Origin of the sequence: Xylophilus sp. GW821-FHT01B05 (assembly GCA_038961845.1) — a bacterium.
Lineage (GTDB): Bacteria > Pseudomonadota > Gammaproteobacteria > Burkholderiales > Burkholderiaceae_C > Xylophilus.
The window spans coordinates 4151940-5054352 of record CP152408.1 but is presented as its reverse complement, the minus strand read 5'-3'; the positions used below and the strand labels follow the sequence as shown (position 1 = coordinate 5054352).

Annotated in this window: 844 protein-coding genes, 13 tRNA genes, 3 rRNA genes, 9 pseudogenes and 2 riboswitches (2 of these 871 only partly in view); of the genes and pseudogenes, 468 read left to right on the top strand and 401 right to left on the bottom strand. The window is 66.2% G+C overall.

Going from position 1 to position 902413, the window contains the following annotated elements:
* The 7 genes from AAFF27_23640 to AAFF27_23610 form a co-directional block, all read left to right on the top strand.
* On the top strand, positions 1 to 239 hold the 3' end of the coding sequence (locus AAFF27_23640) for an efflux RND transporter permease subunit (GenBank protein ID XAH26311.1). It extends 2947 nt beyond the left edge of the window; the window shows 239 of its 3186 coding nt (coding positions 2948–3186); its start codon lies beyond the left edge, outside the window; it ends in the stop codon at positions 237 to 239.
* On the top strand, positions 229 to 1368 hold the full coding sequence (locus tag AAFF27_23635; GenBank protein ID XAH22950.1) for an efflux RND transporter periplasmic adaptor subunit: 1140 nt from the start codon (positions 229 to 231) through the stop codon (positions 1366 to 1368). The genes AAFF27_23640 and AAFF27_23635 overlap by 11 nt, the downstream gene beginning before the upstream one ends.
* On the top strand, positions 1365 to 2783 hold the full coding sequence (locus AAFF27_23630) for an efflux transporter outer membrane subunit (GenBank protein ID XAH22949.1): 1419 nt from the start codon (positions 1365 to 1367) through the stop codon (positions 2781 to 2783). The genes AAFF27_23635 and AAFF27_23630 overlap by 4 nt, the downstream gene beginning before the upstream one ends.
* A 9-nt stretch (positions 2784 to 2792) precedes the next feature.
* Positions 2793 to 4247, top strand: coding sequence for an MFS transporter (locus AAFF27_23625; GenBank protein XAH22948.1), 1455 nt, complete (start codon positions 2793 to 2795; stop codon positions 4245 to 4247).
* Entirely contained in the window at positions 4244 to 4714 is a 471-nt protein-coding gene (locus AAFF27_23620) for a cytochrome P460 family protein (protein ID XAH22947.1), read from the top strand. Before AAFF27_23625 ends, AAFF27_23620 begins: the two co-directional genes overlap by 4 nt.
* 41 nt (positions 4715 to 4755) lie before the next feature.
* Complete coding sequence (locus tag AAFF27_23615) at positions 4756 to 5421, top strand: DUF4405 domain-containing protein (GenBank protein XAH22946.1); 666 nt, start codon at positions 4756 to 4758, stop codon at positions 5419 to 5421.
* A gap of 219 nt (positions 5422 to 5640) precedes the next feature.
* Positions 5641 to 6501, top strand: a complete 861-nt coding sequence (locus tag AAFF27_23610) for a S1/P1 nuclease (GenBank protein ID XAH22945.1) — start codon at positions 5641 to 5643, stop codon at positions 6499 to 6501.
* 102 nt (positions 6502 to 6603) lie between these two features.
* Here AAFF27_23610 and AAFF27_23605 read toward each other — a convergent pair whose 3' ends face one another.
* From AAFF27_23605 to AAFF27_23590, 4 genes are all read right to left on the bottom strand, one after another.
* Positions 6604 to 7011 carry a hotdog domain-containing protein gene (locus AAFF27_23605; protein ID XAH22944.1) on the bottom strand — a complete coding sequence of 136 codons (408 nt, stop codon included), beginning with the start codon at positions 7009 to 7011 and terminating at the stop codon, positions 6604 to 6606.
* Positions 7008 to 7829 carry an IclR family transcriptional regulator gene (locus AAFF27_23600; protein XAH22943.1) on the bottom strand — a complete coding sequence of 274 codons (822 nt, stop codon included), beginning with the start codon at positions 7827 to 7829 and terminating at the stop codon, positions 7008 to 7010. The genes AAFF27_23605 and AAFF27_23600 overlap by 4 nt, the downstream gene beginning before the upstream one ends.
* 109 nt (positions 7830 to 7938) lie before the next feature.
* Positions 7939 to 8901: a tripartite tricarboxylate transporter substrate-binding protein gene (locus AAFF27_23595; GenBank protein XAH22942.1), complete on the bottom strand. Its 963-nt coding sequence runs from the start codon at positions 8899 to 8901 to the stop codon at positions 7939 to 7941.
* Positions 8902 to 9102: 201 nt separating this feature from the next.
* On the bottom strand, positions 9103 to 9540 hold the full coding sequence (locus AAFF27_23590; GenBank protein ID XAH22941.1) for a PaaI family thioesterase: 438 nt from the start codon (positions 9538 to 9540) through the stop codon (positions 9103 to 9105).
* Between the two features lie 107 nt (positions 9541 to 9647).
* Here AAFF27_23590 and AAFF27_23585 point away from each other — a divergent pair, with 107 nt between their 5' ends.
* The 8 genes from AAFF27_23585 to AAFF27_23550 all read left to right on the top strand — a co-directional run bounded on the left by AAFF27_23585 (position 9648) and on the right by AAFF27_23550 (position 16959).
* Positions 9648 to 11243 (top strand): acyl-CoA synthetase, encoded by a 1596-nt coding sequence (locus AAFF27_23585; GenBank protein ID XAH22940.1) that lies wholly within the window; start codon positions 9648 to 9650, stop codon positions 11241 to 11243.
* Positions 11244 to 11275: 32 nt separating this feature from the next.
* Positions 11276 to 12415: a MaoC family dehydratase N-terminal domain-containing protein gene (locus tag AAFF27_23580; GenBank protein ID XAH22939.1), complete on the top strand. Its 1140-nt coding sequence runs from the start codon at positions 11276 to 11278 to the stop codon at positions 12413 to 12415.
* Positions 12416 to 12492: 77 nt separating this feature from the next.
* Positions 12493 to 13677, top strand: coding sequence for a CoA transferase (locus tag AAFF27_23575; protein XAH22938.1), 1185 nt, complete (start codon positions 12493 to 12495; stop codon positions 13675 to 13677).
* 200 nt (positions 13678 to 13877) lie between these two features.
* Positions 13878 to 14234, top strand: coding sequence for a YciI family protein (locus AAFF27_23570; protein XAH22937.1), 357 nt, complete (start codon positions 13878 to 13880; stop codon positions 14232 to 14234).
* Between the two features lie 103 nt (positions 14235 to 14337).
* Positions 14338 to 14793 carry a VOC family protein gene (locus tag AAFF27_23565; protein XAH22936.1) on the top strand — a complete coding sequence of 152 codons (456 nt, stop codon included), beginning with the start codon at positions 14338 to 14340 and terminating at the stop codon, positions 14791 to 14793.
* Position 14794: 1 nt separating this feature from the next.
* Positions 14795 to 15220, top strand: a complete 426-nt coding sequence (locus AAFF27_23560) for a YciI family protein (GenBank protein XAH22935.1) — start codon at positions 14795 to 14797, stop codon at positions 15218 to 15220.
* 51 nt (positions 15221 to 15271) lie between these two features.
* Positions 15272 to 15682 (top strand): VOC family protein, encoded by a 411-nt coding sequence (locus AAFF27_23555; GenBank protein ID XAH22934.1) that lies wholly within the window; start codon positions 15272 to 15274, stop codon positions 15680 to 15682.
* Complete coding sequence (locus AAFF27_23550; GenBank protein XAH22933.1) at positions 15682 to 16959, top strand: sigma-70 family RNA polymerase sigma factor; 1278 nt, start codon at positions 15682 to 15684, stop codon at positions 16957 to 16959. The genes AAFF27_23555 and AAFF27_23550 overlap by 1 nt, the downstream gene beginning before the upstream one ends.
* Before the next feature lie 7 nt (positions 16960 to 16966).
* Here the strand turns inward: AAFF27_23550 and AAFF27_23545 are convergent, their stop codons facing one another.
* The 6 genes from AAFF27_23545 to AAFF27_23520 all read right to left on the bottom strand — a co-directional run bounded on the left by AAFF27_23545 (position 16967) and on the right by AAFF27_23520 (position 21433).
* Positions 16967 to 17098, bottom strand: coding sequence for a hypothetical protein (locus AAFF27_23545; protein XAH22932.1), 132 nt, complete (start codon positions 17096 to 17098; stop codon positions 16967 to 16969).
* Between the two features lie 18 nt (positions 17099 to 17116).
* On the bottom strand, positions 17117 to 17347 hold the full coding sequence (locus tag AAFF27_23540) for a hypothetical protein (protein XAH22931.1): 231 nt from the start codon (positions 17345 to 17347) through the stop codon (positions 17117 to 17119).
* Positions 17344 to 18429, bottom strand: a complete 1086-nt coding sequence (locus AAFF27_23535) for a PepSY domain-containing protein (GenBank protein ID XAH26310.1) — start codon at positions 18427 to 18429, stop codon at positions 17344 to 17346. The genes AAFF27_23540 and AAFF27_23535 overlap by 4 nt, the downstream gene beginning before the upstream one ends.
* 81 nt (positions 18430 to 18510) lie before the next feature.
* Entirely contained in the window at positions 18511 to 20619 is a 2109-nt protein-coding gene (locus tag AAFF27_23530) for a TonB-dependent siderophore receptor (protein ID XAH22930.1), read from the bottom strand.
* A 108-nt stretch (positions 20620 to 20727) separates the two neighbouring features.
* Complete coding sequence (locus AAFF27_23525) at positions 20728 to 21009, bottom strand: HNH endonuclease signature motif containing protein (protein ID XAH22929.1); 282 nt, start codon at positions 21007 to 21009, stop codon at positions 20728 to 20730.
* 13 nt (positions 21010 to 21022) lie between these two features.
* The gene (locus AAFF27_23520) at positions 21023 to 21433 is read right to left on the bottom strand and encodes an acyl-CoA thioesterase (GenBank protein ID XAH22928.1); all 411 of its coding nucleotides are present in this window, start codon (positions 21431 to 21433) and stop codon (positions 21023 to 21025) included.
* Positions 21434 to 21473: 40 nt separating this feature from the next.
* Between AAFF27_23520 and AAFF27_23515 the strand changes: the two genes are divergently transcribed.
* Positions 21474 to 23306 carry an ABC transporter ATP-binding protein/permease gene (locus AAFF27_23515; GenBank protein ID XAH22927.1) on the top strand — a complete coding sequence of 611 codons (1833 nt, stop codon included), beginning with the start codon at positions 21474 to 21476 and terminating at the stop codon, positions 23304 to 23306.
* Between the two features lie 37 nt (positions 23307 to 23343).
* Positions 23344 to 24279, top strand: coding sequence for a 2-hydroxyacid dehydrogenase (locus AAFF27_23510; protein ID XAH22926.1), 936 nt, complete (start codon positions 23344 to 23346; stop codon positions 24277 to 24279).
* A gap of 297 nt (positions 24280 to 24576) precedes the next feature.
* Here AAFF27_23510 and otsA read toward each other — a convergent pair whose 3' ends face one another.
* Genes otsA through otsB form a run of 3 tightly spaced genes read right to left on the bottom strand, consistent with a single transcriptional unit; the run spans position 24577 to position 28577 of the window.
* Complete coding sequence (gene otsA / locus AAFF27_23505) at positions 24577 to 25950, bottom strand: alpha,alpha-trehalose-phosphate synthase (UDP-forming) (GenBank protein XAH22925.1); 1374 nt, start codon at positions 25948 to 25950, stop codon at positions 24577 to 24579.
* Complete coding sequence (locus AAFF27_23500; GenBank protein ID XAH22924.1) at positions 25947 to 27824, bottom strand: glycoside hydrolase family 15 protein; 1878 nt, start codon at positions 27822 to 27824, stop codon at positions 25947 to 25949. The genes otsA and AAFF27_23500 overlap by 4 nt, the downstream gene beginning before the upstream one ends.
* Before the next feature lie 15 nt (positions 27825 to 27839).
* On the bottom strand, positions 27840 to 28577 hold the full coding sequence (otsB, locus tag AAFF27_23495; protein ID XAH22923.1) for a trehalose-phosphatase: 738 nt from the start codon (positions 28575 to 28577) through the stop codon (positions 27840 to 27842).
* Positions 28578 to 28779: 202 nt separating this feature from the next.
* On the opposite strand from otsB, the gene AAFF27_23490 reads away from it, so the two are divergent.
* From AAFF27_23490 to AAFF27_23475, 4 genes are all read left to right on the top strand, one after another.
* Complete coding sequence (locus tag AAFF27_23490; protein XAH22922.1) at positions 28780 to 30270, top strand: MdtA/MuxA family multidrug efflux RND transporter periplasmic adaptor subunit; 1491 nt, start codon at positions 28780 to 28782, stop codon at positions 30268 to 30270.
* Between the two features lie 12 nt (positions 30271 to 30282).
* On the top strand, positions 30283 to 33387 hold the full coding sequence (locus AAFF27_23485; GenBank protein ID XAH22921.1) for an MdtB/MuxB family multidrug efflux RND transporter permease subunit: 3105 nt from the start codon (positions 30283 to 30285) through the stop codon (positions 33385 to 33387).
* A gap of 648 nt (positions 33388 to 34035) precedes the next feature.
* Complete coding sequence (locus tag AAFF27_23480; protein ID XAH22920.1) at positions 34036 to 37155, top strand: multidrug efflux RND transporter permease subunit; 3120 nt, start codon at positions 34036 to 34038, stop codon at positions 37153 to 37155.
* On the top strand, positions 37145 to 38602 hold the full coding sequence (locus tag AAFF27_23475; GenBank protein ID XAH22919.1) for an efflux transporter outer membrane subunit: 1458 nt from the start codon (positions 37145 to 37147) through the stop codon (positions 38600 to 38602). Before AAFF27_23480 ends, AAFF27_23475 begins: the two co-directional genes overlap by 11 nt.
* Position 38603: 1 nt before the next feature.
* On the opposite strand, the gene AAFF27_23470 is transcribed toward AAFF27_23475, so the two are convergent.
* The 3 genes from AAFF27_23470 to AAFF27_23460 all read right to left on the bottom strand — a co-directional run bounded on the left by AAFF27_23470 (position 38604) and on the right by AAFF27_23460 (position 42669).
* Positions 38604 to 41045, bottom strand: coding sequence for a TonB-dependent siderophore receptor (locus AAFF27_23470; GenBank protein ID XAH22918.1), 2442 nt, complete (start codon positions 41043 to 41045; stop codon positions 38604 to 38606).
* A 92-nt stretch (positions 41046 to 41137) separates the two neighbouring features.
* Positions 41138 to 42157: a FecR domain-containing protein gene (locus AAFF27_23465; GenBank protein XAH22917.1), complete on the bottom strand. Its 1020-nt coding sequence runs from the start codon at positions 42155 to 42157 to the stop codon at positions 41138 to 41140.
* A complete protein-coding gene (locus tag AAFF27_23460; protein ID XAH22916.1) occupies positions 42154 to 42669 on the bottom strand; it encodes a sigma-70 family RNA polymerase sigma factor in 516 nt (171 codons plus the stop codon). Before AAFF27_23460 ends, AAFF27_23465 begins: the two co-directional genes overlap by 4 nt.
* Positions 42670 to 42906: 237 nt before the next feature.
* Here AAFF27_23460 and AAFF27_23455 point away from each other — a divergent pair, with 237 nt between their 5' ends.
* Entirely contained in the window at positions 42907 to 44451 is a 1545-nt protein-coding gene (locus AAFF27_23455) for a methyl-accepting chemotaxis protein (GenBank protein XAH22915.1), read from the top strand.
* Between the two features lie 158 nt (positions 44452 to 44609).
* Here the strand turns inward: AAFF27_23455 and AAFF27_23450 are convergent, their stop codons facing one another.
* The gene (locus AAFF27_23450; protein ID XAH22914.1) at positions 44610 to 44741 is read right to left on the bottom strand and encodes a hypothetical protein; all 132 of its coding nucleotides are present in this window, start codon (positions 44739 to 44741) and stop codon (positions 44610 to 44612) included.
* 64 nt (positions 44742 to 44805) lie between these two features.
* On the opposite strand from AAFF27_23450, the gene AAFF27_23445 reads away from it, so the two are divergent.
* The 3 genes from AAFF27_23445 (at position 44806) to AAFF27_23435 (ending at position 47684) form a co-directional block, all read left to right on the top strand.
* Positions 44806 to 45938, top strand: a protein-coding gene (locus AAFF27_23445; protein ID XAH22913.1) for an IS630 family transposase whose coding sequence is annotated in 2 segments (ribosomal slippage) — positions 44806 to 45238 and positions 45238 to 45938 — 1134 coding nt in all. Because the reading frame shifts where the segments join, the coding sequence is not laid out codon by codon here.
* 145 nt (positions 45939 to 46083) lie between these two features.
* Positions 46084 to 46365, top strand: coding sequence for a helix-turn-helix transcriptional regulator (locus tag AAFF27_23440; GenBank protein XAH22912.1), 282 nt, complete (start codon positions 46084 to 46086; stop codon positions 46363 to 46365).
* Entirely contained in the window at positions 46362 to 47684 is a 1323-nt protein-coding gene (locus AAFF27_23435; GenBank protein ID XAH22911.1) for a type II toxin-antitoxin system HipA family toxin, read from the top strand. The genes AAFF27_23440 and AAFF27_23435 overlap by 4 nt, the downstream gene beginning before the upstream one ends.
* Before the next feature lie 81 nt (positions 47685 to 47765).
* Here the strand turns inward: AAFF27_23435 and AAFF27_23430 are convergent, their stop codons facing one another.
* The 5 genes from AAFF27_23430 to AAFF27_23410 all read right to left on the bottom strand — a co-directional run bounded on the left by AAFF27_23430 (position 47766) and on the right by AAFF27_23410 (position 51880).
* On the bottom strand, positions 47766 to 48611 hold the full coding sequence (locus AAFF27_23430; GenBank protein XAH22910.1) for a PA4780 family RIO1-like protein kinase: 846 nt from the start codon (positions 48609 to 48611) through the stop codon (positions 47766 to 47768).
* A 20-nt stretch (positions 48612 to 48631) separates the two neighbouring features.
* Complete coding sequence (locus tag AAFF27_23425) at positions 48632 to 48805, bottom strand: hypothetical protein (protein XAH22909.1); 174 nt, start codon at positions 48803 to 48805, stop codon at positions 48632 to 48634.
* Positions 48806 to 49345: 540 nt separating this feature from the next.
* Positions 49346 to 50581 carry a multifunctional CCA addition/repair protein gene (locus tag AAFF27_23420; protein ID XAH22908.1) on the bottom strand — a complete coding sequence of 412 codons (1236 nt, stop codon included), beginning with the start codon at positions 50579 to 50581 and terminating at the stop codon, positions 49346 to 49348.
* A 14-nt stretch (positions 50582 to 50595) separates the two neighbouring features.
* Positions 50596 to 51279, bottom strand: coding sequence for a glutathione S-transferase family protein (locus tag AAFF27_23415; protein ID XAH22907.1), 684 nt, complete (start codon positions 51277 to 51279; stop codon positions 50596 to 50598).
* 28 nt (positions 51280 to 51307) lie between these two features.
* Positions 51308 to 51880 (bottom strand): 5-formyltetrahydrofolate cyclo-ligase, encoded by a 573-nt coding sequence (locus AAFF27_23410; protein ID XAH22906.1) that lies wholly within the window; start codon positions 51878 to 51880, stop codon positions 51308 to 51310.
* Between the two features lie 10 nt (positions 51881 to 51890).
* Here AAFF27_23410 and AAFF27_23405 point away from each other — a divergent pair, with 10 nt between their 5' ends.
* Both AAFF27_23405 and AAFF27_23400 read left to right on the top strand, forming a co-directional pair.
* Complete coding sequence (locus AAFF27_23405) at positions 51891 to 53972, top strand: transglycosylase SLT domain-containing protein (GenBank protein XAH22905.1); 2082 nt, start codon at positions 51891 to 51893, stop codon at positions 53970 to 53972.
* Between the two features lie 260 nt (positions 53973 to 54232).
* Positions 54233 to 55174 carry a serine hydrolase gene (locus AAFF27_23400; GenBank protein XAH26309.1) on the top strand — a complete coding sequence of 314 codons (942 nt, stop codon included), beginning with the start codon at positions 54233 to 54235 and terminating at the stop codon, positions 55172 to 55174.
* A gap of 58 nt (positions 55175 to 55232) precedes the next feature.
* On the opposite strand, the gene kynA is transcribed toward AAFF27_23400, so the two are convergent.
* Genes kynA through kynB form a run of 3 tightly spaced genes read right to left on the bottom strand, consistent with a single transcriptional unit; the run spans position 55233 to position 58050 of the window.
* On the bottom strand, positions 55233 to 56090 hold the full coding sequence (gene kynA / locus AAFF27_23395) for a tryptophan 2,3-dioxygenase (protein ID XAH22904.1): 858 nt from the start codon (positions 56088 to 56090) through the stop codon (positions 55233 to 55235).
* A gap of 1 nt (position 56091) precedes the next feature.
* Positions 56092 to 57378 carry a kynureninase gene (kynU, locus tag AAFF27_23390; protein XAH22903.1) on the bottom strand — a complete coding sequence of 429 codons (1287 nt, stop codon included), beginning with the start codon at positions 57376 to 57378 and terminating at the stop codon, positions 56092 to 56094.
* Between the two features lie 18 nt (positions 57379 to 57396).
* Positions 57397 to 58050 (bottom strand): arylformamidase, encoded by a 654-nt coding sequence (kynB, locus tag AAFF27_23385; protein ID XAH22902.1) that lies wholly within the window; start codon positions 58048 to 58050, stop codon positions 57397 to 57399.
* A gap of 96 nt (positions 58051 to 58146) precedes the next feature.
* Here kynB and AAFF27_23380 point away from each other — a divergent pair, with 96 nt between their 5' ends.
* From AAFF27_23380 to AAFF27_23370, 3 genes are all read left to right on the top strand, one after another.
* Positions 58147 to 58341 carry a DUF2905 domain-containing protein gene (locus AAFF27_23380; protein XAH22901.1) on the top strand — a complete coding sequence of 65 codons (195 nt, stop codon included), beginning with the start codon at positions 58147 to 58149 and terminating at the stop codon, positions 58339 to 58341.
* 10 nt (positions 58342 to 58351) lie between these two features.
* Positions 58352 to 59299, top strand: coding sequence for an ROK family protein (locus tag AAFF27_23375; protein XAH22900.1), 948 nt, complete (start codon positions 58352 to 58354; stop codon positions 59297 to 59299).
* Between the two features lie 72 nt (positions 59300 to 59371).
* Entirely contained in the window at positions 59372 to 60352 is a 981-nt protein-coding gene (locus tag AAFF27_23370) for a tripartite tricarboxylate transporter substrate binding protein (protein ID XAH22899.1), read from the top strand.
* On the opposite strand, the gene AAFF27_23365 is transcribed toward AAFF27_23370, so the two are convergent.
* From AAFF27_23365 to AAFF27_23310, 12 genes are all read right to left on the bottom strand, one after another.
* On the bottom strand, positions 60349 to 60855 hold the full coding sequence (locus AAFF27_23365; protein XAH22898.1) for an ureidoglycolate lyase: 507 nt from the start codon (positions 60853 to 60855) through the stop codon (positions 60349 to 60351). The genes AAFF27_23370 and AAFF27_23365 overlap by 4 nt on opposite strands.
* Positions 60852 to 62129, bottom strand: coding sequence for a Zn-dependent hydrolase (locus tag AAFF27_23360; GenBank protein ID XAH22897.1), 1278 nt, complete (start codon positions 62127 to 62129; stop codon positions 60852 to 60854). Before AAFF27_23360 ends, AAFF27_23365 begins: the two co-directional genes overlap by 4 nt.
* A gap of 4 nt (positions 62130 to 62133) precedes the next feature.
* Positions 62134 to 63330, bottom strand: a complete 1197-nt coding sequence (locus AAFF27_23355; GenBank protein ID XAH22896.1) for an amidase — start codon at positions 63328 to 63330, stop codon at positions 62134 to 62136.
* 202 nt (positions 63331 to 63532) lie between these two features.
* On the bottom strand, positions 63533 to 64564 hold the full coding sequence (locus AAFF27_23350) for an ABC transporter ATP-binding protein (GenBank protein ID XAH22895.1): 1032 nt from the start codon (positions 64562 to 64564) through the stop codon (positions 63533 to 63535).
* Positions 64557 to 65669, bottom strand: coding sequence for an oligopeptide/dipeptide ABC transporter ATP-binding protein (locus AAFF27_23345; GenBank protein XAH26308.1), 1113 nt, complete (start codon positions 65667 to 65669; stop codon positions 64557 to 64559). The genes AAFF27_23350 and AAFF27_23345 overlap by 8 nt, the downstream gene beginning before the upstream one ends.
* Before the next feature lie 26 nt (positions 65670 to 65695).
* Positions 65696 to 66583 (bottom strand): ABC transporter permease, encoded by an 888-nt coding sequence (locus AAFF27_23340; protein XAH22894.1) that lies wholly within the window; start codon positions 66581 to 66583, stop codon positions 65696 to 65698.
* A gap of 1 nt (position 66584) precedes the next feature.
* Positions 66585 to 67538, bottom strand: coding sequence for an ABC transporter permease (locus AAFF27_23335; GenBank protein ID XAH22893.1), 954 nt, complete (start codon positions 67536 to 67538; stop codon positions 66585 to 66587).
* Between the two features lie 131 nt (positions 67539 to 67669).
* On the bottom strand, positions 67670 to 69343 hold the full coding sequence (locus tag AAFF27_23330) for an ABC transporter substrate-binding protein (GenBank protein XAH22892.1): 1674 nt from the start codon (positions 69341 to 69343) through the stop codon (positions 67670 to 67672).
* Positions 69344 to 69505: 162 nt separating this feature from the next.
* A complete protein-coding gene (locus AAFF27_23325; protein XAH22891.1) occupies positions 69506 to 70330 on the bottom strand; it encodes an IclR family transcriptional regulator in 825 nt (274 codons plus the stop codon).
* A 209-nt stretch (positions 70331 to 70539) separates the two neighbouring features.
* Positions 70540 to 71238: a 4-carboxy-4-hydroxy-2-oxoadipate aldolase/oxaloacetate decarboxylase gene (locus AAFF27_23320; GenBank protein ID XAH22890.1), complete on the bottom strand. Its 699-nt coding sequence runs from the start codon at positions 71236 to 71238 to the stop codon at positions 70540 to 70542.
* Position 71239: 1 nt separating this feature from the next.
* Positions 71240 to 72268, bottom strand: a complete 1029-nt coding sequence (locus AAFF27_23315; GenBank protein ID XAH22889.1) for an amidohydrolase family protein — start codon at positions 72266 to 72268, stop codon at positions 71240 to 71242.
* Entirely contained in the window at positions 72265 to 73017 is a 753-nt protein-coding gene (locus tag AAFF27_23310; protein ID XAH22888.1) for a substrate-binding domain-containing protein, read from the bottom strand. The genes AAFF27_23315 and AAFF27_23310 overlap by 4 nt, the downstream gene beginning before the upstream one ends.
* A 107-nt stretch (positions 73018 to 73124) precedes the next feature.
* Between AAFF27_23310 and AAFF27_23305 the strand changes: the two genes are divergently transcribed.
* The 6 genes from AAFF27_23305 to AAFF27_23280 all read left to right on the top strand — a co-directional run bounded on the left by AAFF27_23305 (position 73125) and on the right by AAFF27_23280 (position 77448).
* The gene (locus AAFF27_23305; GenBank protein ID XAH22887.1) at positions 73125 to 74054 is read left to right on the top strand and encodes a LysR substrate-binding domain-containing protein; all 930 of its coding nucleotides are present in this window, start codon (positions 73125 to 73127) and stop codon (positions 74052 to 74054) included.
* 81 nt (positions 74055 to 74135) lie between these two features.
* On the top strand, positions 74136 to 75119 hold the full coding sequence (locus tag AAFF27_23300; GenBank protein XAH22886.1) for a tripartite tricarboxylate transporter substrate binding protein: 984 nt from the start codon (positions 74136 to 74138) through the stop codon (positions 75117 to 75119).
* Between the two features lie 441 nt (positions 75120 to 75560).
* Entirely contained in the window at positions 75561 to 75869 is a 309-nt protein-coding gene (locus tag AAFF27_23295; protein XAH26307.1) for a type II toxin-antitoxin system PemK/MazF family toxin, read from the top strand.
* Positions 75870 to 76167: 298 nt separating this feature from the next.
* Positions 76168 to 76584, top strand: a complete 417-nt coding sequence (locus AAFF27_23290; GenBank protein XAH22885.1) for a type II toxin-antitoxin system VapC family toxin — start codon at positions 76168 to 76170, stop codon at positions 76582 to 76584.
* 229 nt (positions 76585 to 76813) lie between these two features.
* Entirely contained in the window at positions 76814 to 77056 is a 243-nt protein-coding gene (locus AAFF27_23285; GenBank protein XAH22884.1) for an AbrB/MazE/SpoVT family DNA-binding domain-containing protein, read from the top strand.
* Positions 77053 to 77448 carry a type II toxin-antitoxin system VapC family toxin gene (locus tag AAFF27_23280; GenBank protein XAH22883.1) on the top strand — a complete coding sequence of 132 codons (396 nt, stop codon included), beginning with the start codon at positions 77053 to 77055 and terminating at the stop codon, positions 77446 to 77448. The genes AAFF27_23285 and AAFF27_23280 overlap by 4 nt, the downstream gene beginning before the upstream one ends.
* Before the next feature lie 106 nt (positions 77449 to 77554).
* Here the strand turns inward: AAFF27_23280 and AAFF27_23275 are convergent, their stop codons facing one another.
* Genes AAFF27_23275 through AAFF27_23260 form a run of 4 tightly spaced genes read right to left on the bottom strand, consistent with a single transcriptional unit; the run spans position 77555 to position 81462 of the window.
* The gene (locus AAFF27_23275; protein XAH22882.1) at positions 77555 to 78469 is read right to left on the bottom strand and encodes a DUF1932 domain-containing protein; all 915 of its coding nucleotides are present in this window, start codon (positions 78467 to 78469) and stop codon (positions 77555 to 77557) included.
* A 23-nt stretch (positions 78470 to 78492) separates the two neighbouring features.
* Positions 78493 to 79545 (bottom strand): porin, encoded by a 1053-nt coding sequence (locus AAFF27_23270; protein XAH22881.1) that lies wholly within the window; start codon positions 79543 to 79545, stop codon positions 78493 to 78495.
* Between the two features lie 38 nt (positions 79546 to 79583).
* Positions 79584 to 80459, bottom strand: coding sequence for an amidohydrolase family protein (locus AAFF27_23265; protein ID XAH22880.1), 876 nt, complete (start codon positions 80457 to 80459; stop codon positions 79584 to 79586).
* 25 nt (positions 80460 to 80484) lie between these two features.
* The gene (locus AAFF27_23260) at positions 80485 to 81462 is read right to left on the bottom strand and encodes a tripartite tricarboxylate transporter substrate binding protein (protein XAH22879.1); all 978 of its coding nucleotides are present in this window, start codon (positions 81460 to 81462) and stop codon (positions 80485 to 80487) included.
* Positions 81463 to 81624: 162 nt separating this feature from the next.
* On the opposite strand from AAFF27_23260, the gene AAFF27_23255 reads away from it, so the two are divergent.
* The 5 genes from AAFF27_23255 to AAFF27_23235 all read left to right on the top strand — a co-directional run bounded on the left by AAFF27_23255 (position 81625) and on the right by AAFF27_23235 (position 86250).
* The gene (locus AAFF27_23255) at positions 81625 to 82599 is read left to right on the top strand and encodes a LysR substrate-binding domain-containing protein (protein XAH22878.1); all 975 of its coding nucleotides are present in this window, start codon (positions 81625 to 81627) and stop codon (positions 82597 to 82599) included.
* A 325-nt stretch (positions 82600 to 82924) separates the two neighbouring features.
* Positions 82925 to 83824, top strand: coding sequence for an amino acid ABC transporter substrate-binding protein (locus AAFF27_23250; protein XAH22877.1), 900 nt, complete (start codon positions 82925 to 82927; stop codon positions 83822 to 83824).
* 125 nt (positions 83825 to 83949) lie between these two features.
* Positions 83950 to 84681 (top strand): amino acid ABC transporter permease, encoded by a 732-nt coding sequence (locus tag AAFF27_23245; protein ID XAH22876.1) that lies wholly within the window; start codon positions 83950 to 83952, stop codon positions 84679 to 84681.
* A complete protein-coding gene (locus AAFF27_23240; protein ID XAH22875.1) occupies positions 84681 to 85346 on the top strand; it encodes an amino acid ABC transporter permease in 666 nt (221 codons plus the stop codon). The genes AAFF27_23245 and AAFF27_23240 overlap by 1 nt, the downstream gene beginning before the upstream one ends.
* A 166-nt stretch (positions 85347 to 85512) precedes the next feature.
* Complete coding sequence (locus tag AAFF27_23235; protein XAH26306.1) at positions 85513 to 86250, top strand: amino acid ABC transporter ATP-binding protein; 738 nt, start codon at positions 85513 to 85515, stop codon at positions 86248 to 86250.
* Positions 86251 to 86495: 245 nt separating this feature from the next.
* Here AAFF27_23235 and AAFF27_23230 read toward each other — a convergent pair whose 3' ends face one another.
* Both AAFF27_23230 and AAFF27_23225 read right to left on the bottom strand, forming a co-directional pair.
* Complete coding sequence (locus tag AAFF27_23230; protein ID XAH22874.1) at positions 86496 to 87317, bottom strand: dienelactone hydrolase family protein; 822 nt, start codon at positions 87315 to 87317, stop codon at positions 86496 to 86498.
* The gene (locus AAFF27_23225) at positions 87314 to 87796 is read right to left on the bottom strand and encodes a tautomerase (GenBank protein XAH22873.1); all 483 of its coding nucleotides are present in this window, start codon (positions 87794 to 87796) and stop codon (positions 87314 to 87316) included. Before AAFF27_23225 ends, AAFF27_23230 begins: the two co-directional genes overlap by 4 nt.
* A gap of 81 nt (positions 87797 to 87877) precedes the next feature.
* Here AAFF27_23225 and AAFF27_23220 point away from each other — a divergent pair, with 81 nt between their 5' ends.
* A complete protein-coding gene (locus tag AAFF27_23220) occupies positions 87878 to 88843 on the top strand; it encodes a helix-turn-helix domain-containing protein (GenBank protein XAH22872.1) in 966 nt (321 codons plus the stop codon).
* 46 nt (positions 88844 to 88889) lie between these two features.
* Here AAFF27_23220 and AAFF27_23215 read toward each other — a convergent pair whose 3' ends face one another.
* The 7 genes from AAFF27_23215 to AAFF27_23185 form a co-directional block, all read right to left on the bottom strand.
* Positions 88890 to 89930 (bottom strand): DctP family TRAP transporter solute-binding subunit, encoded by a 1041-nt coding sequence (locus AAFF27_23215; protein XAH22871.1) that lies wholly within the window; start codon positions 89928 to 89930, stop codon positions 88890 to 88892.
* A gap of 145 nt (positions 89931 to 90075) precedes the next feature.
* Positions 90076 to 91377 carry a TRAP transporter large permease gene (locus tag AAFF27_23210; GenBank protein ID XAH22870.1) on the bottom strand — a complete coding sequence of 434 codons (1302 nt, stop codon included), beginning with the start codon at positions 91375 to 91377 and terminating at the stop codon, positions 90076 to 90078.
* Entirely contained in the window at positions 91374 to 91952 is a 579-nt protein-coding gene (locus AAFF27_23205) for a TRAP transporter small permease (GenBank protein XAH22869.1), read from the bottom strand. Before AAFF27_23205 ends, AAFF27_23210 begins: the two co-directional genes overlap by 4 nt.
* Before the next feature lie 179 nt (positions 91953 to 92131).
* A complete protein-coding gene (locus AAFF27_23200; GenBank protein ID XAH26305.1) occupies positions 92132 to 93646 on the bottom strand; it encodes a sodium:solute symporter family protein in 1515 nt (504 codons plus the stop codon).
* The gene (locus AAFF27_23195) at positions 93646 to 93825 is read right to left on the bottom strand and encodes a DUF3311 domain-containing protein (protein ID XAH22868.1); all 180 of its coding nucleotides are present in this window, start codon (positions 93823 to 93825) and stop codon (positions 93646 to 93648) included. Before AAFF27_23195 ends, AAFF27_23200 begins: the two co-directional genes overlap by 1 nt.
* A gap of 163 nt (positions 93826 to 93988) precedes the next feature.
* On the bottom strand, positions 93989 to 94633 hold the full coding sequence (locus AAFF27_23190; protein XAH22867.1) for a response regulator transcription factor: 645 nt from the start codon (positions 94631 to 94633) through the stop codon (positions 93989 to 93991).
* A 3-nt stretch (positions 94634 to 94636) separates the two neighbouring features.
* Positions 94637 to 96028, bottom strand: a complete 1392-nt coding sequence (locus AAFF27_23185; protein ID XAH22866.1) for a cache domain-containing protein — start codon at positions 96026 to 96028, stop codon at positions 94637 to 94639.
* A 76-nt stretch (positions 96029 to 96104) separates the two neighbouring features.
* On the opposite strand from AAFF27_23185, the gene pyrC reads away from it, so the two are divergent.
* The 3 genes from pyrC to AAFF27_23170 all read left to right on the top strand — a co-directional run bounded on the left by pyrC (position 96105) and on the right by AAFF27_23170 (position 98904).
* Complete coding sequence (gene pyrC, locus AAFF27_23180; protein ID XAH22865.1) at positions 96105 to 97145, top strand: dihydroorotase; 1041 nt, start codon at positions 96105 to 96107, stop codon at positions 97143 to 97145.
* A 26-nt stretch (positions 97146 to 97171) separates the two neighbouring features.
* Positions 97172 to 97972, top strand: a complete 801-nt coding sequence (locus tag AAFF27_23175; protein XAH22864.1) for an NYN domain-containing protein — start codon at positions 97172 to 97174, stop codon at positions 97970 to 97972.
* Between the two features lie 158 nt (positions 97973 to 98130).
* Positions 98131 to 98904, top strand: coding sequence for a DUF3025 domain-containing protein (locus tag AAFF27_23170; protein ID XAH22863.1), 774 nt, complete (start codon positions 98131 to 98133; stop codon positions 98902 to 98904).
* Between the two features lie 151 nt (positions 98905 to 99055).
* Here AAFF27_23170 and AAFF27_23165 read toward each other — a convergent pair whose 3' ends face one another.
* On the bottom strand, positions 99056 to 101632 hold the full coding sequence (locus tag AAFF27_23165; GenBank protein XAH22862.1) for a choice-of-anchor U domain-containing protein: 2577 nt from the start codon (positions 101630 to 101632) through the stop codon (positions 99056 to 99058).
* A gap of 793 nt (positions 101633 to 102425) precedes the next feature.
* Here AAFF27_23165 and htpX point away from each other — a divergent pair.
* Together htpX and AAFF27_23155 are read left to right on the top strand one after the other, a co-directional pair.
* Positions 102426 to 103295, top strand: a complete 870-nt coding sequence (gene htpX / locus AAFF27_23160; GenBank protein ID XAH22861.1) for a protease HtpX — start codon at positions 102426 to 102428, stop codon at positions 103293 to 103295.
* Positions 103296 to 103407: 112 nt separating this feature from the next.
* Positions 103408 to 106287, top strand: a complete 2880-nt coding sequence (locus AAFF27_23155; protein ID XAH22860.1) for a UvrD-helicase domain-containing protein — start codon at positions 103408 to 103410, stop codon at positions 106285 to 106287.
* Positions 106288 to 106698: 411 nt separating this feature from the next.
* Here AAFF27_23155 and AAFF27_23150 read toward each other — a convergent pair whose 3' ends face one another.
* Positions 106699 to 108183, bottom strand: a complete 1485-nt coding sequence (locus AAFF27_23150) for a deoxyribodipyrimidine photo-lyase (GenBank protein XAH22859.1) — start codon at positions 108181 to 108183, stop codon at positions 106699 to 106701.
* 60 nt (positions 108184 to 108243) lie between these two features.
* Between AAFF27_23150 and AAFF27_23145 the strand changes: the two genes are divergently transcribed.
* The 8 genes from AAFF27_23145 (at position 108244) to AAFF27_23110 (ending at position 114950) form a co-directional block, all read left to right on the top strand.
* Complete coding sequence (locus AAFF27_23145; GenBank protein ID XAH22858.1) at positions 108244 to 108843, top strand: YqgE/AlgH family protein; 600 nt, start codon at positions 108244 to 108246, stop codon at positions 108841 to 108843.
* A 112-nt stretch (positions 108844 to 108955) separates the two neighbouring features.
* Entirely contained in the window at positions 108956 to 109414 is a 459-nt protein-coding gene (gene ruvX, locus AAFF27_23140; protein XAH22857.1) for a Holliday junction resolvase RuvX, read from the top strand.
* A 183-nt stretch (positions 109415 to 109597) separates the two neighbouring features.
* Entirely contained in the window at positions 109598 to 110128 is a 531-nt protein-coding gene (pyrR, locus tag AAFF27_23135) for a bifunctional pyr operon transcriptional regulator/uracil phosphoribosyltransferase PyrR (GenBank protein ID XAH22856.1), read from the top strand.
* 1 nt (position 110129) lies between these two features.
* Complete coding sequence (locus AAFF27_23130) at positions 110130 to 111092, top strand: aspartate carbamoyltransferase catalytic subunit (protein XAH22855.1); 963 nt, start codon at positions 110130 to 110132, stop codon at positions 111090 to 111092.
* The gene (locus AAFF27_23125) at positions 111089 to 112387 is read left to right on the top strand and encodes a dihydroorotase (protein ID XAH22854.1); all 1299 of its coding nucleotides are present in this window, start codon (positions 111089 to 111091) and stop codon (positions 112385 to 112387) included. Before AAFF27_23130 ends, AAFF27_23125 begins: the two co-directional genes overlap by 4 nt.
* A 16-nt stretch (positions 112388 to 112403) precedes the next feature.
* Complete coding sequence (locus tag AAFF27_23120) at positions 112404 to 113144, top strand: lysophospholipid acyltransferase family protein (protein XAH22853.1); 741 nt, start codon at positions 112404 to 112406, stop codon at positions 113142 to 113144.
* A gap of 238 nt (positions 113145 to 113382) precedes the next feature.
* Positions 113383 to 114588, top strand: coding sequence for a Yip1 family protein (locus AAFF27_23115; protein XAH22852.1), 1206 nt, complete (start codon positions 113383 to 113385; stop codon positions 114586 to 114588).
* A 29-nt stretch (positions 114589 to 114617) separates the two neighbouring features.
* Positions 114618 to 114950 (top strand): I78 family peptidase inhibitor, encoded by a 333-nt coding sequence (locus AAFF27_23110; GenBank protein ID XAH22851.1) that lies wholly within the window; start codon positions 114618 to 114620, stop codon positions 114948 to 114950.
* Here the strand turns inward: AAFF27_23110 and AAFF27_23105 are convergent.
* The 6 genes from AAFF27_23105 to AAFF27_23080 all read right to left on the bottom strand — a co-directional run bounded on the left by AAFF27_23105 (position 114947) and on the right by AAFF27_23080 (position 122564).
* Positions 114947 to 115765, bottom strand: coding sequence for an HAD-IIB family hydrolase (locus AAFF27_23105; GenBank protein ID XAH26304.1), 819 nt, complete (start codon positions 115763 to 115765; stop codon positions 114947 to 114949). The genes AAFF27_23110 and AAFF27_23105 overlap by 4 nt on opposite strands.
* Positions 115766 to 115788: 23 nt before the next feature.
* Positions 115789 to 117102 carry a hypothetical protein gene (locus AAFF27_23100; GenBank protein ID XAH22850.1) on the bottom strand — a complete coding sequence of 438 codons (1314 nt, stop codon included), beginning with the start codon at positions 117100 to 117102 and terminating at the stop codon, positions 115789 to 115791.
* A gap of 77 nt (positions 117103 to 117179) precedes the next feature.
* Positions 117180 to 117599 (bottom strand): GtrA family protein, encoded by a 420-nt coding sequence (locus AAFF27_23095; protein ID XAH22849.1) that lies wholly within the window; start codon positions 117597 to 117599, stop codon positions 117180 to 117182.
* Positions 117600 to 117638: 39 nt separating this feature from the next.
* Positions 117639 to 119513 (bottom strand): hypothetical protein, encoded by a 1875-nt coding sequence (locus tag AAFF27_23090; protein XAH22848.1) that lies wholly within the window; start codon positions 119511 to 119513, stop codon positions 117639 to 117641.
* Positions 119514 to 119515: 2 nt separating this feature from the next.
* Complete coding sequence (locus tag AAFF27_23085) at positions 119516 to 120907, bottom strand: hypothetical protein (GenBank protein XAH22847.1); 1392 nt, start codon at positions 120905 to 120907, stop codon at positions 119516 to 119518.
* Between the two features lie 28 nt (positions 120908 to 120935).
* Positions 120936 to 122564, bottom strand: a complete 1629-nt coding sequence (locus AAFF27_23080; GenBank protein XAH22846.1) for a peptide chain release factor 3 — start codon at positions 122562 to 122564, stop codon at positions 120936 to 120938.
* A gap of 134 nt (positions 122565 to 122698) precedes the next feature.
* Positions 122699 to 122770: riboswitch (S-adenosyl-L-homocysteine riboswitch) on the top strand.
* Positions 122771 to 122838: 68 nt separating this feature from the next.
* Here AAFF27_23080 and ahcY point away from each other — a divergent pair.
* From ahcY to AAFF27_23055, 5 genes are all read left to right on the top strand, one after another.
* Positions 122839 to 124272, top strand: a complete 1434-nt coding sequence (gene ahcY / locus AAFF27_23075; GenBank protein XAH22845.1) for an adenosylhomocysteinase — start codon at positions 122839 to 122841, stop codon at positions 124270 to 124272.
* Positions 124273 to 124278: 6 nt separating this feature from the next.
* Positions 124279 to 125082: a TlyA family RNA methyltransferase gene (locus AAFF27_23070; GenBank protein ID XAH22844.1), complete on the top strand. Its 804-nt coding sequence runs from the start codon at positions 124279 to 124281 to the stop codon at positions 125080 to 125082.
* Complete coding sequence (gene metF / locus AAFF27_23065) at positions 125079 to 125948, top strand: methylenetetrahydrofolate reductase [NAD(P)H] (protein XAH22843.1); 870 nt, start codon at positions 125079 to 125081, stop codon at positions 125946 to 125948. Before AAFF27_23070 ends, metF begins: the two co-directional genes overlap by 4 nt.
* 273 nt (positions 125949 to 126221) lie before the next feature.
* A complete protein-coding gene (locus AAFF27_23060) occupies positions 126222 to 126782 on the top strand; it encodes a septal ring lytic transglycosylase RlpA family protein (GenBank protein XAH22842.1) in 561 nt (186 codons plus the stop codon).
* A gap of 72 nt (positions 126783 to 126854) precedes the next feature.
* Positions 126855 to 127898, top strand: a complete 1044-nt coding sequence (locus AAFF27_23055; GenBank protein XAH22841.1) for a porin — start codon at positions 126855 to 126857, stop codon at positions 127896 to 127898.
* A gap of 49 nt (positions 127899 to 127947) precedes the next feature.
* Here the strand turns inward: AAFF27_23055 and AAFF27_23050 are convergent, their stop codons facing one another.
* Complete coding sequence (locus AAFF27_23050; protein XAH22840.1) at positions 127948 to 128874, bottom strand: LysR substrate-binding domain-containing protein; 927 nt, start codon at positions 128872 to 128874, stop codon at positions 127948 to 127950.
* 143 nt (positions 128875 to 129017) lie between these two features.
* On the opposite strand from AAFF27_23050, the gene AAFF27_23045 reads away from it, so the two are divergent.
* Positions 129018 to 129833 (top strand): aminotransferase class IV family protein, encoded by an 816-nt coding sequence (locus AAFF27_23045; GenBank protein ID XAH22839.1) that lies wholly within the window; start codon positions 129018 to 129020, stop codon positions 129831 to 129833.
* A gap of 7 nt (positions 129834 to 129840) precedes the next feature.
* Here the strand turns inward: AAFF27_23045 and rlmJ are convergent, their stop codons facing one another.
* The gene (rlmJ, locus tag AAFF27_23040; GenBank protein ID XAH22838.1) at positions 129841 to 130737 is read right to left on the bottom strand and encodes a 23S rRNA (adenine(2030)-N(6))-methyltransferase RlmJ; all 897 of its coding nucleotides are present in this window, start codon (positions 130735 to 130737) and stop codon (positions 129841 to 129843) included.
* 166 nt (positions 130738 to 130903) lie between these two features.
* Here rlmJ and rplM point away from each other — a divergent pair, with 166 nt between their 5' ends.
* From rplM to mdtD, 4 genes are all read left to right on the top strand, one after another.
* Entirely contained in the window at positions 130904 to 131332 is a 429-nt protein-coding gene (gene rplM / locus AAFF27_23035; GenBank protein ID XAH22837.1) for a 50S ribosomal protein L13, read from the top strand.
* Between the two features lie 10 nt (positions 131333 to 131342).
* Positions 131343 to 131735 carry a 30S ribosomal protein S9 gene (gene rpsI, locus AAFF27_23030; GenBank protein ID XAH22836.1) on the top strand — a complete coding sequence of 131 codons (393 nt, stop codon included), beginning with the start codon at positions 131343 to 131345 and terminating at the stop codon, positions 131733 to 131735.
* Between the two features lie 264 nt (positions 131736 to 131999).
* Complete coding sequence (gene erpA, locus AAFF27_23025; protein XAH22835.1) at positions 132000 to 132368, top strand: iron-sulfur cluster insertion protein ErpA; 369 nt, start codon at positions 132000 to 132002, stop codon at positions 132366 to 132368.
* Between the two features lie 95 nt (positions 132369 to 132463).
* Positions 132464 to 133906, top strand: a complete 1443-nt coding sequence (mdtD, locus tag AAFF27_23020) for a multidrug transporter subunit MdtD (protein XAH22834.1) — start codon at positions 132464 to 132466, stop codon at positions 133904 to 133906.
* On the opposite strand, the gene AAFF27_23015 is transcribed toward mdtD, so the two are convergent.
* Positions 133903 to 135024 (bottom strand): anhydro-N-acetylmuramic acid kinase, encoded by a 1122-nt coding sequence (locus AAFF27_23015; GenBank protein ID XAH22833.1) that lies wholly within the window; start codon positions 135022 to 135024, stop codon positions 133903 to 133905. The two genes, mdtD and AAFF27_23015, sit on opposite strands and share 4 nt — an antisense overlap.
* Positions 135025 to 135206: 182 nt before the next feature.
* Entirely contained in the window at positions 135207 to 136559 is a 1353-nt protein-coding gene (locus tag AAFF27_23010) for a M23 family metallopeptidase (GenBank protein XAH22832.1), read from the bottom strand.
* A gap of 192 nt (positions 136560 to 136751) precedes the next feature.
* On the opposite strand from AAFF27_23010, the gene tyrS reads away from it, so the two are divergent.
* A complete protein-coding gene (tyrS, locus tag AAFF27_23005) occupies positions 136752 to 137984 on the top strand; it encodes a tyrosine--tRNA ligase (protein ID XAH22831.1) in 1233 nt (410 codons plus the stop codon).
* A 76-nt stretch (positions 137985 to 138060) separates the two neighbouring features.
* On the opposite strand, the gene AAFF27_23000 is transcribed toward tyrS, so the two are convergent.
* Positions 138061 to 139044: a LysR substrate-binding domain-containing protein gene (locus tag AAFF27_23000; GenBank protein ID XAH22830.1), complete on the bottom strand. Its 984-nt coding sequence runs from the start codon at positions 139042 to 139044 to the stop codon at positions 138061 to 138063.
* A 184-nt stretch (positions 139045 to 139228) separates the two neighbouring features.
* Between AAFF27_23000 and AAFF27_22995 the strand changes: the two genes are divergently transcribed.
* Positions 139229 to 139666, top strand: coding sequence for a DUF2917 domain-containing protein (locus AAFF27_22995; protein ID XAH22829.1), 438 nt, complete (start codon positions 139229 to 139231; stop codon positions 139664 to 139666).
* A gap of 129 nt (positions 139667 to 139795) precedes the next feature.
* Complete coding sequence (locus AAFF27_22990; GenBank protein XAH22828.1) at positions 139796 to 140107, top strand: hypothetical protein; 312 nt, start codon at positions 139796 to 139798, stop codon at positions 140105 to 140107.
* Positions 140108 to 140118: 11 nt separating this feature from the next.
* Here AAFF27_22990 and AAFF27_22985 read toward each other — a convergent pair whose 3' ends face one another.
* Positions 140119 to 140982 (bottom strand): DUF6279 family lipoprotein, encoded by an 864-nt coding sequence (locus AAFF27_22985; GenBank protein XAH22827.1) that lies wholly within the window; start codon positions 140980 to 140982, stop codon positions 140119 to 140121.
* 55 nt (positions 140983 to 141037) lie between these two features.
* On the opposite strand from AAFF27_22985, the gene glmU reads away from it, so the two are divergent.
* Together glmU and AAFF27_22975 are read left to right on the top strand one after the other, a co-directional pair.
* Positions 141038 to 142447 carry a bifunctional UDP-N-acetylglucosamine diphosphorylase/glucosamine-1-phosphate N-acetyltransferase GlmU gene (gene glmU, locus AAFF27_22980; GenBank protein ID XAH22826.1) on the top strand — a complete coding sequence of 470 codons (1410 nt, stop codon included), beginning with the start codon at positions 141038 to 141040 and terminating at the stop codon, positions 142445 to 142447.
* Positions 142448 to 142451: 4 nt separating this feature from the next.
* A complete protein-coding gene (locus AAFF27_22975) occupies positions 142452 to 143195 on the top strand; it encodes an ATP-binding protein (protein XAH22825.1) in 744 nt (247 codons plus the stop codon).
* A gap of 2 nt (positions 143196 to 143197) precedes the next feature.
* On the opposite strand, the gene AAFF27_22970 is transcribed toward AAFF27_22975, so the two are convergent.
* The 3 genes from AAFF27_22970 to gpmA all read right to left on the bottom strand — a co-directional run bounded on the left by AAFF27_22970 (position 143198) and on the right by gpmA (position 146300).
* Positions 143198 to 143953: a HesA/MoeB/ThiF family protein gene (locus AAFF27_22970; protein ID XAH22824.1), complete on the bottom strand. Its 756-nt coding sequence runs from the start codon at positions 143951 to 143953 to the stop codon at positions 143198 to 143200.
* Positions 143954 to 144008: 55 nt separating this feature from the next.
* Positions 144009 to 145445, bottom strand: a complete 1437-nt coding sequence (locus tag AAFF27_22965) for a S41 family peptidase (protein XAH22823.1) — start codon at positions 145443 to 145445, stop codon at positions 144009 to 144011.
* Between the two features lie 111 nt (positions 145446 to 145556).
* Complete coding sequence (gene gpmA / locus AAFF27_22960; protein ID XAH22822.1) at positions 145557 to 146300, bottom strand: 2,3-diphosphoglycerate-dependent phosphoglycerate mutase; 744 nt, start codon at positions 146298 to 146300, stop codon at positions 145557 to 145559.
* 123 nt (positions 146301 to 146423) lie between these two features.
* On the opposite strand from gpmA, the gene AAFF27_22955 reads away from it, so the two are divergent.
* From AAFF27_22955 to AAFF27_22940, 4 genes are all read left to right on the top strand, one after another.
* On the top strand, positions 146424 to 146831 hold the full coding sequence (locus AAFF27_22955; protein ID XAH22821.1) for a rhodanese-like domain-containing protein: 408 nt from the start codon (positions 146424 to 146426) through the stop codon (positions 146829 to 146831).
* Positions 146832 to 146863: 32 nt separating this feature from the next.
* The gene (gene grxC, locus AAFF27_22950) at positions 146864 to 147130 is read left to right on the top strand and encodes a glutaredoxin 3 (protein XAH22820.1); all 267 of its coding nucleotides are present in this window, start codon (positions 146864 to 146866) and stop codon (positions 147128 to 147130) included.
* Positions 147131 to 147228: 98 nt separating this feature from the next.
* A complete protein-coding gene (secB, locus tag AAFF27_22945; GenBank protein ID XAH22819.1) occupies positions 147229 to 147687 on the top strand; it encodes a protein-export chaperone SecB in 459 nt (152 codons plus the stop codon).
* Between the two features lie 51 nt (positions 147688 to 147738).
* Positions 147739 to 148740, top strand: a complete 1002-nt coding sequence (locus AAFF27_22940; protein ID XAH22818.1) for an NAD(P)H-dependent glycerol-3-phosphate dehydrogenase — start codon at positions 147739 to 147741, stop codon at positions 148738 to 148740.
* A gap of 65 nt (positions 148741 to 148805) precedes the next feature.
* On the opposite strand, the gene AAFF27_22935 is transcribed toward AAFF27_22940, so the two are convergent.
* The 6 genes from AAFF27_22935 to panB form a co-directional block, all read right to left on the bottom strand.
* Positions 148806 to 149492, bottom strand: a complete 687-nt coding sequence (locus AAFF27_22935; GenBank protein ID XAH26303.1) for a FadR/GntR family transcriptional regulator — start codon at positions 149490 to 149492, stop codon at positions 148806 to 148808.
* Positions 149493 to 149637: 145 nt separating this feature from the next.
* Positions 149638 to 150621: a tripartite tricarboxylate transporter substrate binding protein gene (locus AAFF27_22930; protein XAH22817.1), complete on the bottom strand. Its 984-nt coding sequence runs from the start codon at positions 150619 to 150621 to the stop codon at positions 149638 to 149640.
* A 45-nt stretch (positions 150622 to 150666) separates the two neighbouring features.
* A complete protein-coding gene (locus AAFF27_22925) occupies positions 150667 to 151719 on the bottom strand; it encodes an SMP-30/gluconolactonase/LRE family protein (GenBank protein XAH22816.1) in 1053 nt (350 codons plus the stop codon).
* An 86-nt stretch (positions 151720 to 151805) separates the two neighbouring features.
* Positions 151806 to 152729, bottom strand: a complete 924-nt coding sequence (locus AAFF27_22920; GenBank protein XAH22815.1) for a dihydrodipicolinate synthase family protein — start codon at positions 152727 to 152729, stop codon at positions 151806 to 151808.
* Positions 152730 to 152934: 205 nt separating this feature from the next.
* Entirely contained in the window at positions 152935 to 153771 is an 837-nt protein-coding gene (gene panC / locus AAFF27_22915) for a pantoate--beta-alanine ligase (protein XAH22814.1), read from the bottom strand.
* A gap of 35 nt (positions 153772 to 153806) precedes the next feature.
* Positions 153807 to 154652: a 3-methyl-2-oxobutanoate hydroxymethyltransferase gene (panB, locus tag AAFF27_22910; GenBank protein XAH22813.1), complete on the bottom strand. Its 846-nt coding sequence runs from the start codon at positions 154650 to 154652 to the stop codon at positions 153807 to 153809.
* A 117-nt stretch (positions 154653 to 154769) separates the two neighbouring features.
* Here panB and nadC point away from each other — a divergent pair, with 117 nt between their 5' ends.
* Both nadC and nadA read left to right on the top strand, forming a co-directional pair.
* Positions 154770 to 155639, top strand: coding sequence for a carboxylating nicotinate-nucleotide diphosphorylase (gene nadC, locus AAFF27_22905; GenBank protein XAH22812.1), 870 nt, complete (start codon positions 154770 to 154772; stop codon positions 155637 to 155639).
* Positions 155640 to 155679: 40 nt separating this feature from the next.
* Entirely contained in the window at positions 155680 to 156798 is a 1119-nt protein-coding gene (gene nadA, locus AAFF27_22900; protein XAH22811.1) for a quinolinate synthase NadA, read from the top strand.
* Positions 156799 to 156864: 66 nt separating this feature from the next.
* Here nadA and AAFF27_22895 read toward each other — a convergent pair whose 3' ends face one another.
* A complete protein-coding gene (locus AAFF27_22895) occupies positions 156865 to 157413 on the bottom strand; it encodes a MarR family transcriptional regulator (protein XAH22810.1) in 549 nt (182 codons plus the stop codon).
* Positions 157414 to 157545: 132 nt separating this feature from the next.
* On the opposite strand from AAFF27_22895, the gene AAFF27_22890 reads away from it, so the two are divergent.
* Both AAFF27_22890 and AAFF27_22885 read left to right on the top strand, forming a co-directional pair.
* Positions 157546 to 158511 carry a Bug family tripartite tricarboxylate transporter substrate binding protein gene (locus AAFF27_22890; protein XAH22809.1) on the top strand — a complete coding sequence of 322 codons (966 nt, stop codon included), beginning with the start codon at positions 157546 to 157548 and terminating at the stop codon, positions 158509 to 158511.
* Entirely contained in the window at positions 158508 to 159479 is a 972-nt protein-coding gene (locus AAFF27_22885) for a tripartite tricarboxylate transporter substrate-binding protein (protein ID XAH22808.1), read from the top strand. Before AAFF27_22890 ends, AAFF27_22885 begins: the two co-directional genes overlap by 4 nt.
* Positions 159480 to 159871: 392 nt before the next feature.
* On the opposite strand, the gene AAFF27_22880 is transcribed toward AAFF27_22885, so the two are convergent.
* The 6 genes from AAFF27_22880 to AAFF27_22855 form a co-directional block, all read right to left on the bottom strand.
* Complete coding sequence (locus AAFF27_22880) at positions 159872 to 160237, bottom strand: 5-carboxymethyl-2-hydroxymuconate Delta-isomerase (GenBank protein XAH22807.1); 366 nt, start codon at positions 160235 to 160237, stop codon at positions 159872 to 159874.
* Between the two features lie 29 nt (positions 160238 to 160266).
* Positions 160267 to 160629, bottom strand: coding sequence for a 6-carboxytetrahydropterin synthase (locus AAFF27_22875; protein XAH22806.1), 363 nt, complete (start codon positions 160627 to 160629; stop codon positions 160267 to 160269).
* Between the two features lie 12 nt (positions 160630 to 160641).
* On the bottom strand, positions 160642 to 161280 hold the full coding sequence (gene queE, locus AAFF27_22870) for a 7-carboxy-7-deazaguanine synthase (GenBank protein XAH22805.1): 639 nt from the start codon (positions 161278 to 161280) through the stop codon (positions 160642 to 160644).
* Between the two features lie 5 nt (positions 161281 to 161285).
* On the bottom strand, positions 161286 to 162857 hold the full coding sequence (gene nadB, locus AAFF27_22865; GenBank protein XAH22804.1) for an L-aspartate oxidase: 1572 nt from the start codon (positions 162855 to 162857) through the stop codon (positions 161286 to 161288).
* Between the two features lie 32 nt (positions 162858 to 162889).
* Positions 162890 to 163744 carry a ScpA family protein gene (locus AAFF27_22860; GenBank protein XAH22803.1) on the bottom strand — a complete coding sequence of 285 codons (855 nt, stop codon included), beginning with the start codon at positions 163742 to 163744 and terminating at the stop codon, positions 162890 to 162892.
* 73 nt (positions 163745 to 163817) lie between these two features.
* Complete coding sequence (locus tag AAFF27_22855) at positions 163818 to 164024, bottom strand: DUF3460 family protein (GenBank protein XAH22802.1); 207 nt, start codon at positions 164022 to 164024, stop codon at positions 163818 to 163820.
* 45 nt (positions 164025 to 164069) lie between these two features.
* On the opposite strand from AAFF27_22855, the gene AAFF27_22850 reads away from it, so the two are divergent.
* A complete protein-coding gene (locus AAFF27_22850; GenBank protein ID XAH22801.1) occupies positions 164070 to 164582 on the top strand; it encodes an outer membrane protein assembly factor BamE in 513 nt (170 codons plus the stop codon).
* 107 nt (positions 164583 to 164689) lie between these two features.
* Entirely contained in the window at positions 164690 to 164941 is a 252-nt protein-coding gene (locus tag AAFF27_22845; GenBank protein XAH22800.1) for a GlsB/YeaQ/YmgE family stress response membrane protein, read from the top strand.
* Between the two features lie 9 nt (positions 164942 to 164950).
* On the opposite strand, the gene metG is transcribed toward AAFF27_22845, so the two are convergent.
* Together metG and AAFF27_22835 are read right to left on the bottom strand one after the other, a co-directional pair.
* Positions 164951 to 167017, bottom strand: a complete 2067-nt coding sequence (gene metG, locus AAFF27_22840; protein XAH22799.1) for a methionine--tRNA ligase — start codon at positions 167015 to 167017, stop codon at positions 164951 to 164953.
* A gap of 56 nt (positions 167018 to 167073) precedes the next feature.
* A complete protein-coding gene (locus AAFF27_22835; protein ID XAH22798.1) occupies positions 167074 to 168318 on the bottom strand; it encodes a patatin-like phospholipase family protein in 1245 nt (414 codons plus the stop codon).
* A gap of 62 nt (positions 168319 to 168380) precedes the next feature.
* Between AAFF27_22835 and apbC the strand changes: the two genes are divergently transcribed.
* The 7 genes from apbC to fdhD all read left to right on the top strand — a co-directional run bounded on the left by apbC (position 168381) and on the right by fdhD (position 177258).
* Positions 168381 to 169478 (top strand): iron-sulfur cluster carrier protein ApbC, encoded by a 1098-nt coding sequence (apbC, locus tag AAFF27_22830; protein XAH22797.1) that lies wholly within the window; start codon positions 168381 to 168383, stop codon positions 169476 to 169478.
* Positions 169479 to 169494: 16 nt separating this feature from the next.
* The gene (locus tag AAFF27_22825; GenBank protein ID XAH22796.1) at positions 169495 to 170439 is read left to right on the top strand and encodes a LysR substrate-binding domain-containing protein; all 945 of its coding nucleotides are present in this window, start codon (positions 169495 to 169497) and stop codon (positions 170437 to 170439) included.
* 148 nt (positions 170440 to 170587) lie between these two features.
* Complete coding sequence (locus AAFF27_22820) at positions 170588 to 172219, top strand: OFA family MFS transporter (protein XAH22795.1); 1632 nt, start codon at positions 170588 to 170590, stop codon at positions 172217 to 172219.
* Between the two features lie 10 nt (positions 172220 to 172229).
* Positions 172230 to 173750 carry a methyl-accepting chemotaxis protein gene (locus tag AAFF27_22815; protein XAH22794.1) on the top strand — a complete coding sequence of 507 codons (1521 nt, stop codon included), beginning with the start codon at positions 172230 to 172232 and terminating at the stop codon, positions 173748 to 173750.
* A 67-nt stretch (positions 173751 to 173817) separates the two neighbouring features.
* Positions 173818 to 176145 carry an FdhF/YdeP family oxidoreductase gene (locus tag AAFF27_22810; protein ID XAH22793.1) on the top strand — a complete coding sequence of 776 codons (2328 nt, stop codon included), beginning with the start codon at positions 173818 to 173820 and terminating at the stop codon, positions 176143 to 176145.
* Positions 176142 to 176402, top strand: a complete 261-nt coding sequence (locus AAFF27_22805; GenBank protein ID XAH22792.1) for a hypothetical protein — start codon at positions 176142 to 176144, stop codon at positions 176400 to 176402. The genes AAFF27_22810 and AAFF27_22805 overlap by 4 nt, the downstream gene beginning before the upstream one ends.
* Positions 176403 to 176409: 7 nt before the next feature.
* Positions 176410 to 177258: a formate dehydrogenase accessory sulfurtransferase FdhD gene (gene fdhD / locus AAFF27_22800; GenBank protein XAH22791.1), complete on the top strand. Its 849-nt coding sequence runs from the start codon at positions 176410 to 176412 to the stop codon at positions 177256 to 177258.
* A gap of 106 nt (positions 177259 to 177364) precedes the next feature.
* Here fdhD and AAFF27_22795 read toward each other — a convergent pair whose 3' ends face one another.
* Complete coding sequence (locus tag AAFF27_22795; protein XAH22790.1) at positions 177365 to 178279, bottom strand: LysR family transcriptional regulator; 915 nt, start codon at positions 178277 to 178279, stop codon at positions 177365 to 177367.
* 201 nt (positions 178280 to 178480) lie between these two features.
* On the opposite strand from AAFF27_22795, the gene AAFF27_22790 reads away from it, so the two are divergent.
* On the top strand, positions 178481 to 179344 hold the full coding sequence (locus AAFF27_22790; protein ID XAH22789.1) for an alpha/beta hydrolase: 864 nt from the start codon (positions 178481 to 178483) through the stop codon (positions 179342 to 179344).
* 151 nt (positions 179345 to 179495) lie between these two features.
* Here AAFF27_22790 and AAFF27_22785 read toward each other — a convergent pair whose 3' ends face one another.
* On the bottom strand, positions 179496 to 180467 hold the full coding sequence (locus tag AAFF27_22785; protein XAH22788.1) for an AraC family transcriptional regulator: 972 nt from the start codon (positions 180465 to 180467) through the stop codon (positions 179496 to 179498).
* A gap of 194 nt (positions 180468 to 180661) precedes the next feature.
* On the opposite strand from AAFF27_22785, the gene AAFF27_22780 reads away from it, so the two are divergent.
* From AAFF27_22780 to AAFF27_22770, 3 genes are read left to right on the top strand one after another with little or no spacing between them, the layout of a single operon-like run.
* On the top strand, positions 180662 to 181894 hold the full coding sequence (locus tag AAFF27_22780; GenBank protein ID XAH22787.1) for an efflux RND transporter periplasmic adaptor subunit: 1233 nt from the start codon (positions 180662 to 180664) through the stop codon (positions 181892 to 181894).
* 27 nt (positions 181895 to 181921) lie between these two features.
* Entirely contained in the window at positions 181922 to 185182 is a 3261-nt protein-coding gene (locus AAFF27_22775) for an efflux RND transporter permease subunit (protein ID XAH22786.1), read from the top strand.
* 16 nt (positions 185183 to 185198) lie between these two features.
* Positions 185199 to 186644, top strand: a complete 1446-nt coding sequence (locus AAFF27_22770; protein ID XAH22785.1) for an efflux transporter outer membrane subunit — start codon at positions 185199 to 185201, stop codon at positions 186642 to 186644.
* Between the two features lie 95 nt (positions 186645 to 186739).
* Here AAFF27_22770 and AAFF27_22765 read toward each other — a convergent pair whose 3' ends face one another.
* Complete coding sequence (locus tag AAFF27_22765) at positions 186740 to 188107, bottom strand: TolC family protein (GenBank protein ID XAH22784.1); 1368 nt, start codon at positions 188105 to 188107, stop codon at positions 186740 to 186742.
* Between the two features lie 75 nt (positions 188108 to 188182).
* On the opposite strand from AAFF27_22765, the gene AAFF27_22760 reads away from it, so the two are divergent.
* The 6 genes from AAFF27_22760 (at position 188183) to AAFF27_22735 (ending at position 198335) form a co-directional block, all read left to right on the top strand.
* Positions 188183 to 188725 (top strand): TetR/AcrR family transcriptional regulator, encoded by a 543-nt coding sequence (locus tag AAFF27_22760; protein ID XAH22783.1) that lies wholly within the window; start codon positions 188183 to 188185, stop codon positions 188723 to 188725.
* Between the two features lie 25 nt (positions 188726 to 188750).
* On the top strand, positions 188751 to 189932 hold the full coding sequence (locus AAFF27_22755; protein XAH22782.1) for an efflux RND transporter periplasmic adaptor subunit: 1182 nt from the start codon (positions 188751 to 188753) through the stop codon (positions 189930 to 189932).
* Positions 189929 to 193030 (top strand): efflux RND transporter permease subunit, encoded by a 3102-nt coding sequence (locus AAFF27_22750; GenBank protein ID XAH22781.1) that lies wholly within the window; start codon positions 189929 to 189931, stop codon positions 193028 to 193030. Before AAFF27_22755 ends, AAFF27_22750 begins: the two co-directional genes overlap by 4 nt.
* A 132-nt stretch (positions 193031 to 193162) precedes the next feature.
* Entirely contained in the window at positions 193163 to 194032 is an 870-nt protein-coding gene (locus tag AAFF27_22745; GenBank protein XAH22780.1) for a MipA/OmpV family protein, read from the top strand.
* Positions 194033 to 194218: 186 nt separating this feature from the next.
* Positions 194219 to 195649, top strand: a complete 1431-nt coding sequence (locus tag AAFF27_22740; GenBank protein XAH22779.1) for a C13 family peptidase — start codon at positions 194219 to 194221, stop codon at positions 195647 to 195649.
* A 166-nt stretch (positions 195650 to 195815) separates the two neighbouring features.
* Positions 195816 to 198335 carry an FtsX-like permease family protein gene (locus tag AAFF27_22735; protein XAH22778.1) on the top strand — a complete coding sequence of 840 codons (2520 nt, stop codon included), beginning with the start codon at positions 195816 to 195818 and terminating at the stop codon, positions 198333 to 198335.
* A gap of 53 nt (positions 198336 to 198388) precedes the next feature.
* Here the strand turns inward: AAFF27_22735 and AAFF27_22730 are convergent, their stop codons facing one another.
* Complete coding sequence (locus tag AAFF27_22730; GenBank protein XAH22777.1) at positions 198389 to 198889, bottom strand: Lrp/AsnC family transcriptional regulator; 501 nt, start codon at positions 198887 to 198889, stop codon at positions 198389 to 198391.
* 122 nt (positions 198890 to 199011) lie between these two features.
* Here AAFF27_22730 and glmS point away from each other — a divergent pair, with 122 nt between their 5' ends.
* Entirely contained in the window at positions 199012 to 200943 is a 1932-nt protein-coding gene (glmS, locus tag AAFF27_22725; GenBank protein ID XAH22776.1) for a glutamine--fructose-6-phosphate transaminase (isomerizing), read from the top strand.
* Between the two features lie 10 nt (positions 200944 to 200953).
* On the opposite strand, the gene AAFF27_22720 is transcribed toward glmS, so the two are convergent.
* Complete coding sequence (locus AAFF27_22720; GenBank protein XAH22775.1) at positions 200954 to 201754, bottom strand: IclR family transcriptional regulator; 801 nt, start codon at positions 201752 to 201754, stop codon at positions 200954 to 200956.
* A 191-nt stretch (positions 201755 to 201945) separates the two neighbouring features.
* On the opposite strand from AAFF27_22720, the gene AAFF27_22715 reads away from it, so the two are divergent.
* The 9 genes from AAFF27_22715 to AAFF27_22675 all read left to right on the top strand — a co-directional run bounded on the left by AAFF27_22715 (position 201946) and on the right by AAFF27_22675 (position 212638).
* Entirely contained in the window at positions 201946 to 202917 is a 972-nt protein-coding gene (locus tag AAFF27_22715) for a tripartite tricarboxylate transporter substrate binding protein (protein ID XAH22774.1), read from the top strand.
* Positions 202918 to 202948: 31 nt separating this feature from the next.
* Entirely contained in the window at positions 202949 to 203740 is a 792-nt protein-coding gene (locus tag AAFF27_22710; GenBank protein XAH22773.1) for an enoyl-CoA hydratase/isomerase family protein, read from the top strand.
* A gap of 4 nt (positions 203741 to 203744) precedes the next feature.
* Positions 203745 to 205844, top strand: coding sequence for an acetate--CoA ligase family protein (locus AAFF27_22705; protein XAH22772.1), 2100 nt, complete (start codon positions 203745 to 203747; stop codon positions 205842 to 205844).
* Between the two features lie 133 nt (positions 205845 to 205977).
* On the top strand, positions 205978 to 206994 hold the full coding sequence (locus AAFF27_22700) for a tripartite tricarboxylate transporter substrate-binding protein (protein XAH22771.1): 1017 nt from the start codon (positions 205978 to 205980) through the stop codon (positions 206992 to 206994).
* Positions 206995 to 207004: 10 nt separating this feature from the next.
* Positions 207005 to 207820: a 3-oxoadipate enol-lactonase gene (gene pcaD, locus AAFF27_22695; GenBank protein XAH22770.1), complete on the top strand. Its 816-nt coding sequence runs from the start codon at positions 207005 to 207007 to the stop codon at positions 207818 to 207820.
* A 101-nt stretch (positions 207821 to 207921) separates the two neighbouring features.
* On the top strand, positions 207922 to 208899 hold the full coding sequence (locus AAFF27_22690) for a tripartite tricarboxylate transporter substrate-binding protein (GenBank protein XAH22769.1): 978 nt from the start codon (positions 207922 to 207924) through the stop codon (positions 208897 to 208899).
* A gap of 47 nt (positions 208900 to 208946) precedes the next feature.
* Positions 208947 to 210284: an MmgE/PrpD family protein gene (locus tag AAFF27_22685; GenBank protein XAH22768.1), complete on the top strand. Its 1338-nt coding sequence runs from the start codon at positions 208947 to 208949 to the stop codon at positions 210282 to 210284.
* A 490-nt stretch (positions 210285 to 210774) separates the two neighbouring features.
* On the top strand, positions 210775 to 211629 hold the full coding sequence (locus AAFF27_22680; protein XAH22767.1) for an alpha/beta hydrolase: 855 nt from the start codon (positions 210775 to 210777) through the stop codon (positions 211627 to 211629).
* A 133-nt stretch (positions 211630 to 211762) separates the two neighbouring features.
* Positions 211763 to 212638 (top strand): tripartite tricarboxylate transporter substrate binding protein, encoded by an 876-nt coding sequence (locus AAFF27_22675; protein XAH22766.1) that lies wholly within the window; start codon positions 211763 to 211765, stop codon positions 212636 to 212638.
* A gap of 57 nt (positions 212639 to 212695) precedes the next feature.
* Here the strand turns inward: AAFF27_22675 and AAFF27_22670 are convergent, their stop codons facing one another.
* Positions 212696 to 213592 (bottom strand): LysR substrate-binding domain-containing protein, encoded by an 897-nt coding sequence (locus AAFF27_22670; protein XAH22765.1) that lies wholly within the window; start codon positions 213590 to 213592, stop codon positions 212696 to 212698.
* A gap of 103 nt (positions 213593 to 213695) precedes the next feature.
* On the opposite strand from AAFF27_22670, the gene AAFF27_22665 reads away from it, so the two are divergent.
* The 5 genes from AAFF27_22665 to AAFF27_22645 are packed head-to-tail and all read left to right on the top strand — an operon-like array spanning position 213696 to position 217591.
* Positions 213696 to 214493 (top strand): SDR family NAD(P)-dependent oxidoreductase, encoded by a 798-nt coding sequence (locus tag AAFF27_22665; protein ID XAH22764.1) that lies wholly within the window; start codon positions 213696 to 213698, stop codon positions 214491 to 214493.
* Positions 214494 to 214520: 27 nt separating this feature from the next.
* Positions 214521 to 215486 carry a tripartite tricarboxylate transporter substrate binding protein gene (locus AAFF27_22660; GenBank protein ID XAH22763.1) on the top strand — a complete coding sequence of 322 codons (966 nt, stop codon included), beginning with the start codon at positions 214521 to 214523 and terminating at the stop codon, positions 215484 to 215486.
* On the top strand, positions 215483 to 216010 hold the full coding sequence (locus AAFF27_22655) for a carboxymuconolactone decarboxylase family protein (GenBank protein XAH22762.1): 528 nt from the start codon (positions 215483 to 215485) through the stop codon (positions 216008 to 216010). Before AAFF27_22660 ends, AAFF27_22655 begins: the two co-directional genes overlap by 4 nt.
* Positions 216011 to 216066: 56 nt before the next feature.
* Positions 216067 to 216966 (top strand): amidohydrolase family protein, encoded by a 900-nt coding sequence (locus AAFF27_22650; protein ID XAH26302.1) that lies wholly within the window; start codon positions 216067 to 216069, stop codon positions 216964 to 216966.
* A gap of 13 nt (positions 216967 to 216979) precedes the next feature.
* Positions 216980 to 217591 (top strand): hypothetical protein, encoded by a 612-nt coding sequence (locus tag AAFF27_22645; GenBank protein ID XAH22761.1) that lies wholly within the window; start codon positions 216980 to 216982, stop codon positions 217589 to 217591.
* An 86-nt stretch (positions 217592 to 217677) separates the two neighbouring features.
* On the opposite strand, the gene AAFF27_22640 is transcribed toward AAFF27_22645, so the two are convergent.
* From AAFF27_22640 to AAFF27_22570, 15 genes and pseudogenes are all read right to left on the bottom strand, one after another.
* Complete coding sequence (locus AAFF27_22640) at positions 217678 to 218364, bottom strand: GntR family transcriptional regulator (protein ID XAH22760.1); 687 nt, start codon at positions 218362 to 218364, stop codon at positions 217678 to 217680.
* Positions 218365 to 218406: 42 nt separating this feature from the next.
* A complete protein-coding gene (locus AAFF27_22635) occupies positions 218407 to 219072 on the bottom strand; it encodes an amino acid ABC transporter permease (protein XAH22759.1) in 666 nt (221 codons plus the stop codon).
* A 6-nt stretch (positions 219073 to 219078) separates the two neighbouring features.
* Entirely contained in the window at positions 219079 to 219759 is a 681-nt protein-coding gene (locus AAFF27_22630; GenBank protein ID XAH22758.1) for an amino acid ABC transporter permease, read from the bottom strand.
* Between the two features lie 24 nt (positions 219760 to 219783).
* The gene (locus AAFF27_22625) at positions 219784 to 220635 is read right to left on the bottom strand and encodes a transporter substrate-binding domain-containing protein (protein XAH22757.1); all 852 of its coding nucleotides are present in this window, start codon (positions 220633 to 220635) and stop codon (positions 219784 to 219786) included.
* A 49-nt stretch (positions 220636 to 220684) separates the two neighbouring features.
* Positions 220685 to 221605 carry an aminotransferase class IV gene (locus AAFF27_22620; protein ID XAH22756.1) on the bottom strand — a complete coding sequence of 307 codons (921 nt, stop codon included), beginning with the start codon at positions 221603 to 221605 and terminating at the stop codon, positions 220685 to 220687.
* A 26-nt stretch (positions 221606 to 221631) separates the two neighbouring features.
* The gene (locus AAFF27_22615) at positions 221632 to 222420 is read right to left on the bottom strand and encodes an amino acid ABC transporter ATP-binding protein (GenBank protein ID XAH22755.1); all 789 of its coding nucleotides are present in this window, start codon (positions 222418 to 222420) and stop codon (positions 221632 to 221634) included.
* Positions 222421 to 222515: 95 nt separating this feature from the next.
* A pseudogene (locus AAFF27_22610) lies at positions 222516 to 222822 on the bottom strand (transposase).
* 487 nt (positions 222823 to 223309) lie between these two features.
* A complete protein-coding gene (locus AAFF27_22605) occupies positions 223310 to 223441 on the bottom strand; it encodes a hypothetical protein (GenBank protein XAH22754.1) in 132 nt (43 codons plus the stop codon).
* 18 nt (positions 223442 to 223459) lie between these two features.
* Positions 223460 to 223591, bottom strand: a pseudogene (locus AAFF27_22600) (acyl-CoA dehydrogenase family protein).
* Positions 223586 to 223809 (bottom strand): annotated as a pseudogene (locus AAFF27_22595) (SDR family NAD(P)-dependent oxidoreductase). The pseudogenes AAFF27_22600 and AAFF27_22595 overlap by 6 nt, the downstream one beginning before the upstream one ends.
* A 160-nt stretch (positions 223810 to 223969) precedes the next feature.
* Complete coding sequence (locus tag AAFF27_22590; GenBank protein ID XAH22753.1) at positions 223970 to 224899, bottom strand: hydroxymethylglutaryl-CoA lyase; 930 nt, start codon at positions 224897 to 224899, stop codon at positions 223970 to 223972.
* Between the two features lie 16 nt (positions 224900 to 224915).
* Positions 224916 to 225536: a 3-isopropylmalate dehydratase small subunit gene (leuD, locus tag AAFF27_22585; protein XAH22752.1), complete on the bottom strand. Its 621-nt coding sequence runs from the start codon at positions 225534 to 225536 to the stop codon at positions 224916 to 224918.
* Positions 225533 to 226945, bottom strand: a complete 1413-nt coding sequence (gene leuC, locus AAFF27_22580) for a 3-isopropylmalate dehydratase large subunit (GenBank protein ID XAH22751.1) — start codon at positions 226943 to 226945, stop codon at positions 225533 to 225535. The genes leuD and leuC overlap by 4 nt, the downstream gene beginning before the upstream one ends.
* An 11-nt stretch (positions 226946 to 226956) precedes the next feature.
* On the bottom strand, positions 226957 to 227928 hold the full coding sequence (locus AAFF27_22575) for a tripartite tricarboxylate transporter substrate binding protein (GenBank protein ID XAH22750.1): 972 nt from the start codon (positions 227926 to 227928) through the stop codon (positions 226957 to 226959).
* A gap of 49 nt (positions 227929 to 227977) precedes the next feature.
* Entirely contained in the window at positions 227978 to 229180 is a 1203-nt protein-coding gene (locus AAFF27_22570) for a CoA transferase (protein XAH22749.1), read from the bottom strand.
* Between the two features lie 54 nt (positions 229181 to 229234).
* Between AAFF27_22570 and AAFF27_22565 the strand changes: the two genes are divergently transcribed.
* Complete coding sequence (locus AAFF27_22565; protein XAH22748.1) at positions 229235 to 229939, top strand: helix-turn-helix domain-containing protein; 705 nt, start codon at positions 229235 to 229237, stop codon at positions 229937 to 229939.
* A gap of 82 nt (positions 229940 to 230021) precedes the next feature.
* Here the strand turns inward: AAFF27_22565 and AAFF27_22560 are convergent, their stop codons facing one another.
* Positions 230022 to 231002, bottom strand: coding sequence for a tripartite tricarboxylate transporter substrate binding protein (locus tag AAFF27_22560; protein ID XAH22747.1), 981 nt, complete (start codon positions 231000 to 231002; stop codon positions 230022 to 230024).
* A gap of 130 nt (positions 231003 to 231132) precedes the next feature.
* Between AAFF27_22560 and AAFF27_22555 the strand changes: the two genes are divergently transcribed.
* The 4 genes and pseudogenes from AAFF27_22555 to AAFF27_22540 all read left to right on the top strand — a co-directional run bounded on the left by AAFF27_22555 (position 231133) and on the right by AAFF27_22540 (position 234232).
* A complete protein-coding gene (locus AAFF27_22555) occupies positions 231133 to 232080 on the top strand; it encodes a LysR substrate-binding domain-containing protein (GenBank protein XAH22746.1) in 948 nt (315 codons plus the stop codon).
* 83 nt (positions 232081 to 232163) lie between these two features.
* A complete protein-coding gene (locus AAFF27_22550; GenBank protein ID XAH22745.1) occupies positions 232164 to 232916 on the top strand; it encodes a glutaredoxin domain-containing protein in 753 nt (250 codons plus the stop codon).
* A gap of 45 nt (positions 232917 to 232961) precedes the next feature.
* A complete protein-coding gene (gene trxB, locus AAFF27_22545; protein ID XAH22744.1) occupies positions 232962 to 233900 on the top strand; it encodes a thioredoxin-disulfide reductase in 939 nt (312 codons plus the stop codon).
* A 147-nt stretch (positions 233901 to 234047) separates the two neighbouring features.
* Positions 234048 to 234232: pseudogene (locus AAFF27_22540) on the top strand (transposase domain-containing protein).
* Here AAFF27_22540 and AAFF27_22535 read toward each other — a convergent pair.
* The 6 genes and pseudogenes from AAFF27_22535 to phnD all read right to left on the bottom strand — a co-directional run bounded on the left by AAFF27_22535 (position 234218) and on the right by phnD (position 239260).
* Positions 234218 to 234628, bottom strand: a pseudogene (locus tag AAFF27_22535) (transposase). The pseudogenes AAFF27_22540 and AAFF27_22535 sit on opposite strands and share 15 nt — an antisense overlap.
* Before the next feature lie 52 nt (positions 234629 to 234680).
* Positions 234681 to 235547, bottom strand: coding sequence for a phosphonoacetaldehyde hydrolase (phnX, locus tag AAFF27_22530; protein ID XAH22743.1), 867 nt, complete (start codon positions 235545 to 235547; stop codon positions 234681 to 234683).
* Positions 235548 to 235583: 36 nt separating this feature from the next.
* On the bottom strand, positions 235584 to 236672 hold the full coding sequence (gene psrA / locus AAFF27_22525; protein ID XAH22742.1) for an iron-containing alcohol dehydrogenase PsrA: 1089 nt from the start codon (positions 236670 to 236672) through the stop codon (positions 235584 to 235586).
* A 100-nt stretch (positions 236673 to 236772) separates the two neighbouring features.
* On the bottom strand, positions 236773 to 237597 hold the full coding sequence (phnE, locus tag AAFF27_22520; GenBank protein ID XAH22741.1) for a phosphonate ABC transporter, permease protein PhnE: 825 nt from the start codon (positions 237595 to 237597) through the stop codon (positions 236773 to 236775).
* A gap of 2 nt (positions 237598 to 237599) precedes the next feature.
* Complete coding sequence (gene phnC, locus AAFF27_22515) at positions 237600 to 238391, bottom strand: phosphonate ABC transporter ATP-binding protein (GenBank protein ID XAH22740.1); 792 nt, start codon at positions 238389 to 238391, stop codon at positions 237600 to 237602.
* A complete protein-coding gene (gene phnD, locus AAFF27_22510) occupies positions 238388 to 239260 on the bottom strand; it encodes a phosphonate ABC transporter substrate-binding protein (protein ID XAH22739.1) in 873 nt (290 codons plus the stop codon). The genes phnC and phnD overlap by 4 nt, the downstream gene beginning before the upstream one ends.
* A 118-nt stretch (positions 239261 to 239378) precedes the next feature.
* Here phnD and AAFF27_22505 point away from each other — a divergent pair, with 118 nt between their 5' ends.
* The gene (locus AAFF27_22505; protein XAH22738.1) at positions 239379 to 240260 is read left to right on the top strand and encodes a LysR substrate-binding domain-containing protein; all 882 of its coding nucleotides are present in this window, start codon (positions 239379 to 239381) and stop codon (positions 240258 to 240260) included.
* A gap of 189 nt (positions 240261 to 240449) precedes the next feature.
* Here AAFF27_22505 and AAFF27_22500 read toward each other — a convergent pair whose 3' ends face one another.
* Positions 240450 to 241103, bottom strand: a complete 654-nt coding sequence (locus AAFF27_22500; protein XAH22737.1) for a tannase/feruloyl esterase family alpha/beta hydrolase — start codon at positions 241101 to 241103, stop codon at positions 240450 to 240452.
* Between AAFF27_22500 and AAFF27_22495 the strand changes: the two are divergent.
* Positions 241075 to 242331 (top strand): annotated as a pseudogene (locus tag AAFF27_22495) (AMP-binding protein). The gene AAFF27_22500 and the pseudogene AAFF27_22495 overlap by 29 nt on opposite strands.
* Positions 242328 to 242774, top strand: a complete 447-nt coding sequence (locus AAFF27_22490) for a MaoC family dehydratase (protein ID XAH22736.1) — start codon at positions 242328 to 242330, stop codon at positions 242772 to 242774. The pseudogene AAFF27_22495 and the gene AAFF27_22490 overlap by 4 nt, the downstream one beginning before the upstream one ends.
* A 77-nt stretch (positions 242775 to 242851) precedes the next feature.
* Here AAFF27_22490 and AAFF27_22485 read toward each other — a convergent pair whose 3' ends face one another.
* The 3 genes from AAFF27_22485 to AAFF27_22475 form a co-directional block, all read right to left on the bottom strand.
* Positions 242852 to 243601, bottom strand: a complete 750-nt coding sequence (locus AAFF27_22485; GenBank protein XAH26301.1) for a TerC family protein — start codon at positions 243599 to 243601, stop codon at positions 242852 to 242854.
* A gap of 89 nt (positions 243602 to 243690) precedes the next feature.
* A complete protein-coding gene (locus AAFF27_22480; protein XAH22735.1) occupies positions 243691 to 244185 on the bottom strand; it encodes an SgcJ/EcaC family oxidoreductase in 495 nt (164 codons plus the stop codon).
* 214 nt (positions 244186 to 244399) lie between these two features.
* On the bottom strand, positions 244400 to 245308 hold the full coding sequence (locus AAFF27_22475) for a LysR substrate-binding domain-containing protein (GenBank protein XAH22734.1): 909 nt from the start codon (positions 245306 to 245308) through the stop codon (positions 244400 to 244402).
* A 114-nt stretch (positions 245309 to 245422) separates the two neighbouring features.
* Here AAFF27_22475 and AAFF27_22470 point away from each other — a divergent pair, with 114 nt between their 5' ends.
* Positions 245423 to 246811, top strand: coding sequence for an L-serine ammonia-lyase (locus tag AAFF27_22470; protein ID XAH22733.1), 1389 nt, complete (start codon positions 245423 to 245425; stop codon positions 246809 to 246811).
* On the opposite strand, the gene AAFF27_22465 is transcribed toward AAFF27_22470, so the two are convergent.
* Together AAFF27_22465 and AAFF27_22460 are read right to left on the bottom strand one after the other, a co-directional pair.
* Complete coding sequence (locus tag AAFF27_22465) at positions 246808 to 248001, bottom strand: multidrug effflux MFS transporter (protein ID XAH22732.1); 1194 nt, start codon at positions 247999 to 248001, stop codon at positions 246808 to 246810. The two genes, AAFF27_22470 and AAFF27_22465, sit on opposite strands and share 4 nt — an antisense overlap.
* 80 nt (positions 248002 to 248081) lie before the next feature.
* Positions 248082 to 248843 (bottom strand): glucose 1-dehydrogenase, encoded by a 762-nt coding sequence (locus AAFF27_22460; protein XAH26300.1) that lies wholly within the window; start codon positions 248841 to 248843, stop codon positions 248082 to 248084.
* Positions 248844 to 249078: 235 nt separating this feature from the next.
* On the opposite strand from AAFF27_22460, the gene AAFF27_22455 reads away from it, so the two are divergent.
* The gene (locus tag AAFF27_22455; protein XAH22731.1) at positions 249079 to 251487 is read left to right on the top strand and encodes a membrane-bound PQQ-dependent dehydrogenase, glucose/quinate/shikimate family; all 2409 of its coding nucleotides are present in this window, start codon (positions 249079 to 249081) and stop codon (positions 251485 to 251487) included.
* Between the two features lie 16 nt (positions 251488 to 251503).
* Here the strand turns inward: AAFF27_22455 and AAFF27_22450 are convergent, their stop codons facing one another.
* Both AAFF27_22450 and AAFF27_22445 read right to left on the bottom strand, forming a co-directional pair.
* On the bottom strand, positions 251504 to 252397 hold the full coding sequence (locus tag AAFF27_22450; protein ID XAH22730.1) for a LysR family transcriptional regulator: 894 nt from the start codon (positions 252395 to 252397) through the stop codon (positions 251504 to 251506).
* A gap of 30 nt (positions 252398 to 252427) precedes the next feature.
* Entirely contained in the window at positions 252428 to 253321 is an 894-nt protein-coding gene (locus AAFF27_22445) for a LysR family transcriptional regulator (protein ID XAH22729.1), read from the bottom strand.
* 333 nt (positions 253322 to 253654) lie between these two features.
* On the opposite strand from AAFF27_22445, the gene AAFF27_22440 reads away from it, so the two are divergent.
* From AAFF27_22440 to AAFF27_22430, 3 genes are all read left to right on the top strand, one after another.
* Positions 253655 to 254050 (top strand): cupin domain-containing protein, encoded by a 396-nt coding sequence (locus AAFF27_22440; protein ID XAH26299.1) that lies wholly within the window; start codon positions 253655 to 253657, stop codon positions 254048 to 254050.
* 44 nt (positions 254051 to 254094) lie between these two features.
* A complete protein-coding gene (locus tag AAFF27_22435; GenBank protein XAH22728.1) occupies positions 254095 to 254862 on the top strand; it encodes a carboxymuconolactone decarboxylase family protein in 768 nt (255 codons plus the stop codon).
* A gap of 84 nt (positions 254863 to 254946) precedes the next feature.
* Positions 254947 to 255234 (top strand): hypothetical protein, encoded by a 288-nt coding sequence (locus AAFF27_22430; protein XAH22727.1) that lies wholly within the window; start codon positions 254947 to 254949, stop codon positions 255232 to 255234.
* 21 nt (positions 255235 to 255255) lie between these two features.
* Here the strand turns inward: AAFF27_22430 and AAFF27_22425 are convergent, their stop codons facing one another.
* Positions 255256 to 257013, bottom strand: coding sequence for a phosphoethanolamine--lipid A transferase (locus AAFF27_22425; protein XAH22726.1), 1758 nt, complete (start codon positions 257011 to 257013; stop codon positions 255256 to 255258).
* Positions 257014 to 257131: 118 nt separating this feature from the next.
* On the opposite strand from AAFF27_22425, the gene AAFF27_22420 reads away from it, so the two are divergent.
* Genes AAFF27_22420 through AAFF27_22410 form a run of 3 tightly spaced genes read left to right on the top strand, consistent with a single transcriptional unit; the run spans position 257132 to position 259625 of the window.
* Positions 257132 to 257806 carry a response regulator transcription factor gene (locus AAFF27_22420; GenBank protein XAH22725.1) on the top strand — a complete coding sequence of 225 codons (675 nt, stop codon included), beginning with the start codon at positions 257132 to 257134 and terminating at the stop codon, positions 257804 to 257806.
* Positions 257803 to 259224: a HAMP domain-containing sensor histidine kinase gene (locus tag AAFF27_22415; GenBank protein ID XAH22724.1), complete on the top strand. Its 1422-nt coding sequence runs from the start codon at positions 257803 to 257805 to the stop codon at positions 259222 to 259224. The genes AAFF27_22420 and AAFF27_22415 overlap by 4 nt, the downstream gene beginning before the upstream one ends.
* Entirely contained in the window at positions 259221 to 259625 is a 405-nt protein-coding gene (locus AAFF27_22410; protein XAH22723.1) for a diacylglycerol kinase, read from the top strand. Before AAFF27_22415 ends, AAFF27_22410 begins: the two co-directional genes overlap by 4 nt.
* A 103-nt stretch (positions 259626 to 259728) precedes the next feature.
* Here AAFF27_22410 and AAFF27_22405 read toward each other — a convergent pair whose 3' ends face one another.
* Complete coding sequence (locus AAFF27_22405) at positions 259729 to 262311, bottom strand: ATP-binding protein (protein XAH22722.1); 2583 nt, start codon at positions 262309 to 262311, stop codon at positions 259729 to 259731.
* Positions 262312 to 262498: 187 nt separating this feature from the next.
* Here AAFF27_22405 and AAFF27_22400 point away from each other — a divergent pair, with 187 nt between their 5' ends.
* Positions 262499 to 262954 carry a hypothetical protein gene (locus AAFF27_22400; protein ID XAH22721.1) on the top strand — a complete coding sequence of 152 codons (456 nt, stop codon included), beginning with the start codon at positions 262499 to 262501 and terminating at the stop codon, positions 262952 to 262954.
* A gap of 32 nt (positions 262955 to 262986) precedes the next feature.
* On the top strand, positions 262987 to 263844 hold the full coding sequence (locus AAFF27_22395; GenBank protein ID XAH26298.1) for a DUF2145 domain-containing protein: 858 nt from the start codon (positions 262987 to 262989) through the stop codon (positions 263842 to 263844).
* Here the strand turns inward: AAFF27_22395 and AAFF27_22390 are convergent.
* Complete coding sequence (locus AAFF27_22390) at positions 263828 to 264730, bottom strand: DUF72 domain-containing protein (protein XAH22720.1); 903 nt, start codon at positions 264728 to 264730, stop codon at positions 263828 to 263830. The two genes, AAFF27_22395 and AAFF27_22390, sit on opposite strands and share 17 nt — an antisense overlap.
* Positions 264731 to 264778: 48 nt before the next feature.
* On the opposite strand from AAFF27_22390, the gene AAFF27_22385 reads away from it, so the two are divergent.
* From AAFF27_22385 to AAFF27_22370, 4 genes are all read left to right on the top strand, one after another.
* Positions 264779 to 266875: an ATP-dependent helicase gene (locus AAFF27_22385; GenBank protein XAH22719.1), complete on the top strand. Its 2097-nt coding sequence runs from the start codon at positions 264779 to 264781 to the stop codon at positions 266873 to 266875.
* A gap of 72 nt (positions 266876 to 266947) precedes the next feature.
* Complete coding sequence (locus AAFF27_22380) at positions 266948 to 267280, top strand: 2Fe-2S iron-sulfur cluster binding domain-containing protein (protein XAH22718.1); 333 nt, start codon at positions 266948 to 266950, stop codon at positions 267278 to 267280.
* Entirely contained in the window at positions 267277 to 267750 is a 474-nt protein-coding gene (locus AAFF27_22375; GenBank protein XAH22717.1) for a CreA family protein, read from the top strand. The genes AAFF27_22380 and AAFF27_22375 overlap by 4 nt, the downstream gene beginning before the upstream one ends.
* A gap of 2 nt (positions 267751 to 267752) precedes the next feature.
* On the top strand, positions 267753 to 268802 hold the full coding sequence (locus AAFF27_22370) for an ornithine cyclodeaminase (protein XAH22716.1): 1050 nt from the start codon (positions 267753 to 267755) through the stop codon (positions 268800 to 268802).
* Between the two features lie 61 nt (positions 268803 to 268863).
* Here AAFF27_22370 and gloA read toward each other — a convergent pair whose 3' ends face one another.
* Complete coding sequence (gloA, locus tag AAFF27_22365; protein ID XAH22715.1) at positions 268864 to 269403, bottom strand: lactoylglutathione lyase; 540 nt, start codon at positions 269401 to 269403, stop codon at positions 268864 to 268866.
* A 162-nt stretch (positions 269404 to 269565) separates the two neighbouring features.
* On the opposite strand from gloA, the gene AAFF27_22360 reads away from it, so the two are divergent.
* Complete coding sequence (locus AAFF27_22360) at positions 269566 to 271110, top strand: hypothetical protein (protein XAH22714.1); 1545 nt, start codon at positions 269566 to 269568, stop codon at positions 271108 to 271110.
* An 11-nt stretch (positions 271111 to 271121) separates the two neighbouring features.
* On the opposite strand, the gene cphA (AAFF27_22355) is transcribed toward AAFF27_22360, so the two are convergent.
* Both cphA (AAFF27_22355) and cphA (AAFF27_22350) read right to left on the bottom strand, forming a co-directional pair.
* On the bottom strand, positions 271122 to 273704 hold the full coding sequence (gene cphA / locus AAFF27_22355; GenBank protein XAH22713.1) for a cyanophycin synthetase: 2583 nt from the start codon (positions 273702 to 273704) through the stop codon (positions 271122 to 271124).
* Between the two features lie 37 nt (positions 273705 to 273741).
* Complete coding sequence (gene cphA / locus AAFF27_22350; GenBank protein ID XAH22712.1) at positions 273742 to 275961, bottom strand: cyanophycin synthetase; 2220 nt, start codon at positions 275959 to 275961, stop codon at positions 273742 to 273744.
* Positions 275962 to 276139: 178 nt separating this feature from the next.
* On the opposite strand from cphA (AAFF27_22350), the gene AAFF27_22345 reads away from it, so the two are divergent.
* The 4 genes from AAFF27_22345 to AAFF27_22330 all read left to right on the top strand — a co-directional run bounded on the left by AAFF27_22345 (position 276140) and on the right by AAFF27_22330 (position 280220).
* Positions 276140 to 278395: an ABC transporter ATP-binding protein gene (locus AAFF27_22345; GenBank protein XAH22711.1), complete on the top strand. Its 2256-nt coding sequence runs from the start codon at positions 276140 to 276142 to the stop codon at positions 278393 to 278395.
* Position 278396: 1 nt separating this feature from the next.
* A complete protein-coding gene (locus AAFF27_22340) occupies positions 278397 to 278867 on the top strand; it encodes a DUF1854 domain-containing protein (protein XAH22710.1) in 471 nt (156 codons plus the stop codon).
* 90 nt (positions 278868 to 278957) lie between these two features.
* Positions 278958 to 279653, top strand: a complete 696-nt coding sequence (gene queC, locus AAFF27_22335; GenBank protein ID XAH22709.1) for a 7-cyano-7-deazaguanine synthase QueC — start codon at positions 278958 to 278960, stop codon at positions 279651 to 279653.
* Between the two features lie 108 nt (positions 279654 to 279761).
* Complete coding sequence (locus AAFF27_22330) at positions 279762 to 280220, top strand: hypothetical protein (protein ID XAH22708.1); 459 nt, start codon at positions 279762 to 279764, stop codon at positions 280218 to 280220.
* A gap of 3 nt (positions 280221 to 280223) precedes the next feature.
* On the opposite strand, the gene AAFF27_22325 is transcribed toward AAFF27_22330, so the two are convergent.
* The 14 genes from AAFF27_22325 to gspG form a co-directional block, all read right to left on the bottom strand.
* Positions 280224 to 280607 carry an EF-hand domain-containing protein gene (locus tag AAFF27_22325; protein XAH22707.1) on the bottom strand — a complete coding sequence of 128 codons (384 nt, stop codon included), beginning with the start codon at positions 280605 to 280607 and terminating at the stop codon, positions 280224 to 280226.
* Between the two features lie 133 nt (positions 280608 to 280740).
* The gene (locus tag AAFF27_22320) at positions 280741 to 281718 is read right to left on the bottom strand and encodes a 5'-nucleotidase (protein ID XAH22706.1); all 978 of its coding nucleotides are present in this window, start codon (positions 281716 to 281718) and stop codon (positions 280741 to 280743) included.
* Between the two features lie 46 nt (positions 281719 to 281764).
* Positions 281765 to 282979 (bottom strand): type II secretion system inner membrane protein GspF, encoded by a 1215-nt coding sequence (gene gspF, locus AAFF27_22315; GenBank protein XAH22705.1) that lies wholly within the window; start codon positions 282977 to 282979, stop codon positions 281765 to 281767.
* A 146-nt stretch (positions 282980 to 283125) separates the two neighbouring features.
* Entirely contained in the window at positions 283126 to 284142 is a 1017-nt protein-coding gene (locus AAFF27_22310) for an LLM class flavin-dependent oxidoreductase (GenBank protein ID XAH22704.1), read from the bottom strand.
* 64 nt (positions 284143 to 284206) lie between these two features.
* Positions 284207 to 285598, bottom strand: coding sequence for an ATPase, T2SS/T4P/T4SS family (locus AAFF27_22305; GenBank protein ID XAH22703.1), 1392 nt, complete (start codon positions 285596 to 285598; stop codon positions 284207 to 284209).
* Positions 285599 to 285614: 16 nt separating this feature from the next.
* Positions 285615 to 288014, bottom strand: coding sequence for a type II secretion system secretin GspD (gspD, locus tag AAFF27_22300; GenBank protein XAH22702.1), 2400 nt, complete (start codon positions 288012 to 288014; stop codon positions 285615 to 285617).
* A gap of 3 nt (positions 288015 to 288017) precedes the next feature.
* A complete protein-coding gene (gene gspN / locus AAFF27_22295; protein XAH26297.1) occupies positions 288018 to 288824 on the bottom strand; it encodes a type II secretion system protein N in 807 nt (268 codons plus the stop codon).
* A 26-nt stretch (positions 288825 to 288850) separates the two neighbouring features.
* Positions 288851 to 289441 (bottom strand): type II secretion system protein GspM, encoded by a 591-nt coding sequence (gene gspM / locus AAFF27_22290; GenBank protein XAH22701.1) that lies wholly within the window; start codon positions 289439 to 289441, stop codon positions 288851 to 288853.
* Entirely contained in the window at positions 289438 to 290664 is a 1227-nt protein-coding gene (gspL, locus tag AAFF27_22285; protein XAH22700.1) for a type II secretion system protein GspL, read from the bottom strand. The genes gspM and gspL overlap by 4 nt, the downstream gene beginning before the upstream one ends.
* Positions 290665 to 290699: 35 nt before the next feature.
* Positions 290700 to 291656: a type II secretion system minor pseudopilin GspK gene (gene gspK, locus AAFF27_22280; GenBank protein XAH22699.1), complete on the bottom strand. Its 957-nt coding sequence runs from the start codon at positions 291654 to 291656 to the stop codon at positions 290700 to 290702.
* Positions 291653 to 292330, bottom strand: a complete 678-nt coding sequence (locus AAFF27_22275; protein XAH22698.1) for a prepilin-type N-terminal cleavage/methylation domain-containing protein — start codon at positions 292328 to 292330, stop codon at positions 291653 to 291655. The genes gspK and AAFF27_22275 overlap by 4 nt, the downstream gene beginning before the upstream one ends.
* A complete protein-coding gene (gspI, locus tag AAFF27_22270) occupies positions 292330 to 292686 on the bottom strand; it encodes a type II secretion system minor pseudopilin GspI (GenBank protein XAH22697.1) in 357 nt (118 codons plus the stop codon). Before gspI ends, AAFF27_22275 begins: the two co-directional genes overlap by 1 nt.
* Positions 292683 to 293120, bottom strand: a complete 438-nt coding sequence (locus AAFF27_22265) for a prepilin-type N-terminal cleavage/methylation domain-containing protein (GenBank protein XAH22696.1) — start codon at positions 293118 to 293120, stop codon at positions 292683 to 292685. Before AAFF27_22265 ends, gspI begins: the two co-directional genes overlap by 4 nt.
* Positions 293121 to 293370: 250 nt before the next feature.
* Positions 293371 to 293820, bottom strand: a complete 450-nt coding sequence (gene gspG / locus AAFF27_22260; protein ID XAH22695.1) for a type II secretion system major pseudopilin GspG — start codon at positions 293818 to 293820, stop codon at positions 293371 to 293373.
* Positions 293821 to 294165: 345 nt separating this feature from the next.
* Here gspG and AAFF27_22255 point away from each other — a divergent pair, with 345 nt between their 5' ends.
* Positions 294166 to 294600, top strand: coding sequence for a type II secretion system protein N (locus tag AAFF27_22255; protein XAH22694.1), 435 nt, complete (start codon positions 294166 to 294168; stop codon positions 294598 to 294600).
* Here AAFF27_22255 and AAFF27_22250 read toward each other — a convergent pair.
* The 3 genes from AAFF27_22250 to ilvA are packed head-to-tail and all read right to left on the bottom strand — an operon-like array spanning position 294593 to position 297520.
* The gene (locus tag AAFF27_22250; protein ID XAH22693.1) at positions 294593 to 295138 is read right to left on the bottom strand and encodes a histidine phosphatase family protein; all 546 of its coding nucleotides are present in this window, start codon (positions 295136 to 295138) and stop codon (positions 294593 to 294595) included. The two genes, AAFF27_22255 and AAFF27_22250, sit on opposite strands and share 8 nt — an antisense overlap.
* Positions 295135 to 295938 (bottom strand): adenosylcobinamide-GDP ribazoletransferase, encoded by an 804-nt coding sequence (gene cobS, locus AAFF27_22245; protein XAH22692.1) that lies wholly within the window; start codon positions 295936 to 295938, stop codon positions 295135 to 295137. Before cobS ends, AAFF27_22250 begins: the two co-directional genes overlap by 4 nt.
* 10 nt (positions 295939 to 295948) lie before the next feature.
* Entirely contained in the window at positions 295949 to 297520 is a 1572-nt protein-coding gene (gene ilvA / locus AAFF27_22240; GenBank protein XAH22691.1) for a threonine ammonia-lyase, biosynthetic, read from the bottom strand.
* Between the two features lie 282 nt (positions 297521 to 297802).
* On the opposite strand from ilvA, the gene AAFF27_22235 reads away from it, so the two are divergent.
* The gene (locus AAFF27_22235) at positions 297803 to 298252 is read left to right on the top strand and encodes an OsmC family protein (protein ID XAH22690.1); all 450 of its coding nucleotides are present in this window, start codon (positions 297803 to 297805) and stop codon (positions 298250 to 298252) included.
* A gap of 2 nt (positions 298253 to 298254) precedes the next feature.
* Here the strand turns inward: AAFF27_22235 and coq7 are convergent, their stop codons facing one another.
* Positions 298255 to 298866 carry a 2-polyprenyl-3-methyl-6-methoxy-1,4-benzoquinone monooxygenase gene (gene coq7 / locus AAFF27_22230; protein ID XAH22689.1) on the bottom strand — a complete coding sequence of 204 codons (612 nt, stop codon included), beginning with the start codon at positions 298864 to 298866 and terminating at the stop codon, positions 298255 to 298257.
* Positions 298867 to 299232: 366 nt separating this feature from the next.
* On the opposite strand from coq7, the gene AAFF27_22225 reads away from it, so the two are divergent.
* Both AAFF27_22225 and AAFF27_22220 read left to right on the top strand, forming a co-directional pair.
* Positions 299233 to 300276 carry a porin gene (locus AAFF27_22225; protein ID XAH22688.1) on the top strand — a complete coding sequence of 348 codons (1044 nt, stop codon included), beginning with the start codon at positions 299233 to 299235 and terminating at the stop codon, positions 300274 to 300276.
* A 280-nt stretch (positions 300277 to 300556) separates the two neighbouring features.
* Positions 300557 to 301171, top strand: coding sequence for a DUF3047 domain-containing protein (locus tag AAFF27_22220; protein XAH22687.1), 615 nt, complete (start codon positions 300557 to 300559; stop codon positions 301169 to 301171).
* Positions 301172 to 301305: 134 nt separating this feature from the next.
* Here the strand turns inward: AAFF27_22220 and AAFF27_22215 are convergent, their stop codons facing one another.
* Both AAFF27_22215 and zwf read right to left on the bottom strand, forming a co-directional pair.
* Positions 301306 to 302151: an SIS domain-containing protein gene (locus AAFF27_22215; protein ID XAH26296.1), complete on the bottom strand. Its 846-nt coding sequence runs from the start codon at positions 302149 to 302151 to the stop codon at positions 301306 to 301308.
* 14 nt (positions 302152 to 302165) lie between these two features.
* On the bottom strand, positions 302166 to 303629 hold the full coding sequence (gene zwf, locus AAFF27_22210; GenBank protein XAH22686.1) for a glucose-6-phosphate dehydrogenase: 1464 nt from the start codon (positions 303627 to 303629) through the stop codon (positions 302166 to 302168).
* Between the two features lie 133 nt (positions 303630 to 303762).
* Here zwf and tal point away from each other — a divergent pair, with 133 nt between their 5' ends.
* The 3 genes from tal to AAFF27_22195 all read left to right on the top strand — a co-directional run bounded on the left by tal (position 303763) and on the right by AAFF27_22195 (position 306776).
* Positions 303763 to 304710, top strand: a complete 948-nt coding sequence (tal, locus tag AAFF27_22205) for a transaldolase (GenBank protein XAH22685.1) — start codon at positions 303763 to 303765, stop codon at positions 304708 to 304710.
* 13 nt (positions 304711 to 304723) lie between these two features.
* Entirely contained in the window at positions 304724 to 306313 is a 1590-nt protein-coding gene (gene pgi, locus AAFF27_22200; GenBank protein XAH22684.1) for a glucose-6-phosphate isomerase, read from the top strand.
* Between the two features lie 91 nt (positions 306314 to 306404).
* Entirely contained in the window at positions 306405 to 306776 is a 372-nt protein-coding gene (locus AAFF27_22195; GenBank protein XAH22683.1) for a DUF805 domain-containing protein, read from the top strand.
* 65 nt (positions 306777 to 306841) lie between these two features.
* Here AAFF27_22195 and AAFF27_22190 read toward each other — a convergent pair whose 3' ends face one another.
* The 4 genes from AAFF27_22190 to AAFF27_22175 all read right to left on the bottom strand — a co-directional run bounded on the left by AAFF27_22190 (position 306842) and on the right by AAFF27_22175 (position 311423).
* On the bottom strand, positions 306842 to 307624 hold the full coding sequence (locus AAFF27_22190; GenBank protein ID XAH22682.1) for a 3-hydroxybutyrate dehydrogenase: 783 nt from the start codon (positions 307622 to 307624) through the stop codon (positions 306842 to 306844).
* 47 nt (positions 307625 to 307671) lie between these two features.
* Positions 307672 to 308409: an acetoacetate decarboxylase gene (locus AAFF27_22185; GenBank protein ID XAH22681.1), complete on the bottom strand. Its 738-nt coding sequence runs from the start codon at positions 308407 to 308409 to the stop codon at positions 307672 to 307674.
* On the bottom strand, positions 308406 to 309599 hold the full coding sequence (locus tag AAFF27_22180; protein XAH22680.1) for a patatin-like phospholipase family protein: 1194 nt from the start codon (positions 309597 to 309599) through the stop codon (positions 308406 to 308408). The genes AAFF27_22185 and AAFF27_22180 overlap by 4 nt, the downstream gene beginning before the upstream one ends.
* A gap of 342 nt (positions 309600 to 309941) precedes the next feature.
* A complete protein-coding gene (locus tag AAFF27_22175) occupies positions 309942 to 311423 on the bottom strand; it encodes an IS66 family transposase (protein XAH22679.1) in 1482 nt (493 codons plus the stop codon).
* A 222-nt stretch (positions 311424 to 311645) separates the two neighbouring features.
* Here AAFF27_22175 and AAFF27_22170 point away from each other — a divergent pair, with 222 nt between their 5' ends.
* Positions 311646 to 311921, top strand: a complete 276-nt coding sequence (locus AAFF27_22170; GenBank protein XAH22678.1) for a hypothetical protein — start codon at positions 311646 to 311648, stop codon at positions 311919 to 311921.
* A 75-nt stretch (positions 311922 to 311996) separates the two neighbouring features.
* Here the strand turns inward: AAFF27_22170 and AAFF27_22165 are convergent, their stop codons facing one another.
* The 3 genes from AAFF27_22165 to AAFF27_22155 form a co-directional block, all read right to left on the bottom strand.
* On the bottom strand, positions 311997 to 314174 hold the full coding sequence (locus AAFF27_22165; GenBank protein ID XAH22677.1) for a DEAD/DEAH box helicase family protein: 2178 nt from the start codon (positions 314172 to 314174) through the stop codon (positions 311997 to 311999).
* 171 nt (positions 314175 to 314345) lie between these two features.
* Entirely contained in the window at positions 314346 to 314792 is a 447-nt protein-coding gene (locus tag AAFF27_22160) for a putative toxin-antitoxin system toxin component, PIN family (GenBank protein XAH22676.1), read from the bottom strand.
* Positions 314782 to 315033: a type II toxin-antitoxin system Phd/YefM family antitoxin gene (locus AAFF27_22155; GenBank protein XAH22675.1), complete on the bottom strand. Its 252-nt coding sequence runs from the start codon at positions 315031 to 315033 to the stop codon at positions 314782 to 314784. Before AAFF27_22155 ends, AAFF27_22160 begins: the two co-directional genes overlap by 11 nt.
* 54 nt (positions 315034 to 315087) lie before the next feature.
* On the opposite strand from AAFF27_22155, the gene AAFF27_22150 reads away from it, so the two are divergent.
* On the top strand, positions 315088 to 315237 hold the full coding sequence (locus tag AAFF27_22150; protein XAH22674.1) for a hypothetical protein: 150 nt from the start codon (positions 315088 to 315090) through the stop codon (positions 315235 to 315237).
* Between the two features lie 160 nt (positions 315238 to 315397).
* Here AAFF27_22150 and groL read toward each other — a convergent pair whose 3' ends face one another.
* Together groL and AAFF27_22140 are read right to left on the bottom strand one after the other, a co-directional pair.
* A complete protein-coding gene (gene groL / locus AAFF27_22145) occupies positions 315398 to 317047 on the bottom strand; it encodes a chaperonin GroEL (protein ID XAH22673.1) in 1650 nt (549 codons plus the stop codon).
* A gap of 49 nt (positions 317048 to 317096) precedes the next feature.
* Positions 317097 to 317387 (bottom strand): co-chaperone GroES, encoded by a 291-nt coding sequence (locus AAFF27_22140; protein XAH22672.1) that lies wholly within the window; start codon positions 317385 to 317387, stop codon positions 317097 to 317099.
* 241 nt (positions 317388 to 317628) lie between these two features.
* On the opposite strand from AAFF27_22140, the gene AAFF27_22135 reads away from it, so the two are divergent.
* The 3 genes from AAFF27_22135 to arsB are packed head-to-tail and all read left to right on the top strand — an operon-like array spanning position 317629 to position 319560.
* Positions 317629 to 317982 carry a metalloregulator ArsR/SmtB family transcription factor gene (locus AAFF27_22135; protein XAH22671.1) on the top strand — a complete coding sequence of 118 codons (354 nt, stop codon included), beginning with the start codon at positions 317629 to 317631 and terminating at the stop codon, positions 317980 to 317982.
* Positions 317979 to 318485: an arsenate reductase ArsC gene (locus AAFF27_22130; GenBank protein XAH22670.1), complete on the top strand. Its 507-nt coding sequence runs from the start codon at positions 317979 to 317981 to the stop codon at positions 318483 to 318485. Before AAFF27_22135 ends, AAFF27_22130 begins: the two co-directional genes overlap by 4 nt.
* A 43-nt stretch (positions 318486 to 318528) precedes the next feature.
* Positions 318529 to 319560: an ACR3 family arsenite efflux transporter gene (gene arsB / locus AAFF27_22125; GenBank protein ID XAH26295.1), complete on the top strand. Its 1032-nt coding sequence runs from the start codon at positions 318529 to 318531 to the stop codon at positions 319558 to 319560.
* A 1-nt stretch (position 319561) separates the two neighbouring features.
* On the opposite strand, the gene AAFF27_22120 is transcribed toward arsB, so the two are convergent.
* From AAFF27_22120 to hpaH, 17 genes and pseudogenes are all read right to left on the bottom strand, one after another.
* Positions 319562 to 320350 carry an ATP-binding cassette domain-containing protein gene (locus AAFF27_22120; protein ID XAH22669.1) on the bottom strand — a complete coding sequence of 263 codons (789 nt, stop codon included), beginning with the start codon at positions 320348 to 320350 and terminating at the stop codon, positions 319562 to 319564.
* A 274-nt stretch (positions 320351 to 320624) separates the two neighbouring features.
* Positions 320625 to 321374 (bottom strand): molybdate ABC transporter substrate-binding protein, encoded by a 750-nt coding sequence (gene modA, locus AAFF27_22115; protein ID XAH22668.1) that lies wholly within the window; start codon positions 321372 to 321374, stop codon positions 320625 to 320627.
* 18 nt (positions 321375 to 321392) lie between these two features.
* Entirely contained in the window at positions 321393 to 322070 is a 678-nt protein-coding gene (gene modB / locus AAFF27_22110; GenBank protein ID XAH22667.1) for a molybdate ABC transporter permease subunit, read from the bottom strand.
* Between the two features lie 105 nt (positions 322071 to 322175).
* Positions 322176 to 322523, bottom strand: a complete 348-nt coding sequence (locus tag AAFF27_22105) for a LysR family transcriptional regulator (protein ID XAH22666.1) — start codon at positions 322521 to 322523, stop codon at positions 322176 to 322178.
* 127 nt (positions 322524 to 322650) lie between these two features.
* Entirely contained in the window at positions 322651 to 324006 is a 1356-nt protein-coding gene (locus tag AAFF27_22100) for a UDP-glucose/GDP-mannose dehydrogenase family protein (GenBank protein XAH22665.1), read from the bottom strand.
* A 10-nt stretch (positions 324007 to 324016) separates the two neighbouring features.
* Positions 324017 to 324406 carry a 4-amino-4-deoxy-L-arabinose-phosphoundecaprenol flippase subunit ArnF gene (gene arnF, locus AAFF27_22095; protein XAH22664.1) on the bottom strand — a complete coding sequence of 130 codons (390 nt, stop codon included), beginning with the start codon at positions 324404 to 324406 and terminating at the stop codon, positions 324017 to 324019.
* On the bottom strand, positions 324403 to 324747 hold the full coding sequence (arnE, locus tag AAFF27_22090) for a 4-amino-4-deoxy-L-arabinose-phosphoundecaprenol flippase subunit ArnE (GenBank protein XAH22663.1): 345 nt from the start codon (positions 324745 to 324747) through the stop codon (positions 324403 to 324405). The genes arnF and arnE overlap by 4 nt, the downstream gene beginning before the upstream one ends.
* On the bottom strand, positions 324744 to 326393 hold the full coding sequence (arnT, locus tag AAFF27_22085) for a lipid IV(A) 4-amino-4-deoxy-L-arabinosyltransferase (protein XAH22662.1): 1650 nt from the start codon (positions 326391 to 326393) through the stop codon (positions 324744 to 324746). Before arnT ends, arnE begins: the two co-directional genes overlap by 4 nt.
* A complete protein-coding gene (gene arnD / locus AAFF27_22080) occupies positions 326390 to 327274 on the bottom strand; it encodes a 4-deoxy-4-formamido-L-arabinose-phosphoundecaprenol deformylase (protein XAH22661.1) in 885 nt (294 codons plus the stop codon). Before arnD ends, arnT begins: the two co-directional genes overlap by 4 nt.
* Positions 327271 to 329253, bottom strand: coding sequence for a bifunctional UDP-4-amino-4-deoxy-L-arabinose formyltransferase/UDP-glucuronic acid oxidase ArnA (gene arnA, locus AAFF27_22075; protein XAH22660.1), 1983 nt, complete (start codon positions 329251 to 329253; stop codon positions 327271 to 327273). Before arnA ends, arnD begins: the two co-directional genes overlap by 4 nt.
* Entirely contained in the window at positions 329250 to 330251 is a 1002-nt protein-coding gene (gene arnC / locus AAFF27_22070; GenBank protein ID XAH22659.1) for an undecaprenyl-phosphate 4-deoxy-4-formamido-L-arabinose transferase, read from the bottom strand. The genes arnA and arnC overlap by 4 nt, the downstream gene beginning before the upstream one ends.
* A complete protein-coding gene (gene arnB / locus AAFF27_22065) occupies positions 330248 to 331396 on the bottom strand; it encodes a UDP-4-amino-4-deoxy-L-arabinose aminotransferase (GenBank protein ID XAH22658.1) in 1149 nt (382 codons plus the stop codon). Before arnB ends, arnC begins: the two co-directional genes overlap by 4 nt.
* A 232-nt stretch (positions 331397 to 331628) precedes the next feature.
* Positions 331629 to 332621 carry a 2-dehydropantoate 2-reductase gene (locus AAFF27_22060; protein XAH22657.1) on the bottom strand — a complete coding sequence of 331 codons (993 nt, stop codon included), beginning with the start codon at positions 332619 to 332621 and terminating at the stop codon, positions 331629 to 331631.
* Positions 332622 to 332678: 57 nt separating this feature from the next.
* A complete protein-coding gene (locus AAFF27_22055; protein ID XAH22656.1) occupies positions 332679 to 333629 on the bottom strand; it encodes a fumarylacetoacetate hydrolase family protein in 951 nt (316 codons plus the stop codon).
* Positions 333626 to 334525 carry an extradiol ring-cleavage dioxygenase gene (locus AAFF27_22050; GenBank protein XAH22655.1) on the bottom strand — a complete coding sequence of 300 codons (900 nt, stop codon included), beginning with the start codon at positions 334523 to 334525 and terminating at the stop codon, positions 333626 to 333628. Before AAFF27_22050 ends, AAFF27_22055 begins: the two co-directional genes overlap by 4 nt.
* 11 nt (positions 334526 to 334536) lie before the next feature.
* Positions 334537 to 336012, bottom strand: coding sequence for an aldehyde dehydrogenase family protein (locus tag AAFF27_22045; protein XAH22654.1), 1476 nt, complete (start codon positions 336010 to 336012; stop codon positions 334537 to 334539).
* 24 nt (positions 336013 to 336036) lie between these two features.
* A pseudogene (hpaH, locus tag AAFF27_22040) lies at positions 336037 to 336839 on the bottom strand (2-oxo-hept-4-ene-1,7-dioate hydratase).
* Between the two features lie 108 nt (positions 336840 to 336947).
* On the opposite strand from hpaH, the gene AAFF27_22035 reads away from it, so the two are divergent.
* The gene (locus AAFF27_22035; protein ID XAH22653.1) at positions 336948 to 337874 is read left to right on the top strand and encodes a LysR family transcriptional regulator; all 927 of its coding nucleotides are present in this window, start codon (positions 336948 to 336950) and stop codon (positions 337872 to 337874) included.
* A gap of 305 nt (positions 337875 to 338179) precedes the next feature.
* On the opposite strand, the gene metK is transcribed toward AAFF27_22035, so the two are convergent.
* Positions 338180 to 339367: a methionine adenosyltransferase gene (gene metK, locus AAFF27_22030; protein XAH22652.1), complete on the bottom strand. Its 1188-nt coding sequence runs from the start codon at positions 339365 to 339367 to the stop codon at positions 338180 to 338182.
* Between the two features lie 89 nt (positions 339368 to 339456).
* Between metK and AAFF27_22025 the strand changes: the two genes are divergently transcribed.
* Entirely contained in the window at positions 339457 to 340368 is a 912-nt protein-coding gene (locus AAFF27_22025) for a lysophospholipid acyltransferase family protein (GenBank protein ID XAH26294.1), read from the top strand.
* The gene (locus AAFF27_22020; GenBank protein XAH22651.1) at positions 340365 to 341231 is read left to right on the top strand and encodes a lysophospholipid acyltransferase family protein; all 867 of its coding nucleotides are present in this window, start codon (positions 340365 to 340367) and stop codon (positions 341229 to 341231) included. Before AAFF27_22025 ends, AAFF27_22020 begins: the two co-directional genes overlap by 4 nt.
* 39 nt (positions 341232 to 341270) lie before the next feature.
* Here AAFF27_22020 and AAFF27_22015 read toward each other — a convergent pair whose 3' ends face one another.
* Together AAFF27_22015 and yihA are read right to left on the bottom strand one after the other, a co-directional pair.
* On the bottom strand, positions 341271 to 342215 hold the full coding sequence (locus AAFF27_22015) for an alpha/beta fold hydrolase (protein ID XAH22650.1): 945 nt from the start codon (positions 342213 to 342215) through the stop codon (positions 341271 to 341273).
* 46 nt (positions 342216 to 342261) lie between these two features.
* The gene (yihA, locus tag AAFF27_22010) at positions 342262 to 343008 is read right to left on the bottom strand and encodes a ribosome biogenesis GTP-binding protein YihA/YsxC (protein ID XAH22649.1); all 747 of its coding nucleotides are present in this window, start codon (positions 343006 to 343008) and stop codon (positions 342262 to 342264) included.
* Positions 343009 to 343096: 88 nt separating this feature from the next.
* Between yihA and AAFF27_22005 the strand changes: the two genes are divergently transcribed.
* The 5 genes from AAFF27_22005 to AAFF27_21985 all read left to right on the top strand — a co-directional run bounded on the left by AAFF27_22005 (position 343097) and on the right by AAFF27_21985 (position 349138).
* Entirely contained in the window at positions 343097 to 343738 is a 642-nt protein-coding gene (locus AAFF27_22005) for a c-type cytochrome (GenBank protein ID XAH22648.1), read from the top strand.
* A 124-nt stretch (positions 343739 to 343862) separates the two neighbouring features.
* The gene (locus tag AAFF27_22000; GenBank protein ID XAH22647.1) at positions 343863 to 346016 is read left to right on the top strand and encodes a cytochrome c biogenesis protein ResB; all 2154 of its coding nucleotides are present in this window, start codon (positions 343863 to 343865) and stop codon (positions 346014 to 346016) included.
* A 35-nt stretch (positions 346017 to 346051) separates the two neighbouring features.
* Positions 346052 to 347395, top strand: a complete 1344-nt coding sequence (gene ccsB, locus AAFF27_21995) for a c-type cytochrome biogenesis protein CcsB (GenBank protein XAH22646.1) — start codon at positions 346052 to 346054, stop codon at positions 347393 to 347395.
* 95 nt (positions 347396 to 347490) lie between these two features.
* Positions 347491 to 348489 carry a protein-methionine-sulfoxide reductase catalytic subunit MsrP gene (msrP, locus tag AAFF27_21990; protein ID XAH22645.1) on the top strand — a complete coding sequence of 333 codons (999 nt, stop codon included), beginning with the start codon at positions 347491 to 347493 and terminating at the stop codon, positions 348487 to 348489.
* A gap of 19 nt (positions 348490 to 348508) precedes the next feature.
* Positions 348509 to 349138: a protein-methionine-sulfoxide reductase heme-binding subunit MsrQ gene (locus AAFF27_21985; protein XAH22644.1), complete on the top strand. Its 630-nt coding sequence runs from the start codon at positions 348509 to 348511 to the stop codon at positions 349136 to 349138.
* Positions 349139 to 349223: 85 nt separating this feature from the next.
* Here AAFF27_21985 and lysA read toward each other — a convergent pair whose 3' ends face one another.
* A complete protein-coding gene (gene lysA / locus AAFF27_21980) occupies positions 349224 to 350513 on the bottom strand; it encodes a diaminopimelate decarboxylase (protein ID XAH22643.1) in 1290 nt (429 codons plus the stop codon).
* Positions 350510 to 350803: a lipoprotein gene (locus AAFF27_21975; protein ID XAH22642.1), complete on the bottom strand. Its 294-nt coding sequence runs from the start codon at positions 350801 to 350803 to the stop codon at positions 350510 to 350512. Before AAFF27_21975 ends, lysA begins: the two co-directional genes overlap by 4 nt.
* A gap of 11 nt (positions 350804 to 350814) precedes the next feature.
* On the opposite strand from AAFF27_21975, the gene cyaY reads away from it, so the two are divergent.
* Positions 350815 to 351144, top strand: a complete 330-nt coding sequence (gene cyaY / locus AAFF27_21970; protein ID XAH22641.1) for an iron donor protein CyaY — start codon at positions 350815 to 350817, stop codon at positions 351142 to 351144.
* 2 nt (positions 351145 to 351146) lie between these two features.
* Here the strand turns inward: cyaY and AAFF27_21965 are convergent, their stop codons facing one another.
* Positions 351147 to 353480 (bottom strand): penicillin-binding protein 1A, encoded by a 2334-nt coding sequence (locus tag AAFF27_21965; GenBank protein XAH26293.1) that lies wholly within the window; start codon positions 353478 to 353480, stop codon positions 351147 to 351149.
* A 317-nt stretch (positions 353481 to 353797) separates the two neighbouring features.
* Here AAFF27_21965 and AAFF27_21960 point away from each other — a divergent pair, with 317 nt between their 5' ends.
* The 33 genes from AAFF27_21960 to hisF all read left to right on the top strand — a co-directional run bounded on the left by AAFF27_21960 (position 353798) and on the right by hisF (position 388524).
* Positions 353798 to 354877 carry a pilus assembly protein PilM gene (locus AAFF27_21960; GenBank protein XAH22640.1) on the top strand — a complete coding sequence of 360 codons (1080 nt, stop codon included), beginning with the start codon at positions 353798 to 353800 and terminating at the stop codon, positions 354875 to 354877.
* Positions 354874 to 355494, top strand: coding sequence for a PilN domain-containing protein (locus AAFF27_21955; GenBank protein XAH22639.1), 621 nt, complete (start codon positions 354874 to 354876; stop codon positions 355492 to 355494). Before AAFF27_21960 ends, AAFF27_21955 begins: the two co-directional genes overlap by 4 nt.
* 8 nt (positions 355495 to 355502) lie before the next feature.
* Positions 355503 to 356195 (top strand): type 4a pilus biogenesis protein PilO, encoded by a 693-nt coding sequence (locus AAFF27_21950; GenBank protein XAH22638.1) that lies wholly within the window; start codon positions 355503 to 355505, stop codon positions 356193 to 356195.
* Positions 356196 to 356212: 17 nt separating this feature from the next.
* Positions 356213 to 356737 carry a pilus assembly protein PilP gene (locus AAFF27_21945; protein ID XAH26292.1) on the top strand — a complete coding sequence of 175 codons (525 nt, stop codon included), beginning with the start codon at positions 356213 to 356215 and terminating at the stop codon, positions 356735 to 356737.
* A complete protein-coding gene (pilQ, locus tag AAFF27_21940; protein ID XAH22637.1) occupies positions 356734 to 358911 on the top strand; it encodes a type IV pilus secretin PilQ in 2178 nt (725 codons plus the stop codon). Before AAFF27_21945 ends, pilQ begins: the two co-directional genes overlap by 4 nt.
* Before the next feature lie 44 nt (positions 358912 to 358955).
* Entirely contained in the window at positions 358956 to 360899 is a 1944-nt protein-coding gene (locus AAFF27_21935; protein XAH22636.1) for a hypothetical protein, read from the top strand.
* Positions 360896 to 361447, top strand: coding sequence for a shikimate kinase (locus tag AAFF27_21930; protein XAH22635.1), 552 nt, complete (start codon positions 360896 to 360898; stop codon positions 361445 to 361447). The genes AAFF27_21935 and AAFF27_21930 overlap by 4 nt, the downstream gene beginning before the upstream one ends.
* A 128-nt stretch (positions 361448 to 361575) precedes the next feature.
* Positions 361576 to 362715 carry a 3-dehydroquinate synthase gene (gene aroB, locus AAFF27_21925; GenBank protein ID XAH22634.1) on the top strand — a complete coding sequence of 380 codons (1140 nt, stop codon included), beginning with the start codon at positions 361576 to 361578 and terminating at the stop codon, positions 362713 to 362715.
* A gap of 19 nt (positions 362716 to 362734) precedes the next feature.
* The gene (locus tag AAFF27_21920; protein ID XAH22633.1) at positions 362735 to 363946 is read left to right on the top strand and encodes a deoxyguanosinetriphosphate triphosphohydrolase; all 1212 of its coding nucleotides are present in this window, start codon (positions 362735 to 362737) and stop codon (positions 363944 to 363946) included.
* On the top strand, positions 363943 to 365148 hold the full coding sequence (locus AAFF27_21915) for an MFS transporter (protein ID XAH22632.1): 1206 nt from the start codon (positions 363943 to 363945) through the stop codon (positions 365146 to 365148). Before AAFF27_21920 ends, AAFF27_21915 begins: the two co-directional genes overlap by 4 nt.
* A 29-nt stretch (positions 365149 to 365177) precedes the next feature.
* Entirely contained in the window at positions 365178 to 365768 is a 591-nt protein-coding gene (locus AAFF27_21910) for a DUF1415 domain-containing protein (GenBank protein ID XAH22631.1), read from the top strand.
* Positions 365765 to 366643: an SAM-dependent methyltransferase gene (locus tag AAFF27_21905; protein ID XAH22630.1), complete on the top strand. Its 879-nt coding sequence runs from the start codon at positions 365765 to 365767 to the stop codon at positions 366641 to 366643. Before AAFF27_21910 ends, AAFF27_21905 begins: the two co-directional genes overlap by 4 nt.
* Positions 366644 to 366648: 5 nt before the next feature.
* Positions 366649 to 367359: a transposase gene (locus tag AAFF27_21900; protein ID XAH22629.1), complete on the top strand. Its 711-nt coding sequence runs from the start codon at positions 366649 to 366651 to the stop codon at positions 367357 to 367359.
* A gap of 187 nt (positions 367360 to 367546) precedes the next feature.
* Positions 367547 to 372295 (top strand): glutamate synthase-related protein, encoded by a 4749-nt coding sequence (locus AAFF27_21895; protein ID XAH26291.1) that lies wholly within the window; start codon positions 367547 to 367549, stop codon positions 372293 to 372295.
* 38 nt (positions 372296 to 372333) lie between these two features.
* Complete coding sequence (locus AAFF27_21890) at positions 372334 to 373812, top strand: glutamate synthase subunit beta (protein ID XAH22628.1); 1479 nt, start codon at positions 372334 to 372336, stop codon at positions 373810 to 373812.
* A 260-nt stretch (positions 373813 to 374072) separates the two neighbouring features.
* On the top strand, positions 374073 to 374915 hold the full coding sequence (locus AAFF27_21885) for an ABC transporter ATP-binding protein (GenBank protein ID XAH22627.1): 843 nt from the start codon (positions 374073 to 374075) through the stop codon (positions 374913 to 374915).
* Positions 374912 to 375700, top strand: a complete 789-nt coding sequence (mlaE, locus tag AAFF27_21880) for a lipid asymmetry maintenance ABC transporter permease subunit MlaE (GenBank protein XAH22626.1) — start codon at positions 374912 to 374914, stop codon at positions 375698 to 375700. The genes AAFF27_21885 and mlaE overlap by 4 nt, the downstream gene beginning before the upstream one ends.
* A 10-nt stretch (positions 375701 to 375710) precedes the next feature.
* On the top strand, positions 375711 to 376211 hold the full coding sequence (gene mlaD, locus AAFF27_21875; GenBank protein ID XAH22625.1) for an outer membrane lipid asymmetry maintenance protein MlaD: 501 nt from the start codon (positions 375711 to 375713) through the stop codon (positions 376209 to 376211).
* 8 nt (positions 376212 to 376219) lie between these two features.
* Positions 376220 to 376996, top strand: coding sequence for a VacJ family lipoprotein (locus AAFF27_21870; protein ID XAH22624.1), 777 nt, complete (start codon positions 376220 to 376222; stop codon positions 376994 to 376996).
* A gap of 137 nt (positions 376997 to 377133) precedes the next feature.
* Positions 377134 to 377772 carry an ABC transporter substrate-binding protein gene (locus AAFF27_21865; protein XAH22623.1) on the top strand — a complete coding sequence of 213 codons (639 nt, stop codon included), beginning with the start codon at positions 377134 to 377136 and terminating at the stop codon, positions 377770 to 377772.
* A gap of 77 nt (positions 377773 to 377849) precedes the next feature.
* A complete protein-coding gene (locus AAFF27_21860; GenBank protein ID XAH26290.1) occupies positions 377850 to 378119 on the top strand; it encodes an STAS domain-containing protein in 270 nt (89 codons plus the stop codon).
* Between the two features lie 72 nt (positions 378120 to 378191).
* Positions 378192 to 379133, top strand: coding sequence for an ABC transporter ATP-binding protein (locus AAFF27_21855; protein XAH22622.1), 942 nt, complete (start codon positions 378192 to 378194; stop codon positions 379131 to 379133).
* Between the two features lie 10 nt (positions 379134 to 379143).
* A complete protein-coding gene (locus AAFF27_21850; protein XAH22621.1) occupies positions 379144 to 379902 on the top strand; it encodes an ABC transporter permease in 759 nt (252 codons plus the stop codon).
* Between the two features lie 100 nt (positions 379903 to 380002).
* On the top strand, positions 380003 to 380248 hold the full coding sequence (locus AAFF27_21845) for a BolA family protein (protein XAH22620.1): 246 nt from the start codon (positions 380003 to 380005) through the stop codon (positions 380246 to 380248).
* Between the two features lie 4 nt (positions 380249 to 380252).
* Positions 380253 to 381518: a UDP-N-acetylglucosamine 1-carboxyvinyltransferase gene (gene murA / locus AAFF27_21840; protein XAH22619.1), complete on the top strand. Its 1266-nt coding sequence runs from the start codon at positions 380253 to 380255 to the stop codon at positions 381516 to 381518.
* The gene (gene hisG / locus AAFF27_21835) at positions 381515 to 382174 is read left to right on the top strand and encodes an ATP phosphoribosyltransferase (GenBank protein ID XAH22618.1); all 660 of its coding nucleotides are present in this window, start codon (positions 381515 to 381517) and stop codon (positions 382172 to 382174) included. The genes murA and hisG overlap by 4 nt, the downstream gene beginning before the upstream one ends.
* Before the next feature lie 10 nt (positions 382175 to 382184).
* Entirely contained in the window at positions 382185 to 383528 is a 1344-nt protein-coding gene (gene hisD / locus AAFF27_21830) for a histidinol dehydrogenase (protein ID XAH22617.1), read from the top strand.
* A gap of 62 nt (positions 383529 to 383590) precedes the next feature.
* Positions 383591 to 384745, top strand: coding sequence for an aminotransferase class I/II-fold pyridoxal phosphate-dependent enzyme (locus tag AAFF27_21825; protein ID XAH22616.1), 1155 nt, complete (start codon positions 383591 to 383593; stop codon positions 384743 to 384745).
* Positions 384742 to 385359 (top strand): imidazoleglycerol-phosphate dehydratase HisB, encoded by a 618-nt coding sequence (gene hisB / locus AAFF27_21820; protein ID XAH22615.1) that lies wholly within the window; start codon positions 384742 to 384744, stop codon positions 385357 to 385359. Before AAFF27_21825 ends, hisB begins: the two co-directional genes overlap by 4 nt.
* 55 nt (positions 385360 to 385414) lie before the next feature.
* The gene (hisH, locus tag AAFF27_21815; GenBank protein ID XAH22614.1) at positions 385415 to 386083 is read left to right on the top strand and encodes an imidazole glycerol phosphate synthase subunit HisH; all 669 of its coding nucleotides are present in this window, start codon (positions 385415 to 385417) and stop codon (positions 386081 to 386083) included.
* Between the two features lie 52 nt (positions 386084 to 386135).
* On the top strand, positions 386136 to 386873 hold the full coding sequence (gene hisA / locus AAFF27_21810) for a 1-(5-phosphoribosyl)-5-[(5-phosphoribosylamino)methylideneamino]imidazole-4-carboxamide isomerase (GenBank protein ID XAH22613.1): 738 nt from the start codon (positions 386136 to 386138) through the stop codon (positions 386871 to 386873).
* Positions 386854 to 387720 (top strand): D-hexose-6-phosphate mutarotase, encoded by an 867-nt coding sequence (locus AAFF27_21805; protein XAH22612.1) that lies wholly within the window; start codon positions 386854 to 386856, stop codon positions 387718 to 387720. The genes hisA and AAFF27_21805 overlap by 20 nt, the downstream gene beginning before the upstream one ends.
* Positions 387721 to 387744: 24 nt before the next feature.
* Complete coding sequence (gene hisF, locus AAFF27_21800; GenBank protein XAH22611.1) at positions 387745 to 388524, top strand: imidazole glycerol phosphate synthase subunit HisF; 780 nt, start codon at positions 387745 to 387747, stop codon at positions 388522 to 388524.
* A 133-nt stretch (positions 388525 to 388657) separates the two neighbouring features.
* On the opposite strand, the gene AAFF27_21795 is transcribed toward hisF, so the two are convergent.
* Positions 388658 to 389419: an IclR family transcriptional regulator gene (locus AAFF27_21795; protein ID XAH22610.1), complete on the bottom strand. Its 762-nt coding sequence runs from the start codon at positions 389417 to 389419 to the stop codon at positions 388658 to 388660.
* Positions 389420 to 389592: 173 nt separating this feature from the next.
* Here AAFF27_21795 and AAFF27_21790 point away from each other — a divergent pair, with 173 nt between their 5' ends.
* From AAFF27_21790 to AAFF27_21745, 10 genes are all read left to right on the top strand, one after another.
* The gene (locus AAFF27_21790; GenBank protein ID XAH22609.1) at positions 389593 to 390345 is read left to right on the top strand and encodes an SDR family oxidoreductase; all 753 of its coding nucleotides are present in this window, start codon (positions 389593 to 389595) and stop codon (positions 390343 to 390345) included.
* Positions 390346 to 390368: 23 nt separating this feature from the next.
* On the top strand, positions 390369 to 391229 hold the full coding sequence (locus AAFF27_21785; GenBank protein XAH22608.1) for an amidohydrolase family protein: 861 nt from the start codon (positions 390369 to 390371) through the stop codon (positions 391227 to 391229).
* Between the two features lie 11 nt (positions 391230 to 391240).
* Positions 391241 to 392752: a sugar ABC transporter ATP-binding protein gene (locus AAFF27_21780; protein XAH22607.1), complete on the top strand. Its 1512-nt coding sequence runs from the start codon at positions 391241 to 391243 to the stop codon at positions 392750 to 392752.
* A 5-nt stretch (positions 392753 to 392757) separates the two neighbouring features.
* Entirely contained in the window at positions 392758 to 393801 is a 1044-nt protein-coding gene (locus AAFF27_21775) for an ABC transporter permease (GenBank protein ID XAH22606.1), read from the top strand.
* A gap of 55 nt (positions 393802 to 393856) precedes the next feature.
* Complete coding sequence (locus tag AAFF27_21770; protein ID XAH22605.1) at positions 393857 to 394801, top strand: ABC transporter substrate-binding protein; 945 nt, start codon at positions 393857 to 393859, stop codon at positions 394799 to 394801.
* A gap of 52 nt (positions 394802 to 394853) precedes the next feature.
* Positions 394854 to 395711 carry an ureidoglycolate lyase gene (locus AAFF27_21765; protein XAH22604.1) on the top strand — a complete coding sequence of 286 codons (858 nt, stop codon included), beginning with the start codon at positions 394854 to 394856 and terminating at the stop codon, positions 395709 to 395711.
* Positions 395712 to 395742: 31 nt separating this feature from the next.
* Complete coding sequence (locus AAFF27_21760; protein ID XAH22603.1) at positions 395743 to 397023, top strand: L-fuconate dehydratase; 1281 nt, start codon at positions 395743 to 395745, stop codon at positions 397021 to 397023.
* A gap of 17 nt (positions 397024 to 397040) precedes the next feature.
* Complete coding sequence (locus AAFF27_21755) at positions 397041 to 397826, top strand: SDR family oxidoreductase (protein ID XAH22602.1); 786 nt, start codon at positions 397041 to 397043, stop codon at positions 397824 to 397826.
* Between the two features lie 13 nt (positions 397827 to 397839).
* Entirely contained in the window at positions 397840 to 398181 is a 342-nt protein-coding gene (locus AAFF27_21750) for an L-rhamnose mutarotase (GenBank protein ID XAH22601.1), read from the top strand.
* A 114-nt stretch (positions 398182 to 398295) separates the two neighbouring features.
* Positions 398296 to 399363: a porin gene (locus AAFF27_21745; GenBank protein XAH22600.1), complete on the top strand. Its 1068-nt coding sequence runs from the start codon at positions 398296 to 398298 to the stop codon at positions 399361 to 399363.
* Between the two features lie 113 nt (positions 399364 to 399476).
* On the opposite strand, the gene AAFF27_21740 is transcribed toward AAFF27_21745, so the two are convergent.
* The 8 genes from AAFF27_21740 to AAFF27_21705 all read right to left on the bottom strand — a co-directional run bounded on the left by AAFF27_21740 (position 399477) and on the right by AAFF27_21705 (position 408847).
* Positions 399477 to 400298 (bottom strand): M55 family metallopeptidase, encoded by an 822-nt coding sequence (locus AAFF27_21740; protein XAH22599.1) that lies wholly within the window; start codon positions 400296 to 400298, stop codon positions 399477 to 399479.
* 10 nt (positions 400299 to 400308) lie between these two features.
* Positions 400309 to 401388 carry a P1 family peptidase gene (locus AAFF27_21735; protein XAH22598.1) on the bottom strand — a complete coding sequence of 360 codons (1080 nt, stop codon included), beginning with the start codon at positions 401386 to 401388 and terminating at the stop codon, positions 400309 to 400311.
* Between the two features lie 7 nt (positions 401389 to 401395).
* Positions 401396 to 402307, bottom strand: coding sequence for a glutathione ABC transporter permease GsiD (gene gsiD, locus AAFF27_21730; GenBank protein XAH22597.1), 912 nt, complete (start codon positions 402305 to 402307; stop codon positions 401396 to 401398).
* Positions 402308 to 402318: 11 nt separating this feature from the next.
* Positions 402319 to 403239: a glutathione ABC transporter permease GsiC gene (gene gsiC / locus AAFF27_21725; protein ID XAH22596.1), complete on the bottom strand. Its 921-nt coding sequence runs from the start codon at positions 403237 to 403239 to the stop codon at positions 402319 to 402321.
* Between the two features lie 160 nt (positions 403240 to 403399).
* The gene (gene gsiB / locus AAFF27_21720; GenBank protein ID XAH22595.1) at positions 403400 to 404953 is read right to left on the bottom strand and encodes a glutathione ABC transporter substrate-binding protein GsiB; all 1554 of its coding nucleotides are present in this window, start codon (positions 404951 to 404953) and stop codon (positions 403400 to 403402) included.
* 47 nt (positions 404954 to 405000) lie between these two features.
* Complete coding sequence (locus AAFF27_21715; protein ID XAH22594.1) at positions 405001 to 406896, bottom strand: dipeptide ABC transporter ATP-binding protein; 1896 nt, start codon at positions 406894 to 406896, stop codon at positions 405001 to 405003.
* A gap of 41 nt (positions 406897 to 406937) precedes the next feature.
* The gene (locus AAFF27_21710) at positions 406938 to 407912 is read right to left on the bottom strand and encodes an isoaspartyl peptidase/L-asparaginase (protein ID XAH22593.1); all 975 of its coding nucleotides are present in this window, start codon (positions 407910 to 407912) and stop codon (positions 406938 to 406940) included.
* Positions 407909 to 408847: a MurR/RpiR family transcriptional regulator gene (locus AAFF27_21705; protein ID XAH22592.1), complete on the bottom strand. Its 939-nt coding sequence runs from the start codon at positions 408845 to 408847 to the stop codon at positions 407909 to 407911. Before AAFF27_21705 ends, AAFF27_21710 begins: the two co-directional genes overlap by 4 nt.
* Before the next feature lie 129 nt (positions 408848 to 408976).
* Here AAFF27_21705 and hisI point away from each other — a divergent pair, with 129 nt between their 5' ends.
* From hisI to AAFF27_21665, 8 genes are all read left to right on the top strand, one after another.
* The gene (hisI, locus tag AAFF27_21700) at positions 408977 to 409375 is read left to right on the top strand and encodes a phosphoribosyl-AMP cyclohydrolase (GenBank protein ID XAH26289.1); all 399 of its coding nucleotides are present in this window, start codon (positions 408977 to 408979) and stop codon (positions 409373 to 409375) included.
* A gap of 4 nt (positions 409376 to 409379) precedes the next feature.
* Positions 409380 to 409775 (top strand): phosphoribosyl-ATP diphosphatase, encoded by a 396-nt coding sequence (locus AAFF27_21695; protein ID XAH22591.1) that lies wholly within the window; start codon positions 409380 to 409382, stop codon positions 409773 to 409775.
* Between the two features lie 23 nt (positions 409776 to 409798).
* Positions 409799 to 410194: a hypothetical protein gene (locus tag AAFF27_21690; protein XAH22590.1), complete on the top strand. Its 396-nt coding sequence runs from the start codon at positions 409799 to 409801 to the stop codon at positions 410192 to 410194.
* On the top strand, positions 410184 to 410555 hold the full coding sequence (locus AAFF27_21685) for a histidine triad nucleotide-binding protein (protein ID XAH22589.1): 372 nt from the start codon (positions 410184 to 410186) through the stop codon (positions 410553 to 410555). The genes AAFF27_21690 and AAFF27_21685 overlap by 11 nt, the downstream gene beginning before the upstream one ends.
* A 71-nt stretch (positions 410556 to 410626) precedes the next feature.
* Complete coding sequence (gene tatA, locus AAFF27_21680; GenBank protein ID XAH22588.1) at positions 410627 to 410863, top strand: Sec-independent protein translocase subunit TatA; 237 nt, start codon at positions 410627 to 410629, stop codon at positions 410861 to 410863.
* Between the two features lie 22 nt (positions 410864 to 410885).
* Positions 410886 to 411350, top strand: a complete 465-nt coding sequence (gene tatB, locus AAFF27_21675) for a Sec-independent protein translocase protein TatB (protein XAH22587.1) — start codon at positions 410886 to 410888, stop codon at positions 411348 to 411350.
* A gap of 44 nt (positions 411351 to 411394) precedes the next feature.
* Positions 411395 to 412198: a twin-arginine translocase subunit TatC gene (gene tatC / locus AAFF27_21670; GenBank protein XAH22586.1), complete on the top strand. Its 804-nt coding sequence runs from the start codon at positions 411395 to 411397 to the stop codon at positions 412196 to 412198.
* Between the two features lie 202 nt (positions 412199 to 412400).
* Positions 412401 to 413252: an IclR family transcriptional regulator C-terminal domain-containing protein gene (locus AAFF27_21665; protein XAH22585.1), complete on the top strand. Its 852-nt coding sequence runs from the start codon at positions 412401 to 412403 to the stop codon at positions 413250 to 413252.
* Here AAFF27_21665 and AAFF27_21660 read toward each other — a convergent pair.
* The 12 genes from AAFF27_21660 to AAFF27_21605 all read right to left on the bottom strand — a co-directional run bounded on the left by AAFF27_21660 (position 413240) and on the right by AAFF27_21605 (position 427111).
* The gene (locus tag AAFF27_21660; GenBank protein ID XAH22584.1) at positions 413240 to 414400 is read right to left on the bottom strand and encodes an alpha-hydroxy acid oxidase; all 1161 of its coding nucleotides are present in this window, start codon (positions 414398 to 414400) and stop codon (positions 413240 to 413242) included. The two genes, AAFF27_21665 and AAFF27_21660, sit on opposite strands and share 13 nt — an antisense overlap.
* An 8-nt stretch (positions 414401 to 414408) precedes the next feature.
* A complete protein-coding gene (gene dapA, locus AAFF27_21655; protein ID XAH22583.1) occupies positions 414409 to 415311 on the bottom strand; it encodes a 4-hydroxy-tetrahydrodipicolinate synthase in 903 nt (300 codons plus the stop codon).
* A gap of 42 nt (positions 415312 to 415353) precedes the next feature.
* A complete protein-coding gene (locus AAFF27_21650) occupies positions 415354 to 417135 on the bottom strand; it encodes an ABC transporter permease subunit (protein XAH22582.1) in 1782 nt (593 codons plus the stop codon).
* Between the two features lie 3 nt (positions 417136 to 417138).
* A complete protein-coding gene (locus tag AAFF27_21645; GenBank protein ID XAH22581.1) occupies positions 417139 to 418227 on the bottom strand; it encodes an ABC transporter ATP-binding protein in 1089 nt (362 codons plus the stop codon).
* 10 nt (positions 418228 to 418237) lie between these two features.
* Positions 418238 to 419323, bottom strand: a complete 1086-nt coding sequence (locus AAFF27_21640; protein ID XAH22580.1) for an ABC transporter substrate-binding protein — start codon at positions 419321 to 419323, stop codon at positions 418238 to 418240.
* Positions 419324 to 419370: 47 nt separating this feature from the next.
* Entirely contained in the window at positions 419371 to 420810 is a 1440-nt protein-coding gene (locus AAFF27_21635) for an FAD-binding oxidoreductase (GenBank protein ID XAH22579.1), read from the bottom strand.
* A 473-nt stretch (positions 420811 to 421283) separates the two neighbouring features.
* Positions 421284 to 422006, bottom strand: coding sequence for an ABC transporter ATP-binding protein (locus AAFF27_21630; GenBank protein XAH22578.1), 723 nt, complete (start codon positions 422004 to 422006; stop codon positions 421284 to 421286).
* The gene (locus tag AAFF27_21625; GenBank protein XAH22577.1) at positions 422003 to 422818 is read right to left on the bottom strand and encodes an ABC transporter ATP-binding protein; all 816 of its coding nucleotides are present in this window, start codon (positions 422816 to 422818) and stop codon (positions 422003 to 422005) included. Before AAFF27_21625 ends, AAFF27_21630 begins: the two co-directional genes overlap by 4 nt.
* Positions 422815 to 423678 (bottom strand): branched-chain amino acid ABC transporter permease, encoded by an 864-nt coding sequence (locus tag AAFF27_21620; protein ID XAH22576.1) that lies wholly within the window; start codon positions 423676 to 423678, stop codon positions 422815 to 422817. The genes AAFF27_21625 and AAFF27_21620 overlap by 4 nt, the downstream gene beginning before the upstream one ends.
* Positions 423679 to 423688: 10 nt before the next feature.
* Complete coding sequence (locus AAFF27_21615; protein XAH22575.1) at positions 423689 to 424570, bottom strand: branched-chain amino acid ABC transporter permease; 882 nt, start codon at positions 424568 to 424570, stop codon at positions 423689 to 423691.
* A gap of 106 nt (positions 424571 to 424676) precedes the next feature.
* Entirely contained in the window at positions 424677 to 425834 is a 1158-nt protein-coding gene (locus tag AAFF27_21610; GenBank protein ID XAH22574.1) for an ABC transporter substrate-binding protein, read from the bottom strand.
* A gap of 137 nt (positions 425835 to 425971) precedes the next feature.
* Entirely contained in the window at positions 425972 to 427111 is a 1140-nt protein-coding gene (locus tag AAFF27_21605; GenBank protein ID XAH22573.1) for a trypsin-like peptidase domain-containing protein, read from the bottom strand.
* A gap of 94 nt (positions 427112 to 427205) precedes the next feature.
* Between AAFF27_21605 and AAFF27_21600 the strand changes: the two genes are divergently transcribed.
* Positions 427206 to 427979: a Nif3-like dinuclear metal center hexameric protein gene (locus AAFF27_21600; protein ID XAH22572.1), complete on the top strand. Its 774-nt coding sequence runs from the start codon at positions 427206 to 427208 to the stop codon at positions 427977 to 427979.
* Complete coding sequence (pdxA, locus tag AAFF27_21595; protein ID XAH22571.1) at positions 427976 to 428986, top strand: 4-hydroxythreonine-4-phosphate dehydrogenase PdxA; 1011 nt, start codon at positions 427976 to 427978, stop codon at positions 428984 to 428986. Before AAFF27_21600 ends, pdxA begins: the two co-directional genes overlap by 4 nt.
* 55 nt (positions 428987 to 429041) lie before the next feature.
* On the opposite strand, the gene mscL is transcribed toward pdxA, so the two are convergent.
* Positions 429042 to 429467 (bottom strand): large conductance mechanosensitive channel protein MscL, encoded by a 426-nt coding sequence (gene mscL, locus AAFF27_21590; GenBank protein XAH22570.1) that lies wholly within the window; start codon positions 429465 to 429467, stop codon positions 429042 to 429044.
* A 164-nt stretch (positions 429468 to 429631) separates the two neighbouring features.
* Between mscL and petA the strand changes: the two genes are divergently transcribed.
* The 6 genes from petA (at position 429632) to AAFF27_21560 (ending at position 433835) form a co-directional block, all read left to right on the top strand.
* Positions 429632 to 430252, top strand: a complete 621-nt coding sequence (gene petA, locus AAFF27_21585) for a ubiquinol-cytochrome c reductase iron-sulfur subunit (GenBank protein XAH22569.1) — start codon at positions 429632 to 429634, stop codon at positions 430250 to 430252.
* A gap of 13 nt (positions 430253 to 430265) precedes the next feature.
* Entirely contained in the window at positions 430266 to 431666 is a 1401-nt protein-coding gene (locus AAFF27_21580; protein XAH22568.1) for a cytochrome bc complex cytochrome b subunit, read from the top strand.
* 23 nt (positions 431667 to 431689) lie between these two features.
* A complete protein-coding gene (locus tag AAFF27_21575; protein XAH22567.1) occupies positions 431690 to 432463 on the top strand; it encodes a cytochrome c1 in 774 nt (257 codons plus the stop codon).
* 113 nt (positions 432464 to 432576) lie between these two features.
* The gene (locus AAFF27_21570; GenBank protein XAH22566.1) at positions 432577 to 433188 is read left to right on the top strand and encodes a glutathione S-transferase N-terminal domain-containing protein; all 612 of its coding nucleotides are present in this window, start codon (positions 432577 to 432579) and stop codon (positions 433186 to 433188) included.
* Between the two features lie 12 nt (positions 433189 to 433200).
* Positions 433201 to 433737: a ClpXP protease specificity-enhancing factor gene (locus AAFF27_21565; protein XAH22565.1), complete on the top strand. Its 537-nt coding sequence runs from the start codon at positions 433201 to 433203 to the stop codon at positions 433735 to 433737.
* Positions 433738 to 433759: 22 nt separating this feature from the next.
* Positions 433760 to 433835: transfer RNA gene (locus AAFF27_21560), tRNA-Thr, on the top strand.
* Positions 433836 to 433880: 45 nt separating this feature from the next.
* Here the strand turns inward: AAFF27_21560 and AAFF27_21555 are convergent.
* Positions 433881 to 434189, bottom strand: coding sequence for a DciA family protein (locus AAFF27_21555; protein XAH22564.1), 309 nt, complete (start codon positions 434187 to 434189; stop codon positions 433881 to 433883).
* Between the two features lie 227 nt (positions 434190 to 434416).
* Here AAFF27_21555 and secA point away from each other — a divergent pair, with 227 nt between their 5' ends.
* The 4 genes from secA (at position 434417) to AAFF27_21535 (ending at position 440226) form a co-directional block, all read left to right on the top strand.
* Positions 434417 to 437191 carry a preprotein translocase subunit SecA gene (secA, locus tag AAFF27_21550; protein XAH22563.1) on the top strand — a complete coding sequence of 925 codons (2775 nt, stop codon included), beginning with the start codon at positions 434417 to 434419 and terminating at the stop codon, positions 437189 to 437191.
* 212 nt (positions 437192 to 437403) lie between these two features.
* Positions 437404 to 438633 carry a bifunctional glutamate N-acetyltransferase/amino-acid acetyltransferase ArgJ gene (argJ, locus tag AAFF27_21545; protein ID XAH22562.1) on the top strand — a complete coding sequence of 410 codons (1230 nt, stop codon included), beginning with the start codon at positions 437404 to 437406 and terminating at the stop codon, positions 438631 to 438633.
* Positions 438634 to 438780: 147 nt separating this feature from the next.
* Positions 438781 to 439650, top strand: a complete 870-nt coding sequence (locus AAFF27_21540) for an ATP-binding protein (GenBank protein ID XAH22561.1) — start codon at positions 438781 to 438783, stop codon at positions 439648 to 439650.
* Positions 439651 to 439791: 141 nt separating this feature from the next.
* Positions 439792 to 440226, top strand: a complete 435-nt coding sequence (locus AAFF27_21535) for an NUDIX domain-containing protein (protein XAH22560.1) — start codon at positions 439792 to 439794, stop codon at positions 440224 to 440226.
* 87 nt (positions 440227 to 440313) lie between these two features.
* On the opposite strand, the gene AAFF27_21530 is transcribed toward AAFF27_21535, so the two are convergent.
* The 6 genes from AAFF27_21530 to pilB are packed head-to-tail and all read right to left on the bottom strand — an operon-like array spanning position 440314 to position 445762.
* The gene (locus tag AAFF27_21530; protein ID XAH22559.1) at positions 440314 to 440541 is read right to left on the bottom strand and encodes a DNA gyrase inhibitor YacG; all 228 of its coding nucleotides are present in this window, start codon (positions 440539 to 440541) and stop codon (positions 440314 to 440316) included.
* The gene (gene zapD, locus AAFF27_21525; protein ID XAH22558.1) at positions 440541 to 441296 is read right to left on the bottom strand and encodes a cell division protein ZapD; all 756 of its coding nucleotides are present in this window, start codon (positions 441294 to 441296) and stop codon (positions 440541 to 440543) included. Before zapD ends, AAFF27_21530 begins: the two co-directional genes overlap by 1 nt.
* A gap of 8 nt (positions 441297 to 441304) precedes the next feature.
* Positions 441305 to 441904, bottom strand: a complete 600-nt coding sequence (coaE, locus tag AAFF27_21520; protein XAH22557.1) for a dephospho-CoA kinase — start codon at positions 441902 to 441904, stop codon at positions 441305 to 441307.
* 16 nt (positions 441905 to 441920) lie between these two features.
* Entirely contained in the window at positions 441921 to 442784 is an 864-nt protein-coding gene (locus AAFF27_21515) for an A24 family peptidase (GenBank protein ID XAH22556.1), read from the bottom strand.
* A complete protein-coding gene (locus AAFF27_21510) occupies positions 442784 to 444001 on the bottom strand; it encodes a type II secretion system F family protein (GenBank protein ID XAH22555.1) in 1218 nt (405 codons plus the stop codon). The genes AAFF27_21515 and AAFF27_21510 overlap by 1 nt, the downstream gene beginning before the upstream one ends.
* 33 nt (positions 444002 to 444034) lie before the next feature.
* Entirely contained in the window at positions 444035 to 445762 is a 1728-nt protein-coding gene (gene pilB / locus AAFF27_21505) for a type IV-A pilus assembly ATPase PilB (GenBank protein ID XAH26288.1), read from the bottom strand.
* Between the two features lie 262 nt (positions 445763 to 446024).
* Here pilB and AAFF27_21500 point away from each other — a divergent pair, with 262 nt between their 5' ends.
* From AAFF27_21500 to AAFF27_21485, 4 genes are all read left to right on the top strand, one after another.
* A complete protein-coding gene (locus AAFF27_21500; protein XAH22554.1) occupies positions 446025 to 447236 on the top strand; it encodes an acyl-CoA dehydrogenase family protein in 1212 nt (403 codons plus the stop codon).
* A 248-nt stretch (positions 447237 to 447484) separates the two neighbouring features.
* Positions 447485 to 448345, top strand: a complete 861-nt coding sequence (locus tag AAFF27_21495) for an ATP-binding cassette domain-containing protein (protein ID XAH22553.1) — start codon at positions 447485 to 447487, stop codon at positions 448343 to 448345.
* Positions 448338 to 449000, top strand: a complete 663-nt coding sequence (locus AAFF27_21490) for a methionine ABC transporter permease (GenBank protein XAH22552.1) — start codon at positions 448338 to 448340, stop codon at positions 448998 to 449000. The genes AAFF27_21495 and AAFF27_21490 overlap by 8 nt, the downstream gene beginning before the upstream one ends.
* 30 nt (positions 449001 to 449030) lie before the next feature.
* The gene (locus AAFF27_21485) at positions 449031 to 449852 is read left to right on the top strand and encodes a MetQ/NlpA family ABC transporter substrate-binding protein (GenBank protein ID XAH22551.1); all 822 of its coding nucleotides are present in this window, start codon (positions 449031 to 449033) and stop codon (positions 449850 to 449852) included.
* A gap of 89 nt (positions 449853 to 449941) precedes the next feature.
* On the opposite strand, the gene AAFF27_21480 is transcribed toward AAFF27_21485, so the two are convergent.
* Both AAFF27_21480 and AAFF27_21475 read right to left on the bottom strand, forming a co-directional pair.
* Complete coding sequence (locus AAFF27_21480; protein ID XAH22550.1) at positions 449942 to 450892, bottom strand: NAD(P)-dependent oxidoreductase; 951 nt, start codon at positions 450890 to 450892, stop codon at positions 449942 to 449944.
* A 13-nt stretch (positions 450893 to 450905) separates the two neighbouring features.
* Complete coding sequence (locus tag AAFF27_21475; GenBank protein ID XAH22549.1) at positions 450906 to 451715, bottom strand: MetQ/NlpA family ABC transporter substrate-binding protein; 810 nt, start codon at positions 451713 to 451715, stop codon at positions 450906 to 450908.
* 240 nt (positions 451716 to 451955) lie between these two features.
* Between AAFF27_21475 and AAFF27_21470 the strand changes: the two genes are divergently transcribed.
* Genes AAFF27_21470 through AAFF27_21460 form a run of 3 tightly spaced genes read left to right on the top strand, consistent with a single transcriptional unit; the run spans position 451956 to position 456042 of the window.
* The gene (locus AAFF27_21470) at positions 451956 to 453125 is read left to right on the top strand and encodes an ABC transporter ATP-binding protein (protein ID XAH22548.1); all 1170 of its coding nucleotides are present in this window, start codon (positions 451956 to 451958) and stop codon (positions 453123 to 453125) included.
* Positions 453122 to 454894 (top strand): ABC transporter permease subunit, encoded by a 1773-nt coding sequence (locus AAFF27_21465; protein ID XAH22547.1) that lies wholly within the window; start codon positions 453122 to 453124, stop codon positions 454892 to 454894. The genes AAFF27_21470 and AAFF27_21465 overlap by 4 nt, the downstream gene beginning before the upstream one ends.
* A 41-nt stretch (positions 454895 to 454935) precedes the next feature.
* The gene (locus tag AAFF27_21460) at positions 454936 to 456042 is read left to right on the top strand and encodes an ABC transporter substrate-binding protein (protein ID XAH22546.1); all 1107 of its coding nucleotides are present in this window, start codon (positions 454936 to 454938) and stop codon (positions 456040 to 456042) included.
* Positions 456043 to 456071: 29 nt separating this feature from the next.
* Here the strand turns inward: AAFF27_21460 and AAFF27_21455 are convergent, their stop codons facing one another.
* The 3 genes from AAFF27_21455 to AAFF27_21445 form a co-directional block, all read right to left on the bottom strand.
* The gene (locus tag AAFF27_21455) at positions 456072 to 457457 is read right to left on the bottom strand and encodes a Fic family protein (GenBank protein XAH22545.1); all 1386 of its coding nucleotides are present in this window, start codon (positions 457455 to 457457) and stop codon (positions 456072 to 456074) included.
* 242 nt (positions 457458 to 457699) lie between these two features.
* Positions 457700 to 457776 (bottom strand) — tRNA-Pro (locus AAFF27_21450).
* A gap of 26 nt (positions 457777 to 457802) precedes the next feature.
* Positions 457803 to 458732 (bottom strand): polyprenyl synthetase family protein, encoded by a 930-nt coding sequence (locus AAFF27_21445; protein ID XAH26287.1) that lies wholly within the window; start codon positions 458730 to 458732, stop codon positions 457803 to 457805.
* A gap of 257 nt (positions 458733 to 458989) precedes the next feature.
* Here AAFF27_21445 and rplU point away from each other — a divergent pair, with 257 nt between their 5' ends.
* The 4 genes from rplU to proB all read left to right on the top strand — a co-directional run bounded on the left by rplU (position 458990) and on the right by proB (position 461993).
* A complete protein-coding gene (gene rplU / locus AAFF27_21440; GenBank protein XAH22544.1) occupies positions 458990 to 459301 on the top strand; it encodes a 50S ribosomal protein L21 in 312 nt (103 codons plus the stop codon).
* A gap of 11 nt (positions 459302 to 459312) precedes the next feature.
* Positions 459313 to 459573: a 50S ribosomal protein L27 gene (gene rpmA / locus AAFF27_21435; protein XAH22543.1), complete on the top strand. Its 261-nt coding sequence runs from the start codon at positions 459313 to 459315 to the stop codon at positions 459571 to 459573.
* Positions 459574 to 459704: 131 nt separating this feature from the next.
* Positions 459705 to 460775 (top strand): Obg family GTPase CgtA, encoded by a 1071-nt coding sequence (cgtA, locus tag AAFF27_21430; GenBank protein ID XAH22542.1) that lies wholly within the window; start codon positions 459705 to 459707, stop codon positions 460773 to 460775.
* A gap of 66 nt (positions 460776 to 460841) precedes the next feature.
* Entirely contained in the window at positions 460842 to 461993 is a 1152-nt protein-coding gene (gene proB / locus AAFF27_21425) for a glutamate 5-kinase (GenBank protein ID XAH22541.1), read from the top strand.
* Positions 461994 to 462024: 31 nt separating this feature from the next.
* Here proB and AAFF27_21420 read toward each other — a convergent pair whose 3' ends face one another.
* The gene (locus tag AAFF27_21420) at positions 462025 to 462552 is read right to left on the bottom strand and encodes a CNP1-like family protein (GenBank protein ID XAH22540.1); all 528 of its coding nucleotides are present in this window, start codon (positions 462550 to 462552) and stop codon (positions 462025 to 462027) included.
* Entirely contained in the window at positions 462539 to 463189 is a 651-nt protein-coding gene (locus tag AAFF27_21415) for an RNA pyrophosphohydrolase (GenBank protein ID XAH22539.1), read from the bottom strand. Before AAFF27_21415 ends, AAFF27_21420 begins: the two co-directional genes overlap by 14 nt.
* Before the next feature lie 146 nt (positions 463190 to 463335).
* Between AAFF27_21415 and AAFF27_21410 the strand changes: the two genes are divergently transcribed.
* The 4 genes from AAFF27_21410 (at position 463336) to AAFF27_21395 (ending at position 469943) form a co-directional block, all read left to right on the top strand.
* Positions 463336 to 465081, top strand: coding sequence for a proline--tRNA ligase (locus AAFF27_21410; GenBank protein ID XAH22538.1), 1746 nt, complete (start codon positions 463336 to 463338; stop codon positions 465079 to 465081).
* Between the two features lie 38 nt (positions 465082 to 465119).
* The gene (locus AAFF27_21405) at positions 465120 to 465728 is read left to right on the top strand and encodes a lytic transglycosylase domain-containing protein (protein XAH22537.1); all 609 of its coding nucleotides are present in this window, start codon (positions 465120 to 465122) and stop codon (positions 465726 to 465728) included.
* Between the two features lie 93 nt (positions 465729 to 465821).
* The gene (locus tag AAFF27_21400; GenBank protein ID XAH22536.1) at positions 465822 to 468062 is read left to right on the top strand and encodes an EAL domain-containing protein; all 2241 of its coding nucleotides are present in this window, start codon (positions 465822 to 465824) and stop codon (positions 468060 to 468062) included.
* Positions 468063 to 468065: 3 nt separating this feature from the next.
* On the top strand, positions 468066 to 469943 hold the full coding sequence (locus AAFF27_21395; GenBank protein ID XAH22535.1) for a sensor histidine kinase: 1878 nt from the start codon (positions 468066 to 468068) through the stop codon (positions 469941 to 469943).
* 935 nt (positions 469944 to 470878) lie between these two features.
* Here the strand turns inward: AAFF27_21395 and AAFF27_21390 are convergent.
* Positions 470879 to 470962: pseudogene (locus AAFF27_21390) on the bottom strand (sulfite exporter TauE/SafE family protein).
* Here AAFF27_21390 and AAFF27_21385 point away from each other — a divergent pair.
* The 3 genes from AAFF27_21385 (at position 470952) to AAFF27_21375 (ending at position 474051) form a co-directional block, all read left to right on the top strand.
* Complete coding sequence (locus AAFF27_21385) at positions 470952 to 471866, top strand: LysR substrate-binding domain-containing protein (protein XAH22534.1); 915 nt, start codon at positions 470952 to 470954, stop codon at positions 471864 to 471866. The pseudogene AAFF27_21390 and the gene AAFF27_21385 sit on opposite strands and share 11 nt — an antisense overlap.
* Positions 471867 to 471971: 105 nt before the next feature.
* Positions 471972 to 472967 carry a tRNA-dihydrouridine synthase gene (locus AAFF27_21380; GenBank protein XAH22533.1) on the top strand — a complete coding sequence of 332 codons (996 nt, stop codon included), beginning with the start codon at positions 471972 to 471974 and terminating at the stop codon, positions 472965 to 472967.
* A gap of 103 nt (positions 472968 to 473070) precedes the next feature.
* The gene (locus AAFF27_21375; GenBank protein XAH22532.1) at positions 473071 to 474051 is read left to right on the top strand and encodes an aliphatic sulfonate ABC transporter substrate-binding protein; all 981 of its coding nucleotides are present in this window, start codon (positions 473071 to 473073) and stop codon (positions 474049 to 474051) included.
* A 43-nt stretch (positions 474052 to 474094) separates the two neighbouring features.
* On the opposite strand, the gene AAFF27_21370 is transcribed toward AAFF27_21375, so the two are convergent.
* The 3 genes from AAFF27_21370 to AAFF27_21360 are packed head-to-tail and all read right to left on the bottom strand — an operon-like array spanning position 474095 to position 475410.
* Positions 474095 to 474559, bottom strand: a complete 465-nt coding sequence (locus AAFF27_21370) for a hypothetical protein (protein ID XAH22531.1) — start codon at positions 474557 to 474559, stop codon at positions 474095 to 474097.
* Positions 474560 to 474573: 14 nt separating this feature from the next.
* The gene (locus AAFF27_21365) at positions 474574 to 475083 is read right to left on the bottom strand and encodes a hypothetical protein (GenBank protein XAH22530.1); all 510 of its coding nucleotides are present in this window, start codon (positions 475081 to 475083) and stop codon (positions 474574 to 474576) included.
* A 60-nt stretch (positions 475084 to 475143) separates the two neighbouring features.
* On the bottom strand, positions 475144 to 475410 hold the full coding sequence (locus AAFF27_21360) for a hypothetical protein (protein XAH22529.1): 267 nt from the start codon (positions 475408 to 475410) through the stop codon (positions 475144 to 475146).
* 159 nt (positions 475411 to 475569) lie between these two features.
* Here AAFF27_21360 and AAFF27_21355 point away from each other — a divergent pair, with 159 nt between their 5' ends.
* A complete protein-coding gene (locus tag AAFF27_21355) occupies positions 475570 to 475845 on the top strand; it encodes a DUF1778 domain-containing protein (protein XAH22528.1) in 276 nt (91 codons plus the stop codon).
* Entirely contained in the window at positions 475845 to 476369 is a 525-nt protein-coding gene (locus tag AAFF27_21350; GenBank protein ID XAH22527.1) for a GNAT family N-acetyltransferase, read from the top strand. The genes AAFF27_21355 and AAFF27_21350 overlap by 1 nt, the downstream gene beginning before the upstream one ends.
* 7 nt (positions 476370 to 476376) lie before the next feature.
* On the opposite strand, the gene AAFF27_21345 is transcribed toward AAFF27_21350, so the two are convergent.
* The 8 genes from AAFF27_21345 to prfA all read right to left on the bottom strand — a co-directional run bounded on the left by AAFF27_21345 (position 476377) and on the right by prfA (position 484350).
* Positions 476377 to 476508, bottom strand: a complete 132-nt coding sequence (locus tag AAFF27_21345) for a hypothetical protein (protein XAH22526.1) — start codon at positions 476506 to 476508, stop codon at positions 476377 to 476379.
* Positions 476509 to 476576: 68 nt separating this feature from the next.
* On the bottom strand, positions 476577 to 477167 hold the full coding sequence (locus tag AAFF27_21340; protein XAH22525.1) for an NADPH-dependent FMN reductase: 591 nt from the start codon (positions 477165 to 477167) through the stop codon (positions 476577 to 476579).
* A gap of 255 nt (positions 477168 to 477422) precedes the next feature.
* Positions 477423 to 478541: a Fic family protein gene (locus tag AAFF27_21335; GenBank protein ID XAH22524.1), complete on the bottom strand. Its 1119-nt coding sequence runs from the start codon at positions 478539 to 478541 to the stop codon at positions 477423 to 477425.
* Between the two features lie 318 nt (positions 478542 to 478859).
* Complete coding sequence (locus AAFF27_21330) at positions 478860 to 480221, bottom strand: hemolysin family protein (GenBank protein ID XAH22523.1); 1362 nt, start codon at positions 480219 to 480221, stop codon at positions 478860 to 478862.
* Positions 480222 to 480632: 411 nt separating this feature from the next.
* Positions 480633 to 481643, bottom strand: coding sequence for an AAA family ATPase (locus tag AAFF27_21325; protein ID XAH22522.1), 1011 nt, complete (start codon positions 481641 to 481643; stop codon positions 480633 to 480635).
* Positions 481644 to 481807: 164 nt separating this feature from the next.
* Entirely contained in the window at positions 481808 to 482134 is a 327-nt protein-coding gene (gene grxD, locus AAFF27_21320) for a Grx4 family monothiol glutaredoxin (GenBank protein XAH22521.1), read from the bottom strand.
* A 55-nt stretch (positions 482135 to 482189) separates the two neighbouring features.
* The gene (gene prmC / locus AAFF27_21315; protein ID XAH22520.1) at positions 482190 to 483047 is read right to left on the bottom strand and encodes a peptide chain release factor N(5)-glutamine methyltransferase; all 858 of its coding nucleotides are present in this window, start codon (positions 483045 to 483047) and stop codon (positions 482190 to 482192) included.
* Positions 483048 to 483261: 214 nt separating this feature from the next.
* Positions 483262 to 484350 (bottom strand): peptide chain release factor 1, encoded by a 1089-nt coding sequence (gene prfA, locus AAFF27_21310; GenBank protein ID XAH22519.1) that lies wholly within the window; start codon positions 484348 to 484350, stop codon positions 483262 to 483264.
* Between the two features lie 382 nt (positions 484351 to 484732).
* On the opposite strand from prfA, the gene putA reads away from it, so the two are divergent.
* Both putA and proC read left to right on the top strand, forming a co-directional pair.
* On the top strand, positions 484733 to 488671 hold the full coding sequence (gene putA, locus AAFF27_21305; GenBank protein XAH22518.1) for a trifunctional transcriptional regulator/proline dehydrogenase/L-glutamate gamma-semialdehyde dehydrogenase: 3939 nt from the start codon (positions 484733 to 484735) through the stop codon (positions 488669 to 488671).
* A 20-nt stretch (positions 488672 to 488691) separates the two neighbouring features.
* Positions 488692 to 489486: a pyrroline-5-carboxylate reductase gene (gene proC / locus AAFF27_21300; protein ID XAH22517.1), complete on the top strand. Its 795-nt coding sequence runs from the start codon at positions 488692 to 488694 to the stop codon at positions 489484 to 489486.
* A 197-nt stretch (positions 489487 to 489683) separates the two neighbouring features.
* Here the strand turns inward: proC and hemA are convergent, their stop codons facing one another.
* On the bottom strand, positions 489684 to 490964 hold the full coding sequence (hemA, locus tag AAFF27_21295) for a glutamyl-tRNA reductase (GenBank protein XAH22516.1): 1281 nt from the start codon (positions 490962 to 490964) through the stop codon (positions 489684 to 489686).
* A 94-nt stretch (positions 490965 to 491058) separates the two neighbouring features.
* On the opposite strand from hemA, the gene AAFF27_21290 reads away from it, so the two are divergent.
* Positions 491059 to 491334 (top strand): hypothetical protein, encoded by a 276-nt coding sequence (locus AAFF27_21290; protein XAH22515.1) that lies wholly within the window; start codon positions 491059 to 491061, stop codon positions 491332 to 491334.
* Here AAFF27_21290 and ugpQ read toward each other — a convergent pair whose 3' ends face one another.
* The 6 genes from ugpQ to ugpB form a co-directional block, all read right to left on the bottom strand.
* Positions 491335 to 492096: a glycerophosphodiester phosphodiesterase gene (gene ugpQ / locus AAFF27_21285; GenBank protein XAH22514.1), complete on the bottom strand. Its 762-nt coding sequence runs from the start codon at positions 492094 to 492096 to the stop codon at positions 491335 to 491337.
* A gap of 174 nt (positions 492097 to 492270) precedes the next feature.
* The gene (locus AAFF27_21280; protein ID XAH22513.1) at positions 492271 to 492630 is read right to left on the bottom strand and encodes a VOC family protein; all 360 of its coding nucleotides are present in this window, start codon (positions 492628 to 492630) and stop codon (positions 492271 to 492273) included.
* Complete coding sequence (gene ugpC / locus AAFF27_21275; protein XAH22512.1) at positions 492627 to 493643, bottom strand: sn-glycerol-3-phosphate ABC transporter ATP-binding protein UgpC; 1017 nt, start codon at positions 493641 to 493643, stop codon at positions 492627 to 492629. The genes AAFF27_21280 and ugpC overlap by 4 nt, the downstream gene beginning before the upstream one ends.
* Before the next feature lie 123 nt (positions 493644 to 493766).
* Complete coding sequence (gene ugpE, locus AAFF27_21270; protein XAH22511.1) at positions 493767 to 494618, bottom strand: sn-glycerol-3-phosphate ABC transporter permease UgpE; 852 nt, start codon at positions 494616 to 494618, stop codon at positions 493767 to 493769.
* Between the two features lie 36 nt (positions 494619 to 494654).
* The gene (ugpA, locus tag AAFF27_21265) at positions 494655 to 495536 is read right to left on the bottom strand and encodes a sn-glycerol-3-phosphate ABC transporter permease UgpA (protein XAH22510.1); all 882 of its coding nucleotides are present in this window, start codon (positions 495534 to 495536) and stop codon (positions 494655 to 494657) included.
* A gap of 107 nt (positions 495537 to 495643) precedes the next feature.
* Positions 495644 to 496945 (bottom strand): sn-glycerol-3-phosphate ABC transporter substrate-binding protein UgpB, encoded by a 1302-nt coding sequence (ugpB, locus tag AAFF27_21260; GenBank protein XAH26286.1) that lies wholly within the window; start codon positions 496943 to 496945, stop codon positions 495644 to 495646.
* A gap of 263 nt (positions 496946 to 497208) precedes the next feature.
* Here ugpB and serA point away from each other — a divergent pair, with 263 nt between their 5' ends.
* The 14 genes from serA (at position 497209) to nudB (ending at position 514465) form a co-directional block, all read left to right on the top strand.
* On the top strand, positions 497209 to 498438 hold the full coding sequence (gene serA, locus AAFF27_21255; GenBank protein XAH22509.1) for a phosphoglycerate dehydrogenase: 1230 nt from the start codon (positions 497209 to 497211) through the stop codon (positions 498436 to 498438).
* Between the two features lie 28 nt (positions 498439 to 498466).
* On the top strand, positions 498467 to 500377 hold the full coding sequence (locus AAFF27_21250; protein ID XAH22508.1) for a tetratricopeptide repeat protein: 1911 nt from the start codon (positions 498467 to 498469) through the stop codon (positions 500375 to 500377).
* Positions 500378 to 500518: 141 nt separating this feature from the next.
* Positions 500519 to 504385 (top strand): FAD/FMN-binding oxidoreductase, encoded by a 3867-nt coding sequence (locus tag AAFF27_21245; protein XAH22507.1) that lies wholly within the window; start codon positions 500519 to 500521, stop codon positions 504383 to 504385.
* A complete protein-coding gene (locus AAFF27_21240; protein XAH22506.1) occupies positions 504382 to 504819 on the top strand; it encodes an HIT family protein in 438 nt (145 codons plus the stop codon). The genes AAFF27_21245 and AAFF27_21240 overlap by 4 nt, the downstream gene beginning before the upstream one ends.
* Before the next feature lie 30 nt (positions 504820 to 504849).
* Positions 504850 to 505266: a DUF971 domain-containing protein gene (locus tag AAFF27_21235; GenBank protein ID XAH22505.1), complete on the top strand. Its 417-nt coding sequence runs from the start codon at positions 504850 to 504852 to the stop codon at positions 505264 to 505266.
* Between the two features lie 188 nt (positions 505267 to 505454).
* Positions 505455 to 506186, top strand: coding sequence for a bifunctional demethylmenaquinone methyltransferase/2-methoxy-6-polyprenyl-1,4-benzoquinol methylase UbiE (gene ubiE, locus AAFF27_21230; protein ID XAH22504.1), 732 nt, complete (start codon positions 505455 to 505457; stop codon positions 506184 to 506186).
* A 52-nt stretch (positions 506187 to 506238) separates the two neighbouring features.
* Positions 506239 to 507276 carry a TIM44-like domain-containing protein gene (locus AAFF27_21225; protein XAH22503.1) on the top strand — a complete coding sequence of 346 codons (1038 nt, stop codon included), beginning with the start codon at positions 506239 to 506241 and terminating at the stop codon, positions 507274 to 507276.
* Between the two features lie 134 nt (positions 507277 to 507410).
* On the top strand, positions 507411 to 507974 hold the full coding sequence (locus AAFF27_21220; protein XAH22502.1) for an SCP2 sterol-binding domain-containing protein: 564 nt from the start codon (positions 507411 to 507413) through the stop codon (positions 507972 to 507974).
* On the top strand, positions 507971 to 509542 hold the full coding sequence (gene ubiB / locus AAFF27_21215) for a ubiquinone biosynthesis regulatory protein kinase UbiB (protein XAH22501.1): 1572 nt from the start codon (positions 507971 to 507973) through the stop codon (positions 509540 to 509542). The genes AAFF27_21220 and ubiB overlap by 4 nt, the downstream gene beginning before the upstream one ends.
* A gap of 58 nt (positions 509543 to 509600) precedes the next feature.
* On the top strand, positions 509601 to 511046 hold the full coding sequence (locus AAFF27_21210; protein XAH22500.1) for a sodium:solute symporter family protein: 1446 nt from the start codon (positions 509601 to 509603) through the stop codon (positions 511044 to 511046).
* Between the two features lie 89 nt (positions 511047 to 511135).
* The gene (locus AAFF27_21205) at positions 511136 to 511477 is read left to right on the top strand and encodes an FmdB family zinc ribbon protein (protein XAH22499.1); all 342 of its coding nucleotides are present in this window, start codon (positions 511136 to 511138) and stop codon (positions 511475 to 511477) included.
* 10 nt (positions 511478 to 511487) lie between these two features.
* On the top strand, positions 511488 to 512102 hold the full coding sequence (locus AAFF27_21200; GenBank protein ID XAH22498.1) for a DUF502 domain-containing protein: 615 nt from the start codon (positions 511488 to 511490) through the stop codon (positions 512100 to 512102).
* Between the two features lie 33 nt (positions 512103 to 512135).
* Complete coding sequence (gene aspS / locus AAFF27_21195) at positions 512136 to 513944, top strand: aspartate--tRNA ligase (protein XAH22497.1); 1809 nt, start codon at positions 512136 to 512138, stop codon at positions 513942 to 513944.
* Positions 513945 to 514006: 62 nt separating this feature from the next.
* Positions 514007 to 514465, top strand: coding sequence for a dihydroneopterin triphosphate diphosphatase (gene nudB / locus AAFF27_21190; GenBank protein ID XAH22496.1), 459 nt, complete (start codon positions 514007 to 514009; stop codon positions 514463 to 514465).
* On the opposite strand, the gene AAFF27_21185 is transcribed toward nudB, so the two are convergent.
* A complete protein-coding gene (locus AAFF27_21185) occupies positions 514462 to 516123 on the bottom strand; it encodes a tetratricopeptide repeat protein (protein ID XAH22495.1) in 1662 nt (553 codons plus the stop codon). The two genes, nudB and AAFF27_21185, sit on opposite strands and share 4 nt — an antisense overlap.
* A gap of 126 nt (positions 516124 to 516249) precedes the next feature.
* On the opposite strand from AAFF27_21185, the gene folE reads away from it, so the two are divergent.
* From folE to AAFF27_21150, 7 genes are all read left to right on the top strand, one after another.
* Positions 516250 to 516966 carry a GTP cyclohydrolase I gene (gene folE / locus AAFF27_21180; GenBank protein XAH22494.1) on the top strand — a complete coding sequence of 239 codons (717 nt, stop codon included), beginning with the start codon at positions 516250 to 516252 and terminating at the stop codon, positions 516964 to 516966.
* A gap of 1 nt (position 516967) precedes the next feature.
* Entirely contained in the window at positions 516968 to 517393 is a 426-nt protein-coding gene (locus AAFF27_21175; protein ID XAH22493.1) for a BLUF domain-containing protein, read from the top strand.
* A gap of 29 nt (positions 517394 to 517422) precedes the next feature.
* Positions 517423 to 518304 carry an EamA family transporter gene (locus tag AAFF27_21170; GenBank protein XAH22492.1) on the top strand — a complete coding sequence of 294 codons (882 nt, stop codon included), beginning with the start codon at positions 517423 to 517425 and terminating at the stop codon, positions 518302 to 518304.
* Positions 518305 to 518311: 7 nt separating this feature from the next.
* On the top strand, positions 518312 to 519166 hold the full coding sequence (locus AAFF27_21165) for a DUF429 domain-containing protein (GenBank protein ID XAH22491.1): 855 nt from the start codon (positions 518312 to 518314) through the stop codon (positions 519164 to 519166).
* Positions 519167 to 519255: 89 nt separating this feature from the next.
* Positions 519256 to 519471, top strand: coding sequence for a hypothetical protein (locus AAFF27_21160; protein XAH22490.1), 216 nt, complete (start codon positions 519256 to 519258; stop codon positions 519469 to 519471).
* A 102-nt stretch (positions 519472 to 519573) separates the two neighbouring features.
* Positions 519574 to 520788, top strand: coding sequence for a Yip1 family protein (locus tag AAFF27_21155; GenBank protein XAH22489.1), 1215 nt, complete (start codon positions 519574 to 519576; stop codon positions 520786 to 520788).
* A gap of 36 nt (positions 520789 to 520824) precedes the next feature.
* The gene (locus tag AAFF27_21150) at positions 520825 to 521496 is read left to right on the top strand and encodes a histidine phosphatase family protein (protein XAH22488.1); all 672 of its coding nucleotides are present in this window, start codon (positions 520825 to 520827) and stop codon (positions 521494 to 521496) included.
* On the opposite strand, the gene AAFF27_21145 is transcribed toward AAFF27_21150, so the two are convergent.
* Positions 521451 to 522791 (bottom strand): tetratricopeptide repeat protein, encoded by a 1341-nt coding sequence (locus AAFF27_21145; protein ID XAH22487.1) that lies wholly within the window; start codon positions 522789 to 522791, stop codon positions 521451 to 521453. The genes AAFF27_21150 and AAFF27_21145 overlap by 46 nt on opposite strands.
* 829 nt (positions 522792 to 523620) lie before the next feature.
* Here AAFF27_21145 and AAFF27_21140 point away from each other — a divergent pair.
* The 5 genes from AAFF27_21140 to rrf all read left to right on the top strand — a co-directional run bounded on the left by AAFF27_21140 (position 523621) and on the right by rrf (position 528856).
* Positions 523621 to 525153: ribosomal RNA gene (locus AAFF27_21140) — 16S ribosomal RNA — on the top strand.
* Between the two features lie 100 nt (positions 525154 to 525253).
* Positions 525254 to 525330, top strand: a tRNA-Ile gene (locus AAFF27_21135).
* A gap of 14 nt (positions 525331 to 525344) precedes the next feature.
* Positions 525345 to 525420, top strand: a tRNA-Ala gene (locus tag AAFF27_21130).
* Positions 525421 to 525743: 323 nt separating this feature from the next.
* A 23S ribosomal RNA gene (locus AAFF27_21125) occupies positions 525744 to 528623 on the top strand.
* Between the two features lie 120 nt (positions 528624 to 528743).
* Positions 528744 to 528856: ribosomal RNA gene (gene rrf / locus AAFF27_21120) — 5S ribosomal RNA — on the top strand.
* Together the 16S, 23S and 5S rRNA genes with 2 tRNA genes alongside form the textbook arrangement of a ribosomal RNA operon.
* 218 nt (positions 528857 to 529074) lie before the next feature.
* On the opposite strand, the gene mdeB is transcribed toward rrf, so the two are convergent.
* The 3 genes from mdeB to AAFF27_21105 form a co-directional block, all read right to left on the bottom strand.
* The gene (gene mdeB / locus AAFF27_21115; protein XAH22486.1) at positions 529075 to 531768 is read right to left on the bottom strand and encodes an alpha-ketoglutarate dehydrogenase; all 2694 of its coding nucleotides are present in this window, start codon (positions 531766 to 531768) and stop codon (positions 529075 to 529077) included.
* A gap of 7 nt (positions 531769 to 531775) precedes the next feature.
* Positions 531776 to 532732 (bottom strand): tripartite tricarboxylate transporter substrate binding protein, encoded by a 957-nt coding sequence (locus tag AAFF27_21110; protein ID XAH26285.1) that lies wholly within the window; start codon positions 532730 to 532732, stop codon positions 531776 to 531778.
* Positions 532733 to 532847: 115 nt separating this feature from the next.
* Positions 532848 to 533864, bottom strand: coding sequence for a 1-aminocyclopropane-1-carboxylate deaminase (locus tag AAFF27_21105; GenBank protein XAH22485.1), 1017 nt, complete (start codon positions 533862 to 533864; stop codon positions 532848 to 532850).
* 189 nt (positions 533865 to 534053) lie between these two features.
* On the opposite strand from AAFF27_21105, the gene AAFF27_21100 reads away from it, so the two are divergent.
* The gene (locus AAFF27_21100; GenBank protein XAH22484.1) at positions 534054 to 534563 is read left to right on the top strand and encodes an Lrp/AsnC family transcriptional regulator; all 510 of its coding nucleotides are present in this window, start codon (positions 534054 to 534056) and stop codon (positions 534561 to 534563) included.
* 85 nt (positions 534564 to 534648) lie between these two features.
* On the opposite strand, the gene AAFF27_21095 is transcribed toward AAFF27_21100, so the two are convergent.
* The 11 genes from AAFF27_21095 to AAFF27_21045 all read right to left on the bottom strand — a co-directional run bounded on the left by AAFF27_21095 (position 534649) and on the right by AAFF27_21045 (position 549125).
* Positions 534649 to 536883: an NADP-dependent isocitrate dehydrogenase gene (locus AAFF27_21095; protein ID XAH22483.1), complete on the bottom strand. Its 2235-nt coding sequence runs from the start codon at positions 536881 to 536883 to the stop codon at positions 534649 to 534651.
* A 264-nt stretch (positions 536884 to 537147) separates the two neighbouring features.
* Positions 537148 to 538608, bottom strand: a complete 1461-nt coding sequence (locus AAFF27_21090; GenBank protein XAH22482.1) for a D-aminoacylase — start codon at positions 538606 to 538608, stop codon at positions 537148 to 537150.
* Positions 538609 to 538769: 161 nt separating this feature from the next.
* The gene (locus AAFF27_21085; GenBank protein ID XAH22481.1) at positions 538770 to 539759 is read right to left on the bottom strand and encodes a tripartite tricarboxylate transporter substrate binding protein; all 990 of its coding nucleotides are present in this window, start codon (positions 539757 to 539759) and stop codon (positions 538770 to 538772) included.
* 56 nt (positions 539760 to 539815) lie between these two features.
* Complete coding sequence (locus AAFF27_21080; GenBank protein XAH22480.1) at positions 539816 to 540805, bottom strand: N-carbamoyl-D-amino-acid hydrolase; 990 nt, start codon at positions 540803 to 540805, stop codon at positions 539816 to 539818.
* A gap of 516 nt (positions 540806 to 541321) precedes the next feature.
* On the bottom strand, positions 541322 to 542269 hold the full coding sequence (locus tag AAFF27_21075; GenBank protein XAH22479.1) for a LysR substrate-binding domain-containing protein: 948 nt from the start codon (positions 542267 to 542269) through the stop codon (positions 541322 to 541324).
* Between the two features lie 211 nt (positions 542270 to 542480).
* Complete coding sequence (locus tag AAFF27_21070; GenBank protein ID XAH26284.1) at positions 542481 to 543887, bottom strand: amidase; 1407 nt, start codon at positions 543885 to 543887, stop codon at positions 542481 to 542483.
* A 20-nt stretch (positions 543888 to 543907) separates the two neighbouring features.
* On the bottom strand, positions 543908 to 545395 hold the full coding sequence (locus AAFF27_21065) for an ABC transporter substrate-binding protein (GenBank protein XAH22478.1): 1488 nt from the start codon (positions 545393 to 545395) through the stop codon (positions 543908 to 543910).
* Between the two features lie 39 nt (positions 545396 to 545434).
* Positions 545435 to 546259, bottom strand: a complete 825-nt coding sequence (locus AAFF27_21060) for an ATP-binding cassette domain-containing protein (GenBank protein ID XAH26283.1) — start codon at positions 546257 to 546259, stop codon at positions 545435 to 545437.
* A 56-nt stretch (positions 546260 to 546315) separates the two neighbouring features.
* Positions 546316 to 547302, bottom strand: a complete 987-nt coding sequence (locus AAFF27_21055; GenBank protein ID XAH22477.1) for an ABC transporter ATP-binding protein — start codon at positions 547300 to 547302, stop codon at positions 546316 to 546318.
* Positions 547303 to 548178 (bottom strand): ABC transporter permease, encoded by an 876-nt coding sequence (locus AAFF27_21050; protein XAH22476.1) that lies wholly within the window; start codon positions 548176 to 548178, stop codon positions 547303 to 547305.
* A complete protein-coding gene (locus tag AAFF27_21045) occupies positions 548175 to 549125 on the bottom strand; it encodes an ABC transporter permease (protein ID XAH22475.1) in 951 nt (316 codons plus the stop codon). The genes AAFF27_21050 and AAFF27_21045 overlap by 4 nt, the downstream gene beginning before the upstream one ends.
* Positions 549126 to 549303: 178 nt before the next feature.
* Between AAFF27_21045 and AAFF27_21040 the strand changes: the two genes are divergently transcribed.
* On the top strand, positions 549304 to 549570 hold the full coding sequence (locus AAFF27_21040) for a YfhL family 4Fe-4S dicluster ferredoxin (protein ID XAH22474.1): 267 nt from the start codon (positions 549304 to 549306) through the stop codon (positions 549568 to 549570).
* On the opposite strand, the gene pth is transcribed toward AAFF27_21040, so the two are convergent.
* The 7 genes from pth to AAFF27_21005 form a co-directional block, all read right to left on the bottom strand.
* Entirely contained in the window at positions 549567 to 550175 is a 609-nt protein-coding gene (gene pth / locus AAFF27_21035; protein ID XAH22473.1) for an aminoacyl-tRNA hydrolase, read from the bottom strand. The two genes, AAFF27_21040 and pth, sit on opposite strands and share 4 nt — an antisense overlap.
* A gap of 86 nt (positions 550176 to 550261) precedes the next feature.
* Positions 550262 to 550897, bottom strand: coding sequence for a 50S ribosomal protein L25/general stress protein Ctc (locus AAFF27_21030; protein ID XAH22472.1), 636 nt, complete (start codon positions 550895 to 550897; stop codon positions 550262 to 550264).
* Between the two features lie 87 nt (positions 550898 to 550984).
* A complete protein-coding gene (locus AAFF27_21025) occupies positions 550985 to 551959 on the bottom strand; it encodes a ribose-phosphate pyrophosphokinase (GenBank protein ID XAH22471.1) in 975 nt (324 codons plus the stop codon).
* 60 nt (positions 551960 to 552019) lie between these two features.
* Positions 552020 to 552096, bottom strand: a tRNA-Gln gene (locus AAFF27_21020).
* Between the two features lie 26 nt (positions 552097 to 552122).
* A complete protein-coding gene (ispE, locus tag AAFF27_21015; protein XAH22470.1) occupies positions 552123 to 552986 on the bottom strand; it encodes a 4-(cytidine 5'-diphospho)-2-C-methyl-D-erythritol kinase in 864 nt (287 codons plus the stop codon).
* Positions 552986 to 553492: an outer membrane lipoprotein LolB gene (locus AAFF27_21010; protein ID XAH22469.1), complete on the bottom strand. Its 507-nt coding sequence runs from the start codon at positions 553490 to 553492 to the stop codon at positions 552986 to 552988. Before AAFF27_21010 ends, ispE begins: the two co-directional genes overlap by 1 nt.
* Positions 553492 to 555324 carry a tetratricopeptide repeat protein gene (locus tag AAFF27_21005; GenBank protein XAH22468.1) on the bottom strand — a complete coding sequence of 611 codons (1833 nt, stop codon included), beginning with the start codon at positions 555322 to 555324 and terminating at the stop codon, positions 553492 to 553494. The genes AAFF27_21010 and AAFF27_21005 overlap by 1 nt, the downstream gene beginning before the upstream one ends.
* A gap of 86 nt (positions 555325 to 555410) precedes the next feature.
* Between AAFF27_21005 and mutM the strand changes: the two genes are divergently transcribed.
* From mutM to mutY, 3 genes are read left to right on the top strand one after another with little or no spacing between them, the layout of a single operon-like run.
* On the top strand, positions 555411 to 556226 hold the full coding sequence (gene mutM / locus AAFF27_21000; protein XAH22467.1) for a bifunctional DNA-formamidopyrimidine glycosylase/DNA-(apurinic or apyrimidinic site) lyase: 816 nt from the start codon (positions 555411 to 555413) through the stop codon (positions 556224 to 556226).
* A 46-nt stretch (positions 556227 to 556272) separates the two neighbouring features.
* Positions 556273 to 558240, top strand: coding sequence for a dynamin family protein (locus AAFF27_20995; protein XAH22466.1), 1968 nt, complete (start codon positions 556273 to 556275; stop codon positions 558238 to 558240).
* A complete protein-coding gene (gene mutY, locus AAFF27_20990; GenBank protein ID XAH22465.1) occupies positions 558237 to 559292 on the top strand; it encodes an A/G-specific adenine glycosylase in 1056 nt (351 codons plus the stop codon). Before AAFF27_20995 ends, mutY begins: the two co-directional genes overlap by 4 nt.
* Here the strand turns inward: mutY and rapZ are convergent.
* The 3 genes from rapZ to AAFF27_20975 are packed head-to-tail and all read right to left on the bottom strand — an operon-like array spanning position 559289 to position 562753.
* On the bottom strand, positions 559289 to 560191 hold the full coding sequence (rapZ, locus tag AAFF27_20985) for an RNase adapter RapZ (GenBank protein XAH22464.1): 903 nt from the start codon (positions 560189 to 560191) through the stop codon (positions 559289 to 559291). The genes mutY and rapZ overlap by 4 nt on opposite strands.
* On the bottom strand, positions 560191 to 561855 hold the full coding sequence (recN, locus tag AAFF27_20980) for a DNA repair protein RecN (protein XAH22463.1): 1665 nt from the start codon (positions 561853 to 561855) through the stop codon (positions 560191 to 560193). Before recN ends, rapZ begins: the two co-directional genes overlap by 1 nt.
* A 4-nt stretch (positions 561856 to 561859) precedes the next feature.
* Entirely contained in the window at positions 561860 to 562753 is an 894-nt protein-coding gene (locus tag AAFF27_20975; GenBank protein XAH22462.1) for an NAD kinase, read from the bottom strand.
* Positions 562754 to 562781: 28 nt separating this feature from the next.
* Between AAFF27_20975 and hrcA the strand changes: the two genes are divergently transcribed.
* Positions 562782 to 563783, top strand: coding sequence for a heat-inducible transcriptional repressor HrcA (gene hrcA, locus AAFF27_20970; GenBank protein ID XAH22461.1), 1002 nt, complete (start codon positions 562782 to 562784; stop codon positions 563781 to 563783).
* Between the two features lie 29 nt (positions 563784 to 563812).
* On the opposite strand, the gene AAFF27_20965 is transcribed toward hrcA, so the two are convergent.
* Positions 563813 to 563891: transfer RNA gene (locus AAFF27_20965), tRNA-Ile, on the bottom strand.
* Positions 563892 to 564043: 152 nt separating this feature from the next.
* Between AAFF27_20965 and AAFF27_20960 the strand changes: the two genes are divergently transcribed.
* Entirely contained in the window at positions 564044 to 564916 is an 873-nt protein-coding gene (locus AAFF27_20960) for a flagellin (protein XAH22460.1), read from the top strand.
* A gap of 145 nt (positions 564917 to 565061) precedes the next feature.
* Positions 565062 to 566096: a hypothetical protein gene (locus AAFF27_20955; protein XAH22459.1), complete on the top strand. Its 1035-nt coding sequence runs from the start codon at positions 565062 to 565064 to the stop codon at positions 566094 to 566096.
* On the opposite strand, the gene AAFF27_20950 is transcribed toward AAFF27_20955, so the two are convergent.
* From AAFF27_20950 to AAFF27_20920, 7 genes are all read right to left on the bottom strand, one after another.
* Positions 566093 to 568180, bottom strand: a complete 2088-nt coding sequence (locus tag AAFF27_20950) for a flagellar biosynthesis protein FlhA (protein XAH22458.1) — start codon at positions 568178 to 568180, stop codon at positions 566093 to 566095. The genes AAFF27_20955 and AAFF27_20950 overlap by 4 nt on opposite strands.
* Before the next feature lie 6 nt (positions 568181 to 568186).
* Positions 568187 to 569314, bottom strand: a complete 1128-nt coding sequence (locus AAFF27_20945; protein ID XAH22457.1) for a flagellar type III secretion system protein FlhB — start codon at positions 569312 to 569314, stop codon at positions 568187 to 568189.
* Positions 569307 to 570092 (bottom strand): flagellar biosynthetic protein FliR, encoded by a 786-nt coding sequence (gene fliR / locus AAFF27_20940; GenBank protein ID XAH22456.1) that lies wholly within the window; start codon positions 570090 to 570092, stop codon positions 569307 to 569309. Before fliR ends, AAFF27_20945 begins: the two co-directional genes overlap by 8 nt.
* Before the next feature lie 28 nt (positions 570093 to 570120).
* Positions 570121 to 570393 (bottom strand): flagellar biosynthesis protein FliQ, encoded by a 273-nt coding sequence (gene fliQ / locus AAFF27_20935; protein XAH22455.1) that lies wholly within the window; start codon positions 570391 to 570393, stop codon positions 570121 to 570123.
* A 15-nt stretch (positions 570394 to 570408) separates the two neighbouring features.
* Positions 570409 to 571143: a flagellar type III secretion system pore protein FliP gene (fliP, locus tag AAFF27_20930; GenBank protein ID XAH26282.1), complete on the bottom strand. Its 735-nt coding sequence runs from the start codon at positions 571141 to 571143 to the stop codon at positions 570409 to 570411.
* 68 nt (positions 571144 to 571211) lie between these two features.
* Positions 571212 to 571580, bottom strand: a complete 369-nt coding sequence (locus AAFF27_20925) for a FliM/FliN family flagellar motor switch protein (protein ID XAH22454.1) — start codon at positions 571578 to 571580, stop codon at positions 571212 to 571214.
* Between the two features lie 7 nt (positions 571581 to 571587).
* Positions 571588 to 572511 (bottom strand): FliM/FliN family flagellar motor C-terminal domain-containing protein, encoded by a 924-nt coding sequence (locus tag AAFF27_20920; GenBank protein XAH22453.1) that lies wholly within the window; start codon positions 572509 to 572511, stop codon positions 571588 to 571590.
* A 316-nt stretch (positions 572512 to 572827) separates the two neighbouring features.
* Positions 572828 to 572913, top strand: a riboswitch (cyclic di-GMP riboswitch).
* 412 nt (positions 572914 to 573325) lie between these two features.
* Between AAFF27_20920 and AAFF27_20915 the strand changes: the two genes are divergently transcribed.
* The 17 genes from AAFF27_20915 to flgJ all read left to right on the top strand — a co-directional run bounded on the left by AAFF27_20915 (position 573326) and on the right by flgJ (position 587124).
* On the top strand, positions 573326 to 573682 hold the full coding sequence (locus AAFF27_20915; GenBank protein ID XAH22452.1) for a flagellar hook-basal body complex protein FliE: 357 nt from the start codon (positions 573326 to 573328) through the stop codon (positions 573680 to 573682).
* A gap of 30 nt (positions 573683 to 573712) precedes the next feature.
* Positions 573713 to 575380: a flagellar basal-body MS-ring/collar protein FliF gene (gene fliF, locus AAFF27_20910; protein XAH22451.1), complete on the top strand. Its 1668-nt coding sequence runs from the start codon at positions 573713 to 573715 to the stop codon at positions 575378 to 575380.
* Positions 575373 to 576404, top strand: coding sequence for a flagellar motor switch protein FliG (locus tag AAFF27_20905; GenBank protein XAH22450.1), 1032 nt, complete (start codon positions 575373 to 575375; stop codon positions 576402 to 576404). The genes fliF and AAFF27_20905 overlap by 8 nt, the downstream gene beginning before the upstream one ends.
* Positions 576405 to 576412: 8 nt before the next feature.
* On the top strand, positions 576413 to 577192 hold the full coding sequence (fliH, locus tag AAFF27_20900) for a flagellar assembly protein FliH (GenBank protein XAH22449.1): 780 nt from the start codon (positions 576413 to 576415) through the stop codon (positions 577190 to 577192).
* Positions 577189 to 578517, top strand: coding sequence for a flagellar protein export ATPase FliI (gene fliI, locus AAFF27_20895; protein ID XAH22448.1), 1329 nt, complete (start codon positions 577189 to 577191; stop codon positions 578515 to 578517). Before fliH ends, fliI begins: the two co-directional genes overlap by 4 nt.
* Positions 578514 to 578948, top strand: a complete 435-nt coding sequence (locus AAFF27_20890) for a flagellar FliJ family protein (GenBank protein XAH22447.1) — start codon at positions 578514 to 578516, stop codon at positions 578946 to 578948. Before fliI ends, AAFF27_20890 begins: the two co-directional genes overlap by 4 nt.
* Positions 578949 to 579089: 141 nt before the next feature.
* The gene (fliD, locus tag AAFF27_20885) at positions 579090 to 580457 is read left to right on the top strand and encodes a flagellar filament capping protein FliD (protein XAH22446.1); all 1368 of its coding nucleotides are present in this window, start codon (positions 579090 to 579092) and stop codon (positions 580455 to 580457) included.
* A 32-nt stretch (positions 580458 to 580489) separates the two neighbouring features.
* The gene (gene fliS / locus AAFF27_20880) at positions 580490 to 580879 is read left to right on the top strand and encodes a flagellar export chaperone FliS (GenBank protein ID XAH26281.1); all 390 of its coding nucleotides are present in this window, start codon (positions 580490 to 580492) and stop codon (positions 580877 to 580879) included.
* Positions 580880 to 580888: 9 nt separating this feature from the next.
* A complete protein-coding gene (locus tag AAFF27_20875) occupies positions 580889 to 581191 on the top strand; it encodes a hypothetical protein (GenBank protein XAH22445.1) in 303 nt (100 codons plus the stop codon).
* Between the two features lie 223 nt (positions 581192 to 581414).
* Positions 581415 to 582452: a flagellar hook-length control protein FliK gene (locus AAFF27_20870; GenBank protein ID XAH22444.1), complete on the top strand. Its 1038-nt coding sequence runs from the start codon at positions 581415 to 581417 to the stop codon at positions 582450 to 582452.
* Positions 582453 to 582470: 18 nt separating this feature from the next.
* Positions 582471 to 582944 carry a flagellar basal body-associated FliL family protein gene (locus tag AAFF27_20865; protein ID XAH22443.1) on the top strand — a complete coding sequence of 158 codons (474 nt, stop codon included), beginning with the start codon at positions 582471 to 582473 and terminating at the stop codon, positions 582942 to 582944.
* Positions 582945 to 582951: 7 nt separating this feature from the next.
* Positions 582952 to 583665: an RNA polymerase sigma factor FliA gene (gene fliA, locus AAFF27_20860; GenBank protein XAH22442.1), complete on the top strand. Its 714-nt coding sequence runs from the start codon at positions 582952 to 582954 to the stop codon at positions 583663 to 583665.
* A gap of 24 nt (positions 583666 to 583689) precedes the next feature.
* On the top strand, positions 583690 to 584619 hold the full coding sequence (gene motA / locus AAFF27_20855) for a flagellar motor stator protein MotA (protein ID XAH22441.1): 930 nt from the start codon (positions 583690 to 583692) through the stop codon (positions 584617 to 584619).
* Positions 584567 to 585613 (top strand): flagellar motor protein MotB, encoded by a 1047-nt coding sequence (locus AAFF27_20850; protein ID XAH22440.1) that lies wholly within the window; start codon positions 584567 to 584569, stop codon positions 585611 to 585613. Before motA ends, AAFF27_20850 begins: the two co-directional genes overlap by 53 nt.
* 74 nt (positions 585614 to 585687) lie before the next feature.
* Positions 585688 to 585972 carry a flagellar biosynthesis anti-sigma factor FlgM gene (gene flgM, locus AAFF27_20845; GenBank protein ID XAH22439.1) on the top strand — a complete coding sequence of 95 codons (285 nt, stop codon included), beginning with the start codon at positions 585688 to 585690 and terminating at the stop codon, positions 585970 to 585972.
* Positions 585969 to 586397, top strand: a complete 429-nt coding sequence (flgN, locus tag AAFF27_20840; protein XAH22438.1) for a flagellar export chaperone FlgN — start codon at positions 585969 to 585971, stop codon at positions 586395 to 586397. Before flgM ends, flgN begins: the two co-directional genes overlap by 4 nt.
* Positions 586384 to 587124 (top strand): flagellar assembly peptidoglycan hydrolase FlgJ, encoded by a 741-nt coding sequence (gene flgJ / locus AAFF27_20835; GenBank protein ID XAH22437.1) that lies wholly within the window; start codon positions 586384 to 586386, stop codon positions 587122 to 587124. The genes flgN and flgJ overlap by 14 nt, the downstream gene beginning before the upstream one ends.
* On the opposite strand, the gene flgA is transcribed toward flgJ, so the two are convergent.
* Entirely contained in the window at positions 587121 to 587612 is a 492-nt protein-coding gene (gene flgA / locus AAFF27_20830; protein ID XAH22436.1) for a flagellar basal body P-ring formation chaperone FlgA, read from the bottom strand. The two genes, flgJ and flgA, sit on opposite strands and share 4 nt — an antisense overlap.
* A gap of 256 nt (positions 587613 to 587868) precedes the next feature.
* Between flgA and flgB the strand changes: the two genes are divergently transcribed.
* From flgB to greB, 14 genes are all read left to right on the top strand, one after another.
* Positions 587869 to 588234: a flagellar basal body rod protein FlgB gene (flgB, locus tag AAFF27_20825; protein ID XAH22435.1), complete on the top strand. Its 366-nt coding sequence runs from the start codon at positions 587869 to 587871 to the stop codon at positions 588232 to 588234.
* A 2-nt stretch (positions 588235 to 588236) separates the two neighbouring features.
* Entirely contained in the window at positions 588237 to 588662 is a 426-nt protein-coding gene (gene flgC, locus AAFF27_20820; protein XAH22434.1) for a flagellar basal body rod protein FlgC, read from the top strand.
* 4 nt (positions 588663 to 588666) lie between these two features.
* Entirely contained in the window at positions 588667 to 589323 is a 657-nt protein-coding gene (locus AAFF27_20815) for a flagellar hook capping FlgD N-terminal domain-containing protein (GenBank protein XAH22433.1), read from the top strand.
* Between the two features lie 30 nt (positions 589324 to 589353).
* Positions 589354 to 590559 (top strand): flagellar hook-basal body complex protein, encoded by a 1206-nt coding sequence (locus AAFF27_20810; protein ID XAH22432.1) that lies wholly within the window; start codon positions 589354 to 589356, stop codon positions 590557 to 590559.
* Between the two features lie 11 nt (positions 590560 to 590570).
* Positions 590571 to 591311, top strand: a complete 741-nt coding sequence (gene flgF / locus AAFF27_20805) for a flagellar basal body rod protein FlgF (protein XAH22431.1) — start codon at positions 590571 to 590573, stop codon at positions 591309 to 591311.
* 52 nt (positions 591312 to 591363) lie between these two features.
* The gene (gene flgG, locus AAFF27_20800; protein XAH22430.1) at positions 591364 to 592152 is read left to right on the top strand and encodes a flagellar basal-body rod protein FlgG; all 789 of its coding nucleotides are present in this window, start codon (positions 591364 to 591366) and stop codon (positions 592150 to 592152) included.
* Positions 592152 to 592826 carry a flagellar basal body L-ring protein FlgH gene (gene flgH / locus AAFF27_20795; GenBank protein ID XAH22429.1) on the top strand — a complete coding sequence of 225 codons (675 nt, stop codon included), beginning with the start codon at positions 592152 to 592154 and terminating at the stop codon, positions 592824 to 592826. Before flgG ends, flgH begins: the two co-directional genes overlap by 1 nt.
* Positions 592827 to 592837: 11 nt before the next feature.
* A complete protein-coding gene (locus AAFF27_20790) occupies positions 592838 to 593968 on the top strand; it encodes a flagellar basal body P-ring protein FlgI (protein ID XAH22428.1) in 1131 nt (376 codons plus the stop codon).
* Between the two features lie 15 nt (positions 593969 to 593983).
* A complete protein-coding gene (locus AAFF27_20785; GenBank protein XAH22427.1) occupies positions 593984 to 594412 on the top strand; it encodes a rod-binding protein in 429 nt (142 codons plus the stop codon).
* A complete protein-coding gene (flgK, locus tag AAFF27_20780) occupies positions 594409 to 595776 on the top strand; it encodes a flagellar hook-associated protein FlgK (GenBank protein ID XAH22426.1) in 1368 nt (455 codons plus the stop codon). The genes AAFF27_20785 and flgK overlap by 4 nt, the downstream gene beginning before the upstream one ends.
* Positions 595777 to 595789: 13 nt before the next feature.
* On the top strand, positions 595790 to 596701 hold the full coding sequence (flgL, locus tag AAFF27_20775) for a flagellar hook-associated protein FlgL (GenBank protein XAH22425.1): 912 nt from the start codon (positions 595790 to 595792) through the stop codon (positions 596699 to 596701).
* 19 nt (positions 596702 to 596720) lie between these two features.
* Positions 596721 to 597779 carry a hypothetical protein gene (locus tag AAFF27_20770; GenBank protein XAH22424.1) on the top strand — a complete coding sequence of 353 codons (1059 nt, stop codon included), beginning with the start codon at positions 596721 to 596723 and terminating at the stop codon, positions 597777 to 597779.
* 67 nt (positions 597780 to 597846) lie between these two features.
* Positions 597847 to 597923: transfer RNA gene (locus AAFF27_20765), tRNA-Arg, on the top strand.
* Between the two features lie 68 nt (positions 597924 to 597991).
* Positions 597992 to 598543, top strand: a complete 552-nt coding sequence (gene greB, locus AAFF27_20760) for a transcription elongation factor GreB (GenBank protein ID XAH22423.1) — start codon at positions 597992 to 597994, stop codon at positions 598541 to 598543.
* Here greB and AAFF27_20755 read toward each other — a convergent pair.
* The 4 genes from AAFF27_20755 to AAFF27_20740 all read right to left on the bottom strand — a co-directional run bounded on the left by AAFF27_20755 (position 598540) and on the right by AAFF27_20740 (position 602833).
* Entirely contained in the window at positions 598540 to 600810 is a 2271-nt protein-coding gene (locus tag AAFF27_20755; protein ID XAH22422.1) for a bifunctional (p)ppGpp synthetase/guanosine-3',5'-bis(diphosphate) 3'-pyrophosphohydrolase, read from the bottom strand. The genes greB and AAFF27_20755 overlap by 4 nt on opposite strands.
* Before the next feature lie 133 nt (positions 600811 to 600943).
* Positions 600944 to 601144 carry a DNA-directed RNA polymerase subunit omega gene (rpoZ, locus tag AAFF27_20750; GenBank protein XAH22421.1) on the bottom strand — a complete coding sequence of 67 codons (201 nt, stop codon included), beginning with the start codon at positions 601142 to 601144 and terminating at the stop codon, positions 600944 to 600946.
* Positions 601145 to 601162: 18 nt separating this feature from the next.
* On the bottom strand, positions 601163 to 601783 hold the full coding sequence (gene gmk / locus AAFF27_20745; protein ID XAH22420.1) for a guanylate kinase: 621 nt from the start codon (positions 601781 to 601783) through the stop codon (positions 601163 to 601165).
* 120 nt (positions 601784 to 601903) lie between these two features.
* Positions 601904 to 602833, bottom strand: coding sequence for a LysR family transcriptional regulator (locus AAFF27_20740; GenBank protein XAH22419.1), 930 nt, complete (start codon positions 602831 to 602833; stop codon positions 601904 to 601906).
* Positions 602834 to 602975: 142 nt separating this feature from the next.
* Here AAFF27_20740 and AAFF27_20735 point away from each other — a divergent pair, with 142 nt between their 5' ends.
* Both AAFF27_20735 and AAFF27_20730 read left to right on the top strand, forming a co-directional pair.
* A complete protein-coding gene (locus AAFF27_20735) occupies positions 602976 to 603872 on the top strand; it encodes a transporter substrate-binding domain-containing protein (GenBank protein XAH22418.1) in 897 nt (298 codons plus the stop codon).
* A 3-nt stretch (positions 603873 to 603875) separates the two neighbouring features.
* Positions 603876 to 605168: an aminotransferase class V-fold PLP-dependent enzyme gene (locus AAFF27_20730; GenBank protein ID XAH22417.1), complete on the top strand. Its 1293-nt coding sequence runs from the start codon at positions 603876 to 603878 to the stop codon at positions 605166 to 605168.
* Positions 605169 to 605232: 64 nt separating this feature from the next.
* On the opposite strand, the gene AAFF27_20725 is transcribed toward AAFF27_20730, so the two are convergent.
* Complete coding sequence (locus AAFF27_20725; protein ID XAH22416.1) at positions 605233 to 606147, bottom strand: YicC/YloC family endoribonuclease; 915 nt, start codon at positions 606145 to 606147, stop codon at positions 605233 to 605235.
* A 102-nt stretch (positions 606148 to 606249) separates the two neighbouring features.
* Here AAFF27_20725 and AAFF27_20720 point away from each other — a divergent pair, with 102 nt between their 5' ends.
* From AAFF27_20720 to AAFF27_20690, 7 genes are all read left to right on the top strand, one after another.
* Positions 606250 to 607272 carry a serine/threonine-protein kinase gene (locus AAFF27_20720; GenBank protein XAH22415.1) on the top strand — a complete coding sequence of 341 codons (1023 nt, stop codon included), beginning with the start codon at positions 606250 to 606252 and terminating at the stop codon, positions 607270 to 607272.
* On the top strand, positions 607269 to 608168 hold the full coding sequence (locus AAFF27_20715) for a PP2C family serine/threonine-protein phosphatase (protein XAH22414.1): 900 nt from the start codon (positions 607269 to 607271) through the stop codon (positions 608166 to 608168). The genes AAFF27_20720 and AAFF27_20715 overlap by 4 nt, the downstream gene beginning before the upstream one ends.
* Before the next feature lie 28 nt (positions 608169 to 608196).
* On the top strand, positions 608197 to 608952 hold the full coding sequence (gene rph, locus AAFF27_20710) for a ribonuclease PH (GenBank protein ID XAH22413.1): 756 nt from the start codon (positions 608197 to 608199) through the stop codon (positions 608950 to 608952).
* 45 nt (positions 608953 to 608997) lie between these two features.
* Positions 608998 to 609600, top strand: coding sequence for an RdgB/HAM1 family non-canonical purine NTP pyrophosphatase (gene rdgB, locus AAFF27_20705; GenBank protein XAH22412.1), 603 nt, complete (start codon positions 608998 to 609000; stop codon positions 609598 to 609600).
* A gap of 196 nt (positions 609601 to 609796) precedes the next feature.
* Positions 609797 to 610969, top strand: a complete 1173-nt coding sequence (gene hemW / locus AAFF27_20700; GenBank protein XAH26280.1) for a radical SAM family heme chaperone HemW — start codon at positions 609797 to 609799, stop codon at positions 610967 to 610969.
* 38 nt (positions 610970 to 611007) lie between these two features.
* Positions 611008 to 611094: transfer RNA gene (locus tag AAFF27_20695), tRNA-Ser, on the top strand.
* A gap of 355 nt (positions 611095 to 611449) precedes the next feature.
* Positions 611450 to 612322: a sterol desaturase family protein gene (locus AAFF27_20690; GenBank protein ID XAH22411.1), complete on the top strand. Its 873-nt coding sequence runs from the start codon at positions 611450 to 611452 to the stop codon at positions 612320 to 612322.
* A gap of 99 nt (positions 612323 to 612421) precedes the next feature.
* Here the strand turns inward: AAFF27_20690 and AAFF27_20685 are convergent, their stop codons facing one another.
* From AAFF27_20685 to AAFF27_20665, 5 genes are all read right to left on the bottom strand, one after another.
* Positions 612422 to 613120, bottom strand: coding sequence for a response regulator transcription factor (locus tag AAFF27_20685; protein XAH22410.1), 699 nt, complete (start codon positions 613118 to 613120; stop codon positions 612422 to 612424).
* 417 nt (positions 613121 to 613537) lie between these two features.
* Entirely contained in the window at positions 613538 to 613792 is a 255-nt protein-coding gene (locus AAFF27_20680; GenBank protein ID XAH22409.1) for a hypothetical protein, read from the bottom strand.
* Complete coding sequence (locus AAFF27_20675; GenBank protein XAH22408.1) at positions 613770 to 613994, bottom strand: hypothetical protein; 225 nt, start codon at positions 613992 to 613994, stop codon at positions 613770 to 613772. The genes AAFF27_20680 and AAFF27_20675 overlap by 23 nt, the downstream gene beginning before the upstream one ends.
* Positions 613995 to 614392: 398 nt before the next feature.
* Positions 614393 to 615430 (bottom strand): serine hydrolase, encoded by a 1038-nt coding sequence (locus AAFF27_20670; protein ID XAH22407.1) that lies wholly within the window; start codon positions 615428 to 615430, stop codon positions 614393 to 614395.
* 26 nt (positions 615431 to 615456) lie between these two features.
* Complete coding sequence (locus AAFF27_20665) at positions 615457 to 615822, bottom strand: PAAR-like domain-containing protein (protein ID XAH26279.1); 366 nt, start codon at positions 615820 to 615822, stop codon at positions 615457 to 615459.
* A 674-nt stretch (positions 615823 to 616496) separates the two neighbouring features.
* On the opposite strand from AAFF27_20665, the gene AAFF27_20660 reads away from it, so the two are divergent.
* Positions 616497 to 616700: a hypothetical protein gene (locus tag AAFF27_20660; protein ID XAH22406.1), complete on the top strand. Its 204-nt coding sequence runs from the start codon at positions 616497 to 616499 to the stop codon at positions 616698 to 616700.
* Here AAFF27_20660 and AAFF27_20655 read toward each other — a convergent pair.
* A complete protein-coding gene (locus tag AAFF27_20655; protein XAH22405.1) occupies positions 616663 to 617640 on the bottom strand; it encodes a LysR family transcriptional regulator in 978 nt (325 codons plus the stop codon). The genes AAFF27_20660 and AAFF27_20655 overlap by 38 nt on opposite strands.
* A 104-nt stretch (positions 617641 to 617744) precedes the next feature.
* Between AAFF27_20655 and AAFF27_20650 the strand changes: the two genes are divergently transcribed.
* From AAFF27_20650 to AAFF27_20640, 3 genes are read left to right on the top strand one after another with little or no spacing between them, the layout of a single operon-like run.
* Positions 617745 to 619583 (top strand): gamma-glutamyltransferase, encoded by a 1839-nt coding sequence (locus AAFF27_20650; GenBank protein XAH22404.1) that lies wholly within the window; start codon positions 617745 to 617747, stop codon positions 619581 to 619583.
* A gap of 59 nt (positions 619584 to 619642) precedes the next feature.
* A complete protein-coding gene (locus tag AAFF27_20645; GenBank protein ID XAH22403.1) occupies positions 619643 to 620608 on the top strand; it encodes a tripartite tricarboxylate transporter substrate binding protein in 966 nt (321 codons plus the stop codon).
* A gap of 4 nt (positions 620609 to 620612) precedes the next feature.
* Positions 620613 to 621185: a GAF domain-containing protein gene (locus tag AAFF27_20640; GenBank protein XAH22402.1), complete on the top strand. Its 573-nt coding sequence runs from the start codon at positions 620613 to 620615 to the stop codon at positions 621183 to 621185.
* Here AAFF27_20640 and AAFF27_20635 read toward each other — a convergent pair.
* From AAFF27_20635 to AAFF27_20625, 3 genes are all read right to left on the bottom strand, one after another.
* The gene (locus tag AAFF27_20635) at positions 621177 to 621812 is read right to left on the bottom strand and encodes a histidine phosphatase family protein (protein XAH22401.1); all 636 of its coding nucleotides are present in this window, start codon (positions 621810 to 621812) and stop codon (positions 621177 to 621179) included. The genes AAFF27_20640 and AAFF27_20635 overlap by 9 nt on opposite strands.
* 82 nt (positions 621813 to 621894) lie before the next feature.
* A complete protein-coding gene (locus AAFF27_20630; GenBank protein ID XAH22400.1) occupies positions 621895 to 622617 on the bottom strand; it encodes a glycine zipper 2TM domain-containing protein in 723 nt (240 codons plus the stop codon).
* A gap of 114 nt (positions 622618 to 622731) precedes the next feature.
* The gene (locus tag AAFF27_20625) at positions 622732 to 623082 is read right to left on the bottom strand and encodes an arsenate reductase (GenBank protein XAH22399.1); all 351 of its coding nucleotides are present in this window, start codon (positions 623080 to 623082) and stop codon (positions 622732 to 622734) included.
* A 55-nt stretch (positions 623083 to 623137) separates the two neighbouring features.
* Here AAFF27_20625 and folC point away from each other — a divergent pair, with 55 nt between their 5' ends.
* The 8 genes from folC (at position 623138) to AAFF27_20585 (ending at position 629169) form a co-directional block, all read left to right on the top strand.
* A complete protein-coding gene (folC, locus tag AAFF27_20620; protein XAH22398.1) occupies positions 623138 to 624454 on the top strand; it encodes a bifunctional tetrahydrofolate synthase/dihydrofolate synthase in 1317 nt (438 codons plus the stop codon).
* A 27-nt stretch (positions 624455 to 624481) separates the two neighbouring features.
* Positions 624482 to 625348 (top strand): SPOR domain-containing protein, encoded by an 867-nt coding sequence (locus tag AAFF27_20615; GenBank protein ID XAH22397.1) that lies wholly within the window; start codon positions 624482 to 624484, stop codon positions 625346 to 625348.
* Positions 625349 to 625360: 12 nt separating this feature from the next.
* Positions 625361 to 625849 (top strand): CvpA family protein, encoded by a 489-nt coding sequence (locus AAFF27_20610; protein XAH22396.1) that lies wholly within the window; start codon positions 625361 to 625363, stop codon positions 625847 to 625849.
* 12 nt (positions 625850 to 625861) lie between these two features.
* Positions 625862 to 627373, top strand: a complete 1512-nt coding sequence (purF, locus tag AAFF27_20605; GenBank protein ID XAH22395.1) for an amidophosphoribosyltransferase — start codon at positions 625862 to 625864, stop codon at positions 627371 to 627373.
* Between the two features lie 21 nt (positions 627374 to 627394).
* Positions 627395 to 628783 carry a glutamate--tRNA ligase gene (gltX, locus tag AAFF27_20600; protein XAH22394.1) on the top strand — a complete coding sequence of 463 codons (1389 nt, stop codon included), beginning with the start codon at positions 627395 to 627397 and terminating at the stop codon, positions 628781 to 628783.
* Positions 628784 to 628858: 75 nt separating this feature from the next.
* A tRNA-Ala gene (locus tag AAFF27_20595) sits at positions 628859 to 628934 on the top strand.
* A 29-nt stretch (positions 628935 to 628963) separates the two neighbouring features.
* A tRNA-Glu gene (locus AAFF27_20590) sits at positions 628964 to 629039 on the top strand.
* Between the two features lie 53 nt (positions 629040 to 629092).
* Positions 629093 to 629169, top strand: a tRNA-Asp gene (locus tag AAFF27_20585).
* Between the two features lie 16 nt (positions 629170 to 629185).
* Here AAFF27_20585 and AAFF27_20580 read toward each other — a convergent pair.
* The 13 genes from AAFF27_20580 to AAFF27_20520 form a co-directional block, all read right to left on the bottom strand.
* Positions 629186 to 629371 (bottom strand): hypothetical protein, encoded by a 186-nt coding sequence (locus AAFF27_20580; protein ID XAH22393.1) that lies wholly within the window; start codon positions 629369 to 629371, stop codon positions 629186 to 629188.
* Between the two features lie 134 nt (positions 629372 to 629505).
* Positions 629506 to 630246: a 3-oxoacyl-ACP reductase family protein gene (locus AAFF27_20575; protein XAH22392.1), complete on the bottom strand. Its 741-nt coding sequence runs from the start codon at positions 630244 to 630246 to the stop codon at positions 629506 to 629508.
* A gap of 46 nt (positions 630247 to 630292) precedes the next feature.
* Positions 630293 to 630700 carry a carboxymuconolactone decarboxylase family protein gene (locus AAFF27_20570; GenBank protein ID XAH22391.1) on the bottom strand — a complete coding sequence of 136 codons (408 nt, stop codon included), beginning with the start codon at positions 630698 to 630700 and terminating at the stop codon, positions 630293 to 630295.
* A gap of 110 nt (positions 630701 to 630810) precedes the next feature.
* Positions 630811 to 632043, bottom strand: a complete 1233-nt coding sequence (locus AAFF27_20565; protein XAH22390.1) for a cytochrome P450 — start codon at positions 632041 to 632043, stop codon at positions 630811 to 630813.
* Between the two features lie 43 nt (positions 632044 to 632086).
* Complete coding sequence (locus AAFF27_20560) at positions 632087 to 632281, bottom strand: ferredoxin (GenBank protein XAH22389.1); 195 nt, start codon at positions 632279 to 632281, stop codon at positions 632087 to 632089.
* Positions 632282 to 632309: 28 nt separating this feature from the next.
* Entirely contained in the window at positions 632310 to 633512 is a 1203-nt protein-coding gene (locus AAFF27_20555) for an FAD-dependent oxidoreductase (GenBank protein XAH22388.1), read from the bottom strand.
* Positions 633509 to 634840, bottom strand: a complete 1332-nt coding sequence (locus AAFF27_20550) for an MFS transporter (protein ID XAH22387.1) — start codon at positions 634838 to 634840, stop codon at positions 633509 to 633511. The genes AAFF27_20555 and AAFF27_20550 overlap by 4 nt, the downstream gene beginning before the upstream one ends.
* A complete protein-coding gene (locus AAFF27_20545) occupies positions 634837 to 635877 on the bottom strand; it encodes a hypothetical protein (protein ID XAH22386.1) in 1041 nt (346 codons plus the stop codon). The genes AAFF27_20550 and AAFF27_20545 overlap by 4 nt, the downstream gene beginning before the upstream one ends.
* A 4-nt stretch (positions 635878 to 635881) precedes the next feature.
* Complete coding sequence (locus AAFF27_20540; GenBank protein XAH22385.1) at positions 635882 to 637531, bottom strand: NAD(P)/FAD-dependent oxidoreductase; 1650 nt, start codon at positions 637529 to 637531, stop codon at positions 635882 to 635884.
* An 18-nt stretch (positions 637532 to 637549) separates the two neighbouring features.
* Positions 637550 to 638620, bottom strand: a complete 1071-nt coding sequence (locus AAFF27_20535; GenBank protein ID XAH22384.1) for an alpha/beta hydrolase — start codon at positions 638618 to 638620, stop codon at positions 637550 to 637552.
* A gap of 75 nt (positions 638621 to 638695) precedes the next feature.
* Positions 638696 to 639469, bottom strand: coding sequence for an SDR family oxidoreductase (locus AAFF27_20530; protein ID XAH22383.1), 774 nt, complete (start codon positions 639467 to 639469; stop codon positions 638696 to 638698).
* Between the two features lie 189 nt (positions 639470 to 639658).
* Positions 639659 to 641062, bottom strand: coding sequence for a carbohydrate porin (locus tag AAFF27_20525; protein ID XAH22382.1), 1404 nt, complete (start codon positions 641060 to 641062; stop codon positions 639659 to 639661).
* A gap of 1030 nt (positions 641063 to 642092) precedes the next feature.
* Positions 642093 to 642812 carry a TetR/AcrR family transcriptional regulator gene (locus AAFF27_20520; protein XAH22381.1) on the bottom strand — a complete coding sequence of 240 codons (720 nt, stop codon included), beginning with the start codon at positions 642810 to 642812 and terminating at the stop codon, positions 642093 to 642095.
* 370 nt (positions 642813 to 643182) lie between these two features.
* Here AAFF27_20520 and AAFF27_20515 point away from each other — a divergent pair, with 370 nt between their 5' ends.
* The 11 genes from AAFF27_20515 to AAFF27_20465 all read left to right on the top strand — a co-directional run bounded on the left by AAFF27_20515 (position 643183) and on the right by AAFF27_20465 (position 656362).
* Complete coding sequence (locus AAFF27_20515; protein ID XAH22380.1) at positions 643183 to 644394, top strand: ABC transporter substrate-binding protein; 1212 nt, start codon at positions 643183 to 643185, stop codon at positions 644392 to 644394.
* Between the two features lie 26 nt (positions 644395 to 644420).
* Complete coding sequence (locus AAFF27_20510; GenBank protein XAH22379.1) at positions 644421 to 645305, top strand: branched-chain amino acid ABC transporter permease; 885 nt, start codon at positions 644421 to 644423, stop codon at positions 645303 to 645305.
* A gap of 2 nt (positions 645306 to 645307) precedes the next feature.
* On the top strand, positions 645308 to 647122 hold the full coding sequence (locus tag AAFF27_20505) for a branched-chain amino acid ABC transporter ATP-binding protein/permease (protein ID XAH22378.1): 1815 nt from the start codon (positions 645308 to 645310) through the stop codon (positions 647120 to 647122).
* A complete protein-coding gene (locus AAFF27_20500) occupies positions 647115 to 647819 on the top strand; it encodes an ABC transporter ATP-binding protein (GenBank protein XAH22377.1) in 705 nt (234 codons plus the stop codon). The genes AAFF27_20505 and AAFF27_20500 overlap by 8 nt, the downstream gene beginning before the upstream one ends.
* Before the next feature lie 87 nt (positions 647820 to 647906).
* On the top strand, positions 647907 to 648896 hold the full coding sequence (locus AAFF27_20495) for a thiamine pyrophosphate-dependent dehydrogenase E1 component subunit alpha (GenBank protein ID XAH26278.1): 990 nt from the start codon (positions 647907 to 647909) through the stop codon (positions 648894 to 648896).
* A complete protein-coding gene (locus AAFF27_20490) occupies positions 648893 to 649876 on the top strand; it encodes an alpha-ketoacid dehydrogenase subunit beta (protein ID XAH22376.1) in 984 nt (327 codons plus the stop codon). Before AAFF27_20495 ends, AAFF27_20490 begins: the two co-directional genes overlap by 4 nt.
* 43 nt (positions 649877 to 649919) lie before the next feature.
* Positions 649920 to 650705 carry an enoyl-CoA hydratase/isomerase family protein gene (locus AAFF27_20485; GenBank protein XAH22375.1) on the top strand — a complete coding sequence of 262 codons (786 nt, stop codon included), beginning with the start codon at positions 649920 to 649922 and terminating at the stop codon, positions 650703 to 650705.
* Positions 650706 to 650708: 3 nt separating this feature from the next.
* Positions 650709 to 651956: a dihydrolipoamide acetyltransferase family protein gene (locus AAFF27_20480; GenBank protein XAH22374.1), complete on the top strand. Its 1248-nt coding sequence runs from the start codon at positions 650709 to 650711 to the stop codon at positions 651954 to 651956.
* Between the two features lie 163 nt (positions 651957 to 652119).
* On the top strand, positions 652120 to 653517 hold the full coding sequence (lpdA, locus tag AAFF27_20475; protein ID XAH22373.1) for a dihydrolipoyl dehydrogenase: 1398 nt from the start codon (positions 652120 to 652122) through the stop codon (positions 653515 to 653517).
* Positions 653518 to 653613: 96 nt separating this feature from the next.
* A complete protein-coding gene (locus AAFF27_20470; GenBank protein XAH22372.1) occupies positions 653614 to 654786 on the top strand; it encodes an acyl-CoA dehydrogenase family protein in 1173 nt (390 codons plus the stop codon).
* 40 nt (positions 654787 to 654826) lie between these two features.
* On the top strand, positions 654827 to 656362 hold the full coding sequence (locus tag AAFF27_20465) for an AMP-binding protein (protein ID XAH22371.1): 1536 nt from the start codon (positions 654827 to 654829) through the stop codon (positions 656360 to 656362).
* Positions 656363 to 656407: 45 nt separating this feature from the next.
* Here AAFF27_20465 and AAFF27_20460 read toward each other — a convergent pair whose 3' ends face one another.
* Positions 656408 to 657352 (bottom strand): LysR substrate-binding domain-containing protein, encoded by a 945-nt coding sequence (locus tag AAFF27_20460; GenBank protein ID XAH22370.1) that lies wholly within the window; start codon positions 657350 to 657352, stop codon positions 656408 to 656410.
* Positions 657353 to 657517: 165 nt separating this feature from the next.
* On the opposite strand from AAFF27_20460, the gene AAFF27_20455 reads away from it, so the two are divergent.
* From AAFF27_20455 to AAFF27_20440, 4 genes are read left to right on the top strand one after another with little or no spacing between them, the layout of a single operon-like run.
* Positions 657518 to 658399 carry an amino acid ABC transporter substrate-binding protein gene (locus tag AAFF27_20455; protein ID XAH22369.1) on the top strand — a complete coding sequence of 294 codons (882 nt, stop codon included), beginning with the start codon at positions 657518 to 657520 and terminating at the stop codon, positions 658397 to 658399.
* A gap of 31 nt (positions 658400 to 658430) precedes the next feature.
* The gene (locus tag AAFF27_20450) at positions 658431 to 659183 is read left to right on the top strand and encodes an amino acid ABC transporter permease (GenBank protein XAH22368.1); all 753 of its coding nucleotides are present in this window, start codon (positions 658431 to 658433) and stop codon (positions 659181 to 659183) included.
* A gap of 1 nt (position 659184) precedes the next feature.
* The gene (locus AAFF27_20445; GenBank protein XAH22367.1) at positions 659185 to 659874 is read left to right on the top strand and encodes an ABC transporter permease subunit; all 690 of its coding nucleotides are present in this window, start codon (positions 659185 to 659187) and stop codon (positions 659872 to 659874) included.
* A 5-nt stretch (positions 659875 to 659879) separates the two neighbouring features.
* Positions 659880 to 660944: a GntG family PLP-dependent aldolase gene (locus AAFF27_20440; GenBank protein XAH22366.1), complete on the top strand. Its 1065-nt coding sequence runs from the start codon at positions 659880 to 659882 to the stop codon at positions 660942 to 660944.
* An 88-nt stretch (positions 660945 to 661032) separates the two neighbouring features.
* Here the strand turns inward: AAFF27_20440 and AAFF27_20435 are convergent, their stop codons facing one another.
* Positions 661033 to 661464, bottom strand: coding sequence for an HU family DNA-binding protein (locus AAFF27_20435; protein XAH22365.1), 432 nt, complete (start codon positions 661462 to 661464; stop codon positions 661033 to 661035).
* A 191-nt stretch (positions 661465 to 661655) separates the two neighbouring features.
* On the opposite strand from AAFF27_20435, the gene AAFF27_20430 reads away from it, so the two are divergent.
* A complete protein-coding gene (locus tag AAFF27_20430) occupies positions 661656 to 663245 on the top strand; it encodes a methyl-accepting chemotaxis protein (GenBank protein XAH22364.1) in 1590 nt (529 codons plus the stop codon).
* A 64-nt stretch (positions 663246 to 663309) separates the two neighbouring features.
* Here the strand turns inward: AAFF27_20430 and AAFF27_20425 are convergent, their stop codons facing one another.
* From AAFF27_20425 to AAFF27_20410, 4 genes are all read right to left on the bottom strand, one after another.
* Complete coding sequence (locus tag AAFF27_20425) at positions 663310 to 666480, bottom strand: EAL domain-containing protein (protein XAH22363.1); 3171 nt, start codon at positions 666478 to 666480, stop codon at positions 663310 to 663312.
* A 179-nt stretch (positions 666481 to 666659) separates the two neighbouring features.
* Complete coding sequence (locus AAFF27_20420; protein XAH22362.1) at positions 666660 to 667619, bottom strand: alpha-E domain-containing protein; 960 nt, start codon at positions 667617 to 667619, stop codon at positions 666660 to 666662.
* 19 nt (positions 667620 to 667638) lie between these two features.
* Complete coding sequence (locus tag AAFF27_20415) at positions 667639 to 669084, bottom strand: circularly permuted type 2 ATP-grasp protein (GenBank protein ID XAH22361.1); 1446 nt, start codon at positions 669082 to 669084, stop codon at positions 667639 to 667641.
* A gap of 76 nt (positions 669085 to 669160) precedes the next feature.
* A complete protein-coding gene (locus tag AAFF27_20410; GenBank protein ID XAH22360.1) occupies positions 669161 to 671677 on the bottom strand; it encodes a DNA internalization-related competence protein ComEC/Rec2 in 2517 nt (838 codons plus the stop codon).
* Positions 671678 to 671765: 88 nt separating this feature from the next.
* On the opposite strand from AAFF27_20410, the gene AAFF27_20405 reads away from it, so the two are divergent.
* The 4 genes from AAFF27_20405 (at position 671766) to AAFF27_20390 (ending at position 679301) form a co-directional block, all read left to right on the top strand.
* A complete protein-coding gene (locus tag AAFF27_20405; GenBank protein XAH22359.1) occupies positions 671766 to 675191 on the top strand; it encodes a transglutaminase family protein in 3426 nt (1141 codons plus the stop codon).
* A gap of 45 nt (positions 675192 to 675236) precedes the next feature.
* On the top strand, positions 675237 to 677861 hold the full coding sequence (locus AAFF27_20400; GenBank protein XAH22358.1) for a circularly permuted type 2 ATP-grasp protein: 2625 nt from the start codon (positions 675237 to 675239) through the stop codon (positions 677859 to 677861).
* 6 nt (positions 677862 to 677867) lie between these two features.
* Positions 677868 to 678764, top strand: coding sequence for a transglutaminase family protein (locus AAFF27_20395; GenBank protein XAH22357.1), 897 nt, complete (start codon positions 677868 to 677870; stop codon positions 678762 to 678764).
* Between the two features lie 78 nt (positions 678765 to 678842).
* Complete coding sequence (locus AAFF27_20390) at positions 678843 to 679301, top strand: RidA family protein (GenBank protein ID XAH22356.1); 459 nt, start codon at positions 678843 to 678845, stop codon at positions 679299 to 679301.
* On the opposite strand, the gene AAFF27_20385 is transcribed toward AAFF27_20390, so the two are convergent.
* Positions 679298 to 680626 (bottom strand): cytochrome c peroxidase, encoded by a 1329-nt coding sequence (locus AAFF27_20385; protein ID XAH22355.1) that lies wholly within the window; start codon positions 680624 to 680626, stop codon positions 679298 to 679300. The two genes, AAFF27_20390 and AAFF27_20385, sit on opposite strands and share 4 nt — an antisense overlap.
* A 145-nt stretch (positions 680627 to 680771) precedes the next feature.
* On the opposite strand from AAFF27_20385, the gene acpA reads away from it, so the two are divergent.
* On the top strand, positions 680772 to 682418 hold the full coding sequence (acpA, locus tag AAFF27_20380) for an acid phosphatase (protein XAH22354.1): 1647 nt from the start codon (positions 680772 to 680774) through the stop codon (positions 682416 to 682418).
* A 67-nt stretch (positions 682419 to 682485) separates the two neighbouring features.
* On the opposite strand, the gene mltB is transcribed toward acpA, so the two are convergent.
* The 4 genes from mltB to AAFF27_20360 all read right to left on the bottom strand — a co-directional run bounded on the left by mltB (position 682486) and on the right by AAFF27_20360 (position 687771).
* Positions 682486 to 683544: a lytic murein transglycosylase B gene (gene mltB / locus AAFF27_20375; GenBank protein ID XAH26277.1), complete on the bottom strand. Its 1059-nt coding sequence runs from the start codon at positions 683542 to 683544 to the stop codon at positions 682486 to 682488.
* Between the two features lie 62 nt (positions 683545 to 683606).
* Complete coding sequence (locus AAFF27_20370) at positions 683607 to 685712, bottom strand: DUF3488 and transglutaminase-like domain-containing protein (GenBank protein XAH22353.1); 2106 nt, start codon at positions 685710 to 685712, stop codon at positions 683607 to 683609.
* Positions 685706 to 686692, bottom strand: a complete 987-nt coding sequence (locus tag AAFF27_20365) for a DUF58 domain-containing protein (protein XAH22352.1) — start codon at positions 686690 to 686692, stop codon at positions 685706 to 685708. The genes AAFF27_20370 and AAFF27_20365 overlap by 7 nt, the downstream gene beginning before the upstream one ends.
* 158 nt (positions 686693 to 686850) lie before the next feature.
* Positions 686851 to 687771: a MoxR family ATPase gene (locus tag AAFF27_20360; GenBank protein ID XAH22351.1), complete on the bottom strand. Its 921-nt coding sequence runs from the start codon at positions 687769 to 687771 to the stop codon at positions 686851 to 686853.
* A 42-nt stretch (positions 687772 to 687813) separates the two neighbouring features.
* Between AAFF27_20360 and AAFF27_20355 the strand changes: the two genes are divergently transcribed.
* From AAFF27_20355 to AAFF27_20315, 9 genes are all read left to right on the top strand, one after another.
* Positions 687814 to 688767 carry a histone deacetylase family protein gene (locus tag AAFF27_20355; protein ID XAH22350.1) on the top strand — a complete coding sequence of 318 codons (954 nt, stop codon included), beginning with the start codon at positions 687814 to 687816 and terminating at the stop codon, positions 688765 to 688767.
* Entirely contained in the window at positions 688767 to 690032 is a 1266-nt protein-coding gene (locus tag AAFF27_20350; protein XAH22349.1) for a mechanosensitive ion channel domain-containing protein, read from the top strand. Before AAFF27_20355 ends, AAFF27_20350 begins: the two co-directional genes overlap by 1 nt.
* A gap of 161 nt (positions 690033 to 690193) precedes the next feature.
* Positions 690194 to 690943 (top strand): electron transfer flavoprotein subunit beta/FixA family protein, encoded by a 750-nt coding sequence (locus tag AAFF27_20345; GenBank protein XAH22348.1) that lies wholly within the window; start codon positions 690194 to 690196, stop codon positions 690941 to 690943.
* Positions 690944 to 690945: 2 nt separating this feature from the next.
* Positions 690946 to 691878: an electron transfer flavoprotein subunit alpha/FixB family protein gene (locus AAFF27_20340; protein XAH22347.1), complete on the top strand. Its 933-nt coding sequence runs from the start codon at positions 690946 to 690948 to the stop codon at positions 691876 to 691878.
* A gap of 127 nt (positions 691879 to 692005) precedes the next feature.
* The gene (locus AAFF27_20335; protein ID XAH22346.1) at positions 692006 to 693139 is read left to right on the top strand and encodes an ABC transporter substrate-binding protein; all 1134 of its coding nucleotides are present in this window, start codon (positions 692006 to 692008) and stop codon (positions 693137 to 693139) included.
* A 25-nt stretch (positions 693140 to 693164) separates the two neighbouring features.
* The gene (locus AAFF27_20330; protein XAH22345.1) at positions 693165 to 694955 is read left to right on the top strand and encodes an acyl-CoA dehydrogenase; all 1791 of its coding nucleotides are present in this window, start codon (positions 693165 to 693167) and stop codon (positions 694953 to 694955) included.
* Between the two features lie 80 nt (positions 694956 to 695035).
* On the top strand, positions 695036 to 695989 hold the full coding sequence (locus AAFF27_20325) for a nitronate monooxygenase family protein (protein ID XAH22344.1): 954 nt from the start codon (positions 695036 to 695038) through the stop codon (positions 695987 to 695989).
* 68 nt (positions 695990 to 696057) lie between these two features.
* A complete protein-coding gene (locus tag AAFF27_20320; GenBank protein XAH22343.1) occupies positions 696058 to 697161 on the top strand; it encodes an acyltransferase in 1104 nt (367 codons plus the stop codon).
* Between the two features lie 88 nt (positions 697162 to 697249).
* Positions 697250 to 698458: a multidrug effflux MFS transporter gene (locus AAFF27_20315; protein ID XAH22342.1), complete on the top strand. Its 1209-nt coding sequence runs from the start codon at positions 697250 to 697252 to the stop codon at positions 698456 to 698458.
* Here AAFF27_20315 and AAFF27_20310 read toward each other — a convergent pair.
* The 4 genes from AAFF27_20310 to AAFF27_20295 form a co-directional block, all read right to left on the bottom strand.
* Positions 698446 to 699447 (bottom strand): cytochrome d ubiquinol oxidase subunit II, encoded by a 1002-nt coding sequence (locus AAFF27_20310; GenBank protein ID XAH26276.1) that lies wholly within the window; start codon positions 699445 to 699447, stop codon positions 698446 to 698448. The genes AAFF27_20315 and AAFF27_20310 overlap by 13 nt on opposite strands.
* 2 nt (positions 699448 to 699449) lie before the next feature.
* The gene (locus tag AAFF27_20305; GenBank protein ID XAH22341.1) at positions 699450 to 700820 is read right to left on the bottom strand and encodes a cytochrome ubiquinol oxidase subunit I; all 1371 of its coding nucleotides are present in this window, start codon (positions 700818 to 700820) and stop codon (positions 699450 to 699452) included.
* Between the two features lie 2 nt (positions 700821 to 700822).
* The gene (locus tag AAFF27_20300) at positions 700823 to 701395 is read right to left on the bottom strand and encodes a GbsR/MarR family transcriptional regulator (GenBank protein ID XAH22340.1); all 573 of its coding nucleotides are present in this window, start codon (positions 701393 to 701395) and stop codon (positions 700823 to 700825) included.
* 137 nt (positions 701396 to 701532) lie between these two features.
* Positions 701533 to 701964 (bottom strand): cupin domain-containing protein, encoded by a 432-nt coding sequence (locus AAFF27_20295; protein ID XAH22339.1) that lies wholly within the window; start codon positions 701962 to 701964, stop codon positions 701533 to 701535.
* A gap of 141 nt (positions 701965 to 702105) precedes the next feature.
* On the opposite strand from AAFF27_20295, the gene AAFF27_20290 reads away from it, so the two are divergent.
* The 8 genes from AAFF27_20290 (at position 702106) to AAFF27_20255 (ending at position 709242) form a co-directional block, all read left to right on the top strand.
* Positions 702106 to 702840, top strand: coding sequence for a helix-turn-helix domain-containing protein (locus AAFF27_20290; protein XAH22338.1), 735 nt, complete (start codon positions 702106 to 702108; stop codon positions 702838 to 702840).
* 311 nt (positions 702841 to 703151) lie between these two features.
* The gene (locus tag AAFF27_20285; protein XAH22337.1) at positions 703152 to 703958 is read left to right on the top strand and encodes an ABC transporter substrate-binding protein; all 807 of its coding nucleotides are present in this window, start codon (positions 703152 to 703154) and stop codon (positions 703956 to 703958) included.
* 3 nt (positions 703959 to 703961) lie between these two features.
* Entirely contained in the window at positions 703962 to 704660 is a 699-nt protein-coding gene (locus AAFF27_20280; protein XAH22336.1) for an amino acid ABC transporter permease, read from the top strand.
* On the top strand, positions 704661 to 705365 hold the full coding sequence (locus AAFF27_20275; GenBank protein ID XAH22335.1) for an amino acid ABC transporter permease: 705 nt from the start codon (positions 704661 to 704663) through the stop codon (positions 705363 to 705365).
* Positions 705362 to 706090 (top strand): amino acid ABC transporter ATP-binding protein, encoded by a 729-nt coding sequence (locus AAFF27_20270; protein XAH22334.1) that lies wholly within the window; start codon positions 705362 to 705364, stop codon positions 706088 to 706090. Before AAFF27_20275 ends, AAFF27_20270 begins: the two co-directional genes overlap by 4 nt.
* A 30-nt stretch (positions 706091 to 706120) precedes the next feature.
* Entirely contained in the window at positions 706121 to 707326 is a 1206-nt protein-coding gene (locus AAFF27_20265) for a pyridoxal phosphate-dependent aminotransferase (GenBank protein XAH22333.1), read from the top strand.
* Positions 707327 to 707328: 2 nt separating this feature from the next.
* Positions 707329 to 708021, top strand: coding sequence for an RraA family protein (locus tag AAFF27_20260; GenBank protein XAH22332.1), 693 nt, complete (start codon positions 707329 to 707331; stop codon positions 708019 to 708021).
* Positions 708022 to 708153: 132 nt separating this feature from the next.
* Positions 708154 to 709242 (top strand): PA0069 family radical SAM protein, encoded by a 1089-nt coding sequence (locus AAFF27_20255; protein ID XAH22331.1) that lies wholly within the window; start codon positions 708154 to 708156, stop codon positions 709240 to 709242.
* Positions 709243 to 709249: 7 nt separating this feature from the next.
* On the opposite strand, the gene AAFF27_20250 is transcribed toward AAFF27_20255, so the two are convergent.
* The 10 genes from AAFF27_20250 to AAFF27_20205 form a co-directional block, all read right to left on the bottom strand.
* Positions 709250 to 709924, bottom strand: coding sequence for an RraA family protein (locus tag AAFF27_20250; protein XAH22330.1), 675 nt, complete (start codon positions 709922 to 709924; stop codon positions 709250 to 709252).
* A gap of 36 nt (positions 709925 to 709960) precedes the next feature.
* On the bottom strand, positions 709961 to 710929 hold the full coding sequence (locus AAFF27_20245) for a tripartite tricarboxylate transporter substrate binding protein (protein XAH22329.1): 969 nt from the start codon (positions 710927 to 710929) through the stop codon (positions 709961 to 709963).
* An 88-nt stretch (positions 710930 to 711017) separates the two neighbouring features.
* Complete coding sequence (locus AAFF27_20240) at positions 711018 to 711875, bottom strand: DUF1932 domain-containing protein (protein XAH22328.1); 858 nt, start codon at positions 711873 to 711875, stop codon at positions 711018 to 711020.
* Positions 711876 to 712013: 138 nt separating this feature from the next.
* Positions 712014 to 712691, bottom strand: a complete 678-nt coding sequence (locus tag AAFF27_20235; GenBank protein ID XAH22327.1) for a GntR family transcriptional regulator — start codon at positions 712689 to 712691, stop codon at positions 712014 to 712016.
* Between the two features lie 62 nt (positions 712692 to 712753).
* Positions 712754 to 713299: a flagellar transcriptional regulator FlhC gene (gene flhC, locus AAFF27_20230; protein XAH22326.1), complete on the bottom strand. Its 546-nt coding sequence runs from the start codon at positions 713297 to 713299 to the stop codon at positions 712754 to 712756.
* Positions 713300 to 713452: 153 nt separating this feature from the next.
* Positions 713453 to 713782 (bottom strand): flagellar transcriptional regulator FlhD, encoded by a 330-nt coding sequence (gene flhD, locus AAFF27_20225; GenBank protein XAH22325.1) that lies wholly within the window; start codon positions 713780 to 713782, stop codon positions 713453 to 713455.
* A 250-nt stretch (positions 713783 to 714032) separates the two neighbouring features.
* The gene (locus tag AAFF27_20220; GenBank protein XAH22324.1) at positions 714033 to 714983 is read right to left on the bottom strand and encodes a sulfurtransferase; all 951 of its coding nucleotides are present in this window, start codon (positions 714981 to 714983) and stop codon (positions 714033 to 714035) included.
* A gap of 48 nt (positions 714984 to 715031) precedes the next feature.
* Entirely contained in the window at positions 715032 to 715163 is a 132-nt protein-coding gene (locus tag AAFF27_20215) for a hypothetical protein (protein ID XAH22323.1), read from the bottom strand.
* A gap of 20 nt (positions 715164 to 715183) precedes the next feature.
* Positions 715184 to 716095: a DMT family transporter gene (locus AAFF27_20210; GenBank protein XAH26275.1), complete on the bottom strand. Its 912-nt coding sequence runs from the start codon at positions 716093 to 716095 to the stop codon at positions 715184 to 715186.
* A gap of 68 nt (positions 716096 to 716163) precedes the next feature.
* Entirely contained in the window at positions 716164 to 717312 is a 1149-nt protein-coding gene (locus AAFF27_20205) for an aromatic ring-hydroxylating dioxygenase subunit alpha (GenBank protein XAH22322.1), read from the bottom strand.
* 226 nt (positions 717313 to 717538) lie between these two features.
* On the opposite strand from AAFF27_20205, the gene xseB reads away from it, so the two are divergent.
* Together xseB and AAFF27_20195 are read left to right on the top strand one after the other, a co-directional pair.
* On the top strand, positions 717539 to 717781 hold the full coding sequence (gene xseB, locus AAFF27_20200) for an exodeoxyribonuclease VII small subunit (protein ID XAH22321.1): 243 nt from the start codon (positions 717539 to 717541) through the stop codon (positions 717779 to 717781).
* A complete protein-coding gene (locus tag AAFF27_20195) occupies positions 717778 to 718740 on the top strand; it encodes a polyprenyl synthetase family protein (GenBank protein XAH22320.1) in 963 nt (320 codons plus the stop codon). The genes xseB and AAFF27_20195 overlap by 4 nt, the downstream gene beginning before the upstream one ends.
* A 16-nt stretch (positions 718741 to 718756) precedes the next feature.
* Here AAFF27_20195 and AAFF27_20190 read toward each other — a convergent pair whose 3' ends face one another.
* A complete protein-coding gene (locus AAFF27_20190) occupies positions 718757 to 718945 on the bottom strand; it encodes a hypothetical protein (GenBank protein XAH22319.1) in 189 nt (62 codons plus the stop codon).
* A 65-nt stretch (positions 718946 to 719010) separates the two neighbouring features.
* On the opposite strand from AAFF27_20190, the gene dxs reads away from it, so the two are divergent.
* Both dxs and AAFF27_20180 read left to right on the top strand, forming a co-directional pair.
* Positions 719011 to 720921, top strand: a complete 1911-nt coding sequence (gene dxs / locus AAFF27_20185; GenBank protein XAH22318.1) for a 1-deoxy-D-xylulose-5-phosphate synthase — start codon at positions 719011 to 719013, stop codon at positions 720919 to 720921.
* Positions 720922 to 721081: 160 nt separating this feature from the next.
* Positions 721082 to 722164 carry a TRAP transporter substrate-binding protein gene (locus AAFF27_20180; GenBank protein XAH22317.1) on the top strand — a complete coding sequence of 361 codons (1083 nt, stop codon included), beginning with the start codon at positions 721082 to 721084 and terminating at the stop codon, positions 722162 to 722164.
* A gap of 153 nt (positions 722165 to 722317) precedes the next feature.
* On the opposite strand, the gene AAFF27_20175 is transcribed toward AAFF27_20180, so the two are convergent.
* Genes AAFF27_20175 through AAFF27_20165 form a run of 3 tightly spaced genes read right to left on the bottom strand, consistent with a single transcriptional unit; the run spans position 722318 to position 724897 of the window.
* Positions 722318 to 722809, bottom strand: a complete 492-nt coding sequence (locus tag AAFF27_20175; protein ID XAH22316.1) for a hypothetical protein — start codon at positions 722807 to 722809, stop codon at positions 722318 to 722320.
* A gap of 11 nt (positions 722810 to 722820) precedes the next feature.
* Positions 722821 to 724305 (bottom strand): TRAP transporter large permease subunit, encoded by a 1485-nt coding sequence (locus AAFF27_20170; GenBank protein XAH22315.1) that lies wholly within the window; start codon positions 724303 to 724305, stop codon positions 722821 to 722823.
* A gap of 52 nt (positions 724306 to 724357) precedes the next feature.
* Positions 724358 to 724897 carry a TRAP transporter small permease subunit gene (locus AAFF27_20165; GenBank protein XAH22314.1) on the bottom strand — a complete coding sequence of 180 codons (540 nt, stop codon included), beginning with the start codon at positions 724895 to 724897 and terminating at the stop codon, positions 724358 to 724360.
* Between the two features lie 245 nt (positions 724898 to 725142).
* Between AAFF27_20165 and AAFF27_20160 the strand changes: the two genes are divergently transcribed.
* Positions 725143 to 725829 (top strand): response regulator transcription factor, encoded by a 687-nt coding sequence (locus tag AAFF27_20160; GenBank protein ID XAH22313.1) that lies wholly within the window; start codon positions 725143 to 725145, stop codon positions 725827 to 725829.
* Positions 725830 to 725831: 2 nt separating this feature from the next.
* On the top strand, positions 725832 to 727286 hold the full coding sequence (locus AAFF27_20155; protein ID XAH22312.1) for an ATP-binding protein: 1455 nt from the start codon (positions 725832 to 725834) through the stop codon (positions 727284 to 727286).
* 8 nt (positions 727287 to 727294) lie between these two features.
* Here the strand turns inward: AAFF27_20155 and AAFF27_20150 are convergent, their stop codons facing one another.
* Genes AAFF27_20150 through AAFF27_20110 form a run of 9 tightly spaced genes read right to left on the bottom strand, consistent with a single transcriptional unit; the run spans position 727295 to position 736884 of the window.
* Positions 727295 to 728092, bottom strand: coding sequence for an ATP-binding cassette domain-containing protein (locus AAFF27_20150; GenBank protein ID XAH22311.1), 798 nt, complete (start codon positions 728090 to 728092; stop codon positions 727295 to 727297).
* A complete protein-coding gene (locus AAFF27_20145; protein XAH22310.1) occupies positions 728089 to 729132 on the bottom strand; it encodes an ABC transporter ATP-binding protein in 1044 nt (347 codons plus the stop codon). The genes AAFF27_20150 and AAFF27_20145 overlap by 4 nt, the downstream gene beginning before the upstream one ends.
* Complete coding sequence (locus AAFF27_20140) at positions 729129 to 729974, bottom strand: ABC transporter permease (GenBank protein XAH22309.1); 846 nt, start codon at positions 729972 to 729974, stop codon at positions 729129 to 729131. The genes AAFF27_20145 and AAFF27_20140 overlap by 4 nt, the downstream gene beginning before the upstream one ends.
* Positions 729971 to 731038 (bottom strand): ABC transporter permease, encoded by a 1068-nt coding sequence (locus AAFF27_20135; GenBank protein XAH22308.1) that lies wholly within the window; start codon positions 731036 to 731038, stop codon positions 729971 to 729973. Before AAFF27_20135 ends, AAFF27_20140 begins: the two co-directional genes overlap by 4 nt.
* Positions 731035 to 731904 (bottom strand): class II aldolase/adducin family protein, encoded by an 870-nt coding sequence (locus tag AAFF27_20130; GenBank protein XAH22307.1) that lies wholly within the window; start codon positions 731902 to 731904, stop codon positions 731035 to 731037. The genes AAFF27_20135 and AAFF27_20130 overlap by 4 nt, the downstream gene beginning before the upstream one ends.
* 46 nt (positions 731905 to 731950) lie before the next feature.
* The gene (locus AAFF27_20125) at positions 731951 to 732889 is read right to left on the bottom strand and encodes a D-isomer specific 2-hydroxyacid dehydrogenase family protein (GenBank protein ID XAH22306.1); all 939 of its coding nucleotides are present in this window, start codon (positions 732887 to 732889) and stop codon (positions 731951 to 731953) included.
* Complete coding sequence (locus tag AAFF27_20120) at positions 732886 to 734019, bottom strand: LLM class flavin-dependent oxidoreductase (GenBank protein ID XAH22305.1); 1134 nt, start codon at positions 734017 to 734019, stop codon at positions 732886 to 732888. The genes AAFF27_20125 and AAFF27_20120 overlap by 4 nt, the downstream gene beginning before the upstream one ends.
* A complete protein-coding gene (locus tag AAFF27_20115; GenBank protein XAH22304.1) occupies positions 734009 to 735235 on the bottom strand; it encodes an acyl-CoA dehydrogenase family protein in 1227 nt (408 codons plus the stop codon). Before AAFF27_20115 ends, AAFF27_20120 begins: the two co-directional genes overlap by 11 nt.
* Entirely contained in the window at positions 735232 to 736884 is a 1653-nt protein-coding gene (locus AAFF27_20110) for an ABC transporter substrate-binding protein (GenBank protein ID XAH22303.1), read from the bottom strand. Before AAFF27_20110 ends, AAFF27_20115 begins: the two co-directional genes overlap by 4 nt.
* Before the next feature lie 184 nt (positions 736885 to 737068).
* On the opposite strand from AAFF27_20110, the gene AAFF27_20105 reads away from it, so the two are divergent.
* On the top strand, positions 737069 to 737659 hold the full coding sequence (locus AAFF27_20105; protein ID XAH22302.1) for a TetR/AcrR family transcriptional regulator: 591 nt from the start codon (positions 737069 to 737071) through the stop codon (positions 737657 to 737659).
* A 30-nt stretch (positions 737660 to 737689) separates the two neighbouring features.
* Here the strand turns inward: AAFF27_20105 and AAFF27_20100 are convergent, their stop codons facing one another.
* From AAFF27_20100 to AAFF27_20065, 8 genes are all read right to left on the bottom strand, one after another.
* Positions 737690 to 739354 carry an ABC transporter substrate-binding protein gene (locus tag AAFF27_20100; protein XAH22301.1) on the bottom strand — a complete coding sequence of 555 codons (1665 nt, stop codon included), beginning with the start codon at positions 739352 to 739354 and terminating at the stop codon, positions 737690 to 737692.
* Positions 739355 to 739616: 262 nt separating this feature from the next.
* Positions 739617 to 740432 (bottom strand): LytTR family DNA-binding domain-containing protein, encoded by an 816-nt coding sequence (locus AAFF27_20095; GenBank protein XAH22300.1) that lies wholly within the window; start codon positions 740430 to 740432, stop codon positions 739617 to 739619.
* Positions 740429 to 741499 carry a histidine kinase gene (locus AAFF27_20090; GenBank protein ID XAH22299.1) on the bottom strand — a complete coding sequence of 357 codons (1071 nt, stop codon included), beginning with the start codon at positions 741497 to 741499 and terminating at the stop codon, positions 740429 to 740431. Before AAFF27_20090 ends, AAFF27_20095 begins: the two co-directional genes overlap by 4 nt.
* A 3-nt stretch (positions 741500 to 741502) precedes the next feature.
* Positions 741503 to 741796 (bottom strand): 2TM domain-containing protein, encoded by a 294-nt coding sequence (locus tag AAFF27_20085; protein ID XAH22298.1) that lies wholly within the window; start codon positions 741794 to 741796, stop codon positions 741503 to 741505.
* On the bottom strand, positions 741793 to 742734 hold the full coding sequence (locus tag AAFF27_20080; protein ID XAH22297.1) for a DUF6622 family protein: 942 nt from the start codon (positions 742732 to 742734) through the stop codon (positions 741793 to 741795). Before AAFF27_20080 ends, AAFF27_20085 begins: the two co-directional genes overlap by 4 nt.
* A gap of 100 nt (positions 742735 to 742834) precedes the next feature.
* Positions 742835 to 743125, bottom strand: coding sequence for a 2TM domain-containing protein (locus AAFF27_20075; protein XAH22296.1), 291 nt, complete (start codon positions 743123 to 743125; stop codon positions 742835 to 742837).
* A complete protein-coding gene (locus AAFF27_20070; protein ID XAH22295.1) occupies positions 743122 to 744030 on the bottom strand; it encodes a sterol desaturase family protein in 909 nt (302 codons plus the stop codon). The genes AAFF27_20075 and AAFF27_20070 overlap by 4 nt, the downstream gene beginning before the upstream one ends.
* A gap of 49 nt (positions 744031 to 744079) precedes the next feature.
* Positions 744080 to 744613 carry a DUF6622 family protein gene (locus AAFF27_20065; GenBank protein XAH22294.1) on the bottom strand — a complete coding sequence of 178 codons (534 nt, stop codon included), beginning with the start codon at positions 744611 to 744613 and terminating at the stop codon, positions 744080 to 744082.
* A gap of 171 nt (positions 744614 to 744784) precedes the next feature.
* Between AAFF27_20065 and AAFF27_20060 the strand changes: the two genes are divergently transcribed.
* Positions 744785 to 745609, top strand: a complete 825-nt coding sequence (locus AAFF27_20060) for an undecaprenyl-diphosphate phosphatase (GenBank protein XAH22293.1) — start codon at positions 744785 to 744787, stop codon at positions 745607 to 745609.
* A 96-nt stretch (positions 745610 to 745705) separates the two neighbouring features.
* On the opposite strand, the gene AAFF27_20055 is transcribed toward AAFF27_20060, so the two are convergent.
* The 5 genes from AAFF27_20055 to AAFF27_20035 form a co-directional block, all read right to left on the bottom strand.
* Positions 745706 to 746218 (bottom strand): hypothetical protein, encoded by a 513-nt coding sequence (locus tag AAFF27_20055; protein XAH22292.1) that lies wholly within the window; start codon positions 746216 to 746218, stop codon positions 745706 to 745708.
* Positions 746219 to 746261: 43 nt separating this feature from the next.
* Positions 746262 to 747077 carry an alpha/beta hydrolase gene (locus tag AAFF27_20050; GenBank protein ID XAH22291.1) on the bottom strand — a complete coding sequence of 272 codons (816 nt, stop codon included), beginning with the start codon at positions 747075 to 747077 and terminating at the stop codon, positions 746262 to 746264.
* Between the two features lie 4 nt (positions 747078 to 747081).
* Positions 747082 to 747909 carry a proteasome-type protease gene (locus tag AAFF27_20045; protein ID XAH22290.1) on the bottom strand — a complete coding sequence of 276 codons (828 nt, stop codon included), beginning with the start codon at positions 747907 to 747909 and terminating at the stop codon, positions 747082 to 747084.
* Between the two features lie 147 nt (positions 747910 to 748056).
* Complete coding sequence (locus AAFF27_20040) at positions 748057 to 749844, bottom strand: thiamine pyrophosphate-binding protein (protein ID XAH22289.1); 1788 nt, start codon at positions 749842 to 749844, stop codon at positions 748057 to 748059.
* Positions 749845 to 749888: 44 nt separating this feature from the next.
* On the bottom strand, positions 749889 to 751415 hold the full coding sequence (locus AAFF27_20035) for an FGGY-family carbohydrate kinase (protein XAH22288.1): 1527 nt from the start codon (positions 751413 to 751415) through the stop codon (positions 749889 to 749891).
* Between the two features lie 208 nt (positions 751416 to 751623).
* Between AAFF27_20035 and AAFF27_20030 the strand changes: the two genes are divergently transcribed.
* A complete protein-coding gene (locus AAFF27_20030; GenBank protein XAH22287.1) occupies positions 751624 to 753345 on the top strand; it encodes a glycerol-3-phosphate dehydrogenase/oxidase in 1722 nt (573 codons plus the stop codon).
* Positions 753342 to 754106 (top strand): GntR family transcriptional regulator, encoded by a 765-nt coding sequence (locus AAFF27_20025; protein ID XAH22286.1) that lies wholly within the window; start codon positions 753342 to 753344, stop codon positions 754104 to 754106. The genes AAFF27_20030 and AAFF27_20025 overlap by 4 nt, the downstream gene beginning before the upstream one ends.
* Before the next feature lie 5 nt (positions 754107 to 754111).
* Here the strand turns inward: AAFF27_20025 and mutS are convergent, their stop codons facing one another.
* Entirely contained in the window at positions 754112 to 756742 is a 2631-nt protein-coding gene (mutS, locus tag AAFF27_20020; protein XAH22285.1) for a DNA mismatch repair protein MutS, read from the bottom strand.
* Between the two features lie 9 nt (positions 756743 to 756751).
* The gene (locus tag AAFF27_20015) at positions 756752 to 757045 is read right to left on the bottom strand and encodes a hypothetical protein (protein XAH22284.1); all 294 of its coding nucleotides are present in this window, start codon (positions 757043 to 757045) and stop codon (positions 756752 to 756754) included.
* A gap of 257 nt (positions 757046 to 757302) precedes the next feature.
* Between AAFF27_20015 and AAFF27_20010 the strand changes: the two genes are divergently transcribed.
* The 3 genes and pseudogenes from AAFF27_20010 to AAFF27_20000 all read left to right on the top strand — a co-directional run bounded on the left by AAFF27_20010 (position 757303) and on the right by AAFF27_20000 (position 759532).
* Positions 757303 to 758040, top strand: coding sequence for a type IV toxin-antitoxin system AbiEi family antitoxin domain-containing protein (locus AAFF27_20010; protein ID XAH22283.1), 738 nt, complete (start codon positions 757303 to 757305; stop codon positions 758038 to 758040).
* Positions 758037 to 758800 (top strand): annotated as a pseudogene (locus tag AAFF27_20005) (nucleotidyl transferase AbiEii/AbiGii toxin family protein). The gene AAFF27_20010 and the pseudogene AAFF27_20005 overlap by 4 nt, the downstream one beginning before the upstream one ends.
* An 87-nt stretch (positions 758801 to 758887) precedes the next feature.
* Positions 758888 to 759532 (top strand): hypothetical protein, encoded by a 645-nt coding sequence (locus AAFF27_20000; GenBank protein ID XAH22282.1) that lies wholly within the window; start codon positions 758888 to 758890, stop codon positions 759530 to 759532.
* 2 nt (positions 759533 to 759534) lie between these two features.
* Here AAFF27_20000 and AAFF27_19995 read toward each other — a convergent pair whose 3' ends face one another.
* Together AAFF27_19995 and AAFF27_19990 are read right to left on the bottom strand one after the other, a co-directional pair.
* Positions 759535 to 759867 (bottom strand): XRE family transcriptional regulator, encoded by a 333-nt coding sequence (locus AAFF27_19995; protein ID XAH22281.1) that lies wholly within the window; start codon positions 759865 to 759867, stop codon positions 759535 to 759537.
* A complete protein-coding gene (locus tag AAFF27_19990; GenBank protein ID XAH22280.1) occupies positions 759864 to 760208 on the bottom strand; it encodes a type II toxin-antitoxin system RelE/ParE family toxin in 345 nt (114 codons plus the stop codon). Before AAFF27_19990 ends, AAFF27_19995 begins: the two co-directional genes overlap by 4 nt.
* Before the next feature lie 218 nt (positions 760209 to 760426).
* Between AAFF27_19990 and AAFF27_19985 the strand changes: the two genes are divergently transcribed.
* Positions 760427 to 760822, top strand: a complete 396-nt coding sequence (locus AAFF27_19985) for a DUF4148 domain-containing protein (GenBank protein XAH22279.1) — start codon at positions 760427 to 760429, stop codon at positions 760820 to 760822.
* Positions 760823 to 761401: 579 nt separating this feature from the next.
* Here the strand turns inward: AAFF27_19985 and AAFF27_19980 are convergent.
* The 3 genes from AAFF27_19980 to AAFF27_19970 form a co-directional block, all read right to left on the bottom strand.
* Positions 761402 to 762541 (bottom strand): mechanosensitive ion channel domain-containing protein, encoded by a 1140-nt coding sequence (locus AAFF27_19980; protein XAH22278.1) that lies wholly within the window; start codon positions 762539 to 762541, stop codon positions 761402 to 761404.
* A 62-nt stretch (positions 762542 to 762603) separates the two neighbouring features.
* Entirely contained in the window at positions 762604 to 764754 is a 2151-nt protein-coding gene (locus tag AAFF27_19975; protein XAH22277.1) for an FUSC family protein, read from the bottom strand.
* Positions 764755 to 764766: 12 nt separating this feature from the next.
* Positions 764767 to 765726 carry an inositol monophosphatase family protein gene (locus tag AAFF27_19970; GenBank protein XAH22276.1) on the bottom strand — a complete coding sequence of 320 codons (960 nt, stop codon included), beginning with the start codon at positions 765724 to 765726 and terminating at the stop codon, positions 764767 to 764769.
* A 96-nt stretch (positions 765727 to 765822) separates the two neighbouring features.
* On the opposite strand from AAFF27_19970, the gene AAFF27_19965 reads away from it, so the two are divergent.
* The 3 genes from AAFF27_19965 to AAFF27_19955 all read left to right on the top strand — a co-directional run bounded on the left by AAFF27_19965 (position 765823) and on the right by AAFF27_19955 (position 768943).
* The gene (locus tag AAFF27_19965; protein ID XAH22275.1) at positions 765823 to 766566 is read left to right on the top strand and encodes an RNA methyltransferase; all 744 of its coding nucleotides are present in this window, start codon (positions 765823 to 765825) and stop codon (positions 766564 to 766566) included.
* A 31-nt stretch (positions 766567 to 766597) separates the two neighbouring features.
* The gene (gene cysE / locus AAFF27_19960; GenBank protein ID XAH22274.1) at positions 766598 to 767368 is read left to right on the top strand and encodes a serine O-acetyltransferase; all 771 of its coding nucleotides are present in this window, start codon (positions 766598 to 766600) and stop codon (positions 767366 to 767368) included.
* Between the two features lie 207 nt (positions 767369 to 767575).
* Positions 767576 to 768943: a hypothetical protein gene (locus tag AAFF27_19955; protein XAH22273.1), complete on the top strand. Its 1368-nt coding sequence runs from the start codon at positions 767576 to 767578 to the stop codon at positions 768941 to 768943.
* 4 nt (positions 768944 to 768947) lie between these two features.
* Here AAFF27_19955 and mog read toward each other — a convergent pair whose 3' ends face one another.
* Both mog and yjgA read right to left on the bottom strand, forming a co-directional pair.
* A complete protein-coding gene (gene mog / locus AAFF27_19950; protein ID XAH22272.1) occupies positions 768948 to 769544 on the bottom strand; it encodes a molybdopterin adenylyltransferase in 597 nt (198 codons plus the stop codon).
* A complete protein-coding gene (gene yjgA / locus AAFF27_19945) occupies positions 769537 to 770190 on the bottom strand; it encodes a ribosome biogenesis factor YjgA (protein XAH22271.1) in 654 nt (217 codons plus the stop codon). The genes mog and yjgA overlap by 8 nt, the downstream gene beginning before the upstream one ends.
* Positions 770191 to 770275: 85 nt before the next feature.
* Here yjgA and pmbA point away from each other — a divergent pair, with 85 nt between their 5' ends.
* Positions 770276 to 771649: a metalloprotease PmbA gene (pmbA, locus tag AAFF27_19940; GenBank protein XAH22270.1), complete on the top strand. Its 1374-nt coding sequence runs from the start codon at positions 770276 to 770278 to the stop codon at positions 771647 to 771649.
* A gap of 72 nt (positions 771650 to 771721) precedes the next feature.
* Here the strand turns inward: pmbA and AAFF27_19935 are convergent, their stop codons facing one another.
* From AAFF27_19935 to rpsU, 3 genes are all read right to left on the bottom strand, one after another.
* A complete protein-coding gene (locus tag AAFF27_19935; protein ID XAH22269.1) occupies positions 771722 to 773719 on the bottom strand; it encodes a DUF6600 domain-containing protein in 1998 nt (665 codons plus the stop codon).
* 100 nt (positions 773720 to 773819) lie between these two features.
* On the bottom strand, positions 773820 to 774287 hold the full coding sequence (locus AAFF27_19930; protein XAH22268.1) for a GatB/YqeY domain-containing protein: 468 nt from the start codon (positions 774285 to 774287) through the stop codon (positions 773820 to 773822).
* A gap of 109 nt (positions 774288 to 774396) precedes the next feature.
* Positions 774397 to 774609, bottom strand: a complete 213-nt coding sequence (gene rpsU, locus AAFF27_19925) for a 30S ribosomal protein S21 (protein XAH22267.1) — start codon at positions 774607 to 774609, stop codon at positions 774397 to 774399.
* Between the two features lie 262 nt (positions 774610 to 774871).
* On the opposite strand from rpsU, the gene AAFF27_19920 reads away from it, so the two are divergent.
* Positions 774872 to 775681, top strand: coding sequence for a MetQ/NlpA family ABC transporter substrate-binding protein (locus tag AAFF27_19920; protein XAH22266.1), 810 nt, complete (start codon positions 774872 to 774874; stop codon positions 775679 to 775681).
* A 49-nt stretch (positions 775682 to 775730) separates the two neighbouring features.
* Here AAFF27_19920 and AAFF27_19915 read toward each other — a convergent pair whose 3' ends face one another.
* From AAFF27_19915 to AAFF27_19860, 12 genes are all read right to left on the bottom strand, one after another.
* Positions 775731 to 776960 carry an NAD(P)/FAD-dependent oxidoreductase gene (locus AAFF27_19915; protein XAH22265.1) on the bottom strand — a complete coding sequence of 410 codons (1230 nt, stop codon included), beginning with the start codon at positions 776958 to 776960 and terminating at the stop codon, positions 775731 to 775733.
* Between the two features lie 73 nt (positions 776961 to 777033).
* Positions 777034 to 778158 (bottom strand): sterol desaturase family protein, encoded by a 1125-nt coding sequence (locus AAFF27_19910; GenBank protein XAH22264.1) that lies wholly within the window; start codon positions 778156 to 778158, stop codon positions 777034 to 777036.
* A gap of 100 nt (positions 778159 to 778258) precedes the next feature.
* Complete coding sequence (gene cobA / locus AAFF27_19905) at positions 778259 to 779068, bottom strand: uroporphyrinogen-III C-methyltransferase (protein XAH22263.1); 810 nt, start codon at positions 779066 to 779068, stop codon at positions 778259 to 778261.
* Positions 779069 to 779090: 22 nt separating this feature from the next.
* Positions 779091 to 780032, bottom strand: a complete 942-nt coding sequence (ybiB, locus tag AAFF27_19900; protein ID XAH22262.1) for a DNA-binding protein YbiB — start codon at positions 780030 to 780032, stop codon at positions 779091 to 779093.
* A gap of 78 nt (positions 780033 to 780110) precedes the next feature.
* The gene (locus tag AAFF27_19895; GenBank protein ID XAH22261.1) at positions 780111 to 782921 is read right to left on the bottom strand and encodes a molybdopterin-dependent oxidoreductase; all 2811 of its coding nucleotides are present in this window, start codon (positions 782919 to 782921) and stop codon (positions 780111 to 780113) included.
* A gap of 557 nt (positions 782922 to 783478) precedes the next feature.
* Positions 783479 to 783868, bottom strand: coding sequence for a nitrite reductase small subunit NirD (gene nirD, locus AAFF27_19890; protein ID XAH22260.1), 390 nt, complete (start codon positions 783866 to 783868; stop codon positions 783479 to 783481).
* Positions 783869 to 783878: 10 nt separating this feature from the next.
* Positions 783879 to 786332 carry a nitrite reductase large subunit NirB gene (gene nirB, locus AAFF27_19885; GenBank protein ID XAH22259.1) on the bottom strand — a complete coding sequence of 818 codons (2454 nt, stop codon included), beginning with the start codon at positions 786330 to 786332 and terminating at the stop codon, positions 783879 to 783881.
* Positions 786333 to 786612: 280 nt separating this feature from the next.
* Positions 786613 to 787515 carry a pyridoxal kinase PdxY gene (gene pdxY / locus AAFF27_19880; GenBank protein XAH22258.1) on the bottom strand — a complete coding sequence of 301 codons (903 nt, stop codon included), beginning with the start codon at positions 787513 to 787515 and terminating at the stop codon, positions 786613 to 786615.
* A gap of 196 nt (positions 787516 to 787711) precedes the next feature.
* Complete coding sequence (locus tag AAFF27_19875) at positions 787712 to 788524, bottom strand: ABC transporter ATP-binding protein (protein XAH22257.1); 813 nt, start codon at positions 788522 to 788524, stop codon at positions 787712 to 787714.
* Entirely contained in the window at positions 788521 to 789462 is a 942-nt protein-coding gene (ntrB, locus tag AAFF27_19870; protein XAH22256.1) for a nitrate ABC transporter permease, read from the bottom strand. Before ntrB ends, AAFF27_19875 begins: the two co-directional genes overlap by 4 nt.
* 9 nt (positions 789463 to 789471) lie before the next feature.
* Complete coding sequence (locus AAFF27_19865) at positions 789472 to 790758, bottom strand: CmpA/NrtA family ABC transporter substrate-binding protein (GenBank protein ID XAH22255.1); 1287 nt, start codon at positions 790756 to 790758, stop codon at positions 789472 to 789474.
* A gap of 270 nt (positions 790759 to 791028) precedes the next feature.
* On the bottom strand, positions 791029 to 792282 hold the full coding sequence (locus tag AAFF27_19860; protein ID XAH22254.1) for a nitrate- and nitrite sensing domain-containing protein: 1254 nt from the start codon (positions 792280 to 792282) through the stop codon (positions 791029 to 791031).
* 71 nt (positions 792283 to 792353) lie between these two features.
* Between AAFF27_19860 and tsaD the strand changes: the two genes are divergently transcribed.
* Both tsaD and AAFF27_19850 read left to right on the top strand, forming a co-directional pair.
* A complete protein-coding gene (gene tsaD, locus AAFF27_19855; GenBank protein XAH22253.1) occupies positions 792354 to 793388 on the top strand; it encodes a tRNA (adenosine(37)-N6)-threonylcarbamoyltransferase complex transferase subunit TsaD in 1035 nt (344 codons plus the stop codon).
* 160 nt (positions 793389 to 793548) lie between these two features.
* Positions 793549 to 793794, top strand: a complete 246-nt coding sequence (locus AAFF27_19850; GenBank protein XAH22252.1) for a DUF1294 domain-containing protein — start codon at positions 793549 to 793551, stop codon at positions 793792 to 793794.
* Between the two features lie 18 nt (positions 793795 to 793812).
* Here the strand turns inward: AAFF27_19850 and AAFF27_19845 are convergent, their stop codons facing one another.
* Positions 793813 to 794205, bottom strand: a complete 393-nt coding sequence (locus tag AAFF27_19845; protein XAH22251.1) for an Hsp20/alpha crystallin family protein — start codon at positions 794203 to 794205, stop codon at positions 793813 to 793815.
* Positions 794206 to 794355: 150 nt separating this feature from the next.
* Here AAFF27_19845 and AAFF27_19840 point away from each other — a divergent pair, with 150 nt between their 5' ends.
* Positions 794356 to 795600, top strand: coding sequence for a branched-chain amino acid ABC transporter substrate-binding protein (locus AAFF27_19840; GenBank protein ID XAH22250.1), 1245 nt, complete (start codon positions 794356 to 794358; stop codon positions 795598 to 795600).
* A 534-nt stretch (positions 795601 to 796134) separates the two neighbouring features.
* On the opposite strand, the gene AAFF27_19835 is transcribed toward AAFF27_19840, so the two are convergent.
* Positions 796135 to 796395, bottom strand: a complete 261-nt coding sequence (locus tag AAFF27_19835; GenBank protein XAH22249.1) for a hypothetical protein — start codon at positions 796393 to 796395, stop codon at positions 796135 to 796137.
* Between the two features lie 146 nt (positions 796396 to 796541).
* Between AAFF27_19835 and rpsO the strand changes: the two genes are divergently transcribed.
* From rpsO to AAFF27_19715, 24 genes are all read left to right on the top strand, one after another.
* Positions 796542 to 796808, top strand: coding sequence for a 30S ribosomal protein S15 (gene rpsO, locus AAFF27_19830; GenBank protein ID XAH22248.1), 267 nt, complete (start codon positions 796542 to 796544; stop codon positions 796806 to 796808).
* Positions 796809 to 797010: 202 nt separating this feature from the next.
* Complete coding sequence (gene pnp / locus AAFF27_19825; protein XAH22247.1) at positions 797011 to 799146, top strand: polyribonucleotide nucleotidyltransferase; 2136 nt, start codon at positions 797011 to 797013, stop codon at positions 799144 to 799146.
* Positions 799147 to 799245: 99 nt separating this feature from the next.
* A complete protein-coding gene (locus AAFF27_19820; protein XAH22246.1) occupies positions 799246 to 800232 on the top strand; it encodes an NAD(P)H-quinone oxidoreductase in 987 nt (328 codons plus the stop codon).
* Between the two features lie 42 nt (positions 800233 to 800274).
* Complete coding sequence (gene tpiA, locus AAFF27_19815) at positions 800275 to 801021, top strand: triose-phosphate isomerase (GenBank protein ID XAH22245.1); 747 nt, start codon at positions 800275 to 800277, stop codon at positions 801019 to 801021.
* 37 nt (positions 801022 to 801058) lie between these two features.
* Entirely contained in the window at positions 801059 to 801484 is a 426-nt protein-coding gene (gene secG / locus AAFF27_19810) for a preprotein translocase subunit SecG (GenBank protein ID XAH22244.1), read from the top strand.
* A gap of 149 nt (positions 801485 to 801633) precedes the next feature.
* A tRNA-Leu gene (locus AAFF27_19805) sits at positions 801634 to 801718 on the top strand.
* A 59-nt stretch (positions 801719 to 801777) separates the two neighbouring features.
* Positions 801778 to 802137 (top strand): NADH-quinone oxidoreductase subunit A, encoded by a 360-nt coding sequence (locus AAFF27_19800; GenBank protein ID XAH22243.1) that lies wholly within the window; start codon positions 801778 to 801780, stop codon positions 802135 to 802137.
* A 24-nt stretch (positions 802138 to 802161) separates the two neighbouring features.
* A complete protein-coding gene (locus tag AAFF27_19795) occupies positions 802162 to 802644 on the top strand; it encodes an NADH-quinone oxidoreductase subunit B family protein (GenBank protein XAH22242.1) in 483 nt (160 codons plus the stop codon).
* A gap of 11 nt (positions 802645 to 802655) precedes the next feature.
* On the top strand, positions 802656 to 803273 hold the full coding sequence (locus tag AAFF27_19790) for an NADH-quinone oxidoreductase subunit C (GenBank protein ID XAH22241.1): 618 nt from the start codon (positions 802656 to 802658) through the stop codon (positions 803271 to 803273).
* A gap of 23 nt (positions 803274 to 803296) precedes the next feature.
* The gene (locus AAFF27_19785) at positions 803297 to 804550 is read left to right on the top strand and encodes an NADH-quinone oxidoreductase subunit D (GenBank protein XAH22240.1); all 1254 of its coding nucleotides are present in this window, start codon (positions 803297 to 803299) and stop codon (positions 804548 to 804550) included.
* Positions 804547 to 805050: an NADH-quinone oxidoreductase subunit NuoE gene (gene nuoE, locus AAFF27_19780; protein XAH22239.1), complete on the top strand. Its 504-nt coding sequence runs from the start codon at positions 804547 to 804549 to the stop codon at positions 805048 to 805050. Before AAFF27_19785 ends, nuoE begins: the two co-directional genes overlap by 4 nt.
* Positions 805047 to 806405 (top strand): NADH-quinone oxidoreductase subunit NuoF, encoded by a 1359-nt coding sequence (nuoF, locus tag AAFF27_19775; GenBank protein XAH22238.1) that lies wholly within the window; start codon positions 805047 to 805049, stop codon positions 806403 to 806405. The genes nuoE and nuoF overlap by 4 nt, the downstream gene beginning before the upstream one ends.
* Before the next feature lie 16 nt (positions 806406 to 806421).
* A complete protein-coding gene (nuoG, locus tag AAFF27_19770; protein ID XAH22237.1) occupies positions 806422 to 808572 on the top strand; it encodes an NADH-quinone oxidoreductase subunit NuoG in 2151 nt (716 codons plus the stop codon).
* Positions 808569 to 809645 (top strand): NADH-quinone oxidoreductase subunit NuoH, encoded by a 1077-nt coding sequence (gene nuoH / locus AAFF27_19765; protein XAH22236.1) that lies wholly within the window; start codon positions 808569 to 808571, stop codon positions 809643 to 809645. The genes nuoG and nuoH overlap by 4 nt, the downstream gene beginning before the upstream one ends.
* Positions 809646 to 809651: 6 nt before the next feature.
* Complete coding sequence (gene nuoI, locus AAFF27_19760; GenBank protein ID XAH22235.1) at positions 809652 to 810167, top strand: NADH-quinone oxidoreductase subunit NuoI; 516 nt, start codon at positions 809652 to 809654, stop codon at positions 810165 to 810167.
* Between the two features lie 26 nt (positions 810168 to 810193).
* Positions 810194 to 810841 carry an NADH-quinone oxidoreductase subunit J gene (locus tag AAFF27_19755; GenBank protein XAH22234.1) on the top strand — a complete coding sequence of 216 codons (648 nt, stop codon included), beginning with the start codon at positions 810194 to 810196 and terminating at the stop codon, positions 810839 to 810841.
* Positions 810838 to 811146: an NADH-quinone oxidoreductase subunit NuoK gene (gene nuoK, locus AAFF27_19750; GenBank protein ID XAH22233.1), complete on the top strand. Its 309-nt coding sequence runs from the start codon at positions 810838 to 810840 to the stop codon at positions 811144 to 811146. The genes AAFF27_19755 and nuoK overlap by 4 nt, the downstream gene beginning before the upstream one ends.
* Before the next feature lie 35 nt (positions 811147 to 811181).
* Positions 811182 to 813242 carry an NADH-quinone oxidoreductase subunit L gene (gene nuoL / locus AAFF27_19745; GenBank protein XAH22232.1) on the top strand — a complete coding sequence of 687 codons (2061 nt, stop codon included), beginning with the start codon at positions 811182 to 811184 and terminating at the stop codon, positions 813240 to 813242.
* An 18-nt stretch (positions 813243 to 813260) separates the two neighbouring features.
* A complete protein-coding gene (locus AAFF27_19740; protein XAH22231.1) occupies positions 813261 to 814736 on the top strand; it encodes an NADH-quinone oxidoreductase subunit M in 1476 nt (491 codons plus the stop codon).
* Positions 814737 to 814760: 24 nt separating this feature from the next.
* Positions 814761 to 816245: an NADH-quinone oxidoreductase subunit NuoN gene (gene nuoN, locus AAFF27_19735; GenBank protein ID XAH22230.1), complete on the top strand. Its 1485-nt coding sequence runs from the start codon at positions 814761 to 814763 to the stop codon at positions 816243 to 816245.
* Positions 816246 to 816261: 16 nt separating this feature from the next.
* Positions 816262 to 816567: a DUF2818 family protein gene (locus AAFF27_19730; protein XAH22229.1), complete on the top strand. Its 306-nt coding sequence runs from the start codon at positions 816262 to 816264 to the stop codon at positions 816565 to 816567.
* Positions 816568 to 816577: 10 nt separating this feature from the next.
* Positions 816578 to 817171 (top strand): NUDIX hydrolase, encoded by a 594-nt coding sequence (locus tag AAFF27_19725; GenBank protein XAH22228.1) that lies wholly within the window; start codon positions 816578 to 816580, stop codon positions 817169 to 817171.
* Complete coding sequence (locus AAFF27_19720) at positions 817168 to 817647, top strand: DUF1178 family protein (GenBank protein ID XAH22227.1); 480 nt, start codon at positions 817168 to 817170, stop codon at positions 817645 to 817647. Before AAFF27_19725 ends, AAFF27_19720 begins: the two co-directional genes overlap by 4 nt.
* The gene (locus tag AAFF27_19715) at positions 817644 to 817823 is read left to right on the top strand and encodes a hypothetical protein (protein ID XAH22226.1); all 180 of its coding nucleotides are present in this window, start codon (positions 817644 to 817646) and stop codon (positions 817821 to 817823) included. The genes AAFF27_19720 and AAFF27_19715 overlap by 4 nt, the downstream gene beginning before the upstream one ends.
* 174 nt (positions 817824 to 817997) lie before the next feature.
* On the opposite strand, the gene AAFF27_19710 is transcribed toward AAFF27_19715, so the two are convergent.
* A complete protein-coding gene (locus tag AAFF27_19710; GenBank protein ID XAH26274.1) occupies positions 817998 to 819773 on the bottom strand; it encodes an ABC transporter transmembrane domain-containing protein in 1776 nt (591 codons plus the stop codon).
* Positions 819774 to 819859: 86 nt separating this feature from the next.
* On the bottom strand, positions 819860 to 821725 hold the full coding sequence (locus AAFF27_19705; protein XAH22225.1) for a glutamine--tRNA ligase/YqeY domain fusion protein: 1866 nt from the start codon (positions 821723 to 821725) through the stop codon (positions 819860 to 819862).
* Positions 821726 to 821971: 246 nt separating this feature from the next.
* Here AAFF27_19705 and AAFF27_19700 point away from each other — a divergent pair, with 246 nt between their 5' ends.
* The 12 genes from AAFF27_19700 to AAFF27_19645 all read left to right on the top strand — a co-directional run bounded on the left by AAFF27_19700 (position 821972) and on the right by AAFF27_19645 (position 833742).
* Positions 821972 to 822337 carry a hypothetical protein gene (locus AAFF27_19700; protein ID XAH22224.1) on the top strand — a complete coding sequence of 122 codons (366 nt, stop codon included), beginning with the start codon at positions 821972 to 821974 and terminating at the stop codon, positions 822335 to 822337.
* A gap of 405 nt (positions 822338 to 822742) precedes the next feature.
* Entirely contained in the window at positions 822743 to 824065 is a 1323-nt protein-coding gene (locus tag AAFF27_19695) for an MFS transporter (protein ID XAH22223.1), read from the top strand.
* 201 nt (positions 824066 to 824266) lie between these two features.
* Positions 824267 to 825097 carry a shikimate dehydrogenase gene (locus AAFF27_19690; GenBank protein ID XAH22222.1) on the top strand — a complete coding sequence of 277 codons (831 nt, stop codon included), beginning with the start codon at positions 824267 to 824269 and terminating at the stop codon, positions 825095 to 825097.
* Between the two features lie 226 nt (positions 825098 to 825323).
* On the top strand, positions 825324 to 826223 hold the full coding sequence (locus AAFF27_19685; GenBank protein ID XAH22221.1) for a nitrilase family protein: 900 nt from the start codon (positions 825324 to 825326) through the stop codon (positions 826221 to 826223).
* A 46-nt stretch (positions 826224 to 826269) separates the two neighbouring features.
* On the top strand, positions 826270 to 827436 hold the full coding sequence (locus AAFF27_19680; protein ID XAH22220.1) for a substrate-binding protein: 1167 nt from the start codon (positions 826270 to 826272) through the stop codon (positions 827434 to 827436).
* Between the two features lie 40 nt (positions 827437 to 827476).
* Positions 827477 to 828310, top strand: a complete 834-nt coding sequence (locus tag AAFF27_19675) for a branched-chain amino acid ABC transporter permease (protein XAH22219.1) — start codon at positions 827477 to 827479, stop codon at positions 828308 to 828310.
* Positions 828311 to 828344: 34 nt separating this feature from the next.
* Positions 828345 to 830114: an ATP-binding cassette domain-containing protein gene (locus AAFF27_19670; protein XAH26273.1), complete on the top strand. Its 1770-nt coding sequence runs from the start codon at positions 828345 to 828347 to the stop codon at positions 830112 to 830114.
* On the top strand, positions 830111 to 830818 hold the full coding sequence (locus AAFF27_19665) for an ABC transporter ATP-binding protein (protein XAH22218.1): 708 nt from the start codon (positions 830111 to 830113) through the stop codon (positions 830816 to 830818). Before AAFF27_19670 ends, AAFF27_19665 begins: the two co-directional genes overlap by 4 nt.
* A complete protein-coding gene (locus tag AAFF27_19660; GenBank protein XAH22217.1) occupies positions 830815 to 831798 on the top strand; it encodes an asparaginase in 984 nt (327 codons plus the stop codon). Before AAFF27_19665 ends, AAFF27_19660 begins: the two co-directional genes overlap by 4 nt.
* A gap of 11 nt (positions 831799 to 831809) precedes the next feature.
* Positions 831810 to 832958 (top strand): transporter substrate-binding domain-containing protein, encoded by a 1149-nt coding sequence (locus AAFF27_19655; GenBank protein ID XAH22216.1) that lies wholly within the window; start codon positions 831810 to 831812, stop codon positions 832956 to 832958.
* A gap of 4 nt (positions 832959 to 832962) precedes the next feature.
* Positions 832963 to 833580 (top strand): ANTAR domain-containing protein, encoded by a 618-nt coding sequence (locus AAFF27_19650; GenBank protein XAH22215.1) that lies wholly within the window; start codon positions 832963 to 832965, stop codon positions 833578 to 833580.
* Positions 833581 to 833610: 30 nt separating this feature from the next.
* Positions 833611 to 833742, top strand: a complete 132-nt coding sequence (locus tag AAFF27_19645; GenBank protein XAH22214.1) for a hypothetical protein — start codon at positions 833611 to 833613, stop codon at positions 833740 to 833742.
* Between the two features lie 7 nt (positions 833743 to 833749).
* On the opposite strand, the gene AAFF27_19640 is transcribed toward AAFF27_19645, so the two are convergent.
* On the bottom strand, positions 833750 to 834520 hold the full coding sequence (locus AAFF27_19640) for an IclR family transcriptional regulator C-terminal domain-containing protein (GenBank protein XAH22213.1): 771 nt from the start codon (positions 834518 to 834520) through the stop codon (positions 833750 to 833752).
* Between the two features lie 249 nt (positions 834521 to 834769).
* Between AAFF27_19640 and AAFF27_19635 the strand changes: the two genes are divergently transcribed.
* The 7 genes from AAFF27_19635 (at position 834770) to aroQ (ending at position 840689) form a co-directional block, all read left to right on the top strand.
* Positions 834770 to 835315, top strand: a complete 546-nt coding sequence (locus AAFF27_19635) for a TRAP transporter small permease (protein ID XAH26272.1) — start codon at positions 834770 to 834772, stop codon at positions 835313 to 835315.
* Positions 835312 to 836592 carry a TRAP transporter large permease subunit gene (locus AAFF27_19630; protein XAH22212.1) on the top strand — a complete coding sequence of 427 codons (1281 nt, stop codon included), beginning with the start codon at positions 835312 to 835314 and terminating at the stop codon, positions 836590 to 836592. The genes AAFF27_19635 and AAFF27_19630 overlap by 4 nt, the downstream gene beginning before the upstream one ends.
* 46 nt (positions 836593 to 836638) lie before the next feature.
* A complete protein-coding gene (locus tag AAFF27_19625) occupies positions 836639 to 837646 on the top strand; it encodes a TRAP transporter substrate-binding protein (GenBank protein ID XAH22211.1) in 1008 nt (335 codons plus the stop codon).
* Between the two features lie 171 nt (positions 837647 to 837817).
* Entirely contained in the window at positions 837818 to 839026 is a 1209-nt protein-coding gene (gene pcaB / locus AAFF27_19620) for a 3-carboxy-cis,cis-muconate cycloisomerase (GenBank protein ID XAH22210.1), read from the top strand.
* 29 nt (positions 839027 to 839055) lie between these two features.
* Positions 839056 to 839442 carry a carboxymuconolactone decarboxylase family protein gene (locus AAFF27_19615; GenBank protein XAH26271.1) on the top strand — a complete coding sequence of 129 codons (387 nt, stop codon included), beginning with the start codon at positions 839056 to 839058 and terminating at the stop codon, positions 839440 to 839442.
* Positions 839443 to 839466: 24 nt separating this feature from the next.
* Positions 839467 to 840231: an alpha/beta fold hydrolase gene (locus AAFF27_19610; GenBank protein XAH22209.1), complete on the top strand. Its 765-nt coding sequence runs from the start codon at positions 839467 to 839469 to the stop codon at positions 840229 to 840231.
* Complete coding sequence (gene aroQ / locus AAFF27_19605; GenBank protein ID XAH22208.1) at positions 840228 to 840689, top strand: type II 3-dehydroquinate dehydratase; 462 nt, start codon at positions 840228 to 840230, stop codon at positions 840687 to 840689. Before AAFF27_19610 ends, aroQ begins: the two co-directional genes overlap by 4 nt.
* Here the strand turns inward: aroQ and AAFF27_19600 are convergent, their stop codons facing one another.
* Entirely contained in the window at positions 840690 to 841586 is an 897-nt protein-coding gene (locus AAFF27_19600; GenBank protein XAH22207.1) for a LysR family transcriptional regulator, read from the bottom strand. It abuts the gene before it with no gap.
* A 90-nt stretch (positions 841587 to 841676) separates the two neighbouring features.
* On the opposite strand from AAFF27_19600, the gene AAFF27_19595 reads away from it, so the two are divergent.
* Complete coding sequence (locus AAFF27_19595; GenBank protein XAH22206.1) at positions 841677 to 842336, top strand: DsbA family oxidoreductase; 660 nt, start codon at positions 841677 to 841679, stop codon at positions 842334 to 842336.
* Between the two features lie 109 nt (positions 842337 to 842445).
* On the opposite strand, the gene AAFF27_19590 is transcribed toward AAFF27_19595, so the two are convergent.
* Positions 842446 to 843069, bottom strand: coding sequence for a YbhB/YbcL family Raf kinase inhibitor-like protein (locus AAFF27_19590; GenBank protein ID XAH22205.1), 624 nt, complete (start codon positions 843067 to 843069; stop codon positions 842446 to 842448).
* A 188-nt stretch (positions 843070 to 843257) separates the two neighbouring features.
* On the opposite strand from AAFF27_19590, the gene AAFF27_19585 reads away from it, so the two are divergent.
* Entirely contained in the window at positions 843258 to 844067 is an 810-nt protein-coding gene (locus AAFF27_19585) for a class III extradiol ring-cleavage dioxygenase (protein XAH22204.1), read from the top strand.
* Positions 844068 to 844118: 51 nt separating this feature from the next.
* Here AAFF27_19585 and AAFF27_19580 read toward each other — a convergent pair whose 3' ends face one another.
* From AAFF27_19580 to AAFF27_19555, 6 genes are all read right to left on the bottom strand, one after another.
* Positions 844119 to 844964, bottom strand: a complete 846-nt coding sequence (locus AAFF27_19580) for a M90 family metallopeptidase (protein ID XAH22203.1) — start codon at positions 844962 to 844964, stop codon at positions 844119 to 844121.
* A complete protein-coding gene (locus AAFF27_19575; protein XAH22202.1) occupies positions 844961 to 845731 on the bottom strand; it encodes a UDP-2,3-diacylglucosamine diphosphatase in 771 nt (256 codons plus the stop codon). Before AAFF27_19575 ends, AAFF27_19580 begins: the two co-directional genes overlap by 4 nt.
* 18 nt (positions 845732 to 845749) lie before the next feature.
* Positions 845750 to 846256: a peptidylprolyl isomerase gene (locus AAFF27_19570; protein ID XAH22201.1), complete on the bottom strand. Its 507-nt coding sequence runs from the start codon at positions 846254 to 846256 to the stop codon at positions 845750 to 845752.
* 56 nt (positions 846257 to 846312) lie between these two features.
* Complete coding sequence (locus AAFF27_19565) at positions 846313 to 846909, bottom strand: peptidylprolyl isomerase (protein ID XAH22200.1); 597 nt, start codon at positions 846907 to 846909, stop codon at positions 846313 to 846315.
* Positions 846909 to 848237 (bottom strand): L,D-transpeptidase family protein, encoded by a 1329-nt coding sequence (locus AAFF27_19560; protein ID XAH22199.1) that lies wholly within the window; start codon positions 848235 to 848237, stop codon positions 846909 to 846911. Before AAFF27_19560 ends, AAFF27_19565 begins: the two co-directional genes overlap by 1 nt.
* A gap of 73 nt (positions 848238 to 848310) precedes the next feature.
* Complete coding sequence (locus AAFF27_19555) at positions 848311 to 849420, bottom strand: tetratricopeptide repeat protein (GenBank protein ID XAH22198.1); 1110 nt, start codon at positions 849418 to 849420, stop codon at positions 848311 to 848313.
* Positions 849421 to 849614: 194 nt separating this feature from the next.
* Here AAFF27_19555 and cysS point away from each other — a divergent pair, with 194 nt between their 5' ends.
* The 7 genes from cysS to ylqF all read left to right on the top strand — a co-directional run bounded on the left by cysS (position 849615) and on the right by ylqF (position 856376).
* The gene (cysS, locus tag AAFF27_19550) at positions 849615 to 850994 is read left to right on the top strand and encodes a cysteine--tRNA ligase (protein ID XAH22197.1); all 1380 of its coding nucleotides are present in this window, start codon (positions 849615 to 849617) and stop codon (positions 850992 to 850994) included.
* A gap of 37 nt (positions 850995 to 851031) precedes the next feature.
* On the top strand, positions 851032 to 851739 hold the full coding sequence (locus tag AAFF27_19545; GenBank protein XAH22196.1) for a DNA-3-methyladenine glycosylase 2 family protein: 708 nt from the start codon (positions 851032 to 851034) through the stop codon (positions 851737 to 851739).
* Positions 851740 to 851804: 65 nt separating this feature from the next.
* A complete protein-coding gene (locus AAFF27_19540) occupies positions 851805 to 852785 on the top strand; it encodes an acetyl-CoA carboxylase carboxyltransferase subunit alpha (GenBank protein XAH22195.1) in 981 nt (326 codons plus the stop codon).
* A 70-nt stretch (positions 852786 to 852855) separates the two neighbouring features.
* Complete coding sequence (gene tilS, locus AAFF27_19535; protein XAH22194.1) at positions 852856 to 853872, top strand: tRNA lysidine(34) synthetase TilS; 1017 nt, start codon at positions 852856 to 852858, stop codon at positions 853870 to 853872.
* A 28-nt stretch (positions 853873 to 853900) separates the two neighbouring features.
* Positions 853901 to 855169: an aspartate kinase gene (locus AAFF27_19530; GenBank protein ID XAH22193.1), complete on the top strand. Its 1269-nt coding sequence runs from the start codon at positions 853901 to 853903 to the stop codon at positions 855167 to 855169.
* A 60-nt stretch (positions 855170 to 855229) separates the two neighbouring features.
* Positions 855230 to 855322, top strand: a tRNA-Ser gene (locus AAFF27_19525).
* A gap of 100 nt (positions 855323 to 855422) precedes the next feature.
* Complete coding sequence (gene ylqF / locus AAFF27_19520) at positions 855423 to 856376, top strand: ribosome biogenesis GTPase YlqF (GenBank protein XAH22192.1); 954 nt, start codon at positions 855423 to 855425, stop codon at positions 856374 to 856376.
* A gap of 25 nt (positions 856377 to 856401) precedes the next feature.
* Here the strand turns inward: ylqF and AAFF27_19515 are convergent, their stop codons facing one another.
* Genes AAFF27_19515 through AAFF27_19490 form a run of 6 tightly spaced genes read right to left on the bottom strand, consistent with a single transcriptional unit; the run spans position 856402 to position 863919 of the window.
* Positions 856402 to 858030: an ABC transporter ATP-binding protein gene (locus tag AAFF27_19515; protein ID XAH22191.1), complete on the bottom strand. Its 1629-nt coding sequence runs from the start codon at positions 858028 to 858030 to the stop codon at positions 856402 to 856404.
* Positions 858027 to 858842: an ABC transporter permease gene (locus AAFF27_19510; protein ID XAH22190.1), complete on the bottom strand. Its 816-nt coding sequence runs from the start codon at positions 858840 to 858842 to the stop codon at positions 858027 to 858029. The genes AAFF27_19515 and AAFF27_19510 overlap by 4 nt, the downstream gene beginning before the upstream one ends.
* Positions 858839 to 859783: an ABC transporter permease gene (locus AAFF27_19505; GenBank protein XAH22189.1), complete on the bottom strand. Its 945-nt coding sequence runs from the start codon at positions 859781 to 859783 to the stop codon at positions 858839 to 858841. The genes AAFF27_19510 and AAFF27_19505 overlap by 4 nt, the downstream gene beginning before the upstream one ends.
* Before the next feature lie 15 nt (positions 859784 to 859798).
* Positions 859799 to 861415: an ABC transporter substrate-binding protein gene (locus AAFF27_19500; protein XAH22188.1), complete on the bottom strand. Its 1617-nt coding sequence runs from the start codon at positions 861413 to 861415 to the stop codon at positions 859799 to 859801.
* A 34-nt stretch (positions 861416 to 861449) separates the two neighbouring features.
* Positions 861450 to 862541, bottom strand: coding sequence for a C45 family peptidase (locus AAFF27_19495; GenBank protein ID XAH22187.1), 1092 nt, complete (start codon positions 862539 to 862541; stop codon positions 861450 to 861452).
* A 28-nt stretch (positions 862542 to 862569) separates the two neighbouring features.
* Positions 862570 to 863919: an aspartate aminotransferase family protein gene (locus AAFF27_19490; protein ID XAH22186.1), complete on the bottom strand. Its 1350-nt coding sequence runs from the start codon at positions 863917 to 863919 to the stop codon at positions 862570 to 862572.
* A 178-nt stretch (positions 863920 to 864097) separates the two neighbouring features.
* Here AAFF27_19490 and AAFF27_19485 point away from each other — a divergent pair, with 178 nt between their 5' ends.
* Positions 864098 to 865012 (top strand): GntR family transcriptional regulator, encoded by a 915-nt coding sequence (locus tag AAFF27_19485; protein ID XAH22185.1) that lies wholly within the window; start codon positions 864098 to 864100, stop codon positions 865010 to 865012.
* Here AAFF27_19485 and AAFF27_19480 read toward each other — a convergent pair whose 3' ends face one another.
* The 4 genes from AAFF27_19480 to AAFF27_19465 are packed head-to-tail and all read right to left on the bottom strand — an operon-like array spanning position 865013 to position 869845.
* Positions 865013 to 866074, bottom strand: a complete 1062-nt coding sequence (locus AAFF27_19480) for a bifunctional nicotinamide-nucleotide adenylyltransferase/Nudix hydroxylase (protein XAH22184.1) — start codon at positions 866072 to 866074, stop codon at positions 865013 to 865015. It lies immediately after the preceding gene.
* A 7-nt stretch (positions 866075 to 866081) separates the two neighbouring features.
* The gene (locus tag AAFF27_19475; protein XAH22183.1) at positions 866082 to 867782 is read right to left on the bottom strand and encodes an NAD+ synthase; all 1701 of its coding nucleotides are present in this window, start codon (positions 867780 to 867782) and stop codon (positions 866082 to 866084) included.
* 8 nt (positions 867783 to 867790) lie between these two features.
* Positions 867791 to 868978 (bottom strand): nicotinate phosphoribosyltransferase, encoded by a 1188-nt coding sequence (gene pncB, locus AAFF27_19470; protein XAH22182.1) that lies wholly within the window; start codon positions 868976 to 868978, stop codon positions 867791 to 867793.
* Positions 868979 to 868987: 9 nt separating this feature from the next.
* Positions 868988 to 869845, bottom strand: a complete 858-nt coding sequence (locus tag AAFF27_19465) for a cysteine hydrolase (protein XAH22181.1) — start codon at positions 869843 to 869845, stop codon at positions 868988 to 868990.
* A gap of 86 nt (positions 869846 to 869931) precedes the next feature.
* Between AAFF27_19465 and AAFF27_19460 the strand changes: the two genes are divergently transcribed.
* Together AAFF27_19460 and AAFF27_19455 are read left to right on the top strand one after the other, a co-directional pair.
* Positions 869932 to 870639: an NUDIX domain-containing protein gene (locus AAFF27_19460; GenBank protein ID XAH22180.1), complete on the top strand. Its 708-nt coding sequence runs from the start codon at positions 869932 to 869934 to the stop codon at positions 870637 to 870639.
* A 30-nt stretch (positions 870640 to 870669) separates the two neighbouring features.
* Positions 870670 to 871992, top strand: a complete 1323-nt coding sequence (locus tag AAFF27_19455) for a chloride channel protein (GenBank protein ID XAH22179.1) — start codon at positions 870670 to 870672, stop codon at positions 871990 to 871992.
* A 66-nt stretch (positions 871993 to 872058) separates the two neighbouring features.
* Here the strand turns inward: AAFF27_19455 and AAFF27_19450 are convergent, their stop codons facing one another.
* The gene (locus tag AAFF27_19450; GenBank protein ID XAH22178.1) at positions 872059 to 872610 is read right to left on the bottom strand and encodes a TetR/AcrR family transcriptional regulator; all 552 of its coding nucleotides are present in this window, start codon (positions 872608 to 872610) and stop codon (positions 872059 to 872061) included.
* A complete protein-coding gene (locus AAFF27_19445; GenBank protein ID XAH22177.1) occupies positions 872607 to 873143 on the bottom strand; it encodes a dihydrofolate reductase family protein in 537 nt (178 codons plus the stop codon). Before AAFF27_19445 ends, AAFF27_19450 begins: the two co-directional genes overlap by 4 nt.
* Before the next feature lie 130 nt (positions 873144 to 873273).
* Between AAFF27_19445 and AAFF27_19440 the strand changes: the two genes are divergently transcribed.
* Entirely contained in the window at positions 873274 to 873780 is a 507-nt protein-coding gene (locus AAFF27_19440; GenBank protein XAH22176.1) for an N-acetyltransferase, read from the top strand.
* Between the two features lie 346 nt (positions 873781 to 874126).
* Here the strand turns inward: AAFF27_19440 and AAFF27_19435 are convergent, their stop codons facing one another.
* Positions 874127 to 875104 (bottom strand): tripartite tricarboxylate transporter substrate binding protein, encoded by a 978-nt coding sequence (locus tag AAFF27_19435; protein XAH22175.1) that lies wholly within the window; start codon positions 875102 to 875104, stop codon positions 874127 to 874129.
* A gap of 156 nt (positions 875105 to 875260) precedes the next feature.
* On the opposite strand from AAFF27_19435, the gene AAFF27_19430 reads away from it, so the two are divergent.
* The 5 genes from AAFF27_19430 to AAFF27_19410 all read left to right on the top strand — a co-directional run bounded on the left by AAFF27_19430 (position 875261) and on the right by AAFF27_19410 (position 879652).
* Entirely contained in the window at positions 875261 to 876253 is a 993-nt protein-coding gene (locus AAFF27_19430; GenBank protein XAH22174.1) for an ABC transporter substrate-binding protein, read from the top strand.
* Positions 876254 to 876414: 161 nt separating this feature from the next.
* Complete coding sequence (locus AAFF27_19425; GenBank protein ID XAH22173.1) at positions 876415 to 877824, top strand: IS701 family transposase; 1410 nt, start codon at positions 876415 to 876417, stop codon at positions 877822 to 877824.
* Positions 877825 to 877896: 72 nt separating this feature from the next.
* On the top strand, positions 877897 to 878982 hold the full coding sequence (locus tag AAFF27_19420; GenBank protein ID XAH22172.1) for an IS630 family transposase: 1086 nt from the start codon (positions 877897 to 877899) through the stop codon (positions 878980 to 878982).
* Positions 878983 to 879039: 57 nt separating this feature from the next.
* Positions 879040 to 879375: a DUF6176 family protein gene (locus tag AAFF27_19415; protein XAH22171.1), complete on the top strand. Its 336-nt coding sequence runs from the start codon at positions 879040 to 879042 to the stop codon at positions 879373 to 879375.
* Positions 879376 to 879412: 37 nt separating this feature from the next.
* On the top strand, positions 879413 to 879652 hold the full coding sequence (locus AAFF27_19410) for a hypothetical protein (protein ID XAH22170.1): 240 nt from the start codon (positions 879413 to 879415) through the stop codon (positions 879650 to 879652).
* A 79-nt stretch (positions 879653 to 879731) separates the two neighbouring features.
* On the opposite strand, the gene AAFF27_19405 is transcribed toward AAFF27_19410, so the two are convergent.
* Positions 879732 to 880622: a LysR family transcriptional regulator gene (locus tag AAFF27_19405; GenBank protein XAH22169.1), complete on the bottom strand. Its 891-nt coding sequence runs from the start codon at positions 880620 to 880622 to the stop codon at positions 879732 to 879734.
* Between the two features lie 82 nt (positions 880623 to 880704).
* On the opposite strand from AAFF27_19405, the gene argC reads away from it, so the two are divergent.
* From argC to AAFF27_19390, 3 genes are all read left to right on the top strand, one after another.
* Positions 880705 to 881622: an N-acetyl-gamma-glutamyl-phosphate reductase gene (gene argC / locus AAFF27_19400; protein XAH22168.1), complete on the top strand. Its 918-nt coding sequence runs from the start codon at positions 880705 to 880707 to the stop codon at positions 881620 to 881622.
* Positions 881623 to 882090: 468 nt separating this feature from the next.
* Positions 882091 to 882504 carry a hypothetical protein gene (locus tag AAFF27_19395; protein XAH22167.1) on the top strand — a complete coding sequence of 138 codons (414 nt, stop codon included), beginning with the start codon at positions 882091 to 882093 and terminating at the stop codon, positions 882502 to 882504.
* A gap of 8 nt (positions 882505 to 882512) precedes the next feature.
* Positions 882513 to 882722 (top strand): hypothetical protein, encoded by a 210-nt coding sequence (locus tag AAFF27_19390; GenBank protein XAH22166.1) that lies wholly within the window; start codon positions 882513 to 882515, stop codon positions 882720 to 882722.
* 272 nt (positions 882723 to 882994) lie between these two features.
* Here AAFF27_19390 and AAFF27_19385 read toward each other — a convergent pair whose 3' ends face one another.
* The 4 genes from AAFF27_19385 to AAFF27_19370 form a co-directional block, all read right to left on the bottom strand.
* Positions 882995 to 883378 (bottom strand): response regulator, encoded by a 384-nt coding sequence (locus AAFF27_19385; protein XAH22165.1) that lies wholly within the window; start codon positions 883376 to 883378, stop codon positions 882995 to 882997.
* Positions 883379 to 883594: 216 nt separating this feature from the next.
* Positions 883595 to 884014, bottom strand: coding sequence for a S4 domain-containing protein (locus AAFF27_19380; GenBank protein XAH22164.1), 420 nt, complete (start codon positions 884012 to 884014; stop codon positions 883595 to 883597).
* A gap of 36 nt (positions 884015 to 884050) precedes the next feature.
* Positions 884051 to 885496, bottom strand: a complete 1446-nt coding sequence (locus AAFF27_19375; GenBank protein ID XAH22163.1) for a sensor histidine kinase N-terminal domain-containing protein — start codon at positions 885494 to 885496, stop codon at positions 884051 to 884053.
* Positions 885493 to 886182 (bottom strand): response regulator, encoded by a 690-nt coding sequence (locus AAFF27_19370; protein XAH22162.1) that lies wholly within the window; start codon positions 886180 to 886182, stop codon positions 885493 to 885495. Before AAFF27_19370 ends, AAFF27_19375 begins: the two co-directional genes overlap by 4 nt.
* 141 nt (positions 886183 to 886323) lie before the next feature.
* On the opposite strand from AAFF27_19370, the gene AAFF27_19365 reads away from it, so the two are divergent.
* From AAFF27_19365 to AAFF27_19355, 3 genes are all read left to right on the top strand, one after another.
* Positions 886324 to 887289 (top strand): tripartite tricarboxylate transporter substrate-binding protein, encoded by a 966-nt coding sequence (locus AAFF27_19365; GenBank protein ID XAH22161.1) that lies wholly within the window; start codon positions 886324 to 886326, stop codon positions 887287 to 887289.
* A 228-nt stretch (positions 887290 to 887517) separates the two neighbouring features.
* A complete protein-coding gene (locus tag AAFF27_19360) occupies positions 887518 to 888069 on the top strand; it encodes a tripartite tricarboxylate transporter TctB family protein (protein ID XAH22160.1) in 552 nt (183 codons plus the stop codon).
* A 1-nt stretch (position 888070) separates the two neighbouring features.
* Positions 888071 to 889582 carry a tripartite tricarboxylate transporter permease gene (locus AAFF27_19355; GenBank protein XAH22159.1) on the top strand — a complete coding sequence of 504 codons (1512 nt, stop codon included), beginning with the start codon at positions 888071 to 888073 and terminating at the stop codon, positions 889580 to 889582.
* Between the two features lie 223 nt (positions 889583 to 889805).
* Here AAFF27_19355 and AAFF27_19350 read toward each other — a convergent pair whose 3' ends face one another.
* Entirely contained in the window at positions 889806 to 890930 is a 1125-nt protein-coding gene (locus tag AAFF27_19350) for a sigma-54 dependent transcriptional regulator (protein ID XAH22158.1), read from the bottom strand.
* A complete protein-coding gene (locus tag AAFF27_19345) occupies positions 890927 to 892114 on the bottom strand; it encodes an acyl-CoA dehydrogenase family protein (protein ID XAH22157.1) in 1188 nt (395 codons plus the stop codon). The genes AAFF27_19350 and AAFF27_19345 overlap by 4 nt, the downstream gene beginning before the upstream one ends.
* A gap of 425 nt (positions 892115 to 892539) precedes the next feature.
* Here AAFF27_19345 and ssuD point away from each other — a divergent pair, with 425 nt between their 5' ends.
* From ssuD to AAFF27_19300, 9 genes are all read left to right on the top strand, one after another.
* Complete coding sequence (gene ssuD, locus AAFF27_19340) at positions 892540 to 893688, top strand: FMNH2-dependent alkanesulfonate monooxygenase (GenBank protein XAH22156.1); 1149 nt, start codon at positions 892540 to 892542, stop codon at positions 893686 to 893688.
* The gene (locus AAFF27_19335; protein ID XAH22155.1) at positions 893685 to 894875 is read left to right on the top strand and encodes an acyl-CoA dehydrogenase family protein; all 1191 of its coding nucleotides are present in this window, start codon (positions 893685 to 893687) and stop codon (positions 894873 to 894875) included. The genes ssuD and AAFF27_19335 overlap by 4 nt, the downstream gene beginning before the upstream one ends.
* Before the next feature lie 554 nt (positions 894876 to 895429).
* Positions 895430 to 896011: an FMN reductase gene (gene msuE, locus AAFF27_19330; protein ID XAH22154.1), complete on the top strand. Its 582-nt coding sequence runs from the start codon at positions 895430 to 895432 to the stop codon at positions 896009 to 896011.
* 36 nt (positions 896012 to 896047) lie between these two features.
* Positions 896048 to 897175, top strand: a complete 1128-nt coding sequence (gene sfnG / locus AAFF27_19325; GenBank protein ID XAH22153.1) for a dimethylsulfone monooxygenase SfnG — start codon at positions 896048 to 896050, stop codon at positions 897173 to 897175.
* A 14-nt stretch (positions 897176 to 897189) separates the two neighbouring features.
* Positions 897190 to 898101 carry an ABC transporter ATP-binding protein gene (locus AAFF27_19320; protein ID XAH22152.1) on the top strand — a complete coding sequence of 304 codons (912 nt, stop codon included), beginning with the start codon at positions 897190 to 897192 and terminating at the stop codon, positions 898099 to 898101.
* Complete coding sequence (locus tag AAFF27_19315; GenBank protein XAH22151.1) at positions 898101 to 898991, top strand: branched-chain amino acid ABC transporter permease; 891 nt, start codon at positions 898101 to 898103, stop codon at positions 898989 to 898991. Before AAFF27_19320 ends, AAFF27_19315 begins: the two co-directional genes overlap by 1 nt.
* Before the next feature lies 1 nt (position 898992).
* Positions 898993 to 900006: a branched-chain amino acid ABC transporter permease gene (locus tag AAFF27_19310; protein ID XAH22150.1), complete on the top strand. Its 1014-nt coding sequence runs from the start codon at positions 898993 to 898995 to the stop codon at positions 900004 to 900006.
* Between the two features lie 59 nt (positions 900007 to 900065).
* Positions 900066 to 901388 (top strand): ABC transporter substrate-binding protein, encoded by a 1323-nt coding sequence (locus AAFF27_19305; protein XAH22149.1) that lies wholly within the window; start codon positions 900066 to 900068, stop codon positions 901386 to 901388.
* Between the two features lie 42 nt (positions 901389 to 901430).
* Positions 901431 to 902413, top strand: partial view of an SfnB family sulfur acquisition oxidoreductase gene (locus AAFF27_19300; GenBank protein ID XAH22148.1) — the 5' portion only. 277 nt of this gene lie beyond the right edge of the window; the window shows 983 of its 1260 coding nt (coding positions 1–983); the start codon lies at positions 901431 to 901433; the stop codon falls past the right edge of the window.

The following is a 902413-nucleotide window of genomic DNA, read 5'->3' as shown; positions in this document are numbered from 1 at the left end:
CGGTGCTGATGACGGCGCTGGCCATGGTCATCGGCATGTTGCCCATGGCCCTGGGCCTGGGCGAAGGCGGCGAGCAGAACGCACCGCTGGGCCGCGCCGTGATCGGCGGGCTGCTCACCGCGACGGTTGCCACGCTGGTCTTTGTGCCGGTGGTGTTCAGCCTGGCGCACAGGCGCGATGCGCGCCGCGCCGCAAGTTCTTCTTCCAATCCCGAGCCGTCCTTGACCCATGCCTACTGAAGTTTCTTTTTTGCGGCGGCACGCGATCGCCGTCACCCTGGTCGGCCTGGCGCTCGTGGTGCTGGCGGCAGGCCTGCTGAGCCGCCGCTCCCAGGCCCTGCAACTGCAGGACAGCGTGGCGGCCAGGGCCTTGCCCACGGTGCGGCTGATCGCGCCCACGGCCATGGACGCCAGCGTGCTGGAGCTGCCCGCGCGGCTGGAGGCCTGGGCGCGCGCACCCATCCATGCCCGGGTCAGCGGCTACCTGAAACGCTGGAACGCCGACATCGGCGCCCCGGTGAAGGCCGGGCAATTGCTGGCCGAGATCGAGACACCGGACCTGGATGAGCAACTGGTTCAGGCGCGTGCCGAGCTGGCCACCGCGCGCAGCAATGCCGCGCTGGCCGACAGCACGGCGCGGCGCTGGCAGGCGCTGCTGACCAGCGACTCGGTGTCGCGGCAAGAGGCCGACGAGAAGGCCGGCGACCTGGCGGCCAAGCAGTCGGTGGTCAACGCGCTGCAGGCCAATGTCGAGCGCACGCAGGCCCTGAAGCAATACGCCCGGCTGGCCGCGCCCTTCGACGGCATCATCACCGCGCGCAACACCGATGTCGGCGCGCTGATCAACGTCGGCGGTGCGCCGGGCAGCGAGCTGTTCGTTGTCTCCGACGTGCGGCGCCTGCGCGTCTACGTCAATGTGCCGCAGCGCCAGGTCGCCTTCATTGGCGCAGGCAGCAAGGCGCAACTGACTACGCCAGAGCGGCCCACCCGCGTCTACACCGCCACGGTGGATTCGACGGCGCGCTCCATCCAGGCCAGCTCTGGCGCCATGCTGGTGCAGCTCACGGTGGACAACAAGGCCGGCGAGCTGTTGCCGGGCGGTTTTGCCACAGTGCGCTTCGACGCGCCCACCGGCGCCGCCAGCCTGGGCGTGCCGCCCGGCGCGCTGATGATCGGCAAGGACGGCACCCAGGTGGCCACCGTGGACGAGCAAGGCCTGGTGCGCCTGAGGCCGGTGACGCTGGGGCGCGACCTGGGGCGCATGGTCGAGCTGGCCGGCGGCCTGGCACCGGGCGAGCGCCTGATCGAAAGCCCGCCGGACGGCCTGGCCAACGGCGACAAGGTGCGCATCGCCGAGGCGCAGCCATGAGGCCCGCCTTGTGGCTGGCGCTGGTATGCGCGGGCTGCGCCCCGCTGCCGCCGGCACCGCTGCCTGAGGTCGCCGTGGCTGATACCTTCAAGGAAGCGCGCGGGGCTACGTCTGCGGCCGCGCTGCCCAGCGCCTGGTGGGAAAGCTACCAGGACAAGGAACTGGACCGCCTGCAGCAGCAACTGCTGGCCAACAGCCCCGACTTGGCCAGCGCCCTGGCGCGCTACCAGCAGGCACGTGCTGCCAGCGATACGCTGCGGGCGGCGCAGTCACCCACGCTGGACGCCTCGCTCGGCGTGCAGCGCAACCGGCAATCCGAGCGCCGGCCGCTGCGCGTGCTGGGCGCCGGTTCACCCGACGAGTACAGCAGCGCCAGCCTGGGCCTGGATCTGCAATACGAGCTGGACCTGTGGGGCCGCGTGCGCCAGCGGGTCAGCGCGGGCGATGCCGAGGCGCAGGCCGCGCAAGCCGATCTGGCGGCTGCGCGCCTGGCGCTGCAGGCGCAGCTGGCCGACACCTGGTTTGCGCTGCGCGGCCTGGACAAGGAACTGGCCCTGCTGCGTGAGACCGAGGCTTCCTACGTGCGAGCCGCAGAGCTGGTGGCGAGCCGGCACCGTGGCGGCATCGTCGCCGGCCTGGACCTGGCGCGCGCCGAGGCGCAACTGGACAGCACGCGCTCGCAACTGAGCCAGCGGCGGGCCCAGCGCGCGGTGCTGGAGCATGCGGTGGCGGCGCTGGTTGGCGCCAACGCATCCAGCTTTGCGGTTGAGCCCCGCGTGGTCGCAGCGACGCTGCCGGATGTGCCACTGGGCCAGCCCTCCACACTGCTACAGCGGCGGCCCGACATTGCCGCGGAGCAGCAGCGCGTGGCCGCAGCCAATGCCCGCCTGGGCGTGGCGCGCGCGGCCTTCTTCCCCGCGTTGACGCTGGGCCTGCAGGGTGGCTTCCAAAGCAGCGACCTGCGCCGCTTTATCGAGGCGCCCAACCTGTTCTGGGCCGTCGGGCCGGGCATGGTCACCAGCCTGCTGGACGGTGGTCGCCGCCAGGCCGAGCAGGCACGCGCGCAGGCCGTGCTGGAAGAGGCCGGGCAGCGCTACCGCAGCGTGGTGCTGGGCGCGTTCCGGCAGGTCGAAGACCAACTGGCGCTGCTGGCCGACTACGGCGAGGCCGCACTGGCCGAGCAGCGTGCGGTGGCCGCCTCGCAGCGCGCGCTGGACCTGGCCGGCAACCGCTACCGCGAAGGCGCGTCCAGCTACCTGGACGTGCTGACGGCGCAGACCACGCTGTTGCAGGCGCGCCGCAGCGCGCTGGACCTGGAAACCCGGCAACTGCGCGCCACGGTGCAATTGGCGCGCGCGCTTGGCGGCGGCTGGTCGCCTGCGCATGATGGGGAACTGCGGCTGGCCCGCGAGTAAGGAGCACGGATGAACGCCCAAGCAATCACTCCAACGCGCAGCGCCAAGCCCGACAAGGGCATGGTGCTGGCCATCATCGTGGCGAGCTACCTGATGATCGTGATCGACATCTCGATCGTCATCACCGGCCTGCCCAAGATCCAGGCCGGCCTGAACTTCTCGGCGGCGGGGCTGTCGTGGGTGCAGAACGCCTACACGCTCACCTTTGGCGGCCTGCTGCTGTTGGGTGCGCGTGCGGGCGACATCCTGGGCCGCCGGCGCATGTTCATCGTCGGCCTGGCGTTGTTCACGCTGGCCTCGCTGGCGATAGGCGTCGCGCAATCGGCCACCTGGCTGCTGGCCTCGCGCGCGGTGCAGGGCGTGGGCGCGGCCATCCTCGCGCCTTCCACGCTGGCGCTGCTGTCCACGCACTTTGCAGAGGGACCCGAGCGCACCCGTGCGCTGTCCTACTATGCCGCGGCGGCCGGCGTGGGTGCCAGCCTGGGGCTGGTGCTGGGCGGGCTGGTGGCTGACCTGATCTCTTGGCGCGTGGGCTTCTTCATCAACCTGCCGATCGGCATCGCGCTGATGCTGGGTGCGCGCCGCTACTTTGCCGAGACACCCACGCGGCCGGGCCAGCTCGACTTGGCGGGCGCGGTGAGTTCCACGCTGGGCATGAGTGCCGTGGTCTACGGCATCGTGCGCGCCGCCGAGGTGGGCTGGGGCGATGCGTTCACGCTGGCGTCGCTCACGCTCGGCGTGCTGCTGCTGGCCTTCTTCATCTTCCACGAGGCGCGCGCGGCCCAGCCTATCCTGCCGCTGCGCCTGTTCGCCAACCGCCAGCGCAGCGCTGCCTATGCGGCGCGCGTGCTGTTCCTGGGCGGCATGGTCGGCTTCTGGTTCTTTGCCACGCAGTACCTGCAGGGCGTGCTGGGCCTGCGGCCGCTGGAAGCGGGCCTGGCTTTCTTGCCGACCACCATTCCCAACTTCATTGCGGCGCTGATGGTGCCGCGCCTCACGCGTCGCTTCGGCAATGCGCGCCTGCTGGCGGTTGGCCTGCTCATTGGCGCCATCGGCATGGCCTGGCTGGCGCAGGTGTCGGCGCACACGCCCTACCTCACCGGCATTGCGCTGCCCATGATCCTGATCGGCATAGGGCAGGGCGGCGTGCTGGGGCCGCTGACCATTGCCGCGGTGGCGGGCGTGTCGAGCAAAGACGCGGGTGCGGCCTCGGGCCTGGTCAACGTGGCGCACCAACTGGGCGGCTCGCTCGGGCTGGGCGTGCTGGTGGCGGTGTTTGCCGCCGCTTCAGGCGCCGTAGGCCTGCAGGGGCACGAGCAACTGGCGCACCGCGTTGCCGCCACCTTCGATGCCAGCACGGTCATGCTGTTGATGGCGTTTTTGATTGTGCTGCTCTTCATCGTGCGGGCCGGCACACGTGCCGTCAGCGAGAACATGCATCCTGAAGAAAAAATCACACCATGAAAGCTCTCCATGGCCGCGCGGCGGCAGGCGCCCTTGCACTCTGTGCCATCGCACTGCCGCCGGGCTTGGTAAGTGCTGAGACCAACCGGGTGAGCTTCCCCACCAATCTGGACCGGCTGGTGCACTACACGACCGTCAAGCGCGGCAACGTCACGGAACACCTGCTGACCAGCCAGGAGGCGATCGAGGCCATCAAGCTTGGCCAGACCATCCCCAGCGGCACGCATGTGGTTCTGGTCGACTACCGGGACAACAAGGTCTTTCGCTACTTCGTGATGGAAAAGCAGGATGGCTGGGGCGCGGACTACGAGCCCGCCCGGCGCACGGGTGACTGGCAGTTCCAGGCTTTCAAGCCAGACAAGACGATCAACATGAGCGAGAACACCGCGCGCTGCCAGTCGTGCCATCAGGGGCGGGCGGACAAGCAGCACCTCTTCACGTTCAATGACATTCAGCGCCTTCAATAAAGGGGCGGCTGCGGGTGATAAGAACAACGTTTCTGCTGCGGTTGCTGCTCGACGGCATTGCAGCCGCTCTGCTGCTGGTGGCGCTGGCCTACTACTGGCTGGACAACGCGGCGCATGAGTGGATAGGCACTGGCATCTTCTTGCTGGTCGGCGTGCACAACGTCTTCAATCGACGCTGGTATGGCGCCATTGCCAAGGCGCGGCGTGAGGCGCGCGGCCTGATCGACGTGGTCCTCACGCTGTGTCTTCTGGTCACCATGCTGGCGCTGCTGCTGAGCAGCTTGATGATCTCGCGCACGGTGTTCAGTTTTCTGCGGCTCGATGGCGGCTTCACCGTGCGCCAGATTCATGGACTCGTCGCTTACTGGAGCCTGATCCTGGTGGCCATCCATCTCGGCTTGCGCTGGCAGAGGGTCATGCAGGCGATGCGAAGTGCCTTCCACATCACCGGCGAAAGCGCGGCGCGCAGCACGGTACTGCGCTTGCTTGCCGCAGGCATCGCCGGCCATGGCGTGTGGAGTTCATGCGTGATGGGCGTTGGCGCCAAGCTGTCTTTTCAGATGAGCCTGGATGGCTGGGACTTTGACGCGTCGGCGCCGGGGTTTTTCCTGCACTGGGCATCCATTGCCGGGCTCTATGTGTGCTTGGCCCACTATGGGATGGGCGCGCTACGGAGCATGAAACGCAAGGCGGCGCTGGACGCTTGAGCTGCCCATGGCCGAATGCCTGGCACGGTGGTTGCTGCACGGGAAATGCGGCAGGCGCAATCCGGCGCCTGTTTGCGCAAAATCCGTGGTGCTTTTCGCCCGCTTGTCACAAGCTCGACGCACCATCGCTGCGACTGAGATGGAACACCCCCAGGCTTCGCGCTTCGCGTCTTCGCCAACCCCCTTGCAGGGGCACATAAAACTGAAAGGAAAGATGGCATGAAAAATTTCTGGATCTGCGTGGCAGCTGCATTGGCGCCGACGTTTGCGCTCGCCTGGGGGCAAGAGGGGCACTCCATCGTTGGCGAGCTGGCTGACCGCAATTTGTCGGCCGAGGCGCATCGCGTCATCGCGCAAGACATCCTGGGCCCGGGCGTGTCGTTGGCCTCGGTGGCCAATTGGGCGGATACGGTGGCGCACGGCAGCCGCCCCGATACCTATGGCTGGCACTTCGTCGACATCCCGCTGGCCCAGAACAGCTACGACCAGGCGCGCGACTGCGTCTACCGGCCCAAGGAAGGTGCGCCGGTCAAGGACGACTGCGTGGTGTTGGCGATCGAGCAGAACGCCGCCATCGTCGGCGACAAGACCGCGCCGCGCGCGCTGCGCCGCGATGCGCTGAAGTTCCTGGTGCACTTTGTCGGCGACATCCACCAGCCGCTGCACACGGTGGACGAAGAGGCCGGCGGCAATGGCGTGAAGGTGTTCTTCCCCTGCGACCAGGCCACGGGCAAATGCAGCACCGAGCCCAATTCCAACCTGCACTCGGTCTGGGACGGCGGCCTGTTCCGCCCGCCGCCGTACTACTCCTGGGGCGAGCTGCTGGATGCGCTGACCGTGCAGTGGGTGGATACCGGCCGCGTCAGCTTGCTGCTGGACCAATGCCAGCAGCCCAAGACGCAGGTGAGCTGCTGGGCGCTGGAGGCGCACGCCATTGCCAACAAGCCGGGCTACTGGGTGCCGCAGGGCGCCAAGCTGGGGCCGGACTACGTGAAGATGGTGTCGCAAGACCGCGACCAGCAACTGGTGCGCGCCGGCATGCGCCTGGCCCGGCTGATCAACAGCTTGCTGGCGCCGTGATGGCTGTTATTGGTGCTATATAAAATATAGCTGCATGCCGGCGTATTGCTTGCACTTCAGGTAGGTTTGTGCCTGAAGTGCAGGCGGCGCCTGAGCATGCTGCTATCTATTTATCTGAATGGCAGCGCCTTGGTCGTCGATGGCGACATAGGTCATGACCGCTTCGGTCACCTGCGTGGCGCTGTCGCGGCTGCTGCCGCGGCGCTCGGTCAGGGCCTGCACCTGCACGCTGACCGATGTCGAGCCCACGCGCAGCACCGTCGCATAGAAGGACACCAGGTCGCCGGTCTTGACCGGGTGCGTGAAGGCCAGCTTCTCTATGCCCACCAGCACCACCCGCCCGCGCGAGACGCGCATGGGCAGCACGCTGCCGGCGGAATCCAGCTTGGAGAGCAGCCAGCTGCCGGCGACCTGGTCGCCCAGGTGGGTGTCCGAGGGCATGGGGATGACGCGCAGCACCAGCTCTGGCGCTGCCGCGTCGCCTGCCGTCGCGGTGGGGGAGCTGCTCATCGGCTGGAGGGCAGCAGGCCCGACAGGCCGTCTGCTTCTTTCTTCATGGCCTTGGCCAGTTCCGTGCTGGCGCTGCCGGCCAGGTTGTCGGACAGTCCCGTGGCCACCAGCGTGTGGCTCACGCGCTGCGCGGCATCGAGCAGCGGCACGGCGATCACCGTTACGCCGGCCATGTAGTTGCCGCGGTCTATGCTGAAGCCGCGCTTGCGCACCAGCTCGACCTCGCGCTTCCAGGTGGCCAGCTCTACCGGCTTGTCCCAGCGCAGGGACTTGAAGCGTTTCTCTATCTGCGGCCAGGGCTCGTCGCTGAAGGCCGCCACCAGCCGGCCGGTGGCGCTGACCAGCGCGGGGAAGCGGCTGCCCACGTCCACATGCAGGCGAAACGGCGCGCGCGAACGCGACAGGGCCAGCACCACCATGTGCTCGATGTCGGGCGTCTCCACGCCGATCATGGTCACGTTCCAGTCGTGGGCCAGGGCATCAAGCACGGGCTGCGCCAGGTTGGCGAAGCTGCTGCTCTCAATCGCGCTGCGCGCCAGGCTCAGCATGCCGGTGCCGAGCGAATAGCGCTTGGTGTCGCTGTCGATGCGCACCAGCTCTTCGGCCACCAGCGCGCGCAGGATGTGCAGGCAGGTGCTGGGCACCAGCTCAAGCGCATCTGCGATGGCTTTCACGCCCATGGGCTGCGGCGAGTGGCCAAGCAATCGCAAGATGGCAATGGCGCGTGTGACGCCAGGCACCGGCCGGACACGCACCGGCTTCTTGGCCGGTGCTGCCTTCTTCGGTGGGGTTGCGTTTGGGGCTAGGCTGGACTTCATGGCGCTTGCATTGGGCTGCGGCGAGCTTATCCCAGATGCTGCGCGGCCCCCCAGGTAAGCCCAGGGGCTGCCAACCATGGTCGCGGGTTCTGCGTGGGCACGCATGGCGCTAATCCGCCTTGAGGCCGGCCGCCTTGATGATCGGCTCCCACTTCTTGCGCTCGGTCTGAGCAAAGTCCGCCAGTTGCTGGCGCGTGCCGCCTGCCGGGTCAAAGCCGTACTCCAGCAACTGCTGCCGCGTCTCTGGCCGGCTGAGGATCTTGTTGATGGCGGCGTTGAGCGTGTCCAGGATGGCGGGCGGCGTGCCGCGCGGCGCATAGAGCGCGTTCCAGGCCACCACCTCAAAGCCCGGGTAGCCTTGCTCGGCCACCGGCTTGATGCCGGGCACCAGCCCGCTCGGCACGGCCGAGGTGACGGCAATCGCCCGCACATGGCCCGCGCTGATCTGCGAGCGCAGCGCGGTGGGCGTGTCGATCAGCAGCGGGAGCTGATTGCCCAGGACATCGGTCATGGCGATGCCCGAGCCCTTGTACGGCACCTGGAACAGGTTCAGGCTGGTGCGCTCCTTCAGCAGCTCGACCACCAGGCGTGCCGTTGTGCTGGGCGTGGCGATGTCGGCCGCGCGCGCATTGCCCTTGACCGCATTGGCCAGGTCATCGATGGAGCGCAGCGGCGAGCTGGCATTGACCACCAGCACCATGGGGAATGTGCCCACCAGGGCAATGGGCTCGAAGTCCCGCTCTGGCCGCACGCGCACGCCGGAGTAAAGGAAAGCGTTGACCGCATGCGTGGCATTGGTGCCCATGGTCAGCGTGTAGCCGTCGGCCGGCGCGTCTGCCGCGATCTCGGTGCCGAGGTTGCCGCCCGCACCCGGCCGGTTGTCGATGAAGATGGGCTGGCCCAGGTCCTTGGCCAACTGGTTGGCCAGGTAGCGCGTGGCGATGTCGGTGCCCTGGCCCGCCTGGTAGGCCACGATGATGCGTATCGGCTTGGCCGGGTAGGCCTGCGCCATCGCGGCGAGCGACGCGCCCGCCAGTGCACAGCCTGCGAGCAGCAGCTTCCATGGTGTCATTTTTTGTCTCCTGTTGAAGGCGGCTATGGCCTAGCCCGGGCCCCTGCGGCGGGGCGCCGCGTTCACCGGCTGTGCCTCCATCCGTGGTGGCTGATTCCTGGCTAGGCAGCAGATTCAGCGCATCCCGGGTGGCTTGGGGCTCAGTATGGAAGTCGTGAATTTGGTTGTCAAATACGACAACAACTTGTATTAGTACAAAAACTATAAAAGCTGCTTGGCCTGGATCTTCATCAGCGCCTGTGCCGCCAGCACGCTGCGCTCGCCCACGTTCAGGCTGCCGCGCAGAAAGACCAGGCCCGCGCTGCGGCGCAGCACCTGGCCGCGCGCTTCGATCAGTTCGCCTGGCAACGCCGGCGACAAAAAGTGCGTGTCGAGCTGCAGCGTCACGCAAGGTGCGCGACCCGCGGCCTCCCATGCGATGGCGCTCAGCGCGTGGTCCATCAGGCTTGCCAGCAGCCCGCCGTGCACCACGCCTGCCGGGTTCAGGTGCTGCGCGACTGCCAGCACGCCATAGGCCCAAGCCTCGCCTTCTTGCCTGGCCCAGAGCGGGCCCGCCAGCGCCATGAAGGCGCCCGCCGATCGGGTGGGCTTCCATCCTGCGGCGTGCAGGTGTGCCTGCTGCTCGCTCAAATCCGTCATGGGGCGCCTCGCTTTCTGCTGAGTGGATCGCGCGGATTCTAGAAATCACGGTGCTTGGTATTAATTGTCTATGTACAAACAGATGATGCATTTGACAAAAATAAGGCATGAATCGCATAGTTCATCCATCGCCAGAAGCCATGAAGCAGATGAAAAAACTCACCGACTACAGCTTGTTCGCAGATGCGCAAAAGCATTGCTCCCCGGAGAAGCTCTGGGAGCTGTTCGACGGCAACCGCGAGGCCTTCAACATTGCGCATGAATGCGTAGACCGGCATGCGCAGGGCGACAAGATCGCCATCGTCGTGGCGCACGCCAGCGGCAGCGAAGAGGTCATCAGCTTCAAGAGTCTGTCGCGCATGTCCAGCCGCTTTGCCCATCTGCTGGTGGCGCGCGGCATCCAGCGCGGCGACCGCGTGGCGGTGATGCTGGAGCCGTCGCTGGCCTTCTACGCCGCCATCTTTGGCGCGATCAAGGCGGGCGCCATCGTGGTGCCGCTGTTCACCTTGTTCGGGCCGGATGGCATCCGCCTGCGGGTGGAAGACTGCAAGCCCAAGCTTCTGGTCACCAACGCGGAGAAGGCGCAGGTATCGGCGGGCATCAACGGTGTCGAGGTCTTTATCGCGGACGAAGGCTTTGCCGCGGCATTGAGCGCCTTCCCGGACAGCTACCAGGTCAGCACCGGCGCGGACGACGACGCGATCTTCCAGTACACATCGGGCACCACGCGCGAGCTGCCCGCAGCCGTCAAGCACAAGCAGCGGGCCTTGGTCACGCTGATGCTTGCGGCGCTGTACGGCACGGGCATACGGCCGGGCGACCGCTTCTTTTGCCCATCGTCGCCGGCCTGGGGGCACGGGCTTTGGCACGGCACGCTGGCGCCGCTTGCGCTGGGCGTGACGATTGGCGCCTACGCGGGCAAGTTCGACGCCGAGCGCCTGCTGAAGGCCTTGCAGCGTGGCCGCTTCAACAACATCTCTGCGGCGGCGACGCACTTTCGGATGATGCGCAACTCTGGCGCCTCGGACAAATACAAGTACTACCTGGAGAAGCTCTCCTTCACCGGCGAGCCCATGGACAGCGAGACCGAAGACTTCGTGAAGAAGACCTTTGGCTGCGCGGTGTGCAGCATGTACGGCACGACCGAGATCGGCGTGATCCTGGTGAACTATCCCGGCGCCAAAGACTTTCAGGTCAAGCACGGATCACTGGGCAAGCCGATTCCCGGTGGGCGTGTCGAGGTGCAAGACCCCGAGGGCAAGCCCTGCGCGCCCGGCGTGGTGGGTGAGTTGAAGCTCTGGCGCGGCGGCGCCTGGGTGGCGACCAAGGATCTGGGCCGCATCGACCATGACGGCTACTTCTATCACGCAGGCCGTGCCGACGACGTGATCATTTCCGCCGGCTGGACCATGAGCGCGGTCGAGATCGAAGACGCGGTGCTCAAGCACCCCGACGTGCAAGAGGCCGCCGCCATAGGCGTGGCAGACGAGTTGCGCGGCCAGGTCGTGAAGGCCTTTGTCGTCACCCGGCGCGCGGGCAGCGATGCCTTCACCAAAGAGATCCAGGAGCTGGTGCGCAGCCGCCTGAGCCAGCACGAATACCCACGCCACGTGGTCTTCGTCACCGATCTGCCCAAGACGCCGGCCGGGAAAGTGCACCGAAAGATGCTGCGGGACCGTGAGCAGCAGGCCGCAAGCGTCTGATTTTTTCACCCCACCACCATCAGGAGACAAGCATGTCAGCGGTAGCCGAAAGAACCTTCCCCAAGATCACCGAACGCGGCCTGGATGAACTGCGCGAGCGCATCGGCCAGAAAATAGAGAACACGCTGGAGCCCTGGTGCTACGAGGCCACGCGCGACAACATCCGCCACTACGCGCATGGCATTGGCGACGACAACCCGCTGTGGTGCGACCCGGTCTATGCCGCCAAGACGCGCCACGGCGGCATCCTGGCGCTGCCCAGCTTCTTGTTCTCTACCAGCCGCATCGTGTCGGGCTATGTCGGCGGCCTGCCGGGCGTGCACGCCATGTGGTCGGGCTCTGACTGGACCTGGCACAAGAACATCCAGCGCAATGACGAGATCCGCACCGAGGCCTACCTGAAGGAGCTGATCGAGCACGAAACCCGCTTTGCCGGCCGCGCCGTGCAGCAGATTTACCACGTCGACTTCTACAACCAGAAGGGCGACAAGGTGTCAGAGGCCGACAGCTGGTGCTTCCGCACCGAGCGCGACCATGCGCGCGAGCAGGGCACCAAGTACAAGGAAGTGCGCGCGCGCACGCCACGGCGCTACACGCCCGAGGAGATCGCCGAGGCCTACAAGCTCTACCGCGGCGAGGAAGTGCGCGGCGCCCAGCCCCGCTACTGGGAGGACGTGGTCGAGGGCGAGGCGCTGCCCGTGATGTTCAAGGGGCCGATGACGGTGACCGGCTTCATCGCCTATGCGCAGGGCTGGGGCGGCTTGTACATCCGCGCCAACAAGCTGGCGTGGAAGCTGATCGACGCGCACCCGGGCGTGGGCATCACCAACCGCTTTGGCATCCCCGACGTGCCCGAGCGCGTGCACTGGGAAGAAGACTTTGCGCTGGAAGTGGGCGCGCCCGGTGCCTACGATTACGGCCCTGAGCGCACCTCGTGGCTCACGCACCACCTCACCAACTGGATGGGCGACGACGGTTTTCTGCGCCAGGCCAGCTGCAAGATCCGCCGCCACAACCCCGAGGGCGACATGCTGTTCATCAAGGGCAGCGTCAAGCGCAAGTACGTCGAGGGCGGCAAGCACCTGGTCGAGATCGTGCAAGAGGCGCGCAACCAGGACGACGAGCTGTCCGTGGTCGGTTCTGGCGTGGTGGAGCTGCCGAGCCGCGGCTAGCGAGTAGTGCGGGGAGTGAGCTCCCCGCCCGTGGTTCGGTGGTGCAGAAATACAAAGAGACAAGCAGAGGCACAGACATGCATGGAGCGCTCGCCGGCATTCGGGTGGTGGACCTGTCGCGGGTCCTGGCGGGGCCGATGTGCGCGCAGATCCTGGCGGACCATGGCGCTTCGGTGATCAAGGTCGAGCCGCCCTCGGGCGACGACACGCGCACCCTGGGCCCGCCCTTCGACGAGAAGGGCGACGCCGCCTACTTCAACGCCATCAACCGTGGCAAGCAGTGCATCAGCATCGACCTGGCCCAGCCCGCTGGCCGCGAGGTGCTGGAGCGGCTGCTGGCGGATGCCGACGTGCTCATCGAGAACTTCCTGCCCGGCACCCTGGAGAAATGGGGCTTGGGCTACGACGGCTGGATCAAGCCGCGCTTCCCGCGCCTGGTCCACTGCAGCATCAGCGGCTTTGGCGCCGACGGCCCGCTGGGCGGCCTGCCTGGCTACGACGCCGTGCTGCAGGCCATGTGCGGCCTCATGAGCATCAACGGCGATGCGGCCAGCGGGCCGACCCGCATAGGCGTGCCCATCGTCGACCACCTGACGGCCTACACCGCGCTGACCGGCATCCTGCTGGCGCTGCACAGCCGGCATGCCTCGGGCCAAGGCCAGTATCTGGAGGTGACGCTGTTCGACACGGCGCTGAGCCTGCTGGTGCCGCACGCCGCCAATTACTTCCAGTCGGGCAAGGTGCCGGGCTTGCTGGGCAGCGCGCATCCCAACATCGCGCCCTACGACCGCTTCCGGTGCCAGGACGGCGAAATCTTCCTGGGCATCATGAACCGGGGCCAGTTCGAGCGCTTCTGCACCGTGGTGCAGCAGCCCGCGCTGGCCACCGACGAGCGCTTCCGCGACAACGCGCTGCGCATCGCGCACCGGGATGCGCTGAAGGCCGAGATCGAGCGTGCCATCAGCAGCCAGCCGCGCCAGGCGCTGTGCGATGCGCTGATGCACGCGGGCGTGCCGGCCGGGCCGGTCAATTCCGTGGCCGAGGCCTTTGCGCAGCCGCATGCCCAGCATCGCCAGATGCTGGTGCAGCGCGAGGGTTACCGTGGCGTCGGCCTGCCGATCCGGCTGCGCGCCACGCCCGGCGCGCCCGGCAGCAACCCGCGCAGCTTCAATGCCGACGCCGCCAGCGTGCTGCGCGGCCTGGGCTACTCCGCCGCGCAGCTTGACGGTCTGGTGGCCGCCAAGGCCGTGCCCGGGCTTTGATGCGATGCTTGTGGGTGCTACTTAAATAATAGCTGTAAGCCGGCGTATATCCTTTGTTTAAGGTGCTTTTATGGCTGAAATGAAGGGTGTACAACGGCATCACGCTATCTATTTTGATAACACGCCGGCTTGCTCTGCGATGCACGCGAGCCCGGGTAGAGTCCGCTCCATCCGCAAAAGCCCTGCCTGGGAGAGCCTCCATGCCCTACATGCTGCTGATCCACGAGCCGCCGGCGCAGCGCGCCACCCGCACTGAAGAAGAAGGCCGCGCCGTCTACGCGCAGATGCAGCGCTTTGGCGCCGAGTTGCAGGCGCGCGGCCTGCTGCGCGCCGCCGAGTCGCTGGCCTCGCAGCGCGACGCCGCCCGGGTCCAGGTGCGCGACGGCCGCGCCCAGGTGCTGGACGGCCCCTTTGCCGAAGCCAAGGAGATGGTCGGCGGCTTTTTCTTGCTGGACTGCGCCACGCGCGCAGAGGCCATCGCCATCGCCCAGGCCTGCCCGGCCGCCGGCTGGTGCACGGTGGAGGTGCGCGCGCTGGCGCCCTGTTACGAGACCTAGGGTAAATACCTGGTTTGGCCGTGTCGAAAACACGGTGTTTCCTTCGTCGTAGGGATAGCGGGACACTGCATGTCGCAGTCCCCAGCCCTCAAGGAGTGAAGCAATGCCACGCACAAGCCCATGCCTCTGGTTCGACCACCAGGCGGAGGAGGCCGCCAACTTCTATGTCTCGGTCTTTCCCAACGCGCGGATCAAGGCCATCAGCCACTACGCCGAAGGCATGCCCCTGCCTGCCGGCACGGTGCTCACGGTGAGCTTCGAGCTGGATGGCCAGGACTATCTCGCGCTCAACGGTGGGCCGGTGTTCCAGTTCACGCCCGCCATCTCGCTCATGGTGCACTGCCAGACCCAGCGCGAGCTGGACGACTTCTGGCACAAGCTGTCGGACGGCGGCCAGACCAGCCAGTGCGGCTGGCTGACCGACCGCTACGGCCTGTCGTGGCAGATCGTCCCGGCGGTGCTGCCGAGCCTGATGGCCGAGCCGGTGCGTGCGCAGCGGGTGATGAAAGCCATCATGGGCATGACCAAGCTGGACATTTCCGTTCTGGAAGGAGCCTGACATGCGCTTCATGATCATCGTCAAATCCACGCCCGAGTTCGAGGCCGCAAGCACGCCGCCTGTGATCGATGCACAGCTGATGCAAGACATGGGCGACTTCCACGAAGAGCTGGCCAAGGCCGGCGTGCTGCTCGACGCCAGCGGCCTGCAGCCCAGCCGCAAGGGCTGGCGCATCCACTACGACGGGCAAAAGCGCAGTGTCATCGACGGCCCCTTTGCCGAGGCCAAGGAGCTGATCGCTGGCTTCACCCTGATCCAGGTCCGCACGCGCGAAGAGGCGCTGGAATGGTCGCGCCGCTTTCCCAACCCGGTCGGGCGCAACGCACCGGCTGTGATCGAGGTGCGCCAACTCTATGAGCTGGATGACTTCGAGCCCGGCCCGCAGGTCGAGCGCATCCACCAGATGAACACGCCGAGCCAGAGTTGAAGCGCCCCGGGGCGCGCAGCGCAATGGACAACTGAAAGTGAAAGGATTCCCATGAACCGCCAAATATTCGTCAACCTGCCCATCCAGAACATGGAGCGCAGCCAGGCCTTCTTCAAAAGCCTGGGCTTTGCCTTCAACCGGCAGTTCACCAACGACCAGGGCGCCTGCATGGTGGTGGCCGAGGGCATCTACGTGATGCTGCTGGTCGAGCCCTTCTTCCAGACCTTCACCAAAAAGCCCGTGGCCGATGCCACCAAGAGCACCGAGGTGCTGATCTGCCTGTCGTGCGAGAGCCGCGCCGAGGTCGATGCGCTGGTCGCCAAGGCGCTGGCTGCCGGCGGCAGCGTGCCCAATGCGCCGCAGGACCACGGCTGGATGTACGGCCACGGCTTTACCGACCTGGACGGCCACATCTGGGAGCTGGCCTACATGGACGCCAGCGCCGCGCCACCGCAGCCCTGATGCACCAGGCCACGCACCAGGCCATCGCCGCGCTATGGCGCATCGAGTCCGCGCGGGTCGTGGCCGTGCTCGCGCGCATGGTGCGCGACATCGGCCTGGCCGAGGACCTGGCGCAGGATGCGCTGTTGGCGGCGCTGGAGCACTGGCCGCGCGACGGCATGCCCGACAAGCCCGGCGCCTGGCTCATGGCCACCGCCAAGCACAAGGCGCTGGACCACCTGCGCCACGCCCGCATGCAGGGCGAGAAGCTGGAAGCACTCGGCCATGACCTCGACGCGCAAGAGGCCCTGATCGCCCCCGACTTCGTCGATGCGCTGGACGCCGCGCGCGCCGACGAGATCGGTGACGACCTGCTGCGCCTGATCTTCAGCGCCTGCCACCCGCTGCTGGCCACCGAGGCGCGCGTGGCGCTCACGCTCAAGCTGCTGGGCGGCCTGAGCACGGCAGAGATCGCGCGCGCCTTCCTGGTGCCAGAGGCCACCGTGGCCCAGCGCATCGTGCGCGCCAAGCGCAGCCTGCGCGAGGCCCGCGTGCCCTTCGAGCTGCCGCGCGGCGCCGTGCTGGGCGAGCGCCTGGGCTCGGTGCTGGAGGTGGTCTACCTCATCTTCAACGAAGGCTATACCGCCACCACCGGCGCAGACTGGATGCGCCCCGCGCTCACCGACGAGGCCCTGCGCCTGGGCCGCATGCTGGCCGCGCTGGCACCGGCCGAGCCCGAGGTGCTGGGCCTGCTGGCCTTGATGGAGCTGCAGGCCTCGCGCGCCGCCGCACGGGTCGATGCGCAGGGCCGCCCGGTGCTGCTGGCCGAGCAAGACCGCAGCCGCTGGGACCGCCTGCTGATCCGCCGTGGTCTGGCTGCGCTGGAGCGCGCCACGCTGCTGTCAGACCAGCTGCGGCAACCGCTTGCCTGCTACGCGCTGCAGGCCGCCATCGCCGCCTGCCACGCGCGCGCGCCCAGCGCGGCCGACACCGACTGGCCGGCCATCGCCGGGCTCTACGACGCGCTGGCGCAAGCCGCGCCTTCGCCCGTGGTGGAGCTGAACCGCGCGGTGGCGGTGGGCATGGCCTTTGGGCCGGCGGCGGGGCTGGCCATCATCGACGCGCTGCGCGACGAGCCCGCCCTGCGCCACTACCAATGGCTGCCCAGCGTGCGCGCCGACCTGCTTGGCAAGCTCGGCCGCCACGAAGAGGCGCGCGCCGAATGGGCCAACGCCGCGGCGCTGGCGGGCAATGCGCGCGAGCGCGAACTGCTGCTGGCGCGGGCGAAAGGGGACTAGTGTCGCGTCAAGCATGATCTGCCGGTGTGCGCTTGCCCTCGCCGCGCATCGCTGCGTTGCAGCCCTTGCCCAGGCGTAAAGCCTGGGCTGCGGCCTGCGCCTTGCGCTGCACGCCGATGCCTTCGCACCCATCCGTCACCTCATGCTTGACGCGACACTAGTGCTTGGCGCCTGGGCGCGCCTTCTGCCGCCGCCAGCCAAACCAGCACATGACCAGCACTGGAATGCCCAGCGCGATCCACGACAGCACGTCGCCCAGGCCGTCGTAGAGCAGCGCAGCCAGCAGGCCGAAGATCGACAGCACGCCCATGGCGATGGGCCAGGCCCACAGGGCCCGGAACTGGGCGCGGCGTTGGCGGGCGTGAAGATTGGAATGGGAATGGCTCATCGCTTCTTGATCCACAGGTAGAGGCCGCTGCCCAGCACGATGATGGTGGCAATGTCCAGCAGCGCCCAGATGATCTGCAGCGGCGTGCCGCCGTAGTCGCCAAAGTGCAGCGGCTGCGACACCAGCAGGGCAGTGCCATACCAGGGCAGCGGGCGGCTGTCGGTGATCTTGGCCGTTGCGGCATCCACCAGCACCGGCTGCAGCAGGCGCGAGGTGAGCGGCGTGTTGCCCTTCATGAAGACGGCGTAGTGGTGCGGGCTGGAGTAGTCGGTGCCGGGGAAGGCGACAAAGCGCATGTCCATGTGCGGCAGCAGGCGCTTGGAGGCGTCTACCGACTCTTGCAGCGAGCCGCGCGAGGCGGTCGGCGGCAGGCCCTTGTAGGGCGCGACCATCTCGGCCATCTGGTCGTTCTGCCAGAGCTTGAACACCAGGTCGGCCCAGGTGTTGATCATGCCGGTGGCGCCCACCACAAAGGCCCAGACCAGGGTCACCGCGCCCAGCAGGTTGTGCAGGTCCAGCCACTTGGTGCGCGTGCTGCGCTCGCGCCGCACGGTGCCAAATTCAAGCTTGCGCATGAAGGGCGCATACAGCACCACGCCCGAGACAATGGCCACCAGCAGCAGCAGGCCCATGAAGCCCAGGAACAGCTTGCCCGGCAGCCCCGCGAACAGGTCTACGTGCAGCCGGAACATGATGTAGATGAAGCCCTCGTCGAACTTGGGCGTGGGCAGCGCCTCGCCGGTGCGCGCATCCACCGCCAGCGAGACACGCTTGTCGTCGGTGGGTGTGTCGCCCAGGGTGACGTAGTAGAAGCGGTCGTCGTCCTCGTCGGGCGAGACGAACTGCACCACCTTGCCCGGGTAGCGGTCTTGCCCGGTCTTGAGCACCTTGTCGAGCGATACGCGCGGCGCGTCGGCGGCCATGGCTGGCGGCTCGATCTCGGTGCCCAGCAGGTGGCCGATCTCGTGGTGGAAGATCAGTGGCAGGCCGGTCAGGCACAGCAGCAGCATGAAAGCCGTGCTGACCAGGCTGGACCACTTGTGGACCCAGGTCCAGCTGCGGATGGCGCTGCTGCTGAGGATGCGGTGCGCTGCGTGCGGCTTTGCCGGCGCGGCGGTGTCGGGCAGGGTGGTGGTGGGCGGCATGGCGGCGGCTGTGCAGGTTTAGAAGCGGTAGGTGGCGCTGGCAACTACGGTGCGGCGCGCACCATACCAGCAGTCGCCACGGGCGAGGCAGACCGCGTTGTAGGTCTTGTCGGTCAGGTTGTTGACGTTGAGCGCGTAGCGCCATTGCGGCGTGTCCCAGGACAGCAGCGCGTCGATCAGCGTGACGGCGGGCGTGGTCGGCGCCACGCCGTCGCGGAAGCCGCTCATGCTGCGCAGGCCGGCGCCCAAGGCCAGGCCGTGCACGTCGCCCACCGAGAAGCGCCACTTGCCCCAGGCCGCGGCCTGGTGGCGTGGCACCTGGGTGAGCTGCGCGTCCAGGTCGGTGTAGTTGTAGTGGGCGATGGCGTCGAAGGCGGACGTGACGGCGGCCTTCCACTCCAGCTCGATGCCCCGGTTGCTGGTGCTGTCGACCTGGATCTGGTTGAGCGGGTTGGCCGGGTCGACCGTGGTCTGGTTCTTTTCCTTGATGCGCCAGACGGCGGCCGTGAACTGGCTGCTGCCACCGGCCGGCTGGTACTTGACGCCGCCCTCGATCTGCTCGCCGCGCAGCGGCTTGAAGCGCACGCCGTAGGCGTTGGTGCCGGCCACGGGCGTGAAGGATTCGCTGTAGCTCACATAGGGCGACCAGCCGTTGTCCAGCAGGTACATCAGGCCCAGGCGCTTGGTGGTGGCCTGGCTCTTCTCGTCCTGGCTGCCGGCCAGGGCGTTGTTCACGCGGTCATGGCGCAGGCCGGCGACCACGATCCAATGCTGGCCGATCTTCATCTGGTCCTGCAGGTAGAGGCCGGTCTGGCGCTGCATCGAGCGGGCGTCATCCACCAGCGTGACCGGCGCCGCATTGCCGTAGACCGGCGCATAGGCGTCGATGGTGTCTTCGCCGCCGCCCGACTGGCGGTCGCGCCGGTAGCGCGTGTAGTCCAGGCCGGCCAGCAGCGTGTGCTGCACCGCGCCGGTCTGCAGCTTGCCCTGCAGGTGCTGGTCGATGGTGGCGATGCGCACCTTGGTGATGGTGTCGTCGGCGAAGCGGCCGATGACGCGCTGGTTTACAGGGTCTTCAGACCAGCCGCCCGGCAGCGAGAAGGAGTCGGCGTAGTGGGTGAAGTAGTCCACCTTGTTGGCCGCATAGCGGAAGTTCTGGCGCACCGTCCAGTTGTCGTTGAACTGGTGCTCGAACAGATAGCCCAGGCTGCGCCGCTGGGTGTCGTAGCGGTCGCCGGGCTCGCCGATGAAGCGGCTGGTCGGGATCTGGCCGTTCGGGTTGGCGGTGAGCATGCCCGACCACGGCAGGAACTGCGAGGTGGAGCCGGACTTGTCGTTCTGGTACAGGCCCTGCAGCGTCAGCGAGGTGACGCCGCTCGGCCGCCAGGTCAGCGTGGGCGCGAGCAGGGCGCGGTTGTCGCGCACATAGTCCACCTGCGTGTCGGCATTGCGGCCCACGGCAATCAGGCGGTAGAGCCACTGGCCGTCGGCGGTGAGCGGGCCGGTGATGTCGGCCTGCACCTGCTTGCGGCCAAAGTTGCCGATCTGCAGGCCGACCTCGCCCTGGAACTCGGCCTGCGGCCGTTTGCTGACCAGGTTGACCACGCCACCGGTGCTGCCCTGGCCATAGAGCATGGCCGAGGGGCCGCGCAATACCTCGATGCGCTCCAGCGTGTAGACGTCAGGGCGCGCCGCGCTGGTGTAGTAGTCGTTGGCCTGGCGCAGGCCGTCGATGTAGACGTCGGCGTTGCTGCCGCGGACCAGCACCGAATCCGTCCGCGAATCCAGGCCATAGGCGTCCGAGCGCACGCCGGCGGCGTAGTTGAGGGCGTCCTGCAGGTTGGTGGCGCCCTGGTCGGTGATCTGGTCGCGCGTGATCACGGTCACCGCCTGCGGCGTCTCTGCCAGCGGCGTGTCGGTCTTGGTGGCGGTGGCCGCGCGGGTGGCGCGGTAGCCGTTCACCGGGCCGGTGGCTGTCTCGGCCGTGGCGTCGGAGCGCACCTGCACTTCTTTCAGCGTGGCCTCGCCGGTGGTCTGGGCGTGGGCGCCCAGCGCGGCGGAGAGGCCGCCCGCCAACAGCAGCAGGACGGCGTGGCGAACGGGAGTGCAGGCGGGTGCGGATGGCATGGCGTTATGTAAGATTGTTAATGCGACGGATTCGCATTATCTTTCATGGCCGTGAGTGAGGCGAACAGGACTGTCGCGTGCATCCGACGCCGGGCGGGCCGGCGCGTGCTACTGCGGGGCCGGCGTGGCGCTGCGGCGCGCCACTTGCCCGGGCGCATCGGGCGCGGGCGGCACGGCGCCCAGGGCGTGGCGCTGGCCGTTGCACCACTCGTGGCTGATGGCCAGGTTGTCCTGGTGGCTGCTGCCGCCTTCGGCCAGCGGCTGGATGTGCTCCAGCGTGGCCGCCTCTGGCAGCACATGGGCGCCACACACCCAGCACGGCACCTGGCCGTGCAACTGGCGCGCCACGGTGCGGTAGATCTTCAGGCGGGTGAGGGACAGTCGGCTCATGCCTGACGCAACACTAGTCCTGCGGCACGGGCCTTGGTTGGCCGTTTTCGTCTATGGCTACATAAGTCAAGGTAGCTTCCGTCACCTTCACATAGCGCCCTTGGGCGATAAAGCGTTCGGCATAGACCTCGACCTGCACCGTGATCGAGGTGCGGCCAATGCGCACCAGCGAGCCAAAGAAGGACAGGATGTCGCCCACGCGCACCGGCTGCTTGAAGATGAACTCCTTCACCGCCACGGTTGCCATGCGGCCCTTGGCGTGGCGCGCGGGGATGACCGAGCCGGCCAGATCGACCTGGGCCATGACCCAGCCACCGAAGATGTCGCCATTGGCGTTGCAGTCCGAAGGCTGCGGGATCACCTTCAGTACCAGTTCCTTGTCGGTGGGCAATGCGAGGTCGTGGGGGCTGCGAGAGTCGGTCATGGGCACAATCGGCGAAAACATATAACCACGATTGTCCCCGATGCGACGTTACGGCGAAGCCGCCACCATTTCCGCGCCCGGCGCGCCTGCCACGGCGGCACCGGTGCCGGCCCGCTCCGACTGGGCCACGCTGGCCCGGCTCTTTCCCTATCTGTGGCAGTACAAGTGGCGGGTGCTGGCGGCGCTCAGCTTCCTGGTCGGCGCCAAGGTGGCCAATGTGGGCGTGCCGCTGTTGCTGAAGCAACTGGTGGACCGCATGACGCCGCACGGTGCACCCGGCGTGCAGGCGGTGCTGCTGGTGCCGGTGGCGCTGCTGCTGGCCTATGGCTTGCTGCGGCTGATGACCTCGATCTTCACCGAGCTGCGCGAGCTGGTGTTTGCCAAGGCCACCGAGGGCGCCTCGCGCAGCATCTCGCTGCAGGTGTTCCGGCACCTGCATGCGCTCAGCCTGCGTTTTCACCTGGAGCGCCAGACCGGCGGCATGACGCGCGACATCGAGCGCGGCACGCGCGGCGTGCAGTCGCTGATCTCGTACTCGCTCTACAGCATCATCCCGACCCTGATCGAGGTCGGGCTGGTGCTGTCCATCCTGGCGGTGAAGTTCGACGCCTGGTTTGCCGTCATCACCGGCGTGGCGCTGGTGGTCTACATCGTCTTCACCGTCACGGTGACCGAGTGGCGCACCCAGTTCCGCCGCAAGATGAACGAGCTGGATTCCGCCGCCCACAGCCGCGCCATCGACTCGCTGCTGAACTACGAGACCGTCAAGTACTTCAACAACGAAGACTACGAGGCGCGGCGCTACGACGAGCGGCTGGAGCGCTACCGCCGCGTCGCGGTCAAGAGCCAGACCACGCTCAGCTTTCTCAATGGCGGGCAGCAAAGCATCATTGCCATAGGCCTGGTGGCCATGCTCTGGCGCGCCACGCAGGGCGTGGTCGATGGCCGCATGACGCTGGGCGATCTGGTGATGGTCAACGCCTTCATGATCCAGCTCTACATCCCGCTGGGTTTTCTGGGCGTGATCTACCGCGAGATCAAGCAAAGCCTGACTGACCTGGACAAGATGTTCACGCTGATGGAGCAAGAGCGCGAGATCGCCGATGCGCCCGGTGCCTTGCCGTTGGTGGCGCCGCCTGAAGGCGTGGCCGTGCGCTTCGAGTCGGTGCAGTTCGCCTACCACCCGTCGCGGCCGATCCTGCACGACATCAGCTTCGAGATCCCGGTGGGCAAGACGGTGGCGGTGGTCGGGCCCTCGGGCTCGGGCAAGTCGACGTTGGCGCGGCTGCTGTTTCGCTTCTATGACGTGGAGGCCGGCCGCATCAGCCTGGCCGATCAAGACATCCGCGCCGTGACCCAGTCCAGCCTGCGCCAGGCGATCGGCATCGTGCCGCAGGACACGGTGCTGTTCAACGACAGCATTGGCTACAACATCGGCTACGGCCGCCCCGGTGCCGCACAGGCAGAGGTGGAAGAGGCGGCGCGCGCCGCGCGCATCCACGGCTTCATCAGCGCGCTGCCGCAGGGCTACGACACGCCGGTGGGCGAGCGCGGGCTGAAGCTGTCCGGCGGCGAGAAGCAGCGCGTGGCCATCGCCCGCACCTTGCTCAAGAACCCGCCGGTGCTGATCTTCGACGAGGCGACATCGGCGCTGGACTCCGCCAACGAGCGCGCCATCCAGGCCGAGCTGCACGACGCCGCCGCCGGCAAGACCGCGCTGGTGATTGCCCACCGCCTGTCCACCATCGCCGACGCGCACGAGATCCTGGTGATGGAGGCCGGCCGCATCATCGAGCGCGGCACCCACGCCGCGCTGATCGCCGCCCAAGGCCGCTACGCCCAGATGTGGGCGCTGCAGCAAAGCGGCGAATGATTTCTTCTCATCCATCCCCTGAGCCGCAGCCCTTGCCATGACCAAGCCTCTTGTTCTTCTGATCAGTTCCCTGGACGACGCCTACCGCGCCCAGATCGCCGAGCGCTACGAGCTGCTCTACGCGCCCAAGCCGGCCGAGCGCGCCGCGCAGATCGCCGCGCGCGGCGCTGAGGTGCGTGCCGTGCTCACCATAGGCACGGTCGGCCTCACCGCCGCCGAGATGGACGCCATGCCCAAGCTGGAGCTGGTCTGCACGCTGGGCGTGGGCTATGAGCGGGTCGAGATCGACGCCGCCCGCGCACGCGGCATCGCCCTGGCCAACGGCGCCGGCACCAATGACGACTCGGTGGCCGACCAGGCGCTGGGCCTGCTGATTGCCGCCGTGCGCCGCATTCCGCAGAGCGACCGCGCCTGCCGCGACGGCATCTGGCGCGACGCGCTGCCCATGTCGCCGCAGGTCTCCGGCAAGCGCATGGGCATCCTCGGCCTGGGCACCATCGGCCGCAAGATCGCGCAGCGCGCGCGTGGCTTTGACATCGAGGTGGGCTACCACAACCGCAAGCCGCGCGAGGGCGTGCCCTACACCTACTTCAGCACGCTCACCGCGCTGGCCGAGTGGTGCGACTTCCTGATCGTGGCCACGCCCGGCGGCGCCGGCACGCTGCACATGGTCAACGCCGAAGTGCTGACGGCGCTCGGGCCGCGCGGCTACCTGGTCAACATCGCGCGCGGCAGCGTGGTCGATACCGCCGCCCTGGCCGACGCGCTGGCCCACCACCGCATCGCCGGCGCCGCGCTGGACGTGTACGAGAGCGAGCCCGAGCGCCCCGAGACCCTGCTCGGCTTCCCGGAGCTGGTGCTGTCCCCACACGTCAGCGGCCGCTCGCCCGAGGCGATCCAGAACACCGTGAGCCGCTTCATTGCCAATGCCGATGGGCACTTTGCGGGGCAGGGCGTTGTATCGCCGATCTGAGGCTAAGCGCTGCGTGTCTTCGGCTTGAAAAAATGTATAGCGGCATGCCGGCGTATATCCTGCATTTCAGGCTGTTTTGTGCCTGAAATGCAGGTGCGACTACGGCATAGCGCTATTGTTTTTGATGGCGGCTATCCATGGTGCTCGCCTACCAGCCGCGTTGCACGACACATAAAGGCGCAGAAGGCCGCGGAGCAGGCCATGCCAAGACATCCGCGGAACCGGCTCCGCCGGGCCGCTGGATGTGCCCCCTTGGGGGGGAAGGCGAAGACGCGAAGCGCGTAGCCTGGGGGTGGATCATTGCCTTGCCAGCGCGTCCAGGAAGGTCTTGCGCCACCAGTGCACGTCGTGGTCGCGTATGCCTTGCAGCAGCTTCTGGTGGCGTTCGCGGCGCTCTTCCTGGGGCATGCGCAGCGCGCGCTGGATCACCTCGGCCGTACCGTGGGCGTCGTAGGGGTTGACCAGCAGCGCCTCCTTCATCTGCTCGGCCGCGCCGGCAAAGCGCGACAGCACCAGCACGCCGGGGTCGCCCGGGTCTTGCGCGGCCACGTACTCCTTGGCCACCAGGTTCATGCCGTCGCGCAGCGGCGTCACCAGGCCCACGGCCGCAGCGCGGCAGATGCCGGGGATGCGCTTGCGCGCCACAACGCGGTGGATGTAGCGGATCGGCATCCAGTCCAGCTCGCCGTAGTCGCCGTTGATGGCGCCGCACAGGCCTTCCAGCTCTTGCCGGATGTCGTTGTAGGCCTCCACGCTTTCGCGCGTGGGCGAGGCGATCTGGATCAGCGTGGCGCTGTCGCGGTTCTCGGGGTAGTTGGCCAGCAGCTCGCGGAAGGCGCGGATGCGGTGCGGTATGCCCTTGGAGTAGTCGAGCCGGTCCACGCCGATCAGCAGGCGCCGGCGCGCGTATTCCTCGCGCATGCGCTCGTAGGTGTCGCGGCCCTCCTTGGCGTGGGTGAGCGCGGCAAATTCGTCCACGTCGATGCCGATCGGGAAGGCCTGCGCGCGGATGGTGCTGCCAAAGGCGCGGAACATGTGGTCGCCCAGCACCTCGGCGCCCAGCTCGCCCTCGACATAGCGCGAGAAGTGGCTGGCATCGGTCTCGCTCTGCAGGCCCACCACGTCGTAAGAGAACAGCGAGCGCATCAGCCACTCGTGCTGCGGGATGGCGGCCAGAATCTGCTGCGGCGGCAGCGGTATGTGCAGGAAGAAACCGATCTTCTGCTTGCAGCCCATGGCGCGCAGCTCGGCCGCCAGCGGGATCAGGTGGTAGTCGTGCACCCAGATGGTGTCGTCGTCCTTCAGCAGCGGCAGCAGCTTGCGTGCAAACAACTGGTTCACGCGCCGGTAGCCGGCCACGTGGCCGGCGTCGAAGTGCGCCAGGTCCAGCCGGTAATGGAACACCGGCCACAGCACGCCATTGCTGTAGCCCAGGTAGAAGCTGTCGTGGTCTTCCTTGCACAGGTCCACCGTGGCCAGCGTCACCGCGCCGGCCTGCTGCTTGTGCAGCTCGCCTTCGCCCGGCGTGCCGTTCTCCAGCACGGTGCCACTCCAGCCAAACCACATGCCGCCAGTGCGATTGAGGGTTTCGCCCAGTGCCACGGCCAAGCCGCCGGCGGCAGCCTTGCGCGGGTCGGCCACGCGGTTTGAAACGACTACAAGCCTGCTCATATAGCGGAGTCCCAAGGTGCGGACAAGCGCACCGCTGCATTGATGATCCCCACCATCGAATACGTCTGCGGGAAGTTGCCCCACATCTCGCCGGTGTCGGGGTGGGTGTCCTCGGACATCATGCCCAGGTGGTTGCGCGCGGCCAGCATGGTCTCGAAGATGCTGCGTGCCTCGTCCTTGCGGCCGATGCGGGCCAGCGCGTCGATCAGCCAGAAGGTGCAGATGTTGAAGGCGGTCTCGGGCTTGCCAAAATCATCCGGCGCCTCGTAGCGGCGCATGTAGGGGCCGTCGCACAGGTACTTCTGCATGGCCTCGACGGTAGAGACAAAGCGTGGATCGGTGGGCTCGATCATGCCGACCTCGGCCATCAGCAGCACGCTGGCGTCCAGGTCGCGCCCGCCAAAACTCTCGGCAAAGGCCTGGCGCTGCTCGTTCCAGGATTTCTGCAGGATCTCGTCGCGCATGCGCGTGGCATGGCCGTGCCAGTAGGTGGCGCGCTCGGGCAGTTCCAGCGCGGTGGCGATCTTGCCCAGGCGGTCGCAGGCGGCCCAGCTCATCAATGCCGAAGAGGTGTGCACGCGGGCGCGGGTGCGCAGCTCCCACATGCCGGCGTCGGGCGTGCCGTAGACGCGTATCGCCTGCTCGCCGACCACTTCCAGCTGCGTGAACTCGGCCACGCCCCCGCGGTGCAACAGGCGGTGATCGTGAAAGGCCTGCGCCGCGCCCAGCACGATGTTGCCGTAGACGTCGTGCTGGAAATGCTCTTGCGCCTGGTTGCCCACGCGCACCGGGCCCATGCCGCGGTAGCCGCCCAGATGATCGACAAAGGATTCGGGCAACTGCCGCTCCATGCCTATGCCGTAGAGCGGCTGCACATGCTGGCCTTCGGCGCCGATCACCACGTTGGACAGGTAGCGCAGGTAGTCCTCCATGGTGCCCACTTCAGACAGGCTGTTGAGCGCGCGCACCACAAAGAAGGCATCGCGCAGCCAGCAGTAGCGGTAGTCCCAGTTGCGCTGGCTGCCCGGCGCCTCGGGGATGCTGGTGGTCATGGCCGCGACGATGGCGCCGGTCTCTTCATAGAGCGAGAGCTTGAGCGTGATGGCCGCGCGGATCACCGCCTCTTGCCACTCCAGCGGCACGGCCAGGCGCTGGCTCCACTTGCGCCAGTACTGGATGGTTTCGCGCTCGAAGTGGCGCGCGGTGTCAGAGATGCCGTCGTGCAGGGTTTCGTCCGCGCCCAGCAAGAAATGCAGGTCATGCGTGAGCATGAACGGCGTCTTGGCCAGCACATAGGTCAGCGGCGCGTCGGTGTTGAGCCGCAGCGTCATGGCGCTGCCGACAAAGCGCACGTGGTTGCTGCCGCGCGTGATCTCGGGCACCTCGCGGCCCCAGTCGTAGCGCAGGTCCACGCTGACGCGGATGCGCGGCGCGCCGCTCAGCACCGTGACCCGGCGCACCAGGGTCTGCGGGCGGAAGTAGCGCGAGCGCGCATAAAAGCGCGGCGCAAAGTCGGTGATCTCCAGGCCGTGGCCGTCGGTGTCGAACAGCTGGGTGCGCAGCACGGCGGTGTTTGGTTCGTACCACTGGCGGCTGTGCGAGAAGTTTTCTATCTCGATGGCAAAGGCGCTGGCCTGCTCGCCCGGCTGCAGCAGCGCGTTGAACACCGGGTCGCCATCGAAGCGCGGCATGCAGCACCAGATGATGCGCCCGCGCTTGTCCACCAGCGCGCTGAAGCCGCAGTTGCCGACCAGGCCCAGGTCAAGCGATGCCTGCGCTGGCGGCGCGAAGCCCGGGACTTGCCCGACCGGCTCGGCCGCACCGGTATCGGCCAGGGGCGGGGTGTTGAGGGGCAGGTCGAGCGGAGTGTTCATGGTGGTCCTGATGAACTAAGGCGGAGAAAGCAGACTGGTGCGCGCACTGGCCAGCCAGCCGCGCAGCGAGGCCGGGCTCAGGCAGCGGTGCTCGGCCAGGGTGGGGCCTTCGCCCACCTTGATGCCGCGCCCGCCCAGGCGCGTGACGACGGCAAAGCCGGCTTCGTCGGTGACGTCGTCGCCCGCGAAGATCGGCGTGCGGCCGGCAAAGGGCGCCGTGGTCATGAAGGCCTCGATGGCCTGGCCCTTGTTCACGCTGGCGGATTTCACTTCTAGCACGTACTTGCCGTGCAACAGCTCCACGCCCTGCATGCGCGCCACCACTTCTTGCAGCGCTGCCTCGCACAGGCGGCCCAGGTCGGGCGCATGGCGGTAGTGCAGCGCCACCGAGCGCGACTTGCGCTCCACCAGCAGGCCGTGGTGCTGCGCGGCCAGCCATTCCATTGCAGAGATGGCCGGCGTCAGGTCGAGTGCCGGCATGGCCACGGGCTGGCCGCTGGGCAGGCGGTACTGCGCGCCGTGCTCGCCTGCGGCGGGCAGGGCCAGCGGCGCAAGAAAGTGGTCCACGTCGGTGATGGCCCGGCCGGTGATGATGGCCAGGGCGCCGTCCAGCCGCTCGTAGAGCGTGGCCAGCATGGGCACCAGCCCCAGCGGGATGCGCACGGCGTCGGGGTTGGGGGCGAGGTCGGCGAGGGTGCCGTCAAAGTCGAGAAAAAGTGCCGTCTGGGCAGTAACTGTCGGGAGCAATTGCATTGCCTTGGACCTTACCAGAGCTACCCCGGTGCCCTGGTAGGCGAAATGCCCTGTTACGGGCAAAGGTTTTTTCTCACGCATTGGAGCGCCGCCAGGGCTGGACTTTTGCGGGTAAATAAGCTGTAAAACCACCGCTGGCGCGGCCTGCGGGGCAGCGGGACCGCTACTATCGTCGCCGACCCAGCTCCGCCCCTGTTGCCCCATGCGCCTCTACCGCCTCTCCCGGTCCCGTTTGCAGCGTCCAGGCTTCCAGGCCGGGCGATCCCGCCTCTGGCTGCTGGCGCTGCTGCTTGTGCTGGCGCTGGGCGCCGGCGCCTGGTGGTGGAAAGCCCATCGCAGCAGCAGCGGCGCAGCGGCCACGGCGGCCGCGCCCGGCCCCGGCGGCCCCGGGGCGGCGGGCCGGCGCTTTGGCGGCCCGCAGGTGCAGCCGATCTCTGCCGACACCGTCAAGCGCCAGGACGTGCGGGTGCTGATCGCCGCCATCGGCACCATCACCGCGCGCAACACCGCCGTGGTGCGCACCAAGGTCGATGGCGAACTCAAGGCCATCCACTTCAAGGATGGCGACATGGTCAAGGCCGGCCAGTTGCTGGCGCAGATCGACCCCGCCACCTACCAGACCGCGCTGACCCAGGCGCAGGGCGCACTGGCGCGTGACCAGGCGCTGTTGCGCAATGCCAAGCTGGACCTGCAGCGCTACCAGGACCTGCTGGCCAAGGATTCCATCGCCAAGCAGCAGGTCGACACCCAGGCCGCGCTGGTGGCGCAATACGAAGGCACGGTGCTGGCCGACCAGGGCCAGGTCGACAGCGCCAAGCTGCAGTTGTCCTATACCCGCGTGACTGCGCCCATCGCCGGCCGCTTGGGCCTGCGCCAGGCCGACCTGGGCAATGTGGTGCATGCGGCCGACACCACCGGCATCGTCACCATCACCCAGGTGCAGCCGATCTACGCGCTGTTCTCGGTGCCCGAGGCCAATCTGCCCAAGATCGTGGCGCGCTTGCGCACTGGCGCGCAACTGCCGGTAGAGGTCTGGGACCGCGACCAAAAAAACAAGCTGGCCGTGGGCCAGTTGGAGACACTGGACAACGCCATCGACACCACCACCGGCACGGTCAAGGCCAAGGCCAGCTTTGCCAACGAAGACGGCTCGCTGTTCCCCAACCAGTTCGTCAACGTGCGCCTGCAGGTCGACACGCTGAAGGACGTGCTCACCGTGCCGACCACGGCGGTGCAGCGCGGCACGCAGGGCACTTATGTCTATGCAGTGAAGGATGACAGCACCGTGACGCTGCGCCGCGTGCGCCTGGGCACCACCGATGGCGACCGAGTCAGCGTGCAGGGCGAGCTGGCCGAGGGCGAGCGCGTGGTGACCGACGGCGCCGACCGCCTGCGCGAAGGCGCGCAGGTGGCGGTGATCGCGGCCGACGCCGCAGCCAAGGCCGACCAGGCGGTGCAGGACGCGGCCAGCCGCCCGCGCGGCGGCATGCGCAACCTGCCGCCCGAGCTGGCGGCCAAGGTGCAGAACATGACGCCGGAAGAGCGCCGCGCCTTCTTCCGGCAACTGCGCGAGAAGCAGCAGCAGGGCGCCACCCCAGGCGGCCCCGGCGCGCCCGGCACGCCGGCGCAAACGCCGGGGGCAGCGCCGCCGGCCACAGCACCTGCTGCACCTGCTGCACCGGCATCGCGCTAAGCCGGCCCGGCCATGAATATCTCGCGCATCTTCATCCTGCGCCCCATCGCCACGGCGCTGCTGATGGTGGCGGTGCTGATCGCCGGTGTGCTGGCCTACCGGCTGCTGCCGCTGTCGGCCCTGCCCGAGGTCGATTACCCGACGATCCAGGTCGTCACGCTCTACCCCGGCGCCAGCCCGGACGTGATGACGTCTTCTGTCACCGCGCCGCTGGAGCGCCAGTTCGGCCAGATGCCGGGGCTGGCGCAGATGTCGTCCACCAGCTCGGGCGGCGCATCGGTCATCACGCTGCGCTTTTCGCTCGACATCGGGCTGGACGTGGCCGAGCAAGAGGTGCAGGCGGCCATCAACGGCGGCAGCAACCTGCTGCCCTCCGACCTGCCCATGCCGCCGGTCTACAGCAAGGTGAACCCGGCCGACGCGCCGGTGCTGACGCTGGCCATTACCTCGCCCTCGCTGCCGGTGATACGCGTGCACGACCTGGTCGAGAACCGGCTGGCGCCCAAGCTGTCGCAGGTGCCGGGCGTGGGCCTGGTGGCGATTGCCGGCGGGCGCCGGCCGGCGGTGCGCATCCAGGCCAACCCGGTGGCGCTGGCCTCGGCCGGCATGACGCTGGACGACGTGCGCACGGCGATTGCAGCGGCCAACGTCAAGCAGGCCAAGGGCAGCTTCGACGGCCCGGCGCGCGCCTCCACCATCGACGCCAACGACCAGTTGCAGTCGGCCGACGAATACAAGAACCTGATCATTGCCTACAAGAGCGGCAACCCGATCCGCCTGAAGGACATCGCCGACACGGTGGACGACGCCGAGAACACCCGCCTGGCGGCCTGGGCCGGCCTGCCTGGGCAGGGCTCCATCGCCGGCGTGATCCTGAACATCCAGCGCCAGCCCGGCGCCAACGTGATCGAGACGGTGGACCGCGTCAAGGCGCTGCTGCCGCAGCTGCAGTCCACGCTGCCGGCATCGCTCGACGTGCAGGTGCTGACCGACCGCACCGTGACCATCCGCGCATCCGTCAAAGACGTGCAGTTCGAGCTGATGCTGGCCGTGGCCCTGGTGGTGATGGTGATCTTCGTGTTCTTGCGCAGCTTCTCGGCCACGCTGATCCCGAGCGTGGCGGTGCCGCTGTCGCTGATCGGCACCTTTGGCGTGATGTACCTGTGCGGCTTCTCGATCAACAACCTGACGCTGATGGCGCTCACCATCTCCACCGGCTTCGTGGTGGACGACGCCATCGTCATGATCGAGAACATCGCCCGCTACGTCGAGGCCGGCGAGACGCCGATGCAGGCCGCGCTCAAGGGCAGCAAGCAGATCGGCTTCACCATCATCTCGCTGACCATCTCGCTGATCGCGGTGCTGATCCCGCTGCTGTTCATGGGTGACGTGGTGGGGCGCTTGTTCCATGAGTTCGCCATCACCATGGCGGTGGCGATCCTGGTGTCGATGGTGGTCTCGCTCACGCTCACGCCCATGCTGTGCGCGCGCCTGCTCAAGCACACACCCGAAGAAAGCCATGGCCGCCTGTACCAGGCCACCGGCCGCTTCTTCGAGCGCACCATCGCCGGCTACGGCCGCATGCTGAACTGGGTGCTGGACCGCAGCGGCCTCACGCTGCTGGTGTTTCTGGCCACGCTGGTGCTGACCGTGCTGCTGTACTTCGTCGTGCCCAAGGGCTTCTTCCCCGAGCAGGACACCGGCACGATCCAGGCCACGACCGAGGCCGAGCAATCCATCTCTTTCGCCGCCATGGCCGAGCGCCAGCAGGCGCTGGTGGCGCGCGTACTGCAAGACCCGGCGGTCAAGAGCGTGTCGTCCTTCATTGGCGTGGATGGCGCCAACACCACGCTCAACACCGGCCGCCTGCTGATAGACCTGCAGCCCAAGGCGCAGCGCGGCCCCATGGCCGAGGTGCTGCGCCGGCTGTCTGACAGCGTGCACGACGTGCCCGGCATTGCGCTCTATGCCCAGCCGGTGCAGGACCTGACCATCGAAGACCGCGTGGCGCGCACGCAGTACCAGTTCCTGCTGTCCTCGCCCGACATGCAGCAGTTGCAGACCACCACCGCGCAACTGCTGCAGCGCCTGCGCCAGCGGCCCGAGCTGGCCGACGTGGCCAGCGACCTGCAGAACCAGGGCCTGCAGGCCTTCGTGCAGATCGACCGCGCCCAGGCCGGGCGCCTGGGCGTGACGGTGGCGGGCATAGACACTGCGCTCTACAACGCCTTCGGCCAGCGGCTGATATCGACCATCTTCACCCAGTCCAACCAGTACCGCGTGGTGCTGGAGGTGGCGCCGCGCTTCAAGTTGGGGCCAGAGGCGCTCAGCGCCATCTACGTGCCGTCTTCGCTCGGTGCGCCGGTGCCGCTGTCATCGGTGGCCACGGTGGAAGAGCGGCCCACCGCACTGGCCGTGAACCACGTCGGCCAGTTGCCGGCCGCGACCATCTCCTTCAACACCGCGCCCGGCGTGTCGCTGGGCCACGCGGTGGAGGCGATCAAGAGCGAGCAGGCGGCGATGGACATGCCGATCAGCGTGGAGACCAGCTTCCAGGGCGCGGCCCTGGCCTTCCAGGCCTCGCTGTCGAACACGCTGCTGCTGATTCTGGCGGCCGTGGTCACCATGTACATCGTGCTGGGCGTGCTGTATGAGAGCACCATTCACCCGGTCACCATCCTCTCCACACTGCCCTCGGCCGGCCTGGGGGCGCTGCTGGCCTTGCTCGCCGCCCGGCTGGACCTGGACATCATCGCCATCATCGGCATCGTGCTGCTGATTGGCATCGTGAAGAAGAACGCGATCATGATGATCGACTTCGCGCTGGATGCTGAGCGCGAGCAGGGCTTGTCACCGCGCGATGCCATCTACCAGGCTTGCCTGCTGCGTTTCCGGCCCATCTTGATGACCACCCTTGCCGCCCTGTTGGGCGCCTTGCCGCTGATGCTGGGCACGGGTGTTGGCAGCGAGTTGCGGCATCCACTGGGGGTGACGATGGTGGGGGGCTTGATCGTGTCGCAGTTGCTGACGCTGTTCACTACGCCTGTCATCTATCTGGGGTTTGCGGGGTTGGCGCAGCGGTGGCGGCGGAGAGGGGAACTGAAGCATGCTGCTTGAGCCTTCTTTTTTGATGAAAAGTGCCTTTAGCCCAGGTGCTGCCTGGGCTGTTAGCTATCTATTTGATAGTTCTGTTGCCTTGCAGGCGGCGGGAGCCGGGACTCGCCCCGGCGGGCGACCTACTTGTTCTTTGCTTCGCCAAAGAAAAGTAGGCAAAAGAAAGGCGAGCCGGAGTCAGGCCTGCGCTGCCAACGGCGTGGGACAGCCTGAACATCCAACAGCCGGCCCCCACCCCAGCCCTCCCCCAGCGGTGGAGGGGGCAATACAGAACGGCCCAACTCCCTCCCCCTTTGGGGGAGGGCAGGGGTGGGGGCGCAAGAGGCCGAGCGCAGCGACGGCCCGTGTGGCTGTCCCGGGTCCCCTCGGGATGCGCCGAGGAGCGCAGCGGCAGGCGGATAAGGGATCGCCCTTGTTTGAGCCGCAGGCGAGTTTGGGCGATACCCCGCCTGACGCGAGCACCACAGGTTGCCCCGGAGCGAAGCGCAGGGGACGCAGCACGTGGGGTCGCCCTTTCTTTGGTGACTTTCTTTCGGCGACGCGAAAGAAAGTTACTCGCCCGCCGGGGCGAACTCCCGGCACCCGCCCTCTGCAAGAGCAGCAAAAGCTCGCTTCGTCCCAGGCGTTCCAACGGTCGGGGTGGATCGCAACATGAGCCCCTCCACCCCCTTCATCCTCCGCCCCATAGCCACCAGCCTCCTGACCCTAGGCCTGGCGATAGCCGGCGTAATAGCCTTCTTCATGCTGCCGGTAGCCCCGCTGCCGCAGGTCGATTACCCCACCATCTCCGTCTCCGCCAGCCTGCCCGGCGCCAGTCCGGACACCATGGCCGCCACGGTGGCCACGCCGCTGGAGCGGGCGTTGGGCGCGATTGCGGGGGTGAATGAACTCACCTCCACCTCCACGTTGGGCAGCACCCGGGTGGTGCTGCAGTTCGACCTGAACCGCGACATCAACGGCGCCGCGCGCGATGTGCAGGCGGCCATCAATGCGGCGCGCACGCTGCTGCCCACGGGCATGCCCAGCAACCCGACCTACCGCAAGGTCAACCCGGCGGATTCGCCCATCCTGATCCTGTCGCTCACCTCCGACACGCTCACGCGCGGGCAGATGTACGACGCCGCCTCCACCGTGCTGTCGCAAAGCCTGGCGCAGGTCGAGGGCGTGGGCCAGGTGACGATTGGCGGTGGCGCGCTGCCGGCGGTGCGCATCGAGCTGAACCCGACCCAGCTCGCCGCCAACGGCATCTCGCTGGAGACGGTGCGCACCATCGTCACCTCGGCCAATGCCAACCGGCCGCTGGGCGCAGTGGAGCGCGACGGGCGCTACTGGCAGATCGGCACCAACGACCAGGCGCGCACCGCAGCCGAGTACGCGCCGCTGGTGCTGGCCTACCAGAATGGCAACGCGATACGCCTGCAGGACGTGGCCGAGGTAAGCGACTCGGTGCAGGACGTGCGCAACTACGGCGTGGCCAATGGCAAGCCGGCCATCCTGCTGCAGGTCTTCAAGGAGCCGGGCGCGAATATCCTGGAGGCGACCGAGCGGGTGCGCGCGCTGCTGCCGCGGCTCAAGGCCTCGATCCCCGCGGCGATTGATCTCGATGTGGTCTCTGACCGCACGCCCACGCTGCGCGCCTCGCTGCGCGAGGTAGAGCGCGCGCTGGCGATCTCGGTGGGGCTGGTGATCCTGGTGGTGTTCTTGTTCTTGCGCAACGGCCGCGCGGCGCTGATCCCGAGCGTGGCGGTGCCGGTGTCGCTGGCCGGCACCTTTGGCGTGATGTATTTGGCGGGCTACACGCTGGACACCCTGTCGCTGATGGCGCTGACGGTGGCCACCGGCTTCGTGGTGGACGACGCCATCGTGGTGCTGGAGAACATCTCGCGCCACATGGAGCGCGGCAAGTCGGCGCTGCAGGCCTCGCTCGAGGGCGCGCGCGAGATCGGCTTCACCGTGGTGTCCATGAGCCTGTCGCTGATCGCGGTGTTCATCCCCATCCTGCTGATGGGCGGCATCGTCGGGCGCTTCTTCCGCGAATTCGCGGTGGTGATGTCGGCGGCGATTCTGGTGTCGATGGTGGTCTCGCTCACCACCACGCCCATGATGTGCGCCACGCTGCTCAAGCCGCCGCGCGACAACGGCCGGCCGCCTTCGCGCTTGTCGCAATGGTCGGCGCGCATGCAGCAGGGCCTGCGGCGCGGCTACCGGCGTTCGCTGGCCTGGATGCTGCGGCACCAGCCCGTGGCGCTGCTGGCGCTGGCGGCGGTGGTGGGGCTCAACGTCTACCTGTATGGCGCGATCGAGAAGGGCTTCTTGCCCGACCAGGACACCGGCCGCGTGGTCGGCTTTATCCGTGCCGACCAGTCCACCTCGTTCCAGGCCATGGAGCAGCGCCTGAAGCGCTTCCTGGCCATCGTCGAGGCCGATCCGGCGGTGGAGCACGTTACCGGTTTTACGGGCGGCGGGCAGCGTAACTCGGCGCAGATGTTCATGTCGCTCAAGCCCTTGGGCCAGCGCGATGCCTCGTCTTCCGAGGTCATAGAGCGCCTGCGCAAGCAGTTGCAGAACGAACCCGGCGCCATCCTGTACATGAGCCTGCAGCGCGACATACGCATTGGCGGGCGGCAGTCCAATGCCTCGTATGAATACACGCTGCAGGCCGACGACAACGCCGAGCTGCGCACCTGGGAGCCGCGCATCCGCCTGGCGCTGGCGGCGCTGCCCGAGCTGGAAGACGTCAACAGCGACCAGCAGGACAACGGCCTGCAGACCTCGCTGGTGATAGACCGCGACGCGCTCGCGCAATACGGCCTGACCATGAGCGTGGTGGACGCCACCCTGAACGACGCCTTCGGCCAGCGCCAGGTGGGCGTGATCTACAACCCGCTGAACCAGTACCGCGTGGTGATGGAGGCCGCGCCGGCCTACCTGCAAAGCCCGGAGTCGCTGCGCAAGTTCTTCTTTGTCTCCAGCACCGGGGCGCAGGTGCCGCTGTCGGCCTTTGCGCGGCTGGAGCTCACCAACACGCCGCTGTCGGTGAGCCACCAGGGCGGCACACCGGCCACCACCATCAGCTTCAATTTGCCGCCGGGCGTGTCGCTGTCGGACGCCACGGCGGCGGTGAACAACGCCATTGCCGAGCTGGGCGTGCCGGTGTCGATACGCGGCAGCTTCAGCGGCACGGCCGGCGCCTTCAAGGATGCGCTGGGCAGCCAGCCGGTGCTGATACTGGCGGCGCTGGTCACCATCTACCTGGTGCTGGGCATCCTGTATGAGAACCTGGTGCACCCGCTCACCATCCTGTCCACGCTGCCCTCGGCCGGTGTAGGCGCGCTGCTGGCGCTGATGCTGTTCAAGACCGAGTTCTCGCTGATCGCCATGATCGGCGTGATCCTGCTGATAGGCATCGTCAAGAAGAACGCCATCATGATGATCGACTTCGCCGTGGCGCGGCAGCGCGCCTACCCGATCAGCGCAGCCCAGGCCATCTACCGCGCCTGCCAGCTGCGCGTGCGGCCGATTTTGATGACCACCGTGGCAGCGATCTTCGGCGCGCTGCCGCTGGCCTTTGGCACCGGCGACGGCGCCGAGCTGCGCCAGCCGCTGGGCATTGCCGTGGTCGGCGGCCTGATCGGCAGCCAACTGCTCACGCTCTACACCACGCCGGTTGTCTACGTTGCGCTGGACCGGCTGCGCACCATGCGCCAGCGCCGCCGCGCACGCCGTGCGGCCGCGCTGCCGGCCTTCAAGGAATCTCCCGATGCTGCTTGATCGCTCCCTACGCCTGTCCTTGTTGGCCACGCTGTGCCTGCTCGCCGCCTGCAACAGCGCGCCGCCCTATGTGCGCCCGGCCATGGACATTCCCGACGCCTACAAAGAGGGCGTGCCCGGCGCCGCCGTCTGGCAGCCGGCCGACCCGCAGGCGGCAGCCGTGCCCGACGACTGGTGGACGCTGTTCAAGGACCCGGTGCTGGACCAACTGCAGCAACAGGCCGCTGCCGGCAACCAGAACGTGGCGCTGAGCGTGGCCCGGCTGCGCAGCGCGCGGGCCGCAGTAAGCAGCAGTCAGGCGGCGCAACTGCCCACCGTCAACGGCAACTTTGGCGCCACGCGCAGCGTCAGCGGCAGCAGCAGCTCGGGCACGGTGGATTCATCTGGCAACCCGGTTGGCAGCACCGGCGGCAAGCCGCGCACCATAGACACCCTGGGCGCCAGCGCCAGTTGGGAGCTGGACCTGTGGGGCCGTTTGTCGGGCGCAGTGGATGCGGCCCAGGCCAATGTCCTGGCCAGCGCAGACGACCTGGCCGCGCTGCGCCTGTCGACCCAGGCGACGGTGGCGCAAACCTACTTCTCGCTGCGCACCGCAGACGCGCAGTCGCAACTGCTGACCGACACCCTGGCCGCCTACCGCAAGTCGCTGGAACTCACGCGCAACCGCTACACCTCGGGCGTGGCCTCTTCCGCCGATGTAGCCCAGGCCGAGTCGCAACTGAAGTCCGCCGAGGCGCAACTGATCGAGTCCGACACCAACCGCGCCCAACTGGAGCACGCGCTGGCCGCGCTGGTCGGCCAGGCGCCCGCGGGCTTCACCTTGGCGCGCAGCGCGCAACTGCCCGAGGCGCCGCCGGTGCCCATGCAGTTGCCGTCGAGCCTGCTGCAGCGCCGCCCCGACATCGCCGCCGCCGAGCGCCGCGTGGCCGCCGCCAATGCGCAGATCGGTGTGGCGCGCGCTGCCTTCTTCCCGGCGCTGACCTTGTCGGCCAGCGCCGGCTACCGCAACACCAGCCTGAACAATCTGGTGAGTGCGCCCAACCTGTTCTGGTCGGTGGGCCCGGCGCTGGCGGTATCGCTGTTTGATGGCGGCGCGCGCCGCGCTGCGGTGGAATCGGCCCGCGCCTCGACCGACCAGGCCGTGGCCACCTACCGCCAGACCGTGCTCACCGCGCTGCAAGAGGTGGAAGACAACCTGGTCATCGCCGCCAGCCTGGAGCGCGAGCAGGCAGTGCAGGCCGACGCCCTGGCCGCCGCGCGCCGCGCGTTGGAGGTCACCAACAACCAGTACTTCGCCGGCACGGTGAGCTACCTGAATGTGATCACCGCCCAGGCCACCGCCCTCAATGCCGAGAGCGCCCTGCTGGGCGTGCGCAACCGCCGGCTGGCGGCGGTGGGCATGCTGCTGAAGAACATCGCCGGGCGCTGGGAGGCGCCGGCCAGCTAGCTCACCAGCGGTAGGTCACGTTGGCGGTCGCGCTGCGTGCCTTGCCGTAGTAGCAGCCAAACGCATAGTTGCAGCTGGAGATGTAGGTCTTGTCGAACAGGTTCTGGACCGTGAGCGAGCCTTCCACGCCACGCAGCCGGCTGTCGATCTGGCCCAGGTCGTAGCGCAGCGCGGCATCGAACACCGCATAGGCGGGGGTGCGGAAGCTGTTGTTGGCGTCACCATAGGCACTGCCCGTCCAGCGCACGCCGGTGCCCACGCTCAAGCCGGGCTGGACGAGATAGTTCGACCACAGCGCGGCGCTCCATTGCGGCACGGCGGCCGACTGGCGGTTGATGTCCGTGGCCGTGTTTGAGCGCGTGGTGCGCACGTCGGAATAGGTGAGGCCACCGGCGATGTCGAGCACCTTCCACAGCCGGGCCTTGACCTCCAGCTCAGCGCCCCGGGACTGGACCTCGCCGGTCTGCACGGAGAAGCCGATATTTTGCAGATCGTTCGTCAGCACGTTCTGCTGCCGGATGTCGAAGACCGAGAAGGTCGCCAGCGCATTCGAGCCCGGCGGCTGGTACTTCACGCCCGCCTCTACCTGGCGGCCCGTCGTCGGCTTGAAGGGCGCTCCATCGAAGTTGGTGCCGATCTGCGGCACGAAGGATTCCGAGTAGCTCACGTACGGCGCCCAGCCATTGCCGGCGAGCCAGGTCAGGCCGGCGCGGCCGGTGAAGGCCTTGTCGTCCTGCCGGGTGCGGTCGGCGGCGATCAGATCCTTGTTGTCGGTGCCGGCCCAATCGTGCCGGCCGCCGATGGTGAGCACGAAGTCCTGCCAGCGCATCTGGTCCTGCAGGTACAGGCCGACCTGATCCACCGTGTTGTCCCAGCGCGTCGTCAGCACAGGCGCCGCCGTGACGGTGCTGTAGTTGGGCGCATAGAGGTTGATGGCTGCTGACGCATAGTCGTTGTAGCCCACGTATTTGCGCGAGAAGCGCCGGTAGTCCAGTCCGGCCAGCACGGTGTGGCGCACGGCGCCGGTGCTGGCCTGGATTTCGAGGTTGTTGTCCAGGCTCAGGACGTTGTTGTGCTGGGCCCAATCCAGCTTGGTGCGGGTGGCGCGGCTGGTGTCGGTGGCGCCCGAGGCGTCGTTGGCGAATGCCCGCAGGTAGAAGCCCTTGTACTGGTCCTTGACGTCGATGAAGAGCAGCTTTTGCTGCAGGCGCACGGCATCGTTGAATCGATGCGAGAAGTCCACGCCCACGACCGCCTGCTTGCGCCAGACGTCGTTGTAGTGGGGGTCGCCGTTGAAGAAGTCGCGGCTGATCCGCTGCCCGTTAGGGCCGGGGAAGAGCGATCCGATGGCCGGCAGCGCCTGGTAGTCCGACAGGCCGTCATCGCGCTGCAGTTGCGCGTACAGCGTCAGGGATGTTGCGGCGCTCGGCTTCCAGGTGAGGCTGGGTGCCACAAACAGGCGCTGGCTCTTGGTGTAGTCGGTCTGCTGGTTGCCGCCGTTGGCCACGGCCACCACGCGGTAGAGCAGGGTCTGCTGCTCGCCGAGTGCGCCGCCCAGGTCAAGCGCTGCATTCGTGCGGCCATAGCTGCCAACCCCTAACCGTACCTCGCGTACCGCATCGGCGCTTGGCTTCTTGGTCACCATGTTGATGATGCCGCCCGGCTGGTTCTGGCCAAACAGCACCGAGGCCGGGCCTTTGAATACTTCCACTCGCTCCAGGCTGTAGGGCTCGATCTGCGCCGAGCCGCCCAGGCTGCCGGCATAGGGGATGTAGGCGCCATCCAGGTAGAGCGGCGCCGGCGCAAAACCACGCGAGGCGGTCTCGTCGGCCAGCATGTAGTTCTCGGTGTAGCCGGACACCTTCAGGCCCGGCGTGTAGAGCAGGGCCTGCGAAACACTGGTGGCGCCGCGGGCCGTGATCTCGTCGGCTGTGATGACGTTGATGGTCTGTGGAATCTCCAGGATCGGCGTGTCTGTTTTTGTGCCGGCCGCGCTGCGCTTGGCGACGTAGCCGACGGTTGCTGCTGTGCCGTCCTGCTCGGACTGTGCCGTCACCGTGACCAGCCCCAGCGTCTGCCCTTCGGCAGCGCCGCTCACCTCCGGCGTTGCGCGCAGCGTGTAGCTGCCGCCGGCCTGCGCGGCGGCTTCCAGGCCGGTGCCGGCCAGCAGCCGCGACAACGCCGCCGCCGGCGTATGGCTACCCTGCACGCCGGGGCTGGCCTTGCCGGCGGTCAGGCGGGCGTCGGCCGCGACGAACACGCCCGAATCCGCGACGAAGCGGCTGAGCGCGGCGCCCAGCGGGCCCGCAGGGATGGCGTAGCGGGTGGTGGCGGGCGCGGCGACGGGTTGCGCCAGCGCGGGCGTGGTAGCCAGGGCGGCGCAGGCCAGGTGCAGGGCCAGCGCGAGCGGGCGCAGGGTGGGGGAAAAAGCGCGGTGGCGCATGGTCGGGTTCTCCTCGGTGATGGTTGTCAGGAGGGAGTCCGGGCGAGCGCGGAAAAAGGGAACTGGAAATCCGGGTTTTTTAAAAAAAGATTTCAGGGCCGACTCAATTCCACGGTGGTCCACCACGGCAGCGTGTGGCGCACCTGCACTGGCAGCACATTGACCAGCATGGCCAGCGCGCGGTCGGTGTCGTACAGCGGGAAGCCCCCCGCCACGCGCAACTGGGCCGCATCAGGCGCGCAGGCCAATCGGCCACGGCGGTAGCGGGCCAGTTCGGCCACGAAGGCGTCGAGCGGCATGTCGTCGGCCAGCAGCACGCCGCGTGTCCAGGCGGCGCGGGCCGGATCGGCGGGGGCGGCCGGGCCGGCCGCATCGGCAGAGAAGGCGCGCTGCAGTCCTGCGTCCACCACGATGTCGCCGCCACCAGCCGCACGGGCCAGCCGCAGCGCGACGCGGCCGTCGAACACCGCGAGCAGCGTTTGTGCCGCGCCGTCTTGTAGCCGCACGGCAAAGCGCGTGCCCAGCGGGTGCAGCCGGCCGTGCGGCGTCTCTACCACCAGTGGCCGTGCGCCGGCGCCATGGCCGGTCTCGACCAGCACCTCGCCCTGGCGCAGCCGCAGGCGCTGGCCACCGGGCGTGGCCGGGTCATCGCCAAGATCGATGGCGGTGGCGCTTGCGAGCCAGAGCACGCCGCCGCCGGGCAGCTCCAGGCGGCGTGTGTCGCCGGTGGCCGTGCGGTGGTCGGCGCCGAGCGCCGCCAGCCAGTTGCCGCCGGGCGTGTGCCGCACGGCGGCCCAGGCGATGACGCCGCCGCCACCGGCCACCAGCAGCGTGCGCAGCGCCAGCCGCCGCCGGCGCAGTTGGGCCGTGGCGGCATCCAGCGCGGCGCCGGCCGCCGCACGCTGCGCGGCCGGCAACTGCCGCGGCGGCGCGAAGCCGGCCTGCACCGCTTCGACCCGCGCCCAGGCGCTGCGATGGGCCGGCGCGGCGGCCAGCCAGTGGCGCCAGCCATCCTGTTCGGCAGTTGAGCCCGGCGCCATGCCAAGCACGGCAAACCATTCGGCCGCCTCGCGCAGCGCGCGCGGGTCGATCGGAGTCTTGTCCGCGCTCATCCGGCAATGCAATGGAGCATGGCCTGCGCCATGTATTTCTTGACCATGCGCTCTGATACGCCAAGCTCCACGCCGATCTGCGCATAGCCCAGTCCGTCGATCTGCGCCAGCAGGAAGGCCTGGCGCGGTCGCGGCGCTAGCTGGTCGAGCAGCGCGCTGATGCGGCAGAGCGCCTCGATCACCAGCGCCTGCTCCTCGGGCGAGGGCGCGAATGCCTCGGGCTGGGCCGCCAGCGTGTCGAGCCAGGCGCGCTCCACGGCCTGGTGGCGCCAGTGGTCAATCACCAAGCCGCGCGCGATGGTGCTGAGGTAGGCGCGCGGCGGTCGCGCCGCATCGATCAGACGCGGCCGGGCCAGTAGCCGCACGAAGGTGTCGTGCGCCAAGTCCGCCGCATGCTGGGCCGCGCTGCCCAACTGCCGCCGCAGCCAGCCCTGCAGCCAGTCATGGTGGTGGGTGTAGAGCGCCTCGACGGTGGCATGGGCAGAAGGGCTGGGCTGCGGCGGGGCGGTCACGGCAATGTTGTAAATAAGAATTGTTCTTGATTGTAGTGGCCGAATGCGGGCCCGAGCCCGTGCGTCCGACGGCAGATGGCGGTCGGCATGCTGCTGAAGAACATCGCCGGGCGCTGGGAGGTGCCGGCCAGCTAGGCGCGCCCGTCATACCGTGTAATCGCCACATATGTAACAAAAGGCTTAATGCTGCACACGCTGTTTCACGACGGCGGTCTTGTCCACTCCCAGGAGCCAAGTGTGCGCATCAATGAACCTGTCACGCAGCGCGAGTTCGAATTCCCGGACAACGCCACCCTGATGTCGACCACCGACACGCAGAGCCACATCACCTACGCCAACGCTGCCTTCGTCGAGGTCAGCGGCTTCAGCCGGGAAGAGATCCAGGGCCAGCCGCACAACCTGGTGCGCCACCCGGACATGCCGCAAGAGGCCTTCGCCGACATGTGGGCCACGCTCAAGGGCGGCGAGCCCTGGACCGCGCTGGTGAAGAACCGGCGCAAGAACGGCGACCACTACTGGGTGCGCGCCAATGCCACGCCGGTGGTGCGCAACGGCCGGCAGGCGGGCTATATGTCGGTGCGCACCAAGGCCTCGCGCGAGGAGATCGCCGCCGCCGAGGCGCTGTACGCCAGCTTTCGCAGCGGCAAGGCCGGCAGCCGCCAGTTCCGCAAAGGCCTGATCGTGCGCAGCGGCCTGCTGGGCTGGACCTCATGGCTGCAGACCATGCCGGTGCGCTGGCGCATCCGCTCGGCCTTGCTGGCCATGCTGCCGGTACTGCTTGGCGGCGCCTGGGCGCTGGGCCTGGGTGGCGCTGCCCTTGGCGGCTTTGCCGGCGTGGCGGCCGCCGCCGCGCTGCTGGCCACCTGGTGGCTGGAGGCGCAGATCGCGCGCCCGCTGGAAGAAATGCGCGACCAGGCGCTGCGCGTGGCTTCTGGCGAAAGCCAGAAGGCGGTGCACATGGACCGGGTCGACGAAATCGGCATGACCTTGCGCACCATCAGCCAGCTGGGCCTGATGTTCCGCTGGCTGATCGACGATGTAAGTGAGCAGGTGCTTACGGTGCAGGCCGCCGTCAACGAGATTGCGCAGGGCAATGACGACATCAGCGTGCGCACCGAGCAGGCCGCCAGCAGCGTGCAGCAGACCGGCTCGTCCATGAGCCAGATGACCGCCACCGTGGCCAGCAACGCCGAGATCGCCACCCAGGCCAACCAGCTCTCCAGCTCGGCCAGCGAGGCCGCCACCAAGGGCGGCCGGGCCATGTCGGAGGTGGTCGCCACCATGACCGAGATCACCCACAGCTCCAAGAAGATCGCCGACATCATCGGCGTCATCGACGGCATCACCTTCCAGACCAACATCCTGGCCCTCAACGCCGCGGTCGAGGCCGCCCGCGCCGGCGAGCAGGGCCGTGGCTTTGCCGTGGTGGCGGGCGAGGTCCGCAGCCTGGCCCAGCGCAGTGCCGAAGCCGCCAAGGAGATCAAGGGCCTGATCAGCGCCAGCGTCGACAAGGTGGAATGGGGCTCGCGCCTGGTCGATGACGCCGGCAAGACCATGGACGAGATCGTCTCGCGTGTGAAGCGCGTCTCCGACCTGATCGCCGAGATCAGCTCGGCCACCATCGAGCAGAGCGACGGCATCACCCTGGTAGACCGGGCGGTGAACGACCTGGACGACATCACCCAGAAGAACGCCGCGCTGGTCGAGCAGACCGCAGCAGCCTCGGCCAGCCTGAAGCAGCAGGCCACAAGGCTGGTGGAGGCGGTGAGCGTTTTTAGGTAAAAAGTGCCTGTAGCCCAGGTGCCGACTGGGCTGGTAGCTATCTATTTGATAGTAATGGTGTTTTGCCATCGCTGTGAGCCGGGACTCGCCCGATAGCCGTCTGGGTCGTCAATCCATGCCTGTCGTGCCCTGGCGGGCCATGCAAACCTAGTGTCGCGTCAAGCATGATCTGCCGGTGTGCGCTTGCCCTCGCCGCGCATCGCTGCGTTGCAGCCCTTGCCCAGGCGTAAAGCCTGGGCGGCGGCCCGCGCCTTGCGCTGCACGCCGATGCCTTCGCACCCATCCGTCACCTCACGCTTGACGCGACACTAGTGTCGCGTCAATCCTAAAACGTCGGCAGAAGACAATAGAGGGATGGAGCATTACACAGTCAATCTGAGCCCGGAAGAGCGGGAGCAACTGAGCGCGCTGACACGCAAGGGAGCGCACAAGACGAGCGAAGTGATCAATGCCTTGATCCTGCTCAACTGCGACCGCTCGCACAGCAGCCGCGAGCACAAGACCAACAGCGAGATCGCCCAGTTAATGGGCGTGAGCGAGCGCAAGATAGACCGGCTCAAGAAGCGCATGGTGGAAGAAGGTCTGCCAGCCGCACTGCAGCGCAAGCGGCCCGAGCGCAGCTACCTGCGCAAGATCGATGGCGAGCTAGAGGCTCGCCTGATCGCCCTGAGCTGCGGCGAGCCTCCGCAGGGCAGCGCCCGTTGGAGCCTGCGACTGCTGGCCGATCGGGCGGTCGAGCTCTCCTACGCAGACAGCCTGTCGCACGAGACGGTGCGCAAAACCCTTCAAAAAACGAACTCAAGCCCTGGCGCAAGATTGGCTGGGTGATCCCGCCCAAGGACAACGCGGCCTTCGTGGCGGCGATGGAGCAAGTGCTTGACGTCTACTGCCGCCCCTACGACCCCGCACACCCGGTGGTGTGCATGGACGAGACGCCGCGCCAACTGATAGGCCAGACGCGCCAGCCGATAGAAGCTGCACCTGGGCGGCCTGCGCGCGAGGACTACGAATACGAGCGCCAGGGCCACTGCAACGTCTTCATGGCCTGTGAGCCATTGGCGGGACGGCGCATCACGCAGGTCACCGAACGCAAGACAAAACCCGACTGGGCGCACTTCGTCAAGGAAATAGCCCAGGCCTGGCCCGAGGCGCAGCGCATCACCCTGGTCATGGACAACTTGAACACCCACACTGCGGGCGCACTCTACGAGACGTTTGTGCCCGAAGAGGCCAAGGCATTGTGGGATCGCTTCGAGTTTGTCTACACGCCCAAGCACGGCAGTTGGCTCAACATGGCCGAGATTGAACTCAACGTGATGATTGGCCAATGCCTGGACCGGCGTATCGACTCTATCGAGACCATGCGCTCGGAGGTTGCCGCCTGGCAGCAGCGCCGCGACAACCTCAAGGCCAAGATCAACTGGCAGTTCACCTCTGAGGATGCTCGGGTCAAGTTGCTCAGGCTCTATCCGACTATTGAGGCTTGACGCGACACTAGGAGATCGCCGCCTGGAGTGCTGCACCACGTCGATCATTGAATAATGCTTTATATGCTATAAATATCCGGGGCTCATCCATATTTTTAAATGGAATTCTGAGCGTTTCGGGTGATTTTGATAGCAAATACAGCACATGAACACACTGCTTGACCTTGGTCGATCACTTGCGCTTCTGCGCAGGGAGCGGGGTATGACGCAGAAAGAGCTGGCTTCTCTGTGCGGCATGGGGCAGTCGACGCTGGCGCGCTTCGAGACGGGGGGCGTGGCCGAATTCGGCTCTCGAAAGCTCCTACGGTTGCTGGAGGTCTTGGGCTATGAGATGCGCTACGTGCCCATGAAGCGCGAGTTCACCTTGGACGATGCGCTGGCGGAGCGGCAGCGGGACTTTGCGAGCGACAACAGGGAGCAGAGATGAAGGTCCATGTCTTCGTGCACGACAAGCCGGTGGCCACTCTGGAGTCCACCGACGGGTTCCGGCACGTCATGGCCTACCACCCTGACGCTGCGCCCGAGCAGTTCGTCTCGCTGCTCATGCCGGTGCGCACGGAGTCCTACGCCTATCCGGATTTGCATCCTGTGTTCCGGATGAATCTGCCAGAAGGCTTCTTGCTGTCCATCCTGCAGGAGCAACTCGGGCCCCACGTTGGCGCATCGCCGCTCAACCTGCTCTCTGTGGTGGGGCGCAATGCCATTGGTCGAGTCAAAGTCGCGGCTCCCGGAGCCAATCCAACACAGCCGCCCGTGCCCTTCGAGCTTGCGTCCATCCTGCGGGGGGACAACTCCGAGGCGGCCTTTGTTGAACTGGTTCGCAGGTACGCCATTTCAGGGGTGTCGGGCGTCGTTCCCAAGTTCCTGTCGCCCCATACGCTTGAAGCCTTTGGCAAGGGAACCCTGGCGACCGACCGCCACATCATCAAGGGCACCACCGCCAAACTTCCAGGTGTGGCGCTCAACGAGCACTTTTGCATGGAGGTTTCGCGCCAGGCAGGTATTCCAACGGCGCAGACGGAAGTGTCCGACGACGGGCAGGCGCTCGTGGTGCACCGATTCGACTTCGAGGCTGACGGCATCACCCGCAAGGGGATGGAAGACCTGTGCAGTCTGCTGTCGCTGCGACCCGAGGAGAAGTATCAGTCGACTTGGGAGCGCGTAGTCAGCCGCATCAAGGACGTAGTGGCGGATGCGGCGCAGCAAAACGCGGCGCTTTCGCAACTGGCGGACCTGCTGCTGCTGACCTATGCCCTGCGCAACGCGGACTGCCACACCAAAAACATCGCGCTACTGTACTCATCGCGCGACAACATCAGCCTGGCGCCGGTCTACGACATGCTGACGATCACGGTGTACGAAGACTATGCGAAGAACCCGCCGGGCATGTCGGTGGAGGGGCGAAGCACCTGGGCGCCCGGCCGGGCCCTGGAGCGGTTTCTGCAAGTGCGGTGCGGGGTCATGCCCGCACAGACCCGAGAGCGCGTGGAGCGCATATGCGAGGCCATGGTGAGCGTCACGCCGAAGGTCATCGAGGCGATAAACCGCTATCCATCCTTCCATGAAACGGGGAGGCGAATGCTGCATGCGTGGAATGCGGGGATGAACAGCCTGCGTCTTCAAAGAAGCTGGAGCCTGCCGTCATTGGCCACTGCAATTGAAGAAGCAGGCTTTGCTGCCGTGAAGCCGGCAGTGCCCACGCCGGCGGAGAAGATGGGCCGCTCGCCACTCTTGGGGCGACGCTGAAGGCTGTTTTTTTAAAGCAGCGCCCTTCACCCGCCGCCGGCAAGGCCAACAAGCCTTCGTGCAGTCGGCGGGCTTGAGTCGTCAGCCCCCCGCCATCCGCAAACGCCGCGCCGCTTCCTCGTCCCGCGCGTCATCCACTTCCCGCAACACGCCGCCCAGGTCCACCGGGCCGCTCTCGCCCACAAAGATGCCGGTCAGCACCGTGTCTTCGCGCAGCGTGCCGTGCTGGTACAGCTGCCAGATCTCGTCGCCGTAGTGGGTGTGCAGCAGCTCGGGCGCGAACTGGCCGAAGAAGCCGCGCAGGTTGGCGACGTCGCGGCGCAGCATGCGGCCGGCGTGGTTGTTGCCGGCGGCGTCCACGGCCTGGGGCAGGTCGATGATGACCGGGCCGTCGGCCGCCAGCAGCACGTTGAACTCGGACAAATCGCCGTGCACGATGCCGGCGCACAGCATGCGCACCACCTCGGTCAGCAGGCTGGCGTGGTGCCGGCGCGCGTCCTCGGGCGTGAAGACGACGTCGTTCAGGCGCGGCGCGGCATTGCCTTCGGCGTCGGCCACCAGCTCCATCAGCAGCACGCCGTCGGCGAAGTTGTAGGGGCGCGGCACGCGCACGCCGGCGGCGGCCAGGCGGAACAGCGCATCGACCTCGGCGCTTTGCCAGGCGGCCTCGGTGGCTTGCCGGCCAAAGCGCGTGCCCTTGGCCATGGCGCGCGCCTGGCGTGTGTTCTTGACCTTGCGGTTTTCGGTGTAGTCGACGGCCTGGCGGAAGCTGCGCTGGGTGGCGTCCTTGTAGATCTTGGCGCAGCGCGTTTCGTCGCCGCAGCGCACCACGTAGACCATGGCTTCCTTGCCACTCATGAGCTGGCGCACGACGGTGTCGATCAGGCCTTCTTCGATCAGTGACTCTAGTCTTTGGGGGGCTTTCATCGGCCCATTGTGCGCTGTGGCTACAGAGCGCTCTCGCTGGCCTGCGCCTGGCGCAGGGCCTCTTCCAGCGCGGCCAACTCTTGCTCGCGCTGCCGCTTCTCGGCCTGGGCCAGGGTGGGCGTGTCGCGCATGAACTGCTGGCGCGCCCAGCGGAGCTTGAGCGTGAGGGAGGCGGCGGTTTCTTCGGTGGGCATGGGGGCTCCTGGCAATGGCGGATTAGAGCACCCGGCGTGCTTCGAGCACCGGGCGGGGTGGTTTTAGCAGCGCCGTCTCAGTAGCATCCTTTTCAAGTTCTTTGAGCTATCCCAGGGGTGGTTGCCTTTGCAGGCGGCGGGTGCCGGGAGTTCGCCCCGGCGGGCGAGTAACTTTCTCTTGCGTCGCCAAGAGAAAGTCACCAAAGAGAAGGCGACCCCGCTGTGGCGGTCTGCTTCGCAGACTGCTCTCCGGTGCTCGGTGCGGGCAGGCGGCTGCGGAACTCGCTGCGCTCAAACAGTCCTCGCCGGCCCTTCGCTGCGCTGCGGGCAACCTGCCCCCACCTCCGCTCCTCGACGCCACAGAGGGGACCCCGGATAGCCAGTCGGGCCGTCGCTGCGCTCGGCCTTTGCATTACTCCCCGCTGGGGGAGGGCTGGGGTGGGGGCCGGCTGTTGGGATGTTGGCTGCTCGGCTGCCGCCCGCCGTCGGCAAGACACGAGAACTACCGAACAAATCACAAGACCTTGAAAGGGATGCGTTTCAGTAGCCTGCGCCTGCCACCGCAGCCACCCGCGCCGCCAGGATGCGCGCGCCAATCTGCGGCCCGCGCGCGCCGCTGCTGGCGGCGGCTGCCGCGACTGCGGCGGTGTCCACGCTTTGCGCGGCCTGCAGCCCGGCCAGCAGGCGTGGCCGTTGCGGGTAGGCCGCGCCTTGCTTGCCACCGCGCCCGCGCGCATCGCATTCGCAGGCCAGCAGTGCGTCGGCAAAACGCTGCGGCCGGCGCCAGGCGTCGCAGCGATCGAGCAGGCGCACCAGCGCGGCGGCGTTGAACTCGCTGCTGCGGTGGATGTTGCCGTGCTCGCGCGCGACCACGTCGGCCAGCTCGCGGCAGTCGGCGGGCACGCGCAGGCGCTCGCACACGCCTTGCAGCAGCTCGGCGCTGCGCTGCTCGTGGCCGGTGTGGCGCGGCAGCACGTCGGGTGGCGTGGTGCCCTTGCCCAGGTCGTGGCACAGGCAGGCAAAGCGCACGGCCAGCGGCGCCTGCAGCTGGGCCGACATGTCCAGCACCATGCCCAGGTGCACGCCGGTGTCGACCTCGGGGTGGTAGTCGGCGCGCTGGGCCACGCCCCAGAGCCGGTCGGCCTCGGGCAGCAGGCGGGCCAGTGCGCCGCAGTTGCGCAGCACCTCCAGCATGCGCGAGGGGCGCTGCTCCATCAGGCCGCGGCTCAGCTCCTGCCAGACGCGCTCGGGTACCAGGGCGTCGACCTCGCCGTCTTCCACCATCTGGCGCATCAGCGCCTCGGTTTCGGGGGCGACGGTGAAGTCGGCAAAGCGCGCGGCAAAGCGCGCCAGCCGCAGGATGCGCACCGGGTCTTCGCGGAAGGCGTCGGTGACGTGGCGCAGCACGCGCGCGGCCAGGTCGCGCTGGCCGCCATACGGGTCGACCAGGCCGTCTTGCCCGCTGGCGCCCACGGGCTGGGCGATGGCGTTGATGGTCAGGTCGCGCCGCGCCAGGTCTTCTTCCAGCGTGACCTCGGGCGAGGCGTGCACGGCAAAGCCGTGGTAGCCGCGCGCGGTCTTGCGCTCGGTGCGGGCCAGCGCGTATTCCTCGCGCGTCTGCGGGTGCAAAAAGACGGGGAAGTCACGGCCGACCGGCAGATAGCCTTGGGCCGCCATGGCCTCAGGGGTGCTGCCGACGACGACCCAGTCCACGTCCTGTACCGGCAGCCCGAGCAGGGCGTCGCGCACGGCGCCGCCGACCTTGTAGACCTGCATCGCGTTGTGCCTTGTCAAGATCGCAGCCGGTAAGGCTCCTCGAAGGTGAGAAAGTCCTTCTCGGCCAGCGCGCCCTCGATCCAGGCCGCCACGCCGGGCAGGGCGGCAACGCGGCCGACATAGGCGCGGATGGGCTCGGGCAGCGGCAGCGCGTAGGTAATCAGGCGCATGCAGACCGGGGCGAAGAAGGCGTCGGCAATGGTGAATTCGCCAAACAGCATGGGGCCGTCGTGGGCGTCGAGCAGGGCGGACCAGGTGTCGACCAGGTGCGCCACGTCGGCACGCAGGGCGGGCTGGTCGCGCCAGAGCAGGGCGCCGACTTCGGGCAGGTGCGCCTCGATGTTCATCGGGCAGTGGCTGCGCAGGGCGGTGAAGCCGGTGTGCATCTCGCAGACCACGCTGCGGGCCCGGGCGCGTGCGGCCGGGTCGGTGGGCCAGAGTTGCTTGTCGGGAAAGCGCTCGGCCAGGGTTTCGGCAATGGCCAGCGAATCCCAGACCGCCAGCGGGCCGTCGAGCAGCACCGGCACCTTGCCGGAGGCGCTCAGGCCTTGCAGCGATTGCTTGAACTGCGAATCAGGCTCGAACGAGTCGAAGCGCACCAGGCGCTCTTCAAACGCAATGCCGGCCTGGCGCATCAGCACCCAGGGGCGCATGGACCAGGACGAGTAGTTCTTGTTGCCGATCAGCAGGGTGAACATGGGGCTTTCCGTCAAACAGGGGGAATTCTCAGACCGGCCAGACCACGCCGTTGTCATTGAGGATGGCGTCCAGCGGTACGTCGTGCGCCTCGGGCTCGAAGTCGGGCAGAAAGCCCTGGCCAAAGCCCAGGCCGACGGTAAAGGGCTTGGGGCTGAGCGAGGCCAGCGTGCGGTCATAGAAGCCGCCGCCATAGCCCAGCCGGTAGCCGCCCGCGCCATAGCCCACGCAGGGCACGAACAGCAGCGTGGGCACGACTACCTCGGTGTTCTTGGGCTTGGGGATGGCGTAGGCGTCTTCTTCCATCGGGCAGCCCGGGTACCAGACGTGGAAGGTGAGGGTGCCGGCCACCTTGTCGACCACCGGCAGGCCGATGCGGCGGCGCTGCGGCTCGCCTTGCAGCTCGCCGTCTTCCTTCCAGCGGTGCAGCGCGGGCAGGGGGTCAAACTCGCCCTTGATCGGCCAGTAGGCGCCAATGACGGCGTCCGGGCGGCCAATGAGCCAGATCCGCATCACCCGCTGCAGCTGGTCGGCGCGCTGCAGGCGGTCCGGCAGGTTCAGTCTTTCTTCGATCAACGCCCGGCGAACAGCTGATTTGTCCATAATTCCCTTGATGAAATTCCCGAAGATTCTGACATCCGCCCTGTGGGCCTGCCTGTTGGTGGGTAGCGGGAGTGTGGCGCAGGCCCAACCCTTGCCCACCGCGCGCACCGATGACGTGCTGCTGCAGATGAACCAGGCCTTCCGCCGCGGCGACCGTGACCGCCTGGCGCAACTGCTGCCGCTGGCCCGCGGCCACACACTGGAGGCCTGGGCCGCCTACTGGGAACTCAAGGTGCGCCTGGAAGAGGCGCAGCCGGCCGAGGTCGACGCCTTCCTGGCGCGCTGGGCCGGCAGCTACCAGGAAGACCGCCTGCGCAACGACTGGCTGCGCCTGCTGGGCCAGCGCCGCGACTGGCCGCGCTTTGCCGATTTGTATCCGCAGTTCCGCATGAACGACGACCGCGAGGTGCGCTGCTACGCGCTGCTGGTCGGCACCCTGCGCAGCGGCACGCCGCTGGCACCCGAGCAGCTTGACGAGGTGCGCCGCAACTGGTGGGGCCTGCGCGAGGCCGACGACGGCTGCACCCTGGCCGCCTCAGAGCTGTACAGCGCGCGCCAGCTGGGCGCCGCCGACATCTGGCGCAAGGCGCGCCTGGCCATCGACGCCAACCGCCCGCGCGTGGCGCGCAATGCGGTGCAGATCGTCGCGCCCGAGGCCTCCAGCCTGGTCACGCAGATCAACGACAGCCCGATGCGCTTTCTGATGTCGCAAGCCACGGTATCGGGCAGCACGCGCAAGGAACTGATCGCGCTGGCCCTGCTGAAGATGGGCAGCACCGATCCCGATACCGCCGCCGCCCAGCTGGAAGGCAAGTGGGGCGTGCAGATCACGGCCGAAGAGCGCAACTGGGTCTGGGGCGCCATTGGCCGCCAGGCCGCCACGCGGCTGGCGCCCAACGCGCTCGACTACTACGCCCGGGTCACCAAGGACGCCGACCTGAACGACGAAATGATCGCCTGGAAGGCCCGCGCCGCGCTGCGCGCCGGCAACTGGCGCGAGGTGCTGGCCGCCACCGCCGCCATGGACGCGCCGCTGCGCAGCGACAGCACCTGGGTCTACTGGCGCGCCAAGGCGCTGCTGGGCGGCGGCGCACTGGGCCCGGCGCCCGTCGCCACCGCGCCGCAGGCAGAGACCGCCGCCGAGCCGGCCGCCGCCACCGTGCGCGGCCAGCCGCCAGAGGCGCGCCGCGCCGAGGCCCAGCGCCTGTTCGAAAGCATCGCCAGCCCGCGCGGCTTCTACGAGCAACTGGCGCTGGAAGAGCTGGGCCAGCGCATCGTGCTGCCGCAGCGGCCGCTGCCGCCCACGCCCGAAGAGCGCGCCGCCGCGCGCAGCAACCCATCGCTGGCGCGCGGCCTGTACGCCATCCAGCTTGGCCTGCGTAGCGAAGGCGTGCGTGAATGGAACTACGCCACCAACCTGCACGACAACGGCGGCATGGGCGACCGCGAGCTGCTGGCCGCCGCCGAGCTGGCCTGCCAGAACGAGGTCTGGGACCGCTGCATCAACACCAGCGAGCGCACCAAGAACCTCTTCGACGTGGCCCAGCGCTTCCCCATGCCGCACCAGTCCCAGGTGGTGCAGCGCAGCCGCGCCATTGGCATCGACCCGTCTTACGTCTACGGCCTGATCCGCCAGGAGAGCCGCTTCATCACCGACGCGCGCTCGGGCGTGGGTGCCTCCGGCCTGATGCAGGTCATGCCCGCCACCGCGCGCTGGACCGCCAAGAAGATCGGCCTGGACGGCTTCCGCCCCGAGCAGATCAACGACCGCGACACCAACATCGCCATTGGCACCGCCTACCTCAAGCTGGCGCTGGACGACTTCCAGGGCTCCATGGCGCTGGCCGCCGCCGCCTACAACGCCGGCCCCGGCCGCCCGCGCAACTGGCGCAATGGCCCGGTGCTGGACGCCGCCATCTGGGCCGAGAACGTGCCCTTCTCCGAGACGCGCGACTACGTGAAGAAGGTGCTGGCCAACACCACCACCTACGCCGCCATCCTGAGCGGCCAGGCGCAGTCGCTGCGCGCGCGGCTGGGCACCGTCGGGCCCAAAGACCCGAACTTCGTGGAGCCGAACAAGGACCTGCCTTGATGCCCACGCGCTGAATAAACGCTGTCTAAATTGATAGCGGTAAGCCGGCGGTTTACCTGTGTTTCAGCATGTTTTGTACCTGAAATATAGGTGGCCCTACGGCATGTCGCTATCTATTTGATAGTTATGATCTGCGGCGCAGCCACCGCCGCCTGCCATTCCCCACCTCCTGAGTCATGACGACAGATATCTCTTTTTCGCTCGGCGCGCTGTGCGCGTCCGGGCTTCGCGCCGTGTCGCGCGCTGCCTTGCCGCTGGCCATGGCCGCCGCGCTGGCCAGCCTGCCGCTGGGCGCCAGCGCTGCCGCGCACAAGCATTCCCGTGCTGCCGCAGCGCACCTGAAGAAGGCCGGCAAGGCCAGCAAGGGCGTGCGCAATGTGGCGTTCGAGCCGCGCGCGCCGCTGGGCCACGGCCCGTTTGCCGCGCCGGCGCTGCGCTCGTCCATCGCCTACATGGTGGACCGCGAGTCTGGTGAGGCCCTGTTCGACAAGAACTCGCACGCCGTCGTGCCCATTGCGTCGATCACCAAGCTGATGATGGCCATGGTCGTGCTCGATTCCAAGGCGCCGCTGCCCGAGCAGATCCGGGTTACCGACGAAGACCGCGACGCCGAGAAGAACACCGGCTCGCGCCTGTCGGTCGGCTCGGTGCTGTCGCGTGAAGACATGCTGCACATCGCCCTGATGGCCTCAGAGAACCGCGCCGCCGCGGCACTCTCGCGCTACTACCCGGGCGGGCGCCCGGGCTTCATCGAGGCGATGAACCAGAAGGCCCGCGCGCTCGGCATGGTCGATACGCACTTCGAGAACCCGGCCGGCCTGTCCAGGCTCAACGTATCGAGCGCGCGCGACCTGGCCAAAATGGTCGATGCCGCCTACCAATACCCGCTGATCCGCCGCTTCTCCACCGACCCCAGCCACGAGGTCCATGGTGGCCGGGGCGTGCTCCATTACCGCAACACCAACATCCTGCTGCGCGACCCGAGCTGGGAGATCGGCGTGCAGAAAACCGGCTTCATCAACGAATCAGGTATTTGCCTGGTGATGCAGGCGACCATCCATGGGCGCCCGGTGGTCATGGTGCTGCTGGATTCCACCGGCCGGCATTCCGACTTTGCCGATGCCAGCCGCCTGCGCGCGCTGCTGGCCAAGGGCGAGCTGCGCGTAGGCAAGGCCGAGGCCGCGCGCGACGGCAATTCTTGAGGGGCAGCTCTGTGACTTTCCCGGTCACGCGCAGGCACTGCGCCGGCCGGCCGGGCCCCTACAGCTGCGTGCGCAAGCTCCATACTTCCGGGAACAGCACCACCTCCAGCATCTTGCGCAGATAGCTGGTGCCGCCGGTGCCACCGGTGCCGCGCTTGAAGCCAATCACCCGCTCCACGGTGGACACATGGCGGAAGCGCCAGAGCCGGAACGAGTCTTCGATGTCGGTGAGCTTCTCGCCCAGCTGGTACAGGTCCCAGTGCTGCTCGGGGTGGCGGTAGACCTCCAGCCAGGCTTGCTCCACGGCTTCGCTCGGCTCGCGCCGCTGGCTGCAGTCGCGCTGCAATTCCTCGGCGGGAATGGCGAAGCCGCGCCGCGCCAATAGGCGCAGCGATTCGTCGTAGAGCGAGGGCGCCTCGTAGGCCGCCTGCACCGCGGCCAGCAGGTCGGGGCGGTGCTCGTGGGGCTTGAGCATCAGCGGGTTCTTGTTGCCCAGCGCGAACTCGATGCAGCGGTACTGCCAGCTCTGGAAGCCGCTGGAGGCGCCCAGGTAGGGCCGCATGGCGGTGTACTCGGGCGGCGTCATGGTGGCCAGCACGCTCCAGGCGTGCACCAGCTGCTCCATGATGCGGCTCACCCGCGCCAGCATCTTGAAGGCCGGCGCCAGCTCGTCGGCGGCCACGCAGCGGATGGCGGCGTGCAGCTCGTGCAGCATCAGCTTCATCCACAGCTCGCTGGTCTGGTGCTGCACGATGAACAGCATCTCGTCATGCGCGGGCGACAGCGGCTTTTGTGCCGACAGCACGGCGTCGAGCTGCAGGTAGTCGCCATAGCTCATCGACTTGCTGAAGTCGAGCTGGGCTTTTTCCTCGGTGACGATGCGCGAGGGGTCTTGCGGGGGCGTGTCGTGGGTCATCTCAGGTGACAGCGTGCTGTTGCTTGAACTCTGGCCGGCGCCACTCGCCGCTGGTCAGCACCTCGCGCAGATGCTCGGCCGCATGCCACACGTCCTCAAAGCCCACATACAGCGGCGTGAAGCCAAAGCGCAGGATGTGCGCATGCCGTGCGCCGTCGCCCGCGCGGTAGTCGCCGATCACGCCGCGTGCGATCAGCGCCTGCACGATGGCGTAGGCGCCGGCGTCATCCTCGCCGCCCCAGCTCAGGCTGACCTGCGAGCCGCGCTGCGCATGCGCGCGCGGTGTGGCCAGGCCCAGGCCGTGGCCGGCGCAGCGCTCTTCCACCAGCGCAATGAACAGGTCGGTCAGCGCCAGCGACTTGGCGCGCAGCGCTGCCATGCCGCCCAGCGGCTCGGCGGCCAGCAAGGTGTCCAGCCCGCACTCGAGCGCGGCCAGCGCGATCTGCGGCTGCGTGCCGCACAGGTAGCGCGCAATGCCGGCGGCCGGCTCGTAGCCGGGCACAAAGGCAAAGGGCCGGGCGTGGCCCCACCAGCCCGACAGCGGCTGGCGAAAGCGCTCGGCATGGCGCGGGTGCGCCCAGACAAAGGCCGGGGCGCCCGGGCCGCCGTTCAGGTACTTGTAGCCGCAGCCCACGGCAAAGTCTGCATCGGCCTCTTGCAGCGCCACCGGCACCGCACCGGCGCTGTGCGCCAGGTCCCACACCACCAGCGCGCCGGCGGCATGGGCGGCGGCGGTGATGGCGGCCATGTCGTGCATGGCGCCGGTGCGGTAGTTGACGTGGGTCAGCATCAGCAGCGCCAGGCGGTCGTCGAGCGCGGCGGCGATCTCTTCGGGCTCCACCAGCACCAGCTCCAGGCCGCGCTCGCGCGCCAGCGATTCGGCAATGTAGAGATCGGTCGGGAAGTTGCTGCGCTCGCTGACGATGCGCTTGCGCCCGGGCGCGTCCTGCGCGGCAATGGTCAGCGCCGCGCTCAGCACCTTGTACAGGTTGACCGAGGTGCTGTCGGTGGCCACCACCTGGCCCGGCCCGGCGCCGATCAGGCGCGCAATCTTGTCGCCCAGGCGCTGCGGTGCGGTGGCCCAGTCGGCCGTGTTCCAGGCGCGGATCAGCTCGTGGCCCCACTCCTGCGTCACCACCTGGGCCACGCGGGCCGGTGTGGCGGCGGGCAGCGCGCCCAGCGAGTTGCCATCAAGGTAGAGCACGCCCTTGGGCAGGGTGAACAAATCGCGCAGGGCGCGCAGCGGGTCTTGCGCGTCCAGGCGCAGGCAGTCTTGCAAGGTGGTCATGGGGTGCGGGGGAAGAAATCAGGTCAGTGAGCGCAGAACGGCGCGCACGGGGGATGCGTCAGCCGTGGCCAGCCGCAGCGGCAGCGCGATCAGCTCGTAGTCGCCCTCGGGCACGTCGTCGAGCAGCAGGTTCTCCAGCACGCGCAGGCCGCGGCGGCGAATGGTCTGGTGGCTGTCCAGCGTCTTGCTGTCGGCCGGGTCGATGCTGGCGGTGTCTATGCCTATCAGCTGCACGCCGGCATCGGCCAGGCGCTCTATGGTGTCGGGCGCGAAGCCGGCCAGTGCGGCGTCCCAGCGGTCTACCGGCATCTGCGCATAGGTGCGCACCAGCACGCGTGGCGGCAGCTTGTGCGCGGCGTGGGCAATGTGTTCCCAGCGCACCAGCGGGCCGCAGCCAATGGCATGCACCACGCGGCAGGGGCCGAGATAGGGCGCGAGGTCCAGCGCGCCGATCGGCACGCCCTGCGGGTCGTAGTGCAGCGGCGCATCGGCATGCGCGCCGATGTGGGGCGACAGCGTGATCGTGCTCAGGTTGACCGGGCAGGCGGGCGTGATGCGCGCCAGCCATTCCTGGCGGTAGGGCGCATCGCCCGGGAACACCGGGCTGCCGGCATGCACCGGCGGCGAGATATCCCACAAGCGCGGGGCGGTGAGGGGCGTGGTCGAAGACATGGGCCTGACGCTATCACCGCAAAAAACCGCGTGGTGTCGGTTATTTCCAACAGGCCCTGGCCATCGCGCAGAATGCGGCCTTGCCTGCCCGTTGCCATGATCCGTCTCTACCTCGTCGTCTTCCTCGTCCTTATCCTGCTCAGCTGGGCCGCGCCCTGGCTGCGGCGTTTTGGCTTGGGCCGGCTGCCGGGGGACCTGCACTTTCGGCTGTTTGGGCGGCAGTGGGACGTACCCGTCACCAGCACGCTGTTGATCGGCGTGGTGGCCGGCCTGGTCGCCAAGTTTGTTTGAGGAAGCACCCATGCATGCCTGCGTCGATATCGGTGGAACCAAGCTGGCGGTAAGCCTGGCGCAGCCTGGCTCGCGGCAACTGCTGCACCGCCGCGCCGAGCCCACCGCCAAAGAGGGCGCGCCCGATGCGGTGGCGCGGCAGATCCTGCGGCTGCTGGGCGATGCCTGCGCAGAGGCGGGCATCACGCTGGCGGCGATCCGGGGCGTGGGGGTGTCCTCGGCCAGCCCCTTTCTGATGCGCGACGGGATGATCGAGGTGGCCACGCCCAATATCTGCGGCGGCCTGGCCGGTGCCGACCGGGGGCTGCCCAATGACTGGACCTCGTTCCCGCTGGAGGCGCCGCTGCGCGCCCACTTTGGCGCCGGCGTGCCGGTGCGGGTAGAGAACGATGCCGTCGCCGCGCTGGAGGCCGAGCGCCGCTGGGGCGCGCTGCGGGGCGTGGACCACTGCGCCTATGTCACCTGGAGCACCGGCGTGGGCATGGGCCTGTGCGCGGACGGCCGCGTGCTGCGCGGCAAGAACGGCAACGCCGGCCATGGCGGCCACACCTTTTCCAGCGGCAGCTATGAAGACCCGCTGTGCGGCTGCGGCAACGTGGGCGACCTGGAGTCATTGGTGTCGGGCACCGCCATGGGCCGGCGCTTCGCGGGCCAGGGCTTTCATGATGCCGCCGCCTTGCTGCAGGCCGCGCGCGCTGGCGAGCCAGCGGCGGCGGCCATCGTCGACGAGCTGTGCCACATCCTGGGCCGGGCGCTCTACAACGTGGTGGCGCTGCTGGACCTGCAGCGCATCAGCCTGGGCGGCAGCGTGTTCTGGCACCACCGCGAGCACCTGCTGCCGCGGCTGCAGGCCGAGCTGGCGCGGCACTTGCCGGCGCTTACGGCCGGGGTTGAGCTGGTGCCGGCCGGGCTGCAGGACAAGGTGGGTGACTACGCGGCCTTGGCGCTGGTCGATTGATTTTCGGGAAACCCCTCTTTGGGAGGGCAGGGCCCAGGCGCAACAATGGGCAGGACTGAAGGAGTCCCCTGAATGCATGTTGTTCCCCTGAGCCGTAGACGTTTTTCGATTGCCGCTGCCGCCACATTGGCAGCCCCCGCCTTTGCCCAGGCGCCCTGGCCGCAGAAGCCGATCCGCATCATCGTGCCCTACACCCCGGGCGGTTTCACCGACCAGATGGCGCGGCTGTTGCAAGTGGGCCTGCAGCAGCGCCTGGGCCAGCCGGTGGTGATAGACAACAAGCCGGGTGCCAACAGCATCATCGGCGTCGATGCGGTGGCCAAGGCGCCGCCGGATGGCTACACCTTTGGCGTGGTGATCGCGGCCTTCTCGGCCAACACCACGCTCTACCCCAAGCTGCCCTATGACCCGGCCAAGGACTTGCGCGGCGTGGCGCTGATGGGCGTGTCGCCATTGCTGGCGGCGGCGGCCATCCAGGCGCCGTTCAAGACCGCGCGCGAGCTGGTGGACTATGCGCGCGCCCATCCGGGCAAGGTGAGCTTTGGCTCGTCGGGCAATGGCTCGGCCGTGCACCTGACCAGCGAGCTGTTCAAGCTGCAAACCCAGACCGACATGGTGCACGTGGCCTACCGTGGCGCGGCGCCGGCGCTCAATGATTTGCTGGGTGGCCAGATCCAGTTCTGCTTTGATGCGCCCACCGGCTTGATCCCCTCGGGCAAGGCTGGCAAGGTGCGCTTGATTGGCGTGGCGGGCGACAAGCGGTTGCCGGCGGTGCCCGATGTGCCAACCTTCATCGAGCAGGGCTTTGCCGGCTTCACCGGCAGCACCTGGGCCGGCATGGTGGCGCCGGCCGGCACGCCCGACCCCATCGTGCAGCGCATGGCAGAAGAGGTCACGCGCATCGTGCGCAGCGAAGAGACGCGCCAGCGGCTCGACGCCATGGGCACCTTCCCGGCCGGCGGCACGCCGGCTGAATTTGATGCCTTCATTGCCGCCGAGACGGCCAAGTGGGGCAAGGTGATCCGCGCGGCCGATGTGAAGGTCGACGGCTAGCCAGCCAGGCTCACGCGCCATGCCTGGCGCAGCGGCACCAGGTCGCAATCCACCACCGGCCCCCGCCGCTCCAGCACCAGCACATCGATAGGGCCCAGCGTCAGCAGCGGGTGGTGCCAGGTGCCGCGGCGCAGGGTGATGCCTTGGCCGGGCTCGACGACAAAGGCCTGCAGTTGGGCTTCGTTTGGGCTGCCGTCGGCGGCGCTGGGGGCGACCACGGCCAGGCAGCGGCCGCTGCCCAGCGGCACGAAGGTCTGGCTGCCGAGTGCGTGGCGCTCCAGCAGGCGCAGCGACCAGGGCGCGGCATGCTCGGGGCCAGCGGTGCGAAACAGCGTGAGGCAGGGCGCACCGCCTTGGGCCAATAGATCGGGCGGCGACTGCGCATCAAAGCGCTGGGCGCTGCCGCCGTTGATGGCCAGGCCGGTGTCTTGCGGCACCAGCAGCGCTTCGCCAAAGGGCGCAAAGGCCTCGCGCGTGAGCGGCTGGGCCTGCAGCGTGTTCACCGCGCGTGGGCCAGCATGGCGTGCAGCAGCACGTTGGCGCCGGCGGTGAGGTGGGCGGGCTCGGCCGATTCGATCTCGTTGTGGCTGATGCCGTCCTTGCAGGGCACGAAGATCATGGCCGTGGGCGCCTTGTTGGCGACATAGACGGCGTCGTGGCCGGCGCCGCTCACCACTTCCATGTGGGCCAGGCCCAGCGTGTCGGCGGCGTCGCGCACGCTGGCGACGCAGGCCGGCGCGAAGTGGCAGGGCGGGAAGTACACCACCTGCTCTATCGACACCTGCGCGCCGGCCGCGCTGGCGATGCTGGTGCAGGCGGCCTTCAGTGCCGCGTCCATGGCCAGCAGGCCTTCGTCGGTGAGGTTGCGCAGGTCTACGCTGAACTTGACCGTGCCGGGAATGGTGTTGCGCGAGTTGGGCAGCACCTGCATGAAGCCGACCGTGCCGCGCCCGTGCGGCGCCTGGTCAAGCGCGATGCGGTTGACCTGCTCGACGATGCGTGCAGCCACCAGCAGCGCGTCGTGGCGCAGCGGCATGGGCGTGGGGCCGGCGTGTGCTTCCATGCCGGTGACGACCACGTCGTACCAGCGCTGGCCGAGCGCGCCGGGCACCACGCCGATGGTGAGCTCGTGCGCCTCCAGCACCGGGCCCTGCTCGATATGCGCCTCGAAGTAGGCGCCGAACATGCCGCCCGGCACCTCGCCCGCGGGCTGGGTGCCGGCGTAGCCGATGCGCTGCAACTCGTCGGCCACGGTCTTGCCGTCGATGTCGGTGGCGCGGTGCGCATGCTCCAGCGTGAAGGCGCCGGCAAAAACGCCCGAGCCCATCATCACCGGCACGAAGCGCGAGCCCTCTTCATTGGTCCAGGCGATCACCTCGATCGGCGCGGCGGTCTCGATGCCATTGGCATTGAGCGTGCGCACCACCTCCAGCCCGGCCAGCACGCCGTAGTTGCCGTCGAACTTGCCGCCGGTGGGCTGCGTGTCGATGTGGCTGCCGGTGGCGACTGCCGCGCGCGTGGGGTCGGTGCCGGCGCGGCGGGCAAAGATGTTGCCGATCTGGTCCACGCGCACCGTCATGCCCTCGGCCTTGCACCAGGACACGAACAGGTCGCGGCCCTGGCCGTCGAGGTCGGTCAGGGCCAGGCGGCAGACGCCGCCCTTGTCGGTGGCGCCGATCTCGGCCAGATCCATCAGCGACTGCCAGAGGCGGTCGCCATCGGTGCGCAGCGTGGCGGCGGTAGTGGGAGCGGGGCGGGTGGGGGCAAGCAGGGACATGGGATCAGCTTTCAAGAAGTTGGGCGGCCAGGGCGATCAGCGATTGGTCGCTGCCCGGCGGGCCGATCAGCGAGAAGCCCAGCGGCACGCCATCGATGGACATGAGCGGCAAAGAGAGCTGCGGGCAGCCCGAGAGCCCGGCCAGGCACAGCATGCGGATGGCGCGGTTGCGGTAGTCGTCGAGCGAGGCTTCGGACTCGGCCAGCAGCGGCGCCACCTGCGGCATGCTGGGCAGCAGCAGCACGCCGTCTTCGCCCAGCAGCGTGTGCAGGCGCTGGCGCAAATCGCGCTGCACGGCGCTATGCGTGGCGATGTTGGTGGGCGCCACGTCGCGCGCCCAGGCAAAGCGATCGGCCACGCCCGGGCCCAGCTGCAGGCCGTAGCGCTCTATGGTGGCGCCCTGGCTTTGCCAGGCCTGCACGCCTTGCAGGTGGCGAAAAGCCCAGTACAGCGTGTCGAAGGCGATGCCGCCGGTGGCCTGCACGGGAGTGGGCGTGCCCAGCACCAGCGCCAGTCGGTCGAGCGTGGCAGAGAACAGCGCCTGCACCGCAGGGTCGAGCAGGCCCAGCACGTCGGCGGCTACCAGCCAGCGTGGCCGCAGCGGCAGCGGCGCGCTGTCTTCGCCCAGCAGCACCTGGCCCACGCGGGCAAAGGTGGCAATGTCGCGCGCAAACCAGCCGCAGGTATCAAAGCCCGGCGACAGCGGCATGCAGCCCGCCAGCGAGATGCGCTCATGCGTGGGCCGCAGGCCGATCAGCCCGCAGTGGCTGGCCGGCGCGCGCACCGAGCCGCCGGTGTCAGAGCCAATGGCAAAGTCCGCCAGCCCGTTGGATACGGCGGAGGCCGAGCCCGAGCTGGAGCCGCCGGTGATGCGGTCTGGCGCGGCGCCGTTGCGCGGCGCACCAAAATGCGCGTTCTTGCCGTTCATGGAGAAGGCCAGCTCGTCGGTCACCACCTTGCCGACAAAGGCCGCGCCTGCTGCCAGCAAGCTGTCCACCACCGGCGCCGATGCGGGCTTGATGCCCGACAGCGCCAGCACATGCGGGTTGCCGCAACCGGTGGGGTAGCCGGCCACGTCGTAGATGTCCTTAATGGCAAAGCAGAGACCCGACAGCGGGCCGGCCGCAGCATGCGGCGTGCCGCCGGGCGGCGCGGGGTAGGGGACAAAGCAGTGGGCGGGGGCGGCGCTGGTGTCGGTCATGCCATTGGTCTCCTTTTGAAGAAAATAGGCCTCTAGCCCAGGTGGTACCTGGGGGTATAGCTATCATTTTTGAAGTGCTGCCGGGGTGGCTCAATGCCGTTCGCCCTGAGCCTGTCGAAGGAGCCTGCCCTGAGCCTGTCGAAGGGCTTCGACAAGCTCAGCCCGAACGGTGTTGTGTCATGCATCGCGAAAGCATCCATCGTCATGCCGGCAGGGCATGCACGGGCACCACGCCGGCCTGGATCTCTTCCAGCCGCAGGCAGCGCGCGCTGTGGCCGGTGCCCAGCACTTCTTCCGGCGGCTGCGTGCTGCGGCAGGCCTCGTCGGCCCAGGCGCAGCGCTCGGCAAAGGCGCAGCCCGCGGGCAGCTTGGACAGATCAGGCGGCGAGCCCGGAATGGTCTGCAGGCGCTTGCCCTTTTGCATGGCACCGTGGCTGCGGCTGCGCAGCAGCGACTGGGTGTAGGGGTGGCGCGGCTTGGTCAGCAGCGTGGCGGCCGGGCCTTGCTCGACGATGCGCCCGGCATACATCACGGCCATGCGGTCGGCCACCTCGGCGGCGGCGCCGATGTCGTGGGTGACAAAGACAATCGCCAGCCCCATTTCTTGCTGCAGCTCGCGCAGCAGCAGCAGGATCTGGATCTGCACCGTGGCGTCAAGGGCGGTGGTGGGCTCGTCGGCCAGCAGCACCTGCGGCCGGCAGGCCAGGGCCAGCGCGATCATGGCGCGCTGGCGCATGCCGCCCGACATCTCGTGCGCATAGGCGGCCAGCCGCCGCTCGGGGCTGGGGATGCGCACTTTCTCAAACAGCGCCAGCGCGCGCGCATGGGCCTCGGCCTTGGAGACGTTCTCGTGGCGGCGGATGGTCTCGATGATTTGCGCGCCCACCGGGTAGACCGGGTCCAGCGCCAGCAGCGGCTCCTGGAAGATCATGGCCACCCGCTTGCCGCGCAGCGCGGCCAGGGCGGTGGAGGACATGGCCAGCACGTCTTCGCCGGCGACTTCGAGCTGGCCGGTGATGCGCGTGCTGCGCTCGGCATGCAGCCGCATGATGGCGCGCAGCGTCACGCTCTTGCCCGAGCCCGATTCACCGATCAGCGCCACGACCTCGCCCTGGCGCAGCTCCAGGTCCACGCCGTTGACGGCCTCGATGCGCTTGCCCGGCGCGTGGAACTCGACCTTCAGGTTCTGCATGCGCACGGCCAGCGCGGCCTTGTGTTGTGCGGAATCAGCCATGGCGGGCCTCCGGGAAGATGTCGGGCAAGGTGCTCAGCGCAAAGGGCACGGCCGACGCGGGCGCGGCGGTGGTGGGGAAGTCTGGCGTCGGGTCGTAGTCTGATTCGGGCTGCCAGCGCAGGCAGGCCACGCCGTGGCCCGGTGCTGGCTCGACAAACGCGGGCATCTGCTGGCCGCACACCGGCTGGGCAAAGGCACAGCGGGTGTGGAAGCGGCAGCCCGGCGGCGGATCGATCGGGTTCGGTGGGTCGCCCGACAGCGGTGCCTCGGTGGTGCGCTGCAGCGGGTCGGTGCTGGGCATGGACTGCAGCAGGGCGCGGGTGTAGGGGTGGCGTGGCGCATCGAACACCTGCTCGGCCGGGCCAACTTCCACTACCTGGCCCAGGTACATCACCAGCACGCGGTCGCTCACGTAGCGCACCACGTGCAGGTCGTGGCTGATGAAGAGGTAGGTCAGGCCGAAGTCGCGCTTCAGGTCTTCCAGCAGGTTCAGCACCTGGGCCTCTACCGACTTGTCGAGCGCGGACACGGCCTCGTCCAGGATCACCAGGCGTGGCTCCAGCGCCAAGGCGCGTGCGATGTTCACGCGCTGGCGCTGGCCGCCCGACAGCTCATGCGGGTAGCGGCCGGCAAAGCGCGCCGGGTCCAGGCCCACGCGCGCCAGCAGGTCATGCGCACGGTTCAGGGCCACGCGCGCCGACACGCCGTGCACCGTGGGGCCGAAGGCCACCGAGTCCTCGATGGTCATGCGCGGGTTGAGCGACGAGTAGCTGTCCTGGAACACCATCTGCGTCTGCCGGCGAAATTCACGCAAAGGCAGCCCGCGCGAGCCCACCGTCTGGCCGTCGAATATCAGCTCGCCCTTGTCCTGGCGGGTCAGCTGCATCAAGAGGCGCGCGGTGGTTGACTTGCCGCAGCCGGATTCACCGACCACGCCCAGCGTCTCGCCCTTTTTGATGTCAAAGCTCACGTCGTCCACGGCGCGCACGGCCGGGCGCGGGCCGCGCAGGCCCAGGCCCTTGCGCTTGAGCGGGAAATGCTTTTGCAGGTGCTGCACGCGCAGCAGCGGCTGGCGCGGGCCGCCCAGGTCGCGCGGGTCGGCCAGGGCGGCGGGGGTGATGTTGGAGATGCTCACGACTTGACCTCCATGGCAGAGCGCAGGCCGTCGGCCAGCATGTTGAAGGACACGGATGTGATGAAGATCAGCGCGCCCGGCAGCGCGGCGATCAAGGGCTGGCTGTAGATGGCCGTGCGCAGGGTGTTGAGCATCAGCCCCCATTCCGGCTGCGGCGGCTTCACGCCCAGGCCCAGAAAGGACAGGCCCGAGGCCAGGATCATGGCGACCGAGATCAGGCTGGTGGAGTAGACAAAGATCGGCCCGACCACATTGCCCAGCACATGCCGGCGCACGATGGTGAAGGGCGATGCGCCCGATGCGCGGGCTGCGTCCACATAGTCGCTGCGGCGCACCTGGGTGGTGACGCTTTCGGCAATGCGCGCGATCTGCGGCACAAACACCACGGTGAGCGATATCAGCGCATTGGTGATGCCCGCGCCCAGCGCGCCCGACAGCGCAATCGCCAGCAGCACGGAGGGGAAGGCATAGAGCACGTCGATGCAGCGCATCACCACCGTGTTGACCTTGCCGCCCGCGTAGCCGGCCAGGATGCCGATGCCGCCGCCGATCACAAAGGCCATCAGCACCGGCGCAATGCCCATGAACAGCGACAGCCGCCCGCCCAGCATCAGGCGCGACAGCATGTCGCGGCCCAGCTCGTCGGTGCCCAGCGGGAAGCCCGGCGTGCCAACCGGCCGCAGGCGCTTGAACATGGAGGTGGCAAACGGGTCGGCCGGCATGAGCCAGGGCGCGAGGATTGCCGCCAGCACCAGCAGTGCGATGACGGTGGCAGCGCCCATCGCAACAGGGTTGCGCACCAGCCGGCGCAGCACGTTGGCGCCGTGGCTGCGCGAGCGCTGTACGGGCTGGGTCAGGATGGGGGAGTTGAGTACGGCGGACATCTCAAGCCCTTTCAATGCGGGGGTCGAACACGGTCTGCAGCACATCGACCACCAGGTTCAGCGCCACGAAGAACAGCGCCAACACCAGAATGGTTCCCTGCAGCAGCGGCAGGTCGCGCTGGAAGATGGCCTGGTTCAGCAGAAAGCCGGTGCCGGGCCAGGCGAACACCGTTTCGATCAGGATCGAGCCGCCCAGCAGGTAGCCCAGTTGCAGGCCCATCACGGCCAGCGCGGTGGGCGCGCAGTTCTTCACCACGTGCTTGAACACGCCAAGCTCGCCCAGGCCGCGCGCGCGCAGCCCGATCACGAACTCTTGCGACAGGATGTCGGCCACCAGCGCGCGCACCGTGCGCGCGACGATGCCCATGGGAATGAAGGACATGGTGATGGCCGGCAGCACCATGTACTTGATGTGCTCCAGGTCCCACTTCCAGGCGCCCGAGCCATCCGGCCCGGCGCCGGTGGCGGGCAGCCACATCAGCTGCGACGAGAACACGATCACCAGCACCATGCCCAGCCAGTAGTGCGGCACGCTGACACCAATCACCGAAATGAAAGAGGCCGCGCGGTCGGCCCAGGAGTTGCGGAAGTAGCCCGCCACAAAGCCGAACAGCGCGCCAAAGAAGAAGCCGATCAGCGTGGCCATCGCGGCCAGCATGAAGGTGTTGCCCACGGCCTTGAACACCTCTTGCGCCACCGGGCGACTGGTGGCGATGGAGGTGCCCAGGTCACCATGCAGCGCGCGCCACAGCCAGTGGGCGAATTGCTCCGGCAGGCTGCGGTCAAAGCCGTAGAGCTTCATCATCTGCTGCTGCAAGTCGGCCGAGGCATCCGCCGGCAGGATCGCCACCAGCGGATCGCCCGGCGCGATGTGCACCAGCATGAAGCACAAGAAAGACACGCCAAGCATGATGGGCAGGGCGTAGCCCACGCGGCGGAGAAGGTAGGCAAGCATCGTGGGCTTTCTTTTTTTGCTGGATCGGCAACCGTTCCAACCACCGTTTGATCAAGAACCGTTCGGGCTGAGCCTGTCGAAGCCTTGCTTGCGTGGGGCAAGCCCTTCGACAAGCTCAGGGCGAACGGGGTTTAGTTCATGTCCATCGTGGCCAGATCGATGAACCAGCTCTTCGGCTGCACCACGCCCTTGACCTTGGGCGACATCGCACGCGGCCCCACGTCATGCGCCACGAACAGGAAGGGCGCCTCGTCCACGATGTGCGCATGCAGGTTGGCCAGGGCCGTGTCGCGCTGCTTGTCGTCGAAGGTGGTGCGGGCTTTCTCCACCAGCGCGTCCATGGTCGGGTCGCTGTAGTAGCCCCAGTTGTTGGACACCGGCGGCTGTGCCTTGGTGCTGACGAAGCGCACCATGGCAAAGAACGGGTCCATGGTGGCGGCGCTGACGTTGGTGGCGTTGGCACCGTGCGCGCCCGGGTCCTTGGCGCCCAGGCGCCAGCTGGAGAACAGCGTGTTCCATTCGACCACGTCGAACTGCACGTCGAAGTAGCAGTCCTTCAGGCTTTGCTGGATGAACTCGTTCATGGGCAGCGGCTGCATCTGGCCCGAGCCCGAGGCAGAGGTCTGCACCTTCACCTTCACCGGCTTGGCGGCGGAGTAGCCGGCCTCTTGCATCAGCTTCTGGCCGGCGGGCACGTCGTACTTGATCTGGAACGTGGGGTTGCCGCGCCATGGGTCGCCGGGTTCGGCGATGCCGGTGGCCTCGGCCATCAGGCCGCCCAGCAGCTCTTTCATGGCGGTGCGGTTCACGCACAGGTTGGCGGCCTGGCGCACCTTCTTGTCCTTGAAGGGCGAATCCGGCAGCACCGAGAACTGCCAGGGCCACAGGTGCGGCTGCAGGTTGGAATAAAGCTTGAAGCCGCGCGCCTTGATGGCGTCGAGCGAATCCGGTGCGGGGGCCTCGATCCAGTCCACCTGGCCAGACATCAGGGCGGCGGTGCGCGCGCTGGCCTCGGGCAGGGGCAGCAGCACCACGCGGTCGATCTTGGGGCGGCGCTTGGCGTCCCAGTAGTCGGCGTTCTTGACCATCTCCAGGCGCTCGCGCGAGACGAACTTGCTCTGCTTGAACGGGCCGGTGCCCGATGAATCGGCGGCAAATGCGGTCCAGGCCTGCTTGCTGCGCTCGGCCTTGTCGGTGACCGAGGCCGGCACTGCGGCCAGCTTCTTGGCCCAGTGCGCGGGCGAGGCCATGAACAGGTTGGTGAGGTTGATCGGCAGGAAAGAATCCGGCTCGGAGGTGGTCAGCTCCACCGTCAGGTCGTCCACCTTGCGTGCGGTGCGCAGCGTGGGCATGCGCGATGCGGTGACGCCGATCTGCGCCGGGTCGAACTGCGGCGCTTCCTTGTCCAGTACCTTGCCCACGTTCCACACCACGGCGTCGGCGTTGAAGGGCGTGCCGTCATGGAACTTCACGCCCGGGCGCAGCTTGAAGATCCACTTGGTCTGGTCCTTGGCATCCACCGCCCAGGACACGGCCAGGTCGGGGATCACCACGCTGGGCTTGGTGGCGGACGACAGGTCCCATTGCGTCAGGCTGTCGTACATCGGGATGCCGGTGAAGCGGTTGCCCTCGTAGCCCTGGTCAGGCTGGCCCGAGGTGCGCGGGATGTCGCCCGCCGTCATGGCGATGCGCAGCACCTTCTCTTGTGCAAAAGCCCCGGTACAGCAGGCCAGGGACAGGGCCGCAATGCACGCCAGGCGGAAAGGGCGTGCGGCACGGGTCGGCGTCAGCGGGTTCAGGCTCATGGGGGCTCCGGTTCAAGGATGGTTGTGAACGTGGAAGCCTCCAAGCAATAGGCATGCCTAATATTTGTTGCTATCGCTAATCGATATATATGAGCTGATTAACGGTGGTTTAAGGGCCTGGAAGCCGCTGCGCCAGTGCCCAAACTGGTGCATTGCCCGCTCTCAGTGCGCGATGGATTCCGAAATCGCCCGCGCGCACTCGATCACCAGCGGCGCCAGCTTGCGGCGTGCTTCCTCCAGCGTCCAGCGGCTGCTGGGCGGCGACAGGTGGACGGCGCCTATGGCCTGGCCGCGGCTGTTCTGGATCGGCGCGCCCACGCCCATGTCGCCCAGAAACAGCTCCTCGCAGTTCACCGCGTAGCCAATCTGCCGGCACTCATCGATGCGCGCCAGGATGGCGTCTACGTCGGTCAGCGTGGCGGGCGTGCGCGGCGCGCGGGTGGAGGCCTCCAGCATCTCGCGCACCTGGGCGTCGGGCAGGCGGCTCAGGTAGGCGCGGCCGGAGCTGGTGCAGTACATGGGGATGCGCATGCCCACCGGCGTGAGCATGGGAATGAACTTGGAGGTGACCAGTTGCGACACATAGACCATCTCCAGCCCGACCGGCTCGGTCACGCTGGCCGTCTCGCCGCTGGCATTGGCCAGTTGCGACAGATAGGGGTGCGCGATGCGGATCAGCGGGTGCGCCGCCAGGTAGTTGAAGCCCAGCTCAATCACCTTGGGCAGCAGTTGAAAGCGCCGCGTCTGCGGGTGCTTGCCGATGTAGCCCAGCACCTGCAGCGTGTGCACCGTGCGCTGGGCCGAGCCCTTGCTCATGCCCGCCAGCTCGGCCAGCTCGCCCAGCGTCAGGGTGCGGTGCGCGGCGTCGAAGGCGCGCAGCACGGCCAGGCCTTTTTCCAGCGACTGGTTGAACAGCGGATCGGCCACCGGGGCCGGCGCCCGCGGCTTGCCGGCACGGGCGGCGGAGGAAGCGGACGAGGGCGTCATGGGCGGGCGGCGTTAAAGCGGATCAATGAAATCGATTATCGATTTTAGGGTGATCTGCCCCAAGCGCGCTGTCGCCTTGGTGTGCTGCGTTTTGGGGAGCTATTAAATAAATAGCTGGATGCCGTTGTTCTGCCTGCGTTTCAGCATTGTTTATGGCTGAAATGCAGGTGACACGCCGGCATGCCGCTATGTATTTTGATTTTCCCGCTTTATTCCGGGTCCACGTAGCGCAGCCCGGCCTTGGCCAGGGTGTCGCGCATGCCGTAGATGTCCAGGCCCAGTTCGCCCTTGAGGAAGCGGGCGCGGTTGCCGGCTTCCTTGGCTTCGCGCGCGGCGCAGGCGGCGGCGACTTCGGCGGCGAGGGCGCGGGGCACGACCACCACGCCGTCATCGTCGGCCGCGACCACGTCGCCCGGGTGCACCAGGGCGCCGGCGCAGACAATGGGCACGTTGACCGAGCCCAGCGTGGCCTTGACCGTGCCGCGTGCCGAGAAGGCGCGGGCAAAGGCCGGGAAGCCCATGGCGGTCAGCTCTTTCACGTCACGAATGCCGGCTTCGGTCACCAGGCCGACCGCGCCGCGCGAGCGCAGCGAGGTGGCCAGCAGCTCGCCGAACATGCCGTCGGTGCTCTCGGCGGTGCAGGCAACGACGACGACGTCGCCCTCGCGCACCTGCTCTACGGCCACGTGCAGCATCCAGTTGTCGCCGGGCTGGGCCAGCACAGTCACCGCCGTGCCGCACAGGTGCGCGCCGGCCCAGGCCGGCCGCAGCACCGGCCGCGCCAGACCGGTGCGGCCCATGGCTTCGTGGATGGTGGCCACGCCGTACTTGGCGAGTTCGGCCACGGCGGCGGCATCGGCGCGCGGCGGTTGGCGCACGACGGTGCCGAGGTTGTGCAAGGCGGCCATATCAGAGTCCCTTCGCTTTCAATGCGCGGTCCAGGCGCGGGAATACGCGGCGCGCATTGCCTTCGAACACCTTGTGCCGGCCCTCTGCCGACAGGGCCGGGACGGCGTCGACATAGCGGCGCGTGTCGTCGAAGTAGTAGCCGGTTTCCGGATCGATGCCGCGCACCGCGCCCACCACTTCGGAGGCGAACAGGATGTTGTCCTCGGGGATCACCTTCAGCAGCAGGTCTATGCCCGGCTGGTGGTACACGCAGGTGTCGAAGAAGATGTTGTTCAACAGGTGCTCCTTCAGCGGCGGCAGCTTCATGTCCTGCGCCAGGCCACGGAAGCGGCCCCAGTGGTAGGGCACCGCGCCGCCGCCGTGCGGAATGATGAACTTCAGCGTCGGGAAGTCCTTGAACAGGTTGGAGGTCAGGCACTGCATGAAGGCGGTGGTGTCCGCGTTCAGGTAGTGCGCGCCGGTGGTGTGAAAGCAGGCGTTGCAGCTGGTGCTGACGTGCACCATGGCCGGCACGTCCAGCTCCACCAGCTTCTCGTACAGCGGGTACCACCAGCGGTCCGACAGTGGCGGCTCCTTCCAGTGGCCGCCGGACGGGTCGGGGTTCAGGTTGCAGCCGACAAAGCCGAACTCGTTCACGCAGCGCTCCAGCTCTGCGATGCAGGTCTCGGGCCGCACGCCGGGCGACTGCGGCAGCATGCAGCCGCCAATGAAGTTGTCGGGGAACAGCTGCGCCACGCGGTGCACCTGCTCGTTGCAGATGGCGGCCCAGGTGGCGCTGGTTTGCGCGTCGCCGATGTGGTGGGCCATGAAGCTGGCGCGCGGCGAGAAGATGGTCAGGTCGGTGCCGCGCTCTTGCTGGATGCGGATCTGCGCGCCCAGCACGCTCTCGCGCAGCTCGTCGTCGCTGATCTTCAGCTCTGACGCCTTGGGGCCGGCGGCGGGGTTGCCCAGCGCGTCGATCTGGCGCTTGCGCCAGTCTTCAAGCGCCTTGGGCGCGGTGGTGTAGTGACCGTGGCAGTCGATGATCATGGGGCGGTGGGCCTTTCAGGTGAGAGGGCTGGCGCGCCGGGTGGCGCCATGCCTTGCGGGGTGAGGGCTTGCACGGCGGCAGGCGATTGCAGATAGGCGATGAAGGCCGCCGCCTGCTCTGGCGCCGGCGCTGCGGCGCAGATGCCGGCAGAAAAAATGGTGCTGATCCCGGCACCAGCCGGCATCTGCCCGAGCAGGCTGATGCCGGCGTGGTGAATGAGTTCGCTGCGCTGCTGGAAGCCCAGCGTGGCCGTGCCTTGCACCAGCAGCTCGCCCACCGGCACGCCCGGCGGCGCCTGCACCAGGCGCGGCTGCAGTTCTTCCAGCAGGCCCCATTGCTGCCATAGCGCCAGCAGCGCCTTGCCGCTGGGACCGGTCGAGTAGCCAATGGCGCGCGCCGCGCGCAGTGCCGCGATCAGTTCTGCCTGGCGGGCGATGGACGGGACCGGCGCGCCTTGCGCCACGGCGGCTGCTACGTCAGACAGGGCGATCGGTGCCTCGCTGCCGGCGCGCACATGGCCAGCTTGAGCCAACTGCGCCAGCGCATCCGATGCCAGCACGACCACGTCAAAGGGCTCGCCAGCGGCAACGCGCTTGGCCGCGTCCACGCCGCCGATGGATACCAGTTCCACCTCGACTCCCGAGGCGGCGTGGAATTGCCGCGCCAGCGCCACCAGCAGCAGCCGGGTCGCCATGGACGAAATGCAGCGCAGCCTGGTGCCAGCTACGGCGGGTATGTTTGTCTCCATCGCGTCCATTGTGCAAAAGCGGCCCGCAGGGCAACAGGCGCGCCTTTGACTAGCAGCTAGAGCAAATTCGCATATCCGGCGGCCTGCTATGTTTCTACACTGCGGCTATGGACCTGAAACAGCTCGAATACTTCATCCGCGTGGCAGAGCTGGGCAGCTTCACCCGTGCTTCCATTGCCATCGACATCGCCCAGCCGGCGCTCAGCCGCCAGGTGCGGCAACTGGAGGTGGAGCTGCGGCAGAACCTGCTGATCCGCAACGGCCGCGGCGTGGTGGTGACCGAGGCCGGCAAGCGCCTGTTGGAGCATGGCCGCGGCATCCTGCACCAGGTCGAGCGCGCGCGCGAAGACCTGGGCCGCATGCGCGGCGCGCTGGCCGGCCGCGTGGCAGTGGGCCTGCCGCCCAGCATCGCCAAGCTGCTGACGGTGCCGCTGACCCGCGCCTTCCGCCAGCGCCTGCCCGAGGCCACGCTGTCGATCACCGAGAACCTGTCCACCGCCATGCAGGAATCCCTGCTCACCGGCCGCCTGGACATTGCGCTGCTCTACAACCCGCAGCCCTCGTCCGACGTAGACAGCGTGGTGCTGCTGGAGGAAGACCTGTTCCTGGTCAGTGCCGCACACGGCGCGCCGCTGGAGCGCCAGCCGCTGTCGCTGCGCGAACTGGCCGAAGAGCCGCTGGTGATCCCGACCCGGCCCAACGCCATCCGCATGCAGGTAGAGGCCGAGCTGGCCAACATCGGCTGCCGCCCGCAGATCGCACTCGAGATCGACGGCGTGGCCGCCATCCTCGACCTGGTGGCCGACGGCGCCGGCAGCGCCGTGCTGTCGATGAACGCGGTGTCCACCGCCGCGCGGCCACAGGCCTATGCCACGCGCCCCATCATCAAGCCGCGCCTGCGCAGCCGGCTGGCGCTGGCGGTGAGCTCGCAGCGCCCGGCCACGCTGACGCAGCAGGCCATGCTGGAACTGATCCGCGAGCTGGCGCAGCAACTGCTGGGCGGCGGCGTGGATATCTCCTCTGCCAGAACGGCATAGCTGCTAGCGCCGTGCCTGGCTTGTGGGCCCGGCCGCTGGCCCCGATAGTCGGCTGATAAGTACGACTTCGGAGACAACACCATGGCCGGTATTCCACGGCGGCATTTCAATCTCGGTTTGGCCGGCAGCTTGCTGGCGGGCTCGGCACTGGCGGCGGCCCCGCGCGACTGGCCCACGCGGCCGATCCGCCTGGTCGTGCCCTTCACGCCCGGTGGCTCCACCGACATCCTGGCGCGCTCCATTGCCCAGAAGCTGACCGAGGCCTGGGGCCAGCCAGTCGTCATCGACAACGTGCCCGGCGCGGGCGGCTCCATCGGCGCCGACAAGGTCGCCAAGGCCACGCCCGACGGCTACACGCTGCTCATGGGCCACATCGGCACGCTGGCGGTCAACCCCTCGCTCTACCCGCGCCTGCCCTACGACCCGGTGCACAGCTTTGCGCCCGTGGCCTGGGTGGCGCGCGTGCCCAATGTGCTGGCGGTGCACCCCTCGGTGCCGGCACGCACGGTGAAAGAACTGGTGGCCTACGCCCGGGCCACGCCCGGCGGCCTCAACTACGGCTCGGGCGGCAACGGCAGCGCGGCCCACATCGCCATGGAGTACTTCAGGCTGCAGACCGGCGCGCCGCTCACCCACGTGCCCTACCGCGGCACCGCACCCGGCGTGACCGACCTGATCGCCGGCCAGATCCAGCTCATGTTCACCGGCGCGCCCGCCGTCATGCCGCCGGTCAAGGCCGGGCAACTGCGCGCGCTGGCCGTGTCCTCGCCGCACCGCATGAAGGCCTTCCCCGACCTGCCCACCGTGGCCGAAAGCGGCTGGCCAGGCTTCGAGGCCGACCAGTGGTACGGCGTCGTCGCCCCGGCCGGCACGCCGGCGGCCGTGGTGGCGCAGCTCAATGCGCAGATCAACCAGGCGCTGGGCACGCCCGCGCTGGCCGAGCGCTTCTCCGCCGAAGGCGCGGAGGCCACGCCGGCCAAGCCGGAGGTGTTTGGGCAACTGATCGTGCGGGAGATTGCGCGGTGGAAGCCGGTGCTGGCGGCGGGGAATGTCAGGGCTGAATAGGTTTTAGCGAAATATGCCTCTAGTCCAGGTGCTTCCTGGGCTATTAGCTATCTATTTGATAGTTGGTGTGTCTTGCTGGCGGCAGGAGCCGGGACTCGCCCTGCTAGGCAAAGAGAAGGCGTACCGGAGTCAGGGGCCCTTCGGGCTTCCCTGCGCTGCTTCTGTGATGTCGAATGCCGGCGTGCGACGCCCTTGCTGCCGATCTGCACTGTGCCGCAGCCGTAACCGCCATTGATCTGGTGAGTCGAACCACGGCAGCGACAAGGTGAATGGCCGCCGCTGACAGAGAGAGCCCCGAGCGTGAGAGCGCCGGGGCTTTTTCTTTGGGTGTCGCCTGCTTGTTGATTGATGGGTGCAATCGGGCGGGGCGGGGCAGGGCCATCTGGTGCGGGCGGCCGGTGACGCCAGCAAGGCGCTGCTGGAGAGCCAGGGCCTGGGTGAATCTGGCTGGTGAATCTTGACGCTAACGTGGGGAGCGAGATCAAGAAGTTCCGCCTGTGCGTGGTGGCGTCGCCGGCCGAGCTGAATGACCACCTTCGGACGGTGATCGTGGCGCCGATGACGCCGAAGGGCTTTGAGGCCCCGTTTCGGGTGCCGGTAACGCACGCTGGCACCAAGGGACTGATCGTGCTGGACCAACTCCGGGCGGTCGACAAGGTGCGCCTGGCCAGGAAGCTTGGAGCGGTGTCGGCCAAGACTTTGACAGCGACCCTGGTGACGCTGCAGGAGGTGTTTGCAAGCGTAGTCTGATATATGGTTTGCCATATGGCATAGGCCGCCATATACTGCGATACATGGCATCACGTCAAACCTCTATCCCAAGACCGACCGCCCGCGTCGGATGGAACAACCGTTCGCAGACGGTGACTATGCCGCTCGAATATCGGTTCCCCGAATCTGTGCGTGAGGTGTTCATCCGCCGAGAAGGTGAAAGCGTGGTCTTGACGCCGCGACCGACTGATTGGTCTGGTTTCTTTGCGTCATGCATGAAGGCCTCATCCGACTTCATGGCAGAAAGCGACCGTTTGCCGGTGCAGGAGCGCTCGTTTTGACGGCGCAACTCTTCATGCTCGATACCGATACCTGCATCTTCCTGATGCGAGGTGGGTCTGAGGCGCTGGCGGCAAAGGTGCAGTCGGTGCCGCTTCAGCAACAGGTAATGTCGGCAGTAACGTTTGCCGAGCTGGCATATGGCGTGCAGGCCTCTGCAGCCGCCAAGCGCAAACAGAACCAAGCTGTGCTCGACAGCTTGGCCTTGCACCTGGCAGTGTTGGACTGGCCTCAAGATGCAGCGAGACATTACGCCGAAATTCGCGCCGATCTCAAGAAGCGCGGCGCGCAGCTTGGCGCTGCTGATCTGATGATCGCGGCCCATGCACGGGCCATGGGCGCCATCGTGGTCACGAACAACGTGAAGGACTTCGGGCGCGTGAAGGGCCTGCAAGTCGAGAACTGGACCAAGTAGGAAAACAGCCGTGCGCCCTTGCGTGATACCGCGCTGCTGCTCACCCTCTATGGCACGGCCCTGGCTGTCCTGGCCGAAGACGGTGAACCCTGTTCGCTGACCCAAGCGGACGCGCCGCTTGGGCCTGTTAGCTCGACCGAGCGTCAAACGGATAACCTGATGGCGGGTTGCTTCGTGTCCGTTGACGCGCCAAACGCCTTACACTAAAGTAAGGAAAAAGGAATTTGCAATGGCGACTGCCACACTCAGCTCCAAAGGCCAGATCACAATCCCCGTCGATGTCCGTAACGACCTTAAGGTGGATACGGGTGATCGCGTTGAATTCGTCCAGATCGGGCCTGGACGGTATGAGTTCGTGGCCGCCACCCGGGAGGTCGCTGAACTGAAGGGCATGTTCGGGCCTGCAAAGAAGACCGTTTCGATTGAGGCCATGAACGCGGCCGTCGCACGGCGCGGAGCCGCAGCGCGGTGATCGGTCTCGACACGAATGTCCTCGTGCGCTACATCATGCAGGACGATCCTAAGCAGTCTGCGAAGGCGACCAAGCTGATTGAATCACTCGATGCTGACAAGCCCGGGTTCATCACCATCATCACGGTGGTTGAGTTGTATTGGATCCTGACTTCCAGCTACGAACTGGCCGGCGAGCAAGCCGCGCAAGCGCTTGAATCCATCATTCGCACCAAGCAACTTGTGGTGGAGCGAGCCGACGTCGTAATGCGTGCCCTACGGGTCTATAGCGCAGGGAAGGCGGATTTCTCTGATTGCCTGATTGAGCGTTCCGCATCCAGTGCTGGCTGCTCTCAAACGATGACTTTCGATGTCCGCGCCTCGAAGCACGCGGGCATGACCCTCGTCGCCTGAAGCGCATGAACCACGAACTGGCCAGCGCTTGACGGCGAACGGGGCCCATGGATAGCAAACAGCTAGTTGAGTACGCGATCGGCTTGTGCAGACCTTCCTTGGCTTTCTATTTGGTGGCGGACTGCTTGACCAACCGATCCGCATACTCCTGCCACGCCGCATCCTTGCCAATGCCAGCAAACACCCCTTCCCGCGCCAGCTTCGCCACGCCATCGTGCTTGTCGGCAATGGCCGCCGCCATCAGCGGCGCAAAGCCAGCCTCTTGCACGGTGCGGGCGGATTCGCGCATTTCTTCGGCGCGGCGCTTGCCGTGTTGCACCACGCGGCTGAAGAAGTAGGCGCCTTGCTGCGGCCAGTCGATGCTGGGGAAGGTCTCGGCCAGCGTCGGCAGCACCTGGTCTTCCACGCCGTAGTGGCGCGCGGTGCTGTAGCTCTCGATCACCAGCGCTTCCAGGCCCTTGATCATGATGCTGCGGCACATCTTGATGGCCGATGCCACGCCGATGCGCTCGGCCACCGCCGTGGCGTCCATGCCCCAGCCGCGCAGGCGCTCGGCCAGCGCCGCTGCCTGCGCGCCGCCCAGCAGCATGGGCACGCGGATGCCGTAGGGCGGCACCGAGGTCATGACGCCGGCTTCCACGTAATGGGCGCCGCGCGCATCGATGGCGGCGGCGGCTTCCTGCTTGGTGCCGGGCGAGGCCGAGTTCAAATCCAGGAACAGCGCGCCGGGGCGCATGAAGCGCGCGGCTTGCGCCGCTACTTCGAAGGTGTGCGACGCGGTGACGGCCGAGATCACCAGGTCGACCTGCGCCAGCGCCGCAGCGCTGTCAACGGGCTCCAGGCCGGCCGCGCGGGCGTGCGCGGCCTCGGCCTCGCGCGCTGCCTGGCCGGGCGCCAGGCGCAGGTCCCAGACCTGGATGCCGGCCACGCCGGGCTGGCCTTGCAGGCCGGCGGCGAAGATCTTGCCGACCTCGCCGTAGCCGATCACGCCGATGCGCAGGGAAGAGGGGAGTTGTGACATGCGTGAGTCTCTTGATCGTGGCTTCAGAACCGGTGCCGGATGCCGGCGCCCAGGCTGCCCGCGCCGGCGTAGCCGGTGAGCTGGTCGCGCAGGTAGATGGCGTAGATGTCGGTGCGCTTGGACAGGTTGTAGTCGTAGCCGGCGGCCCAGGTGGTGCGGTGCGTGTCGCCAGCGCCCTGCACCTCGCGCGTGGTGCGCGATGCAGAGGCCATGATGCGCCCCGCGCCCACCGGCACGGCTGCACCCAGCTGCAGCGTGTCGGCCGTGGTCTGGATGTCGGGCGTGCGGCTGCGCAGCAACTGGCCGTACAGCTGCACGGCCTTGAAGTCATACGAGGCGCCGACCAGTGCCGCGTTCTGCCGGCCGATGGCGGTGGTGAAGCCGGGCCCGGTCTTGGCCTGCTGGGCTGACACCACGGCCGCGAACGGGCCGCGCTCGTAGTTGACGGTGAGGTTCAGGTTGCGCACGCCGGCACGGTCCTGCACCTCGCCAAAGCCGTACACCAGGTTGGCGCGCAGGCCGGCCACGGTGGGCGACGAATACTGCAGCGTGTTGTCCCACACGCTGTCGCCCAGCACGCTGCGGTTGTAGGTGGGCTGCCAGGTCTGCAGCATCACGGGCGAGAACTGCAGCGAGCCGCCAAACGGGTTGAACGCGCCGGTCGCCAGGAACAGCGGGTTGGTCTGCCGGCCGGCCGCTACCTGGCCAAAGTCGCCGCCCAGGCCAACCCAGGAGTTCTTGGAGAAGAATGGGTCGGTGGCGTTGCGCCCGTACACGCCGGTGTCGGTCTGGAAGAAGCTCTCCAGCATGAACAGCGCTTTCAGCCCGCCACCCAGGTCCTCGCTGCCGCGCACGCCCCAGAAGGCGGTGTTCATGCCGCCGCTGTTGACGACGGTGGTGCGGCCGGTCTGGTCGCTGCGGCGCAGCGTGCCGGCGTAGGCGTCGATCAGGCCGTAGATCTGCACGCTGGAGCTGGGGGCGCTCTGCGCGAAGCTGGTGCTGGCAGCGCAAGCAGCGGCAAGCAAGGGAAGGGCGCGCAGGGCTGCGCGCGTCCGCTTCATGGGACGTGTTGGCATGGTGTCTCCGTGTTTTTTAGGGAAAGGAAAGAAAGTGCTCAGTCGTACCAGTACAGCCGCGTCGGGTTGTCCACCAGCAACTTGTGCAGCAGCGTGGCGTCTTCCGTGAACAGCGGCAGCAGGTCGACCAATTTGCCGTCGTCGGGCATCTCGCGCACGTTGGGGTGCGGCCAGTCGGTGCCCCACAGCACGCGGTCTGGTGCGGCCTCGATCAGGCGGCGGGCAAAGGGGGCGGCGTCGGCATAGGGCGCGCCCTGCGTCGACAAGGTGTGCGAGATGCGCTCCGCGCCGCTGACCTTGACCCAGGCGCGCTCGTCGCGCATCAGGTCCAGCAGCATGGCGAAAGGCTGTTGCTCCAGGCCGTGTTCGACCATGGTGCGGCCCATGTGGTCGATCACGAAGGGCACGGGCAGCGTGTCCAGGAAGGCGCGGTAGGTCAGCAGGTCTTCCGCGTCCAGGTGCAGCACCAGGTGCCAGCCCAGCGGCTGGATGCGCTCGGCCATGCGCAGCACGGTCGGCAGGTCGGGCGCGCCGCCCAGGTGCTGCACGAAGTTGAAGCGCACCGAGCGCACGCCGGCCTTGTGCAGCGCGCTCAGCTCGGCGTCGCTCACGCCGGCGCCCACCATGGCCACGCCGCGGTAGCTGTCGGGCGACTGCGCAATGGCGTCGAGCATGGCGCGGTTGTCATGGCCGTGCACGCTGGCCTGCACCAGCACCACGCGCTCTATGCCCAGCAACTGGTGCAGCGCGCGCAGCTTGGCGGCCGGCGCATCGGGCGGCGTGTAGCGGCGGTTGTCCGAATAGGGAAACTGCTCGCCCGGGCCGAACACGTGGCAGTGCGCGTCGCAGGCGCCTGCCGGTAGGCGCAAGGCCGGGCGGCTGGGGTTGGGATGGGGGGGCGAAATGCTCTTCATGGGCGTCAGGGCTTTGGGGTTCAGGTCATTGCTTGGGGATGCCGGCCTGCTGGATCACGGCAGACCAGCGCTTGATCTCGCTTGCCAGCAGGGCGGCCTGTTGCTCGGGTGTGCTGCCACGCGGCTCCACGCCCAGGTCCTGCAGGCGCTTCTTCACCTCGGGCGATGCCAGGGCGGCGTTGGCTTCCTTGTTGAGGCGTGCCAGCACATCCTTGGGCGTGCCGGCCGGCGCGGCCAGCGCGTTCCACGAGGCGACGTTGAATTTTGGCGCGCCGCTTTCGGCCACCGTGGGCACGTCGGGCAGGTTGGGGGAGCGTTTCTCGCCCATCACGGCCAGTACGCGCAGCGCCTTGCCGGTGACCTGCGACAGGACCGGCGCCAGAATCTCCACCGCCGCATCCACCTGGCCGCCGCGCAGCGCGGTGACCACGCCCGGCGTGCCGTTGAAGGGCACCACCTGCGCGTCGATACCGAGCGAATTCTTGAGCAGTTCGCCCGCCAGGAACTGGGTGCTGCCGGTATTGATGGTGCCGACGTTGAGCGTGCCTGGGTGCGCCTTGGCGTGGGCCACCAGGTCCTGCAGCGTCTTGAACCTGGAGTTCTCCGGCACCAGCACCGCGATGTCGAAATAGCCGAGCATGGATACCGGCGCGAAGTCCTTCACCGTGTCATAGGGCAGCGACTTGAACAGGCCCACGCTGACGGCCGTGCCGTTGGACATCAGCAGCAGCGTGTGCCCGTCCGGCGGTGCCTTGGCGACCGTGTCCGAGGCCACCACGCCGCCGGCGCCGGGCTTGTTGTCCACCACGATGCTCTGGCCCATGGATTCGGACATCTTCTGCGCCACGCTGCGCGCGGTCAGGTCGGCCACGCCGCCCGGCCCGAAGGGCACGACCAGGCGGATCGGGCGCGAGGACAGCGGCTGTGCCTGCGCGGGCGCGCCGGCAAGGGTGGCCAGGGCCACCAGCAATGCGGCGGCGAAGGTTCGGCGGGGGGAATGCATAAGTCTCCTTGGAATCCTGGGAAATGGAACGCGGGCGGCTGTCCCGCCGCTGCCGCGACTATTCCGCGCGGGCCGCCCCTGCACAACCGGCTGTTTGCACTGGGAGATATATCAATGCGGCATGGCCGGCCAGGGCCCCGCGAAAATTCCATAATGCGGGCCATGGAAACCAAGTGGCTCGAGGACTTTGTCAGCCTCGCGGAAACGCGCAGCTTCAGCCGATCGGCACAGCTGCGCCATGTGACGCAGCCGGCGTTTTCGCGCCGCATCCAGGCGCTGGAGGGCTGGGCCGGCACCGATCTGGTGGACCGAACCTCGTATCCCACGCGCCTGACCGCCGCCGGCGAGACGCTCTACGCCCAGTCGCTGGAGATGCTGCAGGCCTTGCAGAGCACGCGCGCCATGCTGCGTGGCCACACCGCAGCCGGCAAGGACGTGATCCAGTTCGCCGTGCCGCACACGCTGGCCTTCACCTTCTTCCCCACTTGGGTGTCGGGCCTGCGCGAGCGCTTCGGCCCCATGCGCAGCCGCCTGATCGCGCTCAACGTGCACGACGCCGTGCTGCGGCTGATGGAGGGCAACTGCGATCTGCTGATCGCCTACCACCACAGCACCCAGCCGATCCAGCTCGATGCCGACCGCTACGAGATGGTGGTGCTGGGCGAGGAAACCGTGGCCCCGTTCTCGCGTCCCGACGCCGACGGCCGGCCCATGTTCGAGCTGCCCGGCCGCAGCAGCCAGCCCTTGCCCTACCTGGCCTACGCGCCCGGCGCCTACCTGGGCCGCGTGGTCGAAACATTGCTGAAAGAGGCCGGCACGCCCATCCACCTGGACCGCGTCTATGAGACCGACATGGCCGAAGGCCTGAAGGCCATGGCGCTGGAAGGCCACGGCCTGGCGTTCTTGCCGCACAGCGCGGTACGGCGCGAGCTGCGCAGCCGCCGCCTGGTCAGTGCGCTGCCGGCCGAGCAAACCGGCCTGCAGATGACCATGGAAATCCGCGCCTACCGCGAAAAGCCGGCTGCCCCGCGCGAAGGCGTGACGGGTCGCGGCCGCGCGGCCGTGGCGCGCCGGCCAGCCGATGCGCTCTGGGCCTTTCTGCAGAACCCGTCCACCGTGCGCAGCGCCGGCAAATAGGCGGCTGCGTGGTGTGCCGGCCCGGCATTAGGGTTTGTCATTAGTCCATGTTTTTTTTGCATGAAGCGGAGAGCAACTGGCATTGGTCAGCCTCCGCCGCCAGCCGTACAGTTCGCAACACCTGCCGTTCGCCAGCTTGGGCACGGAGCTTGCAACCGTATGTTTCCGACGGAGATGCTACGGGTCTGCCGATGCACCGGAATGATGCCCATGCGCAATCTCTTTGCACCAACTTGGCGTGCCCTGGGTGTTACCCGCGCGCAGCAGGCCTGGATTCCGTTCTAGACTCTCCCTTACTTTCATCCTCGCTTACTAGGAGATTTGCATGAAGAAACAACTGTTGGCCCTCGCGGTCGCGGCCCTGGCTGCTGGCGGCGCGTTCGCCCAGAACACCGACACCCTCGCCAAGATCAAGGCTTCGGGCGTCATCACCGAAGGCGTGCGGGAATCTTCGGGTCTCTCCTACACCCTGGGCGACGGCAAGTACACCGGCTTCCACTACGACGTCTGCGCCAACATCATCAAGGACCTGGAAAAGTCCCTGGGCAAGAAGCTCGAGACCAAGTACCAGCCCGTGACCTCGCAAAACCGCATCCCGCTGGTGCAAAACGGCACGGTGGATCTGGAGTGCGGCTCCACCACCAACAACACGGCGCGCGCCAAGGACGTGTCCTTCGCCTACACCACCTATGTGGAAGAAGTGCGCATCCTGGTCAAGGCCAACTCCGGCATCGCCGGCATCAAGGACCTGAACGGCAAGACCATCGCCACCACCACGGGTACCACCTCGGTGCAGACCCTGCGCAAGAACAAGCGCGCCGATGGCCTGACCTTCAAGGAAGTGTTTGGCAAGGACCACTCCGACAGCTTCCTGCTGCTCGAGTCCGGCCGCGCCGACGCCTTCGTGATGGACGGCTCGATCCTTGCATCCAATGCAGCCAAGTCCAAGGCTCCCAGCGACTACAAGATCGTCGGTGAAGTGCTTTCCGTCGAACCCATTGCGATCATGATCCGCAAGGACGACCCCGCCTTCAAGAAGGCCGTGGACGACAGCATCGTGGCCCAGATCAAGTCGGGCGAGATGGCCAAGCTCTATGACAAGTGGTTCATGCAGCCGATTCCTCCGAGCAATGTCAAGGTCGGCCTGCCGCTGTCTGCCGCGACCAAGGATGCATGGGAGCATCCGAACGACAAACCTATGGAAGAATACGCAGCCAAAGAGTAAGCGCTAACCATGCGCTGATCGACGCCCACCTGCAAGGTGGGCGTTTTTTGTTGTCCACACCGGGCGGCAAGGACAGGCCGGAGAGACGGCCAGTGAGTCGTGCAACAGTTTGAGAAGGAATCCCTATGGGATCGAATTGGGATTGGCAGATGTTTCTGCAGGACCCAGGGGGCGAGTACCCGACCTACTGGCAATGGATGATGTCCGCATGGGGCTGGACGGTGTCGGTGTCGGTGTTGGCGCTGATCGTGGCCCTGGTGTTGGGTTTTGTCATCGGGACGCTGCGCACGCTCCCCGATAGCCCGGTCTGGGCGCGCCTGGGCAATGCCTGGGTGGAGTTGTTTCGCAATATTCCATTGCTGGTGCAGATCTTCCTCTGGTACCACGTGGTGCCGGCCTTGATTCCGCCGCTGCGCGGTGTGCCGAGCTTTGTGCTGGTGGTGCTGGCGCTGGGCTTCTTTACCTCGGCGCGGATCGCCGAGCAGGTGCGCTCGGGCATCCAGGCCCTGCCGCGCGGCCAGCGCTATGCGGGCATGGCCATGGGCTTCACCACCTTCCAGTACTACCGCTACGTGCTGCTGCCGATGGCTTTTCGCATCATCGTGCCGCCGCTCACCAGCGAGACGATGAACATCTTCAAGAATTCCTCCGTGGCCTTTGCCGTGTCGGTGTCTGAGCTGACCATGTTCGCGATGCAGGTGCAGGAAGAAACCTCGCGCGGCATCGAGGTCTACCTGGCCGTGACGGCGCTCTACATCGTGTCGGCCTTTGCGATCAACCGCATCATGGCGTTCATCGAGAAGCGCCTGCGCATCCCTGGCTTTGCCTTGCCTGGCCGCGCCGGAGGGGGCCACTGATGAATCTCGATTTCTCTTTCATGAATTGGGAGCTGATCCGTGCCTTCGTCCTGAAGGGCTTCTGGTTCAGCATCACCCTGACCATCGTCGCCACGGCTGGCGGCATTCTGCTGGGCACGCTGCTGGCGCTGATGCGCCTGTCGGGCAAGAAGGTGCTGGAAGTGCCGGCCGTGATCTACGTCAACGGCATGCGCAGCATCCCGCTGGTGATGGTGATCCTCTGGTTCTTCCTGCTGGTGCCCTTTTTGATCGGGCGGCCCATCGGCGCGGAAATCTCGGCCTATGTCACCTTCATCGCGTTTGAGGCGGCCTACTTCAGCGAGATCATGCGCGCCGGTATCCAGTCGATCCCGCGCGGCCAGGTCCACGCCGGCCAGGCCGTGGGCATGACCTACGGCCAGAACATGCGCCTGGTGGTGCTGCCGCAGGCCTTCCGCAACATGCTGCCGGTGCTGCTGACGCAGACCATCATCCTGTTCCAGGACACGTCGCTGGTGTATGCCATCGGCGCCTACGACATGCTCAAGGGCTTCGAGACTGCGGGCAAGAACTACGGTCGTCCGATCGAGTCTTACCTAGTCGCAGCGGTCGCCTACTTCGTGATCTGTTTTGCCTTGTCCTGGGCGGTCAAGCGCCTGCACAAGAGAATCGCCATCATCCGCTAACCCCCAGGCTTCGCGCACTTCGTGTCGCTTCGCCAACCCCCTTGCAGGGGGCAATACCAGCGGCCCGGCAAAGCCGGTTCCGCGGTATTTCTGGCATAGACCTCGCTTCATGCGTAGTGAATGTGCCAAGCGCAGTAACTGACAGGAGAAAGAAATGTCCGAAAAAATGATCGAAATCAAGAACGTCTCCAAGTGGTACGGCCCGGTGCAGGTGCTCAACGACTGCTCGGTCGGTATCAACAAGGGCGACGTGGTGGTGGTGTGCGGCCCGTCCGGGTCGGGCAAGTCGACGCTGATCAAGACCGTCAACGCGCTCGAACCCTTCCAGAAGGGCGAGATCACGGTCAACGGCATTCCGCTGCATGACCCCAAGACCAACCTGCCCAAGCTGCGCTCCAGGGTCGGCATGGTGTTCCAGCATTTCGAGCTGTTCCCGCACCTGTCGGTGACCGAGAACCTCACGATTGCGCAAATCAAGGTGCTGGGCCGCAGCGCGGACGAAGCCAAGACCCGCGGCCTGAAGATGCTCGACCGCGTGGGCCTGATGGCGCACAAGGACAAGTTCCCGGGCCAACTCTCTGGCGGCCAGCAGCAGCGTGTGGCGATTGCCCGCGCGCTGTCGATGGACCCGATCGTGATGCTGTTCGACGAACCCACTTCGGCACTCGACCCCGAGATGGTCGGCGAAGTGCTCGACGTGATGGTGAGCCTGGCCAAGGAAGGCATGACCATGATGGTGGTCACCCACGAAATGGGCTTTGCGCGCAAGGTGGCCAACCGCGTGATCTTCATCGACGTTGGCGGCCGCATCCTGGAAGACTGCTCCAAGGACGACTTCTTCGGCAACCCTGATGCGCGCCAGCCGCGTACCAAGGATTTCCTCAACAAGATCCTGGCGCACTAGGTTCACCCCCAGGCTACGCGCTTCGCGTCTTCGCCTTCCCCCTTCCGGGGGCACATCCAGCGGCCCGGCAGAGCCGGTTCCGCGGATGTCTGCGCATAGGCTGTGCGGGTTTTGGGGTGTGGCGGATTTTGGTGAAATAGGCCTCTAGCCCTTGTGTAGCCTGGGCTTTTGGCTATTTAATTTGTAGCATCGGTCGATCATATGAAAAGCCCCGCGGCTTGCGCCGCGGGGCTTTTTTGCATGGCTCAGCGGCTGAGCCGCTGGGCGAAGAAGGCCAGGATTTCGTCGCGTGCGGCCAGGGTGGGCTGGCCGGCCTGGTCGATCAGGTGGGCGGTGACCACGCTGTGCGGGCTGGCCACCACCTGGGCGAAGAAGGGGGGCGTGTCGGGGTTGGCTGCGCTGTCGGGGAGTACGCGTGCCACGAAGCGCTTGCCCAAAGCCTTGGTGAAGGCCGCGAAGCGCTGCGCCCTGCAGTGCTTGTCGCCCTCGAAGCGGTAGGCCATGACCGTCAGGTCCTCGCGCTCCAGCCGTTCACGGACGGCGGCCAGCTCCTCGGGCGCCATGTTCGTGGCGGCGGGGTTGTCCACGGGCAGCGAGGGCTGGCACACCACCGGTGCCAGCAGCGCGGGCTCGAGCATCATGGAGAGCGCGAAGTTGCCGGTGAAGCACATGCCGATCGCGCCCACGCCCGGGCCGCCGCACTCGGCATGTGCCAGGCGTGCCAGCGCGCGCAGCCATTGCGTGACCGGGCTTGATTCGTTGGCGGCGAAGGCGCGGAACTCGGCGCTGACGCAGGCGCGCCGGAATACGGCCACGCCTTCTTCCGCGCCGGGTACGGCGCCGTCGCGGCCGAACAGCGAGGGCATGTAGACGGTGAAGCCGGCGTCGCGCACCCAGCGTGCGAAGCGCGCCACGTGCGGGCTGATGCCGGGCATCTCGGTCATCACGATGACCGCTGGGCCGTGGCCGGCGACGTAGACCTTCTTCTCGATGCCGTCCAGGTTGATCTGGCGCGGCGTGAAATCGTCCAGCGGATCGTCTTCGGTCAGGGCGCGGGTCGTCGTCATGGCTGTCTTCCGGTTATTGAAGAGAAAGGGTGCGCCAGGTGCTGCAGGTGGGCATAGCCCGCGCTGCGGGCGAAGTCGGGCAGCGTCCAGATCTCACCGCCCACGCCCCATGCGCCGTCGGGTACTTCGTCGAGCACCACCGATGTCATGAGGCGCCGCCGGTCGTCGGCCGGCATGGCTTGCGCGAAGGCGGCGTGCATGCGCGCGGCATAGAGGCTGCGCGACGCGCCGTCGAGCACGCCGGCCGGCAGCAGCACCCGCGCCATGCAGGGCAGGTATTGCGCGGTGGCGTCGACACCGCCGCAGGTCCAGCCGCCGGTCGCGATTTCGTCGACGAGCACCCAGCACATGAAGCGCGCGCGGGGCTCGTCCGGCATCTGCTCCACGGCCGCAGCCGCTTCATTGATTGTGCGCACCAGCGTGGCGCGGCTCTCGCCGGGAAAGGCGCCGTGGGGAATCTTCACAAGGATGTTGGGCATGCTTGTATTGGGCCCTTCGTGCCACCAGAATGGCAGTGTCAAATTTGACTGTTTAGAGGCTTAATCAGACAGCTACCAAGAATGCACGACTTCACTATCCTGGTGCTGCCCGGCGCCTTCAACTCCAGCATGGCGGTCACGCTCGACATCCTCGGCACCGCGCAGGCGCTGGCGGCACGGGCCGGCGTGGCGCCGCCGCGCTGGCGGCTGTGCTCGGTGCAGGGCGGCCCGGTGCCGCTGCAGGCCGGCATGACCATCGACACGACACGCATGCCCGCACGACCGCGCGGCGACCGTTCGATATGGGTGGTGCCGGGGCTGGGGCTCAACACGCCGGGCGAGATCCGCCGTTGCCTTGAGAGCGACGCGGCGGCTGCGGCGGTCGCGGGTCTGGTGCGGCATGCGAAGGGTGGCGGGCAGGTCGCGGCCTCGTGCTCGGCGGTGTTTCTGCTGAACGCCGCCGGACTGCTTCAGGGGCGACGCGCCACCACCTCGTGGTGGTATGCGCCGCTGCTCAAGACGATGGCGCCCGGCTGCACGGTGGATGCCGACCGCATGGTGTGCGCCGATGGGGCGGTGGTCACGGCCGGTGCTGCCTTTGCACAGACCGACCTGATGCTGCACCTGCTGCGCGAGCGCTGCGGCAGCGCGCTCAGCGACCTGGTGTCACGCATGCTGCTGATGGATGCGCGCCAGGCGCAGGCGCCGTTCATCGTGCCGGAGGTACTGGCCAGCGGCAGCGAGCTGGTGGCGCGGCTCGCGGCACGGATCGAGGCGGCGCTGCCGCAGGCGCTTTCGGTCAGTGGGCTGGCACGCGAGTTCTGCATGTCCGAGCGCACGCTGTCACGCCACGTGCAGAAGGCCACCGGCAAGAGTCCCCAGGCCTTGCTGCAGAGCGTGCGGCTGCGACGCGCGCGTGCGCTGCTGGAGTCCAGCCGCATGACGGTCGAGCAGGTGGCCGGGGCCGTGGGCTACCAGGACGCCACGGCGCTGCGGCGCATGATGAAGAGGCTGGCAGGCGCCAACCCCAGCCGCTACCGCGTTTGATGCGGCCCTGCTTTCAGCCGGCCAGGTGCCGGCTGAACCGCGGCGCTTACTTCTGGCGTGCCGCGATCGCCTTCTCGGCGCGCGTCACCAGCTCGGTGCCGACGGCGGATTTCCACTTGTCGTAGACCGGGCGGGTGGCCTTGGCAAAGGCTGCGTGCTGCTCTGGCGTCAGCTGGGTCACGGTCACGCCCAGAGCGGACAGTTCCTGCACAAAGGGCTTGTCGGCCTCCACCAGGCCCTTGCGGGCGATGGCGATCTCTTGCTGGCCGGCGTCGAAGGCGGCCTGCTTGACGATCTCGCGGTCGGCTGGCGTCCAGCTGTTCCAGATCTCCTTGTTGGCGACGAAGATCAGCGGGTCGGCGACGTAGCCCCAGAGCGTGAGGTGCTTCTGGCCCACGGTCTGCAGCTTGGCCGCGGTGTAGACCGCCAGCGGGTTCTCCTGGCCGTCTACCGCGCCACTGGCCAGCGCGGGCTGGGCATCGGCCCAGCTCATCTGCGTCGGGTTGGCGCCGAGCGTGCTCATGGTCTCCAGCACCAGCGGCGAGCCGACCACGCGGATCTTCAGGCCCTTCATGTCCTTGGGCGACTGGATCGCGTGCTTGGAGTTGCTGATCTCGCGAAAGCCGTTCTCGCCCCAGGCCAGCGGCACGGCACCGGCCTTCTCGATCTCGGCAAAGATGTCCTTGCCGACCTCGCCCTGCGTGAGTGCGTCGATGGCGGCAAAGTCCGGCATCAGGAAGGGCAGCGAGAACAGGTTGAGCTGCTTGACCTGCGGCGACCAGTTGAGCGTGGAGCCCACGGCTAGATCGATCACACCCTGGCGCAGCGCAGTGAACTCGCGCGTCTGGTCGCCCTGCACCAGTGATGTGCCGGGATAGAGCTTGATGTTGATGCGGCCCTGGGTGCGCTCCTTCACCAGGTTGGCCCAGATCTCGCCGCCCTTGCCCCAGGGGTATGCGGGGCCCAGCACCAGCGACATCTTGTACTCGGCCCGGTAGTTGGGCGGGACCTGCGCCGTGGCGCCGAGCGAGAGAGCGAGGCCGGTCGCGGCCAGCGCCAGACCGAGGATGGAACGGCGGAACTTCATGGGGCTAACTCCTCTTTGAAAAGCGGGGATGACACAGGACGAAGCGAATAGAAATGCATGCGGCCGCCGCCGGGCCGCGCCTCCCCTCGGGGGTGGCGAACTACACGCAGCGAAGCCAGTGAGAAGCCGGGGGCTCATGGATAACTCACAGATAGCCTAGGCGGCGAGGCAGCCACAGCGCCAACTCTGGCCAGGCAATGACGGCGACCATCACCAGGAACATGGCGAACAGCATCCAGCCGACCCAGCGCACGGTTTCTTCCATACGCACCTTGGCGATGCGGCAGGACACCATCAGGTTCACCGCCAGCGGCGGGGTGAATTGGCCCAGCGCCACCTTGAGCGTGAGGATCACGCCGAACCAGACCGGATCCCACTTGTAGTGCTGCACGATGGGCCAGAGCAGGGGCACGAAGATCAGGAAGATCGAGACACCATCGAGGAACATGCCGACCGTGATCAGCATCAGGATCAAGAGCGCCAGCACGCCGTACTCGCCCAGGCCCGAGTTGACGATGGCGCGGGTGATCGGGTCGATCACGCCCAGCGTGGAGAGCGAATAGGCAAAGATGCCTGCCAGCGACACCACCAGCAGGATTACCGCCGACAGCTCGCCCGACTCGCGCAGGATCACGAACAGGTCGCGGACCTTGATCGTGCGGTGTATGCACATGCCCACGAACAGGCCGTAGAACACTGCTACCACGGCGGCCTCGGTGGGAGTGAACCAGCCAGCGCGCATGCCGCCCAGGATCAGCACCGGTGCGGCCAGGCCCCAGACCGCTTCGCGCAGGCTCTTCCAGAAGGCCGGGCGGGGCAGGGTGGATTCGAGCGCGCCCATCTTGTGTTTGCGCGCCAGCCACACGGCCGGCACGATCAGCGCGATGCCGGCCAGGATGCCGGGGATCATGCCGGCGGCAAACAGCGCCGGCACGGAGGCGCCCGGCACCAGCACCGAGTAGACGATGAAGGCCACCGAGGGCGGGATCAGGATGTCGGTGGCGGCTGCTGCGCCGACCACGCTGGCCGAGAACGCCGCCGGGTAGCCGGCGCGCGACATGGCCGCGATCATCACGCCGCCCACCGCCGCCGCGTTGGCCGGCCCCGAGCCCGAGATGCCGCCCAGGAACATCGCCACCACGATGGCCACCAGCGGCAGCATGCCCGAGCCGCGGCCGACGATGGCGATGGCGAAATTCACCAGCCGCAGCGCCACGCCGGAGCGGTCGAAGATGGAGCCCACCAGCACAAACATGGGGATGGCCAGCAGCGGGTACTTGCCCAGGCCGGCATAGAAGTTTTGCGGCACAGCCAGCAGGCCATACCACTGCGTATCGAGGTTGGCCAGCGCAATGGCCGCGGCGCCGGCCAGGCCCAGCGCTGCGCCGATCGGCACGCCGACCAACATCATCAGGATGAAAAGCGTAAACAGCAGCGTCGCGATCATGCGGCGCCCCCGCCGCCTTGTTTGCCTTCGTCGACGCGGCCTTGCCGGCGGCGCCGGATGAACAGGCCCAACGCCCGCAGCGCGATGCCCAGCGATATGACGGGCAGCCAGATCGAGTACCACCACTGCGGCACACCGATGCCGGGGGAGGTCTCGCCGTAGCGGTAGTCGTCCCAGACCACGCGCACGCTCAGCGCGGCGATCAGCAGGAACAGCAGGGCCACCATCAGCGCGCCGAACTGCGCCAGGCGCGTGCGCCGCTTCATCGAGCCGCCCTCGGCGAAGTACTCGATGCGGATGTGGCGGTCACGCGCCACCGCGGCCGAGCCGCCGATGAGTGCCAGCACGATCATGAGGAATACCGAGAACTCTTCCGTCCAGGCAAAGGAGCTGTTGGTGAAGTAGCGCACCAGCACGTTGGCGAAGGTGATCAGCGCCAGCACCGCCATGACGATGACGGTGAGCCAGTCTTCTATCGCCAGCGGCACGCGGGTGGGTTCGTCGGTTTCTGGGGTGGGATCGGGGGCCGGGCTGGCGGCATCCAGCAGCGGGCCGGATTCGGGGGGCGAAGACATGGCGTAGAGGCTGGAAGCTGGGGGACGGAAGCTGCAGGCTTGCAGCTGGCCCGGCGGGCCATGTACATCGTATGGACCGGCGGCTGCGGCGCGCATCAGTGCTTTCCTTAGGGCCGCCGCGGCGCAGAAGGCAAAAAGGCCTGCACGTGGCAGGCCTTGGGATGCGGGAGTGTGCTGCCTTAGCTGCGCTTCAGGGCGGGCTCGCTTGGCTCCTGGTAGGTGTCGCCGCGCCGGCCCAGGGCCAGCTGGACCACCACCGCCACGGCGATGTTGAGCGCCAGCGCCAGCAGGCCGGTGTAGAGCGTGTAGCTGCTGCCGCCGACTACCAGCGTGTGCACCGGCTTGATGCCGTCGGCAAAGGCGATCCAGCTGCCGACGCCGATGCCTACCGCCCAGCCCGCCAGCAGGGCCACGGCCCGGAACCAGCGCGAGAACAGCCCGAACACCACGGCCGGGAAGGTCTGCAGAATCCACAGCCCGCCCAGCAACTGCAGGTCGAGTGCGAACTGCGTTGGCATGAAGATGATGCACACCAGCGCACCCAGCTTGACCGCCAGCGACACCAGTTTGGCCACCTTGGCCTCGCCGGCAGGCGTGACGCCGGGGTTGACATAGGGCTTCCAGAAGTTGCGGGTGAACAGGTTGGCCGCGCCAATGGACATCACCGCGGCCGGCACCAGCGCACCGATGGCGATGGCAGAGAACGCAAAGCCGCTGAACCAGCTGGGGAACAGCGCGTTGAACAGCGCCGGCACCACGTCGTTGTTGCTCTTGACGTTGATATGGGCGGCATGGGCCATGAAGCCGAGCAGCGCGATCAGGCCGAGCAGCACGGTGTAGGCGGGCAGGAACACGGCGTTCTTGCGGATCGTGTCGGCGCTCTTGGCAGCAAAGATGCCGGTCAGCGTGTGCGGGTACATGAAGGCGGCCATGGCCGAGCCCAGCGCCAGCGTGGCAAAGGGCAGGATCTGCTGCGGCTTGAGCGTGATGCCCGTGGCGCCACCCTTTTGGGCAAAGGCATCGCTGGCGGCGGAGAACACCGCTGAATAGCCGCCAAGCTTCATCGGCACCAGCACCACCGCGACCAGCACCACGATGTAGATCATCAGGTCCTTCACGAAGGCGATCAGTGCGGGTGCGCGCAGGCCTGCGGAGTAGGTGTAGAGCGCGAGGATGATGAAGGCGGCGGCCAGCGGCAGCTCGCCCGTCACGCCCAGCGCCTTGATGACCACCTCCATTCCGATCAGCTGCAGCGCGATGTAGGGCATGGTGGCAACGACGCCGGTCAGCGCAATGGCCAGCTCCAGCGGGCGCGAGGCGTAGCGCCCGTACACCACGTCGGCTGCGGTGACGTGGCCGGCACGGTGTGCCGCGCGCCACAGCTTGGGCATGACGACGAAGACGATCGGGTAGACCAGGATGGTGTAGGGCAGGGCAAAGAAGCCGTAGGCACCTACCGCATAGACCAGGGCCGGCACGGCGATGATGGTGTAGGCGGTGTAGAAGTCGCCGCCCACCAGGAACCAGGTGATCCAGGTGCCGAAGTTGCGGCCGCCCAGGCCCCATTCGTCCAGGTGGGCGCCCTTGTTGGCACTACCGCTTTGCCAGCGCGAGGCCCAGAAGCCAAGCACGGTCACCAGCAGGAAGAAGAAGATGAAGACGCCGAGCGCCGTCCAGTTGATCTGGCCTTCCATCATTCCACCCCCTTCTTCAGGCCGTCGCGGTAGACGATCCAGATGATCAGCGCCGTGAGCGGCACCCAGGCGAACTGGTACCAGTAGAAGAAGGGGAAGCCGAACAGCTGCGGCAGCTCCTTGTTATAGAAGGGCACCCATAGCAAGCCGATGAAGGGCAGTAAAAGCAAGAACCGCATGGTGGTCCACCTTGGGATGTTGATCGCGCGAACGCAGGCAAGGGCGGCGCCGGCATGAGGCATGCGGGCCGGGTGGCGGGAGTATCCGGAGTCGCCGCCGTGCCGGCATCCGTGGCATTGACTAAGTGATAACCCTTGGCGCCACATCGCGCCTGACGCGGCGCTAGCGCTTGCGGCCTGCGTGCTCTACCGCGTAGCGGATCAGCTCGGCCTGGCCTTCCAGGTCGAGCTTGCGGCGGATGCTTTGGCGGTGCGCGTCTACCGTGCGCACGCTCAGGCCCAGGGTGCGGGCGATGTGCTTGCTGGATTGGCCCCAGCCCAGGGCGGAGAGGATCTCGCTCTCGCGCAGAGAGAGCAGGGGGCGTGGGGACTGGTTGCGCAGCAGGCGCTTGGAGAGTGCCGCGCTCAGGAAGACACCGCCGCCGGCCACGGTGGCGATGGCCGTGCTGATCTCGCTGGCGGGCGCATCCTTGAGCACATAGCCGCGGGCGCCGGCCTGCAAGGCGCGCTGCACGTACTCCGGGTTGTCGTACATGCTGAGCACGATGACATGCAGTGTCGGGTAGCGGGCCAGCAGCTCGGCGGCCAGGACCAGGCCGTTGTCGTCGCGCATGCTGACGTCGGTGAGCACCATGCCGGGCCGGTGCAGCTCGGCCTGCGCCAGGGCCTCGGCGGCCGACTCTGCCTCGGCCACCACCTCCAGCCCCGGCTCGCGCGCCAGCCGGGCGCGCAGGCCATCGCGCACCAGCGGATGGTCATCGACCAGCAGCAGGCGGATGGGGGCGGCGGGGGCGGCAGCTTGTGGCATGTCTCAGGTTTCCATGGTGGCGGCGTATTGCCACTGCAGCACCTGCGCCGGCAGATGCACGTCGATCTCGGTCCCCAGGCCGGGCCGCGAGGCCAACTGCATCCGGCCGCCGATGGCGCTCACACGCTCGCGCATGTTGCGCAGGCCTATGCCTTCGGTCTGCAGCGCGGCGGCCTCGGTGTCGAAGCCCTGGCCGTTGTCGGTGATGTGCAGGTCGACGCCGCCGGCGGCGCGGAACTCCAGCGTCAGCACCACATGCGTCGCGCCTGCGTGCTTGCTGATGTTGGCAAGCGCCTCTTGCGCCACGCGGAACAGCACCGTCTTCACTTCGTCGGGCAGCTCGCGCTCGGTGCCCAGCAGGTTGATGTCCACGGCAATGCGCCCGTCCGCATCAAACTCCGACCCCAGGTGTTGCAGCGCCGCCGGCAGCCCCAAGGTATCCAGCAGCGCGGGCCGCAGCCGGTGCGCGATACGGCGTATCTCTTGCAGCGTGCGTTTGATGCAGTCGAGCGCGCGCCCCAGGTCGTGGCGGGCGGCAGCATCACTATTGCCAAGGCCTTCAAGGCCCTCGACGGCCGATTCGATCATCAGCTTGGCCGACACCAGCGTCTGGCCGGCGCCGTCGTGCAGCTCGCGCGCGAGATGGGCGCGCTCTTCTTCCTGCAACTGGCCCACGCGCCGCCCCAGCAGCCGCAGGCGCGCATCGGCCACCCGCTGCTCGCTGAACTTCAGCAGCAGGCCGCAGGCACTGATCACGGCCAGCGCCGCCACGGCGATGCCGCCGATCCAGGCCATGGTGCCCGCCACGTTGCCGCCAACCTGCGCCTCCAGTTGCTGCAGCGTGGTGTCGATGTCGTCCAGGTAGAGCCCGGTGCCGATCATCCAGCCCCAGCGCGGCAGCGCCACCACATAGCCCAGCTTCTTGGCTGGCTGGCCGCTGGAGGGCTTGTGCCAGATGTACTCGATGTAGCCGCCGCCCTCGTTGGCCCGCGCGATCAGTTGCTGGATGGTGGGCCGGCCCTGCGGGTCGCGCAGCTCCCACAGGTTCTTGCCGACCAGCTCTGGCTCGCGCGAATGCATGAGGGTGTGGCCCTGCAGGTCATAGACGAAGAAGTAGCCGTCGTTGCCATAGTCGAGCGAGCCCAGCAGCCGCAAGGCCTCGGCGCGGCGGTCTTCTCCCGGTGCCGCGTCGTACAAGGGGCGGATGGTGCTGACCGCCAGTTGTACGTAGTTGCGCAGCTCGGCCTGGCGCGCGCTCATGTATTCCTCGCGCACCAGGGCCTGCTCGCTGCGTGAGAGGCGCTGCTGCTGGTCGCGCACCGCGTAGGCAATCAGCGCGAGCGATACCAGCAACGGGACGATGGCCAGGAAGAAGATCTTGAGTCGGGAGGACATGGGCAAAGCGCCGCAGCCGGCCGTGCGAAATGTACTCGCAGGGCTCGGCGCCGGGCACGGGTGCGAAAATCCCGCCATGACCATCGACTCCCTCACGATCATCCGTCCCGACGACTGGCATCTGCATGTGCGCGACGGCGCCGCCCTGCAGGCCGTCGTGCCCGCCAGCGCGCGCCAGATGGCCCGCGCGCTGATCATGCCCAACCTGCGCCCGCCCGTGACCACCGCGCTGCTGGCGGCCGACTACCGCGACCGCATCCGTGCCGCCGTGCCTGCCGGCGTGGCCTTCGAGCCGCTGATGTCGCTCTACCTTACCGACCGCCTGCCGCCCGAGGAAATCGCCCGTGCCAAGGCCGCCGGCGTGGTCGCGCTCAAGCTCTACCCGGCCGGTGCCACCACCAACAGCGATGCCGGCGTGACCGACATCCGCAACACCTATCCCACGCTGGAGGCCATGCAGAAGCACGGCCTGCTGCTGCTGATCCACGGCGAGGTGGCCGACCCGGCGGTGGACGTGTTTGACCGCGAAGCGGTGTTTGTCGAGCGCGTGCTGATCCCGCTGCGCCGCGATTTCCCCGAGCTGAAGATCGTGTTCGAGCACCTGACCACCAAGGAAGGCGCCGACTACGTGGCCAGCGCCGACCGCTTCGTGGCCGCCACCATCACGCCGCAGCATCTGCTCTACAACCGCAACGCCATCTTCACCGGCGGCATCCGCCCGCACTACTACTGCCTGCCGATCCTGAAGCGCGAGGTGCACCGCCAGGCGCTGGTCGCCGCCGCCACCAGCGGCAGTGCCAAGTTCTTCCTGGGCACCGACAGCGCGCCGCATGCCGCGCACCTGAAGGAACACGCCAGCGGCTGCGCCGGCTGCTACAGCGCACTGACCGGGCTGGAGCTGTATGCCGAGGCCTTCGACAACGCTGGCGCGCTCGACAAGCTCGAAGGCTTTGCCAGCCTGCACGGCCCCGATTTTTACGGCCTGCCGCGCAACACCGACACCGTCACGCTGCGCCGCGAGAGCTGGACCGTGCCCGAGTCCGTGCCCTATGGCGAGACCATCCTCAAGCCGTTGCGCGGGGGCGAGAGTCTGGCCTGGCGGCTGGTCGCGGACTGATCTTTTCCACCCACCAAGGCAGCACCATGCTTCACGCGAAACCCGACACCACGGCCTTCCTGATCGATGCCGACAACCTGTCCCCGGCGGCGGTGGAGGAAGCGTTCGCAAAGCTGGGCGACCTGCCCGGTGCCATAACGGTGCGCCGTGCCTACGGCGGCGCAGAGAAGCTCGCCGGCCTGCGCGAGGTGATGCAGCGCCATGCGGTGCGCGGCTTTCTCAACCACGGCAAGGGCTCGACCGACGTGGCGCTGGCGGTGGACGCGATCGACCTGTTGCACCAATTGGGGCCGAGCACCGTGGCGATCGGCTCGGGCGATGCCGACTTTGTGCCGCTGGTGGTGCGGCTGCGCGAGGCCGGCGTGCGCGTGATCTGCTTTGCGCAGGCCGACAAGGCCTCCACCGATATCGCCCAGGCCTATGACGCGGTGATCCATGTCGGCGGGCGTGTGTCGGCGCCGCTGGAGCCGCGGCCACGGCCTTCGCTGGTGGTCACGGCACCCGTAGCCGAGCCCGCACCGGTGCGCGCGCGGCGCAGCACGCGTCCCACGGCAGTGCCGGCCCCCGTGCCCGCGCCGCCCGTCGCGCGGCCCGACCCGGCCGAGCGCGATGTACCCGAGCAACTGCGCCAGGTGCTGGCCGCCATCCCCGACTGGAAGGTCGGCAGCACCAAGCAGCTCAACGCGCTGGGCAAGCCCTTGCACGACGCCGGCATCAAGAAAGGCAGCAAGCCGCTGCACGACCTGTTTCGCAAGTACCCGGCTTACTTTGAGATCCATCCCAAGGACGGTCCGGCGCGCCAAATCAGGCTCTTGCGCAGGCCGTAGCAAGTGGAACACCCCCAGGCTTCGCGCACTGCGTGTCGCTGCGCCAACCCCCTCAAGGGGACACATCCGGCGGCCCGGCAAAGCCGGCTCCACGGATGTTCGCGCATGGCCTGCTCCGCGGCCTTCTGTGCCGAGTGGCGCAATGGAACGCTGAGCTCGTGAACACCTTGGCTGGATTTGAGGCAGCAGTGCATTGGGCGCAGCCCTGGCTAGCGCCCTGGCGCGACATCGGCTCGGCGGTGCAGCAGCGGATCGCCTCCGGCGCCGGCGTGGCCGCTGCGCTGGATGCCGCCTGCGCCGGCCCGGTGCGCTTTGTGCCGCAGGCCGCGCTGCCCACGGGCATGGCCTACGAAAGCTTTATCGCCGAGCGCGGCCAGGTGCCCACGCGGGACAGCCTGCATGACTTCTTCAATGGCCTGGTCTGGTGGCGCTTTCCGCAGGCCAAGGTGCAGCTCAACCGGCTGCAGGCCGGCGCCATCGCGGCGGCCGGCGTGGGCAGCGTGCGCGGCCCGCTGCGCGACGCCATCACCGTGTTCGACGAGAACGGCGCCGTGCTGGCCGCGCCCGATGTGTTGTGGCAAGCGCTGCTGGCGCGCGACTGGCAGGCGCTTTTTGTCACCCACCGCGCGCGCTGGGCCGAGGCGCGGCTGCTGCTGTTTGGCCATGCGCTGCTGGAGAAGCTGGTGGCACCGCGCAAAGCGGTGGTCGCCCATGTCCTGTGCCGGCCTCTGGCGATGGCAGACATGGCCCATGCCGACGACTGGCTGGCGCAGCAACTGCAAGCGGACGCGCTGGCCGCCAAGCCCTTCACGCCGCTGCCGGTGCTGGGCGTGCCGGGCTGGTGGCCGGCCAATGCGCAGCCGGGCTTCTACGACGATGCGCAGGTGTTCCGGTGCGCACCAGGTCTTTCCGGCCCGCGTGCGGGTTTTTAGTAACTACTCAGGTTCCCATACCGTTCGGGCTGAGCTTGTCGAAGCCCTGCCACGCATCACCAAGCCCAAGGACCGGCTCAGGGCGAACGGGGCGTGAGTAGTTACGGTTTTTGAATGAAATATGCCTCTAGCCCAGGTGCAGCCTGGGCTATCAGCCATCAATAAATGAGTGCCCTTGGCCCTGCCTGTAGCCCACCCGCTTCGCACGCCAAGCCGCCCCGCCCAGCAACAGCGTCAACAGCCCCAGCATCCAGGGCGCATCCACCGGGATCGCCGTCACGCCGCCAGCGGCCACCGCCAGCACGCCCGGGCCGCCCGGGTCGGTGATGCTGCCCAGGGCTGGGTCGCTGTCGCCGTCGCCGTTGTCGGTGAGCTGGAAGCTCACGGTATTGCCGTTGAGGGTGGCGCCCGCCAGCACGAACCAATGCGGCACAGGGTTGGCCGCGCTCGGGCCAAACTTCCAGTACTGCGCCCCGGGGGGCAGGGCCTGCGGGTAGGTCAGCGTCACCGTCAGCACCGCCGGCGCCGCCACGCTGCTGGTGCAGCCCGTGGCGCGGAAGGCAAACACCCCCTGCGGGAACGTCACCCCGGCCGGCGGGTTGGCCGGGGCCGTAAAGGATGCCGCCGCCGGGTCCAGCACGCAGCCCGCACCATCGCTGTCCAGCACCGCCGTGGTACTGCCCGTGCCGCCAGGCGCCGTACCGGTATAGCTCAGCAAGGCAAAGGCCGCACTCACGCTGCGCGCCTGGTCCATCGCCACCGTGCAGGTGCCCGTGCCAATGCAGTCCCCGCCCCAGCCGGTGAAGACCTGCCCCGCATCGGGCGTGGCCGTGAGGGTGACGCTGGTCGCCACACTCTGGCCCGTGTAGGTGGCGCTGCAAGTGCCACTGCCCGCGCGGCAGGCGGACAGACCGCCACCACCGGCGGGCGCGGGGCTGGCCTCCACCGTGCCGGGGCCGGTGACCGTAGCGCTCAACACCTGGTCCGCGAACATGAACGCCGCACTCACGCTGCGCGCCTGGTCCATCGCCACCGTGCAGGTGCTGGCCGTGCCCGAGCCAATGCAGGCCCCGCCCCAGCCCGCAAAGACCTGCCCCGCATCGGGCGTGGCCGTGAGGGTGACGCTGACCTGCGGGGTCGTCTCTATGGCGGTATAGCTCGCACTGCAACTGCCGCTGGCCGCGCGGCACTGGGCGATGCTGCCGCTGATCGGGGCAGGCAAGGCCGCCGCACTGACCCGGCCCGGGCCGCTGGCGGCCACGCTCAGGGCATGGTCGGCCTGGGCGATCCGCTCCACCGCCCCCAGATCGCAGGCACCGCCCTGCGGGCGGGCCACGCCGCGCTGGTCGCTACCGGTGCAGGCGCCGCCCGCATCGATGACCGGGCTATTGGCCGCCGGCAGCATGGTGGGCGTGGGGCCGCCGTTGTTCTGCAGGGGGCCGAGTAGCGGGTCAGCGGTCAACAGCGGGTCGGGGCCGGGGCACGCGCCGCCGCCGCCGCCGTCACCACTGCTGGCGCAGCCCCCTTGGATCAGGCTGTTGTTGAAGGTGATCTGGGCGTTGCTACTAGTCCACGCCTGGGGACCGCTGCCAGCCGTATTGCCCCAGAACACCGAGCGGGTCACGCTGGGGCGGCTGGTCGAGCCAAAGCCATAGCTGTAGATCGCCCCGCCGTAGCCGGTGGCTGAATTGCCGCTGAAGGTGGCGTTGGTGATGGCGGGGCTGCTGCTACCGGAGCTGCCATAGTTGTAGATCGCCCCGCCGCCGGCGGCTGAATTGCCGCTGAAGGTGGCGTTGGTGATGGCGGGGCTGCTGCTACCGGAGCCGCCATAGTTGTAGATCGCCCCGCCGAAGGCGGCTGAATTGCCGCTGAAGGTGGTGTTGGTGATGGCGGGGCTGCTGTTGCCGCCGAAGTTGCCATTGTTGAAGATCGCCCCGCCGTAGCCGGCGGCTGAATTGCCGCCGAAGGTGGCGTTGGTGATGGCGGGGCTGCTGTTGCCTGCGTAGCCTTCGTTGTAGATCGCCCCGCCGTAGCCGTAGGTGGCTGAATTGCCGCTGAAGGTGGTGTTGGTGATGGCGGGGCTGCTGCTGCCGCCGGAGTTGCCGCTGTTGTAGATCGCCCCGCCGTAGGCGGCTGCATTGCCCTGGAAGACCAGCCCGGCCAGCAGCGGGCTGCACACCTTGCCCGCCCCGCTGCCATTGCAGTAGAGGCCGCCGCCGTAGTAGTGAGGAAACGAACCCCCATCCGCCTGCCCCGCCGTCACCGTGAAGCCATCGACCACGGTATCGGCGCTGGTGTAGCTGCCGTTGCCGGTAGCGCCCGTCCCGCCTATGACCAGCACGTGGTAGCTGTTGTCGCTGCTGTCGCCCGCCGTTCCGATGTCGCCCGAGAGCGTGGTGCTGCTGCTGCCGCCGCTGCGCTGCGCCAGCGCGGTTTCCGTGCCGGCGAAGCCGCCGTAGAGCTTGAGCGGGCGGTTGATGGCAAAGCTGACCGTGCGGTTGGTGTCGGTGGTGGGTTTGTACAGGCCCTGCTGGACCCAGATCTCGTCGCAGTTGGCATTGCCCAGCGCCGCCTGCAGCGTGGTGGCCGGGGTCCAACTGCTGCCGTCGGCGGCGGCGTCGGCGTCAGCACTGCCGTCAGCGGCCACGCGGCAGATGGCGGCCTGGGCGGCGCCGTGCAGGCCCAGCAGCAGGGCCAGAGGGATGAGGAAGCGGTGCAAGGCGGGCATGGGACGGTCCTGCGCGCGCGCCCGGGGTGGGCACGCCAATGCCGCCGATGCTGACCTGCTTGCAACAAGCTGTACATCCCCGAAACTAGGTAGGCCGCTGCCTGGCCGGCGCGGTGGCGGTGGGGCGTTCCGACCGGCCTTGCGTACCAAGCGTGAACCGGCGCTGCATGCGGGAAATCAAAAAACATAGCGCTATGCCGGCGAATACCCTTCGTTTCAGGTGAAAAAGTACCTGAAGTGCAGGATATACGCCGGCTAGAAGCTACTAATTAAGTAGCGCCACTTCCACGCCACAGCGCGTGCACCGCCATCGCCAGCGACACCGCTGCCTGCAAGACACAAGATCTGCCAAACAGATCACACGGCACAGGGGGAGCTGAGTGGTCACGGATTTTAAGCGAAATATGCCTTTAGCCCAGGCGGTACCTGGGCTTGTAGCTATCAATTTTGCTGAAAAAGTAGTTTTTTCCGCAGCGATGATGACGCAGCTCCGGGCCTGCGTTTGATGGCTGCTCGGCTGGCCCGCGCGACGCCTAGGCCTGACCGGAATTTAAAGGGAACACGCCCGCAGCCAAGGAACAGCCTTGGCCTGCAGCTATAGAAAGTATAGCGTTGGTCTATGTGGGAAAGCCAGGAAGCTGAACTTTTCCGCCTATGATCGCTTCCATCTTCACGCCTTCGCAGGGCTGCATAAACACAGCACAACAGAGCGCATCCTGCGGCGCGGCTTGAAGGGGGCGGCCTCGCCTCCATCTGTCTGCGCAAGGGCCTTGGTCCATCCCACGGAGAATTCATGAAACGCATCGCTCTGTTCGTTCTTACCAACCTGGCCGTCGTCCTCGTGCTGGGCATCGTCGCCAGCCTGCTTGGCGTCAACCGCTTCCTTACGTCCAACGGCCTCAACCTGGGCGCCTTGCTGGGTTTTGCGCTCATCATGGGCTTTGGCGGCGCCATCATTTCGCTGCTCATCAGCAAGCCTGTTGCCAAGTGGAGCTCGGGCGTGCGCGTCATCAACCAGCCCGCCAACGCTGACGAAGCCTGGATCGTCGAGACCGTGCGCAAGTTCGCCGACAAGGCCGGCATCGGCATGCCGGAAGTCGGCATCTTCGAAGGCGACCCGAATGCCTTCGCTACCGGCGCCTTCAAGAACAGCGCCCTGGTCGCGGTTTCCACCGGCTTGCTGCAAGGCATGACGCGCGAAGAGATCGAGGCCGTGATCGGCCACGAGGTGGCCCACATCGCCAACGGCGACATGGTCACCATGACGCTGATCCAGGGCGTGATGAACACCTTCGTCGTGTTCCTGTCGCGCGTCATCGGCTATGCCGTCGACAGCTTCCTGAACAAGAACAACGAGAACCGCTCCGGCCCCGGCATCGGCTACTACGTGACGACCATCGTGCTCGACATCGTGCTGGGCTTTGCCGCGGCCATCGTCGTCGCCTGGTTCTCGCGCCAGCGCGAGTTCCGCGCCGACGCCGGCGCCGCCCAACTCATGGGCCGCAAGCAGCCCATGATCAACGCGCTGGCCCGCCTGGGCGGCATGACGCCGGGCGAGCTGCCCAAGAGCGTGCAGGCCATGGGCATCACCGGCGGCATCGGCAAGCTGTTCTCTTCGCACCCGCCGATCGAACAACGCATCGCTGCGCTGCAGACGGCCTGATCGCGGTCTCAACCGCATCGCCTGCCAAGGCGGCCACGGCAACGTGGCCGCCTTTTCTCATTGAGCCGTCTGCGAAGATGCAGGGTCGTTCCCATTCCTTTGAAATTCGTCAATGCAGGTCCTGATCTACGCCGGGCTTGACCCAGCCAAGCTGCGCAGCAAGTTTGAGAAAGTCTGCGCTGCCATCGAGCGCGGTGACTTCCGCAGCATCGACATGAAAAAGCTGGCGCCCACGCGCTACTACCGCGCCAAGCTCGACGACGCCAGCCGCTTGCTGGTGCAGTTTGTGCAGCACGGTGGCCAGGCGGCTTGCCTGGCATTGGAAATCATTGCCCACCATGCCTACGACAAGTCGCGCTTCTTGCGCGGGGTGCGGGTAGACGAGGCGCTGATCGAGGACGCCACGCCCGACGAGGCGCGCGCCGGGGCTGAAGCGGTGCGCTACCTGCACCCGGGGCGCGGCGTGTTCCATCTGCTGGACAAGCCGATCTCCTTCGATGACGCGCAGGACGCGATCTACCGGCTGCCGCCGCCCCTGGTGCTGGTTGGCTCGGCCGGTTCGGGCAAGACCGCGCTCACGCTGGAGAAGCTGCGCCATGCCGAGGGCGAGGTGCTCTACGTCACCCAGTCGCCCTGGCTGGCGCAGAGCGCGCGCGGCCTCTACTACGCGCACGGCTACGAAAACCCGGCGCAAGAGGCGCAGTTTCTGTCCTACCGTGAGTTCCTGGAGACGCTGCGCGTGCCGCCAGGGCGCGAGGTTGACTTCACCGCCTTCCGTGACTGGTTTGCGCGGCACCGCCAGCAGTACCGCTTTACCGATGCGCACCCCTGCTTCGAGGAGTTTCGCGGCGTGATCGGCAGCCAGCCCGAGGGCGTGCTCACGCGCGAGGCCTACCTGGCGCTGGGGCCGCGCCAGTCGATCTTCGAGGCCGCGCAGCGCGAGGCCGTCTATGAGCTGTTTGGCAAGTACCGCCAGTGGCTGGCGGCCAGCGGCCTGTTCGACAGCAACCTTGTCGCCCACGAGTGGCAGGCGCTGGCGCAGCCGCAGTACGACTTCGTCGTGATCGACGAGGTGCAGGATCTGACCAACGCCCAGCTCGCGCTGGTGCTGCGCACGCTCAAGACCGCGGGCCAGTTCATGCTGTGCGGCGACTCGAACCAGATCGTGCACCCCAACTTCTTTTCGTGGAGCGCGGTCAAGAGCCTGTTCTGGCGCGACCCGGCACTGGCCGAGCGCCAAACCTTGTCGGTGCTGGGGGTGAACTACCGCAACGCGCGTGAAGTCACCCGCGTGGCCAACGCCTTGCTCAAGATCAAGCACGCGCGCTTTGGCTCCATCGACCGGGAAAGCAACCACCTGGTGCAGCCGGCCTCGGGCGTGGACGGCGAGGTTCGCCTGTTGCCCGACAAGGATGCGGTCAAGCGTGATCTGGACGCCCGCACGCGCGGCTCCACCCAGTTTGCCGTGCTGGTGCTGCGCGACGAGGACAAGGCAGAGGCGCGCAGCGTGTTCCGCACGCCGCTGGTGTTCTCGGTGCACGAGGCCAAGGGGCTGGAGTACCCGAACATCATCCTCTACCGCTTTGTTTCGGCCCAGCGCGCGGCTTATGCGGAGATCTGCGAAGGCGTCGATGCCGACGACCTGAAGCGCGACACGCTGGACTACCGCCGCGCCAAGGACAAGCACGACCGCGCGCTCGAACTCTGGAAGTTCTACGTCAACGCGCTCTACGTGGCGATCACGCGCGCGGTAGAGCGCCTCTACCTGGTCGAGAGCGATCTTGCACACCCGCTGCTGCAATTGCTGGAGGTGCGCGAAAGCGCCGAGCGCCTCGACGTGCAGGCGGCCCAGTCCAGCCGTGAAGACTGGGAGCGTGAGGCGCACCGGCTGGAGCAGCAGGGCAAGCAGGAGCAGGCTGACGCCATTCGCCAGTCCATCTTGAAGACCCGGCCGGTGCCCTGGCCGGTAGCGGATGCCGCACTGCTGAACACCAGCATGGCGCGTGCCTATGACCCAAAGGAGATATCCGCCAAGCCGCGCCAGCAGTTGCTGGACTCTGCGCTTTGGCACTATCTGGACGACCACATCCTGGCGCTGGACGGAGACATGCACTGGCCGGTGGCCGTGCAATTGGTGGCCAAGGCGCGGGAAGGCGCCCTCCTGCGCGCGCAGCAGGCCTTGGGGGTGCGCCACCTAGCCGCCTACGAGAAGAAGAACTTCAAGGACATCCTGCAGCAGTGCGACCAGTACGGCGTGGACCACCGCACCGTCACCGATGCCACCCCGCTGATGCTGGCGGCCCGCACCGGCAACGTGCCGCTGGTCGAGGCGCTGCTGGCGCGCGGCGCCGACATCGGGCGGCGCGACCTGTTCGGCCATAGCGCCCAGTCCCTGGCACTGGCGCGCGCAGCCTGCGATCCAGGCTATGCCGCAGGCGCCTTCGGTGAGGTGCATCGCCTGGTCGCGCCACCCACCTTCGACATCGAGGTCGATGGCCGCTTGGTGCGCTTGCACGAGCACCAGGGTGAGTACCTGCTGCTGCAGCTCATGCTGGCAGGCCTCAAGACCCTGGCTTCACTGATGTACAACATGCCGCAGCACGACGTGCGCCGCCTTGCGGGCTTTGATGCGGCCTACCTGATGCGTGGCATCGAGCACTTTCCGCATGCGGTCTGGCGCGAAGAGCGGCGCAAGCGCGTCTACTTCAACGGCGTGCTGGCCCGCGCCGAGGTGGACAGCAGCTACGCGCCCGCGCGCAAGCTCTGGCTGCGTACGCGCAATGGCCACTACCTGCCCAACCCGGCGCTGCGCCTGCGGGTGCGCGGAGCCGACGGGCAGGAGGAGTGGCAACCGGTCTACCGCGTGTTGAACCTGGGCATGGTCGAGCGCGGCAATGGCCGTGGCGGCGGCCAGCTCGGCGGCGCCTACCGGAGGATGCTGGCTGAGGCCGGGCTCGCGGTAGAGGGCGGGCTGCCGCAGCTGTGGTCGTAGGCTCTTAGAACCATCCCTTTCAAGGTCTTTGAGAGATTCCTGCGCTGTGTGCCTTGCAGGTGGCGGGTGCCGGGAGTTCGCCCCGGCGGGCGAGTAACTTTCTCTTGAGTCGCCAAGAGAAAGTCACCAAAGAGAAGGCGACCCCACTGTGGCGGTCCGGCTTTGCCGGACTGCTTTGCGGTGCTCGGATTCGGCAGGCGGCTGCGGAACTCGCTGCGCTCAGACAGTCCTCGCCGTCCCTTCGCTGCGCTACGGGCAACCTGCCGACTCCTGCGCTCCTCAACGCCACAGAGGGGACCCCGGGACTGCCAGTCGGGCCATCGCTGCGCTCGGCCCAGCTCCTGCTGTCAAACAGATCACAGAACCTTGAAAGGGATGGTTCTTAGAACGTGTTTCGATTGATGACACGCCCTAGCGCGCGGCCTTCTGCGCCGCTGCGTAGCGCTCCAATGTTTTCTCGCGCGCCAGCGCGTGGTCGACCAGCGGCAGCGGATAGTCGCGGCCCAGCTCCAGCCCGGCGGCGGCCAGTTCTACCGGTGAGGCGCGCCAGGGCGTGTGGATCAAGTCGTTCGGCAATTTGGCGAGCTGGGGCAGGTAGCGGCGGATGAAGTGGCCTTCGGCGTCGAACTTCTGGCTCTGGGTGACCGGGTTGAAGATGCGGAACCAGGGCTGCGCGTCGCAGCCGGTGGATGCTGCCCATTGCCAGTTGCCGTTGTTGGAGGCCAGCTCGAAATCGTTCAGGTGCAGCGCAAAGAAGGCCTCGCCGCGACGCCAGTCCAACCCCAAGTCTTTCACCAGGAAGCTGGCCGCCACCATGCGCAGGCGGTTGTGCATGTAGCCGCTGAGGCTGAGCTGCAACATGGCCGCGTCCACCAGCGGGTAGCCGGTGCGGCCCGCGCACCAGGCCGCGAACAAGGCGTCGGCCTGCTTGCCGTGCTCCCACTTGATGGCGTCGTACTCGGGGCGGAAGGCGTGGCCGACCACGTGCGGGTGGTGGTAGAGCACCTGGAAGAAGAAATCGCGCCAGATCAGCTCGCCCACCCAGGTGGCGGCGCCCTGGCTGCCGCCCAGTGCCAGCCGGTGCGCGGTGGTGGCCAGGCGCCGCACCGACACCGTGCCAAAGCGCAGGTGCACGCCCAGGTAGCTCGGCCCCTTGGTGCCGGGGAAATCGCGCGTGCGGTGGTAGTCGTCAATGCGCGCAAAGAAGTCGTCGAACAGCGCCTCGGCGCCGCTGGCGCCAGTGGGGATCTGCAGTTGCGACAGATTGGTCGCCTCAAAGCCCAGGGCAGCCAGCGTGGGCATGGGCTGGGCATGCGCCTCGGGCCGCGGGGCCAAGGCCTGCGCGTATTTGGCGACGGGGTAGGGCTTTAGATAGAAGTCGTCGAGCTTCTGCAGCCAGGCATTCTTGTAGGCGCTGAACACGCTGAAGGGCGTGCCGGCCTGGGTCAGCAGCTCGTCGCGCTCGAACAGGTTCTGGTCCTTGTGCAACTGCAGCACGATGCCGGCATTGGCCAGCGCGCCCAGCACCTGGGCGTCGCGCCGCTGCGCCGCGGGCTCGTCGTCGCGGTTGGCGAACACCGCCTGCACGCCCAGCGACTTGGCCAGCAGGGCGATGTCCTGCTGCGCGTCGGCATGGCGCACGATCAGGCCGGCGGCGGGCTGGCCGGCCAGGCGGCGCAGGTCCTGGTCCAGCTCCAGCACGGCGGCGTGGATGAATTCCACGCGCCGGTCGGCGCGCGGCAGCGCGTCCAGGATGGCGGTGTCGAAGACGAACACGCAGTACACACGGCGGCAGTGGCGCAGTGCGTGGTAGAGCGCGGCGTTGTCATCGCAGCGCAGGTCGCGCCGGAACCACATCAGGCCGGCGTCGAACTTTGGAGGTGCGGGGCGTTGCATGGAATTTGTGCATTTGAGCAGCAAATGCCCCGCTTGCGCCAAGCCCTAAAATCGCCGGCTATGGCAGCTGATTCCGATCCCATCAACCTGACGCATCACTTTCTGATTGCCATGCCCGGGCTGGAGGACGAATCCTTCGCGCGCAGCGTCATCTACCTGTGCGAGCACAGCGCCCGTGGCGCGCTGGGCCTGATCATCAACAAACCCAGCGACATCAACCTGCGCCGCCTGTTCGACAAGGTCGATCTGTCGCTGCGGCGCGAGGACCTGTCAGACACGCCCGTGTTCCAGGGCGGCCCGGTGCAGACCGAGCGCGGCTTTGTGCTGCATGAGCCGATGTTCGCCGGCACCGAATCGCCCGACGAATTGGCCTATGCGTCGACCATGACCATCCCCGGCGGCCTGGAGATGACCACCTCCAAGGATGTGCTGGAGGCGCTGTCCACCGGTGCCGGCCCCAAGCGCGTGCTGGTCACGCTGGGCTACTCGTCCTGGGGCGAGGGCCAACTGGAGAGCGAGATCGCCGAGAACAGCTGGCTCACCGTGGGCGCTGATTTGGGCGTGATCTTTGATGCGCCGGTGGAAGAGCGCTATGACCGCGCGCTGGCCTTGCTCGGGCTGCAGAGCTGGATGATCTCGCCGGGCGCGGGGCACGCTTGAATCTAAAGGCTCCCCCCCCAGGCTTCGCGCACTTCGTGTCGCTGCGCCAACCCCCTACCGGGGGCGGGCCGGCCGCTTCGGGCGGCCGTGCGCGGCGGCCCCTGCGCTATCCATGCGGGGCCAAAGTTGCGCCCGTGAACCTGCCAGTACTGCATCCTCTGTGACCGACGCCCCTTCCGTCCCCGCGCATTTCCAGAGCTTTCTCGGCCTTGACTACGGCCAGAAGCGCACGGGCGTGGCCACCGGCAACCGCCTGCTCAAGACCGCCACGCCGCAGGGCTCGGTGAAGGCCGAGGGCGACGCGCGCTTCGCCCCGCTGGAGGCCTGGATTCGTGAGTGGCAGCCTGACGCATTGGTGATCGGCGTGCCTTTCCACCCCGATGGCGCCGAGCACGAAAACACCCGCCGCGCGCGCCGCTTTGCGCGCCAGTTGCGCGGCCGCTTTGGCCTGCCGGTGTACGAGGTGGACGAGCGCTACAGCACCACCGAGGCCTTGTCCGCCGGTGCCAAGGATGCTGACGCGGCCTCGGCCTGCATCATCCTCGAACAGTTCCTGAGGAGCCTCGAATGAGACATCCCCCCAGGCTGCGCGCGGCGCTCTCCGCCAACCGCCCTTCTGCTGCGCGAAAGGGGGCACATCCAGCGGCCCGGCAGAGCCGGTTCCGCGGATGTCTGCGCATGGCCTGCTCCGCGGCCTTCAGTGCCGGTCGGTTTCGTGTGCGGCCGGTGCTGTGCGGCGCAATGGAGAACCCCTATGACGATTTCTGACGCTTCCTCTTCCATCGCCGCCAAGAGCCTGGTGCTCGACGCCGAAGCGCTGTACCGTGAGCTGCTGCGCGGCATGCGGCAGATGCTCACCATGCAGACGCGCCTGGTCGGCATCGCCTCCGGCGGTGTCTGGCTGGCCGCGCGTCTGCAGCAGGACCTGGGCCTGGCCGATGCGCCCGGCACCATCTCTTCGGTCATGCACCGCGACGACTTTGCCCAGCGCGGCCTGGCCGCCGGTGCGCAGACCACGCTGCCTTTTGATGTGAACGGCGCCGACGTGGTGCTGCTGGACGACGTGCTCTACACCGGCCGCACCATCCGCGCCGTGCTGAACGAGCTGTTCGACTACGGCCGCCCGGCCAGCGTCAAGCTGGCGGTGCTGGTAGACCGTGGCGGGCGCGAGCTGCCGGTGCAGGCCGACTTTGCCGCGGCGCGCGTGGCGCTGCCCGACACGCAGCAGTTGGCACTGGTGCAGGATGCGGCCGGCCGCTTCAGCTTCCATGTAGAAAACGCCTGACATGCTCTACAAACGCAACCCCCAACTCAACAAGCACGGCGAGCTGGTCCACCTGCTGTCCATCGAAGGACTGCCCAAGGACATCGTCACCCACATCCTCGACACCGCCGCCAACTTCGCCAGCGTGAACGACCGTGAGGTGAAGAAGGTGCCGCTGCTGCGCGGCAAGAGCGTGTTCAACCTGTTCTTCGAGAACAGCACGCGCACCCGCACCACCTTCGAGATCGCGGCCAAGCGGCTGTCGGCCGACGTCATCAATCTGGACATCGCGCGCAGCTCGGCCACCAAGGGCGAGTCGCTGCTGGACACCATCGCCAACCTGAGCGCCATGGCGGCCGACCTGTTCGTGGTGCGGCACAGCGAAAGTGGCGCGCCCTACCTGATCGCCCAGCACGTGGCGCCGCATGTGCACGTGATCAATGCAGGCGACGGCCGGCATGCGCACCCCACGCAGGGGCTGCTCGACATGTACACCATCCGCCACTACAAGAAGGATTTCAGCAACCTCACGGTGGCCATCGTGGGCGACGTGCTGCATTCGCGCGTGGCGCGCTCCGACATCCACGGCCTCACCACGCTCGGCTGCGCCGAGGTGCGCGTGGTCGGCCCCAAGACCCTGGTGCCCAGCGACATGGCGCAGATGGGCGTGCGTGTCTTCCACACGCTGGAAGAGGGCATCAAGGACTGCGACGTGGTCATCATGCTGCGCCTGCAGAACGAGCGCATGAGCGGCGCGCTGCTGCCGTCCTCGCAGGAGTATTTCAAGAGCTTTGGCCTCACGCCCGAGAAGCTGCGCCTGGCCAAGCCCGACGCCATCGTCATGCATCCGGGGCCGATCAACCGTGGCGTCGAGATCGACTCCGCCGTGGTCGACGGCAAGCAGAGCGTGATCCTGCCGCAGGTGACCTTTGGCATCGCGGTGCGCATGGCCGCAATGAGCATCGTTGCAGGAAACGAAGCATGAAGATCCTGATCCAGAACGGCCGCGTCATCGACCCGGCCACCGGTTTTGATAAAAAAGCCGACGTAGCCATTGCTGCTGGCCGGCTTCTAGCTATCGATAACATAGCGCCTGATTTCACGCCCAACCGCGTCATAGACGCCAGCGGCTGCATCGTCATGCCCGGCCTGGTGGATTTGGCCGTGCGCCTGCGCGAGCCCGGCTACGAGCACGAGCGCATGCTTGAGTCCGAGATGGCCGCGGCCGTGGCCGGCGGCGTCACCAGCCTGGTCTGCCCGCCCGACACCGACCCGGTGCTGGACGAGCCCGGCCTGGTGGAGATGCTCAAGTTCCGGGCCGAGAAGCTGCACCAGGCGCGCCTGTTCCCGCTGGGCGCGCTCACGCGCAGCCTGGCCGGCGGCGTGCTGACCGAAATGGCCGAGCTGACCGAGGCCGGCTGCGTCGGCTTCAGCCAGGCCGAGGTGGCGCTGGAAAGCACCCAGGTGCTGCAGCGCGCGCTGCAATACGCCGCCACCTTTGGCTACACCGTCTGGCTGCGCCCGCAAGAGCTGCACCTGGGCAAGGGCGTGGCCGCCAGCGGCCCGCTGGCCACGCGCCTGGGCCTCTCAGGCGTGCCGGTGGCGGCCGAGACCATTGCGCTGCACACCATCTTCGAGCTGCAAAAGGCCACCGGCGCGCGCGTGCACCTGTGCCGCCTCAGCAGCGCCGCCGGCATTGCCCTGGTGCGCCAGGCCAAGGCCGAGGGGCTCAAGGTGAGCTGCGACGTCAGCATCAACTCGCTGCACCTGACTGATGCCGACATCGGCTTCTTCGACAGCCGCGCGCGCCTGAACCCGCCGCTGCGCCAGCAGCGCGACCGCGACGCCATCCGCGCCGCACTGGCCGACGGCACCATCGACGCGCTGGTGTCAGACCACACGCCGGTGGACGAAGACGCCAAGGTCTTGCCCTTCGCCGAGGCCGAGCCCGGCGCCACCGGCCTGGAGCTGCTGCTGAGCCTGGCCGTGAAGTGGGGCGAGGAGGGCGCTGGCCTGCCGCGCGCGCTGGCCGCCATCACCCACGCGCCGGCCACGGTGCTGGGTGCATCACTCGGTACGCTGCAAGCCAGCCTGGGCCGCCTGGCGCCGGGCGGCGTGGCTGATCTGTGCATCTTCGACCCGGCCGCGCGCTGGACGGTCACGCCCGAGGCGCTGCGCAGCCAGGGCAAGCACACGCCTTTCTCCGGCTACGAGCTGCCCGCGCAGGTGCGCTGGACGCTGGTGGGTGGCGTGGTGGCATTCGAGTACCAGAGCGCCTGACGGCCCGGCCGCCTGCATGCGTCCGCTGCGCCATCTCATTGCCGCCACGCGCCTGCTGCGTGCCATTGGCCACTGCCTGCGGGGCATGTGGGTGATCCGCTGGCACCTGCCGCACATGACGCCGCCGCAGCGCGAGGCGCGCATCGAGCGCTGGGCGCGCGACATGCTGGCGCTGTTCAATGTCACGCTGCAGGTCGAGGGCGAGCGCCAGGCCACTGGGCCGCTGCTGCTGGTGGCCAACCATGTGTCCTGGCTCGACATATTGGTGATGCAGGCCACGCGCCAGTGCCGCTTCGTGTCCAAGGCCGAACTGCGGCACTGGCCGCTGATCGGCAACGTAGCCACCGGCGTCGGCACGCTCTACATCGAGCGCGCCTCGCGCCGCGACGCGCTGCGCGTGGTGCACCACATGGCCGACAGCCTGCGCGCGGGCGATGTGCTGGCGGTGTTCCCCGAAGGCACGACGAGCGACGGCGAGGTGCTGCTGCCCTTTCATGCCAACCTGCTGCAGGCAGCGATCTCGGCCGACGCGCCGGCGCAGCCGCTGGGCATCCGCTTTGTCGACACGGCCACTGGCCAGCGCTCGCGGGCGGCGGTCTATGCCGGGGCCGACACTTTGCTGGGCTCGCTCTGGCGCACGCTCACCGCCAACCCGATCACCGCCGTGGTGCGGCTGGGCAGGCCGCAGCGCGCCGAGGGGCAGGACCGGCGCAACTGGGCCGAGACGCTGCATGCCGAGGTGGACGCCCTGCGCTGAGTTCCTGGGTTTGCTATTAAATAAGTAGCTATAAGCCATTACCAGACAAGGGGTTTGGCGTTTTTCGGCGAGAATTACGCAACTTCTGCATGCCCGTCCTGGCAACGCGCTGAAACAAAAAAACAGGCCCGCGGCGCCGCAGCCCGCAGGCCTTGTGCACATCATGCAAGCCCCGTTGCACTGGTGTGTGGCGGGCGGTGGCGGGAACGCCGCCGGTGTCTTTGCTGTCCCACTTTCCATGACCCTGATCCATCGCATCCAGAAACTGCTGCTCCAGCCCCGCATGGCCTGGCGCCGCATCGAAGAAGAGTCTGTTTCCGCCAGTCGCTTGTGGCGCCAACTGCTGCTGCTGGCCCTCATTCCCGCTGCCAGCGTTGGTATTGGCATGAGCGCCATTGGCGCGGGCGGCGCGGGCTTGAGCGTGCGCCTGCCCTGGGCCCACGGGCTGGCCCTGGCGGCAGCGACCTATCTGCTGCTGGTGCTGGGCGTGTGGCTGCTGGCCCATGTCACCGCCATCGTCGCCCCCACCTTCGGCGGCCGTGCCGACCGCCTGAGCGCCTTCAGCCTGGCCGTGCATGCCAGCAGCGCCGCGTTGCTGGGCGGCGTGTTCCTGTTGCTGCCGAGCCTGGCTCCGCTGATGCTGGTGGCGGCCTGCTACTCGGCCTACCTGGTCTTCACCGGCCTGCCGGTGCTGATGCGCAGCGCACCGCAAAAGACCGTGCCCTACACCGCCGTCATCGTGCTCGCAGGCGCGGTGGCGGGGCTGCTGGTCTCGTCCTCCATGTCCTACTTCACCGCGCGCGGCCTGGGTTCGGCCGTGATCACGCTGCGCACGCCGGGCGGCAAGCTGAATCTGGATGCCAATGCGCTGGGCGCCGCCTCGCAGCAGATGGCTGACGCCGCGCAGCGCATGGAGGCCGCCAGCGAGCGCCAGGCGGCCACGGCGCAGGCGCCGGTCACGGGCACGCCACCGGTCACAGGCGGCGACCCGGACGGGGGCGCCGTGCCCGCGCCGGCATTGAAGGCCGCGCTGCCCGAGACGCTGGGCGCGTTTCGCCGCACCGCCATCGAGATGCAGGGCGGGCACATGACCGGGCGCGCCACCAGCAATGCCCGCGCCGATTACAGCCATGACGAGCAGCGCCTGCGCATCGAGATGCTCGACCTGGGCAGCATGAGCAAGCTCATGGCCGATGCCGGCGCCGCAGTGCAGGGCGAGCGCGAGAACAGCCAACTGTCCGAGCGCACCTGGCAGGAGAACGGCCGCACCCTGCACGAGAGCTTTCGCAAGGACGGCAGCCAGGCCCAGTACACCACCACCCTGCGCAACGGCGTGGTGGTAGAGCTCACTGGCCAGAAGATGAACCTGGACGAGGTCAAGGCCGCATCGAGCCTGCTCGACCTCGCCATGCTGGAGGGGCTGCAGCGCAAGAGCGGGCCATAGTTGCTCTGTTCGCGTGCGAAGATCCATCCATGACCCGAGGAATCCACATGCCGCGTTCTCTTCTTGCATGCCTGGCGCTGGTGTTCAGCGTCCAGGGCTGCGCCTTCCACAAGCCGCCGATCTCCGTTCCGCCGGAAGTGGACGTCATCGGTGACGCGACCGTGTGCGACGCCGCCAACGTCCAGTTCGCCGTGGGCAAGACGGTGGACGCGCGCCTGGGCGAAGAGGCCCGCGCCCGCGCCCATGCCAAGGTGGTGCGGGTGCTGCGCCCGGGGCAGATCGTGACGCTGGAGTTCAGTGCCTCACGCCTGACGCTGGATGCGGACGAGCACGGCGTGGTGACCCGCGCCCGTTGCGGCTAGCGTGCCGCCAGCAGCGCCTCCGCTACCTCGGTAAAACCGGCACCGCGCGCGCCCGCCGCCAGGTAGCGCGGAAGGTGCTCTAGCGCCGGCACAAAGCGCGCGATATTGGCCACGCCTACGCTGTGCGGAAAGCGCTCGAACATCTTCTGGTCATTGGTCGAGTCGCCCACATACACCCAGCGATCGATTTCGGCATCCAGGTCGCGCTGCCAGAGCGTGCGCACGATCCAGCGCGCGCCTGACAGCTTGTCGTGCTCGCCATACCAGCCGTTGATGTGGATGCTGCTCACCGTGGCGTTCATGCCCTCGCTCTGCAGCAGCGCCACCACGCGCGCAATGGCCTCGGGCGGCAACTGCACAAATTCGCTGTGGTCGATGGCGATATCCGTCTCGCGCCCGGGCGAATCCGTGGCCAGCGTGGTGCCGGGAATCTCGCGCAGCACGCGCTGCGCCACCGCCTGCATGCGGGCGAAGTTGGCGCTGCGCGTGGCGAAGTCCTGCTGGTATATTTTTGATAGCGCTAACCCCAGGTGCTGATTGGGCTGCAGGCCTTTTTCATGCAAAGGCAGCAGCGCCACGGCGCCGTTCTCCGCCACCACTGCATCGACCGGCCAGGTCGCGGCAAAGGTCTCGCTCCAGCCCACCGGCCGGCCGGTGATCGGTACCACATGCAGCCCGGCCTGCTTGAGCGCGCCCAGCGCCGCCAAGGCATCCGGCGTGATCGCGCCGTCGGTGGTCAGGGTGTCGTCGATGTCGGTCAACACGCCCAGGATGCCGCGGCGGGCGGCTAGGGGCCAGGTGGACAGGGCCTGCAAGCGATGGTGGTGGTCAGGTGGGTTCACAAGGGGGCGGCCGTGCTGCGGCGGCTCTGCATCATGGGCAGCAGAAAGACAGGGGCTATGGCAAAGGGCAGCAGGTAGCGGTACTCGCCGGCGATGGAGAACACGAAGATTCCACCCAACTGGGCCAGCATGGGCAGCAGCACCAGCAGTTCCGGAACACTTCTTTGCCTGAGGGCGCCTGGGAGCAGCCAGAGCAGCAGCAAGATGCCCAGCACGGGCGTCCACAGCAACCAGCGGTAGGCCAGGCTGGTGTTGTGCAGCTTCTGCAGCACGGCTTCGAGCCGGTCCAGGTGGAAGCTACGCATGACCGATTTCGTCTGCACCTGGGCCAGCACCTGCTGCGTGTAGTCGAACGGCAGGATGCCGCCTTGTGCCAGCAGCGAGGTCATGAAGATGTTGACCCGGCTGCCCAGGAAGGCCGGCAGGTTGTGCCACAGGTTGTAGCGGAAGAATTCGCGCACGATGACGGCCTTGTCCTCGGGTGGCAGCCGCATCAGTTCCGGCCCGTCCGGCTTGTAGATCAGCGGGTCCCAGTAGTCCCGGTCGTAGTTGCGGATGATGCTTTGCAGGTCATGCTGCCGCGTCAGCGCCTGGATGGTCGCCTCGGAAACCCGGGGCTCGGCCTGCGGCAGGTTCATGGGCCGGGGCTGCAGGAAGTTGGCCGTCTCGAACACCGCCAGCGGGAAAAGCACGCTGTGCGATTCGGTCGAATGCATCTTCCCGCCCACGAGGACAAGCACGCTCCAGAACAGCGCCACGCCCCATAGCCAGAGCCGATCCGGCCAGCGCAAGGCCAGGGACGCCAGGGCAATCGACGCAAGAAAGATGAAGCCGTTCTGCCGGCCGAACAACGCAAAAGGCAGAGTGATGAAGACGATGCAGAGCTGAAAGGGCGCCAAGCGCCCGGCCCTGGCCGCCAGCCACAACTCGAACAGCAGCGCCGCCGCTGCAATGGAGAACAAGGCGTCGGGATACAGCGTTCCCGCAAAAAACATGATGTGGGGCGCAAGGCATATGCATGCGGCACTGAACAGGCCGGTCTTCCACAGGCCTTGCCGCCAGCACCACGACAGCATGCGGGCAAACACCAGCGCAGCGAACAGCAACTGGAACGCGACGGGCACTTCCACCCGCTGGGTGCTGCCATAGAAAAGATCGACAAAGAAGTACCAGAAGCTGGGCTTGCCGGATTGGAAGCCGCCATGCGTCTGCACTTCCAGCAGGATCGCGTAGCTGTCAGGCCCCAGCACGCCGGGCCAGAACGCGAGCAGCCAGCAGGCGTAGGCCACGCAGAGAACGGCCAGGATCACGAAGAATTCCCGCCCGGGGCGGTATGCGTGCCTGCTTGGCTCGCCACGGACTTGTCCGTGAAGTTTTCCGGCCAGGCTCATAGTGTGTCGTCGGGCTGCGCTCCGCGCCGGAACACAAAGTAGCGCGCGCTCAGGAAATTCACCGACAGCCCTGCCAGGCTCCCCAGCGCCACGCCCAGCGCGGCGCCGCCATGGCCGGGCAGCCAGTGCAGGGTGGCGGCATAGGCCAGGTAGTTCAGCGCCGCTCCGCCCAGCATGGTGGCCAGGTAGCGCCCATATTCGCGCCAGATGCCGGCGCCCCGCAGCGCGGCGGCGCCCGCCGCAAAGGTGATGCGCCGGTTGAACCACCAGGTCGTCGTAGCCGCCGCCCAGAACGAGGCCACCCGGCCGCCATACCAGCCCAGCAGCGGCGCCAGGCCATACAGCACACCAAGATCGACAACGAAGCCGATGGTGCCTACGACGCAGAAGATCAGGAATTGTTTGCTGATGCGCATGGGGGCTTCAAGGCGTTGACGGTAGGTGGCGTTGCATCGTCATTGCTTGGCGAACTCGCGGATCGCCTCGTAGAAGCGATCCGAGCCGTCCAGCTTGTTGTCCGGGCGCAATTCCATGCGGTTGACGCCGTGAATGCCACCGCCGCGAAAACGGTCGGGGATCAGCGAGAAGTAGTAGGGGCTGACAAATCGTGCGCCCGCCGCGTAGTGAACGCGCATGGCCTCCAGGTGCACGCCTGGACTCTTCCACTGCTGTGGGTTGAATTCGGGCACGCCGTAGTCGGTGATCTTGCGGTCGGCCATGAACTGGCGCATCCAGTCGCTGTTGGTGCTGCCTCCATACATGTTCAGCCCGTGCTTCCAGGGCAGGCCAGCTTCCATCGTTGCATCGACTGCGAACAGCTGCGAATTCCACGTGGAATTGATCTGAGGCACGATCTGATGGGAGTAAAGCTTGTCTGCCGGCAGACCTGCCTTCAGCGCTACATCATGAAATTTGGCCAGGAAGCCCTTGACTTGCAGGGCGCGGTACTCATCCCAGTCCCGCGCGACGGGGTTGAAGTACACGTCCTGGAGCGGCTTGGGCAGGTCCAGCCAAGAGCGCACGCCAGACAAGCCTTTGGCATCCAGGAACGATGGGGCGGACGCCATCTTGAGCGCGGCCGGTTTGTCTTGGCTGCGCGAGCCCACCACGAATTCCACCTGGGCGGCCAAGTAGCGCTTCCCGCCGGATTCGGCCACCACCTGCGCCAGATGGCGACCCGGTGCAAGTGCGCGGTAGTCCAGATCACGCCGAAAGCCGACATTGGGGCTGAGGGTGGACTCATCGGCGCGGTAAACGTCCAGGCGGTTAAGTCCTTGGTCCACGGGGCCCGCCGGCTTGCCGTCCAGGTACAGCTCCAGTTGCTTGATACGGCGCTCCGGATCCCATAGCCAGCCGGACAAAGGCAGCACACCGGCGGCGAAGGCGTCGTAGTGCTCGCCGAAGTTGTTCAGTTTGTCCTTGCGAATATCTTTTGCCGGCGCGGGTACTGCATCGAACCCGGCATACGACAGACCGGTGCGGGCATTGAACTGCTGCACTGACCCGTACTTGCCAGCCAGCCAGGTACGGAACCCTTCCACCGAGCGGGGGCTGTAGTCCGTCACCTGGACGTTCTGGAAGGCCCCCATACCGGCCTCGAAGTCGGGGAACATCTGATGCAGTTCGCCCGCCAGCGTGAACGCCACGATACGGTCCTGGGCCGCCTTGGGGAGCGCCTTGACGCGCTTGGCGACATATTCCAATGCGGCGAACCGGTACTTGTTGACGGGAATGTCCCGGTCCGCAAGCAAGGTATAGGGGACGATCTGGTAGCCGAAATAGCCTGACACGGGCGCTGTGCCGTTGGCCAGTTGCAGGAGGTTCTGCGGGTCTTGCAGCAACTCCTTGGTAATGGGGCCCTGTGAGTCGAAGTGATCGGCCGCCAGGTAAAACACCACGGGCCGCTGGATTTTGGTGATGAGCTGCAGGTAGGGGTCAAGCCGTGCAGGGTCGATCTCCCAGCCGCGCTGTGTCTTGCGGAAGAGGTCGAGTAGTTGCACGGTCAGCGTATAGCCGACCTGTACCTGGCCCTTGGCGCCGCCAGGCTCCAGCGTATCAAGCAAGCGGGACAGGGCAGGTGAAGCGTCCTGCTTGAGTTGCGCGCATTTTCTGTTGCCCGCCTCCAGTGTTGTAAGGCGCGGATCCTGCAAGGCCGCGTCACACAGCAATAGTCCTTCGACCGTGGGCGCAAGCACCAGCGGGGCGCGTGGCGGGGGGGCGGTTTGCTGGGCAAGGGCGGAAATCGAGAAAAATATGCCGATCCCCAATACCTGTGCCTTTGCCGGGAGTGAGCGGCGGACGAATGCAGAGATCAGCTGGAATGAGCCCATTTTTACTTCCGAGGATTTTTCTGGGTTGCTGAAAGGTCGGAAATAATAGGCAGCAGCACGAGCGGTAGCGTGAAAAACGGAAGCAGATACCGATACTCGCCCGCTATCGAGAAGAAGAATATTGCGCCAAGTTGCAATGCCATGGGGATGGCCACCAGCAGGGTCGGAATGCTGCGTGTTTGCAGACCTTTTCGCAAGGCCCAGGCCAATAGCGCTACTCCCAGTAGCGGGGACCATAGCAGCCAGCGCCATGTGTAGCTGAAATCATGCACGTCAGACAGGATTTTCTCGGCCGTGGACCATTGGAATGCCCTGAACTGAGATTTAGACTGGGTGGCCTTTATTACATACTCTGCGTATGCCCGCCCCGGAATGCCGCCTTGAGCAAGTGCCGAAGTCAAGAAAATATTGACGCGACTGCCCGAAAATTTTGGGATATTTTGCCAAAGATTGTAAAGAAAGAAATCTTTGACAATGGCTTTTTTGTCCTCCCTGGGGAGGGCCATTAGCTGGGGGCCATCGGGTTTGTAGATCAATGGATCCCAGTAGTCTGGATCGTAATTTGATATTACGTTATCCAGGGGGCGGAAGCGACTCAGTATCTCTACGCTTCTCGGGTGTACGCGTGGATTCTGAGTCCACAGGTTCATGGGGCGGGGTTGGAGGAAGTTGACGGTTTCAAATAGGGCAAGAGGATATAGCGTGCCATGGCTATCCTTCTTGTGAAGGCGCGAGCCAATGAGCATGAGACCGCACCAAACTACGATAATGGCGATGAGCCATCGCCTGCTGGTGCGATCCACCAGGAATGCCGTCAGGATAACCGGTGCAAGGAAAATAATGCCATTAGGCCGCACAAAGGCAGCTATGGGCAAGGTGAGCGCTATGATGCACAAGGAGGCGCCGGTTATTTTCCGGGACTTTGCCGCCAGCCATACCTCAAACAAAAGCCCTGTTGCCGCAACAGAGAAAATGGCGTCTGCGTACAAGGTGCCAATGAAAAATACCATATGCGGCGCAAGGCATATGAATATCAGTGAAAAGTAAAAGGTTTTTCTCAGATGCTGATGCCAGCACCAGGATAGTATCCGCGAGAAAACAATGGCGCAAAAGGCAAGCTGCGCCCCGATGGGGATTTCGACCAGGCGCAGCTCTTGGTAAAAGGCTTTGACGAAGTAATACCAAAATACCGGTTTTGCTGACAGATAGCTGCCAGGATTCTCGACCTCCAGCATGATGGAAAGACTGTCTTCTCCCAGCACCCCGGGCCAGAAAGTCAATAGCCACAAGCTATAAATGGTGCCTAGCAGAGTCAATACGATTCCGAAGGTCTTGAGTTCGGTCGTAGAAGGGGCGCTATGCGGAATGCCTGGATAAAGAGAGTTCTCTGCCACGTTCGGTATTTTTCTCATTGACTAAGGTCTATCCCGCCACTTGCAGCGCCAACCCTGCATGCTCCCGCAGCGGATGGAAATGGATCTTCGGAAACCGTTCCTGCGCCAGCCGCACGTCGTAGGGCGAGGTGCATAGGTAGGCCAGCGTATTGGCCGCGTCATGCGCCATGCGCAGCGGGTAGGCGTCGGTGAAGGCGCGCAGTTCGGCGGGGGTGTCGGCGGTGATCCAGCGGGCGCCGGTGTACTGGCAGCCTTCCAGGCGCACGTCGGCGTCGTACTCGGCTTTCAGCCGGTGCTGCACCACTTCAAACTGCAGTTGCCCGACGGCGCCCAGCAGCATTGCGCCGCCGGCGTCAGGCTTGAAGACCTGGATCGCGCCTTCCTCGCCCAACTGGGCCAGGCCTTGCTGCAACTGCTTGGTGCGCAGCGGGTTCTTCAGGATCACGGTCATGAACAGTTCCGGCGCGAAGAAGGGCAGGCCGGTGAACTGCAGGCTGGCGCCGTCGGTGATGGTGTCGCCCAACTGCACGCCGCCGTGGGTGGTAAAGCCGATGATGTCGCCGGCGTAGGCTTCTTCCACCGCCTCGCGGCGCTGGCTCATGAAGGTGACGACCGAGGTCGGCCGCAGTTCCTTGGCGGTGCGCTGTACCCGCAGCTTCATGCCCGGCGTGTACTTGCCCGAGGCCATGCGCACGAAGGCGATGCGGTCGCGGTGGTTGGCGTCCATGTTGGCCTGCACCTTGAACACCACGCCGGCAAAGTCCTTGTCTTCGGGCTGGATCTCTTTCACCACCGGCTGGCGGTTGACCAGCGTGGAGCTGGTGCGCGATTGGGGCGAGGGCGCCAGGTCGACCAGCGCATCCAGCACTTCCATCACACCGAAGTTGTTCACGCCAGAGCCGAAGAACACCGGCGTCTGCTTGCCGGCGAGGAAGGCCTCGCGGTCCCAGGCGGGCGAGGCGCCGGCGGCCAGCTCCATGCTTTGCTCAGACGTCTCGAACTCATGGCCAAAGCGTTGCAGCAGCGTGGCGCGGTCGGTCAGCGGAATCGTCTCGAACTCTTGCGGCAGGCGCTCTTTGCCCGAGTCGAACACCGTCATGGCCTGCGTGCGCAGGTTGACGATGCCGCCAAAGTTCTTGCCTTGGCCCACCGGCCAGGTCATGGGCACGCAGGGCATGCCCAGTTCGCGCTCGATCTCGTCCAGGATGTCCAGCGGCTCGCGCACCTCGCGGTCCATCTTGTTGACGAAGGTGATGATGGGCGTATCGCGCTGGCGGCAGACCTCGATCAGGCGGCGCGTCTGCGCTTCCACGCCGTTGGCCGCGTCGATCACCATCAGGGCCGAGTCAACCGCGGTCAGCACGCGGTAGGTGTCCTCAGAGAAGTCCTTGTGGCCGGGCGTGTCGAGCAGGTTGATGACGTGGTCGCGGTACAGCATCTGCATGACCGACGAGGCCACCGAGATGCCGCGCTGCTTTTCGATCTCCATCCAGTCGGAGGTGGCATGGCGCGAGGCCTTGCGCGCCTTGACCGAGCCGGCGATCTGGATCGCGCCCGAGAACAGCAGCAGCTTTTCGGTCAGCGTGGTCTTGCCGGCGTCAGGGTGGGAAATGATGGCAAAGGTGCGGCGGCGGCGGGTTTCAGAGACGAAGGACAAAGCAGTTTTCCAGGCGAAAGGGTCGAAGCGCCAGGGGAGGCCGGCGCATGCAATGGCCGGTATTTTCCGGTATTGCGAGGGTGACCTTGCACGGCGGTGCGGTGGCGCGGATTTGGCCTGCGCTAAAATCCGCCGCTTCCGAGGAGCGTTGCAGCGCCATCTAGGGCGTGAGGCTCGGAACCTAACCGCAACGACGCTCGCCCACGTTCCGTGTGCCCGAGCGCTTTCCCGCCCCACAGGAGCGTGGTCATCCAACCCAATTTTGGAGCCGACCATGAACGCCGTCCTCAAGCCCTCCGCCTCTGCCGACCAGGCCATCGCCGACATCACCCTCGCTGCCTGGGGCCGCAAGGAAATTCGCATTGCCGAGACCGAAATGCCCGGTCTGATGGCGATCCGCGAAGAATTCACCAAGAGCCAGCCGCTGAAGGGCGCGCGCATCACCGGTTCGATCCACATGACGATCCAGACCGCCGTGCTGATCGAGACCCTGCAGGCCCTGGGCGCCAGCGTGCGCTGGGCGTCGTGCAACATCTTCTCGACCCAGGACCACGCCGCCGCCGCCATCGCCGCTGCCGGCACGCCGGTGTTCGCGGTCAAGGGCGAGTCGCTGGAAGACTACTGGGACTACACCCACAGCATCTTCGACTTCGGTGCCAAGGGCACGCCGGGCGAAGGCCCGAACATGATCCTGGACGACGGCGGCGACGCCACGCTGCTGATGCACCTGGGCCAGAAGGCCGAGAAGGACCAGAGCGTGCTGGCCAACCCGACCAGCGAAGAAGAACGCATCCTCTACGCCGCCATCAAGGCCAAGCTGGCCGTTGACGGCACCTGGTACACCCGCAAGTCGGCCGAGATCATTGGCGTGACCGAAGAAACCACCACTGGCGTGCACCGCCTGAACGAGATGGCCGCCAAGGGCACGCTGCTGTTCCGTGCCATCAACGTGAACGACTCGGTCACCAAGAGCAAGTTCGACAACCTGTACGGCTGCCGTGAATCGCTGGTGGACGGCATCAAGCGCGCGACCGACGTGATGATCGCCGGCAAGGTGGCTTGCGTGGCCGGCTACGGCGACGTGGGCAAGGGCTCGGCCCAGGCGCTGCGCGCGCTGTCGGCGCAAGTCTGGGTGACCGAGATCGACCCGATCAACGCCCTGCAGGCCGCCATGGAAGGCTACAAGGTCGTCACCATGGAATACGCCGCCGACAAGGCCGACATCTTCGTGACCACCACCGGCAACAAGGACGTGATCCGCCACGAGCACATGGCCGCCATGAAGGACCAGGCCATCGTCTGCAACATCGGCCACTTCGACAACGAGATCGACGTTGCCTCGATCGAGAAGTACGAGTGGGAAGAGATCAAGCCCCAGGTCGACCACATCACCTTCCCCGACGGCAAGAAGATCATCCTGCTGGCCAAGGGCCGCCTGGTGAACCTGGGCTGCGGCACGGGCCACCCGAGCTTTGTGATGTCGTCTTCCTTCGCCAACCAGACCATCGCCCAGATCGAGCTGTTCACCAAGCAAGACGTGTATCAGGCCGGCAAGGTCTATGTGCTGCCCAAGCATCTGGACGAGAAGGTCGCGCGCCTGCACCTGAAGAAGGTCGGCGCCATGCTGACCGAGCTCACCGACACGCAGGCCGCCTACATCGGCGTGTCCAAGCAGGGCCCGTACAAGCCCGACACCTACCGTTACTAAGCATCTGTGCGCGCAGATCAACTGTTGGTAGAGCGCGGCATGGCCGCCTCGCGTTCGCAGGCGGTCCGGCTGATTGCCGGTGGCCTGCGCTGGCGCGAGGCCGGCAGTGCCGACGCCTGGCGCGTCGTCGGCAAGAACCGCGACGACATCCCTGAAGCCGCCGAGCTGGAGTTGCTCGACGCGGCCGAGTCGCGCTACGTGTCGCGCGGCGGCCTCAAGCTCGAAGGCGGGCTGAAGGCGGCCGGCATTGCGGTAGCCGGCAAGCTGTGCCTGGACGTTGGCCAATCCACCGGCGGCTTTACCGACTGCCTGCTGCAGCAAGATGCCTTGCACGTGGTGGGCGTGGACGTGGGCTATGGCCAGCTGCATGCCCGCTTGCGTGACGACGAGCGCGTGACCGCGTTGGAGAAAATCAACGCGCGCAGCCTGAGTGCTACTGATTTTGTGGCTTATAGCCCAGGTGCAGCCTGGGTTTCAGGCACTTTTTCTTTAAATTCCGAGACGCGCTTCGACCTGGTGGTCGGCGACCTGTCCTTTATCTCGCAAACGCTGGTGCTGCCGGCGCTGGTGCCGCTGATGGCGGCCGATGCCGACCTGCTGATGCTGGTCAAGCCGCAGTTCGAGCTGCAGCCCGGCCAGGTCGGCAAGGGCGGCATCGTGCGCGATCCGGCAATGTACGAGGTGGTGGAGGCGCGCCTGCGCGCCACCTGCGATGAGCTGGGCCTGGTGATCCAGCGGTGGTTCGACAGCCCGATCGAGGGCGGCGACGGCAACCGCGAGTTCTTTATGCATGCAAGGAGGGCGGCATGACCGCTTCCACCTCTGTTTCTGTTTCCTCGTCCTCACCCCAGTCGGCATCGCTGCCGGTGAGTTTCGAGTTCTTCCCGCCCAAGACGCCCGAGGGCGTTATCAAGCTGCGCGCCGTGCGCCAGGCGCTGTATGCGCGGGTGCCGGAGTTCTGCTCGGTCACCTACGGTGCCGGCGGCTCCACGCAAGAAGGCACCTTCAGCACGGTGCGCGAGATCCTGGGCGAGGGCGTCGAGGCCGCCGCGCACTTCTCGTGCATCGGCGCCACGCGCGAATCCGTGCGGGCCGAGCTGGCCACGCTGGCGCAAATGGGCGTCAAGCGCCTGGTCGCGCTGCGCGGCGATCTGCCTAGCGGCTATGGCACGGGTGGCGAGTTCGTCTACGCCAGTGACCTGGTCGCCTTTATCCGCGCCGAGACGGGTAGCAGCTTTCGTATCGAAGTGGCCGCCTACCCTGAAGTGCATCCGCAGGCGCGCTCGCCGGCCACGGATCTGCAGGCCTTCGTCGCCAAGGTGCAGGCCGGGGCCGATGCGGCGATCACGCAGTACTTCTATAACGCCGACGCCTACTTCCGCTTTGTCGACGACATCAGCGCGCTGGGGCTGACCGTGCCCGTGGTGCCCGGCATCATGCCGATCACCAGCTCGACCCAACTGATGCGTTTCTCGGATGCCTGCGGCGCCGAGATCCCGCGCTGGATTCGGCTGCGGCTGCAGTCCTTCGGCGACGACGTGGCATCGATCCGCGCCTTTGGCCTGGACGTGGTGGCCGACCTCTGCGCCCAGTTGCGCGCCGGTGGCGCACCGGCGCTGCACTTCTACACCATGAACCAGTCGCAGGCCACTTTGGCGCTGCTGGATCGGCTCTAAGAACGTGTCTACGATCTGTATGGGGATCGCGTTGGAGTGCAATCGGGATGAGTGGGCGGCCCAGTCTGCGCCGCATGGGCTCGTGCCCATGCAAGCAGATGGGGCGCTCAATCGCCCGATTTCACTCCAACCCTTCGGGCAAGTGTCTTTGCGGGCGGTCTGCGGCGTTGCGGCGCTTGCCAAAGCCCAAGCTATTGGCTGCGTACCGCGCCTTGCATCCCATCCCGCAAAGACACTTGCGCGACCCCATAGAGATCGTAGGCACGTTCTCCTATGAAAGCGCGGCTGCGCACCTGGATGCTCGCGGGGCCGCTGGCCCTGGGCTTGGCTGCTTGCGCGCCGCTGCCAAGGCAGGATGAGACGCTGCCGGCGCCCGTCGCCGCGCCGCTGCAGCCGCTGGCCCACACACGCGACACGCCAGCGCGCGCGCCTGCATCCGCGGTCGCGCCGGTCACCGCGCCGCCCGTGTCCGAGGAAGAGCCCGAGGCCGGGGAGGAAATCGACCGCGGCGGCGCCTCCTGGTACGGCGGCCGCTTCCACAACCGGCGCACCGCCAGCGGCGAGCGTTTTGACATGACGGCGCTGACAGCCGCGCACCGCAGCCTGCCGTTCGGCACCCTGGTCTGCGTGCGCAGCCTGGTCAATGACCGTACCGTGGTGGTGCGCATCAACGACCGGGGGCCGTGGGCCCGGCAGCGCATCATCGACCTGAGCCGCGCTGCCGCCCAGGCGTTGGACATGGTCGGTATGGGCGTCAAGCAGGTGGTGCTCAGCCGGCCCTCCGCAGCAGGCGAATGTGTTCACAAAAATGGGGATGACGTGACGTCTGGCTGAAAGGCCGTGCGGTAGGCATGGGATTTGCAAGACCAAATGGTCAAACTCCCAACCTACCCAGGAACCTACTCCATGAAGAAATCCCTGATCGCCTTTGGTGCCCTGCTGGCTTTAGCGGGCACCGTACAGGCGCAAAGCTCTGTAACACTCACCGGCCTGATGGATGCCTACGTCGGCACCACGCGCATGGCAGGCGATTCCGGGCGCACCAATGTTGTTGGCAGTGGCGGCATGACCACCTCTTGGTGGGGCATCAAGGGTACCGAGGACCTGGGTGGCGGCCTCAGCGCAAACTTCCTGGTCACCTCCTTCCTGCGCGCCGACACTGGCTCTCCTGGTCGTTTCGGTGGTGACCCGTTCTTTTCTCGTGACGCCAGCGTTGGTTTGGGCGGCGCCTTCGGCAATGTGCAATTGGGCCGTGGCATGGCGCCCAACTTCCTGCCCACCATCATCGTCAACCCCTTCGGTGACTCCTTCAATTTCTCGCCGCTGGTGCTGCACGCCAACGTCACCACCACCGGCTGGGCCACCTCGACCACGCCGGCTGACACCGGATGGAGCAATGAGGTCGTCTACACCACGCCCAGCTTTGGCGGTTTGAAGGCCAACCTGCACTACCAGTTTGGTGAGCAGGGCAGCAGCAGCGGCAACGGCAGCAAGAGCAACGTCGGTATCAACGCGCTGTACTTCGGCGGCCCGCTGACCCTGGTCGGCTTCTACGAGCGCGACCAGATCTCCAACCCGGTCAACCCCAGCGTCATCACCACCGGCGGCGTGCCCGACACCAAGAAGGACTGGATGCTGGGCGGCGCCTATGACGCAGGCTTCCTCAAGGCCTTCCTGACCTATGGCCAGTCCAAGGCCGACATCGCCGACTACACGGGCAAGACCACCTCGCTGGGCTTGGACGTGCCCCTGGGCGGCGGCTCGGTCAAGGCAGCCGTTGCCCGCACCGAGGTGTCCGGCACCTACAACGGCACCCGCACCACGGGCACGCTGGGCTATGACTACTTCCTGTCCAAGCGCACCGACGTCTACGCCATGGTCATGCGCGACAACGTCACGGCACTGACCGGCGGCACCAGCGCTGGCGTGGGCATTCGCCACCGCTTCTGACGCGGCGCTGCGCCCATCTAAAAAGGAGGCCACGGCCTCCTTTTTTGTTTCAGGCAGGCGAAGTCGGCTGCCCCGCCTGCTGGAGCATCCACGCTCGAAACGCGAGGATGCGCGGGTCCTGGCTGCTGCTTTGCGGGTAGACCAGGTGGTAGGCGTAGTCTGGCGCCACACGCACGCTGACATCGAACAGCCGCACCAACCGGCCTTGCGCCAGGTCCTTGCCGATCATGTCTAGGTCAGCCAGGCCTACGGCCGCGCCGTCGAGCACGGCCTGCACGACGTAGCTTGAATCCGAGAAGCCGATGCACCTGCTGTCGTCGAAGTCCTCAATGCCGGCGGCAGCCATCCACATGCGCCAGTGGGGCCAGACCATGCCATCTGTCTTCCAGTCCACGTAGCAGAGCGTGTGCTGGAGCAGGTCGCGCGGCTCTTCCAGCCTGGGGCCGGTTTCGAGCAGCCGCGGGCTGCAGACCGGAGCCACCACCGTGTCGAACAGCCGCTCTGAGCACACGTGTGTGTCATTCCCGGTGCCAAAGCGGATCGCCACATCGACATCGTCGGCGTCGAAGTCCCGTATCTGATCGGAGATATCGAAGGTCAGCTCCAGGTCTGGATGTGCGGCCCTGAACTCTGGCAGCCGGGGCAGCAGCCAGTTCGTGGCAAACCGTGCGCTCAGCGAAACGCGCAGATGCGCCGCCCCGCGGGCCATGCGCCGGGCGCGGCTGGCGGCGCGCTGCAAGCCGTCCAGTGCGTCGGCGGCAGCCTCGAGCAGCACGGCGCCGGCGGGCGTGAGCTGAATGCTGCGGCTGGTGCGGGTGAACAGCAGCATGCCCAGCTGATCCTCGAACTCCTTGATCTGGTAGCTGACCGCCGCCGGCGTCAAACCCAACTCGTTGGCCGCGCGGGTGAAGTTCAAGTGCCGCCCGGCGGCCTCCAGGGTCCTGAGTGCCCGTGTTCCAGGCAGCATGCGTGTCATTGATCTTCAAGCAATATTTGATGATTTATTGAAAAGTACTAGTTTTTCAATGGCAGATCAACAAGAGATAGTTGTGCAACTTAATGATTGCACTGCCCGGCAGGCGATCACGGCACCACAACCCAAACCCTCGGAGTGAATACATGCCTGCTGGCCCGACTTCTTTTGTTGTTCAACGCAATGGCAGACCGGCCACCGCGGAAGACTTGGCTCCGCTCGCCTTTGCGGGCTATGCGCACTTCAGCGCCATGCAGGTGCGCGGGGGCCAAGTCAGGGGCCTGGACCTGCATCTGGAGCGTTTGCGGTCTGCCTCGGTGGAGCTGTTCGGCCAGGCACTGCCCGACGCCAGCGTGCGCGCCTATCTGCGGGCGGCGCTGGAGGCCGGCCCGGCGGATCTCTCACTGGTGGTCACGGTGTACTCGCCGGCGGGGGAATTCACCGTGGCCGGCGCCGATGTGCTGCCCGAGGTCCTGGTGCGCACCGGTCCGGCCGCATCCGGCCCGGCGGGCCCGTTGGCATTGGCGGTGATCGAGCACGAACGGGTGCTCCCAGCCGTGAAGCATGTCGGCGAGGTGGCCAAGACCTATTTCCTGCGCCAGGCTGTCGGGCAGGGCTTCGACGATGTCGCTTTTGTGGATCGCCAAGGGCGGCTCAGCGAAGGCTCGATCTGGAACCTGGCTTTCTGGGATGGCGAGGCCGTGGTCTGGCCCATGGCCGAGATGCTGGGCGGGACCACGATGGGCATCGTTCGCCGGCAGCTGGATCGTCTCGGCGTTCCCCAGCGTGTTCAGGCGCTGACGCTTGCAGACCTGCCGACGCTGGCCGGCGCCGTGGTCATGAACTCATGGACGCCGGGTGTGGCGGTGCACCGGATCGGCTCCATGCCCCTGCCGCTGGCGCCATCCTTTCAGGCATTGCTGCACCGGGCCTACCAGGCCGAGGCGCTGACCTCGCCTTGAAGATGGCTTAACCGCCGGATTCCAGCGTAAAAGCCGCGTGCCGGTCCTGGCCCAGCGCCGTCACCATTTGCGGCAGCGCGGGGGCCAGCGCTGCCTTCAGCGTGTGTGGCGGGTTCACCACGAACATGCCGCTGGCTGGCAGCCCGGGCCGCTTGGCGCCTTCGCCGGCCACCGCGGCGCTGGCCATCTTGGAGGATTTCACCGTCAGCGTGGCATGCAGCCAGGGCTTGCCGGCCTGCGTGGCCAGCGTGCGCAGCCGCCGTGGCAGGTCGTGTGCCTCGGGGCGGGCGATCAGCGGGTACCACACGGCATAGGTGCCGGTGGCAAAGCGCTTCAGGCTGTCGGCCACCAGGGCCGCTACCCGGGCGTAGTCTTGCTTGAGCTCGTAGCTTGGGTCGCACAGCACCAGGGCGCGGCGCGCGGGCGGCGGTATGAACTTCTTCACGCCCTCAAAGCCATCTTCGTTCAGCACCGCAATCTGCCGGCCGGCTTCGAGCTGCGCGATGTTGCCCGACAGCGCCCGCGCATCGGTCGGGTGCAGCTCGAACAGCTTGAGCCGGTCATGCGAGCGCAGCAGGCGCTCCAGCAAGAAAGGCGAGCCCGGGTAGACCTTGGGGTTGGCGCCGCTGGGGTTGAAGCTTTTCACCAAATCCAGGTAGGCCTGCAACGCCGGTGCGCAGTCGGCAGGGGCCTTGCCGTAGAGGCGAAAAATGCCTTCCAGCGCCTCGCCACTCTTGGTGGCATAGTCGCCGTCCAGGCGGTACAGCCCCGCGCCCGCATGGGTGTCGAGCACCGTCAGCGCCGCCTCCTTTTGCACAAGGTGGTCGAGGATGGCAATCAGCGTCGTGTGCTTGAGCACATCGGCGTGATTGCCCGCATGGAAGGCGTGGCGGTAGCTGAACATAGCCCCTATGGTAAGCGGCCTTGCCGGCCAGGGTGAAAACTTCCTATAATGGAAGGCTTCGCAGCGCTTACTTGGCCCCGCGGCGAGGTTTATCCCCACCTAAGAGGTTTCCTTCAGAGAAACACCGACCGTGGAAAAGGGCCTGCTCACTCGAAAGCTTTCAGCAATGTCTACATTCAGCGCAAAACCCGCTGACGTGGTGCACGAGTGGTTTGTGATTGACGCGACCGACAAGGTCCTCGGCCGGGTAGCCAGCGAAGTTGCCCTCCGTCTGCGCGGCAAGCACAAAGCCATTTATACGCCTCACGTCGATACCGGCGATTTCATCGTCATCGTCAACGCCGCCCGCCTCAAGGTGACCGGCGCCAAGTCGACCGACAAGGTGTACTACCGCCACTCGGGCTATCCCGGCGGCATCTCGGCTACCAACTTCCGTGACATGCAGGCCAAGCACCCTGGCCGCGCACTCGAGAAGGCTGTCAAGGGCATGCTGCCCAAGGGCCCGCTCGGCTACGCCATGATCAAGAAGCTCAAGGTCTACGGTGGCGCGGAACATCCGCACACCGCTCAACAGCCGCAAGTGCTGGAACTCTGAGGAGCCGAGAATGATTGGTGAATGGAACAATGGCACCGGCCGTCGCAAATCCAGCGTCGCCCGCGTGTTTCTGAAAAAGGGTACCGGCAAGATCACGGTCAACGGCAAGGACGTACAAGAGTACTTCGGCCGCGAAACCTCGATCATGATTGCCAAGCAACCGCTCGTGCTGACCAACCACGTCGAAACCTTCGACGTCCAGGTCAATGTGCACGGCGGCGGTGAATCCGGCCAGGCCGGTGCCACCCGCCACGGCATCACCCGCGCCCTGATCGACTACGACGCAACGCTCAAGCCCGCACTGAGCCAAGCCGGCTTCGTGACCCGCGATGCACGTGAAGTCGAACGTAAGAAGGTCGGCCTGCACTCTGCACGTCGCCGCAAGCAATTCTCGAAGCGCTGATCTTTGCTACTGCGGACCTGCATGGCCGCGTTGCAAATCCTCGCAAGGCGCAAGCCTTGCTCCGGTTTGCGCCTTGCCCTGCAGGCCCTCGCTACGCAAATCTCAGCACTTCGTTTGCTGCCCAAACCGCCCTCGTGGCGGTTTTGTTTTTTGTTGCATCGCCCTGTTGGCCGTACCGGCAAAAACCGCGGGGCGGCTTGTTTTTGCGCTTTGCGCTAGCATATTCCCCTTGCGTCCCCCCGCACATCCCACCGGAGTCCCGCCATGAGCGCTGTCGCTGAAATCATCCAGACCGAAGAAATGCCCGTGCCTATCCTGTTCACCGACAGCGCGGCCGCCAAGGTGGCCGACCTGATCGCCGAGGAGGGCAACCCCGACCTGAAGCTGCGTGTTTTCGTGCAGGGCGGTGGTTGCTCGGGCTTCCAGTACGGCTTTACGTTCGACGAAATCACCAACGAGGACGACACCACCATGACCAAGAATGGCGTGTCCCTGCTGATCGACGCCATGAGCTACCAGTACCTGGTGGGTGCCGAGATCGACTACAAGGAAGACCTGCAGGGCGCGCAGTTCGTGATCAAGAACCCGAACGCCACCACCACCTGCGGTTGTGGCTCCAGCTTCTCGGCCTGAATTCCCCTGCGAGCGTGCGCTGCTTCGCACACCGCCGACAAGCCGCCTCCGGGCGGCTTTTTCGTTTTCGCGTTCTTTTTGACTGACCTGACTCGATGAATCGCCTGTCGAACCCTGCCTCCTCCGGGACCCCGCTGCTCTGGCTGGTGGCTGTGGGCTTTTTCATGCAGACGCTGGATGCGACCATCGTCAACACCGCCTTGCCCGCCATGGCCAGCAGCCTGGGCGAGAGCCCTCTGCGCATGCAGTCGGTGGTGGTGGTGTATTCGCTCACCATGGCCATGCTGATCCCGGCCTCGGGCTGGGTGGCTGACCGCTTTGGCACCCGGCGCGTGTTCTTCAGCGCCATTCTGTTGTTCGCCCTGGGCTCATTGTTCTGCGCCGTGTCGCAGAACCTGAGTCAGCTCGTTGCCTCGCGCGTGCTACAGGGCCTGGGTGGCGCCTTGCTGCTGCCGGTGGGCCGCCTGGCGGTTCTGCGGGCTTTCCCGCGCGAGCAGTTTCTGCGTGCCATCAGCTTTGTTGCCGTGCCGGGCCTGATCGGCCCGCTGCTGGGGCCGACGCTGGGCGGCTGGCTGGTGCAGTACGTGTCCTGGCACTGGATCTTCCTGATCAATCTGCCGGTGGCGCTGGTGGGTTGTATTGCCACGCTGCGCTATATGCCCGAAGGGCGCAGCATGGTGATGGCGCGCTTCGACCTGGGTGGCTACGGCTTGCTGGCCTTTGGCATGGTGGCGATATCGCTGTCGCTCGACGGCTTGTCGGAGCTGGGCCTGCGGCAGGCGACCGTGGTGCTGCTGCTGATATTCGGGCTGGCGAGTCTGGCGGCCTATTGGTTGCATGCACTGCGCCGGCCAGACCCGCTGTTTGCGCCGGAGCTGTTCTCGGTCGCCTCGCTGCGGGTGGGCCTGTTGGGCAATCTGTTTGCGCGTATCGGCAGCAGTTGCATGCCCTTCCTGATCCCGTTGCTGTTGCAGGTCAGCATGGGCTATTCGCCGTCGCAGGCCGGGATGATGCTGCTGCCTGTGGCGTTGGCCGGCATGGCGGCCAAACCGGTGGTCACGCGCCTGGTGGCCCGTATTGGCTATCGGCGCATGCTGGTGGGCAATACCGCGATGGTCGGGCTCATCATGACCAGTTTTGCCCTGGTGTCGCTGGACCAGCCGCTGTGGCTGCGCATCGTGCAGTTGGCCTGCTTTGGCGCGGTCAACTCGATGCAGTTCACGGCCATGAACACGGTCACGCTCAAGGACCTGGAAGGCGGCATGGCCAGCAGCGGCAACAGCCTGCTGTCGATGGTGCAGATGCTGGCAATGGGGTTGGGTGTGGCGGCGGCAGGCGCGGTGCTGGCCGGGTTTGGCAGCTACTTTGGCGCTGACGCGACGGGTGGCCACACCTTGCCGGCGTTCCGGGCCACGTTTGCCACGATGGGCCTGATGACCTTGGCGGCTTCCGCCATCTTCTGGCAGCTGACGCCTGATCCCGAAGGCATCCCGGCCAAGCTGGTGCCCGTGGAGACGGACGCCGTAGAGAACGTCTAGGCCGGGTAGATCGCGCCCAGGATGCGCGGCCCCCGGGCGCCTGTAACGGCGGCCAGGCTGGCCGTGCGGCGCTCTACCGTGCGATGGGCCAGCCAGGCAAAGGCGGTGGCCTCCACCTGCAGCGGCGGCAATCCGGCTTGCGCGGATGACAGCACCTGCACCCCGGGCAGGGCGGCCGCCAGCCCGCGCATGAGGGCGCTGTTCAAGGCGCCACCACCGCAGACGATCAACTGCTGGCTGCCCTGGCCGTAGCGCAGCAGCGCCTCTGCGCAGGTCTGTACGGTGAGGGCGGTAAGCGTTGCCTGCACGTCTTCGGGCCGTGCCGCGCTGTGCGGCGCCAGGTGGGCCGCCAGCCATTCGGCATTGAACAGGTCACGGCCGGTGCTGCGTGGCGGCGTGCGGGCAAAGAAGGGCTCGGCCTTGAGGGTGTCCAGCAGCGCTGGCAGTACGCGGCCCGTGGCGCCCCAGGCACCGTCGGTATCGAAGGCCTGACCGGTGTGCTGCTGGCACCAGTGGTCCAGCAGGGCATTGCCGGGCCCGCAATCGAAGCCGGTGGTGTTGACGCCCGCCGCAGGCAGCACGCTGAGGTTCGAGATGCCGCCGATATTGAGCACGGCGACCGTCGCATCCGCACGCCCGAACCAGCCCTGGTGAAAAGCCGGCACCAGCGGCGCACCTTGGCCGCCGGCGGCCAGATCGCGGCTGCGGAAATCCGCCACCACGTCGATGCCGGTGAGCTCGGCAAGCAGTGAGGGGTTTTGCAACTGCAATGTATAGCCCGTGCCATCGAACTCCAGCGGCCGATGCCGCACGGTCTGGCCGTGGGCGCCAATGGCGCGTACAGAGCTTGCTGGCAGTCCGGCGGCGGTCAGCAAGGCTGTAACCACTTCCGCGTAGACCCGCGACAAGCCATTGCCAGCAAGCGCGGCACGGTGCAGTTCGTCAGGGCCGCTGCGGTTCAGGGCCAGCAACTCAGCCCGCAAGGCCGCCGGAAACGGCGCCGTGGCATGTCGCAGCACCCGCGCCCCAGCGCCATCCGCCGGAAACTCCGCCAGCACCCCGTCCACACCATCGAGGGATGTGCCGGACATCAATCCGATGTAGCAAGGCGTGTGCATCACTACTTACTGTGCCAGATAGCGGCCATCCCAAGAACACCGTGGATCCGGCTTTGCCGGTCCACCGGTGTTGCCCCCGGAAGGGGGTTGGCGGAGACACGAAGTGCGCAGCCTGGGGGTGAACCTAGTACACCCCGGAAGGGGGTTGGCGGAGACACGAAGTGCGTAGCCTGGGGGCGAGCTTAGTCCGAACTAGCCAACTCCGACTGGCTGGCGGTCTGCAGTTCGATGCGCATGGTGGCGGCGAGCCGGTCGAACTCAGGTCGCGCCGCAGCGGTGAGCTGGGTAGCCTCGCTCTGGCGCGCGACGGTCATGGGGTCTTCCTGCACGCCGCGCACGCGGAATTCGAAGTGCAGGTGCGGGCCTGTGGCCCAGCCGGTCTGGCCGACATTGCCGATGTTCTGGCCCTGGGCCACGCTCTGGCCGCGGCTGACGTTGATGCGGCTCAGGTGGGCGTAGACCGTGACGTAGTCGTTGCGATGGCGCACGAAGATCACGTTGCCGTAGCCGTTCTGCACGCCGGCGAACTCGACCACGCCGTCGCCCACAGTGCGCACTGGCGTGCCGCTGGGCGCTGCAAAGTCGGTGCCCAGGTGGGCGCGCCATTGCTTGAGGATGGGGTGGAAACGGTTCGAGAAACCGCTGGAGACGCGGGTGAACTGCAGCGGCGCGCTGAGGAAGGCGCGATTCAGGCTCTGGCCGTCCAGCGTGTAGTACGCGCCTTTCTCGCCCTTGGGTTGGAACCACATGGCTTCCAGCGCCTTGCCGTCATTGACGAACTCTGCGCTCAGCACGCGGCCGGGGCGCAGCACTTCGCCGTCGGCTTCTATGGTTTCGTAGACGACGGTGAAGCGGTCGCCCTTGCGCAGGTGACGGCGGAAGTCGATGCTGCTGGAGAAGATTTCGGCGACCTGGTTGGCGACCGATTCGGGGATGTTGGCGGCGTCAGTCGCGGCCAGCAGCGAGGTCTGGATCACGCCGCTGCCCAGGCGGCTGGAGACCGTCGTCGGGGCGGATTCGATGTGGCTGGCAAAGCCGTCAGCGGTCTTCTCGACCACCAGGCGCTGGAACTGCTCGGCGTCGTCTGCGCTCCAGCGCACCGTCAGGCGCAGCAGTCCGTGGTCGTCCGAGGCTTCGGCCGACACCAGCCGGCCGACACGGCCCAGCACTGCCTGGCGGGCGCGTTCGTCGCGGCGCAGGAAGGTGGCGGCGGCTGGGTCATTCACGCCCAGGCGTTGCAGCAGGGAGTCTGCCGTGTCGGTCGAGCGCGTGGTCTCGGTGCGGAACAGGCGCATCTGGTGCATGTCCAGCACTTCCAGCGGCACGGCAGCGGACAAGGGCTGGACAGATTGCAGGATTTGTCTGACAGGCAGATCGGCTGGATCGGGGGCCAGATTGGCCACGGCAAAAGCGCCGCCGCCGCCGAACAGCAGCAGGGCGCCGATGACTGCGGTGACACGTTTGGGATGCCGCTGGACACTGTGGGCTGCACGGGTCAGCAATGCTTCCCCGACGGCCAGGAAACCGTTGTTCAAAAATCTATCCCCAGAAGGAAGTCGCTGTGGCAGGGCGGGAGGCGGAGTCCCGCAGCCTGCAGTGTTCTTGGGAGGTGTTCTTTGCACGCCTCGGTGGCTGCCGGGTGCAAAAAGCAGGCCACTTAAAATCCGAGTGGCGGGCTGGCCGGAAGTATACCGATGCACCAACCTGTGGCATCTGAAAAAACCCTTATGAATCAACCAGTCGTTACAACATACCCCGTTACCGATCGCGTAGGACAAGCACTCGAAATTTCGCTGCGCGGGGCTGACGAATTGCTGCCGCAGTCCGAATGGGTGCAGAAACTCGCGCGCTCGGAGGCCACCGGCACGCCGCTGCGCATCAAGCTGGGGCTGGATCCGACCGCGCCGGACATCCATTTCGGCCACACCGTGGTGCTCAACAAGATGCGCCAGCTGCAGGATCTGGGGCATCAGGTGATCTTCCTGATTGGCGACTTCACGACGCTGATCGGCGACCCGTCCGGGCGCGACACCACCCGCCCGCCGCTGACGGCCGAGCAGATCAAGGTGAATGCTGACACTTATTACAAGCAGGCCAGCCTGGTGCTGGACCCGTCGAAGACCGAGGTTCGCTACAACAGCGAGTGGTGCGGCCCGCTGGGCGCGGTGGGCATGATCCAGCTGGCGTCCAAGTACACGGTGGCGCGGATGATGGAGCGCGACGATTTCCACAAGCGCTTCACCGGCGGCCTGTCGATCAGCCTGCATGAATTCTTGTACCCACTGCTGCAGGGCTATGACTCGGTAGCGCTCAAGAGCGACCTGGAACTGGGCGGCACCGATCAAAAGTTCAATCTGCTGATGGGGCGCCATCTGCAGCAGGAAAGCGGCATGGAGCCGCAGTGTGCACTCACAATGCCGCTGCTTGAGGGCCTGGACGGCGTGCAGAAGATGTCCAAGAGCAAGCACAACTACATCGGCATCAGCGAGGACGCCAACAGCATGTTCGCCAAGACCTTGTCGATCTCCGACGAGCTGATGTGGCGCTGGTACACGCTGCTGAGCTTCCGCTCGCTGGCCGAGATCGCCGCGCTCAAGGCCGAGGTCGAAGGCGGCCGCAACCCCAAGGACGCCAAGGTGGCGCTGGCCAAGGAACTGACGGCGCGCTTCCACAGCGCAGCCGCGGCCGAGGCGGCGGAGCAGGACTTCCAGAACCGCAGCAAGGGCGGCGTGCCGGACGTGATCCCGGAAGTGACGTTGCCAGGCGCGCCCCTGGGAGTGATGGCTTTGCTCAAGCAGGCCGGGCTGGCGCCGTCGACCTCCGAGGCCGGCCGCCTGATCGAGGGCGGCGGCGTGCGGGTGGATGGCAGCCCGGTGTCGGACCGCGGGCTGAAGCTGGATGCCGGCGTCTACGTGGTGCAGGTCGGCAAGCGCAAGTTCGCGCGGGTCACGCTGGCCTGATGGGTTTTTAGAAGAAATATGCCTCTAGCCCAGGTGCAGCCTGGGCTTTTAGCTATTTATTTTGTAGTGGGCGCCGTCAATCCAGGTTGTCTACCGTGTCGGGGTCTTGCACGTCGCCAATGGTCTGGCGCGTGAGGGTGGCCTGCACGCGCAGCCAGTCGCAGAAGGCCTTGACCTCTGGCCGCGCGGCGCGGCGCGGGGCGATCAGCAGCCAGTAGGCCAGCGGCGAATCGAGCTTGTGCTGGGGCAGCACCTCGACCAAATCGCCCGCGGCCAGGCTGTCGGCCACCAGCGGCATGCGGGCCAGCGCCACGCCCTGGCCGGCCAGGGCGGCTTGCGCGATCTGGTGCGCGTAGTTGAAGTACAGCCAGCGCCGCGGCTCCAGGCTGCGCACGCCATGCGCATCGGCCCAGCGCTGCCAGCTCAGCCACTCGGTGTGGTGCGAGTGGTAGAGGTCGCCGGCCTCGATCAGGGTGAAGCGGTTCACGTCGGCCGGCTCGCGCAGCGGCGTGCCGTCTTGCAGCAGCCAGGGGCTGGCGACCACGGCCAGTTGCTCGCCAAACAGGCGCTCGGCATTCATCGCCACGCGCCCGGGCACGCTGTAGCGCAGGGCGACGTCAACGTCAGTCGTTTCCAGGTCCACCGACACGTCGGTGGCGTCGATGCGGATGTCGATGTCCGGGTGGTCGCGCTGGAAGGCCTCCAGCCGCGGGATCAGCCACATCGAGGCAAAAGACGCCCAGGTGCTGATGGACACGCTGCGGCGCCCGGCGGTCTGGCGGATCTGCTGCACCGCGCTGTCCATGTTGTAGAGGCTGGGCTGCACCGCGCGCAGCAGCTGTGCGCCGGCGCCGGTCAGCTCCACCGCGCGGGTATGGCGCAGGAACAGCGGCACGCCGACGTCGTCTTCCAGCGACTGGATCTGCCGGCTGACGGCGGACTGGGTGAGCGACATCTCCTCCGCTGCGGCGCGAAAGTTGAGGTGGCGCGCCACGGCCTCGAAGGCGCGCAGGCAGCCCAGGCCGATGGTGCGGGTGCGCAAGGACAGGTGTGGGGTCATGGGGAAAGGGCTGGGGCGGTCTTCATTGATGCGTTGGCGGAATCAATGCCGAACCGCGATTTCATTGGACCAGGGTCGTGAAGAGCTTGATTATGAGTACCTCTCCCAAACTCCGCAGGAGCTGATCATGGTCCAGGCATTGACAACAAAAGAACAAGAATCGCACGCCGTTATTGGCGGCAGCGTGCGTACTTTCCACACTACCGGCCGCGGCATGGTGGTGCTGCGTCAGGGCGCGGCCTGGATCACCATCGATGCTGGCGGCGCGGCCACGCCCTGGCACCGGCACGGCGCGGCGCCGCGCGGCGGGGATTGGTTCCTGAGCCAGGGCGGGCGGCTGGCCGTGCCGGCCGGGCGCCGTGTGGTGGTGGAGTCGCTGACACCAGAGACCGAGGCCCGGTTCGACTGGCAGCCCGTCAGCGCAGCGATGCCTGACGCGGCCTGGCAACTGGGCCTGGCATTGGCAGCGCGCCGGCTGCGGCGCAGCGTGCGCAGGTGCGCACGGTCTGCAGCGGCGCTGGCGCTTGGGCTGGTGTACTGGGTGGCGCATGCCGCCAGCTCTCGCGGGCGGCCGGCTGAGGTGCCGGCCGAATGCACGGCCGGCGCCGGGCGCAAGCTTTGAGGTGGGCGCTGTAGGCGTCCACTGACGGGCACCGCCCGCCAGAGACGACACGCCGGTGGTGGGCGGCTCCCTACGCTTGATCGTTCTCAGGCGGCCCCTTGCGGGCCGCCAGCCCGATCCGGAGACGCCATGTTCACCCCCCAGCAACCCAACGCCCCCGCGCGCATACCGCCGCGGCCACAGCAACAGCAATCCCGGCGCAGCGCCATGGCGCTCAACTGCCTGCAGCAGCAGCAGGGCGCGACCGAATTCCAGACCGGGCCGCGCAAAGCACTGCCTGCTGGCGTGCAACGCGTGCCAGGGCGAGACCTGCCCCGGCGCGGCAAGCCTGCGGGCACGGAGCCCGCACCAGAGACTGTGCGGGCGCCCGCTGGCGGGCTGCGCAACGCCAGCGAAGTCGAGTCCTATGTCCAGGAAGCCAATCTGAATCAGGATGCTTGAGGGGGGGCAACTCAGCGCGCGGCTTCCAACCGCCGCAGATCGCGCCGGTAGTCCTGCAGCCGCTCCACGGCCGTCTGGCGCTGGGCCGGCGTGGCCAGTGCGTGTACCTGGGCAAAGGCCTCGCAGCCCTCGCGCTGCAGCGCCTGTTGATGGCGGCGCTGGTCCGCGTCGGGCGGGTTGAGGGCCCGCTCGAACAGCGCACGCACGGTGGCGCGCGCCTGCTCTGGCGGCGGCTTGTCTTGCGATAGCTGGGCCAGGGTCTGCAGCAGGTCCTGCTGCCGCAGCAGCATCTCGGCGTAGCGGCGCTGCGGGTCGAAGGCCGAGCGTGCGATGTGCTCCTGCAGCGCCTCACGCTGGGCCGGGCTCAGGCGGCCGTACAGCATCTCGCTGCGCTCGCGTACTTCCTTGAGGCGCCGGGCCCGCCAATCCTCGGGCGTGGCGTCGAGCCAGAGCTTGCGGTACTTGGCGTTGTTGCGTTCGAACTTGCGACGGATGTTGTCGATCTGCTCGGGCTGCAGGCTCAGCGCGGACACGGCCACCACGTCTTCGGCGCGCAGCGTGACGGCCTGCAGCCGCTCGCGCACGCCGTCGAGCAGGCGGCAGGCGCTGTCGGCCGTGATTTCGCGTGGCGCGGCGTCCTGCGCTTGCCGCAGCAGGGCGTCTATCTGCGGCAGCTCGCTGCTGCGGTGCCATTGCTGCAATGCGTCCAGGTCTTCGCGCACCTGGCGCGACTGGTTGCTGTCGAAATCCACATAGCCGTCCAGCCACCAGTAGGCCAGCTGGGGTGACTGGTCATAGGCCAGGCGCATGGTGCTGCAGGCCTGCAGCAGCGCCGTGGCCAGCAGTGCGCCGGCCGCCACGCCGATAATCCGCAACCAAGCTCTGGCCGTGCGTCGGAGCAGTGTCGAACGCAGGCTAGAAGGAAAGTACATGGCGGTGCTGGATGTGGTGGTGATGGCGGCAGGCAAGGGTACGCGGATGAAAAGCCGCCTGCCCAAAGTGTTACACCGGCTTGCCGGGCGCGCGATGCTGCAGCACGTGCTGGATGCCGTGGCACCGCTGGGCGCGCGCCGCGTGGTGGTGGTGACCGGCCACGGCGCCGAGGTGGTTGAGGCCGCGTTGCAACTTGAGGCCCTGCCGTTTGCACTGGCCTTTGCCCGGCAAGAGCCGCAATTGGGCACCGGCCACGCCGTGCAGCAGGCGGCGCCGCTGCTGGGTGAAGACGGCACGGTGCTGGTCTTGAACGGCGACGTGCCCTTGATCGGCACCACTACGCTGCGCGCCCTGGCCGATGCCGCCGCCGATGGCGCGCTGGCCCTGCTCACCATCGAGCTGGACGACCCCAGCGGCTACGGCCGCATCGTGCGCGATGCGCAGGGCGCGGTGCAGGGCATCGTCGAGCACAAGGATGCGACTGACGCCCAGCGCGCCATCCGCGAAACCAACACCGGCATGATGGCCGTGCCCGCGGCGCGCCTGCGCGGCTGGCTGGCGCGGCTGGACAACCGCAATGCCCAGGGCGAGTACTACCTGCCCGACATCGTCGCGCTGGCCGTGGCCGATGGCGTGCCGGTGCGCGTTGTGCGCACGCAGGATGCGGTCGAGGTGGCAGGCATCAACAGCCCGTCGCAATTGGCGGCACTGGAGCGCGCCTACCAGCGCCGCCAGGCCGAGCGCCTGATGGAAGCCGGCGTGCGCCTGGCCGACCCGGCGCGCTTCGACCTGCGCGGCACGCTGCAATGCGAGTCCGATGTAGAGATCGATGTCGGCTGCATCTTCGAAGGCGAAGTGAGCCTGGGCGAGGGCGTGCGCATTGGTGCGCACTGCGTCATTGCCAACGCGCAGATCGCCGCTGGCGCGGTGATCCATCCGTTCAGCCACGTGGCGGGCGAGCGCAGCGGCAAGGCCGGCCCGGTCGAGGTGGGCGAGGGCGCGTTGGTAGGCCCCTTCGCGCGGCTGCGGCCTGGTGCGCGGCTGGGCGCGCAGGTGCACATCGGCAACTTTGTCGAGGTCAAGAATTCCACCCTGGCCGAAGGCGCCAAGGCCAACCATCTGGCCTACCTGGGCGACGCCACCGTGGGCGCGCGGGTCAACTACGGCGCGGGCAGCATCACCGCCAACTACGACGGCGTGAACAAGCACCGCACGGTGATTGGCGACGACGTGCATATCGGCAGCAACTGCGTGCTGGTGGCGCCGGTCACGCTGGGCGCGGGCAGCACGGTGGGCGGGGGCTCGACCATCAGCAAGGACACGCCGCCCGGCGCCCTGGCCGTGTCGCGCGCGCGGCAGGTCAACCTGCCGGACTGGAAGCGCCCGGTGCGCAAGACGGAAGGCTAGAGGTATGGGCACGTCGCCGCCTGATGTCGCCGCGCTGCAGGCCGAACTGGCTGCGGCACGCGCCGAACTGGAGGACTTCTTCCGCGTCGCCTCGCACGACTTGCGCGCGCCGCTGCGCCACTTGAAGGCCTTTGGCGGCCTGCTGCGCGAGCGGCTGGAAGACCTGGGCAGCGATGACGAGGCGCTGAGCTTTCTGGCCAACATGGAGCAATCCACCGCGTTGATGGGCCGCATGGTCGATGGCTTGCTGGGGCTGTCGCGCATAGGCCGCGCGCCGCTCACCGTGCTGCCGCTGGACCTGGCCGCGCTGGCGGCCGAGGTGCGCGACGGCCTGCAGGCCGAGGCCGCCGGTCGCAACGTGGCCTGGCACATCGCGCCCGATCTGCCGGCCTGCCAAGGCGACCCGGCGCTGCTGCGACAACTGCTGCAACACCTGCTGGGCAATGCGCTCAAGTTCACGCGGCGCCAGCCTGCGGCGCAGATCGCGGTCGGCTGGCAGCGCGGGACGCAAGGCGCGGCAGAAATCTTTGTGCGCGACAACGGCGCGGGCTTCAACCCAGCCGCAGCGGGCCGGCTGTTTGGCGTGTTCGAGCGTCTGCACGGCACCTCGGAGTTCGAAGGCCTGGGCCTGGGCCTGGCGGCGGTGCGCCGCATCGCCGAGCGCCACGGCGGCAGCGTGCGGGCAGAGGGCGCGCTGGACGCGGGCTGCACCGTCTATGTGCGGCTGGCCGCTGCCGCACAGGAATAGCTTCAGGGTCGTCGTGCGCTGCACACGGGGCAGGCTACATCGCGTGCAACGCGCACCTCGCTCCACTCCATGCGGCGGGCGTCCACCATGCGCAGCCGCTGGAGCAACGGGGCGCCGCGCCCGAGCAGCACTGTCAGCGCATCGGCGGCCTGTGCGGCGCCAATGAGGCCTACCAGGGGCGCGAACACGCCCATGGTGGCGCAGGCGGTTTCCTCGACCTGCGATTGCGGCGGGAAGACGCAGGCGTAGCAGGGCGAGGCCGCATCGCGCACGTCGTACACGCCCAGTTGCCCATCAAAGCGCAGCGCCGCGCCCGACACCAGCGGCCGGCCATGGCGCACACAGGCGGCGTTGATCAGTTGCCGGATCGCAAAGCCGTCGGTGCAATCCAGCACCAGGTCGGCTTGGGGCACCAGGCGCTCCAGGCAGGCGGCGTCGGCCTGTTCGGCCAGGGGCTGCAGCTGCACCAACGGGTTGAGTGCCTGGATCGAGGCCGCGGCTGACGCCACCTTGTGCCAGCCAATACGCTCGGTACTGTGCGCGATCTGCCGCTGCAGGTTGGTGAGGTCGACGCGGTCGTGGTCCACCAGGGTCATGCGGCCGACGCCTGCCGCGCCCAGGTACAGCGCCGCGGCGCAGCCCAGGCCGCCCAGGCCCACCACCAGCACATGCGCGTCCTGCAGGCGCTGCTGCCCCTCGATGCCGATCTCGTCGAGCAGGATGTGGCGGGAATAGCGCAGAAGGTCTTGGTCGTCCATACGAAAAAAAGCCCCGCGCGGCGTACCGGCGGGGCGTTGGCGCGCAGGCGCGCCTTTAGTTTTCCTTTTTGTCTTCGGTAGCGCGCTCGACCTGGGTCTTGCTCACAACCACCGGCTGGCCCTTGAGGCGATTGATGGCCTGCGCCAGCTGGAAGTCCTTGTCGGAGCCGAACTCCGGCGCCCGTGGCGCCGGCTTGTTGCCTTCGGCTTCGAGCTTCTTGATGGCTTCCTGGCGGGCGCGCTCGCGGGCTTCGTCCTTCTTCTCTTCGCCCTGGCCGCTGTTGAGATGCTTCTCGAGGTCGGCTTCCCGCGTGCGCAGGGCGGAGAACAGGTTGCCCTCCAGTGTCTCGTCGATCATCACGTCGGGCACGATACCGGTGGCCTGGATCGACTTGCCGCTAGGCGTGTAGTAGCGCGCGGTGGTGATCTTCAGGCCGGTGTCCGGGCCCAGTGGGCGCACGGTTTGTACCGAGCCTTTGCCGAAGGTCTGGCTGCCCATGATGATGGCGCGCTTGTGGTCCTTGAGCGCGCCGGCCACGATTTCGCTGGCCGAGGCCGAGCCTTCATTGACCAGCACCACCATGGGCACGGTCTTGAGTGCGGCCGGCAGGCGGCGCAGCGGGTCGGTGCTGCCGGGGCGGCGCAGGTAGTCTGCGGGCTCTGCCTTGTAGGCGGCCTTGCTCTCGGCCAGTTGGCCGTCGGTCGTGACCACGGTGACGCCGGCAGGCAGGAAGGCAGCGGAGACAGCCACGGCCGAGTCCAGCAGGCCGCCCGGATCGTTGCGCAGGTCCAGCACCAGGCCCTTGATGTTCGGGTTCTGCTTGTAGAGCTCGTCGACCTTGGCGACGAAGTCGTCAACCGTGCGCTCCTGGAACTGCGACAGACGCAGCCAGGCGTAGCCGGGCTCGATGATCTTGCCGCGCACCGACTGGGTACGGATCTCTTCGCGCGTGATGGTGACCGGGAAGGTACGCGACTCGTCCTTGCGGAACAGTGTCAGCGTGACCTGGGTGCCGGGCTCGCCACGCATGCGCTTGACGGCGTCGTTTAGGGCCAGACCCTTGACGGCCGTGTCGTCGATCTTGGTGATGAGGTCGTTGGTCTTGATGCCGGCGCGGAAGGCTGGCGAGCCCTCGATGGGTGAAACTACCTTGATCAGGCCGTCTTCTTGCGATATCTCTATGCCAACGCCCACGAAACGGCCGGTGGTGCCTTCGCGGAATTCCTTGAAGCTCTTCTTGTCGAAGTACTGGGAGTGCGGATCAAGGCTGGCCACCATGCCGGAGATGGCATCGGTGATGAGCTTTTTGTCGTCCACTGGCTCGACATAGTCCGTCTTGATCATGCCGTAGACGGCGGCGAGCTGCTGCAGCTCTTCGAGTGGCAGCGGACTGAGGGCGCTGCGCGCCACGGTCTGCAAGGAGACGGTGGTCAGCGCGCCGGCGACGACGCCTACGGAGATCCAGCCTGCGATTCGGAGTTTCTGACCCATATAACCTCTGGTTAACCGCTTCAATATACACCTTGGAAGTGCTGCGGCCGAAAGGGTTCCCTAGCGCTGGAGCGGCGCGCCGGGGCAAGCCCGGCGCGCCATTTAAGCTTTTTAGCCTTTGCCTTGGGCGGCGACTGCCGCCGCGGCCTTGGCTGCGGCCTCGGCGTCGCCCAGATAGTAGTGGCGCAGCGGCTTCAGATCGGCGTCCAGTTCGTACACCAGCGGGATGCCGTTCGGGATGTTCAGGCCGACGATGTCGGTCTCGGAGATGCCGTCCAGGTACTTGATCAGGGCGCGGATGGAGTTGCCGTGCGCGGCCACGACCACGCGCTTGCCGGCGCGGATGGCCGGCGCCATGGCTTCGTTCCAGAAGGGCAGGACCCGGGCGACGGTGTCTTTCAGGCATTCGGTGAGCGGCAGCTCGCCGGGTTGCAGCTTGGCATAGCGGCGGTCGCCGCCTTCGCCGCGCGGGTCGGCTGCGTCCAGCGGCGGCGGCGGCGTGTCGTAGCTGCGGCGCCACACCAGCACCTGGGCGTCGCCGTATTCCTTGGCCATGTCGGCCTTGTTGAGGCCTTGCAGCGCGCCGTAGTGGCGCTCGTTCAGGCGCCAGCTGTGCACCACCGGCAGCCAGGTGCGGTCCATTTCGTCGAGCGTGTGCCAGAGCGTGCGCGTGGCGCGCTTGAGCACGCTGGTGTAGGCGACGTCGAAGTCATAGCCCTCGTCGCGCAGCAGCCGGCCAGCGGTCTTGGCCTGCTCGACGCCGGTGGGCGTGAGGTCTACGTCGGTCCAGCCGGTAAAGCGGTTTTCGAGGTTCCAGGTGGATTCGCCGTGGCGAATCAGGACGAGCTTGTACAAGGGAAGGCCTTTCGTGGCGGGGGCTTGGAGGGGGTGAAAAAGGGGCGCCAAGCCCGCCATTCTAAAATTGCCGGGTTTTGCCTCTCCACCGGCCTGGTCCAGGCCCTGCCCCCAAGGATTCCCGTGAATTTCATCATCGACAACTGGTCGCTCTTCCTTATCGCCATCGCCGCGGGCGGCATGCTGGTCTGGCCCCTGATCAAGGGCGCCACCAGCGGCGCCCTGACGCCGGCGCGCGCGGTGCAGCTCATCAACCGCGAGAAGGCGGTGCTGATCGACGTGAGCGAGACCGAGGAATATGCCCAGCAGCATGCCGGCGGTGCCAAGAACGTGCCCCTGGGTGAACTGGAGGCGCGCCTGCCGGCCGTGGTGAAGAACAAGGCGCTGCCGGTGATCCTGGTCTGCCCCACCGGCGGGCGGGCCAACCGGGCGCTGGCCATTGCCAAGAAACTCGGTTACGAGCAGGCCCAAGTGCTGGCCGGCGGGCTGAAGGCGTGGAAAGAAGCTAATCTGCCGGTTGACAAGGGTTAAACCCCGTATCTAGCCGACTTCTACCCACGCCTATGCAATCCGTCACCATGTACACCACGGCCGTTTGCCCTTACTGCATTCGCGCCAAGCAAATCCTCAAGTCCAAGGGCGTCGAGGCGATCGAAGAGATCCGCATCGACACTGACCCGGCCGCGCGCAACGCCATGATGGAGCGCACCGGCCGCCGCACCGTGCCGCAGATCTACGTCGGCGACACCCATGTGGGCGGCTGCGACGACCTGATGGCGCTGGAAGGCCGTGGCGGCCTGGTGCCGTTGCTGGAAGGTGCCTCGGCTTAAATCCGAGCCTCAGAGATAGAGATAATGCATGCCGAGCGCCTGCTGGGGAGTCTCCCCGGCAGGCTTTGTTTTTTTGACCCGAAGCACTACTGCACACCATGTCCGACCAGCAAGAACCCGTGTTCCAGATCCAGCGCGTCTACCTGAAGGACCTGTCGCTCGAACAACCGAATTCGCCCGCCATCCTGCTGGAGCAGGAACAGCCCACCGTCGACATCCAGCTCGGCGTGGACGCGCAGCCGGTGGCCGAAGGCATCTTCGAGGTGTCGGTAACGGCCACGGTGCAGACCAAGATCAAGGACAAGACCGTGTTCCTGGTCGAAGCCAAGCAAGCCGGCATTTTTGAAGTGCGCAACCTGCCGGAAGACCAGGTTGGCCAGATCCTGGGCATCGCCTGCCCGCAGATCGTCTATCCCTACCTGCGCGGCAACGTGGCTGACATCATCCAGCGTGGCGGCTTCCCGCCGGTGCACCTGGCCGAGATCAACTTCCAGGCCATGTACGAGCAGCAGCAGGCGCAAGCCGCTGGCGAGCAGCCGCAAGGCCTGCCGCAGTAATTTTCTGACGCTTTTAGCCCTCAAGCCGTTGCCCTGCAACGGCTTTTTGCTATGAAAATAGTAGTAATTGGTGCAGGTGCCTGGGGCACGGCCATGGCGATTGCCGCGGCGGCCGCGGGTGCGCATGCGGTGCAGCTCTGGGCGCGCGACCCGGCGCAGGCGGCGGCGCTGGAGCGCGCGCGTGAAAACGCCCGCTACCTGCCGGGCGCGGCGCTGCCGCCGGCGCTGTCGGTGGCGTCTGGCCCGCTGACGGCGCTGCTGCCGGAGGCCGAACTGGTCATCGTCGCTACGCCTATTGCCGCGCTGCGCGGCGTGCTGGCGCAGTTGGCGGGGCTGACGGTGCCGGTGGCCTGGTTGTGCAAGGGCTTTGAGGCGGCCAGCGGCGATGGCGCCTTCGGTCTGCTGCCGCACGAGGTCTGTGCCCAGGTGGCGCCCGCGCTGGCCGCGGGCACGCTGAGCGGGCCCAGCTTTGCGCAGGAAGTGGCGCACGGCCAGCCGACGGCGCTGGTGGCCGCCAGTGCCGATGCGGCAGTGCGCGCCGCGCTGGTGGCGGCCTTTCATGGGCCGGCGCTGCGCGTCTATGCCAATGACGACGTGGTTGGCGTGGAGGTGGGCGGCGCGGTAAAGAACGTGATGGCGATTGCCACCGGCCTGTGCGATGGCTTGCAGCTGGGCCTGAACGCGCGCGCGGCGCTGATCACGCGCGGCCTGGCCGAGATGTCGCGCCTGGGGCTGGCGCTGGGCGCGCAGGCCGAGACTTTCATGGGCTTGTCCGGCCTGGGCGACCTGGTGCTGACCTCCACCGGCGACCTGAGCCGCAACCGCCGCGTCGGCCTGCTGCTGGCCGAGGGCCGCACGCTGCAGCAGGCGGTGGATTCGCTGGGCCACGTGGCAGAAGGCGTGTACTGCGCCCGCACCGTGGTGCAGCGCGCGCGCCGGCTGGGCCTGGAGATGCCGATTGCCGAGGCGGTGGTGGCGCTGCTGAATGGCGCGCTGCGGCCAGAGCAGGCCGTAGCGGCGCTGATGGGGCGCGGCCCGGCGCCAGAGAAATAATGGTCTTTTAGGCCTCTAGCCCAGGTGCGGCCTGGGCTTATAGCTACTAAATTAGTAGCAGTTGTCTACTGATCCTGCTTGCGGTCCAGCAGCCGCTCGCGCGCCTGCTGCAGGTGGAACTGCATGGCGGTGCGGGCGCGTTCGCCGTCGCGTGCGTCGATTGCGTCGACGATGGCCTGGTGCTCGTCCACCACCTTCTGCGCGCGGCGGCTGGAGCCGGTGGTGCGGGTCAGGCTCAGGCTCAGGCGCATGAAGCCCGATAGCGCCTCGTGGGTGTTGTCGAGCACGTGCAGGTAGAACTCGTTGCCGGTGGCCTCGGCAATGCTGCGGTGAAAGGCCAGGTCGTCGGCCGGCACCATGCCGCCTTGCAGCGCGCTCTCGGCAAAGGTGCGGTGCGCGGCCTCTATCGCGGTCATTTGTGCGGCGGTGCGGCGCAGCGCGGCCAGGCGCGCGGTGTCGCCCTCGACGGCGATGCGCACTTCCTGGCAGCGCAGGTAGGCGGCGACGTTCTCGGCGCCGGCAAAGGTCTTGAGGCGCGGCGCCGGCTGGCTGCTGACGAAGGTGCCCAGGCCTTGCTGCGCGGTGACCAGGCCGTCGGCGCGCAGGCGCAGCAGCGCCTCGCGCACCACGGGGCGCGAGACGCCGAACATCTCCGAGATTTCGTTTTCAGACGGTAGCTGGTCGCCCACATTGAGGCGGCCGGAGACGATCTGGTCGAACACCTGGGCGTAGAGCTGGTCGCTCAGGCGCATGCGCTGGCCGGGCTCCAGCGACAGCGGCACGCCGCTGTCCTTGCGCAGTTGCAGGGGGGCGCTTGCGCGCTTGCGTCCAGCCAACGTGATGGTCCTTTGTTCCAGAGACAAAGCCGCGATGGTAGCCGGGGCGCGCAGCGGCCCGCTACTCGAGCTTGACGCCGGTGGCCTTCACCACCTGCGCCCACTTCTCGACTTCCTTTTGCTGGAAGACGCCGAACTGCTCGGGCGTCATGTTGGAGGGCTGCATGCCCAGGCTCTTCAGGCGCTCTTGCATTTCGTCGGTGTGCAGCACCTTGAGGATTTCGTGGCTGAAGCGGTCGATGATGGGCTTGGGCGTGCCGGCCGGCGCGAAGATGCCCTGCCAGGAGGTGACCTCGAAATCTGGCACCGTCTCTGCCACGGTCGGCACGTCGGGCATGCTGTCGAGCCGCTTGGCCGAGCTGACCGCCAACGCGCGCACCTTGCCGCTCTGGATGTGCGGGCCGGCCACCACGGTGGTGTCGAACATCATGTCGACCTGGCCGGCCATCACGTCCTGGATGGCGGGGCCGCTGCCCTTGTAGGGCACGTGCACGAACTTGGCGCCGGCCTTGTAGCCCAGCAGCTCCAGCGACATGTGCTGCGAAGTGCCGTTGCCGGCCGAGGCCGAGGTGATGGTGCCGGGCTTGGCCTTGGCGGCGGCGATCACGTCCTTCAGCGACTTGAAGGGGCTCTTCTCGCCCACGATCAGCACCACCGGGTTGGCACCGATCAGCACGATCGGCGCAAAGGACTTGATCGGGTCGTAGCCGAGCTTGGGATAGAGGCTGACGTTGATGGCGTGCGAGCTGACCGTGCCGCCGACGATGGTGTAGCCGTCGGCCGGTGCGCGCGAGGCCAGCTCGGAGCCGATGCTGCCGCCCGCGCCGGCGCGGTTCTCGACGACGAAGGTGGTGCCCATCGCGGCGCCGGTCTTCTGGCCGATCAGCCGCGCCAGGATGTCGGTGGTGCCGCCGGTGGGGAAGGGCACGACGTAGCTGATCGGCTTGGTCGGCCACTTGTCTTGTGCCAGGGCGGCCAGGGGCAGGGCGCCCAGGGCGGCGAGGCTGCAGGCGCTCAGGGCGAAGCGGCGGCGTTGGTGGTTCATGCTTGTCTCCTTATGGATGGGGGAAAGGGGTGTGCGTGCGCGGGCTCAGACCGCGCCGCGCACTTCGACGAACAGCGAATAGATGGAATGGCTGCTGGCCATCAGCAGCCGGTTTCTCTTGGGGCCGCCAAAGCACAGGTTGGGGCAGCGCTCGGGCAGGCGGATGTGGCCGATCGGCTTGCCCTGCGGGTTGAACACCATCACGCCGTCGAGCGCCGCCGGGTCGACGCCGGCGGCGCCGTTGCTGCCCCAGCCGCACCAGAGGTTGCCGTCTTCGTCGCACTTGATGCCGTCGAGCGCGCCGGGGCCGTTGGCATCCACGTGCAGGCGCTTGCCCGACAGGCGCCGGCCGGCGCCCACGTCATAGGCCCAGATCACGCGGTTGGGCTGGTGGCGCGACTCGACGATGTAGAGCAGCTTCTCGTCGGGCGAGAAGCACAGGCCGTTGGGGCCGGCCAGGTCGTCCAGCACCACCTCGACCTTGCCGCTTTGCGGGTCGATGCGGTAGACCGACTGCGGCAGTTCGGGCGTGGCCTTGTCGCCTTCCCACATGCCGCCGATGCCGAAGGGTGGGTCGGTGAACCAGATCGAGCCGTCGCTCTTGCAGACGATGTCGTTGGGGGAGTTGAAGCGCTTGCCGTTGTAGCCTTCGGCCAGCACGGTGATGCTGCCGTCGTACTCGGTGCGGGTGACGCGGCGCGTCAGGTGCTCGCAGGCCAGCAGGCGGCCATTGCGGTCGCGCGCCAGGCCGTTGGAATGGTTGGAGGGCTGGCGGAACACGCCAGTCTGGCCGGTGGCCTCGTCCCAACGCATGATCCGGTTGTTGGGAATGTCAGAGAACAACAGAGAGCGCCCGTCGCCGAACCAGACCGGCCCTTCGACCCAGCGAAAGCCGGTGGCGATCTGCTCCACGCTGCTGCTGAACAGGCGGTACTTGGCAAAGCTCGGGTCCAGCACCTGCACCGACGGGTCGGGGTAGCGCTGCTGCGGCTTGAAGTCGAAGGACTGGGCCTGCGCCAGCGTGGCGGCCGTGCCGGCCAGGGCGCCGGCCACCCATTGGCGGCGGCTGAGGGCGGATGTCTCCTGAGGGTCTGGCATCTTTTGTCTCCTTGTGTTTTTGGGGAAGGCACCGCCGCCCGGTGCGGGCGGTCGGCCGGGCGCGCAGTGGCCGCGCCCGTGGGGTCTCAGGCCAGGGCGCGGTCGTGCGCCAGCAGCGCGCGTGCGGCCTCGCCCACGCGGGCGTGGTCTGCCGGGTCGATGTTGGAGAGCATGGGCAGCATCGGGCCCATGTCGGCGATGCCGGCCAGCGTCACCGCCTCGTGCAGCACGCGGATCGGGCTGATGCCGTCGCGCGCGGCCTCCAGCGGCATGTAGGCGGCGCGCACCTTCTCTGCCTCTGCGTAGTTCTTGTCCTTGAGCAGCTGCAGCAGCTTCATGGAGCCGCGCGGCGCTACGCAGACCGAGCCGGAGGTAAAGGCCTGCAGGCCGAAGTCGCGCAGATGGATGATGGCCGGGTTCTCGCCAATGCCGCTGATGACGCGGCTCGCGTCCACCTTCTGCAGCAGTTCACGCAGGAAGGGGTCTTGCGCGGGGTTCTCGCGCACCGTGCCGTACTTCACCGCGCTGACCAGGCCATCGTTCATGAGCGCCGCGACCGTGTCGACCGTGAGGTAGCCGTCGGACTTGATGTAGAGGATCAGCGGCTTGCCATAGCGCTCGGCCAGCTTGCGAAAGCCCGTGGCCAGGCCGTTGTTGGTGGAGGGGAACAGCAGCGGCAGCAGCATGGCCGTGGGGAAGGCACGCTCGCGCAGGATGTCGATCTGGTCGCAGGCCTTGCCGTACTCGGGGCCGATGGAGGGGATCACCCAGCTGTCGGCGCCGGCGATCTGCTCCAGCAGGTCCAGCACCGCGGGGTATTCGCGCACGCCGATGTTGTAGAAGTTGGCGTTGCCGCCGTACATCAGCGTGCGCACGCCGCCGTCTTCCAGGTGGCGGACCATGGCGCGGTTGCCTTCCACGTTCAGGCTCAGGTCGGCATGGCGCGCCAGGGGTGGTACGGCCAGCACGGAGGACTGGAGGTCGGCGGGGGTGACGGGCGTCGTTTTCATGGGAGGGTGCGGCAGGGCAAAAGTCTGGGGAGTAAGGGCGGGTTCTTTCCAAAAGTATAGTTGTAAGACAAGTTGGGGCGCAAGCCTTCAGAAGTGAAAAACGGCTTGTTTCATAGGGAATAACCCGCGGTGGCGCTGCCATCGCGCGGTAAATGCCTGACGCCAGGGGCGGGAAATCCGCCACCTGACTGACAAGTGAGGAGCCTTAGTGCGCTTCGACTTCCAGGTTGTCGATCAGCCGCGTGCTGCCCAGCCGGGCCGCGCCCAGCACCACCAGCGCGTCGCCCGGGGCGGGCGCCTGCAGGTCGCCGCGGCGGCGCACCGTGAGGTAGTCGGGCTGCCAGCCGCGGCTGCTGAGTTGCTGCAGCGCGTCTTGCTCCAACTGGGCGATGTCGGCCTGGCCGCTGCGCAGCGCCTTGGCCATGCCCTGCAGCGTGTGCGAGAGCTGCACCGCCTGGGCGCGCTGCTCGGCGCTCAGGTAGCCGTTGCGCGAGGACAGGGCCAGGCCGTCTTCGGCACGCGTGGTTTCGCAGGCCAGGATGTGCACCGGCAGCGCCAGTTGGCGCACCATGTGCTGCACCACCATCACCTGCTGGTAGTCCTTCTTGCCGAACAGGGCGGTGCGCGGCTGCACGCAGTTCAGCAGCTTGGCGACCACGGTGCAGACGCCGGTGAAGAAGCCGGGCCGAAAGTGCCCCTCCAGAATGTCGGCCAGCGCCGGGTCGGGATGCACCTTGCAGGCCTGGGGCTCGGGGTAGAGCGCGCGCTCGTCCGGGGCGAAAAGCACGTTGCAGCCGGCCGCGCGCAGCTTGTCGCAGTCGCTCTCCCAGGTGCGGGGGTAGGTGTCGAAGTCTTCGTGCGGCAGGAACTGCAGCCGGTTGACGAAGATGCTGGCCACCACGGCTTCGCCATGGGAGTGGGCCTGGCGCACCAGCGCAATATGGCCGTCGTGCAGGTTGCCCATGGTGGGCACGAAGGCGGTGGCCTGGCGGTAGGGCGCCAGGTAGGCGCGCAGGTCGTCGATGGTGCGGGCGATGTGCATTGTTGTCTCCTCTCTGTTTATGTCGACGCCGGGTGCTACCAGGCGTGCAGGCTGTCGTCGGGAAAGCTGCCGTCCTTCACGGCGCGTACGTAAGAGGCCATGGCCTCGGCAATGCTGGGGCTATCTTGCATGAAGTTGCGCACAAAGCGCGGCGCGCGCGCCAGGTGCAGGCCGAGCATGTCGTGCATCACCAGTACCTGGCCGGCGGTGCCACGGCCGGCGCCTATGCCGATGGTGGGGCAGCGGTCCAGCTCGGCGGTGAGGGCGCTGGCCAGCGCGGCGGGCACCATCTCCAGCACCAGCAGGGTGGCGCCGGCGTCTTGCAGCTCCAGCGCATGGCGGCGCAGTTGTGCCGCGCCTTCGTCGCCACGGCCCTGCACGCGGTAGCCGCCCAGGGCGTGCACCGTCTGCGGCGTCAGGCCCAGGTGGGCGCAGACCGGGATGCCGCGCTCGGTCAGGAAGCGCACGGTGTCGGCCGTCCAGCCGCCGCCTTCGAGCTTGACCATGTGGGCGCCGGCCTGCATCAGCACGGTGGCGCTGTGCAGCGCCTGCTCGCGCGAGGCCTGGTAGCTGCCAAAGGGCAGGTCGCCCACCAGCCAGGCGCGGCCCTGCACGCGCTGCAGGCCGCGCGCCACGCTTTCGGTGTGGTAGCGCATGGCCTCCAGGCTCACGCCCACGGTGTCGGCGCGGCCCTGGCAGACCATGCCGAGCGAGTCGCCTACCAGCAGGCAGTCGACGCCGGCGCGGTCGGCCTGGGCGGCGAAGGTGGCGTCGTAGGCGGTGAGCATGGCGATCTTCTCGCCGGCTCCTCGCATCTCGCGCAGGCGGGGCAGGGTCAGCGCTTTGCGCGGCGGGGCGGAGTCGGGGGAAACATGCACCATGAAGAAGAACCTGCAGACGTCGGTCGAGGGCCCGGCCGCAGGGGCCGGGTGCAAATTGGCGCGCAATGTAGCACGCAGCCCGGCAGGCATTGGCTACAGCCGTTATCCTCCGCGCCCATGACAAATCCCTTTGATTTCTCGCCAGTCCGCATGGTGGAACTGGCCCGCGCCGACGCAGCGCGCGCACTGCAGGAAGACGTGGGCGCGGGCGACCTGACCGCCGGCCTGGTAGCGGCCAACCAGCCCGCCCGCGCACGGGTGCTGGCGCGTGAATCGGCCGTGCTGTGCGGCGCGCCCTGGGTCGAGGCCACGCTGCGCCAGTTGGACCCGCAGGCGCGCATCACCTGGCATGTGCAGGAGGGCGAGCGCTGCAACGCCGACCAGGTCGTGCTGGAGCTGGAAGGCGACGCCCGCGCGCTGCTGAGCGCCGAGCGCACCGCGCTCAACTTCCTGCAACTGCTGAGTGCCGTCGCCACCAAGACGGCGGCCTACGTGGCGGCGGTGCAGGGCACGCGCGCCGTGATCGTCGACACGCGCAAGACCTTGCCCGGCCTGCGCCTGGCGCAGAAATACGCGGTGCGCACCGGCGGCGGCACCAACCACCGCATTGGCCTGTTCGACGCCGTGCTGATCAAGGAGAACCACATCGCCGCAGCCGGCGGCGTGACGGCCGCGCTGCAGGCGGCGGCCCGTGTGGCGGCGCAGGCCCGCTTTATCGAGATCGAGGTCGAGACCCTGGCCCAACTGGACGAGGCGCTGGCCGCCGGCGCCCGCATGGTGCTGCTCGACAACATGGACCCGGCGCAACTGCACGAGGCCGTGCGCCGCAACGAGGCCGCGGGCGAGCGCCGCGCGGTGCTGGAGATTTCGGGCGGCGTCACCATGGACAGCGTGCGCGGGTTGGCTGCCACGGGTGTGGATCGCATCTCGATTGGCGCGTTGACCAAAGACGTCAAGGCCGTGGACTTTTCAATGCGGTTTTTGTGACACCTCCAGGCTGCGCGCTTCGCGTAATGAGTACTGAAAAATGAACACCCCCACCATCGACGTCGAATACGAGCAGCCGCAGGAAGACGCCGGCGCAGCCTGTGCCACGCGCCACGCCTGGGCGCGCGTGCCGCCCGAGCCCTCGCAGGCCGAGCGCGCGGCGCTGAAGGAGCGCATCCGGCGCCTGCTGCGCGAGCGCAATGCGGTCATGGTGTCGCATTACTACGTGCACCCCGATCTGCAGGACTTGGCCGAGGAAACCGGTGGTTTGGTGAGTGATTCGCTGGAGATGGCGCGTTTTGGCCGCGACCACGCGGCGCAGACCCTGGTCGTCTCGGGCGTGCGCTTCATGGGCGAGACGGCCAAGATCCTGTCGCCCGAGAAGACCGTGCTGATGCCCGATCTGGACGCCACCTGCTCGCTCGACCTGGGCTGCCCGGCTGACGCCTTTGGCGCCTTCTGCGACGCGCACCCGGACCGCACCGTGGTGGTTTACGCCAACACCAGCGCGGCGGTAAAGGCGCGCGCCGACTGGCTGGTGACCTCCAGCTGCGCGCTGGAGATCGTGGGCCACTTGAAGGCGCGCGGCGAGAAGATCCTGTGGGCGCCAGACCGCCACCTGGGCGGCTACATCCAGCGCGAGACCGGCGCCGACATGGTGTTCTGGAACGGCGCCTGCATCGTGCACGACGAGTTCAAGGCCTTCGAGCTGGAAGCGCTCAAGCGCGACTACCCGCAGGCCAAGGTGCTGGTGCACCCCGAGTCGCCGGCTGAAGTGGTGGCGCTGGCTGACGCCGTGGGCTCCACCTCGGGCATCCTGAAGGCTGCGCGCGAGCTGGATGCAGACACCTTCATCGTCGCCACCGACAACGGCATGCTGCACAAGCTGCGCACGCTGAACCCGGGCAAGACCTTCATCGAGGCGCCCACCGCCGGCAACAGCGCCACCTGCAAGAGCTGCGCGCACTGCCCGTGGATGGCCATGAACGGCCTGGCCGACGTGGCGCGCGTACTGGAAACCGGCGCCAACGCGGTGCAGGTGGACCCGGCGCTGATCCCGCTGGCACGCCGGCCGATAGACCGCATGCTGGCGTTTACTGCGGCATTGAAGGCGCAAGCGTCGGCGGGGGCGATGGTGCCGGGCATAGGCGCGGCTTAGATTGGTGTGCTATTAAATAAATAGCTAATAGCCCAGGTGGGGTAAGGGCTAGAGGTACTTTTGGCTCTAAACCGCCGGCTCTGCCCAGCGCCGGCGTTGCGCCCCGCCGGTGCGCCGGTCGGCCTTGTCGGTGACGTGGCCCATCTGCTGCAGCGCCTGCCCGCGTGCTTCGAGTTGCTGCAGGCATTGCAGCAGCACCTCGACCTGCGCGGGGGCGATGTCGGCCAGCAGTTCGGTATTGAGCCGGGCAATGCGGGGGAACAGCTCTGCGTACAGTTGCCGGCCGTTGTCGCTTAGCTGCACCCGTACTTCGCGTCTATCCTGCGGGCCATGCCGGCGCTCGACCAGGCCTTTCTTCACCAGGCCTTGCAGCGCGCGCGAGGTGCGCACGCGGTCCAGGTGCAGCCGCTCGGCCAGCGCGGATGAGGTGATTTCCCCGGCGCCGTACAGGCTTGCCACCATGCCCCATTCGCGGCGGGTGATGCCAAAGCCGCCCTCGACTAGGCGCGTGGCCATGCTGCCGCAGACGCGCACCGTGCGTGCAAGTTGGTAGAGCAGCAGGTCCTCCAGGCATTGCGGCGACAGCAGGGTGGAGGCGGTGGGCAGGGGCTTCATGGAAAAGTGTGACGCGCTTCTCACACTGCGCGCCGGTGGCGGGATGATGGATTAGATCAACTATCTGTCGCCGATATATAAATTTGCCACAGCGCCTGCGCGGCGCGCGACGGCCATTCTGGAGGATTTCCCATGACTAAACCTATTTCCCGGCGGCGCCTTGCGCTGCTGGGCTTGTTGCTGGCCGCCGGCCAGGTATCGGCCGCTGCGCTGGATGACACGCTGACCCTGGTGGTGGGCTACGCGCCCGGCGGCACCAGCGACCGCATTGCGCGCCTGGTGGCCGAGAAGCTGCGCCCCAAGCTGGGCGTGAGCGTGATCGTCGAAAACCGCACCGGTGCCGGCGGCCGCATCGCCGCCCAGGTGGTCAAGCGCGCCACCGCCAACCAGAACGTGCTGATGCTGGCCAACCCGGCGGTGATGGTGGTGGCCCCGCTGGTGTTCAAGGACGCGGGCTACGACCCGGACAAGGACTTTGTGCCCGTGTCCAACGTGGGCGATTACCAGTTCGCCGTGGCGGTGTCGCGCGAGGTGCCGGTGCGCGAGCTGTCGCACCTGGTGGCCTGGCTCAAGGCCAACCCCGAGAAGGCCAACTTCGGCGTGCCGGCCTCGGGCAGCCTGCCGCATTTCTTTGGCCTGATGCTGGGCGATGCCGTGGGCGTCAAGCCCGAGATCATCAGCTACCGCGGCTCGGCGCTGCTGGTGGGCGACCTGGTCGGCGGGCAGTTGCCGGTGGCGATCGACACGCTCGACTCGGTCTACCCGCAGCATGTTGCGGGCAAGCTGCGCATCCTGGCCATGTCGGGCACGCAGCGCGCCAGCTACGCCAAAGACATCCCGACCTTCAAGGAGGCCGGCTTCAACATCGCCGCCACGGGCTGGAACGCCTTCTTCGCGCCGCGCTCCATGCCGGCGGCCAAGGTGCAACTGCTGGGCCAGGCGATCCGCGAGGTGATGCAGGACCCGGCCATGCGCGCCTCTTTCGAGTCCATCCAGCTGAGCCCGGTGGCCAGCACGCCGGCCGAGACGGCCGGCATGCTCAAGGCCTTCCGCGCGCAGTGGCAGCCGGTGGTGCAGCGCTCGGGCTTCGAGCCATGAGCCTTGCCCGCTGGCTGCGCTTGCCTGCGCTTGCGCTGGGCCTGCTGCTGGCCGCCGGCGGCGCGCAGGCCGATGCGCTGCTGGACGGCCCGCTGACCCTGGTCGTCGGCTACGCCCCGGGCGGCAGTACCGACCGTGTCGCCCGCCTGGTGGCAGAGCGCTTGGCGCCCAAGCTGGGCGTGCCGGTGACGGTAGAGAACCGCCCCGGCGACGGCGGCCGGCTGGCCGCGCAGCAGGTCAAGCGCACACCGGCCAACCAGAACGTGCTGATGCTGGGCAACCCGGCGGTGATGGTGGTGGCGCCCCTGCTGTTCAAGGACACGGGCTACGACCCGGACAAGGACTTCGTGCCGGTGTCCGAGGTGTCGAGCTACGACTTTGCGCTGGCGGTGGGCACCAAGCTGCCGCTGGACCGCGTGATGTTCCTGATCAGCTGGCTCTGGTCCCATCCGCAGGATGCCGTGTTCGGCGTGCCCGCCACCGGCAGCCTGCCGCACTTCTTTGGCCTGATGCTGGGCGATGCCGTCAGCATCCGGCCGCAGATCAATGGCTACAAGGGCTCGGCGCCGGTCGTGGCCGACCTGGCCGATGGCAAGCTGCCGGTGGCCATCGACACGCTCGATTCGCTCTACCCGCAGCACCTGGCGGGCAAGGTGCGCATCCTGGCCACATCGGGCACGCAGCGCAGCGCATTTGCCAAGGGCATCCCGACCTTCAAGGAGTCGGGGCTGAAGATAGACGCCAGCGGCTGGAACGCCTTCTTCGCGCCCAGCACCATGCCCGCGCCCAAGGTGCAGGTGCTGGCCCGGGCCATTCTTGACGTCATGCAGGACCCGGCGCTGCAAAAGACCATCACCGGCCTTTACCTGACGCCGGTGGCCAGCACGCCGGCAGAGACGGCCAAGATGCTCAAGGACTTTCGCCAGCAGTGGGAGCCGGTGGTGCGGCGCTCGGGCTTTGTGCCCTGAGGCCCATCCCTTTCAAGGTCTTGTGATCTGTTCGGTAGTTCTCGTGGGGTGCCGGGCCGAGCGCAGCGAAGGCCCGTATGGCTGTCCCGGGTCCCCTCGGGATGCGCCGAGGAGCGCAGCGTCAGGCGGATAAGGGATCGCCCTTGTTTGAGCCGAAGGCGAGTTTGGGCGAGACCCCGCCTGACGCGAGTACCGCAGGTTGCCCCGCAGCGAAGCGAAGGGGACGCAGCACGTGGGGTCGCCTTCTCTTTGGTGACTTTCTCTTGGCGACACAAGAGAAAGTTACTCGCCCGCCGGGGCGAACTCCCGGCACCCGCCGCCCGCAAGGCACACAGGCGCAGGGATATCTCAAAGACCTTGCAAGGGATGGCCTTGAGGCCGCATGCGCCCGCTCAAGGCGCCAGCTGTTCCTTGGTGTACGAGGGGCGGTCCATATCCACGATCTCCACGCTCAGCGCCACCCGCAGCCCTTCGGGGCGCGGCACCAGGCGGCGCAGCACGCCGGCGATGCGGTCCGACAGGTCGCGCTTGGCCTCGGGCGAGCGGCCGGCCAGCAGGCGCAACTGGGCGTGCACGAAGGCGCGGGCTTCCGGTGCGGTGCCCACCTGGAAGCTGTCATGCACCACCAGGCGCGATTTCAGGTCTGACTCCTGCGCGATCTCGGCGCTGGCGGTCAGCACTTCGTTCAGTTCGCGCAGCACCTGGGCGGCAGGCAGGTCGGCAAGGTTGCGGCTGTATTCGACGGTCAGGTGGGGCATGGTGATGTCCTTGTGAAGAGGTGAAGGGTCTACAGATCCAGCGTACAGCCATCGCCCACCGAGGCGCGCCAGACGCGCACCTGCGACAGCGGCGGCTGCAGGTCCTGCAGCGCCTGGGCAATGAACAGGCACAGGTTCTCCAGCGTGGGCTTGCCCAGGCCGGGGACTTCGTCCAGCAGATGGTGGTCCAGCCGCTCGCGCAGCGCTGCTATGCGCAGGCGCAGATGGCCCAGGTCAATCACCATGCCGCTGTCGGCATCGCGCGGGCCGGTGACGGCGATCTCTGCCTGGTAGGTATGGCCGTGGATGCGGCGGCTGCCTTCGACTTCGATCTCGCGCTCCAGCGTGTGGGCGGCATCAAAGAAAAAGCGTTGGCGGACGGTGAACTGCATGGGAGACAAAAACTAGCGAATGCCGGTGAGCTTGTGCGTCTGCAGGCTCAGGCGCCAGGCGGGCCGCTGCATGCAGGTGGCAATGCAATGGGCGATGTTGGCGGCCTGGTCGGGGCCGTCCATGGGTTGCAGGAAGCGGTTGGGGAAATCGGTGCCGGCCTCCAGCGCGTCCAGGTCAAAACCTGGTTGCGGCCAGACCAGCTTCAGCTCCTGGCCGCGCTTTTGTACCCAGGGCGCGCCGGCCTTGGGGCTGATGCAGAGCCAGTCGATGCCGGCGGGCGCGGCCAGCGTGCCGTTGCTTTCCACGGCAATGCGAAAGCCCTCTGCGTGCAGCGCATCGACCAGTGCGGTGTCGACCTGCAGCAGCGGCTCGCCGCCGGTGAGCACCACCAGCCGGTGCGCGCGGTCGTGCTGCGGCCACTGCGCGGCGATCTGCGCGGCCAGTGCTGTGGCATTGGCAAACTTGCCGCCCAGCGTGCCGTCGGTGCCGACAAAGTCGGTATCGCAGAAGCGGCAGATGGCGCTGGCACGGTCTTCTTCGCGGCCGCTCCAGAGGTTGCAGCCGGCAAAGCGGCAGAACACGGCGGGCATGCCCGCCTGGCCGCCTTCGCCTTGCAGGGTGTAGAAGATTTCCTTGACGCTGTAGGCCATGGTGTTCAGGGAGTAAGTACGGTGGGCATGGCGGCTGCGGCAGTGTCGGGATAGTCGCGGCTGAAGTGCAGGCCACGGCTCTCATGCCGCGCCTGGGCCGAGCGCACGATGAGGTCGGCCACCTGCACCAGGTTGCGCAGCTCCAGCAGGTCGCGGCTGACGTGGAAGTTGGCGTAGAACTCGTGGATCTCTGCCGCCAGCAGCGCGATGCGGTGCGCGGCGCGCTCCAGCCGCTTGTTGGTGCGCACTATGCCCACGTAGTCCCACATGAAGCGGCGCAGCTCGTCCCAGTTGTGGGAGATGACCACGGACTCGTCGGCGTCGGTCACCTGGCTGTCGTCCCAGGGGTGCTGCGCGGGCGGGGCTGCGGCGGGGCTTGCATCAATGGCAGTGGCCGCCGCACGCGCAAACACCATGCATTCGACCAGCGAGTTGCTGGCCAGCCGGTTGGCGCCGTGCAGGCCGGTGCAGGCGGTCTCGCCAATGGCGTAGAGGCCGGCCAGGTCGGTGCGGCCGTCCAGGTCGGTTTGCACGCCGCCGCAGGTGTAGTGCGCGGCGGGCACCACGGGGATCGGCTCTTTGGTGATGTCTATGCCCAGCTCGGCGCAGCGTGCCAGGATGGTCGGGAAGTGCTCGTGCAGAAAGGCCGGGCTCTGGTGCGAGATGTCGAGGTAGACGCAGTCCAGGCCGTGCTTCTTCATCTCGAAGTCGATGGCGCGGGCGACGATGTCGCGCGGCGCCAGTTCGGCACGCGCGTCGTGCGCGGGCATGAAGCGCGTGCCCCCGGCCGAGGCCGGCAGCACCAACTGGCCGCCTTCGCCGCGCAGCGCCTCGCTGATCAGGAAGGACTTGGCATGCGGATGGTGCAGGCAGGTCGGGTGGAACTGCATGAACTCCATGTTGGCCACGCGGCAGCCGGCGCGCCAGGCCGCGGCAATGCCGTCGCCAGTCGCGCTGTCGGGGTTGGTGGTGTAGAGGTAGACCTTGCCCGCACCGCCGGTGGCCAGCACCACCTGGCGCGCGCCGAAGGTGGCGACCCGGTCGGTGGCCGTGTCCAGCGCATGCAGGCCCACGCAGCGGCGGCTGCTGCCCGTGCCGTCGGTAATCAGGTCCACCAGTACGTGGCCTTCAAGCAGGGTGATGCCGGGCGTGGCGCGCACGCGCTCTATCAGCGTGCGCTGCACGGCGGCGCCGGTGGCGTCGGCGGCATGCACGATGCGGCGCTGGCTGTGGCCGCCTTCGCGCGTGAGGTGCAGCGCGCCGTCTTCACGCGAGAAGGGCACGCCCAGTGTCTCCAGCCAGGCGATGGCGGCGGGCGCCTGCTCGACCACGAAGCGCGCCGCAGCGGTATCGCACAGGCCGGCACCGGCGATGAGCGTGTCTTGCAGGTGCTCGTCCACGCTGTCGCCCTCGGCCAGCACGGCGGCGATGCCGCCCTGCGCCCACTGGCTGGAGCCCTCGGCCAGCACGCCCTTGGTCAGCACCGCTACGCGGTGCCGTGGCGCCAGGTGCAGCGCGGCCGACAGGCCGGCGAGGCCGCTGCCGACGATCAGGACATCGAAACTTGAAGAATTCATGCTTGCAGGGGAGGGCCGCTGCGCGGCGCGCGTCATGCCGGGGTGAATGCCAGGCGCACGTAGATCGGCGCAAAGGCCTCGGCCTGGGTGATTTCGACCAGGGTTTCCTTGGCCAGTTCCAGCAGCGCGATGAAGGTGACGACCAGCACGGTCGAGCCCTTCTCGGGCTGGAACAGCTCTTCGAACTCGACAAAGCGGCGGCCCTGCAAGGTCTTGAGCACCATGCTCATGTACTCGCGCACGCTCAGCTCTTCGCGGGTGATCTTGTGGTGCTGTACCAGCTTGGCGCGCTTGAGGATGTCGCGCCAGGCCGATTGCAGGTCAGCCAGCTCCACATCGGGAAAGCGCGGCTGCAGGCTTTGCTCGATGTAGACCTGCGCCCGCAGGAAGTCGCGGCCCAGCTGCGGCATTTCGTTCAGGCGCGCGGCCGAGAGCTTCATCTGCTCGTATTCGAGCAGGCGGCGTACCAGCTCGGCGCGCGGGTCTTCGGGCTCTTCGCCCTCGGCCACCTTCTTGGGCGGCAACAGCATGCGCGACTTGATCTCGATCAGCATCGCCGCCATCAGCAGGTACTCGGCCGCCAGCTCCAGGTTGCGGCTGCGGATCTCGTCCACATAGGACAGGTACTGCCGCGTCAGCCCGGCCATCGGGATGTCGAGGATGTTGAAGTTCTGCTTGCGGATCAGGTAGAGCAGCAAGTCCAGCGGGCCCTCGAAGGCTTCGAGGAAGACCTCCAGCGCATCCGGCGGGATGTAGAGGTCGGTCGGCATCGCAAACAGCGGCTCGCCATAGAGCCGGGCCAGTGCGACCTGGTCCACCACCTCCGGCTGGCTGCCGGCGACCGGCGCTGCGGCAAGGGCTGCGCTGGCTTGCGCTTTGGCGGACATTCTTTGGGTGCTATTTAAAGTATAGCTATAAGCCGGCGTGTAGCCTGCGTTTCAGCCACTTTTCTTTAAAAAATCAGCTGGCGTCGGTCTGGTAGACGTAGGGCTTTTGCGGCACGTTGCCGTCGCGGTATTCCTGGGAGGCGCTGCGGTCCACGTTCTTGTCCCACAGCAAGGCCCGACCGGCACGCTGTTCGGCCTCCAGCGTCGGCTTCTGCTGCTTGAGCTGGTCGATGAACTGGGTGGCATCGGAGGTGTAGTGGGGGCGATTGAAGATGGACATGGCAGGCTGCTATCGTGGAACCCGCGATTTTACCGGGGGATAGGTATGAACAGGAGTTGGCGGGTTTGGGCGCAGGCGGGGCTGCTGGCCATGGTCTGTTGGCTGGCCGGTTGTGACGGTGACCGCATCCGGGCGCTGGAAGAGGGTGTTTCCACCGAAGCCGACGTGCGCCGCACCTTCGGCGAGCCCGAGCGCGTCTGGCCCGAAGCCGGCGGCGCCCGCACCTTCGAGTACAACCGCCAGCCCGCCGGGCAGCGCAACTACATGATCACCATAGGCGCAGACGGCAAGATGAGCGCCCTGCGCCAGGTGCTGACGCCCGCCAACTTCGCCCAGATCCAGCCCGGCATGGCGGCGGAAGAGGTGCGGCGCCGGCTCGGCCGGCCCATGAAGGACACGCCCTTTGCCCGCACCGGCGAGACGATCTGGGACTGGCGCTACCTGGAGCCGCCCAATACCGCCATGGTGTTCAGCACCACCTTCGGCCCCGACGGCCGGGTACTGCGCACCGGCAGCACGCTGGACCCGCAGTCCGAGGCGCAGCGGGCGGGGGGCTGATCCGGCCCGCTGCTTACACCGCGTCACAGGCTGGCGGCCTGGCCTTTCTATAAACAGGCTTGGGATCGAGGCACTCCCGCCCCCGTCACCCTGAAAGGAATCGCTTCATGTCCATCATCGGAACCCTGATCGTCGGCCTCATCGTGGGCCTGATCGCCCGAGCGCTCAAGCCTGGCAACAACAGCATGGGCTGGATCATGACCATCGTGCTGGGCATTGCCGGCTCCTTTGTGGCCGGCTACATCGGCCAGGCCATGGGCTGGTACGCAGTGGGCCAGCCGGCCGGCTGGATCGCCTCCATCGTGGGCGCGATCATCCTGCTGGTGATCTACGGCTTTATTTCGCACCGGCGAGTCTGACGAACGCTCTTAGCCCACCCGCATGCCCGGCGTCGCGCCTGGCCATGGCTCCAGCACGTGGATGCCCGGGTGGGCTTTCTCGTCGGCGTGGCTGGCGGCCAGCACCATGCCTTCGCTAATACCGAACTTCATCTTGCGCGGCGCCAGGTTGGCGACCATCACGGTCAGCTTGCCGATCAACTGCTCAGGTTTGTAGGCGCTGGCGATGCCGCTGAAGACGTTGCGGTGGCGGCCTTCGCCCACGTCCAGCGTCAGGCGCAGCAGCTTGGTCGAGCCCTCGACCGGCTCGCAGTTCACGATCTGGGCAATGCGCAGGTCGATCTTGGCGAAGTCGTCGATGCCGATGGTGGGCGCCAGTTCCTCGCCGCCGGGCACGGTGGCCTCAGGCTCGGGCGCTGCAGGCGGCTCGAACAATGCGTCCAGCTGCTTCACATCCACGCGCTGCATCAGATGCTGGTAGGCGCCGATGCTGTGGCCCGCGCCCAGCAGCGTTTGCGCGTCGGCCGAGCTGAGCGGCTTGGCGTTCAGGAAGACCTCGACCTGTGCGGCCAGGGCCGGCAGCACGGGCTTCAGGTAGATGCAGAGCAGGCGGAAGGCCTCGATGCAGGTGGTGCAGACGTCCTGCAGGCGTGCGTCCTGGCCTTCTTGCTTGGCCAGCTCCCAGGGCTTGTTGGCGTCCACGTATTCGTTCACGCGGTCGGCCAGCAGCATGGTTTCGCGCACGGCGCGGGCGGTGTCGCGCTTCTCGAAGGCGTCGAAGATGGTGGCGGCCTGCGCGCGCAGGGTGGCCAGCAGGGCCTGCCCGTCTTCACTCACCGTGCCGAGCTGGCCGCCAAAGCGCTTGGCAAGAAAGCCGGCCGCGCGCGAGGCGATGTTGATGAACTTGCCCACCAGGTCGCTGTTGACCCGGGCCATGAAGTCTTCGGGGTTGAAGTCGATGTCTTCGTTGCGGCCATTGAGCTTGGCCGCCAGGTAGTAGCGCAGCCATTCCGGGTTCATGCCCAGGCCCAGGTACTTGAGCGGGTCCAGGCCGGTGCCGCGGCTCTTGCTCATCTTCTCGCCGTTGTTCACGGTGAGGAAGCCGTGCACAAAGATGTTGTCGGGCGTCTTGCGGCCGCTGAAATGCAGCATCGCCGGCCAGAACAGCGTGTGGAAGGTGACGATGTCCTTGCCGATGAAGTGGTACTGCTCCAGCGCCGGGTTGGCCATGTAGGCGGTGTAGTCCTGGCCGCGCTTGCCCAGCAGGTTCTTGAGCGATGCCAGGTAGCCCACTGGCGCGTCCAGCCACACGTAGAAGTACTTGCCCGGCGCATCGGGGATCTCGATGCCGAAGTAGGGCGCGTCGCGGCTGATGTCCCAGTCGCCCAGGCCTTCGCTGGTGCTGCCGTCCGGGTTGGTGCGCACGCTGAACCATTCCTTGACCTTGTTGGCCACCTCGGGCTGCAGCCGGCCATCCTGCGTCCAGCGCTCCAAAAATTCCACGCAGCGCGGGTCCGACAGCTGGAAGAAGAAATGCTCCGAGCTTTTCAGCACCGGCTTGGCGCCGGACAAGGCCGAGTAGGGGTTGATCAGGTCGGTCGGTGCATAGACGGCACCGCAGTTCTCGCAGTTGTCGCCGTACTGGTCCTTGCTGTGGCAGCGCGGGCATTCGCCCTTGATGAAGCGATCTGGCAGGAACATGTTCTTCTCGGGGTCGAAGAACTGCTCGATGGTGCGGGTTTCGATCAGGCCGGCGGCCTTCAGGTCGAGGTAGATCTGCTGCGCGAGTTCATGGTTCTCGGGCGCGTCGGTGGAATGCCAGTTGTCGAACTGGATGTGGAAGCCGTCGAGGTATTCCTTGCGGCCGGCGGCGATGTTGGCGACGAATTGCTGCGGTGTGATGCCGGCCTTTTCGGCCGCGATCATGATCGGCGCGCCATGCGCGTCGTCGGCACCGACGAAGTTCACCGCATGGCCCTGCATCCGCTGGAACCGCACCCAGGTATCGGCCTGGATGTATTCCATGATGTGGCCGATGTGGAACTTGCCGTTGGCATACGGCAGGGCGGTGGTGACGAAGAGTGTGCGTTGGGACATCGGAGGGCGGGCTTTCGGCAATCGGTCAGTCGCCGCGGGTGGGCGAACCTGGGATTTTACGGCGCCACCTGCCGCACCAAAGAGGCATCCCAGCCGAAGAATTGGCAGATCTCGGCACGCTGGCGCAGCGCGTCGGCCCGGCCCAGGGCCATCAGCTCGCGCGTGTAGCCGGCCTCAAACAGCAGGTAGCTCGCCAGCGCGGCGCTGCGCGCATCGGTCCCGTGCGGGGCCACGCCCAGCCCGGCGAGCAGGCTGCGCACGGCTGGCGGCAGCGCCTGCACGTGGCGCGCCGCCACCCCGTCCAGGCGCTCGGAGGGTGAGATCTCCAGCAGCTCGATGGGGCGCAGCTTGCTGGCGTGCAGCGCCTTGGCCGGTATCAGGGCCAGCGTCTGGTTGATGCGCTGCACCCGCTCCACGTCCACCGGCAGCGCATCCAGGAAGATGCTGGACAGCGCATGGCCGGCGATCTGCGCCAGCGTGGGGTAGCTGGCCGTCGTGTGGAGCACGGCCGGGGCGCGCGGCTCAAGCGAGCGCCCGGCGCCAATCACCAGGATGCGTTCGGCGCCCAGGTGGATGGCCGGCGCGATGGGGGCTGATTGGCGCATCGAGCCGTCGCCGAAGTATTCGAGCCGGTTGTCGAACTCCAGCGGCGTCGCCGGGAAGACGAAGGGAATCGCCGAGGAAGCCAGCAGGTGCGCCGTGGTGATGCGATCGCGCACGGCCATGCGCTGTGAGCGCACCCAGGGCTCGGTGCGGCGGCCGGCCTCGAAGAAGGTCACGTGCTCGCCCGAGCTGTAGCTGGAGGCGGTCACGGCCAGCGCATGCAAGTGCCCCTGGCGGATCAGCCGTGGCAGGCGTACCAGCGGGACCAAGGTGGTCAGCAGCCCCTCCAGCGGCTTGTTGTCCAGCAACGAGCGCGGCCGCAGCCGGCGCCAGCGCGTCAGCGCCCAGCCCAAGGACAGCAGGCTGAGCCAGCGCGCGCCGCTGCGCAGCATGCTGAGGGCATCGGCGCGGTAGACCTGCTCGGTCTGGATGTTGCGCCAGACCTGCGCCACGCGCCGCACCGTGCCGTCGAAGTCATCGGCGCCGCAGGCCAGGGCGGATGCGTTGATGGCGCCGGCCGAGGTGCCGGCAATGATCGGAAACGGATTGCCCTGCCGCTGGGCGCCGGCTGCCAGCCGCAGGTCGGCAATGGCTTCCAGTACCCCGACCTGGTAGGCGGCACGGGCGCCGCCGCCCGTGAGCAGCAGGCCGGTGAGGGGCACGGCGGGGGCGGCGGGGACTTTGGCGGAGCGGAACATAGAGGGCGATTATTGGTTGATGAATGGCTTCGCTAGACTCACCGCATATCAGGAAAGTACGTATGGCAGCTACAGAACAGGCGCTCTTGGGCGCATTGGCGACGGTCGTGGATTCCGTGACCGGCAAGGATTTCGTCTCTACCCGCGCTTTGCGCGACCTGGCGGTGGACGGGCAAGGCAACGTGCGCTTCGGCGTGGAGCTGGGCTATCCGGCCGCCAGCCGCCACGCGGCGCTGCGCGAGGCGCTCACGGCGGCGGCGCGCCAGGTGCCGGGCGTGCAGGCGGTAGAGGTGGCAATCACCACCCGCATCGTCGCCCACTCGGTGCAGCGCGGCCTGCAGCCCATGCCCGAGGTAAAGAACATCGTCGCCGTGGCCTCGGGCAAGGGCGGCGTGGGCAAGAGCACCACGGCGGCCAACCTGGCGCTGGCGCTGGCGGCTGAAGGGGCGACCGTCGGCTTGCTCGATGCCGACATCTACGGCCCCAGCGTGCCGACCATGATGGGCATTGCCGGGCAAAAGCCCGCCAGCACCGACGGCAAGACCATGGAACCCCTGGTGGCCCATGGCATCCAGGTGATGTCCATCGGTTTTCTGGTCGAGCCCGACCAGGCCATGATCTGGCGCGGCCCCATGGCCACGCAGGCGCTGGAGCAACTGCTGCGCCAGACCAACTGGAAGGGCCTGGACTACCTGGTGGTCGACATGCCGCCCGGCACCGGCGACATCCAGCTCACGCTGAGCCAGCGCGTGCCGATTGCCGGCGCCGTGATCGTCACCACGCCGCAGGACATTGCGCTGATCGACGCCAAGAAGGGCGTGAAGATGTTCGAGAAAGTGGGCGTGCCGCTGCTGGGCCTGGTGGAGAACATGGCGGTGCACATCTGCAGCCAGTGCGGGCATGCAGAGCACATCTTTGGCGAGGGCGGCGGCCAGCGCCTGGCCACCGAGTACGGCATGGACTACCTGGGCGCACTGCCGCTGGCGCTGGACATCCGCCTGCAGGCCGACGGCGGCACACCCACCGTGGCCGCCGCGCCCGAGGGCCCGCATGCGGCGCTCTACCGCGACATTGCCCAGCGCGTGGCGGTGGCGTTGGCCGGCCGCACCAAGGACTTCTCCAGCCGCTTCCCGACGATCACGGTCAGCCAGAACACGTGATGCCTGCAGCCGCAACGTGAATCTGCTGGCTTCCATGCGCTACCTGGTGGCGCTCAACGAGCACCGCCACTTCGGCCGCGCGGCGCAGGCCTGCCACATCACGCAGCCGGCGCTGTCCAACGCCTTGCGCGCGCTGGAGCAGGAGTTTGGCGTGGTCATCGTGCAGCGGGGCCGTGCCTATGCCGGCCTGACCCACGAAGGCGAGCGCGTGCTGTCCACCGCCCAGCGCATGCTGCGCGAGCACACCTTGCTGCAAGACGAGCTGCACAGCGGCGCAGACCGCCCGCGTGGCACCCTGCGCATCGGCGCCGTGCCAACCGCGGTGCCGGTGGTGGCACGCTTTGCCGCACTGTTGCAGGCGCGCCACCCGGGCATCCTGCCGGTGGTGCGCTCCATGAGCTCGCCCGAGATCGAGATGGACCTGGATGCGCTGTCGCTCGACATCGGCCTGGGCTACACCGACCGCCTGGGCGAGCGCGGCCTGCGGCTGACGGCGCTGCCGCAGTACACCGAGCGCTACTACCTGGTGCGCCGTGCCGCGCTGGCTGCGCCGGCGCGCATGGCCCTGGGCCCGGCGGTGTCCTGGAAAGAGGCATCGCAGCACCCGTTGTGCCTGCTGACCGAGGAAATGCACAACCGCACCATCATCGACAGCGCCCTGGCCATGGCCGGCGCGCAGGTCAAGCCGGCGATCGAGACCAACTCCATCCTGGCCCTGGTGTTGAGCGTGGTGGTGGGCGAGGTCTGCAGCATCCTGCCCGGCGCGCTGGTGGATGCGGTGCGCGGCTACGGCACGCTGGAGGCGCTGCCGCTGATACACCCGGAGGTGCATACGCCGGTCGGCTTCATCCTGCAGGCGGGGGCGCGGCCTTCGCGCGCGCTGGATGCGGCCCTGGCCTTGGCCCGCGAGGCCGACTGGCTGCAGCGCGTGGCGGCCCACACCGGCGACTTCGACGATTGAGTCAGGAATGAGGCAAAGCCTCATTTAGTTTTCGAATTGCCCAATATGGCAATTGAATTTGACCTGCATCAGTTAGTAACAGCACACTCGCGCGCTCTACAAATAAGGGCCTGGATGTCCAGGCTCGCCACTCACAGAGGAGAGATGCATGCCCGGTTTTCTGGACAAGGAACGCACCATAGCCGGCCCCGGCTTCAACCGGTGGCTGGTTCCCCCCGCAGCGCTGGCCATTCACCTGTGCATCGGCATGGCCTATGGCTTCTCGGTGTTCTGGCTGCCTTTGTCCAAGGCCTTGTCCACGGCCGGCACCGGCGCGCAGGCCTGTGCCAAGGACATGAGCTTCTTTGCCGAACTGTTCGCCTCCGGCTGTGACTGGCGCATTGCCACGCTGGGCTGGATGTACACCTTGTTCTTCGTGTTCCTGGGCTGCTCGGCCGCGATCTGGGGCGGCTGGCTCGAGCGCGCCGGCCCGCGCAAGGCTGGCGTAGTGTCGGCCGTGTGCTGGTGTGGCGGCATGCTGCTGTCGGCGCTGGGCATTCACCTGCACCAGTTCTGGCTGATGATTTTGGGCTCGGGCGTGATCGGCGGCATCGGGCTGGGGTTGGGCTATATCTCGCCCGTCTCGACACTGATCAAGTGGTTCCCGGACCGGCGCGGCATGGCCACCGGCATGGCCATCATGGGCTTTGGCGGCGGCGCGATGATCGGCTCGCCCCTGGCAGTGGACCTGATGAAAACCTTCGCCACCCCCACCGACGTGGGCGTGATGCAGACCTTCGTCGTCATGGCGCTGGTGTATTTCGTCTTCATGATGGCCGGCGCACTCGGCTACCGCGTGCCGGCCACGGGCTGGAAGCCGGCCGGCTGGACGCCGCCGCCTGCGAGTGCCAGCGCCATGATCACGCAGCGCCACGTGCACGTGAAGAAGGTCTGGGGCATTCCGCAGTTCTGGCTGGTCTGGATCGTGCTGTGCATGAACGTGAGCGCCGGCATTGGCGTGATCGGCATGGCCTCGCCCATGCTGCAAGAGGTGTTTGGCGGCGCGCTGATTGGCGTGCAGCAGAAGTTCGGCGAACTCGACAAGACCCAGCTGGCGGCCATTGCTGCGGTGGCTGGCGGCTTCACCGCGCTGCTGTCACTGTTCAACATTGGCGGCCGTTTCTTCTGGGCCAGCCTGTCTGACAAGCTCGGCCGCAAGATGACCTATGTGGCCTTCTTCGTGCTGGGTGGCCTGCTCTACGCCAGCATTCCCGGCTCGGCCGCGGCTGGCAGCAAGCTGCTGTTCGTGGCGGCCTTCTGCATCATCCTGTCCATGTACGGTGGCGGCTTTGCCACGGTGCCCGCCTATCTGGCCGACCTGTTCGGCACGCAGTTTGTCGGCGCCATCCACGGTCGCCTGCTGACCGCCTGGGCCACCGCCGGCATCCTGGGCCCGGTGGTCGTCAACTACATGCGCGAGTACCAACTGGGCCTGGGCCTGCCGCGCGAGCAGGTCTACAACCAGACCATGTACATCCTGGTCGGCATGCTGGTGATCGGCCTGATCGCCAACCTGCTGGTGCGCCCGCTGGCCGACAAGTGGTTCATGACCGAAGAAGAACTGGCCATCGAGAAGAAGCTGGCCCACGAGAAATCGGCGGCCGCTGAAGTCGGCGCCGGCTCTGGCGTGGGTGGCAGCACCAGCCCGGTGTTGGTGCCCCTGGCCTGGCTGGCCGTGGGCATTCCGCTGGCCTGGGGCATTTATCGAACCTTGGTGAGTGCTGCCAAGTTCTTCCAGTAAATTGCTGCATATGCCGCTGCCCGGCTCCCTGCGGCGTCGGATCAATGCAGCGGCGCAGCGCTTTGCGGCCGAGCATGCCGGCGCCTTCAGCCTGGGCGCTTCCCAGGCCGGGGCGCCGACCCTGCTGTGCGGCGGCAAGCTGCTCAACGGCGACTTCGCGGTAGCCGACCGCTTCACCGCGCAGACCGGTGTACGCGCCACGGTGTTCGTCCGCCAGGGCAGCGACTTCCTTCGCATCGCCACGTCGGTGCGCAAGCAGGACGGCGGGCGTGCCGTGGGCACGCTGCTTGACCGCTCCCACCCTGGCTACAGCGCTCTGCTGGCGGGGCGTTCGTATGCCGGCTACGCCACCGTGTTCGGGCGCCAGAACATGACCCGCTACGACCCGGTGCGCGATGCCTCGGGCCAGGTGGTGGGCGTGCTTTATGTCGGACTGGATGTCAGCGAGATCCCCGCGCTGAACGTGGCAGGGCGCCTGGCGCTGTCGGCGCTGGCGCTGCAGTACCTGCTGTGGGGCCTGGCCTGGCTGGTGTTGCCACGCTTGCCACTCGCTTGGGACATTGCCCTTTGCATGCTGCCGCTGCTGGTGGCGGCGCTGGTGTACGGCATGGCGCAGCGCGGCATTGCACGCCCGGTGGCCGAGGGCCGTGGCGCAGCGCAGCGCATTGCCGCTGGCGACCTCACCACCCAGATGCACGTGGCGCGGCGCGACGAGATCGGCCAGATGCTGCAGGCCATCAACGGCATTGGAGTGGGCCTGGCGGGCCTGGTAGGCCATGTGCGGCTTGGCGCCGAGGGGCTGCGCCTGTCGACCCGCGAGATTGCCGCCGGCAATACCGACCTGGCCGCACGTACCGAGCAGCAGGCCGGCGAGGTGAATGCCACCGCCTCGGCGCTAGAGCAACTGACGGCAACCGTGGCGCAGAACGCCGAGCATGCGCGGCGCGTCAACGGCCTGATGGCTGCGGTGTCGCAGGCCACCGGCCAGAGCGGCACTGCGGTGGAGCGCGTGGTGGTCACCATGGGCGAAATCCGCGAGGGCGCGCACCGCATCCAGGACATCATCGGCATCATCGACGGCATTGCCTTCCAGACCAACATCCTGGCGCTCAACGCTGCGGTAGAGGCCGCGCGTGCCGGCGAGCAGGGCCGTGGCTTTGCCGTGGTGGCGGCCGAGGTGCGGGCGCTGGCGCAGCGCTCGGCCAGCGCCGCGCGTGAGATCCGTGGCCTGATCGCGGCCTCTGTCGAGCGGGTGGACGCCGGTGGCGGGCTGGTGGATGATGCTCGCCGCTCAATGCAGGGAATTGCCCACTCGATTGCCGAAGTTACCGGACTGATAGAGGGAATTGCCGCTGCCAGCGGGCAGCAAAGCAGTGGCATCGGCAATATCCACCAGAGCGTCGGGCGTATCGAGCAAATGACGCAGCAGAACGCGGCGCTGGTCGAGCAGGCCGCAGCCGCCGCCCTGCGCATGCGCGAGCAGGCGGCGGCGCTGGCCGACGCTGCAGCCACTTTCAAAACCCCGGCATAGCGGTTCTGCCGTGCACGGCACCGCCCGGCGGGTGTCCAATCCGCAAATGCAAGCCCAGGAGACTGCGATGAGCGAACAAAAAATCGAAATCTACAAAGGCCCGGCTGGCGGCTGGGGCGCATTGCGCTCGGTGGGCCGGCACCTGAAGCAGCAAGACATCCCGATCAAGGGGGCACGCACGCTGCTGTCGGCCAACCAGCCAGATGGTTTTGACTGCCCGGGCTGCGCCTGGCCGGACCGCAACCATGCATCCACCTTCGAGTTCTGCGAGAACGGCGCCAAGGCCGTGGCGGCCGAGGCCACCGCGCGCCGCACCGGGCCCGAGCTGTTCGCGCAATACAGCGTGGCCGAGCTGGCGCGCCAGAGCGACTTCTGGCTGGAAGACCAGGGCCGCCTGACGCACCCCATGGTCTATGACGCGGCCACCGACCACTACGTGCCCATCAGCTGGGACGACGCCTTTGCGCTGGTTGCGCGCCACCTGAACGCGCTGCCGGACCCGAACCAGGCGATCTTCTACACCTCGGGCCGGGCCAGCAACGAGGCGGCGTTTTTGTACCAGCTGTTCGTGCGCGAGTACGGCACCAACAATTTCCCCGACTGCTCCAACATGTGCCACGAGCCCAGCGGCAGCGGCATGCGGCCGCAGATTGGCATTGGCAAGGGCACGGTGACGCTGGAAGATTTCGAGCACGCCGACGCCATCTTCATCTTTGGCCAGAACCCCGGCACCAACCACCCGCGCATGCTGGGTGAGTTGCGCGAGGCGCACAAGCGCGGCGCCAAGATCGTCAGCTTCAACCCGCTGCGCGAGCGCGGGCTCGAGCGCTTCGCCGATCCGCAAGACAAGTTCGAGATGGCGACCATGGGCTCCACGCCCATCAGCACGCATTACTTCCAGCTCAAGGTGGGCGGCGACCTGGCTGCGGTCAAGGGCATGATGAAGCACTTGGTCGAGCGCGAGGACGCCGGCGACAAGCTGCTGGACCGCGCCTTCATCGCCCAGCACACGCGTGGCCTGGAGGCGCTGCTGGATGACCTGCGCGCCGAATCCTGGGAGCGCATCGAGGCCGAGTCCGGCCTGCCGCAGGCGCAGATCCGCGAGGCCGCCGAGGTCTACTGCAATGCCGGCAGCGTGATCGCCTGCTGGGGCATGGGCATTACCCAGCACACGCATTCGGTGGCCACCATCCAACTGATCACCGACCTGCTGCTGCTGCGCGGCAACATTGGCCGCCCGGGCGCCGGGCCGTGCCCGGTGCGCGGCCACAGCAATGTGCAGGGCGACCGCACCATGGGCATCTGGGAGAAGCCGCCGGCCGCCCTGCTCGACAAGCTGCAAGAGGTGTTTGGTTTCACGCCGCCGCGCGCGCATGGGCTGGACACGGTGGAATCCATCGCCGCCATGCGCGACGGCCGTGGCAAGGTGTTCTTCGCGCTGGGCGGCAACTTTGCCGCGGCCACGCCCGACACCTTCGAGACCTGGAAGGGGCTGCGCCGCTGCGACCTGACCGTGCATGTCACCACCAAGCTCAACCGCAGCCACATCGTGCATGGCCGCGAGGCGCTGATCCTGCCCTGCCTGGGCCGCACCGAGATCGACATGCAGGCCGCCGGCCCGCAGGGCGTGACGGTGGAAGACTCCATGAGCATGGTGCACATCTCCGTGGGCATCAACCCGCCGGCGTCGGAGGAGCTGCTGTCCGAGCCGGCCATCGTCGCGCGGCTGGCGCATGCCACGCTGGGCGCACGCAGCAATATCAACTGGCTCTGGTTGATCGAGGACTACGCCCGCATCCGCGACCTGATCGAAGCCGTGTTCCCCGACTTCAAGGACTTCAACCACCGCATCGCGCACCCGGGCGGCTTTCGCCTGCGCAATACCGCCAGCGAACGCATCTGGAACACCGCCTCGCAGCGCGCTGAGTTCTTCGTGCACCCGGTGCCGCTGGACACGCCGGTGCACCGCGCCCGGGCGCGGCTGCGCGACACGCAGGTGTTCAACCTGCTCTCCACCCGTTCGCACGACCAGTACAACACCACCATCTACGGCCACGACGACCGCTACCGCGGCGTGTTCGGCCAGCGCCGCGTGGTCTTCATCCACGCCGAAGACATCCACGCGCTGGGCCTGAAGAATGGCGACTGGGTCGACATCCGCACGGTCTGGGACGATGGCCAGGAGCGCCATGCCGACCGCTTCAAGCTGGTGCAATACGACATCCCGCGCGGCTGCCTGGCGGCCTACTACCCCGAGACCAATCCGCTGGTGCCGCTGGAGTCGGTGGCGCTCAACGCCGGCACGCCTACCTCCAAATCGATCCCGGTGGTGCTGGTGCCGCATGCTGCCAGCACGCCTGCGCACAGCGCCGCTCTGGCGCAAGCCGTCGTGTGAGCACGCCGCCGCTGGCTGTTGCCATCCTGCAGGCGCTGGCAGAAGAGGGCGCCGGTGCCGTGTCCCTGCCGCGCCTGGGCAAGCGCCTGCAACTGGAGGCCAGCACGGTGATGCGCCAGCTCTCGCTCATGGGCAGTGCGCGCATTGGCGGGCAGGCCGGGCCCGGCTGGGTGCAGGTGGAACACGTGGGCGAGCGCTGGATGGTGCGGCTGACCGAGGCCGGGCTGGCGCAGGCTGGCCGCATAGCTGCGCCATGATTGCGCCATGACTGCCGAAGACGCTCCACTGCCGCCACCGCTGATCCCCGTGCAGGTGCAGCGCCAGCAACTGGCCAGCGGCCAGCTGCAGTCCGCCGCCGACAGCGATCTGGTCGCCGCCGAGGTGCCGGTGGCGCTGGTCTTCAATGGCCTGTCGCACGCCGTCATGATGGCCACGCCGCAGGACCTGGAGGCCTTCGCCCTGGGCTTTGCGCTGAGCGAAGGCCTGCTCGACACGCCGGCAGATTGCTACGGCATAGAGCTGCGCCGCGCCGCCACCAGTACGGACGACGACCCCGAAACCCCCGCCATCGAGGTGCACCTGGAAGTCGCCAGCCGCTGCTTTGCCCGCCTGAAGGACCGGCGCCGCGCGCTGGCGGGCCGCACCGGCTGCGGCGTCTGCGGCATCGACAGCCTGCAGGCGCTGGACCTGCTGCCCGAGCAGGTGCCCCAGCCCGATTGGCTGCAGGCGCTGGATGCGCGCACCGTGCTCGCGGCCTTCGACGGCCTGGCTGCGCTGCAGCCGCTGAATGCGCAGGTCGGCTCCCTGCACGCCGCCGGCTGGGCGCTGCCGGACGGTCGGTTGACGGATGTGCTGGAAGACGTGGGCCGCCACAACGCGCTCGACAAGCTGCTGGGCCGCCTGGCCGCCCAGGGACGCTTGGGCGAGCCGGGCTTTGTCGTCATGTCCAGCCGCGCCAGCTACGAGCTGGCCCGCAAGTGCGCGCGCCTGGGCGTGCCGGCGCTGGCGACCATTTCGGCCCCCACGGGGCTGGCGGTGCAGATTGCGCGGCAGGCCGGCATGCGGCTATGGGGCCTGTGCCGCGGGCCGCGCGCCGTGCTCTACGCCGGTTGATGCCGGCAAGGCGCGGGACCACAACTATCAAATAGATAGCTATAAGCCCAGGCTGCACCTGGGATAGAGGCATATTTCATCAAAAAAATGTCCACAGAGGACATCGCTAGGAGGACCGCAGGTGCGGATGCTGTGCAAACAGCTCCGCCGCCCAGTCCACAAAGGCCCGCACCTTGGCGCTCAGGTGGCGGTTGGGCGGGTAGACCACGTGCACCGGCAGTGGCGGGTGCTGCCAGTCGGGCAGCACCTCTACCAGTTCACCGCTGGCCAGGTAGGGCGCGGCCAGGAAGCGTGCCGCCTGGCTGATGCCCAGCCCCCCCAGCAGGGCCGCCATGTGGGCGTTGCTTTCGTTGACCGAGAGCTTGTAGCGCGTGTCCAGCTCCAGGTGTTCGCCATCCTTGTCGAACTCGTGCGGGAACAGGCGGCCGGTGCGCGGGGAGAAGAAGCGGATCGTGTAGTGGTCCTCGCTCAGGTCATGCGGGTGTTGTGGCACCCCATGGCGCTCTATATAAGAGGGCGCGGCCACATTGACGAAGGGCAGGCGGCCGATGCGCCGCGCCACCAGGAACTGCTCGGTCAATTCACCACCACGGATCACGCAGTCGACGTTGTCGGTGATCAGGTTCACCGGGCGGTCGCCCACGCCCAGGTCCAGCTGAATGTCCGGATAACGGTCGTAGAAGCTCTGCAGCGCCGGGATCAGGATCAGCCGCGCGATGGACGAGCCCACGTCCACGCGCAGCTTGCCCCTGGGGCTGGCCTGGGCGTTGGTCATGCTGGCCTCGATGTCGTCGAGGTCGCTCAGCAGGCGCACGGTGCGCTCGTAATAGGCGGCGCCATCGGGCGTGACGGTGACGCGGCGCGTGGTGCGGTTGAGCAAGCGCACCTGCAGGCGCGCCTCCAGCGCCTGGATCTGCTTGGTGATGGAGGCCTTGGGCAGCGAGAGTGAATCTGCCGCCTTGGTAAAGGTGCCCGCTTCTACGACGCGGGTAAAGGCCCGCATGGCCTGGATCTGGTCCATGTGCTTTCCTAGTGTCTAACCCAGTTGTGCCGGGGGCGGCGGATTCTGGCCGCTGCAAACCCCGCGATTGTTGGCGTTGTGGAAACAGAGCGCTGGCGTACGGAGGCTTTATCCTCAGGGGACGTGGGCCTACAGTACACCCACTGCCCATCTCGCCGACGCCTTCTTCGACCACCTGCCCGACCACTGCCCGAGACCACCATGTCCACCGACCGCGATCCCACCCTTGCCGCCGCCCCTGCCGGGTTGCCTGCGGCCGTGCCGGAGCAGGACATCGCCCTCGACCTGCCGGGCCGTGCACCGGTAGCGGCGCGCCTCTATGGCCGGCGCCAGCCCGGCGGTGGTACGCCGCTGGTGCTGCACTTCCATGGCGGCGCCTTCGTGGCCGGTGGCCTGGACAACGGCGCCTACGTTGCGCGGCTGCTGGCCCGCGCCGGCGCGGTGGCGGTGTCGCTGGCCTACCCGCTGGCGCCCGAGCACCCCTTCCCCGAACCGGTCGAGATCGGCTTTGCGGCACTGGAGGCGGTCTACCGCCAGCGCGTGCAACTGGCCGGCCGGCGCGTGCGCCTGTACCTGGCGGGCGAAGAAGCCGGCGGCAACCTGGCCGCGTCGGTGGCGCTGATTGCGCGTGACCGCGGGCACCCGCCGCTGGCCGGGCAGATCCTGGTGTCGCCCATGCTCGACCCCTGCACCGGCACGCCCTCGCTGCGCGAGTCCGTCACCTGCGACAACGGCAAATGCAAATGGACCGAAGGTTGGCAGGCCTTCCTGCGCAGCCCCATGGATGCCGAGCATCCCTACGCGGTGCCGGGCAGCGTGCAGCGCCTGACGAACCTGGCGCCCACGCTGGTGCTGGCTGGCGACGACGACCCGATGCGCGACGAAGCCATGGCCTACGCCGAGCGGCTGCGCAGTGCCGGCATCGCGGTCACCAGCCGGGTGCTGAGCGCCACCGACAACTGGCCGGATGCGCTGTTTGCGCCAGAAGACAACGAATGTGCTTGCGGCCCTGCGGTGCTGCAGCAGTTCCAGGCGTTCTTCGAAGTACCTGAACCGCGGCCGTAGCCGTACCCCGCCCCCTTCCCCGTAGTCCCGGATTTTCCGGCGCCGTGTGCGCCGGCGGGACGCGTGTTGCCCATCGTTGCCGGACCCGAAAGGAGTCGCCATGCCATCCACACTGCCAATGCCTTCCGTGAAGACCGCCATCGCTGCTCTGCTAGGACGCGATGGCCAGCGGCGCGTTCTGCTCCCGCATGCGCTGCAGATCCCGCGCGGGCGGGGCGCCGAACAGGCGGGCGTATTCGCGGCTGAACTGCGAGGGGCTCTCGTAACCCACGCGGTGCCCGGCCGTGGCCGCATCGAGCGATTCGGCCATCAGCAGCCGGCGCGCCTCCTGCAGCCGCAGCCGCTTCTGGTACTGGAGCGGGCTGAGGGCAGTGACGGCCTTGAAGTGATGGTGCAGGGCGGAGCTGCTCATGTGGGCGGCCTCGGCCATGACGTCGATGCGCAGCGGCTCGGTGAAGCGCTCTTGCAGCCAGCGGATGGCGTGGTCGATGCGGTGCGCATGGGTGTCTTGCGTCGCGGCCTGGATCAGGCGCCAGCCCTGCGCGCTGCGCAGCAGGCGGTAGAGCAGTTCACGCTCGGCCAGTGGCGCCAGCGCGCCGATGTCCTCGGGAGTGTCGAGCAGGCTGATCAGGCGCACCGCGGCGTCCACCATGGACAGGCTCGCGTTTTCCAGGAACAGGCCGCGCGCCGTGCCTTTGGCGGGCATGGGCAGGCCCAGCTCCAGCACCATCTCGGCGATCTGCCGCGGATCGAAGTCCAGCCGAAAGCACAGGTAGGGCTGCTCGGGCGTGGCGTCAACCACCTCGCCGGTCACGGTCAGGCCGACGGCACCGACGATGTAGCGCGAACGGTCGTAGACATAAACCTCGTTGCCCAGCGTCACCCGCTTGCGGCCCTGCGCCAGGATGCACACCGAGGGTGTGTAGATGCCGCAGATCGGCAGTTGCGGCGCCGCCAGGCGCACCAGTTGCAGGCGCGGGATGCTGGTGGCGTGCAGGCCGTCGCCGGGGCTGTGCCGCAGGATCAGGGCAGCGAGTTCGGTCATGCGCTGGTCAAGGCGCCACTGCTCGGCGGCAGCGGCATCGGCCGGCGGGACGAGGGTGAGGACTGTGGGATTAGGCATGCCGCGCAGCTTAGTCGCGCAGGGCGCCGCACGCGAGCCCCAGACCTCAATTACGCAGGATTGTGCAAGAACCCCGGTGTATCGGGCTACCGCGCCCCAGCCCCTCATTCCTAGACTTGTCGCATCGGCGACTTGCGTCTGCAATAGCCCAATTTTTTCTTTTACTCAATTCTCATATTCCCGGAGGAAATCCCATGAACGCTTCGACCCCTTCTGTTTTGCGCCGCGGCCTGTGGCCGGCGGTAACCGGCCTGACCGCGCTGGCGGCCGTGGTGTCTGCCCTGTTCGGCATGCCAGGCAGCGGCACGGAGGGCCAGGCCGTAGCGGCGGAAGCGCCGGCCGCCGTGCCCGTGACCGTGGCCACCGTGGCCGAGCGCCCGGTGGCGCTGTGGGACGAGTTCTCCGGCCGGCTGGAGGCGGTGCAGCGTGTGGAGGTCCGCTCGCGTGTAGCAGGTGCCATCCAGTCGCTGCACTTTCGTGAAGGCGCGCTGGTGAAGAAGGGCGACCTGCTGCTCACCATCGACCCCGCGCCCTTCGCCGCCGAGGTGGAGCGCGCCGCTGCCCAGGTCGCCGCCGCCGAGGCCCGCGTGGCCCAGGCACGCAGCGAGCAGGCACGTTCGCAGCGCCTGTGGGACGACCGCGCGATTGCCCAGCGCGAGTTCGACGAGCGCCAGAACGGCGCGCTGGAGGCCCAGGCCGACCTGCGCGCCGCGCAGGCCTCGCTGCAGGTGGCGCGCCTGAACCTGTCCTACACCCAGGTGCGGGCACCGGTGGCCGGGCGCATTGGCCGGCGCGAGGTCACTGAAGGCAACCTGGTGGCCGCCGGCCCCAGCGCGCCGGTGCTGGCCACGCTGGTGTCGGTGAGCCCGATCTACGCCAGCTTTGACGCCGACGAGCAAGTGGTCAGCCGCGCGCTGAAAGACCTGCCCGGCGGCGCCGGCGCCCGTACGCAGATCGACCGCATCCCCGTGCGCATGGGCACGGTCGGCATGGACGACACGCCCTATACCGGCCGGCTGCAGCTGATCGACAACCAGGTCGATGCCCGCAGCGGCACGGTGCGCGTGCGCGCCGCCTTCGACAACGCCGACGGTGCCCTGATCCCCGGCCAGTTCGCCCGCGTGCGCATGGGCCAGGTGCACAGCGCGCAACTGCTGCTGGTGAGCGAGCGCGCGGTCGGCACCGACCAGAACAAGAAGTTTGTGATGGTGGTCAATGCCGACGACAAGGCCGAATACCGCGAAGTCACGCTGGGCGCCCCGGCCGAGGGCCTGCGCGTGGTCACCAGCGGCCTGAAGGCCGGCGAGCGCGTGGTCGTCAACGGCCTGCAGCATGTGCGCCCCGGCGCGCTGCTGGCACCAAAGGCCGTGGCCATGGACGCCACGGCGCAGGCGGCGCCTTCGCGCAAGACCGCGGCGCAATCCTGATTGCGTCGCTGAAGAAGAAAGCTCCCCGTGAATCTATCGAAATTCTTTATTGACCGGCCGATCTTCGCCGGCGTGCTGTCGGTGCTGATGGTGATCGCCGGCCTGATCGCGCTGCGCGGCCTGCCGGTGTCCGAGTACCCCGAGGTGTCGCCGCCTTCGGTGGTGGTGCGCGCCACCTACCCCGGCGCCAACCCCAAGGTGATCGCCGAGACGGTGGCCACACCGATCGAAGAGCAGATCAACGGTGTCGAAGGCATGCTCTACATGGGCAGCCAGGCCACCACCGACGGCGTGATGACGCTGACCGTGACCTTCAAGCTGGGCACCGACCCGGACAAGGCGCAGCAACTGGTGCAGAACCGTGTCTCGCAGGCCGAGCCGCGCCTGCCGGAGGAGGTGCGCCGCCTGGGCATCACCACCGTCAAGAGCGCGCCCGACCTGACCATGGTGGTGCACATGGTCTCGCCCAACAACCGCTACGACATCAACTACCTGCGCAACTACGCAGTGTTGAACGTGAAGGACCGGCTGGCGCGCATCCAGGGCGTGGGCCAAGTGCAGATCTTTGGCGGTGGCGACTACTCCATGCGCGTCTGGCTGGACCCGCAGAAGGTGGCGCAGCGCGGCCTGTCGGCCAGCGACGTGGTGGCGGCCATCCGTGGCCAGAACGTGCAGGCCGCGGCCGGCGTGGTCGGCGCATCGCCCGGCCAGTCGGGCGTGGACATGCAACTGTCCATCAACGCGCAAGGGCGCCTGCAGAGCGAAGAAGAGTTTGGCGACATCATCGTCAAGACCGGCAGCGACGGTGCGGTGACGCGCCTGCGCGACATCGCCCGGCTGGAGCTGGGTGCGGCCGATTACTCGCTGCGCTCGCTGCTCAACAACGACCAGGCCGTGGGCATGGGCATATTCCAGGCGCCAGGCTCCAATGCGCTCGACATCTCGGCCAACGTGCGTGCCACCATGGACGAGATCCAGAAGAACATGCCTGAGGGCGTGGAATACCGCATCGCCTATGACCCGACGCAGTTCGTGCGCGCATCGATCGAATCGGTGATCCACACGCTGCTGGAAGCCATCCTGCTGGTGGTGCTGGTCGTGATCCTGTTCCTGCAGACCTGGCGCGCCTCCATCATTCCGCTGCTGGCCGTGCCGGTGTCGGTGATCGGCACCTTTGCCGTGCTGCATGTGCTGGGCTTCTCGATCAATGCACTGAGCCTGTTCGGGCTGGTGCTGGCCATCGGCATCGTGGTGGATGACGCCATCGTGGTGGTGGAGAACGTCGAGCGCAATATCGAAGCCGGGCTGAACCCGCGCGAGGCCACCTACCGCGCCATGCGCGAGGTGTCGGGGCCCATCATCGCGATTGCGCTGGTGCTGGTGGCGGTGTTCGTGCCGCTGGCCTTCATCAGCGGGCTGACCGGCCAGTTCTACAAGCAGTTTGCGGTGACCATCGCGATCTCGACCGTGATCTCGGCCATCAACTCGCTCACGCTTGCACCGGCGCTGACCGCGCTGCTGCTCAAGGGCCACGACGAGCCCAAGGACGCGCTCACGCGCGGCATGGACCGCGCCTTTGGCTGGCTGTTCCGTGGCTTCAACAAGGGCTTCCACCGTGGCTCCGAGGCCTATAGCGGCGGCGTGCGCCGCGTCATCGGACGCAAGGCGCTGATGATGGTGATCTACCTGGCGCTGGCCGCGGCCACCTTTGGCCTGTTCAAGGCAGTGCCCGGCGGCTTCGTGCCGGCACAAGACAAGCAGTACCTGATCGGCTTTGCCCAGCTGCCCGACGGCGCCACGCTGGACCGCACCGAGGAAGTGGTCCACCGCATGGGCGAGCTGATGAAGCAAAACCCCAACGTGGAAGACACGCTCGCCTTCCCGGGCCTGTCGATCAACGGCTTTACCAACAGCTCCAACTCCGGCATCGTGTTTGCCACGCTCAAGCCCTTCGCTGAGCGCAAGCGCGCCGACCAGAGCGGCGGCGCCGTGGCGGGCCAGTTGAACCAGGCCTTTGCCGGCATCCAGGATGCGTTCATCGTCATGTTCCCGCCGCCGCCGGTGGCGGGCCTGGGCACCACGGGCGGCTTCAAGCTGCAACTGGAAGACCGCGCCTCGCTCGGCTACGACCAGATGGACGCTGCGGTGAAGGCCTTCATGGCCAAGGCCTACCAGACGCCTGAGCTGGCCGGCATGTTCACCAGCTGGCAGGTCAACGTGCCGCAGCTGTATGCCGACATCGACCGCACCAAGGCGCGCCAACTGGGCGTGCCGGTGACGGACATCTTCGACACCATGCAGATCTACCTGGGCAGCCTGTACGCCAACGACTTCAACAAGTTTGGCCGTACCTACAGCGTGCGCGTGCAGGCCGATGCGCCCTACCGCGCACGGGCCGAGGACGTGGGCCTGCTCAAGGTGCGCTCGATCACGGGCGAGATGGTGCCGTTGTCGGCGCTGATGAAGGTGGAGCCCAGCTTTGGCCCCGAGCGCGCCATGCGCTACAACGGCTACCTGGCCGCCGACATCAACGGCGGCCCGGCGCCGGGCTTCTCGTCGGGCCAGGCACGCCTGGCCATCGAGCGCATCGCCAAGGAGACGCTGCCGCAGGGCATCAGCTTCGAGTGGACCGAGCTGACCTACCAGGAGATCCTGGCCGGCAACTCTGCGCTGCTGGTGTTCCCGCTGGCAATCCTGCTGGTGTTCCTGGTGCTGGCGGCGCAATACGAGAGCCTGACCCTGCCGCTGGCCATCGTGCTGATCGTGCCCATGGGCATCCTGGCGGCCATGACGGGCGTGTGGCTCTCGGGCGGTGACAACAACGTGTTCACCCAGATCGGGTTGATCGTGCTGGTGGGGCTAAGCGCAAAGAACGCGATCCTGATCGTTGAATTTGCGCGCGAGCTGGAGTTTGCCGGGCGCACGCCGATCCAGGCCGCGATCGAGGCCAGCCGCCTGCGCTTGCGCCCGATCCTGATGACCTCGCTGGCCTTCGTCATGGGCGTGCTGCCCCTGGTGCTGTCCACCGGCGCCGGTGCAGAAATGCGCCAGGCCATGGGCATTGCCGTCTTCTCCGGAATGATCGGCGTCACCGCCTTCGGCCTGTTCCTGACGCCGGTGTTCTACGTGCTGCTGCGCCGCCTGGCTGGCAACCGCCCGCTCAAGCTGCATGGCACCGTGCCGCATATCGAAGAGGCCTTTGTCTCGGCCGACCATCCCGTCGCCGGTGGCCACGGTGCAGGCGGCCTGCAGCCCCAGCCCGCCGCGCCGCGCGGCCTCCATGAATAAGAAGAAAGGCTTGGTCATGAATACGCAATTGCAAGTCTTCCATCCCCTGCGCGCCGCGCTGGTGCCGCTGCTGGCGGCCCTGGTGCTGGCCGGTTGCGCCAGCACACCGGCGGTGGATACCGCCAAGCTGGTGCCCACGCCCGCGCAGTTCAAAGAGCAAACCGATGCGCCCACGCACTGGACCCAGGCCGCCCCGGCCGAGGCCCAGCCGCGCGGCACCTGGTGGCTGGCCTTCCAGGACCCGGTGCTCGATGGCCTGGTGGAACGCGCCGGCGCGCAGAACACCAGCATCCAGGAAGCCGCCGCGCGCCTGGCCCAGGCCCGCGCACTGGTGCGCAGCGCCAATGCCGACCGCCTGCCGCAGCTTGGCCTGAGCGGCGGCGCGGTGCGCCAGGCCGGTGCCAACACCGCCAACGGCAGCACCCCGGCCACGATCACCACGGCCGGCGCCAACCTGTCCTATGAGGTCGACCTGTTCGGCCGCCTGGCGCAGGCGCGCGATGCCGCCGCGCTGGACGCCGAGTCGCGCGCCGCGCTGCTGCAAAGCACGCGCCTGCTGGTGCAGGCCGAAACGGCGCAGACCTATCTGTCGCTGCGCGTGCTCGACGCCGAGCGCGCCCTGGTGCGCGAGACGGTCGAGGCCTACCAGGGCACGCTGCGCCTGACCGAGCGCCGCTTCGAGGCGGGCGACGTGGCCGAGCTGGACGTGGTGCGCGTGCGCTCCGAGGCCGCCTCCACCGAGTCCGACGCGCTGGCGCTGGACCGCCGCCGCGCCGAGCTGGAACACGCGCTGGCCGTGCTGCTCGGCCAGCCGGCATCGGACTTTGCCCTGCAAAGCACAGCCTGGAACATTGCACTGCCGATCATCCCCGCCGGCGTGCCCAGCACCGTGCTGGCGCGGCGGCCGGATATCTCTGCCGCGCAAAGCGCGCTGCTGGCGGCGCAGGCGCGCCTGGGCGTGGCGCAGGCCGCCTGGTTCCCGAGCATCTCGCTCACCGCCAGCGGCGGCTATGCCTCGCCCGAGATCGGCGATTTGTTCAAGTGGTCGGCCCGCGCCTGGAGCCTGGGCGCGCTGATGTCGCTGCCGGTGTTCGACGGCGGCCGGCGCGAGGCCGGCATCGAGAGCGCCCGCGCGCAGCTCGACGCCGCCACCGCTGGCTATCGCGGCCAGGTGCTGACCGCTTTCCAAGAAGTGGAAGACCAGCTCTCCGGCCTGCGCCTGCTGGGCGAACAGGCCGAGGTGCTGGACCGCGCCGTGGTCTCTGCCCGCCGCGCCACCGCGCTGTCGGACTCGCGCTACCGCAACGGCTACGTGAACCAGCTCGACCTGCTGGACGCGCGCCGCAGCGAGCTGCGCAACCGCCGTGCGGCGCTGCAGGTGCAGGCGCTGCGCTTCCAGGCCACGGTGGGCCTGGTGCGGGCCTTGGGTGGCGGCTGGGACGCTGCGCCCAAGCAGGGCTGAGGGAGTGCTGCGGTCGGGTCTTTGAGCTATCCCGGCTTTGCTTGCCTTGCAGGCGGCGAGTGCCGGGAGCTCGCTCTGGCGTTGGGGGCTTAGCGCTAGACACTTCCCGCAAAAGCGCGGCGCACTGCGACTGCGGCATCCCACTGAGCCCCAGTGCCCTGCAAAAGCGCATCCCGGCTCTTGATGGCGAGTCTCTGGGTATCCAGCAGGGTATTGATGTCCACCAAGCCGGCATCGAACATTCGCAGACTTTGCCCTGCGGCACGATCGTGGGCCTTCTCTGCTTGCACCAATGAGGCAGAGCTTTCCCGTGCGCTCAGAAACTGTTTGACGGCCACGTCCGCGTCGGCGAGTGCCGAGAGCATCGCTTTCTCATACGCAGCCATGGACTCCTGCGCCCGCGCTTCATGCACAGCGATGTTGGAACGGATACGGCCACCATCAAAGATAGGCATGGACAGGGAAATGCCATAGCCGATAGCGATGACCGGAGATGCAGTGGTGCCTTGCGCTGCGAGCCGCTCCTTGCGGCCACTCCAGTCGAGCTGGATTCGAGGATAGATATCTCGCTTGGCCATGCCCAGCCGAGCAGCCGCAGCCTCTACCGCAAATGCCTGACGCTGCACATCGGGACGGCGCTCCAACAGGTCCATGGAGATAAGAGCTGGCGCCTCCATCACAGGCACTGAGGCCGCGGCGGCAAACGTGACGCCTGAGGGCAAATCATTGGCACCGAGCAGCAATGCCAATTGCCGCTGTTTCACCTGGCGCAGCCCTGCCAGCTGTCGCAAAGCGGCTTGTTCCTGCGCATGCGCGCCACGCAGACGATCCACATCGATCTCGGTGGATTGCCCGGCATCAAACCGGCGCTGCGCCACCACGATCTGCCGCTCCAGGATATCCAGGGCCTGCGCAGCAGCAGCTTCTCGCTGCAATGAGATGCTGATGTCGAAGTATTCCGTGGCTACCTCAGCTGCGATCGCGATCCTTGCGGCTTTTTGGGCTAGCTCAACTGCGGCGGCGTCCCCCTGGGCGGCAGCCCGCCCAAGGGCCTTCTCACCCAGGTAGTCCACTTCCCAGCTTGCACGGAATCCCGTGTACGCCAAATCAGCTTTCTGGTCTGCGCTGGATTCGCGGCCGCGACTCCCGCCCGCGGACATGCCGATCTGTGGGAGTCGTTCCGCGTTGGCACCGTCCACAAGCGCGCGAGCCTGCGCTACGCGGGCTGTTGCAACGCGCAGATCCTGATTTGCATTCAACGCTGCCTCCACCAACACGTCGAGCTCAGGGCTATCAAAAGTCCGCCACCAAGGATCGTCGTCAATCGGACTTAGGGCCGCGACAGCCTGGGCGCCGCCCGTCGAGACAGGTAACGGGTGCGACGGAGGAGAGAACGCGCTGCATCCCGCCAGAAGGGAAAGTGCCAGCGCAACCGAGCAGGACGTTTTCAGAGGTTTGGACATGGTGCTCTATTCATTGATGTTTGGCAGATGTGAACTATACTGTCCGTACAGTACACACTCAAGGAGCGCCGCTTCATGTCACTTCCTCAACCGCGCACAAACGCCAAAGAACGCCTGATCGAGGCCGCCATGGAGATCATTTCGGCCCAAGGCGTCCAAGAATTGACGCTGGAGGGCGTCGCCGCAATCGCCGGTGTCACCAAAGGCGGATTGATCTATCACTTCAAGACCAAGGACGAACTCTTGGGCGCGCTGGTGACGCACATGCTCGAGCAGCACAAGCTTCGCACTGCGCACGTCGGCCATGCCGCCAAAAGCCTTCTGAATGCCTGGGTCGATGAGGCTTTGGATATGTCTCCCACTGAAAAGCAGTTGCGAGCGAATCTGCTTACGGCGGCGGCCAACCATCCGCACCTGGTAGGCCCGGTTCGCGAGCAGTACGAGCGTGGCTATCGCGACATACAGAAACTGGCTTCCAACGAAGGACTGGCCCTCGTCATCGCCGTCGCCACAGACGGCATTGCCTTGGTTGAGATGCTGAACCTGTGTCAGTTCACTCCGGCACAACGCACAGCTATGCGTTCAGCACTGGCAGCGCTGGTGCAGCAGATCGACTGATTCACGCGCATCGGAGCATTTCGTCATGTCATCGAATATCTGCAAGGCTGCGCTCGCCCTGCTCACGACAGTCATCGCGGGCTGTCACCAGCCACCGGCCGGCCACAAGGTGGCGGCCATCGCCATCATGGCCGGCCTTCTCGGTGGTTGCTCACAACCAACTGCACCTACGGCGTCCGCACCCAGGCCCGTGAAACTGGAGATCGTCTCTTTCGCGCCCTCTGCCGCCAGCGATTCGTTTGTTGGCACGCTGCGCGCGCGTCAACGTGCCGACCTCGGCTTTGAATCATCGGGACGCATTGCAGCCATGTCCGTGGATGTCGGCGATCGCGTCCGAGCAGGCGACCTGCTCGCGCGATTGGACGAAACCCCCGCCAAATGGCGCCTGGACAAAGCCGAGGCTGATCGTGCCGCCGCCGCTGCCTCCGTGCAAGAGCGCACCACGCAGCTTCAGCAAAACGAGTCACTGGCCAAAGACCACATCATTTCCGCGACTGCGCTGGAATCAATCAGAGCCCAGTATCGCGTTGCAGTGAGCCAACTCCAGGTTGCCGACGCAGCCCTGTCTCAGGCGCGCCGCGACTTGTCTCTATCGCGCATCGTTGCCCCTTTCGACGGGGAAATCGTAGGGCGCGCAGCCGAGCCGCACACCGACGTTGGGGCAAACCAGCCCGTCCTGAAAATCGAAAACCAGAAAGCGCTGGAGCTGGTTGTCATGCTGCCGGAGGACATCGCCAATCGCATTGCTCCGGGGCAGCGTGGGAGCGCCATGACGGGAGGGCCTCCTCTCGGGCAGCAGAAACTTGCCCTGACACTGGAACGCATTTCGAACCGCAGCGAGAACGGCTCGCTGCTCCAGGCCATTTTCAGAGTCAATGGGAAAACGGACGGCCTGAAAAGCGGAAGCGTCGTTTCTGTGACCTTGCCCGGGGATGCACATGAGCAACTGTCAGTGCCAGCGAGCGCGCTTCTTCCTTCTGACAATAAGGGGCAGGGAACAGTATTCGTTCTAGATCCCGCAAAGAACAAAGTGGCGCGCAGGCAAGTGCGCTACGAAGACGAACTGCTGCCTGAGGGCCGCGTCGCTGTGGCGTTCGGATTGTCGGAGGGGGAGCGTGTCGTGGTGGCGGGCGCAGCGTTCCTCACCGAGGGTGAAGCCGCAATAGAGTACCGCCCCACCACGCTGTTGCGGAGCCAACAGCCATGAAGCTCACCGAGTCTGCGCTGCGCTCCAGCCGACTGACCTTTTTCGTGACGGCGCTTGTGCTCGTTGCAGGATTGTTCGCATTCCTTCGCTTCCCCTCAGAGGAGGAGCCCTCCGTCACGATCCGCGAGGCCCTGATCTACGTGGCCAATCCAGGCCTTCCAGTCGAGCGCATGGAGCAACTGGTGGTCAGGCCGGTGGAAGAACGCTTGCGCCAGTTGCCCGAAATCAAACACATCGTGAGCACAGTGCGCACCGGCAGTGCCTTCTTGCAGGTGACGGTTCACGAGCGCTACTACAACCTGCCGGAGATATGGCAGAAGGTGCGCAACAAAGTGAACGAGGTGTCGCCGCAGTTCCCTGCCGGCACGTTGCCCTATTCGATGAACGATGACTTTGGCCGAGTCGCCGTGGCATCCATCGCGGTGACTGCGCCGGGCTACACCATGAGCGAATTGCGCGAACCTCTCAAGCAATTGCGCGACCGGCTGTACGAGCTTCCGGGTGTTCAGGGCATCGGTTTCCACGGGCTCCAGGACGATCGGATCTATATCGAATTTGACCGTGAACGACTGGCAGGTCTGGGTCTCGGCGTTCCTTCCGTGATACAGCAACTTCAGCAGCAGAATGTGGTGGCCTCAGGAGGCCAGGTGGTTCTTGGCGGCATCAACAGCGCGCTCGTGGCATCCGGTGAGATAGCGTCAGTTCAGGCGCTTCGTGATTTCCTGATCAAGATTCCGTCACCTCAGAGCCGCGACGGCAATACCACGCGCCTGAGCGACATCGCACGGATTCAAGTCCTCCCCGCAGATCCGCCTGAGTCTGCAGCGTTCTACCGAGGCGACCCCGCGGTGGTGCTCAGCGTATCTATGCGTGAGGGCCAAAACATCCAGGCGTTTGGCCGCGCTCTCAAGAAGCGGGTGAATGAGCTGCAGCAACTTCTGCCCGCAGGTTTTTCTCTGAACTATGTGACGTTCCAGGCCGATGTGGTGGAGCGTGAGATGGGCAAGATGAATCACGTGATGGGGGAGACGGTAGTCATCGTCATGACCGTTGTCGTGCTGTTTCTCGGCTGGCGCGCAGGCGTGATCGTCGGCAGTATTGTTCCGCTCACGATTCTCGGGACGCTGCTGGCGATGCAGGCGCTGGGCATCGCATTGCACAGTGTGTCCATGGCGGCCATCATCATCGCCCTGGGTTTGCTGGTCGACAACGGCATCGTGATCGCCGAGGACATTGAACGCAGACTGATGTCCGGGGAGAACCGCCGCGATGCCTGCATCAATGCCGGCAGAACACTGGCGATTCCGCTGCTGACCTCCTCGCTTGTCATCATTTTTGCCTTCTCTCCATTCTTCTTTGGCAACACGTCGATCAACGAGTACCTGCGGCCCCTTGTCGTCGTGCTTGCGCTGGCGCTACTGGGCTCCTGGTTGCTGTGCCTGACGGTCACGCCCCTGTTGTGCTACTACTTTCTGAAGCCGTCGCATCATGCGGCGTCGGAGCCTGCGAGGGAGACGCGCTTCTATCAGGTGTACCGGCGTGCCATTGGGTGGGTGCTGGATCACAAGCCGCTCTTCCTTGCCGCCATGGGCGCATTGCTGATGGGCGCGCTGTTGCTGCTGGGCTCCGTGCCCGCGGGCTTTCTACCAAAATCCGACCGGCCGCAGTACCAGATATCGGTCGAACTTCCGCCCGGCAGTGACTCCCGCGCCATGCAGGAAAAGGTACGGGCCATCAGCCGCTGGCTTGACGATTCGAAGGTCAACCCGGACGTCAATGCCAGCATTGGCTACGTGGCAGACGGCGGACCACGCATCATCCTGGGCCTCAATCCCCCGCTGTCCGCTCCGCATATAGGCTATTTCACGGTTGGAGTTGTGAACAAGGATGCGGTGGGGCCCTCAATTGCGCGCACCCAGGCCTATCTGGCCGAAGTGCACCCCGAGGTTCGTGCGGATGTGAGCCGGTTCTCTCTCGGCTCTACCGATTCAGGCACTGTTGCGTACCGAATTTCCGGCCCCGATGAGCAGGTGCTGCAGCGGATTGGCGAGCAACTGAAGCAAGCGCTTCGCAGCATCCCGGACGTGGCCGCCGTCCGTGATGACTGGGGAACGCGCGTCACACGCATTGACCTGGCAATCGATCAGGCAAAGGCACGCAAGCTGGGCATCACGAGCGAGGACGTGGCCACATCACTCTCCACTCGGTTCACCGGAGTCGACGTATCCATGCTGCGTGATGGCGACACTCTGGTGCCCTTGATCGTGCGTGGCTCGCTTGAGGAGCGCCGGCATCCCGAAGACCTCGCCAATACGTTGGTGTACCCGAGCTCAGGAGGTGCGCCCGTCCCCTTGTCTGCAATGGCTCGCATCTCATTGGAGTCTGAGCCATCCGTCATAAAGCGGCGCGATCTTTCGCGCACGCTGACGGTGCAAGGACGCAGTGAAAAAGAAACTGCGCAACAGGTCGTGGACCGTATGGCGCCCGCCGTGGCAAGACTGGATGTGCCGGCGGCCTACCGCATCGAACTCGGTGCGGAAATCGAGGATGCCGCCGAGGCCAATACGGCGCTGAGTCAGTACATGCCACACGCAGCTATTGCCATGCTGATCCTCTTCATCTGGCAGTTCGGTTCGTTTCGAAAACTGATGCTGGTTCTGGCCATCATCCCCTTCGCATTGATCGGCGTGGGGCCTGCACTCAAGATCGCGGGCGAGCCGCTGGGCTTCATGGCCAACTTCGGACTGCTCTCCCTGGCCGGCATCATTGTGAACAACGCGGTCCTGCTGCTGGAGCGCATCGAGGCCGAATTGCATGCAGGACGAACCTCGCGCGAAGCGATAGTCACCTCCGCCGTGCAGCGGCTGCGCCCCATCGTGATGACCAAGCTGACCTGTGTCGCCGGTCTGGTCCCACTGCTGCTGTTTGGCGGGCCTCTGTGGTCGGGGATGGCGGTCACCATCATCGGTGGGCTTGCGCTGGGCACGCTCGTCACGCTGGGCATGGTGCCGGTGCTGTATGAGCTGCTCTTCGACAGCAGGCTGTCTCGTTGGCTGGCGCGCTGGCAAGGCCCCTCCACCGTGCCCGCTCCTGCGTAAGCCCCCCACAACGGCCCTATCCGCTGTCGCTGATCGCGCACATCTGACGCCGCGCCATGGCGCGCGACAGATGCTGGGCTGGCGGCGACTCCATCTATCTCATTTTCTCTGTAGAAACCCAAGGAAACGTCCATGTCCCCTCTCTTTCCCGCATTTTCCGGCCTTGCCAATAAGCCTTTGCAAAGGCGCCTGCGGGCCTTCATCGTGCCCACGGCAGTGGGCTGCGCGCTTCTCACGGCGGTGCAAGCCCAGGCTCAAGAAAGCACCAAGGCTGAAAGCCCCAGCGTGTTCGGCGATCAGACAAGCGTCACGCTGGGCTTGGGCGTGAGGGCCGGCCCCCGATACATGGGCAGCAAGGACTCAGTCGCCATGCCGGTCCCCGTGGTCAGCATATCGCGTGGCATTTTCTTCGCAGACAGCATGCGCGGCCTAGGCGCGGAGTATTCGAGCGACTCGGGCCTGTATGTCAGCACGGCATTGAACTACGACTTCGGCCGCGCAGAAAAAGACAGCGATTGGCGCCCCGGCTCCGACAAGCTCAGGGGCATGGGTGCCGTCAAGGGTGCAGCCACCGCCAACCTGTTGGTGGCGCAGCAGATCGTGCCCTGGCTGTCCGTCAACGCTGAAGCCGTGATCCGCCTCGCAGACGCGCAGGAGCGCGGCAATCGGTACCGCCTTGGCCTTACGGGGACGGTGCTGCAGAACCAAAGCGACGTTGTGACGTTGGGCGCAAACGTCCATGCGGGCGACCGCCGCTACAACCAAACCTACTTCGGTGTGACCCAGGCACAAAGTGCACGCACTGCGTTTTCCCCGTTCCAGGCAGACGCGGGCGTTTACGGGTACTCACTGACGGCCGACTGGAAGCACGATTTCGACAAGCATTGGTCGATGTACATGGCCGTGAGCGTCATGGAGTTGGGAGAAAAGGCCAAGAACAGCCCGCTGGTAAGCGAGAAGACCGGTGTCACAGCCTTGGCCGCAGTGGGCTACAAATTCTGACCGTCATCCAGACCGCGTTCTGTGCTGACACGTGGCAGCACAGGCGGCCGCCATCGAACCGGGTGCATGGGTTATCCAAGAGTGCGCCAATAGTCCCAATGCAGAACGGCGGCAGGCACTTCTAGCGAGAGATGCCGCCGTGGGGGAAATCGCGCGATTCCCTGGGCGCAATGGCATCATCATCCGATGACCGACGCCAGCCTCTCCCTCGACACCCAACAGCCAGCGACCACCCATGCGCCGACCTGGCGCTGGCTGCTGGAGGGCCTGCGCGCAGGCTTTTTCCTGCGGCCGCGCATGGCGGGCCGTGCACCGCGGCCCTTGCAGGTGCTGCTGCTGTCCGTGTCGTTCGAGCTGCTGGTGCTGGGCCTGACGTGGCTGTGGATCGTCGGGCCGGCGGCGTTTTCGGGCCGTGTCTGGCTGGCGTCGTGGTGGATGGTGGCGCCGCTGCTCTGGGTGTCCTGGTGGGCACTGTCCCTGGGCCGTGGCGATGGCGGCGGGCCACGCCTTCAAGGCCTGGGCAGTTGGTACACGCTGACCGTGGGCGCTGCGGTGCCGGCGCAGGCCGCGTTTGTGGCGCTGGGGGCACTGAGCGTTCACGGCTGGCTTCTGCCGCAGGCCACGGGCTTTGTGGCCACGGCGCTGTGGGCCTTGCAGTGGGGTTTGGTGCTGTGGCACCTCGCCGTGATGGTCGTGTTGATGGCCCGCTTTGCGCGGCGTGTCGTGCCGACGGTGATCTACACGGCAGTGCTGGTCGGCGTGTTTGCCGTGTCGATGTTGTACATGGATCTGCAGACCTGGCGCCCGCGTGTCGATAGCGCCGCGAGCGCGCCCGTGCTGAACCTGTCGCAGGAAGGCATAGAGCGCCAGCAAGCGGTCTGGCAGGACGCGGTGCAGGCCCTGGCGCCCGAGCGCCCGGGCACGGTCGATGTATACGGCCTGGTGTTTGCGCCCTATGCGGCAGAAGACGTGTTTCGCCGCGAAAGCGGCATGGTGGCCGAGGTGCTGCGCCAGCGCTTCGATGCCGAAGGCCGCGTGCTGCAATTGCTGAACCACGCCGAGACCAATGACGAGCTGCCCTGGGCCACGTCGCTGAACCTGGAGCGCGGCCTGCAGGCGCTGGCCGCGCGCATGGACCGCGAGCAAGACCTGCTGGTGGTCTACCTGACGTCGCACGGCGGCGGCGACTTCCACCTGGCGGCCAACCACTGGCCGCTGCAGGTGCAGCCAATCACGCCGCAACTGCTGCGCGCCGCGCTGGACCGGGTTGGCATCCGCAACCGCGTGATCGCCGTATCGGCCTGCTACTCGGGCGGCTGGGTGGCGCCGCTGGCCACGCCCACCAGCCTGGTGATGACTGCCGCCGATGAGACGCACACCTCTTACGGCTGCGGCCACAAGTCGCCGTTGACCTTCTTTGGGCGCGCGCTGTTTGACGAAGAGCTGCGCAAGACGCACGACTTCCGCCAGGCCTTTGCCAATGCCGTGCCGGTGATCCAGCAGCGCGAAGAAGAAGCCGGCAAGGACGACGGCTTCTCCAACCCGCAGATCAGCGTGGGCGAAGACATCGCGCCAGTGCTGGAGGCCTTGCGCCTGCGGCTGGAGGCGAAGAGTTAGCCCAAGTCGATGCTATTGATTAAATAGCTGCATGCCGGTGTATATCCTGAAGTTCAGGTAGTTTTATGTCTGAAATCGTTATTTCACCTGGGCATGGTGCTATCTATTTTAAAAAACGATGTCCCCACACCACCGCCACCCGCCCCACATCAGCTAAGGTCCCGCCATGAACACATCCTTCCTCGCCATCGGCTGGCGCTCGCTGCGCCGCGACCTGCGCGCTGGCGAGCTGCGGCTGCTGATCGTGGCCGTGACGCTGGCCGTGGCGGCGCTGACCTCGGTCGGCTTTTTCTCCAACCGGCTGCAGGGCAGCCTGGAGCGCGACGCGCGCCAGTTGATGGGCGGCGACCTGGTGGTGGTCAGCGACAACCCCACGCCCGCCGCCTTTGCCGAACACGCACGCGCGCTTGGCCTGCAAACCAGCACCACCGTCGGCTTTCCCACCATGGGCCGCGCGCCCGACGCCCAAGGCGGCGCCAGCCGGTTGGTGGCGCTGAAGGCGGTAGACGTGGCCTACCCACTGCGCGGCAGCCTGCGCGTGGCGGCCGCGCCCGGCGCACCGGATGAAGCCACGCGCACCGTGCCCGCACCGGGCGAAGCCTGGGTCGATGCCGCGCTGCTGGAATCGCTCGAGCTGCGCATGGGCGACCCCTTGCTGCTGGGCGACACGCAGCTGCGCATTGCGCGCATCCTCACCATCGAGCCCGACCGTGGCGCCGGCTTCTTGACCTTTGCGCCGCGCGTGATGATGAACGCGGCCGATCTGCCCGCCACCGGCCTGGTGCAGCCCGCCAGCCGCCTGACCTACCGCTTTGCCGTGGCCGGCGCCGATGCGCCGGTAAAGGCTTTTTCCACCTGGGCCGAGGCAGCGGCCAAGCAGCCCGATGTGCACGGCCTGCGCGTGGAAACGCTGGAGTCCGGCCAGCCGCAGATGCGCCAGACGCTGAACCGGGCCGAGCAATTCCTCAACCTGGTGTCGCTGCTGGCCGCGCTGCTGTCGGCCGTGGCCGTGGCGCTGGCCGCGCGCGGTTTTGCCGCGCGCCACCTGAACGACTGCGCCATGCTGCGTGTGCTGGGCCAAAGCCAGCGCACCATCGCGCGCGCCTACACACTCGAATTTGTGCTGGTCGGCCTGTTTGCCAGCGCGCTGGGCGTGTTGATCGGCTATGCCGTGCACTACGTGTTCGTGGCGCTGCTGGCCGGCCTGGTGGAAACCGCGCTGCCGCAGCCCGGCCTGTGGCCGGTGGGCTTTGGTTTTGGCGTGGGCCTGACGCTGCTGCTGGCCTTTGGCCTGCCGCCGGTGCTGCAACTGGCGCAGGTGCCGCCGCTGCGGGTAATACGGCGCGACGTGGGCGGGCTACGGCCGGCATCCGCTGGCGTGTTGGTGCTGGGCGTGGCCGGCTTTGCCGCGCTGCTGCTGGCGGCCAGCCGCGACCTGAAACTGGGCCTGATCGCCGTCGGCGGTTTTGCCGGCGCGGTGCTGCTGTTTGCGGTGCTGGGCTGGGTCGCAGTCAAGCTGTTGCGCCGCGCGGTGAACGAGCAGACCGCGCCGCGCTGGCTGGTGCTGGCCACGCGCCAGATATCGGCACGGCCGGCCTATACCGTGGTGCAGATCAGCGCGCTGGCCGTGGGCATGCTGGCGCTGGTGCTGCTGGTGCTGCTGCGCACCGACCTGATCGGCAGCTGGCGCGCCGCCACGCCGCCCGACGCGCCCAACCGCTTCGTCATCAACGTGCAGCCAGACCAGAGTGATGCCTTCCAGCAGGCGCTGCACACGGCCGGCGTGGCGCAGTACGACTGGTACCCCATGATCCGCGGCCGCCTGGTGGCCATCAACGGCAAGGCGGTAGGCCCGACCGACTACAGCGACGACCGCGCTCAGCGCCTGGTGGATCGCGAGTTCAACCTCTCTTACAGCGCCCAGCGCCCGCCGCACAACGACGTGGTGGCCGGTCGCTGGACCGACAACGAGGCCGGCGCCATCAGCCTGGAAGACGGCATCGCCCAAACCCTGGGCCTGAAGCTGGGCGATGCGCTGCGCTTTGACATTGGCGGCACGCTGCAAGACGCAAAAATCACCTCGCTGCGCAAGGTCGATTGGGGCTCGATGCGCGCCAACTTCTTTGCCATGTACCCGGTGGCGCACATGCCGGACCTGCCCGTGACCTTCCTCGCCGCCTACCGCGCGCCGGCCACGCCGGGCTTTGACAACGGCCTGGTGCGCGCCTTCCCCAACATCACCAGCGTGGACATGGGCAGCACCCTGGCGCAGATCCAGCGCGTGCTCGACCAGGTGATACGCGCGGTGGAATTCCTCTTCGCCTTCACGCTGGCGGCCGGCCTGGTGGTGCTGTTTGCCGCCGTTGCCGCCACGCGTGAAGAGCGCGCCAAAGAGTTCGCCATCATGCGTGCCGTAGGCGCCCGCGCCAGCCTGCTGCGCCAGGTGCAGCGCGCAGAACTCGCCGGCGTCGGCCTGCTGGCCGGCTTCCTTGCCAGCGTGGTGGCGGTGGTCGTGGGCTGGGCGTTGGCGCGCTGGGTGTTCGACTTCAGCTGGACCGCATCGCCCCTGGTGCCCGTGGCCGGCGCACTGGCCGGCGCGGTGTTGGCCCTGGCGGCCGGCTGGTGGGGATTGCGCGACGTGCTGCGGCGGCCGGTGGTAGAGACGCTGCGGCAGACGGCGGAGTAGGGCAGTCTGCCGTCAGCGAATGCTCTTATATTGATAGCTAATAGCCCTCGTGGCTATTGGGCTAAAGGCAGTTTTGGCTCAAACTTTGCGCACTTGAGGCTGAAGAAGGCCTTGACGTTGCGCACATGCGCATCGGCGTGGAACAGGCGCTGCGCCAGCGCCAGGTAGTCCGGCATGTCGCGGCTGCGCACCACCAGCACAAAGTCGGGCCCGGGCGAGACGCGGTAGCACTGCTGCACCGCCGCCTCGGCCACGGCGCGGGCCTCGAAGGCGTCAAGGCGCGCGGCGTCCTGGCCGTCCAGCGTAATCTCTACCAGCGCCGTCAGCCCGTGGCCCAGCAGCGGCGCCAGCCGGTCGCTGTCCAGCAAGGCCACCTGGCGCGCGATCAGCCCGGCCTCCACCAGCCGGCGCACCCGGCGCAGGCAGGTCGGCGGCGACACATGGGCGGCCTCGGCCAGCGCCTGGTTGCTGCGCGAGGCATCTTCCTGCAGCAATTCCAGCAGCCGCCAGTCCGTCGCGTCGAGCGTGATTTCGTTCGTTTGTGGAGGTTGCATGAATGAATATTGCCTGCGATGTGAATCGTGAAATCCTAGGTCATATTCGCTTAAGTTTTGTTGATTAATTTTTCTGGGCTGGGCCTAGCATTGGGCCTTCTCCAGTCAACAAGGCCATTGCTATGTGCGGCATCGTCGGCGCAGTCTCCACGCGCAACATCGTTCCCATCCTCGTGCAGGGCCTGCAGCGGCTGGAGTACCGCGGCTATGACTCCTGCGGCGTGGCGGTGTATGACACGGCGGCGGCGCTATCGCCGCAAGGCCCGCTCAAGCGCGCCCGCAGCACGGCCCGCGTGGCCGAGCTGCTGGCCCAGGTCCAGGCCGGCGCGGTGCAGGGCACGACCGGCATCGCCCACACCCGTTGGGCCACGCACGGCGCGCCGGTGGTGCACAACGCCCACCCGCACTTCAGCCATGGCCCGGGCGAGGTCGACGGCGCCTCCGAGCGCCCCGGCCGCATCGCGCTGGTGCACAACGGCATCATCGAAAACCACGACGCGCTGCGCAGCCAACTGGAGGCGCGCGGCTATGTGTTCGCCAGCCAGACCGACACCGAGGTCATCGCCCATCTGATCGACAGCCTGTACGAGGGCGATTTGTTCGAGGCCGTGCAGGCCGCCATCGTGCAGCTGCGCGGCGCCTACGCCATTGCCGTGTTCTGCCGTGACGAGCCGCACCGCGTGGTCGGCGCGCGCGCCGGCTCGCCGCTGATCCTGGGCGTGGGCACGCAGGGCGGCGAGCACTTCCTGGCCAGCGACGCCATGGCCCTGGCTGGCGTGACCGACCAGATCGTCTACCTGGAAGAGGGCGACCTGGTCGACCTGCAACTGGGCAAGTACTGGATCGTGCAGCGCGGCAAGGACGGCGTGCTGCGCCCGGTCGACGCCGCCGCGCGCCCGGTGCGCACCGTGCTGGCCCACAGCGGCGCGGCCGAGCTGGGTCCCTACCGCCACTACATGCAAAAGGAAATCTTCGAGCAGCCGCGCGCCATCGCCGACACGCTCGAAGGCATTGAGGGCATCGTGCCCGAGCTGTTCGACGGCGTGGCCCCGCACGGCGGCGGCTCTGGTGCCAGTGCCTGGCGTGTGTTCAAGGACATCGACCGCGTGCTGATCCTGGCCTGCGGCACCAGCTACTACAGCGGCTGCACCGCCAAGTACTGGCTAGAAGACATCGCCAAGATCCCGACCCAGGTCGAGATCGCCAGCGAATACCGCTACCGCAACTCGGTGCCCGACCCGCGCACGCTGGTCGTCACCATCAGCCAGTCTGGCGAAACCGCCGATACCCTGGCCGCGCTGCAGCACGCGCGCAGCCTGGGCATGGAGCAGACCCTGACCATCTGCAACGTCGCCACCAGCGCCATGGTGCGCGAGTGCAAGCTGGCCTACATCACACGCGCCGGCGTGGAGATTGGCGTGGCCTCCACCAAGGCCTTCACCACCCAGCTCGCCGGCCTGTTTTTGCTCACCCTCACGCTGGCGCAGGTACGCGGCCACTTGGATGCTGAGGCCGAGGCCAAGCACCTCAAAGCCATGCGCCATCTGCCCGCCGCATTGCAGGCCGTGCTGGCACTAGAGCCGCAAATCATCGGCTGGGCCGAAGCCTTCGCCGCCAAGGACCACGCCCTGTTCCTGGGCCGCGGCCTGCACTACCCGATCGCCCTGGAAGGCGCGCTGAAGCTAAAAGAGATCACCTACATCCACGCCGAGGCCTACGCCGCCGGCGAGCTGAAGCACGGCCCCCTGGCCCTGGTCACCAGCGACATGCCCGTGGTCACCGTCGCCCCCAACGACGCGCTGCTGGAAAAGCTCAAAAGCAACCTGCAAGAGGTCCGCGCCCGCGGCGGCGTGCTCTACGTACTGGCCGACGCCGACACCCACATCGAACGCGCCGAAGGCATGCACGTCATCCGCATGCCCGAGCACTACGGCCCCTTGAGCCCGCTGCTGCACGTGGTGCCGCTGCAATTGCTGGCGTATCACACGGCAGTGGCGCGGGGGACCGATGTGGATAAGCCGCGAAATTTGGCGAAGAGTGTGACGGTGGAGTGAGGTGACGGCGTCAGTTGCCGCGCGGCTCCTGCACGTGCAGCGTGTGAAGAATCTTCTGCGCCAGTTCTAGCAGGGCGGGGGCCAGCTCCTGCGAGATGGCGGCGATCGATTCCTCGGTCGAGACGCTGACGTTCAGCACGTAGATGACGTCGTCCACCTGCAGTGGCGTGGCCAGCGCCACCACCTCGGGTTGCCAGGCCGCAGCGCAGTACCCCTTGGCGTGCACGTCTGCCCAGGCCTGTTTGATCTCAGCCTCCATCTTGCGCCAGTGCCTGCGGCGTTGCGCGAACAGTTCCATCAGTCTGGCGCGGCGCGCTTGCGAAGCGACCGCCAGGTAAGCCCTGCCCAGCGACGTGAGTTCCATCGGTACCCGCTGGCCTGAAACCACGTGCCGGAGCGCGACGCGCCTGGCGTAGCGAATGGACTCGAGATAGACCATCTCGTCCCGGTCTGGTGCGGCAAGCCCGACATTGATGCGCTTTTGCTGGGCCAGCTCGCGCATGTGCGGCGTTGCTGCCTGCAGCACACGCGAGCCGGTGCGCATCGCATGCGACAAGCTGAGCACAGCGGGGGCCAGCCGATACGCGCGCTCGATGCTGTCGATCTGCAGCATGCCCGCGCCCACGAGCGTCTGCGTGAGTCTGCTGACCGTGGACTTGGAAAGCCCGGTGCGCTCGGCCAGTTCGCCATTGCCCAATAGCTCGGAGCCCGGCCGGAACGCACGCAGGATTTCGATGCCTCGCTCCAGCGAGCGATTGGCGGGTGATCGCCCGGGCTTGTGGTCGAGGTTGAAGTTGGGAAGTTCGGCCATGGGGCGTTGCGGGTCGGCGGCGCGTCGATTCACCGTGAATGGGTTGGATCCAAGTATCCACTGCCGATGTTCCAGCTAGTGGAATTGTGGCCACCTTTGCGGGCCGCTTGATTCTAGAGTTCCGTTGTCACGCGCTGCGGCTTTGGCAAGTGACGGACTTTCAAATCAAACAGTTCTGGAGACATCAGACCATGGCAGCCCCTTTCACCGGGCGAGCACGCGTGCTCGCCTTCCTTCTTGCAGGCCTCACCGCCGTCGGCACGGCCTTCGCCTATCCCGACAAGCCCATCCGTTTCGTCGTGCCCTTCGCGCCCGGCGGCGGCACCGACCTGATCGCCCGCACGCTGGGCGCGGAGATGTCCAAGGACCTCGGGCAGCCGGTCATCATCGACAACAAGCCGGGTGCGGGAACGTTGATCGGCACGGACAACGTGGCCAAGAGCGCGCCAGATGGCTACAGCGTCGTGGTCGCCTCGTTCGCCCACGCCATCAACCCGGCGCTGCAGCCCAAGCTCATCTACGGCAGCAACAAGGCCTTCGCGCCGGTCATCCTTATCGGTCGCGGACCCAATGTCCTGGTGGTGCGGCCCTACAGCCCCTACAAATCCCTGGCCGACCTGCTGGCGGGCGCCAGGGCCAATCCCGGCAAGCTGACCTTTGCATCGCAAGGTGCGGGCACTTCCGCGCATCTGGCTGGCGAGATGTTCGCCAATCTCGCGAAGGTCAAGCTCACGCACGTTCCTTACCGCGGTGCCGGGCCGGCGCTGACCGATCTGCTGGGCGGGCAGGTCGACATGATGTTCGCCACCGCGGCGGCCGTGTCCAACTTCGTTGACGGCGGCAAGCTGCGTGCGCTGGGCGTGACCACGGCCGAGCCCTCACCCGCATTCCAGAACGTGCCGGCCATCGCTACCACCGTGCCCGGCTATCTGGTGGAGAGCTGGTACGGCTTGTACGTGCCGGCCGGCACCCCGCCTGCCGTCATCGACCGCCTCAACGCCGCCGGCCGCAAGGCCGCGCGTGCGCCTGACTTCGTGCGCAAGATCGAGCATGAAGGCCTGGTGATCAACGCTGGCGCGCCCGCCGAGCTCGACGACTACGTGCGCGCGGAGGAAGTGCGGTGGGCGCGCTTCATCAAGGAAAACGGCATCAGGGCCGACTAAGCGGCTGCCTCCGACTCAGCCAGAAAAACACATGACCTACACCTTCATCGATCTTCAAGTGGCGGATGCCGTGGCGACCGTCACCTTCAACCGCCCCGACAAGCGCAACGCCATGAGCGACGACATGCGCGCGGAGTTTGCCGACGCACTGGGGCGCGTGGCCGCGGACAAGGCCATCAAGGCACTGGTGCTGACCGGTGCCGGCAAAGGTTTCTGCGCGGGCGGCGACATCAGCGGCATGCAAAAGCGCATGAACGCGCCGGCCGGCGAAGTCGGTTTCAACGGCTGGCATCGCCAGCAGGGCGTACACCATGTACAGGCGCTGCTCCACACCATGCCCAAGCCGGTGATCGCCGCCGTCAACGGCGCGGCCTCGGGGTTGGGTGCGGACACGGCGTTGGCCTGCGACTTCATCATTGCCAGCGAATGGGCGAGCTTTGCCTGGAGCTATGTGCTGCGCGGCATCATTCCCGATGGCGGCGGCATGTACTTCCTGCCGCGCCGGGTCGGTCTGCCCAAGGCCAAGGAACTGATCTTCACCGGCCGCCAGGTCAAGGTGGACGAAGCCGTCTCGCTGGGCATCGTGGACCGCAAGACCGGCGCGGACACGCTGCTTGCCGACGCGCAGGCGTGGGCGGTCGAACTTTCTTCTGCGTCTTCCACTGCGCTGGCGCTGACCAAGACCATCCTGAACCAGAGCTTCGAGCTGACTTCGCACGACGTGTTCGCACAGGGCAGCCAGGCGCAAGGCATTTGCTACACCAGCAGCGAGCACCGCGCGTCGGTCGAAGCATTCCTGGCCAAGACAGCCGCCAAGGATTGACCGCATGAACGACGCCATCGCCAAGCTGCTGTCGCCCCGCAGCGTCGCCGTCATCGGCGCCTCGGCAGACCCGAAGAAAACCACCGGCCGCCCCGTGGCCTATCTGCAGAAGCACGGTTTTGCGGGCCGCATCATGCCGGTGAACCCCAAGGTCGACCGCATCGGCGATCTGCCGTGCTACGCCGATATCGCGTCGCTGCCGGAGGTGCCCGACGTTGCCGTGATACTGCTGGGCGCCGAGCGCGCGCACCTGGCTGTGAAGGAGCTATCGGCACGAGGCTGCGCCGCGGCCATCGTGTTGGCCAGCGGCTATACCGAAACCGGCGAAGAAGGCGCGCGGCGCCAGCAGCAACTGGTCGAGGCGGCCGGCGCGATGCGCATCCTGGGCCCCAACACCATCGGGCTCGTCAATCTCACGGACAACATCGTGCTGTCGCCGTCCGGCGCGCTGGAGATGGACAAGTTCCAGGCTGGCGGGATCGGCGTGGTTTCGCAAAGCGGGGGCATTCTGGGCTCGCTGCTGTCGCGTGCCGCGGCGCGTGGCATCGGTTTGTCAAAGCTGATCTCCACCAGCAACGAAGTCGACCTGGAGCTGGCCGACTTCATCGATCACCTGGCCGACGACCCGGCCACCAAGGTGATCGCGCTGTACGTCGAGACTGTGCGCGACCCCGCCAAGTTTCGCGCCGCCTGCCTGAAGGCCGCGCGCCTGGGCAAGCCCGTCGTCGCCTTCAAGATCGGCCGGTCGGAGGCGGGCGCGAAGGCTGCGGTGTCGCACACCGGCGCCATGGCGGGCGCCGACAGCATGTACGACGCGCTGTTCAGGCAGGTGGGCGTGATCCGGGCGCAGAGCTTCTCCGACCTGCTGGACATTCCCTCCGCGCTGACCACGGGCCGCCGATTGCGTGGCAAGCGCGTGGCCATCCTGACCTCCACGGGCGGCGCCGGCACGCTGGTTTCCGATGATCTGGGCGTGGCCGGCTTCGATACGCCTGCACCCGATGCAGCCACCGCCGATGCACTGCGGGCGTTGCAGACGGGAACCGAAGCGGTGCTGGACCGCAACCCGATCGACGTGACCCTGGCCGGGCTGCGCCCCGACCTGCTGCGGGGCGCCATCAACGCGCTGCTGGCAAGCGCCAGCTACGACGCACTGGTGATCATCGTCGGCTCTTCCAGCCTGGCCATGCCCGAACTGCTGGCCGGTGCCATCCAGGACTGCCTGCCCCACTCCGACAAGCCGGTGATGGCGTATGTGAGCCCACATGCGCCCGAAGTGGGAGCACTGCTCACGCAAGGTGGCGTGCCGGCGTTCACCGCCGCCGAGAGCTGCACCGCCGCGCTGGCGGGCATGCTGCGCGTGCAAGGGTTCGCCGCCCCCGTGGAAGACGGCGCGCCCTTGCTGCTGGTCGAGGGCGGCGAGCTGCCTGGCGGCTCGCTCGACGAAGCGCAGGCCAAGCAGTTGTTCTCGCGCTTCGGCGTGCGGTGTGCCGCCGAGCGGGTGGTTGCGTCTCCGGCCGAGGCCGAAGCGGCCGCGCGCGAACTGGGCGGGCGCGTCGTGCTCAAGATCCTGTCGTCCGACATCACGCACAAGAGCGACGTGGGCGGCGTTGTCGTTGGCCTGGACAGCGACACCATCGGCGAGCGCATGGGCCGCATGGCGGTCGAGGTGAAGACCCGCAGCGGCGTGCATCCCGAACGTTTTCTGGTGCAGGAGATGGTGTCGGGCGGCACGGAACTGATCCTGGGAATGCACCGCGATGCGCTCGGCACGGCCATCCTGCTGGGCATGGGCGGCGTGACGGCAGAACTCTTCAAGGACACCACCATGCGGCTGCTGGCGCAGGACGCGCATGGCTTGAAGCCGCTCGGCCGCGCCGAGGCACTGTCGATGGCGCAGGACCTCAAGACCTGGCCCTTGCTGGACGGCTTCCGCGGACGCCCCAAGGCCGACGTCGAGGCCTTGGTCGATGCCATCGTCGCCTTCTCGCGGATGGCGGTCCAGCTTGGAGAAAGATTGGTCGAGGCCGAGATCAATCCGGTCTTCGTGCTGCCGCAAGGGCAGGGCGTGCGCGCCGCCGACGGCGTGGTCGTGCTGGCCTGAGCCGAGCGTGCAGCACGCGCAGATCGGCACCAGGCGGCGCGCGAGCCGTGCTGATCCCCCCGCCCCGACTTGGACAACTGGCGCCACGCCAGCCCAAGACTGCCTCAAGGCAGCGACAACCCAGGAGACTTTCATGCCTTTGCATTTCGTTCAAGACCCGTCCCGCCGCGCACTGCTGAGATGGCTACCCGCCAGCGCAGCCTGTGCAGTGGCCCCTGCCTGGTCCCACGTCTCTGCTGCTGGAGACCTGCCCGCGCCGGCACTGTCCAGCTACCGCTTCCTCGTCGGCTTCGGTGCTGGCGGCGTACCCGACGCGGCGGCGCGCCTGATCGCCGCCACGATCTCCGAACGCTGGAAGCTGCCTGCCGTTGTCGAGAACAAGACCGGTGTCGGGGGCACTTTGGCGGCCAAGGCGGTGCTGGCCGCGCCCGCCGACGGCAGCACGCTGCTGAGCGTATCGCCGGCCCATGCAACTGCACCGGCCGTCTTCAGCAACCCGGGCTACGACACGCTGCGCGACTTCGCACCCGTCACGCTGATTGGCGATGGGCCAGCGCTGATCGTTGCGCCCAAGAGCCTGCCGGCCGGGAACCTTGCCGAGATGGTGGCGCGAGCCAAGGCGCGCCCCGGCTCGCTGAGCTACTCCTCGGCGGGCGTGGGCAGCAGCTCGCATTTCGCCGCGGCCCTGTTCTGCCAGCAGGCGGGCATCGAGGCGGTGAACATTCCGTACAAGAGCGTGGGCGAGGCCATGACCGAAACCATTGCTGGCCGCGTGCAGTTCCACATCGCGCCCTATGTGTCGGCGGTGGGCATGGTGAAAGAGGGCAGGGTGCGCGTGCTCGCGGTGACCGGCTCCCGGCGAATTGCCGATATGCCCGAGGTGCCCACCGTCGCAGAGGCCGGCGTTCCGGGCTATGAATGGAGCTTCTGGTACGGACTGCTGGCGTCTGCCAAGACGCCGGCGCCCGTCCTGGCGCAACTGAGCAAGGACATCGCCGGCATCCTGCGCCTGCCAGAGGTGAAGAGACAACTCGAAACCATGGGTGTGGCGGTGGCGGCCGGTACGCCTGCCGAGTTCCAGAAGCTGATAGAGGCCGAGGTAAGCAAGTACGCGCGTATCGCCAAGGCGGCCCACATCGCGCCTCAATGAACGGCAAGACATGAGCACCTTCGAACGCGCCGGCGCGCCGGCCATCCACTACGCCATCGACGGCATGCAGGGCCCGTGGCTTGTGATGTCGCACTCGCTGGGCTGCGACTTTTCGATGTGGGATCCGCAACTGGCAGCCCTGGCCGGACGCTATCGCGTGCTGCGCTACGACACGCGCGGGCACGGACGCAGCGGGGCTGGCGCTGCGCCCTACACGTTGGGTGAACTGGCCGACGATGCAGCGCAATTGATGGATCACCTGAACATCGCACAGGCCGCCTGGGTCGGCTTTTCGATGGGCGGCATGATCGGCCAGACCTTCGCACTGAAGTACCCGCATCGCGTACAGGCGCTGGTGCTGGCCGACACGACCAGCCAGCACGGCGCCACGCCGCAGTCGGTGTGGGACGAGCGCATTCGCGTGGCGCGGGAGCAGGGCGTGCGGCCGCTGGTGGACGCGGCGATCGGGCGCTGGTTCACCGCCGCCTTTCGCACGACGGAGCCCGCCATCGTGGCTGGCGTTGCACAAGTCATCGCCGGTACCAGTGTCGAGGGCTGGACGGGTTGCTGCGCGGCCATCGCGTCCGTGCAGACCACGGCCGAACTGCATCGGATCGCCTGCCCGGTGCTGGTGATTGTGGGTGAGCACGACATCGGCACGCCGCTGGCCGCTTCGCTGGAAATGCATCGGCATCTGCCCGACTCCACCCTGGTCGTGATTGGCGATGCGGCGCATATGAGCTGCATCGAGCAGCCCGAGCGCTTCAATCGCGCGCTGCGCATGTTCCTGGACGGCACCGTGGGTGTGCAGATCAAGCCCCGCTGAAACGCTGCAGGCCCCGTCACGCATTCATGTGCGATGCCGTTCGCCGCGCGTTGGGCCGCTACCGCGCCAGCCTTGGCCGGCCTTCAAAAAGGAGACACGCGATGCAACGAAGAATACTGAGCCAGTGGGCCGCTGCGGCCAGCATGACCGCCATGGGCCTTGCCGCGCCGGCCGGCGCGCAGGGCTTTCCGAGCAAGACGCTCAGGTTGGTCGTGCCCTTCCCTGCGGGCGGCGGCACCGATGCGATGGCGCGGGCGTTGGCCGACGGTTTGTCGCGCGAACTGGGCCAGACAGTGATTGTCGAGAACAAGGCGGGGGCCGGCACGGTGATCGGCAACGACTTGGTAGCCAAAAGCGCACCGGACGGCCACACCCTTTTGTTGACTACCAGCGCCATTGCCATCGTGCCGAGCCTCTACCCCAAGCTGCCATACGCCGCAGCGACCGCCTTGGTGCCGGTCATGCTGTTGGGGGTTGCGCCTAACGTGGCGGTTGTGCGCGCCGCAAGCCCTATCCGCTCTGCAAAGGATCTGCTGGCGCGCATGCGCTCCGGGCCGGGTCGTCTGAGCTATGGCTCGGCGGGCAATGGCACCAGTACTCACCTGGCCGCCGAACTGCTCAAGAGTAGAGCAGGACTGACGATGACCCATGTGCCTTACCGTGGAGCCGGCCCCGCGATCACCGATACGCTGGCAGGGCAGATCGACCTGATGTTCGGCACCCTGCCCAGCGTGGCGCCCTTCCTCAAGACTGGAAAGCTGCGGGCGTTGGGCGTAACGGGTGCCAAGCGCTCCCCCTTGTTGCCGGATGTCCCTACCTTCGCCGAGTCGGGCGTGCCCGACTACGAGGCCGACGTGCTGTATGGCGTGTTTACGACTGGAGGATCGCCCGCAGTTGCCATCCATAGGCTGAGCGCGGCCGTGCAGAGTGCCAGCCAGGGCGAGGGCTTCACGCGCCGCGCCGAGGCCGAAGGCCTGGTACTTACCTTGAACGGCCCTGCTGATGCGCTGCGCATTCAGCGCGCGGAAGAGGCGAAGTGGCTCCAGTTGATCAAACTCACCGGGATCACCGCCGACTGAATCTGCGCGCTCCTCCTCTTTCCCTCATGAACCCATCGGACATCTCCATGTACGCCACCGAAGTATTTGCCTGCTACGCCGCCGAATTCCGCCAATCCCGACTGGACGAAGAAGTACTGCACCACGCGAAGCGCGCGGTGATCGATTGGTATGCCGCACTGTTTCCGGGCCTGGCGGTGGCACCGATGCCGCAACTGCGCGCGTTGCTGGCGGACGACCTGGACCGCGGCCGTGCACGCCTGCCCGACGGTCGTTGCGCGATGCCCCGCGTTGCGGCGCTGCTCAACGGAACGGCGGCCCATGCGGCGGAGGTGGATGACAGCTTTCGCGACGCCATGTACCACCCGGGCGCGGCCACCGTGGCTGCTGCGTTGGCGATCGCGCAGGATGGCGACGCGAGCGGGCTGGACTTCCTGCGTGGCGTGGTGCTCGGCTACGAGGTCTCGACCCGCATCGGCGTGGTGATGGGGCGGCCGCACTATCGCCACTGGCACAACACGGGCACGGTAGGCAGCTTCGGGGCGGCCTCTGCCGCTGCCGGACTGCTCGGCTTGCAGGGAGAGCCCTTCGCCCATGCGCTGGCCACGGCCGCGACCTTCGCTGCCGGCCTGCAACAGGCCTTCCGCATGGATTCCATGTCCAAGCCCCTGCATGCGGGCCGCGCCGCCGAGAGCGGCGTGTTCGCGGCCCAACTGGCTGCGCGGGGCGTGACGGGCTCGCTGGACGTGCTCGACGGCGAGGCTGGCTTCGGCCGCGCCATGAGCGACGGGCCGGACTGGTCGAAGGTGGGCGACACGCTGGGGCGCGACTTCCACATCACGCGGCTGACCTTCAAGAACCACATCGGCTGCGGTCACACCTTTGCCGCCATCGACGGCGCTTTGGAACTGGCGCGCCAGCACGGCCTGCGCGCTTCGGACATTCGCCATGTCCGTGTGGCGACCTACGGCCCTGCGCTGGACATCGCCTGCCACGAAGACCCGCGCACCGACAACGAAGCCCGCTTCAGCCTGCGCTTCGTGGTGGCCACGGCGCTGGTGCACGGCAGCGTGCGGCTTGCGGCCTACACGCCCGAGCGGCTGGCGGATGCTGACACGCGCGCCATGATGGCCCGCATCACGGCGGTGGTCGATCCGGCGCTCGACGCGGCGTTCCCGGGCCGCCGTTCGGCCCGTGTGGAGATAGAGACCGCCGGCGGCCAGCGCCACGCCTGGCTACAACCCGACCGCAAGGGTGACCCTGAGCTGCCGCTGTCGGACGCGGAGCTGGCAGACAAGTTTCTGGAACTGGCGGCACCGGTGATCGGCACCGAGCGCGCGCAGACGCTGCTGCAGAACATCTGGGGCCTGGATCGAGCGAAGGACCTGCAAGGGCTCGCGGTCTGAGACTCATCCCTTTCAAGGTCTTTGAGATATCCCTTGGCGGCTTGCCTTGCAGGCGGCGGGTGCCGGGAGTTCGCCCCGGCGGGCGAGTAACTTTCTCTTGGTGAACGCCCAAGAGAAAGTCCCCAAAGAGAAGGCGACCCCACTGTGGCGGTCTGCTGCGCAGACTGCTCTGCGGAACTCGCCTTCGGCAAACAAGGGCGATCCCTGATCCGCCTGCCGCTGCGCTCCTCGGCGCATCCCGAGGGGACCCGGGACAGCCACACGGGCCATCGCTGTGCTCGGCCCGGCTGCCGCCGTCAGCAAAACACGAGTGCTACCGAACAGATCACAGGACCTTGAAAGGGATGGGTCTGAGACTGCATGCGAGCGACGGGCGCAAGACATTTCGCAATGGGTCTTGTGAATAGCAGAAAAACATAGCTGCTATAGAAGCCATGTGATTACGCTTGATCATGTTGCCGGCAAGACTCTGGTCATGGAGACACACAACATGACTGCACAAGCTGCATCGCAAGCCCCCGTGGCGCGCAAGCTGGTCACCTATCGCCCGGCACGCGATGGGGCCGAGGTCCGTATCGAGTACGCCGACGAGGGGCGCGGGCCGGTGATCTGCATTCTTCCTTCTCTCGCCCGGTCGGGCCGGGACTACGACGTGGTCGCTGCAATCCTTGCGCAGGAAGGCTTTCGGGTGATTCGACCCGAACCGCGCGGCATCGGTCGCAGCGAGGGGCCGATGCAATCCCTGGACATGCATGACTTCGCCGCCGACGTGGCCGCTGTCCTGGACCATGAACGCACCGGGCCCATTGTGGTCGTGGGCCATGCCTGGGGCAGCCAGCCGGCGCGAGCGCTTGCAGCGGATCGCCCTGACCTCGTATGCGGGGTCGTCATGGCCGCAGCGTCCGCGGGCAAATTGCCGCCAGGGTCGGGCGAGAAGCCCTACAGCCGACTGCGCGACGCGATTGACGGCGCCGGTGATCCCGGCTTGCCTGAGGCACAGCGGATCGATTGCCTGCAGCGTGCGTTCTTTGCACCAGGGCACGACCCTCGCGTGTGGCTGGACGGATGGAGCGCAGCGGCGCACGAAGCGCAAAGCCATGCGCGTCGGATGACACCGGTGGACGACTACTTTTCGGCCGGCACCGAGGTGCCCATCCTGGACCTGCAGGCCGAACACGATGCCGTTGTGATCCCCAACGTCATGAAGCCTTGCCTGGGAGACCGGGTGACGGTGCAGGTGATCCGTGACGCAGGCCACGCCATGGCACCGGAACAGCCGCAGGCCATGGCCGACGCAATCGCGTCATTCACCAGACGTGTCTGCGATGCGCGCAGCGACACATAGGCCGTCCAAACTTCAGGAGACAAGCTTGCTCAAGAACCTCTATCCCTCGGTCCGGAGACTCGCGCTTGTGGGAGCTGCGCTGTCCATCGGTGCCTTCGCACACGCACAGACCTATCCGAACAAACCGATCCGCATGGTGATTCCCTACACGCCGGGCGGCTCGATCGATACCGTGGGGCGGCTGGTAGCCGACCAGTTGCAGCGCCAGCTGGGACAGCCCATCGTGATCGAGAACACGCCGGGTGCTTCTGGTCTTCTGGGGGCGATGCATGTGAAGAAAGCCAAGGCCGATGGCTACACGCTGCTGTTCAACGCATCCAGCCAGGCCTACCTGCCGCTGGTGGTTGCCAAGCAGACCTACGACGCGCAACGCGACTTCACGCCGGTGGGGCAGATCGGATACGTGCCGCTGATCGTCGCCGTCAACAACGATGTACCGGCCAAGACCATGAAGGAGTTCGTGCAACTGGCCAAGTCCAACCCGGGAAAGTACACCTGGGCAACGTCCGGCCTGGGCACGACCAGTCACCTGAGTGAAGAGATGGTCAACCGGGCACTGGGCCTGCAGATGGAGATCATTCCCTACAAGGGCGCTGTGCCGCAATTGACGGACGTCATCGGTGGCCATGTCTCCGCGGCCATCTCGCCGATGCCCGGCGTCGCTCCCTTTGTGCACGGTGGCCGGCTGCGTCCGCTCGCGGTGACTAGCAGTACGCGTGTCCCCTCCATGCCGGATGTGCCCACGCTGGCGGAAAGCGGCGTGCCCGGCTTCGAACTGCTGTCGTGGTACGGCATCTGGGGCCCCGCCGACATGCCAGCGGAGATCACGCAGCAGCTGAACAGCGCAATCACCAAGGCGGTCGACGCCCCGTCTCTCAAGGCCAAGTTCGCCGAGCTGTCGTTCGTTCCGACGAAGTCCAGTCCGGCGCAGTTCAGGCAGTTGATTGCGGACGACCTGGTCAAGATCGGCAAGGCCGTCAAGGACGCGGGCATCCGCATCGACTTCTGATCCGGGGCACGCGCATGCGGGCGCGACGCCGCCGAGAGGTCGCTTCCCGAGGATCGATCAGGCCGACCGATGCATGCGGAAATCCAGCGCACGCAACAGCTTCGCGGTCTCCTGCATGAGGCGGCTGTTGGGGCGGGCTGTCGGAAGCGCCAGTACCAACTTGTTCCACATCGCCGGAGGGCCGATCGGCGCGACCTGCACATTCTTGTGCCGAGGGCTGAGGTTCAGGGCGCTCTCGGGCAGGATGGAGCAGGCGATGCCTTCTTCGACCAATGTCAATGCGGTGTGGACCGCGCCCACTTCGGCCACGATGTTCAGGCCGATCTCGCGCGGCAGCAGCACGGCATCGACCAGGCTTCGGATGGGATTGGGCGCTGCAGGCAGGATCAGCGGGAAGTCGGACAGCGCCGCCAGTGTCACCCGTTCCGGCAAGCGATGGCCGGCGGGCGCGACGAGCAGCAGTCGCTCTCGCATCAGAGGCTCATAGGTCAGCAGCGGCGTGGGCGCTGGATCGAACAGCACGGCCACATCGATGCGCCCGGCCAGGAGCCCGTCGCGCAGGGACAGGCTCAGGCCCTCCACCACCGACAGCATGGCATTGGGCAGTTGCTGGCGGAATCCGCGGATGAGCGGCACGCACAGGCCGCTGGCCACGCGATTCGGCAGCCCCACCACCACCTTGCCCGCCGGTTCGGCGCTCATCTCCTTGATTTCGAACATGGCCTGTGCCGCAGCGTTGAGCATGACGCGTGCATGTGCCAGCAGTGCCTGTCCGGCTTCCGTCGGCGTGACGCCTCGCCCGGTGCGTTCCAGCAGGCGCTGCCCCAGTTCCTGCTCCAGCAGTGCGATCTGGCGGCTGACGCTCGGCTGCGCCAGGTTCAGCGCCGCGGCCGCGCGGCTGAAGCTCCCTTTTTCGACGACGGCGACAAAGTATTCCAGCTGCTTCAGGTCCATAGGACTAAAGCATATCTGGTATAGATGCCATTCTGTTTAACTTTGGGATCATTCTGCGCAGACTTGCGGCTTACCCGGCGGGCCGGGGACTCGAGGAGCAACGATGAAGAGGTTCGAATCCAAGGTCGCGATCGTGACCGGCGCCGGTTGCGTGGGCGCCGGATGGGGCAATGGCCGTGCCATGGCCGCGCGGCTGGCGCAAGAGGGGGCGAGGGTGCTCGCGGTGGACCGCGATGCCGACCGCCTGGCCGAGACCTTGTCTCTTGCGGGTGATGCGGCCGCTTCCATCACTTCCTGCATTTGCGACGTGACCAGCGCCGCCAGTGTGCAGGCCATGGTCCAGGCGTGCCTCGTAACCTACGGTGCGCCAGACATCCTGATCAACAACGTGGGCGGCTCTGCCGCAGGCGGCCCGGTGCAACTGAGCGAAGAGGCCTGGGACAGCCAGATCGACATCAACCTCAAGAGCGTGTTCCTGACCTGCAAGTACGTTCTTCCGCACATGGTCGAGCGCAAGCGCGGCGCCATCGTCAATGTGGCCTCTACCTCGGGCTTGCGCTGGACCGGCAGTGCCCAGGTAGCGTATGCGGCCAGCAAGGCTGGTGTGATCCATCTGTCGCGCGTGGTCGCGGTCCAGCATGCGCCGGACGGGGTGCGGGTGAACACGGTCGTGCCCGGTCAGTTGCATACCCCGATGGTGGAGGTGCGGCTGGCCGGACAGCGCAGCGGCGGGGATGTCGAGGCCCTGTTGGCCTCGCGCGTCAAGCGCATCCCGCTCGGCTTCATGGGGGACGGCCGCGACACGGCCAGCGCCGCCCTGTACCTGGCCAGCGACGAGGCCCGGTTCGTCACAGGCACCGAACTGGTCGTGGACGGCGGCATGACGGCCCGTTGCGATTGAGGCGGCAAAAAAAGAAGGGGACAGAACGTGAACAAGCGACACATCCTGCTGGCCGCCGTGGCCTTCTCACTCGCGCCCTTTGCCTTCGCGCAGAACGGCGGCAAGCCGCTTCGCATCGTGACCTCGTTCAGCCCCGGCGGGCCGGTCGATTTCGTGGCGCGAACCCTGGCCGAGCAGCTGGGCCGTGAACTCAAGCGCCCGGTGATCGTCGACAACAAGCCCGGCGCCAACGGTGCGTTGGGTGCCCTCGAAACCTTGCGCTCGAAAGCGGATGGCAGCACGATGTGGATCACCAGCGTTGGCGCCGCAGCCATCAATCCATCCTTGCTCGATAAACCTCCCTACGACACCCAACGCCAGTTCTCACCGGTCTCGCTCGTGGCCAACAATGTGGAAGTGCTGGTGGTCGGGGCGAGCGATCCGTCGACGGATGCCGCGGAATTCGTGAAGGCGGCCAAGGCCCGCAGGGAATCCACGCCCATGGCCTCGTCCGGCTCCGGCAGCATCCCGCATCTGGCCTTGATCCAACTGGAGGAGTCCACCGGCGCGCGGTTTCTTCACGTCCCCTACAAAGGCATGGCGCCAGCTTTCACCGACTTGATGGGCGGGCAGGTCAAGGGCGTGTTTGCCGACGTCGCGGCCATCATGCCCCACGTCCAGGGAGGGCGGCTCAAGGCGATCGGGATCGCGTCCGGCAAGCGGCATCCGGCCTTGCCGGGGGTCAAGACCTTCGAGGAACAGGGCATCAAGGCGGTCGACACCAACAACTGGTATGCCCTGTTCGTCTCCGCCAAGACGCCGCCGGCAGTGGTGGCGCAGTTGAACAAGGCTGTGCGCGATGCGATCGCCAACCCCGACGTCGCTGCCAGGCTTTTGCGCGGCGGCGCCGAACCTCGAACGTCCACGCCCCAGGAACTGGCGGTGCTCCTGAAGGCGGACACGGACAAGTGGGCCGCGCTGATCAAGTCTCGCAACGTCAAGGTCGATCAATGAGCACAAGCCATATACGCGTTCCGCTGGTCGCGCCTGGCACCTGTCCCGAACTGGCCGATGTCGAGGCTCGCATCCTGGCCGAGCGCGGCCGCATCTCGCTGCTCTATCAGGTGCTGCTCAACAGCCCGAGCATTGCGGCCGGCTGGGAATCCATGCTGACTGCCGTGCGCAACCGGACGGGCCTGCCCGCCGATCTGCGCGAGATGATCATCCTGCGCGTCGCCGTCCTCAACGAAGCGGCCTTCGAGTTCGAGGCCCATGTGCCGCATGCACTGAAAGCCGGGTTCTCACAGGAAAAGATCGACGCACTGCGGGCACCCGCGCCCGGCGCAGTTTTCACGGAAGAAGAGCGATTGCTGCTGGAGCTGACCGACCGCATGACGCGTGACGTGAAGGTCCCTGGGGAACTGATGGACCAGGTGAACGCCCGCCATGATGCGCAAGGTACTGTGGAAGTCGTGGCCACCATCGCTGCCTACAACATGGTGTCGCGCTTCCTCGTGGCATTGAATATCTCGCACTAGATAGAGAACACGGCGTGACCGACAAGACGCCATCAGCACCACAACAACACACTGCCATGCATGCCGCAACTGCTGAAGTAGACCTTCCGGTCAGGACCTATCTCGAACATCCAACGCCCCCGCAGCTTCGGGTGCCGCCGATGTCATGCGACAGCCACGTCCATGTGTTCGGACCGGTGGCCCGCTTTCCCTATGCCGCAAACCGCCGTGCCACGCCGCTGGAAGCGACGAAAGAGACCCTGTTCGCTCTTCACCGTGCCATGGGCATCGAGCGCTGCGTGATCGTTCAGTCCATCACGCACGGCACGGACAACCGCGTCGTCGAGGACGCCATCGCAGCCGGAAAAGGCAGCTATCTCGGCATCGCACTGGTCGAGCCCGATGTGTCCGATGCCGAACTGCAGCGCCTGGCTCTGGCAGGGTTCCGTGGCGTGCGCTTCAACTTCATGCGGCATATCGCAAACGGTGCAAGCGTGGACGCGGTGCTGGCACTGACGCCGCGTCTGGCCGCTGTGGGAATGCATTTGCAGGTGCATTTCGAAAGTGAACTGGTGCATGAGCTGGCTGCGCCACTCCAACGCAGCCAGGTGCCTGTGGTGATCGACCACATGGGTCGGGTCGATGCTGCGCGCGGACCGGAGAGCGTTGACTTCCAGGCGCTGCTGCGGCTTCTGGAGAATCCGCGCTTTCATGTGAAGGTCAGCGGCATCGACCGTATCGATGCACATGCGTCCCCGGCCGAGCGGTACACGCGGGGAGAAGCGCTGGCGCGCATCCTGGTTGAGCGCTTTCCGGAACGCAGCATCTGGGGCACCGACTGGCCGCATCCCAACCACACCCATATTCCGGATGACGGCGGGCTGGTGGATGCGCTGGACCGCATTGCTCCGGATGCGCGATATCTGGAGCAATTGCTGGTGCGTAACCCCCAGGCCCTGTATCGATTCCCTGGTTGACCGGGGTCTGCCTATGTCACTTGATCAAGTACCAACCGACGTCGTGCTTCTGCGCTTTGGCGGGCGATCGGATCCAGTTGAACCATTCGATGAGCGATGGGCCGGAACGCGCATCCATGAAAAGCTCAATTGCACCGTGGCCCGGCGTGCCTGGTCGGCGCACGCTGGCATTGCGTACGTGTACTTGCAATTGCCGAACCGGACAGCGTTCTCGCGGCGCTCGCTGGATGCGCTGGCGGAGGACGCAAGGGCGGCATGCAACGGCGCCTCGGTGACGGCCTCGCGCCTGACGCTGATGCAGGACCTTGCCGGCGCCAGCTCGCATGAGCTCGCGCTCTTTCACTACGTTGTGGAAATGACGCCTGAGCCCGATTGGGAGATCGAACTGCAGTGTTGGTACGACAACGAGCACCTTCCTGGACTTGCCGGTGTTCCGGGCTGCGTGCGCGCTCAACGTTTCTGGAACAACGATGACGAGCTGCAATCACTGGCTTGCTACGACCTCATTGCGGAACAGACCACGGCATCCTTCGAGTGGTTGACCGTCCGCGGGACGGCCTGGAGCGAGCGCGTGCGGCCTCATTTCATGAGTCCGGTTCGAAGCATGTTCACCTTTCTACGGTGAGCGCAGCCTGTATCGTGCACCGGCATCTCGGCCGCTGAACTCGGCCAAGAGCTGAATCGCGATGGGGCGCCCTCTCATGCCGGGCGCTAGACAGACGGCTTGCTGGCAGAGCGAGACGTGAATTCAATGGTGGCAAGACCACGATTGAGGTGAATGTCGAGTTCTTCCAATAGCGCGTGGAGATCGTCTCCTAGCGTCAGCTCGAGCAGCCTCCGATGGTTTTCCTCGAAGTCGAGCTTGGGGGCATGCGAAATCTGGCAGATGGCGAAGCCGAGTTGGATCTTCTGCGTCATCTGCTGCCACAGCGCTGGCATGAGATGGTTGCCGCATCGCTCATAGACCAGGCCGTGGAAGTGCGCCTCTGCCCTGATTTCTTCGGTGAGGTCATCGCTCGCCACGGCTTGCATCATCAGCTCGAAGCGTGATTGCAGTTCGTCTCGAAACGCCTGATCGCGGCGTGGCCAGAGGCTGATGTAGGCCTGCCGTTCGAGGACGCGGCGGACCTCGTAGGCGTCGCGCAGGATCTGCTCGTTGATGTCTGTCACGAAAGTCCCGGCGTAGGGCCGGTTGACCACGAGGCCGGACTCGATCAGCTCGCGGATGGCTTCGCGCAGCAGGCCGCGGCTGACGCCGAACTGGGTGGCAAGGCCGCTTTCGACCAGTTGCGTGCCGGGCGGGATCTGCCCGGCCAGGATGGACTTCTTCAGCGCTGCCGCCACGTGGTCTCGTCTGGTGACCGATGGAATGGGCTGGAAGGTGGGGAGGGTGGACATGTCTTCAGTGAGGCTGGTGGGCCGCGTGGGGCGTGCTCGGCATCAGGCGCGCAGCGCGAAGCGCTTCTCGAAGCGAGAGGCCCAGAACGCGCCCGGATAGATCAGCACGAAGTAGATCACGGCGACCGTCGTCAGCGCCTCCAGCGGGTGGTAGTAGACCGAGCTGAGCGCACGGCCCTGGTACATCAGCTCCTGCACGGCGATGACCGAGGCGATGGAGGTGTTCTTCGCCAGCTCGATGCCGCGGTTGGTGAAGGCCGGCAGCATGCGCACCAGCACTTGCGGCACGATGATGCGCCGCAGCGCCTGTGCGTGGCTCATGCCGACGGCGTGCGCACCTTCCCACTGGCCTTTGGGAATCGAGGCCATCCCGCCACGGAAGATCTCCGAGCAGTAGGCCGAGGCATTGAGGATCAGGCCGCACAAGGCCGCGGTGATGGGGCTGAGCTGGTAGCCTGTCAGGATCGGGAATGCGTAGAAGAACCAGATCAACTGGATGATCACAGGCGTGTTGCGAAACACTTCGACGTACACCCGCGTGAGTGCGCGCAACGCGCGCAAGCGCGAGCGCGCACCCAGCGATAGGACAAAGCCGATCAGCATCGACAGCGGAAAGGCAATGATCCAGAGCAGCGCAGTCATGCCCACGCCCTTCAGCAGCACCGGATAGTTCTGGACGACCGACGAGAAATCCCAGGTGAAGTCCATGGCCGATCAGCTCGCGGGAAGGAGGGTGAAGCGGGACAGGCGCCGCTCAAGCAGGTGCGCGAGGAAGCTCAGGCACAGCAGCGACACAAAGAAGGTGCCCGCCACGAAGGTGTAGACCTCCAGCGGCCGGAAGGTGATCGAGTTGACCTGCATCGCCTGGTACATCAGGTCGGAATACGCCAGCGTAGAGGCCAGCGCCGTGGTCTTGATCAGCTCGAAGGAGCGCTCAAGGAATGGCGGGAGCATTCGCTGCGCCGCCTGCGGCAGGATCACGCGGCGCACGACTTGCGCCGGCTTCATGCCGATCGCGCGGGCGCCCTCCCACTGGCCGCGCTCGACCGAGACCACGCCGCCGCGGATCACCTCGGCGTAGAACGCACCGGATTGCGTCGAGAGCGCGATGATGGCCGCCACGTAAGGGTCGAGGCTCACGCCGATCAACACCGGCAGGCCATAGAAGGCCCAGAAGAAGTGAATCAGCGGCGGCGTGTTGCGATAGAACTCGGTGAACCAGATGGCGGGGAGTTCGAGCCAGCGGCGTTTGGACAAGCGCATGCTTGCCAGCACCGCGCCGATGGCGACGCCGATCAGGATCGCCACCGCCGCAATCTTCAAGGTGCCGAAGGCGCCGGCCAGCAGCATGTCGCGGTGTGCCCAGACGGCGCCGAAGTCCCACTCGTAGTTCATCTCAGAGCTCCTCTCGGGCCACGCTTATCTTTCCAGTGCTTCCTTGGTCACGCCAGGCAGGGTGGCTGCGTCCAGTCCCTTGGTTTTCAAGTACTGGGCGTACAAGGCCTGGGTCTGGCCCGAGGTGTAGAGCTTGGAGAACTCGTCGTCGAGGAAGTCGCGGAAGGCCGTGTCCGGCTCGCGGCGAATGCCGGCGCTGGTGGGCAGCGCAACGACGGGCTGGGGAATCTGCACCTTGCCCTTGTGGATCTTCGAGTACGCGATGACGAGCGCGGGGTGGTAGAAGGCGATGCCGTCAACGCGGCCGGACATGAATGCGGCAATTGTCTCGTCGGTGTTGGTGAAGCGCTCGAGCTTGGCCTGCGGGATGCGCTTGGTCAGGTCGCGGTCGGTGGCGGTGCCGAGCGCCACTCCCAGCTTGATCTCGGGCTTGTCCAGATCGCTCCAGTTCTTGGCCACCAGGCTGTCCTTGGTCAGCACGCCTTGCGCGTACCAGAGCAGCGGTTTGGTCGGGAAGTCGACCGCCTTCTTGCGCTCATCGGTGGCGTCGAGCACAAACATCACGTCGATCTGGCCGGCCTGCAGTGCGGCCACGCTGTTGCCGTAGGTCGTCTCGACCGGCACGAGCTTGACGCCCAGGTCCTTGGCGATGGTCTGGCCGATCATGACGCCCAGGCCGGTCCAGGTGCCCGTAGCAGGATCGCGGTAGTACCAGGGATCGCCCTGCGCCACGCCAATCTTGAGCTCGCCGGCCTGCTTGATCTTTTGCAGGGTGTTGGTTTGCGCCCAGCCCGTTGTTGCCGCGAATGAGAGAAGAACGGACATGGCGATGGCGAAGAGTCTGCGCATGCCCGAGCGGTGAAGGGAGAGGTTCATTGCTGTTCCTTGAGAAGTAGGTGCGAAGCGGAGTTGTTGGGGTGATCGATCACTCGATCTGCCCGATGTACTGGCGGTAGAGCGTGTCCAGGCGCGCGGTGACTGCGCCGCCGACGATGGTGCGTCCGTCGATCCGTGAGACCGGAGTGATGCCACCGAGCGTGCCGGTGACAAAGGCTTCTTCGGCGTTGTACATGTCGGCCAGCGTGAAGTCGCCCTCGAAAACCGGTATGCCGGCCTCGCGCGCAAGACGCAGCACCGTGGCCCGGGTGATGCCGTTGAAGCAGTACTTGCCGGAGGACGTCCACAGCGCGCCCTTGCGCACGATGAAGAAGTTTGTCGAGTTGCAGCTCGAAACGAAGCCCATGGGGTCGAGCATGATGGCCTCATCCGCACCGGCGTTGATGGCCTGGATCAGGGCCTGGATGAGGTTGAGCCGGCTGTGCGAGTTCAGCCGCAGGTCGAACACGTCCGGCGCGCTGCAGCGCACGGTGGAGGTGAACAGATTCAAGCCGCGCTTCTTGGCTTCGGCCGTGACGACCTTGTGTTCTGCCACGCAGACGAGGGTGGGGCCGCCGATGATGAAGCGCGGGTCCTGGTTGGGCGTTTTCTTGATGCCGCGTGTGACCATCAGCCGTGCATGGGCGCCATCGCTCATGCCGTTCTTCTCGAAGGTCGAGGTGATGACCGCCTTGATCTGCTCTTTGGACAGGCCAATGTCCATCTGGATCGTGCGTGCGCCTTCCAGCAGGCGATCCACGTGCGCATCGAAGGAGACGACTTTGCCCTTGACCAGGCGCACGCCCTCCCAGACGCCGTCGCCGCACACGTAGCCGGCATCGAAGACAGAGATGCACGCTTCGGCGCGGGGAACGAATTCGCCGTTGACGTAGACCAGGACCTGCGCATTTCGCTCATCGGGCAGGTAGGACTGTGAACTCGTCGTCGAGGCTTGAGGGGATGCTTGCATGGGGCGGCTCGGTTTGAATGGGGTGCTCAGAAATTGAAAGCGGTGAAGCGCTCCAGAAAACGCTGTGTGCGTTCCCGCTGCGGATGCTTCAGTACCTGGTCAGGGGTGCCGGTTTCGTAGAACTGGCCGTCGGCCAGGAACAGAACGCGGTCGGCGTAGTGGTAGGCGAACCCGACTTCGTGGGTGACGAGCAGCATGGTCCGGCCCTCTTGCGCCAGGTCGCGGATGACGTTCAGCACTTCGCCCACAAGTTCAGGGTCCAGCGACGAAGTGGGTTCGTCGAAAAGCAGAACCTCAGGGTCCATCGCCAGGGCACGGGCGATGGCTACGCGCTGTTGCTGGCCGCCCGATAGCCGGCCGGGATAGGCATCGGCCTTGTGCGCCATGCCAACCTTTTCGAGCTGAGCCATGGAGCGGGCCCTGGCCTCGCCCACCGACAGCCGAAGGACCGTCACCAGGCCCTCCATGACATTTGCCAGCACGCTCATGTGCGGGAACAGGTTGAACTGCTGGAACACCATGCCGACGCGCCTGCGGACTTCGGAGAGTTCGCCTGTGGTGTAGCTCATCTGCAGATCAGTGGGACTCGACGAGCGGGCGGGCTTGCCGATCACCTGGCCATCCAGCTCGATGCGGCCGGCGCTGGGCATCTCCATGAAGTTCAGGCAGCGCAGCAGCGTGCTCTTGCCGGAGCCGCTGGCGCCCAGGATTGCAATCTTTTCCCCCTTCTGGACATCAAGGTCGATGCCGCGCAGGACGTGGTTATCACCGAAGTGCTTGTTCAAGCCTGTGATTCGAATGATCGGATCGCTCATGCAGGGGCCTCAAGGTAAGGAGCTCGGATTGTGGATGGATTGTCTGACAATCGATCGTCTGTTTTGTAATAAGCAAATCCCGGGCCCGAATTACGGAAGGTGAAAGGCTTAGAACGTGTTCGCGCTCTCCTGAGCAGTAGCGCCAGGATGTCGCGCACGCCCTGCGCGAAGAGTTCTCCCGCGTAGCCGGCGTCTGCCAGCAGGCTGTGGACTTGCGTGAGAGAGGACTTGCAGCGTTTGAATGCCTGCAGCGCGCCCTTGCGGTCTGTCACCTCGGCTGTCGTCACCGCCACAGCATGGAGAAATCCCTGCGCGTCCACGATCTAGAACGCGCTGCAAGCGTTGCGCCCCAGTTTCATACGGGCCGCGCCAATCTGATTTTTCTAAAGCCTGCTCCAGCACAACTGGTTTGTTCTGTCTTGTCCCAGTGACGCCGCGCCTGGATGGCAGTCGTCAGCACTAGCAGGCTCCTCGCCAAACTCATGGCTGTGGACTAGGAAGGCTAGAGAGACAATGACGTCAACGTCGAGCGACCTTCTATGGTCGATGATCTTCAAGTCGCTCTCAAGCGTCCATGCAACCCTGTTGAAGCAGCAAACACGTATGACGGATTCGAGCTGATGAATCGACCTTGGTGATACCTCTATCGGGCACCCTTCGCCAACATTTGCTGGGGGGAGAGCTTCAACTAGTGAGGCTCTCAGAAGTTTGGCCAGGTTCGTAGCATCGTCACTGGGTTTCATGGTCCTCGGGATTTCTAACATCTTGCTTTCTCCAAACTCGCGCATGGAAGATTCGCTGAAGCAATCGCAGGTACGACTGAGCGCTCCCGAGCAGTCAAGTTTGATTGCAAAGCGCGCTCAGCATCTCAACCGGCCCTAGTGTCGCGTCAAGCATGATCTGCCGGTGTGCGCTTGCCCTCGCCGCGCATCGCCGCGTTGCAGCCCTTGCCCAGGCGTAAAGCCTGGGCGGCGGCCCGCGCCTTGCGCTGCACGCCGATGCCTTCGCACCCATCCTTCACCTCACGCTTGACGCGACACTAGCCCTGTGCCAACGCGCGTTGGATCAGCAGCTTCTGGATGTCCGAAGTGCCTTCATAGATCTGGCACACGCGCACGCCGCTGTAGATGCGCTCAAGCGGAAAGTCGTTCACGTAGCCGTAGCCGCCGAGCTTGAGCGCAGCGGCCACGGCAGCCTGGCCATCGACTTCCTGGCTCACGTCGCACTTGAGGAACACGCCGCCGATTTCCTTGGCAAGGGCTTCGCCCTTTCCGCCTGCATGCCGGCGATCACTACCTTGCCGCCGTTGGCGGCCAGCATGCGCGCCGTGTCTTCGCCGGGGCCCGAAGCGCCACCGGTCACGATGAAAACCTTGCCATTGATGTTCATTTCGCTGTCCTGCGGAGATTGCGCGGCCTTGGCGATCATGATGAAAGAAGAGAACCGTGTCGCGGATCACTGATCCGGCCGAGCTCAGGCGTTCAGGATTTGAACGCGGTAGAGACAACGGTGGACCATCGCTGACCATGTCGAGGCTCGGCAATGAAAATCATCGAGCTTTGGCATCAGGTGATTGACCGGCGTCGTAAAGCCGCAGCCGCTTGCCCGCGCGCATTACCTGGCCTGGCAAGGCACGGCCCAGGGTCTCTTCCATCAGCCATGCCGCCTGCACGAGGGTTTCGAGGTCGATGCCTGTACTGTGGCCTTCCTCATGCAAGTAATGCACAAGGTCTTCCGTGCAAACGTTCCCTGTGGCACCTGGCGCAAACGGACACCCTCCGACCCCTGCGATCGAAGACTCGTAGGCATCGATCTGCAGCTCGATGCCGGCGGCAACGTTGAGGAGGCCAAGACCCCTCGTGTTGTGGAAGTGGAGGGAGATTCTCGTGTCAGGGACCGCATCACGCACGCTTGCGCATACAGCCCTGACAATGCTGGGGGTGGCCATTCCCGTGGTGTCTGCCAAGGTCAAATGCCCTACCCCCGCGCGAGCGAATGCCCGAGCGACGCGAACGACAGAATCGACGGCGATATTCCCTTCAAATGGGCAGCCGAAAGCAGTGGCTATGGCGGCGCGCAACCTGACGCCTTCCTGCGATGCCAGTTCAGCGACCTCTTCAATGTTTGCAAGGGACTCGGCAACGCTGCGATTGAGGTTCTTTCTATTGTGTGTCTCGCTGGCCGATACGAACGCGACCAGTTCGTCGGCGCCAGCGCGGATGGCGCTATGTGCGCCCCTGACGTTGGGTGCGAGCACGCTCACCACTGAATGCTCCGGCCTCTGGATCTGCCTCAATACTTCCGCGGCATCCGACATCTGCGGAACTGCGGAAGGTGAGACGAACGAGGTTGCTTCAACGGAGCGTATGCCTGATGCAAAGATCGCATCGATGATCTGCACTTTCCTGGCGGTAGGAATGAAGGTCTTCTCGCTTTGCAGGCCGTCGCGGGGGCCGACTTCGGTGATGGTGATATGCATGGGTTCTTTCGACGAGTCAGCTGTTTGAACGCCAGATCCACGGACGCACCTGACGGTCCCGCTGCTGGAAGGCCGTGATGTCGCTCTTGTGCCGCTCCGCGGCGGTGATGGAGTCCAGCCCCTGGAGCAGGATCTCGCGTTGAGCTTCGTCAAGCGCGAAAGCGTTCATGGATCCGTCGGGCAGGGTGATCCGGGATGCCCTGAGATCCACTGCCACTTCCTTGCATTCATTGCGCTCGAGCATGTTCAGAAGACGGTCGACGATCTCCTCGTCCAATCTCACGGGAAGGATGCCGTTTCGAATGCAGTTCTCATGAAAGATGGAGGCGAAGCTCGGCGCGACGATGCAGCGAATGCCGAAGTCGGCCAGCGCCCAGACCGCATGTTCGCGTGAGCTGCCGCACCCAAAATTCGATCGGGCGACAAGGATCGAAGCCGTTCGAAACGGTGCGCGATTCAGCACGAAGTCTGCTATCTCCGATCCATCCGGCGCAAATCGCCACCGATGAAACAGGTAGGCGCCCAAGCCCGACTTCTTCAGCGTGTAGACATGCTGGACGGCGATGATCGCGTCGGTGTCCACGTTGGCCTTTGGCATGGGCGCGGCTATGCCTCGCCATTGGGTGAAAGGGTTCATGGCCTGTCTCCAATCCGTCGAGCGTCAGTGATCACGCCGGCGATCGCTGCGGCGGCTGCGGTCGCCGGGCTTCCCAGGTGGGTGCGCGCACGCGGTCCCTGCCGCCCTTCGAAGTTCCGGTTCGAGGTGGAGACGCAACGTGCACCGGGCAGAACGAAGTCGTCGTTGACGGCGGCGCACATCGAGCATCCCGGCTCTCGCCACTCGAAGCCGGCGTCCAGGAAGACGTGGTGCAGGCCCTGCGCTTCCGCTTCACGCTTGACCGTCATGGAGCCCGGCACCACCAATGCCCTGACATGACCTGCCACCTTGTGCCCGCGCACGACTTCCGCCGCCGCCGCCAGGTCCGACAGCCGGCTGTTTGTGCAAGAGCCGATGAAGACGGCATCGACTTTCAGCCCGAGCAAGGAGGCTCCGGCTTCCAGTCCCATGTAGGAGAGTGCACGCTCGGCGGCTCCGCGCTGCTCGACCTGCGAGAGCAGCGAAGGGTCGGGCACGGCCGCGTCGATGGGCATGACCTGCTCCGGACTGGTGCCCCAGGTGATCTGAGGAGCGGCAGCGGCCGCATCGAGCCGGATCTCCCTGTCGAACACCGCGCCGTCGTCGGTGACCAAGCTTCGCCAGGCCGACACCGCGCGATCGAAATCTTCGCCCTTGGGGGCGTACTCGCGTCCACGGATGTAGTCGAAGGCGATGTCGTCGGGCGCGATGAATGTCGTGCGCGCACCAGCCTCCACGCCCATGTTGCAGAGGGTAAAGCGCCCCTCCATGTGCATGCTGGAGATCGCGCGCCCCGCGAGTTCGAGGGCATAGCCGGTCGCGCCTGCGGTTCCGATTTCTCCGATCAGGTAAAGGATGAGGTCCTTTGGCGTCACGCCCGCCGCCAGTTCGCCGTCGATCACGATGCGCATCGTCTTCGGCTTGCGTACCGCGAGCGTCTGGGTCGCGAGCACCTGTTCCACGGCCGATGTACCGATGCCCCAGGCCCAGGCGCCCAGCGCACCGACGGTACCGGTGTGGCTGTCGCCGCAGACCACCGTCATGCCGGGCAAGACGATGCCGAGCTCCGGCGCGATGACGTGGGCAATCCCTTGCTGGGCGTCCTGCACATCGAAGTGCCGGATTCCGTGGGCGAGCGTGCTGGCGCGGAACGCGCGGATCAGCAAGGCCCCGCCTTCCACCGTCTCGTCGCCGCGATGGGGCTGCGTCGAGACTAGGTGGTCGGTGGTGCCAAAAGTCAGTTCCGGGTTGCGCACGCGTCTGCCCGCCTGCTGCAAGCCGTCGAACGCTTGAGGGCTCGTGATCTCGTACAGTAAATGGCGGTCGATGTGGACCAGCGTTTCGCCGCCCGGCAGGTCGACGATGTGATGCTGATCCCACAGCTTCTCAAAGAGGGTGCGGGCGGTCATGGCTGGCCCCTTCACTGGATGACCGCACCGGAGCGCGACACCAGTGCGCCGTGCTTGATGAACTCGGCCTTCATGAAAGCCAGCAGCGCGTCGGGCGCCATGGGCATGGGCACCGCACCTTCCGCGGCGATCTGGCCCTTGAAGGACTCGGACTGCACGATGGCGGTGATGCTTTCGTTGAGCTTGTGCGCGATTTCAGGCGGTATGCCCTGGGGGCCGATGACGGCGTACCAGGCTTCGAGAACGCAGCCCGGAAAGACTTCATCCAGGGTCTTCACCTCGGGCATGGCGGGCGAGCGTTTTGCGCTCGAGACCGCAAGGAGCTTGAGCCTGCCCTGTTTCACGAGGCCTTCGACACTCGCATAGGAGAAGAACGCAACGTCGATGGTGCCGCTGACCAGATCGGGCACGACCGGAGCCACGCCCTTGTATGGCACGTGGGTGAGCGTGAACTGCCCCTTCTCCTGCATGTACATGCCCATGAGGTGCAGGATCGTGCCGTTGCCCGAAGAACCCATGGTCAACTTGCCCGGGCTTTTCAGGGCCAGCGCCTTGAGTTCGCTCACGTTGTTCACCGGGAGGTCCGCGCGCGCGACCAGCACCATAGGTGAGGAGGCTACACCCGCGACGGGAGTCATGTCCTTCACTACGTCGAAAGCGAACTTCCTGTACAGATGAGGAAACACCACGTAGTTGGAGCTGATCAGGCCGATGGTGCTGCCGTCGGGCGCCGAGCGCAGCAGGTTCTCGGAGCCCATCAAGCCGCCGGCGCCCGGAAGATTTTCGACGAACACGGATTGCTTCAGCGCTCTGCCCATGTGATCCGCGAGTCGCCGCGCCATGCCGTCCGCTCCCGAGCCCGCGGAGTTCGGCGTGGTCAAGCGAATTGGTTTGCTCGGGAAGGCTTCGTTCGCGAAAACTAGCGGCGGGGCGCACAGGAGTGCGGAAGCTGCAAGAAAGCTGCGGCGGTTCAGTGGGCTCATGGGGTTGTCTCCTTTTTTGCTGTAGGGGGAACTGAATCGACCTTTTTGGCTAATGAGGTCCAGCCACGGCGTTCTGGCTGAACAGGTCATTCGCCTGCGCATCCGAGAGGCCCCAGGTGCGAAGGTATTTGGCGGTCTGCGCACCCACGCCCTGCGGCTGCAGGCGAACCGCCGGCCGTTGGTCATCGATGCGGAAGGGCATGGCCGGTACGCGGGCGCTGTGGTCGCCGACCGTGACCTCCAGCAGCGAGCCGTTGGCGCGCAGATGCTCGTCTTCGAGCAGGTCCAGGGGAGTCCGGACCGGCCCGAATGGAATCTCGGCCTTCTTGCAAAGAGCCTCGAGGCGTGTCATCGGGAGCTTTGCGAAGGTTTCGTTCAGGCGAGGAATCAGCCAGGGCCGCTCGCGGGTCCTGCTCGTGTTGTCCGCCAAGCGTGGGTCGTCCAGAAGTTCCTCGAGCCCGAACGTGATGCAGAACCGCTTCCACTGTGCATCGCTGGTGATGCCGATGAACATCTGGCCGTCGGCGCAGTGGCAGAGGTCGTAGAGGCACCAGGCCTGGGTCCTCTCGGGCATCGGTACGACCGGCGTGTCGCCGAACTGCGCCATGGCCATGTGCTGGCCCACTAGGAACGCGGTGGTCTCGTACAGGGCGCTCGTGACGAACGCGCCCCGGCCGGTGGTTTCGCGGGCACGCAGGGCCGCCATGATGCCGATGACTCCGAACATGCCTCCGGTCATGTCCACGATGGAGGCACCAGCGCGGATCGGCTGGCCGGCCGGGCCGGTCATGTAGGCCAGCCCGCCCATCATCTGCACCACTTCATCCAGCGCAGGTCTTCCCTGGTACGGCCCGAGAAGAAAGCCCTTGAGCGAGCAGTAGACAAGCCGCGGATTGATGTGGCTCGCCTGCGCATAGCCGTAGCCCAGGCGGTCCATCACCTCGGGTCCGAAGTTCTCGATGACGACATCTGCCCACTGCAAGGCGTGCTCGAGCGCGGGCCGCGAGAGCGAATTCTTGAGATCAATCGCAACGCTTTCCTTGTTGCGGTTGAGGTAGCCGAAAAACCCCGACCCAAAGCCCTTGAGGTTACGCGTCGGATCGCCTTCCACGCGCTCGATGCGCACGACCTCCGCGCCGAGATCCGCCAGGATCAGGCCGCAGGTGGGCGCCATGACCGTGTGGCCGAAGTCCAGTACTTTCACCCCCGTGAGTGGCAGTTGGGTGTGATCGTTTTTGACATTGTGTTTCATCGGGTGATCCTTTATGATCGATGAGTGAAACAACTTTAGCGCTGGAAGGGCTGTATGTCAAAAGAAGACACTGCGGCAGGGACATCCGCGCTCCGCGTCAACGCGCTGGAGCGAGGGCTTCGCCTGCTGATGGCATTGCGATATGACGAGGGCCAGAAGCTCAGCGAGTTGGCCCGTGCGACGGGCCTGGACAAAGCCACCGCATCCCGCCTGTTGCGCTCGCTGGCGCGGTACTCTTTCGCGTTGAAAGACGGCAACGAGCGCTATCGGCTCGGGCCGGCCATCGCGGTGCTCGAGCGCACGGGCAACGCGACGCAGGGCATCGCGGCCGTGGTCCAGCCGACCTTGAATCGCTTGGCAGAAGACACCGGTGAGACCGCAAGTTTTTTCGTGCCTCACGGCGACCTGCGTTTGTGTGTGGCGGTCGCCTCAGGAAATCAGGCCGTCAGCCACGTGCTGAAGGTCGGCGACACCCTCTCTACAGAACGAGGCGCGAGCGGCCGCGTCATGCGCCAGTTCGAAGCCGGCAGACCCGCCGACTCTTCGGACCTGCTGCAGACCAGTTTGGGCGAGCGCGATCCGGAACTCGCAGCGGTGGCCTCACCGGTGTTCGACATGCGCAACAAGTTGCTGGGTGCACTCTCGTTGTCGGGCACATGCACGCGGTACTCGTCTCCCAGTCACCTGACGAGCTTGCAGGCCGCCGTGGTCGCGGCGACCCGGGAGATCGAGGCGCTGTTTACCGCGCCTGCTTCGTAGAAGGGAATACCGGCGGTGCGGCCTGGCTTCGAACCGTCATCGCGCAAAGAGCTGCCCGCCGATCAAGAGGTATCCACCCCAGTCAATCCACCTGCACGCCGGCGGTTTTGATGAGTTCGCGGTTCACGATGGCGTCATGGGCAACCGCCGCTTTGAACTCCGCCCTTCCCTTTGGTACAACGACGATCCCCTGCTTGTACAGCCGTGAGCGCATCTCTTCGGTCGCAACGATCGCGAGCAGTTGCTTTTCGAGCGCCGCGATGTCGGCTTCCGGCATTCCCGCTCTACCAAGCATCCCGATCCAGCCGCTGTACTCGTAGCCCGGAAATCCCGATTCTTCTATGGTCGGGACCTTCGGCAGATCGGGCCAACGTTCCCTGGTTGTCACCCCCAGGCCGATGAGTTGGCCCGAGGCGACGAAAGCTTGGGCCGCCACCACGGAAATGACGCCCACCGGCAGTTGGCCACCCAGCAGATCGGCCGAGAGTGGCCCCGAGCCCTTGTACGGAACGTGCTGCATGGAAATCTTGGCGCGTTCTTTCAGCAGTTCGGTCGCGAGATGCGCGGGATGGCCGCTGCCGCCCGTGCCGAACGAGATTGAGTTCGGCTTGGCACGCGCCGCGTCCAGCAGATCCCGCAAAGTTTTGAAATTTGTCGAAGGATGCGCAACGATCACGAACCCCGTCACACCGAACTGCGCGATCGGCGCGAACTCATCAAGGGCATATCCCGGTTTTTGGTATAGGGCCAGGTTGATGGTGTGGTTGTTCGAGGTGACCAGCACGGTGCTGCCGTCTGCATCCGAGCGCGCAACCAAGGCGGCCGCGATGTTGCCTCCGGCGCCTGGACGGTTGTCCACGATCACCGCCCTGCCTTGCAGCGTTGCGGGCAACTTCTCGGACAGCAGCCTGGCGGTGGCATCGACGGCGCCACCGGGTGGATACGGGACCACGAGGCGCAGAGGCTTCGAGCTTTGCGAGAAGGCGGGCAGCACGCACAATCCGACGGCTGCAGTTGCAGCACCCAGGAGCATGCGTCGACGAATCACGGGAGTTTGTCTCATGGCAGGAGCCTTGTAGTGATGGGTATCGAGGGAAGTATCCGGATCGCCAGGAGGCCTGCTATTCAATCGGAAGATCCGGGCATCGCAACCGAAGATGGCATGCCAGCTTTGTCGAGCCAATGAGCGCTATATGGACCTACGCCAGCTGAAGTATTTCGTCAAGATCGTCGAGCAGCGCAGCATGTCGCGGGCGTCGGTGGAACTCAATGTTGCCCAGTCGGCCTTGAGCCTGCAGATCTCGGGCCTGGAAACGCGCCTTCATCAGAAGCTGTTGGTCCGTCGCTCGACGGGAGTGACTCCCACGGAGGCCGGCAAGACGCTCTACAAGCACGCGGTCGCCATCCTGCGGCAGGTGGAACGCGCCGCGCAGGACGTCGAACGCTCCGCTGCCGAGGTGAGCGGACCCGCTTCGCTGGGCTTGCCGGTGGTAGTGCAGGACCTCCTTGCAATCGACCTCCTGGTGGCTGCGCGAACACGACTGCCGCAGGTCAGGCTCCACCTGGCCGAGGGCATGAGCTACCTATTGAAAGAGATGGTCCTGCAGGGGCGGCTCGACATGACCGTCACCTACCAATTCGAGCCATCGCCCGGCATCGTGGAACAGCCTTTGTTCAACGAGATGATCTATCTCGTGTCCCCCGCCGGTTCGGGAATCAAGCCACGCGGCCAAGGCATGTCAATCGCCGAGGTGGCGAAGTTGCCGCTGTTTCTTTCGAGCAGCCAGACGGGCATGAGACGGATCGTGCAAACCGGACTGGCAACGCATGGCCTCACCGTCGAGCCGCTTGCGGAGGTCGACTCTCTTCGGACCTTGGTCGATGCAGTGGAAACCGGCAACGCCCACACGATCCTGCCCGCATCCGCCCTGCAGAGGCAGCTCAAGCGCCTGACTAATCGGCCGCTGGTCATCAACGCTCTGGACATTTCCAGGAACGTGGTGCTGTGCACTTCCGAGCACCTGCCGCTCGGATCGACGGCGACCGCCGTCTACGACGTGCTGGACAACTTGATCCGCCAGGCATTGGAGGACCGAAGGTGGATCGGCATCCGTCCCGTTCCGGACACGCCATCGACTTGAACGAAGGCCCTGTCTGCACATTGAATAGCGCCGCGGCCATGCGACCCATAGAGTGAAGCCTTCATCACTCAAGCAGGCCTGCCATGGAAGCAATTACCGTCTACTGGACCACCGGATGCTCCAGTTGCGTCAGGGTCAAGGAGTTTCTGACCAGCAAGGGCGTTCCCTTTGAGTCGGTCAACGTCGCCACCGACCCTGGCGCCATGAAATTTCTGGCGTCATTGGGGATCCGATCCATTCCGGTGGTGGTGCGTGACCGGGAGTACACCTTCGCGCAGTCGCTGGACGATGTTGCCAAGTTCGTGGGTGTCGACAATATCGTGGACGTCCTGCCTCCCGAAGTGCTCGTGGAGCGCTGGAAGAAGATCATGGAGATCGCCACGCATGCGATCTCGAAGATTCCTGCCGCGATGCTGGACGAACGGCCGGCACCACCGCGTGCGCGCACGGTTCGCGATGTGGCGTATCACATCTTCCAAGTGCCGGACGCCTATTTGCAGGTCGTGATCAATGGCCTGGAAGACTGGACGATCGTCGCCAACGTGGACGCACCGCCAGACATCGACCTCCCCGGCATCCTCGCCTATGCGGACGACAAGAAGAAGCGGGTGGCCCAGTGGTGGGACACCCTCGAAGACCGAAGCTGCAGGCAACCGCTGAAGATGTTCTATGGCGTGCATTCCATGCATTCCTTTCTGGAGCGCTCGGTTTGGCACAGCGCCCAGCACACGCGTCAGCTCCTCTGGTGGTGCAACGAAAAAGGCATTCCTGTCGAGCAGCAACTGACCAAGGAAGTCTTGCAGGGCTTGCCCATGCCACAGGGGCTTTGGGAATAGCCCCGGTCCAATCACCTTCGCGCCGCTTCCATTCGTGACTTCTTCATGCTCAAGCACTCCAAACTGATCATCCTGGGTTCAGGCCCTGCCGGTTACACCGCCGCCATTTACGCGGCGCGAGCAAATCTTGCCCCCATGCTCATTACCGGAAACTTGCGAGGCGGCCAGCTTACGACGACCACGGACGTCGAAAACTGGCCGGCCGATGTCCAAGGCGTGATGGGACCGCAGCTGATGGATCGTTTTTTGCAGCACGCAGAGCGCTTCAATACGCGCGTGGTGGCCGACCACATCCACGAAGTGAATCTGCAAAACCGGCCGTTCGTCCTCACGGGGGACGGCGGCACTTACTCTTGTGATGCACTAATCATCGCCACTGGCGCGTCGGCCAAGTACTTGGGACTTCCCTCGGAGGAAGCGTTTCGCGGCCGCGGCGTCTCAGGCTGCGCGACCTGCGACGGATTCTTCTACGTGGATCAGGATGTCTGCGTTGTGGGCGGTGGAAACAGCGCCGTGGAAGAGGCCCTCTACATGTCGAACATCGCCAGGAAGGTCACCTTGGTTCACAGGCGCGAGAAGTTCCGGGCTGAGCCGATCCTCCTGGACCGGCTGCACAAGAAGATCGAAGAGGGCAATGTCGAGCTGAAAGTGAACTGCGTGGTCGAACAGGTGCTGGGTGACGAAGCAGGCGTCACGGGCGTACGGCTTTACGACCTAGTTGGGGCATGCAGTGAACTGGTGGAGGTAAAGGGCTGCTTCATTGCGATCGGGCATCAACCCAATACGATCCTTTTCGACGGGCAACTTTCGATGGCGGATGGCTACATCAAGACGCGATCTGGCCTGGATGGGTATGCCACCATGACCAATGTCCCCGGCGTGTTCGCCGCAGGGGACGTTCAGGACCACGTCTATCGGCAGGCGGTCACCAGTGCGGGAAGCGGCTGCATGGCCGCCTTGGACGCACAGAGATTTCTGGACTAGATAAATGTCTCCATCGGGTCTTCAATTGGATTGGTTCAGACGCGGCGCGACCTACGACTCGTAGATTGCATCGCCAGCACCGTCACGGGTTTGCGGCGCCCGTGCAGCGTTGGATTGCTCCCGCGTAGTGGTAGGCACTTGCATCTCGGCTCCGATGCCAGCGGCAACAGTGCGTCAGTGCTGTACACGTGATCGGCTCGGCCAAGCTCAACGGTGTAGATCCACAGGCGTATCTGCGCTATGTGCTGGAGCGCATCGCCGACCACACGATCAATCGGATTGATGAACTGCTACCTTGGGCAGTGCTTGATCAACTCGGTGCCGGCGCGTAGCAGCAGGCCTTTGTGGCTCAGCAGCGCATTGATGGTTTGGAGGATCTGGGGTGCGAGCTTGTGTTCTTCGAGCAGGCGGCGGAAGCGAAGAATGGTGCTCTCGTCAGGCAATCGGTCGTCCCAGCCGCCGAGCCCTGCGAAGTCCCGGAACAGCGGCATGTCGTGCAGGGCTTCGTCCATGGCCGGGTCGCTCAGGGTGAACCACTGTTGCATGAAGTGGATGCGCAGCATGGCTTCTACGGAGGACGGCGGGCGACCCCGGCGTCCCTCAGGTGCGTACGGGGTGATCAAGGCCACCAGATCACCCCAAGGCACTACGCGCTCCATTTCTCCCAGGAACTCTCGCTTGCGCGTGCGCTTGGTCGAGTGGCCCAGCTCCAGGCTTGTTTGCTTCATGCCGCTATCGTCTCAGGCCATCGCCCTGCGCCCAAGCATATGTAGGGCGGATTTATGCAGAACTTTCCTGGGGCGCGCCGCCATCCATTGCCCGCAAAGCGCCGCGCATTGCGGCGATGCGCTGGACTGCTGCTGGAAGATCAGCGATCGAGTCGATCACCAGGTGCGCGCCAGCGTTGAGGAGCCGCTGCTGTGCCCGCTCCCGCAAGGCCTGGATCCGTTCCGGGGGGAGCGCCTCCAGCGCCTCGCGGGTCAGCCCGACCTCATTGCCCGACATGGAAAGCCCGATGCACCACATGCCGGCGTTGCGGCCTTCCTCGATGCCAGGCGCGGTGTCGTCCACCTTGATGCAGGCTCGCACGTCACTGATGCCGAGCTCTAGCACGTTGGCCAGTGCCATGTAGGGACCGGGGCGGCCGCCGGCCGGCATTTCGTCACCCGCGACGACGTGGTCCACCACGACGCCGGCGCTCCTTGCCAGGGGCAGCAGCACGTCCAGTACCTGGCGCGGATAACCCGAGCAAGAGCCGACCTTGAGCCCCTGCTGTCGCAGCCAGGCCAGTGACTCCAGCGCGCCCGGGATCGGCGCAGAGTATTCGCCCACCTTGGCGATCTGCATCGGCATGAAGCGCTCGTAGATGGCGTCGATGTCGGATGCCGCGGGAGGTCGCTCGAAGCGCTGCAACCACTGTGCCGCAATGGCCGGCTCGGCCAGCAACGTGCGGATATGGTCCCGTTTCGAAAGGCCCATGGGCCCCCGGGCCTGCTGCAGGTCGACCTGAATGCCGAAGCTGGCAAAGGCCTCGACGAAGATCTGGGTGGGCGCCAGGGAGCCGAAGTCGACCAGGGTGCCGGCCCAGTCGAAGATGACGGCTTGCAGGCCGTGCGATGTGCCGTCGATGGGTGCAATGGAGGTCATGAAGCTATGTTCTTTCGTTGATGCTGAGTGCATGGTTCATGCGGTCGCGATGAAGTTGCGACCGCGCGGCCCTTGGAGCGCCGCGTCGATACGCTTGTCCCACTCGGGCTCCGGGATGCCGTAGTGCGTCGGGTCGGTGCTGACGCTCAAGCGCTGCAGGAACGCGGCCATCGCGGTGATGGCGGCCGGCATGTCCGGGACGCCGAAGACCGACATCAGCTGGCGGTCGAGCTGGGCGTCTCGCCCGGCGGCCAGCGCCATGATGCGTGGCAAGCTGAACGAGCAGGCGATGCCGTGCACCGTACCGTGGCTCAGCGTGACGTCGTAGGACAGCGAGTGCGCCAGCGCCGTGCGGGTGTTGGAGAAGGCCAGTCCGGCCTGCAAGGCTGCAATGGCCAATGAATGGCGCAGGTCCGCTCGTTCCAGGTTGCCCAGGAGGGCCGGCAGGGTGTCGATGATGTTGCGCGCCGCCTGTACGGCCAGGCAGCTCGACACCGGGTTGCGATGCACGTTCCAGAGCGACTCCAGGGCGTGCGAGAGCGCATCCAGGCCCGCGGCCAGCGTGGTGGCATGGGGAAGGCTGAGCATCAGTTCGGCATCGACGATGGCCGCCTCTGGCCAGGTCCAGGGGAGGTGCAGGGACAGCTTGCGCGACCGGGCGTGGTCCCACACGGTCGCCCACGGCGTGACCTCGCTGCCGGTGCCGGCCGTCGTGGGCACCGCCAGCAGGCGCCGATGCGCGCCGCCGGCCTGCGGCACCCCGCCGGATTCGAGTGCCGACATCAGATCATCGAAGCGGCCGCCCGGCGTGTGTGTCAGCATGGCCTTGGCGCAGTCGAGGGTACTGCCGCCGCCGACGGCGATCACGCATTCCGCGTCCGGGCGATCGCGCCACAGGCGCTCGTACATCGGGGCCAGCCATGCCACATCGGGATTGGGCCGCACATCGGTCTCGATGGCCAGGAGCCTGTCGCCGAGCATGGTGCGCAGGCGTGCCAGCAGGCCCAGCGATTCAGCCTCGGGAAAGGCAATCAGGATGGCTCGGCGCTGGCCGAGCAGGCGCGGCAGTTCGGCCAGCGAGCCGAGGCCCGCATGCACCGCGACAGGGTTGTAGTAGTTCCACATGGTTTCAGTAAGGCGCAGGAATGCCCGCCACGCGCACGGCGCGTGAAGTGGGTGAACAAGACAGGTGAAAAGGGCCCGGCCGGTGCCGGACCGGAGGGGCTCAGGCCCGGCCGCTGCTCTGGATGCGGTGGCGGAGGTGGCCGGAGATGGCGTCAGCGACGATCACCATGGCGGTGATGACGAGGATGCAGGTGGCGGTCTCGTTGTAGCGGAACAGCTTCAAGCTGCCGATCAACTCGAATCCAAGACCACCGGCGCCCACCATGCCCAGTACCGTGGCCGAGCGGAGGTTCACCTCGAAGCGATAGAGCACCACGGCGATCCAGGCGGTGATCACCTGCGGCAGCACGCCGAAAACGATGACCTGCAGCGGCCTGGCACCCGTGGCGCGCAGGGCTTCCAGCGGCCCCTGGTCGATTTCCTCGATGGCTTCGGCAAAGAACTTGCCAAGCATGGCAGCGCCATGGAGCGCCAGCGCCAGCACACCCGGGAAAGGTCCCAGGCCGACCGCCGAGACGAAGACCAGCGCCAGGATCAGTTCGTTGATGCTGCGCACGACGTTCATGAACTGCCGCGTGGCCAGGAACACCCAGCGCCTGGACTGCAGGTTGCGCGCTGCCAGCAGCGAGAGCGGCACGGCGGGAATGATGGCCAGGAGGGTTCCCCAGACTGCGATCTGGATGGTCTCCAGCGCCGGTCCCCACAGGCGGGCCAGGATATCCAGGTCCGGGGGGAACATACGCCCGGCGAAGTCGGCTATCTGCGGCAGGCCGCTTGCCAGCTCGCTCCAGCTCAATTGGGCGCCGTCGGCGCTCCAGCCCAGCGTCCAGGCCGCGACTAGGGCGCCGATCACCAGCGTGGACCAGCCCTGCCATTGCTGCGGCAGAGGTCCGGTCCAGCGGTATTTCATGTGTTCGTTCTGCATGTTCACGCTCCAGCAATGCGCCACGAGGTCGAAGAGGCCAGCGCGATTTCACGGTCGTCCGGGGGCGTTGGTGCCAGGTAGATGCGGTCGAGTTCGGGCTGTCCGAGATCCTGCGGAACACCGTCGAACACGACCCGGCCCTGGGCCAGGCCCACCACCCGGTCGGCGAACTCGCGCGCCAGCTCCACCTGGTGCAGGTTGCACACCACGGTAATGCCCAGGTCGCGCGAGGCGTCGAGCAGGTATTGCATGACCTTGCGCGCGGTCAGCGGGTCGAGGCTGGCGACCGGCTCGTCCGCCAGGATGACCCGGGGCTGCTGCGCCAGCGCGCGGGCAATGCCCACCCGCTGCATCTGGCCGCCCGAGAGCGAGTCGGTGCGCTCGTGCGCCTTGTGGGCGAGCCCGACGCGGGCAAGGCATTCATGCGCCAGCGCAATGTCGCCTGCGCGGAAGAGGTGCAGCACCGAAGTCCAGGTGGGCAAGGCGCCAAGCCGCCCGCTCAAAACGTTCTTCAACGTCGACAGGCGCGGCACCACGTTGTGGTGTTGGAAGATCATGGCGACGGCGCGGCGCAAGGAGCGTTCATCCGGGCAGCGGACGGCATCCATGCCGGCAATCGTCAACTCGCCGCCATCTGCCACCGCCAGACGGTTCATGCAACGCAGCAGCGTGGATTTGCCGGCCCCGGATTCGCCCAGGATCACCAGAAACTCGCCAGCGGCGGCGTCCAGGTCAACACCACGCAGCACGTCGTTGCTGCCGTAGCGCTTGGTCAGATGGCGGACGCGGATCATTTCATCGCCCGCAGGTCGAGCTTCAGCACCTTGGCCGTATCGCGCACCACGTTGTATGCCGCATCGTTGGTGGGCTGGAAGCCGTTCAGGACACCCTGGTCGCCCCAGGGCAGGTCCTTGATGTTGGCCATGGCCGTGGCGATCTTTTCCTTCAGGGCAGGGTCCAGATCCTTGCGCCAGACCATCGGGGATTCGGGAATGGGGTTCGAAGACCAGATGACCTGGAGATCATCCTGGCGCACCTGCCCTTGGGCGATGGCGCTCGCCAGAATGCGGTCGGCCACCGGCGCGGCATCTACCTTCTTGTTGGCCACTGCCAGGATGCTGGCGTCATGCGAGCCGGAGAAGATCACGCGGCGGAAGTAGGTATCCGGGTCATAGCCGGCCTGCAGCATGCCGGCCTTGGGGAACAGATGGCCCGATGCAGAGGTCGGGTCGACGAAGGCGAAAGTGCGGCCCTTCAGGTCGGCCAAGGACGATATCCCGCTGTCCTTGCGGGCGATGATGACGCTCTTGTAGGAGCTGGTGCCGGTTTTCTTGGTCACCGCCACAGCGAAGGCTTCGACGTCGGCCACGCTCGCCGCCAGCACGTACGAGAACGGGCCGAGGTAGGCAATGTCCAGCTTCTTGGCGCGCAGCGCTTCGATGATGCCGTTGTAGTCGGTTGCCACGAATGGTTTGACCGGCATTCCCAGCTGTTGCTGCAGGCTATCGAGCACCTGGCGGCTGCTCGCGATCATGGCCTGGGAGTCCTCGGCGGGGATCAGGCCGATGGTGAGAGGCCGTTCGGCAAAGGCCGGCGTTGCCAGTGCGAGCGGCAGTGCGGCAGCGAGCAACTGGCGGCGGTGGCGGGAGAAGTAGGTGGACATGGCGTTTCCCGGAATGAAGGGAGGTGGAAAGGTCAGCGCCAAGACTAAGAATCCTTTGTGACTGCCTCATATCATCTCCATCACGAATTCGTCATCATTCCATTGAAATAATCTATGGATGTCTGTTGCCCAGCTTCGAGCTTTCTTCTTCGTCGCCCAGCACGGGAGCTTCAGCGGTGCGGCGCGCGCGATGGGCCTGACCCAGCCCACGCTGACGATGCAGGTCCAGGCGCTGGAGAAAACGCACAAGGTCGAGCTGTTTCATCGCAGGGGCCATGGCGTTGAGCTGAGCGCGGTCGGGCAGCGGCTGCTGCCCATTGCACGCCAGCTGAGTGCACTCGAGTTGGATGCATACAACCTGCTGCATGACAGCGGCGAATTGCAGGCGGGTGACCTGCGCCTGGGCGCGGTCGGGCCCTTTCACGTCATCGAAATGGTGGACGCCTACCGTCGCCGCTATCCGCGCATTGACGTCTCCATCCGCATGGGCAATTCATCGGCGGTTTTCAAGGACCTGGAGGACTATGTCGTGGACATTGGCGTGCTGGCACGTTTCCACGAAGCGCCGGGCTTCGCCGCGATTCCCTATGCACGGCATGACCTTCTGCTTTTCGTGGAAAAGAGCCACGCTTTCGCTGCACGAGGCAGCGTGCGGCTGGAAGAGCTTCATGGCCAGGCCATGCTGCAGCGAGAGAGCGGCTCCAGCACACGCCGTGCGATGGACGACGCGCTGCGTGAGGCGGGCGTCAAGCCGAAGATCGTCATGGAAATCGGAAGCCGGGAGGCTTTGCGCGAGGCGGCCGCGCGGGGCATTGGCATCGGCGCGGTGTCAGAGGCTGAGTTCATTCCCGACCCACGCTTGGTTCCGGTCCGAATCGAGGGGCGCCAAGTGTTCACCGAGACCTATCTCTATTGCCTCGCAGAACGGCGGGATAGCCGGGTTCTGAACTCGTTCTTCGACGTGGCGCTTTCGCTTCGCAGCGCAGACTCGCCAGCTTAGATTGCGATCTGTACGGGGATCGCGTTGGAGTGCAATCGGGGCGCATGCTGCGCTACCGTGCCTGGCGGCACTATCCAGGGCGAGCGCAAGACCACCTTCCTCTGCAGGTCATACGGTGTCAGCGTTTCTGGACGGACCGGGCCTGCAGCCTTCAGCGGGTGCTGATGTTGTGGCCCAGGCGTGTAATCGCTAAGGCGCCGTACATACAAAACTGGCAGCGGCATTCGGATCGCCCCCCACGTACTTGGGGTACTGCGGGTACCTGCACAGTGGCCTGCTGATCGGTGTAGCCCCCGTGGCAGCGGTGCGCTGTGTTGCGACGATGATGGAGGACGAAGGCTTGACCCCGTTCTCAATCCATTCAAACATGGGCCCGACGAGGTCTACCTTGTCTGCTCCCGTGCCCCCTGCGCAGTGGTCCACGCCGGGGGCGGTGTAGTACTCCACGAACTCGTCTGCGGTGGATTGCCCTCCACTTTGCTCGACGACGTTCTGGTAGTACTCCGTGGCGTTGTTGGCGGTGATCAGCCAGTCGGTTTGCCCTGTCCAGAGAACCAACTTCCCGCCCTTTGCCTTGAATCGGCTCAGGTCAGGGTCGACGGCATCGATCATCGAGCTGAGCTGGTCAAGGCGCGCGATGTACTGCGTGGCGTCCACCTTGAGCGGGTCCACTGAGCCATCCTGGGCGACCATGTACTTGATGAAGTCACTCCCAAGAATGCCGCTGGATGCGGCCCACGTGGCTGCGGTCTCGCCACCAGGAAGAAAGCCGGGCCAGGTATAGCGGCCATTGGCGATGCTGGCGCTTGCGCTTCTGGAAAGCCCGCCATTCCTGGTGGACATCAATGACCATGAAGCTCCGGATGGCGAGGCTGTGGGCGCTCTGGACTACGAGACGCTCCTGTCCGAAGGAGATCCCGACTTCGATGGCGTCTGGCCCGTTGACGAATGCGAGCCTATCGCGCTGAACTACACATCGGGCACCACAGGCGACCCGAAAGGGGTGGTGCCGAGCCATCGCGGCACCTACCTCATGAGTCTGCTGCAGTTGACCGACTGGGCTGTTCCCAAGGCGCCTGTCTACCTGTGGACGCTGCCGATGTTTCACGCGAACGGCTGGTGCTTCACATGGGCCATCACCGCGGCTGCAGGCACGCATGTGTGCCTGCGCAAGGTCACGGCGGCCAGCATCTACCAGGCGCTCGCCAACCACAAGGCGAATCACTTCTGCGCGGCACCCACCGTCATGGGCCTGCTCGTGAATGCGCGCGATGAAGAGCGACAGCCTCTTCCCGGCCGTGTGCGTGTTCTCACCGCGGGGTCACCCCCGCCCGCAGCCGTGCTGGAAGCCGCCGAGGCGATGGGTTTTGACGTCGATCACGTCTATGGCATCACCGAGGTGAGCGGGACGCCGGTCAGTTGTGCTTGGCAACCGGCGTGGGATGGGCTGAGTCCGGCCGAGCGTGGGCGACTCCAGGCGCGCCAGGGCGTTCGCGCCGCGGCGCTGGAAGGTCTGCAGGTTGTCGACCCTGAGACGATGCGCCCGGTACCCCCTGACGGAACCACGGCAGGAGAGCTGGTGATCCGTGGGAACACTGTCATGAAGGGCTATCTGAAGAATCCGGCGTCGACGCAGAAGGCCTTTGAAGGCGGCTGGTTCCACACCGGCGACATCGCAGTGGTTCACGCCGATGGCTACGTGCAGATCACCGATCGGTCGAAGGACGTGATCATCTCGGGTGGGGAGAACATCTCATCCGTCGAGGTCGAGGACATTCTGCATCGCCATCCTTCCATCCTCTATGCAGCCGTGGTGGCGCAGCCCGACGAGAAGTGGGGGGAGGTGCCATGCGCTTTTATCGAACTCAAGCCGGAGTCTCCGGGCCTGCAGGAATCCGAGGTCATCGCCTTCTGCCGGGAGCGCCTGGCGCACTTCAAGTGTCCGCGCAAGGTGGTATTCACCGCGCTGCCAAAGACGGCAACGGGAAAGATCCAGAAGTTCAGGCTCCGTGAACTGGCGGGCAGTCAGTCGGCCATCACGCGCCTTGCCCATCCTGCAGGGCGCGAATGAGCGGCGAGTTCGGACCGGTCGAGGTGGGGCGCCGGTTCGGCGGTGCTCATACCTTCGATGAGGCGCAGGTCCGTGCATTTGCGAACGCCGCGGGGGACACCAACCCCTTGCATCACGACGCCGCATTTGCCGAGGCCTCTCGGTACGGCCGGTTGATCGCCAGCGGAACGCATACAACGGCATTGCTGCTGGGGTTGACGGCCTCGCATTTCTCCCAAACACATTCCATCGTGGGCCTCTCGTTCTCTGTCGAGCTGTGTCGGCCGGTCTACGTCGATGCAACGGTCTGGATGGAGTGGGAGGTCATGGCCGCCACGCCGGGCGGTTGCTGTTCGCAGCGGTTGGCTCTCCGGGGATCGATGCGCGATGAAACGGGTGCAGAGTGCGTGGCTGCAGCGGGCACCGTTCAAGTCAGTGCGCCAATGGTGGCCTCAACCTCATAAGGGCGGCGGGCCTCGAGAGCGCTCTCCAAGCGCTGCTGCATTGGCTCAGGGCGAACCTTCGGAAGGCAGCACGTTTTTCAATCTCCCGGCATGCGGGGTGGGTTCAACTCCACGGCCTTGGCGGACTTCTTGCGCATCCTGATGTTGAGCATTTCCACGGCCAGGGAGAAGGCCATCGCAAAGTACACGTAGCCCTTGGGCACATGGTGCTCGAAGCCTTCCGCGACCAGGACCACACCGACCACCACCAGGAAGGCCAGCGCCAGCATTTTGATGGTGGGATGGTTCGAGACAAAGCGGCCGATCGGGCCGGCGAACAGCATCATCAAAAGCACGGATGCGATCACCGCGGCAATCATGACCCGGACGTCATCCACCATGCCGACCGCCGTGATGATCGAGTCCAACGAGAACACGAGGTCGATCACCATGATCTGCAGGATGACCGAGGCAAAGGTCGCCTTGGCTGCGCTGGATTTTTGCCCGTGCGCGCCTTCCAGTGATTGGTGAACCTCGGTCGTGCTCTTCCATATCAGGAACAGCCCACCCAGGATCAGGATCAGGTCCCGCCCCGAGATCTCCTGGCCAAACATCGAGAAAAGCGGGGTAACCAGGCCCACGATCCAGGCGAGGACCAGCAGCAGCCCTATGCGCATGAACATGGCCATGAACAGCCCGATCCGCCGCGCGAATTCGCGTTTGGCGAGCGGCAGCTTGTCTACCAGGATGGAGATGAAGATGATGTTGTCGATGCCCAGCACCAGCTCAAGCGCGGTCAGGGTCGCAAAGGCGATCCAGACCTGGGGATCCGTCAGGAGTTCAAGCATGAGATTCTTTCTGTGAGCCGAGCAGGCCCCGGTTTGGACGGCAAGGTGCAGGCAGGTCCCGCAGATGAGCGGGATCATGAAGCGCCGGCCTACTTGCGCGCAACGACCTCGGGCATGGCAGACGAGTGGTGGTGGGCGATCAGCCATTGGCCGTTCACCCACTCATAGACGTAGGTGTAGCGGGCTTTCACCTTCTTGCCGTCCTTGAACCTGAAGGTATAGATGCCGACGTCCTGCGCCACGTTGCAGCCGACCTTGATGATGCGCTGGTTGATGGTGCCTTGCGGCTTGCTCTTCAGGAACCTGACGAAGTAGTCGTGGATCTCCGCGGGGGTAGTGCGTGGAGCATTCGAAACGGTCGGCAGAAGAACGCCGTCGACCGCGTAGTTGGCTGCGACCTTGTCTGCATCCAGCGTGCGCAGCGAGTCGTTCCAGCGGTCGAACAGCGCCGCGATCTGCGGTTCGGTGGCTGGCACGCAAGTACCCGCTGTACCCGCTGCGGGCGCTTGCGCAAATGCCGATGTCGAGATGGCGAGGACAACCACCGCCGTTGCCGAGCCAGGAAGCATACGACGCACATTCATGGGGTTCTCCTCTTGCATGTCAACATTGATTGTCGGCACTACGCCGTCTGGCGAGGCCGGGCGCCATTCTTTGCGGTCTCTTCAGGAACGTCAACTGCTGTCTGGCGTGTATCTGGTGCGGCACTGACGTGTCTGCGTAGCCGCTCCGCTTTGCGGAGCTCTGGAACTGCAATCGCCAATCTGAAGCGAGACCGGAACGGATTCGAGGTTGGGCTCAGGGTCGCCACTTGAGCTCCCGCGCAGTCACCAGCAACTGCGCCACAAAGGCCTTGATCGCAGGGTGATTGCGTTCCCCGCGGCGGTAGGCCGCCGAGATGCTGCGGTGCACAGCCGGGCGCAGCTTGATGGCGCGCACGCCGGCCACCGTGTGCGAGCGCCTGAGCCCGGGGATGACGGAGATGGAGCAGCCTGCTGCCACCATCGCATTGATGATCTCGAAGCCACGGCACTCCGCGTTCACGCTGGGCTCATAACCGGCGCGGCGGCACAGGCTCAGGACAAATTCGGCATAAAAGCTCGATGCCGAATCCAGTGCCCAATGCTCGTCCTTCAGATCGGCCATAGCTACTGATGGCCTGTCGGCCAGGCGGTGCTTGTGCGGGACCAGCACGTAGAGATCGTCTTCCAGCAAGGGGATCTGCTCAACCGTCTTCTCCTTGCCGGCCTGGCTGATCGTCAGGTCATCGACAAAGGCCATATCGGCGTGCCATGAGCCCAGCGCTGCCAGGCCGTCGGCAGGCTCCATTTCTTCCAGCACCACTTCGAGGAAGGGGTAGTCTTTGGCCAACTGCTGAATCGCCTTGGGCAGCAGTGCGGCCGCGACGGACGGAAAGGCCGCCACACGAATCCTCCCGGCAACTTCCTTCTTGATCTGCGCAAGGTCGGAGCGGGCTTCGTCCAGCACCACCAGCATGCGTTCGACATGTGCCACCAGCACTTCCCCTGCACGCGTAAGGCGCACGCCACGCCCGTGGCGCTCGGTGAGCGCTACGCCCATTTCCTCGGCCAGTTGGGCGATCTGTTGCGAGACGGCCGAGGGCGTCAGCGACATGGCGTCGGCCACGGCGGCCATGGTGTGCCGGCTGGAGAGTTCGCGCAAGGCGCGCAGTCGCGTGAGATCCATGGAAATCTGTCAGATCTGATTCGGTGGTATTTCTAATGTATATCTTTAAAAAACATCAGTAGACCTGATGAGATTCGCTTCCTACCATTCGCGCAATTCAAAGCAAGGAAGCCAGTGGCAGTCAGCGTCTTCGATCTTTTCAAGGTGGGCATCGGGCCTTCAAGCTCGCACACCGTCGGCCCCATGCGCGCGGCGCGGATGTTCACGCACGCGCTTGCCGAGAGCGGTGAGCTGCATCGAACCAGCCGTGTGCGCGCCGAGCTGTTTGGCTCGCTGGGGGCTACTGGCAAGGGCCATGGCACGGACAAGGCGGTGCTGCTCGGCATGGCCGGGTACGAGCCCGACAAGGTGGATGTCGAGGCCATTCCGCGCATTCTTGAGGACATCCGCACGCATCAGCGTGTGCTGCTGGGAGGCGTTCACGGCGTGCGCATCACCGAGCAGGAGGACCTGGTCTTTCACCGCAAGCAGGCCTTGCCTTTCCATTCCAATGCCATGCGCTTTTCCGCCTTCGATATGCAGGGTAGGCAGGTGGGCGAGAAGACCTACTACTCCGTGGGCGGCGGCTTTGTCGTGAGCGAGGAGGTCGCCCACGACGGATCGAGGCAGAAGATCATCGCGCCCGACAGCAGGGTGCTGGAGCACCCGTTTCACAGCGGCGCAGACCTGCTGGTGCTGACCAGCGCGCACGGCTGCAGCATTGCCGAGATCATGCGCCGCAACGAGCGCCACTGGCGCCCGGACGAAGAGACCCGCTCCGGGCTCTTGCACATCTGGCAGGTCATGCAGGCTTGCGTGGACAGGGGATGCCGCACCGAAGGTGTGCTGCCAGGTGGCTTCAAGGTCAGGCGCCGCGCCGCCGCACTGGCGCGCAGTCTGAACGACCCCGGTGCCAAGCTCAAGGACCCATTGATCGTGATGGATTGGGTCAACCTCTACGCGCTGGCTGTCAACGAAGAAAACGCAGCCGGTGGCCGCGTGGTGACCGCGCCCACCAACGGCGCCGCAGGCATCATCCCCGCCGTGTTGCACTACTACGAGCGGTTTGTCGAAGGCGCCTCGGAAGACGGCATCGTCGACTTCCTTCTGACCGCTGCGGCCATTGGCATGCTCTACAAGGAGAACGCCTCCATCTCCGGCGCCGAAGTGGGCTGCCAAGGCGAGGTCGGCGTTGCCTGCTCCATGGCGGCGGGGGCGCTGTGTGCCGTCATGGGTGGCACGCCGCAACAGGTGGAGAACGCCGCCGAGATCGGCATGGAACACCACCTGGGCTTGACCTGTGATCCTGTGGGCGGGCTGGTGCAGATCCCATGCATAGAACGCAATGCCGTGGCCTCCGTCAAGGCCATCAACGCCGCCCGCATGGCGCTGCATGGCGATGGCACCCACCATGTCAGCCTCGACAAAGTCATCAAGACCATGCGTGAGACCGGCGCCGACATGATGACCAAGTACAAGGAAACATCACGCGGCGGGCTGGCGGTCAATATCGTGGAATGCTAGGTGGCGGGGGCATGTCCCTCGCCCTGAAGCCCCGACGCGGGGATTTTCACCAGCAGCACCGAGATCAGAAAACTGCCCACGCCCGCTGCGCCAACGATCCAGCCCATCGTCGCAGGCGTACCGTCGGCAAACCAGCCAACCATGGCCGAACCAAGCACGCCTGTGCCGTACTGCATGGCGCCCACCAGTGCTGAGGCGGCACCTGCTCTTGTGGGGAAGACTGCCAGCGCGCCCGCGACTGAGTTCGCAACAATGAAGCCAAGCGAGGACGTGTAGAGAAGTAGTGGCACCGCCAGGCCCACCAAGCCCATCCAGCCAAACCTGGTGTCAAGACCCAACGCTGCGCCGGACAGGGCAGCCATCCCGGTGCCGGCCCTGAGGAGACGGTTGGCGCCGAGTCGCTGCACCATGCGGGCGTTCAACAGGTTGGCTGCCGACAAGCCGATGATGTTGATGCCGAACAGCAGTCCATAGGCCTGTGGCGGCACGTGGTAGTAGTCGATATAGGCGAAGGGCGTGCCGGCAATGTAGGCAAAGATGCCCCCATAGAAGAGCCCTCCCGAGAGGGCGTAGCCGACGATTCTCGGATTGCGCACGAGCTGCATGTAGCCCCGAATGGCATCGGCAATGCGTTGTGAAGAGCGTTGCGATGGCGGCATGGTCTCCGGCAGCGAGAGCACACCGACAAGGGCTAGGGCGCCGAATCCGGCAACCACCCAGAAGATGGCTCGCCAGGACGCCACCACGAGGATCTGCCCGCCGAGGATGGGTCCCACGAGCGGCGCGATCCCCATGACAAGCATCAGCGTCGAGAGCACCCGGGCCGAATGCTCTCTGCCGTGAACATCGTGGACCATCGCGCGGGCCAGGACGGGGCCGGCACATGCTCCAACGGCTTGCACCACGCGCCATCCTGTCAGTTGCCAGGCCGCACCAGAAAGCGCACATCCGCCGGAGCCCACGATGAAAAGGAGCAGTCCGATCACAACGGGCCGTCGGCGACCGAAGCGGTCGCCTATAGGACCCCAGAGCAACTGACCGAGGCTGAAGCCGAGCAGGAAGCCCGAGATCGTCCATTGAATGTGGGCGGGGTCGGCGTGGAACGCCGTGCTGAGCAGGGGCAACGCGGGCAGATAGATGTCCGTTGCGACGGACGCCGATGCCAGCAGGGCGCTCAGGACAATCAGCATGCGCAGATCGTTGACCTGCCCGTGACGGTCCGGGCTGCGAGTGGCGTGTGGCATGACTACAGGAAAGGTCCCTGCCCCTATCAACGTGCGGTATAGCCACCATCGACGGCGAGTGCGTGGCCGATCACGAAACTTGCACCGGGGCTGCAGAGCCAGAGAACTGCCGAGGCGATCTCTTCGGGCCGCCCGAGTCGCCCGATGGGCTGCTCCTTCATGAGCTCTGCCATGGCTTCAGGTTGCGTCTCCAGCATGCTGGTGACCATCGGCGTCGCGATGATCCCGGGGCAGATGGCGTTGATGCGAATGCCCTTGGCGGCGCATTCGAGAGCGGCGCTCCTGGTCAGCCCGATCACGCCGTGCTTGGATGCGTGGTAAATCCCGCGGCTGGGCAGGCCCACGAGCCCGCCAAGCGAAGAGCAATTGACGATTGCGCCGCCTTCTTGCTTGCGCATCTGGAGCAGCTCGTACTTCATGCAGTTCCAGACGCCGCGGAGGTTGACGCCGATCACCCTATCGAAATCCTCGCCGCTGGCGTCGGCGGTATCCGCAACGGGGCTTTGGATGCCGGCATTGTTGAACGCCGCATCCAGGCGCCCGAAGGTGGAAACGGCTTGCTCGACCATGGCCTTGGCCTGTGCCTCATCCGACACATCACAACGGATGCCAATGGCCTGATGGCCCGCTGCAATCAGTTGCTGCGCCGCCGCCATTACGCCGGCCTCGTTGATATCCGCGAGCACCACTGCGGCCCCGGCTTGGGCAAAGGCCTGTGCGGTGCTCAGGCCCATGCCGGAGCCGGCACCGGTCACCAATGCAACCTGGCCATGGAAAGATGTATTCATCGACGTACTCACTTCATAAGCTAGTTCTCACTGCCTATTGGAGTGCGGTTTCAGCTATCGATAAATACCAATAGATCGCATGGGCCTATGAATCTGGCTCATTGAATGGCTACTTCGCCTCGCGCTGAATTCATGAGGGGGATTGATAGCACTATGCCGATTCAGCCCGCTAGTTATCAGCTAGGTCTAAACCTACAGTTTGCGCGTGCATAGCAAACGCAGGAGCAACTTTTTGATGGCCACAGCAAGTAACGTCAGCGAAAGCATATCAATCCGTTGGGCGCGGAAATGCCATGCGCTGCTGCTGGTCCTGGTCGGTGCCGCCATGCTGTTCGGCGGTATCGCGCTCACGGGCTATGGCGGATCGATCTACTACCTGATTGCCGGCCTGGTGGTAAGCGCCAGTGGCATTCTGGGCTGGCGCGGGGACCGGCGTGGCGCATGGCTCTATGGTGCGATGCTGGTGGCCACGCTTGGGTGGAGCATCTACGAGGTTGGCTCCGACGTGTGGGGGCTTGTGGTTCGCCTTGCGGCGCCTTTCGTGTTCGGCCTTCCCTTGTTGCTCCGCTGGACGGGTGTTGTCGGCAGCCATGTGGTCGTACCGCAATGGCTTGCGGGGTGGCCGGCCTTGGGGCGCGGGCTCTTGATCGCGCTGTTCGCGGGGGCGGGGCTTCATGCAGTCAGGTCGGCGCAGCCTGTCGATCCGTTGTGGCAGCGCGGCACAGCGGGCGGCGCTCCGCAGCGGCTTGCACAGCCCTTGTCAGAGGTCACCCGCGGCGATTGGCTTCACTACGGCAACGATCAAGGCGGCACACGCTTCAGCCCGCTGAGCCAGATCACGCCAGGGAATGTCGAGAAACTCGAAGTCGCATGGGAGGCGGACGTGGGCCCAGCGGCGCCCGGACCCAGGAACAGCCTGCAGGTGACGCCGATCAAAGTCGGCGATTCCCTCTATGTCTGCAATGGGCACAACGCCGTCATCTCACTGGACGCCGAGACCGGGCGGGAGCGCTGGCGCTATGGCATGACGGGGGCGATACCCCCTTCGGGCAAGCCGTGCCGAGGCGTTTCCTACTACCACGTGCCGGAGGCAACCGGCATGTGCGCCGAGCGCATCCTCGCCACCAGCCAGACGCCCGAGCTGTTTGCGCTGGATGCTGCCACCGGGCAAGCCTGCCCTGGCTTTGGCGTCAACGGCCGCGTGCGCCTGCTCGATGGTCTGGGCGAGGTGCCGTCCGGCTACCACTACGTCAGCTCGGCGCCGCAGATCGTGCGGGGCAAGGTGGTCTTTGGTGGCGCCATCATGGACGGGCAGTACTGGGGCGAGCCGCCCGGTGTCATCCGCGCCTATGACGCGGTCACAGGCCGATTGGCCTGGGCCTTCGACTCTGGCCGCCTGCAAAACCATGGCGAATCGCCCAGCGGCCAGACCTACACGCCCGCGACGCCAAACAGCTGGGCGCCGATCAGCGCGGACGAGGCTCTGGGCCTGGTCTACCTGCCCATGGGCAATGCCACGCCCGACTTCTATGGTGCACAGCGCCGGCCGTTCGATGAAGACATCTCCAGTTCGGTGATCGCCCTGGACGCCGAGACTGGGCAACTGCGCTGGCGCTTCCAGACGGTGCACCACGATATCTGGGACTACGACGTGCCCGCGCAGCCGACCCTGATCGACCTGCCGACGCCCACCGGCGTGCGGCCGGCCTTGATCCAGCCGACCAAGCGCGGCGAGGTGTTTGCGCTCGACCGCGTAACGGGTGAACCGATCAAGGCGGTGAGCGAGCTCCCTGTTCCCCAGGGCGGGATCGCGGAGGGCGAACGCTTGTCGCCGACGCAACCGTTTTCGGTCGAGCTACCGTCGTTTCGCGGGCCCATGCTGCGCGAGTCCGACATGTGGGGCCTGACACCGCTCGACCAGATGGTGTGCCGTATCCTCTTCAAGAGGTCGCGCTACGAGGGCACCCTGACACCCGCGACGCTCGGGCGCCCCACCATTCTCGATCCTGGCTATTCCGGTGGTATCAATTGGGGCAGTGTCTCCGTCGATGTTGACCGCGGCATCATGATGGTCAACTGGATGCGCCTGCCCAGCCGTGTCGAACTCATCACACGCGCACAGGCGCGCGAGCGGGGCTTTCGCCTCTTCGATGGCAGCAAGGGGCAGGGCAGTGGCCAGCATCCGCAGCAGAACACGCCGTATGCGGCCCAAGCCGGTCCGTTCCTGTCGCCGCTCGGCATGCCCTGCAGCGCGCCACCTTGGGGGCTGGTGACGGCAGTCGATCTTGTGAAGGGGCAGGTGATCTGGAGCAAGCCCCTGGGCGACGGGCGCCAAAGCGGGCCGTTTGGCTTGCGCTCACGCTTGCCCATCACGATGGGCGTGCCGGGCAGTGGCGGCTCGGTGACGACGCGGGGCGGTCTGGTCTTCATCGGCGCCACCGTGGACAGCATGTTCCGGGCCTTCGACACCGCGACGGGTGAGCAACTGTGGCAGGCCAGCCTGCCAGGTGCCGGAATGGCTACGCCCATGAGCTACCAGTCCTCAGGCAGCGGGCGGCAGTTCGTGGTCATTGCCGCCGGCGGCAGACCGGGTATGAATACGCGGCTGAGCACCAAGATCGTGGCCTACGCGTTGCCACGCTGAGGCGCCGGATTTCGCCTCAGTGGGGATGCCGCAGCGCGTCAATCACAAGGGCGAGCGCACGGGAAGACTGCCGTCGATGGGAGTAGTAAACATGCAGCCCAGGGAAGGTCGGGAACCAGCTCTCGAGTACATACTGCAAGTGCCCCGAGGCAACGTGGGGCTCGGCCAGATCCTCGGGCATGAAGGCAAGGCCGTCCCCTGCCAGCGCTGCGTTGAGCATCTGGTAGACACCATTGAACGTGGACTGCCCTTCCACGCGAACCTGCAGCGCGCGGCGCCCCCTCTTCAGCTCCCATGCGTAAAGAGCGCCGCTGCTTGCCAGCCGCAGGGTGATGCAGTTGTGAAGTAGCAGGTCTTGCGGCACCTTGGGAAGTGGGCGCGATGAGACGTACGAAGGCGACCCAACGATCACCATGCGACGGTCCGGGGCGATGCGTACGGCGATCATGTCCTTGGCCACCTGGTCCCCCCAACGCACCCCGATGTCGTAGTGCTCCGCGACGATGTCGGTCATGCCGTAGTCGATATTTATCTCGACTTTCAGACCCGGATAGTCCGGCATGAGCTTTGCCAGTCGCGGCCACAGGACCGTGTTGGCTGCGTAGTCGGTGGTGGTGATTCGGATCGTGCCTGCCGCCTTATTGCCAAGCTCGCTGACCGCAGCCAGCGCGGCGTCGATCTCCTCGAGTCGCGGCGCCACCGTTTGCAGCAGCCGATCGCCGGCTTCTGTGGGCGATACGCTGCGCGTTGTGCGTGTGAGGAGGCGAACCCCCATCTCCGTCTCAAGCCTGCGGATGGTGTGGCTCAGCGCAGACTGCGAGACGCCGAGCTTGGCCGCAGCCCGCGTGAAGCTTCGCTCCCGCGCCACCGCGAGGAAGGAGAGAAGATTCCCGATGTTGTCGCGGGCCATGTACGAGATATGTGCAGGAGCGCCGGCGTCTCAGGCCCGGTGCCGGAGTGCGTCCACGACGAGTGTCTGCGCGCGTGATGGCTGGCGGCGGCTCGGATAGTAAAGATAGAAGCCCGGCGACGTGGGGTACCAATCCTCCAGCACCATGTGCAGGCGCCCGGCGGACACATGTTCTTGCGCCAGGGGCTCGGGCGTGAAGGCTAGCCCGCCGCCTGACAGGGCCGCATGGAGGATCTGGTAGCTGTTGTTGAACGTCAACTGGCCGCCCACGCGCACCTGCAGTGCGCGCCGGCCCTTCTTCAATTCCCACGCGTACAAGCCACCGCTGGATGCGAGGCGCATCGTGATGCAGTTGTGGCCCATCAGATCCTCGGGTGTCTCGGGCGAGGCGTGAGTCTTGAAGTACGAGGGCGAGCCGACGATGACCCGGCGGTAGTCTGGATAGATCCGCACGGCCACCATGTCCTTGGCTACGTCGGAGCCCGAGCGCACGCCAAAGTCGTAGCGCTCTGCCACGATGTCGGTCAGCCTGTAGCTGTTGGTGATCTCTATTCTGATGTCTGGATACTGCTTCAGCAATGGCGATAGTCGGGGCCAGAGGATGACGTCCGTCAGGAAATCCGTCGTCGTGATGCGGATGGTGCCCATGGGCTTGTCGCGCAGCGCGCTGATGGCTGCAAGCTCCGCCTCAATCTCTTCAAAGTTGGGCACCACTGTTTGCAGCAGGCGTTTGCCGGCTTCGGTGGGCGTCACGCTGCGCGTGGTGCGGGTGAGGAGGCGCACCCCCATCTTCGCCTCGAGCCCGCTGATGGTGTGGCTCAGCGCGGACTGCGATACGCCCAGCTCGGCGGCAGCCCGCGTGAAGCTCCGCTCCCGCGCCACGGCGACGAAGGCGAGAAGATTACTGATGCTGTCGCGTGCCATCGATCAATGCGCGGTGCTCATAGATACGCATCGATTCTGCCACCCGACGTGGAAGTGGCCGAATAACTCATGAATGAAGTTCATAGCTTCTTGCGGATTCAAGCACCTAGTCCTCGCCAGGCTTCCTCGATAAATTGGCAGGTACTGGTCGGTCCCCAAAGTACAACGCCAAGACAGCGCGGCCCGCCTGCACCCATGCAGCCCACTGTATCCAACGGGTGCGCTGTGCCCGGCCATTGCGGCCCGACTTGAAGTGTGATCCTCATGAAACTACTCGCAGCTACCGCCACGTCGGTTCTACTGCTTCTGTCCCTGGCTGCCCATGCCAATGACATGGTGCTGACGCGCAGCGGTTCACAACCCTCATTCAAGGGGCCGGCGCAGAACTTCACGGGCGCGGTTCGCGTCGATCCGTTGTTCCAGCCGAAAGAGCCCTCGCGCACCTCCGCTGGTGCCGTCACGTTTGAGCCTGGCGCCCGCTCTGCCTGGCATACACATCCGCTGGGGCAGACACTGATCGTCACCGCCGGCGCCGGCTGGGTCCAGCAGGAGGGTGGGGAAAAGCAGCAGATCAAGCCCGGCGATGTGGTCTGGACCCCGCCTGGCGTGAAGCATTGGCATGGCGCGACCGCCTCCAACAGCATGACCCACATTGCCATTCAGGAGTCGCTCGGCGGCAAAAACGTCGAATGGATGGACAAGGTCACCGACGAGCAATACGGCAAGTGACGACGTTCCCGATGGCCCGCACTTTCACCGAAAGATTCAAGCACATGAAAATCCTGCCCACTGCCATGGCATCGCTTTCGATGGTGGCGTCGACCTTGACCCATGCCAACAACGTGCCGTCGCCAACATCGGCCGATGTTCGCAGCGTGGCCCCCGCGCTGGATCGCTACATGCAGGTCACGCTCTTTGGCGACGTCTGGAAGCGGCCGGACCTGTCCGCCAGGGACCGGAGCATCGTCACGGTGGCTGCGCTCATCGCGCGCAACCAGGCGATCGACATGCCTGCCTATTTCAACCGGGCGCTGGACAGCGGAGTGAAGCCGAGCGAACTGTCCGAGATCATCACGCACCTGGCTTTCTACGCTGGCATGTCCAACGCGATGTCGGCCGTCGTTGTCGCCAAAGATGTCTATGCCAAGCGCGGGATTGGCGCCGGCCAGCTTCCACCGGCCGCAGGGGAGCTGCTCCCCATCGACCAAGCCACCGAGGCGCAGCGTGCGGCCTCTGTCGAGGAAAACGTGGGGCCGGTCTCGCGCGGGCTCGTCAAGTACACGGGCGAGGTTTTGTTTCATGACCTCTGGCTGCGTCCGGCATTGGTCCCGCGCGACCGCAGCTTGATCACGGTCAGCGCTCTGATCGCCAATGGCCAGGTCGCGCAGATCCCCTATCACTTGAACCGTGCCATGGACAACGGGCTGACAAAGGCCGAGGCCTCGGAGGCGCTCACACACCTGGCCTTTTACGTTGGCTGGCCCAACGTGTTCTCCGCGGTACCTGTCGCCAAAGGCGTGTTCGAGAAGCGTCCCAGCTAGCGACCGCAACCAGCTGGATTGCGCGCCGATGGCTTGGCGTGCATCGACAATCACCCCCGTAACTTTTACCAAGGGAGTGATTGAATGATTGTGCGCATCGAAATCGAAGGCGGCCGGGCCGGCTTCTATGAGTACCGTGTCAGCTATGAGTCGGAAGAGCTGTACGCCGACGCCGGCCTGGGCTCTGTGGTTGACTGCCTGGTCGGTGCGGTAGAGGGCATGTCGCCCGACGTGCTGGCGGCCGAGATCTGGTACCGGGGCATCGTCTCGGGCACCTACCCCTTGCCCGTCATTGCCACCAACCTGGAGCAGGTGGCCGAGCACGCGGTGAATACGGCAGAGGCGATTCGTGAGGTGCTGGGCGAGGACTGACGCTCTCCTGTGGCGTCTGCTTCAACCCGCCACTGCCCTGCACTTCGCAAACGCATCCAACCCCGCCTGGTAGGTGGGCGTTTGCACGTCCATCATGCCCAGGACGGAGTGGTAGAGGTTGTCGTGGGTCAGCGCGCTGCTGCGTTCGGCGGCCAGGCAGGCGCGATTGGTGTTGTTGCGCTGGGCGAAGGCGTCGGCCATCCATAGCACCATGGGGACGTGCTTTTGCACTTCTGGGGCGAAGGCGTAGGGCACGCCGTGCAGGTAGAGGCCGTATTCGCCCAATGATTCGCCGTGGTCCGACAGGTAGAGCATGCCGGTGGCGTAGTGGTCGCGCTGGGCTTGCAGCCAGTCGATGGTGTGGGCCAGGAAGCGGTCGGTTTCGGCGATGGAGTTGTCGTAGGCGTTGATCAGCGCGTTGTGCTCGCACTGGTCCAGTGCGTGGTTGGTGCATTCGGGCATGAAGCGCTTGGCGGCGGGGGAGGAGCGGCGGGAGTAGGCCGGGCCGTGGCTGCCCATCTGGTGGATGACCAGCACTACGCCGCGCGCGCGGCGCTCGGCTGGCAGGGCGGCGATGCGCTGGTCCAGGCCGGCAAGCATGACCTCGTCCAGGCATTCGCCGTCGCGGCACAGGCGGGCGGCGGCTTCGGCTGCGGGCGGGTAGGCATCGCCGGTGGAGGCGTTGGGCACGCGCTCGCACACGCCCTTGCAGCCGGCCTGGTTGTCCAGCCACAGCACGGCCAGGCCCGCGGCCTGCAGCACGTCCATCAGGGTCTCGGATTCGGTCTTGCGCTGTTCGTAGTCGCGCTTGCCGAGCGGCGAGAACATGCAGGGCACCGAGGCCAGCGTGTTGGTGCCGCAGGAGTGCACGTCGGTAAAGCTGGTGACGCCGCGCTGCGCCAGCTCGGGCGTGGTGTCGCGCTCGTAGCCGTTCAGGCCGAAGTGGTCGGCGCGGGCGGTTTCGCCCACCACCAGCACGAACAGCGGCGGGCGCGTGGCCGCACCGGCTGCGGCATAGCTGGGGCCCAACTGGGTACCGGCGGTGATGCGCGTGAGCGGCCCCGCGCCGCGCTGGCGCAAGGGTTTTGTGGTGGCGACGATGGTCGAGGTCACGCTGGCCAGCGGGTTGATCATGTAGCGCAGCTGGGTGTGGTTGCGCATCAGCGGCGCCAGCTCCCGGTACATGCCGAAGGTCGCGCCGGCGGTGGCAGCCAGCAGCGCCACGAAGAGCACCGCGTTGCGCCACAGATGGCCCCAGGCGCCGGCGGGCCGCAGGCGCAGCTGGGCGAGCCAGATGGCGGGCAGGCCGGCCACCAGCAGCAGTTGCCCGAGCAGGCCCCAGCCCAGCAGGTCGCGCGCCTCGGTGGCATTGGTCTGCAGCACGTTGCCGACCATGGATGGGTCGACCACGATGCCGTAGGTCAGCATGTAGTGCTGCGCTCCGGCCGCCACCACCAATAGCAGCAGCGCACCGATCTTGAAGACGCGTGGCCAGGCCAGCAGCACCAGCAGCGCGGCGGTAGCGCCCAGCACGATCGTGGAGCCACCCAGCGGCAACCACAACGGCCGCGGCCCCAGTTCACCGCCCTGGGCCAGGCGGTAGAGCTCACGCCAAAGGGTCAGATTGCCGACCGTGGTGAGCCACAGGGCCAGGAGGAGGGCGACTGCGCGCGGTGAGCGCGGGCGCGCGAAGGCGTTGCGCAGGCCTTGCGGAAAAACGGATGCCCACGGCGATGCGGCCCTCGATGGCGGAGGCGTGGACAACAAGGTATCTGACATGTGAAGAAGGTAACCAGCGAGGCTGAAGACAACCTGAACGGGTGCGTCAGCTTCCGTTCAGAATCGGGGCTTCTGCGCACTACACTGGCCCGCTTGAAAGTTCTGCGAGGTCGTTCGCATGCGAATCCTGCTCGTCGAAGACGATGCATCCCTGTCCGACGCCGTGTGCAGCTACCTGCGTGCCAAGTCCTTCGTGGTCGATGCGGCCGATGGCCTGGCCTCGGCCCGGGCGGCACTGGCCGTGGCGCACTACGCGGCGGTGCTGCTGGATCTGCACCTGGGCGACGGCGACGGCCTGTCGCTGATGCCCACCCTGCGGGCGCAGGCCGAGCGGCCCCTGATCATCGTGCTGACCGCGCGTGACCAGGTCAGCGACCGCATCCGTGGCCTGGATGCCGGCGCAGACGACTATTTGGTGAAGCCTTATGACCCGGGCGAACTGCTGGCGCGCCTGCGCGCCATCGAGCGCCGCCGTGGCGGCGGCGACACCCCGGTGCTGCGCCTGGGCTTGCTGGAGATCGACCTGGCGCGCGACATGGTGCGCAAGGACGGCGCGCCGGTACTGCTCACGGCCAAGGAATGGGCGCTGCTGCGCGTGATGGCCTCGCGGCCGGATCGCATCCACACGCGCGAGGCCTTGCAGGACGCGCTCTATGGTTTCGACAGCGAAACCGACAGCAACACGCTGGAGGTCTTCATCAGCCGTTTGCGCCGCAAGCTCGGGCGCGAATACATCCAGACCCTGCGCGGCCTGGGCTACCGCCTGTCCTACACGCCGGAGGACGCAGGGTGAAGCCTGCTGCCGCGATCCGTACGGCGGAAACCCTGCACCTGCACGGCCAGCAGGCCGATACCCTGGCGCGGCGCCTGACGCGCATGCTGCTGCTGTGGGTGATGGCGGTGTGGATCCTGTGCGTGGCGGGCGTGGTGGTGTTCATGCACCGCGAGATCAACCGCAACTTCGACAACGAGCTGGAAGAAAGCACGCTGCGCATACTCGATGTGGCGGTGCACAACCTCGACGTGGCCGGCATGCCGCCGCCCGGGGCGCCGCCGGTGATAGAGCCGCAGCCGCCGGCCGGCGCTGACGACATGATCTACCGCCTGGTGGACGACAACGGTCGTGTGCTGCTGCTGCCGCGCGCCGCCATAGGCGCGCAGTTCTTCCTGAAGATCCCGCTGCACCAGGGCTTCTTCAACAAGGATGGCTGGCGCGTTTTTACCGCGCGCCACCCCACGCGCCCGCTGTTCCTGCAGATGGCCGACCCGCGGCCCGAGCGGCGGCGCGCGGTGCGCCAGGTGCTGCTGGGCCTGGCCGCGCCCATGCTGGCGGTGCTGGCGGTGCTGGCCGTGCTGCTGGGCGCGGTGGCGCGCCGCGAACTGCACGTGCTGCACCGGCTGGAGCAAGAGATCGCCCAGCGCGACGGCGACGACCTGCGCCCGGTGGAGCTGGCCGGCATGCCGCAGGAACTGCGCTCGGTGGGCGAGCACGTCAACCGCCTGCTGGAGCGCCTGGCCCAGGCGCTGGACGTGGAGCGTGCCCTGGCGGCCAATGCCGCGCATGAGCTGCGCACGCCGCTGGCGGCGGTGCGCCTGCGGCTGCAGACCGCGCTCGAAGGCCCGATCGCGCCCGCCGACGTGCAGGCCGCCGTGCAGGCGCTGGATGTGCTGAGCCACCGCACCGAAAAATTGCTGCAGCTCTCGCGCGCCGAGTCGGCCGCCACGCGGGTGCAGGCGCCGGTGGACCTGGCACAGCTGGCGGCCACCGTGGCGCAGGAGTTCTGGCAGGCGCCCGGGCTGCTGCAACGCCTGGTGCTGCGTGTGCCCGACGAGCCGGTGCCACTGGCGCTGGGCGATCTGGATGGGCTGGCCATCGCCTTGCGCAACCTGGTGGAAAACGCGCTGCGCTATGGCGGCGGGGGCCGGGTCGAGCTGCTGGTGCAACTGCCTTGCACACTGGCCGTGCGCGACCACGGCCCGGGCGTGCCGCCTGGCCGGCTGGAGGCGCTGCGCCATCGCCATGTTCGCGATTCCGCCACGCAGACAGGTTATGGTCTGGGGCTGTCCATCGTCTCTTCCATCGTGGAGGGGCTCCATGGGCGGCTGGAGCTGCTCTCGCCCCTGCCCGGCGGCGAGCAGGGCTTTGAGTCGCGCATTCATCTGCAGTCCGTTCCCTGGACGGCTGCCCCGCTTTCTGTTTCCGAGCCATGACGCCACCCGAATCCTCTTCCACCGACGCTGCTGCCGAGCACAAGACGCGCCGCGGGCTGCAGCGCTTGCTGCATGCCACCGGCTATTCCCTGCAGGGCCTGGCTGCGGCCTGGGAGGAAAAGGCCTTTCGCCTGGAGGTGGCGTTTGCCGTCGTGCTGCTGCCGGCCGCCTGCGTGCTGGGCCACGGCTGGGTCGAGGTGGCGCTGCTGGCGGGCAGTGTGCTGGCGGTGCTGGTGGTGGAGCTGCTCAACACCGCGGTCGAGGCCGTGGTGGACCGCGTGGGCCCCGAGTGGCATTTGCTGGCCAAGAAGGCCAAGGACATCGGCAGCGCTGCGGTGCTGCTGAGCGTGCTGTTCTGCGGCGCGGTGTGGGTCGCGGCGCTGGTCACGCGGCTGGGCTGAAGCGCTGGAATGGATGCTATTTAATTTATAGCTGTATGCCCGCGTATATCCTGAGATTCAGGTTGTTTTGTAACTGAAGTGCAGATTGCACGCCGGCATGCTGCTATTTATTTGATAGTTGTGCCGACGGGCCGCGCGGCGGCACGCTCAGCAGGATGTCGGTGATCGCATCCGGGTCTACCGGCTTGGTCAGGTGGTGGTCGAAGCCGGCGTCGAGTGCGCGCTTGCGGTCTTCCGCGCCGCCCCAGCCGGTGAGCGCCACCAGCACCGGGCGCGGGCCGTCGCCGGCGTCTTCGCGCAGGCGGCGCGCCACTTCGTAGCCGTTGAGGCCGGGCATGCCGATGTCCAGGAAGGCGACGTCGGGCGCGTACTGCTGCACCAGCTCCAGCGCGCCCAGGCCGTCGTAGGTGGTGCGCACCTCGTGGCCGTCCAGCTCCAGCAGCGCGGCCAGGGTGGCGGCGCCGTCCTCGTTGTCGTCGGCCAGCACGATGCGGCGCGCGGTGGCGTGCTCTGGCGCGGCCACGGCATCGGCCGGGGGGGCGGCGGTGGGCTCCACGCGCTGCGCGTCCGGGATGCGCAGCACAAATTCGCTGCCCTGGCCCGGCCCGGGGCTGCTGGCGTCGACCGTGCCGCCGTGCAGCTCGACCAGGCCCTTGACCAGCGCCAGGCCTATGCCCAGCCCGCCCTCGGAGCGGTCCAGCACCGACTCCACCTGCGAGAACATGGCGAAGATGCGCTGCAGCGCGTCGCGCGGCAGGCCGATGCCGTTGTCGCGCACGCGCAGCTCCAGCATGCCGTTGGACAGGCGCGCGATGAGCAGGATGCGCCCGTGCGGGTCGGTGTATTTGGCGGCGTTGGTCAGCAGGTTGGACAGCGCCTGCGCCATGCGCAGCGGGTCGGCCAGCACGCAGATCTGGGTGTCGCCCAGGTCCACGTCCAGCGTGTGGCGGCGCGCCTCCATCAGCGGGCGCGCGGTCTCCAGTGCGGCCTCGACGATCATCGGCAGGCCGATCCATTCGCGCCGCACCTCCAGCATGCCGCGCGTGATGCGCGAGACGTCCAGCAGGTCGTCCAGCAACAGTGCCATGTTGCGCACCTGGCGCTCTATCACCTCGTGGCTCCAGCGCAATTGCTGCATCGTGGCGGCCGGGTCGCTGGAGATGCGCGCGGCGCTGCGGATCGGCGCCAGCGGGTTGCGCAGCTCGTGCGCCAGCGTGGCCAGAAATTCGTCCTTGCGGCGGTCGGCCTCGCGCAGGGCTTCTTCGGCGCTCTTGCGGTCGGTGATGTCCACCAGCACGCCGGGCATGTGCACGGCGCGGCCGGCGCTGTCGCGCTCGATGCGGGCGCGCGCGATGATCCAGCGGTAGCTGCCGTCGGGCTGGGCGATGCGGTACTCGGCCTGCCAGTCGCTGCCGGTGGCGCAGGCCGCGCGGAACGAGGCGCGCACCCGGTCCTGGTCGTCCGGGTGGCTGCCGAGGATGAATTTCTCCAGCGGCGTGCCGGTGTTGACCTCTTCGTCGGGCACGCCAAACAGCGCGGCCATGTTCAGGTCGGGCAGCACCAGGTCGTTGGCGATGTCGTAGTCCCAGGTGGCGATGTTGGCCGCCTCCAGCGTGGAGGCCAGGCGCTCGCGCGTCTGGCGCAACTGCCGCTCGGCCGAGGTGCGCTCCACCGAGGCCCAGATGCGCTCGGCCACGTCCTGTGCCAGCTCGACCTCTTGCAGCGCCCAGCGGCGCGGCTCGGTGTGCGCCAGGAACAGGTAGGCCACCAGGCTGTCGTGCTTGACCAGCGGCACCAGCGCCAGGGAGCGGATGCGCTGCTCTGTGCAGAAGGCGGTGACCTCGCCGTTGAACGGGTGGCCCGGCTGCTGCACGTCGTGGATCACCACGGCGCGCCCGGCGCTCAGCTCGGCCAGCATGCGCGGCGAGCTGGCCAGGGTCTCGCGCCGGCCTTCCAGGTCCGGGCTGCGGCCATCGGTGAAGGCTGCGGTAATGCGGGCCGGGCCGCTGCTGCGGTCCAGCTCGGCATAGCCGACCTGCGCGATCTGCAACTGCGCGCCCAGCAGCTCGGATGCCAGGCGCTTGACCACGTCCGGGTCGGCCAGCAGGCGCAGCCGGTCGCCCAGCTGCAGCTGGAAGGCCAGCAGGCGCTCGGTGAAGATCTTGCCGGTGGTCTCCGTGCAGTTGCAGACCACGCCGGCCACGCGGCCTGCTCGGTCGTGGATAGGTACGTAGGAGAACGAGAAATGCGTCTCTTCCGGGTAGCCGTGGCGGTCGGGCATGGTGAAGCGGACATCGTCCATATGCACCGTCTCGCCGGCATGGCTGCGGTCCATCACCGGGCCCACATCGTCCAGCGTGTCTGCCCATACCAGCGCATACGGCTTGCCCAGCGCCCACGGGTGCTTACTGCCGCACAGCGGTGCGTAGCCGTCGTTGTAGAGCAGGGTGCGCTCAGGGCCCCAGACGATGAAGCGCGGCTCGCGCGCGGCCAGCATCGTCTCCACCGTGGCACGCAGGGCATCGGGCCACTGCGCCGGCTCGCCCAGCGGTGTGCTGGCCCAGCCGTGGCTGCGCATCAACTTCCCCAGGTCGCCGCCGTCACGCAGGAAATGCAGTGACGCTGCGGCCGCTGGCGGGGCGTCGGTACTGGCCGGGGCAGAGGAGGGCGGGGACTTGTCTTCCAAAGCAGGGCAGAGGGCAGTGGTGGAGTCGGAAGTGTGCGGGAATTATTGCAGGCACACACTTCGGGGATGGCGCCGCAGCTCGCCGGGCACGGGGCGAGACGCTTGATTACATATTTCCCGCCGGTTCCGATCTTCATTCGATATTTAAACCGTACAGTACGGTTTAAATTTTTGCCAGGAGTATTCAATGACTTTGCTCAGCACTTGTCGCCTTGCGTGCGTCGCCGCCATCATGGGCGTTGCGGCCCAGGCGCAGGCGGCTCTTTTCACGTCGTCGGCCTCCAGCGCCGGTTCTGCGTCCAGTGGCAGCGTGTCTGACTCCCTGCGTGGTTCCAGCGACAGCTCGACCGGGGGCGCCAGGACCGCCGAGGGCGACTACCGCGTCACCGATGTCGCGCAAGCCCCCGACCGTGCCGGCATCGCGCGCGTCACCATGCAGGCGGCCGATCCAGAGCAGCGCATCGTGCTGGATCTGCCGCACGCCATCGTCGAGAAGCAGGGCATTGCCCGCGGCGACCTGGTGCATGCACAGCGGCGCGCGTACGGCTTCGAGTTCGCACGCGGCGACACGCGCGAGGCCTTCTACCTGGTGCTGGCCGACGACTGGTACGAAGAACTCGCGGCACGCCCGGTGAGCCTTTGAGGATTGCTCATGCCCTGGTGCTGGCGCTTGGCATGGCTGCGGGCGCCGCGCATGCGCAGTCCGCCTTCTTTTGCGAGCGCAGCCATCCGCTGACGGCGGGCCAGCAAGGCCGGGCGCTGCGCTTTGCGGCCATCGTGCGCGAAGAGCTTGGCGCCTCTGGCAGCGAGGCGGCGCTCATCAGCCGCTCGGGGCTGGATCTGTCGCGCTTTCACATCCGCTATTCGCACACCGCCATTGCCTGGCAGGCCGAGGGCGGCGCATGGTCGGCGCGCCAGCTTTACTACGCCTGCGATGAAAGCCGCCCGCGCATCTACGACCAGGGCCTGGCTGGCTTCACGATGGGTATAGACGACAGCGCGCTGGGCTATATCTCCATCGTGCGGCTGCCATCCGGCGCGGCAGAGGCATTGCGCCAGGCCGCGCTCGACAAGGCGCAGGCGCTGCAATTGCTGGCCGCGCACTACAGCGCCAACGCCTATCCGTTCAGCCTGCGCTACCAGAACTGCAACCAGTGGGTGGTGGAGATGCTGGCCGTGGCCTGGGGCGGCCTGCCCGGCGGCGACGACCTGCGCGCCCGCGCCCAGCAATGGCTGCAGGCCGCGCACTACGCGCCCGAGCCGGTGGATGTCGGCTCGCATGCGCTGATGCTGGCGTCGGTCTTCGTGCCGCTGCTGCACCTGGACGACCACCCGGAGGACGACCGCTACGCGCTCAAGCTCAAGATCAGCCTGCCCTCGACCGTGGAAGCCTTTGTGCGCCAGCGCCTGCCCGATAGCGAGCGCGTCGAGATCTGCCACAACGGCCGGCAGGTGGTGGTGCACCGCGGCTGGGATTCGATTGCTGACGGCTGCATACCGGGCGCGGGTGACCGCGTCATTGCGTTGGACTGAGCTCACTCAAGCGCAGCAGGCGCCGCGCATTGTTCTGCCCCTGATCCTCGTGGTTAGTGTTGAACACCACATGCATTTGCGCCACCGAGGCCTCCAGCCGGCGCAACTGCGGCAGCAGCGCCGCCAGCTCGGCATCTGAATACTCGTACTGAAAGCGCCCCGATGAGGCACGGTGCGCCGGCGCATTCCAGGTTGCGGCATTGCGGCCGTGCAGGCGCAGCATGGCCAGGTCTGTGCGCGTGGCTTCCCACACCGCGGGCACGCTGTTGGCAAAGCCCGGCGGGCTGTCGACCACCACGTGGGCCGCGCCCAACGCGCGCAGCAGCGCCAGCGTGCGGGCGCGCTGGCCGTCCTCAAACCAGCTGCGGTGGCGGAACTCCACCGCCACCGGCGCGCCGGCCATGCGGTCGATACGCTCTTCCACTAGCGCCTCGCCCCGGCGCCCGGCCTGCACCCAGGGCGGGAACTGAAACAGCACCGCACCCAGCTTGCCCGCCCCATGCAGCGGCAGCAGCGCCTGGCGAAAGCGGTGCCACAGCTCATCGCGCACCTCGCCCGGCAGGGCGCCGTAACTGAGCGGCGCGGCCGGGTCGGGTAGGGCGGCACGCAGATCCGCCGGCAGCGCGGCCGGCATGGCGCCATGGCCGGTGAAGAGGCGAAACGCCTTCACATCAAACACAAAGCCCGGCGGCGTGCGCTCGGCCCACAGCCGCGCGTTGCGGGCCGAGGGCAGGGCGTAGTAGCTGGAATCCACCTCGACCATGGAGAACTGCCCGGCGTAATGCCGCAGCCGCGCCTCCGGCGTGCGCACCGTGGGCGGGTAGAAGCGGCCGCAGGCGATCAGCGTGGGATCGGTCCAGGAGGCGGTACCGACAAGAATGGGCATGCGCTGGATGCGTTGTCTGGATGGATATACAGTATGCATTCCACGCCCATGACTACGCAACGTCCCCTCTCCGAAGCCGCCCAGGCCGCCTTCGCCACCCTCAATGACCGCCAGCATGAGGCCGTCTGGCACGGCCTGGAGGCTGGCAGCGCTGCACCGGCCGCGCCATTGCTGGTGCTGGCCGGTGCGGGTTCGGGCAAGACCATGGCGCTGGCGCACCGGGTGGCCAACCTGGTATTGCACGGTGCCGATCCGCAGCGCATCCTGCTGCTGACCTTCTCGCGCCGCGCGGCGGCCGAGATGGAGCGGCGCGTCGGCCAGGTGCTGGCGCGGGTGTTGAACCTCAACAGCACCGCGCCGCCTGCGCTGCCCTGGGCCGGCACCTTCCATGGCATTGGCGCGCGGCTGCTGCGCGAATACGCGGCGCAGATCGGCCTGGACGAGAGCTTCACCATCCACGACCGCGGCGACGCAGAAGACCTGATGGGCATCGTGCGGCACGGGCTAGGCCTGTCGTCCAGCACCAAGCGCTTTCCCATGAAGGGCACCTGCCTGTCGATCTACTCACGCTGCGTCAACACCTGCGCGCCGCTGGCCGAGGTGCTGCAGACCGCCTTCCCCTGGTGCGCCGAATGGGAGGTGGAGCTCAAGCGCATGTTCGGTGCCTATGTAGAGGCCAAGCAGCAGCAGAACGTGGTCGACTACGACGATCTGTTGCTGTTCTGGTCCGACATGGCGGCCGATGCCGGGCTGGCGCAGGCGCTGTCCGAGCGCTTCGACCACATCCTGGTGGACGAGTACCAGGACACCAACCGGCTGCAGGCGTCCATCCTGCTGGGCATCAAGCCCGAGGGCCGGGGCCTCACCGTGGTGGGCGACGACGCGCAGTCGATCTACTCCTTTCGCGGTGCCACGGTGCGCAACATCCTGGACTTCCCCGCGCAGTTCACGCCGCCCGCGCGCATCGTCACGCTGGACCGCAACTACCGCTCGCTGCAGCCCATCCTTGATGTGTCCAACGCCGTCATCGGCCGCGCCGCCGAAGGCCACCCCAAGCGGCTGTGGACGGATCGCCCCGGCAAGCGCCGCAGTCAACTGGTGGTCGTGCCCGACGAGGCACAGCAGGCGCGCTGGGTCGCCGACCGCGCGCTGGCGCTGCGCGAAGGCGGCTTGAAGCTCACCTCGCAAGCCGTGCTGTTCCGCGCGTCGGACCACAGCGCGGCGGTAGAGCTGGAACTGGCGCGGCGCAACATCCCCTTCGTGAAATTTGGCGGCCTCAAGTTTCTGGAGGCCGCACACGTGAAAGACCTGCTGGCCGTGCTGCGCTTTGTGCAAAACCCGCGCAGCCGGCTGGCGGGCTTTCGCGTGCTGCAGCTGATGCCCGGCCTGGGCCCGACCACCGCCACGCGCATCCTCGACGCGATGGAGGCCGCCACCGATCCGGCCGCCGCTGTGGCTGCCTTCAAACCCAAGGCCGCACTGGCCGGCGACTGGCCCGCCTTTGCCGCGCTGTACGCGGCACTGCGCGATCCGCAGCAACAGGCCTGGCCCGGCGACCTGGAACAGGCCCTGGCCTGGTACCTGCCGCACCTGGAACGCCTGCACGACGACGCCGCTCCGCGCCGTGCCGATCTGGAGCAGTTGGTGCGCCTGGGCGGCGGCTATGCCTCGCGCGAGCGCTTTCTGGCAGAACTCACGCTGGACCCGCCCGAGTCCAGCAGCGACCAGTCCGGCGTGCCGCTATTGGACGAGGACTACCTGATCCTCTCCACCATCCACTCGGCCAAGGGGCAGGAGTGGGCCTCGGTCTCGGTGCTCAACGTGGTCGATGGCTGCATCCCCTCCGACATGGCCACCGGCAACAGCGCCGACATCGAGGAAGAGCGCCGCCTGCTCTACGTCGCCATGACCCGCGCGCGCGAACACCTGCACCTGCTGGTGCCGCACCGCTTCTACGTCACCCAGCAGGCCGCGCGCGGCGACCGGCACATGTACGCGGCGCGCACCCGCTTCATCACCGAGCGCGACGTGCTGGATTTTGATCAGGTGTTCTGGCCACCGCCCGAGGCCGCGGGGCCGGCTGCGCGGCCCGCGCCGAGCCTGCCGATCGGGGTGCGCGAGCGTTCGCGCGCGGCGTGGGATTGAAGGCCATGTCCTGCACGGATTCGAGCGGTGGCGCAGGTGCCGCAAGGCGCAGGCCCGTGCCATGATGGCGCCATGTCATCCGACACCCTGCAACTGCACATTGCCCCGCACGGCTGGACCGCCGATGCGCCGGGTGAGCTGAGCCTGCTGGAGGCCGCGGCCTTTGCTGGCATCGAGCTGCCCAGCTCCTGCCGCAACGGCACCTGCCGCGCCTGCATCTGCCTGCTGCAGGCCGGCGCCGTGCGCTACGAGATTCCCTGGCCCGGCCTGAGCGTGGACGAAAAACGCGAAGGCTATGTGCTGCCCTGCGTGGCCCATGCCACGGCCGACGTGACGCTGCTGGTACCGGGCGCGGTGCAGGCTGGCGAATCCGCTGTTCCCCCACTTTTGAAAGGCATGGCATGAACACCCGAGCATTGGCTTTTCTTCTTCTGCCGCTGTGTCTGGGCGCCGCGCGCGCCGAGACCATTGGCGAGGTCGACACCGTCTTCAAGCTGATCGGCCCGGACCACAAGATCGTGGTCGATGCCTATGACGACCCCAAGGTGCAGGGCGTGACCTGCTATGTCTCGCGCGCCAAGACCGGTGGCGTAAAAGGTGCGCTGGGCGTGGCAGAGGACAAAGCCGAGGCAGCCATTGCCTGCCGCCAGGTGGGCCCGATCAGCTTTGTCGGCAAGCCGCTGCCGGTGCAGGAAGAGGTGTTCTCCGAGCGCATGTCGCTGCTGTTCAAGCGGCTGCGCGTGGTGCGCATGGTCGACAAAAAGCGCAACACCCTGGTCTACCTGACCTACTCCGACCGCGTGGTCGAGGGCTCGCCGCAGAACGCGGTGGCGGCGGTCGAGGTCGGCCCGGGCGTGGTGATACCGGTGAAGTAAGCATGACCCGCTTCGTCGATGTGCCCACCATGTCCCACTTGGTGCAGGACATCGGCGTGACGCGCTTCATCGGCGAGCTGGCCGACGCCATCCAGGAAGACTTTCGGCACTGGACGGACTTTGACAAGTCGGTGCGTGTGGCCAACCACTCGGCCATCGGCGTGATCGAGCTGATGCCGGTGTCCAACGCCAAGCGCTATGCCTTCAAGTACGTCAACGGCCACCCCAGCAACACCGCGCGCGGCCTGTACACGGTGATGGCCTTTGGCGTGCTGGCCGAGGTCGACACCGGCTACCCGGTGCTGCTGTCTGAGCTGACCATTGCCACCGCGCTGCGCACCTGCGCCACCTCGCTGGTGGCGGCGCGTGCATTGGCGCGGCCGGGCGCGCGCCGCATGGCGCTGATCGGCAACGGCGCGCAAAGCGAGTTCCAGGCGCTGGCCTTTCACAGCCACCTGGGGATTGAAGAGGTCGCCGCCTATGACGTGGACCCCCACGCCACCGACAAGCTGGTGCGCAACCTCGCGGCCTATCCGGCGCTGAAGATCATCCGCGCCGGCTCCACCGCAGAGGCGGTGCGCGGCGCCGACATCGTCACCACCGTCACCGCCGACAAGGCCTACGCCACCATCCTCACGCCCGACATGGTCGAGCCCGGCGTGCACATCAATGCCGTGGGCGGCGACTGCCCCGGCAAGACCGAGCTGCATGCCGACGTGCTGCGCGGCGCGCGCGTGTTTGTCGAGTACGAGCCGCAGACCCGCGTCGAAGGCGACATCCAGCAACTGCCGCGCGACTTCCCCGTGCTTGACCTGTGGCGCGTGCTGGCCGGCACCGAGCCGGGCCGCCAGAGTGCCGAGCAGGTGACCGTGTTCGACTCGGTCGGCTTTGCGCTGGAGGACTACTCGGTGCTGCGCTACGTGCACCAGCAGGCCACGGCGCGCAAGCTGGGCGTGGAGGTGGAACTGGTGCCCTGGGCCGACGACCCGAAGGACCTGTTCCGCCACACCCGCAAGGGCGCAGCGCGCGTTGCCATCCGGCGCGTGGCCTGAGTGTTGCTAGCTAATTAATAGCTATAAGCCCAGGTGGTTATTGGGCTAGAGGCCAAAAACACTAAGAATTTCCCAGCGCCCGGTTCAGGGATGGTTGGACGATCTCGATCCAGTACCCATCCGGGTCCAGGATAAAGGCCACATCCTTCATCTTGCCCTGCTCGGGCCGCTTCTTGACCACAACAGCGTTCTCGTCAAACCACTGCACGGCGGCCGCCAGATCGGGCACGGCGAAGCAGATATGGCCAAAGCCCTGCGGCTGCGCGTTGCCGTCGTGGTACTTGAAGGCCGGGTCGTTCTCCGTGCCCCAGTTGTGGGTCAGCTCCAGCACGCCGCGCTGCGAGAAGGTGTATTCGGTGCGCGCGCCGGTGTCCTCGGGCACTGCGTCCGCTTCATCGGGACGCGCCAGGAAGTAGAGCGAGAACTGCATCTCGGGGAAGTCCAGCTTGCGCAGCACGCGCATGCCCAGCACATGCGTGTAGAAGGCCAGTGACACGGCTGGGTCTTTGACGCGCAGCATGCTGTGGTTGAAGACAAAGCCGCGTGTGGCGGCCGGCGCCTCGGCGGCGACGCCGGGGTGGTGTTCGGTGGTGAAGCTCATGGTGCGCTGTGGCTCGGCAAGGGAGAAAGCCCGTGATGATGCCGCACCATCCGTGGGCGCGCAGGATGCCGCGCTATAAACGCCCGTCCCTCCACGCAGGCAGAGAACACTTCTTGCGTGAGGGCTGCCACCACGCACGCCACCCACCACCATTGCCACGCCATGCTGACCTTGACGACCCCGACGTTCTCGCGCTCCACCGGCCTGCTGTCCGAGGCCGGCGGCCCCGATCCGGCCGCCGTGCAGCAGGACCCGCTGCTGGCCCGCGGGCTGCGCGTGCTGGCGGCAGCTACCCGCGCGGAGATGTTCCAGGGCGCCTTGGCCGAGCGCCTGCCGCTGTTGCGGCAACAGCAGGCCCAGGTGCAGGAACTGCAGCCGGCCCTGTGGGCGCGCGTGCGTGCCGGCGGCATGCCGGGGACCGAGCAGTCGCGCTGGGTGGCGCGGCTGGCGCAGCAACTGCAGCTGGCGGTGCATGCCGGCTTCAAGCGCGCCGCGGTGGATGGCAGCGAGGCCCGTGGCCTGTTCGTGCGCCAGCGCCCCACGGTCGAGGCCCTGGCCCTGGCGCTGGACAGCGGCTGGCAGCTCGCCAGCCTGCATGCGCGCAGCTACAGCGCGCTGCCGCGCGGTTTCTGGGCCGACTGCCATCGCCTGTTTGCCTATGCGGCGGCGCAGGGCTGTGACGACAAGACGCCGATTGCCGGGCTGCCCGCGCCGGGCGAAAGCTACCGCCGCCTGCTGCTGCTGGGCGTGACCGGCAGCAACCGCTACGAGGCCGACCATCTCGCCATGCTGCTGGAGCTGGTGGAAGAGCAGGCGCCGCAGCTGTCCATCGCCTTGCTGCCGCGCGCGGCCCAGGAGCAGGGCGCCTTCGTGCTGCAAGAGACCGCCGACGCCCCGCCGATGTTCGGCCGGGAGCTGCCCGGGCCAGACGCCGCCGGCCCCTGCCGTGTGCTGCAGCTCGAGCGCGTGCTGCAGTCCCTGCAGCGCAGCATCGATGCGCAGCAGAACGCGGCCGTGCCTTCGTCGCGCCGGCTGCAGCTCTACCAGCGCGTGCAGCAGGAGTGGACCGCGCCGGCCCAGCGCCGCCACGCGCGCCGCCGCCATGCGGGCGAGAGCCGGGTCGAGCTGATCAGCACCATGCCCGGTTGCTGGGAGCGCATAGAGCGCGACTACGGGCAGTGCACCGACCCGGCCTGGGCGCAGCGCTTCTCAGGCGCCACCGATACCGCACCGGACATGCCGCCGCCCGCATCCGAGGACGAGGCGGTGCCCGCGCTGCTGGCGATCTCCAACGTCAGTGATTCAGGCCTGCTGCTGCAGGGCGAGTCCGACAGCCAGTCCTTGATGTCCGGCGAGCTGGTGGCCTACCGGCAACTCGACAAGCCGTGGCGGCTGGGCCTGATCCGCTGGGTTGATTTCCGCGTCGAGTCGCTGGTCACGCTGTGCGGCATCGAATATGTGGGCGGCGCCCCCGAGGCGGTGATGTTCACCCCGGTCACCTCGCAGACCGCAGGCGCCTACCAGCAGGCGCTGCGGCTCAAGGGGCGCAATATGGTGGTGGTGGCCGGGCGCTACTTCCAGCCCCTGCGCGAGTTCCTGTTGGGCGATGCGCAGGCGGTGCAGCGCATGCGGGCGGTGCGGCTGGTGCTGCAGTCGTCGCGCTACCAGGTGATTGAGTACCAGCTGGACGGATTGGAAGAGGGCTGAGCCCCCTTCCGTCAGGCCGCCTGCGCCGCAGCCTCGGCGATACGCGACGCCAGGTGCGCCAGCGCCTCTTCCACCTGGTCTACCAGCACCAGGCACAGGTCGCCCGGCGCCAGCCGCGCCAGCGCGCTGTCGATGGCGATGAACTCGCCGCGGATCTCTTCGACGTGGGTAGTGCGCTTGGCGCCCACCAGGCCTTGGCGCAGCAGGGCCGTCACCTCGCCGTCGGCGCGGCCGCGCTGGGCCGCGTCCTGGTACAGGATCACCTCGTCAAAGGCTTCGCCCAGGATCACGGTCTGCTCGCGGATGTCTTCGTCGCGCCGGTCGCCGGCGCCGCTGATGACGACGGAGCGGCGCTTGGCCGGCATGGCCTCTACGGCGGCCACCAGGGCGCGCATGGCGTCGGGGTTGTGGCCGTAGTCGGCGATCACGGTGGCGCCGCGGTAGTCCATCACGTTGAAGCGGCCGGGGGCGTTGCTGCTGTCGTTGACGAAGCTGGCCAGCCCGTTGCGGATCACGTCCCAGCCCAGGCCCAGCGCCCAGGCGGCAGCCACGGCGGCCATGGCGTTCTCCACCTGGAAGCGGATGGCGCCGTGGCGGGTCAGCGGGATGTCGCGCAGCGATACGGTCTCACGCCACGAGCCTTCGGCCGCCACCAACTGGTCTTGGTCGATGTAGAGCGTGCGCCGGCCCTGGGCGCGGTGCGTGGCCATCACCGGGTTGAAGCGGTCGGCGGCAAAGAAGATCACGTCGCCCGGGCAGCTGTTGGCCATGGCAGCGACGATGGGGTCGGCCGCGTTCAGCACCGCATAGCCCTTGGGCGCCACGTTCTGCACGATCACGCGCTTCAACACCGCCAGGTCTTCCACCGTGGTGATGTAGTTCAAACCCAGATGGTCACCCGCGCCGATGTTGGTGACCACCGCCACCTGGCAGTGGTCAAAACCCAGGCCTTCGCGCAGCACGCCGCCGCGCGCCACCTCGAACACGGCTGCGTCTACATCGGGGTGCAGCAGCACGTTGCGTGCGCTCTTGGGGCCGCTGCAGTCGCCGCTGTCGGTTTGGCGGCCGTCCACGTAGACGCCGTCGGTATTGGTCATGCCCACGCGCAGGCCACGGCCGGCCACCATGTGCGCGATCAGGCGCGTGACCGTGGTCTTGCCGTTGGTGCCGGTGACGGCCACCACCGGAATGCGGCCGTCGTCGCCCGGGGCGAACAGGCGCTCGATCATGGCGTCGCCCACGGCGCGCGGCTTGCCGTAGGAGGGCGAGGTGTGCATGCGCAGGCCGGGCGCGGCGTTGACCTCGACGATGCCGCCGCTTTGCTCTTCGAGCGGCTTGAGCACGGTTTCGCAAACCACGTCGACGCCGCAGATATGCAGGCCCACCATCTGCGCCGCAGCCACGGCGCGCGCGGCCACGTCGGGGTGCACGTCGTCGGTCACGTCGGTGGCGGTGCCGCCGGTGGACAGGTTGGCGTTGTTGCGCAGCACCACGCGCTGGCCGGTGGCCGGCACCGATTCAGGCTGCAGCCCCTGCGTGGACAGGCGCAGCACGGCGATGTCGTCAAAGCGGATCTTGGTCAGCGACGTGCTGTGGCCCTCGCCGCGGCGCGGGTCGCGGTTGACCGCATCGACCAGTTCGCGCACCGTGTGCACGCCGTCGCCAATCACCTGCGGCGGGTCGCGGCGCGAGGCGGCGACCATCTTGTCGCCCACCACCAGCAGGCGAAAGTCATAGCCCGGCAGAAAGCGTTCGACGATCACGTCACCGTACTCGGCCGCCGCCTTGAAGGCGATGTCCATGTGCTCGCGGTCCATCAGGTTGACGGTCACGCCCTTACCCTGGTTGCCGTCCTGCGGCTTGACGACCACCGGCAGGCCGATCTCCAGCGCGGCGGCCCAGCCGTCCTCGGCCGAATGCGCGGGGCGGCCCAGCGGCACGGGCACGCCGGCGGCATGCAGCAGCTTCTTGGTCAGGTCCTTGTCTTGCGCGATGGATTCGGACACGGCGCTGGTGCTGTCCAGCTCGGCTGCCTGGATGCGGCGCTGGCGCGAGCCCCAGCCAAACTGCACCAGGCTGCCCTGGGTCAGGCGCCGGTAGGGAATGCCGCGCGCCACGGCGGCATCAACGATGCAGCCGGTGCTGGGGCCCAGGCGCTCGGACTCGTCCAGCTCGCGCAGCTCGGCAATGGCGGCCTGCACGTCAAACGGGGTGTCGGCCACGGCCGACTCGATCAGCGCATGCGCCAGCGCGAAGGCGCGGCGGCCCACGGCCTCTTCGCTGTACTGCACGATCACCTGGTGCACGCCGGCATCAGGCGTATCGGCAATGCGCATGAAGGTGACCGGGCAGCCAGCCTGGGCTTGCAGCGTGAGCGCGGCAATGCCCAGCACCACGGCCAGCGATACCTCGCCGGCCTGGCCGGCATGGCGCAGCGCGCCGATGGAGGGGAAGCGTGCGCGCACGCGCTGCTCAAAGCCGGGCAGTTGCGTGATGTTGCATTCGTCCGGGCGGCAGCTGACGATGGCTTCGATCGAGGTGTGGCGGCTCCAGAGGTTGGGGCCGCGCAGGGCGCGAATGCGGGAGATGTCCATCCGTGGGGCTCTTTCTCTTGGCGTCTGGCCGGGGCGCTCAGGCCAGGGCTGCGGTGGTGGTGACAGGGGCGGCGGTGGGCAGCAGCGGCAGGCCGGCTTCGCCCTCGAAGGCCTGCAGGCCGGCGCCGATGAGTTGCGGCGCAATGCCCAGTGCCCAGGCGGTGGCCACGGCGGCCAGCAGGGCCTCGTCTGGCAGGGCACCATGGCGTGTGCGCCAGGCGTCCAGCGGGCCCAGGCCGGACAGGGGCACGTCCTGGCTGTCCGACACCAGGGCCACGCGGCCATTGCGCAGCACCACGGCGCGGCCGCCGCTGGCGCAATGCGCCACCACGGCCGGTGCGGCCGGGTCGCAGGCGTAGAAGACCACCTCGCCGTCGCACAGCGGGGCCAGCTCTGCCACCTCGGGCACTTCGGCGTTGAGCACGGCCGCGCCATCGGCCAGCACCACGTCGACTTGCGTGCGCAGCACCTTGTGCATGTGCTTGGGGGTGTGCACGTCGAAATAGGCCAGCGCCTCGATGCCGTCGAAGTCGGTCACCACGCCGACCTGGCAGCGGTCATAGGCCAGGCCGTCGCGCAGGATGGAAGACGCGGGGTTCTCCAGCACCGCCACCTGCACCGTGCTGTTGATCAGCAGGCGCTCGCCGGCCTGCCAGTGGGTGCCGTCGGCGGTGTCGACGCGGCGCCGGTCCAGGAACAGGCCGTCCTTGCAGGCCAGGCCGGTGCGGCGGCCGTCCAGGTGGCACAACCAGGCCACCAGCCGGCCGATGGCCGCGTTGTGGCGCGTGCCGGCAATGCCCACCAGCGGGATGCGGCCGTTGTCGCCTTCGGCAAACAGGTGGTCGCAAATGGCGCGGCCGACCGGTCGCGGCTGGCCTTGCGTGGGCTTCAGGTGCATCAGCAGGCCCGGGCCGGCATTGACCTCGACGATGGCGCCGGCCTGTGCCTGCAGCGGCTGGCGGATGTCGCGCGCCACCAGGTCGATGCCGGCAATGTCCAGGCCCACCACGCGCGCGGCCAGGGTGACCGCGTGCGCGACCTCGGGGTGCACGTCTTCGGTGCAGTCGATGGACATGTTGCCGGTGCGTTGCACCGACACCTTGCGGCCGGCCTCGGCAATGCTGTCGGGCGTCAGGCCCTGGCGGCGCAGCTCGAGCTGCACCGCGCCGTCGTTGACGTCGATGGTGGTGAGCGGGAACTGGTGCTCCCAGCCACGGCGCGGGTCGGTGTTCATTTGCGAGTCGATTAGCGCGGCCAGGGTGGACACGCCGTCGCCGGTCACATGCACCGGCTCGCCGCGCGTGGCCGCCACCACCTTGCCGCCCACTACCAGCAGGCGGTGCTCGGCGCCCTGGATATAGCGCTCGACGATCACGCCGCTGCCTTCGCGCTCAGCCAGGGTGAAGGCGGCCTCGACGTCGGCCTGCAGGCGCAGGTCCAGCGTCACGCCGCGTGCGTGGTTGCCGTCCGATGGTTTCACCACCACCGGCAGGCCGATTTCCACTGCAGCCTCCCAGGCAGCCGCGGCGCTGTCGACCAGGGCGCCCTCGGGCACCGGCACGCCGCAGGAGGCCAGCATGGACTTGGTCAGGTCCTTGTCGGCGGCAATGCTTTCGCCAATGGCGCTGGTGCGGTCGGTCTCGGCCGTCCAGATGCGGCGCTGGCGGCAGCCGTAGCCGAGCTGCACCAGGTTGCCGCCATTCAGGCGGATATGCGGGATCTTGCGGTCGGCCGCAGCGGTGACGATGCAGTCGGTGCTGGGGCCCAGAAAGGATTCGTCGATCTGCGTGCGCACCCGCGCCACGGCGGCTTGCACGTCAAAGGGCTGGTCGTTGATGGCCGCCATGAGCAGGGCCAGGCCTTCGGCCAGGGCGACGCGGGCGGTGGCCTCGTCCTGCGCGCGGAACACCATGCGGTAGATGCCGCTGGTGGTGGTTTCGCGGGTCTGGCCAAAGGTGGTGGGCATGCCGGCCAGGTTCAGCAGCTCGATGATCACGTGCTCCAGCACATGGCCCATCCAGGTGCCGCCCTCCAGCCGCTGCAGGAAGCCGCCGCGCTCACCAACGCCGCAGGTGTGCTCGATCAGCGCCGGCAGCCAGGCGGTGAGCCGCTGGTTGAAGCCGGGCAGGATGTGCGAGGGGAACTGCTCCAGCTCGCCGAGGTCGAGCCAGACCTCCAGAACTTCCCGGTAGGTCCAGATATTGGAGCCGTGCAGGTAGTTGACGCGCAGGATGCGGATGTCGTTCTTGGGTTGCATGTGACTATGGTCTGAAGCTTGGACGGGGGTGTCAACCGGGCCATTCTGGGGTGCTGCGTTGCAACACGGTTGGCCGGAGGAGTCAGGGCAGTACAGAAGGCCCGGGGGATTGGGTGAAAATCGCCTGTCGGCGCGTTGCGCCGGCCGCCGCGGCGGACCGCACGCGACCACTTGAAAAATGCAACATCCTGATTCTGTCGATGCTTCCGAAATAAGGTCTGGCCACCGCCGGGCCGGTGCGCTGGAAAAGGTCGCAAGTGATGAGAACGTATTGGCCAGCGTTCCGGTTGACCTCGACAACGCCCTTCGTTTCGCCAGCGGCCGGCTGGTGCTGACCGCGCGGCGGCTGCTGGCGGCCGAGCCGGGCGAGCAAAGCTGGCGCGAATGGGCCCTGCGCCCGGGCCTGGCGCTGCGCCTGGCCGACCACGGCGGCGTGGGCTCGCTGGAACTGGTCGATGACCAGGGCCGGCTGGCCGTCTGGCGCTTCACCATGGCCTTGCACGTGCAGGCGGTGGACCTGGTCGAGCGCTTCGAAGCGCTGCAGGCCGGGGCCGTGCCCGCTGCCGTCGTGGCCGATGCCGCCGACGAAGACGACGACGTCGAGGCCACGCCGCCCTCCACCTGGGTGCTGCTGCGCCTGTGGCGCTTTGCCCGGCCCTACCGCTGGCGGCTGCTGGCGGGCTTCTCGCTTACCTTGGCCTCGACCGCGGCCACGCTGGTGCCGCCCTACCTGACCATCCCGCTGATGGACGATGTGCTGATCCCGTTCCAGAACGGCCAGGAGATCGCGCCGCACCGCGTGGCGCTGTACCTGGGCGCGCTGCTGGCCTCGGCGCTGGTGGGCTGGGGCTTGAGCTGGGCGCGCACCTATCTGCTGGCGCTGGTGTCCGAGCGTATCGGCGCCGACCTGCGCACGGCGACCTTCGAGCACCTGCTGCAACTGTCGCTGGAGTACTTTGGCAGCAAGCGCACCGGCGACCTGATGGCGCGCATCGGCGCGGAAACCGACCGCATCAACGTCTTTCTGTCGCTACATGCGCTGGATTTCGCCACCGACGTGCTGATGATGGTGATGACGGCGGTCATCTTGTTCTCCATCAACCCCTGGCTGGCGCTGGCCACGCTGCTGCCGCTGCCGCTGATCGCCTGGATGATCCACCTGGTGCGCGACCGCCTGCGCACCGGCTTCGAGAAGGTCGACCGTGCCTTCTCCGAAGTCACCAACGTGCTGGCCGACACCATTCCCGGCATTCGCGTGGTCAAGGCCTTTGCCCAGGAAAAGCGCGAGGGCCAGCGCTTTCGGGCGGCCAACCAGCGCAACCTGGAGGTGAACGACCGCATCAACCGCACCTGGTCGCTGTTCACGCCCACGGTATCGCTGCTGACCGAAATCGGCCTGCTGATGGTCTGGGGTTTTGGCATCTGGCTGGTGGCGCACCAGCAGATCACGGTCGGCGTGCTGACCGCCTTCCTGGCCTATATCGGGCGCTTCTACACGCGGCTGGATTCCATGAGCCGCATCGTCTCGGTCACGCAAAAAGCGGCGGCCGGCGCCAAGCGCATCTTCGACATCCTGGACCATGTCTCCAACGTGCCGGAGCCCGCCAACCCGGTGTCCCTGCCCACCACGCAGGGCGCGATCCGGCTGCGCAACGTGGGCTTTCGCTACGGCAGCCGCGCCGTCATTCGCGGGCTGGACCTGGATATCCGCCCGGGCGAGATGATCGGTCTGGTCGGCCACAGCGGCTCGGGCAAGAGCACGCTGGTGAACCTGATCAGCCGCTTCTATGACGTGAGCGACGGCGCGATCGAGGTCGACGGCGTCGACATCCGCCGCCTGCGCCTGGCCGACTACCGGCGCCACATCGGCCTGGTGCTGCAGGAGCCGTTTCTGTTCTTCGGCACCATTGCCGAGAACATCGCCTATGGCCGGCCCGAGGCCAGCCGCGCCGAGATCGTCGCCGCCGCGCGCGCCGCCCATGCGCACGACTTCATCCTGCGGCTGCCGCTGGGCTATGACTCGATGGTGGGTGAGCGCGGCCAGGGCCTGTCGGGCGGCGAGCGCCAGCGCATCAGCATTGCGCGCGCGCTGCTGATCGATCCACGCATCCTGATCCTGGACGAGGCCACCTCGGCCGTGGATACCGAGACCGAGAAGGAAATCCAGCGCGCGCTCGACAACCTGGTGCAGGGCCGCACCACCATCGCCATTGCCCACCGCCTGTCCACCCTGCGCAAGGCCGACCGCCTGGTGGTGATGGACCGCGGCGAGGTGGTCGAGGTCGGCCCGCACGATGAGCTGATGGCCAAACAGGGCGCCTATTGGCGGCTCTACCAGGCGCAGGTGCGGCGGGTGGATGCCGATGATCTGGAAGACCGCGAGCTGCTGCCGCCTGCTGATCTGCATTCCAGCCACCCGGCAGGAGGTTCTTGAAATGAGCGTTGCCATCGACTTCACCCTGGCCCGCGACGCCTTCGGCCGCCTGCTGCTGACCGATGCCGCCGGCAGCGTCGTCGTCGTGCCGGTGCGGGCCTTCCCGCTGGGCGCGCCGGACGAATGCCTGTCCCTGGTTGGCACCGAGGACGGCCGCGAGCGCGCCTGGCTAGCCCGGCTGGATGTGCTGCCGTCCGAGGCGCGCGCCCTGGTCGAGGAAGACCTGGCCGGCCGCGAATTCATGCCCGAGATCCAGCGCCTGCTGGCCGTATCCACCTACGCCACGCCCAGCACCTGGGAGGTCGAGACCGACCGCGGCCCGGCGCGCCTGGTGCTCAAGTCCGAAGACGACCTGCGCCGCCTGCCCGACAACGGCCTGCTGGTGCTGAGCGGCGAAGGCCTGCACTTTCGCATTCGCGACCGCTTCGCGCTGGACCGCGCCTCGCGCCGCATGCTGGATCGATTTTTATAAGAAAAGTGGCTCTAGCCCAGGTGTGGCCTGGGCTTATCGCTACTTATTTTGTAGCTACCTGTTGACTGTTCGCACCTGAAAGACGCTGCCATGCCCCGTTCCGCCCTTGTCCTGTTCTCCGGCGGCCAGGATTCCACCACCTGCCTGGCCGACGCGCTGACCCGCTACGAGCGGGTCGAAACCGTCGGCTTCGACTACGGCCAGCGCCACCACATCGAGCTGGATGCGCGGCTCAATGTGCTGCGCGAGCTGCGCCACGACTTCCCCGAGTGGCACGCCCGGCTTGGCGACGACCACGTGCTGGACGTCGGCATCCTGGGCCAGATCAGTGACACCTCGCTCACCCGCGACACCGCCTTCCAGATGGAGGCCAGCGGCCTGCCCAACACCTTCGTGCCCGGGCGCAACCTGCTGTTCCTCACCCTGGCCGCCGCGCTGGGCTACCGGCGCGGGCTGGACGTGCTGGTCACCGGCGTCTGCGAAACCGACTACTCCGGCTACCCCGACTGCCGCGACGACACCATGAAGGCGATGCAGATCGCCCTGTCGCTGGGCATGGACCGGCGCCTGCTGGTCGAGACCCCGCTGATGTGGATAGACAAGGCCGAGACCTGGCGCATGGCCGAGCGCCTGGGCGGCACGCGGCTGGTGGACCTGGTGGTCGAGCACACGCACACCTGCTACCTGGGCGACCGCAGCCAGCGCCACGCCTGGGGCTACGGCTGCGGCAAGTGCCCGGCCTGCGAGCTGCGGGCCAATGGTTGGGGGGGGTACCGCGCGGGATAAAACGTATCCGGCGCGTGAAATAGCGCTAAAGATTGGCAGGTATGGGCCGATAGCACTGATACGGCTGTTCTAACCCGGCCGTCCCGACCCCTCTCCGGAGTACCTGCCATGCAAATACCGCCCGCAGACCTTAGCCCCTACCGTCCCCTGAGCCCGACGGTAGGCGTTGCCGCGGCCGGTGCCACCGAGCCCGCGGTTCGCGCGGGCATCACCCAGGCCGATTCCACCAAGGGCCAGGACTTCGTCGGCGCGCCGCAGGGCGCGCGCAGCCCGGACAACAGCCCCTCGTCCTCGACCGAGACGCCCAACCGCGACTGGACTGCGGTGCGCCAGAAGGAAACCGCCAAGGAGCCCGAGGAGCCGCCCAAGGAGCCGATCAGCAAGCAGCTGATCGAGCACATCCAGTCGCTCTGGCGTGCCAGCACGCTGATGGTGGAGATCGCCGAAGAGCAGCAGCGCAAGGCGCACCAGGACGTGCAACTGGGCACGGGCGACGGCAGTGCCGCGCCGGTGGTCTACGCCGACCCGACCAAGGTCAAGCGCACGCTGCCGGCGTCGGAGCTGTAGGGCTTACTTGGCCGGCGCAGGGGCGGCGGGCGCGGCGGCTGCTGCTGCCGCTGCGCGTTCGGCGCGCTGGCGCACGGCCAGGGCGCGGATTTCCTCGAAGCTCACCTTGCCGTCATGGTCGGTGTCGGCCTCGTCGAAGGCATCGCGCAGGCGCGGGAACAGGGCGACCTCTGACTTGCTCAGGTAGCCGTCGCCATCCAGATCCAGCCACTTGAACTGCTTGGCCGCCAGGGCCTCGCCTTTGGTCGCCTGGGCGGCGGGGTCGGGCGATGGGGCGGCGGCGGGCGCGGGCGCCGTGGTGGCCGGAGCCTGGGCGGCAACCGGGCCGGCGGCGGCAAAGGCGGCCAGCAACAACAGGACGTTCAGGCGCAGGGAGGCGGGGGTCATGGACATGTGGGGGGAAAGAACCTGGGTCGCAAAAAGGCTGCAGATCGTGGCACGGAAGCGCGCCGTGCCGGGTAACGCTTCTGCAAAGATAAACAGCAGTGGTCACACGCGCCCGCGAAGGGGCATTGCGGTGCTATTTTTTTAATAGCTTTATGCCCTTGTTGGGCAAGGGCTCAGAGCGGATTTCCTTCAAAACCTCCAGCTCCCGCACCGTGGCCGGGTTGGACACGCCGTGCGTCACATGCCCGGCCGGCACATGGCGCGCGGCGGAGTTGACGTGGCCGGTCTGGTCGTCAAAGAAAAAGTCGGGCTCGAACTCGCGCAGAAAGCTGCCTTTTTCCAGGCCACCGAGGAACATGGCTTCGTCCACCGCGATGTTCCACTGCATCAAGGTGCGGATGGCGCGCTCATGCGCCGGCGCGCTGCGCGCCGTGACCAGCGCAGTGCGTATGCGCATGCCGCCCGCACCGGCCTGCTGCAAGCGGTGCAGGGCCACCAGCAGGGGCTTGAAGGGGCCGTCGGGCAGGGGCACGGCGGCCTTTTCTATCTCGTGTTGCAGGAAGGTCGGCAGGCCTTCGGCTTGGTAGATGGACTCGGCCTCGTCGCTGAACAGCACGGCGTCGCCGTCGAAGGCGATGCGCACCTCGTTCGGGTTGTTGTGGCCGGCCTGGGCCGACTCGGTCAGCACCCGCGCCGCCGGGAAGCCCAGCGCCAGCGCCTCGCGCACGTCTTTCTCGTTGGCCGACAGGAACAGGTGCGCACCCAGCGCCCGCAGGTAGCCAAAGGGCGCGCGGCCCTGGGTGAACACGCCGCGCTCCAGCTGCAGGTTGTTGGCCTTGCTGGAGCGGAAGATGCGCATGCCGCTGACCGGGTCATTGCGCGACAGCATCACCACCTCGACCCGCTTGATGCCGTCGTCGTTGAAGGCCAGCAGCTTCTGCACCAGCGAGAACGCCACGCCGGGTTTGGCCGGCACATCCAGCCGCTCGAACTGCAGCCGCATATAGGCCTTCTCGTCGCCCGCGTCGAACAGCCGGTTTTCTTCTTCCAGGTTGAACAGGGCGCGCGAGGAGATCGCAACTACGAGCTTGTCGTCCAGTGTCAAAGGCATGGTCAACGATCTCCAAAAAAGCTGTCTATCCCAAGGGTGCCGAGCACTACTTCACGAATTGATTCAATTGAATGATCGGCATCAACACCGCCAAAACGATCAGCATCACCACCAGCCCCATGGTCACGATCAGCAGCGGCTCCAGCAGGGTCGCCAACGCCACGGCGCGGCGCTGCACCTCGGCGGAGAGCTGGGCGGCGGCGCGCTGCAGCATCAGCGGCAACTGGCCGGTCTGCTCGCCCAGGCGGGCAAACATCGATACCAGTCCCGGAAAGCGCTTTTTCTGCGCCATGGCCGAGGCCAGCGGCGCGCCCTCGCGCACCAGCACCAGGGCATCCAGCGCATCGGCGCGCATGGCGGTGTTCTGCAGTGTTTCGGCCGCGGCCTGCAGTGCGCGCAGGATGGGCACGCCGGCTGCGGCCAGCATGGCCAGGGTGCTGGCAAAGCGCGCTGCGTTGTAGCCGCGCGCCAGGCGGCCGACGATGGGCAGGGTCAGCCAGGCGGCGTCGATGCGGTTGCGCAGGGCCGGGTTGCGGTAGGCCAGGCGCGCGCCGACCACGATCAGCACCAGTACCAGCAGCATGGCCCAGCCGTAGTGCCGCACCGCGTCGCTGATCGCCAGCATGGCCACGGTCAGAAAGGGCAGGGCGTGCTTGGTGCCGGCAAACACGCTGGCCACCTGCGGCACCACGTAGCTCACCAGAAACAGCACGATGGCAATCGCCACCAGGGTGACGATGGCCGGGTACAGCGCGGCGCCGATCAGCTTGGCCCTGAGCGCCTGGCGCTCTTCCAGGTCGTCGGCCAGGCGCTCCAGCACCAGGCCCAGGTTGCCGGTTTGCTCGCCCGCGCTGATCACGGCCACGTAGATGGGCGAGAACTCGCGCCCGTGCTGCGACAGCGCCTGCCCGAAGCTGGAGCCGGCGTTGACCTCGGCGCGCAGCGCGGCCACCAGGTGGCGCTCGCGGTCCTGCTCGGCCTCGTCGGCCAGCGCGGTCAGCGCGCGCTCCAGCGGCAGGCCGGAGCCGACCAGGCCGGCGAGCTGGCGCGTCCAGATCGCCAGGCCGGTGGAATTGAAGACGCGGCGGCCAAAGGGCCGCGCCATGCCGCCGCCGGCGGCAGCCGCCACCGGCTCGACTGCCAGCGGCACCAGGGATTGGGCGCGCAGCATGCTGCGTGCGGAGCGCGCCGTATCGGCCTCCAGCACCCCTTTGCGGGATTGGCCTTGGGCGTCTAGGGCTTCAAAGGAATAGGCGGGCATGCGGTGCAGATGGCCGCAGGGGGGGGCGGCGCTGGGCGGATTATCGGCCAGCGCCATGAAGGGCCGCGTGCGCGCACCGGGGTTTTGAATGAAATATGCCTCTAGCCCAGGCCCTGCCTGGGCTATTAGCTATGAATTTGATAGTTTCAGGCGCTCGCCGGCTGGGCCGCGCGCACCTGTGCCGCGATCTCCAGCGAGCGCAGCCGCAGCGCCGGGTCGAACACGTCGCAGACCAGCATCAGCTCGTCGGCACCGGTCTGCTCGACCAGCGATTCCAGCCCCTGGCGCACCGTGTCTGGCCCGCCGACCACGCCGATGGCCAGGAAGTCCGCAATCGCCGCGCGCTCTTGCGGCTGCAGTTGCTGCATGAAGCCCTCCACCGGCGGGCGCAGTTTGCCGCGCTGGCCGGTGACGATGCTCAGCACGCGCTGGTAGGTGCTGCTGGCGAGGAATTCGGCCTCGGCGTCGGTGGGCGCGGCGATCATCGGCACGCCTATGGTCACGTAGGGCTTGGCCAGCGTGGCCGAGGGCTTGAAGCGCGCGCGGTACAGATCAATGGCCTGCAGCAGCAAGCGCGGCGCAAAGTGCGAGGCAAAGGCATAGGGCAGGCCGCGCTCGGCCGCCAACTGGGCGCTGAACAGGCTCGATCCCAGCAGCCAGATCGGCACCTGCGTGCCGGCGCCGGGCGTGGCGATCAGGCGCTGGCCGGGCACGGCCGGTGCCAGCAGGCGCTGCAGCTCCAGCACGTCGGCGGGGAAGTCGTCCACCGTCTCGGTGCGGTCGCGCCGCAGCGCGCGCATGGTGGCCTGGTCGGTGCCGGGCGCGCGGCCCAGGCCCAGGTCGATGCGGCCGGGGTACAGCTCGGCCAGCGTGCCAAAGGCCTCGGCCACCACCAGCGGCGCATGGTTGGGCAGCATCACGCCGCCCGAGCCCACGCGAATGCGCTGCGTGCCGCCCGCGATATGGCCGATCAGCACGGCGGTGGAAGAGCTGGCGATGCCCTCCATGTTGTGGTGCTCGGCCAGCCAGTAGCGGGTAAAGCCGAGGGCCTCGACATGGCGCGCGGTGCTGAGGGCTATGGCCAGTGCATCCGCAACGCTGCCGCCCTCGCGGACGGCAACCAGGTCGAGCATGGAGAAGGCGGTTTTGGAGAGGGCGGACATGCGGCCATTGTGGAGGCCCGTCGATACCCTTGCAGCACACCGTGAACTGCGTTTCAGCTAGGGCTCAGTCCCGCGTCACCCGCATTACTTCTTCCATGCTGGTCACGCCTTCTGCCACCAGCCGCTCGCCATCCTCGCGCATCAGCGTCATGCCAGAGGCCTGGGCCGTGTCGCGGATGGTGGCTTCTGCGGTCTGGTTGTGGATCTGCGGGCGGATGGTGTCGTCCACCACCAGCAGCTCGAACACGCCTGTGCGGCCCTGGTAGCCGGTGCGGCCGCAGCTCTCGCAGCCGGTGCCGTGGCAGGCCGGGCAGTACTTGCGCACCAGCCGCTGCGCCAGCACGCCCAGCAGCGAGCTGCTGAGCAAAAAGGGCTCCACGCCCATGTCGGTCAGGCGCGTGATGGCGCTGGCGGCGTCATTGGTGTGCAGCGTGGCCAGCACCAGGTGGCCGGTGAGCGATGCCTGGATGGCGATCTGCGCGGTCTCGAAGTCGCGGATCTCGCCGATCATGACGATGTCCGGGTCTTGCCGCAGGATGGCGCGCAGCGCGCGGGCAAAGGTCAGCTCGATCTTGCTGTTGACCTGCGTCTGGCCAACGCCGGGCAGCTCGTACTCGATCGGGTCTTCCACCGTCATGATGTTGTTGCGGCTGGCATCGAGCCGCGCCAGCGACGAGTACAGCGTGGTGGTCTTGCCCGAGCCGGTAGGCCCGGTCACCAGGATGATGCCGTGCGGCTGCTTGATCAGCCGCTCGAAGCGCGCCAGCACCTCGCCCAGCATGCCGACCGACTCCAGGCTGAGCTTGCTCTCGCTCTTGTCCAGCAGGCGCAGCACCGCGCGCTCGCCGTGCGCGGAGGGGATGGTGGACACGCGCACGTCCACCGCGCGCGTGCCGATGCGCAGCGAGATGCGGCCATCTTGCGGCAGGCGCTTTTCGGAGATGTCCAGGTCGGCCATGATCTTCAGCCGCGAGATCAGCGCCGCATGCAGCGCGCGGTTGGGCTGCACCACTTCGCGCAGCGCGCCATCGACGCGAAAGCGCACGCTGCTGTGGCGCTCGTAGGGCTCGATGTGGATGTCGCTGGCGCCGTCGCGCGCGGCCTGCGTCAGCAGCGCGTTGAGCATGCGGATGATGGGCGCGTCGTCCGACGTTTCCAGCAAGTCCTCGATGGCCGGCAGGTCTTGCATCATGCGCGACAGGTCGGCATCGGACTCCACCTCGCTCACCACGGTGGCGGCGCTGGATTCACCCTGCGCATAGGCGGCGCTGATGCGCTGCGCCAGCGCGGCGTTGTCCAGGCGCTGCAGCGTATCGACCGCATGCTTGCGCAGCACTTCGCCCAGCGCCGTGCCATCGGGCGTGGCGCCGTGCCAGAGCGTCAGGTGCTCGCCATCACTCTCCAGCAGCAACTGATGGGTGCGGGCAAAGGCATAGGGCAGGGGATGACGAGTCATGCCTGTGTGCCTTGCCTCATGGACTTTCCGCCCGTGTTGCAGGATCGCCCGTGGGCGGCAGCGCGCCACGCAGCGGGGCGGGTTGTACCGTGATCGCCGGCGGCATGGGTGGCGGGATCAGCGTGGTGCCGCGGATGCTGTCGTCGCGTGTCGCGGCTTTGGGGGCTACGGTCTGCAGCGATGGCAACACGCCGGTCGCGCTCACGCCTTGCATCACGCTGCTGGCCTCGGGCTGCATGTTCATCTGCAGCCCGCGGATGGCGTCGTAGCGGTCCTGGGCCACGCTGTCGCTGGTGGCAGCGTCGCGGATCACGGTCGGGCGCAGGAAGATCATCAGGTTGGTCTTCTTGCGTGTGCGGCTTTCGTTGCGGAACAAGCCGCCGATCAGCGGCATATCGCCCAGCCCCGGCACCTTGTCCTGGGCCAGCGAATAGTCGTCCGACAGCAGGCCGCCCAGCACCACGATGCTGCCGTTGTCCACCAGCACGTTGGATTCGATCGAGCGCTTGTTCGTGGTAGCGCCGTTGGCGTTGCTGGTGGTGCTGGCATCGATGCTGGAGACTTCCTGGTAGACGGCCATCTTGACCGTGCCGTTCTCGTTGATCTGTGGCTTCACGCGCAGCGTCAGGCCCACGTCCTTGCGCTCCACCGTGGTGAACGGGTTGACCGTGCTGCTGCCCGTGGTGTTGGCGTAGGAGCCGGTGGGAAAGGGCACGGTCTGGCCAATGATGATGCGGGCCTCTTCGTTGTCCAGCGTCAGCAGGTTCGGGGTTGACAGCACATTGGCATCGCCCGTGTTCTGCAAGAAGTTGGCCAGCGCGCCCAGGTAGGACTTGCCGTTGACGGTTGCCGTCGCTGCAATGTTCAGGCCGCTGGCCGGCAGTACGGTGGTGGTGCCGGCGGCGATGCCCAGGGCCAGGTTGACGATGTTGGTGCCGCTCACGCTGGAGTTGTTGCCGATCCCGACGTTGTTGCTCAGCGCCGTCTGCCACTGGATGCCGAACTCGGCCACCTTGTTGGCATTGACCTCGACCACCAGGCTTTCCACCAGCACCTGGGCGCGGCGGCCGTCGAGCTTGTCGATGACGGCGCGCAGCTGCCGGTACTGCGGCTCGCTGGCGGTGATGATGAGCGAGTTGGTCGCCGGGTCGGCCTGGATGGTGCCGCCGGTGGATGGCATGGCGCTGTTGGCAAAGTTCGCCGAGGCGCTGGTGCTCAGGCTTGAGCTGCTGCTGGAGCCACTGCCGCTGCTGCTGGAGCCGCCGAAGCTGCTGGACTGTGGCTGCGACACAGAGCTGGACTGCGGCATGCCGCTGCTGCCGGTCACGCCGCCCGTGCTGCCGCCGGTGGTCGTGCCGTTGTTGGCCGTGAGCGAGGCCAGTGCCGCGCGCAGCGTTACGGCCAGCCGCGTGGCCTCGGCGTTCTTCAGGTAGACCACGTGGATGTTGCCGGCATCGCCATTGCCGCCGTCCTGCGCCGGCTGGTCGAGCTTGGCCACCAGCGAGCGCACCAGCGCCACGCGCGCCGGGTTGGCCGCGCGCAGGATCAGCGCATTGCTGCGCGGCTCGGCGATCAGCGTGGTCTTGAAGGCGTTGTCGGTCTGGCCCTGGGTGGCGGCCGGGGCGCCGGCCACGGGCGTGCCGCCAGTGGCGGCGCTCTGCGTGCCGGTGCCCTCGACCAGCCGCGATATCAGCGGCGCGAGGTCGGTGGCGTTCTGGTAGTGCAGCGGGATCACTTCCACGTCGCTGGCGTTGGACACGTCCATGGACGCGATGATCTTGGCCATGCGCTGCAGGTTCTCTGCGTAGTCGGTGATCACCAGCGAGTTGTTGCCCGGGTTCACGTTGATCGTGTTGTTGGGGCTGATCAGCGGGCGCAGCACCGGCACCAGGTTGTTGGCGTTCTCGAAGTTGAGCTTGAAGATCTGCGTGACGATCTGGTTGCCGGTGACATTGCTGCCGCGCCCGCCAGGCGAGACCGTGACGGCGCCGCTCTGCAGTTTGGCGTCGGCTTCGGGCACTACCTTGTACAGCCCGGCGGCCTCGACCACGGTGAAGTTCTGCAGCCGCAGCGCGGCCAGGAACTGGTCAAAGGCCAGCGCTGGCGGCACCGGGCGCTCGGTCACCAGCGTCATCGTGCCCTTCACGCGCGGGTCCACCACCACGTTGCGGCCGGTGATGGTCGACATGGTGCGGGCCACGGCCTCGATGTCGGCGTTGGCGAAGTTGAGCGTGACCGGCTCGCGCGCGCCGACCGACGGTGGCGCTGCGCCGCGGGCCGTTTGTGCCAGCGCATTTTGCAAGCCAAATGGGGCTGTAGCCAAGGCTACACCTAGGCATGTAGCTATTGAAAGTGTAGCGTTGCGTGCCACGGTGCGCGGAGCCCGAAGCGAAGAGCGCGGCGTGCGATGTGTCATGCGTCAACCCACGGTGATGATGGAGCGGGCGCCCATGCGCCGTCCGATGATGTTCAGAAGATTCGACAGCGCGGCCTCATGGCCGGCCGCGGCCGTGGCCTCGCCCTCGAAGCGCAGGCGCGAGCCGATCCAGCGGCCCTGGCCCGACAGCTGCAGCGCGCCTTCCAGCGTCTGCAGCCCGAGTGTTGGCAGGGTGCCGCCGGCCAGTGCCAGCCGGTAGCTGCCCATGGGCCGCAGCGGCGACAGGCGCGAGGACACCTCGCGCGCATCCAGTTGCGCGCTGCCAGACAGCGTGAGCCGGCCAGAGACGACTTCGACGACCAGCGCATGCGTGCTCAGCGCCAGCGCGCCCTGCGGCTGCAGCGTGTTCCAGGGTGTGCCCAGGCCGCTCAGCAGGGCGGTGGGCCACTGCGAGCTGCCGTCGGCCACCTCGATGCGGGCGCCGCCCCAGCGGGCCATGGCGCGCAGCGCCAGCGGCGCCGGTGTGCAGCAGGGTGTTTGCAATTGCAAAGAGATGCCGTTCCAGTGCGGGCGCAGGCGCCATTGCAGCCGGTCGGGCAGCGCGGCGGCGTCGGCACTGCGCGGGCCGCCGGTCAGCACCAGTTGCGCCGAGCCGTTCCAGACCGTGCCGCGCGGCGCGGCCAGCAGCAGGTGGCCGTCGCTGGCATCAGCCAGCGTGCCGGCCAGCCAGCGCGCCGGCGCAAAGTACAGCAGCGCCGCAAGCAGGCCCAGCACACCGCCGGCCAACGCCCAGCCCCAGCCGGCACGCGGTGCGCGGGTGGTGGGCAGGGAGGGCAGGCGGCGGGCCACGGTGAGCGGGAGTGGGCGCAAGGCGGTCAGCGCTGCGGCAGGGCCAGCACCACGGTGCCATCCCAGCGCGCGTCGGTGTCGTCGGCCGCAGCCACGGCGGGGGCGGTGACCACGGGCGTGTTCTGCGAGAAGTCCGGCCGAGCCGGCAGGCCGGGCCGGGCCGGCGCACGGGTTTCGGCGCTGGCGCGCGCCAGGCGCGCCTCTTGCGGCAGCGCCCGTGCATTGGCGCGTGCCTGGTCCAGCCAGGCCGCCAGGGTGTCGGCCGGCGTGCCGCGCAGGGTGACGGTGGCGCGCTCGCCGACCACGCTCAGCCGGCCGGTGCCGCCCAGGCCGTCGCGCACCGAGGCTTCCAGCGCGCGCAGCGATTCGTCGTAGCTGGCGCGCGGCTGGCTCTTGAGCCGCTCGGCCTCGGCCTTCAGGGCCATCAGGCGTTGCTGCTGCGCGTCGAGCGCGTTGCGGCGCACTTCGGTGGCCTGCAGCGTGCGCAGGGCCGGTGCCAGCAGCACCCACCAGAGCAGCGCCAGCGCCACGGCGATGGCGGCGATGCGCACCAGCGAGCGCTCGCGCGGCGCCAGTGCGCGCCAGCGCGCCAGCAGGACAGCGGCTTGCGGGTTCATCGCGCCACCTCGGCTTTCAAGACAAGTACCTCGCCATCGCTGCGGGTGGCAATACCCAGGCTGCGCAGGCGGTCGGTGAAGGCGGCAGACTCCGCTGCGGCCAGATCGAGGCCGCGCAGCCGCAGTTCGTCACCGGCGAATTCCAGGCCGCGCGGCGAGTGATCCGCCGGCAAGGCAGTGCCGATGGCCGCCAGCAGTGCTTCGAAGCCGCCGCTCGCGGTGCCGGTGGCCTGGCGCAGCAGCGCCAGCTCGCGCTCCATCTGGATCGGTGCATCGACCACCACGCGCACCGAGGGAAAGGTTTGCGTCAGCACGGCATTGAGGCTGGCCTGGCGCGTGTCGAGCGCGCTGCGCTCTTTCCAGGCCCAGGCATTGAGCCCCACCAACTGCGCGGCCACCAGCAGGCCCGTGCCCCAGCGCGCGGCGCGCCATTGCGGCGCGCGCAGCAGTTCACCCAACAGCGCGCCAGCGCGCTTGGTGACGCGGCGGCGGCCGGAGCTGGCCAGGTCGAACTGCGCCAGGTCCCAGGGCGAGCGCGCGGCCGCCAGCCAGCGCGCGGTGCTGGTGTGCAGCTGCACCGGGCGGCCGGCCAATTGTTCGGCCAGCGCCGCAACGGCGGGTTCGGCCAGGATCGGCAGCGGGGCGGCATCGGCCTCGGGGGGGGGCGTGGTCAGCGCCAGGCTGGCCGCCGACAGGGGCAGTGCCAGCATGGCGTCGTCTGCGCTGCGGCCCAGGGCCACCAGCAATGGGTCTTCGGGCGTGCCCAGGGCGTGCAGCACCGGCTGCGTCGCCTCGGGGGCAAATTCAGGGACGATGCGCGAGGCCGGCCGGCCTGCGGCTTCCAGCGCCTGCAGCGCGCCGTGCAGCCAGGCGCGGTCGCATACCGCGACCCAGGCCGGCGTGCCGGCATGGGCGCCGGGCGCCAGCGCGAAGTGCAGGGACTGCGGGTCGTCCAGCAGCCGCTCTTCCAGCAGGCCTTCGAGCACGGCGCGCACCCGTGGCGCCGGGCCGTTGGCGCGTACGCCGCGCGGCAGCTCCACGCGCTGCCAGGACAGGGCGCGCACCGGCACCACCGCCACCACTTCACCGGCACGGCCCGGTGAGGGCAGCAGGGCGGGGGCAGCACTGCCGTGGCGCAGGGCGGTGTGGCCGTCGCCGGTCAGCACGTAGGGCAGTTCGGCGGCGCCGGCGTGCGCGGGGAGGGAGACGATCAGGGTGCTCATGGGCGGATTGCGGGCGATTGTAGAGAGCGCGCGTGTCAGCGAGTGGCGGCTTCCAGCGCCTGCGCCACGCCGATGGCCCCGCGCTCGCGCCAGATGGTGCTGACCTTGTCGCTGCTGCGCTGTACCAGCGAGCGTTCCTCGACCACCGCCTGGTCCAGGCGCAGCCGGCCGCGCACCTCGAAGAAGGTGGTGGCAATGGAGTGGTAGCGCTCATCGACCTGCGCCGAGCCGCCAAAGGCCCGGCCCGCCAGCGCCACGGTGCGGAAGTAGCTGCTGCCTCGCGAGGCGACCGCGCGCTGGGCGGCGGCGGTGTCCAGCCCGGGTACCACGGAGGTGAGCACGATCGCCTCGGCGGTGTTGAGGTTGACCAGGGTGTCGGTCGGTAGCACGGTGGCATAGGGCGCCAGCGCCTGGAGCGTCTGCGGCGAGACGCCGAACCAGGTCAGTTGCTCCAGCCGTTGCGGCAGCAGCGGCGCGTCATCGCCGCCGGCCAGCGCGGCCTGCATGCCCTGCGCAATGCGGTTGAGGTCCGACACCGGTAGCCCGAGCCGCGTGAACAGGCGCTGGAAGGACTGCATCCAGAACTCTTGCACCGTGCCGCTGAGCGCCAGGTTGCGCACATTCATCTTGGCCTGCGCATCGATGATCTGGCCCGACAGGAAGGCGTCGCGCACGTCGGCGGTGGCGTCGGACAAGGTGTCGCGGTCGGCCGCGGCCAGGAAGCTCGACAGCCGCGCCTCTTGCAGCGGCAGCGCCCAGGGTTCGGCCAGGTAGTCGGGGCCGCCGTTGAGACCGTCCTCGCGCAGGATCAGCCGCGACCAGTCGAGCGCGCCGATCAGCACCCAGGCCGCCTGCAGGCGCGCGCGCTCGGCGCTTTCCACCTCCACGCTGCGCCACTGCTGCCACATGGCGGCGGCGGCAAAGGTGGCGACCAGGGTGACGGTGAGCATGGCTGCGAGCAGCGCCGCGCCGCGTTGGCGCAGGCGTGTCATGACTTGCCTCCGCCAACCGTCGGATTGACCCAGTCGCGCGACAGCGTGCCGCTGATGGCCAGGCCCGGCGGCAGGTTCAGCACCAGGCGCACACCGTCGGGCAGGGTGGGGGCGGCGGCGCTGCTGCTGGGCGTCGCAACAGCGGTGCCGGCGTCGCTGGAGAGCGGGTTGGTCCAGGCGTTGTTGCGGTAGTAGAAGAGCTGCCAGTCGGTCAGCGGCGTGACGCTTACCTCGCGCTGGCGCTCGGCGTCGCCCGGGTTCTGGGCCCACAGCGCGGCCTGCTGCCAGGCGTCTTCCCATTGCGCCAGCGTGGTCAGCGGCAGCGATTCCCAGCGCAGCCACCACACGCCGTTGCCGGTGGCGCGGCGCGCCCAGGCCACCACGCGCAGGCCATCGCCCGGGCTGGCCGTGCCGCGCCGCGTGATGCGCAACGCGCGGCCGTCCCAGTCCAGTGCCTGCAGGCGCGGCACAGCCGCCACCGCGTCCAGGTCGGCGCCCCATTGCGCCAGGCCGGCCTGCAGTGCCAGCACTGCGTCGGCGCGGGTCTTGGTCTGCTCCTGCACCCGCGCCATGCCGTCCAGGCCGCGCCAGCTCATGATGGCCAGCAGCGCCATCGCTGCCAGAGCCACCAGCAGTTCGATCAGCGTGAAGCCGCGTGCGGATCGGAGGCGCATCAGTATTGCCCGACGATGGTGGAGAGTGTCAGAACGGGGCTATCGCCATCCTTGACCTGCGCATCCACGCGCCGAAAGCGCGGGTTGGGCGTGGGCCGCACGGCCACCGCCACGGCAAATTCGCGCTCGCCCTGGGTGCAGGCGATGGTGCTGTCGCCTATGCCCGGCATCTGGCGGGACAGGCGTACCTTCACCAGCTCGTTTTCGGCGCAGATCTGGGCCAGCACCATGTCGGACTGGCGCATGGCATTGAGCGTGAGCGCGCTGGTGGCGCGCAGGCCGGCCAGCAGTGCGACGGCGACGATGCCCAGCGCCACCAGCACTTCCACCAGCGTGAAGCCGCGCAGGCGCTTCATGGCACCACGCCGAAGGGCCGCAGGCCGTCGGTTGCCACGCGCAGTGCGCGGTCGGGCCGCGCGGCTGACACCAGCACCACCTGCTGCGGGCCAATCAGCGGCTCGGGCCCAAGCCGCAGCAGCGCATCGCCCGCCACCCGGGTGTCGGCAGACAGCCATTGCGTGGGCAGCGTGCCGGGCGGCAGGCCATCAAAGGCAAAGCCCTGCGGCGCCGGGTGCCAGAGCACCGGCACGCCACTGCTGCGCGACTGCGCCCGGGCCGACTCCAGCAGCGCCGCCAGCCGGTCGGCCTCGCGCTCGAGCTGGACCTGGTTGCCATCGCGCATCGTCAGCGCAACGCCCGCCGTGCCGAGCGCGATGATGGCGACCACCACCAGCAACTCCAGCAAAGTGAAGCCGCGAACGGGCCGCGGCTTTTTAGGGGCAGGGCACACGCACTGGCAAGGCGGCAGCGCCTCCCCCTTGGGGGGTGGCGAAGCACACGCAGTGGCAAGCCGGGGGGCCACTGCAGCCGCCGCCGGGCCGCCCCAAGGCGGCAGCGCCTCCCCCTTGGGGGGTGGCGAAGCACACGCAGTGGCAAACCGGGGGGCCACTGCAGCCGCCGCCGGGCCGCCCCAAGGCGGCAGCGCCTCCCCCTTGGGGGGTGGCGAAGCACACGCAGTGGCAAGCCGGGGGGCCACTCCTCTACTGCCAGCTACCGATGTCGGCGTTCTTGCCTTCACCGCCGGATTGGCCGTCGGCGCCAAAGGACATGACATCGACCTCGCCGCGCACGCCGGGGTTCAGGTACTGGTAGGGGCGGCCCCAGGGATCGTTGGGGAGCTTCTCCAGATAGGGCTTCCAGTTGCCGGGCACGGGCGGTGTGGTGGGGCGCACGATCAGCGCCTGCAGGCCTTGTTCGCCCGTGGGGTAGCGCAGGTTGTCCAGGCGATAGAGCTTGAGCGCCTGCATCAGGTTGTTGACGTCGGTGCGCGCGGCGGTCACGCGGGCGTCGTCGGCGCGGTCGAGCACATTGGGCACGATCAGCGCGGCCAGCACGCCGATGATGACCAGCACCACCATCAACTCGATCAGGGTGAAGCCGGCCTGCAGGGCGCGCAAGGGACGGCGGAGGAGGGCAGGGGTGCGGAGCATGGGCGGAATGTGCGTGCGGGAAGGGAAGGCAAAGAGGGCCTAAGAACGTGTTTGCGATCTCTATGGGGTCGCGCAAGTGTCTTTGCGGGATGGGATGCAAGGCGCGGTGCGCCGTCCATAGCTTGGGCTATGGACAAGCGCCGCAACGCCGCAGACCGCCCGCAAAGACACTTGCCCTTCGGGTTGGAGTGAAATCGGGCGATTGAGCGCCCCATCTGCTTGCATGGGCATGAGCCCATGCGGCGCAGACTGGGCCGCCCACTCATCCCGATTGCACTCCAACGCGATCCCCATACAGATCGCAAACACGTTCTTCAGAGCCAAGCGTTCCATGATAATCCCGGCATGCAAAGCCTCCATGTCAGTCGTTGGACCCCTCCCGCCGTGACCAGCCTGGTCTGGCTGCTGGCTGCCGGCAGCCTGGTGTTCTGGGGACTGCGCCTGGCGGCCCCGGCCCCGGGCCCGGCCTATGCGCCCGTGACGGATGCAGCGCCGGCCGCGGCCGACCCCGCCGTGGTGGCGCGCGCCCTGGGCGCTTTGCCCGCCAGGGTGGCACAGGCCGCGCCGGCCTCGGGCCGCTTCTCCTTGCTGGGCGTGGTGGCGGGCAGCAGTAGTGGCGGCACCGCGCTGATCGCCGTGGATGGCCAGCCGCCGCGCCCTTTCCGCGTCGGCAGTACGGTGGCGCCGGGCTATGTGTTGCAGTCGGTGGCGCCGCGCCGTGCGTTTCTGGGTAATAGCGGTGTCGAGGCGTTGGCACTCGACATGCCAATGCTCAAATAGCCAGCATCGTCCAGGCACCAAAGCCCGGTGCTGTTGCAGGCCAATCGGCCGCGCTGTCCAGGCTGCGTCGGCCCGCCGCCCAGAGCGTGGCGGCGCGTATCACCCCGGCATGCGTGATCCAGGCCACTTCCGCCAGTACACGGCTGGCCTCGAAGGCGGCGCCAACGCGCGCCAGCAGTGCCTCTACCGTCTCGCCGCCACCGGGCGCATGCCGGGCGAAGTCGGCGGTCCAGGCGTCCATGGCGGCGGCGCCAATGCTGTCCCAGGCACGGCCTTCCCAACTGCCGAAATCGAACTCGCGCAGGCGCTCATCCGTCACGGGCTGCAGATCAGGCCGCTGCGCGTGCAGGGCTGTGGCCAGTTGCTGGCAGCGTTGTTGCGGCGAGGTGAAGACGTGGCAGCCGGCGGGCAGCGCCATCGCCAGTGCGTTGGCGGCCTGCATGGTGGCGGCCGCATCTGCCGCCATGTCCAGCCGCCCGTAGCAAATACCCGGCGCCACCAGTGGCTGCGCATGCCGTGCCAGCCAGAGTCGGCTCATCCCAACACTGCGGCCGCGCCGAAGTAGAAGGCAATTTCGCAGCACTGCTGCGCCGCGCCCAGCCCATCCCCGGTAAAACCGCCCAGCCGGCGCGCCAGCAGCCGGCCGACCAGCAACAGGGCGATGGCGCTGGCGGCAACGGAGACTATTAAAAATATAGCGCCATGCCCAAGTGCAGCAAGGGCTAGAGGCATAAAACACCAAAATAAGGCAATGCGCACGGCGCCGCCATCCATAGCGCCGGTGAGCGGCTTGCTTTTGGAGGTGAGCGTTGCGCCCACGTAAGGCAGGCTGCGCATCAGCAGCAAGGGCCAGAAGCGCGACAGCACATGCGCCGCAAACAGCGCGGCCATCACCGCGCCCAGCCCGTGCGTGCCCAGCACCGCCAGCAGCGCCACCTTGGCCGCCAGCGCCAGCACCAGGGCCAGCGCGCCAAAGGCGCCCAGGCGCGAATCCTTCATGATTTCCAGGGCGCGCTCGCGGTCGGCGCTGCCGCCCAGGCCGTCGGCGGTGTCGGCCAGGCCGTCTTCATGGAAGCCGCCGGTCAGCAGTACCGTGGCGATGGTGCAGAGGATGGCGGCGGCCAGCGGCGTGAAGGGCGTGGGCCCCAGCGCCCAGGCGGCCAGCGCATAGACAACGCAGGCGGCCAAACCGACGACCCAGCCCACGCCAGGCAGGTGCGCAGCGCTGTCGCGCAGCATCTGCGGGCTGAAGCCAACCCAGTCCGCCAGCCGGCCGGTGACCGGAATACGCGTGAAGAACTGCAGGGCCAGCAGGAAGTGGCGCAGGTGCTGCTGCATGGCCCGGCTGCTAATGCCCCAGGAACAAGCGGTAGGCCGGATTGGTCGTCTCTTCCACCCAGGGATAGCCCAGCGTGCCAAGAAAGGCGTCGAAAGCCGCGCCATCGCCTTCGGGCACCTGCATGCCGACGAGGATGCGGCCGTAGTCGGCGCCCTGGTTGCGGTAGTGGAACAGGCTGATGTTCCAGGTCGGCTGCATCAGGCTCAGGAACTTCAGCAGCGCGCCCGGCCGCTCGGGGAAGACAAAGCGCAGCAGCCGCTCGGGCGCGCCGGGAATGGTGGGCGCCTGGCCGCCCATCAGGTGGCGCAGGTGTTCCTTGGCCAGTTCGTCGTGCGTCAGGTCCAGCGTGGGGCAGCCCTGCGCATCGAAGTGCGCGGCGATCCGCCCCGACTCGCCGCGCGCCGCCGTGGTCAGCCCGACGAACACATGGGCGCGCTCGGTGCCACCCATGCGGTAGTTGAATTCCGTCACGTTGCGCGGGCCGCCCGGCAGCGTGCCTATGCTTTCGCAGAAGCGGCGGAAGCTGCCGCGCTCCTCGGGTACGGTGACCGCGAACAGGGCCTCGCGCTCCTCGCCCACCTCGGCACGTTCGGCCACGAAGCGCAGGCGGTCGAAGTTCATGTTGGCGCCGCACAGGATGGCGGCGTAGGTCTCGCCGCTGCTGCCATGCTCGGCCACGTATTGCTTGATCGCCGCCACTGCCAGCGCACCAGCCGGCTCGACGATGCTGCGCGTGTCGACGAAGATGTCCTTGATGGCGGCGCAGACGGCATCGGTATCCACCGTCATGAAGCCATCCACCAGGCCGCTGGCGATGCGGAAGGTTTCCTCGCCCACCAGCTTGACGGCGGTGCCGTCGGAGAACAGGCCCACGTCTGGCAACGTCACGCGCTGGCCGGCGGCCACCGACTGCATCATGGCGTCGGAGTCGTTCATCTGCACGCCGATCACCTTCACGCCCGGGCGCACCGCCTTGATGTAGTTGGCCACGCCCGAGATCAGGCCGCCGCCGCCGATGGCAACAAACACTGCATCCAGCCGGTCCGAGCCCAGTCCCTGGCCTATGCCCTGCACCTGGCGCAGGATTTCCATGGCGATGGTGCCTTGGCCGGCGATCACGTCCGGGTCGTCAAACGGATGCACGAAGCTCAGGCCGCGCTCCTGTTCCAGCACTGCGGCACGCTGGTAGGCGTCGGAATAGCTTTCACCGTGCAGCACGACCTCGCCGCCTAGCGCGCGCACGGCATCGATCTTGAGTTGTGGTGTGGTGGTCGGCATCACCACTACGGCACGCGTGCCCAGCTTGCGCGCGCTCATGGCCACGCCCTGCGCATGGTTGCCGGCGGATGCGCAGATCACGCCGCGCTCCAACTGCGCCGGCGTGAGGTGTGCCATCTTGTTGTAGGCGCCGCGCAGCTTGAAGCTGAAGACCGGCTGCTGGTCTTCGCGTTTTAGCAACACCGTATTGCCCAGCCGCGCGCTCAGGTTGCGTGCCCGCTCCAGCGGGGATTCGATGGCAACGTCGTAGACGCGCGCATTGAGGATCTTGGTCAGGTAGTCGGCGGGGGTGAGTGCTGTCATGGGGGCGGAGGCTGAGCGCAGCCCGTAGCGGGCCTGGTCGGCGATCATAGGTCACCCAAGAAAAAAGCCCCGAGCCTTGCGGCTAGGGGCTAAATCCACCAAAGGAGGAGGTGGAGGAGACAACTGGTGCATAAGGAGCCGGGTAAGTCCCGATTCGTTATGCTTGATGCGTAGTATACGAGGCGTCATGCTGCGTTGCAACAAGCGAAAAGCAAAAAGCTGCCAAATAGTTGGCAAGGCGCAACAGGTTTGCGCCAATCTTTGATCGACCACGGGAAATTCATGGAATGCACAGTGAGCTGGACCGGTGCCAGCGGTACCCAATCACCAATGGGCTTTGTCGCCGAAACCGGCAGCGGCCATGTGGTCGCGATGGACGGCGCACCTGACGAGGCCCGGCCCGAGAACGGCGGCCGCAACCTGGCGCCTCGGCCCATGGAACTGCTGCTGGCCGGCACCGGCGGCTGCACCGCCTATGACGTGGTGCTTATCCTCAAGCGTGGCCGGCACGACGTGCGCGGCTGCTCGGTGCGCCTCAGCAGCGAGCGGGCCGGGGTCGATCCCAAGGTGTTCACCAAGATCCACATGCAATTCACCGTGACCGGCAAGGGCATTCCGCCTACCGCCGTGGAGCGCGCCATCGCCATGAGCCACGACAAGTACTGCTCGGCCAGCATCATGCTGGGCAAGACGGCCGAGATCACCACCGGATTCGATCTGATCGAGGGCTGAACTCAGACGTAGTGCGCGGTCGTCGTCATGACGCGCGCCGCGCCGCGCATGAGCGCCTGCACGGGTGCCGGCAGGTCCATGCCGCCGGCGGCTTTCGCCTCGGCTGCGTGCTCCAGTTCGTCCTTTTCCATCTGGGCCACTACTGCGCGTGAGGCGCTGTCCTCGGCCGGCAGGCGGTCCAGGTGGCTGCGCAGGTGCGCGCTGACCTGGCGCTCGGTTTCCACCACAAAGCCCAGGCTGACACGGTCGCCCAGCTTTCCCGCCACCAGCCCCAGCGCAAAGGCGCCGGCATACCAGAGCGGATTGAGCAGGCTGGGCCGGTCGCCCAGTTCATCCAGGCGCTGGCGCGTCCAGGCAAGGTGGTCGGTCTCCTCGCGCGAGGCCTCTTCGAAATGGGCGCGCAGCGCGGGGTTGCGGGTGGTCGCAGCCTGCGCGGTGTAGAGCGCCTGGGCGCAGACTTCGCCTACGTGGTTGACGCGCATCAGGGCACCGGCCAGTCGCTTCTGCGCCGGGTCCAGTTCGGGGGTTTCTACGCCGGGCGAGGGGCGCGATGCCCGGGGCGCAGCAAAAAGGGTGCGCAGAGCCGCATCAGCGGTCGCAAGCAATCGGTCCATGGTGGATCTGCCTTCCGTCTTGAATCTGCAGCCAAGATAGCACGGCGCCTCAAAGAGGACGCTGGCGTCAGCAACAGCGGCGGCGCCACCCTTTCTGGAGTCCGCACGCCGCCTGATCCTGGCAATAAAGCCGGGCAGGTCGCCTCTTTTTGAGGCATGGGTGTTTCGTTGTTGTGATGCAACGAAACGGCCTTTCTTCCTGTTTTCCGGGTGAAAACCTTTGCGCAACACAGAGTGGTCTGTTGCAATAAGACCAACTTCCATAAAGGAGGTTGGCCCGGGGAACCGACGGGATTAGGCCAGTGGTGCAAGCCAAACCCTACCCCTCGATCCGGAGCCCTCTGTTTAACCTTGGAGAAACTCGCAATGAAAAAATCCCTGATTGCCTTGGCTGTGCTGGCTGCTTCCGGCTCCGCGATGGCTCAGTCCTCCGTGACCCTGTTCGGTATCGTTGACGCTGCTGTGTCGCGCGTTGCCGGCAATGGCGCTGGTAACCGTGTTGGCCTGTCCACCGGCAGCAACAGCGCCAGCCGTCTGGGATTCCGCGGTACCGAAGACCTCGGCGGCGGCCTGGCTGCCAGCTTCTGGCTCGAAGGCGCCCTGAGCACCGACACCGGCACCGCCCAAGGTCTGAGCTTCCAACGTCGTTCCACCGTCAGCCTGTCCGGCAACTTCGGTGAAGTCCGCCTCGGCCGTGACTACGCTCCGACCTACTGGAACGTGACCAACTTCGATCCGTTCGGCACGCGCGGCGTTGGCCAATTCCTGGGCGCTGACACTTTCGGCGCTACGATCCGTAACAACAACTCCGTTGGTTACTTCCTGCCTGCGAACCTGGGCGGCTTCTACGGCCAAGCACAGTACGCCTTTGGCGAAGCATCGTCCACCGCTGTCAACGACAAGGCTGGCAACTACCTGGGTGCTCGCGTTGGCTACGCCAACGGTCCGTTGAATGTTGCTGTTGCACTGGGCCAATGGAAGCAGTACGTTGGTACCTCCACCACCACGGCTAACAACGACCTGCGTCTTGCCAACCTCGGCGCTTCCTACGACTTCGGCGTTGCCAAGGTCCTGGGTTACATCGGCCAAGAAAACGTCAAGAACGGCGTCGTTGGCAACAGCAAGGCAAACTCCTACCTGCTCGGCGCAACCGCTCCTCTGGGCGCTGGCGAACTGCGTGCTTCTGTCGCTCGCTTCGACCTGAAGGACAGCAGCAACGACTTCACCAAGTTCGCTATCGGTTACGGCTACAACCTGTCCAAGCGTACCCAGGTCTACACGACCGTTGCTTTCCTGAAGAACAAGGGCAATGGCGTTCGCTCCGTGGCTGATGACGGCCTGGCAGCTACCGGCACGACCCCTGGCGGCAAGTCCAACGGCTTCGACGTTGGTCTGCGTCACAGCTTCTAATCACATGCCGGCCTGGTGCCGGTAGTGATCAGAAAACAAAAAGCCGCCAGCCTTCGGGCCGGCGGCTTTTTTCATGGGCGAAGCAAAAGGGCGTTATCCCCAGGATCAGGAGCTGCACTCCTGTCGTAAGCTCATGTTCGTGCGCCATCTTCTTTTCTACTCTCTTGCGATCGCTGTTGCCAGTGTTCTGGCTGGATGCGGATCTGTCCCACCATCCGCGCCTGCGCCGGAGCTGGCAAAGGAGCAGGGCGCGGCCTGGACTGGCTCCGGGGTGAATGGCATGCCTTGGCGCTGGGAAGAGCGGCATTTTCCCGGCAAGCAGCCCACGCTCTACACCTATGGCAGGGTGGACGGAATCGACAGCGTGCAAGCCACGGCGGTCTCTTCGGCGAGCATGTTTCGCACTGTGCTGCAGCTGCCCCCGGCCGAGGTAGGGCACTTGCAGTTCTCGTGGAAGGTGCCGGCCTTGATCGCGGCGTCGGACATGGGGCGCCGCGATGCCGACGATGCGCCGGCACGCCTGGTATTGGCGTTCGACGGCGATCGCAGCCGGTTTTCGACCAAGGACGCGCTGCTGTCCGAGTTGGCCCGTACGCTGACGGGCGAAGAAATGCCCTACGCCACACTGACCTACGTATGGTGCAACCACCGGCCGGTGGGCACCGTCATTCCGCATCCGCGCACGGACCGCATTCGTGCCCTGGTGGTGGAGTCCGGCCCCATGCGCCTGGGGCAATGGGTTGCCTACGAGCGTGACGTGCAGGCTGACTTCAAGCTGGCCTTTGGCGAGCCGGCAGGCGGCTTGCTTGGTGTAGCCCTGATGACCGACAGCGACAACACCCGCTCGGATACCCATGCCTGGTACGGCCCGGTGCGGCTGCTGCCGCAGCAGTGAACTGGGAACACCCCCAGGCTACGCACTTCGTGTCTTCGCCTTCCCCCTCAAGGGGGCACATCCAGCGGCCCGGCGGAGCCGGTTCCGCGGATGTTTTGGCAGGGCCTGCGCCGCGCGCCTTCTGAGCCTATCGGTCAGGCGTAGCGCTTGTTGCGCAGGTTGTTCTTCATCTGTTTGAGCAACGGCTGCAGCGGGCTGCCGATGCGTAGCGCCACGCAGGTGGCCAGCACGTCGACGATCAGTAGGTGCAATAGCCGCGACACCATGGGGCTGTAGCGGTCGTAGCCCTCGGGGTGGTCGGCGGCCAGGTGGATGTGGCCGGCCGATGCCAGCGGTGAGCCGCTGGCGGTGATGACGATGGTGGTGGCGCCGTTCTTGCGCGCAATATCCGCAGCGTCCATCAGGTCGCGGGTGCGGCCTGAGTTGGAGATGATCACCACGCAGTCGCCCGGGCCCAGCATGGTGGCGCTCATGACCTGCATGTGGCCGTCGCTGTAGGCGATGGCGGTGACGCCCAGGCGGAAGAACTTGTGCTGCGCGTCTTGGGCCACGATGCCCGAGTTGCCGACGCCGAAGAACTCGATGCGCCTGCCGGTTTTGTAGGTGGCGGCCAGGGCCTCGGCGGCGCGCTCGAGCGCCACGGTGCTGGCGTCGTTGCGGTAGCGCAGGAAGGCGGCGACGGTGTTGTCGACCACTTTCACCAGTACGTCACCGGTCTTGTCGTCGGTATCCACGCTGCGGTGGATGAAGGGCACGCCTTCGGCCACGCTGCCGGCGAGTTTGCGCTTGAAATCCGACAGCCCGTCATAGCCCACGCTGCGGCAGAAGCGCACGACGGTGGGCTTGCTGACGTGGGCGCGGTCGGCCAGCTCGGCGACGGGTTGGGCGGCAAAGCTGCGCGGGTCGGCCAGCACCAGGCGGCCCACGCGCTGCTCTGCCGGCGCCAGCGACGGCAGGGAGGCGTGGATGCGCTCGAGCATGCCTTCTTCGGTCATCAGTTTTCTTCGCTCCAGCAGTGGCCGTCGCGCGCGATCATGGCGCTGGAGGCGCTCGGCCCCCAGGTACCGGCTGCATAGGGGCGGGGCGCCTGGCTGCTGTGCTGCCAGTGGTCCAGGATGGGCTCGACCCAGCGCCAGGCGGCTTCCTGCTCGTCGCTGCGCACGAACAGGTTGAGGCGGCCGTCGATCACGTCGAGCAGCAGGCGCTCGTAGGCGCCGACGCGCTCGGAGCCAAAGCGCTTGTCGAAGTCCAGGTCCAGCTGCACTGGCGCCAGCGTCTGGCCCTTGCGGGCGGCGCGCCGGTTGTCCTGGCCCTCGGCCAGCAGGTGCAGTTCCAGGCCGTCCTTGGGCTGCAGGTTGATGACCAACTGGTTGGAGGAGCCTGCCGGCGCCGGGTAGATCGGGTGCGGCGTGGGGCGGAAGTTGATCTCTATGCGCGCGTCGCGCGAGGCCAGGCGCTTGCCGGTGCGGATGTAGAAGGGCACGCCGGCCCAGCGCCAGTTGTCGATCTCGGTGCGCAGCGCGACGAAGGTCTCGGTGCGGCTGTCCGGGTCCACGCCGGGCTCCTCGCGGTAACCCTGCACCCGCTCGCCATAGGCGGTGCCGGCGGTGTATTGGCCGCGTATGGCGTGGCGCTCCAGACTGTCTTCGGTCCAGGGCTGCAGCGAGCGCAGCACCTTGAGCTTTTCGTCGCGGATGGCGTCGGCGTCGGCGCTGATCGGCGGCTCCATGGCGATGGCGCAGAGCAGTTGCAGCGCGTGGTTCTGCACCATGTCGCGCAGTGCGCCGGTGGTTTCGTAGAAGGCGCCGCGCTTCTCCACGCCCAGGTCTTCGGCGATGGTGATCTGGATGTTGGCGATCAGCTCGCGCCGCCACAGCGGCTCGAACAGCGCATTGCCGAAGCGCACGGCAAACAGGTTCTGTACCGAGGGCTTGCCCAGGTAGTGGTCGATGCGGAACACCTGCTGCTCGTCGAAGACGCGGCGCACGGTTTCGTTGATGGCGCGGTTGGAGGCCAGGTCGTGGCCCAGCGGTTTCTCCAGCACGATGCGGGTGCGCGGCGTGGCCAGGCCGGCGGCGCCGAGCTGCTCGCAGGCCATGGTGAACAGGCCTGGCGCCGTGGCCAGGTACATCACCACGGTGTCGGCGTTGCGTGATTCGAGCTTGGCCTTCAAGCGTGCGTAGTCGGCTGGCTTGGACAGGTCGAGCTGCACGTACTGCAGCAGCGAGGCGAACTTGGCGAATTCTTCGGGGCTGGGCCGCTTGGCGCCTTCGACCTCTTCGAAGCGGGCCTGGATCAGCGCGCGGTACTGGTCGTCGTCCAGGTCGTCGCGGGCCACGCCGATGATGCGGCCGTCGGGCGGCAGGCTGCCGTGGCGAAAGGCCTGGAACAGGGCCGGCATGAGTTTGCGCCAGGCAAGATCGCCGGTGCCGCCGAACAGTACGAGATCAAAGGACATGGTGAGGAACCTGCAAAGGAGTTTGACTGTAACGGGGTTTGGATCGGCGGGCTTGGAGTCGCTTTGGCTGTGGCCTATACACTTTTGCCCGATGCGGTAGGCCATTGCCGTGCAGAAACCTCTCAGGATGCGCATGAATCAACTCGATGCTCTCAAGCAATTCACCACTGTTGTCGCCGACACCGGCGATTTTCGCCAGCTCAGCGCCTACCAGCCGCAGGACGCGACGACCAACCCGTCGCTGATCCTGAAGGCGGTGCAGAAGCCCGAATACCGGCCGCTGCTGGACCAGACCGTGGCGCGCTTTCGCGGCCGGCCGCTGGATGAAATCATCGACCGCCTGCTGGTGCGCTTTGGCACCGAGATCCTGTCGCTGATCCCGGGCCGTGTCTCTACCGAAGTGGACGCGCGCCTGTCCTTCGACACCGAAGCCACCTACACCCGCGCCGAGCGCATCGTCGAGCTGTACGAGGCCGAGGGCGTGCATATCGACCGTGTGCTGATCAAGGTGGCCGCCACCTGGGAAGGCATCCAGGCTGCGGCGCGGCTGGAGCGGCGCGGCGTGCATACCAACCTGACGCTGTTGTTCTCCTTTGCCCAGGCGGTGGCCTGCGGCCAGGCCAAGGTGCAGCTGATCTCGCCCTTTGTGGGCCGCATCTACGACTGGTACAAAAAATCCGCCGGCAGCGCCTGGGACGAGGCGGCCCATGCCGGTGCTAACGACCCGGGCGTGAAGTCGGTGCGGCAGATCTACGAGTACTACAAGCACGTTGGCATCGCCACCGAGGTCATGGGTGCGAGCTTTCGCAACATCGGGCAGATCACCGCGCTGGCGGGCTGCGACCTGCTGACCATCAGCCCCGACCTGCTGGCGCAACTGGCCGCATCTGAGGCACCGCTGGCACGCGCGCTGGACCCGGCGGCGGCCAAGGCGCTGCAGATCCAGCCGGTGCAGTACGACGAGGCGGGCTTCCGCTACGCGCTCAACGAAGACGCCATGGCCACCGAGAAGCTGGCCGAAGGCATACGCGCCTTTGCCGCTGACGCGCACAAGCTCGACCAACTGACGCTGGCGGCCTGAGCCCGGGGATGGCATGAGTTTCCCCCGCTGCGACACCACTCCCGCCTGGGCCGAACTGCGCCAGTGCTTCGAGACCACTGGCCGCGACTTCGACGCGCGCCATGCCTTTGTGGCCGACCCGGAGCGCTTCGACCATTTCAGCCAGCAGGCGCCTTACGTGTTTGCCGACCTGTCGAAGAACCGCATCGACGCCGCCACCGAGGCGCTGCTGCTGCAACTGGCGCGCGCCTGCGGCCTGGAGGCGCAGCGCGACGCCATGTTTGCCGGCGAAGCCACCAACACCACCGAAGGCCGGGCAGTGCTGCACAGCTTGCTGCGTCACCCAGGATTTAAAGAAAAAGTGCCTGAAACCCAGGCGGGTAGCCGGCTATTAGCTATAAAAAACATGGCATCTGCCTTCCAGGATGTGGGCGAAACGCGCGACGCCATGCTGGCCTATGCCGAGGCCGTGCGCGGCGACGCGGCGATCACCGACGTGGTCAACATCGGCATCGGCGGCTCTGACCTCGGCCCGCAGATGGTGGTGCTGGCGCTGGACGAGTACCGCGCGCCAGGCAAGCGCTTTCACTTTGTCTCCAACGTCGACGGGCATGAACTGGCGGCAGTGCTGCGCCAGGTGCGGCCCGAGAGCACGTTGTTCCTGATCGCCTCCAAGACCTTCACCACCACCGAAACCATGACCAACGCGCAGAGCGCGCGGGCCTGGTTCGAGGCGGCCGGCGGTACCGACGTGGCGCGCCACTTCGCGGCCCTGACCACCAATGTGGAGGCCGCGCGGGCTTTTGGCATCAGCACCACCTTCGGCTTCTGGGACTGGGTGGGCGGGCGCTATTCGCTGTGGTCGTCCATTGGCCTGGCGATTGCGATCGCCATTGGCGCCAAGGGCTTTCGCGAGTTTCTGGCCGGCGCGCATGCGATGGACGAGCACTTCCGCACTGCGCCGCTGGAGTCCAATCTGCCGGTGCGCCTGGGCCTGCTGGATGTCTGGTACCGCAACTTCCACGGCTTTGGCAGCCGCTGCGTGGCGCCCTACCACCAGGCGCTGCGCCGCTTGCCGGCCTTTTTGCAGCAGTTGGAGATGGAGAGCAACGGCAAGCGCGTGGACCGCGACGGCCAGCCCGTGCCCTACGGGACATCACCCGTGGTCTGGGGCGAGCCCGGCACCAACGGCCAGCACGCCTTCTTCCAGATGCTGCACCAGGGAACCGACGTGGTGCCGCTGGAGTTCATTGCCGTGCGCGACGCTGCGCACGACCTGCCGGGCCACCACCCCAAGCTGCTGGCCAACGCCTTGGCGCAGGCGGCAGCCTTGCTGCAGGGGCAGGCCGACGCGGGTGGCCACAAGCACTTTCCGGGCAACCGGCCGAGCAGCTTCTTTGTGCTGGAGCGGCTGGAGCCGGCATCGCTCGGCGCGCTGTTGGCGTTGTATGAGCATCGCGTTTTCGTGAGTGGTGCGCTGTGGGGCATCAACAGCTTCGACCAGTGGGGCGTGGAGCTGGGCAAGGTGCTGGCCCGGGACATAGAGCCGCGGCTGGCGTCGGGCGATACGCAGGGGCTGGACCCGTCCACGGCCGGGCTGCTGGCTGTGCTGCGCGCAAGTTAGTTACCGTTACATCAGGCGCAAGATGTAGCATCGCGCGCGGGAGGGGGCGGATTCCCGGCCTCCCGTGCCCGTTCACTCTGGAGGAAGTCTGATGAATTTCGGTCAAGCCATTTCCGTTTGCCTGCAGAAGAAATACGTCGATTTTTCGGGCCGCGCCAGCCGCTCGGAATTCTGGTGGTTCTTCTTGTTCCAGCTGTTGGCACTGCTGGTGGCCTCGCTGATCCACCAGTTTGTGTACTTCGTGGTGGCGCTGGGGCTGTTCCTGCCGGCGATCAGCGTGAGCGTGCGCCGCCTGCATGACGTGGGCCGCAGTGGCTGGTGGCTGCTGCTGCACTTCGTGCCCCTGATCGGGTCCCTGGTGCTGCTCTACTGGGCGGTGCAGCCCAGCCAGCCCGGCGCCAATGAGTTTGGCGAGCCGCCGGCACAGTTGGATCTGGCCGGCCTGCCGCCCGGCGCGGTTTGACGTCCTCGTATTGAAAAAGCCCCGCAGGCTGCAAGGCCTGCGGGGCTTTTTCTATGGGGCGCGGCTTATTGCATGAACCAGCCGTGGCTCACCACCAACGACTGCCCGGTCAGCGCGTTGGTCTCGAAGCCGGCGAACAGCAGCGCGACCTCGGCCACGTCCTGCACGGTGGTGAATTCGCCGTCCACGGTTTCCTTGAGCATGATCTTCTTCACCACGTCGTCTTCGCTGATGCCCAGGGCCTTGGCCTGTTCGGGGATCTGCTTTTCGACCAGCGGCGTGCGGACAAAGCCCGGGCAGATCACGTTGGCGCGGATCTTGTACTTGCCGCCTTCCTTGGCCACCGTCTTGCACAGGCCGATCAGGCCGTGCTTGGCTGTGACATAGGCTGACTTGAGTACCGAGGCCTCTTTGGAGTGCACCGAGCCCATGTAGATGATGCTGCCGCCCGTGCCGGACTTTTGCATGTGCGGCAGCACCGCCTTGGTGGTGAGGAAGGCACCGTCGAGGTGGATGGCGAGCATCTTCTTCCAGTCGGCAAACGGAAACTCTTCGACCGGGTGCACGATCTGGATGCCGGCATTGCTCACCAGCACGTCGACACCGCCATAGGCCGCCACCACCTCGGCGACGGCTGCGTTGACCTGGTCTTCATTAGTGACGTCCATGGCCACCGCCATCGCGGTGCCGCCGGCCCGGGTGATGTCATCGGCCGCGGCCTGTGCGGCGTCCTTGTTCAGGTCGGCGATCACGACCTTGCCGCCTTCGCGCGCATAGGTGATGGCGATTTCCTTGCCAATGCCGCTGGCGGCGCCGGTGACGATGCAGACCTTGTTCTGGAGTTTCATGAGAGTGCCTGTACGGTGAAGCTAAGGGTGAGGGAGGGGATGGAGGTTCAGCTCAAATAATCGTGGATGACGGTGCCCATGCCAAGCGTCATGTCGGTCAGGATGTGCGTGCCGGATAGCACTTCCAGTACCGGCAACTGTGCCACGGGCGCCAGCGCGTGGTGCGCCAGCTCCAGCGCGGCGGGGCCGGTCCAGGCGCCCTTGACGGTGACGTCTTCGAGGAAGTAGCGCACCAGCTCGCAGATGCGCGGGCCGCCGTCCACGTGCGGAATGATCTTGAGCAGGTAGTTGGGCGCGAGCAGGCCTTTGAGTACGCCTGCGGTATCGAGCGCGTGGTGCTTGTAGCCCATGGTGGCGGTGGCCACGCGCACCGAGCCGTAGTCCAGCGTGCCGAGCAGGGTGTCGGTCTCTACCGCGAGCCTGGGCGCGGCGAGCTTCTTCGGAAAGCCCCACAGCTCGCGGCCGCCGGCAATGGGCGCCTCGTCGTTGAGGTACATCGAATGCACATAGCCGCCGGCCTGGCCTTCGAATGTGACCGGGATCACCTGGCCCGACTCGGTGTAGTCGCCAAAGCCGGTGGAGTCGGGCATGCGGATGAACTCGTACTTGACGATGGGGTCGGTGATCTGCGGCGGCTCGGGCACCACGGCGCGCAGCGCGTCGGGGTCGGTGCGGTAGGTGACGATCAGGAATTCGCGGTTGACGAAGCGGTAGGGCCCGGGCGGGAAGGCCGGGCTGGTGAGCGGCATGGCGAAGGCGTTGCGCTTGACGTCGGCGATGTTCATGTGGCGGGCCCGGTGGTGGAGCTGTCGGAGGTGAGGTCGAACACATGCACGCCGCTGGCGCTGCGCTCGTGCCCGGTCCAGCGCGGGTCGTGCAGGGTGTGCGACATGTCGGCGCGCCCGGTGTCCCAGTGCTCTTGCATGGACAGGCGCGAGAACTCGTAGTCCTTGGATTGGCTCTCGTAGTGCTTGCTGCGGTAGATCAGGTGCACCACGTCGACGGCGCTCTCGCAGCGCATGCGGGTCAGCGCCTGCAGGTCGGGGTCGTCGCGCAGCGCGGGCGGCAGCTTGGCCAGCAGGCGCTTGGCGGCCTGCGTGATCACCTGCATGTCGAGCTCGTTGTTGGTGTTCATGCGGGTGCGGCTGGAGAAGCGGATGTCCTTCTCGCGCTCGGTCACCTCGGCGAGGGTGGTGGGCAAGGGGCCGGTCGCGGCGAACAGGTCGACCTGGAACACCAGGCGGCGCCGCTTGCCGGGCTGGTCGAGCACGTACTGCAGTGGCGTGTTCGACACCAGCCCGCCATCCCAGTAGTGCTCGCCGTCGATCTCGACCGGCGCAAAGCCGGGCGGCAATGCGCCGCTGGCCATGACGTGGCGTGCGTCTATGCGCTGCTTGGCCGAGTCGAAGTACTCGAAGTTGCCGGTGCGCACATTGACCGCGCCGACCGACAGGCGTACCGGCCCGTCGTTGAGCAGGTCGAAGTCCACCAGCCGCTCCAGCGTGCGCTGCAGCGGCGTGGTGTCGTAGTAGCTGATCGCCTCCAGGCTGCCGCGCGGCTGGAACGGCGCTGGCGGGAAGCGCGGCGTGAAGAAACCCGGCACGCCGCACAGCATGACCCGGGTCGCGCTGGCGTCGTTCAGCGTGGCGCGCGCCGTGCCGCCCGCGCTGCTGATGCCGATGGAGGGCAGTGGAGGCGATGAGCTGACCAGTTCCCAGAATTCGCGCAAACGCGCCAGGCGCCTTGCGGCCGGGTTGCCGGCAATCAGCGCGGCATTGATCGCCCCGATGGAGATGCCGGCGACCCAGGTCGGCTCGCGGTAGACCTTGCTCAGCGCTTCGAAGACGCCGCCCTGGTAGGCCCCCAGCGCGCCGCCGCCCTGCAGCACAAGGATGCATTCGTCGTCGGTGCTGGAGGGAGGAGGGCGGATCGCCGGGGTTGCTGGAGGACGCGGAAGCGGGCGCGAAGTCTTCATGGGCAGTGGCGGTGGAGGTTGTGCGCGTTTCAGCCGATGGATGAACCCGTGCGGATGGACGGGTGCATGCGCGAACTGCCGCTGCCCGTTCCGGTGAGCAGGATACGTCGATGCCGGGCGTACAGGTGTAGGCATTCGCCTTCAACCGGAAAGAGTTTGTGGCCGGCGCAGGTGTCACATGGCCGTCACCGGGTGCGCGTTGTGCGTGCTGCATCTGTGCTGCATTTATTTGTAACTACTCAGCCCCCTGAGGGCAGAGGTGGTCGAAGCCTGGGGCCTACGTACAGCGGCAGGCCCGCCGAACGGTGCAGGGCGAGCGCAGGCAACCGAACAGCATCGCCCCTACAGCACAGGCTGCCTGGTGTTCCCCGAGAAGACACTGATGAGGCAGTCAAAGAGGCAGGCGCGCTGCTTGCGCATAGTGGCCAGATAGGAGCGCAGGGTAAAGAAGGTATCGGCCCCCTCCCGCGTGCGAAAGCAGCCCGAGACCTTCTGTCGGACCTTGGACATGCGCAGGGCCTGCTCGGCCAGGTTGTTGGTAAAAGGCACGTCCGCATCGGTCATGAAGCGCCAGACCTCGCGGCGGTGCACGCGCAGGCGCTTGAGCAGATTGAACGCCTTGCTCTGCTGGTGGCGGCCCTGTCTGTTGCGGGGCGCCCCCGAGGGCAAGACCTCCGGGTGCAGCCGCTCCCCGCGCTGCAGCAACTGTTCCCACTGCGCTTCGAACCAGGCCTGGCGCTCCAGCGGAAGTGGTGAGTCTGCTTGCGCCACCTCGCGCTGCGCCTGCAGCAGCAGCTCCATCATCTCGCGCGCCCAGCCATCCCAGATCCTCTCGCCCATCTGCTCGTGCACGAAGGTCAGCTCCCGCAGGTGGTGCGCATTGCACAGGCTGTGCGTGCAGTCCAGCCCCTTGTAGCTGGCCAGCCCGTCGTGCACCAGCGTGCCCCGCACGCCGGGCAGGATGCCCAGGGCTTCGAAGGCTGCGCTGCCACGCTTGGCATGCAGCCCCAGCCACGTCAGCGAGGCCGTGACGGCGCAGTGCAACCAGGCCAGGGTGCCCTTGACCCGGATACCGGTCTCATCGGCGTGCACAACGGGGGCGCCTTGTACGGCCTGCCCGATGGCCGCTACCGTGGGCGCCAGGGTCTGGGCCGCCTGGTGGCAGAAGGCCAGCACGCTGGCTTGGGACAGGGGCAGGCCAAAGGCGTCGCGCAGGAGCTCGCAGGTGCGCTGCAGGGGCACCAGGTGGTGCTGGTTCAAATGCACGGCCAGGGCCTTGGCCCGGGGGCCGTATTGCGTGGGAGCGCTGATGCCCTCGGGGAAGCTGCCTTGGTGCACGGCCCCGCAGCGGCAGGTGGAGCGGATCAGTTGGTGTTCGATGACCTGGGCGCGCAGCGCCGGGAGTTCGAAGACCTGGCGCTGGGCGATGACCTCGTGCTGGGCCAGCAACTCCTGGCAGGCGTTGCAGCGGGGGGCACTCTGGTGGGTGATGACCTGGTCGACTTCGGCGCTCTGGCGCAGCGTGTGGCCGCCGTGGCCCTTCTGGCCGCCTAGAGGGCGCTGGCCGCTGGGGCGCAGGGACTTCGGGGCGGGTTTGGCCAGGCCATCGCTGGAGGGCGGCTTGCTGGAGTTGCGGCTGTTGAGGGCCAGCCGGGCTTCGAGCTCGGTGATGCGCGCTTGCATCACTGCGAGCTGGGCGGTGAGCGATTGCACCTGCCCCAGCAGCGGCCACAGCATCCTGATCAGTTCGTCCTTCTGCGCGTGGCTCAGCGTGCTGAGATCGGGCAACGCTGGGAGGTCGGGCTGGCTCGGGTGGCTGGGCATTGCCGCTATTGTCTATTAGCGAATCCGGGGACCTGAGTAGTTACATTTATTTTGGTAAAAAGTGCCTCTAGCCCAGGTGTAGTCTGGGCTAATAGCTATATTATTTGTAGCTATGGCTGCTTGCCGCTGCAGGCGGTACCACGGCTTCACCTGCGCTACATGGGCGGGACACCCGCACGGGCTAGATTGCGCCTTCCTCCTTTTTCAGAGAAAGACGCTTCCATGTCCTACCGCCATGTGCTGGTCCTGTCCTTGGCCCTGAGTGGTGCCGCCTGCTTTGCCCAGGATGCCGGCAACGCGCCGCCCTCGGATCGCGGGGGCCACCGCGGCCCGCCGCCTGAGGCCATTGCCGCCTGCCAGGGCAAGACCGAGGGCACGTCCGTCAGCATCACGATGCGCGATGGCCGCACCATGACCGGCACCTGCAAGACCGGTCCGGACGGCACACTGGCGGCGCGCCCGGACCACATGCCACCGGGGCCGCCGCCAGCGCAGTAAGCATTCGGTCATTGGCGGGGGCTGCTCAGCGCGTGGGCAGGTTCCCGCATGCCAAGAGCGGAGAGACCCGCCGTGTCAGGGCGTTTTCGCTTCGTATAGGTAGCGCTGGAAACCGACGAACAGCCCCCGCACCTGCTCTGGCTGGCCGAGCTCCGCGAATGCATCGGACAACGCGTTGTGGTATCTGAGCTTCAGCAGCGGCGACAACTTCTCGACGCCCAACTCGCTCACGCCTTCTTTCACGTACTGAGCCAGCACGAAATCGATGAACGCACTCTGCTTGTCGGTGAACTGCCTGGCCGTTGCCTCGCTGGCAGCCGTGGCCCGAACTTGGCGGGTCAGAGGCGCCGAGGAAAATGCCACATAGGCCAGCACATCGAACAGGTCGCTTTTCTCCGCCTCGATCAGCTTCTGCATCTCGCCGATCTGAACGGTGCCGAAACCCTTGTCGGCCAGCCCCACCAACAACCCCTTGCGTGTTTCGGGATCGCTCCATATCGTGCGCAGCTCGGCCTCGTCACGGAAGAATGTTGGTAGCACGCCGAACAGGCTTTCCATGAATTGCGCAGCCGAAAGCGGCTTGCCGTCCGGCCCCCAGAAGCTGGTGGCGACCATGCTCTGGATGGCGCGCTCCTTGCCGTCGGCCAGTTGTCCCCTGATCTTCGCGGCACGCACCGGCGGCAGATAGTCGGGCGGCGGTGATTCCTTCGCTGTGGGCGGAGTGCCCGGCAGCTTCGGCGCACGCACTTCGGGTTCGACCGGTTCGCCATCCCATTCCGGGTCCGAGAACAACTGGTGCGCCCGCACGAAGTCGTAAATCGTGAAGTAGTCCTTACCCTCATACAGCCGCGTGCCACGGCCGATGATCTGCTTGAACTCGATCATCGAATTCACTGGCCGCAGCAGCACGATGTTGCGCACGTTGCGCGCATCTACACCGGTGGAGAGCTTTTGCGACGTGGTCAGGATGGTCGGGGTCGTTTTCTCGTTGTCCTGGAACTCGCGCAGATGCTGGTTGCCCAGCGCGCCGTCGCTGGCCGTCACGCGCTGGCAGTAACCAGGGTCGGTGCTGGTTTTCATCTGATTGATGAGGTCGCGCACCGCCAGCGCATGGTCTTGCGTGGCGCAGAACACGATGGTCTTTTCGCGTTGGTCGATCATGTCCATCAGCTTGCGCACACGGTAGGCCTCGCGTTGCCTGATTTCGATGATGCGGTTGAAGTCTGCCTCCACGTAGCGCTTGCCAGCCTCGATCTCGCCCTCGACCAGCGTGTCGTCGGCTGTGTAGACATAGTCGTCCAGCGTGGTCGCAATCTGCCCCACTTTGAACGGTGTCAAGAACCCGTCGTTGACGCCGTCCTTCAGCGAATACACATACACCGGCTCGCCGAAGTACGCATAGGTGTCGGCGTTGTCGCGGCGCTTGGGTGTGGCCGTCAGCCCGAGCTGTACCGCTGGTGCAAAGTATTCGAGGATGCCGCGCCAAGTGCCTTCGTTGTTGGCTCCGCCGCGGTGGCATTCGTCGATGACGATCAGGTCGAAAAAGTCGGGCGGGTAGTCGCCGAAGTAGGGCGCCTCGTCGGTGCCGCTCATGAAGGTCTGGAAGATCGTGAAGAACACGCTGCCGTTCTTCGGCACCCGGCCCTTTTTGCGGATGTCTGCCGGGTCGATGCGCACCAGTGCGTCTTCGGAGAATGCCGTGAACGAGGTGAAGTCGTTGTAGGCCTGGTCGGCCAGGTTGTTACGGTCCGCCAGAAACAGGATGCGTGGCCGGCGTGATGGCTCTGCATCGTTCTTCGCATCCTTCAGGTTCCAGCGGCTTTGAAACAGCTTCCATGCGATCTGGAAAGCGATAGATGTTTTGCCGGTGCCTGTTGCTAGAGTCAGCAGCATGCGCTGCTCGCCGTTGGCCACTTTCTCCAGCACGCGGTTGACGGCAATCTCCTGGTAGAAGCGGATGTCCCAGGTGCCGCTTTTGTTCGGAAAAGTTACCGTAGCAAAGCGGTCACGCCACACATTTGGCGCTGCAAAGGTCTGCTCCCACAACGCTTCCGGGCTCGGGTACTGCGCCACGTCGCCCTCGGCGCCCGTCGCCATGTCGATGCCGTAGATGGCCTGCCCGTTGGTCGAATAGGTGTGGCGAATCGCCAGCTTGGCCGAGTAGCTCTTGGCCTGGGCCACGCCCTCGGTGTGTGGTTTGTCCCAGGCTTTTGCCTCGACCACTGCCAGCTTGGTATTGCGGTAGACCAGCACGTAGTCGGCAATTTCTGGCTTGGCTGGTGCACCGCCTCCCTGCAGGCGACCCGGCGTGATGCGAAACTCGCGCCGAACGGAGCTGCCTTCGACTACCCCCAGCCTGCGGCCTTGAGGGCAGGGTCAACGTGTTCGGCTCGGGTTTCGGATTCGTTCATTGCATAACGCTTCTCAACCGGGCGTTTGAAATACTGGTTGCGCCAAGGCCTGCTTGGGGCTCACGATCTGAAGATGCGGCACTGCCGGCGCGGAAAGCAGATCATCGTCTCCAGTAACCAACCACTGCGCGTTCGCCGACAGGGCGGTGTGGATGAATACATCATCGTCTGGATCTCGGCAATGTGTTTGCGTCGAAAGCGACGCCTGGATTTCGACCCATCGCGCAACGGCAAGCGCCGTATCCAGCAATTTGTTTCGCGCTTCGATCGTCAGGTAGCGGTCGAATTTCGGCTTCCAGATGCGGGAGTGCAACTCCGCAAAAGTGGCGTCACAAAACACCGGCAGGGCATATGCCAAAACATGGGCCACTACTTTGGCGGGAGGCCCCGCCTGGGACAGCGCTGCGCTGATCCAGACATTGGTATCGAGCACCACCGCAAGGCGACGCTCAACTTTCATCGGCAAGCAGTTGGTCCAGGATTTCCGGCGTCATGCCCGCGGCGGCGGCGTGAGCGGCAGATTCTTCGAGCGTTTTTTGAAGCCTGTCGGCATAAAAGGCCCGCATCGATTCGTAATCTTGCACGCTCACCATCACACCCACCAGACGGTCATGCTTGAGCACGCCCACCGGCGCACGCTGCGCGCGGTCCAGGAATTCTCCGAACCGGGTCTTGGCTTCGTTGGCAGTGAAGGTTTGCATGGTGGCGCTCCTTGCGTGAGGGTTGGATCGTGCAATTTAGCTGAATCGTTCGATTTGGTCAAATTATTCAAACAGCGCCTGCTGGCCGCCGACATACTTGGCCGTGCCGTTTGGAACCAGGTCTTTCTCTGGAATCTGCACAATGGCATTTCGGAACTTGCGCTCGTCGATCTTGAGCTTGTCAGCATGCCAGTGGCCGCGTGACCGTGGGCTGGGCCTTGGCCATCGCGGGGGAGATCGCGCGGGCCTTCGTTGCGGTTGCGCCGCCTGCGCCATGAAAAAGCCCCCGCAGGTCTTGCAACCTGCGGGGGCTTTTGCGTGACTTGCTTCGCCGGCAGGCCGGCGAAGTGGGTCGACCGGGCTCTTACATGCCCATGTCGCCCATGCCGCCCATACCACCCATGCCGCCAGGCATGCCGCCGGCACTGGATTCTTCCTTCGGTGCTTCAGCAATCATGGCTTCGGTCGTGAGCAGCAGGGAAGCGACGGAGGCAGCGTTCTGCAGAGCAGTGCGCGTCACCTTGGTCGGGTCCAGGATGCCCATTTCGATCATGTCGCCGTAGGTGTCGTTGGCAGCGTTGAAGCCGTAGTTGCCCTTGCCGTTCAACACTGCGTTGACCACCACGCTCGGTTCGCCACCGGCGTTGTAGACGATTTCGCGCAGGGGCGATTCGATGGCCTTCAGGATCAGCTTGATGCCGGCGTCTTGATCGGCGTTGTCGCCCTTGATCTCGCCAGCAGCTTGCTTGGCGCGCAGCAGTGCCACGCCGCCGCCGGCCACGATGCCTTCTTCAACGGCAGCGCGGGTAGCGTGCAGCGCGTCTTCCACGCGTGCCTTCTTTTCCTTCATTTCGACTTCGGTGGCAGCGCCAACCTTGATCACGGCAACACCGCCGGCCAGCTTGGCCACGCGTTCTTGCAGCTTTTCGCGGTCGTAGTCGCTGGTCGCTTCTTCGATCTGGATGCGCACTTGCTTGACGCGGGCTTCGATGTCAGCAGCGGCGCCAGCGCCGTCGATGATCGTCGTGTTTTCCTTGCCCACTTCGATGCGTTGTGCCGAACCCAGGTCAGCCAGCGTCACTTTCTCCAGGGTCAGGCCGATTTCTTCAGCGATGACCTTGCCGCCCGTCAGGATGGCGATGTCTTCCAGCATGGCCTTGCGGCGGTCGCCGAAGCCAGGAGCCTTGACAGCCACAACCTTCAGGATGCCGCGGATCGTGTTCACGACCAGGGTAGCCAGGGCTTCGCCTTCGACTTCTTCGGCAATGATCAGCAGCGGACGGCCCGACTTGGCAACTTGCTCCAGCGTGGGCAGCAGGTCGCGGATGTTGCTGATCTTCTTGTCGTACAGCAGCACGAAGGGGTTTTCCAGAATCGCAGATTGCTTTTCCGGGCTGTTGATGAAGTAGGGCGACAGGTAGCCGCGGTCGAACTGCATGCCTTCGACGACGTCGAGTTCGTTGTCGAGCGACTTGCCGTCTTCAACGGTGATCACGCCTTCCTTGCCGACCTTGTCCATTGCGTCAGCAATGATCTTGCCGATGGATTCGTCGCTGTTGGCCGAGATGGAGCCGACTTGCGCGATTTCCTTGGAGGTGGTGGTGGCCTTGGAGGCCTTCTTCAGCTCGGCGACCAGGGCAGTCACTGCCTTGTCGATGCCGCGCTTCAGGTCCATCGGGTTCAGGCCGGCGGCCACGTACTTGGAGCCTTCGCGCACGATGGCTTGGGCCAGCACGGTAGCGGTGGTGGTGCCGTCACCAGCGTTGTCGCTGGTCTTGGAGGCCACTTCCTTCACGAGCTGGGCGCCCATGTTCTGGAGCTTGTCCTTGAGCTCGATTTCCTTGGCCACGGACACACCGTCCTTGGTCACGGTGGGGGCGCCGAACGAGCGTTCGAGCACCACGTTGCGGCCCTTGGGGCCCAGGGTCACCTTGACGGCGTTGGCGAGAATGTTCACGCCTTCGACCATGCGAGCGCGGGCTTCGCCGCCGAAGACTACGTCTTTTGCTGCCATGTTGATTTCTCCGAAATTCAGTTAAGAGGGATGCTAGGGAAGCGAGAAATTACTTCTCGACGACCGCGAACAGGTCTTCTTCCTTCATGACCAGCAGCTCGTCGCCACCGACCTTGACGGTCTGGCCCGAGTACTTGCCGAACAGCACGCGGTCGCCGACCTTCACGCCGACAGCGGAGACTTCACCCTTGTCGTTCTTCTTGCCCGGGCCGACGGCCAGAACTTCGCCTTGATCAGGCTTTTCGGCCGCTGCGTCGGGGATCACGATGCCCGAAGCGGTCTTGGTTTCGCTGTCAATGCGCTTGACGATCACGCGATCGTGCAGAGGACGAAGGTTCATTGCATCTCCTAGGAATTGGGACAATGTCAGGTCGAAAAAACATCGCCTCAGGGGGCGATGTGGCAAAAGGCACAAGGACACGCACCGTCAACCGCCAGAAGCAGTTGCTAGCACTCAAGCCCTGCGAGTGCTAATCATATAGGCTTTTGGAGGCGTTTCAAGAGCGGGCAGGTCGCCCAGCCTTGGGGCGGGGCGGGAAGCAGCGCGTGATTTGGTGTGATATTTCCATATACTTGGAAATATGGAAATGAAATCTGCCGTCGCCGCACTCGCCGCCCTGGCCCAAGCCTCTCGCCTTGAGGTGTTCCGTTGTCTGGTGCTGGCTGGCCCTGATGGCATGTCCGCTGGAAAGATCGCGCAGGCCATGGACATGCCGTCTTCGTCCCTTTCCTTTCACCTGCGGGAGCTGTCCCAGGCGCAACTGGTCACTTCGCGGCAGGACGGACGCTTTGTCATCTATGCACCTAATTTCGCCGCGATGAACGAGCTCCTTGGTTTCCTCACGGAAAACTGCTGCGGTGGCGCGCCTTGCGAGGTCTGCGTGCCGGCCCTGCCACCGCCGCCCCACAACACCGCAACGGAAAGCAAGGCATGACTGAAAAGATCTTCAACGTCCTGGTGCTGTGCACCGGCAACTCGGCGCGCAGCATCATGGCCGAGGCCCTGATCAACACCCTGGGCCAGGGCCGCTTCCGCGCCTATAGCGCGGGCAGCCATCCCAACGGCCGGGTCAATCCCCGCGCCATCGACAAGGCCCGGCAGGTGGGCTATCCCGTCGAGCATCTGCGTAGCAAGAGCTGGGACGAGTTCGCTGTGCCTGATGCGCCGCAAATGGATTTCATCGTCACGGTGTGCGACAACGCCGCAGGCGAGGTCTGCCCGATCTGGCCCGGCCAGCCCATTTCGGCCCACTGGGGCTTCGAGGACCCAGCCGCCGTCGAGGGCAGCGATGAGGCAAAGCAACGCGGCTTCGATACGGTCTTTCGCCAGATCATGGGCCGCGTGCGCATCTTCGTGAGCCTGCCTTTCGCAAGCCTTGATCGCGCGGCGATCAAGCGCGAGATGCAGGCCATCGGACACGCCTTGGCGAGTGCCTGAGGTGGGGGCGTCCGTGCAGGATTCGTCGGCAGCCAAACCGCCGATGGGCCGTTTCGAGCGTTACCTGACGCTTTGGGTGGCCCTGTGCATTGTTGTCGGCATAGGCCTTGGCCAGGGCTGGCCAGGCTTGTTCCGCCATATCGCCGCTTTGGAGGTGGCGAAGGTCAATGTGCCGGTGGGCGTGCTGATCTGGATCATGGTCATTCCCATGCTGCTGCGGGTCGACTTCTCGGCCCTCGGCCAGGTCAAATCCCATTGGCGCGGCATCGGGGTCACGCTGCTCATCAACTGGGGGGTGAAGCCGTTTTCCATGGCCATCCTCGGCTGGATCTTCATTCGCCATGTGTTCGCGCCGATGCTGCCTGCGGCCCAACTGGACAGCTATGTCGCCGGCCTGATCCTGCTGGCTGCCGCGCCGTGCACCGCCATGGTCTTTGTCTGGAGCCAGCTCTGCAAGGGCGACCCTTACTTCACGCTGTCCCAGGTTGCCTTGAACGACGCCATCATGGTCGTGGCGTTCGCGCCGCTGGTGGCGCTGCTGCTGGGCCTGTCGTCCATTGCCGTTCCGTGGGGCACGCTGATGGCATCGGTGGGCCTCTACATCATCGTGCCCGTGGTCATGGCGCAGTGGCTGCGCAAGCGTCTGCTGGCCCGGGGCAGGCAGCACCTCGATAGCGTTGCCGCGAAGCTCGGCCCCTGGTCGATCACTGCGCTGCTTGCGACCCTGGTACTGCTGTTTGCCTTTCAGGGCGAGACCATCATCGCGCAGCCGCTGGTGATCGCGTTGCTGGCCGTGCCTATCTTCATCCAGGTGCTGTTCAATTCGGGCCTGGCCTACCTGCTCAACCGCCGGATGGGCGTGGCGCATTGCGTGGCCGGCCCTTCGGCGCTGATAGGTGCGAGCAATTTCTTCGAGCTGGCCGTTGCGACGGCGATCAGCCTGTTCGGCTTTCAATCGGGGGCGGCGCTGGCGACGGTGGTGGGCGTGCTGATCGAAGTGCCGGTGATGCTGCTGGTGGTGTCCGTGGTGAACCGGTCGCAGGCCTGGTATGAACAAGGCGCTGTGCGCCGCTGATTCAGCGCGCCGCAGCGCCTTGCAACAGGCCGCGCAGCTTTTGTCGCAGGGGAGATTCTTCTGCCGCCGCCGGTGCGCCCAACTGTTGCAGGGCCAGGTCGCGGCTTTGCGCGTTGCGCAGGTCTATCTCCCGCACCACCTGCCCGTGCTGGTAGACAAAGGCGACATCGGCCAGCTCCAGCACGTCGTCGATATCGTGGGTGATCATCAGCACCGGGATGTTCCAGCGCCGTCGCACCTCGGCCAGTTCCTGGCGCAGGCTGCTGCGCAGCATGGGGTTGAGCGCGGCAAAGGGTTCGTCCAGCAGCAGCACCTGTGGCCGGCAGGCCAGTGCGCGGGCCAGGGCCACGCGCTGCTGCTGGCCACCGGATAGCGAGCCCGGCCGGCTGTCGGCCATCTCGCGCAGGCCAAAGCCGTCGAGCAGGCTGTCGATCTGGACGCGGTCTTCTTCGGCGATGCGGCGCCGCCGCCACGAGGTCAGCCCGAAGGCAATGTTGTCGCGCACCGAGAGGTGCGGGAACAGCGCGTAGTGCTGGAACAGGTAGCCGATGCGGCGTGCCGGCGGCGGCAGGTCGATGCCGGTGGCCGAGTCATACAGCGTGCGGCCGTCCAGGCGCACATGGCCCGATGTGGGCCGCAGCAGGCCGGCCATCGCCTGCAGTGTGAGCGACTTGCCCGAACCCGATGGCCCGTACAGCGCCGCAAAGGGCACATCCGTGGCAAAGCGCACGGCCAGCTCAAAGCGCCGACGATCGTCGGCCACCGACAGGCGCAGATCGACGTCGATCATAGGAGAACGTATTTACGATCTCTATGGGGTCGCACAAGTGTCTTTGCGGGATGGGATGCAAGGCGCGGTGCGCCGCCAATAGCACCGCTATTGGCAAGCGCCGCAACGCCGCAGACCGCCCGCAAAGACACTTGCCCGAAGGGGTTGGAGTGAAATCGGGCGATTGAGCGCCCCATCTGCTTGCATGGGCACGAGCCCATGCGGCGCAGACTGGGCCACCCACTCATCCCGATTGCACTCCAATGCGATCCCCATACAGATCGTAAACACGTTCTCATGGCTTGCCGAAGCCGTAACGCGCCAGCACCTGCTGCGAGGCATCGGAGGTCAGGAAGGTGATGAAGTCCTGGCCCAGCGCCTTCTGCTTGCTGTCGGCCACCACCGCCACCGGGTAGCTCACCGGCGTGTGGCCCGAAGGCGTGAGCACGATCTTGACTTTGTCACCGGCAATGGCGGCATCGGTGCGGTAGACAAAGCCGGCTTCGGCCTCGCCGCGGCTCACGTAGTCGAGCACCTGGCGCACGCTGTCGGCCTGCACGAACTTGGGCTCGAGTGGCTCCCACAGCTTGGCGCCGTCCAGCACCTGCTTGGTGTAGCGGCCCACCGGCACGGTGGCGGTCTTGCCGACGGCAATGCGTTTGATGCTGGGGCCGGCCAGGTCCTGCAGCGACTTGACGCCGGTGCCGCCCTGGGCCGGCTCGATCAGCACCAGGCTGTTGGTGACGAAGTTGCGGCGGCTGTCGGTGTCGATCAGCTTTTGCTGCACGCCGCGGTCCATGGTTTCCTGGTCGGCGCTGGCGAACACGTCTACCGGCGCGCCCTGGCTGACCTGCTGCAGCAACGTGCCCGAGGCGGCGAAGTTAAAGCGCAGCGTGGTGCCGGGCTTGCTGGCTTCGAACTTGGGTGCGAGTTCCTTGAAGGCGTCAGTCAGGCTGGCGGCTGCGGACACGGTGAGCTGCTGCGCGGACGCGGCCAGCGGCAGCGCCAGCGCGACGACCAGGGACAAGAGGCGGAAAGAACGCATGGGGGAACTCCTTGGATGTCAACGAAGAGAGAAAAAGCGGTTCGACAGCACCAGCACGGTGATCGACAGGACCGAGGTGATGACGACCAGCAGCAGCGCCATGTCGTCATGCCCGGCCTGCACGGCGTCGTAGATCGCCATGGACAGCGTCTGGGTCTGTTTGGGTATGGAGCCGGCCACCATCAGCGAGGCGCCAAATTCGCCCATGGCGCGCGCAAAAGCCAGCAGCGTGCCGGCCAGGATGCCGGGCCAGGCCAGCGGCAGCGTCACGCGCAGGAAGACCGACATGGGCGATTGGCGCAGCGTGCTGGCAGCGGCCTCCAGCGACCGGTCGACGCCGGCAAAGGCTGCGCTGGCGGACTTGAACACTAGCGGCAATGCCACCACGGCCGACGCAACCACTGCGCCATGCCAGCTGAAGATGATGGTGTAGTCCAGGTGCTCGCGCAGCCACGCGCCCAGCGGGCTGCGGCGCCCGGCAGCCACCAGGATGGCGTAGCCGATCACGGTCGGCGGCAACACCAGCGGCAGCATGAAGGCCGCCTCCAGCACCGAGCGGCCCGGAAAGCGCTTGCGCGCAAACACCCAGCCCAGCGCCACACCGGCGATCAGCGCCAGCACGGTGGCCAGCGCGGCGACCTTCAGTGAGAGGACCAGCGGGAACCAGTCCATGGATGCAAGCAGACCATTCGTCATGTCCGCGCGAATATAACGGATGCTTGCAATTGGCAGGGGAGAGTCCCTGCCGTTTCCCGGCTACGGCTAAGGCTACGTATCAGGCCATCCGGCCGCTGGTGACGCTCATGGCGCCAGCAGCCGCGTCAGTGCCGCGATGTCGGCAGCAGCGGCGGTGCGGGCGGTGTTCTCTATGGCCCGGTAGTGCTGCAGGATTTGTTGGCCGATCGTGGTGAGGGCGGTGCCGCCACCATGGGCACCGCCGGCGGCGGTGTTCACGGCAGGGCTGCAGAGGGCGCGGTTCATCTCGTCCACCAGCAGCCAGGCGCGGCGGTAGGACATCTCCAGTTGGCGCGCCGCGGCCGAGATGGAGCCGGTTTCGGCAATCGCCTCCAGCAACTGGACCTTGCCCGGCCCGATGGCAATGCTGTCGTCGCGGTAGACGCGCAGGCGGAGCTGCACTTTGGATTTCATGGGCGCGGGGCTCCAGGATGCGGAGCGCGGAGGTTAAGGCATGGGGAACGTCGATGCGATCGTGGCTGTGTGCAACTGCGGGCGTGCACCGACGGGCGCGTGCCTTGTGATGCCCGCACCCAGTGCGTCAGTGGCTTGGGGGCTGTGCAGGCAGCGCGCTCTCGCCGCGTCCAATGCCGTAGTAGCGGATGCCATAGCGCGCCATGCGCTCGGGCTCGTAGAGGTTGCGTCCGTCAAAGATCAGCGGCTGTTGCAACTGGCGGGCGATGAAGTCGAAGTCAGGCGCCTTGAAGACCTGCCATTCAGTGCAGATCAGCAATGCGTCGGCGCCAGGCAGTGCGGCTTCGGGCGTGCCCATGAGCTGCAGGCGTTCATCCGGGCCGTAGAGGCGCTGGGCTTCGGGCATGGCCACCGGGTCGAAGGCGCGGACCCGGGCGCCGGCGGCCCACAGGGCTTCCATCAGCACGCGGCTGGGGGCGTCGCGCATGTCGTCGGTACGCGGCTTGAAGGCCAGGCCCCAGAGCGCAAAGGTACGGCCGCGCAGCTCACCACCGAAGCGGCGCTGGATCTGCTCGAACATCTTGTTCTTCTGCCGCTGGTTCACGTCTTCCACCGCTTGCAGCAGGTCGCTGGCGCAGCCGTTGGCGCGCGCGGTGTGGATCAGGGCCTGCACGTCTTTGGGGAAGCAGGAGCCGCCGTAGCCGCAGCCGGGGTAGATGAAGTGGTAGCCAATGCGTGGATCGGCGCCCATGCCCAGACGCACCGATTCGATGTCGGCGCCCAGTTGCCCGGCAAGCTCGGCAATCTGGTTGATGAAGCTGATCTTGGTGGCCAGCATGCAGTTGGCCGCGTACTTGGTCAGTTCGGCACTGCGCAGGTCCATGAACATCAGGCGGTCATGGTTGCGGTTGAAGGGGGCATACAGCTCGCGCAGCAATTCCCGTACGCCGGCATCCGAGCTGCCGACGATGATGCGGTCGGGCCGCTTGCAGTCGGCAATGGCGGCGCCTTCCTTGAGGAACTCCGGGTTGGACGCGATCTGGAAATCCAGCGTCTTGCCCATGCCGGCCAGCAGCTGCTCGATATGCGCGCGCAGGCGGTCCCCGGTGCCCACCGGCACAGTGGATTTTTCGACGATCACCACCGGCTGCTCGCGCAGCCGCGCGATGGTTTCCGCCACCGCAAAGACGCTGCTCAGGTCGGCGCCGCCATCGACGCCCGGCGGCGTGCCGACGGCGATGAACTGCACCGTGGCATGGGCCACCGCCACGGCGGCATCGCTGGTGAACTGCAGGCGCCCGGCGGCGCGGTTCTCGCGCACCAGGTCTTCCAGCCCGGGCTCGTAGATGTCCACCTGCCCGGCCTGCAGGCGCTCTATCTTGCGGCTGTCGATGTCGATGCAGACGACGTCGTGGCCGACTTCGGCGAGCACGGCGGCCTGCACCAGGCCGACATAGCCGACACCGAATACGGTGATGTTCATGGAAACCTCTTTAGGAAACAGGCGGAGATGCCCGGCGTGCATTGACCAGCAGCACGCCCAGCAGGATCAACAGCACGCCCAAGGTCCGACCCAGGCTCAGGCTGCCGCCCAGGCCGGGCAGCAGCGCCGCGCCGACATAGACCAGCGGATAGCTCAGGGCCAGCAGCGAATAGGCGCGGTTCAATGGCAAGCGGTTCAACGCGCCCATCCAGCAGACCATCGACAGGGCATAGCCGCAGATGCCCAAGGCCAGCATGGCCAGAGCTACGGGTGCGGCTGTCAGAAACTGTTGCCAGGCATCGATGCCGGGCAGGCGCGTCATGCTCCAGCGCATCGCCAGTTGGGCTGCGCTCACCAGCAGCACGCTGGCGCCGGCCAAGGCCAGGCCAGGCGCCTTCATGCGGACGCTCCCATGGCCACCACGCCGGCCACGATCAGCGCCACGCCCAGCCAGTGCCGGGCGTCGGTGGCTTCGCCAAAACCGTAGCGCGCCACCAGCGTGACCAGCACGAAGTTGAGGCTCAGCATGGGATAGGCAATGCCCACCTCCAGGCGCTGCAGCACCAGCAGCCAGAGCAGCAGCCCCAGGCCCATGCAGAGCAGGGCCAGCCACAGCCAGGGCGAGCGCAGCCGGCCCACGAGGCTGGGTGCCTGCTCGCGCCAGCGGGCCACGGCGATCTTCTGGGCGATCTGGCCAGCGCAGGTCAGCAGGCACACGGCGGCCACCAGCAGCCAGGTCATGGTGCCGTCGCCCGGGGGTAGAGCAGCAGCGCCAGCTTGTTGCTGACGTGGCGCGCGGCCTCGCCTGGCGGCAGGCTCAGTAACTCAGGGTCTTGCGGGCCGGCAAAGCGCAGCACCACAGCCACGCTGCCACGCTGGCGGGCCTGTGAGATCCACTGCGCGATATCGTCACGTGCTACGTAGCGACCTTGGCCTGCGGGCGTGGCCAGGCCGTACTCCAGCTCGCCCTGGCGCGAGTAGATGGTGATGTCGGTGCGCTTCAGGTCCCAGGCCAGGTTGGCGGCCAGGCCGGCGTCGTTGCTGAGCAGTGCGTCTGCCTTGTCGATGGCGTCCCGGTGCGCCTCGATGAAATGCGTTGGCATCTTGGAGTCGATCTGGTTCTGCGTGAGCAGCCCCGGCAGGCAGGCCAGCAGCAGCCAGAGCGGCAGTGCCGACCATTCCCAGCGGCGCAGGGGCTGCCAGAGCTGCGCCAGCGCCACTCCGCTCCAGACCAGGCCGATGGCCAGTGCCAGGCCCCAGGCCAGCCGGTCATCAGGGCCGTAGATGCCGGTTTTCATGGCGATGAGCACGCCGGCCAGGCCGACCAGGCCCAGGCACAGGTTGATCGCGGCATTGGCCTTGAACCAGCCGCCGCGGCCACGCTCCAATTGCTCGACTAGGCCATGCGCCAGCAGCAGCGCCAGCGGCGTGAGGCAGGGCAGCATGTAGGTCGGCAGCTTGCCACGGCTGACGCTGAAGAAGGCCAGCGGCAGCAGCAGCCAGATCAGCAGGAAGCCAATGCGCGGATCGCGCTTGTCTGCCCAGGCACGGTGCAGCGCCGGCGGCAGCAGGCCGCTCCAGGGCAGGCAGCCGATCAGCAGCACTGGCAGGTAGAACCAGAGTGGCTCGCCGTGTTGCGCGTCTTCGGCCGCGAAGCGGCGGATGTGCTCGTTCCAGAAAAAGAAGTTCCAGTAGTCCGGGGCCTGCAGGTGCACGGCCAGGGCCCAGGGGGCGGCCACCAGCACGGCGACGAGCACGGCCATCGGGCCAAGGCGCAGCAGCTCGCCGAGCCGGCGCTGCCACAGCATGTAGGGGCCGGCTACCAGTACCGGCAGCAGCCAGGCGACAAAGCCCTTGGTCAGGAAGGCGATGCCGCAGGCCACACCTACCAACACCCAGGCCGCCAGCCGGCGGCGGGGCACGGTTGTAGTCACCGCGCAGTAGAAGGCAAGCAGGGCCAGGTTCAGCCAGAGCGCAAGCTGCGGGTCCAGCGTGATGTACATGCCCATGCTGGCTACCAGCAGGCCCGACAGGTAGAGCAGCGCGGCGATTGCGCTCTTGCGGCGGTCTTGCCACAGGCGCTGCGCCAGCAGGCCCACCAGCAAGGCGCTGAGCGCCGTGGCCAGCGCCACCGGCAGCCGGCTGGCAAACAGGTTCTGCCCGAACAGCATCTGGCTGAGCGCGGTAGTCCAGTAGCCGGCCACCGGCTTCTCGAAGTAATGCATGCCCAGTTGTTGCGGCACGACCCAGTTGCCGCTGGCGAGCATTTCGCGCGCGATTTCGGCGTAGCGCGATTCGTCGGGTATCCAGAGCGCGCGCAGGCCCAGTGGCAGCAGCACGAACAGCAGGAACAGGCCGCACAGGCGCAGCGGGCGTGCCAGTGTCATGCCTGTACCCCCAACCAGCCTTCGCGGCCCGGCAGGCCGCCGCGCTGCAGCTGCCCGGTGGGCAGTGTTGCGGGGTCGCTTGGCAGCAGATCGCCCAGCGGCTTGAAGTGCACGCCGCGCTCACGCGCCAAGGCCAGCAGGCGGCGGAATTCATCGGCCAGCAGGATGCCTTCCACCTCGGCGTGGATGGTGTAGACGTTGAGTGCTTCTGGCACCAAACGATTGACGATTTGCTCGGTGAAGGCGGTGCTCGTCAACTGCGGGCCGACGGCTTCGTCGTAGGTGGGCAGGTCTACCGGAATCTGCGGCGTTCCCGGGCTGCCATCTGCCAGCAGCGGGCGGAACAAATGCGTGCCACGGCAGTCGCTGTTGTAGCGAAAGCCAAAGGCCTGTTTGGCCTGCACCACACGCGCGTCGGCACGCCAGCCGGCAGAGGCGGAGCATTCCACCGGCGCGCCGAGGATGTCTTGCAGGGTGCGCACGCCCCGGTCGATTTCCGTGGCCAGCCGCGCGGCGCTCCAGTCGCCAGCGTGGGCTTGCCAGGCATGGTGGTCCCAGGCGTGCAGGCCGACTTCATGGCCACGCGCACGGGCGGCGCGCATCAGGTGGCCAAAGTCGCGGCCTATGGGCTTGCCGGGCCAGGCGGTGCCGGCCAGCAGGATGTCCCAGCCATAGAGGCTGGCGGCGCGTGAGCGCAGCATCTTCCAGAGGAAGCGCGGGCGTACCAGGCGCCACAGGTGGCGGCCCATGTTGTCGGGGCCGACCGAGAAGAAGAAGGTGGCGCGCACGCCGGCGGCGTCCAGCGTATCGAGCAGGCGCGGCACCCCGTCGCGGGTACCGCGGTAGGTATCCACGTCGATACGCAGGCCGGCGACGGTCATTCGCGCTGGGCGGCGTCGACCGCTTCGCGCAGGAAGAAGTCCAGCGTCTTGCCGATGGTGGCGGGCATGGCGATGCCGGGCGCCCAATCCAGCACGCGCTTGGCGTTGGCGACGCTGGGCTTGCGGTGCGCCACATCCTGGTAGCCGTCGCCGTAGAAGCTGCGACTCTCCACCTCGCGGAAGCCGGCGAAGGGCGGGAAGTTGGCGCGCAGCGGGTGCTGCTCGAACTGCTTCAGCAGCTCTTCGGCCATCTCGCGGATGCTGGCTTCGTTGTCGGGGTTGCCGATGTTGATGATCTGGCCGTCGCAGCGGCCGCCGCGGTTTTCGACGATGCGGAACAGCGCCTCGATACCGTCGTCCACGTCGGTGAAGCAGCGCTTTTGCGCTCCGCCATCGACCAGCTTGATCGGCGTGCCTTCGACCAGGTTCAGGATCAGCTGGGTGATGGCGCGCGAGCTGCCGATGCGTGCCGAGTCCAGGCGGTCCAGGCGCGGGCCCATCCAGTTGAAGGGGCGGAACAGCGTGAACTTCAGGCCCTTCTGGCCATAGGCCCAGATCACGCGGTCGAGCAGTTGCTTGGAGGCGGAGTAGATCCAGCGTTGCTTCTGGATCGGGCCCACCACCAGGTTGGAGTGGTCTTCATCGAAGCGCTCGTCGGTGCACATGCCGTACACCTCGGAGGTGGACGGGAACACCACGCGCTTGCCGTACTTCACGCAGTGGCGCACGATCTTCAGGTTTTCTTCGAAGTCCAGCTCGAACACGCGCAGCGGGTTGCGGGTGTACTCGATGGGCGTGGCAATGGCTACCAGCGGCAGCACTACGTCGCACTTCTTGATGTGGTACTCCAGCCATTCGGTGTGGATGGAGATGTCGCCCTCCACGTAATGGAAGTTGGGGTGGCTGCGGAAGCGCTCGATGGCGTCGGAGCCAATGTCCAGCCCATACACCTCGTAGTCGCCCGCGCGCAGCAGGCGCTCGGTCAGGTGGTTGCCGATGAAGCCGTTGACGCCCAGGATCAGCACCCGCGTGCGGCGCACCGGCAGGCCGGCATCGCGGCGCAGGCGCAGGCCTTCGACCAGGCCCAACTCGCGCGCCAGTTGCGGGCCGGCCAGGTACAGGCCCTGGTCGCCCTGCTGGCCGGCGAGGACTTCGAGTGCGCCGCTGCCGCAGGCGATGCGCAGCGGCTCTTGGCCGAGTACGGTGCCGGGCTCGGCGCCATGGTTCAGATCGAGAGCGCGGGCCTGCCAGACCAGCAGCTTGCGTTCGCCGTGCCAGCCAAAGGCGCCAGGGTAGGGCTGGGTGACGGCGCGCACCAGGTTGGCCAGCTCGGTGGCGGGGCGTTGCCAGTGCAGCTCGCCGTCGGCGGGCGTGCGGCGGCCGTAGTAGCTGGCTTCGCGTTCGTCTTGCGGGTGCTCGGCCAGTTCGCCGCGGGCCAGGGCCGGCAGACTGTCGGCCAGCAGGGCGGCGGCGGCTTCGCGCAGCTTGGCGTGCAGCAGGGCGGCGGTGTCGTCGACTGCAATGGGCACGCGGCGCTGGGCCACGATGGGGCCGGCGTCGGCGCGCTCGACCATGCGGTGCAGGGTGACGCCGGTTTCGGTCTCGCCCTTGACCAGCACCCAGTTGGCCGGTGCGCGGCCACGGTAGCGCGGCAGCAGCGAGCCGTGCAGGTTGTAGGCACCCTTGTGTGCCAAGGCCAGCAGGCTGGGCGAGAGCAGATGGCGGTAGTAGAAGGAGAAGAAGAAGTCCGCATCCAGGGCGCGGATGCGCTCTTGCCAGATCGGATGGTTGACGTCTTCCGGCGCGTGCACGGGGATGCCGTGGCGGGCGCAGAGCTGGGCTACCGAGGCGTAGAAGCGGGTTTCGCCGGGATCGTCTGCGTGGGTGAAGACGGCGGCAATGCGGTAGCCCGCATTGATCAGGGCCTCGATGCCGGCACAACCGATGTCGTGGTAGGCGAAGACGACGCAGGTGCTCATGTTGGGGATATCCGATCCAGGGAGGCAGAAACAGGAGAGGGAGCCGAAGATGGCGCGCGCGCAATGCGCTCGATATGGAAGCGGGGCCGGGCCCGCACGTCCTGGTAGACGCGCCCCAGGTATTCGCCGAGCAGCCCCATGCCGATGAACTGCGCACCGGTGAACATGAACAGCACGGCGAACAGCACGAACACGCCATCAGCCGCCCACTGCGGGCCGAGCACCAAGCGCAGCCCAAGCAGCAGCAGGGCAAAGAAGAAGCCCGCCAGCGCCATGCCAAAGCCGACCAGGCTCAGCAGGCGCAGCGGCGTGGTGGTCATGGAGGTGACCAGGTCGAACATCAGGTTGATCAACTGCATGAAGCCGTAGCGTGAGTCGCCATGCTCGCGCTCGGCATGCGGCACCGGGACCTCGCAGGTGTGGCGCGCAAAACTGTTGGCCAGCACCGGGATGAAGGTGCTGCGCTCGCGGCAGGCCAGCATGGCTTGCACCACGCTGCGCCGGTAGGCGCGCAGCATGCAGCCGTAGTCGCTCATGGCCACGCCGGTGGAGCGCTGCACGGCGCGGTTGATCAGCTTGGAGGGCAGGCGGCGCAGGGCCGAGTCCTGGCGCTGCTGGCGCACCGTGCCAACCACGTCATAGCCTTGTGCTGCGACCTCGGCCAGGTGGGGGATTTCTTCCGGCGGGTTTTGCAGGTCGGCATCCAGGGTGATGACCAGGTCGCCGCTGCATTGCTCGAAGCCGGCCATGATGGCCGCGTGCTGGCCGTAGTTGCGGTTGAGGATCACGGCGACCACGGGGCTGCCGGGCAGGGCGGCGGCCTCCAGCAGCAGGTCGGCCGAGGCATCGCGGCTGCCGTCGTCCACCAGGATGATCTCGAACGGACAGGGCAGTTGCTCGCAGGCGGCGCGGGTGCGCAGCAGCAGTTCGGGCAGGCTGGCGGCCTCGTTGTAGACCGGGATCACCACGGACACCCGGTCGATGGGATAGGGCTTCATGCGTGTTCCTGCAGCACGGCCTCGATGGCGGTGGCGACGCGTTCCACGTCTGCGTCCTGCATGTCGGGGAAGAGGGGGATCGAGCAGATGCGCGACGAGTTCCACTCGCTGTGCGGCAACTGCACGGCTGGCCATTGCGCGCGGTAGTAGGGGTGCAGGTGCGTGGCGATGAAGTGGATGCCGGTGCCCACGCCGCGCGCCTGCAAGGCCGCCATGAAGGCGTCGCGGTCGAGGCCGCAGCGCTCCGGGTCTATGCGCAGGATGAACAAATGCCAGGCGTGCGAACCTGCTTCGGTCGGCAGGGCCAGCGGCTGCACCGGCAGGCCGCGCAGGCGCTCCAGGTAGAGCTCGGCGATGTGGCGGCGGCGCGCGTTGATGGCGGCTATGCGGTCGAGCTGGACCAGGGCCACGACGGCGTGCAGGTCCGACAGGTTGTATTTGAAGCCGGGTTCGACCACCTGGGCCTGCGGCTTGCGGCCCAGGCTTTCGCGGTCAAAGGCATCTACGGCCAGGCCGTGGAACTTGAGCCGGCGCACGCGCTCGGCCAGGGCATCGTCGTCGGTGACCAGCATGCCGCCTTCGGCGCAGGTGAGGTTCTTGATGGCGTGGAACGAGAAGATCGCCGTGCCCTGGCGGCCGATGGGCTCACCCTGGTAGCGGGTGCCCACGGCATGGGCCGCGTCTTCTATCAGCGGTATGCCATGGCGCTCGGCAATGGCGCGCAGCGGCGCCAGGTCGCAGGCGGCGCCGGCGTAGTGCACGGGGATGATGGCCCGCGTGCGCGGCGTGATGGCGGCAGCCACGGCCTCGGGCGACACCATCAGGGTGTCGCGGTCCACATCGACGAAGATCGGGGTTGCGCCCAGCAGGCAGACCATGTTGGCGGTGGAGACCCAGGTCATGGACGGGGTGATGACCTCGTCGCCCGGGCCTATGCCCAGCGCCAGCAGCGTCAGGTGCATGGCGGCGGTGGCTGAACACAGCGCCACCGCATGCCGGGCCCCCAGGTGTTCGGCAAAACGCTTTTCCAGCGCGTGGTGCTTGGGCCCGGTGGTGATCCAGCCGGAGCGCAGCACCTCGGTTACGGCGGCAACCTCGGCATCACCGATGCTGGGTTTGGAAAACGGCAAGAACGGCACTGTCATGGAAGGGCGACTTTTCGCATCCTGGTATTGGCACATCGGGCGGTAGCGATGCTAGCGCCGAACCACTGCTTTTTCTTGTCGCTCGTCGGCTATTTCAGGTGTGAGAAGTTCTCTTGCGCTGCCATATGCGAACGGCCAGGCCCGAGCGCTGCCGTCAGAAATCTATTGCTACCAAATATGTAGCTATAAGCCCAGGTGGCATAAGGGCTAGAGGCCTAAAAGTCTTGAAATCCTAGGCGGCCGAGGCTTCGGGGTAGAGCCCATGCACCCGGCCAAACAGCCGGGTCAGGCCGAGCAGGGCGTCGATGTTGGGCGTCTGCAGGCCGGCACGCTGGCCCAGCTCGCGCGTGGCGGCGACGATGCCGTCCAGCTCGATCGGGCGCTGGGCCTCGACGTCTTGCAGCATCGAGCTTTTGAAGGGCCCGAGCCCGGCGGTGATCTTGTGCCGGTCTTCCGGCGCCTGCGCCACCGGGCAGCCGACGTGCTGGCCGATGGCGGCGGCCTCCTGCATGGCGGCCGAGCAGAAGGCCCGCACCAGCGGGTCAGCCAGGATGCGGTCCACCGTGGCGCCGGTGATGGCCGAGATCGGGTTCATCGTCAGGTTGCCCCAGAGCTTGTACCAGATGTCTTTGCGCACATCGGGCGATACCTTGGCATCGAAGCCGGCCTGTGCCAGCAACGCGGCGATACGCTGTGCGCGCGGCGTATCGCCACTGCCGGGCTCGCCGATGATCAGGCCGCGGCCCATCTGGTGCTGCACCAGGCCGGGCTCCGGCGTGGAGGTGCTGATGTGCACCACGCAGCCCAGCACCTGGGCCAGCGGGATCGCGGCGGCAATGCGGCCGCCCGGGTCGACGCTGGCCAGCGGCGCATCGTCCAGCCCGGCACGGCCCTGGATGAACCACCAGGGCACGCCATTCATGGCTGGCAGCACCAGGGTGTCGGGCCCGATCAGCGGTACCAGGCCGGCCGCCGCCGCAGCCAGCGCCGGGCCTTTGACCGCGATCACGACCAGGTCCTGCGCGCCGAGGTCTTCGGGACGGTCCGTGGCATGGGCGGGGGATTGCAGCAGCGCGCCGGCTTCGCGTACGCGCCAGCCGTGGCTGCGCAGTGCTTGCAGCGTGGCGCCACGGGCGATGGCGCTGACCTGGGCCTGGCCGGCCACGGCGAGCCGGGCGCCGATGTAGCCACCAATGGCTCCGGCGCCGACGATGCAGACTTTCATGCAAAACCTCTTCCTGCCGGCATACCCGGCGACGATGAAAACTCTGGCACTGTAGCTTCAGCCAGCGGACTTGCCGGCGGCGCGCCGGTAGGCCTCCTTGAACCGCTCGGGCACGCGCGGGTCGTGGCCCAGCGCCACGCGGCGTACCTCGTCCGAGTCGGTCGGCGCGTGGCCTACGCCCAGCGCCGAGGCACGCGGCACGGGGCCTTCCACCACGCGGCTGCTGAGCCGTCCCAGACCGGTGATCTCGACCTCGACCAGGTCGCCCGCCTCCAGCGGCCTTGAGTGGCAGGGCGTGCCGGTCAGGATGACGTCGCCGGGCAGTAGCGTGATGTGGCGTGCGATGTCGGCCACCATGTAGTGCGGGCCCCAGACCAGTTCGTCGCCGATGTGGGCTTCCTGCACCAGCTCGCCGTTGCGCCAGGTTCGCAGCGTCTGCTCGAAGATGTTGACGCCGGACACCAGCCCGGGGCCGATCGGCAGCAGCCCGTCGGCGCCCTTGACGCGCAGCATCGATCCCTGGTCGGTGTCGCGGAAATTCTGCAGGCCCATGTCGAGCGCCGGCGCAAAGCCCGCGATGTAGTCCCAGGCCTCGTCAGGCGTGACGTTGCGGCAGGTCCGGCCGATGACGGCCGCAAACTCGCCCTCGTAGTTGAGGTAGCGGCAGTCCGCCGGCTTGACCAGGTCGCCCCGGTGGCCGTTGAGGGCCGTGACGGGCTTGGTGAAGTAGGTGGGGGTGTCGGTCGGCTTGGCCTGGTTGCGCGTCTCCAGGCCGCGCGAGCTGTAGCTCAGGTGCACGCAGATGATCTTGCTCGGCTCGCAGGGGGGCAGGTACTGCACGCCGGCTTCTTCCACGCTGCGGCCATCGTCGAGCCGCAGCCGGCCGTCGGCCTGCACCGTGCACCAGTAGGCGCTGCCCTGGTGCAGGATGCGCCGGCGCTCGACGCGGGGGCCGCGCAGCACAGCGGGCAGGTGCTGGGGATCGACCGGGAATTCACAAAGGCTCATGGGGTGCTTTCCGTGGGGGAGTCCATGCGCTCGACGTCGAACCACATGTGGATGTTGCCGGTGCCGCGCGCGTTCTCGTAGTCCGACAGCGCGGTGCCCTTGCTGCGGCACTGCCCGGCGCCAAGCGCGCCGACCATCTGCAGATAGTGGCCGCCAAAGCCCTCCCACGGCAGCTTGCGGAAGGTCGTGTCCCACTGCGCCAGCACCTGGTCGTGCCGCCCCTGCTCCAGCAGGGCGATGGCTTGCTTGTCGGCGGCGATGTTTGCCGGGCGCGAGACATTGCTCTCGTGGTAGATGCGCGGGTGCTGCTGTACCCAGTCGATCGGGTTGAAGCGGTGGCTCAGCGCGCCAGAGGCCAGCAGCAGCACGCGCGCGTCGCTGCGGCGGATCGCCTCGGCAATGACGCGGCCTGACTCCAGGTAGTGGTGCGGCTCGCAGTTCTGGCAGTTGCTAACCGTCACCACGCGCTCGCCGCGCCGGCCGAAGCCCAACTGGTTCACGACGTTGATGGTGGCGTAGTGGCGCGGCAGATCAGGGTCGTAGATGGCCTTGCTGAGCACGCCTTGCTCCACTGCTACCTGCTCGATCAGGGCCGCCAGCTCTGGTGCGCCGCGGTAGTCGTAGGGCACGCCGGCGAGGTACCAGGGCATCTCGTCGGAGATGTAGCTGCCGCGGTGGATCAGCCCGCCGTCGACCAGGTGGTAGCCAGTGGTGAACCAGTGGGTGTCGAAGATCAGCACGGTGTCTGGCTGCACGGCGTCGACCCGTGCGCGGAGCCGGGCGTAGCCGGCGATCAGGTCGGAGTCCGCGCCGTCGCCCATCTTCACGCGGAAGTCGTCTGCCTGCATCAGGCCGGGGTGGTGCGAGACCAGGGCTGCGCCAACGATGTGTCCCATGCCATGTCCTCCTAGCGTTGGTGGAAGCTTGCGCGAAAGGGCTTCTTGGGCACCACGACATCCTTGACGTCGCAGAAGAACTCGAAGCTCCAGTCGCCGCCCTCGCGTCCTATGCCCGAGCGCTTGCAGCCGCCAAAGGGCGCTGCCAGGTCGCGGATGCCAAAGGAGTTGACCCAGATGAAGCCGGTCTGCACGCGCTCTGCCACTGCCGTGGCGTGCGTTGTCTCGCCATAGCAGATGCCGCCCAGGCCGTAGTCCACGTCGTTGGCCAGCGCGATCGCCTCATCGTCGCTGGCGAAGGTCTGCAGCGTGAGCACCGGGCCGAAGACCTCGTTCTGCACGATCTCGGAGCCCTGCGCCACCTGTGTGAGCAGCGTCGGCATGTAGTACTGCGCGCCAAAGCCGTGCTGCTGCCCGCCCCACAGCAGCTTGGCGCCGGCGGCCACCGCGCGCTGCACGAAGCCGTCCACGCGGTCGAGCTGGCGCGGGTGGATGATCGGGCCGACCTCGGTGCTTTCCTCGCGCGGGTCGCCCACGGTCAGGCGCTGCACGTAGCCGTGCAGCAGCTCGGTGAAGCGTGCCGCCACCTTCTCGTGCACCAGCAGCCGCGTGCCGGCCAGGCAGACCTGGCCCGCGTTGCGGTACATCAGTGCGCCGGTGGCTGCGGCGTTGTCGAGGTCGGCGTCTTCCAGCACGATGAAGGGCGACTTGCCGCCCAGCTCGAAGCTGCAGGGCACAAGGTTGGCGCCCGCTGCTTGTGCGATGGCCTTTGCAGTGGGGACCGAGCCCGTGAAAGAGATGCGCGCCAGCCGTGGGTCGGCCACCAGCCGTGCGCCCGTGCGTGCGCCCGTGCCCTGCACCACATTGAAGACCCCCGGCGGCAGCCCGGCGGCATGCGCGGCATCTGCCAGCAGCGAGCAGGTCAGGGGCGCCCATTCCGGTGGCTTGACGATCACCGTGTTGCCCGCCGCCAGCGCGGGCCCGAGCTTCCAGGTGGTCAGCATCAGCGGCGCATTCCAAGGCGTGATGATGGCGGCCACGCCGGCTGGGTCATGGCGTATGCGGTGGGTGGCCTGCTCGGTCTCGATGCGGCGGTGCTCCAGCGCCAGCGCATGGTCGGCGAAGAAGGCAATGTTCAGTACCGCGCGCGCCGCCACGCCGTGGCGCATGCGCGAGAGCAGCACGCCGGCATCGTTGGACTCGACCAGGCACAGCGCTTCGGCGCGTTGCTGGATCTCTTGGGCAAAGCGGTGCAGCAGCGGTTGGCGCTCGGCCGCAGTCAGCGCCGACCAGGCCGGGAAGGCGCGCTGGGCCGCCTCGATGGCGGCATCCACATGCGCGGGCAGGCCTTCGGCCACATGGCCGAGCAGGCGTTGGTCTATGGGCGAGCGCAGCTCGAAGGTTTCGGTCGATGGCACGCGCTGGCCATCGATGTAGTGCAGTGGCGAGACGGCAATGCCGGCCACGTCCAGAAGGGCGTCATGCATGGGGAACCTGTGCAGGGGGAGTAGTCAGACAAAACGCAGCGCAATCGCACCGAGCCGCCCGTAGTCGGCATGGAAAACGTCGCCTGCGGCGGCGGCCACCGGCCGGGTGAAGGAGCCGGCCAGCACCACCTCGCCAGCGGCCAGGCCGACGCCGTGTGCGCCCAGCCGGTTGGCCAGCCAGGCGATGCCGTGGGCCGGATGGTTGAGCACCGCAGCGCCCAAGCCGGTTTCCTCGATCACGCCGTTCTTGTAGAGCAGCGCACCGCACCAGCGCAGGTCCACCGCGTCGGGCTTTACCGGTCGGCCGCCGAGCACGATGCCGGCATTGGCCGCGTTGTCGGCGATGGTGTCCAACACCTTGCGCGGGGCCTTGCTGTGGCGGTCGAACTGCTCGATGCGCGCGTCGATGATCTCCAGCGCCGGCACCACGTGGTCGGTGGCCGCCAGCACGTCGAAGATGCTCACGCCGGGCCTTGCAGCGCGCGGCCCAGGATGAAGGCGAACTCCACCTCCACCCGCGGCAGGATGAAGCGTGCGGCCGGGACGTCGCCGCCTTCGGCCACGAACATGTCGTCCAGCAGCGTGCCGTAGTCCGGCTCGGTGATCTGCGAGGCGATCTGCATGGCGCGCGAGGTCAGGCCGATCTTGTGGCCACGGATGCTGCGGCCCTCTGCCTGTTTCAGCTGCACCCATTCGTGCTGGATCGCGTAGCTGTCGGCGATCTCCATCTGCGGATGGCGCTTGGAGAAATGCTCCAACTGCACGCGGCTGCGCTCGGCCTGGTGCAACTCGCGCGCCAAGGCGCGGCGCAGGGTGTCGTCGAGCATGGTTTGTCTCCGTGGGCTCTGCTGGGAAGTCCCGCAGTGTGCCGAGGGCGTTCATTCGGCACAATCGACGGATTCTGGGTGATTGATAAGACAAACTTAAAGATAAACATGCCCCTGTCCCGCTACACCCTGCGCCAGCTCGAAGCCTTCACCGCCGTGGCCGACGCGCTGAGCTTCACGGCTGCGGCCGAGGGCTTGGGGCTCACGCCCTCGGCCATCAGCCAGTTGGTGGGGGAACTGGAGTCGGCCACCGGCTTTCGCCTGTTCGACCGCACCACGCGCAAGGTCTCGCTCACGGCGGCGGGCCGGGACTTTCTGGGGGTGGCAGAGCCCGTGCTGCAGCACCTGCACCGGGCCGAGATCGCCGCGGCCGACCTGCGGGACCGGGCCGCCGGCCTGGTCCGCGTGGCCGCGCCCATGGTGATCGCCAGCGCATTCCTGCCGACCGTAGTGCGGCGCTATGGGCAGGACCGGCCCAAGGTGGTGGTGCGCATCCGCGATGCGGCGGTCGAACAGTTGGTGGACCTGGTGGCGCGCGGCGATGTCGACCTGGCCGTGGGGCCGGACCGGCCAACCGGTGACGAGGTGGAACGCATTCCGCTGTTCAAGAGCCCGTGGGTGCTGTGGTGCGCGCCGGGCCATCCGCTGGCAGGCAAGCGCCGCCTGCGCTGGCGCGACCTGCGCGGCCAGCCGCTGGTGACTGCGGGGCGCGACCACGAGCGCAGCGTGGCCATGATGCGGCTCAACCTGCCGGAGCACGAGCGCATCGTGCCCATCGATGTGGTGGACAACATCACGACCGCGCTCGGCATTGCGGCCGAAGGCCTGGCCGCGACGCTGTCGCCGGCCTACGTGGGCGTCTGGGCTGAGCAGCGCTGGGGACTGGTGATGCGGCGCGTGGTCGAGCCGGAAGTGATGCGGGAGGTGTGCCTCTACCGGCCCGCGCGGCGCGTCACGTCGCCGGCGGCCGAGGGTTTTGCCGAGGCCCTGTCCGCCTGGCTGGGCGACATGGCGCAGCAGGCGCTGCGCTCGTGATGGCGGCGGGTGTCATCAGGGCCGGCGAGGGAGAGAAAGGGAAAGTCAGGGCAAGGCGCGAGAGGACTCAGCGCTTGCGGTCCCGGGCGTCGTACGGCCAGCAGGGCGCTGGGCGATTACCTTGGGAAGCGTGGATTGGATCAAACGTGGGCATGGCGAACTCCTTGGGCTATCCACAACGGGACGCGGAGCTGCCGGGTTGACGCCGAAGCCCGGTTTTGCCGGGACTATTTTGTCGCTATCGGGCGACATGGGTGCACGGTGTTGGTGCGTGGCGGCCCATGTCGCTTGGCGGAGCCGGGTTTTCAGCCCTTCAGGCCTGCTGCTGCTCGCAGCACCTGGGCCTTGTCCGTCTTTTCCCAGGTGAACTCGGGCTCTTCGCGGCCAAAGTGGCCGTAGGCGGCGGTCTTTTGGTAGATCGGGCGCAGCAGGTCGAGCATCTGGATGATGCCCTTGGGGCGCAGGTCGAAGTGCTCTTGCACCAGGGCTGCGATCTGCTCGTCCGGGATCACGCCCGTGCCTTCGGTGTAGACCGTGACGTTCATCGGCCGGGCCACGCCGATGGCGTAGGCGACCTGGATCTGGCACTGGCGCGCCAGGCCGGCGGCGACGATGTTCTTGGCCACGTAGCGCGCGGCGTAGGCGGCCGAGCGGTCGACCTTGGACGGGTCCTTGCCCGAGAACGCGCCGCCACCGTGCGGGCAGGCACCGCCGTAGGTGTCGACGATGATCTTGCGGCCGGTCAGGCCGCAGTCGCCTTGCGGGCCGCCGATGACGAAGCGGCCGGTCGGGTTGATCAGGTACTTGGTGTCCTGCAGCCATTCCTTGGGCAGCACCGGCTTGATGAGCTCTTCGATGATGGCTTCGTTGAAGCTGGCCTTCATCTTGGTCGGCGTTTCGCTCTGGTCCGGGCTGTGCTGGGTGGACAGCACGACGGTGTCGATGCTGTGCGGCTTGCCGTCCACGTAGCGCATGGTGACCTGGCTCTTGGCATCAGGCCGCAGGAAGGGCAGGCGGCCGTCCTTGCGCAGCTGGGCCTGGCGCTCTACCAGGCGGTGTGCGTAGTAGATCGGCGCGGGCATCAGCTCGGGCGTCTCATCGCAGGCGTAGCCGAACATCAGGCCCTGGTCGCCGGCGCCGGTGTTCAGGTGGTCGTCGCTGGCCTGGTCCACGCCCTGGGCGATGTCGTTGCTCTGCTTGTCATAGCAGACCATGACCGCGCAGCCCTTGTAGTCGATGCCGTACTCGGTGTTGTCGTAGCCGATGCGCTTGATGGTGTCGCGCGCCACCTGGATGTAGTCGACATGCGCGTTGGTGGTGATTTCGCCTGCGAGCACCACCAGGCCGGTGTTGGTCAGGGTTTCGGCGGCGACGCGGCTGCGCGGGTCTTGTTCGAAGATCGCATCCAGGATGGCGTCGGAGATCTGGTCGGCGACCTTGTCGGGGTGGCCTTCGGAGACGGATTCGGAGGTAAAGAGAAAGTCGTTCGCCATTTGCATAAACTCCAGTGTTTCGGCTGCGGGCGTTGCCCGGGCCTTTCGGAGCCTTGGCGAACGCTTTAGCAGTTGTGTTTAACGTCGCCCTGCAAGTTGCTCATTTAACTCGGCGACCGGTCCATTCTAGCTGGGCGTCGTTTTCTCTTCCGTCGATGCTCCGATTCCTCTCCCGCCTCCCGCTCCCCCTGCTGCACGCGCTTGGCGCGGCACTGGGCTGGCTGGCTTTTGTGGCCTCGCCGACCTACCGGCGGCGCTTTCTGGCCAATGCGCGCCAGGCCGGCTTTGCCTCTAGTGCGGTGCGCGGCGCGGTGGCGCATACCGGGCGCATGGTGGCCGAGCTGCCGCGCCTGTGGTTTGGCGCGCCGCCGCCCTGGCGCTGGGAGGATGGCGGCTGCATTACGCGTGCCTATGCGGCCGGGCGCGGCATCCTGTTTTTGACGCCGCACCTGGGCGGCTTCGAGATGTCGCCGCAAGCCCTGGCCGCCGACTACGGCCCGGCGCACGGCCCCATGACCATCCTCTACCGCCCGGCGCGCCAGCCCTGGCTGGCCCGCACCATGGCGCAGGCGCGCAGCCGGCCGCACCTGCAGGCCGTGCCGACCACGCTGGCCGGTGTACGCCAGATGCTGCGCGCGCTGCGGCGCGGCGAGGCGGTCGGCCTGCTGCCGGACCAGGTGCCGCCCGAGGGCCTGGGCCTGTGGGCGCCGTTCTTTGGCCGCGATGCCTATTCCATGACCCTGGCTGCGCGCCTGGCGCAGCAGTCTGGCGCCACCGTGCTGCTGGCCTGGAGCGAGCGCCTGCCGCGCGGCCAGGGCTTTGTCGTGCACGTGCAGGAGCGCGCCGCGCCGCTGCCGGCCGATTTGCCGGCAGCCGTCGCCGCGCTCAACGCCGACATGGAGCAACTGATTCATCGCTGCCCCACGCAGTACCTGTGGGGCTACGCACGTTACAAGGCGCCGCGCGCGGAGCCGCACACCACCGGGGAGACGCCTGCATGACCGGCCGGATCGGCATTCTTTTCATGCGCCTGATGGCGGTTCTGCCGCTGTCCTGGGTGCGGGCGCTGGGCTGGCTGTTTGGGCGCGCGCTGTATGCGCTGATGGGCAGCCGCCGCCACATCACCTTGACCAATCTGGCGCTGTGCTTTCCAGCACTGGGCGCGGCCGAGCGCAAGAAGCTGGCGCAGCAGAGCTTTGTCGTCTTTGCCCAGACCTGGCTGGATCGCGGCTGGCTCTGGCATGCGCCGCGCCACGTGCTGGAGCGCCGCCTGGTGTTGCAGGGCGCGGTGCCCGAGCTGCAGGGCGACACGCCAACCATCCTGTTCTGCCCGCATTTCTACGGCCTGGATGCAGCGGCAACCACGATATCGATGCAGGTGGTGCGGCGCTGGTTCTCTATCTACTCGTCGCAATCCGATCCGGCGGTGGACGAATGGGTGCGCAAGGGCCGGCTGCGCTTTGGCGATTCGCAGGTGTTCACCCGCACCACCGGCATGAAGACCATCCTGAGCGCCATGCGCGGCGGCGGCGTGCTCTACCTGCTGCCAGACATGGACTTTGGCCCGCAGGACTCGGTGTTTGTGCCCTTCTACGGCGTGCCGGCGGCCACGCTGCCCTCGGTGCCGCGCTTTGCCCGCTTGGGCCGCGCCAAGGTGGTGCCCGTGCTGCCGCGCCTCACGCCCACCGGCTACACGGTGGACATCCTGCCGTCCTGGACCGATTTCCCCACCGACGACGTGCTGGCCGACACCGAGCTGGTGAACCGCCGGCTGGAGGGCTACATCGACAGCATGCCCGCGCAGTACTACTGGGTGCACAAGCGCTTCAAGACGCGGCCAGAAGGCGTGCCTTCGGTGTATTAATGGTGAAATATGCCTCTAGCCCAGGCTGCGCTTTGGCTATTAGCTATATTTTTTGATTAAAAAGCCTTGCAGCAGCCGGGCGACCAGCGCCGGCTGCTCGTGCACGATCCAGTGCGTGGCGCGCGGTATGCGGTGCAGCTCCAGCCGGGGCACCCACTGCTCCAGGCCGTCGGCCAGCGAGGGCGGCAGGGCGATGTCGTCTGCGGCCCAGATGACCAGCGTGGGCACTTCTATCCGCAGCATGGATTCCGGCAGCGTGATGGCTGCGGCGGCCGGATCGCCCTCGCGCGGTGGGCGTAGCGGCGAGGCGCGGTAGTAGTTGCAGCCGCCGGTGAGGCCGGCGCGCCAGATTTCGCGGTACTGCTCTTTCACGGCCGGCGTGAGCCAGCCGGCGCCATCGGGCGCGCCCGGCGTGCCAGGGGCGGCCTCGGCACCCATGCCCGTGAAAAACTCCCATAGCCGGCGAAAGTCATCCGCTGCCAGCAGTGCTTCCGCATCTGGCCGGATCAGAAAGTTCATGTAGGCGCTGGCAGCCTGTTGCGCCGGGTTTCCCTGCAGTTCGCGCAGGAAGGCACCGGGATGCGGTGAGTTGATGATGGCCAGCTTCTCCAGCAACGCTGGATGCTGGTTGGCCAGGCTCCAGGCCACGGCGCCGCCCCAGTCGTGCGCCACCAGTGCTGCCAGGGGCTGGCCCGGGCCGGCTTCAAGTGCGATCAGCGCCACCAGGTCTTGCACCAGGTGCTTGGCGCGGTAGGCCTCGGGCTCGGTGGGGGCGCTCGACGGGCCAAAGCCGCGCAGATTCGGCGCCACGCAGCGGTAGCCGCCGTGGGCCGGGTCGGCGAAGTGCTCCAGCAGGGCGTCCCAGACAAAGGCGCCCTCGGGGAAGCCGTGCAAAAACAGCAGTACCGGCCGGCCGGGCGCGCCGCTGGCGCGGCAGCCCAGGGTGATGCCGTGCGGCAGCGCGCGTTGGTATGTCTCGATCATGGTCGTCTCCTCGTGGCCAGCCGCGGTGCGGCGGGCGAGGGCGACCTTACTGCGCGGCGTCGGGCGCGGGCGTCTCGGTGGTGACGGCGGGGGCGTCGGCGCCCTCCGCTGTCTCGGGCAGGACCGGATGGGCCCAGCGCCACAGGCGCTGCGCGGCCTCGTCCACGCCCTGGCGCTTGAGGGCGGAGAACAACTGCACCTCGCCGCCGCCGGCGTTGAGCTGGGCGATCTGCAGCGCCTTGTTGGCCTCGACGCGGGTGAGTTTGTCGGCCTTGGTCAGCAGCACCAGGAACTTCAGGCCTTGCTCCACGCGCGGGCGGATCACGTCGAGCAGGATCTCGTCCAGCTCGGTCAGGCCATGGCGCGGGTCGCACATCAGCACGACGCCGGTCAGGCTTTCGCGGCTGATCAGGTAGTTGGCCATGACACGCTGCCAGCGCGCCTTGTCGGCCTTGGGCACGGCGGCGTAGCCGTAACCGGGCAAGTCGGCCAGCACGGCGTCCTGCACGCCCTGCTTGCCCAGGCTGAATAAGTTGATGTGCTGGGTGCGGCCGGGCTTTTTGGAGGCGTAGGCCAACTGCTTCTGCTGGGTCAGCGTATTGATGCAGGTGGATTTGCCGGCGTTGGAGCGCCCGACAAAGGCGATTTCAGGCACCGTGAGCGGCGGCAGGTGGTGCAATTGCGCGGCCGTCGTGAGAAAGCGAGCGGTGTGCATCCAGCCCATCGCGGTCTTGGCGTCGACGGGCTCGGGGGCGTTGCCGTCAACGGGCGCGGGGGAGGTGGGTGCAGTCATCAGGGGGAGGTTAGGGTTGTCATGGCGGGCTAAGCCGGACCACCATTGTAGAATCACGAGGTTTTGCGCATATAAACAGACCCTCGATATGAAGTTGCTTGCCTCTGTGTTGATGGCTGCCGCAATGGCCGCTTCTACCCTGTCCGCGTCTGCTGCTGAGGGCGCTCCTGCCGCGCAGCAGAAGGCTGCCAAGCCCGACTTGGCGCAAGGCGAGGCAAAGTACGGCGCCGTATGCGCCGCCTGCCACGGCGCGGATGGCAACTCCGCCGTGCCGGCCCAGCCCAAGCTGTCGCAGCAACACCCTGAATACCTGGTCAAGCAATTGCAGGAGTTCAAAGAGGGCAAGCGCAAGAACCCGATCATGCAGGGCTTCGCCGCGCAACTGAGCGACGCCGACATGCGCAACATCTCCTACTGGGTGGCCGCCAAGCCCGAGAAGCCTGGCTTCGCCAAGGACAAGGACCTGGTCGCCATCGGCGAGAAGATCTACCGCGGCGGCATCGCCGACCGCGCCGTGCCCGCCTGCGCTGGCTGCCACAGCCCGAACGGCGCCGGCATGCCGGCCCAGTACCCGCGCCTGGCCGGCCAGCATGCCGACTACACCGCCACGCAACTGGTGGCCTTCCGCGACGGCACCCGCACCAACAATTCCGTGATGCATGGTGTCAGTGCCCGCCTGAACGACCGCGAAATCAAGGCCTTGGCCGACTACATCGCCGGTCTGCGTTGAGCCCCCGCTGCACTGCAGCTTGAACTAACCGCCGACAAACAATCCAAATAAGGGCGGGTCCATCTCTGATGATGGTCCCGCCCTTCGTTCGTCTCCCTTCCGCTTCGCTCCCAACACCGCCTCCATGTCCGTTTCCACCCACGGTATCCGCGTCCGGTTCGGCTCGCATGCACTGCGCGCTGCGGTGGAGTTGCTGTCGTCGATGCGCTTTGCGATCTCGCTGCTGACGGTGATCTGCATTGCCTCGGTCATTGGCACGGTGTTGCAGCAGCAGCAGCCCTATGGCAACTACGTCAACCAGTTCGGGCCGTTCTGGGCCCAGGTGTTTGGCGCGGCCAGCCTCTACCGCGTCTACAGCGCCTGGTGGTTTTTGCTGATCCTGGCGTTTTTGGTGGTGAGCACCTCGCTGTGCATAGGGCGCAGCACGCCCAAGATCCTGGCGGACCTGAAGCTCTACAAGGAAAACATCCGCGAGCAGAGCCTGCGCGCCTTCGGCCTGCGTGCCGAATCGGATCTGGGTGAAACACCGGAAGTCGCGGCGCAGCGCATCGGCCAACTGCTGGCTGGCGGCGGCTGGAAGGTGCGGCTGCAGGAGCGGCCGACCTCGGCCGGCATCGGCTGGATGGTGGCGGCCAAGGCGGGTGCGGCCAACAAGCTGGGCTACATCGCGGCGCACAGCGCCATCGTGCTGGTGTGCATTGGCGGCCTGCTGGACGGCGACCTGGTGGTGCGCGCGCAGATGCTGCTGCACGGCAAGACGGCCTACAACGGTGGCGGCATGATCGCCGACGTGGCGCCCCAGCACCGGCTGGGGCCCAACAACCCGACCTTCCGCGGCAACCTGCTGGTGACCGAGGGCACGCAATCCAGCAGCGCCATCCTGAACCAGTCGGACGGCATCGTGGTGCAAGACCTGCCGTTCTCGGTCGAGCTGAAGAAATTCATCGTCGACTACTACTCGACCGGCATGCCCAAGCTGTTTGCCAGCGAGATCGTGATCCACGACAAGGCCACCGGCGAGTCGCACCCGGCGCGAGTCGAGGTGAACCACCCGGCGAGCTGGCGCGGCGTGGAGATCTACCAGTCGAGCTTCGACGACGGCGGCTCGCGCGTGGTGCTGGACGCGGTGCCGATGCACGGCGCGCGCCAGCCGGTCAAGCCCTTTGAGGTCGAGGGCCAGATCGGCGCCAGCTCTGAACTGAGCCAGGGCGCGGGCGGCCAGAAGCTCACGCTGGAATACACCGCGCTGCGCACCATCAATGTCGAGAACTTCGGCCGCCCCGGCGAAAGCGGACTGGACGTGCGCAAGGTGGACCTGCGCCATGCGATAGACGAGCGCCTGGGCGCGGCCAACAAGACCACGACCAAGAAAGAGCTGCGCAACGTCGGCCCCAGCATCACCTACCGCCTGCGCGACGCCGCCGGCCAGGCGCGCGAGTTCCACAACTACATGCTGCCGGTGGATACCGGAGACGGCGTGCCGGCCTATCTGTTTGGCATGCGCTCTTCGGCCGCCGATGAGTTTCGCTACCTGCGCATTCCGGTAGACGACCAGGGCAGCATGGACGGCTTTCTGCGGCTGCAGCACGCGCTGGCCGACCCGGCCCAGCGCGAGCAGGCGGTGCGGCGCTATGTCGCGCAGGCGGTCGACCCGGCGCGGCCGGAGCTGGCCAGCCAGCTGGAGCTGTCGGCCTCACGCGCGCTGGCGCTGTTCGCTGGTGACGTACCGCCCGCAGCGGGCACTGCCGCGCCGGACGGCCCGCGCGGCGGCCTGCAGGCGATATCGGACTTCATGGAAGCCAACGTGCCCGAGGCCGAGCGCGCCCGCGCCGGCGAGGTGCTGGTGCGCATCCTGAACGGCGTGTTGTTCGAGCTGATGCAGCAAACGCGCCAGCAGGCCGGCCTGGCGCCGCTGCCGGGCGATGAAAAGGCACGCGGCTTCATGACGCAGGCGGTGCTGTCGCTGTCGGATGTGCAGCTCTACCCCGAGCCCATGGCCTTCCGGTTGAAGGATTTCACGCAGGTGCAGGCCAGCGTGTTCCAGGTGGCGCGCGCGCCGGGCAAGACCGTGGTCTACCTGGGCTGCGGCCTGCTCATCCTGGGCATCTTTGCCATGCTTTACGTGCGCGAGCGCCGCCTGTGGGTGTGGCTGGCGCCGCGCGGCCTGGATTCCCACGCCACCATGGCCTTGTCGGCCAATCGCAAGACAATGGACGGTGAGCGCGAATTCGCGCACCTCCGCGACAAGCTGCTCGGCCCCGAGCCGGGTAAGCCCTAGTGCCACGCGGCTGAAAAGAACAGAAAAAGACCCCCATGAATACCGCCACCGCTCCCCGCAATGACGCTCCCCGCACGGTGACGCTGAACGAGGGCTTCCTCGCGCGGCGCAATTGGCTTGACTGGGGCTTTGCCGCGCTGGTCGTGGCCGGCGGCCTGTTCGCCTTCATGCGCTACGGCGCCTTCATGGATGTCTACGAGAAAGGCATCCTGCTGGGCACCATGCCGGCGGCGATCTGGCTCGGCTGGTTCTGGCGGCCGCTGCGCCTGCTGATGCTGGTGGTGGCGGCGCTGGCCCTGTTGGGCATCGTCTCCTACCAAAGCGACCTGGGGCGCGCCGAGAACGTGTTCTGGCTCAAGTACTTCTTGTCGAGCCAGTCGGCCATCCTGTGGATGAGCGTGCTGTTCTTCATGAGCACCATCTTCTACTGGATCGGCATGTTCTCGCGCGGCGAGGGCACGGCCATGTCGCTGCTGGGCTCGCGCATCGCCTGGGTGGCGGTGACCATGGCGCTGGTGGGCACCATGGTGCGCTGGTACGAAAGCTACCTGATCGGCAGCGACATCGGCCACATCCCGGTCAGCAACCTGTACGAGGTGTTCGTGCTGTTCTGCTGGCTCACCACCACCTTCTATCTGTACTACGAAGACCAGTACCGCACCCGTGCGCTCGGCGGCTTTGTGCTGCTGGTGGTCAGCGCGGCGGTGGGCTTTTTGCTGTGGTACACGGTGGTGCGCGAGGCGCACGAGATCCAGCCGCTGGTGCCCGCGCTGAAAAGCTGGTGGATGAAGCTGCACGTGCCAGCCAACTTCATCGGCTACGGCACCTTTGCCTTGTCGGCCATGGTGGCCTTTGCCTATCTGATCAAGCAGCAGGCCGGTGAAACCCGCTGGTACAAGCTCACGCCGCTGTGGGCACTGGGCGTGGTGCTGTGTTTTGAGCCCATCGTGTTCCGCAAGACCGTGACCGAGGCCGGTGGCAGCTATTGGGCGGTGTACTTCGGCATCTCGGCGCTGATCGTGGCCGGCATCCTGTTTGGCCGCCAGCGCATCGCCAGCAAGCTGCCGCCGCTGCCGGTGCTGGAAGACGTGATGTACAAGGCCATCGCCGTCGGCTTTGCCTTCTTCACCATTGCCACCGTGCTGGGCGCGCTGTGGGCGGCCGAGGCCTGGGGCGGCTACTGGAGCTGGGACCCGAAAGAGACCTGGGCGCTGATCGTCTGGCTCAACTACGCGGCCTGGCTGCACATGCGCCTGATGAAGGGCCTGCGCGGCGCCATCTCGGCCTGGTGGGCGCTGGTCGGGCTGGCGGTGACCACCTTCGCCTTCCTGGGCGTGAACATGTTCCTGAGCGGGCTGCACAGCTACGGAACCTTGTAGCTCTCCGGGGATTCTGAAACCAGGCCGGTGCTGCATGCGTAATCCCATCAGCACACAGCCTGTGTGAACAGCCCAATTCGACGACGAGGTACGCCATGCCGATCCGCTCCCGCTCCAACGGCTTCCAGCACCCGCTCTCCAGCGAGATCACGCCGCGTGGCGTCTACGAAGACCGGCGCGCGCTGATGAAGCTGCTGGCCGGCGGCGCCGCCGGCAGCGTGCTGGCCGCCTGGGCCAGCCGCGAGGCACTGGCGCAGACGCCGCCACCCGGCAAGCTGGCGCCGCTGCCCGGTGCGCCATCCAAGGTGGCCGGCGCCATGTCCATGGACAAGCTGACCGAATACAAGGACGCCAGCAGCTACAACAACTACTACGAGTTCGGCACCGACAAGGCCGATCCGGCCAAGAACGCGCACACGCTGCAGACCCGGCCCTGGAACGTGGAGATCGAAGGCCTGGTGAAAAAGCCCGGCAAGTACGCGATCGAGGACCTGCTCAAGCTCAGCGCGCAGGAAGAGCGCATCTACCGCCTGCGCTGCGTCGAGGGCTGGTCCATGGTGATTCCGTGGGTGGGCTATTCGCTGTCGGCACTGATCAACAAGGTCGAGCCGCAGCCCGGCGCCAAGTTCATTGAATTTGTCACCCTGGCCGACAAGAAGACCATGCCCTTCGTCGGCTCCGCCGTGCTCGACTGGCCCTACACCGAAGGCCTGCGCATGGACGAGGCCATGCACCCGCTCACGCTGCTGGCCTTTGGCATGTATGGCGAGGTGCTGCCCAACCAGAACGGCGCGCCGGTGCGGCTCGTCGTGCCGTGGAAGTACGGCTTCAAGTCGGCCAAGTCCATCGTCAAGATCCGCTTCCTCGACAAAGAGCCGCCAACGGCCTGGAACAAGGCCGCTGCCAACGAGTACGGCTTCTATTCCAACGTCAACCCGAACGTCGACCACCCGCGCTGGAGCCAGGCCACCGAGCGCCGCATTGGCGACGGCAGCGGCCTGTTTGCCAAGCGGCGCAAGACCGAGATGTTCAACGGCTACGAGGCCCAGGTCGGCCAGCTCTATGCCGGCATGGACCTGAAGAAGAACTTCTAGAGCCGGGCCCGGCCTTTCCATGCAGAAGCTTTTGCTTCACCCGGCCACCAAGCCGGTCGTCTTCCTGCTGTGCCTGCTGCCTTTTGCATGGCTGTGCTACGGCGTCTTCACCGACAAGCTGGGCGCCAACCCGGCCGAGGCTTTGATCCGCTCGGCCGGCGACTGGACGCTGCGCTTTCTGTGCATCGTGCTGGCGGTCACCCCGCTGCGCGTGATGAGCGGTTGGACCGCACTCGCGCGCTATCGGCGCATGCTGGGCCTGTTCGTTTACTTCTACGTGGTGCTGCACCTGCTGTGCTACGGCGTGTTCGACATGGACCTGGATGTGCCGGAGATCGCCAAGGACATCGCCAAGCGGCCCTTCATCCTGGTGGGCTTCGCCGCCTTCGTGCTGCTGACGCCGCTGGCCGCGACCTCGTTCAACCGCGCCATCAAGTGGATGGGCGCCAAGCGTTGGCAGTGGCTGCACCGGCTGGTGTACCTGATCGCCGGCCTGGGCCTGCTGCATTTCTTCTGGATGCGCGCGGGCAAGAACAATTTTGCCGAGGTGTTTGTCTACGCCGCCATCATCGGCCTGCTGCTGGGCTGGCGTGTGCTGCGGGCGCTGCGCCGCCGCTGGGTGCCGCCGCCGGCTCTTCAAAAAAGATAGCTGCTAGCCCGCGTATTTCCTGCATTTCAGGTGGTTTTATGCCTGAAATGCAGACAGTACGTCGGGTAGCTGCTATTGTTTTTATTTAGGCCATCAGGCGCTCGTGCGCAAAACTGTCTTCGGCGGTCTCGCGCACGCGGATCAAATGCGCCTGCGCGCCGTCCACCAGCACCTCGGCCGCGCGGCCGCGGGTGTTGTAGTTGCTGGCCATGCTCATGCAATAGGCGCCGGCCGACAGCACCGCCAACCGGTCGCCGGCCTGCACCGCCAGCGTGCGGTCGCGGCCGATCCAGTCGCCGCTCTCGCAGATCGGGCCGACCACGTCATAGGTGGATGCCGTGGTGGCCGCGCCGCTGTCTTGTTCCAGCGGCACGATGGCGTGGTAGGCCTCGTACATGGCCGGGCGCGGCAGGTCGTTCATGGCGGCGTCGATGATGCAGAAGTTCTTCTGCTCGCCGGGCTTCAGGTAGAGCACTTCCGTCAGGCAGACGCCGGCATTGCCGACCAGCGAGCGGCCAGGCTCGATCATCAGCTGCCGGCCGCCAAAGCCGCGCGCATCCAGCTTGGCCAGCAGCCGCGCCCACAGCGCGTCGGCCGCCGGCGGCGTGTCGCCCTGGTAGTCGATGCCCAGGCCACCGCCGAAGTCGATGTGGTGCAGCGGCACGCCCGCGGCTTCAATCGCTTCCACCAGGTCCAGCACCCGGTCCATTGCGTCCAGATAGGGGCTTTCTTGCGTGATTTGCGAGCCGATGTGGCAGTCGATGCCCACCACGCGCAAGCCCGACAGCGCGGCGGCGCGCAGGTAGGTGGCAACCGTGTCCTCATGGGCCACGCCAAACTTGTTGCCCTTCAGGCCGGTGGAAATGTAGGGGTGCGTTTGCGGATCGACGTTCGGGTTCACGCGGATGCTGACCGGCGCCTGCGTGCCGAGTTCGGTCGCCACGGTGTGCAGCACCTCCAGCTCGGCCGTGCTTTCGACGTTGAAGCAGCCAATGCCGGCGGCCAGCGCCTCGCGCATCTCGGCGCGGGTCTTGCCCACGCCCGAGAAGATGATCTTGGCCGGATCGGCGCCCACGGCCAGCGCGCGCCGCAGCTCGCCGGCAGAGACGATGTCAAAGCCGCAGCCGGCCTGCGCAAACACCTGCAGCACCGCCAGCGAGGAGTTGGCCTTCATCGCATAGCAGATCTGCGCCCGGCGCCCGGCAAAGCCGCGCTGGTAGGCGGCCAGCGCTGCCAGCATGGCGGCCTTGGAGTAGACGAACAGCGGCGTGCCGTGGCGCGCGGCCAGGTCGGACAGGCGCACGTCCTCGATGAAAAGCGCGCCACCGCGGCGGGCAACGTGGGGCTGCCCGGGCAGTACGGAAGAAGCGGTCATGGGGTGGTTATGGCAGGGAAGGACATCGACGGCACCAGATCCTGCTCCGGCGGCGGAGCGCTGGGCTCCGTGGTAGAGCTGCTGTCGGTCGTCGCGCCGGCGGCGGCTGGTGCGGCTTTGTCGGGCGCGCCGAACACCTGGCGTTTGACGGTTTGCGGCAAGGTGGCACGCCCCGCAGCCAGCGGCCCGGTCGGAAGCATCAGCGGCCCTTTCTGCCCGCAGGCGGCCAATACCGCCGCGCTGCCTGCAAGGACAAAGGCTCTCACTAGAATTCCGGGGACTTTCAACATCCGCAAATTGTATGACCGACCTCGAATTCCTCGACCTTGCCGAGCAACTGCTCCAGAGCGTGGAGGAAAGCTGTGACCGCATCAACGACGAGACCGATGCGGACCTCGACAGCCAGCGCGTGGGCGGCATGGTGACCCTGACCTTCCCCAATCGCAGCCAGATCGTGCTGAACATGCAAAAACCGCTGCATGAGCTGTGGCTGGCCGCGCGCTCCGGCGGCTACCACTTCAAGTGGGACGGCAGCGCCTGGCAAGACACCAAGGGCCAGGGCGAACTGCGCGCCATCCTCACCCGCGAAACCAGCGCCCAGTCGGGCCTGTCCCTGTCCTTCGCGGGCTGAGTTCAGTTCTTGAACAGATCGAGGATGCGGTTGCGCTCTTCGGCTGCCGGGGGGGCTTGCTGTGCGCCCACATCCGCCCCGGCGGCGCCGGCCGTCGTGTCGGCGCCCAGGCTTGGAATGCCGCCATTGCGCGCGTATTCCTCGTAGAACCACTCGCCACCCACGTTCACCACGCCCGAGGGCGCGGTGATCTCGGCCACCGGCACGCCCTTGAGCGCGTAGTCCATGAAGCTGACCCACACCGGCAGGCTCAGGCCGCCGCCGGTTTCGCGGTCGCCCAGGCTGCGCGGCGTGTCGTAGCCGATCCAGGTGATGGCCGCGAGCGTCGGCTGGAAGCCGGCGAACCAGGCGTCCATCGAGTCGTTGGTGGTGCCGGTCTTGCCGTAGATGTCGGGGCGCTTGAGCATCTGCTGGGCGCGTGCCGCGGTGCCCGAGCGCGCCACGCTCTGCAGCAGGCTGTCCATGATGTAGGCGTTGCGCGGGTCTATGGTCTGGTTCGTCCGGTCGAGCACCGGCGGCGTGGTCTCCAGCAGTACACGGCCCTTCTGGTCGGTGACCTTGGCGATCAGCCAGGGATTGACGCGGTGGCCGCCGTTGGCAAAAACGGCATAGGCCGAGGCCATCTGCATCGGCGTGACCGAGCCCGCGCCCAGCGCCATCGGCAGGTAGGCCGGGTGCTTGTCGGCGTCGAAGCCAAAGCGCGTGATCCAGTCCTGCGCGTACTTGGTGCCGATCGATTGCAGGATACGGATGGACACCATGTTCTTGGATTTCTCCAGCGCGCGGCGCATGGACATCGGGCCGTCGAAGCCGCCGCCGTAGTTCTTTGGCTCCCAGGGCTGGCCGCCGGTGGTGCCGGCGTCGAAGAACAGCGGGCCGTCATTGATCACGGTGGCCGGGGTGAAGCCCTTCTCCAGCGCGGCCGAATAGATGAAGGGCTTGAAGCTGGAGCCCGGCTGGCGCCAGGCCTGGGTCACGTGGTTGAACTTGTTCTTGCCGAAGTCGAAGCCACCCACCAGCGCGCGCACGGCGCCATTGCGCGGGTCGAGCGCAATGAAGGCACCTTCCACCTCGGGGATCTGGGTGATCTCCCAGCTGTCCTTGGGCGTCTTCACCACGCGGATCACCGCGCCGGGGCGCAGGCGGATATTGGGCGCGGCCTTGGGGCTCAGGCCCGACTGCGCCGGGCGCAGGCCCTCGCCGGTGATCTCGATGTGGTCGCCGTTGGGCCGCAGGGCAACGATCTTCTTCGGGTCAGCCGACAGCACCACGGCGGCCAGCACGTCGCCGTTGTCGGGGTGGTCGCTCAGCGCGTCGCCCACGGCTTCTTCCAGCTCCTTGGGGTCGCGCGGCAGGTCCACGAACTCTTCCGGGCCGCGGTAGATCTGGCGCCGCTCGTAGTCCATCAGGCCCTTGCGCAGCGAGCGATAGGCCGCATCCTGGTCGCCCGCGCTGACGGTGGTGTAGACATTCAGGCCGCGTGTGTAGGCGTCGTTGCCGTACTGGGTAAAGATCAGCTGGCGCACCATCTCGGCGATGTACTCGGCATGCACCCGGCCGGCGTCGGGGCCGCTGCGGATCTTCAGCTCTTCCTTGCGGGCGGCGTCGGCTTCCACGCGCGTGATGAAGCCGGTTTCTTCCATCCGGTCGATGATGTAGAGCTGGCGCGCACGGGCCCGGCGCGGGTTGTTGACCGGGTTGTTGGCGGTGGGGGCCTTGGGCAGGCCGGCCAGCATGGCGGCTTCGGCAATGGTGATGTTCTTCAGCGGCTTGCCAAAGTAGGCCTCGGACGCCGCGGCAAAGCCGTAGGCCCGGTTGCCCAGGTAGATCTGGTTCATGTAGATCTCCAGGATCTGGTCCTTCGAGAGCAGGTGCTCGAGCTTGAAGGTCAGCAGAATCTCGTAGATCTTGCGGGTGAAGGTCTTCTCGGACGACAGGTAGACATTGCGCGCCACCTGCATGGTGATGGTCGACGCCCCCTGGCTCTTGGCGCGGTTCAGGTTGGCCAGCGCGGCGCGCACCATGCCCTTGTAGTCCACGCCGCCGTGGCTGTAGAAGCTGCTGTCTTCGGCGGCCAGCACCGCATCCTTCATGGCTTTGGGGATGTCGCCCACCGGCGTCAGGTTGCGGCGCTCTTCACCGAACTCACCCAGCAGCGCGCCTTCGGTAGAGAACACGCGCAGCGGCAGCTTGGGCCGGTAGTCCGCCAGGTCAGAGATATCCGGCAGGTTGGGATAGGCCACGGCCAGCGCGACCGCGATCACCAGCAGCAGCGCCACGGCCCCGGCCACGGCCAGCCCCGCGAGGGCCAGCAGCGCGCGCAGCACCCAGGTCAGCCCGCCCGCCGGACGCAGTGAAACGAGCTTGCGGTCCTTGGGGGTATCCGTCGATTTGGAGGAAGAAGGCATGGGGGCTCGGTTGGGGACAACCCCCCATTATAAAAATCGAGACTGACTTGTCCCTTTTCCTGCCTGCGCACAGTGCAAGCGTGTGTGACCACTTCGCTTGTAAGCGGCAAACGTATTGTTTTACCAACGCCCTACCGTTGGTCGGACTCCCAATGGCTTGGTGGTTTGGAAAATGTGCTGATAGCATTCGTTTTGAAGTGTTAGCTTTTGTAGCACCTCCATTCCAATGATTTCAGGGAGCCGATTTGATCTCTGCGAGGTCGCTGTTCAACCGCCAAGCCGCACCGCTGCTGGGGATCGACATAAGCTCGTCCAGCGTCAAGCTGGTCGAGCTTGGCCGCGACAAAAGCGGTCGCTGGTCCCTTGAGCGCTGCGCCATCGAACCCCTGGAGCGGGGCCTGATCGTCGACGGCAGCATCGAGAAGTTCGACGAGGTGGCCGAGGCGGTACGCCGCCTGGTGAAGAAAAGCGGCACGCGCACCCGCAATGTCGCCATGGCGCTGCCGCCCTCGGCGGTGATCACCAAACGCATCATCCTGCCCGACGGCCTGTCCGAGCAGGAGCTGGAAGTCCAGGTCGAGTCCGAGGCCAGCCAGTACATTCCGTTCTCGCTGGACGAGGTCAGCCTTGATTTCTGCGTGATCGGTCCGAGCGCCGGCTCGCCCGGCGATGTCGAGGTGCTGATCGCCGCGTCGCGCCGCGAAAAGGTGCAGGACCGCCAGGGCCTGGCCGAAGCCGCCGGCCTGAAGCCGATCATCCTGGACATCGAATCCTATGCAGCCCGCCTGGCGGCGGATCGGCTGATTGGCGCGCTACCCAACCAGGGCGCCAACGCCATGGTGGCCTTGTTCAAGGTCGGCGGCGTTGCCAGCACCTTGCAGGTGATCCGCAACGAAGAGGTGCTGTACGAGCGCGAGCAGGCGTTCGGCGGCGGGCAGCTCACCCAGATCATCGTGCGGCAGTACGGCTTCTCGCCCGAGGAGGCGGAAAGCAAGAAGCGCAATGCCGAGCTGCCGGACGACTACGACACCGCCGTGCTGCGCCCCTTTGTGGACGGCATGGCGGCTGAAATCGGGCGCTCGCTGCAGTTCTTCTTCACCAGCACGCCCTACAACCACGTCGACAAGATCCTGCTGGCGGGCGGCTCGGCGTCGCTGCCCGGCCTGGCCGAGGCGGTGACGCAGCAGTGTTCCTTTCCCTGCGGCCTGGCCAACCCCTTCGACGGGATGGAAGTCGGCGCCGGCGTGCGCTCCAAGAAGGTCCTGCGCGATGCGCCGTCCTACCTGACGGCCTGCGGCCTGGCGATGCGGAGGTTCCTGCAGTGATCCTCATCAACCTGCTGCCGCACCGCGAGGCGGCACGCAAGCGGCGCCGCGACGCCTTCAACTCGACCCTGTTGGGCTCGATGCTGCTGGGCGCGCTGATCGCCTGCGCGGTCTACCTCTGGTACCAGTCGCAGATCGAGGCGCAGCAGGGTCGCAACCAGTTCCTGAAGACCGAGATCACGCGCCTGGAATCCCAGATCAAGGAAATCGCCAGCCTCGAATCCGAGATCGCGGCGCTGCGGGCACGGCAAAAGGCCGTGGAAGACCTGCAGTCGGACCGCAACCTGCAGGTGCATCTGCTCAATGAGCTGGTGCGGCAACTGCCCGACGGCGTGTACCTGACGGACATGAAGCAGCTGGAACAGACCGTCACCCTCAAGGGCTCGGCCCAGTCCAACGAGCGCGTCTCCGAGCTGCTGCGCAACCTGGGCTCCAACACGCCCTGGCTTGCCAAGCCGCAACTGGTGGAGATCGTGGCCGGCACCGTCAACCTCTCGCCGCGCGACCAGCGGCGGGTGGCGAATTTCACCATTTCCGTGCACCTGCTGCGCTCCAGCGAGATGCAGGCCGCAGCGGCGGCGGCAACCGCTGGTGCGGCCACGGCAGCACGTCCTTGAACTTGGCCATGGCAAGCAAAAAACAACCCAAGTTCGATGCGGCGGCGCAGTTCCAGCGATTGCAGCGGCAGTTCAGCAATCTCAACCCCAAGGACCCATCGCTCTGGCCGATCCTGCCGCGCGTGCTGCTGTGCGTCGCGCTGGGGGCTGTGGTGGTCGGAGCGCTCTGGTACTTCTGGCTCAGCGACTACCAGACCGAGCTCGAGACCGAAGCAGCCCAGGAGCAGACCTTGCGCCAGGACTACCAGGCCAAGCTGGCCAAGGCCGTCAACCTGGAGGCGCTCAAGCGCCAGCGCGAGCAGGTTCAGCAATATGTGCTGCAGTTGGAGAAGCAACTGCCCAGCAAGGCCGAGATGGCGGCGCTGCTGTCCGACATCAACCAGGCCGGCCTGGGGCGCAGCCTGCAGTTCGAACTGTTCCGCCCCAGCGACGTCCGGGTGCGCGAGTACTACGCCGAACTGCCGATCACAGTACGCGTGACCGGCCGCTACCACGACATGGGGGCGTTTGCCTCGGATATCGCGCATCTGTCGCGCATCGTCACGCTCAACAACCTGTCCATCGCACCCGCCAAGGACAAGGATAAGGACAAGGACGGCCAACTGGTCATGGATGTCACGGCACGCACCTTCCGCTACCTGGACAGCGACGAAATCGAGGCGCAGCGCAAGGCCACCGCCAAGGGAAAGGCGGCCAAGTGAAGACGCCAACCCTGTGGATGACCGCTGTGCTGTGTGCTGGCCTGCTTGCCGGCTGCGGTGCGTCTGACGATGAAGACCTGCGCGCCTGGATGGCAGAGCAGAAGGCCCAGACCCGCCCCAAGATCACGCCCCTGGCCGAGCCCAAGCAGTTCGTGCCGGAAGACTATGTGCAGCAGGCAGCGGCAGAGCCGTTCAACCCTGAGAAGCTGACGCAGGCCCTGCGCCGCGACACGCCGCACAACGCGGCCAACGAGGCGCTGATCGCGCCCGAGCTGCTGCGCCGCAAGGAACCGCTGGAGGCTTTCCCCCTGGACGCCATGGCCATGGTCGGGAGCATGGTCAAGGCCGAGCGGCCGGTCGCGCTGGTGCGGGCCAACAACCTGCTCTACCAGGTGCGGGTTGGCGAGCATCTGGGGCAGAACTATGGGCGGGTGCAGAAGATCACCGAGACCGAATTGACGCTGCGAGAAATCGTGCCCGACGCCACGGGTGACTGGATGGAGCGTATGACGAGCTTGCAGTTGCAGGAAAAGGCCAAATGATGAATGTTTTGAACAAACGCCTGCAACGGGCCTGGCTGGGTGGCATCACGCTGGCAGGCGCCTTGCTGCTCCTGCCCTTCACCGCCCAGGCCCAGGGCGCGATCGAATCGATCTCTGGCTCGACCCAGGGCGGTGCCGACGTGCTGCGCATCGATTTCACCGAGCCCCTGGCCGCCGTGCCGGCCGGCTTTGCGATCCAGTCGCCAGCGCGCATTGCGCTTGATTTCCCCGGGGCCACGAATCGCCTGGGACGCTCGTCGGTCGAACTGAACCAGGGCAACCTGCGCTCGGCCATGGTGGTGGAGGCGGGCGACCGCACACGCGTGGTGCTCAACCTCAAGGCGGCCACCACCTATACGACGCAGATCCAGGGGCGCTCGCTGCTGGTGTCGCTGGCACCGATAGCCAGCACGGCCTCCGCCGTGTCCAGCGCGCCGGTCTTTGCCGAACCCGGTTCGAGTGACGTTGCGCCCTTGCGCGACATCGACTTCCGCCGGACCGACGATGCCACCGGCCGCATCGTCGTCTCGCTGCCCAGCAACCAGGTCGGCGTGGACCTGCGCCAGCAGGGCGGGGCGCTGGTGGTCGATTTCCTGAAGTCGTCGCTGCCCGAGGGGCTGCGGCGCAAGCTCGACGTGGCTGACTTCGGCACGCCGGTGCAAACCGTTTCGACCGCCGTGGTGGGCGACCGCGTGCGCATGACCATACAGCCGCGCGGCGAGTGGGAGCACAGCGCCTACCAGAGCGATAGCCAGTTCGTCGTCGAAGTCCGGCCAAAGAAGACCGACCTCAACAAGCTGTCGCAAGGGCCGGGCTACTCGGGCGAGAAGCTGTCGCTGAACTTCCAGAGCATCGAGGTGCGTTCGCTGCTGCAGGTCATCGCCGACTTCACCAACTTCAACATCGTCACCTCCGACACCGTTAGTGGCACGCTCACCCTGCGCCTGAAGGATGTGCCCTGGGACCAGGCGCTGCAGATCATCATGGAGGCCAAGGGCCTGGGCATGCGCAAGAACGGTACCGTGTTGTGGATCGCGCCCAAGGACGAGATCGACGCGCGCGCCAAGAAGGACCTGGAGGCCGAGTTGGCGATCCGCAAGCTGGAGCCGCTGCGCACGCAGGCGTTCCAGCTGAACTACGCCAAGTCCGTGGAAGTGGTGCGGCAACTGCTGGGCGTCATGACCGGTGTCTCGGGTGCCGGCGGCGGCGGAGGCGGCGGTGGCGGAAACAACGCGCGCTTCCTCACCGAGCGTGGCAGCGCCATTGCTGAAGTGCGCACCAACCAGCTGTTCGTCACCGATACGGCGGGCAAGCTGACCGAGGTGCAGGACCTGATCACGCGGCTGGATCGCCCGGTCAAGCAGGTGCTGATCGAGGCACGCATCGTCGAGGCCTCCGACACCTTCAGCCGCTCGCTCGGGGTCAAGCTGGGCGGCGGCGACCTGCGGGCGCAGAACGGCGGCACGGGCGGCTACCAGCTCAGTGGCAACAACCGGGTCGCACTGGGCACCAGCTACTCCAACGCCACCGCGTCCACCGGCGCCGGCGGCACGGTGGACACCACCAGCAATTTCGTCAACCTGCCGGCCGCAGCGTCGACTACGGGGGCGGCAGCGGCTACCTTCGCGATGTCCATCTTCAATGCGTCGGCAAATCGCTTCCTGACCCTGGAGCTGTCCGCGCTGGAATCCGATGGCAAGGGCAAGATCGTGTCCAGCCCGCGTGTGGTCACTGCCGACCAGACCAAGGCGCTGATCGAGCAAGGTACCGAGTACCCGTACCAGCAGAATGCGGGCGGCATCACCGGCGGTACATCGATTGCCTTTCGCAAGGCCACGTTGAAGCTGGAGGTGACGCCGCAGATCACGCCCGAGGGCAACATCATCCTGGACCTGGACGTGAACAAGGACTCGCGCGGCGAGACCACCACCAATGGCATCGCGATCGACACCAAGCACGTGAAGACCCAGGTGCTGGTGGAGAATGGCGGCACCGTCGTGATCGGCGGTATCTTCACATTGGAAGAAAGCAACTCCGAGGACAAGGTGCCGCTGCTGGGTGACATACCATTTGCCGGCAACCTGTTCAAGACGCGCACGCGCATCTCGAACAAGAGGGAGTTGCTGATGTTCATCACGCCAAAAATGATCGCGGACCGCATGGCGGAGCGCTGAGGGTTGGCCGTTAAATTTTCAAGCTGGCTAGACGTCGAGGGAATATGAAAAGTCTGAATTTCGTGGCATGGGGGAAACGCCTGCCTGCATTGTTCATTGTGGCCATGCTGGCAGCTTGTGGGGGGGGCGGAAGTGACAGCGGCACCGGAAACTTTGGCAATGGGTCGGGTGGCAGTAGTGCGACGGCTACGGTGGCCGTATCCATTGTCGATTCTTCCGACGTAGCGATCGCCTCGAATTCGATCAGCTCTTCCGCCGCATACGCCAAGGCCGTGGTAAAGACCGCTGGAGGTGCCGTCGTGGCCAATAAGTTGGTCACCTTTTCTACGGATACGAGCATCGCTTCCCTGGTGCCAGCTTCTGCGCTGACGGACACCACGGGTATTGCCCGGGTTAGGGTAACGCCCCTCAGTTTGACCTCCGCGGCTGCTGGCACATTGACGGCAACCGCCACAATTGATGGTGCGGCCATTACCGGCTCTGCTGACTATCAGGTATCTGCTGCCAATGTTGTGCTCACCCAGTTCGCACCAAGCAGCACTTCGATCACCGCACTGCAGTCTTCTGCCGTGACGGTAAGGGCCACTGTGAACGGCACTACGGCGACGACAGGCCAAGTCACGGTCAATTTCAGCGCTTCGTGTGGCAGTTTCAGCCCCACCTCGGCCGCCAGCGCCAGCGATGGAACGGTCTCCAGCGTTTACCAATCACTTGGTGCTTGCAGCGGTCCGGTGACCTTGACGGCGCAGGCCACCGGTTCTGCGGCTGTGACCACAAGCATTAACGTTGTCGCTGCAAAAGCCGCGAATTTGCTGTTTGATAGCACTGATCAGACTACGATCTACACCTCCAGGGCCGCAAGCGGCGTCAAGCAGGCGACCTTGAAGTTCAAGGTGGTTAATGCTGCGGGCGAAGCCATGGCTTCGCAGAGCGTGTTGTTTAGCCTCTCCAATAACGCAGTTAATGCGGGGGTGACGTTCTCGGGTGGCTCCACTGCTACGCAGACTGTCAGCACCAATGCGAGCGGTCTTGCCTCTATCACGGTGGCCGCAGGCCCGCTGCCCACGCCCGTGGTTGTGACTGCGACGCTGGCTTCGGATGCGTCGTTGACCGCTGGGTCACTAACCCTGGCGGTTACCTCTGGCATTCCCACGCAGAATGCGGCTTCCATGTCAGCAGGGAAACTGAGTATTGAGGCTTTCAACTATGACGGAGTGACCACTTCGATTACGTTCCGCGTGGCAGACCGGCAAGGCAATCCCGTGCCTGATGGGACGGCGGTCACCTTCGTTGCGTCCAGTGGCTTGATTCAAGGAAGTTGCACGCTCAGTGCATCGGCCTGCACCGTCACCTATACCAGCCAGGGCACGCGGCCGTCGAATGGTCGAGCCGTGATCCTTGCCTACCTAGATGGTGAAGAGAGCTTCATCGATACCAATGGCAATAACTACTATGACGATGCCGATGCTGCGGCATTCCAGAATGCGAGCTCTACATTCGATGTTGGCACGGTGTTTCGCGATGACAACGAGGATGGCATTCGCCAGGATACGGAGCAGATCTACCCGGGCGGCGTGGTGGGAAGCTCCACTTGCCCGGTGCGTTTCCAGGTGCCATCGGTGCAGAGCACATGTGATGGGGTCTGGACCAGCAGCATTCGAGTGCGGCGCCAGCTTTCCATTGCTTTGGCGACGTCCCGTGCCGTCATCACCAAGGTCAGCAGCAGCCCTCCTCAACAATTGGTGATCTCGGTTGCCGATACCAATGGCAATGCCATGCCCGATGGATCAACAGTCGCTGCCAGCATGGCAGCCGCCAGCTCAACGTGTGCGGTGTCTTCTGTTAGCCCGGCAACGGTGACGGGGACTTCATATCCCACCTCGCATCTCATCCTGCTGAATGGGGATGCTGCCTGCAGTAGCTCAAGCGTCGCTGTTACCGTAACGAGTCCTCTGGGTATTGCCACTACGGTGACCATCTCGCCTTGATCATTTGCTTGGTTGGCCTTCCCGGGTCTGGAAAATCAACGGTGGGCCGCCAGCTCGCGCGGCGCTTGCAAGTGCCGTTTGCGGACTCGGACCATGTGATCGAGGAGCAGATCGGCGGCAGCATTCGCGAGTTCTTCGAGCGCGAGGGCGAGTCGGCGTTTCGGGATATCGAGGCGGCGGTACTGCAGCAGTTGGTGCGTGAGCATCGCGGCGTGCTGGCTACCGGCGGCGGTGCCGTGCTGCGGCCCGAGAACCGGGCCTGCCTGCGCCAGGCGGGGCAGGTGGTGTACCTGCGTTCATCCCCTGAGGACCTGTACCGGCGTTTGCGGCACGACCGCAATCGCCCCTTGCTGCAGGTCGATGACCAGATGGCGCGATTGCGCGAACTGTTCCAGGCACGTGACCAGCTCTACCAGGAGGTGGCCCACTTCACGCTCGACACCGGGCGGCCGTCGGTGAATGCGCTGCTGGCGTCCATCGTCATGCAGCTGGAACTCTCGGGCTATGAGGTCGGGCAGCCACCGGCTGGCGACAAGCCCGAGGCCTGAGCGGGCGCTGCACGCTCTACACTCCAGGGCTTCTTCCTCCAAGGGCCATCGGCTCACATGGGCCTTGCTGCGGCGGGGGCCATGCCTGAGCGGGACGGCCGTTTGCCCCACTGCCTGATCCCATTCCGATGTCTTCTGCCAGCCCTGCCTCCCTGATTCCTTCTTCCTTGCCCGGCCAGAGTGCCACGGTGCAGATCGCGCTCGGCGATCGCAGCTACGCGATCCGCATCGGCCAAGGCCTGCTGGCCGACGCCGGCACCTACGCGCAACTGCCGCGCGCCGCCACGGCGCTGATCGTCACCAACAGCACGGTGGCGCCTTTGTACGAGGCCGCCCTGCGCGCCGCGCTGGCGCCGCACTATCCGCAGTTGCACACCGTGGTGCTGCCCGACGGCGAGGCGCACAAGGACTGGCCCACGCTCAACCTCATCTTCGACGCCTTGCTGGAAAAGGGCTGCGACCGCAAGACCGTGCTGTTCGCGCTGGGCGGCGGCGTGGTGGGCGACATGACCGGCTTTGCTGCGGCCTGCTACATGCGCGGCGTGCCCTTTGTGCAGGTGCCGACCACGCTGCTGGCCCAGGTCGACTCCTCGGTGGGCGGCAAGACCGCCATCAACCACCCGCTGGGCAAGAACATGGTGGGCGCCTTCTACCAGCCGCAGTTGGTGGTGTGCGATCTGGACACCATCCAGACCCTGCCGCCGCGCGAGGTCAGCGCCGGCCTGGCCGAGATCATCAAGTACGGTCCGATTGCCGACATGGCCTTCCTCGACTGGATCGAGGCAAATGTCGACGCCTTGCGCGCCGGCGATGCAAAGGCCCTGGCCCATGCGGTGCAGCGCAGCTGCGAGATCAAGGCCGCGGTGGTGGGCGAGGACGAGCGCGAAGGCGGCCTGCGCGCCATCCTGAACTTCGGCCACACCTTTGGCCACGCGATCGAATCCGGCCTGGGCTATGGCGCCTGGCTGCATGGCGAGGGCGTGGGCTGCGGCATGGTGATGGCGGCCACGCTGTCGCAGCGCCTGGGTTTGGTGGATGCGGCTTTTGTGGCGCGCCTCACCGCCGTGATCGCCCGTGCCGGCCTGCCGGTGAAAGCGCCGCAGTTGGACGCTGCCGACAACGCTGGCCGTTGGCTGCAACTGATGCGTGTGGACAAGAAGGCCGAGGGCGGTGAGATCCGCTTCGTGCTGATCGACGGCCCCGGCCGGGCGACCATGCGCGCCGCGCCAGATGCTCTGGTGCGCGAAGTGATTGCGGCCTGCAGCTAGCTACTAAGTTGATAGCTATATGCCGGCGCCCACCCTGGATATCAGCCACTTTTCTTCTAAATTTCTGGCGCCGTATGCCTGTGACCCGGCGCAGAGCCGGGGCCGCCGCTTTCCCGAGCCGCCGGCGCCCACGCGCACCGAGTACCAGCGCGACCGCGACCGCATCGTGCACTCCACCGCGTTCCGGCGGCTGGTCTACAAGACCCAGGTGTTTCTGAACCACGAAGGCGATCTGTTTCGCACGCGGCTCACGCATTCGCTGGAGGTGGCGCAATTGGGCCGATCCATCGCGCGTTCGCTGCGGCTCAACGAGGACCTGGTCGAGGCGATTGCGCTGGCGCATGATCTGGGCCACACGCCCTTCGGCCATGCCGGCCAGGACGAGCTGGACGCCTGCATGGCCGGGCACGGCGGCTTCGAGCACAACCTGCAGAGCCTGCGCGTGGTCGATGTGCTGGAAGAGCGCTACCCGCACTACGACGGCCTGAACCTGAGCTTCGAGACCCGCGCCGGCATCCTCAAGCACTGCTCGCGCGCCAATGCCGAGCGGTTGGAGGCGGGCGAGCCCGACGGCGTGGCCCGGCGCTTCATCGACCGCACGGCGCCCAGCCTGGAGGCGCAACTGTGCAACCTGGCCGACGAGATCGCCTACAACGCGCACGACATCGACGACGGTGTGCGCTCCGGCCTGATCACGCTGGAGCAGATGGAGGCCGTGCCCCTGTTCGACCGCTACCGGCGCGAGGCGCTGGCCGAGCACCCGCACCTGGCCCAGGGCCGTGGGCCGCGCCGGCTGCTGAACGAGGCCATCCGCCGCATGCTCAGCGCCCAGGTCTACGACGTGATCGCCGCCACCGGCGCCGCGTTGGAAGCCGCCGCGCCCGCCAGCGCCGATGCCGCGCGCCAGGCTGGCCCGCTGGTGCGCTTTGGCGACGCCATGCGGCAGGAGTCGGGCGTGCTCAAGCGCTTTTTGTTCCAGAACCTCTACCGGCATCCGCAGGTCATGGCCACCACCGGCCATGCGCGCCAGGTGGTGCGCGACCTGTTCGCCGCCTACTGCGCCGCGCCCGAGGAAATGCGCGGCGGCTTTGGCGCGCGGGCCCTGGCCTGCGCGCAGGCTGACGCAGACGCCAAGCCCGAGCGTGTGGTGGCCGACTACGTCTCCGGCATGACCGACCGCTTCGCGGTGCGTGAGCACGAGCGGCTCACCGGCCGCCAGATCTTCCCGTGACGGCCCGCGCCGCGCGCTTCGCGCCAGCGCTGGTGATCCTGGCCGGCATCTCGGCCGCCCTGCATGTCGCCAAGCTGCCGCCGGCCATCCCGGCGCTGCAGCAGGCGCTTGGCATCAGCCTGGTGCAGGCGGGTTTTCTCTTGTCCACCGTGCAGTTCGCGGGCATGGCGCTGGGCATATTGTTCGGGCTGGTTGCCGATGGCGTCGGGCTGCGGCGCAGCCTGCTGTGCGGCCTGGTGCTGCTCACGCTGGCCAGTGCGGCGGGCGCGCTGGCGACCTCGGCCAGCGCCTTGCTGGCGCTGCGCGTGGCCGAGGGCTGCGGCTTCATGCTGGCCTCATTGCCCGGGCCCAGCCTGCTGCGTCGGCTGGTGGCGCCTTCGCGCTTGCCGGCCATGCTGGGTTTTTGGGGCACCTACATGCCTTTTGCCACGGCGCTGGCGTTGTTGGTCGGGCCGTGGTGGATGGAGGCCGTGGGCTGGCGCGCCTGGTGGCTGCTGCTGGCGGCCGGCACGGCGCTGATGGCGCTGTGGGTGTGGCGCGCGGTGCCGGCGGATGTGCTGGCCGTGCCCGTGGCCAGGTCGCCGGTGTTCCGGCGGCTGGTGGCGTCCTGGCCGCAGTGGTCCGGGCGGCTGCGGCGTACCTTGGGCGCGGCCGGGCCGTGGCGCGTGGCCCTGGGTTTTGCGAGCTACTCCGGGCCCTGGCTGGCGGTGGTGGGTTTCCTGCCCGCGCTCTATGCCCAGGCCGGCGTGCGGCCACTCGCGGCGGGCGGGCTCAGCGCCCTGGTGGCGGCGGTCAACATGATCGGCAACATTGCCGCCGGGCAATGGCTGCAGCGCGGCGTGGCGCCGCGGCGGTTGCTGTGGGCCGGCTATGCGGCCATGGCCGTAGGCGCCTTCCTGTTCTTTGTGCCCGCCACCGAAGGCCTGCCCGCGCTGCGCTACGCGGCGGTGCTGGCGTTCTCGCTGTGTGGCGGCATGGTGCCGGGCACCTTGTTTTCGCAGGCGGTGCGTGTGGCGCCGGGCGAAGACACGGTGGCCACCACCGTCGGCTGGATGCAGCAGTGCTCTGCCTTTGGCCAGTTCGCGCTGCCGCCGCTGGTGGCCTGGGTGGCCAGCATGGCGGGCGGCTGGCAGTGGACCTGGGTGGTGACTGGCATCTGCGCCGTCGTGGGGGCGATGCTGGCAGCGCGGCCCCGCCGGTAAAATCGCCCGCCGTCCCATCACTGCGCACCGTGCCCGCCATTCCCCCCGATTCCAACGCCATTGCCGACACCCAAGCCTGGCTTGAAAGCGCGGTCATCGGCCTGAACCTCTGCCCCTTCGCCAAGGCCGTACACGTGCGCGGCCAGGTGCACTACGCGGTCTGCGATTCGGCCGAGCCCGGCGATCTGCTGGAGGCCCTGGAATTTGAGGCAAAAAGCCTTCAAGCCCAGGACCCTAGCCGGCGTGATACTACACTTTTGATAGCAACTGGCTGTCTGGAAGATTTTCTGGATTTCAATGATTTCCTGGGCCGTGCCGAGCGCCTGCTGGCGCGCCGCGGCTTCGACGGCGTGTTGCAGCTTGCCAGCTTCCACCCGCAATACCAGTTTGCCGGCACCGAGGCCGACGACGTCGGCAACTGCAGCAACCGCGCCCCCTGGCCCACGCTGCACCTGCTGCGCGAGGCCAGCATAGACCGCGCGGTCGAGGCCTTCCCTGATGCCGAGGCTATCTTCGGCCACAACATCGACACGCTGGAGCAGTTGGGCTTTGCCGGCTGGCAGGCGCTGGACGTGGGGCCCGGCGCCGGTGCGCGCCATGCAGCGGGGGAGGGCGCATGAAAAAGAAGCCTTCGCACGCCGCTACGGCCGCCGCAGCCAACCCGCTGGCGGACGAGCTGCGCCCCGGCCAGTCGGTCGAGCTGCTCAAGGAACTGCACATCCTGACCCGCGACGGCCGGCTCAACCAGGATTCGCGGCGCAAGCTCAAGCAGGTCTACCACCTGTACCAGTTCATCGAAACCCTGCTGAAAGAGCTGCCCGAAGGCGGTGCCGGCGCCACCCTGGCCGACCACGGCGCGGGCAAGTCCTACCTGGGCTTTATCGTCTACGACTTGTTCTTCCGCGCGCTGGGCTCGGGCCATATCTACGGCATAGAGACGCGCGCCGAGCTGGTCGAGAAATCACGCGCCCTGGCCGCGCAACTGGGCTTTGCGCGCATGTCCTTCCTGCCGCTGTCCGTGGCCGAGGCCACCACCGACGCCGCGCTGCCCGAGCGCATCGATGTCGTCACCGCGCTGCACGCCTGCGACACCGCCACCGACGACGCCATCGAATTCGGCCTGGCCAAGAACGCGCGCTGCATGGTGCTGGTGCCCTGCTGCCAGGCCGAAGCCGCCGCCTGTCTGCGCCAGAACAAGGCCCTGGCCCTGGCGCGCACGCCCCTGGCCGAACTCTGGCGCCACCCGCTGCACACGCGCGAGCTGGGCAGCCAGATCACCAACGTGCTGCGCTGCCTCTACCTGGAAGCCTGCGGCTACCAGGTCACGGTGACCGAGCTGGTCGGCTGGGAGCACAGCATGAAGAACGAACTCATCATCGCCCGCCGTGGCGGCGGCCCCAAGCGCAGCGCGGCCGAGCGCATGCGGGCCATCCTGGAAGAGTTCGGCCTGGCATCGCTGCAGCCGGCACGCTTTCCGCGCCTGCCCACTGCTTAGCGGCCATGGCCCGCCTGCCCCGTCTGGCCCTTCCTGGCCACCCGCACCACCTGATGCTGCGCGGCAACGGCGGCCAGGCCATCGTGCGTGATGACGAGGACGCCGAGGAATTGCTGGCCCTGCTGGGCGAGCATGCCGCCGCCCAAGGCGTGCTGCTGCATGCCTACCTGCTGCTGCCCGACCAGTTGCGCCTGCTGGCCACGCCGCAGGAGGAGGGCGGCTTTCCCTTGTGGATGCAGGGCGTGGGCCGGCGCTATGTGCGGGCCTTCAACGACCGCCATGGCCGGCGCGGCACCTTGTGGGAGGGCCGCTACCGCTCGCACCTGCTGGAGGCCGGCCGCTGGCTGCTGCCCGCCATGGTGGCGCTGGACAACCTGCCGGTGCAGCGGGGCCTGGCCCCGCAGCCGCAGGATTACGCCTGGAGCAGCCACCGCCACTATGCCGGCCAGCGGCCGGACCGCCTGCTGGCGCCGCCCGCAGCCTATTGGGAGCTGGGCAACACCCCGTTTGCGCGCGAGGCGGCCTACGCCGAACTGGTGCGCACCGGCCTGGACGCCGCCAGCCAGCGTCAGTTGGAAGAGGCCTCGCACGGAGAGTGGGCGCTGGGCAGCGCCGAATTTGTGGCATCGCTGCAAAAACTCACGCCGCGCCGTTTGCACAAGGCGCGGCCTGGCCGGCCCGCGGCGGCACCGGACTTTCAAGAGAAAAGTGCCTGAATCCCAGGATGGTCGCCGGCTTTATGCTCTTATTTTTGATGTGTCCCCATTTTAATTCCGATTAATTTATTCAACATTTAATAGGAATCTGACCCCAATTAAAGTCCTTGGCACCGATGTTGCTGTGTCTTATGCTCGCTCTCCCCGCGATTGATAGCGACACAGACGACAGGAGCACGCCATGACGATGACAACGGCTGCCGAGATCCAGCATCTCCAGGAACACGGTCTTTATTCCAAGGCCAACGAGCACGACGCTTGCGGCCTGGGCTTCGTAGCCCACATCAAGGGCGAAAAGCGCCACGACATCGTCACGCAGGCGCTCAAGATCCTCGAAAACATCGACCACCGCGGCGCGGTGGGTGCCGACAAGCTCATGGGCGACGGCGCGGGCATCCTGATCCAGATCCCCGACCTGCTCTACCGCGAAGAAATGGCCGCCCAGGGCGTGGCCCTGCCGCCGGCCGGCGAATACGGCGTGGGCATGATCTTCCTGCCCAAGGAGCACGCCTCGCGCCTGGCCTGCGAGCAGGAGATGGAGCGCGCCATCAAGGCCGAAGGCCAGGTGCTCCTGGGCTGGCGCGACGTGCCGGTGAACCGCGACATGCCCATGTCGCCCCAGGTCAAGAAGACCGAGCCGGTACTGCGCCAGGTCTTCATCGGCCGTGGCGCCGATGTCATCGTGCAAGACGCGCTGGAACGCAAGCTCTACGTCATCCGCAAGACCGCCAGCGCCAACATCCAGAACCTGAAGCTCAAGCACAGCAAGGAGTACTACGTACCCAGCATGTCGAGCCGCACCGTGGTCTACAAGGGCCTGCTGCTGGCCGACCAGGTTGGTACTTACTACTTTGATTTGCAAGATCCACGCTGCGTATCGGCGCTGGGCCTGGTGCACCAGCGCTTCTCCACCAACACCTTCCCCGAGTGGCCGCTGGCCCACCCGTACCGCTACGTGGCCCACAACGGTGAAATCAACACCGTCAAGGGCAACTACAACTGGATGAAGGCGCGCGAAGGCGTGATGTCCTCGCCGGTGCTGGGCGCCGACCTGCAGAAGCTCTACCCGATCAGCTTTGCCGGCCAGTCCGACACCGCTACCTTCGACAACTGCCTTGAGTTGCTCACCATGGCTGGCTACCCGATCAGCCACGCCATGATGATGATGATCCCCGAGCCCTGGGAGCAGCACACCACCATGGATGAGCGCCGCAAGGCCTTCTATGAGTACCACGCCGCCATGATGGAGCCCTGGGACGGCCCGGCCTCCATCGTCTTCACCGATGGCCGCCAGATCGGCGCCACGCTGGACCGCAACGGCCTGCGCCCCTCGCGCTACTGCATCACCGACGACGACCTGGTCATCATGGGCTCGGAATCCGGCGTGCTGCCGATTCCTGAGAACAAGATCGTGCGCAAGTGGCGCCTGCAGCCCGGCAAGATGTTCCTGATCGACCTCGACCAGGGCCGCATGATCGACGACGAAGAGCTGAAGGCCAGCCTGACCCACAGCCGCCCCTACAAGCAGTGGATCGAGAACCTGCGCGTCAAGCTCGATCACGTGGCCGGCTCGCAGGCCGCGCCGCCGGCGTCTTCGGTCAGCCTGCTGGACCGCCAGCAGGCCTTTGGCTACACCCAGGAAGACGTCAAGTTCCTGATGTCGCCCATGGCCAAGAACGGCGAAGAGGGCATCGGCTCCATGGGCAACGACAGCCCGCTGGCCGTGCTCTCCAGCAAGGACAAGCCGCTCTACAACTACTTCAAGCAGATGTTCGCGCAGGTCACCAACCCGCCGATCGACCCGATCCGCGAGGCCATCGTGATGTCGCTGGTGTCCTTCATCGGACCCAAGCCGAACCTGCTGGACATCAACCAGGTCAACCCGCCGATGCGGCTCGAAGTGAGCCAGCCCATCCTCGACTTTGCCGACATGGCAAAGCTGCGCGACATCGCCACCTTCACCCAGGGCAAGTTCAAGAGCGCCACGCTGGACATCACCTACCCGCTGGCCTGGGGCCATGAGGGCGTGGAAGCCAAGCTGGCCTCGCTCTGCGCAGAAGCCGTGGACGCCATCAAGGGCGGCCACAACATCCTGATCGTGAGCGACCGTGGCGTCGGCGCCGCGCAGGTGGCCATCCCCGCGCTGCTGGCGCTGTCGGCCATCCACCAGCACCTGGTGCGTGAGGGCCTGCGCACCACCGCCGGCCTGGTGGTGGAGACCGGCACCGCGCGCGAAGTGCACCACTTCGCCGTGCTCGCCGGCTACGGCGCCGAGGCCGTGCACCCCTACCTGGCCATGGAAAGCCTGGCCGAGCTGCACAAGGATCTGCCGGGCGACCTGTCGCCCGAGAAGGCGATCTACAACTACGTCAAGGCCATCGGCAAGGGCTTGTCCAAGATCATGTCCAAGATGGGCGTGAGCACCTACATGAGCTACTGCGGCGCGCAGCTGTTCGAGGCCATCGGCATCAACAGCGACACCGTCGGCAAGTACTTCACGGGCACCGCCAGCCGCGTCGAAGGCATCGGCATCTTCGAAATCGCCGAAGAAGCCATCCGCCTGCACAAGGCCGCCTTTGGCGACGACCCGGTGCTGGCCAACATGCTGGACGCCGGTGGCGAATACGCCTGGCGCACCCGCGGCGAAGAGCACATGTGGTCGCCCGACGCGATCGCCAAGCTGCAGCATTCCACGCGCTCCAACAACTGGAACACCTACAAGGAATACGCCCAGCTCATCAACGACCAGAGCCGTCGCCACATGACGCTGCGCGGCCTGTTCGAGTTCAAGATCGACCCGGCCAAGGCCATCCCCGTGGAAGAGGTCGAGCCGGCGGCCGACATCGTCAAGCGCTTTGCCACCGGCGCCATGTCGCTTGGCTCCATCTCCACCGAAGCGCACGCCACCCTGGCCGTGGCCATGAACCGCATCGGCGGCAAGAGCAACACCGGCGAAGGCGGCGAAGACCCGGCGCGCTACCGCAACGAGCTGAAGGGCATCCCGATCAAGCAGGGCGACACGCTCAAGAGCGTGATCGGCGCGGCCAACGTCGAGGTCGACCTGTCGCTCAACCCCGGCGACTCGCTGCGCTCCAAGATCAAGCAGGTGGCATCGGGCCGCTTCGGCGTCACGGCCGAGTACCTGTCCTCGGCCGACCAGATCCAGATCAAGATGGCCCAGGGCGCCAAGCCCGGCGAGGGCGGCCAGTTGCCCGGCGGCAAGGTGACCGAATACATCGGCAAGCAGCGCTACTCGGTGCCCGGCGTGGGCCTGATCAGCCCGCCGCCGCACCACGACATCTACTCGATCGAGGACTTGGCCCAGCTGATCCACGACCTGAAGAACGTCGCACCGCACGCCAGCATCAGCACCAAGCTGGTGTCGGAAGTGGGCGTGGGCACCATCGCCGCAGGCGTGGCCAAGTGCAAGAGCGACCACGTGGTGATCGCCGGCCACGACGGCGGCACCGGCGCATCGCCCTGGTCGTCCATCAAGCATGCGGGCGGCCCGTGGGAAATCGGCCTGGCCGAAACCCAGCAGACCCTGGTGCTGAACCGCCTGCGCAGCCGCATCCGCGTGCAGGCCGACGGCCAGATGAAGACCGGCCGCGACGTCGCCATCGGCGCGCTGCTGGGCGCCGATGAATTCGGCTTTGCCACCGCACCGCTGGTGGTCGAGGGCTGCATCATGATGCGCAAGTGCCACCTCAACACCTGCCCGGTGGGCGTGGCCACGCAGGACCCGGTGCTGCGCAAGAAGTTCTCGGGCAAGCCTGAGCACGTGGTGAACTACTTCTTCTTTGTTGCGGAAGAAGTGCGCCAGATCATGGCCCAGCTCGGCATCCGCAAGTTCGACGATCTGATCGGCCGTGCCGACCTGCTCGACACCAAGAAGGGCATTGCCCACTGGAAGGCACGCGGGCTGGACTTCAGCCGCCTGTTCGCCCAGCCGCAAGTGCCGGCCGAGGTGCCGCGCTTCCATACCGAGCTGCAAGAGCACGGCCTGGAACATGCGCTGGACAACAAGCTCATCGAGAAGTGCCGTCCGGCCATCGAGCGTGGCGAGCGCGTGCGCTTCATGGAAGTGGCGCGCAACGTCAACCGCACCGTGGGCGCCATGCTCTCCGGCGCGGTGACCCGCGTGCACCCCGAGGGCCTGCCGGATGACACCATCCACATCCAGCTCGAAGGCACGGGCGGCCAGTCCTTTGGCGCCTTCCTGACCAACGGCATCACGCTCTACCTGATCGGCGACGCCAACGACTACACCGGCAAGGGCCTCTCCGGCGGCCGCGTGGTGGTGCGCCCGAGCCTGGACTTCCGTGGCGAGGCGGCGCGCAACATCATCGTCGGCAACACCGTGATGTACGGCGCCACCGCCGGCGAGGCCTACCTGGCCGGCGTGGCGGGCGAACGCTTCGCGGTGCGCCTGTCGGGCGCCACCGCCGTGGTGGAAGGTACCGGCGACCATGGCTGCGAGTACATGACCGGCGGCACGGTGGCCGTGCTGGGCAAGACCGGCCGCAATTTCGCTGCCGGCATGAGCGGCGGCATTGCCTACGTCTATGACGAAGACGGCCAGTTCGCCTCGCGCTGCAACCTGTCGATGGTCGCGCTGGAGAAGGTCGTGACCGGCGCCGAGCAGACCGCCAACGTGCACCGCAACATCTGGCACCGCGACCAGACCGACGAGGCCACGCTGCGCAAGCTGCTGGAAGACCACAACCGCTGGACGGGCAGCAAGCGCGCCCGCGAACTGCTGGACAACTGGGCCGTCTCGCGCACCAAGTTCGTCAAGGTGTTCCCGACCGAATACAAGCGCGCCCTGGCCGAGATCTACGAGCGCCGCGTCAACGCCGAGCCGTCGACGCCGCACGTGGCCCAGCCGGCCGTCCCGGCCGTGGCCAAGAAGAAAGAAGCGGTTCCCGCCAAGTAAGGCGCGGCCCACCACCACGATTAGAAGGACATACGGTCATGGGAAAAACCACCGGCTTCATGGAATACGCGCGTATCGAGGAGGGCTACAAGCCCGTGCCCGAGCGCTTGAAGCACTACAAGGAATTCGTCGTCGGCCTGGACGCGGAACAGGCCAAGGTCCAGGGCGCGCGCTGCATGGACTGCGGCACGCCGTTCTGCAATAGCGGCTGCCCGGTCAACAACATCATTCCGGACTTCAACGACCTGGTCTACCAACAGGACTGGCAAAGCGCGTTCGCCGTGCTGGACTCCACCAACAACTTCCCCGAGTTCACCGGCCGCATCTGCCCCGCGCCCTGCGAGGCCGCCTGCGTGCTCAACGTGAACGACGACGCGGTCGGCATCAAGTCGATCGAGCACGCCATCATCGACCGCGCCTGGACCGAAGGCTGGGTGGCCCCGCGCCTGGCCAAGCACAAGACCGGCAAGAAGGTGGCCGTGGTCGGCTCCGGCCCGGCCGGCATGGCTGCGGCGCAGCAACTGGCGCGCGTCGGCCATGACGTGACCCTGTTCGAGAAGAACGACCGCGTTGGCGGCCTGCTGCGCTACGGCATCCCCGACTTCAAGATGGAGAAGTCGCACATCGATCGCCGTGCCGCGCAGATGGAGGCCGAAGGCGTCACCATCCGTACCGGCGTGGTCATCGGTGCCAAGACCGATCCGCTCGGCAAGGGCTCCAAGGTCACCAACTGGGCCAAGGAAACCATCACGCCCGAGCAACTGCAAAAGGACTTCGACGCCGTGCTGATCACCGCCGGCGCTGAGCAGTCGCGCGACCTGCCGGTGCCCGGCCGTGAGCTCGATGGCATCCATTTCGCGATGGAATTCCTGCCGCAGCAAAACAAGGTCAATGCCGGCGACAAGCTCAAGAGCCAACTGCGCGCCGATGGCAAGCACGTCATCGTCATCGGTGGCGGCGACACCGGCAGCGATTGCGTGGGCACCAGCAACCGCCATGGCGCGGCGAGCGTCACCCAGTTCGAGGTCATGCCCCAGCCACCCGAAGAAGAAAACCGCCCCATGACCTGGCCCTACTGGCCGATCAAGCTGCGCACCAGCTCCAGCCACCATGAAGGCTGCGAGCGCGAGTTCGCCATCTCCACCAAGGAGTTCATCGGCGAAAAGGGCAAGGTCACGGGTCTGAAGACCGTGCGGGTGGAGTTCAAGGACGGCAAGCTGGTCGAGATCCCCGGCACTGAAGTCACCATGAAGGCCGACCTGGTGCTGCTGGCCATGGGCTTTGTCAGCCCGGTCTCGCCGGTGCTAGAAGCCTTCGGCGTCGAGAAGGATGCGCGCGGCAACGCCCGGGCCACCACCGACTTCGACGGCGGCTACGCCACCAACATGCCCAAGGTCTTCGCCGCCGGCGACGTGCGCCGCGGCCAGTCCCTGGTGGTCTGGGCGATCCGCGAAGGCCGCCAGGCGGCACGCGCGGTGGATGAGTTCCTGATGGGCTTCAGCGACCTGCCACGCTGACCGCTGGCGGCTTCGCTTGCTGAAACGGCGCCCGCTGGGCGCCGTTTTCATTTGCTATTGAATGTATAGCTATAAGCCCAGGCTCCATAAGGGCTAGAGGCCTATTTTGTTAAAATTTCCACAAGAGAGGCCACCCTTGCGCGCGCATGCCGCCTGGGTGCCGCGACGCGGGCTGGCGTTTTGCTATACATTCACTCGTGAAGGTTACTGTTGCAGCATCCTCTATGATGCCGCGCTGCCGTACGCTCGGCCCTCGTCCTATGGAAATCCCCAAGCCCGACTCCTCCCTCCCTCCGCCGCTGGTCAGCCTGCGTGACACCACGTTCGGCTACGGCGAGCGCGTGATCCTGGACGGGGTGTCGCTCGATATCCCGCGTGGCAAGGTCACGGCACTGATGGGCGCCTCGGGCGGCGGCAAGACCACCGTGCTGCGCCTGATCGGCGGCCAGGTCCGCGCGCAGCGCGGTGAGGTGCTGTTCGATGGCCAGGATGTGGGCAAGTTCGACGCGCCCGCGCTCTACGCCGCGCGCCGGCGCATGGGCATGCTGTTCCAGTTTGGCGCGCTGTTCACCGATCTGGACGTGTTCGGCAACGTCGCCTTCCCGCTGCGCGAGCACACCGACCTGAGCGAGGATCTGATCCGCGACATCGTGCTGATGAAGCTCGACGCGGTCGGGCTGCGCGGCGCGCGCGACCTGCGGCCGAGCGAGATCTCCGGCGGCATGGCGCGCCGCGTGGCGCTGGCCCGGGCCATCGTGCTCGACCCCGAGCTGGTGCTCTATGACGAGCCCTTCGCCGGCCTCGACCCGATTTCGCTCGGCATCGCCGCCCGGCTGATCCGACAACTGAACGACGCCATGGCCCTGACCAGCGTCGTGGTCTCGCACGATGTGGACGAGACGCTGGCCATTGCCGACCACGTCATCGTGCTGGCGGCCGGGCGCATTGCCGCAGAGGGCTCACCCGAAGTCATTCGCGCCAGCACCGATCCGGTGGTGCACCAGTTCATCCACGCCGAGGCCGACGGCCCGGTGCGCTTTCAGTACCCGGCGCCTGAAGTCGCAGAGGATTTTGGCCCGGTGGCCGGAAGGAAGCGGCTATGAGTACACGCTGGTGGCATCCGGCCGACGTCGGCTTTGCCGTGCGCAGCAAGCTGGCCGGCATTGGCGCGGCCGCGCGCCTGTTCTGGCGCCTGTTGCAGCTCACCGGCCCAGCGCTGCGGCGCTTCCGGCTGGTGTCCGAGCAGATCCATTTCCTGGGCAACTACTCGCTGGCGATCATTGGCGTGTCCGGCCTGTTCGTCGGCTTCGTGCTCAGCCTGCAGGGCTACTACACGCTGCAGCGCTACGGTGCCTCTGATGCGCTGGGCCTGCTGGTGGCGCTGTCGCTGGTGCGTGAACTCGGGCCGGTGGTCAGCGCGCTGCTGTTCGCCGGCCGCGCGGGCACCTCGCTCACGGCCGAGATCGGCCTGATGAAGGCCGGCGAGCAACTCAGCGCCATGGAGATGATGGCCATCGATCCGGTGCGCCGCATTCTTGCGCCCCGCTTCTGGGGCGGTGTGATCGCCTTGCCGCTGCTGTCGGCGGTGTTCAGCGCGGTCGGCATCATCGGCGGCTGGCTGGTTGGCGTGGTGCTCATCGGCATCGACGGCGGCTCTTTCTGGAGCCAGATGCAGGGCGGCGTCGACGTTCTGCGCGATATCGGCAACGGCGTGCTCAAGAGCGTGGTTTTCGGGTTCACGGTGACTTTTGTGGCGCTGCTGCAGGGCTATACGTCCCAGCCCACGCCCGAGGGGGTATCGCGCGCGACCACCCGCACCGTGGTGGTGTCGTCACTTGCCGTGCTCGGCCTGGATTTCATCCTGACCGCGCTCATGTTTAGTATTTGAAGGGTTAGCAATGGAACGCTCCAAAAGCGATGTATGGGTAGGCCTGTTCGTGCTGCTCGGATTGGCAGCCGTGCTGTTCCTGTCCCTGCAGGCGGCCAATCTGCTGCGGCTCAACTTTCAGTCCACCTACACGGTGACTGCGCGCTTCGACAACATCGGCGGGCTCAAGCCCCAGGCTGCGGTCAAGAGCGCGGGCGTGGTGGTCGGCCGGGTGGACGGCATCACCTTCGATGACAAGACCTTCCAGGCCTCGGCAGCCCTGTCGCTGCAGAAGCGCTATGCGTTCCCCAAGGACAGCTCATTCAAGATCCTGACCAGCGGCCTGCTCGGCGAGCAGTACGTCGGCATCGAGGCCGGCGCCGACGACAAGAATCTGGAGCAGGGCGACGTGATCACCACCACCCAGTCAGCCGTAGTGCTGGAAAACCTCATCGGCCAATTCCTCTTCAACAAGGCAGAGGATGGCGGCAAGCCAGCGCCCGCAGGCTCCAGCCAGGGCAATAAAAAATGAAAACAAGCATGCTTCCCTCCCGTCGCACGACGGCTCTGGTCGCGGCCCTGGCCGCGACGCTGCTGGCCACCGGTTGCGCCACGACCAGCGCCACTGGCCAGGCGCCCAACCCGCGCGACCCCTTCGAGCCGTTCAACCGCGGTGTCTCCGAGTTCAACGACAAGGTGGACCAGGCCGTGCTCAAGCCGGTGGCCACCGCCTACCGCGATGTCACGCCGGCACCGGTTCGCACGGGGGTGAACAACTTCTTCCGCAACCTGACCGAGCCTTGGTCCTTCGTCAACAACGTCCTGCAGCTCAAGGTGCGCGATGCGGGCGAGACCTGGATCCGCTTTGCCGTCAACACCGTGTTCGGTTTGGGCGGGGTGATCGACATCGCCGGCGCTGCCGACATCGAGCGCCATCCGCAGGATTTCGGCCAGACGCTGGCGAGCTACGGCGTGCCCACCGGCCCGTACCTGGTGCTGCCGCTGCTGGGCCCCTCGACCGTGCGTGACACGGCCGCGTTGCCGGTGGATACCGCTGGCAGCTTGCTGACCCACGTGCACGACGTGCCGGTGCGCAACTCGCTCTACGTGCTGCGCATCGTGGATACGCGTGCCAGCCTGCTGCGGGCCAGCTCGGTGCTGGATGAGATCGCGCTCGACAAATACAGCTTCACCCGCGATTCGTTCCTGCAGCTGCGCCGCAACCAGCCCCGCAACAGTGGCGAGTCCGACGGCAGCGATGCCGGCTACGACGTTGACGACAGCCAGCCCGCTACCTTGCCACTCAAATTGAGGTAGGGCGGGTTTCAGGCTGTTGCATGTCCAGCATGCCCGGCCGGAACCGCCCGTTGAATGCCCCGTTCAAACGGTAACGGCCCGATCTGCCCGGGAGGCTCCGGGGCCGTTCCATCCGCCTATAGAAAGAAGAGGTCACCATGAATCGACGTTCCCTGGGCCGCATGGCCGCCAGCCTTGCCGCCATCGCTGTCCTGGCGCTGCCGCTGGCCGCACGTGCTGCAGACGAAGCGCCGGACGCGCTGATCAAGCGCCTGTCCTCCGACACGCTGGATGCGATCAAGGCCGACAGCAGCCTGCGCGGCGGTGACATCAACAAGGTGATCGCGCTGGTCGACAGCAAGATCATGCCCAACGTCAACTTCCAGCGCATGACGGCCGCCGCCGTCGGCCCGCAGTGGCGCCAGGCCACGCCGGACCAGCGCAGCCGCCTCCAGCAGGAATTCAAGACCCTGCTGGTGCGCACCTATGCCGGCGCACTGTCGCAGGTGAGCGACCAGAGCATCTCGGTCAAGCCGCTGCGTGCCGACCCGGCTGACAAGGAAGTCGTGGTCCGCACCGAGGTCATTGGCCGCGGCGACCCGATCCAGCTCGACTACCGCCTGGAGAAGACGCCGGGCGAGGGCGCTGGCTGGAAGATCTACAACCTGAACGTGCTGGGCGTGTGGCTGGTGGAAACCTACCGCAGCCAGTTCGCGCAGCAGCTCAGTAGCGGCGGCATCGACGGCCTGATCCAGACGCTGGTCAAGCGCAACCAGACCAACGAAAAGAAGAGTTGAGCCCCGTGGCCAAGAAGGCAGCAGCGCCAGCCGCCATCGCGGCGGCCGACGACACCGCCACGGCGGTGCAGCACCAGATGCTGGTGCTGCCCACCGAGCTCACGCACGTGCAGGCCCAGACCTGCCTGCGCATGCTCACGCAAGGCCTCAAGCCCGGGTCGATGCCGGTCGTGGCTGACGCCTCGGCGCTGGCCAAGTTCGACTCATCGGCGCTGGCCGTGCTGCTGGCCTGCCGCCGCGAGGTACTGTCGCTGGGCCGCAGTTTCACCGTGCGCGGCCTGCATCCCCGCCTGGCGGGTATGGCCCGGCTCTACGGCGTGACGGACCTGCTGCCGGCCGAAGCCTGAGCCGGCCCCCGAAAGGGCTTAGGCGCACCCGGCCGCCCGGCTCGGCCCGACGCCGTAAAATAGCGGGCTCCCATGCCCGCGATCTCATTCCAATCCGTCTCCAAGCAGTTCTCGACCCCGCGCGGTGCGCTCCAGGCTCTTGACGGCGTCAGCTTCGATATTGCCCAAGGCGAATTCTTCGGCCTGCTGGGCCCCAACGGAGCGGGCAAAACCACCCTCATCAGCATCCTGGCCGGCCTGGCGCGGGCCACGCAAGGCCGCGTGCTGGTCGATGGCAGCGACGTGCAGACCGACTTTGCCGCGGCGCGCCGCAAGCTCGGCGTGGTGCCGCAGGAACTGGTGTTCGACCCCTTCTTCAATGTGCGCGAGACCCTGCGCATCCAGTCCGGCTATTTCGGCGTCAAGAACAACGACGCCTGGATTGACGAGCTGTTGACGGCTTTGGGCCTGGCCGACAAGGCCAGCTCCGGCATGCGCCAGCTCTCCGGCGGCATGAAGCGCCGCGTGCTGGTGGCGCAGGCGCTGGTGCACAAGCCGCCCATCATCGTGCTGGACGAGCCCACGGCCGGCGTCGATGTGGAGCTGCGCCAGACGCTGTGGCAGTTCATCGCTCGGCTCAACCGCGAAGGCCACACGGTGCTGCTCACCACCCATTACCTGGAAGAGGCAGAAGCCCTGTGCAGCCGCATCGCCATGCTCAAGAAGGGGAAGCTGGTGGCGCTCAACCGCACCAGCGACCTGATCCGCATGGCCGCGGGCAATGTGCTGCGCTTCAAGATCGATGGCGAACTGCCGCCCGCGCTGGCCGTGCAGGCGCGCATCACCGGGCGCATCGTGCAACTGCCGGCGCCTGACGCCGCGGCGATCGAGCGCTACCTAGCCGAGGTGCGCCAGGCCGGCCTCACGGTCGAGGACGTGGAAGTCCGCAAGGCCGACCTGGAAGACGTGTTCCTCGAAGTCATGGCAACCGACCAGGCCGCCACCGGCGGGCACCGCTGGCAGGCGCCGGTATGAGGACAGGCACATGAACGGCTGGCAAACGCTTTTCTACAAGGAAGTGCTGCGCTTCTGGAAGGTCGGCTTCCAGACCGTGGGCGCGCCGGTGCTCACGGCCGTGCTGTACCTGCTGGTGTTTGGCCACGCCCTGGAAGACCACGTGAAGGTCTACGACACGGTGAGCTACACCGCCTTCCTGGTGCCGGGGCTGGTGATGATGAGCGTGCTGCAGAACGCCTTCGCCAACAGTTCGTCTTCGCTCATCCAGAGCAAGATCATGGGCAGCCTGGTGTTTGTGCTGCTCACACCGCTGTCGCATTGGGGCTGGTTCGCGGCCTATGTTGGCTCGTCTGTTGTGCGCGGGCTGGCCGTGGGCCTGGGCGTGTTCGTGGTGACGGCGCTGTTCTTCGCCAAGCTGTCCTTTGTGGCGCCGTGGTGGATTCTGGTGTTTGCGCTGCTGGGCTCGGCACTGCTGGGCACGCTGGGTGTGATCGCCGGGCTCTGGTCGGAGAAGTTCGACCAGATGGCGCTGTTCCAGAACTTCCTCATCATGCCGATGACCTTTCTCTCCGGCGTGTTCTATTCCGTCGGTTCGCTGCCGCCCTTCTGGCAGGCGGTGAGCCATCTCAATCCGTTTTTCTACATGATCGACGGCTTTCGCTATGGCTTCTTCGGCGTCAGTGATGCCTCGCCCTGGCTGAGCCTGGCCATCGTCGGCGGCGCATGGCTGGCGATCAGCGCGCTGGCCCTGCACCTGCTGCGCATCGGCTACAAGATCCGGGGCTAGCTTTGCGCACTTCGTGTCGTTTGCGCCCGTCCCTTCCGGGGCAACACCGGCGGCCCGGCAGAGCCGGTTCCGCGGTGTTTTTCGATGAATAACTATTCCCATGACCGCTGACGAACTCAAGGCCCTGATCCAGTCCCATCTCCCGTGCGAGCACATTGCGCTCGAGGGCGATGGCCGCCATTGGTACGCGACCATTGTCTCGGCCGAATTCGAGGGCAAGCGCCTGATCCAGCGCCACCAGCGGGTCTATGCCACGCTGGGCACGCGCATGCAGACCGATGAGGTGCATGCGCTGTCCATGAAGACCTACACGCCCGCCGAGTGGGCAACCGCACCGAAGGGCTGAGCACATGGACAAACTGCTGATCCGCGGCGGCCGCCGCCTGCAGGGCGAGGTATCGATCTCCGGTGCCAAGAATGCCGCGCTGCCCGAAATCTTCGCCTCGCTGCTGACCGCCGACGCCGTGACCCTGACCAATGTGCCGGGCCTGCAGGACGTGACCACGGCGCTGCAATTACTGGCCCACATGGGCGTGCGCACTGAGCGCGCGCCAGGCCAACTGGTGTTGCAGGCGGCTGATCTGCCGGCGCGCGAGGCGCCCTATGAGCTGATGAAGCTCATGCGCGCCTCCATCCTGGTGCTGGGGCCGCTGGTGGCGCGCTTTGGCGAGGCCACCGTGTCGCTGCCGGGCGGCTGCACCATCGGCTCGCGGCCGGTCGACCAGCACTTGAAGGGCTTGCAGGCCATGGGCGCGGAGATCAGCTTCGAGCACGGTGACATCGTTGCCCGCGCCAAGCGCTTGAAGGGTGCACGCATCACCACCGACATGGTGACCGTCACCGGCACCGAGAACCTGCTCATGGCCGCCACCCTGGCCGAGGGCGAGACCGTGCTGGAAAACGCCGCGCAAGAGCCCGAGATCTCCGACCTGGCCGAGATGCTGATCGCCATGGGCGCGCAGATCGAAGGCCACGGCAGCAGCCGCATCCGCATCCAGGGCGTGGAGCGCCTGCACGGCTGCAGCCATGCCGTGGTGGCCGACCGCATCGAGGCCGGCACCTTCCTGTGCGCCGTGGCCGCCGCCGGTGGCGACGCGGTGCTGCGGCACGCACGCATCGACCACCTCGACGCCGTGGCCGAGAAGCTGCGCGACGCTGGCGTCACCGTCACCGCAGTGGACGGCGGCGTGCGCGTGCAGTCGCCGGGCGTGGCGCAGGGCGCGCTCAAGGCGCAGACCTTCCGCACCACCGAGTACCCGGGTTTCCCGACCGACATGCAGGCCCAGTTCATGGCGCTCAACTGCGTGGCCCAGGGCACCTCGACCGTGACCGAGACGATTTTTGAGAACCGCTTCATGCACGTCAACGAGCTGATGCGGCTGGGCGCCAACATCCGCGTCGACGGCAAGGTGGCGGTGGTGGAAGGCGTGCCGCGCCTGTCTGGCGCCACCGTGATGGCCACCGACCTGCGCGCCTCGGCCAGCCTGGTCATCGCCGGCCTGGTGGCCGATGGCGAGACGCTGGTAGACCGCATCTACCACCTGGACCGCGGCTACGACCGCATGGAAGCCAAACTGCGCGGCATTGGCGCAGACATTGAAAGGATTTCGCCGTGATAACGCTTGCCCTGTCCAAGGGACGCATCTTCGACGAGACCCTGCCGCTGCTGGCCGCTGCCGGCATCCAGGTGCTGGAAGACCCCGAGAAGTCGCGCAAGCTGATCCTGCCCACCAACCATGCCGACGTGCGCGTGGTGCTGGTGCGCGCCAGCGACGTGCCGACCTATGTCGAATACGGCGGCGCCGACCTGGGCGTGACCGGCCTGGACACGCTGCTGGAGCACAACATGGAGGCCGCCGGCGGCGGCTCGCGCCTGTACCAGCCGCTGGACCTGAAGATCGCGCGCTGCCGCGTCAGCGTGGCGGTGCGCGCCGACTTCGACTACGCCAGCGCCGTCAAGCAGGGCTCGCGCCTGAAGGTTGCCACCAAGTACCTGGGCATCGCGCGTGAATTCTTCGCCACCAAGGGCGTGCACGTGGACTTGATCAAGCTCTACGGCAGCATGGAACTGGCGCCGCTCACCGGCCTGGCCGACGCCATCGTCGATCTGGTCTCCACCGGCAACACCCTCAAGGCCAACCACCTGGTGGAAGTGGAACGCATCATGGACATCAGCTCGCGCCTGGTGGTCAACCAGGCCGCGCTCAAGCTCAAGCGCGAGCCGATCCGCCGCATCGTCGATGCCTTTGCCTCGGCGATTTCCCCTGATTGATTTGATTGCAATGGAATTGGTAGCTAAACCCCAGCGTCTGACAACGGCTTCAGCCACTTTTGAGGCTGATTTCAAGGCGCGGCTGCATTGGTCGGCCGACACCGATGCCGCCATCGAACAGCGCGTGGCCGACATCCTGGCCGACGTGCAGCAGCGCGGCGACGCCGCCGTGCTGGAGTACACCGCCCGCTTTGACCTGCTGCAGGCTGAATCGCTGGGCGCACTGGAGCTGACCCAGGCTGAACTGAAGGCGGCCTTCGAGTCGCTGCCGGCCGCGCAGCGCGAGGCCCTGGAAGCCGCCGCACGCCGTGTGCGCACTTATCACGAGGCCCAGAAGAAGGCCAGCGGCGAGAGCTGGAGCTACCGCGACGAAGACGGCACGTTGCTGGGCCAGAAGGTCACGCCGCTGGACCGCGTAGGCATCTATGTGCCGGGGGGCAAGGCCGCCTATCCGTCCTCGGTGCTGATGAACGCGATCCCCGCGCATGTCGCCGGCGTTGGCGAAATCATCATGGTCGTGCCCACGCCCAAGGGTGAGAAGAACCCGCTGGTGCTGGCCGCCGCCTATGTGGCCGGCGTGAGCCGTGCCTTCACCATCGGCGGCGCCCAGGCCGTGGCGGCCCTGGCCTATGGCACGCAAACCGTGCCCAAGGTCGACAAGATCACCGGCCCCGGCAACGCCTACGTCGCCAGCGCCAAGAAGCGCGTGTTTGGCACTGTGGGCATCGACATGATCGCCGGCCCCAGCGAAATCCTGGTGCTGGCCGACGGCAGCACGCCGCCCGATTGGGTGGCCATGGACCTGTTCAGCCAGGCCGAGCACGATGAGCTGGCGCAAAGCATCCTGCTGTGCCCTGATGCCGCCTACATCGATGCCGTGCAGGCGGCGATTGACCGCCTGCTGCCCACGCTGCCGCGCGCCGAGATCATCGCCAAGAGCCTGAACGGCCGCGGCGCGCTGATCCTCACGCGCGACATGGAAGAGGCCTGCGCCATCAGCAACCGCATCGCGCCCGAGCACCTGGAAGTGTCCAGCCGCGATCCGCATAAATGGGAGCCGCTGCTTCGCCACGCCGGCGCCATCTTCCTCGGCGCCTTCACCAGCGAAAGCCTGGGCGACTACTGCGCCGGCCCCAACCACGTGCTGCCCACCAGCGGCACTGCGCGCTTCTCCAGCCCGCTGGGCGTCTACGACTTCCAGAAGCGCAGCAGCCTCATCGAGGTGAGCGAGGCCGGCGCCCAGGTGCTGGGCCCCATCGCCGCAGAGCTTGCCTACGGCGAAGGCCTGCAGGCGCACGCCCGCGCGGCCGAGCTGCGCCTGAAGGATGTGCCGCCGCAGCGGGGCAGGTCATGAGCGCGGCGCCGGGCCGCTCCCAAGCAAGCTCGCACCGCAGTGCGCAGCACGAAGGTGCTCCAATGAGCAACCCGCTCGAGCGCATCCGGCGCGACGTGCAGTCCATGCATGCCTATGCCGTGCAGGATGCCACCGGCCTGCTCAAGCTCGACGCCATGGAGAACCCGCACGGCCTGCCGCCCGCGTTGCAGGCCGCGCTGGGCGCGCGCCTGGGTGCGCTGGCGCTCAACCGCTACCCGGGCCCGCGCATAGACGAGCTGCGCCGCGCCCTGGCCGCGCATGCCGGCCTGCCCGAAGGCCAGGCGCTGATGCTGGGCAATGGCTCGGACGAGCTGATCTCGCTGCTGGCCATGGCCTGCGACGTACCTGCCGACCAAACCCCCGACGGCCTGCCACCGGCCATCCTGGCGCCGCTGCCGGGCTTTGTGATGTACGCCATGAGCGCGGCGCTGCAAGGCCTGCGCTTTGTCGGCGTGCCACTCACGGCGAACTTTGAGCTGGACGCCGACGCCATGTGCGCCGCCATCGCCCAGCACCGCCCGGCCATCACCTACCTGGCCTATCCCAACAACCCGACCGCCGGGTTGTGGGACGCCGGCGCCATGGCGCGCGTGATCGCTGCCGCAGGTGAAGTGGGTGGCCTGGTGGTGATCGACGAGGCCTACCAGCCTTTCGCCAGCCGCAGCTGGCTGGACGAGATCCGCCGCGCACCGCAGGCGCACGGCCACGTGCTGCTGATCCGCACGCTCAGCAAGTTTGGCCTGGCTGGTGTGCGCATTGGCTACCTGATGGGCCCGGCCGCGCTGGTGGCCGAGATCGACAAGGTGCGTCCGCCCTACAACATCAGTGTGCTCAATGCCGAGTGCGCGCTGTTCGCGCTGGAGCACGCCGAGGTGTTCGCCGCCCAGGCCGCAGACATCTGCGCCGAGCGCGCCGCGCTGTCGGCCGCGCTGGCCCGCCTGCCCGGCGTGACCGTGTGGCCCAGCGACGCCAACATGCTGCTTGTGCGCCTGCCCGGCGGCGACGCTGGCGCGCTGCGCGCTTTCGAAGGCCTGCGGGCGGCCGGGATTCTTGTCAAGAACGTTTCTAAAATGCACACACTGCTGGCCGGGTGTCTGCGCCTGACCGTCGGTACCGCCGCCGAGAATGCGCAAATGCTCGCGGCCCTGCAGCACGTCCTTGCGGCCCCCCAGCCCACCCACGCCCCGACCCGATGAGCACACCAATCCCTGCCGACTCCACCGACCGCATCGCCGAGGTCTCGCGCAATACCGCCGAGACCAAGATCACCGTGCGCGTCAACCTCGACGGCACCGGCCATGCCAAGCTGGCCACGGGCATCGGCTTCTTCGACCACATGCTCGACCAGATCGCGCGCCACGGCCTGATCGATCTGGACGTGCGCGCCGATGGCGACCTGTACATCGACGGCCACCACACGGTCGAAGACGTCGGCATCACGCTCGGCCAGGCCTTTGCCAAGGCGGTCGGTGACAAGAAGGGCATCCGCCGCTACGGCCACGCCTATGTGCCGCTGGACGAGGCGCTGTCGCGCGTGGTGATCGATTTCTCCGGCCGCCCCGGGCTGCATATGCACGTGCCCTTCACCAGCGGCATGGTCGGCGCCTTCGACACCCAGCTCACCTTTGAATTCTTCCAGGGCTTTGCCAACCACGCGGGCGTGACGCTGCACATCGACAACCTCAAGGGCGTCAACGCGCACCACCAGGCCGAGACCGTGTTCAAGGCCTTTGCCCGCGCACTGCGCGCAGCGCTGGAGCGCGACCCGCGCGCGCCCGGCGTGATCCCATCCACCAAGGGTTCGCTGTGAACTGCTTTTTGCATGAAATATGCCTTAAGCCCATGACTGGCGCCGGGTTGTAGCTATGAATAACGGAGCAAAAACAGTCGCCGTGGTCGACTACGGCATGGGCAATCTGCGTTCGGTATCGCAAGCCGTGCAGGCCGCCGTGGTCGGTACGGATTGGCAGGTGGTGGTCACGGCCGAGCCTGATGAGGTGCGGGCCGCCGATCGCATCGTGCTGCCAGGCCAGGGCGCCATGCCCGACTGCATGCGCGAACTGGTCGACTCCGGCCTGCAGGCCTCGGTACTGGAAGCGGCGGCGCAAAAACCGCTGTTCGGTGTCTGCGTGGGCATGCAGATGCTGCTCGACGCCAGCGACGAAGGCCCGACCAACGGCCTGGGCCTGTTCCCCGGCCGCGTCGTCAAGTTCGATCTGGCGGGCCGCCTGCAGCCTGACGGCAGCCGCTTCAAGGTGCCGCAGATGGGCTGGAACGAGGTGTTCCAGACCGCCCACGACGGCGCGGTGCACCCGATCTGGGCCGGCGTGCCGGACGGCGCGTACTTCTACTTCGTGCATAGTTTCTACGTCCGTCCGTCGGATGCCCGCCACAGCGCGGGGGAAGCCGACTATGGTGCTCGCTTTACCGCAGCCGTGGCACGCGATAACATTTTTGCGACCCAGTTCCATCCGGAAAAAAGCGCCAGCCACGGATTGGCGCTGTACCGCAACTTTCTCCACTGGAATCCCTGAAAGCCGTGGCCGGCCACCGGCCTGACTCTCTGTTTTTCGTCTTCTCAGCACCATGCTTCTTATTCCCGCCATCGACCTGAAAGACGGTCACTGCGTCCGCCTGAAACAAGGGGACATGGATCAATCCACCACCTTCGGCGAAGACCCGGCGGCCATGGCCCGCAAGTGGGTCGAAGCCGGCGCGCGCCGCCTGCACCTGGTGGACCTGAACGGCGCCTTTGCCGGCAAGCCGCAGAACTACGCGGCCATCAAGTCCATCCTGGCAGCGGTGGGCGCCGACATCCCGGTGCAGTTGGGCGGCGGCATCCGCGACCTCGACACCATCGAGAAGTACATCGACGGCGGCCTGCGCTACGTCATCATCGGCACTGCTGCGGTGAAGAACCCGGGCTTTTTGAAAGACGCCTGCAGCGCCTTCGGCGGCCACATCATCGTCGGCCTGGATGCCAAGGACGGCAAGGTCGCCACCGACGGCTGGAGCAAGCTCACCGGCCACGAAGTGGTCGACCTGGGCAAGAAGTTCGAAGACTACGGCGTCGAATCCATCATCTACACCGACATCGGCCGCGACGGCATGCTGTCGGGCATCAACGTCGAGGCCACGGTCAAGCTGGCCCAGGCATTGACCATTCCGGTGATCGCCTCGGGCGGCCTGTCCAACATGGCCGACATCGAGCAGCTCTGCGCGGTCGAGAGCGAGGGTGTCGAAGGCGTCATCTGCGGCCGCGCCATCTATTCCGGCGACCTCGATTTCGCCACGGCGCAGGCCCGTGCCGACCAACTCGCCTGAACCCAGTGCTGCCGTGGTCACGCGCCACGGCCTGCGCTGCGTGGCGCTGACGCTGCCTGGCGGTGACCAGGCGCTGGTCGCGCTGCACGGCGCACAGGTGATTTCCTGGCGCACCGCAGACGGCACCGAGCGCCTCTACCTCAGCCCGCGCAGCGTGCTGGACGGCCACACCGCGATCCGCGGCGGCATCCCGGTGTGCTTCCCGCAGTTTGCCGACCGTGGCCCGCTGCCCAAGCATGGCTTTGTGCGCAATCTGCCCTGGACGCTGCAAGACATGCGCCCGGCCGACGCGCACACCGCCCGCGCCGTGCTGCGCCTGAATGACGACGCGCAAAGCCGGGCCTGGTGGCCTTACGCTTTTGAGGCCAACCTGGCGGTGACCTTGGCGCCCGGGCGCCTGCGCGTTGACTTCGCAGTGCAGAACACCGGCGACGAGGCCTGGGCCTTCACTGCTGCGCTGCACAGCTACCTGCACACCGCCGACATCGCCCACACCCGGCTCGAAGGCCTGGCGGGCACACCGTTCTGGGACAAGGTGCGCAATGCCGACGATGTGCAGACCCGCCCGGTGCTGGCCTTCGACGGTGAGACCGACCGCGTCTACCAGGCCCGCACGCCGCTGCAGATGGTGCACCCGGCCGGCGCGCTGGCGATCACCCAGAGCGACGACTGGGACAGCACCGTGGTCTGGAACCCCGGCGCGGCGCTGGGCGCTACCTTGGCCGATATGCCGCCCCAGGGCTTTGCGCAAATGCTGTGCGTCGAGGCTGGCCGCGTGCGCTCGCCCTTCACCCTTGTTCCCGGCGCCGCCTGGACTGGCTGGCAGCAGCTGTCCGCGACCGACTGACTTTTTTCCCTGACTGTTTCCTTCATGCTCGCCAAACGCATCATTCCCTGCCTCGACGTTACCGGCGGCCGTGTCGTCAAGGGCGTCAACTTCCAGGCGCTGCGCGATGCCGGCGACCCGGTGGAAATCGCCGCCCGCTACAACCAGCAGGGCGCCGATGAGCTGACCTTCCTCGACATCACCGCCACCAGCGATGGGCGCGACCTGATCCTGCCCATCATCGAAGCCGTGGCCTCGCAGGTCTTCATCCCGCTCACCGTTGGCGGCGGCGTGCGCACGGTCGAAGACGTGCGCCGGCTGCTCAACGCCGGAGCTGACAAGACCAGCTTCAATTCCGCGGCCATCGCCAACCCGCAGGTGATCGAAGATGCCTCGGCCAAGTACGGCGCGCAGTGCATCGTCGTCGCCATCGACGCCAAGCGCCGCAGTGCCGAGGACGAAGCCACGCGCGGTGCGGGCTGGGACGTCTACAGCCACGGCGGGCGCCGCAACACCGGCCTGGATGTGGTGCAGTGGGCGGTCGAGATGGTGCGCCGCGGCGCCGGCGAGATCCTGCTGACCAGCATGGACCGCGACGGCACCAAGAGCGGCTTTGACCTGGCGCTGACGCGCGCCGTGAGCGACGCGGTGCCGGTGCCGGTGATCGCCTCGGGCGGCGTCGGCAACCTGGAGCACCTGGCCGACGGCATACAGCAGGGCGGCGCCGACGCGGTGCTGGCCGCCAGCATCTTCCACTACGGCGAGTACACCGTGGGCCAGGCCAAGGCCTGCATGGCGGAGCGCGGAATCCCGGTTCGGCTCTGAATGGGTTTTGTACTATAAAAAGTATAGCTATAAGCCGGCGAGCAGCAAGGGCTAGAGGCCTAAAGGGCTTGTAATTTTCGGTGTGGCGGGCTGAATCATGCGCCAGCGCGCAAGACCCGCCCGGCGCGCGCCTTCAGCTGAGCGATAGCCCGGCCGCCGCCTGCTGCAGCAATGCACGGGTCTCGACCAGATCGGGGCCGATATGGCGGTCGATGCGGCGAATGAACGGGCAGGTCAGCACCGCCAACGCATGCCCCGGGGGCCCCAGGATCGGCAGCGAGATGTCGGTCACGCCGAACGCCTGCTGGCTGTCGCCTTGCCAGTAGCCCAGGCTGCGGACGCGCACCAATATCTCCTCCAGATCAGCTTCCGGCAGCGGCACCTCGCCATCGAGTGCATGGTGCTCCGCCCGCATCGCGGCGCGGCGTTGTTCCGACTGGAAGGCCAGCAGCACATGGCCCGAGCCGGTATCCACCAGGCTGACCCGCACGCCGACGCGGGTCGACAGCCCCCAGTTGCCGGGTGCGCTGACCTGCGCCACCACGATGACATTGCCCCGGTCGTAGATGCCCAGGTGGCACGACTGCTCGGCTGCCTTGGCAAACGCATCCATCGCGGGCAGGGCGCGTGTCACCAGCCGCTCCATCGGCGGATGCTGGTGGCCCAGCACGAAGAGCTTCAGGCTCAGCGCATAGCGGTCGCCCTCTGGCGACCGGGTCACGTAGTCCCGGCCCACCAGCCGCTCCAGCATCCGGTAGATCTCGCTCGGGCTGCGGCCCATCGCCTTGACGATCTCGGCGCGGGTCAGGCCGTGCGGTTGCGCCGCCAGGAGTTCCAGGATGTCGAGCCCCTTGTCGAGGGCGGGTGCGCGGTATCGGTCGGTCTGTTCGGGCATGGCGTGGGTGGTGTGCGGACGGTATGAACCCGGCCGATACGGCGAACCATACCGTAATGCATATGTCGGAATGCAGAAACGGAAATCAGGGTACGACCGTATGGCTGGGCATCCTCCAAAACGATAAATTAATTCTCTAATGAATAGTATGTTCATATTTGAATAGAAAAACCATGAGACTGCAGAGCAAGACCATCCTCATCACGGCCGCAGCGCAGGGCATCGGCAAGGCCAGCGCGTTGGCCTGCGCCCAGGAAGGCGCCCGGGTGATCGCCACCGACATCGATGCCGGATTGCTGCAGGCGCTGGCCCAGGAAGCGCCCGGCATCGAGACCCGGCTGCTGGACGTGCGTGACGGTGCTGCCGTCGCAGCCCTGGCGGCTGCGCTGCCTGCGCTCGACGGCCTGTTCAACTGCGCCGGCTTCGTGCACGACGGCACGGTGCTCGATTGCGACGAGGCCGCCTGGGATTTCAGCTTTGACCTGAACGTCAAGGGCGCCTACCGGCTGACCCGCGCTTTCCTGCCCGGCATGCTGGAGAAGATGGCGCAGGGCGGCGGCAGCGGCTCCATCGTCAACATGGCGTCGATGGCGTCTTCCATCAAAGGCTTCCCGCGGCGCTTCGCCTACGGTGCCACCAAGGCGGCAGTGATCGGCATGACCAAGGCCGTCGCGGCCGACTACGCCCGGGTGGGGCTGCGCTGCAATGCGCTGTGCCCCGGCACGGTGGATACGCCCTCGCTGCGCCAGCGCATTGCCTCTGCCGCCGACCCGGTGCAGGCCGAGAAGGACTTCATCGCCCGCCAGCCGATGGGGCGCCTGGCGACGGTGCACGACATCGCGCCGCAGGTCGTCTTCCTGTTGAGCGACGAGTCGCGTTTTGTCACCGGCCAGGCGATCCTGGTCGATGGCGGCGTCACCATCTAAGCGCCCCAGAGTCTTCCGACACCATGATGCGCATCGACTCGCACCAGCATTTCTGGTGCCCTTCGCGGGGCGACTACGCCTGGTTGCGCGCGGACGTTGCGGCGCTGGCGCCACTGGTCCGCGACTTTTTGCCCGAACACCTCGCGCCTTTGCTCGCGGCAAACGGCATCAAGCAGACGGTGCTGATCCAGGCGGCCGACTCCGTTGCCGAGACCGAATTCTTGCTCGCACTGGCAGAGCGCCATGACTTCATCGGCGGCGTCGTCGGTTGGGTCGACCTGAGCCGGGCCGACGCGGCACAGACGCTCGAAGGCTGGGCGCGCCATCCGAAGTTCAAGGGCGTGCGCCCGATGCTGCAGGACCTGCCCGATGCCGACTGGATCGCGCAGGCGCCGCATCCCGATGCGGTACGCGCCCTGATACGGCTGGGCCTGCGCCTTGATGCACTGGTCCAGCCCGCGCACCTGCCGGCGCTGCTGCGCTTCATGCAAGCCTGGCCCGCGTTGCCGGTCGTGATCGACCACGCCGCCAAGCCCGAACTGCGGTCGGGGTGGGATGCGGACTGGGCTACGCAGTGGCGCCAGCAGATGACTGAGCTCGCCGCATTTCCGCAGCTGATGTGCAAGCTGTCGGGGCTGCTGACCGAGGCGCTGCCTGCTTCCGGCAAGGCGACGATTGCGGCCCTGCGCCCGGTGTGGGATGCGCTGCTTGAATGGTTCGGCCCGGCGCGCTTGATGTGGGGCAGCGACTGGCCGGTGCTGACGCTCGCCGGCAGCTACGACGGCTGGCGGGCAACCAGTGAAGCGCTGATCGGCGAACTCGCTGCGCACGAGCAAGCCCTGGTGTGGCACGGCAGCGCGCAGCGTTTCTACGGCCTGCCATGAGCGAGCGCGCCATGTCCCCGATCGTCTCGATTCGCAAGCTCTCCAAGGCGTTTGCCGGGGTGCGTGCCTTGCACAAGGCCCAGTTCGACCTCTTCGCCGGCGAGGTGCATGCGCTGATGGGCGAGAACGGCGCCGGCAAATCCACGCTGATGAAGGTGCTGGCAGGCATCTACCCGTGCGACGAAGGCGAGATCGCGATCGACGGCACGCCGGTGACCATCGCCGGGCCGCGCGCCGCGCAGCAACTGGGCGTCGGCATCGTGCACCAGGAACTCAACCTGATGAACCACCTGAGCGTGGCGCAGAACATCTTCATCGGGCGCGAGCCGCGCCGCCACCTGGGCCTGCTCCTGGATGAAGACGCGCTCAATGCTCAGGCACAGCGCATCTTCGAGCGGATGAACCTGCGGCTGGACCCGCGCACGCTGGTGAGCGAGCTGACGGTCGCCAAGCAGCAGATGGTCGAGATCGCCAAGGCGCTCTCGTTCCAATCGAAGATCCTGATCATGGACGAGCCGACGGCGGCGCTCAACAACGAAGAGGTGGCCGACCTGTTCCGGATCATCCGGCAACTGAAGGCCGAGGGCGTCGGCATCGTCTACATCTCGCACAAGATGGACGAGTTGAAGCAGATCGCCGACCGGGTGACGGTGATGCGCGACGGCCAGTACGTTGCCACCGCGCCAATGGCCACCACCAGCGTCGACACGATCATCGGGATGATGGTTGGCCGCCAACTGGAAGCGGTCGACGCGCAGACCTATGACAGCGCCCGCAATCCGGTGGTGCTGGAGGTGCGCGGGCTCAACCGCGGCACCGCCATCAAGGATGTGAGCTTCTCGCTGCGCAAAGGCGAAATCCTGGGCTTCGCGGGCCTGATGGGCGCGGGGCGTACCGAGGTGGCGCGTGCCGTCTTCGGGGCCGACCCCGTCGATTCGGGCGAGATCCGGGTGCATGGCCAGAAGGTATCGATCCGGTCGCCCAAGCAGGCCGTCGCCCACGGCATTGGCTACCTTTCGGAAGACCGCAAGCACTTCGGCCTGGCGACCGGGCTCGATGTCGAAACCAACATCGCGATGTCCTCGCTCGACAAGTTCCGCTCGGCGGGCGGCTTCGTCGACCAGGCCGCGATCCGCACGACCGCGCAGCGCTACGTGCAACAACTGAGCATCAAGACGCCATCGGTCGAGCAACAGGTGCGGCTGCTCTCGGGCGGCAACCAGCAGAAGATCGTGATCGCCAAATGGCTGCTGCGCGACTGCGACATCCTTTTCTTCGACGAGCCCACCCGCGGCATCGACGTGGGCGCCAAGGCCGAGATCTACAAGCTGCTGCAGTCGCTGGCCGCACAAGGCAAGGCGATCGTGGTGATCTCGTCGGAGCTGCCCGAAATTCTGCGCCTGAGCCACCGCATCGCCGTGATGTGCGAGGGCCGGCTGACCGGCGAGCTGGCCGCCGGCGAAGCATCCCAGGAAGCCATCATGCAATTGGCCACACAGCGTGACGCCATGCACAGGAACTGACCACCATGAATGAGACAAGCTCTTTGCGCACATCGGCACCCGATCTGCCGCCAGCCGGAAGCGGTGCGGCGCACAGCCTGAAAGGCCGGTTTCTCCGGCCCGCGACACGGCAGAAGCTGCTGGCCTTCGGCAGCCTGCTGGCGCTGATCGTGTTCTTCGGTTTTGCATCCGACAGCTTTCTGCAATCCGACAACCTGGTGAGCATCCTGCAGGCCACCTCGGTCAACGGCGTGCTTGCCATCGCCTGCACCTTCGTCATCATCACCTCGGGCATCGACCTGTCGGTCGGCACGCTGATGACCTTCTGCGCGGTCATGGCGGGCGTGTTCCTGACCTACCTCGGGCTGCCGCTGCCGATCGGCATCGCAGCGGCCATCTTCTTCGGTGCGCTGAGCGGCCTCGTGTCGGGCCTGCTGATTGCCAAGCTGAAGATCCCGCCCTTCATCGCGACGCTGGGGATGATGATGTTGCTGAAGGGGCTGGCGCTGGTCATCTCCGGCACCAAGCCGATCTACTTCAACGACACGCCGGGCTTCACCGCGATTGCGCAGGATTCGCTGATCGGGTACCTGGTGCCTTCGCTGCCGATCCCCAATGGCGTGCTGATCCTGTTCCTGGTGGCCATCGCCGCCAGCATCGTGCTGAACAAGACGGTGCTGGGCCGCTATGCCTTCGCACTGGGCAGCAACGAAGAGGCGGTGCGGCTCTCAGGCGTGAACGTCGATTTCTGGAAGATCGTCGTGTATGCCGTCAGCGGCGGCATCTGCGGCATCGCCGGGCTGCTGATCGCCTCGCGCCTCAACTCTGCGCAGCCGGCCCTCGGCCAGGGCTACGAGCTGGATGCGATCGCCGCGGTCGTCATCGGCGGCACATCGCTTGCCGGCGGCGCCGGCACGATCCTGGGCACCATCGTCGGCGCTTTCATCATGAGCGTGCTGACCAACGGCCTGCGGATCATGTCGGTCGCGCAGGAGTGGCAGACGGTGGTGACCGGCGTGATCATCATCCTCGCCGTCTATGCGGACATCCTGCGCCGCCGCAAGCGCTGAGCCACACCGCACCACACCGCGTTTCTTCGCACCACAACAACCAAGGACACAAACCATGATCAAGAAACACATGCTGGGTATCGCCATCGGATTGAGCGCTGCGCTCGGCCTTGGCGCGCCGGCCTTCGCGCAGCAGGAGATCTACGTCCCGCTGATATCCAAGGGCTTCCAGCACCAGTTCTGGCAGGCGGTGAAGCAGGGCGCCGAGCAGGCCGGCAAGGACTTCAACGCGAAGGTCACGTTTGAAGGCCCCGAGTCCGAGGCCATGATCGACAAGCAGATCGACATGCTGTCGTCGGCCCTCGCCAAGCGTCCGCAGGCGATCGGTTTCGCGGCGCTCGACAGCCAGGCCGCGATCCCGCTGCTGAAGAAGGCGCAGGCCGCCAAGATTCCGGTAGTGGCTTTCGACTCGGGCGTGGACAGCGACATCCCGGTGACGACCGCGACCACCGACAACAAGGCTGCCGCCGGGCTCGCGGCCGACAAGCTGGCCGAGCTGATCGGCAAGGCCGGCGAGGTGGCGGTAGTCGCCCATGACCAGACCAGCCGCACCGGCGTGGACCGCCGCGACGGCTTCGTCGAGCGGATCAAGTCCACCTACCCGAACATCAAGGTGGTCAGCATCCAGTACGGCGGCGGCGACCAGCTCAAGTCGACCGAGATCACCAAGTCGATCCTGCAGGCGCATCCCAACCTGAAGGGCATCTTCGGCACCAACGAAGGTTCGGCCGTCGGCGTGGCCAACGGCGTGAAGGAGATGAAACGCAAGCTTGTGATCGTCGGCTACGACTCGGGCAAGCAGCAGAAGGACGCGATCCGCGACGGCCTGATCGCCGGCTCGATCACGCAGAACCCGGTGGGCATCGGCTACAAGACGGTCGAGGCCGCGATCAAGGCACTCAAGGGCGAGAAGTTGCCCAAGGTGATCGACACCGGCTTCTACTGGTACGACAAATCCAACATCGACGATCCGAAGATCACTGCCGTCCTCTACGACTGATGGCCGGCTGATCCGACGCATTCGACGCATCTCAAACGAAAAGGAACATCAGGTGAAATTGCTCCGCTACGGCCCCACGGGCCAGGAAAAACCGGGCTTGCTCGACCCGCAGGGCCGGGTTCGCGATCTGTCAGACACCGTGCCCGACATTGCAGGTGAAGTGCTCACGCCCGCCGGCCTGGCCGAGATCGCGGCGCTGGATATCGACGCGCTGCCGCTGGTGCCCGGCGTGCCGCAGCAGGATTTCCGCATCGGGCCCTGCGTCGGCCGGGTCGGCAAGTTCATCTGCATCGGCCTCAACTACGCTGACCATGCGGCCGAATCGAACATGCCGATTCCGCGCGAACCGGTGGTGTTCTCGAAATGGACCAGCGCCATCGTCGGCCCCGACGACGATGTCGAGATCCCGCGCGGCAGCAGCCGCACCGATTGGGAGGTCGAGCTGGGCGTGGTCATCGGCAAGGGCGGCCGCTACATCAGCGAGGCCGATGCGCTGAAGCACGTGGCCGGCTACTGCGTCGTCAACGACGTGTCCGAGCGCGAGGTGCAGCTGGAGCGCGGCGGCGGCCAGTGGGACAAGGGCAAGGGCTGCGACACCTTCGGCCCGATCGGCCCCTGGCTGGTGACGGCCGACGAGGTGCCCGATCCGCAGAACCTCGACCTCTGGCTGGAGGTGGACGGCAAACGCTTCCAGAACGGCAACACCCGCACGATGGTGTTCACCGTGGCCCAGTTGGTCAGCCACCTGAGCCAGTTCATGAGCCTGCAACCGGGCGACGTGATCTCGACCGGCACACCGCCCGGCGTCGGCCTGGGCCAGAAGCCGCCGGTGTACCTGACGGCCGGGCAGACGATGCGCCTGGGCATCGGCGGGCTGGGCGAGCAGCGGCAACGCACCGTCCAGGCCTGAGCGCCTTTCCGAGCCACCTGTTCTCTCCCCTATGACCACCATTCGATCCCTGCGCGTGCTGGACGTGCGCTTCCCCACTTCGGCGCACCTGGACGGCTCCGACGCGATGAACCCCGACCCGGACTATTCGGCGGCCTATGTCGTGCTGGAAACCGACCAGCCGGGCCTGGAAGGGCACGGCCTGACCTTCACCATTGGCCGTGGCAACGAGATTTGCTGCGCGGCGATCCGTGCGATGGAGCATCTGGTGGTGGGCCTCGACCTGGCCTGGATCGCGGAGGACATGGGCCGCTTCTGGCGCCATGTCACCTCCGACAGCCAGTTGCGCTGGATCGGGCCCGACAAGGGCGCGATCCACCTGGCGACCGGTGCGGTGGTCAATGCGGCATGGGACCTGTGGGCCAAGTCGGCGGGCAAGCCGGTGTGGCGGCTCGTTGCCGACATGGAGCCCGAGGCGCTGGTGCGGCTGATCGACTTCCGCTACATCACCGACTGCATCACGCCCGAGGAGGCGCTGGCCTTGCTGAAGGAGCGCGCCGTGGGCAAGGCAGAGCGCATGGCCGACCTGCTGGCCAACGGCTATCCCTGCTACACCACCTCGGCCGGCTGGCTCGGCTACGACGATGCCAAGCTGCGCCGCCTGGCGCAAGAGGCGGTGGATGCGGGCTTTACCCACATCAAGCTCAAGGTGGGCCGGGACCTGCAGGACGATATCCGCCGGGTGCGGATCGCCCGCGAGGTGCTGGGCCCCGATCTCCATCTGATGATCGACGCCAATCAGGTGTGGGAGGTCGACCAGGCGATCGACTGGCTGCAGCAACTGGCCTTTGCCAAGCCCTGGTTCATCGAGGAGCCGACCAGCCCCGACGACATCGAGGGCCACCGCCGCATCCGCGAAGCGGTGAAGGGCTCGATGCAGGTGGCCACCGGCGAGATGTGCCAGAACCGGATCGTGTTCAAGCAACTGATCATGCGTGGCGCGATCGACGTGGTGCAGATCGACGCCTGCCGCCTGGGCGGCGTCAACGAAGTGCTGGCGGTGATGCTCATGGCCGCCAAGTACGGCCTGAAGGTCTGCCCGCATGCCGGCGGCGTGGGTCTGTGCGAATACGTGCAGCACCTGTCGATGATCGACTACCTCTGCATCGCCGGCACCAAGGAGGGCCGGGTGATCGAGTTCGTCGACCACCTGCATGAGCACTTCATCGACCCGTGCGTGATCCGCGATGCGGCCTACATGCCGCCGCAGCGGCCGGGCTATTCGATTGAAATGAAGCCGGACTCGCTGGCGGCGCACACGTTCCGCGGCTGACAAGGAGCGCACAAGCCATGGACCTCCATCTCCGCGACAAGGTCGTCGTCGTCACCGGCGGCGGCGCCGGCATCGGCGGCGCGATCAGCCTGCAACTGGCCCGCGAAGGCGCGGTGCCGGTCATCTTCGGCCGCAGTGCGTTGCGGCCCGGTTTCGCTGACCAGTTGCGGGACCTGTGCCCGCGCTTCGGCTTTTTCCAACTCGAACTGGCAGACGAAGCGGCCTGCACCGATGCGGTGGCGCGCACGGTGGCCGGGTTCGGCGGCATCGACGCGCTGGTCAACAACGCGGGCGCCAATGACGGCGTGGGGCTGGAGGCCGGCCGCGCCGCCTTCATGCAGTCGCTTGAAGCCAACCTGGTCCATTGCTATGTCATGGCCCACCTGTGCGTGGAGCAGATCAAGGCCCGGCGCGGCGCCATCGTCAACATCTCGTCGAAGACCGCGCTCACCGGCCAGGGTGGCACCAGCGGCTACGTGGCAGCCAAGGCGGCGCAACTGGGCCTGACCCGCGAGTGGGCCGCGGCCCTGGCGCCGTATGGCGTGCGGGTCAACGCGGTGCTGCCGGCCGAGGTCATGACGCCGCTCTACCAGGCATGGCTGCAGACCCGGCCCGATCCGGTGGCCGCGCTGGCCGACATCACCGCCCGCATACCGCTGGGGCAGCGCATGACGAGCGATGCGGAGATCGCCGACCTGGTGGTGTTCCTGCTGTCCGACCGGTCGTCGCACACCACCGGCCAGTGGCTGCATCCCGATGGCGGCTATGTGCATCTGGACCGGGCCCTGCCCACCACCGCCTGAGCGGGAGCACCCGATGCGCCACTGCCTGATGCTCGACCTGCACGACGATCCCGCGCTGATCGCCGAATACGAACAGCTACACCAGGCCATCTGGCCCGAGGTGGCGGCGCATATCCGCTCGCACGGTGTGACCGGCATGGCGATCTACCGCCTGGGCACCCGCCTGTGCATGGTGATGGACACAGACGACGCGGTCTTCGATGCCGAACGCATGGCCCATGCCGCAGCCACTGATTCGCGGCTGATCGCCTGGGAGCAGGCGATGTGGCGCTTCCAGGTGCCGACGCCCTGGACACCCGCCGGCACCAAGTGGGCCGCCGCCCCTCCGATCTTCGATCTGGCCCTGCAGCCCTGAGCCCGCTGCACCCCTAGCCCCCTTGCGCAGAACCGGATCCGCGTTCGGCTTTCCAGCCGACGGAGGCGCAGCTTTGCCCGGAAAACATATGTCTAACAACAGGAGACCGAGACCATGAAACGCGTGCTGAACACTCTCTTCCTTGCCACTACTGCTGTCGCCGGCAGTGCCGCCCTTGCGCCGTCGGCGTGGGCGCAGTCCAACGTCACGATCTATGGCCGCGTTGTCGGCGGTGCCGAGTACGTCGACAAGATCCGCGACCCCGTAACAGGCCAGACCGGATCGCTCACCCGCGCAGCCGACAACCAGTGGGGCACCAGCATGCTGGGCTTCAAGGGGTGGGAGGACCTGGGCGGTGGCTTGAAGGCCAACTTCCTGCTGGAGAGCGGCTTTAGCCTGAAGAGCGGCAACACCAACGGCACCGCGTTCTTCAACCGCCGCTCCTACGTCGGCCTCTCCAGCCCCACCTGGGGCAGCTTTCGCCTGGGCAAGAACCTCTTGATCAGCAACGACGTCTGGGACCTCGACCCCACCGGCCAGCAGTTCATTGGCAGCGCGACCCTGGTGCGGGGCCGCAGCTGGCAAGGGGCGAACAACGTGATCGAGTACTCGACGCCCGACCTGGCCGGTTTCGGCGCCACCGTCCAGATCGGCCTGGGCGAGCAGGTCGGCAGCACCAAGCCGCTCAGCACCGCCGGCGTATCCCTCAGCTACATCAACCAGAACCTGGAGCTGCGCGGCATCTATTCGCAGCGGCGGGATGCGAACGGTGTCTACACCGACCCCTACACCTTCTCAAAGGAAAGCATCGTCGGCGGCACCTACCGCTTCGGCCCGGCCAAGGTGTTCGCTGCCTACGACTACATCACTGCCGGCAACGCAGCCGTGACCAGCGCCTCGAAAGTCAAGCACGGCTGGGTGGGGGTGCGCTACGACGTCAACGGCGCGCTGCAGCTGATCGGGGCTGCTTACCGGGTCACGACCGACCGGGTGGACGGCTCGGCGACGCTGCTGATGGTGGGGGCCGACTACTACCTGTCGAAGCGCACCTTCCTGTACGCGTCGCTCGGCGGCGTGAGCAACTCGGGCAGCGGCAACTTCGCGGCCGATGCGACGGTGAATGGCCCGGGGGCGGGTGCGTCGCAGAAGGCGATCTATGCGGGGATGGGGCATAGCTTCTGATTGGCGGCAGCTCTGGATAGCTGCAATTGCTATGATATTGATAGCTAAAAGCCGAGTGGTAGAGCCGGCTGTGGCTATTAATTGAAAAGTGGCGACTGCCGCCCGGTGGCAGCTTAGGCCCGCAGCATGCTCGACATCGCCGACAGGCAGTTGAGCATGCGCACCGCAGCCTCCACCGTTGGCGCATCGAACGCCAATTCCACCCCGCCGGTGCGCTCCAGCGTCGGCCACTGGCAGAAAAGATCGGCCAGTGCCGGTGTCTGGGTCCGCAGCCGTACCGCGACCGGCGCGCCGGCCGTGAGCCGTGCCAGCGCCACCCGCTGCGTCAGGCCGCTGACCACGCCGGCACGGATCGCTGCACAGGCGGCGGTGGGCGACAGCGAGATGCCGCTGTTCTGCCCGGTCGCGCGCTTGGTCTGCACGAAGTGCGCCTGCGGGAACTGCGGCCGCGTTTCAGCGATGAACGCATCGTCGCCGCTGGCCATGACCACCGGCACCCCGTAGCTGGCCGCCAGCGCGCCGTACAGGCCCGCCTCGCCGACCTCCTGCCCGTCGAGCCAGATGCCTGCGAAGGCGAAGCTGTTGATCGTGTGCGCCAGGATGCCGGGGGCCTGGGCCCGGGCGTGGTAGCCGACCATGCAGACCGCGTCCATGCCGTGCTCAACGCCCGACACCATGCTGAGATAGCGCGGCTTGCCCTGCACCGCCTGCGCGCGCGGGTCCAGCAGATCGGGCAACAGGTTGCGGAAGCCGCCGTGCGAATCGTTGACCCAGACCTCGGCCGCGCCGGCGTCGAAGGCGCCGGCGATGGCCGCATTGGCCTCGTTGGTCATCAGGCGGCGCGCGCGTTCGTACTCGGGGTTGCCGGCACGCACCTGCTCGGGGTGGTAGACGCCGGCGACACCTTCAATGTCGGTGGAGATCAGGACTTTCATGCGGGGTATGTCAGGCAAGGGATGGAAAGGCGCTGGGTGCCAGCAACTCAGACAGCGCTGGTCGATGGTGTCCGTCGCGGCCGGTGACGGCGCGGGCGCGCCAGAGCGCATGGACGATGGCCTGCTCGGTGCTGTCGGCCACGGCCTGGAACAGTTCGTCGAGCAGCGCGTCGTGCAGCATGGCCACGGCCGGCATTGGGCGGTCTATGCCTTGCGGCACGGTATAGGCGGTGGAGAAGGCCAGTGCGATGTCACCGCTGCCGTGGCCAAAGACCGATCCGGTGCGCGCCAGGCCGGCGCCTGCGCGCAGGGCCAGGCGGCGCAGTTGGCGCGCGTCCAGCGGCGCGTCGGTGGCTATCAGCAAAATGATCGAGCCCTTCTCGGGTTCAGGCGCTGCCGGCGCGCTGCCGCCCGCGAGCCGGGTCGCCAACTGCGCGCCCACTGCCGCGCCGGCCAGCACCAGTTGCGGCAGGCGGCCGTAGTTGGCCAATACCAGGGCGCCCACGGTGTGTGCGCCGCCGATGCGTGCCGGCACGCGGCGCGAGGCGCTGCCAATGCCGCCCTTGAGCTGGAAGCTCGACATGCCGCGCCCGGCGCCCACCGAGCCTTCTTGCACCACCGGGCCGCAGGCCTGCAGCGCCTGCAGGTAGTGGGCCTCGGTCACCGCCAGCCGCTGGATGTCGTTGAGAAAGCCGTCGTTGCACTCAAAGACCAGCGGATTGACGGTAGGCAACTGGCGCCCGGTGCCGGGGTTGTCGGCAATGCACTGGCGCACCTGCGCCGTGGCCACGGTGCCGACCGAGAAGGTGTTGGTCAGCGCGATCGGCGTCTCCAGCACACCCAGCTCCTCGACCTGCACCAGGCCAACGCTCTTGCCAAAGCCGTTGAGCACTACGGCCGCGGCCGGCACCCGGTCGCGAAACAGGTCGCCGGCATGCGGACGCAGCACGGTGACGCCGGTTTGCACACCGCCATCGTCCAGCGTGCAGTGGCCCACAGTCACGCCCGCCACATCGGTGATGGCATTGCGGGCGCCGGCAGACAGGTTGCCGATGTGCGGCAGCGCGGGGGAGCGGAGCGCGGTTTGCATCGGTGTTTTAGAGACGATCCATCTTGGGATCGAGCGCGTCGCGCAGCGCATCGCCCAGCAGGTTGAAGGCCAGCACCGTGAAGAAGATCGCCAGGCTGGGGAACAGCGCCACGTGGGGCGAGGTCACCATGTCGGCGCGCGCCTCATTGAGCATGGCGCCCCATTCCGGCGTAGGCGGCTGCGCGCCCATGCCCAGGAAGGACAGGCTGGCCGCCGTGATGATGGAGGTGCCCACGCGCATCGAAAAATACACCACGATGGACGAGATGGTGCCCGGCAGGATGTGGCGCACGATGATGGTCCAGTCCGACGCGCCAATGCTGCGCTCGGCCTCGATGTAGGTCTGCTGCTTGAGCACCAGCGTGTTGCCGCGCACCAGGCGCGCAAACGCCGGCACGCTGAACACCGACACGGCGACCACCACGTTGGTCATGCTGCTGCCCAGGATCGCGACCACGCCCAGCGCCAGCAAAATGCCGGGGAAGGCAAACAGCACGTCGGAGATGCGCATCACGATGCGGTCCCACCAGCCTTCGTAGTAGCCCGCCAGCAGGCCCAGCGCGGTACCGATGAAGCCGCCGATCAGCACCGACAGAAAGCCGGCCGTCAGCGAGATGCGCGCGCCCATCAGGATGCGGCTGAAGATGTCGCGGCCCAGCGGGTCCACGCCAAACCAGTGCGTCCAGGTCGGGCCGCTGTTGAGCATGTCGTAGTCGAAGAAGTTCTCTGCGTCGAAGGGCACGATCCAGGGCGCGAAGACGGCCACCAGCACCAACAGCAGCACAAAGGCGCCAGCCACCAGGCCGACAGGCTGCTTCTTGAAGCGGCGCCAGCATTCGCTCCACGGTGTGCGGACTTTGCCGGCAGCCGATGCTGCGGGCGCAGTGGTGACAGAGGCGGCGGGGTTCGGAGAAGTCACGGCGGCCTCGTTCACTTGTAGCGGATGGTGGGGTTGATGTAGCCATACAGCACATCCACTACCAGGTTGATCAGGATGAATTCCAGCGAGAACAGCAGCACCAGCGTCTGGATCACCGGGTAGTCGCGCATCTGTACTGCGTCCACCAGTAGCCGGCCCAAGCCCGGCCAGTTGAACACCGCCTCGACCACGATCGAGCCGCCCAGCAGAAAGCCGAACTGCAGGCCCATCATGGTCACCACCGGGATCAGCGCGTTGCGCAAGCAGTGCTTGGCGATGACGACGCGCTCGGACAGGCCCTTGGCCCGCGCGGTGCGCACGAAGTCCTCCTGGATCACCTCGACGAAGGACGCACGGGTGAAGCGCGCCATCACCGAGGCCACCGCCGCGCCCAAGGTGAGCGAGGGCAGGATGTAGTGCTGCCAGGTGCTGGCGCCCACCGTGGGCAGCCAGCCAAGCTGTACGGAGAAGATCTGCATCAGCAGCATGCCCAGCGCAAATGCGGGAAACGAAATACCCGACACCGCCAGCGTCATGCCCAGTCGGTCGGGCCAGCGGTTGCGCCACACGGCCGAGACAATGCCAATCGTCATGCCAAACACCACCGCCCAGACCATGCTGGTGATGGTCAGCATCACGGTCGGGAAGAGCCGCTCGCCGATCTCGGTGGACACCGGGCGCCGGCTGCGGATCGAGGTGCCGAAATCACCCTGCAGCATGTGCCCGAAGAAAGAGAAGAACTGCTGGTGCAGCGGCCGGTCCAGGCCCAGCTCGCTGCGCACCATGGCCACGGTCTGCTCGTCGGCCTCCTGGCCCGCAGCAAGGCGTGCCGGGTCGCCGGGCAGCATGTGGACGAACATGAACACCAGCACCGCCACGATGAGCAGCGTCGGGATCAAGCCCATCAGTCGTTTGAGAAAGTAATTCAGCATGGGGTGCAAAGGGCGACGGCGCGGGGCTGTCACCCGATGAGATGGCTCAAGTTGTGCTCAAAAAAAGCAGTTCGTGCATGCCAACCCGTTCATGCTGAGCTTGTCGAAGCACTGCGCGAGACTTCGACAGGCTCAGCCCGAACGGCTCTTGGTCCGTTTCTTAATTGGAGACCGAGATGGAGTCGGCGTTGATGTTGCCGTCAGGCATCACATACACGCCCGACAAGCGCTTGCCGTGGGCCGACAGGTTCAGGTCGGTGACCATCGGGATGCGCGGCAGGTCCTTGCGGATTTGCTCCTGCGCGGTCTTGTAGAGCGTGGCGCGCTCGTTGTCGTCCACCGTCACCAGGGCCTTGGCGATGCTGCTGTCCACCACGTCGTTTTTGTAGAAGGACATGTTGTTGAGCTTGGGCGCCCAGGCTTCCGAGGCAAACAGCGGGCGCAGCGCCCAGTCGGCCTCACCGGTCGAAGACGACCAGCGGGTGTAGTACATGCGCACCTTGGCGGTGGCCGGGTCGGGCCAGGAATCCACCCATTCGGCACGTTGGCCCACTTCCAGCGCCTGCACCTGTAGCTTGATGCCAATCTGGGCGAGCTGTTGCTGCACGAACTGGATGGTCTTTTGAGCAGAGGTCGTGTTGTAGGCGCTCCAAAGCGTCGATTCGAAGCCGTTGGGGTAGCCAGCCTCCGTGAGCAGCTGTTTCGCCTTCTTCACGTCGTAGGGGATGGGCTCCATCTTCTCGGCAAACTGGATGCCCTGCGGTACCACGCCCACGGATGGGAAGGCATAGCCGCCAAAGGCGACCTTGGCGAGCGCATCCTTGTTGATGGCATAGCCAATGGCTTCGCGCACCTTGGCGTTGTCATACGGCTTCTGCAGCATGTTGAATGCCAGGAAGTTGACGATGATCGAGGGCGTTGCCACCACGTCGAGCTTGGCGTTCTTCTTCAGCAGCTCGGCCTGCTCAAAAGGCACGGGGTAGGCAAAATCGGCCTCGCCGGTCTGCAGCATGGCGGCGCGGGTGTTGTTCTCCAGCACCGGCTTCCAGGTCACGGAATCGACCTTGGGGTAGCCCTTCTTCCAGTAGCCGTCGAACTTCTTGCCCTTGATGGATTCGGTCTGCTTCCACTCGACAAACTCGAACGGGCCGGTACCCACCGGGTGGAAGGCGATGTCCTTGTTGCCCCACTTCTTCAGCGCGGTCGGCGAGATCATTGCGGCCGAGGCATGGGCCAGCGAGTTGATGAAGGGGCCAAAGGGCTCCTTCAGCGTGATGCGCACGGTACCGGGGTTGACGGCCTCGACCTTGCTCACGCGGTTGAACTGGTTGTAGCGCAGCAGCTTGTTGTTCTGGTCCAGCACTCGCTCCAGCACGAACTTGACCGCCTCGGCGTTGAAGTCGGTGCCGTCATGGAACTTCACGCCCGTACGCAGCTTGATGGTGTAGACCAGGCCATCCTTCGACACCTCGTAGCCCGAGGCCAGCACCGGCTGCGCCTTCAGGTCCTTGTCGAACTGGAACAGGCCTTCGTAGAAGGTCTTGGTGACCGCGGTGGTCAGCGTGGTGTTGGTGTTGTAGGGGTCCAGCGTCTCGGGCTGGCCGCCGATGGCCAGCACCACGTCCTGTGCGGCCAGCACATTGACCGAAGCAGCAAGCGCTGCAAGACCCAGCAGGGCCGATGCCCATCGCAGGCGGGGGAGGGATTGCGTCATGGTGAAGACTCCTGTGGGGAGGGGTGGGGAGGAACGGGATGAAAACGTCAGACCATGCCGGCGACCGCATGGCGCGCCACGAAATGGTCGGGGCCGACCTGTACCAGCGGCGCGACCAGGGGCTCGTCGCCAATCGCGCGGATCGGGCTTGGGATCTCGCCTTCCAGCAGCGCGCGCGGCTTGTGCCGGCGCGACGGGTCGGCCACCGGCACGGCGGCCATCAGCTTGCGGGTGTAGGCGTGCTGCGGGTTCTCGAACACGGCGCGGCGCGGGCCGATCTCGACGATCTGGCCCAGGTACATCACCGCTACGCGGTGGCTCACGCGCTCGACCACGGCCATGTCGTGCGAGATGAAAAGAAAGGCCACGCCCAGCTCGCGCTGCAGATCCAGCATGAGGTTGACGATCTGCGCCTGGATCGACACGTCCAGCGCCGACACCGACTCATCCGCCACCACCACCTTGGGGTTGAGCGCCAGTGCACGCGCAATGGCGATGCGCTGGCGCTGCCCGCCCGAGAACTCGTGCGGGTAGCGCTGCGCCACGTCGCGCGGCAGGCCGACCTTCTCCAGCAGCCAGTCCACCCGCTGCTGCGCCTCGGCGCCCTTGGCGATGCGGTGGATCAGCAGCGGCTCCATGATCGAGAAGCCCACGGTGACGCGCGGATCGAGCGAGGCAAACGGGTCCTGGAAGATGAACTGGATGTCGCGGCGCAGGCTTTGCAGCTCGCGCGTGGGCAGCTCGCGGATATTGCGGCCGCCGAATTCGATGGCGCCAGATTGGCTCTCGACCAGGCGCAGCAGCGAGCGCCCGGTGGTCGACTTGCCGCAGCCGGATTCGCCCACCAGCGCCAGCGTCTCGCCTGGGTACAGGTCAAAGCTGATCTTCTCCACCGCATGCACGCGGCGCTGCACCCGGCCCAGCAGGCCGCTGCGCACGTCAAAACGCGTGACCAGGTCGCGCACGCGCAGGATCGGGGCGCTGCCGGCGCGCACGGTGTCTTGCTGCACCGGTGCCTCGGGCGCCGGCACGGCCCCGGTGGCGCCAGCGGCCTCGGTGCGCAGCAACGCGAACTTGGCCGGCAGGTCGGTGCCCTGCATGGCGCCCAGGCGCGGCACGGCCGACAGCAGGGCGCGGGTATAGGGGTGCTGCGGCGCGGCAAAGACGGTGTCGGCACTGCCTTCTTCCACCTTGTCGCCGCGGTACATCACCAGCACGCGGTCGGCCACTTCGGCCACCACGCCCATGTCGTGGGTGATGAAGACCACGCCCATCTGCATCTCGGTCTGCAGCTCGCGGATTAGTTGCAGGATTTGCGCCTGGATCGTCACGTCCAGCGCGGTGGTGGGCTCGTCGGCAATCAGTAGTTGCGGCTTGCATGACAGCGCCATGGCAATCATCACGCGCTGGCGCATGCCGCCCGAGAGCTGGTGCGGGAAGCGGTCGAGCACGTTGCGCGCCTCGGGGATGCGCACCAGCTCCAGCATGCGCAGCGCCTCGGCGCGCGCCGCAGAGGACGACTTGCCCTGGTGCACGCGGATCGCCTCGGCGATCTGGTCGCCCGCGGTGAACACCGGGTTGAGCGAGGTCATCGGCTCCTGGAAGATCATGGCGATGTCGGCGCCGCGGATGCTGCGCATGGTCGCGTTGCGCGCCGGCACCAGGTCCAGCACCTCGCCGTTGCGGCGCCGCAAGGCCATGCTGCCGCCCACGATGCGCCCGCCGCCATGTTCCACCAGCCGCATCAGCGCCAGCGAAGTCACCGATTTGCCAGAGCCCGATTCACCCACCACGGCCAGCGTCTCGCCGCGGTCTACATGGAAGGACAGGCGCTTGACCGCGTCCACGGTGCGCTCGGAACTGCTGAAGCGCACCGTCAGGTCATTGACCGAGAGGACACGGCCATCCGGCAGGTTCAGCGGGAAGGAGGGAGAGGCTGGCATGGCGGCTCGATCGAAGCGTTCAGGGAAAAGGAGGGCGGCCATCAGCCGAAGATGGCGGTCTGCGGGGCTTCCCCCGCACGGGCAAAGCCGCGGTACATGCCTTCGGTATTGAAGGGCAGGGCGAGGTTGCCGTGGCGGTCTACCGCGATCAGGCCGCCGCGCCCGCCAATGGCCGGCAGGGCTTCATGCACCACGGCATGCGTGGCCGCCTGCAGCGAGGCGTCGCCATAGGCCATGCGCGCGCAGACGTCGTAGGCGGCCGCGACGCGGATGAACATCTCGCCGCTGCCGGTGCAGGACACGGCGGCGCTGCGGTCGTCGGCATAGGTGCCGGCGCCGATCAGTGGCGAGTCGCCGATGCGGCCCACGCGCTTGGCGGTCATGCCGCCGGTGGAGGTGGCCGCTGCCAGGTGCCCGCGCGCATCCAGCGCGACGGCGCCCACGGTGCCGAATTTGCGGTCTTCATCCAGCGGCGCGCGGGCCGGGGCGGCAAGCGCGGCGCCGTCATGGTCCAGCACCGCGCCCGACTGCGTGGCCAGTGCGCGCTCCAGTTGGGCCAGGCGCGCAGCGGTCGAGAAATAAGACGGATCGACCAGCGCCAGCCCGCGCTCGGCGGCAAAGGCCTCGGCACCGGCGCCGGCCAGCAGCACGTGCTCGCCGTGCTCCAGCACCGCCCGCGCGGCATGCACCGGGTGGCGAATGCGGGCCACGGCGGCTACGGCACCGGCGCGCAGGCCGCGGCCTTCCATCACGGCGGCATCCAGCTCATGGGTTTGCGCGCGGGTAAAGACTGCGCCGTGGCCGGCGTTGAAGAAGGGGCAGTCCTCCAGCAGCTCGACCGCCAGCGTGACCGCATCCAGTGCGCTGCCGCCGGCCGCCAGCAATTGCTGGGCGGCCTGCAGGATCTGCCGCAGGGCTGCGTGGTAGGCCGCCTCTTGCGTGGCATCCATGGCGGCGCGGGTCAGGGTGCCGGCACCGCCGTGGATGGCGATGACGGGGAGGGCGGTGGTACTCATGGTGTCTTGCGCGGGCTAAGGCCGCCACGCAGCGCCCCGGCTGTGGGGGCAGCGTCGTCGTGCAGCCAGGGCAGCACCGCCTCGGTCAGGCGCGCGGCCGATTGCAGGGATTTGGCGGCGCGGTGCGCCACGGCGCTGGACAGCGCCTCGATCAGCGCCAGCGCGCTGGACTCTGAATTGGCCGCGTACTGGTTGTCGGTAAACGCATACAGGCAAATGCCGGCCAGCGGCGCCAGCGGCGACGCTGGGCCGTCGGTCACGGCCAGCACCGGCACCCCGCGGCGGCTGGCTTCGCGCGCCAGGTAGACGGTATCGGTGATGTAGCGCGGGAAAGAGATGGCCACCATCAGGTCTTGCGGCGTCATGCGCGGCAGCAGCCGCCCGCCGTAGGACGAGCCGGCAATCCCGGCCAGCAACTGCACGTTGTCGCAATAGGGGTCTATGCCGCGCTGCAGCAGGCCGCCCAGCCAGCCGCTGGCGCCAAACCCGGCGATATAGATGCGGCGCGCACCCAGCACCGCCTCGACCGCACGCTCGCAGGAGGCAATGTCCAGCGCATTGCGCGTGGCCTCAATGTTGCGGCGCGACTCGTCCAGCGTGGCGGCAAACACCTCGGCCACGGTAGAGGGGGCCGCCAGGCGGCTGCGCAGCTTCTCGACCGGCGCCAGCATGGCGCCGAAGCCGCGCACCAGCTCGGCGCGCAACTGGGCATAGCCCTCCAGCCCCACCGCACGGGCGAAGCGGTTGGCCGTGGCAATGGACACCTCGACCGTCGCCGCCAGCTCATCCACCGGCACCGTGGCCACCTGCAGCGGATGCGCCAGCACGTAGTCGGCGATCTTCTGGTGCGAGCGCGTCAGCGTGGGCCGGGCCCGGATGATGCGCTGGGCAATCGACAGGGTTTCTTCGCCTGCAGGAGGGGGAGGGAGGGGCACGGCGTAGTCGTGGGAATGATGATTTGAGAAAATTTTCTCATAAAATCATGGTGAAAAGATATTTTTCTATCATTCCATGGGTAAACGCGTAGCACGTGCCGTGCGGGCCGCTCTTTCACATCGCGCACAATCCACGCCATGAATTGGTTAGAAGACGTGAAATGGGACGCCCAGGGCCTGGTGCCGGTGATCGCCCAGGAGCAAGGCACGAACGACGTGCTGATGTTTGCCTGGATGAACCGCGAAGCCCTGCAGAAGACGGCTGAGCTGGGCCGTGCGGTGTACTTCAGCCGCTCGCGCAATCGCCTGTGGTTCAAGGGCGAGGAATCCGGCCACGTGCAGACCGTGCATGAGATCCGCCTGGACTGCGACAACGACGTGGTCTTGCTCAAAGTCACCCAGCTCGGCCACGAGCCGGGCATTGCCTGCCACACCGGCCGCCACAGCTGCTTCTTCAGCGTGCTGAAGAACGGCGCCTGGACGGCGGTCGATCCGGTCTTGAAAGACCCGGAATCCATCTACAAGTAAGCGCATGAGCACCTCTTCCACCGACGCCCTGGCGCGCCTGGCCGCCGTCATCGAAAGCCGCAAGGCGGCCAACGGCGGCGATCCCACGGCCAGCTATGTGGCGCGCCTGTTGCACAAGGGCCCCGACGCCTTCCTGAAGAAGATCGGCGAGGAAGCCACCGAGGTCGTGATGGCCGCCAAGGACGCCGAGCACGGCGGCCTGACGCCCGAGCTGCGGCAAACCCTGGTCAACGAGGTGGCCGACCTCTGGTTCCACAGCATGGTGGCCCTGGCCCACTTTGGCTGCTCCCCGGCCGACGTTGTCGCCGAGCTGGAGCGCCGCGAGGGCACCAGCGGCATCGAGGAAAAAGCCCTGCGCAAGGTGCAGGCCCGCGAGGCGGCGGAAACGCCGCGCTCCTGACACTGCTGCCGCAAGGAGGCCCCGTGGAACCTGACCGTCCCCCCTATGCCGTCGCCAACAACGATTCGCTGACGACCGTCGGCTGGGTCAGTTACATCCTGCATCTGATCGTGGCGGTGGCCGCCGTGGTGCCCACGGCGCAGGCCTCCATCGCGCTGCTGCTGGTGGCGCTGGTGATCGACCTGGTCAAGCGCGACGACGCGGTTGGCACCTGGCAGGAGTCGCACTTCCGCTGGCGCATCCGCTCGGTGCTGTGGGCTGGTGTGCTCTACCTGGTCACGCTGCCGCTGTGGCTGCTGTTTATCTTCCCGGGCTGGATCGCCTGGGCGCTGATTTCCTTCTGGTTCCTCTACCGCATCGTGTATGGCATGGTGCGTATGAACAGCCGCCGACCTATGGAGCCTGCCGGTGCCTTCTGAGACGCATTCCGACCCCAACTGCATTTTCTGCAAGATCGTCGAGGGCAAGATCCCCTCGCGCAAGGTGTATGAGGACGACGAAGTCCTGGTGTTTCACGACATCGCGCCCTGGGCGCCGGTGCATTTCCTGATGGTGCCCAAGCGCCACATCCCCTCGATGGAGCAGGTGGGCCCGGAAGATGCTCCCATGCTGGGGCGGCTGATGGCGTTGGCGCCTCGGCTGGCGGCTGAGCAGGGCTGCAACCCCTACCCGGAAGGGGGCTTTCGCATCGTGGTCAACACGGGCGCGGAGGGCGGCCAGGAAGTGCACCATCTCCACATCCACGTCATGGGCGGCCCCCGTCCCTGGCTCAAAGGTTGATACCGTTCGGCCAAGGGCGGGGGAACCTGTTCCTCGCCACTAAAATCCAATCCTCACATTAGGAGAAATCCATGGGTTCCTTTTCCATCTGGCACTGGCTGATCGTGCTGCTGATCGTGGTCATGGTGTTCGGCACCAAGAAGCTGAAGAACATGGGCTCCGACCTGGGCGGCGCCGTCAAGGGCTTCAAGGACGGCATGAAAGACGGCTCGGCCGACGCGCCTGCGTCAGGCCAGGTTGCCGACGGCGCTACGCCGTTGACGGCCGACAAGGCCACGATCGACGTCGAAGCCAAGACCCGTTCCTGAGCGCGTCGCCGCATCCGCACCCGTGATCGATATCGGTCTTTCCAAGATGGCGCTGATCGGCGCTGTCGCGCTGATCGTCATCGGCCCCGAGAAGCTGCCCCGCGTGGCCCGTACCGTGGGCATGCTGCTCGGCAAGGCACAGCGCTATGTCGCCGACGTCAAGGCCGAGGTCAACCGCTCGATGGAGCTCGATGAGCTGCGCAAGATGAAGGACACGGTCGAGGGCGCAGCCCGCGACGTCGGGCAGTCCATCCAGACGCAGGCCAGCGATTTCCAGAAGTCCTGGTCGTCGGACGCTGACAGCAGCGTGTCGGGCCTGTCGGCCGACGTTGAGCCGCTGTACCCCGAGTACCGGCGTCCCAAGAAGAACTGGCGCATCAAGCAGGGCGCCGTTCCGCAGTGGTACAAGGCGCGCACCGGCGTGCGCACCAAGGCGCTGTCGGGGGCGGCGCGCGTCGCTCGCTACCGGCCGCATAAAGTCAACTGATTTTCCCCACGCTTCGGGCACGCCCGGGTCAAGAACCACTCCCCATGTCCGAATCCTCCCGCGACGACGAACTCGCCGGCACCGAGCAGCCCTTTGTCGAGCACCTCATGGAGCTGCGCGACCGGTTGGTCAAGTCGGCCATCGCGGTCGGCATTGCTGCAGCGGTGCTGTTCTTCTTTCCTGGCCCGGGCGAGCTGTACGACCTGCTGGCCATGCCGCTGGTGGCGCACCTGCCGCGCGGCGCCACGCTGATCGCCACTTCGGTCATCTCGCCTTTCATGGTGCCGCTGAAGATTCTCTTCATGGCGGCCTTCCTGGTGGCGCTGCCGGTGGTGCTCTACCAGGTCTGGGCCTTCATTGCGCCTGGCCTCTACCTGCATGAGAAGAAGCTGGTGCTGCCGCTGGTGGTCTCCAGCACGCTGCTGTTCTTCGTTGGCGTGGGCTTTTGCTACTTCTTCGTGTTCGGCAAGGTGTTTGCCTTCATCCAGGCCTTTGCGCCCAAGAGCATCACGCCGGCGCCAGACATAGAGGAGTACCTGAGCTTCGTGCTCACCATGTTCCTGGCCTTTGGCATTGCTTTTGAGGTGCCGATCGTGGTCATCGTGCTGGCGCGCCTGGGCTTTGTGAGCATTGAGAAGCTCAAGGCCTTCCGCGGCTACTTCGTGGTCGGGGCCTTCATCGTGGCCGCGGTGGTCACGCCGCCCGATGTGGTGTCGCAGCTGTCGCTGGCCATCCCCATGTGCATCTTGTACGAGGTCGGCATCTGGGGCGCCCGCATCTTCATCAAGCACACCAAGGCGCCCGAGGACGCAGAGGCAGATGCGGCCAGTGACGCAGCCAAGCCTTGAGTGAGTGCTATTAAATATATAGCTAATAGCCCAGGCGTGGTATGGGCTAGAGGCGCTTTTGGCTTGAAAATGCACCCGTGATCTGCGTGGGGCCATCAGGGAGATGGCCGCGCGCCACTTCTGGCGAATCAGGTCGGCTAAACTTGTTGGCCGGTCTGTCCGGCTCTTCAACTTACGTTCAAGTCCCGCGCCGGACCCCCACATGTCAGCGAACTCAGGCGCCCGAGTGCCACACGCCCCCAAGGCCGAACGGCCTGCGTCAGTCTCTGAAGCGCAGCGCGCCTCTTCTCTCTTCATCGGCTCGACGGAAAAGGCGTTTCAGGTGTTGCAGGCCTTCAACGGCGCGCAGCGGCACATGACACTGGCCGACATCGCCCGGGCAGCTGAGCTGGACCGCAGCGCAGCGCAGCGCGCGGTCTACACGCTGGAGCAGCTTGGCTACCTGCAACGCATGCCGGAGTCGCGCCACTACGGGCTGACGTCCAAGGTGCTGCAGCTTTCCTACAACTACCTGCATGCCAACGAGCTGGTCGACAAGGCCTCGCCCTACTTGCTGGAACTGAGCCGGACGCTGGGCGAGACCACCAACCTGCAGGAGCTTGACGGCTCGGACATCGTGTTCGTGGCGCGCTTTCACGGGCGCCATCTGGTCAACGTCGATTTCAATGTGGGCGCACGGCTGCCCGCTTTTTTCACCGCATCGGGCAATGCCATCCTGTCGCGCTTTTCTCTGGAGCAGCGCGTGGAGATCCTGCAGAAAACGCCGCTGGTGCCGATCACGCCTTTCACCGAAGTCAACCCCGAGAAGCTGCTGGCCCGGGTGCAATCGATGGCCGAGAAGGGCTACGCCATCGTGATGAACGAGACGGTGCTGGGCGACATCTCGGTGGCGGCGCCGATCACCGACCACCGCGGCATGGCCGTGGCCGCGATCAACATCTCGGTGCCGACCACGCGCTGGACGGTTGCCCGGGCCGAGGAAGAGCTGGTGCCGCATGTGCATGTGGCCGCCACCTCGATCTCCAAGTCCAAGTTCGCCAACTACCTTGGCTGAAGAGGCGGCCGACTGTCGTCGGACAGGGCCGTGGCATCCAACGCTTCGGCTTGCGGCACGCCCAGCAGGCGCAGTGTGATCTCGAATTCCTCGCGCAGGATCTGCAGCACGTCGGCCACGCCCTGCGGGCCGGTGGCCGCCAAGCCGTAGAGCGGCGCGCGGCCCAGCAGCACGGCCTTTGCGCCGAGTGCGCGTGCCTTGGCGATGTCGCTGCCGCGGCGCACGCCGCCGTCCACAAACACGTCGAGCGACGGGCCCACGGCATCCACCACCGCGGGCAGGATGTCGAGCGGACTGGGCGCGCCCTCCAACTGGCGCCCGCCGTGGTTGGACAGGACCACGCCGTCCACGCCATGCTGCATCGCCAGCACCGCGTCCGCCACCGACAACACGCCCTTGACCAGCACGCGGCCGCGCCAGTGCGCGCGCAGCCAGGCGATGCTGTCCCAGGTGAGCGCCATGTCCATCTGCCGGCTCAGCGTGGCCGCTTGGCGCCCGATGTTGACGGCCGCACCGGCGCTGCGGGCCAGGTTCACCAACTGCGGCGAGCCCCCTTGGCGCAGCATGCGCGCGCACCAGCGCGGGTGCGCGGCCAGGTCGAGCAGCAGCCTGGGGCTCAGGCGCAGCGGCATCTTGAAGCCGTTGCGCACGTCGTGGTCGCGCTTGCCGTGGACCACGGTGTCGACGGTGACCATCAGCGTGGAGAAGTCCAGCGCCTGGGCGCGCTGCATCATGGCCTCGGCGATGCGCCGGTCCTGCTGCACGTAGAGCTGCAGCCACAGGTCGCCGGGGGTGGCTGCGCGCACGTCCTCCAGCAGCGAGGTCGAGGCCGTGGACATGGCAAACGGCAGGCCGGCCGCGTGCGCGGCGCAGGCCAGGGCTTCTTCGGCGCGCGGCCAGTACAGGCCATTGAGGCCGGTCGGCCCGACGATGGCGGGAAAGCTCTGCCTGCGGCCAAACAGCGTGACTGACGGGTCGACCGTGCTCACGTCGCGCAGGATGCGCGGGCTGAAAGTCAGCTGCGCATAGGCGTTGAGGTTGCGGTCCAGCGCACGCCCATCCTCGGCCCCGCCTTCGAGGTAGTCGAAGGCCAGGCGGGACAGGCGGCGGCGCGCAAGTGCGCGGTAGTCTCGAACAGCGGGCAGCACGTGGGCGCTCAGCGCAGGCCTTCGGACACGGCCATCTGCGCCGCCATCTCGGCATGCAGGCGCGCCTGCAGCGCGGCGGCTGGCGGCACCAACGGATCGAGCAGCGTGGGCGCATCGACGCCGATCAGGTCCATCACCGACTTGAGCGGGCCGGGATTGGTCTCCGCGAAGGCCATGTTCATCAGTGGAATGAGCTTGCGATGGGCGGCAAGCGCCTGCGCAGTGTGGCCGGCGACTGCCAGCTCATAGATCGCCTGCCATGCCCGCGGCAGCATGCTTGCCGTCACCACGATGCCGCCGCGCGCGCCGGCCGCCAGGTGCAGGGGGAACAGCGAGTCTTCGCCGCTGAGCACCGCGAAGGAGTCGTCCACGCCGGCCATGACGCGCAGGAAGTGGTACATGTCGGTATTGCAGGCCTTCATGCCGATGATGCGCTCGTGGCGCGACAGCTCGTGCAGGATCTCTGGGTCGATCGCCACCCGCGTGCGGTAGGGGATCTCATAGATCAGGATCGGCAACGGCGAAGCATCGGCGTAGCGCAGGAAGTAGTCACGCACGCCGGCCTGGGTGGGCGTGGTGTAGTAGGGCGTGAGCACCATTAGCGCATCCACGCCCACGTCGGCGAAGGCCTGGCCGGCCTGCAGCGCATCGTGAAAGCCGGGGTCCAGCACACCGGGGATCACCGGGACTTTGCCGCCTACGGCGTCCACGCAGGTGCGGGCCATCTTCACGCGCTCAGTGCGCGACAGGGCGCCGTACTCGCCGGTACCGCCCAGCGGCACCAGGCCATCGATGCCCTGCTTCAGCAGGTAGGCGATCAATGTCTGGGTGGCAGCCACGTTGATGCTGTCGTCGTCGTTGACGGGCGTGGGGATTGCGGGCAATACGCCGCGCAAGCGGGTTGCGTCCATGGGAGACCTTTCAGTGAGAGGGAGAGAAGTTGCGTGCGGCGCTCATCGCGCCAGGCTGCGGCGGCGCAGGCGGTCCGCAATCCAGATCAAGGCCGCGACGAAGACAAAGAGGCAGGTCGACACGGCAGCGATCACGGGTGAGATCTGCAGCGTGACTTCGTCCCAGAACTGCTTGGGCAACGTGGAGTTGAGGCCACCGGAAGCAAAGAGCGAGATCGTCAGCTCGTCGAAGGACGTGGCAAAGGCAAACAGGAAGGACGACAGCAGGCCCGCCCTCAGGATCGGGAAGGTCACATGGCGCAGCGTTTGCCATGGCCGCGCACCCAGGCTCTGCGCCGCCAGATCGAGCCGGGTGTCGTAGTTGCGCAGCACCGCCATCATGGTCATCACGACATACGGAACGCAGATCACCGTATGGCCGAGGATCAGGCCAAACAGGGTGCCGACGAGCCCGATGCGCGCGAACAGGTAGAACATGCCGACGGCGATGATCATGCGCGGCACGATGATCGGCGACAGCACAAAGGCCAGCATCAGCGACTTGCCGCGCATCTGCGAACGCGCCAGCAGGAAGGCCGCGGGCGTGCCTATCAGCATCGACAGCAGGCCGGCACCGATGCCGATCACCAGCGAGCGCGTGATCGCCTGCATCCACAAGGGTGACTCGAACATCTGCTGGTACCACTGCAGCGAGAAGCCCTGCGGTGGCCAGTTCAGTCCCGATCCGCTGCTGAACGACAAGGGGATCATCAGAATGGTGGGCACGCTCAGGAATGCCAGCAAGAGCAGGACCGTGATGTACATGCCGCGCGACTGGCCCGGCTCGCTGGCGCGGCGGCGCTTGCGGCGCGGCACCAGTGCGGCGAGTTTGTCTGTTGCCCAGGCCAGCGCCGCGAGCACGGCCTCGCCCGCCGCGTGCGACCAGCCTGACGCTGCCACGGGTTTGGCGCGCTCGCTCGCACTGCCCGTCATGGTCGACAGGCCGAGCAAGCGGTCGTAGAGCGCGAACACCGCCAGCACCACCACCAGCAGCAGCACCGAGACCGCGCCGGCGAAGCCCCAGTTCAGTGTCTGCTGCACCTGGTCGATGATGATCTGGGTGACCATGGTCTCGCGCCGGCCGCCCAGCAGCGCGGGGAAGACGAAGAAGCCGATGGCCGTGACAAACACCATGATGGCCGCCGCGGCGACACCCGGCAGCGAGAGCGGAAAGTACACGCGCCAGAAGGCCGCGCCCGGCCGCGCCCCGAGGGTGAGCGCGGCGCGCGGCAGGTTGCGGTCGATGTTCTCCATCACCGACAGCATGGTCAGCACGGCTAGCGGCATCAGCGCATGCACCATGCCGACCAGCGTGCTGCCGAAGCTGTAGAGCAGGCTCACCGGCGCGTCGACGATGCCGAGCGCCAGCAGCAACTGGTTGACGACGCCGTTGCGCCCGAGCAGCACGATCCAGGCGAAGGCGCGCACCAGGAAACTGCTCCAGAACGAAAGCAGCACCCAGAACAGCAGCCGGCTCTTCTTCTGCTGCGGCAGCGAAGAGATCAGGTAGGCCACCGGGTAGCCCGCCAGCACCGCGAACAAGGTGGTCCAGGCCGAGATCTTCAGCGTGATCAGCAGCACGTTGACATAGACCGATGACACGAACAGCTGGCGGTAGGACGCGAGGCTCAGCGCACCGTCCTTGTAGATGCTCAGCAGCAGCAACTGCGCCACGGGGTAGACCAGCAGCGCCAGCAAGAGCAGCAGCAGCGGGGCGCCGAGCAGCACGTTGCGCCGCGTCGCGCGGCGCGCGTGGCGGACGGCGGAAGAAGATGCGGCTTGCATCGGCTACTCCGCGATCGCCACCGCGTCGGCGGCCTGCCAATGCAGCGACAGCGTTTCGCCTACGCGGTAGATAGTGCTCTGCTGCGAGGTCGGCAGGGCGACGGTGATGGGTACATCGCCGGCAAAGGGGGCGCCCAGGTAGAGCTTGGTCAGGCCACCGGTGATCGTCACGTCAAGTACCTGTGCCGACAGGCCTGCTGCGTCACCCGTGGCGTGCTGCACGCTCAGGTTCTGTGGGCGCACCAGCACGCGCACCTTCTGCCCCGGCGCCAGCGCCGCGCCGCAGGATGCAGCGCCTGCCTGTACGCGCCCCTGGTCCAGCGCCAGCGTGACGCCGTCGGCTTGCACGTCGGCCACCGTGGCTTCGAGCAGATTGGATTCACCAAGGAAGTCGGCCACGAAGAGCGTGCGTGGACGGAAGTACAGGTCGGCCGGCGTGCCCAGTTGCTCGATGCGCCCGCCGTTCATCAGGCAGATGCGGTCGGACATGGTCATCGCCTCTTCCTGGTCGTGCGTCACGTACACGATGGTGGTGCCCAGCTCGCGGTGGATGCGCTTGATCTCCAGCTGCATGTGGTCGCGAAGCTTCTTGTCGAGTGCGCCCAGCGGCTCGTCCATCAGGATGATCGACGGCCGATAGACCATGCAGCGCGCCAGGGCGATGCGCTGCTGCTGCCCGCCGGAAAGCTCCTTCGGAAAGCGCTTGGCCGTTTGCGGCAGACGCACCATGTCGAGCGCCTCGTGCGCCTGCTTGCGCGCCTGGGCCGCGCCGACGCCGCGCATCTTGAGCGGGAAGGCGATGTTGTCCTCCACCGTCATGTGCGGGAACAGCGCGTAGTTCTGGAACACCATGCCGATGTCGCGCTCATAGGGGGCGCTGTAGGTCACGTCCACGCCATTGATCCGCATCTCTCCGGCATCGGGCTGCGACAGGCCGGCGATCAGGCTCAGCAAGGTGGTCTTGCCCGACCCCGAAGGGCCCAGCAGCGTGAGGAACTCGCCGTTGGCGACTTCGAGGTTGGTGGGGGCCAGCGCGGTGAAGTCGCCGTAGCGCTTGCACAGCCCGGAGATGCTCAGGTTGGACGAAGGCATGGTTGCGTGTTCAGGCCAGCACCCAGCCGTTGAAGCGCTCGATCACCGCGGCCTGGTTGTCGAGCCAGTAGCGCGCATTGATCTGCAGGCCGTTCTTGATGTTGTCGGGGCTGGTCGGGCTGTTCTTCGCCATCTCGGGCTTGACGTAGTTGAAGGCCGACGGCTGCGTGAAGCCAGCCGGAAAGAACTCGGCCTGGATGGCCTGGCGTTTAGGGTCTGACGCGAAGCGGATGAACTCGCGGCAGGCATCGGCGTTCGGCGTGCCGGCCAGGATGGACCAGCTGTCCACGCCCCAGAGGTTCTGGTTCCAGACGATGGATACGTCAGCGCCCTTGGCCATGGCCTGCTGCGGGCGCGAGACCCAGGTGGCCACCATGTCGACCTCGCCGGACATCAGCATTTGCTCGACCTGGGCGCCGGAGTTCCACCAGACATCCACCTTGGGCTTGATCTTGTCCAGGCTGGCGAAGGCGCGGTCGAGGTTGGCCGGATAGACCTGGCCTGGTGCTACGCCGTCGGCCATCAGCGCTTCCTCGATGGTGTCGAAGGGGTGTTTGCGGATCGAGCGGCGGCCGGGGAAGTCCTTGACGTTCCAGAAATCCGCCCACGAATTGGGTGCCTTGCGTCCCTTGAAGGCGGCATTGCGGTAGGCCAGCACCGTGGTGTAGACGTTGGTGCCGACGCCGTAGGGCGACATGTACTGCGCGGGAATGGTGGCCACGTTCGGGTCTGACTCGACCCCGTGCTTTTCCAGGTAGATCTTGCTGCCGCTGGTCAGCAGCAGGATGGCCGGCTGGCTGATCTTGGCCATGTCCCAGGTGTAGTTGCCGGTCTCGACCATGCTCTTGATCTGGGCGGTGGGCTCGGCATTGGCCTGCACGGGCACGACCTGGATGCCGGTCTTCTCGGTGAAGGGCTTGTAGAAGGCCGCCGCATAGGCCTGGCTGTAGACGCCGCCGTCGTCGCGCACGACGATGCGTTTGCTGGCGGCGCGTGCTGGCGTCCAGATGGCTGGCGCAGCGACCGCAACCACGCCGGCAGCGGTGGCTTTGAGGGCCTTGCGGCGGGACAAATTGCAGCTGGGCAGTGGATGCATGTCGAACTCCTTCAGTGAGAGAAAGTTGGGGAACGCAGGAACCGAGATCAGGAATGCGCCGGGCGGCCGGCATCGGGCAGCAGGCGACCCGGGTTGAACGAGTGGGCCGGGTCGAAGGCCTGCTTGATGCGGCGCATCATCGAGAGCTCGACCGGCGACTTGTAGTGCGCCATTTCCTGCAGCAGTGTGCGGCCCACGCCGTGCTCTGCGCTGAAGGTGCCATGCAGGCTGTGCGCTACGTCGTTTACGCAGTGCCGCATGCGCTGGCCCATGGCCTCGCGGTCTGGCAGCGCGGCCCAGGCCTCGAAGCTGAAGAAGGGGATGAAGTGAACGTTGCCGTCGCCCAGATGGGCCACGATGACGATCGGCAGCCCGGGCACGATTTCGTGCACGGCAGCGGTGGCGCGGGTGATGAACTCCGGCACGGCCGACACCGGCACCGCGCTGTCTGTGGTCAAGCCGACGCCGGCCTTCTTGTTGGCTTCCGACACGCTGTGCCGGATCTCCCACATGGCGGCGCGCTGCGCGCCGCTGCTGGCCAGCACCGCGTCCAGCAGCAGGCCTTGCTCGGAGGCTTGCTCCAACACTTGCTGCAAGGCGGCTTCCAGCACGGATTCGGCGCCGGTGTCCGACAGTTCCACCAGCACATGCCAGGGATGCATTTCCGACAGCGGGTTGCGCCGGTTGGGCAATTGCTCGACCACGATGCGCAACTGGTTGGCGTCGATCATCTCGAAGGCCGACAGGCTGGCGCCGCAGGCGGATTGCAGCAGGCCCAGGATCGCCAAGGCTGCCGCCGGGCTGGGCGGCGCCAGCCAGGCCACGGCATGCGCCTTGGGCAATGGGTGCAGCTTGAGCGTGGCGGCCGTCACGATCCCCATCGTGCCTTCCGAGCCTATGAACAGATGCTTGAGATCAAGCCCGGTGTTGTTCTTGCGCAGGGTGTAGAGGCCGTTCCAGACCTCGCCATCGGGCAGCACCACCTCCAGGCCCAGCACGTTGTCGCGCGTATTGCCGTAGCGCAGCACGCCGGTGCCACCGGCGTTGGTGGCAATCGTGCCGCCGATCTGGCAAGAGCCTTCGGCGCCAAGGCTGATCGGGTAGAGCCGGTCGGCATCGATGGCGGTTTGCTGAACCACGGCGAGCACGCAGCCGGCTTCGACTTCCATGGAATTGTTGGCCGCGTCGACCGAGCGCACCTTGCGCATGCGCGCGAGGTTGACGATGACCGGCGCGATGCCCTTCTCATCAGGCACTGCGCCGCCGCACAAACTGGTGTTGCCCCCCTGCGGCAGTACCGGCACGCCTGCGGCGGCACACAGCCGGACGACTGCCGACACCTGGGCCGTGCTGGACGGCAGCACCACGCAGCTCGCCGGCCCGCGGTAGCGCCCGCGCCAGTCTTCGGTAAATCCGTCGAGTTCGGCGGTGGCCGTGACGACGGCACCTGTTCCCAATGCGGCAATCAACTGGTCGATCAGAGTCATCTTTGCACCATTTGAGTGAGAGCCAGGGGGCTCCCGAATCCTTGATCCAGTGCTTGCGAATTTCGTGCCAATAAATCGCATATCACTTGAAGTGAGTGTATTGCGATTGTTTTTGGTGGGGCAATGGGAGAATCCCGAGGTGATCCACGGTGCCTGTGAGCAGGGTCGTTTGCTGTAAGGGATGGTGAGGAGAGGGCGCGGCAAAGGCCGGACAGGCATTTACGCCGGAGGCCGGGCGGTGGCGGAGCGCGATTGCGGCGCCGGCGCAAGTTGAGCGGCCGGGCTCTGGAGAGGGGCGAAGAAGGCGGGCTGTGAGGCCGAATCCTGGTGTGCTGGCAGCAGGAAGAAGTGCTACTTAATATATAGCTACAAGCCAAGGTACAGCCTGGGATTTGGCCACTTTTCCCTTGAAAATGCACCCAGAAACGACAAAGCCCGTCCAGGACGGGCTTTGTCGTTTCAGCCGTTCAGGCTCAGCTGCCCAGATAGGCTTCCTGCACCTTGGGGTTGCCCAGCAAGGCCTTGCCCGAGTCGGCCAGCACGATGTGGCCGGTTTCAATGACGTAGCCGCGGTCGGCGATCTTCAGTGCCTGGCGCACGTTCTGTTCGACCAGGAAGATGGTCAGCCCGGCCTGATTGATGGTGCGCAGCGTGCGGAAGATGTCCTGCACGATGATCGGCGCCAGGCCCATCGAGGGTTCGTCCAGCAGCAGCACGCGCGGCTTGGCCATCAAGGCGCGGCCAATGGCCAGCATCTGCTGCTCGCCGCCCGACAGGTTGCCGGCCAGGCCGTCGGCGCGCTCGGCCAGGCGGGGGAACAGGCCGTAGACATAGTCCAGGTCGCGCAGGCGCTGGGCATGGCCGTCGCGGCGCGTGTAGGCGCCCAGCTCCAGGTTCTCGCGCACGGTGAGCGTGGTCAGCGTGGCGCGGCCTTCGGCCACCTGCACCACGCCGCTTTGCACGATGCGGTGCGGTGCCATGCCGCTCAGGTCGCGGCCGTCGAAGCTGATGCGGCCGGCGGCCTTCTTCACCAGCCCGGACAGGGCCAGCAGCGTGGTCGACTTACCCGCGCCATTGGCGCCCACCAGCGTGGTGATCTCGCCTTCGCGCAGCTCGAAGTCGATGCCCTTGACGGCTTCGATGTGGCCGTAGGAAACCTTCAGGTCCTCGACCTTCAGCAGTGGGGCGCCGCTCATGCTTGCGCTCCCTGCGCCGCTTCGCTCACCGGCTCGTCGTCCTCGCGGCCCAGGTAGGCCTCGATCACCTGCGGGTTGGTGCGGATCGCCTCCGGCCCGCCCTGCGCGATGATGCGCCCGAAATTCAGCACGGCTATCTCCTGGCACAGGCCCATGACGAATCGCATGTCGTGCTCGATCATGAAAATGGTGTAGCCGCGTGCACTGATGTTCTGGATCTCGTGCATCAGCTCGGTCTTCTCGCTGCTGTTCATGCCGGCGACCGGCTCGTCCAGCAGCAGCAGCTTGGGCTCGGTGGCCAGCGCCCGCGCCAGCTCCAGCTTGCGCTGCTCGCCGTAAGAGAGGTTGTCTGCCGTCTCGTGCGCCTTGTGGTCCAGCTTGACCCAGGACAGCAGCTCGCGCGCGCGCTCGCGGGCGCGCCGCTCTTCGCTGCGGAACAGGCCCGAGCTGGCCAGCAGGCCAAAGGCGCCGTAGCCCAGGTGGGCATGCATGCCCACCATCACGTTCTGCAGCAGGCTCATCTCCTTGAACAGGCGGATGTTCTGGAAGGTGCGGCCCAGGCCCAGGCGGGTGATCTGGTGCGGCTTGCGCCCGGCCAGATCCTGGCCGTTGAAGCGGATCGTGCCGCTGGTGGGCGGTAGCAGGCCGGTGATCAGGTTGAAGACCGTGGTCTTGCCCGCACCGTTGGGCCCGATCAGGCCAAAGATGCCGCCCTGCGGGATCGCCAGGTTCACATCCTGCAGCACCTTCAGGCCACCGAAGTGGCGCGACACCGACTGCATTTCCAGCGAAATGGAGGCTGTCTTGCTCATGCTGCGGCCCCCTTGCGCGAGAACCATTGCCGGAAGCGCGCCGGATCCCAGACGCCCTTGGGCAGGAACAGCACGATCAGCACCAGGATGAAGCCGTTGACCACCAGGCGGAAGTCCTTGAAGCCGCGCAGCGCCTCGGGCAGCACCGTCAGCAGCAGGCCGCCAAAGACCGGGCCGAACAGGCTGTTGATGCCGCCCAGGATGGCCATGGTGAGGATGTCGACGCCACGGTCAAAACCGTATTCATTGGGGCCGATGAAGAAGGTCAGGTGGGCGTTGAGCGTGCCGGCCAGGCCGGCAATCATCGCGCCCAGCACAAAGGCCAGCATCTTGTGTGCGCCCACGTCGATGCCCATCAGGCCGGCCGCGGTCTCGTCTTCCTTGATGGCCTCGAAGGCGCGGCCCACGCGCGAGCGGCGCAGGCGCCACAGCACGGCCAGGGTCAGCGCCAGCGCCAGCGCCACGTGCCACCACTCGGTGGACTGCGGGATGCCGTTCAGGCCCAGCGCGCCGCCGGTCAGCGACTCGGCGTTGAGCACCACGATGCGCACCACTTCGCCAAAGGCCAGCGTGGCCATCGCCAGGTACACGCCCGACAGCCGCAGCGTCGGCTTGCCGATGATGAAGGCCATCAGCCCGGGCGCCGCCATGCCGGCGGCCAGGGCCACCGGGTAGGGCAAGCCCAGGTTCATCGTGATCAGGGCCGAGGTGTAGGCGCCAATGCCCATGAAGGCGGCGTTGGCCATGGCCAGCATGCCGCACGAGAGCGTGAGGTAGATCGAAAGCGCCAGCAAGGCATTGGTGCCCAGCGTGAGCACCAGGTTGCTGTAGATCGCCCAGAAGTTGTCAAACCATTCCATGTGCGGCCCCTTACACCTTGCGCTCTTGCAAGGTACCGAACAGGCCCTTGGGACGCAGCAGCAGCACCAGGAACAGCAGGCCAAAGGCAACTGCATCGCGCATGTTGGAGCCGATGTAGGCTACCGACAGCACCTCGGCAAAGCCCAGGAACAGGCCGCCCAGCATGGCGCCGCGGATATCGCCCATGCCGCCCAGGATGATGACCGCGATGCCCTTGTGCAGGATCGGCTGGCCCATCAGCGGGAACACGGCGTTGGAATACAGGCCGATCAGCACGCCGGCCACGCCGCCCAGGCCGGCAGCGGCAAAGGAGGTCAGGTAGAACAGGCCTTCGACGTTGATGCCCAGCAGGTAGGCCGCCTTGGGCGACTCGGCAATGGCACGCAGCGCGCGGCCGAGCTGGGTCTTTTTCAGGGCCACCATCAGCACCGCCATCAGCGCGAAGGACAGCAGGATGATGCCCAGCTCGACCGAGGTCAGGTGCAGGCCGGCGAAGGTGATGGAGTCGTCCGACACGGCGCCCGAGGGGAAGCGCACGTTCTCCGCGCCAAAAATGCCCTGCACGCCGTTGTTCAGGATGATGGCCACGCCAATGGTGGCGATCATCGGGATCAGGTGGGGCGCATTGCGCGCGCGCAGCGGCTTGAGCACCAGCACGTCGATCAGCAGCCCCAGCAGTCCGCAGAACATGAAGCTGAAAAGCAGGCCTGCCCACAGCGGCAGGTGCAGCTGTGTCATGGCTTCCACTGCGGCATAGGCGCCGACCATGAAGACTGCGCCATGCGACAGGTTGATGACGCCAAGCACGCCGAAGATGAGAGTGAAGCCCAGCGCAAAGAGCGCGTAGACGCACCCGAGCGATAAGGCATTGAAGAGCTGCTGTTCAAGCACGGTCGTGGTTTCCGGATGGTGCGCGGATAGCGCGTTGCAAAAAGCAAAAGACGGCGCGGGGTGCCGCGCCGTCTGCTGGGAGGGGAAAAAACCTCTCCGTGCGTGCCTACTTCTCGATCACGAACTGGTTGCCCTTGGTCACGCTGACGATGGGCGTTTGCTGCGCGTCGTAGCCGGCGGGCTTGCCAGCCTTGTCGGTGGCGCGGCGGAATTCGAAGGCGCCGGTGGCACCGGTCCACTTCACCTTGGGCAGCGCGTCGCGCAGCGCTGCGCGGTCGGCCGGCAGCTTACCCGAGAACTTCACTTGCTTGATGGCCTGAGCGGCAATGTAGAGCGCGTCGTAGGCCTGTGCCGCGAACTGGTCGGGCGCGCCGTTGTACTTGGCGGTGTAGGCCTTGATGAACTTGGCGTTTTCCGGCGTGTCGTTGCTGGAGGACCAGGGGCTGCCCACGTACAGGCCGTCGGACTTGTCCTTGGCCAGATCGAAGATCTTGGTCGAGTTCATGCCGTTGCCGCCAATGATCGGCACGTTCAGGCCGATCTGGCGCGCCTGCACCATGATCGGTGCGCCTTCGGCGAGCAGGGCCGACAGCACGATGGCGTCAGGGTTGCTGGCCTTGATCTTGGTCAGCTGGGCCTTGAAGTCCACGTCGCCCTTGGCGAAGGTTTCGGTCGTGGTGACCGGGATCTTCAGGTCTTCCAGGGCCTTCTTGAAGTTGTCGTAGCCGCTCTTGGTGAACACGTCATCGTTGCCGTAGAGCACCGCGACCTTCTTCACGCCAGCCTTCTTGACCGCCATCTTGATGGTCTCGGGCAGCACGTCGGCTTCGGTGACCGAGTTGCGGAACACGTAGTCACCGATCGAGGTGATGCCGTCGGCCGTGTTGGAGGTGCCAAAGGCCACGGTCTTGGCGGCCTGCGCGATCGGGTCGGCGGCCTGGGCCGAGTTGGACAGCGTCGGGCCGAACACCATCAGCACCTTGTCCTGGAAGATCAGTTTCTTGAAGACGTTGATGGCTTCTTCCTTCTTGCCTTGCTCGTCTTCCACCACCAGCACCAGCTTGTCGCCGTTGATGCCACCGGCGGCATTGATCTCGTCCGCAGCCAGTTGGAAGCCGTTGCGGATGGCGCTGCCGTACTGGGCGGCACCGCCCGACAGGGCTTCGGCGACGCCAATCTTGAGGTCGGCGGCCTGGGCGGCCGTGGCCAGGCCCGCGGCAGCAAGCAGGGCCAGCAACGGGCTCTTGAATGAGGCTTGACGCATTGAAGAATCCTTTGGAAATCTGTTACTAATGGGCGCAAATTCTATACGTCGGGGTCGCCGGCCCGAGCAGGGAAGCCCCTGATGCGCCCTTGCGGGCACTGGTGCTGCAATCGGTTTCGGGCGGCCCTGGGCCGCTGTCAGTTCCGTGGGGTGACGCTGCGCGGGCGCGTGCCGGGAGTCACGTCCACTGTGAGTTTTTCGTCCCCACGCAGCAGCGTGAAGGGCGCTGCGCTGCCGGGCTTGAGCGCGGCCACCGCCGTCATCATCTCGGCGACGCTGCCCACGGCCTTGTCACCGACCTGCACGATCACGTCGCCCGGCCGTATGCCGGCATGCGCGGCGGGGGCGGCCTGCAGCACGCCGGTGATGATGACGCCCTGCGCGGCCTTCACACCGAAGGTTTCCGCCAGCTCCGGTGACAGCTCGTTCGGCTCCACGCCGATCCAGCCGCGCCGCACCTGGCCGTCGGTGACGATGCCCTCCAGCACCTGCTTGGCGGTGGACACGGGGATGGCAAAGCCAATACCCATGCTGCCGCCCGAGCGCGAATAGATCGCGGTGTTGATGCCCAGCAGGTTGCCGTTGACGTCGGTCAGCGCGCCGCCCGAGTTGCCGGGGTTGATCGCCGCATCGGTCTGGATGAAGTTCTCGAAGGTGTTGATGCCCAACTGGTTGCGCCCCAGCGCGCTGACGATGCCGCTGGTCACGGTCTGGCCGACGCCAAAAGGGTTGCCAATGGCCAGCACCTTGTCACCCACCAGCAATTGATCCGAGTTGCCCAGCACGATCACCGGCAGCCGGTCGAGCGCAATCTTGAGCACGGCCAGGTCGGTGTCCGGGTCGGTGCCAATGACCTTGGCACTGGCATGTCGGCCGTCGTTGAGCATGACCTCGATCTGGTCAGCGCCTTCGACCACGTGGTTGTTGGTGAGGATGTAGCCGTCGGGGCTCACGATCACGCCGCTGCCCAGGCCGGTCTGCGGGCGGTTGGCCTGGTCGCCAAAGAAGAACTGGAACCAGGGGTCGTTGTTGCGCGGGTTGCGTGGCGTGGTGCTGGTGCTGATGCTCACCACCGCTGGCGACGCCTTCTTGGCGGCCGCCGCCAGGCTGCCGGGCTCCGGCGGTGCCTGCGGCGTGGCCGGGGCTTCCAGCAGCGACACCACGCCGCCACGGAAGGAGGGCCGGCCCAGCCAGTCGGGCTTGAGCACGGCAATGACAAAGTACGCCGCCAGAAGGACGGTGACGGTCTGGGAAAACAGCAGCCAGATACGTTTCATGAAGGGCCCGAGGGCGGAGGCGGAAAGTGCCGGAGGCGGGGCCAGATTCTCGCCGATGGCGCAGGCCAGCGCAGCCGTGGCGGAAAATGGCGGCATGGACACATCCCGCACCGCTGCCGGCGCGGTTGACCGCAGCGCGCTTCTGCGCCGCTTCGACGAACTGCTGGCACCCGAACGTTTCAAGGACTACGGCCCCAATGGCCTGCAGGTGGAGGGGCGAGCGCGCATCGGCCATATCGTGTCGGGCGTGACCGCCAGCCGGGCGCTGATCGAGGCCGCCATCGATGCGGGTGCCGACGCCCTGTTCGTCCACCACGGCCTGTTCTGGCGCGGCCACGACGGCCGCGTCACCGGCTGGCTCAAGCAGCGGCTGGCCTTGCTGCTGGCGCATGACATCAGCTTGTTTGCCTACCATTTGCCGCTGGATGCGCACCCCACGTTGGGCAACAACGCCCAGTTGGGCGCGCGGCTGGGCCTGGTGGCCGACGCCTGGTTTGGCGAGCAGTCGCTGGGCTGTGTCGGCACAGCCGACTTTGCCGACGCCGAAGCGCTGGCGCGCCACGTCGAGCGTGCGGTAGAGCGGCCGGTGGTGCTGGTCGATCCGGGCCGGGGCCCGATCCGCCGCGTGGCCTGGTGCACCGGCGGCGCCCAGGGCTACTTCGAGGCGGCCATCGCGGCCGGTGCCGACGCCTTCATCACCGGCGAGATCTCCGAGCCGCAGGCCCACTATGCGCGCGAGCTGGGCGTGGCCTTCATTGCCTGTGGCCACCATGCCAGCGAGCGTTACGGCGCGCCGGCCGTGGCGGCGCAGGTGGCCCAGGAGTTGGGGCTGCGCCACAGCTTCATCGATATCGACAACCCCGCATGAAGCCGCTTGCGATCACTGCGGGCGACCCGGCCGGCATCGGGCCGGAAACCATCGCCATGCTCTACCGCGACAACTCGCCGGAGTTGCACGGCTGTTTTGTCGTAGGCGACGTGGCCGTGCTGCGCCGGGCCGCCGCCGTTGTTTGCGGCGCCGGCCCGGCGCTGCCGGTGGCGGTGCTGGCGAATGTGGGCGAGGCCTTGCAGGCGCCGCCGCGCTGCATCCCGGTGCTGCCGGTGGTGCAGGCGCGTAGTGCCGTGGCCTTTGGCCAAATCTCGGCCGAGGCCGGACGCCAGGCAGCGGCCAGCGTGCGCTGGGCTGCGCAGGCCGCCTTGCGCGGCGAGATCGCGGCCCTGGCCACGGCGCCGCTGCACAAGGAAGCCCTGCACGCGGCGGGCGAGCCCTTTCCCGGCCACACCGAACTGCTGCAGGCCGAGGCCGCGCTGCACCTGGGCCGCAGCGTGGCCGAGGTGCCGGTGCGCATGATGCTGGCCAACGACGAACTGCGTACCGTGCTGGTCAGCATCCATATGTCGCTGCGCGACGCGATCGAGGCGGTCACAGAGCAGAACGTGCTGCAGACACTGCGCATCGCCCATGCAGCGCTGCTGCGCGTGCTGGGCCGAGCGCCACGCCTGGCGGTAGCCGGTTTGAATCCGCATGCGGGGGAGGGCGGCCTGTTCGGCCGTGAGGAGTTGCTGCACATCGCCCCGGCCATCGCCGCCGCGCAGGCCGAGGGCATCAATGCGCGTGGCCCCTACGCACCAGACACGGTCTTCATGCGGGCCCGCACTGGTGAGTTCGACGCGGTCATTGCCATGTACCACGACCAGGGCTTGATCCCCGTCAAGTACCTGGGTGTGGAGCAGGGCGTGAACGTGACGCTGGGCCTGCCGCTGGTGCGCACCAGCCCGGACCATGGCACCGCCTTCGATATCGCCGGCACCGGCCAGGCCGACCCGTCGAGCTTGCTCGCCGCCATTCGCATGGCGCGCGTGCTGGCGGCCTGATTTTAAGGAAAAGTGGCTTTAGCCCAGGCGTGGCCTGGGCTTCTAGCTATAAAAATCAGAGTGGACGGCGCAGGCTGTCGCGGATCTCGCGCAGCAGCACGGTGTCTTCCGGCGGTGCGGCAGGCGGCGGCACTTCCTTGCGCTGCAGGCGGTTGATCTGCTTGATCATGATGAAGATCACGAAAGCCAGGATGATGAAGTTGACTGCCACGGTAATGAAGTTGCCATAGGCCAGCACGGGCACGCCGGCCTTCTTCAGGTCGGCCAGGGCGCGTGGCACGCCCTCGGGGATCTGGCCCAGCACCACGAACATGCTGGAGAAGTCGAGCTTGCCGAACACCAGCCCCACCACCGGCATGATGACGTCGCTGACCAGCGAGTCGACGATCTTGCCGAAGGCCGCGCCGATGATGACGCCAACCGCGAGGTCGACGACGTTGCCCTTCATGGCGAAACTCTTGAATTCCTGCATCATTCCCATGGTGTCGACCTCCTGCCGCGCGTGGATGAAGGGCGCGAGTATCGCAGCGTCTGAGGGGCTTCACCACCCGGGGATGCACTCCCTTACGAGCCTTGAACGGGCCTGAAACGCTCCGCTACAATCATCGGTTGACCCCAATCAAGCGATGATCATCAAGGATTTCCATGAGTGAATCTCTAGTCGACGGCCCGCGCCGGGTCGACAGCGGCAAGCGGACGTGGCTGATTGCATCGACCTGTGTCGGTGCTGTGGGTGGTGTGGCAACGGCCATACCCTTTGTCAGCACATTCCAGCCCTCCGAGAAGGCCAAGGCCGCCGGAGCTGCAGTGGAAGTCGACATTGCAGGCCTCAAGGCCGGCGAGAAGATCACCGTGGAATGGCGGGGCAAGCCGGTCTGGATCGTCAAGCGCACAGCCGAAGAGCTGGCCGACCTGCCCAAGCACGACGGTGAATTGGCGGATCCCCAGTCTGCACGGCATCCGGAAGAATTCACACCCGAGTACGCCCGCAACGAGCATCGCTCAATCAAGCCGGAAGTCTTGGTGGTCATTGGCATCTGCACCCACTTGGGTTGCTCTCCCACCGATAAGTTCCAGGCCGGTCCGCAGCCCTCGCTGCCGGCCGACTGGCCAGGCGGCTGGCTCTGTCCCTGCCACGGCTCGACCTTCGACCTGGCGGGCCGGGTGTTCAAGAACAAGCCCGCACCGGACAACCTTCCGGTGCCGCCGCACATGTACCTGTCCGACACTCGCCTGCTGATAGGCGAAGACAAGAAGCAGGCCTGAGGAGACGACGGACATGGCTGATTTCCACGAAATATCCCCGAATGCTCCTGTGAGCGCGAAGCTGCTGAACTGGGTCGACAACCGGTTCCCGGCCTCCAAGCTCTACAAGGAGCACATGAGCGAGTACTACGCGCCGAAGAACTTCAACTTCTGGTACGTGTTCGGCTCGCTCGCGCTGCTGGTGCTGGTCATCCAGATCGTCACCGGCATCTTCCTGGTGATGCACTACAAGCCCGACGCGACGCTGGCCTTCGCCTCGGTCGAGTACATCATGCGTGACGTGCCCTGGGGCTGGCTGATCCGCTACATGCACTCCACGGGGGCATCGGCCTTCTTCGTCGTTGTCTACCTGCACATGTTCCGCGGCCTGCTCTACGGTTCTTACCGCAAGCCGCGCGAGCTGGTCTGGATCTTCGGCTGCGCGATCTTCCTGTGCCTGATGGCCGAGGCCTTCATGGGCTACCTGCTGCCCTGGGGCCAGATGTCCTATTGGGGCGCCCAGGTGATCGTGAACCTGTTCTCGGCCATTCCCTTCGTCGGCCCGGATCTGGCGCTGCTGATCCGCGGCGACTATGTGGTGTCGGATGCCACGCTCAACCGCTTCTTCAGCTTCCACGTGATCGCGGTGCCGCTGGTGCTGCTGGGCCTGGTCGTGGCGCACATCATCGCACTGCACGAAGTGGGCTCCAACAACCCGGACGGCGTCGAGATCAAGAAGTACAAGGACGCCAAGGGCATTCCGCTGGACGGCATCCCTTTCCACCCTTACTACACGGTGCATGACATCTTCGGCGTGAGCGTGTTCCTGATGGTGTTCACCGCCGTCATCTTCTTCGCGCCCGAGTTCGGCGGCTACTTCCTGGAGTACAACAACTTCATCCCGGCCGACTCGCTGAAGACGCCCAATCACATCGCTCCGGTCTGGTACTTCACGCCCTTCTATTCGATGCTGCGCGCCATCACCGGCGAGATGATGTATGCGTTGATCGCCTGTGTGCTGGGTGCCGCTGTCTTCACCGCCATCAAGAGCAAGCTGGCGCTCTTCTTCAAGGGCCTGATCGTGCTGGTCGCGCTGGGCGCGGTCGCCATGATGCTGAATATCGACGCCAAGTTCTGGGGCGTGCTGGTCATGGGTGGCGCCGTCATCATCCTGTTCTTCCTGCCCTGGCTGGACCACAGCCCGGTCAAGTCGATCCGCTACCGTCCAAGCTGGCACAAGTACCTGTACGGCATCTTTGTTGTCAACTTCGTGGTGCTGGCCTACCTGGGCGTGCAACCGCCGTCGCCCCTGGGCGAGCGCGTCTCGCAAGTGGGTACGCTGTTCTACTTCGGCTTCTTCCTGCTGATGCCCTGGTGGAGCCGCTTGGGTGAGCCCAAGCCGGTGCCCGACCGTGTCACCTTCGCTGCGCACTGAGCCCGAGCCACGAGAGAACCACGATGAACATCACGGGATACGCAAAAAAAATCCTCCTGGCGCTTGCTGTGGCGGGCGGCTTGGTCGCTGGCGCGCATGCAGAAGGCGGCGGCCTTGCCTGGGACAAGGCGCCCAACAAGACCAATGACCTGCAGGCGCTGCAGAACGGCGCCAAGATCTTCGTCAACTACTGCCTGAGCTGCCACTCTGCGGCTTTCATGCGCTACAACCGCCTGCAGGACATCGGCCTGACCGAGAAACAGATCAAGGACAACCTGCTGTTTGCCACCGACAAGGTGGGCGAAACCATGAAGGCCGCGATCGATCCGAAACAGGCCAAGGAGTGGTTCGGCGACAATCCCCCCGATCTCACCGTGATTGCGCGCTCTCGCGCCGGCCACGGCGGTACCGGTCCTGACTATCTCTACACCTTCTTGCGCACCTTCTACCGCGACGACACGCGCCCCACCGGCTGGAACAACCTGGCATTCCCGAATGTCGGCATGCCCAACCCGCTGTGGGAGCTGCAGGGCGAGCGCCGTCCGGTTTACACCGAGCGCGAGGAACATGGCCACGCCACCCAGGTCTTCACGGGTTGGGAGCAGGTCAAGCCCGGTACGCTGTCGCCGCTGCAGTTCGAGCAGTCGGTTGGTGATCTGGTGAGCTATCTGCAGTGGATGGGAGAGCCGGCGCAGAACACCCGCATGCGGGTGGGCGTCTGGGTGCTGCTGTTCCTGGGGGTCTTCACTTTCATTGCGTGGCGCTTGAACGCCGCCTACTGGAAGGACGTCCGGTAGGCGCCGTATTGCAAGACGTACAGCCGCGCGCGGGTTTCCCCCGCGCGTTGGCATTTTCTGGAGTGGGAGTGCAAGACACCGCCCACTCCTTCGATTTTTAGGAGCCTTCCACCATGATGGTGCTTTACTCGGGAACCACCTGCCCCTTCTCCCACCGCTGCCGCTTCGTGTTGTTCGAGAAAGGCATGGACTTTGAGATCCGCGATGTCGATCTCTACAACAAGCCCGAAGACATCAGCGTGATGAACCCCTACGGCCAGGTGCCCATCCTGGTCGAGCGCGACCTGATCCTGTACGAGTCGAACATCATCAACGAGTACATCGACGAGCGCTTCCCGCATCCGCAACTGATGCCCGGCGACCCGGTCGATCGCGCCCGCGTGCGCCTGTTCTTGCTCAACTTCGAGAAGGAACTGTTCGTGCACGTCAATGTGCTTGAGTCGCGTGCCACCAAGGGCAACGAAAAGGCGCTGGAAAAGGCCCGCTCGCACATCCGTGACCGCCTCACGCAGCTCGCCCCGGTGTTCCTCAAGAACAAGTACATGCTGGGCGACAACTTCTCCATGCTCGACGTCGCCATCGCGCCGCTGCTGTGGCGCCTGGATTACTACGGCATCGACCTCAGCAAGAACGCTGCACCGCTGCTGAAGTATGCCGAGCGCATCTTCTCGCGCCCGGCCTATATCGAGGCGCTGACGCCGTCCGAGAAGGTGATGCGCAAGTAAGAGGGGTCTGTGATGAACGCCCTGGAATCGACTTCGACCCGGCCCTACCTCATCCGCGCACTCTATGAGTGGTGCACAGACAACGGCTTTACGCCCTATGTCGCCGTGCGCGTGGACGAGGCGGTCCAGGTCCCGCGCGAGTACGTGAAGAACGGCGAGATCGTGCTCAACATCAGCTACGACGCCACCAGCGGACTGCAGCTGGGCAATGATTTCATCGAGTTCAAGGCCCGCTTTGCCGGCACCTCGCGCGAGATCATGGTGCCGGTGAGCCGCGTCATGGCGGTCTACGCGCGGGAAAACGGCCAGGGCATGGCATTCCCGATGACGGCCGATCCCGAGCCGATGGAGGGTGTGCCGCTGGAGCCGTCGACCATGGCCGCCGCCGATGAGGCCGCTCCGGCCGCCGGCGGTGACCAGCGTGTGGTGCAACTGGTGGCGGTGGATGAGTCGGAGCCGGCGCCCGCCGAAGGCGATGGCCCGCAGGACGAGCCGCCCCGCCCGCCGCCGACCAGCGGCCCGCGCCCTTCGCTCAAACGAGTGAAGTAGCCGCAGCTAGAATCCTGTCTTCGCCGATTTAGCTCAGTTGGTAGAGCAACCGCCTTGTAAGCGGTAGGTCATCAGTTCGATTCCGATAATCGGCACCAAACAAAAGCCCGGATGCATGGATATGCAGCCGGGCTTTTTCTTTATCAGCTGCGCCGGCCCTGCACCTTGAGCCGGATCGTCTGCACGGCCCAGCCCTTGCTGCGCAGATGCGCCATCAGGGCCGGCAGCAGTTGCCGCAGCTTGGCGGCGGCCGCATTGCTGTCCACCAGCAGGCACCAGCTGTCGCCGTCGATGGGGCCGGGCTTTACCGTTGCGCGCAGGCCCGACGGGATCAGGGCCTCGATCTGGCGCAGGCGCTCGCCCGAGTCGCGCGCCAGCGCGGTCAGGCGCGCCAGGGTAGGGGCCTCGCGGGCGGCTTGCAGCAGTGGAATGGCTTGGTGGCGTCGGTGCATGGGGTCGGATGGGGGCGAATGCGCCTGCAGAGAAGCCGCTGGGTCGAGGCGCGATTATCCGGGACGCGCCTTGCCTGATTCAGCAACGCTAAAATCTCCGGTTTGGTCGACGCGGCAGCGTCGCTGCACACCTGGGTGTGCAGCGCGCTTCCGGATTTCACTTCACAACTCCTGAGGATGGATCGTCCCGCGCGTGCAAGACGTGGCGGTGGGGCGGTCCCGCATGCATGGCCACCAACTTTCTCACCAAACTCTTCGGCAGCCGTAACGATCGTCTGCTCAAGCAGTACCGGGTCGTCGTGGCCCGCATCAATGCGTTGGAGCCCGAGCTGGAGAAGCTCGACGATGCCCAGCTCCGTGCGAAGACCGACGAGTTCCGGCAACGGGTGGCAGGCGGCGAAGCGCTCGACAAACTGCTGCCGGAAGCCTTTGCCGTGGTGCGCGAAGGCTCCAAGCGGGTGATGAAGATGCGGCATTTCGACGTGCAGCTGCTGGGCGGCATGGCGCTGCACAACGGCAAGGTCGCGGAAATGCGCACCGGCGAAGGCAAGACGCTGACCGCCACGCTGCCGGTCTACCTCAATGCGCTGACCGGCAAGGGCGTGCATGTGGTGACGGTCAACGACTACCTCGCGCAGCGCGACGCCGAGTGGATGGCGCGGCTCTACAACTTCCTGGGCCTGACGGTGGGCATCAACCTGCCCAACCTGCCGCGCGAAGACAAGCAGGCCGCCTACGGTTCCGACATCACCTACGGCACCAACAACGAATACGGCTTCGACTACCTGCGCGACAACATGGTCTACGAGGTGGGCGACCGCGTGCAGCGCGGGCTCAACTACGCCATCGTCGACGAGGTGGACTCGATCCTGATCGACGAAGCCCGTACGCCGCTGATCATCAGCGGCCAGGCCGAGGACCACACCGCCACCTACATCGCCATGAACAGCGTGGTGCCACTGCTGGTGCGCCAGGAGGGCGAGGCCGACCCGCGCACCGGCGAGGGCGTGACCAAGCCCGGCGACTTCACCATCGACGAGAAGAGCCGCCAGGTGTTCCTGACCGAGCAGGGTCACGAGAGCGCCGAGCGCATCCTGGCATCGCAAGGCCTGCTGCCCGAAGGCGCGTCGCTGTACGACCCGTCCAACATCTCGCTGATGCACCACCTGTACGCGGCGCTGCGCGCGGCGCATCTGTACCACCGCGACCAGCACTACGTGGTGCAGAACGGCGAGATCGTCATCGTCGACGAGTTCACCGGCCGCCTCATGGCAGGCCGTCGCTGGAGCGAAGGCCTGCACCAGGCCGTGGAAGCCAAGGAAGGCGTGGACATCCAGGCCGAGAACCAGACGCTGGCCTCCATCACCTTCCAGAACTACTTCCGCCTGTACGGCAAGCTGTCGGGCATGACCGGCACGGCCGATACCGAGGCCTACGAGTTCCAGGAAATCTACGGCCTGGAAACCATCGTCGTGCCGCCGAATCGGATCAGCAAGCGCACCGACCAGCTCGACCGCGTCTACAAGACCACCAAGGAAAAGTACGAGGCGGCGATTCAGGACATCCGCGAATGCTACGAGCGCGGCCAGCCGGTGCTGGTGGGCACCACGTCCATCGAGAACTCCGAAATCATCGCCCAACTGCTGGAGCGCGAGAAGCTGCCGCACCAGGTGCTCAATGCCAAGCAGCACGCACGCGAGGCCGACATCGTCGCCCAGGCCGGCCGGCCCAAGATGATCACCATTGCCACCAACATGGCGGGCCGCGGCACCGACATCGTGCTGGGCGGCAGCCTGGAGAAGATGCTGCACGCCATCGAGGCGGACGAGTCCCTGGACGAGGCCGCCAAGCAGCAGCGCGTCGCCGAGGCCCGTGCGCAGTGGGAGAAGGACCATGCCTTCGTCACCGCCCAGGGCGGCCTGCGCATCATCGCCACCGAGCGCCACGAGTCGCGCCGCATCGACAACCAGTTGCGCGGCCGCTCCGGCCGCCAGGGCGATCCGGGCTCCTCGCGCTTCTTCCTGAGCCTGGATGATTCGCTGATGCGCATCTTCGCGGGCGACCGGGTCAAGGCCATCATGGATCGCCTGAAGATGCCCGAGGGCGAAGCCATCGAGGCCGGCATCGTCACCCGCAGCATCGAGAGCGCGCAGCGCAAGGTCGAGGCGCGCAACTTCGACGTGCGCAAGCAGTTGCTGGAGTACGACGACGTCTCCAACGACCAGCGCAAGGTGATCTACCAGCAGCGCAATGAAATCCTCGACGCGCAAGATCTCTCGCCGCAGATCAATGGCCTGCGCCAGAGCACCTTCACCGACCTGGTGCGCCAGTACGTGCCGGCCGAGTCGGTGGAAGAGCAGTGGGACCTGCCGGCGCTGGAGAAGACGCTGGACGAGGACTGGCGTCTGTCCTTGCCGCTGACGGCCGAGGTCGAGGCCTCCAGCGCGATCACCGACGAAGACATTCTGGAAAAGGTGCTGGCAGCCGCCAACTCCAGCTTCGAAGCCAAGGTTGCCATCGTTGGCGGCGAGCAGTTCACGCAGTTCGAGCGTGTGGTGCTGCTGCAAAGCATCGACTCGCACTGGCGTGAGCACCTGGCCGCGCTCGACTACCTGCGCCAGGGCATTCACCTGCGCGGCTATGCGCAGAAGCAGCCCAAGCAGGAATACAAGCGCGAGGCCTTCGAGCTGTTCAGCCAGTTGCTGGATGCGGTCAAGGCCGAGGTCACCAAGTCGCTGATGACGGTGCAGATCCAGTCGCGCGAACAGGTCGGCGAGGCGGCCGAGGCCATGGAAAGCCGGGCCGAGGCGATCTCCAATGTGTCCTACCAAGCGCCGACCGAAACCGGTGAGGTCGAGGTCGTACCCGCCTCCAACGGCCGCTTGCCGCTGGCTGCTGCCGCTGCCCTGGCTACGGGCGAAGTCCCGCGCGTGGGCCGCAACGATCCTTGCCCTTGTGGCAGCGGAAAAAAATTCAAGAGCTGCCACGGCCAGTTGTCGTGAAACACCCCCAGGCTTCGCGCACTGCGTGTCGCTTCGCCAACCCCCTGGCAGAGCCTGTCCTGAGCTTGTCGAAGGAGGGCACCGCCAGCGGCCCGGCAAAGCCGGTTCCGCGGCGGTTCGCGCAGGGCCTGCTCCGCGGCCTTTGGCACCTTCGTACCGCACGCGGACATTGATCCGAAGCCGATCGACCCCGTAGAGAAAACGCAAACACCATGCCCGTGAATCTTTCCGCGCCGGACGCCGGCGCCCTGCATGCCATTGACGGTGTGCGTATCGGCGTCGCAGAGGCCGGCATCCGCAAGGCCAATCGCAAGGACCTGACCGTCTTCCTGCTGGACGAAGGTGCCAGCGTGGCCGGCGTGTTCACGCAGAACCGCTTTTGTGCGGCGCCGGTGCAGATCTGCCGTGAGCACCTGCAAGGCAGCAGCGCCATTCGCGCCATGGTGATCAATACCGGCAATGCCAATGCCGGCACCGGTGAAGACGGCCTGGCGCGTGCCCAGGCCACCTGCACGGCGGCGGCCCAGTTGCTGGGCATTGCGCCCGAGCAGGTGCTGCCCTTCTCGACCGGCGTCATCATGGAGCCGCTGCCCGTCGACCGCATCGCCGCCGGCCTGCCCGCCGCGATTGCCGACGCGCAAGCAGCGCACTGGGCCCGTGCGGCCGAGGGCATCATGACCACCGACACCCTGCCCAAGGCCTTCAGCGCCCAGGCCACGGTGGGTGGCGCTACCGTCAAGATCACCGGCATCAGCAAGGGCGCGGGCATGATCCGCCCCAACATGGCCACCATGCTGGGCTTTTTGGCGACCGATGCCAAGGTGGCGCCGGCGGTGCTGCAGCAGTTGGCGAAGCTGCTGGCCGATGGCTCCTTCAACCGCGTGACGATTGACGGTGACACCTCTACCAACGACTCCTTCATCGTCGTGGCGACCAACAAGGCCGGCCACGCCAGCATCGAGTCGCTGGCCAGCGCCGAAGGGCAGGCACTGCAGGCAGCGATGCTGGGCGTGGCGCAGCAATTGGCGCAGGCCATCGTGCGCGACGGCGAGGGCGCGACCAAGTTCATCACCGTGCGCGTCGAAGGTGGCAAGACCGGCGACGAGTGTCGCCAGGTGGCCTATGCCATCGCCCATTCGCCGCTGGTGAAGACCGCCTTCTACGCCAGCGACCCGAACCTGGGCCGCATCCTGGCGGCAGTCGGCTATGCCGGCATTGCCGACCTGGACCAGACCGGCATCGAGCTGCACCTGGACGACGTGCACGTGGCCACGCGTGGTGGCCGCAACCCGGCGTATCGCGAGGAAGACGGCCAGCGCGTCATGAAGCAAAGCGAAATCACGGTGCGCGTCGGCCTGGGCCGCGGCGATGCCGCCGACACGGTCTGGACCTGCGATTTCAGCCATGACTATGTGAGTATCAACGCCGATTATCGGTCCTAGCGCTCCCCCAGGCTTCGCACTTCGTGTCTTCGCCAACCCCCTCGCCGGGGGCAACACCTACGGCCTGGCAAAGCCAGTTCCGTGGTGTTCTTGGCATGAAGGCAAGACGCCCCGTGAATGCTTTTGCGTTGTGATGGAGAACCGAGCTTGAACGAAAAATTCGAACACCTGATGGCGCATGCCGAGCAGTTGCTGACGCGGCTGGAGGCGGTGCTGCCGCAGCCTTTGTCCGAGCCGGACTGGACTGGGGCTATTGCCTGGCGCTACCGCAAGCGCGGCAATGGTGTGGGGCGGCTGGAGCCGGTGCGCCATGTGGCGGCGCTGGGGCTGGATGAGTTGCGTGAGATCGATGCGCAGAAGGAAAAGATAGCGCGCAACACGCGCCAGTTCGTCGAAGGCCGCCCGGCCAACAACGTGCTGCTGACGGGCGCGCGCGGCACCGGCAAGTCCTCGCTGATCAAGGCCTGCCTCAACGCCTTTGCGCCGCAGGGCCTGCGCCTGATCGAGGTCGACAAGGCGGACCTGACCGATCTGCCCGACATCGTGGACATCGTCTCTGCGCGGCCCGAGAAGTTCGTCGTCTTCTGCGACGACCTGAGCTTCGAGGACGGCGAGCCGGGCTACAAGGCCATGAAGTCCATCCTGGATGGCTCCATTGCCGCGGCCACACCCAATGTGCTGATCTACGCCACCAGCAACCGCCGTCATCTGCTGCCCGAGCACATGAAGGACAACCTCACGTACACCACCTCCGCCGAGGGCGAGATCCATCCGGGCGAGGTGGTGGAAGAGAAGATTTCGCTGTCCGAGCGCTTTGGCCTGTGGGTCAGTTTCTACCCGTTCACCCAGGACGAATACCTGACCATCACCGGTCAGTGGCTGCGTCACTTTGCCGTGTCCGAAGCCGCGATCGCGGCGGCCCGCTCGGAGGCATTGGTGTGGGCGCTGGAGCGCGGCTCGCGCAGCGGCCGCGTCGCCTACCAGTTCGCACGTGACTATGCGGGGCGTATGGAATGAAACACCCCCAGGCTACGCGCTTCGCGTCTTCGCCTCCCCCCTGCGAGGGGGCGCATCCTGCGGCCTGGCAAAGCCAGTTCCGCGGATGTTCTGGCATGGCCTGTTCCGCGACCTTTGGCATCCGTGCCATGGATAACTGAGATGGGCACCACTACACGCACCCACACTGAAGTTGCGGTGGGCATCCTGCTGCGCCCGGACGGCGCCATGCTGATCAGCAGCCGGCCCGCGGGCAAGCCCTATGCGGGCTACTGGGAGTTCCCCGGCGGCAAGCTCGAAGCCGGCGAGACGGTGGAGCAGGCGCTGCGCCGCGAGCTGATCGAAGAGCTGGGCGTCACCATCGGGCCGGCCGAGGTCTGGAAGGTGACCGAGCACGACTACCCTCATGCGCTGGTGCGCCTGCACTGGTGCCGCGTCCATAGCTGGGAGGGCGAGTTCGAGATGCGCGAAGGCCAGCAGATGTCCTGGGAGCAGCTGCCCTTGAAGGTGGCGCCGGTACTGCCAGGCGCCTATCCGGTGCTGGCCTGGATGGCGCAAGAGCGCGGCTTCAGCGGGCCTACGCACACGCTGCCTTGAATGGCTTGTGGGGTTGTTTGCTATTAAAATAATAGCTAATAGCCCAGGCGGGGTAAGGGCTAGAGCCCTATTTCCCTCATAAAGTGCCTATTGCAGTCGCGGATCGCCGTAGTGCTCGTCTTCGGGCGGCGTCTCGCTCGGCATGCGGAATTCCTCGCTGGCCCAGGCGCCAAAGTCCACACCCTTGCAACGCGCGCTGCAAAAAGGGCGGAATGGGTTGCGTGGTGAATAGACGCTATCGCCGCGGCATTGCGGGCAGGCGACCACGCGCTCGCCGGATTGCGGACGTGCGTATACCGTTGGGTCGTGACTCATCATGAACAAAGGGTGAGCTCAAAGCCCGCGTCATCATTCGAGGCGCGCAGCCGGCCGTCGGCTTCGTGGCGCATCAGGCGTACCGACACCATCAGCCGGTTGCCGCTGATCTCGGGCACCACGCCAGTTGCCGGGTCGATGCGCAGGCGCAGCAACTGGAAGCTGCGGCCCTGCGGCAGGGTCTGCTGGAACTGGCCGTGCTGGGTCATTACCTTTTGCGGCAGGCCTGAATCGCGCAGCAGCTGGAGCAGCAGGTAGACCGACTCTGCCAGCGGCGCCAGGGTGGAGACCCAGCCGCTGATCTCGGCGCTGCGCTCGGCGGCGCTGCGGTGCTGCCAGGCGTAGTAGGCCGGCAAGTCAAAGCCGCAGGTGCCGCCCGGGATGCCGATGCGGCTGCGGATGCTCATCAAGAAATCGTTCTCGGTGAGCGCCATTCCGGCCTTGCCGGTTTGGTGGTTGAGCGCCTCGAAGCAATGGTCTATCTGCGCGATCACGCCATCGAGCACGCCTTCGGCGATCGAGGGATTGCCGCGGTAGGCATCGAGCTGGTGCTTTTGCTTTTCCAGATCCTTCAGCACATCGGACTTGAGGTCCGCGCGGGCCGCGACATCCATGATTTCGAACACAGAGGCGAGCGCGTAGTGGTGGTCCAGCGGGTGCTCGCGCGGGACCAGTTCGCCAAGGCGGCGGAACAGCTGCTCAAGTCGCAGGTAGGTCCGGATACGTTCGTTGAAGGGATATTCGTAAAGAATCACGCTGGCCATCATAGTCCCAAGTTTGCGGCCATCAGGCCCAGCGTTACAGCCAGTTCGGCCAGGGTGCAGTCGTCGTTGTAGACCACGATGTCGGCTGCACGCAGGCGCTCTGGCCGGCTGGCCTGCGCGGCGATCACCTGGCGCACGGCCTCCTCGGTCATGCCGCTGCGCGCCATGACGCGTGCTATCTGGGTTTCCGGGCGGCAATCCACCACCAGCACCCGGTCGACTTGGCCCGCCCAGCGGCGGGACTCCACCAGCAGCGGCACGTCGTGCACCACCCAGCGCGCGCCTGCGCGGGCGGCCTCGGCCGTCAGGTTTTCAGTTGCCTGTCTTACCAGCGGATGCACGATGGCCTCCAGCCGCTGCCGCGCGCTGGCGTCGGAGAAAGCCAGGGCGCGCATGCGGGTGCGGTCCAGTGCGCCGTCCGCTTGTATGAAGTCCGCCCCGAAGGCCTGGGCGATCTGCGGCATGGCAGCGCCACCAGGCGCGGTCGTGGCGCGGGACAGGGCATCGGCATCGATGACCACCGCCCCATGCCCGGCCAGCAGCCCGGCCACCGTGCTCTTGCCGCTGCCGATACCGCCGGTCAGGCCGAGCTTGCGCATATGCCGGTGCCGGGCGTCAGAGACCGATGAGGCGCAGCGCCCATTCCGGCCCGAAGGCCATGCCGCTCAGGCCTGCTGCGGCCAGGAAGGGGCCGAAGGGCACGTAGCCGCCTTCGCGCAGGCTGCTGCGCAGCTTCATGGCAATGCCGATCACGGCTCCGACGATGGAGGCGACCAGAATCAGCGGCACCAGCGCCTGCCAGCCGAACCAGGCGCCCAGCGCCGCAAACAGCTTGAAGTCGCCATAGCCCATGCCTTCCTTGCCGGTCAGCAGCTTGAAGGCCCAGTAGATGAGCCACAGCGAGAGGTAGCCGGCAACCGCGCCCCACACGGCGCTGGCTAGGGGCACGCTGGTCCAGCCCAGTACGGCGGCGATCAGACCGACCCAGAGCAGGGGCAGCGTGATGTCGTCAGGCAGCAGGGTGGTGTCCCAATCGATCAGCGCCAGCGTCAGCAGGGCCGCTGAGAAGGCGCACCAGGCGCCGCCCACGGGCGTCACGCCCCAGCGCCAGACGCAGAAGGCGAACAGCGCGCCAGTGGCCAGCTCGACCAGCGGGTAGCGCACGCTGATCGGCGTCTTGCAGGCCGAGCAGCGGCCGCGCAGCGCCAGCCAGCTCAGCACCGGCAGGTTTTCGTACCAGCGGATGCCATGGCCGCAGGACGGGCAGCGCGAGCGCGGCACGATGAGGTTGAAGGCTTCCTCGGCCGGCGCGGCCGGCGCCGCGGCTGCATCGTCGCCGGCGGCAATGGCCGCGCATTCCTCTGCCCACTGGCGCTCCATCATGCGCGGCAGGCGGTGGATGACCACGTTCAAAAAGCTGCCGATCAACAGGCCCAGCAGGCCGGCCAGCGCGGCGTCGATCTCTGGTGACACACCCATCAGACGACCTGGCCGAGCTTGAAGATGGGCAGGTACATCGACACCACGATGCCCCCGATCAGCGTGCCCAGGAACACGATGATGATCGGCTCCATCAGGCTGGAGAGTCCCTTGACCATCTCATCTACCTCTTCTTCATAAAAATCCGCAGCCTTGCCCAGCATGTGGTCGATGGAGCCAGATTCCTCGCCGATGGCGCACATCTGGATCACCATGGACGGGAAGATATTGGCATTGCCCATGGCCGCCGTGAGGCTGGTGCCGGTGGAGACTTCCTGCTGGATGCGCTCTGTTGCGATCGCGTAGACCGAGTTGCCCGAAGCGCCGCCCACCGAATCCAGCGCCTCGACCAGCGGCACGCCGGCGGCGAACATGGTGGAGAGCGTGCGGGTCCAGCGCGCGACGCAGGATTTTTCAATCAGCTTCCCGAAGACCGGCACCTTCAGCAGCAGCCGATCCATGGTGCGCTGCATTTTCTCGTTGCGCTTCCAGGCCTGGAAGAAGAAGTAGATACCGCCAAACAGGCCGCCAAAGATCAGCCACCAGTAAGAGACGAAGAACTCGCTGAGCGCGATCACGAACAGCGTGGGCGCCGGCAGGTCGGCGCCGAATGAGGTGAACACTTCCTTGAAGGCCGGGATCACGAAGATCATGATCACCGCGACCACCACGAAGGCCACGATCAGCACCGAGGTCGGGTACATCAGCGCCGACTTGATCTTGGATTTGATCGCCTCGGTCTTCTCCATGTAGGTGGCCAGCCGGTCCAGCAGCGCCTCCAGGATACCGGCGGCTTCGCCGGCCTCCACCAGGTTGCAGTAGAGGCTGTCGAAGTACATCGGGTGCTTGCGGAAGGCCGACGACAGCGAGCTGCCGGTTTCCACGTCGGCGCGTATCTCGTTGAGCAGCTTGGTCACGCTGGCATTGGTGTTGCCACGGCCGACGATGTCAAAGGACTGCAGCAGCGGCACGCCGGCCTTCATCATGGTGGCGAGCTGCCGGGTGAAGATGGCGATGTCCTTGGGCTTGATCCGCTTGCCCGAGCGCAGGCGCCGCTTCTTGATCTTGGTCGGCAGCACGCCCTGGCGCCGCAGCGTGGCCTGCACCTGGTTCTCGCCGCCCGCGCGGATTTCCCCGCGCACGATCTTGCCCTGGCGGTCCTTGCCCTCCCATTCGAAGACGAATTCCTTGAGATCCCTCGACGCAGCTGTCGCCATATCGCCCCCGGTTGGTACCGTTTTGTGTGGTTTTTACTCGTTGCTCACGGCAAGCACTTCCTCAAGCGAGGTCAGTCCCTGCTGCACCTTGTGCAGGCCCGATTCGCGCAACGAGCGCACGCCCTCGGCACGGGCCTGTGCGGCGATTTCCGGTGCGCTGCCGTCGCGCAGGATGATGGCCTGGATGGCGTCCGAGATGGGCATCACCTGGTAGATGCCGACGCGGCCCTTGTAGCCGTTGTTGCAGGCCGAGCAGCCCACCGGCCGGTAGGGCTTCCAGCTGCCGTCGAGCTGCTCTTCCTTGAAGCCGGCCTCCAGCAGCGCGGCGCGCGGAATGTCGGCCGGTTGCTTGCACTGCGGGCACAGCCGGCGAGCCAGCCGCTGCGCGGTGATCAGGATCACGCTGGAGGCAATGTTGAAGGGCGCAATGCCCATATTGCGCATGCGTGTGAGCGTGGTCGGGGCGTCGTTGGTGTGCAGCGTGGACAGCACCAGGTGGCCCGTTTGCGCGGCCTTGATCGAGATGTCGGCGGTTTCCAGGTCGCGGATTTCGCCGACCATGATGATGTCCGGGTCCTGCCGCAGAAAGGATTTGAGCGCCACGGCAAAGGTCAGCCCGGCCTTCTCGTTGACGTTGACCTGGTTGACGCCCGGCAGGTTGATTTCCGAGGGGTCTTCTGCGGTGGCGATGTTCACGCCCGGCTGGTTCAGCAGGTTCAGGCAGGTGTAGAGCGACACCGTCTTGCCCGAGCCCGTCGGCCCGGTCACCAGCACCATGCCGTAGGGGCGGCTGATGGCGTGCATCAGCCGTGCTTTTTCTTCAGGCTCGTAGCCCAGCGCATCGATGCCGAGCTTGGCGCTGCTCGGGTCCAGGATACGGATCACGATCTTCTCGCCAAACAGCGTGGGCAGGGTGCTGACGCGGAAGTCGATCACCCGGTCGGGCCCGACCTTGAGCTTCATGCGGCCGTCCTGCGGCACGCGTTTCTCGGAGATGTCCAGCCGCGAGATCACCTTGATGCGCGACGCCAGCTTGTCTTTGATGGCGATCGGCGGCGAGGCGTGCTCGCGCAGCTCGCCGTCGATGCGAAGACGCACCCGGTAGCTGTGCTCGTAGGGCTCGAAGTGCAGATCGGATGCGCGCATGTGGAAGGCTTCCAGCAGCATCTTCTGCAAAAACTTGACGATGGGTGCGTCTTCCACCTCGGAGGCGAGGGTGTCGACCGGCGTGTCTTCCTGCACCTCGGCGTCGAACTGGAAGTCCGTGCTGCCCATGGCGTCGAACTTGTCGGCCTCGCTTGGCGCCTGCGCCTCGACCAGCTTGGAGAGCTTGTCGTATTCGGCGATCACCCAGTCCACGCCCATCTGGGTCGAGAACTTGATCTTTTCTGCGGCTTCCTGGTCGGTCGGGTCGGCTGTGGCAACAATCAGACGGTTGCTGCGCTTGCTCAGCACCACCACGCGGTAGGACTGGCAGATTTTGGTGTCCAGCAGCTCGCGCGGCAGGCGCAGCGGGTCGATGGCCGACAGGTCCAGCAGCGGCGCGCCGAAGGCGGCGGACATGGCGTGCGCCAGCTCGGAGGGCGATACCGCGCCCGAACCCGTGAGCTCTGCGATGAAGCTGGTGCGTGTCGTCTGGGAGCGGCGGTAGAGCTCTTCCGCGCGCTTTTGCTCCAGCATGCCGGCTGCGACCAGGGTCTTGCCGAGACCCGGCAGGGCTATGGGGGCGGAGTCTTTGGAGGGTACGTCGACGGCAGCCATCAGGTCCGGCGGGGCAATGGTAAAAAAATGCATCCTACCATCGCATGTCCTCTGGACAATGGCGGCCCAGCATGCCTTTACGTGCCAGTATTTGCTCGCTTCGCGCGGGCAGGGGGCTGCGGAGCAGGGCGGGCAGCCGTGTTGCGTATATGCATAGTTGAAACGCGTCTTTCCCCGGGACAGGGGGCTTTCTAGACTCGGCGGCTTCGCCCGGCAGCTAGCTGCCATCCCACTTTGCCGCCTTGCCGGCCGGCCCTGTCCCGTGTCTTTGACTTCCGCCCTTCTTTCCTCCGATCCTTTCACCGAAGACTTCGGCGGCCTGACGGAGGTGGTCTTGTCGACCGCCGCCGCCCTCGCCGCCACCGCCGTGGAACGCGACCGCGCCGGCGGCACCGCATTGGCGGAGCGCAAACTGCTGCGCGACAGCGGGCTGCTCACGCTGGCGATCCCGCCGGCCCTGGGTGGGCAAGGCGCCAGTTGGCCGCTGATCTTCCGCATCCTGCGCCGCCTGGCCGAGGCTGATAGTTCGCTTGCGCACCTGTTCGGCTTTCAGCACCTGCAGGTGGCCAGCGTGCTGCTGTTTGCGTCGCCTGAACAACAGGCGCGCCTGTTGGGTGCCACGGTGCGCGAGCGCTGGTTCTGGGGCAATGCGGTCAATGCGCGGGACACGCGCCTGGTGGCCACGCGCACGCCCGATGGCCTGGTGCTCAACGGCACCAAGGGCTTTTGCTCGGGCGCGAGCGACTCCGACGTGCTCAATATCTCCGTATCGCTGGGCCCTGAGCCGACCGACCGCCTGTTCGCCGTGATCCCGACCTCGCGCGCTGGTGTGCACGTGCACGGCGACTGGGACAACATGGGCCAGCGCCAGACCGACAGCGGCAACGTCTCCTTCGACAAGGTCCAGATCGCCGCTGATGAGGTGCTGGGGCCGCCGGGCGTGGCATCGAGCCCGCATGCGACCCTGCGCAACCTGATCGGCCAGGTGGTGCTGACCGAGATCTACCTGGGCAATGCAGTCGGCGCCCTGCGCGCGGCGGTGGACTTCACGCGCGAGCAGACCCAGCCCTGGCCCATGGCTGGCGTGGAGCGGGCGCAGGACGACCGCATGCTGCAATTGCGTGCGGGCGAGCTGTGGGCCAGCCTGCAGGCTGCCATTGCGCTGTCGGACCAGACCCATGCCGCCTTCCAGCAGGCCTGGGATTTGGGCGCGGCGTTGACGGCCGAGCAGCGGGCCACGCTGGCCATCCGCATCGCATCGGCGCGTACCCAGGCGGCACGGGTCTCGTTGCACCTGACGGCGCAGATCTTTGAGCTGGTCGGCGCGCGCGCCACGGCCTCGCGCCATGGCCTGGACCGCTTCTGGCGCAATGTGCGCGTGCACACGCTGCATGACCCGCTGGACTACCGGCACCAGGGCATTGGTGCCTGGTTGCTGGCGGGTGAGGTGCCAAACCCTTACGGTTACGGCTGACACGGCTTCGCAATCAAGGCGATAACGGCGTTGCTTCGCCTTGCCGTGCTGAAGCACTGTCTGCGGCTTCGCGCCTTGTTCTCACCATGATTGCAAACCCGTATGGGCCCACTGCGTCCGGGGCGGGTACTCGAAAAGCGCATAAGCAGTGCGCTATTTGTTCGTTCCGTTTGCGCAGGCTGCTTTCCATACTGGGCAGCTTTAACGGCCTCGTGCCCCGCACCGTGCGGGCCAAGGCCCATGCCGCCATGACCCAGACCAGTTCCGCATCCGTGCACGCGCCGCCGCTCATCCGGCTGGAGGGCGTGCAGAAATCCTTTGCCCTGCCCAATGGCGAGGTGTTCGACGCCGTGCGCTCGCTGTCGCTGGAGATCGGCGAGGGCGATGTGTTTGGCCTGATCGGCAAGAGCGGCGCGGGCAAGTCCACGCTGCTGCGCCTGATCAACCTGCTGGAGCGGCCCGATGCGGGCAAGGTCTTTGTCGGCGGGCGCGACCTCACCACGCTGTCGCGCCGCGAGCTGCGCGACACGCGCCAGAACATCGGCATGATCTTCCAGCAGTTCAACCTGATCCAGAACGCCACGGTGTTTGGCAACGTGGCCTTCCCCTTGAAGATCCACGGCCGCCACTCGCGTGCCGAGATCGATGCGCGCGTGCGCGAATGCTTGCAACTGGTAGGCCTGGACGAGAAGGTGGACAGCTACCCGGCGCAACTGTCTGGCGGGCAGAAGCAGCGCGTGGCCATTGCCCGTGCGCTGGCGCCGCGGCCGCAGGTGCTGCTGTGCGACGAGCCCACGTCGGCGCTGGATAGCGAAACCACGCGCTCGCTGCTGGAGACGCTGCGCGACATCAACCAGAAGATCGGCGTCACGATCGTCATCGTTACGCACGAACTGTCGGTGGTCGAGGTGCTGTGCCGCCGCGTGGCGGTGCTGGAGCAGGGGCACTTGATCGAACAGTTCGACGTTGACGAACCCGGGCCTGAGCGCAAGACCGCGCTGGGCCGCGAGATTGACGCGCTGGTGCGCCGCCGCGAGCGCGATGCCCGCGAAGCTTCGGCGCAATCCGCGTCGAACCAAGCACACGCACGTGAGGTGGCCTATGCCTGAGAACATTGCGGCCATCCTGCCGGAGCTGTGGCTGGCCACCGGCCAGACCTTCATGATGCTGGCCATAGGCCTGTCGGCCGCCGTGCTGATCGGCGGCCCGCTGGGCGTGCTGCTGTTCCTGCTGGGGCCCGGCCAGTCGCTGGACAACAAGCCGGTGTTCCACGTGCTGAACTGGGTGGTGAACACCGTGCGTTCCTTCCCGTTCATCATCTTGCTGGTGGCCCTGGTGCCCTTCACGCGGGTCATTGCGGGGACCTCGATCGGGCCGCTGGCGGCGGCGGTGCCGCTGTCGTTTGCGGCCATCCCGTACTTCGCGCGGCTGGTGGACCAGTGCCTGCGCGAAGTGCCGCGCGGCGTGATCGAGGCGGCCCACGCCATGGGCGCCACCGAGCTGCAGATCGTCTGGCGCGTGCTGGTGGTCGAGTCGCGCTCTGGCCTGGTGCTGGCGCTGACGGTGCTGGCGGTGAGCTTTCTCTCGTACTCGGCCGTGGCCGGCGTGGTGGGCGGCGGCGGCATCGGCGACCTGGCCATCCGCTATGGCTACTACCGCTTCCAGACCGATGTGATGGTGCTGACCGTGGCGCTGCTTGTCGTGCTGGTGCAGATCCTTCAGTTTGTCGGCAACGCCGCTGCGCGCCGCCTGGACAAGCGCTGAGCTTTATTCCCTGTAACCACCGTAATTGCCATGAAAAACGCTTTGCTTCGCCGCTCCGCCATTGCACTGTCCGTCGCCCTGCTGGCGCTGGGCAGCCTGCCGCTGCAGGCCCAGTCTGTCGACAAGAAGGACCTGGTGATCGGCGGCACCGCCGGCTCCAACATCGACCAGCTCAAGTTCGGCATCGTGCCCATCCTGGAGAAGAAGGGCTACAAGGTGAAGCTGGTTGAATTCAACGACTATGTGCAGCCCAATCTGGCGCTGGCCCAGGGCTCGCTGGATGCCAACTTCTTCCAGCACTTGGTCTACCTGAAGAAGTTCTCGGCAGACCAGAAGCTCGACATTGTCGAGCTGGTGCAGGGGCCGATTGCGCCGCTGGGCGTGTACTCGACCAAGCGCAAGACGCTGGCCGAGGCCAAGGAGGGCGACCGCGTCACCCTGCCCAATGACCCGAGCAACCTGGCGCGTGCGCTGGTGCTGCTGGAGCAGAACCAGTTGCTGACGCTCAAGACCGGCATCGACCCGATCCGCGCATCAGAAAAGGACATTGCCGAGAACCCGCGCAAGCTCAAGTTCATCCCGCTCGAAGCCGCGCAACTGCCGCGCTCACTGGGCGATACCGAGTACGCCATCATCAATGGCAACTTCGCGATCTCATCCGGCCTGAAGCTGACCGAGGCCGTGTCCCTGGAGAAGACGCCCGACCACTACCTGAACGTGGTGGCCGTCAAGCGTGCGGACAAGGATGCGCCGTGGGCCCGGGATTTGGTCGAGGCCTATCGCTCGAAGGAATTCAAGGCCGTGGTTGATACCCGCTTCCAGGGCTATGCCAAGCCGACCTTCCTGCAGTAGGCGGCAGCAATTTTTAGTAAAAAGTGGCTGTAGCCCAGGCTGGACCTGGGCTTATAGCTATCTTTTTTGAAATTCCATGGGTTTTGGCGCTAGTAGCCGCGCGCCAGGTCCAGTGCGTGCTCCAGTGCCTCGCCGCGCTGCCAGCGCGCCAGGTTGCGCAGCAGTAGCCGCAGCAGCGCCTGCTCAGAGTCCGGTGAAATCGCGCTGGTGTGCGGCGACAGGAAGACCTTCGGGTGCTGGTAGAGCGCATGGCCTGCCGGCAGGGGCTCGGGGTCGGTCACGTCCAGCGTGGCACGTGACAGCCGGCCGGCATCCAGCGACTCCAGCAGCGCGGCCTGGTCGACCAGGCTGCCGCGCGCGACGTTGACCAGGTGCAGGCCCGGCCGGGCCTGCAGCAAGGCTGCGCGGTCTATCACTTTGCGTGTGTCTGGCGTTGCGGGCGCGGCCAGCACCAGGTGGTCGCTTGCGCGTAGCAGCTCTTGCAGGTCGGCCGCGCGTTGCACGCCGGGCAGGCCCAGCGGTGCATCGCTGCGCCGCAGTGCAAGCACACGCATGCCCAACGCCAGCGCACGCTGGGCCAGCAACTGGGCGATGCTGCCCCAGCCGTACAGCCCCAGCGTGGCGCCGGACACGCTTCCTGTTGGGCGCAATTGCCACTGCGCGGCATCACGAATCCACAGGCCGGGAAAGTCCTTGGCAGCGGCAAAGATCGCCGCCAGCGCGTACTCGGCGACGAGCAGCGACGCTGTGCCGCGCGCCGCGCTGACCGGCGTGCCGCGCAGCAGCCAGTCGGGGTAGCCGTCAACGCCCACGGCGGCCAGCTGCACCCATTGCAGCGCGTGCGGCCAGCCGGCGGGCACGGGCGACTGCACTTGTGCCCACATCGGCAAGGCCACCAGCACCTTGGTGTCGGCCGGCAGATCCTGCGGCACGCCGCGGCCCACGGCATGCACGGCAGCCTGCGGAAACTCTGTGCGCAAGGCCTGGTTGAAGCTGTTGCCAAGCTGGCTGGCAATGACGAGGGGCGGGTTGGTGCTCACGTTCTTGGATGGTTCACGGTGTGAAGTAGTCGGGCAGGCGATAGCCCGACCAGACCGGGTTGGCCTTGAAGAAGCGCTGGAAATCGGCCGAGCGGTAGGCCGCCACGATGTCTTTTGCAAAGGCCGCGTTCTCGTTGCCGCGCTTGACCGCCACCACGTTCACGTAGGGCAGCGTCATGTCTTCGAGCTTGAGCGCTTCGGTCAGCTTCAGGCCAAAGGCCACGGCGAAGTTGCCCTGTACGGCGGCCAGGTCGGCATCGGCCAGCGAGCGCGGTGCCTGCGCGGCATCCAGCGCCACCAGGCGCAGGCGCTTGGGATTGGCCGCGATGTCGCGCTCAGACACATTGAGCGGGCTCACGTTGGGCTTCAACTGCACCCAGCCGATGGCGGCCAGGATGTTGAGTGCGCGCGCCGCGTTCACCGGGTCGGCCGGCAGGGTGATGGTGGCGCCGTCCGGCACCGCGTCCAGGCGCTTGTAGCGCTGCGAGTACAGGCCCATGGGGGGCGTGGGCACATGCACGATGGGCACCAGGTCAAAGCCCTGGCGCTGGTTGGTGGCGTTCAGGAAGAGCGTGTGCTGAAAGATGTTGGCGTCGATCTGGCCGCGCTCTACCGCGTCGTTGGGCTGCACGCCCTGGCTGAATTCCACGTACTTGACGGTGTAGCCGAGCTTCTGCAACTGCGGCTCTATGCCTTGGCTGAAGGCATCGCGGTAGGGGCCGGGCATGAAGCCAATGCGGACTTCTGCAGCATGGACGGTGCCGGCCAGCAACAGCAGGGCGATGAGGGGACGTGAGAGAAAAGCACGGAAAGCGGGACGCATGCAAGCTCCTCGGAAAGCAAGTCGACAGGGACGTGCACTCTAGGTTTGGCGGCAGTGCAAGGCGACGAACAAATGCGCATCGGCATATCCGTTGCGCACATAAGGCACGCGCCGGTGGGCCGCGTGTTTTGCGCATATCGATCCTTGGAATGCATCCTTGGTGTACGGCGGGCCAGGGCCTACTGTTGCAGGCTTTGCGTAGCGCTCAAGGGGTACCTGCTTGCCCCCGCGCTCGATGTCATGAGTTCCATTGCGGCCCCGCATCCCTTGTCCCACGAGTCGTCACCCTTCGCTGCAGCCGGGGCCTCCGCGTTTCGCGCCAGCCCTTCCGCCGCAGCCTTTGGCAGCCAGATCACCGTGCAGGGCGTGAGCCGCCGCTTTGGCCGGCATATCGCCATCGACGGCATCGATCTGACGATTGAGCCCGGCGAATTTTTGACCCTGCTGGGCCCGAGCGGCAGCGGCAAGACGACCTTGCTGGGCGCCATCGCCGGCTTTGCGCCTATCGATGCGGGTGATGTGCTGGTGGATGGGAAGTCGGTGCGCGATCTGCCGGCACACCAGCGCGGCTTTGGCATGGTGTTCCAGCACTACGCGCTGTTCCCGCACATGACGGTGGCGCAGAACGTGGCCTTCCCGCTGCGCATGGCCGGCCTTGGCCGTGCCGAGAGCGCGCAGCGTGTGAATGAGACGCTGGAGCTGCTGCACATGGGCACTTACGCCGCACGCAAGCCCGCAGAGCTGAGCGGTGGCCAGCAGCAGCGCGTGGCGATTGCGCGCGCCATCGTGCGCCGGCCGCGCGTGGTGCTGATGGATGAGCCGCTCAGCGCGCTCGACCGCCGCCTGCGCGAGACCATCCAGCTGGAGATCCGCGCGCTGCACCGCACGCTGGGCACCACCATCGTCTTCGTCACGCATGACCAGGGCGAGGCGCTGGCGCTGAGCGACCGCATTGCCGTGCTGGACCAGGGGCGCATCGTGCAACTCGATACTGCCGCCAAGCTCTACCGCGAGCCAGACAGCGCCTTTGTTGCGCGCTTTGTGGGCGAGTCCAACCTGATCGATGCCCGCGTGCTGCAAGTGCAGCCGCAGGGTGTGCTGCTGCGCAGCCGTGCGGGCCATGTGTTCGAGGCCCAGCATGCAGACCGGGCGCCGCTGGTGGGCGCCGAGGTCAAGGTGCTGGTGCGGCCCGAGCGCATTGCGCTGGTCGCCCCGCATACGCCGGGCGCGCTGGCCGCAACGGTGGAGTCCACCGTGTTCCTGGGCGAGATCTTGCGCATCGATGCGCGCTTGCCGTCGGGCGAGCTGCTGCAGGTGCGCTGCCTTGATCCCCTCGATGCGCAAGGGCCCACCCTGGGCCAGCCGGTGCACGTGGCCTGGCAGGCACGCGACGCCTGGGTGCTGGCGTGAGTGCCGTGTTGCGCGGCGCACCGGGCGTGCGTCGCTGGCAGCTGAGCAGCCCGGCATGGCTGCTGCTGCCGGTGCTGGCCTTCTTTGCGTTCTTCTATGTGCTGCCGCTGCTGGACCTGCTGCGGCTGAGCGTGGCCGAGGGGGCAGGCCTGTCCTACTACGAGCGCGTGTTTGCCGTGCCGCTGTACTGGGAGTCGCTGCTGCGCACCTTTGGCATCGCGGCGACGGTGGCAGCACTTTGCGCCGTCTTCGGCTACCCGACCGCGCTGCTGATCCACCGCGCGCGCGGTAACTGGCGCCTGGTGCTGACGGCGGCCGTCGTGCTGCCGTATTTCATCTCGGTGTTGATCCGCACCTATTCCTGGATGGTGCTGCTGGGGCGCAATGGGCCTATCAACAAATTCCTGCTGGCGCTGGGCCTGACGGATGCGCCGCTGCCGCTGATCTTCAACCGTGGTTCCGTGCTGGTATCCATCAGCGCCGTGCTGCTGCCGCTGATGGTGCTGACGGTGACGGGCAGCCTGGCGCGTGTCGATCCCTTGGTGCTGCGCGCGGCCACCGCCAGTGGCGCCGGGCCGCTGGCAGTGTTCTGGCGCGTGCTGTTCCCGCAGACGCTGCCAGGCCTGCTGGCCGGCACGCTGCTGGTATTTATCTCTGCACTTGGCTTCTTCATCACGCCGGCCTTGCTGGGCGGGCCGGCGGACCAGATGTTTGCCATGCACATCACGCAGCAGGCTGACTTCCTGGCCAGTGGCGGCTTCCTGCAGGCGTTGGCGGCGGTGCTGCTGGCGGTCACGCTGCTGGTGGTCGTGGTGGCGGGGCGGTTCCTTGGTTTTGAGTTCATCTGGGGTGGGCAGCGCGTGGTGTCGAAAGGCGCGGCGGCGGATGCCGTGCCTGGCCCGCTCACCCGCCTGCGCGCCGCCGTACTGGTGCAGTGCGCCGAATGGATCGGCTGGCCGCTGCTGCGCGCGCTGGGCCGGGTGCCGCCGCTGTTTGGACGGCTGGTCTCGCTGTCCCTGGCGGCCATTGCCTATGCCACCCTGCTGCTGCCCATTGCGATTGCCGCCTTGATCTCGTTCAGCAGCGCGGCCTACATGCGCTTTCCGCCGCCGTCCTTTTCGCTGCGCTGGTATGAGAAGTTCTTCGCCGATCCGGCCTGGATGTCATCGCTGGGCACCTCGGTTGCCGTGGCGTCGCTGGCCACGGTGCTGTCCGTGGTGTTGGGCACCACTGCGGCGCTGGGCCTGGTGCGTTCGTCGCTGCCGGGCAAATCGGTGTGGATGACCTTTTTGGTGAGCCCGCTGATCGTGCCGGGCGTGGTGCTGGGCCTGTCGCTCTACAGCCTGTTCCTGCGGGCCGACCTGGTCGGCAGCGTGGGCGGGCTGGCGGCGGCGCATGCCATCGGCGGCATCCCGCTGGTGCTGGTGATCGTCGCGGCCAGCCTGCAGGCGGTGGACCGGCGGCAGGAGCTGGCGGCCGCCGTGCATGGCGCCGCGCCCTGGCGCGTGTTCTGGTTCGTCACGCTGCCGGCCATCCGGCCGGGGCTGGGCGCTGCGTCGTTCTTTGCCTTTCTGCACTCGTTCGACGACCTGGTGCTGTCGATGTTTCTCAGTGGCTCGCGCATGACCACCTTGCCGCTGCGGCTGTGGGGCAACGTCAACTACAAGCTCGACCCCGTGCCGGCGGTAGTGGCCACCTTCGAGGTGGCGCTGATCGTCGCCGGCCTGCTTTTCTGGCGCTCCGCCTGGGGCGCCCGTGCGCGGCGCTGATGCGCTGCGCCACCTTGTTCTACCAACCTGAAGGATTCCACATGAAGAAGCCAAAGCCCGCGCGGCCGCCGCGCCCCCTGCACAGCTTGCTGGCCCTGGCACTTGCCCTGGGTGCTGCCTGCGGCGCGGGCGCAGCCTGGAGCCAGTCCAAAGAGGTCGTGATGCAGGACCCGGGCGGCACCTATGGCGAGAACCTGCGCCGCCTGGTGTACGACCCGTTCACCAAGGAAACCGGCATCAAGGTGCTGACCGTGCAAGAGGCCCGCGGCGGCCCGCGCATCAAGGCCCAGGCCGAGGCCAAGCGCACCGAGTGGGACCTGGCCTTCATCTTCGATCAGGAGGTGGGCCAGCTCGCGCCCTATCTTGCGGACATCGACTACAGCAAGCTCTCGCCCGAGGCGCAGAAGACCGTGGCCTCGCTGCCCAAGGAGGCGGTGCGCCCCAAGGGCGTGGCGCTGCAGGTGATTGGCGTGGCACTGGTCTACAACAAGGAAGCCTTTCCATCCAAGAAATACCCCAAGACCTGGGCCGATTTCTGGAACGTGAAGGACTTCCCCGGCAAGCGCTGCCTGCCGGCCTGGTCGCGCTTTGTCTTCGAGTCGGCCCTGCTGGCCGACGGCGTCGCGCCCGACAAGCTCTACCCGGTCGACTTCGACCGCGCACTGCGCAAGATCGCCGAGATCAAGCCGCATGTCATCAAGTGGTGGCAGACCAACTCGCAGGCGCCGCAACTGCTGCTGGATGGCGAGGCCTCGGCCTGCCTGTCCTATACCGGCCCGATCGCGCGGCTGAAGAGGGAGGATGCCAACGCGCCGCTGGAGCTGACCCGGGACCAGTCCTTCACCTACTACGACTTCTTCTCCATTCCCAAGGACGCGCCGCACTATGACGCGGCCCTGAAGCTGCTGTCCTACCGCCTCGACGCCGAGCGCGCCGCCCGCGTGGCCGAAGTCACCAGCGTGGCGCTGCCGTCGCCGCGCGTCTACGCCGCCGCAGACCCGAAGCTGCGCGACTACTGGACCAACAGCCCCGAGTTCGAGAAAAAGGCCATCAAGTGGAACGCCGATTTCTGGGGTGCCAAGGCACCGGACGGCACGACCAATGAGGAGTACGCGCAGCAAAAGCTGAACCAGTTGCTGGCGCGCTAAGCGCAGGCTAGCGCGGGCAAGGGCCTGCGCTAGCCCTGAGGGCGCCCTTCGTCAATCCAGGCCTGCGTTTCCTTGATGCCCAGCCGGTAGCGCGCGCAATTGAAGACGGCCAGCGCATTGAGTTCCTGGGCAAGCAATTGCTGAAATCTCGGCGCATCCTCTGCGGGCAACTCCAGTCCGGCCAGCGCTTTCGCTACAGGCGTGCGGCTTCGAACCACCAAGCCTATCGCCTCGTTCAGCGCCTCGCGGTACTTGATGCGGAAAGGGTCTGGCGAGCCCATGGACTCTTGTACGACCCTGTACTTGGCCTGGGAGCGCCGATACGTCCACTCGAAGAGGTCCACCGCCATGGAGACGTTGCAGGACTCGTAGACACCCATCATGGCCAGTGCATAGTCCTCTCGGTCGACGTCGAGAAATGACAGCGGAGCCTGGTTGTAGAGCATCAGCGGGACATTGGCCGCAAGCCGGCTCACCCGCTTGTTCCCATCCTCGAAGGGCTGCAGATATGCGAGGTTGACCCAGAGGAAGAAGGCCGCCTCCAACGGGTTCTTGACGTGCTGGGCTGTTGAGATGATGCGTTCGAACATCTCCTGCAGCACCGCAGGAACCTGGGTTGGGACGTAGGTGGTGCCACTGATGTTGACCACCTTTTCGCGGATGCTCCCGAGGGCCCCGACCTCCGCCAGCAGGTCTTGCATCAGCACCGCGTGCAGGTTGCGAACAAGTCCGGCACTGAGCCCCTGGGTCGGGACGGCATCCACGAGGAACTCAATGGCTGCCCTGTGATTGAGCAGCATGACCGCGTCGCTGTCCGTGGCCGCTGCACCGCTCTTGAAGAGCTCCTCGGTGTCCAGCAGCGTGTAGCGGTTGCCCTCGAGATGGGATGACGACCATGACAGGTCGATGAGCAGTTGCTCCAGAACCTTGCGGATGTAGGTGCCCGCCGGCAGTTGTCCTGGGAGGCGACCAAGCGCAGTGAGTTCCTCGGCAAGCTTGTGCGGCAGCAGGAAGGTCTCGTTGGGCTTGTAGTTGTCGACGAATTCGCGACGGTATGTGACCGGTGCGCGGGCCGCCAGTGGCAATGTCAGTTGCTGCCTGAGTTCCAAGCTCATCGTGCGCCACGTCGGCGCGGGCCGGCTTGTGGCTGCGCTGGCTGTTGACTGAATGGCGGCCCTGCCAAGGGCAACAGGGACGCTCGTTGCCAGGCGTCGGTATCGGGTAGCGCGAGCCTTACCGATGACCTCGACGTGTCCCGCCCCCACTAGCTTGGAGAGCATGCGCTTGACGGCAGCCGGGCTTGAGCCGGTAGCTTCAACCAGCTGGGTCGAGGAGACGGGTTCGTGCCCAACGGACGCCAAGGCCGCCATGGCGAGCAGCACTGCATCGGATGTCAGACGGTCGTTGTAGGGCATAAATCAGCTCGATGTTTGCGAGCTGATTTTAGCGAAATCGAGCTGATCGTGTTTTATCAGCTCGATTTTGAACCGATACTTTTCAAATCGAGTTGATGCTCTCTCGCACACAGGTAGGGCACGATGGCGTCTGCCAAGCTTGACGACCCAATCAACACTCATCGAATTGGTTGAGGTGCTTGCAGAAACACAAAAGCCGCGGAGTCCGCGGCTTCAGCAAGTCCTTGATGGACTATGAAATCTGGTCGGGGTGAGAGGATTCGAACCTCCGGCCTCTACGTCCCGAACGTAGCGCTCTACCAGGCTAAGCTACACCCCGAATCTCGCTGCTTTTAGAGGCCGTTCTTAAGACCGGCGTGTCAAAAGCTGAGCCGCTAATTGTAGCAAACCTTTGGTGTGCGGATTCTGCGGCAGGCCGGCAATGGCGTCGATGGCGCGCTGTGCTTCGGCTGCTGCGGCCTCGCGCGTGGCGGTGAGGGCGCCGGTCTCGCGCACGATGGCGACGATGGGGGCCAGGTCGCCTTCGCCGCTGGATTCGATGGCCGCGCGCACCGCAGCAGCCTGTGCCGGCGTGCCGCGCTGCATGGCGATGATCAGGGGCAGCGTGGTCTTGCCTTCGCGCAGGTCGTCGCCCAGGTTCTTGCCCATGACGCTGGTGTCGCCGTCGTAGTCGAGCAGATCGTCGATCACCTGGAAGGCCGTGCCCAGTGCCTGGCCGTAGGTGGCACAGGCTTCTTCGACCTCGGTGGGGGCGCGCGCAACGATGGCGCCCAGGCGCGCGCTGGCCTCGAACAGCTTGGCCGTTTTGGAGCGGATCACACGCAGGTAGCCGGCCTCGTCGAGGTCGGGGTCGTGCATGTTCATGAGCTGCAGCACCTCGCCCTCGGAGATGACGTTGGTGGCGTCGGCCAGGATCTGCATGATGCGCATCTCGCCCGCGTCCACCATCATCTGGAAGGCGCGCGAGTAGAGGAAGTCGCCCACCAGCACGCTGGCCGGGTTGCCAAAGACTTCGTTGGCAGTGGGGCGGCCGCGGCGCAGCGTGGAGTCGTCCACCACGTCGTCGTGCAGCAGCGTGGCGGTGTGGATGAATTCCACCACGGCCGCCAGGTTGAAGCGCTGCGCATCGCGGCACTGCAGTGCGCCGCAGACCAGCAGCAGCAGCGCCGGGCGCAGTCGCTTGCCGCCGGCTGCAATGATGTAGCGGGAGACCTCGCCGACCAGCGGCACGCCGGAGTCGAGCCGGCGGGCGATGACCGCGTCAACCTCGCGCATGTCGTCGGCAATGAGGGCGAGTGTGTCGGCCGTGGTCGCGGCGGCGGGTGGGGAGGCGAGGGCGGTCAAGGCGGAGGGGCTGCTAGGGCGGGCGGAAAAGCTCGCGCAATTATAGGAAGGCCCCCGGTGCGTCCGGCCTGCCTGGCAGGGCGTCATGCCTGCGAAATAGGCAGGCTGGGCAAGGAATGCTATAATCTCGGGCTCTGCAGAAATCCGTCTGCAGAACTCAACTCTTCACAGAGTCTAAAGAGGTTTACATGTACGCGGTCATAAAAACCGGTGGCAAGCAGTATCGCGTTGCTTCCGGCGAAAAAATTAAAGTAGAACAGATTGCTGCGGACGTAGGCCAGGAAATCGTGATTGACCAGGTTTTGGCTGTCGGAAACGGCGCTGAACTGAAGGTTGGCACGCCCCTGGTGTCCGGCGCAACCGTCACGGCAACTGTCGTGTCGCACGGCAAGCACGACAAGGTCAGCATCTTCAAGATGCGCCGTCGTAAGCACTACCAGAAACGTCAAGGCCATCGCCAGCAGTTCACCGAACTGCACATTGGCGCGATCGCCGGCTAAGGAGCTAGGTCATGGCACAGAAAAAAGGCGGCGGCTCTACGCGAAATGGGCGCGATTCCAAGCCAAAGATGCTTGGCGTGAAGGCTTTTGGTGGTGAGTTGATCACTGCCGGTGCCATCATCGTGCGCCAGCGCGGTACCAAGTTCCACCCCGGCACCAATGTCGGCGTGGGCAAGGACCACACCTTGTTCGCCCTGGTTGACGGCCACGTGTCGTTCGGCTTCAAGGGTGCAATGAGCAAGCACACGGTCACCGTGACGCCGGCTGCCTAAGCCGTCGTTTCCGACCTCACGAAGCCCCGCATGGTCGGGGCTTCTTGTTTTGTGCGGTCCCCGCTTTGCCGGGGATTCGTGCTTTCTGGCGCGGCGCCCGCTCGCCGCATCCTTTGTAGACTGGAGCATCCATGAAATTCGTTGACGAAGCCTATATCGACGTGGCCGCCGGCGACGGAGGCAATGGCTGCGTGTCCTTCCGGCACGAGAAGTACAAGGAGTTCGGCGGCCCCAATGGCGGCGACGGTGGTCGGGGCGGCCATGTGTTTGCCGTGGCCGACGTCAACCTCAATACCCTGGTCGACTTCCGTTATTCGCGTCGGCACGAGGCCAAGCGCGGCGAGCACGGCATGGGCTCCGACATGTTTGGCGCGGCCGGCTCCGACATCACGCTGAAAGTGCCGGTGGGCACCATCTTCACCGACGCCGAGACCGGCGAGGTGCTGTATGAGCTGCTGGTGCCGGGCGAGGTCATCACGATCGCCAAGGGCGGCGACGGTGGCTTTGGCAACATGCGTTTCAAGAGCGCGATCAACCGTGCGCCGCGGCAGAAGACGCCCGGCTGGCCGGGCGAGAAGAAGAGCCTCAAGCTCGAACTCAAGGTGCTGGCCGATGTCGGCCTGCTGGGCATGCCGAACGCAGGCAAGTCCACCTTGATCGCGGCCGTGTCCAATGCCCGGCCGAAGATCGCCGATTACCCCTTCACCACGCTGCACCCCAACCTGGGCGTGGTGCGCGTCGGGCCCGAGCAGAGCTTTGTGATCGCCGACATCCCGGGCCTGATCGAAGGTGCCTCTGAAGGCGCCGGCCTGGGCCATTTGTTCCTGCGCCATTTGCAGCGCACCCGCCTGCTGCTGCACGTGGTGGACCTGGCGCCGTTTGACGACAACGTGGACCCGGTGGTGCAGGCCAAGGCCATCGTCGGCGAGCTGAAGAAGTACGACGCCGCGCTGCACGAGAAGCCGCGCTGGCTGGTGCTCAACAAGCTCGACATGGTGCCCGAGGAAGAGCGCGCCGCGCGGGTCAAGGACTTCGTCAAGCGCTTCAAGTGGAAAGGGCCGGTGTTCGAGATATCGGCGCTTACGCGTGAAGGCTGCGAGCCGCTGGTGCAGGCCATCTTCCGCCACGTGCAGGCCGAGCAGATCGCCAGCCAGCCGCCGGTGGACGTCGATCCGCGTTTTGTCGGTGATGCGGCGGAGTGACAGTATTCTTGTTTGCTATTTAATTAGTAGCTAAAAGCCGGCGCAGGGCCTGGGCTTCAGACCAAAATGACACTAGAAAACGTTTCCAGTCCCCTGCGCAACGCGCGCCGCATCGTGGTCAAGGTGGGCTCCAGCCTGGTGACGAACGAGGGGCGCGGACTGGACGAAGCCGCGATCGGCGAATGGTGTCGGCAGTTGGCGGCGCTGTTGGGCGGCACCGACGGTACGCCCAAGCGCGAGGTCGTGATGGTCTCCAGCGGCGCCATCGCCGAGGGCATGAAGCGCCTGGGCTGGGCCACCCGGCCGCACGCCATCCACGAGCTGCAGGCGGCGGCAGCCGTGGGCCAGATGGGCCTGGCCCAGATGTACGAGACCAAACTGCGCGAGAACGGCGTTGGCAGCGCCCAGGTGCTGCTGACCCACGCCGACCTGGCCGACCGCGAGCGCTACCTGAACGCGCGCTCCACGTTGCTCACGCTGCTGCGCCTGGGCGTGGTGCCGGTCATCAACGAGAACGACACCGTCGTCAACGACGAGATCAAGTTTGGCGACAACGACACCCTGGGTGCGCTGGTCGCCAACCTGGTCGAGGCCGATGTGCTGGTGATCCTCACCGACCAGAAGGGCCTCTACACCGCCGACCCGCGCAAGGACCCGGCGGCGCAGTTCGTGCATGAGGCGCGCGCGGGCGACCCGGCACTGGAGGCCATGGCCGGCGGTGCGGGCAGCTCGATCGGCCGCGGCGGCATGCTGACCAAGATCCTGGCGGCCAAGCGCGCTGCGGGCTCGGGTGCCTCCACCGTGATTGCCTGGGGGCGTGAGCCCGACGCGCTGTTGCGTTTGGTGGCGGGCGAATCCATCGGCACCTTGCTGGTGGCGCAAACGCAGAAGCAGCAGGCGCGCAAGCAGTGGATTGCCGACCACCTGCAGCTGCGCGGCGCGGTCACCGTCGATGCCGGCGCCGTCGCCAAGCTGCGCGATGAAGGCAAGAGCCTGCTGCCAATCGGCATGGTGGCGGTGGAGGGCGAGTTTTCGCGTGGCGACGTGATCGCGGTGCGCGACGCCGCTGGCCAGGAAGTAGCGCGCGGGCTGGCCAATTACGCCAGCGCCGAGGCACGCCTGCTATGCCGCAAGGCCTCGGGCGAGATCGAAAAGCTGCTGGGCTACGCCGCCGAGCCTGAGATGGTGCACCGCGACAACCTGATCGTCGTGCGCTGAGGCGAGCGCGGCAGAGCCGGCTCTGCCAGCCTCAAGGTGTGGTGTAGAGCGGGTCGTTGCGCATGCTGCGGATGATCTGCGCGGGGCTGCCGTTGGCTGATGCATCCTGGCAAACGCCGGCTTTGGCGATGGCCAGTGAATAGCGCACCCGGCCTTCGTACAGCGACACCCAGCTGGGTTCCTCGACGGGCCGCCAGCCGCTGTCGGCGTAGTGCCGGGCGTAGAGCTTGACCTCGGCCGTGCTGCAGCGAATGCCTTCGTACATGGCCGACGTGGCGTTGCCCGTGGCACTGCTGGCAACGGCGACGTAGCGCACGATGCCGTCCTTGCCAATTGTGATGGTGCTGGGGTCGACGCCGATGCGGATCGTCGTGGCGCCGGTCATGGGGATGGGCAACAGTTGCGTGGTGCGAAAGTCTGGCGCGGGCGGTGTCGGCAGTTCCGGTGGCTGGTTCTCGCTGTCCATCAGCAAGCCGGCGGTCGCCGGGCCCGCGAGCAACAGCAATGCTGCGGTGCAGGCCAGCAAGGCGGCGGTGGGGCGGAAGTCAGCGCGGGGCATGGGGCACATTCTTGGCATTGTTCTGCAGTTCGGCCATGCCGACGTTCGGGTCGGGCTCGAAGGTCGCGCCCGGAGGCAGTTCGAATGGCGCGGAGAGCGGGAGTTCCATCTCGCCGCCGTGCGACGCGCGCATGCTGCTGCGCAGGTAGCGGTTGCGCTGTTCCTGGCGCGGCAGGAAGCGCGAGAGCTCGGTGAGGGCGGTTTCATAGACGCCACGCTTGAACTCCACCACCACGTCCAGCGGCACCCAGTAGTCGTTCCAACGCCAGGCGTCGAACTCGGGGTGGTTGGTGGCGCGCAGGTTCAGGTCCCAGTCGTGGCCGACCAGTTGCAGCAGGAACCAGATTTGCTTCTGGCCTTTGTAGTGGCCGCGCGCGTCGCGGCGTATGTACCGGTCAGGCACCTCGTAGCGCAACCAGTCTCGGGTGCGGGCCATGATGCGCACATGCTCCGGATGCAGGCCCACTTCCTCGTGCAGTTCACGGAACATCGCTTGTTCGGGTGTTTCGCCCCGGTCGATGCCACCTTGAGGGAACTGCCAGCTGTGGGTCCGGATGCGCTTGCCCCAGAACACCTGGTTTCTCTGGTTGAGCAGGATGATGCCGACGTTGGGCCTGAACCCGTCCCGGTCGAGCATAATCAAACCCCAAATTTTTAAACTGAGTCCATTATGCACGCGGCCTCGCGCGCTACAAGGGACTCGGCGCCGACGGCTGGCTTCCCTGCGAATCCGCTCTTTCCGTCGGTCCCTTCCTCTGCCTCCAACGCCCGCTGCCCTGCCCGATGAAAGCCTCCAGATTCTTCGTTTCCACGCTCAAGGAAGCCCCCGCCGACGCCGAGGTGGCCAGCCACCGCCTGATGATGCGCGCCGGCATGATCAAGAAGCTGGGCGCTGGCATCTATACCTATATGCCGATGGGCTTGCGCGTGATCCGCAAGGTCGAGGCCATCGTGCGCGAGGAAATGAACCGCGCCGGCTCGGTGGAGTGCGCCATGCCCGTGGTGCAGCCGGCCGAGCTCTGGCAGGAAACCGGCCGCTTCGAGAAGATGGGCCCCGAGCTGCTGCGCATCAAGGACCGGCATGAGCGCGACTTTGTCGTCCAGCCGACCAGCGAAGAGGTGGCGACCGACATCGCCCGCCAGGAGCTGCGCAGCTACAAGCAGTTGCCGAAGAACCTCTACCAGATCCAGACCAAGTTCCGCGACGAGCGCCGCCCGCGCTTTGGCCTGATGCGCGGGCGTGAATTCATCATGAAGGACGCCTACAGCTTCGACCGCAGCCCCGAGGCTGCCAAGGACAGCTACAAGGTTATGGCCGATGCCTACCGCCGCATCTTCGACCGTTTTGGCCTGCGCTATCGCGCCGTGGCGGCTGATAGCGGCGCCATCGGCGGCGACCTGAGCCAGGAGTTCCAGGTGATCGCCGCCACCGGCGAGGACGCCATCGTCTACAGCCCGAACAGCGACTACGCCGCCAATATGGAAAAGGCCGAGGCCCTGGCGCCCGCTGGCCCGCGCGCGGCTGCCGTGCAAGCGCTGGTGAAGACGCCGACGCCGGGCAAGAGCACCTGCGCCGATGTGGCCGCCTTGCTGGGCGTGCCGCTGACCAGCACGGTGAAGTCGCTGGTGCTGGCCACCGAGCAGCTCGACGACGCCGGCAACATCGTCAAGGTGCAGATCTGGCTGTTGCTGCTGCGCGGCGACCATGACCTGAACGAAGTCAAGGCCAGCAAGCTGCCGGGCATGGAGGCGGGCTTCCGCTTTGCCACCGTGGCCGAGATCGAGTCGCACTTCGGCTGCAAGCCTGGCTACCTCGGCCCGCTGAAGCTGCTGCAGCCGGTCAAGATCGTGGCCGACCGCGAAGTCGCGCTGATGGCCGACTGGATCTGTGGCGCCAACGAGCCCGACTTCCACATGACAGGCGTCAACTGGGGCCGCGACCTGCCCGAGCCCGATCTGGTCGCCGACATCCGCAACGTTGTGGCCGGTGACCCTTCGCCCGACGGCAAGGGCGTGCTGGCGATCGAGCGCGGCATCGAGGTGGGCCACGTGTTCTACCTGGGCACCAAGTACAGCAAGGCGATGGACGCCACCTTCCTCGACGAGTCGGGCAAGCCGCGCCACTTTGAGATGGGCTGCTACGGCATTGGCATCACCCGCCTGCCGGCCGCCGCCATCGAGCAGAACCATGACGAGCGCGGCATCATCTGGCCGGATGCGCTGGCGCCCTTCACCGTGGTGATCTGCCCGATCGGCATGGACCGCAGCGCCGAGGTCAAGGCCGCCGCCGAGAAGCTCTATGAAGACCTGCTGGCCGCTGGCGTCGACGTGCTGCTGGACGACCGCGGCGAGCGCCCCGGTGCCATGTTTGCCGACTGGGAACTGATCGGCGTGCCGCACCGCGTGGTGCTGTCTGACCGTGGCCTGAAGGAAGGCCAGGTCGAGTACCAACACCGCCGCGACACCGAAGCCAGCAAGCTGGCCCTGGCCGACGTCTTTGCCCACCTGAAGGGCCGGCTGACGGCATGATGCGGCCGCGCGTCGGAGTTTCACGCCGAAAGTGGCTGATGTCCTTGCCGGGCGCCGGCATGGCGCTATCATTTTCGGAGTTCGCAAGGGCCGGCTCCCAGCTGGAGGAGCCGCTGGCGGACTCGGTGCGCACCGCGCTCAGTTCGGCCATCGCGCAGCAGGCGCCGCCGGTGCCTGAATTCGCCGACACCGCTTCCCACATGGCCTATCTGCGCTGGCTGGCCACCATGGCGCAGCGCCTGCAGCCTAAGGTGCCGGACCGCGACTCGCGCATCGAATTCCTGCGCACCATCTGGTATGAGGCGCGGCGCGCCGGGCTGGATGTGTCGCTGGTGCTGGGCCTGGTGCAGGTCGAGAGCAATTTCCGCAAATTTGCCGTCAGCAGCGTGGGCGCGCGCGGCTACATGCAGGTGATGCCGTTCTGGACCCGCAGCATCGGCGATGGCGACCCGGGCGGGCTGTTCCACATGCAGACCAACCTGCGCTTTGGCTGCGTGATCCTGCGCCATTACCTGGACCGCGAGCGCGGCGACCTGTTCATGGCGCTGGGCCGCTACAACGGCAGCCGGGGGCGTTCGCCCTATCCCGATGCGGTGTTCGGGGCCCAGGCCAAATGGCGGTTTGCGGATTCGGCGCCTGCGGCTTGATGCCGGTTACTTTTTGAGGCTCGCTTTACTTCTGTTCGAGAGTCGCATCACAATGTAACGGCGTCGCATTCCCGCGGCGCACAAGGATGCGGCATGGGCCAGGCAGAAGACGACTTCGTGTTTGCTCCGGAAGTGCAAGGGGAGCGCGCGGATGGCGCCGCCTCTTCCGCGGCCGGGCACCTGACCATCCTCACCGTCGATGACGACCTGCAGTTCCAGCAGGCGCTGCACCAGGCGCTGACCGGTTTCCGCTATCAGGACCACCCGGTGCGCCTGCAGAGCGCGCAGTCGGCGACCGAAGCCGCGCGCATCCTGGCAGCGCAGCCCGATGTGGCGGTGGTCATCCTCGACGTGGTGATGGAGACCGACGACGCCGGCCTGCGGCTGGTGCGCAGCGTGCGCGAGCTGCTGGGCAACTCCGAGGTGCGCATCGTGCTGCTCACCGGCCAGCCGGGCATGAGTTCGCTCAAGAAGTCGCTCGACACGCTGGACATCAACGACTACTGGCTCAAGACCGAGCTCACGCACGAGCGCCTGCACGGCATCCTCACCGGCAACCTGCGCGCCTGGGAGCAGATCCATGCGCTCAACCGCGCGCGGCAGGGGCTGCAGACCATCGTCGAGGCCAGCAATTCGCTCAACCGCGCGCGCAACCTGGAGGAGTTCTCCGAGCACGTGATTCGCGAGCTGTCGCGCCTGCTGGGGCTGGACCCGGAGGGCGTGGTCTGCGTGCAGGCTTCGGGCACGGATGCGGGCGACCCGCACAAGGCTTGGGTGGTGGGCGCGGCGGGCCGCTTTGCGTCGGCCATCTCGCACCGGCTGCAGAGCTTTGCCGATGCGCCGATCCGTGATCTGCTGCTGCAAAGCCTGTCGCAACAGGCCACGGTAGAGACCGAGACCAGCCAGGTGCTGTTCTTCCCGGCCACCGCCAACAGCCCGCAGGCGGCCGTCTACCTGGCCACGCGGCAACGGCTGGACGAGACCGAGCGCGAGCTGCTGGGCGTGTTCTGCACCAACATCCAGTCCGGGCTGATCAATGTCTCGCTGACCAGCCAGCTCAACCGCATGGCGCTGGAAGACAGCCAGCTGTCCCTGCCCAATGCCAATGCGCTGATGCGCTGCGTCGACACCATCCTGGACATGCAGGGGCCGCGCGACCGCATGCTGCTGCTGGTGGACCTGAACCAGTACTCGCAGGGCTGCCTGTCGCTGGGCATAGAGCAGGGCGACCTGATGCTGCAGCGCATGGCGCGGCACCTCTGCAGCGTGTTCCCGCCGCCGTGCATGGTGGCGCGGCTGCACGACGACACCTTTGGCATCGTCGGGCCGGCCGCCATGGTGGACGAGGCCCGCATCGAATCGCTGGAGTCGGCCGACCCGGACGACGACCAATTACCGCCCTTCATCGGCATGTATGCCGCGCGCATGGACCTCGACAGCTACCGGGGCGGCGCGCGCGGCGCCATGGCCGCCGGCATGCTGCTGCTGCGCCGCGCGCGGGCGCAGGGCCTGCGGCAACTGGTGGACTACTGGCCCGGCATGGAGCGCGAGACCGACCGGCACTTCACCCTGTCGCGCCAGCTCTACCAGGGGCTGCAGGACGAGCAGCTGTCCATCGAGCTGCAGCCGCAGATCGACCTGGCCACCGGCGCCATCGTCGGCGCCGAGGCGCTGGCACGCTGGACGCAGCCCGACGGCACGCGCGTGCCGCCGGCCCAGTTCGTGCCGGTGGCCGAGGCCAGCGGCCAGGTGGTGCACCTGGGCCGGCTGGTGATAGGCCTGGCCTGCCGCGCGCTGGTGGCGCTGGCCCAGGCCGGCTTTGCGCAGGTGTCGGTGGCGGTCAATGTGTCGGCGCTGCAACTGGCGCGGCGCAGCTTTGTGTCCGAGATCACCGGCCTGCTAGCACTGCACGGCATCGCGCCGCAGCGGCTGGAGCTGGAGATCACCGAGTCCGCCATGATGGGCGACCACCAGGCCAACATCGCCGTGCTGCAGCAACTGCGCGGCCTGGGTTTTCGTATTGCCGTCGATGACTTCGGCACCGGCCATTCCTCGCTGGCCTACCTGCAGGATTTGCCGCTGACCATGCTCAAGGTGGACCGCAGCTTCATCCAGGAGATCGGCGAGCAAGAGGCGCCGGCGCGGCGCGCACCGATCGCTGCCATGGTGATCGGCCTGGGCGCGCACCTGGGCCTGAAAGTGCTGGCCGAAGGCGTAGAGAACGCGGCCCAGGCCGAGTGGCTGCGCGAGCGCGGCTGCGGCCTGGCGCAGGGCTATTACTTTGCGCGGCCCGAGCCGCTGCCGGCCTTCATAGAGCGCCTGCGGGCGGCTTGAGTGGTGCCAGCCCCACCGCCCGCCCGCCGGCGCTGGCGCTATTGGCGGCTGACGCTGTTGCTGCTGCCCTGGCTGCTGGCCATGGGCATAGGCTTTCCCCTGCTGTGGACCCAGATGGACGAGGTGTTCCAGGGCCCGCTGCGGCGCGCCCGCGTCGAAACCCTGGAAGAAGCCGCGCGCGCCCTGGCCCGCGCAGCCGACGGCCTGCGGCGCGATGCGCGCTTCTTGTCCGAGCTGGCGGCGCTGGATGCCGGCGCGGGCGCGCTGCGCAGCGGCACCGACAGCGCACGGCTGATGCTGGCCTTTGCCCGTGGCGCCAGCGGCTACGGCCGGCTGCACTGGATGGATGCCGACGGCCGCGAGCGGTTGCGGGTGGAGCAGGGCACTGGCGCCGGCCCGCGCCTGGTGCCGGCGGCCGGGCTGCGCGACGCGGGCGGCGACACCGAATTCGACCGCGCCAGCCACCTGCCCGCGGGCGATGTCTATTTCTCTGGCTTTGACCTGCGCCGCGATGCCGAGGGCGCCGCCGTGCAGCCGCCGCAGCCGGTGCTGCGCGTGGCCGCGCCGGTCTACGACGAAACCACGCTGCGCGGCGTGGTGGTGCTGGAGCTGCAGGCCGCCGAGCTGCTCGACCGGCTGGCCGCTGTGGGCCACGCCCAGCACATCGACCTCTACCTGGTGCACCAGGACGGGCACTGGATCAGCGGCCCCGGGCCGGCGCGCGAGGGGCGCGGCCTGTTGGCCGACACCGAGCCCGCGCTGTGGCAGGCGATGCAGCAGCGTGCGGACGGGCTGTTCCAGCAAGGCGAGGCCCGCTGGGCCTTTCGCCGGCTGGACGTGGCGCGCGACCCGGGCGTGCCCAGCGGCCAGTCCGGCCCGCAGGACGACCTGAAGCTGCGCCTGCTGGCGCGGGTCGACCCCGAGGCCGAATCCGAAGCCGGCTGGCGCTGGAAGCAGCCGCTGGCCGCCGCCATGGCCGCCGTGCTGGCGGTGGCCCTGCTGCTGGCGCTGCAACTGGCGCGCAGCATGCGCGCCGAGGCCCGCCACACGCGCGAGCTGCGCGCGGCCAACCGCGCCTTGACCGAGGCCAACGACAACCTGCACAGCATGCAGGCCGACCTGACGCGCGCCGAGCGCCTGTCCTCGCTTGGCCTGATGGTGGCCGGCGTGGCGCATGAGCTGAACACGCCGCTGGGCAGCGCCACGCTGGCGCTCAGCACCGCGCGGCAAGAGCTGGACCAGCTCGCGCAGCGCCTGCAGCAGGGCCTGCGCCGCTCCGACCTGGAGCACTACGTGCAGGCCGGCGGCGCGGGCCTGGAGACGGTGCGCGAGGCCGTGCGCCGCGCCGCCGCGCTGGTGCAGCGCTTCAAGCAGGTGGCGGTGGACCGCGCCAGCATGCAGCGCCGCGTGTTCGACCTGGCGCAGATCGTCACGGATGCCGACCCGCGGCTGCAGCACTGGCCGCCGGATGGCCGCATCGCGCTGCGGCTGCAATTGGCGCCGGGCCTGGAGATGGACAGCTACCCCGGCCCGCTGGAGCAGGTGGTCTCCAACCTGCTGGAGAACGCCCTGCTGCACGCCTTTGAAGACCGCACGCGCGGCTGCATCACGCTGCAGGCCCTGGCCGACGGCGCCGAGCACGTGCTGCTGCGCTTTGCCGACGACGGCAGCGGCATCCCCGAGGCGCAACTGCCGCGCATCTTCGACCCCTTCTTCACCACGCGCCGGCATGCGGGCGGCACCGGGCTGGGCCTGCACATCGTCCACCAGACCGTGGTCGACCTGCTGGGCGGCACGCTGCACGCAGAGAACGCGCCGGGCGGCGGCGCCGTGTTTGTGCTGCGCCTGCCGCGCCATGCGCCGCAGCGGGCGGGGGACTGATGCCAAGTGTGTTCATTCGACAAGAGCCGTTCGGGCTGAGCCTCCCTTTCAAGGGCTTGTGATCTGTTCGGTAGTTCTGATGTCTTGCTGAGTTCCGGAGCCGGGACTCGCCCCGGCGGGCGACAGCCGAACCGCCAAAAACCAAACAGCCCAACATCCAATCTCAGGCCGAGCGTAGCGATGGCCCGACTGGCAGTCCCGGGTCCCCTCTGTGGCGTTGAGGAGCGCAGGAATCGGCAGGTTGCCCGTAGCGCAGCGAAGGGACGGCGAGGACTGTTTGAGCGCAGCGAGTTCCGCAGCCGCCTGCTGACTCTGAGCACCGCAGAGCAGTCCGGCAAAGCCGGACCGCCACAGTGGGGTCGCCTTCTCTTTGGTGACTTTCTCTTGGCGACACAAGAGAAAGTTACTCGCCCGCCGGGGCGAACTCCCGGCACCCGCCGCCAGCAAGGCACACAGCGCAGGGATATCTCAAAGACCTTGAAAGGGATGGTTCTTAGGACGGGCCGCCTTCGGCGGGGGAGGGAGCAATACCGGGCCGAGCGCAGCGATGGCCCGTGTGGCTGTCCCGGGGTCCCCTCTGTGGCGTTGAGGAGCGGAGGAATCGGCAGGTTGCCCGCAGCGAAGCGAAGGGACGGCGAGGACTGTCTGAGCCGAAGGCGAGTTCCGCAGCCGCCTGCTGAATCCGAGCACTGCAAAGCAGTCCGGCAAAGCCGGACCGCCACAGTGGGGTCGCCTTCTCTTTGGTGACTTTCTCTTGGCGACTCAAGAGAAAGTTACTCGCCCGCCGGGGCGAACTCCCGGCACCCGCCGCCTGCAAGGCTCACAGCGCAGGGATATCTCAAAGACCTTGAAAGGGATAGTTCTTAGGACGGGGCCCCTTCGGCGGGCTCAGGAGAGCCTTTCGACAAGCTCAAGGCGAACGGTATCTGCATGAACTAGCGCGCCAACAGCCGCGGCACGGCCGACACCAGCAGCGCCACTCCCGACGCCGTCAGCAGCCCCAGCACGATGCGCCTGAAGATGCGCCACCTGGTGCTGCTGCAACTGATACGCGAGCACGGCTCGCTCACCCGCGTGGCGCAGCACATGGCCACCAGCCAGCCGGCCGTCACCCATGCGCTGGCCGAGCTGGAGGCCATGTTTGGCGCGCCGCTGTTCGTGCGCTCGGCGCGCGGCATGGCGCCCACGCCGCTGGGCGAGGTGGCGCTGTCGCGCGCCCAGGCCATGCTGCAGGACCTGGGCCACTGGGTGCGCGACATGGAGGCCGCCGGCAGCGGGCGCGCTGCGCACCTGCAGGTGGGTGTCATCCCCTTCGTGCCGGGGCGCCTGCTGGCCGATGCCATCAAGGCCACGCGGCCGCAGGGCCAGCCGGTCACCGTCAGCATCCACGAGGGCACCAGCGACCACCTGCTGGTGCGGCTGCGCGAGCACGAGCTGGACTGCGTCATTGGCCGCACTTCCGCCGTGCTGGCCATGGACGGCCTGCTGCACGAGGTGCTCTACCAGCAGGAGCCGCGCCTGATCGCGCACCGGCGCTTGTCCGCGCGGCTGGCGCGCCGGCCGCTGGTGTGGGCCGAGCTGGCCGGGCTCGACTGGGTGCTGGGCGCGCGCCAGACGCCCATGCGCGAGCAGATCACCGACGTTTTTCTGCGCGCCAGCGTGGCGCCGCCGTCGCCTGTGGTCGAGACCTTGTCGTCCAAGCTGATCGGTGAGCTGATCGCGGCCAACGAGCGGGCGGTTTCCATCGTGCCGGCCGACATCGCCGAAGAGCTGGTGCGCATCGCCGGCGTGGCCATCGTGCCGCACCGCTTTGGCTGGACGCTGCCGCCGATCGGCCTGTTTCAGCGGGCCGAGCACGCCGGGCGCGCGGCAGATGCCTTGTTTGCCCAGGCATTGCGCGCGGCCTGCCAGCGGGGCGCTTAGCGCAATTCCGCAGGGAATATTGGTTAAAAATGACTCTAGCCCAGGTCCTGCCTGGGCTTGTAGCTATCAATTTGGTAGTTGAGCCCACGGCACAATAGCGGCCCCATGCACCGCTCTGCCCCTTTGCTGCTGGCCCCCATGGAGGGGCTTCTTGACTTCGTGCTGCGCGACATCCTCACGCGCGTTGGCGGGGTGGACCGCTGCGTGTCCGAGTTCATCCGCATCACCGACATGCTGCTGCCCGACCGCGTGTTTGTGCGCTACGTGCCCGAGCTATTGCACGGCGGCCGCACACCCGCTGGCGTGCCGGTGCGCCCGCAACTGCTGGGCTCTGATCCATCTTGCCTGGCCGACAACGCCGCCGCAGTGGCGCGGCTGGGGCCCGATGGCATAGACCTCAACTTTGGCTGCCCGGCCAAGATCGTCAACCGCCACGGCGGCGGCGCCATGTTGCTGGACACGCCCGAGCAGCTTTACGCCATCGTCGCTGCCGTGCGGCGCGCCGTGCCGGCTGCGCTGCCGGTGTCGGCCAAGATGCGCCTGGGCGTGCGCGACGGCCGGCATGCCGTGGAGTGCGCCCGCGCCCTGGCCGAGGGCGGTGCCAGCGAACTGGTCGTGCACGCGCGCACCAAGAACGACGGCTACCGCCCGCCCGCCTATTGGGAATGCATCCCGGCGATCCGCGCGGCCGTGTCCATCCCCGTCGTCGCCAACGGCGAGATCTGGACCGTGGCCGACGCCCAGCGCTGCCGCGAACTCTCTGGTGGCAGCGCCCTCATGCTGGGCCGCGGCATCGTCGCCGACCCAGGCCTGGCCTGGGCCATCCGCGCGGCCGATGGCGACACCACCGCGCCCGCCGCCGTGCCCTGGCATGCACTGCTGCCGCAGATCGCCGCCTTCTGGGACCTGGTCTGCACCCGCCTGCCCACGCGCCAGCGCGCCGGGCGGCTGAAGCAGTGGCTGAACCTGCTGCGCCGCCGCCACCCCGAAGCGCAAGAGGCCTTCCAGGCGCTGCGCACGCTGGACGACGCGGCCATCAGCCGCTGGATTGGGCAGGCTTGTGGTGGGTTGGTGCTGCCGGTGGATGCGCTGGCAGCCTGAGCTTGCTCGCTGCGCGCATAAGCAGTCGCGCATTACTTCGTTGGCCGCATAGCCGGCGCTGGCTACCGTCGTGTTCTTTGTCTTCATGACGCAGGACCGAGCCATGCCCACGCACCAACCGCCTTCCCCCCATCGCCGCCGCCTGCTGCAGGCCGGCACCGCCGCCATTGCGCTGGCTGCTGGCGCAGGCGCCTTCGCCCAGGCGGCCAAGCAGACGCTACGCGTGGGCTTCCAGAAGGGCGGCGGCCTGCTGGGCGTGCTCAAGGTGCAGGGCTCGCTGGAGAAGGAACTGGCCCCGCAGGGCTGGGCCGTGACCTGGCACGAGTTCCCGGCCGGCCCGCAACTGCTGGAGGCGCTCAACGCCGGCAGCGTGGACATCGGCTACACCGGCGCGCCGCCACCCATCTTTGCCCAGGCCGCAGGCATAGGCCTGGTCTACATCGGCGCCGAGCCCACGGGCCCTTCCATCGAAGGCATCGTTGCGCTGCCCGATTCGCCCCTGCGCAACGCCGCCGACCTGCGCGGCAAGCGCGTGGCCGTGCAAAAGGGCTCTAGCGCCAACTTTTTGCTGGTCGCCGCGCTGGAGAAGGTCGGCTTAAAGCTGTCTGACGTCCAGCCCATCTACCTGCCCCCGGCTGACGCGCGCGCCGCGTTTGAATCACGCCGGGTAGACGCCTGGGCCATCTGGGACCCCTACCTGGCCGCCATCCAGCAAGCCGCCCAGGCGCGCGTGCTGGCCGACTACTCCAACGGCCTGCTGCGCCCCAACGCCTTCTACGAAGCCTCACGCAGCTTCGTCGACGCCCACCCCAAAACGGTAGCCGCCGTGCTCGAAGTCCTTGCCAAAACCGGCGCCTGGGCCAGCGCCAACCACCGCGCCGTGGCAGAACTGCTGGCCCCGCAACTGGGCCTGCCGGTAGAGGTGGTGGAAACCTGGCAGCGCCGCACCCGCTATGGCGTGCAGCCCTTGTCTGATGCGCTGATCGCGGTGCAGCAGCAGGTGGCGGACACCTTCTTTGCGCAGCAGTTGATCCCGAAGAAGATCGATGTGGCGGCTGCGGTTTGGCGGTGGGACCGGGGCTAGGGCGCGGCCCTCAGCAAGCGTCACGCGATCCAGGCAGGCCGCCTCAGTCCTGCCCCGCAGGGGCCCGGACATTGCGGTGGATCTTGAAATCGGCGGCATAGCTCGAATAGCGGATGGCGCCGCTTCGCTCGACTGCCTTGCGCAACAGCGCCAAGGCTTCGGTCTTCTGCCTGCCTGACCAATAGCCGGGCGGCGCCAGCGCAAAGCGCTTGTTTTCGCCGTGAAGAATGATGGCGCCCTGCGTTCCCAGCTCCACCTTGCGAACCTCAGCCCAGGCCATGCGGAAGGTGCCGAAGAGGTTGCGATGGGTCACGGCCTTGTCGGAGATCTCGAAGCTCCCGGCGCTGGCCACCATGTACAGGCCCATGAGGATGAAGACGGCGAATATGGCGATCGGCGGGTACTGCTGCGCCAGGAATGCGCCCACCGCGCAGGCGATGAAGAAGAGGCCGCAGACTGCGCCGATGAGTAGGTAGCCAAGGACGCCGAAGCGGTAGGTATTTGCCATGTTTGGGCATGTATCTATGTCGTGCCGCCGGCATAAAACAACCGGTCCGCGTGATCTACGAAGTAGCAAGCAAGAAAATCAAGGCGGTCCAGGTCGACGGTGTATTCATGGGATACCTCATCGTAGGCTTCCGAGGTGGCTGTGTGGTCACCGCCGGATTCGTTCCACGCGGAAAAGGCTCGCGCCAGAGCCCGGGCTTCGCCGCTGAGCCCCACTTCTTCGTAGCCGGCGATGACGCGATGCAGCGTGTTCGAGCGATTATCGAGAGCGTCCCAACCATCGAATTGGCACTGGGTTTCCCAATCAAAGAGGTAGGCGACAAGCGCATAGCCGTGCGGCAGCGTGGACTCGTCAAGGTCGGAATTGAAGAGGGCGATACCAAGCTCGGTAAATGACGCGACCCACGTCCGATGATTCGCGGCTCGCCATAGCTCCAACGGTGTGCCCGCGGCAACGAGGGGACTCTTCGAGGTCGCTTCAAGAATTGGAACGACATTGGCTGGCAGGTGTTCGCTATTGGGCATGTGAGTGAGTTGCCGGGTTGGCCATGGCTTGCGTTGAGCGCTGGAGGTGAATCTGCGTTTCTACGGCAGCTTGGGATTCCCATCGTCCCATGATTCCGAGAGCGTCTGAACCCGGCCCTTGCTGCGCTTCATGTACATGGACTTGGCCATCAAGACCTCGTGGAGGGATTTGTATTCGGCCTCATCCACCTCGCGGCATTTCATGCCGGGTCGCAGCACGTTTCTGATGAATCCATCCACCTCCTTTCTTCTGGCGAACTGGGTGTGGATGCGGTTGTTCACCCTGCGGCTGAAGTCCACCGCGAAATCGAAGCTCGTGTGCTCCACCACAAAATGGCCATCTTCTTCGCGGATGGCGGTGACACGAAAACTTCAGTCGTACATGCACCGTCCAGTGCCAATCCCCGGTTCGTGCGAACGATCAAGAGCTTTTGTGTTTGTACGTCATTTGTACTAACATGATCTGCATTGATGAGAGGATTTGCCATGGCCACCGCCACCCGTTCTGCTCGCCTGGGACTGCGTGCGACGCCGCAGCAGGAGACCGTACTGCGCCGCGCGGCCGAGGTCAGCAATAAATCGATGACGGAATTCATCCTGGACAGCGCCTATCAGGCGGCCGAGCAGACCTTGCTCGATCAGCGGCTGTTCCTGGTGACCGGTGGTCAATCTCAGGCTTTGCTGTCGCTGTTGGATCGACCTGAGCAAGACAATCCTGGCTTGAAGGACCTGTTCTCGCGACGCGCTCCCTGGAAAGCCTGATGGCACTCGCGGCGCCACAGGCGCTGGATGCCAGCCATCGACTGGACGCGTTCGACTGCGGCAAGCCGGCACTCAACGATTGGTTGGCACGGCACGCGCGCCAGGCGCAGGCCAGCGGCTCGGTCAAGACCTACGTGGTCGCGGAAGGTGCACGCGTAGCGGGCTACTTCAGTTTGACGGTGGGGCAGATCGATACGCTGGAGGCGCCTGATCGTGTGCGCAAGGGCATGGGGGCGTTCCCCATCCCGGTGATCATTCTGGCCAGGCTTGCGGTGTCGGCCTCGGATCAAGGGCGGGGCATTGGTGTTGGCCTGCTCCAGGATGCCATCCGGCGCACGCTTGCCATTGCCGATCAGGCCGGCGTCCGCGCCCTGTTGACCCATCCCATCGATGAAGACGCCGAGCGCTTCTATCTTCGATTTGGTTTCGAGCCCTCACCTGTCCGCGAGCAGCAGTTGCTGTTGCTGCTCAAGGATGCGCGCCGCAGCTCCGGCGGACATGTGGAGAAGAAGAGCAGGGGCTAGTGTCGCGTCAAGCATGATCTGCCGGTGTGCGCTTGCCCTCGCCGCGCATCGCTGCGTTGCAGCCCTTGCCCAGGCGTAAAGCCTGGGCTGCGGCCTGCGCCTTGCGCTGCACGCCGATGCCTTCGCACCCATCCTTCACCTCACGCTTGACGCGACACTAGTTCAACGGCGGCCGCCGTTGACCGGCCTGGTCATGGACCGGTCCCCTCAATACGGCACAGCCCCACGCCCCCGCTGCACCCGCGCCGCCTCGCTCCACCAAGCCAGATCATCCGCAAAGCGCCCAAAGGCGCGCTCCAGCGCCTCGCCAGCGCTGCCCGTAGGCTTACCACCGACATCCAGCGTCTGCGCAATAGGCCCCACGGCCAGCGCGCTGGAGATCACCACCATGCCCATCTCCGACAGGATCGAGTGCCAGGCCGTGCCCGAGCGCACGCCCGAGAAGCGGCCGGCCGAATAGCTGGCGATGGCGGCGGGGCGCCAGAACCATTCCTCCAGGTAATGGTCGGTGAGGTTCTTCAGGCCGGGCTGCGGGCCCCAGTTGTATTCGCCGGTGACGAAGACAAAGGCGTCTGCGCTGCGGATCTTCTCGGCCAGTGCCTCCATGGCCGCAGGCGCGCTGCCCTTGGGGTATTCCTTGTACATGCGGTCCAGCATGGGCAGGTTGACGGCCTTGGCGTCCACCAGCTCGGCGGCAGCGCCGCGCGCCTGCAGGCTGGCGACCAGGTAATCCGCCAGGCGTATGCCCATGCGGTCGGCGCGGTAGGAGCCGTAGAACACCAGAATCTTGTCCGCCATGGCTGCGCCCTTTCAGGCCGGAGAGGCCGGCCGTGGAGGCAAAGGCTACTGCATGGCCGTGGGCGGTGGGAAGACGCCTGGCTTCCCGTCGCTATTCTTTGTGTGCAATTAACTCAATGATTGAAATGGGGTGGTGGGTCAATGCCCAGGTGTTGCCTGGGCTCTAAATTTTTCAGGGATTTAATTAGTGAGTTTTTTTGACGGCTTGTGGCGGTGCCGTGGGGATATGTGAGGGCATGGGCGCTGCCGGCGCTTTCAGGCGTAAGGCTGGAACTGGTTGTTGTCACGGGTGAGCAGTTGCATCAGCTTGGGATGTATGAAGAGCTTCTCTTTGCCCAAAGGCATTTCGCGCAGTACGCCCAAGGTGGCTAGGTCGTGCAGGTAGCGGGAGGCGGCCTGGCGCTGCGCAATGCCTTTGTCCACCAGGTTGCCGATGCGGCAATAGGGCTGCTCAAAGATCACATCCACCAGCTCGCGGGTGTAGATCTTGGGCAGGCGCGTGCGCACGTGTTCGGTGGTGTGCTCGGCCAGCGCGCGGATGGCGGCGATCTTGCCGGTGGTCCATCTGGACGTCTCAGCCACGGCCTGCAGCATGAAGATCAGCCAGGGCTCCCAGGCGCCGTCGCGGGTGACGCTGAGCAGCAGGCGGTAGTAGTCGGCCTTGTGGGCAATCACATGGCGGCTGAGGTACAGGATGGGCAGGTTCAGCAGCTCTTCTTGAATCAAATAGAGGATGTTGAGCACGCGGCCGGTACGGCCATTGCCGTCGGTGAACGGGTGGATGGCTTCGAACTGGTAGTGGCCGACGGCCATGCGGATCAATGGGTCGAGCTCGGTCTGGTTGTGCAGAAAGCGCTCCCAGTTGGCGAGCATGCCGCGCAAGCGGGTTTCGCCTTCGGGCGGGGTGTAGATCACTTCCCCGGTGCGGTCGTTGGCGAGCTGGGTGCCCGGGGTGCGGCGAATGTCCATGTCCACGCCCTTGAGGGTGCGGCAAACGTCCACGGCGGTTGCGGTGCACAGTGGCCGCGCCTTGAGCGACTCAAAGCCTTGGTGCAGCGCGGTGCGGTAGCGCAGCGCCTCTTTGGTGGCGGGGTCGGCGTTGTCGTGGCCCTGCGCGTACTGAAACAGGTGGTCGGTGGTGGTGACGATGTTCTCAATCTCCGAGCTGTCTTTGGCTTCCAGCAGCGGGATGGTGTTGATCAACATCGCTTGGTTGGGGATGAGTTCGGCGGCCTGCTTGAGCTCGGCCAGTGCGACGCGGGCTTCTATGCAAGCCTTGAGCACCGCCCGGCTCTCCAGCTCGTGCGTGGGGGGCAGCGTGGGCAACTGGTTGTGGGGCAGCTCGGGGCGCCAGCCGGCGGCAGCGTCTGTCATGATGCAAAAACCCTGTTTTATCGACAGGTAAAGAGCTTATGTCGCAGTCGACAACGCGTCAACGAAACATGTTCTGATTTTGCTGAATTGGCGACCTATGTTGATTTCGTGTCGTTCAATTGGTATTTGGAGATCGCGAGGGTGGGTGCAAGTCCGGCCCGCGGCCGAGCCTATCGGGCATCTGACGCTTGCGATTGCCTGAGCTGGTGTGCGCAGGCGCAAGGTGAATGGGGGGCGTATCAATCGTTGGATCGATGGCAAGGCCGGGCTTCGTGCAATTAACTCAATAATGCAAAAAAGCGAATGCTCAAGAGCCCGCTAGCCATCTGGGCTTGATCTTTTGGTGTCGCTTGAGAGTGTGAGTTTTTCTGACGGTTCCGCCGCCGCAGGCGCGCTGCCCACACGCGCCACCATCACCTGGTCGATGCGGTAGCTGTCCACGTCCAGCACCTCGAACTTGTAGCCGCCCCAGGTCACGCTGTCGGTGCGGCGCGGGACGCGGCGCAGCATGACCATGAGGAAGCCGGCCAGAGTCTCGTAGTCGCCTTCGTGCGGCAGGGATTCCAGGTCCAGTGCGCGCAGCACGTCCTGGATGGGGGTGACGCCGTCGATCAGCCAGGAGTTCTCGTCGCGCCGCACGATCTGCTCTTCGTCCAGCGGCGATATCAGGTCGCCCATGACGGTGCTCATGACGTCGTTGAGCGTGACCACGCCCACCACCAGGCTGTACTCGTTGACGATGACGGCAAAGTCCTCGCCCACCAGGCGGAACTGGTCCAGCACCTCGGCCAGGGTCAGGCTGTCGGGCACGATCAGCACCTTGCGCACCAGGGCGTTGTCGGCCAGCGATATGGGCTGGTTGTTGAGCACGCGCTGGAACAAATCCTTGGCGTCTACGTAGCCCACCACGTGGTCGATGTCGCCCTCGCACACCGGGTAGGTAGAGAAGGGCTCGGCGGCGATGCGCGCGCGGACCACCGCGTCTGGGTCGTCGCGCAGAAAGTAGGCGATGCGGTCGCGCTGCGACATGGCACTGGCAACGGTGCGGGTGTCCAGCTCGAACACATTGGCGATCACCTGCTGCTCGCGCGCGGCCAGCACGCCGGCCAGCGCGCCGGCCTCGGTCATGGCCAGGATGTCGGCGGAGGTGATGCGGTCGTCGCGCTGCAGCGGCAGGCCGAACAGGCTGAACAGCCCATCCGCGCCCTTGCTGTAGACCCAGATCAGCGGCCGCAGCAGCGACTGCAGCAGCTGCATGGGGCGCGCGGTGCGCACCGCCAGGCGCTCGGGCGCGGTCATGGCCAGCCGCTTGGGGAACAGGTCGGCAAACAGGATGAAGAAAGAGGTGACGATGAAGAACGAGGCCAGAAAGCCCGCCGTCTCCGCCGCCGCAGAGCCCAGGCCCAGCGAGAACAGCGCGGTGAAGGCCGGGCTCAGCGCGCCTTCACCGACGATGCCGCCCAGGATGGCGATGGCGTTCTGCCCGATCTGGGCCACGGTGAAGTAAGGCCCGGGCTGCTCCTGGATGCGCATGACGCGCTCGGCCCGCGCATCGCCCTCGTCGGCCATCTGGCGCAGGCGCAAGCGGCGCGAGGCGGCCAGCGAGATCTCGGCGATGGAGAAGAAGGCGCTGGCGGCGATGAGCGCGGCGATCAGGAGCAGGCTGGTGGTCAGGGTCATGAAGGCGGGTGGGGCGCCGCTGGGGCTACAGCGGGAGTGTAGGGTGCTTGCTTTTTGATGGGGCGGCTGCTTGCCTTGCTGGCGGCGGGTGCCGGGAGTTCGCCCCGGCGGGCGAGTAACTTTCTTTCGCGTCGCCGAAAGAAAGTCACCAAAGAAAGGGCGACCCCACTGTGGCGGTCCGGCGTTGCCGGACTGCTTTGCGGTGCTCGGAGTCGGCAGGCGGCTGCGGAACTCGCTGCGCTCAAACAGTCCTCGCCGTCCCTTCGCTGCGCTACGGGCAACCTGCCGACTCCTGCGCTCCTCAACGCCACAGAGGGGACCCGGGACAGCCAGTCGGGCCATCGCTGCGCTCGGCCCTTGCATTACTCCCTCCCCCGCTGGGGGAGGGGTGGGGTGGGGGCCGGCTGTTGCCTACTGCATGAACCCAATCCGACTACGCCTATCCCCCGCACGCGGCAGATCATCGCCGCGCAGCTCGGCCCGGCCATCCAGGCGCGCGTTGCCAAAGGCCACCATCAGCGCGCGGCGCATTTCGCGCGGGGCCAGGGCGGCCAGGCGCTCCAGTACCTCTTCTTGCGGCGCCTCGTCGAAGCGGCTGCCCCAGTCGTGGCTGGCGCGGATGGTCTGGTACAGGCGCAGGGCGATGTGGCGCGCCTGCTCGGGCGAGGGCGGCAGCACCTCGAACACGTTCATGCGGTTGAGGATGGGGTCGGGGATGCCGCGCGCGTCGTTGGCGGTGGTGATCCACAGCACCTGGCTGGCGTCTATGGCGACCTCGGCGAATTCGTCGACGAAGGCGCTGGCGGTGTCGTGCTCGAGCAGGCTGTAGAGCGCGCCCAGCGGGTCGTATTGCGCGTCGCAGTTGGCCTTGTCGATCTCATCCACCACGATCACCGGGTTGGCGTAGGTGCCATCTATCAGTGCCTCGAACACCTTGCCGGGGCGCGCGCCCTTCCACTGCGAGGCCGAGCCCGACAGCAGCCAGCCGGCGGTCATCGAGCCCATGGGCACCAGGTTCATGCCGGTGCCGATCAGGTCGGCCAGGTGCTTGGCGAAATGCGTCTTGCCGATGCCGGGCGGGCCCAGCAGCAGCATGGGCGTGACCTCCAGGCCGTCGCGGCTGTCTTGCGCGAGCGCGACGTGGCGGCGCACGTCGTCGAGTACCTCGGTGAAGTTGGGCAGATCGTCGTAGAGCGCGGCCATGTCGGGGATGCCGGCGGGCTTGACCTGGAAGCGCTCGGGGCCACGCTCCAGCATGCGCTCGTAGGTGCTGCGCAGGCTTTCGTGCTCTCGGGGGTCGCCTGCGTGCTGCAGCTTGCCAAGGCGGCGTTCAACCTCGGCTGGGTCGAACACGCTGCGGACCTGCGCGATAGGCAGGGGGAAGGGGGACGAGGACTGCGGGACGAGACTACGGGATTCCATCTGGCACTCCTTTGTTTCGTCGAGAAAGCGACACCTTCATTCGAGCACAAGCCGTGCCAGGCGTCCATCAAATGCCGTTTCTTTACCGCACCTTGACCGCCCAAAAAGCAACGGCGCGGTCGCCCTTATCAGGCGACCGCGCCGCGCGCGGAATCAGCGGGGGCTTAGGCCGCGTTGCCGGCCAGCACCTTTTGCAGTTCGCCGGACTCGTACATCTCCATCATGATGTCCGAGCCGCCGATGAACTCGCCCTTGACGTAGAGCTGCGGGATGGTCGGCCAGTGGCTGTATTCCTTGATGCCCTGGCGGATGCCATCGTCGTCCAGCACGTTGACGGTCTTGATCGCCTTGGCGTCCACGCCGCAGGCCTTCAGCACCTGGATGGCGCGGCCCGAGAAGCCGCACATCGGAAAGCTGGCGCTGCCCTTCATGAAAAGCAGCACGTCGTTGGATTTGACGAGGGCGTCGATGCGTTGTTGGGCGTCACTCATGGGTCTCTCCTTCATGGGGATGGCAGCCGGAATCGCCCGGCCGCTGCGGGCGCAATTATCGGTGGGATGGCAAAAGTCCGCCGGAGCAGCGTTCTATGCCGGCCAAGTCCTTGCGGCTTTGTACTTCGGCAAAGCCCGCTGCCTGCAACAGTTCGCGCACCAAAGCGGCCTGGTCCCAGCCGTGCTCCAGCAGCAGCCAGCCGCCCGCCGCGAGGTGGGCCGGGGCCTGGGTGATGATGCGGCGCAGGTCGTCCAGCCCGTCGGCGCCGGCGGCCAGGGCCGACAGCGGCTCGTGCACCAGGGCGGCCAGGTGGCCATCTGCCACTGCGATATAGGGCGGGTTGGAGGCGATCAGGTCGTAGCGCTCGGCACTATCCAGCGCCGCGCACCAGTCGCCTTGCAGAAAGCGCACCGGCAGGCCCAGCCGTGCCGCGTTGCCGCGTGCCACCTCGAGCGCGCCGGCGCTGGCGTCTACGGCGGTGACTTGGGCGTCTGGCCGCGCATGCTGCAGCGCCAGCGCGATGGCGCCGCTGCCGGTGCCCAGGTCCAGCACGGTGGGCGCGGGCTGGCCGGCCAGGCGCTCCAGTGCCCACTCCACCAGGGTTTCGGTATCGGGGCGCGGCACCAGCACGCGGGCATCGACCGCCAGCGGCAGGCCGAAGAATTCCTTCTCACCCACCAGGTAAGCCAGCGGCTCGCCGGCGGCGCGGCGGCTGCACAGGTCGCGCAGCTGGATTTGTACCGGGGCGGCGAGCAGGTCGGTGTCGTGCGCCAGCAGCCAGGCGCGCTCGTGCGCCGGGCGGCCCAGTGCGTGCAGCAGCAGCAGTTGCGCGTCGAGCCGCTCCAGGCCCAAGGCGCCGGCGGCCTGCAGGGCCTGGGCAATGCTTAGCTGTGCGACTGTGGTACTACTCATTTGATAGCTATAAGTCCAGGTGGTACTTGGGCTGGAGGCCTATTTAACTGATATTTTTCGCCGTTCGCCCTGAGCCTGTCGAAGGGCCGGGTGACGAGTGGCAAGGCTTCGACAGGCTCAGCCCGAACGGTGTGGCTCAGCCCGAACGGTGTGGATCAGCCCGAACGGTGTGGATCAGCCCGAACGGTGTGGAAAGTGGGGTGCTTGCGATATTTCAGCCGCCCGCGCCCACTTCCAGCTCGGCCAGTTGCTCGGCCTCGCGGGCGTGTTGCAGCGCGTCCAGCACCTCGCCCAGGTCGCCTTCCATGATGAACAGCAGCTTGTACAGAGTGAGGTTGATGCGGTGGTCGGTAAAGCGCCCCTGCGGGAAGTTGTAGGTGCGGATGCGGTCGCTGCGGTCGCCGCTGCCGATCAGGCCCTTGCGCATGGCGGCATCCTTGGCGGCTTGCTCGCTGCGCTCTTTCTCTTGGATGCGCGCAGACAGCACCTGCAGCGCCTTGGCCTTGTTGCGGTGCTGGCTGCGGTCGTCCTGGCATTCGGCCACGATGCCGGTCGGGATGTGCGTGATGCGCACGGCCGAGTCGGTCTTGTTGATGTGCTGGCCGCCGGCGCCGCTGGCGCGGTAGGTGTCGATGCGCAGGTCGGCCGGGTTGATCTGCACGGCCACGGTCTCGTCTGGCTCGGGCAGCACGGCCACGGTGCAGGCGCTGGTGTGGATGCGGCCCTGGGTTTCGGTGGCGGGCACGCGCTGCACGCGGTGGCCGCCGGATTCAAAGCGCAGCCGGCCATAGACGTTGTCGCCAACGATGCGGAACACGATTTCCTTGTAGCCGCCCAGCTCGCTCTCGTTGGCGCTGACCACTTCGCAGCGCCAGCCGGCGCGCTCGTAGTAGCGGGTGTACATGCGCGCCAGGTCGCCGGCAAACAGGGCCGATTCATCGCCGCCGGTGCCGGCGCGGATTTCCATGAACGCGTTGCGCGCGTCGTCCGGGTCCTTGGGCAGCAGCAGGCGCTGCAGCTCGTCTTCCAGCTGCAGCAGCTCGGCCTCGGCGCCGGCGATTTCTTCTTGCGCCATCTCGGCCATGTCGGGGTCGCCGAGCATGCCGCGCGCGCCTTCCAGGTCGGCCTCGCGCTGCTTGAAGCGGGCGTAGCGGCCGGCCACCTGGGTCACCTCGGCATGCTCGCGCGAGAGCACGCGGTACTGCTCCATGTCGGCCATGATGTCCTCGCGCGAGAGCAGGAAGTCGAGTTCTTCGAGACGGACGGCGTAGCGGTCGAGCTGGTGGCGCAGGAAGGTTTTCACGGGGCTGGGGGCTGGGGCGCACCGGCAGGCGCGCCCTTCGGCAGAAGGCGGCGCCCCGCGCCATGGCGGTGCGGGGCGTATCGGTAGGCCGGCAAGCGCCGGCCGGGTGCAATTATCCGCGAGAGCCGCGCCGGCGCGGGAGCGCTGCCGCAAGCCCGTATCGCGGAGGTGCATGTGAGGGTTGCACCTTTTTCAGAATCATGGATTTTTAATATCACCATATCGGTGCATTGCGACTGCCGTATTGCTTGGGTTCGGCCATGATTTCATTGGGAAGTTTGATAAAGGTGCAACCTTAAGAGATTTTTTAGAAAAAGGTTGCACCTTTGCGGTGGTGCCACTAGCATCGCGCCCACCGTCAACGCCTTCGCCCCTCAAAAACATGTCCCAGGTCACCCTCGGCGTCAAGCTGGACGAAAGCGTCCGCGAGCGCATCAAATCCGCAGCCAAAGCCATAGACCGCACGCCGCACTGGCTCATCAAGCAGTCCATCCACCTCTACCTGGAGGCGTTCGAGCGTGGCGAGCTGCCGGGGCGCGCCCTGGCACCGGCAGACGCCGCCGGGGACGATGCACCGCCGCCGCCCGACGCCCCGGCCCAGCCCTTCCTCGACTTTGCCGAGCAGGTGATGCCGCAGAGCGTGCTGCGCGCCGCCATCACCGCCGCCTGGCGCCGGCCCGAGCCCGAGCAGGTAGCGATGCTGCTGCCCGAGGCGCGCCTGCCCGCCGCCATGGCAAGCACTGCGCACCAACTGGCCTGCCGGCTCAGCGAAGGCCTGCGCGCCCACCAGGGCGTGGGCAAGGCGGCGCTGGTGCAGGGGCTGCTGCAGGAGTTTTCTTTGTCTTCGCAAGAGGGCGTGGCGCTGATGTGCCTGGCCGAGGCGCTGCTGCGCATCCCCGACCGCGCCACGCGCGACGCACTGATCCGCGACAAGCTCAGCACCGGCAACTGGCAGCCGCACCTGGGCAAGAGCGCATCGCTGTTCGTCAATGCGGCTACCTGGGGTTTGATGTTCACGGGCAAGCTGGTCGCCACGCACAACGAGTCGGGCCTGAGCACCGCGCTTGGCCGCGTGCTGACGCGTGGCGGCGAGCCGCTGATCCGCAAGGGCGTGGACATGGCCATGCGCCTGATGGGCGAGCAGTTCGTCACCGGCGAGACCATAGGCAAGGCGCTGGCCAATGCCGGCAAGCGCGAGGCCCGGGGCTTTCGCTACTCCTACGACATGCTGGGCGAGGCCGCGCTCACCGACGCCGACGCGCAGCGCTACATGGCCTCTTATGAGCAGGCCATCCACGCCATCGGCCGCGCGGCGGCCGGTGCCGGCATTTATCGCGGCCCGGGCATCTCCATCAAGCTGTCGGCCCTGCACCCGCGCTACAGCCGTGCCCAGCACGCCCGCGTGATGGACGAGCTGTACCCGCGCCTGCTGGCCCTGACCGAGCTGGCGCGCAGCTACGACATCGGCCTGAACATCGACGCCGAAGAGGCCGACCGGCTGGAGCTGTCGCTCGACCTGCTGGAGCGCCTGTGCCACGCGCCCACGCTGGCCGGCTGGAACGGCATAGGCTTTGTCATCCAGGCCTACCAGAAGCGCTGCGGGGACGTCATTGCCTGGCTGATCGACCTGGCGCGGCGCAGCCGCCACCGGCTGATGGTGCGCCTGGTCAAGGGCGCCTACTGGGACAGCGAAATCAAGCGCGCCCAGGTAGACGGCCTGGAGGACTACCCCGTCTACACGCGCAAGGCGCATACCGACGTTGCCTACCTGGCCTGCGCCCGCAAGCTGCTGGCCGCGCCCGAGGCGGTGTACCCGCAGTTCGCCACCCACAACGCGCACACGCTGGCCGCCATCTACCAAATGGCGGGCCAGAACTACTACGAAGGCCAGTACGAGTTCCAGTGCCTGCACGGCATGGGCGAGCCGCTGTACGACCAGGTGGTGGACAAGGGTGAGGGCCATCTCAACCGGCCGTGCCGCATCTACGCCCCGGTGGGCAGCCACGAGACGCTGCTGGCCTACCTGGTGCGCCGCCTGCTGGAGAACGGCGCCAACACCTCCTTCGTCAACCGCGTGGCGGACCGCAGCTTGTCCATCGACACGCTGGTGGCAGACCCGGTCGCGGTGGTAGAGGCCACGGCCGTGCAAGAGGGCCGCATCGGCCTGCCGCACCCACGCATTCCCTTGCCGGGCGCGCTCTACCCGGGCCGCAGCAACTCGCTGGGCCTGGATCTGGCCAACGAGCAGCGGCTGGGCTCGCTCTCCAGCGCGCTGCTGCAAAGCGCCGCGCGCGACTGGCGCGCCGCGCCGCTGCTGGCCGTGCCGGTGGCTGATGGCCCCTGGCAGCCGGTGCGCAACCCGGCGCGCCATGCCGACATCGTCGGCCAGGTGCAAGACGCAACCCCTGATGACATCACCCGCGCGCTGCAGGCTGCGCAAGACGCCTTCGAGATCTGGCAGGCCACCCCGCCGGCCGAGCGCGCCGGCATGCTGGAGCGCGCCGCCGATGCGCTAGAGGCGCAGATGCAGCAACTGCTGGGCCTGTTGGTGCGCGAGGCCGGCAAGACCCTGGCCAATGCTGTGGGTGAGGTGCGCGAGGCGGTGGATTTCTTGCGCTACTACGCGGCCCAGGTGCGCGCGGATTTCAGCAACGAGGCGCACCGCCCGCTCGGCCCCGTGGTCTGCATCAGCCCGTGGAATTTTCCGCTGGCCATCTTTGTGGGGCAGGTGGCGGCTGCGCTGGCCGCCGGCAACACGGTGCTGGCCAAGCCGGCCGAGCAAACCCCGCTGATCGCCGCCGAGGCCGTGCGCCTGCTGCAGGGCGCGGGCCTGCCGCCCGGCGCGCTGCAACTGCTGCCCGGCCCGGGCGAGACCGTAGGCGCCGCGCTGGTGGCCGACCCGCGCGTGCGCGGCGTGCTCTTCACCGGCTCGACCCAGGTTGCGCGCATCCTGCAGCGCGCCGTGGCCGGCCGGCTCGACGACCTGGGCCAGCCGGTGCCGCTGATCGCCGAGACCGGTGGCCAGAACGCCATGGTGGTCGACTCTTCTGCGCTGGTGGAGCAGGTGGTCAACGACGTGCTCGCCTCGGCCTTCGACAGCGCCGGCCAGCGCTGCTCGGCCCTGCGCGTGTTGTGCGTGCAAGAAGACATAGCAGAGCGCACGCTGGAGATGCTGCAGGGCGCCATGGCCGAACTCACGCTGGGCAACCCCGAGCGCCTGCGGGTGGACGTAGGCCCGGTGATCGATGCCGAGGCACGCGACGCCCTGCTGGCCCACATCGAGGCCATGCGCGCCAAGGGCCACGCGGTGCACCAGATCGCACGCATCGACAGCGACACCGCGCACGGCACCTACGTGCCGCCCACGCTGATCGAGATCGACAGCATCGACGAGCTGCACAAAGAAGTGTTTGGCCCGGTGCTGCATGTGCTGCGCTACGCGCGCCCGGGGCTCGATGCGCTGATCGACCGCATCAACGCCACCGGCTTTGGCCTGACGCTGGGCGTGCACTCGCGCATTGACGAAACCATCCAGCGCATCGCCGCGCGCGCCCATGTCGGCAACCTCTATGTCAACCGCAACATGGTGGGCGCGGTGGTCGGCGTGCAGCCCTTTGGCGGCGAAGGCCTGTCGGGCACCGGCCCCAAGGCCGGCGGCCCGCTGTACCTGCTGCGCCTGCTGGCCAGCCGGCCCGAAGGCACGGCCATGGGCCCTGGCACCGCGCTGGCGCAGATAGAGGGCGAGGCTGTCATTCCTGGCCTGCCACGGCGCCAGGCCCTGGCGGCGCTGCAGCAGTGGTGCCATGGCAGCGCACGCGCCGCATTGGCCGAGGTGTGCGAGCGCTTTGGCCAGCAGACACCCAGCGGCCAGCGCCGCGTGCTGGATGGCCCCACTGGCGAGCGCAACGTCTACAGCCTGTGTGGGCGCGATGCCGTGCTGTGCCTGGCGGCGGAGGAGGGCGACCGCCTGTGCCAATTGGCGGCGGTGCTGGCCGTGGGCGCGCGTGCGCTCTGGCCGGCCGATGCATCGCACCGCGCGCTGCATGCGCAGTTGCCCGAGCCGGTGCGCGCAGCCATCGATTTCACCGACGACTGGCGTGCGCCGCAGGCCTTGTTCGACGCGGTGATCCACCACGGCGACTCAGACCAGTTGCGCGGCGTGGCCCAGGCCTTGTCCGGGCGGCCCGGCCCCATCGTCGGCCTGCAGGGGCTGGCGCCGGGCGCCACCGGCATCGTGCTGGAGCGCCTGCTGATAGAGCGCAGCCTGAGCGTGAACACCGCCGCCGCGGGCGGCAATGCCAATTTGATGACCGTGGGCTAAGCCCGGGAGAGATGCAAACCATGAGAGTCCTGTTCCTTGGCTACGGCCACATGGGAAGCGCCCTGGGCAATGCCTGGCGCGAGAGCGGTCGCGTGGCCGAGTTGTTGGCCGTAGACCCGGCCGCTGCAGCGGAGCCAGGCCGCTACCCGAGCATTGACGCGCTGCCTGCGGAGCAGGTCGCGGCTGGCTTCGATCTGGTGGTGCTGGCCGTCAAGCCCGCGCTGGCGCAGCAGGCGCTGCGCGCGCTGCCGGCGGCGTGCTGGGGTTCGGCCGCGCTGGTGAGTGTTGCCGCGGGCGTCACCCTTGCCACGCTGTCGGCCGCGTTGCCGGCCGGTGTGCCGGTGGTGCGCGCCATGCCCAATACGCCGGCGCTGCTGCGCGCAGGCTGCACCGGGCTGTTTGCCGGGCCGGCCGTGGATGCCGCCTTGCGCAAGCGCCTGGATGCATTGTTCGCCACCGTGGGCAGCGTGCACTGGCTGGACGCAGAAGTGCAGTTGGACATGGTGACTGCCATCAGCGGCAGCGGTCCGGCCTATTACCACTTGTTCAGCGAGGCGCTGGCCGAGGCCGGCACTGCGCTGGGCCTGCCGCAGGCGCTGGCGCGCCAACTGGCGGCAGACACCGCCTGGGGCGCCGCCGCACTGCAGCATCAGCCCGGCGCGGACTTTGCCGCGCTGCGCCATGCCGTGACCTCGCCCAAGGGCACCACCGCCGTCGCCATTGCCGTGTTTGAGCAAGGCGGCGTGTTGCGCGAACTGGTGACGCGTGCCACGCAGGCCGCCCGCCAGCGCGCTGCAGAACTCTCCGCCGTCTGATGGCTTCCCCCTCATCCGGCGGCCTGCAGGTACGCAAGCGCGCCGGTCATGGATCCCAGCGATCTGGGTACATCCAGGGCAAGAACGAGAAGAACCTCGCGCAGTACCAGAAGTGATTGGCAGGCAGATTCAATAGCTATCTAATTGATAGCTATAAGCCCAGACTGCGCTTGGGCTAGAGGCACTTTTGGCCAAGATCAGGGCTTGCCGCGCAGGAAGAAGCGGCTGATCGAATCCGCCGTCTGCTCGCGCTGCTCGGCATCACCCGCATGCAGCTCGGCAATGGCGCCGTGCAGCATCTTCTGCGTGAGGCCGCGCGACAGCGCCTCCAGCACGGCGTCCACGTCTTCGCCGCGCGCCAGCAGCTTGCGTGCGCGGGCGATCTCGGCGCTGCGCCAGGTGTCGGCCTGGGCATGCAGCTGGCGGATCAAGGGCACGCTGCCCTTGACCGGGTCGCGCTGGTCCATCCAGTGCATGAAGCTCTGCACGCCGGCGTCGATGATGGCCTCGGCCTGCGCCACGGCGGCCTGGCGGTTGGCCTGCGCGGTCTGCACCACGCTGGCCAGGTCGTCCACGGTGTAGAGGTAGACGTCTTCCAGGGCCTTGACCTCGGGCTCGATATCGCGCGGCACGGCCAGGTCCACCATGAACATGGGGCGGTGCTTGCGGCGCTTGAGCGCACGCTCGACCGCGCCCAGGCCAATGATGGGCAGGGTGCTGGCGGTGCAGCTCACCACTGCGTCGAATTCATGCAGGCGCTCGGGCAGGTCGCCCAGGCGCATCACCTCGCCGCCAAAACGGGCGGCGAGCGCCTCGCCGCGTTCCACCGTGCGGTTGGCAATGGCGATGGATTTGGGGTTTTTGGCCGCGAAATGGGTGGCGGCCAGTTCGATCATTTCGCCCGCACCCACAAACAGCACGCGGATCTTGGCCAGGTCTTCGAACAGCTGGCCGGCCAGGCGCACCGCGGCGGCGGCCATGCTGATGGAATGCGCTCCGATCTCGGTAGAGCTGCGCACTTCCTTGGCGACCGAGAACGAGCGCTGGAACAACTGGTTGAGCGTGCTGCCCAGCGCGCCGGCGCCTTCGGCGGCACGTATGGCGTCCTTCATCTGGCCCAGGATCTGCGGCTCGCCCAGCACCATGGAATCCAGGCCGCTGGCCACGCGGAAGGCATGGCGCGCGGCCGTGCCGTCTTCCAGCGCGTAGGCATGCGACTGCAGCAGCGCAGGCGTTACACCACCGGTCTGGGCCAGCCAGCCAAGGGTGTGGTCCAGCGCCTGGTGCTCGCCCGCGCAGTAGATTTCGGTGCGGTTGCAGGTGGAGATGATGGCCGCTTCAATGGCCGGGTGCCGGCTGGGAAACGAGCCGCGCAGGCCTTGCAGCGTGGGCGCGATCTGGTCGAGCGCAAAGGCAAACCGGCCGCGCAGATCGAGCGGCGCAGTGTTGTGATTGATGCCTAAAGCCCAGACTGCCATCCGCGGATTATAAAATTTGTGGCCGTACCGGGGGATTACCCTTCGCTATCGCGCTGAATGCGAACGGTTATGGCCACGCGTCGTGAATGCCCCCATGTCTTTGCCCCAAACCCTCGACCATCTGCTGAACTTCGTCGCCCCCGCGCTCTGGATGGCGCTGGGCATGCTGCTGCTGGGCCGCTTCGTGGCGCCGGGCCCCAGCCGCATGGCGTGGCCGGGCCGGCTGGCGGTGCATGTGGCCGTCGGCATCGTGGTACTGGTGGCCGGGCTGGTGCTGAGCGGGCAGGACGGCAGCATGCTGACCTGGGCCGCGCTGGTGCTGGCGCTGGCCAGCAGCGAATGGGTGCTGCGCCGGGGTTGGCGCCGTTGACTAAGCGGGCGTGAACAGATCGACCCGATCCGTAATGACCCCATCCGTCCCCAGCGCCATCAGCCGCTCCGCCGCCCAGGCGTCATTGACGGTATAGGACAGCGTGCGCAGCCCGGCGGCCTTGGCCGCGGTGACGGTGGCAAGGTCCCACAGCGCGTGGTTGCAGACCACGGCCACGCAGCCCAGTGCCTGGGCTTCGTCCAGCCAGCCGTCACGCAGGGTATCGAGCAGCAGGCCGCGCGGCAGCGCCGGGGCGCTGTGCCGGGCGCCGGCCAGTGATTCGGGCTGGAAGGAGGTGAGCAGTGGCGGCACGGCCGTGCCCTGCCACAGGCGCGCGGCGTGCTGCGCCACCACCTCGCCGGTCAGGCGCTCGACGCCGGGCGTGGGCTTGATCTCTATGTTGAGATGAAAGCCGTTGCGCAGGCAGTAGCGGGCGATGTTCTCGAAGCTGGGCAGCGGCTCGCCCGCATGGGCACGCGAGTGCCAACTACCGGCGTCGCGCTGCGCCAGCACGGACCAGGGCTGCTCGCCGGCCGTGCCGTGGCCGTCGGTGGTGCGCTGCAGCGTGGCGTCGTGCAACAGAAAGGGCACGCCGTCGGCGCTGAGCTTCACGTCGCATTCGAACATGCGGTAGCCGTGCTGCGCCCCGGCCCGGAACGCGGCCAGCGTGTTCTCGGGCGCGAGCTTGCCGGCGCCACGGTGGGCGATCCAGCGCGGGTAGGGCCAGCCGGAAAGGGAAGCGGTGGGGGCGGTGGCGGTCATGTCAGTGAGCGATCAATGGAAGCGATGCCTGCAGGGTATGGAGCCGGCGCAAGCTGACTCGTCCGATGGCCGCGGAGCAGGCCGCGCCCGCAGACGCCGTGGAACTGGCTTTGCCAGGCCACTGGTGTCGTCCCCCTGCAGGGGGACGGCGCCGAAGGCGACTCAGGGGGTGTTTTATATCTCTTCTCCGAACTTGAGCAGGTTGCCGTGTGGGTCGATCACGTACAGCTCGCGCATGCCCCAGGGCTGCTCGCGCGGGGGCTCTACGTTCAGCCCGCGTGCGGCGAAGTCGGCATGCAGCGCGCGCGTGTCGCCGCGTACGTAGCACGAGGTGTTCTCTGCGATGTGGCGCTCGCTGCAGCGCCAGAAGTGCAGCTCGCAGCCCTCGCGCGCCAGGATGAGGTAGTCCTCGGTGCGCAGGCGGGCGGCGAAACCCAGCCGATCAGCATAGAAGGCCGCGCTCTCATTCAGGTCCAGCGAGGCCAGGACGGGGATGGTGGCGTGCAGGAGCGCGGCGGGCGCGGCGGCGCTCACATCCGCTTGCCCGTGGTCGCGTCGAACCAATGCAGGCGCTCGCTGCGCGGCAGTACGTGCAGGGTGCTGTTGGGCGTGGGGGCGTGCAGGCCTTCTTCGACGCGCACGATCAGGGCGTCTTCGCCCAGGTGGCCGTAGACCAGGCGCTCGGCTCCCAGCAGCTCGACCGAGTCCACGTGCACCGCCCAGGCACCGGGCGTGCCGGCTTCGACGATGTCCAGGTGCTCTGGGCGCACGCCCAGGGTGGCGTCGGGGCGGCTGCCAGGCGCGTGCTTGAGCAGGTTCATTGGCGGCGAGCCGATGAAGCTCGCAACGAAGGCCGAGGCGGGCTGGTGGTAGACCTCTTCGGGCGTGCCGAACTGCTCCATCACGCCGCCGTTCATCACGATCATGCGCTGGGCCAGGGTCATGGCCTCGACCTGGTCGTGGGTGACGAAGAGCGAGGTAATGCCCAGTTCGCGGTGCAGCTTCTGGATCTCCAGGCGGGTCTGGGCGCGCAGCTTGGCGTCGAGGTTGGACAGTGGCTCGTCGAACAAGAACACCTGCGGCTGGCGCACGATGGCACGGCCCATGGCCACGCGCTGGCGCTGGCCGCCCGACAGCTCGCGCGGCTTGCGCTCGAGCAGGTGGCCCAGCTCCAGGATCTTGGCGGCCTTGTCGACGCGCACCTTGATCTCGGGCACCGGCACCTTGGCGATCTTCAGGCCATAGGCCATGTTGTCGAAGACCGTCATGTGCGGGTACAGCGCGTAGTTCTGGAACACCATGGCGATGTCGCGCTCGGAGGGTTCGAGCTGGTTCACCACCTTGTTGCCGATGGCGATCTCGCCGGAGGAGATTTCTTCCAGGCCTGCCACCATGCGCAGCAGCGTCGACTTGCCGCAGCCCGAGGGGCCCACGATCACGATGAACTCATGGTCGGCGATCTCGGCGTTCACGCCGTGGATGACCTGGTTGGCTTTGGGCCCGTGGCCGTAGCGCTTGATGACGTTGCGTAAGGAAAGTGCAGCCATGTTTATTCGAGTTCTCCGATATTTTTCAGGAACACCGCGGAACCGGCTTTGCCGGGCCGCTGGTGTTGCCCCCGGTAGGGGGAGGGCGTAGCGACACGAAGTGCGCGCAGCCTGGGGGCGAGCCTATTTTTCAGTGTCCACGAGGCCCTTGACGAACCACTTTTGCATCAGGATCACCACCAGCGCGGGTGGCAGCATCGCGAGAATGGCGGTGGCCATGACGACGTTCCATTCGTTCTGCCCGTCGCCGCCGGCGATCATGCGTTTGATGCCGACCACAACCGGGTACATGTCCTCGCTGGTGGTGGCCAGCAGCGGCCAGAGGTACTGGTTCCAGCCGTAGATGAACTGGATCACGAACAGCGCCGCAATCGAGGTCTTCGACAGCGGCAGCAGCACGTCGAAGAAGAAGCGCATGGGGCTTGCGCCGTCCATGCGCGAGGCCTCGGTGAGCTCGTCCGGCACGGTCATGAAGAACTGACGGAACAAAAAGGTGGCTGTGGCCGACGCGATCAGCGGCACCGTGAGGCCCGCGTACGAGTTCAGCATGTTCAGGTCTGATAGCACCTTGTAGGTGGGCAGGATGCGCACCTCCACCGGCAGCATCAGCGTCACGAAGATGGCCCAGAAGCAGATCTTCTTGAACGGAAAGCGGAAGTACACGATGGCAAAAGCCGACAGCAGCGAGATCGAGATCTTGCCGATGGCGATCACCATCGCCGTCACGAAGCTCACCCACATCATGTGCGCCACCGGGGCGTTGGAGCCCGCGCTGGTTTCGCGCCCGAAGAGCGCGCCCTTGTAGCTGTCCCACATGTTCGTGCCCGGGAGCAGCGGCATGGGCGCCTGCACGATCTCCTGCGCGGTGTGCGTGGAGGCCACGAAGGCCAGGTACAGGGGGAAGGCGACGATGAATACGCCCAGGATCATCACCACATGGGCCAGGATGCCCTGGGTGCCGCGTCTTTCAACCATGTTGCACCCCGTCGAGTTTGTTTTTCTGCTGTTTCATCAGTACTGGACCTTCTTCTCGACGTAGCGGAACTGGATGACGGTCAGTGCCACCACGATCACCATCAGCACGACCGACTGCGCGGCTGAGCCGCCGAGGTCCAGGCTCTTGAAGCCGTCGTGGTAGACCTTGTAGACCAGGATGGTGGTGTCCTGGCCCGGGCCGCCCTGGGTGGCCGCATCGACGATCGCGAAGGTGTCGAAGAAGGCGTAGACCACGTTGATCACCAACAGGAAGAAAGTGGTGGGCGACAGCAGCGGGAACTGCACCGTCCAGAAGCGGCGCCACGGGCGCGCGCCGTCGATGGCGGCGGCCTCGATCAGCGACTTGGGGATGGACTGCAGGCCCGCCAGGAAGAACAGGAAGTTGTAGGAAATCTGCTTCCAGACCGAGGCCATGACGATCAGCGTCATGGCGTGGCCGGAGTCGAGCAGGTGGTTCCAGTTGATGCCGATCTTGCCCAGTGCATAGGCCACCACGCCCAACGAGGGCGAGAACATGAAGACCCACAGCACGGCCGCCACGGCGGGCGCCACGGCGTAGGGCACGATCAGCATGGTCTTGTAGAAGGTGCCGCCGCGCGTGATGCGGTCGGCAAACACGGCCAGCACGAGCGACAGGCTGATGCCGATGCCGGCCACCAGCACCGAGAACACGGCCGTCGTCTTGAACGACGCGGCATAGCTTGAGTCGCTGATCAAGTGCCTGAAATTGTCGAGCCCGACAAACTCGACCGACGTACCGAACGCGTCTTGCTGCTGCAGCGACTGCAGGATGGCCTGCCCCGCCGGCCAGAAGAAAAACACCAGGATCACCGCCATCTGCGGTGTCAGCAGCAGCCAGGGCAGCCAGCCCGAGCGAAAGAAGACGCGTTTTTCCATGAACCCCTCGAACCCCTCTACATAAAAATCCCGCCGGGCTCACTCTTCTACAAGAGTGAGCGTGGGCGGGCGATATTAGCCGGACACGCAGGCCCGAGCTTCAATCGTCAGTTCTTGTTTGCCTTCTGGAAGCGTTCCAGTTGTTCGTTGCCACGGGCCACGATGGCGTCCAGGGCTTCCTTGGCCGTCTTCTTGCCGTTCCAGACCTGTTCGAGCTCTTCGTCCTCGATGGCGCGGATCTGCACGTAATTGCCCAGGCGGATGCCGCGGCTCTTGTCGGTGACCTTGCGGATCATCTGCGTCACGGCCACGTCGGTGCCGGGGTTCTGCTTGTAGAAGCCCGAGTCTTCGGTGAGCTTGTACGAGGCCGTGGTCACAGGCAGGTAGCCCGTGCGCTTGTGGCTGGCAGACTGCACTTCAGGCGTCGAGATGAAACTGAAGAACTTGGCCACGCCCTTGTACTCGGCGGCCTTCTTGCCCGACATGACCCACAGGCTGGCGCCGCCGATCACGGTGTTCTGCGGTGCGCCGGGCACGTCCGGGTAGTAGGGCAGGGGCGCCAGGCCGTAGGCGAACTTGGCGTTCTTGGCCACGTTGCCATAGAAGCCGGACGAGGTGTTGATCATGGCGCACTCGCCCGACACGAACGAGGCCTCGGGCACGTTGCCGCGGCCCTTGTAGATGAACAGGCCCTGCTTGGCCATGCTGGCCAGGTTCTCGATGTGGCGCTGGTGCAGCGGCGAGTCGACCTTCAGGCGTGCGTCCAGGCCCTGCAGGCCGTTGGCCTTGCTGGCGAACTCCACGTTGTGCCAGGCCGAGAAGCTCTCGAGCTGGGTCCAGTTCTGCCAGGCGGTGGTGAACGGGCACTTGTGGCCGCTCGCCTTGAGCTTGGCGGCCGCGGCCACCACTTCAGGCCAGGTCGAGGGTGCCTTGTCGGTGGGCAGGCCGGCCGCCTTGAAGGCGTCCTTGTTGAAATAGAAGATGGTGGTCGAGCTGTTGAAGGGGAAGCTCAGCATCTGGCCGTTGGGGGCGGTGTAGTAGCCGGCCACGGCGGGGATGTAGGCGCTGGGGTCGAACTTCTCGCCCGCGTCCTTCATGACCTGGCCCACGGGAATGATGGCGCCCTTGCTGGCCATCATGGTGGCGGTGCCCACTTCGAACACCTGCAGGATGTGCGGCGCGTTGCCGGCGCGGAAGGCGGCGATGGAGGCCGTCATCGATTCGTCATACGTGCCTTTGAAGGTCGGGACGATCTTGTATTCCTTCTGGCTCTCGTTGAACTGCTTGGCCAGGTCATTGACCCACTCGCCGTTGACGGCGGTCATGGAGTGCCACCATTGGATCTCGGTCTGGGCAAGGGCTGGGGCGGCCATGGCCGTGGCCAGCGCCGCAACCGAGGCGAAGCGCATGAACTTCATAAAGGGAGCTCCTCAAGAATTAAGACAGACAGGTGCGGCATCGTTGACTGCACCTGTGACACGTGCGTGTCATTGTGTGAAAGTGTCGGCGAAACAGAAAGCGGGGAAACCCTTTCCGTGCCATTTTTGGGGGACCGTTATGCCGTGATGGGCATTCCCGCGCAGCGCCTTTGCTGCGACGCACCATGCTAGCATCTGCGCCCTGTTTTCCGTGACCCTTACGTGACCCATCAACGGGTTGCTGCTCACTCACCATGACCAAGACCTCCCTGGACAAAAGCAAGATCAAGTTCCTGTTGCTCGAGGGCGTGCACGCATCCGCCAGCGAGGTGCTGCGCCAGGCAGGCTACACACAGATAGAAACCCTGCCCAAGGCTTTGCAGGGTGAAGAACTGAAGGCCAAGCTGGCCGATGTGCACTTCATCGGCATCCGCTCGCAGACCCAGCTCACCGCCGACATCTTTGCCCATGCGCCCAAGCTGGTGGCCGTGGGCTGCTTCTGCATCGGCACCAACCAGGTCGACCTGAACGCGGCGCGCGAGCGCGGCGTGGCGGTGTTCAACGCGCCGTATTCCAATACCCGTTCAGTGGCCGAACTGGTGCTGGCCGAGGCCATCCTGCTGCTGCGCGGTATCCCCGAAAAGAACGCGCTGGCGCACCGTGGCGGCTGGCTCAAGTCGGCCATCAACTCTTATGAGATCCGTGGCAAGACGCTGGGCATCGTCGGCTATGGCTCGATCGGCACCCAGCTGTCGGTGCTGGCTGAGGCGCTGGGCATGAAGGTCGCCTTCTTCGACGTGGTGACCAAGCTGCCGCTGGGCAATGCGCGCCAGATCCACTCGCTCAAAGAGCTGATGGCGCAGAGCGATATCGTCACCCTGCACGTGCCCGAGACGCAAGCCACGCAATGGATGATCGGCGAGGAAGAAATCGCCGCCATCAAGCCAGGCGGCATCCTGATCAATGCCTCGCGCGGCACCGTGGTGCGGATCGAGGCCCTGGCCGAGGCACTGCGTGAGAAGAAGCTGCTGGGCGCGGCCATCGACGTGTTCCCGGTCGAGCCAGGCAGCAACAAGGAAGAGTTCAACTCGCCCCTGCGCGGGCTGGACAACGTCATCCTCACGCCGCACATCGGCGGCTCGACCATGGAGGCGCAGGCCAACATCGGCCTGGAAGTGGCCGAGAAGCTGGTCAAGTACAGCGACAACGGTACCTCGACCTCGTCCGTCAACTTCCCCGAAGTGGCGCTGCCGGCCCATGGCGGCAAGCACCGCCTGCTGCACATCCACCGCAACGTGCCGGGCGTGCTGTCGGAGATCAACAAGATCTTCTCCGACAACAACATCAACATCGCCTCGCAGTACCTGCAGACCAATGACAAGGTCGGCTATGTCGTGACCGACATCGACGCGGCCTCGTCCGACCTGGCGCTGGAGAAGCTGCTGCAGGTGCCGGGCACCATCCGCAGCCGGGTGCTGTTCTGATGCCTGGTGCTTGGCCCGGAGGCTGTTTGTGAGCGCCGCGGCGCCCCCTTCTGCCAGCGAAGTCGAGGCGATGGTGGCGCTGTTCCGGGCCGGGCAACTGGAGCAGATGCTCCCTTTGGCTGAGGCATTCACAGGTCGCTATCCGCAACACGGCCTGGGCTGGATGCTGTCGGCTGCGGCACACAAAGCGGCCAAGCGGCTGCAGGATGCGCTGCGCGCCCAACTGCAGGCGGTGGCGGTGATGCCGCCGAAGGCTGAGTTGTTCAGCAACCTTGGCAACATCCAGTACGCGTTGGGGCAATGGGCCGAGGCGGAGGAGAGTTACCAAGCCGCCTTGCGCCTGGATGCACACCACCTGAATGCGCACTACAACTACGGCCTGATGCTGCTTGACCTCGAAAGAGGGCGCGAAGCCGAACTCCACCTGCAGCAGCTTGCACGCGTGGAGCCGCAGAATCCAGACCTGCTTCGTCGTCTCGGCCATGCCCAGTTGCTGCAACACCGGTTGCTGCAGGGCCGGGAGTTGCTGCGCCATTCCCTGGCACTGCAGGCGGATAGCGCCGAGGCGGCATCCTCGCTTAGCTATGCCGAGTTGCGCCTGGGGAATTGGGACGCCGCCGTGGCGGCGGCGCACGAAGCCGTTCGCTGTGCGCCGGAAAATCCGCTGTATCTCGGCAATCTGCTGTTCGTGCTGGAGTACGGCCCATTGGCGCGCGCAGAGGCTTTAGCACTGGCTCGCAGCTACGGCCAGATGGTGTCGGCCACGGCAGCCGCTTCGCGCTATCGACACTGGGCTGTCTCGGCCGGCGTGCCCTTGCGGGGGCCGCTGCGCGTGGGATTTGTCTCAGGCGACTTCAGGAATCATCCGGTCACTTTCTTCCTGCTCGCGTGGCTGAGGCACCTCGACCCGGCGCGCGTGGAGTGTCATGGCTACGCAACCATGCCTTTCGAGGATGACTACACGCGCGAGTTGCGGTCTTCCATGGCATCGTGGCAACTCCTGCCCGCAGGTGACGATGTCCTGGCTGCGCGCCGGATCCATGAGGACGGCATACATATTCTGGTCGATCTCACGGGGCACAGCGGCCATGGAAGGCTTCCGGTTTTTGCCTATAAGCCGGCTCCGGTACAGGTCGCGTGGCTAGGATATTTCGCCACGACTGGGCTGCCGGAGATGGACGTGGTACTGGCAGACCCCGTCAGCGTGCCGGCCGAGGATGAGTGGCATTTCACGGAGCGCGTGCACCGGCTGCCGCATACCCGGCTCTGCTTCTCCCCACCGTTGACGGCGGTCGAGGCAGCGCCTTCGCCGGCCGAGACCGCCGGCCATGTGACCTATGGGTGCTTTCAGCCCTTGTCCAAAGTGAGCGATCTCGTACTGCAGACCTGGGCTCGCATCATGGCGAGGGTGCCAACCGCGCGTTTGCGCTGGCAGCATGCGACCTTTGCCGATGCCGGCGCTTGTGCCGCCATGCGGGAGCGGTGGTCAGCGCTGGGCTTGCCGCCAGCGCAACTGAATTTGAGCGCAGGCCAGGACCGGATTGGCTATCTCGAAGCCTATCGCCACGTTGACCTGGTGCTGGACACCTTTCCATTCCCAGGTGGAACCACCACATGCGAGGCCCTCTGGATGGGCGTCCCGACCCTGACTTTGCGTGGGCACAGCATGGTGTCCCGCCAGGGGGCGGGCCTCATGGCGGCGGCGGGACTGTCCCAGTGGGTGGTGGACGATCTGGCTCAGTACGAGGAGCGAGCCGTTGCTTTGGCGCTGGATCTGCCTGCACTTATTGCCCTGCGCGCCGGCATGCGGGAAAGGGTCTGCGCATCGCCGCTGTTTGACGGAGCGCGCTTTGCGCTCGACGTCCAGCAGGCGTTCGAGGAGATATGGCGTGCCTCGGCCACGGCTGAGACCGCCGAGGCGCCACGCTCACGCCACTGACGCAAAGGGGGCGGTTTTCGGCGTCTGCCGGGGCACGGGCGTCTACCAGATGGTTCCGCCTGCGTCTACCCGGCCGAACCGTTAAAATCCCGCTCCCGAGGCCCATGGGCGCATGCTGCGCCCACCCCAGGTAATCCCCCGATGAATGCTCCCACTGCCCTGGCGGCGCTGTTGTCACAGGCCGAAGGGCCTGCGCGACTGCGCGAGATCCCCTACAACTACACCTCGTTTTCCGACCGCGAGATCGTGATTCGCCTGCTGGGCGAGCGCGCCTGGGAGGTGCTGCTGCAGTTGCGCGGCGAGCGGCAGACCGGGCGATCCGCCCGCATGCTGTATGAGGTGCTGGGCGACATCTGGGTGGTGCAGCGCAATCCCTACCTGCAGGACGACCTGCTGGACAACCCCAAGCGCCGGCGCCAGTTGGTGGATGCGTTGCGGCACCGTCTGGCCGAGGTCGGCAAGCGCCGCACGCCGGGCGCCGACGCGCAGCGCGATGCTGTGGTGGTGGAGCTGCTGGGCTTGGTCGAGGGCGCCATCCGCAGCTTTGATGCGGAATTTGCAGCCGTGGCCGATCTGCGCCGTCAGGCGCAGCGCAGCCTGGGCCGGCTCACGGCCAAGGACAACATCAAGTTCGACGGGCTGTCGCGCGTGGCCCACGTCACCGACGCCACCGACTGGCGCGTGGAATATCCCTTTGTCGTGCTCTGTCCCGACACCGAGGCTGAAATGGCCGGCATGGTCAAGGGCTGCATCGAGCTGGGCCTGACCATCATCCCGCGCGGCGGCGGCACCGGCTATACCGGCGGCGCGATCCCGCTGACCTGGAAGAGCGCGGTCATCAACACCGAAAAGCTGGAGGCCATGACCGAGGTCGAGATGGTCTCGCTGCCCGGCCTGGACCAGCCCGTACCCACCATCTGGACCGAGGCCGGCGTGGTCACCCAGCGCGTGGCCGACGCGGCCGAGCGCGCGGGCTTTGTGTTTGCGGTCGACCCGACCTCGGCCGAAGCCTCTTGCGTGGGCGGCAACATCGCCATGAACGCCGGCGGCAAGAAGGCTGTGCTGTGGGGCACGGCGCTGGACAACCTGGCGTCCTGGCGCATGGTCACGCCTGATGCGCAGTGGCTGGAAGTCACCCGCATCGGCCACAACCTGGGCAAGATCCATGACGCCGAAATGGCCAGCTTCGAGCTGCGCTACTTCGAGGCCGACGGCAAGACGCCGATCCGCACCGAGCGCCTGGACATCCCCGGCAAGACTTTCCGCAAGGAAGGCCTGGGCAAGGACGTGACCGACAAGTTCCTGTCGGGCCTGCCCGGCATCCAGAAGGAAGGCTGCGATGGCCTGATCACCAGTGGCCGCTGGATCGTGCACCGCATGCCGCAGCACACCCGCACGGTGTGCCTGGAGTTCTTTGGCAATGCCAAGGACGCAGTGCCCAGCATCGTCGAGATCAAGGACTTCATGTTCGCCGAGCAGAAGCGCTCGGGCGTGCTGCTGGCCGGCCTGGAGCATCTGGACGACCGCTACCTGAAGGCGGTTGGCTACGCCACCAAGTCGAAGAAGCACGGTGGCTTGCCGAAGATGGTGCTGTTTGGCGACATCAGTGGCGACAACGCCGACGACGTGGCGCGCGCCACCTCCGAGGTGGTGCGCATCGCCAACTCGCGCAGCGGCGAAGGCTTCATCGCCATCAGCCCCGAGGCGCGCAAGAAGTTCTGGCTGGACCGCAAGCGCACGGCCGCCATCAGCAAGCACACCAACGCCTTCAAGATCAATGAAGACGTGGTGATCCCGCTGCCGCGCATGGCCGAGTACACCGACGGTATCGAGCGCATCAACATCGAGCTGAGCCTGCGCAACAAGTTGAAGCTCTGCGACGCGCTGGAAGACTTCTTCGCGCGCGGCAAGCTGCCGTTGGGCAAGAGCGACGACGCCAACGACATTCCCTCGGCCGAGCTGCTGGAAGACCGCGTGGCCCAGGCCGTGGCGCTGCTGCAGGAAGTGCGGGCGCAATGGGCCGGCTGGCTGCAGGACGTGGAGGCGCTGTTCCCGCAGTTGCAGGACCACAGCCTGCGCGCGAGCTGGAAGGTACAGATCCGCCAGCCGCTGCAGAAGATCTTTGGCGGGGGTGAATTTTTGCCGTTGCTGGACGAGGTCAATGCCATCCACCAGCGCGTGCTCAAGGGCCGCGTCTGGGTGGCGCTGCACATGCACGCCGGCGACGGCAATGTGCACACCAACCTGCCGGTCAACAGCGACGACTACGACATGCTGCAGACCGCGCACGAGGCGGTGGCCCGCATCATGGTGCTGGCGCGCAGCCTGGATGGCGTGATCTCGGGCGAGCACGGCATTGGCATCACCAAGCTCGAATTCCTCACCGACGAAGAGCTGCAGCCCTTCACTGACTACAAGGCCCGGGTCGACCCGGAAGGCCGCTTCAACAAGGGCAAGCTGCTGCGCAACAGTGCCGTAGGTGCACGCCATGCCGACCTGAGCCATGCCTACACGCCCAGCTTCGGGCTCATGGGCCACGAGTCGCTGATCATGCAGCAGAGCGACATCGGCGCCATCGCCGACTCGGTCAAGGACTGCCTGCGCTGCGGCAAGTGCAAGCCGGTGTGCGCCACGCACGTGCCGCGCGCCAACCTGCTCTACAGCCCGCGCAACAAGATCCTGGCGACCTCGCTGCTGGTCGAGGCCTTCCTGTATGAGGAACAGACCCGGCGCGGCGTCAGCATCAAGCACTGGCAGGAGTTCGAGGACGTGGCCGACCACTGCACGGTCTGCCACAAGTGCCTGTCGCCCTGCCCGGTGAAGATCGACTTCGGCGACGTGTCCATGAACATGCGCAACCTGCTGCGCAAGATGGGCCAGAAGACTTTCCGCCCCGGCAATGCCGCGGCCATGTTCTTCCTGAACGCGACCAACCCCGAGACCATCAAGTTCATGCGCGGCGCCATGGTGGGCGTGGGCTTCAAGGCCCAGCGCGCCGCCAACAAGCTGCTGGGCAGCCTGGCTCGCAAGCAGACCGCGCACCCACCGGCCACGGTGGGCAAGGCTCCGCTGAAAGAGCAGGTGATCCACTTCATCAACAAGAAGATGCCGGGCGGCCTGCCCAAGAAGACGGCGCGTGCGCTGCTGGATATCGAGGACCGCGACTACGTCCCCATCATCCGCAACCCGCAGGCCACCACGGCCGAGACCGAGGCGGTGTTCTATTTCCCCGGCTGCGGCTCCGAGCGCCTGTTCAGCCAGGTTGGGCTGGCCACGCAGGCCATGCTCTGGCATGCGGGCGTGCAGACCGTGCTGCCGCCGGGCTACCTGTGCTGCGGCTACCCGCAAAAGGGCAGCGGCCAGTTCGATGCGGCCGACAAGATCATCACCGACAACCGAGTGCTGTTCCACCGCGTAGCCAACACGCTCAACTACCTGGACATCAAGACCGTGGTGGTGAGCTGCGGCACCTGCTACGACCAGTTGCAGGGCTATGAGTTCGACAAGATATTCCCGGGCTGCCGCATCATCGACATCCACGAATATTTGCTGGAAAAGGGCATCACCCTGGCCGGCAAGGACGCCTACCTGTACCACGATCCCTGCCACACGCCCATGAAGCTGCAGGACCCGATGAAGACCGTGAAGGCCCTGGTGGGCGACAACGTGCTCAAGAGCGAGCGCTGCTGCGGCGAATCCGGCACGCTGGGTGTGACCCGGCCCGACATCTCGACCCAGATCCGCTTCCGCAAGGAAGAGGAGCTGAAGAAGGACGAAGCCGCCTTGCGCATCAAGGCTGATCTGCCGGCCGAGTCCAACGTCAAGATCCTCACCAGTTGCCCAAGCTGCCTGCAAGGCCTGACCCGCTACGGCAACGACCTGAACAACGGCTTGCTAGAAGCCGATTACATCGTGGTCGAGATGGCGCGCCAGATCCTGGGCGAAGAATGGATGCCGCAGTACGTGGCAGCCGCCAACCAGGGCGGCATTGAGCGGGTGCTGGTATGAGTTGCCCGCTGTGCGAAGGCCACGGCGGCACGCTGGTCTGGAGCGGTCCCAAGTTCCGTGTGATCCGGGCCGATGAGTTCGGCTTCCCGGCCTTTTACCGGCTGGTCTGGCAGGAGCACGTGGCCGAGTTCTCTGACCTGTCGGTGGAAGACCGCTTCCTCTGCATGGAAGCGGTGGCCGCAGTTGAGCAGGTGCTGCGCCGCGAGCTGCGGCCGGCCAAGGTCAATCTGGCGGCGCTGGGCAACCTGGTGCCGCATCTGCACTGGCACATCATTGCGCGCTTTGAGGACGACAGCCATTTCCCTGGCTCCGTCTGGGCGCCGCCGGTGCGGCCACGCGACACGGCGCACGAGGCCGCGTTGGCACGGCGCCTGCCTGCGGTCGATGCCGCCATCGCGGCGCGCCTGTCGGCAGCGCAGGCTGTCGGGGCATGATCAGCCCTTTGTCTTGACGGGAGCATGCACATGGCCGGATTGACTGCAGGCGGCGCCACGCCAGAAGCCATCACTTTGCACGGCGCGTCGCGCGTGCTGGAGGTGGTCTTCTCTGATGGCGCGCACTTCCGGCTGCCGTTCGAGCTGCTGCGCGTGTTCTCGCCCTCGGCCGAAGTGCAGGGCCACGGGCCGGGCCAGGAGACGCTGCAGACCGGCAAGCGCGAGGTCGGCATTACCGCGCTGGAGCCGGTCGGTAACTACGCGGTCCAGCCCACCTTCAGCGACGGCCACAGCACCGGCATCTACACCTGGGCCTACCTCTATGAGCTGGGCGCGCAGCAGGCCGAGCGTTGGGCCGGCTACGAGGCGCGTCTGGCCGCCGCCGGTGTGGATCGCGATGCGCCCATGCCGCAGCGCGGCGGTGCGGGCTGCAGCAGCCACGGCTGAATTGCGGCACACCGCGTGCGCGCAGCAGGCCCGCTTGCAACATCTGGTTGCTATAAAATATATAGCTAATAGCCGGCGTACAGCCTGGGTTTTGGCGGTTTTTCTTTTAAAAATACTACCCGCGATGCCCCGTCGGCATGGCGGGGCTCTCGCCTACGGTTCACCCTTTCCCTCCTAGCATCGCATCTATGAGCACCACGCATTTCGGATTTGAGTCAGTTGAAGAGCAGGAAAAAGCGCGCAAGGTGCGCAGCGTCTTCGACTCGGTTGCGCCCAAGTACGACGTGATGAACGATCTGATGTCCGGTGGCCTGCACCGCGCGTGGAAGGCCTACACCGTCATGGTGGCCAACGTGCGCGAAGGCCAGCAGGTGCTCGACATCGCTGGTGGCACTGGCGACCTGGCCCTGGCCTTCTCCAAAAAAGTCGGCCGCAGCGGCCGTGTGGTGCACACCGACATCAACGCCGCCATGCTCTCCACCGGCCGCAACCGGCTGCTGGATGCGGGCGTGGTGCTGCCCACGGCGGTCTGCGATGCAGAGCAGCTTCCCTTTCCCGACCAGCATTTCGATCTGGTCAGCGTGGCCTTTGGCCTGCGCAACATGACGCACAAGGACCAGGCGCTGGCCGAGATGTGTCGCGTACTCAAGCCCGGCGGCAAGCTGCTGGTGCTGGAGTTCTCAAAAGTGGCAAAGCCGCTGGAGAAGGTCTATGACTGGTACTCCTTCAGCGTGCTGCCGCGGCTGGGCAAGCTGGTGGCGGGCGATGACGCCAGCTACCGCTACCTGGCCGAATCGATCCGCATGCACCCAGGTCAACAAGAACTCAAACAGCTGATGCAGAAAAGCGGCTTTGGCCATGTGGACTATCACAACATGACCGGCGGCGTGGCCGCCTTGCATGTTGGAATCAAGTGCTGAGCCGCGCGCAGGCGCACGGCATTGGCATGTATCCCATAACAAGGAGAGCAATATGGTGAAAATTTGGTCAGCTGTGCTGGTAGCCGCGTTGCTGCTGGGCAGTTTCGACGCAGAAGCGCGTCGCATGGGGGGCGGCAGCTCGGTGGGGCGCCAGTCCAGCAACGTGACGCAGCGTGAAGCCGTGCGCACACCGCCGGCAGGTACCCAGAATGCGGCGCCGTCGCAGGCTGCACCGGCAGCCCCCGCTGGCGCAGGCGCGGCCGCCGCGGCCCCGCGCAAGCCCTGGGCTGGCATGCTGGGCGGTTTGGCCGCAGGCCTGGGCCTGGCCTGGCTCGCGCACTCGCTCGGCCTGGGCGGCGCTTTCGGTCAGGTGCTGATGTTCCTGCTGCTGGGCCTGGTGGTGATGGGTGTGGTCGGCATGGTGATGCGTGCGCGTCGCAACAGCCAGGGGCAGGGCAATGGTGGTGGTGCATCGCCCTTCGCCTTCCAGGGCGCAACTGCGGGCCCGGCACCGGTGCCTGACGCACCGCGCCAGTACAACCCGGCCAAGATCGGCAACGACGCCTCGGCCCGCCCCTGGGAAAACCAGGCAACGGCCTTCGACGCCCGCCCGGCGGGTGCCGAGTCTGGCTCCATGATCGGCTCGGCCTTGGGTGGCGCAGCGGCTTCGGCTTCTGCACTCAGCGGTTCGCAGTCCTGGGGGGTGCCGGCCGGTTTCGATGCCGATGGCTTCCTGACGGCCGCCAAGCGCAACTTCGTCACGCTGCAAGACGCCTGGGACCGCTCCGACATCAGCTCGCTGCGCTCCATGATGACCGACAGCATGCTGAGCGAGATCCGCACCCAGTTGGCGGATCGCGAGCAGCACATCGGCGGCGCGACCAACAAGACCGATGTCGTGATGCTCGAAGCCCAACTGCTGGGCATCGAAGAAGTGAGCGATGGCTACCTGGCCAGCGTAGAGTTCTCCGGCATGATCCGCGAAGAACCCTCGGCCGGCCCAAGCCCGTTCCGCGAAGTGTGGAACATGAGCAAGCCCAAGAGCGGCAGCTCCGGCTGGCTGGTCGCTGGCGTCCAGGCACTGCAGTAGGCGAGCGAAGCTCGCCCAGCCCAAGGACACCGCGGATCCGGCTTTGCCGGTCCGCCGGTGTCGCCCCCTCGAAGGGGGTTGGCGCAGCGACACGCAGTGCGCGAGGCCTGGGGTGGGCTTCATAATCGGGGACTATGGCTACACCACAGTCCCCTTTTTCGTTTTTGGATGGATTCGTCCAGCGGATCGGCGCAAATCTGCAGCCGCCCTCGTGGCTGGTGGATGAGGTCCAGCACCGCGCCGTGCTGTTCCTCAACCACGTACTGCAACAAGAGCCCGAGGCCATGGCGCGCCTGGCGCGCCAGAAGGGCCGCGTGGCGCTGGTCCAATGGCGCCGCTTCACCCTGCGCCTGTCGTTCACTCCGGCTGGCCTGCTGGATCGGGCGCCCGATGGCGCGGTGCCCGACCTCACCCTGACCGTTACTGACGACTCCCCCTTCACTTTGGCGCAGGCGGCATTGCGCAGCGAGAAGCCGGCCGTGCGCATCGAAGGCGATGTACAGCTCGCCGCCGAAATCAACTGGCTGGCGGACAACCTGCGCTGGGACATCGAGGAAGACCTGGCGCGCGTGATCGGTGATGCGCCCGCCCACAACGTCATGCGCCTGGTGCGCCAGGCCGGTGGGGCGTTGCGGCAGTTCGTCGCCAAGCGCCGTGGCGACAGTGCTCCGGCGGATGGAGCTCCGCCCGCACCATGAGGCGCTTTTTCCGGGGTGCCTACATTCTCTGGGTGGTCTTGCGCCACGGCCTTGATGAACTGGTCCTGACGAGCTTCAGCCAGCCCTGGCTGCGCCGCGTGACCCGTGTTGTCACCTTCGGCCGCAGCTTTGATGTGCCGCGCGGGCAACGCCTGCGTGAGGCGCTGGAGCATCTGGGGCCGATCTTCGTGAAGTTCGGCCAGGTGCTGTCGACCCGGCGCGACCTGATGCCTACCGACATCGCCGACGAACTGGCGCACCTGCAGGACCGGGTGCCGCCGTTTCCCGCCGAGGTAGCCGTGGCGACCATCGAGCGCGCGTTCCGCCGGCCGCTCAGCGAGATCTTCACCAGCTTTGAGCAGGTGCCGGTGGCCAGTGCCTCGATCGCCCAGGTGCATTTCGCCACGCTGCTCGACAGCGAAGGCCGCGAGCGCGAGGTGGCCGTCAAGGTGCGCCGCCCGGGCATGCTGCCGGCTATTGAGAAAGACCTGTCGCTGATGGCCATGATGGCACGCTGGGTCGAGAGCCTGTCGGCCGATGGCAAGCGCCTGAAGCCGCGTGAGGTGGTGGGCGAATTCAACAAGTACCTGCACGACGAGCTGGACTTCGTCCGCGAGGCGGCCAACGCTGCTCAGTTGCGGCGCAACATGACCGATGTCGATCTGGTGCGTATCCCCGAGATCTTCTGGGACTTCTGCCATCCCGATGTGATGGTGATGGAGCGCATGAAGGGCGTGCCGATCAACCAGATCGAGCGCTTGCGCGCGGCCGGGGTGGACATCAAGAAGCTGGCCCGCGATGGCGTCACCATCTTCTTCACCCAGGTGTTTCGCGACGGCTTCTTCCATGCCGACATGCACCCGGGCAACATCCAGATCAGCCTGGAGCCTGAGCACTTCGGCAGCTATGTGCTGCTGGACTTTGGCATTGTCGGCACGCTGACCGAGTTCGACAAAGAGTACCTGGCGCAGAACTTCACCGCCTTCTTCCGCCGCGACTACAAGCGCGTGGCTGAGTTGCACGTGGAGTCTGGCTGGGTGCCGCCCGATACGCGGGTGGATGAGCTGGAGTCCGCCATCCGCGCCGTCTGCGAGCCTTACTTTGACCGCCCGCTCAAGGACTTGTCGCTGGGCATGGTGCTGATGCGCCTGTTCCAGACCTCGCGCCGCTTCCAGGTAGAGATCCAGCCGCAACTGGTGCTGCTGCAGAAGACGCTGCTCAACATCGAAGGCCTGGGCCGCCAGCTCGACCCGGAGCTTGACTTGTGGAGTACGGCCAAGCCATTTCTTGAGAAATGGATGATCGACCAGATCGGCCCGAAGAAGCTTTTTAAGCAGCTGAGGGAGCAGGCGCCGCGCTACGCCAAGATGCTGCCCGAGCTCCCGCGCCTGTTCTACGAGTACCTGCACCGCCACCCGGCGGACGAGCGCCAGCGGCGGGACCTGGAGGCGCTGCTGCGCGCCCAGCAGCGCACCAACCGCCTGCTGTGGGTGCTGGTGTTGGGTGGCACGGTACTTGTATTGGCTTTGCTGGCCACGCTGTTGCTGGCGTGGCACAGGATCCTGTAGGCCTCTTCTCCTTTTAGCCGCCCCTTTCATAATCCGCGCTTTTGTCCAAGGACGCGTTGTGCTGCTGAGCCTGGTTTTTCTCTATCTGCTGGTCACCATCGGCATCGGGCTGCTGGCTGCCAGGCGCGTCAAGAACACGGCGGACTTCGCCGTAGCCGGCCGGCATCTGCCGCTGGCGATGATCGTCACCACCACCTTTGCTACCTGGTTCGGGTCTGAGACGGTGTTGGGCATCCCGGCCAAGTTCATTGATGGTGGGCTCAATGGCGTCATCGAGGACCCGTTTGGTGCCGGCACCTGCCTGATCCTGGTCGGCGTGTTCTTTGCCGCCAAGCTCTACCGCATGTCGCTGCTGACCATCAGCGACTACTACCGTGAGCGCTACGGCCGCGGCGTGGAAGTGGTGTGCTCGCTGATCATCATGCTCAGCTACCTGGGCTGGGTGTCGGCCCAGGTCACGGCGCTGGGGCTGGTGTTCAATGTGTTGTCGGCCGGCGCCATTCCCATACCGCTGGGCATGGTGATCGGGGTGGTGTCCATCCTGGCTTACACGCTCTTTGGCGGCATGTGGTCGGTGGCCATCACCGATTTCATGCAGATGATCATCCTGGTCGCCGGCCTGGCGATCCTGGCGGTGTTTGCCGGCCGCATGGCCGGCGGCGCCGACAAGGTGGTGGAATTTGCCATGAGCCGGGACTTGTTCCGCTTCTGGCCCGAGCCGCGCCTGCACGACATCATCTTCTTCTTTGCCGCAGCCATCACCATGATGCTGGGCTCGATACCGCAGCAGGACGTGTTCCAGCGCGTGATGTCGGCCAACGGCGAGTACGCAGCCACCCGCGGCCCGGTGATCGGCGGCGTCTGCTACATCCTGTTTGCCTTCGTGCCCATGTTCCTGGTGGCAAGCGCGCTGCTGATCATGCCGGAGCAGGCCCAGGCGTTGCTCAAGGAAGATCCGCAGAAAGTGCTGCCCACGCTGGTGCTGCAGAAAATGCCCTTCGTGATGCAGGTGCTCTTTTTCGGTGCGCTGCTGTCGGCCATCAAGTCCACCGCCTCGGCCACCTTGCTGGCGCCCAGCGTGACCTTCACTGAGAACATCTGGCGCCAGTTCCGCCCCGGCCGCTCGGACCGCGAGAACCTGCGCACCATGCGCATCACCGTGCTGATCTTCAGCTGCTGTGTGCTGGCCTACGCCATCTTCATGGAAGGCACGCCCATCTATGAGATGGTGTCTGGTGCCTATCAGGTCACTCTGGTCGGGGCCTTTGTGCCGCTGGTTTTTGGCCTGTACTGGAAGCGCGCCACCACCCAGGGGGCGGTACTGTCCATCGTCTTGGGGCTGCTGGCCTGGGTGGTCGGGATGGCCACGCCCTTGGGCGAAGTGTTCCCGGCCCAACTGGCGGGCGTGCTGGCGGCCCTGGTCGGCATGCTGGCGGGTTCGCTGGCGCCGCAACTGCTGCGCAATGCCCACCGGCCGCACCTTCCGGTGGAAGGGATGCACTGACGACGGCAGGCATAGGGGCGCCGCCTATAATCGAGGGTTTTGTTGGCCGGCCCGGCCAACTATTGATTTTCGGTTTTTACCCCACTGTCATGCCCCTTTACGCCTACAAATGCGAGTCCTGCGGGTTCAGCAAGGATGCACTGCAGAAGATGTCGGACGCGCCGCTCACGGTCTGCCCGTCCTGCGGCGCTGACACGTTTCGCAAGCAGGTGACGGCTGCGGGTTTTCAGCTCAAGGGCTCGGGTTGGTACGTGACCGACTTCCGCGACGGCAACAAGGCCGGTGCTGGCAAGAGTGGCGGCGACAAGCCGGCCGACGCAGCCAAGCCCGAGGGCGCTGCTGCGGCACCCAAGGCCGACGCCCCGGCGGCGGCTCCAGCGGCTGCTGCAACCCCTGCGCCTGCGCCCAGCAGCGGCGGCGGCGACAGCTAAGGCGGACTGGATGACTGCCTTGCGCAAATGGTTGTTTGCGGGCCTGCTGGTCATCGTGCCGCTGGCGATCACCATCTGGGTGCTCGACTGGATCGTCGGCACGCTGGATCAGACGCTGCTGATCCTGCCGGCCACCTGGCATCCCGACCGTTTGCTGGGCTTTCACATTCCCGGTTTTGGCGTGGTGTTGACGCTGCTGATCCTGCTGGTGGTCGGTGCTGTCACCAGCAACTTCGTCGGCAAGCAGTTGGTGCGCTGGGGTGACTCGGTGCTTGGCCGCATCCCGGTGGTGCGCTCGATCTACACCAGCGTCAAGCAGGTGTCGGACACGCTGTTCTCCGAGAGCGGCAATGCCTTTCGCACTGCGGTGCTGGTGCAGTGGCCGCGCGAGGGCGTGTGGACGGTGGGCTTTGTCACCGGTTCACCAGGCGGCGATGTTGCCACCTACCTGCGCGACGATTTCCTGAGCGTCTATGTGCCCACCACGCCGAACCCCACCGGCGGCTATTTCGTCATGCTGCGGCGCAGCGACTGCATCGAACTGGACATGAGCGTCGATGCCGCGCTCAAGTACATCGTGTCCATGGGCGTGGTCGTGCCTGTCGGCCCGTCTCAACCCAAGTAACGTAACGCGCCGCGACGGCGCCGGAATCTCACTATGGCTATGCGCTCCCACTACTGCGGTCTTGTGACCGAAGCCCTCCTGGGCCAAACCGTCACCCTCTGCGGCTGGGTGAACCGCCGCCGCGACCATGGCGGTGTCATCTTCATCGACCTGCGCGACCGCGAAGGTTATGTGCAGGTGGTGTGCGACCCGGACCGTGCCGAGACCTTCAAGGTCGCCGAAGAAGTCCGCAACGAGTTCTGCGTGCAGATCAAGGGCATCGTGCGCGAGCGCCCGGCTGGCACCGTCAACGATGGCCTGAAGAGCGGCAAGATCGAAGTGCTGGCGCATGAGCTGGTGGTGCTGAACGCCTCCGTCACGCCGCCGTTCCAGATCGACGACGAGAACCTGAGCGAAACCACGCGCCTGACCCATCGCGTGCTGGACCTGCGCCGCCCCTACATGCAGAACAACCTCATGCTGCGCTACAAGGTGGCGATGGAGGTGCGCAAGTTCCTGGACGGCCACGGCTTCATCGACATCGAGACGCCGATGCTGACCAAGAGCACACCTGAAGGGGCGCGCGACTACCTGGTGCCCAGCCGCGTGCATGACGGCCATTTCTTTGCGCTGCCGCAGTCGCCCCAGCTGTTCAAGCAATTGCTGATGGTGTCGGGCTTTGACCGCTACTACCAGATCACCAAGTGCTTCCGCGACGAAGACCTGCGCGCCGACCGCCAGCCGGAATTCACGCAGATCGATATCGAGACCTCGTTTCTGACGGAAGAGGACATCCGCGAGCTGTTCCAGGAAATGATCGTCAAGGTGTTCAAGAACACGTTGGGCGTGGATCTGGGCGAATTCCCGATCATGACCTACCAGGATGCCGCGCACCGCTTCGGTTCCGACAAGCCGGACCTGCGCGTCAAGCTCGAATTCACCGAGCTGACCGATGTCATGGGCGATGTCGACTTCAAGGTCTTCTCGGGCGCCGCCAACATGAAGGGCGGCCGCGTGGTGGCCCTGCGCGTGCCCGGCGGCGCGCGCGAGGTCGGCGGCCTGAGCCGTGGCGAAATCGACGCCTACACTGAATTCGTCAAGATCTACGGCGCCAAGGGCCTGGCCTACATCAAGGTCAATGAACTGGCCAAGGGCCGCGATGGCCTGCAGTCGCCGATCGTGAAGAACATCCACGACAAGGCGATTGCCGAGATCCTCAAGCGTACTGGCGCACAGGACGGCGACCTACTGTTCTTTGGTGCCGACAAGGAAAAAGTCGTCAACGACGCCATCGGCGCGCTGCGCATCAAGATCGGCCACAGCGAGTTCGGCAAGAAGAACGGCCTGTTCGAAGACCGTTGGGCACCGCTGTGGGTGGTGGACTTCCCGATGTTCGAGTACGACGACGAAGCCGACCGCTGGAACGCCGTGCACCACCCCTTCACCGCCCCCAAGGACGGCCATGAGGACTGGATGGTGACCGATCCGGGCAAATGCATCTCCAAGGGCTACGACATGGTCCTGAACGGCTGGGAAATGGGTGGCGGCTCGGTCCGTATCCACCGTGCCGACGTGCAGAAGAAGGTGTTCGACGCGCTCAAGATCACGCCCGACGAAGCACAGGAGAAGTTCGGCTTCCTGCTCGACGCACTGCAGTACGGCGCGCCGCCGCACGGTGGTCTGGCCTTCGGCCTGGACCGCATCGTCACCCTGATGACCAAGGCCGAGTCGATCCGCGACGTGATCGCCTTCCCCAAGACCCAGCGTGCCCAGTGCCTGCTGACCCAGGCGCCGAGCGTGGTCGACGAGAAGCAATTGCGCGAGCTGCACATCAAGCTGCGCAACCCGGTGGCGGCCGCGTAATATTGCGCCGTCCTGTAGAAAAGGCACCTTCGGGTGCCTTTTTTTCGCTCTCTGCCTCGCCTATGCAAGCTCCTCGCCCATTCAAACTCCCGCAGTCCGTGCTGGTGGTGATCCATACCGCCGCTCTGGACGTGCTGCTGATCCGCCGCACTGACGCTGGCGAGCACTGGCAGTCGGTCACCGGCAGCAAGGATCATCTGCAGGAGGATTTCCGCGAAACGGCGATCCGCGAGGTGGCCGAGGAAACAGGCATTGCCGCCCTGGGCACGGGCTGCGTGCTAACCGATTGGCAACTGGAGAACGTCTACCCGATCTACCCGCAGTGGCGCCACCGCTATGCGCCGGAGGTCACGCACAACACCGAGCACCTGTTTGGCCTGCGCGTGCCGGCCGGCACGCCGGTGCGCCTGGCACCGCGTGAGCACACGGATTTTGAGTGGCTGCCTTATCGCGCGGCGGCGGACCGCTGCTTTTCACCCTCGAATGCGGAGGCGATCCTGATGCTGCCGCGTTTTGCTTAGCCTACCGCCGGTGACAGTGCGGGCAGCTCGGTCGCCACACGCAGCGTCAGGCCGCCTGGCTGCCGGCGGTCCTGGGTCAGTGTGGCGCGGCGCGGCGGTGTACCGCAGTTGCTGCGCAGTTCGGCGATGCCGGCCTGCAGCGTCGCCGCGTCAGGAATGCGGGCGCGGTGCCGGGCCAGGACTTGCTGGGCAAGGTCGGCGAGCTTGCCGTTGAGCGTGGCCTGCGCCGCCTGCTGCAGGCTGCGCACAGCATCCTGCGGCCGACCGGCCAGGCTCAGGGCCATGGCGCCTTCGGCCATCTGGTTGATCTGCAGGTGGCATTGGCGCAGCAAGTCCGCATGTGGCGCATGGGCCACGCAGGCGGTGGCCAGCAGTTCGCCCAGGCCGCGTGAGCTGGCATAGCGCAGGCCCAGGGTGCGCACCCAGTCGGTGCTGTCCGGCAGTTCGACCGAGGTGCTGACCAGCACGGACAGCAGGCCTGCGAGGTTGCAGGCGGCCTCGAAGTCGAAGTCGGGGCGGCGCATGGTGGCTACCAGAGCGCGCACGGATGCGACCGCAGCGCCCACCTGGCGCGAATGGATCAGTTGCAGGCAACCCACCACCTCGCGGAAGCGCTGCAGCCGCAGGTCTTCGGGTTGGCGCTCCTGCAGGCGCTGGAAGTCTGTAATGCAGCGATCCAGCGCCTTGCGGTCCTTGTCCTGGAACGAGGCAAAAGCCAGCAACACCAGGGATTGCGGGTCAAACATCTTGGAGCCGGCGCCCAGTGTCGCGGCACGGGCCAGCACGCGGCCGGCCGTGGCCCGGTCGCCAAGGTAGTAGGCCATCATCCCGTGCTTCTGCAGCCGCACCACCGAGTCGGGCGTGAGTTCGGCCGCGGTGCGGTAGGTTTCCAGGGCCTCATCGAAGCGGCCGAGCTCGACCTGTGCGGCACCCATCACGTCGTAGGCGTCGGCAAAGCCGTTGTCCTCGCCCAGCAGTCGCTCCAGCGTGCTGAGGGCTTTGACCGTCTGGCCCGATTCGATCTGAACCCGCGCCACGCCCAGTTTGGCCCAGGGCAGCGCCTTGGCCCGGATGACCGCCTTGCACAGCGCATGCGCCTCGTCGTGCCGGCCCAGGCGCAGCAGCAGCTCGGTGCCGATGCGCGCCGCATAGAGCCAGTAGGGCGCGCGCTTGTCGAAGCACTGCAGGCACAGCTGTGCGGCGCGGTCGAAGTCCTGAGCCTCGATGGCGGCGAAGATCGGCTGCAGGTGGGCCTTGCGCAGCCGGGCCGCATTCAGCCGTTCGAACAGCGCAGCAGCGGTGAAGGGCTTGAGCAGATAGCCGTCGAGTGCGGACTCCGCCGCCTCGGCCACGCTGGCATAGGAAGCCTCGCCGGTCACCATGAAGAAGACGGTGGAGAAGGGCAGTAACTGTGCGCGCCGCAGGTCGTCCAGCAAGGCCTGGCCTGAATAGCCGTCGTCGCCGAAGCGCTGCTCGCACAGCACGAAGTCGAACTGCGTCAGCTCCAGCCGGGCCCGTGCCTCCAGCACGCGGTGGCACTGCGTCACCTTGCCAATGCCGTACTCGCGCAGCTGCGACACCAGGATGCCGCGCGACACCAGGTTGTTGTCAATGACCAGTGCCTGGCATTCGGAAATATTCTGCAGAGCGGGGGCCATGGCGTGGGTGGGCTGGGCGGCAGGGCCGCTGCAAATTGCAGCAATTTCGGTGCCCACGCCGGAGGGAAGGCAATGTTATCCCGTCACTGCTACCATGCCCGGATGTTGAAGAAGGCCGCTGCTCCCATGAATCCAGCCATACCCCCTGCCGGAGACCTCGACGAGGGCGTTCCGGTGTCGGTCAAGATCCGCGAGCGCATCGCCGCGGCGAAGCAACGCTTCAATGCCAACGACAACATCTCGGAATTCATCGAGCCGGGCGAGCTGGAGAAGCTGCTGGACGAGGTCGAGCACAAGATGCGCGGCGTACTCGACAGCATGGTGATCGACACCGCGTCTGACCACAACACCCGCAACACCGCGCGCCGCGTGGCCAAGATGTACATCAATGAGGTGTTCCGCGGCCGCTATGTGGGGGCGCCGCCCATCACCGAATTCCCCAACGCCGAGCGCCTGAACGAGCTGATGATCGTCGGCCCGATCACGGTGCGCAGCGCCTGCAGCCACCATTTCTGCCCGGTGATGGGCAAGATCTGGATCGGCGTCATGCCCAACGAGCACACCAACGTCATTGGCCTGTCCAAGTACGCGCGGCTGGTGGATTGGGTCATGGGTCGCCCGCAGATCCAGGAAGAGGCCGTGGTGCAACTGGCCGACCTGATTATGGACAAGACCCAGCCCGACGGACTGGCCATCGTCATGGAGGCCAGCCACTACTGCATGTCCTGGCGCGGCGTGAAGGAAATGGACAGCAAGATGATCAACTCCGTGATGCGCGGTGTGTTCCTGAAAGACGCCAATCTGCGGCGCGAATTCCTGTCGCTGATCCCTCGGAAAAACTGAAATGCTAGTCCGCCTGCTCTATGCCAGCCGTGCCGTGGACACCTCGCCCGCGGCGATCGAGTCCATCCTGGCCAAGTCGCGCGAGCACAACCCGGCCACGGGCATTACCGGCATCCTGTGCTATGGCCGCGGCATCTTCCTGCAGGCCATCGAGGGCAGCCGCACGGCGGTGAATGCGCTGTACGGCACCATCCTGCGCGATGCGCGCCACCAGGACGTGGAGCTGCTGCTGTTCGAGGAAATCAGCGAGCGCCGCTTTGGTGGCTGGACCATGGGGCAGGTCAACCTGTCGCGGCTCAACGCCTCCATCGTCCTCAAGTACTCCGAGAAGCCTGAGCTGGACCCGTATGCGGTGCCTGGCAGTGCCTCGCTGGCGCTGTTGGAAGAGCTGATGGCCACCGCCTCCATCGGCGGACGCCCCTGCTGAGCGGTGCTGACTGATAGGACACCGCCGAGGTGTCGCTAACCGCTTTTGCGCTCGTCATTCTGGCGGGCCTGATCCATGCCAGCTGGAACATCGCCGCCAAGAAGGCGGGCGGTGATTCGCGCTTTGCCTTCTTCACCAGCGTGGTGATGATGCTGTTCTGGGCACCCGTCGGCTGGTGGGTTGGGCGCGGCGTGGTGGGGCAGTGGGGCTGGACTGAATGGGCTTTTGTCACGATTAGCGGCGTGTTGCATGTGCTGTATTACGTGACCCTGCTGCGCGGCTACCGGCGTGCCGACCTGACCGTGGTCTACCCGATGGCGCGCGGCTCGGGGCCGCTGTTGTCCTCTACCGTGGCCATCGTGCTGTTGGGTGAGCATCTGTCGGCGTTGGGGGCCGTAGGCATTGTCGGCGTGGCAGTTGGCGTGTTCTTGATCGCGGGTGGCCCGGCGCTGCTGCGCGCGGCGCATGACCCGGCGCGCCGCGAGCGCGTGCACAAGGGCTTGATCTATGGCCTGGCCACCGGCGCCTTCATCGCCAGCTACACCGTGGTCGATGGCTATGCGGTCAAGGTGCTGCTGCTGTCGCCGATCCTGGTGGACTACCTGGGTAACTTCGTGCGGGTGGCGGTGCTGGCCCCCGTCGTGCTGCGGGACCGGTCGACCGCACTCGTGCTGTGGCGGCGCCAGTGGAAGTACGCCCTGGTAGTGGGCGTCATCAGCCCGGTGTCCTATGTGCTGGTGTTGTACGCCATGCAGACGGCGCCGCTGTCGCACGTGGCGCCTGCGCGCGAGGTGTCGATGCTGTTTGCCGCGCTGATCGGCGGGCATTTGCTGGGCGAGGGCGACAGGGTGCTGCGGCTGTTTGGCGCGCTGTGCATCGCCGCTGGCGTCACCGCACTGGCTTTAGGCTGATCTCACCGTGAGCGCAGAGCCGCTGCTGTTCGGCTGCGATTTCTCCTCGAGCCCCGGCCGGCGCAAGCCCATAGTGCTGGCGTTCGGGCGGCTGGCGGGCGCACGGGTACAGCTTGTGGGCTTGCAGTCGTTCGAAACCCTGGCCGACTTTGGTGCCTGGCTGGCCACGCCGGGCCAACCCTGGTTGGGCGGCTTTGACCTGCCCTTTGGCTTGCCACGCGAGCTGGTGCAGACGCTGGGTTGGCCGACCGACTGGGCGGCATGCATGGACCACTACGCAGGTCTATCGCGCGCCGCCATACGCGATCACTTCGCCGCCTTCTGCGCGGCACGGCCCGTCGGCGCCAAGTTTGCGCACCGGGTGACAGACGGGCCGGCCGGCGCCAGCCCGTCGATGAAATGGGTGAACCCGCCGGTCGCCTACATGCTGCAAGCCGGTGTGCCGCTGCTGCGCGCCTCGGGTGCCTACTTGGCAGGCGTGATGCCGCACCAGGCCCAGGCCGAGAAGATTGCGCTGGAGGCTTACCCCGGTCTGCTGGCGCGCGAGGTGCTCGCGCGGCGCAGCTACAAGAGCGACACGCGCGCCAAGCAGACGACCGATCGCCTGATTGCGCGCAAAGACCTGCTGGCCGCGCTGGAGTGTGGCGTCGGCCCGGCCGGGCCGCTGCGCCTGGGGCTGCGGCTCAAGCTGAGCCCGGCGCAGCACGACCGGCTGGTGGCCGACGGCAGCGGCGACGCACTGGACGCTGTGCTGTGCCTGCTGCAGGCGGCTTGGGCCTTGCGCCGGCAGGGCGAGGGCGCCGCCTGCTACGGGCTGCCGGACGGGACTGATCCTCTGGAAGGCTGGATCGTCAGTGCCTGAAATTTAAGAGAAATATGCCTTTTCCCCATATCCCACCTGGGGTTATAGCTATAGTTAGTGTAGCGTTCGCCGCACAGTAGGATGTCCGCATGTCCCGTGCAATGCGCTTCTTCGCTGTCCTTCTTGCCGTGCTGTGGCTGGCTGGTACTGCAGCGGCCGCACCGGCGCCCTGGTACCAGTGGCGCAGCCTGCTCAACGGCGCGCGTGTCTGCGCGCAGACCTCGCCCGGCGAAGGCTGGGCGCGCGATGACGGCCCCTACCGCGACGCCGGCTGCCGGCATGTCCTGCGCGTGATCCGCCTGTAGCGGCACGGGTTGATGAATCGGTAACAGCGCCGCAATGGCGCTGGCATAGACTGCGCTGCGGTGTCGTGAGGGCACCGGTCCAAGACCAAGAAGGGGAATTTCATGAATCTGGTTCAGCGCGTCCAGGACATCCTGCTCAAGCCCAAACAGACCTGGCCGGTGATAGAGGCCGAGCCGGCAGACGCGGGCTCGCTCTACAAGGGCTACCTCATGCCGTTGGCGCTGATCCCGGCGCTGGCCAGCTTCATCGGTCTGTCGCTGATCGGTGTGGGCGCCTTCGGTGTGCATGTGCGCATTCCCATCGTCTCCGGCCTGGTGTCGCTGCTGCTGGGCTATGTGCTGACCTTGGTGATGACGTTCGTGCTGGCGCTGATCGTCGATGCGCTGGCGCCCACCTTTGGCGGCACGCGCAATCGCGTCGCTGCGCTCAAGCTGGTGGTCTATGCCAGCACTGCGGCGCTGGTGGGCGGCATCTTCAGCCTGCTGCCCATGCTGTCGGTGCTGGGCCTGCTGGCGGCGCTGTATTCGCTCTACCTGCTCTACACCGGCCTGCCGGTGCTCATGAAATGCCCGCAGGATAAGGCGGTGGGCTATACCGCCGTGGTGGCCATCTGCGGCATCGTCGCGGCCGTGGTGATCGGCAGCCTGTCGGCGTTGTTCACGCCCTCGCATGCGGTGCTGGGTGCAGCGGGCAGCGTGAGCCTGAACACGCCGGGCGGCCAGGTCTCGATCGACACCTCCAAGATGCAAGAGGCCGCGCGCCGCATGGAAGACGCCGGCAAACGCCTGGAACAGGCCCAGGCCTCGGGCGACAGCGCTGCGGTGAGCAAGGCCACCGGCGACATGATGGCGGCGCTGACCGGTGGCGGTGGCACGGTGATCCCGTCCGACCAATTGCGTGCGCTGCTGCCGGAGACGGCGGGCGGCCTGCCGCGCGAATCGATCGAGGCGCAAAGCGGCGGCGCCATGGGCCTGGGCGGCAGCACCGCGCGCGCCACCTACCGCAATGGCGACCAACGCATCGAACTGGCCGTGACCGATGCCGGCGCTGCCGGCGCGCTGGCCACCGCGTGGTCGCAGATCACGCTGGACCGCGAAACCGCCGACGGCGTGGAGAAGGTCTACAAGGACGGCAAGCGCACCGTGCGCGAGGACTACCGCAAGGACAAGAGCCACGGCGAGTACCTGCTGATCCTGGACAACGGCCTGCTGGTCGAAGGCAAGGGTGACAACCTCGACATCGACGCCGTGCGCAGTGCCGTCAAGTCGCTGGACCTTGGCCGCGCCGAGGGCCTCAAGCGCCCGCAGAAATCCTGATACTTACTTTTTCCCTACGCCCTTGTCACCGACTCCATGCCCACTGATCTGATCCTGGTCCGCCACGGTGAAACCGATGCCAATCGCGAGCTGCGCTTCCAGGGCCAGGTCGACCGCCCGCTCAACGCCACCGGCCATTTGCAGGCGCAGCGGCTGGCCGAGCGCGTGGCGGGCGCGCCGCCCGATCTGCTCTGGTCCAGCGACCTGGCCCGCGCGCGCGAAACCGCCACGCCGGTGGCTACGCAGACCGGTCTGGTGCTGGCAACGGATGCCGGCCTACGCGAGCAGAACTTTGGCGCCGTCGATGGCATGCGCGTGGCCGATATCCAGCGCGATTTTCCCGAGGAATGGCAGCGTTGGACGCTGTTTCGCGCCGACAACGCCATGCCGGGCGGCGAGTCCACGCGCGACTTTCATGCGCGTGTGATCGGCGCCCTGCGCCGCGTGGCCGCCGCGCATGCGGGCCGCACCGTGCTGGTGGTGACGCATGGTGGCGTGTTGGACATGGTTTACCGCACCGCGCGTGCATTGAGCCTGGACGGCCCGCGCACGGTACCCATTCCCAATGCCGGCATCAGCCGTGTGCGCGTGGAGGGCGAGGCGCTGCAGATCCTGGCCTGGGCCGACACCGACCACCTGGTCGGCCTGCCGGCGCAGCCGGTTTATGACCAGGCCCGGCTGGCGCGGGATATTCCCAAGCCGGCATAGACAGCGGCCACCTGGCGCGCCAGCCGTAGCGACTCGGGCTGGGCATTGACTTGCGGCTGCAGCAGTTGCTGCGCCTCGGCCAGCCGGCCGCTCTTGATGAGGGCATCCAGGTAGATCTGCGCGAACAGGTCGCGCTGCGCATGGCTGCCGCCTATGTCCTGCAGCACCGGCAGCGCTGGCGCCAAGTGGTAGACGGCGCCTGCATAGTCGCCCTGCGCGTGGGCGTACAGGCCTTGCGCGGTGGGCAGTCCGGCGCGCTGCCAGGCGCCACGGTCGGCCTCGGGCACCTTGGCGGCGTGGGCCTGGATATGGGCCAGCAGTTGCCCGGCCTCGGGCCGGTCGGCACGGGCCAGGCCGTAGAGGTACTGCAGGTCTAGAAAAGGCAGCACTTGGTCTTGCGTGCGCCCGGCCATGCACGCGGCCACGTCCTGCCAGCGCGCGCCCACGTCCACGCCGCAGCACTCAAAACGCGCCAGCAGCGATACCGCGCCGACCTGGTCCTGCGAGTAGTCGGGCGCCACGCCCCACACCTGCGTGTCGTAGACCTGCAAGGCCTCGTCGTAGCGCTCCAGCTCCAGCAGGAACAGCGCCAGGTGCCACCAGTTGTGGGTGAGCATGAAGGAGTTGAGGCCGGTCCAACTGTCGCTCACCTCGCGCAGAAAGCCCAGGCCCTCGTGCAGGCGGCCTTCAGTCAGCATCACATGGGCCAGCGCGTGGTGGGCCCAGGGCTCCTTGCGGCACAGGTCGATGGCGTGGCGTGCGGCGTCTTCGGCCTGGCGCATCAGGTGGCACTGCTCCCAGCCAAAGGCGGCCATGCCGTGCACATAGGGCACATCGGCCGCGGCCGGCAGCGCGGCCAGTGCCAGGCGCAGCATGGCCGGCGCGTCGCCGCGGTTGAAGGCGTGGTACTGGCCCAGCTTGACCGACACCAGGTCGCGCGGGAACTCATGCGCCTGCTCTTCGTGTAGCGCAATGGCACGCGGCAGATCACCCTCCACCCAGGCCGCCACCGCTGCAACAAAGCGGCGCTCGCGCGGCGTGGCACGCGCCTGGCCGGTCTGCGCTTGCTCAATGAAGGGGCGGGCGTTGTGCGCGGCCTCGCGTGACTCGGCAAACATATGCAGCGCGGCGCAGCAGGCCTGCACGATGGGGCTCAGGTCAGCTGCGGCCGCCAGCACATCGACGGCACGCGCTTCGCAAGACACAAAACCTTCGACGAAGTGGTTGAGCGCCGTAACGCTGGCGGGGTCGTCCAGCGTTACGGGGTTGCCAAGGCTGTCGGTGGGGCGGGTCATTGCGGCATTGTGCCGGCCCGATTAGGCGCTGTTTGCATCTCCTTCTGGGGCGCGTGATCTGCTCTGTCTTGCGGATGACAGGAGCAGCAGCCGAGGGCTTGCCTGCCTCTTGCTTTGCAAAGGAGCAGTGGGGCAAAAGAAAGAAGAAAGGTGAGCTGAGGCCTTATCTGTCCGTCGCAGCGCTGTTCGGCTCCCCCAAGGCAAGGGATAGCCGGAGCAACTGAATGCCCGTACCGGGCGGGGCAGCAATGGGTCATGTGGTGGGGCGTCCTCTGTGACGTCGAGGGGCGGCCTCGAAGCGGTGTAGATGAGTTCGGTAACGCTTGATCGACAGAGCTCCCTTTTTTCGCATACAATCTAAGGCTGCGCTAAAAACGGCGGATTGATTAATTGCTGCAAGGCGGATTGATTGAGAAGCCGGAGCGAAAAGATTGTGGTTGAGTTGAAAAACTCGTGCTAGAATCGAAGGCTCAGCCAAAAACGACAAGTGCTGATTGATGTTGCTGCAAGGCGGCGCTGATCAAAGCGAATCGAAAGTGGCTGAGGAAAAAGTTTGACGGTACTTAAAAAGCCGTGCTAGAATTCAAGGCTTCGCTGATCGCAGCGAGGTTAAGAAGATGGATTGAGACGCTGAGGTGTTTTGGTTTGTTTTCTGGGATCATTAAAAATATACAGCCGATAAGCGTGGGCGTTTGAAGGTGACTGCCAAGTTCTTTGGAACTAAGTCGCAAGACTTTTAAACGCTCATGAGAATAGAAGTGAAGTTCACTTCAATTTCTTTTTTTATGAGTTTTGTTCAACCGCGAGGTTGGACGCAAAAATCAAGATCGAACTGTAGAGTTTGATCCTGGCTCAGATTGAACGCTGGCGGCATGCCTTACACATGCAAGTCGAACGGTAACAGGTCTTCGGATGCTGACGAGTGGCGAACGGGTGAGTAATACATCGGAACGTGCCCGATCGTGGGGGATAACGCAGCGAAAGCTGTGCTAATACCGCATACGATCTACGGATGAAAGCAGGGGATCGCAAGACCTTGCGCGGACGGAGCGGCCGATGGCAGATTAGGTAGTTGGTGGGGTAAAGGCTCACCAAGCCGACGATCTGTAGCTGGTCTGAGAGGACGACCAGCCACACTGGGACTGAGACACGGCCCAGACTCCTACGGGAGGCAGCAGTGGGGAATTTTGGACAATGGGCGCAAGCCTGATCCAGCCATGCCGCGTGCAGGATGAAGGCCTTCGGGTTGTAAACTGCTTTTGTACGGAACGAAAAGACTCTTTCTAATAAAGAGGGTCCATGACGGTACCGTAAGAATAAGCACCGGCTAACTACGTGCCAGCAGCCGCGGTAATACGTAGGGTGCAAGCGTTAATCGGAATTACTGGGCGTAAAGCGTGCGCAGGCGGTGATGTAAGACAGATGTGAAATCCCCGGGCTCAACCTGGGAACTGCATTTGTGACTGCATCGCTGGAGTGCGGCAGAGGGGGATGGAATTCCGCGTGTAGCAGTGAAATGCGTAGATATGCGGAGGAACACCGATGGCGAAGGCAATCCCCTGGGCCTGCACTGACGCTCATGCACGAAAGCGTGGGGAGCAAACAGGATTAGATACCCTGGTAGTCCACGCCCTAAACGATGTCAACTGGTTGTTGGGTCTTCACTGACTCAGTAACGAAGCTAACGCGTGAAGTTGACCGCCTGGGGAGTACGGCCGCAAGGTTGAAACTCAAAGGAATTGACGGGGACCCGCACAAGCGGTGGATGATGTGGTTTAATTCGATGCAACGCGAAAAACCTTACCCACCTTTGACATGTATGGAATTTGCCAGAGATGGCTTAGTGCTCGAAAGAGAGCCATAACACAGGTGCTGCATGGCTGTCGTCAGCTCGTGTCGTGAGATGTTGGGTTAAGTCCCGCAACGAGCGCAACCCTTGTCATTAGTTGCTACATTTAGTTGGGCACTCTAATGAGACTGCCGGTGACAAACCGGAGGAAGGTGGGGATGACGTCAAGTCCTCATGGCCCTTATAGGTGGGGCTACACACGTCATACAATGGCTGGTACAAAGGGTTGCCAACCCGCGAGGGGGAGCTAATCCCATAAAGCCAGTCGTAGTCCGGATCGCAGTCTGCAACTCGACTGCGTGAAGTCGGAATCGCTAGTAATCGTGGATCAGAATGTCACGGTGAATACGTTCCCGGGTCTTGTACACACCGCCCGTCACACCATGGGAGCGGGTTCTGCCAGAAGTAGTTAGCCTAACCGCAAGGAGGGCGATTACCACGGCAGGGTTCGTGACTGGGGTGAAGTCGTAACAAGGTAGCCGTATCGGAAGGTGCGGCTGGATCACCTCCTTTCTGGAAACTGCGGTCTAATTTGAACGCCCACACTTATCGGTTGTTGGAAAAGGTTGTCGCCAGCGGCTTGGATCGAGTCTGAGCCTCTAGTGGCCGGCTTGGGTCTGTAGCTCAGTTGGTTAGAGCACCGTCTTGATAAGGCGGGGGTCGTTGGTTCGAATCCAACCAGACCCACCATTCCGTCGATCCTTGGGGGATTAGCTCAGCTGGGAGAGCACCTGCTTTGCAAGCAGGGGGTCGTCGGTTCGATCCCGTCATCCTCCACCAACATCTTGTTTTTATCTTATTGTGTTTCAACACCAAAGCGGCTTTGTGCAATGCATGAGGCTTCTTTGTTGTTGATTGCCATCGTGTAATCAATCGGCTGTTCTTTAAAAATTCATAGAGTCGAATCAGCGCTGCTAGCGGAAAGGGCGAAAGCCCACCGTGCCGTTAGCAGCATGAATTTTTGATTGCGTCAAAACGAATATCAGACTTGTCTGAAATTCAAGTATCGAAGCGAAAGCTTCATACGGCATAACGCGCCAGGTGAAAGACCTGGCAATTCCTTGATGTGCTTTGGAGTCTCGCAAGAGAAGTCAAAGTTATAGGGTCAAGTGAATAAGAGCATGTGGTGGATGCCTTGGCAATGATAGGCGACGAAGGACGTGATAGCCTGCGATAAGCTTCGGGGAGCTGGCAAATTAGCTTTGATCCGGAGATTTCCGAATGGGGAAACCCACCTGAAAGGGTATCGCATACTGAATACATAGGTATGCGAGGCGAACCGGGTGAACTGAAACATCTCAGTAGCTCGAGGAAAAGACATCAACCGAGATTCCGAAAGTAGTGGCGAGCGAAATCGGAAAAGCCTGTTAGTGATAGCACGACTCTTAGCAAAACGGTTTGGAAATGCCGGCCATAGCAGGTGATAGCCCTGTATGCGAAAAGAGACGTGTGGTACTGAGCTAACGAAAAGTAGGGCGGGACACGTGTAATCCTGTCTGAATATGGGGGGACCATCCTCCAAGGCTAAATACTCATCATTGACCGATAGTGAACTAGTACCGTGAGGGAAAGGCGAAAAGAACCCCGGGAGGGGAGTGAAATAGATCCTGAAACCGCATGCTTACAAAAAGTAGGAGCCTCGTAAGGGGTGACTGCGTACCTTTTGTATAATGGGTCAGCGACTTACATTCAGTGGCAAGGTTAACCGAATAGGGAAGCCGTAGAGAAATCGAGTCCGAATAGGGCGTCCAGTCGCTGGGTGTAGACCCGAAACCAAGTGATCTATCCATGGCCAGGATGAAGGTGCCGTAACAGGTACTGGAGGTCCGAACCGACTAGTGTTGCAAAACTAGCGGATGAGCTGTGGATAGGGGTGAAAGGCTAAACAAACTTGGAAATAGCTGGTTCTCTCCGAAAACTATTTAGGTAGTGCCTCGCGTATTACCTTCGGGGGTAGAGCACTGTTTTGGCTAGGGGGTCATGGCGACTTACCAAACCAAGGCAAACTCCGAATACCGAAGAGTACAGCGCGGGAGACAGAGCACCGGGTGCTAACGTCCGGACTCAAGAGGGAAACAACCCAGACCGCCAGCTAAGGTCCCTAAAATTGGCTAAGTGGGAAACGAAGTGGGAAGGCTAAAACAGTCAGGATGTTGGCTTAGAAGCAGCCATCATTTAAAGAAAGCGTAATAGCTCACTGATCGAGTCGTCCTGCGCGGAAGATGTAACGGGGCTAAGCCAGTTACCGAAGCTGCGGATTTGCAATTTATTGCAAGTGGTAGGAGAGCGTTCTGTAAGCCTGTGAAGGTGCGTTGTAAAGCGCGCTGGAGGTATCAGAAGTGCGAATGCTGACATGAGTAGCGTTAAAGGGGGTGAAAAGCCCCCTCGCCGTAAGCGCAAGGTTTTCTACGCAACGTTCATCGGCGTAGAGTGAGTCGGCCCCTAAGGCGAGGCAGAGATGCGTAGCTGATGGGAAACAGGTCAATATTCCTGTACCGATGTGTAGTGCGATGTGGGGACGGAGAAGGTTAGCTCAGCCAACTGTTGGATATGTTGGTTCAAGCCTGTAGTCGTGCCCGGTAGGCAAATCCGCCGGGCTTAGATGAGGGGTGATAACGAGTCTGCTTGCAGACGAAGTGAGTGATACCCTGCTTCCAGGAAAAGCCACTAAGCTTCAGCTACACACGACCGTACCGCAAACCGACACTGGTGCGCGAGATGAGTATTCTAAGGCGCTTGAGAGAACTCAGGAGAAGGAACTCGGCAAATTGACACCGTAACTTCGGAAGAAGGTGTGCCTTTAGTAGGTGAAGGGATTTACTCCTGGAGCCCAATGAGGTTGCAAAAAATCGGTGGCTGCGACTGTTTATTAAAAACACAGCACTCTGCAAACACGAAAGTGGACGTATAGGGTGTGACGCCTGCCCGGTGCTGGAAGATTAAATGATGGGGTGCAAGCTCTTGATTGAAGTCCCAGTAAACGGCGGCCGTAACTATAACGGTCCTAAGGTAGCGAAATTCCTTGTCGGGTAAGTTCCGACCTGCACGAATGGCGTAACGATGGCCACACTGTCTCCTCCTGAGACTCAGCGAAGTTGAAATGTTTGTGATGATGCAATCTCCCCGCGGAAAGACGGAAAGACCCCATGAACCTTTACTGTAGCTTTGTATTGGACTTTGAACGGATCTGTGTAGGATAGGTGGGAGGCTTTGAAGTGTGGTCGCTAGATCACATGGAGCCAACGTTGAAATACCACCCTGGTGCGTTTGAGGTTCTAACCTAGGTCCATTATCTGGATCGGGGACAGTGCATGGTAGGCAGTTTGACTGGGGCGGTCTCCTCCCAAAGTGTAACGGAGGAGTTCGAAGGTACGCTAGTTACGGTCGGACATCGTGATAATAGTGCAATGGCATAAGCGTGCTTAACTGCGAGACTGACAAGTCGAGCAGATGCGAAAGCAGGACATAGTGATCCGGTGGTTCTGTATGGAAGGGCCATCGCTCAACGGATAAAAGGTACTCTGGGGATAACAGGCTGATACCGCCCAAGAGTTCATATCGACGGCGGTGTTTGGCACCTCGATGTCGGCTCATCTCATCCTGGGGCTGTAGCCGGTCCCAAGGGTATGGCTGTTCGCCATTTAAAGAGGTACGTGAGCTGGGTTTAAAACGTCGTGAGACAGTTTGGTCCCTATCTTCCGTGGGCGCTGCAGATTTGAGGAAGCCTGCTCCTAGTACGAGAGGACCGGAGTGGACACACCTCTGGTGTATCGGTTGTCACGCCAGTGGCATTGCCGAGTAGCTAAGTGTGGAAGAGATAACCGCTGAAAGCATCTAAGCGGGAAACTCGTTTCAAGATGAGATCTGCCGGGGCCTTGAGCCCCCTGAAGAGTCGTTCTAGACCAGGACGTTGATAGGTCAGGTGTGGAAGCGCAGTAATGCGTTAAGCTAACTGATACTAATTGCTCGTGCGGCTTGACCCTATAACTTTGATCAGCAGATCAAGGTGTTATGCCAAGTTGACGCATTCAAAATACTCAAGCTGATTCCAAACTCTATGAATTCGTTGTGTTGAACCATGTTCAGCACGACACCCAGTTATGCCTGATGACCATAGCGAGGTGGTCCCACTCCTTCCCATCCCGAACAGGACAGTGAAACGCCTCCGCGCCGATGATAGTGCGGGTTCCCGTGTGAAAGTAGGTCATCGTCAGGCTCTTACAGCCCTCAAACACCCCCAGTCGAAAGATTGGGGGTGTTTGTCTTTGGGCGAACGCTTTTTTAACTCAGCACTGCGCGTGCTGAAGGATTATTGAAGTAATACCGCCTGCCGCTTCAGGTCGGCAGGTTCAGCGCTTCTACTTCGTGCTCCGCGCCGTCTACGAATACCTTCAGCTCCGGCGGAGCGAATCGGGTTCATGAAAGACGGAAGTGCTAAATGGATGCCAACGACATCACCTCCGCCAGCTCCCGCCGCTCGGTAGCACTCCGAGCAGACGACAGCTCCTGCTCGGCACGCAGGCTGGCCTGCACGATGGCGGCGGCGTCGACCTCGAAGTAGGCGCGCAGGGCTGCGCGCGAATCGCTGCGGCCAAAGCCGTCGGTGCCCAGTGTGAGGTAGCGGCGGCCGGCGGGGATGAAGGCGCGCACCATCTCCGGCAAGGCCCGCACATAGTCGGTGGCCGCGATGATCGGGCCGGCGGTGGGCCCCAGTTGTTGCTCGAACCAGCTGCCCACCGTGGCCCGCGTGCCCTGGCGCCAGGCGCGCTCTTGTTCGATGCCTTCGCGTGCCAGCTCGATGTAGCTGGTGACGCTCCAGACGTCGGCGGCAATGCCGTGCTCGGCCTCCAGCTGCGCGGCGGCCTTCAGCACCTCGCCCATGATGGCGCCGCTGCCCAGCAACTGCACCCGCCGTGGCCGCGCCGGGCCAGGGCGCAGCAGGTGCATGCCGCGGATCACGTCGGCGTGGGCCGATGCCGGCAGGCTGGGGTTCTCTACGTTCTCGTTGGTGACGGTGATGTAGTAGAACTCGTCGGCCTGCTCCGTCAGCATGCGACGCGCGCCGTGGTCGACGATCACCGCCAGCTCGCCGGCAAATGCCGGGTCGTAGGCGCGGCAGTTGGCGATGGTGGAGGCCGACAGGTGGCTGCTGCCGTCCTGGTGCTGCAGGCCTTCGCCGCCGAGCGTGGTGCGGCCCGAGGTGGCGCCAATCAAAAAGCCGCGTGCGCGCTGGTCGGCCGCGGCCCAGATCAGGTCGCCCACCCGCTGGAAGCCGAACATGCTGTAGTAGATGTAGAAGGGCAGCATGGCCAGGCCGTGGGTGGAATAGCTGGTGGCCGCCGCCGTCCACGAGGACAGCGCGCCGGCCTCGGTAATGCCTTCTTCCAGGATCTGGCCGTCTTTTACCTCGCGATAGGACAGCATCGAGGCTGCGTCTTCCGGCTGGTAGAGCTGGCCAAAGGGCGCATAGATGCCGACCTGGCGAAACAGGTTGGCCATGCCAAAGGTGCGTGCCTCATCTGCCACGATGGGCACGATGCGCGGGCCCAGCACCGGGTCTTTCAGCAGGTTGCCCAACTGCCGCACAAAGGCCATGGTGGTGCTCATGGCCTTGCCCTCGGCCTGCAGCGCAAAGGCCGCGCTGTGCTCCACCGTGGGCACGGGCAGGCTGGGGGCCGTGGGCCGGCGCTGCGGCAGGTAGCCACCCAGCGCCGCGCGGCGGGCCTGCAGGTAGCGCATCTCGGGGCTGTCGTCGTCCGGCTTGTGGAAGGCCGCGGCGGCCACCTGCGCATCGGACAGCGGCAGCTGGAAACGATCGCGAAAGGCCAGCAGCGCATCGCGGTCGAGCTTCTTCTGCTGGTGCGTGGTCATGCGGCCCTGGGCCACCGCGCCCATGCCATAGCCCTTCATGGTCTTGGCCAGCACCACGCTCGGACGGCCACGGGTCTGCGTGGCCTGCGCGAAGGCGGCGTGGATCTTGGCCGGGTCGTGGCCGCCACGGCGCAGCTGGTCTATGTCTTCGTCGGACAAGTGCGCGACCAGCGCCTGCAGCTCTGGCGTCTTGCTGAAGAAGCTGGCGCGGTTGAAGGCGCCGTCATTGGCCGACAGGGTCTGGAATTCGCCATCCACCGTCTGCGCGAAGGCGCGTGTGATGGCGTGCCCGTGGTCGCGCGCCAGCAGCGCATCCCACTCCGAGCCCCACAGGCACTTGACCACATTCCAGCCGGTGCCGGCAAAGAGCGATTCCAGCTCATCCCCGATGCGGCCGTTGCCGCGCACCGGCCCGTCAAGCCGCTGCAGGTTGCAGTTGATGACGAAGGTGCAGTTGTCCAACTGCTCGCGTGCGGCCAGTGTGAGCGCGGCGATGGACTCGGGCTCGTCCATCTCGCCATCGCCAAAAAAGCCCCACACGCGCCGGCCCGCCGTCTGCTGCAGGCCGCGGTGCTCCAGGTAGCGCATGAAGCGCGCCTGGTAGATGGCGTTGATCGGCCCTATGCCCATGGAGCCGGTCGGGAACTGCCAGAAGTCGGGCATCAACCAGGGGTGCGGGTAAGAGCTGAGTCCCTGTATGCCCTGGGCCTGCGCCATGATTTCCTGGCGGTAGTGGCACAGCGAATCCTCGCCCAGGCGGCCCTCCAGAAAGGCGCGCGCGTACACCCCGGGCGCCGAGTGCGGCTGGAAGAACACCAGGTCGGCCCCGTGCTCGGCCTGCGGGCCGTGAAAGAAGTGCTGGAAGCCCACCTCGAACAGGTCCGCCGCCGAGGCATAGCTGGCGATGTGCCCGCCCAGCTCGCCGTGCGCGGCATTGGCGCGCACCACCATGGCCAGCGCATTCCAGCGCAGAATGGCGGACAGGCGCCGCTCCATGTCCAGGTCGCCCGGGTAGGCCGGCTGGGCCTCGACCGGCACCGTGTTCACGTAAGGCGTGACCGGGTCCGGCTGCCACGACAGCCGGTTGCGCCGGGCATGCGCCAGCAGCGCATCCAGCAGGGTGCGCACGCGCTCGGCGCCCTGCTGCGGCCCCCAGGCCGCCAGCAGGCCATCCAGCGCCGCGCACCATTCGTTCAGCTCTTGCGGGTCCATGCGGTCGGGCTCGACGACCGTGCCAAAGCGGTTGCGTGTGTCCATGGCCGGCTCAGTCGGCACGGATGTTGGCGCGCTGGGCAATGGCCCGCATGCGTGGCAGGTCGCGGTCGATCAGACCGACGACCGTGGCGGCCGGCGCATAGCTGGGCGCCAGGCCGTTGGCCAGCAGCTTGTCCTTGACCTCGGGCTCGGCCATGGCCTCGGCCAGCGCCTTCTCCAGGCGCTTCTTGGCCTCATCGGGGATGCCGCGCGGTGCAACGACGGCCAGCCACGAATCCGCGTCGAAATCGGGGTAGCCGCTTTCTGCCACGGTGGGCACGTTGGGCAGCAGGCTGGAGCGCTTGGCCCCGGTCACGGCAATCGCTTTGAGCTTGCCGGACTTGATGTGCGGCAGCGTGGCCGCAATGGTGTCGATAGAGAACGGGATCTGCCCACCAATCAAATCGGTGATGGCCGGCGTGCTGCCCTTGTAGGGCACGTGCTGCATGGCGAGGCCAGTGGCGCTCAGCAACTGCTCGCCCGCGAAATGCCCGGTGGTGCCCGTGCCAAAAGAGCCGTAGACATACTTGCCTGGCTCCGCGCGCACGGCGGTGATCAACTGCGTAATGTTGTTGACGGGCACCTGCGCATTGGCCACCAGCAGCAAGGGCACCTGCGCCACCAGCGCGATGGGCTCAAAGCTCTTGACCGCGTCGTAGGGCAGGTGCGGGTTGATGGCCGGGTTGACCGTGAAGGTCGAGCCCGAGCTGATGAGCAGCGTATAGCCATCGGGCGCGGCCTTGGCCACATAGCTGGCGCCGATGATGGTGCCGGCGCCGCCCCGGTTCTCCACCACCACCGGCTGGCCCATGCGCTCGCCCAGCTTCTGCGCCACCAGGCGCCCGACGATGTCGGTGGCGCCGCCCGGCGGGAACGGCACCACCAGCTGCACGGGCTTGACGGGATAGCTCTGCGCATAGGCGCCGCCACCACCCAGCACCATCAAGGGCAATGCCCATAGCGCCATCCAGCGCACCGATTTTTTCCAGCTAGATCTCATGGGAAAACTCCAATCATGGAAGTGAGAAAACACCGGGTGCACTGCGACGGAAGCGAGGGCGCGGCCTGACGCCGCGCGCGCTTCAGCCGTTGCGGAAGATGAAGCTGTAGGCGCTGAGCGCTGGTGCGCCGCCCAGGTGCGCATACAGCACCTTGGAGCCCGCGGGGAATTCGCCCAGGCGCACCTTCTCGATCATTCCGTGCATGGACTTGCCCTCGTAGACCGGGTCGGTCAGCATGCCTTCCATGCGCGCACACAGGCGGATCGCCTCCAGCGTGCCGTCGCTGGGCAGGCCGTACTCGGGGCCGCCAAAGCGCGTGTCCAGCACCACATCCTTGTCGGTGATGTCGCGGCCCAGCTCGACCAGTTCGGCCGTGCCTTTGGCGATGCGCAGGATCTGGTCGAAGGTCTTCTCTGGCTTGGCCGAGGCGTCGATGCCAATCACGCGGTCGGCCCGGCCGTCGGCGGCAAAGCCCACCACCATGCCGGCCTGCGTGCTGCCGGTGACGGCGCAGGTCACGATGTAGTCGAACTTGAAGCCCAGCTCGGCTTCTTGCTGGCGCACCTCTTCGGCAAAAGAGACAAAGCCCAGGCCGCCGCGCGGGTGCTCGGAGCAGCCTGCAGGAATGGGGAAGGGCTTGCCGCCGGCGGCCTTCACGTCGTGCATGGCCTGCTCCCAGCTTTCGCGGATGCCGATGTCAAAACCGGCCGCATCCAGGCGCACGTCGGCGCCCATGATGCGCGACAGCTCGATGTTGCCGACACGGTCATACACCGCGTCGGAGTAGTTCACCCAGTTCTCTTGCACCAGCACGCACTTCAGGCCCAGGTGCGCCGCCACGGCCGCGACCTGGCGTGTTTGGTTGGACTGGATGCCGCCGATGGACACCAGCGTGTCGTAGCCGCCTTCCAGTGCTTCGGGGATGAGGTATTCGAGCTTGCGTGTCTTGTTGCCACCGAAGGCCAGGCCACTGTTGCAGTCCTCACGCTTGGCGTAGAGATCGACCTTGCCCCCCAGGTGGGCGCTGAGCCGCTTCAGCGGCTGGATGGGTGTAGGGCCGAAGGTCAGCGGGTAGCGCGGGAACTTCTGCAGATTCATGTGAAAGGCTCCAGTGGTTAAGACCGGCGCAACGCCTGCAAGCACGAAACATGCACTGCTGGGCGTTGGCTTGTGTTGGTCTCATCTTATGAATTACCTGACAAAACATGCTTGCAAAGTTTCTATAGGATTCGATCCTGAAAAGTACCAATGCGGTAATTAACGGTTTTTTATTAATTAAGAATTGCCATGGCCACAACAAAATTGCAGAAGAAGAGCGCCACTCCAGATTCCGTAAAAGACGGCCTGGATCGCACCGACCGCGCCATCCTGCGTGCGCTGCAGCGCGACGCCTCCGTCTCCAACGTGGCGCTGGCCGCCAAGGTGAATCTGAGCGCGCCCGCCTGCCTGCGGCGGGTGGAGCGCTTGAAGGCGCTGGGCCTGATCAAGGGCATCGTGGCGCTGCTCGATCCGCGTGCGCTGGACGCGGGCACGCTGGTCATGATCGGCGTGGTGCTGGACCGCTCCACGCCGGACTCCTTCACCGACTTCGAGAAGGCGGTGCAGAAGGTTCCGGGCTGCATGGAGTGCCACGTCGTCATGGGCGAGTTCGACTATTTCATGCTTGTGCGCACGAAGGACAACGAGAGCTACAACCGCCTGCACGCCGAGCACCTGCTCTACCTGCCAGGCGTGCGGCAGGTGCGGACTTTCATGGTGCTCAAGCAGGTGTTGTCGACTACGCAGTTGCCGATCTGACAAAAGAAAACGGGGGCCGGGACAAAATCCCGGCCCCCGTTTTCAAGGCGCATTGCTCAGTCGGCGCCTGGGCGCCGACAGCTCATCAAACGCTGGCTGCCAATGCCGCGTTGAAGGTGGCGCTAGGCCGCATCACGGCGGCGGTCTTGGCGGCGTCGGGCAGGAAGTAGCCGCCGATGTCGACCGGCTTGCCTTGCACTTCCTTCAGCTCGGCGACGATCTTTTGCTCGTTCTCGGTCAGTGCCTTGGCCAGCGGGGCGAAGTGCGCTTGCAGCTCCTTGTCTTCGGTCTGGGCGGCCAGGGCCTGGGCCCAGTACAGCGCCAGGTAGAAGTGGCTGCCACGGTTGTCCAGCTCGCCGGTGCGGGTGGATGGGCCCTTGTTGTTGTCGAGCAGGGTGCCGGTGGCGGCATCCAGGGCCTTGCCCAGGATCTGCGCCTTCTTGTTGCCGATCTTGATGCCCACGTCTTCCAGCGACACGGCCAGCGCCAGGAACTCACCCAGCGAGTCCCAGCGCAGGTGGTTTTCTTCCACCAGCTGCTTGACGTGCTTGGGGGCCGAGCCGCCCGCACCGGTCTCGTACATGCCGCCGCCGGCCATCAGGGGCACGATGGACAGCATCTTGGCGCTGGTGCCCAGCTCCATGATGGGGAACAGGTCGGTCAGGTAGTCGCGCAGGATGTTGCCGGTGACCGAGATGGTGTCCAGGCCGCGGATCACGCGCTCGAGCGTGTAGCGCATGGCGCGCACCTGCGACATGATCTGGATGTCCAGGCCCTTGGTGTCGTGGTCCTTCAGGTAGGTCTCTACCTTCTTGATGACCTCGGCTTCGTGCGGGCGGTACGGGTCGAGCCAGAACACGGCCGGCATGCCGGAGTTGCGGGCGCGCGTGACGGCCAGCTTGACCCAGTCGCGGATGGGCGCGTCCTTGACCTGGCACATGCGCCAGATGTCGCCTTGCTCGACGTTCTGCGACAGCAGCACTTCGCCAGTGGCCAGGTCGACGATGTTGGCCACGCCGTCTTCGGCGATCTCGAAGGTCTTGTCGTGCGAGCCGTACTCTTCGGCCTTTTGCGCCATCAGGCCCACGTTGGGCACGGTGCCCATGGTGCGCGGGTCGAAGTTGCCGTTGGTCTTGCAGAAGTTGATGACTTCCTGGTAGATGCGGGCAAAGGTGCTTTCGGGGATGACGGCCTTGGTGTCTTGCGGCTTGCCGTTGGCGTCCCACATCTTGCCGCCGATGCGGATCATGGCCGGCATGGACGCATCCACGATCACGTCGTTGGGCGCGTGCAGGTTGGATATGCCCTTGGCCGAATCCACCATGGCCAGCGACGGGCGATGCTCGTGGCAGGCGTGCAGGTCACGGATGATCTCTTCCTTCTTGGTCGAAGGCAGGGTTTCGATCTTCTCGTACAGGTTGACCAGGCCGTTGTTGACGTTCACGCCCAGTTCGTCAAACAGCTTGCCGTGCTTCTCGAAGGCTTCCTTGTAGAAGATCTTGACGGCGTGGCCGAACACGATGGGGTGCGAGACCTTCATCATGGTGGCCTTCACGTGCAGCGACAGCATCACGCCGGTCTTGCGCGCGTCCTCGAACTGCGTTTCATAGAAGTCGCACAGCGCCTTCTTGCTCATGAACATGCTGTCGATGATCTCGCCAGCCTTCAGTGCCACCTTGGGCTTGAGCACGATGGTCTTGCCGCTCTTGGTGACCAGCTCCATCTTGACGTCGCGCGCGCCGTCCAGCGTCATGGACTTCTCGCCATGGTAGAAGTCGCCGTGCTTCATGTGCGCCACATGGGTGCGCGAGGCCATGCTCCACTCGCCCATGCTGTGCGGGTGCTTGCGCGCGTAGTTCTTGACGGCGGCGGGCGCGCGGCGATCCGAATTGCCTTCGCGCAGCACCGGGTTCACGGCACTGCCCAGGGCCTTGGAATAGCGGGCCAGCACGTCCTTGTCCTCGTCCGTCTTGGGATCTTCCGGGAAGTCGGGAATGTTGTAGCCGCGGCCCTGCAGTTCGCGGATGGCCGCCACCAGCTGGGGCACCGAGGCGCTGATGTTGGGCAGCTTGATGATGTTGGTCTCGGGCAGCTGGGTGAGCCGGCCGAGCTCGGCCAGGTTGTCCGGCACGCGCTGCTCGGGCGTGAGGCGGTCGGGGAACTCGGCCAGGATGCGCGCCGCGACCGAGATGTCACTGGTGACGACGTCAATGCCTGCCGGAGCAGTGAAAGCCTGGACGACGGGCAGCAGGGACGCGGTTGCCAGCAGCGGCGCTTCGTCCGTCAGGGTGTAGATGATGGTGGATTTTCCGGTGGCCATTGTCGACTTCTAGTCCAGTGAAAAAAAGTAAATGAATCGCTCGCGGCGAAGGCATCGAGTCGCCCACGCAACCCGCCACTTTAGCGAGTCGGCGCGGGCGTCTCAAAACCTGCAGGCGACGAGGTTTTTGGAAAACCGGCGCTGCCTGGGGTCCTGCGGGGCGTCATTTTCTTCCATCTGCTGCGGGCCGGTTTTGCACTGTGGCAGCGCAATAAATAAATTGATAGCTAGAAGCCCAGGCGGGACCTGGGCTAGAGCCACTTTTTAGCAAAATACCGTATCGCCCAGACGGATTACCGCACCGTCACGGCTGCCGGTGGCCTGCCCGTTTTGCCAGGCCAGGGCGCCGTTGACGACCACCGCGTCTATGCCGCGCGCGGGCTGCGTGGGCATGTCCCAGGTGGCGGCGTCGGCGATGGCGCCGGCGTCAAACACCGTCACGTCGGCGCAGGCGCCCACGGCCAGCACGCCGCGGCCGGGCAGGCGAAAGTGGCGCGCCGTGAGACCCGTCATCTTGTGCACCGCCTGCTCCAGCGTGAACAGGCCGACGTCGCGGCAGTAGTGGCCCAGCACGCGCGGGAAGGTGCCCCACAGGCGCGGGTGCGGCGCGGTGTCGTGCGGTATGCCGTCGGAGCCCACCATGGTCTGGGGGAAGGCCAGGATGCGCTGCACGTCCTGCTCGTCCATCAGGAAGTAGATGGCGCCGGCCGGCTGCAGGGCGTCTACCGCGTCTTCGGGCGACAGGCCCATCTGCCGGGCAATAACGTCCAGGTCCTGCCCGGCGAACTCGGGGTGCGGCTGCGACTGGGTCACGATCACGCGGCTGGACACCGCCAGCCGGTCTTTGCGCAATATGGTGGAGCCCGCGGCGTAGGGGTAGCAGTCCAGCGCGATGGGCTGGTGCACCATGGCGTGGGCGATGTGCGCCAGGGTCTCGCGCGAGCGGCCGTGGTTGGCCGGCCCGATCAGCTTGTGGTGCGACACCACCACCGGCGCATCGCCTGCCGCGCCCACGGCAAAGGCCTCGTCCAGCGCGGCAAAGATGTGGTCGCCCTCGTCGCGGATGTGGCTGGCATAGACGGCACCGTAGCCGCGCAGGGTTTGCGCCAGCGCCGCCATCTCGGCCGTGGTGGCCGGCATGGCGGCGGGGTAGGCGGCGCCGGTCGATAGGCCGATGGCGCCGCTGTCCAGCGCCTCGCGCAGCAGAGCCTGCATGGCGGCCAGCTCGGGCGCGCTGGCGGCGCGGCCCAGGTCGTCCATCACGGCAACGCGCAAGGTGGTGTGGCCGACCAGGCAGGCCGCGTTGATGGCGGCCGGGTGCTGCTCCAGGTCGTGCAGGTAGTCGGCAAAGCGCGCAAACGGAAAGTAGCCAGCGTCGTGGCCCAGCAGGTTCAGCGGTGGCGGCACGGCCTGGCGGGCCGCTGGCTGCCACGGCGCCAGGCTGATGCCGCAGTTGCCGGTGATGACCGTCGTCACGCCCTGGCTCAGCTTGGCCGGCATCAGCGGGTCTTGCCGCAGGTAGCGGTCGTCGTGCGTGTGCGAGTCGATGAAGCCGGGCGCGACGATGCGGCCCGTGGCGTCTATCTCTTGCTCGGCCGTGTCACCGCCCAGATCGCCCAGGGCCGCGATGCGGCGGCCCCGCAGGCCCAGATCGGCACGCCGCCGTGGTGCGCCAGTGCCATCGATCACGGTACCGTGGCGGATCAGCAGGTCGAAGTGAGCCATGGGTGTCTCCGTTGGCGCTGCGTGTTATTGGCAGCGCATGCAACACAAAGGGCCGCGGAGCAGGCCATGCCAAAACATCCGCGGATCTGGCTTTGCCAGTCCGCAGGATGTGCCCCCTTGAGGGGGAAGGCGAAGACGCGAAGCGCGCAGCCTGGGGGTGTTCAATCAATAGCCGCGCCAGATTTCTTGATCACGTCGGCCCAAATGGGGCGCTCCTTGTGCGCCAGATCAAACAGGTCGCTGCGCGGGCCCACGTGGATCTCGTAGGCCTGCTGGGCCAGTCGGCTCTTCAGCTCGGGTGAGTTCAGCGCCTTGTTGAAGGCCGCGTTCAAAAGGTCCAACACCTGCGGCGGCGTGGCGGCGGGGGCGATGTAGCCCGTCCAGGCCACGGCCTGGTAGCCGTGCAGGCCGCTCTCGGCCATGGTGGGCAGTTGCGGCAGGCGGTTGTCGCGCTGGCTGCCGGTGACGGCCAATGGCACGACCTGGCCACGCTGCAGGTAGGGCGCGATGGAGGTGATGTTCTCAAACACCAAATCCACCTCGCCGCGCAGCAGCGCCAGGTCGGCTTCGAGGCCGCCCTTGTAGGGCACGTGGGTGATGTAGACGCCCGCCATGGACTTGAACATCTCCGCGCTCAGGTGGCCGGTGGTGCCGTTGCCGCCCGAGCCCACGGTGAGCTTGCCGGGATCTTTCTTGGCCAGCGCCACCAGCTCGGCCACGCTCTTCACGCCCAGGTCCTTGCGCACGGCCAGCACGTTCTGCACAAAGCCGGTCAGGGCCACGGGCGCGAGTTGCTTGTCGGCGTCATAAGGCAGCTTCTTGTAGAGCGACTGGTTGATCGCCAGCGTGGCCACGTTGGCGTAGGCAATGGTGTAGCCGTCGGCCGGCGCGTTGATCAGCGCCTGCGTGCCGATGATGCCGGAGGCCCCCACGCGGTTGGTGACCACAACGGACTGGCCGATGTCGCGGCCCACCGCCTCGGCCAGCATGCGCGAGACGATGTCGGGCGTGGTGCCGGCGTTGAAGGGCACGATCAGCGTGATCGGCCGGTCCGGGTAGGCGGCAAAGGCCTGGGCGGTGAACAGCAGCGCGACGGCAGGCACGGCCAGGCGCTGCGCGAGCCGCAGGGCGGCACTCTTGAGGGAAGACATGGGGCGTTCCTTTTCAGGGAGAGGACGAGGGGCAGACGGGGATGCGGTGCGCTGTTTCAACCAGCGGGAGTCCAGACGGGCGGGGCGACGCTGCCGGTCTGCTCGGTGATGCGGCCATAGGCCTCGACGCGGCGGTGCGCGGCGAAATTGAAGATGGTCGAGCGGCCCAGCTGGCACATGTCCAGCTTGCAATCGGCCACGGCCAGCTCGTCGTCCCAGCGCGTGGTGCGGGCCATGACCTCGCCCTGCGGGTTGACGATGACCGAGTGGCCCTGCAGCTCATGGCCGTCCTCGGTGCCGGCCTTGGCCACGGCCACGGCAAAGCAGGCGTTCTGGTAGCAGCCGGCCTGCACCGACAGCTCCGAGTGGAAGACGCGCAGGTGGTGCGCCTCGAAGCCGCGGTTTTCCATGTTGAGGCTGGGCGTGTTGTAGCCCAGCATGACCAGCTCCACCTGCTGCAGGCCCAGCACGCGCCAGGCCTCGGGCCAGCGGCGGTCATTGCAGATCAGCATGCCCATGTTCACGCCGGCCACATCGCCCACCGGCGCGCGCGCCACCGGAAAGCCCAGGTTGCCAACCTCGAAGTAGCGCTTCTCCAGGTGCTGCACGGTGCGCGCCGGCGCGTACTCCACGTGGCCCGGCAGGTGGATCTTGCGGTACTTGAGAATGATCTCGCCCGAGGGCGCAATGATCACCGAGGTGTTGAAGCGGCGCTTGCGCACCACGCCGGTCTCGTCGGCCTCATGGGCGATCTCGGCATAGCCCAGGTACACCGTCAGACCGTGGCGGCGGATGGCGTCAAACAACGGCGCCGTGGCGGGCGAGGGCAGGGTGGATTCGAACCAGGTATCGGCCTCGTCCAGGTCCTCGTGGTACCAGCGCGGGAAGAAGGTGGTCAGCGCCAGCTCGGGAAACACCACGACTTGCGCGCCGCGGTGATGGGCCTGGTCGAGCAGGCGCACCATGCGCGCCACGGCGACGTCGCGCCCCTCGGATTTCTGCAATGGGCCCAGCTGCGCTGCGGCCACGGTGATGGTGTTGGACATGGTCAGGATGGCGTCAAAACGGTGTGATGGCGGCCATGATGCGGCGGCCTTTTCGCCCGGTAAACCCGTTGGGGAACGCGGTCCATGTGCCCATGCTGCAGCCTGCGGGTAAGGCTAAGTCATTGATGGGGAACGACTTTCCCGGCTGCTGTGGCGGCGGGAAGTGGCCTTGTGTATAGCGCCCAGCTATGGATGCCGGCCAAATTGCGATGGAGTTTTGGGGCGTTTGTTGGGCGCGCGGGCCCGTCCGCTCCAAGGTCTTGCCCGGCAGATGCTGGTTTATTGGTGAAATATGCCTCTAGCCCTTGTGCTGATTGGGCTATTAGCTATCTATTTGATAGTTTCACACAGGAAGCGCGCTCGGCTCTCGCCGCCGGCAGAGCCCGGGTGGTTTGGCGCTCAGAGGCAGGGCCGTTCGCCTTGAGCCTGTTGAAGGGCTCCTCCCTGGCTTCGGCCCTTCGACAAGCTCAGGACAGGCCCAGCGCAGCCTGAACGGTGCAGCAACAACTCGTGGCCTCAAGCCGCCAACACATGCGGCGCCTCTATCAACTCGTCGCTGTCCAGCAGGTGCCGCAGCGTCGCCAGAAAACCCTTGGCCAGGTTGGACAGCGGGCTGGTCCGGGAGTGGATCAGGTAGATCTTGTGGGCCAGCATGGGGCTGATCGGCTTGAGCTCGATCTCTTCTGCGCAATTGGAGGTGACGCCAAAGGACTCGACCAGCGCCACGCCCACGCCTTGCCGCACCATGGCCAGCGCCTCGGGCGTGGAGCGGATCTCGATATGCGGCACTACCCCCGCAGACGCCAGAAAGCGGCTGGTGAGCTGGCCAAACGGCGTGTCGGCGCCGTAGCCGATCAGGGTGTGGGCACGCAGCGCCTCGGCCGTCACCACATCGACCCGGCCCAGCGGATGCCCCTTGGGCAGCGCGCACAGGATGCGGCCCTCGCCAATCTCCTTGGCCACCAGGTTGGCGCTGGGCGGCGGCGCCATGGACGACACGCACAGCTCGGCCCGGCCCAGCAGCACGTGCGGGATCAGCGCGTCGAAGGCCAGCGGCCGGTAGTTGACATGCACATCCGGGTGCCGGCTGCAGAAGCGGCTGATGGCGCGCGGCAGCAGCCATTCGCCGTAGCTCGGGCTGGACACCAGGTAGAGCTTGCCCTCAGAGCCCTGCGCCAGGCTGCGCGCCACGGTATTGAACTGGCTCACGCCGGCCACAATGCCCTCCACCTCGGCAAACAGGCGGCGCGCCTCGGGCGTGGGCTGCAAGCGCCCGCGCACACGCTCGAACAGCAGAAAGCGCAGCCGGTTCTCTGCCGTGGCCAGCACCCGGCTGACCGAGGGCTGCGACACGCACAACATGCGCCCGGCCTCGCTCAGCGATCCAGTCACCATGATGGCGTGGAACACCTCGATCTGGCGCAGATTGAGCGGCGTGGCTTGGGGCTTGGGGACGACTTGCATGGCGGGCACCTGGGCGGCCATCTGGCCGTAGGGCGTGAAATGTGCAAGAACCGTACCGCGGGCCTTGGCCTCGGGTGTTATGCGGCGCTGCGCTCAAAGGGAAAACCGTTCGCCCTGAGCTTGTCGAAGGGCTCCCCGGCTTCGACAAGTTCAGCCCGAGCGCTGGTGCTCGAACGAACGTAGCGTGGTCGTAGAAGACCGCCTTGATCGATCAGGCGCCGCCAGGCTCCGGCCATGCTCTTTGCGGGTCCCGAATCAATTCAAAGGCGCGCGCCACCTGCAGCACGCCCAGGTCGTCAAAGCGCGGCCCGGCGATCTGCAGGCCTATGGGCAGCCCGCTGCGGGTGTAGCCGCAGTTGATCGAGGCGGCCGGCTGCTCCGACATGTTGAAGGGCACGGTAAAGCCGATGTGTTCCAGCGGGTGCAGCGGGTCGTTGGTGGGCGAGGGCAGGGCGGCGTCAAAGGCCGGCATGGGCGCCGTGGGCGAGATGACGTAGTCATACGCGGCGCAGGCGCGCACCGTGGCCACGCGGGTCAGGTGGAACTGGTGGTAGGCCAGGTACACCTCGGCGCCATCCATGCCGGCGGCGCTGTCGGCCCAGGCCTGGATGTAGGGCAGCACGCGGGCGCGGCGCTCGGCCGGCAGGCCGGCCATGTCCACGTTGGAGCGCATGCGCCAGAAGCGGTCCATGCCGTCCAGCATGGCCTGGGTCATGAAGGGCGCCATGGGCTCGACCACGGCGCCGGCGCGCTCCAGCAGCAGCGCGGCGCGCTCGACGGCTTCGCGCACTTCGGTCTCTACCGGCAGGCCGCAGCCGGCATCCATCAGCAGGCCGATCTTCAGGCCGCGCAGTTTCTCGACACCGGCGTCAAACGTGTCCCAGGCAATGTCCTGCGGCGGCAGGCTCATGGTGTCGCGCGCGTCGGGCTGCGACAGCACCTGCATCAGCAGCGCGGAGTCGGCCACGCTGCGGGTCATGGGGCCGGCGGCGCGGCCCATGGTGGGCGGGTCGATCGGGATGCGGCCCAGGCTGGGCTTGAGCGAGAAGATGCCGCACCAGCCTGCCGGCAGGCGCAGCGAGCCGCCGATGTCGGTGCCCAGGTGCAGCGGCCCGTAGCCGGCGGCTGCCGCCGCGCCCGCGCCGGCGCTGGAGCCGCCCGGGCCCTTGTCCAGGTTCCAGGGGTTGCGCGTAAGCGCATGGAAGGACGACAGCCCGGAAGACAACATGCCGTAGTCCGGCATGGTGGTCTTGCTGACGATGACGGCGCCGGCCTCGCGCAGGCGCGCGGCCGGTGGGGCGTCGGCCGCAGCCGGCACCAGCGCCGTGGCGGCAGTGCCCAGCGGCAGCGGGTCGCCCTGGGTGGCGATGTTTTCCTTGATGGTGGCCGGCACGCCGTCCAGCGGCCCCAGCGCCGTGCCGCTGCGCCAGCGCGCCTCCGATGCGCGGGCCTGGGCCAGTGCGGCCTCAGGGCGCAGCAGGTAGGTGGCCCGCAACTGGGGCTCCCAGCGGGCGATGTGGTCCAGCACCGCCTGCGTGACTTCTACCGGCGACAGCGCGCCGCTGCGGTAGGCCGTGCCCAGTGCGCTGGCTGGGAGCTGGTGTAGGTCCTGTGTCATGCCGGTGCTAGCGTCCATGCTCAAGCCCAGGACATTGCGGTCAGGTCGTTCACGAAGATCGGCATGTCTTTCCACAGCCCCTTGACGCTCTTGTTGGCCACCGTGACCCACTGCGGCTGGTAGAGCCAGGCGCTGGCTGCATCCTCGGCCAGCACGCGCTGGGCGTCGCCCAGCAGCTTGGCGCGCTCCTTGGCGTCGCCGGTGTTCTTGATCTTGTTGTAGATGGCATCGAACTTGGCCGACTTGTAGCCCCAGTAGTAGTCCGCCTTGGCGTAGTTGCCCAGGTCAAAGGGCTCTACGTGCGAGACGATGCTGAGGTCGTAGTTCTTGTTGCCGTAGGTGCCTGACAGCCACTGCGCCCATTCCACGTTCTGCAGCTTGGCGACGATGCCCACCTTGGACAACTGGGCCACCAGGATCTCGCCGCCCTGGCGCGCGTAGGGCGTGGGCGGCAGCGTCACGGTCAGCTCCAGCGGCGTCTTGACGCCGGCCTCGGCCAGCAGGCGCTTGGCCTTCTCCGGGTCGTAGGGGTTGATGCCGGTGGTGTCGACATAGCCGGGCGCGCCGGGCACGTAGTGGCTGCCGATGGGCGCGCCATAGCCTTCGGCCGCACCTTCGATCATGGCCTTGCGGTCGATGGCGGCGTAGATGGCGCGGCGCACGCGCACGTCGTCCAGCGGCTTCTTGGCGTTGTTGATGGCGACTATGGTCTTGGCGCGCGAGCCGCCCACCAGCACCTGGAAGCGTGGGTTGCCCTGGAACTGCGGCACGCTGCGCAGCACGAAGCGGGCGTACACGTCCACGTCGCCGGCCAGCATGGCGGCCACCTGGGCCGCCGCGTCGCTGATGAAGCGGAAAGTCGCCTTCTTGATCTTGATGGCGCCCGGGTCGCGGTAGCCGTCCCAGGCTTCGAGCGTGAGCGAAGAGCCCTTGGCAAAGCTGGCCAGTCGATACGGGCCGGTGCCCACCGGCTTGGTGATGTTGCTGTCAACGCTCTTGGGCTCGACGATGATGGACGTCGCCTGGCCGAGCAGGAAGGGGAAGTCCGGGTCGATCTCTTTGTTGAGCAGCACCACGGTGTAGTCGTCTACCGGCTGCACCGTGAGGTTCTGGAAGGTGCGCTTGTCCTTGTTGGTGCTTTTGTCGCTTGCAGCGCGCTCAAAGCTGAACTTGACCGACTGCGCATTGAAGGGCTCGCCGTTCTGGAACTTCACGCCCTTGCGCAGGTGGAAGGTGTAGGTCTTCAGGTCGGGCGAGACCTCCCAGCGCTCGGCCAGCAGCGGCGTCACGCTGCCGTCGCTGTTGATTTTGGTCAGCGTCTCGTAGATGTTGTAGAGCGTGACTTCGCCAATGGACGACGCGGCAGCAGCGGTTGGGTCCAGGCCGGTCGGCTCCAGGGTCATGCCCAGTACCAGCGTGCTCTTGCGGCTCTGCGCCAGGGCCGCCAGCGGCGAGCCCGCGAGCGCGCCCAGGGCGGTGGAGGTAAGGACGGTGCGGCGGTTCAACATGGTCGAGGGCTCCGGCAAAAACGGGGGAAGGGAAAGACGTTACAGCAACTGCGCCGGCTCGGCGCGCGGCACGGCGGCCAGCAGTGCCTGGGTGTAGGGGTGTTCGGCATGGGCAAACAGCCGCTGCGGCGTGCCGCGCTCCACCACCAGGCCGCGGTGCAGCACGCAGACCTCGTCGCACAGGTGGTTGACCACGGCCAGGTCGTGGCTGATCAGCAGGTAGCTGATGCCGAACTCGCGCTGCAGGTCCTGCATCAGGTTGAGCACCTGGGCCTGCACCGACACATCCAGCGCGCTCACCGGCTCGTCGGCAATGATCAGCTTGGGCCGGGTGATGAGGGCGCGTGCAATCGCAATGCGCTGGCGCTGCCCGCCCGAGAACTCATGCGGGTACTTGCCCAGGTCGCTGCTGCGCAGGCCCACCGCCTCCAGCGCCTCGGCCGAGCGGCTGCGCTGCGCCGCGCGGCCCAGGCCTTCGAGCGCCTCCAGCGGCTCGGCCACGATGCGCTCCACGGTGCGGCGCGGGTCGAGCGAGCCATACGGGTCCTGGAACACCATCTGGAAGTCGCGCCGCGCGCTGCGCAGCTCGGCACGCGGCAGCGCATGCAGGTCGCGCCCCAGCAGGCGCACGCTGCCGGCGCTGGGCGCGTCGAGCGCCATCACGATGCGTGCCAGCGTGGACTTGCCCGAGCCCGACTCGCCGACGATGCCCAGGCTCTTGCCGGCCTCGATGCGAAAGCTCACGCCATTCAGCGCGCGCACCTGCGGCGCCGGCTTGAACAGCGACTCGCGCGGCAATTGGTAGTGCCGCACCAGATCCGTGACTTCCAGCAACGGTGTTTGGGTGGTTTCTTGCTCAAATATGCCTCTAGCCCTTGCTGCACCTGGGCTGTTAGCTATTGAATTTGTAGCATCATCACTCATGCCGTGGCTACCTCTGCATCGATCTCGTCCAGCCGCAGGCAGCGCACCAGGTGCCCGTGCGGCAGCAGGGTGGCTGGCGGCGCGGTGCTGCGGCAGGCGTCCACCGTGTAGCGGCAGCGGCCCGCAAACGGGCAGCCGGGCGGCAGGTCTACCAGCTCGGGCACGCTGCCGGCAATGGTCGCCAGGCGCGTGCCGCGCGGCGCGCCCAGCGCTGGCCGTGCGGCAAACAGCCCGCGCGTGTAGGGGTGGGCGCGCGCGGCAAACACGGCGGCGGTCGGCCCGCTCTCGACCACGCTGCCGCCATACATCACCAGCATGCGCGATACGTTCTGCGCGATCACGCCCAGGTCGTGCGAAATCAAAATTAGCGCCATCCCGCGCTCAGCCACCAGGCCCTGGATCAGTTCCAGGATCTGCTTCTGGATGGTCACGTCCAGGGCGGTAGTGGGCTCGTCGGCAATCAGCAGGTCCGGCCCGCAGGCCAGCGCCATGGCAATGCCGATGCGCTGGCGCTGCCCGCCTGAGAATTGGTGCGGGTAAGCGTCCAGCCGCGAGGCCGCATCCGGAATGCCCACGCGCTCCAGCAAGGCCAGCGCCTCTTGCCGCGCCGCCGCGCGCGACAGCCCGCGGTGCAGGCGCAGCGGCTCGCCCACCTGGCGGGCAATGGTGTGCAGTGGGTTCAGCGCCGTCATCGGCTCCTGAAAAATCATGCCGATGCGGTTGCCGCGCACCTCGCACATCGCGCGCTCGGGCAGGCCGACCAGCTCTTGTCCGTCAAAGCGGATGCTGCCCGTGACCTGCGCCGTGGATGGCAGCAGCCCCATCAGCGACTGCACGGTGATCGATTTGCCGCAGCCCGATTCACCGACGATGCCCAGCGTCTGGCCGCGCTCCAGAGAAAAACCGATGCCGCGCACCGCATCGGCCGGGCCGCGCTGGGTCTGCAGGCGGATGCGCAGGTCGTTTACTTCGAGCAACGCCATCTATCGTGCCCTCGCCAGTCGTGGGTCAAGCAGATCGCGCAGCCCATCGCCCAACAGGTTCAGCCCCAGCACCGCCAACGCAATCGCCATGCCCGGCCACACGGCCAGCATCGGCGCCTGGAACATCAGCGTCTGCGCCTCGCTCAGCATGCGGCCCCACGAAGGCTGCGGCGGCTGCGTGCCCAGGCCCAGGTAAGACAGCGCCGCCTCGGCCAGGATGGCAATGGCAAAGCGGATGGTGATCTGCACGATCAGCACCGCCGATATGTTGGGCAGCACATGCTGCAGCGTGATCGCCAGCGGCCCCTTGCCGCAGGCGCGCGCGGCCGCCACGTACTCGCGCGACCACACCGAATTGGCCGAGGCGCGCGTGATGCGCGCAAAGGTCGGGATGTTGTAGATGCCAATCGCCACGATGGCGTTGACGATGCCCGGCCCGAAAGCCGCCGTCATCATGATGGCCGACAGGATCGCCGGGAAGGCCAGCGAGAAATCCGACAGCCGCATGATGGCCTCTTCCACCCAGCCGCGCCGCGCCGAGGCCAGCAGCCCCAGCGCCACGCCCACCAGCAGGCCTATGCCCACGGCGATTACGCCCACCAGGATGGACGCGCGCGCCCCCACCAGCAGCAGCGATGCCACGTCGCGGCCAAACGCATCCGTGCCCAGCCAGTGCGAGAAAGAGGGGCTCTGCAGCTTGGCCGCCAGGTCCATGTCATAGGGCGACCAGGGCGTCCACACATAAGACAGCGCCGCCGCCAGCACCAGCAGCAGCGTCAGCACGCCGCCCAGCACAAAGCTGCGGTGCCGCAGCGCGCGGCGCCAGAAGCCGGGCAGGGCCGGGGCGGGGTTGGCCAGGGGCAGGGAGGCGCTCATACGTCACCTGCCTTGATACGCGGGTCGATCACGGCATACAGCACATCGACGACGAAGTTGACGATCACCACCATCGCCGCCAGCAGCATCACGCAATTGCGCACCACGGCCAGGTCGCGGTTGCTGATGGCCTGGAAGATCAGGCGGCCCAGTCCGGGCAGGTAGAACACGTTCTCCACCACGATGGTGCCGGCCAGCAGCTCGGAGAACTGCATGCCCATCACCGTGACCACTGGGATCAGCGCATTGCGCAGCACATGGGTCCAGAGCACGGCGCGCTGCGTCACGCCCTTGGCGCGCGCGGTGCGCACGAAGTCTTCGCGCATCACCTCCAGCACGGCAGAACGGGTGATGCGCGCCAGGATCGCGGCCTGCACCACGGCCAGCGCCAGCGCCGGCAGCAGCAGCGATTTCAGGCCCGCCAAAATGCCCGCGTCCCAGCCGTCAAAGCCGCCAGCCGAGAACCACTGCAGCTTCACCGAAAACACCAGGATCAGCAGAATCGCAAACCAGAAATTAGGGATGGCAATGCCGACCTGGGTCACACCCATCAGGCCCACGTCGGCCAGGCCGTTGTGGCGCGCCGCGGCGGTCACGCCTACGACCAAGGCCAGCACAGTGGTGAACAGCATGGCCAGCAGCGCCAGCGGCACGGTGAGTTGCAGCCGCTCCAGCATCAGGTCCAGCACCGGCGAGCCGTAGGCGTAGCTGTCGCCCAGGTTGCCGGTGAGCAGGCCGCCGATCCAGTGCCAGTAACGGGTCCAGGCGCTTTGGTCCAGGCCCAGCTTGGTGGCCAGTGCGGCCACGGCGTCTGGTGCGGCATCCGGGCCCAGCAGTATCTGGGCGGCATTGCCGGGCAGGATCTCCAGCACCAGGAAAACTACGACGGAGGCACCGATCAGCGTGGCGATCAGCGTGAGGATGCGTTTGGCTAGAAAAACACTCATGGATCGTGGGGCAGCAGGCCTGCCGCATCCGGCACCGGCAGAAGAAAGACCTTCTTTTGTGCAGTGCATTATGACCACATCCGCACCGTGCCCGGGGCTTTCGCGTGGCGGGGATAATCGCGGTCATGCGTTGCGCCCGTATCCCCGTTTCCCATCCGCCTGTGGCCGGAGGTGCGGCATGGCGCTGATGATCACCGACGAGTGCATCAACTGCGACGTCTGCGAGCCCGAGTGCCCGAACGACGCCATCTACCCGGGCGAGAGCATCTACGAGATCGACCCCAAGCGCTGCACCGAATGCGTAGGCCACTTCGACGAGCCGCAGTGCGTGCAGATCTGCCCGGTGGCCTGCATTCCGGTCAACCCCGCGCACACAGAAGACCGCGAGACGCTGTACCAGAAGTACCTGCGGCTGCAGACGGCTTCCGGCACGATCTCAGATTAAAGGTCCGCCGGCCGCGGCGGCTTCGGCCGTGGTGGCTTGTCGGTGTGGACCAGCATGGTGGCCTTCTCCATGTCGCCCGCCAGCATGGCCGGCACCGCCTTGAGCGAGCGGTCTATGCATTGCTCGATGGCAATGCGGTGGTCGGGCGAGGGCTTCTTCAGCACCCAGTGGATCACCTCGCTCTTCACGCCCGGGTGGCCAATGCCCAGGCGCAGGCGCCAGTAGTCGGCGCTGCCCAGTTGCGCATGGATGTCGCGCAGGCCGTTGTGGCCGGCGTGGCTGCCGCCGAGCTTGAGCTTGACCTGGCCCGGCACGATGTCCAGCTCGTCATGGGCGACCAGGATTTCCGAAGGCGCGATCTTGAAGAAGCGCGCCAGCGCGGCCACCGACTTGCCCGAGGCATTCATGAAGGTCAACGGCTCCAGCAGCCAGACCGGCTGCCCGTCAATCGTGGTGCGCGCCATCAGGCCCCAGTAGCCTTTCTCGACGTTGAGCTGCAGCTTCCATTCCCGGGCGAGCGCATCTATCCACCAGAAGCCGGCGTTGTGGCGGGTGGCCTCGTAGTCCGGGCCCGGGTTGCCCAGGCCGACGAAGAGTTTGATCATGGGGCGGGATTATCTAGTGTCTGCACCAATGAAAACGGCCCGCCGAAGCGGGCCGTCAGGCTTGGTAAGCGGTGTCTTGCGACAGCTTACTTCTTGCCCTTGCCCTTGGCGGGTGCGGGAGCTGCGGCTGCATCGGCGGCAGGAGCTGCCACTTCTTCTTCAACGCGCGGTGCAACGGCCGAAACCAGAACCGGGTTGATCTTGCCGTGGCTCACGAACTTCACGCCCTTGGGCAGCTTCAGGTCATTGACGTGCAGCGTGGCGTTGTTCTTCAGGCCGGACAGGTCGACCTCGATGAACTCAGGCAGGTCGGCTGGCAGGCAGCTGACTTCCAGTTCGTTCACGACGTGCGTGATCAGGTTGTGGCCAACCTTGACGGCTTCGGACTCTTCTTCACCCTTGAAGTGGAGCGGCACCTTCATGTGCAGGCGGGTCTTGGCGTCGACGCGCTGGAAGTCGATGTGCAGCACCAGTTGCTTGTACGGGTGGTATTGCACGTCGCGCAGCAGAACCTTGCTGGTGGCGCCGGCGAGTTCCATTTCGAGGATGGAGGCGTGGAACGCTTCCTTCTTCAGGGCATGCCACAAGGCGTTGTGGTCCAGCTCGACCAGTTGCGGCTGGCCTTCGCCACCGTACACGATACCGGGCGTCTTGCCCGAGATGCGGAGACGGCGGCTCGCACCCGTGCCCTGCTTGGAGCGCTCAAAAGCGACAAATTTCATGCTAACTCCTGTGGAAGCCGACCGCGACCAGTGCGGCTCCGATTGCAAAAAGGGCCCTCACGAGGAAGGCCCACGGTTATTCCCGGATCAGATCAGTTTGTCCTGGTCCGAGAAAAGACTCATCACCGATTCGCCGCGGGCGATGCGCTGGATCGTCTCTGCGATCAGCGGCGCCACGGACAGTTGGCGAATCTTGGTGCAGCCGCGCGTGTTGTCGGCGAGCGGGATGGTGTTGGTCACGACGACTTCGTCGAGTGCGGTGCCGCTGGCGATGCGCTCGAGTGCCGGGCCGGAGAACACCGGGTGCGTGCAGTAGGCGTAGACCTTCTTGGCGCCGCGCTCCTTGAGCACTTCGGCTGCCTTCACCAGCGTGCCGGCAGTGTCGATCATGTCGTCCATGATCACGCAGTTGCGGCCGTCGATCTCGCCGATCACGTGCATGACTTCGCTCACGTTGGCCTTGGGCCGGCGCTTGTCGATGATGGCGAGGTCGCAGTTGAGCTGCTTGGCCAGGGCGCGTGCGCGCACCACGCCGCCGACGTCGGGCGAGACCACGATCAGGTCTTCGTAGTTCTTCTGGCGCAGATCGCCCAGCAGCACCGGCGAGGCGTAGATGTTGTCGACCGGGATATCGAAGAAGCCCTGGATCTGGTCGGCATGCAGGTCCATGGTCAGGACATGCGACACACCCACGGTCTGCAGCAGGTTGGCGACGACCTTGGCCGAGATCGGCACGCGCGAGGAGCGCGGGCGGCGGTCTTGGCGGGCATAGCCGAAGTAGGGGATCACGGCGCTGATGCGTTCGGCCGACGAGCGCTTGAGCGCGTCGACCATCATCAGCAGTTCCATCAGGTTGTCGTTGGTCGGCGCGCAGGTGGATTGCACCACGAACACGTCGCGGGCGCGGACGTTCTGGTTGATCTCGACGGTGATCTCGCCATCGGAGAAGCGGCCGATTTGCGCGCTGCCCAGGGTGATTCCCAGGTGTGACGCAATCTCGGACGCCATGCCAGGGTTGGCATTGCCGGTGAAGACGAGGAAATCAGGGTGCTGAGCCTGCATGTGGGATACCGGCGATCGTGGAAAAACTGACTGGGCGTACCTTGACGGACGCATGAGGTTTGGCAGGGGAAGAAGGATTCGAACCTTCGCATGCTGGAATCAAAATCCAGTGCCTTAACCAGCTTGGCGACTCCCCTACACAGGTCTGCAGCGCAATTGCTGCCTACCCTTGATCTTCACTGAATACCCACCCGGCCAGAGGGTGAATTTCCAGATTATCACATTGCCTGACCTGCCATGCGCCGGGCGCATCCTGCAAATCCACATCGTGTGATGCCGCTGCAAACACTGCACTTCCGGAGCCTGTCATTCTGGCATTCAGTCCCTTGGCTGCGAGCCAGCTGATGGCTTGCGTAACCGCGGGGCATTGTGCCTCTGCGACAGGTTGTAGGACGTTTCGGCCAAAACCGTAGTGGTCTGCAACTAAGCCATCGATTCTAGCACTATCCAAATTGCGTTCCAGCAGTTCGGATGAAAAAATTGCGTGCGTTTCGATGCCGACATCGGGTTTGGCCACGATAAAGCGCTGGCGCGGCAAGGCGTTGGCGCCTTCCAGCGGGGTAATGCGTTCGCCCACGCCTTCGACCCAGGCATTGCGCCCCCGCAGGAAAAACGGCACGTCAGCCCCCAGTGCCAAGCCAATTTCCTCCAGTTGGGCCAGCGGCAGGTGCAGCTCCCACAGCCGGTTGAGCGCCAGCAGGCAACTGGCCGCGTCGGAAGAGCCGCCGCCCATGCCGGCCTGGGCCGGGATCTGCTTGGCTACGCCGATGTGGGCGCCGTAGTCGACGCCGGTGGCCTGTTGCAATGCGCGGGCGGCGCGCAGCACCAGATCGTCGGTTGGCAGGGGCGTGGTCAGGTCTTCGCGGCTGAGCAGGCCGTCGGCACGGCGCTCGAAGTGCAGGGTGTCGCTCCAGTCGATCAGCATGAAGGCCGACTGCAGCAGGTGGTAGCCATCGGGGCGCCGGCCCGTGATGTGCAAAAAGAGGTTCAGCTTGGCCGGCGCCGGCACGTCGTAGAGGGCTTGCATCAGCGTTCGAAAACCACCCGCAGCGTGGCTGCGGGCTGGGGATCGGTGCGGCGTGCGCTGATTCGCCCCTCTGCCTGCTGCCGCAGGTCGGGCTGCCAGCCCGGTACCGGCGTGGGCGTGCCGGCCAGCCAGTCGAACAGCGCCGCGACGGGGATCGCCGTGCCGGTGACCTGGGCTGCCAGGGTGTCGAGCGAGCCGAAGTCGCGGCTGTCATTGCCGCTGCGCAGCGTGGCGCTGCCGGGCGACCACTGCAATACGGCCAGCGTGCTGCCCAAGGGAGAGAAGAGCGAGAGCTCGCCTGCCTCGGCGCGGCCGCGCAGTTCGAAGGATGCCGAGAAGGACTGGGTCTCCGAGCCATCGACCTGCAGTGCGAGCCGGCCGCTCCAGTTTTCGGTTTTTTGGCCAAAAGTGGCCTTAGCCGGCGCCAGTCCTTGGCATCCAGCTATAAAAATTGAAGTAAAGGCCGCCAGCGCCAGGCAGGCTTGCCGGCGCTTGGCCTGTTGCATCACGGCGTGACGCGCAGCCGCTTGAGCGTCTGCAGCAAGGTGTCGTTCTGGGAATTGAGCTGAAGTCCCTGCTTCCAGATGCTTTTGGCCTGGTCTTGCCGGCCCAGGCTCCAGAGCACTTCCCCGAGATGGGCAGCGATTTCCGGGTCAGGCCGGGCCTTGAAGGCGCCTTCGAGGATGCGTGCGGCTTCTTCGCGGTTGCCGGCGCGGAATTCCACCCAGCCCAGGCTGTCGGTGATGAAAGGGTCGTTCGGTGCGAATTCCAGCGCCTTCTTGATCAGCTCGCGTGCCTCGGGCAGGCGCTGGCCGCGATCCGCGAGGGAGTAGCCGAGCGCGTTGTAGGCGTGGTAGTAGTCGGGCTTTTGCTCGATGACCTGGCGCAGCAGGCGCTCCATCTCGTCGGGGCGCCCGAGCTTCTCGGCACTCATGGCGAGGTCGTAGCGCAGGTCGGCATCTTCCGGTGTCTTGGTGAGGCCTTGCGCCAGCAATGTGTAGGCCTGCTGCTGCTGGTTGTTGTCGCGCAGCAGTTGCACTTCAGCCATCAGCTTCAGGCGTGCATCGCTGGGCGCGCGTTCGGGTATTTGCTGGATCAGTTGGCGCGCCTCGGCCATGCGCCCCTGGCGAGCCAGCAGCGCGGCCTTGCGTGTCTGCACGGCGATCAGCGCCTGCGGGCTGTCGATGCGGTCGAGCCAGGCGCCGGCCGCCTGCAGGTCGCCGCGCTTCTCGGCGATCTGCGACATCAGCAGATAGGCCTGGGCCTGGCTGCGCGCCTGGATCTCGTCGGGCTTGCCGCCGTCGGGGATCTGGGCGCGCAGCAGATCAAGATAGGTCTGGACCGACTGGCCGGCCTTGTCGTACTGGTTGTCTTCGACCTGTTGGGCGCCGATCAGCAGCCAGCCTTCGGGGAACTCGGGGTGCTCGACCGTGAGGCGCTGGAGTTGCTGGGCCGCCTCGGTATTGCGCTGTGCATCCGACAGCGCGCGGGCGTAGCCGAGCCGCAGTTCGGGCTGGGGCTTGCCGCTGTTCAGGTAGCGCTGCACGATGGGTTCGGCGCGTGGCTCCTTCGGGTCCATCAGCTCCAGCGCGAGGATGGCGGGGCCTTCGGCGCTTGCGTCCAGGGCCTGCGCGCGATCGGCGGCGTCAAGCGTGCCGGCGTTGTCGCCGGCGGCCAGCCGCATGCGGCCGACGGTGATCCAGGCGGCCGCTCCATCGGCCGGCACTGCGGGCTTCTGCAGATCGCCGGCCAGGGCAGTCTGCACCAGTTCCAGCGCCGCGCGTTTGTCGGTAACGCGCGCGTACAGCGGTGGAATGGCGGCATAGGTGGCGGCACGCGAGCGTGGCTCGGTCAGGGCCAGCTCGCGGGCCAGGGGTTCGGCTGTTTCAGATACCCGGTTGAGCGCCACCAGGATTTGCAGCACATAGCGGTTGGCATCGCGCGAGGTCGGCTGGGCTTCCTTCCAGGCCCGGGCGGCGAGCAGGGCGGCGTCACCCGACTTGGCGCGCAGCGCCACTTCGATGGCGCGCTTGTACAGCTCGGGGTCATTGGTCTTGCGTGCGGCGTCGAGCAGCAGTGCAAAGCCGGTGCCGGCATCGCCAGAGCCCACGTTCATCTCGCCCAGCAGAACCTCGTAGAGCAGCTCGGCGTCGCGGCGTTCGGTGCTGGCGGCGTCCGCGCTGTCTAGCGCGGCAGGCTTGCGTTCGATTTGCTCTGCGGGTGCCGGGCGCGGTCCTGGGCCGATGGAGGGGACCGCCTGGGCATGGACGGTGGGTGCTGCCGCGGCAAGTACGGCAAGCGCTGCAGCAATGGCCGCTGCGAGGCGAAGGGACTTCATCGGCCCATAATAATTCAAGCCCTCCGACCCGTGCCCGCGCCCTGGCGTTGCACTTACGAGTCTTTACTCCCCTTCATCATCCCTGCATGCCCGAACTGCCAGAAGTCGAAGTCACCCGCCTCAGCTTTGCCGGGCGCATTGCAGGTGCCCGCGTGCTGTCTGCACGCATTGGCAAGCCCCTGCGCTGGGCGCTGGGCTGCGCGCCCTCCGACCTAGAGGGGCGGCAGGTGCTGCAGGTGCGGCGGCGCGGCAAGTATTTGCTGGTGGAGCTTGACGCTGGTCTGCTGCTGGTGCACCTGGGCATGTCGGGCAGCCTGGCTTTCGCGGCCGGCCTGCCGCTGCCGGGCACGCACGACCATTTCGACCTGGTGACCGACCGCGGCACCTTGCGGCTGCACGATCCGCGCCGTTTTGGCGCCGTGGTGTTTGCCGAGGATGAAGCTGCGCCCACCGCGCAGAAGCTGCTGGGCCGGCTGGGCATGGAGCCACTGGGCGATGCTTTTGATCCGCAGCGCTTCTTCGAGGGGCTGCGGCGCCGCAGCGCACCGGTCAAACAGGTGCTGCTGGCCGGCGACCTGGTGGTGGGCGTGGGCAATATCTATGCATCCGAAGCGCTGTTTGCTGCGGGCATTCGACCGACCGTGCCGGCGTCGCGCATCTCGCGGCCGCGGGCCATGCGCTTGTGGGTGGCCGTGCGTGATGTGCTGGCGCGTGCCGTCGCCACTGGCGGCAGCACGCTGCGTGACTTCTCCAGCGCCGAGGGCAAGACTGGTTATTTCCAGCTCGAGGCCATGGTGTATGGCCGCGCCGGCCAGCCTTGCCGAGCCTGCGGGAGCGCCGTGCGCACCCTGCGCCAGGGGCAGCGTTCGACGTTTTTCTGCCCGGTCTGTCAGAAGCCCTGAGAGCAGGGGGCGGTGTATATTCATTCGCTCCACCCTGCGGCCACCCTTGACCTCCGATTTCACAGTACAGCTAGACCAGCATGGCGCCTGGCGTGCGGCCACGGCACAGCGCCTGCGCGACCTGGCCGCCTGGCTGACTCGCCATGAGCTGGCGGATGGGCCGATCGCATCGCGGCTGGAGCAGACGGCCGACGGCCTGAGCCACGATCGGCTCATGGTGGCTTTCGTGGCGGAGTTCTCACGCGGCAAGTCCGAGCTGATCAATGCGCTCTTTTTTGCCGGGCATGGCCGTCGCATCGTGCCAGCCAGCGCCGGGCGCACCACGATGTGCCCGACCGAACTGGCCTTCGATCCCGACCTGGTGCCCTGCGTACGCCTGTTGCCCATAGAGACGCGGCTTGAGCCTCGGCCGCTGGCCGATTGGCGCGCGGTGCCCGAGGCCTGGACGGAGCTGCCGCTCGACTTGGCCGATGCCGACCAGATGGCGCGCACGCTGGAGACCGTGGCCCAGGTGCGCCGCGTATCGCAGGCCACGGCGCGCGGGCTGGGTTTCTGGAGCGATGAGTTGGCCGACGAAAACCCGGTGCCAGGGGCCGACGGATTGGTCGAGGTGCCGATGTGGCGCCATGCCCTGGTCAACATCGATCACCCGCTGCTGCGGCGTGGCTTGGTGGTGCTCGATACGCCTGGGCTCAACGCCATTGGCGCCGAGCCCGAGTTGACCGTCAACCTGCTGGCCGAGGCGCACGCCACCGTTTTCCTGCTGGCGGCTGACGCTGGCGTCACCCGCTCCGATCTTGCCCTGTGGCGCGACCATCTGGCGCCGGCCGAAGGACTGCCGGACGCCGGCCATTCACACCTGGTGGTGCTCAACAAGGTCGATGTGCTGTGGGACGAGCTCAGTACGCCGCAGCATATCCAGGCCCAGACCGAGCGGCAGCGCGCCAGCTCCGCAGCGCTGCTGGGCCTGCCGCCAGGGCGGGTGATCCCGGTCTCGGCGCAGAAAGGCCTGGTCGCGCGCATCAAGGGTGACGATGCCCTGCTGCAGGCCAGCGGGCTGCCGGTGCTGGAAGAAGTGCTGGCGCACGGCATCATTGAGCGTCGGCATTCCATCTTGCACGCTGCTGTGTCGGCGGGCATTGCCCGCATGCGCACGGAGGCGGCGCGCCTGTTGACCATGCGCCGGCGCGAGATCGACGACCAGGCGCTGGAGTTGCGCAGCCTGCGTGGCAAGAATGCCAACGTGATCGCCGGCATGCGCCTGCGCGTCGAGCAGGAGCAGCGCGAGTTCGACGCGAGCGAGAAGCGCATCCAGGCCCTGCGTGCCATCCATCAGCGGATGCGGCGCGGGGCCGTGGCCGCACTGCGCGGCAGCGGCGGCCCACCGCAGGAGTTCGCCGTGCTGCTGCAGGCCTTGGGGCGCCCGGGGCTCAAACTTGGAGCCCGCCGCGCCTATGACGAGGCGTTTGCCGGCGTGGCGGCCCGCATCGCGCAGGCGCAGGGGGCGGCACAGGAAATTCACGCCATGCTCGATGCGAGCTTTCGCCAGCTCAATACCGAGCATGGCTTCTCGCTGCAGGTGACGCCAGCCCCCACGCTGGGCTTGCAGATCAGGGAGGCCGAAGGCGTCGGGCAGTCGCACGCGCACTACATGGGCCTGGGCAACACGCTGCGCCTGTCCCAGCCGCAGTTCGCTGGCCGGCTGGTGCGGGCGTTGGCCAGCCGGGTGCAAGTGGTGCTCGACGACGCGGCCAGCGAGCTGGAAAACTGGAGCCGCGCCGCAGCCGCGCCGGTCGACACCCAGCTGCGTGAGCGCCGCCAGGGTTTTGTGCGGCGCATCGAGGCCATCGACCGCATTCAGCAGGCCGCATCCGGCCTGGGCGAGCGCATGGCCGAGCTGGAGGCGCAGACCATCGACCTGGCGCATCTGGAAACCCAGGTGCAAGCATGGGTGCAGGCCTTTGCGACACCACCGGTGCATCTGGCCCAGCCGGCGGAGCTCGCCGCCGCATGAGTCCACCGGAGCAGGGTTTTGCCGCCCGCGTGGTGGCGTGGCAGTCTACGCACGGCCGCAACAGCCTGCCTTGGCAGAACACGCGCGATCCCTATCGGGTGTGGCTGTCCGAGATCATGTTGCAGCAGACGCAGGTGGCCACGGTGCTGGATTACTTCCCGCGTTTTCTGGCCCGGCTGCCGGATGTCCGGGCGCTGGCAGAGGCACCAGCCGATGTGGTGCTGGGCTTGTGGAGCGGGCTGGGTTACTACAGCCGCGCACGCAACCTGCATCGTTGCGCGCAGCAGGTGGTCGAGCGCTTTGGCGGTGAGTTTCCGCACAGTGCGGCACTGTTGGAAACGCTACCGGGCATAGGCCGTTCGACGGCTGGGGCGATTGCCTCGTTCTGCTTTGGTGAGCGCGTGGCGATCCTGGACGCCAACGTCAAGCGGGTGCTGACGCGGGCGCTTGGGTTTGCCGGCGACCTGGCGCGCCCGGTACATGAGCGAGAGCTGTGGGACGAGGCTACCCGCCTCCTGCCCGAAGGCTCTCCCCAGTCGCTGCACGCCAGCATGCCGCGCTATACCCAGGGCCTGATGGATCTGGGCGCCACGGTCTGTCTATCGCGCAAGCCTACCTGCCTCTTGTGCCCGGTACAGCAGGGCTGCGTGGCCCAGGCGCAGGGGCGGCAGGAAGACTACCCGGTGCGCACGCGCAAGCTGCGGCGCAGCAGTGAGTCCTGGTGGCTGTTGCTGGCGCGCCAGCCGGACGGCCGGGTCTGGCTGGAACGGCGTCCCGCCAAGGGCATCTGGGCTGGCCTGCATTGCCTGCCGGTGCATGGCCAGCGGCAGGACCTGGAAGACACGCTGCCGCCAATGGCGCAAGACCGGGCGCAGGAGCTGCCAGTGTTCCTGCATGTACTCACGCACAAGGATTTGCATCTGCACCCAGTGCTGGTCCCGCTGCCGCTGGGCGCGCAGCCATCGGGTGATGGGCGCTGGGCTTCGCCGCAGGAGTGGGAGGCGCTGGGTCTGCCGGCGCCGGTGCGCAAGCTGCTGCAGCAGTTCGTCTAGCGCGCGTCGAGTTCGCGGTGACGGGTGAGCGTCACCCACTTCTTCGAGAACTCGGCCGCCAGTTGCTCTGCCAGGTAAACCGAGCGGTGTTGGCCACCAGTGCAGCCTATGCCCACGGTGACATAGCTGCGATGGTCGCGGGCCAGGGTGTCAAGCCAGCGCGACAGGAACTGGCCGATGTCATCGAACATGCGGGTGACCTCGCGCTCGGCCCGCAGGAAGTCGGCCACTGGCTCGTCGCGGCCCGTCAGGGGACGCAGTGCAGGCTCGTAGTGCGGGTTGGGCAGCATGCGCACATCGAAAACAAAATCTGCGTCCACGGGCACACCTCGCTTGAACGCGAAGGACTGGAACACCAGCAGCAGCGGCGTGGAAGGCGCGGAGATCACCGCCTTGACATAGGCCTGGAGCTGGGCCGCACGCATGATGCTGGAGTCGATCACATGCGCCTGCTCGCGCAGGTCCGACAGCAGTTCGCGCTCCAGTTCGATTGCCTGCACCAGTGCACGCTGCTGGTCAGCCGTCACCGCGCGTGAGAGGGGGTGGCTGCGCCTTGTCTCCGAGTAGCGGTGCACCAGGGTGTCGGTGCTTGCATCGAGGAACAGCAATTGCAGGCGCACGCCCTGGGCCCGCAGCACCGCAAGCTGCTGTGGCACCAGCGGCAGCGATGCTGCGCTGCGCACGTCCATGGCAATGCCTACGCGCGTGGCGCCATGGCGCTGCTCCAGCGCGACAAAGGGCAGCAGCAATTCAGGGGGCAGGTTGTCGACGCAGTAGTAGCCTGCGTCTTCCAGGGCATTCAGTGCCACCGACTTGCCCGAGCCTGACATGCCGGTGATGAGTGCGATCTCCAGCACCTCGGTTTTGGGTGGCGCGGCGGAAGGGCTACCGACGTGCATTACGCGGCACCTCCTGCGGCGCCGGCCAGCATCTCGCGTGCGTGGGCCAGACTGGTGGGGGAGGGCCGGTCACCGCCCAGCATGCGTGAGATTTCGCCGACCCGGACTTCGCCAGCAACGGCGGCGACGGAACTGGTGGTGACGCCGTCTTCCCCGCGCTGCTTGGCCACCAGCAGGTGGTGGTCCGCGCGTGCGGCCACTTGCGGCAGGTGGGTGACGGCCAGTACCTGCCGGTCGCGACCTAACTGCTGCATCAGGCGCCCGACGGTTTCGGCCACTGCACCACCCACGCCTGCATCCACCTCGTCAAAAATCAGGGTCTGGGCCGTGCCCAGGGCGCTGGTGGTGACTGCAATTGCCAGCGCAATGCGTGACAGCTCACCACCCGAGGCGACCTTGCCCACCGGCCGTGGGGTGCTACCCGCATGGCCTGCGACCAGAAACACCGCGTCTTCCAGGCCGTGCTGCGCCGGTGTCTCGCTCTTCTGTAGAGCCACCTCGAAGCGGCCCCCCTGCATGCCCAGGCCCTGCATGGCAGAGGTGATGGCGCGCGCCAGCCGGGGGGCGGTCTTGGCGCGTGCCTTGGATAGGGCGGCCGCATGGGTCTGGTAGCTGCGCAGGGCTTGCTGCTCTGCTGCTTCCAGGGCGGCCAGATTGGCGGCAGCCTCCAGACGGGCCAGCTCATCGCGCCAGCCGGCGAGCAGCAGCGGCAACTCTTCGGGGGGGCGGCGATAGCGGCGTGCCAGGGACATCCAGAGCCCCATGCGCTCATCCAGCGCGGCGAGCTGCTCCGGATCTGGGTCGGTCTTGCGCAGGTAGGCGTGCAGCGAGTGGGCGGCGTCCTCGGCCTGGGCCAGGCAAGAGGCCAGTACCTCGACCATGGCTGCGAACTCGGGCTCCAGATGCTGCTGATCCTCCAGCAAAGACTGCGCACGCGCCAGGCCCACGGTGGCGCCGAGCTCGTCTTCCTCCAGCGCGGTGAGTGCGCCTTGGGCGCCGTCGAGCAGGGCTTGCGCATGCGACAGGCGCGTGTGGCGCGCGTTGATCTCGTCCCACTCGTCGGGCTGGGGCGCCAGCTTGTCCAACTCGCCGATCTGCCAGAGCAGGCGCTCGCGCTCGCGCTGCAGGCTGTCTTGCGCGCTGCGGGCCTGCTCCAGTGCTTGCCGGGCTGCGCGCCAGGCCTGCCAGGCGGAGGCCAGCGGCTTGGTGTCGACGCCGGCATAGGCGTCCAGCAGGCCGCGCACGGCCTCGGGCCGGGTCAGGCTTTGCCAGGCATGCTGCCCATGGATGTCCAGCAGGTGGTCGCCAACCTCGCGCAGTTGCGTGGCGGTGGCGGGGCTGCCATTGATCCAGGCGCGGCTCTTGCCCTGGGCATCGATGGTGCGCCGCAGCAAGAGGGTGTCGGACACCTCGAAGCCGGCCTGCTCCAGCCAGGAGGCAAGCGACTCGACTCCATCAAACTCCACGCTGATTTCCGCGCGGACGGTTTTCTCGCGTACCACGGTGGCGTCCGCGCGGCTGCCAAGGGCCAGTTGCAGGGCGTCGATGAGAATGGATTTGCCGGCCCCGGTTTCGCCTGTCAGGGCACTGAAGCCACTGCCAAAATCCAGCTCCAGCTTGCGCACGATCACGAAATCGCGCAACGCAATGCGTTTCAGGGCCACGGTATTAGGACCCTCCCTCGTTCCAGTGCAGCTTCTGGCGCAGCGTGTCGAAGTAGCTCCAGCCCTGCGGGTGCAAAAAGCGCACACCGTATTGCGACCGGCGTACCACGACCCGATCGCCATGCAGCAACGAGGCCAACGACTGCATGTCGAAATTGGCGCTGGCATCGCGCCCTGCCACCAGCTCGATCGAAATCTCGGACGAATCGGCGAGCACGATCGGGCGATTGGACAAGGTATGCGGCGCGATGGGCACCAGCACCCAGCCGGCGACAGACGGGTGCAGCATCGGGCCGCCCGCTGACAGCGCATAGGCGGTAGAGCCGGTGGGCGAGGCGATGATCAGGCCATCCGCGCGCTGACTGGCAACGAAGCGGCCATCCACCTCGACCCGCAGCTCCACCATGCCGGAGGTGGCGCCGCGGTTCACCACCACATCGTTCATGGCCAGGGTGTCAAACACACATTGACCGTCGCGCACGACCTGAACCTGCATCAGGCTGCGCGGGTCTTGTTCATAGGCGCCGGCCAGCATCGGCTCCAGCGTGGCGGCGTAGTTGTCCAGCCGGATGTCGGTAATGAAGCCGAGCCGGCCCTGGTTGATGCCGACCAGCGGAATGTCGTAACACGCCAGTTGCCGCGCAATGCCCAGCATGGTGCCGTCGCCACCCACCACCAGAGCCAGGTCGCAGTGGGTGCCAATCTGGGCATTGCTCAGCGCCGTATAGGGCAGGCCGCTGCCGTCAGCGGTGTCTTGCTCCAGCGAAACCTCGCAGCCCTGGTGTTCCAGGAAGCGGGCGATGTCCGCCAGCGCCTCCCGTGCGGTATCAGCCGCAGCGCCAGAAAGCGGCAAATGGTATTTGCCGATCAGGGCGACATGACGAAAGCGGGATTCCATTCACAAATTACATCACTAAAATCATGACATGCTCGATGACCGCGCCAAGTTGCTGCTCAAAGCGCTGGTTGAACGCTATATAGCCGACGGCCAGCCGGTGGGATCGCGCACGCTATCCCGGGCGGCGGGGCTGGAGCTGTCTCCGGCCACCATCCGCAACGTCATGGCGGACCTCGAAGAGCTGGGCCTGATCGCCAGCCCGCACACCTCGGCCGGGCGCATTCCCACTGCTCGCGGCTACCGCTTGTTTGTCGACACCATGCTGACGGCCGAGCGCCCCGAAATGACGGCACCCCGCCTGGCCGCAGACCAGCCGCAGAAGGTGATTGCCAACGCGGCCCACATGCTGTCGAGCCTGTCGCAGTTTGTTGGGGTGGTGATGGCGCCGCGGCGCACCTCGGTGTTCCGGCATATCGAGTTCCTGCGGCTGTCGGAGCGCCGGGTATTGGTCATCATCGTCTCGCCTGACGGCGACGTGCAGAACCGGGTCATCTTCACTGAGACCGACTATGCGCAATCGCAGCTTATCGAGGCCTCCAATATCCTCAATGCGCACTATGCGGGTTTGGCGATCGAGCAGGTGCGCGAGCGCCTCAAACATGAGGTAGAAGCGCTGCAGGGCGAAATCGCCGCGCTGATGCAGGCGGCGGTCAACGCCAGTTCTGAAGCGCTGACGCAGTCGCAGGACGATGTGGTCATCTCTGGCGAGCGCAACCTGCTGGCCGTGACCGACTTCTCCAGCGATATGGGCCAACTGCGCCGGGCGTTTGAGATGTTCGAGCAGAAAACGCAGTTGATGCGCCTGCTGGATGTGTCCAGCCAGGCGGCGGGCGTGCGCATCTACATTGGCGGCGAGAGCCAGATCGTGCCGGTGGAGGAGTTGTCAGTGGTGAGCGCGCCCTACACGGTCGATGGGCAGATCGTTGGGACCCTGGGTGTGATCGGCCCTACCCGCATGCCTTATGACCGCATGATCCAGATCGTGGACATCACGTCCAGGCTGGTCAGCAACGCACTGAGCCACAAGTAAGCTGCTGCCGTCCCTGGTGCGGGGATGGTTGGTAGGGGCTCCGTGAGTCGAACACGGCACCAACGGATTATGAGTCCGCTGCTCTAACCAAGCATGAGCTAAGCCCCCATCCAACTGGCAATTGTACGTTTACCGGATGGGTCGCCAGGGGGCACGCGATGTTCCGCGCGGGATCATTTAAGTATGTCGCCGGATGTGTCGCCTTTCGGGGAGGGAGGCAATGTGTTTGCTTCCTTTCCACCTAATAGGAGTAAGTAAACATGCTCAGCCTGCACACCAATGCCGCATCCCTCTCGACCCAGAACGCCGTGGGCGCTACCCAGAAGGCTCTGAACACCTCGCTCACCCGCCTGGGTACTGGCTACCGCATCAACTCGTCGCAGGACGACGCCGCCGGCCTGCAGATCGCGTCTCGCCTGCAGGCACAAAGCCGCGGCATGGCCGTGGCCCAGAAGAACACGCAAAACGGCATCTCGATGCTGCAGGTCGCCGATGGTGGCTTGGACGAAGTCAACAACATCCTGCTGCGCATGAAGGATCTGGCTACGGAGTCGGCAACGGCATCGGCCACGGCAGACGATCGCACCGCCTTGCAGGCTGAGTTCAGCGCGCTGGGCAAGGAACTGGGCAACATCATGAAAAACACCGCCTTTGGCGGTACGCAGTTGTTCAGCAATGGGACCACGACTGACGGTAGTGCTGGTCTGCTCTCCAGCGCCACCCTGACCTTCCAAATCGGTGCGTCCACGGGCGAAACGATGGTCGTGGATACCGGTACATCACTGACGGCCCTGGCTACCGCACTGGGTGCAGTCAGTGCTGACTACGGCGGTACGGCTGGTACTGAGCTTAACGGCACCAACGCCATCATCGGGACAATCAATGATGCGATCAAGGCTGTCGGTACGCTGCGTGCGGAATTTGGCGCTTCGGCCAACCGCCTCGAGCACGTCTACAACAACCTGGGCAACATGAGCTCCAACACCGATGCTGCCCGTGGCCGCATCATGGACGTGGACTACGCCGCTGAAGCGACCAACTCCACCGCCAAGCAGTTGCAGTTGCAAGCAGGCACGTCTTCGCTCAAGCAGGCCAACAGCCTGTCGCAACTGGTGCTGTCGCTGCTGCAGTAATTCCGGCCCGCCTTGGGCGGTCCCAGTGCGGTGCAGGCAGGTGCACCGCCCCCAGGAGCCAACCGTTCGCGCGGTTGGCTTTTTTTCAAGGTGGTGCTGTGCATGGCTGTGCGGCAGGCGGCATTCAAGCAGAAGGTTCGCATTCATGGCAGTGGAACAGTCAAAGCCGATCGGTGCGGGAACCGCCGTGTCCGTCTATGCGCGCACGTCCGGCCAGTCCGAACAGCCTCGCCCCTGGCCGGCGGCGGGCGAGACGATGCAATTGCGCTATGCCGAGGCGGTGGGCGAGGCCTTGCGGGCCGATACCGCGCAAGGCCTGTCGCTGTGGCTGTCAGGGGCGGGCGCCTGGAGCCGCTCGTTGTCGCCGGGCGATGTGCTGCTGGTGCGCATTCTCAAGGCCGAGCCGCGCATGGAGGTGGAACTGCTGAGCCAGGCCCCGAGCGGGGGCGCGCCTGCCAAGCCGCCTGCGGGCGAGCAGGAGCCTGCTGCCATGCGCTGGGACCAGGCGGGCATGCAGAGCCTGGCGCTACACAAGCCCGACACGGCCATGCTGGCTGCGACCTGGCAGGCATTGCTGCGCCGCCATGGGCAGAGCCTGCAGGTGCCGCGCTCCAATGAATCCACCGCGAGTACCGGGGCTGGCGGCCTTGTGCCGATTGCGACCGCCGCGCAGCCTGAAGCACTGGAGCTCATGGGGAGCGCCTTGGTAAAGCCGTGGCTGTTTCCTGTCTATGCCTGGGGCGGGCTGCCGCTGATGGTGCGTGTCTTCGAGGCCCATGGTCAGGATGCCTTGCGCTGGGTCCGGTCGCCGGGCCGGCGCCGCCTGGGCCTGGTGGTGCTACGCCTGGAGCTGTCGCTGGCCGGTTTGGGGCATGTGCTGATGCAGGTGCATGCGCCAGCGCCGGGTGCCATTGCCTTCCTGCTGCACGTGGACAGTGAGGCCGCTTTGCCGCTGCTGCGCCAGGCGCTGTCACCATTGGTGGTTGCGCTGGCGCGTGCGGGCTTGCGGTTGGTGCGCTGCCGGCTGTCCGCCGGGCCGGTCGGGGCCGCCTATGGCTGGGCCGTGCGGCCACCGCCGTGGGGTGACGCCATGGCGCTGACATCCGACGTGTTCCGCGCAGCATCCGAGGCAGTGACTCTGCTGGTGCTGCACTGGCCGCAGGAGGACGCGGCCCGCTAGCCGAGTGAGCCCACGATGTTGATGTCGCGCTGCTCCGGTATCTCGTTGTAGGAGAGCACGTGCAGGCCTGGTGCGAACAGCCGGGCATAGCGGGCCAGCAGGGGGCGGATCTGTGGCATCACCAGCAGCAGCGGCACGGCGCCCTGTTGCTTCATCTGGGTGCGCGCGGCGGGCATGTTGAGCTGCATCTGCGCCAGCAGGTGAGGGTCGATGGGGTAGTTGTCCAGGGCCACCTTGCCGGTCTGGCGCGCCTGGTTGAGCGCACCAAGCAGCAGGTTCTCCAGATCGCCGCTCAGGTTGAAGGCCTTGAGCTCCTGGGTCTGCCCGAACAGGCCGGCGACGATCTGCCGGCGCAGCGTGCAGCGCACTTCGGCCGCGAGCAGGATCGGGTCCTTGGTGGTTTCCGAGGCCTCCAGCAAGGTGGTGGCAATGGGGACGATGTCGCGCAGCGGTACCAGTTCGGCCAGCAGCACGCGGAACACCTTGAGCAGTTGGCTATGGGTCAACGCCTTCTCCAGCGCGGCCGAGAGTTTGGGCGCCTGCGCTGCGAGTCGCTCAAGGAGTGCCGGAACATCTTCGTGCCGTATCAGCTCTGACAGGTGATCCTGGAGCAGCTTGAAGAGATGGGTGGCGATCACGCTCGGCCCATCCACCACCTGGTAGCCCAGGCCCAGTGCATGGGCCTTGTGCTCGGCCTCGATCCAGGTCACTGGCAGCGCATAGGCGGGTTCCGTGCCGGGGATGCCGTCCAACTGGCCATAGACGTTGGGCGAGGGAATGGCCATGAGCCGATCCTGGAACACCTCGCCCCGGGCAATGGCAGCGCCCCCTAGCAGCACGGCGTACTGGGACGGCTTGAGGGCAAGGTCATCGCGCAGCCCGATCGGTGGCAACAGCAGGCCCATGGCCTCGCTCAGGTTCTGTCTTATGCCCTTGAGCCGCTTGGCCAGTGGCGCGCCATGTGCTGTATCGAGCAAGCTGGCCAGTTTGTAGCCCACCGTGACCGTGACCTGCTCCACGAAAGGCAGGCTGCGCCAGTCCAGGTCGGGCGGCGGGGCGGCCAGGAGGGCGGCTTCGACGGCAGCCGTATCGGCCTCGGCCGGGCGCTTGAGGTGCTGGCCCATGCGCCAGGCCACATAGCCCAGAGCGCCGGCAAAGCACAGGAAAGTCGGCCAGGGCATGCCGGGGATTAGCCCCAGTGCCAGCATCAAGCCGGCGGCGCCGTAGAGCACGGTGGGCGAGGCCAGCAGTTGCGAGCCCACCTGTTGCTCGAACTGGCCTGAATCACTGATGCGGGTGACGATGATGGCTGCCGCCGCGGACAGCAGCAGGGCCGGGATCTGCGCGACCAAGCCGTCGCCTATGGTCAGCAGCGCGTACTGGCGGAATGCGTCGCCAAAGGACAGGTCGTGCATCAGCGCGCCGATGGCCACGCCGCCCACGAGGTTGACGATCAGGATCAGGATGCTGGCAATGGCGTCGCCGCGCACGAACTTCGAGGCGCCATCCATCGCGCCATAGAAGTCGGCCTCGGACGCCACCTCATGGCGCCGCGCCTGTGCCTTCTCCTGGTTGATAAGGCCGGCGTTGAGGTCGGCGTCGATGGCCATCTGCTTGCCCGGCAGCGCGTCCAGCGTGAAGCGCGCCGACACTTCCGATATGCGCTCTGCGCCCTTGGTCACCACGACGAAGTTGATGATCATCAGGATCACGAACACCACCAGGCCGACCACGAAGTTGCCGCCTATCACCACATTGCCAAAGGCCTCGATCACCCGGCCCGCCGCATGCGTGCCCTCGTGGCCGTGCAGCAGCACTACGCGCGTCGAGGCTACGTTGAGTGTGAGCCGCATCAGCGTGGTGGCCAGGATCACGATCGGGAACACCGAGAAGTCCAACGGCCTGCGGCTGTTGACGCTGACCAGGATCACGATCAGCGCCAGCACGATGTTGAAGGTGAACAGAATGTCCAGCACCGCAGGTGGCAGCGGCAGGATGATCATCGCCAGAATCGCCAGCACGAACAGCGGGGTGGCGAAACGGTGGCGCCGGAGTTCGGCGAGCAGTCGGGTGAGGTAGGCCATTGGGGCTTAGGTCAGGTGTTCTGGCACGGCCAGGTCGTTTGGCAGCGCGGGTTGTGTGGGGCGCCGGCCGGCCTGGAAGGCCTTGAGCTGCAGCACATAGCCCAGCACCTGGGCCACGGCTTTGTAGAGCGGTGCGGGAATTTGCTGGTGGACCTGACTGGTGTTGTAGATGGCGCGGGCAAGGGGAGGCAGCTCCAGCACCTCCACGCCATGTTCAGCGGCCACGCGGCGGATGTAGAGCGCCATCTCGTCCAGGCCCTTGGCCAAGAGGAAGGGCGCCTCGGCGCGCTTGTCGTCGTACTTGAGCGCCACGGCATAGTGCTCGGGGTTGACGATGACCACGTCTGCCGTTGGCACGGTTTTGCGGATACCGCGGCGCGCCATCTGCGTTTGCAGGCGGCGGATGCGCTGGCGTACCTCGGGGCGGCCCTCATTGGATTTGTGCTCATCCTTGACGTCGCGCTTGCTCATGCGCTGGCCGCGAAGGAAGACGAAGCGCTGCACCGGCAGATCGATCAGCGCGAAGATCACGAAAACGGAGCAAAGCGCCATCACGCCGTCGAGCAACTGGCCTGCACCGTGTAGCAGGGCCTGGTCGAGCGGCTGCCGTTGCAGCGCCATGAAGTCTGGAATGCCGGTGCGGCAGACGTGCCAGAGCACGGCCAGCAGTGTGCTGGCTTTAAGCAGAGTGGTCAGGAACTCGATCGCATGGCGGGGCGTGAACAGGCGCTTGAAGTAGCCCAGGGGGTTGAGCTTGTCCATGCGTGGGCGCAGGTTGGCGGCACTCATGACCCAGCCCCCGGGAAACAGCGATCCGAGCGCAATCGCCGCGGGAATGACGAAGAGCGGCAGCACCATCTTCACCATCAGCGCCAGGGCATCGGTCAGGACGGTGGAGTGCAGATTGTCCAGCGCCCCCTCGCCATCAAGCGGGGCGATGTCGTGGATGAACAGCTGGCGGAAATCCTCCAGCCACCCTGGGGTGAGCAGCACGATCATCTTCAGGCAGAGCAGGATGCCGATGGCCGTTGCCAGATCGCGCGAGCGCGCCACCTGTCCCTGCTCGCGGGACTTGCGTAGCTTTTGCGGCGAGGCCTTCTCGGTCTTGTCGCCGGTAGAGCTGTCATCAGCCATGCGGTCCTGCCTGCATGATCCGGCGCAGCATCTCCAGTACCTGGCCCGTCATGTGCACATAGTGTTCGGGAACGGTGCGCACCAGTTGCCCGAGCATGAACAGACCGAACACCGTGATGACCGAAAAGCCCAGCGAGAACAGGTTGAGCGTGGGGGCCACGCGATTGAGAAAACCCATGCCTATCTGCACGACGAGTGTCGAGAAAATGATGGGGGTTGCCAGCAGCAGGGCTGCGCTGAACACCCAGGCTACGGCGGCAGGCAGCGTTTGCAGTGCGAGCTGGCTCACGCCGCTGCCCACCGGCCAGGCGCGAAAGCTCGCGCCCACCACGCCGGTGATCACCAAATGGCCGTCAACGGCAAAGAACACCAGCATGGCCAACACCGAGAGCAGGCCGGACACCACGTCCGACGAGGTGCCGTTCATGGGGTCGTTCATGAAGGCCATGGCCAGGCCCATCTGGGAGGACACCAGATAGCCCAGCACCATGATGGCGGCGATGACCAGGTGGAATGCAAGCCCGAGGATGAAGCCGATGACGGCCTGCTCTGCCGTGGCGACGATGCCCCCAAGTGAGAAGGGCGAGATGACTTCCGCCGGCTGGGCCACGGGCAGCATGACCACGGCCAGCACCAGCGACAGCAGCACGCGGACCGTGATCGGCACCATGTTCTCGCCGATCACGGGAGCGGCGCTGAGCATGGCCATGACCCGGCAGAAGGGCCACCACAGCGCCATCAGCATGGCAAGCACCTGGTGTATGAGCACCTGTTCCATGGCGAAGTGACCTGGCGTGCCGTGCGGCCTAACCCACCAGCGCCGCTGCACGCTGGAAGATAGAGACGCAATAGTCCATCAGCGTGTTGGCCAGCCAGCGCCCCATCAGGGTAATGGCTAGCAGCGTCACCAGCAGGCGTGGCAGAAAGCTCAGTGTCTGCTCGTTGATCTGCGTCGCGGCCTGAAACAGGCTGACCAGCAGCCCGACCACCAGGCCTGGGGCGATGAGGACCGCCACCAGCAGCATCACCAAGCGCAGGCTGTCGCTGACCAGGTCGACGGCGATTTCGGGTGTGAGCATGCCGATCTCGTCCTTCTACACCGCGCGTATGCTGGTCACCAGCGTGTTGACGGTCAGCGTCCAGCCATCCACCAGCACGAACAGCAGCAGCTTGAGCGGCAGGGAGATGACCAGTGGCGAAAGCATCATCATCCCCATGGCCATCAGCACCGAGGACACCACCAGGTCGATGACCAGGAAGGGGATGAAGAACATGCAGCCGATCTGGAAGGCAGTCTTCAGTTCGCTGAGCACGAAGGCGGCCAACTTGACGGTAAAGGCGTGGTCCTTTGGTTCGGCCACCGGGGGCTCACCGGCCAGTGCGGAGACCTGGGCCAGCGCGCTCTTGCTGGTCTGCGCCAGCATGAAGCGCGACAACGGCGCTTCTGCTTCTTGCAGCGCCTGCGTCAGGGTGATCTTGCCATCGTCATAGGGGACGAAGGCCTGCTGCCATATCTGCTCACCCAGGGGGCGCATGACCAGCAGGGTCAAAATCAGGGCCACGCCTGTGATGATGCGGGTGGGCAGGCCTTGCTGCAGGCCCAGTGCCTGGCGCAGCAGGGAGAGCACGATCACAAAGCGGGTGAAGCTGGTCATGGCCAGCACCAGCGTGGGCAGCAACCCGAGCAGCGTCATGATGATCAAGACTTGCGTCTTGACCGTGAACTCCGTGCTGTCGCCGTTGCTGTTGGTGCCGAGAATCTGTAGCGGAGCAGACCAGGCTGCGTCTGGTGCCAGCCATGCTGCCAACAGCAGCAGGCCGGCGGTCATCCGTAGCCATCGGGGCATGCGCGCGCCGGCAGTTGCCAGGCAAGCGCCGGGCGCCGGTGGCAGGGCCGTCATGAGGACAGACCGCCCAGGTCGATGTCGGTCAACTCCACGACCTTGAGGCCGTAGTTGTCGCCGGACACCACCACTTCGGCCCGTCCGATCGGCGTGCCATTGACTTTGATGATGAGAGGCTCGCCGGCCAGCGTGTCGAGTTCGATCACGCTGTCCTGGCTGATGTTCACCAGGTCATGCAGGGAGATGCGCGCTGCGCCGACTTCCAGTGTCACGGTGACGGGGATCTTGCGCATCATCTGCGGTACGTTGCGCGGCGTTCGAGGCGCTGGTGCGGGCAATGCGTCCTCCAGGGTCTCGGCGTCGTCTGCCATGTCGTTCAGCAGGGCATCGATGTCGTGCTCGTCTTGGGGGTGGTCATTCATGGCGTATTCACTCTGCATCTTCGAAAGAGGTCAGGCACAGCTTGCCCTTGTGCTCGGCGACCACGGCGGTGAAGAGCCGGGATTCATCGACCAGGACGTCGGTCGGTCCCAGCCTTACGGGAATCACATCACCCACTTGCAGGTCAAGCAGGTTGCCCAGTGGCATTTCCTTCTTCAGCAACTGCGCCAGCAGCGTGAGTTGCAGCACATGCGCCAGCGGCGCCTGCTTGGCGTTGGCGTGCGTGGGGCGCGCACGTCGTTTGGGGGCGAGCTTCTGTAGCAGCCGGGCCATCCAGGCATCGTCGACCGAGAGCCACAGTGGCCCCTCTACCCCGTGAATGGCCTCGCGCACGGTGGCGTGGAAGTTCCACTCACCGGCTCCTGGTGTCGATGCCGGCAGCAGACTGACGCCACTGGAGATCGGCGATGCGCCGGCGACGCTGCCGTCGGCGCCATCGATGCAGTCCGCAAGCACACGTGCCAACAGCAGCCCCAGGCTTGCTGCGAGGCGCTCCTCGGTCTGGGAGTAGGAGGACGCCTGGACAGGGTTCTTGTCGCCGCTGCTTGCGGCGATCTCGTGGTGTAGCCCGTAGCGATAGCTGAATACCGTCCTCACGATGTTGTGGTCGAGTGCCACGCCCATGCGGCCGATGTCGGAGGCGTAAACCTGCCATCGTGTGGGAAGGGGGGGGCGCCCTGCATGGTCGGTGTGGCGGATGGTGACCTCGCCGACCGAGAACGAAGCCCGGTAGCGGCGGTTCAGCTGTGCCAGGAACAAACCCGCGAGGTCGTCGCCCAATTTGCTGGCGAAGCCCGGCAATAGGTGAACCGGCCGGCCCAGGGTGCGGGTGTCAAGCACGCTCGGCATGCTGCTGGCCAGTCTGCTGGAGCGATTGCGGTTCTGGTGGACGGGGCGGAGAAGGTTCGCCATGCGAATTTTCGTTCGTGAAGGTGTGTGGTCAGTGCCCTGGCCGGGTGTCGATCCCCGGGGGCTGTGGCAGTTTTCCTGAAGTAGCGAGGGACCCTCACCATAATGAGAGCTTAATTATGCAGCAGCATTTAAATGGATTGCTCGGTATTGCTTCTGCGGCGGGTTTTCCCAATCCCCATACGGATGTTTCTGGCGGAAATAAGTCTGGGCTCAGTGTGCACATTCCTGTTTCAGGTGTGTGAATGAGGGTGGGGCGATCTTTTTAAAAATTTTGCAAGAGAGCTGTTGACGCACAAAGATACACGGTGTATCTTCGAGTAAACAAGGGCACACCCGCGCGAAAGCCGGGGTCGCAAAGCCTCCGGTCTAAAGTCATCTGACTACGATAGCGGGGCTGCAGGATGGGCGCCTTTTCAAGGCTGGTGTAGCGCCGACGCGGATCGGTGGCTGCTCGTTCGTTCTCATTTCGCTCGTGTGGCGAAAGCGACCCTGTCTAAGCGCGGTTGGCCTCTGTGTGCCGGTCGTTGCTTGTCTGTAAGGTCCTTCTTATGTCTCCTTGTTAGTGATTTTCTAATCCGTGCTTTGCGTGCGGGTGTGCTGGTTTTTGATGGCGATGAGTCGCGGTTGTGCTTCTGAAGTGCAGGATGACTATCGTCTAGAGACAAATCAAATCCCATTTCATATTGAGTTGCTGATTTTTATAATCGGCGATTGCGTTTCTGCGCGTGATTTCATTGCGTATTGAATATGGCGTGCCCGCGCGCTGTGGTTCGTGTAGATGCGCTGTCGTCCATAACCTGGCCTCAGGGGGAAAATGGAAAACGAAAACTCAATGGCAGCGTCCATAAATGCGTCAGTCATGCGCATGGAGGCCAGTGCCTCATCCATTACTGCCATGTATGCCGCACCCGTGTTGCCGGCCATGGATGGGCAATGGCCGCGCGGTGTCGAGGGCGGGTTCCTGGCCAGCATGCAGGCGGCTGTCCGAGGGGTGGATGCCAAAGAGCGCATGGCAAGCGACCGCATTGCGGATGTGGATGGCGGGCGCAGTGATGACCTGGTGGGTGCCATGCTGGCCAGTCAGGAGGCCAGTCTGTCCTTTTCTATGCTGATGCAGGTCCGCAACAAGGTGGTGGGTGCGATGGATGAACTCATCAAGTTGCAGGTCTAGCGCCTCGCGCACGCAAGGCTGAAGATGGGAGTGCTCAATTCCGTTCTGGCGCGCCTGCGCCCTGCTGCGGCCATGCCCCGCCTGCCGGCGGGCGGGCTCAAGGATCTGGCTCCGGTATTGGTGCTGGCCGTTGCGTTGACCGCGCTGGCCCTGGCCTATCTTTGGCGTGATCAAGCGGCCTATAAGCCTCTCTTCGGCGCTCGAGAGAAGGTCGTCGCGGCCGACATGATGGCGGTACTGGATGCCGAGGGAATTCCATATCGACTGCACCCTGACAGTGGCCAGGTGCTGGTGCCTGAGTCGGCATTGGGCAAGACCCGCATGTTGCTGGCATCGAAAGGCGTGATCGCCCGGCCACCGGCGGGCCTGGAGCTCATGGACCGTAACGATCCGCTGGGCGTGAGCCAGTTCGTGCAGGACGTACGCTTTCGCCGAGGCCTCGAGGGCGAATTGGCGCAGAGCATCATGGCGCTCAATGCCGTGGAGACGGCGCGGGTACATCTATCTATCGCACGCTCCTCGTCTTTTGTAACTACCGACGGAGAGAAGAGCTCTGCGTCTGTGGTGATTGCGCTCAAGCCGGGCCGCACTTTGGAAGCGGAACAGATCGCCGCCGTTATCAACATGGTGGCAGGCAGCGTGGCCAGCATGGATCCGCAGCGCGTTAGCGTTGTGGACCAAGCCGGCCACTTGTTGTCCGCCCGGGTCGATCTGAGCGATGGCTTTGAGGCAGGTCAGGGAGCCGAAGCCGGTCGCCGCTACGAGGAGCAGGCGCGTCAGAGTGTGCGCGACCTGCTGTCGCCGGTGCTGGGTGAGGGTAACTACAAGGTCAGTGTCACCGCCAATGTGGACAACGACCGCATCCAGGAAACGCGGGAGCAGTATGGCGATGCACCTCGGGTGACCAATGAGGCGACACGCGAGGAGATGGCGCGTGACCAGATTGCCTTGGGCGTGCCAGGCTCGCTGAGCAATCGGCCGGTCAATGTGCCGGTGGCGAATCCGCCAGGTGCCGGGGCAACGCCGCCAGAGGCCAATACGGCGCAAAAGACCGCGAACACGCGTCAGTACGCCTACGACCGCACCGTCACGCAGACCAAGCGCAGCCGCGGACGGCTAAGCAAACTCAGCGTGGCTGTGGTGCTCAACAACGCGGCGGCACCTGCTGATGGCGCATGGAGTACCGAGCAGATCGCCAACATCGAAAGCCTGCTGCGTGGCGGCGTTGGCATCACAGCGGCACGCGGCGACAGCCTGGTGGTATCTGCGCTGACCTTCCCCTCTGTTCCCATGGTGGAGTCACTCCCCTGGTGGCAGAAGCGTGACAACCTAGCCGATGCTGCCTCATGGCTGGCCTATCCGGCCACGTTACTGCTGGTCTTCTTGCTGGTGGTGCGCCCACTGCTGCGGCTGGCTCAGCAGCGCTGGGCTCCGCAGCAGGCGTCCTTGGTGCCGCCTCTGTCGGATGCAACGCCCGCATTAGGCGCGCCCCCGTCGGCAGCGGCGGCCCTGGCCCTGCAGGGAGGCGCGGCTGGTGGGCAAGCAGGAATGCCTGTGGTGCCCTTGCTCGAAAACTATGACTTGCCGCCACCGGGCTCACCGGTTGACGTGATGGTGGAGCACTTGCGCGTGCTGTCCATCAAGGAGTCCGAGCGCGTGGCCGAGGTGGTCAAACAGTGGGTGCAAAAAAATGCCTGAAGATAACGCTTCCGACATCGCCATGTCCGACGGCGGCGCATTGACCTCGCTGGAGCAGGCGGCCATCGTGCTGTTGAGCATGGGTGAGGAGCCTGCGGCCGCAGTGCTGCGCTGCCTGTCACGCGAAGAACTGTTGCAGGTGACCCAGGTCATGTCGCGCATGAGCGGCATCAAGGTCGAGACGGTCAAGACCGCACTGCAGAAGTTCTTCGATGACTATCGCGAACAGAGCGGCGTGCATGGCGCGTCTCGTTCCTACTTGAAGAAATCGCTGGACTTGGCGCTTGGCAACGACATCGCCGACCGCGTGCTCAATAGCATCTATGGCGATGCGATCCGGCCCAAGATGGCTCGGCTTCAATGGGCATCGCCCAAGTGGTTGGCCGAGCGCATTGCCCACGAACATGTGCGCATGCAGGCGGTGTTCATGGCTTTTCTGCCGCCGGTCATGGCGAGTGCTCTGCTGGATGCATTGCCCACCGAGGGGCGCGATTTGCTGGTGTACCACGTGGCCCAGTTGAAGGAGGTGGACCACGAGCTGCTGCTGGAACTTGATGAACTGGTGGAGCGCTGTCTGGAGACCTTGGGGCTGCAGGGCACCAGCGTCGAAGGGGTACGTCAGGTCGCAGAGATCCTCAACCGCTTGCCGGCCAACCGCCAGCAGATGATGGAGCAGTTGCGTGCGCGCGATCCCAAGGTGGTGTCCGAGATCGAAGTCAGCATGTACGACTTCTTCATCCTGTCGCGCCAGTCCGAAGCTGTCATCACGCGCCTTCTTGAGCAGGTACCAATGGAGCAGTGGGCGATTGCGCTCAAGGGGGCTGAGCCACCGGTGCGCAATGCCGTGCTGCAGGCGATGCCGCGCCGTCAGGCGCAGGCTTTCGAAGACTCCCTGCGCCGTACCGGTCCGATGCCACGTAGCCGGATCGAGCAGGCGCGCGAAGAGATCATGGCCGAGGTCAAGGCCCTGGTGGATGCCGGTGAGATCGAAGTCCAGCTGTTTGCCGAGGCCGTCGTCGAATGAGGCTGCCTATGCGATCCCATCGCTTTCCACCGCTGGAGCAGGTGTCCCAGACGATTCAGCCGGGCGGCGTGGGCACGTCGCAAGTCGAGGGCTTCCAGAAAGGTATGGAGCGTGGTTATCAGGAAGGCCATGCCAGCGGCCTGCAGGTCGCGCGCGAAGTCGGTCATGCGGAGGGTCATCGGGAAGGCTTGAGGCAAGGAGTGCAGCAAGGCTACGTCGAGGCACGCGCCGCCTTTGATCGCCTGTCTGCGCCCATAGACGCCGTGCTGGCAGGCTTGCGGGCACAGCAGGATGAATACCAGACCGTAGTGCGCAAGGAGGTCATCGACCTCGTGGCCAAGGTGGCACGCCAGGTCATACGCTGCGAGTTGGCCCTGCAGCCGGTGCAGATGTTGGCGCTCGTGGATGAGACGTTGGCCACGATGCCGCCAGCCCCGAAAGGCGTCGAGGTCTTTCTGAATCCGGGGGACCTGCAGCGCATACGGGAGCTTGCGCCCGATCGCCTCCAGGATTGGACGCTGATAGATGATCCGCGTCTGGAGTCGGGCGAATGCCGGATCAAGGCCGGGCACCAGGAGGCCGACGCTGGCTGCAGTCAGCGATTGGCGGCCTGCATGGGGCAGATCAGTGCCCAATTGCTGGAGCCTGGGCACAAGGCCGTTGATGCACTCGACGTGCAGGACGTGTCAGCCGTAATGCCTCCCAGGGCCGTGGCCGCGAAGAAGCCGCGTGCACGCCGAACGGTGGCCAGTGCTGGCGCTACTGAGTTCGTGGAGAACTCACCGTGATTGGGTCAGCCATCCGCAAGCTGGAAGTCACCGCAGTACCGGTGGCCACACCGACCGGGCGTCTGGTGGGGGCATCGGGCCTGTTGCTGGAAAGCGTTGGCTGCCCGCTCCACACCGGCCAGCGCTGCAGCATAGAGACGGCGTCCGGCGCCTGGATCGACGCGCAGGTTGTGGGCTTTCGTGAAGAAGTCTCCTTCCTCATGCCGCTCAAGAAGCCTGATGGCTTGTCCACCGGTGCCCGGGTGCTGCCCCTGCATGCGCGTGGCGACCTGCGTATCGGTCCCGCCTGGCTGGGGCGAGTGGTGAATGGGTTGGGTGAGCCAGTCGATGGCCTGGGCCGCCTGACGGGCGAGCATGTGCTGGACGTTCATCCACCGCGTGTGGACCCTTTGCGCAAGCAGCCGGTAGGCGACCCGCTGGACGTCGGCGTACGCGCCATCAATGGCTTGCTGACCCTGGGCCGCGGTCAGCGTGTCGGGCTGATGGCCGGCAGTGGGGTAGGGAAAAGCGTGCTGCTGGGGCTGATCACGCGCCAGACCGTAGCTGATGTGGTGGTGGTTGGCCTGATTGGCGAGCGCAGCCGTGAGGTGCGAGAGTTTATCGACATGTCGTTGGGGGCTGAGGGCCTGCGTCGGGCTGTTGTGGTGATTGCCCCTGCCGATGAATCGCCGCTCATGCGCCTGCGCGCCACCGAGTTGTGCCATGCCATCGCTGCGCATTACCGTGACCAGGGGCAGCATGTGCTGCTGCTGGTGGATTCGCTCACGCGCTATGCCATGGCCCGCCGGGAGGTGGCCCTGGCATTGGGCGAGCCGCCTGCGACGCGCGGCTACCCGCCGTCTGTGTTCAGCCTGCTGCCGCAGTTGGTGGAAGGTGCGGGCAACGGCGAGAACCCCCAGGGCAGCATGAGCGCCATCTATACGGTGCTGGCAGAGGGCGACGACCAGCAGGACCCGGTGGTGGACACGGCGCGAGCCATCCTGGATGGCCATATCGTGATGTCACGGGCGCTGGCCGAGCGTGGGCACTATCCTGCCATTGACATTGCCGCCTCGGTGAGTCGCTGCATGGCCCAGGTGGTTGACCTGGCGCACCAGCGTGCCGCCAGGGAATTGAGGGCGCTGGCCGCGCGTTATGCCCAGGTGCGCGATCTGCTGCCGTTGGGCGCCTATGTGCCGGGGACTGATCCGGCCACGGATCGTGCGGTCAAGCTATACCCTCGGATCGAGGCCTTCTTGCACCAGGGCGTGCGCGAGGCGGCACCGCTGGAAGCCACAGTGGCGCAGCTCCAAGCATTGATTGCAGCAGAAGGAGTGCCAGCATGACCGAGCAGGACAAGCTGCGCAGCCTCGGGCGGCTGGTCGATCTGCGTGGGCGCGAGCTTGATCGCCTGACGGCCGATATGGCCGGAAAGCAGGCCATACGCGTGCGCTATCGCAGCAACATAGAGCGCATGGAGCACCTGGCGCGCGACAGCGGCGCCAGCGGCAGCCTGCCGCTAGCCCAGTCGGGCAACTGCGCCGACTACAAGCAGGCCATGCTCCAGATAGTGAACGCTCACCGGCAGGACCTGGACTTGCACGAGGCGGACATGGCTGTTGCTCAGCAGGCGCTGATCGTGGCCGCTCGGCACAAGAAGGTGTTGGGCCAAGTGCTGGAGCAGCGCCATCAGGACGCCGCACGCGCCCAGACTGTGCAGCAGCAAAAGCGAGATGACGAGCTGGCGTCCCAGATGTGGTGGAGGGGGCGTACATGAGCTGCGGCGCCCTATCGGGGAACGGTGTGAATGCGATCGGGAAGGTCCAGGAGGCGCGGGACGGGGCTGTATTTCAGTCGGAGGCGATTCTGGTCGCCTTCGCCTATGCAAGCCCCATTTCGCGTCACCAAGGAGTTCATCATGGCTGATATCGATCCCGTCACGCAGGCCACGCAGATGGCCAGCGCCTATGTGCAGCCCGCACAGTCACTGCTTACCAAGAAAACCCAGGCGGCACAGGCGACATCGACAGCCCTGACTAAGCTGCAGTCCGCATTGCGCGCATTCGACAATGCCGTGGCAAGTTTGTCGGGGAAGAAGGGGCTTGCCCAGAATACGGCGAGCTTCACCGGTTCATCCATAGGGACGGCAACGGCCACCTCCAGTGCTCAGCCTGGGAGCTACGCCTTCTTCGTTGAGCAGATTGCCGCAGCAAATCAGGTCGCGTTCGATGATCTGCCGGCCGTACCGGTGGCGTTGGGCGGGCCACTAGTGGTGCAGCTAGCCGATGGCTCCAGCTTCACGGTAGACCTCAATGCGGCGGACTCCGACAATAACGGCACGATTTCACAGGCGGAAATCGCGCGCGCCATCAACCAGGCCAACGGCAACCAGGGCAAGGTGTCTGCCACGGTGGTCAATGCCGGCGGCCAGACCAAGCTGGTCCTGACTGCGGGAGAGACCGGCGCCAACAGCGCCATCACCCTTGATGCCAGTGGGCTTCCCGACAGCGCGCTCAAGGATGCCTTGAGCGCGACCCCCAGCACGCTGGTCCAGGCCCGTGACGCCCGTGTCTGGTTTGGCGCGCAAGGCACCGGCACGCTGATGCAGCAGGCATCCAACACCTTCTCTTCGGTGCCGGGCGTCAGCATGACATTCACCCAGGCGCAGGCCTCGGGCGATGCGCCGGTAACTCTTACCGTTTCGGCCGACAAGGACGGCACGGCTAGCAATGTGCAGGCATTTGTAGACGCCTACAACGCGCTGAAGAAGGTCCTGGACGACTTGACCAAGGTCGGTGACGTGGATGCGGGCACCAGTTCGGCCGCCTTCGCTTCCGATGCCAGCGTGCGTGCCCTGCGCAGTCGGCTTAACCAGATGGTGCGGCAGGATTTTGGCGGCGCCAGCCTGTTTGGATTGGGCGTCAGTGCCGACCGCAGCGGCAATCTCTCGTTCGATAAGGAAAAGCTCGAGAAGCGGCTGATGACCGACCCTGACGCGCTGGACAAGGTCTTCGGCAGCGCCAGCGTGGCCAACAGCAGCGGGCTGCTGGGTACCCTGGACAAGTACATGGATGCTTGGCTTGACAGCAGTACCGGGCAAATCGCGCGCAGGCAGCAAACCGTACAGACCCAGCAGAAGGCGCTGACCTCTCGGCAGACGCGGCTCAACGAGCAGTACGACCTGATGTACATGCGCTATCTGAAGCAGTTCAGCCAACTGCAGACGCTGATGGCGCAAATGGAGCAGACCTCATCCACTCTGTCCGCGTCACTTACCAGCGGTTGAAGTCCGTCCATTCTTTTCCCAGAAGCACCATGATCGCCCATCACGACGCCTACGGCAGCTACCACGCTGTCAACCTCAGTGCCCAGGCTTCCCAGGCCTCGTCCGTCCAGCTTGTGCTGCTCCTGACGGATGGCCTGCTGGAGGAGCTGGTGCGCGCCAAGGCTCATATCGAGGCCCGACGCTATGAGCTCAAGGCGCGCAGCCTTGACCGTTGCATCGACATTCTCAATGGCTTGTCCAGTGCGCTGGACACCGACTCGGGTGAAGCGGTGGTTTCCAGCCTAGGGCAACTGTACGACTACTGCGCCGAGCGTCTCTATCAGGCGGGGTTCAAGCTCGATCCTGGCCGGGTGGACGAAGTCATACGCTTGGTCACGACTCTGCGTCAGGGTTGGCAGGGCATGCACGCCCGCCTGGGATAGATGAGCAGCATGGATCGGACGACCCAATTGCGAGATCTGGCCCTGCGCCTGTCGCGCTGTGTCGCGGCCGGCGATTGGGCGGGTCTGCGTGTTGTGGATGTTGAGATCGAGGCGCTGTTGTCGCATGGCCCGTGGTCTGCGGGCGAGCGCGCGACTGCCGCCAGCCTGTGGCGCGTGCACGATCATGCGTTGCAGCGTTGCCGGGATGAGGTTGCCAAGGTCAGCGGCCAGTTGCGGGATCTGTGCGAGCACCGCGACGGCTGGCTGGCCTATGCCCTGGAGAGCAGCGGTTGGAGAGGGGAGTCGGCATGAGCAACATCTCCCAGGCCTTGCACCGCCGGTTTTTCTATCCTCTTGGGCGGATTTACGTGTTTGGTGACTGCGGCTTCGCGCCCTGTGAAAGGTCGAAATGACAGCTTTTTCCATGGCTCCGCAGGCCGCTCCGACTGCTACATCGGCAATGCCTGTCGAGGATGAGGTATTCCCGATAGCTTCTGGCACGACGCTACGGGGGGATGGATCGGCTCCGCTCTTCATGGACGCCATGCGTGCGGCGCAGGGGAATCCACAGGATGTGCTGTCATTGACTGAGGTGTCGATGACAGAGGGGGAAGGGAGTGTCCACGAGGATGCTTCGGACGCGAGCGGCGCTGAGCTCCAAGGCATGCAGGCGGCGCCTGCGATGGAGGCCTTCGCCGCGATGCAGTCGGTGTGGTGGCGCGAAGCGGGGCAGGTGGCCGCTGTGTCGCCTGAACCGGCATGGGCGGGCGGGATTGCCCGTGGGGGCAATGGTGCGCAATCGGCCATCACGCCATTGCTCGTCTCGCAGGGGGCAGCGTCGGTTGCAATGCTCCCGGCTGAGCCTACGCAGAGGATGCCAGGGCTCTTCGCGGAGTCATCGTCAACACCGTCTGCGGACGTGACATTCGCACAAGCTTCGCCGCTGCAGGAAGCCCAGAGCCCGCGCCGTGGAAAGGAGCGCCAGGTCGAAACCTTGTCCCAGACGGGCACGCTGCCGTCCTTGCGCGAGCAGCCCTCCCGGGAGACCCGCACCTCGGCGTCGATGGCGGACGGTAGCCGCTCGGCGGTGACGGTATCTGTGGAGTTGCAGGCTTCGGCCTCTCCGCTGGCGCCAGAGGCTGGCCTCCGCGCCAAGGAGGCGGCTCCGGCAGAGCTTGCCGCCCGGCAGCCGGCTTTGATGCAGGCCCTGGGTGAACGGATCAAGGTACAGATTGCACAAGGCAGCGAGCGGGCGGTGATTCGATTGGATCCTCCCATGATGGGGCGCTTGGAGATCGTCATCCGACACGAAGCGGGCGTGCTTCAGGTCCAGCTCCATGCCTCGCACAGCGAAGTAGTCCGACAGCTCCAGCAAATGAGTGATGGCCTGCGGCAGGAACTCGGGCAACGTCAGTTCAGCGATGTGTCGGTGCTTGTTTCTCATGGCAGCGAACGCGAATCCGCTGGGCGGCAGCGCAATGGTCAGGACCAGGATGCCCCCGATCCTGCGCCCGGCCGAGCTCTGGCCGAGGCTGAGGCTGGCCATGAGCACTCACTCTTCACATTGGCCTGACGTTGGCTCTGACACTGCATGATCAAGAGAAAAATCCTCCCCCTGCTTGCTGCGCTTCTCGCAGGCCTGCTCATGGTCGCGGCGGGCGCTGCAGGAGCTTGGTGGCTGCTGCGCCCCAACGTCGCCACGACGCAGATGCAGCTGGAGAAGAAGCCAGAGAAGGCAGTGATCCGCGATGCGAAGTACGTGAGCCTCGACAAGGTCATCGTCATGCTGCGCAGCCGTGAGGGCGAGCCAGTCTCGCGTTACATGTCCATCGATCTGGTGTTCAAGACGGAAGCCAAGACCGAGAAGCTGGTGCGCGAGCAGTTGCCTCTGTTGCGCAGCATTGCCGTGCGTTTCCTGTCCTCATACACGATGGACAAGGCTTCCCTGGCAACGGTGGAGGAGCTAACCACCGATATCAGCCGCGCGTACGCAGAGAGCTATGCGCATGACGATAGTCCGCAGCCGTTCATCGATGTGATGATTGGCAAGCTCATCATCGAGTGATTCGACGATGCAGACCGCCTATGCCGAAATGCAGAGTGTCGCCGCCGTGGCCTGTGACCGGGCCGAGGAGCAGCGCCATTTGCTGGCATATGTTCCCCTGGTCAAGCGGACCGTGCACCAGCTGCATGCGCAGGTGGGAGGCGTGGTGGATCGCGACGACATGCAGCAGATCGGTTTGATGGGGCTGCTGGAGGCCTTGCGGCGCTACGGCGTACCGGATGAGCGCTTTGGTGCCTACGCGGCGGTACGCATACGCGGGGCCATCCTAGACGAGCTGCGCCGGCAGGATTGGCGGCCGCGAGCGGTGCGCCAGGAGAGCCATCGCATGCGTGATGCCGTGCGCCAGCTCACGCGCAAGCTCGGGCGCGAACCCTCCGAAGCGGAGACCGTGCGAGCACTGGGGATCACCCCCGAGGCGTACCAGGAATACCAGCTTGCGGAGAACGCCGAGCAGCTTGCAAGCTTTGACGAGCTGATCTATGAGCTCAGCAATCAACCTTCCGAGATGCAGTCTCCCGAGGCCCAGATGATTGCCCGGCGCAGCATCGAGCAGGCTCTGCATGCGTTGGACGAGCGCGAGCAGCGTGTGATCCAGCTGTACTACGAATTCGACCTGAGCTTCAAGGAGATCGCAGCCGTGCTCGATCTGACCGAGGCGCGTATTTGCCAGCTCAACAAGGGAGCCTTGCGCAAGATGCGCGAGCTTCTCCAGCCCTCCTGAGCCCCCTTTTCACGGAAAACCACCATGCAATCCATCATCGGCCTCCTGATCGTTCTGGGGTGCGTGTTCGGCGGCTTCCTGTTCAGCGGGGGCTCGTTTGCCGTGATCTGGCAACCAGTGGAGATGGTCATCATCGTCGGCACCGCAGTGGGCGCGCTGGTAGTCGGCAACCCACGGCATGTGCTGAGCGAGATGAAGCTGCAGGTGCGCAAGGTCATCGTCGGTCGCAAGCTGGAGTCCGAGTTTCAGCGTCAGTTGCTGCTGCTCATGTATGAGCTGCTGCAAACGGCCGCAGGTGGCCTCAAGGCCCTGGACGCCCATGTGGAGGCGCCTCAGGAGAGCGATCTGTTCAAGCGCTATCCCCTCATCCTCGCGGAACCCAAGCTGCTGGCCTTCATCGTGGACAACTTTCGCCTCATGGCCATGGGAAAGATCAATGCCCACGAGCTTGAAGGGGTGCTGGAGCAGGAACTGGAGGCGATTCACGACGAGATGGTCCAGCCATCGAAATCGCTGCAGCGGATTGCCGAAGCCATGCCCGGCTTCGGCATCATGGCCGCGGTGCTGGGCATCGTGATGACCATGCATTCGGTGGCCGAGGGCGCGAGCTCCGGCGAGATCGCCGAGCACGTGGCCGCGGCCATGGTCGGTACCTTTCTGGGCGTGTTCTTCTGCTACGGCCTGCTGGACCCCCTGAGCAACAAGATGAAGCAGGTGGTGACCGAAGAGATGAGCACGCTGGAGTCGGTCAAGGTGGTGCTGGTCACGCATGTATCGGGCAAGCCGCCGCTGCTAGCCATAGATGCCGGGCGCCGGCTGGTGCAGCTCAATACCAAGCCCAGCTTCGCTAAGCTGGAAGGCTGGATCGACAAACTGCGCGCAGGCGACGAAGAAGCCGATGTTGCTGCGCCCGCTGCCCGACGTGCAGGAGACCGGCGTGTCCAGCAAGCTTGATGCGCGGCAGCACGACACCACGGTCGTCAAGCGCGGCGGCGGGCGCCACGAAGAGGAGGCGCATGGAGGCGCGTGGAAGGTCGCGTTTGCCGATTTTTGCCTTGCACTTATGTGCCTGTTTCTTGTGTTGTGGCTCATGGCGGCGCGCCAGTCCGAGAGCTTGCAAGAGGTGTTGCGCAGCTATGGCGGCAGTCGGATCGATCAGGGGCAGGGGCGTATGGCCGAGACGGTGAGCGGACCACGCGGCAGCCTGATCGAGCGCCAGCCTCAGCCGGGCAGCAGCAATGCCCCATCACCGCTGAGGGCGCAGGGCCAGGACGAGCCGGCCGTGGAAGGCATGGACCCCGCTAGCCGCCCGATCAAAACGCGCCTGGAGAGCCGCGCCGATCTGCAGGAGCTGGCGCGCCTGCTGGAAAGCATGGGCGACCAGGCGGGCCTGTCGGGCCATGTGCAGACCGTCGTGACGCCCTACGGATTGCGCGTGATGCTGCACGACACTGATCGGCAGGGCATGTTCCAGCTCGGCAGCAGCATCCCGAGTGAGCGCTTTCGCCAATTGCTGCGCCAGATGGGGCCGCTGTTTGCGCAGATTGAAAACCAGATGCTGGTGGTAGGCCATACCGACGCGCGGCAGTATGCCGGAGGCGAGCTGGCAGGGTTCTCCAATTGGACGCTGTCACTCAATCGCGCCATGGCGGCGCGGACTCAGCTCACAGAGGGCGGCATGCCCGCGCGCAGCGTTCTGCAGGTGGTGGGGATGGCCGATCGTGCACCGCTGGACGAGGGTGACAACATGGCGTCGGCGAATCGCCGCATTGAGCTGCTCATCCTTACTCCCGCCCAGTCGCGCCTGGTCGCCGCGATGTTTGGCACGCCCGACGGCATGCAGCTGCTAGCACCAGGTGTTCGCGTGGGCCTGCCAGGCCGCGAAGAGTTGGATCAGTTGCGCCTGCAGTTGCAGGCCCAGGACCGGAGCAGCCCGAATGCGAACTGATGCCGTTCCATTCAACACCATGCGATGGCCCACATCGGATTGACGCCATGCAAACCAGAACACGAGGCTCAAGAATGCGAATCTCCACAACCCCCAGCCTGGATTCCCCTTCCATTGCCCCGGTGGCAGACGTCGGCACCTCTGCCGCGGCTGCTGCGGCTAGCCCCGCCACGGCTGTGGAAAGCCCTGATAGCCAGTCAGCCGTGCTGAAGCCCGCATTGGCGGCAATGGATGCCTTGCCTGCGGTGAATCAGGCCCGCGTTGCGGAGATCCGTGATGCCTTGATGCGTGGCGATCTGCCTTTTGATGCCGGGCGACTGGCTTCCTTGGTGCAGCGCTACCACGGGAGTGGCAGGTGAGTGTCAGCCAACAGAAGCTTGCCCGCTTTATGCAAGGGGTGCGCGCGGATGTGGACGGCTATCGGGCACTGCGTAGCCTGCTGGTCGCTCAGTTTGACGCAGCTCTGCGCCATGAGACGGCTGCCCTGGAGGATTTGGCCGGGAGCATCGTCGAGCTGACCGCAGAGCTGGAAGCGCGGCGCGAAGAACGCGTGGCTCTGGCGCGTGAATGGGCGCCAGGCGGCGCGGCAGTTGGCATGCCTACGCTGCTCGGGCTGCTGCCACCGACTGCACGCGATGCGTTGTCGTCCTGGTGGAGCACGCTCGAACAGTTGGTGCACGAATGCAAGGCCCAGAACATGCGCAACTGCCGCCTCATGGTCGAGCAGAACGAAGTCATGCGGCGCGTGTTGAACCAGGAGGAGGCGACTTATGCTCCGGGCTGATGCCACCGCGACTGCCTCGCTGATTGCCGAGGAGACGCAGCGCATTGCGCTGCCACTCAAGGGAGGGGGGAGTCAGGGCTTTGGTGCGCTCTATTCAGAGCTGAAAACACAGATTGCAGGCTACATCACAAGCGGACAGGATGAGGGGCAAGCACTGTCCGCGTTCACTCTGGATGTGCAGGCCCGTAGCCTGCGAGCGCGTGAGCAGCTGTCGGCGCTGTCGGCTCGCCCTGCGTCGGAGGAGATCGGTAGTGTCGTGGACTCGCAGGGCGACTTCCTCGCTCGTATCGCCCCTTGGGCACACGAAGCCGCGCAGAGCTTGGGAGTTTCGGCCGATCTCGTGAGTGCGCATGCCGCGCTTGAATCTGGTTGGGGGCGGCGCCCGCTGCGCCATGCCGACGGCACTGACAGCCACAATCTCTTTGGCATCAAAGCTGGGGCTGGTTGGCAAGGGGGAGTCGCCGAGGTATTGACCACCGAGTTCGAACAAGGGGCGTCGGTCAAAAAGACGGAGGGCTTTCGCAGCTACCCGGACGAGGCCAGTGCCTTCAGGGACTATGCCCGCCTGCTGTCCAGCAAGCCCGCCTATCGTGCAGCATTGCAGGCCGGCGACGATGCCCAAGCCTTTGCCAAGGGTCTGGCGCAGGGCGGCTACGCCACGGATCCTGATTACGCAGCGAAGCTTGCGCGGGTTGCCCGGCAACTGCGTACGCGGGCGGGGGACTAAGGCGTGGACGGCATGGACATTTCCATGGGCTCAACAGCCGCGTTGCCTGCCACGCGGGCCTGTATGGTCTTGCCGCTGCTGGCATTGCGCACCCGCACCATGTCGCCCAGGCTGCCGGCATCCAGCGCCTCTCCAAGACTGTCTACCTGGACCAGACCGCGACGCATCGAGATGCGTACCGTCTGGCCACGGCGCACCAGCACTGCGGCTTCCAGAAAGGGCGTCAGGACCACCTGGCCGGCGCGCAATGGGCGGCGGCTGGACTGTCCGATCACGGCCTCCAGTTTGGACGTGGCGCTTGACAGCTTGTCCAGTGGCCGCAGCTCCAATTGCACATCGGATGCGCCAATGGGGCGTTTGGCCGGGATTGAGCTCGCAGCGACCACCACCTCTGCCGAGAGTGCGGCCCGCACCAGGAACTCGTATTGCCAGGCGATGCCTGCATCCGCGCATGTGGCCCGGAAGCGCATGCGGCTGGTGTATCGCATGTCCAGCGCCTCGATGGTCGGGGGTGTTCGGCAGGACGTCGAGGGGGGCGTATCACCGCCCAGCAGACTGAGCTCAAACCTTGCGTTGTGCAGGTCACTGGCCTGCGCCTGTTGCACCAGATATTGCTGCAAGGCCTTGGCCACACCCGTGTCTAGCCGGGAGGCTGGAAAAGGTGTCGCTGCCACGGTCAGTGGCAGCAGGGCTAGTAGGAGGACGGATTTCAACCTGTGCATCAATCTGATGAAAGGAAAGCGCATGAGCATCGACTTCCACAAAGCTCTGGGGGTTCATCAGGATACCCTCAGATTGCGGGCGGAACGCACCAAGGTCCTAGCCTCCAATATTGCCAACGAAAGCACGCCGGGCTACCAGGCACGCGATATCGATTTCGCTGCAACCTTGCAAAGCGTGTTGGCGGATGACACGGGCGGGCAGGGGTTCGAGACTGGCTCTGGTGACCTGCAGTATCGCGTGCCCTACCACCCGAGCCAGGACGGAAATACCGTTGAGTTGGGGGTGGAGCAGGCGGCGTTTTCGCAGAATGCTTCGGATTTTCAGACCAGCCTGACCTTCATGAACATGAAGCTCAAGGGCCTGGCCAAAGCGATTGCGGGGCAATAAGCATGTCGTTCCGCAATATTGCCCAGATCGCAGGCTCGGCCATGGCGGCCCAGACCGTGCGCTTGAACACGGTGGCCAGCAATCTGGCCAATGCGCAGTCTGCGTCCGACAGCGAGGCGTCCACCTACCGTGCGCGCAAGCCGGTGTTTGCGTCGGTGTTCAGTGCCGATGGCATGGGAAGCGGTCAACTGCCTGGCGCCAGGGTCCAGGTGCTGGACGTCGTGGAAAGCACCGAGCCCCTGCGTCGTGCCTACGAGCCGGACAACCCGCTGGCCAACGAGGCTGGTGAGGTGTTCTATCCAAATGTGAATTCCGTGGCGGAGATGACCGACATGATGGCCGCGTCACGGGCTTTCGAAACCAATGTCGAGGTGCTGGGGCGCCTCAAGTCAATGCAGCAATCACTGTTGCGTCTGGGAGAGGGCTAAGTCCATGGAAACCACTTCATCCACTGCATCGCTGGCTAGCAGCAATGCCACAGCCACTGCAGTCTCGGCGAACAGTTCGGCCGGCATGTCGGACATGTTCCTCAAGCTGCTGGTGGCCCAGATCAAGAACCAGAACCCGCTGGAGCCGACGGACCCGAGCGAGTTCGTGACTCAGCTCAACCAGCTCAGCCAGACAGAGGCCCTGCAGCAACTGGTCAGCCAGAACAGTGCCACCAGCAGCATGCTGTTCAGTCTGCAGGTACTGGCCATGGGGAACCAGGTTGGGTCTACCGTGACGGTAAAGAGCAGTAGCGTAAAGCTGTCGGACCAGGTCGTGCAGGCCAGCGCGACCCTGGACACCAACACCTCGGACCTGACGCTGGTGCTGACCGGCTCCGACGGACAGGTACACCGCACTTCGCTCGGCCCGCGCGCCGCAGGAAAGCTTACGTTCGATATCGATCCGGTGACTCTTGGGCTGCCCGCAGGCGAGTACGGCCTGGGGTTGGAGACGGCGGAGGGAACCACTCTCAGCGCCGAAGTGACTGGGAAGATTACCGGCCTGCGGTTTGCCGCCGATGGCTCGCCGGTAGTGGATGTCACCTCGGCCGGCACGGTGACCACCGCCGACATCACTGGTTTCCTGGGCCGCAGTAGCTAACACCATCCGATCCGTTGAAAGGACTTCATCATGAGTTTCGATATCGCACTGTCCGGCATCTCCGCCATCAACAATCAGTTGGAGACCATCAGTAACAACATCGCCAATACCGGCACCTACGGCTTCAAGTCGAGTCGCGCCAACTTCGCATCGATGTATGCCGGTAGCCAGCCTGCCGGCGCGGAGGTGGCGTCGATCACGCAGAGCATTGGCATCGGCGGCGGCGCCCAGACCACGGGGCGCGGCATGGACGCCATGATCGAGGGCCGCGGTTTCTTCGTCACCCGCGATAGCGCGGGGCAGATGGCCTATACCCGTGTCGGTATCTTCTCCATAGACAAGAACGGCTATGTCGTGGACAGCGCCGGTCGCAATGTGCAGGGCTATGGGCAGCTCTACGATGCTGCGGGTCGGCCATTGGAGGGGGCTGCGCTGGGCGCCATGGATAACTTGAAACTGCGTGACGGCCAGATTGCGGCGCAGGCCACTGACAGCTTGCGTTACGTGGGCAACCTGTCTTCTGACTGGACCGTGCCGACCGCGGCCTTCGACCAGGCCAACCCGCTGAGCTACAACAGTGCCTCGACTTCGGTCGTGTACGACTCACTGGGTTCCAAGCACACGGTGACCCAGTACTTCGTGAAAACCGGACCGGGGGCCATCACGGTGCGCTACGGCTTCGACGGCACGATGCAAGCCAACACGGCCAACCTGACCTTCAACACGGAAGGGCAGCTCACGGCTCCGACGGGTGGGGTCAACCTGGCCATTGCCGCACCGGCCGGTGCCGCAGCGCTGGCGATCAATATCGACTACACCGGCAGCACGCAGTTCGGTGGCGCGACCACTGAGTTGACCAATGCGGCGACCGGCTATGCCTCTGGCGTGCTCACCGGTGTGCAGATCGACTCCGATGGCTCGGTGCTTGGTGTGTACAGCAACGGCATGAAGCAGCGTGCCGGCACGCTAGCCCTAGCCACCTTCCCCAATGAGGACGCGTTGGTACCCATCAGCGGCACGGCCTGGGCGACCTCGTCGGAGACCGGCGAGCCGCTGTATTCGACGCCTGGGACTGGCATCACCGGCAAGCTCACCGCTGGCGCATTGGAACAATCCAATGTCGATATGTCGACCCAACTCGTCATGCTTATGACGGCACAGCGCAACTACCAGGCCAATACCAAGGTTATATCAACCCACAGCGCGATGATGCAGTCCCTGATGCAGGCAGTCTGAGGTCCGCTGCCATGGATGCCTTGATCTACACCACCATGAGTGGGGCTGAGCGTGCCTTGCGCGCTCAGCAGGTGCATGCCAACAATCTGGCCAATCTGGAGACGGGCGGCTTTCGCGCCGACCTGGAACTGGCCACCGGCCAGCAAGTCCCAGGTTACGGCTACGACGCACGCCACCTGAGTCAGCTACAGGCCAACGCGGTGGCAGCTCGAGAAGGCGCCGTACGTGAAACCGGCCGAGACCTGGATGTCGCCATCTCTGGGCGGGGCTATTTCACCGTCGAGTCACCTGGGGAAGACGGGCAGGCGGGTGAGGCCTATACCCGCGCCGGCCACCTCGACATCAGTGCCGAAGGCGCGCTGTCGGTCAACGGCCGTGCCGTGCTTGGCGACGGCGGCCCCATCGTGCTGCCTGCATACCAGCGCGTCGCGATTGCCAACGACGGAACGGTGCTGGTGCAGGCACCGGGCCAGCAAGACCTGCAACCCGTGGACCGGCTCAAGCTGGTCAAACCCGAGGCAGCCGCCGTCACCAAGAACTTCGCCGGCCTGATCGTTGCACGCTCGGGCGATGTGTTGCCGGCCGATGAGACGGTCACGGTGCGCGGCGGTTTCCTGGAGGGCAGCAATGTCTCGGCCGTCGAAGAGATGGTTGCGGTGATGGGCATCAGCCGCGACTTTGAGATCCAGATGAAGCTCTACCGCGCCACTGACTCCATGGCTGATGCCGGCAATCGTTTGATTCGCGAATGACGCAGCGCATGCGTCCGACCCCGCTAACACGCAACCATTTCAGGAGAACAGCATGAACCCCGCCATGTGGATCAGCAAGACCGGCGTGCAGGCCCAGGATGCCAAGCTCCAGGCCATTGCCAACAACCTCGCCAACGTCAACACCACCGGCTTCAAGCGCGACCGCGTGGTGTTTGAAGACCTGTTCTACCAGGTAGAGAGGCCGCCCGGCACGCAGCGCGACAACAACACCATTACGCCCTCGGGCGTGCAACTGGGGACTGGCACGCACTTGCTGGGCACGCAGAAGACTTTCACCTCCGGGCCGCTGCAGACCACCGGGCAGTCGCTGGATGTGGCCATTGTCGGGCTGGGATTTCTGCAGGTCGAGCAGCCCAACGGCGACATCGCCTACACCCGCGCCGGCCAATTGCAGGTCAACGCCGAGGGCCGTCTGGTCACGGCGCAGGGCCTGCCCTTGTTGCCGGAGATCACCGTGCCGGCCAATGCCACGGCGGTAACGATCGGCGAGAACGGCATGGTGTCGGCCACGGTGTCCGGAGCCACGGCGCCGAACGAACTGGGGCAGATCAATCTGGTGAATTTCCTCAATCCGTCCGGCTTGCTGGCGCTGGGGGGCAACCTGTACCAGGAAACCGCGGCCAGCGGCGCCCCGGCCGAGGGTATTCCGGGCGAGAACGCGCTGGGCAAGCTCAAGCAAGGGACGCTGGAAGGCTCCAACGTGCAGGTGGTCGAGGAGATGGTGGACATGATCGCGGCCCAGCGGACCTACGAGATGAACACCAAGGTGTTGTCCGCAGCGGACAACATGATGCAGTACCTTGCACAGGCGGCACGCTGATGTTGCGCGCGGCTGTGCTGGCTGGCGCCTGCTGGGTGGCTACCATGTTGGTGGGTTGTGCCAACATGGCGCCGCCGGAGCCGCCTGTGGCGCGCAATGTGGAGCCTTTCCCATTGCCCGATCCGGCAGTGGCCCGAAAGGGACGGGCTGGGGGAGTGTTCGGCTCCGAGGTGCCTTGGCAACTAACTTCCGACAGTCGTGCCTTCAGGCCGGGAGACGTGTTGACCGTGGTGCTGCAGGAAACCACCCAGGCCAGCAAGCAGGCGGGCACCAAGTTTGGCAAGGGCAGCAGCCTGTCGTTCGCCCCCGCGGTAATCGCAGGAAAGTCGCTCAAGACCGACATTGGCCTGGAGTCCCAGAATGACTTCAACGGCAGTTCCTCAAGCACGCAACAGAACACGCTGCAAGGCGCCATCACGGTGATCGTGCACAACGTGCTGCCCAATGGCCTGTTGCTGATCCAGGGGGAGAAGAGCCTCTACCTGAATCAGGGCGAAGAATTTATCCGCCTGAATGGCTATGTCCGGCCCGGTGACATCGATACCGACAACCGGGTGTCCTCGCAGCGCATTGCCAATGCCAACATCGCCTACTCCGGACGCGGCACGTTGGCGGACGCCAACTCTGCCGGCTGGCTTACTCGCTTCTTTGTCAGCCCCCTGGCGCCTTTCTGAGGCCGCATGCCATGAGTACATCGCCTCCCCTTCGCCTGTTGCTTCGCCGACTGGCCCTTTGTGCCGGGCTGGTCTGCTGCCTGCCCATCCCCGTGTGGGCAGCCGAGCAGGCGCTACGCAATCTGACCCATGTGGAAGGTGTGCGAGAGAACCAACTAATTGGCTACGGCGTGGTCGTCGGCCTACGCGGCAGTGGCGATGGCACGCAAGTGAAGTTCGCGGGTCAGTCGGTCATCAACATGCTTAAGCAGTTTGGTGTGAAGCTGCCCGAGCGAACTGACCCCAAGCTCAAGAACGTTGCAACCGTGATGGTCAGCGCCACCTTCCCTCCGGGTTACCGCAAGGGCCAGACCATAGACGTCACAGTGTCGTCCATGGGGGACGCCAAGAGCCTGCGTGGCGGCGTGCTGCTGCTGGCGCCCCTACGGGCGGCAGATGGTGAGGTGTATGCGCTGGCGCAGGGAAGCCTGGTGGTCAGTGGCCTGGCCGCCCAGGGCAGCAGCGGCTCCAGCGTCACTGTGAATACGCCGACAGCTGGGCGCATACCGAACGGGGCCAGCATAGAGCGCGAGATCGAGAGCGACTTCGACGCCGGAGCAACGGTGCGCCTGAGCCTGCGGCGCCCGCACTTCCAAACGGCGACCAACATCGTGACCGCCATAAACCGCCGCTATGGCGAGATCGCCACGGCGCATGACGCGACGAGCGTCGAGGTCATCGCACCGACCAACCCAACCCAGCGCGTGAGCTTTGTGGCCGCCTTGCAGGCATTGAGCGTGGATGTTGGTCTGGAGGTGCCCAAGGTCATCATCAACTCACGTACCGGGACCGTGGTCATCGCGGAAGGCGTGCGTGTGAAGCCCGCCGCGGTGTCGCATGGCAACCTGAAGGTGGTCATATCGGAGCAGCCTGCCGTCAGCCAGCCCGCGGCCTTTGGTCGTGGCCAGACGCAAGTGGTGCCCCAATCGCAGGTGAGCGTCGACCAGGGGTCTGGGCGCATGTTCAATCTGCGCGCTGGCGCCAGCCTGCAGACCATCGTCGACAGCATCAACAGCATCGGGGCTTCGCCTGATGACATCATGGCCATCCTGCAGGCGCTGGACCAGGCCGGTGCCATCGATGGCGAACTGATCGTGATCTGACGCGGAGGCTTTGCCATGTCCCTATCCATCGATGCTGCTGCTAGTACCGACTCAGGTGGCACGACTTCTACCGATCTGGAACCCGTGCAGCGGGCCAGGATCGAAGAGGCCGCACGCAAGTTCGAGGGCTTCTTCATTGCCGAGGTACTGCGCCAGATGCGGCGCAGCACGCGAGAGCTTGCGGGCGAGGACGGCATGTTTCAGAACCGCGTCAACGACGACATGCTGGACATGGCTGACACCCTGGTGGCCGATTCCATGGCGAGTCCGCACGCGTTCGGGATTGCCGATGTGATCCTGCGGCAATTGCTGCCGGGCACGGCAGGGCCCGCTGCTTCGGCGCCTTTGTCAGGAGCGTTTAAGCCTGCCGCTACTGCGGTCGCCTATCCCAAGCAAGACCCGGTCGATCCTCTCGATCCTTCAGCGCGCGGAGCCCTCCCATGATCACCAATATCGCCCTGTCTGGCGCACAGGCCGCCCAAGCTGCGCTGAGCGTATCGAGCCAGAACGTGGCCAATCTCATGACGCCCGGCTACACCCGCCAGGGCATTCTGTTGTCGGCGGTATCGCGGCTGGGAAGCACCAACTCGCCGGGCAATGGCGTGAATGTGTCGGCCTTGCTGCGCTTCGCCGATGGTTACAAAAGCCAGCAGATGTGGGCGGCAGCGTCGAGCCTCGGCCAGTATTCCGCAGCGCAGCCCTACCTGACTCAGTTGGAGTCGGTCATGGGTAATGACGCATCCAACATCGACAGCGGCCTGGATGCCTTCTTTGCTGCGTTGAATGCAGCGACGGTGGAGCCCACGTCCAGCCCCCTTCGTCAACAGGTGATCACCGCTGCCGATGCATTAGCCCAGCGTTTCAACAGTCTCAACCAACTACTGGTTAACCAGCGCGCATCGGTTTTTGGCCAACGCGAGGCCATGGTCGCTCAGGCCAATTCGTTGACCACGAGCATCGCCGCCCTGAATGAGCAGATCGCAGGGGCGCATGGCACGGGGGCCAACCCCTCGGGCCTGATTGATGAGCGTGACCGCAAGATCGACGAGCTGGCGGGCCTGATCGGCATTCAGGTCGTTGATCAGGCAGATGGCTCGCGCAGTGTGTCGCTGCGCAGCGGGCAGCCGTTGGTGATCGGTTCGTTAGCCGGCAGCTTCTCCCTTCAAGGTAATGCCGATGGCTCGCAGACGCTCAAGCTGGGTTTTGTGAAGGAGTCCTTCACCTTGCCCGCCACTAACCTGGGGGGCAGTCTGGGGGGGGTGGCTGATTTCGAGAACCAGGAGCTGCTGCCGCTCATGCAGTCCATTCGGGAAATGGCGCAGCAGGTCACCACCCGCGTAAATACCCAGTTGGCCTCAGGTTTCGCGCTGGACGGTTCGGCCGGATCGCCGCTATTCGATACGGCACCCACCAGCGGCATCATGCAAGTTCGCAGCGGCGTGCTGGCGCAGGACCTGGCGTTCTCCGGTAGTGCCACCCTGCCGGGGGACAGCAGCAACCTGCTGGCCTTGGTTGCGCTGAAAGAGCAGCCCGTAACGCTGACTTCGGTTGGCAGTGTTCTGCTGAGCGATGCGCACGCCCAATTGGTCGGTCGCCTGGCGATGGACAGCCAGAAGAACCAGGTGGCGCTTTCCACCTCGACCACGGTGCGCAATCAGGCCGAGGAGAGTTGGAAATCCACCAGCGGCGTCAGCGAAGATGAAGAGGCCATCAACCTGATGCAGTACCTGCGCATGTACGAGGCCAACATGAAGGTGATTTCCGTCGCCAACCAGTTGCTCGACAGCACGCTGGCCATGCTTGACTAAAGGAGTCATCACCATGCGAATTGCGAGTACCCAGTACCACACCACCATGAATGCTGCTCTGCAACTGGCCAACCAGCGGGTCGGGTCGGTGCTGCAGCAGATGGCGTCCGGCCAGCGCCTGTTGAAGCCTTCTGATGACCCCATTGCGCAGGTGCGGCTGATGCGCCTGGAGCGTGAAGAGGCAGCGCTCGACCAGTACCGCAAGAACATCGAAACCCTGTCATCGCGCCTGGAACAGAACGAGGCCAGGCTCGATGGGGTTGTGAGCGATGTCATGCAGGTGCGAGACCTGTTGGTGTGGGCCTCCGACGGAGCAAATGTGCCGCAGGATCTGCAGGCCATGGCGAGCTCGGTCGACTCCCTGCGTGAGAGCATCTTCTATACGGCCAACAGTCGTGACCAGGAGGGGCGCTATGTGTTCTCGGGCACAGCGCTCAACACTGCCACCATCAGCTATGACGCAGCGCAGCCGCTGGGTTCGCGCTACACCTTCACCGGCAACCTGGGCGTGCAATCGGTGGTGGTGGGCAATGGCGTGACGCAGGCGGCCAATGTCAGCCTTCCCGAGGCGCAGGACCTGCTCAACCTGCTGGATCGTGTGAGTGCCACGCTGAGCAGCTCGACGGTGAACGTGAACGATCCGGCTGTCCGGGCGGAGCTGGTGGCAGCCCTGGATGGCATGGATGTCGCCCTGAACAGCGTGAACACGCAGATCGCCCGGATCGGCGGCCAGCACAATATCCTGCAGACTCTGGACGACACACATGCTGATGTGAGCCTGTCCAACAAGAACGCAGCGATCACGATTGGCCAGCTCGACTACGGAGATGCGGCTGTCAGGCTCAACGGTTACTCCATTGCGGTTGAGGCTACACAAAAGGCCTATGCCAAGGTCAGCAACCTGTCCTTGTTCAACGTGATCTGATTGCACATGCTGCGACATCATGCAGGTTGAGTCGCCTGCCTCCACCCGGTTTGTTCCTGAGCGCGCGGCCCATGCGGGCGGGGCCGTGTCTGTGCCGCACCCCATCACGGGCAAGGCCATCGATCGTCGGTCCGCTGTGCTGGACACTAGCGCACCGGTGGCCGTGCCGGTGCGCAAAGGCTTGCGCGCCTGGGACCCAGGCTACAACCTGCAGTTGGCCAGCGCTCAACAGACCCTGGACTTTCTGGGGGACGTTGCCGGCAAGTTGCAGGTACTGGGCACGGCCATCAAGGGAGCACTGGCCGGCGGTTCGCGTGCTGAAGACGGCACGCTGAACGCAGCCTTGCACGAATTGGTGGCGCGCTGGGATGAGCGAGGTGAGGCCACTGCACGCAGCCTCGACGGGCAACTGGCGTTTGGTGCACGCGGCCAGGCGCGCCAATCTTTTCGCATTCCTGGCCTGGACGTGCACAGCCTGCAGGCTCAGGCGCAAGAGACCTTGTTCTTTTCCGTGGCGGGGGCTGGGCGACAGGCTATTCCCGTGACGTTGGACCCGGCCCTGCCCTCCGCTGCACAGGTGCGGCACATGGATCTCGCCTTGTTTCCTGCAGGCATCCGGGTCACGGCCAATGAGCAAGGTGACCTGCTGTTCGACGTGCCTGAGGCCCAGTGGGAGGCAGTGCGTGGCACCTTGGCCATACGCGGTGGAGGCATGCGCTATCCCGCAGGGCAAATGCATCTCGTGCGGCCGCAGGCCGTGGCATCGGCTGTTACCCCGGAGCAATGGCGGATGGATGACCTTCATGGCGCCTTGCGTGATGTCGCTGCTGCACAAGGGCGGGTGCGTCAGGCCCGGCAGGATGTGAGCCGAGAGCTGGCGGATGCGGCTGACAGGCCGGAGATCGGCGAAGCTGGGATGGGAGGTGCCGTGATGCCAAGCTGGGCCGCAGACTTCAGCCGGGAGTTCCGGGACAATGCCAGCAGTTCGGACTATCGTTTTGTAGCATCAGTGGCGCCGGCACTGACCGGAATCAGCCGTGAGCGCGTGGTTTCGCTGCTGGCTCTGCGCACTGATTGATCTCATTGCCAGGAAAATTGCGCGGGGATGGGAAAGACGGAAATACTGCGCTATAATACGAAGCTCGGCGGCTGTAGCTCAGTTGGATAGAGTACTTGGCTACGAACCAAGGGGTCGTGGGTTCAATTCCTGCCAGCCGCACCAAACGGATAGCCCCGGAACTGCAAAGTTCCGGGGCTTTTTCCTTTGTGTTGTACATGCCGGAGTACTGCATGAACAAAGCCTTCACCAAAGAGACGGACGACGACGAGGGTGATGACGCCCCCGCTGCGCAATCCCCGTTGGCAGGGCGCAAGAACTACATCTCGCCCGCCGGCTACGCGCGCTTGCGTGCCGAGTTGCTGGACCTGATGGACAACGAGCGCCCCAAGGTGGTTGAGGCCGTGCACTGGGCGGCCCGCAATGGGGATCGCTCTGAAAACGGCGACTATCTCTACGGCAAGAAGCGCCTGCGCGAAATCGATCGGCGCATCCGTTTCTTGACCAAGCGCTTGGAGATCGCCGAGGTCATGGACCCGCGCGTGCATGCGGGCAAGGACCAAGTGTTTTTTGGCGCGACGGTCACCTACGATGACGAGGGCGAGGAGCGCTGCGTCACCATTCTGGGCATAGACGAATCCGAGAGCGCGCAGCAGCAAGTAAGCTGGATATCACCGGTTGCCCAGGCGCTCCTGAAGGCGCGGGAGGGTGACGTCGTGCGCCTGGTCACGCCCGCTGGCGCGCGGGACATCGAGGTGCTGTCGGTGTCCTACCCGGTGGATTAGCCTGCCGCTGGCTTGATCCGCCGCGTGCGCAGCACCGAGGGGGTGCGGTTGAGGTTGCGCAGCGCTGTTTCCAGGTGGGCGCTATCGCGCACCTCAATGACGAAGCGCAGGTCGGTGGTGTCGAGTGCCGCCTCTTCGCCCATGTCCACGTGGGTGATGTCCACCTCCGCGCGGGCCAGCTCTGCAGACACACGTGCGAGCACGCTCTTGCGGTTGGTGACGGTCACGATAACGCCGGTTTCGAAGGGGCGCACAGGTTCGTCGGCCCAGGCCACAGCGATGAAGCGCTCGCTGTCTTTGTGCAGCAGTCGGTTGGCTACGGCGCAATCGGCGGTGTGGACGGTCAGGCCCTCGCCGCGCCCCAGGTAGCCCACGATGGGGTCACCGGGTACGGGGCGGCAGCATTTGGCGTATTGCACCGAGGCATTCTCGCTGCCGTCGAGCGTCACGGCGCCCTGCGACAGGTTCTCGTGCGAGGTATAGCGCTCGCGGGTGAGTAGCAGTGCATTCGGGCGTGCGCCGTCTTCGGTGAGCAGGATCATCAGGCGCTTGGCCACGATACTGGCAATGCGCTTGCCCAGGCCAACGTCAGTCAACAACTCTGCACGGTCGCGGTTGCCGGTGAAGCGCAGCAATTTGTCCCAGATCGGCTGGTGATCGGCGTCATGTTCCGGTAGGCGCTCTATGCCTTCGGCGCGCAACGCCTGGGTGAGCAGCTTTTCTCCCAGCGACTGGGATTCGGTCTGCTCCAGTGTTTTCAGGTAGTGCCGAATCTTCGAGCGTGCTCGCCCGGTACGAACGAAACCCAGCCATGCAGGGTTGGGGTTGGACACCGGTGCCGTGGTGACTTCGATCACGTCGCCGTTCTTGAGTTCGGTGCGCAGTGGGACTTGTTCGCCGTTGATCTTGGCGGCAACGGTGCGGTCGCCGACATTGGTGTGGATTGCATAGGCAAAATCCACCACGGTCGCGCCGCGCGGCAGAGCCATGATCTGGCTCTTGGGCGTGAAGACATATACCGCGTCGGGAAACAGATCCACTTTGACGTGGTCCCAGAACTCTGCGGCGTCGCGGGTTTCCTGTTGAATGTCGAGTAGCGACTGCAGCCATTGCGTGCCATGCCGCTCGGCGCTTTCACCCGGATCATCCGCCTTGTAGAGCCAGTGCGCTGCCACGCCGGCCTCGGCCACGATGTGCATCTCTTCGGTGCGCATCTGGAACTCGATGTTGATGCCCGAGGGGCCGACCAACGTAGTGTGCAGCGACTGGTAGCCGTTGAGCTTGGCAATCGCGATGTGGTCCTTGAACTTGCCTGGCACCGGCTTGTACATCTGGTGCAGCAGGCCGAGCGCGGTATAGCAGTCGGTTACGCCCGGCACGATGATGCGAAAGCCGTAGATGTCCGTCACCTGCGCAAAGCTCAGGTTCTTGTCCTCCATCTTGCGGTAGATGGAGTAGAGGGTTTTCTCCCGACCGGCAATGCGCATCTGCATATTGGCCGCGGTGAAGATGGTGTCCACGTCGGCCTGGACCTTGCGCAACAGGTCGCGGCGGCGGTTGCGCGCCTTGGTCACGGCCTTGGCGAGGATGGCGTGGCGCCACGGGTGCAGGTAGCGGAAGGACAGCTCTTGTAGTTCGCGGTAGGTCTGATTCAGCCCCAGTCGGTGCGCTATGGGCGCATAGATATCCAGCGTTTCCGATGCGATGCGATGCCACTTCTCGCGTGGCATGTCGCCCATGGTGCGCATGTTGTGGGTGCGGTCGGCGAGCTTGACCAGGATCACGCGGACATCGCGCGCCATCGCCAGCAGCATCTTGCGGAAGGATTCGGCCTGGTTTTCTTCCCGTGTGTTGAACTGCAGCTTGTCGAGCTTGGTGAGGCCGTCCACCAGTTCTGCCACCGGGGCGCCAAAGCGCTCGATCAGCTCTGCCTTGGTGACGCCGCAGTCCTCGATCGCATCGTGCAGCAGCGCGGCCATGAGAGCCTGTGCGTCGAGCTTCCAGGTGGCGCACTGGGCTGCAACGGCGATCGGGTGTGTGATGTAGGGCTCGCCGCTGTTGCGGAGCTGGCCCAGATGGGCTTCGTCTGCGAAGCGGTAGGCTTGGCGTACCTGTTCGATCCCGGTGGGGCCCAGGTAATCAAGGCCGGCAGTCAGCGCCGCGAAACTGGCGGCTGCGGCGTTGGCCGCAGCTGCGCTCGACGCCCCTTGCAGCAGGGTGTCGGAGGAGGGACTTGCGGGGGAGGACGTTTGCAGCACCGCTGTCATGCCTTAAATGTAGCGCGCAAGAAAAAGCCCTGTGCAACGGGAAACAAAAGTCGCGCGCTGCTCATGCGGTTCGACCAAAAAAAAACACCGCATTGCGGTGTTCTTCGGTGCGGAACGCGACCCGGGGAGGCGGTCAGGGGACCTTCTTCAGCATCTCGATGCCGACTTTGCCCTCAGCGATTTCGCGCAAGGCAGTAACGCCGGGCTTGTTCTTGCTTTCGATCTTGGGGGCGTGTCCCTGGCTCAGCATGCGGGCGCGGTAGGTGGCAGCAAGCACCAACTGGAACCGATTGGGGATCTGCAGCAGGCAGTCTTCAACGGTGATACGGGCCATGGGGAACCTCCGGGGGAACTAGGTGATATTGAGCGACTTGAAGGTGTCGGCGCGGGCGCGGCGCTGGGCCGCGAACTTGAGGCGCTGGGCATGGACCACGGCTTTGAGGTCAAAAAGCGCACGCTCGAACAACTCGTTGATTATAACGTAGTCGAATTTTCGGGCTTCGGCCATCTCGGCGGCAGCGTTCTTCAGGCGCAGTTCGATGACATCGGGCGCGTCTTCGCCACGGCGCTCCAGCCGGGCACGCAGTTCTTCCCAACTGGGCGGCAGGATGAAGATGAGCACGGCGTTGGCGAAGGTCTGCTTGATCTGCACGGCGCCCTGGAAGTCGATCTCCAGGATGACATCGGCACCCATGGCCACGCGTTCTTCAATGGCCTTCTTGGAAGTGCCGTAGCGCTCGCCATGGACATGTGCCCATTCGACGAAGGCGTTGCTGCTGACCATGGAGTCGAACTCCTGGTGCGATGCGAAGAAGTACTCGCGACCGTGCTTTTCCTGGCCACGCGGTGCGCGCGTGGTGTGGGAGACGGAGAGCTGCACCTGGGAGTCGAGCTCCATCAGGGCTTTGACGAGGCTTGATTTGCCTGCGCCGCTGGGGGCAGCGACGACGAAGAGATTTCCGGGATAGTCCATGCGAGACAGTGAGGCGGTGAGGGGATTCCCGGCGGGCGGGATCGCTCGATATTTTGCACCGGAAGCGCGAGCGGCACTCCAAGTTGTTGATTTTTATAGATAAGCAGCCAGCAGCGTGGGTCAGTCCCGCGAGGCTTCGTCCTCCCCCGGCACCTGTGCCTGGAACATCCGTGTGAAATCGCAGCATTCCTGCGCCAGCATCACAATGGAAGAAGTCAGCGCGCTGCGATGCTCGCCCTTGTGCATCGCCACGTAGTGCACGGGCGGCAAGGCAGGCGTTACGTCGATCACCGCGAGCATGCCCGCTGCCACCAGCGGCTCCAGGCACTGGCGCGGCAGGTAGCTCACGCCCAGGCCGGACACCGTGAGCCCGGTGAGGGCCACCAGGTTGCTCACCACGATCACGTCGGCCGGCTGCACGCCTTGCTCCTTCATCCATGTGTCGTAGGCGCGGCCGGTGCCCGAGTTGTTGCCTTGCACCAGCATGCGCTGCCGAGCGAGCTCGTGTAGCCGCATGGTGCCGGTGGTGGCTACTACGCCGGGCTTGCACATCCACACGCTGCGGACCTTGCCGATGAGCTTGTGCTGCATGCGTGAGTCGGCAAAGGTGTCGGGCACGATGACCAGGTCTAGTTCGTCGGCCAGAAGCTTGTCGCGCAGCTTCAGGCTGTCGTCCACGTCGGGCTCGAGAATTACCTTGGGGTAGTGCTGGCGGATCAGCCCGACCAGGCGCGGCAGCCAGGTCATGGCGGTGAGTTCGGTCACGCCGATGCGGATGCGCCGTTCCACCACGCCGGGCTTGCCGAACTGCTCGACCGCCGCGTCGCGTTGCGCCAGCAGCTTCTGCGCGAGTACGAACATCTCCTCGCCCTTCTCGGTGAGCCGTGCGGCGCGCTGGCTGCGGTCGAACAACTCGGTGTCAAACAACTGCTCCAGCTCGTGCACCCGCTTGGAAATGGCGGACTGCGAGGTGTTGAGCTGGTTGGCCGCCTGCGCGAAGCCGCCGAGCCGTGCGATCCAGTACAGGGCTTCGAGTTGCTTGAAGGTCATTGCGGTGCGCGGTTTTGGTGGAGTCCAACTAAAAAACGCTTTTATTCATGTGATTCGATCACAAAAAATCGCTTTTAGAAATTAATGGCGAAGCCGAAGATCACTAAACGCCACCGTCATCGACTCTTCAAGGAACCCGACCATGGATTTCAGGACACTGCCCCTCGCACTTGGCCTCACCATCGCTTTCGCCTGCGGCGCCGCCAGCGCCCAGGAGGGCGGCACGCTGCAGAAGATCAAGGAGAACGGAGCGATCCTGATCGGCGCGCGCGACAGCCAGATCCCGTTCTCGTACAAGCTCAGCGCTGACGGCGTACCCATCGGCTTCACCAATGACATCTGCCTGAAGATCGTCGACGCGGTGAAGGCCAAGCTGGGCCTGGCCAAGCTCGAGGTGCGCTACACCATGCTCAACTCGACCAACCGTATCCCGCTGCTGCAAAACGGCACCGTCGACCTCGACTGCGCGACCACCACCAACACCACGCAGCGCCAGACGCAGGTGGACTTTGCGCCCAGCCATTTCGTGACCAACATCACGGCTGCCGTGCGCAAGAACTCGGGCATCAATTCGTTCGCGGACCTCAACGGCAAGAACGTGGCCACCGTCTCGGGCAGCACCTCGCTCCAACTGCTGCGCGGCGCGCGCAAGAACGGCACCATCGAAGTGAACGAGATCGCTGGCAAGGACACCTCCGACGGCTTCCTGCTGCTGTCCACCGGCCGCGCCGATGCCTATGTGCTCGACGATGTGCAGCTCGCCGGCATGATCGCCAGCTCGCCCAACCCCGGCGACTACAAGATCCTGAAGGAGTCGCTGCGCCAGGAGCCCTACGGGATCATGCTGCGCAAGGACGACCCGCAGTTCAAGGCGCTGGTGGACGAGACCGTTACCGGCCTCATGAAGTCGGGGGCCATCGAGCAGCTGTATGCCAAGTGGTTCATGTCGCCGATCCCGCCGAAGAACGCGAACCTCGACTTCCCGATGTCGGACGCGGTGCGCGAGATCTACAAGAACCCCAACAACAAGGGCGTCTGAGCGATGGCTTCCCAGCATTCGCAATACCCCCAAGGTGCAGCTTTCTCCGATACGCTGATGCGCGAGGTGAAAGCGCGCTTCCTGCAGGTCGACCATGACCACCACGGCCGCGAGCGCCTGTACTTCGACAACGCCGGCGGCTCGTTCCGCCTCAAGGCTGCAGCCGAGCGCTTCGCGCAGATCGACGCCATTCCAGACAACGCCGAGCGCATCCACGCCACGGCGGTCGAGCTGCAGAACATCCAGGCCAAGGGCAGCGACGACCTGCGCATCATCCTGAATGCACAGGGCGGCAGCGTGTACGCCTCGCTCACCGCCTCGGGCGCCATGTTCGACATGGTGCGCGCGGTGGCCGAGAACGTGCCGGGCACGAACATGGTCACCACGGTGCTCGAGCACCCTTCGGCCTTCGACGCGATGAGCCTCTATGCCCAGCGCCTCGGCCGCGAGCTGCGCGTGGCGCAGAGCAACCCCGTCACCGGCGGCGTTGATGTGGACGAGATCGTGCGGCTGGTCGACAAGGACACTTGCCTGCTCAACGTGATCTACGCGTCGAACATCTCCGGCGCCAAGCTCGACATGGCCGAGATCGTGCGCCGTGCGCGCGAGATCAAGCCCGACCTGTACATCCTGGTGGACGCTGTGCAGCATGCGCCGCACGGCCTTATCGACCTGCAGAAGACGCCGGTGGATGGCGTCAACATTGCGCCCTACAAGTTCTTCGGCTGCCGGGGCTCTGGGCTGTCGTGGGTGTCTGACCGCGCGGCCGTGCTGCCGCACCACAAGCTGGCCGCCAAGAAGCCCGACTACTGGGACCTGGGCAGCTCGGCGCCGTGGCAGTTCGCGGTGCTTACTGAGATCGTCGATTACGTGTGCTGGCTGGGTGGCCATTTCACCGATGCCACCGAGCGCCGTGCATTGTTCGTTGAGGGCATCACGCGCATCGAGCTGCACGAGCGCGCACTGCTGGCGGTGCTGCTGGACGGCAACGAGCGCGCCACCGGCATGCGCGAGCTGAAGGGCGTCAACGTCTTTCTTGACCACGAAGATTTGACGAAGCGCGACCTGATCCTGGGTATCGGCTTCGACCACATCGACTGCACGCAGGCGGTGGTGGAGTACGGCAAGCGCGGCGTGACCGTCTACGAGCGCGTGGCGACCAGCATCTATTCGAAGCGCATGCTCGAATCCTTCGGGCTGGCGGGCACTGTGCGGGTGTCGCCGCTGCATTGCAACTCCATCGCGGATATCGAGAAGTTCCTGCGGATCACGTGCGAGATCGCTGCCGACATCTGAGCGTCATCAGCCGGCATATCGGTCGGTGATCTTTTGGGGCGGCCCGGCGCCACCCCGAAAAACCTCACTCGATGTTCTGCACCTGCTCGCGCATCTGCTCGATCAGCACCTTCATATCGACCGAGATGCGGGTGAGCTCAAGTGCTGCGGACTTGGAGCCTAGGGTGTTGGCTTCGCGGTGCAGTTCCTGAATCAGGAAATCCAGCCGCTTGCCGGCTTCGCCGCCCTTGCTCAGCAGGCGGTCGATTTCGTCCAGGTGCGAGTCCAGGCGGGTGATTTCCTCGGCCACGTCGATGCGGATGGCGAAGGCGGTGGCCTCTGACAGAGCCCGGTCCTGCGCGGCTTCGGGTAGGGTGGCACCTTCGGCCAGGGCCATGGCCTCACGCCAGCGTTCCATGAAGCGCTGGCGTTGCTGCTCGACCAGTTGCGGCACCAGGGGCGTGGCCAGCTTGGCGAGGGCGCGCAGTTGTGACACACGGTCGTGCAGCATGCTGGCCAGGCGCTCGCCCTCGCGCTGGCGCGCGGCCAGCAAGTCGGCAATGGCGCGGTCGGCCAGCGGCAGCAGGGCTTCACTCCAGTCGCCTTCGGGGGCTTGCTCGGCAGCGCCCAGGCGCAGTGCGTCGGCCACCGACAGCGGGGCGGCGCTGGGCAGCCAGGCGCGTACCGTGTCCTGCAGCGAGTTGAGGCGCTGCAGCAGCCGCACCGACGGCTCGGGCAGGCTGCCGCTGTCCTGCTCCAGGGCGACGCGGATTTCGACCTTGCCGCGCTTGAGGCGGGCGGTCAGCCGCTCGCGCAGGGCTGGCTCGCACTGGCGCAACTCGTCCGGCAGGCGGAAGGCAAGGTCGAGAAAGCGGCTGTTGACCGCGCGGATTTCCAGCCCGAGGCGGCGCGTCGGGGTGTTGCGGCCAGCGGCTTCGGCCTCGCCGGCAGGCGCACCGTGCTGCACGCTGGCGTAACCGGTCATGCTGTAAACTGGCATGTGATTCATTGATCGTTGGAAGACTCCCGAGAATACCCTGGGGATTGCCCGCGTCCGCGAAGCGCCCCTGCCGCCTTTGCATCTTCTTCCTGGCCTTCCCGCATGACCAAGACCAAACCGGCGCCGTTGCCGCCCGATTCGGTGATCGGCGGATACCGCGTGGTTCGCCGCCTGTCGGCGGGCGGTTTTGGCATCGTCTACCTCGCGCGCGACGGCGAAGGCCAGCAGGTGGCCATCAAGGAATACCTGCCTGCCTCCCTCGCCACTCGCGGCGCGGACGACCTGCTGCCCAAGGTGCCTGCCGAGAAGCTGTCTCTCTACCGACTGGGCCTGAAGAGCTTTTTTGAAGAGGGGCGGGCCCTGGCGCAGATATCGCACCCCTCGGTGGTGAGCGTGCTCAATTTCTTCCGCGAGAACGAAACCGTCTACATGGTGATGAACTACCTGGAAGGCGACACGCTGCAGGATTTCGTCATCACGGCGCGCGAGCAGAAGGCCGCCAAGGTGTTTCGTGAGTCCACCATCCGCTCGTTGTTCGACGAGGTGCTGCGCGGCCTGCGCATCGTGCACCAGCACAAGATGCTGCACCTGGACATCAAGCCTGCCAACATCTTCATCACCGACGACAACCGGGCCATGCTGATCGACTTTGGCGCGGCGCGCGAGGTGCTCAGCAAGGACAACCATTTTGTGCGCCCCATGTACACGCCGGGCTTTGCCGCGCCCGAGATGTACAAGCGTGATGCCGCGCTTGGCCCCTGGACCGACATCTACGCGGTCGGCGCCTGCATCTATGCCTGCATGCAGGGCTATCCGCCCAACGACGTGCCGCAGCGCCAGGACAAGGACCGCCTGGCGATGGCCCTGTCGCGGCTGCGCGGCGTTTATTCCGACCACCTGATCGAGATGGTGCAGTGGTGCATGTCGCTCGATCCTATGGCGCGGCCGCAGTCGGTGTTCGCGTTGCAGAAGGAGCTGGGCCGCCCGGTGGAGCGGCGCTACACGCGCTTGTCGGTGGGCGAACGCATGCGCTTGCAGCTGGATGCGCTGGTGTCTGATGGCCGCAAGCCGGCCCCGGCGCGCAAGGCCATGCGTGGCAGTGGTTTTGAGGCGCCAGTGCAATGAAATTCTCCGTTTTCCAGGTCAGCCGCAAGGGCGGCCGCGAGCTCAATGAAGACCGCATGGGCTACTGCTACACCCGGCAGGCCGGCCTGTTCGTGCTGGCCGACGGCATGGGCGGGCACCCCGAGGGCGAGGTGGCCGCGCAGCTGGCGCTGCAGACGGTGTCTGCCTTGTTTCAGCGCTATGCCAAGCCGGGGCTGGCGGATGTGTCCGGCTTTCTGAACGAGGCGGTTTTGGCGGCGCACCAGCAATTGCTGCGTTATGCATCGTCCAAGGGCTTGCTGGATTCGCCGCGCACCACGCTGGTGGTGGCCGTGTTGCAGGACGGGCAGGCGACCTGGGCGCATTGCGGTGATTCGCGCCTGTACCTGGTGCGCAATGGCAGCCTGGTGACCCGCACGCGCGACCACTCGTACACCGAGCGCCGCGAGATCACCTCGTTTCGCCCGCCGCAGTCCAACCGCAACGTGCTGTTCACCTGCCTGGGCTCGCCCACGCGGCCTTTGTTCGACGTGGCGGCGCCCATGCCGCTGCAGAGCGGCGACCGCATCCTGCTGTGCTCCGATGGGCTGTGGGACATGCTGAGCGACACCGAGATCGCCAGCGTGGTCGGCGCCCACCCGGTGGCCTCGGCCGTACCCGAGCTGGTGGAGCGCGCTCTGCGCAACGCCGGGCCAAGCAGCGACAATGTCACCGCCGTGGCGCTCGAGTGGGAAGCCCCTGACTTCGAGCCCACGCGTGGCATATCCACCGACACCATCGGTGACGGGGTCTTTGCCTCGACCATCCAGGCCGGCGTGCCCGACGGCTCGGCCGATGACCTGGACGACGCCGCCATCGAGCGCTCCATTGCCGAGATCAACGAGGCCATCCGGCGCTCGGCGGCGCGGCGGCGCTGATTCTTTCCTCTTTCCTTTCCGGACCACCATGAGCGATCCCACTGGCAGCACGGCTGCCGCTTCTTCCTATGTGCGCAGCGGTCGCGCTGCCGACGCCCTGCGCCCCGTGCGCATCACGCGCGGCTACACCATCCATGCCGAAGGCTCGGTGCTGATCGAGTTTGGCAATACCCGTGTGCTGTGCACCGCCTCGGTCGAAGAAAAGGTGCCGCCGCACAAGCGCGGCTCGGGCGAGGGCTGGGTCACGGCCGAGTACGGCATGCTGCCGCGCTCCACCCACACCCGCAGCGACCGCGAGGCCGCACGCGGCAAGCAAAGCGGCCGCACGCAAGAGATCCAGCGCCTGATCGGCCGCTCGCTGCGCGCCGTGTTCGACCTGAAGGCGCTGGGCGAGCGCACCATCCACCTCGACTGCGACGTGTTGCAGGCCGACGGCGGCACGCGTACTGCGGCCATCACCGGCGCCTTTGTCGCGGCGCAGGATGCGGTGAACAAGCTCATGGCGCAGAGCAAGCTCTCGGCTTCGCCGATCCGCGAGCACGTGGCGGCGATCTCGGTCGGCATCGTCGATGGCGTGCCTTTGCTGGATCTGGAATACATCGAAGACTCTGGCTGCGACACCGACATGAACGTCGTCATGACCGGCGCCGGCCACTACATAGAAGTGCAGGGCACCGCCGAAGGCGCGGCCTTTACCCGCGCCGAGATGGACCGCCTGCTGGCGCTGGCCGAGAAGGGCATTGCCGAGCTGGTGCTGCTGCAGCGGCAGGCACTATCTAATTAATAGCTAATAGCCCAGGCTGCGCCTGGGCTAGAGCCACTTTTTACTATGAAAATCGTACTCGCATCCAACAACCGGGGGAAACTGGCAGAACTGCAAGCCATGTTCGCGCCGCTGGGCGTGGAGCTGCTGCGCCAGGGCGACCTGGACATTCCCGAGGCAGATGAGCCGCATCGCACCTTCGTCGAGAACGCGCTGGCCAAGGCGCGCCATGCGGCGCATGTCAGCGGCCTGCCCGCCATCGCCGACGACGCTGGTTTGTGCGTCGAGGCCTTTGGTGGCCTGCCGGGCGTGGATACCGCCTACTACGCCATGCAGTTCGGCTACCCCAAGAGCGACCAGAACAACGTGCGCGCCTTGCTGGAGCAAATGGCCGGCGTGGATGACCGCCGCGCCGCCATGGTCAGCACCCTGGTGGGCGTGCGCCGCGTGGACGACCCCGAACCCCTGATCGCGGCCGGCCGCGTTGCCGGCGAGATCACGCGCGAGCCGATCGGCGACGGCGGTTTCGGTTTTGATCCCGTGATGTTCGTGCCGGCCTTTGGCAAGACCTTTGCCCAACTGCCGGCCGAAGTGAAGAACGCCAACAGCCATCGCGGCATTGCCGCCAAACAGATGCTTGCGCTGGTGCGTGAGCGCTGGATGAAATGAGCTCACCCCCAGTCTTCGCGCACTTCGTGTCGCTGCGCCAACCCCCTTGCAGGGGGCAACACCAGCGGCCCGGCAAAGCCGGTTCCGCGGTGTTTTTGGTGTGTGATCTGCCTATCAGGGAGCAGTGGACGTGACGATCCCCATCACGCCGGCAGCCGCGCCCGCAGCCGGCAGCCTGCCGGACCCGCAGCACTACATGCGCCCCGGCACGCTGCAGCTGGGCGCGCTGCCGCCGCTGTCGCTTTACGTGCACCTGCCCTGGTGCCTCAAGAAGTGCCCGTACTGCGACTTCAACTCGCACGAGCTGCGCGAGGGCGGCCATGCCGTGCCCGAGCAACGCTATGTCGACGCCTTGGTGGCCGACCTGGAGGCCTCGCTGCCGCTGATCTGGGGCCGCACGGTGCAGAGCGTGTTCTTTGGCGGCGGCACGCCCAGCCTGTTCTCGCCCGAGGCCATCGAGCGCCTGATTGGCGCCATCCGCGCGCGGGTACGGCTTGCCGCTGATGCCGAGATCACGCTCGAAGCCAACCCCGGCACCTTCGAGCGCGACCGCTTTCGCGCCTTTCGTTCGGCGGGCGTCACGCGCCTGTCGGTGGGCGTGCAGAGCTTCAACGATGCGCACCTGCAGGCCCTGGGCCGCGTGCACGACCGCGCCCAGGCGCTGGCTGCGGTGGAAGAGGCGGCGGCATCGTTCGACACCTTCAACCTCGACCTGATGTATGCGCTGCCGGGCCAGAGCATGGCCCAGCTCGAAGACGACGTGGCCACCGCGCTGGCGCTGGGGCCGCCGCACATCTCGATCTACCACCTCACCATCGAGCCCAACACCTACTTCGCCAAGTTCCCGCCAGTCGTGCCCGAGGACGACACCGCCTACGCCATGCTCGACTGCGTCACCGAGATGACCACGGCGGCGGGCCTGGCGCGCTACGAGATATCCGCCTACGCCAAGCCCGGCCACGGCTGCTTCCACAACCTCAACTACTGGCAGTTTGGCGACTACCTGGGCATTGGCGCAGGCGCGCACGGCAAGCTCAGCTTTGCCCACCGGGTGGTGCGCCAAGTGCGCGTGCGCGAGCCGGCGCTCTACATGGAGCGCGCACTGGCCGGCAACGCCATCGCGCAGGAAAACGAAGTCAAGCGTGCCGAGCTGCCGTTCGAATTCATGCTCAACGCCCTGCGCCTGCGCGAAGGTTTCCTGCTGCAGGACTTTGCCGACCGCACCGGCCTGTCGCTGGCCGCCATCGGCCCAGCCCTGGCCGAAGCCGAGCGCCGTGGCCTGCTGCAGCGCGACTTCCAACGCGCGCAACCGACCGAAAAGGGTTTTGATTTCCTCAGCGACCTGCAGTCGCTGTTCCTGCCCGATTGAGGCCTCGCGGGGCCGTTAGAATCGCGGCTCCCTCTTCCGGAAGCGTGGCAGAGCGGTTGAATGCACCAGTCTTGAAAACTGGCGATGTTTAACGACATCCGTGAGTTCGAATCTCACCGCTTCCGCCGGAAACCCTGTATCCATGCGGGTTTGCAGGCAGGGTGGGCAAGGCGCCCTGCGCGTTTTATTTTTGTGCTTGGCAGAGTTTCTTGCTCCGCCTCGAGCACGGTGCAGCCCACATGCCCGGCAGCAAGGCGGCATTGCTCGGCCCCTGCAAGCCTCCAGCAGTCGACTACTCTCAGTCGTACTTGCAGAGGCGACCCACGCATGCACCTCCTGCCGGGCGGGCACCCGATCTCAATCCGGACGAACTGGTGTGGAGTCGTGCCAGCGTACTGAAATTCACGGAATTCCGTTATTTCCAAGCAGCATGGGCGGTACGAAGATCAAGCGATTGAAGCTTACGGTGCCGAGCTGCCAATGCACGATCTTCCTGACATCATTCTTTTTGCGCTGCCGGCTTTCGCCCTGTTGATCGGGGTCGAGATCGCCTATTCGTTCAAGGTGCGCAGCCAGCTCTACGCATCGCAAGACGCGTGGGCCAATGTGGTGATGGGCCTCGGAAACCTGGTTGTCGCGTTGCTCAGCGCCAGCGCGATGTTGTTCTTTCTGAGCTGGCTCTATCAATATCGTTTCTTCTCGATTCCCACTGCCGTGTGGTGGGCGTGGGCACTGTGCTTCCTGGCTGATGACTTCAGCTACTACTGGTTCCATCGGTTCAGTCACGAGGTGCGCTGGTTCTGGGCTTCGCATTCAGTGCATCACTCTTCGGAGAGGTACAACCTCTCGGTGGCTTTGCGTCAGACTTGGACCGGCACCATCAGCGGTACTTTCCTGTTCTGGGCGTGGATGCCACTGATTGGTTTTCATCCGAAGATGATCCTCTTCATGCAGTCCGCCAGCCTCATGTACCAGTTCTGGATCCACACGCAGGCCGTGAAACGGATGCCCGGCTGGTTCGAGGCGATCTTCAATACGCCGTCGCAACATCGAGTGCACCACGGCAGCAATTTCGAGTATCTCGACAAGAACTACGCAGGCACTCTGTCGATATGGGACCGCATGTTCGGAACGTTCACCCCGGAATCGGTGACCCCCCACTTCGGACTGACGAAGAACATCGAGACTTTCAATCCTGTGCGCATTGCCTTTCACGAATGGTGGGGCATTGCGAAGGATCTGAAGAAGGCACGCAGCGTGTCGGACGTTTTCAACTATCTCTTCCAGCCTCCCGGGTGGAGTCCGGACGGTAGCTCCCAGACGACCCGGCAGGCGCGCAAAGCCGCGCAATGAAAAGGGCGTGCGCATCGCGAAAGCGGTAAGCAGCGGCACGCGGGGCGCAGGCGCGGAGCCGCTTGTTTAGCCCACGATGCGTGTGATGCCCGGAAAGGGTCATCCCAGCAGGCCGCTGGTGCGTGCGCTGTGTACCGCGGCTGATCGGGAATGCACGGCGAGCTTGCGATAGATGTTCTTGGCGTGGCATTCGATGGTGTTGATAGAGACGAACAACAGCGTTGCAATCTCGGGGTTGCTGCAGCCTTGGGCGATGAGCTTCAGGACGGCTGTCTCGCGCTCGCTCAGACTGGGCTGCGGCGTGTCCGATCTGCCTTTGGGGTTGGATGCAGATTTCGTCCAAATGGCCGCGGGTATGTGGATCGGCGCCTCGGGTGTCGGCGGCGTTAGGGGCATGCTGATCATCGCGAGAATGCGCCGTGCAATGATCGGATCAATCGGGGCGCCGCCGCGTTGCAGGCTGGCGAGTGACAGTTCGATCTCGGTGTCGTCGCCATACTTCTGGAGATAGCCAACGGCGCCTGCACGAATCGCATGCAGGACCGTCGCGTCGTCTCCTTGGCCCGAGATGATCACCGTCTCCGTTTGCGGCGCGCGGCATTGCAGCCATTCGAGCAGTTCGATGCCGTTCCCATCGGGCAGACCGATGTCGACCAAGGCAAGCTGGAAGGTGCAGGATTCGAGCAGGGTCATCGCCTGCGCCAGGGAAGCCACTTCGGTGCACACAGCCTCAGGTCGTATGCGTTTCACGATACGGCGTATTCGCATGCGTGCCAACGGATCGTCGTCGAGGATCAATATTCGTTGCATGGTTACATCGGCAGAGGGTGGCATGGCAATTCGAAACGAAAGCACCTCTCAGAGAGGGCTGCTTATAACGTGAGCAAGTGAGGGCTTTTGCACAGCGGGCGCGTCCTTTCGCGTGGCTGCTTGGCGGCCACTTCGGAGCGGCCGCAGGGGCGCACTGCCGTGCTGCTGTCTTCTTGGCCTGTTTTACGTGTATCCGCGGTCGCTGGGAATACCCGAAATTAGGTAGGCGCCCCGAAGACTGTGGCGCTCAAGGTCCTTGCCCTTGGGCATCGCCTCACACGACACCTTTGCCCGGGTGTTTCGCCTGCTTTGCGGGCCATGGGAGGCGCGAACTGCTCCGCTACCAATTTGACCGCTTTACAAGCGCAAAGAACTAAGACCCTGAAAGGGATGGTCCTGAAGGCCTCATGGCGGCGCCGCTTCCTGCGGGGCGGATGCATCGAGCAGGGCCCCGAACATGGCCTGCAGGGTTTGCGGTGACCGGATGCGGCTGTCGCTGCTCCAGCAGGCGCCGATACGCGGCGGCACGCTTACCTCGAGCAGCGGTTCGCCCTGCGCGCCGGGCGCCCGGACCTCGATGAGTGCCTGCGCGTCGCTGATCTGCTGGGCAGCAAGGCGCTGCCTTTCTGTGGCCAGTTCATCGCGGCGGCGCAGAAGCATCCGCGATGCGGCCGGTGGTCTTCAATAGTTCGTCCTGTCCCTCGAAGTCGTAGCGCACGTTGATGCGGGGCACTTGCAGCGCAGAGAGTCGATCCCGTGGCGCCGGGAAGTCGCTGGCCCCGAACACATGGGCCCCGGCGCGGAAGTCCTCTGCGAAGTTCACGATGCCATTTGCACCCGGATAGCCTTGCAGCGTCTCCAACTCGTTCTCGAAGAGGACGCACCGTGGTGCGCGTACAGGCCGTCACGCAGACGCAGGCGGTGACCACGCGCGCACAGCCGCGCCGCGGCGAGACGGCCTGGGCGCCCATGCCTTCGTTCTGGGGCAGGCATGGGTTCCATGCTCGGCGGTGGCCCCGCCGAAGGTGAGATTGCGCCGCCGGTGTTCGAGCGTGCGCAGCTTTGTATCGAAGCTGTGGCCCACGACTACGCGCCCGCGCACTACCGCTACCGCTTCGGCGGCGAGGGCTGCAGCGTCGACTTGGAGCGATTGCGCAGAGCTGCCGCCGCAGCCGGTAATTCCCCGCACCACGGCGGCGGGCGCAGCGGCGCGCAGGGCGCCGCGTTGCGACAGATGGGCGAAGGGAAGGCTCGTCAACGTCATGACCGGGTGAGGCCCGCAGAGCGAACGGCCTGTTCAGTGGAAGAGAGAACGGCCGACACTGCAGCGACAAAATCGGGCAGGCGGGTGATGCTGGTCGAGTCGCCAGCGCGCCAATTCAGCACAAAGCAGAAGTTCACCGGAACACGGTCGACCAGCATCTGGCCCGGCACGGCGATGCAGTGAAAGTCACGCCAGTCAATGCTCCCACCCTTGCCGTAGGCCTCCAGCCCCTCGGGCACTACGGAGGACATGGCGTCGGCCATGGACGAGATGCGTTTGAACTCCGTGCGCGACTTTGCCTGCGTGAAGTAGCGCCCGGAGAGCGCATTGCCATACCAGCGCACCATGTCCTCGGCGGTGCTCAGCATGGACTGCTGCGCATTGATCACGTCGTCACGCTCGGTGTAGCCCATGCTGTCGCCGCGCGCCAGCCGCTGCATGCCCGACCAGCCGAGATCGGTGCCCGCGGGCGCACCGGCCAGGTACGAGAACAGTCGGCGCGTGGAGTCTGGAATTTGCGTGTTCGAGAGCCCGGCCTGCGCGATCAGCGCGCGCACGCGATCCGGCCCCACGCGTGCAAGGGCCAGGTCGGTGGCCGTGTTGTCGCTGTGAGAAATCATGGCCTCCAGCACGTTGCGCCAGGCCGTCGTGCCGCTGAGATCGCCCAACACGGCGCTTCCCGGCGAGCGGTACTCGTCGTCGATGGTGCAGGCGGCGCTCTCGGAGATGTTGTCGCGCAACTGCTCCGCATCGCGCAGGAACTGGGCGAGGATGAAGGTCTTGACCGCGCTGCCGACGAAGATCTGCTTGCCCGGCTGGTGCCCGGCGGACCATCCGCCGAGCGGGGCATCAACCTGCACCAGCGCACTCGTGGTGTCCGGCTGCAGCTTTGCAAAATCGCGTATCGCGGCGTCGACCGACGGCGGTGCGGCGCCGGCCGCGTGGCCCATGCCGCAGGCCCCGAGCGCCGGGATCGCCATGGCGCCGGCCATGCCGTGCAGGAGTTGCCTGCGGTGCTTGTCTATGGAGGGCATCTGTTTCTTTCTTCCTTGGTTGGTCATCAGCTCATCACCATGACTTTGCTTTGACTGGGGGCCAGCACCGCGCCCATCGCGTTGCCCTTGTTCTGCTTGGTCGGGTCGGACAGCCGCACGGCGAACTGGCCTTCGAACTTGACCTCGGTGCTGCCCTGCACGAACTCGACCATGATCTGCCCCCACACCACGCCGCCCGCAGCCCCGCCCTGGTCGCCGTTGGTCATCGGTATCTTCGAGGTCTTGGTCAGTGCCGGCATGCCCGACACCAGCACCTTGGCGGTGGTGCCGGCGCCCATCGGCGGCATGCCGATGTTGGGAAAGGGCGTGGGTCTCGATGAACCAGATGTAGAACGGTTCGCTCGCCGGCTTACCGGTGTGAAAGGCACCAGGCTGCACCAGCACCGGAGCGATGTCGCAATGGCCTGTCTGGCCATGCCCGTCGCAGCAAGCCGCGCCGGAGCCGACCACCCCCAGCTCGGGCGCGAGTTCGAACTCGATGGGCCCGAAGCCGTGAGTGGCGGGCTCGCCATGGCGGGCGGTGGACGACAGCCTGTCGCCGGGCCCGTGCTGCCACCGGGGGCCGGTGCGGCGGGAAATGAAAGCAACGGGCGCTGGGCAAATGCCTCGGGTGTCACGCTGTGGCGGGCGGTGCTCATTGGGCTCGGTTCCCCTGCGTTTGCAACATATTCCTGCGCGTGTGACGCGGCTTGCACGCGCTAGGAAATGTCACAAATTGCCGGCGTTGGGGGAATCGCGGAATTCCGTGATTTCGTTGCGGCTAGACGGGCGCCAGGTGCCAATGCAGTCGCCATGGCCTTCGAGGATGGCACCTGCTCCAGGAGCAGGCCGGGCGCATCCGATCTGTCAGTGCATTGAAACTTTAGGTGTTTTAGGCCTCTAGCCCAATATCTGCCTGGACTATTTGCTCTACTTTTGATAGTAAATCGAGCATTGCAAGCCCACTCCTACAGGCGGCTGCGCAGCTTGCCTATGGGGGCGGGGAGCTCTGCGGTCCACAACTGCGCTCAGCGGGCGCTGTCGCCCGCATGCCAGGAGTTCCCCCATGACACAGCCCACCACCGCCTTCACCCTGACGCCGGCCCATACCGCCGCACTGCGCTCGCTAGACCTGGCGCTGGCAGAGGGCGAGCCGACCCAGCACTTGCGCCTGGCGCCCGAACTGATCGACCACGGGGTGGTCGATCGCGACGAGCACGGCCAATTGGAAATCACAGTGAAAGGGCGGCGCCTGCTGCGTGAGCATTGATCGGCGGGCGTACCGCAGCCGCCAGCGCGGCGGCGACGGCCGCCTTGGGCGAGTCGCGCAGCCAGGCCAGCCCGACCGGCGGCAGGCGCCATGGCAGCGCTTGTGGCATGGCCTGGGCGGCACCCGTGGCGACCACGGCATCGGCCACATCGCGCGGTAGCACGGTGATGCCGCGTGGCATTTGCCGCAGGGCCGACGCGATGGTGCGCGGCGCATAGGCTTCCATCAAAGGCACGGGCACGGTGCGGCCTGCAGCGGCGAACAGCGCATCGATCATCTGCCGCACCGGTGTGTCGGGCGGCGGCAAGATCCAGTCCATTTCGGATAGCTGCGTGACGTTCAGCGATGACTGCTGCGCCAGCAGGGTTGCACTGGGCTGCGCAACGACCAAGCAGGCCTGCTGGTGGTAAAGCAGCTCTTGCACCATGTCGTCGTCGGTGCTGTCGTGCGAGAAGCGGCAGATCGCGCAGTCCAGCGTGCGGTTGCGCAGGCCCATGACCAGGTTGTGGGTGGTGTCCTCATGTGCCAGCAGGGCCAGCCGTGGCTGCAGCGCAAAAAGGTGTTGCCAGGTGGCGTCCAGCGTGGGTGTCGACACATAGGGGATCAGGCCGATGCGCAGCCGCCCCTGGTGGCCCGCACCCACGGCGCGCAACTCTTGCTGCAGCGCTGCGTTGTCGGCCACCGCCAGCCGGGCGCGGGCCAGCACCACGTTGCCTGCGGGCGTGGGCTCCAGGCCGCGCCGGCTGCGGGAGAACAGCGGCGCCATGAAGATGTCCTCGATGTCGGCCAGCGCGCGGGTCACGGTGGGCTGGCTCAGCGACAGCAGCTCGGCCACGCGGGTGATGGAGCGATGCCGGTCCACCGCCAGCAGCAGGGCGTAGTGCCGCATCTTGAGGCGGGTTTCCAGGCGATGGGCCAGTGGGTCGGGCAGGAGAGGCATAGGGATGAATGTTATTTCATGAATACATCTATTCATTAATATGTTAATTGGTCTATTTCATGCTTCTACACTGCGGCGCTTTCCAGTACGCACCACAACACAGCATGAGCAGCTTCACTACCCGCCCTGAAATCGTCGGCACCCATGGGGTGGCCGCGTCCACCCATTGGCTGGCTTCGCAGACCGCCATGGGCGTGCTGGAGCGCGGCGGCAATGCATTTGATGCGGCAGCGGCGGGCGGTTTTGTGCTGCAGGTGGTCGAGCCGCATTTGAATGGCCCCGGTGGCGAGGTACCGATCCTGCTGTGGAGCGAGCGCGAGCGCCGCATGTTGTCGGTCTGCGGCCAGGGGCCGGCCCCGACCGAGGCGTCGGCGGCGGCCTTTCGCCGTCTGGGCCTGGAGCAGGTGCCCGGCATTGGGCTGTTGCCGGCCACCGTGCCTGGCGCCTTTGGTGCGTGGCTGACCATGCTGCGCGACCATGGCACCTGGTCGCTGGCAGATGTGCTGGCGCCGGCCATCGGCTATGCGCGTGACGGCTTTCCGCTGATCCCGCGCGCGGTGCAGGCCATCGTCGCGGTGCAGGATCTGTTTCGGCAGCAATGGGCTTCGTCCGCCGCCGTCTGGCTGCCGGACAACCGGGTGCCGGCGCCGGGCGCCTTGTTCCGCCTGCCGCAATTGGCGGCGACCTATGAGCGCATTGTTGGCACCGCAGAGGCACAGGCAGAGGGCCGCACCGCGGTGATCGATGCCGCGCTGGCCTGCTGGTACCAGGGCTTTGTGGCGCGTGAGATAGACACCTACTACCGCACCGAGCAAGTGCAGGACGGCACGGGCGAGAAGCACGCCGGCCTGCTGCGCTATGACGACATGGCGCGCTGGGCGCCCACGGTCGAGGCCCCGCTGACGCTGGACTTTGGCCGCTACACCCTGGCCAAGTGCGGCTTCTGGAGCCAAGGGCCGGCCTTTCTGCAGCAGATCGGCATGCTGCGCCACGCAGGGCTTGGGCAACACGCGCCGCACAGCGCGGGCTTTGTGCACCGCCTTGCCGAGGCTGCCAAGCTGGCCATGGCCGACCGCCTGGCGTGGTACGGCAGCGCGCCGGGCGCCTCGCGCGAGGCACAGCTGGCGCTGCTGTCTGACGACTACCTGCGGCAGCGCTGGCAGGGCGTGGGCGAGCAGGCCGCACAAGCCTTGCAGCCGGGTGCGCCGGGCGGCCATATGCCGCGCCTGCCCGACCTTGATGTGGCGCGCCGCACCTTGCTCACGGCCGATACTCGCTTTGGCATTGGCGAGCCCACCTTTGCGGCCTTGCCACCCATGGCCGAGTGGCAAGAGCGCGAGATCTTCGTGGGCGACACCTGCCACATCGACGTGATCGACCGCCACGGCAACATGGTGGCGGCCACGCCCTCGGGCGGCTGGCTGTCGTCCAGCCCGGTGATACCGGCGCTGGGCTTCTCGCTCAACACGCGGCTGCAGATGACCTGGCTCGATGACGGCCTGCCCAATAGCGTGACGCCGGGCGTGCCGCCTTGCACCACGCTGTCGCCCTCGCTGGCGCTGCGCGATGGCGAGCCCTACATGGTCTTTGGCACACCGGGCGGCGACCAGCAAGACCAATGGTCGCCCGCCTTCTTCCTGCGCCACGCGCTGCACGGCATGAACCTGCAAGAGGCCATAGACGCGCCGGCCTGGCATGTGGACCACTTTCCCTCCTCGTTCTGGCCGCGCCAGACCACCTTGAACCGCCTGACCGTCGAGTCGCGCCTGGCGCCCGAGGTGATCGATGCGCTGCGCGCCGCAGGCCATGACGTGAAGGTGGGCGATGCCTGGTCCGAGAGCCGCATGTCTGCCTGCAGCCGCGAGCGTGATCGCCAGGGCCGCCTGGTGCTGCGCGCCGCGGCCAACCCGCGCGGCATGCAGGGCTATGCCGTGGGCCGTTAAGCACCGTCCTTGTCCCGCCTTTTGTCTTTTTCTTTTCACCTTTTTCTGGAGTCATTGCCATGCTGTCTCGAATCCGCCGTTGTCTGGCCCTCGCCGCCCTGTGCGGCTTTGCCTCGCTGGCTTCTGCCGCCTACCCCGACAAGCCCATCACGCTGATTGTGCCCTGGGCCGCGGGTGGCTCCACCGATATCCTGGCCCGCGCCCTGGCCGAGCAGCTGACCAAGTCCATGGGCCAGCCGGTCATCGTCGACAACCGCGCCGGGGCCTCGGGCAACATCGGCTCGAACTTTGTCGCCAAGGCCAAGCCTGATGGCTATGTACTCTTGATTGGCTCGATGAGCACCCACGCGATGAACCCGGCGCTGATACCCAACATGCCGTTTCGCGGCGTGGAAGATTTCACGCCCATCGCCCAGATGGCCAACGTGGTCAACACGCTGGTGGTCAATCCCTCGGTGCCGGCCAAGAACGTGAAGGAACTCATTGCCTACGCCCGTGCCCACCCCGGCAAGCTGGCCTATGCCTCGGCCGGCGGTGGCTCCACCAACCACCTGAGCGCCGTGCTGTTTGAGAAGGCCGCCGGCATCGAAATGCTGCACGTTCCCTATCGCGGCGGCGCGCCGGCCGTGATGGACACGGTGGCCGACCAGACCCAGGTGCTGTTCTCTGCCGGCACGCAGACGCTGCCGCATGTAAAGGCCGACAAGCTGCGGCTGCTGGCCGTGACCGAGTCCAAGCGCTCGGCCCTGCTGCCCGACGTTCCCGCGGTGGCCGAGACCTTGCCGGGCTACGAGCTGGGGGTTTGGTACGGCGCCTTTGGTCCGGCCAATATGCCCAAGGACCTGGTGGACAAACTCAACACCGAGATCAACACCGCACTCGCCAACCCCCAGCTGCGTGCCCGCATGGACGCCATGGGCGTCGAGATCGTCAAGGGCAGCGCCGAACAGTTCGCCACCGTGCTGCAGCGCGACGCCGAGCGCTACGGCAAGATCATTCGGGACCTGGGCATCAAGGTTGACTGAGGCCATGGACGACGGTGCGCTGAGCCTGCCGCCCGCAGTCTGCCTGGCGCTGTGCCAGGCACTGCCCCGGGCGCCGGGCCTGGACGAGGCCATGCACATCCTCAACGGCGTGCGGCAGCAACTGTTGGGCGAGGGGCTGCTGACGGTCAACATCGACGCCACGCCGGGTGGCAGCGATGCTGATGGTGAAACCATCGAGCTACAGCGCCTGTGGACTTCCAACCCGCAGGCCTACCCCATCGCCGGCCGCAAACGCAAGGCCATGACACCGTGGACGCGGCAGTTGCTGCAGCGTGGCGAGGTCTTCGTTGGCGAAGGCGGCGCTGCGCTGGCGGAGGTCTTCGATGACCATGCCCGCATCGCGGTCCTGGGCCTGCAAGCGGTGGTCAACGTACCGCTGCTGGACGAGGCGGGTGCCTGTGTTGCCACCTTCAATGTGCTGGGTACGCGGCCCCGCTGGTTGCCGCGCGAGCTGATGCTGGTGCGCCTGCTGGCCGTAGTGGCAACGCCCTGGGTGCTGCGGGTCCGCAGTCGCGTAGTCCTTGAACTCGCGGCGGTTGCCCATTCTTCAGGATAGATCTCGCCGCTGGTCCGCCGCCGCTGCAGCCAGCGCCGTAGCGGTCCAGCCATCCGCCCCCGGGGCCAGTTGCAGGGGATGCGCGTTGGCGAACAACGCGGCGGTGGTCTTGATTTGCAGCAGCGCGGCCAGGGCATGCAACGTACCGCCGTGGGCTACCACCAGCACCGGCCCCGGCAAGGCCAACGCGGTTTGCAAGCCGGCGGCGGTGCGTTCGACGAATTGCGCAAGTGTTTCGCCTTGCACCGGATCGCAGTCCCAGGCCAGTTGCTCGGAAGACGTGCCTATCAGCGCGCCGAAGTTGCGCTCGCGCAGGTCAGGCAGCGGGAGCCGCGTGGCCGTGGGCAGGTGGCGGCTGACGGCCTCTGCGGTTTGCTGGGTGCGCAGCATGTCGCTGAAGGCGATGCTGGTGATCGGTACGCCGGTGGCGGCCAGCGTGTGGCCTGCACGCTCGGCCTGGGCCTGGCCGGTGGCATCCAGCGGTTCTTCTGGTCCCTGGAAGATGCGCAATGCGTTACGGGCCGTCTGGCCGTGGCGCAGGAAATAAAACTGCTGCGCCGCCGGCACCCAGCGGTGTGCGGCGGCGCATTGGCCAAACAGCAGGGCGGGGTTGGCGGGAATGGGCATGGAGATTGCTCTATTGGAATGCCAATTTAGCAATCCCACTTTTCATTTAAATCCGTTTGCGCCGCAAATGCGGCCACCGTTTTCAACGCCAGTGGTGACCGCCACCCCAACCGCGGCTGTAGCCCAGGTTGAGCGACAGGCCGATCGGCGCCACCACGGGCGCGCCGTAGTAGGCCGGATAGGTCGGATAAGCGACAGGGTAGACCGGCGGCGCATAGGCGACCGGGGGGGCGGCGTAGTAGCTGGGCGACGACACCACCACGCCTGGCTCGCTGTAGGCGGGCTGCGCGCCGTAGTCCTGCGCCAGTTGCTGTGGTGCCTGGTAGTTGTCGGATGCCGCACCCACCTGCACCGGCACCCACTGGCCCGGGTCGCTGGCCATGCGCGTGTTGTAGCGGCGGCCGGCGTATTCGTAGGTTACGTCGTAGCCCACGGTGCGGTTTTCGTAGGCGGTCTGCGTGACGCAGTTCTGAACGTTCTGTACCCGGGTGGAGCCATTGGCTTCGACCTGGTTGCCCATTACGGCGCCGCCGAAGACGCCCAGAGCCGTGGCTGCTGCGCGGCCGCTGCCATGCCCGATGGCATTGCCCAGCACGCCGCCGGCCACTGCACCTATCACGGCGCCTGCGCCGGAGGGCTGTGACTGCGTCAGCATGGGCTGTGTGCCGCAGTACTGTTGCGGCACGGCCACTTGTTGCACCACGGGGGTGGTGTTGAGAACCCGGCCCATCTCGCGCGGGCCGGTCTGTGCAGCGGCGCTGCCTGCGGCAAGGGCGACTGCGGTAAATGCCAGGATGGTTTTCATGGACTTTTCCTTACGAGGCGCGGTATGCGCCCTACGTGTCTAGGAGTCTATTCCGGGCTCCCAGGTTCCCTTGCGCCCCCCAAATGAAGGTCTGTAAGCAATCGTGAAAGATGGCTATCCGGCCCGCTGCGCCCAGTCGGCAGCGTCAAAACCTACCGTCACGCTGCCATCCGGCCACTCCACCACCGGGCGACGGATCACGCTGGATTGCTCCAGCATCAGCGCGCGGGCGCCGGCGTCCGTATCGGCGGCGGCCTGGGCCTCGGGCGCCAGCTTGCGCCAGGTCGTGCCGCGGCGGTTGACCAGCGTGGCCGCGCCAACGGTGGACAGCCAGTGGTCCAGCTGCGCCGTGGGCACGCCGTTTTTCTTGAAGTCATGGAAATGGTGATCCAGGCCTTGCGCGCCCAGCCAGGCGCGCGCCTTCTTCACCGTGTCGCAATTGGGAATGCCGTAGAGGGTGGTCATGGGTTGCGATTGTCGCGCGCGCAGGTTTTGTCGCTGGGCGACAATCCCGCTCCTTATGTCTTCCCGCTCCCTTTCTGATTGGCTCGCCCACTGCGAGCGCCTGCATCCCGCCGCCATCGACATGGGCCTGACCCGTGTGCGCGAGGTGGCGCGGCGGCTGGGCCTGGCCTTCCACTGCCCGGTAATCACCGTGGCCGGCACCAACGGCAAGGGTTCGACCTGCGCCATGCTCGAATCCATCGCGCTGCAAGCGGGCTGGAAGACGGGGCTCTTCACCTCACCGCACCTAGTGCATTTCGAGGAGCGCTGCCGCGTGCGTGGCGACATCGTCCAGGCCGAGGCGCTGCTGCCGCACTTCGAGGCGGTGGAAGCCGCGCGGCTGGCCGACGGCGCCGAGGTCTCGCTTAGCTACTTTGAGTTCACCACCCTGGTCATCCTGCGCCTGCTGTCGCTGGCCGAGCTGGACGTGGTCGTGCTGGAAGTCGGCCTGGGCGGCCGGCTGGACGCCACCAACATCGTCGATACCGATTGCGCCGTCATTACCAGCATCGACATCGACCACACGGAATTTCTGGGCACGACGCGTGAGGCCATCGGCTTCGAGAAGGCCGGCATCATGCGGCCAGGCCGGCCTGCGGTGGTCAGCGATCCGGCGCCACCTGCCAGTGTCCTTGCGCATGCCGAGGCGATTGGCGCAGACCTGTGGATCACCGGCCGCGACTTCAATATCTCTGGCGACAAGCAGCAATGGGGCTGGGCGGGGCGTGGGCGTCGATACAGCGGCCTGGCCTATCCAGCGCTGCGCGGTGCCAACCAATTGGTAAATGCCGCTGGCGTGCTGGCGGTGTTCGCGGCGCTGCGCGACCGGCTGCCGGTCACCGCCCAGGCGGTGCGCACCGGTCTGGCACTGGTCGAGCTGCCTGGGCGCTTCCAGATCGTGCCAGGCCAGCCCACGCTGATCCTGGACGTTGCGCACAACCCGCATTCGGTGGCTGCCCTGGCTGAAAACCTCGACGCCATGGGCTTCTATCCTGCCACCCACGCAGTTTTTGGCGCCATGGCCGACAAGGACCTGGGCCCCATGCTGGCCCGCGTCGCGCCGCTGGTGGATCGCTGGTATTTCACCGATCTGCCCACCCCGCGCGCAGAGAGCGCCGCCCACCTGCTCAGCAAGTGGAATGCCCTGCAAATGGTGGCCGGTGGCCGTCGCCAGGTGCATACGGCTGCTTTTGCCAACCCCCAGGCGGCGCTGGACGCTGCTGCGGCCGCGGCAGACCCCGCTGATAGAATCGTGGTCTTTGGATCGTTCTATACCGTGGGCGGTGTGCTGCAGAACGGAATTCCCCGTCTGCAGGCCCGGCATCTCGGATAGCCGAACAGCTCTCGCCTCTCGCATTCAATGGCTTTTTTCAAGTTCAGCTGGCCGGGCCGCAAGGGGCAGGACGACACCAAGGCCGGTGCGCGTACCACGCGCACGCGCCGCGGCGCGCCCCAGGCCGAAAGCGCCGATGCACTGCGTCGCCGCGCACGCCACCGCCTGATAGGCGCCGCCGTGCTGGTGGTTTTGGGCGTCGTCGGCTTCCCGCTGCTGTTCGACACCCAGCCCCGGCCGATCGCGGTCGACATCCCCATCTCCATCCCCGACCGCAACAAGGCGCCAGCTCTGGTGCTGCCCGGTGCGCGCCCGGCATCGGGTGCGATCGATGCGCCTGCCACCGCAAGTGCTGCACCGACGCAAGTCGCATCCGCAGCCAAGACCACGGGTGCGCAGGCGCTGGATGAGGGAGAGGAAGTCATCGAAAGCTCTGCGCCCGTGCCGGAGAAGGCACCCAAGCCCGCGCCCAAGCCGGAGCCTAGGCCAGAGCCCAAACCCGAAGCAAAACCTGAACCCAAGCCGCAGCCCAAGCCTGCCGCCGCGCCCGCAGCGCCGGCCAAGACCGACGATGCCGCGCGCGCACGCGCCCTGCTGGAGGGCCATTCCGCTCCCTCCGCCGTGGTGGCGGCAGCGCCCGCGGCCGGTGCTGCGGCTGAGTCGGCCACGCGCTTTGTGGTGCAGGTCGGAGCTTTCGGCGAGCTGGAAAAGGCCCAGGAAGTCCGTACCAAGCTAGAGCGCAACGGGCTGAAAACCTATGTGCAGTCCGTAGACACCAAGGACGGCAAGCGCCATCGGGTGCGCGTCGGGCCGTTTACACAGCGTAGCGAGGCTGATCACGCGGCCAGCCGGATTCGGGGTCTTGATTTCCCGGCCAGCGTCCTAACGCTGTGAAGCTGCCGCGCGATGGCTGCGGTCGATTGGATTTTCTGTGTAGTGCTGTTGGGTTCGCTGCTGCTGGGTTTCTGGCGCGGCTTGGTGTTCGAGGTGCTGTCGCTGTTCGGCTGGATCGTCGCCTTTGTGCTGGCCCAGTGGTGGGCGCCCACGTTGGCAGAGCATTTGCCGTTTGGTAGCCCAGGCGATTCGGCGCGCTATGCGGCAGGTTTCGTCATCGTATTTGTGGCCGCGGCGTTTGCCTGCGGTTTGGTGGCTTCGCTGATGCGGCGGCTGATCACCACGGTAGGGCTGCGTCCGGTGGATCGCACTTTGGGTGCAGCCTTCGGTTTGGTTCGCGGCATGGTGTTGCTGCTGGCAGCAGCGGTCGTGGTGCATATGACGCCGCTGCACACCAGTCTGTGGTGGCAGCAGTCGCAGGTGGCGCCAGTGCTGCAGTCGGCGCTTGAAAGTCTTAAGCCGGTATTGCCGGACGCGTTTGCCCAATTTCTCTCTCGATAAGGTTTGCTCCCCATGTGTGGAATCGTCGGTGTCGTCAGCAACGCCCCTGTCAACCAGCTGATTTATGACGCCTTGCTGCTGCTGCAGCACCGTGGCCAGGATGCCGCCGGCATCGTCACGGAGCAGAAGCGCAAGTTCTTCATGCACAAGGCCAAGGGTATGGTGCGGGACGTTTTCCGCACCCGCAACATGCGCGCGCTGCCGGGCAATGTCGGCCTGGGCCAGGTGCGCTATCCCACCGCAGGCAACGCCTACAGTGAAGAAGAGGCGCAGCCCTTCTACGTGAATGCGCCCTTCGGCATCGTGCTGGTGCATAACGGCAACCTCACCAACGCCAAGCAATTGCGTGGCGAGCTGTTTTCCACCGACCACCGCCACACCAACACTGAGAGCGACTCGGAAGTGTTGCTCAACGTGTTCGCGCACGAACTGGAGAAAGCCACGCGTGGCCTGCCACTGCAGTCGGAAGAGGTGTTTGCCGCCGTGCGCAACGTGCATGCGCGGGTCAAGGGCTCCTACGCCGTAGTGGCGCTGATCGCCGGTCACGGCCTGCTGGCCTTCCGTGACCCGCATGGCATCCGCCCGCTGTGCCTGGGTCGCAGCCCAGACGGCACGGTCATGGTGGCCAGCGAGTCGGTGGCGCTGGAGGGCTCGGGCTATGTGTTCGAGCGCAACATCGCGCCAGGCGAGGCCGTCTTTGTTGACGGCAAGGGCCAGGTGCATGCGCAGCAATGCGCGTCAGCGCCCCAGCTCAACCCGTGTATCTTCGAATTCGTCTATCTGGCGCGGCCCGACTCCGTGCTGGACGGCATCTCGGTCTATCAGGCGCGCCTCAACTTGGGCGAGTCACTGGCCAAGCGCGTGATCTCCACCGTGCCGCCGAGCGAGATCGATGTAGTGATCCCCATCCCCGAGTCCAGCCGTCCCAGCGCCACGCAACTGGCGCATCTGCTGGGCATTCCGTACCGCGAAGGCTTCGTGAAGAACCGCTACGTCGGCCGCACCTTCATCATGCCGGGGCAGGGCGTTCGCAAGAAGTCCGTGCGCCAGAAGCTCAATGTGATCGGCAGCGAGTTCAAGGGCCGCAATGTGCTGCTGGTGGACGACTCCATCGTGCGCGGCACCACCAGCCGCGAGATCGTGCAGATGGCGCGCGATGCTGGCGCCAAGAAGGTCTACCTGGCCAGCGCCGCGCCGCCGGTGCGCTACCCCAACGTCTATGGCATTGATATGCCCACCAGCACTGAATTGGTGGCGCATGGCCGCACGGTCGAGGAAGTGCGCCAGGTCATCGGCTGCGACGCGCTGATCTACCAGGATGTCGAGGGCATGAAGAAAGCCATCGGCTCGCTCAACCAGCAGATCAACGGCTTCGATGCCTCTTGCTTCGACGGCGTCTATGTGACCGGCGACATCAACGCTGATGACATCCAGCGCATCAACGAGGCCCGCGTCGGCCAGGAAGAGCCCTTCGCTGAAGAGGACACCTCACGCCTTGCGCTGCCCAATGCCCAGGACGCCTGAGTTCGCAGAACACGCTTTTAGATGACACAACGTACCCGTACCCGCTTCGCCCCGTCGCCGACCGGCTTCATCCACCTCGGCAACATTCGCTCCGCGCTCTATCCGTGGGCATTCGCCCGCGCCACCGGCGGCGACTTCATCCTGCGTATCGAAGACACCGACCTTGAGCGCTCCACCCAGGCTGCGGTGGACGTCATCATTGAAGGCATGGCCTGGCTTGGCCTGGACAACGATGAAGGCCCGTTCTACCAAATGCAGCGCATGGACCGCTACAAGGCGGTGCTGGCCGACCTGCAGGCTGCCGGTCACGTCTACCCTTGCTACACGAGCGTGGCCGAGCTCGATGCGCTGCGCGAACAGCAAATGGCAGCCAAGCAAAAGCCGCGCTACGACGGCACCTGGCGCCCAGAGCCCGGCAAGACCTTGCCGCCAGTGCCGGCAGGCGTGCAACCGGTGCTGCGCTTCAAGAACCCGCAAGGTGGTGTGGTGGCCTGGGACGACAAGGTCAAGGGCCGCATCGAGATCGCCAACGACGAGCTGGACGACCTGGTGATTGCGCGCCCCGACGGCACGCCCACCTACAACTTCTGCGTCGTGGTCGACGACATCGACATGGCCATCACCCACGTGATCCGTGGCGACGACCACGTCAACAACACGCCGCGGCAGATCAACATCTTCCAGGCGCTCGGCAAGGAGCCGCCGGTCTACGCCCATCTGCCCACCGTGCTCAACGAGCAGGGCGAGAAGATGAGCAAGCGCAACGGCGCCAAGCCGGTCACGCAGTACCGCGAAGAAGGCTACTTGCCTGATGCGATGGTCAACTACCTGGCCCGCTTGGGCTGGAGCCATGGCGATGACGAGATCTTCTCGCGCGAGCAGTTCCTGCAGTGGTTCAACCTGGACCACTTGGGCCGCAGCGCCGCGCAGTTCGACGAAGCCAAGCTGCGCTGGGTCAACGCCCAGCATATGAAGGCCGCGTCCGACGAAATGCTGGCCGCCCTAGTGGCAGAGCACTTGCGCGCCCGCGGCATCACGGCGGATGAGCGCTTGCCGCGCATCTGCGCGCTGCTCAAGGATCGTTGCGACACCACTGTGGCGCTGGCCGATTGGGCGCAGCGCTTCTATGGAGACGTGCAAGCCTCCCCCGAGGAGCGTGCCCAGCACCTGACCCCGGCAGCCGTGGCCGCCGTTGGCACGCTGGCCGCCAAGCTGGAAAGCTGCGAGTGGAGCAAGCCCGTCATCGCCGCAGCCATCAAGGAAACCCTGGCCGAACACAGCCTGAAGATGCCGCAACTGGCCATGCCAGTGCGTGTGCTGGCCATGGGAACGGCGCATACTCCGTCGGTTGATGCGGTGCTCGAATTGCTCGATCGACAAATTTTGTTGGCACGTTTGAAAAACGTATGAAAAGCTGTCTATAATTCGAGGCTCAGCAGTTGACGACAACTAAAGCGCAAAACGCGATAGGTGTTGAAGGCAGATGGGGGTATAGCTCAGCTGGGAGAGCGCTTGCATGGCATGCAAGAGGTCATCGGTTCGATCCCGTTTACCTCCACCATTTTTGCTGACGGTTAGTTCCAAGGTTTTGACCCTATCGTCTAGAGGCCTAGGACATCACCCTTTCACGGTGAGTACCGGGGTTCGAATCCCCGTAGGGTCGCCAAGTTGTAGCGCTTGGCTCAGGCATGAAAATGCAGGAGCGAAAGCTATCTACCAGGAGTGGTAGTTCAGTTGGTTAGAATACCGGCCTGTCACGCCGGGGGTCGCGGGTTCGAGTCCCGTCCACTCCGCCAAAATTCTTAAGTGAATTCAATGGGTTGCATCAGAAATGATGCAACCCATTGTCATTTCTGGAATTTGATTTCCTTGCTTTTGGGATACGGCTATTCGGCTGGTGTTGCCGTTTTTGTCTTTCGCCGGTCGTAAACCCGCGCGATCATCTTGCCAGGCGCGCCGCACAAAGAAAATGGCCTGAGTTTTGTAGACCCAGGCCATTGATCTGCGTACTGATTCTGGTCGGTGTGAAAGGATTCGAATCCTGCACCCCATGCAGAAGGGGGGCCGCGCGCTGCCACCTAGAACTCTCTATCTAGGGGCCGGCCAAAACTGGACTGGGACACCATTTCCCATCAAAAAAGATAGCGTCCGCCATTGACGCTGAGCGTCTGCCCCGTCACGTAGCTGGCCTCCTTGGACGCGAGATAGGCTACGGCATAGGCAATATCGTCCGGTTGCCCCGCGCGCTTCATCGGCATGTGCTGTGCCACGGCCTCCACGTCGATGGGGCCCTCGCGCACTAGCGGCGTATCGACGAAGCCCGGCGGTACGTGGTTGACGGTGATCCCTTTGTCGGCAAACTCGATCGCGAGGGCTTTGGTGAACCCAATGACGCCACCCTTGGATGCGGCATAGTGCGCCATCGAGGGCGCGCCGCTCTGCGCGGAGGACGAGGATATGTTGACGATTCGTCCCCAGCTTGCCTCTAGCATGTCGGGAACAAACTCCTTCGTCACGAGGAACGGTCCCTTCAGGTTGACCCCGATGATCCGGTCCCACACCTCCTCGCTCAGGCTCGTAAAAGGCACATAACTGCTTATTCCCGCATTGTTGACAAGGATCGTGACCGTGCCGAGCTCCTCACGGGTGCGCGCAGCGGAGGCAGCGACGGCGCTGGCGTCCGCCGCATTGCCCGTCACGGCGATTGCCTTGCCGCCCGCCTTGCGGATGATATCGACCGTTTCCTCTGCTCCTTCGGCGTTCAGATCCCAGACGGCGACGGCAGCACCTTGGGCAGCGAGTACCGTCGCGATGGCCCGACCAATTCCACGCGCGCTGCCTGTGACGACAGCATTTTTTCCTTCGAGTGACATACGGTGTTTATCCTTTTGTGTGACGGTGTTCAGGCGCACGCTTCGATCACGTGCCCAGGGCCTCGCGGGCGGCGCTGCGGGCTGCTACCGCTGCAGGGAATCCCACATAGCCGGATGAGTGATAAATCACTTCGGCGATTTCATCCTCGGTCAGACCATTCGTCAGCGCGATCTTGATGTGGGTGCGCAGCTCAGTCTCGGCATTCAGGGCAATGAGAAGGCTCAGCGTGACCAGGCTGCGGTCGCGGCGACTCAGTCCGTCCCGCGCCCACAACGCTCCCCAGACGCTCACGAGGCCGATCTCGACGAGTTCTTCCCCGAACTTGCCATCGCGCAGGTCGACGTCGCTGTCGGGGAAAACACCAGGCAAGGCCGCACGAAGCGCCGCCAATCCCGCCGTACGCAGATCGGTCGTTGCGTTCGCGCCGGAGGGCGCCTCTTTCTCTACGGTCATGTCTCTTCTCCTATGTTGGACGCGCTATTCATTGCGCAGCAATGCGGACGGAGCGCATCACATTTACCTTTGCTGTTGCCGTAACCAGCGGGCGCGGAACGACTCCGCCTTTACCAGCTCACGGGAAGTTCTTTGATGCCGTAGGCCAGCGAATCGTGCTTGAAACGCAGTTCGGAGAAGGGCACGGCGAGCTTCAGTGTCGGGATGCGGCGCAAGAGCGTTGGATAGACGACCTGCAGCTCGATGCGGGCAAGTTGCTGCCCGATGCATTGGTGCGCACCCCAACCAAAGGCGTGATGGTGACGCGCGTCGCGGGTGATGTCGACCTTGGTGGGGTCGGGGAAGGCAACGGGGTCGAAGTTGGCCGAGGGCAGTGGCGAAACGACACCGTCACCGGCACGGATGATCTGGCCGTTGAACTCGATATCCTCAAGCGCGATGCGTCGTTGCAGTAGGTGCGGGATGGTCAGGTAGCGCAGAAGCTCCTCGACGGCACTGGCGACGATCTTCGGGTCATCGGTTTCGCGCAGCAGCTTCATCTGGTCGGGGTGCTGCAGCAGCAGCGCCGTACCCAGCGAGATCATGTTGGCGCTGGTTTCATGGCCTGCGATCAGCAGTATGACCCCCAATTGCACCGCACCCGCCATGTCGAGGTCACCGGCTTTAACGCGCTGCCCGAGGTCGGACACCACGTCCTCTTCAGGGCTGTCCATCTTCTTTTGCATGAGCTGGCCGATGTATTCGCCAAGGGCCCGCGTCGCGACACGGTGCTCATCAATAGACTTGTCGCTGGCATTGGCGACCTTGGAGTGTTTCTCGAAGAAATCATGGTCCTCATAGGGGACGCCAAGCAGGTCACAGATCATCAGCGACGGCAACGGCAGTGACAGTGTTTCTGCCAGATCGACCGGGTTCGGTCCTGCCAGCATTTTGTCGATCAGATCGTCGGTGGTCTGCTGGATCTTGGGCCGGATTTTCTCCATCCTGTGGCGGGTGAACGAATTCGTCAGCATCCGACGCAGGCGCGCGTGTTCCTCGCCGTCGGAATCAAAGATGGTCTTCGGCCGATCGTGGATGGTCTCGGCAATCGCCCGATTCATGAAGGGAAAGTTGGGAAGATGATCGTTGGCGCTGACACGCGGATCAGACATGATTTTGCGTTGAGCCGCATGCGACAACAGGATCCACGGCGTGCTGCCGTCCCAGATGCGGACCCGAGAGATCTCGACCCCTGCATCATGGAGCGCCCGCAGTTCCGGCGACGGCAGGAAAGGGGCGGAGGGGTCCCTCGGAGTCGGATAGTCGAGAATTTCCTCGGTGTCACTGGCCACGGTGGTATTCATATTTCGTCCTTGTCGATTCAATAGAAAATTCTGCAATCGCGTGTCATTCCTCGATACGAATCGCGAGCGCTGGGCAGACAGCGGCAGCCTGGCGAACGTTCTCGGCCTCTTCTGGCGGAGGGTTCTCGTTCACGAAGACAACGATGCCGTCCTCCTCGCGCTGGTCGAAAACATGGGGCGCGTAGAACACGCACTGCCCCGCAGCGACGCACTTTTCCTGGTCGATAAAAATCTTCATTTCACATCTCCTTGGTATTGCCTCAAGTTCAACCTTGAACACGTTCAGCACTGGGGGCATGGGTCTCCATCGCGTTGACCACATCCTGTCGGTGTTGACGGACCTGCTTTGGCATGTTCCAGCCCAGCACGCCCGTCACGACACCTCCGCTCGTATACCGTGCGACGAACCGGCGCGCCGACGGATCACCCTCGACGATTTCCGCCTGCGCCTCGGCCGTGATCACGCCGAACACCTGAATCTTGGTGTCGAACTGGTCCGTCCAGAAATACGGCACCGGCGCATATGGCGCGTCTTTGCCGAGGATGCCGGCGGCGACAGCTTCGGCCTGCTCGGTGGCATTGGTCCGGTTCTCGAAACGCGTCAGGCGGCCCAGCTTCTCGTGATGCCAGCGCGCCACGTCGCCCACCGCATAGATTCCGTCTGCTGCCCGACACCGGGAATCGCACACGATGCCGTTGTCGATGCGCAGCCCGCTCCTCTCCAGCCAATCGGTCGCGGGTGATGCACCGATGGCGACTACCACCACGTCGGCGGGTAATTCCTTGCCGTTTGCCAAACGCACGCCGGTGACACGTTGGCCATCGCTGCCAAGGCCTGCGACACCGGTGCCCAGGCGCAGGTGGATGCCGTGCTCTTCGTGTACCAGCGCGAGCAGCCCAGAGGCGAGCGGCCCGATCTGCGCGGCCATCGGCGCGGAAAGCGGTCCGACCAGCGTCACGTCCAGCCCCATCGTGCGCGCAGTGGCCGCAATCTCGGAGCCGAGCACGCCTTCGCCCACCACGACCAGCCGCGAGGCCGCGAGTAGTTCAGCGCGAAGCGCCAGCGTATCGTCGAGCGAGCGCAGCACATGCACGCCGGCAAGAGCCTCTTGCTTCGGCAAACGTCGCGCCCTCGCGCCTGTTGCGATCACGATCGCGTCCGCCTCAAAGAGGCGCCCCGATGCCGTCCGCACGCTTCGAGCCTCCACGTCCAGGTCTAGCGCCGCGTCGCCCAGAACTAGATCAACATCGAGAGCAGCCAAGGCCTGCGAGGGGCGCAGCGTTGCTCGTTCCGGTTCCCATGTACCGTGAAGCACTTGTTTGGAGAGCGGCGGACGGTCGTAAGGCACATGTGGCTCATCGCCGACCAGGGTGATCTGCCCCTTGTAGCCGCTTCGCCGCAATGCCTCTGCAGTGCACAGGCCGCCAGCTGATGCACCGACGATTAGTACCCTGTTGGGCGCGATCATCGGGCGACCCCGTCTGTCGCGGCTGTTGCGCGCCATTGTGGCGAACGATCCTCCGGCAAGGCCGCTTCAGCGTTCGCGGTGTCGTCCCGCTCGGGCTTCAGCATTCCGATCAGCACAACGGATGTAAATACCAGCGGGATGAACGTTCCGAAAGCCAAGTGGTAGCTGCCCGTCCGGTCATATACCTCGCCGATGAAGCGCAGAGCCACCACTGCGAAGGGCTGCATGATGATCATCGACGTTCCCATGACCTTGCCGTAGCTTCGCCCACCGAACAGCCATGCTATCAATGTGGCCCAGAGGGGGAACACACCGCCGACCGCAACCCCGAGCAGCGCTACGCTGATCAGCAGAATCACGAATGACGGCTGCAGTATGTAGATGCACATCAGCAGCATGTTCGACCCCGCCACATAGGCGTACAACAGACGCAGATTCACCTTGTCCGATAGGAAGCCGATGGCGAGTTTGCCTCCCACTGCTGAAATGGTTTTCACCGAAATCAGCAGCGCAGTCGTCTTGAGGTCCAAACCCGTATCTTGAAAGAAGGACGCCTGCGATACCAGCACCGCCTGGTCCGTGCCAAACAGCAGCGCGAGGCCGATGGTTAGAAACCAGAAATTCCGGTTGCGCAATAGTTCGCGGTTGCTCCACGAACGCTCCTGCGAGATCCCGGGTTTCGGCTGATTCACCTGCACGGAGGGTGAGAATTCGTCCGCATATCCGGCCTCTGCTGTCGTCGGCCGAGTACGCGCCGTCAGGCTGATCACGGTAAAGAAAATCAACACGGCACCCAGTCCAATCAGGAACAGGGCATCACGCCAGCCGAAGGACTCGATCAGTAAAGCCGTGACCGGCTGGCTGACAAAGCCGCCGAAAGAGGTGCTGAGCGCCAGTATTCCCAAGGCGCGCCCGCGCCGCCTCTGGAACCAGGACACCACCAGGGTGTTGGCGCCTAGGACGCCACAGGTCGCCGCACCGAAAGTAAGTGGCAGAAAGATCAGAGCGAGCATCAGCCACAGCGAGTCGACGCGCGATATGAGCATCAGGGAACCGCCGAAGAGGATGCCACCCACGCTGGATAGCAGCCGGCCCGAATACCTGTCCAGCAAATTCCCAACAATGGGAGCCATCAGCCCGCCGCCCATCAGGAACGCGATCATGCCGCTGTTGAAGTTCGCTCGGGAAATGCCGAACTCCTTCGTCACAGGCATCACGAACATGCCAAAGATATAGGTTGTGAAACCGACTACGACCGCCGCACAGAAGAACGACCCGGCCAGCACGCGCCATCCGCCATAAACCATTCCAAACCGGGTGTTTTTCATGTTTTATTGCTCCCAAATGGATGGTCTCGTTGGGCGCCGGCTTTCAGAGCTTCCGCATCTCCCGTGCCACCGCCGGTCTTGCCGCGTCCTTCCGGCAACTTCACGCTCAGCGTGGTCGTGAAGCCCCACGGGATGCCGAAGCTGGTGTCCGGCTGAGTGATGATGGTCTGGGAGGATTGTTCGCGGATGCTCACGCCTATTGCGGCGAGATGGCGTTCCACCCGGTCAAGGTCGGTGACTTTCCAGGTGATGCCGTAATAGGAATCTAGCGGCGCATGTGTTGCAAGGTCGGCATGGGCGGGCGTGCCGGGGTCAGGGACCGCGTACTCAAGCAAGGCATCGGCAATCAAGACAAAGGTACTGGCGGCGCCCAGTAGCTCGTTGCGGCCCTGATGTACCACTGTGCCACCGAGGGCATCCACGATGAACCGAAGCGCACGCTCGGGCCGACTGGTCAGGATGGTGTGGTGCGCACAGTGCTCGATGCCCAGCGGGTCGTCCGCCTCGACTGGCCCGAGCACCCAGCCCGGCGTGGTCCGGGGATCGAGCGGGAACGGCCCTTCGCGGAAAAACTGGTATTGCAGCCCGGCGTCCTCGGGAACCGTGAAGTAGGTCATGACGCGTCCGCCTCGCGAGAGTGGGGGATCGTCGCCATCCGATATGTTGTTGGTCAGGTCCATGCAGCGAATGCCATGGCGGCGCAACGCGTGATAGAGCTCCTCCACTCCCTCAATGTACCAACCCAAGCCCTTGAGGCTGGGCACCTGCGCGGCTGGATAGCGCTGCACACCGTTGACGAAGTGGAGCTTGGGGTCGACGCTGTCGAAGAACACGTCACGGATGACGGTGAACAGCGAGTACTCCGTGGGGTAATCGGGTGTCGAGGGCAGGATCGCGGTCAACGGCTTGCTTTTTTGCCCGAAGGCGCGTGCAAACCATTGTTCGGCTTGCGTCACGTCAGGCACATGCGCTGTTGGGTGGAACAGCCGCTCGACACGAAAGTCACGCGGCTCCTTGCTGGTGGTGGGGCTTGTCACGGGCCTACTCCATTTCGCTGAGTGCAGCCACTGGGCATGGCGACATGGTGAAGGTTGCGAACTGCGCGGCCCGGCTCTTGCCCATCAGATGAAAGAGCACGCCTCGCCCGGCCGGGTTGAGCAGGAGCTTGCGTGGTTTGCCGGGAACGTTGGAGCCGTAGTAATAGCTGTGCTCCGGCGAAAACGGCGAATAGGCGGCCATGGCGCTGATCATGTTGTTCCACTCATCCTCTGCTGCCTGACTTGGCTCGACGACGTGAAGGCCATGCTCGCGCATGTGGGCCAGCAGCTCCATGGTGAAGTCGACTTGGTCGCCGTTGTAGCGGGGGTTGTTGGCCGCTGCGCCATGTGGTCCGCCGGGGAAGAAGAGATTGGGAAAGCCTGCGGCCTGGAGACCCAGGAAAGTGCTGGGGCCATCCTTCCATGCCTCTTCCAGCGCCACGCCGTTGCGCCCCCGGATGCCCATGCGCTGAAGCGCGCGCGCGAAATCGAAGCCGGTCGCCCAGACGATGATGTCGAACTCCTCCAAGCCGGCGGACGTTTCGATGCCCTTTTCCGTCAGTCGGACGATCGGGGCTTCCTTGAGCGAAACCAGCTTGATATTGGGCTTGTTGAAAGCCTCGTAGAAACCGGTGGCATAAGGTGGCCGCTTCTCTGCGTAGATGTGGTCTTTGGGAATCAGTTTGTCGGCGGTTGCCGGGTCCTTAACGAGGGTGCGGATCTTGCCAGCGATGAATTCGGAAAATTCCTTCCGAAGCTCGCGATTGGTGAAGAAGTCGCTGTAGTTGGTTGTCAACTTCGAGAAGCCGGGGCGGTTCCACAGCTTTTCAAAAAATGCCAGGCGCTGCTCTTGGGTATCGTCGGTAGAGGCACGGTCGTGCGACTGGTGTAGAAATCCGCTGAGACTGGTGTCCAGCGTACGTTTGATCGATTCGTAGTTGGCGCGCAGTTCCTGCTGCTCTTCTTCGGAGATGGGACGGTTGTTAAGCGGCGTGACCCAGTTTGCCGAGCGCTGGTAGACCGTCAGCGATGCCACCTCGTCCGCGATCGCGGGGACGATCTGGACTCCGCTGGAGCCTGAGCCAATCACCGCGACGCGCTTGCCCTTGAAGTCCACGGGAGCGGAGGGCCAGAGTCCCGTGTGATAAGACTCTCCCGCAAACTCCTTGTGGCCTGGCACATCCGGATAGAAGGGCACCGACAGCACGCCGGTTGCAGCGACCAGGTAGCGGGCGATGCGGGTCTTGCCATCGCTGGCCTGCACGATGTAGGTCCCGCTCTTTTCGTCAAACACTGCTGAGGTGACCCGTGCGCCCGGACGGATATGGCGGCGCAGTTCAAACTTGTCGGCAACGTGGTTGAGATAGCGCTCGATCTCAGGTTGCGCGGCGAAATGCTCTGACCAGCGCCATTCATCGTAGAGCTCTTTTGAGAAGAGATAGGCGTAGGTGTAGCTCTCCGAATCGAAGCGCGCTTCCGGGTAGCGGTTCCAGAACCATGTGCCACCGACGCCGTCTCCTGCCTCAAGCAAGACGGCGGTCATGCCGGCATCCAACGCGCGATACAGCTGGTAGAGGCCGGTGATGCCGGCGCCAACGATCAGCATGTCGACCTGGGTTGGGTCGGACGAACCCTGTGCGAGGTGTTTTTTCATGGCAATTTCCTTTCGGGTTCAGAGCGAGTAGGCGAAAACGGCGATGTCGCTGAGCGTCGCGTCATACACGTCGGGAATCGCCTGCATGAAATTGATCTCGGCGGCGTGGAAGGTGCCGTTGACCGTCCGGGCACGTGAAGGCACGCCAGCCGCCTGGAGCTTGCGGTAGTAGGCCAAGCCTTCGTCGCGAAACGGGTCCAGCTCGTTCACCGAGATGGCATGGGGTGGCAGTCCTTCCAGATCAGCCTGACTTGCGTGGTAGGGCCACGCCAGCGGATTGGTGGCGTTCTTCCCGTCCGGGTCATAGGCAATGGCGGTCGCCGCCACTACGGCCAGCGGCGTATAAAGGTCGTCGTTCTCGTAGAGGGACTGCAGCTCGGGCGGTTTGTTGGTATAGGCGTTGGAGATGTAGGGGCACAGGGCATAGACGCCGTCTACCTCATGCACTCGCCCTTCGCGCTTGGCTTTGAGCGCGGTCGCCAGGCCGAGGTTGGCGCCGCCAGAATCACCGGAGATGACGAGCTTGGAAATACCCAGCTTGGTCTTGTTTGTGTTCACCCACGCCAGCGCAGAGGAGACGTCGTTCAGTCCGGCGGGAAAAGGGTGCACGCCCAGCCGCCCCGTGGCGTTGCGGAATTCGACGCCGATGACGACCAGCTTCTTGGTGGCCAGATCGTCGCGCCAGCGGGTGTAGAGCGGGCCTTCGGCATCGAGGATGCACATGCCGCCGCCGTGCAGGTGCAGTACTGCAGGCATCGGGCCCTCGACGTCATCCGGCTGGTGAATGAACAGGGCGATTTCGTTGCCGTCCACGCCCGTGATCTTCTCGACGGTGGTGGTCACGCCTTCTATCGGTGGCATACCGGCGACCGAGGCCGCCAGAAACGGGACGGATCCGGCCTCGGCAGCCTTGAGGTATTCGCGAATGCCTTCGAGTGGCGTGCTGCCGGTGATATGGACTTGCGGCGCGCCGTCCATTTGCGCCGCGCTCAGCGCGGCGATTAGGCGCCGATCGGTGCGCAGATCGTCCCGGATCAGGAGATCGGGATTACCCAGCTTGCCAGGGCGGTGTAGTTGGATGTCTGTCATGTCGTCGTTCTCCAAGAGGTTTGCGTTGCACTGCAAAAGTGGGCGAAGCCGTCCCGGCAAAAATCAAATGTGAGATCAGGCGGTCGAACCGCCGTCGACGGGAATCGCCACGCCCGTCATGAAGCTAGATGCGTCCGACGCGAGGAACAGCGCCATGTGCGCCATGTCCTCCGGGCTTCCCATGCGCCGCAGCGGTACGGACGCCGAGATTTGCTCAAGCGAGGCCTTGACGATCCCGTCCGCGATGTCGCGCCGCAGCGCCGGTGTGTCGGTCGCACCCGGGCAGATCGCGTTCACCCGTATGCCTTCGGGGGCCAGCAGCTGCGCGATCGACTTCACGTACTGGATCAGGGCCGCTTTGCTGGCTGAATAGGTCGGGAAGAACGACACGGCCTTCAGGCCAGCAATAGATGAGGTGCAGATCACCGACGCGGAAGATGATTTCCTCAGTAGCGGCAAGAGCCGCTTGGTCAGGATCATCGGCACCCAGACGTTGATCGTCATGCAGGTGTTGAAGCTCTCGGCGTCGTAGTCGAAACCGGGCGGCGCCGGCAGGCCGGCATGGTTGAACAGAATGTCCAACACCGTGTGGTCGCGCAGAAAGGTCTCGACGAAGGCATTGAGCGCGTCTTGGTCGAGCAGGTCTACCTCGTGTGCTTCGGCCGCGCCGCCCGCACGGCGAATCTCGGCCGCAGCCTCTTCGGCTGCCACACCATTGCGGTCAACGATGATGACATGTGCACCCTGTGTAGCAAAAAGCAGCGCAGAAGCGCGGCCCATCCCGGAAGCCCCGCCAGTAATCAATGCCTTCCTACCTGCAAGTGAGATGGTATTGCTGAATTGATTCATATTAAATCTTATATGATATTTTCAATATTCCGCCTCAAGCCATAATATATTGCTTGCTGCATATCGAATGTTCCATGATTGAAATTTGTTAGAGCGAATAAATTTATGAAATTACACCGTTCTGAAATTCTTCGCGCAGTAAATAAGGCTTTGCCGGAAATTTTTTGAAATCTCAAAGAAAAAGTATCCCTAAAATACCGCATACAGGCTGAACAATGCATTAAGAGAGTGCCCCTCGTTCTTGAAGTACTGAAAGCTGGGGTTGTCCGAGTAACCAGCTCCGAAAGTTGCATAGAGGCCTGATCTTACGTAGTACGTATAGGATGCCGTAATGCTATTCGAGGCCTTGTTTGCAAAGAAGTTTGTGCGCGAAGAAAATGAATTAATGACGTTCTGCGCATATTTGCTTGTCTTGTTGTGGAGGGCAACAACAGACAGGAAGTCAGAGGGCCTATTTTCGAACGGACCAAACCAGTAAGAGCGCGCTTCATAATACTGAGTGGAGCTTGCCACCTTCGGGTCGCCGTACATGAAGCTACCGCCGATATACATGCCTCTATGGGCGCTGCCCTGCGAAGCCAGCGGTTGCGTCAGTTGGTAGTCACCAAGAATGTAGAGTCCGGTTGCGCCATTCTTTGTCGCGGTAGACGTTTCCAGCAGGCGACTGTAGTCCTTGAACTCAGAGGTGTTGTGCATGACCCCTGCACGCAGCCATGCAAACGGAATGCCGGGCTTGGACGGCCGCTTGTAGCCAAGCTCGTTTGTATAAAGCACGCCAGTTCCAGGAACCGAAGAGTTGAAATCGAGACCGGATGGGTTCAGTTTAATTTCATCATAAAGAGTGTTACCCGTAGGCCCTCTGACTGGTGTGCTGCGCTGAATGCCGGTCTGCGCGTAGAACTTATCAGTCACACGCCATGTAGCGCGAAAGTTTGGGGTCGCGATGTTGTTGCTGGTGGTGCCGAAAATCACCGGCATAGACGCGGAAGGGCCAAATGGGTTGACCACCAAGCCGCCAACGGTGGTGCCGGCGAACTCAGGCATTGTTGGAAAATATCCAGCCTTGAGTTCAACTTTCTTATCGAAAATAGTCTGAAACCAGGATATACCGTTGATGCGGGCCGTATTGGCGCTGTACTGCTGGTCTGAGGAGACTCCAAAATTCGTGGCAACGGCAATTTGCCCATCAGGAACGCCGTATTGACTCATGTCATACGTCAAAAATGCAGTGCCGGCAAATTTGATGCCAGGTCGTTGGCCGAAGTATGAGCGACCACCTGCGCAGTTGTAGCCGTTGTTACTCGGTCCGCATGACGCATAGCCTTCCGATGGAATTTTGCTGGGTGTATTGAGCAGGTTAGCCTGAGCTATCGAAACGCCTTGAATCTGGAAGCCAAAGCCGTGCTCTGCCAACTTGGTTCGCCAATGGCCATCGTCGTTGGTCAAGGTATTTCCATAAGAGGGAAATGAAGTAATCCACCCCTTGTAGCCATACTTCGCATCCAGGGCGCGGGCACGTGCGGCGGAGTCCATTGACGATGCTGCATCGGACGTGTCCGAGGGCTCCGCCGCCCGAACTTGGTCAGCGCTCATGACAAACGTGCTCAGTACGAGCGCGCAAGGCACGAAAATTCGGCGTTGAAAGCGCTGGGCTTTTCCGCATGCGGATGGTCGACTGCCGGCAGCGTCTCTGCCTTGAGTGGCAAGTACTACTCCGCAATTGACGACCTGGTCCATGACCGTGCCCTCTGCTGTGGGGGCAGCTGGCCCGAAGGGCCAAGTGGTAGGTACCTTACTGGTCTTCATCTTCACTTGTTGTCTCCTTTGGCGCGTGCCACGTTGGGTTAACGTCCTCTTATGTTCATCGCCTCGGATCTGTGTGATTGATGAATCATGAATCACAGATCTCGAGCGCCATTGGACACCCGTTCATTCCGTCGGTGACCCAGGGAGAACCCGAGTTTTGACGGATGTTGGTTTGATGGATCGGCCGTGTCTCGGCTGCCTCCGGGTGGGCCCAATTTGCGAGGCGGATCCTGGTGAGGTGCCGCTTCCTTGCGGGCCTCAACGAAGCATTCGATGGGTGCCCAAACATTCCGAGGACGGGGAGTTCAGCGTCGCCGAAATGCTTGAACACGAGCGGCGGCAGTTGATGCGGACGCCTTGCGTCTCGATGGCTAAGTCGAGGCGATGGCCCGAGTCAGCGGCTCCTGCCTCGTGTCGGCGGCATGCCATGGCTACTCGATGCGGTGCGAGCCGGTGGGGCAGGTCGTTTGCACGCACCTGTACTGGCTTGCACACGTCACGGCCTATTTTGGGGAGCACCTCCGGGCTCGCGGGCGGAGGAGTAAGTAAGCATTGGGAGCCGCTTCGCCCGTGTGGCCCCGGCGCTGTGCCAACTGCTGCAGCATGACCTCGGGGGCAAGGACGCCGATCCAACCATTGCCCATCAAGTAAAGAAGGGCGGAGCCAGATATTTTTCTAGGACGAGTCGGGGCGGGGAGAGGCGTGCTAACGCAGTGCTGGGCTGTCAGCAGCGAGCGTCAAAATCTTGGGCCAGCGCCGGTCGATCTCTGCGGCTTCGGCGGTGAATACCGAACGAAGCGGCGATCGAAGTGCAACGTTACGGGCTTTCTGACTTTGAGCTGGGGGGGCGGCGTTTTGTTGCTGAAGCTTGCCCCTTCAGCCCGAAGAGGACGAACTTCATGTAGGTGTTGACCACGTCATTCGGAATCTCGATGGGCTTACCGTCCTCTGTCGCATACCGCTGGGCCAGGTAGCTGCGGGCCGCCATCAGCATATAGGCGACGACCTCCAGTTCGGCTTCCGAATAGCCAATGAAATCCCCGTTGCTCAGCGCTTTATTCAGGAACCGGATATAGCCCGTCGAGACGGTCTTGAAGTGCTGTTCATACCCTAGGGGCGCAAAGCTCTCAGCCTCGTTGAGGATCCGAGAGAAGTGTGGCGTTTGCTTGATGAAAGAGAAGAAGGCGCGGAAGCTGCGCTCCTCTAGCTCTGCAAACTCGCCGCGTCCGCTCGCCTTCTTCCTCACATGCGAAATCATGTGCTCACCCACATCGGGCAGCAACTTGTCCAGGATGTCCTGGCGCGACTTGAAGTGGTTGTAGAAGGTGCCCTGCGCCACACCAGCGCGTTGCGTGATCATCGTGATGGAGGCGTCGGCGTAGCCCAATTCTCCGACCACTTCGGCCGCCGACCGAAGTAGCGCCTCACGGATCAGTTCGGATTTTTCAGATCGACTGCCGGCATCACGCCAGGATGCTGTCTCTGAACGCAGCGCACTCTTCTTCATATCAGCCTCGAGAAAACGAAGGAACGTCAATCCCGCCAGCCTTGGCCCGGCTCCATCCACCGATTGACTTGAGGTTTATACGCTACCACGGTTGCGATCGACGAGTCATCAGTCACTGCATAAGACGGGGCGAGTGCGCGCCTGCACTTTGACGGTGGAGCGCGACGATGTCAGTGCGGGCGGAGATCCGGCCCATTCCACGCAAACCAGCAGACCCCGGTGTTTACCCGCGAACCCTCACTTCGCGCTTGACGCTGTTCCGTGCGCGCACCTAGTATACGAACCATGAACCGTCATTCATATTTGGCGCAGGGCATCAAGCTGCGTAGTGGCGGTGCATGGCCTGCGGCCACGTTCGTCGATCAAGGCATCTGCGCCCCTGGCGCTTCTGGAGACAAAAATGAAAATTCGGTCCTTCGGCAGATTCATCGCCGCGGCAGCCTTTGGCGTCATCCTGTGCCCGCATGCAGTCCTGGCGCAGGAGAGCATCAAGATCGGCATGACGTCGGCGCTCACGGGTCCGTACAACGAGTACGGTGAAGGCGCAAAGCGCGGTGTGGATCTCGCCATTGCCAAATGGAATGCGTTGGGTGGCATCAACGGCAAGAAGGTCGAGCTGGCGATGGCGCTGGACGACCAGTTGGTGCCGGACCGTGCAGTCCAGAACATGCGCAAGCTGCTCGACAACAAGGATCTCGTGGGCTTCATCGGTCCTGCCGGAAGCGGCCCCACGCTGGCGGTGATCGCCATGGCCGCCTCAGACGGCCGGCCGTATATGAACCCTGTCGCGCAGTCGCCCACCGTGGTCTATCCCAGCAGTGGCAACGGCAGGCCGAGCTCGAATGTTTTCTCGTTCGCACTGCAAAACGACATCGAGGCCAGGGTTCTCGCGACCTACGCTGGCAAGCGATTCAAAAAGGTGGGCCTGATACACGAGAGCACGGCCTACGGCTCTGGCGGTGCCGACCTGATCGGCAAGGAACTCAAGGCACAGGGCGGCGCACAAGTCGTTGCGCTCGAGAGCTACAACCAGCGTGCGCAGGACATGACGGCGCAGGTCGCCAAGCTGCAGCGCGCCGATGCGGATGTGGTCATGTGCGTGGGCCTTGGTGCTGACCTCGCCGTGGTGCGAAGGACCATGGCGCGGCTGAACTTCAATGTCCCTCTGGTGGCGTCCAACGGCGCACTGTCGATCCCCTATCAGGAAGGCGCGGGAGACCTGGTCGTTGGTACGCGCGGCACGATGATCGGCGTCTTCGGCGAAGAACCGATGAACCCGGCCGCCAAGGAGTTTGCGGACGCCTACAAAGCCAAGTTCGGTGCGGACCGCTGGTGGGGAACGAACCCCGCTCGGCCCCAGGTCTTCATGGCGTTGTCGGTCTCCAATGCCTACGACGCAGCCAATGTGCTGTTGGAAGGCATCAAACGCGCCAATTCGAGCGATCCGGTTGCGATCAACAAGGCGATTGAAGGCATCAACGGACTCAGGGGCGTGAACGCCAGCTACTCGTTCTCCGCAACCAAGCACCACGCGGTCACGGAGCAGGACGTCGCCGTTTTCGAGTACGTCAAGGTCGGCGACAAGCCCCAGTTGCGCATCGCCAAAGACTGAGCGGGCGAGGGCATCCGAGGTTTCGCATGAACTTCTTTCTCCAACTGCTTTTCGCAGGGGTCTGTGTGGGTGCTGCCTACGCATTGATCGCCATGGGCCTGTCGCTCACGTTCTGGACCACCAAGACTCTGAACTTCGGTCAGGGCTCCATCCTGATGCTGGGAGCGGTAGCGGTCACAGCGCTCATGGCCGCCGGGCTTTCTGCGCTCCCAGCCGTCACTCTCGCGCTGCTGGGGACCGGCATTCTGATGCTGGTGGTCGAGCGCGTTGCGATCCGCCCGCTGCTCCGCTCGGACGAGAGCATGGGCTGGGTGGTCTCGACCCTCGGGCTCGGCTTCTTCGTGCAAGGCTTCGTCGCCAAGTTCTTCGGTTCGCAGGCGATCTCCGTGCCGTCGATCATCTTTGACAGCATGTCCTTTGTCTCCATTGCTGGCGTGCAGGTGTCCGCGCAATCGCTGTCGGTGCTGGTCGTATCGGCCGCACTCATGGTCGGCATGGAGGTCTTCTTGCGCACGAGTGCCTGGGGCCGCGCCGTTCGGGCCGTGGCGCACGATGGCGCGGCAGCTTCGCTGGCGGGGGGGCCTGTGCGGAAGGTCGTGATGATCTCCTTCATCGCTAGCGGCGTGCTTGCAGGCCTAGCAGGTGTTCTGCTTTCGCAGATCAACGGAACGGTCGATCCCGCCTTCGGCTTCAACCTGATGGTGTTCGGCTTCGTGGCCGCCGTGTTTGGTGGCATGGGCAGCGTGCTGGGCGCGATGGTCGGCGGCGTGACGCTTGGCGTGATCGAGAAGCTCGTCGGCGGCTATGTGTCGTCCTCTATCGAGAGCGCGATGGCCTTTGCCATCCTCATGGTCATTCTGGTGTGGCGGCCCCAAGGGCTGTTCGGCCAGGCAGAGATCAACAAGGTCTGAGCATGCCCGAAGCTTTCAAAGCCAAGTTGGCCTTCGTGGGGCATCCCCTTTTCGGCCTGACACTGGTTCTGGCATTTGGTATCGGTGCTGAGTTCGCGTCAGGCTCGACGGTGCAGATATGGTCGTTCGTGCTCGTGAACGTTCTCATCGCGCAGAGCATCAACGTGCTGACCGGTGTTGCAGGGCAGATATCGCTCGGCCATGCCGCGTTCCTGGGCATCGGCGCCTATGCCTCGGCCCTGTTGTCGAAGGAATATGGCTTCCCATTTCCACTTGCCATGATGGCCGCCACGCTGTTGAGCGCTGCCACGGGCTGGCTGCTCTCATTTGCCGGTCGCCGCGTGCGCGAGTTCTATCTCGCCATGATGACGCTGGGCTTCGGGATGATTTTCTACGAAGCGATTCGCGAATGGACGGCCGTCACCGGTGGCGTTGCAGGGCTCAGCGGCGTGCCGTCCCCTGCACTCAAGACGCTGAGCCTGTTTGGCTATGGCATCGGTCCCGTCGGCTACTTCCAGTTTGCACTGGTGACGACGGCGCTCGTGTTGTGGCAACTGCGCAATTTCCTCATGAGCCGCTATGGGCGGGCATTTTTTGCCATCCATGCCTCCGAGGTGGCCGCGGGCAGTATCGGCGTGGACCGCAATGGCACCAAGCGGGAAGCCTACACGCTGAGCGCCGCACTGATCGGCCTGGCCGGGGGCATCTATGCCCATCTCGTCGGCTATCTGGGGCCTGAGTCCTTCGGGCTGCATCGCTCGGTCGAGGCGCTGGTGATGGCGGTGGTAGGCGGCCTGGGAACGCTCTCCGGCCCGATCCTCGGCGCGATCGTATTCACCTATCTCCCGGAGAGGCTGCAGGTCTTCGCGGATTGGCAGTTCATGGCGTACGGGCTGCTGCTCCTGGTGTCGTTCATCCTGCTGCCCAAGGGGATTGCGGGCCTGCTTCTGCCACGCACGCGGTACATCAAGGCGTCTGTGCTGGAGGCACCGAAGACGACGGGCTCCATGGATGCCGCTGCGCCGAGCACTGCCGGACCGCTGCTCGTCGTGAAGGACATCGCCTTGAGCTTCCTGGGTCTGCGCGCACTCGACGGCGTCAGTCTGGATGTCCGCCCCGGACAGATCATTGGACTGGTCGGACCGAACGGCTCAGGGAAGAGCACGCTCGTCAACGTCATCAGCGGCATCTACAGGCCTTCCGAAGGCGCCGTGATCTTTGACGGCCGTTCCATCGCCGGGTTGCGCGACCATGTCGTTGCCAGGCTTGGTGTGCTGCGCACCTTCCAGGACCCGCGGCTCGTCAAGTCCTTCACGGTGCGGGAGAACGTGATGCTCGGTGTGCACCGCCTCTATCGCCAGGGGCGCATCGCCGCCGCCCTCGATCTGCCTTCGGCCCACCGCGAGGAGTCCGCCATGTTGAGACGGGTCGCGGAGGCCATCGACATCGTCGGCCTTTGCGCCTTGGCAGACACGCCCGTCAGGGACCTGCCGTATGGCGACCAGCGCATGACGGAGCTGTGTCGGGTGCTGGTGGCCGCACCGCGTCTTGTGCTGCTCGACGAGCCAGCTGCCGGGTTGTCCGAGGGGGAGCTCGCGCGCTTGGCGGAGGTGATCCGCATCCTGAAGCGCCGTGGCGCGGCAGTGGTTCTGATCGAGCATCACATGGACTTCCTCGACGATCTGGTCGATGAAGTCGTGGTCCTGGAGAGCGGGAAATTGATCTACCGCGGATCAATGGAAGGCATGTATCGCAATGCCTCGGTGGTAGCTGCCTATCTCGGTACCGAAGTTCGCCTGGAGACTGAGCATGCTTGAGGTCAAGGACCTGTCCGTGCGCTACGGACCGATCGCTGCCGTGAACAACTGCAGCATCCAATGCGCCGAGGGCACGACCACGGCCATCCTTGGCGCCAACGGTGCCGGCAAGTCTTCGCTCATGAAAGCGATCTCCGGACTGGCCCGCCCCAGCACGGGCGCAATCCTGCTCGACGGTACCGACGTCACTTCTCTGGCGCCGCACCTCCGAGCCCGGCTCGGCATCGTGCATGCAATGGAGGGGCGCAGATTGTTCCACCGGATGACGGTCGAGGAGAACCTGCGTCTTGCGTGGGACTTCCGGCGGGGCCCGCGACCCTTACGGCAGGCCCTGGACCAGACCTACGCGCGCTTTCCGATCCTGGCCGAGAAGAGGTCGCTACAGGCAGGACTCATGTCGGGCGGGCAACAGCAGATGTTGATCCTTTCGGCCGCGCTCATGCACCGCCCTCGCTGCCTTTTGCTCGACGAGCCGTCGCTCGGCTTGGCGCCGTTGATCGTGCAGCAGATCTTCTCGGTCATAGACGACGTGCGGCGCGACAACACGATCGTGGTGCTGTGCGAACAGGTCGCCGCCCTGGCGCTTCGCGTGTCGCAGCAAGGCTACGTCCTGCGCCGCGGCAACGTGGTCCAGCACGGTGATGCCAAGACGCTGGCAGCCGACACCGGTCTGTCCGCAGCCTACCTCGGTGCCTGAGAAACCGTGGCCGCCCCGCTTTCCGTCCCATCCACCCGGCAGCGCCAGAGCCGCGCTGCCGACAACCCATCGAGAAGCGACATCAAGATGAAAAAAGTCAAAGAGAGGCCGAATGCCTTGCCGCTCTACCGAACCATGCTGCTCATCCGCAACGTTGAGGAGAGTCTTATCAAGCTCTTCTCCGACAGCGAGGTACCTGGCTTCATTCACCTGAGCCTGGGTCAGGAAGGTGTCGCGGCGGGCGTCATGTCCGCACTGGATTCACGCGACTCGATGGCCACCACGCACCGCGGACACGGCCATGTGCTTGCACGCGGCCTCGATCTCGACTTGTTCTTCAAGGAGATCATGGGCAAGGCCGGTGGTATCTGCGGTGGCCGCGGGGGATCGATGCACGTGGCAGATATGCAGATGGGCATCCTGGGCGCCAACGGCATCGTCGGCGCGGGCATCCCCATCGCACTGGGCAGCGCGCTTGCCCATCAAGTGCGTGGCACCGGCGGTACAGCCGTGGTCTTCTTCGGCGATGGGGCAATGGCAGAAGGCGTGCTGCATGAGACGTTGAACATCGCATCGCTCTGGAAGCTGCCGCTGCTCCTCGTGTGCGAGAACAACGGTTGGTCGGAGTTCTCTCCCACCGCGCTCCAGTTCGCGGCCAAGCTCAAGGACCTTGCCAGTGCGTTTGGCATCCCGCACACCCTGGTCGAAGGCAACGATGTGGCGGCCGTTGATGACGCCGCCACCGCGCTGGTTGCGGCGATCCGGAGCGGTACTGGCGCCCAGGTGCTGGAGTGCGTCACGCACCGGGTGCGCGGGCACTACGAGGGCGACCCGCAGAAATACCGCAGCGCCACCGAACTCGCCACGGGCATCGAGGCCGATCCCATTCGGCGCGCGCGCGGCGCGCTGGTCGAGGCTGGCCATTCGCCGTCTGTGCTCGACGGCATTGAGCACGAGGTGCTGGCGCTGGTCGAGGCAGCCGTTGGGCGCGCGCGTGCCGACGTGCAACCCGACTTCGAGGCGGCTATCGCCGATGTGTATACCCCGGCAGCCGCGCCGATCGAAAGCCGAGCATGAGCAATCCAGCACGTGAGATGAAGTATTTCCAGGCTGTAAACGAGGCCTTGCGTGACGCCATGAAAGCTGACCCCTCCGTGATGCTTTTGGGCGAGGACATCGCCGCCGCGGGCGGCTCGTTCAAGGTTACGCGAGGTCTGCTGGACGAGTTTGGTCCTGCGCGCGTACGCGACACGCCGATCTCGGAGGCGACGATTGCATCCATGTGCGTGGGTGCTGCGATGACGGGCCTGCGGCCCGTGGCCGAGATCATGTTCATGGACTTCGTCACCCTGACCATGGATGCCCTGGTCAACCAGGCGGCCAAGGCCCGCTTCATGTTCGGCGGGCGCAGCAGCGTGCCGATGGTGCTGCGCACGCCACACGGCGGTGGCTTGAGCGCAGGCCCCCAGCACTCGCAATGTCTCGAGGCCTGGTTTGCGCACGTACCGGGTCTGAAAGTGGTGTGTCCCTCGACACCCGGGGACGCCTATGGGCTGCTGCGTGCATCCATCGACGACGCCGACCCGGTGGTGTTCATCGAGCACAAGGCCATGTATGGCGTCAAGGGCCTGGTCACGCCTGGCGAGGCCATTCCCATCGGAAAGGCGCGCGTGGCCAGAGAGGGGCGTGACGCCACCATCGTCACCTACGGGGCGACTGTCGCGACGTCAATTGCCGCTGCGGCGGAACTCGAGAAGTCCGGTGTGCAGGTTGAGGTCATAGACCTGCGGTCGCTCCAGCCGTGGGACAGCGCCACTGTCTTCGCTTCCATCGCGAAAACGCACCGCGCCATCGTCGTGCACGAAGCCGTCCAGGCCTTCGGTGTCGGCGCAGAGATCGCTGCAGCCATCGCAGACGAGGCCTTCGACGAGCTCGACGCACCGGTGGTGCGGGTCGGCGCGCCCTTCATGCCAGTGCCCTTCGCCAAGTCGCTGGAGGCTGGCTACGTCGTGACCGTCGACAAGATCGTCAATGCCGTTCGACGCACGCTGGCATGACCCGATCAAAAGCTCTACCCCCAACCTTTACCGGAACACACCCATGACCGAAAAAGCCATTCTTGCCGAGACGCGCGGGGCGGTGGGCCTGCTCACCATCAACCGTCCCAAGACCCTGAACGCACTCGACGTTCCCACGCTGCTGGAGATGGAGGCCGCCCTTACGGCGTTCGAGGCAAGCGACGGCGTGCGGGTGATCGTCATCACGGGTGCCGGAGACCGCGCCTTCGTGGCCGGTGGCGATATCGCCGACCTCGACAGCCGGCAGGGCTTGGCGCACTACCAGGAGTTTGCCGAAGTCATTCACCGCGTGTTCCGGCGCTTCGAGGATTGCGACAAGCCCACCATCGCCGCCGTCAACGGCTGGGCGCTGGGTGGCGGCACGGAGTTGCTGCTCACGCTCGATATTCGTCTGGTCGCGAATGAGGCCAAGCTGGGACTGCCAGAGATCATGCTCGGCCTGTTCCCCGGCGCGGGCGGCACACAGCGGATCATCCGGCAAATCGCTCCCTGCCGAGCCAAGGAGCTGATGTTCACGGGTGACCAGATCACGGCCGCAGAGGCGGTCGGATGGGGTCTGTGTAACCGCGCGGTTCCCCGGGCAGACCTGATGCAAGAGGTGTTCGCGCTCGCTGATCGCATTGCGCTGAAGTCGCCCCTGACCTTGAAGCTGCTCAAGCGCAGCCTGCGCCAGGGCATTGAGATGCCGCTCGGTGCTGCGCTGTCGTACGAGCAGGCCATGATCGGGCTGGTACTCGACTCGAACGATGCCCACGTCGGCTGCCGGGCGTTCCTGGCCAAGCAGACGCCTGAATTCAAGGGGAACTGAGCCGTGCGCCGCGAAGTTCTTATGCCCAAGCTGGGCCTCACCATGACGGAAGGCGCCCTGGCGGAATGGATGCTGGAGCCCGGCGCCACCTTCAAGGCCGGGGACGGCCTCTTTGTCGTGGAGACCGATAAGGTCGCCAACGAAGTGCCAGCAGATTCGGACGGCACCCTGGTCGAGATCGTGGTCCAGGTCGGCGAGACGGTGGAGGTAGGCGCGGTCATCGGCTATATCGACGATGGCGCCGCTGCTACGGCTGAAAGCAAGAGCGCGCCTGCAGCCGCACCCGCTGGCGACAGCGTTGTTGCGACGCCTGCTGTCACCCCCCAGTCCACAGCTGCAGGCGTTGTGCCCGCCGCGGGCAACGGCCAACGTGTTGTGGCGACACCGCTGGCAAGGCGCATCGCGGTGCAGCTCGGCGTGGCATTGAGCGGAATCGCCGGCAGCGGGCCACGCGGCCGGATCAAGGCTGCGGATGTGCAAGGCGCCGCGAGTGCGCCGGCCCGTGTGCCGTCGTCGGGCGCACCGAATGTGCAGCCCCCGACTGCCACACCGATCACTGCGCCGCTTGCCGGCACGCGGGTGAAGCCCACGCCCATGCAGTCGACCATCGCGCGGCGCTTGACGCAGGCCAAGCAGCAGGTGCCGCACTTCTACCTCGCAGCCGAGGTCGAGGTCACTCGGCTCAATGCCTTGCGTCTCGAACTGAACGCGATCGCCGGGTATCCGAAGGTCACGATGACGCATCTGCTGGTAGCGGGTGTCGCTCGTGCCCTGCAGGCGCTGCCCGAGTTCAATCGCGTCTGGACAGACGACGCCATCGTCGCCTTCGGAAGTTGCGATGTGGGCGTGGCGGTAAATACTGACCGAGGGCTGTTGGTTCCCATCGTCCGAGACGTCGGGGCGCGTCCATTCAGGGAGCTCTCGTTCGCCGTCCAGGCGTCTGTAGAGAAGGCGCGCAGCGGCGCATTGACCGGTGCCGACATGGCGGGCGGCGCGATCAGCATCTCGAACGCCGGAATGTTCAACGTTACCTACATGACGCCGATCATCAATCCGGGTCAGTCGCTGATCCTCGGTGTGGGCAGCGTGCGTGAAGTCTTCAGACCCGACGCGCAAGGCCAGCCGGCGCTGCGCCGTGAACTCGGCCTGGTGCTCGCCGGTGATCACCGCATCTTCGACGGTGTCTCGGGGCTGCGTTTTCTCAACGCGGTCGTGCAGGGCCTTGAACAGCCCTTGGGCCTGGTGGCTTGAACGCAATTGGAGCGCATGTCATGAATAGCCCTTCACTCCGCCCACACCCGACCGACTCTGCTGTGTCGATCGACCTGGTATCCCTGTCGCCCAAGGCGGTCGAGACCTACTACATACCCCGGGCGGTAGCCGTCCAGTCAACGGCAACTGCGGAGGCTTTCGCATGAGTTCGGCACCATACGACGTCGTCATTGTGGGCGGCGGGCCTGGCGGCTATGTCGCAGCCATCCGCGCGGCGCAGCTGGGCCTGCGCACCGCATTGGTCGAGCGCGAGCAGCTCGGGGGCATTTGCCTGAACTGGGGTTGCATCCCGACCAAAGCGCTCCTGCATGCGGCCGAGATCTGGCGGCATGTGAAGCATGCGAGCGATTTCGGCATCCAGACCGGCGCGCCCAGTTTCGACTTTGCCAAGATCGTCGCGCGATCACGGCAGGTGTCGGGCAAGCTCACGCAAGGTGTCCGGCACCTCATGAAGAAGAACAAGGTCGATGTCATCGAAGGCGTGGCGCGTCTGGACGGCCCGGGGGCCGTGAGCGTCATCGGCAAGGCCGGCGAGCGCAGGCTCGAAGCCTCGCACATCGTGCTCGCGACTGGCGCGCGGCCCAGGGAGTTTCCCGGTGCCCCGGCCGACGGTGTTCGTGTGTGGAACTATCGCCACGCGCTGGCGCCCAGCAATCTGCCGAAGTCGATGGTGATTGTTGGTGCGGGCGCAATCGGCATGGAGTTCGCCAGTTTCTATGCGGCGTTCGGCACCGCCGTGACCGTCGTCGAGGGGCGAGAGCGCGTCCTTCCGTCGGAAGACGAAGAGGTGTCCGCCTTCGTCGAGAAGGCCTATCGCGCGCAGGGCGTGGATGTGCGCACCGGCGTGACGATCGAGAAGATCGAGCCGGGAAGTGATTCGGCCCTCGTGCACTTGCGCACCGCGTCGGGCGTAGAGACCTTGAGCGCGCAACACGTGCTTGTGTCCATCGGCATCGTCGGCAACATCGAAGCCCTGGGCCTGGAGCAGACCAAGGTGGTGCTGGAATCCGGCCACATCCAGACCGACCCTTGGGGGCGAACCGCAGAGCCAGGCATCTATGCCATCGGCGATGTGGCGGGAGCCCCCTGGTTGGCGCACAAGGCGTCGCACGAGGCGATCGCGTGCATCGAACATATCGTGGGGATGGAGCAGGCGCATCCCCCGTCAATCGACTGCATCCCGTCGTGCACTTATGGGCATCCGCAGACGGCCAGTGTCGGCCTCACAGAGAAGGCAGCGCGGGCCGCCGGACGAAAGATCCGTGTCGGCCGATTCCCTTTCCAGGGCAACGGCAAGGCCTTGGCAATTGATGAACCCGAAGGCTTCGTGAAGACCTTGTTCGATGCCGACAGCGGCGAGTTCCTGGGTGCCCATTTGGTCGGGCCGCAGGTCACCGAACTGATTCACTCCTTCGGCCTGGCGCGCGTCATGGAAGCGACGGAGGCCGAGCTGATGCAGACGGTCTATCCGCACCCCACGCTGTCGGAGACGCTCCACGAGTCGGTGCTGGCGGCATTCGACCGCGTCCTTCACATCTGACGGGGATAGCGCGGCGCTGTCTTCGATCCCGACTTGCCAGCGCTGCTGCTGGCGAGGCGAAAAAGCTTGAAATCCGAATAACTCCAGAGGCAAAAGATGGACTTCCAACTCAACGACGAACAGAAGATGATCGCCGACAGCGCGCGCAAGGTGGGCGAGCGCTTCGGCCTGGATTATTGGCGCGAGAAGGACAGTGCCAAGCAGTTTCCGCAGGAGTACTGGCAGGCGGTGTGCGACGCCGGGTTGGGTGGCGCCGCACTGCCCAGCGAGTTCGGCGGGAGTGATCTCGGTGTGCTGGAGCTGTCACTCATTATCGAGAACCTGTCGGCCGCAGGCGGCGGATCGACCGTGGGGCAGCTGTTCATGATCAACTCGATCTTCGGCGGTGTGTCGATCTCCCGCTTCGGTACGCCTGAGATGAAGGCCGAACTGCTGCCCAAGCTGATCGCTGGCGAGATCAACTTCTGCATGGCGCTCACCGAACCCGATGCCGGAAGCAATTCCCTTGAGATCAAGACCTTCGCGGAACAGGATGCCGAAGGCTGGATCCTCAATGGCCGCAAGATATGGATCACGGCGGTGCCGGATGCACAGAAGATGCTCGTTGTTGCCAGGACGAAGAAGCTTGCGGACTCGAAGTCGCGCACCGACGGGCTCTCGATGTTCATGATCGACGTTGACCGCGAGGGCCTGACCCACTCGGCGATCGACAAGGTCGGCACGTGGACTCTGGCATCGAGCAGCGTTTTCTTTGACAGGGTGCGTATTCATCCGCACGAACTCGTGGGCACCCTGCATGGGGGATGGCGTGAACTGCTGGATGTTCTCAACACCGAGCGCATCGTGACGACAGCGGCCCTGGTGGGTACGGGCGAACTGGCGATCAAGCTGGCTGTCCAGTATGCCAACGACCGCAAGGTCTTTGGCGACAAGCCCATCAGTGCCTACCAGGGGCTGCAATTCCCGTTGGCCCAGTGCCATGCCGAGGTAGAGGCCGCTCGCCTGCTGAACCACAAGGCCGCGGCCAACTATGATGCCGCGCAGCCCTATGGCAGCGAGGCAAATGCGGGCAAGCTGCTGGCGGCGCAAGCGGTGGCCCGCGCCACCGAAAGGGCCATGCAGACCATGGGCGGAATGGGCTACGCGAAGGAGTATCACGTCGAGCGCCTTTGGCGCGACTGCAGGCTGTTCCGCTTTGCGCCGATCTCTGAGGAGATGATCCTGAACTTCATCGCCATGCACGATCTTGGTATGCCAAAGTCCTACTGAAGGACGAGAGCGCTATCTTGCAAACGACCGGAACTCCATCATGCTTTCGTTGAGTGCCTCCGTCCTCTTTCACGCCCGCGCAACACCGCAACGGCTCGCCATCGTTTACGGCCCCGAACGGGTGACCTATGCCGCCCTGGGTGAACGCATCCATGCGTGTGCCCGTTTGCTTCGCGCCAGGGGCATTGCCCCGGGTGACGTGGTCGGGTTGTTGATGAAGAACAGCAGCGCCTTCCTGGAGCTGAGCCTGGCGGTGAGCCATGTCGGCGCCGTCCTCCTGCCACTCAACTACCGACTGGCGGCCGACGAAGTCAGCTACATCCTCGGGCACGCACAGGCCCGGCTGCTTTTCGTGGACGAGGAGCTCACCGCATCGGCGCAAGGCTTCGCCGCCACGATCGTGGTCGATGAAAACGCGCAATCTGATGCGTCGACACTCGCGCCGCCGGGCAACGAGGCGGTGCCCGCGCATGAGAACACGCCGGACACGCTGTATCGGCTGATGTACACCTCAGGCACCACGGACCGTCCCAAGGGCGTGATGCACACCTACGGCAATTTCTACTGGAAGAGCCTCGATCACATGATCGCGCTCGGACTCTCTGCTAGTGACCGCTTGCTCGTCGTCGGGCCGCTGTATCACGTCGGCGCGTACGATCTGCCGGGCGTTGCGCTGCTGCTCGTCGGCGGCATGCTTTGCGTCCTGAGGGAATTCGATCCGGCGGGCGTGCTGGCATCGATCGAGCGCGAGCGGCTGACCTGCGGATGGATGGCGCCTGTGATGCTTCAGCGGGTGCTGACCTGTCCTCAGCGCGGCGACTTCGATGTGTCCAGCCTGCAATGGATGATCGGCGGCGGTGAGCGCACGCCAGAAGAGCGCATCCGCAGCTTCACCGATCTCTTTCGCCAGGGGCGCTACATCGACGCCTTCGGGCTGACGGAGACCTGCTCGGGCGACACGCTGATGGAAGCCGGCATGGAGCTCAAGAAGATCGGCTCCACGGGGCGAGCCTTGCCGCACGTTGCCATCGAGATCCGGGACTTCGATGGCAGCGTTCTGCCCGCTGGCCAACAAGGCGAGATCTGCATCCGCGGACCAAAGGTGACGCCAGGGTACTGGCGTGAGCCGGAGAAGACGAAGAACTGCTTCTATCCCGGCGGCTGGCTGCGCACCGGTGACGTCGGCCTCCTCGATGCCGATGGCTTTCTATTCCTCACAGACCGCATGAAGGACATGATCATCAGCGGTGGCGAGAACATCGCCTCGTCAGAAGTGGAGCGCGCGCTCTATCAGTTGCCTCAGGTGTCGGAGGCGGTGGCGATCGGCCTGCCGGACGAGCAATGGGGCGAGCGCGTGGTCGCCGTGCTGGTCCTGCATCCGGGCATGGCCCTGAGTGCGCAAGAGGTGGTCGCACATTGCAGGACGCTGCTCGCGGGCTTCAAGCTACCTCGCCAGGTCGTCATCCGCGATAACGCCTTTCCGCGCAACCCATCGGGCAAGGTACTGAAGCGTCTTCTGCGTTCGGAACTTGGCGTGGAGACCTCGCCCCGTGTCGACCAGCCCGTCGGGTCCTGACAGATCTTCGGCACGCGCCATAGCCTCTGGTGCCGTCCCAATCACTCAGGAGTGGCCATGTGCCGGCACCGGCGTTCCCAGGTGCGCCATCTCCTGCAGCATGCATTGCCGCGCATAGCGCGCGAACAAATCCACCAGGCGGCTGCGGCTGTGATAAGGCGGGTAGAGCAGGGCGGCGGTGACGGGGACTGCCTGGGTGAACGGGCGCACCACGATGCCGCTGCCGCCGACTTCCTCGGTGGCGGCCAGCGGGTTGACGATGCTGATGCCCAGGCCAGCGCCGACCATGGCGCAGATGGATGCGCCCAGGCTTGCCTCTGCCACCAGCAGGCGCCGCACGTCGGCTTCGCTGAACAGCGCGTCGATGCGGTCACGCAAGGCGGTGCCGCCCGAGAACGAGATGAAGGGCTCGCCGGCGAAGTCCTCTACGCCTAACTGCTCCAGCCGCGCCAGGCGATGGTCTTGCGGCAGCACGGCCACGCAGTTCATGCTGAGCACCGGCTCGACCTGCACGCCGCTGCTTTCTTCTGACAGCAGTGCCAGGCCCAGGTCGCACAGGCCCGTGCTGACCCAGTCATGCACGGCGCCGGCATTGCCGGACTGGATCGACACCATCACCTCGGGGTAGCGCGTCTTGAACTGCGCCACGACACGCGCCAGCAGGCCGCCCGCCAGGCGCGGCATGGCCGCCACTGACAGTCGCCCGGCGCTGAAAGCGCGGATGCCGGCCGCGGCGGATTCGAGCCCGGCCAGACCGACGAAGGTCTTCTCGACCTCGCGGTAGAAGCGCGAGCCATCCAGCGTGGGTGTCAGCCGGCTGCCCTTGCGACTGAACAGCGTGAACTGGGCGATCTTCTCCAGTTGCCCGATCAGGCGGCTGATCTGCGGCTGCGATGTATGCATGCGGCGCGCGGCCTCGGTCATCGATCCCGTGACCATCACCGCCCGAAAAGCTTCGATGTGCCGCAGCGACATCCTGGAATCGGTCATATCAAATGTGAATAGATGGATATCCAAGTGGAATTGGGCAAAAGCATAGCGCTCCCGGATACTGGCCACAAGCGAGGACGGACCCGTACCAATTCAGATGGACTTGCCCGACATGGCATGAGGAACATTCGGATGAAAGCTTCTGCGGTTTTATTTGCATCTGCCGTGCTGAGCTTCAGCGCGTTCTGCTCGACGACTGCATGGGCCGACGGTCGGCTGGACAAGATCAAACAGTCTGGCGTGCTGGTGCTGGGGCATCCGGAGTCGTCCGTGCCGTTCGCCTATCTGGACGACAAGCAGACGCCGGTGGGCTATAGCGTGGAGATCTGCCAGGGCATCGGCCAGCACATCCAGAAGACGCTTGGCCTGCCCAAGCTGGAGCTGCGCTACAACCCCACGGCCTCGGCCACGCGGATTCCGCTGCTGGCCAATGGCACGATCGATCTGGAGTGCGGCAACACCACCAACAACATCGAGCGCCATAAGCTGGTGGCGTTTGCGCCCACCACCTTTGTGGCAGAAGTGGTGCTGATGGCGCGCAAGGATGGCGGCGTCAACGTCGACGACCTGGCCTCCTTCCGTGGCAAGGCGATCACTGCGCAGGCCGGTGGCCAGACCTTCCGCCTGGTGTCACAGTTGAGCGCCAAGAATGGCTATGGCATCACGGTGATCCCGACCAAGGACACGGCCGAAACCTTTCTGATGGTGGAGAGCGGGCGTGCTGCGGCCTCGGCGCAGGACAGCGGCCTGGCCTATGCGTCCGTGGCCTCGTCGCGCAGCCCGGGGGACTTCGTCATCAGCAAGAAGGGGCTGGAGCCCGCGCCTTACGGGATCATGGAACCCAAGGACGATCCGGCCTTCAAGAAGGTGGTGGACGAAGCCGTGGTCGCCATGATCAAGAGCGGCAAGGTGGCGGCGCTCTACCAGAAGTACTTCATGTCGCCGATCCCGCCCAAGCAGATCAATCTCAATTACCCAATGAGCGACATCCTCAAGCGGGTGCTCGCCAACCCGACCGATTCGGGCGACCCGGCGCTCTACCAGTAAGCCTGCCAGCCGCCAGATCGGGACGCTACCGATGAACTACGACTGGAGCTGGGGCGTCTTCCTTGAGCCGTCGCTGGACGGTTCCCGCGACTACCTGCAGATGCTGTTTGTCGGTGCCGGCTGGACGCTGATGCTGGCCACCTGCGCCTGGACCATCGCCCTGCTGCTGGGCAGCCTGATCGGCACCTGGCGCTGCGTGAGCAGCAAGCCGCTGAAGCTGGTTGCGACCATCTACGTCGAGGTGTTTCGCAACATCCCGCTGCTGGTGCAACTGTTTCTCTGGTACTTCGTGGTGCCGGAATTTCTGCCGCGCAGCCTCGGCCTGGCGATCAAGCAACTGCCGCACCCGTGGAGCGCGTTCTGGCTGGCGGTGCTGGCCATGGGCTGCTATGGCGCGGCACGGCTGGCGGAGACCTTGCGCTCTGGCATCGAGTCACTGCCGCGCGGCCAGTTGCAGGCGGCGCGCGCCATGGGGCTCAATGAGTTCCAGTGCTATCGCCACATCATCCTGCCCGAGGCCTTTCGCATCATCCTGCCGCCGATGACCTCGGAAATGATGGGCGCCATCAAGTACTCGTCGGTGGCGCTGACTGTCGGCCTGCTGGAGCTGACCGGGCAGGCCCGCTCCATGGCGGACTTCAGCTTTCATATCTTCGAGGCCTTTTGTGCCGCGACCATCGGCTACCTGGTGATCAATGGTGCGGTGAGCCAAGGCATGCGCCTGCTGGAGCGCCGCGTGGCAGTGCCCGGCATGATTGGCGCCGCGCCCAAGGGTGAGGTCTGACATGGGCCATTTCGACCTGAGCGCCATCGTCTCGGCCCTGCCTTACCTGCTGCAGACCGGGCTGAGCTTTACCCTGACGCTGACCGCGCTGGCGGCCGTGATGGGCATTGCGCTGGGCACCGTGCTGGCAATGCTGCGCCTGTCGCCGCTGAAGCTGCTGGCCTGGCCGGCCGCGGTGTATGTCAACGTGATGCGTTCGGTGCCGCTGCTGCTGGTGATCTTCTGGTTCTACTTTTTGATGCCCTATATGGGCGCCTGGGTGCTGGGGCAGTCCAGCCCGGTGCAGGTGGGCGCGTTCAAGTCGGCGGTGATCACCTTCACGCTGTTTGAGTCGGCCTACTTCTGCGAGATCGTGCGTGCCGGCATCCAGTCCGTATCGCGCGGCCAGGCGGCTGCTGCCATGGCGCTGGGCATGCGGCCGGCGCAGGTCATGGTCGGCGTGGTGCTGCCGCAGGCCTTTCGCAACATGACGCCGGCCATCCTGACCCGCATCGTGCTGCTGTTCCAGGACACCTCGCTGGTCTATGTGCTGTCGCTCACGGATTTTCTGGGCGCGGCCTCGAAGATCGGCCAGCGCGACGGCCGGCTGGTCGAGATGTACATCTTCGTCGCGCTGGTCTACCTCGTGATCTGCTTTGCGGCCTCGCGCGGCACGGCATTCTTGGCCCGGCGCAACCGCTACCAGCATTGATTCCCATGAACCCCGATTTCAAGCCCGCGAAGGACCCGTTCGCGCACATGTTTCCCATCGATCTGCGTAGCGACACCGTCACCCGTCCCACGCCCGAGATGTACCAGCGCATGCTGGAGGCACCGATCGGCGATGACGGGCTGGATGGCGACCCGACCGTGCGCGAGCTGGAAGAAACCGTCGCCAGCCAGCTCGGCAAGCAGGCCGGCCTGTTCGTGCCCAGCTGCACCATGGCCAACCTGCTGGCAGTGCTGGCGCAGGGCGGGCGCAATGAGCAGGTGGTGCTGGAGGCCACTGCGCACATGTACACCTCCGAGCGCGGAGCCGCCACCTTCACCGGCCTGTTCTACCTGCCGGTGCCCGGGCAGGCCGGCGCGATGGACCTGGCCCGGCTGGAGGATGCCGTGCAGGGCGGCAGCCACAAGCTGAAGACGGCCCTGATTGCCATCGAAAGCTCGCACAACAACGCGGGCGGTGCCGTGCTGCCGCTGGAGCACATGCGCGGCGTCCAGGAGATCGCGCAGCGCCGGGGCATTCCGGTACATCTGGATGGGGCGCGCATGTTCAATGCGGCCACCGCATTGGGCGTGGCGCCGTTGGACGTTGCGTGTTTTGCGGACACGGTGTCGGTCTGCCTGTCCAAGGGGCTGAGCGCGCCGGTGGGCGCGGTGCTGGCCGGTGCCCGTGCCGTGATCGACAAGGCGCGCGGCCTGCGCCGCATGATCGGTGGCACCCAGCGCCAGGCGGGCATCATGGCCGCAGCCGGGCTGGAGGCGGTGCGCCATATGCACGGGCGTCTTGGCGAAGACCATGCGCGTGCGCGCCGGTTCAGCGACCAGCTCAACGCCGCCGGCCTGCCGGTGCGCGCGTCGCTACCCCAGACCAACATCGTCCAGGTCGACGTATCTGCCACTGGTCGCAGCAGCCATCAGTGGGTAGAGGCATTGGATGCGCAGGGCCTGCGTGTGCGCCCGTGGGGCAGCGGCCTGTTGCGTTGTGTCATGCACCGGCATATCGCGGATGCGGACATTGAGCGGGCGGAAGAGATTTTCCGCAGAGTCGCGAGATAGAAAACTTGCCGGGCTGCGCATTTGGGCAGGCCCGGCACTTTCTCGCCAGCCGCGATGGCGTGGCGCCATCGCAGCTTGGGGGCGCTATTTACAGCGCTGCGTCCTTGAGCTTCTTCAGGGCGCGGGCCTTGATGCGCACGGTGGCGGGCTTGGCTGCGAATTCGCGCTCAACGCCGGTGAACGGGTCCTTGCCGATGCGCTTCTTCTTGGCGGGGATTTGTTGCACGCCGATCTTCAGCAGGCCGGGCAGCGTGAATTCACGTGCGCCCTTCTTGTGGACTGCGCCGAGGATGGTGGCTTCCAGTGCGGCGAGCACGGCCTTGACGGACTTCGGCTCAACAGCGGCTTGCTCAGCCAGGTGCGTGATCAGGCCGGCCTTGGTGAAGCTGTCCTTCACGGGCTTGGGGCTGGCGGCAGGGGCCTTGGCCGCGACGGGCTTGGCAGCGGGGGCGGCGGCCTTGACGGCCTTCTTTGCGACGGGTGCTTTTACGGTTTTGACGGTCTTCTTTGCAGTTGCCATGATGTGATGAAGTAAGAAAGTTGTTGTTGTCAGGGGCTTTGGGGCCGCCCGGACGCAGACTGCGTCGGCGTGGATTTTACCGAGGGGTGCGCCGGCATGCGCGGCGAGATGTGTGGCTGTGGTGTTTCACACAACTGTCTTGTGCAACGGCAAGACTTCGGGGGTGTTGTACTTTTCGTAACCGATCCCCCATGCGACTTCTGTCCCTGCGCCTGTCCACCAAGCTGTGGCTTGCCGTTGCCTGCATCGTGGTGCTCCAGTTGGCGTTGGTGGCCTTCACCACTTTGCATGCGCCGCAGGTGCAGGCACGCGGCGCGGCGGCGCTGGCCGAGCGCATCGGGCGCATCCAGGCGGCCAGCCGTTGGCTGGGGCTGACCGAGGCCAACGCGGCGCGCGCCGAGGCCACCATCCTCAGCAGCGAGCCCGAGATCGGCGAGGCCTTCAAGGATGCAGTGGCGGCCACTGATGCGCAGATCGCCCAGGTGCGTGGGCAACTGGAGCAGATGGGCCTGCCGCAGGAAGACCAGGCGCAGATGGCGCGCATCGCAGACGGCCAGCGCAAGGTGGCCGAGCTGCGCGCCAGCGCCGACAAGTTCAAGGACACCGGCCAGCAGAACAAGGCACTGGAGCTGTTTCGCGGCCAGTACCAGCCGGCCGTGGCCGTGTATTTGAAGGGCTTGCGCGACTTTGTCGCCATGCAGGAGCAGGCCACCGCCCAACTGCAGCAGTTTTTGGCGGATGAGCGCACTACCGCCGCGCGCATGCTGGCCGGCGGGGCTTTGCTGATGCTGCTGGGCCTGGCGCTGGCGGCTGCCGCTCTGATCCGCAGCATCCTGCGCCCGCTGGCCGAAGCCAATGCGCTGGCCGCGCGCATCGCCGCGGGCGACCTGAGCACCGTGCTGGAGGTGCAGCGCGAGGACGAGTTTGGCGCGCTGCTGCGCTCGCTGCAGGGCATGAACGCCTCGCTGGCCGGCATGGTGCGCCAAGTACGGCAAAGCACCGACAGCATCGCCGTGGCCAGCGCCCAGATCGCTGCCGGCAACCAGGATTTGTCGCAGCGCACCGAGCAGGCCTCCAGCAGCCTGCAGCAGACCGCTTCGGCGATGGAGCAGCTCACCGGCACGGTCGAGCAGACGGCGGGCAGCGCGCAGCAGGCCAGCGCCCTGGCCACGGCCGCGTCAGACATCGCGCAGCAGGGCGGCGCGCTGGTGCAAGAGGTGGTGCGCACCATGTCCGAGATCGATGCCGGCAGCCGCCGCATCGCGGACATCACCGGCGAGATCGACGGCATTGCCTTCCAGACCAATCTGCTGGCGCTCAACGCCGCGGTGGAGGCGGCCCGCGCCGGTGCGCAGGGCCGTGGCTTTGCCGTGGTGGCGGGCGAGGTGCGCAACCTGGCGCAGCGCAGCGCCAAGGCGGCCAGCGAGATCAAGGCGCTGATCGGTGCCTCGGTGCGGCAATCGGCCTCGGGGGCGAAGCTGGCGGGCACGGCGGGCGGCACCATGGACGACATCCTGCGCTCGGTGCAGCGCGTGACCGCCATGGCCGGCGAGATCACCGCTTCGACCAGCGAACAGAGCGTGGGCATTGCGCAGGTGAATGGTGCCGTCGGCATGCTCGACCGCATGACCCAGCGCAACGCCGCGCTGGTGGAAGAGAGCGCTGCCGCCGCGCACAGCCTGCGTGAGCAGGCGCGGCAACTGGCTGGCGCGGTGGGCATGTTCCGGCTGGAGGCGGGCGCTGCCGAATCTGGCGCATCCCCTTTGCTGCTGCCTGCGTAATGCTATTGTATTTGTAGCTAATAGCCCAGGTGCAGCCTGGGCTAGAGGCACTTTTTGCTTGAAACTACCGTTCGCTGGCAAAAGTGCTGGCCCGCTCCTGCGTCAGCACGCGCGTGGCCAGCCAGGCGGGCAGCGCGTCCCCGGGCATGGGCCGCGCAAAGTAGTAGCCCTGCAGCTCGTCGCAGCCCATCTGCTTGAGCTGCTGCGCCACCTCGGGTGTCTCCACGCCCTCGGCCACCACGCCCAGGCCCAGGTTGTGGCCCAGGCCGATGATGGTGCGCACGATGGCCAGGTCGGTGGCGTTGGCCAGCAGGCCCTGCACAAAGGAGCGGTCGATCTTGAGCTTGTCGATCGGGAAGCGCTTCAGGTAGGTCAGGCTGGAATAGCCGGTGCCGAAGTCGTCGATGGAAAAGCGCACGCCCAGCGCATGCAGCGCGGCCAGGCCTTCGCCTGCGGCGCCGGCGTTTTCCATGAGCTGGGTCTCGGTGATCTCCAGCTCCAGCAGGCGCGGGTCGATGCCGCTGTCGGCAATGAAGCCGCGCAAGAACTCCAGCACCTCCGGGTCGCCCAGCTGCGCGGTCGACAGGTTGACCGACATGGCCAGCGCCGCGGCGTCGGGCCCGCAGGCTTGCTGCCAGCGCAGCAATTGCGCACAGGCCTGGCGCAGGCCCCAGAGGCCAAGTGCGCGGATCAGGCCGGTCTCTTCGGCGATCGGGATGAAGGTGCCTGGCGGCACGTCGCCCAGCTCCGGGTGGCGCCAGCGCATCAGCGCCTCGGTGCCCACCACGCGCAGGCTGTGGGCGTCGATGCGCGGCTGGTAGTGCATGTGCAGCTCGCCGTGCGCTATGGCCTGGCGCAGGTGCTGCTCCAGCGTGCGGCGCTCACGTGCGAGCTGGTCCAGCGTGGATGAGAAGAAGCGGAACTGGTCACGGCCGGCGGCCTTGGCCTCGTACATGGCGGCGTCGGCACGGCGCATCAGCTCATCCAGGTCGGCGCCGTCCTCGGGGTAGACGGCAATGCCGATGCTGCAGGAAATGCGCAGCTCGTGCCCCTGGCCGTCGTGCGGCGCGCGGATCAGCGGGATCAGCCGCTGCAGGACGATGCTGCGCACCTCATCGGCATCACGCACGCCGCGCAGCACCACCACAAACTCATCGCCGCCCAGGCGGCTGACCGTGTCCTGGTCGCGCACGGCCTGGGTGAGCCGGCCCGCGACCGAGCGCAGCAGCGCATCGCCCACGTGGTGGCCCAGCGTGTCGTTGATCGACTTGAAGCGGTCCAGGTCGATGAACAGCACCGCGATGCGGTCGCCGTTTTGCTGGGCCGCGGCCAGCGCCTCGCCCAGGCGCGCCACGCACAGCGCGCGGTTGGGCAGCTCGGTCAGCACGTCGTGCTCGGCCAGGAAGCGCACGCGCGCCTCGGTGCGTTTGCGCTCGGTGATGTCCACCGAGATGCCGATGTAGTGCGATATGGCGCCATGCCGGCTGGATTCGCGCACGGCAGACACCATGAGCCAGGCCGGGTAGCTGTTGCTGCCCATGCGGCGAAACGCCACCTCACCCTGCCAGGCGCCGCGCTCGGCGACGGCGTCGGCAATGCGCGGTGCCAGCGGACCGTGCACCTGCTCGTCCAGCAGGGTGGAGAAGTCCAGGCCCACCGCCTCGTAGGCGTCGTAAGAGGTGCTGCGGCAGAAGGCGTTGTTGACGCTGAGGATGTGCTGGCGCTCGTCCATGATGACGATGCTCTCGGACGAGGCCTCGAACACCTTGGCCCACAGCTCAAGGCGGCGCTCCATCTGCTTTTGCACATTGATCGGCGCGAAGGCGGTGAGGATCGCATCCCGCCCCTGGAACTGCAGGCGCCGCGCCGACAGCACGGCCCAGGATGTCTCCGCCGGGCCGCGCCACTGCACCTCGAACTCATCGACCGCGCCACGGTCGGCCAGTTGCTGGAAGAAGCGCGCCCGCACGCCGGGCTCCAGGCTGCGGGCCCACGGGTCGCTGGCCTGGCCGTCCAGCCAGGGCGCGGCCGGCGCGTTGGCGTGCAGCACCTCGTGGCGCGGGATGGAGGTGACCACCATGGGGATGGGAATGGCCTCGACGATCTCTTGCTGCGCGCGTGCCGCGCGCTCGCGCGAGGCCAGCTCCTGCTGGCTTTCGCGCTCGCGGCCAAGCTGGGCCAGCATGTCGTTGAAGGCGGTGACCAGCAGGCCGATCTCGTCGCGGCTGTGCCAGACCGCGCGCCGCTGGTAGTCGCCGCTGCGGCGCACGTCGTCGGCCACCCGCGCCAGGTGCCGCAGCGGCCGCGCGATCTGCTGCGCCACGGCGTAGACCAGCGTGAGGATGCAGCCCAGCAACAGCAAGGCCGTGCCCAGGTGCAGCCACATGCGGGTGAATAGCGCATCGACCCGGGCCGCCAGCATCTGGTCCAGCTCCAGCGCCGCGCGCTCCCAGGCGCGGTCGAGTTCACGCAGGGTCTGGGCATGCGCGGTCTGCAGTTGGGCGATGCTGTCGCTGCTGGCCTGGCCGTCGGCCAGGCGCTGCACGATGGCCAGGAAGGCCGCCAGTGATTGCTCCATGCCGCGCTGCCCGGGCTCCAGCGCCGCGCGCAACGCGGGCGAGCCGGCGGCAAAGGCCTGCAGGTAGTCCGAGCGTATGCCCAGGCTGGCGGCGTCGATGCGGCCGGCCAGGATCAGCAGCTCGGCCCGCCGCTCGCCGCGCTGCAGCGCGCGCGGGCCGGTGCCTTCCAGCGCGTGCATGGTGTCGTTCATCACCTCCAGCAGTTCGGGAAAGCGCAGCACCACCAGCGACATCGCGTAGTAGCTGTCGAGGTCGGGGTCGAGGATCAGGTTGGACTGGTTGCCGACGGTGGTCAGCAGTTCGCGCGCCTTGCGCACCATGGTGCGCAGCGTGGCCGCGTGCAATGCATCGGGGCGCTCGCGCATGTCCTGCCGCACCTGCTCCCAGGCCTGCATGAAGGCCTGGCTGGCCTCGCCTGAGCGCAGCAGCGCGTCATGCTGTTCGCGCAATGCCTCTAATTGGTGCGCCGCCGCGTCGGCGCTGGCCGACGGCAGCTTGGCGGGCAGGAAGGGCATCAGCAGCATGTCGCGCACCGCCGCGCTGTAGACGCTGCCCACGCTCTCCTTGCGCGTGAAGTCGATCGACAGGAACTTCTCGTGGATCAGGATGCCCGAGACGAAGATCACCGCGCTCAAATCGAGCAGGTAGATCAGCATCAGCTTGCGCCCGACCGACAGCCGCCGCAGCCAGCGTGTCAGCCGGTGGTGCAGGGGCAGGGTGGCGCCGTGGGGCGCGCGTATGCCGGAAACGGAAGTCGAAATCTCGGTGCTCCTCGCGCGGCGGCGATGCCGTTGCGGGCCCTTGCAGGCCCTTGCAGGCCCCTGGGGCCGCAGGACTACGTGGTGGCTGGCAGCAGGAATTCGCGGCTGATGTGCGCGCCCAGTTCGTTCACGCGGTCCAGGAACTGCGTCAGGAAGGCGTGCAGGCCGGTCGCCAGGATCTCGTCGATTTGGCCAAACTGCAGGTCTGCGCGCAGCTTGCCGGCCTTGCGCTGGCTGGCGCTGCCCGGGTCGTTGACCACGTAGGAGAGATTGGTCACCACCTCGTTCAGGCTGGAGTGCAGCGAGCGTGGCATGTCGGCGCGCAGGATCAGCAGGTCGGCCACGCGCTCGGGGCGGATCACGTCGCGGTAGACGCGGCGGTAGATCTCGAAGCCCGAGACGCTGCGCAGGATGGCGCTCCAGTGGTAGAAGTCGAACTCTTGATCGCGCTCGCTGGCCGTGCCATAGAAGTCGTTCTGGATGGCGTGGAACTTGGTGTCCACCAGCCGCGCGGTGTTGTCGGCGCGCTCCAGAAAGGTGCCTATGCGCATGAAGTGCAGCGCCTCGTCCATCAGCATGGTGCCCACCGTCACACCGCGCGACAGGTGCGAGCGGAACTTCACCCACTCAAAGAACTGCCCTGGGTCGCGCTCGAACTCGCCCGCGCGCAGCATGCGGTTGACCTCGATCCAGGTCTGGTTCTGCGTCTCCCAGGCCTCGGTGGTGAGCGTGCCGCGCACCGCCCGCGCGTTCTCGCGCGCGGCCTTCAGGCAGGAGACGATGGAGGAGGGGTTGCCCTCGTCCTTCACCATGAACTCCATCACCTCGCGCGCCGTGATGCTGCCGTGCAGCGCGGTGTAGGCGGGCAGCAGTTCGCTGATGGTCAAAAGGCCTTGCCAGCCGATCTGCGCGGCTTCGGCGGACTGGGGCAATAGCGCGGTCTGGTAATTGACGTCCAACATCCGCGCCGTGTTCTCGGCGCGTTCTGTATAGCGGGACATCCAGAAGAGGTGGTCAGCGGTGCGGCTCAGCATGTCGGTGTCCTCTTCTTCTTCAAACTTCGAGAATCCAGGTGTCTTTGGTGCCGCCGCCTTGCGAGGAGTTGACGACCAGCGAGCCATCCTTGAGCGCCACGCGCGTCAGGCCGCCGGGTGCCATCTGCACCTCCTTGCCGGACAGCACGAAGGGCCGCAGGTCGATGTGGCGCGGCGCGATGCCGCTTTCGACGAAGGTCGGGCAGCTCGACAGGCTCAGCGTGGGCTGGGCGATGTAGCCGTCGGGCTTGGCGATCAGCGCGCGGCGGAAGTCCTCGATCTCGGCCTGGGTCGAGGCCGGGCCCACCAGCATGCCGTAGCCGCCGGCGCCGTGCACCTCCTTCACCACCAGGTCCTTCAGGTTGGCCAGCACGTAGGCCAGGTCCTCAGGGTCGCGGCAGACGCGCGTGGGCACGTTCTTCAGGATCGGCTTCTCGCCCAGGTAGAACTCGATCATCTTGGGCACGTAGGGGTAGATCGACTTGTCGTCGGCCACACCGGTGCCGATGGCATTGCAGATCGCCACGTTGCCCGCGCGGTAGGCCTGCACCAGCCCGGCCGCGCCCAGCGTGGAGGTGGGGCGGAACGCGAGCGGGTCGAGGAAGTCGTCGTCGACGCGGCGGTAGATCACGTCCACGCGCTTCAGGCCGCGCGTGGTGCGCATCCAGACGAAGTCGTCCTTGACCACCAGGTCCTGGCCTTCGACCAGTTCCACGCCCATTTGCTGGGCCAGGAAGGCGTGCTCGAAGTAGGCGCTGTTGTACATGCCGGGCGTGAGCACCACCACGGTCGGCTCGGCCGTGGCCGGCGGCGCGGAGGCGCGCAGGGTTTCCAGCAGCAGGTCAGGGTAATGCGCCACCGGCGCCACGCGGTGCTGGCTGAACAGGTCGGGAAACAGCCGCATCATCATCTTGCGGTTTTCCAGCATGTAGCTGACGCCGCTGGGCACGCGCAGGTTGTCTTCGAGCACGTAGTACTCGCCGTTGCCCTGGGCGTCGGGGGCGCGCACGATGTCGATGCCGGCGATGTGCGAGTAGATGTGGTTGGGTACGTCCACGCCCATCATCTCGGGGCGGAACTGCGCGTTCTGCAGGATCTGCTCGGGCGGGATCACGCCGGCGCGGAGGATTTCCTGGTCGTGGTAGACGTCGTGCAGAAAGCGGTTGAGCGCGGTCACGCGCTGGACCAGGCCTTTTTCCATCGTCGCCCACTCATGCGCGGGGATGATGCGCGGGATCAGGTCGAACGGGATCAGGCGCTCGGTGCCCGAGCCGTTCTCGTCCTTGGCGCCGTAGACGGCGAAGGTGATGCCCACGCGGCGGAAGATCATTTCCGCCTCTTCTCGCCGGACCCGCATGGCGTCCAGCGCCTGCCCCTGTAGCCACTGGCCGTAAGTGCGGTAGTGGTCACGCACCTTGCCGGATTCGGCTGGCAGAGTGCTGTACATCTCGTCGAATTTCTGCATAAAGGGGCTATCTCCTGGCCAGGGAGGATAGCAATTTCCAGGCCGCATTTCCGAGATGCAGCGCTGGCGCGGTGATTTACTCGGCTGCGACCAGCGTGGCCGGTGGCTCGTGCTGCCAGTAGCGCCGCGCGGTCTGGCGCTCGCAATGCAGGGTGGCCGGCGCGCTGCTGGACCAGCGCGCCGCGCCGCAGGCGGGGCTGGCGACCAGGTCGGCGCCCTGCGTGGCATAGCGCGCCGCCACGGCCGGCGCGGGGTGGCCAAAGCGGTTGCGGTAGCCGGCCTGCACCAGGGCCCAGCGCGGCGCCACCGCATCCAAAAAGGCGGCGGTGGACGAGGTCTTGCTGCCGTGGTGCGGCACCAGCAGCAGGTCGGCCGACAGCGGCGCGCTGGCGCGCAGCAGTGCAGCTTCTTGCGCCGCCTCGATGTCGCCCACCAGCAGGGCGCTGGCGGTGTTGCTGGATATGCGCAGCACGCAGCTCAGCGCATTGCTGCGCGCCTGCGGCGTGTAGTCGGCCGGCTGCGGGTGCAGGAACTCGAAGCGCACGCCATCCCACTCCCACTGCTGGCCGGCCAGGCAGCGCTGCACGGGCCGCAGCGCCTGCAGCGGATGGCTGCCTTCCACCGAGCTCATCAGCGCCGCCTGCGGCTGCTGCGCCAACACCGATGCGGCGCCGCCGGCATGGTCGTTGTCGCGGTGGCTGACCACCACCGCATCCAGCGTCTCGCCCATGGCCTGCAGCAGCGGCACCAGCACGCGGTGGCCGGCATCGCTTTCGGCCGAGTAGCGGGGGCCGGTGTCGTACAGCAGCGCATGGCCGGCGGTGCGCACCAGCACCGCGTTGCCCTGGCCGATGTCGGCGGCCAGCAACTCGAAGTCGCCCACGGCCGGCCGTGGCGCTTGCCAGAACAGAGCCGGCAGCAAAGGCGCGAGGCCCAGCAAGCGCAGGGCCGGCGGCAGCCGCATGCACAGCAGCGCGCCACCAAAGACACCGGCTGCCGCAGCCCAGAGCGGCGCGGTTGGGCGCGACAGCACGGCATGCGGCCAGGCCGCCATCCAGCCCAGCACCGCGCCCATCGCCTGCACCGCCAGCGCGGCGGCGTCCCACAGCGGCGGCAGCAGCACGCCGGCCATGGCCAGCGGTGTGACCACCAGCGTCACCCAGGGGATCGCCAGCAGATTGGCCGCCAACCCGACCACCGAGGCCTGGCCAAACAGCAGCAGCGTGAGCGGCGTCAACGCCAGCGTGACCACCGCCTGCTCGCGCAACACCTGCGCGGCGCGCATCTGGAAATTTGAAAGAAAAGTGGCTCCAGCCCAGGTACTGCCTGGGATACCAGCTACGAAGTTGGTAGCAAACAGCACGCCTACTGCGACAAAGCTCAGCCAGAAGCCGGCTTGCAGCAGGGCCCATGGGTCCAGCGCCACCACCGCCGCGCAGGCCGCCAGCCAGACCTGCGGCCAGGGCCAGCGCCGGCCCGAGAAGCGCAGCAGCGCCACCACGGCCAACATGCAGATGGTGCGCTGCGCCGGCAAGCCGCCGCCGCTGAACAGCGCATAGGCCGCGGCCAGCAGCACGCCGCCCAACAAGGCCGCCTGCTGCGCCGGCCACCACAGGCACAGCCGCGCCGAGCGCCGCCACAGCCAGCCCACCACGCCGCTGGCCAGCCAGGCGAACATGGTCACGTGCAAGCCAGAGATGCTGACCAGGTGCGCCACGCCGGTGGCGCGGAACACATCCCAGTCGGCGCGGTCGATGGCGCGCTGGTCGCCGGTGACCAGCGCCGCCACCACGCCAGCGGCGCGGCGGCGGGCGTCGAAGCCTTCCTGGGCCTGCGCGGCTTCGGGCGCCAGGCGCGCGTAGATGGCATCGCGCACCGCCTGCCGGGCCCGCTCCACCGGGTGGCTCCAGCCTTCTGACAGCCGCACCGGCGCGGGGGCGCTCTTGCCGGTGCGCACATTGCCGGTGGCCTGCACGCCTTGCTCCCAGGCCCAGAGTTCGTAGTCGAAACCATGCGGGTTGCGCGCGCCGTGCGGCGCCTTCAGCCGCACTGGCAGGCGCCACTGCTCGCCCGCGCGCAGCGCCGGCAGGCTTTGCCGAATCGCCAGCGGGTCGGCGCCCGAGAACGCGCCCTGGCCCCACCACCCCAGGTCCACCAGCGCTGGCACACGCACCGGCGTGCCCTCCAGCGTGGCCGATTCCACCTCCAGGCGCAGCCGCAGGCCGGTGGCGGTTTGCTGCGGCATGGCGGCGATGGTGCCGGTCAGCAGCAGCTCGCGCCCTTCCAGTTCTGGCGCCAGGGCCTGCGATGCAAAGTGCGCGGCCCGCAGCCCGGTGGCGCCAAAGCCCAGCGCCAAGGCCGCAAGGGCCAGCACCAGCGCGCCACGGCGGCGGATGCGGCGGAACCCCAGCGCGGCCAGGCCGGCGATGGCTGGCAAGGCATAGACCCAGATCGGCCACAGCGCCGGCTGCAGCAATTGCAGCGCGGTGCCCACCACCAGCCCCGCCAGCGCCGGTGCAAAGCCCGCGCGGCGCGGCGCGTCGTCGTCATCAGACGCGGCCGTGGCACCAGCACCAAGGGGGAGGGCGGACATGGCGGGATCCTAAACGCGTGGGCCGCTGTCACAGCCCCGGGCTTGCCTCTTGCTAGTATGGGTGTGCCCTCCCTCACAAAGTCCGCGCATGTCCATTCACGCAGCCCTGCACCACGTCACGCATTACCGCTACGACCGTCCCGTTGTGCTGGGCCCCCAGGTGATACGCCTGCGTCCGGCGCCGCACTGCCGCAGCAATGTGGTGTCCTACTCGCTGCAGATCGAGCCGGCGCAGCACTTCATCAACTGGCAGCAAGACCCGTTTGCCAACTACCTGGCGCGCCTGGTGCTGCCCGAGAAGGTGACCGAGTTCAAGGTCACGGTCGACCTGGTGGTGGAGATGGCGGTCTACAACCCGTTTGACTTCTTCCTGGAGCCCGAGGCCGAGCACTTTCCCTTTGCCTACACCGAGTCGCAGGCGCAGGAGCTGGCGCCCTACCTGGCGGTGGAGCCGGCCACGCCGCTGCTGGCGGCCTACCTGAAGCGCATCGACCGCAGCAAGCGCGGCACCATGGATTTCATGGTGGACGTGAACCGCATGGTGCAGCAAGACGTGCGCTACCTGATCCGCATGGAGCCCGGCGTGCAAACGCCCGACGAGACGCTGGAGCGCGCCTGCGGCTCCTGCCGCGATTCCACCTGGCTGCTGGTGCACCTGCTGCGCCACTGCGGGCTGGCCGCGCGCTTTGTGTCGGGCTACCTGATCCAGTTGGTGCCGGACGTAAAGGCGCTGGATGGCCCGAGCGGCACCACGGTCGATTTCACCGACCTGCACGCATGGTGCGAGGTCTACCTGCCCGGCGCCGGCTGGGTCGGGCTCGATCCCACTTCTGGCTTGCTGGCGGGCGAGGGCCATATTCCGCTGGCGGCCACGCCCACGCCGTCGAGCGCCGCGCCGATCGAAGGTGCGCTGCTGACCTCGGCCGAGGCCGAGTTCAGCCACGAGATGACGGTCACCCGCTTCTACGAATCGCCGCGCGCCACCCGCCCCTATACCGACGCGCAATGGGCCGAGATCCTGGCCTTGGGCGACAAGGTAGAGAGCGAGCTGATCGCCGGCGACGTGCGCCTGACCATGGGCGGCGAGCCCACCTTTGTCGCCACCGAGAACCGCGACGCCGGTGAATGGAACACCGCCGCGCTCGGCCCCACCAAGCGCGCGCATGCGGTCACGCTGGTCGAGAAGCTGCGAGCCGAGTACGCCCCCAGCGGCTTCCTGCACGTGGGCCAGGGCAAGTGGTACCCGGGCGAGCAACTGCCGCGCTGGGCCATGGGCATCTACTGGCGCACCGACGGCAAGCCCTGCTGGCAAGACCAGGCGCTGCTGGCCGACGAACGCAGCCCCACGCACTGCAGCAGCGCCGACGCCGAGCGCTTCACGCGCCGCCTGGCGCAGGAGCTGGGCCTGACCGACGCCTTTATCGAGCCCGGCTACGAAGACACGCTCTACTACTTGTGGCGCGAACGCAAGCTGCCGGTCAACGTCGATGTGTTTGACGCCAAGCTGGGCGACGAGTTGGAGCGCGCGCGCCTGCGCCGCGTGTTTGACCGCGGCCTGGACGCCGTCACCGGTTGGCTGCTGCCGCTGCAGGCCGGCCTGCGCCCGGATGCGCCGCGCCCCCAGCCCGGCCAACCGCCGGCCGTGTCCTCGCTCGACACCGCCTGGTCTACCGGGCCCTGGTACTTCCGCGACGGCCGGCTGCACCTGGTGCCGGGCGATTCGCCCATGGGCCTGCGCCTGCCGCTCGATGCGCTGCCCTGGATTCGCAACGAAGACATCCCCTACTTGGTCGAGGTTGACCCCAGCGTGCCGCGCGGCCCCTTGGCCGCCAAGGCCGGCACGGGCAAAGCCGCACCAGCACCTGCTGCCAGCGCCATCGCGCGCAAGCCCGAGCGCTTCGAATCCGCCAGCTGGACCACGCGCACCGCGCTGTGTGTGGAGGTGCGCGACCCGGCCCTGGCCAATGGCCCCGAGGCCGAAGCCGCCGCGCGCGAGAAGGCCCGCAAGGAGGGCAAGAAGACCGGGCTGCTCTACGTCTTCTTGCCGCCGTTGGCGCACCTGGAAGACTACCTCTCGCTGCTGGCCGCCGTTGAGGCAACCGCCGCCGCGCTGGGCCTGCCGGTGATACTGGAAGGCTACCCGCCGCCGCGCGACCCGCGCCTGCAACTGCTGCAGGTCACGCCCGACCCAGGCGTGATCGAGGTCAACATCCAGCCCGCGCACAACTGGCGCGAGCTGGTGCACGGCACTGAGTTTCTTTACGAGGCAGCCTTCCAGTCGCGCCTATCGGCAGAAAAGTTCATGACTGATGGCCGCCACACCGGCACCGGCGGCGGCAACCACTTTGTGATGGGTGGCGCCACGCCGGACGACAGCCCTTTCCTGCGCAAGCCCGAGCTGCTGGCCAGCCTGATCCACTACTGGCACAACCACCCGTCGCTCAGCTATGTGTTCAGCGGCATGTTCATCGGCCCGACCAGCCAGGCCCCGCGCGTGGACGAGGCGCGCAACGACCAGGTCTACGAGCTGGAAATCGCGCTGAAGCAGATCGCCAAAGCACGCGCCGAGCACGGCGAGGCGATGCCGCCCTGGATCGTCGACCGCACGCTGCGCAACATCCTGATCGACATCACCGGCAACACCCACCGCGCCGAGTTCTGCATCGACAAGCTGTACTCGCCCGATTCCAGCACCGGCCGCCTGGGCCTGCTGGAGTTGCGCGCTTTCGAGATGCCGCCGCACCCGCAGATGAGCATTGCCCAGCAACTGCTGCTGCGCGCGCTGGTGGCACGCTTCTGGAAGAAGCCCTACCAGGCGCCGGTGGCGCGCTGGGGCACGACCTTGCACGACCGCTTCATGCTGCCGGCTTTCCTGCAGGAAGACCTGGAAGGCGTGATCGAGGAAATGCGCCAGGCCGGCTACGCCTTTGATGCCGAATGGTTTGCGCCGCATCTGGAGTTCCGCTTCCCGCGCATTGGCTCGGTCGAGGCCATGGGCCTGCAGCTGTCGCTGCGCACCGCGCTGGAGCCCTGGCATGTGATGGGCGAGGAAGTGGCCGGCGGCGGCACCGTGCGCTACGTGGATTCATCGCTGGAGCGCATCGAGGCGCGCGTCACCGGGCTGCACCCGCACCGCCACACGGTCACCGTCAACGGCCGGCCGCTGCCGCTGCAGCCCACCGGTACCGAGGGCGAGTACATCGCTGGCGTGCGCTACAAGGCCTGGAACCCGTATTCCGCCCTGCACCCGACGATTGGCGTGCACGCGCCGCTGACCTTCGACATCGTCGATATCGCCCTGGGGCGCTCGGTGGGCGGCTGCGTCTACCACGTGGCACATCCTGGTGGCCGCAACTACACCACGCTGCCGGTCAATGCCAATGAGGCCGAAAGCCGGCGCCTGGCGCGCTTCTTCCGTACCGGCCACAGCCCGGGCGCGCTGAAGGTGCCAGAGGCGACGACCGGCGTCGCGGGTAGCAAAGAGTTTCCGTTCACTTTGGATTTGCGCCGATAAGCTGAACTGAGCGCCGCCGTCGCCGGTGCGACAATGGCGGGTTCCGTGGAGCGCACACTGAACACTCTCTTCTCAGGCACTGACGCCGAGCCCCCCGCCAGCCTGGCCGCCTCGCTGGCGGCTGCGGCTGCGCACGGCCATTTCGACGAGCTGCGCGGCCATGCCGCGCGCGGCTCGGCCGAGGCCGGCCTGGCGCCGGACTGGGCGCGCTTCTTCGAGCACCTGGGCTCCGACGGCTTCGAGGACCTGGACCGCCGCATGGCCGAGCTGCGCCGGCAGATCCATGACAACGGCGTCACCTACAACGTCTACGCCGACGCCGAAAGCGGCCCGCAGCGCCCCTGGGCGGTCGACCTGTTCCCGCTGATCCTGGCGCCCGACGACTGGCAGCGCATCGAAACCGGCGTGCTGCAGCGGGTGCGCGTGATGGACCGCGTCATGGCCGATGTCTACGGCCCGCAGCGCCTGCTGGCCAGCGGCCTGCTGCCGGCCGCGCTGGTGCTGGGCAACCCGGGCTACCTGCGCGAGATGCATGGCAGCGTGCCGCCCGGCGACACCTTTCTGCATATTGCCGCTTTTGACCTGGCGCGCGGCCCCGACGGCCACTGGTGGGTGGTGTCGCAGCGCACCCAGGCGCCTTCGGGCCTGGGCTACCTGCTGGAGAACCGCCTGGCCATATCGCGCCAGTTCCCCGAGGCCTTCGACGCCATGCAGGTGCAGCGCCTGGCCGGCACCTATAGCGCGCTGGTGGCGGGCTTGAAGCGCATGAGCGCGGCCGGTGACGATGCGCTGATCGCGCTGCTCACGCCCGGCCCCTACAACGAAACCTATTTTGAGCACGCCTACCTGGCGCGCTACCTGGGCCTGCCCCTGGTCGAGGGCAGCGACCTTACGGTGCGCGACGAGCGGCTCTACTTGAAGACCCTGCAGGGCCTGAAGCCCGTGCACGGCCTGCTCAAGCGGCTGGACGACGAGTTCCTGGACCCGCTGGAGCTGCGCTCTGACTCCACCCTGGGCGTGCCCGGCCTGCTGCAGGCGGTGCGCGCGGGCAACCTGCTGGTGGCCAATGCGCCGGGCTCGGCCTTTCTGGAGTCGCCCGCGCTGCTGGGCTTTTTGCCGGCGCTGGCGCGGCACCTGCTGGGCGAAGAGCTGTCGCTGCCCGCGCTGCCCACCTGGTGGTGCGGCGAGCGCGCCGTGCTGGATGAGGTGCTGCCGCAACTGGGCGACTGCGTGGTCAAGCCGACCTATGCCAGCTCTCCGCACCACGACAGCTTTGATTCGGTGCTGGGCGACACGCTCAGCCGGCGCGAGCGCGACGAATGGGCCGGCCGCATCCTGCGCCGCAGCGACGAGCACACGCTGCAGTCGCAACTGCCGATCTCGCAGATGCCGACCTGGCGCTCGCTTACCTCCAGCAGCCATGGCAGCGGCGGCATTGCGCCGCGCTCGGTCATGCTGCGCGTGTTCGCGGTGTCAGACGGCCCGGGCAGCTGGCGCGTGCTGCCTGGCGGCATGGCGCGTGTGGCGGGGGCGGGCGCCGGCAGCGGCATCGCCTCGATGCAGCGCGGCGGCAGCAGTGCCGACGTCTGGGTGCTGGCGCCCGGCCATGTCGACCCGACCACGATGCTGCAGCCCACGCTGTCACCCGTGGCCCTGGCCCAGCGTGTGCGCCTGGTCACCAGCCGCGCGGCAGAGAACCTGTTCTGGCTCGGCCGCTACACCGAGCGCGCCGAGAACACGGTGCGCCTGGCGCGCCTGGCGCTGCAAGTGCTCAACGGCGACGACCAGTCCTCGCAGCCGCTGCTGGCCTGGATCTCGGCCATGGCCGAGGACAACGCGCTGGTGCTGCCCAGCGTGCCCGCCGCCACGCAGGCGCGCCGGGTGTTCGAGCGCTCGTTGATCGACGGCCTGGGCCGGCCCGAGCGCGGCAGCGTTGCCTTCAACCTGCAGGCGCTGCGCCAGGCTGCGGCCGGCGTGCGCGAGCGCATGGCGCACGAGCACTGGACCATCATCGTGCGCGCCGAAGAAGAATTCTTGCGCCGCAGCGCCGAGCACGCAGCCGGCGACGGCTACCAGGCGGTCGATGCGCTGCGCCTGCTCGAAGCCGCCAGCGGCCACCTGGCCGCCATCACCGGCGGCCAGACCGACCGCATGACGCGCGACGATGGCTGGCGCCTGCTGTCCGTGGGCCGGCACATCGAGCGCCTGTCCTTCCTGTCGCAGGCCATGGCGCTGGCCTTCGAGACCGGCGCCGTGCACGACGTCGCTGGTTTTGAAGGCGTGCTGGCGCTGTTCGACAGCACCATCACCTTCCACGCCCAGTACCAGCAGACGCGCGACGTGGCCGCGCTGCTGGACCTGCTGGTGATAGACCGTGACAACCCGCGCTCGCTTGGCTGGGTGGCGCAGCAGTTGCGCAGCCGCCTCACGCGTTTGGCCGGCCAGCGCCCGGGCGAACTGGGCGCGCTGCTGCCGGCCGTGCCTGACCCGGAAAAGTGGGACCTGGTCAGCCTGTGCAGCACGGTGGACGGCGATGCGGAAGCCCCGGGCGCGTTGGGCCTGCATGCCCTGCTGCAGCATTGCACCGAGGCGACATTCACGCTGTCGGATGCGATTGGTGCGCTCTATTTCACCCACTCGATAGACGCTCACGCGAGCATCGTCAGCTAGCGTGCCATGAAGCTGCACATCGTCCACGAAACCCACTACGCCTACACCCCGCCGGTGGAGACGGCGCAGCACCTGGTGCACCTGCGCCCGCGTGATACCGACAGCCAGACCTTGCTGCAGCACGAGCTGGTGATCACCCCGGTCGAGACCCGGCGCGGCGAGCGCACCGACGTCTATGGCAACACCCGCACCTTCTTCACTCTGCAGACCGTGCACGACGAGTTGCGCGTGGTGGCCGACAGCGTGGTCAGCACGCGCGAGCCGGCCGCCGCACCGCTGGGCGCTGGCGGCAGCCCGGCCTGGGAGGCGGTGCGCGAGCAGTTTCGCTACCGCGCCGGCGGCACCTGGGATGCGGCGGCGGAGTTTGTGTTTCCCTCGGAATACGTGCCGCGGCACGACGACTTTGCCGCCTATGCACGCGCCAGCTTTGCTGCTGGCACGCCGGTGCTGGATGCCGCCCATGCGCTGATGCGCCGCATCCACGCCGAGTTTCGCTACGAAAGCGACAGCACCGAGGTCGACACGCCTGCGGTAGAGGCCCTGGCCCAGCGCCGTGGCGTGTGCCAGGACTTTGCCCACATCATGATCGGTTGCCTGCGCGCGCTGGGGCTGCCGGCGCGCTACGTGAGCGGCTACCTGCTCACCACGCCCGCGCCGGGCCAGCCACGGCTGGTCGGCAGCGATGCCTCGCATGCCTGGGTGTCGGTTTACGCGCCGGGCGTGGAGGGCGCGGCCGGCGCCTGGTACGACTTCGACCCCACCAACGACCGCGCCCCGGGCGCGGACTACGTGACCCTGGCCATCGGCCGGGACTTTGGCGATGTCTCGCCCATGCGCGGCCTGTTGCTGGGCGGCGGCGAACACCAGTTGCAGGTGGCGGTCACGGTCGAGCCATTGGCCTGATGGTGCTATCTAATATATAGCTATAAGCCGGCGTGCGGCCTGCGTTTCAGCCACTTTTCATCTAAAAAAGGAAATTCCATGAGCGTCTACGACAAACTCCGCGAACTCGGCATCACCCTGCCACCAGTGGCCGTGCCGGCTGCCGCCTACGTGCCTTTTGTGCGCACCGGCAACCTGGTGTTCCTGTCTGGCCACATCGCGCGCAAGGATGGCAAGCCTTGGGTCGGCCAATTGGGCGGCGCCATCGCCACCGAAGAAGGCAAGGCCGCAGCCCGCGCCATCGCCATCGACCTGCTCGGCACGCTGCAGGCCGCCATCGGCGACCTGGACCAGATCACCCGCATCGTCAAGGTCATGAGCCTGGTCAACTCCGTGCCCACGTTTACCGAGCAGCACCTGGTCACCAATGGCGCGAGCGAACTGTTCGCCCAGGTCTTTGGCGCCGAGAAGGGCGCGCATGCACGCAGCGCCTTTGGCGTGGCGCAGATCCCGATGGGGGCTTGTGTCGAGATCGAACTGATCGCCGAGGTCGCCTAACGCCCAGGCTTGGCCGGCCGGGCAATCGCCTCGGCCGTGGCCGCTACATCCCGGTCCGTGAGCGTGTGCAAAAAGGCCACGACATCGCGGATCTCTGCCTCGCTCAGCCGCGGCGCCTCTCCCGGGCCGCGGTCGAATGGCGGCTCGGTGTTGACGTTGCGCGCGTACTGCGCCGGCAGATCGTCATAGCGCTGGTGCGGGCCGGCCTTGCGCGCGGGGTAGGGGTACCAGCGCTGCGGCTGGGTATCGCGGGTGACGTAGAAGCGCACCGCCTCTTCCAGGCTGTGCATCACGCCGTTGTGGAAGAAGGCCTGGCGCACTGCCACGTTGCGCAGGGTCGGGGTGCGGAAGGCGCCGCACAGCTTTGCGTTGTCGGGGCCGGCCAGGTCGGTGCGGTCTGGCCCGCACAGGCCCAGGTCGTAGAAGGCCGGGTCGCGGTTGACCGGTAGCGCCCGGTTGCGCGGCACGCCGATGGCGATGTAGCCAAAATCCGAGAAGGCCGGAAAGGCACCGTTGTTGGGGCTGACTTCGCTGATGTGGCAGGCCGCGCAGTTGCCTTTTTTCTCGTCGTTGAACAAGGCCAGGCCGCGCATCTCGTTGGCCGCCAGCGGCGCCTTGCCGCGCAGGTATTCATCGAAGCGGCTGCTGTAGGGATAGAACTCTTTCGGGTCCTGCTGGAACATCTCCAGCGCCAGCGTGGCCCATTGGAAGGCGCGCGCGTCGTCGTCCAGCGCGTCGGCGCCAAAGGTGTCGCGGAACTGCGCCGCATAGGGCGCGCCGCGCAGCTTGGCGACCACGGCTGCGGGGCTGGCGTTGGCCATTTCGTGCGCGGCCAGCAGCGGGATGGCGGCCTGCTCGTGCAAGGTGCCGGCACGCCCGTCCCAGCCATGGCCGCCGGCCGGGCCCTGGTCCACGCTCTCGTCAAAATCGTCGTCGAAGCGGTGCATGGTGAAGGGCGGCACGTTTTGCTGGTAGCGCAGCGAGGGCGCCGCGCGCGCGCCCAGTTGCCGGCCCGTTGCACCGCCCAGTTGCACGGACAGCGCATTGGGCGGGCCATAGGCATGTGCCGGGTCATGGCAACTGGCGCAGGACATGGCGCCGGATGCAGACAGCGAGCGGTCAAAGAACATCGCCCGGCCCACCGCCTGCATCTTGGCGAAGTCGGGCTGCGCCAGCATCTGCATGCGATTGGCCTCGGCCGCTGGTAGGGCCGCGGCCACAGGGCGCAGGGTTTGCGAGTGGGCCGTCCACAGGCCGGCCAGCAAGAGACAGGCGCAGCCGGCAGCAAGAGCCCAGCGCCGGTGGCGGCCAGAGGCGAGGAACATGGAAGAGCGCCTGGAGAGAAGAAGCAACCCGTCATGGTTGGCGCCGAATATGTCAGGCCCATGACACGGGCACCGTCACGGATTTGTCACGCCTGGAATCCAAGAATGCACGCTGCACAAAACCCATCACAACAGCAGCCCCACCATGCACCCCATTTTTCGACTTGTTCCCGTCGCCCTGGCGGCGTCAACCTTCCTGAGCGCCTGCGGCGGCAGTGACGGTGGCAGCACCGCCTACGACAGCCTGTTGCAGCGCGACATCCAGAACGTCGTCGTGATCTACGCGGAAAACCGCGGCTTCGACAACCTGTACGGCCTGTTCCCCGGCGCCGACGGCATTCCGGGCGTCAACCCCACGGCCAGCGGCAGCTATGTGCCGCAGACCGACCGCGATGCGGCCAGCACGGTGCTGGCCAAGCTGCCCAAGGTCTGGGGTGGCGTGACGGCCTCGGGCCAGGCCGTGACCGTGCCTGAAGGCAGCACCGCCAACCAGAACAACCAGCCGTTCCAGATCGACGCGGCCGCCGGCTTTCAAAGCACGGGCGTGAAGGTGGGGCAGGACGTGATCACGCGCGACCTGTACCACCGCTTCTACGAGAACCAGATGCAGATCAACGGCGGCAAGAACGACAAGTTCGCCGCCTGGGCTGACTCGGGCGGCCTGACCATGGGCTACTACGACGGCAGCGCAATGAAGCTGTGGAAGCTGGCGCAGCAGTACGTGCTGGCCGACAACTTCTTCATGGGCGCGTTTGGCGGCTCTTTCCTGAACCACCAGTACCTGGTCTGCGCCTGCGCGCCGGAGTATCCGAATGCCGACAGCTCGGTGGCCAAGACCTCCATCTCCGTGGTGGACCAGGACGCCTCGGGCAACTACCTCACCAGCCTGACGCAGGCTGCCAACTCGCCCGCGTCGGCCATCGCCGGCCCGCCGACCTTCGTCAACAGCAACACCATCACGCCCAAGAACTACGCAGGCGACGGCAAGTTCTACGCGGTCAACACCATGCAGCCGCCCTACCAGCCGAGCAGCAATGCACCGGCTGCGGGCGCCAGCAACCTGACCGCCGACCCGAGCAAGGCCAGCACCCTGCCGCCGCAGACCGCCACCACCATCGGCGACCTGCTGGACAAGAAGAGCGTGAGCTGGGCCTGGTATGCCGGTGGCTACAACACCACGCTGACTTCGGCCCTGTCGGATCGCAAGTTCGGCAGCCCGGTGCCCAACTTCCAGTTCCACCACCAGCCGTTCAACTACTACGCCAAGCTGGATCCCACCCAGACCTCTACTGCGGCCTACCGCACAGCCCACCTGAAGGACTTCGACAGCCAGTTCCTGCAGGACGCCGCCGCTGGCACGCTGCCGGCCGTGAGCTTCTACAAGCCGCAGGGCAACCTGAACCAGCACGCCGGCTATGCCAACGTGGCCGATGGCGACGCGCACATCGCCGATGTGATCGCCAAGCTGCAAGCCAGTCCGCAGTGGAAGAACATGCTGATCGTCGTGACCTATGACGAAAACGGCGGCTTCTGGGACCACAAGCAAGTACCCAAGGGCGATACCTGGGGCCCGGGCACGCGTATCCCGGCACTGATCGTCTCGCCCTGGGCCAAGCATGGCGCGGTCGACCACACGCAGTACGACACGGCATCCACGCTGCGCTTCATCACCCGCCGCTGGGGCCTGGATACCTTGCCCGGCCTGGCACAGCGCGACGCCGCGCTGGTCAAGAATGGTGGCAAGGCGATGGGCGATCTGACCGCTGCGTTGGACCTGACGCAGGTGCAGTAAAGCGCGCTGAGGCGGATGCCAAGAACACTGCGGATCTGGCTTTGCCAGAGGCCGCAGGTGTGGCCTGCTATTTCATGCCTTTGGCCACTTCCTGGCCTAGCTCCAGTACCGCCATCGCGTAATAACTCGACCAGTTGTAGCGCGTGATCACGTAGAAGTTCTCGGTGCCGGCCACGTAGCTCGGCACGTCGTTGCCGTTCTGCAGCTCCACCAGCGCCAGCGGGCCGGTGTGCTGCAGGGCTTCGCCTTCCAGCACCGCGCCCTTGGCGGTGAAAGAGGCCACGCTGAAGCTCGGCAGGATGTCGGGCGCCAGCAGCGCCTCGCGGTCCAGGCGTTCTGCATCAAAGGACACCGGGTAGGTCGCGGGCATGCCGGGCTTCCAGCCGTAGGCCTGGAAGTAGTGGGCTACCGAGCCAATGGCGTCGGCTGGGCTGCCAAACAGGTCGATGCGGCCATCACCGTCGAAATCCACCGCGTACTTGTTCCAGCTCGACGGCATGAACTGCGGCAGGCCCATGGCGCCGGCATAGCTGCCGCGCAGCGCGAACGGGTCGATGTTGTTGCGGTTGGCCAGGCTCAGGAACTGTTCCAGTTCGCTGCGGAAGAAGTCGCGGCGGTCATTGGCGCGTGGATGGCCGGTGGGGAAATCAAAGGCCAGCGTGGCCAGCGCGTCCATCACGCGGAAGGTGCCGGTCTGCTGGCCGTAGATGGTCTCCACGCCGATGATGCCGACGATGATTTCTGCCGGCACGCCGTACTCGCGCTCGGCACGGGCCAGGGTGGCCTGGTTCTGCTGCCAGAAGCGCACGCCGGCGCGGATGCGGATCGGCTCGACAAAGCGGCTGCGGTAGAGGCGCCAGTTCTTGGGCGTGCCCGCAGGCGGCGGCAGCATCAGGCGCGGCACGCTCGGCAGAAAGCGCGCCTGGCCGATGGCCTGGCGCACCCATTCGCGGTCGAGGTCGCGGCGTGCGGCCAGGTCGTCGGCAAAGCGCATGGCCTCGGCGCGGCTGGCGTAGTAGACGGCAGGCGCCGCTGGCGCGCTGGCTGCGGCCGGGCGCTTGGGCTGGGCTTTGGGCTTGGCCGTCGTGTGGCCGGCGGCCTGGGCATAGGCACTGGCGCAGGCCATGCCGGCGGCCAGCAGCAGGGCGGCCAGGCGCAGCGGGCGGGTGAGGGTATGGGGCATCGAGCTCAGGAGGTTGCAGGGTCGTGGAGCCGCGACCGGGCCGGCACCGCGGCGGGCCAGGGCAGGCGCGCAAAATCTCGCCGCAGCGCGCGCAGGGCGGCGCGGCGCGCGGCCGGGGCGGCGGCAGCATAGCGCTGCGCCTCCAGCCGCAGCAGCCAATCGCTGAGCGGCCGGCCGCCATCGCCAAAGCGCTGCGTCACCTGGGTGGCCAGGGTGCGCGGTGGTGTGGTTGCCAGTGCCGTCAGGCCGGCGCGCTCCAGCCGGCGCCGTGCGCGGGCCAGCAGGTGCAGCCAGGGGTCTTGCCGGCGGCGCAGGGTGGCGGCCCAGGCCACGGCCACCAGGCTGGCGGTGGCCAGCAGCAGGGCGAGGACGCGCACCAGGTCTTGCCAGTCGGGTGCGCTGATGCCCAGGCGCTTGAGCAGGTTCAGCTGGCGGTCTTGCGTGTAGTTGAGCACCCACTGGTTCCAGCCGTTGTTGACGGCCTCCCAGGTGGCGCGCAGGCGCTGCACCAGCCCCGCGCCAACGACGGTGCCAAAGGCCTGGGCGAATGCCCCCTGTGGTGCCTGCAGGCGCAGCAGTTGGCCGATGCGGCTGGGGGCAACGGAGGCGGTCGGGTCCACCCGTACCCAGCCTTGGCCGGCTTCCCAGACCTCGGTCCAGGCGTGGGCGTCGCTTTGGCGCACGGTCCAGTAGCCATCGACGTTGTTGGGCTCGCCGCCCTGGTAGCCGGTGACGATGCGTGCCGGGATGTCCATGGCACGCATCAGCACCACGAAGGCCGAGGCGATGTGTTCGCAGAAACCGGCCTTGGTGTCGAACCAGAACTGGTCGGCGGTGTTGTCGCCATAAATGCCGGGGTCCAGCGTGTAGACATAGCCGCCGGTGCGCAGGCGCTCCAGTGCGGCCGCCACCAGCGCGCGCGTGGCGGCGGGGCCTTCGGCACCGCTGGCGCGCACCTGCTCCACCATCTGCCGGGCCAGTGCATGGGTGCGCGGGTCGAAGTCGTCGGGCAGCTCGGTGAAAGGGCGCAGCGCGGGCGTCATCTGCAGCGGGCCGTGGCGGAAGTCCGGGTAGCTCTCGGCCCGGTAGCGCAGCAGTTGGGTGATGGGCCGGCTGCCTATCCATTGCAGGTCGGGCGTGAGATAGGCGGCAGGCACGCCTTCGGGCTTTTGCGGCGCGGCGTCCAGCACCAGCAGCCAGGGATGGCCGTTGGGCTCCAGCGTGACCTCGTAGCGCACCGGGGCGCCGGCCACTTGCAGAGCGGCCGGCGGTTGCGCGCGTGAGGCGCCACCGTCGCCAAAACGCTGTTGCAGCGGGCGCCAGTTGCGGCCATCGAAGCGGGCCAGCACCGGGCCGCGAAAGTACAGATCCTGCTGCGGTGGGGCCTTGCCATCCGGGGTGTCGAAGCGCACGCGCATGGCCACGCCCTCGTCCAGCGCCAGTTGCGCGATGGTGCCCACCCGCATGTCGGCCGACAAGCCGCTGCGGCCGCGCGACGGGTCGCCCGGCACACCCCAAAGCGGTGCCAGCCGGGGAAAGAACAGGAACAGCGCCAGCATGATCGGCGCGCCCAGCAGCATCATGCGCACTGCCGTCTTTGCCGCCACGGACAGCGGTGGGCGGCCTACCGGCATGTGCGCCTGCACCAGGGCGGTGAGCAGGCCCAGCAGTGCCACCACCATGGCCAGCGCGGTCGGCAGGGACTGCGAGACGAAGAAGCTGGTCAGCATGGTGAAGAAGCCAAGAAAGAACACCACCATGGCGTCGCGCCGGGCGCGCATCTCCAGTGTCTTGAGCGCCAGCAGCATCACCACCAGGGTCACGCCAGCCTCGCGGCCCGCGATGGTGCGGTAGGTGGCCAAGGTCGCCGCCACGCAGATCACCAGCAGGGCCAGCAGCCACCAGCGGCCCGGCAGCGGTGCCGAGCGCCAGGCCAGCCGCGCGCGCCACAGCAGCGCCAGCGCGGCCACGGCGCTGGCCCAGGCCGGCAGATTGCCGACTTGCGGCAGGATCACCCAGGCCACGACCAGCAGCAAAAACAGCGTGTCGCGGCTGTCACGTGGCAGCGTGGCCAGGCGGGTGAACCAGGAGCGGGGGCTGTCGGTCAGCATCGTGCCAGTGCCTCCAGGCATTGCCGCTGGTGCGCCGGGCCTTGCGCCGGCTGCAGCGTGGCGCCGGGCAGGCGCAGGCCGTAGGGCACGCCCAGGCGTTCGGCCTGCAGCACCCAGGCGCACAGGCGCGACAGGCGCTGCTCCAGCGCGGGCGCGCCGGTATGGGCCAGGTCAAACCACAGGTCCTGCTGCTGCGTGTGATGGGTGTCGCGGCTGACCAGGTCGTCGCTGCCGGCAGCGATGGCGCGCGCTGCCTTCTTCCAGACCACCATGCGCAGCGGGTCGCCGCGCTGGTAGGCGCGCAGGCCATCGATCTCGCCCGGGCCGCGCGCCTGCGCCTGCACCGGCGCGTTACCCGCGGTGGACGCGCCAGTCGGCAGCGGCGGCGCGGGGGTTTCTGGCGCGGGGTAGACCAGCACCTGCGCAGCGGGGCGCCAGACCGTCCAGACACGGAAGGTGCCCAGCGGGAAGCGCGTCTCTGCGGTGAGCATGGGCACCGCATGCAGGCCGCGCCCGGGGGGCACGAAGGACACCTGCACCGTGGCCATGCCGCCCCCGGGTACATCGGTCCATGAATAGGCCTGGCTGCCGCGCACGGCCACGGCCAGCGCGTGGCGCGGCGCGGCGCGCGCGCTGGAGAGCTGGATGTCCAGCACCGCAGCGCTGCCGGCAAAGGCCGGCTCGGGCGGCGCCAGGTGCAGCGTGGTGCCGCGCAGCGTGCCGTGGCCCAGGTACATGCCCACCGCCGCGGCACCGGCCAGCAGAAAGGTCAGCAGATAGCCCAGGTTCAGTTCGAAATTGATCGAGGCCACCAGCAGCACCAGCAGCGTGGCCACCAGTGCCAGGCCGGCGCGCGTGGGCAGGATGTAGACGTTGTTCTGCGTCAGCAACTGGGTGTCCTGGAGCGGCAGGCGGTTGGCCAGCCAGCCGCTGATGCGGCCTGTATGGCTCGGCGTGACGGATGCAGTCGGAGTCGCCATGTCAGTGCTGCCTCGTTGGGCATGGCCCGTAGCGCATGGCACAGGCGCGGCCCAACCCAGAAACGCCGCGGAACCGGCTTTGCCGGGCCGCTGGTGTTGCCCCCGGTGAGGGGGTTGGCGGCCACACGTAGTGGGCAAGCCTGGGGGAGAGCTTCATGTCAGGGCAGCGGCACTGCGTCCAGCATGGCGCGCACCTGCTCGACCGCGCCGCGCCCGGCCTGGCCAACCGGCACCAGCCGGTGCGCCGTGCACTGCGGCAGGATGGACTGCACATCGTCCGGCGCAACGTAGTCGCGCCCGGCCAGCAAGGCCTGCGCCTTGGCTGCGCGCAGCAAGGCCAGGCCGGCGCGAGGCGACAAGCCCTGCAAGAACCAGCGGCCCGAGCGCGTGGCCGCCAGTAGTGCCTGCACATAGTCCAGCAGCGGCTCGGAGGCGTGTACCGCCAGCACCTGCTGCTGGATGGCCGCCAACTCATCGGTGGACAGCAGCGGCAACAGGTGGTCCAGCATGTCGCGGCGGTCCGCGCCTTCGAGCAGCACGCGCTCGGCCGCGCGGTCCGGGTAGCCGAGCGAGATGCGCATCAGGAAGCGGTCGAGCTGCGACTCCGGCAGCTCGAAGGTGCCCAACTGGTCGTGCGGGTTTTGTGTGGCAATCACGAAGAACGGGTGGGGCAGGGCGCGGGTCTCGCCCTCGACCGTGACCTGCTTCTCTTCCATGGCTTCGAGCAGCGCACTCTGGGTCTTGGGGCTGGCGCGGTTGATCTCGTCGGCCAGCAGCACCTGGGCGAACACCGGGCCGGGGTGGAACACAAAGCCTTCGCGCCCACGCTCGTAGACCGAGATGCCCACCAGGTCGCCCGGCATCAGGTCGGCGGTGAACTGCACGCGTGAGAATTGCAGGCCAAAAGTGCGCGACAGCGCATGCGCCAGTGTGGTCTTGCCAACGCCTGGAACGTCCTCGATCAGCAGGTGGCCGCCTGCCAAAAGGCAGGCCACGCAGTCGCGGACCTGCGCCTGTTTGCCCACGATCACCGTGTTAAGCTGGCTTAGCAAGGCCTCAAGTTTTTGCTGTATCTGCATGGCATGGACGTTAGCCGAAAAAGAGACATGGAGTGGCTCCCCTTGAATAAAACCGGCTACTTCACCCATCGCGATTGCTGGCAGCATGAGATGGGTGCAGACCATCCCGAATGCCCGGCGCGCCTGGACGCCATCGAAGACCGATTGCTGCTGACCGGCGTAGGCGATGCACTGGAGCGGTGCGAGGCGCCGTTGGCCAGCCATGCCGACCTGCTGCGCGCGCATTCGGCGACCCACATCGACCGGCTGCAGGGCATGACCGCGCGGCTGGTCGAGGATATAGCAGCGGGCGGCCCGGCGCATGCCGCGATCGACCCCGACACCAGCCTTAACCCTTACACCTGGAACGCCGCGCTGCGCGCCGCCGGCGCGGCCGTGGCCGCGACCGACGCGGTGATCGCGGGCGAGCTGGCCAATGCCTTCTGCGCGGTGCGCCCGCCCGGCCACCATGCCGAGCGCGACCGCGCCATGGGCTTCTGCTTCTTCAACAACGTGGCGCTGGCCGCGCGCCATGCGCTGGAGGTGCATGGCCTGAAGCGCGTGGCCATCGTCGACTTCGACGTGCACCACGGCAACGGCACCGAGAACATCTGTGCCGGCGACGAGCGGGTGCTGATGGTGGGTTTCTTCCAGCACCCGTTCTACCCCTTCAGCGGCACCGAGAACCCGGCGCCCAATATGCTGAACCTGCCGATAGCGGCCTATACGCGGGGCATGGATGTACGCGAGCTGATCGAGATGATGTGGATGCCGCGGCTGGAGGCATTCCGCCCCGAGATGCTGTTCATCAGCGCTGGCTTCGATGCCCACCGCGAGGACGATCTGGGCCGGCTCGGCCTGACCGAACAAGACTTTGCCTGGATCACCGAGCGTATGAAGGATGTGGCGCGGCGCTTTGCGCGCGGGCGCATCGTGTCTTGCCTGGAAGGCGGCTACCACCTGGATGCGCTGGCGCGCAGTGTTGAGGCGCACCTGCGGGTGCTGGCGGAGGTTTGATGGAGGCATTGCAACAACTGCTGGCCGATTTTCACGGCTCCAACCCCTGGCTGGGCCTGTTGCTGGTGGCGGCCTGCGTGGCGCTGGCCTATGGCGTGGCGCGCTGGTTCGGGCGTGATCGGCAGCCAGACGCGAATTCGGTCTGGTTTGGTCAGCGCATCGTGGACGGCGTGCTGTTCCCGCTGCTGGCGTTGGTGCTGGTCTACGCGGCCGGGCAGGTGGTGGCGCTGTACCTGCCGCTGTTCGTGCTGCGCATCGCGGTGCCGGTGCTGATGTCACTGGTGGTGGTGCGCTTGTGCGCGCGGGTGCTGGTGTCTGTGTTCCCGCAGTCGTCGGCCTCGCGCCTGGTCGAGCGCTTTGTATCGTGGGGCGCCTGGATCGTGGCGGTGCTGTGGGCCGTGGGCCTGTTGCCGGCGGTGCTGGGCCAGCTTGAGTCGATCACGCTGAGTTTCGGCAAAACCCGGGTGGACCTGCGCACTCTGCTGGAGGGCGCGCTCTCTGCCGGGCTGATGCTGGTGGTCACGCTCTGGATATCGTCCGCGTTCGAGCGCCGCATCCTGCGCAGCGCGGTCAGCGATCTGTCGCTGCGCAAGGTGGCGGCCAATGTGACGCGGGCGGTGCTGCTGCTGGTGGGCATGCTGTTCGTGCTGTCCATCGTGGGGGTGGACCTGACGGCGCTCTCGGTGTTTGGCGGCGCCATTGGCGTGGGCCTGGGCTTTGGGTTGCAGAAGCTGGCCTCCAACTACATCAGCGGCTTTGTGATCCTGCTGGAGCGCTCGCTGCGCATTGGCGACAACATCAGAATAGACACCTTCGAAGGCCGCGTCACCGACATCAAGACCCGCTACACCCTGGTGCGCGCGGGCAACGGGCGCGAGGCCATCATCCCGAACGAGACCTTCATCACGCAGCGGGTAGAGAACCTGTCGCAGGCCGACCTCAAGTTCAACATCACCACCGACATCACGGTGGGCTACGACAGCGACGTGGCCCTGGTGCAGCGCCTGCTGAGCGAAGCCGCAGCGGCCCAGTTGCGCGTGCTGCAGACGCCCGCGCCGGTGGCCTACCTGATGAGCTTCGCGCCGGATGGCCTGCTGTTCACACTCAATCTGTGGGTCAACGATCCGTCCAACGGGCAGGCCAATGTGCGCTCGGCGGTGAATATCGCCATTCTTGAATCGCTGCGGGCGGCGGGAATCAATATCCCTTATCCGCAGCGTGTGGTGCATGTGACGCCAGCGCCGCCCGCAGTCGCCTCTCTATAATAAAAAACGAACGGTCGTGCTTTTAACGGGCCTTGCGATGGGCTCTGGCACGACAGCCGGTCGGCCCCTGCTTTTGGTTAAGTGAACGCTTAACGAAAATTGTTGGGCATAAAATTGACCGGATCCGAGCGCTATCAACCATTGTCAAAGGAGCCGCAGCAATGAAGGTTTTGGTACCCGTGAAGCGGGTGGTGGACTACAACGTGAAGGTTCGGGTGAAATCCGATCAAACGGGCGTGGACATTGCCAACGTGAAGATGAGCATGAACCCGTTCGACGAGATCGCCATTGAAGAGGCGGTGCGTTTGAAGGAAAAGGGCGTAGTGACTGAAGTCATCGCAGTGAGCTGCGGCGACGCCAAGTGCCAGGAAACCCTGCGCACCGCCCTGGCCATTGGCGCCGACCGCGCCATCCTGGTCGAGACCACCGCAGAGCTGCAACCCCTGGCCGTGGCCAAGCTGCTCAAGGCTCTGGTCGACAAGGAACAGCCCGGCCTGGTCATCCTCGGCAAGCAAGCCATCGATGACGACGCCAACCAGACCGGCCAGATGCTGGCGGCTTTGGCAGACCTGCCGCAAGCCACCTTCGCATCGAAGGTTGAGGTTGCTGGCGACAAGGTCAACGTCACCCGTGAAGTCGACGGTGGTCTGGAAACCCTCAGCCTCACGCTGCCGGCCATCATCACGACCGACCTGCGCCTGAACGAGCCGCGCTACGTCACCTTGCCCAACATCATGAAGGCCAAGAAGAAGCAGCTCGACACGGTCAAGCCCGAGGACCTCGGCGTTGACGTCAATCCGCGCCTGAAGACCCTCAAGGTCAGCGAGCCGCCCAAGCGCGGTGCCGGCATCAAGGTGCCCGACGTTGCCACCCTTGTCGCAAAACTCAAGACCGAAGCCAAGGTAATCTGACCATGAGCGCACTCGTCATCGCTGAACACGACCACCAGTCGATCAAGCCCTCTACCCTCAACACCATCACCGCCGCGCTGGCCTGCGACGCAGACGTGCATGTGCTGGTTGCCGGCCAGAACGCCCAGGCCGCGGCCGACGCCGCTGCCAAGATCGCTGGCGTGAAGAAGGTCATCCTCGCCGACGGCGCCAGCCTGGCCGATGGCCTGGCCGAGAACGTTGCGGCCCAAGTATTGGCCATCGCCGGCAACTACAGCCACATCCTGTTCCCGGCCACCGCCGGCGGCAAGAACGTGGCCCCGCGCGTTGCTGCCAAGCTGGATGTCGCCCAGATCAGCGACATCACCAAGGTCGACGCGGCCGACACCTTCGAGCGCCCGATCTACGCCGGCAACGCCATTGCCACCGTGCAAAGCAGCGACAAGGTCAAGGTCATCACCGTGCGCACCACCGGTTTCGACCCGGCGGCAGCCGAAGGCGGCAGCGCTGCGGTAGAGAAGACCGACGCCGTTGCCGACAGCGGCAAGAGCAGCTTTGTGGGCCGCGAAGTCACCAAGAGCGACCGCCCTGAACTCACCGCCGCCAAGATCATCGTCTCCGGTGGCCGTGCCCTGGGCAGCGCCGAGAAGTTCAATGAAGTCATGACGCCGCTGGCCGACAAGCTCAGCGCCGGCCTGGGTGCCAGCCGTGCCGCAGTTGATGCGGGCTACGCCCCCAACGACTGGCAAGTGGGCCAGACCGGCAAGATCGTCGCGCCGCAGTTGTATGTGGCCGTGGGCATCTCCGGCGCCATCCAGCATCTGGCCGGCATGAAGGACTCCAAGGTGATCGTGGCGATCAACAAGGACGAAGAGGCTCCGATCTTCTCGGTGGCCGACTACGGCCTGGTGGCCGACCTGTTCACGGCTGTGCCGGAGCTGGTCAAGGCTCTGTAAGCAGCAAGCGGCGCCTTCGGGCGCCGTTCCTGTCTCAAGGGACAGCAGAAGAAGAAAAAATGCGGCTGGTGCGTGTGCCACCAGACCAGCAAATGGCAGCAGACATCCGCAAGCGGAGGAGACCAATATGCGAACGCTCCATGCCGGCCGCAAGGCCCGTGGTTTTTTTCTGGGGGCTTGCGCCGCCTGGGCCGCGGCATCCGTGCAGGCGGCCTCTCTGGTGGTGCTGCAGGTCGCACCCCTGACCGGGGTGCAGGCCCCGATGGGGCGTGCCTACGAGGCCGGGCTGCAACTGGCCTTTGCCCAGTTCAACGCCGCTGGCGGGGCGGCGGGCAATACGCTCAAGCTGGTATCCAAGGACGACGGCTCCCGGCCGGAAGACACGGTCAGCCTGACGCGGGCCAACGTGGCCGAGCAGCGCCCGCTGGCGCTGGCGGGCTACTTTGGCACGCGCGGCGTGGGCGACCTGATCGCCAGCGGACTGCTGGAGCAAGAGAAGCTGCCGCTGGTCGGCTACCGCGCCACGCAACTGGCCGGTGACCTGCCGCTGGTCTACAGCGTGCGGGCCGGGCTGGCGGAGCAGGTCGACAAGATCATGCAGCACCTGGCCACGCTGGGCATCAGCAAGCTTGGCGTCTTCATGGAAGACGATGCCCAAGCCCAGGCCGTGCGCACTTTGCTCACAGACAGCGCGGCGCGCCGCAAGCTGACGCTGGTGGCTGTGGCAACCGTGCCCCCCAATTCCAGCAAGGTACAGCCTGCCGTGGCCGCGCTGCGGGCCGCGGGGCCGCAGGCGATCCTGATCCTGGCTGGCGCGGCCAGCGCCGGTTTTGTCGAGCTGTATCGCTCGGATGGTGGCGGGGCGCAGCTGTTTGCGAGTTCAGACATCGATGTGGAGCAGCTCTCGCGCCGGCTGGGCGAGGAGCAGCTTGCGGGCATCTCGATCGCGCAGGTCACGCCCAGTCCGACCAAGCTCAGCACGCGCCTGGTGCGCGACTTCCAGCAGGCGCTGAAGGCGTCAAAAAGCCCGACTCCTGGCGGCCACGCCATGCTGGAGGGCTATATCAACGGCCGCGTGCTGGCCGAGGCGGTCAAGCGCGCCGGCGCCAACCCCACGCGCGACAGCCTGGTCAAGGCGCTCGACAGCATGGACCGTTTCGACCTGGGCGACTACGTCATCAGCTTCCGCCCGGGTGAGCACACCGGCTCGCGCTACGTTGATCTGTCCATCGTTGCGGGCAGCGGCCAACTGCGGCAATAAGAGACCCCACCACAGGAACACTTTCGTGAGCTACATCGCCCCCCTCAAGGACATGCTGTTCGACATCGAGCACCTGGCCCGCATCGACCGTATCGCCCAACTGCCCGGCTTCGAGGATGCCGGCCTGGACACCGCACAGGCCGTGCTCGAAGAGTGCGCGCGCTTCACCCAGGACGTGGTCGCGCCACTGAACCAGTTGGGTGACACGCAGCCGTCGAGCTGGAAGGACGGCGCAGTCACCACCACGCCCGGCTTCAAGGAGGCGTTTCGCCAATACGCCGAAGGCGGCTGGCAGGGCCTGCAGCATCCGGTGGATTTTGGTGGCCAGGGCTTGCCCAAGACCATTGGCGCGGCCTGCGGCGAGATGCTCAACTCTGCCAACCTGAGCTTTGCGCTGTGCCCGCTGCTGTCCGACGGCGCCATCGAGGCGCTGCTGACCGCCGGCAGCGACGCGCTCAAGGCCACCTACCTGGAGAAGCTGGTGAGCGGCCAATGGACCGGCACCATGAACCTGACCGAGCCGCAGGCCGGCAGCGACCTGTCGCTGGTGCGCACGCGCGCCGAGCCGCAGCCGGATGGCAGCTACAAGGTCTTTGGCACCAAGATCTTCATCACCTATGGTGATCACGACATGGCGGAGAACATCGTGCACCTGGTGCTGGCGCGTGTCGCCGGTGCGCCAGAGGGCGTGAAGGGCATCAGCCTGTTCGTGGTGCCAAAGTTTCTGGTCAATGCCGATGGCAGCCTGGGCGCGCGCAACGATGTGCAGTGCGTCTCCATCGAGCACAAGATGGGCATCAAGGCCTCGCCCACGGCGGTGCTGCAGTTTGGCGATACGGGCGGGGCGCTGGGCTTTTTGGTGGGCGAAGAGAACCGCGGCCTGGAGTACATGTTCATCATGATGAACGCCGCGCGCTATGCCGTCGGCGTGCAGGGCATTGCCGTGGCTGAGCGCGCCTACCAGCGCGCCGTGGCCTATGCGCGCGACCGCGTGCAGAGCCGGCCGGTGGATGGCTCGCTGCCGCACAGCGCGCCCATCATCCACCACCCCGACGTGCGTCGCATGCTGATGACCATGCGTGCCTTCACCGAAGGCTGTCGCGCCATGGCGGCCGTGGCGGCGGCGGCCTATGACGCCGCGCACCATGGCCCCGACGCCGATGCGCGCGCCCAGAACCAGGCCTTCTATGAGTTCCTGGTGCCGCTGGTCAAGGGCTACAGCACCGAGATGAGCCTGGAGGTCACCTCGCTCGGCGTGCAGGTGCATGGCGGCATGGGCTTTATCGAAGAGACCGGCGCCGCGCAGTACTACCGCGACGCCAAGATCCTGACCATCTACGAGGGCACAACGGCCATCCAGGCCAATGACCTGGTTGGCCGCAAAACCGGCCGCGACGGCGGCCGCACCGCCAAGGCGATCGCAGCGCAGATCGAGGCCACCGAGGCCGAACTGGCACAGCGTGGCAGCGATGCCGCACTTGAGGTGCTGCGCGGGCTCAAGGCCGTGCGCCTGGCTTTCATCGACGTGGTGGACTTTGTCGTGGCTGGCTCCCGGACTGACCCGAATGCGGTCTTTGCCGGCTCCGTGCCTTACCTGATGCTGGCCGGCAACCTGGTGGCGGGCTGGCAGCTGGCGCGTTCGCTGCTGGTGGCCGAGGACTGTCTCGCGCGGGATAGCGATGCGGCCTTCATGCAGGCCAAGATCACCACTGCGCGCTTCTACGCCGGCCACATCCTGGCGCGCGCGCCGGGGCTGCGCGACAGCATCGTCGACGGCGCCGGCAGCGTGACCGCCCTGGCACTTGAAGCTTTCTGATTTGCTACTTAAATAATAGCTAAGTGCCCTAGTCGGTAGCCGATTTCAGCCACTTTTTATCTAAAAACTGTCGCCACGCCATGTCCAGACTTCCATCGCCGCTCGACCGCCTGCCGCTGCCCATCATCGGCTCGCCGCTGTTCATCGTCAGCAATCCCCAACTGGTCATTGCCCAGTGCACCGCGGGCGTGGTGGGCTCCATGCCCGCGCTCAATGCGCGCCCGGCCGCGCAGTTGGAAGACTGGCTGGCCGAGATCACCGAGACCCTGGCAGCCTGGGACAAGGCGCACCCCGACCAGCCCGCCGCGCCCTTTGCCATCAACCAGATCGTGCACAAGTCCAACGACCGGCTGGAGCACGACATGGAACTGTGCGTGAAGTACAAGGTGCCGATCCTGATCACCTCGCTGGGCGCGCGCGAAGACATCAACGCCGCCGCGCACAGCTATGGCGGCGTGGTGCTGCACGACATCATCAACAACAAGTTTGCGCGCAAGGCCATAGAGAAGGGCGCCGACGGCCTGATCGCGGTGGCTGCGGGCGCCGGCGGCCATGCGGGCGTGAAGAGCCCGTTTGCGCTGATCCAGGAAATCCGCCAGTGGTTTGACGGCCCGGTGGCGCTGTCGGGCGCCATTGCCACCGGCGGCGCGGTGCTGGCAGCGCAGGCCATGGGCGCGGACTTTGCCTACATCGGCTCGGCCTTCATCGCGACGGCAGAGGCGCGCGCCAGCGAGGCCTACAAGCAGGCCATCGTCGACGGCAACTCGGACGACGTCATCTACAGCAACCTGTTCACCGGCGTGCACGGCAACTACCTGGCGCCCTCGATTCGCGCCGCTGGCCTGGACCCTGAGAATTTGCCTGAGAGCGACCCGAGCAAGATGAACTTCGGCGGCGATGCCAAGAAGGCCTGGAAAGACATCTGGGGCTGCGGCCAGGGCATTGGCGCCATCAATGAAGTGCTGCCCGCCGCCGAGCTGATTGCGCGCCTGCGCCGCGAGTACGCCGAGGCCCGCAGCCGGCTGATCGCCTAAAATCCACCTTTCCCCAAAAGGCCCGCTTGCGGGCCTTTGCCTTGTCCGGCACTCGCTTTCCTTTCACCATGTCCGCTCCTGCCAATGCCCACCGCATGCCGGTGATCGATGCGCTCAAGGCGATTGCCTGCGTGTTCATCATCTGGCACCACCTGGCGTTCTATGGGCCGATGTCGGACATTGCCCGGCCGCTGGCGCCGGCCCTGCTGGATTGGCTGGCCGAGTACGCGCGCATGGCGGTCCATGTGTTCCTGGTGGTCGGCGGCTTCCTGGCCGCGGCCTCTCTGGCGCCGGAAGGGCGACCGCGCTTCGAGCGGCCGCTGGCGCAAATCCTGCGGCGCTATGCGCGCCTGACCGCGCCCTACCTGGCGGCGCTGTGCGTGAGCGTGCTGGTGGCCGCCCTGGTGCGCCCGGCGCTGCACAACCCGGCGGTGCCGGACGCGCCCACCATCGAGCAGTTGCTGGCCCATGGCCTGCTGGTGCAGGACCTGGCCGGCGAGGGCGGGCTGTCGGCCGGCGTCTGGTACGTGGCGATCGACTTCCAGCTGTTTGCGCTGACGGTGCTGCTATTGGCGCTGACCCGGCCGCTGCAACGGCGCTGGCCGCGCCACGGCACGCATATCGGGGCCGTGCTGGTGCTGGTGATTGCGATGCTGTCGCTGGCCATCTTCAACCGGCACGCCGAGTACGACGACACCGCGCTGTACTTCTTTGGCTCTTACGGGCTGGGCATGCTGGCCTGGTGGGCGGGCCGCTCGCGCCACCCGCGGCGCTGGATCGTAGCCATGCTGGTGCTGGGTGTGCCGGCGCTGGCATTGGACTGGCGCGGGCGCCTGGCCACGGCGCTGGTGGCCGCGCTGGTGCTGGCCTGGGCGCAGCGCAGCGAGCTGCTGCAGCGCTGGCAGGCGCACCCGGCGCTGCTGCGGCTGGGGCGCATGTCGTACTCGGTGTTCTTGATCCACTTCCCGGTCTGCCTGCTGGTGGCGACCTGGGTCAGCCGCAACTGGCCGGCCGACCCGGCGGCCAACGCGTGGGGCATGCTGGCAGCCTTTGTGCTGTCGGTGCTGGCGGGCACGGCGCTGCACTACGGCGTGGAGCGCCGGGCGGCGTCGGTGCGTACATTGGCGCTGTTGTTTGCCGCATTGCTGGCCTGCGGCTGGCTGGTTCGCTAAGCAGCCTTTGCCGTTCTGAGGCATCATCGCCGCCTTCCGGCGCGGTGCGGGCTGCTGGCGCTGCGGCTTCTTTTCTCTTCCGTCTCCCATGAAAACCTCTCTTTTGCGGACCGCGCTGGTGCTCGGTCTGCTGTCGGCCATTGGGCCGTTCGCCATCGACATGTACCTGCCGGCGTTGCCTTCCATTGGGCAAAGCCTGGGCGCAGACATTGGCGCGGTGCAGATGAGCTTGATGGCCTTTTTCATCTCGATGGGGCTGGGGCAGATCGTCTACGGTCCGGTGTCCGACATGCTCGGGCGCAAGCCGCCGCTGTACTTCGGGCTGCTGGTGTTTGCCGCCGGCAGCATTGGCTGCGCGCTGGCGGGCGACGTGCACACGCTGATCGCCTTCCGCTTCGTGCAGGGCCTGGGCGCCTGCGTCGGCATGGTGATACCGCGCGCGGTGGTGCGCGACCTGCACACCGGCCATGATGCGGCGCGGCTGATGTCGCTGTTGATGCTGGTGTTCAGCGTCTCGCCCATCCTGGCGCCGCTGACCGGCAGCCTGCTGATCGAATGGACCGGCTGGCGCGGTGTGTTCTGGGCGGTGACGGTGGCGGCGGTGCTGGGCCTGGCACTGCTGGGCACCAGCCTGCCAGAGACCCGGCCCGCGCATGAGCGCGTGGACAGCAGCGTGGGCAGCGCCTTGCGCGGCTACGGCGTGTTGCTGCGCGACCGGCATTTTCTGGGGCTGGTGTTCATCGGTGCGTTTGGCATCTCCAGCTTCTTTGCCTATCTGGCCAACTCGTCTTTCGTGCTGATCCAGCATTACGGCCTGACGCCGCGCATGTACAGCATTGCTTTCTCGGTCAATGCCGTGTCCTTTATTGGCGCGTCGCAATTCACGGGCTGGCTGGGCGCGCGCTGGGGCTTGCACCGCACGGTGCGCGTGGCCGTGACGGGCTATGCCATCACCATGAGCCTGCTCTTGGCGCTGGACCTGCTGGGCTTTGACCAGTTGCCTGTGCTGGCCGGGATGCTGTTCATCGGCTATGGCTTTTTGGGCCTGGTGATACCGACCACGGCGGTGCTGGCGCTGGAGGAGCACGGCAGCATTGCCGGCACCGCCTCGGCGCTGATGGGCACGCTGCAGTTCGTGACCGGCGCCGCGGTGATCGCCGTGGTGGGCCTGTTCGTGGACGGCACGGCGCGGCCCATGGTGGCGGGCATTGCCGGCTGTGCGCTGGTGGCCGCGCTGTTGACGCGGCTTACGCTGCATGGCCGTGCCGATGCACTGCACGCGCCTCACAAGCCGTAGCTCAACTCCCGGGCCCGCCCCCAGAACACGCGGTACATGAAGATGGTGTAGACGATGATCACCGGCAGCGTGATCGCCACGCCGATGAAGATCACCACCAGCGACTCGTGCGCGCTGGCGGCCTGCCATACGGTGAGGCGGTCCAGCACGATGAAGGGGTAGATGCTGTAGGCCAGCCCCAGGAAGGCCATGATGAAGATGCCCACCGTGCTGCCGAACACCACCCAGCCATAGCCCGCGGCCACGATGCGCGGCCGGGCGATCACGTGCCAGGTGGCCCAGAAGGCGGCCAGGCAGGACAGCGGTATCGGCAGTAGCGCAAAGAGTTGCGGCAGGCCAAACCACTTGTCGAAGATCTCCGGGCTCACCAGCGGCGTGGCCAGCGATATGCCCAGCAGCGCCACGCCCATGGGCAGGATCACGCGGCGTGCCCAGGCCACCGCCTTCAGTTGCAGCGCGTCGCCGGTCTTCATGATCAGCCAGCCCGCGCCCAGCATGGCGTAGGCGGCCGGCAGCGTCAGCGCGATGCCGGCGGCAAACACCAGCGACAGCGCGCCCCGGTCAAAGCCGGTGATGTAGCTGCCCAGCATCCAGCCTTGCGCCACGGCGGCCACCAGCGAGCCGATGGAGAAGATGCGGTTCCACAAGCGCTTGTGTTCGTCGCGCGCCTTGACGCGGAAGTCAAAGGCCACGCCGCGCAGGATGAGCCCGATCAGCATCACCGCCACCGGCAGATAGAGCGCGCCCAGCACGATGCCGTGCGCCTGCGGGAAGGCGATCAGCAGCACGCCCACACCTAGCACCAGCCAGGTCTCGTTGGCGTCCCAGAAGGGGCCGATGCTGGCCACCATGACATCCTTTTCGGCGTCGGTGGCAAAGGGCAGCAGCAGGCCCACGCCCAGGTCGTAGCCGTCCAGGATCACATAGGCCAGCAGTGCCAGCCCCATTACGGCCATGAAGATCAGCGGCAGGATTTCGTTCCAGGTCATGTTCATGGCGTGGCTCCAATGAGTGTGGCTGGCGCGGCGGGCTTGGGCGGCCCGGCCATGTGCATCAGCACGCGCACATAGGCCACCAGCAGCAGTGCGTACACCACCAGGTAGGCGATCAGGGTGGACAGCACCATTTGCGGCGGGTGGTCGGCCACCAGGTCGGCGGTGCGCAGCACGCCGTAGACCAGGAAGGGCTGGCGGCCGATCTCGGTCACGTACCAGCCGGCCAGCGTGGCCAGCCAGCCGGAGAAGGTCATGGCGGCGAGCAGGCGCAACTGCCAACGCGAGAACGGCGCCAGTGCCGCGCTGACTTGGCGGCGCCGGCGCCAGAGCGTCCAGGTGCCCCACCAGGCGGTTAGCAGCATCAGTACGCCCAGGCCCACCATCAGGCGAAAGCTCCAGAACACCGGCGCCACCGGCGGGTGCGCGTTGGGGAATTCGTTCAGGCCCTTGAGCTCGGCGTTGATGTCATGCGCCAGGATCAGGCTGGCCAGCTTGGGCACGGTCACGGCGTAGTCGGTGCGGCCCGCCTTCTCGTTGGGCCAGCCGAACAGGGTGAGCGGCGCGCTCTTCTCGGTGTGCCAGATGCCTTCGATGGCGGCGATCTTGGCCGGTTGGTGCTGCAGCGTGTTCAGGCCGTGCATGTCGCCCGCAATCATCTGCAGCGGCGCGGCGATGGCGGCGGCGATCACGGCCGTGCGCAGGGCGCGGTGCGTGCCGGCGTTGGCGCTTTTGCGCAGGATCTGCCAGGCGCTCAGGCCCGCCACCAGAAAGGCCACGGTCAGCGTCGAGGCCAGCAGCGTGTGCGCCAACCGGTACGGGAAGGACGGGTTGAACACGATCTGCAGCCAATTGGTGGCGTGCATCTTGCCGTCGATCATCTCGAAGCCCGCAGGCGTCTGCATCCACGAGTTCAGGCTCAGGATCCAGAAGGCCGACAACGTGGTGCCGCAGGCCACGGCCAGCGTGGCGAACAGGTGCACGCGGTCTGATACGCGGCCACGCCCGAACAGCATCACGCCAAGAAAGGTCGCCTCCAGGAAGAAGGCGGTCAGCACCTCATAGCCCAGCAGCGGCCCGGCGATATTGCCGGCGCGCTCCATGTAGCCCGGCCAGTTGGTGCCGAACTGAAAGCTCATGGTGATGCCCGAGACCACGCCCAGCGCAAAGCTCAGCGCAAAGATCTTGGTCCAGAGGTAGTAGGCCTGCTCCCAGGCCTGCGCGGCCACCGGGTCGCGGCCCTTGTGGGCGCTGTGGCGCAGCCGGAAGAACAGCAAGAACCAGCACAGCGCGATGTTGATCGCCGGGAACAGGATGTGAAAGCTGATGTTGGCCGCAAACTGCATGCGGGAGAGAACCAGGGCGTCCACGCTCAACTCTCCTTGTTCGCCGACTTGCCGCGCAGGCGGTCCTTAAATTCAAGCACGCGGGTGACGGCCGCGCCCATGCCCATCAGCTGCATGGCGGTTTCCGGGGCGAGCTTTTGCACGTCGTCGAACCAGGTCATGAGCCGGTCGATCAGGTCGTGCATCTGGCGCATGCGCTCTTGTGCGTAGCGCTCTTGTTCGGTGCCGGGCGACTCCAGCAGGGCATTGCGCAGCATCGACAACGTGGGCTCGATCTCGCGGCGGCGGCGCTCTTCGGCCAGCACGCGGAAGATGTCCCAGACATCGTTGGGCGCCTCGAAGTACTCGCGCCGGTCGCCCGGCTGGTGGCGCAGCCGCACCAGGCGCCAGGACTGCAGCTCTTTCAAACCCATGCTGACGTTGGAGCGCGAGAACTCCAGCGCCTCGGCGATGTCGTCGGCATTGAGCGCGCGCTGCGAAATGAAGATCAGGGCATAGATCTGCCCCACGGTGCGGTTGATGCCCCAGCGGCTGCCCATTTCGCCGAAGTGGGCGACGAACTGGCGGTTGAAGGGAGGGAGGTAGTTGCTATCGGCCATGCGCGCATTGTCGCGCGACTTTGTTGAATTTTCAGTAATTACTGAAAATTCAACACAACCAACACATTGAGAAATTTAAAGAAAAAAGGCCTGTATCCCAGGTGCAGCCTGGGCTGTTAGCTATCAAAAAGTGATTTCTACGGTTGGGCCGGCCACGGTGTGGGTGGCGGGATCTCGCATACCGGGTCGACATCAATGCTCTTGAAATCGGCCGGCGAGACGATCTCCAGGTACTCCATGTCCGGCGAATAGTCGAACAGGTAGTGCCGTATGCCGGGGCGCTGGTGCACCACGTCGCCGGCCTGCACCAGGGTCACCTGGTCTTCGTACATGAAGCGGGCCCAGCCCTTGAGCATGTAGACGATCTGGAAGTCCGCCTCATGCCGGTGCCAGCCGGTGCCGGCCTCGGGCGGCAGGTTGGCCTTGACCAGGTGGGCGATGACCTTGCCATGCGTGGCCTTGGCAATGCCCAGGTCGCGGTAGAGGAAGAAGTCGCGCAGGCCACCCGAGACAAACTCGGTATCGCCAGGCTTCACGTGCGAGAACTCGGTTGCGTCAGATGGTGGCATGGGGTGCTCCTTCTCAGGCTCCGTTGCACAAAGCGTTCCAGAGAACGCCCGCAAAGCATGCACCAATCCGCCGCTTTGGGCCATGGCCGGGCAGCCGATAGCACGCCGCTAAAATCCAGCGGTTTGCCCTAGCGACCCCAGATGGCCTCCCAATCCTCTTCAGACGTTGATCGTTCGGTAGCTTCCGCAGAGCGGACCTTGGCGATTCTGGATGCGTTCCTGCAACAGGACGGGCCGCTCAAGCTCAAGGACATCGAGGATGCAACGGGCCTGTTTCGCAGCGTCATCCTGCGCTACATGATCTCGCTCGAGCGCATGCGCTACGTGCACCGGCGGGCCGACGGCCGCTACCAGCTGGGTTCGCGCATCTACCAATTGGGCAAGAGCTACGAGAACGGCTTTCAGCTCTCGGCCTATGTGTTGCCGGTACTCGCCAAGGTGGTGGAAGTCACCGGCGAGAGCGCGTCTTTCTACGTGCGTGAAGGCGAAACCCGGCTCTGCCTGTTCCGCCACGATTCGGCCCATTCGCTCAGGGTCAGCGTCAACGCGGGCCGGGTGGTGGCGCTCGATGCCACCTCCACCGACCAGGTGCTGCGGGATTTTGACGACGGCCGTGGCTACCAGCAGCATGACACCGCCAGCATCGTGCGCCAGTCCACCGGCATCCTCGACGAATGGACCGCCTCCATCTCTGCGCCGGTGCTGGGCGAAGGCAACCGCCTGGTCGGCGCACTGACGATCTCCGGCCCCAAGCAGCGCTTTGACATCCGCAACGAGAAGACGCACGAATTTCTGCTGAGCCAGGCCCTGTCGCTGGCCGCGGCATTGGGATGCAGCATCCCCATCGCTTCCCGCCCCAACCCGGCGGCTTGCTGACACTGCGCTGATCTGCTGTAGCGCCCCGCCTGGGGCGCGGCATGGTCGATTCCGCCGGCCAAAACCTTTGTTCCCACACAGCTCCGGGCTCCGCCACGCCCAGGGCTGCGTTGCGGCGTGCGGGTGCACCAATTCCATGCAAAACACGTGAATTGCACCAATTCGATGCAATTTATGGAATTTGAAGCTTCTCTCGTTCGGGTTTTCCCGGGCATAGATCGTGCTGAATCATGATTTCATACGTTGAGTATGAAAAACGTACTTCACTCGATCAAAAGGGGATTCGAATGACTTCAGGCCTCAAGCGTGTCATGCGCTCCGCAGTTGCCGGCCTTGCCTGTGCGACGCTATTCGTGGGTCTGGCGCATGCCGACCGCCTCAGCGACATCAAGGCGCGCGGCAGCCTGACCTGCGCCACGCTCTCGGGCTCCGAGCCGCTGGCCTACCAGGACCCGGCCACGCGCAAGTACATCGGCTTTGACGTGGATACCTGCGCCGCCGTCGCCCAGCACCTGGGCGTCAAGATGGAGCACAAACCGGTCACGGTCGAAGCGCGCATTCCAGAGCTGGCGCTGGGCCGGGTCGATCTGGTGGCCGCAGCCATGGGCTACACCAAGGAGCGCGCAGAGCAGGTGGCGTTCACGGCGTCGCACTACCAGATCCCGCTCAAGGTGATCGTGGCTACCAGCTCGGGCATCACCAAGTTCGCGGATCTTGCGGGCAAGAAGATCAGCGCCAACAAGGGCTCTACGCCTGAGCTGCATGCGCGCCGGGTGATCCCCAGCGCCGATGTCGTCACCTTCCAGGACGCTCCCACCGCTTTCCTGGCCCTGCAGCAGGGCAAGGTGCAGGGCTTTGCCATTGCGCAGGCTTCTGGCTCGCGCTTTGTCAGCGAGACCGGCGGCAAGTTCAAGTTCCTGGACGAGACGCTGGCCTGGGAGGCCACGGCGCTGGCGGTGAAGAAGGACGAGCCCGCGCTGCTGGCTGCGGTCAACAAGGCACTTGAAGAGATGGAGGCCTCGGGCGAGCTGGATGCGATGTGGGTCAAGTGGTATGGCCCGACCACCAAGTACAACATTCCCCGGGAGAAGAAGCTGACCCCGATCTCGCGCTTCTGACCCATGCTGACCCTGGATTTCGCCACCATCTTCCACGGCCGCTATGCGGACTGGTTGCTTGCCGGTGCGCTCACGACGCTGGCGCTGTTCGCCGTGTCGTGGGTAATGGGCTTTGTGCTGTCGCTGCTGGTGGTGTCGGCACGCTCGTCCGGCGTGAAGCTGCTGCAGGCTGTGGCCTTTGCCTTCGTTGGCTACCACCGCAATGTGCCGGGGCTGGTGCAGCTCTTTGTCTGGTACTTCGGCATCCCGCAGTTCCTGCCTGACGCATGGCAGATGTGGATCAACGCCCACGGCAGCGAGTTCATCTTCGGCTGCATCGCGTTGTCCCTGAATGCGGCAGCCTACATGTCGGAAGACCTGCGCAGCGGCATGCGCTCGTTGCCGCCATCGCAACTGGAAGCCGCGCGTGCGCTGGGGCTGAGCTATGTCTCGGCCATGCGCAAGGTGCTGCTGCCGCAGGCAATCCGCGTGGCCGTGCCGCCGTTGGTGAACCAGTCGCTGGGCTTGTTCAAAGCCACCAGCCTAGCCATGGCCATTGGCGTGGCCGAGATGACCTATGCCACCCACCAGATCGAGAACGAAACCTTCAAGACCTTCGAGGCCTTTGCTGTCGCCTCGGTGTTCTATTGGGTCTTCTCGTTCCTGCTGATGGCGCTTGGCCACCGCGCCAATCGCTGGCTGCGTCCACGGGGGAGCCGCTAAATGCTGCAGATACTTCACGACTATGGCCTGCTGCTGCTCATCGGGCAGTACCCCGAAGGGCCGCTGGGTGGCCTGGCGCTCACGCTGATCCTGGCGGTGACCGGCCTGGTGTGTTCCTTCCCGCTGGCAGTGCTGGTGGGCGTTGCCAGAACCAGCCGCATCCGCGCCATCTACCTGCCGGTCTCGACGCTGGTGCACGCCATCCGTGGCCTGCCCGTGCTGCTGATCATCTTCTGGGCCTACTTCATCGTGCCGCTGGTGATTGGCCGCAGCATTTCTGGCGTGACCACGGTGATCTGCGCCCTGGTGGTCTACGAGCTGGCCTTCATGGGCGAGGTGGTGCGCGCCGGCATCGAGGCCATTCCCAAAGGGCAGGTGGAAGCATCCCGCTCGCTGGGCCTGAACTACTTCCAGACCATGCGCCGCGTGGTGCTGCCGCAGGCGCTCTACCAGATGCTGCCCAGCATCCTGAACCAGTTCATCAACCTGATCAAGAACACCTCTCTGGGTTACATCATCAGTGTCAATGAGCTGACCTATTCGGCCTACCAGATCAACGCCCAGTTGCTCACGCGGCCGTTCGAGGTCTACGCCATTCTGGCGGTCATCTACTTCCTTCTCTGCTGGTCGCTGGGGCTGTGCATGTCCTGGATCGAGAAGCGGATCAAGCGCGATCGCCAGGTGCGACTCCGGAGTGCTTCATGATTTCATTTCAAAACGTCGAAAAATGGTACGGCGCCTACAAGGCGCTCAATCAGATCAACGAAACCGTGGACAAGGGCGAGGTCGTCGTGGTCTGCGGCCCCTCGGGCTCTGGCAAGTCCACGCTGATCCGCACCATCAACCGGCTTGAGCCCATTACCTCGGGCCGCATCACCGTCAACGGCGTGGACATCCACGGCAAAGAAGTGAACGTCAACCGGCTGCGCAGCGAGATCGGTTTTGTGTTCCAGCAGTTCAACCTTTTCCCGCACCTGAGCGCGCTGCAGAACATCATGCTGGCGCCTATGGATGTGCGGGGCCTGTCCAAGCAAGAAGCCAAGGACCGCGCCTTCGCCTTGCTGGAGAAGGTCGGCCTGCAGCACAAGGCCGATGCCTTTCCGCCCGAGCTGTCGGGTGGCCAGCAGCAGCGCGTGGCGATCGCGCGGGCGTTGGCCATGCAGCCGCCCGTCATGCTCTTCGATGAGCCCACCAGCGCACTTGATCCCGAGATGGTGGGCGAGGTCCTGCAGGTGATGCAGCAGCTCGCCAAGGAAGGCATGACCATGGTCTGCGTCACCCATGAGATGGGCTTCGCGCGTGAGGTGGCGAACCGCATCGTCTTCATGGACGAAGGCACCGTGCTGGAACGCGCCACGCCCGAAGACTTTTTCACGCGGCCACAGCACCCTCGTGCGCAGAAATTCATTTCAGACATCCGCCATATCTAGGCAGAGCTCCCATCCATTCAGAGGCCCAGCGTGTCGATCATTTCCTCCACACTTTCCCGCATCAAACCCTCCAGCACCATCGCTGCGAGCCAGCGTGCCCGCGACCTGGCCGCGCAAGGCCGCGACGTCATCGCCCTCAGCTCCGGCGAGCCTGATTTCGATACGCCCGACAACATCAAGGAGGCCGCAGTCCGCGCCATTGGCCTTGGCAAGACCAAGTACCCGCCGGTCAGCGGCATCCCGCAACTGCGCGAGGCCATCGTGGGCAAGTTCCAGCGCGAGAACGGCCTCAGCTACAAGCCGAGCCAGGTCATGGTGTGCTCCGGCGGCAAACAGGTGATCGCCAATGCCTTCCTGGCGACGCTGGATGCGGGCGATGAAGTCGTCATCCCCGCGCCCTACTGGGTGTCGTACCCCGAGCTCGTGGCCCTGTGCAATGGCGTGCCCGTTTTTGCTGCCACCACCTTGGCGAACGGCTTCAAGCTCACGGCCGAAGCGCTGGAGGCAGCCATCACGCCCCGCACCAAGTGGCTCATCCTGAATTCGCCCTCCAACCCGTCCGGCGCCGCCTACACCCGGGCGGAACTCAAGAGCCTGGCCGAGGTGCTGCTGCGCCACCCCCATGTGTGGGTGCTGACGGATGACATGTACGAGCACCTGGTCTACGACGAGTTCGAGTTCACCACCATCGCCCAGGTCGAGCCCGCGCTGCTGGAGCGCACGCTGACGATGAATGGTGTGTCCAAGGCCTACGCCATGACCGGCTGGCGCATTGGCTATGGCGCAGGCCCTGCCACGCTGATGAAGGCCATGGATTCGATCCAGGGCCAGATCACCTCGGGCGCCAGCACCATCTCGCAGTGGGCCGCGGTAGAGGCGTTGAATGGTCCGCAGGATTTTCTGGCGCCGCGCCGGGAAGTGTTTCGCCAGCGCCGCGACATGGTGGTGGCAAGCCTGAACGCCGCAGCCGGTCTGCAGTGCCCGACCCCGGAGGGTGCCTTCTACGTCTTCCCGTCGTGCGCGGGCCTGATCGGCAAGCGCACCGAGAGCGGCACCCGCATCAGCACCGATAGCGACTTTGCGTTGGAGCTGCTCAACGCCGAAGGCGTGGCCATCGTCCAGGGCTCCGCATTCGGGCTGGCGCCGCACTTCCGCCTGTCGTACGCGGCAGCCACCACACAACTCGAAGACGCCTGCGCCCGCATCCAGCGCTTCTGCAGCACGCTCCAGGACTAGACATGAGCAACACCTCTCAACCCGACATCATTCGCGACTTCGAGCGCGTGCCCGCCGCCATCGTCCAGCAGGCCGCGCAATACCAGCCCGCCATCCTGGCCGACGTGGCCGGCCGGCGCGGCGCCATGCATGGGCGCATCAAGGCGCTGCACCCGCGCATGAAACTGGCCGGCACCGCCTTCACGGTGGACGTGCGCCCGGGTGACAACCTCATGATCCACGCCGCCATCGCACTGGCAAAGCCGGGCGACGTGCTGGTGATCGACGGCAAGGGCGACCAGACGGCAGCCTTGATGGGCACCATCATGATGACGGCCTGCCAGCAACTGGGCATTGCCGGTGTCGTGATCGACGGCGCCGCGCGCGACAGCCTCGAGATCGACGAGATGGACTACCCGGTCTTCTCCGTTGGCACCAACCCGAACGGCCCGACCAAGAACGTGCCCGGCCGCATCGGGCACCCGGTCACATGCGGCGGCGTCACGGTGCACCCCGGCGACTTCATCATCGCGGACGCCGACGGCGTGGTCGTGGTGGAGCGCGAGAAGATCGAGGCCCTGCTACCCGCCGCCGCCAAGAAGGTGCGCGACGAGGCCGCCCGCATCGCCGCCATCAAGACCGGCGACACGGCCGCCAAGTGGCTTGATGCCGCCCTGCGCACCGCCGGTGTGCTGAAGGACGGCGAGACCTTATGAGCTGAGGCACCTGCGCCGCTACCCAAGCCGGCGCAGCAGGGGTAATATAACTGTATGAAAATACAGTATTCTTGGGTCACTGGAGCCGCATGGGTACACCCCGTATCCCTGTGGCGACTTGCCTGATGCGCCATGGACCCGGTCTTCATCCCCCTGCAAGCCCTCAAGGGCCGTGGCAGCGCCACACGCATCGCGCACCGCTTCGAGTCACAGCTTCGCGACGCCTATGACGATGGCTGGGGTTCGCTGGAGGAGCTGGCTGACCAGCGCCAGGCCCAGCCTGCCACCGAAGTGCGCTTCGAAGACGTGAAAAGCGTCATCAGCCGCAACGACTCGCCCGACATCCCCTTCGACGCTTCGCTCAATCCCTATCGCGGCTGCGAGCATGGCTGCATCTACTGCTTTGCGCGGCCCACGCACAGCTACCTCAACCTGTCGCCGGGGCTGGATTTCGAGACCAAGATCATCGCCAAGCGCAACCTGGCCGAGGTGCTGCGGCGCGAAATCTCCCGCCCCGCCTACCGCCCCAGCCACATCGCCATTGGCACCGCCACCGACTGCTACCAGCCGGTGGAGCGCGAGCTGCGGCTGACGCGCGCCGCCATAGAGGTGTTGCACGAGGCGCGCCACCCGTTCGGCCTGGTGACCAAGTCCAGCGCGGTCGAGGCCGATATCGACCTGCTGGCCGCCGCTGCGGCAGAGAAGCGCGCGGCCGTCTACGTCACCGTCACCACGCTGGACGCCAAGCTGGCCCGCATTCTTGAGCCGCGCGCCGCCGCGCCGCACCGGCGGCTGCGCACCATCCGCACGCTGACGGAGGCCGGCATCCCGGTGGGTGTCAGCGTGGGGCCGCAGATCCCCTTCATCACCGAAGACATGGAGCAGGTGCTGGCCGCCACCTTCGAGGCCGGCGCGCGCAGCGCCTTCTACACGGTGGTGCGCCTGCCCTGGGAGGTGGCGCCGCTGTTTCGCCAGTGGCTGGAGCTGCACTACCCTGACCGCGCCGAGCGCGTCATGGCACGCATCCAGGAGATGCGCGGCGGCAAGGACTATGACGCCGACTTCGCCACCCGCATGAAGGGCAGCGGCCTGTGGGCCGATCTGATCCGCCAGCGCTTCGAGAAGGCCACCAAGCGCCTGGGCTTCAACCGCCAGCGCATACAGCTCGACCACTCGGCTTTCCGGCCGCCGGGGGCGGTGGGGCAGGGCAGCCTTTTTTGACGCGGCACTAACTCTCGATCGGGCAGTTGAGCCGCGCCAGCGTGGCGTCGACCCAGGCCGCGTCGTAGCTGCCGTTCGCGATGTCGGCAATCATCCTGGCTTCCACCACTTGCTTGTGCTCTGCGGCTGCCAGCAGCGATTGCACGTCGTCATAGGGCACGCACAGCAGGCCGTCGTCGTCGCCAATGACCAGGTCGCCTGGCGCTATGACCATGCCGTCGATGGCAATGGGTACGTTGATTTCCCCCGGGCCGTCCTTGTAGGGGCCGCGGTGCGTCACGCCGGCGGCGAACACCGGGAAGCTGCCGCTGCGGATGGCCGCCGCGTCGCGGATGGCGCCGTTGATGACGAGGCCGCCCAGGCCACGTCGGGTGGCGTCGCCCACCATGATCTCGCCGATCAGCGCGTTGGTGAGGTCGCCGCCGGCATCGACCACGATCACGTCACCGGGCTGTGCCAACTGCAGCGCCTTGTGGATCATGAGGTTGTCGCCCGGGCGGGCCTTGACGGTGAGCGCCGGGCCGGCCATGGCGCCGCTGCCGTGCATGGGGCGCAGGCGCGCGCCGCCGGCCGTCATGCGCGACATGCAGTCGCTGACGTTGGCCACCGGCACGCCGAGAAAGCGCTGTGCCAGCGCAAGGTCGACGGCTCGGCGCCGTTTGAGGATCTGGAGTCCGATCATGGGAAGTACCTGGGTGCAGAAAGTGGAGGGGATTTCTCAGTCGAGCTTGATGCCCGAGCCTTGAATGACGGGTGCCAGCCGGGCGCTGTCGGCGGCATAGAGCCGGGCCATGTCCTGCGGCGAGCCGCCCAGCACGTCGGCGCCGCTGGCGATGATCTTCTCGCGCACCTCGGGCATCAGCAGCAGCTTGTTGACCTCGGTGTTGAGCCGCTGGATCGTGTCCGGAGGCGTGCCGGCCGGAGCCATCAGGCCCCAGACGCTGGCCAGCTCGACACCACTAAAACCGGCCTCGGCGTAGGTCGGCACGTTGGGCAGCACTGGCGAGCGCTGCGGCGTGGTCACCGCCAGCGCGCGTACCTTGCCGCCCTGGATATGGCTTTGCAGCGTGGGGATGGAGCCCATGTACATATCGACCTGGCCGCCGATTAGGTCGGGCAGTGATTGGGCAATGCCACGGTAGGGCACATGCGTAAAGCGGATGTCTGCGCTCTTCTGCCACATCTCGAGCACCAGGTGCGTCACCGTGCCCGTGCCGGGCGAGGCAAAGGTGAGCTGGCCCGGTTTGGCCTTGGCCGCAGCGACCACGTCCGCCAGCGTCTTGTAGGGCGAATCCGCGCGCACCACCAGCACCGCAGGCCCGCGCGCCACCAGGCCCACGGGCACCAGGTCCTTGGCCGGGTCGTAGGACAGCTTGCCGTAGAGCAGGGGGTTGAGCACGACGTTGTCGGTCTGCGCCATGACCAGGGTGTAGCCGTCTGCCGGGGCCTTGGCCGTGCTGTCGAGCGCGAGGTTGCCACCGGCTCCTGGCTTGTTGTCGACCACCACGGTCCACTTCAGCGTCTCGGTCAGCTTGGCGGCGATCAGGCGGGTCAGGTTGTCGGTGCCGCCACCGGGCGGGAAGGGCACGATGATCTTCACCGGGCGCGCGGGATAGCCTTGCGCAAGCGCGGCGCCGGCGGCGGCCAGCAGGGAGGTCATGACGATCAGTCGTCGGGCGAGGTTCATAGCGGTCTCCTGGTTGTGTTCTGGTGGGAATGGGGTGCGGACCAGACTGGCCCGTAGGGGGAATGGAAGCCCGCGTGCGCGGCCCGGCTCAGGCTGTGGCGGGGTCGGCCAGCCAGGCCAGCGCGGCAGCGGTGTCGCCGCCGCCAAAGGCATGCGCGGACAGCATGGCCACGGTCTTCTCGAAGCGCTGCTGCACGCCCGGCAGCACCACCGGCTCTATGCCGGCAAGGCGCATCTGGCGCTGGGCTTCAAGCACTTCGTTCAGGCGCCGCCCGGCGTGTGTGATGTGCGTGCGCACCATGGATTCCATGGTCTCGCGCAGGCAGCCCTCGTCGATGTCCGAGAGCACCGTGTGCAGCTCTTCGCGCAGGCCTTTGCTTTCTGCCGTCACCAGGCATTCCACGGCGAGTGCCTCCATGCCCTTGGTGAAGATGCTGCGCAGCAGCTTGAGCGCCGCCGCGTCGCCCGCGCGGCTGCCGACCACGCGCACCGGCGCACCGCAGGCGGCCAGCAGCCGGCTGGCCTCTGCGGCGCCGTCGCCCGCGCACAGCAGGGGCGTGCGTGCGCCGCTCAGGTTCACCGCACCGGTGATCGCCACGTCGGCAAAGCGCTGGCCGCCGGCCAGGGCCAGCGCCTCGGCCTGGCGCATGTCGGCCGGGTCGGCCGTGGTCATGTCCAGGTAGAGCGCGCCGGCGCGCAACTGCGGCAGCGCGGCCCGCGCCACGTCCAGCGCCACGCTGCCAAAGACGGCGCTCAGCACCAGCCCGGCCTCTGCCAGCCAGGGGCCGGGCGCCGGGTGGATGGCCAGGCCATGCGCTTGCGCGAAGGCGTGCAGGGCCGCCGAAGGCTGCGGGTCGCAGATGCCCGCGAGCACGTGGCCGCTGCCCGCCAGGGCCTGCGCATAGCAGATGCCCACCACCCCGCCACCAAGAATTGCTGTCTTCATAAAATACAGAAAAAACACATTTGTGCGTTGAATCTGTATTGAATTCGGAAATTACGCGCTATTCATCGGTAAATACCCGTGAAATGTATTTTTAATGTTTTGATTGGCGGGTGGGGCGGCTGCTGCCGCGGAGTGGGCTCAGTCTTCGGCGCTGTCCGGCGTGGCCGGGCCGGTGGCGCTGACACGCTGCATCTCGAAGCGCATGAAGGACACGCTCAGGTGATAGGCCATGGCCTGCTCGGCGTAGGCGCGGTTGCGGCGCTTGATGGCCTGCGTGACCTGGCGGTGGTGCTCCAGGCTGTTGAGCATGTCCTCTTCGCTGTAGAAGTAGAACGAGCCGATCATGATCGGCGTGTCGATGAAGTTCTGCAGCATGGCCTTGAGCCGGCCGGAGTGCGCGGCCTCCACCAGCAGGTGGTGAAAGCGATTGTTCACGGCCTGTATGCGCTCCACGCGGTCACTGCGCCGCGACTTGACGTGCGTCAGCATCTCGTCGTTCAGGCGCTCAAGCTCTTCGATCTGCTCGGGGGTGGCGCGCTCTGCGGCCAGGCCTGCGGCATGCGGCTCGAGCAGGCAGCGCAGCTCGAACACCTCGGCCACGTCCCATTGCGTCCAGCCCGCCACGGTCGTGCCGCGGGCCGCGGCCTGCAGCAGGCCGTCGTCGATCAGGCGCTGCAGCGCCGCGCGCACGGGCGTGCGGCTGACCTGCATTTCTTCGGCGATGTGCTCTTCACGCAGGCGCGAGCCAGGCGGGTAGACGCCGGACATGATGCGCCGGCGCAGTTCTGCATAGAGGGAGTCGGTGATTTTTGGCATGGCAGGCGTCTGCGGCTCGGAGCGCCGCTATGCCTGCCATTCTGACAAGTCGCGCGCGTGGCTCAGTGCAGCATCAGCGCGCCGGCGGCCTTGCTCTTGCCGGCGCGTGCCGGCGGGTTGCACAGGCCGCAGACATAGTGGCGGGCGTTCTCGTAGGGCTCGGTGACGAAGCGGCCGCCGCATTGCGAGCAGGCGGTGGTCTGCAGCATGTTGGCATCGATGAACTTCAGCAGGCGCCAGGCACGGGTGAAGGACAGCAGGGGCTCGATCTCGGCCGCCGCCACCTGCTCGCCATAGAGGCGATAGGCCTTGGTCAGGGCATCCACCGGCTCCAGCGCCGCGCCCTTGCACAGGTACTCGTGGATGTTCAGGAACAGCGAGGAATGGATGTTCTCTTGCCAGGTCAGGAACCAGTCGGTGGAGAAGGGCAACTGGCCCTTGGAGGGCGACTTGCCGGCGATCTCCTTGTAGAGGCGGATCAGCCGCTCATACGACAGCGTGGTTTCCGACTCCAGCACCTGCATGCGTGCGCCCATCTGTATGAGCATCGCGGCGCGCTCGATCTGGCGCGATTCGTTGAGGACGCTCTTGGGTGCTGCTGCGGTCATGGCAAATCCTGCGAAAGAAACAAAGGTAGGGCCGAGAGAAGGACGCTGTCTTTTTCAAGAACACCGCGGAACCGGCTTTGCCGGGCCGCTGGTGTTGCCTCCTCGAAGGGGGTTGGCGCAAGCGACACGCAGTGCGCGAAGCCTGGGGGTGGTCTAAAGGACTTCGGATACGCGGCCGGCCATCAGGATGTTGGCGTGCAGGCGGTTGGTGGCTTCGTTGCCGACCTTCTTGGGCGTGCTGTGGTTGGTCAGCAGGTTCCAGACCATGTCGTCGTCGACGCGGAAGCGGCACAGCAAGGTGTTGCCGGAGGAGAGCTTGAGGACCTGTGCAGACGATAGCGAGGCCAGCAGTTCGGCTGATTCCTCATTGATGCCGAGTCGGAACACGGCGGCGGCCTTGTCCTGACGGATCAGGTTCTGGGCCAGCATCAGGTAGGTGAGGTTCGCTTCGCGGATCTCAGCCAGCAGTTGCTCGGTGTTCATAGTGCAATCCTTTCGAGGGGATCGGGGTGTGCAAGCAGGTCGCTGCATGTCCGATCCGATGAAATGGATTGTGAAAGCGCCCCAATCGGAAATTAAGTCGGGGAAGCGTCATCCGCGTTGTCTGGTTTTGTACGCGGCTTGTCAGAATTTCCCTTACACGGCGTTAAGCATTGGTGTCGTATCGGGGATATTTGCTGAAAAAACGGGCGCTTTGTACCGGAGCCCATGCCGCATGGACTCCGGCAAGTGTCTAGCGCGTATCGTCCCGTGCGGCGCCGGTCTCTACCGGCCGCGCCGGGTCGCTGCACCACTCGCTCCAGCTGCCCGCATAGAGCGCGGTCGGGGCGTAGCCGGCCAGTTCCATGGCCAGCAGGTTGGGCACGGCGCTGACGCCGCTGCCGCACTGGTGCACCACGCTCTCTGGCGTGCGGCTGCCCAGCAGCGCATCGAACTCTTGCCGCAGTTGCGCGGCCGGCTTGAAGCGGCCGTCGGCACCGAAGTTCTCGGTGAAGGGGCGGTTGCGCGCGCCCGGGATGTGGCCGGCCACCGGGTCCAGCGGCTCGACCTCGCCGCGAAAGCGCGGTGCGCCACGGGCGTCGATCACAGTCTGCGCATTGCTGCCCAGCCCGGCCTGCACGCCGGCGGTGACGACCAGCGTGCGCAGCGGCGGCTGCAGCGTGAAGAGCGACTGGAAGTGGCTGGGTTCTGGCTCGTGGTCGGTGGCGTCGGGCGCGCTGCCGCGCGTGGCACCGCCTGCCGCCTCCCAGGCCTGCAGGCCGCCGTCGAGCACTGCCACCGCATCGTGGCCGGCCCACTTGAGCATCCACCACAGGCGGCCGCAGTAGTTGGCGCCGTTGCGGTCGTAGACCACGGCCTGCATGTCGTTGGCAAAGCCGACAGAAGACAGCCAGGTGGCGAACTTCTCGCGGCTGGGCAGCGGGTGGCGGCCGCCCGAGGCGGGGCGGTCTGCCTCGCGCGCAACGATGGTGCCGTGCGCGCCGGGCAGCCCGTGCGGCGCGCTCAGCGCCTGGTCCAGGCTGGCATAGACCGCGCCGGCGATGTGGCGCTCAAGGTACTGCTGCTCGCCCGCCGCGGGCCGCTGCAGGTCAAAGCTGCAGTCGAAGACCATGGCGCGGCGGCCAGAGGCGCGCAGCGCCTGCAGCTCAGCGACAGAGATCAGGGTGGTGAAGGTGGTGCTCATGGCAGTTTTCTACCACGGCAGCAGATCACGTGCGGCACCAGTGTCGCGTCAAGCATGATCTGCCGGTGTGCGCTTGCCCTCGCCGCGCATCGCTGCGTTGCAGCCCTTGCCCAGGCGTAAAGCCTGGGCGGCGGCCTGCGCCTTGCGCTGCACGCCGATGCCTTCGCACCCATCCTTCACCTCACGCTTGACGCGACACACTAGTGCTCTTCTGCGGGTGTCTGGGGCGCGGCGCGTTGGCGCAGCACGGTGGCCGCGATGCCGCTGGCAATGATCAATGCCATGCCGGCCCAGCCCAGCAGCGGGATCTGGTCGCCAAACAGCAGGATGCTGTAGACCGCCCCGAACACGATGCCCGAGTACTGCAGGTTGGCCACCACCAGCGTGCCACGCTGCGAGCCGGCGGTGGCATAGGCGCGGGTCATGCAGAGCTGGCCCAGCGCGGCCAGCAGGCCAATCGGCGGCAGCCACAGCGCGGCGGGCCAGACCAGCGGCGACAGGCCCTCGATGGCGCTGGCGATGCCGCCGGCCACGGCCGAGCCGGCGGCAAAGTAGAAGACGGTGCGCGTCTCGGGCTCGCCCATCTTGGACAAGGCCATCACCTGCATGTAGGCAAAGGCGGCGGTCAGGCCGGAGAACAAGCCGATCATGCCGGCGAACATTTCGCCCGGGTTCAGCGTGGGGCGCAGCATCATCACCACACCGGCAAAGCCAGCCAGCACGGTGAGGATCAGGAACCCTTGCAGCGGCGGGCCGTCCTTGCCGCTGCCGGGGCGCCAGGCGATCAGGGTGCCGCCGATCAGGAAGGCGGCGATCCAGACGCTGCTCATGTAATTGAGCGTCATGGCCGTGGCCAGCGGCAGGTGGGCGATGGCATAGAACCACGAGCCCAGCGAGACCACGCCGATCAGGCTGCGCCAGGCATGCATGCCCGGGTAGCGCGTGGCCAGGCGGATGCCGCGCGAATGCGCGATGCCCCACAGCAGCAGCATGCCGATCAGCCCGCGATAGAACACCAGCTCGGCCGAGTTGAAGTGCTCGGACGCCATCTTCACGCAGACGCCCATGGTGGCGAAGAAGAAGGAGGCGAGCAGCATCCAGCCCGCGCGCATGTTGCGGAAATTCACGTTTTTTGAATGAAAAGTGGCTGAAACCCAGGTGTGGACTGGGATATTAGCTATCAAAAAGATAGTTTGTCGCGGCCCATGGCGCTGCGGTACCACTCGTGGAAGTGCTGCATGCCGTCTTCCATGGGGCTTTGGTAGGGGCCGCGCTCGTCGTCGCCGCGCTGCAGCAGCGCGTGGCGGCCGGCGTCCATGCGCTCGGCGATCTCGTCGTCCTCTATGCAGGTCTCCATATAGGCGGCCTGCTGGGCGTCGACAAAGTCGCGCTCGAAGGCAGCGATTTCTTCTGGGTAGAAGAACTCCACCATGTTCAGCGTCTTGGTCGGGCTGATCGGGTGCAGCGTGGAGACGGTCAGCACGTGCGGATACCACTCGACCATGATGTGCGGGTAGTAGGTCAGCCAGATCGCGCCGTACTGTGGCGGCTCGCCGTTGCGGTAGGCCAGCAACTGCTCTTGCCAGCGCTGGTAGACCGGGCTGCCGGCCTTGCCCAGGCGGTTGGCCACGCCCACGGTCTGCACCGAGTATTCCTGGCCAAACTCCCAGCGCAGGTCTTCGCAGGCCACGAACTGGCCCAGCCCCGGGTGGAACGGGCCGACGTGGTAGTCCTCCAGATAGACCTCGATGAAGGTCTTCCAGTTGTAGTTGCACTCGTGCAGCTCGACCCGGTCGCGCACAAAGCCGCTGAAGTCCAGGTCCGCGCGCGGGCCCAGCTGGGCCAGATCGGCCGCCACGTCGCGGTGCTGGCCGGGCGGGGCCTCGAACAGCAAGCCGTTCCACTCCTGCAGCGGGTAGTTGCGCAGGTTCAGGCAGGGGTCTTCGGCGAAGTGCGGCGCGCCCAGCAACTGGCCGTGGGCGTCATAGGTCCAGCGGTGCAGCGGGCAGACGATGTTGCCGCCGGCGTGGCCGGGCGCCGTGCCATTGAGCGAGCCGCTGCCCTTGAGCATCACCGCCTGGCGGTGCCGGCAGACGTTGGAGACCAGCTCCACGCCGCCATCGGCCGTGCGCACCAAAGCGCGGCCCTCGCCCTCTTGTGGCAGCGCGTAGTAGTCGCCTTTTTCAGGCACGGAAAGCTGGTGCCCCACATAGCGGGGCCCTTGCTGGAAGAGCGTCTCTCGTTCGCGCCGGAACAGCGCCTCGTCGAAGTAGCTGGAAACTGGTAGTTGGCTTGCGGCCTGCTGCAGTCGAAGACTTAAATCAGACATGGGTGACCTGACCTAAAGACTCCCCACAGGGAGAAACAGGGGGATGCGCCGAGGGCGCCAGGAGGTAAAAAAAGCGAAGCCGGCTGGGCGCCGGCCATTGGAGGAACCTTGGATTGTACCCGGCACCCCCTTCGGCGTCCTTCCAAGCCCTGGCCGACGGGGGTGCGATTATGGGCACGCCCTAGAATGGAAGGTTTCCCACGACGGAACGCATCCCGCCCCCTCCATGCCAAAGGCGCCCGCATCCTCTCCCGATACGACTCTGCCGGCCACCTACGAAGCCGCGCTCGAAGAGCTTGAGCAACTGGTGGCCCGCCTGGACGCGGGCCAGCTGCCCCTGGACCAGTTGCTGGCCGGCTACCAGCGCGGCGCCGCCCTGCTGCAGTTCTGCCGCGACCGGCTGCAGGCGGTGGAAGCCCAGATCAAGGTGCTGGACGACGGCGTGCTCAAGCCGTGGACATCGCCATGAGCGCGCCAGTGATAGAGGCCGGCGTTGACGTGGACTTCCAGGCCTGGAGCGCCAGCGGCCTGGCCCGCGTCGAGGCCGCCCTGGACCGCTGGGTGGCGCGCGACGCGCCAGCCTCGCTTGGCGAAGCCATGCGCTATTCCGTGCTTGACGGCGGCAAGCGCCTGCGCCCGCTGCTGGTGCTGGCCGGCCGCCAGGCGGTCGCGCCCTTCGACCCCGACATTCCCGGCCCGGACGGCGAATCCCTGCGTGCCGGCCTGGACGACGCGGCCCTGCGCGCGGCCTGCGCGGTGGAACTGATCCACGCCTATTCCCTGGTGCATGACGACATGCCCTGCATGGACAACGACGTGCTGCGCCGCGGCAAGCCCACGGTGCACGTGCGCTTTGGCGAGGCCGACGCGCTGCTGGCCGGCGATGCACTGCAGGCCCTGGCCTTCGAGCTGCTGGTGCCCGAGGGCGCGGCCGTGCCGGCCTCGGTGCAGGCCACGCTGTGCCGGCGCCTGGCCAGCGCCGCCGGCCATGCCGGCATGGCCGGCGGCCAGGCCATCGACCTGGCCAGCGTGGGCCTGGCGCTGACCGAAGACCAATTGCGCCGCATGCACCGCCTCAAGACCGGCGCCTTGCTGGAGGCCAGCGTCATGATGGGCGCGAGCTGCGGCGCCGCGCCTGCCGCCGCGTTGTCTGCCTTGCAGCGCTACGGCGCCGCGCTGGGCCTGGCCTTCCAGGTGGTGGACGACATCCTCGACGTCACCGCCGACTCGGCCACGCTGGGCAAGACCGCCGGCAAGGACGCGGCCCAGGACAAACCCACCTATGTATCGCTGCTGGGCCTGGAGCGCTCGCGTGCCTATGCGCGCGAGCTGCGCGACGAGGCGCTGGATGCGCTGGCCGCCAGCGGCCTGCACAGCACCGCCGCGCTCGACGCTTTGGCCCACATGGTGATCGACCGCTCGTGTTAGATGAAACACCCCCAGGCTACGCGCTGCGCGTCTGCGCCAACCCCCTTGCAGAGGACACATCCAGCGGCCCGGCCATGGCCTGCGCCGCGGCCTTTGGTACCTCTGTGGTGCGTACGCTGCCGGCGGAGCGTGCCGTGATGGGCGGCTCCTGGGCAGTGCGCCGCGCGTCTTCGCCCGCATCCAGTGATTCGACGAAAATATGCATGAAAATGCCAGAAAGCCCAGGCCCTGCAAGGGCTAATAGCTATTAAAAATATAGCAGGAAATTGCATGTCCCACGCTGACTCTCCCGCCCACCTGCTGCCCGACGGCGCGGCACGCGCGCCCTTGCTGCCGACCATCGACAGCCCGGCGGACCTGCGCCGGCTGTCGCGCGAGCAACTCAAGCCCCTGGCCGACGAGCTGCGGGCCTATGTGATCGAGAGCGTGGCGCGCACAGGTGGCCACCTCAGCTCCAACCTGGGCACGGTGGAGCTCACCATCGCGCTGCACTACGTCTTCAACACCCCGAACGATCGCCTGGTGTGGGACGTGGGCCACCAGACCTATCCGCACAAGATCCTGACCGGTCGGCGCGAGCGCATGGGCTCGCTGCGCCAGATGGGCGGCATCTCGGGCTTCCCGCAGCGTGCCGAGAGCGAGTACGACACCTTCGGCACCGCGCATTCGTCCACCAGCATCTCGGCCGCGCTGGGCATGGCCATGGCGGCCAAGCAAAAGGGCGAAGACCGCCATGCGGTGGCCATCATCGGCGACGGCGCCATGAGCGCGGGCATGGCGTTTGAGGCCCTCAACAACGCCGGCGTGCTCGACGGCCGGCTGCTGGTGGTGCTCAACGACAACGACATGTCGATCAGCCCGCCGGTGGGCGCGCTCAACCGCTACCTGGCGCAGTTGATGAGCGGGCGCTTCTACGCGGCCACCAAGAACATGGGCAAGAACGTGCTCAAGGCCGTGCCGCCGCTGTTTGAGCTGGCGCGCCGCTTCGAGCAGCATGCCAAGGGCATGGTGGTGCCGGCCACGTTGTTCGAGCAGTTCGGCTTCAACTACGTGGGCCCGATCGACGGCCATGACCTGGACTCGCTCATCCCCACGCTGGAGAACCTGAAGAAGCTCGACGGCCCGCAGTTCCTGCACGTGGTCACCAAGAAGGGCCAGGGCTACAAGCTGGCCGAGGCCGACCCGGTGGCCTACCACGGGCCGGGCAAGTTCGACCCGTCGGTGGGCCTGGTCAAGCCTGCCACCGCGCCCAAGCCCACCTTCACCCAGGTGTTCGGCCAGTGGCTGTGTGACACGGCCGAGCAGGACACGCGCCTGGTCGGCATCACGCCGGCCATGCGCGAGGGCTCGGGCCTGGTGGAGTTCGAAAAGCGCTTCCCCGGCCGCTACTACGACGTCGGCATTGCCGAACAGCACGCGGTCACCTTCGCCGCCGGCCTGGCCTGCGAAGGCCTGAAGCCGGTGGTGGCGATCTACTCCACCTTCCTGCAGCGCGGCTACGACCAGTTGATCCACGACGTGGCACTGCAGAACCTGCCCGTGGTGTTTGCGCTGGACCGCGCCGGCCTGGTCGGCGCCGATGGCGCCACGCATGCCGGCGCCTATGACATCGCCTTTTTGCGCTGCATCCCGCAGATCAGCATCGCCTGCCCGGCCGACGAGCGCGAGTGCCGCCAACTGCTCACCACCGCCTACCAGCAGAACCATCCGGTGGCCGTGCGCTACCCGCGTGGCGCGGGTGCCGGCGTGGCGCCGCTGCCGGGCCTCGATGCCCTGCCTTTTGGCGCGGCCGAAGTGCGGCGCGAAGGCGCCAGCGGCATCGCCATCCTGGCCTTTGGCTCGCTGCTGTACCCGGCGCTGGAGGCGGCCGAGAAGCTCGACGCCACCGTGGTCAACATGCGCTGGGCCAAGCCGCTGGACACCGCCACGCTGCTGCGCGTGGCCGGCACGCACAAGGCGCTGGTGACGGTGGAAGAGGGCTGCCTCATGGGCGGCGCCGGCAGCGCCGTGGCCGAGGCCCTGCACGCCGCCGGCGTGGTCTTGCCGCTGCTGCAATTGGGCCTGCCCGACCAGTTCATCGAGCACGGCGACCCGGCCAAGCTGCTGGCCCTGCAGGGGCTGGATGCGGTGGGCATAGCGGCATCGATCACCCAGCGCTTTGGAGCCGACCAGGCGCGCTGAGCGCTGAAGCTTGCAGATTGCTGAACACCGCGCCCAGCGCGCGGGAAAACCCCCAAGGGTGCACGGAAAGCCCATTCCTAGAATGGCCGCGACCGTGGCACAGGAGCGTCGCTGGCGGCGGCCCGGGTCTCTTCCCTTCAGCAAAAACGGAGTCTCAGCAATGGATCGTCGTTCCATCATCAAGCACGCAGGCATCGCCGGCGTTCTGGCCGCCGGCGCTGCGCCCGCAGCCCACGCGCAAGCAGCATCGGTGCGCTGGCGCCTGGCATCGAGCTTCCCCAAGCCGCTCGACACCATCTACGGTGGCGCCGAGGTCTTCGCCAAGAAGGTTGGCGAGCTGACCGGCGGCAAGTTCCAGATCAGCGTGCATGCAGCGGGCGAATTGATGCCCGCACTGGGCGTGGTCGACGGCGTGCAGCAGGGCTCGATCGAGGCCTGCCACACCGCGGGCTACTACTTCTTCGGCAAGAACGAGGCCTTCGCCATTGGCGCGGCCATCCCCTTCGGCATGAACTCGCGCCAACTGTCGGCCTGGATGTTCGAGGGCAATGGCCTGAAGCTCACGCGCGAGTTCTACGCCAAGTACAGCGTCGTCAACTTCCCCTGCGGCAACACGGGCGCGCAGATGGGTGGCTGGTTCCGCAAGGAGATCAAGGCGCCGGAAGACATCAAGGGCCTGAAGTTCCGCATCGGCGGCTTTGCCGGCCGTGTGATCGAGCGCATGGGCGGCGTGCCGCAGAACATCCCCGGCGGCGAGATCTACCAGGCGCTGGAGAAGGGCACCATCGACGCGGCCGAATGGATCGGCCCCTATGACGACCAGAAGCTTGGCTTCAACAAGGTCGCGCCGTACTACTACTACCCCGGCTGGTGGGAAGGCGCGCTGCAACTCGACCTGCTGGTCAACCAGAAGGCCTACGACGCGCTGTCGCCCGAATACAAGGCCGCAGTGGAAACCGCCAGCGCCTTCGCCCACGTCGACATGCAGGCCAAGTACGACGCGCGCAACCCGACCGCGCTGAAGCAACTGGTAGGCGCCAAGACCAAGGTCGTTGCCTTCCCCAAGCCAGTGCTCGACGCCTCCTTCAAGGCCGCGATGGAGGTCTACAAGGAGCTGGACGCGAAGAACGCCGACTGGAAGAAGATCTATGACGATTACCGTGCGTTCCAGAAGGACCAGTTGATCTGGGCGCGTTTTGCGGAAGCCCGTTTTGATAGCTACATGCAAGGCGTGCAGCTCTGATTCCAAGAGCCTGTTCGGGCTGAGCTTGTCGAAGCCGGGGAACCCTTCGATAAGCTCAAGGTGAACGGTTTCTAGGGAATCAGATGAGACCTTCACCACCCCCATGAAAAAACCGCGCCTCGGCGCGGTTTTTGTTTGGGCGTCGTCTGCGTATCAGCCTCGCCGGAAGGTCTCCAGCTCGCGTTTCAGTCGCGCAAACTCAGCCAGCATCTCCGGCGAGGCCGCATAGAACACCTGGAACTTGCCGGTGAGCGTGCGCGCATAAAGGCGCGGCGCCACCAGCCAGTCCAGGCCGGGCACGCGGATCAGCTTGCAGAAGGCCAGTTCGCGCAGCGGCAGGGCCTTGTCCCAGATCCAGCGCTGGCGCAGGCCGTCGGCGTTGAGCTGGGTGCGGCTGGTCTGGATGTGCCACCAGGTCCAGAACATCATCGCCATGCCGGCGACGACCCATATCAAACCGCTGCCGGTTTCCATGGTGCCGCGTGTCCACAGGCGCAGCACCCAGGCGGCGCAGCCGCCGACGATGAGCGTGGCCAGGGTGCGGAAGATGGGCGAGAAGGCGGGCGACTCCAGCCCCGCGCGCGAGGGCGTGAAGCGAAAGGGCGGCGGGCCCATGGCGTCCATGAGGGCAGTGGGATCGGTCATGGCCTGCATCCTTACTTGAACATCTGCTCGACGCGCTTTTGCTCGTCCTCGGCCGACTCGGCGTGCTCTGGCTGCGCGTCGTCTGCGGGCATCTCGATCTTGACCTTGTCGACGTCGATCACCTCTTCCTTGTCCAGGAAGATGGTGACGGTCTGCGGCACGAAGATGACGATGGCCACCAGCAGCAGTTGCATTGCCACCCAGGGAATGGCGCCCAGGTAGATGTCGCTGGACTTGATCTTGACGGGGATGCGCTTTTCCTTGAACAGCGTGTCGGCGATGCCGCGCAGGTAGAACAGCGCAAAGCCGAAGGGCGGGTGCATGAAGCTGGTCTGCATGTTCACGCACAGCAGCACGCCGAACCAGACCAGGTCGATGCCCAGCTTGTCGGCCACCGGGCCCAGCATGGGCAGGATGATGAAGGCGATCTCGAAGAAGTCGAGGAAGAAGGCCAGGAAGAAGATGAAGATGTTGACCGCGATCAGGAAGCCCACCTGCCCGCCGGGCAGGCCCGACAGCATGTGCTCCACCCACTTGGCGCCGTCCACGCCCTGGAACACCATCGAGAACACGCGTGCGCCGATCAGGATGAAGACCACCATGGCCGTCAGGCGCATGGTGCCGACCATGGCGTCCCAGATCAGCGGGCGCGTCAGCCGCTTGTGCATGGCCGCCAGGATCAGCGCACCGACCACGCCCATGGCGCCGGCTTCTGTCGGGGTGGCGATGGCGGTGTCGATGCCGGGCAGGCCGCCCATGGAGCCCAGCACGGCAAAGATCAGCACGGCCGCCGGCAGGATGCCGCGCAGGCACTTGCCCCACAGCGCCCAGCCGTGCAGCGTGCGCGCCTCTTTGGGCACGCCGGGAACGTGGTGCGGCTTGAAGATGCCCAGCGCGAAGGTGTAGCCCGCAAAAATCAGCACCTGCAGGATGGATGGGCCCCAGGCGCCCTTGTACATGTCACCGACCGAGCGGCCGAGCTGGTCGGCCATGACGATCAGCACCAGCGATGGCGGCACCAGTTGCGTGATGGTGCCGGACGCCGCCAGCACGCCGGTGGCATAGCGCATGTTGTAGCCGTAGCGGATCATCACCGGCAGCGAGATCAGCGCCATGGCAATCACCTGGCCCGCCACCGTGCCAGTGATGGCGCCCAGGATGAAGCCGACGATGATCACCGAGTAGCCCAGGCCGCCCTTGGCCGGGCCGAACAGCTGGCCCATCGAATCCAGCATGTCCTCGGCCAGGCCGCACTTCTCCAGGATGGCGCCCATGAAGGTGAAGAAGGGGATGGCCAGCAGCAACTCGTTGGACAGGATGCCGAACATGTTGAGCGGCAGGTTGGCCATGAAGCCCGCCGGGAACCAGCCCATCTCGATCGCGAAGAAGCCCGAGGCCAGCCCCAGCGCGGCCAGCGAGAAGGCCACGGGGAAGCCGATCAGCATGATCAGCACCAGGCCCGCGAACATGATCGGGGCGAAGTTTTCCATCTGCATGGTGGAGTCCTGAGAGAAGTCGTGAAAAGCGTTGAGCAGCGGAGGGGGAGGGCTACTGCACGGGCTTCTCGTAATGGGTGTCCATCTCGTAGCGGCCCGTGAGATAGGCCACGCGCTTGATGATCTCGGCCACGCCCTGCAGCACCATCAGGCCAAAGCCCAGCGGCAGCAGCAGCATGGCCGGCCAGCGGATCAGGCCACCGGCGTTGCTGGACCTTTCGCCGGTCTCCAGCATGCGCACGAACAGCGGCCAGCTGAGCCAGGCCAGCAGCGCCATCACCGGCAGCAGGAACAGCAGCAGGCCAAACAGGTCGACATAGACCTTGCCATTGCCCTTGAGCCGGCCGTAGAGGATGTCTACCCGCACATGCTCGTTGAGCTGCAGCACCACCGGCGCGCCCAGCATCACGGTGGCGGCAAACAGGTACCACTGGATCTCGAGCCAGCCGTTGGAGCTGATGTCCAGGCCATAGCGCACAAAGGCGTTGCCGGCAGAGATGAGCGCCGCGGCCAGCACCGCCCAGGCGGCGATCTTGCCGAGCTTGCGGGTGGTCCAGTCCACGGCCAGGGCGAATTTGAGAAGCACGTTCATGGGCAGCGCCTTTCGGGTCTACGGAATGCGTGGCGCAGGGCCTGCAAAAAGCCTTGCTGCGCGCAACCGGGCAATGCTAGCGGCGGCCCTGCGCGCGGCGCTGAAGGAAGGCTGACACGCTGCGGCGGGGTTTTCCCCTAGGCAGGTCGGGTGCTATCCTGCGCGCCCCTTCTCTTCGGGCTTGAGAGCATGGCACCCACTGTTTCTCCCCTGGCGTTTGCACGGCGCGTTTGCGCCGCTCTGGCATGAGGCTGCTGCTGGTCGAAGACGACGTGATGGTTGCCAGCGGCATCAAGCTGGGGCTTTCGGGCGCCGGCTATGCGGTTGATTGGGTCGGCAGTGCTGAGCGTGCCGAAGAGGTGCTGCGCCGTGAACGCTTTGATGCCGCCATCATCGACATCGGCCTGCCCAGCACCGACGGCCTGGAGCTGACGCGGCACCTGCGCCAGCAGGGCCTGGCGCTGCCGATATTGATCCTTACCGCGCGCGACGCGCTGCAAGACCGGGTGCAGGGCCTGGACCTGGGCGCGGACGACTACATGATCAAGCCCTTCGAGCTGCCCGAGCTGCTGGCGCGCCTGCGTGCGCTGCTGCGGCGCTCGCAGGCCGCCAACTCTGCGGTGCTGGGCTTTGGCCCGCTGGAGCTGGACACCGCCAACCGCCGTGGCAGCGTGCACGGCCAGCCGCTGGAGCTGGGCCCGCGCGAGTGGACGGTGCTGGAGTACCTGCTGCTGCACGCGCCCAAGCCCACCAGCAAAGACAAGCTGCTGCAGGCGCTGACCGGCTGGGACAAGGAGATCACCGCCAACGCGGTCGAGGTCTACATCTCGCGCCTGCGCGGCAAGATCGAGCCGCATGGCGTGGCCTTGCGCGCCATCCGTGGCTTTGGCTACCGGCTGGAGCTGCGTGAGCCGGGGGCCGCCGCGACGTGAGCATGCCCCGCATGCGCGTAGAGGCGGGCCTGCAGCGCCGCCTGCTGGTGCTGCTGCTGATCCCGCTGCTGCTGGCCGCGGTGTTCAGCGCCTGGCTCGACTACCGCTCTGCCGACAGCGCGGCGCTGCGCCAGGACGCGCAACTGCTGCGCATGGTGCCCATGCTGACCGACTCCATCATCGTTGCCGACGACAAGGGCGCGCTGCCGCTGGTGCTGCTGGCGCCGCCGGTGGAAGAGTTCTTGAAAGAACGCCCGGGCCTGGCCGCCTACAGCGTGGCCGACAACGAAGGCCGCGTGCTGCATGGCGAGCCCTGGCTGGAGGTGCCCGCGCCCGGCACGCGCGAGCCCGAGTTCCACAGCCGCGAGCAGGACGGCGTGCGCTACCGCATCGTCGCGCAGCGCGTCAGCACCGCAGCCGGTGACTTCGTCATGCAACTGGCTGATGGTTCTGACCCCAGGCAGAACTGGGCGCGCAGCGTGCTGCTGCGGGTGCTGCTGCCCAACCTGGTGCTGCTGGCCGTGACGGCAGTGGCCATGAACATCGCGGTGCGCCACGCGCTGCGCCCGCTGATCGCGCTCAAGGAAGCGGTCGAGCACCGCTCGCCGCGCGACCTGAGCCCGCTCGACGCGCAGGCTTCGCCCGACGAGGTGCGGCCGCTGGTGCTGTCGCTCAACCGCCTGTTCGGCATGGTCAACGCGCAGACCGAGAGCCAGCGCCGCTTCATCGCCGACGCCGCGCACCAACTGCGCACGCCGCTGGCCGGCCTGCAGGCCCAGGTGGAGGCCTGGGCGCAGGCCGCCGGCCGCACGCAGCCGGCACCAGAATTTAAAGAAAATATGCCTCTAGCCCAGGTGCAGCCTGGGCTAGGCGCTATTAATTTAAGAGCTTCTGATGTCTACAAGCTGCGCGATGCCACGCGCCGCACCTCGCAACTGGCGCACCAGTTGCTGGCCTTGTCGCGCGCCGACGCCCATGCGCTGCAAGGCCAGGCGCCCGAGCCGCTGGACCTGAAGGCGCTGTGCGAGGCCATGATCGAGATCCACTTCGACGCCGCCGCGGCCAAGCGCATAGACCTGGGCCTGGACGTGCAGCCGGTATGGGTCAGCGGCCATGCATGGCTGCTGCGCGAGCTGCTGGGCAACCTGGTGGACAACGCGGTGAAGTACACGCCCGGCGGCGGCACCGTCACCATCCGCTGCCGCAGTGCCCGCAGCGAAGCCGGCGCGCCCGCTGCCGTGCTGGAGGTGGACGACGACGGCCCCGGCATCGCCCCGCACGAGCGCGCGCGGGTGCTGGAGCGCTTCTACCGCGTGCAGGGCACGCAGGGCGAAGGCACCGGCCTGGGCCTGGCGATATCGGACGAGATCGCGCGCCTGCACGGCAGCCGCTTGCTGCTGGCCGTGGGCAGCGCCGGGCACGGGTTGCGCGCCAGCGTGGTGCTGCCGTTGACCTAGTGCAGCCCTCAGCTCGCGCGCGCCAGCCTCACCGATTCCAGCAGCCTGCGCGTATAGGCATGCTGCGGCGCATCGAGCACGTCCGACGCGAAGCCCGTTTCCAGCAACTGCCCCTGGTACATCACCGCGATGCGGTCGGCGAAATACTCGACGACGGAGATGTCGTGCGTAATGAAAAGAAAGCTGAGTTGCCGGCGGGCCTGCAGGTCGGACAGCAGGTTCAGGATCTGCGCCTGCACCGACACGTCCAGCGCCGACACGGCTTCGTCGCAGATCAGCAGGTCGGGCGCCGTCGCCAGCGCCCGCGCGATGCCGACGCGCTGCCGCTGGCCGCCCGACAGTTCGTGCGGGCGCCGGTCGAGCAGCGTGCGAGAAAGGCCCACGTCGTCGAGCAGCCGCGCCGCGGTCGTGTCCGCGCCGCCCGCGTCGGGGGATAGTGCCTGCGCCAGGTGCCGCAGGGGCTCTTCCAGAATCCGCTGCACAGTGAAGCGCGGGTCGAACGCGGCACCGCTGTCCTGGAACACCATGCTGATGCTGCGGCGCTGGGCGAGCGTGCGATGCCGGGCGGACGCTGCCAGGCCGGCGCCGTCGAGGGTCAGCCGGCCGGCCCGCGCGGGCACCATGCCCATGATGCTGCGCGCCAGGCTCGATTTGCCCGAGCCCGACTCGCCGACGATGGCCAGCACCTCGCCACGCTGGAGCTGCAGGCTCACGTCGCGCACCGCATGGACGGTGCCGTGCGCGCCGTCGAAAGCCACGTCGATGCCCGCGACGTCGAGCAACGGTTTGGCGGCGATTGGCGTCATGCGACGAGCCTTTCCCGCACGTCGACGGCTGTCACGTCGGGGGCTTGCGCCTGATCGCGCAAGGCCAGGTGGCACGCCACCCGCCCGCCGTCGATGACACGCTCCACCGGCCGCTCCAGATGGCATGGCGGCACGGCGAGCGGGCAGCGGCCCGCGAAGGCGCAACCGGGGCCGGCGGTGCCCAGCGCCGGAACCAGCCCCGGAATTTCAGTCAGCCGCTGGCGCGCGCCGTCGCGCGGGCGCCGCTCGGGCCGGGCGCGGATCAAGGCCTGGGTGTAGGGATGCCGCGGCCGCTGCAGCAAGGCGCCGGCATCGCTCTCCTCGGCTTTGCGGCCGGCATACATGACCACGGCCCGGTCGGCCCAGCGCGCCACCAGTGGCAGGTCGTGCGTGATCAGCACCAGGGCCATCTGCGTCTGATGCTGGATCTCCCGCAGCAGCGCGAGGATCTCGGCCTGCACGGTGGCGTCCAGCGCGGTGGTCGGCTCGTCGGCGATCAGCACCTCTGGCCGGTTGCTGATGGCAATGGCGATAAGCACGCGCTGGCGCATGCCGCCCGACAACTGGTGCGGATAGTCGTCCAGCCGCGCGGCCGGGTCCGGCAGCCGGACCTGCGCGAGCAGTAGTGCGGCTTCGGCGCGTGCCGCGGCATGGCCGATGGCGCGGTGCGACAGGATCGCTTCGATGAGTTGCTCTCCCACGGTCAGCACCGGGTTGAGTGCGGACATCGGATCCTGGAAGATCATGGCGATGCGGTTGCCGCGCAGCCTGCGCCACTGCGCTTCGGTGTGCGTCGACACGGGCTTGCCGAGCAGTTCGATCCGGCCAGAGACGACGCGTGCCGCGTCAGGCAAGAGGCCGGTCAAGGCCAGCGCCGTGATGGACTTGCCGCAACCCGATTCGCCGACCAGCGCCACGGTTTCGCCGGACCGCACCGTCAGGTTGAATCCGCTGATGGCTTCCAGCCACCGGCCCTGGCTGCGGAAGGCGACGCTCAGGTCGCGCGCGGCGAGCACCACGCTACCGGGTGTTGCGGTCATGCGCGACTCCTCGGGTCGAGCGCACGGATCAGCCCGTCGCCGATCAGGTTGAGCGACAGCACCGCGACCAACACGGCGGCACCGGGAATGATCGTCAGGTACCAGGCGGTGCGGATGGCCTCCCGGCCCGCGCCGATCATGCCGCCCCAGCTCACGCTGTTCGGGTCGCCCAGCCCCAGGAAGGACAGGCCCGACTCGCTGAGGATCGCGATCGCCGCGAGGATCGACGCGTTCGCGATGACCGGCGGCATCGCGTTGGGCAGGATGTGGGTCAGGATGATGCGCAGGTCGCTCACGCCCATCGAGGGCGCCACGCGCACGAAATCCATTTCGCGCAGCAGCAGCGTCTGGGCCCGCACCAGCCGGGCGATTCCCGGCCAGAAGGTCAGGCCGATGGCCAGCGTGATGTTGCTCACCGTCGCGCCCAGGATGGCAACGATGAAGATGGCGAACAGGAAGTGCGGAATGGTCTGGAACAGCTCGCACACGCGCATCAGCAGCGTGTCGGTCCAGCCGCGCGCATAACCGGCCAGCACGCCGACCACGCTGCCGATCACGATTGCGATGGCGGCCGAAGCCAGCCCCACCCACAGCGACACCCGCGTGCCCCAGGCGAGGCTGGTGGCGACGTCGCGGCCGAGCAGATCGGTGCCGAGCGGGAATTCCGGATCGCCGCCAGGCGCGAGCGCCGGCGCGCCGACCATGTCGTGCGGGTCGCCCGGGAAGAGCCAGGGCGCGGTGAGCGCCAGCAGCACGAGCGCGCCCAGCAGCACCGCGCCGAGCGCGAGGGCCCGATGCCGCCAGGCGACGCGAAGCCAGCGAGAGACGAACACCTTGTTCATTGCCGCACTCCAATGCGCGGATCGAGCACGCTGTAGAACAGGTCGACCGCGATGTTGACGATCAGCACCGCCACCGCGCCGCACAGCACGACCCCGCTGAGCAGGTTGAAGTCGCGCTGAAAGACGGCCTCGAAGGCGAGCCGCCCCAGCCCCGGCCAGGCGAACACCACCTCGACCAGCACGGCGCCGCCCAACAGCGCGCCGGCCTGCAGGCCGATCACCGTGACCACTGGCAGCAGCGCGTTGCGCAGCACGTGGCGCCGCGCGATGCGCAGCGGCGCCACGCCCTTGGCACGGGCGGTGCGCACATAGTCGTGGCCGCGCACCTCGAGCATCGCCGCGCGCGTGATGCGCACGTAGATGGACGCAAAGAACAGGCCGAGCGTCAGCACCGGAAGCACCAGGTGGGACAACAGGCTGCCGAAAGCCGACCAGTCCCCGCCCGCGTCCGAGCCCGACGACATGCCGCCCACCGGCAGCCATTGCAGCTTGACGCCGAACACGATGATGAGCGCCAGGCCCAGCAGGAAGCCCGGCGTGGCGTAGACCAGCAGGGCGATCGACGAGATCGTGCGGTCGACCCAGCTGCCGGGCCGCAGCGCCGCGAGGAACCCGCCCGCAAGGCCCACGCCGATGGCCAGCAGCAAGGCGGAGCCGGTCAGCAGCAGCGTCGCGGGAATCCGCTCGACGATCAGCTGGGACACCGGCATGCTGTTGCGAAACGAGTAGCCCAGGTCCAGCGTCGCCACCTTCTGCACGTAATGCAGCAGCCGCAGCCATGCGGGCTCATTCAGGCCGAAGCTCTCGCGCAGTTGCGCCACGTACTCGGGCGAGGCACCACCGGCTTCCCCCGCCAGCACCTGGGCCAGGTCGCCGGGCGCGAGGTTGAGCAGGGTGAAGTTCACCACGACGACCAGCAGCAGCGTCGGCACGGCCTGCGCGATGCGCACCGCTAGAAAGCGCAGCAGATGGCGCCGACGCTTGCGCCGCGCCGCGGCCACGTCGGATCTCGGGCTGGGCTGCGCCAGCAAGGGCGGCCGAACGCCGGATGTCGCGCCGCTCACAGCAGCAGGTCCGGTTGCTCGCGCGTGATCACGTCCCACTGCGGCTGGAAGTTGAGCCACGCGATGAACTCGCTGCCGATCATCTGCGCCGTGCGCGCCGCCACCACCGGCCCCAACGGCTTGGGCGTGCCGCCGCTTTCGGCCAGGATCTGGGCGCGCGCGGTGTTCTCCATCGCGATGAACCAGGATACGGCCGCCTCCACGGTGCGGCCTGCCGTCAGCAGCCCGTGGTTTTGCAGGATCACTGCCTTGTGCTGCCCCAGCGCCTCGGCAATGCGCGCGCCTTCGCTGAGTTCGGTGACGACGCCGGTGTAGTCATCGAACAACGCGTGGTCGCCGTAGAACATGCAGGCGTCCTGCGTGATCGGCTCCAGCAGTCGGCCATAGGTCGACCAGGTCTTGCCGTACAGCGAATGCGTGTGAGCCGCCGCATTGAGCTCGGGCCGCGCCTTGTGGAGCTCAGAGTGAATGGCGAAGCCCGCGCCGTTCACAAAACCCTCACCCTCCACCACTTCGCCCGTGTGGCTGACCAGCAGCAGATCGGAGCTGCGGATCTGCGAGAAATGAACCGCCATCGGATTGACCCAGAAGTGGTCGGTCCATTGCGGGTCGCGCACCGTGATGTGGCCGGCCACGCCGGTCGCGAAGCCGGCTTGCGCAAACAGCCGGAAGCCCGCCGCCAGCCGCTGCTTGCGGTGCAGCCGCTCGGCCGCCAGGTCGGACTTCGGCGGCGGCACTTCCCAGGCAAGTTTGCCGTGGCGTGAAATGGCTTGGTCAACGCCGCGTGAGGGACGTTGCAAAGTCTGCGCGGGCAGCGCGGACGCAAGCGAAGGAGCGGAAGACAGCTGTTGTACCGTGGTGTTCATGAGAAAACTCTTGCGACGTGGGTAGGCGCCCTTTTGGCGTTCGTGGTCAGTAGCCCCGCGCCCGATCTGCTACGTCGTCGAGCGCGAGCCCTGCTTCGTAGCGCTCGAGGTTGGCAACGAATTTGGCGAGCAGCCGCGCCGGCGTGTCCGGCGAGATCGGACTGGTGTGCGGCGACAGCCGAATTCGCGGATGGGCGTAGAACGCGTGACCGGCCGGCAGCGGCTCGGGCGTGGTGACATCGAGCGTGGCCAGCGTCACGCGGCCGCTGTCCAAGGCCTCCAGCAGGGCGTCCTGATCGATCAGCGAGCCGCGCGCAACGTTGACGAGGTGCAGGCCCGGCTTGGCATGCGCGAGCAGTGCGCGGTCGACGAGGTGCTGTGTGGCTGGTGTGCCCGGCGCGGCGAGCACGACGTGGTCCGACTGCGCGAACAGTGAAGCGAGATCTGACGCGCGCTCGACGCCATCGACCTCGGGTGCCGCGTCGCCGCGCCGCACGCACACCACGCGCATGCCCAGCGCCAGCGCACGCCGCGCCAGGGCCTGGCCGATGGCGCCGAAGCCGACCAGCCCGAGCGTCGTGCCGCCGACGCGCTGCAGCGTGCTCAGCTTCCACTGCGCGGGGTCGTCGATCCAGATCTCGGGCAGCCGCTTGGCGGCGGCGAAGATGGCCGCGAGCGCGAATTCTGCGATGGCATCAGCGGTGACGCCGCGTGCTGACGTGACCTGCGGCCCCTCGAACAACCAGTCCGGAAAGAAGTCGATGCCTGCCGTCGCCAGTTGGACCCACTGTAGTTCGAATGGCCAGCCGGGCGGCTTGGGCGCGCTGCGGCCGCCCCACTTGAAAGGCGGCGCGAGCAGCAGCACTTGCGCGTGCCGTGGCACATCGGTGGGCACGCCCTCCGGCACCGGCAACACGGTGAGCCCGCGCGCCCGCAGGCGGGCGTTGGCCGCTTCTGACCATTGGCTGGCGACCGTGAGCGTCACGATGCGACCGCCAGTTCCGGCCGCGCCTCGGCCACCTGTGCAGCCGACGAACGCTCGCGCTGCGCCACCGCTGCACGCACGCGCGGCAACAGCTCCCGGCCATAGCCCAACGCGTCTTCGATCGGATCGAAACCCCGGATCAGGAAAGTCGAAATGCCTGCGTCGTAGTAGTCGAGCAAGGACTCGGCCACCTGCTCGCCCGTACCGACCAGGCCGGTCACGCTGCCGCGTGCGTTGGGCAGCGTGGCGAGTGCCGTCCACAGCCGCTTGTCGACCACGCGGCCCAGTGCCGCGGCCTCGCGCAGGCGCTGCGAGCCGACGCTGCCGCCGCCGACGCGCCCAGACGGCACGACGCCGGCGCTACCGCCCTGCGCCTTGGCCGCCTCGAAGATACGGTCGGCCCGGGCCCAGGCCTCGGCCTCGGTAGGGCCCAGCACCGGGCGCAGCGACAGGCTGAAGCGGATCTGCTCGGCCCGGCCGTACTTGGCCGCAGCAGTGCGCACCTTGTCGACGGTCTCGCGGACCTGGGCCAGTGTCTCGCCCCACAGCGCATAGACGTCTGCATGCTTGGCGCCGACCTGGATCGCCGCGTCCGATGCGCCACCGAAATAGATCGGAACACGCGGCTTCTGCAGGGGCTTGACCGCCGCCAGGCTGTTCTTGACCTTGTAGTGCTTGCCGTCGTGATCGAAAGGCGTAGGGCTGGACCAGAACCGCGTGACCACGTCGAGGAATTCGTCGGTGCGCTCGTAGCGCTCGTCGTGGGTCAGGAAGTCGCCGTCGCGCTGCTGGTCGACATCGTCGCCGCCCGTGATGATGTGCACCGCGAGCCGGCCGTTGCTGAAATGGTCGAGCGTGGCCAGGTTGCGTGCGGCGATGGTGGCCGGCAGAAAGCCGGGGCGGTGCGCCAGCAGGAACTGCAGCCGCTCGGTTTGCTGGGCCGCATAGGCCACGACCTGGAAGCCGTCGGGCTGGCTGCTGTGGTAGCCCACCAGCGCGCGGTCGAAACCCGCGTACTCATGGGCCCTGGCGATGGCGCCCAGGTAGGCGGGGTCGATGACCGGGCCTTGGGGCGCACGCGATTCACTGCCTTCGCGATGGCCCAGAATGCCGATGAACTCAACTGACATGGACTGCTCCTGTTGACGGGATGGATGCCGATGCGGCCAGCCGTTCAGCCGCGAGGGCCGACAGTGCGGCCTTGCCGGCGTTGACGAGAATCGTGTCGTTCTGCGGCGTGTGGACGCGGCTGCACAGCACGTTGCGGAAATGCCGCTCCAGCGGGCTCCCGCGCGACAGGCCAGGATTGCCGGTCAGCTCGACCGCCAACTCCACTGCCGAGATGGCATTGCCCGTCACGAGGTACTTGGTCAGCGACACATCGGCCGCGCTGGTCGGGCCTGCGATGGCCGCGTCGAGCAGCCGCCGATTGGCGAACAGCAGCGCGTCGATGCGGCCGAGCGCTTCCTGGAAGCGCGGCAGGCTGGCAAGCGGCGCACCCAGGTTCGCGGGCTTGCGGTCCTGCAGCCAGCCAGCGAACCAGTCGCGCGCCTCGCGTGCCACGGCGTTGTAGACGGTGCCGATCAGCACCGAGTTCCAGACCGCGAACTGCGTGTCGAGCCGTGGGTCGAGCTGCTCGACCGGTCTGATGTCCAGCGCATGGTCGAGCGGCGTGAGCACGTTGTCGAACACGACCTCATGGCTGCCGGTGGCGCGCATGCCCAGGTGGTCCCAGTTCTCGACGATGCGCACGCCCGGCGTGTCGTGATGCACCAGCCAGCCGCCCACGCGCGGCACCGCTTCGTCGCTGCGCGCCCAGACCGTGAGCCAGGTCAGGCCCGGGCTGCCGGTCGAATAGATCTTGCGGCCGCTGATGCGCCAGCCTTCCGGCGTCAGGCGTGCCACAGTGTCCGGCAGGCCGCCGCGCGCGGGCGTGCCGAGTTCGGGCTCCACGCGCAGACCGTTCAGCAACGCCCCCTTGGCGATGGCATCGCCGAACACGCGCGCACGCAAGTGTTCAGGCCAACCAGCGCTGCGCCCCGCCAGGTTGTGGAAGATGTATTGCATGACCAACACCAGCGCCGTGGACGGGTCGCCTCGCGCGATCTCGCCCACCACCTGTGCGAGCGTCGAGAGCGGCGCATCCGCGCCGCCATGCGCCGCGGGCACGGCCAGCGACAGCAGCCCGTGTTCGTGCAGCCGCGCGAAGTTGGCGTGCGGGAACGCGCCCGTGTGGTCGTAGTCCGCCGCACGCGACGCGAATTCGGTCCGCAGCGCGCTCAGGGTGGCCCCCAGATCGTCGCCAGGACGGGACGGCGCGGGTTGGCGAAGTAATGAGACGGTCATGGAAGTGCAGCCTGTTGTCTGGCGACCTGGCCGGCGGGAGCGCCGAGCCAGACGTTCTTGAAGGACTCGACGCCGCCGTCCGGCGCCAAGGAGAGACCGCGAACTCGATCGGAGTAGACGGTAGAGAAGCGGATCTCGAGCAGCGGCAGCGCGGGCAGATCGGTCAATGCCAGGCGCTGGAACTTGCGGTAGTACTCGGCGCGCCGCGCCGGATCGGCCTCTTCGTGGGCCGCCTGGATCAGGCCGTCCATGGCCGGGGAGCTGTAGCCGGAACCGTTGGAGAACGGCACGCCCGGCAGGATCGTCTTGGACCAGTAGAGCCGCTCGACACCGATCTGCGGGTCGCCCAGCGACGACATCGAGACAATCGACAGATCGAAGTCGCGCTCCGTGTAGACGCGCTGATAGAAGCGCGCCAGGTCCTGGTTGCGAATCTCCAGGTCGACGCCCACGCGCTTGAGCGACTGCCGGATGTACTCGGCCGTGCGCAGCACCGTGTCCCCGAAGGGCAGCCAGTCGATGCGCAGCTTGAGCCGCACGCCATTGGCGCCGGGCTTGAACCCCGCTTCGTCGAGCAGGCGGGCCGCCTCCTTCAGGTCCGGCTCATAGCGTTCCACATCGGACGTGTGGAACTGGGTGAGCGTCGAGGGAATCGGGCTGACGGCTGCTTTGCCGAAGCCGCGATAGACCACGCGCACCAGGCCCGGCCGGTCGATGGCCTGCGCAATCGCGCGCCGCACACGCACATCCTGCAGCTGTGGATTGCGCAGGTTGAATTCCAGCATCAGGGTGGTGCCCCAGTACTCGTAGCCGCGCGTCTCGACGCGGATGCCGGGCAGCTTCTCGAAGCGCTGCAGATCGACCGGCCCGATCGGCGCGGCATTGCCGTACTGCACGTCGCCGCGCTCTAGCGCGGCGGCGCGGGTGGCGGCGTCCGGGATCACGCGGAACACGACCCCGTCCAGATAGGGCTTGCCAGCGTCCCAGTAATCGGGATTGCGTTCCAGAACAATGCGCTCGCCACGCACCCATTCCTTGAATCGGAAAGGCCCGGTGCCGACGGGGCGCGCGTTGTAGGGATTGCGCAGGAGGTCGGTGCCCTCGTAGAGATGCCGCGGGAGTACCTGCGCCTCTCCGCGGTTCAGCGCGAGCAGGATGACCGGCGATGGGCGGTCGAGCCGCAGGATCACGGTGGCCGGGTCGGGCGTCTCGACGCTGTGGACATTGATCAGCGCCGTGCGCAGCCGGGGATGCTGTAGGCGCCATACGTTCTCGATCGAATAACGCACGTCGGCGGAAGTGAAGGGCTGGCCGTCGTGCCACTTGACTCCGCGACGCAGGTTGAAGGTGATCGTCTTGCCATCGGGCGACACGGTCCAGCTCTGGGCCAGTTCGGGCTCGAGCTTGAGGCCTTCGCCCAGGCGCAGCAGGCCGTCGAAGATCTTGTTGGAGACCGTGGACACCGGTTGCCCGACGTTGAGGCTGGAAGTCAACACGCTGGGCTCGGGCTGCACCACCGCCACGAGCGTGCCACCGCGCACGGGCGTCTCCGGGGTCGCCGCAGTTGCTGCGCCGCCCATCGCCAGCAGGCCGACCCATGCAATCCCGAGCGGGCGAGCGATGTATCGCATCAAACGGTTGAAATTCAAGAACAGCCTCCAGACGGCACGGAATGTGGAGCCGCGACTGTATGAAGAAGATTGAAGGTTGTACAACCTACAATTACAAGTAAGTTAATCTGGTTTTTTGCGATTCGCTATGGGTAAGGTTGGAGCGCTATAGTCTGACGATCGAAAGACTATGAGTGCCGGCCGGTTCCGGCAAAGGCCCGCCATGCGCTACACCGCCGAACACAAAGACAAGTCCTACGGAAAGATCGTGCTGTCCGCATCTCGGTTGATGCGCATGCGCGGCGTTGCCGAAGTCTCCATCGCCAAGGTCATGACGGATGCGGGCCTGACGCACGGCGCGTTCTATGCGCATTTCGAATCCAAGAACGATCTGGCGACCACCGCCATTAGCACCGCGCTCAATGAAAGCAGGAACAATGCGGCCGAGCAGGTACGCAAGGCACGCGCGGAAGGCCGCTCGGCGGCCCGCGCGATCATCGACTTCTATTTGAGCGAGAAGCACCTCGAGTCGCCCTGGCGCGGCTGCGGGTTATCCGCCATCAGCCAGGAAGTCGGCCGTGAGCCATCCCCGATGCGCGACGCGATGCGCGAGCGGCTGCAGGATCTCGTGGCGACTTTTGCGCCCGACATGGCCGGCGAGACGCAGGCAGAACGCGAGGCCGCAGTCGAACTGCTCTACTCGACGATGGTCGGCATCGTCACCCTCGCTCGCCTGTCCAACACGCCCGCCGAGCGGCTGGCCTATGTGGAGCGCAGCAAGCAGTTGCTGGTGCGCATGATGGGGCTGGCGTAGCGAGGGGCTCAGCGCCGGGGGCACGCAAGGTCACGGGGCGAGCCATGCGCCCTTGAGCGAATCGACCCACGCGTTGGGCGTCGTCTCGAGCCCCTGCAGCTTTCGGTTCGACGCCGTCCACGGCCTGGTTTCCGCCAATGGCAACAACGGCAGGTCGCCCTGCACCTGGCGCTGGAGCTTTCGGTACAGCTCGACCCGCTTGGCCGGGTCGGTCTCGCCGTGCGCGGTGCGGATCAAACCGTCGGTCGCCGCATGGCTGTAGCCGGACGCGTTTGAGAAGGGCACGCCCTTCAGGATGGTTTCGGACCACACCAGCCGTTCCGACCCGATCTGCGGATCGCCGAACATCGACAGCGAGGTCACGGTGAGATCGAAGTCGTAGTCGGTGTAGATGCGCTGGAAGTAGCGCGCGAGATCCTGGTTTCTGATGCGTGCATCGATCCCCACGCGCTTGAGCGACTGCCGCAGGAACTCCGCGGTTCGCAGGTTGGTTTCGCCGAACGGCACCCAGTCGATGTTGAGGGCGAAGCGGGTGCCGTCGGCCTTGCGCGGATGCCCTGCCGCGTCGAGCAACTGCTCCGCCGTTTTTGGGTCGAAGGCGTAACGCGGCACATCTGCCGTGTAGTAGCGCGCCAGCGCCGACGATACGGGGCCGGTCGCCACTTTCCCCGCGGCGCGAAGCACGACCGCCAGATGGCGTTGCAGGTCGATCGCATGGGCGATGGCATGGCGTACGCGCAGGTCCGCGAGCACCGGATTGCGCAGGTTGAACTCGACGATCCGGATCGTCGACAGATATTCGTAGCCGCGCGTCTCCACCGCGATCGACGGGAGCTTGGCGATCCGGTCCAGGTCGTTGACGTCGACCGGACTTTGCACCCCGTATTGCACGTCGCCCCGCTCGAACGCCGCCGACCGCGCCGCGGCGTCCGGGATGATCCGGAAGACCAGCCCATCGAGATAGGGCTTGCCCGCATCCCAGTAATCCGGATTGCGCTCCAGCACTATGCGGTCGCCGCGGATCCATTCCTTGAAACGGAACGGTCCGGTTCCGACCGGCTTCACGTTCGCCGGATTGCGCAGCAGGTCCGTTCCTTCATAGATGTGCTTGGGCAGCAGCGGCGAAGACGTGTTGTTGAGCGCGAAGAGCGCCACGGGCGAGGGCGCGTTCAGCCTGATGACGGCGGTGTAGGGGTCGGGCGTGTCGACGCCTGTGACGTTCGAGTACGCCACCTTGCCATGCGGATGGATCTTCTTCCAGATCTCCAGCATCGAGTAGCGCACGTCCGCCGAGGTGAAGGGTTTGCCGTCATGCCACTTCACGTCGCGCCTCAGCTTGAGCGTGATGCTCAGGCCGTCGGATGCCACCGACCAGCTCTGTGCGAGTTCAGGGACGAGTTCAAGGTCGGGGCCAATGCGCATCAGGCCATCGAAGAGCTTGCTGGCGACGATGGCGACAGGCGCCGAGGCGCTGAAGGCGCTGACGAGCGTCGGCGGTTCCGGCGTGACCACGGCAATCAGGGTGCCGCCGCGAACAGGTGCTTTGGTGGAACTGGCCGGACCAGGAAAGACGCCAGCTACCTGGGCAGACGCGCCAGCCTGTGCCAGGCCCAGGAAGGCCGAAGCGCCTGTGGCCAGAACGGCGCGCCGGACTGATGAGTGGGGAGCCGGGAAAGAACGCATCTGGGAAGCCATTCGGTGAAAGACCGTGAATCTAGACTCGCTTGGTATGTCGTACAACCTATAAAAAAACATACCCAAGTTCGGTTTTCAGCCTTGGCTTGTGAGGCTTTATGCAATGGGATCCTTCGTCCCGGCCACCCATCTCGACCAATGTGCTGCATGCCCCAAACACCAAGACGATTGGGAAATGCGCTCTGAACGCCAACAAGCATTCAAGATGCAGCCAATGGAAGGCCGCTATACGCGGCCTTCGCTTTTTCTGGCGGTGTTTTGCCTACAGCGCCCGAAACAAATGCGCGTACAGCCGGCTCACGCCAAAGCGCTCAGCCAGGCCGCGCAGGCGCAGCAGCAGCCGGCCGGACTCGTCGCGCTCTACCGTCTCTACCGCGTCGGCGCGCACCACGGTGCCGCGGTGTATTTGCCAGAACTGCTGCATGTCGAGCTGCGGCAGCAGCTCTTTGAGCGGGGTGCGGATCAGGTATTCGCGGCCGGTGGTGAGCACGCGCAGGTACTTGTCGGCGGCCTCGAAGGCCAGGACTTCGGCGATGGGCACCATGCGCACCACGGCGCCGTTGCTGCCGGCTTCGCTGGCGGGGATCAGGCGCAAGGGGGTGGCCGCCGTGGTGTGGCTTGCGGCGCTGCCGGGCAGGGCGTTGAGCAGGCTGCGCAGTTGCTCGAAGGTGCTGTCGGTGGCGGGGCTGCGGCGGGCCAGCGCGGCCTGCACGCGCTCCACGGTTTTTTGCAGGCGGGCGGGCTGCACGGGCTTGAGCAGGTAGTCGACGGCCTGCGCTTCAAACGCTTGCACGGCGTACTGGTCATAGGCGGTGGCAAACACCAGGGCAGGGAAGGGCGCGCCGGCGGGCCAGTCCTCGGCCAGCGCGGCGGCGGCGGCCAGGCCGTCCATGCCGGGCATGCGGATGTCCAGAAACAGCACATCAGGCCGCTGCGCCAGCGCTTCGCGCACGGCGCTGGCGCCGTCGCCCACGGTGGGCAGCAACTGCAGTGCGGGCCAGGCGCGGGCCAGTTCGGTGGCCAGGGCCTGGGCCAGCAGCGGCTCGTCTTCGGCGATCAGGGCGGTGGGCGGGCTCATGCGGCGGGTGTTTGCGGGGTTTTCAAGGGAAATTGCACTCTAGCCAAGGTGCCACCTGGGCTTCCAGCTATCAATTCGATAGTTGAGCTGGCGCCGTAGGCGGTCAGCAGGCGTTCCTGCACCTGGCCGGTGCCAAAGCCGCTGCCGCGCGTGGCGGCGGCCAGTGCGTCGGGCGCTAGGCCCACGCCGGTGTCGCGCACCTCGATCACCACGCGGGCCTGGGCGCCTGCGCCCTGCACCATGACGGTGACGTGGACCTGCCCGCCATCGACCTGCGGCTCCAGCCCGTGGCGGATGCTGTTCTCTACCAGCGGCTGCAGCAGCAGCGGCGGCACCGGCACCTCGCGCAGCGCGGCGGGCAGCTCCAGCGTGTAGTGCAGGCGCTCGCCCATGCGCACGGCCATCAGCGCCAGGTAGTCGTCCAGCCGCGCGAACTCGTCGGCCAGCGGGTGCCAGGCCACGCGCGAGCCGCCCAGCGTGGCGCGCAGGTAGGCGATCAGGTGGTCCAGCATGGCCTCGGCGCGCGGTGCGTCGGTGGCGATCAGCATGCGTAGGTTGGCCAGGGTGTTGAACAGCATGTGCGGCTCCAGCTGCACCTCCAGCAGCTTGAGCCGGGCCTCGTTGGCTTCGCGCCGGGCCTGGTCGGCGCGGCGCGCCAGCTCGGCGTTGTGGCCGCGCGAATAAAAGAAGTAGCTGATGACCGTGCCGGCCACCAGTGTGATGAGCCAGGAGGTGCGCATGTCGCGCGCACTCATGTCACGCCAACTGGAGCGGCCAAACCAGGTGTCGGCCGCAGTGACGCCAATGGCATAGCCCACGGCAATGCCAAACGCCGTCAGCGCCAGCCCGCGCCACCCGCGTGGCCAGCCGGTGCTGGAGCGCGGATCGACGAGGTAGCGGCCGAACTCGATGACGAACCAGGTGGCCGTGCCAATGCAGACCGAGTAGACCAGCGAGTTCGCGTAGGCGCCCGAAGGCAGGAAGAAATACTGCAGCGCCGAAATCGCCAGGCAGAAGGCCAGCACCTGCAGGTAGTGGCGCAGCAGGACCAGGCCGTCGAAGCGCATGGCCTAGCGCCTGTCCTGCTGCTGCAGCAGGCGTTCGCGCTCGCGCTGCACCAGGCGCTCGCGCAGGCCGCTGCCCTGCCCCAGTACCCAGACCGACAAGCCGTGCAGCAGCAGCCCGAAGCCCCAGCCCAGGGCGGGGGCGAACGACCAGCGGTGCCGGCCGCTGTCCAGCGACAGCAGGAAGAACGTCAGGTTCACCAGCACATAGATCGCGGCGTGGACGAACCAGCCCAGCTTGGCACCGGCGCGCCGGCTGGCCAGTTGCTCTATCTCGTCAGGGGAGAGGTGCGGTGTCATGGCTGCAGATTCTGCGGGAGAAAGCCCGTGCCGGCGCGTTCGGCGTGCGAGCGCTGCGCCAGGCGCCACAGCGGCAGGGCATGCGCCATGGCCGCCCCGCCCAGCGCGCCGTACAGCGTGCCAACGCTGGCGGCGAAAGACGGCAGGTCTGACAGCCCGGGATAGGCCGTGGTCGCCATGGCGAGCGCGTAGCGCGTGCCGGCAATGCCCAGCAGCAGCGCCAGCGGCACGGCGCTGCCGGGCAGCGTGAAGCGGCGTGCGCGTGCGTCGTAGCGAGCCCCCTCGCGCGCCTGCAGCCGCAGCAGGGTGACCAGCAGGAAGGCGCCCGTGGCCCAGCCGGCCCAGGCCAGGGCGTGCTGGCCAAAGCCCGACAGCGCGGCATGCAGCGAAAGCGCCGCCAGCGCCAGCGGCAAGAGCATGCTGCGCAGCAGCGTTGGCTGCGTTGCCAGCATCTGCCAGAGGGCCGCCACCAACAGCACCGCCAGCACGGCAAACGCCCAGCGCGGCGTTTGCGCCAGTGCCGGCAGCGGCAGGCCTAGCCATTCGATCCACAGCTTGTGGCCCAGGTAGCGATTGGGCAGCAGGGTGAAGGCCCCGGCCACCAGGCAGCCGATCACGTACAGCCACTGCATGATCCGGCGGTGCCGCGCGATGTTGCGCTGCCGCAGCGCGCGGAAGGCGCCAAACAGGCTCACCAGCACCACCGGCACCAGCAGATGAATGGGCGTGAAGCCCGCCAGGTTGGGCAGTTTGAAGTCGCGGATGAAGATGGCCGTGAGGGCGGTGACCAGCATCAGCACAACCCAGGCATAGCCGAGCGAGCGGTGCAGGCGCGGGCGCTGGCTGCGCCCCAGGCGCGCCCACAAGGTGGCGGGGCCAATGACCAGCGCGCCAAGCGCGGCCGTCATGTGGACGGCGATGAGGGGAGTGAGCTGCATGGCGGTGGCGGGTAGTGATGGGTGCCATCACTGTTCCAGTGCCGCCTTTGCGGGGCCAGCGCCTTGCGACGAAACGCCGCTTTGCGGGAGTGAAATGCGCTTAGCGCTGCTGCTGCCGCAAGCGCTCGCGTTCGCGCTCCACCATGCGTTCGCGCAGCGCGCTGCCAGAGCCCAGCACCCACACCGATGCGCCATGGCACAGCAGCCCCACGCCCCAGCCCAGCGCCGGGTAGATCGACCAGCGCCGCTGGTGGCCCACGCTTTGCGACAGCACAAACAGCCCGGCGTTGACCAGCACATAGACCGTGGCGTGGATGTACCAGCCAAGCTTGGCGCCTGCGCGCTTGCGGGCAATGCGTTCGATTTCGTCGGGGGACAGCGGCGCGCTCATGGCGGGGGAATTCGCGGCATGCGTGCGCGCAAGGCCTCGGTGGTTTGGCCCTGGCCATCGGGTTGCCAGCCGGGTGGCCCCAGCAGGTAGCCAAGCGCCACGCGCAGCGAGCGGGCCGAGCGCAGGTCGCGCCACAGCGCCTGCCATTGGCCGAACTCGATGCGCAGCAGGTTGTAGCCGCGCAGCGGCTGCACCAGGCCGTAGCGGCAGGGCAGGTCGGCGCGCTCGGCGATGTAGGTGCCGAACAGGCGGTCGAACACGATCAGCACGCCGCCGTAGTTGCCGTCCAGGTACTCCAGGTTCGACGCATGGTGCACGCGGTGCGCCGATGGCGTGTTCAGCACCCATTCCAGCGGCCCCAGGCGCGGAATCCAGGTGGCATGCACCCAGAACTGGTACAGCAGATTGAGCGAGAGCATCAGCAGGATCACCTGCGGCGGCATGCCCAGCAGCGGCGCCAGCGTGAAGAAGGCCAGCGTGCCGGTGATCCGGCCAGTCCAGCCAAAGCGGTAGGCGGCCGACAGGTTGAGCTGGTTGGGCGAATGGTGGATGGCATGCGTACACCAGAACCAGCGCACCCGGTGCGCTGCGCGGTGGTACCAGTAATAGCAAAACTCCTGGGCGAGGAAGCAGGCCACCCAGCCGCTCCAGTGGTTCATCGGCAAGGTCCAGAGGCGGTGCGCATAGAACCAGTCCATAGCGCCGACCCAGAAGGCCAGCGGCAGCAGCCAGCGCAGCGGGTATTCGCGCACCAGAAAGTCAAACACCGAGACAGCGGAGGCCTTCCAGTCGTAGGCCGCGGCGCCGTGCCGCGCATGCCGCCACGACAGCACCAGTGCCTCGATGAGCGAGGCGGCCAGTACCACCACGACCGAGACCTTGAGGATCACCAGAAGAATGCTCATGGGCGGATTCTCCGTGCATTGCGGCGGGCCTGCATGGGTCGGTCGCCCTTCATGCGCCGGCCGTGGGCAGGTTGCCGGATGCAGCATCCTGGCGCAGGGCCAGGCGCCACAGGCGCAAGGCGCGGCCGGCGAACACGCCGCTGAAGGCGCCGTACAGCGTGCACACCGGCAGCGCAAAGACCGGTTCGTGGGCCAGTGCCGGGTGCATGGCCAGGGCCACGCCCACGCCGTACTTGGTAAAGAAGATGCCCATCATCAGGGCCAGCGGCATGGCGCTGCCCGGCAGGGCGAAGCTGCGCGAGGCCGGGTCATAGGCCACGCCTGCCGGCGGCGGCCGGCGCAGCAGCAGAGCCAGCAGCGCCGCGGCCGCCAGGCCCCAGGCTGCCAGCGCCCAGGGTTGTGCCGCAAAGCCCGAGGCCACGCCATAGAGCGACAGGCCGGCCATGGCTACCGGCAGCACGGCGGTGCGCGCCAGGCTCACGCGGGTCGGGCGCAACTGCTTGCCGCCCAGCCAGGCCAGCAGCAGGAGCAGGCCAAAGACCCAGGTCGGGGTGTTGTGGATGATCTGGAGCAGGCTGGGCATGGCGGATTCCTTGGACTTTGGAGCGCACTGTCGCCGCGCCGCCCGCAGGGCGCCACGCCCTTGCGACGAAGTGCGCTCCAGGCGGAGTGAAACGGGTTGAAAGCGTCGCCAACGGCGGCCCAACCGGCCGCTGCGCTGGCGATAATCGCCCGCTGTTCTAGGAGCACCTGCTTGGATACCGTTCTGCTGGCCAAGGCCGCCGTCATGGGGGTCGTCGAAGGCCTCACCGAATTTCTGCCCATTTCCTCGACCGGGCACCTGATCCTGGCCGGCGCACTGCTGGGCTTCGACGATGAGAAGGCCAAGGTCTTCGACATCGCCATCCAGACCGGCGCGATCTTTGCCGTGATCCTGGTCTATTGGCAGAAGATCCGCGACACGCTGGTGGCTTTGCCCAGCCAGCGCAATGCGCAGCGCTTTGCGCTCAATGTGCTGATCGGCTTTTGCCCGGCCGTGGTGCTGGGGCTGTTGTTTGGCAAGGCGGTGCAGACGCACCTGTTCACCCCGGTGGTGGTGGCCAGCACCTTCATCCTGGGCGGGCTGGTGATCCTGTGGGCAGAGAAGCGCCCGCCATCGGTGGTGCGCGTGCACACGGTCGAGGACATGACGCCCTGGGACGCGCTCAAGGTCGGGCTGGCGCAGTGCCTGGCGCTGGTGCCGGGCACCAGCCGCAGCGGCTCGACCATCATCGGCGGCATGCTGCTGGGGCTGTCGCGCAAGGCGGCCACGGATTTCTCGTTCTTTCTGGCGATCCCGACACTGATCGGCGCGGGCGTCTACAGCCTGTACAAGCAGCGCGCGCTGCTGTCGATGGCCGATCTGCCGCTGTTTGCCGTGGGGCTGGTGTTTTCCTTCATCAGCGCCTGGATCTGCGTGCGCTGGCTGCTGCGCTACATCGCCAGCCACAGCTTTGTGCCCTTTGCCTGGTACCGCATCGTGTTTGGCATCGTGGTGCTGGCCACGGCCTTCAGCGGGCTGGTGGTGTGGGCAGAGTAGGCGCCTGGCGGCGCAGTTTTTGGTAAAAAAGGCCTCTAGCCCTTGTTTGGCCTGGGCTAATAGCTATCTATTTGATAGCTATTGCGCGGCATGCCGTCAACGCGGCCTGGCGTAGCCGCCCTCTATCCAGGCAATGGCGCTGGCCCGGTTCAACTGGAAGTTGGGCCGCGCCTTGGCCTGGCCCAATGCGTTGCCTTCCAGGTCCCAGGCGGCCAGCTCGGCGCTGGGGTTGTCTTCGTCCGGCGTGATGTCCAAGGTGACGCGGATGCGCTGGGCGGCCACCTCTACCTCGATCTGCTTGTGCAGCAGCGCGTGCAGTTGCTGCTCGTGCCGGCGCAGTACCTCGGCGGCGGTCTTGACCAGGGTGTTGAAGGCGGCGGTGTCCAGCGGCTTGGGGTTCTTCTTGTCGCGGCCCATGGTCCAGGGGCCGACCAGCGCGGGCTCGGCCTGGCCGTCCTGGGTCATGGCGACGGCCCAGCCGTCGTCGTCTTCGTTCTTGATGACGCGCGCCGTCCAGCCGTTGCTGCGCCACAGCGTGGCTTCCTGCACCACTGCGTCGCCATCCTCGGGCTGGTCGGAGTCAAGGGCGGCAGAGTGGGAAGACGTCATGGCAAGAAGCAATACGGGAATACAAGCGGGCGCGCATTGTCCGTCAGAAACTGCGCAGCGCGGCCTCGATGGCGGCGGCGGTTTCCAGCGGTTTCTCCATGGGGAACAGGTGGCTGCCCTCCAGCATGGCGATGCGGCCCTGGGTGATGCGTTGGGTCATGGCGATGCCGACCTGGCGCATTTCCGCCGAGCGCGTGCCGCCGATAAAGCCCACCGGGCAGGGCGGTGGGTGGCGGCGCAGCAGCCGGTCCAGGTTGTGCGGCAAGGTGTTGTAGATGGCGGTTTCCACCGTGCGGTCGAAGGCCAGGGTGCAGCCGCCGTCGGGCGTGTCTTGCAGGCCATGGGCCAGGTAGTCGTCCAGCACGGCGGGCTCCCAGGCCGCGAACAGCGGCTTGCCGGTGAAATGCGCGCGCGCCTCGGCGCGGCTGGCCCAGTGCTGGCGCCGCCGGCGGCTGATCGAGCCCGGGCCGAGCGCACCCACCGCGCCAGTGCTCTTGGCCAGTTGCACGGCAGTGGCGCGCCAGCCGCTCACCACCGGCGAGTCGATCAGCAGCACGCCGTCGATGGCACGCCCCGCCGGCCGTGGGTGGCGGCAGGCGGTCATCAGGCTCAGGTAGCCGCCCAATGAATGGCCGACGTAGTAGAGCGGGCCTTCGTGGCCGCGCACCGCGTCTTCGGCAAAGTTGTGCAGCTGGCGCACCAGCTGCGGCCAGTTGCTGGTGACGGGGTAGGCCGGGTCGTGGCCAAACTTCTCTGGTGCGCGCACCTGGAAGCCGCGTGAGCGCAGGCTGCGAAACAGCACGCCATAGGTGCTGGCCGCAAAGCTGTTGGCGTGCGAGAAGACGATCAGTGCGCTCATCGCGCTAGATCAGCTTCTCGTGCGGGTTGGTGAGCTTCTTCAGCGGCTTGACGCGGCCGTTGGGCAGGTTGAGCGGGGTGTTGGTGTGGGCGTCGTCCCAGACCGGGTCTTCGAGGCTGTCGAACACCTCGCGCAGCTTCTGCCCCCAGCTGTTGTGCAGCATGCGGTAGTAGGGGTTGTCGCTGTCGATGGCGATGATCTTGTCGGTGCGCAGCGCATTGGCCTCGTACACCACCAGGTCCAGCGGCAGGCCTACCGAGAGGTTGGACTTGAGCGTCGAATCCATGGACACCAGTGCGCACTTGGCGGCCTCGTCCAGCGGCGTGGCGGGCGTGATCACGCGGTCGAGCACCGGCTTGCCGTACTTGGATTCGCCGATCTGGAAGTATTGCGTCTCAGGCGTGGCCTCGATGAAGTTGCCGGCCGAATAGACCTGGAACAGGCGCATGCCCTCGCCGCGGATCTGCCCGCCCAGGATCAGCGACACATTAAAGTCCACGCCCGAATGCTGCAGCGCCTCGCCGTCGCGCTCGTACACGTGGCGCACCGCCTGGCCCAGCACGCGCGCGGCATCGAACATGCTCTTGGCGTTCCAGATGGTGATGGGCTCGCTGTCTTCCGTCTCTTTCAGCTGCTCGACCTGCAGGATCTCGCGCACCGACTGCGAGATGCTCAGGTTGCCAGCCGACAGCAGCACCATGCAGCGGTCGCCCGGCTTCTCGTAGACGATGGTTTTGCGAAAGGTGCTGATCTGGTCCAGGCCGGCGTTGGTGCGCGAGTCGGACAAAAAGACAAGGCCGGCGTTGAGCTTGATGGCGACGCAATAGGTCATGGGGGCTCCGGAGGAACGGCAGGCGGTTTCCGCGTGCGTCGCGCAAGGCCGGCTGCCGGAAAGGGGCTGAACCGCTCGAAGCGGATCGCGGGCGGCGACGCGCTGTCGGTTCGCCCTGGATTTTACGCAGCCTCTCCCGGGGGGCGTTCACTCAGGCAGGCTTACGGCCCGCTGCCATTCCCGCAACTCGTACACCGTGCCCGGGCGCACCGGCTTGCGCTGGGCGTCGTCCAGGCGGCGCTTGAAGCTGTGGATGGGCGTGGCGCGCGGGTCTATCAGCACCTCGACCAGGCTGGGGCCGTCATGGGCAAAGGCGGCGTCCAGGGCCGCGTCCAGTTCTTCGGGCAGCGCCACCCGCAGGCCCAGCAGGCCCATGGCGGTGCCGGCGGCGGCAAAGTCCGGCTTGTTGCCAAAGCTCAGGTCCACCGACTGGCGCAGGTCCTCAAAGAACAGCTCCTGCCACATCTGCAGCCAGCCCAGGGTGCCGTTGTTGATGACGATGTTGACGATCCGCAGCCGGTTCTGCGCCTGGGTGGCCAGCTCGCCCACCGAGAACGAGTGCCCGCCGTCGCCCGCGACCGTGACCACCTTGCCCTTGTTGGCGCGCTGCACCACCGCCGCGCCGAGCGAGGCCGGTATCGAGTAGCCCAGCCCGCCCTGGCCGCGCGCGTAGATGAAGTTGCGGCCGCTGCGCTGCGCCGGGATGTACTGGGCGATCCAGCCGGCCGACCAACTGGCGTCGCTCACCACCACGTCGTGCGGCTGCAGGCGCTCGGCCACGCCGCGCATCACGCGCTGGGGCAGGATAGGCACGTCTTCGCTGGCCATGTCTGCGTCCAGGGCGCGCTGCATCGCCGCCTTGCGCGTGGCGATGGCGGCCAGCCAGTCGGGCTGCGGCGCGGCGCCGGCCTCGCGCAGGTGCAGCGCCAGGGCCTGCAGCGTGTCGCGCAGGTCGCCGCACAGGGCCACGCCGGGCTCGAAGGTGCGGCCGTGCTCGGTCGGGTCGGCGTCGATGGTGATGGTGGCCTGGCCGGGCAGCGGCAGGGTCCAGTTCATGGCGGTGTTCTGGCTGGCCTTGCTGCCGCACCAGACCAGCAGGTCGGCCTGCTTGATCAGGTCGATGGCGGCGGCCGAGCCCAGCGGGTTCAGCACGCCGGCGGCATAGGGCCGGGTCTCCGGCACCGCGCCCTTGCCCGACAGGCTGGTGACCAGCAGCGGCTGCAACTGGTCGCACAGCTGCAGCAGCGTGTGGGTGGCGTCGGCGCCGTGCACGCCGCCGCCGGCAATGAAGGCGGGGCGCCGCGCGCGCGCGATTAGGTCGGCCGCGCGCTGCAGGTCGGCCGCTGGCGGCTGGTAGCGGATGGAGGGCGCGCGCATGCAGCGCTCGTCCACCACCACCGGCGGCGTGGTCTCGTCCCAGGGCGCGTCCATCACGTCGTGCGGCACGATGATGACCACCGGCCCCGGCCGTGGCGAGGTGGCGATGCGAAACGCGCTGCGGATCACATCCGGCAGCGCGGCCACGCTGGGCACGGTGAAGGTGGCCTTGGTGATGGTCTGGAAGAAGGCCTGCTGGTCAAAGCCCTGCGAGGCCACGCCCTTGTGGCGCAGCGTGACCCAATCCAGCGGCAGCTCGCCGACGATGGCGATCATGGGGATGGAGGCGTTGAGCGCCTCCACCAGTCCATCCGGCAGCTTGGTGGCGCCGGGGCCGACGGTGACGTCACAGACGCCGGGCTTGCCGGTCAGGCGGGCATAGGCATCGGCCGCGTAGGGCGCGCTGCGCTCGTCGCGCACAAGGATGTGCTGGATGCGCGGCGACAGCCGCGATATGCCGTCGTGCAGCGCGGTGGTCTGGCCGCCGGGCATGCCAAAGACGTACTCGACGCCGTAGCGCATCAGCATCTGCGCGATGAAGTCTCCGATGTGGGCCATGGGGCAATCCTTGGTGAGTGGGGTGTTGTTGGGGGGGCTGCGGCTCAGGCCGCGTCGTCTTGCTGCTGCAGCGCGGCCATGCCGTGCAGGTAGCGCTTGAAGCGTGCGTACTTGCGCTCGTACAGCGCCTGCCAGTCCGGCCGTGGTTCCAGGCGCCGCACCACGCGCACCATGTTGCGCACCGCGCTGCCCCAGTCGGCATGCAGGCCCAGGCCCACGGCCGCGCTCATGGCCGTGCCGCGCGCGCCCAGCTCGGTGCCTTCGGTGATCTCCACCGGCAGGCCGAGCACGTCGGCGAACATCTGCGACCAGGGTTGGCTGCGGGCCGCGCCGCCGGCCAGGCGGATGCTGGTGACCGGCGCGCGGTCGCGGCCGCCCAGCAGCCGCTCGATGTCCAGCCGATGTGCGAAGGCAATGCCCTCGAAGATGGCGCGCACCACGTCAGTGCCGTCGTGCGCGGCCTGCAGGCCAATGAACGCGGCCGGCGCGCCGCCCGGCCCGCCAAAGAGAAAGGGCAGGAACAGGATGTCGTTGCGCCGCTGCATGGCGGCGGCTTGCACCCGGTCGCCCAGCACCTCGTAGATGGTGCGGCCAGAGTCCTCTGCCGCGGCGGCCACCACCGGGCCCAGCACGGCTTTGCAGTACCACTCGAAGTTGCTGGCGGAGGTGGGCGAGCCCTCGGTCGCCAGGCAGTAGCCGCCCACCGGGTAGGGCGCCTGCAGCAGCGGCAGCGTGTCTATGCGCGGCGTGGCGTGCAGGGTGGAATTGATGCTGAAGGTGCCGGCCACCACGCTCAGCTGCGAGGGTTCGACCACGCCCGATGCGATGGCCGCGGCCACCACGTCCACGATGCCGCGCACCACCGGCGTGCCCGCCAGCAAGCCGGTGGCGGCCTCTGCCGTTGTCGACACGCGCCCGACGACCTCGGTGCTGGCGCCTACGTGCGGCAGCTTGGCATGCCATTCGGGTATGCCCAGCGCGTCGTAGAAGGCCGGGTCGTAGGCGTGCGTGGGCACGTCCACCAGCGCACCCAGGCCGGCGTCGGTCGGGTCGGTGGAGATGTCGCCGCACAACTGGGCGCGCAGGTAGTCCTTGCAGAACACAAGCCGGTGCGTCTTTTGCAGAGCGGCCGGCTCGTGCTGCGACAGCCAGGCCATCAGCGCGGCGGGCTGGCCGGTCCAGTGCCGCTGCTGCACCCGCAGGGCGCTGCCGGGCGAGACGCCGCTGCGCTCCCAGCCGGCGATCAGCTCTGCCGCGCGGGCGTCGGTGGACATGATGCCGGGGCGCACCGCGCGGCCGCGCTCGTTCACCAGGTACAGGCCGGCGCCGTAGCCGCAGGTGGAGACACCGGCGATGGCCGAGGGCGCCACGCCGCAGCGGTCCAGCAGCACCCGGATCGCGTCGCCCGCGTCGTGCCACATGCGCTCCGGGTCCCGCTCGGTGTGCCCGGGGCGTGGGAACTGGATCGGGTTGCGCCGCCGCTCTGCATCCACTTCCCGGCCGTTGCAGTCGAACAGCACAACCTTGGTCATGGTGCTGCCGGCGTCCAGGCCAAGCAGGTACTCCGTCATGGTGCTCCCTCCATTTTTTATCTTGTAATGACAAGATGGGTGTTGCGGTTTGTAGTCTATGGATTGGTTTCCTAGCGTCAAGGCAGGGTTTGCCTTAAGTCTTGATGAATTGCGTTGTAAGGCAGGTGTGGGTGGGCGCTTCTATGATCCATGGTGCTTGCACTCATGTAATAACAAGTTGGTGATCGCTCACCAGGAGGCGCACACAATGCGAACGCGTTCGGCCCTGCTCGGGCAGTTGCAGCAATCCGCCGGGGTCGAGGTCCTGATCGTTGGCGGCGGCATCAACGGCATAGGCCTGTACCGCGACCTGGCGGCGCAGGGCGTGGCGGCCCTGCTGGTGGAGCAGGAAGACTTCTGCAGCGGCACCAGCGCCGCGCCCTCGCGCCTGATCCACGGCGGGTTGCGCTACCTGGAGACGGGCGAGTTCGCGCTGGTGCGCGAATCGGTCGAGGAGCGCAACCGCCTGCTGTGCAACGCGCCGCACCTGGTGCGGCCGATACCGGTGTGGGTGCCGCTGCGGCAGTGGACGGCGGGCCTGCTGCAGGCGCCGGCCCGCTTCCTGCGCTGGAGCACCACGCCCGGCCCCAAGGGTGCGCTGGTGACCAAGCTGGGCCTGCTGGTGTACGACTGGTTTGGCCGCCACCTGCCCGTGCTGCCACGCCACCGGCTGGTAGGCCCGCGCGAGATGCGCGCGGCCATGCCATCGCTGGCCGCCGACGTGCAGCGCGCCGCCGAGTACTACGACGCCCGCCTGCTGCATCCCGAACGCCTGGCGCTGGAGCTGCTGATGGACGCCGAGCATGACTGCCCCGCCGCCATGGCCGTGCCCTACATGGCGCTGGAGTCACACCAGGGCAGCGACGTGCTGCTGCGCGACACCGAGACACAGCAGCACTACCGCGTGCGGCCACGGCTGGTGGTCAACGCCACCGGCGCCTGGGTCGACCAAGCCAACCGCTGCCTGGGCATAGAGGCGCAATTGATGGGCGGCACGCGCGGCTCGCACCTGGTGCTGCGCCACGCCGCGCTGTGGCACGAGCTGGCCGGGCGCATGGTGTACTTCGAGACCGCCGACCACCGCATCTGCCTGGTCTACCCGCTGGCACAAGACCTGGTACTGCTGGGCACCACCGACATCCGCAGCGAGCAGCCCGACGACAAGCAATGCACGCCGGCAGAGATCGACTACCTGTTCGACGTGCTACGCGTGCTGATGCCGCGCCTGGATGTATCACGCGCGCACATCGTGTTCCAGTACGCCGGCGTGCGCCCGCTGCCCAGCAGCCAGGGCAAGGTGGCCGGCGCGATCAGCCGCGACCACCAGTTGCACCACTATCCCGCTGCGCCCGGCCGTGGCTTTGACGTGCTGACGCTGGTCGGCGGCAAGTGGACCACCTACCGCGTCTGCGCCGCCCAGATGGCGGACGCGGTGCTGGCCCGGCTGCAGCGCCCGCGCCGCACCGACACCGCCGCGCTGCCCATAGGTGGCGGGCGCGACTGGCCCGCAAGCCCGGCGCTGCAACAGCAGGCCATCACCGCGCTGGCGCAGCAGCACGCGGTAGACGAAGCACTGGCGCGGCGCCTGTGGGAGCGCTACGGCACAGCGGCGGCGCAGGTGCTGCAGACCATGGCAACAGCGGGTGCCGGCCCGGTGGACGGCCTGGCCCGTTACTGCGTGGGCGAGATCGTGCACATGGCGCGCCACGAGCGCGTGACCCATCTGGCCGACGTAGTGCTGCGCCGCAGCCTGGCCGCGTTCGAGGGCCAGTGCAGCTTGCGCGCACTCCAGGCGTTGGCCACCATCCTGGGGGCAGAGCTGGGCTGGCCGGCAGAGCGCGCCCAGCATGAAATAGAGCAGACCAGCGCGCTGCTGCAGGCCCGCCATGCGGCAAAAATTGACAACAGCCCCACGCAACCTGCCCCATGACCGACCCTCATCCCGCCCCCATCCAAACCATTGCCGGGCGCGAGCCGCTCTGGTCGCAGGTCAAGAATTCCATCCTGGCGCTGATCCGCGACCAGGCTCTGCAGGCCCATGCCGCGCTGCCTTCAGAGAACGAGCTGTGCCAGCGCTTTGGCGTGTCGCGCACGGTGGTGCGCGAGGCGCTGAACCAGCTCGTCTACCAGCACGTGATCTACAAGCGCCAGGGCAAGGGCGCCTTCGTCGCCGGCCGGCGCGAGACGCAGGATTTCGTCGGTTCGGTGGTTGGCTTCTCGGACGAGTTGATAGAGCACAACCGCGCCGTGGCGCGCCGCATCCTGCAGCAGCGCAGCACCGTGCCCAGCCCGCGCGCCCAGGCACTGCTGCGGCTGCCGCCGGGCGAGGGCATCGAGTCGCGCGTGGTCGAGGTCACGCGTGTGATGGTGGTCGAGGGCGTGCCGCGCCTGCTGGTATCCATCAGCATCCCCGAGCAGTTGGTGCCGGGGCTGGACCAGTTGCCGCTGCAGGCGCGCTCGCTCTACGACGTGCTGCGCCGCCAGTACGGGCTGGTGTTTCACCAGGCTGACCGCTGGATAGAGGCGGTGAACGCCGACGCCGAGCAGGCGCAACTGCTGGAGGTCTCGCACAACACGCCGCTGCTGGGCATTGAGTCTTGCGCGTATTCGGCCTCAGGGCAGCCGGTGGAGTACTACCACGCGCTGTATCGCACCGACATGGCTTCGCTGCACATCAAGGTGCGGCCGTAACTGCATCAGCGCGCGTCGCGCAGCGACAGCTTCTTCAGCGCATAGAGCGCATCCAGCGCCTCGCGCGGCGTGAGCGCGTCGGGGTCTATGTCTGCCAGCCGCGTCTCCACCATGCTCGGGCCGGCCGCGATGCTTTCTGGCGGCGGCGCAAACAGATCCACCTGGGCCTGGTGCGCGCTGGCTTTTTCTTCCAGCGCGGCCAGGGCGTGGCGGGCGTGTTGCACCACCACGGCCGGCATGCCGGCCAGGCGCGCTACCTGGATGCCGTAGCTGCGGCTGGCCGGGCCGGGCTGGATCTCGTGCAGGAAGACGATGTCGGCACCGGATTCGGTTGCGCTCACATGCACGTTAACGGCGGCATGGTGCTTGGCCGGGAACTCGGTCAGCTCGAAGTAGTGGGTGGCAAACAGCGTGAAGCACTGCGCCTTGTCATGCAGGTGCGTGGCAATGCCGGATGCCAGCGCCAGCCCGTCGAAGGTGCTGGTGCCGCGGCCGATCTCGTCCATCAGCACCAGGCTGTGCGGCGTGGCGGTGTGCAGGATCTGTGCGGCCTCGGTCATCTCCAGCATGAAGGTGGATTGCGCGTTGGCTAGGTCGTCGGCCGCGCCGATGCGGGTGTGGATGGCATCGATGGGCCCAAGCCGGCAGGCGCTGGCGGGCACGTAGCTGCCGATGGAAGCCAGCAGCACGATCACCGCGATCTGCCGCATGTAGGTCGACTTACCGCCCATGTTGGGGCCGGTGATCATCTGCATGCGATGGCGCGGGCCCAGGCGGGTGTCGTTGGCGATAAAGCCGCTGCCCGCGCCCGGCGCGCCGTAGCCCTCGGCCAGGCGCGCTTCCACCACCGGATGGCGGCCGGCCTCGATCTCGATGCAGGGCGTTTTGACAAACTCCGGCAGGCACCAGTTGAGCGTGAGCGAGCGCTCGGCCAGCGCGCACAGCGCGTCCACCGTGGCCACGGCCTTGGCCAGTTGGCCCAGTGCCGCCACATGCGGCTGCAGGGCATCCAGCACCTGCTCGTACAGCCACTTTTCGCGCGCCAGTGCGCGCTCTTGGGCTGACAGCGCCTTGTCTTCAAAAGCCTTCAGCTCGGGCGTGATGAAGCGCTCGGCGTTCTTCAGGGTCTGGCGGCGGCGGTAGTCGTCCGGCACCTTGTCGAGATGGCTGCCGGTAACCTCGATATAGAAGCCGTGCACCCGGTTGAACTGCACCCGCAGGTTGGCAATGCCGGTGCGCGCCTTCTCGCGCGTTTCCAGCTCCAGCAGAAAGCCGTCGCAGTTGTCCTGGATGGCGCGCAGCTCGTCCAGATCGGCATCAAAGCCGGTGCCGATCACGCCGCCATCGCGTACCAGCGCGGCCGGCTCGGGCAGCAGGGCGCTTTGCAGCAGCGCCACCACTTCTGCCGGCGGCTGCAGATCTTCAGAAATTTTAGAGAAAAGTGCCGTTTCCCCAGGTAGAACCTGGGCTAGCCGCTCTGCTTTTTGTAGCGACTGCACCAGCGCCACCAGCTCACGCGGGCGCACCTGGCGCAGCGCCGTGCGGGCACTGATGCGCTCCACGTCGCTGGTGCCCTTGAGCTGCTCGCGCAGCCGGCCAAACGGGCCTTCACCGCGCGCGCCGCGCAGCGCACCGATGGCGTCCAGCCGCTGCTGCGCCTGGCGCCGTTCGCGCTGCGGCTCCAGCAGCCAGCTGCGCAGCGCGCGGCTGCCCATGGCGGTCATGCAGGTGTCGAGCAGCGAGAACAGCGTGGGCGAATCCTCGCCGCGCAGCGTCTTCACTAGCTCCAGGTTGCGGCGGGTGAGGGTGGGCAGCTCGATCAGCTCATCGTCGCGCTGCACGCGCAGCGTCTTCACATGCGACAGCGCGCGGCCCTGGGTGTGCTCGGCAAAGGTCAGCAGCACGGCGGCGGCGGCATGTGCCTGCGCTAACTGCTCGGCGCTCCAGGCGGCAAGGCTGTTGGTGCCCAATTGCTCTTGCAGCTTGGTCTGGCCCAGCTTGGCGTCGAACTGCCACTCTGGCCGCGCCGTCAGCGCAAAAGGCGTGTTGCGGCGCAGCGCCTGCAATTGCTGGGCGAAGGCGCTGGCGGCATCGGCGTTGTAGAGCACCTCGCTGGGCGCGATGCGGGCGATCCAGCTCTCCAGCGCATCGGGCGGGCATTCGGCCAATTGCACCTCGCCCTGCGTGACAGACAGCCAGGCCAGGCCCACCACATTGCGCAGGCCGTGGTGCACTGCCAGCAGCACGGATTCGGCCTTGTCCTGCAGCAGCTCGGCATCGGTCAGCGTGCCGGGCGTGACCACGCGCACCACCTTGCGCTCCACCGGCCCCTTGCTGGCGCCGACCTCGCCCACCTGCTCGCAAATGGCTACCGATTCGCCCAGGCGGATCAGCTTGGCCAGGTAGTTCTCCATGGCGTGAAACGGCACGCCCGCCATCACCACCGGCTGCCCCGCCGACTGCCCGCGCCGCGTCAGCGTGATGTCCAGCAAGCGCGCAGCCTTCTCGGCGTCTTCCCAGAACAGCTCGTAGAAATCGCCCATGCGGTAGAACAGCAGGGTGGTGGGGAAGTCCGCCTTCAGACGCAGGTACTGCTGCATCATGGGGGTGTGGGCGGAGGTGTCTGTTTTTTCCATTTAAATCATCTAGTTAGCGAGCATGTCGCCAGCCTTTGGGGGGCCGTTGGCGGCGCGCTTCGCCATGTCTTCGATCTTCGCGACACGCTTCTGCGCTTCATCGCCGAGCGACCATTGCCTGGTCTTGAGCATGAACAATTCGAACAAGCCGGGCGGCATGGCCCGATCGCCAGCCTCCCATTGCTGCCATCCGCGCAGCGATGCCCGCACCGTTTGAGCCGCCTCTGTCTGCGTCAGGCTTGCAGCAAGGCGGGCTTCGTGTATGACGGCTGGCGTAGGGCTTTGTGGCTTGGGGTCGGTCATGAATGCCGATGACAAGAATCCGTGCCGCCGTGCGCGGCAGGGGGAACTGCATTGGGCGGCATTATGCGCTCATTGAGCGTACTTGAATCTCTTGGTGCATGCCGGCTGAAGCACCGCTCCAGGGGTAAGCGCAAGGCGGTGATCTTGAAGCCCTTGAGCACGCATATTTTTGATTGTTTGATTCAGCCGTAGTTTGGCTACGATTCATCGTGCTATTTCAATTGACAGTCATTTGAAAGAAATGCTTCAATCGAAGTATGGCTACGACTGGAACGAGCAAGTTAAATTCGCTCTACACCCACTGGGCCCCGGGAACGCCGTTGACATCGGGCGACCTGGCGGGCTTGGGCATCTCGGCGGACCTGGCCGTGCACTACGTGCGCGCGGGCTGGCTCGTACGCCTGACACGCGGAGTGTTCTGCCGCCCCAATGACCCTTTGGCACTGCATCCGAGTCTGATCCTGCTGCAGCGCCGGTTCGAGGGCCTGCACGTAGGCGGCAAGTCGGCGCTGGACTGGTACGGCGTGCGCCAGTACGTGGCGCAGCAGCCGGTGCTGCAGCTCTACGGCTGGGCAACAGGCAAGTTGCCAGAGTGGTTCACCGAGCGCTTTCCGGCTGAGTACAGCCGCAAGCGCCTGTTCGATGAGGAGCCGGGCGCCTTGCTGCACATCGGGCCGTTCGAAAAGCGCAGCGGGGCGGCGCAGGTTTCGGCGCCGGAGCGTGCGTTGCTGGAGCTGCTGAGCGACGTGGGCGTGCGCCAGCCGCTGCAGGAGGCGCGCGAACTCATGGAGAGCGCCTACAGCCTGCGCGCTGACGTGCTGCGTGAGCTGCTGCAGCGCTGCACGAGCGTCAAGACCGTGCGGCTGTGCTTGCAGCTTGGCCGCGAGGCATCGCTGCCTTGGGCCGCCAAGCTCGATCCGGCCACGCTGCCCACGGGCAGCGACCGGCCCTGGGTGTCCCGATCCGCCGACGGCCTGCTGGTGCTGAAGGCATGAACCAGACCTATCTCGATACCGCGCGCCTGTTGACGCAGGTCGCGCCGCTGGTGTTCGTGGACGACACGTTCGCGCTGAAGGGCGGCACGGCGATCAATCTGTTCGTGCGCGACATGCCGCGCTTGTCGGTGGACCTCGATCTGGTCTTTCCTGACCACAGGCTGCCGCGCGACGCAGCGCTGGCGCGCATCAATGAGGCTGTGCGGCAGGCGGCCGAGCGACTGAAGAAGCTGGGCTTTCAGACCCATGCACCTGCGGCGGCAGCGGGCGAGACCAAGCTGCTGGTGCGCCGTGGCCCTGTGCAGGTCAAGATCGAAGTGAACTTCGTGATGCGCGGCACCGTGCGGCCGGTGCGCCAGGCTTCGCTTACGCCAACAGCCCGCGATGTGCTGATGGCCGACCTGGAAATCCCGCTGGTGTCGCTGGAGGATGTGTACGGCGGCAAGCTGGTGGCGGCGCTGGACCGGCAGCACCCGCGCGACCTGTTCGACGTGATGCAGCTCTTTGCGCATGAAGGCGTCACGCCCGGCATCCGTCGCGCCTTCGTTGTCTACCTGGCCTGCAGCAACCGGCCGGTGCACGAGGTGCTGTTCCCGCCGCTGCGCACCTGCCGGGCATCCGCTGGAAGCTGCACAACCTGGCGCAGTTGCAAAAGAGCAATGCGAAGAAGTTTGCCGAACAGGCCGACATGCTCGCCACCCGGTTGGCTGCTGTTACCTCAAGCGCGAATGTGTCGTCGCCTTCAGGGGCAGAGTGCTGACCATTTGCCATTTGCCAGGCCTGGCAGAAAGCCCCCGCCCGATAGAATCCACCCCGTCCGGATGACCCGCGACGAGGAGTAACGGCCATGGCCGATCGCGGTAAATCACACAAGCCGGCGCCTGCGCCGATCGAATCCCCCTTCACCCCCACGCCAGAGCAGGGCACGCCCGGCGCGCTGCCTGATGGCACGGCGCTGTCGGCCGAGCATGCCGCGCTGTACCTGTGCATGCTGCCGGCCCAGCTCGCCGATTTGCGCAAGATCCGGCGCGCCGATGGTTCTCGCTCCAACGGGCCGGCCATCATTGAGACCGGCACGGTCAGTGCCAACCAGGCGGTGCACTACCGCGTGGGCGCCTTGCGTGAGTTCGACAAGAGCCGTGCCGCCACCCCATCGCCCCTGGATGCCGCGCTGAACGCTGGCCTGCTTGCCTGGGTGTCTGCCAAGCTGCCGTTTTTTGCCGAGCTGGACGCCCGCGAGCGCCGGGGCCCGCGCACCCTTATCGGCTGCGCCTGGGACAAGGCCGACCCGGCGCGCGAGCAGCGTCTGGCCGAGCTGGCGCAGGGGCGTATCCGCTTCGTGTGGATCACGCCCGCTGAAGCCTCCACCAGCCGCTGGGCAGACCTGGCGGCGCACCGCGCGCTTGCTGCAAAAGGCCAGGCACTGCTGACGCGCGAGCTGGGTGCAATTGAGGCGGGTATTCAGGCGAGCGAGCTGTTGTCGCGCTCCTGAGTTCAGCCAACGGCAAGCGTCACTGGCTTGCCGATGCGGCTGAGCATTTCGACCAGTGCGTCGATACTGAACTTGGCGGTCTTCTTGTTCACCACGTCGGAGACGCGGGGGCGCGAGACCATCAGGATCTCGGCCGCATCGGCCTGCTTCAGGTGATGCTCGGCAATCCAGGCAGACAGCTCGTCCATCAATTGCTCTTTCAGCAACTGCGTGTCATTGATCTGCTGGCGGGATGCGGCCTGCAGGCGCTTGGCCTCGTCTGGCGAAAAGCCCAGTTCGAGGAACAGGTTGGCGCCCGGCTTTGTCACGTGGCGGATAGCGGTGTCGATCGTCATTTCTGGGTCTTTCTTGCATGGACCACGGCGCGGTAGCGCGCTTCGGCAATGGCCTTGTCCTGTTTGCTGGTGGCCTGGGTTTTCTTCTGGAAGCAGTGCAGGACGTAGACCGCCTCTTCAAACTTGGCCACATACATCACCCGATAGACGCCGCTGGCATCCTTGAGGCGGATTTCCTTGGCGCCGGCGCCTACGTCGTCGAAGGGTTTCCAGTCGATCGGATCAAGCCCGGCCTGGACCTTGCCCAATTGGAAGCCAGCATCTCTACGCGGATCTGGCGGAAATGCCCGCAGATCGTCGTAGGCAGACCCTACCCAGCGAATCTCCTTGTCATCTGACATCAGAGGATTGTATAAAAATATATACGGATTGGCTTGCCAACCCCGGGCAGCCTGCCGCGCCGCTTTGTTCCTGAATCAGCAACTAAGCATCCCTGAGCGCGTTATTTATCTATGGGCGAATGACTTCTACAGTTCATCCATCGCCGCATCGCTTTCGAGCCCTCGGCGAAAACGGACCGCTCGGTCCATCCGTTGAACTGCTTTAGAAAGACATCGCCATGAACTCCCGTACTCTCGTTGCCGCTTCCCTTCTTGCCCTGGCTGTGGGCCAGAGCGCTTTTGCCCAGGACGCCGTGGCTGCTGCGCCTGTGACCCGCGCCAGCGTGGTGGCCGAACTGCAGCGCGCCCGCGCCGCAGGTGAACTGGAAGTCGGTGAAGCCTATGGCGTGCCGGCGGCGCAGGCCTCGCGCTCGGCCCTGACCCGTGCCGAGGTGGTGGCCCAGATCGCCCCAGCCCGTGCTGCTGGCGAGCTCGACCCGGTCCGCCAGTACGCATACGGCTATCCCACAAGCCCGGCCGCACAGCCATCCGACAAGACCCGCGCCGAGGTCAAGGCAGAAGTCCTGGCCGCCGTCCGCGCCGGCACGCTGCCGGTGGTGGGTGATCGCAGCTAAGAACCATCCCTTTCAAGGTCTTTGAGATATCCCTGCGCCTGTGTGCCTTGCAGGCGGCGGGTGCCGGGATTTCGCCCCGGCGGGCGAGTAACTTTCTCTTGTGTCGCCAAGAGAAAGTCACCAAAGAGAAGGCGACCCCACTGTGGCGGTCCGGCTTTGCCGGACTGCTTTGCGGTGCTCGGAGTCGGCAGGCGGCTGCGGAACTCGCTGCGCTCAAACAGTCCTCGCCGTCCCTTCGCTGCGCTACGGGCAACCTGCCGATTCCTCCGCTCCTCAACACCACAGAGGGGACCCCGGGACAGCCACACGGGCCATCGCTGCGCTCGGCCCGGTATTGGGTGTTTGGCTGTTGGTCTTCGGCTGTCCCACGCCGTTGATGGAGCCGAGCAGCGCAGGGTACCCGCGCAGCGGGCTCCAGCTCCGGCTCGCCTTCTCTTTGACTGCCCGCCGGGGCGAGTCCCGGCTCCTGTCCCTAGCAAGACACCAGAACTACCGAACAGATCACAAGCCCTTGAAAGGGATGCTGCTTAGAACGTGTTTGCGATCTGTATGGCGACCCATAGAGATCGTCAATACGTTCTAAGCCTGCGGCACGCTGGGCGTAGCGCTCAGGCCGGCTTCTGCCGCGCTGCCTGGGCCGTCGGCGGGCGACGGGGGCAGTGTGCTGGGTGGTGTTGCTGCCTCGGCGCCCAGCACGCGCAGCGTGGGCAGAAACTGTGGGTACTCGCGCTGCATGAAATCGATCAGGCCCTCGCGCAGCTTGCAGCGCAAATCGAACGCCTTGCCTGACGAGGCCGCGGTGGCCAGCACGCGCAGCTGCATGCTGCGCTCGGTGGCGTCGGTGACCTGCAGGTTGAAGAAGCGGCCGTCCCATTCGGGCAGGGTGGGCACCAGGCGTTCCAGCTCGGTGCGCAGCGGCGCCACGGGCATGGCGAAGTCGACGTAGAAAAACACCGAGCCCAGCAGTTGCGAGCCGGTGCGGGTCCAGTTCTGGAACGGGTTCTCTATGAACCACTGCAGCGGGATGATCAGGCGCCGGTCGTCCCAGATCTTCAGCACCACGTAGGTGCCGGTGATTTCTTCTACCCGGCCCCATTCGCCTTGCACGATGAGTACGTCGTCGATGCGGATGGGCTGCGCCAGCGCGATCTGCAGGCCGGCGATCAGGTTGCTGAAGACGGGCCGGGCGGCGATGCCGGCGACGATGCCGACCACGCCGGCCGAGGCCAGCAGGCTGGCGCCGACCTGGCGTGCGCCGGGGAAGGTCATGAGCATCATGGCCAGCCCGGCGAGCAGTGCGATGAAGGTGGCGGTGCGCGCCAGTACGCGCGCCTGGGTCATGACGCGGCGTGCCTGCAGGTTGTCGTCCACATCGTAGGGGTGCTGGGCGATGAGGCCCGCGGCCAGGCCGTTGATGGCGCTGATGGCGAGCCAGGTGGTGGCCGCGATCAGCAGCAGGCCGTTGAAGTGGCGCAGGCTCTCGATGAAGCGCATGTCGTTTGCCGCTGCCTGCCACACCAGTTGCAGCGCCAGCAGCGGCAGCACCAGCCGCGCGGCGCGCTGGCAGGCGCGCAGCGTGGCGTTGAGTACCGGCGCGGGCTGCGTGGCGCGCAGCAGCAGCATGGCGCCGATGCGGTGTGCGACCAGTGCCGCGATCACGGCCAGCGTGGCGGCGATGAGGGTGGCGACCCAGGGAGAGAACTGCGACAAATCGAGCATCCGTACACCTTTCCTGTGATGAGGGTGGAGTTGTGGGGCGTGGCCCCAAAGAGAAAGCGCGCTCAGCCGTGCGAGCGCTCGGCCGCGCGGCGCAGGCGGCGTGCCGTGGCTTGCGCCAGCGCCAGCCGGCCCAGCAGCCAGGGCGTAAGGTCGTCGGCCAGCGGATCAGGCGGGCGCATGGCGTCGCTGCTGGCGTCGGGCAGCGGCTCATCGGCCGGCATTGGCGCCGTGCCTGGTGCCGCGGCTAGGGCTTGCTCGATGGCATCGGCCGCCTGCGCCAGCGCTGGCGTCACCCGCTCCATCTGCAATTGGCTGCGGCGCAGCTGCAGGGTGGACTTGACCGCCGTCAACTGCGTCAGCAGGCGGTAGCCCTGGGCCTGCAGGGTTTCCAGCGGCTCCAGCGGCAACTGAACAGCGCTGGGCTCGGCCAGCGTGCGGGTGGTGGATTGGCCCAGCGCGGACAGGCTCTCATAGGCCTCGCGCCGCGCCAGCCGCCAGTCGATGTCGGGCGTGCGTTCGGCACCGGCGGTAAGTGCCAGCCGTGCATGGCGGCCCTGGGCCTGCAGCGTGCGCTGCACCAGGCGCGGCACCTGCTGGCGTTCCCACACCGGCAGCACGTAGCTGAACAGCCAGGCAAGGGTGGCGCCGATCAGGGTGTCGCCGATGCGCTCGGCGATGGCAAAGCTCGGGTGCGAGCCGGTGACCAGCAGGTGCGCCTGCAACAGCCCCTGCGTGGTGGCGGCGGTGGCGGTGATCATGTAGCGCTTGACCACAAAGGCATGGCCAATCGCCGCGCCGATGGCGATGTAGCTCAGGATGGCGATGGGGTGCGGGTGCGTGGACAGGATCAGCATCACCACCAGGCAGCCCAGCAAGGTCCCGGCGATACGCGCATTGCGCCGCTGCAGCGTCTGCGCCAGGTTGGCGCGCATGACCACGGTGATGGTGACCAGCACCCAGTACTTGTGCGTGCCCCAGGGCAGGTGCATGGCCAGCGCAAAGCCGGTGCCGATGGCCGCAGCCGCGCGCAGCGCCTGGCGCAGCGTGGGGCCGTACCAGCCGCGCTCGGATTTGAGCGGCGTCCAGGACCAGGCGGTGGGGCTGATGAAGAGCTGCCAGTTCTCCCGCAGCGCGGCCAGCTCGGGCGCCTGGTCGCCGCGCGCCAGGCGGAACAGGCGCTCGACCTCATCGCCGATGGCGGCCACGCGCAGCCCGGCGTCGTGCACGCTGGCTGAGAGCTGCAGGGCTGGGGCTGCGGCTTTGCTGTCTGCCGGGTGCAGCCGGCCCAGCGCGATGCGCAGGGTTTGCGCGTCGGCCGGCTGGCGGCCCAGCAGCAGGGCCGTGGCCAGCACGTCGATCTGGCGCGCGGCGGCGGCCAGCGCATCGGCCAGCGGCGGCAGGGCGGCCAGGTCGTGCGTGGTCAGGGCCTGCATGTCGAGCTCGCAGGCCACCAGTTGGTCGCGCGCCTCCAGCAGTGTCAGCAGCATGGCGGCGATCTTCTGGCGCTGCGGCGTGCGGGGCGATTCCAGGATCACGTCGCGCGCGGTCTGCAGGGTGTCGGCCAGGGCGGCTTGGCGGCGCAGCATGTCGCCGGTGAAGACCTCGCTCTCGGCATAGGGCGAGAAGCGGCGCGCCTGGCTGCGCAGCGCCTCGGCCAACTCCAGCAGCGTGGCGGCCAGCAGTTGGGAGCGGTAGCGTGCGTTCAGCAGGCCGTTGGCCGCCACCGCATAGACCATGTAGAGCCCCGCGCCGCCCAGGAACCAGCCGGTGCGCTCCAGCGACAGCAGAAAGCCCACCGGCGGCGAGGCCATGGAGAACAGCATGGAGAACATCAGGCTGGCGCTGAGCGGCGCGCCGCGCTTGCCCCAGGCCATGCCCATGAAGGCGACGAAGGTGCCGCAGACCAAAATCACGCCCTGCTGCAGCGCGCTCTGGTGCGCCAACTGGATCGCCAAGTAGAGCGGCGCGCCCAGCAACGCCGAGGGCAGCAGTTGCTGGAATTTGTGCTTTTTCTGCGTGGGCAGGTCAGGCAGGGTGGTGATCAGCGCGCCCACGGCGGCAGCCGACGCGGCCGACAGGTCGTCCAGCAGATAGATGGTGATCGTGACCAGCATCAACCCCACGGCCACCGCCAGGCCGTTGGTGATGTTGTGGCTCAGCAGCGTGCACAGCAGCCGCCAGGCCTTTTTGCGCAATTGGGCTGATACCCGCATCGCGCCTGGGCGTCAGAGGGCGTCGGGGGTCTTGCGGGCGCGGGTGAGTTTGCGCACCGGCGGCGTGGCGGGCGCTTCTGGCGCCGCGTCGGCCGGGGCTGCGGGTTCTTCCACGGGCTCGTCGCCGATCGGGATATAGGCGGCAGAGCGCTTGGCCTCCACGCCTGCGAACTTGGAGTACTTGCTGATCAGGCTCACCAGTTGGCCGTAGATGCGCGGGCTGGCGGCCAGGCATTCACGCTGCTCCAGGAAGTCGGCCTCGCCCGTGAAGTTGCCGACCAGGCCGCCGGCCTCGGTCACCAGCAGCGAGCCCGCAGCCACGTCCCAGGGCGACAGCCCGGTTTCGAAGAAGCCCTCGGTGAAGCCTGCGGCCACATAGGCCAGGTCAAGCGCGGCAGAGCCCGGGCGGCGCAGGCCGGCGGTGCGCTGCATGACTTCGCTCATCACCTGCAGGTACTGCTGCAGGTTGTCACCCGGGCGGAACGGGAAGCCGGTGGATATCAGCGACTCTTCCAGCCGCGTGCGCTTGGAGACGCGAATGCGCCGGTCGTTCAGGTAGGCGCCACGGCCCTTGGTGGCGGTGAACAGGTCGTTGCGGGTGGGGTCGTAGACGACGGCCTGCTCGACCTTGCCGCGCACGGCCAGCGCAATGCTCACGCAGTACACCGGGAAGCCGTGGATGAAGTTGGTGGTGCCGTCGAGCGGGTCGATGATCCAGACGAATTCCGAATCCCGCGCGCCATGCTCGCTGCCCGATTCCTCGGCCAGGATGCCGTGGCCGGGATAGGCGGTGAGCAGGGTTTCGATGATTGCCTGCTCGCTGGCGTGGTCCACCTCGGTGACAAAGTCGTTCACCTGCTTCTGCGAGATCCGCACCGATTCGATGTCGAGCGCGGCGCGGTTGATGATGGCGCCGGCGGCGCGTGCGGCCTTGGTGGCCACGTTGAGCATGGGATGCAGGTTGGTCGACATTGGATTGTGGGCAGGAGCGGTTCGGCGGCGGTGAGGCGCGGGGGGCGCCCGGCGATGCGGGCGGCGACAATACGCGGATTTTACCCGCCGGCCTGTATGCGTACCCGTTTCATCCTGATTCAAACCAGCCACGCCGGCAATGTGGGCGCCGCGGCCCGCGCCATGAAGACCATGGGCTTCGACGATCTGGTGCTGGTGGCGCCGCGCTGGGACAACGTGCTGCGGCGCGAAGAAACCATCCAGCGCGCCAGCGGCGCCCTCGACGTGCTGCGCAATGCGCGCATCGTCGCCACGCTGGACGAGGCGCTGGACGGCATGACGCACCTGTGCGCCACCGCCATGATCCCGCGCGACTTCGGCCCGCCCACCAGCACGCCGCGTGAGCACCTGGAGCCATTCGCAGCCGGTGCGGCCGCGGCGGGCGAGGCCGGCATTGCTTTTTTGTTTGGCTCCGAGCGCTTCGGCATGCAGAACGAGGACGTCTACCGCTGCCACGTGGCGCTGCGCATTCCTACCAACCCGCAGTTCGGCTCGCTCAACCTGGGCGCGGCGATCCAGGTGGTGGCCTACGAATGGCGGCTGGCGCTGGGCGGCTTTGATGCGGTGCTGGAGGCGCCGGCCGACGCGCCGCGCCGCGCCGACACGCAACAGGTGGCCGGCATGCTGGACCACTGGGAGCGCTCGCTGGTGGACATCGGCTTTCTCGACCCGGCCGCGCCCAAGAAGCTGATGCCACGGCTGCAGCAGCTGTTTCACCGCGCCCAACTGACCGACGAGGAAATCCACATACTGCGCGGTGTCGCCAAGGCCATGTCGGCGGCGGCGGTTACAAATCGATAGACTGCAAAACCCACAAAAACTCCAAGAACCCATGTTCCGTCGCCTGCGTTCCGATATCCAGTGCATCCTCGACCGCGACCCTGCCGCGCGCAGTGCGTGGGAGGTGGTCACCTGTTATCCGGGCCTGCACGCGGTGGTGCTGCACCGGCTGGCGCATGCGTGCTGGCAGCGTGGCTTCAAGTGGCTGGGCCGCTTCATCTCGCACATCGCGCGCTGGCTGACCGGCATCGAGATCCATCCCGGCGCGGTGCTGGGCGAGCGCGTGTTCTTCGACCACGCCATGGGCGTGGTGGTGGGCGAAACCGCCGAGATCGGCGACGGCTGCACCATCTACCAGGGCGTGACCCTGGGCGGCACCTCGCTCTACAAGGGCGCCAAGCGGCACCCGACGCTGGGGCGCGACGTGGTGGTGAGCGCCGGCGCCAAGGTGCTGGGCGGCTTCACCGTGGGCGACGGCGCCAAGATCGGCAGCAATGCCGTGGTCATCAAGCCAGTGCCCGCAGGCGCCACGGCGGTGGGCATTCCGGCGCGCATCATCTTGTCGAAGGAAGGCGCCAGCGCCGACGCCACGCCTGAGCGCAAGTTTTCGGCTTACGGCGTGACGCAGGAAGACGACCCGGTCAGCCAGGCCATGAAGGGCCTGATCGACAACGCCTCGTCGCAAGAGCACCAGATCGCGCTGCTGTGGCAGGCCATCGAGGCCCTGTCGCAAGGCCGCCGTGGCGGCGACTGCGTGCCGCAGGACGCGGCGCTGGAAGAAAGCTTTGCCGCTGCCAAGCTCAATGACTTGGTGGGCAAGTAGCGAGTGCTTCTGATTTGATAGCTTAATGCCGGCGGGTAGCCTGCGTTTCAGGTGGTTTTATTGCTGAAATGCAGGTGTTGACTGGGCATGGTGCTATCAGTTTTCTTCTCGCGCGGTAGGGTTCATCATCATTTCTGGGGATGCGCTCGCGCTGGAAATCCCTAAGAATTGGGCCGGAGCAGGCGATGTCGCCTGGGAGGAACCAAGATGAGATTGAGCATGAAGGCGGCCGTGCGCGGCCCCCGATTCCTGGGCTATCTGGTGATCGCGCTGGTAGCGCTGCTGGCTGGTTGTGCGGGCGGCTCGCCCATGCGGGTCGCGCTGACCGAGTTGGGTACTGTCTCCGACAGCGAGTACGGCGCCTATGGCCTGCGGCTTGTGCGCGCGGTGAATGTGACCGGCTTGGGGCCGGAGGAGGTCGTCGGCACACTGACGACCGATCCGGACAAATGGTCGATCCGCGAGCAACTGGCTCGCTTCTTCCCCGAGCGCAGCGATCTGCCCGACAGCATGACGCCTAGGCTGGTGCCGGGGGCGTCCGAGATTGTGGAGCGGCGCTTCTGCAAGGCGGTTACTGACACGCGTGACGGCGACGGCAACCTCGTGCCGGCGCATTGTGCCAAGGGGGGCGACGTGACGCTGGCGGGCCTGGTCGAGCTGCGCGACAAACTGCAGGAGTCCCAGGCCAAGGTTGCAGAGGCAGTACGGCTGGAGCTGAAGAGTGCAGCCCTCGATGCCGCGCTGACGGCGCTGAAGACCGGGCCGGCCGAGGGCACGTCTGGCATCCTGGCGGCGCTGCAAGCCCTCTATCCAAACGATGGCCTGTCGGATGCGAAAAAGGTGGAGGACGCGCGCGATGCAACGGTTGCGGCGCGCAACCCGGCCGGCCTGATCCCGTTGCTGGCGGAGACGAAGAAGCTCTCCAGTACGTCCGGCGTCATCGTGACCCGCTGGGAGCGTGAGGTGGAGGCCTCCGGCAGCCTCACTGCGGGTGATGCTGCCAAGGTATCGGCGGCCGGCAAGCGCAAGCTGAGCGGATTCTTGATCCTGGGCGAGCCGCGCATCACCAGCCTGCGCTTGGGGAGCGACTTCGCGGCGCGAGCCAAGGAAAAATCACTCCCGGGCAGCGCGGAGAGCCTGTTCAAGTCGCACCGCAATTACCTGACCTACTACCAGCTGCGTGCACGCTATGTGCTGTTCTCCGAAAGCCGGGAGGAGGCGCTGCAGGCGGCCTTGCAGGCCGACGTTGCCAAGATCGCCCAGACGCTGGGGGCTGCACGGATCAACACGGACACGCTCACATCGATCTCCGCCCGGGCCGAGGCGCTCTATGCGGCCATTGCCGCGAGTTCGGGTTCTGGCGTGCTGGACGCTGAGGCGGGCTATGTGCAGACGCATGCCTGTTCGCTGCTGCGCAACGCAGGCACGGGCACAGGCACATGCCTGGGTGCCGAGATGCAGCGGTCTGCGGGCACCCTGCCGGTCATCAGCATCCGGGCTGCATTCGATGATTTTGTGGCCAGCAATAGCCCGGGGGCGCATGCCCTTCTGGCTCAGCAAAACGAAGCGCCGTAGGCGCTTAACGCACCGGCCGCTGCGCCGACTTGGGCCTAAAGGCCTTGCACACCGCGTCTTGCGTTTCCAGATACGGCCCGCCAATCAGATCGATGCAATAAGGCACGGCGGCGAAGATGCCGGGCACGGCCTGGCTGCCGTCGGGGTTCTTCAGGCCTTCCAGCGTCTCGGCGATTGCCTTGGGCTGGCCTGGCAGGTTCAGGATCAGGCTCTGGCCGCGCACCACGCCGACCTGGCGCGACAGGATGGCGGTGGGCACAAAGCGCAGGCTGATCTGGCGCATCTGCTCGCCAAAACCCGGCAGCTCACGGTCGGCCACGGCCAGCGTGGCCTCCGGCGTGACGTCGCGCGGCGCGGGGCCGGTGCCGCCGGTGGTCAGCACCAGCGCGCAGCCGGCGTCTGCCAACTCGATCAGCGTGGCGCTGATGGTGGCCTGCTCGTCCGGGATCAGCCGGGGCTCGAACGTGATCGGGTTCTTCAGCGCGCGGCCCAGCCAGTCCTGCAGCGCGGGCAGGCCCTGGTCCTGGTAGACGCCGCTGCTGGCGCGGTCGCTGATCGAGACGATGCCGATGCGTACCGGCTCGGGCGCGGAATCAGTCATCGCCCTCTTCTGCCGTGTCGTTGTCGGTGGGCGCTTCCTGGCCACCGAGCTGCGCACGCACCAGGTGGAAAATCTCGCGGTAGGCGCGGCCATGGCGTGGCGCCAGGCCGGGTTTTTCGGGCACGGCGTCTTTGCGGGCCTGGCGCACCAGGGCGCGCAGTTGCTGCGTGTCGGTGCCGGGGAAGCGTTCGATCCAGCGCTGCACGGCCTCGTCGCCGGCGATCAGCGCGGCGCGGGTTTGCTCGGCTTCGTGCAGGGTCATGGTGTCGCGTGCCGAGCCGCTGCGCTGCTCTTGCAGCGCTTCGCGGGCGGCTTCACGGGCGGGCTCGTCGAGCTTGCGCATGAGCTTGCCGATGAACTGCATCTGCCGGCGCTTGCCCTCGAAATTGGTGATGCGCTTGGCTTCTTCCACGGCGTCGGCCAGCTTCTCGGGCAGGTCGAGGCGGGCCAGCAGATCGGCGCGCAGGGTCAGCAGGGCTTCGCCCAGTTCCTGCAGCTCATCGCTTTCCTTCTTGAGGTCGGTGCGGCTGGCAGTGCGGACGTCGTCGATGCCCTTGAGCTCGCGCTTGAGCTCGATATCGAGCTCGCTGCCCTCGGCTACGAACTGGCCGCGGACGAAGTAGCCTTTCTTGAATTTGCGTGACATGGTGGGAGGCTGGGTGCGGCCGCTTGACGCGGCTAGAGGCAAGGAAAGATGCGAAGGGAGGGCGGCAAGTATCATAGCCCTCGCCATGAAGACCCCATCCCCGACCGAAGCCGCCAGCGGCTTCAGCTACAGCCGCGCGTTTTTCGAAGAGATTGTCGATGCGGCCTTATCCCATGCCAAGAAGCTCGGTGCCACCGACGTCGGCGCCGAGGCCTCCGAGGGCTGCGGCCTGAGTGTCAGCGTACGCAAGGGCGAGCTGGAGACCGTTGAGCGCAACCGCGACAAGTCGCTGGGCGTGACCGTCTACCTCGGCCAGCGCCGCGGCAACGCCAGCACCTCCGACTTCTCCACGGCCGCCATCCAGCAGACCGTGCAGGCCGCCTACGACATCGCCCGCTTCACCGCCGAAGACCCGATGGCCGGCTTGCCGGATGCCGAAGACATCGTCACCGAGCAGCCCGACCTGGACCTGTTCCACCCCTGGGCCATTGACAGCGAAGGCGCCGCGCGCATGGCCATGGCCTGCGAGGCCGCTGCCTTGTCCACCGACCGCCGCATCACCAACAGCGAAGGCGCCGGCGTGTCCGCCCAGCAGTCGCATTTCTTCAGCGCGCATACGCGCGGCTTCCGTGGCGGCTACGCCAGCTCGCGCCACAGCATGTCGGTCGCGCCGATTGCCGGCCGTGGCGACGACATGCAGCGCGACGCCTGGTACAGCTCCATGCGCAACGCCGCCGACCTGGCCAGCCCTGAAGCGGTGGGCCGCTACGCCGCCGAGCGCGCGCTGGCACGGCTGCGCGCACGCAAGATCCCGACCACCGAATGCCCGGTGCTGTTCGAATCGCCGCTGGCCGCCGGCCTGCTGGGCGGCTTCACGCAGGCCGTGAGCGGCGGCGCGCTCTACCGCAAGAGCACTTTTTTGCTCGACTCGATGGGCAAGCAGGTGTTTCCGGACCACATCGACATCGACGAAGACCCGTTCATCAAGGGCGGCAAGGGCAGCTCGCCCTTTGACGATGAAGGCGTGCGCACCCGCGCGCGCAAGGTGGTGGACGCGGGCCGCGTGCAGGGCTACTTCCTCAGCACCTATTCGGCCCGCAAGCTGGGCATGAAGACCACCGGCAACGCCGGCGGTTCGCACAACCTGGTGCTGTCCTCGCGCCTGACCAAGCCGGGTGACGACCTGGCCGCCATGCTCAAGAAGCTGGGCACCGGCCTGTTCGTGACCGAGCTGATGGGGCAGGGCGTGAACTACGTCACCGGCGACTATTCGCGCGGCGCCAGCGGCTTCTGGGTGGAGAAGGGCGAGATCGCCTTCCCGGTGCAAGAGATCACCATCGCCGGCAACCTGGGGCGCATGCTCAAGGGCATCCAGGCGGTGGGCGCGGACACCTACAACTACGGCGCGAAGACGGTTGGCTCGATCCTGGTCGACCGCATGAAGGTGGCGGGTAGCTAGGCCCGGTTGCCCACCGCTGGCTAAATCAATATGCCGCTCAGGGCGAACGGGACCCATTGAGCGGCATCGCCGCTAACTGCCTCGGTCGCCACGCTCGCGCTGAAACTGCGGGCGGCCTTCCCGTCCTTCTTGCGGGCGCTGCTGCGGCTGCATGCGCTGCTGCATCTGCTGCTGTTGTTGCTGGAGCTGCTGTTGGCGCTCCATTTGCATCTGCTGCATTTGCTGGGCCTGTTGCTGCTGCTGTTGCATCTGGCGTTGTTGCTGCTCGGCGCGCTGCTGTTCCATGCGCTGGCGCATCTGCATGTCTTGCTGGCGCGCGGCCTGTTCGCGCTGCATCTGCATCTGGCGCTCTTGCTGCATCTGCTGCGCCTGTTGCTGTTGTTGCTGCATCTGGCGCTGCTGCTGTTCTGCGGCGCGCATCTGCTCGTCACGCATCTGGCCCTGGCGTTGCTGCTCCATGCGCTGGCGCATCTGCATTTGCTGGTCCTGCTGCATCTGCTGTTGTTGCTGCTGCTGTTGCATTTGCTGCTCGCGCTGCTGGCGTTCGATCTGGCCGCGCTGCGGGTCGAAGCCCGGTGGCGGGCGGTTCTGGTTCTGCTGCGCGTCGCGGAATGGCTGTTGCTGCCGTTGCAGCTGCTGCTGCATCTCGAACTGCTGGCGCTGCCGATCAGCCTGTTGCTGGCGCAACTGGTCGGGCATGGAGGTGTTGGGCGGCATGGGCTGGCCGGGCGGCAGCCGGAAGGGCTGTGCGGCCGGCATGCCGGGGCGGCTGGGCGCCAGCGCGCCGCTGAAGGGCGGCGGCATCACCGGGCGGGCCTGGGCCAGGGCGCCGGCCGTCAGCGTCTCCATCTGCTGCCGCTGGCCGCGGCCCCGGCTGCCAAAGCTGTCGCTGGGCAGGGCGGTGACCGCGCCGGGGCGCGACTGGAACTGGTATTGGTCGCCGTGGTCGCGCACCTGGCCTGAGCGGTTCAGGCGCGCCAGGTAGCCGGGGCTGGCCTGGAAGGCCGGCCGCCAGCGCTCGCCCGGCGCCAGCGGGAACCAGGCCACGCCGGGGCGCCCCGAGCCCATGGGCACGGTGGCGCCGCCACCCACGCCGACGAAGCCGACCAGCGCGGGCGAGTACACCGGCCGAGGCCCGGCCCGGCCCGGCACCCAGCCCCAGCGGCTGCCGACCTGGGCCCAGCGGCCGTAGTGGAAGGGGGTGAAGCCCCAGGGCGCGTCGTCGATCCAGGTCCAGCCCCAGGGGGCGATCCATTCCCAGCGGCCGTCGCGGTAGGGCGCCCAGTTGGCGGCGACGGCGCGCGGGAACCAGACGGCGCCGTAGCTGTTGTCGTTCTGCCAGTCGCCGTAGTTGTCCAGCACCTGGTAGCCGGGCAGGTCGCGCGACACGTAGGTGGCCGATACCGACTGGTCGGAGGCGCGGTCCAGGTCGGCCTGCCAGCCGTCGAAGGCGTCGCCGGCGATGCCGTAGAGCTGGCCCGGCGAGCTGAGCCCGCGGCCGACGAAGTCGCGCCGCTGGCCGCCCTCCAGCGTGAGGGACTGGCCGCCTTCGCCGTAGACGATGCCGTTGGCGCCAGGCAGTGCCGATACGCGGGTGATGCCTTGCGCCGGGTCCACGTCGAGGCGGTAGGTGCCCGGGCGCACCAGCACCAGGGCCAGGTTGGGGGTGTCGATCTCGTAGCGCTGGTTGGGGTCGGTGGCGTACAGGCGCACGCCCAGCGTGCCCTGTGTGAGCTGGACCTGCGTGGTGCTGTCGTCCAGCGTGGTGAATTCGACGACGGTGCTGCCGTCCAGGCGCAGCGTGGCGCCGCCGCTGTCCAGCACGGCACGCGCGGCGGGCTCGGTCCAGACGCGGTCGCCGGGGGCGATCGGCCAGTTGGGATCGGCTGGGCGGGTCTGGCTGTCGGCGGCGCTTTGGTGCTGGGCCGTGCCGTAGATGCTGTCAAAGCGCGCGATGCGCGTGGGCGGGTCTACCGGCGTGGCCTCTTGGGCCAGGGCCAGCGTGGCGCCCAGCAGCGCGGCAGCCATGCCGAAGCGGCGCAGTACAACAAGAAGAGAGAAGGAGGGCATAGGACTTAGAACGTTCCAGATGCCCTGAAGTTAACGCCGCGCGTCAGGTTTGCGCGGGTTTTTGCAAGCGCCGGTAAACCAGCGCCCGAAAAACAAGGGTTTACCCTTGCTTGGCGAGCACGGCCTTCACCGCTGCGGATACCTGGCCCATGTCGGCCTTGCCGGCCAGGCGGGCCTTGGCGGCGGCCATGAGCTTGCCCATGTCGGCCTGGGTGGGCGCGCGGCCCAGTTCGGCCTGCACTTCGGCGGCGACGGCTTGCACTTCGGCGGTGATCTCGTCGGCGCTCAGGCGGGCGGGCAGGTAGGCCTGCAGCACTGCCAGCTCGGCGGCTTCCTGGTCGACCAGGTCGGTGCGGTTGGCTTGCTGGAAGGCGGCGATGGAGTCTTTGCGCTGCTTGATCATCTTGTCGACGATGGCCACGACGGCGGCATCGTCCAGCTCCACGCGCTCGTCCACTTCCTTTTGCTTGAGGGCGGCGAGCAGCAGGCGGATGGTGGCCAGGCGTTGGCTGTCCTTGGCGCGCATCGCGGTCTTCATGTCGTCGGTGATCTGGTCCTTGAGTGCCATGGGGTCTCCTGGTGAACGAATGGAAAAATAGGGAGCGGAAACGCAAAAACCCGCGCCTGGCGTCCCGAGCGCGGGTTTTGCATGGAAGGCCTGGGGCCTTCGTCTGCGATCAGTACAGCTTCTTGGGAAGCTGCATGCTGCGCACGCGCTTGTAGTGGCGCTTGACGGCCGCAGCCTTCTTGCGCTTGCGTTCAGCGGTGGGCTTTTCGTAAAACTCACGAGCGCGCAGGTCGGTCAGCAGGCCGAGCTTTTCGATGGTGCGCTTGAAGCGGCGGAGAGCCACGTCAAAGGGCTCGTTTTCTTTTACACGAATGGTCGTCATTACGTCATGTTTTCCGAATATGTGCCGGCAGAGGGTGTCCAGGAGATCGAGCCTGGGCACCGTACGCGGCGATTCCCCGTCTATAACTAGTATTGGCCGACGGAGGTTTGCCAGCAAAGCCGAACATTATAGCCTTTGAAGCCGGGGCTGCAAGGCAGCGGCGCACATTCTGCGCATATCCACATGCGCCATTGGTCGTTCCGGCCGCGGGGTGCGTCTGCCAGAGTGGGCGTTTTACCGACTCTGCAGAAAAGGCCTCTTCATGCCGCAATCCCTTGCCCGCCGCGCCTCGCTGGCGGCCCTCGCCGCCGTGTTTCTGGCCTTCGGGCCCGCCCATGCGCAGGACAAAACGACCATCAAGGTTGGCGTCTCGGTGGGTGATGCCGATGCGATCTTCGAGGTGGTCAAGAAGGTCGCCGCGCGCGATGGGCTGACCATCCAGGTGGTGAGCTTCAATGACTACCAATTGCCCAACGCCGCGCTGCAGGCGGGCGACCTGGATGCCAATGCCTTCCAGCACCAGCCCTTTTTGGATGGCCAGAACCGCAGCCGCGGCTTTGACATCGTGCCGGTGGGCTTGACCATCACTGCGCCGCTGGGCTTTTACTCGCGCAAGCTCAAGTCGATTGCCGACCTGCCCGATGGCGCCACGGTGGGCATCCAGAACGATCCGTCCAATGGCAACCGGGCGCTGCTGTTGTTGCAGGCGGCCGGCCTGATCACGCTCAAGCCCGAGGCGGTGGCGCGCAACACCGCCACGTCGCTGGATGTGCTCACCAACCCGAAGAAGCTCAAGCTGGTGGCGCTGGACGCCGCGCAACTGCCGCGCTCGCTGGACGACCTGGCCCTGGCCGCGATCAACAACAACTACGCCTCGCAGGCGGGGCTGGTGCTGGATCGCGATGCGCTGATCAAGGAGTCGGCGCGCGGCCCCTACGTGAACGTGATCGCCACGCGCCGCGCAGACAAAGACAAGCCCTGGGTCAAGCGCCTGGTGGCGGCCTACCAGTCGCCCGAGGTGCGGGATTTCATCCAGACCCAGTTCAAGGGTGCGCTGGTGCCGGCGTTTTGAGAATTTGAAGGAAGTATGCCTCTAGCCCAGGTGTGGCCTTGGCTATTAGCTATGATTTACGTAGCGCCTGCCCGCAGGCGTGCGCGCTGGCCCAGGCCCACTGGAAGTTGTAGCCGCCGAGCCAGCCGGTGACGTCCACCACCTCGCCTATGCAGTAGAGGCCGGGGTGTTTGGATTCCATGGTTTGCTGCGACAGGTCGCGCGTGTCGACGCCGCCCAGGGTGACTTCGGCCTTGCGGTAGCCCTCGCTGCCGGTGGGCACGATCTGCCAGCGCTGGATGCGCTCGGCCAGCGCGGCCAGGGCTTTGTCCGTGGCCTCGTTGACCGGGCGCTGCAGCGCGGCGTCGCTCGCGGTCCAGGCGTCGGCCAGGCGTGATGGCACCAGGGCGGCGAGTTCGTTGTCGACACGCTTGCGCGAGCGGGCCTTGGCGTCGGTGAGCCAGGCCGCCACGTCGGTGCCGGGGGCAAAGTCCAGCTGCAGTGCGGCGCCGTCTTGCCAGTAGCTCGATATTTGCAGCACCGCCGGGCCCGACAGGCCGCGGTGGGTAAACAGCAGGTCTTCGTGGAATTCCATGCGCGCCTTCTTGGCGCCGGTCTCTACCCGCACTGGCAGCGCCAGGCCGGCCAAGGCGGCGTAAGGCGCCCAGGCCGCGCCGTCGAAGGTGAGCGGCACCAGGCCCGGGCGCTGCTCTACCGTGCGCAGGCCAAACTGGCGCGCCAGCCGCGTGCCGAAGTCGCTGGCGCCGATCTTGGGGATGGACAGCCCGCCGGTGGCCAGCACCAGTTGCGGCGCGCGCACCGGGCCGCGATCGGTGTCGAGCTCGTAATGGCCGCCATCAACATCGGAGAAGCGCACGCCCGCGATGCGGCAGGGCTGCCAGCGCTCGACGCTGCCGCCGCTGGCACCGCCGGCGCACTCGGCCAGCAGCATATTGATGACGTCTTCGGCCGAGCGGTCGCAGAACAGCTGGCCCTTGTGCTTCTCGTGGAAAGCAATGCCGTGGCGCTGCAGCAGGCCAATGAAGTCTTGCGGCGTGTAGCGCGCCAGTGCCGAGCGGCAGAAGTGCGGGTTCTGCCCCAGGAAGTGGCGCTGCGGCGCGGCCGGGTCCAGCTCGCGGTTGGTGAAGTTGCAGCGGCCGCCGCCAGAGATGCGGATCTTTTCGGCCAGCTTGTCGGCGTGGTCGATCAGCAGTACGCGCAGGCCGCGCTGCGCGGCCACGCCGGCACAGAAAAGACCGGCCGCGCCCGCGCCGGCAATGATGGCATCGAAGTTTTGCAAGAAATATGCCTGCAGCCCAGGATGCGCCTGGGGATATAGCTATGAAAATTGAAGCAACGCGCGCTGCGCCGCCTCAGCCCTTCCAGGTAAACGGGAACTTGAACTGCGCAAGGAAGCCGTTGGGCACGTAGTCGCCCTTCACGCCGTAGTCCACCGGCCAGAGCTGCTTGCTCTTCACGGCGGTGCCAAACAGGTAATCCAGAAACGCGAAGTGCGCCGCGTAGTTGCGGTCCAGCGCGGCGTCGTCCTGGCTGTGGTGCCAGTGGTGGAAGTTGGGCGTGACGATCAAATAGCGCAGCGGGCCCAGGCGCACGCTCACATTGGCGTGGTTGAACACCGCCTGGAAGCCGACGATGACGATGTAGGCATCGATCACTTCCTTGCTAAAGCCCAGCACGTAAATGGGCGCCAGCACTAGGGTGCGGGTGATGAGCAGCTCGAGGATGTGCTGGCGCGAGCCGGCCAGCCAGTCCATGCTTTTGACACTGTGGTGCACCGCGTGCAGGCGCCAGAGCATGGGCACCTCGTGGTAGGCGCGGTGTGTCCAGTACTGGACCATGTCGGCCACCAGCACGATCAGGAACAGCGCCACCCAGAAGTTAAGGCCCTGCACCCAGCCGCGAATGCCGTCGCTGGCGGCCCAGCCAAACAGCTTGTGCACCAGCAGGTTGGTGGCCAGCAGCACAAAGCCCACCACCATGTGGTTGACGATGAAGTGGTGGAAATCGGTCTGCCACTCGGCGCGGAACACCGGCTGCTCCTTGCGGTGGGCAAACAGCTTCTCGATGAAGATGAAGATCAGCGAGGAGCCCAGCAGATCCAGGATGAACCAGTCGAGCCCGATATAGGGCGTGTTGTCGGCGAAGTCATGCACCGGCACCTTGTGCCCGCCCAGCAGCGCCGCCGAGGTCACCAGCAAGAAGGCCGCCGCCGACAGCCAGCGCGAGCGGTTGAACAGGATGTTGACCAGGCTCAAGCCACCAGCCGCAGTCAGCGCCACCAGCAATATCTGCCGCATCAGGTCCACGTTGTAGGACTTGCGCAGCTCGGGCGTGGTCAGGTACTGCGGGAACAAAAAGGCCAGCACGCCCAGAAAGCTCAGGATGGCCAGCGACAGCGCGATGGTGCCGGTGACCAGGCCCTTGCCGCGCGGCAGCGCGCCGTGGCTCTGGGTGAAATCGTTGAGTTTGTCGAGCATGGCGGGCGTGGCTGCAGGTGAGGACGGGCGAGTCTAGCGCTGTCGCCGGCCCCGCTCCTGGCCGATCCGCCGCCCCAGGCTGCCGCAGATTGGCGCCACTTCAGGCGCTGCGCGCCTCGGCCTGCGCAGGCTGTTGCGCGGCCGCTGCCACGCCCTGCAGCACATCGCCCACCACCACCACCGAGGGGCTGGCCAGCCCGTGTTCGGCGATGCTGGCATGCAGGCGGCCCAGCGTGGCCACGGCGTGGCGTTGCGTGGGCAGGCTGGCGTTCTGGATGATGGCGACAGGCGTGTGGGCGGGCAGGCCGGTGAGCAGCTCTTGCTGGATGCGCTCGGCGCCCGATACGCCCATGTAGATCACCAGCGTGAGCTTGGCGTCGCGCGCGGTGGCGGCCAGGGCGCGCCAGTCGGTGCCGCTGCTGCCGGGCTTGGCGTGGCCGGTGACAAAGACCACGCCGTGGGCGTGTTCGCGGTGCGTCAGCGGCACGCCGAGCGAGGTGACGGCCGCGAGGCCCGAGGTGATGCCGTTGATGACCTCGACCTGTACGCCGGCGGCGCGCAGGTGCTCTACCTCTTCGCCGCCACGGCCAAAGATGAAGGGGTCGCCGCCCTTCAGGCGCACCACGCGCTCGCCGTCGCGCACGGCCATCAGCATCAGCTTCTCGATGAAGGCCTGCGGCGTGCTCTTGCAGCCGCCGCGCTTGCCCACATGCACGATGCGCGCGCCGGGCGCGGCGTAGGCCACGATGGCATCGCTCACCAGGTCGTCCACCAGCAGCACGGTGGCGGCCTGGATCGCCTTCATGGCCTTGATGGTGAGCAGCTCCGGGTCGCCCGGGCCGGCGCCGACGAGGGTGCAACTGCCTGGCGCCAGGCCGGGCAGGGCGGTGGTGGGGGCTTGGGTGTTCATCGTGTTCTCTATTCTGGAAATCTCAGGCGCTGCGCCGCAGGGCAGGGGCCACTTGCGAGGACTGCGCCTCTGCCAGTTGCCGGATATAGGCCACCTGCCGCGCAATCGCATCCGGCACCGGGTAGGTGCCATCCAGCACGGCGCGGGTGTAGGCGGCGGTGGCGTCCACGCCTATGTCTTCGGGCAGGCCGGGCAGTGTGGCCAGGGTGCCGGGCTGCTGCTCTTGCAGCGTCTGGCGCTGGCCGCTGACAAAGCCAATCATCTCGGGCGTGCGGCGCGGGTCGGCGACGACTTCGCCCTCCATGCCGCGCGACAGCAGGGCGGTGGCGCCCATCAACTCGAACACCGCGCCCATGGACTCCGCATAGGGCGCGTGGGTGTAGCTGCTGACCAGCACGGCCGGGCCGTTGCAGGGGTTCATGATCTTCACCACGCTGTGCGCCGGGTTGCGCAGGCCGACCACGCGGCGCACGTCCAGCAGGCGCTGCAGGCCGGGGCAGAGCAGGGCGGTGGGCGTAAAGGCAACCTCGCCCGGCGCCAGCGCGCGTACGGCGGCCAGCGGTGCAATGCCCAGCGCCGCCAGCACATCAGAGGCCAGCACGCGGCTGGATTCGGTGGCCGCGCCGTGCACCAGCACCGGCAGGCCCTCGCGCGCCAGCAGCAGGGCCAGCAGCGGTGTCAGCACCGGCAGGCGGCGCGCGCCGTTGTAGCTGGGCAGGGCGACCACCGGCTGGCTGCTGGCCGGCAGGCGCGTGCTGCGCGCAGCGGTGGCGTCCAGAAAGCCGGCCAGCTCCTCGGGCGTTTCGCCCTTGATGCGCATGGCCAGGCAGAAGGCGCCCACCTCCAGGTCGGTCACGCTGCCATCCAGCACCTGGCCGAACAGGTCGGCCGCCTGCGCGCGGTCCAGCGGCTTGGCGCCACGCGGGCCGCGGCCGATTTCCTTAATGTAGTGGCTGATGCCCATGCCGGTTCGTTCTGGTGATCTGATGTGGGGAACCCCCGATTGTCGAAGATCGCTTCCCACTTCCGGCTATATGGTGAATTACGCCAGCGCCGCGACAGGCGTGGCCTGCACCATGCGCCGCAGCGCCGGGATGCAAGAGCCGCAGTTGGTGCCGCACTTCAGCGCGCCCTGCAGGGCCGCCAGGCGCGTGTCGTCGCTGCCGGCGCAGCCGCCCAGGAAGCCTTGGATGGCCGGCTCTGCCACGTTGAAGCAGGTGCACACCTGCTTGCCGCGCGCGGCCACCGCCACCGGCGCCGTGGCGCCGGGCACCAGCAGCAGGCGGCCGTAACTTTGTGCCGGCAGCTCTTCTTGCAGCAGGGTGCGCAGCCAGGCCTCGGCGCGGGTGTCGCCGGCCAGCAGGAAGCCGTCGACCCGGGTGTCGGCATCGACCCGGCGCAGGCGCACGGCGCGGCGCTGGCCACGGCGGCGGTCGGCGTAGCGCAGCACCTCGGGTGTGGCCAGGCCCAGCAGGGCTTCGATCTGGGCCAGCAATGCATCGGGCGGTGCCTCGTGCGCGGCGGCGCGAAACAGCAGGCCGCTGCGCTCGTCTTGCGGCGCGGCCAGCGGCGCGTTGTTGGAGAAGGGCACGCAACTGGCGAAGGGCAGTTGCGCCATCAGCCCGCGCAGCGCTTCGCGCGTAGCCTGGGCCTGGTCGTCTGGCAGCCAGGCCATGGCCAGCAGCGTCCAGGGCAGCTCGGCCTTGAGGATCTTCACGGCCGTGTGCTTGAGCTCGGGCTGCTTCGAGTCCGGGCAGTAGGTGGGCAGCGTCAGCGCATTGATGCCGGCCAGCCGCTCGCCGGTGGTCGATTGGCCGGACAGGAATTCCTCGCCCCAGTGCATGGCGACAAAGGCCTGCGTCACGCCGACCTCTTCTGAAGCCTGCACCGGCAGCACGATGGAGCCACGGCGCGATGTCAGGTGCACCAGGTCGCCGGCCTCGATCTGGCGGCGCGCCATGTCGGTCGGGTGCATCTGCACTGCGGGCTCGGCCACGTGGCCGAACAGCCGGCCCAGCGTGCCGGTGCGGCTCATGCCGTGCCACTGGTCGCGCAGGCGGCCGGTGGTCAGCGCAAAGGGGTAGCGTGCGTCGCGCGGCTCGGCCACCGGGCGGTAGGGCACGGCCATAAAGCGGGCGCGGCCGTCGGGCGTGGCAAACACGCCGTCTTCATACAGCCGGGCCTTGGGCGCGCCGGCGGCGGGGAAGGGCCATTGCTGCGGCCCGGCGCTGTCGAGCAGCGGCCAGCTGAGGCCGGTGATGTCCAGGTCGCGGCCACGGGTGCTGTCGCGGTGCTCGGTCCAGATCGCCTCGGCGCCGGCGTCCACGTCCAGCGCATAGGGGAACAGGTGCTGCGGCGCGCCGGGCAGGCGCGTGGCCAGGCGCTGGGCAAAGTCGGTGGCGGCGGCCCAGTCATGGCGCGCCGCGCCGGGTGCGGGCACGGCCGGGCGCACGCGGCTGATGCGGCGCTCGCTGTTGGTGACGGTGCCCACCTTCTCGCCCCAGGTGCTGGCGGGCAGCAGCAGGTCGGCATAGGCGCAGGTGGCGGTGGTGGCGAAGGCCTCTTGCAGCACCACAAATTCGCAGCGCTCCAGCGCGCGGCGTACCGTGGCCTGATCCGGCATGGACTGCGCGGGGTTGGTGCAAGAGATCCACAGCGCACGGATCTGGCCATCGGCCGCCGCCTGGAACATGTCGATCGCGGTCTTGCCCGGCGCAGCCGGCACATCGGCCACGCCCCACAGCGCGGCGACCTCGGCGCGGTGCTGCGGGTTGCCCAGGTCGCGGTGCGCCGACAGCAGGTTGGCCATGCCGCCGACCTCGCGCCCGCCCATGGCATTGGGCTGGCCGGTGAGTGAGAACGGCCCCGCGCCCGGCCGGCCAATCTGGCCCGTGGCCAGGTGCAGCCCTATCAGCGCCGTGTTCTTGGCCGTGCCGCTGCTGGACTGGTTCTGGCCCATGCAGTAGAGGCTGAGCGTGGCCGCAGATGTGGCAAACAGCCGCGCCGCTTCAATGAGCTGCTCCTTGGGGATGCCGCAGGTTTGCGCCACCGCATCAGGCGTGGCGTCGCGCACCAGCGCCTTCAGCGCGTCGAAGCCGCTGGTGTGGGCGGCGATGTAGGCGGGGTTGGTCCAGCCCTCCCACAGCATCAGGTGCAGCATGCCGTGGTAGAGCAGCACATCGGTGCCGGGCTGGATGGCGAGGTGCAGGTCGGCCACGCTGGCGGTGTCGGTGCGGCGCGGGTCCACCACCACGATCTTCATGGCCGGGTTGGCGGCGCGCGCGTCTTCGATGCGGCGGAACAGGATCGGGTGCGCCCAGGCGGTGTTGCTGCCGGTGATGAACAGGCACTGGGCGTGGTTCACGTCGTCGTAGCAGGCGGGGGGCGCGTCGGCGCCCAGCGTTTGCTTGTAGCCGGCTACGGCGCTGCTCATGCAGAGGCGTGAGTTGGTGTCTACGTTGTTGGTGCCGATCAGGCCTTTGGCCAGTTTGTTGAAGACGTAGTAGTCCTCGGTCAGGAGCTGGCCTGAGAGGTAGAAGCCGACGGCGTCTGGGCCGTGGGTTTGGATGATGTGGGCGAAGCGGTCTGCCGTCAGGTTCAGTGCTGTGTCCCATGCCACTGGCTGCGGTGCTTCGCCACGGTTTGCGCGCAGCATGGGGTTTAGCAGCCTTGTTTGCAGGGTGACTTCTGCTGTTGCTGTGCGGTGGAGGGTGGAGCCTTTGGTGCAGAGGCGGCCGAAGTTGGCTGGGTGTTCTGGGTCGCCTCTTACGCCCGTGATCTGGGAGCCTTGGGATTCGATGATTACGCCGCAGCCTACGCCGCAGTAGGGGCAGGTGGATTTGGTTTGGTTCATCGGGGGCTCCGATGCTGGGCGTGCTTGGTTCTTTGCTGGTTTCTTCTACTCATCCTGAGGGGTGATCCCCTGCGCGGGGGGCGGTAACTTTCTTTTCTGGCAAAAAAGAAAGTCACCAAAGAAAGTTGCCTAGGGGTCGGGAGAATATTTCGGGCTGTCGCGTTGCTCAGCCGGGGGAATATGTCATCGAGTGCTCTGGGGGCGACGATTTGGTCATGCTTGAGGTCACCGCACCGCTCCCAAGAGGCAGGAAGACCAAAGACATCAGGCTGCACCCCAAAACGACGGCCTGGTTTTGCATCAGGCAAGCGCCCGCCAGAGAAAGAACTGGGAGCATGGCGCTGAAATGACGCACGCCCAAATCGTCGCCTGGCACAGGCCCTCGATACCTCTTTCCGTCCCAGGGCTGAGCGCAGCGACAGCCCGAAAAATTCTCCCGCCTTCACGCTTTTCTTTGGTGACTTTCTTTCAGCGGAAAGAAAGTTACCGCCGGTGTGGGGCGGCGTAAGCCCCACATCCGCCCTCAGCAAAGAAAAGAACCCCATAAAGCGCACAGCTCAAGCAGCCACAACAACCACCCGAACCCCAGGCCCCGCCACAGGCCTCACAAGATCCACCGCGAGAGAGGCAAGCTCAACAGAATCCAAATGCACCACCCCCTCAGAAACCAAAACAGAAAACCGAGGCGTGCACCCCTCGTCAGGAGACTTGGCCCCCCCATCCTCCAACCCAATAGTCCAGTTATGCAACGGACAAGCCACGCTAGTCCCAAACACAATCCCCTGACTCAACGGCCCCCCCTTGTGAGGACACCGATCCAGCAGAGCAAACACCTGATCCTGGTCATTGCGAAACACAGCCACATCCACCCCCTGCGGGCGGGCAACACGACGGGAGCCAAGAACAGGAATGTCCTCAACACGGCAAATGGCGATCCAGTGGTTCATGGTTTCTCTCTCAGGCGTGGGCAGCGACCGCAATAGGGATCACCGGCGTGAATTGGCGCGTATCGACCGAGGCCCTGGACGACTCCAGCCAAGGGTCTGGCGCGCCGTCGAGCGAGAACTGCAGCCGCTCCCACAGCGCCTTGCGGCCGGCTTCGTCTTCCAGGACCTTCTTCTTCACGTAGTCCAGGCCCACGCGGCCGATGTAGTGCACGGTGCGCTCCAGGTACCAGCCCTCTTCGCGGTAGAGCTGCAGGAAGGCGCCTGCGTACTCCATCACCTCTTCGGCCGTCTTCACCTTGACGAAGAAGTGCGCCACCTCGGTCTTGATGCCGCCGTTGCCGCCGACATAAATCTCCCAGCCCGAATCGACGCCGATGATGCCGACGTCCTTGATGCCGGATTCCGCGCAGTTGCGCGGGCAGCCGCTGACGGCGAGCTTGACCTTGTGCGGCGCGTACATGGCCCACAGCGCGCGCTCCAGGTCCTTGCCCATCTGCGTGCTGTCTTGCGTGCCAAAGCGGCACCACTCGCTGCCGACGCAGGTCTTTACCGTGCGCAGCGACTTGGCATAGGCAAAGCCGCTGGGCATGTCCAGGTCTTTCCAGACGGCCTGCAGGTCTTCCTTCTTCACGCCCAGCAGGTCGATGCGCTGGCCGCCCGTGACCTTGACGGTGGGGATGGCGTATTTGTCGGCCACGTCGGCGATGCGGCGCAGGTCGGCCGGCGTGGTGGTGCCGCCCCACATGCGCGGGATGACGGAGTAGGTGCCGTCTTTCTGGATATTGGCGTGGCTGCGCTCGTTGATGAAGCGGCTCTGCGGGTCGTCCTGCGCCTCTTTGGGCCAGGTGCTGATCAGGTAGTAGTTGAGCGCCGGGCGGCAGGTGGCGCAGCCATTGGGCGTCTTCCATCCAAGCGTGGTGTAGACGTCTGCGATCTTGGTCAGGTGCTGGGTGCGGATGGCGTCGCGCACCTCCTGGTGGCTGTGGTCGGTGCAGCCGCACAGCGCTTTCTTCTTGGGCGTGGCGGAGTAGTCGCCACCGGCGGTGAACATCAGGATCTGCTCCACCAGCCCGGTGCAAGAGCCGCAGCTGGCGCTGGCCTTGGTGTGCTTTTTCACCTCGTCCAGCGTGAACAGGCCTTTCTCTTGAATGGCCTTGCAGATCGTGCCCTTGGTCACGCCGTTGCAGCCGCAGACCTCGTCCGTGTCGGCCATGGCGGCGGCCTTGCTCTGGCCCTGGTGGCCGGCGTCGCCCAGGTTGGATTCGCCAAACATCAGCTTGTCGCGGATGTCGTGCACGCTGCGGCCGTCGCGCAGCAGCTTGAAGTACCAGCTGCCGTCCACCGTGTCGCCATACAGGCAGGCGCCCACCAGCTTGTCGTCCTTGATCACCAGCTTCTTGTAGACGCCGCCGAAGGGGTCGCTCATGACGATCTCTTCCGTGCCTTCGCCGCCCATGAAGTCGCCGGCGCTGAACAGGTCGATGCCGGTGACCTTGAGCTTGGTCGAGGTGAGCGAGCCCAGGTAGCGGCCAATGCCCATCTGCGCCAGGTGGTTGGCCGCCACCTTGGCCTGCTCGAACAAGGGCGCTACCAGGCCGTAGGCAATGCCACGGTGCGCCGCGCATTCGCCCACTGAATAGATGCGCGCGTCAGTCACGGTCTGCAAGGTGTCGGTGACGACGATGCCGCGGTTGCAGTGCAGGCGCATCTTCTCGGCCAGCTCTACGTTGGGGCGTATGCCCACGGCCATCACCACCAGGTCGGCCGGCACCTCGCTGCCGTCCTTGAAGCGCACGGCCTGCACGCGGCCCTCGGCATTGCCCAGCAGCTCTTGCGTATGCGCCTTGAGCAGAAACTTCAGGCCGCGCTCCTCCAGCGACTTGCGCAGCATGCCGCCGGCCACGTCGTCCAACTGGCGCTCCATCAGCCAGTCGCCCACATGCACCACGGTCACGCTCATGCCGCGCAGCATCAGGCCGTTGGCGGCCTCCAGGCCCAGCAGGCCGCCGCCGATCACCACCGCATGCTTGTGCGTCTTGGCGGTCTCGATCATGGCGTTGGTGTCGGCAATGTCGCGGTAGGCGATCACGCCAGCCAGGTCTTTGCCCGGCACCGGCAGCATGAAGGGGTTGGAGCCGGTGCACAGCAGCAGGCGGTCGTAGGGCGCCTCGGTGCCGTCGTCGGTACGCACGGTGCGGCGCACGCGGTCCACCTCGACCACCTTCTTGCCGGTGTGCAGCGTGATGTGGTTCTCTTCGTACCAGCTCCAGGGGTTGAGGATGATCTCGTCCACTGTCTGCTCGCCCGCCAGCACCGGCGACAGCAGGATGCGGTTGTAGTTGGGATGCGGCTCGGCACCGAAGACGGTGATGTCGTACAGGTCCGGGTCGATCTTGAGCAGTTCTTCGAGCGTGCGCACGCCGGCCATTCCGTTGCCGATCAGCACCAGCTTTTGCTTTTTCACGCGCATGTCCATGGCGGTTTTCTCCGTGGGGGCATCCAGAAACGAGAAAAGGCGTCCGCATGTCCCAACACCAGCTAAAAGCCGGTGCGGCATGCGGACGCCTTTGTCCTGGGGCTTCCCACCGCGCCATTGCAGCGGGAAACCCATGCGGGCAGTCATGCAAAAGTTGTGCCAGTGAAACAAGCCCGATGGGCGCGGGTTTTCGCTGGAGTGGGGCGCGTGGCCTCAGTGGTTGCTTGCCCTTGGTGCGCTGGTCGTCTGAAGATGGTGCGCGCTGCGGCTAGCGCGGCGGCCAGGCCTCGGCCGTGAAGTGTTCGCTGGGCTGCACGATCTGCGTGCGGCAAGCCACCAGCGGCAGGTCGCGCCGGCCGGGCGTGGTGCGTGCCACCAGCGCATACAGGCTGCTGACCGCGCCCGACACCGCCGTGGATATGGCCGCACCGCCCAGCAAGTGGCCCAGCAAGATGGCCGAGAACACATCGCCCATGCCATTGGGCAGGGGCTGCAGGTCGATGAAGGGCGTCCGCACCAGCCAGGCCTCGGTGGCGGTCACGGCCAGCGTGGCCAGGCGCTGGGCGGGCAGGTCTGGCGTGCGCAGGCTGGTGACCACCACCAGCGATGGCCCGGTGCCGGGCGCGCTGCCCAGCAGGCTGCGCGCCGCCGCCACGGCGCCGTCCACCGAGGCAACCGGTGCGCCCAGCAGCAGCTCAAACTCATACTGGTTGGGCGTGACGATGCTGGCCTGCGCCAGTGCGCGGCGCCGCAAAAATTCAGGAATGCCCGGCCGCACGAACACGCCACGGCCCACGTCGCCCATCACCGGGTCGCACAGGTAGTGCAGGCCCGGCTGGCTGGCGCGGATCTCCTGCACGGCAGCCAGGATGGCCTCACCCACGCCGGCGTCGCCCAGGTAGCCCGACAACACCGCCGTGCAGCGCGCCAGCACGCCGCGTGCGCGCAGGCCGTTCAGCACGTCCTCGATGTGCGCGGGGGTGAACACCTGGCCCTTGAATTCGCCATAGCCCGTGTGGTTGGAGAACTGCACCGTGTTCACCACCACCGGCGTAATGCCCAGCAACTGCAGCGGCAGCACCGCCGCCGCATTGCCCACGTGCCCATAGGCCACGTGCGACTGGATGGTGAGGACGAGCGGCGATTCGGCCGGGGGCAGGGGCGAGGTCATGGCGGTGTGGTTCTGGAAGGCGAAGAGCGCCAAGTATGCAGAACGGCGGCGCTGCCGCGCGCCCACAAAAAAGCCCGGCAGAGCCGGGCTGGAGTGGGCTGGTGTAGCGCTCTCGGTTTTTTGAATTTAAAGGAAAAGTGCCTTTAACCCAGGCTGCGCCTGGGCTATTAGCTATCTAATTTGTAGTGTCAATGCTTCAGGCCGCGGTCTTCTCCACATGCGCCTGCCGCGTGTAGAGGAAGTCGATCACCGCCTTGCGCGCCTGCAGGTAGCGCGGGTCTTCGGCCAGCGTCACGCGGCTGCGCGGGCGTGGCAGGTCTACCGTCAGGATCTCGCCAATGGTGGCGGCGGGCCCATTGGTCATCATCACGATGCGGTCGGACAGCAGCACCGCCTCGTCCACGTCGTGGGTCACCATGACCACGGTGCTGTGGGTCTTGGCGACGATGGCCAGCAGCTCGTCCTGCAGCTTGGCGCGGGTGAGGGCGTCTAGTGCGCCAAAGGGCTCGTCCATCAGCAGCACCTGCGGCTCCATCGACAGGGCGCGGGCAATGCCCACGCGCTGCTTCATGCCGCCGGAGATTTCGCCGGGGCGCTTTTGCGCGGCGGCGACCAGGCCCACCAGCGCCAGCGCGGCTTCGGTGCGGGCCTTGAGCTGTGCCTTGGATTCGGTGGCCGAGAACACCCGCTCCACTGCCAGGTAGACGTTCTCAAAGCAGGTCAGCCAGGGCAGCAGCGAATGGTTCTGGAACACCACCGCGCGCTCGGGGCCAGGGCCCTTGATCTCGCGGTTGGCGCAGATCAGCGTGCCGGCGGTGGGCGTGGTCAGGCCAGCCAGCAGGTTCAGCAGCGTGGACTTGCCGCAGCCCGAGTGGCCGATCAGCGCAATGAATTCGCCCTTGGCCACGGTCAGCTGGATGTCGCGCAGCGCCGGGAAGCTGCCCTTGGGCGTGCGGAAGGTCTGCTCGACGTTCTGGACTTCGATGAACTTTGAACCAGTGGAACTCATGACTTCACCTCTTCATACGTGAACGCGGTGGCCAGCTTGATCAGCGCCATCTCCAGCAGCAGGCCGACGATGCCGATCACGAAGATGGCGATGATGATGTTCTTGACGTTGAGGTTGTTCCACTCGTCCCAGACCCAGAAGCCAATGCCCACGCCGCCGGTGAGCATCTCGGCCGCGACGATCACCAGCCAGGCCGTGCCCACCGCCAGGCGCACGCCGGTCAGCATGTAGGGCAGCACGGCGGGGAACAGGATCTTGGTCATGATCTTGAGCTCTGACAGGTTCAGCACGCGGGCCACGTTCATGTAGTCCTGCGGCACGCGCTGCACACCCACGGCGGTGTTGATGATCATGGGCCAGATCGAGCAGATGAAGATGGTCCAGATCGCCGCCGGGTTGGCGCCCTTGAACACCAGCAGCCCGATCGGCAGCCAGGCCAGCGGCGACACCGGCCGCAGCAGGCTGATCAGCGGGTTGAACATGCGCGACAAGAAGGTAAAGCGCCCGATCAGGAAGCCCGCCGGAATGCCGACTACCGCCGCCAGCCCGAAGCCCATGGCCACGCGCTTGAGCGATGACAGCACGTTCCAGCCCACGCCCTGGTCGTTCGGGCCGTTGCTATAGAAGGGGTTGCTGAACACGTCCACCGCCTGCGCCCAGGTGTCGCGCGGCGAGGGAATGCTGGCAGCGGTCAGTACCGACACCAGCTCCCACACCGCCACCAGCAGGCCCAGGCCAAAGAAGGGCGGCAGCACCCGCAGCCAAAGCCCGCGCCAATCGCGGTTGGGGCGGCCGGGGCGCGCTGCAGGCGCGGGGTTTTCAGAGGAAATAACGGCTGTAGCCATTGCTGTGTCTGGGCTTGTAGCTATTGTTTTGGGAGTGCTTGCCGCAGTCGGCGCGGCGTCGGGGTACGGGGGATGGAATACCGCGCTGACCATGGCGAGCTCCTAGGCGTGGATCTTGAAACTGTCGGCGTACTTGGCCGGGTCCTTGCCGTCCCAGACCGTGCCGTCGATCAGCTTGCTGGTGCGCATCGTCTCTTTGGGCACAGCCGTCTTGCTGGCGGCGGCAGCGTCCTTGAACAGCCCGATCTGGTTGATCTGCTGGGCCACGGCCAGGTAGTTGGGGTGCTCTTTCAGCAAGCCCCAGCGCTTGTGCTGCGTCAGGAACCACATGCCGTCCGACAGGTACGGGAAGTTGGCCGTGCCGTCGTTGTAGAACTTCATGTAATTGGGGTCGTCCCAGGTCTTGCCCAGGCCGTTCTGGTAGCGGCCCAGGATGCGCTGGTTGATCGCGTCCACGCTGGTGTTCACGTAGGACTTGTCGGCAATGGTGTCGGCCATCTTCAGCTTGTTGGACAGGCTGGCGTCAATCCACTGGCCGGCCTCCAGGATGGCCGCCGTTACCGCGCGCGAGGTGTTGGGGTACTTCTTGACGAACTCGGCCGTGGTGCCCAGCACCTTCTCGGGGTGGTCCTTCCAGATGTCCTGCGTGGTCACACCGGTGATGCCGATGCCGTCCATGATGGCGCGGTGGCCCCAGGGCTCGCCCACGCAGTAGCCGTCCATGTTGCCAATGCGCATGTTGGCCACCATCTGCGGCGGCGGCACGGTGATGATCTTGCTGTCCTTCAGCGGGTTGATGCCGTAGGTCGCCATCCAGTAGTACAGCCACATCGCGTGCGTGCCGGTGGGGAAGGTCTGGGCAAAGGTGTATTCGCGCTTGTCGGTGGCCATCAGCTTGGCCAGCGATGGGCCGTCCACCGCGCCCTTGTCGGCCAGCTTCTTCGACAGCGTGATGGCCTGGCCGTTCTGGTTCAGGTTCATCAGCACGGCCATGTCCTTCTTCGGGCCGCTCACGCCCAGGTGCACGCCGTAGACCAGGCCGTACAGCACGTGGGCCAGGTCCAGCTCGCCATTGACCAGCTTGTCGCGCACGCCGGGCCAGCTGGCTTCCTTGCTGGGGATGATCTTCACGCCGTACTTCTTGTCGATGCCCAGCACCGAGGCCATCACCACGCTGGCGCAGTCGGTCAGCGGGATGAAGCCGATCTTGACCTCTTCCTTCTCCGGCTTGTCCGAGCCCGCAGCCCACACGCCGTGGTGGCCCAGCGTGGAGAACAGCGTGGCCGTGCCCAAGGCGGCGCCCTTGCGCACGAAGTCGCGGCGCGACGCGTCTGCCGGCGTGGCGGCCGGCTGCGAGGGGACGGGGCTTGCGGTGGGGGATTGCGCCATATTCAAACTCCTGTGCGTGGGGACAAAAAACGGGGCCGGGAAGCAAAACGGCGTCCATTCCCCATGCACGCACGTGCAAGCGGGGAATGGACGCCGTTGTCCAGAAATCGTGGGGTTAACCGTGAACCAGACCGCCATTGGCCCGGTATCGCTAGAGCTAACGCAGGAAGCGTGCCAGCGAAAACCGCCCTGGCAGCAGGCAAAACAGGGCGATGACTGCCCGTGGTTCACCAGAATGGGGCCGCGCCATGGTGCGGCGCACCATCATGTTCAGCGCGGCCGGGTCGGCAGGAAGTCGGCCATGGACAGCACCGCCTCGGCCACGTCCACCAGCCGGCGGCTCTGGCTCATGGCGGTCTGGCGCAGCATCTTGTAGGCGTCTTCCTCGCTGAGCTGGCGGTGCGCCATCAGCACGCCCTTGGCGCGCTCGACCAGCTTGCGCTCGTTGAGCGTGGCGCGCACGGTGGCCAGCTCGTCGCCCATGGCCTGCAGCCGGTGCGACTGCTCTTGCACCATCTCCAGCACCGAGCGCTCCAGGTGCGGGCCCAGCGCCGGCACCTGGCCATCGGTGGCCGGGGCATCAAAGAAAGCGCCCGGCGGCAGGCCGGTGGCGGGCGCCGTGTCCAGCAGCACCTGGTAGGCCTGCAGGTCGATGTGCGCCTGGCTGATCTTGCGCTCGCACAGCGCCAGCAGGTCGGCCGCCAGGCGCGCCTCTACCGCCTGCATCGCGTCGATGCGCTCGGTGCAGCAGTCGAACCACACCTGGCCCAGCGCGCGGTCCAGCGTGCTGCCCACCGGCGCGGTGCAGGCCACGCGCCGCAGCCGCTCCAGCTCGGCCAGTGCGGCACCGGCCTGGCAATGCCGCCACAGCGCCACCGGGCCGGCCTCGGCAAAGTCGGTAAACACCTTGAAGCAGCGCTCTTGCGAGTCGATCAGGTGCAGCCATTGCTGCTGGCGCGCAGCCTCGGTCTGGCCGCTGGTGAAGGCAGCGGCGCCGGTGGCACGCTCCTGGCCCGAGAACTCCTTGCCCTGCATGAAATGGAACATCGCCACCAGCAGGCGTGAAATCTCCGGGTCGGTGGCGCTATCGGCCGCCTCAAAGACTACGGCCAGCAGCCCGGCGACCAGTTTGACGAAGGCCTGCGTGGCCTCGGCCGGCGTCAGGCTGCGCGCCTCTATGCGTTCGCGCAGTGCGGGTAGCGCCTCCAGCCCATGCAGCACATAGGCCATGCGGCTGAACAGCCGCGCACCGTTGCCAATGCGCGCGCCATCGGTATCCAGCCGGTCGAAGGCGCCGTGCAGGTCGCTCTCCACCTGCAGGCACTGCGCCGTCTGCTGGCGCCGCAGCGCGCCAAATTGCGCGCCGCCCGAGCCCAGGTAAAGGTTGCAAAGGCCGCGCTCCTTCTGCAGCGCATGCACCAGTTCCCCGGTGCGCTGCACCAGCTCGCTGGTCAGTGTGAGCTGCTCAAGCTCGCGGATTTCGCACTGCTTGGCTGCGGCTAAGAAGTTCAGTCCTGATTTCATCGTGTAGGTAGTGTCACGGCACCAGTATCCCGCAAGCCTCGTGCCGAAGACGGCCCCCGTACACTCGCCGCATGCTGGTACTGGGTATTGAATCTTCTTGCGATGAAACGGGCGTGGCCCTGGTCGAAAACCTCGAGGGCGCCGCGCCGCGCCTGCTGGCGCACGCGTTGCACAGCCAGATCGAAATGCACCAGGCCTATGGCGGCGTGGTGCCCGAGCTGGCCAGCCGCGACCACATCCGCCGTGTATTGCCGCTGACCGACGAGGTGTTGCACAGCGCCGGCCGCGTGCTGCAGCAAACCGACATCGTCGCCTACACCCGCGGCCCGGGCCTGGCCGGGGCGCTGCTGGTGGGCGCCGGCGCGGCCTGCGCCATGGGTGCCGCGCTGGGCGTGCCGGTGCTGGGCATTCACCATCTTGAGGGGCATTTGCTGTCGCCTTTCCTCAGTGCCGATCCGCCGGAATTCCCTTTTGTCGCGCTGCTGGTGTCGGGGGGCCACACGCAGCTGATGCGCGTCGATGCCGTCGGCCAGTACCAGATGCTGGGCGAAACCATAGATGACGCCGCCGGCGAAGCCTTCGACAAATCCGCCAAGCTCATGGGCCTGGGCTACCCCGGCGGCCCCGCGCTGTCGCGCCTGGCCGAGCAGGGCGACCCGGCCGCCTTCAAGCTGCCGCGCCCGCTGCTGCACAGCGGCGACCTCGACTTCTCCTTTGCCGGCCTCAAGACTGCCGTCATGACCCAAGCCAAGAAGCTGGGCGACGAGCTGCAAGCCCGCAAAGCCGACCTGGCCGCCAGTACCCAGGCCGCCATCGTCGACGTGCTGCTGAAGAAATCCCTCGCCGCACTGCGCCAGACCGGCCTGCGCCGCCTGGTGGTGGCCGGCGGCGTCGGCGCCAACCGGCAACTGCGCGAGCAGCTTAACGCTGCCTGTGCCAGGCAGGGCGTGCGCGTGCACTACCCCGAGCTGCACCTGTGCACTGACAACGGCGCCATGATCGCCATGGCTGCGGCCATGCGCCTGCAAGCCGGCATCGCCGAACCCAGCCGCGCCTACAGCTTTGATGTGAAGCCGCGCTGGCCGCTGGATGCGTTGGCGGGGTAGAGCAGGGGGCGGCGCGCGAACTCGGCGGCCAGAGACGCCAGCGCCTTCGGGCGCTGCCGCACGCCTGGCAATCCCCGCCTTCGTCGTCCTCTATATCGCCGTCGCCCTGACTTGGTCAGTGCCGTGGCAAGCGAGCGCCGTCTATGGCGTGCTCAGCCTTGTGACTTTCGTCGCATATGCCTTCGACAAATCCGCCGCAGTCGCGGGCAAGTGGCGCACGCCAGAGCGAACGTTGCTGCTCCTGGGTCTTGTGGGTGGTTGGCCGGGCGGCCTGCTGGCGCAGCAACTGCTTCGCCACAAGTCCAGCAAGGCTTCATTCAGGGCAGCGTTCTGGGGCACGGTGGTTATCAATGTTGCAGGCTTTGTCCTGCTTCATTCCCCGGCCGCTGCAGATCTGCTGAGATGAAGGCGCGCCCGGCGCCTCTCAAGCAATCGGCAACTGCGTCACATTGCTGACCGGCTGTTTCTTGCCCAGCGTCAGCGTCAACACACCGTTCTCCTGCTTGGCGCTGCTGGTGGCGGTGTCGATCTCTTGCGGCAGCTCGTAGGCGGCCTTGAAGCTGCGCGGAGCGTCCTGGACGCTTTCAATGCGCACCACGGCGCCTTCGATGGCAACGGACAACTGCTCGCGCGACAGGCCGGGCACGTCGATCTGCAAGGTCCAGTGGGTGTCGTTCTGGTCTGCGGTAGCGGCACGGGCGCGCAGTTGGGCGGCCGGGGAGACGATGGCTTCGTTGACGAAGCGCTCGAAGCCACGGTCGACGGCGCGCAGCGCGGGGCCATAGGCGGCACGACGGATCACGGGGGTGAAGAACATGAAAAGCTCCTTGGTTACACTGCGCGGCCTTCAACCGTGAGGGCCGCATGGAGCACATCTGCGCCCCTGCGCGAAGGTTTTCAAGGGATGGCGCAAGGCATGAAAAATCTATTCAAAACAGGCTTGAAACGGCGTGCAGCAGCGCTATTTGTGGGCGCCTTGGCGTTCACGGGCACGCTCAGCGCACAGCCGGCAAGCCCTGCGCTGGCGCCGATCCGCATCGCCATGATCGAGAGCCTGTCCGGCCCATTCGCCAATACGGGCGAAGCGGTCTTCCGCAATCTGCTGTGGGCGGTGGACCGCGTGAATGCGCGCGGCGGCATCAAGCTGGCCGATGGCATGCATCCGCTGGCGCTGCTGCGCTACGACAGCAAGGGCCAGAACGAAGAGGCGCTGTCGGCCCTGCGTGCGGCCATCGACGACGGCGTGCGCGTGGTGATGCAGGGCAATTCGTCGGCCGTGGCCGCCGCACTGGTCGATGCGCTGGACAAGCACAACCAGCGCGACCCGGCGCGGCGCGTGCTGTTCCTGAACTACGCGGCGGTAGACCCGGCGCTGACCAACGAGAAGTGCAGCTTCTGGCACTTCCGCTTTGATGCCCACGCCGACATGCGCATGACCGCGCTGATGTCGGTGCTGCGCGAGGACAAGGCGCTGCAGCGCGTCTACCTGATCGGCCAGGACTACAGCTTTGGCCAGTCGGTGCTGCGCGAAGCCAAGCGCCAATTGGGCACCGACCGGCCAGATGTGCAGATCGTCGGTGAAGAGCTGCACCCCATGGGCCGCGTGAAGGATTTCGCTCCCTACGCCGCCAAGATCCGCGCCAGCGGCGCGCAGGCGGTGATCACCGGCAACTGGGGCAACGACCTCACGCTGCTGGTGAAGGCCGCACGTGAGAGCGGCTTCGACGGCAAGTTCTACACCTTCTACGGCAACGCGCTGGGTGCGCCAGCGGCGCTGGGCGACGCCGGCGTCGGCCGCGTGCTGGCCGTGGCCGACTGGCTGCCCAATGTGCCGGGTGCGCAGAGCGAGGCCTTCTACCAATCCTTCCGCCAGCGCTACCCCAAGCCGGCCGATGACTACGTGCACATGCGCATGCAACTGATGATTGAATCCCTGGCCCAGGCGCTGGAGCGTGCCGGCAGCACCGATGCCGTGGCTGTTGCGCGCCAATTGGAAACGGCCAGCGTCAGCCTGCAGGGCCAGCGCGGCTACATGCGCGCGGCCGATCACCAGTTCCAGCAGGATCTGTCGGTCGGCCTGATGGAGCGCCAGGGCGCCCCGGGCGTGAAGTTCGACGTGGAAGGCTCTGGCTACGGTTTTCGCGTGATCCGCACCATCCCGGCGGCTCAGGCAGAGATGCCAACCAGCTGCCGCATGCAGCGGCCGTTCTAAGCAGCATCCCTTTCAAGGGCTTGTGATCTGTTCGGTAGTTCTGGTGTCTTGCTGAGTTCCGGAGCCGGACTCGCCCCGGCGGGCAGTCAAAGAGAAGGCGAGCCGGAGCTGGAGCCCGCTGCGCGGGTACCCTGCGCCGCTCGGCTCCATCAACGGCGTGGGGCAGCCGAACAACCAACAGCCGTATACCAATACCGGGCCGAGCACAGCGATGGCCCGTGTGGCTGTCCCGGGTCCCCTCTGTGGCGTTGAGGAGCGCAGGAATCGGCAGGTTGCCCGTAGCGCAGCGAAGGGACGGCGAGGACTGTTTGAGCGCAGCGAGTTCCGCAGCCGCCTGCCGACTCCGAGCACCGCAAAGCAGTCCGGCAAAGCCGGACCGCCACAGTGGGGTCGCCCTTTCTTTGGTGACTTTCTTTCGGCGAAGCGAAAGAAAGTTACTCGCCCGCCGGGGCGAACTCCCGGCACCCGCCGCCTGCAAGGTAAGCCGCCAAGGGATATCTCAAAGTCCTGGAAAGGGATGGTTCTAAGCAGGCGTCAGATGCCGTAGCCCAGGCAGGCGCCCGCATTGCGCATGTTCCGGCATTCGCGCTGCAGCCGACGGTCGCGCTCGGCAGCGTTCTCGCCCGAGCCGCCCGGAACCACCTTGGGCCGCACCACCCGCTGGCGCTTGGCCTTGCTTTGGGTGCTGCCATCGGCCTGGGTGGCTTTGGTCTCCTTGGCGGCCGCTGCCGGTAGCGGGCCTGTCAGCAGTACGGCCATGAGCAGCGGGAGGAGGGCGCGCGGGACAGTCGTCATAAGGGCTCCGAAAGGGGCTTGCAGGGGTTGAGGGCGGTCGCCGGACGGCCCCACGTTATAATCGACGGGCTTTGCATTTCGCAAGGCGCACGTGGCAGGCATTTCCAGCCCGCCTCGCAAGTCAAACATCACCGGAAAACCCAGAAATGATCGCATCCTCCATCAAGTCCGAGATCGTCAAGGACAACGCCCGCGCCGCCAACGACACCGGTAGCCCGGAAGTCCAGGTCGCCATCCTGACCGCCCGTATCAACGAGCTCACCCCCCACTTCAAGACCCACGCCAAGGACCACCATGGTCGTCGCGGTCTGCTGCGCATGGTGAGCCGCCGCCGCAAGCTGCTGGACTACCTCAAGTCCAAGGACGCAGAACGCTACACCGCGCTGATCGCCAAGCTGGGCCTGCGCAAGTAAGTCGTACAGCATGAAAAAACGCCTGGGTTAGCGCGCTAGCTCAGGCGTTTTTTACTTCCGGAGCCCAGAAACAGAGCGAAGCTGTGTCATTCCAGGAAGCCTGCCGTGCAGGCCTGCTGGAATGGCATCGTGTTCTGAATCTGGCTCTAGCCCAGGCCGGGCCTGGGTATTTAGCTATTAATTGAAGAGCAAAAGGAACACCATGAGCATTTTCAACAAAGTCACCAAGACCTTCCAATGGGGCCAGCACACGGTCCGCATGGAAACCGGCGAAATCGCCCGCCAAGCCGGCGGCGCGGTGCTGGTGGACATCGAAGACACCGTGGTGCTCGCCACTGTGGTCGCCTCCAAGACCGCCAAGTCCGGCCAGGATTTCTTCCCGCTGACCGTCGACTACATCGAGAAGACCTACGCCGCAGGCAAGATCCCCGGCAGCTTCTTCAAGCGTGAAGCCAAGCCCAGCGAACACGAAACCCTGACCAGCCGCTTGATCGACCGCCCGATCCGCCCGCTGTTCCCCGAAGGTTTCTTCAACGACGTGCATGTGGTCATCCACACCGTGTCGCTGAACCCTGAAGTCGACGCCGACATCGCCGCCCTGATCGCGGTCAGCGCCGCGCTGGCCATCTCTGGCATCCCGTTCTCCGGCCCGATCGGCGCCGCGCGCGTGGGCTACATCAACAACGAATACGTGCTCAACCCGGGCCAGACCGCGCGCAAGAACTCGCAGCTGGACCTGGTGGTGGCCGGTACCGAATCCGCCGTGCTGATGGTCGAGTCCGAAGCCCAGCAGCTGTCTGAAGACGTGATGCTCGGCGCCGTGGTGTTCGGCCATGAGCAAGGCAACATCGCCATCAACGCCATCCATGACCTGGTGCGCGACGCTGGCAAGCCGGTCTGGGACTGGCAGCCGCCGGCCAAGGACGAGCCGCTGATCGCCAAGGTCAATGCCCTGGCCGAAGAAAAGCTGCGCGCCGCCTACCAGCTGCGCAACAAGCAAGCCCGTACGCAAGCCCTGCGCGAAGCCACCGCTTCGGTGATGGAAGCCCTCAAGGCTGACGGCGCCGCATTCGACAGCGTCAAGGTCGAAGGCCTGCTGTTCGACATCGAAGCCCGCATCGTGCGCAGCCAGATCCTGGCCGGCGAGCCGCGCATCGACGGCCGCGACACGCGCACCGTGCGCCCGATCGAAATCCGCAACTCCGTGCTGCCGCGCACCCACGGCTCGGCCCTGTTCACCCGTGGTGAAACCCAGGCGCTGGTCGTGACCACGCTGGGCACCGAGCGAGATGCCCAGCGCATCGACGCACTGGCCGGCGAGTACGAAGACCGCTTCATGCTGCACTACAACATGCCTCCCTTCGCCACCGGCGAAGTGGGCCGCATGGGCTCGACCAAGCGCCGCGAAATCGGCCACGGCCGCCTGGCCAAGCGCGCACTGGCTGCCGTGCTGCCGCCCAAGGACGAGTTCCCCTACACCATGCGTGTGGTGTCGGAAATCACCGAGTCCAATGGCTCTTCGTCGATGGCTTCGGTCTGCGGCGGCTGCCTGTCGCTGATGGACGCCGGCGTGCCCATGAAGGCGCACGTGGCCGGTATCGCCATGGGCCTGATCAAGGACGCCAACCGCTTTGCCGTGCTGACCGACATCCTGGGCGACGAAGATCACCTGGGTGACATGGACTTCAAGGTAGCAGGCACCAACGCCGGCATCACCGCGCTGCAAATGGACATCAAGATCCAGGGCATCACCAAGGAAATCATGCAAGTGGCGCTGGCGCAAGCCAAGGAAGCACGCCTGCACATCCTGGGCAAGATGCAGGAAGCCATGGGCGAAGCCAAGACCGAGGTCTCCAACTTCGCGCCCAAGCTCTACACCATGAAGATCAATCCGGAAAAAATCCGTGACGTGATCGGCAAGGGCGGCTCTGTGATCCGTGCGCTGACCGAAGAAACCGGCACGCAGATCAACATCTCCGAAGACGGCACCATCACCATCGCCTCCACCGACGCAGCCAAGGCCGACGAAGCCAAGCGCCGCATCGAGCAGATCACTGCAGAAGTGGAAATCGGCAAGGTCTACGAAGGCCCGGTCGTCAAGATCCTGGACTTCGGCGCACTCATCAACCTGCTGCCTGGCAAGGACGGCCTGCTGCACATCAGCCAGATCGCCCACCAGCGCGTCGAGAAGGTCACCGACTTCCTGACCGAAGGCCAGATCGTCAAGGTCAAGGTGCTTGAGACCGACGAAAAGGGCCGCGTCAAGCTGTCTATGAAGGCTTTGCTGGATCGCCCGGCCGGTAACGGTTACGGCGACGGCCAGCAACAGCACGGCTGAGTTGTCGGGTTGCTATTGAAATCATAGCTACTAGCCCTTGCCTGGTAAGGGCTAGGGCCTGATTTCTTTCTGAAAACCGAATTCACTGCGAGAAACGCCATGCGTGCTGTCGACATCACTTCCTATGGGCCGCCCGAGGTTCTGCAGTTGCGCGAGCGGCCGCAGCCGGTTGCCGGCGCCGGTGAGCTGCTGATCCGCGTTGCGGCCAGCGGCATCAACCGGCCCGACGTGCTGCAGCGCACCGGCAACTACCCGGTGCCGCCGGGTGCGTCCGATGTGCCGGGCCTGGAGGTCGCCGGTGTTATCGAAAGCGGTGATGCCGCCGCCATGGCCGAGGCCGGCTTCAAGGTGGGCGACCGTGTCTGCGCCTTGCTGGCCGGTGGCGGCTATGCGGAGTACGCCGTTGCCCCGGTCGGGCAGTGCCTGCCGGTGCCGGACGGCCTGAGCGATATCGAGGCGGCTTCGCTGCCCGAGACCTTCTTCACCGTGTGGAGCAACGTCTTCATGCGCGGCCGCCTGCAGCGTGGTGAAACCCTGCTGGTGCAGGGCGGCACCAGCGGCATCGGCGTCACCGCCATCCTGGTCGCCAAGGCCATGGGCGCGACGGTCATCGTCACCGCCGGCAGCGACGAGAAATGCGCCGCCTGCCTGCAGTTGGGTGCGGACCATGCCATCAACTACAAGTCGCAGGACTTTGTGGCAGAAGTCCGGACGCTCACCGCAGGCAAGGGCGTGGACGTGGTGCTCGACATGGTTGCTGGTGACTATGTTGCGCGCGAAGTCGAATGCCTGGCCGAGGATGGCCGCATCGTCATCATTGCGGTGCAGGGCGGCATCAATGCGGGCTTCAATGCGGGCCTGGTGCTGCGGCGCCGGCTCACCATTACCGGCAGCACGCTGCGGCCGCGGCCAGTGGCCTTCAAGGCCTCGGTGGCGCGCGAGCTGCGCGAGCAGGTCTGGCCGCTGTTGTCCACGGGCCGTATCAAGCCCGTCATCCATGCCACCTTCGAGGCGGCGCATGCAGCCGAGGCGCATGCGCTGATGGAGTCCGGTACGCACGTCGGCAAGATCGTGCTCACCTGGTAGGCGTGGCTATTCCATAAAAAGAAGAGAACGAAGACGCAATCCATGAAGAACAGGAAGCTCATCGCGGGCAACTGGAAGATGAACGGCAGCCTGGCGGCCAATGCCGCGCTGCTCGATGGCCTGCTGGCCGGCGTCGGTGCAGGTGCTGCCGATGTCGCGGTCTGCGTGCCGGCGCCTTATCTGGCGCAGGTGGGTGCTCGCCTGCAGGGGGCGCCGATCGCGCTGGGCGCGCAGGATGTGTCGGCCCATGCCCAGGGCGCCTACACCGGCGAGGTATCGGCAGCCATGCTGCAGGACTTCGGCGCGCGCTATGCGCTGGTCGGTCATTCCGAGCGGCGCCAGTACCACGGCGAAACCGATGCGGCCGTGGCCGCCAAGGCGCTGGCCGCATTGGCCGCAGGTATCGTGCCGGTCGTCTGCATCGGCGAATCGCTGGCGCAGCGCGAGGCGGGCCAGACCGAGGCCGTCGTCGGCGCGCAGTTCGCGGCGGTGGCTCAGGCCTTGGGCGACAAGCTCGGTGGCATCGTGCTGGCCTATGAGCCGGTCTGGGCCATTGGTACCGGCAAGACAGCCACGCCCGAGCAGGCGCAGGCGGTGCATGCCGGCCTGCGCGCGCGGCTGCAAGCCGTGTCCCCGGCCGCTGCGGGTGTGCGCATCCTGTACGGCGGCAGCATGAATGCGGCCAATGCAGCCGAGCTGCTGGCCCAGCCCGATATCGACGGCGGCCTGATCGGCGGCGCGTCGCTCAAGGCGCCTGATTTCCTGACCATCGTGGCTGCGGCGCAGTAAGCGCCGGCCACCGCTAAAGAATTTTTGGAGTAATTCGATGAACATCGTCCTCAACATCGTCCTGGCCCTGCAGATGCTGTCTGCGCTGGGCATGATCGGCCTGATCCTGGTCCAGCACGGCAAGGGTGCCGACATGGGCGCGGCTTTTGGCAGCGGCGGCTCTGGCAGCCTGTTCGGCGCCAGTGGCAGTGCCAATTTCCTCTCGCGCACCACGGCCGTGCTGGCCGCAGTGTTCTTTGTCTGCACGCTGGCACTGGCCTATTTCGGTAACCTGCGCCCGGTCGATTCGGGCAGCGTGCTGGACCGCGCCGGCGTGAACCTGCCCGTGACGCCAGCACCGGTGGACACCAGCCCCGCAGCGCAGATCCCGGGCAATGCCACGGCGCCTGCCGCACCTGCGGCCACCGGCGCGGCAGCTGTTCCGGTGCCTGCGCCGGCAGAGGCACCCAAGTCCAAACCCTGATCGGGTTTCTGCTACTTCCTGTTTACAGGAATCAGGACTCCAAAACTCCGGTGCGCGAATGAAAGCGATACAAATCCGGAGTAGAATCTGAGTCTGCTTGGAAAGCCAACAACCGCAAGGTCCTCATGCCATCCGAGCAGCGCAAAACCGCCGTCGTGGTGAAATTGGTAGACACGCTATCTTGAGGGGGTAGTGGCGAAAGCTGTGCGAGTTCGAGTCTCGCCGACGGCACCATATACAGCCTGTCCGGGTCTACCTCCGGGCAGGCTCACGCGATAAGCTGACCCCCCAAGATGAACCTCGACCAGTACCTTCCTGTCCTCCTGTTCATTCTGGTCGCCATAGGGGTAGGTATCGCGCCCCAGGCGCTCGGCTATCTGCTCGGGCCCAATCGGCCCGATGCGGCCAAGAATTCCCCTTACGAGTGTGGCTTCGAAGCGTTCGAAGACGCGCGCATGCAGTTCGACGTGCGCTACTACCTCGTTGCCATTCTTTTCATCCTGTTCGACCTGGAAATCGCGTTCCTGTTTCCCTGGGCCGTGGCACTCAAGGACATTGGCGCTACCGGGTTCTGGGCGGCCGTGATCTTTCTGGGCATCCTTGTCGTGGGCTTTGCCTACGAATGGAAAAAGGGCGCGCTCGACTGGGAATGATCGGTTTCGGCCAAGGAGTCAGATATGGCAATCGAAGGTGTTTTCAAGGAAGGTTTCATCACTACGTCGTATGACTCGGTGGTGAACTGGGCCAAGACCGGCTCGCTGTGGCCGATGACGTTCGGCCTGGCCTGTTGTGCGGTCGAGATGATGCATGCCGCTGCGGCACGCTATGACATCGGCCGCTTCGGCGCGGAAGTGTTCCGCGCCAGCCCGCGCCAGTCCGATCTGATGATCGTGGCCGGTACGCTGTGCAACAAGATGGCGCCGGCGCTGCGCAAGGTCTACGACCAGATGGCCGAGCCGCGCTGGGTGCTGTCCATGGGCTCGTGCGCCAATGGCGGTGGCTACTACCACTACAGCTATTCGGTCGTGCGCGGCTGCGACCGCATCGTGCCGGTTGACGTCTACGTGCCCGGCTGCCCGCCCACGGCGGAAGCCTTGATCTACGGGATCATCCAGCTGCAGCAAAAGGTGCGCCGCACCAACACGATTGCCCGCGTATGAGCGAAGCCGCCATGACTTCTTCCCCGGCTGTTGCCATCGCTCCCGAGGCGCTCAAAGACGTGCTCGCTGCCGCTCTTGGCGACAAGGCCTTGCGTTTTGTCGTGCGGCTGGGTGAGGTGACGGTCATCGTCGCCCCTGCGCACTACCTCGAAGCCATGCAGATCCTGCGCGACGCGCCGGGTTGCCAGTTCGAGCAGCTGATCGACCTCTGCGGCGTCGACTACTCGACCTACCGCGACGGTCTGTGGGAGGGCTCGCGCTATGCAGTGGTCACCCACCTGCTGTCGGTGAGCCTGAACCAGCGCGTGCGCGTCAAGGCTTTCTGCGCTGATGACAACCTGCCGGTGCTGCCCTCGGTCAATGTGCTCTGGAACTCGGCCAACTGGTTCGAGCGCGAAGCCTTCGATCTGTTTGGCATCGTCTTCGAAGGCCATGAGGACCTGCGCCGCATCCTGACCGACTACGGCTTTATCGGCCATCCCTTCCGCAAGGACTTCCCGCTGTCGGGCCATGTCGAGATGCGCTACGACTCCGAGTTGCGCCGCGTGGTCTACCAGCCGGTCACGATTGAACCGCGCGAAGTCACGCCGCGCATCATCCGCGAAGACAACTACGGCGGCTTGCACTAGGCGCCCGCGGCGACGGTATCCCCATGGCTGAAATCAAGAACTACACCCTGAACTTCGGGCCGCAGCATCCTGCGGCCCACGGCGTGCTGCGCCTGGTGCTGGAGCTCGACGGCGAAGTCGTGCAACGCGCCGACCCGCACATCGGCCTGCTGCACCGCGCCACCGAAAAGCTGGCCGAGCACAAGACCTTCATCCAGTCGCTGCCCTACATGGACCGGCTGGACTACGTCTCGATGATGTGCAACGAGCACGCCTACTGCCTGGCCATCGAGAAGCTGCTGGACCTGGAAGTGCCGATCCGCGCGCAGTACATCCGCGTGATGTTTTCCGAGATCACGCGCCTGCTGAACCACCTCATGTGGCTGGGTTCGCACGGTAACGATTGCGGCAGCTCGACCATCCTGATCTACGCCTTCCGCGAGCGCGAAGACCTGTTCGACATGTACGAGGCGGTCTCCGGCGCGCGCATGCATGCGGCCTATTTCCGCCCGGGCGGTGTCTACCGCGACCTGCCCGACAGCATGCCGCAGTACACGGTCAGCAAGATCAAGAATGCCCGCGCACTGGCGCGCATGAACGAGAACCGCCAGGGCTCGCTGCTGGACTTCATCGACGACTTCACGCAGCGCTTCGAGAAGAACCTGGGCGAGTACCACACGCTGCTGACCGACAACCGCATCTGGAAACAGCGCACCGTCGGCATCGGCGTCATGACGCCCGAGCGCGCACTGAACCTGGGCCTGACCGGCCCGATGCTGCGCGGCTCCGGCATTGCCTGGGACCTGCGCAAGCAGCAGCCCTACGACGCCTACGACCGCATGGATTTCGACATCCCGGTGGGCAAGACCGGCGACTGCTATGACCGCTACCTGGTGCGCATGGAAGAAATGCGCCAGTCCAACCGCATCATCAAGCAGTGCGTGGACTGGCTGCGCGTCAACCCGGGCCCGGTCATCACCGACAACCACAAGGTGGCAGCACCTTCGCGTGAGTCGATGAAGGCCAACATGGAAGAGCTGATCCACCACTTCAAGCTCTTCACCGAAGGTTTCCACGTGCCCGAAGGCGAGGCCTATGCGGCCGTCGAGCACCCCAAGGGCGAGTTCGGTATCTATCTGGTGAGCGATGGCGCCAACAAGCCCTACCGCCTGAAGATCCGAGCCCCCGGCTTCGTTCACCTCGCCGCCATGGATGAAATGGCGCGCGGCCACATGATTGCCGACGCGGTTGCCGTGATCGGTACGCTGGACATCGTTTTTGGAGAGATTGACCGATGATCTCCGACACCACCCGAGCCCGTTTCGACAAGGAAGTCGCCAAATACCCCGCCGACCAAAAGCAGTCGGCGGTGATGGCCTGCCTGGCCATCGTGCAGCAAGAACAAGGCTATGTCAGCCAGGAGAGTGAGGCGGTGATAGCTGCCCACCTCGACATGCCAGAGATCGCCGTGCGTGAAGTCACGACCTTCTACAACATGTACAACCAGCAGCCCACGGGCCGCTTCAAGCTCAACGTCTGCACCAACCTGCCGTGCCAGCTGCGCGACGGCCAGAAGGCCTTGCACCACCTGGAGCACAAGCTCGGTGTCAAGATGGGTGAGACCACGGCCGATGGCCTGTTCACGCTGCAGCAGAGCGAATGCCTGGGCGCCTGCGCCGATTCGCCGGTGATGCTGGTCAACGACCGCACCATGTGCAGCTTCATGAGCAACGAGAAGCTCGACCAGTTGATCGATGGCCTGCGCGCCACCGAATCCGGTGCCAAGGAGGGGGTGTGATGAACGCAACCCAGGTTCTCTCTCAGTTCCAGGCCACCGGGGTCCAGACCTGCTTCCACGACCGCCACATCGAGCCGCAGATCTATGCCGGCCTGGACGGTACCAACTGGCGCCTGAAGGACTACGAGGCACGCGGCGGCTATGCGGCCCTGCGCAAGATCCTCGCGGCAGGGGAGGGCGAAGGCCTGACCCAGGACCAGGTGATCGCCACGGTCAAGGAATCCGGCCTGCGCGGCCGCGGCGGTGCGGGTTTCCCGACCGGGCTCAAGTGGAGCTTCATGCCTCGCCAGTTCCCGGGCCAGAAGTACCTCGTCTGCAATTCGGACGAAGGCGAGCCGGGCACTTGCAAGGATCGCGACATCCTGCAGTTCAACCCGCACATCGTCATCGAAGGCATGATCATCGCGGCCTACGCGATGGGCATCTCGGTGGGCTACAACTACATCCACGGCGAGATCTTCCAGACCTACGACCGCTTCGAGGAAGCGCTGGAAGAAGCCCGTGCCGCTGGCTACCTGGGCGACAAGATCCTGGGCAGCGGTTTCAGCTTCCAGTTGCATGCGGCGCATGGTTTTGGCGCCTACATCTGCGGTGAAGAAACCGCGCTGCTCGAATCGCTCGAAGGCAAGAAGGGCCAGCCGCGCTTCAAGCCGCCGTTCCCGGCCAGCTTTGGCCTGTACGGCAAGCCGACCACGATCAACAACACCGAGACCTTTGCGGCTGTGCCGTGGATCATCCGCAATGGCGGCGCGGCCTACCTGGAGATCGGCAAGCCGAACAACGGCGGCACCAAGATCTTCTCGGTCTCGGGCGATGTGGAAAAGCCAGGCAACTACGAAGTGCCGATGGGCACGCCCTTCGCCAAGCTGCTTGAATTGGCGGGCGGTGTGCGCAAGGGGCGCCAGCTCAAGGCCGTGATCCCCGGTGGATCGTCGTCGCCGGTGCTGCCGGCGGCCATCATGATGGAATGCACGATGGACTACGACTCCATCGCCAAGGCCGGCTCCATGCTGGGCTCGGGTGCGGTGATCGTGATGGACGATTCGCGCTCCATGGTCGAGTCGCTGCTGCGCCTGTCCTACTTCTACTCGCACGAGTCCTGCGGCCAGTGCACGCCCTGCCGCGAAGGCACGGGCTGGATGTGGCGCGTGATCGACCGCATCCAGCATGAGCAAGGCCGCGCCGGTGACCTTGACCTGCTCAATTCGGTTGCCGACAACATCCAGGGCCGCACCATCTGCGCATTGGGCGATGCCGCCGCAATGCCGGTGCGCGCCATGATCAAGCACTTCCGCCCCGAGTTCGAGGCGCTGATCCAGCAGAACAGGAATTCCGCGAAACCGGCCCACGCCTGACGCGGAGATACACGACATGGTTGAAATCGAACTCGACGGCCAGAAGGTCGAAGTCGCCGAAGGCTGCATGGTGATGCATGCGGCCGAGAAGGCAGGCACTTACATTCCGCACTTCTGCTATCACAAGAAGCTGTCCATTGCGGCCAATTGCCGCATGTGCCTGGTGGATGTGGAGAAGGCCCCCAAGCCGATGCCGGCCTGCGCCACGCCGGTGACGCAAGGCATGATCGTGCGCACCAAGAGCGACAAGGCGATCAAGGCCCAGCAGTCGGTGATGGAGTTTTTGCTCATCAACCACCCGCTGGACTGCCCGATCTGCGACCAGGGCGGCGAATGCCAGTTGCAGGACATCGCGGTTGGCTACGGTGGCTCTGCCTCGCGCTACGCCGAGGAAAAGCGCGTGGTGTTCCACAAGGACGTCGGCCCGCTGATCTCGATGGAAGAGATGAGCCGCTGCATCCACTGCACCCGCTGCGTGCGCTTTGGCCAGGAAGTGGCCGGCGTGATGGAGCTGGGCATGATCCATCGCGGCGAGCATTCCGAGATCACCACGGTGGTCGGCGACACGGTGGACTCCGAGCTGTCGGGCAACATGATCGACATCTGCCCGGTCGGCGCGCTCACCAGCAAGCCTTTCCGCTACAGCGCCCGCACCTGGGAGCTGTCGCGCCGCAAGTCGGTCAGCCCGCATGACTCCACCGGTGCCAACCTGGTGGTCCAGGTCAAGAACAACAAGGTGTTGCGCGTCGTGCCGCTCGAGAACGAAGCGGTCAACGAATGCTGGATTGCCGACCGCGACCGCTTCTCTTACGAAGCACTGAACGGCGAAGAGCGCCTGACCCAGCCCATGCTCAAGCAGGGCGGCGAGTGGAAGACCGTCGATTGGCAGACCGCGCTCGAATACGTGGCCAACGGCCTGCGCCAGATCAAGGCTGACCATGGCGCGGCCTCTGTCGGCGCTCTGGTAAGCCCGCACAGCACGCTGGAAGAGCTCTATCTGGCCGGCGCACTGGTGCGCGGCCTGGGCAGCGACAACATCGACTACCGCCTGCGCAACGCTGAATTCGCCGCGCCGCAAGCCGGTGCCGTGCGCTGGCTGGGCACCTCCATTGCCTCGCTGTCGACCTTGCAGCGCGTGCTGGTGGTGGGCTCCAACCTGCGCAAGGAGCATCCGCTGTTTGCCCAGCGCATCCGCCAGGCTGTGCGCAAGGGCGCTGCGGTCAGCGCGATCCGCTCGGCCGATGACGACTGGGCGATGCCGCTGGCCACCTCCTTGGTGGTCGGGCATGACGACTGGGTGGCCAGCCTGTCCAACATCGCTGCTGCCGTGGCGGCCGAGAAGGGCGTTGCCGCGCCTGCCGCCGGTCAGGCTGATGAGGCCTCCTCCGCCATCGCCCGTTCGCTGCTGGGCGGCGAGCGCAAGGCCATCCTCCTGGGCAATGCCGCAGCGCATCACGCTGATGCGTCGGTGCTGCTGGCACTGGCCCACTGGATCGCTGAGCAGACCGGCGCCAGCGCCGGCTACCTGACCGAAGCCGCCAATACCGTTGGCGCGCAGTTTGTCGGCGCCGTGCCGCAGGCCGGCGGCTTGCACGCCGGGCAGATGCTGCAAGGCGGCCTCAAGGCTGCACTGCTGTTCAACACCGAACCGGCGTTTGACTCCGCTGCCGGTGCCGCCGCCGTCAAGGCGCTGGCGCAGGCCCAAATGGTTGTCACGCTGAGCCCGTTCAAGGCCAACCTCGACTGCAGCGATGTGCTGCTGCCGATCGCACCGTTCACCGAAACCTCGGGCAGCTTCGTCAATGCCGAAGGCCGTCTCCAGGGCTTCCACGCCGTGGTCAAGCCACAGGGCGAAGCGCGTCCGGGCTGGAAGGTGCTGCGCGTGTTGGGCAACCTGCTCGGCTTGCCCGGCTTTGACTTCGAATCTTCGCAAGACGTGCTGGCGGCAGTGCGGGGCGCACTGCCTGCGGATGCAAGCCATCTGCCGGCCGAATGCCTGTCGAATGTGCCGGCATCCGCTGTGCGCGCCGCTACCGTCGGTGGCCCGGCCCCGGTGGTCGCTGCCATCTACGAACTGGACGGCATCGTGCGCCGCGCTGCATCGCTGCAGCTTACGGCGGATGCGCGCCAGACGAGGGCCGCAGCCCTTGAGGGAGCCGCAGCATGATCGACGCTTTGTACGGCTTCGGCCATGGGTTGGTCGGCGCCGGCTGGTGGACCAGCGGCGCCTGGCCGGTCATCTGGACCCTGATCAAGATCATTTGCGTGCTTTTGCCGCTGCTGGGTGCGGTGGCGTACCTGACGCTGTGGGAGCGCAAGCTGCTGGGCTGGATTCAGGTGCGCCATGGTCCCAACCGCGTGGGTCCGTTCGGCCTGCTGCAGCCTATCGCTGATGCGCTCAAGCTGCTGACCAAGGAGCTGATCAACCCGTCGGCGGCCAGTGGCGGCCTGTTCCGGCTCGGCCCGATCATGGCCATCATGCCTGCGCTCGCGGCCTGGGTCGCGATCCCGTTCGGCCCGGATGTGGTGCTGGCCAATATCAACGCCGGCTTGCTGCTGATCATGGCCATCACCTCGGTTGAGGTCTATGGCGTGATCATTGCCGGCTGGGCTTCCAACTCCAAGTACGCCTTCCTGGGCGCGCTGCGTGCCTCGGCACAGATGGTGAGCTATGAAATCGCCATGGGCTTCTGCCTGGTGGTGGTGATCATGGTCACCGGCAGCCTGAACCTGGGCGACGTGGTTGCGGCGCAGGCCAAGGGCATGTTCGCCGACAAGGGTCTGGGCGTCCTGTCCTGGAACTGGCTGCCGCTGCTGCCGATCTTCGTGGTCTACATCATTTCGGGCGTGGCCGAAACCAACCGCCACCCGTTCGACGTGGTCGAAGGCGAGGCCGAGATCGTGGCCGGTCACATGGTCGAGTACTCGGGCATGGGCTTCGCGATCTTCTTCCTGGCTGAATACGCAAGCATGTGGCTGATCGCCATCCTGGCGGCACTGATGTTCCTGGGCGGCTGGCTGTCGCCGGTGGGTTTCCTGGACTTCATTCCGGGCTGGATCTGGCTGGGCCTGAAGACCTTCTTCGTGGTGTCGCTCTTCATCTGGATCCGGGGCACGTTCCCACGGTTCCGCTACGACCAGATCATGCGTCTGGGCTGGAAGATTTTTATTCCTGTGACTCTGGTTTGGCTGCTGATCGTCGGTGGATGGATGCAGACCTCCTGGAACATCTGGAAGTAAACGGAGTTGATGATGACAGCCGCTGCTGTATCCGCCTTTTCGATCAAGGACTTCTTCAAGAGCTTCATGCTCGTGGAGTTGTTCAAGGGCATGGCCCTGACTGGTCGCTACACCTTTCGCCGCAAGATCACGGTGCAGTTCCCCGAGGAGAAGACGCCGCTGTCGCCGCGTTTCCGCGGGCTGCATGCATTGCGCCGCTACGAGAACGGCGAAGAGCGTTGCATTGCCTGCAAGCTGTGCGAAGCCGTCTGCCCTGCGGTGGCGATCACCATCGAGTCCGAAGTGCGTGATGACGGCAGCCGCCGCACCACGCGCTACGACATCGACCTGACCAAGTGCATCTTCTGCGGCTTCTGCGAAGAAAGCTGCCCGGTGGACTCCATCGTCGAGACCCACATCCTTGAGTACCACGGCGAAAAACGCGGTGACCTGTACTTCACCAAGGACATGCTGCTGGCCGTGGGCGATCGCTACGAGCCGGAAATCGCGGCAGCCAAGGCGGCCGACGCCCCTTACCGCTGAGCGCAGCCCGCCAGAGAACCCAATCCATGGACGTCAAGACCGGCTTCTTCTACCTGTTTTCGCTCGTGCTGCTGTTTGCAGCATTCCGGGTGATCACGGCACGCAACCCCGTGCATGCGGTGCTCTACCTCATGCTTGCCTTCTCGCAGGCCTCGGCCGTCTGGCTGCTGCTGCAGGCGGAATTTTTGGCCATCACGCTGGTGCTCGTCTATCTGGGCGCGGTGATGGTGCTGTTCCTGTTCGTGGTGATGATGATCAACATCAACATGGATGGCGTGCGCCAGGGCTTCTGGAAGCACTTCCCGCTGGCGGCGCTGATTGGTGTGGTGATCGCACTCGAGATGGCCTATGTGCTGATGGGCGGCTTCCGCAACATCGGCGGCCCCAAGGCCATGCCGGCGCTGGAGCAGTTGTCCAACACCAAGGCGCTGGGCGTTCTGCTCTACACCGAGTATCTGTACCCGCTGGAAATCGCCGCGGTGATCCTGCTGGTGGCCATCGTTGCCGCCATCGCGCTCACGCTGCGCCGCCGCAAGGACAGCAAGTTCATTGACGTGGCCTCTCAGGTCCGGGTGCGGGCGCAAGACCGTGTCTCGCTGGTCAAGGTCGAGGCAACGCGCGCTCCGGTGGCTGCGGCCCCGGCAGCACCTGCCGCCGTGGAGAAGAAGGCATGACGCTCACTCTTGGACATTACCTCTCGCTCGGTGCGATCCTGTTCGCGCTGTCGGTGATCGGCATCTTCCTGAACCGCAAGAACCTGATCGTGCTGCTGATGGCGATCGAGCTGATGCTGCTTGCGGTCAACATGAACTTCGTGGCCTTCTCCCACTACCTGGGGGACATGCACGGCCAGGTGTTCGTGTTCTTCATCCTGACGGTGGCAGCGGCCGAATCCGCGATTGGCCTGGCCATTCTGGTGCTGCTGTTCCGCAACAAGTCCAGCATCAGTGTCGACGACCTCGACACGCTCAAGGGCTGATGGGCTGACGCGAAGAAGAGAAAGACTAGAGAACGATGAGCGCAACCCTATCTGCTGCCACGCTGCTGGCGATCCCGCTGGCGCCGTTGGCCGGTGCACTGCTGGCCGGCATTCCCGGCACCCTGTTTGGCGGCAACCTGCTGGGCCGCCGCGCCAGCCACACCCTCACCATCCTGGGCGTGCTGGTGGCCTTCGTGCTGTCGGCCATGACGCTGTGGAGCGTGGTGACCGAGGGCGCGCGCTTCGACCAGACCATCTACACCTGGATGACGGTGGGCTCGCTGAAGATGGAAGTCGGCTTCATGGTCGACAGCCTCACCGCCATGATGATGTGCGTGGTGACCTTTGTCTCGCTGATGGTCCACCTCTACACCGTGGGCTACATGGCGGATGACGAAGGCTACGACCGCTTCTTCGCCTACATCTCGCTCTTCACCTTCTCCATGCTGATGCTGGTGATGAGCAACAACCTGCTGCAGCTGTTCTTTGGCTGGGAAGCAGTGGGCCTGGTGTCGTACCTGCTGATCGGCTTCTGGTTCAACAAGCCGACGGCCATCTTCGCCAACATGAAGGCCTTCCTGGTCAACCGCGTGGGTGACTTCGGCTTCATCCTGGGCATTGGCCTGATCGTGGCCTACACCGGCACGCTCAACTACGCCGAGATCTTCTCCAAGACCGGCGAGCTGTCCAAGCTCGGCTTCCCTGGCACCGACTGGATGCTGGTGACCGTGATCTGCATCTGCCTGTTCATTGGCGCCATGGGCAAGTCCGCGCAGTTCCCGCTGCATGTGTGGCTGCCGGACTCGATGGAAGGCCCGACGCCTATCTCGGCGCTGATCCACGCCGCGACGATGGTGACGGCCGGCATCTTCATGGTGGCGCGCATGTCGCCGCTGTTCGAGCTGTCGGACACCGCGCTCAACTTCATCCTGGTGATCGGTTCCATCACGGCGCTGTTCATGGGCTTCCTGGGCATCATCCAGAACGACATCAAGCGCGTGGTGGCCTATTCCACGCTGTCGCAACTGGGCTACATGACGGTGGCGCTGGGCGCTTCGTCCTACTCGGTCGCGGTGTTCCACCTGATGACCCATGCCTTCTTCAAGGCGCTGTTGTTCCTGGCGGCCGGCTCGGTCATCATGGGCCTGCACCACAACCAGGACATCCGCTGGATGGGCGGCGTGCGCAAGTACATGCCCATCACCTGGATCACCTTCCTGCTGGGTTCGCTGGCACTGATTGGCACGCCGCTGTTCTCTGGCTTCTATTCCAAGGACAGCATCATTGAAGCCGTGCATGAGAGCCATCTGCCGGCGGCGGGCTTTGCCTCCTTTGCGGTGCTGGCAGGTGTGTTCATCACGGCTTTCTATTCGTTCCGCCTGTACTTCCTGGTGTTCCACGGCAAGGAGCGCTATGACCAGAACCCGGATGCGCACCACGACGCCCATGACGACCACCATGCGCACGATGACCACCACGGCCATGGCCACGATGCCAAGCCGCACGAGTCGCCCTGGGTGGTGACGGTGCCGCTGGTGCTGCTGGCGATCCCCTCGGTGCTGATTGGCTACCTGACGATCCAGCCGATGCTGTTCGGTGATTTCTTCAAGAACGTGGTCTTTGTGGATGGCAGCAAGCACCACGCCATGGCCGAGCTGTCCGAGGCCTTCCATGGCCCGCTGCAGATGGCAATCCATGGTCTGACGACCCTGCCGTTCTGGCTGGCGCTGGCGGGTGTGGCGGTTTCGTTCTACATGTACATGGTCAACCCGGCGCTGCCGGCGGCGATCAAGCGTACTTTCCAGCCGGTCTACCGCCTGCTGGAGAACAAGTACTACCTCGACTGGATCAACGAGAACATCCTGGCCCGTGGCGCGCGCGCGCTCGGCACCGGCCTCTGGAAGGGCGGCGACCAGGCCGTGATCGACGGCACGCTGGTCAATGGCTCGTGGAAGCTGATTGGTCGCATCGCGGCGGCTGTGCGCCAGATGCAGACCGGCTTCATCTACCACTATGCACTCGTGATGATCGTCGGCGTCTTCGTGCTGATGACGTACTTCGTCTGGCACGACCAGATCGTTGCGCTCTTCAAATAACAACAAGGAAAACGACACATGGGTTGGCTGAGTCTCGCCATCTGGACGCCGATCGCGTTCGGCGCCGTACTGCTGGCGCTGGGCAAGCAAGGCCAGGAAGGGCTGGTGCGCTGGTTGGCGCTCGCAGGTTCCATCCTGAGCCTGCTGGTAACGGTGCCGCTGTACCAGGGCTTTCGCCTGGGTACGGCCGCAATGCAGTTCGTGGAGCGCCACACCTGGGTTGAGCGTTTCAACATCCACTACCACGTGGGGCTGGACGGCCTGTCGTTCTGGTTTGTGCCGCTGACGGCCTTCATCACGGTGATCGTGGTGATTGCCGCCTGGGAGGTCATCACCGAGCGCGTGAACCAGTACATGGGCGCCTTCCTGATCCTCTCCGGGCTCATGATCGGCGTGTTCAGCGCGTTGGACGGCATCCTGTTCTACGTGTTCTTCGAAGCCACGCTGATCCCGATGTACCTGATCATCGGCATCTGGGGCGGCCCGAACAAGATCTACGCGGCCTTCAAGTTCTTCCTGTACACCTTGCTCGGCTCGCTGCTGATGCTGGTGGCGCTGATCTACCTCTACACCCAGTCGGGTGGCAGCTTCGACATCGCCACCTGGCAGCGCCTGCCGCTGTCGTCGACGGCGCAGACGCTGATCTTCTTCGCCTTCTTCGCGGCCTTCGCGGTGAAGGTGCCGATGTGGCCGGTGCACACCTGGCTGCCCGACGTGCACGTCGAGGCGCCTACCGGCGGCTCGGCCGTACTGGCGGCCATCATGCTGAAGCTGGGCGCCTACGGCTTCCTGCGCTTCTCGCTGCCGATCGCACCGGATGCTGCCCACCAATGGGCCTGGCTGATGATCACGCTGTCGCTGGTGGCCGTGGTCTACGTGGGCCTGGTGGCGATGGTGCAGAAGGACATGAAGAAGCTGGTGGCGTATTCGTCCGTGGCGCACATGGGTTTTGTCACGCTGGGCTTCTTCATCTTCAATGACGTGGGCATGGCCGGCGGCATTGTGCAGATGATTGCCCACGGCTTTGTGTCGGGCGCGATGTTCCTGTCGATCGGCGTGCTGTACGACCGCATGCACTCGCGTGACATCGCGGCCTACGGCGGCGTGGTCAACGTGATGCCGCGCTTCACCGCGTTTGCGCTGCTGTTCGCCATGGCCAATTGCGGCCTGCCGGGCACTGCGGGCTTTGTTGGCGAATGGATGGTGATCCTGGGTGCGGTGCAGGCCAACTTCTGGGTTGGTTTGCTGGCGGCCACGGCGCTGATCTTTGGCGCGGCCTACACGCTGTGGATGTTCAAGCGCGTCTACCTGGGCCCGGTGGCCAACGATCACGTGCGCGAGCTGACCGACATCAACGGACGCGAATTCCTCATCATGTCGCTGCTGGCGATTGCCGTGCTGTACATGGGGATCTATCCCAAGCCCTTCACTGACGTGATGGACGCCTCGGTGGCCGAGCTGCTGCGCCACGTCGCAGTGTCGAAACTGCCCTGACCCACGAACGAGACTAGAAGAGATATGGACACATTCGGCTGGGCCACCCTGACCCCGGAGATCCTGCTGCTGGTGATGGCCTGCGTGATCGCGCTGGTCGATCTGAACGTGACCGGCACCCGCCGCACGCTCACCTACACCCTGACGCTGCTGACCCTGGCCGCCACCGCGCTGATTGCCGGCTGGCAGGCGACGCAAGGCGGGACTGCCTACGGTTTCTCCAACATGGTCGTCAGCGACCCGATGGGCAACTGGCTCAAGTGCTTTGCCGCGGTGGCCATGATGGTCACGCTGGTCTATGCCCGCGCTTACGCCAGCGAGCGCGACATGATGCGCGGCGGCGAGCTGTTCATCCTGGGCATGTTCTCGTTGCTGGGCATGTTCGTCATGATCGGCGGCAACAACTTCCTGGTGATCTACCTGGGCCTGGAGTTGCTCACGCTCTCCAGCTACGCCCTGGTGGCGCTGCGCCGTGACGACACCACGGCTACCGAAGCCGCGATGAAGTACTTCGTACTGGGCGCCATGGCCAGCGGCTTCCTGCTGTACGGCCTGTCCATGCTCTACGGTGCGACCGGCTCGCTGGACCTGGGCCAGGTGCTCAAGGCCATCAGCAGCGGCCAGATCCGCCACCAGGTCCTGGTGTTTGGCGTGGTCTTCATCGTGGCCGGCATTGCCTTCAAGCTCGGCGTGGCGCCGTTCCACATGTGGGTGCCCGACGTCTATCAGGGCGCGCCTACGGCGATCACGCTGATCATTGGCGGCGCGACCAAGTTCGCGGCTTTTGCCATGGCCATGCGCCTGCTGGTGGAAGGCTTGCTGCCGCTGGCCATCGACTGGCAGCAGATGCTGGCGGTGCTGGCGGTGTCCTCGCTGCTGGTGGGGAATCTGGCCGCCATTGCGCAGAGCAATCTCAAGCGCATGCTGGCCTACTCGACCATCTCGCAGATGGGCTTTGTGCTGCTGGGCATGATGTCGGGCGTGGTGCACGGCGATGCCGCCTCGGCCTACAACGCCTACAGCTCGGCCATGTTCTACATCGTCAGCTACGTGCTCACCACGCTGGCCGCCTTCGGCGTGATCCTGCTGCTGTCGCGCAAGGGCTTCGAGAGCGACGAGATCTCTGACCTGGCTGGCCTGAACCAGCGCAGCCCGCTGTACGCGGCCGTGATGGCGGTGTGCATGTTCTCCATGGCCGGTGTGCCGCCCATGGTCGGCTTCTACGCCAAGCTGGCAGTGCTGCAGGCGCTGATCACCTCGGGCCTGCCGCTCTATATTGGCCTGGCTGCCTTCGCCGTGGTGATGTCGCTGGTGGGCGCGTTCTATTACATCCGCGTGGTCAAGGTCATGTACTTCGATGCGCCGGTGGATACCTCGCCCATCGTCGCCGGCGCCGATGCCCGCGTGGTGCTGGCGCTTAACGGTGCGCTGGTGCTGGCGCTGGGCCTGCTGCCGGGCGGCCTGATGGCGCTGTGCGCCCAGGCCATCGTCAAGACGCTGGGCACCTGAGGGGCTTTTTCGCCGCATGTCGCTGACGCTCTCGGTCTGGCTGGTTTTGCTGCTGGCCTTCGTGGCGGCCAACCTGCCGTTTGCAAGTCAGCGCGTGCTGGGCCTGGTGGCCCTGCCGCGCGGCAAGAAGACGCTGGCGCTGCGCCTGGCCGAACTGGTGCTGTGCTACTTCCTGGTGGGTGCACTGGCCCTGCTGCTGGAGAAGCGGGCAGGGCAGATCGCGCCGCAGGGCTGGGAGTTCTATGCCGTCACCGGCGCGCTGTTTCTGACGCTGGCCTTCCCTGGTTTCGTCTACCGCTATCTTTTGCGCACACGCGACTAAGGCCCTCTCGATGCAAGACGAATCTCACCTGACCGAGAGCTTGCTCGACCGCGAGTCGCTGTTCGAGGGCCGCTTCCTGAAAGCCCGGCGCGATACCGTGCGCCTGCCTGATGGCGGCTCGGCCACCCGTGAATATGTGGTGCACCCGGGTGCTGTTGTCGTCGTCCCGCTGCTGGACGACGGTCGGGTGGTGCTGGAGCGCCAGTTTCGCTACCCCATAGGCCAGGTGATGGTCGAGTTCCCGGCCGGCAAGCTGGATGCGGGTGAAGACCCGTTTGCCTGCGGCCGGCGCGAGCTGCTGGAAGAAACCGGCTACACCGCGCGTGAATGGGCACGGGCCGGGGCCATGCACCTGGCGATCGCCTATTCGACCGAAATCATCCACATCTACTTTGCGCGCGGCCTGGTGGCCGGCAAGCAGGCGCTGGATGCGGGCGAGTTCCTTGACGTCTTTGCCGCCACGCCCGAAGAACTGCTGCAGTGGTGCCGCGACGGCCGCGTGACCGACGCCAAGACGCTGGCCTGCGTGGTCCATCTGCAAAACCTGCTGTCCGGCGCCTGGACGCTGGATTGGCAGCCGGTGCCTGAAGGCGACGTTCCATGAAGGTCCTGAGCCTGCAGTGCGGGCACGGGCATGGCTTTGAGGGCTGGTTCGGCTCCGAGCAGGACTACCAGGACCAGCGCGGCCGTGGCCTGGTCACCTGCCCGGTGTGCGGCGATGGCGAAGTCGCCAAGCTGCCGAGCGCGCCCAGGCTCAATCTGGTTACCTCCCGCATCGAGGCGGCACCCGCGCACTCCGCCAAGCCGGCTGCGGCGCCGGCTTCGACCGAAGTCTCGGCAGAACCCTCTGCCGAAGTCGCCGCGCTACGGGCCGCCTGGTGGAAGCAGGCGCGCCAGGCAGTACGCAATGCCGAGGACGTGGGCGACCGTTTTGCCGACGAGGCACGGCGCATCCACCATGGTGAAGCCGCCGAGCGCGGCATTCGCGGCAAGGCCTCGCCCGACGAAGCCCGCGCCTTGCTGGAAGAGGGCATTACCGTGATGCCAGTGCCCGCTGCTTTCAACGAGACACTGCAATGAACGAGCAATGGGGTGGCATGGTCTTGGGCGCGGTGGCCTTGGTGGTCACGGCCGTGGTGGTGCGCTTTATCCGCCGCCGGATCGAGCGCCGCCGCCAGGCCCAATGGCTGGCGCGCCAGCCAGCGCCGAGCCGGCAGGTGCGGCGTGCGCAAGAGCGGGCGCGCAAGCAGCGCTAGGTCTATCAAGGGGTTTTAGGGGTTAAATATGCCTCTAGCCCTTATGTGGCCTGGGCTGATAGCTATCTATTTAATAGTATTGTTGGGCCGTTCGGGCTTAGCTTGTCGAAGCTCCAGGGGAGCCCTTCGACAGGCTCAGGGCGAACGGTTTCCTCTTTGAGCGCAAGACCCCGATCAGGCCTCGAACTGCAGCGCCGCCAGGCGCGCATACACCCCACCCGCCGCCACCAGCGTGGCATGCGTGCCTTCTTCCACGATGCGGCCGTGCTCCAGCACTAGGATGCGGTCTGACTTCTGCACCGTCGCCAGCCGGTGGGCGATGACCAGCGTGGTGCGGCGGCCGGTGCCGCGCTGCAGGGCGGCGTCCAGCGCGGCCTGCACCATGCGTTCGCTCTCGGCGTCCAGCGCGCTGGTGGCTTCGTCCAGCAGCAGCAGGGGCGGGTCTTTCAGCAACGCCCGGGCGATGGCGATGCGCTGGCGCTGACCGCCTGACAGGCGCACGCCGCGCTCGCCCAGGAAGGTGTCGTAGCCCTCAGGCAGGGCACTCAGAAAATCGTGTGCGAAGGCGGCGCGGGCGGCGGCCTCGACCTCGGCGTCGGTCGCCTCGGGCCGGCCGTAGCGGATGTTTTCACGCGCGGAGGCAGAGAACACCGCCGCGTCTTGCGGCACCACGCCAATGCGGCTGCGCAGCGTGTGCAGGTCCATCTGGCGCACGTCCATGCCGTCGAGCTCGACGCGGCCGGCGCCAGCGTCCGGGTCGTAGAAGCGCTGCAGCAGCTGGAACACGGTTGTCTTGCCGGCGCCGCTCGGGCCGACCAGGGCCACGGTTTCGCCGGGCGCTATGTGCAGCGTGAGTGCACGCAGCGCTGCCTGCGTGGGGCGCGACGGGTAATGGAAATCAACTGCTACTAAATCAATAGCTATACCCCGGCGTGTATCCTGGGCTTCGGGCACTTTTTGCCATGATTTTGGCATTTCGGGCGCGGCCGGCGACTGGATGGGCGAGCGGCTTTCCAGCAGCTCCATCAGCCGCTCTGCGGCGCCGGCGGCGCGCAGCAGATCGCCATAGACCTCGCCCAGCACGGCCGAGGCGCTGCCCAGGATCAGCGCGTAGACCACGGTCTGGCCCAGTTCGCCGGCAGTCATGTGGCCCAGCAACACGGCTTGCGTGCCGGCATACAGGCCCCACAGCAGGCCGGCGCTGGTGGCGATGATGACGAAGGCGACCAGCAAGGAGCGCGCCTTGCTGCGCCGCACGGCGGTGGCAAATGCGCGTTCGTTGGAGTGGGTGAAGCGCTGTGATTCCCGCTCTTCGGCGGTGTAGCCCTGCACCAGCGGCACGGCATTGAGCACCTCGGCGGCGATGGCGCTGGCGTCGGCAATGCGGTCCTGGCTGGCGCGCGAGAGCTGGCGTACGCGCCGGCCAAACCAGGCGCTGGGGATGATCACCAGCGCCAGCATGCCGATCACCGCCAGCATCAGCATGGGGTGGCTCCAGACCAGCATGGCCAGCGCGCCCAGGGCCATCACGCCATTGCGCAGGCCCATGCTGAGCGACGAGCCGACCACCGTCTGCACCAGGGTGGTGTCGGCGGTGAGGCGCGACAGCACCTCGCCGGTTTGCGTGGTCTCGAAGAACTGCGGGCTTTGGCGCAGCACGTGGCGGTAGACGGCGTTGCGCACGTCCATGGTCACGCGCTCGCCCAGCCAGCTCACCATATAGAAGCGCCCGGCCGAGAACACGCCCAGCGCCACCACCACGCCAAACAGCACAAAGAAGTGCTGGCGCAGCGCCTGCATGCGACCGTCGCCCGGTTGGGCGGCGCCCAGGCCGCCGTCGACCAGGCTGCGCAGCGCCACCGGAAACACCAGCGTGGTGCCCGCGGCCAGCGCCAGCAGCAGCAGCGCCAGCGCGATCTGCCAGCGGTAGGGCTGCAGGAAGGTCGCCATGCGGCGCCGGCGGCCGGCGGTCGATGCGGTTGCCGGCCTGCTGCCGGCGCTGGTCGTGGTGGCCATGGCGTGTGGGGCTGGGCGCCTTAGCGCGCCCAGCTGTCCTTCAGGCCGGTGATGCGGTTGAAGACCGGCGGTGCGCCGGCCGGCGAGCCGGTGTCCACGACAAAGTAGCCGTGGCGCTCGAACTGGAAGCGGCTGCCCGGCGTGGCCTGGGCCAATGCCGGCTCGACCAACGCTTGCACCGTGCGCAGGCTGTCGGGGTTGAGCGCTTCGAGGAAGTCGCGCCCGCCCGCATCCGGGTGCGGGTCGGCAAACAGGCGGTCGTACAGCTGTACCTGTACCGGCACGCCGTCATTGGCGCCCACCCAGGTGATCACGCCCTTGACCTTGACCGCGTCAGCGCCGGGCGTGCCGCTCTTGGTGTCGGGCACCAGCAGGGCCTGCACTTCGGTCACCTGGCCGTTGGCGTCCAGCGTGGCGCCGGTGCATTCGATGACGTGGCCGTACTTCAGGCGCACCTTGTTGCCGGGCTTGGCCGTGCCGTCGGCCGTGGTGTGCGGCGGGAACAGGCGGAAGAAGCCCTTGGGCGGCACGGCGGCGTAGTCGCTGCGCTCTATCCACAGCTCGCGGCCCAGCTTGAAGCTGCGCCGGCCCATGTCCGGGTGGTGCGGGTGCACCGGGGCGCTGCAGTCGTCCAGCGTGCCGGCGCCCATGACCTCGTCCCAATTGCTGATGACCAGCTTGACCGGGTCCAGCACGGCCATGGCGCGCGCGGCTTTTTCGTCCTGGTCTTCGCGCAGAGCGATTTCCAGCGAGCTGTAATCAATCCAACCGCCGGCCTTGCTGGCGCCGCTGCGCTCGCAGAACAGGCGGATGGCCTCGGGCGTGTAGCCGCGCCGGCGCAGGCCGGCGATGGTGGGCATGCGCGGGTCGTCCCAGCCGCTGACATGGCCTTCTTCCACCAGTTGGCGCAGCTTGCGCTTGCTGGTGATGACGTAGGTCACGTTGAGCCGTGCAAATTCATATTGCCGTGGCGGCGGCGCATTGAGCAGCCTGGCTTCGATCAGGCGCTCGAGTAGCCAGTCGTAGAACGGGCGCTGGTCTTCGAATTCGAGCGTGCAGATGCTGTGGGTGATGTTCTCCAGCGCGTCCTCGATCGGGTGCGCGAAGGTGTACATCGGGTAGATGCACCACTTGTCGCCGGTGTTGTGGTGCGTGGCGCGGCGGATGCGGTAGAGCGATGGGTCGCGCAGATTGATGTTGGGCGAGGCCATGTCGATCTTGGCGCGCAGCACGGCCGCGCCGTCGGGCAACTGGCCGCCCTGCATGGCACGGAAACGCGCCAGGTTCTCGGCCGGCGTGCGGCTGCGGAACGGGCTGTTGGTGCCGGGCGTGTTGAAGTCGCCGCGGGTGGCGCGCATCTGCTCGGGCGTCTGCTCGTCGACGTAGGCGTGGCCGGCTTCGATCAGCGCCTCGGCCGCGCGGTACATGAAGTCGAAGTAGTTGCTGGCGTAGTACAGGTGCTCGGTGCCATTGGCGCGCCAGTCAAAGCCCAGCCAGTGCACGGCGTCGACGATGGCGTCTACGTACTCCTGCTCTTCCTTCTCGGGGTTGGTGTCATCGAAGCGCAGGTGGCAGACGCCGCCGTACTCTTGCGCCAGCTCGAAGTTCAGGCAGATGCTCTTGGCGTGGCCGATGTGCAGGTAGCCGTTGGGCTCGGGCGGAAAGCGCATGCGCACGCGGGCCGGGTCGGCACCGCCGGCGGCGTGGTGGGCGCCGTCGCCCGGGCTGCCGCCCCAGTGACGCTGGGCATAGCTGCCGCGCCCGAGGTCTTGCTCGATGATCTGGCGGAGGAAGTTGCTGGGCCGGCTGCTGGCATCGGGCGCCGTCTCTGCGGCGGGCGTGGCGGCAACAGTGGCTGCCGATCCGCCATGGGAGGGAGAAGTCATCCTCTGATTTTAGGTGGCGCCGCCGCATTGCGCCGGACTGCAACGACGGTTACCGAAGGTACGGCGCCATTCGGTGGCGCGGCAGGCCTGCCCCTGTGGCGCGGGGGGCGACGCCGAGGGGGCGCTGGCCGGCAGCGTTACCACTGGACACGAGTCCGTGGCCCGGTCTGCCATCCGGGGCTGGGTTTCATGCGTTACTTACACCACGGCGTGGTTCTCACTGCGCAGTTGAAAGGAAATCCCATCATGATCAAGCAACTCTCGACCCGGCTCGCCCTTGGCGCAGCCGTACTGGCAGCATCGCTCGGTACCGTGGGCGTGGCGCATGCAGGCAATGTGGCCTGGTCGGTTGGCGTATCGGTACCTGGCGTGGCCATCGGCGCCACGGCCCCCGGCTACTACGCACCGCCGCCGCCCGTCTACTACAACCCGGCACCGGTCTACTACAACCCGGCGCCCGTGTATGTGGCACCGCGCCCGGTGTACTACGCGCCGCCGCCGGTGTACTACGCACCGCGCCCCGTCTATTACGGCGGTGGCGGCTACGGCCCACGCGGTTACTGGGGCGGTGGCCCGCACTGGCACGGCGGCGGCCGCCGTGACTGGCGCTAATTGAGCAGCTGATTTTTCCTGCGAGTGCTACAGACTCTGTAGCTTAAAGCCAAGGTGTGGCCTTGGCTTCGGGGTTAAATGGCACGAAAGTGCTGGCTGACTCCTCGTTGAAGAGCGTTCTGTTGAACGCTCTTTTTTTTCGTCTGTACGGTTCGTGGGGGAGGGCCACGAGGTGTTTGAGCGCCACAGGCGCTTCCTAGGTCTAACCCTATTTCCAGCCGATCATTGAACTGTGGTGATCGATGATCGTACTGATTGGCGTGGGCCTTCTTTCTTGCGTGGTGCTGAATCACTACATTCGCCAGATGTTATGGACGATCAGTGCACGGACTGATCGCGGATCGCCGCCAGGCCACCAGAGGCTCGTCCATCTTTTTCTTCGTTCAGCCCCACAGGAGACACCCCATGTCCACCGCCACGCAGAACGCTGCGGCACAGGCCGACCGCGGCAAATCGCCGCGCAAGGCCGCGTTTGCCAGCTGGATCGGCAGCGCCGTCGAGTACTACGACTTCTTCATCTACGGCACGGCGGCGGCGCTGGTGTTCGGCAAGATCTTCTTCCCCTCGTTCGATCCCAAGCTGGGCAGCATCGCCGCCTTTGCCACCTTTGGCGTGGCCTACATCACGCGCCCCTTTGGCGCGCTGATCCTGGGCCACGTGGGCGACAAGTTCGGCCGCAAGAAGGTGCTGACCTTCACGCTGCTGTTGATGGGCATCTCTACCTTCGGCATCGGGCTCTTGCCGACCTACCACCAGATCGGCATTGCCGCGCCGCTGCTGCTGGTGTTGCTGCGTTTGCTGCAGGGCATCTCTGCCGCGGGTGAGCAGGCGGGTGCCAACTCGATGACGCTGGAGCATTCGCCGGCGCACCGCCGCGCCTTCTTCACCAGCTTCACGCTGTCGGGCACGCAGGCCGGGCTGATTTTGGCGACGCTGGTGTTCATCCCGATCTCGGCCTTGCCAGAGGACCAACTGCTGTCCTGGGGCTGGCGCATTCCCTTCTTCCTGAGCGCCATCGTGGTGGCGGTGGGCTTCTGGGTGCGGCGCACGCTGCCGGAGACGCCAGCTTTCCAGCAGGAAGACAAGAAGGCAAATGACAAGAACCGCATGCCGGTGGTGGACCTGTTCCGCTCGCACACGCCTGATGTGCTGCGCGTGGTGTTTGCCGCGCTGGTGTCGGTGGTGAGCACCATCTTCAGCGTGTTCACGCTGTCTTATGCGGTCAACACCATGCACATCCCGCGCGCCACCATGCTCACGGTGCTGGTGCTGGCCAATGTGGTGGCGCTGGGCGCGATCCCGCTGTGGGCCACGCTGTCGGACCGCATCGGGCGCAAGCCGGTGTTCATCCTGGGCTCGCTCGGCTCGGCGGCGCTGATCTGGCCCTATATGTGGGCGATCAGCACGGTCAACCTGCCCATGATCTTTGTGCTGGGCCTGCTGCTGTCAGGCGTGGTCTACAGCGCGGCCAATGGCGTGTGGCCGGCGTTTTATGGCGAGATGTTCAGCACCCGCGTGCGGCTGTCGGGCATGGCCATCGGCACGCAGATCGGCTTTGCGCTGGGCGGCTTCGCGCCCACCATTAGCGCCGCCATCATCGGCGACGGCCCCAACGGCTGGGTGCCGGTGGCGGTGTTTACGGCGGCAGCTTCCATTGTCTCGGCGCTCGCGGCTTTCTCCGCGCGTGAAACCTACAAGGTGCCGATGGAGCAACTGGGCCGTCCCTGAAATGAAGCTCACCCCCAGGTTTCGCGCTTCGCGTCTTCGCCAACCCCCTTGCAGGGGACACATCCAGCGGCCTGGCAAAGCCAGTTCCGCGGATGTCCGCGCATGGTCTGCTCCGCGACCTCTTGTGTCTTCCTGTTTCGTGCGTCGCGGGCGGCGCGTAACACCATTGATGGCGGAGTTGTCCGTGAGCAAGCGTTTCCCATGATCAGTGGCAAGACCACCCTCATCGCCCACCTGGGCTGGCCGACCGAGAGCTTCAAGGCGCCGATGATCTACAACCCCTGGTTCGAGCGCCAGGGCATAGACGCAGTGGTCGTGCCCATGGGCGTCAAGCCCGAGGACTACCGCAGCTTTCTGCCGCTGTTGTTCCGCATGAGCAATATCCGCGGCGCGCTGGTGACCATGCCGCACAAGACCACCACCATGGCGCTGGTGGACGAGGCCACGCCCACCGCGCTGATCGCCGGCGCGGCCAATGCCATCCTGCTGCGGCCCGACGGCACGCTGCTGGGCGACCAGTTCGACGGCGCGGGCTTTGTGCGCGGCGTGCTGCGCAAGGGCTTCAAGCTGAGCGGTGCACGGGCGCTGGTGTCGGGCAGCGGCGGCGTGGGCTCGGCCATCGCGGCCTCGTTGGCGGCGGCGGGCGTGGCGGAGCTGGCTTTGTTCGACTTGAACACAGCCTCTTGCGAAGGCCTGGCCGCGCGCCTGCGCGAGCACTACCCGCAGTTGCGCGTGAGCACCGGCTCCAATGATCCCGCCGGCTTTGACATCGTGGTTAACGGCACGCCGCTAGGCATGCGCGAGGGCGACCCGCTGCCTTTCGACATTGACCGCATCGCGCCCACGACTTTCGTGGGCGAGGTGGTGATGAAGTCCACCTGGACGCCACTGCTGCAGGCCGCCCGTGCCAAGGGCTGCCCGGTGCAGGTGGGGACCGACATGCTGTTCGAGATGATTCCGGCCTACCTGGAGTTTTTTGGTTTTGGCACCGCTACGCCGGAGGACTTGCGTGAGGTTGCGCGGCTGGAGTGAGCGCATCTTCTTGCCACTGACTCAGCATTGATAGGCATTGAGCCGAAGGGGCGCAAGAAGTCGAATTTAATTTGACACGCGAAAATAGTTCCCCTATTCTCCGGCCCCACGACAGCACCCGCATTGGTTGCTTCGGACAGCAACATTGCTGTTTTACATACCGGCTATGAAAGCCCTCGAATTACGCGCAAGCGTGGTCGAGGGCTTTTTTGTTTTTGGAGCTTCAATGACATCGACCGACGAGGTCTTTTCGACAGGCCGGGCCTTCCCTGATCTGGTCGTAGCCAGCGTGCAAATGGAGCCGCGCGTGGGCCGCAAGGACAACAACGTCGCGCATTCGATCAAGAGCATCGAGGAGGCTGCCGCTCAGGGCGCATCGATCGTGGTGCTGCCCGAGCTGGCCAATAGCGGCTACGTCTTCGAGAGCCGCGCCGAGGCCTTTGCACTCGCCGAGGCCGTACCTGATGGCCCGAGCACGCAAGCCTGGATCGAGGTGGCGCGGCGCTGCAAGGTACACGTGGTCGCGGGCATTGCGGAGCGTGAAGGCGATCGCCTCTACAACGCGGCCGTGGTCATCGGGCCGCAGGGATGGCTCGGCACCTACCGCAAGCTGCACCTGTGGGGTGACGAGCACCTGATCTTCGAACACGGCGACAAGGGCGTGCCCGTGTTCCACACCGAACACGGCCGCCTGGGCGTGCTGATCTGTTACGACGGCTGGTTCCCGGAGATGTACCGCCTGCTTGCCATGCAGGGCGCGGACATCGTGTGCATGCCAACCAATTGGGTGCCCATGCCGGGCCAGCCGGCCGACCAGCCTGCGATGGCCGTCACGCTGGCGATGGCGAGCGCGCACGGCAATGGCCTGAGCATCGTCTGCGCCAACCGCATCGGCACCGAACGCGGCCAGCCCTTCATCGGGCAGAGCCTGATCGTGGGCGCGCAGGGATGGCCGCTGGCCGGGCCTGCGTCGCCCGACCGCGAAGAGATTTTGTACGCACGCATCAACCTCAAGGCTTCGCGCCAGGGGCGTCATCTCAACAGCTTCAACCATGTGCTGAGGGATCGCCGCGACGACGTCTACGACCCGATGCTGGGCACCGGCTGGCCGTTGCCGAGGCACTGAGCGCCTTCTTTTTTCTGCTCCCATCAACCCACCTGAGGACTTCGCCATGAAAAGATTTTTGTCATCCTTCACGCGTATCGGTGCCTGCGCCGCCGTGGCCTTGCTAGCTGCCGGCGCCCATGCTGCCGATCCGATCCGCATCGGTGTGGCTGTGGGCCTGTCGGGGGCCAACAGCGTGGTCGCGCCGGCCGTCGTGCAGTCGTCGCAGCTTGCGGTCGAGCAGATCAATGCGGCTGGCGGCATCCTGGGTCGCCAGGTGGAGCTGGAAATTGCCGACGACGCCTCCGGTGCGGTTGGGGCGCAGAAAGCCTTTGACACGCTGGTGTTCCAGAAGAAGGTCCAGGCCATCATCGCCATGGAGACCAGCGCCGCACGCAATGCTGCGCTACCCGTGATCAGCAAGGGCAAGGTGCCCTACATCTACACCTCGTTCTATGAAGGCCGTTCGTGCAACAACTGGATGCACGTGAACGGCTGGGTGCCCGAGCAGCAGGTGGCCCCGGTGGTCGACTACTTTGCCAAGAGCAAGAACGCGAAGACCTTCTTCCTGGTCGGCAACGATTACGCCTTTGGCCGCGGCATGCTCGACTTCACCAAGAAGTACATCGAGAAGCAGGGCGGCAAGGTGATTGGCGAAGAATACCTGCCCATCGATGGCAGTGACTGGACCTCGGTGGTGTCAAAAATCCGTGCCGCCAAGCCAGACGCACTGATCAGCGCCACGGCGGGCGGCGCGCCCAATGTCTCGCTCGCCAAACAGCTCAAGGGTGCTGGGCTGTCGCTGCCCTACGGCAACCTGGCCATCGACGAAGGCACAGCCAAGACCATGGGCGATGTGGCCACGGGTTTGTACATGTCGGCGTCCTATCTCACCAGCATCGACTCGCCGCAGAACAAGGCCTTCATCGACGCCCTGACGAAGAAATTTGGTGCTGAACTCAAGACACCCAATGAACTCTCCGAGCCGCAGTACGAAGCCTTCTTCCTCTACAAGGCGGCGGTCGAGAAGGCCGGCTCTACGGATGCAGCCAAGGTGAACCAGGCGCTGAGCGAGGTCTCATACACCGGCCCGCGTGGTGCGGTGTCCATGAACAGCAGCCGCCACACGCCGCTGTCGATGCGTCTGGGCCAGGTGCAGGGTGACGGATCGATCAAGATCCTGGAGACCTTTGCCAATGTAAGCCCGGGCGCACAGTGCCCCAAGCTCAACTAAGAACGGCCCGCGCTCGCTGAAGAAGAACCCGGAAACTCTCATGGTGCTATTGCTGGACTTGCTCACGACGGCGGCGATGTTGTTCGTCGTCACTGCGGGGCTACTGATGATCTTCGGGGTCATGAAGATCGTGAACTTTGCGCATGGCGCCTTGCTCACGCTCGGTGGCTACGCGAGCTACGTGGTCACACAGCTGAAGCTGGACCCGTGGTTGAGCTGGCCGCTCGCGTTCGTGGCCGGCGTGCTGGTGGGCATGCTGGTGGAGTGGCTGATCGTGAGGCCGCTCTACAAGCGGCCGCTAGACGCCATCCTTGCGACCTGGGGCCTGGGCATCATCATCGGGCAGCTCATCGTGATGGGCTTCGGGCGCGAGGTGCAGTTTGTTGATGCGCCGCTGGCCGGCACATGGGCGGTGCTTGGCGTGGACTACTCGGCCTACCGGCTGCTGCTGGTGCCGATTGCCATTGCGCTGTGCCTGCTGCTCACGGGCTTGTTGAACGGAACGCGCTTTGGCATTCGCACGCGCGCCGTGATCATGAACGAGGAGCTGGCGAGCGGGCTGGGCATTCATTCGGGCGGCGTGCGCTTCGTCACCTTCAGCCTGGGGGCCGGGCTAGGCACACTGGCCGGCACGATGATCACGCCGCTGTCGAGCGTAGACCCGAACATGGGGCTGCCCTGGCTGGTGAGCGCCTTCATGCTGGTGATGGTGTCGGGCCATTCAATGCTGAGCCTGCTGGCCACCTGCCTTGTCTTTGGCGCCTGCCAGGTATTGGTGAGCACCTATGCGAACCCGGTGCTCGGTGGCTTGACGATTGCAGTGTTGGCGGCCGTGACGCTGCGCATCCGTCCCAAGGGGTTTGCACGTGGCTGAGGCTGTCACCGTGGCGGGATCGCCTTCTTCTTCCGTGCGTAAAAAATTGCAATCGGGCCGTGGCATCGCGGTGCTCGGTGCGATCGGTGTGGCCCTGCTCGTTGCCGGGCCGTGGCTGTTCGACACCTATCTGTTGAATGTCCTGATCAAGGCCTTCTTCTTCGCGATCGCGGCCATCACGGTCGATGTGCTGTGGGGCTACACGGGCTATCTCACCTTTGGCCAGTCGGCATTCTTCGGCATCGGCGCGTATGCGGCGGGCCTGGTCTTCACACACGGCGGCTTCAGCACACCGATGGTGTTGCTGGCTTTTGGCGCGGCCGTGCTGGCGTGCGCGGCGGTGGGGGCGCTGGTCGGATGGCTCTCCTTCTATCGCGGCGCGTCGCCCTTCTTCGCGACCGTGATTTCGCTTGTGCTGCCCATTGTGCTGACACAGTTGCTGCTGTCGGGCGGCGAATGGACGGGTTCCAGCTCGGGCCTCACGGGTTATGACAGCTTCGATCTGTCGATGGAAGCGTGGTATTGGATTTCGGGCGCGATGCTGCTGCTGTTCGGCGTGCTGGGCTGGTTGCTGGTGCGCAGTGATGCGGGCCGAGTGTTGGCCGCCATCCGCGACAACGAATCGCGCTGTACCTATCTTGGTATCTCCACCGCGCTGGTGAAGATCGCGCTGCTGGTGGTCATGGCCGTAGTGGCAGGCCTGGCGGGCTTCGGCTACGGCGCCTTCAGCGGCGTGGTGGCGCCAGAGCTGACAGGCTTCGCGCTTGGCACCGAGCTGGTGATCTGGGTGGCGCTGGGCGGGCGCGGCACGCTGTGGGGGCCGCTGATCGGTGCGGTGCTCATCAACGTGGCCACGGCCTACCTGAGCAGCAGCATGCCGTTTGCGTGGCAGTTGATTCTGGGCGTGGCCTTCGTGCTGGTGATCGTGCTGCTGCCGCAAGGGCTGGTGCCTTTGCTGCTCAAGCCTTTCGGTCTGGGACGAATCGGTGCGCGTGTACCGGCGCTGGCTGAGCGCCCACTCGATGCAGTGGGCACGCAGGACGCAGTGCCCGCACTGCAGATGCACCAGGTCACGCGCAACTTTGGCTCGCTCAAGGTGCTGCAGGGCATAGACCTGGAAGCGCGTGCAGGTGAGCTGGTCGGCCTCATAGGCCCCAACGGGGCTGGCAAGACCACGCTGATGCGCTGCATGAGCGACGGCGCGGATCGCAGCTCGGGCACGGTGACGCTGTGCGGCAAGGACATTCGCCAGTTGCCACCCGAGGACTGTGTGCGCTTCGGCCTGGGTCGCAAGTTCCAGAACGCCAATATCTTCGAGTCTCTGACGGTCGCCGAGTGCCTGCGCATTGCTGGCACTTTGCTCGAATGGCCGTCGCTGATGCGGCGAAGCGGAACGCTCAAGCTGCCGCCCTACGCGCTGGAGGTGGTGCGCACCACAGGCCTCGAGGCAAAGCTCTCGACCGTGGCGCGTGACCTGTCGCACGGCGAGCAGCAGGCGCTGGAGCTGGCTATGGTGCTGGCGCTGAAGCCGCGCATCGTGCTGCTCGACGAACCGACCGCGGGCCTGACCAAGACCGAGCGCACGCAGGTTGGCGAGATTCTGTCGTCGTTGGCGCACCGCTACCAGTTGTGTTGCCTGCTGGTGGAGCATGACCTCGATTTCGTCGAGGAAGTTGCCACCCGCATCGTAGTGCTGCACCAGGGCGCGATCGTCATGCAGGGCAGCTTTCGCGAGGTGGTGAATTCGCCGCTGGTGAAGACCATCTATTCGGGCAGCGCCCATGCAGTGAAGGAGGCCGCATGACACAGGCCGCATTGAAGCTCGACGGCATCACCAGCGGCTACCGCGAGTCGGTGGTGCTGCGCGGGCTGTCGCTGAGCGTGGGAGCGGGCGAAGCGGTTGCGCTGCTGGGCAAGAACGGCATGGGCAAGAGCACCTTGCTCAAGACCGTGATGGGCTACCTGCCGAAGAAAGCCGGCAGCATCCATCTGGGCGGCAAGGACATCACTCGCATGCCACCGCACCGCATCGCACGCCAGGGCATCGCGTATGCGGCGCAGGAGCATGCGCTGTTTGCCGACCTCAGCATTCGCGACAACCTGCGGCTGGGCCTGGCGAAGGAATCCGATTTTGACGAGCGCTTCGACGCGATCGAGCCGCTGTTCCCGGTGTTCAAGAGCCGGCTGCCGCAGTACGCCGGCACGCTGTCGGGCGGCGAGCAGAAGATGCTGCTGCTGGCGCGTGCGCTCATGATGCGGCCGGCATTGATTCTTCTCGACGAGATCACCGAAGGGCTGCAGCCGTCGGTGATCGACCGACTCGCCAATGCGTTGGTGAACGAGCGTGCGCAGCGCGGCACCACGCTATTGGTGATTGAGCAGAACGTGCCTTTTGCGCTGCAGGTGGCCGACCGCTACGTGGTGCTGAAGCAGGGCGACCTGATTGACGAGGGCGATGCGAAGGCTGCCGGCGCGGCCGAGCATGTGTTTGAGCACTTGCGCGTATGACGCTACCCACCTGTGTGCTTATCGCCACCGGCGGCACCATCGCGATGAAGATCGATCCGGTGCGCCAGGTGCCTCTGCCGGCCCTGTCGGGCGAAGACCTGCTGGCCGTGGTGCCAGGCCTTGCCGAGTTGGCACGGCTGGAGGTGATCGATCTCTGCAACAAGCCCTCGGATCACATGGGCCCTGACGACTGGGCGCTGTTGAACTGTGCCGTCAAGACTGCGCTCGCGCGTGACGACGTGGCCGGCGTGATCGTCTCGCACGGCACCGACACGCTGGAGGAGGCGGCCTGGTTCCTTGACTTGACGCTGGACGCCGTCAAGCCCGTGGTGCTGGCCGGTGCGCAGCGCAACGCTTCGGCGTCGGATTTCGATGGCCCGCGCAACCTGCGTAATGCTGTGCGCGTCTGCCTTGCGCCCGAGGCACGAGGCCGCGGCGTGATGGTTGCGATGAACAACCAGATCCACGCTGCGCGCGAAGTCAGCAAGACCCATACGGCCGATGTCGAGTCATTCAAGTCAGGCGATTTCGGCCTGCTCGGTTCAATCGACGATGACCGCGTGGTGTTCTCGCGCTCGCCCCTGCGGCGTCAGCATCTGCCGTTGCGCGGTGGCGTTCTGCCCCCGATCGAAATCGTTGCCATGTACGGCGGTGCCAGCGGCGCGATGTTGCGCGCCGCCGTGGCGCAGGGCGCGCGCGGCATCGTGGTACAGGCACTGGGCCTGGGCAACGTCAACACCGCGATGTTCGAGGCCATTGAATGGGCCATCACCCATGGCGTTGCGGTGGTGATATCGACCCGCGTACCCAACGGCCGCGTGCGCCCCAGCTACGGTTTTGTCGGCGGCGGGAGTACGCTCAAGGACGCGGGCGCGGTCTTTGCCGACAATCTGAGCCCGCAGAAGGCACGTATCCTGCTCATACTGGCACTGCAGGAGGATCGCGACGCGCTCTCTCTGCAAACCCTGTTCGACCGATGAAGGACACGCCGATGGTCACTGACACAGATACCTCTGCCGAAGACGGCTGGCGCATTGGCGTGCTGTACTCGCGCTCAGGCGCCACGGGCGTGACCGAGTCGGAGCACTTCTTTGGCACGGCGCTGGCGATCGAGGAGATCAACAGCCTGGGCGGCGTACTCGACCGGCCGCTGCTGCCCATCGCCTACGATCCAAAAGGCGACTCTGGCGAATACCGCCGGCTGGCCACGCGGCTGCTGCTCGAAGACGAAGTCAACGTGGTGTTCGGCTGCTCGCGCTCGTCGAGCCGCAAAGCCGTGCTGCCGGTGATCGAGCGCAGCAACGCCTTGCTCTGGTATTGCTCGTTCTACGAAGGCTTCGAATATTCGCCCAACGTGATCTATACCGGCGCCGTGCCCAACCAGAACAGTGCACAGCTTGCGGCCTACCTGCTGAAGAACCGGGGCACGCGCTTCTTCCTGCTGGGGGCGGACTACATCTATCCGCGCGAATCCAACCGCGTCATGCGAGAGATGGTGGAGCAGCACGGCGGCGAGATTCTCGACGAGATCTACCTGCCGCTCGAAGCCACCGAGCCCGAACTGCAAGAGGTGATACGCGACATCGTGGCAGCGCAGCCTGACGTGGTGTTCTCCACCATGGTGGGCGAGTCGGCGCGGCGCTTTTATCAGATCTACCGCGAGCACGGCCTGGACCCGGCGCGCATGCCGATCGCAAGCCTGTCGATGGCCGAGGAGGAAGTGCGCCTCACCGGTGCCGGTATCTGCGAAGGCCACATTACGGCCGCAACGTATTTCGGCTCGCTGCAGAACGCGAGCAATGCACGCTTCGTCGAGCGCTGGCGCGCGCGTTTCGGCGACCGGCCCACCAGCACCTGGTCGGAGATGGCGTACAGCCAGGTACACCTGTTCGCGCGCACGCTGGAGCGCACCGGCAGCCTGGACACGCGCAAGCTGGTGAAGGCCTCGCACAGCGTGCGTTTCGAGTCGCCCGAAGGCCCGCTCTCGGTCGATCCCGAAAACAACCACTGCATGCTGACCCCGCGCATCGGCGTGTGCCGCGCCGATGGGCAGTTCGATATCGTGTGGCAGGGCGCGGAGCCGGTGAAGCCTGACCCCTACCTGTCGACCTTCGGTTTCTCCGACTTCTGGCTGAGCTGACAGGATGAGCAGCCTGCGCCGCCTCTACGACGACCTTCGCAGCATCTGCGTTGCGGTGGTGTACCCGCCGGGCGAAGACCGGGACGTGCTGCTCGACCAGCTCAAGCGCATCGGCTGCCGCCTCAAGGTGATCTGGCCGTTCCCGGCTGAGCCACCGACGGGCTGTGACGTGATCTTCTTCCAGGTGTCGCAGGAGCTGCAGGGCAGCGCAAGCTGGAGCGCCAGCGCGGTCGAAGCCACGCTTGTGGCGCTGTCGGACTACGAGAGTCCGACGACCCTGAAGCTGCTGCTCGACACCAGCGCCCACGGCGTCATCACACGGCCGTTTCGTTCGTCGGGCGTGCTGAGTACTCTGGTGCTGGCGCGCTCGTCGCGCGGCTATCAGGAGCGGTTGCAGAGCAAGGTGAACAAGCTGGAAGACACCATCCGCTCGCGCCGGCAGATCGAGAAGGCGGTGCGCCTGCTCACTGAAACGCAGAACCTGTCGGAGAGCAAGGCCTACGAGCACATGCGCTCGCGCGCCACGGCCTTGCGCGTGACCGTGGCCGAAGTGGCGACGATGGTGGTGGAGGCACACGAGGCCATGGAGAAGTTGGGGCTGGGCCGCGCGTCGGGCGTTTGATTTTCTTGCTGGTGTCGCGTCAAGCGTGAGGTGACGGATGGGCGCGAAGACATCGGCGTGCAGTGCAAGGCGCGGGCCGCAGCCCAGGCTTTACGCCTGGTCAAGGGCTGCAACGCAGCAATGCGCGGCGAGGGCAAGCGCGCACCGGCAGATCACGCTTGACGCGACACTAGAGCAAGTTCCGCATCGCCTGCGTAGTCTCGCGCAGTACCGGCAGCACCCTTGCCACCGCATCCTCGCTGCTTTCCTGCCCCATCGGCATGGTGACATTCACCGCGCCCACCACATGGCCCTTGCCGTCGCGCAGGGCCACGGCTACGCCGCGGTAGTGCAGGTCGATCTGCTGCTCTGACATGGCGTAGCCCAGGTGGCGGATGCGCATCAGCTCCACGTGCAGGCGCTCCTTGCTGGCCACGGTGTAGGAGGTGAAGGCTTTCAGCGGGTGTGTCTCCAGCCAGGCAGAGATGTCTTCCGGCTCGCGCTGCGCCAGCAGCAGCATGCCGGCGGCTGTCACCTGTGCCGGCATGCGCGCGCCCAGCACAAAGCCGGTGTTCATCGCGCGGTTGGCGCCGCTGCGGGCGATGAAGACCACGTCGTCGTCGTCCATCACGCTCAGGTAGGCGACCTCTTGCGTGCCGGTGGTGATGCGCTGCAGAAAGGGCTGGACGATGCGCGCCAGCCGCGACGAATCCAGGTACGCCTGCCCCAGGCGCAGCACGCGCGGCGTGAGCCAGAACAGCTTGCCGTCGGTGCCGACATAGCCCATGTGCGCCAGCGTCAACAGATGGCGCCGCGCGGCGGTGCGCGTCAGGCCGGTGAGCTTGCCGGCGTCGGATGCGTTCAGGCGCGCATGCGCGGTGTCGAAGGCTTCGAGGATGCGCAGGCCTTTTTCTATGCCGGCGATCCAGTCGCGCTTGTCGAGCGGGGAGGGGGTGGTCATGGGGCGCCTGGAGGTGAGCTTAGGAGTAACGCGAGTTACAGATGATCATCGCACAGAGGCGTTCAATCATCGTACGAAAGGCCAAGGCGCTTGCTCTTGAATGGGAGCGAGGCCCGCAAAATTCGCGCCTGAAGCCTCAAGGCGAACGATCAACGACCAGAAGCCATTCCAACAGCGCCCGGCGCGCGGGAGACAAACAAGGTGACGGCAAAGATTTTTGACGGCTACTGCCGGCTGCTGGAGGCGGTCATGGCTGCCTGCCTGGCCGTCATGGTGCTGATGGTGTTTGGCAATGTGGTGCTGCGCTATGGCTTCAATTCGGGCATCTCGGTGTCGGAGGAGGTGTCGCGCTGGCTGTTTGTGTGGATGACCTTCCTGGGCGCCATCGTCGCAGTGCGCGAGCACGGGCACCTGGGCACCGACATGCTGATCAGCCGCCTGCCGGTGTGGGGCAAGAAGCTGTGCCTGGTGGTGGCGCACCTGCTGATGCTGTGGGCCTGCTGGCTGCTGCTTGCCGGCAGCTGGCAGCAGATGCTGATCAACTGGGACGTGAGCGCGCCTACCACCGGCGCATCGGTGGCGCTGTTCTATGGCGTGGGCGTGGTGTTTGGCGTGTCGGCGCTGGCGTTTCTGCTGCACGGCCTGTGGCGCGCCCTGAGCGGCCAGCTGCGCGATGACGAGCTGGTGCAGGTGCATGAGTCAGAAGAGCAGGCCGACATCGACCGCATCAACGCCGAGCTGGCCCAGCGCGACGCCCAGGGCAGCGCAGCTGCGCGCAAGGGGACTGAGCCATGACCATTGCGATCTTCCTCGGCTCGCTGCTGGGTGCCATGGCCATTGGTGTGCCGATTGCCTTCGCGCTGCTGCTGTGCGGCGTGGCGCTGATGTGGCACCTGGACCTGTTCGACGCGCAGATCCTGGCGCAGAACGTGATCAACGGCGCCGACAGTTTTCCGCTGCTGGCCGTGCCTTTCTTCATGCTGGCGGGCGAGGCGATGAACCAGGGCGGCTTGTCCAGGCGCATCGTCAACCTGGCGCTGGCGGTGGTCGGCCATGTGCGCGGCGGCCTGGGCTATGTGGCCATCATCGCGGCCTGCGTGCTGTCGGCGCTGTCGGGCTCGGCGGTGGCCGATGCGGCGGCGCTGTCGGCGCTGCTGATACCGATGATGGTGGCCGCCGGCCATGACAAGGCGCGCTCGGGCGGCCTGATTGCGGCGGCCGGCGTGATCGGGCCGATCATCCCGCCATCGATCGGCTTTGTGATCTTTGGCGTGGCGGCCAATGTGTCGATCTCCAAGTTGTTTTTGGCCGGCATCTTCCCGGGCATTTTGATCGGCTTGTCGCTCTGGATCACCTGGTGGTGGCTGGTGCGCAAGGAGAAGGTCGAGCCGCCACCGCGCCGCAGCACGCGCGATGTGCTGCAGGCGCTGCGCGAGGCAACCTGGGCGTTGATGCTGCCTTTGATCATCCTGGTGGGCCTGCGCTTTGGCGTCTTCACGCCGACCGAGGCCGCGGTGGTGGCGGCGGTCTACGCAACCTTCGTCGCCACCGTGGTCTACCGCGAGCTGAAGCCCTCGCAGCTCTATGGCGTGCTGGTGTCGGCCGCCAAGACCAGTGCGGTGGTGATGTTCCTGGTGGCCGCCGCCATGGTCAGCGCCTGGCTGATCACCGTGGCTGATTTGCCGGGCAAGCTGGTGGCGTTGCTTCAGCCGCTGATCGACAGCCCGACGCTGCTGATGGTGGTGATCATGGTGCTGGTGATGGCGGTGGGCACGGCCATGGACATGACGCCCACCATCCTGATCCTGACGCCGGTGCTGATGCCGGTGGTCAAGGCCGCGGGCATTGACCCGGTGTACTTCGGTGTGCTGTTCATCATCAACAACTCGATCGGGCTGATCACGCCGCCGGTGGGCACGGTGCTCAACGTGGTGGCCGGCGTGGGCCGCATGAAGATGGATGACGTCATCCGCGGCGTGATCCCTTTTGCCTATGCGGAGTTCGGGATGATGTTCCTCATGGTGCTGTTCCCGCCGCTGATCATGTGGCCCGCCAAGTTCCTGTACGGCTGATGCTCACGGCCGCCCCTCGCTCAATACAAAACCCAAGGAGACTTTCATGAAGCGTTTCTTCCTCAAGACCGTGCTGGCCGCCGTGGCGCTGGCCGCTGCCGGGGGCGCAGCCGCCCAGGACATCAAGCCGCGCAGCATCAAGTTTGCGTTCCAGAACCAGACCGGCCACCCGCAGGCCCTGGGCGCGCAGAAGTTCGCCGACCTGCTGGCGCAAAAATCCGGCGGCAAGCTGCAGGTCAAGCTGTTCCCGGGCGGAGTGCTGGGCGGCGACCTGCAGACGGTATCGGCGCTGCAGGGCGGCACCATGGAGATGACGGTGCTCAACGCCGGCATCCTGACCGCGCAGGTGAAGGAGTTCGCGGTCTATGACTTCCCCTTCCTGTTCGCCAACCCGCAAGAGGCCGACGCCGTGACCGACGGCCCCTTTGGCCGCGGCCTGTTCTCCAAGCTGGCCGACAAGGGCCTGATCGGCCTGGGCTACTGGGACCTGGGCTTTCGCAATGTCACCAACAGCAAGCGGCCCTTGCACAAGCCCGAGGACATCGCCGGCCTGAAGATCCGCGTGATCCAGTCGCCGATCTACATCGACCTGTTCAACACCCTGGGTGCATCGGCCACGCCCATGCCCTTCCCCGAGCTGTACAGCGCGCTGGACCAGAAGGCGGTTGATGGCCAGGAGAACCCCAACACCACCATCCTGGCCTCCAAGTTTGGCGAGGTGCAGAAGTACCTCACCCTCACGCGCCACATCTACAACCCGCAGGCGCTGATCGTTGGCAAGAAGTTCTGGGACAGCCTGTCTGCGGATGAAAAGCGCCTGGTACAGGAAGCTGCGGCCGAGGCCACGCGCTTCCAGCGCGAGGTGTCGCGCGCCCAGGCTGACGAGGCGCTGGACAAGCTCAAGCAGGCTGGCATGCAGGTGACTGAGTTCTCTGCGGCCGACATGGCGCGGCTGCGCGACAAGGTCAAGCCGGTGATCGACAAGCAGACCGCCGCGGTGGGCGAGGGCACGGTGAAGGAGCTGATGGCCGAGATTGCCAAGGTGCGCCGGTAGGCCTTGCTGCCGTACTAGCGCCGCACCATCGCGGTATCCTCGACCGCCCGGCCCCGCATGCACTGCGCCTGCGGGGCCGGGCTTTTGACATGGCGCCACGTCGCTACTGTATTCATAGCTAAAGGTCCAGGAGCTACCTGGACTAAGTGCCAAAAACACTCACAAAACCGAATGACCATCTTCGAAGGCTTTCTTTCCACCCCTGAAGCGCTGGAGGCCTTCGGCGAGCGCAGCTTTGTCGACGCCATGCTGCGCTTCGAGGCCGCGCTGGCGCGTGCCCAGGCGCAGGTCGGGCTGATCCCGGAGACCGCGGCCAAGTCCATTGCCGACACCTGCAAGGTCGACCTGTTTGATGTCTCCAAGATCGTGCGTGAGAGCGCGCGCGCCGGCAGCCTGGCCATCCCGCTGGTCAAGGCGCTGAAAGAGACGGTGCTGCTGTTCAACAAGGACGCAGTCGCCTCCACCCACTTTGGCAGCACCAGCCAGGACGTGATCGACACCGCCACCGCGCTGGTCACCCGCGATGTGCTGGAGCTGATCACCGCTGATGGCCGCAAAGTGGTCGAGGCGCTGCTGGACCTGGCCGAGCGCCACGCCGCCACGCCCATGCTGGCACGCACGCTCGGCCAGCCGGCTTCGGTCATCAGCTTTGGCTGGAAGTGCGCGCAGTGGGCCGCGCCCGTCGCGCGCAGCCTGCAGCGCCTGCAGGCCACCGCGCGTGAGGCACTCGCCGTGCAACTGGGCGGCGCCGTGGGCACCCAGGCGCAGATGCGCGGCAAGGGCCCGGAAGTGGTCGCGCTAGTCGCCGCCGAACTGGGCCTGGCGGCGCCCGATGCACCCTGGCACACGCAGCGCGATGTCTGGGTGGCGCTGGGCTGCGATATCGGCCTGCTGGTCGGCAACCTGGGCAAGATCGCTGGTGACCTGGCGCTGATGGGCCAGTTCGAAGTGGGCGAGGCGGCCGAGCCGCAAGAGGCTGGGCGTGGTGGCTCGTCGGCCATGCCGCACAAGCGCAACCCGGTGGCGTCCATGGTGGTGCTGGCCGCCGCACGGCGCGCGCCGCAGCGCGTGGCCGCACTGCTGGCAGCCATGCCGCAAGAACACGAACGCGCCCTGGGCGCCTGGCAGGCCGAGCTGGCGGAGTGGCCGCAACTGCTGCAGTGCGCGCACGGCGCCGTGCGCGCCCTGGCCACCACGCTGCCCAGCCTGCAGGTGCATGCCGGGCGCATGCGCGCCAACCTCGACACGCTGCGCAGCGAGCTGCCGCGCGAGGCGGCGGACGAATGGTTTGATCCTGCGCTGGCCGAGCATTCCGCCGGCCTGGCCCGCGCCCAGGTGGCGCGGCTGCGTACCCTGATGAAACAAGGAGATATGAATTGAGCGACCGCGAAACCGACTACCAGGACGGCATGAAGAACCGTCGCCGCGTGCTGGGCGATGCCTGGGTGGACAAGGCCAGCGCCAACATCCACGACTACAACGCCGAGTTCCAGAACCTGATCAGCCGCTACGCCTGGAACGAGATCTGGGGCCGTCCTGCGCTGGGCGACAAGACGCGCCGCTTCATGGTGCTGTCGATGATGCTGGGCACCCATGCCTATGAAGAGTTTGCGATGCACGTGCGCGCCGCGCTCGATGGCGCGCCGGATTCACGCCTGACGCCGGACGAGATCAAGGAAGTGATCCTGCAATCCGCCATCTACTGCGGCGTGCCGGTGGCCAACCATGCGTTTGGCATCTTCACGGGCATCCTGCGCGAGAAGGGCTTTTTGCCTCCCGCTAAGCCGGCCGCCTGACACCCGTTCCAAGGAAATACAAGAATGCCCGCTCTGCATTTTGAGAAACAAGGCACAGGCCCGGTCCTGGTGCTGAGCCACGCGCTCGGCTGTGACCTGCACATGTGGGACGGCGTGGCCGCCGCGCTTGCTGCCCGCTTTACCGTGCTGCGCTACGACCACCGCAACCACGGCCGCTCGCCGCTGGTGCCTGGCGCTTTCTCCATCGAGGATTTGGCTGACGACGCGGCCGCGCTGATCCGCGCCGAGGCCGCTGGCCCGGTGTTCTTTGCCGGCGTCTCCATGGGCGGCATGACCGCGCAGGCGCTGGCGGTGCGGCATCCGCAATTGCTGAGGGGCATCGTGATTGCCAATTCGTCCGCCTATTACGCCGACAAGGCGCCCTGGCAGGCGCGCGAGGCGCGGGTAAAGGCCAGCGGCGTGGTGGACATTGCCGATGGCGCGGTCGAGCGCTGGCTCACACCGGCCTTCCGCGCCACGCCCGAAGGCGCAGCCCAGGCCGCGGCCCTGCGCGCCACGCTGGTCGCCACCGATGCGGCCGGCTACATCGCCAGTTGCAATGCGGTGGCGGCGATCGATTTCCGCGACAGCAACCGCCGCATCAGCGTGCCCACGCTGGTGCTGGCCGGCAGCCAGGACCTGGCCACGCCGCCGGCCATGTCTGAGGAGATCGCCAGCGCCATTCCCGGCGCGCAATTGCAGTCCATAGACGCGGCCCACATCAGCCCGGCCGAGCGCCCGGCCGACTTCGCCCGCATCACCACCCTATTTGTGGAAGCCCACGCATGAAAACCGCACTCGTCCTGAACGGCCCCAACCTCAACCTGCTGGGCACGCGCGAGCCGGCCGTCTATGGCTCGGCCACGCTGGCCGATGTCGAACAGCTGTGCCTGCAAGCCTGCGCCGCGCACGGCCTGACGCTGGACTTTCGGCAAAGCAACCACGAAGGCGAACTGCTCGACTGGCTGCACGCCGCCGGCCGTGCCGAGGCCGCCGGCACCATGGCCGGCGTGGTGCTCAATGCCGGCGCCTACACGCACACCAGCGTGGCGCTGCACGACGCCATCAAGGGCGCGGGCGTGACGCTGATCGAGCTGCACATCTCCAACGTGCATGCGCGCGAAGCCTTCCGCCACCACTCCTACATCTCGCCCGCGGCCAAGGCGGTGATGGCGGGGTTTGGTGTGGCGGGCTACGGTCTGGCGATTGCGGGCCTAGCGCAGATCGACGCAGCGCGCCCGCGCTGACTACTCCCAGTCCGGCGCCGCAAGGGATTCGCTAAGAAATTCGACCATGCGCCGCACCTTCAGCGACAGGTGCTGCCGGCTCGGGTAGACCGCGTGTATGCCCAGCTCGGGTAGGCGGTAGGCGGGCAGTACCTCGACCAATCGGCCGGCGCGCAGGTCTTCGCCAATGATGAAGTTGGGCTGCAGCGTCAGCCCCTGGCCGGTCAGCGCCACGGCGCGGCAGGTGTCGCCCGAGTTGCTGTGCATGCGCGGGCGGATCGTCACCTCGTGTGTGCCGTCGGGCCCTTCGAAGCGAAAGGCGTCGCCGTTGGCGCTGTACGAGTAGGCGATCACCGGGTGCTCGGCCAGGTCGGCCACGCTGCGGATGGCGGGTGCGCGCGCCAGGTACTGCGGCGCGGCGCACAGCACGATGCGCGCGCTGGCCAACCGGCGCGAGACCAGGGTGGAGTTGGGCAGGCGCGCAATGCGCACCGCCAGGTCGTAGCCGTCTTCCAGCAGGTCCACCACGCGGTCGCTTAGCTGCACGTCCAGCGCCACGTCGGGGTGGCGCTCCAGGAACCGGCCCCACAGCGGCGCCAGGCACAGGTTGCCAAAGCTCACCGGCACGTTGATGCGCAGCCGGCCGCGCGGCTGCACGGTGGCTGCGCTGGCGGCGGCGTCGGCCTCGGCCAGCTCATCGAGGATGCGGCGGCAGCGCTCGAAGTAGTCGGTGCCGGCATCGGTCAGCGACAGCCGGCGCGTGGTGCGGTGCAGCAGCCGCGTGCCCAGCCGCGCCTCCAGGTCCTGCACCAGGCGCGACACCACGGCCTTGGAGCTGCCCAGGCGGTCGGCGGCCTTGACGAAGCTGCCCATGGCGACGACGGTGGTGAAGGCTTCTATCTGGCGCAATGGGTCCATGGCAGGCAGGGGAAATGGTGGGTGGATAGGATGGAGTGGAGCACCCCATATTCGTTCACCCGACCCGTTCGCACCAGGAGAGACCGCCCCATGACCGCTACCTTGAAGATCGATTTTGTGTCCGATGTGTCCTGCCCCTGGTGCGCGGTGGGCCTGGGCGCGCTGGAGCAGGCGCTGGCGCGTGTCAGCGGTGATGTGCAGGCCGAGCTGCACTTCCAGCCCTTCGAGCTGAACCCGCAAATGGCCGCCGGCGGCCAGGACATCGCCGAGCACCTGCAAGAGAAGTACGGCTCCACGCCCGAGCAGATGGCGCAGAACCGCGAGGCCATTCGCCAGCGCGGCGCAGCCGTGGGCTTCACCTTCAACATGGACGATCGGCGCCGCATCTACAACACCTTCGACGCGCACCGCCTGCTGCACTGGGCCGAAGAAGAGGGCGGCCTGCAGCCGGCCCTGAAGAAGGCGCTGTTCAAGGCCTATTTCACCGACGGCGAGAACCCGTCCGACCACGCCGTGCTGGCGCGCATCGCAGGCGAGGTCGGGCTGGATGTGGCGCGTGCCCACGCCATTTTGGCCAGCGACGAATACGCCGCCGAGGTGCGCGAGCGCGAGCGGTTCTTTCAGCAGCACGGCATCCGCGCCGTGCCGGCCATCATCATCAACGAGCGGCACCTGATCTCTGGCGGGCAGCCGGCGGAGGTGTTCGAGCGGGCGCTGCGCGAGATCGCGGCGGATGCCGTACGGGCCTAAGAAATATTGGCTAAATATGCCTTTAGCCCAGGTGCAGCCTGGGCTATTAGCTATCTATTTGATAGTTTCAAGGCGCACCAGCAGTGATCCCCGGTGGGACTGGCGTGGCTCAGCTAGCGGCCGCCACCGGCCGCGCGTCCTTCACCCGGATCGAGCCATCCGGCCGCGTATAGGTGCCAATCAGCATGCCGCTGGCCAGGCCGTGCGCCTGCACCGCTTCCAGCACCGCCTCACGGCCGGGGGTGTCGCCAAAGTCTGCGCCGGCATCCAGCGCAAATAGCTGAAAGGCATAGCGGTGCGCGCCGTGGCCTGGCGGCGGGTCGGGCGGCAGCCAGCGCGCGAACAGGTAGGAGTTGCGGCCCAGACGCAGTTCCTTGTCTTCTGCTGCGGGGTGGGTGAACGCGCCTTCGGCCAGCGCGCCATCCTGCGGCGGCAGGCCGACCACGATGGCTTGCACCAGGGGCTTGGGCGTGGGTGCGTCGGCGTCTTCCACGATCAGCAGCAGCGAGGCGGCATTGCTGGGCACGCCCGTCCACTGCAGCGGTGGCGACAGGCCTTCGCCATCGGCGGTATAGAGCGCGGGGATGGGCGCGTGGTCGGCAAAGGCCAGGCTGCGCACGTCCAGCGCGGCCAGACCGCTGCGCAGGCCGGTGTGGTGAAAGGCCAGCGCATCCAGGCCGGCGCGGTGATGCCGCAATACATGGCCCAGGGCGTCGGGCAGGTTCTCGAGCATGGGAGGTCTCCGGCAAGGGAATTCGGCAACCTTCCATCGTGCTCCTGGCGTGGCCAAAAGCTGTTTCGCCTTGTGTCGGGCTGTGCATCGTTGTGCGTGGCACAACAATCTGTCGCGATGCCGTGGGTTTATTGCGGGCGCAAAGCCTCCTACGATTCCGGAATTGCATCTTTGCCCGGAGTCTGACCATGGCCGCCCCACTGCTTCCTTCCCTGTTCGTCTCGCACGGCTCGCCGATGTTCGCGCTGGAGCCCGGCAGCACGGGCCCGGCGCTGGCGCACTGGGGTGCGGCTTTGTCGGCCGACACGCCCTTGAAGGGCGTGGTGCTGATGTCGCCGCACTGGATGGCGCGCGGCCCGGCCGTGGGCACGCACCCGGCACCGCCCACCTGGCATGACTTTGGCGGCTTCCCACCGCCGCTCTACCAACTGCAGTACCCGGCGCCGGGCGACCCGGCGCTGGCGCAAGAGGTGATCGCGCTGCTGCAGCAAGCCGGCATCCCGGCCACCGCCGACCCGCAGCGCCCGCGCGACCACGGCGCCTGGGTGCCGCTGCTGCACCTGCTGCCGCGCGCCAACGTGCCGGTGGTGCAGGTCGCGCTGCCGGCGGGCTACGGCCCGGCCGAGGTGTTTGCCATGGGCCGCGCGCTGCGCAGCCTGCGCGGGCAGGGCGTGCTGGTGGTGGGCTCGGGCAGCATGACGCACAACCTGTCGGAGTTCTTCGGCGGCCGACCGGAGCTGGATGCGCCGGCCAAGCCCTATGTCGAGGCCTTCAGCCGCTGGATCGAGGATGCGCTGGCGCGTGGCGACATGGCCGCGCTGCTGGACTACCGCCGCCAGGCACCGAACGCGCAGCGCGCGCACCCGGACGAGGACCACTTCCTGCCGCTGTTCTTTGCACTGGGCGCGGCCGACGACGGCGCACTGCCGCAGTACCTGAGCCGCGAGGTGATGTACGGCAATCTGGCCATGGATTCGATGGCGTTCGAAACCGCCTGATTTTTAAGCAAAAAGTGCCTGAAACCCTTGCTGGACTAGGGCTGTTAGCTATTATTTTTGTAGTTCTGTACCGGGCCGGAAAAAGGCATCGAACAGTGCTGGCAGGGTTGGGAATTCCTGCGCAAAGCGCGCGCGGTTGACGAAGTAGGCCTCGCAAGCCACGGGGAAGAATTCCTCCAGCGCCTCTGCGCCATAGGCGTCCAGCCAGGGCGTGGCGCCGCCAAAGCGCTCGGCGATGATGACCTGCTCGCGGTGCGCCTGGTAGGCCGGCTCCAGCAGGGCGTGCCAGGCGGCGCGCGCGGCGCGGCTGCTGTGTGTGCCCAGAAAGCCGCGCGGCAGCGGCGGGCAGCCATCGGCCGCGCCGTCGCGCATGTCCATCTTGTGGATGAACTCATGCACGACCACATTCGTGCCCTCGTCCACGCGCTCGCCGGCCGCCGCCACGTCCTGCCAGCTCAGCGTGACCGGGCCGCGCTCCATGGCCTCGCCCACCAGCGGCTCGTCGTAGTGGTGCACCACGCCGATGTCGTCGGTCACCTCGCGCGGCGCCACCACCTCGGCCGCATGCACCACCACCATCACGAAGTCGTCGTACCAGCCCAGCGCCTGCGCTGCCGGGCCAAAGTGCAGCAATGGCAGACAGGCCTGCACGGCGATGGAGAGGGCCATGGCGTCGGTGATCGCCAGGCCATGCGCGCCGTGGAATTCCTTCTGGTCCAAGAAGGCTGCAGCCAGGCGGCGCAACTGCTGCAGCTCCGTGGGCGTGAGCGCTTGCAGAAAGGGCAGTTGCGCCAGCGTGTCGTCCCACAGCGCATCGGGAATGGTGCGCCCGCTGGCCAGCGCCGCTCGGCGCGAGGGCAGCAGGGCGCGTAGCCGGTGCCACATGGCGGCGATCACGCCAGCGGTATGCGCAGCGCGCCGTTGGCCGACAGGCGCAGCGCCTCGGCGCGCGGCGGCACGGCCTGCAGGTCCCAGTCAGACAGCACCACACGGGCCAGGCCCTGGCCCAGATCGTGGTCGGCCGGGCGGTGGGTGTGGCCGTGGATCAGGGTGCTGGCGCCAGCGGCTTGCAGCCAGGCGCGCGCGGCATCAGTATCTGCATCGGCGTATTCGGCGCCGCTCTGCTTGCGCGCCTCGCTCTCGCTGCGCAGGCCGCGCGCGATGGCGCGGCGCTCGGCCAGCGGCCGCGCCAGAAAGGCCTGCTGCCAGGCAGCGGTACGCACCTCGGCGCGAAAGCGCAGGTAGTCCACATCCGCCAGGCACAGCGCATCGCCATGCGACAGCAGCCAGCGCCGGCCGTGCAGCGCCAGCACTGTGGGGTCGGCCAGCAATTGCATGCCGGCCTGCGCCAGAAAGCCTGCGCCCACCAGAAAATCGCGGTTGCCGTGCTGGAAGAACAGCGCGCAGCGGCTGGAGGCTGCGCGCAGCAAGTAGGCGCAGCGCGCTTCGAAGCTGCCAGGCACGGCGGCGTCATCGCCAATCCACACCTCGAACACATCGCCCAGCAAAAACACGGCATCGGCCGGCGTCTGCGCCAGGTAGCGCGCAAAGGCATCGAAGGTGGCGGCGTCGCCCTCGTGCAAATGCAGGTCTGATACGACATCGACCGTGCGCCAGGCGGGCGGAGCGGCAAGCTCGGCCACCGGGGGCACGGTCGATGTCATGGGTTGGCGCAGTGGCGCTTACAGCGCTACGGCCTTCTCGATGATGACGTCTTCTTGCGGCACGTCGTCATGGAAGCCCTTGCGGCCGGTCTTCACGGCCTTGATCTTGTCCACCACCTCGGTGCCGGCGATGACCTTGCCAAACACGGCGTAGCCCCAGCCCTGGGCCGAAGGCGCGGTGTGGTTCAGGAAGCCGTTGTTGGCCACGTTGATGAAGAACTGTGCCGTGGCCGAGTGCGGCGCATTGGTGCGCGCCATGGCGACGGTGTAGTTGTCGTTCTTCAGGCCGTTGTTGGCCTCGTTGTCGATCGGGCCGTCGGTCGGCTTCTGGTTCATGCCGGGCTCGAAGCCGCCGCCCTGCACCATGAAGCCGGGGATCACGCGGTGGAACACGGTGTTGTCGTAGTGGCCCTTGTTCACGTAGGCGAGGAAGTTCTCGACCGACTTCGGCGCCTTGGCGGCGTCGAGTTCAAGGGTGATCAGACCGTAGTCCTTGATATGCAGTTCGACTTGCGGGTTGCTCATGAGGGGAGTCCTTTCCGTTCTGGATGTGATGGAGGTTGGGGGTGCACGCCTTCAGCTCAGCGCAGCACGGTGGCCGAGTTGATGCTGACGGGCGTCACGGGCACGTTCTGGTGCGGGCCCTTGTTGCCGGTGGCGACGGCGCGGATCTTGTCGACCACGTCGGTGCCGGAGACAACCTTGCCAAACACCGCATAGCCAAAGCCATCGGGGCTGGGCGGGTTCAGCATGGCGTTGTCGGCCACGTTGATGAAGAACTGCGAGGTAGCCGAGTTGGGGTTGCTGGTGCGCGCCATGGCGACCGTGTACTTGTCGTTCTTCAGGCCGGTGGTCTCGAAGGCGAGCGGTGCCTTGGTGGGCTTTTGCTGCATGTCGGGCGTGAAGCCGCCGCCCTGGATCATGAAGCCGTCCATCACGCGGTGGAAGATGGTGCCGTCGTAGTGCTTGTCGCGCACGTACTGCAGGAAGTTGTCGACCGTCTTCGGCGCCTTGGCCTGGTCGAGCTCCAGCACGATGTCGCCCATGCTGGTGCTGAGCTTCACGCGCGGGTCAGCCGCCTGCGCCTGCACGGCGCCGCCGGCCAGCAGCAGCGCGGCGGCAAGGCCTGCCACGCGACGGGACACGGCTGCGCCGGAGAGTGTGAAAAGGGATGTCATCAGCCTATGTTTCCTTCAAAGAAGATTTTCCATTGCCCCTGCGTGCGCAGCCAGTACTGGCGCCGGATGGGGCCGGTGCGCGCGCCCTCGGCCACTTCGCCGAAGGTGGTCACCATGGTGTCGGTGCCGTCCTCGCGCCAATGCAGGTAGGAGAAGTCCTTGGTCTGCAGCGCATGGCCGCGTGCGCGTGCCATATCTTGTTGTACCACCGCGCGCCATTCCAGCAGCGACTTGCCGTAGCTGTCGAAATCCGGCGTATAGAAGCGCATCGTGCCGTCCATGTCGCCGCTGGATTTGGCGCTGCGCCAGGCATCGAAAGCGTCCTCGAAAGACTTGGCTGCGGCATGCGCGGCCTGCTGCGGCACCCAGTTCAACTGCTCGGCGATCACCACCGGGGTGGTGCGTATCGACACCGTGGCGAGCAGCCGCTTCAAGTCCGGGTTGGCCAGTGCCAGGCAGCCATCGGTGGCCAGCGGCGGACGTGCAAATTGGTCAGGTGGCGTGCCATGCAGCCAGATACCGCCGCCCGTGCGGCCACGGTACACGTCATACGGGTTGGGGTAGTTGATCGGCAGTGCGCCGGCGCCGTAGATGGGCTTGAGCGTGCGCGGGTCCAGGTTGCTGGTGATGTAGTACACCCCGAGCGGCGTGCGCATGTCGCCCTCGGTGCTCTTCTCTATGCCCGATTTGCCAACCGACATGTAGTAATCCGCCACCAGCCGCAGGCCACTGGCGCTGTTCTCGAACAGGTACAGGCGTGCGCGCGAGGTATCCACCGCAATCGCATGCTTGCTGCTCAGCGCCAGTTGGGCAAACTGCGAGGGCACGCTGCCGGCCGGTGGCCGCTCGCGCAGTGCCTTCAGGCGCAACGCAGATTCCTGCCGTAGCGCGGCCAGGGTTGGCGATTGACGGGCGTCCTCGTCCAGCATGTCGCCCAGCATGCGTACCGGACGGACGCGCTGGGCCAGCAGGTCGCCATAGACCAGTTGGCCCAGTTGGAAGGTGGGGTAGTCGGCGGTGAGCTTTTCCGCTGCCGCGAGCGCCTGATTGTTCTCACCCTGGCCAATCAGCCGGTACACGGCAATCAGCTTGGCTTCGGCATCGCCGTCGCGCAGCAGCACAGGGGCTGCCGCCGCGAGAGGGCTTGCCGTCCGAGCTGGTTGAGGCGCGACGGGCCGTACCGCTGCTGGGCGCAGCTTTTTCTCCGCGCGGGGCGCAGTTTCCGCGCGCGCAGCCGTCGCCGGCGGCGCTGTGCCCAAAAACACGGCGGCAGCGGCCAGGGTGGCCAGAACAGGGGAGAAGGCCCGCATCATCGAGGCTGGGAACATTGGGTAACGCCGGCAAAGACGAGGCTCAGCCGGCGCACAGGCGGGAGGAGGGCGAGGGGGGACGGCGCCAGCCTCAACCGGTGGATTCCTGCACGATCAGCCATTGGTCGCCGGATTTGATCAGCTCCAGCGTCTTGCGACTGGTGACATTCAGCGTGTCGGCGCTGTAGTCCTGACGGAAACGGGCCGTGGCCTTGTTGCCCTGCACCGTCACATTCAGGTTGCTGATGCCGACCTTGATGCTCGACTTGCCCATGATGCGCGCCTTGCGCTCGGCTTCCCAGGCCGCGCGGGTCTGCTTGGCCGGCGTGCGGAATTCCTTGGCGTAGGCGGCCAGGTAGTCCTTCATGTCGCGTGCCTGCCAGGCCGCGGCCCAGGCGCGCACGGCGGCCTCGACGTCTTCGCGCTGCTGCTTGGCGGGCGCGGCGGCCTCTGGCTTGGCGGCTTCAGGTGCCGGGGGCGGGGCTGGCACGGGTGCTGGTGCCGGCGCCGGGCTGGGCGTTGGCGTCGGTGCTGCTGGAGCCGGTGCAGGTGCTGGCGTGGGAGCGGGCACGGGCTTGACCACCGGTGCCGGCGCTGCGGGCGCCGAGGGAGCAGCGGCCGGTGCGGGCGTTGCGGCGGCCACCTTGGTGCCGGCGCCGCGGGCCGGTGCCGGCGCAAACAGTTCGCGGATCAGCGCGAGCTTGGGCGGCACGTTGGTGTTGTTGGCGTCCAGTTGCAGCGCACGGCCGTAGGCCTGGCTGGCGAGCTTGGCATAGACATCGCCCATGTTCTCGTGGGCGGTGGCGTAGCTCGGGTTGGTGCGGATCGCCATTTCCAGGGCGGTACGCGCCTTGTCGTACTGCTTCTGGTTGGCGTAGAGCACCGCCAGATTGTTGTAGGGCTCGGGCAGCTCCGGGTATTCCTGCGTCAGGGCCGTGAAGGTGGTGATGGCGTCGTTCGGCTTGCCCGATTCCGTCTGGATCACGCCCTTCAGGAAGCGCATCTGCGGGTCGCGCGGATTGCTGGCCAGGTAGCGGTCGGCCTTTAGCTGGGCATCGGCGAACTTGCCGGTACGGATCAACTGGTTGACGTCGGTGTAGTCGTCTGCCCTGGCCGTCCCCGCGGCTAGCGACAGGCCCAATGCGACGCAAATGGCGATGGTGCGCAGAGAGAAGGGAAGGGCGGCGGCGCCTGGGTGCATAAGGCCTCTGGGGTCGGTGCTGGGGAGCGGCAAGCCCCGGCGCAAGCGGCCGTGGGGCTTATACTGCGGCGGATTGTAGCCGGAGGGTCCCACGCCAAGCGCGTCCCGGGCCCGCCGTCTGCCCCCACCCTACTGCAAGAAAAAAGGCGCCCGCTTTTCGCGCGCGGCCTTGTGGCCCGGCCACCGTCTATTTCATGAGCCTGCGCATCTACAACACGCTCTCGCGTGCCTTGGAGGAGTTCTCCCCGATCGAGCCCGGTCATGTCCGCATGTACGTCTGCGGCATGACGGTCTACGACCTCTGCCACCTCGGCCATGCGCGCTCGATGGTGGCCTTCGACGTGGTGCAGCGCTGGTTCAAGGCCTCGGGCCTGCGCGTGAGCTATGTGCGCAACATCACCGACATCGACGACAAGATCATCCGCCGCGCACTGGAGAACGGCGAGACCATCCGCTCGCTGACCGACCGCATGATCGATGCGTTGCACCAGGACGCCGACGCGCTGGGTATCGAGCGTCCCACGCACGAGCCACGCGCCATGGACTACGTGCCGCAGATGCTGGGCCTGATCGAGCGCTTGGAGCAAAAAGGCCTGGCCTACCGCGTCCCGGGCGGCGATGTGAACTACGCCGTGCGCAAGTTCCCGGGCTACGGCAAGCTCTCGGGCAAGTCGCTGGACGAGCTGCGCGCCGGCGAGCGCGTGGCCGTGCTGGGCGACAAGCAAGACCCGCTGGATTTCGTACTGTGGAAGTCCGCCAAAGAGGCCGAACCCGACGAGGCCAAGTGGCCCAGCGCCTACGGCCTGGGGCGCCCCGGCTGGCACATCGAGTGCTCGGCCATGGGCTGCACCCTGCTGGGCGAGAGCTTTGACATCCATGGCGGCGGCGCCGACCTGCAGTTTCCGCACCACGAGAACGAGATCGCCCAGAGCGAGGGCGCGACCGGCCATGCGCTGGCGCGCTACTGGATGCACAACGGCTTTGTGCGCCTGGACAACGAGAAGATGTCCAAGAGCCTGGGCAACTTCTTCACCATCCGCGAAGTGCTGCAGAAGTACGACGCCGAGACGGTGCGCTTCTTCATCCTGCGCGCCCACTACCGCAGCCCGCTGAACTACAGCGACGCCCACCTGGACGATGCGCGCAGCAGCCTGCGGCGCCTCTACACCGCGCTGGACCTGGTGGCGCCGGCTGCCGGCTCGGACATCGACTGGACCAACCCCTTCGCCGCGCGCTTCAAGGCGGCCATGGACGAGGATTTCGGTACGCCCGAAGCCGTGGCCGTGCTGTTTGACCTGGCGGGCGAAGTCAACCGCACCGGTTCGACCGCGCTGGCCGGCCTCTTGCGGGCGCTGGGCGGCACGCTGGGCCTGCTGCAACTGGCGCCGCAGGCCTTTCTGCGCGCCGGTGCCGTGCTGGACGATGCGGCCATCACGGCGCTGATCGCCCAGCGCGCCGAGGCCAAGAAGGCCAGGAATTTCGCCGAATCCGACCGCATCCGCGACGAACTGCTGGGACAGGGCATCGTGCTCAAGGACACCCCGGCCGGCACCACCTGGGAGGTGGCTGCGTGATGTCCCTGCGATGTTTTTCCCGGACTGCGGAGTAGCCTTGCCCGCCACCCGCAAACCCCCCGCGCCCCCGGCCCCTGCGCCGGCGGCAAAAGCCGCGCCCAAGGCCGGCAGCGCCGAGCCGCAGGTCTTCACCCCTGACTACTGGCAGGACGCCTGCAAGCACCTGGTGGCCAAGGACCGGGTCATGAAGCGCCTGATTCCGCAGTTTGGCGATGCCTGCCTGGAGACGCGTGCTGACGCCTTCACCACGCTGGCACGCAGCATCGTGGGCCAGCAGATTGCGGCCAAGGCCGCGCAGGTGGTCTGGGACCGCTTCATCAAGCTGCCGCGCAAGATGACGCCGGCCAATGTGCTCAAGCTGAAAGTCGACGACATGCGTGCCGCCGGCCTGTCGGCGCGCAAGATCGACTACCTTTGCGACCTGGCGCTGCACTTCGATGCCGGCTCGGTGCACGTCAAATCCTGGGAGTCGATGGACGACGAGGCCATCATTGCCGAGCTGATCGCCATCCGTGGCATTGGCCGCTGGACGGCCGAGATGTTCCTGATCTTCTACCTGATGCGTCCCAACGTGTTGCCGCTGGACGACCCGGGCCTGATCACCGGCATCAGCCAGAATTATTTCTCGGGTGATCCGGTCAGCCGCAGCGAGGCGCGCGAGGTTGCCGCCGCCTGGGCGCCCTATTGCAGTGTTGCAACTTGGTATATTTGGCGGTCGCTGGACCCGATTCCAGTCGACTATTGAGCCCGGCCGCCCGCAGGCGGCCCCCCGCACACCGATCGCAGTGCGCGGAACACAGGAGTAAGGCCTTGGCCAAGAAAACTTTCCTCGACTTCGAGCAGCCCATCGCGGAACTCGAAGGCAAGATCGAAGAGTTGCGCTACGTCCAGACCGAATCGGCAGTCGATATCTCCGAAGAGATCGACCAGCTCGGCAAGAAAAGCCTGCAGCTGACCAAGGACATCTACAGCGATCTCTCGCCCTGGCAGATCACCAAGATCGCGCGCCACCCCGAGCGGCCCTATACGCTGGACTACGTGAAGGAAATCTTCACCGACTTCGTCGAGCTGCATGGCGACCGGCATTTTTCGGATGACCTGTCCATCGTGGGCGGCTTGGCGCGTTTCAACGGCCACGCTTGCATGGTGCTGGGCCACCAGAAGGGCCGCGACACCAAGGAGCGTGGCCTGCGCAACTTCGGCATGAGCAAGCCCGAGGGCTACCGCAAGGCGCTGCGCCTGATGAAGACCGCCGAGAAGTTCAAGCTGCCAGTGTTCACCTTCGTCGACACGCCTGGCGCCTATCCCGGCATCGACGCCGAGGAGCGCGGCCAGTCCGAGGCCATTGGCCGCAACATCTTCGAGATGGCGCAACTAGAGGTGCCCATCATCTCCACCATCATCGGCGAAGGCGGCTCCGGCGGCGCGCTGGCGATTTCGGTGGGTGACCAGGTGCTGATGCTGCAGTACTCGGTCTACTCCGTCATCAGCCCCGAGGGCTGCGCCTCCATCCTCTGGAAGACCAGCGACAAGGCCCAGGAAGCGGCCGATGCCCTGGGCATTACCGCGCACCGCCTGAAGGCGCTGGGCCTGGTCGACAAGATCGTCAGCGAGCCGGTTGGCGGCGCGCACCGCGACCACAAGCAGATGGCCGCCTTCCTCAAGCGCGCGTTGAACGACGCCTTCCGCCAGGTGCACGACCTGAAGACCACCGAGCTGCTGGACCGCCGCTACGACCGGCTGCAGAGCTACGGCCGCTACACCGACGTGAAGGCCGAGAACAGCAAGTAAGGCTGCCTCCCGCCCACACCATGCCCGCGTTCTGCGGGCTTTTTTTCTGGGGCACTGCATGGAATCTCCCGTGACCCGCTCTTTCGATGAAGCCCTGCAGCGCTTCGCGCCGGCGCTGCCGCTGGCCGTGGCCTTCAGCGGCGGTGCTGATTCCACTGCGTTGCTGGCCGCCTGTGCCGCACGCTGGCCAGGGCAGGTGCGCGCAGTGCATGTGCACCATGGCCTGCAGGCGGCGGCCGACACCTTCGAGGCGCATTGCCGCGCGCTGTGCGCGCAGCTCGCGGTGCCGCTGTCGGTACATCGGGTGGATGCACGCCATGCGTCCGGCGAAAGCCCGGAAGACGCAGCGCGCCGCGCCCGTTATGAGGCTTTTAGGGCTGAAGCCCAGGTGCAGACTGGGCATTCAGCTATTAAAAGCATAGTAATTGCCCAGCATGCCGATGACCAGGTCGAAACCCTGCTGCTGGCGCTTTCGCGCGGTGCGGGCCTGCCCGGCCTGGCGAGCATGCCGGCGCAGTGGCGGCGCGACGGCATCGACTACCACCGCCCCCTGCTGGCCGTGCCGGGCGCCGAGCTGCGCACCTGGCTGCAGGCGCGCGGCCTGCCCTGGGTCGAGGACCCGACCAATTCCGACCAGCGCTACACCCGCAACCGCATCCGCGCACGCCTGCTGCCGGCGCTGGAGGCGGCTTTCCCGCAGTTCCGCACCACCTTCGCCCGCAGCGCCGCCCATGCGGCCGAGGCGCAGGCGGTGCTGGGCGAGGTCGCCGCGGCCGACCTGGCCGTGGTCGGCAGCCCGCCCGCCATCAAGGCGCTGCAGCAACTGGGCGCGGGCCGCCGCGCGTTGGTGCTGCGACACTGGTTGCGCACAGTACACGGCACGGTGCCCAGCGCCGTGCAACTGGCCGAGCTGCAGCGCCAGGTGCTGGCCTGCACCACGCGCGGCCACCGGATCGAGCTCAAGGTCGGCGCCGGCTTCGTCCGGCGCGAGGGGGCCGCGCTCGGTTGGTACAATCCCGCGGTTTTGGGCTCTCCTGCAGCACGGGACACCACGGCGCGCCAAAACCAGTTGCCTCCTGCGCCGTGAGCCGCTTCCCGTCTTTCGCATCTATTCCATGGCATTGATCGTTCACAAGTACGGCGGCACGTCGATGGGCTCGACCGAGCGCATCCGCAACGTCGCAAAACGTGTCGCCAAATGGGCGCGCGCCGGCCACCAGATGGTGGTCGTCCCCAGCGCCATGAGCGGCGAAACCAACCGCCTGCTGGGCCTGGCCAAAGAGCTGGCCCCGGCCAAGCCCGGCGATGCCTACGGCCGCGAGCTCGACATGCTCGCCTCCACCGGCGAGCAGGCCTCGTCCGCGCTGCTGGCAATTGCGCTGCAGTCCGAAGGCATGCAGTCGGTCAGCTACGCCGGCTGGCAGGTGCCGATCCGCACCGACAGCGCCTACACCAAGGCGCGCATCGAATCCATCGACGACGTCCGTGTGCGCGCCGACCTGGATGCGGGCAAGGTGGTCATCGTCACCGGCTTCCAGGGCATCGACGACCTGGGCCACATCACCACGCTTGGCCGTGGCGGCAGCGACACCTCGGCCGTGGCCGTGGCGGCTGCGATGAAAGCGGCCGAGTGCCTGATCTACACCGACGTGGACGGCGTCTACACCACCGACCCGCGCGTGGTGCCCGATGCGCGCCGCCTGAAGACCGTGAGCTTCGAGGAGATGCTGGAGATGGCATCGCTCGGCTCCAAGGTGCTGCAGATCCGCTCGGTGGAATTTGCCGGCAAGTACAAGGTGCCGCTGCGCGTGCTCTCCAGCTTCACGCCCTGGGATATCGACATCGTTGAAGAGGCCGCGTCCGGCACTCTGATCACTTTCGAGGAAGACGAACACATGGAACAAGCCGTCGTATCCGGCATCGCGTTCAACCGTGACGAGGCCAAGATCTCGGTCCTGGGCGTGCCCGACAAGCCAGGCATCGCCTATCAGATCCTGGGCGCCGTGGCCGATGCCAACGTCGAAGTCGACGTGATCATCCAGAACCTCAGCAAGGACGGCAAGACCGACTTCAGCTTCACCGTGCACCGCAACGACCTGGCGCGCACCGTGGACCTGCTGCAGACCAAGGTACTGCCATCGCTGGGCGCCGACAGCATCGAGTCCGACGCCAAGATCTGCAAGGTCAGCATCGTCGGCATCGGCATGCGCAGCCACGTTGGCGTGGCCAGCACCATGTTCCGCGTGCTGAGCGAAGAGGGCATCAACATCCAGATGATCTCCACCTCTGAAATCAAGACCTCGGTCGTGATCGACGAGAAGTACATGGAGCTGGCCGTGCGCGCGCTGCACAAGGCCTTCGACCTGGATCAGCCCAAGGCCTGAAAAACTCAGGCCGCCCCAGGCGGATAGCCCTCCAGCTTGAGGCATAATAGAGGGCTAGTAGGAAACGTGACCGAGTGGCCGAAGGTGCTCCCCTGCTAAGGGAGTATGGGGTGTAGAGCCTCATCGAGGGTTCGAATCCCTCCGTTTCCGCCAGGACCCAAAGAAAAAAGCGACTCGAAAGAGCCGCTTTTTTTCTTTTCCGGGTTCCATGCCGGCATGGCCGGAGTCTTCCCCGCAGAAAGAACACTTCACCATGGCCATCCAATGGTTTCCCGGTCACATGCACCTGACCAAGAAGGCCATCACCGAGCGGGTGAAGGACATCGACGTGGTGATCGAGGTGCTGGACGCGCGCATGCCTGGCTCCAGCGCCAATCCGCTGCTGGCCGAGCTGACGGCGGGGCGCCCGGCGCTCAAGGTGCTTAACAAGCAGGACGTGGCCGACCCGGTGCGTACCGAGCAGTGGCTGGCCCACTACAACGCGCAGCCGGACACCCGTGCCATCGCGCTTGATGCCAGCCTGGCCACGCCGGCGCGGCAGATCATTGCGGCCTGCCATGTGCTGGCGCCGCTGCGCGGCGGCATGGCCAAGCCGATGCGGGTGCTGATCTGCGGCGTGCCCAATGTGGGCAAATCGACCCTGATCAACACCCTGACCGGCGTGCGCAAGGCCAAGACCGGTGACGAGGCCGGCATCACCAAACTGGAACAGCGCATCGTGCTGGCCGACGACTTCTACTTGTGGGATACGCCGGGCATGCTGTGGCCGCGCATTGCCGTGGCGCAGAGCGGCTACAAGCTCGCTGCCGGCGGCGCGGTGGGCCGCAACGCCTACGACGAGGAAGAAGTGGCGCTGGAGTTTTTGAACTACGTCAAGGAACCCTATGCCGCGCTGCTGCAGGCGCGCTTCCGGCTGCCGGGTGACGTAGCGCAGATCGCAGCGCTCAAGGACGAAGAAGTGCTGGAGGCCGTGGGCCGCCTGCGCGGCGCGTTGCAGGGCAAGGGCCGCATCAACCTGCAGAAGGCGGCCGAGATCGTGATCCACGAGTTCCGCAGCGCTACGCTGGGCCGCATCACGCTGGAGACGCCGGAGGAATTCGCCGCATGGCACGCCGAAGGCCAGCGCCTGGATGCCGAGCGGCTGGCGAAGAAGGCGGCGCGGGCCGACCGCAAGAAGGGCCGTGGCGACGGCGCGGCGCCGGACTGAGGCGCCGCCCCTTTCTTGTAGCCGCTCAGGCGTACGCGGCCGACACGGCGAGGGGCCGTGGCGTGGCTTCCAGCAGGGCCCGTGTGTAGGCGTGCTGCGGGGTGTCGAACACGACATCGCGTGTGCCCTGCTCGACGATGCGGCCACGCTCCATCACGATCACGCGGTCGGCGATCTGGTCCACGGCCGCGAGGTCGTGGCTGATGAAGAGGCAGGCAAAACCGTGGTGCGCCTGCAGGCTCTGGAACAGGCGCAGCACCTGCGCCTGGATCGTCATGTCCAGCGCGGACACGGGCTCGTCGGCCACCACGAAGGCCGGGCGCCGCACCAGCGCACGCGCAATGGCCACGCGCTGGCGCTGCCCGCCCGATAGCTCGTGCGGGTAGCGCGCGCCCAGGCCGTCCAGGCCCACTTCGTCCAGCGTCTCTTGCACGCGCCGCAGGCGCGCCGCCGCATCGAGCGAGGGCAGGTGGCGCAGCGGCTCGGCCACGATGTCGTGCACGCGCATGCGTGGGTCGAGTGACGAGAACGGGTCCTGGAACACCAGCTGGCAGGCCAGCCGGAAGCGGTGCATTGCGGCGCGGTCGGCGCTGCGCACGTCTTCGCCGCGGAACAGGATCTGCCCGCTTTGCGACGGTGCCAAGCGCAGGATGGCGCGGCCCAGCGTGGTCTTGCCCGAGCCGCTGCCGCCCACCAGCGCGACCATCTCGCCCGGGTGGATGTCAAGGTCGAGCGTGTCGATCACGCGCACCGGTGGATGCCGCCTGAAGAAGCCGGCGCGTGCGCCGGCGTAGCTCACGCACAGGTCGCGTACCTGCACCAGCGGCTGTTGTGGCGCCGCGGATGGCGGCTTGGCGGGCTGGCGGCGCGGCAGTGCATCGACCAGTTTGCGGGTGTAGGCCTGCTTCGGCGCGATCAGGATGGCGGGCACGTCACCGGTCTCCACCAGCCGGCCTTTCTCCAGCACGATGGCGCGCTGCGCATAGCGCCCGACCAGGCCCAGGTTGTGCGTGATGAGCAGTACGGCCGTGCCGTTGTCGCGCGCCAGCCCGACCATCAGGTCGAGCACTTCGCGCTGGCTCAGCGTGTCGAGTGCGGTGGTGGGCTCGTCGGCGATCAGCAGGCGCGGCTTCAGCAGCATCACGCTGGCCAGCATGATGCGCTGGCGCATGCCGCCCGAAAATTCATGCGGGTAGGCGTGCATGCAGCGCTCGGGGGCGGCGATCTGCACGCGGCGCAGCATGTCGAGGATGCGCGCGCGAATCTCGGCGGCCGACAGCTTGGTGTGCATGCGCAGGCCTTCGGCCATCTGCTCGCCGATGCGGTGCACCGGGTTGAGCGAGACCATCGGCTCCTGGAACACCATGCCGATGCCCGGCCCGCGGATCGGGCGCATGGCCTCGACGTCACGCGTGCTCAGGTCTTCACCGTCGAACACGATGCGTCCGCCGGTCTGCGCGATGCCCGGTGGCAGCAGTTGCAGGATGGCGCGCGCGGCCATGGTCTTGCCGCTGCCCGATTCGCCCACCACCGCCAGGAATTCGCCGGGCTTCACATCGAAGGACAGGTCGTGCACCAGTGGCTGCGTGCCGTGGCGCAGCTCGATCTTCAGGTGCTCGACCGACAGCACGGCTTGGTTCAAGGACGTGTTCATGCCTTCTCCGTGCGTGGGTCGAGGCGATCGCGCAGCGATTCGCCCAACAGGTTGATGCCCAGCAGCGTCAGGGCGATGCACAGGCCCGGCACCAGGCACAGCCACACGGCCGAGGCCATGTAGGGCCGTGCGCTGGCCAGCATGTTGCCCCAGGTGGGCGCGGGCGGCGGCACGCCCAGGCCGAGAAAGCTCAGCGCGCTTTCCGACAGCAATACCCAGCCAAACATGCTGGTGGCCAGCACCGCGATCGGCGCCACGCAGTTGGGCAGGATGTGGCGCCACATGGTGTAGATCTCGCTGTTGCCGATCATGCGCGAGGCCTCGACGTACTCGCGCTCGCGCAGCGACAGCACGGTGCCGCGCACCACGCGCACCACCGAGGGCGCATAGGCCAGGCTCAGTGCCAGCACGATGCCCCATTGGTTGGCGCCAACGATCACCATCACGCCCAGCGCCAGCAGCAGGCCCGGGAAGGCCAGCAGCGTGTCGTTGAAGGCCATCAGCACGCGGTCGGTCCAGCCGCGCATGAAGCCCGCGACCACGCCAACCACCAGGCCCATGGCGGTGGCCAGCGCCACGGTCAGCAACGCGATCAGGCAACTGGTAGAGGCGCCTTGCATGGCGCGGCTGGCCACGTCGCGGCCGAACTCGTCGGTGCCGAGCCAGTGCGCCATGGAGGGCGCCTGCAGCTTGCTGCGCAGGTCGATGCCGAGCGGGCTGTAGGGCGTCCAGACGGCGGCCACCACCGCCAGGATCAGCAACGTGCCAATGAGCACGCCGCCGATGAGGGTATGGGTCTTGAGTTTCTTCACTGCACCGACACCCGTGGGTCGAAGAGGGGATAGCACATGTCCACGATCAGGTTGATGACGACATAGATGCAGGCGGTAAACAGCAGGCAGCCCTGCAGCACGGGATAGTCGCGCGCGAAGATCGAATCGATCATCAGGCGGCCCAGGCCGGGCAGGGTGAACACGGTCTCGAGCACCGCGATGCCGCTCAGCAGGTGGCCGAGGATCAGGCCGATCATGGTGAGCGTGGGATTGAAGGCGTTGGGCAGCACGTGGCGGCGCAGCACCTGCGACTCGGGCACGCCCTTGGCGCGCGCATGCGTGACGTATTCCAGCCGCAGGATCTCGATGGTGCTGGCGCGCGACATGCGCGTGAGCACACCGGTTTCCACCAGCACCAGCGTAACGATAGGCAGGATCACGTAGAGCACGCCCTGCGAGAAGTTCTCTGACATGGGCACATAGCCCACCACCGGCAGCCAGCCCAGGAACTGGCCGAAGAACATCAGCAGCAGCAGGCCGAGCCAGAAGCTCGGCACCGACAGCAGCAGCGTGGCCGCGCCGATGATGGCAAGGTCGGTCGGGCGGTCCTTGCGCCAGGCGGCGATCAGGCCGGCGGGCACGGCGATCAGCGAGGCCAGCGCCACGGCGGTAAGCACGATGACGGCGCTCACATGAAAGCGTTCCCAGATCAGCGGCAGCACTGCCAGCCCGTTGGTGGTGGACACGCCAAGGTCACCGGCCAGCGCGTGGCGCAGCCACACAAAGTACTGGGTGACCAGGGGCTGGTCCAGTCCCATCTGGTGGCGCATGAGTTCGAGTTGCGCGGGGTCGGCACCTTCACCCAGCATCAGCAGCACCGGGTCGCCCGGAATCAGCCGCATGAGGGTGAAGACTGCGATTGATACCAGCAATAGCGTCGGGATCGTCATGGCGATCCGGCGCAGGAGGTAGAGGGGCATGGGGCGGCGCCTCGGTCAGGGGCTCGCGTCGAGCCGGACGTTCCAGAACCGTGGCTTGGCCGGGGCCCAGCCCTTGAAGCCCGTCACGCTCTTGCGCATGGCCGTGGCGTCGCTGGCGTTGAACAGCACGATCATCGGCACGTCCTGCAGCATCTGCTTGTGCATTTCATCGAACAGCACCTGGCGCCGCGCCTTGTCGCGCGACACCATGGACTCGGTCAGGCGCGCCTGCGCATAGGGGCTGTCCCAGGCCTTGCGCGGCTGGGTGGCCTTGTCGCCGGACACCATCTCGTAGTTGAGCGATGGGTCGATGCGCGCCGAGTAGATGAAGGCCATGCTCTGGTACTGGCCCTTGGTGTAGCGGTCGAGCTGGGTGGCCCAGTCGAGCACTTCCAGCTCGATATTGATGCCGGCTTCAGACGCCATAGCCTGCACCAGCACGGCGGAGGAATACAGGGATTCGTAGCGCTTGTTGGCGATCATGCGGATCGGCTGGCCGCGGTAGCCGGCCTCTGCGAGCAGCTTTTTTGCGGCGCTGAGGTCGCGCTTGAAGCCGGTTGCCTGCACGGCGTCGTAATAGGGGCTGGACGACGGAACCACCGAATTGTTGACGACAGAGAGGCCTTCGGTCACGGTGCTGGCGATCTCTGGCGTGTCGAGCGCTAGCGCCAGCGCGCGGCGCACGCGCACGTCCTTCAGCACCGGGTCGTTGGTTTGCAGCAGCAGCGCGATCATGGTCATCACCGGCGTGTTGTCGACGACGACATCACTGCGCTTGCGCATCTCGACCACGTCGGCCGGGCTGGGGCTGATGAAGGCGTCAAGGCCGCCGCTGTAGAGCGCCGCCTTGGCGGCGGCCGAATCGGGGATGACGACAAAGCGCAGGTTCTCGACCTCGGCCTTCTTGCCGCCGGTGAGGCCGTCGCGCGGCTCGGCGCGCGAGGTGTAGCCGTCGAAGCGCGTGAGCTCAACGTATTGGCCGCGCTTCCATTCCTTGAACTTGTAGGGGCCGGTGCCCACGGGCTCTTTCCACTGGCCGTCGGGGCCGACCGAGCTGCGGTGCAGGATGGCGGCGCTGCCGCAGTCGGGGCGCGCCATCATCGTGAGGAAGAGGGCGCTTGCGCGCTCGAGCTTGAACACCACCGTCTTGGGGTTGGGCGCTTCCACCGAGAGCACCTTGGTCATGCCTTTGCCGTCGAACTCGGGCAGGCAGCGCCAGTTGCTGGCGGGCCTGAGGTAGCGCTGCCAGCTCCACACCACGTCGTCGGCGACGAGCGTGGCGCCGTTCTGGAACTTCACGCCGTCGCGCAGGGTGAAGGTGTAGGTCAGGCCGTCGGCCGAGGTGTCGACCTTGCTTGCGAGCATGGGGCCGATGGAGGTGTCTTCGCGCAGCGCCACCAGCCCCTCGCCCACGTGCAGCAACACGTTGTCGGTGTTGTCGTCGCGGTTGCCACCGGGGTCGGTGCTGCGGATGTCGGAGTTGATCTGGATACGCAGGGTCTGGCCTGTGCCAGTTCCCCCGGTCTGGGCAAAGGCCGTGCCGGCCGCCAGGCCGAGGGCCCAGGCGGTGGCTTGCAGGAGCCTGCGCGAACGCGCGGTGGGATGGCGGGGCGGGGGCACGGGCACATTCATGGCAACACTCCTGGCGTGGGCTGGGCGAGTCAGGTCAGAGGGAATATTCGGTGAAGCGGTGGGCCTTGAAGGGCGCCGGGGCGATGCGCATTTTTCGTGCCGCCGGGTCCATCACGATGGTTGCCACGGTGGCCGAAGAAGCACCGCCGGGCCCTGCGCTTGGGGATCGGCAGACGGCGCGCGGTGCACCAAAGCGGTCCTGCAGCGCGTCCAGCACATGCTGCTCGGTGAGGTCGCCTGCGTGCTTGTGCAGCGCTTCGGTCACGCGGCGGTCGCGGTAGAGCGAGTCGGGCGTGGTCTCCAGGCTGCGGTCCACCACGCGCGCCAGGGCCGCCTGCGTCTTGAAGTGGTTGGCATGCACCAGGATGCCGGCTTCGGGCTGCTGCCAGAAGACCTGCTGCGGGCAGGTCTCGAGGCTCACGGCTTCGCCTTCTGCGTGCGTGATGATCATGTTGTTGGAGATCGAGCGCGCGCTGCGGCACACCACGCCAAGTGCGTTGGCGTACAGCTCCGCCTGCAGGATGGCGCGGCGGATCAGCGCCAGCGGCACACCTTGCTGCTGGCCGTCGCCATCGGCCTTGATGAAGTTGCCGGTGACGGCAATGCCCGCGCTGTTGAGGCCGGCGCGTGCCAGCGTGCCAGCCTCGGCAAAGGTCAGGATGGCCGGGCCCTTGGCCGGCTGGATGCGCAGCACCACGCCGAGTTCCAGGCTCTCCACGCGCCAGTCCCAGTTCTGCGCGTGGATCAGCTTGCCGTCGCGCGCGGCCGAGGGCATCACCACCACGCCGGTGCAGCCGTCGGGTGGCTCGGTGGCTTCGAGCTGCTGGAAGGCGTAAAGCAGTTCGCTGCGCGCATTGAGCGCCACGATGTCTTCGGTCGGCACGCCTGCGCCTTCGGCCACGCCTTCGATCTCGCGCAGCATGCCGGCGTCGAAGGCTTCGATCACCGGCATGAAGCGGCGTGCCAGCGCGCGGGTGCGGTCCCAGCTCAGGCCCACGCGCTCGAAGGCGGCGCGGTAGGTGCGCAGGCTCAGGTCGATGCGGTCACCGGCGGCGCGGCCGTACTGCTGGCCGCACTGGTGGGCGTCGCCTTCGATGTCATAGAGGGGGAAGGATTCGATGTCCATGTTGGGGTGTCCTTGTCGGGTGCGGTGTTCAGGCGGCCACGTCGGTGGCTTGGGCGGTCTGGGTGATGGCGGCGCGCAGGCTATCGACGATCTGGTCGACATGCGGGCGCCCGATGGTGAGCGGCGGCGACAGCGCGATGGTGTCGCCCACCGAGCGCACCAGCACGCCGCTGTCCACGCAATGCTGCGCCACGGCTTGCGCATGCGTGCCCGGGCCGCTGGCCCATGCCTGCAGCTCGACGCCGGCGAGCAGGCCCACGTTGCGCACGTCGACCACACCGGGCAGGCCGCGCAGCGCATGCAGGCAGTCTTCGAAGTAGGGCGACAGCGCGGCGGCCTGGGTGATCAGCCCGTCTTCGGTGTAGGCGTCTAGCGTGGCCATGGCGGCTGCGCAGGCCAGCGGGTGGCCTGAATAGGTATAGCCGTGCGACAGCTCTACCGCGCTGACGCTGCCCTGCATGAAGGCGTCATGCACCGCGCCGCGCATCAGCACCGCGCCCATGGGCACGGCGCCGTTGGTCAGGCCCTTGGCGGTGGTGATGATGTCGGGCACTACGCCAAACAGGTCGGCCGCAAAGTTGGTGCCCAGGCGGCCAAAGCCGGTGATGACTTCATCAAAGATCAGCAGCACGCCATGCTTGTCGCAGAGCTCGCGCAGGCGCTTGAGGTAGCCGCGCGGCGGCGGCAGCACGCCGGTGGAGCCGGCCACGGGCTCGACGATCACGGCGGCTACGGTCGATGCGTCGTGCAGGGCGAACAGCGCCTCGAGCGCGTCAGCCTTGTCGATGCCGTGTTCCGGCTCGCCGCGCGAGAACGCATTGCGTGCCAGGTCGAGCGTGTGCGGCAGGTGGTCGACGCCGTTGAGCAGCGGCCCGAAGGTGCTGCGCTGGCGCCCGATGCCGCCCACCGAGATGCCGCCAAAGCCCACGCCGTGGTAGGCGCGCTCGCGGCCGATCAGGCGGTAGCGGCCGGCGTCGCCGCGTGCGCGGTGGTAGGCCACGGCGATCTTCAGCGCGGTATCGACCGACTCGGAGCCCGAGTTGGTGAAGAACACATGGTCCATGCCGGCTGGCGCGAAGTGCGTCAGGCGCTCGGCCAGCTGGAAGGCGGCAGGGTGGCCGATCTGGAAGTTGGAGGCGTAGTCGAGCACGTCGATCTGCGCCTTCATCGCGGCGCTGATGCGCGGGTTGCGGTGCCCGGCGTTCACGCACCAGAGGCCGGCGATGGCGTCGAGCACGCGGTGGCCGTCGGCCAGGTCGTAGTAGAGGCCTTCGCTGCCAACGATCAGGCGCGGCGATTGCTTGAACTTGCGGTTGGGGGTGAAGGGCATCCAGAACGCGTCGAGCGAGGCTGGAGCAGGGGTGTCGACAAGGGCCACGAGATAGTTCTCCGTTGGAAGCGACCCGGCTCTTGGGTCGTCGTAGGAGCAATCTTGAAACTCGGATTGTATTTTTGTAGTTATATGTACATGGTTTTTTGATATAAAAAATACATAAATCCGGCCATGATTGGCCCCCAGACCTGCGCTTTCGGAGAACCCCTGGATGGCCGAACAGATGGACAGACCAATCTCGTCGATCCCGCCGCTGACCCAGCGCGTGAGCCGCTACATCCTCGACCAGGCGCTGGCCGGTGGCTACGAAAGCGGCCGCCACATGACCGAGACCGATCTGGCGGGCCGGCTTGGTATTTCGCGTACGCCAGTGCGCGCCGCGCTGCGCCTGCTGCACGAGCGCAAGCTGCTGGCCCATGTGCCCAACCGCGGCTACACCCTTGTGGCCGACCGCGCGGCGCTGGGCCTGGCGCGGCGCGAGATGCCCGAGGACGAAGAAAAGACGCTGTACTACCGCCTGCTGCGCGACCGCCTGGCCGGCAAGCTGCCCACGCGCGTGAACGAACTTGAGCTTGCGCAGGCCTACGGCGTGCCCCGCCCTTTGCTGCGCAACGTCATGACCACGCTATTGCAAGACGGCGTGCTGCGCGGGCGCCACTACCAGCGCTGGGAGTTCACTGAAACGCTGGACTCGGTCGAGAGCGAGCGCGAGAGCTATCGCTTTCGGCTCACGGTTGAATGCGCGGCGCTGCGCGAGCCTGGCTTCAAGGTCGAGCACGAACGGCTGCTGGCCTGCAGGGAGCAGCAGCAAACGCTGCTGACCCACGCATCGCGCCATTCGTGGATGGAGTTCTTCGAGGCCAATGCGCAGTTCCACGAGCTGCTGGCCAGCGCCTCAGGCAACCGTTTCATCCTCGATGCCGTGCAGCAGCAGAACCGCCTGCGCCGGATGTCTGATCTGTCCGACTACCCGCTGGTGAGCCTGGACCTGCTGCGCAAGTCCTGCCGCGAGCACCTGCAGATCCTCGATGCGGTCGAAAGCAATGACCTGGAGGCTGCAGCGCAGCACATGTACAAGCATTTGCACCGCGCCAGCGGCTTGCTGGAGCAGCGGGTGCAGGGGGCGCTCGGCAGCTGATTACGTCCCCGCCGTCAGCGCAAAGAAGTGATCCAGGATGTGGAAGTGGTCGTCGTGAAACTGGTCTTCCATGCCGGCCAGCTGCGCAATCGGTACCCACTCGGCTGAGGCGGCGTCGTCCGCGGCCTGCACTTCTGGCAGTGGGCGGGTGCCCAGGTCGAAGAAGTGCGCGTGCGTGATGACGCGGCCGCGCTGGCTGCGGTCGGGGTGGTCGAACACCTGGGCGGCGCGCAGCGCCTGGCGTATTTCCTGGTCTGGCAGGCTCAGGCCGGTTTCTTCGGCCAGCTCGCGCAGGGCGGATTGGTACACGGTTTCACGCTGCTCGATGAAGCCGCCGGGCACGGCATGCAGGCCTTTGCCGGGTGCCCGGCCGCGCTGTATGAGCAGCACCCGGTCCTGGCATTGGACAACGGCATCCACCGTGACAAAAACCGGTGGATAGGGCGCGCTGGCCCACTTGGCCTTCTCCCGCCGCAGGCTTTCCCATTCCTGTGCCAGCTCACGATAAGGCGGCAGTGCGGCCCATGCGTGCAGGAATCCCAGCGTGCTGGCCGGCGCCTGGCTGACCAGGGCGCCGAGCACCGCATCCAGGGAACTGTTGGCGCCGCCAAAGTAGGCATCGCGCAGGGCGCTGGCATTGATCTGGCCTTGGGAGCCGGCCGCGTCCAGCGCCCAGCCGGGGAAGTCCTTCAGGTATTCGCTGGTGGCGTCTTTCAGATGCCCGACCAGCACCACCGAGGCGCCGGGCTGTGTGCTGGTGAGTTCGGTCACGCCTTGCCGTACGGCTGCCACCCAGCGCTGCTGGTCGTAGTAGTCGCGCACCGGCAGAAAGTGCAAGCGGGCTCGGTCCGCTGCGGGCAGCGCCAGCCGGATCATCTCGGCGCGCTCCTGCCAGGTGAAGGGGTTGCGCGGCGTGCGCGCCTGGAACGCCGAGCCCAACACCACGATGCAGCGCGGTGCCGCGTCCAGTGCCCTGCGCAGCAGCGCCAACTGGCCGTTGTGGAAGATCTGGAAGCGGCCGATGTAGACCGAGACGTCGTACTTTTCGTTCAGTGCTGTCATGGGTGTCTCACTCGAATTTGGCTGCTATTGGCATCTGCCGGCCCGACCCGAACGCGCGGGCGCGTACACGGATGATGGGCGGCGCCTGGCGGCGCTTGTATTCGTTGCGGGCGATCATGCCCCGGATGCGCTGTACCAGCGCTCGGCCTTCTGCGGTGCTCTTCAGTTGTGCAACAAAGGCCGAGGCCTGCTCAAACTCCCAGCCCGCCAGGCGGCGGCCTTCGATCAGCAGCTTCAGCACCTCGTCCAGCACCGGGTAGGGCGGCAGGCTGTCGACGTCCTTCTGGTCGGGGGCCAGCTCGGCCGAGGGCGGCTTGTCGATGATGGCCAGGGGGATGATCTCTTGGCCTGCGCTGTCGTTGATGTGCCTGGACAGCGCAAACACCTCCGTCTTGTACAGGTCGCCGATCAGGCCCAGGCCGCCGTTGGTGTCGCCGTACAGGGTGCAGTAGCCCACCGATATCTCGGACTTGTTGCCGGTGGTCAGCAGCAGGTGGCCAAAGCTGTTGGAGTACTCCATCAGGATGGTGCCGCGCGCACGTGCCTGCAGGTTCTCGAGCGCGATGCCTTGCAGGGCCTGCCCGAAGGCGGCTTGGAAGCCACTGGAAAAGTCTGCCACCAGCTCCGCGATGGGGTGGCGATACAGCGTGACGCCCAGCTTGCGGCACAGGGCTTCGGAGTCATCGACCGAGCCGGCCGAAGAGAACTTCGACGGCATGGTGATGGCCACCACGTTTGCCGGCCCCAGCGCCTCGGCCGCCAGTGCCAGCGTCAGTGCCGAATCAATGCCGCCAGACGAGCCGACCACCACGCGGGTGAAGCCGCAGCGGCGCGCGTAGTCCTGCAGGCCCAGGATGATCTGCCGGCGGTAGAACTCCATGGTCGGGAAACCCTGGGCCGGCACGCTGGCCGGCGGCGCGCCGTCCCGCGTCAGGAAGTGGCCGTTATCAAACTGCAGCGTGCGGATGTCTTCGGCAAAGCGCTGCGCCTCGTAGACGACGCCGGCCTGGGGCTCGACCGCGAACGAGGCGCCGTCAAAGACGATCTGGTCGTGCCCGCCGATCTGGTTCACATACAGGATGGGCAGCGCGTTGTGCCGGCTGGCGGCGCTGAAGATCTGGTGGCGCTGCTCGCGCTTGCCGATCTCGGACGGGCTGGCGTTGATGGAGACGACCAGATCCGGCGCCGCATCGCGCATGCGCTCGAAGGGGTTGATGGCGTAGTCCAGGCCGCCGTCGTTCCAGCCGTCTTCGCAGATCAGGAAGCCGACCTGCGCCTCGCGTATGCGCAGCACCTTGGCCACGTCCGGCCCGGGCTCGAAGTGCCGGCGCTCATCGAAGATGTTGTAGGTGGGCAGCAACTGCTTGGCGTATTCGAGCCGCACCTCGCCGTCCTTGACCACGCGCAGCATGTTGCGCAACTTGTGGCCCGGCCCGCTGTGGCGCGCGGGCAGGCCAATCACCCAGTGCAGCCGGGGCATTTGCCGGGAGGCCTGCAGCAGTTCCTGGAAGGCGGCATCCACGCGCTCCATGAAGCCGTCTTCCTCCAGCAGGTCGGCGGGGTAGTAGGCCGTCAGCGCCAGCTCGGAGAACACCACCAGGTCGGACTGCTCGACCCAGGCCTGGCGCGCGGCGGCAATCATCTTGGCGACATTGCCCGTAAGGTCGCCGATGGTGAGGTTCAGTTGGGCAAGGGTTATTTTCAACATGGCGGTCTTTAGGCTGGGGACTGGAACACCTGGCGCAGATAGGCCAGAAAGGTCTGGTCATCGCACAAGGTCTTGCCGGGGCTGTCGGACAGCTTGGCTACCGATTGGCCGTTGCAGCCGGTGAGCTTCATGACGATGTTGATCGGCGCAAGGCTAACGTCGTTGGTGAGGTTGGTGCCAATGCCAAAACCGGTCTGGGTACGGTCGGCAAAGTTGCGGTAGAGCTTGATGGCCGTGGGCAGGTCCAGGCCGTCGGAGAACACCAGGCGCTTGTTGTGCGCGTCTATGCGCAGCCTGGTGTAGTGCGCCAGGGCCTTTTCGCCCCAGATAAATGGATCGCCCGAGTCGTGCCGCAACCCGTCGAACAGCTTGGCAAAGTAAAGGTCGAAGTCGGCCAGGAAAGCGTCCATGCCGACCACGTCGGTCAGGGCCACGCCCAGGTCACCGCGGTACTCCTGCACCCAGTCCTCCAGTGCCGCGCGTTGGAAATCACGCAGCCGCACACCCAGGGCCTGGTAGGTCTGCAGGTATTCGTGGGCCATGGTGCCGATGGGCACCAGGTCCAGCTCCTGGGCCAGCAGCACGTTGGAGGTGCCCTTGAAATACTGCGGCACTTCGCGCTTGAGCGTGCTGACCACCTCACGCTGCCAGTCGCGGGAGAAGCGGCGCCGCACGCCGAAGTCAAAGAACTCGAACGGGTGCTTGGCCACAGGCTCTTGCGCGAAATCCCGCAGCAACTGCACCTTGCCCTGCAGGCGCTGGCGGCCTTCGGCCAGTGCCGCGTTCTGGTCGAAGCGGCGGAAGTACAGCTCGTTGACGATGGCCAGCACGAAGATCTCGAAACCCATGGTGTGCACCTGCGGGCCAAGCGCCTTGATCCTCAGCACCGGGCCTTCCACCGTGGCGCTGATGAATTCCCGCTGGAAGCTGAAGATGCGCAGGAAGTCGACAAAGTCGCTCTTGATGTAGCGCAGGCCGCGCAGATAGGCCAGCTCTGCCGGCTGGAAGCGCAGGCTGCAAAGATGGTCGAGCTGCTGGTTCACGTCGTCCAGCAAATCCGCCAGCGGGTAGGTGGGCTGGTTGCGGCAGACAAAGCTGTACTCCGCATCGGTCTGCGGATGCCGGTGCAGCATGGTCTGCCACATCGTGAATTTGTAGAGGTCGGTGTCCAGCAGGCTTTGGATGATGGCTTGCATAAGGGGCTCCTAAGCTTGCAATTGGGGCAGGAAGTCGACGCTGGTGGTGAGCACCACGCCTTGCCGGCGCATGTCGTCCAGAAAGGCCTGGTGCTGCGCCTCAAAGCCGCCGACCGGGCTCATGCAGTCAGTCAATAGCACCACCTTGCCGGGTCGGCCCGAAGGCAGGTTTTGCACGATGTGCTCGGTGGTCGCCTTCACGCAGTGGCTGCTGGCCTCGCCGGCGATCACGATCAGGTCGGCTTGGTCCAGCGTGGCGATGAGGCCGGTGTTGAGCTGGGTGGCGGGGTCTTCGGCATCCGGCACCTCGGCCTGCATGGCGCTGTAGTGCTCGGTCCAGGGGTTGCTGCCCTTGCTGATCTTTTGCACCAGGCCCAGCGTGCTGTCTTCCCAGCGGTTGTAGGCGGCCTTGACGGCGCTGTGCACGTTGTGGCCCCAACTGCCGATCTCGCAGTGCACCGGCCAGACCATCAGGGTGTAGCGCCCGCGCTGCTCCAGCGCGTCGAGGTAGGCCAGTGCCCGCGGCAAGGCCGAAGGCGCGCGCGGAGCGTAGTCGCCAGCACGCACCTGGGCGGCGGTGATGGAGGTAAAGGGCGCTACATCGGCACCGCTGCCGGTCTGCCAGAACGTGGGGTGGGCGATGTCATAGCGGTGGTGCGAATCCAGCGTGATTGCGATGCGGGTGAGGCCGCCCGCGCCCGCATCGATCAGCCGGGCCAGGCGCAGCATGTCGGCATGCGCGCCGGCCACGGGCAGGGCGGGTGCCAGCGGCTGGCCGGTACGGCCATCGGTAGGGCACCAGTCGGCGGGCAGATCGCAAAAATCGTTCTGCGGATCGATGATGAGAAGCTGGATGCTGGGTGTCATGCGGTCCTCTGTCACTGCTAGGGTTGTACTGTGCAACTCAATTGGGTTGCATAGTACAACTCATGGGGTTAAAGTCAAGGCCTGCCATGAAAAAGACTACGCCTAGCCCTTCAGAGAAACTGGATTTTGAGCGCCCACTGGTCACTGTGGACCTTGTGATCTTTTCCATAGTGGATGGGGGCTTGAGCGTGCTGCTGGTGCGCCGGCCGCAGGATTTGCAAGAGCCATTCCCCGGACGCTGGGCTTTGCCGGGCGGCTTTGTGGATGTGGCGCAGGACCACTCCCTGCTGGATTGTGCGATGCGCAAGTTGAAGGACAAGACCGGTGTGGCCGCGCCCTATCTGGAGCAACTGGGAAGCTGGGGCGGTGCGGGCCGGGACCCGCGGGGCTGGTCTGCCACGCATGCCTACTTTGCCCTGGTCCATGAGCCGGCCGGCACGGCACCGTCGCAATGGCTGGCGGTGGATGAGGCGCTGCGCAAGCGGCTGGCGTTTGACCATGCACAGATCCTGGAGGCCGCATTGGCGCGGCTGCGCGGCAAGGTGGAGTACACATCGCTGCCGGCGTTCTTGCTGGCTGAGCCCTTTACTCTGCCGCAGTTGCAGCAGACCTACGAGGTGGTGCTGGGGCGGCCCATGGACAAAAGCGCTTTCAGAAAACGCATGCTCGACGCCCAGTTTCTTGAAGAGGCCGGCATGGTCGACGGCCAGCAGGGCCGCGCCGCCATGGGCTACCGCATCAAGGACCGGACGCGGGCGGCGACTTTCCCCCGCATGTTCCGGGCGAGCGAGTAGGCTTTCCGCAATCCCTGTCTGTCCCGCCACATGACGCCATCCCCCGACACCCATGCGCCGCAGCGCTTTCGCCTGTTTCGTCCCGCCGGGCGCACGCTGCGCCTGTGGCTATTGGCGGTGGTTGTGGGCGCGCTGGCGGCGGCTGCCACGGTGCTGTTTCGCTGGCTGGCGCGCGGGGTGGAGTGGCTGGCCACCGGGCACACCGGCGGCCTGGTGGATGCGGCCATGTCGCTGGCGCCCTGGCAGCGGGTGTTGGTGGGGGCGGTGGGCGGCTTGCTGGCCGGTGCAGTGCTGGCGCGCGGCCGGGCGTGGGCGCGGCGCGGGCCGGCGGGCGATGTGCATCTGGACTACATCGACGCGGCGCGCCAGGGCCGCGTTGACCTGAACAACCGCAGCACGCTGGCACGCAGCCTGTCGGCGCTGCTGTCGGTGGGCACCGGCGCCTCCATTGGCCGCGAAGGGCCGATGGTGCAGCTGGCCGCCTGGTTTGCCGCCACGCTGGCGCGCCGGCTGCCGCTGTCGGCTGACGAGCGCAAGGCGCTGCTGGTCTGTGGCATTGCGGCGGGCATTGGCTCGGCCTACCACGCGCCGGTGGCGGGCGTGGTGTTTGTGCTGGAGCTGGCGCTGGGCTTTCTGGTGCCCTATGCGGTGGCGCCGGTGCTGATTGCTTCGGCCACCTCGAACGCGCTGATCTACTGGCTGGTCGAGCCTTTGCCGCTCTACACCGTGCCACAACTGGACCTGCTGCCGACCAGCCTGGGCGCCGCGCTGGTGGCCGGCCTGGTGTTTGGCGGCATCGGCTGGGCCTTGCTGGTGCTGCTGGAGCGGGCCCGTGCCGTGTTTGGCCGCATCGCCTCGCCGGTGTGGCGCCTTGGGTTGGGCGGCCTGCTGGTGGGGCTGTTGTCGGCGGTGGTGCCGCAGGTCTGGGGCAATGGCTACAGCGTGGTGTCTGGCGTGCTGCAGGGGCACCTGCTGTGGCAGATGCTGGCGCTGGTACTGGCCGCCAAGGTGCTGGCGACGGCGCTTAGCTCGGGCAGCGGCGCCATCGGCGGCGTCTTCACGCCTTCGCTGCTGGTGGGCGCTGCATCAGGCAGCGTGCTGGCGCAGGTGGCGCTGCTGTGGCTGCCGGCGGCCTGGGTGGGCGATCCGCGCGTACTGGCCGTGATCGGCATGTCGGCCGTGCTGGCCGCGGTCACGCACGCGCCGCTGATGGCCATCGTCATGGTGCTGGAGATGACGCACCAGTTCCAGCTCACCCTGCCCACCATGCTGGCCTGCGGCGTGGCCTATGCGGTGAGCACGCAGTTTGGTGCGCGGCCCTTGTATGGCAACCCGATCGAGGCGCACCGGTAGGTGCGGCTGCATATTTAAAATATTGATGAAATATGCCTCTAGCCCTTGTGCCACCTGGGCTATTAGCTATCTATTTGATAGTTTTGCGCTGCCAGCCAGACAGTTCAGCAGCTGATCCAGCGCCTTCTCGTATTGCATCTGGCCAGCGCAGGCCAGGGCCAGGCCGCTGCCATGGGCATGGTCCACCAGGATGTCGCGCCACAGAGCGGGCTCGGCCGTGATCCCCGCCAGCAGGCTGGTGAGGCGCTCGGTGATCTGGCGGGTCACGCCGGCAAAGGCGTTGGGGGCGGCAAAGATCGCGAGCGTCAATTGCGGGTGCTGGCCCACGGTGTGGTGATAGCGGGCCAGCAGCGCCCGGATATCTGCCCGGGCATCCGCCTGCGGCGCCAATCCCTCCAGCACCTCGGCATAGACCCGATCCGACAGCATGCGCAGCAAGCCCTCGTGATCGCCCACGTGGTGGTACAGGCTCATCGGTGAAGTACCCAGCCGGCTGGCCAGGGCGCGCATCGTCAGGCCTTGGCCGCCGCCTTCGTTCAGCAGCACTAGCGCGGCGCTCAGAATGTCTTCAAGCGCCAGCCCCTGGCCTTGGGCTGGCCGCCCACGCGGGCGGCTCATGGGGCCAGCCTGTAGCGGGACTGCACCAGGCCCGAGGGGAAGCTGTGGCTGGATAGCAGTTGCAGATCGACGTCATGCGGCAGCGCCCCGAAAAGCGGCCGGCCCGACCCGATCAGCACCGGGACAGTTGTGATCACCATGTCGGCCACCAACCCATCGCGAAGGAAGGACTGCACCAGTTGCCCTCCATCGACATAGACCTGGCGCACGCCCTGCGCGGCCAGCTCCTGCATCGCCTCCTTGGGCGCGCGGCTGGAAAAGCGCAGCTTGCCCTGCAGCGCCTCGGGCACCGGCGCGTTGGCCAGTTGCTTTGACAGCACCAGCACCGGCCGGTCATAAGGCCATGCGCCGAAGCCCAGCACCTTCTCGTAGGTGCCCCGGCCCATCACGATCATGTCCTTGTCGGCGATGAAGGTGGCATAGCCGTGCTCCTCGGCCGGGTCATCGCGCTGCAGAAGGCAGTCGATGCCGCCATCCGCCCGGGCGATGAAGCCATCCAGGCTGGTGGCGATGAATACATGTGCGGTGGTCATGGGGAGCCCGTAATCTCATAATTCATACGGTGTATATTATTTGGCTATGAACCGACCGCAAAGCGAATCGGCCCGCATTCTTCAGGGCTACTTCGATGAGGTTGACCCATATCTCCAGCAGCAGGACCCCATGAACGTCGAAATCAGAAACGAGACAAGCGCCGACGTGGATGCCATTGACGCAGTGACCACCGCTGCATTTCTGGCAGCGCCCCACACCGCCCATACCGAGCAGTTCATCGTCAAGGCGCTGCGCAAGGCCGGCAAATTGACGCTGTCGCTAGTGGCCGAGGTTGATGGGCAGGTAGTCGGCCACGTGGCCGTATCACCGGTGTCCATCTCGGATGGGGCTTCGGGCTGGCATGGCCTGGGGCCGATCTCGGTAGTGCCCGCCTATCAAGGCGGGGGAGTCGGTTCACGCCTTATGCGCGAGGCATTGCGTGCGCTGCGTGAAAGCGGAGCGGCCGGTTGCGTCGTGCTTGGCGAACCAGGCTATTACGGCCGCTTCGGCTTCCGGGCAGAGCCCGGGCTTGTGCTGGCAGATGTCCCGCCTGAGTACTTCCAGGCTGTGTCTTTTGGCTCAGGCATGCCGCACGGCGAGGTGTTGTATGACGATGCATTCAACGCGCAGGGCTGAATCAAGAGCCTGGAGGCCGAGGGGGTCAGCATCGAGTCGGTATTTCTCGAATCGACCGAGCAGGGCGACTTCCTCATCTACTACATGCGCGCAGCCTCCATCGAGGCGGCCCAGCGGGTTGCCCTGGCATCCATCAGCGAGATTGACCGGTACCACCAGGCATTCAAGCGTGAGACCTGGGCGGGTGTTGAGCAGCTTGAACTGTTGGTGGACCTTCGGCGGGGTTGAGGCTGTGGCGCCAGTCGGCCGGCGTCGAACATTTGCTCAGTTTCCGTCGTCGTCTGCTGGTGAGAGGGCATTGCTGCTCAAGCAGGCCTTTCTGGGGAGCTTCTGCTGACAGGCGGAGCTAAAGCTTGATCCCCGCCCCTTTGACGGTCGGCCCCAAGGTGTCCACCTGATCCTTGACGAAGTCGTTGAACATTGCAGCGGTTTCGGGTTTGGCCACGATGCCCAGTTCAGTCAGTTTCCTCTGAATTTCCGGCATCACGAGGACCTCGTTGCACGCCATGTTCAGCCGCGTCAGGACGTCCGCAGGCAGCTTGGCAGGTCCCGACAAGCCGAAAAAGTTCTCGAGCACCAACTTCGGTTGCCTCAGTTCCACGATGGTCGGAACATCGGGCATCAGGGGTGAGCGCTGTGTGCTGGTGACGGCCAGCGGCACCAGCTGGCCGCTCTTGAAGAAGGGGACATAGGACGTGATCACGTCGATGCCCATGGGAATGGTGTTGGCGATCAGGTCGGTGGTCATGGGGGCGCCACCGCGGTACGGCACATGCACCATGTTGATCCCCGTCGTCTTCTTGAGCAATTCGCCGTGGATGTGCCCGATTGAGCCGGGGCCGCCAGACCCGAAATCCATGTGCCCCTCCTTGCGTGCGGACGCCTCGAACTCGGCGTATGTCTTGATGCCCGACGGCTGGCTGGCCATGATGACGAGCGGTGCAGCGCCCAGGTACGCGATGTGGCTGAAGCCGGCCACCGGGTCGTACGGCTGCTTCTCCAGTGTGAACGGGCCGAGTGCGATGGGTGTAGTGTTCGACAGCATCAACGTGTAGCCGTCGGGCACGGCCGAGACGACTTGCGCGCCGCCGATGGTGCCGCCTGCGCCGGGCTTGTTGTCGACCACCACAGGCTGGCCCAGCTTCTTCGTCAGTTGCTCAGCCATCAGGCGGGCAAGCACATCGCTGGAGCCCCCGGGAGGGAATGTGACGATGATCTTGATGGCCTTGTCAGGCCATTGGGCGAATGCCGGAAGAGCCGCAGCGGCGGCGCCAGCGGCAAGGAGCTGCAGCGCAGCGCGCCGGGTAGAGCGGAAGTGGGGCATGGCATCCTCAACGGCAATATGGGGTGACTCCGCGTAGCAGGAAACGAGCCCGGTGAGATTGCCATCCGTATGCCCGGAGGGCCCATCGTCGATGGACCGGACTTTGCTTCTGTGCTTGCAGGATTTTCAATAGCTATCGACTTGGAGAGGTCCACCATGTCCGCATCACCGATGGGCGCGCCAGTGCGGCTGCGCTTCATACTGAACACCTTCTATTCGGGGCCGCAGGCCTGGTTTTTTCTGGCCGACGATCGCGGCTATTTCCGCGAGGAAGGCCTGGAGGTCGAGTTCACGGAGGGGGACACGTTGGCGAACGCGGTTCCCAAGCTGATGGCGGGCGCCTACGACGTGGGCTACGGGGATATGAATGCCCTCGTCGAGTGGGCCGCGGCCCACCCCGCAGAGGCGCCGGTAGGCGTGTTTGCGATGCACAACCGCTCGCCTTACACCATCGCGGTGCCCGCTGCCGGCACAAGCCTTTGCCCGGCGGATCTGGTGGGCTTGTCGCTGGTCACTCACCCGAACGACGCGGCCTGGCGCATGTTTCCCGAGTTTTGTGCGGCGTGCGGCATCGATGCGTCCCGTGTGAAGATCGAGGTGTCAGACCTGCCGCATCGTGAGCTCGTGCCGCTGATGCTTGAGGGGCGCTGGGACGGTCTGTTCGGCTTCGTCAACACGATCCGGGCGCAGACGATCGAAGCCGGCCTTGACCCTGACACCGCGTTGCGCCATTTCGAGTGGCAGCACCACGTCCCTTCGCTGTACGGCGCCGCCGTGATGGTGACGCCGACCTTGCTGCGCAACCATCCATCAGTCGTCGCGGGACTGGTGCGGGCGGTGAACCGCGGCGTGGTGGATGCCGTTGCCGACATCGAAGCTGCCGTGGACGCTGTGGTCAGGCGAAACCCCTCGATCGACCGCGTTGCCAACCGTGAGCGGCTTGCAGGAACGCTCGCGCTTGAGATGGCCCATACAGAAGGCTCGGTGCGGGGAATCGGAGCAGTGGACATGGCGCGCCTTGCGCAGACCATCGATCTGATGGCTCGCGCCAAAGCGCTTGCCTTCCTTCCCAGCCCGGCAAGCCTGTTCGACGATCGTTTTCTGCCTCCGCCCTCGGAACGTGTGCGTTCTCTGGCGCTCGCACGGTGACGCTGGCGGGTCCAGGTGCAGGCGGCCTATGCCTTGCGCCGCACGTCGATGGCTTCGCACACATCTCGCATCACACCTGACGCGACACTAGTGTCCCGGGTTAGTCTTACTGTGTCATAAATGAAATAATGCGATCCTCTAGTCTTCGCACCGGAGGATTGATGAATGCAGTCGAGCGCTTCGATAGCTACCTGGAGCACCTGAGCGCAGGCTTGGGTCACACGGATCGGCACGCAGGCCTTCGTGGGTACTGCACGGGCCTGATGCTTCCCTTGTCGCGCAAGAGCGTAGAGCCCATGGCCGCGCGGGTGGATCCGACGCATGCCAGCGCGCGGCACCAAGCACTGCACCACTTCGTGGCCAAGGCCGACTGGTCTGACACGCAGATGCTGCGGCGGGTGTGCCAGTGGGTGATGCCCAGGATGGACTTCAGTCAGGGTGGCTGGTGGATCATCGACGACACCGGGTTCCCGAAGAAGGGTCGCCACTCGGTCGGGGTCACTCGTCAGTACTGCGGGATGCTGGGCAAACAGGACAACTGCCAAGTGGCCGTGAGCATCTCGCTTGCAAGCAAACAGGGCAGCCTGCCCGTGGCTTGGCAGCTGTACCTGCCCGAGGACTGGGCGGCAGATGTTGAACGCCGCGCCAAGGCTGGCGTTCCCGAGGAGGTTCGTTTCGCCACGAAGACGCAGATCGCGCTGCAGCAATTGCGCACGTTGCTGGACGAAGGTGCACCCCGCCACTGCGTGCTGGCCGATGCTGGCTACGGCGTGGACAACGCTTTTCGTCAGGCACTCAGCGATATGGGCTTGCTCTATGCGGTAGGTATCACATCTGCCGTCGTGGTCTGGCCGCCTGGCGTTCAGCCGCTGCCACCCAAGCCTTACAGCGGCATGGGCCGGCCGCCAGTGATGCCCAGGCGAACGGCAGCGCTACAGCCCATGAGCGTCAAGGCATTGGCGCAGTCCCTGCCAAGCCGAGCGTTCCAGGACATCAGTTGGCGCGAGGGAACCAACGACACATTGAACGGCCGCTTTGCGGCCGTGCGAGTGCGCCACGCCGGCGGCAATACGGGCAAGGCACGCCTGCGTCCCGAGCAGTGGCTGCTCATCGAGTGGCCAGCAAGCGACGTTGAGCCGAGCAAGTACTTCCTGTCCACAATGCCAGAAGACACGCCGATCAACGACTTGGTCGACGTTGCCCATCAGCGTTGGCGCATCGAGCGCGACTACCAGGATCTGAAGCAGGACTTCGGTCTCGGCCACTATGAGGGCCGAGGGTGGCGGGGGTTTCACCACCATGCCGCCTTGAGCATCGCGGCCTACGGGTTCCTCATGGCTGAACGCCTCGTCGCCGACAAGTCTGTCGGCGGTAAAAAAAACTTCATCGAACGCCAAGTGCCTGCCCTTCCCGAGGATTACGTCCCCCGCGGCAGTCCTGCGCGCGCAGCGCCACGTGCCGACGTCGATCACTACACTGCGCCATCGACTGAGCTATCAGCTGATCGCTCGTCTCGGCCAGTGCCCCTGCTGCGGAAGGGCAAGCGCAAAGCTACTCTTGTGACACAGTAAGATTAGAAGTTCATTGAACTATCGCGGCTAGGATCGCTCATTCGAGTGGTGTGCAGACACGACGAGGTGACGATGAGAGGCAGACCGAAGAGCGAACTGGTGCTCAGCGAGGCGGAGCGCGCACAACTCACGGCATGGACCCTGCGGCGCAAGACAGCGCAGGCTCTTGCTTTGCGAGCGCGCATCGTGCTGGGCTGCGCCGAGGGGATGGAGAACAAGGCGGTAGCCGCTCGCCAGCGGGTCACGCCCCAGACGGTTTCCAAGTGGCGAGCGCGCTTCGTTGAGCAGCGCCTGGAGGGGCTGCTGGATGCGCCCCGCACCGGCGCACCGCGTAGCATCGATGACGCACGTGTCGATGCGGTGATCGCTCGCACGCTAGAGTCAATTCCCGAAGGGGCCACGCACTGGAGCACGCGCACCATGGCGAGCGCTGCCGGGTTGTCACAGACGGCCGTCTCGCGCATCTGGCGCGCTTTCGGATTGCAACCCCATCGCCAGGAGACGTTCAAGCTCTCCAGCGACCCGCTATTCGTGGAGAAGGTGCGCGACATCGTGGGCCTGTACCTGGACCCGCCCCTCAAGGCCATGGTCCTGTGCGTGGACGAGAAGAGCCAGATCCAGGCGCTGGACCGCACCCAGCCGGTGCTGCCGTTGGCCTCAGGCATTCCTGAGCGCAGAACGCACGACTACATGCGCCATGGCACCACGACCTTGTTTGCGGCCCTGGACATTGCGACCGGCGAAGTTATAGGCGATTTGCACCGGCGTCACCGCAGCAGCGAATTCCTGCAGTTCCTGCGCACCGTGGAGGCCAACGTCCCCAGCGGGCTGGACGTGCACCTCGTGATGGACAACTACGGCACGCACAAGACGCAGACGATTCGCAACTGGTTTGCGCGTCATCCGAGGTTCCATGTGCACTTCACGCCCACCTCGGCATCCTGGCTCAATCAGGTTGAGCGCTGGTTCGCAACGCTCACCGAGAAGTGCATCCGCCGCGGCACCCATCGATCGACGCGCCAGCTCGAGCAGGCGATCAAGCAGTACCTGGACATCCACAACGCGGACCCCAAGCCCTTCCACTGGACCAAGTCCGCTGATGACATCCTCGCCAGCATCGAGCGATTTTGCTTGCGAACTTCTAACTCAGGACACTAGAACCCAATGAACGTCGAAATTGGGAGCTAGGCCAATTGCCAACTAACATGGGTCGCCATGGACTCCGTCGACACACCCGTATGCGCTCGCGTGCGCTTGCGCGCCGACTCTCTGGCGCGAGTACGCGAATGGGCGGCCCATCTTGCGGCCCATCGCGATCAGGCTCTCAAGAGCCTGGAGGTCGAGGGTGTCAGCATAGAGTCGGTATTTCTCGAATCGACCGAGCAGGGCGACTTCCTCATCTATTACATGCGCGCAGCCTCCATCGAGACGGCCCAGCGGGTTGCCCTGGCATCCATCAGCGAGATTGACCGGTACCACCGGGCATTCAAGCGTGAGACCTGGGCGGGTGTTGAGAAGCTTGAACTGCTGGTGGACCTTCGGCGGGGTTGAGGTGGTGACGGTAGTTGGCTACGAGTAAGCCTCCACCATGAGCACGCAATTGCGAATTGGAATTGCCTTGGGGCTTGTTACCGCCGCATTGGTTGGCGCGAGCGTTTGGCTTGTGCGCGAAGTGTCCATAGACAAATGCTTGGACCGTGGCGGCGCTTGGGACTACGAACAGATGCATTGCGTCGTTGCGTTGAAGTCGAAAAATTTCGGCGCTGATGAAAGCGATCAATCCGCTCATCGAGAACCCGAGGCTTCCGGGCCTAGCGTGTCAGCCTAAGCCCGGCCCTTGGCAGTAAGCCACCAGCGCCTCAATCTCCGAAGCCTTGCTGAACACCGCGTCTGCGCCTGGCACTGCCTTAAGTAGCCGAACCCCTCTCAGGCAGCAGCGCCTCCAAAACGAAACGTGTCGGTCCGCTGGCGCCCCGGTCGCTGACCGCGAGACCCAACTGCCGCCATAGAGTCGGGCTGAGCGGGCGCACGGCGATGCGGGGATCACGCTCGGGCTCGTGCGATTCCTCTGGCAGCAAGGCCGCGCCGTAGCCCGCGGCGACCAGTGTTTTGATCGCATCGTTGTAGTTGAGCTCGATGCGCGGGCGGCAATGCACGCCCGCTGCAGAGAACCATTCCGCGGTCTGCCGGTAGAGACGTGTGGAGGAGTCGTTCATGATCAGCGGGCGCTGGGCCAGCCACCGCGGAGTCAGCCGCCTGGGGGCTTTCCAGGCCGCCGGCAGAAAGGCGACGACAGCCTCGCGCCGCAGGGGCGTGACATGAACGCCGCGTACGGGCGCCTGCGGCAGCGCCACCACTGCCAGGTCCAGGCTTCCTGCGGCGAGCCGGGCCATGCTGTCGTTGGAGGTCAGCACCTGCACGTTCACGTCGATGCCGGGATGCTTGCGGGCAAGACGTTCGAGCGCGGGCGGCAGCAGATGTGCAATGGCGCCCGTCGAGGCACCCACCCGCACGCGGCCTGTTTGGCCGGCGAGCTGACGTCGAACGTCTTCCACTGCGTCGTCCGCGTCTGCCAGCAGCCTGCGGGCGCGCGCGATGAACTGCTCCCCCAAGGCGGTCGCCTGCGCGGGCCCCCGACCGCGCACGAGCAACTGGCCACCCAGGCGCGACTCCAGTTCTGCGATCTGAACGGTGACGGTGGGAGCGGCCAGGTGAAGGGCGCGCGCGGCATTGGCCAGGGACCCAAGGTCGGCAATGGCGACAAGGGTGCGCAGATGGTCAAGGCTTAGTTCACGCATGCCGCTAATTTAACTTTTCTTAATCCTGGGTTCCATATATTTAGCTGGAGCTATCGAGGTCGTATCCCTAGGATTGCGCTCTATGGACCTCAATATCTTTATCGACGGCGACCAGGGCACCACCGGCCTTGACCTGCAGAACCGCCTGCGGGGCGGGGAATTCCGCATCCGCACACTGCCTGCAAACCTGCGCAAGGATGCGGTTGCCCGCCGGGCTGCGCTCAACGAGAGCGACATCGCCATCCTTTGCCTGCCCGATGCCGCCGCGCGCGACGCGGTGGCAATGATCGACAACCCTGCCGTGCGTGTCATAGACGCCAGCTCGGCCCACCGCACCAGCCCGGGCTGGGTCTACGGCCTGCCGGAACTCAATGCGCGGCAAGGCGAACGCATCGCCTCGGCACTGCGGGTTACCAATCCGGGCTGTTATCCCACCGCCGCGGTCGCCCTGCTGCGGCCGCTGACGGATGCGGGCCTGTTGCCCGCCGACTATCCGCTCGTCATCCACGCCGTCTCAGGCTATTCGGGCCAGGGCAGGGCGGGGGCAGAAGCGTATGAGGCTGGGGCTGCGGCACATTCGCTGAAGGTCTACGGCCTGGCACTCGAGCACAAGCACGTGCCGGAGATCGAGACCTACGCCGGCTTGGCGCAGCGGCCCCTCTTCGTGCCAGCCTACGGTAGCTACCGGCAGGGCATCGTGCTCACCATTGGGCTGCACGCGAGGATGCTTCCCGCCTATGCTTCTGGCGCGCGCATCCACGAATGCCTTGCGGAGCGGTACCGCGATGCGGCGCATGTGCGTGTGCTGCCGATGTCTTGCGACGCGCCCATGACCGAGCTGGACCCGCAAGTCCACAACGGCTCGAACGACATGAGTCTGGCCGTTGCATGCAATGAACGCACAGGCCAGATCGTCTTGAGCGCGGTTCTCGATAATCTGGGCAAGGGGGCGGCGGGTGCGGCTGTGCAGAACCTGCGCTTGATGGCGGGGGCTTTGTAGCTCGGGTTGTGAGTTTGAAGCGTTGGCGGGGAGAGGGCACTTTTTGAAAGTTGAGGCCCAAGCTTGGCGCGGTGAGCTTTCGCTTTCGGCCACAAGCAGCCCTTCGTTTCGTTGCCACAATTCGCCATATGCAAACCATACAGTCCCTTCCGGCAAGGTGAGCGGCGCCAATGTCGAACGCTTCGTATCTCAAGAGGCATCGACTCCCCTGCGGCCTAGTGTCGCGTCAAGCATGATCTGCCGGCGTGCACTTGCCCTCACCGCGCATCGCCGCGTTGCAGTCCTTGCCCAGGCTTCAGCCTGGGCTGCGGCCTACGCCTTGCGCTGCACGCCGATGGCTTCGCGCACTCCCGTCACATCACACTTGACGCGACACTAGTTTGAAAATCCCGAGCGGAAACTTTGGGGTGTGATGGAGGCCAATGTGGCTGGATCAGCTGTGGCTTATTGAATCACAAGGAAAACAACATGCTGTTAACTGATATCGCCGTCGAGCACACGCTGGCGTCCCAAAAGGGAGGACTTCGTGGGACGTTTTTTGTGCATCCCTTTACGAACACACAACGAGATAGCCTTGGTAAATTTGAGATCGTTCGTAGCATCCGCGAGCCAGGGGTTAAAGAAGTGAAATTCTCGACATTCGTGTCGTTTCAGCATTTGGCGGAGTTGTACGCGAAAGGTGTACTCGACGAATTCGGGTTTTCCGTTCGCATGTGTCCTGCTGATGGCAAGTACCCCACCACGAATCCCCTAAAAAAAATACTCCCAACCAGCATCAGGCCTGGCTCACAGTTCGACTTGGCGGTTCAAGGCGTAGATGTTTCAAAACCAGCTAGCCGCGAATTGAGAACAGCCTTGCTTCGCACTAACATAAAGCTCTAAGGGGACCTGTGAAGCCGTCTGTTACCCATGTCGAAATCATCGCCACTTTCAAGCGGGCGGAGTCAGATGCTGCTCACAAGTTCGAATTGATCAAAGCTGCTGCGAAAAAGGGACCCAAGGCCATCCAAGCAGCCGTTGACGCAGCTGCAAAGGCGGCAAAACGCAGGGACTCGTACGCAAAGAAGCTGGATGCCTTGGGTGTGAGTCTCAAGGATTGAGTAGTAATCCGCCTATTTTCAACACCGGTTATTGCCGACTATCGTGGTGTGCCGTGTTTGGCGCAGCTTTGGCGGCTTTGGCGCTCAGCGTTGCCTGTTCCTTCTGGGCCGGATGCACTGCAGGCCTGAAGCCCAATGCCGGCGTTGGTCACGACAAAAGGCAATGGTCTCCGGCATCTCTCGGACTGCCTCGCAACCAAGCCTCGCGGCGCCCCCGGCGCTGATGCAAGGGATTCCCTCGGAATAAGAGAAGCTCCCGGCTCCCCCGAGCATCAGGTCGCGCCCGTCGCCCCCAGCCCCTGGCAGTACCCCACCAGCGCCTCAATCTCCGAAGCCTTGTCAAACACCGCATCCGCCCCCAGCGCCACGCAGCGCGCGCGGGCGTCGTCGGAGACCAGGTTGCTGAGCACCACCACTTTTTGTTCCGGCAGGCGGGTGGCGCACCACTGCAGAGCGGCAAAGCCGCTGCCTTGGCGCAGTTGCAGGTCGACGATGGCCAGGTCCCAGTCGCGGTCGTGGCTGGAGAGCCAGTGGGTGACGCCCAGCTCGTTGTCGCCAAAGCCCACGATCTCTACCGGCAGGGCTTGCCGCAGCAGCGCGGTGAGGGCGTCGCGCGCTTCTTCGTCGTCTTCGATCAGGTAGATTTTGAGCGTCATGGAGGTGCCGCTGTGCCGGCCTTTGGGGGCGTTGCAGGCGGCAAGGGGCGGGTGGGGAGCGGTCCATTGTGACCGTTACCCATGGCGCATGAATCCAAAGACACAGATGGCCGCGGAGCAGGCCATGCCAAGACATCCGCGGAACCGGCTTCGCCGGGCCGCTGGATGTGTCCCCTTTAGGGGGTTGACGAAGACGCGAAGCGCGTAGCCTGGGGGTTACTCATCCACCGATGCGCTCCAGCGCTCGCCCCAGTCATGGCTGCGCTCGATCTCGCGGCGGTTGCGCTTGGTGGGGCGGCCCTGGGTGAGGGTGTCTGCGGGTTCGGGGGCCAGGCGGCGCTGTTCGGCGGCTTGCTCGCGGGCCTGCAGGCTGTCGGGCGTTTCCTCGTAGAGCTGCTGGGCGACAGTGGCGGAGCCGCGCAGGGCGCTGAGGGCGCGGACGACGACGGTGCGCTGCAGCGGGCCTTGGCGCACGGCGATGGTGTCGCCGGGGCGCACGTCGCGCGAAGGCTTGGCGGATGCGCCGTTGACCTGCACGCGGCCCTTGCCGATTTCTTCAACGGCCAGGCCGCGGGTTTTGTAGAAGCGGGCGCTCCAGAGCCATTTGTCCAGGCGCAGCGTGTCGGGTGGATTCATCGAGGGGGATTTTCCCTCAGGCGGGCGCTGGCCGTGTCAGCCAAGCGCCGGCGTGTCGGTCGGCGGCAGGCCTACGCCGGCCAGCGGCAGGCGCACGCAGGCGTCTACGCCGGTGACGGTGGAATGTTGCTCGCGGTTCTCCAGCGTGATGCTGCCGCCCAGCACGCGCACGATCTCGTGGCAGATCGCCAGGCCCAGGCCGGAGCCGCCGGGCGCCATGCCGGCAAAGGGCTGGAACAGGCGGTCTTGCAGCTCGGGCGGCAGGCCGGGGCCGTTGTCGGCGATGGTGAGGGCGGCGGTGCGGCCATCGGCCACCACGCTCACGGCCAGTGGTGCGCCCGGTGGGCTGTGGCGGATGGCGTTGTGCAGCAGGTTGCGCACCAGCTCGCGCAGCATCCAGTCGTGCGCGCGCACCGGCGCGGGCACGGTGGCGATGGAGAAATCCAGGTCTTTCTCGGCCAGCAATGGCGACAGCTCCAGCGCCATGTCGCGCGCGATGTCGGACAGGTCCAGCACCGGCGCGGCGTCTTCGGGGTGCGATTGCTCGACCTTGGCCAGCGACAGCATCTGGTTGGCCAGGGCGGTGGCGCGGTCTACCGTGGTGTGGATCTCTTGCAGCGCCTGCAGTGGCGGCATGTCGCCGCGCAGGGCCGATTGGGTCTGCACCTTGAGCACGGCCAGCGGCGTGCGCAGCTGGTGGGCGGCGTCGCGCATGAAGCGGCGCTGGTGCTCCAGCAGCAGGCGCAGCCGGGCCATGACGGCGTTGGTGGCGTCTACCAGGGGCAGTAGTTCGCGCGGGGCGTCTGGGGCGGCGATGGGCGTCAGTTCGCCTTCCGGGCGGGCCTGCAGCGTGGCGCTGAGGGCGCGCACTGGCTGCGTGGCGCGCTGCACCACCAGCAGCACCACCAGCGCAATCACCAGCACCAGGCCGGCCTGGCCCTGCAGTGTTTGGACCAGGATCTGGCGCGCCAGCGTGTGGCGCAGCTCGAGCGTTTCTGCCACCTGGATCACGGCCATGGCGCGGCCCTGGGCGCTGGCCACGGGTTGCAGCAGCACGGCCACGCGCACGTCGCGGCCACGAAAGTGATCGTCGTAGAAGGTGACCAGCGCCGCATAGGGCGGCCGGTCAGGGATGCGGCCACGCCAGAAGGGCAGCTCGTCAAAGCCCGAGACCAGGCGGCCCTGGTTGTCGGAGACGCGGTAGAACAAGCGGCTTTCGTTGTCGGCCTCGAAGGCTTCCTGGGCTGAATAGGGCACGGTGGCGCGCAGCACGGCCTGGTCGTCAAAGCCTTGCACGTCCAGCTCTTCGCTGATCGATTTGGCCGCCGCCAGCAGGGTGCGGTCATAGGCGGTGTGCACGGCGGCCAGCGCCTGGCGGTAGAGATTGGCGGTGTTGAAGGCGATCAGCGCCACCACCGGCAGCAGGATGCCCAGCAGCAGGCGCCGGCGCAGCGAACTGGGCCGGCCCCGGGCCATGTTCATGTGGCCGCCTTGAGCAGATAGCCCAGGCCGCGCAGCGTCATCAGCGTGGTGCCGGTGCCGGCCAGCTTTTTGCGCAGGCGGTAGACGACGACCTCGATGGCCTCGTACTGCACATCGGTTTCGCCGGGAAACACCAGCTCGAACAGGCGCTCTTTCGACACCGCATGGCCGGGCTGGGCCATCAATGTTTGCAGCAGGGCCAGCTCGCGCGGGGTGAGCTCCATGGGCTGGTCGCGGTGGTAGATGGCGCCGTCCAGCTTGTCGTGCCGCAGCGCGCCGACGGTGGCCACGCCGGCGTCCGGCAGCGGCTCTGCGCTGCCGGGGGCGGCGCGGCGGCGGGTGAGGGCGCGCACGCGGGCCTCCAGCTCGTCCAGGTCAAAGGGCTTGGGCAGGTAGTCGTCGGCGCCGGCGTTCAGGCCCATGACGCGGTCGCCCACGGTGCCGCGCGCGGTCAGCAGCAGCACGGGCGTATCCAGGCCGCGGCGGCGCGCGGCGGCCAGCACCTCCAGGCCGTCCATGCCGGGCAGGCTCAGGTCCAGCACCACGACGTCGGGCGGGGCGGCGGCCCAGTTGGCCAGGGCGGTGCGGCCGTCGGATTCCACCCGCACGGCCATGCCACGGCGGGAGAAGGTGCGCTCGAGGGTGCTGCGCAGGACGGTGTCGTCTTCCACGATCAGAACTTGCATGGGCGCCGACCATAGCACCGGGCATGGCACCGGCCATGGCGCCGGACCAAGGGCAGGGCTTTCCCTAGTGTCCAGGACAGCGGATTGACAGGCTGCCGGCGCATCATCTAGCCGCATTCTTCCAACAACCAGGAGACCTCCATGCGTCGCGCTACCTTCCTCAAGTCCATGGCCGCACTGACGGCAGCCGGCATGCTGCCGCTGGCCGCCCGCGCTGGCGGCAACTTCAAGATGATGCTGCCGGCCAATCCTGGCGGTGGCTGGGACACCACGGGCCGCGCGCTCGGCAAGGCGCTGCACGAGGCCAAGGTGGCCGATACCGTCACCTATGACAACAAGGGCGGCGCGGCCGGCGCCATCGGCCTGGCGCAGTTCGTCAACGGCAGCAAGGGCGACCCCAACGCGCTGATGGTGATGGGCGCCGTGATGCTGGGCGGCATCATCACCGGCAAGCCGCCGGTCAACCTGTCGCAGGCCACGCCCATCGCCCGCATCACCAGCGAATACAACGTGTTCGTGCTGCCGGCCAATTCGCCCTTCAAGACCATGGCCGACGTGGTGGCCCAGCTGAAGAAGGACCCGGGCAGCGTCAAGTGGGGCGGCGGCTCGCGCGGCTCCACCGAGCACATCGCTGCGGCCATGATCGCCCGCGCCGTGGGCGTGGACCCGGCCAAGATCAACTACGTTGCCTTCCGTGGCGGCGGCGAGGCCACGGCCGCCATCCTGGGTGGCAACGTCACCATCGGCGGCAGCGGCTTCAGCGAGTTTGCCGAGTACATCTCGGTTGGCAAGATGCATCCGGTGGCGGTCACCTCGGCCGAGCGCCTGCAGGGCGTTGATGTGCCCACGCTCAAGGAGCAGGGCATTGCCGTGGAGATCGGCAACTGGCGCGGCGTCTACGGCGCGCCCGGCATCACGCCCGCGCAGCGTCAGGTACTGGTCGACGGCGTGCTGGCCGCGCTCAAGACCCCGGCCTGGGCCGAGGCCGTCAAGAAGAACGAATGGACCCCGGCCGTGTTGACGGGCGATGCCTTCGGCAAGTTTGTGGATGAGGAATTTGCGAGCTTGCGCGACACCATGACGAAGGCCGGCATGGTCGCTGCATAAAGCTCACCCCCAGGCTACGCGCTTCGCGTCTTCGCCAACCCCCTTCCGGGGACACATCCAGCGGCCCGGCGGAGCCGGTTCCGCGGATGTCTGCGCATGGCCTGCTCCGCGGCCCTTTGAGCTTTCATGCGGCGTGGGTGGTGCGCGGGGCGTGAGCGCGTAGCCATTCAATCCCGACGGGCACGCCTTGGCGCGTGCCTTTTTTCCGTCCCTACGAGGTCCAAAAACATGAACTCCACAGACCCTCTCGCGGCAGAGGCGGCGCCGGGCGCCGCGACACCCGCATCTACCTGGCCCCAGACCCTGGTCGGCGTTGGCGTGCTGCTGACCGGCCTGGGTCTGGGTTTTGGCGCGATCAACATCTCGTCGGACGCGGGCTATGGCGGCGTCGGGCCCAACTTCTTGCCCTGGCTGATGGCTGCGGCGCTGACCGTGTGCGGCGCCCTGATCATCTGGGAGGCGCGCTCTGGCGGCTTCCGCGAGCTGGAGGCGCCTTCGGGGGCCGAGCGCGGCTACTGGCCCGGCTTCATCTGGGTGTCGGCCGGGCTGCTGACCAATGCGGCGCTGATCACCAACATCGGCTTCATCCTGAGCTGCACGCTGTGCTACACGCTGGCGGTGCAGGGACTGCGCCGCGCCGCGGGCCAGCCGGCCGGGCAGCCGCGGGTGTGGGTGACGGACATCGTCAGCGGCCTGCTGATCTCGGCGCCGGTGTTCTGGGCTTTCACGCAGTTCCTGGCGATCAATCTGCCGGGCCTGACCAACACCGGATGGTTTTGACATGGATATCCTGAACGCACTTCTGCAGGGCTTTGCCACGGCGATTACGCCGATCAACCTGCTCTGGGCCCTGTTTGGCTGCGCGCTGGGCACGGCGGTGGGCGTGTTGCCGGGCATTGGCCCGGCGGTGGCGGTGGCCATGCTGCTGCCGATCACGGCCAAGGTTGAGGTCACGGCCTCGATGATCTTCTTTGCCGGCATCTACTACGGCGCCATGTATGGCGGCTCGACCACCTCGATCCTGCTCAACACGCCGGGCGAAACCGCCAGCATGGTGACGGCGATGGAGGGCAACAAGATGGCCAAGAGCGGGCGCGCGGGCGCGGCACTGGCCACGTCTGCCATCGGCTCCTTTGTGGCCGGCACCATTGCCACGGTGATCGTCACGCTGTTTGCGCCCTTTGTGGCCGAGTTCGCGGTCAAGCTGGGGCCACCGGAATACTTTCTGCTGATGCTGCTGGCCTTTACTACCGTGAGCGCGGTGCTGGGCAAGAGCACGCTGCGCGGCCTGAGCGCGCTGTTTGTCGGCCTGGCCGCGGGCTGCGTGGGCATGGACCAGATCTCTGGCCAGGCGCGCTACACCGGCGGCATTCCCGAGATGCTGGACGGCATCGAGATCGTGCTGGTGGCGGTGGGCCTGTTTGCCGTGGCCGAGGTGCTGTACGCAGCGCTGTACGAGGGCCGCACGGTCGAGGGCCAGAACAAGATGAGCCGCGTGCACATGAGCGCACGCGACTGGAAGCGCTCCATCCCCGCGTGGCTGCGCGGCACCGCGATTGGCGCACCCTTTGGCTGCATCCCGGCCGGCGGCACCGAGATCCCGACCTTCCTCAGCTACGCCACCGAGAAGAAGCTGGCCAAGGGTGAGAACCGGGCCGAGTTCGGCACCAAGGGCGCGATCGAAGGCGTGGCCGGCCCGGAGGCGGCCAACAACGCCACCGTGACCGCCGCGCTGATCCCGCTGCTGACGCTGGGCATCCCGACCAGCAACACCACGGCGATCCTGCTGGGCGCGTTCCAGAACTACGGCATCCAGCCCGGCCCGCAGCTGTTCACCACCTCGGCCGCGCTGGTGTGGGCGCTGATTGCGTCGCTCTACATCGGCAACGTGATGCTGCTGGTGCTGAACCTGCCCATGGTCGGGCTGTGGGTCAAGCTGCTGAAGGTGCCCAAGCCGCAGCTCTACGCCGGCATCCTGATCTTCGCCACGGTGGGTGCCTATGGCATGCGCCAGAGCGCGTTCGATCTGTTCCTGCTGTACGCCATTGGCGTGCTGGGCGTGGTGATGCGGCGCTTTGACTTCCCGACGGCACCGGTGGTGGTCGGCATGATCCTGGGCCCGCTGGCCGAGGCGCAACTGCGCAACGCCATGTCGATTGGCGAAGGCAGTGCGCTGGTGTTCTTGCAGCGGCCGATGTCGATCACGCTGGTGGTGATCGTGCTGACCGTGCTGCTGCTGCCGCGCCTGATGCGCCTGTGGAGCCAGCGCAGCGGCCGGCCGCTGCCGGTTTGAGCCTTGTGGCCTGCGCCATGGCTGTGTGAGGAAAATGCACAGAGGTGGCGTAGGTAAAAGTTTGAAGCCCAGGCTGCTCCTGGGCTTCTGACCATCAGGCTTTCAGAATGATTGAGTAAATCTCACGAATAGAGCCCAACGGGCCCCATGCGCATAGCGCCTGGGGCCCGTTCCACGTCAGTGCTTCATTGCGCCAGACGCACCACCAACATTCCCAATAGGATCATTTCAGCGCCGATATTTCGCGGCTTTTGATGAGGCGCGAACGCAGGATGTTGCGGCTGATGCCCAGCAGCTTGGCGGCCTGCACTTGGTTGCGGTGGCAGAACTCGAAGGCGGTGCGCATCACGGTTTCCTCGATCTTGTCGAACAGGTCGGCGGGCGACTCATTGAACAGATCGCGCAGTACCGCCTCCAGCGCCTGCTGCGGCGTGTCTTGCGCGGGCGGCGCGTCGTCAGGGCTGCGGCGCTGCACCAGCAGGGACGACATCTGCAGGTCGGCGGCGTGCAGCACATCGTCGCGGGCGATCAGCAGCGCGTGGTGGATGACGTTCTCCAGCTCGCGGATATTGCCGGGCCAGGTGTGCTCGCGCAGCTTGCGCTCGGCCTCGGCGTCCAGCCGCACCGCGCCGTAGCCCAGGCGCTGGCGGTACTCATCGATGAAATGGCGCGCCAGTGGCAGGATGTCGCCGGGGCGGTCGCGCAGGGTGGGCAGCGCCAGATGCACCACGTGCAGGCGGTAGAACAGGTCCTCGCGGAAGTGGCCGGCGGCCACCGCGTCTTGCAGGCGCACGTTGGTGGCGGCGATCACGCGCACGTCAATGGGCACGCTCTTGCGCGAGCCCAGGCGCACCACCTCGCGCTCTTGCAGCACGCGCAGCAGCTTGACCTGGATCGACAGCGGCAGGTCGCCGATCTCGTCGAGGAACAAGGTGCCGCCGTTGGCCGCCTCGAACCAGCCGGTCTTGGCCGTGAAGGCGCCGGTGAAGGCGCCTTTCTCGTGGCCGAACAGTTCGCTCTCGACCAGGTTCTCTGAGAAGGCGCCGCAGTTCACTGCCACGAAGGGCTTGCCGCTGCGGCGGCTCAGGTCGTGCACATGGCGCGCGATCAGTTCCTTGCCGGTGCCGGTCTCGCCAATGATGAGCACGCTGGCGTCGCTGGGCGCCACCATGCGGATGCGCTCCAGCAGGGCGAGCGAGCGCGGGTCTTCGAACACCTGGGCGGTGGCGCGGATCGAGGTGGTGAGCTTGCGCGGCTCGGGCAGGGTCAGCAGGCGCGGCGCGTCCCAGGCCGGGCCGGGCACATCGATTGCGGGCAGCGCGTGCAGGTGGTGTGGCTGGAAGGTCATGAGTAGAAGCTCGGAACGGGGTATTGCTGCTTGAGGGCCCACTCGCCGATCTCGCGCAGCTTGTAGGCCACCGGGTCGTGCAGGGTCTGGGTGCGCAGGTTGCGCCAGTGGCGGTCCAGCCGCAGGCCGCCGTGCGTGGCGCGCGCGCCGGCCACATCGAACATGCGCGTACAGATGTCCAGCCCGGTGTTGGTGGCCGCGACCTTGGCCGTGGCCACGGCCAGGGCGACGTCGCCGCGCTCGTCGGCGCCCAGCGCCGGGCCGCGTTGCCAGGCCGCATCGAGCCGGTCGGCCGCGCGGTCGGCCAGCACGCGCACGCCCTCCAGTCCCACCCAGAAGTCGCCGTAGTGGCCGAGCACGTAAGGGTCTTGGTCCATCTGCGCCACCTTGGCTGCGTGCCAGGGGCGTGACTCGTGCAGCGTGTAGTGCCGCGCATCGTTAAAGGCCGCCTCGGCAATGCCCAGGTAGATATTGGCCAGCACCAGCTGCGCTATCAGCGGCCGCAGGCAGGAGAAGGGCGTGGACAGCGGGCCCGGGTCGGCCAGCACCTCGTGCTGCTCGACCCGCACCTTCTCGAAGGTGACGCTGCCGCTGTCGGTCTGGCGCTGGCCGATGTTGTTCCAGTCGGGCGCCACGAAGATGCCAGATCTGCCGGTGGGCACTGCCGCGACGATGAAGGCGCCGCTGCCTTCCTCAACCGCCGAGGCGATCAGCATCTCGGAATCCAGTGCGCCTGAGCAAAAGCTTTTCTGGCCGGTGAATTCGCGCCAGCCGCCGTGCGCGCTGGACACGGTGCGGTCGTCCAGCGGGTTCAGCGCATTGCCCCAGAACCAGCGGCGGCGCGCGGTCTGCTCGAACCACGGCTGCCATTGCGCGGGCTGCGCAAACAGGCGCACCGTGGCCAGCATCAGGTGGTGAAAGCCAAACACATGCGCAAGAGAGCTGTCGGCCTGCGCCAGCAGGCGCACCACATCCAGCGTCTGCCGCCAGTCGGCGCCGCCGCCGCCAAACTCGGTGGGAATGCTGAGCGCCAGCAGGCCGCTGGCGCGCAAGGCATCGCGCTCGGCCTTGGGCGTGCCGCCGCGCTCGTCACGCTCGACGGCGGTGGCGGCAAAGCGCTGCATCAGGTCTTGCGCGATGTCGTGTGCGGATTCGGGCGGGGGAAGGGAGAGGACAGAGCTCATACGGTTTGGCGTTTAAAGAGATAACCGTTCGCCTTGAGCTTGTCGAAAGGCTTCTCCTGAGCTCGTCGAAGGAAGCTTGTCGAACGGCGCCCTGGCTTCGACAAGCTCAGCCCGAACGGTTCTTTCCGAATAAACGCAACTTGTTATCACACGGGGCCCTGGTGGATGTGCAGCAGGCTTGCTGCTCTGCCAGCATGTTGATGCCATGGCAGCAGCGATTCAACGACGCGATCGGCATATCGATTCTTGGTTTGCTTCCATGGCAGCAAATGTGTCTGCGTGCTGTGCTGTATGCAGCACGGGTGGTGATGGGTTGCTGCTGCAGCAGCAATTCACGCGCCGTTTGCGCCGTTTGTGCAGGCAAGGCCATTGGCACGCTAACTGCTGAACCCTGCCCCTGACGACCTGCAATGCCAAGGCACCCCATGCAACTTTTCTGGTTTCTTCCCACGCACGGCGACAGCCGCTACCTGGGCACATCGCACGGCGCGCGCACCGTGAGCCACCACTACCTGCGGCAGGTGGCGCAGGCGGCAGACGAGCTGGGTTACGAGGGCGTGCTGATCCCCACCGGCCGCTCTTGCGAGGACTCGTGGGTGGTGGCGTCGGCGCTGGCAACGCAGACCGAGCGGCTCAAGTTTTTGGTGGCGATCCGGCCCGGCATCATCTCGCCCACCGTGTCTGCGCGGCAGGCCGCCACGCTGGACCGCTTCTCTGATGGCCGCCTGCTGATCAACGTGGTGACCGGCGGCGACCCGGATGAGCAGCATGGCGACGGCAGCTTTCTGACGCATGCCGAGCGCTATGAAGTCACGGATGAATTCCTGCGCATCTGGCGCGGCGTGGCGGCCGGCGAGACGGTCAACTTCAGCGGCAAGCACCTGCGCGTGGAGAACGCCAAGACGCTCTACCCACCGGTACAAAAGCCGTATCCGCCGCTGTGGTTTGGTGGATCGTCAGAGGCGGCCATTGAGCTGGCGGGCGAGCAGGTCGATGTCTACCTGACCTGGGGCGAGCCGCCCGCAGACGTGGCCGACAAGATCGCCAAGGCGCGCGCCGCCGCCGCCAGGCATGGGCGCACGCTGCGCTTTGGCATACGCCTGCATGTGATCGTGCGCGAGACCAGCGAGGCGGCCTGGCGTGCGGCGGATGAGCTTATTTCCTACGTGACCGACGACACCATTGCCGCTGCGCAAAAGGCCTTCTCGCGCTTCGATTCCGTGGGCCAACAGCGCATGGCGGCATTGCACGGCGGCCGGCGCGACAAGCTGGAGGTGTCGCCCAATCTGTGGGCCGGCGTGGGCCTGGTGCGCGGCGGCGCGGGCACGGCGCTGGTGGGCAGCCCGGAAGAGGTGGCGGCACGCATCAAGGAATACGCGGCGCTGGGCGTGGAGACCTTCATCTTCTCTGGTTACCCGCACCTGGAAGAAGCCTACCGCGTGGCCGAGCTGCTGTTTCCGCTGCTGCCGCTGGACCATGTGCGACCACCGGGCCAGGCCAACATCACCGGGCCGTTTGGCGAGGTCATTGCCAATGACATCGTGCCGCCGGCGCGCCAGAAGGCTGCTGCATGAAGCACTTCCAGTCCGAGGCCGGCGCCGGCCCGCTGCCCTGGCAGGACGCGGTGCAGGGGCTGACCCAGGCGCTGGCCGCCACGGCCGTGGCGCGCGACCAGCGCGGCGGTACGGCCAAGACCGAGCGCGATCTGCTGCGCCACAGCGGCCTGCTGGGCCTGAGCATTCCGGCGGCGCTGGGCGGCCTGGGTGCCAGCTGGCAGCAGACGCTGGACGTGGTGCGCGGCTTTGCGCGGGTAGATAGCTCGGTCGCGCATCTGTTCGCCTTCCACCACCTGCTGCTGGCCACCACGCAACTGTTTGGCCAGCGCGCGCAGTGGCAGCCCTGGATAGAGCAGACGCTGGCGCAGCGCTGGTTCTGGGGCAATGCGCTGAACCCGCTGGACAAATCCACGCGCGCCGAGCCGCTGGGTGATGGCTACATCTTCTCCGGCCGCAAAAGCTTTTGCTCGGGCGCGAGCGATTCCGACATGCTGGTGGCCTCTGCGCTGGACCCTGCCGGCAAGCTGCTGATCGGCATCGTGCCCACGCACCGCGCCGGCATCCGCGTGCTGGACGACTGGGACAACATGGGCCAGCGCCAGACCGACAGCGGCAGCGTGCTGTTCGAGCAGGTAGAGGTCGCCGCGCACGAGCTGCTGACCGACCCCGGACCGCTGTCTACCCCCTTCGCCTGTTTGCGCCCATTGCTGGCGCAACTGATCCTGGCCAATATCTACCAGGGCCTGGGCGAGGGCGCGCTGGCCGAGGCGCGTGCCTTCACGCAGCAGCAGGGCCGGCCGTGGATGGCATCGACTGCGGCCAGCGCTAACGAAGATCCGTACGTCCTCACGCATTACGGTGACTTCTGGCTGGCGCTGGAGGGCTCGCGTGCGTTGTTGGTTCAGGCTGCTGCGGCCTTTGACCAGGCTTGGTTGCGCGGCACGGTCTTGAGTGAGGCCGAGCGCGGTGCGGTGGCTATCGCGGTGGCTGCAGCCAAGGTTGCGACCACGCGCGCCAGCCTGGAGGTGGTGCACCGGATGTTTGAGGTCACCGGTGCGCGGGCGACTACGGCTGCGCTGCGGCTGGATCGCTACTGGCGCAATCTGCGCGTGCACACGCTGCACGATCCGGTGGATTACAAGGTGCGCGAGTTGGGTGAGTGGGCGCTCAATGGGCGTGTGCCTGCTCCTAGCTTTTATTCCTAGCTTGTCTGGTTCGGGAGCGATCACGCCGACGGCGCGTTCTGCTCCGCGAATGTCCCCCGGCCTTCGGCCTCCTCCTTGATTTCGCTGCGCAGAACACGCCATCGACGCGATCGATGGGCGCTCTGCTTGAGCGGTTGGAACTGGCGCCGCGCTCGTTGTGCGAAGGGCGCCGGGTGCTTCCCGTAGCGAAATAAAGGAGGAGCCGAAGGCGGGGGACATTCGCGGAGGGGAGTACCCGGCGTCCTTCGCACCGTCACCTGCCAACGCAAATCCTTTCTTGGCCTGGCAGTCCTGCTGCACATGCAGCAACTTTTTCACCCGATTGCTGCCTGGCGTTCATCTGATCGCCGCATACCGATGTACCCCGGGCGACTAAGGCCGCAGCGCTGCTGATGGATCAGCAACCGACCCGCAGCCTGCTGCCGATTCAGCATGCGCGGCAATGGCTGTTTTTCTCTAAGCCATTGATTCAAAAGAGAAAACAAAGTGGCACGCCATTCGCATATATGCAGCGCGCCGCGAACCGATCGCAGCTTTCAAACAGAGGTATCAACATGAGTCGAAAACTGAAAGTCGTTGCCGTCTCCGGCAGCCTGCAACGCCCCTCGCGCACGCTGGTGCTGGTGGAGCAACTTCTGGCCGCGCTGGGTGATGCGCTGCCGATTGACGTTCACCTGATCGAGCTGGGCGACATCGGCCCGCAGTTTGCGGGCACGCTGTACCGCAGCCAACTGCCGGCAGCGGTCGAGGCCCAGGTGGCGGCCATCGAATCTGCCGACCTGCTGCTGGTCGCCAGCCCGGTGTATCGCGGTTCTTACACGGGGCTGTTCAAGCACCTGTTTGACTTTGTTCACCACGAGGCCCTCACTAACAAGCCGGTGCTGCTTGCGGCCACGGGCGGCAGCGACCGCCATGCGCTGGTGATCGACCACCAGTTGCGCCCGCTGTTCAGCTTCTTCCAGGCGCTCACCTTGCCCATAGGCGTGTACGCGGTCGAGAAAGACTTCGACGGCTACGAGATCGCCAGCCCCGCGCTGCGTGAGCGCATCGCGCTGGCGGCTGAGCGCGCCGTGCCGCACCTGCGCAATGCCGCGCCCGCCATTCGCAAGCCCGTGCCTGTTGCACTGGCCGCCTGAAACAAGTCCGTTCCATCGTTCACACAGGAGCCTCCCATGAGCCAAGCATCGCCCACGCCCGCCGCCGTCAAGTTCGCCTACTGGGTGCCCAATGTCAGTGGCGGCCTGGTGGTCAGCACCATCGAGCAACGCACCGACTGGAGCCTTGAGTACAACCAGCGCCTGGCATTGGCGGCAGAGAAGGCCGGCTTTGAATACGCGCTGAGCCAGATCCGCTTCACGGCGGGCTATGGCGCGGAGTACCAGCACGAGTCGGTCTCTTTCAGCCAGGCGCTGCTGCATGCCACCACCAAGCTCAAGGTGCTGGCCGCCATCCTGCCCGGCCCGTGGAACCCGGCCGTGGTGGCCAAGCAGATCGCCACCATCGACCACATCTCCAACGGCCGCATTGCCATCAACGTGGTGAGCGGCTGGTTCAAGGGCGAGTTCCAGGCCATTGGCGAGCCGTGGCTGGAGCATGACGAGCGCTATCGCCGCTCCAACGAATTCATCCGCGCGCTCAAGGGCATCTGGACGCAGGACAACTTCACCTTCAAGGGCGACTTCTATCGCTTCAGCGACTACACGCTGAGCCCGAAGCCGGTGCAAAAGCCCCACCCCGAAATCTTCCAAGGTGGCAGCTCGCGTGCCGCACGCGACAACGCGGCCAGCGTGTCGGATTGGTACTTCACCAACGGCAACACGCCCGAGGGCCTGAAGGCGCAGATCGACGACATCCAGGCCAAGGCCGCGCAGAACGGCCACACGGTGCGCATCGGCGTGAACGCGTTCGTCATCGCCCGCGACACCGAAGAGGAAGCCAAGGCCGTGCTGGCCGACATCATCAAGCACGCACACGTCGAGGCGGTGCACGCCTTCGGCGATGCGGCCAAGCAGGCCGGCAAGTCTTCGCCCGAAGGTGAGGGCAACTGGGCCAAGTCCACCTTCGAAGACCTCGTGCAGTACAACGACGGCTTCCGCACCAACCTCATCGGCACGCCGCAACAGATTGCCGAGCGCATCGTGGCGCTCAAGGCCATCGGCGTCGACCTCGTCCTGACGGGCTTCCTGCACTTCATCGAGGAGGTGGAGTACTTCGGCGAGAAGGTGCTGCCGCTGGTGCGTGAGCTGGAAGCCGCACAGGCCCAGCAGCGCGAGCCCGCCGCCCTCGAAGCCGTGGCCTGAGCGCGGAGCCGACCATGCCCAGCGCCACCCTGGATGCCGCACCGCCGCTGGCGGCCCGGCGCAGCCTTGAGCCGCCCGCGCGTGCGCGCGGCGGTTTCTCGCCCAATGCGCGCACGGCGGATGCCGCTGCCGCGCCGGTGCTGCGGCTGGCCGGTATCGACCTGTCTTTTGGTGGCGTGACCGCGCTGGCGGGCGTGGACCTGTCGATTGCCGCAGGCGAGATCCGCGCGGTGATTGGCCCCAACGGCGCGGGCAAGAGTTCGCTGGTCAACATCATCAGCGGCTTGTACCGGCCCGACCGTGGCCGGGTCTGGATCGGCGGGCAGGACTTTGCCCAGGTACCGACCGCAAAGCTGGCGCGCCTGGGCGTGGCACGCACCTTCCAGAACCTGGCGCTGTTCAAGGGCCTGAGCGTGCACGACAACATCGTGATTGGCCGGGTTGATGCCGGCCGCGCCAGCTTTGTGGAGCAACTGATTGGCCTGGGCCGCGCACGCCGCGAGCGGCTGGACGCAGAGGCGCGGGCCGACGCCATCATCAACTTTCTGGGCCTGCAAAGCGTGCGCGAGCGGCTGGCCGGCACCTTGCCCTACGGCCTGCAAAAGCGCGTGGAACTGGCCCGCGCGCTGGTGGCACGGCCCCGGCTGCTGCTGCTGGACGAGCCCATGGCCGGCATGACCGTGACCGAGAAGAGCGAGATGGCGCACTTCGTGCGCGCCGCGCGCGATGAGTTCGGCACCACCATCCTGCTGATAGAGCACGACATTGGCGTGGTGCTGGGCCTGTCGGACCGCGTGGCGGTGCTGGACTACGGCCGCAAGATTGCAGACGGCACGCCGGCCGAGGTACGCGCCGACCCCGCCGTGATCGACGCCTATTTGGGCGTGGCCCATGAAGGCGCAGAAAACGAAGAGGGCGGCCGCTGATGGAAGACTTTTCTTTCTTCCTTGAGGTGCTGATCGGCGGCTTGCTGTCGGGCGTGATGTATTCGCTGGTGGCCATTGGCTTTGTGCTGATCTACAAGACCTCGGGCGTGCTCAACTTTGCGCAGGGCGCGCAGTTGCTGTTTGCGGCGCTGACCTTTGTCAGCCTGGTCGAGCGCGGCCTGCCTTTTGCGCTGGCGTTGTTGCTGACCTTTGCGCTGATGCTGCTGCTGGGCCTGGCGATAGAGCGCGTGGTGCTGCGGCCGCTGGTGAACCAGCCGCCCATCACGCTGTTCATGGCGACGCTGGGGCTGTCCTATGTGATCGAAGGCGTGGCGCAGCTGCTGTGGGGCACCCAGGTGCATGCGCTGGAGCTGGGCATATCGGATGCGCCGCTGGATTTCTTCGGCATCCTGGTGTCGAGCTTTGATCTGTTTGCCGCCGCCACTGCCGGCCTGATGGTGGCGCTGCTGGCGGCCTTCTTCCGCTACACCCGCGTGGGGCTGGCCTTTCGCGCGGTGGCCGACGACAGCTTTGCGGCCATTGCGGTGGGCCTGCGCCTGCCGCGCATCTGGGCCACGGTATGGGCCACGGCCGGCGTGATCGCACTGGTGGCCGGCCTGCTGTGGGGCGCGCGGCTGGGCGTGCAGTTCTCGCTGTCGCTGGTGGTGCTCAAGGCGCTGCCGGTGCTGGTGCTGGGCGGCTTCGATTCCATCCTGGGCGCCATCGTGGGTGGCCTGCTGATCGGCGCGCTGGAGAAGCTGGCCGAGGTCTACCTGGGCCCCTATGTGGGCGGTGGCATCGAGAGCTGGTTTGCCTATGTGGCAGCGCTGGCTTTTCTGCTGGTACGCCCGCGTGGGCTGTTCGGGCAGAAATTGGTGGAGAGAGCCTGACATGAGTCTCAACCCCACGCTGCGCGCACCGCTGGCCGTACTGGCCATTGCCTTCGGTGTCGTGCCCTTCGTCGCCACGGGCTACTGGTTCGATGCCATCCTGACACCCTTTCTTGCGCTGTCCCTGGCGGCGGTGGGGCTCAACCTGCTGACGGGCTATGCGGGCCAGTTGTCGCTGGGCACGGCGGCCTTCATGGCGGTGGGCGCGTTTGCCGCCTACAACTTCAATCTGCGGCTGCCGGGCTTGCCCTTGCTGGCCAGCATCGTGCTGGCGGGCCTGGCGGCCACGGCCATTGGAGTGGTGTTTGGCCTGCCCAGCCTGCGGTTGCGCGGCTTCTACCTGGCGGTCTCGACGCTGGCCGCGCAGTTCTTTGTGCAGTGGGCGCTGACCAAGTTCAGCTGGTTCAGCAACGACAGCGCGTCGGGCGTGATCGATGCGCCGCCGCTGGCCGTGGGCGGCTATGTTTTTGAGACGCCGGTGGCGCGCTACCTGTTTGCGCTGGGCATCGTCACGGTGCTGACCGCACTGGCCTGGCGGCTGGTGCAGACGCAGACCGGGCGCAACTTCATCGCCGTGCGCGACAACGAACTGGCCGCGCGCGTGATCGGCGTGCCGGTGCTGCGCACCAAGCTGCTGGCGTTTGCGGTGTCGTCCTTCATCGTGGGCGTGGCCGGCGTGCTGTGGGGCTTTGTCTATCTGCGCACGGTGGAGCCCGCAGGCTTCAACCTGGACCGCTCGTTTCAGATCCTGTTCATCATCATCATCGGTGGCCTGGGCACCATCCGCGGGGCGTTTCTGGGGGCCGCGCTGATCGTGGTGTTCCCGCTGCTGCTCTCGCGCCTGGGCAGCTTCCTGCTGGGCGGCTGGTTTGACTCCGGCGTGCTCGACATGAGCCAGCGCATCGTGCTGGGCGCACTGATCCTGTTCTTCCTGATCGCAGAGCCGCAAGGCCTGGCCGCGCTGTGGACGCGGCTGCGATCAAGGCTTGGGCCGCGGCAAGCGCGCGCAGCCTGAGCAAAGCGTTTTCCCGTCACGACTCCCATCACAACATTCCATCCAGAGGGTTTTCAACCATGTCATTGCTCAAGACATTACGCATCGCGGCCGTAGCCGCCACCCTGGCCGCAGGCGGCCTGCAGTTCGCGCATGCCGACGGCAACGAACAGTTCTTCCCGCTGCAGAGCTACCGCGTGGGGCCTTACGCGGCGGGCGGCACCGGGTTCTTCGGCGGCTTTATTGACTACCTGAACCTGGTCAACACGCGTGACGGCGGCGTGGGCGGCGTCAAGCTGACCTGGGAAGAGGGCGAAACCCAGTACGAGGTGGAGCGCGGCGTAGAGGTGTATGAGCGCCTCAAGCAGCGCCCCGGCATCGCCGCCTGGAACCCGCTGTCGGTGGGCATCGCCTACGCGCTGATCGACCGTGTCACGGCCGACAAGGTGCCGCTGCTGACCATCAACCACGGCCGCACCGACACCACCGATGGCCGCGTGTTCAAGTACGTCTTCCCGCTGCTGCTCAACCCCTATAGCGAGACCTCGGGCATCGTCAACTACATCGGCGGCAAAGAGGGCGGCATCGACAAGCTCAAGGGCAAGAAGATCGTGGTGCTGTACCACGGCTCGCCCTACGGCAAAGAGACGATCCCGATCTATGAGCTGCTGGCCAAGAAGTACGGCTTCACGGTGCAGCAGATCGAGGTGCCGCACCCGGGCAACGAGCAGCAGTCGCAGTGGCTGACCATCCGCCGTGCCAAGCCCGATTACGTGGTGCTGCGCGGCTGGGGCGTGATGAACCCGGTGGCGCTCAAGACCGCGCAAAAAACCGGCTTCCCGGTGGACCACATCATTGGCAACGTCTGGTCCAACTCGGAAGAAGACGTGATCCCGGCCGGCGACGCCGCCAAGGGCTACGTGGCCATCACCACCGTGGCGGCCGGCGCGCAATACCCGGTGCTGCAGGACATCACCAAGACCGTCTACGGCGCCGGCAAGGGCAACCTGCAGGACCCCAAGCGCATTGGCAGCGTCTATCACAACCTGGGTGTGCTCAACGGCATCTTGAACGTGGAAGCGATCCGCATCGCGCAGGCCAAGTTTGGCAAGCGCACGCTCACCGGCGATGAAGTGCGCTGGGGCTTCGAGAACCTGAAGATCGATGAGGCGCGCGCCGCCGCGCTCGGTGCCAAGGGCCTGTTCCATTCGATCAACGTGACCTGGGACAACCATGAAGGCGACGGCCGCGTGGCCTTCCAGCAGTGGGACGGCAGCAAGTGGAACGTGGTGTCTGACTGGATCGCACCGGATTGGAAGCTGCTGCGGCCGATCATTGAGAAATCCTCGCTGGCCTATGCGAAGGAAAAGAACATCAAGGTGCGTAAAAGCATTGATGACTGACGGTTTGCCGACCTCTAACTCTCGCTATTGAAAGGTACTTTGATGTCCGCTGTTCTCCAACCCTCCGTACCCACCCAGTCCGCCGCCAACGACGCGGTGCCCGGCCTGCCGCGCGCGGCCCAGCCGGCCCATGTGATCCGCGACGACGCAGAGGCGATTGCCGTGGCGCACGCGCTGGCCGCCAAGCTGATCGTTGGCGCCTCTGAGCGCGACCGTCTGCGCCGCTGGCCGGTGGAAGAGATAGATGCCTATTCGCAAAGCGGCCTGTGGGCCATCAACGTGCCCAAGGCCTTTGGCGGGGCAGAGGTGTCTTACGCCACGCTGGCCGAGGTGATCGCGATCATCTCGGCGGCAGACCCGTCGCTGGGCCAGATCACGCAGAACCACCTGGGCTTTGTGGCCGCGGTGCGCACGGTGTCGGATGCGGCGCAGCAGAAGCTGTTCTTTGCCGACTTCTTGCGCGGCGTGCGCTGGGGCAATGCGTTTTCTGAATCGGGCTCCAAGCGCGCCGCTGATTTCGAGACGCGCTTTGTCGATGCGGGCGACCATGTCGTGGTCACCGGCAAGAAGTTCTATTCCACCGGCGCGCTGCTGGCGCACTACGTGCCCATCGTCGCCAATGACGAGCAGGGCCGTACCTGGTATGTGGTGGCCGAGCGCAATGCGCCGGGCCTGACCGTGATCGATGACTGGTCGGCCTTTGGCCAGCGCACCACGCTCAGCGGCACGGTGCTGATCGACCAGGTGAAGGTACCCAAGACGCATTTGATCCCGGCCTGGAAGGGCTACGACACCCCCTCGGCCGATGGCGCGATCTTCCAGATCATCCAGGCGGCTGTCGATGTGGGCATTGCGCGCGGCACCATCGCCGAGACGCAGGACTTCATCCGCACCAAGACCCGCCCGTGGATCGACAGCCAGCTTGACCATGCCTGGGAAGACCCGTACTCGATCCAGGCGATTGGCGACCTGCAGATTCGCCTGCATGCGAGCGAGGCGATCCTGGAGCGCGCTGGCCGCGCCAT

What these genes read in the sequence shown, in the direction of transcription:
- AAFF27_20510 (XAH22379.1), top strand. Translation starts at nt 644,421, where the DNA reads ATGAACTTCTTTCTCCAACTGCTTTTCGCAGGGGTCTGTGTGGGTGCT.
- AAFF27_22555 (XAH22746.1), top strand. Translation starts at nt 231,133, where the DNA reads ATGGACCTACGCCAGCTGAAGTATTTCGTCAAGATCGTCGAGCAGCGC.
- AAFF27_23315 (XAH22889.1), bottom strand. Translation starts at nt 72,268, where the DNA reads ATGATCATCGACTGCCACGGTCACTACACCACCGCGCCCAAGGCGCTT.
- AAFF27_23625 (XAH22948.1), top strand. Translation starts at nt 2,793, where the DNA reads ATGAACGCCCAAGCAATCACTCCAACGCGCAGCGCCAAGCCCGACAAG.
- AAFF27_20570 (XAH22391.1), bottom strand. Translation starts at nt 630,700, where the DNA reads ATGACCGTAGAGAAAGAGGCGCCCTCCGGCGCGAACGCAACGACCGAT.
- AAFF27_22060 (XAH22657.1), bottom strand. Translation starts at nt 332,621, where the DNA reads ATGAAAGTCTGCATCGTCGGCGCCGGAGCCATTGGTGGCTACATCGGC.
- AAFF27_19410 (XAH22170.1), top strand. Translation starts at nt 879,413, where the DNA reads ATGAGCACGCAATTGCGAATTGGAATTGCCTTGGGGCTTGTTACCGCC.
- AAFF27_21225 (XAH22503.1), top strand. Translation starts at nt 506,239, where the DNA reads ATGGTGAAAATTTGGTCAGCTGTGCTGGTAGCCGCGTTGCTGCTGGGC.
- AAFF27_22740 (XAH22779.1), top strand. Translation starts at nt 194,219, where the DNA reads ATGACCGACGCCAGCCTCTCCCTCGACACCCAACAGCCAGCGACCACC.
- AAFF27_22680 (XAH22767.1), top strand. Translation starts at nt 210,775, where the DNA reads ATGACTGCACAAGCTGCATCGCAAGCCCCCGTGGCGCGCAAGCTGGTC.
- AAFF27_23110 (XAH22851.1), top strand. Translation starts at nt 114,618, where the DNA reads ATGACCCGAGGAATCCACATGCCGCGTTCTCTTCTTGCATGCCTGGCG.
- AAFF27_19705 (XAH22225.1), bottom strand. Translation starts at nt 821,725, where the DNA reads ATGACTTCTCCCTCCCATGGCGGATCGGCAGCCACTGTTGCCGCCACG.
- AAFF27_23630 (XAH22949.1), top strand. Translation starts at nt 1,365, where the DNA reads ATGAGGCCCGCCTTGTGGCTGGCGCTGGTATGCGCGGGCTGCGCCCCG.
- flgL (XAH22425.1), top strand. Translation starts at nt 595,790, where the DNA reads ATGCGAATTGCGAGTACCCAGTACCACACCACCATGAATGCTGCTCTG.
- AAFF27_20870 (XAH22444.1), top strand. Translation starts at nt 581,415, where the DNA reads ATGGACGCCATGCGTGCGGCGCAGGGGAATCCACAGGATGTGCTGTCA.
- yjgA (XAH22271.1), bottom strand. Translation starts at nt 770,190, where the DNA reads ATGTCACGCAAATTCAAGAAAGGCTACTTCGTCCGCGGCCAGTTCGTA.
- AAFF27_21745 (XAH22600.1), top strand. Translation starts at nt 398,296, where the DNA reads ATGAAACGCGTGCTGAACACTCTCTTCCTTGCCACTACTGCTGTCGCC.
- AAFF27_19730 (XAH22229.1), top strand. Translation starts at nt 816,262, where the DNA reads ATGTCGCTGACGCTCTCGGTCTGGCTGGTTTTGCTGCTGGCCTTCGTG.
- sfnG (XAH22153.1), top strand. Translation starts at nt 896,048, where the DNA reads ATGAGCCAAGCATCGCCCACGCCCGCCGCCGTCAAGTTCGCCTACTGG.
- prmC (XAH22520.1), bottom strand. Translation starts at nt 483,047, where the DNA reads ATGAGTAGTACCACAGTCGCACAGCTAAGCATTGCCCAGGCCCTGCAG.
- AAFF27_20715 (XAH22414.1), top strand. Translation starts at nt 607,269, where the DNA reads ATGAAATTCTCCGTTTTCCAGGTCAGCCGCAAGGGCGGCCGCGAGCTC.
- tpiA (XAH22245.1), top strand. Translation starts at nt 800,275, where the DNA reads ATGAAGAACAGGAAGCTCATCGCGGGCAACTGGAAGATGAACGGCAGC.
- gspF (XAH22705.1), bottom strand. Translation starts at nt 282,979, where the DNA reads ATGCCCGCCTATTCCTTTGAAGCCCTAGACGCCCAAGGCCAATCCCGC.
- AAFF27_19790 (XAH22241.1), top strand. Translation starts at nt 802,656, where the DNA reads ATGACTTCTTCCCCGGCTGTTGCCATCGCTCCCGAGGCGCTCAAAGAC.
- secA (XAH22563.1), top strand. Translation starts at nt 434,417, where the DNA reads ATGGCCACCAACTTTCTCACCAAACTCTTCGGCAGCCGTAACGATCGT.
- AAFF27_23330 (XAH22892.1), bottom strand. Translation starts at nt 69,343, where the DNA reads ATGAGCCTGAACCCGCTGACGCCGACCCGTGCCGCACGCCCTTTCCGC.
- AAFF27_23260 (XAH22879.1), bottom strand. Translation starts at nt 81,462, where the DNA reads ATGCATTCCCCCCGCCGAACCTTCGCCGCCGCATTGCTGGTGGCCCTG.
- AAFF27_22375 (XAH22717.1), top strand. Translation starts at nt 267,277, where the DNA reads ATGAACACCCGAGCATTGGCTTTTCTTCTTCTGCCGCTGTGTCTGGGC.
- AAFF27_21355 (XAH22528.1), top strand. Translation starts at nt 475,570, where the DNA reads ATGGCCACCGCCACCCGTTCTGCTCGCCTGGGACTGCGTGCGACGCCG.
- mutS (XAH22285.1), bottom strand. Translation starts at nt 756,742, where the DNA reads ATGGAAAAAACAGACACCTCCGCCCACACCCCCATGATGCAGCAGTAC.
- ispE (XAH22470.1), bottom strand. Translation starts at nt 552,986, where the DNA reads ATGCAAGCCCTCTACGACGTGCCGGCGCCGGCCAAGCTGAACCTCTTT.
- AAFF27_23120 (XAH22853.1), top strand. Translation starts at nt 112,404, where the DNA reads ATGCGTCCGCTGCGCCATCTCATTGCCGCCACGCGCCTGCTGCGTGCC.
- AAFF27_20565 (XAH22390.1), bottom strand. Translation starts at nt 632,043, where the DNA reads ATGAATACCACCGTGGCCAGTGACACCGAGGAAATTCTCGACTATCCG.
- murA (XAH22619.1), top strand. Translation starts at nt 380,253, where the DNA reads ATGGACAAACTGCTGATCCGCGGCGGCCGCCGCCTGCAGGGCGAGGTA.
- gmk (XAH22420.1), bottom strand. Translation starts at nt 601,783, where the DNA reads ATGGACTATCCCGGAAATCTCTTCGTCGTCGCTGCCCCCAGCGGCGCA.
- ybiB (XAH22262.1), bottom strand. Translation starts at nt 780,032, where the DNA reads ATGGGCATCAGCCACTACATTAAGGAAATCGGCCGCGGCCCGCGTGGC.
- AAFF27_20270 (XAH22334.1), top strand. Translation starts at nt 705,362, where the DNA reads ATGATTTCATTTCAAAACGTCGAAAAATGGTACGGCGCCTACAAGGCG.
- AAFF27_20370 (XAH22353.1), bottom strand. Translation starts at nt 685,712, where the DNA reads ATGCTGACCGACAGCCCCCGCTCCTGGTTCACCCGCCTGGCCACGCTG.
- AAFF27_20720 (XAH22415.1), top strand. Translation starts at nt 606,250, where the DNA reads ATGACCAAGACCAAACCGGCGCCGTTGCCGCCCGATTCGGTGATCGGC.
- AAFF27_23580 (XAH22939.1), top strand. Translation starts at nt 11,276, where the DNA reads ATGTCAGCGGTAGCCGAAAGAACCTTCCCCAAGATCACCGAACGCGGC.
- AAFF27_22185 (XAH22681.1), bottom strand. Translation starts at nt 308,409, where the DNA reads ATGAACATCGCCGACGTCAAGCGCAACGCCTTCGCCATGCCGCTCACC.
- hisH (XAH22614.1), top strand. Translation starts at nt 385,415, where the DNA reads ATGAATAACGGAGCAAAAACAGTCGCCGTGGTCGACTACGGCATGGGC.
- gsiB (XAH22595.1), bottom strand. Translation starts at nt 404,953, where the DNA reads ATGACGCAATCCCTCCCCCGCCTGCGATGGGCATCGGCCCTGCTGGGT.
- AAFF27_19675 (XAH22219.1), top strand. Translation starts at nt 827,477, where the DNA reads ATGGTGCTATTGCTGGACTTGCTCACGACGGCGGCGATGTTGTTCGTC.
- queC (XAH22709.1), top strand. Translation starts at nt 278,958, where the DNA reads ATGCCCCGTTCCGCCCTTGTCCTGTTCTCCGGCGGCCAGGATTCCACC.
- fliH (XAH22449.1), top strand. Translation starts at nt 576,413, where the DNA reads ATGCGATCCCATCGCTTTCCACCGCTGGAGCAGGTGTCCCAGACGATT.
- AAFF27_21045 (XAH22475.1), bottom strand. Translation starts at nt 549,125, where the DNA reads ATGAGTGTTTTTCTAGCCAAACGCATCCTCACGCTGATCGCCACGCTG.
- AAFF27_19505 (XAH22189.1), bottom strand. Translation starts at nt 859,783, where the DNA reads ATGCCCCTCTACCTCCTGCGCCGGATCGCCATGACGATCCCGACGCTA.
- coaE (XAH22557.1), bottom strand. Translation starts at nt 441,904, where the DNA reads ATGCGCAAGCTCGGCCTGACCGGCGGTATCGGCAGCGGCAAGAGCACG.
- AAFF27_23215 (XAH22871.1), bottom strand. Translation starts at nt 89,930, where the DNA reads ATGAAGTTCCGCCGTTCCATCCTCGGTCTGGCGCTGGCCGCGACCGGC.
- AAFF27_21935 (XAH22636.1), top strand. Translation starts at nt 358,956, where the DNA reads ATGAAAAGTCTGAATTTCGTGGCATGGGGGAAACGCCTGCCTGCATTG.
- AAFF27_21620 (XAH22576.1), bottom strand. Translation starts at nt 423,678, where the DNA reads ATGGAATGGTTTGACAACTTCTGGGCGATCTACAGCAACCTGGTGCTC.
- AAFF27_23055 (XAH22841.1), top strand. Translation starts at nt 126,855, where the DNA reads ATGAAGAAATCCCTGATCGCCTTTGGTGCCCTGCTGGCTTTAGCGGGC.
- AAFF27_23370 (XAH22899.1), top strand. Translation starts at nt 59,372, where the DNA reads ATGCATGTTGTTCCCCTGAGCCGTAGACGTTTTTCGATTGCCGCTGCC.
- AAFF27_19600 (XAH22207.1), bottom strand. Translation starts at nt 841,586, where the DNA reads ATGGACCCATTGCGCCAGATAGAAGCCTTCACCACCGTCGTCGCCATG.
- proB (XAH22541.1), top strand. Translation starts at nt 460,842, where the DNA reads ATGACACTAGAAAACGTTTCCAGTCCCCTGCGCAACGCGCGCCGCATC.
- AAFF27_20515 (XAH22380.1), top strand. Translation starts at nt 643,183, where the DNA reads ATGAAAATTCGGTCCTTCGGCAGATTCATCGCCGCGGCAGCCTTTGGC.
- lpdA (XAH22373.1), top strand. Translation starts at nt 652,120, where the DNA reads ATGAGTTCGGCACCATACGACGTCGTCATTGTGGGCGGCGGGCCTGGC.
- AAFF27_21870 (XAH22624.1), top strand. Translation starts at nt 376,220, where the DNA reads ATGCTTCCCTCCCGTCGCACGACGGCTCTGGTCGCGGCCCTGGCCGCG.
- petA (XAH22569.1), top strand. Translation starts at nt 429,632, where the DNA reads ATGAGTGAATCTCTAGTCGACGGCCCGCGCCGGGTCGACAGCGGCAAG.
- AAFF27_19335 (XAH22155.1), top strand. Translation starts at nt 893,685, where the DNA reads ATGAAGCACTTCCAGTCCGAGGCCGGCGCCGGCCCGCTGCCCTGGCAG.
- AAFF27_23465 (XAH22917.1), bottom strand. Translation starts at nt 42,157, where the DNA reads ATGAGCGCGGACAAGACTCCGATCGACCCGCGCGCGCTGCGCGAGGCG.
- AAFF27_23405 (XAH22905.1), top strand. Translation starts at nt 51,891, where the DNA reads ATGAAATTCCCGAAGATTCTGACATCCGCCCTGTGGGCCTGCCTGTTG.
- AAFF27_21785 (XAH22608.1), top strand. Translation starts at nt 390,369, where the DNA reads ATGATGCGCATCGACTCGCACCAGCATTTCTGGTGCCCTTCGCGGGGC.
- AAFF27_21855 (XAH22622.1), top strand. Translation starts at nt 378,192, where the DNA reads ATGCCCGCGATCTCATTCCAATCCGTCTCCAAGCAGTTCTCGACCCCG.
- AAFF27_19710 (XAH26274.1), bottom strand. Translation starts at nt 819,773, where the DNA reads ATGGCGACCTTCCTGCAGCCCTACCGCTGGCAGATCGCGCTGGCGCTG.
- flgF (XAH22431.1), top strand. Translation starts at nt 590,571, where the DNA reads ATGGATGCCTTGATCTACACCACCATGAGTGGGGCTGAGCGTGCCTTG.
- AAFF27_22940 (XAH22818.1), top strand. Translation starts at nt 147,739, where the DNA reads ATGAAAATAGTAGTAATTGGTGCAGGTGCCTGGGGCACGGCCATGGCG.
- AAFF27_21220 (XAH22502.1), top strand. Translation starts at nt 507,411, where the DNA reads ATGGCTACACCACAGTCCCCTTTTTCGTTTTTGGATGGATTCGTCCAG.
- AAFF27_21205 (XAH22499.1), top strand. Translation starts at nt 511,136, where the DNA reads ATGCCCCTTTACGCCTACAAATGCGAGTCCTGCGGGTTCAGCAAGGAT.
- AAFF27_22780 (XAH22787.1), top strand. Translation starts at nt 180,662, where the DNA reads ATGAACGCTTCGACCCCTTCTGTTTTGCGCCGCGGCCTGTGGCCGGCG.
- AAFF27_21780 (XAH22607.1), top strand. Translation starts at nt 391,241, where the DNA reads ATGTCCCCGATCGTCTCGATTCGCAAGCTCTCCAAGGCGTTTGCCGGG.
- AAFF27_21340 (XAH22525.1), bottom strand. Translation starts at nt 477,167, where the DNA reads ATGGCGGACAAGATTCTGGTGTTCTACGGCTCCTACCGCGCCGACCGC.
- AAFF27_21030 (XAH22472.1), bottom strand. Translation starts at nt 550,897, where the DNA reads ATGAAATTTGTCGCTTTTGAGCGCTCCAAGCAGGGCACGGGTGCGAGC.
- rlmJ (XAH22838.1), bottom strand. Translation starts at nt 130,737, where the DNA reads ATGTTCAGCTACCGCCACGCCTTCCATGCGGGCAATCACGCCGATGTG.
- AAFF27_20440 (XAH22366.1), top strand. Translation starts at nt 659,880, where the DNA reads ATGAACCCCGATTTCAAGCCCGCGAAGGACCCGTTCGCGCACATGTTT.
- AAFF27_19615 (XAH26271.1), top strand. Translation starts at nt 839,056, where the DNA reads ATGAAGAACCGTCGCCGCGTGCTGGGCGATGCCTGGGTGGACAAGGCC.
- AAFF27_21750 (XAH22601.1), top strand. Translation starts at nt 397,840, where the DNA reads ATGCGCCACTGCCTGATGCTCGACCTGCACGACGATCCCGCGCTGATC.
- fliP (XAH26282.1), bottom strand. Translation starts at nt 571,143, where the DNA reads ATGACCGCCGGCCTGCTGCTGTTGGCAGCATGGCTGGCACCAGACGCA.
- AAFF27_21350 (XAH22527.1), top strand. Translation starts at nt 475,845, where the DNA reads ATGGCACTCGCGGCGCCACAGGCGCTGGATGCCAGCCATCGACTGGAC.
- AAFF27_19350 (XAH22158.1), bottom strand. Translation starts at nt 890,930, where the DNA reads ATGACCTTCCAGCCACACCACCTGCACGCGCTGCCCGCAATCGATGTG.
- AAFF27_19360 (XAH22160.1), top strand. Translation starts at nt 887,518, where the DNA reads ATGAACTCCACAGACCCTCTCGCGGCAGAGGCGGCGCCGGGCGCCGCG.
- AAFF27_19480 (XAH22184.1), bottom strand. Translation starts at nt 866,074, where the DNA reads ATGACAGCACTGAACGAAAAGTACGACGTCTCGGTCTACATCGGCCGC.
- AAFF27_21160 (XAH22490.1), top strand. Translation starts at nt 519,256, where the DNA reads ATGTCCCGTGCAATGCGCTTCTTCGCTGTCCTTCTTGCCGTGCTGTGG.
- zwf (XAH22686.1), bottom strand. Translation starts at nt 303,629, where the DNA reads ATGTCCTTTGATCTCGTACTGTTCGGCGGCACCGGCGATCTTGCCTGG.
- hemW (XAH26280.1), top strand. Translation starts at nt 609,797, where the DNA reads ATGCGCCCCGGCACGCTGCAGCTGGGCGCGCTGCCGCCGCTGTCGCTT.
- modB (XAH22667.1), bottom strand. Translation starts at nt 322,070, where the DNA reads ATGACGAATGGTCTGCTTGCATCCATGGACTGGTTCCCGCTGGTCCTC.
- AAFF27_21150 (XAH22488.1), top strand. Translation starts at nt 520,825, where the DNA reads ATGCCCACTGATCTGATCCTGGTCCGCCACGGTGAAACCGATGCCAAT.
- AAFF27_20495 (XAH26278.1), top strand. Translation starts at nt 647,907, where the DNA reads ATGAAAAAAGTCAAAGAGAGGCCGAATGCCTTGCCGCTCTACCGAACC.
- AAFF27_21605 (XAH22573.1), bottom strand. Translation starts at nt 427,111, where the DNA reads ATGAAACGTATCTGGCTGCTGTTTTCCCAGACCGTCACCGTCCTTCTG.
- AAFF27_21600 (XAH22572.1), top strand. Translation starts at nt 427,206, where the DNA reads ATGGACACATCCCGCACCGCTGCCGGCGCGGTTGACCGCAGCGCGCTT.
- AAFF27_19415 (XAH22171.1), top strand. Translation starts at nt 879,040, where the DNA reads ATGGACTCCGTCGACACACCCGTATGCGCTCGCGTGCGCTTGCGCGCC.
- AAFF27_19965 (XAH22275.1), top strand. Translation starts at nt 765,823, where the DNA reads ATGCGTACCCGTTTCATCCTGATTCAAACCAGCCACGCCGGCAATGTG.
- AAFF27_21235 (XAH22505.1), top strand. Translation starts at nt 504,850, where the DNA reads ATGGCCGGATTGACTGCAGGCGGCGCCACGCCAGAAGCCATCACTTTG.
- AAFF27_20920 (XAH22453.1), bottom strand. Translation starts at nt 572,511, where the DNA reads ATGGCGAACCTTCTCCGCCCCGTCCACCAGAACCGCAATCGCTCCAGC.
- AAFF27_22575 (XAH22750.1), bottom strand. Translation starts at nt 227,928, where the DNA reads ATGAGCCCACTGAACCGCCGCAGCTTTCTTGCAGCTTCCGCACTCCTG.
- AAFF27_21795 (XAH22610.1), bottom strand. Translation starts at nt 389,419, where the DNA reads ATGCCCGAACAGACCGACCGATACCGCGCACCCGCCCTCGACAAGGGG.
- AAFF27_23050 (XAH22840.1), bottom strand. Translation starts at nt 128,874, where the DNA reads ATGACACGCATGCTGCCTGGAACACGGGCACTCAGGACCCTGGAGGCC.
- hisA (XAH22613.1), top strand. Translation starts at nt 386,136, where the DNA reads ATGCTTCTTATTCCCGCCATCGACCTGAAAGACGGTCACTGCGTCCGC.
- coq7 (XAH22689.1), bottom strand. Translation starts at nt 298,866, where the DNA reads ATGGACCGATTGCTTGCGACCGCTGATGCGGCTCTGCGCACCCTTTTT.
- AAFF27_21715 (XAH22594.1), bottom strand. Translation starts at nt 406,896, where the DNA reads ATGCCAGCCTCTCCCTCCTTCCCGCTGAACCTGCCGGATGGCCGTGTC.
- AAFF27_20120 (XAH22305.1), bottom strand. Translation starts at nt 734,019, where the DNA reads ATGTCAGTTGAGTTCATCGGCATTCTGGGCCATCGCGAAGGCAGTGAA.
- AAFF27_20290 (XAH22338.1), top strand. Translation starts at nt 702,106, where the DNA reads ATGGCCTCCCAATCCTCTTCAGACGTTGATCGTTCGGTAGCTTCCGCA.
- AAFF27_20040 (XAH22289.1), bottom strand. Translation starts at nt 749,844, where the DNA reads ATGGCCCACATCGGAGACTTCATCGCGCAGATGCTGATGCGCTACGGC.
- AAFF27_21080 (XAH22480.1), bottom strand. Translation starts at nt 540,805, where the DNA reads ATGTCCAACACCATCACCGTGGCCGCAGCGCAGCTGGGCCCATTGCAG.
- AAFF27_20950 (XAH22458.1), bottom strand. Translation starts at nt 568,180, where the DNA reads ATGGCCTACCTCACCCGACTGCTCGCCGAACTCCGGCGCCACCGTTTC.
- AAFF27_21055 (XAH22477.1), bottom strand. Translation starts at nt 547,302, where the DNA reads ATGGCGTTGCTCGAAGTAAACGACCTGCGCATCCGCCTGCAGACCCAG.
- AAFF27_19555 (XAH22198.1), bottom strand. Translation starts at nt 849,420, where the DNA reads ATGCACCCAGGCGCCGCCGCCCTTCCCTTCTCTCTGCGCACCATCGCC.
- AAFF27_19935 (XAH22269.1), bottom strand. Translation starts at nt 773,719, where the DNA reads ATGCCCTCCTTCTCTCTTCTTGTTGTACTGCGCCGCTTCGGCATGGCT.
- xseB (XAH22321.1), top strand. Translation starts at nt 717,539, where the DNA reads ATGCCAAAGGCGCCCGCATCCTCTCCCGATACGACTCTGCCGGCCACC.
- AAFF27_22550 (XAH22745.1), top strand. Translation starts at nt 232,164, where the DNA reads ATGGAAGCAATTACCGTCTACTGGACCACCGGATGCTCCAGTTGCGTC.
- AAFF27_23205 (XAH22869.1), bottom strand. Translation starts at nt 91,952, where the DNA reads ATGTCTTCGCCCCCCGAATCCGGCCCGCTGCTGGATGCCGCCAGCCCG.
- flgK (XAH22426.1), top strand. Translation starts at nt 594,409, where the DNA reads ATGATCACCAATATCGCCCTGTCTGGCGCACAGGCCGCCCAAGCTGCG.
- AAFF27_21610 (XAH22574.1), bottom strand. Translation starts at nt 425,834, where the DNA reads ATGCGTCAAGCCTCATTCAAGAGCCCGTTGCTGGCCCTGCTTGCTGCC.
- AAFF27_19575 (XAH22202.1), bottom strand. Translation starts at nt 845,731, where the DNA reads ATGACATCGACCGTGCCCCCGGTGGCCGAGCTTGCCGCTCCGCCCGCC.
- AAFF27_19320 (XAH22152.1), top strand. Translation starts at nt 897,190, where the DNA reads ATGCCCAGCGCCACCCTGGATGCCGCACCGCCGCTGGCGGCCCGGCGC.
- AAFF27_19375 (XAH22163.1), bottom strand. Translation starts at nt 885,496, where the DNA reads ATGAACATGGCCCGGGGCCGGCCCAGTTCGCTGCGCCGGCGCCTGCTG.
- AAFF27_21845 (XAH22620.1), top strand. Translation starts at nt 380,003, where the DNA reads ATGACCGCTGACGAACTCAAGGCCCTGATCCAGTCCCATCTCCCGTGC.
- AAFF27_22135 (XAH22671.1), top strand. Translation starts at nt 317,629, where the DNA reads ATGGAAATGAAATCTGCCGTCGCCGCACTCGCCGCCCTGGCCCAAGCC.
- AAFF27_23415 (XAH22907.1), bottom strand. Translation starts at nt 51,279, where the DNA reads ATGTTCACCCTGCTGATCGGCAACAAGAACTACTCGTCCTGGTCCATG.
- AAFF27_20660 (XAH22406.1), top strand. Translation starts at nt 616,497, where the DNA reads ATGACACAGCCCACCACCGCCTTCACCCTGACGCCGGCCCATACCGCC.
- AAFF27_21510 (XAH22555.1), bottom strand. Translation starts at nt 444,001, where the DNA reads ATGGCGACAGCTGCGTCGAGGGATCTCAAGGAATTCGTCTTCGAATGG.
- pcaB (XAH22210.1), top strand. Translation starts at nt 837,818, where the DNA reads ATGACCATCTTCGAAGGCTTTCTTTCCACCCCTGAAGCGCTGGAGGCC.
- AAFF27_21380 (XAH22533.1), top strand. Translation starts at nt 471,972, where the DNA reads ATGCACCGCTCTGCCCCTTTGCTGCTGGCCCCCATGGAGGGGCTTCTT.
- AAFF27_23540 (XAH22931.1), bottom strand. Translation starts at nt 17,347, where the DNA reads ATGAGCCATTCCCATTCCAATCTTCACGCCCGCCAACGCCGCGCCCAG.
- mdtD (XAH22834.1), top strand. Translation starts at nt 132,464, where the DNA reads ATGAATCGCCTGTCGAACCCTGCCTCCTCCGGGACCCCGCTGCTCTGG.
- serA (XAH22509.1), top strand. Translation starts at nt 497,209, where the DNA reads ATGACCAAGACCTCCCTGGACAAAAGCAAGATCAAGTTCCTGTTGCTC.
- AAFF27_21475 (XAH22549.1), bottom strand. Translation starts at nt 451,715, where the DNA reads ATGCGTCCCGCTTTCCGTGCTTTTCTCTCACGTCCCCTCATCGCCCTG.
- AAFF27_19585 (XAH22204.1), top strand. Translation starts at nt 843,258, where the DNA reads ATGGCCGCCCCACTGCTTCCTTCCCTGTTCGTCTCGCACGGCTCGCCG.
- AAFF27_23145 (XAH22858.1), top strand. Translation starts at nt 108,244, where the DNA reads ATGGCAGCTGATTCCGATCCCATCAACCTGACGCATCACTTTCTGATT.
- AAFF27_23530 (XAH22930.1), bottom strand. Translation starts at nt 20,619, where the DNA reads ATGCCATCCGCACCCGCCTGCACTCCCGTTCGCCACGCCGTCCTGCTG.
- AAFF27_20670 (XAH22407.1), bottom strand. Translation starts at nt 615,430, where the DNA reads ATGCCCTCCATAGACAAGCACCGCAGGCAACTCCTGCACGGCATGGCC.
- AAFF27_23310 (XAH22888.1), bottom strand. Translation starts at nt 73,017, where the DNA reads ATGGAGACAAACATACCCGCCGTAGCTGGCACCAGGCTGCGCTGCATT.
- AAFF27_21535 (XAH22560.1), top strand. Translation starts at nt 439,792, where the DNA reads ATGGGCACCACTACACGCACCCACACTGAAGTTGCGGTGGGCATCCTG.
- AAFF27_20255 (XAH22331.1), top strand. Translation starts at nt 708,154, where the DNA reads ATGGACCCGGTCTTCATCCCCCTGCAAGCCCTCAAGGGCCGTGGCAGC.
- AAFF27_19500 (XAH22188.1), bottom strand. Translation starts at nt 861,415, where the DNA reads ATGAATGTGCCCGTGCCCCCGCCCCGCCATCCCACCGCGCGTTCGCGC.
- AAFF27_22330 (XAH22708.1), top strand. Translation starts at nt 279,762, where the DNA reads ATGCAAATACCGCCCGCAGACCTTAGCCCCTACCGTCCCCTGAGCCCG.
- AAFF27_21400 (XAH22536.1), top strand. Translation starts at nt 465,822, where the DNA reads ATGGGCCAGGCAGAAGACGACTTCGTGTTTGCTCCGGAAGTGCAAGGG.
- AAFF27_20210 (XAH26275.1), bottom strand. Translation starts at nt 716,095, where the DNA reads ATGCGCGCGGGCTGGATGCTGCTCGCCTCCTTCTTCTTCGCCACCATG.
- argC (XAH22168.1), top strand. Translation starts at nt 880,705, where the DNA reads ATGGACCTCAATATCTTTATCGACGGCGACCAGGGCACCACCGGCCTT.
- AAFF27_23115 (XAH22852.1), top strand. Translation starts at nt 113,383, where the DNA reads ATGACCCTGATCCATCGCATCCAGAAACTGCTGCTCCAGCCCCGCATG.
- AAFF27_19385 (XAH22165.1), bottom strand. Translation starts at nt 883,378, where the DNA reads ATGACGCTCAAAATCTACCTGATCGAAGACGACGAAGAAGCGCGCGAC.
- AAFF27_23400 (XAH26309.1), top strand. Translation starts at nt 54,233, where the DNA reads ATGGCCGCCGCGCTGGCCAGCCTGCCGCTGGGCGCCAGCGCTGCCGCG.
- AAFF27_22180 (XAH22680.1), bottom strand. Translation starts at nt 309,599, where the DNA reads ATGAAGACTTCGCGCCCGCTTCCGCGTCCTCCAGCAACCCCGGCGATC.
- AAFF27_20450 (XAH22368.1), top strand. Translation starts at nt 658,431, where the DNA reads ATGAACTACGACTGGAGCTGGGGCGTCTTCCTTGAGCCGTCGCTGGAC.
- AAFF27_19990 (XAH22280.1), bottom strand. Translation starts at nt 760,208, where the DNA reads ATGTCAGATGACAAGGAGATTCGCTGGGTAGGGTCTGCCTACGACGAT.
- pmbA (XAH22270.1), top strand. Translation starts at nt 770,276, where the DNA reads ATGAAGACCCCATCCCCGACCGAAGCCGCCAGCGGCTTCAGCTACAGC.
- AAFF27_23480 (XAH22920.1), top strand. Translation starts at nt 34,036, where the DNA reads ATGAGCCCCTCCACCCCCTTCATCCTCCGCCCCATAGCCACCAGCCTC.
- cgtA (XAH22542.1), top strand. Translation starts at nt 459,705, where the DNA reads ATGAAATTCGTTGACGAAGCCTATATCGACGTGGCCGCCGGCGACGGA.
- AAFF27_22440 (XAH26299.1), top strand. Translation starts at nt 253,655, where the DNA reads ATGGTGCTGACGCGCAGCGGTTCACAACCCTCATTCAAGGGGCCGGCG.
- mlaD (XAH22625.1), top strand. Translation starts at nt 375,711, where the DNA reads ATGGAACGCTCCAAAAGCGATGTATGGGTAGGCCTGTTCGTGCTGCTC.
- phnE (XAH22741.1), bottom strand. Translation starts at nt 237,597, where the DNA reads ATGCAGAACGAACACATGAAATACCGCTGGACCGGACCTCTGCCGCAG.
- AAFF27_21920 (XAH22633.1), top strand. Translation starts at nt 362,735, where the DNA reads ATGCCGGCGCCCACCCTGGATATCAGCCACTTTTCTTCTAAATTTCTG.
- otsA (XAH22925.1), bottom strand. Translation starts at nt 25,950, where the DNA reads ATGAGCAGGCTTGTAGTCGTTTCAAACCGCGTGGCCGACCCGCGCAAG.
- dxs (XAH22318.1), top strand. Translation starts at nt 719,011, where the DNA reads ATGTCCCACGCTGACTCTCCCGCCCACCTGCTGCCCGACGGCGCGGCA.
- AAFF27_22455 (XAH22731.1), top strand. Translation starts at nt 249,079, where the DNA reads ATGGCCACAGCAAGTAACGTCAGCGAAAGCATATCAATCCGTTGGGCG.
- ugpE (XAH22511.1), bottom strand. Translation starts at nt 494,618, where the DNA reads ATGGTTGAAAGACGCGGCACCCAGGGCATCCTGGCCCATGTGGTGATG.
- gspI (XAH22697.1), bottom strand. Translation starts at nt 292,686, where the DNA reads ATGAAGCGCCTGCGCGGCTTCACGCTGGTGGAAGTGCTGGTGGCGCTG.
- AAFF27_21635 (XAH22579.1), bottom strand. Translation starts at nt 420,810, where the DNA reads ATGACTCTGATCGACCAGTTGATTGCCGCATTGGGAACAGGTGCCGTC.
- AAFF27_23585 (XAH22940.1), top strand. Translation starts at nt 9,648, where the DNA reads ATGAATCGCATAGTTCATCCATCGCCAGAAGCCATGAAGCAGATGAAA.
- rpoZ (XAH22421.1), bottom strand. Translation starts at nt 601,144, where the DNA reads ATGGCCCGTATCACCGTTGAAGACTGCCTGCTGCAGATCCCCAATCGG.
- AAFF27_19355 (XAH22159.1), top strand. Translation starts at nt 888,071, where the DNA reads ATGGATATCCTGAACGCACTTCTGCAGGGCTTTGCCACGGCGATTACG.
- AAFF27_20000 (XAH22282.1), top strand. Translation starts at nt 758,888, where the DNA reads ATGGCCGATCGCGGTAAATCACACAAGCCGGCGCCTGCGCCGATCGAA.
- fliQ (XAH22455.1), bottom strand. Translation starts at nt 570,393, where the DNA reads ATGCTCACACCCGAAATCGCCGTCGACCTGGTCAGCGACAGCCTGCGC.
- AAFF27_19565 (XAH22200.1), bottom strand. Translation starts at nt 846,909, where the DNA reads ATGACATCCCTTTTCACACTCTCCGGCGCAGCCGTGTCCCGTCGCGTG.
- pcaD (XAH22770.1), top strand. Translation starts at nt 207,005, where the DNA reads ATGAGCACCTTCGAACGCGCCGGCGCGCCGGCCATCCACTACGCCATC.
- AAFF27_21010 (XAH22469.1), bottom strand. Translation starts at nt 553,492, where the DNA reads ATGCAACAGGCCAAGCGCCGGCAAGCCTGCCTGGCGCTGGCGGCCTTT.
- nudB (XAH22496.1), top strand. Translation starts at nt 514,007, where the DNA reads ATGCAAGCTCCTCGCCCATTCAAACTCCCGCAGTCCGTGCTGGTGGTG.
- AAFF27_20755 (XAH22422.1), bottom strand. Translation starts at nt 600,810, where the DNA reads ATGACAGCGGTGCTGCAAACGTCCTCCCCCGCAAGTCCCTCCTCCGAC.
- AAFF27_22735 (XAH22778.1), top strand. Translation starts at nt 195,816, where the DNA reads ATGAACACATCCTTCCTCGCCATCGGCTGGCGCTCGCTGCGCCGCGAC.
- phnD (XAH22739.1), bottom strand. Translation starts at nt 239,260, where the DNA reads ATGTCCACCTACTTCTCCCGCCACCGCCGCCAGTTGCTCGCTGCCGCA.
- AAFF27_19560 (XAH22199.1), bottom strand. Translation starts at nt 848,237, where the DNA reads ATGTTCCCAGCCTCGATGATGCGGGCCTTCTCCCCTGTTCTGGCCACC.
- AAFF27_23270 (XAH22881.1), bottom strand. Translation starts at nt 79,545, where the DNA reads ATGCCAACACGTCCCATGAAGCGGACGCGCGCAGCCCTGCGCGCCCTT.
- AAFF27_22630 (XAH22758.1), bottom strand. Translation starts at nt 219,759, where the DNA reads ATGAACTACGAGTGGGACTTCGGCGCCGTCTGGGCACACCGCGACATG.
- AAFF27_20445 (XAH22367.1), top strand. Translation starts at nt 659,185, where the DNA reads ATGGGCCATTTCGACCTGAGCGCCATCGTCTCGGCCCTGCCTTACCTG.
- cphA (XAH22713.1), bottom strand. Translation starts at nt 273,704, where the DNA reads ATGGACATCTCCCGCATTCGCGCCCTGCGCGGCCCCAACCTCTGGAGC.
- AAFF27_19305 (XAH22149.1), top strand. Translation starts at nt 900,066, where the DNA reads ATGTCATTGCTCAAGACATTACGCATCGCGGCCGTAGCCGCCACCCTG.
- AAFF27_23560 (XAH22935.1), top strand. Translation starts at nt 14,795, where the DNA reads ATGCGCTTCATGATCATCGTCAAATCCACGCCCGAGTTCGAGGCCGCA.
- AAFF27_23155 (XAH22860.1), top strand. Translation starts at nt 103,408, where the DNA reads ATGCAGGTCCTGATCTACGCCGGGCTTGACCCAGCCAAGCTGCGCAGC.
- arnT (XAH22662.1), bottom strand. Translation starts at nt 326,393, where the DNA reads ATGACACTGGCACGCCCGCTGCGCCTGTGCGGCCTGTTCCTGCTGTTC.
- AAFF27_23600 (XAH22943.1), bottom strand. Translation starts at nt 7,829, where the DNA reads ATGAAGTCCAGCCTAGCCCCAAACGCAACCCCACCGAAGAAGGCAGCA.
- tyrS (XAH22831.1), top strand. Translation starts at nt 136,752, where the DNA reads ATGAATCAACCAGTCGTTACAACATACCCCGTTACCGATCGCGTAGGA.
- AAFF27_20155 (XAH22312.1), top strand. Translation starts at nt 725,832, where the DNA reads ATGCCCCGCATGCGCGTAGAGGCGGGCCTGCAGCGCCGCCTGCTGGTG.
- AAFF27_21530 (XAH22559.1), bottom strand. Translation starts at nt 440,541, where the DNA reads ATGAGTCACGACCCAACGGTATACGCACGTCCGCAATCCGGCGAGCGC.
- ylqF (XAH22192.1), top strand. Translation starts at nt 855,423, where the DNA reads ATGGCCATCCAATGGTTTCCCGGTCACATGCACCTGACCAAGAAGGCC.
- AAFF27_20555 (XAH22388.1), bottom strand. Translation starts at nt 633,512, where the DNA reads ATGATCGCGCCCAACAGGGTACTAATCGTCGGTGCATCAGCTGGCGGC.
- pdxY (XAH22258.1), bottom strand. Translation starts at nt 787,515, where the DNA reads ATGACCTCGCCCCTGCCCCCGGCCGAATCGCCGCTCGTCCTCACCATC.
- AAFF27_21790 (XAH22609.1), top strand. Translation starts at nt 389,593, where the DNA reads ATGAGACTGCAGAGCAAGACCATCCTCATCACGGCCGCAGCGCAGGGC.
- AAFF27_22690 (XAH22769.1), top strand. Translation starts at nt 207,922, where the DNA reads ATGCAACGAAGAATACTGAGCCAGTGGGCCGCTGCGGCCAGCATGACC.
- AAFF27_19570 (XAH22201.1), bottom strand. Translation starts at nt 846,256, where the DNA reads ATGAGCAACCCGCAAGTCGAACTGCATATCAAGGACTACGGTCTGATC.
- AAFF27_22105 (XAH22666.1), bottom strand. Translation starts at nt 322,523, where the DNA reads ATGAAATCCAAAGTGCAGCTCCGCCTGCGCGTCTACCGCGACGACAGC.
- AAFF27_19365 (XAH22161.1), top strand. Translation starts at nt 886,324, where the DNA reads ATGCGTCGCGCTACCTTCCTCAAGTCCATGGCCGCACTGACGGCAGCC.
- AAFF27_21200 (XAH22498.1), top strand. Translation starts at nt 511,488, where the DNA reads ATGACTGCCTTGCGCAAATGGTTGTTTGCGGGCCTGCTGGTCATCGTG.
- flgJ (XAH22437.1), top strand. Translation starts at nt 586,384, where the DNA reads ATGCTCCGGGCTGATGCCACCGCGACTGCCTCGCTGATTGCCGAGGAG.
- ugpC (XAH22512.1), bottom strand. Translation starts at nt 493,643, where the DNA reads ATGGCTGCACTTTCCTTACGCAACGTCATCAAGCGCTACGGCCACGGG.
- AAFF27_19450 (XAH22178.1), bottom strand. Translation starts at nt 872,610, where the DNA reads ATGAGCCGCCCGCGTGGGCGGCCAGCCCAAGGCCAGGGGCTGGCGCTT.
- AAFF27_22705 (XAH22772.1), top strand. Translation starts at nt 203,745, where the DNA reads ATGAACGACGCCATCGCCAAGCTGCTGTCGCCCCGCAGCGTCGCCGTC.
- AAFF27_21570 (XAH22566.1), top strand. Translation starts at nt 432,577, where the DNA reads ATGATGGTGCTTTACTCGGGAACCACCTGCCCCTTCTCCCACCGCTGC.
- AAFF27_21105 (XAH22485.1), bottom strand. Translation starts at nt 533,864, where the DNA reads ATGAATCTGCAGAAGTTCCCGCGCTACCCGCTGACCTTCGGCCCTACA.
- AAFF27_23635 (XAH22950.1), top strand. Translation starts at nt 229, where the DNA reads ATGCCTACTGAAGTTTCTTTTTTGCGGCGGCACGCGATCGCCGTCACC.
- AAFF27_20285 (XAH22337.1), top strand. Translation starts at nt 703,152, where the DNA reads ATGCGCTCCGCAGTTGCCGGCCTTGCCTGTGCGACGCTATTCGTGGGT.
- AAFF27_22500 (XAH22737.1), bottom strand. Translation starts at nt 241,103, where the DNA reads ATGTCCACCAGGAATGGCGGGCTTTCCAGAAGCGCAAGCGCCAGCATC.
- AAFF27_22485 (XAH26301.1), bottom strand. Translation starts at nt 243,601, where the DNA reads ATGCTTGAACTCCTGACGGATCCCCAGGTCTGGATCGCCTTTGCGACC.
- AAFF27_23220 (XAH22872.1), top strand. Translation starts at nt 87,878, where the DNA reads ATGCACGACTTCACTATCCTGGTGCTGCCCGGCGCCTTCAACTCCAGC.
- AAFF27_20630 (XAH22400.1), bottom strand. Translation starts at nt 622,617, where the DNA reads ATGAAAACCATCCTGGCATTTACCGCAGTCGCCCTTGCCGCAGGCAGC.
- AAFF27_21005 (XAH22468.1), bottom strand. Translation starts at nt 555,324, where the DNA reads ATGAAGTCCCTTCGCCTCGCAGCGGCCATTGCTGCAGCGCTTGCCGTA.
- AAFF27_20050 (XAH22291.1), bottom strand. Translation starts at nt 747,077, where the DNA reads ATGAGCGCACTGATCGTCTTCTCGCACGCCAACAGCTTTGCGGCCAGC.
- AAFF27_22590 (XAH22753.1), bottom strand. Translation starts at nt 224,899, where the DNA reads ATGCATATCACCATCACCGAAGTCGGCCCCCGCGACGGCCTGCAAAGC.
- AAFF27_22325 (XAH22707.1), bottom strand. Translation starts at nt 280,607, where the DNA reads ATGACCCCCGCCTCCCTGCGCCTGAACGTCCTGTTGTTGCTGGCCGCC.
- AAFF27_20035 (XAH22288.1), bottom strand. Translation starts at nt 751,415, where the DNA reads ATGACGGAGTACCTGCTTGGCCTGGACGCCGGCAGCACCATGACCAAG.
- AAFF27_22255 (XAH22694.1), top strand. Translation starts at nt 294,166, where the DNA reads ATGCAAAGCCTCCATGTCAGTCGTTGGACCCCTCCCGCCGTGACCAGC.
- AAFF27_21460 (XAH22546.1), top strand. Translation starts at nt 454,936, where the DNA reads ATGAAGAAGCCAAAGCCCGCGCGGCCGCCGCGCCCCCTGCACAGCTTG.
- gloA (XAH22715.1), bottom strand. Translation starts at nt 269,403, where the DNA reads ATGAGCTTCACCACCGAACACCACCCCGGCGTCGCCGCCGAGGCGCCG.
- AAFF27_20175 (XAH22316.1), bottom strand. Translation starts at nt 722,809, where the DNA reads ATGACCGATCCCACTGCCCTCATGGACGCCATGGGCCCGCCGCCCTTT.
- AAFF27_22320 (XAH22706.1), bottom strand. Translation starts at nt 281,718, where the DNA reads ATGCCTTTGACACTGGACGACAAGCTCGTAGTTGCGATCTCCTCGCGC.
- phnC (XAH22740.1), bottom strand. Translation starts at nt 238,391, where the DNA reads ATGATCCGCGTCCGCCATCTGACCAAGCGCTACGGCAGCAACGACGTG.
- AAFF27_20410 (XAH22360.1), bottom strand. Translation starts at nt 671,677, where the DNA reads ATGTCCGCCCTCCCCCTTGGTGCTGGTGCCACGGCCGCGTCTGATGAC.
- AAFF27_20115 (XAH22304.1), bottom strand. Translation starts at nt 735,235, where the DNA reads ATGACCGTCTCATTACTTCGCCAACCCGCGCCGTCCCGTCCTGGCGAC.
- AAFF27_20815 (XAH22433.1), top strand. Translation starts at nt 588,667, where the DNA reads ATGGAAACCACTTCATCCACTGCATCGCTGGCTAGCAGCAATGCCACA.
- AAFF27_19380 (XAH22164.1), bottom strand. Translation starts at nt 884,014, where the DNA reads ATGAATCCACCCGACACGCTGCGCCTGGACAAATGGCTCTGGAGCGCC.
- tal (XAH22685.1), top strand. Translation starts at nt 303,763, where the DNA reads ATGAATCAACTCGATGCTCTCAAGCAATTCACCACTGTTGTCGCCGAC.
- AAFF27_19405 (XAH22169.1), bottom strand. Translation starts at nt 880,622, where the DNA reads ATGCGTGAACTAAGCCTTGACCATCTGCGCACCCTTGTCGCCATTGCC.
- ntrB (XAH22256.1), bottom strand. Translation starts at nt 789,462, where the DNA reads ATGGTCAGCGCGGTATTCCATCCCCCGTACCCCGACGCCGCGCCGACT.
- AAFF27_20160 (XAH22313.1), top strand. Translation starts at nt 725,143, where the DNA reads ATGAGGCTGCTGCTGGTCGAAGACGACGTGATGGTTGCCAGCGGCATC.
- AAFF27_21630 (XAH22578.1), bottom strand. Translation starts at nt 422,006, where the DNA reads ATGAGCGGCGCCCCACTGCTGAAGGTCGAGGACCTGAAGGTTTCCTAC.
- proC (XAH22517.1), top strand. Translation starts at nt 488,692, where the DNA reads ATGAGAGTCCTGTTCCTTGGCTACGGCCACATGGGAAGCGCCCTGGGC.
- AAFF27_20180 (XAH22317.1), top strand. Translation starts at nt 721,082, where the DNA reads ATGGATCGTCGTTCCATCATCAAGCACGCAGGCATCGCCGGCGTTCTG.
- AAFF27_20540 (XAH22385.1), bottom strand. Translation starts at nt 637,531, where the DNA reads ATGAAAAAACACCTCGCACAGGGTTCGTCCGACCCAACCCAGGTCGAC.
- AAFF27_22880 (XAH22807.1), bottom strand. Translation starts at nt 160,237, where the DNA reads ATGCCCCACCTGACCGTCGAATACAGCCGCAACCTTGCCGACCTGCCT.
- AAFF27_21625 (XAH22577.1), bottom strand. Translation starts at nt 422,818, where the DNA reads ATGAGCAAGACAGCCTCCATTTCGCTGGAAATGCAGTCGGTGTCGCGC.
- AAFF27_23525 (XAH22929.1), bottom strand. Translation starts at nt 21,009, where the DNA reads ATGAGCCGACTGTCCCTCACCCGCCTGAAGATCTACCGCACCGTGGCG.
- AAFF27_20390 (XAH22356.1), top strand. Translation starts at nt 678,843, where the DNA reads ATGAGCGTCTACGACAAACTCCGCGAACTCGGCATCACCCTGCCACCA.
- AAFF27_20245 (XAH22329.1), bottom strand. Translation starts at nt 710,929, where the DNA reads ATGAACCTCGCCCGACGACTGATCGTCATGACCTCCCTGCTGGCCGCC.
- AAFF27_22430 (XAH22727.1), top strand. Translation starts at nt 254,947, where the DNA reads ATGATTGTGCGCATCGAAATCGAAGGCGGCCGGGCCGGCTTCTATGAG.
- AAFF27_21410 (XAH22538.1), top strand. Translation starts at nt 463,336, where the DNA reads ATGAAAGCCTCCAGATTCTTCGTTTCCACGCTCAAGGAAGCCCCCGCC.
- AAFF27_23620 (XAH22947.1), top strand. Translation starts at nt 4,244, where the DNA reads ATGAAAGCTCTCCATGGCCGCGCGGCGGCAGGCGCCCTTGCACTCTGT.
- kynA (XAH22904.1), bottom strand. Translation starts at nt 56,090, where the DNA reads ATGACCCACGACACGCCCCCGCAAGACCCCTCGCGCATCGTCACCGAG.
- AAFF27_20010 (XAH22283.1), top strand. Translation starts at nt 757,303, where the DNA reads ATGGCTACGACTGGAACGAGCAAGTTAAATTCGCTCTACACCCACTGG.
- flgA (XAH22436.1), bottom strand. Translation starts at nt 587,612, where the DNA reads ATGCGATACACCAGCCGCATGCGCTTCCGGGCCACATGCGCGGATGCA.
- flgB (XAH22435.1), top strand. Translation starts at nt 587,869, where the DNA reads ATGAGCATCGACTTCCACAAAGCTCTGGGGGTTCATCAGGATACCCTC.
- rdgB (XAH22412.1), top strand. Translation starts at nt 608,998, where the DNA reads ATGAAAATCGTACTCGCATCCAACAACCGGGGGAAACTGGCAGAACTG.
- hisB (XAH22615.1), top strand. Translation starts at nt 384,742, where the DNA reads ATGAGCACACCAATCCCTGCCGACTCCACCGACCGCATCGCCGAGGTC.
- AAFF27_22370 (XAH22716.1), top strand. Translation starts at nt 267,753, where the DNA reads ATGACCCGCTTCGTCGATGTGCCCACCATGTCCCACTTGGTGCAGGAC.
- AAFF27_23605 (XAH22944.1), bottom strand. Translation starts at nt 7,011, where the DNA reads ATGAGCAGCTCCCCCACCGCGACGGCAGGCGACGCGGCAGCGCCAGAG.
- AAFF27_23195 (XAH22868.1), bottom strand. Translation starts at nt 93,825, where the DNA reads ATGCGGTTCTTGCTTTTACTGCCCTTCATCGGCTTGCTATGGGTGCCC.
- AAFF27_23095 (XAH22849.1), bottom strand. Translation starts at nt 117,599, where the DNA reads ATGCGCATCAGCAAACAATTCCTGATCTTCTGCGTCGTAGGCACCATC.
- AAFF27_23150 (XAH22859.1), bottom strand. Translation starts at nt 108,183, where the DNA reads ATGCAACGCCCCGCACCTCCAAAGTTCGACGCCGGCCTGATGTGGTTC.
- AAFF27_22390 (XAH22720.1), bottom strand. Translation starts at nt 264,730, where the DNA reads ATGCCCATTCTTGTCGGTACCGCCTCCTGGACCGATCCCACGCTGATC.
- AAFF27_20150 (XAH22311.1), bottom strand. Translation starts at nt 728,092, where the DNA reads ATGACGCCAATCGCCGCCAAACCGTTGCTCGACGTCGCGGGCATCGAC.
- AAFF27_20465 (XAH22371.1), top strand. Translation starts at nt 654,827, where the DNA reads ATGCTTTCGTTGAGTGCCTCCGTCCTCTTTCACGCCCGCGCAACACCG.
- AAFF27_21740 (XAH22599.1), bottom strand. Translation starts at nt 400,298, where the DNA reads ATGAAAGTCCTGATCTCCACCGACATTGAAGGTGTCGCCGGCGTCTAC.
- AAFF27_22275 (XAH22698.1), bottom strand. Translation starts at nt 292,330, where the DNA reads ATGCGCCTCCGATCCGCACGCGGCTTCACGCTGATCGAACTGCTGGTG.
- AAFF27_19725 (XAH22228.1), top strand. Translation starts at nt 816,578, where the DNA reads ATGCAAGACGAATCTCACCTGACCGAGAGCTTGCTCGACCGCGAGTCG.
- AAFF27_22480 (XAH22735.1), bottom strand. Translation starts at nt 244,185, where the DNA reads ATGAATGTGCGTCGTATGCTTCCTGGCTCGGCAACGGCGGTGGTTGTC.
- AAFF27_20560 (XAH22389.1), bottom strand. Translation starts at nt 632,281, where the DNA reads ATGAAGATTTTTATCGACCAGGAAAAGTGCGTCGCTGCGGGGCAGTGC.
- AAFF27_20325 (XAH22344.1), top strand. Translation starts at nt 695,036, where the DNA reads ATGTCCAGACTTCCATCGCCGCTCGACCGCCTGCCGCTGCCCATCATC.
- AAFF27_22615 (XAH22755.1), bottom strand. Translation starts at nt 222,420, where the DNA reads ATGAGCGATCCGATCATTCGAATCACAGGCTTGAACAAGCACTTCGGT.
- AAFF27_19640 (XAH22213.1), bottom strand. Translation starts at nt 834,520, where the DNA reads ATGACCACCCCCTCCCCGCTCGACAAGCGCGACTGGATCGCCGGCATA.
- AAFF27_20890 (XAH22447.1), top strand. Translation starts at nt 578,514, where the DNA reads ATGACCGAGCAGGACAAGCTGCGCAGCCTCGGGCGGCTGGTCGATCTG.
- AAFF27_21640 (XAH22580.1), bottom strand. Translation starts at nt 419,323, where the DNA reads ATGCATCCACTGCCCAGCTGCAATTTGTCCCGCCGCAAGGCCCTCAAA.
- AAFF27_22975 (XAH22825.1), top strand. Translation starts at nt 142,452, where the DNA reads ATGGGCACGTCGCCGCCTGATGTCGCCGCGCTGCAGGCCGAACTGGCT.
- AAFF27_21890 (XAH22628.1), top strand. Translation starts at nt 372,334, where the DNA reads ATGGGAAAAACCACCGGCTTCATGGAATACGCGCGTATCGAGGAGGGC.
- AAFF27_22465 (XAH22732.1), bottom strand. Translation starts at nt 248,001, where the DNA reads ATGCTGATTGTCCTGAGCGCCCTGCTGGCATCGGCGTCCGTCGCAACG.
- AAFF27_20080 (XAH22297.1), bottom strand. Translation starts at nt 742,734, where the DNA reads ATGCAGCTCACTCCCCTCATCGCCGTCCACATGACGGCCGCGCTTGGC.
- AAFF27_21755 (XAH22602.1), top strand. Translation starts at nt 397,041, where the DNA reads ATGGACCTCCATCTCCGCGACAAGGTCGTCGTCGTCACCGGCGGCGGC.
- AAFF27_20435 (XAH22365.1), bottom strand. Translation starts at nt 661,464, where the DNA reads ATGGCAACTGCAAAGAAGACCGTCAAAACCGTAAAAGCACCCGTCGCA.
- msrP (XAH22645.1), top strand. Translation starts at nt 347,491, where the DNA reads ATGCCGATCCGCTCCCGCTCCAACGGCTTCCAGCACCCGCTCTCCAGC.
- AAFF27_20955 (XAH22459.1), top strand. Translation starts at nt 565,062, where the DNA reads ATGGCAGTGGAACAGTCAAAGCCGATCGGTGCGGGAACCGCCGTGTCC.
- AAFF27_21760 (XAH22603.1), top strand. Translation starts at nt 395,743, where the DNA reads ATGACCACCATTCGATCCCTGCGCGTGCTGGACGTGCGCTTCCCCACT.
- AAFF27_22215 (XAH26296.1), bottom strand. Translation starts at nt 302,151, where the DNA reads ATGCTCGAGCGCATCCACGCCTCCCTGCCGTCGCTGGCGCCGGCAGAG.
- AAFF27_23420 (XAH22908.1), bottom strand. Translation starts at nt 50,581, where the DNA reads ATGCAGGTCTACAAGGTCGGCGGCGCCGTGCGCGACGCCCTGCTCGGG.
- AAFF27_22385 (XAH22719.1), top strand. Translation starts at nt 264,779, where the DNA reads ATGACTACGCAACGTCCCCTCTCCGAAGCCGCCCAGGCCGCCTTCGCC.
- ruvX (XAH22857.1), top strand. Translation starts at nt 108,956, where the DNA reads ATGCGGGGCCAAAGTTGCGCCCGTGAACCTGCCAGTACTGCATCCTCT.
- secG (XAH22244.1), top strand. Translation starts at nt 801,059, where the DNA reads ATGAACATCGTCCTCAACATCGTCCTGGCCCTGCAGATGCTGTCTGCG.
- mltB (XAH26277.1), bottom strand. Translation starts at nt 683,544, where the DNA reads ATGGCCTGCGCCAGTGCCTATGCCCAGGCCGCCGGCCACACGACGGCC.
- acpA (XAH22354.1), top strand. Translation starts at nt 680,772, where the DNA reads ATGCACCCCATTTTTCGACTTGTTCCCGTCGCCCTGGCGGCGTCAACC.
- AAFF27_20905 (XAH22450.1), top strand. Translation starts at nt 575,373, where the DNA reads ATGCCTGAAGATAACGCTTCCGACATCGCCATGTCCGACGGCGGCGCA.
- phnX (XAH22743.1), bottom strand. Translation starts at nt 235,547, where the DNA reads ATGACCTCCATTGCACCCATCGACGGCACATCGCACGGCCTGCAAGCC.
- AAFF27_20345 (XAH22348.1), top strand. Translation starts at nt 690,194, where the DNA reads ATGAAGGTTTTGGTACCCGTGAAGCGGGTGGTGGACTACAACGTGAAG.
- AAFF27_22410 (XAH22723.1), top strand. Translation starts at nt 259,221, where the DNA reads ATGACGCCACCCGAATCCTCTTCCACCGACGCTGCTGCCGAGCACAAG.
- AAFF27_23175 (XAH22864.1), top strand. Translation starts at nt 97,172, where the DNA reads ATGCTTCACGCGAAACCCGACACCACGGCCTTCCTGATCGATGCCGAC.
- metF (XAH22843.1), top strand. Translation starts at nt 125,079, where the DNA reads ATGACCGCTTCCACCTCTGTTTCTGTTTCCTCGTCCTCACCCCAGTCG.
- flgG (XAH22430.1), top strand. Translation starts at nt 591,364, where the DNA reads ATGAACCCCGCCATGTGGATCAGCAAGACCGGCGTGCAGGCCCAGGAT.
- AAFF27_21580 (XAH22568.1), top strand. Translation starts at nt 430,266, where the DNA reads ATGGCTGATTTCCACGAAATATCCCCGAATGCTCCTGTGAGCGCGAAG.
- AAFF27_22015 (XAH22650.1), bottom strand. Translation starts at nt 342,215, where the DNA reads ATGATCGAGACATACCAACGCGCGCTGCCGCACGGCATCACCCTGGGC.
- AAFF27_21405 (XAH22537.1), top strand. Translation starts at nt 465,120, where the DNA reads ATGTCCTTGCCGGGCGCCGGCATGGCGCTATCATTTTCGGAGTTCGCA.
- AAFF27_20945 (XAH22457.1), bottom strand. Translation starts at nt 569,314, where the DNA reads ATGGCTGATGACAGCTCTACCGGCGACAAGACCGAGAAGGCCTCGCCG.
- AAFF27_21090 (XAH22482.1), bottom strand. Translation starts at nt 538,608, where the DNA reads ATGGCTCACTTCGACCTGCTGATCCGCCACGGTACCGTGATCGATGGC.
- AAFF27_19985 (XAH22279.1), top strand. Translation starts at nt 760,427, where the DNA reads ATGAACTCCCGTACTCTCGTTGCCGCTTCCCTTCTTGCCCTGGCTGTG.
- gspL (XAH22700.1), bottom strand. Translation starts at nt 290,664, where the DNA reads ATGAGCACCCTGATCGTCTCCCTCCCCGCGCACGCCGGCGCCGCCGAA.
- AAFF27_22160 (XAH22676.1), bottom strand. Translation starts at nt 314,792, where the DNA reads ATGAAAGTTGAGCGTCGCCTTGCGGTGGTGCTCGATACCAATGTCTGG.
- flgC (XAH22434.1), top strand. Translation starts at nt 588,237, where the DNA reads ATGTCGTTCCGCAATATTGCCCAGATCGCAGGCTCGGCCATGGCGGCC.
- AAFF27_22305 (XAH22703.1), bottom strand. Translation starts at nt 285,598, where the DNA reads ATGACTCGTCATCCCCTGCCCTATGCCTTTGCCCGCACCCATCAGTTG.
- AAFF27_19895 (XAH22261.1), bottom strand. Translation starts at nt 782,921, where the DNA reads ATGAACCAAACCAAATCCACCTGCCCCTACTGCGGCGTAGGCTGCGGC.
- AAFF27_22235 (XAH22690.1), top strand. Translation starts at nt 297,803, where the DNA reads ATGGAATGCACAGTGAGCTGGACCGGTGCCAGCGGTACCCAATCACCA.
- tatC (XAH22586.1), top strand. Translation starts at nt 411,395, where the DNA reads ATGTCCGAATCCTCCCGCGACGACGAACTCGCCGGCACCGAGCAGCCC.
- AAFF27_20530 (XAH22383.1), bottom strand. Translation starts at nt 639,469, where the DNA reads ATGAATCAATTCAGCAATACCATCTCACTTGCAGGTAGGAAGGCATTG.
- nuoG (XAH22237.1), top strand. Translation starts at nt 806,422, where the DNA reads ATGGTTGAAATCGAACTCGACGGCCAGAAGGTCGAAGTCGCCGAAGGC.
- AAFF27_21905 (XAH22630.1), top strand. Translation starts at nt 365,765, where the DNA reads ATGAAAAAGAAGCCTTCGCACGCCGCTACGGCCGCCGCAGCCAACCCG.
- leuD (XAH22752.1), bottom strand. Translation starts at nt 225,536, where the DNA reads ATGAACCCTTTCACCCAATGGCGAGGCATAGCCGCGCCCATGCCAAAG.
- nuoN (XAH22230.1), top strand. Translation starts at nt 814,761, where the DNA reads ATGGACACATTCGGCTGGGCCACCCTGACCCCGGAGATCCTGCTGCTG.
- fliA (XAH22442.1), top strand. Translation starts at nt 582,952, where the DNA reads ATGCAGACCGCCTATGCCGAAATGCAGAGTGTCGCCGCCGTGGCCTGT.
- AAFF27_19690 (XAH22222.1), top strand. Translation starts at nt 824,267, where the DNA reads ATGATCAGTGGCAAGACCACCCTCATCGCCCACCTGGGCTGGCCGACC.
- AAFF27_23240 (XAH22875.1), top strand. Translation starts at nt 84,681, where the DNA reads ATGAATCTCGATTTCTCTTTCATGAATTGGGAGCTGATCCGTGCCTTC.
- AAFF27_22835 (XAH22798.1), bottom strand. Translation starts at nt 168,318, where the DNA reads ATGTTCCGCTCCGCCAAAGTCCCCGCCGCCCCCGCCGTGCCCCTCACC.
- rpsU (XAH22267.1), bottom strand. Translation starts at nt 774,609, where the DNA reads ATGACGACCATTCGTGTAAAAGAAAACGAGCCCTTTGACGTGGCTCTC.
- AAFF27_21495 (XAH22553.1), top strand. Translation starts at nt 447,485, where the DNA reads ATGACCCAGACCAGTTCCGCATCCGTGCACGCGCCGCCGCTCATCCGG.
- AAFF27_21095 (XAH22483.1), bottom strand. Translation starts at nt 536,883, where the DNA reads ATGGCCACCGGAAAATCCACCATCATCTACACCCTGACGGACGAAGCG.
- AAFF27_21050 (XAH22476.1), bottom strand. Translation starts at nt 548,178, where the DNA reads ATGAGCGCCTCCCTGCCCCTGGCCAACCCCGCCCCGGCCCTGCCCGGC.
- motA (XAH22441.1), top strand. Translation starts at nt 583,690, where the DNA reads ATGCAATCCATCATCGGCCTCCTGATCGTTCTGGGGTGCGTGTTCGGC.
- AAFF27_22225 (XAH22688.1), top strand. Translation starts at nt 299,233, where the DNA reads ATGAAAAAATCCCTGATTGCCTTGGCTGTGCTGGCTGCTTCCGGCTCC.
- AAFF27_21470 (XAH22548.1), top strand. Translation starts at nt 451,956, where the DNA reads ATGAGTTCCATTGCGGCCCCGCATCCCTTGTCCCACGAGTCGTCACCC.
- AAFF27_21825 (XAH22616.1), top strand. Translation starts at nt 383,591, where the DNA reads ATGAGCAACCCGCTCGAGCGCATCCGGCGCGACGTGCAGTCCATGCAT.
- AAFF27_23550 (XAH22933.1), top strand. Translation starts at nt 15,682, where the DNA reads ATGCACCAGGCCACGCACCAGGCCATCGCCGCGCTATGGCGCATCGAG.
- cysS (XAH22197.1), top strand. Translation starts at nt 849,615, where the DNA reads ATGAGCCTGCGCATCTACAACACGCTCTCGCGTGCCTTGGAGGAGTTC.
- secB (XAH22819.1), top strand. Translation starts at nt 147,229, where the DNA reads ATGTCCGACCAGCAAGAACCCGTGTTCCAGATCCAGCGCGTCTACCTG.
- AAFF27_20655 (XAH22405.1), bottom strand. Translation starts at nt 617,640, where the DNA reads ATGCCTCTCCTGCCCGACCCACTGGCCCATCGCCTGGAAACCCGCCTC.
- mscL (XAH22570.1), bottom strand. Translation starts at nt 429,467, where the DNA reads ATGGGAATGATGCAGGAATTCAAGAGTTTCGCCATGAAGGGCAACGTC.
- AAFF27_23575 (XAH22938.1), top strand. Translation starts at nt 12,493, where the DNA reads ATGCATGGAGCGCTCGCCGGCATTCGGGTGGTGGACCTGTCGCGGGTC.
- AAFF27_21420 (XAH22540.1), bottom strand. Translation starts at nt 462,552, where the DNA reads ATGCCCCGCGCTGACTTCCGCCCCACCGCCGCCTTGCTGGCCTGCACC.
- AAFF27_19440 (XAH22176.1), top strand. Translation starts at nt 873,274, where the DNA reads ATGAACGTCGAAATCAGAAACGAGACAAGCGCCGACGTGGATGCCATT.
- fliR (XAH22456.1), bottom strand. Translation starts at nt 570,092, where the DNA reads ATGGAACAGGTGCTCATACACCAGGTGCTTGCCATGCTGATGGCGCTG.
- AAFF27_21895 (XAH26291.1), top strand. Translation starts at nt 367,547, where the DNA reads ATGACAACGGCTGCCGAGATCCAGCATCTCCAGGAACACGGTCTTTAT.
- AAFF27_20550 (XAH22387.1), bottom strand. Translation starts at nt 634,840, where the DNA reads ATGAAAAACACCCGGTTTGGAATGGTTTATGGCGGATGGCGCGTGCTG.
- AAFF27_19590 (XAH22205.1), bottom strand. Translation starts at nt 843,069, where the DNA reads ATGCTCGAGAACCTGCCCGACGCCCTGGGCCATGTATTGCGGCATCAC.
- AAFF27_20425 (XAH22363.1), bottom strand. Translation starts at nt 666,480, where the DNA reads ATGCTGATCTACCTGCTCGATTTGAGCGCGGTGATCTTCGTCTCGGGC.
- AAFF27_19435 (XAH22175.1), bottom strand. Translation starts at nt 875,104, where the DNA reads ATGCCCCACTTCCGCTCTACCCGGCGCGCTGCGCTGCAGCTCCTTGCC.
- AAFF27_20085 (XAH22298.1), bottom strand. Translation starts at nt 741,796, where the DNA reads ATGACACCGCACCTCTCCCCTGACGAGATAGAGCAACTGGCCAGCCGG.
- flhC (XAH22326.1), bottom strand. Translation starts at nt 713,299, where the DNA reads ATGACCGCAGCAGCACCCAAGAGCGTCCTCAACGAATCGCGCCAGATC.
- AAFF27_22700 (XAH22771.1), top strand. Translation starts at nt 205,978, where the DNA reads ATGCCTTTGCATTTCGTTCAAGACCCGTCCCGCCGCGCACTGCTGAGA.
- AAFF27_21575 (XAH22567.1), top strand. Translation starts at nt 431,690, where the DNA reads ATGAACATCACGGGATACGCAAAAAAAATCCTCCTGGCGCTTGCTGTG.
- AAFF27_19755 (XAH22234.1), top strand. Translation starts at nt 810,194, where the DNA reads ATGGACGTCAAGACCGGCTTCTTCTACCTGTTTTCGCTCGTGCTGCTG.
- AAFF27_22395 (XAH26298.1), top strand. Translation starts at nt 262,987, where the DNA reads ATGGCTGCGGGCGCCGCGCATGCGCAGTCCGCCTTCTTTTGCGAGCGC.
- AAFF27_23265 (XAH22880.1), bottom strand. Translation starts at nt 80,459, where the DNA reads ATGAAGAGCATTTCGCCCCCCCATCCCAACCCCAGCCGCCCGGCCTTG.
- kynB (XAH22902.1), bottom strand. Translation starts at nt 58,050, where the DNA reads ATGTCTTCGACCACGCCCCTCACCGCCCCGCGCTTGTGGGATATCTCG.
- AAFF27_20575 (XAH22392.1), bottom strand. Translation starts at nt 630,246, where the DNA reads ATGTCACTCGAAGGAAAAAATGCTGTCGTCACAGGCAGCGCGCGTGGA.
- rapZ (XAH22464.1), bottom strand. Translation starts at nt 560,191, where the DNA reads ATGCACGTCGGTAGCCCTTCCGCCGCGCCACCCAAAACCGAGGTGCTG.
- AAFF27_20075 (XAH22296.1), bottom strand. Translation starts at nt 743,125, where the DNA reads ATGAGCGCGCCGCTGTCCCCCGACGAAATCGAACGCATTGCCCGCAAG.
- AAFF27_19865 (XAH22255.1), bottom strand. Translation starts at nt 790,758, where the DNA reads ATGGCGCAATCCCCCACCGCAAGCCCCGTCCCCTCGCAGCCGGCCGCC.
- AAFF27_22750 (XAH22781.1), top strand. Translation starts at nt 189,929, where the DNA reads ATGAAGCTCACCGAGTCTGCGCTGCGCTCCAGCCGACTGACCTTTTTC.
- AAFF27_22715 (XAH22774.1), top strand. Translation starts at nt 201,946, where the DNA reads ATGGCAGCCCCTTTCACCGGGCGAGCACGCGTGCTCGCCTTCCTTCTT.
- AAFF27_19875 (XAH22257.1), bottom strand. Translation starts at nt 788,524, where the DNA reads ATGAGTTCCACTGGTTCAAAGTTCATCGAAGTCCAGAACGTCGAGCAG.
- pgi (XAH22684.1), top strand. Translation starts at nt 304,724, where the DNA reads ATGAGTTTCCCCCGCTGCGACACCACTCCCGCCTGGGCCGAACTGCGC.
- nuoH (XAH22236.1), top strand. Translation starts at nt 808,569, where the DNA reads ATGATCGACGCTTTGTACGGCTTCGGCCATGGGTTGGTCGGCGCCGGC.
- AAFF27_20810 (XAH22432.1), top strand. Translation starts at nt 589,354, where the DNA reads ATGAGTTTCGATATCGCACTGTCCGGCATCTCCGCCATCAACAATCAG.
- AAFF27_23360 (XAH22897.1), bottom strand. Translation starts at nt 62,129, where the DNA reads ATGTCCCTGCTTGCCCCCACCCGCCCCGCTCCCACTACCGCCGCCACG.
- ccsB (XAH22646.1), top strand. Translation starts at nt 346,052, where the DNA reads ATGAATACCGCCACCGCTCCCCGCAATGACGCTCCCCGCACGGTGACG.
- AAFF27_21155 (XAH22489.1), top strand. Translation starts at nt 519,574, where the DNA reads ATGAATCTGGTTCAGCGCGTCCAGGACATCCTGCTCAAGCCCAAACAG.
- aroB (XAH22634.1), top strand. Translation starts at nt 361,576, where the DNA reads ATGTCTTCTGCCAGCCCTGCCTCCCTGATTCCTTCTTCCTTGCCCGGC.
- folC (XAH22398.1), top strand. Translation starts at nt 623,138, where the DNA reads ATGTCTTCCCGCTCCCTTTCTGATTGGCTCGCCCACTGCGAGCGCCTG.
- AAFF27_20315 (XAH22342.1), top strand. Translation starts at nt 697,250, where the DNA reads ATGAAAACCTCTCTTTTGCGGACCGCGCTGGTGCTCGGTCTGCTGTCG.
- AAFF27_21025 (XAH22471.1), bottom strand. Translation starts at nt 551,959, where the DNA reads ATGCAGGCTCAGCACCCTGATTTCCTCGTCTTCACCGGCAATGCCAAC.
- grxD (XAH22521.1), bottom strand. Translation starts at nt 482,134, where the DNA reads ATGAGTGACGCCCAACAACGCATCGACGCCCTCGTCAAATCCAACGAC.
- AAFF27_21775 (XAH22606.1), top strand. Translation starts at nt 392,758, where the DNA reads ATGAATGAGACAAGCTCTTTGCGCACATCGGCACCCGATCTGCCGCCA.
- AAFF27_23190 (XAH22867.1), bottom strand. Translation starts at nt 94,633, where the DNA reads ATGCCACAAGCTGCCGCCCCCGCCGCCCCCATCCGCCTGCTGCTGGTC.
- msuE (XAH22154.1), top strand. Translation starts at nt 895,430, where the DNA reads ATGAGTCGAAAACTGAAAGTCGTTGCCGTCTCCGGCAGCCTGCAACGC.
- pdxA (XAH22571.1), top strand. Translation starts at nt 427,976, where the DNA reads ATGAAGCCGCTTGCGATCACTGCGGGCGACCCGGCCGGCATCGGGCCG.
- AAFF27_20275 (XAH22335.1), top strand. Translation starts at nt 704,661, where the DNA reads ATGCTGCAGATACTTCACGACTATGGCCTGCTGCTGCTCATCGGGCAG.
- AAFF27_21695 (XAH22591.1), top strand. Translation starts at nt 409,380, where the DNA reads ATGAGCACCTCTTCCACCGACGCCCTGGCGCGCCTGGCCGCCGTCATC.
- AAFF27_22310 (XAH22704.1), bottom strand. Translation starts at nt 284,142, where the DNA reads ATGTCCGCCCTCTCCAAAACCGCCTTCTCCATGCTCGACCTGGTTGCC.
- AAFF27_21850 (XAH22621.1), top strand. Translation starts at nt 379,144, where the DNA reads ATGAACGGCTGGCAAACGCTTTTCTACAAGGAAGTGCTGCGCTTCTGG.
- AAFF27_19475 (XAH22183.1), bottom strand. Translation starts at nt 867,782, where the DNA reads ATGTTGAAAATAACCCTTGCCCAACTGAACCTCACCATCGGCGACCTT.
- AAFF27_20865 (XAH22443.1), top strand. Translation starts at nt 582,471, where the DNA reads ATGATCAAGAGAAAAATCCTCCCCCTGCTTGCTGCGCTTCTCGCAGGC.
- AAFF27_22220 (XAH22687.1), top strand. Translation starts at nt 300,557, where the DNA reads ATGCCTTGGCGCTGGGAAGAGCGGCATTTTCCCGGCAAGCAGCCCACG.
- AAFF27_23300 (XAH22886.1), top strand. Translation starts at nt 74,136, where the DNA reads ATGGCCGGTATTCCACGGCGGCATTTCAATCTCGGTTTGGCCGGCAGC.
- AAFF27_22490 (XAH22736.1), top strand. Translation starts at nt 242,328, where the DNA reads ATGAGCGGCGAGTTCGGACCGGTCGAGGTGGGGCGCCGGTTCGGCGGT.
- arnD (XAH22661.1), bottom strand. Translation starts at nt 327,274, where the DNA reads ATGACCGTCGCCGGCCTGCGTATCGACGTGGATACCTACCGCGGTACC.
- AAFF27_23015 (XAH22833.1), bottom strand. Translation starts at nt 135,024, where the DNA reads ATGCACACGCCTTGCTACATCGGATTGATGTCCGGCACATCCCTCGAT.
- AAFF27_21175 (XAH22493.1), top strand. Translation starts at nt 516,968, where the DNA reads ATGCTAGTCCGCCTGCTCTATGCCAGCCGTGCCGTGGACACCTCGCCC.
- AAFF27_21085 (XAH22481.1), bottom strand. Translation starts at nt 539,759, where the DNA reads ATGTCTTCCCTCAAGAGTGCCGCCCTGCGGCTCGCGCAGCGCCTGGCC.
- fdhD (XAH22791.1), top strand. Translation starts at nt 176,410, where the DNA reads ATGACTGCCGAAGACGCTCCACTGCCGCCACCGCTGATCCCCGTGCAG.
- AAFF27_19910 (XAH22264.1), bottom strand. Translation starts at nt 778,158, where the DNA reads ATGCTCGACAAACTCAACGATTTCACCCAGAGCCACGGCGCGCTGCCG.
- AAFF27_20070 (XAH22295.1), bottom strand. Translation starts at nt 744,030, where the DNA reads ATGAGCATTCTTCTGGTGATCCTCAAGGTCTCGGTCGTGGTGGTACTG.
- AAFF27_21645 (XAH22581.1), bottom strand. Translation starts at nt 418,227, where the DNA reads ATGCCTTCGTCCAACCTGAGCATCTCCGGGCTGTGCAAGCGCTACGGC.
- AAFF27_21445 (XAH26287.1), bottom strand. Translation starts at nt 458,732, where the DNA reads ATGCGCGAGGTTGACGCGGTCATCGCCCGCCGGCTCGACTCCGGCGTG.
- arnB (XAH22658.1), bottom strand. Translation starts at nt 331,396, where the DNA reads ATGACAGTGCCGTTCTTGCCGTTTTCCAAACCCAGCATCGGTGATGCC.
- AAFF27_20360 (XAH22351.1), bottom strand. Translation starts at nt 687,771, where the DNA reads ATGCAGATACAGCAAAAACTTGAGGCCTTGCTAAGCCAGCTTAACACG.
- AAFF27_20220 (XAH22324.1), bottom strand. Translation starts at nt 714,983, where the DNA reads ATGAGCACCACCTTCACCACCCTGATCTCTGTCGCTGAGCTGCAGGCG.
- AAFF27_22570 (XAH22749.1), bottom strand. Translation starts at nt 229,180, where the DNA reads ATGAAACACAATGTCAAAAACGATCACACCCAACTGCCACTCACGGGG.
- glmU (XAH22826.1), top strand. Translation starts at nt 141,038, where the DNA reads ATGGCGGTGCTGGATGTGGTGGTGATGGCGGCAGGCAAGGGTACGCGG.
- kynU (XAH22903.1), bottom strand. Translation starts at nt 57,378, where the DNA reads ATGACCACCTTGCAAGACTGCCTGCGCCTGGACGCGCAAGACCCGCTG.
- arnF (XAH22664.1), bottom strand. Translation starts at nt 324,406, where the DNA reads ATGAAGGCGCCTGGCCTGGCCTTGGCCGGCGCCAGCGTGCTGCTGGTG.
- AAFF27_23210 (XAH22870.1), bottom strand. Translation starts at nt 91,377, where the DNA reads ATGATCGCGACGCTGCTGTTTACGCTTTTCATCCTGATGATGTTGGTC.
- AAFF27_20500 (XAH22377.1), top strand. Translation starts at nt 647,115, where the DNA reads ATGCTTGAGGTCAAGGACCTGTCCGTGCGCTACGGACCGATCGCTGCC.
- mlaE (XAH22626.1), top strand. Translation starts at nt 374,912, where the DNA reads ATGAGTACACGCTGGTGGCATCCGGCCGACGTCGGCTTTGCCGTGCGC.
- AAFF27_20525 (XAH22382.1), bottom strand. Translation starts at nt 641,062, where the DNA reads ATGAGCGCTGACCAAGTTCGGGCGGCGGAGCCCTCGGACACGTCCGAT.
- AAFF27_22195 (XAH22683.1), top strand. Translation starts at nt 306,405, where the DNA reads ATGAATTTCGGTCAAGCCATTTCCGTTTGCCTGCAGAAGAAATACGTC.
- AAFF27_21975 (XAH22642.1), bottom strand. Translation starts at nt 350,803, where the DNA reads ATGTTGAAAGTCCCCGGAATTCTAGTGAGAGCCTTTGTCCTTGCAGGC.
- lysA (XAH22643.1), bottom strand. Translation starts at nt 350,513, where the DNA reads ATGACCGCTTCTTCCGTACTGCCCGGGCAGCCCCACGTTGCCCGCCGC.
- gspD (XAH22702.1), bottom strand. Translation starts at nt 288,014, where the DNA reads ATGACACATCGCACGCCGCGCTCTTCGCTTCGGGCTCCGCGCACCGTG.
- AAFF27_19485 (XAH22185.1), top strand. Translation starts at nt 864,098, where the DNA reads ATGGACAGACCAATCTCGTCGATCCCGCCGCTGACCCAGCGCGTGAGC.
- AAFF27_21490 (XAH22552.1), top strand. Translation starts at nt 448,338, where the DNA reads ATGCCTGAGAACATTGCGGCCATCCTGCCGGAGCTGTGGCTGGCCACC.
- folE (XAH22494.1), top strand. Translation starts at nt 516,250, where the DNA reads ATGAATCCAGCCATACCCCCTGCCGGAGACCTCGACGAGGGCGTTCCG.
- AAFF27_19460 (XAH22180.1), top strand. Translation starts at nt 869,932, where the DNA reads ATGAAAAAGACTACGCCTAGCCCTTCAGAGAAACTGGATTTTGAGCGC.
- AAFF27_19625 (XAH22211.1), top strand. Translation starts at nt 836,639, where the DNA reads ATGAAGCGTTTCTTCCTCAAGACCGTGCTGGCCGCCGTGGCGCTGGCC.
- AAFF27_20415 (XAH22361.1), bottom strand. Translation starts at nt 669,084, where the DNA reads ATGCAGAAATTCGACGAGATGTACAGCACTCTGCCAGCCGAATCCGGC.
- AAFF27_19345 (XAH22157.1), bottom strand. Translation starts at nt 892,114, where the DNA reads ATGAGCTCTGTCCTCTCCCTTCCCCCGCCCGAATCCGCACACGACATC.
- AAFF27_21335 (XAH22524.1), bottom strand. Translation starts at nt 478,541, where the DNA reads ATGACAGACGCTGCCGCCGGCTGGCGCCCCGAGCTGCCCCACAACCAG.
- AAFF27_23430 (XAH22910.1), bottom strand. Translation starts at nt 48,611, where the DNA reads ATGAAAGCCCCCCAAAGACTAGAGTCACTGATCGAAGAAGGCCTGATC.
- AAFF27_22475 (XAH22734.1), bottom strand. Translation starts at nt 245,308, where the DNA reads ATGGATCTCACGCGACTGCGCGCCTTGCGCGAACTCTCCAGCCGGCAC.
- AAFF27_23165 (XAH22862.1), bottom strand. Translation starts at nt 101,632, where the DNA reads ATGCCCGCCTTGCACCGCTTCCTCATCCCTCTGGCCCTGCTGCTGGGC.
- AAFF27_20130 (XAH22307.1), bottom strand. Translation starts at nt 731,904, where the DNA reads ATGAACACCACGGTACAACAGCTGTCTTCCGCTCCTTCGCTTGCGTCC.
- AAFF27_20460 (XAH22370.1), bottom strand. Translation starts at nt 657,352, where the DNA reads ATGACCGATTCCAGGATGTCGCTGCGGCACATCGAAGCTTTTCGGGCG.
- AAFF27_22640 (XAH22760.1), bottom strand. Translation starts at nt 218,364, where the DNA reads ATGTCCACCCTCCCCACCTTCCAGCCCATTCCATCGGTCACCAGACGA.
- AAFF27_20580 (XAH22393.1), bottom strand. Translation starts at nt 629,371, where the DNA reads ATGGCCTGGGTCTACAAAACTCAGGCCATTTTCTTTGTGCGGCGCGCC.
- AAFF27_20025 (XAH22286.1), top strand. Translation starts at nt 753,342, where the DNA reads ATGACCGACCCTCATCCCGCCCCCATCCAAACCATTGCCGGGCGCGAG.
- AAFF27_20280 (XAH22336.1), top strand. Translation starts at nt 703,962, where the DNA reads ATGCTGACCCTGGATTTCGCCACCATCTTCCACGGCCGCTATGCGGAC.
- AAFF27_23305 (XAH22887.1), top strand. Translation starts at nt 73,125, where the DNA reads ATGGACCTGAAACAGCTCGAATACTTCATCCGCGTGGCAGAGCTGGGC.
- AAFF27_23275 (XAH22882.1), bottom strand. Translation starts at nt 78,469, where the DNA reads ATGTCACAACTCCCCTCTTCCCTGCGCATCGGCGTGATCGGCTACGGC.
- AAFF27_23425 (XAH22909.1), bottom strand. Translation starts at nt 48,805, where the DNA reads ATGCCCACCGAAGAAACCGCCGCCTCCCTCACGCTCAAGCTCCGCTGG.
- flgH (XAH22429.1), top strand. Translation starts at nt 592,152, where the DNA reads ATGTTGCGCGCGGCTGTGCTGGCTGGCGCCTGCTGGGTGGCTACCATG.
- AAFF27_22340 (XAH22710.1), top strand. Translation starts at nt 278,397, where the DNA reads ATGAGCGTTGCCATCGACTTCACCCTGGCCCGCGACGCCTTCGGCCGC.
- panB (XAH22813.1), bottom strand. Translation starts at nt 154,652, where the DNA reads ATGGTGCATGTTTCCCCCGACTCCGCCCCGCCGCGCAAAGCGCTGACC.
- AAFF27_22855 (XAH22802.1), bottom strand. Translation starts at nt 164,024, where the DNA reads ATGTCCATCTTCAATCGCCCCCACTACACCTCCGATGCCACCCAGTTC.
- AAFF27_20915 (XAH22452.1), top strand. Translation starts at nt 573,326, where the DNA reads ATGGAAAACGAAAACTCAATGGCAGCGTCCATAAATGCGTCAGTCATG.
- AAFF27_21710 (XAH22593.1), bottom strand. Translation starts at nt 407,912, where the DNA reads ATGAGTACCACCGCCCTCCCCGTCATCGCCATCCACGGCGGTGCCGGC.
- AAFF27_20740 (XAH22419.1), bottom strand. Translation starts at nt 602,833, where the DNA reads ATGACCTTCAAGCAACTCGAAGCCCTGTACTGGATCGCACGGCTCGGC.
- AAFF27_23475 (XAH22919.1), top strand. Translation starts at nt 37,145, where the DNA reads ATGCTGCTTGATCGCTCCCTACGCCTGTCCTTGTTGGCCACGCTGTGC.
- glmS (XAH22776.1), top strand. Translation starts at nt 199,012, where the DNA reads ATGTGCGGCATCGTCGGCGCAGTCTCCACGCGCAACATCGTTCCCATC.
- AAFF27_21075 (XAH22479.1), bottom strand. Translation starts at nt 542,269, where the DNA reads ATGCAAGTCGTCCCCAAGCCCCAAGCCACGCCGCTCAATCTGCGCCAG.
- rplM (XAH22837.1), top strand. Translation starts at nt 130,904, where the DNA reads ATGTCTACATTCAGCGCAAAACCCGCTGACGTGGTGCACGAGTGGTTT.
- AAFF27_20625 (XAH22399.1), bottom strand. Translation starts at nt 623,082, where the DNA reads ATGACCACCCTCTACGGCATTCCCAATTGCGACACGGTGAAGAAGGCG.
- AAFF27_19975 (XAH22277.1), bottom strand. Translation starts at nt 764,754, where the DNA reads ATGCGGGTATCAGCCCAATTGCGCAAAAAGGCCTGGCGGCTGCTGTGC.
- AAFF27_20615 (XAH22397.1), top strand. Translation starts at nt 624,482, where the DNA reads ATGGCTTTTTTCAAGTTCAGCTGGCCGGGCCGCAAGGGGCAGGACGAC.
- AAFF27_19610 (XAH22209.1), top strand. Translation starts at nt 839,467, where the DNA reads ATGCCCGCTCTGCATTTTGAGAAACAAGGCACAGGCCCGGTCCTGGTG.
- AAFF27_19660 (XAH22217.1), top strand. Translation starts at nt 830,815, where the DNA reads ATGACGCTACCCACCTGTGTGCTTATCGCCACCGGCGGCACCATCGCG.
- AAFF27_22050 (XAH22655.1), bottom strand. Translation starts at nt 334,525, where the DNA reads ATGGGACACATCGTTGGCGCAGCCCTGGTCTCGCACCACCCCGGCCTG.
- AAFF27_21100 (XAH22484.1), top strand. Translation starts at nt 534,054, where the DNA reads ATGGCCACAACAAAATTGCAGAAGAAGAGCGCCACTCCAGATTCCGTA.
- cysE (XAH22274.1), top strand. Translation starts at nt 766,598, where the DNA reads ATGTTCCGTCGCCTGCGTTCCGATATCCAGTGCATCCTCGACCGCGAC.
- mutM (XAH22467.1), top strand. Translation starts at nt 555,411, where the DNA reads ATGCCCGAACTGCCAGAAGTCGAAGTCACCCGCCTCAGCTTTGCCGGG.
- AAFF27_22765 (XAH22784.1), bottom strand. Translation starts at nt 188,107, where the DNA reads ATGTCCAAACCTCTGAAAACGTCCTGCTCGGTTGCGCTGGCACTTTCC.
- AAFF27_21375 (XAH22532.1), top strand. Translation starts at nt 473,071, where the DNA reads ATGCCCACGCACCAACCGCCTTCCCCCCATCGCCGCCGCCTGCTGCAG.
- AAFF27_22935 (XAH26303.1), bottom strand. Translation starts at nt 149,492, where the DNA reads ATGCGCCTGAGCGACCAGCTCTACGCCCAGGTGTTCGACCAGATCGTC.
- AAFF27_19495 (XAH22187.1), bottom strand. Translation starts at nt 862,541, where the DNA reads ATGGACATCGAATCCTTCCCCCTCTATGACATCGAAGGCGACGCCCAC.
- pilQ (XAH22637.1), top strand. Translation starts at nt 356,734, where the DNA reads ATGATGAATGTTTTGAACAAACGCCTGCAACGGGCCTGGCTGGGTGGC.
- AAFF27_22885 (XAH22808.1), top strand. Translation starts at nt 158,508, where the DNA reads ATGAGCCTTGCCCGCTGGCTGCGCTTGCCTGCGCTTGCGCTGGGCCTG.
- AAFF27_22190 (XAH22682.1), bottom strand. Translation starts at nt 307,624, where the DNA reads ATGAAACTCCAGAACAAGGTCTGCATCGTCACCGGCGCCGCCAGCGGC.
- AAFF27_19980 (XAH22278.1), bottom strand. Translation starts at nt 762,541, where the DNA reads ATGCTCGATTTGTCGCAGTTCTCTCCCTGGGTCGCCACCCTCATCGCC.
- flhD (XAH22325.1), bottom strand. Translation starts at nt 713,782, where the DNA reads ATGAACACCGAGCAACTGCTGGCTGAGATCCGCGAAGCGAACCTCACC.
- AAFF27_19785 (XAH22240.1), top strand. Translation starts at nt 803,297, where the DNA reads ATGGCTGAAATCAAGAACTACACCCTGAACTTCGGGCCGCAGCATCCT.
- flgM (XAH22439.1), top strand. Translation starts at nt 585,688, where the DNA reads ATGCGAATCTCCACAACCCCCAGCCTGGATTCCCCTTCCATTGCCCCG.
- AAFF27_21515 (XAH22556.1), bottom strand. Translation starts at nt 442,784, where the DNA reads ATGGGTGTGTCACCAGAGATCGACGCCGCGCTGGCCGGCCTGCTGGGC.
- AAFF27_19665 (XAH22218.1), top strand. Translation starts at nt 830,111, where the DNA reads ATGACACAGGCCGCATTGAAGCTCGACGGCATCACCAGCGGCTACCGC.
- AAFF27_23610 (XAH22945.1), top strand. Translation starts at nt 5,641, where the DNA reads ATGAAAAATTTCTGGATCTGCGTGGCAGCTGCATTGGCGCCGACGTTT.
- AAFF27_22675 (XAH22766.1), top strand. Translation starts at nt 211,763, where the DNA reads ATGGTGATTCCCTACACGCCGGGCGGCTCGATCGATACCGTGGGGCGG.
- AAFF27_20925 (XAH22454.1), bottom strand. Translation starts at nt 571,580, where the DNA reads ATGAATGACCACCCCCAAGACGAGCACGACATCGATGCCCTGCTGAAC.
- apbC (XAH22797.1), top strand. Translation starts at nt 168,381, where the DNA reads ATGGCAGCTACAGAACAGGCGCTCTTGGGCGCATTGGCGACGGTCGTG.
- AAFF27_22360 (XAH22714.1), top strand. Translation starts at nt 269,566, where the DNA reads ATGCTGACCTTGACGACCCCGACGTTCTCGCGCTCCACCGGCCTGCTG.
- AAFF27_23440 (XAH22912.1), top strand. Translation starts at nt 46,084, where the DNA reads ATGAACACACTGCTTGACCTTGGTCGATCACTTGCGCTTCTGCGCAGG.
- AAFF27_22730 (XAH22777.1), bottom strand. Translation starts at nt 198,889, where the DNA reads ATGCAACCTCCACAAACGAACGAAATCACGCTCGACGCGACGGACTGG.
- AAFF27_23485 (XAH22921.1), top strand. Translation starts at nt 30,283, where the DNA reads ATGAATATCTCGCGCATCTTCATCCTGCGCCCCATCGCCACGGCGCTG.
- AAFF27_23235 (XAH26306.1), top strand. Translation starts at nt 85,513, where the DNA reads ATGATCGAAATCAAGAACGTCTCCAAGTGGTACGGCCCGGTGCAGGTG.
- AAFF27_22560 (XAH22747.1), bottom strand. Translation starts at nt 231,002, where the DNA reads ATGAGACAAACTCCCGTGATTCGTCGACGCATGCTCCTGGGTGCTGCA.
- AAFF27_22035 (XAH22653.1), top strand. Translation starts at nt 336,948, where the DNA reads ATGCCCCTGTCCCGCTACACCCTGCGCCAGCTCGAAGCCTTCACCGCC.
- AAFF27_19835 (XAH22249.1), bottom strand. Translation starts at nt 796,395, where the DNA reads ATGACGACTGTCCCGCGCGCCCTCCTCCCGCTGCTCATGGCCGTACTG.
- AAFF27_19515 (XAH22191.1), bottom strand. Translation starts at nt 858,030, where the DNA reads ATGAACACGTCCTTGAACCAAGCCGTGCTGTCGGTCGAGCACCTGAAG.
- AAFF27_22970 (XAH22824.1), bottom strand. Translation starts at nt 143,953, where the DNA reads ATGGACGACCAAGACCTTCTGCGCTATTCCCGCCACATCCTGCTCGAC.
- AAFF27_20145 (XAH22310.1), bottom strand. Translation starts at nt 729,132, where the DNA reads ATGACCGCAACACCCGGTAGCGTGGTGCTCGCCGCGCGCGACCTGAGC.
- AAFF27_20785 (XAH22427.1), top strand. Translation starts at nt 593,984, where the DNA reads ATGTCCCTATCCATCGATGCTGCTGCTAGTACCGACTCAGGTGGCACG.
- AAFF27_21290 (XAH22515.1), top strand. Translation starts at nt 491,059, where the DNA reads ATGTCTTTGCCCCAAACCCTCGACCATCTGCTGAACTTCGTCGCCCCC.
- AAFF27_22850 (XAH22801.1), top strand. Translation starts at nt 164,070, where the DNA reads ATGAACAGGAGTTGGCGGGTTTGGGCGCAGGCGGGGCTGCTGGCCATG.
- AAFF27_19930 (XAH22268.1), bottom strand. Translation starts at nt 774,287, where the DNA reads ATGGCACTCAAGGACCAGATCACCGACGACATGAAGACCGCGATGCGC.
- AAFF27_22720 (XAH22775.1), bottom strand. Translation starts at nt 201,754, where the DNA reads ATGGCCGAACTTCCCAACTTCAACCTCGACCACAAGCCCGGGCGATCA.
- AAFF27_22635 (XAH22759.1), bottom strand. Translation starts at nt 219,072, where the DNA reads ATGGACTTCACCTGGGATTTCTCGTCGGTCGTCCAGAACTATCCGGTG.
- AAFF27_20100 (XAH22301.1), bottom strand. Translation starts at nt 739,354, where the DNA reads ATGGCTTCCCAGATGCGTTCTTTCCCGGCTCCCCACTCATCAGTCCGG.
- AAFF27_23320 (XAH22890.1), bottom strand. Translation starts at nt 71,238, where the DNA reads ATGGCCGCCTTGCACAACCTCGGCACCGTCGTGCGCCAACCGCCGCGC.
- AAFF27_23375 (XAH22900.1), top strand. Translation starts at nt 58,352, where the DNA reads ATGCATGCCTGCGTCGATATCGGTGGAACCAAGCTGGCGGTAAGCCTG.
- AAFF27_23435 (XAH22911.1), top strand. Translation starts at nt 46,362, where the DNA reads ATGAAGGTCCATGTCTTCGTGCACGACAAGCCGGTGGCCACTCTGGAG.
- ugpA (XAH22510.1), bottom strand. Translation starts at nt 495,536, where the DNA reads ATGGAAAAACGCGTCTTCTTTCGCTCGGGCTGGCTGCCCTGGCTGCTG.
- AAFF27_22925 (XAH22816.1), bottom strand. Translation starts at nt 151,719, where the DNA reads ATGCCAGACCCTCAGGAGACATCCGCCCTCAGCCGCCGCCAATGGGTG.
- arsB (XAH26295.1), top strand. Translation starts at nt 318,529, where the DNA reads ATGGGCCGTTTCGAGCGTTACCTGACGCTTTGGGTGGCCCTGTGCATT.
- AAFF27_21950 (XAH22638.1), top strand. Translation starts at nt 355,503, where the DNA reads ATGGCAAGCAAAAAACAACCCAAGTTCGATGCGGCGGCGCAGTTCCAG.
- AAFF27_20055 (XAH22292.1), bottom strand. Translation starts at nt 746,218, where the DNA reads ATGACGTCTTCCCACTCTGCCGCCCTTGACTCCGACCAGCCCGAGGAT.
- AAFF27_22655 (XAH22762.1), top strand. Translation starts at nt 215,483, where the DNA reads ATGAGCACAAGCCATATACGCGTTCCGCTGGTCGCGCCTGGCACCTGT.
- AAFF27_21145 (XAH22487.1), bottom strand. Translation starts at nt 522,791, where the DNA reads ATGACCCGCCCCACCGACAGCCTTGGCAACCCCGTAACGCTGGACGAC.
- AAFF27_21330 (XAH22523.1), bottom strand. Translation starts at nt 480,221, where the DNA reads ATGACCCTGACCACCAGCCTGCTCCTGATCGCCGCGCTCATCGCCGCC.
- AAFF27_20335 (XAH22346.1), top strand. Translation starts at nt 692,006, where the DNA reads ATGCGAACGCTCCATGCCGGCCGCAAGGCCCGTGGTTTTTTTCTGGGG.
- AAFF27_20320 (XAH22343.1), top strand. Translation starts at nt 696,058, where the DNA reads ATGTCCGCTCCTGCCAATGCCCACCGCATGCCGGTGATCGATGCGCTC.
- AAFF27_20735 (XAH22418.1), top strand. Translation starts at nt 602,976, where the DNA reads ATGGATTTCAGGACACTGCCCCTCGCACTTGGCCTCACCATCGCTTTC.
- fliD (XAH22446.1), top strand. Translation starts at nt 579,090, where the DNA reads ATGGCTGATATCGATCCCGTCACGCAGGCCACGCAGATGGCCAGCGCC.
- AAFF27_23285 (XAH22884.1), top strand. Translation starts at nt 76,814, where the DNA reads ATGGCGACTGCCACACTCAGCTCCAAAGGCCAGATCACAATCCCCGTC.
- pyrC (XAH22865.1), top strand. Translation starts at nt 96,105, where the DNA reads ATGACCATCGACTCCCTCACGATCATCCGTCCCGACGACTGGCATCTG.
- AAFF27_19395 (XAH22167.1), top strand. Translation starts at nt 882,091, where the DNA reads ATGCTGTTAACTGATATCGCCGTCGAGCACACGCTGGCGTCCCAAAAG.
- hrcA (XAH22461.1), top strand. Translation starts at nt 562,782, where the DNA reads ATGCTCGATGACCGCGCCAAGTTGCTGCTCAAAGCGCTGGTTGAACGC.
- AAFF27_23565 (XAH22936.1), top strand. Translation starts at nt 14,338, where the DNA reads ATGCCACGCACAAGCCCATGCCTCTGGTTCGACCACCAGGCGGAGGAG.
- AAFF27_19650 (XAH22215.1), top strand. Translation starts at nt 832,963, where the DNA reads ATGAGCAGCCTGCGCCGCCTCTACGACGACCTTCGCAGCATCTGCGTT.
- AAFF27_20045 (XAH22290.1), bottom strand. Translation starts at nt 747,909, where the DNA reads ATGACCTATTGCGTCGCCATCAAGCTCAACGCCGGCCTTGTCTTTTTG.
- AAFF27_22130 (XAH22670.1), top strand. Translation starts at nt 317,979, where the DNA reads ATGACTGAAAAGATCTTCAACGTCCTGGTGCTGTGCACCGGCAACTCG.
- AAFF27_22345 (XAH22711.1), top strand. Translation starts at nt 276,140, where the DNA reads ATGCAACATCCTGATTCTGTCGATGCTTCCGAAATAAGGTCTGGCCAC.
- nirD (XAH22260.1), bottom strand. Translation starts at nt 783,868, where the DNA reads ATGAACCACTGGATCGCCATTTGCCGTGTTGAGGACATTCCTGTTCTT.
- AAFF27_22670 (XAH22765.1), bottom strand. Translation starts at nt 213,592, where the DNA reads ATGGACCTGAAGCAGCTGGAATACTTTGTCGCCGTCGTCGAAAAAGGG.
- AAFF27_20790 (XAH22428.1), top strand. Translation starts at nt 592,838, where the DNA reads ATGAGTACATCGCCTCCCCTTCGCCTGTTGCTTCGCCGACTGGCCCTT.
- pth (XAH22473.1), bottom strand. Translation starts at nt 550,175, where the DNA reads ATGATCAAACTCTTCGTCGGCCTGGGCAACCCGGGCCCGGACTACGAG.
- ugpB (XAH26286.1), bottom strand. Translation starts at nt 496,945, where the DNA reads ATGCGCTTCGCCTCGGTTGCGGCGCTGGCCACGGCCATGGCCGCCCCA.
- purF (XAH22395.1), top strand. Translation starts at nt 625,862, where the DNA reads ATGTGTGGAATCGTCGGTGTCGTCAGCAACGCCCCTGTCAACCAGCTG.
- AAFF27_22420 (XAH22725.1), top strand. Translation starts at nt 257,132, where the DNA reads ATGCGAATCCTGCTCGTCGAAGACGATGCATCCCTGTCCGACGCCGTG.
- AAFF27_21555 (XAH22564.1), bottom strand. Translation starts at nt 434,189, where the DNA reads ATGCACCGACGCCACCAAGCCATTCCACTGCTGCAAGCCGCCCGCGAG.
- AAFF27_20015 (XAH22284.1), bottom strand. Translation starts at nt 757,045, where the DNA reads ATGACCGACCCCAAGCCACAAAGCCCTACGCCAGCCGTCATACACGAA.
- AAFF27_23555 (XAH22934.1), top strand. Translation starts at nt 15,272, where the DNA reads ATGAACCGCCAAATATTCGTCAACCTGCCCATCCAGAACATGGAGCGC.
- AAFF27_20490 (XAH22376.1), top strand. Translation starts at nt 648,893, where the DNA reads ATGAGCAATCCAGCACGTGAGATGAAGTATTTCCAGGCTGTAAACGAG.
- hisF (XAH22611.1), top strand. Translation starts at nt 387,745, where the DNA reads ATGCTCGCCAAACGCATCATTCCCTGCCTCGACGTTACCGGCGGCCGT.
- AAFF27_19455 (XAH22179.1), top strand. Translation starts at nt 870,670, where the DNA reads ATGACGCCATCCCCCGACACCCATGCGCCGCAGCGCTTTCGCCTGTTT.
- hisD (XAH22617.1), top strand. Translation starts at nt 382,185, where the DNA reads ATGGAATTGGTAGCTAAACCCCAGCGTCTGACAACGGCTTCAGCCACT.
- pncB (XAH22182.1), bottom strand. Translation starts at nt 868,978, where the DNA reads ATGCAAGCCATCATCCAAAGCCTGCTGGACACCGACCTCTACAAATTC.
- AAFF27_22250 (XAH22693.1), bottom strand. Translation starts at nt 295,138, where the DNA reads ATGAGCCGACTCTGGCTGGCACGGCATGCGCAGCCACTGGTGGCGCCG.
- AAFF27_21770 (XAH22605.1), top strand. Translation starts at nt 393,857, where the DNA reads ATGATCAAGAAACACATGCTGGGTATCGCCATCGGATTGAGCGCTGCG.
- AAFF27_19370 (XAH22162.1), bottom strand. Translation starts at nt 886,182, where the DNA reads ATGCAAGTTCTGATCGTGGAAGACGACACCGTCCTGCGCAGCACCCTC.
- gspM (XAH22701.1), bottom strand. Translation starts at nt 289,441, where the DNA reads ATGAACCCGCAAGCCGCTGTCCTGCTGGCGCGCTGGCGCGCACTGGCG.
- AAFF27_19715 (XAH22226.1), top strand. Translation starts at nt 817,644, where the DNA reads ATGAACGAGCAATGGGGTGGCATGGTCTTGGGCGCGGTGGCCTTGGTG.
- modA (XAH22668.1), bottom strand. Translation starts at nt 321,374, where the DNA reads ATGCGTTCTTTCCGCCTCTTGTCCCTGGTCGTCGCGCTGGCGCTGCCG.
- AAFF27_22140 (XAH22672.1), bottom strand. Translation starts at nt 317,387, where the DNA reads ATGAACCTTCGTCCTCTGCACGATCGCGTGATCGTCAAGCGCATTGAC.
- AAFF27_20165 (XAH22314.1), bottom strand. Translation starts at nt 724,897, where the DNA reads ATGAACGTGCTTCTCAAATTCGCCCTGGCCGTGGACTGGACCACCCGC.
- ubiE (XAH22504.1), top strand. Translation starts at nt 505,455, where the DNA reads ATGAGCACCACGCATTTCGGATTTGAGTCAGTTGAAGAGCAGGAAAAA.
- AAFF27_21185 (XAH22495.1), bottom strand. Translation starts at nt 516,123, where the DNA reads ATGGCCCCCGCTCTGCAGAATATTTCCGAATGCCAGGCACTGGTCATT.
- AAFF27_20340 (XAH22347.1), top strand. Translation starts at nt 690,946, where the DNA reads ATGAGCGCACTCGTCATCGCTGAACACGACCACCAGTCGATCAAGCCC.
- AAFF27_20645 (XAH22403.1), top strand. Translation starts at nt 619,643, where the DNA reads ATGCTGTCTCGAATCCGCCGTTGTCTGGCCCTCGCCGCCCTGTGCGGC.
- ugpQ (XAH22514.1), bottom strand. Translation starts at nt 492,096, where the DNA reads ATGACCGCCACCGCCCCCACCGCTTCCCTTTCCGGCTGGCCCTACCCG.
- AAFF27_22645 (XAH22761.1), top strand. Translation starts at nt 216,980, where the DNA reads ATGTCACTTGATCAAGTACCAACCGACGTCGTGCTTCTGCGCTTTGGC.
- AAFF27_20235 (XAH22327.1), bottom strand. Translation starts at nt 712,691, where the DNA reads ATGCCAAAAATCACCGACTCCCTCTATGCAGAACTGCGCCGGCGCATC.
- AAFF27_21735 (XAH22598.1), bottom strand. Translation starts at nt 401,388, where the DNA reads ATGCAAACCGCGCTCCGCTCCCCCGCGCTGCCGCACATCGGCAACCTG.
- AAFF27_22815 (XAH22794.1), top strand. Translation starts at nt 172,230, where the DNA reads ATGCCGCTGCCCGGCTCCCTGCGGCGTCGGATCAATGCAGCGGCGCAG.
- AAFF27_22965 (XAH22823.1), bottom strand. Translation starts at nt 145,445, where the DNA reads ATGGGTCAGAAACTCCGAATCGCAGGCTGGATCTCCGTAGGCGTCGTC.
- AAFF27_22860 (XAH22803.1), bottom strand. Translation starts at nt 163,744, where the DNA reads ATGTCCGCCAAAGCGCAAGCCAGCGCAGCCCTTGCCGCAGCGCCGGTC.
- AAFF27_22005 (XAH22648.1), top strand. Translation starts at nt 343,097, where the DNA reads ATGAAGTTGCTTGCCTCTGTGTTGATGGCTGCCGCAATGGCCGCTTCT.
- AAFF27_19630 (XAH22212.1), top strand. Translation starts at nt 835,312, where the DNA reads ATGACCATTGCGATCTTCCTCGGCTCGCTGCTGGGTGCCATGGCCATT.
- AAFF27_23000 (XAH22830.1), bottom strand. Translation starts at nt 139,044, where the DNA reads ATGACCCCACACCTGTCCTTGCGCACCCGCACCATCGGCCTGGGCTGC.
- AAFF27_23500 (XAH22924.1), bottom strand. Translation starts at nt 27,824, where the DNA reads ATGAACACTCCGCTCGACCTGCCCCTCAACACCCCGCCCCTGGCCGAT.
- AAFF27_19315 (XAH22151.1), top strand. Translation starts at nt 898,101, where the DNA reads ATGGAAGACTTTTCTTTCTTCCTTGAGGTGCTGATCGGCGGCTTGCTG.
- AAFF27_20975 (XAH22462.1), bottom strand. Translation starts at nt 562,753, where the DNA reads ATGGAATCCCGCTTTCGTCATGTCGCCCTGATCGGCAAATACCATTTG.
- AAFF27_22155 (XAH22675.1), bottom strand. Translation starts at nt 315,033, where the DNA reads ATGCAAACCTTCACTGCCAACGAAGCCAAGACCCGGTTCGGAGAATTC.
- arnE (XAH22663.1), bottom strand. Translation starts at nt 324,747, where the DNA reads ATGACCTGGCTGCTGGTGGCCGCCGTGTGCCTGCTGACCTGCGCTGGC.
- AAFF27_19720 (XAH22227.1), top strand. Translation starts at nt 817,168, where the DNA reads ATGAAGGTCCTGAGCCTGCAGTGCGGGCACGGGCATGGCTTTGAGGGC.
- AAFF27_22770 (XAH22785.1), top strand. Translation starts at nt 185,199, where the DNA reads ATGAATACGCAATTGCAAGTCTTCCATCCCCTGCGCGCCGCGCTGGTG.
- AAFF27_20470 (XAH22372.1), top strand. Translation starts at nt 653,614, where the DNA reads ATGGACTTCCAACTCAACGACGAACAGAAGATGATCGCCGACAGCGCG.
- AAFF27_19800 (XAH22243.1), top strand. Translation starts at nt 801,778, where the DNA reads ATGAACCTCGACCAGTACCTTCCTGTCCTCCTGTTCATTCTGGTCGCC.
- AAFF27_23250 (XAH22877.1), top strand. Translation starts at nt 82,925, where the DNA reads ATGAAGAAACAACTGTTGGCCCTCGCGGTCGCGGCCCTGGCTGCTGGC.
- AAFF27_22710 (XAH22773.1), top strand. Translation starts at nt 202,949, where the DNA reads ATGACCTACACCTTCATCGATCTTCAAGTGGCGGATGCCGTGGCGACC.
- ahcY (XAH22845.1), top strand. Translation starts at nt 122,839, where the DNA reads ATGAACGCCGTCCTCAAGCCCTCCGCCTCTGCCGACCAGGCCATCGCC.
- AAFF27_23510 (XAH22926.1), top strand. Translation starts at nt 23,344, where the DNA reads ATGACCAAGCCTCTTGTTCTTCTGATCAGTTCCCTGGACGACGCCTAC.
- AAFF27_19655 (XAH22216.1), top strand. Translation starts at nt 831,810, where the DNA reads ATGGTCACTGACACAGATACCTCTGCCGAAGACGGCTGGCGCATTGGC.
- AAFF27_20350 (XAH22349.1), top strand. Translation starts at nt 688,767, where the DNA reads ATGGAGGCATTGCAACAACTGCTGGCCGATTTTCACGGCTCCAACCCC.
- AAFF27_19695 (XAH22223.1), top strand. Translation starts at nt 822,743, where the DNA reads ATGTCCACCGCCACGCAGAACGCTGCGGCACAGGCCGACCGCGGCAAA.
- nadC (XAH22812.1), top strand. Translation starts at nt 154,770, where the DNA reads ATGACAAATCCCTTTGATTTCTCGCCAGTCCGCATGGTGGAACTGGCC.
- AAFF27_22820 (XAH22795.1), top strand. Translation starts at nt 170,588, where the DNA reads ATGCCCGGTTTTCTGGACAAGGAACGCACCATAGCCGGCCCCGGCTTC.
- AAFF27_23245 (XAH22876.1), top strand. Translation starts at nt 83,950, where the DNA reads ATGGGATCGAATTGGGATTGGCAGATGTTTCTGCAGGACCCAGGGGGC.
- AAFF27_22100 (XAH22665.1), bottom strand. Translation starts at nt 324,006, where the DNA reads ATGAACATCACCGTATTCGGTGTCGGCTATGTCGGCCTGGTGCAGGCC.
- nuoL (XAH22232.1), top strand. Translation starts at nt 811,182, where the DNA reads ATGAGCGCAACCCTATCTGCTGCCACGCTGCTGGCGATCCCGCTGGCG.
- AAFF27_20770 (XAH22424.1), top strand. Translation starts at nt 596,721, where the DNA reads ATGCAGGTTGAGTCGCCTGCCTCCACCCGGTTTGTTCCTGAGCGCGCG.
- AAFF27_20635 (XAH22401.1), bottom strand. Translation starts at nt 621,812, where the DNA reads ATGCCCATTCCCGCCAACCCCGCCCTGCTGTTTGGCCAATGCGCCGCC.
- psrA (XAH22742.1), bottom strand. Translation starts at nt 236,672, where the DNA reads ATGTGGAACTACTACAACCCTGTCGCGGTGCATGCGGGCCTCGGCTCG.
- AAFF27_19595 (XAH22206.1), top strand. Translation starts at nt 841,677, where the DNA reads ATGACCGCTACCTTGAAGATCGATTTTGTGTCCGATGTGTCCTGCCCC.
- metK (XAH22652.1), bottom strand. Translation starts at nt 339,367, where the DNA reads ATGGCGAACGACTTTCTCTTTACCTCCGAATCCGTCTCCGAAGGCCAC.
- AAFF27_20095 (XAH22300.1), bottom strand. Translation starts at nt 740,432, where the DNA reads ATGAGCCCGCCCACCGCCCTGATCGCCGAAGACGAGCCGCTGCTGGCC.
- ssuD (XAH22156.1), top strand. Translation starts at nt 892,540, where the DNA reads ATGCAACTTTTCTGGTTTCTTCCCACGCACGGCGACAGCCGCTACCTG.
- AAFF27_22170 (XAH22678.1), top strand. Translation starts at nt 311,646, where the DNA reads ATGTCCTACCGCCATGTGCTGGTCCTGTCCTTGGCCCTGAGTGGTGCC.
- AAFF27_22445 (XAH22729.1), bottom strand. Translation starts at nt 253,321, where the DNA reads ATGGCACGCGACAGCATCAGTAATCTTCTCGCCTTCGTCGCCGTGGCG.
- AAFF27_21365 (XAH22530.1), bottom strand. Translation starts at nt 475,083, where the DNA reads ATGCCCAATAGCGAACACCTGCCAGCCAATGTCGTTCCAATTCTTGAA.
- rph (XAH22413.1), top strand. Translation starts at nt 608,197, where the DNA reads ATGAGCGATCCCACTGGCAGCACGGCTGCCGCTTCTTCCTATGTGCGC.
- AAFF27_19970 (XAH22276.1), bottom strand. Translation starts at nt 765,726, where the DNA reads ATGTCGACCAACCTGCATCCCATGCTCAACGTGGCCACCAAGGCCGCA.
- AAFF27_19995 (XAH22281.1), bottom strand. Translation starts at nt 759,867, where the DNA reads ATGACGATCGACACCGCTATCCGCCACGTGACAAAGCCGGGCGCCAAC.
- AAFF27_19430 (XAH22174.1), top strand. Translation starts at nt 875,261, where the DNA reads ATGTCCGCATCACCGATGGGCGCGCCAGTGCGGCTGCGCTTCATACTG.
- cobS (XAH22692.1), bottom strand. Translation starts at nt 295,938, where the DNA reads ATGCAGCAGCACCTGCGCCACTTCCTGCTGGCCCTGCAGTTCTTCACG.
- argJ (XAH22562.1), top strand. Translation starts at nt 437,404, where the DNA reads ATGCCCGTGAATCTTTCCGCGCCGGACGCCGGCGCCCTGCATGCCATT.
- AAFF27_20960 (XAH22460.1), top strand. Translation starts at nt 564,044, where the DNA reads ATGCTCAGCCTGCACACCAATGCCGCATCCCTCTCGACCCAGAACGCC.
- AAFF27_23045 (XAH22839.1), top strand. Translation starts at nt 129,018, where the DNA reads ATGCCTGCTGGCCCGACTTCTTTTGTTGTTCAACGCAATGGCAGACCG.
- AAFF27_19465 (XAH22181.1), bottom strand. Translation starts at nt 869,845, where the DNA reads ATGACACCCAGCATCCAGCTTCTCATCATCGATCCGCAGAACGATTTT.
- pnp (XAH22247.1), top strand. Translation starts at nt 797,011, where the DNA reads ATGAGCATTTTCAACAAAGTCACCAAGACCTTCCAATGGGGCCAGCAC.
- AAFF27_20430 (XAH22364.1), top strand. Translation starts at nt 661,656, where the DNA reads ATGCGACTTCTGTCCCTGCGCCTGTCCACCAAGCTGTGGCTTGCCGTT.
- leuC (XAH22751.1), bottom strand. Translation starts at nt 226,945, where the DNA reads ATGACCGCCCGCACCCTCTTTGAGAAGCTGTGGGATCAGCATCACATC.
- AAFF27_20420 (XAH22362.1), bottom strand. Translation starts at nt 667,619, where the DNA reads ATGCTGAGCCGCACCGCTGACCACCTCTTCTGGATGTCCCGCTATACA.
- hemA (XAH22516.1), bottom strand. Translation starts at nt 490,964, where the DNA reads ATGGCAGTCTGGGCTTTAGGCATCAATCACAACACTGCGCCGCTCGAT.
- AAFF27_23130 (XAH22855.1), top strand. Translation starts at nt 110,130, where the DNA reads ATGCTCTACAAACGCAACCCCCAACTCAACAAGCACGGCGAGCTGGTC.
- AAFF27_19795 (XAH22242.1), top strand. Translation starts at nt 802,162, where the DNA reads ATGGCAATCGAAGGTGTTTTCAAGGAAGGTTTCATCACTACGTCGTAT.
- AAFF27_20535 (XAH22384.1), bottom strand. Translation starts at nt 638,620, where the DNA reads ATGACAGACATCCAACTACACCGCCCTGGCAAGCTGGGTAATCCCGAT.
- AAFF27_20205 (XAH22322.1), bottom strand. Translation starts at nt 717,312, where the DNA reads ATGTCTGATTTAAGTCTTCGACTGCAGCAGGCCGCAAGCCAACTACCA.
- AAFF27_19700 (XAH22224.1), top strand. Translation starts at nt 821,972, where the DNA reads ATGATCAAGCAACTCTCGACCCGGCTCGCCCTTGGCGCAGCCGTACTG.
- AAFF27_19920 (XAH22266.1), top strand. Translation starts at nt 774,872, where the DNA reads ATGCCGCAATCCCTTGCCCGCCGCGCCTCGCTGGCGGCCCTCGCCGCC.
- AAFF27_23590 (XAH22941.1), bottom strand. Translation starts at nt 9,540, where the DNA reads ATGACGGATTTGAGCGAGCAGCAGGCACACCTGCACGCCGCAGGATGG.
- rplU (XAH22544.1), top strand. Translation starts at nt 458,990, where the DNA reads ATGTACGCGGTCATAAAAACCGGTGGCAAGCAGTATCGCGTTGCTTCC.
- AAFF27_23350 (XAH22895.1), bottom strand. Translation starts at nt 64,564, where the DNA reads ATGGCTGATTCCGCACAACACAAGGCCGCGCTGGCCGTGCGCATGCAG.
- AAFF27_23380 (XAH22901.1), top strand. Translation starts at nt 58,147, where the DNA reads ATGATCCGTCTCTACCTCGTCGTCTTCCTCGTCCTTATCCTGCTCAGC.
- AAFF27_22875 (XAH22806.1), bottom strand. Translation starts at nt 160,629, where the DNA reads ATGCAGTTCACCGTCCGCCAACGCTTTTTCTTTGATGCCGCCCACACG.
- arnA (XAH22660.1), bottom strand. Translation starts at nt 329,253, where the DNA reads ATGAGCACCTGCGTCGTCTTCGCCTACCACGACATCGGTTGTGCCGGC.
- nuoE (XAH22239.1), top strand. Translation starts at nt 804,547, where the DNA reads ATGATCTCCGACACCACCCGAGCCCGTTTCGACAAGGAAGTCGCCAAA.
- AAFF27_22450 (XAH22730.1), bottom strand. Translation starts at nt 252,397, where the DNA reads ATGGCCCGCGACAACATCGGGAATCTTCTCTCCTTCCTCGCGGTGGCG.
- AAFF27_22685 (XAH22768.1), top strand. Translation starts at nt 208,947, where the DNA reads ATGTACGCCACCGAAGTATTTGCCTGCTACGCCGCCGAATTCCGCCAA.
- AAFF27_23230 (XAH22874.1), bottom strand. Translation starts at nt 87,317, where the DNA reads ATGACGACGACCCGCGCCCTGACCGAAGACGATCCGCTGGACGATTTC.
- mutY (XAH22465.1), top strand. Translation starts at nt 558,237, where the DNA reads ATGAGTCCACCGGAGCAGGGTTTTGCCGCCCGCGTGGTGGCGTGGCAG.
- groL (XAH22673.1), bottom strand. Translation starts at nt 317,047, where the DNA reads ATGGCAGCAAAAGACGTAGTCTTCGGCGGCGAAGCCCGCGCTCGCATG.
- AAFF27_20105 (XAH22302.1), top strand. Translation starts at nt 737,069, where the DNA reads ATGCGCTACACCGCCGAACACAAAGACAAGTCCTACGGAAAGATCGTG.
- AAFF27_21415 (XAH22539.1), bottom strand. Translation starts at nt 463,189, where the DNA reads ATGCTCGACCGGGACGGGTTCAGGCCCAACGTCGGCATCATCCTGCTC.
- gspG (XAH22695.1), bottom strand. Translation starts at nt 293,820, where the DNA reads ATGCTCCGCACCCCTGCCCTCCTCCGCCGTCCCTTGCGCGCCCTGCAG.
- AAFF27_20640 (XAH22402.1), top strand. Translation starts at nt 620,613, where the DNA reads ATGGACGACGGTGCGCTGAGCCTGCCGCCCGCAGTCTGCCTGGCGCTG.
- tsaD (XAH22253.1), top strand. Translation starts at nt 792,354, where the DNA reads ATGCTGGTACTGGGTATTGAATCTTCTTGCGATGAAACGGGCGTGGCC.
- AAFF27_22920 (XAH22815.1), bottom strand. Translation starts at nt 152,729, where the DNA reads ATGAAAACGACGCCCGTCACCCCCGCCGACCTCCAGTCCTCCGTGCTG.
- AAFF27_22785 (XAH22788.1), bottom strand. Translation starts at nt 180,467, where the DNA reads ATGCCTAATCCCACAGTCCTCACCCTCGTCCCGCCGGCCGATGCCGCT.
- AAFF27_19425 (XAH22173.1), top strand. Translation starts at nt 876,415, where the DNA reads ATGAATGCAGTCGAGCGCTTCGATAGCTACCTGGAGCACCTGAGCGCA.
- AAFF27_22505 (XAH22738.1), top strand. Translation starts at nt 239,379, where the DNA reads ATGTCTGTTGCCCAGCTTCGAGCTTTCTTCTTCGTCGCCCAGCACGGG.
- AAFF27_20310 (XAH26276.1), bottom strand. Translation starts at nt 699,447, where the DNA reads ATGACCTGGAACGAAATCCTGCCGCTGATCTTCATGGCCGTAATGGGG.
- AAFF27_19635 (XAH26272.1), top strand. Translation starts at nt 834,770, where the DNA reads ATGGCTGCCTGCCTGGCCGTCATGGTGCTGATGGTGTTTGGCAATGTG.
- AAFF27_23520 (XAH22928.1), bottom strand. Translation starts at nt 21,433, where the DNA reads ATGACCGACTCTCGCAGCCCCCACGACCTCGCATTGCCCACCGACAAG.
- AAFF27_22755 (XAH22782.1), top strand. Translation starts at nt 188,751, where the DNA reads ATGTCATCGAATATCTGCAAGGCTGCGCTCGCCCTGCTCACGACAGTC.
- AAFF27_20395 (XAH22357.1), top strand. Translation starts at nt 677,868, where the DNA reads ATGAAGCTGCACATCGTCCACGAAACCCACTACGCCTACACCCCGCCG.
- AAFF27_22045 (XAH22654.1), bottom strand. Translation starts at nt 336,012, where the DNA reads ATGCATGACGCCCTTCTGGACGTGGCCGGCATTGCCGTCTCGCCACTG.
- AAFF27_22400 (XAH22721.1), top strand. Translation starts at nt 262,499, where the DNA reads ATGACTTTGCTCAGCACTTGTCGCCTTGCGTGCGTCGCCGCCATCATG.
- AAFF27_20875 (XAH22445.1), top strand. Translation starts at nt 580,889, where the DNA reads ATGGATCGGACGACCCAATTGCGAGATCTGGCCCTGCGCCTGTCGCGC.
- trxB (XAH22744.1), top strand. Translation starts at nt 232,962, where the DNA reads ATGCTCAAGCACTCCAAACTGATCATCCTGGGTTCAGGCCCTGCCGGT.
- rpmA (XAH22543.1), top strand. Translation starts at nt 459,313, where the DNA reads ATGGCACAGAAAAAAGGCGGCGGCTCTACGCGAAATGGGCGCGATTCC.
- AAFF27_20190 (XAH22319.1), bottom strand. Translation starts at nt 718,945, where the DNA reads ATGCATATTTTCGTCGAATCACTGGATGCGGGCGAAGACGCGCGGCGC.
- AAFF27_23595 (XAH22942.1), bottom strand. Translation starts at nt 8,901, where the DNA reads ATGACACCATGGAAGCTGCTGCTCGCAGGCTGTGCACTGGCGGGCGCG.
- AAFF27_22055 (XAH22656.1), bottom strand. Translation starts at nt 333,629, where the DNA reads ATGAGCCTTTGTGAATTCCCGGTCGATCCCCAGCACCTGCCCGCTGTG.
- AAFF27_22930 (XAH22817.1), bottom strand. Translation starts at nt 150,621, where the DNA reads ATGAACCACCAACGCCGCCGCTTCGCCCTGAGCGCCTGCAGCCTCGCC.
- AAFF27_19530 (XAH22193.1), top strand. Translation starts at nt 853,901, where the DNA reads ATGGCATTGATCGTTCACAAGTACGGCGGCACGTCGATGGGCTCGACC.
- AAFF27_20030 (XAH22287.1), top strand. Translation starts at nt 751,624, where the DNA reads ATGCGAACGCGTTCGGCCCTGCTCGGGCAGTTGCAGCAATCCGCCGGG.
- AAFF27_21110 (XAH26285.1), bottom strand. Translation starts at nt 532,732, where the DNA reads ATGGCGCTATGGGCATTGCCCTTGATGGTGCTGGGTGGTGGCGGCGCC.
- AAFF27_22620 (XAH22756.1), bottom strand. Translation starts at nt 221,605, where the DNA reads ATGCAAGCATCCCCTCAAGCCTCGACGACGAGTTCACAGTCCTACCTG.
- AAFF27_20610 (XAH22396.1), top strand. Translation starts at nt 625,361, where the DNA reads ATGGCTGCGGTCGATTGGATTTTCTGTGTAGTGCTGTTGGGTTCGCTG.
- gsiC (XAH22596.1), bottom strand. Translation starts at nt 403,239, where the DNA reads ATGCTGAATTACTTTCTCAAACGACTGATGGGCTTGATCCCGACGCTG.
- AAFF27_22120 (XAH22669.1), bottom strand. Translation starts at nt 320,350, where the DNA reads ATGATCGACGTCGATCTGCGCCTGTCGGTGGCCGACGATCGTCGGCGC.
- AAFF27_20300 (XAH22340.1), bottom strand. Translation starts at nt 701,395, where the DNA reads ATGGCCGATAGCAACTACCTCCCTCCCTTCAACCGCCAGTTCGTCGCC.
- AAFF27_23060 (XAH22842.1), top strand. Translation starts at nt 126,222, where the DNA reads ATGAAAGCGCGGCTGCGCACCTGGATGCTCGCGGGGCCGCTGGCCCTG.
- AAFF27_20240 (XAH22328.1), bottom strand. Translation starts at nt 711,875, where the DNA reads ATGAAGACAGCAATTCTTGGTGGCGGGGTGGTGGGCATCTGCTATGCG.
- AAFF27_20690 (XAH22411.1), top strand. Translation starts at nt 611,450, where the DNA reads ATGCACGATCTTCCTGACATCATTCTTTTTGCGCTGCCGGCTTTCGCC.
- AAFF27_22020 (XAH22651.1), top strand. Translation starts at nt 340,365, where the DNA reads ATGACCGGCCGGATCGGCATTCTTTTCATGCGCCTGATGGCGGTTCTG.
- AAFF27_19445 (XAH22177.1), bottom strand. Translation starts at nt 873,143, where the DNA reads ATGACCACCGCACATGTATTCATCGCCACCAGCCTGGATGGCTTCATC.
- AAFF27_20485 (XAH22375.1), top strand. Translation starts at nt 649,920, where the DNA reads ATGACCGAAAAAGCCATTCTTGCCGAGACGCGCGGGGCGGTGGGCCTG.
- AAFF27_20650 (XAH22404.1), top strand. Translation starts at nt 617,745, where the DNA reads ATGAGCAGCTTCACTACCCGCCCTGAAATCGTCGGCACCCATGGGGTG.
- AAFF27_23470 (XAH22918.1), bottom strand. Translation starts at nt 41,045, where the DNA reads ATGCGCCACCGCGCTTTTTCCCCCACCCTGCGCCCGCTCGCGCTGGCC.
- cphA (XAH22712.1), bottom strand. Translation starts at nt 275,961, where the DNA reads ATGCAACCCAAGAACGACATCCGCATCCTGCGCGTCAACTACCTGCAC.
- grxC (XAH22820.1), top strand. Translation starts at nt 146,864, where the DNA reads ATGCAATCCGTCACCATGTACACCACGGCCGTTTGCCCTTACTGCATT.
- nadB (XAH22804.1), bottom strand. Translation starts at nt 162,857, where the DNA reads ATGAATTCTTCAAGTTTCGATGTCCTGATCGTCGGCAGCGGCCTCGCC.
- mdeB (XAH22486.1), bottom strand. Translation starts at nt 531,768, where the DNA reads ATGGACACACGCAACCGCTTTGGCACGGTCGTCGAGCCCGACCGCATG.
- AAFF27_19740 (XAH22231.1), top strand. Translation starts at nt 813,261, where the DNA reads ATGGGTTGGCTGAGTCTCGCCATCTGGACGCCGATCGCGTTCGGCGCC.
- AAFF27_22175 (XAH22679.1), bottom strand. Translation starts at nt 311,423, where the DNA reads ATGCCCAGCCACCCGAGCCAGCCCGACCTCCCAGCGTTGCCCGATCTC.
- cobA (XAH22263.1), bottom strand. Translation starts at nt 779,068, where the DNA reads ATGAACACCCAAGCCCCCACCACCGCCCTGCCCGGCCTGGCGCCAGGC.
- AAFF27_20405 (XAH22359.1), top strand. Translation starts at nt 671,766, where the DNA reads ATGTCCATTCACGCAGCCCTGCACCACGTCACGCATTACCGCTACGAC.
- AAFF27_19845 (XAH22251.1), bottom strand. Translation starts at nt 794,205, where the DNA reads ATGTTCTTCACCCCCGTGATCCGTCGTGCCGCCTATGGCCCCGCGCTG.
- AAFF27_22460 (XAH26300.1), bottom strand. Translation starts at nt 248,843, where the DNA reads ATGAATACATCTTTCCATGGCCAGGTTGCATTGGTGACCGGTGCCGGC.
- AAFF27_20170 (XAH22315.1), bottom strand. Translation starts at nt 724,305, where the DNA reads ATGCAGATGGAAAACTTCGCCCCGATCATGTTCGCGGGCCTGGTGCTG.
- AAFF27_19820 (XAH22246.1), top strand. Translation starts at nt 799,246, where the DNA reads ATGCGTGCTGTCGACATCACTTCCTATGGGCCGCCCGAGGTTCTGCAG.
- aroQ (XAH22208.1), top strand. Translation starts at nt 840,228, where the DNA reads ATGAAAACCGCACTCGTCCTGAACGGCCCCAACCTCAACCTGCTGGGC.
- AAFF27_21385 (XAH22534.1), top strand. Translation starts at nt 470,952, where the DNA reads ATGCGCCTGAAGATGCGCCACCTGGTGCTGCTGCAACTGATACGCGAG.
- AAFF27_22990 (XAH22828.1), top strand. Translation starts at nt 139,796, where the DNA reads ATGTTCACCCCCCAGCAACCCAACGCCCCCGCGCGCATACCGCCGCGG.
- AAFF27_21370 (XAH22531.1), bottom strand. Translation starts at nt 474,559, where the DNA reads ATGGCAAATACCTACCGCTTCGGCGTCCTTGGCTACCTACTCATCGGC.
- AAFF27_21485 (XAH22551.1), top strand. Translation starts at nt 449,031, where the DNA reads ATGAAAAACGCTTTGCTTCGCCGCTCCGCCATTGCACTGTCCGTCGCC.
- metG (XAH22799.1), bottom strand. Translation starts at nt 167,017, where the DNA reads ATGTCCCAACGCACACTCTTCGTCACCACCGCCCTGCCGTATGCCAAC.
- AAFF27_23355 (XAH22896.1), bottom strand. Translation starts at nt 63,330, where the DNA reads ATGACCGACACCAGCGCCGCCCCCGCCCACTGCTTTGTCCCCTACCCC.
- AAFF27_20385 (XAH22355.1), bottom strand. Translation starts at nt 680,626, where the DNA reads ATGTTCCTCGCCTCTGGCCGCCACCGGCGCTGGGCTCTTGCTGCCGGC.
- ubiB (XAH22501.1), top strand. Translation starts at nt 507,971, where the DNA reads ATGAGGCGCTTTTTCCGGGGTGCCTACATTCTCTGGGTGGTCTTGCGC.
- AAFF27_23410 (XAH22906.1), bottom strand. Translation starts at nt 51,880, where the DNA reads ATGGACAAATCAGCTGTTCGCCGGGCGTTGATCGAAGAAAGACTGAAC.
- ilvA (XAH22691.1), bottom strand. Translation starts at nt 297,520, where the DNA reads ATGACAGCACTCACCCCCGCCGACTACCTGACCAAGATCCTCAATGCG.
- AAFF27_23185 (XAH22866.1), bottom strand. Translation starts at nt 96,028, where the DNA reads ATGTCCTCCCGACTCAAGATCTTCTTCCTGGCCATCGTCCCGTTGCTG.
- AAFF27_21885 (XAH22627.1), top strand. Translation starts at nt 374,073, where the DNA reads ATGGAAATCCCCAAGCCCGACTCCTCCCTCCCTCCGCCGCTGGTCAGC.
- pyrR (XAH22856.1), top strand. Translation starts at nt 109,598, where the DNA reads ATGACGATTTCTGACGCTTCCTCTTCCATCGCCGCCAAGAGCCTGGTG.
- AAFF27_20505 (XAH22378.1), top strand. Translation starts at nt 645,308, where the DNA reads ATGCCCGAAGCTTTCAAAGCCAAGTTGGCCTTCGTGGGGCATCCCCTT.
- tatA (XAH22588.1), top strand. Translation starts at nt 410,627, where the DNA reads ATGGGTTCCTTTTCCATCTGGCACTGGCTGATCGTGCTGCTGATCGTG.
- AAFF27_19680 (XAH22220.1), top strand. Translation starts at nt 826,270, where the DNA reads ATGAAAAGATTTTTGTCATCCTTCACGCGTATCGGTGCCTGCGCCGCC.
- nadA (XAH22811.1), top strand. Translation starts at nt 155,680, where the DNA reads ATGAACACCCCCACCATCGACGTCGAATACGAGCAGCCGCAGGAAGAC.
- AAFF27_20090 (XAH22299.1), bottom strand. Translation starts at nt 741,499, where the DNA reads ATGCGCTTCGACGGCCTGGTCCTGCTGCGCCACTACCTGCAGGTGCTG.
- AAFF27_21665 (XAH22585.1), top strand. Translation starts at nt 412,401, where the DNA reads ATGTCAGCGAACTCAGGCGCCCGAGTGCCACACGCCCCCAAGGCCGAA.
- AAFF27_21865 (XAH22623.1), top strand. Translation starts at nt 377,134, where the DNA reads ATGAATCGACGTTCCCTGGGCCGCATGGCCGCCAGCCTTGCCGCCATC.
- AAFF27_21945 (XAH26292.1), top strand. Translation starts at nt 356,213, where the DNA reads ATGACCGCTGTGCTGTGTGCTGGCCTGCTTGCCGGCTGCGGTGCGTCT.
- AAFF27_21860 (XAH26290.1), top strand. Translation starts at nt 377,850, where the DNA reads ATGCTGGTGCTGCCCACCGAGCTCACGCACGTGCAGGCCCAGACCTGC.
- AAFF27_21455 (XAH22545.1), bottom strand. Translation starts at nt 457,457, where the DNA reads ATGCCCTACAACGACCGTCTGACATCCGATGCAGTGCTGCTCGCCATG.
- AAFF27_23340 (XAH22894.1), bottom strand. Translation starts at nt 66,583, where the DNA reads ATGTCCGCCGTACTCAACTCCCCCATCCTGACCCAGCCCGTACAGCGC.
- AAFF27_23090 (XAH22848.1), bottom strand. Translation starts at nt 119,513, where the DNA reads ATGGGCTCATTCCAGCTGATCTCTGCATTCGTCCGCCGCTCACTCCCG.
- AAFF27_19860 (XAH22254.1), bottom strand. Translation starts at nt 792,282, where the DNA reads ATGAAATCAGGACTGAACTTCTTAGCCGCAGCCAAGCAGTGCGAAATC.
- AAFF27_19685 (XAH22221.1), top strand. Translation starts at nt 825,324, where the DNA reads ATGACATCGACCGACGAGGTCTTTTCGACAGGCCGGGCCTTCCCTGAT.
- AAFF27_23490 (XAH22922.1), top strand. Translation starts at nt 28,780, where the DNA reads ATGCGCCTCTACCGCCTCTCCCGGTCCCGTTTGCAGCGTCCAGGCTTC.
- htpX (XAH22861.1), top strand. Translation starts at nt 102,426, where the DNA reads ATGAAACGCATCGCTCTGTTCGTTCTTACCAACCTGGCCGTCGTCCTC.
- arnC (XAH22659.1), bottom strand. Translation starts at nt 330,251, where the DNA reads ATGAAGCCCTATCCCATCGACCGGGTGTCCGTGGTGATCCCGGTCTAC.
- AAFF27_21900 (XAH22629.1), top strand. Translation starts at nt 366,649, where the DNA reads ATGGCCCGCCTGCCCCGTCTGGCCCTTCCTGGCCACCCGCACCACCTG.
- AAFF27_21245 (XAH22507.1), top strand. Translation starts at nt 500,519, where the DNA reads ATGAATGCTCCCACTGCCCTGGCGGCGCTGTTGTCACAGGCCGAAGGG.
- AAFF27_22790 (XAH22789.1), top strand. Translation starts at nt 178,481, where the DNA reads ATGTCCACCGACCGCGATCCCACCCTTGCCGCCGCCCCTGCCGGGTTG.
- erpA (XAH22835.1), top strand. Translation starts at nt 132,000, where the DNA reads ATGAGCGCTGTCGCTGAAATCATCCAGACCGAAGAAATGCCCGTGCCT.
- AAFF27_23200 (XAH26305.1), bottom strand. Translation starts at nt 93,646, where the DNA reads ATGGAAGGCCAGATCAACTGGACGGCGCTCGGCGTCTTCATCTTCTTC.
- AAFF27_22435 (XAH22728.1), top strand. Translation starts at nt 254,095, where the DNA reads ATGAAAATCCTGCCCACTGCCATGGCATCGCTTTCGATGGTGGCGTCG.
- AAFF27_19420 (XAH22172.1), top strand. Translation starts at nt 877,897, where the DNA reads ATGAGAGGCAGACCGAAGAGCGAACTGGTGCTCAGCGAGGCGGAGCGC.
- queE (XAH22805.1), bottom strand. Translation starts at nt 161,280, where the DNA reads ATGGCCTACAGCGTCAAGGAAATCTTCTACACCCTGCAAGGCGAAGGC.
- AAFF27_20065 (XAH22294.1), bottom strand. Translation starts at nt 744,613, where the DNA reads ATGCCCAGCCTGCTCCAGATCATCCACAACACCCCGACCTGGGTCTTT.
- AAFF27_22745 (XAH22780.1), top strand. Translation starts at nt 193,163, where the DNA reads ATGTCCCCTCTCTTTCCCGCATTTTCCGGCCTTGCCAATAAGCCTTTG.
- rpsO (XAH22248.1), top strand. Translation starts at nt 796,542, where the DNA reads ATGATCGCATCCTCCATCAAGTCCGAGATCGTCAAGGACAACGCCCGC.
- AAFF27_21325 (XAH22522.1), bottom strand. Translation starts at nt 481,643, where the DNA reads ATGGAATCCCGTAGTCTCGTCCCGCAGTCCTCGTCCCCCTTCCCCCTG.
- AAFF27_22625 (XAH22757.1), bottom strand. Translation starts at nt 220,635, where the DNA reads ATGAACCTCTCCCTTCACCGCTCGGGCATGCGCAGACTCTTCGCCATC.
- AAFF27_21565 (XAH22565.1), top strand. Translation starts at nt 433,201, where the DNA reads ATGAACGCCCTGGAATCGACTTCGACCCGGCCCTACCTCATCCGCGCA.
- AAFF27_22000 (XAH22647.1), top strand. Translation starts at nt 343,863, where the DNA reads ATGTCCGTTTCCACCCACGGTATCCGCGTCCGGTTCGGCTCGCATGCA.
- AAFF27_22760 (XAH22783.1), top strand. Translation starts at nt 188,183, where the DNA reads ATGTCACTTCCTCAACCGCGCACAAACGCCAAAGAACGCCTGATCGAG.
- AAFF27_23335 (XAH22893.1), bottom strand. Translation starts at nt 67,538, where the DNA reads ATGCTTGCCTACCTTCTCCGCCGCGTGGGCTACGCCCTGCCCATCATG.
- AAFF27_21240 (XAH22506.1), top strand. Translation starts at nt 504,382, where the DNA reads ATGAGTTGCCCGCTGTGCGAAGGCCACGGCGGCACGCTGGTCTGGAGC.
- cyaY (XAH22641.1), top strand. Translation starts at nt 350,815, where the DNA reads ATGACCGACCTCGAATTCCTCGACCTTGCCGAGCAACTGCTCCAGAGC.
- AAFF27_23570 (XAH22937.1), top strand. Translation starts at nt 13,878, where the DNA reads ATGCCCTACATGCTGCTGATCCACGAGCCGCCGGCGCAGCGCGCCACC.
- AAFF27_22565 (XAH22748.1), top strand. Translation starts at nt 229,235, where the DNA reads ATGTCAAAAGAAGACACTGCGGCAGGGACATCCGCGCTCCGCGTCAAC.
- AAFF27_22895 (XAH22810.1), bottom strand. Translation starts at nt 157,413, where the DNA reads ATGAAGCCCCTGCCCACCGCCTCCACCCTGCTGTCGCCGCAATGCCTG.
- AAFF27_20250 (XAH22330.1), bottom strand. Translation starts at nt 709,924, where the DNA reads ATGATCGGACTCCAGATCCTCAAACGGCGCCGAGCCGTCGACCTTGCG.
- AAFF27_22845 (XAH22800.1), top strand. Translation starts at nt 164,690, where the DNA reads ATGTCCATCATCGGAACCCTGATCGTCGGCCTCATCGTGGGCCTGATC.
- AAFF27_23325 (XAH22891.1), bottom strand. Translation starts at nt 70,330, where the DNA reads ATGACGCCCTCGTCCGCTTCCTCCGCCGCCCGTGCCGGCAAGCCGCGG.
- AAFF27_20140 (XAH22309.1), bottom strand. Translation starts at nt 729,974, where the DNA reads ATGAACAAGGTGTTCGTCTCTCGCTGGCTTCGCGTCGCCTGGCGGCAT.
- greB (XAH22423.1), top strand. Translation starts at nt 597,992, where the DNA reads ATGAACAAAGCCTTCACCAAAGAGACGGACGACGACGAGGGTGATGAC.
- AAFF27_20195 (XAH22320.1), top strand. Translation starts at nt 717,778, where the DNA reads ATGAGCGCGCCAGTGATAGAGGCCGGCGTTGACGTGGACTTCCAGGCC.
- AAFF27_20365 (XAH22352.1), bottom strand. Translation starts at nt 686,692, where the DNA reads ATGGCGACTCCGACTGCATCCGTCACGCCGAGCCATACAGGCCGCATC.
- AAFF27_21040 (XAH22474.1), top strand. Translation starts at nt 549,304, where the DNA reads ATGGCGCTGATGATCACCGACGAGTGCATCAACTGCGACGTCTGCGAG.
- AAFF27_23225 (XAH22873.1), bottom strand. Translation starts at nt 87,796, where the DNA reads ATGCCCAACATCCTTGTGAAGATTCCCCACGGCGCCTTTCCCGGCGAG.
- AAFF27_23125 (XAH22854.1), top strand. Translation starts at nt 111,089, where the DNA reads ATGAAGATCCTGATCCAGAACGGCCGCGTCATCGACCCGGCCACCGGT.
- mog (XAH22272.1), bottom strand. Translation starts at nt 769,544, where the DNA reads ATGACTGATTCCGCGCCCGAGCCGGTACGCATCGGCATCGTCTCGATC.
- AAFF27_21650 (XAH22582.1), bottom strand. Translation starts at nt 417,135, where the DNA reads ATGCAAGCCGCATCTTCTTCCGCCGTCCGCCACGCGCGCCGCGCGACG.
- AAFF27_21065 (XAH22478.1), bottom strand. Translation starts at nt 545,395, where the DNA reads ATGTTGAACCGCCGCACCGTCCTTACCTCCACCGCCCTGGGCGCGCTC.
- AAFF27_20725 (XAH22416.1), bottom strand. Translation starts at nt 606,147, where the DNA reads ATGCCAGTTTACAGCATGACCGGTTACGCCAGCGTGCAGCACGGTGCG.
- AAFF27_22425 (XAH22726.1), bottom strand. Translation starts at nt 257,013, where the DNA reads ATGTCAGATACCTTGTTGTCCACGCCTCCGCCATCGAGGGCCGCATCG.
- otsB (XAH22923.1), bottom strand. Translation starts at nt 28,577, where the DNA reads ATGCAATTGCTCCCGACAGTTACTGCCCAGACGGCACTTTTTCTCGAC.
- putA (XAH22518.1), top strand. Translation starts at nt 484,733, where the DNA reads ATGTCCCAGGTCACCCTCGGCGTCAAGCTGGACGAAAGCGTCCGCGAG.
- AAFF27_23515 (XAH22927.1), top strand. Translation starts at nt 21,474, where the DNA reads ATGCGACGTTACGGCGAAGCCGCCACCATTTCCGCGCCCGGCGCGCCT.
- AAFF27_19310 (XAH22150.1), top strand. Translation starts at nt 898,993, where the DNA reads ATGAGTCTCAACCCCACGCTGCGCGCACCGCTGGCCGTACTGGCCATT.
- aspS (XAH22497.1), top strand. Translation starts at nt 512,136, where the DNA reads ATGGCTATGCGCTCCCACTACTGCGGTCTTGTGACCGAAGCCCTCCTG.
- dapA (XAH22583.1), bottom strand. Translation starts at nt 415,311, where the DNA reads ATGGACGCAACCCGCTTGCGCGGCGTATTGCCCGCAATCCCCACGCCC.
- gspK (XAH22699.1), bottom strand. Translation starts at nt 291,656, where the DNA reads ATGACACGCCTGCGCCAACGCGGCGCGGCGCTGCTCGCAGCCATGCTC.
- AAFF27_21985 (XAH22644.1), top strand. Translation starts at nt 348,509, where the DNA reads ATGCAGAAGCTTTTGCTTCACCCGGCCACCAAGCCGGTCGTCTTCCTG.
- AAFF27_22795 (XAH22790.1), bottom strand. Translation starts at nt 178,279, where the DNA reads ATGGACCAGATCCAGGCCATGCGGGCCTTTACCCGCGTCGTAGAAGCG.
- AAFF27_22665 (XAH22764.1), top strand. Translation starts at nt 213,696, where the DNA reads ATGAAGAGGTTCGAATCCAAGGTCGCGATCGTGACCGGCGCCGGTTGC.
- AAFF27_22380 (XAH22718.1), top strand. Translation starts at nt 266,948, where the DNA reads ATGTCATCCGACACCCTGCAACTGCACATTGCCCCGCACGGCTGGACC.
- AAFF27_20295 (XAH22339.1), bottom strand. Translation starts at nt 701,964, where the DNA reads ATGCCACCATCTGACGCAACCGAGTTCTCGCACGTGAAGCCTGGCGAT.
- AAFF27_20260 (XAH22332.1), top strand. Translation starts at nt 707,329, where the DNA reads ATGAGCAACACCTCTCAACCCGACATCATTCGCGACTTCGAGCGCGTG.
- AAFF27_22650 (XAH26302.1), top strand. Translation starts at nt 216,067, where the DNA reads ATGCATGCCGCAACTGCTGAAGTAGACCTTCCGGTCAGGACCTATCTC.
- pilB (XAH26288.1), bottom strand. Translation starts at nt 445,762, where the DNA reads ATGGCTGCCGTCGACGTACCCTCCAAAGACTCCGCCCCCATAGCCCTG.
- AAFF27_21070 (XAH26284.1), bottom strand. Translation starts at nt 543,887, where the DNA reads ATGACACAGGACCTACACCAGCTCCCAGCCAGCGCACTGGGCACGGCC.
- AAFF27_22810 (XAH22793.1), top strand. Translation starts at nt 173,818, where the DNA reads ATGAGCGAACAAAAAATCGAAATCTACAAAGGCCCGGCTGGCGGCTGG.
- nuoK (XAH22233.1), top strand. Translation starts at nt 810,838, where the DNA reads ATGACGCTCACTCTTGGACATTACCTCTCGCTCGGTGCGATCCTGTTC.
- AAFF27_23255 (XAH22878.1), top strand. Translation starts at nt 81,625, where the DNA reads ATGGAAACCAAGTGGCTCGAGGACTTTGTCAGCCTCGCGGAAACGCGC.
- rpsI (XAH22836.1), top strand. Translation starts at nt 131,343, where the DNA reads ATGATTGGTGAATGGAACAATGGCACCGGCCGTCGCAAATCCAGCGTC.
- gltX (XAH22394.1), top strand. Translation starts at nt 627,395, where the DNA reads ATGACACAACGTACCCGTACCCGCTTCGCCCCGTCGCCGACCGGCTTC.
- panC (XAH22814.1), bottom strand. Translation starts at nt 153,771, where the DNA reads ATGCACATCGCCCGCACCATCGACGACCTGCGCGCCTACCTGGCGCCC.
- yihA (XAH22649.1), bottom strand. Translation starts at nt 343,008, where the DNA reads ATGACTGCACCCACCTCCCCCGCGCCCGTTGACGGCAACGCCCCCGAG.
- AAFF27_20730 (XAH22417.1), top strand. Translation starts at nt 603,876, where the DNA reads ATGGCTTCCCAGCATTCGCAATACCCCCAAGGTGCAGCTTTCTCCGAT.
- AAFF27_19955 (XAH22273.1), top strand. Translation starts at nt 767,576, where the DNA reads ATGAGATTGAGCATGAAGGCGGCCGTGCGCGGCCCCCGATTCCTGGGC.
- AAFF27_20680 (XAH22409.1), bottom strand. Translation starts at nt 613,792, where the DNA reads ATGCTTCTGCGCCGCCGCGATGAACTGGCCACAGAAAGGCAGCGCCTT.
- AAFF27_22890 (XAH22809.1), top strand. Translation starts at nt 157,546, where the DNA reads ATGACTAAACCTATTTCCCGGCGGCGCCTTGCGCTGCTGGGCTTGTTG.